General features: G+C 71.7%; 633 protein-coding genes, 4 tRNA genes and 14 pseudogenes (2 of these 651 only partly in view). 366 read left to right on the top strand and 285 right to left on the bottom strand.

Going from position 1 to position 922,746, the window contains the following annotated elements:
* The 4 genes from NQZ70_RS50265 to NQZ70_RS50250 form a co-directional block, all read right to left on the bottom strand.
* Window positions 1-1,087 carry the 5' portion of a hypothetical protein gene (locus NQZ70_RS50265; protein WP_237244788.1) on the bottom strand. 230 nt of this gene lie to the left of the window's left edge, so the window shows 1,087 of its 1,317 coding nt (coding positions 1-1,087); it begins with the start codon at window positions 1,085-1,087; its stop codon lies off the left edge, out of view.
* Window positions 1,084-2,241: an alpha/beta fold hydrolase gene (locus tag NQZ70_RS50260; protein ID WP_129580571.1), complete on the bottom strand. Its 1,158-nt coding sequence runs from the start codon at window positions 2,239-2,241 to the stop codon at window positions 1,084-1,086. The genes NQZ70_RS50265 and NQZ70_RS50260 overlap by 4 nt, the downstream gene beginning before the upstream one ends.
* A 42-nt stretch (window positions 2,242-2,283) precedes the next feature.
* The gene (locus tag NQZ70_RS50255; protein ID WP_012241296.1) at window positions 2,284-2,514 is read right to left on the bottom strand and encodes a TIGR04563 family protein; all 231 of its coding nucleotides are present in this window, start codon (window positions 2,512-2,514) and stop codon (window positions 2,284-2,286) included.
* Between the two features lie 134 nt (window positions 2,515-2,648).
* On the bottom strand, window positions 2,649-4,631 hold the full coding sequence (locus NQZ70_RS50250) for an aconitase family protein (protein WP_129580570.1): 1,983 nt from the start codon (window positions 4,629-4,631) through the stop codon (window positions 2,649-2,651).
* A 245-nt stretch (window positions 4,632-4,876) separates the two neighbouring features.
* On the opposite strand from NQZ70_RS50250, the gene NQZ70_RS50245 reads away from it, so the two are divergent.
* The 4 genes from NQZ70_RS50245 (at window position 4,877) to NQZ70_RS50230 (ending at window position 10,061) form a co-directional block, all read left to right on the top strand.
* Window positions 4,877-6,226: an NAD(P)/FAD-dependent oxidoreductase gene (locus tag NQZ70_RS50245; RefSeq protein WP_237244787.1), complete on the top strand. Its 1,350-nt coding sequence runs from the start codon at window positions 4,877-4,879 to the stop codon at window positions 6,224-6,226.
* A complete protein-coding gene (locus NQZ70_RS50240) occupies window positions 6,223-6,966 on the top strand; it encodes a glycosyltransferase (RefSeq protein WP_129580568.1) in 744 nt (247 codons plus the stop codon). Before NQZ70_RS50245 ends, NQZ70_RS50240 begins: the two co-directional genes overlap by 4 nt.
* 84 nt (window positions 6,967-7,050) lie before the next feature.
* Window positions 7,051-8,835, top strand: coding sequence for a glycerol-3-phosphate dehydrogenase/oxidase (locus tag NQZ70_RS50235; protein ID WP_129580567.1), 1,785 nt, complete (start codon window positions 7,051-7,053; stop codon window positions 8,833-8,835).
* Window positions 8,814-10,061 (top strand): FAD-binding protein, encoded by a 1,248-nt coding sequence (locus NQZ70_RS50230; RefSeq protein WP_272827286.1) that lies wholly within the window; start codon window positions 8,814-8,816, stop codon window positions 10,059-10,061. The genes NQZ70_RS50235 and NQZ70_RS50230 overlap by 22 nt, the downstream gene beginning before the upstream one ends.
* Window positions 10,062-10,149: 88 nt before the next feature.
* Here the strand turns inward: NQZ70_RS50230 and NQZ70_RS50225 are convergent, their stop codons facing one another.
* Window positions 10,150-11,478: a S41 family peptidase gene (locus tag NQZ70_RS50225; RefSeq protein WP_237244784.1), complete on the bottom strand. Its 1,329-nt coding sequence runs from the start codon at window positions 11,476-11,478 to the stop codon at window positions 10,150-10,152.
* A gap of 380 nt (window positions 11,479-11,858) precedes the next feature.
* On the opposite strand from NQZ70_RS50225, the gene NQZ70_RS50220 reads away from it, so the two are divergent.
* Window positions 11,859-12,446: an RNA polymerase sigma factor gene (locus NQZ70_RS50220; protein WP_020741791.1), complete on the top strand. Its 588-nt coding sequence runs from the start codon at window positions 11,859-11,861 to the stop codon at window positions 12,444-12,446.
* Window positions 12,447-12,774: 328 nt separating this feature from the next.
* Here the strand turns inward: NQZ70_RS50220 and NQZ70_RS50215 are convergent, their stop codons facing one another.
* Window positions 12,775-13,011, bottom strand: coding sequence for a hypothetical protein (locus tag NQZ70_RS50215; RefSeq protein ID WP_129580566.1), 237 nt, complete (start codon window positions 13,009-13,011; stop codon window positions 12,775-12,777).
* Between NQZ70_RS50215 and NQZ70_RS50210 the strand changes: the two genes are divergently transcribed.
* From NQZ70_RS50210 to rpsT, 3 genes are all read left to right on the top strand, one after another.
* Window positions 13,010-14,023, top strand: a complete 1,014-nt coding sequence (locus NQZ70_RS50210; protein ID WP_129580565.1) for a hypothetical protein — start codon at window positions 13,010-13,012, stop codon at window positions 14,021-14,023. The two genes, NQZ70_RS50215 and NQZ70_RS50210, sit on opposite strands and share 2 nt — an antisense overlap.
* 104 nt (window positions 14,024-14,127) lie before the next feature.
* Complete coding sequence (locus NQZ70_RS50205; RefSeq protein ID WP_061623942.1) at window positions 14,128-14,316, top strand: hypothetical protein; 189 nt, start codon at window positions 14,128-14,130, stop codon at window positions 14,314-14,316.
* Window positions 14,317-14,329: 13 nt separating this feature from the next.
* Window positions 14,330-14,614, top strand: a complete 285-nt coding sequence (rpsT, locus tag NQZ70_RS50200; RefSeq protein WP_129580564.1) for a 30S ribosomal protein S20 — start codon at window positions 14,330-14,332, stop codon at window positions 14,612-14,614.
* Window positions 14,615-14,761: 147 nt separating this feature from the next.
* Here the strand turns inward: rpsT and polA are convergent, their stop codons facing one another.
* From polA to NQZ70_RS50170, 6 genes are all read right to left on the bottom strand, one after another.
* Window positions 14,762-17,464 (bottom strand): DNA polymerase I, encoded by a 2,703-nt coding sequence (gene polA / locus NQZ70_RS50195; protein WP_129580563.1) that lies wholly within the window; start codon window positions 17,462-17,464, stop codon window positions 14,762-14,764.
* A gap of 33 nt (window positions 17,465-17,497) precedes the next feature.
* Window positions 17,498-18,823 (bottom strand): carboxypeptidase regulatory-like domain-containing protein, encoded by a 1,326-nt coding sequence (locus tag NQZ70_RS50190; protein ID WP_129580562.1) that lies wholly within the window; start codon window positions 18,821-18,823, stop codon window positions 17,498-17,500.
* A 19-nt stretch (window positions 18,824-18,842) separates the two neighbouring features.
* Window positions 18,843-19,046, bottom strand: coding sequence for a hypothetical protein (locus NQZ70_RS50185; protein WP_237244783.1), 204 nt, complete (start codon window positions 19,044-19,046; stop codon window positions 18,843-18,845).
* A gap of 100 nt (window positions 19,047-19,146) precedes the next feature.
* The gene (locus NQZ70_RS50180; protein ID WP_237244782.1) at window positions 19,147-21,075 is read right to left on the bottom strand and encodes a S8 family peptidase; all 1,929 of its coding nucleotides are present in this window, start codon (window positions 21,073-21,075) and stop codon (window positions 19,147-19,149) included.
* 498 nt (window positions 21,076-21,573) lie between these two features.
* The gene (locus tag NQZ70_RS50175; RefSeq protein WP_129580560.1) at window positions 21,574-23,112 is read right to left on the bottom strand and encodes an aminopeptidase P family protein; all 1,539 of its coding nucleotides are present in this window, start codon (window positions 23,110-23,112) and stop codon (window positions 21,574-21,576) included.
* A 94-nt stretch (window positions 23,113-23,206) separates the two neighbouring features.
* On the bottom strand, window positions 23,207-23,947 hold the full coding sequence (locus NQZ70_RS50170; protein WP_129580559.1) for an SDR family oxidoreductase: 741 nt from the start codon (window positions 23,945-23,947) through the stop codon (window positions 23,207-23,209).
* Between the two features lie 508 nt (window positions 23,948-24,455).
* Here NQZ70_RS50170 and NQZ70_RS50165 point away from each other — a divergent pair.
* Window positions 24,456-24,950 carry a hypothetical protein gene (locus NQZ70_RS50165; RefSeq protein WP_272827280.1) on the top strand — a complete coding sequence of 165 codons (495 nt, stop codon included), beginning with the start codon at window positions 24,456-24,458 and terminating at the stop codon, window positions 24,948-24,950.
* Between the two features lie 79 nt (window positions 24,951-25,029).
* Here NQZ70_RS50165 and NQZ70_RS50160 read toward each other — a convergent pair whose 3' ends face one another.
* The 3 genes from NQZ70_RS50160 to NQZ70_RS50150 all read right to left on the bottom strand — a co-directional run bounded on the left by NQZ70_RS50160 (window position 25,030) and on the right by NQZ70_RS50150 (window position 29,040).
* Window positions 25,030-25,575 (bottom strand): HdeD family acid-resistance protein, encoded by a 546-nt coding sequence (locus NQZ70_RS50160; protein ID WP_129580557.1) that lies wholly within the window; start codon window positions 25,573-25,575, stop codon window positions 25,030-25,032.
* A gap of 380 nt (window positions 25,576-25,955) precedes the next feature.
* Window positions 25,956-27,302, bottom strand: a complete 1,347-nt coding sequence (locus NQZ70_RS50155) for a DUF1552 domain-containing protein (RefSeq protein ID WP_129580556.1) — start codon at window positions 27,300-27,302, stop codon at window positions 25,956-25,958.
* A 46-nt stretch (window positions 27,303-27,348) separates the two neighbouring features.
* Window positions 27,349-29,040 (bottom strand): DUF1592 domain-containing protein, encoded by a 1,692-nt coding sequence (locus NQZ70_RS50150; RefSeq protein WP_237244781.1) that lies wholly within the window; start codon window positions 29,038-29,040, stop codon window positions 27,349-27,351.
* A gap of 491 nt (window positions 29,041-29,531) precedes the next feature.
* On the opposite strand from NQZ70_RS50150, the gene NQZ70_RS50145 reads away from it, so the two are divergent.
* A complete protein-coding gene (locus NQZ70_RS50145; RefSeq protein WP_165374571.1) occupies window positions 29,532-30,299 on the top strand; it encodes a class I SAM-dependent methyltransferase in 768 nt (255 codons plus the stop codon).
* Between the two features lie 46 nt (window positions 30,300-30,345).
* Here NQZ70_RS50145 and NQZ70_RS50140 read toward each other — a convergent pair whose 3' ends face one another.
* Both NQZ70_RS50140 and NQZ70_RS50135 read right to left on the bottom strand, forming a co-directional pair.
* Complete coding sequence (locus tag NQZ70_RS50140) at window positions 30,346-31,044, bottom strand: class I SAM-dependent methyltransferase (RefSeq protein WP_129580554.1); 699 nt, start codon at window positions 31,042-31,044, stop codon at window positions 30,346-30,348.
* A gap of 203 nt (window positions 31,045-31,247) precedes the next feature.
* Window positions 31,248-31,757 (bottom strand): hypothetical protein, encoded by a 510-nt coding sequence (locus NQZ70_RS50135; RefSeq protein ID WP_237244780.1) that lies wholly within the window; start codon window positions 31,755-31,757, stop codon window positions 31,248-31,250.
* Between the two features lie 248 nt (window positions 31,758-32,005).
* Here NQZ70_RS50135 and NQZ70_RS50130 point away from each other — a divergent pair, with 248 nt between their 5' ends.
* From NQZ70_RS50130 to NQZ70_RS50110, 5 genes are all read left to right on the top strand, one after another.
* Window positions 32,006-32,692, top strand: coding sequence for a hypothetical protein (locus tag NQZ70_RS50130; RefSeq protein ID WP_237244779.1), 687 nt, complete (start codon window positions 32,006-32,008; stop codon window positions 32,690-32,692).
* Window positions 32,689-34,011, top strand: coding sequence for an ABC transporter ATP-binding protein (locus tag NQZ70_RS50125; RefSeq protein ID WP_129580552.1), 1,323 nt, complete (start codon window positions 32,689-32,691; stop codon window positions 34,009-34,011). The genes NQZ70_RS50130 and NQZ70_RS50125 overlap by 4 nt, the downstream gene beginning before the upstream one ends.
* Complete coding sequence (locus NQZ70_RS50120; RefSeq protein WP_129580551.1) at window positions 34,008-35,138, top strand: ABC transporter ATP-binding protein; 1,131 nt, start codon at window positions 34,008-34,010, stop codon at window positions 35,136-35,138. Before NQZ70_RS50125 ends, NQZ70_RS50120 begins: the two co-directional genes overlap by 4 nt.
* 202 nt (window positions 35,139-35,340) lie before the next feature.
* Window positions 35,341-35,970, top strand: coding sequence for a hypothetical protein (locus NQZ70_RS50115; RefSeq protein ID WP_207217683.1), 630 nt, complete (start codon window positions 35,341-35,343; stop codon window positions 35,968-35,970).
* A gap of 86 nt (window positions 35,971-36,056) precedes the next feature.
* A complete protein-coding gene (locus tag NQZ70_RS50110) occupies window positions 36,057-37,031 on the top strand; it encodes an NADPH:quinone oxidoreductase family protein (RefSeq protein WP_129580549.1) in 975 nt (324 codons plus the stop codon).
* Between the two features lie 51 nt (window positions 37,032-37,082).
* Here NQZ70_RS50110 and NQZ70_RS50105 read toward each other — a convergent pair whose 3' ends face one another.
* Window positions 37,083-39,248 carry a glycoside hydrolase family 3 protein gene (locus tag NQZ70_RS50105; RefSeq protein WP_237244778.1) on the bottom strand — a complete coding sequence of 722 codons (2,166 nt, stop codon included), beginning with the start codon at window positions 39,246-39,248 and terminating at the stop codon, window positions 37,083-37,085.
* Between the two features lie 394 nt (window positions 39,249-39,642).
* Here NQZ70_RS50105 and NQZ70_RS50100 point away from each other — a divergent pair, with 394 nt between their 5' ends.
* Both NQZ70_RS50100 and NQZ70_RS50095 read left to right on the top strand, forming a co-directional pair.
* The gene (locus NQZ70_RS50100; protein WP_237244777.1) at window positions 39,643-40,419 is read left to right on the top strand and encodes an OBAP family protein; all 777 of its coding nucleotides are present in this window, start codon (window positions 39,643-39,645) and stop codon (window positions 40,417-40,419) included.
* Between the two features lie 360 nt (window positions 40,420-40,779).
* Window positions 40,780-42,282 (top strand): hypothetical protein, encoded by a 1,503-nt coding sequence (locus NQZ70_RS50095; RefSeq protein WP_207217682.1) that lies wholly within the window; start codon window positions 40,780-40,782, stop codon window positions 42,280-42,282.
* 36 nt (window positions 42,283-42,318) lie between these two features.
* Here NQZ70_RS50095 and NQZ70_RS50090 read toward each other — a convergent pair whose 3' ends face one another.
* Entirely contained in the window at window positions 42,319-44,244 is a 1,926-nt protein-coding gene (locus NQZ70_RS50090) for a fructose-1,6-bisphosphatase (RefSeq protein ID WP_129580547.1), read from the bottom strand.
* 226 nt (window positions 44,245-44,470) lie between these two features.
* On the opposite strand from NQZ70_RS50090, the gene NQZ70_RS50085 reads away from it, so the two are divergent.
* Both NQZ70_RS50085 and NQZ70_RS50080 read left to right on the top strand, forming a co-directional pair.
* Complete coding sequence (locus NQZ70_RS50085; RefSeq protein WP_165374570.1) at window positions 44,471-45,772, top strand: GAF domain-containing sensor histidine kinase; 1,302 nt, start codon at window positions 44,471-44,473, stop codon at window positions 45,770-45,772.
* Window positions 45,744-46,097, top strand: a complete 354-nt coding sequence (locus tag NQZ70_RS50080; protein WP_129580545.1) for a response regulator — start codon at window positions 45,744-45,746, stop codon at window positions 46,095-46,097. The genes NQZ70_RS50085 and NQZ70_RS50080 overlap by 29 nt, the downstream gene beginning before the upstream one ends.
* 174 nt (window positions 46,098-46,271) lie before the next feature.
* Here the strand turns inward: NQZ70_RS50080 and NQZ70_RS50075 are convergent, their stop codons facing one another.
* A complete protein-coding gene (locus tag NQZ70_RS50075; protein ID WP_129580544.1) occupies window positions 46,272-48,737 on the bottom strand; it encodes an acylase in 2,466 nt (821 codons plus the stop codon).
* Window positions 48,738-48,936: 199 nt separating this feature from the next.
* Here NQZ70_RS50075 and NQZ70_RS50070 point away from each other — a divergent pair, with 199 nt between their 5' ends.
* The gene (locus NQZ70_RS50070; RefSeq protein WP_129580543.1) at window positions 48,937-49,662 is read left to right on the top strand and encodes a hypothetical protein; all 726 of its coding nucleotides are present in this window, start codon (window positions 48,937-48,939) and stop codon (window positions 49,660-49,662) included.
* A 216-nt stretch (window positions 49,663-49,878) separates the two neighbouring features.
* Window positions 49,879-53,307, top strand: a complete 3,429-nt coding sequence (gene hsdR, locus NQZ70_RS50065; RefSeq protein WP_129580542.1) for a type I restriction-modification system endonuclease — start codon at window positions 49,879-49,881, stop codon at window positions 53,305-53,307.
* 20 nt (window positions 53,308-53,327) lie between these two features.
* Here the strand turns inward: hsdR and NQZ70_RS50060 are convergent, their stop codons facing one another.
* Together NQZ70_RS50060 and NQZ70_RS50055 are read right to left on the bottom strand one after the other, a co-directional pair.
* On the bottom strand, window positions 53,328-53,972 hold the full coding sequence (locus NQZ70_RS50060; protein WP_129580541.1) for a hypothetical protein: 645 nt from the start codon (window positions 53,970-53,972) through the stop codon (window positions 53,328-53,330).
* A 9-nt stretch (window positions 53,973-53,981) separates the two neighbouring features.
* Complete coding sequence (locus NQZ70_RS50055) at window positions 53,982-54,287, bottom strand: hypothetical protein (RefSeq protein WP_129580540.1); 306 nt, start codon at window positions 54,285-54,287, stop codon at window positions 53,982-53,984.
* A gap of 242 nt (window positions 54,288-54,529) precedes the next feature.
* Here NQZ70_RS50055 and NQZ70_RS50050 point away from each other — a divergent pair, with 242 nt between their 5' ends.
* The gene (locus NQZ70_RS50050; protein WP_129580539.1) at window positions 54,530-55,951 is read left to right on the top strand and encodes an N-6 DNA methylase; all 1,422 of its coding nucleotides are present in this window, start codon (window positions 54,530-54,532) and stop codon (window positions 55,949-55,951) included.
* A gap of 119 nt (window positions 55,952-56,070) precedes the next feature.
* Window positions 56,071-57,582, top strand: a complete 1,512-nt coding sequence (locus tag NQZ70_RS50045) for a restriction endonuclease subunit S (protein WP_165374569.1) — start codon at window positions 56,071-56,073, stop codon at window positions 57,580-57,582.
* A gap of 82 nt (window positions 57,583-57,664) precedes the next feature.
* On the opposite strand, the gene NQZ70_RS50040 is transcribed toward NQZ70_RS50045, so the two are convergent.
* Complete coding sequence (locus NQZ70_RS50040; RefSeq protein WP_129580537.1) at window positions 57,665-57,958, bottom strand: DUF6968 family protein; 294 nt, start codon at window positions 57,956-57,958, stop codon at window positions 57,665-57,667.
* A 580-nt stretch (window positions 57,959-58,538) separates the two neighbouring features.
* On the opposite strand from NQZ70_RS50040, the gene NQZ70_RS50035 reads away from it, so the two are divergent.
* Window positions 58,539-58,904, top strand: a complete 366-nt coding sequence (locus NQZ70_RS50035) for a VOC family protein (RefSeq protein ID WP_129580536.1) — start codon at window positions 58,539-58,541, stop codon at window positions 58,902-58,904.
* Between the two features lie 113 nt (window positions 58,905-59,017).
* On the opposite strand, the gene NQZ70_RS50030 is transcribed toward NQZ70_RS50035, so the two are convergent.
* Window positions 59,018-59,791 carry a hypothetical protein gene (locus NQZ70_RS50030; RefSeq protein WP_129580535.1) on the bottom strand — a complete coding sequence of 258 codons (774 nt, stop codon included), beginning with the start codon at window positions 59,789-59,791 and terminating at the stop codon, window positions 59,018-59,020.
* 381 nt (window positions 59,792-60,172) lie between these two features.
* Here NQZ70_RS50030 and NQZ70_RS50025 point away from each other — a divergent pair, with 381 nt between their 5' ends.
* Together NQZ70_RS50025 and NQZ70_RS50020 are read left to right on the top strand one after the other, a co-directional pair.
* Window positions 60,173-61,051, top strand: coding sequence for a hypothetical protein (locus NQZ70_RS50025; protein ID WP_129580534.1), 879 nt, complete (start codon window positions 60,173-60,175; stop codon window positions 61,049-61,051).
* Between the two features lie 118 nt (window positions 61,052-61,169).
* Entirely contained in the window at window positions 61,170-62,279 is a 1,110-nt protein-coding gene (locus NQZ70_RS50020) for a hypothetical protein (RefSeq protein ID WP_129580533.1), read from the top strand.
* A gap of 144 nt (window positions 62,280-62,423) precedes the next feature.
* Here the strand turns inward: NQZ70_RS50020 and NQZ70_RS50015 are convergent, their stop codons facing one another.
* Both NQZ70_RS50015 and NQZ70_RS50010 read right to left on the bottom strand, forming a co-directional pair.
* Window positions 62,424-63,710 carry a hypothetical protein gene (locus NQZ70_RS50015; protein WP_129580532.1) on the bottom strand — a complete coding sequence of 429 codons (1,287 nt, stop codon included), beginning with the start codon at window positions 63,708-63,710 and terminating at the stop codon, window positions 62,424-62,426.
* Between the two features lie 524 nt (window positions 63,711-64,234).
* Window positions 64,235-65,473, bottom strand: a complete 1,239-nt coding sequence (locus NQZ70_RS50010) for a hypothetical protein (protein WP_129580531.1) — start codon at window positions 65,471-65,473, stop codon at window positions 64,235-64,237.
* Between the two features lie 451 nt (window positions 65,474-65,924).
* On the opposite strand from NQZ70_RS50010, the gene NQZ70_RS50005 reads away from it, so the two are divergent.
* The 5 genes from NQZ70_RS50005 (at window position 65,925) to NQZ70_RS49985 (ending at window position 71,021) form a co-directional block, all read left to right on the top strand.
* Window positions 65,925-67,325: an RNA polymerase sigma factor gene (locus NQZ70_RS50005; RefSeq protein ID WP_237244776.1), complete on the top strand. Its 1,401-nt coding sequence runs from the start codon at window positions 65,925-65,927 to the stop codon at window positions 67,323-67,325.
* Window positions 67,326-67,523: 198 nt separating this feature from the next.
* Window positions 67,524-68,039 (top strand): RNA polymerase sigma factor, encoded by a 516-nt coding sequence (locus NQZ70_RS50000; protein ID WP_129580529.1) that lies wholly within the window; start codon window positions 67,524-67,526, stop codon window positions 68,037-68,039.
* Window positions 68,040-68,374: 335 nt separating this feature from the next.
* A complete protein-coding gene (locus NQZ70_RS49995; RefSeq protein WP_129580528.1) occupies window positions 68,375-68,887 on the top strand; it encodes a hypothetical protein in 513 nt (170 codons plus the stop codon).
* Between the two features lie 173 nt (window positions 68,888-69,060).
* Window positions 69,061-69,840, top strand: a complete 780-nt coding sequence (locus NQZ70_RS49990; RefSeq protein ID WP_129580527.1) for a helix-hairpin-helix domain-containing protein — start codon at window positions 69,061-69,063, stop codon at window positions 69,838-69,840.
* Between the two features lie 41 nt (window positions 69,841-69,881).
* Window positions 69,882-71,021 carry a hypothetical protein gene (locus tag NQZ70_RS49985; protein WP_129580526.1) on the top strand — a complete coding sequence of 380 codons (1,140 nt, stop codon included), beginning with the start codon at window positions 69,882-69,884 and terminating at the stop codon, window positions 71,019-71,021.
* A gap of 264 nt (window positions 71,022-71,285) precedes the next feature.
* Here NQZ70_RS49985 and NQZ70_RS49980 read toward each other — a convergent pair whose 3' ends face one another.
* Entirely contained in the window at window positions 71,286-73,904 is a 2,619-nt protein-coding gene (locus NQZ70_RS49980) for a serine/threonine-protein kinase (RefSeq protein WP_272827270.1), read from the bottom strand.
* A 415-nt stretch (window positions 73,905-74,319) separates the two neighbouring features.
* On the opposite strand from NQZ70_RS49980, the gene ggt (NQZ70_RS49975) reads away from it, so the two are divergent.
* The 3 genes from ggt (NQZ70_RS49975) to NQZ70_RS49965 all read left to right on the top strand — a co-directional run bounded on the left by ggt (NQZ70_RS49975) (window position 74,320) and on the right by NQZ70_RS49965 (window position 82,188).
* Window positions 74,320-76,146, top strand: coding sequence for a gamma-glutamyltransferase (gene ggt, locus NQZ70_RS49975; protein WP_129580524.1), 1,827 nt, complete (start codon window positions 74,320-74,322; stop codon window positions 76,144-76,146).
* 6 nt (window positions 76,147-76,152) lie between these two features.
* Entirely contained in the window at window positions 76,153-76,653 is a 501-nt protein-coding gene (locus NQZ70_RS49970; protein ID WP_129580523.1) for an SRPBCC family protein, read from the top strand.
* 564 nt (window positions 76,654-77,217) lie between these two features.
* Entirely contained in the window at window positions 77,218-82,188 is a 4,971-nt protein-coding gene (locus NQZ70_RS49965) for an AAA family ATPase (protein WP_129580522.1), read from the top strand.
* Window positions 82,189-82,342: 154 nt separating this feature from the next.
* Here NQZ70_RS49965 and NQZ70_RS49960 read toward each other — a convergent pair whose 3' ends face one another.
* From NQZ70_RS49960 to NQZ70_RS49950, 3 genes are all read right to left on the bottom strand, one after another.
* Window positions 82,343-83,314 (bottom strand): terpene synthase family protein, encoded by a 972-nt coding sequence (locus tag NQZ70_RS49960; protein ID WP_129580521.1) that lies wholly within the window; start codon window positions 83,312-83,314, stop codon window positions 82,343-82,345.
* 51 nt (window positions 83,315-83,365) lie between these two features.
* Window positions 83,366-84,577, bottom strand: coding sequence for a cytochrome P450 (locus NQZ70_RS49955; RefSeq protein WP_129580520.1), 1,212 nt, complete (start codon window positions 84,575-84,577; stop codon window positions 83,366-83,368).
* A gap of 1,422 nt (window positions 84,578-85,999) precedes the next feature.
* Entirely contained in the window at window positions 86,000-87,193 is a 1,194-nt protein-coding gene (locus tag NQZ70_RS49950; protein ID WP_129580519.1) for a serine hydrolase, read from the bottom strand.
* A 189-nt stretch (window positions 87,194-87,382) separates the two neighbouring features.
* On the opposite strand from NQZ70_RS49950, the gene NQZ70_RS49945 reads away from it, so the two are divergent.
* From NQZ70_RS49945 to NQZ70_RS49935, 3 genes are all read left to right on the top strand, one after another.
* Window positions 87,383-88,051, top strand: a complete 669-nt coding sequence (locus NQZ70_RS49945; RefSeq protein ID WP_129580518.1) for a TetR/AcrR family transcriptional regulator — start codon at window positions 87,383-87,385, stop codon at window positions 88,049-88,051.
* Window positions 88,052-88,105: 54 nt separating this feature from the next.
* On the top strand, window positions 88,106-88,870 hold the full coding sequence (locus NQZ70_RS49940; protein ID WP_129580517.1) for an SDR family NAD(P)-dependent oxidoreductase: 765 nt from the start codon (window positions 88,106-88,108) through the stop codon (window positions 88,868-88,870).
* A 204-nt stretch (window positions 88,871-89,074) separates the two neighbouring features.
* The gene (locus tag NQZ70_RS49935) at window positions 89,075-90,595 is read left to right on the top strand and encodes an ATP-binding cassette domain-containing protein (protein WP_129580516.1); all 1,521 of its coding nucleotides are present in this window, start codon (window positions 89,075-89,077) and stop codon (window positions 90,593-90,595) included.
* Between the two features lie 45 nt (window positions 90,596-90,640).
* On the opposite strand, the gene NQZ70_RS49930 is transcribed toward NQZ70_RS49935, so the two are convergent.
* The 4 genes from NQZ70_RS49930 to NQZ70_RS49915 all read right to left on the bottom strand — a co-directional run bounded on the left by NQZ70_RS49930 (window position 90,641) and on the right by NQZ70_RS49915 (window position 97,128).
* Complete coding sequence (locus NQZ70_RS49930; protein ID WP_129580515.1) at window positions 90,641-92,902, bottom strand: S46 family peptidase; 2,262 nt, start codon at window positions 92,900-92,902, stop codon at window positions 90,641-90,643.
* A 273-nt stretch (window positions 92,903-93,175) separates the two neighbouring features.
* Complete coding sequence (locus NQZ70_RS49925) at window positions 93,176-94,711, bottom strand: Eco57I restriction-modification methylase domain-containing protein (RefSeq protein ID WP_129580514.1); 1,536 nt, start codon at window positions 94,709-94,711, stop codon at window positions 93,176-93,178.
* A 52-nt stretch (window positions 94,712-94,763) separates the two neighbouring features.
* Window positions 94,764-95,024, bottom strand: a complete 261-nt coding sequence (locus NQZ70_RS49920) for a hypothetical protein (RefSeq protein ID WP_129580513.1) — start codon at window positions 95,022-95,024, stop codon at window positions 94,764-94,766.
* Between the two features lie 112 nt (window positions 95,025-95,136).
* On the bottom strand, window positions 95,137-97,128 hold the full coding sequence (locus tag NQZ70_RS49915) for an ABC-F family ATP-binding cassette domain-containing protein (protein WP_129580512.1): 1,992 nt from the start codon (window positions 97,126-97,128) through the stop codon (window positions 95,137-95,139).
* A gap of 493 nt (window positions 97,129-97,621) precedes the next feature.
* Between NQZ70_RS49915 and NQZ70_RS49910 the strand changes: the two genes are divergently transcribed.
* Window positions 97,622-98,755 (top strand): substrate-binding domain-containing protein, encoded by a 1,134-nt coding sequence (locus NQZ70_RS49910; RefSeq protein ID WP_129580511.1) that lies wholly within the window; start codon window positions 97,622-97,624, stop codon window positions 98,753-98,755.
* Window positions 98,756-99,076: 321 nt separating this feature from the next.
* Window positions 99,077-100,006 carry a BON domain-containing protein gene (locus NQZ70_RS49905; protein ID WP_165374567.1) on the top strand — a complete coding sequence of 310 codons (930 nt, stop codon included), beginning with the start codon at window positions 99,077-99,079 and terminating at the stop codon, window positions 100,004-100,006.
* A 16-nt stretch (window positions 100,007-100,022) separates the two neighbouring features.
* On the opposite strand, the gene NQZ70_RS49900 is transcribed toward NQZ70_RS49905, so the two are convergent.
* The 5 genes from NQZ70_RS49900 to NQZ70_RS49880 all read right to left on the bottom strand — a co-directional run bounded on the left by NQZ70_RS49900 (window position 100,023) and on the right by NQZ70_RS49880 (window position 104,686).
* On the bottom strand, window positions 100,023-100,577 hold the full coding sequence (locus NQZ70_RS49900) for a hypothetical protein (protein ID WP_272827265.1): 555 nt from the start codon (window positions 100,575-100,577) through the stop codon (window positions 100,023-100,025).
* Between the two features lie 79 nt (window positions 100,578-100,656).
* Entirely contained in the window at window positions 100,657-101,745 is a 1,089-nt protein-coding gene (locus tag NQZ70_RS49895; protein ID WP_129580509.1) for a carbohydrate-binding family 9-like protein, read from the bottom strand.
* Window positions 101,746-101,756: 11 nt separating this feature from the next.
* The gene (gene ffh / locus NQZ70_RS49890; protein WP_129580508.1) at window positions 101,757-103,400 is read right to left on the bottom strand and encodes a signal recognition particle protein; all 1,644 of its coding nucleotides are present in this window, start codon (window positions 103,398-103,400) and stop codon (window positions 101,757-101,759) included.
* 222 nt (window positions 103,401-103,622) lie between these two features.
* Window positions 103,623-104,129, bottom strand: coding sequence for a hypothetical protein (locus NQZ70_RS49885; RefSeq protein ID WP_272827263.1), 507 nt, complete (start codon window positions 104,127-104,129; stop codon window positions 103,623-103,625).
* 11 nt (window positions 104,130-104,140) lie between these two features.
* Entirely contained in the window at window positions 104,141-104,686 is a 546-nt protein-coding gene (locus tag NQZ70_RS49880) for a hypothetical protein (RefSeq protein ID WP_129580507.1), read from the bottom strand.
* A gap of 238 nt (window positions 104,687-104,924) precedes the next feature.
* Between NQZ70_RS49880 and NQZ70_RS49875 the strand changes: the two genes are divergently transcribed.
* From NQZ70_RS49875 to NQZ70_RS49830, 10 genes are all read left to right on the top strand, one after another.
* Window positions 104,925-105,632, top strand: coding sequence for a hypothetical protein (locus tag NQZ70_RS49875; protein WP_237244774.1), 708 nt, complete (start codon window positions 104,925-104,927; stop codon window positions 105,630-105,632).
* 152 nt (window positions 105,633-105,784) lie between these two features.
* Entirely contained in the window at window positions 105,785-106,777 is a 993-nt protein-coding gene (locus tag NQZ70_RS49870) for a hypothetical protein (RefSeq protein WP_129580506.1), read from the top strand.
* 393 nt (window positions 106,778-107,170) lie between these two features.
* Window positions 107,171-107,536: a hypothetical protein gene (locus tag NQZ70_RS49865; RefSeq protein WP_129580505.1), complete on the top strand. Its 366-nt coding sequence runs from the start codon at window positions 107,171-107,173 to the stop codon at window positions 107,534-107,536.
* A 13-nt stretch (window positions 107,537-107,549) separates the two neighbouring features.
* Window positions 107,550-107,903, top strand: a complete 354-nt coding sequence (locus tag NQZ70_RS49860) for a type II toxin-antitoxin system RelE/ParE family toxin (protein WP_129580504.1) — start codon at window positions 107,550-107,552, stop codon at window positions 107,901-107,903.
* A 94-nt stretch (window positions 107,904-107,997) separates the two neighbouring features.
* Window positions 107,998-109,107, top strand: a complete 1,110-nt coding sequence (thiO, locus tag NQZ70_RS49855) for a glycine oxidase ThiO (RefSeq protein WP_237244773.1) — start codon at window positions 107,998-108,000, stop codon at window positions 109,105-109,107.
* 140 nt (window positions 109,108-109,247) lie between these two features.
* Window positions 109,248-109,733: a hypothetical protein gene (locus NQZ70_RS49850; protein ID WP_129580502.1), complete on the top strand. Its 486-nt coding sequence runs from the start codon at window positions 109,248-109,250 to the stop codon at window positions 109,731-109,733.
* 337 nt (window positions 109,734-110,070) lie between these two features.
* The gene (locus NQZ70_RS49845) at window positions 110,071-110,652 is read left to right on the top strand and encodes a hypothetical protein (protein ID WP_129580501.1); all 582 of its coding nucleotides are present in this window, start codon (window positions 110,071-110,073) and stop codon (window positions 110,650-110,652) included.
* Between the two features lie 367 nt (window positions 110,653-111,019).
* On the top strand, window positions 111,020-111,604 hold the full coding sequence (locus NQZ70_RS49840; RefSeq protein WP_129580500.1) for an RNA polymerase sigma factor: 585 nt from the start codon (window positions 111,020-111,022) through the stop codon (window positions 111,602-111,604).
* The gene (locus NQZ70_RS49835; protein WP_129580499.1) at window positions 111,544-112,287 is read left to right on the top strand and encodes a zf-HC2 domain-containing protein; all 744 of its coding nucleotides are present in this window, start codon (window positions 111,544-111,546) and stop codon (window positions 112,285-112,287) included. Before NQZ70_RS49840 ends, NQZ70_RS49835 begins: the two co-directional genes overlap by 61 nt.
* 21 nt (window positions 112,288-112,308) lie before the next feature.
* Window positions 112,309-113,409, top strand: a complete 1,101-nt coding sequence (locus tag NQZ70_RS49830; protein ID WP_129580498.1) for a cytochrome c biogenesis protein/redoxin — start codon at window positions 112,309-112,311, stop codon at window positions 113,407-113,409.
* 382 nt (window positions 113,410-113,791) lie between these two features.
* Here the strand turns inward: NQZ70_RS49830 and mutT are convergent, their stop codons facing one another.
* Window positions 113,792-114,220 carry an 8-oxo-dGTP diphosphatase MutT gene (mutT, locus tag NQZ70_RS49825; RefSeq protein WP_129580497.1) on the bottom strand — a complete coding sequence of 143 codons (429 nt, stop codon included), beginning with the start codon at window positions 114,218-114,220 and terminating at the stop codon, window positions 113,792-113,794.
* A gap of 407 nt (window positions 114,221-114,627) precedes the next feature.
* Between mutT and purM the strand changes: the two genes are divergently transcribed.
* Entirely contained in the window at window positions 114,628-115,674 is a 1,047-nt protein-coding gene (gene purM, locus NQZ70_RS49820) for a phosphoribosylformylglycinamidine cyclo-ligase (RefSeq protein WP_129580496.1), read from the top strand.
* Between the two features lie 79 nt (window positions 115,675-115,753).
* Here the strand turns inward: purM and NQZ70_RS49815 are convergent, their stop codons facing one another.
* Together NQZ70_RS49815 and NQZ70_RS49810 are read right to left on the bottom strand one after the other, a co-directional pair.
* Window positions 115,754-119,269, bottom strand: a complete 3,516-nt coding sequence (locus tag NQZ70_RS49815; RefSeq protein ID WP_129580495.1) for a serine/threonine-protein kinase — start codon at window positions 119,267-119,269, stop codon at window positions 115,754-115,756.
* Between the two features lie 89 nt (window positions 119,270-119,358).
* A complete protein-coding gene (locus NQZ70_RS49810; protein ID WP_129582045.1) occupies window positions 119,359-119,904 on the bottom strand; it encodes a Uma2 family endonuclease in 546 nt (181 codons plus the stop codon).
* A 285-nt stretch (window positions 119,905-120,189) separates the two neighbouring features.
* On the opposite strand from NQZ70_RS49810, the gene purN reads away from it, so the two are divergent.
* Both purN and NQZ70_RS49800 read left to right on the top strand, forming a co-directional pair.
* A complete protein-coding gene (gene purN, locus NQZ70_RS49805; RefSeq protein ID WP_129580494.1) occupies window positions 120,190-120,885 on the top strand; it encodes a phosphoribosylglycinamide formyltransferase in 696 nt (231 codons plus the stop codon).
* On the top strand, window positions 120,882-122,510 hold the full coding sequence (locus NQZ70_RS49800; protein WP_129580493.1) for an NAD(P)-binding protein: 1,629 nt from the start codon (window positions 120,882-120,884) through the stop codon (window positions 122,508-122,510). The genes purN and NQZ70_RS49800 overlap by 4 nt, the downstream gene beginning before the upstream one ends.
* A gap of 249 nt (window positions 122,511-122,759) precedes the next feature.
* Here the strand turns inward: NQZ70_RS49800 and NQZ70_RS49795 are convergent, their stop codons facing one another.
* A complete protein-coding gene (locus NQZ70_RS49795; RefSeq protein WP_129580492.1) occupies window positions 122,760-123,554 on the bottom strand; it encodes an ABC transporter ATP-binding protein in 795 nt (264 codons plus the stop codon).
* A 738-nt stretch (window positions 123,555-124,292) separates the two neighbouring features.
* Here NQZ70_RS49795 and NQZ70_RS49790 point away from each other — a divergent pair.
* Window positions 124,293-125,738 (top strand): hypothetical protein, encoded by a 1,446-nt coding sequence (locus tag NQZ70_RS49790; RefSeq protein WP_207217680.1) that lies wholly within the window; start codon window positions 124,293-124,295, stop codon window positions 125,736-125,738.
* Between the two features lie 270 nt (window positions 125,739-126,008).
* Window positions 126,009-127,373: a hypothetical protein gene (locus tag NQZ70_RS49785; RefSeq protein ID WP_129580491.1), complete on the top strand. Its 1,365-nt coding sequence runs from the start codon at window positions 126,009-126,011 to the stop codon at window positions 127,371-127,373.
* A 224-nt stretch (window positions 127,374-127,597) separates the two neighbouring features.
* Here the strand turns inward: NQZ70_RS49785 and NQZ70_RS49780 are convergent, their stop codons facing one another.
* Together NQZ70_RS49780 and NQZ70_RS49775 are read right to left on the bottom strand one after the other, a co-directional pair.
* Complete coding sequence (locus NQZ70_RS49780; RefSeq protein ID WP_129580490.1) at window positions 127,598-128,623, bottom strand: aminoglycoside phosphotransferase family protein; 1,026 nt, start codon at window positions 128,621-128,623, stop codon at window positions 127,598-127,600.
* 108 nt (window positions 128,624-128,731) lie between these two features.
* Window positions 128,732-129,067 carry a hypothetical protein gene (locus NQZ70_RS49775; protein ID WP_129580489.1) on the bottom strand — a complete coding sequence of 112 codons (336 nt, stop codon included), beginning with the start codon at window positions 129,065-129,067 and terminating at the stop codon, window positions 128,732-128,734.
* Between the two features lie 328 nt (window positions 129,068-129,395).
* Between NQZ70_RS49775 and NQZ70_RS49770 the strand changes: the two genes are divergently transcribed.
* Together NQZ70_RS49770 and NQZ70_RS49765 are read left to right on the top strand one after the other, a co-directional pair.
* Window positions 129,396-131,144, top strand: coding sequence for a DUF2169 domain-containing protein (locus NQZ70_RS49770; RefSeq protein WP_207217679.1), 1,749 nt, complete (start codon window positions 129,396-129,398; stop codon window positions 131,142-131,144).
* 3 nt (window positions 131,145-131,147) lie between these two features.
* A complete protein-coding gene (locus NQZ70_RS49765) occupies window positions 131,148-132,698 on the top strand; it encodes a type VI secretion system tip protein TssI/VgrG (RefSeq protein ID WP_324293041.1) in 1,551 nt (516 codons plus the stop codon).
* A gap of 96 nt (window positions 132,699-132,794) precedes the next feature.
* On the opposite strand, the gene NQZ70_RS49760 is transcribed toward NQZ70_RS49765, so the two are convergent.
* The 8 genes and pseudogenes from NQZ70_RS49760 to NQZ70_RS49730 form a co-directional block, all read right to left on the bottom strand.
* Window positions 132,795-134,009 carry an STAS domain-containing protein gene (locus NQZ70_RS49760; protein ID WP_129580487.1) on the bottom strand — a complete coding sequence of 405 codons (1,215 nt, stop codon included), beginning with the start codon at window positions 134,007-134,009 and terminating at the stop codon, window positions 132,795-132,797.
* 125 nt (window positions 134,010-134,134) lie between these two features.
* Window positions 134,135-135,175 (bottom strand): annotated as a pseudogene (locus tag NQZ70_RS49755) (IS3 family transposase); the annotation flags it as partial.
* Window positions 135,176-135,209: 34 nt separating this feature from the next.
* Window positions 135,210-136,448, bottom strand: coding sequence for an IS110 family transposase (locus NQZ70_RS49750; protein WP_129572563.1), 1,239 nt, complete (start codon window positions 136,446-136,448; stop codon window positions 135,210-135,212).
* 130 nt (window positions 136,449-136,578) lie between these two features.
* Window positions 136,579-136,938: a transposase gene (locus NQZ70_RS53660; RefSeq protein ID WP_129572564.1), complete on the bottom strand. Its 360-nt coding sequence runs from the start codon at window positions 136,936-136,938 to the stop codon at window positions 136,579-136,581.
* 1,039 nt (window positions 136,939-137,977) lie between these two features.
* Window positions 137,978-138,151, bottom strand: a pseudogene (locus tag NQZ70_RS53655) (RHS repeat-associated core domain-containing protein); the annotation flags it as partial.
* Between the two features lie 454 nt (window positions 138,152-138,605).
* On the bottom strand, window positions 138,606-138,941 hold the full coding sequence (locus tag NQZ70_RS49740; RefSeq protein WP_129580485.1) for a hypothetical protein: 336 nt from the start codon (window positions 138,939-138,941) through the stop codon (window positions 138,606-138,608).
* Between the two features lie 15 nt (window positions 138,942-138,956).
* Entirely contained in the window at window positions 138,957-145,703 is a 6,747-nt protein-coding gene (locus NQZ70_RS49735) for an RHS repeat-associated core domain-containing protein (RefSeq protein WP_272827255.1), read from the bottom strand.
* A gap of 163 nt (window positions 145,704-145,866) precedes the next feature.
* Complete coding sequence (locus NQZ70_RS49730) at window positions 145,867-146,613, bottom strand: hypothetical protein (RefSeq protein ID WP_129580484.1); 747 nt, start codon at window positions 146,611-146,613, stop codon at window positions 145,867-145,869.
* A gap of 411 nt (window positions 146,614-147,024) precedes the next feature.
* On the opposite strand from NQZ70_RS49730, the gene NQZ70_RS49725 reads away from it, so the two are divergent.
* The 6 genes from NQZ70_RS49725 (at window position 147,025) to NQZ70_RS49700 (ending at window position 158,238) form a co-directional block, all read left to right on the top strand.
* A complete protein-coding gene (locus NQZ70_RS49725; RefSeq protein WP_237244771.1) occupies window positions 147,025-148,770 on the top strand; it encodes an ATP-binding protein in 1,746 nt (581 codons plus the stop codon).
* Window positions 148,767-154,253 carry a hypothetical protein gene (locus tag NQZ70_RS49720; RefSeq protein WP_272827253.1) on the top strand — a complete coding sequence of 1,829 codons (5,487 nt, stop codon included), beginning with the start codon at window positions 148,767-148,769 and terminating at the stop codon, window positions 154,251-154,253. Before NQZ70_RS49725 ends, NQZ70_RS49720 begins: the two co-directional genes overlap by 4 nt.
* A 198-nt stretch (window positions 154,254-154,451) precedes the next feature.
* Window positions 154,452-155,057: a DUF488 family protein gene (locus NQZ70_RS49715; protein ID WP_129580482.1), complete on the top strand. Its 606-nt coding sequence runs from the start codon at window positions 154,452-154,454 to the stop codon at window positions 155,055-155,057.
* Between the two features lie 85 nt (window positions 155,058-155,142).
* Entirely contained in the window at window positions 155,143-155,796 is a 654-nt protein-coding gene (locus NQZ70_RS49710; RefSeq protein WP_207217678.1) for a 16S rRNA (guanine(527)-N(7))-methyltransferase RsmG, read from the top strand.
* A 215-nt stretch (window positions 155,797-156,011) separates the two neighbouring features.
* Entirely contained in the window at window positions 156,012-157,373 is a 1,362-nt protein-coding gene (locus NQZ70_RS49705; protein ID WP_165374565.1) for a hypothetical protein, read from the top strand.
* A 397-nt stretch (window positions 157,374-157,770) separates the two neighbouring features.
* Window positions 157,771-158,238 (top strand): hypothetical protein, encoded by a 468-nt coding sequence (locus NQZ70_RS49700; RefSeq protein WP_129580480.1) that lies wholly within the window; start codon window positions 157,771-157,773, stop codon window positions 158,236-158,238.
* A gap of 51 nt (window positions 158,239-158,289) precedes the next feature.
* Here NQZ70_RS49700 and NQZ70_RS49695 read toward each other — a convergent pair whose 3' ends face one another.
* Entirely contained in the window at window positions 158,290-159,219 is a 930-nt protein-coding gene (locus NQZ70_RS49695) for a ketopantoate reductase family protein (protein ID WP_129580479.1), read from the bottom strand.
* An 85-nt stretch (window positions 159,220-159,304) separates the two neighbouring features.
* Between NQZ70_RS49695 and NQZ70_RS49690 the strand changes: the two genes are divergently transcribed.
* The 5 genes from NQZ70_RS49690 to NQZ70_RS49670 all read left to right on the top strand — a co-directional run bounded on the left by NQZ70_RS49690 (window position 159,305) and on the right by NQZ70_RS49670 (window position 169,449).
* On the top strand, window positions 159,305-162,031 hold the full coding sequence (locus NQZ70_RS49690) for an ATP-binding protein (RefSeq protein WP_129580478.1): 2,727 nt from the start codon (window positions 159,305-159,307) through the stop codon (window positions 162,029-162,031).
* A gap of 356 nt (window positions 162,032-162,387) precedes the next feature.
* Complete coding sequence (nirB, locus tag NQZ70_RS49685; protein WP_129580477.1) at window positions 162,388-164,928, top strand: nitrite reductase large subunit NirB; 2,541 nt, start codon at window positions 162,388-162,390, stop codon at window positions 164,926-164,928.
* Between the two features lie 51 nt (window positions 164,929-164,979).
* Entirely contained in the window at window positions 164,980-165,363 is a 384-nt protein-coding gene (gene nirD, locus NQZ70_RS49680) for a nitrite reductase small subunit NirD (protein ID WP_061625982.1), read from the top strand.
* 118 nt (window positions 165,364-165,481) lie between these two features.
* On the top strand, window positions 165,482-167,212 hold the full coding sequence (locus NQZ70_RS49675) for a DmsC/YnfH family molybdoenzyme membrane anchor subunit (protein ID WP_129580476.1): 1,731 nt from the start codon (window positions 165,482-165,484) through the stop codon (window positions 167,210-167,212).
* On the top strand, window positions 167,212-169,449 hold the full coding sequence (locus tag NQZ70_RS49670; protein ID WP_129580475.1) for a molybdopterin oxidoreductase family protein: 2,238 nt from the start codon (window positions 167,212-167,214) through the stop codon (window positions 169,447-169,449). The genes NQZ70_RS49675 and NQZ70_RS49670 overlap by 1 nt, the downstream gene beginning before the upstream one ends.
* A 96-nt stretch (window positions 169,450-169,545) precedes the next feature.
* On the opposite strand, the gene NQZ70_RS49665 is transcribed toward NQZ70_RS49670, so the two are convergent.
* On the bottom strand, window positions 169,546-170,409 hold the full coding sequence (locus NQZ70_RS49665; protein ID WP_129580474.1) for an endo-1,4-beta-xylanase: 864 nt from the start codon (window positions 170,407-170,409) through the stop codon (window positions 169,546-169,548).
* Here NQZ70_RS49665 and NQZ70_RS49660 point away from each other — a divergent pair.
* The 6 genes from NQZ70_RS49660 to NQZ70_RS49635 all read left to right on the top strand — a co-directional run bounded on the left by NQZ70_RS49660 (window position 170,408) and on the right by NQZ70_RS49635 (window position 177,118).
* Window positions 170,408-170,764: a hypothetical protein gene (locus NQZ70_RS49660; protein ID WP_129580473.1), complete on the top strand. Its 357-nt coding sequence runs from the start codon at window positions 170,408-170,410 to the stop codon at window positions 170,762-170,764. The two genes, NQZ70_RS49665 and NQZ70_RS49660, sit on opposite strands and share 2 nt — an antisense overlap.
* Before the next feature lie 608 nt (window positions 170,765-171,372).
* Entirely contained in the window at window positions 171,373-172,401 is a 1,029-nt protein-coding gene (locus tag NQZ70_RS49655; RefSeq protein ID WP_129580472.1) for an ABC transporter substrate-binding protein, read from the top strand.
* A 79-nt stretch (window positions 172,402-172,480) separates the two neighbouring features.
* Entirely contained in the window at window positions 172,481-174,031 is a 1,551-nt protein-coding gene (locus NQZ70_RS49650) for a sugar ABC transporter ATP-binding protein (RefSeq protein ID WP_237244770.1), read from the top strand.
* Window positions 174,024-175,094, top strand: coding sequence for an ABC transporter permease (locus NQZ70_RS49645; RefSeq protein ID WP_237244769.1), 1,071 nt, complete (start codon window positions 174,024-174,026; stop codon window positions 175,092-175,094). The genes NQZ70_RS49650 and NQZ70_RS49645 overlap by 8 nt, the downstream gene beginning before the upstream one ends.
* 11 nt (window positions 175,095-175,105) lie before the next feature.
* The gene (locus tag NQZ70_RS49640) at window positions 175,106-176,101 is read left to right on the top strand and encodes an ABC transporter permease subunit (RefSeq protein ID WP_408022407.1); all 996 of its coding nucleotides are present in this window, start codon (window positions 175,106-175,108) and stop codon (window positions 176,099-176,101) included.
* A 24-nt stretch (window positions 176,102-176,125) separates the two neighbouring features.
* The gene (locus NQZ70_RS49635; RefSeq protein ID WP_129580469.1) at window positions 176,126-177,118 is read left to right on the top strand and encodes an NAD(P)-dependent oxidoreductase; all 993 of its coding nucleotides are present in this window, start codon (window positions 176,126-176,128) and stop codon (window positions 177,116-177,118) included.
* A gap of 69 nt (window positions 177,119-177,187) precedes the next feature.
* On the opposite strand, the gene galK is transcribed toward NQZ70_RS49635, so the two are convergent.
* The gene (gene galK / locus NQZ70_RS49630) at window positions 177,188-178,351 is read right to left on the bottom strand and encodes a galactokinase (RefSeq protein ID WP_272827245.1); all 1,164 of its coding nucleotides are present in this window, start codon (window positions 178,349-178,351) and stop codon (window positions 177,188-177,190) included.
* 250 nt (window positions 178,352-178,601) lie between these two features.
* Here galK and NQZ70_RS49625 point away from each other — a divergent pair, with 250 nt between their 5' ends.
* From NQZ70_RS49625 to NQZ70_RS49610, 4 genes are all read left to right on the top strand, one after another.
* Complete coding sequence (locus NQZ70_RS49625; protein ID WP_129580468.1) at window positions 178,602-179,693, top strand: amidohydrolase; 1,092 nt, start codon at window positions 178,602-178,604, stop codon at window positions 179,691-179,693.
* Window positions 179,694-179,890: 197 nt separating this feature from the next.
* A complete protein-coding gene (locus NQZ70_RS49620; RefSeq protein ID WP_129580467.1) occupies window positions 179,891-180,904 on the top strand; it encodes a zinc-binding alcohol dehydrogenase family protein in 1,014 nt (337 codons plus the stop codon).
* A 120-nt stretch (window positions 180,905-181,024) separates the two neighbouring features.
* On the top strand, window positions 181,025-182,155 hold the full coding sequence (locus NQZ70_RS49615; RefSeq protein WP_129580466.1) for a mannitol dehydrogenase family protein: 1,131 nt from the start codon (window positions 181,025-181,027) through the stop codon (window positions 182,153-182,155).
* 205 nt (window positions 182,156-182,360) lie between these two features.
* The gene (locus tag NQZ70_RS49610) at window positions 182,361-183,626 is read left to right on the top strand and encodes an MFS transporter (RefSeq protein WP_129580465.1); all 1,266 of its coding nucleotides are present in this window, start codon (window positions 182,361-182,363) and stop codon (window positions 183,624-183,626) included.
* A 2-nt stretch (window positions 183,627-183,628) separates the two neighbouring features.
* On the opposite strand, the gene NQZ70_RS49605 is transcribed toward NQZ70_RS49610, so the two are convergent.
* The 5 genes from NQZ70_RS49605 to NQZ70_RS49585 all read right to left on the bottom strand — a co-directional run bounded on the left by NQZ70_RS49605 (window position 183,629) and on the right by NQZ70_RS49585 (window position 193,816).
* Entirely contained in the window at window positions 183,629-185,116 is a 1,488-nt protein-coding gene (locus NQZ70_RS49605; RefSeq protein ID WP_129580464.1) for a UxaA family hydrolase, read from the bottom strand.
* Window positions 185,117-185,260: 144 nt separating this feature from the next.
* A complete protein-coding gene (locus NQZ70_RS49600) occupies window positions 185,261-185,959 on the bottom strand; it encodes a sialate O-acetylesterase (RefSeq protein ID WP_237244766.1) in 699 nt (232 codons plus the stop codon).
* A gap of 538 nt (window positions 185,960-186,497) precedes the next feature.
* Window positions 186,498-190,502 carry a non-ribosomal peptide synthetase gene (locus NQZ70_RS49595; RefSeq protein WP_165374563.1) on the bottom strand — a complete coding sequence of 1,335 codons (4,005 nt, stop codon included), beginning with the start codon at window positions 190,500-190,502 and terminating at the stop codon, window positions 186,498-186,500.
* Window positions 190,503-190,546: 44 nt separating this feature from the next.
* Window positions 190,547-191,782, bottom strand: coding sequence for a PAS domain S-box protein (locus NQZ70_RS49590; RefSeq protein WP_165374562.1), 1,236 nt, complete (start codon window positions 191,780-191,782; stop codon window positions 190,547-190,549).
* A 369-nt stretch (window positions 191,783-192,151) separates the two neighbouring features.
* Entirely contained in the window at window positions 192,152-193,816 is a 1,665-nt protein-coding gene (locus NQZ70_RS49585) for an FAD-dependent oxidoreductase (protein WP_165374561.1), read from the bottom strand.
* Window positions 193,817-193,910: 94 nt separating this feature from the next.
* Here NQZ70_RS49585 and NQZ70_RS49580 point away from each other — a divergent pair, with 94 nt between their 5' ends.
* A complete protein-coding gene (locus NQZ70_RS49580) occupies window positions 193,911-194,225 on the top strand; it encodes a TetR/AcrR family transcriptional regulator C-terminal domain-containing protein (RefSeq protein WP_257792756.1) in 315 nt (104 codons plus the stop codon).
* Window positions 194,226-194,267: 42 nt separating this feature from the next.
* Here NQZ70_RS49580 and NQZ70_RS49575 read toward each other — a convergent pair whose 3' ends face one another.
* On the bottom strand, window positions 194,268-194,441 hold the full coding sequence (locus NQZ70_RS49575) for a hypothetical protein (RefSeq protein ID WP_165374560.1): 174 nt from the start codon (window positions 194,439-194,441) through the stop codon (window positions 194,268-194,270).
* Window positions 194,442-194,565: 124 nt separating this feature from the next.
* On the opposite strand from NQZ70_RS49575, the gene NQZ70_RS49570 reads away from it, so the two are divergent.
* Entirely contained in the window at window positions 194,566-194,895 is a 330-nt protein-coding gene (locus NQZ70_RS49570; RefSeq protein WP_129580459.1) for a hypothetical protein, read from the top strand.
* Window positions 194,896-194,967: 72 nt separating this feature from the next.
* On the opposite strand, the gene NQZ70_RS49565 is transcribed toward NQZ70_RS49570, so the two are convergent.
* Window positions 194,968-196,023 carry a 2-isopropylmalate synthase gene (locus NQZ70_RS49565; RefSeq protein ID WP_237244765.1) on the bottom strand — a complete coding sequence of 352 codons (1,056 nt, stop codon included), beginning with the start codon at window positions 196,021-196,023 and terminating at the stop codon, window positions 194,968-194,970.
* A 211-nt stretch (window positions 196,024-196,234) separates the two neighbouring features.
* Window positions 196,235-196,645 (bottom strand): VOC family protein, encoded by a 411-nt coding sequence (locus NQZ70_RS49560; protein ID WP_129580457.1) that lies wholly within the window; start codon window positions 196,643-196,645, stop codon window positions 196,235-196,237.
* Between the two features lie 230 nt (window positions 196,646-196,875).
* Here NQZ70_RS49560 and NQZ70_RS49555 point away from each other — a divergent pair, with 230 nt between their 5' ends.
* From NQZ70_RS49555 to cysW, 4 genes are all read left to right on the top strand, one after another.
* Window positions 196,876-198,351, top strand: coding sequence for a hypothetical protein (locus tag NQZ70_RS49555; RefSeq protein WP_237244764.1), 1,476 nt, complete (start codon window positions 196,876-196,878; stop codon window positions 198,349-198,351).
* Window positions 198,352-198,465: 114 nt separating this feature from the next.
* A complete protein-coding gene (locus NQZ70_RS49550; protein ID WP_129580456.1) occupies window positions 198,466-199,530 on the top strand; it encodes a sulfate ABC transporter substrate-binding protein in 1,065 nt (354 codons plus the stop codon).
* Window positions 199,530-200,438 carry an ABC transporter permease gene (locus tag NQZ70_RS49545; RefSeq protein ID WP_129580455.1) on the top strand — a complete coding sequence of 303 codons (909 nt, stop codon included), beginning with the start codon at window positions 199,530-199,532 and terminating at the stop codon, window positions 200,436-200,438. The genes NQZ70_RS49550 and NQZ70_RS49545 overlap by 1 nt, the downstream gene beginning before the upstream one ends.
* Before the next feature lie 30 nt (window positions 200,439-200,468).
* A complete protein-coding gene (cysW, locus tag NQZ70_RS49540; RefSeq protein WP_129580454.1) occupies window positions 200,469-201,371 on the top strand; it encodes a sulfate ABC transporter permease subunit CysW in 903 nt (300 codons plus the stop codon).
* Window positions 201,372-201,400: 29 nt separating this feature from the next.
* On the opposite strand, the gene NQZ70_RS49535 is transcribed toward cysW, so the two are convergent.
* Window positions 201,401-203,968 (bottom strand): M1 family metallopeptidase, encoded by a 2,568-nt coding sequence (locus NQZ70_RS49535; RefSeq protein ID WP_129580453.1) that lies wholly within the window; start codon window positions 203,966-203,968, stop codon window positions 201,401-201,403.
* Window positions 203,969-204,167: 199 nt separating this feature from the next.
* Here NQZ70_RS49535 and NQZ70_RS49530 point away from each other — a divergent pair, with 199 nt between their 5' ends.
* The 5 genes from NQZ70_RS49530 to NQZ70_RS49510 all read left to right on the top strand — a co-directional run bounded on the left by NQZ70_RS49530 (window position 204,168) and on the right by NQZ70_RS49510 (window position 210,996).
* Entirely contained in the window at window positions 204,168-206,129 is a 1,962-nt protein-coding gene (locus NQZ70_RS49530; protein ID WP_129580452.1) for a CotH kinase family protein, read from the top strand.
* Between the two features lie 78 nt (window positions 206,130-206,207).
* Window positions 206,208-207,917, top strand: a complete 1,710-nt coding sequence (locus NQZ70_RS49525; RefSeq protein WP_129580451.1) for an ATP-binding protein — start codon at window positions 206,208-206,210, stop codon at window positions 207,915-207,917.
* Between the two features lie 158 nt (window positions 207,918-208,075).
* Window positions 208,076-209,797 (top strand): amidohydrolase, encoded by a 1,722-nt coding sequence (locus tag NQZ70_RS49520; protein WP_129580450.1) that lies wholly within the window; start codon window positions 208,076-208,078, stop codon window positions 209,795-209,797.
* A 112-nt stretch (window positions 209,798-209,909) separates the two neighbouring features.
* Entirely contained in the window at window positions 209,910-210,566 is a 657-nt protein-coding gene (locus tag NQZ70_RS49515; protein ID WP_129580449.1) for an HAD family hydrolase, read from the top strand.
* A gap of 46 nt (window positions 210,567-210,612) precedes the next feature.
* Complete coding sequence (locus NQZ70_RS49510) at window positions 210,613-210,996, top strand: hypothetical protein (protein ID WP_129580448.1); 384 nt, start codon at window positions 210,613-210,615, stop codon at window positions 210,994-210,996.
* An 18-nt stretch (window positions 210,997-211,014) separates the two neighbouring features.
* Here the strand turns inward: NQZ70_RS49510 and NQZ70_RS49505 are convergent, their stop codons facing one another.
* Entirely contained in the window at window positions 211,015-211,881 is an 867-nt protein-coding gene (locus NQZ70_RS49505) for a DUF899 domain-containing protein (protein ID WP_129580447.1), read from the bottom strand.
* Window positions 211,882-212,230: 349 nt separating this feature from the next.
* Between NQZ70_RS49505 and NQZ70_RS49500 the strand changes: the two genes are divergently transcribed.
* The 7 genes from NQZ70_RS49500 (at window position 212,231) to NQZ70_RS49470 (ending at window position 220,819) form a co-directional block, all read left to right on the top strand.
* Entirely contained in the window at window positions 212,231-212,869 is a 639-nt protein-coding gene (locus tag NQZ70_RS49500) for an OmpA family protein (protein WP_129580446.1), read from the top strand.
* 51 nt (window positions 212,870-212,920) lie between these two features.
* Window positions 212,921-213,307, top strand: a complete 387-nt coding sequence (locus NQZ70_RS49495; RefSeq protein ID WP_237244763.1) for an AgmX/PglI C-terminal domain-containing protein — start codon at window positions 212,921-212,923, stop codon at window positions 213,305-213,307.
* A gap of 449 nt (window positions 213,308-213,756) precedes the next feature.
* Window positions 213,757-216,303, top strand: coding sequence for a protein kinase domain-containing protein (locus tag NQZ70_RS49490; RefSeq protein ID WP_129580445.1), 2,547 nt, complete (start codon window positions 213,757-213,759; stop codon window positions 216,301-216,303).
* A gap of 432 nt (window positions 216,304-216,735) precedes the next feature.
* Entirely contained in the window at window positions 216,736-217,884 is a 1,149-nt protein-coding gene (locus tag NQZ70_RS49485) for a hypothetical protein (RefSeq protein ID WP_129580444.1), read from the top strand.
* Between the two features lie 266 nt (window positions 217,885-218,150).
* Window positions 218,151-218,879: a metallophosphoesterase gene (locus NQZ70_RS49480; protein ID WP_129580443.1), complete on the top strand. Its 729-nt coding sequence runs from the start codon at window positions 218,151-218,153 to the stop codon at window positions 218,877-218,879.
* A 110-nt stretch (window positions 218,880-218,989) separates the two neighbouring features.
* Complete coding sequence (locus NQZ70_RS49475) at window positions 218,990-220,012, top strand: TIR domain-containing protein (RefSeq protein WP_129580442.1); 1,023 nt, start codon at window positions 218,990-218,992, stop codon at window positions 220,010-220,012.
* Between the two features lie 345 nt (window positions 220,013-220,357).
* A complete protein-coding gene (locus NQZ70_RS49470; protein ID WP_129580441.1) occupies window positions 220,358-220,819 on the top strand; it encodes a hypothetical protein in 462 nt (153 codons plus the stop codon).
* Window positions 220,820-221,433: 614 nt separating this feature from the next.
* On the opposite strand, the gene NQZ70_RS49465 is transcribed toward NQZ70_RS49470, so the two are convergent.
* The 4 genes from NQZ70_RS49465 to NQZ70_RS49450 form a co-directional block, all read right to left on the bottom strand.
* A complete protein-coding gene (locus tag NQZ70_RS49465; protein WP_129580440.1) occupies window positions 221,434-223,329 on the bottom strand; it encodes a hypothetical protein in 1,896 nt (631 codons plus the stop codon).
* Window positions 223,330-223,377: 48 nt separating this feature from the next.
* Complete coding sequence (locus tag NQZ70_RS49460) at window positions 223,378-224,397, bottom strand: hypothetical protein (protein ID WP_129580439.1); 1,020 nt, start codon at window positions 224,395-224,397, stop codon at window positions 223,378-223,380.
* Entirely contained in the window at window positions 224,394-225,812 is a 1,419-nt protein-coding gene (locus NQZ70_RS49455) for a pitrilysin family protein (RefSeq protein ID WP_237244762.1), read from the bottom strand. Before NQZ70_RS49455 ends, NQZ70_RS49460 begins: the two co-directional genes overlap by 4 nt.
* 237 nt (window positions 225,813-226,049) lie before the next feature.
* Window positions 226,050-227,798: a pitrilysin family protein gene (locus tag NQZ70_RS49450; RefSeq protein ID WP_129580438.1), complete on the bottom strand. Its 1,749-nt coding sequence runs from the start codon at window positions 227,796-227,798 to the stop codon at window positions 226,050-226,052.
* Window positions 227,799-227,966: 168 nt separating this feature from the next.
* On the opposite strand from NQZ70_RS49450, the gene NQZ70_RS49445 reads away from it, so the two are divergent.
* The 3 genes from NQZ70_RS49445 to NQZ70_RS49435 all read left to right on the top strand — a co-directional run bounded on the left by NQZ70_RS49445 (window position 227,967) and on the right by NQZ70_RS49435 (window position 230,205).
* Complete coding sequence (locus tag NQZ70_RS49445) at window positions 227,967-228,167, top strand: DUF350 domain-containing protein (protein WP_129580437.1); 201 nt, start codon at window positions 227,967-227,969, stop codon at window positions 228,165-228,167.
* 16 nt (window positions 228,168-228,183) lie between these two features.
* Window positions 228,184-229,563, top strand: a complete 1,380-nt coding sequence (locus NQZ70_RS49440; protein WP_129580436.1) for a hypothetical protein — start codon at window positions 228,184-228,186, stop codon at window positions 229,561-229,563.
* Window positions 229,564-229,794: 231 nt separating this feature from the next.
* On the top strand, window positions 229,795-230,205 hold the full coding sequence (locus tag NQZ70_RS49435) for a response regulator (RefSeq protein WP_020741642.1): 411 nt from the start codon (window positions 229,795-229,797) through the stop codon (window positions 230,203-230,205).
* A gap of 214 nt (window positions 230,206-230,419) precedes the next feature.
* Here NQZ70_RS49435 and NQZ70_RS49430 read toward each other — a convergent pair whose 3' ends face one another.
* Window positions 230,420-230,695 (bottom strand): hypothetical protein, encoded by a 276-nt coding sequence (locus NQZ70_RS49430; RefSeq protein ID WP_165374559.1) that lies wholly within the window; start codon window positions 230,693-230,695, stop codon window positions 230,420-230,422.
* A gap of 311 nt (window positions 230,696-231,006) precedes the next feature.
* Here NQZ70_RS49430 and NQZ70_RS49425 point away from each other — a divergent pair, with 311 nt between their 5' ends.
* Entirely contained in the window at window positions 231,007-231,456 is a 450-nt protein-coding gene (locus tag NQZ70_RS49425) for a hypothetical protein (RefSeq protein WP_237244761.1), read from the top strand.
* Between the two features lie 126 nt (window positions 231,457-231,582).
* Here the strand turns inward: NQZ70_RS49425 and NQZ70_RS49420 are convergent, their stop codons facing one another.
* Window positions 231,583-231,948 carry a hypothetical protein gene (locus NQZ70_RS49420; protein ID WP_129580435.1) on the bottom strand — a complete coding sequence of 122 codons (366 nt, stop codon included), beginning with the start codon at window positions 231,946-231,948 and terminating at the stop codon, window positions 231,583-231,585.
* Between the two features lie 393 nt (window positions 231,949-232,341).
* A complete protein-coding gene (locus tag NQZ70_RS49415) occupies window positions 232,342-237,360 on the bottom strand; it encodes an AAA family ATPase (RefSeq protein WP_129580434.1) in 5,019 nt (1,672 codons plus the stop codon).
* Window positions 237,361-237,924: 564 nt separating this feature from the next.
* Between NQZ70_RS49415 and NQZ70_RS49410 the strand changes: the two genes are divergently transcribed.
* The 3 genes from NQZ70_RS49410 (at window position 237,925) to NQZ70_RS49400 (ending at window position 241,937) form a co-directional block, all read left to right on the top strand.
* Entirely contained in the window at window positions 237,925-238,308 is a 384-nt protein-coding gene (locus NQZ70_RS49410) for a hypothetical protein (protein WP_257792811.1), read from the top strand.
* Window positions 238,309-239,293: 985 nt separating this feature from the next.
* The gene (locus NQZ70_RS49405) at window positions 239,294-240,490 is read left to right on the top strand and encodes an IS110 family transposase (RefSeq protein ID WP_129572584.1); all 1,197 of its coding nucleotides are present in this window, start codon (window positions 239,294-239,296) and stop codon (window positions 240,488-240,490) included.
* A gap of 1,024 nt (window positions 240,491-241,514) precedes the next feature.
* Window positions 241,515-241,937, top strand: coding sequence for a hypothetical protein (locus NQZ70_RS49400; protein ID WP_129580433.1), 423 nt, complete (start codon window positions 241,515-241,517; stop codon window positions 241,935-241,937).
* 200 nt (window positions 241,938-242,137) lie between these two features.
* On the opposite strand, the gene NQZ70_RS49395 is transcribed toward NQZ70_RS49400, so the two are convergent.
* On the bottom strand, window positions 242,138-242,443 hold the full coding sequence (locus tag NQZ70_RS49395) for a transposase domain-containing protein (RefSeq protein ID WP_165374558.1): 306 nt from the start codon (window positions 242,441-242,443) through the stop codon (window positions 242,138-242,140).
* Window positions 242,444-242,568: 125 nt separating this feature from the next.
* A complete protein-coding gene (locus NQZ70_RS49390; protein ID WP_165374557.1) occupies window positions 242,569-242,802 on the bottom strand; it encodes a hypothetical protein in 234 nt (77 codons plus the stop codon).
* A gap of 1,260 nt (window positions 242,803-244,062) precedes the next feature.
* Here NQZ70_RS49390 and NQZ70_RS49385 point away from each other — a divergent pair.
* The 3 genes from NQZ70_RS49385 (at window position 244,063) to NQZ70_RS49375 (ending at window position 250,992) form a co-directional block, all read left to right on the top strand.
* Entirely contained in the window at window positions 244,063-246,813 is a 2,751-nt protein-coding gene (locus tag NQZ70_RS49385; RefSeq protein WP_272827225.1) for an AAA family ATPase, read from the top strand.
* A 106-nt stretch (window positions 246,814-246,919) separates the two neighbouring features.
* Window positions 246,920-249,238, top strand: coding sequence for a serine/threonine-protein kinase (locus NQZ70_RS49380; protein WP_129580431.1), 2,319 nt, complete (start codon window positions 246,920-246,922; stop codon window positions 249,236-249,238).
* A 155-nt stretch (window positions 249,239-249,393) separates the two neighbouring features.
* Window positions 249,394-250,992, top strand: a complete 1,599-nt coding sequence (locus NQZ70_RS49375; RefSeq protein ID WP_129580430.1) for an ABC transporter substrate-binding protein — start codon at window positions 249,394-249,396, stop codon at window positions 250,990-250,992.
* Window positions 250,993-251,134: 142 nt separating this feature from the next.
* Here NQZ70_RS49375 and NQZ70_RS49370 read toward each other — a convergent pair whose 3' ends face one another.
* Both NQZ70_RS49370 and NQZ70_RS49365 read right to left on the bottom strand, forming a co-directional pair.
* Window positions 251,135-251,518: a nuclear transport factor 2 family protein gene (locus tag NQZ70_RS49370; RefSeq protein WP_129580429.1), complete on the bottom strand. Its 384-nt coding sequence runs from the start codon at window positions 251,516-251,518 to the stop codon at window positions 251,135-251,137.
* 107 nt (window positions 251,519-251,625) lie between these two features.
* Window positions 251,626-254,433, bottom strand: coding sequence for a hypothetical protein (locus NQZ70_RS49365; RefSeq protein ID WP_129580428.1), 2,808 nt, complete (start codon window positions 254,431-254,433; stop codon window positions 251,626-251,628).
* A gap of 274 nt (window positions 254,434-254,707) precedes the next feature.
* Between NQZ70_RS49365 and NQZ70_RS49360 the strand changes: the two genes are divergently transcribed.
* From NQZ70_RS49360 to NQZ70_RS49330, 7 genes are all read left to right on the top strand, one after another.
* Window positions 254,708-254,923, top strand: coding sequence for a hypothetical protein (locus NQZ70_RS49360; protein ID WP_129580427.1), 216 nt, complete (start codon window positions 254,708-254,710; stop codon window positions 254,921-254,923).
* Between the two features lie 66 nt (window positions 254,924-254,989).
* Window positions 254,990-255,670, top strand: coding sequence for a sterol desaturase family protein (locus tag NQZ70_RS49355; protein WP_129580426.1), 681 nt, complete (start codon window positions 254,990-254,992; stop codon window positions 255,668-255,670).
* A 61-nt stretch (window positions 255,671-255,731) separates the two neighbouring features.
* Window positions 255,732-256,931 (top strand): hypothetical protein, encoded by a 1,200-nt coding sequence (locus NQZ70_RS49350; RefSeq protein WP_129580425.1) that lies wholly within the window; start codon window positions 255,732-255,734, stop codon window positions 256,929-256,931.
* A gap of 243 nt (window positions 256,932-257,174) precedes the next feature.
* Window positions 257,175-258,839, top strand: coding sequence for an ATP-binding protein (locus NQZ70_RS49345; protein WP_129580424.1), 1,665 nt, complete (start codon window positions 257,175-257,177; stop codon window positions 258,837-258,839).
* Entirely contained in the window at window positions 258,836-260,023 is a 1,188-nt protein-coding gene (locus NQZ70_RS49340; protein WP_129580423.1) for a response regulator, read from the top strand. Before NQZ70_RS49345 ends, NQZ70_RS49340 begins: the two co-directional genes overlap by 4 nt.
* Before the next feature lie 163 nt (window positions 260,024-260,186).
* On the top strand, window positions 260,187-261,197 hold the full coding sequence (locus NQZ70_RS49335; RefSeq protein ID WP_237244758.1) for a hypothetical protein: 1,011 nt from the start codon (window positions 260,187-260,189) through the stop codon (window positions 261,195-261,197).
* A 231-nt stretch (window positions 261,198-261,428) separates the two neighbouring features.
* On the top strand, window positions 261,429-262,091 hold the full coding sequence (locus NQZ70_RS49330) for a superoxide dismutase family protein (protein WP_272827222.1): 663 nt from the start codon (window positions 261,429-261,431) through the stop codon (window positions 262,089-262,091).
* Window positions 262,092-262,613: 522 nt separating this feature from the next.
* Here the strand turns inward: NQZ70_RS49330 and NQZ70_RS49325 are convergent.
* From NQZ70_RS49325 to NQZ70_RS49305, 5 genes are all read right to left on the bottom strand, one after another.
* Window positions 262,614-264,392, bottom strand: coding sequence for a serine/threonine-protein kinase (locus tag NQZ70_RS49325; RefSeq protein ID WP_237244757.1), 1,779 nt, complete (start codon window positions 264,390-264,392; stop codon window positions 262,614-262,616).
* A gap of 264 nt (window positions 264,393-264,656) precedes the next feature.
* Complete coding sequence (locus NQZ70_RS49320; protein WP_129580421.1) at window positions 264,657-268,124, bottom strand: protein kinase domain-containing protein; 3,468 nt, start codon at window positions 268,122-268,124, stop codon at window positions 264,657-264,659.
* A gap of 67 nt (window positions 268,125-268,191) precedes the next feature.
* Window positions 268,192-273,132, bottom strand: coding sequence for an FIST N-terminal domain-containing protein (locus tag NQZ70_RS49315; RefSeq protein WP_237244756.1), 4,941 nt, complete (start codon window positions 273,130-273,132; stop codon window positions 268,192-268,194).
* 19 nt (window positions 273,133-273,151) lie between these two features.
* Window positions 273,152-274,405: a PP2C family protein-serine/threonine phosphatase gene (locus tag NQZ70_RS49310; RefSeq protein ID WP_129580420.1), complete on the bottom strand. Its 1,254-nt coding sequence runs from the start codon at window positions 274,403-274,405 to the stop codon at window positions 273,152-273,154.
* A 48-nt stretch (window positions 274,406-274,453) separates the two neighbouring features.
* Window positions 274,454-275,479: a hypothetical protein gene (locus NQZ70_RS49305; RefSeq protein ID WP_237244755.1), complete on the bottom strand. Its 1,026-nt coding sequence runs from the start codon at window positions 275,477-275,479 to the stop codon at window positions 274,454-274,456.
* Between the two features lie 506 nt (window positions 275,480-275,985).
* On the opposite strand from NQZ70_RS49305, the gene NQZ70_RS49300 reads away from it, so the two are divergent.
* Both NQZ70_RS49300 and NQZ70_RS49290 read left to right on the top strand, forming a co-directional pair.
* Complete coding sequence (locus NQZ70_RS49300; protein WP_129580419.1) at window positions 275,986-277,395, top strand: hypothetical protein; 1,410 nt, start codon at window positions 275,986-275,988, stop codon at window positions 277,393-277,395.
* A 527-nt stretch (window positions 277,396-277,922) separates the two neighbouring features.
* Window positions 277,923-279,512, top strand: coding sequence for an IS1182 family transposase (locus NQZ70_RS49290; protein ID WP_129572542.1), 1,590 nt, complete (start codon window positions 277,923-277,925; stop codon window positions 279,510-279,512).
* A gap of 216 nt (window positions 279,513-279,728) precedes the next feature.
* On the opposite strand, the gene NQZ70_RS49285 is transcribed toward NQZ70_RS49290, so the two are convergent.
* Complete coding sequence (locus NQZ70_RS49285; RefSeq protein WP_129580418.1) at window positions 279,729-280,913, bottom strand: lipase family protein; 1,185 nt, start codon at window positions 280,911-280,913, stop codon at window positions 279,729-279,731.
* Between the two features lie 130 nt (window positions 280,914-281,043).
* Here NQZ70_RS49285 and NQZ70_RS53210 point away from each other — a divergent pair, with 130 nt between their 5' ends.
* Window positions 281,044-282,027, top strand: coding sequence for a papain-like cysteine protease family protein (locus NQZ70_RS53210; protein WP_129580417.1), 984 nt, complete (start codon window positions 281,044-281,046; stop codon window positions 282,025-282,027).
* A 1-nt stretch (window position 282,028) separates the two neighbouring features.
* Entirely contained in the window at window positions 282,029-282,700 is a 672-nt protein-coding gene (locus NQZ70_RS49275; protein ID WP_129580416.1) for a hypothetical protein, read from the top strand.
* Between the two features lie 58 nt (window positions 282,701-282,758).
* On the opposite strand, the gene NQZ70_RS49270 is transcribed toward NQZ70_RS49275, so the two are convergent.
* A complete protein-coding gene (locus NQZ70_RS49270; RefSeq protein ID WP_129580415.1) occupies window positions 282,759-283,985 on the bottom strand; it encodes a VCBS repeat-containing protein in 1,227 nt (408 codons plus the stop codon).
* Window positions 283,986-284,352: 367 nt separating this feature from the next.
* Here NQZ70_RS49270 and NQZ70_RS49265 point away from each other — a divergent pair, with 367 nt between their 5' ends.
* Complete coding sequence (locus tag NQZ70_RS49265; RefSeq protein ID WP_257792755.1) at window positions 284,353-284,478, top strand: hypothetical protein; 126 nt, start codon at window positions 284,353-284,355, stop codon at window positions 284,476-284,478.
* Between the two features lie 297 nt (window positions 284,479-284,775).
* Here the strand turns inward: NQZ70_RS49265 and NQZ70_RS49260 are convergent, their stop codons facing one another.
* Window positions 284,776-285,969 (bottom strand): cellulase family glycosylhydrolase, encoded by a 1,194-nt coding sequence (locus NQZ70_RS49260; protein WP_237244754.1) that lies wholly within the window; start codon window positions 285,967-285,969, stop codon window positions 284,776-284,778.
* Between the two features lie 85 nt (window positions 285,970-286,054).
* Window positions 286,055-287,770, bottom strand: coding sequence for an ABC transporter substrate-binding protein (locus NQZ70_RS49255; protein ID WP_129582033.1), 1,716 nt, complete (start codon window positions 287,768-287,770; stop codon window positions 286,055-286,057).
* Between the two features lie 683 nt (window positions 287,771-288,453).
* On the opposite strand from NQZ70_RS49255, the gene NQZ70_RS49250 reads away from it, so the two are divergent.
* From NQZ70_RS49250 to NQZ70_RS49230, 5 genes are all read left to right on the top strand, one after another.
* Window positions 288,454-291,081 (top strand): transglutaminase-like domain-containing protein, encoded by a 2,628-nt coding sequence (locus NQZ70_RS49250; RefSeq protein WP_165374554.1) that lies wholly within the window; start codon window positions 288,454-288,456, stop codon window positions 291,079-291,081.
* 98 nt (window positions 291,082-291,179) lie between these two features.
* Window positions 291,180-291,902 (top strand): hypothetical protein, encoded by a 723-nt coding sequence (locus tag NQZ70_RS49245; RefSeq protein ID WP_129580412.1) that lies wholly within the window; start codon window positions 291,180-291,182, stop codon window positions 291,900-291,902.
* A 27-nt stretch (window positions 291,903-291,929) separates the two neighbouring features.
* Entirely contained in the window at window positions 291,930-292,445 is a 516-nt protein-coding gene (locus tag NQZ70_RS49240; RefSeq protein WP_129580411.1) for a hypothetical protein, read from the top strand.
* 13 nt (window positions 292,446-292,458) lie between these two features.
* Complete coding sequence (locus tag NQZ70_RS49235) at window positions 292,459-292,959, top strand: hypothetical protein (protein WP_237244753.1); 501 nt, start codon at window positions 292,459-292,461, stop codon at window positions 292,957-292,959.
* Window positions 292,960-293,385: 426 nt separating this feature from the next.
* Window positions 293,386-293,640, top strand: a complete 255-nt coding sequence (locus NQZ70_RS49230; RefSeq protein ID WP_207217672.1) for a hypothetical protein — start codon at window positions 293,386-293,388, stop codon at window positions 293,638-293,640.
* 78 nt (window positions 293,641-293,718) lie between these two features.
* Here NQZ70_RS49230 and NQZ70_RS49225 read toward each other — a convergent pair.
* Window positions 293,719-293,853, bottom strand: a pseudogene (locus tag NQZ70_RS49225) (JAB domain-containing protein); the annotation flags it as partial.
* Window positions 293,854-294,124: 271 nt separating this feature from the next.
* Window positions 294,125-295,324, bottom strand: a complete 1,200-nt coding sequence (locus NQZ70_RS49220) for a glycosyltransferase (RefSeq protein ID WP_129580408.1) — start codon at window positions 295,322-295,324, stop codon at window positions 294,125-294,127.
* Between the two features lie 265 nt (window positions 295,325-295,589).
* On the opposite strand from NQZ70_RS49220, the gene NQZ70_RS49215 reads away from it, so the two are divergent.
* On the top strand, window positions 295,590-296,153 hold the full coding sequence (locus NQZ70_RS49215; protein ID WP_129580407.1) for a hypothetical protein: 564 nt from the start codon (window positions 295,590-295,592) through the stop codon (window positions 296,151-296,153).
* Here the strand turns inward: NQZ70_RS49215 and NQZ70_RS49210 are convergent.
* Window positions 296,150-297,379: a winged helix-turn-helix domain-containing protein gene (locus NQZ70_RS49210; RefSeq protein ID WP_129580406.1), complete on the bottom strand. Its 1,230-nt coding sequence runs from the start codon at window positions 297,377-297,379 to the stop codon at window positions 296,150-296,152. The two genes, NQZ70_RS49215 and NQZ70_RS49210, sit on opposite strands and share 4 nt — an antisense overlap.
* A gap of 280 nt (window positions 297,380-297,659) precedes the next feature.
* On the opposite strand from NQZ70_RS49210, the gene NQZ70_RS49205 reads away from it, so the two are divergent.
* The 3 genes from NQZ70_RS49205 to NQZ70_RS49195 all read left to right on the top strand — a co-directional run bounded on the left by NQZ70_RS49205 (window position 297,660) and on the right by NQZ70_RS49195 (window position 304,305).
* Window positions 297,660-297,971: a hypothetical protein gene (locus NQZ70_RS49205; RefSeq protein ID WP_129580405.1), complete on the top strand. Its 312-nt coding sequence runs from the start codon at window positions 297,660-297,662 to the stop codon at window positions 297,969-297,971.
* 350 nt (window positions 297,972-298,321) lie between these two features.
* A complete protein-coding gene (locus tag NQZ70_RS49200; RefSeq protein WP_165374553.1) occupies window positions 298,322-302,218 on the top strand; it encodes an RHS repeat-associated core domain-containing protein in 3,897 nt (1,298 codons plus the stop codon).
* Complete coding sequence (locus tag NQZ70_RS49195; protein ID WP_237244751.1) at window positions 302,215-304,305, top strand: hypothetical protein; 2,091 nt, start codon at window positions 302,215-302,217, stop codon at window positions 304,303-304,305. The genes NQZ70_RS49200 and NQZ70_RS49195 overlap by 4 nt, the downstream gene beginning before the upstream one ends.
* 23 nt (window positions 304,306-304,328) lie before the next feature.
* On the opposite strand, the gene NQZ70_RS49190 is transcribed toward NQZ70_RS49195, so the two are convergent.
* On the bottom strand, window positions 304,329-305,375 hold the full coding sequence (locus NQZ70_RS49190) for an STAS domain-containing protein (RefSeq protein ID WP_129580404.1): 1,047 nt from the start codon (window positions 305,373-305,375) through the stop codon (window positions 304,329-304,331).
* Between the two features lie 235 nt (window positions 305,376-305,610).
* On the opposite strand from NQZ70_RS49190, the gene NQZ70_RS49185 reads away from it, so the two are divergent.
* The 5 genes from NQZ70_RS49185 (at window position 305,611) to NQZ70_RS49165 (ending at window position 313,221) form a co-directional block, all read left to right on the top strand.
* Window positions 305,611-306,807, top strand: a complete 1,197-nt coding sequence (locus tag NQZ70_RS49185) for an FAD-dependent monooxygenase (RefSeq protein WP_129580403.1) — start codon at window positions 305,611-305,613, stop codon at window positions 306,805-306,807.
* 258 nt (window positions 306,808-307,065) lie between these two features.
* Entirely contained in the window at window positions 307,066-308,187 is a 1,122-nt protein-coding gene (locus NQZ70_RS49180) for a hypothetical protein (RefSeq protein ID WP_129580402.1), read from the top strand.
* Window positions 308,188-308,438: 251 nt separating this feature from the next.
* The gene (locus tag NQZ70_RS49175) at window positions 308,439-309,827 is read left to right on the top strand and encodes a DUF1552 domain-containing protein (protein WP_237244750.1); all 1,389 of its coding nucleotides are present in this window, start codon (window positions 308,439-308,441) and stop codon (window positions 309,825-309,827) included.
* The gene (locus tag NQZ70_RS49170) at window positions 309,824-311,452 is read left to right on the top strand and encodes a DUF1592 domain-containing protein (protein WP_129580401.1); all 1,629 of its coding nucleotides are present in this window, start codon (window positions 309,824-309,826) and stop codon (window positions 311,450-311,452) included. The genes NQZ70_RS49175 and NQZ70_RS49170 overlap by 4 nt, the downstream gene beginning before the upstream one ends.
* 80 nt (window positions 311,453-311,532) lie before the next feature.
* Window positions 311,533-313,221, top strand: a complete 1,689-nt coding sequence (locus tag NQZ70_RS49165; RefSeq protein WP_129580400.1) for a DEAD/DEAH box helicase — start codon at window positions 311,533-311,535, stop codon at window positions 313,219-313,221.
* Between the two features lie 112 nt (window positions 313,222-313,333).
* Here NQZ70_RS49165 and NQZ70_RS49160 read toward each other — a convergent pair whose 3' ends face one another.
* A complete protein-coding gene (locus NQZ70_RS49160) occupies window positions 313,334-314,491 on the bottom strand; it encodes a family 16 glycosylhydrolase (protein ID WP_237244749.1) in 1,158 nt (385 codons plus the stop codon).
* Between the two features lie 21 nt (window positions 314,492-314,512).
* Window positions 314,513-314,836, bottom strand: a complete 324-nt coding sequence (locus NQZ70_RS53650; RefSeq protein ID WP_129580399.1) for a PQQ-binding-like beta-propeller repeat protein — start codon at window positions 314,834-314,836, stop codon at window positions 314,513-314,515.
* Between the two features lie 352 nt (window positions 314,837-315,188).
* Here NQZ70_RS53650 and NQZ70_RS49155 point away from each other — a divergent pair, with 352 nt between their 5' ends.
* Both NQZ70_RS49155 and NQZ70_RS49150 read left to right on the top strand, forming a co-directional pair.
* Window positions 315,189-316,970, top strand: a complete 1,782-nt coding sequence (locus tag NQZ70_RS49155) for a DUF1592 domain-containing protein (RefSeq protein ID WP_237244748.1) — start codon at window positions 315,189-315,191, stop codon at window positions 316,968-316,970.
* Window positions 316,967-318,331, top strand: a complete 1,365-nt coding sequence (locus NQZ70_RS49150) for a DUF1552 domain-containing protein (protein WP_129580398.1) — start codon at window positions 316,967-316,969, stop codon at window positions 318,329-318,331. Before NQZ70_RS49155 ends, NQZ70_RS49150 begins: the two co-directional genes overlap by 4 nt.
* Before the next feature lie 13 nt (window positions 318,332-318,344).
* On the opposite strand, the gene NQZ70_RS49145 is transcribed toward NQZ70_RS49150, so the two are convergent.
* The gene (locus NQZ70_RS49145; RefSeq protein WP_129580397.1) at window positions 318,345-318,866 is read right to left on the bottom strand and encodes a hypothetical protein; all 522 of its coding nucleotides are present in this window, start codon (window positions 318,864-318,866) and stop codon (window positions 318,345-318,347) included.
* A 264-nt stretch (window positions 318,867-319,130) separates the two neighbouring features.
* Between NQZ70_RS49145 and NQZ70_RS49140 the strand changes: the two genes are divergently transcribed.
* Window positions 319,131-320,222: an aldo/keto reductase gene (locus NQZ70_RS49140; RefSeq protein ID WP_129580396.1), complete on the top strand. Its 1,092-nt coding sequence runs from the start codon at window positions 319,131-319,133 to the stop codon at window positions 320,220-320,222.
* Window positions 320,223-320,270: 48 nt separating this feature from the next.
* Here the strand turns inward: NQZ70_RS49140 and NQZ70_RS49135 are convergent, their stop codons facing one another.
* Complete coding sequence (locus NQZ70_RS49135) at window positions 320,271-321,518, bottom strand: MFS transporter (protein WP_129580395.1); 1,248 nt, start codon at window positions 321,516-321,518, stop codon at window positions 320,271-320,273.
* Between the two features lie 74 nt (window positions 321,519-321,592).
* On the opposite strand from NQZ70_RS49135, the gene NQZ70_RS49130 reads away from it, so the two are divergent.
* The 5 genes from NQZ70_RS49130 to NQZ70_RS49110 all read left to right on the top strand — a co-directional run bounded on the left by NQZ70_RS49130 (window position 321,593) and on the right by NQZ70_RS49110 (window position 327,331).
* Entirely contained in the window at window positions 321,593-322,543 is a 951-nt protein-coding gene (locus NQZ70_RS49130; protein ID WP_275938190.1) for a LysR family transcriptional regulator, read from the top strand.
* A gap of 162 nt (window positions 322,544-322,705) precedes the next feature.
* Complete coding sequence (locus NQZ70_RS49125; protein WP_207217670.1) at window positions 322,706-323,965, top strand: hypothetical protein; 1,260 nt, start codon at window positions 322,706-322,708, stop codon at window positions 323,963-323,965.
* 269 nt (window positions 323,966-324,234) lie between these two features.
* A complete protein-coding gene (locus tag NQZ70_RS49120) occupies window positions 324,235-324,813 on the top strand; it encodes a hypothetical protein (protein WP_129580392.1) in 579 nt (192 codons plus the stop codon).
* 419 nt (window positions 324,814-325,232) lie between these two features.
* Window positions 325,233-326,774 (top strand): non-reducing end alpha-L-arabinofuranosidase family hydrolase, encoded by a 1,542-nt coding sequence (locus NQZ70_RS49115; protein ID WP_129580391.1) that lies wholly within the window; start codon window positions 325,233-325,235, stop codon window positions 326,772-326,774.
* Window positions 326,775-326,887: 113 nt separating this feature from the next.
* Window positions 326,888-327,331: an FHA domain-containing protein gene (locus NQZ70_RS49110; protein WP_129580390.1), complete on the top strand. Its 444-nt coding sequence runs from the start codon at window positions 326,888-326,890 to the stop codon at window positions 327,329-327,331.
* A 212-nt stretch (window positions 327,332-327,543) separates the two neighbouring features.
* On the opposite strand, the gene NQZ70_RS49105 is transcribed toward NQZ70_RS49110, so the two are convergent.
* Window positions 327,544-328,185: a TetR/AcrR family transcriptional regulator gene (locus tag NQZ70_RS49105; RefSeq protein WP_272827204.1), complete on the bottom strand. Its 642-nt coding sequence runs from the start codon at window positions 328,183-328,185 to the stop codon at window positions 327,544-327,546.
* A 135-nt stretch (window positions 328,186-328,320) separates the two neighbouring features.
* Between NQZ70_RS49105 and NQZ70_RS49100 the strand changes: the two genes are divergently transcribed.
* Together NQZ70_RS49100 and NQZ70_RS49095 are read left to right on the top strand one after the other, a co-directional pair.
* Window positions 328,321-329,091, top strand: a complete 771-nt coding sequence (locus tag NQZ70_RS49100; RefSeq protein ID WP_129580388.1) for an SDR family NAD(P)-dependent oxidoreductase — start codon at window positions 328,321-328,323, stop codon at window positions 329,089-329,091.
* 239 nt (window positions 329,092-329,330) lie between these two features.
* Window positions 329,331-329,756, top strand: a complete 426-nt coding sequence (locus NQZ70_RS49095; protein WP_129580387.1) for a hypothetical protein — start codon at window positions 329,331-329,333, stop codon at window positions 329,754-329,756.
* Window positions 329,757-329,865: 109 nt separating this feature from the next.
* Here NQZ70_RS49095 and NQZ70_RS49090 read toward each other — a convergent pair whose 3' ends face one another.
* From NQZ70_RS49090 to NQZ70_RS49060, 7 genes are all read right to left on the bottom strand, one after another.
* Entirely contained in the window at window positions 329,866-332,076 is a 2,211-nt protein-coding gene (locus tag NQZ70_RS49090) for a hypothetical protein (protein ID WP_129580386.1), read from the bottom strand.
* A gap of 9 nt (window positions 332,077-332,085) precedes the next feature.
* Window positions 332,086-334,131 carry a DCC1-like thiol-disulfide oxidoreductase family protein gene (locus NQZ70_RS49085; protein ID WP_237244746.1) on the bottom strand — a complete coding sequence of 682 codons (2,046 nt, stop codon included), beginning with the start codon at window positions 334,129-334,131 and terminating at the stop codon, window positions 332,086-332,088.
* Complete coding sequence (locus NQZ70_RS49080) at window positions 334,128-335,228, bottom strand: tryptophan 2,3-dioxygenase family protein (RefSeq protein WP_129580385.1); 1,101 nt, start codon at window positions 335,226-335,228, stop codon at window positions 334,128-334,130. Before NQZ70_RS49080 ends, NQZ70_RS49085 begins: the two co-directional genes overlap by 4 nt.
* A gap of 253 nt (window positions 335,229-335,481) precedes the next feature.
* A complete protein-coding gene (locus NQZ70_RS49075) occupies window positions 335,482-336,168 on the bottom strand; it encodes a hypothetical protein (RefSeq protein ID WP_129580384.1) in 687 nt (228 codons plus the stop codon).
* 49 nt (window positions 336,169-336,217) lie between these two features.
* A complete protein-coding gene (locus NQZ70_RS49070) occupies window positions 336,218-336,655 on the bottom strand; it encodes a hypothetical protein (protein ID WP_129580383.1) in 438 nt (145 codons plus the stop codon).
* Between the two features lie 136 nt (window positions 336,656-336,791).
* Window positions 336,792-337,124: a hypothetical protein gene (locus tag NQZ70_RS49065; protein ID WP_129580382.1), complete on the bottom strand. Its 333-nt coding sequence runs from the start codon at window positions 337,122-337,124 to the stop codon at window positions 336,792-336,794.
* 117 nt (window positions 337,125-337,241) lie between these two features.
* A complete protein-coding gene (locus NQZ70_RS49060; RefSeq protein WP_129580381.1) occupies window positions 337,242-338,705 on the bottom strand; it encodes an MBOAT family protein in 1,464 nt (487 codons plus the stop codon).
* Window positions 338,706-338,883: 178 nt separating this feature from the next.
* Here NQZ70_RS49060 and NQZ70_RS49055 point away from each other — a divergent pair, with 178 nt between their 5' ends.
* From NQZ70_RS49055 to NQZ70_RS49035, 5 genes are read left to right on the top strand one after another with little or no spacing between them, the layout of a single operon-like run.
* On the top strand, window positions 338,884-339,441 hold the full coding sequence (locus NQZ70_RS49055) for a hypothetical protein (RefSeq protein WP_129580380.1): 558 nt from the start codon (window positions 338,884-338,886) through the stop codon (window positions 339,439-339,441).
* 3 nt (window positions 339,442-339,444) lie between these two features.
* Window positions 339,445-340,254 carry a polysaccharide deacetylase family protein gene (locus NQZ70_RS49050; RefSeq protein ID WP_129580379.1) on the top strand — a complete coding sequence of 270 codons (810 nt, stop codon included), beginning with the start codon at window positions 339,445-339,447 and terminating at the stop codon, window positions 340,252-340,254.
* Window positions 340,255-340,300: 46 nt separating this feature from the next.
* The gene (locus NQZ70_RS49045) at window positions 340,301-341,044 is read left to right on the top strand and encodes a SirB1 family protein (RefSeq protein ID WP_237244745.1); all 744 of its coding nucleotides are present in this window, start codon (window positions 340,301-340,303) and stop codon (window positions 341,042-341,044) included.
* Window positions 341,045-341,096: 52 nt separating this feature from the next.
* Window positions 341,097-341,681, top strand: a complete 585-nt coding sequence (locus NQZ70_RS49040; RefSeq protein ID WP_129580377.1) for a Uma2 family endonuclease — start codon at window positions 341,097-341,099, stop codon at window positions 341,679-341,681.
* Window positions 341,682-341,700: 19 nt separating this feature from the next.
* Window positions 341,701-342,681: an alpha/beta hydrolase family protein gene (locus tag NQZ70_RS49035; RefSeq protein ID WP_129580376.1), complete on the top strand. Its 981-nt coding sequence runs from the start codon at window positions 341,701-341,703 to the stop codon at window positions 342,679-342,681.
* A 15-nt stretch (window positions 342,682-342,696) separates the two neighbouring features.
* On the opposite strand, the gene NQZ70_RS49030 is transcribed toward NQZ70_RS49035, so the two are convergent.
* Entirely contained in the window at window positions 342,697-344,256 is a 1,560-nt protein-coding gene (locus NQZ70_RS49030; protein ID WP_129580375.1) for an ATP-binding protein, read from the bottom strand.
* A 249-nt stretch (window positions 344,257-344,505) separates the two neighbouring features.
* On the opposite strand from NQZ70_RS49030, the gene NQZ70_RS49025 reads away from it, so the two are divergent.
* Window positions 344,506-347,061 (top strand): PAS domain S-box protein, encoded by a 2,556-nt coding sequence (locus tag NQZ70_RS49025; protein WP_129580374.1) that lies wholly within the window; start codon window positions 344,506-344,508, stop codon window positions 347,059-347,061.
* Between the two features lie 1,226 nt (window positions 347,062-348,287).
* On the opposite strand, the gene NQZ70_RS49020 is transcribed toward NQZ70_RS49025, so the two are convergent.
* From NQZ70_RS49020 to NQZ70_RS49010, 3 genes are all read right to left on the bottom strand, one after another.
* Window positions 348,288-348,719, bottom strand: a complete 432-nt coding sequence (locus NQZ70_RS49020; RefSeq protein WP_129580373.1) for a hypothetical protein — start codon at window positions 348,717-348,719, stop codon at window positions 348,288-348,290.
* A gap of 12 nt (window positions 348,720-348,731) precedes the next feature.
* Entirely contained in the window at window positions 348,732-355,187 is a 6,456-nt protein-coding gene (locus tag NQZ70_RS49015) for an RHS repeat-associated core domain-containing protein (RefSeq protein ID WP_129580372.1), read from the bottom strand.
* 347 nt (window positions 355,188-355,534) lie between these two features.
* Complete coding sequence (locus tag NQZ70_RS49010) at window positions 355,535-357,217, bottom strand: sigma 54-interacting transcriptional regulator (RefSeq protein ID WP_129580371.1); 1,683 nt, start codon at window positions 357,215-357,217, stop codon at window positions 355,535-355,537.
* A gap of 487 nt (window positions 357,218-357,704) precedes the next feature.
* Between NQZ70_RS49010 and NQZ70_RS49005 the strand changes: the two genes are divergently transcribed.
* Both NQZ70_RS49005 and NQZ70_RS49000 read left to right on the top strand, forming a co-directional pair.
* Window positions 357,705-360,236 carry a sensor domain-containing diguanylate cyclase gene (locus NQZ70_RS49005; protein WP_129580370.1) on the top strand — a complete coding sequence of 844 codons (2,532 nt, stop codon included), beginning with the start codon at window positions 357,705-357,707 and terminating at the stop codon, window positions 360,234-360,236.
* A gap of 119 nt (window positions 360,237-360,355) precedes the next feature.
* The gene (locus NQZ70_RS49000) at window positions 360,356-360,715 is read left to right on the top strand and encodes a hypothetical protein (RefSeq protein WP_129580369.1); all 360 of its coding nucleotides are present in this window, start codon (window positions 360,356-360,358) and stop codon (window positions 360,713-360,715) included.
* Between the two features lie 191 nt (window positions 360,716-360,906).
* Here the strand turns inward: NQZ70_RS49000 and NQZ70_RS48995 are convergent, their stop codons facing one another.
* The 4 genes from NQZ70_RS48995 to NQZ70_RS48980 form a co-directional block, all read right to left on the bottom strand.
* The gene (locus tag NQZ70_RS48995) at window positions 360,907-362,118 is read right to left on the bottom strand and encodes a PQQ-binding-like beta-propeller repeat protein (protein ID WP_129580368.1); all 1,212 of its coding nucleotides are present in this window, start codon (window positions 362,116-362,118) and stop codon (window positions 360,907-360,909) included.
* Window positions 362,119-362,363: 245 nt separating this feature from the next.
* Entirely contained in the window at window positions 362,364-362,555 is a 192-nt protein-coding gene (locus NQZ70_RS48990; protein ID WP_129580367.1) for a hypothetical protein, read from the bottom strand.
* A gap of 48 nt (window positions 362,556-362,603) precedes the next feature.
* Window positions 362,604-363,161: a hypothetical protein gene (locus NQZ70_RS48985; protein ID WP_129580366.1), complete on the bottom strand. Its 558-nt coding sequence runs from the start codon at window positions 363,159-363,161 to the stop codon at window positions 362,604-362,606.
* A gap of 835 nt (window positions 363,162-363,996) precedes the next feature.
* A complete protein-coding gene (locus NQZ70_RS48980) occupies window positions 363,997-373,059 on the bottom strand; it encodes a SpvB/TcaC N-terminal domain-containing protein (protein WP_237244744.1) in 9,063 nt (3,020 codons plus the stop codon).
* Between the two features lie 287 nt (window positions 373,060-373,346).
* On the opposite strand from NQZ70_RS48980, the gene NQZ70_RS48975 reads away from it, so the two are divergent.
* From NQZ70_RS48975 to NQZ70_RS48960, 4 genes are all read left to right on the top strand, one after another.
* Entirely contained in the window at window positions 373,347-373,547 is a 201-nt protein-coding gene (locus NQZ70_RS48975) for a hypothetical protein (protein ID WP_129580365.1), read from the top strand.
* 132 nt (window positions 373,548-373,679) lie between these two features.
* On the top strand, window positions 373,680-374,177 hold the full coding sequence (locus NQZ70_RS48970; RefSeq protein ID WP_129580364.1) for a DUF2505 domain-containing protein: 498 nt from the start codon (window positions 373,680-373,682) through the stop codon (window positions 374,175-374,177).
* Complete coding sequence (gene sppA / locus NQZ70_RS48965; protein WP_129580363.1) at window positions 374,174-376,780, top strand: signal peptide peptidase SppA; 2,607 nt, start codon at window positions 374,174-374,176, stop codon at window positions 376,778-376,780. Before NQZ70_RS48970 ends, sppA begins: the two co-directional genes overlap by 4 nt.
* A gap of 4 nt (window positions 376,781-376,784) precedes the next feature.
* Window positions 376,785-377,741 (top strand): ABC transporter ATP-binding protein, encoded by a 957-nt coding sequence (locus NQZ70_RS48960; protein WP_129580362.1) that lies wholly within the window; start codon window positions 376,785-376,787, stop codon window positions 377,739-377,741.
* 430 nt (window positions 377,742-378,171) lie between these two features.
* Here NQZ70_RS48960 and NQZ70_RS48955 read toward each other — a convergent pair whose 3' ends face one another.
* The gene (locus tag NQZ70_RS48955) at window positions 378,172-378,963 is read right to left on the bottom strand and encodes a hypothetical protein (protein ID WP_129580361.1); all 792 of its coding nucleotides are present in this window, start codon (window positions 378,961-378,963) and stop codon (window positions 378,172-378,174) included.
* Between the two features lie 213 nt (window positions 378,964-379,176).
* The gene (locus NQZ70_RS48950) at window positions 379,177-379,770 is read right to left on the bottom strand and encodes an RNA polymerase sigma factor (RefSeq protein WP_129580360.1); all 594 of its coding nucleotides are present in this window, start codon (window positions 379,768-379,770) and stop codon (window positions 379,177-379,179) included.
* 385 nt (window positions 379,771-380,155) lie between these two features.
* Here NQZ70_RS48950 and NQZ70_RS48945 point away from each other — a divergent pair, with 385 nt between their 5' ends.
* The 7 genes from NQZ70_RS48945 to NQZ70_RS48915 all read left to right on the top strand — a co-directional run bounded on the left by NQZ70_RS48945 (window position 380,156) and on the right by NQZ70_RS48915 (window position 393,231).
* Window positions 380,156-381,202: a hypothetical protein gene (locus tag NQZ70_RS48945; protein WP_129580359.1), complete on the top strand. Its 1,047-nt coding sequence runs from the start codon at window positions 380,156-380,158 to the stop codon at window positions 381,200-381,202.
* Complete coding sequence (locus tag NQZ70_RS48940; protein ID WP_324293040.1) at window positions 381,186-381,995, top strand: Crp/Fnr family transcriptional regulator; 810 nt, start codon at window positions 381,186-381,188, stop codon at window positions 381,993-381,995. Before NQZ70_RS48945 ends, NQZ70_RS48940 begins: the two co-directional genes overlap by 17 nt.
* A gap of 98 nt (window positions 381,996-382,093) precedes the next feature.
* Window positions 382,094-382,822: a Crp/Fnr family transcriptional regulator gene (locus NQZ70_RS48935; RefSeq protein WP_129580357.1), complete on the top strand. Its 729-nt coding sequence runs from the start codon at window positions 382,094-382,096 to the stop codon at window positions 382,820-382,822.
* A 267-nt stretch (window positions 382,823-383,089) separates the two neighbouring features.
* Window positions 383,090-383,989: a hypothetical protein gene (locus tag NQZ70_RS48930; protein WP_129580356.1), complete on the top strand. Its 900-nt coding sequence runs from the start codon at window positions 383,090-383,092 to the stop codon at window positions 383,987-383,989.
* 185 nt (window positions 383,990-384,174) lie between these two features.
* Window positions 384,175-385,200, top strand: a complete 1,026-nt coding sequence (locus NQZ70_RS48925; RefSeq protein ID WP_207217669.1) for a hypothetical protein — start codon at window positions 384,175-384,177, stop codon at window positions 385,198-385,200.
* A 409-nt stretch (window positions 385,201-385,609) separates the two neighbouring features.
* Window positions 385,610-386,236, top strand: a complete 627-nt coding sequence (locus tag NQZ70_RS48920; protein WP_129580354.1) for a hypothetical protein — start codon at window positions 385,610-385,612, stop codon at window positions 386,234-386,236.
* A 311-nt stretch (window positions 386,237-386,547) separates the two neighbouring features.
* Window positions 386,548-393,231 carry an RHS repeat-associated core domain-containing protein gene (locus NQZ70_RS48915; protein ID WP_129580353.1) on the top strand — a complete coding sequence of 2,228 codons (6,684 nt, stop codon included), beginning with the start codon at window positions 386,548-386,550 and terminating at the stop codon, window positions 393,229-393,231.
* Between the two features lie 850 nt (window positions 393,232-394,081).
* Here the strand turns inward: NQZ70_RS48915 and NQZ70_RS48910 are convergent.
* The gene (locus tag NQZ70_RS48910; RefSeq protein WP_237244742.1) at window positions 394,082-394,540 is read right to left on the bottom strand and encodes a hypothetical protein; all 459 of its coding nucleotides are present in this window, start codon (window positions 394,538-394,540) and stop codon (window positions 394,082-394,084) included.
* 106 nt (window positions 394,541-394,646) lie between these two features.
* On the opposite strand from NQZ70_RS48910, the gene NQZ70_RS48905 reads away from it, so the two are divergent.
* From NQZ70_RS48905 to NQZ70_RS48885, 5 genes and pseudogenes are all read left to right on the top strand, one after another.
* A complete protein-coding gene (locus NQZ70_RS48905) occupies window positions 394,647-394,970 on the top strand; it encodes a hypothetical protein (protein WP_165374549.1) in 324 nt (107 codons plus the stop codon).
* 125 nt (window positions 394,971-395,095) lie between these two features.
* A complete protein-coding gene (gene istA / locus NQZ70_RS48900) occupies window positions 395,096-396,334 on the top strand; it encodes an IS21 family transposase (protein ID WP_129582014.1) in 1,239 nt (412 codons plus the stop codon).
* A complete protein-coding gene (istB, locus tag NQZ70_RS48895; RefSeq protein WP_269467629.1) occupies window positions 396,331-397,005 on the top strand; it encodes an IS21-like element helper ATPase IstB in 675 nt (224 codons plus the stop codon). The genes istA (NQZ70_RS48900) and istB (NQZ70_RS48895) overlap by 4 nt, the downstream gene beginning before the upstream one ends.
* Before the next feature lie 213 nt (window positions 397,006-397,218).
* Window positions 397,219-399,336 carry a recombinase family protein gene (locus tag NQZ70_RS48890; protein ID WP_129574328.1) on the top strand — a complete coding sequence of 706 codons (2,118 nt, stop codon included), beginning with the start codon at window positions 397,219-397,221 and terminating at the stop codon, window positions 399,334-399,336.
* Between the two features lie 24 nt (window positions 399,337-399,360).
* A pseudogene (locus tag NQZ70_RS48885) lies at window positions 399,361-399,543 on the top strand (ATP-binding protein); the annotation flags it as partial.
* 398 nt (window positions 399,544-399,941) lie between these two features.
* Here NQZ70_RS48885 and NQZ70_RS48880 read toward each other — a convergent pair.
* Window positions 399,942-400,736, bottom strand: coding sequence for a hypothetical protein (locus tag NQZ70_RS48880; protein WP_129580351.1), 795 nt, complete (start codon window positions 400,734-400,736; stop codon window positions 399,942-399,944).
* A gap of 346 nt (window positions 400,737-401,082) precedes the next feature.
* Between NQZ70_RS48880 and NQZ70_RS48875 the strand changes: the two are divergent.
* A pseudogene (locus NQZ70_RS48875) lies at window positions 401,083-407,177 on the top strand (RHS repeat-associated core domain-containing protein); the annotation flags it as partial.
* A gap of 1,203 nt (window positions 407,178-408,380) precedes the next feature.
* Window positions 408,381-410,447: an RHS repeat domain-containing protein gene (locus NQZ70_RS48865; protein ID WP_237244740.1), complete on the top strand. Its 2,067-nt coding sequence runs from the start codon at window positions 408,381-408,383 to the stop codon at window positions 410,445-410,447.
* Here the strand turns inward: NQZ70_RS48865 and NQZ70_RS48860 are convergent.
* Window positions 410,439-412,424, bottom strand: coding sequence for an NACHT domain-containing NTPase (locus NQZ70_RS48860; RefSeq protein WP_165374548.1), 1,986 nt, complete (start codon window positions 412,422-412,424; stop codon window positions 410,439-410,441). The genes NQZ70_RS48865 and NQZ70_RS48860 overlap by 9 nt on opposite strands.
* Window positions 412,425-413,042: 618 nt before the next feature.
* On the opposite strand from NQZ70_RS48860, the gene NQZ70_RS48855 reads away from it, so the two are divergent.
* The 7 genes from NQZ70_RS48855 (at window position 413,043) to NQZ70_RS48825 (ending at window position 420,598) form a co-directional block, all read left to right on the top strand.
* Window positions 413,043-413,696: a hypothetical protein gene (locus NQZ70_RS48855; protein ID WP_237244739.1), complete on the top strand. Its 654-nt coding sequence runs from the start codon at window positions 413,043-413,045 to the stop codon at window positions 413,694-413,696.
* Window positions 413,689-414,846 (top strand): glutamate 5-kinase, encoded by a 1,158-nt coding sequence (gene proB / locus NQZ70_RS48850; protein WP_129580349.1) that lies wholly within the window; start codon window positions 413,689-413,691, stop codon window positions 414,844-414,846. Before NQZ70_RS48855 ends, proB begins: the two co-directional genes overlap by 8 nt.
* A 126-nt stretch (window positions 414,847-414,972) precedes the next feature.
* The gene (locus tag NQZ70_RS48845) at window positions 414,973-415,500 is read left to right on the top strand and encodes a hypothetical protein (protein WP_129580348.1); all 528 of its coding nucleotides are present in this window, start codon (window positions 414,973-414,975) and stop codon (window positions 415,498-415,500) included.
* A gap of 400 nt (window positions 415,501-415,900) precedes the next feature.
* The gene (locus tag NQZ70_RS48840) at window positions 415,901-416,710 is read left to right on the top strand and encodes a serine protease (protein ID WP_129580347.1); all 810 of its coding nucleotides are present in this window, start codon (window positions 415,901-415,903) and stop codon (window positions 416,708-416,710) included.
* Between the two features lie 73 nt (window positions 416,711-416,783).
* The gene (gene lepB / locus NQZ70_RS48835; protein WP_129580346.1) at window positions 416,784-417,422 is read left to right on the top strand and encodes a signal peptidase I; all 639 of its coding nucleotides are present in this window, start codon (window positions 416,784-416,786) and stop codon (window positions 417,420-417,422) included.
* Window positions 417,423-417,965: 543 nt separating this feature from the next.
* Window positions 417,966-418,748 carry an FHA domain-containing protein gene (locus NQZ70_RS48830; RefSeq protein WP_165374547.1) on the top strand — a complete coding sequence of 261 codons (783 nt, stop codon included), beginning with the start codon at window positions 417,966-417,968 and terminating at the stop codon, window positions 418,746-418,748.
* A gap of 59 nt (window positions 418,749-418,807) precedes the next feature.
* A complete protein-coding gene (locus NQZ70_RS48825; RefSeq protein WP_129580344.1) occupies window positions 418,808-420,598 on the top strand; it encodes a DUF2169 domain-containing protein in 1,791 nt (596 codons plus the stop codon).
* A gap of 436 nt (window positions 420,599-421,034) precedes the next feature.
* Here the strand turns inward: NQZ70_RS48825 and NQZ70_RS48820 are convergent, their stop codons facing one another.
* The 5 genes from NQZ70_RS48820 to NQZ70_RS48800 all read right to left on the bottom strand — a co-directional run bounded on the left by NQZ70_RS48820 (window position 421,035) and on the right by NQZ70_RS48800 (window position 426,947).
* Window positions 421,035-421,733: a GbsR/MarR family transcriptional regulator gene (locus NQZ70_RS48820; protein WP_129580343.1), complete on the bottom strand. Its 699-nt coding sequence runs from the start codon at window positions 421,731-421,733 to the stop codon at window positions 421,035-421,037.
* Between the two features lie 178 nt (window positions 421,734-421,911).
* Window positions 421,912-422,562 carry a TlpA disulfide reductase family protein gene (locus NQZ70_RS48815; protein ID WP_236644295.1) on the bottom strand — a complete coding sequence of 217 codons (651 nt, stop codon included), beginning with the start codon at window positions 422,560-422,562 and terminating at the stop codon, window positions 421,912-421,914.
* A gap of 67 nt (window positions 422,563-422,629) precedes the next feature.
* The gene (locus NQZ70_RS48810; protein WP_129580342.1) at window positions 422,630-422,887 is read right to left on the bottom strand and encodes a glutaredoxin family protein; all 258 of its coding nucleotides are present in this window, start codon (window positions 422,885-422,887) and stop codon (window positions 422,630-422,632) included.
* Window positions 422,888-422,916: 29 nt separating this feature from the next.
* Window positions 422,917-424,407 (bottom strand): radical SAM protein, encoded by a 1,491-nt coding sequence (locus NQZ70_RS48805; RefSeq protein ID WP_129580341.1) that lies wholly within the window; start codon window positions 424,405-424,407, stop codon window positions 422,917-422,919.
* A 14-nt stretch (window positions 424,408-424,421) separates the two neighbouring features.
* A complete protein-coding gene (locus NQZ70_RS48800) occupies window positions 424,422-426,947 on the bottom strand; it encodes a DNA internalization-related competence protein ComEC/Rec2 (RefSeq protein WP_237244738.1) in 2,526 nt (841 codons plus the stop codon).
* 322 nt (window positions 426,948-427,269) lie between these two features.
* On the opposite strand from NQZ70_RS48800, the gene NQZ70_RS48795 reads away from it, so the two are divergent.
* The 6 genes from NQZ70_RS48795 to NQZ70_RS48770 all read left to right on the top strand — a co-directional run bounded on the left by NQZ70_RS48795 (window position 427,270) and on the right by NQZ70_RS48770 (window position 433,344).
* Window positions 427,270-428,439, top strand: coding sequence for a serine protease (locus NQZ70_RS48795; protein ID WP_237244737.1), 1,170 nt, complete (start codon window positions 427,270-427,272; stop codon window positions 428,437-428,439).
* Window positions 428,440-428,455: 16 nt separating this feature from the next.
* Window positions 428,456-429,466 (top strand): ABC transporter substrate-binding protein, encoded by a 1,011-nt coding sequence (locus tag NQZ70_RS48790; protein ID WP_237244736.1) that lies wholly within the window; start codon window positions 428,456-428,458, stop codon window positions 429,464-429,466.
* The gene (locus tag NQZ70_RS48785) at window positions 429,463-430,212 is read left to right on the top strand and encodes a TlyA family RNA methyltransferase (RefSeq protein WP_129580338.1); all 750 of its coding nucleotides are present in this window, start codon (window positions 429,463-429,465) and stop codon (window positions 430,210-430,212) included. Before NQZ70_RS48790 ends, NQZ70_RS48785 begins: the two co-directional genes overlap by 4 nt.
* Before the next feature lie 336 nt (window positions 430,213-430,548).
* Window positions 430,549-431,748, top strand: coding sequence for an ABC transporter substrate-binding protein (locus NQZ70_RS48780; RefSeq protein WP_165374546.1), 1,200 nt, complete (start codon window positions 430,549-430,551; stop codon window positions 431,746-431,748).
* A gap of 53 nt (window positions 431,749-431,801) precedes the next feature.
* Window positions 431,802-432,686: a branched-chain amino acid ABC transporter permease gene (locus tag NQZ70_RS48775; RefSeq protein WP_129580337.1), complete on the top strand. Its 885-nt coding sequence runs from the start codon at window positions 431,802-431,804 to the stop codon at window positions 432,684-432,686.
* Between the two features lie 91 nt (window positions 432,687-432,777).
* Window positions 432,778-433,344: a hypothetical protein gene (locus NQZ70_RS48770; RefSeq protein ID WP_129580336.1), complete on the top strand. Its 567-nt coding sequence runs from the start codon at window positions 432,778-432,780 to the stop codon at window positions 433,342-433,344.
* Between the two features lie 101 nt (window positions 433,345-433,445).
* On the opposite strand, the gene sdhB is transcribed toward NQZ70_RS48770, so the two are convergent.
* From sdhB to NQZ70_RS48755, 3 genes are read right to left on the bottom strand one after another with little or no spacing between them, the layout of a single operon-like run.
* Complete coding sequence (gene sdhB, locus NQZ70_RS48765) at window positions 433,446-434,267, bottom strand: succinate dehydrogenase iron-sulfur subunit (protein WP_129580335.1); 822 nt, start codon at window positions 434,265-434,267, stop codon at window positions 433,446-433,448.
* A 1-nt stretch (window position 434,268) separates the two neighbouring features.
* Entirely contained in the window at window positions 434,269-436,284 is a 2,016-nt protein-coding gene (gene sdhA / locus NQZ70_RS48760; protein ID WP_129580334.1) for a succinate dehydrogenase flavoprotein subunit, read from the bottom strand.
* Window positions 436,285-436,338: 54 nt separating this feature from the next.
* Window positions 436,339-437,115, bottom strand: a complete 777-nt coding sequence (locus NQZ70_RS48755) for a succinate dehydrogenase (protein WP_129580333.1) — start codon at window positions 437,113-437,115, stop codon at window positions 436,339-436,341.
* Between the two features lie 167 nt (window positions 437,116-437,282).
* On the opposite strand from NQZ70_RS48755, the gene NQZ70_RS48750 reads away from it, so the two are divergent.
* From NQZ70_RS48750 to tsaE, 3 genes are all read left to right on the top strand, one after another.
* The gene (locus tag NQZ70_RS48750) at window positions 437,283-439,133 is read left to right on the top strand and encodes a hypothetical protein (protein WP_272827191.1); all 1,851 of its coding nucleotides are present in this window, start codon (window positions 437,283-437,285) and stop codon (window positions 439,131-439,133) included.
* A 193-nt stretch (window positions 439,134-439,326) separates the two neighbouring features.
* Window positions 439,327-440,457, top strand: a complete 1,131-nt coding sequence (locus tag NQZ70_RS48745; protein ID WP_129580331.1) for a hypothetical protein — start codon at window positions 439,327-439,329, stop codon at window positions 440,455-440,457.
* 3 nt (window positions 440,458-440,460) lie between these two features.
* The gene (gene tsaE, locus NQZ70_RS48740; RefSeq protein ID WP_129580330.1) at window positions 440,461-440,973 is read left to right on the top strand and encodes a tRNA (adenosine(37)-N6)-threonylcarbamoyltransferase complex ATPase subunit type 1 TsaE; all 513 of its coding nucleotides are present in this window, start codon (window positions 440,461-440,463) and stop codon (window positions 440,971-440,973) included.
* A 111-nt stretch (window positions 440,974-441,084) separates the two neighbouring features.
* Here tsaE and NQZ70_RS48735 read toward each other — a convergent pair whose 3' ends face one another.
* Both NQZ70_RS48735 and NQZ70_RS48730 read right to left on the bottom strand, forming a co-directional pair.
* Window positions 441,085-441,798: a retron system putative HNH endonuclease gene (locus tag NQZ70_RS48735; protein WP_165374545.1), complete on the bottom strand. Its 714-nt coding sequence runs from the start codon at window positions 441,796-441,798 to the stop codon at window positions 441,085-441,087.
* Window positions 441,785-443,125, bottom strand: a complete 1,341-nt coding sequence (locus tag NQZ70_RS48730) for an AAA family ATPase (protein WP_129580328.1) — start codon at window positions 443,123-443,125, stop codon at window positions 441,785-441,787. The genes NQZ70_RS48735 and NQZ70_RS48730 overlap by 14 nt, the downstream gene beginning before the upstream one ends.
* A gap of 378 nt (window positions 443,126-443,503) precedes the next feature.
* Between NQZ70_RS48730 and NQZ70_RS48725 the strand changes: the two genes are divergently transcribed.
* On the top strand, window positions 443,504-444,304 hold the full coding sequence (locus NQZ70_RS48725) for an ABC transporter permease (RefSeq protein WP_129580327.1): 801 nt from the start codon (window positions 443,504-443,506) through the stop codon (window positions 444,302-444,304).
* A 113-nt stretch (window positions 444,305-444,417) separates the two neighbouring features.
* Here NQZ70_RS48725 and NQZ70_RS53205 read toward each other — a convergent pair whose 3' ends face one another.
* The 3 genes and pseudogenes from NQZ70_RS53205 to NQZ70_RS48700 form a co-directional block, all read right to left on the bottom strand.
* The gene (locus NQZ70_RS53205; protein ID WP_324293039.1) at window positions 444,418-446,457 is read right to left on the bottom strand and encodes a hypothetical protein; all 2,040 of its coding nucleotides are present in this window, start codon (window positions 446,455-446,457) and stop codon (window positions 444,418-444,420) included.
* A gap of 98 nt (window positions 446,458-446,555) precedes the next feature.
* A pseudogene (locus tag NQZ70_RS48705) lies at window positions 446,556-448,746 on the bottom strand (hypothetical protein).
* On the bottom strand, window positions 448,743-450,197 hold the full coding sequence (locus NQZ70_RS48700; protein WP_237244733.1) for a hypothetical protein: 1,455 nt from the start codon (window positions 450,195-450,197) through the stop codon (window positions 448,743-448,745). The pseudogene NQZ70_RS48705 and the gene NQZ70_RS48700 overlap by 4 nt, the downstream one beginning before the upstream one ends.
* A gap of 281 nt (window positions 450,198-450,478) precedes the next feature.
* On the opposite strand from NQZ70_RS48700, the gene NQZ70_RS48695 reads away from it, so the two are divergent.
* Entirely contained in the window at window positions 450,479-450,895 is a 417-nt protein-coding gene (locus NQZ70_RS48695) for a hypothetical protein (protein ID WP_237244732.1), read from the top strand.
* 485 nt (window positions 450,896-451,380) lie between these two features.
* Here NQZ70_RS48695 and NQZ70_RS48690 read toward each other — a convergent pair whose 3' ends face one another.
* A complete protein-coding gene (locus NQZ70_RS48690) occupies window positions 451,381-452,577 on the bottom strand; it encodes a hypothetical protein (RefSeq protein ID WP_237244731.1) in 1,197 nt (398 codons plus the stop codon).
* A 21-nt stretch (window positions 452,578-452,598) separates the two neighbouring features.
* Window positions 452,599-453,585 (bottom strand): ArsA family ATPase, encoded by a 987-nt coding sequence (locus NQZ70_RS48685; protein ID WP_129580324.1) that lies wholly within the window; start codon window positions 453,583-453,585, stop codon window positions 452,599-452,601.
* A gap of 79 nt (window positions 453,586-453,664) precedes the next feature.
* Between NQZ70_RS48685 and NQZ70_RS48680 the strand changes: the two genes are divergently transcribed.
* The 4 genes from NQZ70_RS48680 (at window position 453,665) to NQZ70_RS48665 (ending at window position 457,758) form a co-directional block, all read left to right on the top strand.
* The gene (locus NQZ70_RS48680) at window positions 453,665-454,432 is read left to right on the top strand and encodes a phosphoadenylyl-sulfate reductase (protein ID WP_129580323.1); all 768 of its coding nucleotides are present in this window, start codon (window positions 453,665-453,667) and stop codon (window positions 454,430-454,432) included.
* Window positions 454,433-454,534: 102 nt separating this feature from the next.
* A complete protein-coding gene (locus tag NQZ70_RS48675; protein ID WP_129580322.1) occupies window positions 454,535-455,197 on the top strand; it encodes an HAD family phosphatase in 663 nt (220 codons plus the stop codon).
* Window positions 455,198-455,272: 75 nt separating this feature from the next.
* On the top strand, window positions 455,273-456,853 hold the full coding sequence (locus NQZ70_RS48670) for a lactate racemase domain-containing protein (protein ID WP_129580321.1): 1,581 nt from the start codon (window positions 455,273-455,275) through the stop codon (window positions 456,851-456,853).
* A gap of 29 nt (window positions 456,854-456,882) precedes the next feature.
* Complete coding sequence (locus tag NQZ70_RS48665; protein ID WP_129580320.1) at window positions 456,883-457,758, top strand: 5'-3' exonuclease H3TH domain-containing protein; 876 nt, start codon at window positions 456,883-456,885, stop codon at window positions 457,756-457,758.
* A gap of 48 nt (window positions 457,759-457,806) precedes the next feature.
* On the opposite strand, the gene NQZ70_RS48660 is transcribed toward NQZ70_RS48665, so the two are convergent.
* The 4 genes from NQZ70_RS48660 to purB all read right to left on the bottom strand — a co-directional run bounded on the left by NQZ70_RS48660 (window position 457,807) and on the right by purB (window position 462,935).
* The gene (locus NQZ70_RS48660) at window positions 457,807-458,451 is read right to left on the bottom strand and encodes a DUF4276 family protein (protein ID WP_129580319.1); all 645 of its coding nucleotides are present in this window, start codon (window positions 458,449-458,451) and stop codon (window positions 457,807-457,809) included.
* A 4-nt stretch (window positions 458,452-458,455) separates the two neighbouring features.
* Window positions 458,456-459,583: an AAA family ATPase gene (locus NQZ70_RS48655; protein ID WP_129580318.1), complete on the bottom strand. Its 1,128-nt coding sequence runs from the start codon at window positions 459,581-459,583 to the stop codon at window positions 458,456-458,458.
* Between the two features lie 201 nt (window positions 459,584-459,784).
* Entirely contained in the window at window positions 459,785-461,581 is a 1,797-nt protein-coding gene (locus NQZ70_RS48650; protein WP_129580317.1) for a DUF885 domain-containing protein, read from the bottom strand.
* 52 nt (window positions 461,582-461,633) lie between these two features.
* Window positions 461,634-462,935, bottom strand: coding sequence for an adenylosuccinate lyase (gene purB / locus NQZ70_RS48645; RefSeq protein ID WP_129580316.1), 1,302 nt, complete (start codon window positions 462,933-462,935; stop codon window positions 461,634-461,636).
* 125 nt (window positions 462,936-463,060) lie between these two features.
* Here purB and NQZ70_RS48640 point away from each other — a divergent pair, with 125 nt between their 5' ends.
* Window positions 463,061-463,777 (top strand): universal stress protein, encoded by a 717-nt coding sequence (locus NQZ70_RS48640; protein WP_129580315.1) that lies wholly within the window; start codon window positions 463,061-463,063, stop codon window positions 463,775-463,777.
* Window positions 463,778-463,852: 75 nt separating this feature from the next.
* On the opposite strand, the gene ggt (NQZ70_RS48635) is transcribed toward NQZ70_RS48640, so the two are convergent.
* The 4 genes from ggt (NQZ70_RS48635) to NQZ70_RS48620 all read right to left on the bottom strand — a co-directional run bounded on the left by ggt (NQZ70_RS48635) (window position 463,853) and on the right by NQZ70_RS48620 (window position 469,224).
* Window positions 463,853-465,745: a gamma-glutamyltransferase gene (ggt, locus tag NQZ70_RS48635; protein ID WP_129580314.1), complete on the bottom strand. Its 1,893-nt coding sequence runs from the start codon at window positions 465,743-465,745 to the stop codon at window positions 463,853-463,855.
* 186 nt (window positions 465,746-465,931) lie between these two features.
* Window positions 465,932-466,537: a hypothetical protein gene (locus tag NQZ70_RS48630; protein ID WP_237244730.1), complete on the bottom strand. Its 606-nt coding sequence runs from the start codon at window positions 466,535-466,537 to the stop codon at window positions 465,932-465,934.
* A 448-nt stretch (window positions 466,538-466,985) separates the two neighbouring features.
* On the bottom strand, window positions 466,986-468,026 hold the full coding sequence (locus NQZ70_RS48625) for a hypothetical protein (RefSeq protein WP_237244729.1): 1,041 nt from the start codon (window positions 468,024-468,026) through the stop codon (window positions 466,986-466,988).
* Between the two features lie 73 nt (window positions 468,027-468,099).
* Window positions 468,100-469,224, bottom strand: a complete 1,125-nt coding sequence (locus NQZ70_RS48620) for a hypothetical protein (RefSeq protein ID WP_129580312.1) — start codon at window positions 469,222-469,224, stop codon at window positions 468,100-468,102.
* 156 nt (window positions 469,225-469,380) lie between these two features.
* Between NQZ70_RS48620 and NQZ70_RS48615 the strand changes: the two genes are divergently transcribed.
* Window positions 469,381-469,602 carry a hypothetical protein gene (locus NQZ70_RS48615; protein ID WP_129580311.1) on the top strand — a complete coding sequence of 74 codons (222 nt, stop codon included), beginning with the start codon at window positions 469,381-469,383 and terminating at the stop codon, window positions 469,600-469,602.
* Between the two features lie 91 nt (window positions 469,603-469,693).
* Entirely contained in the window at window positions 469,694-470,917 is a 1,224-nt protein-coding gene (locus NQZ70_RS48610) for a serine/threonine-protein kinase (protein ID WP_129580310.1), read from the top strand.
* Between the two features lie 83 nt (window positions 470,918-471,000).
* Here NQZ70_RS48610 and NQZ70_RS48605 read toward each other — a convergent pair whose 3' ends face one another.
* Entirely contained in the window at window positions 471,001-472,278 is a 1,278-nt protein-coding gene (locus tag NQZ70_RS48605; RefSeq protein WP_165374710.1) for a citrate synthase, read from the bottom strand.
* A gap of 100 nt (window positions 472,279-472,378) precedes the next feature.
* Between NQZ70_RS48605 and NQZ70_RS48600 the strand changes: the two genes are divergently transcribed.
* Entirely contained in the window at window positions 472,379-473,050 is a 672-nt protein-coding gene (locus NQZ70_RS48600) for a hypothetical protein (RefSeq protein WP_237244727.1), read from the top strand.
* Here NQZ70_RS48600 and NQZ70_RS48595 read toward each other — a convergent pair.
* The 6 genes from NQZ70_RS48595 to NQZ70_RS48570 all read right to left on the bottom strand — a co-directional run bounded on the left by NQZ70_RS48595 (window position 473,047) and on the right by NQZ70_RS48570 (window position 479,306).
* Entirely contained in the window at window positions 473,047-474,474 is a 1,428-nt protein-coding gene (locus NQZ70_RS48595) for an AarF/ABC1/UbiB kinase family protein (protein ID WP_129580308.1), read from the bottom strand. The two genes, NQZ70_RS48600 and NQZ70_RS48595, sit on opposite strands and share 4 nt — an antisense overlap.
* A 144-nt stretch (window positions 474,475-474,618) precedes the next feature.
* On the bottom strand, window positions 474,619-474,954 hold the full coding sequence (locus NQZ70_RS48590) for an HU family DNA-binding protein (RefSeq protein WP_129580307.1): 336 nt from the start codon (window positions 474,952-474,954) through the stop codon (window positions 474,619-474,621).
* A gap of 603 nt (window positions 474,955-475,557) precedes the next feature.
* Window positions 475,558-476,505 carry an NAD(+)/NADH kinase gene (locus NQZ70_RS48585; RefSeq protein WP_129580306.1) on the bottom strand — a complete coding sequence of 316 codons (948 nt, stop codon included), beginning with the start codon at window positions 476,503-476,505 and terminating at the stop codon, window positions 475,558-475,560.
* Window positions 476,505-477,167, bottom strand: coding sequence for an NUDIX hydrolase (locus tag NQZ70_RS48580; protein ID WP_129580305.1), 663 nt, complete (start codon window positions 477,165-477,167; stop codon window positions 476,505-476,507). Before NQZ70_RS48580 ends, NQZ70_RS48585 begins: the two co-directional genes overlap by 1 nt.
* A gap of 202 nt (window positions 477,168-477,369) precedes the next feature.
* Window positions 477,370-478,110: a type II CAAX prenyl endopeptidase Rce1 family protein gene (locus tag NQZ70_RS48575; protein ID WP_129580304.1), complete on the bottom strand. Its 741-nt coding sequence runs from the start codon at window positions 478,108-478,110 to the stop codon at window positions 477,370-477,372.
* Entirely contained in the window at window positions 478,110-479,306 is a 1,197-nt protein-coding gene (locus tag NQZ70_RS48570) for a decaprenyl-phosphate phosphoribosyltransferase (protein WP_237244726.1), read from the bottom strand. The genes NQZ70_RS48575 and NQZ70_RS48570 overlap by 1 nt, the downstream gene beginning before the upstream one ends.
* 311 nt (window positions 479,307-479,617) lie before the next feature.
* Here NQZ70_RS48570 and NQZ70_RS48565 point away from each other — a divergent pair, with 311 nt between their 5' ends.
* Genes NQZ70_RS48565 through NQZ70_RS48555 form a run of 3 tightly spaced genes read left to right on the top strand, consistent with a single transcriptional unit; the run spans window position 479,618 to window position 483,932 of the window.
* Window positions 479,618-480,520: a MoxR family ATPase gene (locus tag NQZ70_RS48565; protein WP_237244725.1), complete on the top strand. Its 903-nt coding sequence runs from the start codon at window positions 479,618-479,620 to the stop codon at window positions 480,518-480,520.
* 8 nt (window positions 480,521-480,528) lie between these two features.
* On the top strand, window positions 480,529-481,761 hold the full coding sequence (locus NQZ70_RS48560) for a DUF58 domain-containing protein (protein ID WP_129580302.1): 1,233 nt from the start codon (window positions 480,529-480,531) through the stop codon (window positions 481,759-481,761).
* Complete coding sequence (locus NQZ70_RS48555) at window positions 481,758-483,932, top strand: DUF3488 and DUF4129 domain-containing transglutaminase family protein (protein ID WP_129580301.1); 2,175 nt, start codon at window positions 481,758-481,760, stop codon at window positions 483,930-483,932. The genes NQZ70_RS48560 and NQZ70_RS48555 overlap by 4 nt, the downstream gene beginning before the upstream one ends.
* A gap of 63 nt (window positions 483,933-483,995) precedes the next feature.
* Here NQZ70_RS48555 and NQZ70_RS48550 read toward each other — a convergent pair whose 3' ends face one another.
* The gene (locus tag NQZ70_RS48550) at window positions 483,996-485,948 is read right to left on the bottom strand and encodes a hypothetical protein (protein WP_237244724.1); all 1,953 of its coding nucleotides are present in this window, start codon (window positions 485,946-485,948) and stop codon (window positions 483,996-483,998) included.
* Window positions 485,949-486,137: 189 nt separating this feature from the next.
* Between NQZ70_RS48550 and aspS the strand changes: the two genes are divergently transcribed.
* Window positions 486,138-488,084 (top strand): aspartate--tRNA ligase, encoded by a 1,947-nt coding sequence (gene aspS / locus NQZ70_RS48545; RefSeq protein WP_129580300.1) that lies wholly within the window; start codon window positions 486,138-486,140, stop codon window positions 488,082-488,084.
* Between the two features lie 190 nt (window positions 488,085-488,274).
* A complete protein-coding gene (locus NQZ70_RS48540) occupies window positions 488,275-489,657 on the top strand; it encodes a DUF4388 domain-containing protein (RefSeq protein WP_129580299.1) in 1,383 nt (460 codons plus the stop codon).
* 169 nt (window positions 489,658-489,826) lie between these two features.
* Here the strand turns inward: NQZ70_RS48540 and NQZ70_RS48535 are convergent.
* The 6 genes from NQZ70_RS48535 to mxcH form a co-directional block, all read right to left on the bottom strand.
* A tRNA-Ser gene (locus tag NQZ70_RS48535) sits at window positions 489,827-489,913 on the bottom strand.
* Between the two features lie 399 nt (window positions 489,914-490,312).
* Entirely contained in the window at window positions 490,313-490,591 is a 279-nt protein-coding gene (locus tag NQZ70_RS48530; RefSeq protein WP_129580298.1) for a hypothetical protein, read from the bottom strand.
* The gene (locus tag NQZ70_RS48525; protein WP_129580297.1) at window positions 490,584-490,931 is read right to left on the bottom strand and encodes a hypothetical protein; all 348 of its coding nucleotides are present in this window, start codon (window positions 490,929-490,931) and stop codon (window positions 490,584-490,586) included. Before NQZ70_RS48525 ends, NQZ70_RS48530 begins: the two co-directional genes overlap by 8 nt.
* Before the next feature lie 17 nt (window positions 490,932-490,948).
* On the bottom strand, window positions 490,949-492,556 hold the full coding sequence (locus NQZ70_RS48520; RefSeq protein ID WP_129580296.1) for a PepSY domain-containing protein: 1,608 nt from the start codon (window positions 492,554-492,556) through the stop codon (window positions 490,949-490,951).
* A gap of 50 nt (window positions 492,557-492,606) precedes the next feature.
* Window positions 492,607-493,863 carry a hypothetical protein gene (locus tag NQZ70_RS48515; RefSeq protein ID WP_129580295.1) on the bottom strand — a complete coding sequence of 419 codons (1,257 nt, stop codon included), beginning with the start codon at window positions 493,861-493,863 and terminating at the stop codon, window positions 492,607-492,609.
* Between the two features lie 19 nt (window positions 493,864-493,882).
* Window positions 493,883-496,648 carry a TonB-dependent siderophore myxochelin receptor MxcH gene (mxcH, locus tag NQZ70_RS48510; RefSeq protein WP_129580294.1) on the bottom strand — a complete coding sequence of 922 codons (2,766 nt, stop codon included), beginning with the start codon at window positions 496,646-496,648 and terminating at the stop codon, window positions 493,883-493,885.
* Window positions 496,649-497,025: 377 nt separating this feature from the next.
* On the opposite strand from mxcH, the gene NQZ70_RS48505 reads away from it, so the two are divergent.
* Genes NQZ70_RS48505 through NQZ70_RS48450 form a run of 12 tightly spaced genes read left to right on the top strand, consistent with a single transcriptional unit; the run spans window position 497,026 to window position 542,150 of the window.
* Window positions 497,026-502,386, top strand: a complete 5,361-nt coding sequence (locus NQZ70_RS48505; RefSeq protein ID WP_129580293.1) for a non-ribosomal peptide synthetase — start codon at window positions 497,026-497,028, stop codon at window positions 502,384-502,386.
* Window positions 502,383-507,233, top strand: coding sequence for a type I polyketide synthase (locus NQZ70_RS48500; RefSeq protein WP_272827172.1), 4,851 nt, complete (start codon window positions 502,383-502,385; stop codon window positions 507,231-507,233). The genes NQZ70_RS48505 and NQZ70_RS48500 overlap by 4 nt, the downstream gene beginning before the upstream one ends.
* Entirely contained in the window at window positions 507,230-509,056 is a 1,827-nt protein-coding gene (locus NQZ70_RS48495; protein WP_129580292.1) for a cyclic peptide export ABC transporter, read from the top strand. Before NQZ70_RS48500 ends, NQZ70_RS48495 begins: the two co-directional genes overlap by 4 nt.
* On the top strand, window positions 509,056-511,428 hold the full coding sequence (locus tag NQZ70_RS48490; protein ID WP_129580291.1) for a penicillin acylase family protein: 2,373 nt from the start codon (window positions 509,056-509,058) through the stop codon (window positions 511,426-511,428). Before NQZ70_RS48495 ends, NQZ70_RS48490 begins: the two co-directional genes overlap by 1 nt.
* Before the next feature lie 32 nt (window positions 511,429-511,460).
* Complete coding sequence (locus NQZ70_RS48485) at window positions 511,461-511,688, top strand: MbtH family protein (RefSeq protein ID WP_129580290.1); 228 nt, start codon at window positions 511,461-511,463, stop codon at window positions 511,686-511,688.
* A complete protein-coding gene (locus tag NQZ70_RS48480) occupies window positions 511,685-512,704 on the top strand; it encodes a TauD/TfdA family dioxygenase (protein WP_129580289.1) in 1,020 nt (339 codons plus the stop codon). The genes NQZ70_RS48485 and NQZ70_RS48480 overlap by 4 nt, the downstream gene beginning before the upstream one ends.
* 9 nt (window positions 512,705-512,713) lie before the next feature.
* The gene (locus tag NQZ70_RS48475) at window positions 512,714-520,534 is read left to right on the top strand and encodes a non-ribosomal peptide synthetase (RefSeq protein WP_129580288.1); all 7,821 of its coding nucleotides are present in this window, start codon (window positions 512,714-512,716) and stop codon (window positions 520,532-520,534) included.
* Window positions 520,535-520,537: 3 nt separating this feature from the next.
* Entirely contained in the window at window positions 520,538-526,879 is a 6,342-nt protein-coding gene (locus tag NQZ70_RS48470) for a non-ribosomal peptide synthetase (protein WP_129580287.1), read from the top strand.
* A gap of 4 nt (window positions 526,880-526,883) precedes the next feature.
* Complete coding sequence (locus tag NQZ70_RS48465) at window positions 526,884-535,760, top strand: non-ribosomal peptide synthetase (protein WP_129580286.1); 8,877 nt, start codon at window positions 526,884-526,886, stop codon at window positions 535,758-535,760.
* Window positions 535,757-539,728 (top strand): non-ribosomal peptide synthetase, encoded by a 3,972-nt coding sequence (locus NQZ70_RS48460; RefSeq protein ID WP_129580285.1) that lies wholly within the window; start codon window positions 535,757-535,759, stop codon window positions 539,726-539,728. The genes NQZ70_RS48465 and NQZ70_RS48460 overlap by 4 nt, the downstream gene beginning before the upstream one ends.
* A 10-nt stretch (window positions 539,729-539,738) precedes the next feature.
* Window positions 539,739-541,193, top strand: coding sequence for a diaminobutyrate--2-oxoglutarate transaminase (locus NQZ70_RS48455; RefSeq protein WP_129580284.1), 1,455 nt, complete (start codon window positions 539,739-539,741; stop codon window positions 541,191-541,193).
* Between the two features lie 45 nt (window positions 541,194-541,238).
* Window positions 541,239-542,150 carry a cupin-like domain-containing protein gene (locus NQZ70_RS48450; protein ID WP_129580283.1) on the top strand — a complete coding sequence of 304 codons (912 nt, stop codon included), beginning with the start codon at window positions 541,239-541,241 and terminating at the stop codon, window positions 542,148-542,150.
* 156 nt (window positions 542,151-542,306) lie between these two features.
* Here the strand turns inward: NQZ70_RS48450 and NQZ70_RS48445 are convergent, their stop codons facing one another.
* Window positions 542,307-543,203, bottom strand: coding sequence for a hypothetical protein (locus NQZ70_RS48445; RefSeq protein WP_129580282.1), 897 nt, complete (start codon window positions 543,201-543,203; stop codon window positions 542,307-542,309).
* A 262-nt stretch (window positions 543,204-543,465) separates the two neighbouring features.
* On the opposite strand from NQZ70_RS48445, the gene NQZ70_RS48440 reads away from it, so the two are divergent.
* Window positions 543,466-543,768, top strand: a complete 303-nt coding sequence (locus NQZ70_RS48440; RefSeq protein WP_129580281.1) for an HNH endonuclease — start codon at window positions 543,466-543,468, stop codon at window positions 543,766-543,768.
* A gap of 108 nt (window positions 543,769-543,876) precedes the next feature.
* On the opposite strand, the gene NQZ70_RS48435 is transcribed toward NQZ70_RS48440, so the two are convergent.
* Window positions 543,877-544,578: an RNA polymerase sigma factor gene (locus NQZ70_RS48435; protein WP_129580280.1), complete on the bottom strand. Its 702-nt coding sequence runs from the start codon at window positions 544,576-544,578 to the stop codon at window positions 543,877-543,879.
* A 245-nt stretch (window positions 544,579-544,823) separates the two neighbouring features.
* Here NQZ70_RS48435 and NQZ70_RS48430 point away from each other — a divergent pair, with 245 nt between their 5' ends.
* Together NQZ70_RS48430 and NQZ70_RS53200 are read left to right on the top strand one after the other, a co-directional pair.
* A complete protein-coding gene (locus tag NQZ70_RS48430; protein ID WP_237244722.1) occupies window positions 544,824-545,990 on the top strand; it encodes a hypothetical protein in 1,167 nt (388 codons plus the stop codon).
* Window positions 545,878-546,297, top strand: a complete 420-nt coding sequence (locus NQZ70_RS53200; RefSeq protein ID WP_324293071.1) for a LysR substrate-binding domain-containing protein — start codon at window positions 545,878-545,880, stop codon at window positions 546,295-546,297. The genes NQZ70_RS48430 and NQZ70_RS53200 overlap by 113 nt, the downstream gene beginning before the upstream one ends.
* Window positions 546,298-546,396: 99 nt before the next feature.
* On the opposite strand, the gene NQZ70_RS48420 is transcribed toward NQZ70_RS53200, so the two are convergent.
* A complete protein-coding gene (locus NQZ70_RS48420; RefSeq protein WP_129580279.1) occupies window positions 546,397-547,185 on the bottom strand; it encodes a hypothetical protein in 789 nt (262 codons plus the stop codon).
* Window positions 547,182-547,409 (bottom strand): hypothetical protein, encoded by a 228-nt coding sequence (locus tag NQZ70_RS48415; protein ID WP_129580278.1) that lies wholly within the window; start codon window positions 547,407-547,409, stop codon window positions 547,182-547,184. The genes NQZ70_RS48420 and NQZ70_RS48415 overlap by 4 nt, the downstream gene beginning before the upstream one ends.
* A 250-nt stretch (window positions 547,410-547,659) precedes the next feature.
* Here NQZ70_RS48415 and NQZ70_RS48410 point away from each other — a divergent pair, with 250 nt between their 5' ends.
* Both NQZ70_RS48410 and NQZ70_RS48405 read left to right on the top strand, forming a co-directional pair.
* Window positions 547,660-547,878: a hypothetical protein gene (locus tag NQZ70_RS48410; RefSeq protein WP_237244720.1), complete on the top strand. Its 219-nt coding sequence runs from the start codon at window positions 547,660-547,662 to the stop codon at window positions 547,876-547,878.
* Window positions 547,879-548,042: 164 nt separating this feature from the next.
* On the top strand, window positions 548,043-548,261 hold the full coding sequence (locus NQZ70_RS48405; RefSeq protein ID WP_129580277.1) for a heavy-metal-associated domain-containing protein: 219 nt from the start codon (window positions 548,043-548,045) through the stop codon (window positions 548,259-548,261).
* 19 nt (window positions 548,262-548,280) lie between these two features.
* On the opposite strand, the gene NQZ70_RS48400 is transcribed toward NQZ70_RS48405, so the two are convergent.
* Together NQZ70_RS48400 and NQZ70_RS48395 are read right to left on the bottom strand one after the other, a co-directional pair.
* Window positions 548,281-551,448, bottom strand: a complete 3,168-nt coding sequence (locus NQZ70_RS48400) for an efflux RND transporter permease subunit (protein WP_129580276.1) — start codon at window positions 551,446-551,448, stop codon at window positions 548,281-548,283.
* Between the two features lie 7 nt (window positions 551,449-551,455).
* Window positions 551,456-552,544, bottom strand: coding sequence for an efflux RND transporter periplasmic adaptor subunit (locus NQZ70_RS48395; RefSeq protein ID WP_129580275.1), 1,089 nt, complete (start codon window positions 552,542-552,544; stop codon window positions 551,456-551,458).
* Between the two features lie 280 nt (window positions 552,545-552,824).
* On the opposite strand from NQZ70_RS48395, the gene NQZ70_RS48390 reads away from it, so the two are divergent.
* From NQZ70_RS48390 to NQZ70_RS48355, 8 genes are all read left to right on the top strand, one after another.
* Window positions 552,825-553,469 carry a TetR/AcrR family transcriptional regulator gene (locus NQZ70_RS48390; RefSeq protein WP_237244719.1) on the top strand — a complete coding sequence of 215 codons (645 nt, stop codon included), beginning with the start codon at window positions 552,825-552,827 and terminating at the stop codon, window positions 553,467-553,469.
* Window positions 553,470-553,810: 341 nt separating this feature from the next.
* Window positions 553,811-555,049: a zinc metallochaperone GTPase ZigA gene (gene zigA / locus NQZ70_RS48385; protein ID WP_129580274.1), complete on the top strand. Its 1,239-nt coding sequence runs from the start codon at window positions 553,811-553,813 to the stop codon at window positions 555,047-555,049.
* A 585-nt stretch (window positions 555,050-555,634) separates the two neighbouring features.
* Window positions 555,635-555,778, top strand: a complete 144-nt coding sequence (locus tag NQZ70_RS48380; protein ID WP_165374544.1) for a hypothetical protein — start codon at window positions 555,635-555,637, stop codon at window positions 555,776-555,778.
* Window positions 555,779-555,800: 22 nt separating this feature from the next.
* On the top strand, window positions 555,801-556,718 hold the full coding sequence (gene pqqB, locus NQZ70_RS48375; protein WP_129580273.1) for a pyrroloquinoline quinone biosynthesis protein PqqB: 918 nt from the start codon (window positions 555,801-555,803) through the stop codon (window positions 556,716-556,718).
* Window positions 556,715-557,416 (top strand): pyrroloquinoline-quinone synthase PqqC, encoded by a 702-nt coding sequence (pqqC, locus tag NQZ70_RS48370; RefSeq protein ID WP_129580272.1) that lies wholly within the window; start codon window positions 556,715-556,717, stop codon window positions 557,414-557,416. The genes pqqB and pqqC overlap by 4 nt, the downstream gene beginning before the upstream one ends.
* 7 nt (window positions 557,417-557,423) lie before the next feature.
* Window positions 557,424-558,884 carry a pyrroloquinoline quinone biosynthesis protein PqqE gene (gene pqqE / locus NQZ70_RS48365; protein ID WP_165374543.1) on the top strand — a complete coding sequence of 487 codons (1,461 nt, stop codon included), beginning with the start codon at window positions 557,424-557,426 and terminating at the stop codon, window positions 558,882-558,884.
* On the top strand, window positions 558,881-560,434 hold the full coding sequence (locus NQZ70_RS48360; protein ID WP_129580271.1) for an MFS transporter: 1,554 nt from the start codon (window positions 558,881-558,883) through the stop codon (window positions 560,432-560,434). Before pqqE ends, NQZ70_RS48360 begins: the two co-directional genes overlap by 4 nt.
* A 331-nt stretch (window positions 560,435-560,765) precedes the next feature.
* Window positions 560,766-561,332 (top strand): hypothetical protein, encoded by a 567-nt coding sequence (locus NQZ70_RS48355; protein WP_129580270.1) that lies wholly within the window; start codon window positions 560,766-560,768, stop codon window positions 561,330-561,332.
* A 74-nt stretch (window positions 561,333-561,406) separates the two neighbouring features.
* On the opposite strand, the gene NQZ70_RS48350 is transcribed toward NQZ70_RS48355, so the two are convergent.
* The 3 genes from NQZ70_RS48350 to NQZ70_RS48340 form a co-directional block, all read right to left on the bottom strand.
* A complete protein-coding gene (locus tag NQZ70_RS48350) occupies window positions 561,407-562,180 on the bottom strand; it encodes a hypothetical protein (protein ID WP_129580269.1) in 774 nt (257 codons plus the stop codon).
* 195 nt (window positions 562,181-562,375) lie between these two features.
* Window positions 562,376-564,001: a DUF1552 domain-containing protein gene (locus tag NQZ70_RS48345; protein WP_165374542.1), complete on the bottom strand. Its 1,626-nt coding sequence runs from the start codon at window positions 563,999-564,001 to the stop codon at window positions 562,376-562,378.
* 19 nt (window positions 564,002-564,020) lie between these two features.
* Entirely contained in the window at window positions 564,021-565,730 is a 1,710-nt protein-coding gene (locus NQZ70_RS48340) for a DUF1592 domain-containing protein (RefSeq protein WP_129580268.1), read from the bottom strand.
* Between the two features lie 57 nt (window positions 565,731-565,787).
* Here NQZ70_RS48340 and NQZ70_RS48335 point away from each other — a divergent pair, with 57 nt between their 5' ends.
* The 5 genes from NQZ70_RS48335 (at window position 565,788) to NQZ70_RS48315 (ending at window position 572,972) form a co-directional block, all read left to right on the top strand.
* Window positions 565,788-566,117 carry a hypothetical protein gene (locus NQZ70_RS48335; protein WP_129580267.1) on the top strand — a complete coding sequence of 110 codons (330 nt, stop codon included), beginning with the start codon at window positions 565,788-565,790 and terminating at the stop codon, window positions 566,115-566,117.
* A gap of 231 nt (window positions 566,118-566,348) precedes the next feature.
* Entirely contained in the window at window positions 566,349-566,996 is a 648-nt protein-coding gene (locus tag NQZ70_RS48330) for a hypothetical protein (protein WP_129580266.1), read from the top strand.
* A 114-nt stretch (window positions 566,997-567,110) separates the two neighbouring features.
* Window positions 567,111-568,508 (top strand): hypothetical protein, encoded by a 1,398-nt coding sequence (locus NQZ70_RS48325; RefSeq protein WP_129580265.1) that lies wholly within the window; start codon window positions 567,111-567,113, stop codon window positions 568,506-568,508.
* Window positions 568,498-570,549, top strand: a complete 2,052-nt coding sequence (locus NQZ70_RS48320; protein WP_129580264.1) for a hypothetical protein — start codon at window positions 568,498-568,500, stop codon at window positions 570,547-570,549. The genes NQZ70_RS48325 and NQZ70_RS48320 overlap by 11 nt, the downstream gene beginning before the upstream one ends.
* On the top strand, window positions 570,549-572,972 hold the full coding sequence (locus tag NQZ70_RS48315) for a DEAD/DEAH box helicase (RefSeq protein WP_129580263.1): 2,424 nt from the start codon (window positions 570,549-570,551) through the stop codon (window positions 572,970-572,972). Before NQZ70_RS48320 ends, NQZ70_RS48315 begins: the two co-directional genes overlap by 1 nt.
* 609 nt (window positions 572,973-573,581) lie before the next feature.
* On the opposite strand, the gene NQZ70_RS48310 is transcribed toward NQZ70_RS48315, so the two are convergent.
* The 6 genes and pseudogenes from NQZ70_RS48310 to NQZ70_RS48290 form a co-directional block, all read right to left on the bottom strand.
* Window positions 573,582-574,547 (bottom strand): cobalamin biosynthesis protein CbiG, encoded by a 966-nt coding sequence (locus tag NQZ70_RS48310; protein ID WP_129580262.1) that lies wholly within the window; start codon window positions 574,545-574,547, stop codon window positions 573,582-573,584.
* The gene (locus NQZ70_RS48305; protein WP_129580261.1) at window positions 574,544-575,908 is read right to left on the bottom strand and encodes a restriction endonuclease; all 1,365 of its coding nucleotides are present in this window, start codon (window positions 575,906-575,908) and stop codon (window positions 574,544-574,546) included. Before NQZ70_RS48305 ends, NQZ70_RS48310 begins: the two co-directional genes overlap by 4 nt.
* A 52-nt stretch (window positions 575,909-575,960) precedes the next feature.
* Window positions 575,961-576,902 (bottom strand): phospholipase D family protein, encoded by a 942-nt coding sequence (locus tag NQZ70_RS48300; protein ID WP_129580260.1) that lies wholly within the window; start codon window positions 576,900-576,902, stop codon window positions 575,961-575,963.
* 581 nt (window positions 576,903-577,483) lie between these two features.
* Window positions 577,484-578,560 (bottom strand): tyrosine-type recombinase/integrase, encoded by a 1,077-nt coding sequence (locus NQZ70_RS48295; protein WP_129580259.1) that lies wholly within the window; start codon window positions 578,558-578,560, stop codon window positions 577,484-577,486.
* 47 nt (window positions 578,561-578,607) lie between these two features.
* Window positions 578,608-578,871 (bottom strand): annotated as a pseudogene (locus NQZ70_RS53645) (helix-turn-helix domain-containing protein); the annotation flags it as partial.
* Between the two features lie 5 nt (window positions 578,872-578,876).
* Window positions 578,877-579,800 (bottom strand): hypothetical protein, encoded by a 924-nt coding sequence (locus NQZ70_RS48290; RefSeq protein WP_129580258.1) that lies wholly within the window; start codon window positions 579,798-579,800, stop codon window positions 578,877-578,879.
* Window positions 579,801-579,957: 157 nt separating this feature from the next.
* Here NQZ70_RS48290 and NQZ70_RS48285 point away from each other — a divergent pair, with 157 nt between their 5' ends.
* The gene (locus tag NQZ70_RS48285; RefSeq protein ID WP_129580257.1) at window positions 579,958-581,010 is read left to right on the top strand and encodes a hypothetical protein; all 1,053 of its coding nucleotides are present in this window, start codon (window positions 579,958-579,960) and stop codon (window positions 581,008-581,010) included.
* Window positions 581,011-581,243: 233 nt separating this feature from the next.
* Here NQZ70_RS48285 and NQZ70_RS48280 read toward each other — a convergent pair whose 3' ends face one another.
* Window positions 581,244-581,525, bottom strand: a complete 282-nt coding sequence (locus NQZ70_RS48280; protein WP_165374540.1) for a hypothetical protein — start codon at window positions 581,523-581,525, stop codon at window positions 581,244-581,246.
* Window positions 581,526-581,871: 346 nt separating this feature from the next.
* Here NQZ70_RS48280 and NQZ70_RS48275 point away from each other — a divergent pair, with 346 nt between their 5' ends.
* From NQZ70_RS48275 to NQZ70_RS48240, 8 genes and pseudogenes are all read left to right on the top strand, one after another.
* Complete coding sequence (locus NQZ70_RS48275) at window positions 581,872-583,323, top strand: ParB/RepB/Spo0J family partition protein (protein ID WP_165374539.1); 1,452 nt, start codon at window positions 581,872-581,874, stop codon at window positions 583,321-583,323.
* A gap of 652 nt (window positions 583,324-583,975) precedes the next feature.
* Entirely contained in the window at window positions 583,976-584,359 is a 384-nt protein-coding gene (locus tag NQZ70_RS48270; RefSeq protein ID WP_129580255.1) for a hypothetical protein, read from the top strand.
* Window positions 584,360-584,798: 439 nt separating this feature from the next.
* Window positions 584,799-585,107, top strand: a complete 309-nt coding sequence (locus NQZ70_RS48265; protein ID WP_165374538.1) for a hypothetical protein — start codon at window positions 584,799-584,801, stop codon at window positions 585,105-585,107.
* Between the two features lie 114 nt (window positions 585,108-585,221).
* On the top strand, window positions 585,222-586,460 hold the full coding sequence (gene istA, locus NQZ70_RS48260) for an IS21 family transposase (RefSeq protein WP_129582014.1): 1,239 nt from the start codon (window positions 585,222-585,224) through the stop codon (window positions 586,458-586,460).
* Window positions 586,457-587,131 (top strand): IS21-like element helper ATPase IstB, encoded by a 675-nt coding sequence (gene istB / locus NQZ70_RS48255; RefSeq protein WP_269467629.1) that lies wholly within the window; start codon window positions 586,457-586,459, stop codon window positions 587,129-587,131. The genes istA (NQZ70_RS48260) and istB (NQZ70_RS48255) overlap by 4 nt, the downstream gene beginning before the upstream one ends.
* 213 nt (window positions 587,132-587,344) lie before the next feature.
* Entirely contained in the window at window positions 587,345-589,462 is a 2,118-nt protein-coding gene (locus NQZ70_RS48250) for a recombinase family protein (protein ID WP_129574328.1), read from the top strand.
* Window positions 589,463-589,486: 24 nt separating this feature from the next.
* Window positions 589,487-589,669: pseudogene (locus NQZ70_RS48245) on the top strand (ATP-binding protein); the annotation flags it as partial.
* A 62-nt stretch (window positions 589,670-589,731) separates the two neighbouring features.
* A complete protein-coding gene (locus tag NQZ70_RS48240; protein WP_129580253.1) occupies window positions 589,732-590,076 on the top strand; it encodes a hypothetical protein in 345 nt (114 codons plus the stop codon).
* A gap of 979 nt (window positions 590,077-591,055) precedes the next feature.
* Here NQZ70_RS48240 and NQZ70_RS48235 read toward each other — a convergent pair.
* The 10 genes from NQZ70_RS48235 to NQZ70_RS48190 form a co-directional block, all read right to left on the bottom strand.
* Window positions 591,056-591,484 carry a hypothetical protein gene (locus NQZ70_RS48235; RefSeq protein WP_207217668.1) on the bottom strand — a complete coding sequence of 143 codons (429 nt, stop codon included), beginning with the start codon at window positions 591,482-591,484 and terminating at the stop codon, window positions 591,056-591,058.
* A gap of 188 nt (window positions 591,485-591,672) precedes the next feature.
* Window positions 591,673-593,085 (bottom strand): YecA family protein, encoded by a 1,413-nt coding sequence (locus tag NQZ70_RS48230; RefSeq protein ID WP_207217667.1) that lies wholly within the window; start codon window positions 593,083-593,085, stop codon window positions 591,673-591,675.
* Window positions 593,086-593,436: 351 nt separating this feature from the next.
* Window positions 593,437-594,057, bottom strand: coding sequence for an HNH endonuclease (locus NQZ70_RS48225; protein ID WP_129580251.1), 621 nt, complete (start codon window positions 594,055-594,057; stop codon window positions 593,437-593,439).
* Between the two features lie 1,008 nt (window positions 594,058-595,065).
* Window positions 595,066-595,323 (bottom strand): hypothetical protein, encoded by a 258-nt coding sequence (locus NQZ70_RS48220; protein WP_129580250.1) that lies wholly within the window; start codon window positions 595,321-595,323, stop codon window positions 595,066-595,068.
* On the bottom strand, window positions 595,320-595,547 hold the full coding sequence (locus NQZ70_RS48215; protein WP_129580249.1) for a hypothetical protein: 228 nt from the start codon (window positions 595,545-595,547) through the stop codon (window positions 595,320-595,322). Before NQZ70_RS48215 ends, NQZ70_RS48220 begins: the two co-directional genes overlap by 4 nt.
* Window positions 595,548-596,883: 1,336 nt before the next feature.
* Window positions 596,884-597,330: a DUF6884 domain-containing protein gene (locus tag NQZ70_RS48210; RefSeq protein WP_129580248.1), complete on the bottom strand. Its 447-nt coding sequence runs from the start codon at window positions 597,328-597,330 to the stop codon at window positions 596,884-596,886.
* 122 nt (window positions 597,331-597,452) lie between these two features.
* The gene (locus NQZ70_RS48205; protein WP_165374534.1) at window positions 597,453-597,620 is read right to left on the bottom strand and encodes a hypothetical protein; all 168 of its coding nucleotides are present in this window, start codon (window positions 597,618-597,620) and stop codon (window positions 597,453-597,455) included.
* Window positions 597,621-597,663: 43 nt separating this feature from the next.
* Window positions 597,664-597,951, bottom strand: coding sequence for a hypothetical protein (locus NQZ70_RS48200; protein WP_129580247.1), 288 nt, complete (start codon window positions 597,949-597,951; stop codon window positions 597,664-597,666).
* The gene (locus NQZ70_RS48195; RefSeq protein WP_129580246.1) at window positions 597,948-598,346 is read right to left on the bottom strand and encodes a hypothetical protein; all 399 of its coding nucleotides are present in this window, start codon (window positions 598,344-598,346) and stop codon (window positions 597,948-597,950) included. The genes NQZ70_RS48200 and NQZ70_RS48195 overlap by 4 nt, the downstream gene beginning before the upstream one ends.
* A 132-nt stretch (window positions 598,347-598,478) precedes the next feature.
* A complete protein-coding gene (locus NQZ70_RS48190) occupies window positions 598,479-600,044 on the bottom strand; it encodes a YifB family Mg chelatase-like AAA ATPase (protein WP_129580245.1) in 1,566 nt (521 codons plus the stop codon).
* Between the two features lie 878 nt (window positions 600,045-600,922).
* Here NQZ70_RS48190 and NQZ70_RS48185 point away from each other — a divergent pair.
* Window positions 600,923-601,054 carry a hypothetical protein gene (locus NQZ70_RS48185; RefSeq protein WP_257792754.1) on the top strand — a complete coding sequence of 44 codons (132 nt, stop codon included), beginning with the start codon at window positions 600,923-600,925 and terminating at the stop codon, window positions 601,052-601,054.
* Window positions 601,055-601,288: 234 nt separating this feature from the next.
* Here the strand turns inward: NQZ70_RS48185 and NQZ70_RS48180 are convergent, their stop codons facing one another.
* From NQZ70_RS48180 to NQZ70_RS48080, 21 genes and pseudogenes are all read right to left on the bottom strand, one after another.
* Entirely contained in the window at window positions 601,289-602,077 is a 789-nt protein-coding gene (locus tag NQZ70_RS48180; RefSeq protein ID WP_165374533.1) for an ATP-grasp domain-containing protein, read from the bottom strand.
* A gap of 346 nt (window positions 602,078-602,423) precedes the next feature.
* Window positions 602,424-611,318 carry a neuraminidase-like domain-containing protein gene (locus NQZ70_RS48175; RefSeq protein ID WP_129580242.1) on the bottom strand — a complete coding sequence of 2,965 codons (8,895 nt, stop codon included), beginning with the start codon at window positions 611,316-611,318 and terminating at the stop codon, window positions 602,424-602,426.
* A gap of 113 nt (window positions 611,319-611,431) precedes the next feature.
* Window positions 611,432-611,683: a hypothetical protein gene (locus tag NQZ70_RS48170; protein ID WP_129580241.1), complete on the bottom strand. Its 252-nt coding sequence runs from the start codon at window positions 611,681-611,683 to the stop codon at window positions 611,432-611,434.
* A 150-nt stretch (window positions 611,684-611,833) separates the two neighbouring features.
* On the bottom strand, window positions 611,834-612,157 hold the full coding sequence (locus tag NQZ70_RS48165; RefSeq protein WP_129580240.1) for a hypothetical protein: 324 nt from the start codon (window positions 612,155-612,157) through the stop codon (window positions 611,834-611,836).
* Between the two features lie 339 nt (window positions 612,158-612,496).
* Window positions 612,497-620,776 carry a SpvB/TcaC N-terminal domain-containing protein gene (locus tag NQZ70_RS48160; RefSeq protein WP_129580239.1) on the bottom strand — a complete coding sequence of 2,760 codons (8,280 nt, stop codon included), beginning with the start codon at window positions 620,774-620,776 and terminating at the stop codon, window positions 612,497-612,499.
* Window positions 620,777-621,098: 322 nt separating this feature from the next.
* Window positions 621,099-621,688: pseudogene (locus tag NQZ70_RS48155) on the bottom strand (serine/threonine-protein kinase PknK); the annotation flags it as partial.
* Window positions 621,689-622,294: 606 nt separating this feature from the next.
* Window positions 622,295-622,621: a hypothetical protein gene (locus NQZ70_RS48150; RefSeq protein ID WP_129580237.1), complete on the bottom strand. Its 327-nt coding sequence runs from the start codon at window positions 622,619-622,621 to the stop codon at window positions 622,295-622,297.
* A gap of 74 nt (window positions 622,622-622,695) precedes the next feature.
* Window positions 622,696-623,817 (bottom strand): AAA family ATPase, encoded by a 1,122-nt coding sequence (locus NQZ70_RS48145; protein WP_129580236.1) that lies wholly within the window; start codon window positions 623,815-623,817, stop codon window positions 622,696-622,698.
* Window positions 623,818-624,029: 212 nt separating this feature from the next.
* The gene (gene recA, locus NQZ70_RS48140; protein ID WP_129580235.1) at window positions 624,030-625,061 is read right to left on the bottom strand and encodes a recombinase RecA; all 1,032 of its coding nucleotides are present in this window, start codon (window positions 625,059-625,061) and stop codon (window positions 624,030-624,032) included.
* A 97-nt stretch (window positions 625,062-625,158) separates the two neighbouring features.
* Window positions 625,159-625,440, bottom strand: coding sequence for a hypothetical protein (locus tag NQZ70_RS48135; RefSeq protein WP_129580234.1), 282 nt, complete (start codon window positions 625,438-625,440; stop codon window positions 625,159-625,161).
* A gap of 186 nt (window positions 625,441-625,626) precedes the next feature.
* Entirely contained in the window at window positions 625,627-625,980 is a 354-nt protein-coding gene (locus NQZ70_RS48130) for a hypothetical protein (RefSeq protein WP_129580233.1), read from the bottom strand.
* On the bottom strand, window positions 625,977-626,477 hold the full coding sequence (locus tag NQZ70_RS48125) for an RNA polymerase sigma factor (protein ID WP_129580232.1): 501 nt from the start codon (window positions 626,475-626,477) through the stop codon (window positions 625,977-625,979). Before NQZ70_RS48125 ends, NQZ70_RS48130 begins: the two co-directional genes overlap by 4 nt.
* Before the next feature lie 589 nt (window positions 626,478-627,066).
* A complete protein-coding gene (locus NQZ70_RS48120; protein WP_129580231.1) occupies window positions 627,067-627,459 on the bottom strand; it encodes a DUF6573 family protein in 393 nt (130 codons plus the stop codon).
* 21 nt (window positions 627,460-627,480) lie between these two features.
* On the bottom strand, window positions 627,481-628,650 hold the full coding sequence (locus NQZ70_RS48115; RefSeq protein ID WP_129580230.1) for a VWA domain-containing protein: 1,170 nt from the start codon (window positions 628,648-628,650) through the stop codon (window positions 627,481-627,483).
* 9 nt (window positions 628,651-628,659) lie between these two features.
* A complete protein-coding gene (locus tag NQZ70_RS48110; protein WP_165374532.1) occupies window positions 628,660-629,748 on the bottom strand; it encodes an AAA family ATPase in 1,089 nt (362 codons plus the stop codon).
* Window positions 629,749-629,906: 158 nt separating this feature from the next.
* The gene (locus NQZ70_RS48105) at window positions 629,907-630,845 is read right to left on the bottom strand and encodes a hypothetical protein (RefSeq protein WP_129580228.1); all 939 of its coding nucleotides are present in this window, start codon (window positions 630,843-630,845) and stop codon (window positions 629,907-629,909) included.
* Window positions 630,846-630,969: 124 nt separating this feature from the next.
* Window positions 630,970-631,707: a hypothetical protein gene (locus tag NQZ70_RS48100; RefSeq protein WP_129580227.1), complete on the bottom strand. Its 738-nt coding sequence runs from the start codon at window positions 631,705-631,707 to the stop codon at window positions 630,970-630,972.
* Window positions 631,691-631,978, bottom strand: a complete 288-nt coding sequence (locus tag NQZ70_RS48095; RefSeq protein WP_129580226.1) for a hypothetical protein — start codon at window positions 631,976-631,978, stop codon at window positions 631,691-631,693. The genes NQZ70_RS48100 and NQZ70_RS48095 overlap by 17 nt, the downstream gene beginning before the upstream one ends.
* A gap of 156 nt (window positions 631,979-632,134) precedes the next feature.
* Entirely contained in the window at window positions 632,135-632,734 is a 600-nt protein-coding gene (locus NQZ70_RS48090; protein WP_165374531.1) for a JAB domain-containing protein, read from the bottom strand.
* A 28-nt stretch (window positions 632,735-632,762) separates the two neighbouring features.
* Entirely contained in the window at window positions 632,763-633,113 is a 351-nt protein-coding gene (locus tag NQZ70_RS48085) for a hypothetical protein (RefSeq protein ID WP_129580224.1), read from the bottom strand.
* Window positions 633,110-633,259 (bottom strand): hypothetical protein, encoded by a 150-nt coding sequence (locus tag NQZ70_RS48080; RefSeq protein WP_165374530.1) that lies wholly within the window; start codon window positions 633,257-633,259, stop codon window positions 633,110-633,112. The genes NQZ70_RS48085 and NQZ70_RS48080 overlap by 4 nt, the downstream gene beginning before the upstream one ends.
* Window positions 633,260-633,616: 357 nt before the next feature.
* On the opposite strand from NQZ70_RS48080, the gene NQZ70_RS48075 reads away from it, so the two are divergent.
* On the top strand, window positions 633,617-633,775 hold the full coding sequence (locus NQZ70_RS48075; protein ID WP_165374529.1) for a hypothetical protein: 159 nt from the start codon (window positions 633,617-633,619) through the stop codon (window positions 633,773-633,775).
* 806 nt (window positions 633,776-634,581) lie between these two features.
* Here the strand turns inward: NQZ70_RS48075 and NQZ70_RS48070 are convergent.
* From NQZ70_RS48070 to NQZ70_RS53640, 4 genes are read right to left on the bottom strand one after another with little or no spacing between them, the layout of a single operon-like run.
* Window positions 634,582-636,930: a hypothetical protein gene (locus NQZ70_RS48070; protein WP_129580223.1), complete on the bottom strand. Its 2,349-nt coding sequence runs from the start codon at window positions 636,928-636,930 to the stop codon at window positions 634,582-634,584.
* Window positions 636,927-637,475: a hypothetical protein gene (locus tag NQZ70_RS48065; RefSeq protein ID WP_129580222.1), complete on the bottom strand. Its 549-nt coding sequence runs from the start codon at window positions 637,473-637,475 to the stop codon at window positions 636,927-636,929. Before NQZ70_RS48065 ends, NQZ70_RS48070 begins: the two co-directional genes overlap by 4 nt.
* Window positions 637,472-638,656, bottom strand: a complete 1,185-nt coding sequence (locus tag NQZ70_RS48060; protein ID WP_129580221.1) for a dsDNA nuclease domain-containing protein — start codon at window positions 638,654-638,656, stop codon at window positions 637,472-637,474. Before NQZ70_RS48060 ends, NQZ70_RS48065 begins: the two co-directional genes overlap by 4 nt.
* A 25-nt stretch (window positions 638,657-638,681) precedes the next feature.
* Window positions 638,682-638,903 (bottom strand): helix-turn-helix domain-containing protein, encoded by a 222-nt coding sequence (locus tag NQZ70_RS53640; protein ID WP_129580220.1) that lies wholly within the window; start codon window positions 638,901-638,903, stop codon window positions 638,682-638,684.
* A 51-nt stretch (window positions 638,904-638,954) separates the two neighbouring features.
* On the opposite strand from NQZ70_RS53640, the gene brxE reads away from it, so the two are divergent.
* The 9 genes from brxE to NQZ70_RS48015 all read left to right on the top strand — a co-directional run bounded on the left by brxE (window position 638,955) and on the right by NQZ70_RS48015 (window position 656,586).
* The gene (gene brxE / locus NQZ70_RS48055; RefSeq protein ID WP_129580219.1) at window positions 638,955-639,521 is read left to right on the top strand and encodes a BREX-6 system BrxE protein; all 567 of its coding nucleotides are present in this window, start codon (window positions 638,955-638,957) and stop codon (window positions 639,519-639,521) included.
* 15 nt (window positions 639,522-639,536) lie between these two features.
* On the top strand, window positions 639,537-640,322 hold the full coding sequence (locus NQZ70_RS48050) for a DUF1819 domain-containing protein (RefSeq protein ID WP_237244718.1): 786 nt from the start codon (window positions 639,537-639,539) through the stop codon (window positions 640,320-640,322).
* Window positions 640,319-640,960: a BREX protein BrxB domain-containing protein gene (locus NQZ70_RS48045; protein ID WP_129580217.1), complete on the top strand. Its 642-nt coding sequence runs from the start codon at window positions 640,319-640,321 to the stop codon at window positions 640,958-640,960. The genes NQZ70_RS48050 and NQZ70_RS48045 overlap by 4 nt, the downstream gene beginning before the upstream one ends.
* An 8-nt stretch (window positions 640,961-640,968) precedes the next feature.
* The gene (gene brxC, locus NQZ70_RS48040; protein WP_129580216.1) at window positions 640,969-644,592 is read left to right on the top strand and encodes a BREX system P-loop protein BrxC; all 3,624 of its coding nucleotides are present in this window, start codon (window positions 640,969-640,971) and stop codon (window positions 644,590-644,592) included.
* A 3-nt stretch (window positions 644,593-644,595) separates the two neighbouring features.
* A complete protein-coding gene (locus NQZ70_RS48035) occupies window positions 644,596-646,542 on the top strand; it encodes a hypothetical protein (protein ID WP_129580215.1) in 1,947 nt (648 codons plus the stop codon).
* The gene (locus tag NQZ70_RS48030; RefSeq protein ID WP_129580214.1) at window positions 646,535-650,254 is read left to right on the top strand and encodes an Eco57I restriction-modification methylase domain-containing protein; all 3,720 of its coding nucleotides are present in this window, start codon (window positions 646,535-646,537) and stop codon (window positions 650,252-650,254) included. Before NQZ70_RS48035 ends, NQZ70_RS48030 begins: the two co-directional genes overlap by 8 nt.
* A gap of 66 nt (window positions 650,255-650,320) precedes the next feature.
* The gene (gene pglZ, locus NQZ70_RS48025; protein WP_129580213.1) at window positions 650,321-653,173 is read left to right on the top strand and encodes a BREX-6 system phosphatase PglZ; all 2,853 of its coding nucleotides are present in this window, start codon (window positions 650,321-650,323) and stop codon (window positions 653,171-653,173) included.
* A complete protein-coding gene (brxD, locus tag NQZ70_RS48020; RefSeq protein WP_129580212.1) occupies window positions 653,170-654,480 on the top strand; it encodes a BREX system ATP-binding protein BrxD in 1,311 nt (436 codons plus the stop codon). The genes pglZ and brxD overlap by 4 nt, the downstream gene beginning before the upstream one ends.
* Before the next feature lie 3 nt (window positions 654,481-654,483).
* Window positions 654,484-656,586 (top strand): DEAD/DEAH box helicase, encoded by a 2,103-nt coding sequence (locus NQZ70_RS48015; RefSeq protein ID WP_129580211.1) that lies wholly within the window; start codon window positions 654,484-654,486, stop codon window positions 656,584-656,586.
* Between the two features lie 749 nt (window positions 656,587-657,335).
* On the opposite strand, the gene NQZ70_RS48010 is transcribed toward NQZ70_RS48015, so the two are convergent.
* The 3 genes from NQZ70_RS48010 to rpe form a co-directional block, all read right to left on the bottom strand.
* A tRNA-Ser gene (locus NQZ70_RS48010) sits at window positions 657,336-657,422 on the bottom strand.
* 191 nt (window positions 657,423-657,613) lie between these two features.
* The gene (locus NQZ70_RS48005) at window positions 657,614-659,125 is read right to left on the bottom strand and encodes a hypothetical protein (protein WP_272827140.1); all 1,512 of its coding nucleotides are present in this window, start codon (window positions 659,123-659,125) and stop codon (window positions 657,614-657,616) included.
* Window positions 659,122-659,835 carry a ribulose-phosphate 3-epimerase gene (gene rpe / locus NQZ70_RS48000; RefSeq protein WP_129580210.1) on the bottom strand — a complete coding sequence of 238 codons (714 nt, stop codon included), beginning with the start codon at window positions 659,833-659,835 and terminating at the stop codon, window positions 659,122-659,124. Before rpe ends, NQZ70_RS48005 begins: the two co-directional genes overlap by 4 nt.
* Window positions 659,836-660,008: 173 nt before the next feature.
* Here rpe and NQZ70_RS47995 point away from each other — a divergent pair, with 173 nt between their 5' ends.
* Complete coding sequence (locus tag NQZ70_RS47995) at window positions 660,009-660,443, top strand: GNAT family N-acetyltransferase (protein ID WP_020741352.1); 435 nt, start codon at window positions 660,009-660,011, stop codon at window positions 660,441-660,443.
* A 279-nt stretch (window positions 660,444-660,722) separates the two neighbouring features.
* Window positions 660,723-661,226: a cyclic nucleotide-binding domain-containing protein gene (locus NQZ70_RS47990; protein WP_129580209.1), complete on the top strand. Its 504-nt coding sequence runs from the start codon at window positions 660,723-660,725 to the stop codon at window positions 661,224-661,226.
* Between the two features lie 283 nt (window positions 661,227-661,509).
* Here the strand turns inward: NQZ70_RS47990 and NQZ70_RS47985 are convergent, their stop codons facing one another.
* Together NQZ70_RS47985 and NQZ70_RS47980 are read right to left on the bottom strand one after the other, a co-directional pair.
* Window positions 661,510-661,998 carry a hypothetical protein gene (locus NQZ70_RS47985; protein WP_207218058.1) on the bottom strand — a complete coding sequence of 163 codons (489 nt, stop codon included), beginning with the start codon at window positions 661,996-661,998 and terminating at the stop codon, window positions 661,510-661,512.
* Between the two features lie 155 nt (window positions 661,999-662,153).
* Window positions 662,154-662,615 carry a hypothetical protein gene (locus tag NQZ70_RS47980; protein ID WP_165374528.1) on the bottom strand — a complete coding sequence of 154 codons (462 nt, stop codon included), beginning with the start codon at window positions 662,613-662,615 and terminating at the stop codon, window positions 662,154-662,156.
* A 219-nt stretch (window positions 662,616-662,834) separates the two neighbouring features.
* On the opposite strand from NQZ70_RS47980, the gene NQZ70_RS47975 reads away from it, so the two are divergent.
* The 3 genes from NQZ70_RS47975 (at window position 662,835) to NQZ70_RS47965 (ending at window position 665,730) form a co-directional block, all read left to right on the top strand.
* Window positions 662,835-663,533 carry a YggS family pyridoxal phosphate-dependent enzyme gene (locus NQZ70_RS47975; RefSeq protein ID WP_129580208.1) on the top strand — a complete coding sequence of 233 codons (699 nt, stop codon included), beginning with the start codon at window positions 662,835-662,837 and terminating at the stop codon, window positions 663,531-663,533.
* Window positions 663,534-663,697: 164 nt separating this feature from the next.
* Window positions 663,698-664,342, top strand: a complete 645-nt coding sequence (locus NQZ70_RS47970) for a TlpA disulfide reductase family protein (protein WP_129580207.1) — start codon at window positions 663,698-663,700, stop codon at window positions 664,340-664,342.
* Window positions 664,339-665,730, top strand: a complete 1,392-nt coding sequence (locus tag NQZ70_RS47965) for a replication-associated recombination protein A (RefSeq protein WP_129580206.1) — start codon at window positions 664,339-664,341, stop codon at window positions 665,728-665,730. Before NQZ70_RS47970 ends, NQZ70_RS47965 begins: the two co-directional genes overlap by 4 nt.
* Window positions 665,731-665,769: 39 nt before the next feature.
* Here NQZ70_RS47965 and NQZ70_RS47960 read toward each other — a convergent pair whose 3' ends face one another.
* Together NQZ70_RS47960 and hpt are read right to left on the bottom strand one after the other, a co-directional pair.
* Window positions 665,770-666,093, bottom strand: a complete 324-nt coding sequence (locus NQZ70_RS47960; protein WP_129580205.1) for a lipopolysaccharide assembly protein LapB — start codon at window positions 666,091-666,093, stop codon at window positions 665,770-665,772.
* Entirely contained in the window at window positions 666,090-666,611 is a 522-nt protein-coding gene (gene hpt, locus NQZ70_RS47955; protein ID WP_061622783.1) for a hypoxanthine phosphoribosyltransferase, read from the bottom strand. Before hpt ends, NQZ70_RS47960 begins: the two co-directional genes overlap by 4 nt.
* Window positions 666,612-666,769: 158 nt before the next feature.
* Here hpt and NQZ70_RS47950 point away from each other — a divergent pair, with 158 nt between their 5' ends.
* Complete coding sequence (locus tag NQZ70_RS47950; RefSeq protein ID WP_129580204.1) at window positions 666,770-667,216, top strand: thioesterase family protein; 447 nt, start codon at window positions 666,770-666,772, stop codon at window positions 667,214-667,216.
* Window positions 667,217-667,258: 42 nt separating this feature from the next.
* On the opposite strand, the gene NQZ70_RS47945 is transcribed toward NQZ70_RS47950, so the two are convergent.
* Together NQZ70_RS47945 and NQZ70_RS47940 are read right to left on the bottom strand one after the other, a co-directional pair.
* Entirely contained in the window at window positions 667,259-668,563 is a 1,305-nt protein-coding gene (locus tag NQZ70_RS47945; protein WP_129580203.1) for a hypothetical protein, read from the bottom strand.
* Window positions 668,560-669,315 carry an HAD family hydrolase gene (locus tag NQZ70_RS47940; protein ID WP_129580202.1) on the bottom strand — a complete coding sequence of 252 codons (756 nt, stop codon included), beginning with the start codon at window positions 669,313-669,315 and terminating at the stop codon, window positions 668,560-668,562. Before NQZ70_RS47940 ends, NQZ70_RS47945 begins: the two co-directional genes overlap by 4 nt.
* A gap of 214 nt (window positions 669,316-669,529) precedes the next feature.
* Between NQZ70_RS47940 and NQZ70_RS47935 the strand changes: the two genes are divergently transcribed.
* The gene (locus tag NQZ70_RS47935) at window positions 669,530-669,922 is read left to right on the top strand and encodes a hypothetical protein (RefSeq protein ID WP_129580201.1); all 393 of its coding nucleotides are present in this window, start codon (window positions 669,530-669,532) and stop codon (window positions 669,920-669,922) included.
* 78 nt (window positions 669,923-670,000) lie between these two features.
* Here NQZ70_RS47935 and NQZ70_RS47930 read toward each other — a convergent pair whose 3' ends face one another.
* A complete protein-coding gene (locus NQZ70_RS47930; protein ID WP_129580200.1) occupies window positions 670,001-672,976 on the bottom strand; it encodes a carboxypeptidase regulatory-like domain-containing protein in 2,976 nt (991 codons plus the stop codon).
* A gap of 111 nt (window positions 672,977-673,087) precedes the next feature.
* Window positions 673,088-674,350 (bottom strand): LeuA family protein, encoded by a 1,263-nt coding sequence (locus NQZ70_RS47925; protein WP_129580199.1) that lies wholly within the window; start codon window positions 674,348-674,350, stop codon window positions 673,088-673,090.
* A gap of 403 nt (window positions 674,351-674,753) precedes the next feature.
* On the opposite strand from NQZ70_RS47925, the gene NQZ70_RS47920 reads away from it, so the two are divergent.
* From NQZ70_RS47920 to NQZ70_RS47895, 6 genes are all read left to right on the top strand, one after another.
* The gene (locus NQZ70_RS47920; protein ID WP_129580198.1) at window positions 674,754-677,048 is read left to right on the top strand and encodes a heme lyase CcmF/NrfE family subunit; all 2,295 of its coding nucleotides are present in this window, start codon (window positions 674,754-674,756) and stop codon (window positions 677,046-677,048) included.
* On the top strand, window positions 677,045-677,614 hold the full coding sequence (locus tag NQZ70_RS47915; RefSeq protein ID WP_129580197.1) for a cytochrome c-type biogenesis protein CcmH: 570 nt from the start codon (window positions 677,045-677,047) through the stop codon (window positions 677,612-677,614). Before NQZ70_RS47920 ends, NQZ70_RS47915 begins: the two co-directional genes overlap by 4 nt.
* On the top strand, window positions 677,611-678,486 hold the full coding sequence (locus NQZ70_RS47910) for a YrdB family protein (protein ID WP_129580196.1): 876 nt from the start codon (window positions 677,611-677,613) through the stop codon (window positions 678,484-678,486). Before NQZ70_RS47915 ends, NQZ70_RS47910 begins: the two co-directional genes overlap by 4 nt.
* Complete coding sequence (locus NQZ70_RS47905) at window positions 678,486-680,102, top strand: carboxypeptidase-like regulatory domain-containing protein (protein WP_129580195.1); 1,617 nt, start codon at window positions 678,486-678,488, stop codon at window positions 680,100-680,102. Before NQZ70_RS47910 ends, NQZ70_RS47905 begins: the two co-directional genes overlap by 1 nt.
* Window position 680,103: 1 nt before the next feature.
* Complete coding sequence (locus NQZ70_RS47900; RefSeq protein ID WP_129580194.1) at window positions 680,104-681,000, top strand: SUMF1/EgtB/PvdO family nonheme iron enzyme; 897 nt, start codon at window positions 680,104-680,106, stop codon at window positions 680,998-681,000.
* 186 nt (window positions 681,001-681,186) lie between these two features.
* Complete coding sequence (locus tag NQZ70_RS47895) at window positions 681,187-682,428, top strand: CinA family nicotinamide mononucleotide deamidase-related protein (protein ID WP_129580193.1); 1,242 nt, start codon at window positions 681,187-681,189, stop codon at window positions 682,426-682,428.
* Between the two features lie 24 nt (window positions 682,429-682,452).
* On the opposite strand, the gene clpB is transcribed toward NQZ70_RS47895, so the two are convergent.
* From clpB to NQZ70_RS47870, 5 genes are all read right to left on the bottom strand, one after another.
* On the bottom strand, window positions 682,453-685,062 hold the full coding sequence (clpB, locus tag NQZ70_RS47890; protein ID WP_129580192.1) for an ATP-dependent chaperone ClpB: 2,610 nt from the start codon (window positions 685,060-685,062) through the stop codon (window positions 682,453-682,455).
* 167 nt (window positions 685,063-685,229) lie between these two features.
* Window positions 685,230-687,728, bottom strand: coding sequence for a DNA topoisomerase (ATP-hydrolyzing) subunit B (gene gyrB, locus NQZ70_RS47885; RefSeq protein WP_129580191.1), 2,499 nt, complete (start codon window positions 687,726-687,728; stop codon window positions 685,230-685,232).
* A 411-nt stretch (window positions 687,729-688,139) separates the two neighbouring features.
* Window positions 688,140-689,291 carry a DNA replication/repair protein RecF gene (recF, locus tag NQZ70_RS47880; protein WP_129580190.1) on the bottom strand — a complete coding sequence of 384 codons (1,152 nt, stop codon included), beginning with the start codon at window positions 689,289-689,291 and terminating at the stop codon, window positions 688,140-688,142.
* Window positions 689,288-690,418 carry a DNA polymerase III subunit beta gene (gene dnaN / locus NQZ70_RS47875; protein ID WP_129580189.1) on the bottom strand — a complete coding sequence of 377 codons (1,131 nt, stop codon included), beginning with the start codon at window positions 690,416-690,418 and terminating at the stop codon, window positions 689,288-689,290. Before dnaN ends, recF begins: the two co-directional genes overlap by 4 nt.
* A gap of 493 nt (window positions 690,419-690,911) precedes the next feature.
* A complete protein-coding gene (locus tag NQZ70_RS47870; RefSeq protein WP_129580188.1) occupies window positions 690,912-691,205 on the bottom strand; it encodes a hypothetical protein in 294 nt (97 codons plus the stop codon).
* An 11-nt stretch (window positions 691,206-691,216) separates the two neighbouring features.
* Here NQZ70_RS47870 and NQZ70_RS47865 point away from each other — a divergent pair, with 11 nt between their 5' ends.
* Genes NQZ70_RS47865 through NQZ70_RS47850 form a run of 4 tightly spaced genes read left to right on the top strand, consistent with a single transcriptional unit; the run spans window position 691,217 to window position 693,797 of the window.
* A complete protein-coding gene (locus NQZ70_RS47865) occupies window positions 691,217-692,623 on the top strand; it encodes a serine/threonine-protein kinase (RefSeq protein ID WP_129580187.1) in 1,407 nt (468 codons plus the stop codon).
* Between the two features lie 24 nt (window positions 692,624-692,647).
* On the top strand, window positions 692,648-693,304 hold the full coding sequence (locus NQZ70_RS47860; protein WP_237244715.1) for an ATP-binding cassette domain-containing protein: 657 nt from the start codon (window positions 692,648-692,650) through the stop codon (window positions 693,302-693,304).
* A 33-nt stretch (window positions 693,305-693,337) separates the two neighbouring features.
* On the top strand, window positions 693,338-693,607 hold the full coding sequence (locus NQZ70_RS47855) for a hypothetical protein (RefSeq protein ID WP_207217665.1): 270 nt from the start codon (window positions 693,338-693,340) through the stop codon (window positions 693,605-693,607).
* The gene (locus tag NQZ70_RS47850) at window positions 693,600-693,797 is read left to right on the top strand and encodes a transposase (protein WP_129580185.1); all 198 of its coding nucleotides are present in this window, start codon (window positions 693,600-693,602) and stop codon (window positions 693,795-693,797) included. Before NQZ70_RS47855 ends, NQZ70_RS47850 begins: the two co-directional genes overlap by 8 nt.
* Before the next feature lie 21 nt (window positions 693,798-693,818).
* On the opposite strand, the gene NQZ70_RS47845 is transcribed toward NQZ70_RS47850, so the two are convergent.
* The 5 genes from NQZ70_RS47845 to zapA all read right to left on the bottom strand — a co-directional run bounded on the left by NQZ70_RS47845 (window position 693,819) and on the right by zapA (window position 697,558).
* The gene (locus NQZ70_RS47845; RefSeq protein WP_237244714.1) at window positions 693,819-694,301 is read right to left on the bottom strand and encodes a transposase DNA-binding-containing protein; all 483 of its coding nucleotides are present in this window, start codon (window positions 694,299-694,301) and stop codon (window positions 693,819-693,821) included.
* Window positions 694,302-694,727: 426 nt separating this feature from the next.
* Window positions 694,728-695,159 (bottom strand): AAA family ATPase, encoded by a 432-nt coding sequence (locus NQZ70_RS47840; RefSeq protein WP_237244713.1) that lies wholly within the window; start codon window positions 695,157-695,159, stop codon window positions 694,728-694,730.
* A gap of 150 nt (window positions 695,160-695,309) precedes the next feature.
* A complete protein-coding gene (bioD, locus tag NQZ70_RS47835; protein ID WP_129580184.1) occupies window positions 695,310-696,005 on the bottom strand; it encodes a dethiobiotin synthase in 696 nt (231 codons plus the stop codon).
* Window positions 696,002-697,156 (bottom strand): 8-amino-7-oxononanoate synthase, encoded by a 1,155-nt coding sequence (locus tag NQZ70_RS47830; RefSeq protein ID WP_237244712.1) that lies wholly within the window; start codon window positions 697,154-697,156, stop codon window positions 696,002-696,004. Before NQZ70_RS47830 ends, bioD begins: the two co-directional genes overlap by 4 nt.
* Window positions 697,157-697,228: 72 nt before the next feature.
* Window positions 697,229-697,558, bottom strand: coding sequence for a cell division protein ZapA (gene zapA / locus NQZ70_RS47825; RefSeq protein WP_129580183.1), 330 nt, complete (start codon window positions 697,556-697,558; stop codon window positions 697,229-697,231).
* Window positions 697,559-697,763: 205 nt separating this feature from the next.
* Here zapA and NQZ70_RS47820 point away from each other — a divergent pair, with 205 nt between their 5' ends.
* The gene (locus tag NQZ70_RS47820; RefSeq protein ID WP_129580182.1) at window positions 697,764-698,378 is read left to right on the top strand and encodes a hypothetical protein; all 615 of its coding nucleotides are present in this window, start codon (window positions 697,764-697,766) and stop codon (window positions 698,376-698,378) included.
* Window positions 698,379-698,508: 130 nt separating this feature from the next.
* Here NQZ70_RS47820 and NQZ70_RS47815 read toward each other — a convergent pair whose 3' ends face one another.
* Window positions 698,509-699,288 carry a hypothetical protein gene (locus NQZ70_RS47815; protein WP_165374527.1) on the bottom strand — a complete coding sequence of 260 codons (780 nt, stop codon included), beginning with the start codon at window positions 699,286-699,288 and terminating at the stop codon, window positions 698,509-698,511.
* Between the two features lie 303 nt (window positions 699,289-699,591).
* Here NQZ70_RS47815 and NQZ70_RS47810 point away from each other — a divergent pair, with 303 nt between their 5' ends.
* From NQZ70_RS47810 to NQZ70_RS47780, 7 genes are all read left to right on the top strand, one after another.
* The gene (locus tag NQZ70_RS47810) at window positions 699,592-699,930 is read left to right on the top strand and encodes a DUF167 domain-containing protein (protein ID WP_129580181.1); all 339 of its coding nucleotides are present in this window, start codon (window positions 699,592-699,594) and stop codon (window positions 699,928-699,930) included.
* Window positions 699,927-700,733, top strand: coding sequence for a diaminopimelate epimerase (gene dapF, locus NQZ70_RS47805; protein ID WP_129580180.1), 807 nt, complete (start codon window positions 699,927-699,929; stop codon window positions 700,731-700,733). The genes NQZ70_RS47810 and dapF overlap by 4 nt, the downstream gene beginning before the upstream one ends.
* Window positions 700,730-702,616, top strand: coding sequence for a diguanylate cyclase domain-containing protein (locus NQZ70_RS47800; RefSeq protein WP_129580179.1), 1,887 nt, complete (start codon window positions 700,730-700,732; stop codon window positions 702,614-702,616). The genes dapF and NQZ70_RS47800 overlap by 4 nt, the downstream gene beginning before the upstream one ends.
* A 30-nt stretch (window positions 702,617-702,646) precedes the next feature.
* Entirely contained in the window at window positions 702,647-704,272 is a 1,626-nt protein-coding gene (locus NQZ70_RS47795; RefSeq protein WP_129580178.1) for a DUF4388 domain-containing protein, read from the top strand.
* 157 nt (window positions 704,273-704,429) lie between these two features.
* Window positions 704,430-705,542 (top strand): alanine dehydrogenase, encoded by a 1,113-nt coding sequence (gene ald, locus NQZ70_RS47790; protein ID WP_129580177.1) that lies wholly within the window; start codon window positions 704,430-704,432, stop codon window positions 705,540-705,542.
* A complete protein-coding gene (locus NQZ70_RS47785) occupies window positions 705,539-706,651 on the top strand; it encodes an isocitrate/isopropylmalate dehydrogenase family protein (protein ID WP_129580176.1) in 1,113 nt (370 codons plus the stop codon). Before ald ends, NQZ70_RS47785 begins: the two co-directional genes overlap by 4 nt.
* A 176-nt stretch (window positions 706,652-706,827) precedes the next feature.
* Window positions 706,828-710,661 carry a response regulator gene (locus NQZ70_RS47780; RefSeq protein WP_272827121.1) on the top strand — a complete coding sequence of 1,278 codons (3,834 nt, stop codon included), beginning with the start codon at window positions 706,828-706,830 and terminating at the stop codon, window positions 710,659-710,661.
* Window positions 710,662-710,840: 179 nt separating this feature from the next.
* Here the strand turns inward: NQZ70_RS47780 and NQZ70_RS47775 are convergent, their stop codons facing one another.
* Window positions 710,841-711,527 (bottom strand): hypothetical protein, encoded by a 687-nt coding sequence (locus tag NQZ70_RS47775; protein WP_129580175.1) that lies wholly within the window; start codon window positions 711,525-711,527, stop codon window positions 710,841-710,843.
* Window positions 711,528-712,253: 726 nt separating this feature from the next.
* Here NQZ70_RS47775 and NQZ70_RS47770 point away from each other — a divergent pair.
* The 6 genes and pseudogenes from NQZ70_RS47770 (at window position 712,254) to NQZ70_RS47745 (ending at window position 725,761) form a co-directional block, all read left to right on the top strand.
* Window positions 712,254-718,979, top strand: coding sequence for an RHS repeat-associated core domain-containing protein (locus tag NQZ70_RS47770; RefSeq protein WP_129582008.1), 6,726 nt, complete (start codon window positions 712,254-712,256; stop codon window positions 718,977-718,979).
* A gap of 14 nt (window positions 718,980-718,993) precedes the next feature.
* Window positions 718,994-719,554: an imm11 family protein gene (locus NQZ70_RS47765; protein ID WP_129580174.1), complete on the top strand. Its 561-nt coding sequence runs from the start codon at window positions 718,994-718,996 to the stop codon at window positions 719,552-719,554.
* A gap of 107 nt (window positions 719,555-719,661) precedes the next feature.
* Window positions 719,662-720,846, top strand: a pseudogene (locus tag NQZ70_RS47760) (IS4 family transposase).
* Between the two features lie 291 nt (window positions 720,847-721,137).
* Window positions 721,138-721,599, top strand: a complete 462-nt coding sequence (locus tag NQZ70_RS47755) for a hypothetical protein (protein WP_129580172.1) — start codon at window positions 721,138-721,140, stop codon at window positions 721,597-721,599.
* A 682-nt stretch (window positions 721,600-722,281) separates the two neighbouring features.
* Window positions 722,282-724,573, top strand: a complete 2,292-nt coding sequence (locus NQZ70_RS47750) for a sulfatase-like hydrolase/transferase (protein WP_237244709.1) — start codon at window positions 722,282-722,284, stop codon at window positions 724,571-724,573.
* Between the two features lie 399 nt (window positions 724,574-724,972).
* Window positions 724,973-725,761, top strand: coding sequence for a hemerythrin domain-containing protein (locus NQZ70_RS47745; protein ID WP_129580170.1), 789 nt, complete (start codon window positions 724,973-724,975; stop codon window positions 725,759-725,761).
* Window positions 725,762-725,854: 93 nt separating this feature from the next.
* Here NQZ70_RS47745 and NQZ70_RS47740 read toward each other — a convergent pair whose 3' ends face one another.
* Entirely contained in the window at window positions 725,855-726,748 is an 894-nt protein-coding gene (locus tag NQZ70_RS47740) for an SOS response-associated peptidase (RefSeq protein ID WP_129580169.1), read from the bottom strand.
* A 61-nt stretch (window positions 726,749-726,809) separates the two neighbouring features.
* On the opposite strand from NQZ70_RS47740, the gene acnA reads away from it, so the two are divergent.
* From acnA to NQZ70_RS47710, 6 genes are all read left to right on the top strand, one after another.
* Entirely contained in the window at window positions 726,810-729,563 is a 2,754-nt protein-coding gene (gene acnA / locus NQZ70_RS47735) for an aconitate hydratase AcnA (RefSeq protein ID WP_129580168.1), read from the top strand.
* Window positions 729,564-729,703: 140 nt separating this feature from the next.
* Window positions 729,704-731,005 carry a serine--tRNA ligase gene (serS, locus tag NQZ70_RS47730; protein WP_129580167.1) on the top strand — a complete coding sequence of 434 codons (1,302 nt, stop codon included), beginning with the start codon at window positions 729,704-729,706 and terminating at the stop codon, window positions 731,003-731,005.
* 5 nt (window positions 731,006-731,010) lie between these two features.
* A complete protein-coding gene (locus NQZ70_RS47725) occupies window positions 731,011-733,266 on the top strand; it encodes an ATP-binding protein (protein WP_129580166.1) in 2,256 nt (751 codons plus the stop codon).
* A 1-nt stretch (window position 733,267) separates the two neighbouring features.
* Entirely contained in the window at window positions 733,268-734,290 is a 1,023-nt protein-coding gene (locus NQZ70_RS47720; protein WP_129580165.1) for a hypothetical protein, read from the top strand.
* Window positions 734,291-734,436: 146 nt separating this feature from the next.
* Window positions 734,437-734,886 (top strand): universal stress protein, encoded by a 450-nt coding sequence (locus NQZ70_RS47715; RefSeq protein WP_129580164.1) that lies wholly within the window; start codon window positions 734,437-734,439, stop codon window positions 734,884-734,886.
* Window positions 734,887-735,049: 163 nt separating this feature from the next.
* Complete coding sequence (locus NQZ70_RS47710; RefSeq protein ID WP_237244708.1) at window positions 735,050-735,820, top strand: hypothetical protein; 771 nt, start codon at window positions 735,050-735,052, stop codon at window positions 735,818-735,820.
* 88 nt (window positions 735,821-735,908) lie between these two features.
* Here NQZ70_RS47710 and NQZ70_RS47705 read toward each other — a convergent pair whose 3' ends face one another.
* A complete protein-coding gene (locus NQZ70_RS47705; RefSeq protein ID WP_237244707.1) occupies window positions 735,909-736,454 on the bottom strand; it encodes a chalcone isomerase family protein in 546 nt (181 codons plus the stop codon).
* A gap of 745 nt (window positions 736,455-737,199) precedes the next feature.
* Here NQZ70_RS47705 and NQZ70_RS47700 point away from each other — a divergent pair.
* Window positions 737,200-738,396, top strand: coding sequence for an aminotransferase class V-fold PLP-dependent enzyme (locus NQZ70_RS47700; protein ID WP_129580162.1), 1,197 nt, complete (start codon window positions 737,200-737,202; stop codon window positions 738,394-738,396).
* Window positions 738,397-738,608: 212 nt separating this feature from the next.
* Window positions 738,609-739,967, top strand: coding sequence for a hypothetical protein (locus NQZ70_RS47695; protein ID WP_129580161.1), 1,359 nt, complete (start codon window positions 738,609-738,611; stop codon window positions 739,965-739,967).
* A 146-nt stretch (window positions 739,968-740,113) separates the two neighbouring features.
* On the opposite strand, the gene NQZ70_RS47690 is transcribed toward NQZ70_RS47695, so the two are convergent.
* Window positions 740,114-740,434: a hypothetical protein gene (locus NQZ70_RS47690; RefSeq protein WP_237244706.1), complete on the bottom strand. Its 321-nt coding sequence runs from the start codon at window positions 740,432-740,434 to the stop codon at window positions 740,114-740,116.
* 1,423 nt (window positions 740,435-741,857) lie between these two features.
* On the opposite strand from NQZ70_RS47690, the gene NQZ70_RS47685 reads away from it, so the two are divergent.
* Window positions 741,858-743,498 (top strand): thiamine pyrophosphate-binding protein, encoded by a 1,641-nt coding sequence (locus NQZ70_RS47685; RefSeq protein WP_129580159.1) that lies wholly within the window; start codon window positions 741,858-741,860, stop codon window positions 743,496-743,498.
* 5 nt (window positions 743,499-743,503) lie between these two features.
* Window positions 743,504-744,025 (top strand): M17 family peptidase N-terminal domain-containing protein, encoded by a 522-nt coding sequence (locus NQZ70_RS47680; protein WP_061623693.1) that lies wholly within the window; start codon window positions 743,504-743,506, stop codon window positions 744,023-744,025.
* A 21-nt stretch (window positions 744,026-744,046) separates the two neighbouring features.
* Here the strand turns inward: NQZ70_RS47680 and NQZ70_RS47675 are convergent, their stop codons facing one another.
* The 7 genes from NQZ70_RS47675 to NQZ70_RS47645 form a co-directional block, all read right to left on the bottom strand.
* Window positions 744,047-746,113 carry an ATP-binding protein gene (locus tag NQZ70_RS47675; protein WP_129580158.1) on the bottom strand — a complete coding sequence of 689 codons (2,067 nt, stop codon included), beginning with the start codon at window positions 746,111-746,113 and terminating at the stop codon, window positions 744,047-744,049.
* 463 nt (window positions 746,114-746,576) lie between these two features.
* Entirely contained in the window at window positions 746,577-747,308 is a 732-nt protein-coding gene (locus NQZ70_RS47670) for a hypothetical protein (protein WP_129580157.1), read from the bottom strand.
* Window positions 747,305-748,357 (bottom strand): chromosome partitioning protein ParB, encoded by a 1,053-nt coding sequence (locus NQZ70_RS47665; RefSeq protein ID WP_129580156.1) that lies wholly within the window; start codon window positions 748,355-748,357, stop codon window positions 747,305-747,307. The genes NQZ70_RS47670 and NQZ70_RS47665 overlap by 4 nt, the downstream gene beginning before the upstream one ends.
* Window positions 748,358-748,377: 20 nt before the next feature.
* Window positions 748,378-750,741: an AAA family ATPase gene (locus NQZ70_RS47660; protein ID WP_129580155.1), complete on the bottom strand. Its 2,364-nt coding sequence runs from the start codon at window positions 750,739-750,741 to the stop codon at window positions 748,378-748,380.
* A 92-nt stretch (window positions 750,742-750,833) separates the two neighbouring features.
* Window positions 750,834-751,823, bottom strand: a complete 990-nt coding sequence (locus tag NQZ70_RS47655; protein WP_129580154.1) for a universal stress protein — start codon at window positions 751,821-751,823, stop codon at window positions 750,834-750,836.
* Entirely contained in the window at window positions 751,817-754,876 is a 3,060-nt protein-coding gene (locus NQZ70_RS47650; RefSeq protein WP_129580153.1) for a glycoside hydrolase family 65 protein, read from the bottom strand. Before NQZ70_RS47650 ends, NQZ70_RS47655 begins: the two co-directional genes overlap by 7 nt.
* Window positions 754,877-754,968: 92 nt before the next feature.
* Window positions 754,969-755,376 (bottom strand): response regulator, encoded by a 408-nt coding sequence (locus tag NQZ70_RS47645; protein WP_129580152.1) that lies wholly within the window; start codon window positions 755,374-755,376, stop codon window positions 754,969-754,971.
* Between the two features lie 326 nt (window positions 755,377-755,702).
* Here NQZ70_RS47645 and NQZ70_RS47640 point away from each other — a divergent pair, with 326 nt between their 5' ends.
* Window positions 755,703-756,365 carry a response regulator transcription factor gene (locus NQZ70_RS47640; RefSeq protein ID WP_044970202.1) on the top strand — a complete coding sequence of 221 codons (663 nt, stop codon included), beginning with the start codon at window positions 755,703-755,705 and terminating at the stop codon, window positions 756,363-756,365.
* A gap of 33 nt (window positions 756,366-756,398) precedes the next feature.
* Here NQZ70_RS47640 and NQZ70_RS47635 read toward each other — a convergent pair whose 3' ends face one another.
* The gene (locus tag NQZ70_RS47635) at window positions 756,399-756,986 is read right to left on the bottom strand and encodes a pentapeptide repeat-containing protein (RefSeq protein ID WP_129580151.1); all 588 of its coding nucleotides are present in this window, start codon (window positions 756,984-756,986) and stop codon (window positions 756,399-756,401) included.
* Between the two features lie 53 nt (window positions 756,987-757,039).
* Here NQZ70_RS47635 and NQZ70_RS47630 point away from each other — a divergent pair, with 53 nt between their 5' ends.
* Together NQZ70_RS47630 and xth are read left to right on the top strand one after the other, a co-directional pair.
* Entirely contained in the window at window positions 757,040-757,933 is an 894-nt protein-coding gene (locus tag NQZ70_RS47630; RefSeq protein WP_129580150.1) for an alpha/beta fold hydrolase, read from the top strand.
* Window positions 757,934-758,027: 94 nt separating this feature from the next.
* Window positions 758,028-758,837 carry an exodeoxyribonuclease III gene (gene xth / locus NQZ70_RS47625; RefSeq protein WP_129580149.1) on the top strand — a complete coding sequence of 270 codons (810 nt, stop codon included), beginning with the start codon at window positions 758,028-758,030 and terminating at the stop codon, window positions 758,835-758,837.
* 12 nt (window positions 758,838-758,849) lie between these two features.
* Here the strand turns inward: xth and NQZ70_RS47620 are convergent, their stop codons facing one another.
* Window positions 758,850-759,914, bottom strand: a complete 1,065-nt coding sequence (locus NQZ70_RS47620; protein ID WP_129580148.1) for a penicillin-insensitive murein endopeptidase — start codon at window positions 759,912-759,914, stop codon at window positions 758,850-758,852.
* A 212-nt stretch (window positions 759,915-760,126) separates the two neighbouring features.
* Here NQZ70_RS47620 and NQZ70_RS47615 point away from each other — a divergent pair.
* The 3 genes from NQZ70_RS47615 (at window position 760,127) to NQZ70_RS47605 (ending at window position 761,422) form a co-directional block, all read left to right on the top strand.
* Window positions 760,127-760,200 (top strand) — tRNA-Arg (locus tag NQZ70_RS47615).
* Between the two features lie 79 nt (window positions 760,201-760,279).
* Window positions 760,280-760,352 (top strand) — tRNA-Lys (locus NQZ70_RS47610).
* A gap of 149 nt (window positions 760,353-760,501) precedes the next feature.
* Window positions 760,502-761,422 (top strand): SMP-30/gluconolactonase/LRE family protein, encoded by a 921-nt coding sequence (locus NQZ70_RS47605; RefSeq protein ID WP_129580147.1) that lies wholly within the window; start codon window positions 760,502-760,504, stop codon window positions 761,420-761,422.
* Here NQZ70_RS47605 and NQZ70_RS47600 read toward each other — a convergent pair.
* The 4 genes from NQZ70_RS47600 to NQZ70_RS47585 form a co-directional block, all read right to left on the bottom strand.
* On the bottom strand, window positions 761,419-763,353 hold the full coding sequence (locus NQZ70_RS47600) for a YjhG/YagF family D-xylonate dehydratase (RefSeq protein WP_129580146.1): 1,935 nt from the start codon (window positions 763,351-763,353) through the stop codon (window positions 761,419-761,421). The genes NQZ70_RS47605 and NQZ70_RS47600 overlap by 4 nt on opposite strands.
* A complete protein-coding gene (locus tag NQZ70_RS47595) occupies window positions 763,350-764,855 on the bottom strand; it encodes an aldehyde dehydrogenase (NADP(+)) (RefSeq protein WP_129580145.1) in 1,506 nt (501 codons plus the stop codon). The genes NQZ70_RS47600 and NQZ70_RS47595 overlap by 4 nt, the downstream gene beginning before the upstream one ends.
* 62 nt (window positions 764,856-764,917) lie before the next feature.
* Complete coding sequence (locus NQZ70_RS47590; protein WP_129580144.1) at window positions 764,918-765,784, bottom strand: fumarylacetoacetate hydrolase family protein; 867 nt, start codon at window positions 765,782-765,784, stop codon at window positions 764,918-764,920.
* 268 nt (window positions 765,785-766,052) lie between these two features.
* A complete protein-coding gene (locus NQZ70_RS47585; RefSeq protein WP_165373716.1) occupies window positions 766,053-766,223 on the bottom strand; it encodes a hypothetical protein in 171 nt (56 codons plus the stop codon).
* 479 nt (window positions 766,224-766,702) lie between these two features.
* Between NQZ70_RS47585 and NQZ70_RS47580 the strand changes: the two genes are divergently transcribed.
* The gene (locus NQZ70_RS47580) at window positions 766,703-769,099 is read left to right on the top strand and encodes a heavy metal translocating P-type ATPase (RefSeq protein ID WP_237244705.1); all 2,397 of its coding nucleotides are present in this window, start codon (window positions 766,703-766,705) and stop codon (window positions 769,097-769,099) included.
* A 20-nt stretch (window positions 769,100-769,119) separates the two neighbouring features.
* Here NQZ70_RS47580 and NQZ70_RS47575 read toward each other — a convergent pair whose 3' ends face one another.
* The 5 genes and pseudogenes from NQZ70_RS47575 to NQZ70_RS47555 form a co-directional block, all read right to left on the bottom strand.
* The gene (locus NQZ70_RS47575) at window positions 769,120-769,836 is read right to left on the bottom strand and encodes a phosphoribosyltransferase (protein WP_237244703.1); all 717 of its coding nucleotides are present in this window, start codon (window positions 769,834-769,836) and stop codon (window positions 769,120-769,122) included.
* A 281-nt stretch (window positions 769,837-770,117) separates the two neighbouring features.
* Window positions 770,118-770,624 carry a cation transporting ATPase C-terminal domain-containing protein gene (locus NQZ70_RS47570; protein WP_237244701.1) on the bottom strand — a complete coding sequence of 169 codons (507 nt, stop codon included), beginning with the start codon at window positions 770,622-770,624 and terminating at the stop codon, window positions 770,118-770,120.
* 40 nt (window positions 770,625-770,664) lie between these two features.
* Window positions 770,665-771,405: pseudogene (locus tag NQZ70_RS47565) on the bottom strand (ribose-phosphate diphosphokinase); the annotation flags it as partial.
* 284 nt (window positions 771,406-771,689) lie between these two features.
* Window positions 771,690-772,841: a CapA family protein gene (locus NQZ70_RS47560; RefSeq protein ID WP_129580142.1), complete on the bottom strand. Its 1,152-nt coding sequence runs from the start codon at window positions 772,839-772,841 to the stop codon at window positions 771,690-771,692.
* A gap of 95 nt (window positions 772,842-772,936) precedes the next feature.
* Window positions 772,937-773,134, bottom strand: a complete 198-nt coding sequence (locus NQZ70_RS47555) for a transporter associated domain-containing protein (RefSeq protein ID WP_129580141.1) — start codon at window positions 773,132-773,134, stop codon at window positions 772,937-772,939.
* Between the two features lie 147 nt (window positions 773,135-773,281).
* Here NQZ70_RS47555 and NQZ70_RS47550 point away from each other — a divergent pair, with 147 nt between their 5' ends.
* Entirely contained in the window at window positions 773,282-773,707 is a 426-nt protein-coding gene (locus tag NQZ70_RS47550) for an HPP family protein (protein ID WP_129580140.1), read from the top strand.
* Here the strand turns inward: NQZ70_RS47550 and NQZ70_RS47545 are convergent.
* A complete protein-coding gene (locus NQZ70_RS47545) occupies window positions 773,664-774,440 on the bottom strand; it encodes a BON domain-containing protein (RefSeq protein WP_165374523.1) in 777 nt (258 codons plus the stop codon). The two genes, NQZ70_RS47550 and NQZ70_RS47545, sit on opposite strands and share 44 nt — an antisense overlap.
* 219 nt (window positions 774,441-774,659) lie before the next feature.
* On the opposite strand from NQZ70_RS47545, the gene NQZ70_RS47540 reads away from it, so the two are divergent.
* Together NQZ70_RS47540 and NQZ70_RS47535 are read left to right on the top strand one after the other, a co-directional pair.
* Complete coding sequence (locus tag NQZ70_RS47540) at window positions 774,660-774,953, top strand: glycoside hydrolase family 15 protein (protein ID WP_207217664.1); 294 nt, start codon at window positions 774,660-774,662, stop codon at window positions 774,951-774,953.
* A gap of 455 nt (window positions 774,954-775,408) precedes the next feature.
* Window positions 775,409-775,717, top strand: coding sequence for a hypothetical protein (locus NQZ70_RS47535; RefSeq protein ID WP_129580137.1), 309 nt, complete (start codon window positions 775,409-775,411; stop codon window positions 775,715-775,717).
* Between the two features lie 75 nt (window positions 775,718-775,792).
* Here NQZ70_RS47535 and polX read toward each other — a convergent pair whose 3' ends face one another.
* Both polX and NQZ70_RS47525 read right to left on the bottom strand, forming a co-directional pair.
* Window positions 775,793-777,571, bottom strand: coding sequence for a DNA polymerase/3'-5' exonuclease PolX (gene polX / locus NQZ70_RS47530; protein WP_129580136.1), 1,779 nt, complete (start codon window positions 777,569-777,571; stop codon window positions 775,793-775,795).
* A 91-nt stretch (window positions 777,572-777,662) separates the two neighbouring features.
* The gene (locus NQZ70_RS47525; RefSeq protein WP_129580135.1) at window positions 777,663-778,265 is read right to left on the bottom strand and encodes a DNA ligase LigA-related protein; all 603 of its coding nucleotides are present in this window, start codon (window positions 778,263-778,265) and stop codon (window positions 777,663-777,665) included.
* A 239-nt stretch (window positions 778,266-778,504) separates the two neighbouring features.
* Here NQZ70_RS47525 and NQZ70_RS47520 point away from each other — a divergent pair, with 239 nt between their 5' ends.
* From NQZ70_RS47520 to NQZ70_RS47505, 4 genes are all read left to right on the top strand, one after another.
* Window positions 778,505-778,645: a CBS domain-containing protein gene (locus tag NQZ70_RS47520; protein ID WP_165374522.1), complete on the top strand. Its 141-nt coding sequence runs from the start codon at window positions 778,505-778,507 to the stop codon at window positions 778,643-778,645.
* 17 nt (window positions 778,646-778,662) lie between these two features.
* On the top strand, window positions 778,663-778,869 hold the full coding sequence (locus NQZ70_RS47515) for a hypothetical protein (protein ID WP_129580134.1): 207 nt from the start codon (window positions 778,663-778,665) through the stop codon (window positions 778,867-778,869).
* Window positions 778,870-779,332: 463 nt separating this feature from the next.
* A complete protein-coding gene (locus tag NQZ70_RS47510; protein ID WP_129580133.1) occupies window positions 779,333-779,824 on the top strand; it encodes an Hsp20/alpha crystallin family protein in 492 nt (163 codons plus the stop codon).
* A gap of 154 nt (window positions 779,825-779,978) precedes the next feature.
* Window positions 779,979-781,328: a phosphoribosyltransferase family protein gene (locus NQZ70_RS47505; protein WP_129580132.1), complete on the top strand. Its 1,350-nt coding sequence runs from the start codon at window positions 779,979-779,981 to the stop codon at window positions 781,326-781,328.
* Window positions 781,329-781,442: 114 nt separating this feature from the next.
* On the opposite strand, the gene NQZ70_RS47500 is transcribed toward NQZ70_RS47505, so the two are convergent.
* Together NQZ70_RS47500 and NQZ70_RS47495 are read right to left on the bottom strand one after the other, a co-directional pair.
* A complete protein-coding gene (locus NQZ70_RS47500; protein WP_129580131.1) occupies window positions 781,443-782,030 on the bottom strand; it encodes a DUF981 family protein in 588 nt (195 codons plus the stop codon).
* 131 nt (window positions 782,031-782,161) lie between these two features.
* Entirely contained in the window at window positions 782,162-783,235 is a 1,074-nt protein-coding gene (locus NQZ70_RS47495) for a 2-oxo acid dehydrogenase subunit E2 (RefSeq protein ID WP_275938189.1), read from the bottom strand.
* Between NQZ70_RS47495 and NQZ70_RS47490 the strand changes: the two genes are divergently transcribed.
* A complete protein-coding gene (locus NQZ70_RS47490; RefSeq protein WP_129580130.1) occupies window positions 783,234-783,431 on the top strand; it encodes a hypothetical protein in 198 nt (65 codons plus the stop codon). The genes NQZ70_RS47495 and NQZ70_RS47490 overlap by 2 nt on opposite strands.
* A 226-nt stretch (window positions 783,432-783,657) precedes the next feature.
* Complete coding sequence (locus tag NQZ70_RS47485) at window positions 783,658-786,396, top strand: cation-transporting P-type ATPase (RefSeq protein WP_257792753.1); 2,739 nt, start codon at window positions 783,658-783,660, stop codon at window positions 786,394-786,396.
* Window positions 786,397-786,996: 600 nt separating this feature from the next.
* Here NQZ70_RS47485 and NQZ70_RS47480 read toward each other — a convergent pair.
* Both NQZ70_RS47480 and NQZ70_RS47475 read right to left on the bottom strand, forming a co-directional pair.
* On the bottom strand, window positions 786,997-787,743 hold the full coding sequence (locus tag NQZ70_RS47480) for a formylglycine-generating enzyme family protein (RefSeq protein ID WP_237244694.1): 747 nt from the start codon (window positions 787,741-787,743) through the stop codon (window positions 786,997-786,999).
* 1,124 nt (window positions 787,744-788,867) lie between these two features.
* Window positions 788,868-789,047, bottom strand: coding sequence for a hypothetical protein (locus NQZ70_RS47475; RefSeq protein WP_129580129.1), 180 nt, complete (start codon window positions 789,045-789,047; stop codon window positions 788,868-788,870).
* 58 nt (window positions 789,048-789,105) lie between these two features.
* Here NQZ70_RS47475 and NQZ70_RS47470 point away from each other — a divergent pair, with 58 nt between their 5' ends.
* The 3 genes and pseudogenes from NQZ70_RS47470 to NQZ70_RS47460 form a co-directional block, all read left to right on the top strand.
* Window positions 789,106-789,465: a transposase gene (locus tag NQZ70_RS47470; RefSeq protein WP_129572564.1), complete on the top strand. Its 360-nt coding sequence runs from the start codon at window positions 789,106-789,108 to the stop codon at window positions 789,463-789,465.
* A gap of 130 nt (window positions 789,466-789,595) precedes the next feature.
* Window positions 789,596-790,834, top strand: a complete 1,239-nt coding sequence (locus tag NQZ70_RS47465) for an IS110 family transposase (RefSeq protein WP_129580128.1) — start codon at window positions 789,596-789,598, stop codon at window positions 790,832-790,834.
* A gap of 34 nt (window positions 790,835-790,868) precedes the next feature.
* A pseudogene (locus tag NQZ70_RS47460) lies at window positions 790,869-791,753 on the top strand (IS3 family transposase); the annotation flags it as partial.
* Between the two features lie 484 nt (window positions 791,754-792,237).
* On the opposite strand, the gene NQZ70_RS47455 reads toward NQZ70_RS47460, so the two are convergent.
* From NQZ70_RS47455 to NQZ70_RS47435, 6 genes are all read right to left on the bottom strand, one after another.
* A complete protein-coding gene (locus tag NQZ70_RS47455) occupies window positions 792,238-792,768 on the bottom strand; it encodes a hypothetical protein (RefSeq protein ID WP_129580125.1) in 531 nt (176 codons plus the stop codon).
* Window positions 792,769-792,900: 132 nt separating this feature from the next.
* Window positions 792,901-794,745 carry a GNAT family N-acetyltransferase gene (locus NQZ70_RS47450; RefSeq protein ID WP_408022451.1) on the bottom strand — a complete coding sequence of 615 codons (1,845 nt, stop codon included), beginning with the start codon at window positions 794,743-794,745 and terminating at the stop codon, window positions 792,901-792,903.
* Window positions 794,676-795,212, bottom strand: coding sequence for an arginase family protein (locus NQZ70_RS53635; protein ID WP_408022406.1), 537 nt, complete (start codon window positions 795,210-795,212; stop codon window positions 794,676-794,678). Before NQZ70_RS53635 ends, NQZ70_RS47450 begins: the two co-directional genes overlap by 70 nt.
* The gene (gene ppsA / locus NQZ70_RS47445) at window positions 795,209-797,539 is read right to left on the bottom strand and encodes a phosphoenolpyruvate synthase (protein ID WP_129580123.1); all 2,331 of its coding nucleotides are present in this window, start codon (window positions 797,537-797,539) and stop codon (window positions 795,209-795,211) included. The genes NQZ70_RS53635 and ppsA overlap by 4 nt, the downstream gene beginning before the upstream one ends.
* Before the next feature lie 140 nt (window positions 797,540-797,679).
* The gene (gene feoB, locus NQZ70_RS47440; RefSeq protein ID WP_129580122.1) at window positions 797,680-799,686 is read right to left on the bottom strand and encodes a ferrous iron transport protein B; all 2,007 of its coding nucleotides are present in this window, start codon (window positions 799,684-799,686) and stop codon (window positions 797,680-797,682) included.
* Window positions 799,683-800,045, bottom strand: coding sequence for a FeoA family protein (locus NQZ70_RS47435; RefSeq protein WP_237244693.1), 363 nt, complete (start codon window positions 800,043-800,045; stop codon window positions 799,683-799,685). Before NQZ70_RS47435 ends, feoB begins: the two co-directional genes overlap by 4 nt.
* 212 nt (window positions 800,046-800,257) lie before the next feature.
* Here NQZ70_RS47435 and NQZ70_RS47430 point away from each other — a divergent pair, with 212 nt between their 5' ends.
* Genes NQZ70_RS47430 through hypE form a run of 11 tightly spaced genes read left to right on the top strand, consistent with a single transcriptional unit; the run spans window position 800,258 to window position 810,467 of the window.
* Complete coding sequence (locus NQZ70_RS47430; RefSeq protein ID WP_129580121.1) at window positions 800,258-801,433, top strand: 4Fe-4S dicluster domain-containing protein; 1,176 nt, start codon at window positions 800,258-800,260, stop codon at window positions 801,431-801,433.
* Between the two features lie 6 nt (window positions 801,434-801,439).
* Window positions 801,440-801,907, top strand: a complete 468-nt coding sequence (locus NQZ70_RS47425; RefSeq protein WP_129580120.1) for a cyclic nucleotide-binding domain-containing protein — start codon at window positions 801,440-801,442, stop codon at window positions 801,905-801,907.
* On the top strand, window positions 801,904-802,893 hold the full coding sequence (locus tag NQZ70_RS47420) for an FAD/NAD(P)-binding protein (RefSeq protein ID WP_207217663.1): 990 nt from the start codon (window positions 801,904-801,906) through the stop codon (window positions 802,891-802,893). The genes NQZ70_RS47425 and NQZ70_RS47420 overlap by 4 nt, the downstream gene beginning before the upstream one ends.
* Before the next feature lie 5 nt (window positions 802,894-802,898).
* Window positions 802,899-803,675 carry an oxidoreductase gene (locus tag NQZ70_RS47415; RefSeq protein WP_129580119.1) on the top strand — a complete coding sequence of 259 codons (777 nt, stop codon included), beginning with the start codon at window positions 802,899-802,901 and terminating at the stop codon, window positions 803,673-803,675.
* A complete protein-coding gene (locus tag NQZ70_RS47410) occupies window positions 803,665-804,969 on the top strand; it encodes a Ni/Fe hydrogenase subunit alpha (RefSeq protein WP_129580118.1) in 1,305 nt (434 codons plus the stop codon). The genes NQZ70_RS47415 and NQZ70_RS47410 overlap by 11 nt, the downstream gene beginning before the upstream one ends.
* Window positions 804,966-805,418, top strand: a complete 453-nt coding sequence (locus tag NQZ70_RS47405) for a hydrogenase maturation protease (protein ID WP_129580117.1) — start codon at window positions 804,966-804,968, stop codon at window positions 805,416-805,418. Before NQZ70_RS47410 ends, NQZ70_RS47405 begins: the two co-directional genes overlap by 4 nt.
* Window positions 805,419-805,422: 4 nt before the next feature.
* Window positions 805,423-805,764, top strand: coding sequence for a hydrogenase maturation nickel metallochaperone HypA (locus tag NQZ70_RS47400; protein ID WP_129580116.1), 342 nt, complete (start codon window positions 805,423-805,425; stop codon window positions 805,762-805,764).
* 2 nt (window positions 805,765-805,766) lie between these two features.
* Entirely contained in the window at window positions 805,767-808,088 is a 2,322-nt protein-coding gene (gene hypF / locus NQZ70_RS47395) for a carbamoyltransferase HypF (RefSeq protein ID WP_129580115.1), read from the top strand.
* A gap of 2 nt (window positions 808,089-808,090) precedes the next feature.
* Window positions 808,091-808,336: a HypC/HybG/HupF family hydrogenase formation chaperone gene (locus tag NQZ70_RS47390; protein ID WP_129582001.1), complete on the top strand. Its 246-nt coding sequence runs from the start codon at window positions 808,091-808,093 to the stop codon at window positions 808,334-808,336.
* Window positions 808,333-809,442: a hydrogenase formation protein HypD gene (gene hypD, locus NQZ70_RS47385; protein ID WP_129580114.1), complete on the top strand. Its 1,110-nt coding sequence runs from the start codon at window positions 808,333-808,335 to the stop codon at window positions 809,440-809,442. The genes NQZ70_RS47390 and hypD overlap by 4 nt, the downstream gene beginning before the upstream one ends.
* Window positions 809,439-810,467, top strand: coding sequence for a hydrogenase expression/formation protein HypE (gene hypE, locus NQZ70_RS47380; RefSeq protein ID WP_129580113.1), 1,029 nt, complete (start codon window positions 809,439-809,441; stop codon window positions 810,465-810,467). Before hypD ends, hypE begins: the two co-directional genes overlap by 4 nt.
* A 181-nt stretch (window positions 810,468-810,648) precedes the next feature.
* Here the strand turns inward: hypE and NQZ70_RS47375 are convergent, their stop codons facing one another.
* The 9 genes from NQZ70_RS47375 to NQZ70_RS47335 form a co-directional block, all read right to left on the bottom strand.
* The gene (locus tag NQZ70_RS47375) at window positions 810,649-814,836 is read right to left on the bottom strand and encodes a hypothetical protein (RefSeq protein ID WP_129580112.1); all 4,188 of its coding nucleotides are present in this window, start codon (window positions 814,834-814,836) and stop codon (window positions 810,649-810,651) included.
* Window positions 814,833-817,106, bottom strand: coding sequence for a hypothetical protein (locus NQZ70_RS47370; protein WP_207217662.1), 2,274 nt, complete (start codon window positions 817,104-817,106; stop codon window positions 814,833-814,835). The genes NQZ70_RS47375 and NQZ70_RS47370 overlap by 4 nt, the downstream gene beginning before the upstream one ends.
* Window positions 817,103-821,650 carry a DUF6603 domain-containing protein gene (locus NQZ70_RS47365; RefSeq protein ID WP_129580110.1) on the bottom strand — a complete coding sequence of 1,516 codons (4,548 nt, stop codon included), beginning with the start codon at window positions 821,648-821,650 and terminating at the stop codon, window positions 817,103-817,105. The genes NQZ70_RS47370 and NQZ70_RS47365 overlap by 4 nt, the downstream gene beginning before the upstream one ends.
* A gap of 20 nt (window positions 821,651-821,670) precedes the next feature.
* Window positions 821,671-823,050, bottom strand: a complete 1,380-nt coding sequence (locus tag NQZ70_RS47360) for a M14 family zinc carboxypeptidase (RefSeq protein ID WP_129580109.1) — start codon at window positions 823,048-823,050, stop codon at window positions 821,671-821,673.
* A gap of 9 nt (window positions 823,051-823,059) precedes the next feature.
* Window positions 823,060-824,121, bottom strand: a complete 1,062-nt coding sequence (locus NQZ70_RS47355) for a hypothetical protein (protein WP_129580108.1) — start codon at window positions 824,119-824,121, stop codon at window positions 823,060-823,062.
* 15 nt (window positions 824,122-824,136) lie between these two features.
* Window positions 824,137-825,594 (bottom strand): hypothetical protein, encoded by a 1,458-nt coding sequence (locus NQZ70_RS47350; RefSeq protein WP_129580107.1) that lies wholly within the window; start codon window positions 825,592-825,594, stop codon window positions 824,137-824,139.
* A gap of 2 nt (window positions 825,595-825,596) precedes the next feature.
* Window positions 825,597-826,676 (bottom strand): hypothetical protein, encoded by a 1,080-nt coding sequence (locus NQZ70_RS47345; RefSeq protein WP_129580106.1) that lies wholly within the window; start codon window positions 826,674-826,676, stop codon window positions 825,597-825,599.
* Window positions 826,677-826,717: 41 nt separating this feature from the next.
* Window positions 826,718-830,263, bottom strand: a complete 3,546-nt coding sequence (locus NQZ70_RS47340; RefSeq protein WP_129580105.1) for a beta-propeller fold lactonase family protein — start codon at window positions 830,261-830,263, stop codon at window positions 826,718-826,720.
* 472 nt (window positions 830,264-830,735) lie between these two features.
* Complete coding sequence (locus NQZ70_RS47335) at window positions 830,736-832,343, bottom strand: PAS domain S-box protein (protein WP_165374520.1); 1,608 nt, start codon at window positions 832,341-832,343, stop codon at window positions 830,736-830,738.
* A gap of 588 nt (window positions 832,344-832,931) precedes the next feature.
* On the opposite strand from NQZ70_RS47335, the gene NQZ70_RS47330 reads away from it, so the two are divergent.
* A complete protein-coding gene (locus NQZ70_RS47330; protein ID WP_237244691.1) occupies window positions 832,932-834,725 on the top strand; it encodes a glycoside hydrolase 43 family protein in 1,794 nt (597 codons plus the stop codon).
* A 46-nt stretch (window positions 834,726-834,771) separates the two neighbouring features.
* Here NQZ70_RS47330 and NQZ70_RS47325 read toward each other — a convergent pair whose 3' ends face one another.
* Window positions 834,772-835,401, bottom strand: a complete 630-nt coding sequence (locus tag NQZ70_RS47325; protein ID WP_129580103.1) for a LysE family translocator — start codon at window positions 835,399-835,401, stop codon at window positions 834,772-834,774.
* A gap of 174 nt (window positions 835,402-835,575) precedes the next feature.
* On the opposite strand from NQZ70_RS47325, the gene NQZ70_RS47320 reads away from it, so the two are divergent.
* The 27 genes and pseudogenes from NQZ70_RS47320 to NQZ70_RS53630 form a co-directional block, all read left to right on the top strand.
* On the top strand, window positions 835,576-836,991 hold the full coding sequence (locus NQZ70_RS47320) for a sugar porter family MFS transporter (RefSeq protein WP_129580102.1): 1,416 nt from the start codon (window positions 835,576-835,578) through the stop codon (window positions 836,989-836,991).
* A 326-nt stretch (window positions 836,992-837,317) separates the two neighbouring features.
* Window positions 837,318-837,440: a hypothetical protein gene (locus tag NQZ70_RS47315; RefSeq protein ID WP_257792752.1), complete on the top strand. Its 123-nt coding sequence runs from the start codon at window positions 837,318-837,320 to the stop codon at window positions 837,438-837,440.
* Window positions 837,437-842,740 carry a DUF4157 domain-containing protein gene (locus NQZ70_RS47310; RefSeq protein WP_237244690.1) on the top strand — a complete coding sequence of 1,768 codons (5,304 nt, stop codon included), beginning with the start codon at window positions 837,437-837,439 and terminating at the stop codon, window positions 842,738-842,740. The genes NQZ70_RS47315 and NQZ70_RS47310 overlap by 4 nt, the downstream gene beginning before the upstream one ends.
* Window positions 842,737-843,240, top strand: a complete 504-nt coding sequence (locus NQZ70_RS47305; RefSeq protein WP_207217661.1) for a hypothetical protein — start codon at window positions 842,737-842,739, stop codon at window positions 843,238-843,240. The genes NQZ70_RS47310 and NQZ70_RS47305 overlap by 4 nt, the downstream gene beginning before the upstream one ends.
* 539 nt (window positions 843,241-843,779) lie before the next feature.
* On the top strand, window positions 843,780-844,325 hold the full coding sequence (locus tag NQZ70_RS47300; RefSeq protein ID WP_207217660.1) for a DUF4255 domain-containing protein: 546 nt from the start codon (window positions 843,780-843,782) through the stop codon (window positions 844,323-844,325).
* A gap of 25 nt (window positions 844,326-844,350) precedes the next feature.
* The gene (locus NQZ70_RS47295; RefSeq protein ID WP_129580099.1) at window positions 844,351-845,127 is read left to right on the top strand and encodes a hypothetical protein; all 777 of its coding nucleotides are present in this window, start codon (window positions 844,351-844,353) and stop codon (window positions 845,125-845,127) included.
* A 44-nt stretch (window positions 845,128-845,171) separates the two neighbouring features.
* Window positions 845,172-847,613 carry a phage tail sheath subtilisin-like domain-containing protein gene (locus tag NQZ70_RS47290; RefSeq protein ID WP_129580098.1) on the top strand — a complete coding sequence of 814 codons (2,442 nt, stop codon included), beginning with the start codon at window positions 845,172-845,174 and terminating at the stop codon, window positions 847,611-847,613.
* A gap of 17 nt (window positions 847,614-847,630) precedes the next feature.
* Window positions 847,631-848,095 carry a phage tail protein gene (locus NQZ70_RS47285; protein WP_129580097.1) on the top strand — a complete coding sequence of 155 codons (465 nt, stop codon included), beginning with the start codon at window positions 847,631-847,633 and terminating at the stop codon, window positions 848,093-848,095.
* A 21-nt stretch (window positions 848,096-848,116) separates the two neighbouring features.
* The gene (locus tag NQZ70_RS47280; RefSeq protein WP_129580096.1) at window positions 848,117-849,799 is read left to right on the top strand and encodes a phage tail sheath protein; all 1,683 of its coding nucleotides are present in this window, start codon (window positions 848,117-848,119) and stop codon (window positions 849,797-849,799) included.
* A complete protein-coding gene (locus NQZ70_RS47275; RefSeq protein ID WP_129580095.1) occupies window positions 849,796-850,278 on the top strand; it encodes a phage tail protein in 483 nt (160 codons plus the stop codon). The genes NQZ70_RS47280 and NQZ70_RS47275 overlap by 4 nt, the downstream gene beginning before the upstream one ends.
* The gene (locus NQZ70_RS47270) at window positions 850,275-851,702 is read left to right on the top strand and encodes a hypothetical protein (protein ID WP_129580094.1); all 1,428 of its coding nucleotides are present in this window, start codon (window positions 850,275-850,277) and stop codon (window positions 851,700-851,702) included. Before NQZ70_RS47275 ends, NQZ70_RS47270 begins: the two co-directional genes overlap by 4 nt.
* 3 nt (window positions 851,703-851,705) lie before the next feature.
* Window positions 851,706-851,882, top strand: coding sequence for a hypothetical protein (locus NQZ70_RS47265; protein WP_165374519.1), 177 nt, complete (start codon window positions 851,706-851,708; stop codon window positions 851,880-851,882).
* Between the two features lie 7 nt (window positions 851,883-851,889).
* Complete coding sequence (locus NQZ70_RS47260; RefSeq protein WP_129580093.1) at window positions 851,890-852,987, top strand: phage late control D family protein; 1,098 nt, start codon at window positions 851,890-851,892, stop codon at window positions 852,985-852,987.
* A 13-nt stretch (window positions 852,988-853,000) separates the two neighbouring features.
* Window positions 853,001-853,699, top strand: a complete 699-nt coding sequence (locus NQZ70_RS47255; protein ID WP_129580092.1) for a phage baseplate assembly protein V — start codon at window positions 853,001-853,003, stop codon at window positions 853,697-853,699.
* The gene (locus tag NQZ70_RS47250; protein WP_129580091.1) at window positions 853,693-855,327 is read left to right on the top strand and encodes a hypothetical protein; all 1,635 of its coding nucleotides are present in this window, start codon (window positions 853,693-853,695) and stop codon (window positions 855,325-855,327) included. The genes NQZ70_RS47255 and NQZ70_RS47250 overlap by 7 nt, the downstream gene beginning before the upstream one ends.
* On the top strand, window positions 855,324-855,722 hold the full coding sequence (locus NQZ70_RS47245; RefSeq protein ID WP_129580090.1) for a GPW/gp25 family protein: 399 nt from the start codon (window positions 855,324-855,326) through the stop codon (window positions 855,720-855,722). The genes NQZ70_RS47250 and NQZ70_RS47245 overlap by 4 nt, the downstream gene beginning before the upstream one ends.
* 1 nt (window position 855,723) lies before the next feature.
* Window positions 855,724-858,006 carry a putative baseplate assembly protein gene (locus tag NQZ70_RS47240; RefSeq protein ID WP_129580089.1) on the top strand — a complete coding sequence of 761 codons (2,283 nt, stop codon included), beginning with the start codon at window positions 855,724-855,726 and terminating at the stop codon, window positions 858,004-858,006.
* A gap of 2 nt (window positions 858,007-858,008) precedes the next feature.
* Window positions 858,009-860,561 carry a phage tail protein gene (locus NQZ70_RS47235; RefSeq protein ID WP_272827084.1) on the top strand — a complete coding sequence of 851 codons (2,553 nt, stop codon included), beginning with the start codon at window positions 858,009-858,011 and terminating at the stop codon, window positions 860,559-860,561.
* 30 nt (window positions 860,562-860,591) lie between these two features.
* Complete coding sequence (locus NQZ70_RS47230; protein WP_129580088.1) at window positions 860,592-861,203, top strand: hypothetical protein; 612 nt, start codon at window positions 860,592-860,594, stop codon at window positions 861,201-861,203.
* A gap of 3 nt (window positions 861,204-861,206) precedes the next feature.
* Window positions 861,207-861,392, top strand: a complete 186-nt coding sequence (locus NQZ70_RS47225) for a hypothetical protein (RefSeq protein WP_129580087.1) — start codon at window positions 861,207-861,209, stop codon at window positions 861,390-861,392.
* A 12-nt stretch (window positions 861,393-861,404) separates the two neighbouring features.
* Window positions 861,405-862,337 carry a hypothetical protein gene (locus tag NQZ70_RS47220; protein WP_129580086.1) on the top strand — a complete coding sequence of 311 codons (933 nt, stop codon included), beginning with the start codon at window positions 861,405-861,407 and terminating at the stop codon, window positions 862,335-862,337.
* A gap of 38 nt (window positions 862,338-862,375) precedes the next feature.
* The gene (locus NQZ70_RS47215) at window positions 862,376-863,974 is read left to right on the top strand and encodes a hypothetical protein (protein WP_129580085.1); all 1,599 of its coding nucleotides are present in this window, start codon (window positions 862,376-862,378) and stop codon (window positions 863,972-863,974) included.
* 6 nt (window positions 863,975-863,980) lie between these two features.
* Entirely contained in the window at window positions 863,981-865,375 is a 1,395-nt protein-coding gene (locus tag NQZ70_RS47210) for a hypothetical protein (protein ID WP_129580084.1), read from the top strand.
* Window positions 865,372-869,646, top strand: a complete 4,275-nt coding sequence (locus NQZ70_RS47205) for a hypothetical protein (protein WP_129580083.1) — start codon at window positions 865,372-865,374, stop codon at window positions 869,644-869,646. The genes NQZ70_RS47210 and NQZ70_RS47205 overlap by 4 nt, the downstream gene beginning before the upstream one ends.
* A gap of 125 nt (window positions 869,647-869,771) precedes the next feature.
* A complete protein-coding gene (locus NQZ70_RS47200) occupies window positions 869,772-871,739 on the top strand; it encodes an ATP-binding protein (protein ID WP_129580082.1) in 1,968 nt (655 codons plus the stop codon).
* Entirely contained in the window at window positions 871,739-872,248 is a 510-nt protein-coding gene (locus NQZ70_RS47195) for a hypothetical protein (protein ID WP_129580081.1), read from the top strand. Before NQZ70_RS47200 ends, NQZ70_RS47195 begins: the two co-directional genes overlap by 1 nt.
* 1 nt (window position 872,249) lies before the next feature.
* Window positions 872,250-872,690, top strand: a pseudogene (locus tag NQZ70_RS53630) (DUF4157 domain-containing protein); the annotation flags it as partial.
* Between the two features lie 180 nt (window positions 872,691-872,870).
* Here the strand turns inward: NQZ70_RS53630 and NQZ70_RS47185 are convergent.
* Window positions 872,871-873,737 (bottom strand): hypothetical protein, encoded by an 867-nt coding sequence (locus NQZ70_RS47185; RefSeq protein WP_207218057.1) that lies wholly within the window; start codon window positions 873,735-873,737, stop codon window positions 872,871-872,873.
* Window positions 873,738-873,872: 135 nt separating this feature from the next.
* Between NQZ70_RS47185 and NQZ70_RS47180 the strand changes: the two genes are divergently transcribed.
* The 7 genes from NQZ70_RS47180 to NQZ70_RS47150 all read left to right on the top strand — a co-directional run bounded on the left by NQZ70_RS47180 (window position 873,873) and on the right by NQZ70_RS47150 (window position 883,958).
* On the top strand, window positions 873,873-877,811 hold the full coding sequence (locus tag NQZ70_RS47180) for a hypothetical protein (RefSeq protein WP_165373715.1): 3,939 nt from the start codon (window positions 873,873-873,875) through the stop codon (window positions 877,809-877,811).
* Window positions 877,808-878,809: a hypothetical protein gene (locus NQZ70_RS47175; protein WP_129580080.1), complete on the top strand. Its 1,002-nt coding sequence runs from the start codon at window positions 877,808-877,810 to the stop codon at window positions 878,807-878,809. Before NQZ70_RS47180 ends, NQZ70_RS47175 begins: the two co-directional genes overlap by 4 nt.
* A gap of 162 nt (window positions 878,810-878,971) precedes the next feature.
* A complete protein-coding gene (locus NQZ70_RS47170) occupies window positions 878,972-879,205 on the top strand; it encodes a hypothetical protein (RefSeq protein ID WP_129580079.1) in 234 nt (77 codons plus the stop codon).
* A complete protein-coding gene (locus NQZ70_RS47165) occupies window positions 879,202-879,366 on the top strand; it encodes a hypothetical protein (protein ID WP_165374518.1) in 165 nt (54 codons plus the stop codon). The genes NQZ70_RS47170 and NQZ70_RS47165 overlap by 4 nt, the downstream gene beginning before the upstream one ends.
* 17 nt (window positions 879,367-879,383) lie before the next feature.
* Window positions 879,384-881,072, top strand: a complete 1,689-nt coding sequence (locus tag NQZ70_RS47160; RefSeq protein WP_129580078.1) for a hypothetical protein — start codon at window positions 879,384-879,386, stop codon at window positions 881,070-881,072.
* A 70-nt stretch (window positions 881,073-881,142) separates the two neighbouring features.
* A complete protein-coding gene (locus NQZ70_RS47155; RefSeq protein ID WP_129580077.1) occupies window positions 881,143-882,687 on the top strand; it encodes a class I SAM-dependent DNA methyltransferase in 1,545 nt (514 codons plus the stop codon).
* Window positions 882,687-883,958, top strand: coding sequence for a restriction endonuclease subunit S (locus NQZ70_RS47150; RefSeq protein WP_129580076.1), 1,272 nt, complete (start codon window positions 882,687-882,689; stop codon window positions 883,956-883,958). The genes NQZ70_RS47155 and NQZ70_RS47150 overlap by 1 nt, the downstream gene beginning before the upstream one ends.
* A 60-nt stretch (window positions 883,959-884,018) precedes the next feature.
* Here the strand turns inward: NQZ70_RS47150 and NQZ70_RS47145 are convergent, their stop codons facing one another.
* The 4 genes from NQZ70_RS47145 to rpmG all read right to left on the bottom strand — a co-directional run bounded on the left by NQZ70_RS47145 (window position 884,019) and on the right by rpmG (window position 889,442).
* The gene (locus NQZ70_RS47145) at window positions 884,019-884,279 is read right to left on the bottom strand and encodes a hypothetical protein (RefSeq protein WP_129580075.1); all 261 of its coding nucleotides are present in this window, start codon (window positions 884,277-884,279) and stop codon (window positions 884,019-884,021) included.
* Window positions 884,280-885,063: 784 nt separating this feature from the next.
* Window positions 885,064-886,461, bottom strand: coding sequence for a hemolysin family protein (locus tag NQZ70_RS47140; RefSeq protein WP_207217659.1), 1,398 nt, complete (start codon window positions 886,459-886,461; stop codon window positions 885,064-885,066).
* 193 nt (window positions 886,462-886,654) lie between these two features.
* On the bottom strand, window positions 886,655-888,973 hold the full coding sequence (locus NQZ70_RS47135) for a heavy metal translocating P-type ATPase (RefSeq protein WP_165374517.1): 2,319 nt from the start codon (window positions 888,971-888,973) through the stop codon (window positions 886,655-886,657).
* A 298-nt stretch (window positions 888,974-889,271) separates the two neighbouring features.
* Window positions 889,272-889,442 carry a 50S ribosomal protein L33 gene (gene rpmG / locus NQZ70_RS47130; RefSeq protein ID WP_129580073.1) on the bottom strand — a complete coding sequence of 57 codons (171 nt, stop codon included), beginning with the start codon at window positions 889,440-889,442 and terminating at the stop codon, window positions 889,272-889,274.
* A 217-nt stretch (window positions 889,443-889,659) separates the two neighbouring features.
* Here rpmG and NQZ70_RS47125 point away from each other — a divergent pair, with 217 nt between their 5' ends.
* Complete coding sequence (locus tag NQZ70_RS47125) at window positions 889,660-890,343, top strand: DUF1826 domain-containing protein (protein ID WP_165374516.1); 684 nt, start codon at window positions 889,660-889,662, stop codon at window positions 890,341-890,343.
* A 3-nt stretch (window positions 890,344-890,346) separates the two neighbouring features.
* On the opposite strand, the gene NQZ70_RS47120 is transcribed toward NQZ70_RS47125, so the two are convergent.
* Window positions 890,347-890,697, bottom strand: a complete 351-nt coding sequence (locus tag NQZ70_RS47120; protein WP_129580071.1) for a hypothetical protein — start codon at window positions 890,695-890,697, stop codon at window positions 890,347-890,349.
* Window positions 890,698-891,494: 797 nt separating this feature from the next.
* Here NQZ70_RS47120 and NQZ70_RS47115 point away from each other — a divergent pair.
* Entirely contained in the window at window positions 891,495-893,090 is a 1,596-nt protein-coding gene (locus NQZ70_RS47115; RefSeq protein WP_129580069.1) for a serine/threonine-protein kinase, read from the top strand.
* A gap of 143 nt (window positions 893,091-893,233) precedes the next feature.
* Window positions 893,234-894,523: an Hsp70 family protein gene (locus NQZ70_RS47110; protein ID WP_129580068.1), complete on the top strand. Its 1,290-nt coding sequence runs from the start codon at window positions 893,234-893,236 to the stop codon at window positions 894,521-894,523.
* A 1,118-nt stretch (window positions 894,524-895,641) separates the two neighbouring features.
* Here NQZ70_RS47110 and NQZ70_RS47105 read toward each other — a convergent pair.
* Window positions 895,642-896,958: a metallophosphoesterase gene (locus tag NQZ70_RS47105; protein WP_129580067.1), complete on the bottom strand. Its 1,317-nt coding sequence runs from the start codon at window positions 896,956-896,958 to the stop codon at window positions 895,642-895,644.
* Between the two features lie 630 nt (window positions 896,959-897,588).
* Here NQZ70_RS47105 and NQZ70_RS47100 point away from each other — a divergent pair.
* Window positions 897,589-898,986, top strand: coding sequence for a glycoside hydrolase family 6 protein (locus NQZ70_RS47100; RefSeq protein WP_272827073.1), 1,398 nt, complete (start codon window positions 897,589-897,591; stop codon window positions 898,984-898,986).
* A 292-nt stretch (window positions 898,987-899,278) separates the two neighbouring features.
* Window positions 899,279-900,208 carry a LysR family transcriptional regulator gene (locus NQZ70_RS47095; protein ID WP_129580065.1) on the top strand — a complete coding sequence of 310 codons (930 nt, stop codon included), beginning with the start codon at window positions 899,279-899,281 and terminating at the stop codon, window positions 900,206-900,208.
* Window positions 900,209-900,238: 30 nt separating this feature from the next.
* On the opposite strand, the gene NQZ70_RS47090 is transcribed toward NQZ70_RS47095, so the two are convergent.
* Both NQZ70_RS47090 and NQZ70_RS47085 read right to left on the bottom strand, forming a co-directional pair.
* Window positions 900,239-901,318 (bottom strand): hypothetical protein, encoded by a 1,080-nt coding sequence (locus NQZ70_RS47090; RefSeq protein WP_129580064.1) that lies wholly within the window; start codon window positions 901,316-901,318, stop codon window positions 900,239-900,241.
* Window positions 901,319-901,404: 86 nt separating this feature from the next.
* Window positions 901,405-902,070 (bottom strand): thioredoxin domain-containing protein, encoded by a 666-nt coding sequence (locus NQZ70_RS47085; RefSeq protein ID WP_129580063.1) that lies wholly within the window; start codon window positions 902,068-902,070, stop codon window positions 901,405-901,407.
* 299 nt (window positions 902,071-902,369) lie between these two features.
* Between NQZ70_RS47085 and NQZ70_RS47080 the strand changes: the two genes are divergently transcribed.
* Entirely contained in the window at window positions 902,370-905,246 is a 2,877-nt protein-coding gene (locus NQZ70_RS47080; protein WP_129580062.1) for an Eco57I restriction-modification methylase domain-containing protein, read from the top strand.
* A gap of 145 nt (window positions 905,247-905,391) precedes the next feature.
* Here NQZ70_RS47080 and NQZ70_RS47075 read toward each other — a convergent pair whose 3' ends face one another.
* Together NQZ70_RS47075 and NQZ70_RS47070 are read right to left on the bottom strand one after the other, a co-directional pair.
* Entirely contained in the window at window positions 905,392-905,862 is a 471-nt protein-coding gene (locus tag NQZ70_RS47075; RefSeq protein ID WP_129580061.1) for a response regulator, read from the bottom strand.
* 654 nt (window positions 905,863-906,516) lie between these two features.
* The gene (locus NQZ70_RS47070) at window positions 906,517-908,778 is read right to left on the bottom strand and encodes an SdrD B-like domain-containing protein (RefSeq protein ID WP_129580060.1); all 2,262 of its coding nucleotides are present in this window, start codon (window positions 908,776-908,778) and stop codon (window positions 906,517-906,519) included.
* 885 nt (window positions 908,779-909,663) lie between these two features.
* Between NQZ70_RS47070 and NQZ70_RS47065 the strand changes: the two genes are divergently transcribed.
* The 4 genes and pseudogenes from NQZ70_RS47065 (at window position 909,664) to NQZ70_RS53190 (ending at window position 914,604) form a co-directional block, all read left to right on the top strand.
* Entirely contained in the window at window positions 909,664-911,058 is a 1,395-nt protein-coding gene (locus tag NQZ70_RS47065) for a hypothetical protein (RefSeq protein WP_129580059.1), read from the top strand.
* Window positions 911,059-911,268: 210 nt separating this feature from the next.
* Window positions 911,269-913,164, top strand: a complete 1,896-nt coding sequence (locus NQZ70_RS47060; RefSeq protein WP_165374515.1) for a zinc-ribbon domain-containing protein — start codon at window positions 911,269-911,271, stop codon at window positions 913,162-913,164.
* A gap of 441 nt (window positions 913,165-913,605) precedes the next feature.
* Window positions 913,606-914,211, top strand: a pseudogene (locus NQZ70_RS53195) (Rpn family recombination-promoting nuclease/putative transposase); the annotation flags it as partial.
* A gap of 120 nt (window positions 914,212-914,331) precedes the next feature.
* Window positions 914,332-914,604 (top strand): DUF4351 domain-containing protein, encoded by a 273-nt coding sequence (locus NQZ70_RS53190; RefSeq protein WP_324293070.1) that lies wholly within the window; start codon window positions 914,332-914,334, stop codon window positions 914,602-914,604.
* A gap of 16 nt (window positions 914,605-914,620) precedes the next feature.
* Here the strand turns inward: NQZ70_RS53190 and NQZ70_RS47050 are convergent, their stop codons facing one another.
* Together NQZ70_RS47050 and NQZ70_RS47045 are read right to left on the bottom strand one after the other, a co-directional pair.
* Complete coding sequence (locus NQZ70_RS47050; RefSeq protein ID WP_129580057.1) at window positions 914,621-916,351, bottom strand: DUF3344 domain-containing protein; 1,731 nt, start codon at window positions 916,349-916,351, stop codon at window positions 914,621-914,623.
* Window positions 916,348-918,168 carry an OmpA family protein gene (locus NQZ70_RS47045; protein ID WP_129580056.1) on the bottom strand — a complete coding sequence of 607 codons (1,821 nt, stop codon included), beginning with the start codon at window positions 918,166-918,168 and terminating at the stop codon, window positions 916,348-916,350. The genes NQZ70_RS47050 and NQZ70_RS47045 overlap by 4 nt, the downstream gene beginning before the upstream one ends.
* 621 nt (window positions 918,169-918,789) lie before the next feature.
* On the opposite strand from NQZ70_RS47045, the gene NQZ70_RS47040 reads away from it, so the two are divergent.
* Window positions 918,790-919,338, top strand: a complete 549-nt coding sequence (locus NQZ70_RS47040) for an HD domain-containing protein (RefSeq protein WP_129580055.1) — start codon at window positions 918,790-918,792, stop codon at window positions 919,336-919,338.
* Window positions 919,339-919,423: 85 nt separating this feature from the next.
* Here the strand turns inward: NQZ70_RS47040 and NQZ70_RS47035 are convergent, their stop codons facing one another.
* The gene (locus tag NQZ70_RS47035; RefSeq protein WP_237244687.1) at window positions 919,424-920,863 is read right to left on the bottom strand and encodes an FAD-binding oxidoreductase; all 1,440 of its coding nucleotides are present in this window, start codon (window positions 920,861-920,863) and stop codon (window positions 919,424-919,426) included.
* A gap of 451 nt (window positions 920,864-921,314) precedes the next feature.
* Here NQZ70_RS47035 and NQZ70_RS47030 point away from each other — a divergent pair, with 451 nt between their 5' ends.
* Window positions 921,315-921,701: an SPW repeat protein gene (locus tag NQZ70_RS47030; protein WP_129580053.1), complete on the top strand. Its 387-nt coding sequence runs from the start codon at window positions 921,315-921,317 to the stop codon at window positions 921,699-921,701.
* Between the two features lie 16 nt (window positions 921,702-921,717).
* Here NQZ70_RS47030 and NQZ70_RS47025 read toward each other — a convergent pair whose 3' ends face one another.
* Window positions 921,718-922,746: the 3' portion of an exo-beta-N-acetylmuramidase NamZ domain-containing protein gene (locus NQZ70_RS47025; RefSeq protein WP_129580052.1), read on the bottom strand. Its footprint extends 177 nt past the window's final position; 1,029 of the gene's 1,206 nt are visible here — the last part of the coding sequence; the start codon falls outside the window, past its right edge; it ends in the stop codon at window positions 921,718-921,720.

Here is a 922,746-nt window from a genome sequence, read left to right as displayed (position 1 = left end):
GATCCAGCTCGTGCGACTTCACGTGCAGCGGGAACGCGCTGGCGTTGGCCTCGAGGCTGAGGGCCCCCGCGCTCACGTCGATGACGATCTCCTTCCGGAGCCCGTTGCCGGCCAGGTAGTCGAGCGCGAGCACCTCCAGGTAATCGCGGAGGATGGAGGCGCGCTCGCCGCGCGCCGGCGAGCGCGAGCGCGCCCAGCGCGCCCACACGTCGAGCTCGGGCGCGTCGTCGAACCGGACCGACCGCCGGCGGGACGACACCCAGCGCGGGCCGGGCGGACCGGGCGCGGGCGCGAGGACCAGCGCGTCGACCGTCCCGTCGTTCATGACCGCGAAGCGGCGCAGCAGCTTGCGCCCGTTCGGCTCGCGACCGATGAGCGCCGCGAGCTCGCCGATGCCGATCCGGCGAGCCGTCGCGGCGGGCACGACGCGCGCGCCGAGCGCCCTCGCCAGCCGGTAGAACGCGACCGGATGCCGGAACGCGAGCGGGGCCTTCTTCTGCGCCGGCGCGAGCTTCACCTTCACCTCGCGGGGCCCCGCTCCTTCTGCGCCCGCGCCGAAGGCCAGGATCGCCTCGAACCGACCGTCGGTCGGTTTGCCCGTGAGCCGAAGCGCGCGCAGCGGAGAGCGCTGGAGCGCGCGCGCGACCTGCGCGTCCCCTGCGGCGCTCGCGACCTGCGCGTCCCCTGCGGCGCTCGCGACCTGCGCGTCCCCTGCGGCGCTCGCGACCTGCGCGTCCCCTGCGGCGCTCGCGACCTGCGCGTCCCCTGCGGCGCTCGCGACCTGCGCGTCCCCTGCGGCGCTCGCGACCTGCGCGTCCCCTGCGGCTCCAGCGCGCGGCGCCGGGGACGCGGGCGGCTCGCCCGATGAGCGCACCGGGGCCCCGCCGGGCGCAAGCGCGACCTCGTTCTCCGCCAGCGCCGCGATCGCGCCGGCGGACCCGCCGCTCGGCTCGGACGACGACCGCGCGCACGAGGCCGCGATCAGCGCTGCGGCGACGAGCAGGCGCCGCGCCGCCGCGCCGCCGCGCGGTCGCAGCCGTTCGCGCGCCGGTCCGGGCGCGGGTGCGTCTGGCGCACGGCGGCTCATCGATCGTTCGAGAGCCCGCGTGGGTCCCCTGGCGAGGGCCCTTCCTCGGCCGGAGGCTGCGCCGACCCATCCATGGCCGGAGGCTGCGCCGACCCATCCATGGCCGGAGGCTGCGCCGACCCACCCTCCGCCGGCCGTTGCGACAGCTCCCCGCTGTCCGGCGCCTGCGAGGGCCCGACGCTCGCGCCGCTGCTGTCCGGCGCCTGCGAGGGCCCGACGCTCGCGCCTTTCCCGACCGGGGCTCCACCGAGGACGCGCTCGATCAGGAACTGCTCCACGCGCTCGATGACCATCTTCTTGCGCTCCAGCGGGACGACGTGCGTGCCGCCGCTGACCATCATCAGCTCGCCGCGCGGCAGCGCCGCCGCCATCTCCTCGGCGAGGCGCGGCGGCGTGAACGTGTCGCGGTCGCCGGCGATCACGAGCGCGGGCAGATCGATCTGCGGGAGCAGATCGAGCGTCGAGTGCTCGCCGGCGCTGCGCAGCATGTGGAGGAACATCGAGAAATCGATGTCGACCATGTGCCGCATGTACGGCAGCAGATCCGCCGGGGTGACCGCGCTCGCGTCGACCTCGCGGGCGAGCAGCGCGATCCGCAGCGCCATCGGCGCGGGTACGCGGCTCCAGATCGCCCGCGCGATGTGCGGGTACGCGTCGACCTGCTCGATCAGCCGCGGCAGGAGCTGCGCGAGCACGTCCGTGCCCTTGAAATGATGCGTGATCCTGCCGGACGAGCCGCAGATCAGCACGAGCCCGCGCACCCCCTCGCGGTGGGTCCGCAGGTGCTCCAGGATGACCTGACAGCCCATCGAGTGCCCGAAGAGCACCACGGGGCCGTCGCCGATCGCCGCGCGCACCGCGGCGAGATCGCTCGCGTGGTCGCGGAGCTCGACCGCCTTCGGATCGACCGGCAGGCTGCTCCGCCCGTGGCCGCGATAGTTCCAGTGGGCGACGTTGACCGTACGGGCCAGGTCGTCCCACAGGTACTTCCAGATGAAGCCGTCGCACGCGATGCCGTCACAGAGCACCGCGGTGAGGCGTTCCGAGCCCGCCCCGACCCCGCTGGCCAAGCTTCCGATGCCGCCGGGACCTTCCCGGTAGCGGACATAGATCCGCGTGCCGTCCTTCCCGGCGGCGAAGAGCTCTCGACCCATCGATCCCCGAGCGACGCGGCTTACGCGAGGCTCGCGGCGATGTTAGTCGCCGCTGTCCTCGTCGTCAGCCACGTCGTTGACACTCGGAAGCTTTTTGATGTCTATCCGCGCCAGCTTCCACGCGCGCTGCACGACCCAAGAAAGCGAGCGATCGAGCCGCGCCGCTTCCTCCTTGATTTCCTGCAGCATCGACTCCGGAAAGTAGAGGCTCTGCTTCCGCTTGTCCGTCTTCGAGGCTTCGTTGTTTTTCGCCAGCGTGTCCTTGTCGGTCATACGCTCTTGGGGCTCCTCCCGATCCGCCACAGAAGAGCACCTTAGCGTACGGCGCACTTCCGTGGAAAGCATTCGTTTTTCCATGATGCCGATTGCGGCCACTATGTGTGTATCTCCGCGATAGGCGCTCTGCGTCATGACTCCGGGAAAGCGATTTTCCCCGCGATCGCGCTGGCCGCGACGATCAGGGGACTGGCCAGGTAGACCTGGCCGGGTCCGCTTCGGCCCGGGAAATTCCGGTTGATGGCCGAGACCGTGACCTGATCCTTGCGGTCGGATACACCGGGTCCGGCCTTGATGCACGCCCCACAGGAGGGGTCGACGAGCTCAGCGCCCGCCTTCTCGAAGATTTCGAGGTAGCCCTTCGCCTCGGCGTAGCGGCGGATGTCCTGGGAGCCGAACTGGATGTAGAGGTGCACGCCGTCGGCGACGCGCTTGCCCTGCTCCACCGCACGGCGCAGCACCGACGCGTACATGTCCATGTCGGCCTTCTTGCCGCCCGTGCACGAGCCGCCGTACGCGATGTCGATCTTCACGTCGCCGCCCGCGACCTCCCGGAGCGACCGCAGCGGCACGCCGTTCCGCGGATCGCCGGGCGTCGCGATCATCGGCTCGATCGCCGCGAGATCGATGTCGAACGTCGCCACGTACTCCGCGCCGGCGTCCGCGCGCACGACGCGCGCGCGCACGGCCTCCGCGGCGAGCCCGCGCTGCTCGACGAGGTAGCGCACGATCTCCTCGTCGGCCTCGATGATGCCGGTGAAGCCGCCCGCCTCGACCGCCATGTTCGTGAGCGTCGCCCGCTCGTCGAGCCCCATCGCGCGGACGCCGTCGCCCGCGAACTCGAGCACCTTGCCGATGCCCTGGCCGGTCTTCCAGAACGGCTGCGAGAGCAGGAACAGCATCACGTCCTTGGCGGTGACCCCCGGACCGAGCCGCCCGGTCAGGTTGAAGCGCACCGACTGCGGCACCGCGACGCGGACGTCGCGCGTGAGCCACGCGTTCGCCATGTCGGTCGAGCCGACGCCGAACGCGAAGCACCCGAGCGCCCCCGCCATGCACGTGTGCGAGTCGGTGCCGGCCACGATCTGCCCCGGCAGCGCGAGCTCCTCGATCACCTTGTTGTGACAGATGGCCTCGGAGCCCACGGTCCTGCCGTCGCGCTCGACCTCGCCGTACAGCTTGATCCCGTGCCGCTCGGCGAAGGCCTGCTGCACCGTCGCGAGCGAGGCTGCCTGCTCCCGCAGGCCGAGCTTGAGGTGCGCCTCCGGCATCACGCGATCGAGGAACGTGAGGTGATCGCGGAAGGCGAAGACGCTCTCCGGCTCGGTCACGACCGCGTCCGGCCCGAAGCCCGCCCGGAAGAGCGACTCGGCCATCGGCGTGACGTACTCGTGCGAGAAGCGCACGTCGATGCGGACGAAGAGCGCGTCGCCCGGCTTCACCGCCGGGACCCCGATCTTGCCCGCCCTCGCGTCCACGATCGCGTGCGCCGCGATGATCTTCTCGCACAGGGTCATGGGCCGCGGCGGCGTGTCGAGCGTGGGCGACGAGACCTCGCCGGCCATCCGCGCCTTGTTGTAGGCGAAGAGGCCGCCGTACTCGACGACGTCGGCGCTGATCGGATCGAGCCCGCGGGTGAACTCGCCGATCGGGATCTCGTCGCCCCGCGCGAGCCGATCGAGGAGCGAGAAGTCGGTCGTCGTGAGCAGCCCGGTGTTCTGGCAGTTCTGGCCGTAGATCTTCTCGATGCTGCGCGCGACGACGATCTGGATCCCGGCCTCGCGCTCCGAGTACGGCGCCGTCTCGCGCGAGCTGCCGCACCCCTTCGAGCGCCCGCTGACGATGACGCCGAAGCCGCCGCTCTTGATGGCGTCGCGCTCGATGTGCCCACCGCGCAGCCCGACCAGGCAGTACCGGGCGAGCGTCTCGTCGTAGTAGTAACAGACCCAGCCCGGCGTGAGCTCGTCGGTCGAGATGTTGTCGATCAGCGTGTGCTGCGCGGGATCGAAGCGAAGCTCGCCGCCCGCCAGCTGCTGCTTCAGCAGCTCCGGGTCCTCGGTCAGGTAGAGGATCCTCCCGGTGACTTGGACCGATTTCCGGCGGGGGATGGGCATCTTTGACCTCGGATACCTCGGACGCCCCAGAGCGCTCGGCGCGCGCGACGGGACCTAGACACACCTAGTCGCTCTGGGCGGAGGCGCCAACGGCGGTCTTCGCCGGCGCGCGCGGAGCTCGGGCCGCCTCACGCCGAGGGCAGGAAATCCAGCATGGGCGAGCGTCGCCGGCCGGGCACCGCGCCTTGACCGCGCACCGGGGAGGTGGTGTCTTCGCGGCCGCGGCCGCGGCCGGGCCGCGAGCGATGACCCGACCCACGATCTCCAGCGTTCCCGTCGCGATCCTCGGCGCCGGCCTGACGGGCATGGCGGCCGCGTACCACCTCGGGCGAGCGGGCGTGCCGCACCGGTTGTTCGAGCGCCTGCCGCGCCCGGGCGGCCACGCGATTACGCTCGAGGACGGCGGCTTCCGCTTCGATCGGACAGGGCATCTCCTCCACCTGCGCGACCCGGCGACCCGGGAGCTCGCGCTCGGCTGGCTGGGCCCCGACCCCCTCGAGATCGAGCGGCGCTCGATGATCTGGTCGAACGGCACATACACCCGCTATCCGTTCCAGGCGAACACCTTCGGCCTACCGCCCGCCGTCGCCTACGAGTGCCTCCGCGGCTTCATCGACGCGCACTTCGCCGGGGACCGGCCCGAGCCCAGGAATTTCGAGGAGTTCTGCCTGGCGCATTTCGGCGAGGGGATCAGCCGCCACTTCATGATCCCCTACAACAGCCGCCTCTGGGGGGTGCACCCGAGCGAGATCACCGCCGACTGGTGCTCCCGCTTCGTCCCGCTGCCGAAGCTCGAGGACGTGCTCGCCGGGGCGGTCGGGCTGAACGACCGCGAGCTCGGATACAACGCGAAGTTCCTCTACCCGCGGCTCGGCATCGGCCAGCTGACGCACGGGCTCGCGCGGGCGCTCGCCGAGCAGCGGCCGCGGGACGCGGGCACCCCGGCGATCGAGCTCGGCCGCGCGCCCGCGGCGATCGACTGGCGCGCGCGCGAGCTCGTGTTCGACGACGAGATCGTCCGGTACGACGTGCTCGTCTCGTCCGCGCCGCTGCCCGCCCTCATGAGGCTCCTCGCGGACGCGCCTCGATCCGTCGCCGAGGCGGCCTCCCGGCTGCGCTGCACGCACCTCCACTACCTCGACGTGGCGCTCGACACCCCGTGCGGGCAGCCGCTGCACTGGGTCTACGTTCCGGAGGCGAAGTACCCGTTCTACCGCGTGGGCTGCTACTCGAACTTCTCCCCGGCCATGGCCCCGCCGGGCAAGGCCGGCCTCTACGTCGAGCTCGCCGATCGCGCCGAGCCCGATCTCGCGGCGCTGCTCCCCCGCGTCGCGGAGGGCCTCGTCGAGATGGGCCTCATCCCCGCCCCGAGCGCCATCCGCTTCGCCCGGCTGCGCCGCATCGACTACGCGTACGTCGTGTTCGATCACAGCTACTTCGGGTCGCTGGAGGCCGTGCGGCCGTTCCTCGAGGGCCAGCGCATCCTCTCGTGCGGGCGTTACGGCGGCTGGAACTACTCCTCGATGGAGGACGCGCTCCACTTCGGGCGCGACGCGGCGCTCCGCGCGCAGGCCCTCCTCGGAGGTGCGCCGTGAGCGCCGCCGACCCCGGCCGCGAGGACGCGGGCGAAGCGCCGGAGATCTCCATCGTCATCCCCGTGTACAACGAGGAGGCGATCCTCCACGCCGCCGTCGTGGACCTGCGCGAGCGCCTGCTGCCGTTCGGATGGCGCTGGGAGCTCGTGCTCGCCGAGAACGGCTCGCGCGACGGGACGCTCGCCATCGCCGGCGAGCTCGAGCGCAAGTACGCGGAAGTGCGGCACTTCTCGATCGGCGAGCCGAACTACGGCGCCGCGCTCCGCGCGGGCATCGAGCGGGCGCGCGGGCGCTTCGTCCTCTGCGACGAGATCGACCTGTGCGACGTGGACTTCCAGCGCCGCGCGATCGCGATGCTGCGGGCGGGCGGCGTCGACATGGTGATCGGCTCGAAGCTCATCCAGGGGGCGCGCGACGACCGCCCGTGGGCGCGGCACGCGGCGAGCCAGATGTACAACGGGCTCCTCCGCGCCACGCTCGGCTTCCGCGGGACGGACACGCACGGGCTCAAGGCGTTCCTGCGCGAGCCGCTCCTCGGGATCGTGCGCGAGTGCGTCGTGGACAAGGACGTCTTCGCCAGCGAGCTCGTCATCCGCGCCTACCGGGCGGGCCTGCGGATCGAGGAGATCCCCGTCCGCGTGCTGGAGAAACGGCGCCCCTCGATCAACCTCACGCGCCGCGTCCCGAACGTGCTCCGCAACCTCGCGAAGCTGACCTGGGCGATCCGGGTCCGCGGCTGACGGCCGGCCTCGGCCAGCATCTGCAGCGCCGCGCGCGAGGCTGGGCCCGCTCGTGGAAAAGTTCTGGCATGCTATACGCCGCAGGTGACGATCCTCCCCTCGAGCGCCGCAAGGCCGGCCCGCCGCGCCGACACCGACGTGGACGTCGTGGTCATCGGCGGCGGTGTGAACGGCGTGGGGGTCGCGCGTGATGCGTCGCAGCGGGGCCTGAAGGTCGCCCTCTTCGAGCGCAACGATCTCGCGTTCGGCGCGAGCGGGAACTCCAGCGGCATGATCCACGGCGGGCTCCGGTACCTGACCAGCGATCCGCACGTGACCGAGAACTCGTGCCGCGACTCGGGGCACATCCAGGCGATCGCGCCGCACCTCTTGTTCCGGATCCCCTTCCTCGTCCCGTTCGAGAACGCGAGGCACGGGCGCATCCTCTACACGCTCGCCGACGGCTTCTTCGAGGCGTACGACAAGTACCAGCCGCTCAAGCGCGGCAAGCCGCACGCGCGCCTCTCGCCCGACGAGCTCCGGCGGCTCGAGCCGGGGCTGCACGGCGATCTCGTGGGCGGCTTCAGCTTCGACGAGTGGGGGATCGACGGCGCGCGGCTCTGCATCGCCAACGCCGTCGACGCGATCGAGCGCGGGGCCAAGGTGTACGTCGGGCACACGGTCGAGCGGATCGAGCGCCGCGAGGACACCGGCGAGATCGTCGCCGTGCGCTACCGGGACCGCGTGACCGGCGAGGGCGGGCGGCTCCGCACGAGCGCGGTCGTGAACGCGACCGGCGCGTGGTCGCCGATCACCGCGTCGCTCGCGGGCCTCCCCGCCGCGAGCTCGCGGGTGCGGCCCGGCAAGGGCGTGCACGTCGTGTTCGACCGGCGCCTCACCAACTACGCGATCATGGCGAGGACGATCGACGGCCGTCAGATCTTCCTCGAGCCCTGGCAGAACATGAGCGTCATCGGCACGACCGACGACGACTTCTACGGCGACCTCGATCAGGTCCGCGCGACGAGCGAGGAGGTGAGGTACCTGGTCCAGGGCATCGCCCGCGTGTTCCCGCAGATCCACGAGGCGCGCGCGATCGGCACGTACGCGGGCGTGCGGCCCACGCTCTACGCGTTCGGGCCGACCGAGGACGCGCTCTCGCGCGAGCACCAGATCGTCGACCACGCGGCGCACGGCGCGCCGGGCCTCTACTCGATGATCGGGGGGAAGCTGGCCAGCTTCCGGCTCTTCGCCCAGGAGATGACCGACGTCCTCGCGCGGCGCTTCGATCTCGGCGCCCGCTGCGTGACGCACACGACCGCGTTGCCCGGCGGCGACCGCGCCGTCGACGCGCTCGCGCTCTCGCGGCGGCTGGAGATCGACGCGGTGGCCGCCCGGCGGCTCGTCTACCGCCACGGCTCACGCGCGCTCCGGATCGAGGAGCGCGTGCGCGAGCGGCCGCGCGAGGCGGCGACGGTGTGCCCCTGCGAGCCCGTCATCGAGGCCGAGGTGCGCTACGTGCTCCGGCACGAGCTCGCCCGGAGCGTGGCCGACGTCGCGCGCCGCACACGCCTCGGCCTCGGCGCGTGCGGGGGCATGCGCTGCGCGGCGCGGTGCGGGCAGATCGTGGCGCAGGAGCTCTCGCTCCCGCCGCGCGACGGGATGCGGCAGGCCGTGGAGTTCCTCTCGAGGCAGGCGATGACGCGCGCCGTCGCGCTCGGCCCGGAGCAGGCCCGGCAGGAGGCGCTCGCGATCGCCAGCGTGCGGTCGGAGCTCGGCGCGCCCGCGGGCGACGAGGCGACCGCGGTGGCGTGCGAGGACAGCGATCGCCGGCCGCCGCGCCCCGCGCGGGAGCCGGAGGAGAGGGCGTGGCGCGATCGATCCTCGTGATCGGCGCCGGCGTCGCCGGGCTCGCCGCCGCGTGGAGCGCGCGGCGGCGCGGGGCGCAGGTCACCGTGATCTCCGCGGGCGTCGGGGAGACGGCGCTCGCGGGCGGCGCGGTCGACGACGTCCCGTGGGAGCAGGTCGAGCGCGCCGCGCGGCTGCTCGGCAGCGATCTGCCCGCGGGCGATCTCGCGCCGGCGGCGAGGCAGTTCGCGGCGGAGCTCGGCCTATGGGACGTGCCGCAGGCGTCCGGCGTGCGCCTCGCGACCGTCGCCGGCCGGATCCGCCCGGCGCGCGGCAGGGATCGCGCGCTGCTCGATCTCGGGTCGCTCCGCCGCACGCGCGTCCTCATCCCGCGCGCCGCGCGCGCCGCCTGGGACGCCGACGCGCTCGCGGAGGCGCTCACGGACGAGCCGTTCGCCCGGGCGCGGGGGCTCCGCTTCCTGCCGGTCGACGCGCCGGTGCTGCGCTTCGACGACGAGCGGCAGATCGCCGACGGCGACCTCGCGGCCCGGCACGACGATCCGGCGCGGCTCTCCTGGCTGCTCGATCGGCTCCGGCAGGCGCTCGAGGGCGCGGGCGGCGCGGGGGCGATCCTGCTCGGCCCCTGGCTCGGCGCGCGCGCGCCGCGGGCCGAGGCGCTCGCGGCGCGCCTCGGCGTCCCCGTGGGCGAGGCGGTCATCGGCGCCGGCTCGCCGGCGGGGCTCCGCTTCGAGGCGGCGCGCGACGCGCTGCTCGCCGCGATCGGGGCGGCGCGGCGCCACGGCCGCGTGCGCGCGGTGGGCGGCGACCCCGGGGGGCCGGGCGGACCGGGCGAGGGCGTCGCGGTCCACGTGGAGGGCGAGGACGTGCCGCTCGCCGCGGACGCGGTGATCCTGGCGATCGGCGGCCTCGCCGGCGGGGGCATCGCGTATGCCCCGCCCGAGCGCGGCGCCGGTCCCGACCTCCCGGCGCGCGGCGGCGCGCCGTTCGCGCTCTCGATCGACGCGCCCGTCACGCTGGGCGACGCGCGCGGCGCGTTCGGCGTGGTGAGCTCGATGCAGGGCCCGGAGCTCGACGTCGTCGCCTGGCCGCGCGGCGAGCGGCCGGGCGCGCTGGAGTCGGTGGGCGTGCGGTGCGAGGGCGTCCGCGCCGCCCCCGGGATCCTGGCGGCCGGGGCGACCGTCGCCGGGAGGGCGCGCACCGTGCTCGACGCGGTGACGACCGGGCTCCGCGCCGGCGCCGAGGCCTGACGCCGGCCGAGGACCGACGCCGGCGCCGGGGGCCGACGCGGACGCGCGCGGCCGTCGGCGCCGGTCGCTCCGCGCGTGCCCTCGGGCGCTAGCGACGCGCCGGGATCGCGCGCAGCAGCTGCTGGTAGCCGACCGCGAGCGTGAAATCGCTCCCGCGGGTGGGATCGGCGGGCACGTCGCCCTCGGGGCCGCGCGCCGCGGCCTCCGCGCGCTTCTCGACGAGCACGGCCCTCGGCGAGCCGCCGCCGATCGATCCCTCGGCGGGGAGGTGCCCCTCGAGGTCCTGCTCGCGGAGGATGGCGGCCGGCAGCGGCTGCTGCGCGCTCTCGATGACGATGTCCGGCCGGATGCCCTGCGCCTGGATCGAGCGCCCCTTCGGCGTGTAGTAGCGCATCGTCGTGAGCCTCACCCCGGCGCCGCCTGGGAGCTCGTAGATGGTCTGCACCGACCCCTTGCCGAAGGTCGTCGCGCCGACGACCGTGGCGCGGCCGCTGTCCTGCAGGGCGCCCGCGACGAGCTCGGCGGCGCTCGCGGAGTACTCGTTCACGAGCGCGACCACGGGCAGCGAGGCGAACGCGCCGCCGTCGTGCGCCTTCGCCTCGTCGACGACCTGGTTGCGCTGGCGCGTCGAGTAGATCGTCCCCGACGAGAGGAACTCGTCGGCGAGGGCCTCCGCCTCGTGCACGAGGCCGCCGGGGTTGTTGCGCAGGTCGAGGATCACCCCGGCCAGCGGCGCCTTCGATCCGGCGCGCAGCCTCGCCGCGGCGCGGAGCATCTCCTCGTGGGTGCCGTCCTGGAACTGCTTCACGCGAACGTACGCGACGTCGCGATCGAGGCGCCTCGCGGCGATGCTCGTGACGTGGATCTGCTCCCGCGCGAGGTCGAACGTGAGCGGCTCGGCCGCGCCCTGCCGGCGGATCGTGAGCTTCACCCGCGAGCCGGGGGGCCCGCGCATGATCTTCACCAGCTTGTCGAGGCGCTCGCCGCGCACGGGGCGGCCGTCGATCGCGATGATCTGGTCGCCGGAGCGGATGCCCGCCCGCGCCGCCGGCGAGCCCTCGATCGGAGCGATCACGGTGATCTGGTCGTCCTTCGTGTCGACCTCGATGCCGACGCCGCCGAACGTCCCCCCGGTCTCTTCCTGGAACTGGGCGAACTCGGAGGCGTTCATGTACGCGGAGTGCGGGTCGAGCTCCGCGACCATGCCCTTGATGGCGCCGTCGATGATCTTGTTGCGCTGCGCCGGCTCGACGTAGTTGTTCTCGACGAGCACGAGCACGCGCGCGAGCTGCTCGAGCGGCGCGTAGGGGCTCTGCGCCTGTGTGCTCGCACCCGCGAGGTGGGAAGTCGCCGCCCCCCCTGCGAAGGCCGCAGCGATGAGCCCCAGGGTGCGCATCCAGCTCGAAAAGCGTCGCATCCGCCGACCATAGCAGCGGCGCGGGCGAGCGCGGCCAGCGCGCGGCCGCGCCCCGGCCGTCGGCCGCGCCGGGACCGTCGCCCGCCCGGCGCCGCCGCCGGCTCGGGCGCGCCAGCGCGGGCGTACCGCCCGGCCGGTCGAAGTCGCGCCGCGACGCCCAAGGTCCAGGGCGCATGGTTTGTCCTAGGAGGAGTGTTCGGCTATCTTCGCGCGCCTGAACGTGGAACTTGCCTCCTCATCGCCCTGCTCCGCCTCCGCGGTGCTGGGCTCGCCGCGAGGGGCTTCTCTCGCCGAGACGGTCAGCGGCCGTCGCGAAGAGCTGTCCGCGGCTGCGCTGTCGTCCGTGCGCGGGAGACAATTCGCACCGCGAGGCGGCTAGGATGGCCAAGACCACCGATCGTGAGCTCGTCGATCAAGCCCGGGGCGGAGATGCCCAGGCGTTCGGGGTGCTGGTCCGTCGATATCAGAAGCGCATCTTCCGGCTGGCGTTCCACCTCGTCCGCTCGGGCGCGGAGGCAGAGGACGTGACCCAGGAGACCTTCGTCCGAGCCTATCAGGCGCTCGATCGGTTCGACGGGCGGAGCGAGCCCTTCACCTGGCTCTACCGGATCGCCGTGAACCTCTCGCTCAACATGATCCGGGCCCGCAAGCCGACCAGGAACTCGACCCCCACGGACGATCCGCGGATCGAGGCGCTGCTGCTCGAGACGCGCCCGAGCCACGGCGTCGATCCGGCCGCGACGACCCAGCGGCGCGAGCTCGCGGCCGCGCTCTGCGACGGCATCGATACGCTCTCCGACACGCTGCGGACGACGCTCATCCTCGTGTGCATCGACGGCGTGCCCCACGAGGACGCGTCCAGGATCCTGGGGTGTCCGGAAGGAACAGTCGCCTGGCGCGTCCACGAGGCGCGCCGCAAGCTCCGCGTATACCTCGCGGAGCGTGGTTTCGGAGGGGACGCCGAATGAACGTCACCAGCAAGCTCGACCTCGACCAGATGCTCAACGATTGGCCCGCCCCCACCGTCGACGAGGCGGCGTGGGAGACGCGGGCAGCTCGCATCGTCGAGGTCGCTCTATCCCGGCGATCGGAGGATGCGGCGGCGGTGGCCGACCTCCTCGCAGCCCCGGATCTCGCCGCGGAGCCAGGCGAGGAGCAGGCCGGGGACATTTCGCGAGAAGCACGCACCGCAGGAGAACGCAGTACCATGGCGGACGGATCGGAAGCAGGCAGGGCCTCGAAGTCTGATGCGAGCCTGTCGGGCGGCAGCGCCTCGCGGCCCCCGGAGAAGAAACGTCAATCGCTGAAGGAGATCGCCGAGCGCGCCAGCCAGGCGCCGGGTCGCGCGAGCGGCGCGACAGGGAGCAGCCCGGCGCTCTCGACGCCGGTGCCGTCCGCGCGCGGTCCGCTGTCCACGCCGGTGCCGTCCGGACGCGGCTCGTTGTCGACGCCGCTGCCGACCTCGGGACGCGGCTCGATGCCGCCCGGGCGCGTGTCCTCGCCGCCGGGGCGGGGGTCGATCTCCGGCGTCATGCGCGCGTCGTCGCCTGCGTTGCGGTCGGCCGAGGGGGTGACCGAGGACTCCGGCGTCATCGATCTCAACCGGCTCAGCGCGTCGGTTCCCCCGGAGCACGTGGAGGCCGCCGAGAGAGCGCAGCTCGGCACGGCCGATACGCTCGAGAGCGAGAGGCAGGACGCGGTCGCGGCGGTGTCCGCGAGGAGGCCGCGCGCCCCGTCCGCGCCCGTCGCCCAGCCTGCTGCGAAGAAGCGGTCCGGCGGGATGGTCGCCGGCGCGGCGCTCGCGGCCCTGGGCTTGGCCGCGGCGGTGGCCGTCGTGGTGAAGACGAGGGCGCCTTCGCAGCAGGAGACGGCGACCGCCACCGCGGCAGCGCCGACCACCGACGTGGCGCCCGCCGCGCCGCGCGAGGAGAAGCCGGCAGCGCCCGCTGCCCCGGTCGCCGCCGCGCCGGCGGAGAGCGCGGAGCCCGAGCCGCAGCCCGTCGAAACGGCGACGGCGGAGAAGGTGGCCGCGGCGCCCAAGACGGCCGCCGCGCCGGTCGGCGGCGGCGCGGCGGCGCCAGCGGCGGCGCCCGAGGCGCCTGCGCCCGCCGCGGCGCCGAAGCCGGAGCAGGGAAAGGTGGCGGCGGCGCCGACGCCGGCGGGCAAGCCGGGGGATCTGCCTTCCGCCATGCAGGCCGCCGTGGGCGACGACGGGGAGAAGCAGCCGTCGGTCGTGTCGGAGGCGCCGGTGCCGGCCTCGGGCCCGCTGCGGCAGCAGAACATCCCCGAGCAGCCGTCGCAGGGCTCGGTCCAGGCCGCGCTCGGCTCGGTCATGGGCAACGCGAAGGCGTGCGTCGCGGGCGCGGACGACGTGTCGCGCGCGCAGATCACGTTCTCGTCGACCGGCCAGGTGAGCAAGGTCAACGTCAGCGGCTGGGCGGCTTCGAACGGCCAGTCGAGCTGCGTGCAGGCGGCGCTCAAGGCCGCGAACGTGGGCCCGTTCTCCAAGCCGTCGTTCTCGGTGAGCGCCACGATCCGGCCCTAGCGCGCCCGGAATCCAGGCGGGCCCAGCGTCCTGGCGGACCCTGGCCCAGGAGGGCCCACGTCCCGGTTGACACGAGGGCGCCCGCAGGTAGAATGCGCGCCCCCATGGTTTCCGCGACTCAGCAAACCCAGCGCATCCGTCAGCGCAAGGCGCGCACTTCGGGCACCCGCCGCAAGCGCTTCGAGCGTGCTCACGGCACCCCCAAGTTCCCGATCCATCCGGCGGGTTACGATCAGAACGCGCCGGACGCCCTGCGCGCTGCCACGCCCGCCGAGGCGCAGGCGAAGAAGTAGGAGAGCTTTTCTCATGGCCAATCACGCATCCGCCGACAAGCGCAACCGCCAGCGCATCACCAGGACCGCGCGCAACCGCGCCGCCAAGTCGGAGCTCCGCACGGTCGTCAAGAAGGCGCGCACCGGGCTGAAGGGCGTTCCGCAGGAGTCCACCGCGCTGGTCACCGCCGCGGTGAGCGCGCTCGATCGCGCCGCGTCGAAGGGGACGATCCCCGCCAAGCGCGCGTCGCGTGTGAAGAGCCGCCTGGCCCTCGCCCTGCACAAGGCGAGCGTCGCAGCCAAGACCGCCGCGGGCTGAGCACCAACCCCTTCGTACGTACGCCCCGCTCACCGCAAGGTGAAGCGGGCGTCGTCGTTTTGTCTGCCCCGATCGCCGGAACGCCGCCGCCGGTCTCGCCCCGCGCCATCGCGGGGCTCCGCGGCGGCGGCCCGGCGCTCCCGCGCGTCAGTGCGCCTCGGCCCACGTCGGGCCGTGGCCGATGTCGACGACGAGCGGCACGTCGAGCGGGAAGACCGACTCCATGGCCTCCCGCACCTTGGCCTTCGCCTCGTCCACCGCCTCGATCGGCACCTCGAACGCGAGCTCGTCGTGCACCGTGAGCACCATGCGCGCGCCGGGGACCACGGGGCGCGGGATGCGCACCATCGCGAGCTTCAAGAGGTCCGCCGCCGTCCCCTGGATGGGGGTGTTCTGGGCGATGCGCTCCGCCTGAGCGCGGCGCATCCGGTCGCTGCTGCGCAGGTCCGGGAGCAGCCTGCGCCGGCCGAGCAGCGTGCGCACCGACTCGGAGCGCTTCGCCTCGGCCATCGTCCGCTCCATGAACTCGTGCACGCCGCGGTAGCGCGCGAAGTAGGCGTCGATGAAGCGCGCCGCCTCCGCGCGCGAGATGTCGAGGCGCTTCGCGAGCGCCGCCTCGCCCATCCCGTAGATCACGCCGAAGTTGATCGTCTTGCTCCGGCGCCGCATCTCGTCGGTGACCCCCGCCTCGTCCACGCCGAAGATCTCCATGGCCGTGCGCACGTGCACGTCCTGCCCGGTGCGGAACGCGTCGACGAGCACCGGATCCTTCGACAGGTGGGCGAGGACGCGCAGCTCGATCTGGGAGTAGTCGGCGCTCACTATCACGCTCCCGGGCGGCGCGACGAACGCGCGCCGGATCATCCGGCCGAGCTCCGTGCGGATCGGGATGTTCTGCAGGTTCGGATCCTGCGACGAGAGCCGACCGGTCGCGGCCACGGCCTGGCTCCAGCGCGTGTGGATCCGGCCCGTGGTCGGGTGCACGAGGCGCGGCAGCGCGTCGACGTACGTGCCCTTGAGCTTGGCGATGGCGCGGTGCTCGAGCACCACGCCGGGGAACGGGTGGTCCTCCGCCAGCGTCTCCAGCACGTCGGCGTCGGTCGAGCGGCCGGTCTTCGTCTTGCGCTGGGAGCGCAGCTTGAGCTCGTCGAACAGGACCGCCTCGAGCTGCTTCGGCGACGCCAGGTTGATGTCGTGCCCCACCATCTCGCGCGCCTTCTGCTCCAGCGCCGCGAGCTCGGTCGTCATCTGCGCGCCGAGCTGCGCGAGCGCCTGCGGGTCGACGAGGACGCCCGTGAGCTCCATCTCCGCGAGCACCGCGGAGAGGGGCAGCTCGATCTGCACGAGCAGATCCTCGAGCCGCTCGGCGCGGAGCCGCGGGCGCAGCCGGTCGGTGAGCGAGAGCGCGACGTCGGCGAACGCCGCGCCGTAGGCCGTGGCCTCGCCGAGCTCGATCTCGTCGAGGCCGCGCTGCGCCTGCCCGCGGCGCTTCGGGGCCACCTCGTCGAGGGTCTGCATCTTGGCGCCGAGCTCGCGCTCGGCGAGCTCGTGGAGCTGGTTCTTCCCCTCGGGATCGAGCAGGTAGCTCGCCAGCATCGTGTCGAACGCGACGCCGACGAGCCCGATGCGGTGCCGCAGGAGGACCACCTCGCAGAACTTGACGTCGTGGCCGACCTTCGGGAGCTCGGGGTCGGCGAGCAGCGGGCCGAGCACCGCGTCGACGTCGCCCATCGAGAGCTGGGCCGGCGCGCCGAGGTAGCGGTGGCCCAGGGGGACGTAGACGGCTTGCCCCGGCTCGCAGGCGAGCGCGATGCCGCAGACATGGCCGCTCATCGGCTCGCGGCTCGTCGCGTGCACGTCGATGGCGAGGCGCCCGGCCGCGCGCGCCGATTTGGCGAAGGCCTCGAGCTCCTCTCGCGTCGCGACGACCCGGTAGGTCGACGCGCGCGCCGTGAGCTCGGGCGCGCGGACGGCCTTCAGGAAGCGCGAGAACCCGAGCTCGGTGAAGAGCTCCCGGAGCCTCCCGGTGTCCGCGCCTCCGTAGCGCAGCGTCTCCAGGTCGAGCGAGACGGGGGCGCTGCCGTCGAGCGTCACGAGCTTCTGCGACAGGAGCGCGTCTGCCTCGTGCTGCTTGAGCGACTCGCGGATGCGGGGCTTCTTCACCTCGTCGAGGCGGGCGTAGATCGCCGAGAGCGAGCCGAACTGCGCGAGCAGCTCGGCGGCCGTCTTCAGGCCCACGCCGGGGACGCCGGGGACGTTGTCCGAGCTGTCGCCGACGAGGGCGAGCAGGTCGCGCACCTGCTCCGGAGGCACGCCGAACTTCGCGACGACCTCGGGGTGCCCGTAGACCTTGTCGCGCATCGCGTCCCAGAGCATCACCCGGTCGCCGTCGACGAGCTGCATGAGATCCTTGTCGCTCGACGCGATGACCACGCGCAGCCCCCGCTCCTTGGCCCGCGCGACGGCGACGGCCACGAGGTCGTCCGCCTCGAGCCCCTCCTGGATGAAGATCGGGATGCAGTACGCCTCGACGATCTCCCGGCACCGGTTCATCTGCACCCCGAGGTCGGGCGGCGGCGGCGGCCGGTGGGCCTTGTAGCGCGGGTCGAGATCGTCGCGGAACGTCTTGCCCGGGGAGTCCATCGCCACGCCGAGGTACGCGGGCTTCCGCTCGTCCACGAGCTTCGAGAGCATCGCGACGGTGCCGTACGTCGCGTGCGTCGGCTCGCCGCTCGGGCTCGAGAGCGGGCTGATCGCGTGGTAGGCGCGGAAGACGTAGCCCGAGAGATCGATCAGGTAGAGGACGTCCGGAGCTCCGGCCGGGGGAAGCGCGGTAGGGCGCGTGGACATGGACCGACCCTTAGCACCTCGGGGCCCCGACGTTCACCGAACCACGATGTCGCGCCGCATTGTCACGTCGATGACCTGCCCGTCCCGCTCGACGCCGACGGAGACGCGCGTCCCCACCGGGCCGCGGAGGCGCTGGATGCAGTCGGCGAGCGGGAGCTCCTTCGCGTTCTCGCCGTCGATGCGGACGATGATGTCGCCTTGCTGGAGCCCGGCGGACGCGGCGGGCCCGCCCTCGATGATCCCCGCGATCATGACGCCGCTCGACGAGACCGACAGCATCGCGCCGATGCCCGTGAGCTCCTCGCGCGACCCGCCGTCGTCCAGCGTGCGGAGCTCGATGTCGGCGCGCGCCGAGCCCGTGCCGCGCGCGTCGAGGCCCGACACGATCTTGGCCATGTAGTCCTCGTGGCGCACGCGCACCGAGAACGGGCCGCGCGCCGGCACCCCCTCGAGCGCGTATTCGCCGTTCGCGTCGGTGAGCACGAGCGAGATCGCGTTCGCGCCGGACGAGGTCACGGAGTCGAGCTCGACCTGGGCCTCGACGACCGGCGCCCGCGAGGCGGCGTCGATGACCCTGCCCCTCAGCGTCGCCCCCTGCGGCAGCACGATCCGCACGCCCTCGATGGTGCGGCCCGCCTCGACGTCGACCGCCGAGCTCCGCGTCGGCGGGCGTCCCGCCGCGCTCACCGTCAGCACGTAGCGGCCCGGCGCGAGCTCGTTCAATCGAAACGCGCCGCCCGGATCGGTGACCTTGCGCGCGCGGCCGTCGGCGCTCCCGCGCGCCGCGGCCCCGGCCGGCACGAACGACTCGATCGCCAGGAGGTACGCCTCGACGGGCCTGCCCGATTGATCCACGACCTCGCCCGCGATCGCGCCTGCCGCGACCAGGTGGAGGACGTTGTCGCGGCCCGCGGCGAGGCGCGTGGGCTCGGCGTCCCCGAGCGGGGGCTGCGCCGCGGTCGCGGTGCACCCGTCGGCCTCGGGCGGCAGCTCGAAGCGGCCCTCGGTGTCGGCGCTCGCGGTCATGCCCGGCTCATCGCGGCAGCGGACCACGGCGCCGGCGCTCGGGCGGCCCTCCGGATCGAGGACGACGCCGCGGACCGGCTCAGCGCGCGCGACCGTCGTCTCGCGCGGCGGCGGAGCCGGCGGCGGCTCGACCTCGACCTCGCGCGGCGCCGCGTGCTCCGGCTGCGGCGGCGGGAGCAGCGCCGAGGCGGGCTCGCGCCGCGCCGGCATCACGGGCTCGGGGCGCGGCACGAGCAGCCAGAAGAGGAGCGGCGCCACCAGCAGCGCCACGGACAGCAGGGCCGCGGAGAGCCAGGCCCTCCGCTGCGCGCCCGCCGTCCGGCTGTCCGTCATGCCGTCCTCCGCCGTCGATTCAGCGGCCGGCGTCGGCCTGGCCGGCCGCGCCCTCGCCCGCGCCTTCGGGGATCGCGTTCGAGTCGATCGGCTCCGGCGCCGCCTCGTCGGCGGGGCCGAGCGCGGGGCGCGCTGGCTCGGCCGGCCACGGCGTCTCGCTGGAAGAGCCGCCGCACGCCCCGACGAGCAGCGCGAAAGGTAGGAGCAAGGTGCCGGACCGCATGGCCGGCATCCTAGCTCGTTTTGGAGGGGAGGTCATAACGACCGGGCCTGCGCCCGGCCCTGGGCGAGCGGGGCGCGCCGGCTCGGCGCGGCGCTCCGGCTCAGCGCGTGGAGAGGTTCGTCCGGGCGATCCAGAGGCAGGCGGCGGCGTTGACCGCGCACCAGACGATGAGGGCCATCCGGCCGAGGGGGCCGGCGACCTCGCCGAGCGCGACGACCGAGGTGAGGTAGGCCGCCGTGCCGACGGCGAGGCCCGCGATCGCCGGCCGGAGCTTCTTCACGCCGAAGAAGAGCGAGGTGAGGCCGAGCGGGAGGAGCGCGTTGGCAAGCGGCAACCAGCGGTGGACCGAGGCGCCGATCAGCAGGTCGAGGTCGGCGAGCGGCCGCGCCAGTACGTCGACGGCGAGGTCCACGCGCGGCAGGAGCCACGGGGCGAAGAAGAACAGCCCCGGCCCCGCCGCGAGCGCCGGGAGGAGGAAGCTCGCCTGCCACGGGCTCGTGGCGTTCGCCTCCTTCTTGCGGGCGCGGCGGCCGACCCACGTCGCGAGCACGAGCAGCGCGAGCAGCCGCACGACGATGTGGCTCTGCGTGACGCGCACGACCGAGCTCGCAGCGTCGAGGATGCCGGCCCCGTAGAGCAGCTTGCCGCCGTCGGAGTCGTCGACCACGCGTGCGCCTGCGCGGAGCGCGTCCTCGACCGCGCGCGGGTCCGACACGCCGAGGCTCACGAGCAGCGCCGCCGCGCCGGCCACGTGGGGCGCGGCCATCGAGGTGCCGCTGTACACGGGGTAGCCCTCGCACTTGTCGCGCCCGCGGTTGCAGATGGTCTGCTGGGTGACGTTCACGCCGGGCGCCGCGACGTCGACGCCCTGGCCGCGCGAGGAGAACCGCGCGACCTTGTCGTTCGCGTCGGTGGCGCTCACGCCGATGACGCCGTCCGAGGCGCCGGGGAATTGCACGCGCCCGCCGGTGTTGCCGGCCGCCGCGACGACCACCACGCCGCGCGAGATCGCGTAGTCGATCGCGCTCTGGAGGACCTTCGAGTTGCGGGGCCCGCCGAGGCTCAGGTTGATGACGTGGGCGCCGTGCTCGGCCGCCCAGCGGATGCCGTCGGCCACGTCGGCGGTCGTGCCCCATCCGCTCTCGTTCAGCACCTTGACCGGCATGAGCCGCGCGTGGAAGGCGAGCCCCACGGCGCCGATGCCGTTGTTGGTCGACTGCGCGATCGTGCCCGCCACGTGCGTGCCGTGGCCCTGGTCGTCGTTCGCGTGGCTCGTCTTGGTGACGAAGTTCCATCCCTCCACGCACTCGGTCGACGCGAGGTCGGTCCCCTTGGTGAAGGGCCCGTGGTCCTCGCAGGCGATGCCGGTGTCGACCACGGCGACGGTGACCCCGCGGCCGGTGGCGAAGTCCCATGCGCGCTCGGCGCCCACGCGCGCCATGTGCCACTGGTCCTTCAGCAGCGGATCGTTCGCGGCGAACGAGGCGCGCACCCACGCGAGCGGCTCGGCCGCCTCCACGCGCGGATCCTGCGCGAGCCGCTGGAGCGTCTCGTTGACCGAGCCCTCCACGGTGGCAATCTGGATCCGGGTCTCGGAGGCGAGCGCGGTCGGGACGGCGGTCAGCGAGAAGTCGCGCGCGAGCGCCGCGAGCGAGCTTTCGTCGAGATCGTCGCGCGCGTCGACGACGATCTGCCCGGGGATGTCGTAGCTGGTCTCGTCGAGCTCGGAGGCCAGCCCGTGCAGCGGCTCGCCCGCGGTCGCGACCGGCTCGCTCAGGCCACTGAAGCCGCTCGAGCGATCGACGTCGCCGGGCAGCGCGGGGCTGACGTATCCGGGAAGGCGAGGCTCGAGCATCCCGGGGGAGCGCGCCGCGAGCGCGACCCCGGCGCCTCGGTTGTCCGTTCCGTCGGCCCTGGCCGCGCCGGACACCGCGACCAGCGCCGCTGCCGCGAGCAACGACGTCGCGACCGCGCGCCCGGTTGGGTGAGTAGCGGTCCCTGACCCACGCTGAAGGCGAGACTTGTGCATAGGGGTCTCCTCATCGGCAGGGTAGCGCCGCCGTCCCCGAGCAGCCATCGCTCTGGCGTCGACGTACTGCGCCCGGCGCCGGCGCATCACCGTGCCGCGCCCGCGCGCCCGCTGCGCACATGACCGCCGCGTCAGCAGCGCAGCAGCATCATGACAGCGGACATCCTGGAATCGCCCCCATATCCCCCTCGCCCCCTGACGAGCTCGGCCAGCTTCCCCTCTCTCCCCGCTGCCCACCTGGAAAGAGCCGCCGGCGGAGGGGGAGCGGCGCGGGCGGGCGGCGGGGGTGGGCCCCACAAACCCGAGCGCCGGCCCGCATCGAAGCGAGTCGCCCCCAGTCCTCCCCCCACCCGTCCAACTGGCAATAGCCCCCCACAAGGCGCGAGTTTGTGGGGGGACCCCCGCCGCCCGCCCGCGCCGCTCCCCCCTCCGCCGGCGGCTCCCCCGCGCGTGGAACCCCGCCCGGCCCGCGCCTCTCAGGGCGGCCCGCCGCTCACGTCACTTCGCCGCCGCCCAGAGGTCGGCCATCCACGCTTCCACGTCGCTCACGGCCCGCGGGATATCGATCGACAGGTTTCGACACCCCGTCTCCGTGACGAGGACGTCGTCCTCGATGCGCACGCCGATGCCGCGATAGCGCGCCGGCACGGTCTCGTCGTCGAGCTGGAAGTACAGGCCAGGCTCCACCGTGAGCACCATCCCCGCCTTGAGCTTGCCGTACTTGTAGACCTGCTGCCGCGCCTGCGCGCAGTCGTGCACGTCGAGGCCCAGCATGTGGCTCACGTTGTGGAGCGAGTACCGGCGGTAGAACTGCTTGTCTTCCTTGAGCGCCTCCTCGGCCGGAATGCTCAGGATGCCGAGCCGCTCGAGCCCCCGCGCGAGCACCCGCATCGCCGCCCGGTTCGGCTCCATGAAGTCGTTGCCCGGCTTCACCTCGTGGATCGCCGCCTCCTGCGCCTCGAGCACGAGCTCGTAGATCTCGCGCTGCTCCTTGGAGAACTTCCCGTTGATCGGCAGCGTCCGGGTGATGTCGGCGGTGTAGAGCGCGTTGCCCTCGACGCCGGCGTCGAGCAACACGAGCTTGCCCGGCGCGAGCGCGCCGTCGTTCCTCGTCCAGTGCAGGATGCAGGCGTGGTGGCCCGCCGCGGCGATGGTCCCGTAACCGACGTCGTTGCCCTCCACCCGGGCGCGCAGGTTGAAGACGCCCTCGAGCTCTCGCTCGCTCCGCCCCTTGGGGAGCGCGCGGACGACGTCCTCGAAGCCCCGCTTCGTCGACGCGACCACCGCCTCGAGCTCCTCGATCTCGAGCGCGTCCTTGAGGAGGCGCATCTCCGAGAGCGCCTCGCCGAGCTGCTTGTCGCGATCGTGCTTGGCGAGGAGCTTGTCGACGCGCTCGGACACGCCGCGGAGCACGCGGTGCGGGCGCGTCACCGTGCCGACGAGGCCGCTCAGGTACGCGTCCAGCTCGGGGAGCCCGCGGCACTCGTCGACGCCGAAGCGCGCGCGGCTCTGCTCGACGCCGAGGCGGGGGCCGACCCAGAGCTCGCCCTTCGCGCGATCGGTGAAGAACGTCTTGTCGCTGCGCCCGGGGTTCGGCTCGACGAAGAGGATGTCCCGGTGCCCGCCCCCCTCCTGCGGCTGCAGGACGAGCACGCAGTCCGGCTCGAGGTTGCCCGTCAGATAGAAGAAGTCCGAGCCGGGGCGAAAGCGGTAGTGCGTGTCGTTGGAGCGCACCTTCTCGTGACCCGTGGGGATGACGAGCGTCTCCGCCGGGAAGAGCTTCGACAGGGCGCGGCGGCGGGCGGCGAACACGTCCGCGTGCGCGATCGGCTCGGGGAGCTCGCGGGGCGCCGGCGCCCAGCGATCCAGCATGAACGCGATCAGGGCCTCCGGCAGCGTCGAGTCGTGGCTCGCCGGCTTGGCCTCGGAGCCGGCGACCGCAGCGGCGGGCGCCTCGGCGGGGCCGCTGCCGGTGGGCGCGCTGTGGGCAGGATCCGCCTGGACGGGGGCGGCGCTGGTCTCGGGCGTGGTGCTCATGGGGCTCAAACTATGGGTCGATCGGGCAGGGTCGTTCAAGCCAAAGCGCTCGCCCGACCCCGCCCGCGGATCGCCCCGCAGGGGAGGCAGCGCGTCACGCGACCGAAGCGCCGCCGTCGATCGCGAGGATCTGGCCGGAGATGAAGTCGTTTTCCGCAAGGAACACCACCGCGCGCGCGATGTCTTCGGCCTCGCCGAGCCGCCGGAGCGGGATGCGCTCGCGGAGGCGAGCGAGCGTGGCCTCGTCATACGAAGAGGGCGGAAGGACCGTCCCAGGCGCGATGCCGTTGACGCGCACTTCCGGCGAGAGCCCCACCGCGAGGCCGCGGACGAGGTGGGCGAGCGCGGCCTTCGAGACCGAATAGGGGATGTAGTTCTTCCACGGGCGCTCGGCGCTCACGCAGACGATCGCGACGACGCTGCCGCGGCAGGCGCGGAGCGCGGAAGCGAGCTCTAGCGTGAGCAGGTACGGCGCGGTGGCGTTGAGCGCCAGGGCGCGATCCCACGCGTCGGCGGAGAGCTCGGCCGGCGGGACCCGATCGAAGTTCGCCGCGTTGTGGACCAGGAGGTCGAGCCGGCCCGACGACCAGTCGAGCGCCGCTCGGGCGAGGGCGGCGAGCGCCGCGCGATCGCAGAGGTCGGCCTGGAGCGCGACGGCGCGCCGGCCGAGCGAACGCGCCTCGTCGACGACGGCGTCCGCGCCGGCGCCGCTCGTGGCGTAGTGGACGGCCACGTCGGCCCCCGCGGCGGCGAGCGCGCGGGCGGTCGCGGCGCCGAGGCGGGTACCGCCGCCGGTCACGAGGGCGACACGGCCGGTCAAGGGAACATGGGGCATGAGGGTTCTGTAGCCGATGTGGGGCCGCGCGCGTCGAGATCGCCGGCGACGCGCCGCCTGGCCGGCGCTCGGCGGCGCTCGGCCGCGGGCCGCCGTTTTTTTCGCCGGCGCCGCGCGCCATGGCACGCTGGAGCGGCTTTGCCGATGCCTCCGACACGCCGAGTCGCCGCGAAGGGACGCTCCAAGGAGCCGCCGCGCCGCCTGTGCGCCCTCGCCGCCGCGCTGCTCTGCGCGGCCGGATGCACGGAGAAGCTCGAGTCCGTCGAGCTGCCGGGCCTCGACCTGCCGGGCCTCGATTGGCCAAAGACGAGCGCGCCCGCGGCGCCGGCGAGCGCGGCGCCGCGCGCCCAGGGCGCGCCGAGCGCGGCCGGCGCGGCGAGCGCCGCGGCGCGGCCCCGGGGCGCCGCGCGCCGCCGCGGCGGCAAGCCAACCCGAGTGCGACGAGCTGCCGTCGGAGGAGGAGGAGCGGCGCGCGCAGCTGCCGCCCCTGACGGCGCTCGGGAAGGCCGTGCCCACGGAGCCGTGGACCCCGCCGCCGTACGAGGTGCTGCCCGGCGTGACGCTCCCCGCGCCGATCGCCGCGAAGGTCGAGCGGATCGACCGGGGATACGCGCGCCGCACGCGCGAGCACCTCGTGATCACGAGCGGGACACGCGACGCGAACCGACAGGCCAGGGCCATGTTCACGAAGCTCAGGCTCGGCGACGATCTCCTCAAGCTCTACCGGAACAAGGCGGCCGTCCAGGAGATCACGAAGGCCTACCGGGCGAGCTCGGGCAAGCCGCCGGAGCAGGTGGTCGCCGCCATGGAGGCCGTCATCCAGGACCAGATCGACCGGGGGATCTACGTCTCCGCGCACCTGCGCCGAGGCGCCGTGGACGTGCGCAACAGGACCATGTCGCCGAAGGAGAAGCGCGCGTTCCTCGAGAGCGCCTCCGAGGTCGGGGGCGTCCTGGTCATCGAAGAGACGACGCCAGCGCACTACCACCTGCAGATCGACTGACGGGCAGGCCGCCGCTCCCGTACGCCGGCGCCGGCCTCGCCGCGGCGTCCACGGACGCCCTGCGGCCGGGGTGGGCGCGTCAGTGGGCGCGCACCGGCGCGGCCGGGCCCGCCGCGCGGCGCAGGTGAAGCGAGAGCCCGAGGAGCAGGGCCCCCACCGCGATCGCGAACGCCCCGATGAGCCAGCTGAGCGCCAGCACGCCCGCCGCCGGCAGCGCCACCATGAGGACGCCGAAGATCACCGAGGTGACGCCGCTCAGCCCGAGCCAGAACTCGTTGGCGATCACGTGCCGGAGCCGCACCGCGCCGATGATCCGGAAGATGCCCGTCACGATGGCCCACGCCGCGATCAGGCCGTAGAGCGAGAGCGCGGTGATGATGGGCCGCCAGAACGTCAGTAGGGCGATACCGATGTCGAAGAGGCCCTCGACCACGGTGATCCCCCCGCCGCGGCCGCCGATCGCCGACGCGAGCGCGGCGCAGCCGTCGAGCAGCGCCCACACGCCGAACAGCAGGACGAGCGTGGCGAGCGACGGGAGCGGCCACAGGAAGAACAGGATCCCGATGAGGATCCCGACAACGCCCCTCACGGCGATCACCCACCAATACCGCCCCAGCATCTCCATGCTCCACCCCCTCCTCTGGCGCTCACGTCGCTCGCTCTCAGCAGACGCGCGCCGCCTCGTCGCGCCGCGCGCCGCCCCTCCCGCGCGGGTGCTCTGTACCGCTCTTGCCCGCTCGGACCCACGCTGCCCGGACCGAATGCACGTCCCCTGCCCGCCCGTGGCGGACGAGCTGCTCAGCCGTCCGGTCGCGCGAGCCGCTCGCCGACCGCGGCCGGGGCTGGCCTACGTCCGGCCCGAGGGCGCGGCCTTCTGGACGGAGCAGGGCGTCTATCGGGTGTCGCGACGGAGCGCTTCGGCGCCTGGGCCGTCGAGGCCATCCGCAGGGCGGTCGGCCTCGACGTGCCGAGCCTGCTGCGCTGTGCCCCGCGACGCCGGGAGGCTCACAAGCCGGCGATCGGCCCGCTCGCAGGGTCGCCGTACTTCGACAGCTCGACGCCGAAGTAGTTGATGATCGAGCAATGGAGCGCGCCGGTGGGGGCGTTGTTCGCGTGCACGGCGCGGCCTGTCTGGAAGCCGCCCACGCGCCCGGCGAGCATGATGGGCATGTTCTTCCGACCGTGGGAGTCGCCGTCGCCGTTCTCGGACGTGTAGAGCACGAGCGACTCGTCGAGCAGGTTGCCCGTCGCGGTGGTCGCGGCCTTCATGGCGTTGAGCAGGTACGCGAAGCGGCGCACCTTGAACCGCGAGGTCTGGACGACGCGGGCGTTGGCGATGCGCATCGCCTCCGCCTGCGGCAGGCTGTCGAGGTCGGTCGCGCGATCGCGGTCGCCGAGCTTGTGCGAGATGAAGTGGTCGCTCCAGGTGCCCACGCCGTCGGGCAGGTCGTAGCCGGAGAAGTCGAGCCCCCAGCTGTTCGAGTACTGCAGCACGAGCACCCGCGTCAGGTCGCAGGTGAGCGCGAGCAGCCCGAGATCGATCATCTGCTTGAATTTGCCGTGCAGGTCGAGGCCCCGCGTGGGCTTGCCGGGGACGGTGCAGCTCGACTGGGTCGTGGACTGGATCTGCTTCTCCAGCTCGAACACCGACTCGAGGTGCTGCTCCACGCGCGCCCGGTCCGCCGCGCCGAGGCGCTGGTTCAGCCGCCTCGCGTCCTCCCTCACCCAGTCGAGGACGCTGGCGCGGCGCCGCCGGATGTTGTCCATCTCCTCGTTCGGGCTGCCCAGGTTGCTGAAGAGCGTGTCGAACAGGGCGGCCGGGTCGCGGAACGCGTCCTCGACCTGACCGCCGTCCCGGAACGAGATGAAGCCCTGCGTGACCGCCGTGTCGCCCGTCGGAGACAGGTTGAGGCTGCGGTACGGGGTCTCGGCCGCGATGTGCTCGGCCAGGTACTGGTCGAGCGTGGCCTTCTTCGGGACGGCCTGTCCGCCGCCGTCGGTGTGGGCGCAGAGCGCCATCGCCGGGCTGTGGATGTCGGAGCAGATCACCTGGTGATCGACGCCGGACACCATCGTGACATCGCGCCAGATCGGATCCCCCGCCGGCCACTCGCGCTCGGCGTCGAAGCCTTTCATGTCCACGAGGCACGGCGTCAGGCCCTCGGCCGAGAGCGGACCGGCCGTGCGCGGGTGCCACGCGCCGGGATCGGTGCCGTTGGGGACGAAGAAGGCCACGAAGCGCTTCGGGTCCGCCGGCGCGGCGCTGGCGCGCTGCGGCCGCATCGCGTCGAGGAACGGGAGGGCGACCGCGACGCCGGCGCCGCGGAGCAGAGCTCTTCTCGAGATCTTCACTGGCGACACTCCTCTTCCATCATCGGTCCGACGGGTTGCGAGCACATCACTCTGGCGCCCTCCGCAGCCGGAACGCCGGAGACCGCACGAGGGCGGTCAGGAAGGAACGGAACCGGTTGCCGTCTTGCGCGAAGCTTTCGGCGGCGGCGTCGATGGCGCAGCGATCCTCGACCGCGGGCTCGCGTCCCTGGGTGTACGTGAACAGCTTCTCCGCGACGCACGCGGCGAGATCGGGGCTGCGCCGGAGCTCCGCCGCCAGGGCGGCGAGCGAGTCGAACGACTCGTTGGCTGCGCCCTGGAAGCGCGGCTCCAGCCCGAACTCGTCGATACCGATGCTCCCGTCGTACCGCCCCTGCTTGTCGTACTGGGCGAAGCCGACGCCGATAGGATCGATGAGCGCGTGGCAGCCGGCGCACCCCGCCTGGGTGTTGCGCTTCTTGAGGACCTCGAGGTAGCTCAGGCCGGACAGCTCGCTCTCCAGCTCCTCGAGCAGCCCGGCGGGGATGGTGATCTTCTCGCAGAGGAAGGCCGCCCGGAGCCACTGGCCGCGCACGGCGATGAGGTCGCCGTCGTTCTTGGCGCTGATCAGGCTGGCGTGCGTGAGCAGCCCGGTGTTCGCACGGTGGTGGCCGGCCGGGAACTCCACGCGCGTCACGCCGTCGCCCGTCGCCTCGAGGCCGTAGAACTTCGCGAGCGCCGGGGTGACGTACGTGTGGTTCGCGGTGAGCGCGTCGAAGAAGTCGGCGCCGGGGGTGAAGGCGAGCTCGTCGAGGACGAGCTCGCTCTCGGTGATCATGTCCGCGAGCAGGGCGGGCGTCGACGCGTCCGGGTTGGCCGGCGGGCGGAGCTGCTCGAAGGTGAGCCACTGCTTGAAGAAGGCGTTGAAGAAGAGCGGCGTCCGCTCGTCCTCGACCATCTCCTCGGCCACCGCGAGGAGCCCGTCGGGCGTGTCGAGCTCGCCGGCCTCCGCCCGCGACAGCAGCGCTGCGCTCGGCGACCGGCCCCAGAGCGTGAACGACAGCCGCGAGGCGAGCTCCAGCGGTGACAGGGGCGACGTCTCGGCGCCGTTCGCGCCGACCTCGATCCGGAACAGGAAGCTGGGCGAGGTGAGCAGCGCCTCGATGACGAAGCGAAACGCATCCGCCCTGTCCTGCGCGACCTCGCTGGCTCGCCCGACCAGGTCGCTCACCTCCTCGGCCGACAGCGGCCTTCGATACGCCAGCTTGCCGAAGCGCTGCACGAACCGCTCGAGGCAATCGGCGGCTTCCGGCTCGCAGCCGAGCACCGAGGCCCGGCGCGCCTCGTCCGCCATGAGCTCCTGCCCGAGCGACTCCGCCATCCCCAGATAGGCGCGGAGATGCTGATCCGACACGTTCTGGAGGGCGGCGATCGTCCGGAATCCGCCCTGGCCGGTGTCTTCCGGGATGCTGTCCACGGCGGGCGGCTCGGCGAGCTGGAACAGATCCTGGAGCGTCAGCTGGTACTCGAGCCGGGACAGGCGGCGCAGGACGCTGGGGCTGGTTCGAGCGACGCTGCAGTCTTGCGCCGCCGGCTGCCCGGTGACGGGGTCGATGGGGTCGTCGATGTCGCCACCAGGGCTGCCGTCGTTGTTGCCGAGCTGCCCGGTACAGGCAACCCCCGTCAGGCAGAAGAGCGCCACGGCGGACATGCCCGCCGCGATGGAACGCCGGAGGAACGGTACCGATCGATCGGTGTCGGGCGGCATTGTCTTGCTCATGGAGTGACCAGCCATTCAGGTGGAGCGCACCCGGCGCGCCGAGACATTTCGGCGATGCGCCGCGTCGTGGTCTGAAGCGCACTTTTGAAGCAAGGCGGTACGTGCGCGCCCCGGCGTCAGCTCGGGGCAGGGGCTACATTCCCATAGCATGCTCGTCTGATCGCCGCTTGCCGCGGATCGCTGTCTGCGGCGCGCCTGACTCGGCTCTAGCTGAAGTTATGAAGGCAGGCCGCATCCTGCGGGAGCGAGCCGTCGCCCTCCATGGTGACGGCACCAGGAGCGCGCTCCGGCGGAGGCTCCCGCGGCGGGCGCGGCGTCTGCTCTCCTGCGCGCTCATCGCCTCCACAGGCAGCGTCTGGCCCTCGAGGAGGCCAGCTCTGGTATATTGCAGGCTCACTGCCGAGCCCCGGCGCGACGGCGGCTCCGGATGCGACAGGCGAGCTTGGCGACGGCGAGGCCGGGCGCGAGGACCGAGCCCGAGGAGACACGGCATGACACGCACCGACTACGAACAGATCGCGGGGGTCTTCGATCGGCGTTATCAGGGGGGCAGGTACGCCGGGGCCGAGCAGGTGGTGCTCGACCTGCTCGGGCCTTCGCCAGGGCGGCGCGCGCTCGAGGTGGGGTGCGGGACGGGGCACTGGCTGGAGCTCTTGCACAAGAACGGGTTCGAGGTGACCGGGCTCGACGCGTCGCCCGGCATGCTCGAGCAGGCGCGCGCTCGCCTGCCGTCGGCGACGCTCGTCCACGGCTCGGCGGAGCAGCTCCCCTTTCCCGACGCCGGGTTCGATTGCGTGCTCTGCATCAACGCGCTGCACCACTTCGGTGAGCCGCGCGGGTTCATGGCCGAGGCGCACCGGGTGCTCGGCGCCGGAGGGATCCTCATCAACATCGGCCTCGATCCGCACCAGGCGATCGACCGCTGGTTCGTTTACGACTACTTCGAGTCGACCCGGGAGCTCGACCTGAAGCGGTACGCATCGGTGGACACCGTGCGACGCTGGCTCGAGCAGAGCGGGTTCGTCGTCGACGGGACGAGGCTCGCCGTGCACATCGAGCGGCAGGTCCCCGCTTCGGAGGCCCTCGCGAAGGGCATCGATCCGCGCGACACGAGCCAGCTCGCCTTGCTGACGCCGGAGGCCGTCGCGGCGGGGGTCGACCGTATCCGGCGGGAAGAGGCGAGGGCGCGGCAGAGCGGCGGCGAGCTCTCGCTGGTCGTCGACCTGCGCATGTGGGCCACCGTCGCCCGCAAGCCCTGAGCCGAGCGGGCGCGCTGCCGTCGAGGCGGTCCCTCCCGGGCATCGATCATCGCGCGAGCATGAGCAGCGAATACCCGCCCAGCACGCGGGCGGTGAAGTCTTCGTTCAGCGCGAAGAAGAGCCGCCTCGGATACCTCAGCAGCTTCGCCTTGAAGGATTTGCTCGGGAGCTCAACCGAGCCGGCAGTGTAGAAATAATCGACGATCTCGTAGCCGGCCTCCTGCAAGCTCGCCAGCGCCGTCTGCTTCACGAAATAGTGGATGTGCCCCATGTTCCTGCGCACGTCGAGGATGGGCTTCATCCTCAGGATCGCCTGGACCGAGAGATCCAGGGGCACGTGCAGGATCTTGTACTCTGCCTTGCTCTTCAGCTTCCGCAGGAAGGTGTAGTAGTCCTCCACGTGCTCGATGACGTCGATGCTCATCAGGACGTCGCACGAGATGTCCTTCTCCAGGAGGTCTCCCTGATGGAACGTCAGCCGGTCTTTCTCTCTCGCCTTCGCCAGCTGGAACGCCTGGGGAGAGATGTCGTAGCCGTGGAACTCCACCGACGCGGGCAGCCGCTGATGCAGCTGATTCAGGACCTCTCCGGCGCCGCACCCCACCTCGTAGACGACCTTCGGCTGGATGTGGTTCTTCTCCAGCATCCGGAGGATCTGCTTGGCTTTCCACGGGGAGTCCTCCGCATGCCAAGTCTTGTTGTTCTCCAGATATCCGCCTTCGATGTAAAGCCCCGCGCTCGTCATGGGACGTCCCTCCTGGCACTCACGTCGTGCCGTAGGATGCGCCGGCAACGGGGGCATTCATCATGGATGAGCTCCCGCCCCCCGCGCGGATCCGCGAGCCGAATGGTCGCCGGCCGGCCGTTGCCGCGTCGCTTGCGGCGGAGGGCCGCCCTCTCACCGCGCCCGGAGACCCGCTGCGCGAAGACCCGCTGAACGAGCGCCGCTCAGCTGCCCTCCCGGCGCCATTCCCGGTCCTGCCGGCGAGCCGCGCGCGCCCCGACATCCTCGTTCCGCCGCTCGGCGAACGAGCTGCTCGCCGGCGGAGTCGCCCTCCGCGACCCCGGGCCCGGGCGCGCGCCGCCCTTGATGCGGACCTCGGTCACGACCTCGTCCCACTGCGCGTCGTAGCCCTCGAAGTGGACCCGGTAGGAGCCCGGGGCGACGACGCCGGTGATGATCGCCGGCTTGTACGACCCCTTCCACTCGACCTCGACGCGATCGCCGACCTTCCGCGCGCCGGCGCCGCCCGAGGCGCGCTGCTCCTCGTCGCGGAGGCGCCGGGCGCTCCCCTCGTGCAAGCACTGCTCCCGGTGGCACGCGAGCCCGGAGGCGCAGTCGTCGTCGGCGCGGCACGGCGACCCGAGCGGCGCCTTCTTCCCGCAGGCAGCGAGCGCCGCAGGCAAGGTGGCCAGGATCACGAGCGCTCTCAGGGCGGCGATGGCTCGAACGCGCACGACGCGTCATCCCAGCAGAGCGGCCGGTGCCCGACAACAGGAATCGCAAGGCCCGCAGCCTCGCATCGCCTGCGCTTCACCCCTCCCGTTCACCCCTCCCCTTCACCCCTCCCGTTCACCCCTCCCCTTCACCCCTCCCCTTCACCCCTCCCCTTCACCCCTCAGCGCCCCGGACACGCGACGTCCCCGCGCCCCCGGCGAACCGCGCCCTGCCAGCGGGGCCGCCCTCTGCTATGGTCGCCCCCGCCGTGCGTCTGCTCGCCGCCCTCGCGCCCGTGGCCTTGCTCGTCGCGGCGCCGCCGCTCCTGGGCTGCGGCGGCGCCCCCGCGACGGACGCGGGCGTGTGCGCGGGCGCGGGCGTCTGCGGGTCCCGCTACTGCGTCGCAGGGCGCTGCCGGCCGCCGAGCCACCTGCCCTCGCCCATCGACGCGCGCCGCGTGCTGCTCCCGCCGGCGGACCTCGCCGTCCTCGCGGAGGACGGCGCCGCGGCCGCGCCCGGCGTGCCCGACGCGGTCGCGCTCGGGCACGCCGGGGCGGGCGACGTGGTCCTGCTGCTCCGGTTCACGCCGACCTTCGGCGTCGACGCCGACATCGCGAGCGCGTTCGTCCTGCTGGAGCCCGCCCCGCTGGCGCCGCCCGCCGAGCGCGCGCTCACCCTGGAGGTCGCGCGCATCCTCGAGCCGTGGCGCTCGGAGACCGCCACGTGGGGCCGACAGCCGCGCCTGTCGATCCCGGAGGTTGCCGCCATCGTGCGACGCCGCCCAGCGACGCCGCTGCGGATCGACGTCACCTCGCTCGTGCGCGACTGGGCCAGGCGGCGCAAGGACGACCACGGCATCGCCATCCTCGCGCCGGGCAGCGACGCCGTCGGCGCCGCGACCTCGATGGGCATCTCCCAGGGCGCCGGCCCTCTCCTCGAGGTGTACGTACGGTGAGCACCGGGCACGACGACGAGGACGACGACGTCGGCGCGCGGCACTCGCTCCCCCTGCCGCTCATCCGGCACGACGGCGGCGGGGGCAGGCCCGCCGCGCCCAGCGCTCCGCCCGCGTCCGGCGCGCCGCTCACGCCCAGCGCTCCGCCGCTCACGCCCAGCGCTCCGCCCCTCGCCCGCGGCCCGCTCGACGACGACGAGCCCGCCGTCACCCAGCGCTCGATGGCGAGCGTGCGCCCCTTCCCGCTGCTCCGCCCCACGCCGCCGCCGGCGACCGAGGAGGCCCCGCCGCCCGCGCTGCTCCGGGTGAGCGACCTCCGCGTCTCGTTCACCGCCGACGGCCGCGTGACCCGCGCCCTCGACGGCGTGTCGTTCACCGTGCCGCGCGGACGCACCGTGGCGCTCGTCGGCGAGTCGGGGTGCGGCAAGACGGTGACCGCGCTCAGCATCCTGCGGCTCCTGCCCGCGCCCTATGCGGCCATCGACGGCGGCTCGATCGAGCTCGACGGGCAGGACCTCCTCGCGCTCGGCGAGCGCGAGATGCGCGCCGTGCGCGGCGGGAAGATCGGCATGATCTTCCAGGAGCCGATGACCTCGCTGAACCCCGTCTACACGGTCAGCGCGCAGATCGCCGAGGCCGTCCGGCTGCACCTGCCCATGTCCCGCGGCGACGCCCGGCTCTACGCGGTGAGCCTGCTGCGCAAGGTCGGCTTCCCCGAGCCCGAGGTGCGCGCGAACAGCTACCCGCACGAGCTGTCCGGCGGGATGCGCCAGCGCGTCATGATCGCGATGGCCCTCGCGCCAGGGCCCTCGCTGCTCATCGCCGACGAGCCGACCACCGCGCTCGACATGACCACGCAGGCGCAGATCCTGGACCTCCTCGAGCGCATCAAGGCCGAGACGTCGATGAGCCTCCTGCTCATCGCCCACGACCTCGCCGTGGTCGGCGAGCTCGCGGACGAGATCGTCGTCCTCTACGCGGGGGTCGTCGTGGAGCAGGGGCCCGCGCGCAACGTGCTCGCGGCGCCGTCGCACCCGTACACGCGCGCGCTCCTCCGGAGCATCCCGGCGCGCGGGTTCCGCCCGCCCCGCGTGCGCGGCCAGCGAGCGCTGCGCCTGCCGACCATCCCGGGCGGGCTGCCCGATCTGCGCGATCCGCCGCGCGGCTGCCGCTTCAGCGACCGCTGCGACGCCGTGTTCGATCGCTGCCGCGTCGAGCCGCCGGACATGTACGCCGTCCCGCCCGGCACGGGGCGCCACGCGGCGCGCTGCTTTCTGCTCGCGGGCCCGGGGCGCGTGGGCGACGAGGGCGCCGCGTGACGCGCGACAGCGGCCTCCCGCCGCCCGGTCCGAGCGACGGCGCCGGCGCGGCGCGCCCCGAGAGCATGCCGCCTGAGAGCGTGCGCCCCGAGAGCGCTCGCCCCGAGAGCGTGCCCCCCGGGAGCTTGCGCTTCGACAGCGCGCGGGGCGAGCGACCGCTCGTCCAGGCGGAGCGGCTCTCGAAGCTGTACCCGGTCCAGCGCGGCCCCTTCGCGAAGCCGGCGTTCGTGCAGGCCGTCGACGGGGTGAGCTTCCACGTCGACCGCGGCGAGACGCTCGGCCTCGTCGGCGAGTCGGGCTCCGGCAAGAGCACCCTCGGGCGCCTCGCCATCCGGCTCATCGAGCCCACGGTCGGCCGCGTCCTCTTCGACGGCGTGGACCTCACCACCCTCTCGGCCCGCGCGCTCAGGGCCATGCGCCGGCGGATGCAGATCGTCTTCCAGGACCCGTACGGCTCGCTCAACCCGCGCATGACGCTGCGCGAGATCGTCGGCGAGGGCATCGTGATCCACCGCCTCGCGCGGAGCCGCGACGAGGAGACCGCGATGGTCGAGGGCGTGCTCCAGAAGGTCGGGCTGCGGCCGGACATGATGGAGCGCTTCCCCCACGAGCTCTCCGGCGGGCAGCGGCAGCGGGTCGCGATCGCCAGGGCGCTCGCGGTGCGCCCGGACTTCATCGTCTGCGACGAGCCCGTGAGCGCGCTCGACCTCTCGGTCCAGGCCCAGATCGTCAACCTGCTCGAGGAGCTCCAGGACGAGCTCTCGCTCAGCCTCCTGTTCATCTCGCACGACCTCCGCGTGGTCGAGCACGTGAGCCACCGCGTCGCCGTGATGTACCTCGGCCGGCTCGTCGAGCTCGGCCCGGCGCAGGCCGTGACCGAGCGGCGGCACCACCCGTACACGCGCGCGCTCTTCGAGGCGACGCCCTCGATCGAGCGCGGGGGCAAGGCGCGGCGCCTGCTCCCGGGCGCGCCGGGGAGCGCGATCAACCCGCCCGAGGGCTGCGTGTTCCACCCGCGCTGCCGGAAGGCGGAAGAGGGCAAGTGCGACGTCGAGATCCCGCCGCTCGAGGAGCTCGTCCCCGGGAGCGGCCACCGCGTGGCGTGCTGGTACCCCGAGGTCGAGTGACGCCAGCGCTTCCGGCGGGCTTCCGGCGCGCGGCGGCCCAGGGTGGCACAACCGCTGGCCCGGGGTGGCCAGGGCCCTGCCCTGCTCCGGCCGACCTCACCCGCCCTCGCGCGGGTATCTTCTTTGCCGCGCGGATGCCCGTGCGCCACGGCCGACGAGCAAGGTGGCGCGAAGGATGAGAGGTGAGCGAATGGTGAATGACATGCTTCGAGCTCTGGCGGTGGCCGTGCTGTCCGGCGTGTGCCTGACGGGCTGCGGCGGCGGCAGCAACGGGGGCGGGGGCGGCGGCGGGGCCGGCAGCGGCGGGACCGACGCCGGCGGCGGCGGGGCGCCGCCGGGGGCCGAGCCGTGCGCGGTGCGCGACGTGGAGGGCACGATCCCGGGCGTGAAGATCTCGATCTCGTCGAGCCGGTGCATCTACCGGGTGGGAGAGCCGGCGGAGTTCACGTACGAGGTCACGACCGACTCCAGCGTTCCTCCGATCGCGATCGCGGCCTCCGACGGGTGCGGGCGCTGCGTCGCGCCGAGCGCGGATCCGCTCTCGTTCGTCAGGTACCGGATCAGCGGGGAGTCGGAGGCCGGCGATCCGCAGAGCTACTGCCTGTGCGACGTGGGGTGTTGCGCGCCGGACGAGGCGGCGACCGTGCAGGTCGACGCGACGACGGCGACCCATACGTTCCGCTGGTCGGGACGGCAGTGGAGCGGGCCCTCCGACACGAACAACCCGGAAGACGACTTCTTCCCGCCGGGGACCTACGATGTCGAGGTGACGTTCGACGGCGAAGAGCAGGGCTCCGTGACGGCGACGCTGCCGATCGAGATCGTCCGCTAGCGGCCAGGGCGCCCGGCGCGATCCTCCGCTGTCGGCCAAGGGGCGACGCCGGGGTCGCCCGGCGTTTCTGCTAAGGTCCGCGCACCATGCACGCCTGGCGCGGACACTCCTTCGGCTCCCCCGAGATCCTGGTCTGGGAAGGGGTGGACGACCCCCCGCTCGCCGAAGGCGAGGTCCGGATCGAGATCGCCGCCTCGGCGATCAACTTCCCCGACGTGCTCTTCACGGCAGGCGCCCATCAGGTCAAGCCGACTCCGCCGTTCATCCCCGGCTTCGAGGTCGCCGGCGTGGTGGTGGAGAGCCGCGCGCCGTCGCTGCCGCCGGGCACCCGCGTGGCCGCGACGCTGCCCGGCTCCGGGGGATACGCGACGCACGTGATCGCGGGCCCGCGCACGACGTACGCGCTCCCGGGCGGCATGCCGTTCGAGGACGCGGCGGCGCTGACCATCACGTACCAGACAGGCTACCTCGCGCTGCACCGGCGCGCCCGCGTCAGGCCCGGCGACACGGTCCTCGTGCACGCGGGCGCAGGCGGCGTCGGCAGCGCGGCGATCCAGCTCGCCAAGGCGGCCGGCGCGACCGTCATCGCGACCGCCGGCGGCGAGCAGAAGGCGGCGGCCTGCCGCGCGCTCGGCGCCGACGTCGCGATCGACTACCGGCGCGAGGACTTCGTCGCCGTCGTCAAGGAGCGGACCGCGGGCCGAGGCGCCGATATCGTCTTCGACCCCGTCGGCGGAGACGTCTTCGACCAGTCCACCAAATGCGTCGCCTTCGAGGGCCGGATCGTGGTGATCGGCTTCGCGTCAGGCCGCTTCCCCGCGGCGCGCGCGAACCACCTGCTCGTGAAGAACTACGACGTCCTCGGCTTCTACTGGGGCACCTACAGCCGCGCAGAGCCCGCCGTGACGCGAGCCGCGCAGGACGCGCTCTACGCGATGTACGCCCAGGGCGCGATCAGGCCGCTCATCTCGGCCGCGCTGCCCATGGCCGAGGCGAAGGCCGCGATGACGGCGGTCGCGTCCCGCGCGACCACCGGCAAGGTGGTGCTCGTCACGAGGTAATGAGGGGCGCCGCCGCCGCTCCGGCGAGGGGCGGCGGCGCGGAGGAAGGGGTCAGTTGCAGGCGGTCCCGGTGGACTTCTCTTCGAGCGTGCCGAGCGTGTCCTGATCCGTCGTCTTCAGGCCGAAGCCGTAGGGGAACAGCGCCGTCTGGCCGTCGTTGCGGTTCACGCGCTGGCACTCGCTCCCGGGCCACGAGAACGAGAGCTTGCCCTGGAACTCCTGCACGCCGAACAGCACGTCGGCCACGCCGCCGCCCTCCGAGCCGGGGAGCCACGCCGCCACGAAGGCGTCGGAGGCGTTCAGCTCCTTGTTCACGTAGAGCGGGCGGCCCGAGAGGAAGACCGTCACGATCGGCAGCGCCGGCGCGGCCTGGCGGATGGCCTTGAGCACCCGGAGGTCCTCGGGGTGGAAGAGCGCGTGCTCCAGCGTCTTCGCGTGATCGATGTTGTCGTCCGCGTCCTTCCCGGGCTGGATATCCCCCTTCATCTCCGCGTAGGGGGTCTCGCCGATCACCACGATCGCCGCGTCGAAGTTGCCCGAGGCGGCGGCGCCGTCGGCGCTCAGCGTCGCCTGACCGCCGCCGGCCGACACGAGGTCCTGGATTCCCTTGTAGATGGACGTGGCGCCCGGGAAATCGGCGTTCGTGTTCTCCGTGCCCTGCCAGGTCCGCGACCACCCGCCGGCCTGGTTCGAGATGCTGTCCGCGGACTTGCCCGCGACGAGCACGTTCGACGACGGCGCGAGGGGGAGCACCGAGCCCGCGTTCTTGAGGAGCACGAGCGACTTCCGGACCGCCTCGCGCGCGAGGTCCCGGTGCTCCCTGGCGCCGAGCACCGACTGCTCGCCCGCGAACATCCGCTGCGACGGGGCGCCCTTCGTCTTCTTCGGGCCGAGGAGCCCGGCCCGCATCTTGACGCGCAGGATCCTCGTCACGGCGTCGTTGACCCGATCCATCTTGATCGTGCCGGAGTTCACCTGGGAGACGGTGTTCATGTAGAACGCCTTCCAGTCGGTCGGGACCATGATCATGTCGACGCCGGCGTTGATCGCGGCCGCGCACGAGCTGTTCGAGCAGCCCTCCACCTGCCCGTGGCCGTTCCAGTCGCCGACGACGAAGCCGTCGAAGTGGAACTTGTCCTTGAGCACGCCGGTGAGCAGATCGCCCTTGCCGTGCATCTTCTCGCCGCGCACGCGGTTGTACGACGCCATGACCGTCTGCGCGCCCGCCGGGATGGCCGACAGGTAGCCCTGGGCGTGGATCTCGCAGAGCTCGGTGTCGCTCGACAGGTTGTTCCCCTGATCATCGCCCTTGTCGGTGCCGCCGTCGCCGAGGAAGTGCTTGGCCGTCGCGATGACGCGCGCAGCGCCGAAGAGGTCGGCGCTGTTCGCCGCGCCCTGGATGCCTTGCACGACCCGGCCCGCATAGGCGTTCACGATCTCGGGATCCTCGGAGTAGCCCTCGTACGTGCGGCCCCACCGGTCGTCACGGACGGTCGCCAGCGTCGGGGCGAAGGTCCAGTCGAGGCCCGTGGCCACGACCTCCTTGGCCGTCGCGGCGCCGATGCGCTCGAGCAGACCGGGCTCGTTCGCCGCGCCGAGGCCGATGTTGTGCGGGAAGAGCGTGGCGCCGCGGACATTGTTGTTCCCGTGCACGGCGTCGATGCCCCAGATGATCGGGATGCCCGCGTGGCCGCCCGACGTGTCCACCGAGGCCTTGTAGAAGGCGTCGGCGAGCTCGACCCAGTCCGCCGCCGTCGCGCCCTTGTTGCGGCCCGGCCAGGAGCCGCCGCCGTTCAGCACGGAGCCGATGTTGTACTGCTTGACCTCGTCCGGCGTGATCGAGCCGATCTCGGCCTGCACCATCTGGCCGACCTTCTGCTCGACGCTCAGCTTGCCGACGAGCTCGGCCACGGCCGCCTCGATCGCCGGATCCTTCGCGATCGCGCTCTCGACCTCGGGCCAGCCGCCGTCGCAGGGGAGGAGGTTCGCGCTGTCGCCGGCGCCGCTGCCGCCGCCGCCGGTGCTGTCGCCCGCGCCGGTGCCGTTGCCGCCGCCGCCGGTGCTGTCGCCCGCGCCGGTGCCGCTGCCGCCGGTGCCGCTGCCGGTGCCACTGCCGCTCGTGCCGCTGCCGGCGCCCGCTCCGGTCGAGGAGCTGCTCGGATTGTCGGACGTGTCGTCCCCGCAGGCGGCCGGCGCGATGACAACCGCCGCCGCCATGATCCATGTCGCATACCGTGTGAGGCGCATAGGTGCTCCCCTTTTTGTCGATGAGATGAAGGATGGGCTCCGAGGTGAACCGTGACAGTCAAGCAAAGCGTCGATTGGGATGAGCCCCGCGCGCCCTTGCGATACGCCCGAGCGAGGGTGGCGCGCTGGATGACACGGTGCGTCCTGGAACGCTCACCGGTTAACCATGGCCTGAGTCGCGCGGCAATACGTAAACACGATGGCGCGGCGCGGTAATTCACCCGTGGCAGAACGCCACGACCTGCGCAAGAGGGCCACGGCCCGCCCCGCGATCCGGTGGCGCGCGCTCTCTTGGAGGGTGGCCGCAGAATTGCAGGCTGCTTTTGCCGATCGCGCAGGCCGCATTTCCGGGGAGATCCTGACGATGGCGAGACGTCCTCACCTTGCGATTGCCGTGCTCGTGCTTGCTCCTGGGCTCTCCGCCGGCTGCGGCCAGGCGGACGCGCCGCCCTCGAATCGAGGCGCGCCGCCGGGACAGGAGAAGAAGATCGATACAAAGATCCTCGAGAAGGGCGCAGAAGCGCTCCAGGACCTGAGCCCCGTGCGGGCGATCGACCACTACCTGGACGGGTTCCACGTGATGAAGGAGGACCCGGACCATCACATGGAGGCCCATCATTATTGCAAAGGGATCAATGAAGAGTTCACGCAGTGTGTGATCTTCGACGGGAACACGGAGGACGCGAACATCATCGGGGTCGAGTACATCATCTCCGAGGCGATGTTCGAGGGCCTGTCCGAGGACGAGAAGCAGCGCTGGCACCCGCACAACTACGAGATCCTCTCAGGCCAGCTGACGCTGCCCGGCGTGCCGTCGGTGGCCGAGAAGGCGGCGCTCAAGAAGAAGATGAACAGCTACGGGAAGACGTGGCACATCTGGGACACCGGACACCTGGGGCACCCGGCCGCGCACAACCTCCCCGTCGGCCAGCCGCTCCTCGCGTGGTCGTACAACCGCGATGGGGAGATGCCGGCCGCCCTCGTGGAGGCGCGCGACAAGCGCGCCGGGATCGACACCGCCGAGAAGCGGAAGGAGCGCGCCGATCTCGCGGCGATCGCGAACCCGCAGCGGGGCGTGGACGATCTCAAGTCCAGGTTCCCGAACGCGACGGGGGCTCCGGAGGGCGTCCGCGAGAAGTGACCGCCGCCGGGCGCGGTGGCCGTGCGCGCGGGCGGGCGAAGGCGTGCAGAAAGATTAGTACGTCTAACTATCTATGTCATTCGACGTCGCGCGACCCCTCTCCGGGCCATGATGGCGCCGCCGCGCGCTCGGGACCGCGGCGGACCGGCGATCGCGAGCACGAACCGCCGCCACCCGCGCTCGAAGGCGAGCCGCCAGCCGAGCCCGGGTGCGAAGTTCCGCAGATTCAACGGAAGCGTAATCCGCCGAGATGGCAATGCCAAAATCTTGCGTTCGCTGTCAGCGGCATTTACCCGCGACGCAGCGCATGCCTATTCTCCGCGCATGGTTTTTATTCCACGTACTTCCATTCGTCTGTTCATGACCACGGGCGCGCTGCTCGTCGCGCTCGCTGGGTGCGGTGACGACGATTCAGGGACGACCACCGGCACAGGTAGCACCAGCAGCGGCACCACCGGAACCGGAACTGGCACGGGGACGGCCGGCACCGGCGGTGAGGGCGGCGGCACCGGCGGCGAGGGCGGTGAGGGCGGCGCGACAGGCACCGGCGGTGAGGGCGGCGCGACAGGCACCGGCGGTGAGGGCGGCGCGACAGGCACCGGCGGTGAGGGCGGCGCGACAGGCACCGGCGGTGAGGGCGGCGCGACAGGCACCGGCGGTGAGGGCGGCGCGACAGGCACCGGCGGTGAGGGCGGCGCGACAGGCACCGGCGGCGATCCCACGTCGGGTGTCGGTGGCGCGGGCGGCGATCCCACGACGACCACCACCACGAGCGCCGGCGTCGGCGGCTCGGGCGGCGAGTCCTCCACCGCCGCCGGCGCTGGCGGCGCGGGCGGCGATCCCACGACGACCACCACCACGAGCGTCGGCGTCGGCGTCGGCGGCTCGGGCGGCGATCCCACGACGACCACCACCACGAGCGTCGGCGTCGGCGGCTCGGGCGGCGAGTCCTCGACGGTCGCAGTCGGTGCGGGCGGCGCCGGTGGCGAGTCCACCACCGTCGCGGTCGGCGCTGGCGGCGCCGGTGGCGAGTCCACCACCGTCGCGGTCGGCGCGGGCGGCGCCGGCGGCGAGTCCACCGCCGTCGCGGTCGGCGCTGGCGGCGCCGGCGGCGAGTCCACCACCGTCGCGGTCGGCGCGGGCGGCGCGGGCGGCGAGTCCACCGCCGTCGCGGTCGGCGCTGGCGGCGCCGGTGGCGAGTCCACCACCGTCGCGGTCGGCGCGGGCGGCGCCGGCGGCGAGTCCACCGCCGTCGCGGTCGGCGCTGGCGGCGCCGGCGGCGAGTCCACCACCGTCGCGGTCGGCGCTGGCGGTGCCGGCGGCGAGTCCACCGCCGTCGCGGTCGGCGCTGGCGGCGCCGGCGGCGATAGCGGCGCCTCCGCCGTCGGCGCTGGCGGCGCCGGTGGCGACGGCGGTGCATCGGCGGTCGGCGCTGGCGGCGCTGGCGGCGACACCGGCGCGGGCGGCGCGGGCGGCGACACCGGCGTCGGCGGCGCGGGCGGCGCTGGCGGTGGCGAGGGCGGCGCTGGCGGCGAGGGCGGCGAGGGCTCCGGGCTCACGAGCTGGGCGGACGACGTCCAGCCGATCCTCGAAGCGCGCTGCGGGGCCTGCCACACCACCCGGGAGCCTCCGCGCGGCGATTTCCGGGTCACCGACTTCGACACCACGCAGCTCGACGCGGGCCATGAGCTCTGCGAGGGGATGACGAAGGGCGAGTGCGCCCTCACGCTCATCCGCGCGGGGATCATGCCGCCCAACCGCGGCTGCACGGGCGACGAGACGGACGACAGCAACCCGCAGTGCCTGACCGAGGACGAGGTGCTCATCCTCGAGGCCTGGGTCACGGACGGCCAGCTCGAGTGATCCGTCGAGGCGCGGCGATCGCCGCCGCGCCTCACCTCACCTCGGCTGCTCCAGGAGCGCTCCGTCTCGATAGGCGACGATGAGCCGCTCCAGGATCTCGATCTCCCGCACCAGCTCCTCCCCCTTCTCGGTGTCGCCCACGCGGCGCTCGGCCTCGTAGACCTCCACGTCCGAGATCGCGGGGATGATGTCCTCCCCCGCCTCGACCGCCTGCTCGACCGACGTGAAATGGTGGTGCTGCGCGAGCCGCGCCCCGCTCGCCTCGAGCACGAGCGTGTACCCCTTGTCGCCGTAGGCCTCCGAGAACGCCCCGTCGATCGTCACCGCGCGGTGCGACGCCTTGATCGGCGACTCCCCCTGCTCGACCCGCACCGGCACGTGCCCGTTCACGATCAGCCCGCGCTCCTCGTCCAGCCCGAACTCGCGGCACACCCGGCCGCAGAAGCCGGCGTCGTGGATCAGGTGGAAATACGGGTTCTTCGTCTCCTTGTGCGTCCTCGCGTCGGCGACGAAATAAGACTCGAACGTCGTCATCCGGTCCTTGCCGAACATCGGCGAGAGCGGGCCGGTCCAGAGGTACCAGAGCATGTCGAGGTCCTCCTGCGCGCCCGTCCGGAATGCCCGGCGCACCACGCGCTCCAGCGCGTCGAACAGCGCCCTGCCGCGGCGAGGCTCGCCGTCGACCTCGAACGGCAAGAACGCGCCCTCGCCGTCCACCGGGACGCAGCCGTGGAAGACGAGCGCCCGATCGCGCCGCAGCCACGTCGTCCCCTGCTGCACCGTCCAGCGCATCTGGCGCGACAGCGCAGCGCTCTTCGAGAACGACTCCTTGAGCAGCGCGACGCACGCCGCCTCCTCCGGCGTGAGCGCGTACGGATCGCCGAAATCGACCGTCGGGAAGCGCGCGTCGAGCAGCGGGTACACCTCGCCGTCGATCGCCACCGTGCCCGCGCGCGGGTCGATGCGGTGGAGCAAGCACCGGTGCCCGAGGGCATACTCCGGGCGCCGCCGGCAGAGCTGCCCCTCCAGCTTGAACTGCAGGACCGCCATCGCTTTCTGCATCCGCGCCATGAGCAGCGCGTCGCGCAGCCCCTCGCCCCGCACCGCGAAGCGCTCGGCCGGGTCGTCCGCGTAGGCGGTGCGCGCGAGGCGATCGACCGGCGCGACCGGGATGCCGAAGCCCTCCTCGAGCTGCGACAGGCGCCCGTACCGGAGCGAGAGGCGGACCACGGTGGCGATGAGCGCCTCCTGGCCGAGGCTGGCGCCCATCCAGCTCACGTCGTGGTTGCCCCACACGACCCGCGCCCGCGGCTGGCGCATCAGGTACTCGATCACCTTGTCGAGGCGGGGACCGCGATCGCCGAGATCGCCCGCGACCACGAGCTCGAAGACGGTCAGGTTCCGGATGACGCGCGCCGTGGCGCGCAGGATCTCGATCTCGCGGCAATGCTGCACGAACGGGTCGATGAGCGCGTCGACGTAGGAGCCCTCGCCGAGGGCGACGCGCGCCGAGACGAGCTCTCGGAGCAGGCCGCGCATGTCGTCCGGGAACGCCTGCTCGACCTGGCGCAGCGTGTACCGCAGCGACAGCTCGCGGATGACCTCGACCTCGCGCGCGAGCGTCCAGAGCAAGAAGGCCCGCCGCTCCGCCTCGCCGCGGGCCGCGACCTTCGCGTAGCTCTCGCGAGGATAGTAGATGATCGAGAGCAGCGCGCGCTTCTCGTCCGGCGTGAGCCGGTCGCCGAAGACCCGCTCGACCAGCGGCCGCAGGCTCCCCGAGGCGTTGTTGATGATGTGCTTCAGCTTCCTGTGCTCGCCGTGGACGTCGCTGACCACGTGCACCGTCCCCTTCGGGAGCGACAGGATCGCCCGCAGGTGGCCGATCTCGGAGAGCGCGGCCTCGGTCGTCGGATACCGGCCCGCGAGGGCGCGGAGGAGGGGCAGCTCCCGCGTGTCGAGCATGGCGCCGCAGCATAAAGCAAAGGCGCCGGCCGCCACACCAGGCGAGCGCGCTGCTGCGACGCCCGCGCGCCGCGCGGGAGCGGGCCGCCGCGCGGGAGCAGGACCGGGCCGCCGGGCTCGCTGTCGCGAGGGGAAACGCGGCGCCTGCGCAGCAGCGTTTCCCCTTGCGGCAGCGCGGCGCCCGACTACGCAATAACACCGGGGGCGCATGCAAGCGTCGAGAGCCATGGATCCCTGCCCGGCGGTGGGGCTCGACGAGGGTGATCCTGCCCGGGCCGATGATCCGGCGCGGGGCGCCGGGCCCCTGCTTCGCGGGCAGAACCGGATTCTCCGGATGGTCGCGGCCGGAGAGCCGCTCTCCCAGGTGCTCGACGCGCTGATCCGGTTCATGGAAGCCCAGTCGGGCAAAGCGCTCTGCTCGATCCTCCTCGTCGACGACTCGAAGACGCACCTCCGCTGGGCGTCGGCGCCCAGCCTGCCAGAGGCGTACAACCAGGACGTGGACGGACTGCGCATCGGCGCCGTCAGCGGCTCGTGCGGCACCGCCGTCCACCGCAAGCAGCCCGTGATCGTGTCGGACATCGAGCACGATCCGCTCTGGGCGCGGGCGCGCGAGCTCGCGCTCTCCCACGGCCTCAAGGCATGCACCTCCGCGCCCATCCTCGACAGCCAGGGCGAGCCGCTCGGCACGTTCGCCTTCTATTACCGCGAGCCGCGCGCGCCGAGCTCACGCGATCTCGCCCTGCTCGCGATCTCCCGCGATCTCGCGGGCATCGCGATCGAGCGCAGCCGCAGCACCGCGCGCGTCGAGGAGGCGCTCCGCGCTCGGGACAACTTCCTCACCGTGGCCTCGCACGAGCTGAAGACGCCCATCGCCACCCTCCTGCTGCAGATCACCTCGCTGGAGCGGCTCCAGCGGGCGGCGGGGTCGATGCCCCTCCGGGAGATCGCGCCCAAGCTGGGCAACCTGGAGCGGCAGGGGAAGAAGCTCCTCAAGCTTGTCGAGCAGCTGCTCGACGCCACGCAGCTCCTGTCCGGCCGGCTCGAGGTCGAGCGCGCGCCGGTCGACCTCACCCAGACCGTGCGCGACGTCGTGGGCCGGCTCCTGGACGGGGTCGCCGAGGTCGCGCCGGAGGTCGAGATCCACGCGGAAGGCCCGGTGGTCTGCGAGGGGGACGTCTTCCGGATCGAGCAGGTGATCGTGAACCTCCTGTCGAACGCGTGGAAGTTCGGCCGCGGGGCGCCCGTCGAGATCTCCGTCGAGCGGGGCGACAGCGCCGCGCGGCTGGTCGTCCGGGACCACGGCATCGGCATCGCCCCGGCGGACCACGCGCGCATCTTCCAGCAGTTCGAGCGCGCCGTCTCGGTGCGCAACTACGGCGGCCTCGGGCTCGGCCTGTGGGTGACACGCCAGCTCGTGGAGCGGATGCAGGGCCGCATCTCCGTGCAGAGCGAGCTCGACGCCGGCTCCACCTTCACCGTCGAGCTCCCCCTCCCCCATGAGCAAGTCAGTCCTGATCATCGATGACGACGTGGACCTGGCGACCACCCTGGCCGAGGCGCTGTGCGACCTCGGGTACGAGGCCACGCCCTTCTTCAGCGGGCGGGAGGCGCTCGAGCGCCTCCACGACGGCGCGCGGCCGGGGGTGATCCTGCTCGATCTGATGATGCCGAAGATGAACGGATGGAAGGTGTGCGACGAGCTCAGCGCGTTCCCCGGGCTGGAGGACATCCCCGTCGTCATCATGACCGCGGCGTCGAACATCAGGCAGGCGATGCCGCCGCACGCGCGCGAGGTCATCAGCAAGCCGTTCGAGCTCGACGCGCTGCTCCGGACGATCGACGCCGCGTGAGGCCGGCGCGCCGCGCCTCGGCGCCGCCCGCGCGAGCGGAGCCGCCCGCGCGAGCGGAGCCGCCCGCGCGAGCGGAGCCGCCCGCGCGAGCGGAGCCGCTCGCGCGAGCGGAGCCGCCCGCGCGAGCGGAGCCGCCCGCGCGAGCGGAGCCGCCCGCGCGCGCGGAACCGCGGGTCAGCGGCGCCCGGAGACCTCCTTCACGGCGAGCGCCGGATCGGCGGCGATCTCCTCCTGCGCGAACAGCGCGGGCCGCCACTCCTTGCGCGAGAACAGCTCGGTCTGATCCGCGAAATGGGGCGACGCGGGGTCGGTCGACTGCGAGTAGCTGAGCAGCGCCTCGGCGCGGGGGCCGCCGCTCGTGTGCTCGACGGTCATGACGAAGCTCGTGCCGAAGTTGATCGGATAGCCCGAGGTGGTGAGGCCGGTCGTCGCGGAGACGATCTCGCCCGTGTTGAGCCTGGGCAGGAGGGTGCTGTTGAGGCTCGCCGTGGAGAAGAGCACGACGTTGGCCACCCCTTCCCGGTTGGTGCCGCCGTGGATGGGGATGGCCTTGTCCTTCATGGTGAACTGGGCCTCGCCGAGCGGCGTCGTCGGGTCGAGCCCCGCCTTCGCGAGCGCGAGCGTGGCCTGGGCCAGCGCGACCATGATCGGATCCGCGCCCTCGGCCGGGGGCTCGACCAGATCGCGCGGGGTCTCGATCGGATCCTCGGGGTCGAACGGCTGAGCGTAGAGCTTGCCCGCGTCCGTCATGTCCGGGGCCGAGAACCGCCCGAGCAGCTCTCGCCAGACGAGGGCGCCGACGCTCTCGAGGTCCACCCGGCCGTCCCACGCCGCGAGCGCGTCGCACGCGCCGCCGACGTCGACCGGCTCGCCCTCGACGTCGACCGGCGCCGCGCCGTCGCAGCGCTCGACCACCTGGGCGCGGAGGCGCTCCGCCGTCATCCCGCGGTTGCTGAGGATGGCGTCCTTGAGCTCGTCGCGCGAGAAGAGGCCGTCCTCGCCCGAGGCGCCGTCCTCGCCCTGCTCGGTGAGCAGGACGAGGTTCATGCGCGTGCGCGCCGAGATCGGGCTGCCCGGCGTGCCAAACAGCCTCGAATACCCGGTGATCGGCGCGGCGGGGTTCGCGAGCCACGCCGTGTCGTTGGCGTTCATGACGAAGTCGGTCCGCGAGAGAGAGGGGATGTCGCCCCACGGCACGAGCGCGCCGGCGCCCTGCGTCTCCACCCACTCATCCCGCTCCTTGCTCCCGTCGAGCAGCACGATGCCGGAGCTCGCGAGCACGCCGGTCAGCCCGTCCCGCGCGAGCGCGCCCTCGTAGGCGCGCACCGCCTCGGCGCTCAGCTGGGGCACGCGCGAGGCGTCCATGATCAGGGTTTGCCCCTCCGCGTCCACGGCGGTCGTGAACACGAACGGGATCCCGCGCGTCTCCTCGTGCACCCGCCGGAGCTCGTCGAGGCTCCTCGCGCGGTCCATCCCGAGCCACTGGTCGAGGGCGAGCCCGTTGTCCTCGTTGGCGTCGCGCAGGGCGAAGGCCTGCTTCGTGGACCAGCCGAGGACCGAGGCCCCGAGCATCGGGCCGTGGTGGCTCCGGTACATCACCCGCGAGACCTTCGCGATCGAGCCGTCGTCCCCGAGGACATCGATGGTGTGCTCGCGGCGCTCCATCGCCCGGGTCTCGCCCTCGTAGACGTAGGCCGTCGGGTCGCCCGGATCGAGGGAGAGCCGGTAGACCGTGAAGTGGTTGGCCGGAGAGACCGTGTGAGTCCACGCGACATGCTCGTTGAATCCGATGTTGATGATCGGCATTCCGGTCAAGGCAGCTCCGTAGACGTCGAGCTGCCCGGGGATGGTGAGGTGGGCCTCGTGGAACCGGAGCTCTCCCTCCCAGGGGAAGTGCGGGTTGGCGACGAGCATCCCCCGGCCGCCCTCGGCGCGATCGCGGCCGATCGCCCAGGCGTTGCTGCCGAGGTGGAGGCGGGTGAAATCGGGGAGCTCGAGATCGCGCGAGCGGGCCCGGTCGCCGGGGGCCTTCGCCCCCTCGCCGGGCGCCCCCGCGTCCTCGCCCGAGGCCTTCGGCGGCGCGGCGCGGCTGAGATAATCGAGCAGCTGCAGGCTGCCGGAGAACATGTTGATGTGGAGGTAGTACGCGGCGAGATCGACGGCGCTGACCGCCTTGACCCACGCCGCGCCGGCGCAGGGCTCGGGCAGGCCCTGAGCGCCGGTGTCGGCGAGGTACTGGTTGTAGCCCGCGACATACCCGTCGAGGAGCGCCCTGCCGTCGGGGGACAGCCGCCCCAGCATGGCCTCGGCGCGGTCGACGACGCCGAGCGCGAGGTAGGTGAAATCGCTGTCGATGTTCGCGTCGCCCTCGCCGGGGCCGAACGTCTTCGCGCGCTCGCTCCGCACCTTCACGACCTGATCGGCGAGCGTACAGACGAAGTCGCGCGCCCCGGCGTAGGCGAGGCCGAATCCGATGCTGCCGATGTCCTCGGCGAGGATGTGCGGGACGCCGTGGCTCGTCCAGCGGATGGTGGCCTGATAGTCCCCCTGGCCGACCGGCCCCGGCCCCACGTCGGGATCGTCGCCGCACGCGGCCAGGAGACCGAGGCAGCTGAGCCCAGCGATGATTCTTTCGTACATGGATTCTCCCTAGTTTCGCGATCTGCGCCGGGGGAGAGATAGCCCACGGGCAGGCGGGGTGATGCGAAGAATTTCTCCTGTCCCTTCCTTTCGGCCTCCTGTTCGGCGCCGCGCGCTCGGCGAGGCAGAGGCGCAGGCGAGGGCAGGGAGCGAGGGGCCGGGGCAACGCGCGTTGCGCGGGGCGCGGCGGGCACGGTTGATGAAGGCCATCGCGGCTGTGCAAGGGTCGCTCTCCCGTGGACCGGATGCGCCCACGGCGCCGCGCGCGGGCGAGCCGGCGCGCTCCGGTCGCGCCGTCGCCGCGGCGCTCCTCGCCGCGCTCCTGCTCGCGCTCGCCCCGGGGTGCGTCCGCGAGGCGGCGAAGCAAGCGACCCGCGGCACGCTCGAGGCGCTCGATCGCGGCGCAGAGGGCCGGTCCGCGCCCGCCGGCGGATCGGCCGAGGGGACGCCGGCCGAGGGCGCGCGCGAGCCCGGGCGGCCGCTCGTGGGGGCACTCGTCCACGACGCCGTCCGGGCCGGCGCGGCGGAGATGGGGCTGCAGGCGGAGCGCCTGTCGCCGGTCATCGCGCAGACAAGCGAGGCGGTGAGCAGCGCCGTGGTCCAGGGCGCCCTCCAGCACGATCGGGCGCTCGTCACCCTCGTCGAGCAGGGCTCGGGCGCGGCGGCGAGGGCGGTGGCGCGCGAGGGGACGGCAGAGCTCGTGGAGCAGCTCGCGGGCTGCCCCGCCGGCGACCCGGGCTGCTCGAGCGCCGCGATCGAGCGCGCGAGCCGCGCCGCCGCCGCGGGCTTCGCGGACGGCCTGGGCAGGGCGATGCAGCCCTGGATCATCGTCCTCGCCTTCGGCGGCGGCTTCCTGCTCGCCGCGCTGATCGCCGTCGCCATCGCGGCCGTCGCGCGCCGGCACGAGCGCGCCGCCGCGCCCTGATTCGTGGCGACGCGAAGGGACCAGGGGAGGTGCTCCGGCTCATCGACGCCTGCGCCCTCGTGCGGGCGCACGATGCGCACGTTTCCCCGCCTGCGGCGCTGATGTAGCTCCACGGAGTCAGTAGGCCGCCGCGGCGCCCCCGCCCCGCCTGTTGCGCTTCCCATCGAGCTGTCGGCTGGTGTTCCATGAACGGATCCACCCGCGACGCGTAAGCCGATGACCGCACCGCTCACTCCCTCGCCGAACTTCGCCTTCCTCGGCCACCACGACCCGCGCCTCGTCGTCGTGGGCACGCAGGCGGAGCGGTACTTCGCCGAGGATCCGAACACCTGCCTGGTGAAGCTGCGGCAGTTCGGCGAGCTCCTCGCCCAGCGCGCCGCCGCGCGGCTCGGGATCTACCTCTCGCCCGAGGAGAGCCAGGCCTCGTTGATCAACCGGCTCCGCGACCGGGGCGCGCTCGACGCCACCGCGCGGCAGCTCTTCCACGACCTCCGCGTGACCGGCAACAGGGCGGCCCACGAGCTCCAGGGCGACCACCGCGAGGCGCTGCACCAGCTCAGGATGGCGCGCGAGCTCGCCGTCTGGTTCCAGCGCTCGTTCGGGAACAACCGCAAGTTCGACCCGGGCCCGTTCGTGCCGCCTCCCGGCCCGGCCACCAAGGACGACGCCGCGCTCGCCGCGGAGCTCACGCGGCTGCGGGAGGAGCTGGCCAGGAGCAAGGTCGACATCGAGGCCGTGCGCGCCGCCGCCGAGGAGGAGGCCAGGAAGCGGCTCACGGCGGAGCAGCGGGCCCGGAAAGAGGCCGAGGACCGGGCGCTCTGGGAGGCGCTCGCCACGGAGGTCGAGCAGAAGCGGGCGAAGGACGTCGAGGCGTTCGAGCGCCAGCGGGCGCAGCTCGCGGCCGAGCTCGCCGCCCTGCAGGCCCAGGCCGCGGCCGCGCCGCCCGAGGTCCTCCAGGCGACGGTCGACCGCGCCGCGGAGGCGGCGCAAGCGGTTCACCTCGACGAGGCCGCCACGCGGCGGCTCATCGACGCGCAGCTCCGGGACGCGGGGTGGGAGGTCGACTCGGAGCGGCTCAGCCACGAGCGCGGGGCCAGGCCGCAGAAGGGGAAGAACCTGGCGATCGCCGAGTGGCCGACCGCGAACGGCCCGGCGGACTACGTGCTCTTCCTCGGGCTCGAAGCGGCGGCCGTGGTCGAGGCGAAGCGCAAGCGCAAGGACGTGGCAGGCGCCATCGAGCAGGCCAAGCGCTACAGCCGCGGCTTCGGCGCGGCGGACGGCGCAGCGCCGCCCGGCGGCCCCTGGGGGAAGGACCGGTACAAAGTCCCGTTCCTCTTCGCCACGAACGGCCGCCCTTACCTCAAGCAGATCGCCGAGAAGAGCGGCATCTGGTTCCGCGACGCGCGGCGCGACGAGAACCACGCGCGCGCCCTGCCGGGCTGGTATTCGCCCGAGGGCCTCGCCGCGCTGCAGAAGCAGGACGTCGAGACGGCGCACGACAGGCTCCGGAGCGAGCCCACGGAGTACCTCGGGCTGCGCGATTACCAGATCCGCGCCATCCAGGCGGTCGAGCGCGCCATCGAGGCCGGGCAGACCACCTGCCTCGTCGCGATGGCGACGGGCACGGGCAAGACCAGGACGGCGATCGGGCTCGTCTACCGGCTGCTCAAGACCCGGCGGTTCCGGCGCGTGCTGTTCCTCGTCGACCGGAGCGCCCTCGGCGAGCAGACCGCGAACGCCTTCAAGGACACGAAGCTCGAGAACCTCCAGACGTTCGCGCAGATCTTCGATCTCAAGGAGCTCAAGGATCAGAAGCCCGATCCCGACACAAAGCTCCACATCGCGACCGTGCAGGGCATGGTCAAGCGCATCCTCTACCCGTCGGAGGCCGGCGAGACGCCGCCGGTCGATCAGTACGATTGCCTCGTGGTCGACGAGTGCCACCGCGGCTACGGCCTCGACCGGGAGATGAGCGACGCGGAGCTCGGCTTCCGCGATCTCGACGACTACATCTCGAAGTACCGGCGCATCCTCGACCACTTCGACGCGGTGAAGATCGGGCTCACCGCGACGCCGGCCCTGCACACGACGGAGATCTTCGGCGAGCCGACGTTCCGCTACTCGTACCGCGAGGCGGTGATCGACGGCTGCCTCGTCGACCACGAGCTGCCGGTCCGCATCGTCACCGAGCTCGCCGAGAGCGGGATCCGCTGGGCGAAGGGCGAGCAGGTGAGCGTCTTCGACCCGGCCACGCAGCAGCTCGACCTGATCCACCTCGAGGACGAGGTGAAGATCGACATCGAGGGCTTCAACAAGCGGGTGATCACCGAGGCGTTCAACCGCGTGGTGTGCGGCGCGCTCGCGCAGCACCTCGATCCGAGGGGCGACGGCAAGACGCTGATCTTCGCCGCCACCGACACGCACGCCGACATGGTCGTGCGTTTGCTGAAGGAGGCGTTCGCGGCGAGGTACGGCGGCATCGACGACGACGCGGTGCTCAAGATCACCGGCGCGTCCGACCAGCCGCTGCAGCTCATCCGCCGCTTCAAGAACGAGCGCTTGCCCAACGTCGCCGTCACCGTCGACCTGCTCACGACGGGCATCGACGTGCCGAGGATCGCGAACATCGTGTTTCTGCGGCGGGTGAAGAGCCGCATCCTGTACGAGCAGATGCTCGGCCGCGCGACGCGCCTCTGCCCGGAGATCGAGAAGGCGGTCTTTCGCATCTTCGACGCCGTGGACCTGTACGCCGCGCTGGAGCGGTACACCGAGATGAAGCCGGTCGTCCCGGCGCCGAACATCTCGTTTCAGCAGCTCGTCCGGGAGCTCACGACGCTGGCCGACGCCGAGGCGCGGCAGGTGGTGCTCGATCAGCTCATCGGCAAGCTCCAGCGGCGGCGTCAGACGCTGAAGGGCGAGGCGCTCGGCCGGTTCGAGGGCATCGCCGGGATGCCGCCGAAGGAGCTGTGCGGCCTGCTCAAGCGGCAGACGGTGGAGCAGGCCGCGCGGTGGTTCCAGGAGCACCAGTACGTCGTCTCGGTGCTCGACGGCCCCTCGGGCGACGGGCGGCCGCTCTACGTGCACGAGGGCACGGATCGGCTGGTCCGGACGGAGATCGGCTACGGCACGGGCGAGCGGCCCGAGGACTACCTCGACGGGTTCACCGCCTTCCTGCGCGAGAACATGAACAAGATCCCGGCGCTCGTGGTGGTCACGCAGCGGCCGCGGGAGCTGACGCGGGCGCAGCTCCGGGAGCTGCAGCTTTCGCTCGACGCGAAGGGCTACACCGAGGCGGCGCTGCAGCAGGCGTGGCGGCAGAAGACGAACGCCGACATCGCCGCGTCGATCGTCGGCTACATCCGGCAGGCGGCGCTCGGGGACGCGCTCGTGGCGTACGACGAGCGGGTCGACCGCGCCTTGCAGCGGATCCTGGCGAGCCGGAGCTGGACGACGCCGCAGCGCGACTGGCTGCGGCGCATCGGGGGGCAGCTCAAGAAGGAGAAGGTCGTCGACCGGAAGGTGCTCGACGAGGGCGAGGCGTTCCGGTCGCACGGGGGGTTCAAGCACCTCGACAAGGTGTTCGAGGGGAAGATCGAGGAGGTGCTGGGGGATCTGCGGGAGGAGATCTGGCGGAGCGCGGGGTGAGCGGTGCGCGGCCGGCGGGCTCAAGGGAACAGCTCGTCGAAGCGGTCGTGCAGCTCGCGCGCAAAGCGGAGGAGCCGCGGTCCCTTGGGATCCAGCGGATCATCGAACTGTCGGACGATCGGCAGCTCCTCCGGCAAGCCCATCCGGTCGCCGGCCTCCCACGGGTACTCGAGGTGAGGCCCTCCTCGTGCGAGCGCGGGGTGTGCCCGCTCAAGGGCCTGGACGAGGGGCAGCACGTCCCTCCACTTGTAGCGGAGGTCGACGAAGGCGCCGTGGTTCTTGATCGTGCTCACGAGCCGCGATGCGGCGGCATGTGACACCCGGAAGGCGATGAAGCACTGCGCATCGAACCGTGCCAGCGCCGCCTTCGCGAGCTTCTCGAAGACCATCTGCAGCAGCATGCAGAGCACCGAGGCCGATCCGCCTTCTCGGGCGAGCGCCTCGGCCGCACGAAGATCTGCGTCCGCCTGCCGGAGCAGCGCATCGGACCACAGCCTCGCGGAGAGCTTGATCGGCGGGAAGTAGCTCCCCAGGAGCTCTTCGACGTGCTGTTTGAGGTTGACGAAGGCGGCCTGACAGCGCGCGACATCCGCGGGTGTGGTGTTGAGCTCCGCCTCCGTCTGGCTGAGCCACCGGCGCAGAAGCTTCTCGATGTCTGCTGCCATGCGCTCAGCTCACGCGATCAGGACGAGCTTCGGGGAAGCACCCCAGATCGCGGGGAGCTCCAGCTCGTTGCGATCGAGCTGGGTCTTCTCCTCGGGGCTGAGCAGGATGACGACCGACGGGTAGGGCACGTCCGGGGGACGAGCGTTGAAGCGGAAGGGCATGATGGCGCCGACGTTGCCCACGGAGCCGGAGACCTCGAGCAGGCGAACCTCGCTGCCCGCCGGATCCTCGATCATCCAGATCTGCTGGATGTCCGGGTCCGCTCTCTTGTGGGCGAGGGCCAGGTCTTTCGCGACATCGACGACCGACTTCATGACCTGGAAGGTAGCACGCGCACGCCCGCGGGGGCGGCAGCGCACATCTGTCGCCCCTCGGTCGTGCGCGCGACGAGGCGCGGGTAACCCGCCAGCGCCTTCCCGCCGCCTCTCGTCGCGCTGCCGCCTCGCGTCGGCCGTCGCCCCCTGGGAGCGATGAGCCCGGCGCGCCGTCCCGCCTGCACGACCCTGTGGATCTCTTTGCCGGCTCGGCGTACCAATCGCTTCCGAGCGCCCGCGCCATGACCACCCAGGATATCGTCCAGAAGCTCTGGAGCCTTTGCCACGTCCTCCGCGACGACGGCATCACCTACCACCAGTACGTCACCGAGCTGACTTACCTGCTCTTTCTCAAGATGATGAAGGAGACCGAGCAGGAGAAGCTCTTGCCCAAGGGGTACCGCTGGGGCGACCTCGAGGCGAGGGACGGCGTCGAGCAGCTCACGTTCTACCGGGAGCTCCTGCTTCACCTCGGCACGCGGGGCTCTGGCCGGGTGCAGGCGATCTTCGCGAACGCGCAGACGATGCTCACGCAGCCGCGGAACCTGAAGAAGCTCGTCGACGCGATCGACGAGCTCGACTGGTACTCGGCGAAGACCGAGGGGCTCGGCGACCTGTACGAGGGGCTGCTCGAGAAGAACGCGGCCGAGAAGAAGTCGGGCGCCGGGCAGTACTTCACGCCGCGGCCGCTCATCGACGCGATGGTGCACGTGGTGAAGCCGGCGGCCGGCGAGCTGGTGCAGGATCCGGCCGCGGGGACGGCGGGGTTTCTGATCGCGGCGGACCGGTACATCAAGGAGCAGACGGACGGGCTGTTCCAGCTGAGCGAGGCCGAGCAGCGCTTCCAGAAGAAGCAGGCGTTCTACGGGGTCGAGCTGGTGCAGGACGCGCACCGGCTCGCGCTGATGAACCTGATGCTGCACGACATCGAGGCCGCGCTGGAGCTCGGGGACTCGCTCTCCAACCTGGGGGCGGGGCTCGCGAAGGCGGACGTGATCCTCACGAACCCGCCGTTCGGGACCAAGAAGGGCGGCGGGCTGCCGACGCGGGACGACTTCACGTATCCGACGTCGAACAAGCAGATCGCGTTCTTGCAGCATGTCTATCGCGGGCTGAAGCCGGGCGGGAGGGCGGCGGTGGTGCTGCCGGACAACGTGCTCTTCGAGGAGAACGTGGGGACGGAGGTGCGGCGCGACCTGATGAACAAGTGCGATCTGCACACGATCCTGCGGCTGCCGACCGGGATCTTCTACGCGCAGGGGGTGAAGACGAACGTGCTGTTCTTCACGCGCGGGCAGACGGACACCGGGAACACCCGGGCGGTGTGGGTGTACGACATGCGGGCGAACATGCCGTCGTTCGGGAAGCGCACGCCGCTGACGCGCCAGCACTTCGCGGAGTTCGAGAAGGCGTACGGGAGCGATCCGTACGGGAAGAGCAGGCGGAAGGATCAGGGGGAAGAGGGGCGGTTCCGGAGGTTCACGCGGGAGGAGGTCAAGGGGAGAGGGGATAACCTCGATATCGCGTGGCTGAGGGATGAAAGCGTGCACGGGGCGGATGAGCTGCCGGAGCCGGAGGAGATCGCGGCGGAGATCATGGAGAAGCTGCGGGTGGCGATGGAGGAGATGGAAGCGCTCCAAGTGACACTGGGGGCAAATACGTGACTGACGATTTGCCGCAAGGATGGGCTTGCACGCAACTTGGCAACCTGCTCGCCGAAGGCCCCACAAACGGCTACTCACCACCAAGCACGCCGACAGCCGCTGGAACGTTGACCCTTAGGTTGAGCGCGACGACGAGTGGGCAACTCATCCTAAACAACGACACAATAAAGAGAATTACAGAGTCAATCCCTGCGGATGCGAAGTTCTGGCTGAAGCCGGGGGATATACTTGTCCAGCGCGCCAACACGCTCGACTACGTCGGAACAGCTGCCATCTTCGATGGTCCCCAGAAAACTTACATATACCCAGATCTGATGATGCGAATCAGGCCGCGCGAGCGGTTCGTCGATACTGGGTACCTCTGGCGATTCATCAATTCCCATGAGGCAAAAACATACTTACGCGCGAAGGCAACCGGCACCGCGGGCAACATGCCGAAGATCAGCGGCGCAATCTTGCGCGACCTACCGGTGCTTCTTCCTCCCTATGACGAACAACTCCGCATCGTCGCCAAGATCGACTTCCTCACCACCAAGAGCCGCCGCGCCAAGGAGGCGCTCGACGCCATCCCCGCGCTCCTCGAGCGCTTCCGCAAGTCGGTGCTCGCGGCCGCCTTCCGCGGCGACCTCACCGCCGATTGGCGGGAGAAGAACCCCGACGTGGAGCCGGCCGAGGAGCTGCTGAAGCGCATCCGCGCCGAGCGGCGGCGGCGATGGGAGGAGGCGGAGCTCGCCAAGATGCGGGCGAAGGGGAAAGTGCCGGAGGACGATCGGTGGAAGGATCGGTACGAGGAGCCGGAGTCGGTGGATGCGAGCGAGCTGCCGGAGTTGCCCGAGGGATGGTGCTGGGCTGGGCTATCCGAGGTCGCAGAGATCCAGCTTGGACAGCGCCGTGCGCCGGAGTATGCAGGGGAAGCAGAGTATCCCTACGTTCGCGCAGCAAATATTACCTGGCGTGGCCTCGATCTCTCCGACGTTCAAAAGATGGGTTTCGCCGATCCCGAACGGCTCTTTCTGCGGCCTGGCGACGTCCTTCTGAACGAAGCGTCCGGTAGCCCTACAGAGGTCGGGAAGCCTGCCATATGGAGAGGCGAGATCCAAGACTGCTGTTTCCAAGCGACGGTACTACGCATTCGCCCGTGGTCAGAGGATCTTATCGGAGACTGGTTACATCTCGCATTCCTCCAAGACGCACTGTTGGGCAATTTCGCCGCAATGGCGCCAGGCGTTGGAATTCTTCACTTGACGGCGGAACGAATGCGCAATTGGCCGGTACCCCTCGCTCCCTCCGCAGAGCAGCGCCGGCTCACGAAGGTTGTCGAGTCCCTCCTGGTAGGAATATATAAAATTGGTGATATACTAGCGAACTTGGCGCGGCAGGTCGCTCGCTGCGACACATCGATACTCGCCAAAGCCTTCCGCGGCGAGCTCGTCCCCCAGGACCCGAACGACGAGCCCGCGTCCGTCCTCCTGGAACGCTTGCGCGTAGAGAGCGCGGAGAACGGGACGACCTCCAACGGCGCCAACCGACGCCCTAAGGCTGCAACGCCAGAGCTCAGGGAGGCCGTTGCCAAAGCGACAAAGCTTGCCCCAAGCCCACGGAACCGGGCTCCGAGATCTGCTCGGAGATAACAACGGGACGATATCACGACCTCGGCTAATCCCCGCTTCCTGGCGGATGCGAGCGGGCCGGCCACACGTCGCAGCTTGATCGCTAGTCCCCGAACCCCGTCCCGTCAGACCCCTCCCATGTCAGTCTCCCTCGATCCCGCCACCGGCTGAGCAGATCTGGAATCGCAGCCAACGCCGTCTGGAGCGCCTGCATCGAGTCGTCGCCGCTCGCGTGTGTCCGCAGTGGCTCGTCCGTCCCCTGCTGTATCTCCAGGTCCACCCGCCAGGCCCTCCCGGGCTCCGTATAGGGGCGGCCGAGCCAGACGAACAGGAAGAAACGCTCGTCCGAACCGTGCGGGATGAAGGTCAGCTTCCGTTCCGCCCAGACGTTTTCCATAGCTGCATGCTAACGTTGTTCAGCATCGCGTCAAGCGTGCGAGGCCAGCCATACGCACCAGCGCTCGGCTCACCAGCAGAACGGCCCCTACATTCGTGCTTGCACGCGGCATTGCACGAGATCGATGCGACCCAGCATCGTTCGCGGAGAGCTCTGTCTGGAATGATTCGACAGAACGCCTCGACCCTCTCGGTTCCGGCATCGCACGCATTCTCGCATCTTCCGCGGGTTGCCGGCTGCGCAAAGACTGGCACAGAAACGAGATTCAGCATCGCAGCGGCAGCGATCGCCCGAAGGATCATCACGCACCTCCCACCTCCTCTGATTGCCATCTCTGGGCCGAGCGCTCACGCGCAGCTTCTGCTCTTGAAGGGTCGACGAGCAACGGCTCCCAGGCACAATCGCGAGGCGGCTCGGCCGCGCCTCTCCGTTCTCACCGGACCGTGGTGGCGGGTGGGGTGGCCGAGAGACGTCGCAGCGCGCCTCGATCGCAACATTCTCCAAGAACGCCCCGCGCTCCGTCGTTAGGGTCCCCCACGAGGCGGCCACCCACCATGGGCCGTCCTCCGGAGGAGACACCATGTACGATCACATCGGCGTGAAGGTGAAGGACATCGACGCGAGCGTGCGCTTCTACACCGCCGCGCTCGCGCCGCTCGGCCACGTGCTGTGCTCCCGCGACGAAGCTTCCGCGAGCTTCGGCCCCGAGGGCGCACCGGCCCTCTATCTGCAAGCGGACGACGGCCCCCGCGGCCCCGGCGCGCACATCGCCCTGCGCGCCGCGGATCGTGCCGCGGTCGATCGGTTCCACCGAGAGGGCCTCTCGGCCGGCGGCCGCGACAACGGCAAGCCCGGCGTGCGCGCGGATTACAGCCCGACGTACTACGCCGCTTTCCTGCACGACCCCGACGGCAACAACCTGGAAGCGGTTTGCCTGAAGCCGTAGTCGTTCCGCGGAGGCGCGGGGCGGCGCAAGTGCCCGCGGCGTCGCTCAGCGGAACGGCTCGCGGCGCAGCCGCCGCGCCCCGGTCGCAGCGCTCATCGAGCGGTCCCCGGAGGTCACTCCTGCGCTTTCGCTCCGATCAAGACGCGCAGATCATCTCCGTAGCGCGGATCGTCGCCCCCGCAGGAGAGCAAGCCTCCCTGCATGTGGTCCACGCTTGCGCCCACGACCGCACGATACGTCCCGCTCGCGTCGATATCCCCCTCGTGACCGTCGAGGATCGACGCGCCCGGGATGTCGTCGACCCAGAAGCCCATCCGTGCTCTGCGGCGGTTCAAGCATTGGTCCTCGACCTCCACGGGGCATCCTTCCTCCGGGCCGAGCACCATCCCGATCGGCGAGAAATAGCCGTCGCCGGCCTCTGGCGTCTCGTGGCCAGCCCGGAGGCCCCCCGCGAGCAGCGCGCCCGTGACCTCGGAGCCGGCGCGCACCACGAACCATTGGTTCTCGCCGAACTCCGCGTCGGTCCGCGCCGCCCGCAGGAACACGGGACCGTTCGAGGGAATGGCGCCGGCAATGCGGGAATCGGCGATGGTGAGCGTCAGGCTGTGCTCGGCGCCGTCGCCCTCCGTACAGCGAAGGTCGCGCGACGTCGGGGTGGCCGCCTCCACCTGGCAGGGCGCGGCGACGTTGTACAGAAAGTAACCGTTCGTGTCGCCCCGCCAGCCCTCGATCGTGAGCTCGAAATCCGCCGAGAGCCCGGCCTGTCGGGGCTCGCAAGCGGACGTCGGCTCCGGGCTCGTCGGGTCGTCGCCGTCGTCCGGGATGACGGGTTGCGGCGTCTCGACGGAACCACACGCGAACGCCATGCAGAGGGGGACGACCGACATGAATGCGAGAGCAGAAATGGAAGTGCGCCTCATGCGGCGGCATGCACGCAACCCGTGTGCCATTGCGGACACGACAAGATCACGGCCTCTGGCGCCGGTCATCCCCCCGGCGTGGCCCACGCTGTGATGGGGTGAGACGGAATGTGCCATGTCCCTCGCGGGCGGACGACGGCATGGCTTGCCTCGGCCGAGCCGAGGATGGCCCGCGAGCTACGCCGGAGCGCGGCGGGCAGGGCACAAAGGCAAATCGGTCGCTCCTCGTGCCCGTAAAAATCATGTAGGAGCCAGCTGCTTCTCCCCGGCGCCGCCCCTGCGGGATGGCACGCGCTCGTGAAGCGCTCTCTCTGCTGGCCCGGCCGAGAGGACCCCATCATGCCATCGATGATCCATGAGGCGCTGCTGCACCTCTTCCGCAACCGGCCGACGCTGGCGGTCGAGGTGCTGCGTGACACCCTGGGCGCGCCGGTGCCGCGGTTCACCGAGGCGCGCGTCGAGCCGGCCGACCTGACCGAGATCGTCCCTGTGGAGCACCGCGCCGATCTCGTCGTGCTCCTGCTCGACGGCCGCCCCGTGCTCGCGATCGTCGTCGAAGCGCAGCTCGGTCGGGACCCTGACAAGGAATACGCCTGGCCCTCCTATCTCGTGGCGGTCCGCGCGCGTTACCGGTGCCGGGTCTGCCTGCTCGTCGCGACCACCGACGAGGCGATCGCCGCCTGGAGCGCCCAGCCGATCGACCTGGGTCCGCCCGACTGGAGGCTCAGGCCTTACGTGCTCGGCCCCAGCGCCGTCCCGGTCGTGACCGAGCCGGCCGACGCCCGAGCCAGGCCCGAGGTCGCGGTGCTGTCGGTCATGGCGCACGGGCAGAGCGCGGCCGGCCTGGCGATCGCGATGGCTGCCCTGGCGGCCGCTGCCGGGCTGGATCAGGAGCAGCAAGCCCTCTACCTCGATGTGGTGCTATCCTCTCTGAACGAAGCAGCGAGGCGGAGCCTGGAGGCGCAAATGAAGAGCGGTTACGAGTTCCAGAGCGATTTCGCGCGCAGTTACGTGGCCAAGGGTCGGTTGGAGGGTCAGCTGGAGGGGCGGCGAGAAGAGGCCGCGAGCGCCGTGCTGACGGTGCTCGAAGCGCGCGGCCTGGAGATCCCCCCGGAGGTCCGCGAGCGCGTCCTCGCGAGCACCGACATGACCGAGCTCGACCGCTGGCTCCGCCGCGCCGTTCTCATCACCGACGCGAAAGCGCTCTTCGATTCCACCGGCTCCTGACGTCAAGAACGCCCCTTGCCGCCCCTCACGGGCCGCGCTCCGCGCTTGCGCAAGCCCGGCGCCCCCGATCGCCGCCGGGGGTTCCACATCGAGAGCGTCTCCCGTAAATAGACCCCGCTTGCGGACGCTGCGGCCCAGTCACGTCATCGCCGGGTCCATCGCCGCCGGGCTCTCGCTCCTCGCGGCGCCGTCGGCCGCCGGCGAGGTGCTGCCCGGCGGGGCGCGGCTGTCCTACGCGCGCGATCCCGGCGCCGCGGCGTGCCCCGACGAGGAGGGCTTCCGCAACGCCCTGGCCACGCGGCTCGGCGGCGTCGACCCGTTCTCGCCGGACGGCGGGTGGCGGGTGGAGGTGGCCCTCGCGCGCCGAGCGCACGCGTTCGAGGCGGCGATCGCGCTGTACGACGGCGGCGGTCAGCTGCGCGGAGAGCAGGAGCGCTCGGCCGCGGACTGCCGCGCGCTCGTCGACGACGTCACCCTCACGCTGAGCGTCGCCATGCGCCCGCTCCTTTCGCCGAGCGCGCCCGACGCGACGGCTTCGGCCGAGGCGCCCCCGCCCGGGCCGCCGCCGGCCGCTCCCGGGCCGCCGCCGGCCGCTCCCGGGCCGCCGCCGGCCGCTCCCGAGCCGCCGCCGCCTGCGTCGTCGCGAGCGCAGGCCGCTCCGCCGCCGCCTCCGGCGCCTCCGGCTCCCCATCGCGCTCTGTCACCGGCACAGCCGGCGCCGCCCTCCGCTCCCGCGCCGGCTCCGCCGAAGCTCCAGCTCGGCGCCGGCCCCGTGCTGGCCGCCGGCTTCGCCCCGGGCCTGTCCGTGGGCTTCTCCGGCTTCGTCGGGCTCCGCTGGCCCGACGCGTCGCTCCTGCTCGAGGCGCGCGGCGATCTCCCGGTCACCACCGCGCCACGGCCGGACCTGACCGTCGACACCTCGTGGCTCGGAGGATCCCTCGTTTCCTGCCTGCACGGGACATGGTTCTTCGGTTGCGGCGTCATCACGGCCGGTCAGCGCCGAAGCTACCTGCGCGCCAAGGAGACCTTCCTGGAAACGCGGGTCCACCTCGGGCTGGGGCTCCGGGCAGGCGCAGAGGTGCCCTTGGCGCCTCGCCTTGCCGCGCAGCTCGCCGCAGATCTGCTGGTCAACGCCCGGCGGCCGCGGCTCTGGTTCGACGACGGCGAAGCGGCCTTCGCCGGTGCGGCTTCGGGCGCTGTCACGTTGCGCTTCGTCGCCTCGTTCTGAGCAGCGTCCCCGTTCACCGGGCGGACGCTGGTCGCAGGAGCGCCACCTCACGCGAAGCCCCGCGGTCGAGAGGCGCTCGACGGCAGCGGCGCTCCTCCCCTCCGCCGCTCGCGCCGCGCATCGCCGCGCCTCGTCAGGGCGGCGCTATCCGAGCTCGGGGTTCCACAGCCGCGGTGGTTCCGGCGGCTGCGGCTGCCGGTCCAGGCAGCAGAACGTGACCGCCCCGCGCGGCGCGACGTCTCCGATCGGTTCCCCGCCGCCCGGCGTGCAGCTCCCTGGTTCGAGGTCGACGACGGCCGCCGACTTGCTCCCGAGCGCCGTGCCGGGAGCGATCGCGCCGCAGAAGGAAGCCTCGGACGACATCAGGACGCTGACGACGCCGTCGGAGCACGCCGCGTCGCTGAACGCAGAGACCCACACGCTGCACGCCCCTCCGCTCGGCTCGCCGCACGTGCACGCCGTGCAGCCGCGCGAGTCCTCTGCGCCCTCGTAGACGACGCGCCGTGAAGGATACGTCGGCGGGCACTCGTGCTCCCCTTCGTGGTGCAGGATGCAGGTGAGGAAGCCCCCCGGCGGCGCCGCGTCGCCCTCCGGCGGCGCCGGGGAGCACCTCGTCCCTGGACCGCCGCACGGCGCGGGCGGGGTGACGCCGGCGCACGCCCTGGCCAGCGTCGCCCAGCGGAAGCCCCCCTGCGGCTCCCCGGGCTCCTCGCCAGGCTCCTCGACCACCGACGGCGCGCACGCGCCCGCGCGCACGCGCGGCGCCGGGATGTCGAGCGACTGCGCGCACGGCCCGCCGGCGCACGCCTGCCCGGCCGGGATCGCGTTCGCCGTCGTGCAGGTGCCGTCCCACGCCTCGGGGGCTGCGAACGGCGTCCGCTGCGCTCCGGGACCGGCCGGGCACGTCGAGGAGTCGACGGCGCTCCACGGCGCCGGCACCTCGCACGAGGCGTCCGGCGGATCGCAGGCGCAGGCCGCGCACCGGTACGGCTCCACCACGAGATCCGCGTGGAGCTCGAACCCCGGGACCGGCGCCGTCGCCGGGCAGTCCGGCGCCCTGTCCGGCGGGCCCATCCAGAGCAGCAGCGGCTCGAACCACCCCGGCGGCTCCCTGGGCACGCACTGCCCCACGCAGAGGGACGACATGCCGCCGCCGATGCCGTCCCCCCCGCCCTCCTCCTCGCCTCCACCGGTACCGGCGCCGCCTGCACCGGTCCCCGCATCGTCGCAGTCGTCCCCGCCGTCACAGAGGTCCGTGATGGGACCGGCATCACGGCAGGGCTTGTTGTCGATCGTCGGCGGGCTAGCGTCGTCGCAGCTGTACCAGTAGGCGTCGTCGGTACAGCCGCCGCCGCCGATCCCGGCCATGAGCAGCGCGGGGATCGCGCCGCCCACCACCACCGTCAGCCATCGCCAATTCCGCGCATTCATCGAAGGATCTCCGGGTCCTGGCACAGCGCACCGCCGACGGCGAGGGCACGAACCGCGCGCCGCTGGGCTGCTGGCCGCTGGGCTGCTGGGCCGCTGCGCCGCTGTGCCGCTGTGCCGAGCGCGAGAAGACCACACCCGCAGCGCCCCAGGAAGGCCCCCTGGCGGCCTCGACCACCTTTTTACGTATCGGCCCCATGAGCCCGGGACCGGCGCTCCCCACAACGATGCATTACGAACACGCGCACCAGATTTTCACAAATTCATCCCTGCGTCGCGACACGCAGCGGCTCCGCTCACAACGAGCCCGCGGGCGAGCTCCTGCCCCCCTCCTGCGTGCCCTCGGGTGCCCCTCCTCTGTCCTCTGCCCCGCTGCGGTGGCGCCTCCGGTCAGGCCTACACGCCCCACACCGCACGCGCCTCCGGTCAGGCCTACACGCCCCACACCGCACAACCACAACCGGGCCGCCCCCGGCATCCGTAAATCATCCGCCAACGAGCCCGCTCCTCCGCACCGCGGCTCGCGGCTACTGCGGGAGGCAGCAGAACGTCATCGCCTCGCGCGGGGCGACGCCTCCCGTCGGCTCCCCGCCGCCCGGCGCGCAGGTCCCCGGCTCGACGTCGACGACGCTGGCCGACTTGCTCCCGAGCGCCACCCCGCGCGGGACCGCGCCGCAGAAGGTCGCCTCGGACGACACCCGCGCGCTGACCACGAGCTGCGAGCACCGGCTGTCGCTGTAGGCCGAGGCGAGGATGCTGCACGCCCCGCCGGTCGGCTCGCCGCACGAGCACTCCGTGCAGGCGCGCGTGTCCTCCGCGCCCTGGTAGAAGACGTGGCGCTCGGAGTAGGGCGAGAACGACGGGCATTCGTCGACCACGTTGTGATGGATGATGCACGTCGAGAAGCCGACCGGCGGCGCAGCATTGCCCGCCTGCGGCGCCGGGGCGCACACCGCCCCGGGATCCGCGCACCGCCCGATCGCCACGCCGACGCACGCCCTGGCGTACGTCCCCCAGCGGACGGCGGGCGGCGCCGGCGGCGGCTCGGCGCGCCGCGGAGCGCAGGCCCCCGGCACCACGCGCGGCGCCTGGATCTCGAGCGACTGCGCGCACGGCCCACCGCCGCACGCCGCCCCGGCCGGGATCGCGCGCGCCGCGGTGCACGCGCCGTCCCAGCCTTCGGGCGCCGCGAAGGACGTCCGCTCCGCGCCGGCGGTGGCGCCGCACGCCCGCGTGTCGTAGGCGGCCCACGCCTCGGGCAGCTCGCACGCGGCGTCCGCCGGATCGCACGCGCACGCCGCGCACCGGTGCGGCTCGACCACGAGATCCCCGTGGCCCTCGTAGCCGAAGACCGGCGCCTGGGGCGGGCACTCCGGCGGCGCGTCGCCCGGCGACCCGAACCAGAGCAGCAGCGGCTCGAACCACCCGAGCGGCCTGCCGGGCACGCACTGTCCGGAGCAGGTGCTCGCGCCGGCGCCGCCCTCCTCACCCTCCGGATCCTCCGGCGTGCCAGGCTGCTCCTGCGGGTCGGGCTCGCCGGGCGCGCCCGCGTCCTCGCAGCCCTCCGCGCCGGGGCCGGCCTCCTCGCAGCGCTCCGCCCGGTACCTGTCGATGACGGCGCTGCACAGCTCTTGCTCGGGCGTGTTCGGGTCGTCGCAGATGACGATGAGGCGCTGGGTGCAGCCGCCGGCCCCCACGCCGGCGGCAATCAGCGCCGCCGCCAGGCTCCCCATCAGCACGTTCGCTCGCACAGCACGCCGTTCCATCGAAGCACCTCGCCACATCGAGCCCTCACCGGCCACGGAGCCCGCACACCGGCCCAGCGCGACCGCCGCTCGGGCGGCGAGAAGACCACGCCCCGAACGCGCCGGGAAGAGGCGGTGCGCCCGCGGCTCGCGCCCGGTCGACACCACGCATCCACGATGGGGTCGACACCACGCATCCACGATGGGGTCGACACCACGCATCCGCGACGGCGTGCGATCCCACCTGAACGAGGCAGCGAGGCGGGCGCCGAGCGCGCTTCCGACCGCCGCGCCACTTTTCTTCCCCCCGGCGTACGATTTCGCCACGAAGCGCGCCCCGCCGCCGGAATTTGTACCGATGAGCGACCCGCGCTCCCGCTCCACGCCCCCGCCCGCCCCGCCTCCCGCCGTCGCCCCAGCGCCCCCCGGGGCCGTTCCTGCGCCGCCCCCTGCTGCTCCGGAGGCCGAGCCCGTGCGGCCGTCGTTCGAGGAGGTCTATCGCTCCTCGCACGCTACCGTGCTCCGGCTGCTCTGGCGGCTGGGGGTCGAGTCGCGCGACCTCGAGGACGTCGCCCACGAGGTCTTCCTGGTCGTCCACCGGCGCCTTCCAGATTACCAGCCCGGCGGCTCCCTGAATGCGTGGCTCTCGGCGATCGCCTCGCGGATCGCGCTGCGACATCGGCAGCTCGCCAGGAACGTTCGAGAGCTGCTCTCCGAGCACGACCAGGCCGTGGACGTCGCGGATCCCGGGCTCGACGTGGAGCAGCTCCACGCGCAGGCGGAGACGGGGCAGCTGGTCCGGCAGCTCATTCAGCACATCGAGAAACGCCGGCGTCCCATCTTCATCCTGCACGATCTCGATGGCGTGTCGATGCGCGATATCGCGCAGGCGTTCCACATCTCCCAGAACACTGCGTGGGACCGGCTGCGGCGCGCCCGCGACGAGTTCGAGGCTGCCGCGAGGCGGCTCGACGCCCGCGACCGCCACGCGCTCGGGCTGCGCGGCTCGCGCATGACCATGGTGCCAGGCGTCCTCTCGCCCGCGCCGCTGTTGCTCGATGGGGGCGCCCGCGGGCTCGATGCGCCAGCCGAGGCGCTCGCGGCTCCGCTCTGGGCCCGGCTTCAGGCGTCCCTCGCCGCCGGCGGCGGCGCTCGCGGTGCGCCGTGCGATCCGCTGCGCGCGCCGCCCCCGCGCTCCCCGGGCGGCGCGGCGCTCATGGCCATGATCGCGCGGCCGCGGCTCGCCACGGCGGCCGTGACGACCTCGCGCGCGAAGCTCGCCGCCGCGGGAACCGCGCTGTTCCTGAGCGGCGCGGCCGCCAGCGCCGGAGCGATCCATGCGCTCGGTCCGGATCCGCCCCTGGCCGCGATCGAGATCCGGCGCGACGAGATCGCCGGCAGGCTGCCCGCGGCTGCCGGCGCGACCCCGCCCGGAGGCCCGCCTGCCGCGCCAGCCGCAGCCGCGCCAGCCGCAGCCGCGCCAGCCGCAGCCGTACCGGCGACCGCCGGTACGGCGCCGGCGACCGCCGTCCCGGCATCAGGACGTGCTGCGCGCAGCGCCGCGCGGAGGGCCGCGCCCGGCGCCGCGCAGGGAGCCGCCCCCCAGGGCGGCGGCGCGGACATCGGCCTGCTCGGCCGCGCCGATGCCGCGCTCGGGGCCGGGCGAGCGATGGAAGCGCTCGAGCTCCTGGATCGGCACGCGCGGAGATACCCGCGCGGCTCGAGCACCGAGCAGCGCGAGGCCCTGGCCGTCCGCGTCCTGGTCGTGGCTGGACGGCGCGACGAGGCCGCCGCGCGGGCCGAGCGCTTCCGTGCCGCATTCCCGGACAGCTTGTTCCTGCCCTCGATCGACGCCGCGCTACGGCCGCCGTGAACCTCCCGAGTCGACCCGGCCCCCTCGGCTCCGCGCGCCAGGAAGACCGTTCGGGGGTCGGTCGATTTCGCCACGGATCGCAGGCAGCGCCCGGATTTCTCATCCGTGAATGCATCGTCACGAACGAACGGGGCGGACACGGCGCCCCTCGCCTGCAGGCCTCTCCCGGCGGCGGCAAAGCCGGCCGCGGAGGTGCAGATGCCGGGGCGCCTGTTCCGGGAGGAGAGCGTTCGCGCCGTGCTCGGCTGGCTGAGGCGGCTCGGGGTCCCGCGCGACGATCAGCCGGATCTCGCGCAGGAGGTCCTCCTCTCGGCCTTCACGAGCCTCTCGCGGTACGACCCGGCGCGCGCCGCGCCGGCGCGCTGGATGAACCGCATCGCCGTCCACGTCGCCGCCCATTATCACGAGCGCCAGCGCCACCGGCGCGAGGTGCTCCTCGAAGAAGCGCCGGACCTCGCGGTCGCGGACGAGCGCCCCGGCGCCGAGGAGCTGATCGGGAGCGAACAGCAGCGCCGGCTGGTGCGCTCGTGGATCGACGCGCTCGCGCCCGAGCATCGAGCGCTGCTCCTCGATCGCCACGTGGAGGAGATCCCCATGGCGGAGATCGCGAGGCGGCGCGGGCTCCCTCGCTCGACGGCCTACAAGCATCACGCCCGCGCGCTCGCAGCGTTCGTCGAGCTCGCGCAGCTCGCGCGCGAGGGCGAGCCGGGATAGCCAATCCCCGATCGCCGGGCGATGCGGCGAGGTGCGCCTCGCTCTCCCGACCCCCACCTCGCGCCGCCGATGGCGCGCATCGGTCCTCCGATGGCGCACGTCGGTTTTTTGCTGTCCCCCATCGCCCTCTCGATCCCTCACGTCGGTTTTCTGCTGCCCCACCTCGGTTTTTCGATGATCCACATCGGTTTTTCGATGATCCACGTCGATTCGTCGATGTGCTCCCTTGACAGACGCTCCGGCGATGCGCTCCTCGGGACATCGATACGGCGGCGTTCCGCCACGTTGGTTGTTTTTCACCGCTCCACATCCATCGCATCAGGAGGTTTATCCCCGTGCCCACTCCGACCCGCATCGACACGGCAGAGCTCGAGCTCGCCACCGCCAAGGCTCGCAAGAAGATCGACGAAGCCTTCGCGCTCCTCGCACCGTATCTCGTCGTGCTGAACGAGGCTGAACGCGCCGCCATCCCGCGGGCGCGAGAGGGCTTCGAGCAGGCGACGCGGTCGCTCTGCCGCGCGATGGCCGAGCATACGGCGGTGGCCACCGCGGCCGGCTTCTCCTCCGAGGCGGTCCTCGAGGACCTGAACAACCTCGACGTGATCAGGCCGCTCTTCGAGCGCGTCGAGGAGCTCTGGCAACGGCTCGCCGACAGCCGCCTCGCCTGGTCGGCCGAGGCGTGGAGCCCCTCGCTCGTCGCCTACGGCGTCTCCAAGGCCGCATCGGAGGTGAACCCCGCGCTCCGCACCGTGACCGCCCCGCTCGCGAAGATCTTCGCGACGCGCCGCGCGCGCGGCGGGGAAGAGCCGCAGCCGGCGCAGTCGCCCGAGCCGCCGCCCGGCGCGTGACCGCCGCCGCCCTCGCGGGTGGCGCTCCGCTCCAGCGCTGACTCGACCCTGCAGCGCAAACGAATCCCCTCCCGCGGCGCGCCGTCCGCTCGAGCTCCGCGCCGGATTGGCCGCCATGCCAGCTTTCGGCGGGCTTCCGTCGGCCCTACAAATCGGCCCGGGGAGGCTCGACCATGACCAAGAAGGCATCGCGCGAACCGCGCATCGATCTGAACACGGCAACGGAAGAAGACCTCATGGCCATCGAGGGCGTCGACGGCGAGCGGGCTCGGCTCATCATCGAGCACCGGAGCGAGCGCGGCCCCTTCCGGAGCTGGGAGGATCTGCACCAGGTGCCCGGCATCGACGGCGTGATGCTCGGCAAGCTCCAGCGCAGCGGCTCGCTGGGCGGCGCGGGCGAGGCCTCGGAGGGGGGCGCCGGCGCCGGAGGAGCGGCCGAGGCGGCTCCGGGCTCGGCGACGAGGCGGCGCTCCTCGAGCGGCGGCGAGCTCGGCGACGCGACGGCCCTGGAGCAGATCCTGGGGCTCATCCTGCTCGACAGGGCGGCTGCCGAGGCGTACCGCGTGGCGATCGGCGTGTGCAAGGCGCCGGAGATCAAGAAGCAGCTCGAGGGGTTCCGGGCGGATCACGAGCGGCACGAGCGCGAGCTCCTGGACGCGCTCGGCGCCTCGCCGCCGGACGAGGCCGATGAGCGCGGCCAGTGCATTCGCCGCTACACCGAGCTGTCGGCGCGCGAGGATCGGACGGCGCTCGTCGCCATGCGCGGCAACGAGGAGCTCACGAACGACGCCTATGCCTCGGCGCTGGCGAGCGATCTGCCGGAGTCGGTCCGACGGATGGTGGAGGCGAACTGGCAGGACGAGCGGCGCCACATCCGCTGGATCAGCGAGGAGATCCGGACGCGCGGCTGGGAGCTCCCGGAGGTGCCGTCGACGCTGGCCGAGGCCGCCTGAGCGGAGTAAGCTCGCGGGAGCTCGGCTGAGCTTGCGCGGGAATGGCCTCTCGAACCAAGGGAACGCGCGGCGGTGCTCCTCCTCCGGGTGACGTCGATGACGAGGAGGAGGTCGACGCCCTTTACAAGAAGCCGCTCGCCGACTTCACGCGCGCCCGGGACGAGCTCGCGAAGCGGCTGCGGCAAGCCGGGGACAAGGGCGCGTCCGATCGCGTGAAGGCGCTGCGGCGGCCGACCGCGGCGGCCTGGACCTTGAACCAGCTCGCGCGCCGCTATCCGCAGCGGATGGAGGCCCTGCTCGACGCGGGCGAGCGGCTGCGCGAGGCCCAGCGGGGGGCGCTCGGGCCGGGCGGCGCGCAGGGGCTGAAGGACGCGAGCCAGGAGCACCGCGCGATCGTGAACGAGCTCCTGCGGGCGGCGCCGGCGCTCTTCGCGGAGGGGGGCTATCGGGAGAAGGGCAATCCGATGGACCGCTTGCGGGATTCGCTGCTGGCGACCCCCACCGCGAGCCCGTCGGATCTGGAGCTGCTCGCGCGGGGGCGGCTGTCGGGAGAGCTCGAGCCGGGGGATCTCTCGGACATGCTCGGGCTGCTGCGAGGGCGGCCCTCCGAGAGGCCCGCCGAAGCCGGGACGGGCCGCGGGAGCAAGGGGGCGAAGGCAGAGGCGCCGTCGCGACGCCGGGGGCGCGCGGCCAAGGAGCCGCCGGAGCGGCAGAAGAGGGCGGGAGAGGAGCGCGAGGGGCGGCGCGGCGCGAAAGAGCGTGAGAGCGCCGCAGAAGAGCGCGAGCGCGAGGGGCAGCGCGCCGCGAAGGAGCGCGAGCGCGAGAAGCAGCGCGCCACGAGAGAGCGCGAGCAGAAGACGAAGCTCGCCGCCGAGCGGCGGGAGCGGCGGGAGCGGCTCGCGGCAGAGCAGCGCCAGCAGAAGGCGCAGCTCACGGCGGCAGAGAGAGAGCGGGATCAGGCGAGCCGCGAGGCATCGCGGGCTGCCAAGGAGGCAGATCGCCTCACGAGAGAGGCAGCCAGGATGAGCCGCGCCGCAGAGGAGTCCGAGGAGGCCGCACGGACCGCGAGGAAGCGCGCCGACGAGGCGGAGCGAAGGGCGGCGGAGGCGCAGCAGAAGGCGGCCGATGGCGCGAGCCGCCTCGAAGCGGCCGAGGACAGGCTCGATCGGCTCGGGCGATGACGCCCTTATGGCTCTGATGAAGAGGATTTGAACCGCAGAGGCACAGAGGAGAGAGAAATAACCAATTCTCTCTTTCTCTTCCCTCTGTGCCCTCTGCGCCCTCTGTGGTTCAATTCTCTCACGAAACCAAGGGAGAGCCTGGGCAACGCGGCGCTCGACCGCCCTGCACGAGGACCCGCCCGGACGCCGAGAGAACCGAGCCCATCTCCTCGGCGCCTCAGCGGTTCAATCCCGCCTCGTCCGAGCGCCGCTCCCGGCGCCGCGTTACCGCTTCTTTCGCGGCTTCGGCGGGGCGGTCGGCTTGATATCGATGGTCGTGGCGCCCTGACACGGCACCTGCGCCGTCACCCCCGCGCTGAGCCACTCGGGGAACTTCGTCTTGCCGGGCTTCCCGACGCGCACGAAGAAACGACCGCAGCGGATGACCAGCGGCTCGTTGACATCCCCCGCGTACTTGCCGGTCACATAGACGCCCCCCGGCTCGGGGAACCCCACCGTGAGCACGCCCTGCCCCTTGGGCAGGGTGGCGGGGTTGACCCCTTCCCGCCCCTGGCCGGCGGCCTGCTTCGCCGCCGCCTCTTTCGCTGCGGCCTCTTTCGCTGCGGCCTCTTTCGCTGCGGCCTCTTTCGCTGCGGCCTCTTTCGCTGCGGCCTCTTTCGCTGCGGCTTCCTTCGCTGCGGCTTCCTTCTCCTTCGCCGCAGCCTCCTTCGCCGCAGCCTCCTTCGCCGCAGCCTCCTTCGCCGCAGCCTCCTTCGCCGCAGCCTCCTTCGCCGCAGCCTCCTTCGCCGCCGCGGCCTCCCTCGCCGCCTCCTTCGCCGCCGCGGCCTCTTGCGCCGCCAGCTCCTTCGCGGATGGCGCCTTCCCCTGCGCCTTCGCGCCCGGCGCCCGCTTCGCGGAGGTCGCAGCGCTCGGCGCCGGCGCCGCCGTCGCCGCGGCGACGGGCTCGGCGGCCGGCGCCGCCTGCTCCACCGGCGCGGCGGCCGCCGGCACGGGCCGCTCCCGCCGCGCGACGTAGATCCACAGCGCCGCCACCACCGTCGCCGTGATCGCCGAGACCGCGATCGTCCCGGCCGGCGACAGCGAGCGCGGCGCCTGCCAGCCCATCGTGGGCGAACGCTGGCGCCGCATCCCCGGCGGCGGCGACGACTCCGCCGGAGGGCCGCGCAGGCCCGCCGCGCTCGGATACGGCACACCCCCGGGCGGCGTCCCGCCCGCCGTACGGTCCACGGGCACCGCCACCCCGGGCGGCGTCAGGCCCGTCGTGCCCATGGGCACCGTCACCCCGGACGGCGTCACCGGCGAGGCGGACGGCGGCTTCGGCGGCGGCGGCGCGAAGAACGCCGGCGTGAGATCCGCCGGGAGCGCCGGCGGCGGACCGAAGCGGATCGCCTCCGGGATCGCCGAGATCGACGGCCCGAAGCGCACCGACGGAGCGCCGGTGCCCGGGATCGTCGCGTCGTCCTCCTCGAACACCGGTTCCACCTCGGGCAGCGTCGCCGGCCCGCCCCCCGCCAGCACCTCCTCGGCCGCCGCCGCGTCGCGCTCCGCCGCGCGCTTCGACGCCTCGTACAGCCGGCCGAACGTCTCGCGATCCGGCAGCGCGGGCTTCCGCCCCTCGGCGCCCTTCACCCCGACCGCGGTCGGCAGCGCCGCCGCGACCGGCGTCGGCGGCGCTTGAGTTGCCGGCGCCGCCGGCACCGGGATCGTGATCGGCTCGGGCCCCGGCGCGCGGGCCGACCTCTTGCCGTCCGGGCGCGTGGCCGCCGCCAGCGCCTCGGTCGGCGCCGGCGCGGGAGGCGTCGTCCCCGCCCGCGCGCCGCCGGGCCGGAGACGCGCGGCGCCGCCCTCCCTCCCGGCTTGATCCTTCGCGAACAGATCCTTCGCGAGGCGCTTCGCCGCCTCCGCCGCGGGCCGCGCGGTCTGCCCGCCCTTGCCCTTGACCGGGATCGTCGGCCGCCGGTCCTCCTCGGGATCCGCGTCCTCGATCTCGATCGTCGCGTGCGCCGACTGCACGCGCGTCACGAGCTCCGCCTTCCCCTTCTCCGGGCGGGCGACCTTCGCGAGCGTCTGCTCGATCTCCTGAGTGGTGGTCTTCCGATCGTCCGGCGACAGCGACAGCGCCGTGTCGAGCAGCGCCACGACCGGGCGCGGGATCTCGGGGCGGATCGACGCGATTCCAGGCGGCTTGGTGCCGTCCGCCGGCGGCCGCCGCCCCGAGAGCAGCGACCAGAGCAGCAGCCCCACGCCGTAGATATCGGCCTTGACCGTGACCCGCTCGGCGCGCACCTGCTCGGGCGCCATGTAGCCCGGCGCCCCCTTCACCACGCCCGCGATGGTGTCCGGCGTGCGCCCGAGGATCTTGCCGATGCCGAAGCCGGTCAGGCGCACCTGCCCGTCCCACCCGATCACGATGTTCTCCGGGTGGAGGTTCCGGTGAATCACCGGCGCGGGGCTGCCGTGCTCGTCGGTCAGCCCGTGCGCGTGCGCGAGCGCGCCGGCGATGCAGTGGACCAGGTAGTAGACCGCCGCGTCGGCGAGCTTCTGCTGCCGCGCCGCGAGGTGCTGGAGCAGCCGATTGAGGTTCACGCCCTCGACGTGCTCGAGCACGAGCACGAGCCGGCCGTCGTGCTCGAAGAAGTCGAACATCCGCACGATGGCCGGGTGGTTCATCGACGCGCAGATCGACGCCTCGCGGGCGAGCTCGTCGGCGAAGCGCGGATCGCCCTCGGCCGTATTCGGGACGAGCTTCAGCACGCAGACGCGGCGAAACCCGAGCGGGCCGTCCAGCCGCCCGAGATAGACGCTGGTGGGCCCAGAACCGGCCAGGCGCCGGAGGATCTTGTAGGCCCCAATCGTCTCGGGAGCGGGCTCCGTCGGAAACATCCGGGGCCGATCATACCCAAGCGCGGCGAAGCCCCCAAGCCAACGACCAACACGGCTCGCTTCGCGGCGCCGAGAGGCGTCTCCGGGCGCCTCGGTAAGACGCCCTGCTCCACGCGCCCTGTACGGCGTCGCTCTCCCGCTCGCGGGAGAGCGGTACAGCTGATCAGCAGAAACCCGAACAGCTGTGACGGATTACGGGGCACGCTCCGCCGCGCGCGCCGGCCGAGCGCCCGCGGAACGCGCGCACCCCGGGCGCGGCGCGCCTCCGCGCCGCGCCGGCGCGCGGGAGCGACGCCGCGCGATCCACGCCGCCCCCGCGCGCGGCGTGTGGAGAATCCGCGACCGCGCGGTCGCGCTCGCGCGGCTGCGCCTCCGGCCTTCGAGCGGCGCTGGGCCTGGGTTATAAGCCGCCGCGATGAAGCTCCGCGCCTTTCATCGGCTGCTCGCCGTCGTCCTCCTCGCCGGCTGCGAGGCCGCCGTCCCGCCGCCGCCCGCGCCGCCCCCGCCCCCGCCGCCGAGCGCCGCCGCCTCGGCGCCCGCGCCGACCGCGCCGGCCCCTCCAGCCGCGCCGGCGTCGCGGTTCCCCGCGGGGTGGCCTTACCCCGAGGGCGCGCCGCCGGTGCGGGGGCCCTCGATGGTCTCCAGCGACGCCGCGCTCGCCACGAAGGTGGGCGCCGACGTCCTCTCCGCCGGCGGCAACGCCGTCGACGCGGCCGTCGCGACGGCGTTCGCGCTCGCCGTGGTGCACCCGACGGCGGGCAACCTCGGCGGCGGCGGGTTCATGGTCGCGCGCCTCGGCGACAAGGAGCACGCGCTCGACTTCCGCGAGACCGCGCCGGCCAAGGCGACCCACGACATGTACCGGGGCAAGGACGGCAAGCCCACCGAGAGCTCCCGCGTCGGCCACCTCGCGCCCGGCGTGCCCGGCAGCGTCGCCGGGCTCTGGGAGGCGTACGACAAGCTCGGCTCCAAGAAGAAGACCTGGGCCGAGCTCATCGCGCCGGCGATCCGGCTCGCGAAGGAGGGCTTCCTCGTCGACGAGAACTTCGCGACCACCGTCAAGGCGGCCTCGGGCAAGCTCGCGCGCTTCCCGGCCTCGGCCGCGCTGTTCCTGCCGGGCGGCGCGCCCATCCAGGTCGGCGCGACCTGGAGGTCGCCCGAGCTCGCGGCGACGCTCGAGCGCATCGCCGAGAAGGGGCCCGCCGGCTTCTACGAGGGCAAGACCGCCGAGCTCGTCGTCGCCGAGATGCGGCGCGGCAAGGGCATCATCACGGCCGCGGATCTCAAGAGCTACAAGGCGAAGTGGCGCGAGCCGGTCGTGTTCGAGTACCGCGGGCGCCGCGTCGCCTCCATGCCGCTCCCCTCGTCGGGCGGCCTCGCCCTGGCGATGATCGCGCACCAGCTCGATGGGCTCGACGTCGCGAAGCTCGGCTGGCACTCGCCGTCGCACGTGCACGTGGTCGCCGAGGCGATGCGGCGCGTCTTCATCGCGCGCAACGAGATCCTCGGGGATCCCGACTTCGTGAAGAACCCGGTGGAGGAGCTGCTCTCGGTCGCGTGGGCCGAGAAGCAGCGCGCCACGATCGCGCCGGACCGCGCGACCCCGACCGACGAGCTGACCCGCGGCGCGGGCGTCAAGGACTCGGGCGGCCGCGGCCCGCACACGACGCACTTCTCGGTGGTCGACGCGCAGGGCAACGCCGTCGCGCTGACCACGACGCTGAACGGCTGGTACGGCTCGGGGGTGACGGTGACCGGCGCGGGCTTCGTGCTGAACAACGAGATGGACGACTTCGCCACCGTGCCCGGCACCGCGAACCAGTTCGGCCTCGTGCAGGGGGAGGCCAACGCCGTCGCGCCCGGCAAGCGCATGCTCTCGTCGATGTCGCCGACGATCGTGACGGGGAAGGACGGGCGCGTGGAGCTCGTGCTCGGCGCCGCGGGCGGCCCGACGATCCTCACGGCGGTCTTCCAGATCCTCTCGAACGTGGTCGACTTCGGCTTCGACGTGACCACGGCGGTCAACGCGCCGCGCTTCCACCAGCAGGACTACCCCGACAAGCTGATCGCCGAGACCGGCGGCTTCCCCGACGACCTGCGGCGCGCGCTCGGCGCGATGGGCCACGTCATCGACGAGCGCGGGCACATCGCCGACGCGCCCTCGATCGGCCGCGAGGGCGCCGCGTTCGCGGGCGCGCGGGAGCCGCGGCGGCCGGGCTCCGAGGCGGCGGCGGGGAAGTAGCCGGCGATGGCGACCGACGTCGTCCCGCCGCTGCGGCGCTCGCTGATCGTGCCGCTCTCGCAGGCGGACGCCTTCGACCTGTTCGTCCGGCGGATCGCCGACTGGTGGCCGCTCGCCACGCACTCGGTGGGCCGCGGCGCGGCGGTGTCGTGCCACGTCGAGCCGTCGGTCGGCGGCCGCGTCTTCGAGCGGGCGCGGGACGGCACCGAGGCGCTCTGGGGGACGGTCGTCGCCTGGGACGCGCCGTGGCGGCTCGCGTTCACGTGGCACCCGGGCCGCGCGCCCGCGTCGGCGCAGGAGGTCGAGGTGCAGTTCGTCGAGCTCGTGGCGGCGCAGACGCGGGTCGAGGTCGTGCACCGCGGCTGGGACCGGGCCGGCGAGCGCGCGGCGCCGATGCGCGCCCGCCACGACGAGGGCTGGCAGATCATCCTGGCGCGCTTCGAGGCGCTCTCCCGCGGCGAGACCGCGCTGCCGGCGCCACGCGGCCCCGGCGGGTGCAACGCCTGACCGGGCCCGCGGTAGGGCCATCCCGCTCTCCCCACATGAGCGCACGCGACACCCACGTATCCCACCACGAATTCAGCCCCATTCCCTGCCCCGGCCCGCGCCCGCATCGTCGCCGCCGTGAACGCGCGTGGATCACGCCGCGCCTCGCCCGAATTCAAAGGAGCCGATTGCGCTCCTTTCAATGAACCGTCGACATGCCGCCTCGTCGCAAAACATCAGGAGCCCCCCTAAGGAGTTCCGTCCACCCATTCGCTCCGGCGCTCCAACGGGCGCGCGCCGGAGCCGTGACGCGCGGCGTCTCGGCCGCGGAGCCCCACGTGAGAGCGCACGATCCGTGCGGTGGAGAAGCGGCGGTTCGACCTTGACACAAGCCGCTCGTTTCGATTGCTTACGGTGATGCGCCCCGCCGAGCACGTTCGTTCCTCCGGCGGTTCGCGCGCGCTTCCAGCCACGCAGCCGATCTCCGCGCCCCTGAAGACTGCCGTCTTTCCGGGGCCTTCCTCTCGATACAGACCGAACGCCGCGCCGGATCGATAGTCCTTATCATTCCAGGGGGTAGCAGTCATGGTGGAACTACTGAATCACGAGCTGCTCGACACGCTGCACGACGGAGCTCGCAGCAGCGTCTACCTCGGCCGGAAGAAGAGCACGGGCAAGATGTGCGTCATCAAGGTGGCGCGCAAGGGCGTCAATGGCACCCGCAACGTCGCGATCCTGAAGCGCCAGTACGAGATCACGCGGAACCTCGACCTGGATGGCGTCGTCAAGGTGTACGACCTCGAGGTCCGCCTCGATTACGCCGCGCTCATCATGGAGTACTTCGCGGGCCGCTCGCTGCGCTCGGTCATCGACGAGGGCATCGCCGGGGGCGGCAATGGCCGGGGCATCGGGCTCGCGCGGTCGGTCCGGATAGCGCTCCAGCTCGCGGACACGCTCGGCGCCATCCACGAGCGGAACATCATCCACAAGGACATCAAGCCCAGCAACATCATCGTCGACAGCGACGTGAGCACGTCGAAGCTCACGGACTTCTCCATCGCCTCGCTCCTGCCGGGGGAGCGCGCGGCGGTGTACGACCCCTGGTCGGCCGGCGAGGGCACGCTCCAGTACATCTCGCCCGAGCAGACGGGCCGGATGAACCGGTCGATCGACTTCCGCTCGGACTATTACTCGCTCGGCGTCACGCTCTACGAGCTCACGACGCGGCGCCTCCCCTTCGAGACGACGGATCCGCTGGAGCTCGTGCATCATCATATCGCGAAGACGCCCGTCGCGCCGCACCTCATCCGGCCGGAGATCCCGGAGGCGCTCTCCAGGGTCATCATGAAGCTCCTGTCGAAGACGGCGGAGGAGCGGTATCAGAGCATCTTCGGCCTCAAGGCGGATCTCAAGGCCTGCCTCCACATGCTGGAGCACGACGCGCCGGCGCTGGACTTCGTGCCGGGGAGGAAGGACAAGCCCACGAGGCTCCAGATATCGCAGCGGCTCTACGGCCGGCAGGAGGAGGTGGGCGCGCTCCTCTCGGCGTTCAGGAGCATCAGCGGCGCGGGAGGCCCGTCGGAGCTCGTCCTCGTGGCCGGCTACTCGGGCGTGGGCAAGTCGGCGGTGGTGAGCGAGATCCACAAGCCGATCGCGAAGCAGGGGGGTTATTTCGCCGCCGGCAAGTTCGACCAGTTCACGCGCAACGTCCCGTACGCCGCCGTCATCGCCGCGCTGCGGGAGATCGTCCGGCAGATCCTCACCGAGAGCAAGGAGGAGCTCGCCGACTGGAAGGCGCGGATCCTCGCGGCGGTGGCCCCGAACGGCCGCGTCATCGCCGAGGTGATCCCGGAGATCGAGCTCATCCTCGGCGAGCAGCCGCCCGTCCCGGCCCTGGGCTCGATGGAGACGCGGAACCGGTTCAACCTGACGTTCCGGAGCTTCATCGGCGCGATCGCGCAGAAGACGCGGGCGCTCGTGCTGTTCCTCGACGATCTCCAGTGGGCCGACACGGGCTCGCTCAACCTCATCAGCGTCCTCCTGGAGGACGCCGACATCCGCCACCTGCTCCTGCTCGGGTCGTACCGGGACAACGAGACGGACGACGCGCACCCGCTCCGGGTGATGCTGGGCGCGCTGCCGCGCAGCGGCGCGCGCGTGCGCACGATCGCGCTGAAGCCGCTCGCGCCCGAGCACGTGAACCAGCTCGTGTCCGACACGCTCGACGCGCCTCCCGGGGAGTGCCGTCCGCTCTCGGACATCATCTTCGCGAAGACGCACGGCAACCCGTTCTTCACCATCCAGTACCTCGAGAGCGTCTGCCGCGACGGTCACCTGCGCTTCAGCTCGGAGACGGGCGCCTGGACGTGGAACATCGCCGACATCGAGCGGATGGACGTCGCGGACAACGTCGTCGATCTCATGGTCCGGCGGATCCAGGGGCTCCGCGCGGCGACGCAGCAGGTCCTGAAGCTCGCCGCGTGCGTCGGCAACCAGTTCGATCTGAGGATCCTCGCCCTCCTCCACCACAAGGACCTGCGCGCCACCGACGAGGATCTCTGGGACGCGCTGGACGCGGGGCTCGTCGTGCCCGTCGACGGCGACTACAAGATCGCGCGCTTCCTCGACGACGACGACGACGAGGGCCCGGTCACGTTCAAGTTCCTGCACGACCGCGTGCAGCAGGCGGCCTACAAGCTGCTCACGGAGGTCGAGCAGGAGAGGACCCACCTCGAGCTCGGGCGGCTCCTGATCCGCGAGACCCCGATCGAGTCGATCGAGGAGCGGATCTACGACATCGTGATGCACCTCAACATGGGGGCGGAGCTGATCGTGGACCGGCGAGAGCGCTTCGAGACGGCGCTGCTCAACCTCAAGGCCGGTCAGAAGGCGAGGCGGTCCACGGCGTACGGCCCTGGGGTGCAGTGCCTCCGCGCGGCGGCGGCCTTCTTGCCGGAGGACGCGTGGGAGGCGAACCACGATCTGTCGCTCGCCATCTACACGGATCTGGTCGAGCTGGAGTACCTGACGATCAACTTCGATCGCGCGGAGGCGTCCGCGAAGATCGTCGAAGAGCGCGCCAGAGACGTGCTCGAGACGATCCGGGTCTACGAGACGCGCATTCAATTTTACATATCACAGAATCGCATGCACGAGGCCATCGAGCTCGGCTTGCGCGTGCTCACCATGCTGGAGGTCCCGCTGTCCGAGGCGCCGCCGGCCAACGTCGACATCGCTCGCCTTGCGCAGCTCCCACCGATGAAGGACAGGCGGATGCAGGCGGCGATGCGCATCCTCGCCTCCGTGAACCCCGCCGCCTATCTCGCCAGACCCGCCCTCGTCCCGACGCTCGCGTTCACGATGGTCGACATCTGCGTGCGGCACGGCAACTCGCCGCTCGGCGCGTTCGGTTACACGATCTACGGGCTCATTCAGTGCGGCTTCATGAACAACATCGATCTAGGGTTCGAGTTTGGTCGTCTCGGGATCGAGCTCGTCCGCCGCTTCGGCGCGGTCGAGATCGAGTCCAAGGTCTACGCGTTGAACTACATGGTGCTTCACCACTGGAAGCGGCACGCGAGGGAGACCATCGAGCCGCTTCGGCACGGCATCCAAGTGGGGCTGGACACGGGAGACATCGAGTACGCCGGATACAACTCGATACACCATGCAACCTACCCGCTGTTCATCGGTGAAGAGCTGGCGTCGGTCGAGCAGCGCATGAAGCACTCCGTCGACCTGTCGCTCAAGCTGGACCAGCAATACCAGCTCTATTACGTGAGGATCTGGCGACAGCTCGTGCGCAGCCTCCGTGACCCTTCCGCCAGCAAGCGGCTGCTCGCCGGGGAGAGCTTCGACGAGACGACGATGATGTCCTGCCTGGGCCACAACCGGCCGTCGATGTTCTCCCTGCACCTCGCGAAGGGCATGCAGCTCTACTTCTTCAATTACCCGAAGAACGCCCTCAGCTGCCTTCGCGCCGGAGGAGAGTACCAGGACGGCGCCGCCGGCTTCATCACGCTCGTCGAGCACAATTTCTATCAATCGCTCTCGGCCCTCGCCGCTTTCGACGAAGTCTCGAAAGAGGAACGGAGCGCCGTGCTCGCCGGGGTCGAGGCGAGCCAGCTGAGGCTCGGAGCGTGGGCGCGCTCTGCCCCGCAGAACAGCCAGCACAAGTACGATCTAGTGCAAGCAGAGCTGGCGCGCGTGAAGCATGCGGTGGTCGAGGCGATGGACCTCTACGACCGGGCGATACAGGGGGCCCGGAAGCACGGTTACATGCATGAAGAGGCGCTGGGGTGCGAGCTGGCGTCGTCCTTCTACCGCAGGCTGGGCCGGCACGAGATCGCACAGCACTACCTGACGATGGCCTACCGTGGCTACGCGCTGTGGGGCGCCGACGCGAAATGCCAGAGCCTCGTCGCCACGTTCCCTCAGCTGCTCCTCGAGGGGACGGCCGAGCAGCCCATGTCCGTGACAACGACGTCCAGCCACGACGGAGCGATCCTCGATCTGCTCAGCGTCATCAGGGCGTCGCAGGCCCTGGCGAGCGAGATCGTTCTGGAGAAGCTGCTCGGGAGCCTCATGACGCTCGTGCTGGAGAGCGTCGGCGCGCAGTCCGGCGTGCTGGCCCTCGCTCGCGGGGGATCGCTGTTCGTCGAGGCAGAGGGCACCGTGGAGCCGCAGCAGGTCAACGTGCTCCAAGGCGTCGCCATGGAATCGTTCAGGCGAGCTCCGCAGTCTATCGTGAGCTACGTGCAGCGCACGTTGAAGAGCGTGCTCCTGGACAACGCGGCCGATGAAGCCAAGTTTTCAGCGGATCCCTACATCCGAGACGGACAGATCAAGTCGCTGATGTGTCTGCCGATCCTGCGGCAGGGGCGGCTGGTCGGCGTGCTCTACGTCGAAAACAACCTGTCGACGGGAGCGTTCACGAAGGCTCGTTTCGAGCTCCTGAGCCTGCTCTCGACGCAGGTCGCGATCTCCATCGAGAACGCGAAGCTCTACGAGAGGCTCGAGCAGGAGGTCGCCACGCGCACCGAGGAGCTCCGGGTGTCCAACGAGCAGCTCCGTACCGTGAACGACAGGTTGCAGCTGGAGCTCGCGGAGCGCGTCCGCCTGCAGGAGGAACGCGTCCAGATGCAGGAGGAGATCATCCAGACCCAGCGGGAGCGCCTCTTCGAGCTGTCGACGCCGTGCATCCCTATCACGGACGAGATCATGGTGATGCCCATCATCGGGACCATCGACGACAAGCGGGCTGCACAGATGATCGAGACCGCGATGGAGAGCGTCGCGTCAAGCTCAGCGAAGGTCGTGATCGTCGACATCACTGGGGTCAAGAGCCTAGACACGAGCGTGGCGAGCCGGCTGATGAGCCTGGCCAGGGCGCTCGGGCTACTCGGGAGCAAGGCGATCCTGACCGGCCTTCGTCCGGCCGTGGCGCAGAGCCTGGTCGCGCTCGGCGTCGATCTCGGCACGATAGAGACGCGGGCCAACCTGAAGGCAGGCATCGCGTACGCGATGAGGCGGACGTCGTCGAGGCTCTATGCATGAGCAGCGCTGTCCGGCGCTTCGGCTGGCATCGACCTGGTGAACCCACGATGGATGCACGAAGCGTCCGGCGCGCGCTCGGCGCCGCCGGCGCCCCCCTGCGCGCCTCGGTCGGGTCGGCCCGCTCCGTAGCTCGCCCGGGCGGGCACGCGCGCCGTCATCCTGCGTGCGCGAAGGCTACGCCTGCGAAGGCCCTCGACTCGGCATACCGGTCGGCGCCGAGCGCCCAGCGCTGATTGCCTGCGATCATGGAATCGACACCGTCGAGGTACTGACGAACCTCGTTGCTTGCCGATGAAGAGAGCAGCTTCTGCTTGATCAGCTGGTATTCCGCGATCCGGTCGTCGTGCATGCGCCACAGCCGCGAGATGGCTTCCTCCAGGGTCGACCCCGTGGCATTTCGGAGAACGATGATCAGATTGTGGACATCGCCGGACCGCAGCTCTTTCTCGAGCGAGAAGTAGTCGTTCGTCCAGCAGAGGATGTCGTTACAGATCTCGCGGACGCTCTGTAGCAATGGATGCTGGACGATCTCCAGCGGCAGCGGCCGTTCGAGCAGCAGCTCCAGCAGGTCGCAATAGGCGTAGACCGCTCCGCTGAAGCGCCGCATCATCAGGTACTCATCCACCGTGGGGATCCTCTGGCGTATGCGATTCTTCACCTCCCACAGGTGAGCCTCGTAGTAATGCTGACAATGCATGAGCCAGCGATTGAGGACGAAGTGCGGGTAATCCCTCCTGATACGATCGCGAACGTCGAGCAGCCCTCGCATCAGCTTATCGCTCCTGTCGGCCTCGACGTGCCCGAAGAGCTCGCCCAGATACTTGTCATTGAGCCTCGCGGCGAGCTGCGGATCCTTGCTGAGCTGACCGTCATCGAAAGCGTCGTCCAGTAAAAACAGCGCCGCGGTAAAGTCGGACGCCAGCTGTAGAGTCCGCAGGTCCGCCGACGGGAACAACCACGCCGCGAGCGCAGCGACGCTGGCCCCTTTGATCCGCGAGATCGCACGGTCGTCATGTGCCAGCTGGAGCTGGTGGATCCATTGCAAGGTCCGACGCTCGACGACGTTCACGTCAGGATGACACGATGCAAAAAATGGATAATAGAAACAGGTCTTCTTCGCGTTCACGGATCTACGGCTCCATCGAAAAATAATCAAGCGGCAAGACAAATCCGTCGCTCACGCGCACTGTGCCCATGGGCGAGAGACCGCCTCGACCGGAAGCTCTAGCGGGCAGCGAGTGTTGAGGGACATATTCCAATCGAGGCGCTCGGTTCGGAGCTCGAAGCGACGAACCTTCCGCAGGAGCTCTTCCAGCACCACCCGGGCTTGTGTCCTGGCCAGGGGAGCCCCGACGCAGAAATGGGCACCATGCCCGAAGGCCAGGTTGGCTTGCACGCGGCGCTCCGGGTCGAAGCGGTCCGGATCTGGGAACCGCGCCTCGTCACGCAGGCCCGAGCCGACGAGCAGCAGCACGGCGGATTGAGCGGGCAGGCGCACGCCCCGCAGCTCCGTCTCGGCGAGCGTGAGCCGAATGGTGGCGTGTATCGGCGGCTCGGTACGCAAGACCTCCTCGATGAAGGGCGCGATGAGCGCAGGCTCGTCTCTCAATCGATCCATCCACTCGGGGCGCCGAGCTAGCGTCAACACCACCTGGGTCATGAGCGTCACGGTGGTCTCCAGCCCGGCGACCAGGAACAGAAAAATGAAGCCGATCAGGTCGTCGTCCGTGAGCTCGTTGTTATCCAGCCGGGCTCGCAGGAGATCGCTCAACCAGTCATCCTCGAGTTGAGATCGGCGCTTGGCGAGTAGAGCCTGTGCGTACCGCTCCATCTCGTCGAGCGAGCCGCGCACCTCGTCGAGCCGCGCCCGATCCTCAGGCGAGACGCCGCTGACGCCGACGATGTCCGTCGCCCAGCGCTTGAAGTGCTGCTTGAGCGATGGATCGAGCCCGAGCAGCTGTGCGAGCACACTGACCTGCGCGCGAAGGGCAAAGTCCGAGATGAACTCGACCGTGCGTCGCTCCACGAGCTCGTCGGCGAGCCTTTCGGCCGTGGAGCGCATCAGCGGCTCCAGCGAAGCGACGGTGGACGCGGTGAAGGCGCGGTTGATAAGGCTACGCAGTTGGCCGTGGCGCGGCGGGTCCGCCATGAGCAACGAGCGGGACAGGGGGTTATGTCGCCGCAGATAGGGAGGCTCGGAGGCGAGGCGCAGCCCCGCCGACGAGAACACCTGCGTATCCTTCAGCGCGGCGACGACGTCGTCGTACCGCGTGACGACCCACATCCCGTTCGGGTCCACCTGGCACACGGGCGACTCGCGCCGCAGCGCCGCATAGAAGGGGTATGGGTTCTCTCGCACATCGGGGGCAAACAGGTTCAGTCGAGTCATTGCGCTCTTCCTGTGACGTGGGGAGGACACGGCCGCGACGCCATGGCGGCGCACGTCCACCAGCATGAGTTTCGTACTGCCTCAGACGCCGTTCTGGGCCGCGCTATGGCGTTGGTCGACGCTGCTCCGAGAGCAGCTTGCCTAGCGCTGGAGAGAGCACGAATCGGACGACTCAGGACGCATATCCACAATACTCTGGTGCGTGGCCACCTGGGCGCATCGCTCGCCTGCAAGGCGCTTCGCGGTCCGCCGCGCGGCGCGAGCCAGTGGCTCGGCTCCCGCGCGGCGCGGCCGCGTTCCTCGGTCGTCGTCACGCTCGCGATGATGCGAGCGCGCGACTCACGAGCGCCTGGACTGCAGCGAGGGCATCTCCCGGTGCATCATGAGACCAGAGCCAACGAGAGAACCGTTAAGCTCTCTTCATTGCTGCGGACGTCCGATGATTCGTCGGTGCTCCTCCATCTAATGACAGCGTGGTATATACCATGCGGACAAATGCGCAACTGTAATCTTTGTAGGAGAATTCCTCACGACGACGTTCGCGCGTTCGTCCGCGTCGGTCACGCGTTCGGTCACGCGTTCGGTCACGTGTTCGGGCGCGCGTTCAGTCGCGTGTTCGAAGCGGCGCGCATACCGAGTCTGCAAACGCGGTGGCCGACGATGGCAGCCAGGCAGCGTAAATAAAAATACATTTCTGCGTGCCCGACGCGCGTTCATCCCCATGGAGGCGGCGTCGGCGAGACCTGCTGCACCTGGACGACACTGCAGTGGCCATCCGGTGGAGATGCATTGCGACTCCTGGCCCGTGACGACCGGATGATCCGCATGAGATCTCGGGAGCGACTGTGCAGCAATGAAAGCCGCGCTCACGTCGGGTTTCATCTCTGAATGCATGACGCGGGGCCCGGGCACGTCGCCTCGGCGCGCGCTCCATGGAGCGCGCGTCATCGACGACAGAGCCTGAGGCATGCGTTGGATCGAACGCCCGTGGCCCCTTCCAGAGATGCTGGCGGCGAAGTAGTTCACTTTCGATGTGACGCGTATTGCAGCGAGACAGCACTGCATGACGTCGCGCTCGCTCGCTATGCAAAATGAACGCCTCGCTCCGTCCGGAGCGCGATCGCCGTTCCCGGAGGCCGTCGCGACGGCCGTGACGCGGCTCGATCGATCCCGCGCGCGGCTGGCCGCATCCCGCGCGCGACGCCGCGTCGCCGGGTCCTCAGGCTGTGGACGTGGCGCGACGTGGCGCGACGTGGCGCGACGTGGCGCGGCGTCGCGCGCGGCCGCCGAGGACCAGCGCCCTCGGCGGCGGGGAGATTTCAACAGCATCGCGGGAGAGCGGGAGGAGGGCGGGAACAGGAGATCATGGATCTCCGGCACTCCATGGTAACGTGCACGGGGCCGTGCGACCACCGCCGGCGCTCAGGCGGCGGTCTTCAGGCACCCGTAGAGCGCCGACGCGAGCGTCTCGGCCCGCGCGTCGGTCGTGAGCGCGAGGACCATGCGGTTCGGGATAAAGGCGAAGCCGACCCGGGAGACGGGATCCGCGAAGCCGATCGCGCCGCCGAACCCGGGGTGGCCGAACGCCTCGTCGTGCGGGCCCATGCCCACGCTCGCCGAGGGCCGCATGTAGCCGAGGCCGACCCGGAGCGGGTTCCCCCAGATGAAGTCGTTGCCGTCGTACTGCACCTGGGTGTGGCGAGCCGTGGAGTCGGCCGAGACCACCCGGACGCCGTCGAGCTCTCCCCCCGAGGCGAGCATGGCGTACAGCCGGGCGACGCCGCGGGCGGTCCCCACCCCGCTGCGGGACGCGAGCTCCGCCCTCCAGAACGTCGGGTGGTTCATCCCATCCCGGATCAGGTCGCCGAAGCGCCGGCCGGGGCTCATGAACATCGCCTTGCCGGGCGGCGTGTCGGCGTTGATGAACTTGTAGAACTGATCGGTATCCGTGATCGGATCGGGGCTCATCCACGCGACCCGGTGGTGCTCGGCCTCGGGCAGCCCGATCCAGTACTCGGCCCCGAGCGGCCCCGTGATCTCGTCGCGCAGGTAGGTCCCCAGGCTCTTGCCCGTGATGCGGCGGACGATCTCGCCGACGAGCCAGCCGTAGGTCGTCGTGTGGTAACCACACTGCGTCCCCGGCTCCCAGACCGGCGGCGCCGCCTCGATGAGCCGGAGGATGGCCTGGTCGTCGAGCAGCGTCTCGGGGCGGTCCAGGCGCACGCGCAGCTCGGGGTCGGGGAACCAGGGCAGACCGGCGCTGTGGCCGAGGACCATGCGCACCGTGATCGCGCCCTTGCCCTCCGCCGCGAACTCCGGCCAGTACGCGGCGACCGGCGCGTCGACGTCGAGCTTCCCCTGGTCCGCGAGCCGCTGCGCCACGACGGCGGCGACGCCTATGCCCACGGCGGCCCCGCACGCGAGCGTGTCCGCGGTCCACGGGACGCCGGGGCGGGCCTCGCCTCCCCAGAGGTGGGCGACCTCGACGCCGTCCACGTAGGCGCAGAACGACGCGCCGGCGTCGCCCTGTCGCGTGAGGTTCTCGACGAACGCGTCGCGAACGCGCTCGAAGCCAGGGGCCACGCTTCCTTGGATCATCGGCTGGGTGCTGGTCACGGATCGGTCCTTGGTAGAAAGGGGGTGCGCGGGGCGGGTGCCGCCCTCACGCCTCCATCATCGCCCAACTCGCCCGCCACCGCCCATCTGGCGGCGCGGACGGCGACGCGGTCGCGTCCGCGATCCCGCCCATAGGCCGGCGGGCCTCCTTGACCATGCGACCGATCGGTCATATGACTGATCGGTCGCATGCCGAAGAGCACGTTCTTTGGGCTGCCCGAGGAGCGGCGGGACCGCCTCGTGCGCGAGGCGATCGCCGAGTTCGCGGATCGGACCTACGCCGAGGCGTCGCTGTCGCAGATCGCGCGCCGCGCCCGCATCCCGAAGGGCAGCTTCTATCAGTACTTCGAGGACAAGCTCGATCTGTATCGGTGGCTGCTCACCGAGGAGGCGCCGCGGCGCAAGCGCGAGTTCGTGGGCGCCGCGGCCCTGGAGGGCGACTTCTGGGCGCGCCTCGAGGCCCAGATCGAGCGCGGCATGGCGTTCCTCGTCGAGCACCCGCGCCTCGCCCGCCTGTCGGCCGCGGCCGCGGACCCGACGGCGGACGCCGAGGTCCGCGGCCTGCACCGGGCCATCTGCGAGGCCGGCGTCGCCGAGCTCCGGGCCCTGCTCGAGCAGGGCGTCGCGAGCGGCGCCCTCCGCGCGACCGACACGAGCCTCGAGGTGGCGACGCGCCTGGTCTCCGCCGTCGTCGGCCCCGGGCTGACCGAGGTCGTGCTCCAGGAGCTCGGGGCCGAGCTCCACGAGGTGCTGGCCTCGGACGCGCTGCGCAAGCAGCTCGGCCCGAAGCGCCGCCGCCGCCTCGCGCAGCAGGCGGTGCGGTTCATCCGGAGCGGCCTCGGCGCGGACGCCGCGTAGCGCCACGCGGCCTCGGCGCGGACGCCGCGTGGTTTCACAAGGAAGGGAGCTGTCATGATCACGTACGATTTCTCCGGGCGGGTCGCCCTCGTCACCGGGGGCACCTCCGGCATCGGCCTCGCGACGGCGCGGGCGTTCGCGCGCGCCGGGGCGCGGGTCGCGGTGGCCGCGCGCGGCGAGGACGCCGGGCGGCGGGCCTGCGCGGCGCTCGAGCGGGAGGGCGCGCCGGCGCTGTTCGTGGCGACCGACGTGCGGGACGAGGCCTCGGTGCGGCGCGCCGTGGAGCAGACGGTGCAGCGCTTCGGCCGGCTCGACGTCGCGGCGAACTGCGCGGGCGTGGGCGGCGACATGGCGCGCCTCGAGGACGCCGACCAGGCGGTGTGGGACGACGTCATGGCGGTGAACGCCCGCGGCGTCTGGCTGGCCATGCGGCACGAGATCCCGGCGATGCTCGGGTCGGGCGGGGGCGCCATCGTCAACATGAGCTCGATCTACGGCGTCGCCGGGAAGGCGGCGCACCACGCGTACGTCGCGTCCAAGCACGCGGTCGTCGGGATGACGCGCTCGGTGGCGCTCGAGGTCGCGCCCCGGGGGATCCGCGTGAACGCGCTCTGCGCCGGCGTCACCCGCACGCCCGCGATGGAGCAGGCCGAGGCGTTCGCGCCCGAGCTGGTGCGGGCGCTCGTGGCGCAGCACCCGCTGGGGCGCATGGCGACCGAGGACGAGGTCGCGGGCGCCGCGCTGTGGCTCTGCTCGGAGGGCGCCGGCTACGTGACCGGCGCCGCGCTCCCGGTCGACGGCGGCTTCCTGGCCGCCTGAGCGAGGGGGCGGGCGGTTGCGTGAGCCGGGGCCGTCTGTTACAGAGTGCGGCTGACGCAAGAGGAGAGTGCTCCGGTGAAGATCAGCTCCTGAATCGGTCTCCGTCGCGGGCCGCGAGCGCGCCAGGTCGCATGAGCCCTGGCGCGCGGCGCAGCCCGCCCGTCCCGTGACCGGGCCGCGTGGCCCTCGGATTCAGGAGCTCTTATGCCGTCGTTGCGCGCGCATCGCCTCTCGTTTGCTTATTCCGACGCGTCCCCGATCCTCACCGACGTCGATCTCTGCCTCACGCCCGGCTGGTACGGGATCGTCGGGCCGAACGGCGCCGGCAAGACCACGCTCCTCCGCCTCTTCGCCGGCGATCTCGAGCCCGACGCCGGGGGCCTGCGCGTCGAGCCGCGGGGCGCGACGATCGCGGTCTGCCCGCAGGCCGTGGAGCACGCGGACGCGGCGATCCGCGCGCTCTCCGAGGCCGAGGACGGCCTGGCGCGCCGGCTGCGCGGCGAGCTCCTCCTCGACCCGTCGGAGCTCGAGCGCTGGGCGACGCTGTCGCCGGGCGAGCGCAAGCGGTGGCAGATCGGCGCGGCGCTCGCGGCCGAGCCGGACGTGCTCCTGCTCGACGAGCCGACGAACCACATCGACGCGGACGCGCGGGCGCTGCTCGTCGGCGCGCTCGGCGGATTCCAGGGGATCGGCGCGTGCGTCTCGCACGATCGCGAGCTCCTCGACGCGCTGACGGTCGGCACGATCCGGGTCGACCGGGCCGCGGCGCGGCTCTACCCCGGCGGGTACAGCGCGGCCAAGGAGCTCTGGGAGGCGGAGGCGCGCGGCCGCGAGGAGGCGCACCAGCGGCTGCGCGCCGAGGAGCGGCATCTCCGCCGCCGGCTCGGCGAGGAGCGGCGGACGCAGGCCGCGGCCGACGCGGAGCGGAGCACGAAGAACCGGGTCAAGGGCCCGCGCGATCACGACGCCCGCGGCATGCTCGCGGGCATCCGGGTGGCCGCGGCCGAGGCGCGGCTGTCGCGCACGGTGGGCGTGACGCGGCGCAAGCTGGAGAAGGTGTCGGCCGAGGCGGGGGAGCTCGAGCTCGAGAAGGCCGTGGGCCGCAGCGTGTTCGTCGATTACGAGCGGTCGCCCGCGCCGTGGCTGTTCGTGCTCGACGCGCCCGAGATCCGCGCCGGCGGCGAGGGGCGGGCGCTGCTCCGGGACGTGCGGCTCAGCGTCGGCCGCGAGGACCGCATCCGGGTCGCGGGCCCGAACGGCAGCGGCAAGACCACGCTGGTGAAGGCGCTGCTCGAGGGCGCGCGGGTGCCGGCCGAGAAGGTGCTCTATGTGCCGCAGGAGCTCGGCGAGGCCGAGGAGCAGGCGCTGCTCGCGCGGGCGCGGCGCCTGCCCCCGGAGGAGCGCGGGCGGGTGATGTCGCTTGTGGCGGCGCTCGGGGTGGAGCCGGGGCGGCTGCTCGCGTCGGCGCGGCCGTCGCCGGGCGAGGCGCGGAAGCTGATGATCGCGCTCGGGCTCGGGCAGCACGCGTGGGCGCTGGTGCTGGACGAGCCGACAAACCACCTCGATCTGCCCTCGATCGAGCGGCTGGAGCGCGCGCTCGCCGACTACCCGGGCGCGCTGCTCCTCGTCACCCACGACCGGGCGTTCGGCAGGAGCTGCACGTCGATCCTGTGGACGGTGACCGAGGGCGAGGTGCGGATCTCGTCCGACGACGCCGGCGCGTGACGATGGGGTCGCATCGGATCGCGCGCCGGCGCCGTCCGGGCCGAGTTACGGGATGACGGGCGCGCCGCCCATCTCCTTGAGCACGGCGTCCGCGCCGGACACCGCGTCCATCACCCACTGCATGTAGCGGTGATCGACGTGGATGGTGCGGGTGATCGACGGCATGAAGAGCCAGTCGGAGGCCATCGCCTCGTAGTTGCCGTCGAACGCGAGGCCGACGAGCTCGCCGCGCGCGTTCAGCGTGGCGGAGCCGGAGTTGCCGTTCGTGATGTCGAGATCGCTGAGGAAGCAGACCGGGATCTCGCCGAGATCGTCGTCCACGTACGGGCCGAAGCGCCGCTCGCGGGCGGCCTCGAGCAGCGCCTCCGGGGTGTCGAACGGCGGCTTGCCGGTGGTCTTCTTCACGACCTCGCTGAGGACGGTGAACGGGCGATAGACCGGCTTGTCGAGCTCCGGGCGGTAGCCCCGCACCGTGCCGTAGGTGACGCGGAGGGTGCCGTTCGCGTCGGGCGCGAGCATGCCGCCCCGGTACGCGCGGAGCGCCTCGACGAAGCGCGGCTTCACGAGGGTCATCGCGCCGGCGTAGGCCTTGTCGCGGGCCTCGATGGCCTTGTCGATGGGCGCGAGCGCGAGGGCCAGGCGGATCATCGGATCCCCGCTCGCTTTGAGCTCCTCGGTCGTCGCCGTCTTGAGCAGCTTGACCCGGGTCGCCGCGTCCTCGAGCGCCGTCTTTTCATAGAGGGCGTCGACGGCCGCGCCGAGGGCGGCCTCGGTCGGCGGCACCCCGCCCGCGAGGCTCCCGACGAGCGCCGGCCTGTCCTTCGGATCGAGCCGCAGCGCGCGCTTCAGGGCCAGCTTGAAGGTGCTCCGATCGATCCCGCGGTCGTAGGACTTCTGCAGCGACACCTGCGCCTGCTCGAGCCGCTCCCAGTTGCGCTGCTGGTACTCGGCCTCGCGCTCGGCGTCCGGCTTGGACCGCTCCTCCGCCATGCGCACGAGGGTCACGGCGGCGTCGAGGAGCCGCGCGGACGAGAGGATCTCCCCCACGGCCGCGTCGTGGTCGCGCGTCTTCCGCTGCTCGGCGTGGAGCGCGGCGATCTCCTCGATCGCGCCGCCGTAGGCCGCCTTGCGCTCCGGGTCGGCGTCGATCCAGGCCTTGAGCTCGCCCTCCAGCTTGGCCTTCTCCTTGGCCAGGCCGCCCTGGACCAGCCCCTCGAGGAGGCCGCGCGTCTTGAGCAGGTAATTGCTGTAGCCCTGGATGGTGGAGTGCGCCTTGATGCGCACCGCCGGGTCGTTCTTGCCGAGATCCTCCAGGAGGGCGATCGACTCCTCGTAGAACGACACCCGCTTCGGGTACTGCCATGACACGGCGGACTCCACCTCCGCCGCGGTCCGGAGCCGGTTCGTCGTGCCGGGATAGCCGGCGACCATCACCAGGTCGCCCTGGTGGAGCGGCGCGGAGGCGAGCTTCAGGTGGTGCGCCGGGCGGTAAGGGACGTTGTCGTCCGCGTGGCTCGCCGGGCGGTTGTCCTTGCCGACATAGGCCCTGAAGAAGGAGAAATCTCCGGTGTGGCGCGGCCAGCGCCAGTTGTCGATATCGCCGCCGAAGTTGCCGATGGCCTCGTGCGGGGCGTAGACGAGGCGGACGTCCTTGATCTCCAGCTGCTCGATCAAGGAGACCTGGCCGCCGCCGAAGTACTCGGCGATGGAGCAGCGGAGCTCCGGGCGCCCCTCCTCGCACGCGGCCACGAGCCGCTTCTTGCGCCGCTCGATCTCCTCATAGCGCTCGAGATCGTCCGGGATCGCCTCGAGGCCGCGCCGCACCTCGCCGGTGACGTCGCGGAAGGCGCGGGTCACGAAGACGCGCGCGGTGGGGCCGGCCCACCGCTCCTCGGCGCGGGTCCTCGCGAGGTAGCCGTTCGTCAGGAGATCCTGGTCCGGGGTGGAGTTGTACTGGAGCGCCCGCGTCGCGCAGTGATGGTTCGTCGCGATGAGCCCGTCGGGCGAGACGAACGACGCCGAGCAGCCGCCGAGGCTCACCACCGCGCCGAGCGGGGACGACGTGGGGTCGGCGAGCGACGCCGGATCGATCTCGAGCCCGAGCGCCTCGAGTTGATCCTTGTGCTGCGCCATCTGCTCGGGCATCCACATCCCGCCGGGGTTCTCGAACGGCGTCCCCTGGCCGGGCCCCGAGGCCGGCGGCTTCGTATCGCCCGCTTGCGGCCGCTCCGATCCGCAGCCCGGCGCGAGCGCGGAGAGAGCGAAGAGCGCGAGGAGCGCGTGACCACGCAGAGAGGAATGAAACATGCGGTGTTGTTACCATCGCCGGTCGATAAAGCAACCAGACCGCATCTTTCGCACAGCGCGAGATGCGGTGAAGCGAGCCACGCGCGCGCATGAGACTCGCCATTTTCCTCGGAGAGAGCATTCCCCTCGTGGCGATGGACACCGGCTCTCGTCGATGTCCCCGAAGGCGAGGTTCGCCGGCTTCGGCGCGCCCGCCGAAACGCCATGTTCTCTGCGTCCGGCGCCGGACTGGCAATCACGGCATGCCGGCGGGTCGCCCCCGGGGAGGGCGCCTCACGGGCCCGCGCCGAGCGCCTCCTCGACGGCGCGATCGATCTCGCGCTGGCCGAGGGCGCGATCGCCGGCGCGGGCGCCGAGCCGCTCGATCGTCTCCAGCGCGGGATACGTGAGCCGCCGGAGGTCGGCGGCGTTGACCTGCGTGTGGCCGCTCCACTGCCGGAAATACGCGTCCACGAGCGTGGAGCTCAGGAACGCGCGCAGGCCGCGCGCGAGGAGCGGCGGCAGCCCAGCGCCGCCCCGGTGATAGACGTTGAGGTGGTTCTCGAAGCCCACGCGCGCGCAGGGCACCACCTCCGGATCGAACACGGCCGCCGTGATGCGCCGGCGCTCCTCCTTCGAGGAGCAGCGCTTGACCACGACATAGGTCCCGCTCGGCATCCAGAGGTGGGCTGTCGCGGCGCAGTCGACCAGGGCGTTCGGCTTCTTGCCGGGCCTCGGCCAGCGGACCACGCCGGCGTCGAGGTGCGCGGGGTAGATGAGCGGCGCGGCGTCCGCCGCGGGGTCCGGGCGGAGGAACGCCCGAGCGCGGAAGTCCACGACCTTGCCCGTGGAGATCGAGAGGCCGAGATCGGCGAGGCGCGCGGGCAGCCGCGCGAACGCGTCCGCCACGTCCTTCCCGGCCTGATCCGGGACGACGTGGATGAAGCGCTCCGGGTCGCCCGGCCGCACCACCTCGGCGAGGGGGACCTCCCGCGCCGCGATCGGCCCGTCGTCCGGGCCGTTGCTCGACGAGACGAGCACGGCGCCCGGCGGCGCGCCCTTCACGCCGCAGACGACGACGTTCTCCTGCAGGATGTCGTCCTCCGCGAACGCCGCCGTCCGCGACTCGAAGACGTGCACCCGGCGGAGCGACATCTCGCGCAGGAACAGCTCGCGGAAGGCGCGAAAATAAGGGCCGTTGCAGAAGCTCCTCGGCGTGATGGCGACGAGCTCGCCGCCGGGCTCGAGGACGCGCACCGCGAGCGCCAGGAACGCAGCGTAGAGGTTGCTCGCCTCGATCCCGGCGCGGCGCAGCGCGCGCCGGGCCGCCGAGCCGGCGCCGAGCTTCTTGTAGGGCGGATTGAGGATCGCGTGGGTGAAGCGCGCGCGCGGCCCGGGCAGGGAGAGCTCGTCGACGGCCGCGGCGATGAAGTCGGCGCGGACGGCGCGCCCGTGGAACGCGATGCCCGCCGCGCGGCAAGCGTCGCGGCACGCGCGCATGGCTTGGGAAAGATGCTTTACCAGCACGGGATCGAGCTCGTAGCCGAGGGCGACGATGTCCGTCGGCGGGTCGGGCCGGGAGCACGCCTCGGCGACGAGCGCCGCCGTGAGGGAGCCGACGCCCGCGCCGGCGTCGAGGACGCGGAGGGACCCGCCGAGGCGCTGGAAGAGCGACGCCATGAAGGAGGCGAGCCGGGGGGGCGTCAGGAACTGGCCGAGCTCGGATCGCCGGGCGGGGTCGAGGCGCGGGGACGCCTGCGCTCGGAGGCGATCGACCGTCTGGAGCAGGGGCGCCGGCGGCGAGCGCCGGAGCTCTCGGGCTGCGCTCATCGGCTGGCCGCCATGGGTGCCGGGGGGCCCGCGCGGGTCGCGCTGGGGCGGCTCAGTCGACCTGGTGGGCCCGGAACGAGACGACCGCCCCGCTGGTCTCCAGGCAGCGGTGGATCCAGGCCGCGTCGCGCGCGCGCACGGCGATGAGCCGGACGTCGCCGGCGCCGTCCAGCGCCTGCAGGCCGTGGAAGCCGACCTGCTCCGCTTCCTGGAGCGTCATGATCTGCGCGCCGGTCTCGCGCAGCACCTCGGCGCTGAGCAGGTTGGCGGTGGCTGTCCCCGGGGCGAGGTACACCTCGAACACGGTCATCATGGGGCCATGGTCGCCGGGCGGCCGAGCGCCGACAAGGGCCGTCGCGCGCGCCGGCGCGGCCGGTCGCCCACGCCTCGGCGAGGCCCGTCGCCCCCCGCGCCGGCGCGGCCGGTCACCCCTTGCCGGCGGCCTCGCGCTTCGTCTCGAGCTCCTCCCACCGGCTGACGAGGCGCGCGGCCTCCTGCTTTTCGCGATCGAGCTCGGAGAGCAGCCCCGCGACGTCCGCGCCGCGGCTCGCGTAGAGCGTCGGATCGGCGAGCTTGGCCTCGAGCTCCGCGACCTTCTGCTCGGCCGCGTCGATCCGCCCGACGATGCCCTCGAGCTCGGTCCGCTCGGCGAACGTGAGCTTCGGCTTGTCGCCGGCCCGCGCCGCGGGCTTCGCCGCCGCCTGCGCCGGCCGGGGCTCCGCGGCCTGCAGCTTCGCGGCCCGCGCCGCCGCCTCCGCTTCCGCCTCGGCCGCGGTGTGGGCCCGCTGCTCGCGGTAGGCGTCGTAGTTGCCCGCGTACCGCACCACCCGGCCGCCGCCCTCGAACGCGAGGATCGAGGTCGCCACCCGGTTCAGGAACCAGCGGTCGTGGGTCACGACAAGCGCCGAGCCGTCGAGCTCGATGAGCATCTCCTCGAGCGCGGCCAGGGTCATCACGTCGAGGTCGTTCGTGGGCTCGTCGAGGATGATCACGTTGACGCTCTGGGTGAGCATCTTCGCCAGGGCGACCCGCGCCCGCTCGCCGCCGGAGAGCGAGCCCACCGGCTGCCGCGCCTTGTTCGGATCGAAGAGGAACCGCTCCAGGTAGCTGCGCACGTCCATGGATCGGCCGCCGACCTCGACGCGCGTGTGCGAGCCCGCGATGTTCTCGAAGATCGATTTTTCGAGGTCGAGCCCGCTGCGGTGCTGGTCGAAGTAGGCGACGCTCGTGTTCTTTCCGAGCACGACCTCGCCTTCCATGGTGGGCCCGTCCGCGTCGGAGAGCGCCGCGCCGTCGGCGCCGGCCTCGAGCTGGCCGAGGATCGCCCGGAGCATCGTGGTCTTGCCCGTCCCGTTGCGGCCGACGATGCCGACGCGCTCGCCCTTGGTCAGGGAGAAGTCGAGGCCGCGCACGAGCCATTTGCCGTCGACCGCGAGGCCGAGCTTCTTCAGCTCGAGGATGGTCTTGCCGGTGCGCACCGACTCGACCGAGAGCTGCGCGGTGCGCTCGGCCTTCGGCGGCGGGGCGGCCTTGGTCGTCTCGGCGCGCTGGATGCGCGCCTTCTGCTTGCCGGTGCGCGCCTTCGGCTGGCGCCGCAGCCACTCGAGCTCGGTGCGCAGGAAGTTCTGCCGGTTCGACTCGGTGCGGGCCTCGAGCGCGAGCCGCTCGGCCTTCTGCTCGAGGTACTCCTCGTAGCCGCCGTCGTAGCTGTAGACCTTGCCCTTGTCGATCTCGAGCGTCCGCTCGACGACCCGGTCGAGCAGGTAGCGATCGTGGGTGATGAGGAGGAGGGCGCCGGGGTGCTCCTCGACGAGGTAGCGCTCGAGCCACTCGACGGTCTCGACGTCGAGGTGGTTGCTGGGCTCGTCGAGCACGGCGAGGGCGGGCCGCGAGACGAGCAGGCGGGCGAGGGCGACGCGCCGGCGGTCGCCGCCGCTGAGCACGCTCATGGGCGCGTCGGGCCGGGTGACGCCGACGTGGCCGATGATGGCGTCGACCCGGTGCATCATGTCCCACCCGCCGAGCCGCTCGACGTCGGCCGCGGCCTCGGCCTGCTCGGCGAGCAGCGCCTCGGCGTCGCCCGAGCCGGCGGCCAGCGCGCGGCTCACCTCGTCGTGGCGGGCCTTGGCGGCGTGCCACGCGGAGAGCCCGGCGAGCACCACGTCGCGCGCGGTGTCCGACGGCTCGAAGACCGGGTCCTGGGAGAGCACGCCGATCTCGGCGCCGCGGCGGCGGGAGATGGTGCCGCTGTCCGGCTGCTCGACGCCCGCGAGGATGCGGGCGAGCGTGCTCTTGCCGGAGCCGTTCAGTCCGACGAGGCCGACGCGCTCGCCCGTGCGGATGGTGACGGTGACGCCGTCGAGGATGGTCTGCGGGCCGAAGGCTTTGTGGAGATCGTGAGCGGTGAGGACGGGCACAGGGCGCGGAGCTTAGCGCAGCGGCTGCCACATGGGCCCGCTTTGCTGCGAAGGCGCTGTCGACGCGCCTCAACGCGCCTCGACGCCCCGAGCGCGGGCGGCGGCGCGGCACCTCGCCGGCGCGCCGCTGCGCAGGCTGCTCGCCTCGATCGGCCGCGCGCTCGCCGGCTGGAGGCCCGAGGCGCGCGGGTGCCACTCAGCCGCTCATGGCGACGTCCATGAGCGGCGCCGTGACGCTGGCAGAGGAGCCGCCAACCACGTACAAGTACCGCGATCTCCCAGGATGGATCCTGGCCACATGGGTTTCCACAGCAGCTTCGCGTGATCCCCAATCCAGATCTGAAGCTCCTTCCTTGGACGCCACTTGACAGGCCGCTCATCGCTGTGATGCCGTGTCTCTTAGCTCGTTACAGGTCTGATCTGCGCGCGAGGGCAGCGCGCGCGACCGTACGAACCACGTACGAACGAGCGACGACGTATCAGGAGGGGTCTCATGACGATGACTGGGCAAACTTGGGCAGCCGCCGTCGGGCTCGTGCTGACGACGGCTGCATGCGGCGCGAGCGATACGGACGCGGCGTCGGCAGCCGCACCCATCAAGCGAATACCGCTTTCTCCGAACGAGTTCATTCCGGTGGAGATCGAGGCGACGATCGACGAGCTCGTCGCCGAGATCAACAAGAGCTCGATTCAATCGATGCAGATCGCGGTGTTGCTGAAGTCCCTCCACGACTTCTTTGCGCCGATCGCCACGGGCGCGAACCGAGCCATGGGTGAGCTCGGGGTCTCCGGGAGGGCCACGGGGAACGTGCTCGGGTCCACCGATGCTTCGGCAGATCAAGAGCAATTGACGAAGCTCCAGACGGAGCAGATACGACATGCGTTGGCGGAAGGCGCCGAGGGGATAGCCATCACGCCCTTCGGCGAAGGCAACGCGACCGCGCTCGACGGGGCCATCACGAAGGGGATCCCCGTGGTGACGCTCGACACGGACCTGGCGAGCTCGAATCGCCCGATCCACGTCGGGATACGCAGCTATTCTGCCGGAGAAGCGGCGGGGAACACCCTGCTCCCGATGCTGCCCGAGGGGCCGGGCACGGTGCTCATCCACGGCTGGGCCGACCCGATCTGGCTCGACGGTGTCCATCGAACCGACGGCGCCCGGGACGTGTTCGAGAAGGCCGGTTACGACGTTCTGGTGCACCAGTCCATCTATGATGACGAAGCCAGGGACGTCGAGGTGATGAGGGGCGAGATCGGGGACGCGGACCCGCCCGTCGTGGGCCTGATCGGGATGTTCAGCGACTCGTATCGATGCGTGCTGGCCGCGGACGCCGCGCGCGCGACGGGCCTCCCCATCGTCACCTTCGACTTCGCGCCTCAGACCGCCGATTACATGCGCCAGGGCCGCATCAGGGCCACGCACGTCCAGCGGCAGTACTACGAGGGGTACCTCGGTCCCTACATCGTCTACGGCATCAAGAGCATCGGCCTCGACGCGGTCAAGGAGATCCTCGCGCCGCAGCTCGTCGAAGGCAGCCTGTTCGACCTCGGCGTCGGCGTGGTCCCGTCGGACAAGGTCGACGCCTACAACGACTTCCTCGGCGAGATCGGCGCAGAGCAGTAGCGATGTCGCCGGTCGAGGAGGACCCCGCGAGGCTAGAGCTCGTGCTCGAGCGCGGAACCCGGGGTCCTGCCGGCGGCGCCGGGGATGTCCATCCCTCAAAGCAGGCTCTTCTGTGCTGATCCTCTGTGCTGATCCGGTGACTCGCCATCTTCGGGATCATCCCGGCACGAGACGAAGGGTTCTCCCCGGTGGCAAGGGGCGTCGACGTGACCCATGTTCGTGATCCACGCTACCTGGGTGGCGAGTTCTGCCGCGCAGCGCTGTCGCGCGTCGGAGACGTGTTTGACGTGCATTGCTCGCGAGGAAGAAAGGAGGCACAGGATGCGAGATCGATTCGACAGGGACACGGACTACGGACGGAATGAGCGCCGTTGGGAGCAGCGCTACGGGGACGACCGGAGCCATATCACCGAGCGCGGCTGGGCTCGGGACGAGCGCCGCAGCGCGGGCCCGATCTACGACCACGGGGCCGCCCTGCACGACCACCGCGATGGGCGTGGTGAGCACGGTCGCACGTACAGGCCCACGACGCAGCGCGACGACATGGGCCGCTCTCTCGATGACGGTCGCTTCGCCGGCGGCGACCGTGGCCTCGGCGACCAGGAGCGCGGCTTTCCCCACGACGATCGCGGCGGCGATTACGTCGGCGGCCGCGATCACAGCCGCGGCCTCGGCGGCAATCCCCTCCCCCCGGTGGGGAGCGCGTACAACTTCAACCTCGGCGGCGCCTATTACCTCGGCATGACCCGCGTCGTGAGCCCGGACTACGGCCCCGATGCGGACTGGCGCGGCGGCCCGTACCGCGGCGAGAGCCACGATCTCCGCGAATCCGGCCGCTCGGCGCTGGAGGGCGTCGGCCACGCGCTCCACGAGGTCGGCGATCGCGTGCGCAGCGCGTTCGGCCGCGGACCGAAGGGTTACAAGCGCTCGGACGCGCGCATCCAGGAGGACCTCTGCGAGACGCTCTCGGACCGCGGCGACATCGACGTGAGCGACGTCACGGTCCGGGTCGAGAACAACGAGGTCACGCTCGAGGGCACGGTGCCCGAGCGCCACCACAAGCGCATCATCGAGCACGTCGCCGAGGGCGTGCGGGGCGTCGAGGACGTCCACAACCGGATCCGGGTCCAGCGCGCCATCGAGCCGACGACCCGCTCGACCGCCACGGCGGGCACGATGGGCGACGCCGCCCTGGCGGGCACGCAGCAGGGCGCTTCTCGCCCGACGGCGAGCCACGCGGCCCGGGTCTGAGCCCGCGGCGCGGCGCTCAGCGCATGGCGCCGTGGTCGGGGGGGCCGGCGCCGTCCTGGCCTCGATCGCCGGCGCCGGGCGGCATCTTCTCGGGGTTCTTGCGCCAGAACTCCCTCTGGCACCACGCCGGGAGGAGCTGCTCCACGATGACCCCTTCTGCCGAGAGCGCCTCTTCGTGCGTGTACGAGAGCCGCTCCACGTAGGGATTCTCATCCTCGGCGGCGCCGTACTCCACCTCGTAGTCCACGGCGTCGAGCGCGCGCGGCGCGGCCCCCTTTCCGATGCTCACGGGCCCGAACGTCAGGCGGAAGCCGAGCCCGGCGCGCACATCGCCCCCGGAGACGACGTCGGAGAGCCTGCCGAGGTCCAGCATCTCACCGGGATGTCCACCGAGGTTGAGCGAGAGGAGCCGGTCGGGCGACTCGATGGTTTGCTTCAGGAGCAAGAGCGGCTGAAGCAGGCTCGTCTTGCCGGCGGAGTTGACGCCGAGGACCAGCGTGAGCGGCCTGAGGTCGAACGCATGTGCGCCGCGCCAGGACTTGAAATCCCGGAGTCCGAGCTTCGTGAACATCCTCTGTTTCCCTTTCCACGGAGGGCTCGCGCCGCAACGGGGTTCCCTGTTCTGTCGCTCGAGACGCCGGACGCGCAGCTCAGCGGTCCGGCGGATCGGCCCGGTAGCCCGGCTTCGGACCGGCCGACGCGGAGGGCGCCGCGGCACCTGGCCGTTCGCCCCTGGCGCTCGACACGCCGGGCGGCGCGGCCGATGGCGCCGTCGCGGGCGCCGGGCCCGCGTCGCGCGCGGGCGCCCCCGCGCCGCCCGCCTCGCCCCCGGCCCCGACGAACCGCACCCGCCCGAACCGCCGCGCCCGGTGGAAGTTCCCCTCGCCCAGGATCGGCGACCACGCGGCGCCACCGTTGTTCTGCATGGCGTAGAAGTTCATCCGCCACGCGTCCCCCGGCGACGGCGGCGCCGACCTCGCCTTGGCGAACGCGCTCCACGGGATCTTCGCCTCGACCACGTACCCTCGGTCCTGGTCCGAGTCGTCGTCGATCGTCCCCCTCAGCGCCACCGCGCTCGTCAGCCCCGCGCTCCACTCCTGATGACCGAAAGGCCCGCTCGGGCCGCCCCGCGGAGCGTTGTAGTCGTCGAACTGCGAGTCGAAGACGAGGTTCTGGGGGCTTATCTGGATCTCGTAATAGTCCTTGTTGTCCCCGTCGCCGTCCGGGTCGATCATCACCTCGACCGTGTCCCGCTCCCACAGGTGCGGATCCCGCGCGTCCTGCGGGAATCCTCCGGTGATCGTCGCGTCGCCGACGTCGAAGCCGACGTAGAGGAATCCATCGTCCCAGAGCAGCCGCGCCTCGCCCTGGGTCGGCAGCGACGGATCTTCGCGGCCGGTGCCCACGTTGACGAACGGGCCTGTCCTCGCCGCCGCCTGCCACGCCGGCTCGTCCAGTCGGCCGTCGATGGTGACCGCCGCGCCGGGCGCGAGCTTGCGCACCTCGAGCTCCTTCACGGCCGCAGGCGCCCTCCGCTGGCCCTGGCCGGCGCCCGCGCCGCTGCTCGCCGGCGCCGGCGCCCGGCCCGCGGCCCCGGCGGGCGCCGCCCCCTGCTCGCCCCCGCCGCCCCGGGAGCACGAGGCGGCGAGCACCGCCGCCACCAGGCCGAGGGCTCGCCGGCGCACGCCCGTGCCGTGCGCCTCGCCGACAGCGCGCCGCTGGCTGCAGGGGCGGCGCATCGCGGCCGCCGCTACTTCCGCCCCTTCTTGCGGGCGTCGCGCTCGCGCTTGCGCTGCGCCTTCTTGGCGTTGCGCTCGCTGGCGCTGAGCGTCTTCATCTTCGTCATGGTCGGGCCCCCGGCGCCGGCGCCCGGGAAGCCGCCCATGCCCGGCATCCCCATCCCCGGGAAGCCCATGCCCGGGAAACCCATGCCCGGGAAGCCGCCCATGCCCGGCATCCCCATCCCGGGCATGCCGCCGCCGGCCATCATCTGCTTCTGCATCTCGCGCATGTTCTTGGCCATGGCCATCTGCTTCATGCCCGGGATCTTGCCCATGAGGCCCATGTTCTGGCCGAGGCCGCTCATCATCTGGCGCATGAAGAGGAACTTCTGGACGAGCTCGGTCACGGCCTCGGGCTTCGAGCCCGAGCCCTTGGCGATGCGCTCCACCCGCTTCGGCTCGCGGACGAGCGCGTAGGGGTCGCCCTTCTCGAAGCGCGTCATCGACTGGATGATCGCCTGGATGCGGACGAGCTCCCGGTCGTCCAGGTTGACGTCCTGCGGCAGGCCGCCCGGGAACATGCCGCCGAGGGGCAGCTTGTCGACGAGGTCCTTCAGCGACCCCATCTTCTGGATCATCCGCACCTGGTCGAGGAAGTCGTCGAGCGTGAAGTCGCCCTGGAGCATCCGCGCGGCGTCCTTCTCGGCCTTCTTCTGGTCGACGACCTCCTCGAAGTCCTGCATCAGGCCGACGACGTCGCCCATGCCGAGGACGCGGCTCGCCATGCCGTCCGCGCGGAACGGCTCGAACTTGTCCGGCGTCTCGCCGATGCCGCTGAAGAGGACCGGCGCGCCGGTGACCTCCTTGATGCTGAGCGCCGCGCCGCCGCGGGCGTCGCCGTCGAGCTTCGTCAGGACGACGCCGCTGATCGACAGCCGCTCGTTGAAGCCGCGCGCCGTCTTCACCGCGTCCTGGCCGATCATCGCGTCGACCACGAGGAAGATGTTCTCCGGCGACGTCGCCTCCTTGATCTTGGCGAGCTCCTGCATGAGCGGCTCGTCGATCGCGAGGCGGCCGGCGGTGTCGTAGATGATGACGTCGCGGCCGAGCCGCTTCGCCTCGGCGCGGGCCGCGGCACAGATCGCGACGGGCGACTCGCCGGGGAGGTTGAACACGGGGATCTTGAGCTGCTCGCCGAGCACCTTGAGCTGCTCGACGGCGGCGGGGCGCTGCATGTCGGCGGCGACGAGCAGCGGCTTGCGCCCCGCCTTCTCGAGGTAGCGCGAGAGCTTCGCGCAGCTCGTCGTCTTTCCGGAGCCCTGGAGGCCGACCATCATGATGCCCGTGGGCCCGCTGTCGGCCCAGGCGATCTCGTCGCCCTCGTGGGTCATCATCGCCTCGAGCTCGTCGTGGCAGATCTTGATGAAGTGGTCGCTCGCCGAGACCTGGTGGACCTCGCCGGCGTGCTTCACGCGCGTCTCCAGGGTGCGGCCGACCGCGGCCTGCTTGACCCGGGCGAGGAACGTCTTGACGACCCCGATCTCGACGTCCGCCTCGAGCAGGCTCAGCCTCACCTCGCGGAGCGCGGCGTCGATGTTGCTCTCGGTGAGCTCCGTGAGCCCGGCGAGGCGGTTTCTGGCCTGACGAAAGCCCCGTGTCAGCGTGTCGAACATGGCAGGGCGGTCTTAGCACAGGGGACCGCGAGCGCGGATCCCTTGCCCGGCCGGAAGCGATCTCTCTCGGCGGCGCGGGCCCCCCCCGCGCACGCCCCCACGCCCCCACGCCCCCACGCCCCCACGCCCCCACGCCCCCACGCCCCCACGACGCACCGCGCGCCGCGGCGCGGCCGTCACATCCCGCGCCGGGCGCGGGTCACATCCCGCGCCGGGCGCGGGTCACATCCCGCGCCGGGCGCGGCGGAGGCCCGCGAGCGCCTCGGCGCACCTCGGCATGACCTCGGCGCTCTCCTTGACCTTGGCGTCGGCCGCGGCGAGGTCGGTCAGATCGGACAGCGCCGCGGGCCCGGCGCTCCCCGCGGGCGCCTCGAGCAGGGCGCGCACGCGCGCCTCGGCGGCCGTCGCCTCGAGCAGCAGGCGGTAGGCCCGCGCGCACGTGTCCCTGGCGCTGGCGGCCGGAGGGGTCGACGCGGGCTGCCGCTCGAGCTCCGCGAGCAGCGCCTCGCGCCCGGCCCGCGGCTCGCTGGGGGCGTTGCGGAGGGTGTCGATGGCGTGCAGCAGCGCGTCGGCCTCCTGCTCCTCGGCCGACCGGCCGCACGCGGGGGCGGCCGCCAGGGCGGCGACCGCGGCGAATGCCGCCGCGGCCCACCGCGCTGCCGCCGCGGCCCGCCGCGCTGCCGTCCCTGCTGCACTTGCGCTCCTGGTCGCGCCGGGCCTCGCCGTCACGCCGGGCGCCCTCAGTCGGCCGGCTTCGCGGGGGGCGGGCCCATCTGGATGCGCTCGCCGAGGTAGGAGCCGATCAGCGTGAACAGCACGCCGATGAGCGCCATGATCACGTACATGAAGAGCGGCATCGTCCGGACGGTCTGGCTCTGCAGGAGGTAGAAGACGGTCGGGATCGCGACGAGGAACGAGGCGACGACCGGCTCGATGAAGGTCTTGCCGGGCGAGATCATGCCGAGGAGGACGCCGCCGATGAACCAGACGGGGATGGCGACGATCATCCCGTTGGACCCCTCGAAGTCGAGCTGCTGCACGATCATGGGGAGGCCGCCGACGAGGGCCGCGGTGAGGACGCTCTGGAGGACGAGGGCGATGAGGCACCAGAGGATCGAGAAGCCCTCCTGCTGGTAGCGGCGCTGGCGGTCGAGGTCGGCGTCGCGGAGAGGCTGCAGCGAGCCCATCCGGGCGCCGCACGCGACGCAGCGCCCGCTCGCCGTCACCGAGGCGTTGTTCGCGCCGCACGACGGGCAGACGATGGAGCTGTCGTTCTTCGAGGCCATCGCGGCTAGGCTAGGCAAGCCGCCGCGGGCGGGCAAGCGCGCGTCGACCGGAACCGCGCCGGGCGCGGGTTGTCTCGGACGGGGTGCTGCGAGGCCCGCGCCCTCGTCCCGTCCCACGTCGCGCGGGATGGACGAGGGCCGCGCGCGACGCGGGATGGATGCGGAATGGATGAGGAGGGAGCGCGCGGCGCGGCTCCCTGCACCGCGGCCGGCGCTCCGGCTGTATACTCGGCGAAGCGTGCCCACCGACCCGACCTCGACCCTGGAATCCATGACGCACGGCCCGCGCGGTCCGGGCGGCGCTGGTCTCGACGTGACGGGGCCGGATCCGGAGCTGCTCGCGCTGCCGTCGCCGCCGCGGCAGGAGCGCACGGTCACGGTGGTGCTGATGGCGGTGACCGCGGTGGCCGCGCTGTGGATGGCGGCCGCCCTCTTCGGGGAGGCGCGCTATGCGCTGTCGCCCGGCCGGCCCGTGGACGTGGGGGAGCTCGCGCCGCTGCGCCCCACGGCGGAGCTCGCGAACCGGTACGTGCGGGCCGTGGGCTTGCTCGGGACGCGCGGGGCGATCCGGTACGGTCGCGCCGCGGAGGGCGACTCGTTCCGGTTGGCGCCGGTGGCCGGCAACCCGGGGCTGTGGGTGGAGATCCGGGTGCCGGAGGGGTTCGAGGGTCCGCGGTTCGTGCCGCCGAGCTCGTTCGCTGGGCGGCTCGTGCCGTTCAAGGGCGCGGGCATCCGGCACGCGCGGCTGGCCGCCGAGGTCGAGGAGCAGACGGGGACGGCCGTCACGGACGACGCCTGGCTGCTGATCGACGGCAGCTCGCCGCGCGCGTCGCGCTGGGCGGTCGCGCTGTTCGCGCTGTTCCTCGGGTTCGCGGGCTGGAATCTGTTCGGGATCGCGCGGGTGCTCCACCGCGTGCGGGACGCGAGGGATGCGAAGGGCGCGTGAGGGACACGAAGGGCGCGTGAGGGACGCGAAGGACGCGTGAGGGACGCGAAGGACGCGTGAGGGACGCGAAGGACGCGTGAGGGACGCGAAGGACGCGAGCGGCGGTTCTTGACGCGCTCGCCGCGGGGGAGCAGGACGCTGCCCGTCCACCGATGCCCAGGATCACCTTCGTCAACGAGCACATGACGGTCGAGACCGAGCCGGGTCGGCTCCTCAGCGAGATCGCGGCCGAGCTCGGGATCGCGGTCTGCCGCGAGACGTTCCGGGGCACGGGCATCGGCGACTACACGTGCTGGGTGAAGGGGGAGCCCGGCGCGACGTCGCCGCCGACCTTCCTGGAGCGGCTGCTCGGCGCGAAGGGCCAGCGGCGGATGGCGAACCGGACGCGCGTCCTCGGCGACGTGCAGGTCTGGACGCAGGCCGGCCCGGGCAACCGGCTGCGCGCGCCGCGGCCGATCGCGCCGCCGCCGAGCCCGGCGACGGACCCGGAGGCGCCGCGCAAGCCGATCGACGCGAGCGGCAGCGCGGCGTTCCCGTACGGCGATCCGCGCGCGGTAGGCCACGGCAAGCGGGAGCCGATCGCGGCGGGCGCGCTCGAGGCGAAGGCGGCGAAGGAGAAGAAGGCGAAGGCGGCGGGGGCGCCGGCGAAAGCCGCGGAGGCGCCGGCGAAGGTCGCGGAGGCGCCGGCGAAGGTCGCGGAGGCGCCGGCGGGCGGCGAGGCGGCTGCGGCGGCTCCGGAGCCGGCAAGGACGCCGAAGGCTGCAGCGAAGGCGCCCAGGACTGCGGCGGGAACGGCGACGACCGTCGAGGGGGCGGCAACGGCCGCCGAGACCGCGCCAGCGGCGCAGGGAGTCGCAGTCGCTCCGAAAGCCGCCACCCCGGCCACAGAAGCCACCCCAGCGGCTGCGGCATCCCCCACCCCGGCCACGGAAACTGCCTCAACGGCTCCAGAAACCGCTGCCGCGGCACCGAAAACCGCCTCGACGTCTCCAGGAACTGCCTCGACGCCTCCAGGAACTGCCTCGACGCCTCCAGGAACCACCTCAGCGGTTACGGAAATCGCGGCTATGCCCCCCGAGGCCGAGGCCAGTGCGCCTGGATCCGCAGCGACTGCCAAGGAGCGCGAAGGAGGGGCGTCGGAGTAGCGTCACTGCACGCGCACTCCCTCCCTGCCGCACGGGTGAGCGCAGAGGCGTCAAGGCGGCATACCTCGAATTCTCGAGCGGACCGAGATGGTTGTCTCGGAGATCGAGCCCTGCGCTACCCCTGAGGCACAGGCTCGAAGGGGTTGAGCAGCCGCACACCGGTCCGAGCGACATCGCGCGCTGACCACCGTCCTTCCGCCCTTCCCGCACCCTGCCGGGCGTCCGCAGCGCTTCCCCTCACCCCTGCCGGGCGCCCGCAGCGCTTCCCCTCACCCCTGCCGGCGCCCGGCAGCGGCTCTCTTCCAGAGACCTCCCGAGCCCTCCTCGCACGGTCCAAGGCGCCCGGTTGTGCATCATAGTGAATTCCACTATCCTTTCCCGCGAGGAACGCAGATGAGAGGTGCGGGAGCGCCGAAGCGGAACGAGGGCGAGGAGCGCGATCCACCCGGGCGTGGCCCGGACGACGACAGCGGCCCGGTCAGCGTGCTCCTCCCGGCCGAGCTCCGGGCGCGGGTCCAGGCCGAGGCGAAGAAGCGCGGCCTCAAGCTCTCCCCCGCGATCCGCGCGCTCCTCAGCGAGCGCGTCCAGGAGCTCGACGACGCGGAGCAGCTCAGCCGGGCGGAGGAGTGGCAGCGAGCCCAGGTCTGGGCGGTCTGGGAGCGGATGAAGGCCGGAGACCACGACGAGGCCTCGCGCCAGGAGATCGACTCCATCTTCGACGAGGCGCTCCGTCACGCCCCTCGTCGCCGCGCCCGCTAGTCCGGGGCGCCGCGTGGGCCGCCGCGTCCGCTTTCGCCGGGAGTTCGCCCGCGACCTCCGCGATCAGGCGCGCTGGCTCGGAGAGAACCGCGGGAGCGAGTGGGTGGAGCGCCTGCGGACCGGCCTCGACGAGGCCATCGAACTCGTCGCCCGCCTGCCCGCGATCGGCCCCGCCGAGTCCAAGGACAGCCAAGACCGAGCCGTCGTCCGCAGGCTCCTCCTGCGCAAGCTCCCCTACGTCGTCTGGTATCTCGCGGACGACTCCGCCCCCGACGCTGACGTCTGGCTGCTGCGCCTCTTCCACGCGCGGCAGCAGCGGCCGCTGGCCGAGGCCGGTCTCCCCCCACGGAGGCCGCGGAAGCGGTGATCGGGCAACGCATCGGGTCGCTCCTTCCGGCGCCAGCCACCGGCAGCGCTCCCGCACGCCTCCCCGCGGCGCCCGTCGTGCTATGCACGCGCCGATGAGCGACGTGGTGGTGATCGGCGGCGGCGTGGCCGGGTGCGCGTCGGCGCTCGCCCTCGCGCGGCGCGGGCTGTCCGTCCGCGTCCTCGAGCGCAACCCGGGCGAGGGCGCCTCCTGGGCGGCGGCGGGCATCATCGGCCCCCAGCTCGAGGCCGCGGGCGACGGCCCCCTCGCGCGGCTCTGCCTCGCGAGCCGGGGCCTTTACCCGGAGCTCGCCGCCTCCCTCGCCGAGGCGACGGGCATCGACGTGGGCTTCCGGCAGTGCGGCGCGCTGCGCGTGGCGCTCACGCCGTCCGGGCGCGACGAGATCGCGCGCGAGGTCGCCTGGCAGCGGGGAGCCGGCCTCGCCGTGGAGATCTGCGACGGCGACGCGGCACGGGCGCGCGCGCCGGCGCTCTGCCAGGAGGTCGCCGGCGGCGTGTGGTTCGCCGACGAGGCGCGGATCGACCCACCGTCGCTCATGCGCGCGCTGCGCATCGCGGCCGAGCGCGCCGGCGTGCAGTTCCGCACCGGAGCGACCGTCCGGCGCGTCCTGGTCGACCGCGAGCAGGCGCGCGGTGCGCAGCTCGAGGACGGGACCAAGGTGGAGGCGCGCTGGACGGTGCTCGCCGCGGGGAGCTGGTCGTCGCTGCTCGAGGCCTCGGGGCTCGCGCCCGCCGCGGTGCGCCCGGCGCGCGGGCAGATCGTCGAGCTCACGCCGGCGTCACCGGTGCTGACGCAGGTGGTCTACGGGCCCGGGTGCTACCTGTCGCCGCGCGACGACGGGCGCGTGCTGGTCGGGGCGACCATGGAGTTCGCCGGCTACGTCACCGCCGTGACCTCGCGCGCGGTGCGCGATCTGCTGACCGCGGCGCTGCAGCTCGCGCCCGCGCTCGGCGACGCGCCGATCGGCCGGACGTGGGCCGGGCTCCGGCCGCACACGAAGGACGATCTGCCGATCCTCGGCGAGGGGGAGCTCCAACGCCTCGTCTTCGCGACAGGGCATTTCCGCAACGGCGTCCTCCTCGCCCCGGTGACCGCGAAGATCGTGGCGGCGCTTGTCGCGGGAGAGCAGCCGCCGCTGGATCTGTCGCCCTTCTCGCCCGGGCGGCCCGGCATCGCCGGCTGAGCGCGGCGGCTGCCAGCGCCGGCTGAGCGCGGCGGCTGCCGGCCCATCGCCGCCGCCTCGCGGCTGCGCGCCCCCGGCGGCCAGACGGGGGGCAGGTTCACGTGCGCTCGACGCGCGGAGCGCCTACGCTGAGCGCCGCGATGCCGCCCACCTGCGAGCTCATCCCGATCCGGTTCTACTTCCACTGCGGCTGGGCCATCCAGGTGGATCCCTCCTTCGAATCCGAGCTCCTGTACGGCGGGGAGACGCTGCGGATGTTCGATCCGGGCGAGCGTCGCGAGGTCTCGCTCTCGTCGATGATCTACCGGCGGCACGACGGCGCGCCCTTCACGGCCAAGGAGGTGCTGGACACCTTCCCGCCGCACGAGATGTCCGGGCTGCGCTACGAGCACGAGGACGGCCAGATCGCGGGCGCCGCGCTGTGGATGCACGGCGAGAGCGATGACGAGCCGGAGCCGTGCTGGGTGCTCATGGCCATCATGGTGTGCCCCGAGGCCGGCCGGCTCGCGCGCTGCACCATCGTCTGCAAGGAGGAGTCGGACCGGGACTGGGCCGTCGACACCTGGCGGAGCATCACGCGGACCCCGCCGCCCGTGCAGCTCGGCCGCGGCGCGGCCACGAGCTAGTTCCCAAGGGTTTGAGACTCCAGCCTATTGCGTTTGCCACGGGACCAGGGAATGAGGAGGAGCGGTAGACGCGGATTGGCACGGCGCTCGCTTGGCTTCCGAGCGTGAGTAAAGAAAGTAGCCGGGAGGAGCGCGCTGGCCATCATGTGTGAGCGCAATCTCGTCTGCCGTGGCGTCGTCCCCTCCTTCGGCAAGGGCCAGTGCGGAAACCTCCGCCCGGCGCCCTGCGGCAGCCATCGCCGCCGGCGTGTAGCGAGACGGCGCTCCGCCGACGATCTCCTGGTGAGAAAACATCCGTTTGAGGCTTTCGCGTAGAGCGCCAGCAGAGGAGCAACCCATGGCGATCGCACAGCAACATGCGGGTCAGCAGAGCCTGTTCACCGATGATTTTTTCTACTTCGTCCTGAGACTACGAAAATCCCGCATCCACTCGGTCGCGGATCGCGTGCGGCGCATGTATCCGGACGAGTCGCCCGAGCAGCAGGCACGCCATCTGATCAGATCGACCGCGGCGATCGCGTTCGCCGCCGGTGGCGTCGTCCATACGCCCGCCATCATCCCTGGGTTCGGCGTCATGTACGAAGGCGTGGGATTCGTCGCAGGCACATCCATCCTTACCAGGATGCACCTGTACCTTGTCCTCGAGATCGCGCTGCTCTTCGGGAAGGATATCGACGAATCCGATCGCGTGAAGGAGCTCGCGGCCGTGGTGGCGGCGTGCGCTGGCGGCGCCGCCGCTCCGGTGGCCGTCCTCGCGACGACGATGAACCCGGCCTTCGCCGTGGCGACGGGGGCGCTCGCTGCGGCGGCCGTCACCCGGGTGATCGGGGAATCGGCGCTCCGCCGCTACAAGCGCTCGACGGCGCCCGAGGCGGCGGCGGTCCCCGCGCCCGCAGCCAGCAGGCGTCAAGATGGTTGACCGTTGATTTCGGTCACGACACTCATGCGCGTTTTCGCCTCGTGAGTTTGGGGTCGAGGGTCACGGGACCGATGGACGTCCAGCCGCGAGCCTGGCCGGTTCAGCGCAAAGGCGTCCGCCGCGAGCGCGGGTCCCCGGACCGGTGCTCGAGCGCCCAGAAAAGGGCCTCGGCGTGGGGGTTGTCGTCGCGCGGGAGATCTCGCCGGGCTGCCCGGCCCATGGGCCTTCAGCGCGGGTCGGGTCGTCACGTGAGCTAAATCACCGTCGAGCTCCTGCGGGGGTCGGGAACTTTTCTCGGCCCCCGCCGTGTCCTGGGAGTGTCAGGGAAACGAGGCCGGCGAAAGCCCTCCCGCTCCCCCTCCACCCCATGCCCACGTTTCCCCACGCCTCGTTCGTCGATCGGCTCCTCGCCGAGCTCCCGTGCCTCCTGCGCGCGGCGCGCCGCCTGACGCGCTCGGAGCAGGACGCCGAGGATCTGGCGCAGGCGACGGTGGTGCGCGCGATCGAGCGGCACGCCGACCTGCGCGACGAGGGTCGCATGCGGGCGTGGCTGCTCCGCATCGAGCGATCGGTGCTGCTCAACGCGACGCGCGGCGCCCGGCAGCGCCTCGAGGTGATCGAGGGCGGCCGCGGCGCCGAGTCGGTGCCGGAGCCGCAGGGCGATCTGGAGGCGGAGCTCCTCGGACGCGGCTTCGCGGACGAGGTCGAGCGCGCGCTCGCGCGCGTGCCGCCGGAGTGGCGCGAGGCGCTGCTCCTGCGGGAGGTCGAGGACCTTTCCTACGAGGAGATCGCGGATCTCCAGGGGTGCCCCGTGGGCACGGTGCGATCACGGCTCTCGCGGGCGCGGCTCGCGCTCATCGAGGGCCTCTCCGAACGGCACGAGGAGACGTCATGGCAGGGTGCAACCGCGAGTGGTTCGAGAACATTTCGGCGTGGCACGACAGCGAGGTGACGCCCGAGGACGCCGCGCGGATCGAGGCGCACGTCGCCGGCTGCGGGCCCTGCCGGCGCGCCGCGGAGGTCCTCGGCGGCGTGCGGCGCGCGCTCGTCGCGAAGGCGGACGGGGATGTCCCGGAGCGCCTGCGCGATCGGGCGGAGGCCGCCGCGCGGAGCGCGCGGTCGCCGCGCCGCCGCCCCTTCGCGATCACGGCCGCCCTCGCCGCGACCGCGGCCGCCGCGGCGCTGCTCGTCGGCAGCCCGAGCCGCGGCGTGGGGGCGGCGATGGCCGACGAGCTCGTCAGCCACCACGTGCGCGGCTTCGCGCGCGAGCGCCCGTGCGACTTCGAGTCCTCCGATCCGGGCGCCGTCGCCGGGTGGCTCGAGGGGAAGCTCGGCTACGCGGTGACCGTCCCGGCGGTGTCCGGCGCCCGGCTGCTCGGGGCGCGCCTCTGCCAGATCGGACAGACGCGCACGGCGGCGCTCATGTACGCGAGCGGGGACAAGCCGCTCACGGTGTTCGTGCCGCCCCCCGGGTCCGACGCCGCGACCGCGGCGCGCGCGCTCGCGGGGCGCGGCGTGGGGTGCACCCGGGGGCCGCTCGGCAACGCCATCTGCGCGAGGAGCGTGGAGCAGCCGGTGCTCGCGGTCGCCGAGGTGGACGTGACGGCGCTCGCGCCGGCGCTTGGCAGGCCCTGATTCAGCCCATCACGAGGACCCATGACGCTCGGTTCATTGCTGACGCTCTTCGGCGCGGGCCTGCTGACGTTCGCGTCGCCCTGCGTGCTCCCGATGCTCCCCGTCTACCTGTCGGCCCTCGGCGGCGCCGGGGCGCTCGGCGGTCCCGACCGCGCGGCGGTGAGCCGCAGCGTGCGCCTCGCCGGCGTCGGCTTCGCGATCGGCCTCGCGCTCGTGCTCGTCGCGCTCGGCGCCGGCGCGTCGGCGATCGCCGCGGCCCTCGCGCCCCACCGGCGCGCGCTCGCCCTCGCGTCCGGCGCGATCCTGGCGGTCTTCGGCGCGAAGCTCCTCGGCGTGCTGCGCCTCCCGTGGCTGGAGCGCGAGGCGCGCCCGCTCCTCGCCCGCCTGCCGGGCGCGGGCGGCTTCTGGGGAGGCATGCTGTTCGGGATCGCCTTCGCGGCAGGGTGGACGCCGTGCGTCGGCCCGGTGCTCGGCGCCGCGCTGACCTACGCGGCGAGCGCGGGGGCCAGCCCGCTCGCCGGCGCGGTTCAGCTCGGCGCCTACGCCGCGGGCCTCGCCGCACCGCTCGTCGTCGCGGCCTTCGTCGGGCCCGCGGCCATCGCGCTCGCGCGCCGCCTGATGCCGGCCACGCCGATCCTCCAGCGCGTGACGGGGGCGCTGCTCGTGGTCCTCGGGATCGCGTTCGCGACCGGCCGTCTGGACGCCCTCTCGCCGGCGCCGGCGGCCGTGGCCGCAGGCGCGCCCTGCGATGGCGACCACGCTTCGGCGTGCGCGGCCCCGGAGGGCGCCGCCGAGCCCGGCGACGCCGCGCTGCCCGAGGGGATGCCTCGGCTGATCGAGTTCGAGAGCGCGCACTGCGCCGTGTGCGAGCGCATGGCGCCGCTCGTGAAGGAGCTCGAAGCGCGCTGCGCCAAGGTGGCCGGCACCGTCCTGCGCGTCCGGGTCGACGATCCTCGCGGGCAGGCCCTCGCGGCCCACTACGGCGTGCGCTTCGTGCCGACGTTCCTCACGGTCGACGCCGCCGGTCAGGAGGTGGAGCGCGCCGTCGGCGAGCTGCCCCGCCATCGCCTCGCGAGCCTGCTCGGCGACGTCCGCGGCGAGGCTTGCCCCCCTGCCTTGTGAGCCCCCACGGCGAGCCCCACGGCGGAGCTCGCTCCCTCACCCGCTCCCGCCCAGCCGCCCGAGCTCCGCGGGGTGCCTTGTACCCGCTCGGGCGGGAGACATCGTTAGTATGCCTAACAAACCATCGAGCCCCGCAGAGTGAGCCACCCCATGGGCGCCCCTGCTCCTGCGCCTGGTCATGGGCGATGGCTTCATCGTGCATGGCGGGTGAAGCTCAGCAGAGGGCCCGCCACGTTCGAGGCGTTGCTCACCCAGCGCGGCGTCCCTTTCTCGAAGCTCATGTCCTGGGTGGAGCCGTTCGTGGAGCTCCTCGGCGCACGAGCCTGACTGGAAGCGACGATCGCGGCGGCTCGCCGCCGATCCGCCCTCGGGCGACGCCGGGCTAGGCTCCCGCGAGGCGCGCGCGCACCTTGGCGAGCACCGCGACGTCGGCGGGCGGGAAGAGCTCGTCCCGGAGATCGGTCACCTCGGCCCAGCGCACGGCGGCGACGTCGAGCGCCGCCGGAGCGGGAGACCCATCGGCGAAGGAAGCCTCGTAGAAGAGCAGCAGCACCGGCTTCGTCGGATAGCGGTGATAGGTCACCTCCACGACGTCGCCGACGCGGGCCTCCACGCCGATCTCCTCGCGCAGCTCGCGGATGAGGGCGTCCCGCGGATCCTCGCCGGCCTCGACCTTGCCGCCCGGAAACTCCCACGCGCCCGCGAGGTGGGCGCCCACCTTGCGCTGCGTGAGCAGCACGCGGCCGCGCTCGATGACCACGGCGGCGGCGACGAGGACGAGGGCAGGCGGCGGATCGGGCGCGGCGGACATGGGCGCCTAGGATGTCGACCGCGGCGCAGAAGACAAGGCCGGAGAGCCGCTCACGACAGCGCCGCAGCGAAGAATCGACGTCGGCCGGAGATGGTCAGATCCAGCGAGAAAGTCGCACCGGCAAGCGGAAAGGCACGCAAGAAAATCCGCGCCAGTCGGCAACCGGACGACGGCGGCCCTCGGCGCGAGGAGCGGCCGCTCGGGGAACCGCGCGGCGCTGCGCCGCCCTGCGGCGGCGGCGCAGCGGAGTGTGCGTCTGCCCGAGGCCGCCGCGCTCGCCGGTCGTGGCGAGCGGCGCGGTCGCCTGCCCGGGAGGAGGCGCCGCGGCCTCGCGGGGAACGAGGCGGCGGCCTCGCCGGGAGCGAGCCCGCTTCCCTTTGCCGCCGAGGTATGGGATGGCGCCTCGCATGAGCGTCACATACCGGGAAGCGGGGGTCGATATCGATGCAGGGGACGCGCTCGTCGAGCGCATCAAGCGGCTCGCCAAGCCGACGCGCACCCCCGAGGTGCTCGCCGACGTCGGCGGCTTCGCCGGCCTGTGCGCGCTGCCGGGCGGGCTCTCCGAGCCGGTGCTCGTCAGCGGCACCGATGGCGTCGGCACCAAGCTCAAGGTCGCCTTCGCCACCGGCGTTCACGACACCGTCGGCATCGATCTCGTCGCCATGTGCGTCAACGACGTGCTGACCGTCGGCGCCCGACCGCTCTTTTTCCTCGACTACTTCGCCACCGGCAAGCTCGACGTCGACGTGGGCGAGGCCGTGGTGCGCGGCATCGCCGAGGGCTGCAAGCAGGCCGGCTGCGCGCTCATCGGCGGCGAGACCGCCGAGCTGCCGGGCATGTACGCCGACGGCGAGTACGACCTCGCCGGCTTCGCCGTCGGTGTCGTCGAGCGCTCGCGCATCCTCGACGGAAAGCGCATCGCCCCCGGCGACACGGTCATCGGCGTGGCGTCCAGCGGCCTGCACTCCAACGGCTACTCGCTCGCCCGGCGGGTGCTCGAAAAGGAGATGGGGCTGCGGATGAGCGACCGCGTGGACGAGCTCGGCGCCACCGTGGGCGAGGCGCTGCTCACGCCAACACGGATCTACGCCCGCGCCATCACCGCGCTCCTCGCCGCCTGCGGCGACGCGGTCCGCGGGCTTTCGCACATCACCGGCGGCGGCCTGCCGGGCAACCTCCCGCGCGTGCTGCCGGACGGGCTCGGCGCTCGGCTCGACCTCGGCTCCTACCAGCGGCCCGCGATCTTCCAGCTGCTCCAGCGCGGCGGGCCCGTCGACGAGGCCGAGATGCGGCGCACCTTCAACCTCGGCGTCGGCCTGGTCGCGGTCGTCGACAAGGCGGCGGCCGACAAGGCCATCGAGGCGTTCGCCGCCAGCGGCGAGCGGGCGTGGGTGCTCGGAGAGATCGTGCCCGTCGGCGACGTGCCCTTCGAGGAGCGCGTGCGGTTCGGCTGAGGGCGCCGGGAGCCGACGCGGTACCCGCAAGCGCCCCGCCCGGCGCGGCGGCCGAGGGGAGCCGGGCGCAGGCGCGAGCTCACCCGCCTTCGAGCCGCGCCCTCAGCTTCTTGATCGCCTCGTCGATGGTGCGGTTCTTCGTGTAACAGGGCCTCACCGCCGTCTCGAGCACGACCAGGGTGCGCTGGTCGCCCTCGGAGACGGCGCGGTCGAGGAACGGCATCTTCTCGCCGCAGGTGGCGTCGCGCAGCTCGAAGGAGATCCGGACGGCCGGCGTCCCGCGGGCCGCGACCTCCGGATCGCGAAGCAGCTTCGCCGCGCGGGTGGCCGGGGTGGAGCGGCCACGGGTCTCGACGATCTCGTAGAGCACGTCGAGGCCGGCGGTCCCGAACCGGCGCGCGAGCGCGTCGAAGACCTGGTCGGCGAGCGCCTCGCCCGTCTTCGAGATGGCGATGGCGAGGTTGCGCGCCGCGATCGCGATCGGGCGCTCGCGGAGCGCGGTCGGATCGCGCTCCGCGAGCAGGTTGAGCGCCTCGGCGGCCTTCACCCACCGGCGCGCCCGGGCGGCGTCGGTGAGCGCCTTCCGGGTCGCCTCGTCGGGCGGTGGCTCGACAGGCGCCTCGGGCGCTGCGGGCGTCGCCGGAGCAGCGTCCTCGGGCGCCGCGGCGGTGGGCCCGGAGACCTCCGGGGCGGCGGCCGCGTCGGGCTCGCTCGTGGCGAGCGCGCTGGCGGCCGGCGCCGCCTGGCCGAGCTGGGGCTCCGGCTCGGGCGGGGCGCGCCCGCTGCTGGCGAGCGCAGCGATGGCGCCGACAGCGATGAGGGCGCCGCCGAGGTACGGGGCGAGCCTGCCCAGGCGGCCGCCGGCGCCTTCGTCGCGCCGTCGCGACGCGCGGGCCTCCCGGGCTGCGCGCTTGCGCCTGGCTTTTTCCTCGCGCTCCTTGGCGGCGCGCTCGGCCTCCTCGGCGAGCTTGCGCTTGGCTTCTTCCTCGCGCTCCCGGGCGATGCGCTCCGCCTCGGCGGCCTCCAGCTCCCGCAGCAGCGTGGGGGTGAAGGCAGGCCGCGAGCCGCTCATTCGTTCGGAGGTCGGCTCCGATGCGGGCGCGTCCTCCTCCTTCGCAGGCGGCTCGTCGGGCGGCGGCGACGCCGATGTTGCGGCGGGAGGCGGCGCCTTCTCCGGCGGCTTCGACGGCGCAGCCTCCGCCGCCGGCGATGACGGCGGCTTCGACGGCGCAGCCTCCGCCGCCGGCGATGACGGCGGCTTCGACGGCGCAGCCTCCGCCGCCGGCGATGACGGCGGCTTCGACGGCGCAACCTCCGCCGCCGGCGATGACGGCGGCTTCGACGGCGCAGCCTCCGCTGCCGGCGATGACGGCGGCTTCGACGGCGCCCCCTCCGCCGCGGGCGACGACGGCGGCTTCGATGACGCCGGCTCTGCTGCGGGCGACGACGGCGGCTTCGACGATGCCCGCTCCCCTGCGGACGCCGACGGCGGCTTCGACGATGCTCGCTCCCCTGCGGACGCCGGCGGCGGCTTCGATGACGCCGGCCCTGCTGCGGGCGACGATGGCGGCTTCGACGACGTCCGCTCCCCCGCGGGCGCTGTCAGCTCCGCCGTGCCCGGCTGCGACGGCTTCTCCGGCGAGGGCGCCGACCGGCCACGCTCCGACGGCTCGGGCGACGTCGCCCCCATCGGTGGCCGCGTGGAGGCCGATCCCTCCCGCTCTTCGGGCACCGGCTCTTCCAGCGGCCGTACCGGCTCCGCTGCCGCGAGAGACGGTGCCTCTTCCGGCGGAGGCGTCGAGCCCAGCGGCGCCGGCTCCTGCGACGCGGTCTGCTCCCCCGATCGCGGCGAAGGCGCACCCGCCCCGGAAGCAGCATCGCGCGCGGCTTCCTCCCGCGAGAAGGCGACCTGCGCCATGAACGCAGCGCCGCCCACCGCGGTCGGGCGCGAGTCGCTCGACAGCGGCGCCGCCTCGACCTCGGCAGCAGCATCGCCGGCGCTCTCCTGCCGCGAGAAGGCGACCTGGGCCATGAACGCCGCGCCGCCCACCGCGGTCGGGCGCGAGTCGCGCGTCAGCTCGGCGACGAGGGTCGGCGTGTTGCGCACGGGCGTCGGCCGCGAGTAGCTGGCGGCGTCCTCCTCGTCCTCGCCCTCCGCCGGCTCCACCGGCGCCGCCGCCTCCGCCGTCCTCTCCTCGCCCGCGCGCGCCGGCTCCGGCGCGCTCGCGCCGCCGCCGGCCGGCTCGCCGGCTGCCCGCTGCGCGGCCGGCTCCAGCTCGTCCACGACATCCGTCAGCGAGACCAGGCACGAATCCCCGAGGACGATCGCCGAAGAGCCGCCTGAGTCCGTCTCCGGCTCGCGCGGCGGCGCGGCGCTGGGCAGCGGCGGCGGACGGTTGCTCGGCTCGCGCGGCGGCGCGGCGCTGGGCAGCGGCGGCGGACGGTTGCTCGGCTCGCGCGGCGGCGCGGCGCTGGGCAGCGGCGGCGGACGGTTGCTCGGCACCCGCGCCGCCTCGCCGATCGCCGCGCTTGGCGGCCGGTTGCTCGGCACCCGCGCCGCCTCGCCGATCGCGGGCACCGACGTCATCTCGGCCCTCGACCCCATCTCCGCCCTGGGCTCGTCCATCACGATCCCCGACGCCGCGCACGCCGCGTCGAGCGCCGCGATCAGCTCCGCCGCGCTCTCGAAGCGGGCGCGCGGCTGCTTCTCGAGGAGCCGCCGCACGACCGCCTCGATGGCCGGTGGGACCGCGACGCCGGGCGCGTGCTCGGCGATCGCCGGGACGGGCGCGCTGCGCTGCTGGTTGAAGAGCTCGACCGGATCCTTGGCCAGGAACGGGTGCTTGCCGGCCAGCATCTCGTAGAAGATCAGGCCGAGGGCGTAGAGGTCCGCGCGCTCGTCGACGAAATCCATCCCGAGCGCCGACTCGGGGGCGAGGTAGGCGATCGTCCCGAAGATCACCCCGGCCGTGGTGAGCCGGACCGGGAGCGGCTCCCCCTCCATCCGCGTCGACTCCGGCGACGCGACGGAGCGGCGCAGCTGATCGACGCTCACCTTCGCGAGGCCGAAGTCGATGAGCTTCACGAGGTCGCCCTGCGGCTCGACGACCATCACGTTGCGCGGCTTCACGTCGCGGTGGACGATGCTCATCGCGTGGGTCGCCCCGAGGGCGGCCGCGAGCTGCCGGGCGATCACGGCGGCGCGCGCCGCGGGCATCGGCCCCCGCCGGATGATCTCGTGGAGCGTCGTGCCGCGGACGTACTCCAGGACCAGGAAGAACGAGCCGTCCTCCGCCTCGCCGAAATCGGTCGCGGTCGCGACGTTCCGGTGCTGGATGTGGGCGCCGGCGATCGCCTCGCGCTCGAAGCGCTGCACGAGCTCGGGGAGCCGCTCGGTGTCCGGGTGCAGGATCTTTATCGCGACGCGCTTGTGCATGTGCACGTGCTCGCCGCGGTAGACCGCGCCCATGCCGCCCATCGCGATGACCTCGTCGATGCGGTAGCGCTTCGAGATGACCCGCCCGAGGTAGGACACCGCCCGCTGCTTCGCGGCCTCTTCGGGGGTCAGGGTCGTCTCGGGCGGGCGTTCCGACATCGTGGCGGCGCCACCCTAACCCGAGCGGCGCGGCATTGGTAGGTGGCCGACCCGCGGGGACCGACCCCCGGCGGGGCGGCGTTCGCGGCTCATCCCCCGCGATTCAGCCGCGCCCAGTAGGCGTCGACCGCATCGGCTTGATCGGGGATCCGCGCGCATTCCGCGAGCTCGTCCAGATCGAGCTCTGGGAGCATCCCGCTCCGCTCGATCGGCTCGTACCCGCCCTCCCCCAGCCGGTGGACGGAGATGCGTCCGTCCTTCCAGATCCACACCTCGGGCACCCCGAGCCCCCGGTAAACGTCGAGCTTGTCGATGCCGCCGCTCGTGATGAACACCTCGATCGCGATGTCGGGCCGCTTCTTGTTCACCTTGCCAACGCAGTAACACTCGTCGGGCTCCAGGCCGCGCTGCCTCGCCTTGCGGCGGTACGTGGTCGAGCCGTAGCCGTAGAGCCGAGCCCGGCGCGCGAGCGCCCACAGCTCGACGAGGCGCCCGATGCGCGTCTTGACATCCTCGTGGTCCGCCGACGGGCTCATGAGCTCGAGCACCCCTTCGCAGTAGGTCATCCGCAGCCCCGGGTGATCGTCGAGCAGCTTGCGCAGCGCGACGTACTCGTCCCAGGAGACGTTGGACATCACGAAGCGCTGCTCGCCCTGGCCGGACGGGGGTGCCAAGGGCTCGGACAGGGGTGCCAAGGGCTCGGACAGCGGAGCGACGGCGACCATGGGCTGAGGATAGGCGACCGCGGCGAGGCCGCAAGCGACGCTCCGGGCGAGCCGCGGCGCTCTTGCGCCGCCCGCGCGAAGGGCAGCGCGCCCTCGCCCCGGGGCGGGGCCTCCGCTCCGGAGCCGGCCGGCCGCGCGGCCCCGGCCGCCCCGGATCTCTCCCGCGCCCGCCCCCGCCGTAGTATCTGCCCCCCCATGCCCCCCCTCGATCTCGGCGTCCTCATCTCCGGCCGCGGCTCGAACCTCCAGGCGATCCTCGACGCCATCGCCGCCGGCCGCCTCGACGCCCGCGTGCGGCTCGTCCTCTCGAACCGGCCCGGCGCCGCGGGCCTCGCGCGCGCCGAGCGCGCCGGCATCCCGACGCGCGTCATCCCGCACCAGGGGTTCGCCGATCGCGACAGCTTCGACGCCGCGGTCGTCGCCGCCCTCCGCGAGGCGGGCGCGGCCTGGGTCGTCCTCGCCGGCTTCATGCGCCTGCTCACGCCGACCTTCCTCGACGCCTTCCCGCACCGGGTCGTCAACATCCACCCCTCGCTCCTGCCCTCTTTCCCCGGCGTGGACGCCCAGCAGCAGGCGCTCGATCACGGCGTGCGCATCACCGGCTGCACCGTCCACCTCGTGGACACCGGCACCGACACCGGGCCCATCCTCGCGCAGGCCGCCGTCCCCGTCCTCGACGGGGACGACCGCGACACCCTCGCCGCGCGCATCCTCGTCCAGGAGCACGCCCTGCTCGTCCGCGCCCTCGCGTGGATCGCCGAGGGGCGCCTCCGGGTCGCGCCGCCCGCCGCGCCGGGCGGGCGCGCGCGCGCGACGATCGCCGGCGTCGACACCGCGCTCGGGCTCGCCGAGGGCGGCCGCGCGCCCGAACAGGTCGGGGAAGGGGCGTGATCCACAAGCACTACGACGTCATCGTCCTCGGCCGCTCCATCGGCGCGCTCACCGCCGCGGCGCTCCTCGCGCGGCGCGACTTCACCGTCATGGTCGTCGGGCACGGCGAGCGCCCGCCCACCTACCGCCTCGACCAGCACGTCCTGCGCCGGCGCGCCTTCACCATGCTCGCCGAGCCCTCGCCCGCGTGGCGCCGCTTCCTCGTCGAGCTCGCCCAGTCGCAGACCTGGAAGCGCCGCATCGTCCCGGCCATGCCCATGCTGCAGGTCGTCGCGCCGCGCCGGCGCCTCGACGTGCCGCCCGACATGGTCCTCTTCGGCCGCGAGATCGACCGCGAGTTCCCCGAGCTCCGGCGCGTCGTCGACGAGCTCTACGCCGAGCTCGCCCACGTGAACGGCGCCGCCGACGACGCGTTCTCGCACGACGCCCTCTGGCCGCCGGGCACGTTCTGGGAGCGGCGCGAGACCGCGCGCTACGCCGCCATGCTCCCGTACGCGCGCGCCGAGCCCGACGCCGACCTGCTCGTCGAGTTCCCGCGCGGCCACCTGTTCCGCTCGATCGTCACGCAGTCCGTCCTCTTCGCCACGGATCTCTCGGCGCTCCCGCCCCCCTTCGCGGTGGCGCGCCTGCACGGGGCGTGGACGCGCGGGCTGATGATGCTCCCGCGCGGCGAGGAGGAGCTCGAGGAGTTCCTCGTCGAGCGCATCCTCGCCCACGGCGGCCGCTGCCTCCTCGACGAGCGCGCCGCGTCGGTCCACGTCCGCCGCGGCACCGCCGCGGGGGTCGTCCTCGACGGCGACGACCACCCGAACGGCAGCAGCTTCGTCATCACCGACATGGATGGCGAGACGCTCGCGAGCCTCTCGGGCGGCGAGGGCATCCACAAGCGCGCCCTGCGCGAGTGGCCGCGCATCACCTCCTCGGTCGGCCGCTTCGTCGTGTCGCTCATCGTGCGCCGCGAGGGCCTGCCCGAGCCGCTCGGCCCCGAGTCGCTCCTGCTCCCCTTCCCGTCCGTGCCCGCCGGCCGCTCGCTCGTCCCTCCGCCGCCGCGCGCGCCGGGCGACGCCTCCGGCGGGCGGCCGAGCTCGCCGCGCGCCACGCGGCCGTCCGGGCCGGGGCGCCCCGTGATCCACCTCCAGCGCTGCGATCTCCCGCCGCCGTCGACCGACACGCTGCTCGTGGCGGAGATCCTGCTCCCCGACCGGAGCCCGCTGTCGCTGCTCGAGGCGCGCCAGGCGGTGCTCGACGCGCTCACGGCCGAGCTCCCCTTCCTCGAGCGTCACCTCGTGCTGGTCGACTCGGTGCACGACGGCCTGCCCGTGTGGCTCTACGACGGCCAGCGCCGCCGCCTGATCGAGCGCGCCGCCCTGAAGGGCGCGGCTCCGGGCGCGGAGCCGATGGTGCGCCAGCTCGAGGTCGACCCGCCCGGCTACCTCGGGCTCGCGGGCGAGCCGATCCGCGGTCCGATCGAGCGGACGCTGCTCGTCGGCCGGAGCGTGCTGCCCGGCCTCGGCCAGGAGGGCCAGCTGCTCGCCGCGTGGGGCGCGGCGAGGCTCGTGACCCGGACCGACCGGCGGAAGGAGCGGATGCGGCGGGACATGTGGAGCAAGGTGGAGATCGGGTAGCCCGAAGGGGGGCTTCGATGAAATGCCCGGCCCCCAGAGAGGGTGTCCTCGGCGCGGGGTGGGGGCCCCGCCGAACTCGCCTGAAACATGAGCCATCCGGCAAGCCGGATGACTCATGTTTCAGGCTCAGACATCGGCCCATCCCCCACCCCGCGCCGAGGACACCCTCTCTGGGGGCCTACCGCTTTCTATGAAGATGATTTGGGATCGGTCCTCTCCGGCGAACGCGCGCCACGAGAGCGCCGTGGATCACGGGGAGCGGGGGAAGACCTGGTAGAAGCCGTCGCGCTCGACCACGGAGAGCGGCACGTCGAAGAGGCGCGACAGGTTCTCGTCGGTCAGCACCTCGCGCTTCGGGCCGTCGGCGAAGATGCGGCCTTTTCTCAGCAGGACGACCCGCTCGATCTCGGGCGGGATCTCCTGCACGTGGTGCGTCACAAGGATCAGCGTCTTCCCGTTCCGCACGAGGCGCCTGAACAGGTCGACGAGCTCGAACGCGGCCTTCAGGTCGAGGCTGGTGGTCGGCTCGTCGAGCACGAGCGCCTCCGGGTCGTGCACGAGCGCGCGCCCGAGCAGGCAGCGCCGCTGCTCGCCGGCGGACATCTCCGCGATCGGCTTGCCCCCGAGGTGCGCCACGCCGAGCTCGCGGAGCACCTCCTCGGCCCGCCCGCGCTGCGCGCCGGTCGGCGGCTGGTGCTCGTGCAGCCCCGCGCTCGCGAAGAAGCCGGAGAGCACCACGTCGAGCCCCCGCACCTCCCGCGGATAGGCCATCTGCAGCTCGTACGACACGAGCCCCAGCCTCCGCCGGAGCGCGAAGACCTCCCACCTTTCCCGCCCGAGGATCCGCACGCCCGAGCCCTCGCGGTGGACCGGATAGATCTCCCTCGAGAGCAGCTTGAGCAGCGTCGACTTCCCGGCCCCGTTGGGCCCGAGGATCGCGGTGCTCTCCCCCTGCTCGATGCGCAGCGACAGCCCCTCGAAGACGCACGTATCGCCGCGGTACACCTCGGCGTCCTCGATCTCGATGAGCGCGGGCGTGCTCATCGGTCCACTCCACGGTTCGCGTTCATGCGCCGCAGACTACCGGAGTACCGAGCTGGATAAAAGACGCACATTCTATCCAGCGGCACCTCGCGATTCAAGCGCTTTTGACGCTCGCCAGACGGATCTCACATGTCTCTTACATGTCGTTACATGTCAGACATGCGCGATGTGACCTGGCGAAACCGAGCGTCGCCAGCTCGAATATTACTGCCAGGCTGCGTCTCCAAGGCCTCTTTCGTGAAATCTTCTGTTACCGGCGCGCGAGATGGCGCTTCCTCCCGGTGAGGCAGCGAACGTTCGCGGGCGCGAGCCGCGCCGAGCACGCGAGTCGTGATCCCCTGATGTGGCCCTTTGCCACGGCCGCATTCTCCTGTGTTTGCGCGAATTTTCCCCTGTTTTCCCGCGCCTTTCCCGTGATTTTCCCAATCGAATCAGGGGTTTCGCGGTGGATCGTCCGTGCCCCGGATCGGCGATCCACTCGCTCGATCACTCACCATCTCTCGCGGACAGGCACCGTCGAAAATCTGCCTATGAATTGGCGTTTGCTGATCTCGAGAGATCGATGGCCCGGTCGTTGCAGTCACCCTGGCACACTTCAACAAGTGCTCCGCGCCAAGCCGATGCTGGCGCTCGGGAGTGAGAAAAATCCGACGCGGCGCCGAGCCGCTCGGCCACTTGGAGATTGACACAATGACGAAGATCAAGGGTTCGCTTTTCGGTGCTGGGGCGGTGTCGTGCATGCTCGCCGTTCTCGGCGGGTGCGTCGTCGTCGCGGACGACGGCTCCAGCGGCTCGGAAGAGAACGAGATTTTCGCAGATGAGGCGGCAGCGGCCGCAGCGGCATCGCAGATGCGCTTCGGCGTCGCTCCCCAGTGGAACCAGACGTATGCACCGCCCGCCTCGGGGACCGGGACCGCGGCAACGGGGCCGAGGAACGTGGACACGGTCGTCATCGGCGACTGGCTCCTCAACACCGGGTTCACGAGCACACACCGGACCAAGGCCGCGGACATCGTCAGCAGGGGTAAGACCCCCTACTTCTTTGGCTACATCGGCACGTCGATGACGAAGAAGGCGCTCGGTTCCGATCACGACTGCGACGGGAACCCCTCGGAGAAGCTGTGCACGGATGGCGCGCAGTGGGTCCGCACGAACGCCGCCGCCATCGCGTCCGCCTACAAGACCGCGGCGCAGGGGATCGCCGGGGCCGTCGGGGGGCGCGAGGCGCTGATCCACCTCGAGCCCGACTACTTCCAGTTCTCGGAGAAGGCGCAGGGCCCGGACGCCCTCACGAAGGATGAGTCCGACCAGATCATGAATGGTATCCTCCGCGCCATCAAGGATGGCTGCCCGTCGTGCAAGGCGGTCATCGACTTCAGCCCGTGGTTCAGCAAGGAGAAGACGGCCTGGGCGCAGTCCGCCGCCCACTTCTACCAGGGCTGGGACCGCAGCGTGGTCAAGTACGTCGGCCTCACGGGCAAGCCGTTCCCGTTCACGGAAGGCAAGATCGACAACTACACCTACCGGCAGATCACCAGCGAGCTCAGCCTGCCGCTCGTCATCGTCGACGCGTACACGTTCGGCGGCGGACCGATCAACGTCGACTCCACCTGGCTCAACGAGACCAACGTCGCCAAGGCCGTCGACATGGGGGTCGCGATCCTCATCTTGTCGCAGACGGGCGACGTCGGCGCCTACGACAGCTTCATCGCCCGGGTGAAGGGCGGCAGCAGCAGCTCCAGCAGCAGCAGCAGCTCCAGCAGCAGCAGCTCCAGCAGCAGCAGTTCCAGCAGCAGCAGTTCCAGCAGCGGCAGCGGCAGCGGCAGCGGCAGCGGCGGCTCCGGCGGCTCCGGCGGCTCCGGCGGCTCCGGCGGCTCCGGCGGCTCCGGCGGCTCCGGCGGCGGTACCACCGGGACCGGCGTTCGCGTGGAGGGCGGCAATATCGACGTCAGCATCACCACTTCCACGTCGTGGTCCAGCGGGTACTGCAAGGACGTCAAGCTGACGAACAAGGAGAACCGCGAGGTCACGTGGACGCTCTATGTGCCCAAGGAGGGCACCATCTACAACAGCTGGAACGTCAAGGCCGAGGCGACGAGCACCAACTTCGTGTTCTCTGGAACGTGGAACGCCAAGCTCGGGCCCGGCTCGAACACCAGCTTCGGATACTGCGCGAACCGCTGACGGACGGACCGAGGGCGCCGCGCGGCCGCGGAGGCGAGCATCGCCTCACGGCCGCGCGGCGCGCCAGCCCGCAGAACGGCTGAGCGACACGGGGAGTCAGAGGCCCCTCCGGACTCCCCTCTTCTCCCGCTCTCCCGCGCCCCCCGCCTTCTGGTATCCTGGGCGCACCGTGCCCCCCGCCCCGCAGCGCTGCCTCCCCGCCGGCGACGGCCCGAGCCGCACCACCGGCGCCGCCGCGCCGCGCGCGCGCCGTCCGGTCCGGAGCGCCGCGTGCCGCTGAAGCTCCGGGTCACCTGGCGCAACGCGGGCAGCCCGCTCTTGCCGGACGCGCTCGCCGAGGTGCAGGCGACGGCCGACGGCGCGCCGCTGCCGCTCGCCCGCGCCGGCCCGGGCCTGCGCGAATTCGACATCCCCGCGGGCGCGGCGCGCGTCGCGCTCACGGCGCGATTCTCCGCGGCCTTCGGCGCCTTCGAGGACGTCCCGGCCCTCCAGGAGGAGGTCCTGTCGGTCGAGCAGGCCTTCGACGTCGCCGGCGGCGGGACGGCGCTCGGCCCCGCCCCGGACCCGGCGCTCGGGCAGGCGCACCCGCTCATCGACGTGACGTCGACGCCGGGCCTCGCGCTCGCGCAGATCAGGACCGATTTCGTCGACATCACCCCGTTCTGGATGGCCTATGCGCAGTACTCGGACGAGTACCAGCGCGAGCACCGGCCCGGCACGGAGCTCGTGGCCCTCGGCGCCACCGCGGGGGAGCCGAAGATCTGGTTCGCGAGCATCCCCGAGGCCTGCAAGGCGCCGCCGGACGCCGGGGTCTCGGCCCTCGTGTTCTACCGGCCGGAAGGGTACGCGTATACCCGGGTCGACCAGCGCCACGAGATGTTCGGTCTGAATCGGTACCTGCTCAGCCCCGACCCGGATCCGAGCGCCTCGTACTGGGCGCGCGACGTGTTCGAGCGCGATCCGCGCGACGATTCCCGCTGGGTGTATCTCCGCTGCGGCTTCGAGGAGGCGCTCGCCGCGAGCGGCAGGGCGGTGGTCATGCTGCACCCGTGGCCGAGCGGCACGGGCTTCGGCGCCGCGACGACCGCGGGCCTGCCTGGCCTGGCCGAGGCGGCGCTCCGCTTCCTCGGGGGCGCGCGCAAGATCGCGCTCGGGCCGGGCGGGGCGCGGCTCGGGAAGCTCGGGCTCGCGGGCTTCAGCGCGGGCGGGCTGCCGCTGTGGCAGGCGCTGGCCGCCAACGTGCGACGGGTGAGCGAGGTCTTCGCCTTCGACGCCCGCGGCATCGCCAAGAGCGAGGCCACGATCCTCCGCTGGTACAGCGGCGACGCCTCGCGCCGGTTGCGGATGACCGGCGGGCACCAGCTCGACGCGAACGCGGCGATCCAGCGGAGGCTCGCGGGCAGCGCGGACGGGGCCCGCGTCTCGTGCCTGCCGCCCGACAAGAGCGGCTATCTCCCCGGGGTCAACCCGCGCTGGGATCACGTGTGCTCCTCGCTCGACGACGACGAGAAGGACGTCTATCTGAACGCGGACTGGGTATGGCACCAGTTCGCGATGTTCGGCGGCGTTCCGGAGGCCGGCGGGACGAGCGCCGTCACGTTCCTCCAGCGCTTCCTCGAGGCGTCGGACCTCTGAGCCGGACGGTTCCGGAGGGGCGCGGGCCAGCCGGCCGACGCGGGGAGGGAGAGAATTTAACGCAAAGGCGCAAAGGCGCAAAGGCGCAAAGGCGCAAAGGCGCAAAGGCGCAAAGGCGCAAGAGAAGAAGAGATTGAAGCGTTCGCCCCATCGAGACGCTCGACAGCAACATCCTTTTTTCTCTTGTCTTTTTGCGTCTTTGCGCCTTTGCGTTGAATTCTCCCTCACGCCAACGCGACGATCCGCGAGAGCGCACGCATGTCCCCGTCGTCGCCGAGCCTCGAGAGCGCGGCGCGCGCCCTCGCCAGCGCGGGCTCGACGTAGCGCAGGTAGCCCGGATCCGCGCCGATGCGGTCGAGGAAGACGAAGCGGCCGGCGTCCTTGAGCTTGCGCTGGACCGTGACCAGATCGAACTCCCGGCCGAGCGCCTCGCGCGCCGCCCGATCGAGCGAGGCGGCGGCCGCGTAGTCGTCGAGGCGGGCCTCGACGAACGGTCGATCGAGGTCCTGGAAGCTGTCGTTGAGGAGCGTCACCAGGTCGTAGACGCGCGGGCCGAGGAGGGCGTCCTGGAAGTCGAGCCACGCGAGCTCGAGGCCCCCGCCAGGCGCGTCCACGACCATGAGGTTGCGGCTCTGGAAGTCGCGGTGGACGAAGCCGCGCGGCCACGCGGCGATGCGCCGGGCGAGCCGTTCCGCCAGCGCGTCGAACTCGGCACGCGCGGCGTCGCCGAGCCGGAGGCCGCGCGCGTCGAGCGCCCACGCGCGGAAATGGTCGAGCTCCCAGCGCAGCAGGGTCGCGTCGAGCGCGCAGGCGTCGACGATCGAGCCGCGCGGCAGCGCCGCGAGCGCCCGCTGCGCCCGCGCCAGATCGCGCACGGCCAGCGCGTAGACCTCGGCGCGACGCGCGGGCTCGCGCTCGACGAAGGCCGCGAGCGTCCGGTCCCCGAGGTCCTCCAGGAGGAGCAGGCCGTGCTCGCAGTCCTCCGCGAGCAGCGCCGGGACCCGGACGCCGCGCTCGCGCAGCAGCGCGTGCACCTCCAGGAACGGCCACCGCGGGGGAGCCGCGCCGGCCGCGACGCCGTCGCCGTCCGCGCTCGGCGAGAACATCGCGACCGCCGTGCCGGCCGGCGTCACGACGCGCAGGTAGCGCCGGCACGACACGCCGCCGCGCAGGGGCGAGAGCGACGACGGAGCATGGCCCGTGACCCGCTGGACGAGCCGGTGCAGGGCGTCGGGGTCGAGCTCGCGCACGCCCCTTCGTACGCCGGCAGGCCGTGCGGGCGCCAGCCTTCCTGGCGCGATCGCCTCCCGGCGCGGCCGCTCATTTCCGGGCGCGGCGGCCTGGGCCGCCCGCGCGCCTCAGCAGGCGCCGGCGCAGCCGTCGGCGCTCTGGAACCAGAGGCCGCCCGAATCCTCGCACGCGCTGCGGTCGTACCTGCCCGTACAACAACGCTCCTTGCTCTCGCACACCTTCGCGACGCTCTCGCCGCTCCGGAAGCAGCATCTCCGGCTCTCGGGCGGCTCGGGCGCGGCCGGATCCTCGGGCGCGGCCGGGTCTCCGGGCGCGGTCGCCTTCTCGATGACCACCGGGACTGCGGGCGCGACGAGCGTGGCCACCGTGTCGCAGCCGAACGAGCCAATCATGACGAGGACGGCGAGCGCCGCCAGCGCGCGAGCGGTTCCAGCCAGCTTCATGATCGCAGTGGGTCGCATGGGCGCAGGGCGGCCGCAAGTTTCTGCGCTCCGCCGCCCCGCGCAGCGGCCGATACAGCGCTCGCCCCCAGCCATTCGTTATGGCGACATCGACCCTCGCGGCGCCGCCATCGACCCTCGCGGCGCCGCCACCGACCCTCGCGGCTCCCTACAGCAGGGCCGCCGCGCGCGCACCGCCGGCAGATCGGCCCGGCGCGGCGCGGGTTCGGCCGGGGGCGCGACGGCGGCTGTGCTATACACCCGTGGAATGGCGAACAGTGCGACGGCGCCGGAGAGGGTCACGCCGCTGAGCGGAGCAGCAGCGACCTCGGTGGCCTGGCGTAGCCGGGGCGAGCTCCGCATCACCGTGATCGTCAAGGCCACCTTCGCCTTCGCGGCGGACGCGGAGATGCCGAGGGTCGAGCCGCAGAAGATCCTCCACGGGGAGGTGCATCACGGCAACAACCCGGGCCGGAGCGTCAAGCTCACGAGCGATCTGGCGCCGCACCTCGACCAGGCCGACGTGCTCTTCACCGGCCACGCCCACGCGCCGCCGCCGGGCGCGCCCGTGCACTCCCTGCCTGTGCGACTCACGATCTCCGACGAGGGCGAGGTCCTCCTCGACAAGGAGCTCCTCGTCCAGGACAGGGCCGGGTTCCAGCGGATGCCGATCGTGTACGAGCGGGCGCTCCGCGGGGAGAGCGATCACGAGAACTTCCTCGGCGTGCAGGCGACGGGCGACCCGTCCGATCCCGAGGCGAACATCATCGATCCGCTCCACCCGGCGCGCGCGGCCGGCTTCGGCCCGATCGCGCGCGCCTGGCCGGCGCGCAGGCGGCTGCTCGGCGCCACCCCGCGCAAGGCGCTCGACGCCCCCATCGCCGACATCCCCGACGCCTTCGCGTGGGCCTATTACCAGGCCGCGCCCCCCGATCAGCGGACGCGCACCCTGCGCGGCGGCGAATGGATCGAGCTCCAGGGGCTGCACCCCACGCTGCCGCGCCTCCGGACGCGGCTGCCCGAGGCGCGCGGCCGCGCGCGCATCCACGGCCTCTCGGCCTTCGGCGTGAGCGAGGGCCAGCCGCTCGATCTGCACGCGGACACGCTGCGCATCGACGGCGACGAGCAGCGGTGCACCCTCGTCTTCCGGGGCAGCTTCGCCGTCCCCGACGAGGCCGCGCTCGCGGCGGCCGCCATCGTGGCGGGGGTCGAGCTCCCCGGCGAGCCGCTCGAGTGGCCCGAGCGGCCCGCCGACGCGGGCGCCGCGGGCCCCGGCCTCGCCCGGGCGGCCGACGCGGCCGTCCGCGCGCTCGGCCTTTCCGACGGCGGCCTCGGCGCGACGCAGGCCGATCCGGCCGCCGGGTCGCGCACGATGAGCCTCGCGGAAGACGGCGTGGCGGCCTTCGTCCAGGCGGCGACGCCGTTCCGTGACGGGCCTCCGCCCGGCGACATCGCCGGGCACGCCGCGGGGGCGCCGGCGCCCCGGCTCGACACCGGGACCCTCTCGCTCTCCTCGGCGGAAGACCTCCCGGCGGGGTCTCCCCTCACCACGCTGGCCTTGCTGTCCGAGCCCGACGACGGCGCGGCGGACGCGCCGGCGCTCCCGTTCCAGCCGGCGCCCCCGGGCGCCGGCCTGCCCCCGTCGATGCTCTCCCGGGAGCCGGTCGCGGCCGACGAGCGCATGGGCTCGGGCACGCTCGCGCTCTCGTTCGAGGACGACTGGGAGCCGCGCGCCGACGCGCCCGGGGCCGCCGTCCCCGCGGCGCCGGCGCTCGATCCGGAGCCCGCGGCCGCGGGCGCGGCGGAGCCCCCGCGCGCGCGGCTCCCGGAGCCGTCGTCCCCGGAGCTCGTGTTGGCCGCGGAGCCGCTGCCGCCTCCGGCGCCCGCGCTGCCGGAGCCGTCGCCTCCGCCGCAGCCCGTGATCAGCGCCTCGCCCGCGCGGTCGTTCGAGCCGGACGAGCCGCCGGCGGCCCCGCCGCCCCGGCGGCCGCCGCCCCCTCCGCCGGAGCGCCCGTCGCTGCCGACCCCGTCACCCGCATTGAGGAGGAGCCTTTACGAACGGTTCGAGCGCAAACGATAGCCCGTGAGGCCCGCCTCGCCGGGCGCGCCGGACGCCCCGGCGGACGGCGCGCCGAGGCGGGCGATCCTCTCCCACAGCACGATGGATGGAGCTGCGACGATGACCACCCAGCACGAAACCCTAGACATTCGCATCGAGCTCGCCGGCCTCTCGTCCGACGTCCTCCAGCTCAACAGCCTGTCGGGGCGCGAGGCGATCTCGCAGCTCTTCGCGTTCGACGTCGAGGTGGCCTGCCCGAGCGAGGCGGCGGTCGACGGCCAGGCCTTCACGGGGGAGAGCGTCGCGATCGTCTTCGAGCGGGACGGGGTCGAGCTGCGGCGCATCCACGGCATGGTCGCCGAGGTGCAGGATCGCCTCGCGACGCTGCTCGACCACCGCGCCTACCGGCTGCGCGTCGTCCCGCGCGCGCACCGGCTCACGCTGGTCGAGACCACCGAGATCTCGATGAACAAGGCGGTGCCGGAGCTCATCAAGCAGAAGCTGGAGCTCGTGGGCCTGAGCGGCAGCGACGTGGAGTTCCGGCTGATGGGCACCTATCCGTCGCGGGAGTTCACGGTGCAGTACCAGGAGACCGATTTCGCCTTCATCTCCCGCCTGGCCGAGCACGTCGGGATCAGCTTCTTCTTCGAGCACCAGGACGGGCAGGACACGATGGTCTTCACCGATGACGCCAGCGGGTTCAAGCCCGCGGCCGGGGAGGCCGCGTCCGTCCAGTTCCGCGAGCGCGGGGAGACCCGGGACGTCTTCGAGATCGGGGCGACGTCGCGGCTCGTGCCGAGCGTGTACGTGGCCCGCGACTACAACTACCGGCAACCGATGCTCGATCTGACGTCGGAGCACGTCCTGCCCAGCGGGTATGCGGGGGGCGTGATCGAGTTCGGCGGGCATTACAAGACGCCGGCGGAGGGGAAGGTGCTGGCGCAGATCCGGGCCGAGGAGCGGCAGGCGACGCAGCTCGTCTACACGGGCAGGAGCGCCGTGTGCGGTCTCGGCGCGGGCGCGCGGTCGACGCTGGAGGGGCACCCGAACCTCGAGGGGCTCGAGCTGCTCTTCGTCGAGGTGGAGCACCACGTGACGCAGCCCGCCGGCGGCTGGGGCGGGGGCGAGGCGCCCCAGCGCTACGTGAACGCCTTCCGGGGGATCCCGGCCAAGAACACGTATCGGCCGCCGCGCGTCACGCCGATCCCGCGGATCAGCGGCGTGGTCACGGGGATCGTCGACGCGGGGCCGGGCGGCGGGGGCAACGACGCGCAGATCGACGATCAGGGCAGGTACATGATCCGGTTCCTGTTCGACACGGGGGCGGCCGGCGGCCTGACGTCGCGGCCGGTGCGCATGCTCCAGAACCACGCCGGAGCGAACTACGGCACGCATTTCCCGCTGAAGCCGGGGACCGAGGTGCTCATCGCCTTCGTGAACGGCGATCCCGATCGTCCGGTGATCGTGGGCGCCGCGCCCAACCCGCTGACGCCCTCTCCGGTGAACAGCGCCAACCGGTCGACCCACCGGATCAAGACGCAGGGAGGCATCGTCTTCGATCTCGTGGACGAGTGAGCCGCGCGCGGCGCCCCAGGCGAGGCGCGCGCCTGCGCGGGCCGGGGCGCCCCGGCCGCGCGGCCCGGGGCGGCGCGGCTGCGCGCGGGGCGGTGTTCAGGGGGACGGCGTCTTGCCGTGCGCCGGGTGGCTCGGCGCGAGCGAGGCGCCCTGGGCGCGGGTCATGGTCCGGATGGCGTAGTTGAGCGCGGCGCGCAGGTTGCGTTGCGTGTTGAGCTGGGTGAGGTCGAGGCCGAGGGCGACCATGGTCTGGGCGACGGTCGGCTTGATGCCGGCGACGATGCCGTCGGCGCCGAGGAGCCGGATCGCGGTGACGAGCTCGACGAGGTGGGAGGCGACCTTTGTGTCGACGACCTCGACGCCGGTGAGGTCGAGGATGGCGAAGCTCGCCCGCTTCTCGACGATCTGCCGGAGCAGGCTGTCCATGACCTCGGCGGTGCGCACGCTGTCGACCGTGCCGACCATGGGCAGCGTGAGCACGCCGTCCCAGACCTCGATGATCGGCGTGGAGAGATCGCGAATCACCTTCTGCTGCGCCGCGATCCGGTCGAGCTGGATGCGCAGCTCGTTCTCGACGGCCTTGGACTCCGAGATATCGATGGCCAGGCCGATCGCGCCGACGCGCCCGCCGGACGGCTCGCCGAACGGGATGATCCAGTTGTTCCAGTCGACGCCCTCGCTCTCGCTGCGGAAGCGGCACACCTCACCTTCGAGCAGCCGCCGCTCCGTTTCGGCGTTTCCGGGGGCGTCGGCATAGACCTCGGCCATGTTGACCCCGACGAGCTGCCCCGGTTTCATTCCGAGCTTGGGGATCGCTTTGCCCTGGTGATAGACGCACACCCCGTCGGCGCGGGTCACGAAGATCGCGAGGGGGTCCATGTGCTCGACGATGGCGTCCAGGATGTGCGCCTTGAGCCGCAGCGTGCTCAGCTCCTCCTCGGTCGCCGCGGGCGCGGCGGTGGCGACCGAGGGCGCGGGGCGGAGCGAGCCGAGGACGGCGCCTGGGTCGGACGACGACCGGCTGGCGTTGCACGAGAGCGGCCGGTAGGCGCCGCCGCCGTCGCGCAGGCGCACGTCGAACGAGACGGGCTCGCCGCGCTGGCGGAGCGCCGACCACGCCGCCTCGAGCGCCGCGCGATCGTCCGGGTGCGCGAGCTCCGCGAGGAGCGCGCCGCCCTCGACCCCGGGGCCCAGCGCTTCACGGAGCCCACCGCTCCCGTGGAGCAGCGCCCCGTCGGCCGAGGCGATGAAGAGCAGATCGGAAGAACGGGCGAAGAGCTCGCCGAGCAACGCGCTGGGGGCAGATTCCATCAGGCTCACATCTCCTCGAGGGCAAGAAGCGAAAATATACCGTGGACGAAGCGCGCGGGGGAAGGGCTCCGGGGGCCGGCTCGGTGCGATCGGGATGAGAATGGGCGCGGCGTCAGCGTGCCGGCTTACGCGGCGAGAAAGCGGGCCGGCTCAGCGGCGCGTTGCGGAGAGGGCGGTCGAGGGCGGCGGAGCCTCGACTTGGGTGGACGGGAGCCGCGCAGGGGTGGTGAGAGGTGCGGGGGATTTGGCAATTGGTCCTCCCCCGGTTCCGCGGACAGTCTCACTATGCCGCGCGCGGTCACGTAGGTCTTCAATTCGAACTCGATCGGGCTCATGTAGGCGAGCCGTGAGTGCCGGCGTTTCAGGTTGTAGAAGTTCTCGATGTAGTCTCCGATCGATGCGATGGCGGCCGCTCGCGTCGGGTAGCGCTCGTGCTCGACCAGCTCCGCCTTCAGCGTCGCGAAGAAGCTCTCGGCCACGGCGTTGTCCCAGCAGTCGCCGGCGCGGCTCATGCTCGGGATGAGCCCGTGGGCCCCGAGCACGAGCCGGTAGTCGTCGCTGGCGTAGGGGCTGCCACGATCCGAGTGGTGCACCAGCCCAGGCGCCGGCCGCCGCGTTCCCAAAGCGAACGCGAGCGCGGTGAGCGCCAGGGCGCGATCGTTGAACGCGCTCGCGGCCCAGCCGACCACGCGGCGCGAGAACAGGTTCAGGATCACGGCCAGGTACAGCCAGCCCTCGCCGGTGGGAATGTACGTCACGTCCGTCACCCAGACCTGGTTGGGCGCTCGAGCATCGAATTGCCGCTCGATCACATTCGGGGCGATCGGGCCGTTGTGCCGCGAGTTGGTGGTGCGGCGGAAGCGCCGCTTCCTCCGAGCCGCGAGTCGTTGAGCTCGCATCAGCCGCTCGACCCGTTTCTTGCCGACACGCATGCCGCGAGCACGCAGTTCCGCGTGGATGCGCGGACTGCCGTAGCGGCCACGGCTCTTGTGGTGCACGGCCCTGATCTGTGCGCTCAGTTGAGCGTCGGACTTGGCCCGCGCGGACTCCGAGCGCTTGGCCCACCCGTAGTAGCCGCTGCGCGAGACCAGCAGCACCGCGCACAGCACCAGCACCGGGTAGTGCGCCTTCTCCGCGTCGATGAACTCGAACCTCACTCGTTTTCCTTCGCGAAGAAGGCCGCCGCTTTACCTAGAAAGCCTACGCTCCGGGCTGGGCACGAGGCTGGGGCAGCTCGTACCCCAGCTCGGCCAGGCGCCGGAGGTGGTACTTGGTGAGCTTGGCCGCATTGGCGCGGTCGAAATAGTCTGGCCCGAGATCCCGGTACTCCACGCCGTCGCGCAGAACGTAAAACGCGATGACCAGGATGCTGTGCGCCACCGCGGTCGCCGCTCGTTTGGGCCCACGGCGGCGCGCGATCCGGCGGTACTGCGCGCCGAGGTACGTCTTGCGTGATCGTGAGGCAGCCCACGCCGACTCCAGCAGCGTGGTGCGCAGCCAGTTGTTGCCGGTGCCGGTCGCGCCACTGCGTCGTTTCCCCGCGCTCTCGTTGTTGCCTGGGCACATCCGCGCCCAGGAGGCGAGGTGACCTGCGGTCGGGAAGCGCGTCATGTCGAGCCCGATCTCCGACAGCAGGACCTCGGCCGTCCGTTGCGCGACGCCGGGGATGGTCCGGAGCCGTTGCAGCGGCTCGCGGTGCGCTTGGCACAGGTCGACGACCCTGGCGTCGCATGCGGCGATCAGCTCGGCGAGATGGTCGATCTGCTTCAAGAGCTGCTCCAGCAAGAACGCGTGATGGCTCGAGAATCCACCGCGCAGCGCCTCGGCAAGCTGCTCGGCCTTGGGGATGAGCCGGCCCCGGGCGAGCGCCGCAAGCTTCTTCGGATCGCGCTCGCCGGCGATGAGCGCCGCGAGCATCGCGCGGCCGGACACGCCAAGCACGTCGGAGACGACGTTGCTCAGCTTGATGTTGGCGGTCTCCAGCAGCTTGCCCACGCGGTTGGCCAGGGTGGCCTTGTCACGGATCAGGCTCTTGCGATGCCGTGTGATGTCCCGCAGCTCCCGGATCGGGGCGGGCGGGATGAAGCTCGCCCGGATGAGTCCGTGCGCGAGCAGGTCGGCGATCCACTCGCAGTCCTTGACGTCGGTCTTCCGGCCCGGGACGGCCTTGATGTGCCGCGCGTTGGCGAGCAGCACCTCGAAGCTGCCCTCGAGCAGGTTGAAGACCGGCTTCCAGTAGACGCTCGTCGACTCCATCGCCACGTGCGTGCAGCCCTGCTCGGTGAGCCACTGGTGTAGCTCGAGGAGTTCGGCCGTGGTCGCGCCGAACGAACGCACCGTCGTCTTTGCGCGGCCTCGGGGCTCCTGGATCCGGACGCATGCAACGACGGTCTCCTTGTGCACGTCGAGCCCGCAGCAGCGGGCGTACAGGACCTCCATCTTGACCTCCAGCGCGAAAGGCGCCGGGGAGCGTCGCGAAGGGCGATTTTACCTGGCGTGCTCGCTCCTTGCGGAGACGGCAACAATTCGGGGTGCCTGATGCGACGCTCGGGTCCGTTTTTTTTCGGGCTCACGACACCAGTAAGCGTCGACCTTGGCCCGACGCGATCCGCGCCCGCAGTCTACCGGCTTTCATGCTTCGCGGGTGCGCCCCTGCGCATGCCCGTTTTTTTAAGATCTCGCGCTCCATCTCCAGCCGCTTCACGTCGCGGCGCAGCCGCTGCAGTTCCTCACGCTCCGGCGTCGTCAGCGCCCCCGGCGGGCCGTGGCCCGCGTCGGTGTCCGCGCGCTTGATCCAGTCGCGCAGCGCCGTCTCGGTCAGGTCGAGGTCCTTCGCCACCTGGCCGATGCTCCGGTCGCTCGCCTTCGCCAGCCGTACCGCCTCCGCCTTGAACTCGGGCGTGAACGCCCTCCTCTTTCTCCGTCCCATCCCTGCCTCCTGGTGCCGTCGGGGGTGTCGACGGAAGCGGGGGAGGACCATCTCGCAGACCTTGGTCATACTTGGGGCCAACAATCTGGCGCACGTCGCGGATGTCGCGAGCCAAGACCCGACGGAATGAAAGACCCGCCTCTGCGCGTGCTGTCGCCACGCCCTTCGCAAAATACGTCCGCGTAAGGGCGTGCTCTGCATTCGTCATCACCAAGGCTCCACCCTCGGCCCGGCTCGTGAAGCCAAGCGCTGCCTGGGGCATGTGATGTGGCGTCAGGGCGTCACCTACAACCGCGCGGGCATCGAGTGCGGCGAACTGACCTGCCTCTCCCGCAACAACGCCCGCTCTTACTGACCCTAGCGCCGCCGACTCCTCGGGCGCCGCTCCCAGCCCTCTTCCCATCCCGAAGACGGTGACTGCCGCGAGGATCATCGTCTTCGTCCCCGCCGCGCCTGCTTCCCGGTAGTCCCCTCGGTCGATCGCGAGCGCCGTGTCCGCGCCGCCCCGCCCGATCTGGTAGAGCGGGTTCACGGCGTTCAGCGCGCCGAGGATCCCGTCCTCCTCGTAGCCCTCCAAGACGGCGCCGCCGAATTCGTAGCCGCTGTAGATCCCGAGCGTCAGCGCATTGAGCACGAGCAGCCGTGCGATCCCCATCCCGACGTCGCCCGTCCCCTCCGCGGCGCCCAGCAAGCTCTGGCCAACGACGGCGCCGGCGCCCGTGTGCTCCTGCGCCGTGGTCACCGGCTGCGACACGTACCCGGACGCGCTTCCGGTCGTGCTGACGTCGATCGGCGGCATGGCGCCGCCCGTCTCGGCAGCCACGGTGTTGGTAGCGGCGTCGGAGCGCGCCTCGTGCTCCGAGGACGGGACGACGATCAGCTTGAGTCCGATCGGCGACAGGTCGAGCACTTCCCAACTGAACTCCGCGCCGGCCGGCAGCGGTGAGCGTGCCCCGGCCTCCGGGAGCGCTTCTTGAAAGCCGCCCGGGTCGACGTACGCGAGCGGGTTGTTCAATACGTAGCTGTACGGATTCCAGCTCTGCCCGAAGGACGGCATCGAAACGATCGGGTCCGTGGGCAGGAACCGCCCGATCCTGGGATCGTAGAGCCTGCCCTTCATGTTCACGAGCCCGAGTTCGTCGTCGCTCTCGTGCCCGGTGAACCGCTGCGTCGTCGTGCTGGAGAACGACGCCGGCGCGGTCTGTCCCCACACGGGGTTCCTGCGCTGCCCGAACGGGTCGTAGCTCCGCCGCTCGATCACGTCGCCGTCTTCGTCCGTGAGCGCATCGACCGAGCCGAGGTGATCGACATGCACGTAACGGGTGCCGCCGTCCGCGCCTCCCTGGGTCACGATCGCCGCTATGCGCTCCGGCGTGTGGACTTGGTACCGATGCTCTACGGTGCCCGACGCCGACTCGGTCACCCGCTCGTACAGGTCGCCGAAGTAGAGCGTCTCCTTTTTTCGGCGTGGCCTTGCGGATCTGCTGCTGGTCGCCGTCGTAAGCGAACGAGACGGGGCTCGCGCCCTGCGTGCTCGTCGCTTCGCGGAGTAGACCTGCGTCGTCCACGTCGGTCAGGCCAGTAGGGGAAGCGCGTGGCGCTGTCGAGCGGGTCGGTGTTCCTTCAGCGCGCACGTTGCCGAACGTACTGAAGTGCGTCGCCGAACGTCACAGGACGTGAAGATCATCGACATGCAGGATCCACCCATCCGCTTGCTTAGTGGCGGTGAGCGACAGCGTAAGATCGCTGCGGCCTTCTTCCTTCGTCCACAGCGGCACATCGACGGCCACTGTGTTCGGAGCGTCAACTTGAGGGCACTCATCCACCAAATCCCACGCTCCATCAGGTAGAAGGAGCAACGTTCTACCATATTGCTCTACAGCGGCGCGCAGCTCCTCGGCGGACAACCTCCCCGCACGCCCGTTCGCTGCTATTTCAACGTAGCGTCCGGCGCTGAGGTCGGCAATCAATCGACTGATCTCATTCCTCAATTCGTTATTCATGGCGTCACCGGGTTCCTAGCGGCTACCAGGGATCCTCGTCGGCGTCGTTGGTGTGACGCCGATCGACTGGAAGTAGTTGTCTGCTTGCTCGATGAGTGCGCGCGCGTCGCCCGGGGACTGCCCTGCGCGTCTGAGCGCCTTATATCCGATGCGGCGTTCCGCCCCGTAGGTCCCACCGCCTGGCTGGCGCTGAACCTGTGTTGCAGCGTAATGTGACGTTCCGACGCGCGTAGATGGTCCGGGAAGCTCAACAGCGGGCGCTGCGCTGCGGCTGTATCCAGGCAGTTCTCGGACGGCGGCGTCCTGAATCACGTGATGTGCGTCCTTGACGCCGGCAGCCCTCAAACCTCCATAGGTGCCCACCCTCGCAGCTCCCGCCGCTGTAGACTGCTCTGCTAGCGTTCCCAGCCCTCTTCCCGTGCCGAAGACGGCGGCGGCCGCGAGGAGCACCGTCTTCGTCCCCGCCGCGCCCGCTGCCCGGTAGTCGCCTCCGTCGATCGCGAGCGCCGTGTCCGCTGCGCCCCGCCCGATCTGGTAGAGCGGGTTCACGGCGTTCAGCGCGCCGAGGAGCCCGTCTTCCTCATACCCTCGCCACATCGCGCTTCCGAACTCATACGCCCCATATCCGCCGAGCGTCAGCGCGTTCAGCGCCAGCGACCGCGCGACCCCCGCCGCCAGCTCGACCGTCCCCTCCGCGGCGCCCAGCAAGCTCTGGCCAACGACGGCGCCGGCGCCCGTGTGCTCCGGCGCCGTGCTCACCGGCTGCGGCACATACCCGGACGCGCTACCGGTCGTGCTGATGTCGATCGGCGGCATGGCGCCGCCCGTCTCGGCAGCCACGGTGTTGCTGTCGGCGTCGGAGCGCGCCTCGACCTCCGGAACCGGGCGGACGATCAGCTTGAGTCCGATCGGCGACAGGTCGAGCACTTCCCATCTGAACTCCGCGCCGGCCGGCAGCGGTGAGCGAGCCCCGGCCTCCGGGAGCGCTTCCTGAAAGCCGCCGGGGTCGACGTACGCGAGCGGGTTGTTCAGCACGTAGCTGTACGGGTTCCAGCTCTGCCCGAAGGACGGCATCGAAACGATGGGGTCCGTGGTCAAGAACCGCCCGATCTTGGGATCGTAGAGCCTGCCCTTCATGTTCACGAGCCCGAGCTCGTCGTCGCTCTCGTGCCCGGTGAACCCCTGCGTCGTCTTGCTGGAGAACGACGCAGGCGCGGTCTCTCCCCACACGGGGTTCCTGCGCTGCCCGAACGGGTCGTAGCTCCGCCGCTCGATGACGTCTCCGTCCTCGTCGGTGAGCGCATCGACCGAGCCGAGGTGATCGACATGCACGTAGCGCGTGCCGTCGTCCGAGCCTCCCCGGGTCACGATCGCCACCACGCGCTCCGGCGAGTGGACGTGGTACCGATGCTCCACGGTGCCCGACGCCGCCTCGGTCACCCGCTCGTACAGATCGCCGAAGTAGAGCGTCTCCTTCTCCGGTGTGGTCTTGCGGATCCGCTGCTGGTCGCCGTCGTAACCGAACGTGATGGTGCTCGCGCCCTGCGTGATGCGCTCCGGCAGATCGAACGGCGTATAACGCACGGTCGTGCCGCCCGGCCGCGCGATCTGATTGCCTACGGCGTCGTAGGCGAAGCTGCCCGTGCCCGCGCCGGTGACCGCGTGCGGGTGCAGCGGGTCATCGTACGAGAGCATTCCAATGTCCGACTTGAAGGTGAGATTGCCGTTCGGGTCGTGGCCGTACCGGAGCGCGCAGGGCGCCGATGCGCTCTCGACGTCGCCGAAGTACGCGCAGGTTAGCCGCTGGAGCGGGTCGTAACGGAAGCGCTCCGTCCTGTTCTCGGGCTGGAGCGCATCGGTGCGGCGCGTGAGATTGAGGAGATCATCGAACCCATAGTCGAGGTCCTGCACTTCACCCGCGCCGCTCCGCGTCGCCACGTGCCTCAGGCGCTGCTTGTCGGCGAAATAGCTCCGCTCCGTGACGACGCCGTTGCCGAACACCTCCTCCCGGAAGCGCCCCGCGTCGTCCACGTCCGTCAAGCGCCAGTAGGCGGAGCCCGTTCCGCGGTCGCGCACGGCGATCCCATGGCCATGCGCGTCGCGGTCGTGGGCCACGACGAACGGCGCCGCGCCGGCCGGCGCCGGATACGTGACCGTCTCGACGCGACCGAGCTCGTCGTAGCCCAACCTGGCCTCCAGGGGAGCGCGCTCGCCGTCGATGCGGAGCGAGAGCGTGTCGAGCTGGCCGCGGTCGGTGTACCCGTACGTCTTCTCCGCGTCGGGGCTCGCGAGCGCGTGGAGCCTGCCGATACCATGCGCCGCGGTGTCCCAGGTCCACGTGGTCGTCACGCGCTGGGCGCCGTCCCGGTCCACGCGCGTGCGCGGTCGCCCGAGCGCGTCGTACGCCCACGTGCTTTCTCGCCCGAGCGCATCGGCCTGTGACATCAGCTCGCCGAAGCCGTCATGGACCGAGACCGTCGTGCCCCGATCGGGGTCGTCGAGCTGCCGGACGCGGCCGAACGCGTCGCGCGTCGTGCGCGTCGCCGCGCCGCCCGGATCGATAACCGTGTGCTGCATGCCGAACGGGCCGTAACGATAGCGAGTGATCCCGCCGGCTGCGTCGGTGATCGACTCGGTTCGCCCCAGCGGATCCTGCTCGGTCACCGTCACATGATCGAGCGGGTCGGTGACGCGCACGCGCCAGCCGTCGTACTCGGTCGTCGTGACCGCGTTCCACGGCGTCGTGTGCCGCACCTCGCGGCCTACCGCATCGACCTCGAAGCGATCGTACAGCCTCTCGCTCTCGGGGGTATCTTCGCGGACCGGCACCGAGCGCCGCGCGATGTGCTCTCCCAGCGCGTCGTAGCCAATCTCTTGCAGGATGCGCTTCGCACCGCCCGACTCCTGCGCCGGTTTGGGCTCGGGCCCGTACCACCACCACCGGATCGGGCGGCCGAGGCCATCGAGCTCGATCGTATCATCGGCCCCGCCGGTCGTCGTGCGCCGCTGCCTCACCCGCCACGCGTCCTGCGCCGGGCCGCCGTCCTTGGTGCGGGAGAGCGCGACCGTCGTCGTCGTGCCGTCCGGGCGCGTCTCGACGCCGAGGCGCCCGAAGCCGTCGTGCGCCCACGTCGTCACGAGCTGATTCGGATCGACCCGCTCGAGGAGCACGCCGAGCGCGTCGTCGAACTCCACGAGCGTGGTGTGCCCGGCCGCGTTCACGTACTTCTCGGGGAACATGCCCTCCTCGTCGAAGTGCGTGCTGGATGTCCGCTGGTGGTCGAAGGCATCCTTCGCCGTGACGCCGGTGATGTTCCCGAAGTCGTCGCGCACGTAGGCGAGCTTCAGCTTCGTGTCCGGCAGGCCGTCGTCGCTCTCGGTGGACTCGGTCTCCACCTCGCCGTAGATCGTGGTCGTTCGCGTGAGGGTCCGGCACTGCGACATCCCCGCCGCCGCGCTGCACTCCTTCTGCGTCTCGAGCTGGCCGAGGACCCAGCGCTCGGTGTCGTTCTTGAACGTCCGCGTGACCTTGAACGTGAGGTCGACGCCGCTCGTCGAGCCCTCCTCGGCGCGCACGTTGCCGAACGTGTCGAAGTCCGTCACCGTCGACACCGAGTCGCGCAGCAGCGTCGCGCCGTCACCGCCGCCGCGCTCGATCTCCCGCACGTACGCCTCGATGGAGGGCGTTGCGCCGCTCGGTGGTGGATAGATCCCTTGGGCTCGCCTCACCCGGCGCTCGGTGGGCAGCGTGAAGTACGTCGCGCCGTCGTTCGTCGGAACCAGCGTCCGCGTCACGTCGACGAACGAGAGCTCGATCTGCTCCGGCCTGGGCTGGCTCGGCAACCCCGGAGCCCAGCGCCATGTCCGCTGGACGCTCCCCGCGAAGGGAAAGACCTGGAGCTCGTCGTCAAAGGTGACGTGATCGTACGCGTCGAGCGTCGCGGCGCCCGTATCCAGGTCGGTGACGATCCGCTCCCCGAACCCGAGAAGTCCGCGGCCCAGCCGGTGATAGCGCCCGTCGCGGTAGCTGACCTCGAAGCGCCGCGGTCGGTCCGCCCCGTTGTTGACGGCGTACGCGCTGACCACCCGACGAGGCCCGACCACGCAACGGCGCGGGTAGCCGCAGTCGTCCGCTGCGCCGGAACGCGCGACGTACAGCGGGCGCTCCCGCGCCGGGTCCTCGGCGCTGTCGCCCTCCCCCGCCGCGACCGACGCGTCGGTCAGGTGCCCGTACGAGATGCTCACATTGGGCACGAAGCCCGGCTCGGCCGGGTCGTGCGCGTTCATCCCGTCGGAGACCGCGACCAGGAGATCCTGATCGGCCGAGAGGTTCCGGAACACGTTGAACACGCCGCCGAGCGACAGGATCACGTCCTGCGCGCCGTCCCCGTCGACATCGCCGGTGCGCGGCCCGCGCGGATCGGCGAGGGTGACCGCATCGCCAAGGCTGGCCTCGAACGGCAGCCCCGGGTCGACCAGCCTGAAGGGCGGCCCAGCGCGGTCGCCGGTCGCGAGCAGGACGGCCCACGACGGGAGCGCGTCGGAGCCGCCCAGCAGCATGCCTGGTGGAACCGGCATGAGGAGATCCTGCCGCCCGTCGCCGTTGACGTCGAGCGGCACGGCGAACCGGAAGAACACGTCCTGATCGGGAAGCCCGAACAGATCGCCGAAGCTGAACGCGTCCACGGTCCGGAACGGCGAGGCCACGAAGGTCGGCCCCGTGTTGAAGTAGGTATAAAGCTGGTGGTCACCCGGGCCGGATTCGACGGCATCGGGCAGGCCGTCTCCGTTCACGTCGAGAAAGACGACGCGGCCCCCGGGCCACACGACGGGGAGCTCGGTGTCGATCACCTCCCAGCGCCCCTCGCCCCGGCGCATGATCGCGTCGTAGCTCGATCCGAGGAGGACCGTCCCGTCACCGAACCGCCGCAGCGCCGGCACGATGAGATCGATCTTGCCGTCGGCGTCGACATCGAGCGTGTGGAGCTCCGTATCGCAGGGATAGCCGATGAGCAGCTCGATCGATTCGCCCGCGGGGTCGAAGCCCGCGGGCGTCGCGCCGCGCGCTGGTCGCCAGAGGTGGACGGCCCACACGGCAGCGAGCGGGAGCGGTGCCTGTCCCTCGCGGGCGTGGTCCTCGCACTGGATCAGATCCGGCACGCCATCGCCGTCCAAATCGGCGAGGTGCATCGACGCGCCGGGGCTGCTCAGGCTCGGCGGCGCGGGCGTGACCCCGAGCGGGAACGGCCGGCGGATGCCCGTGTCATGGAGCGCGAAGGTCCAGTCCGGCCGGGACAGGAGCACATGCCATGTGGTCTTGGCATCGTAAACGTCATGGAGCAGCACGTCCGCCCGCCCGTCGTCGTCATAATCCAGGACCGTCCCGAGCTCGGGTTGAAGAAGGGCCGGATCGGAGGGCCCCATCGGATCGGCGACCGTGGGCCACTCTTCGAGGAAGGCGAGCTCCGCCGGTGCGAGATAGGACGACGAGGCGCGCGGCCCGACGTTTCGCGCCACCCGCCACGCGATGATCGGATTCATCGGCGTGCTGAGCCCCGCGACCATGTCCGGGATCACGAGGTCGTCGCGCCCGTCGGCGTCGATGTCGAACACCATCGGGCTCGCCCTCTCGGAGAGCGGCTTGCCGATGTCCGTCGGCACCCGCTCGAATCCGGGCTTCGCCTGGCTGTACTGAAAGCGTGTAGGAGGCTTGCAGACCCTGTCGCTCGCGCACTCCTCGACCTCGGTCAGGAGGGTACGGCTCGTCGTCGGGCTGAGCTCATAGCGGAACCCGTAGCTCCGGACCAGCGCGTCGCCGGGACCGAGCATCTGGATCTCTTCGAGGCGAAGCGAACGCTGGAGCGCCATGCCGCCCGAGTACCCGGTGCGAATGGCAGCAGGATCCTTCGTCGCGTACACGAAGCGCACCGCACGCGAAGGCTCGCGCGACGGCGTTCCCTCGAATGCCGTGTAGCGGATCTCGTCCACCGCGTACTCGGCGGCATGGCCGTCCTCCGCCTCGGCGAGGCAATACGCGTACGTCATGGCGTTGCCGCGGCCGTCGCGGGCCTTGTTCGCGAGCCACGCGCGCGGGACGCCGCCCCGCGCGAGCGGCTTGCTGCCCTCGGTGCGCCCGTACTCGACGACGCGGCCGGTGGGCAGGGTTGCCTCGAAGAAGAGCGCTTCGGCGGGCGCACCGCCTTCCGGACCGTAGTGACCGACCACCTTGACGAAGGACTCCGGGAACGTCCGGTACTCGATGGTTCCAGGCCCCTCTCCCACGGGGACGAGGCGCTGGCCGTCGAGGCAGAGCGCGTCGTCGCCGTCGTACCGCACGCCGCGAATCTCCCCGTCTTGCGCGAGGCTCTTCGGACATCGCGCGATCGCGGACAGCCCGGCGATGGCGAAGCCGGCGCCGAGCACGCCGTCGCCGCCGTCGCTGCGATAGACGAGCTCGATCCGAGGCCCCATGCCCGCGCGCGGCGGAGGGGAGGCCAGCTCCATGGTGTACACGGCCTCCCCGGTGCTCGTGATGGAGAACGCCCCCGGGATGGTGCCGGCGGCGACGGTCTCGACTTCAGGCGCGGGACGGGAGGTGGCAGGGCTGTGTGCGCTCTGGGTCCGGCAGGCGACGACGCCCTGACGCGGGTCTATCGGCGGGTCGCCGGAGATGCACTCGCACCCCGCCTGCGCGAGCACGCAAGCGAGGAACATCACGAGCGGGATGATCGCCCGGAGAACGCGTCGAAGAGCGAGCGCCATCGCAGCCTCCGTCGCACCGAGGAGGCCACGGCGCGGCGGCCCGGGTCAAGCGCCGATCTCGAATCGATTCCCCTTCCCCATGCCGAGCTCAAAGCATTCATCGGGGTGTCCGTGCCCGGCTGGCGTCCCTGCGGCAACAGGGATCGCGCTGCGTCGCGGACGCTCAGGCGATCTCTGGCGGCGCGGGCGCCTCGGGCACGGCCTTCTTCGCCTTCTTCACCCTGGCCGCGGCGGCGCGCGGGACATGGAGCTCGTCCAGATAGCCGAACACCTGGGCATCGAGGTCGGGCGGCAGCTTCGGGTTGTGCTCTACCTCGTCGGCGATCCCCGCCCGCAGGCGGGAGAGGAGGCCTATCGTGGCGGCGCGGAGCGCGCCCGCGCCCTTGCGCGAGGTCTCCTTCATGTCGGCGCGATCGCTGAGCATGGAGTGGAGCCGCTCGCCGGCGTCGAGGAAGCCGCTGATCCAGTGATGGAGGGTCTCTCCGCCGGCGGCGGGGAAGCGCTCGAGATCCGCCTTGTGCTGCTTGAGGATCTTCTTGCGCTCGATGGCCGCCCTGGCCTCATCCGCGTAGCTCGCCTTGAGCTCGGACAGGGCAGGGATGAACGCGCGGCGGATCCGCATCGCAGCGGCGACCGTCTCCGCCGAGACCTGCGGGTGCCGCAGATAAGCCTCGGTCATGTACCAGACCGCCTTGCCGAAGCCATCATGCTCCACGTCGGTCTCCTCGAGCTCCGCCGCGAGGGCCTTCCCTCCGATCACGACGGGAGGAAGGGCGGAGATCTCCTCCAGCTTCCTCGCGAGCATCGGCTCGTAGGTCTTGCCGGAGCTGGAGCGCAGGAGCGCCGGTTTGCGCTTGTCGAACAGGTCGGTGAGCCCGAGCTTCAAATCGGACAGCGTGAGTAGTTGCATCCGATCGAGGGTAGAAAGGCGAGCAGGAAGGTCAAGCCGCCCCGGCCGTCGGAACAGTGCCGCTCGGGCGGCGAGGCGCGGGCGTCGCACCGACCATCCCTGATGCCCCGGCGGCGAGGCGCGGGCGCTGCGCCGACCATCCCTGATGCCCCGGCGGCGAGGCGCGGGCGTCGCGCCGACCATCCCTGATGCCCCGCCGGCGAGGCGCAGGCGTCGCGCCGACCACCGCTGATGCCCCGCCGGCGAGGCGCGGGCGTCGCGCCGACCATCCCTGCTGCCGCGGCGGCGAGGCGAACAGACCGGAGCCACGACGGCGATCCGCAGGGCGCCGAGAAGGGACATCATGAGTCTTCCAGGACACGCCCAGGACACGAGGCCCACCTCCGCCCTGTGATACCCTCGCAACGCGCCATGGCCCCCTACCGATCGTCCCGCGAGGACCGCGCCGCGCCGAAGGCGCCGCCCCCAGGCCCCGTGGCCGACATGGTGCAGCAGTTCGCCGACCCCTACGCCTTCCTCCGCGAGCTCGTGCAGAACGGCATGGACGCCGGCGCGCGGAAGATCGCCGTGCGCGTCGAGACGCTGCCCGGCGCCTGCGCCACCTCGGTCACCGACGACGGGAGCGGCATGCGCCGCGAGGACATCGAAGGTCCGCTCCTCACCCTCTTCAGCTCGTCCAAGGAAGGCGACCCCAGCAAGATCGGCAAATACGGCGTCGGCTTCGTCTCCGTGTTCGCCATCCAGCCAGAGCAGGTCGACGTGGAGACGTGGCGCGACGGACAGGCCTGGCGCCTCCGCCTGCGCAGCGACACGAGCTACGAGCTCGAGGACGCCGGCCCCCGCCAGGGCAGCGGCACCCGCGTGACCCTGATCCAGCGGCTCAGCCGCGAGGCGTTCGTGGAGCACGCGCGGCGCGCCCGCGCGGCGCTCCGCCGCTGGTGCCGCCACGCCGAGTGCGAGATCGCCCTCAGCATCGCCGACCACGAAGGGAACGCGCGCGCATGCGTCGAGCGCGTCGACGCCCCGCTCTCCGTCGCAGCGCCCGTGTCCGTCACCGCCGTCGAGGACGACACCACCGTCGTGGTCGGCCCCTCCGCCGGCGCCCAGCACCTCCCACCCCCCGCCGGCGGCGAGCCCGCCGCCGAGCAGGGCCAGAGCTTCGCCGGCTTCTACAACCGCGGCCTCACCCTGTTCGAGACGACCGACGAGCTCTTCGGCGGGCTGTCGGGCGTGCGGTTCAAGGTGATGAGCCCCCACCTCCAGCACACCCTGAGCCGCGACAACGTGCGCCGCGACGACGCCTTCTGGGAGGCGCTCGCCCGCGTGCGCGAGCTCGTCAAAGGGCCGCTCCGCCGCGAGCTCGCCGCCCGCCTCCCGAGGGCCGCGGCGAGCGCCGCCGCCAGCGAGGGCGCCGCCGCCACGTACGCGGCGCTGCTCGAGGCGGCGCTGTCGCCGCCGACCGCGCTCGATCCCGACGAGATCCCGTTCCCGCTCGCGAGCCCCGTCGCCGGCGACCGGGCGCGCGCCGGCCTGCGGGCGCTCGCGCCAGGGCGCGAGCCGCTGCTCGTCGCCGATCGGGCCGACGCGCTGACCGAGGCCATGGCGCAGGGCGGCCTGCCCGTCGTGCTGTGCAACCACCCCGCCACCATCGCGCTGCTCAAGCGGTGCTTCCCGGCGGCGCGCATCGAGCACGCGCGCGCGGCCTACCTGCTCGTGCGCGAGGCGCCCGAGAGCGCCCGCGCGGCCGACGCGCCGCTGCTCCAGGTGGTCGAAGGCGCGCTCGCCCGCGCCCGGCATAGGGTCGCCCGGGTGAGCCTCTGCCAGATCCAGGGCGCCCTCCGCGAGCGCGGCGCGATCCTCCTGCCCGCCCGCGAGCGCGGCGGGCCCGAGCGGAGCTGCCACGCCGCGCGCGACGTGGTGCGGCGCGCGGCGCGCTTCCGGCCAGGGCACGCCCTCTACCTCAACGTCGAGAGCGACACCGTGGCGCTCGCCCGCAGGCGCGCCGCCGTCGATCCCGTGACCGCCGGCAACCTGCTCGCCCGCGCGCTGCTCGTCGAGGCCAGGGGGCCGCTCGATCCCGACGACAGCGACCGGCTCCTCGACCTCGCCGCGAGCCCGCCGCCGCTCGCGCGCGCGCCGAGGGGGCTCCCGCGGTGAGCCGGGTCGTCGCCCGCGGCGCCATCCGCGTCGATGCCCGCCGCGCCGTCCAGAAGCTCCGGGAACACCTGCTCGTCGACCTGGACCTCTACCTGCTCGAGCTCGTCCGCGCCGCCGCGGCCGGCGGCGCGACGCGGATCGACCTCGAGTACGACGCCGACGACGTGGCCGTGACCTTCGACGGTGCGCCGCCCGACGCGCCCGTCCTCACGCGCCTGCTCGACCACGTGCTCAACGCCGCGCCCGACGCGCCGTCCCGGAGGCTCCGGCTGCTCGCGCTCGGCGTGAACGCGGCGCTCGGGCTGCGCCCCGCGCGCGTCGACCTGATCACGACCGGCCGCGGGCCGTCCGGCGAGGCCCCCGGGGCGACCTGCACGCGCGTGCGCTTCACGCCCGCCCTGCTCGAGGCGCCTGCCGACGCGCTCGCGCCGGCCGCCGCCCCCGCCTGCGACGAGGTGCCGAGGCCGCCCGGGATGCCCGCGGCCGGGCTGCGCGTCGAGGTGCGGCGGCGGCTCGGATGGTCGGTGCTGCGCCGGGCGATCACCGGCGACACCCCGCCGGAGCTCGCCCACCTGGCCGCGGCCACCGCCGACTTCCCGATCCCGATCACCCTCGCCGGCCAGCCGCTCCGCCGCGCCCTCCCGGGCGGCCAGCCGGCGGCGCTCGTGCGCGTGCCGTTCCACGTGCACGGCGCGCGCCGCGCCGCGCTCGAGATCGTCGCGCCCCGCGACCTCGCGGCCGCGCCGGCCACGGCCACGCCCCTGCCCACGCCGCCCTCGTCGCCCCTCCCCAGCGCGCTCTCCCCCCTCCCCGCCTTCTTCCCCCTTCCCCCCCTCTCCGGCCACCCCGCCGTCGACTACCTCGAGCACGGCGTGCGGCTCGTCCGCGAGCGCTTCCACTTCGAGCCGCGGTTCCCCTCGGCGCCCTACCAGGGCGTCGAGCTCCCGGTCCGCCTCGTCGTCGACGCAGACGAGCTGCCCACCAACGCGTCGCGCTCGGCGCTGCGCGAGGACGCGCCCCTCGGCGCGCGCCTGCGCGAGGCGGCGAGCGGCGCGCTGCTCGACGCGCTCGCGGCGCTCACCGCCGTCGCCCGCGGCGAGGGCGCCGTCCCCGAGGGCGCGCTCGTCCTCGACGCGGACCGCGGCCGGATCGAGGACGCGCTCGCGGCCTTCGCATGCGTCGCGACGGGGGCGGCGCGCGCGGGCGGGAGGCTGCCGCCGGAGGCGCAGGCCGCGCGCGAGCTCCCGCTGCTCCGCGACGGGCACGGGCGGCCGGTGTCGCTCGCGTCGCTCGACGCGCGCGACGCGTCGCCCCTGTTCCTCCATCGCGGCGACGCGCGGCTCCCGGAGGAGCTCTCCCCCTGGGCCCACGACGTGATCTGGAGCCGCGGGGGGCTCGCCGAGCGCGCGCTCGCCGGGCTCCCGCTCGCCGACACCGAGGCGATGCTCGAGCAGGCGAAGCTCGGCGCCGGGCGCCGCAGGGCGTTCCTGCTGCACGCGACCGGCGAGCCGGTGGTGCCGCCCTCGCCCGAGCACGCCTTCCGCGCCGCCTTCCACGTGGACGAGGGGCCGCTCGACGGCCTGCGCGGCGAGCTCGCCGTCTTCGCCGACGGCGGCGAGGCCCAGCGCGGCGCCGAGGTCCGGGTGTTCGTGGACGGGCGGCACCTCGAGACCGTGGCGCTCGACCCCGCCGCCGTCCCCCTGCCCGTCGAGATCGCGCTCGCGTGGGACGGGCGCGTGCGGCCGCGGTTCGGGTACGACGGCGTGGAGCGCGACGCGCGCTTCTTCCGCGCGGTCCGCCACGCGCTCGGCGTCGCGCTCGCCGCGGCCGACGCCGAGGCGCGGCGGCTCTTCGGGCCGAGGGCCGCGCACCAGGGCGCGCCCCCGCCCGAGCGCGAGCTCGCCCGCCTGAGGGGCCCGCTGCGCGCCGCGATCGGCGCGCTGTACTGCGCGCCGCCGCGCCTCGGCGCGCCCGGCGGCATGCAGGGGCGCCGGGGCAAGGCGGGGCGGCGCGGCGGCGACGAGCTCGCGCCGTCGCGCCTCGGCGGCCTCCTGGAGGCGCGGCTCTGGCCGCTGCACGGGTCGAGCCGGTTCGTGAGCCTGAAAGGCCTCGCCGCGCTCGCGCGGCCGACGCGCGGCCTCTGCGCCGCGCCGCCCGAGGCGCGGGGGCGCGCGGCCGACCGGCGGCCCGTGCTCGCCGCCTCGCAGCGCGAGCTCGACTGGCTCGCCGCCGCGCTCCCGGGGTGCGAGCTCGTCCCCTACACGCCGGGGCTCTTCGGCGAGGACGAGCTCGCGGCGCGCGGCCCGGCGCGGCGGCGCGCGCTCGCGGCGTCGCTGGAGAAGCTCGCGCCGAAGGGCGCCGCGGGCGCGCCGGTCCTCGAGGTCGCCGGCGCCGGCTTCCTCGCCCTCGCCGCGCCCAGCGACGCGATGGTCGAGGTGTGGCACCACGCGTCGCAGCCGCTCGCCACCCTGAAGGCCGCGCCGCTCCTCGGCCCCGCCCACGTCGCGATCGACGACGACACGGCGGTGCCGAACCGGGCGTGGAACGGGGTCCTGTCGCCCCGCAACGACGCCGCGGTCCACGAGGTCGAGCGCGCGCTCTGCGAGGCGATCGTCGCCGCGCTGGAGGGCGACGCGGCGGCGCGCGCGCGGCTCGGGCTGCGGGACGATCCGCTCCGCCACGGCGGCAGGCCGGGCGCGATCCTCGTCGCCTACCTCCTCGACAGCGCGCGGGCGCTCGCGGAGCTGGCCCGGAGCGCGCCGGTCGAGGCGGCTGGAGGCGGGCTCGCGGCGCGCATCCGGCGCCTGCCGCTGCTCGCGATGCTCGACGCGCGCGGCCAGGAGGTCGCGTGCTCGCTCGAGGCCCTCGACCGGGCGCACCCGTCGCCGGGGCCGATCCCGGTGCTCGACGAGGCGCCCGGCTTCGAGACGCTCGCCTGGCGCCCCCTCGTCGTCCGCGACCTGCGCGAGCGCGCGGCGCTCCTGCGGTGGGCCGGCGGCCGCGTCCTGCCGGCGGCCGGCGCGGCGCCGGCGCGGCGGCTCCGCGCCGCCATCGAGCAGAACCTCCGCAGGCGCGCCGAGGGGACGCGAGAGACGCAAGAGACGGAGCAGACGCAAGAGGAGCGCCCGGCGCGCGGCGCGGGCGCGCCGCTCGCGCTGCCGGGCGCGCCGGCGCACCCGCGCCTCCGGGTGAGCCCCGCGGCGCTCGGCGTGCGCGATCTCGAGGGCGAGGTCGAGATCGTCGAGGGGCCGGCGTCGGACGCCCGCCTCGTCGGCCCGGGCGGCGAGGAGCGGCGCGTCGAGGTGGATCTGCCGATCCCGCTGCGCATCGTGGCGCGCGCCTCCGCCGCGGACCCGCCGAGGGACGAGGTGCTCGCGCTGCTGACGCGCCTCGCGAAGGGCGCGGGCCGCTACCTGATCTCGCTCGCGCCCCACTTCGACGAGCTGCCGCCGTTCGTCCGGGGCCACGCGCGCCGCGCGGTCCTGCGCACGCTCGCCCAGGGCAAGCGCGTGGTCGCGGGCGCCGCGAGCGCGCCGCTCTTCCCCGACATCGAGGGGACCCTCTGGTCGCTCGACGAGCTCCGGCTCAACCCGCGCGCCATGTGGCTGTGCACCTCGACGCCGCCGCCCTACCCGACGCAGCGCTACGAGCGGCCGGTGCTCGCGCTGAGCACGCCCGAGCGGCTGCAGCTCGCGACGGCGGTGCTCGTCAAGGACATCACCGACGTCGTGGCGCGCGATCGCGCGACCGAGGAGCGCCTCGCGGCGCCGCCGCTCGCCGTCGTCGGCCTCGACGACGCGGCGCGCGCGGCGTGCTTCGCCGCCTTCCCCTTCGCCCAGCAGGAGGGCGCGCCGCCGGCGCACGGCGAGATCGGCCTGCTCGCCCCGGAGCACGCCGGCGCGGCCGGGATCGCGGTGCACGTCGGGCGGCGCCCGCTCTGCGCGATCGACGCCGGCGACGGGTGGCCGCTGTGCGCGGCCGTCAACGACGACGCGCTCGAGCCGAACCGCGCCTTCGACGGGCTCAAGGCGAGCGCGGACGCGGCGAGGCTCCGGCAGGCGGTGCGCGACGCCGCGGGCCGGTGGCTGCGCGGCCGGCTCGCGCCGCCCGGGGACGCGCTCGCGACGCGGTGGATCGACGCCGCGACGGGCGGGCCCCGGCCGCTGTTCGTGACCGGCGCGCTCTGGCTGCCGGCGCGGTGGCCCCGCGCGCCGCGGGTGCTCGTCGGCGCGCCCTCCGCGGCGATCTTCGACGAGGGCCGCGGCGCAGGCGAGGGCCGCGGCGCAGGCGAGGGCCGCGGCGCAGGCGAGGGCCGCGGCGCCGACGAGGGCCGCGGCGCAGGCGAGGGCCGCGGCGCAGGCGAGGGCTTCACGCCGCGCGCGCTGCTCTCCGGGGCGGGCGCCGGCGGCGTGATCGGGCTCGCGCCGGTCGAGGGGATGCTCCTCGTGTGGCCGATCCACGCGGCGCCGTGGGAGGCGGTCGCGGAGCTCGCGATGGCGGCGGCGGCCTCGATGGCGGCCGAGCTCTCGGACGAGGCGGCCGCCGCGCCGTACCTGTGGAACCTGCACCTGCTCGGCCGCCTCTCCGGCGGCAGGCTCGCCGCGCGGACCGCCGGCGGGGAGGCCGTCGGCCCGGCGGCGATCCGCGCGGAGCTCGCGGCGCGCGGCTGCCTGTGGATCACCGACGGCCGCGGGAGCGCGGACGGCGATTTCCCGGAGGGGACGCCGGCGTTCGTGCTGCTCGACGACGGCTCGCCGCTCGTCGAGGTGCTGCGCCACCGGGCCGCCCCGGGCGCGCTGCGCGAGCTCGGGGCGCCCGCGGCGCCGCCGCCGTCGGCCCGCGCCGGCGCCGGCGCGGCGGAGGTCGGGGTCGCCGCCGGGCCGTCGTCTCCGCGGCGGGCGCCGCGGCGCCCGCGAGCTCGCGCGGCGCGCGGGCCGCTGCGGGCGCGCCCGGCGGCGAGGCGGCCGCGATCGCCGAAGCGCCGCCGAGCTCCCGCGGCGCGCTCGGCGGCGAGGCGGCCGCGATCGCCGAAGCGCCGCCGAGCTCCCGCGGCGCGCCCGGCGGCGAGGCGGCCGCGATCGCCGAAGCGCCGCCGAGCTCCCGCGGCGTGCCGCCGAGCTCCCGCGGCGCGCCCGACTCGAGCCGCGCGCGCGCGTGGGTCGGCGCGCTGTGGCGCAGCGTGCGCGGCCTCATCGGCGGCGAGGCGGCGGCGCTGGCCGGCGCCTCGCCCGAGCGGCGCGGCGCGGCGGCCGAGAGCCCGCTCGCGGCCGCGCTCGGCGAGGCCATCGCCAGGATGGGCCTCGCGGGGTCCCCGGTCCGCGCCGTCGTCGAGAGCCGCTCGGGGAGGCCGGTCCGTTACGACGCGAGCCGGTGCCACGTCGTCGTCAACACCGAGCACGAGGCGCTCGCGTGGCTGCGCGGGCGCGGCGCGCCCGATCCCGCGGCCGTCGCGCTGCTGGCGGCGGCCGCCGTCGGCGAGGTGAACCGCGCGCTGAAGTCGGTCACCGACGCGGAGGAGCGCCGGGCGCTCGAGCACCTGCTGCGCTGGATGGGGTAGCGCGCCCCCGCCGGCGGGGCCGCCGCCAGCGGGACAGGGAGGAGGCCGGCGCCGGCGCGGCAGAGCCCGCCCCGCGCCTCCGCCGCGCGTTGCCCGCGCGCCGCCGGGACGCAAAGCTTCCCCCGTGGACACCGTCTTCACCGTCGGCCACGGCACCCGCAGCGTGGAGGAGCTCGTCGAGCTGCTCGGCGAGGGGCCGGCCGACACGCTGATCGACGTCCGGAGGTTCCCGGGATCCAGCCGGTCGCCGCACCTCGGCCGCGCCGCGCTGGCCGAGGCGCTGCCGCCGCTCGGGGTGACCTACGTGTTCCGCGGCGACGCGCTGGGCGGCCGGCGGACCGGGCGGGACGGCTCGCCCCACGTCGCCTGGGAGAACCCGAGCTTCCGGGCCTACGCCGACCACATGGAGACGGCCGAGTTCCAGCGCGCGCTCGCCGAGGTGGAGGCGGAAGCCCGGGCCGGACGGCGCATGGCCGTCATGTGCGCCGAGACGCTCTGGTGGCGCTGCCACCGCCGCCTCATCGCCGACGCCCTCGTGGCGCGCGGCATCGCGGTCGTCCACCTGCTCGGCCCCGGCGCGCGGGCCTCGCACGCGCTGAGCCCCGCGGCGCGGATCGACCGCGCCGGCCGCCTCGTCTACGACGTCGGCGCCCAGCGCGCGCTGCCGCTCGGCGGCGCCGAGCGCGCCCCCGCGCCGGACCGGCCCGCGCGCCCGCGCCGCGCGCGATGATCCGCGGGCCGCGCCGCGCCGCCGGGTGCATCCGCCCCGGGTCCTGTGCTCCACTGCGGCCATGACCCAGGGCGCCGCGGCGCGAATGACCGAGAAGATTGCCACGGTGCTCGCCGGCCGCGAGCCGAGCCTGCCTGCCCGCGCCGGCGAGGCGCTCGCGCGCTGGCTCGAGCTCGTCCAGGGGTGGAACGCGAAGGTCGATCTGACGGCCGCGCGGAGCGCCGACGAGCTCGCCGACCTGATGCTCGCGGACGCGCGCCTCCTCTCGGAGCACGTCCCCGAGGGGCGGCGCGTGGTCGACGTCGGCACCGGGGCCGGCGCGCCCGGGCTGCCGCTCGCGCTGCTGCGGCCGGATCTGGACGTGACCCTGGTCGAGCCCCTGCAAAAGCGCGTCGCGTTCCTGCGGACCGCGATAGGCACGCTGGTGCAAGAAGGCGAGCTCAAGAAGGCGCCCCGGGTCGAGCGCGCGCGCGGCGAGGACCTCGTGCGGGCGGGGAGGTCGTTCGAGGTGGCGATCTCCCGCGCGACGCTCGCGCCGGACGCGTGGCTGCCCCTCGGCGCGGCGCTCACCGCGCGCGAGCCGGCAGAGCGGCGCGAAGCCTGGGTCCTGCTCGCCCGCGACGAGCCGCCTGCGCACGCCGGCTGGGCGCCCGCGATCGATCTCCGGTATCGCTGGCCGCTCACCGGCGCCGAACGACGGGCAGTGCGGTATGTGCCAGAAGCCACCAAGAATGCCTGATCGCCCGGTCGGGCGCTCCCTGAGAACGTCGCCAGTCGCGCCGATTGCGTTGCTGCCGGCGGCCGCACCGCGGAGCGTCGTCCGCTTTTGCGGAGGCTCCATTTCGCGCGCTTCGCGGTTCCCAGGTATGGCGGAGCCTCACCGATTCCGTTACTGTCCGGAAACCACATGCAGGCGCCCGACCTGGGCAGCGCCTCTTGGCTCCGGAGACAGGCATGAAAATCCAACGCATTTCGGCGGTTTTGCTGACCGCGGTCGCCACCTCGGCAGGATTCATCGGTTGTGGCTCTGACGATCCGGACGACGGCGCTGGCGGGACCGGGGCCTCGGGCTCGGCCTCGTCCTCGTCGTCGACCACGGGCGCCGTCGCCGTGAGCACCAGCAGCGGCGGCTCGCAGCTCGCGAAGTTCCTCGGCACCGCGTGCGAAGCGGACGCCGACTGCGGGCCGGAGGGCATCTGCTTTCTGGAGTCGTCCACCGACTTCTTCGGCGGCGGCCCTTCGGGCGGGTACTGCACGAAGCCGTGCGGCGGAGACGACGATTGCGAGGGGGAAGGCAGCGCGTGCATCGGCGACCTCTGCCTGCTCGGCTGCATTCCGGGCGATCCCCCGTTCACGAACGGCGACTCGAGCGTCGATCCGGACAAGTGCCAGGGGCGCGAGGAGCTGCGCTGTGAGAGCTTCCAGGGGGCGACGGTCTGCTTGCCGGGCTGCGGCGCGGACGTCCAGTGCACCGACCGCGTGTGCGACCCCCGCAATAGCGTCTGCGTCGACGAGGCGCACACGGGGCTGCCCAACGGCGCCCAGTGCGAGCTGGACGAGGACGGCAACGATCCCTGCGCCGGGTGGTGCGTCGGCATCACCGACGAAGTCGCCATGTGCGCCGAGCTCTGCGGGCTCAATGGCGATCCCGCGCTCGACTGCGGAGGTCCGCAGAAGGGCGCCTGCGCTTACCCGCTCGAGCGGGACGGCGGTCCGGGCGACGTCGGGCTCTGCGTCAATGCGTGCAAGGCCCACAGCGACTGCTTCCTGCCGCTCTTCTCTTGCGAGAACATCGGCACGGCGACGAACGTCGTGGGCTTCTGCCTCTTCGGGCCGGCCGAGTGCGAGGACGTCGGGGAGGAGTGCGATGATGGGACCGTCTGCAGCGAGACGCCGGACGGCCTCTTCTGCCTCGATCCGGCCTTCCCGCTGGACGACGCCGGCACGGGCGGCGCCGGCGGCGGTGGTGGCGCCGGCGGCGGTGGTGGCGCCGGCGGCGGTGGTGGCGCCGGCGGCGACGGCGGCGGTGGTGGCGCCGGCGGTGAGGGCGGCGCGGGCGCTACGACGAGCGCTACGAGCGGCACCGGCGCGGCCGGCGGCGCCGGCGGTGAGGGCGGCGCGGGCGCTACGACGAGCGCTACGAGCGGCACCGGCGCGGCCGGCGGCACCGGCGGCGAGGGCGGCACGGGCGCTACCGGCGGAACCGGCGGCGCGGGCGGCGCGGGCGGCACGGGCGCTACCGGCGGAACCGGCGGCGCGGGCGGCACCGGCGCTGCCGGCGGCGCGGGCGGTGCTGGCGGCGCTGGCGGCGCCTGATCGCCAAGTCACCCGGACCCGGGCCTCTGCTCCCATCGAGCGCCGCGGGCACCGCGGATGAGGCCCTCCGGTCCACCCGCTTTCTCCAGCTCCTCGAACTCCCCTCCTCTCGTCGCGTCACCCTCTCTGCACCATCAAGGTCGAGCGCCGGGCTCGAACAGGAGGGGAAGACGGGAAGAAACGCCCGCGACGCTTCCCCCTCCTCTCCTTCCACGTCCATTTCTCCGCGCAGATTGCGCCTCTCGGCGCGAGCACCACGAGGCGCGCCGTCTCACGCGGGGCAGATCGCCACACGAGACGATCGGCGTGTCGCGCCGGCCGCCCTCCGGGGCCGCGCGCCGACGCGCGCCGCGCCGGCACCCTGTTTGCTCATGCGCCATGCGGCCAGGAGGACCGCATGAACAAGCTCGCTCTTCTCACCTCGGCCGCCGCCGTGGCGGTCGCGACATTGGGTTTCACCGGAGCCGCGCACGCTCAGGAAAGGACGCGCGACACGGTCACCATCACCGATTCCGTGCCGAACCGCGGGCTCATCTGGAGCGGCGTCGCCGTGCTCGGCACCACGTACGGGATCTCGACCGTCGTGGCGACGTTCAGCGACAAGCCCGCGGACCGCGCGCTCTGGGTGCCCATCGCGGGGCCCTGGATCGATCTCGGGTCGCGCGGCAAGTGCGGCGGCGATCGGGCGTGCAACACCGAGGCGACCAACAAGGTGCTTCTCGTGGCCGACGGGCTCGGTCAGGCCATCGGCGCGCTGCAGATCCTGAGCGGCTTCATCTTCCCGGCGAAGCGCACGGTGACCGAGGTCGGGAGCGTGCAGATCATCCCCATGGGCAAGGGGCTCGCCGCCAGGACGGTGTTCTGAGCCGAGATGGGACGTCGTGAGCCCGCCCTGGCCCCGCCGCGGGCCCGGGGCCTACCCGGCGACAGGCGGCGCGTCCGCCCGGAGCGACAGGCCGCGAACGAGCGTCGCGAGCGTGCGCAGCACCGGGGTGTCGATCCCCGCCCGGCGCCCGCGATCGACCACGGCGCCCTGGAGGATGTCGACCTCGGTCGCGCGGCCGGCGCGCACGTCCTGCAGCATCGACGGCTCGGTGAGCGGGAAGTCCGCGCGCGTGAGCGCGACCATCGCGTCCGCCGTCGCCTCGGAGATGTCCGCCCCCTCCGCCCGCGCGACCGCGATCACCTCGAGCATCGCCGCCCGGAGGAGGTCCTCCATGCGCTCCACGACCACCCCGGCGCGCTGGCCGGTCAGCGCGCAGATGGCGTTGAAGGGGGCGTTCCAGACCATCTTCTCCCAGAGCATGGCGCGGTAATCCGAGCCCCGGCGGACGGGGATGCCGGCGCGCTCGAGCAGCGCGGCGGTCGCCTCGACCCGCGCCTCCTGCCCCGGCCGGTACGGCGCGAGGCCGGCGCGCGTCTGCGCGAGCGTCTCGATCTCGCCAGGGCCGCTGAGGCCCGCGGACATGTACGCGATGGCGGCCAGCACCCGCGAGGCGCCGACCTCGCGCGCGACAGCGTCCTCCGAATCGAGCCCGTTCAGCAGGGGCAGCGCGAGGCCGTCCGCCGCGAGCAGCCCGGGGAGCCTCGCGCCGACGTCGCCGAGCGACGGCCACTTCACGGCGATGAGCGCGAGATCGAACGGCCCGCGCACCCCGTCGAGCGGGGCCACGCGGAGCGGCGGCGTGCGCACCTCGCCGGCCGGCGTGCGGAGGATGAGCCCGCGCGACCGCATCGCCTCGGCGTGCGCGCCCCGCGCGACGAAGGTGACGTCTTGCCCCGCGAGGGCGAGCCTAGCCCCGAAATAACCCCCCACCGCGCCCGCGCCGACAACGAGGATCCGCATCGGCGGCGACCATAGCACGCTCGGGCCGAGCGCAGAGAACCGACATGTGGCGATCAGCGCGGATTGCGGATATGCATGAGCCCAGATGCAAAGGCCGGACGTCCCCACCACGGCTCACGCCGGCGGCAGCATGACCGAAGGCGAAGAGCCGAGCGCGACGCTGGAAGCCGAGCAGATCCAGCTGTTGCTCGACGCCCTGCCGGCGCTCATCTCCTATATCGATGACGAGGAGCGCTATCGCATCGTCAACCGGGCCTACGAGCGCTGGTTCGGCGAGGATCGCGGCTCCCTCGCCGGCCGGCGCGTGGGCGAGGTGATCGGCGACTCCGCCTACGCCGCCGTGAAGCCGCGCATCGACGCGGTGCTCGGCGGGCAGCCGCAAGACTTCGAGTCGCGGCTCGCGTACCGCAGGGGCGGCAGGCGCCACGTCCGCATCCAGTACATCCCTCATGTCGGCGCGAGCGGCGAGGTGCGCGGCTTCTTCACGCTCGTCACGGACATCAGCGAGCAGAAGCGCGCCGAGGAGGCGCGCCGCTTCCTGGCCGACGCGACCGCCCTGCTCGATCCGGTGCTCGACCGCGACACGAGCTACCGGCGCGTCGCGGAGCTCGCGGTCACCTCCGTGGCGGACTGGTGCTCCGTCCACACGATCGAGCCGGACGGCGCCCTGCGCGCCCGGGTCATCGCGCACGCGGACCCGCAGAAGGCAGAGCTCGTGTCCAGGCTGGCCCAGCGCAGCCGGATCCCGCCGGAGGCCGAGACGCCGCTGCACGAGGTGCTCCAGGGCGGCCCCGGCCGGCTCCTGTCCGAGATCCCCGACAGCGTGTTCGCCGGCGTGGCGCGCGACGCCGAGCACTTCGCCGCCCTGCGCGCGCTCGGCTGCCGCTCGGCGGTGATCGTGCCGATCCGCGGCGAGGAGTGCGTCCTCGCGGCGCTCACGCTCGCCTCCGCCGAGTCGGGCCGCGCCTACACCGCGGCCGATCTCGCCTTCGCCGAGGAGCTCGCGCAGTGCATCCAGGTGGCCCTGCAGCGCATGCGCCTCTACGACATGGCCCGCGACGCCGAGGCCGAGGCGCGGCGGCGCTTCCTGGCCGAGCAGGAGGCGCGCCGGGCCGCCGAGCGCGCCGCGCAGCGCATGGCCGGCCTCCAGCGCATCACCGCGGCGCTCGCCGACGCGCTCACCTGCGAGGCGGTGGCGGAGGTCGCCGTCGACCAGGGCGCCGCCGCCGCGGGCGCGTACGCCGGGTCGATCGTGGTGACGGCGGGCGATGCGATCGAGTGCCTCAAGGCGGTCGGCTACGCGCCCGAGATGGTCGAGCGCTTCCGGAGGCTGGCCGTCTCCGACGGCGTCCCCCTCACCGACCCCCTGCGGACCGGCGCGCCCGTCTGGCTGCGCACGCGCAAGGAGTGCGCCGCCCGGTACCCGGATTTCGCGGCCACCGCGCTGACCTCCACGACCGCCTCGCTCTGCTGTCTCCCGCTCGTCGTCCAGGAGCGGCCGATCGGGGCGCTCGGGCTGAGCTTCGCGGAGCCGCGCCCGTTCGATCACGAGGAGCAGGAGTTCCTGCTCGCGCTGTCGCGCCAGTGCGCGCAGGCCCTCGAGCGCGCGCGCCTGCACGAGGAGCGCGCCGCCATCATCGAGCGCGAGCGGCGCGTCGCCCTCGAGAACGCCCGGCTGTACCGCGAGGCCCACGAGGCGGACCGGCGCAAGGACGAGTTCATCGCGATGCTCTCGCACGAGCTCCGCAACCCGCTCGCGCCCATCACCACCGGCCTCGAGCTCCTGCGCATGACCACGGGCGAGCGCGGCGACCGCGACGACAGCCAGATCCTCGCGACCCTCGAGCGGCAGGTGAAGACGATCGTGCGGCTCGTCGACGATCTGCTCGACGTCTCCCGGATCACGCGCGGCAAGATCGAGCTGAAGCGGGAGCGGCTCGACGTCGGCGCCGTGGTCGAGACCGCGGTCGAGTCCGTGCGCCCGCTCCTCGCGCAGCGCCGGCACGAGCTCGCCCTTTCGGTCGAGCCGGGCGTGCTCGTGCACGGCGACCGGGTGCGGATCGAGCAGATCGTCGTGAACCTGCTCACCAACGCCATCAAGTACACGAACCCGGGCGGCCGCGTGTCGCTCTCCTGCGCGGCGAGCGACGGCGACGCGTGGATCCGGGTGACGGACACCGGCGTCGGCATCTCCGCCGAGCTCTTGCCGCGCGTCTTCGAGCCGTTCATGCAGGCGCGGCGCACGCTGGATCGCTCGCAGGGGGGCCTCGGGGTCGGGCTCACGCTCGTGAAGCGGCTGGCCGAGCTGCACGGCGGGCGCGTCGAGGCCGTGAGCGCCGGCCCCGGCGAGGGCACCGCCATCAGCGTCTGGCTCCCGCTCGCGGGCGCCTCGGCGGAGAGCGCCGCGGCGCCCTCGACCGAGGCCCCGCGCTCCGGGGCGGGCGCCCTCCGCGTCCTCCTCGTCGACGACAACGTCGACGCCGCCGAGGGCCTGCGGCGCATCCTCCAGCTCTACGGCCACACCGTCGCCATGGCGCACGACGGCCCGGCGGCGCTCGAGGCCGCGCGCGCGTCGAAGCCCGAGCTCGTCCTGCTCGACATCGGCCTGCCCGGGATGGACGGCTACGAGGTCGTCCGGCGCCTGCGCGCCGAGCCCGAGCTCCGGGGCTCCTACATCGCCGCCGTCTCCGGCTATGGGCAGGACCAGGACCGCCGCCGCTCGCGCGAGGCCGGCTTCGACGCGCACCTGACCAAGCCGGTCGCCACGGCGCAGCTGCTCGCCCTCGTCGCCGAGGCCGCCCCGCGCGGGTGACCGGCCCGCCGCCGCCTTTCAGAGCTGCAAGGCGGTCGCCCCGGGGGCGCGACACACGCGCGAAACATTCACCCGACGTTTCGCGAGAATCGCCCATTTCCTTTCATTGACGCTGCGGAGATCGCCCCCGCGCGGAGCCTTGTTGCGCTCGCCGGTCGCCGCGAAACACGCAGGAAACAGAGGGAATGTCCGCGATCGAGCGCGCCATTGGACACACAATTTATTCCAGCGAAACAGTTGTGAAACAGAGCCCACAGTAGACAAGATCCGGTCCGAGATTACGGCCTGCGCCGCGCTCGGACGGCAGTACGGCAGTGACGGTGAGAGTGACTCACCGGGTCCAAAGGTGGGTTTGCATGAGCAAGAAGAAGGACCTCCTCGTCATCGGCAACGGCATGGTGGGGCACAAGCTCATCGAGAACATGGTCCTCGGTGGCTCCCTGCGCGAATGGAACATCACGACCTTCTGCGAGGAGCCTCGGCTTGCCTATGATCGGGTGAACCTGTCCGCCTTCTTCAGCGGCAAATCGGCCGACGACCTCTCGATGGTGAAGCCCGGCCTCTACGAGGAGGCGGGGATTCAGGTCCACCTGGGCGACAAGGCGGTATCGATCGACCGCCGCAAGAAGGCCGTGACCTCCGCGAAGGGGCGGACGGTCTATTACGACAAGCTCATCCTCGCCACGGGCTCGTACCCGTTCGTGCCGCCCATCAAGGGCAAGGACGCGAAGGGCTGCTTCGTCTACCGCACGATCGAGGACCTCGAGGCCATGGCGGCCCACGCCAAGGGGGCGAAGGTCGGCACGGTCATCGGCGGCGGCCTGCTCGGGCTGGAGGCGGCCAACGCGCTCAAGAACATGGGGCTCGAGGTCCACGTCGTGGAGTTCGCCCCGCGCCTGATGGCCCTCCAGGTCGACGACGCCGGCGGGACGATCCTCCGCCGGAAGATCGAGTCGCTCGGCGTCCACGTGCACACGAGCACCTCGACCACGGAGATCGTCGCGGAGCACGGCCGCGTGGCGCGGATGCTCTTCGCCGACCAGACCGATCTCGCGACCGACATGATCGTCTTCTCCGCCGGCATCCGGCCGCGGGACGAGCTCGCCAGGGCGTGCGACCTCGCGATCGGCAGCCGCGGCGGCGTCGTCATCAACGAGCGCTGTCAGACGTCCGATCCCGACATCTACGCGATCGGCGAGTGCGCGAGCTACCAAGGCCAGCTCTACGGCCTGGTGGCGCCCGGCTACCACATGGCCAAGGTCGCGGCCGACGCCCTCACCGGCGGGAAGGAGACCTTCGGCGGCTTCGACATGAGCACCAAGCTCAAGCTGATGGGCGTGGACGTCGCGAGCTTCGGCGACGCGTTCGCGGCGCAGCCGGGCGCGCGCGTGGTCAGCTTCATGAACGCGACGTCGAACGTCTACAAGAAGCTCGTCGTCAGCGCGGACGGCAAGCACCTCCTCGGCGGCATCCTCGTCGGCGACGCCTCGAACTACGGGCAGCTGCTCCAGCTCGTGCAGAACAAGATCGTCCTCCCGCCGAACCCCGAGGACCTCATCGTCACGGCGCGCGAGGGCGCGAAGCCGGCGGGCTTCGGGGTCGAGGCGCTGCCCGACACCGCGACGATCTGCTCGTGCCTCAACGTCACGAAGAAGGCCATCTGCTCGGCCATCTGCGACGACAAGCAGGTCACGCTCGCCGCCATCAAGGGTCACACGAAGGCGGGCACCGGCTGCGGCTCGTGCACCACGCTGATCACCGACATCCTGAAGAAGGAGCTCAAGAAGGCCGGCGTCGCGGTCACGAACTACATCTGCGAGCACTTCAACTACTCGCGGCAGGAGCTCTATCACCTCGTCCGGGTCCACGCGATCAAGACCTTCGACGACCTCATCGCGCGCCACGGCAAGGGCAACGGGTGCGAGATCTGCAAGCCGGCGGTGGCCTCGATCCTCGCCTCGACGTGGAACGAGCACATCCTGAGCAAGAAGCACCTCCCGCTCCAGGACACGAACGATCGCTTCCTGGCCAACGTCCAGCGGGACGGCACCTACTCGGTGGTGCCGCGCGTGGCGGCCGGCGAGATCACGCCCGATCAGCTCATCGCCCTCGGGCAGGTCGCGAAGAAGTACAACCTGTACTCGAAGATCACGGGCGGCCAGCGCGTCGACCTGTTCGGGGCGCGGCTGGAGCAGCTGCCCGACATCTGGGGCGAGCTCATCGACGCCGGCTTCGAGTCGGGGCACGCCTACGGCAAGGCGCTCCGCACCGTGAAGTCGTGCGTGGGCAGCACCTGGTGCCGCTACGGCGTGCAGGACTCGGTGGGCTTCGCGGTCGCGGTCGAGAACCGCTACAAGGGGCTGCGCAGCCCGCACAAGCTGAAGTCTGCGGTGTCCGGCTGCGCGCGCGAGTGCGCCGAGGCGCAGAGCAAGGACTTCGGGATCATCGCGACGGAGAAGGGCTACAACCTCTACCTCTGCGGCAACGGCGGGATGAAGCCGCAGCACGCCCAGCTCTTCGCCGCGGATCTCGACGAGGCGACGCTCATCAAGTACCTCGACCGGTTCTTGATGTTCTACATCCGCACGGCGGACCGGCTCCAGCGCACGGCCACCTGGTTCAACAACCTCGAGGGCGGCATGGATTACCTCCGCCAGGTCATCATCGAGGACTCGCTCGGGATCTGCGAGGAGCTCGAGAAGGAGATGGCCCACCTCATCGCGACCTACGAGTGCGAGTGGAAGGCCGCGGTCTCCGATCCCGAGAAGCTCAAGCAGTTCCGCCCGTTCGTGAACGCCGGCGAGCCCGACCGGAGCATCGTCTTCGTCAGCGAGCGGTCGCAGCACCGCCCCGCGGCCTGGAAGGAAAAGTCGACGCTCGTCGAGGAGATGATCTGACCGCGGGCCGAGGGGCCTCTTCCGAGGGAAATCGCCATGAACGAGCTGCACATGTCGGAATCGCCGAGAAGCGAGGGCGCGGGCCAGGGCTGGGTCGAGGTCTGCGGGGTCGAGGACATCATCCCGAACACGGGGGTCTGCGCGCTCGTGGGGAAGCGCCAGGTCGCTGTCGTCCGGGTCGGCGAGGGCGAGGAGATCTACGCCATCAGCAACTTCGACCCGTTCAGCAAGGCGTTCGTCCTCTCCCGCGGGATCGTCGGCGACAAGGGGGGCGTCCCCAAGATCGCCTCGCCGATCTACAAGCAGAGCTTCGACCTGCGCACGGGCCAGTGCCTCGACGACCCGACCGTGCGCGTCCCCGTGTATCCCACCCGGATCCGGGGCGGGCGCGTCGAGGTCCTGGACGCGGCGCAGCCGCGCGGCGTGGCGAGCTGACCCGATGGGCTTCTTGGGCAGCGCCGCGCTCCGCTTCGCGACGGGCACGCCGCCGCTGTCTCTGTGTCTCTTGGAATTCTCCGGGCTGGGCTTCCGCGCCGGGTAGACAGGAATCTCGATGAGCGTTGCAAAGGTGTCGGACACTCACTTTCGTTTGCCCATCGTCAACTCGCCGCCGAAGATCCAGGACAGCAACAAGAACCTGCTCCAGGCGCTCCTCGCCGACCAGCAGAAGCTCACGGCGGTCGAGCGGTTCTCCAGGCTGCACGAGGAGCACGCGCTCCCGGCCCAGTCCAAGTACTACCGCGACCTCATCCCCCTCGAGCGGCCGAAGCCCGGGCAGCAGTACGCCTTCGAGGTCGATCTGGACGCCTGCACCGCGTGCAAGGCGTGCGTCACCGCCTGCCACAGCCTGAACGGCCTCGACGAGGACGAGGTGTGGCGCTCGGTCGGGCTCCTCCACGGCGGCACGCCCCAGGCGCCGGCGCAGCAGAGCGTGACCACGGCGTGCCACCACTGCCTGGACCCGGCGTGCATGTCGGGCTGTCCGGTCAAGGCCTACGAGAAGGACCCGGTCACCGGCATCGTCAAGCACCTCGATGATCAGTGCATCGGCTGCCAGTACTGCATCCTGATGTGCCCCTACGACGCTCCGAAGTTCAACGCGGAGCGGGGGATCGTGCGCAAGTGCGACATGTGCAGCGACCGGCTGGCCAACGACGAGGCCCCGGCGTGCGTGCAGTCGTGCCCGAACGGCGCCATCCGCATCACGGTGGTCGACCAGGCGCAGGCCGTGCAGGAGAGCCAGACCAACGTCTTCCTGCCGGGGGCGGCGGCGCCGGAGATCACGATCCCGACGACCAGCTACAAGACGAAGAAGTCGCTCCCGCGCAACATGCTCCCTGCGGACTTCTACCAGGTGAGCCGGGAGCACTCCCACCCTCCGCTCGTCGCGATGCTCGTGCTCACGCAGCTCTCGGTCGGCGCGTTCTGCGTGAGCCTCGCCCTGAACGAGCTCCTCGGCGCGCAGGCGACCCGGGGCTTCGGCGGCCACAGCGCCACCTTCGCGCTCGTCTTCGGGCTCGCCGCGCTGGGCGCGAGCCTCCTCCACCTGGGCCGCCCGCAGTTCGCGTTCCGGGCGTTCCTCGGGCTCAAGACGTCGTGGCTCAGCCGGGAGATCCTCGGGTTCTCGCTCTTCGCCGGGGCCGGGACGCTCTACGCCGCCTCGTTCTGGGTGCCCTCGATGCCGGCGCTCGCGCCGCTCTCGCCGCTCGGCCAGCTGCAGACGCCGCTGTCCTACGCGGTGGCGCTGAGCGGGATGCTCGGCGTGTTCTGCTCGGTGATGGTGTACGCGGCGACCCAGCGAGACCACTGGAGCGGCGGACTCACGGGCTTCAAGTTCGCGAGCACGGCGGCCGTGCTCGGGAGCTCGACGGTCCTGATGGTGGCGCTGCTCCTCAGCCGCGAGCACGCGGCGCTGCTCCTGACCGGCGGCTTCCGCGCGCTGAGCGGGTTCCTGTGCGCGGCGATGGGGCTCAAGCTGCTCGTGGAGCTCTCGATGTTCCGGCACCTCCGGAAGCGGAGCCACTCGACGCTCAAGCGGAGCGCGATCCTGATGACGGGGGAGCTGAAGGGCGCGACGGGCTGGCGGTTCGCCTGCGGCGCGCTCGGCGGCATCGTCCTGCCGGCGCTCAGCCTCTTCTCGGCGCCGAACAGCGGCGTCAGCTCCGAGGTCCTGATGGCCATGGCGGTCGTGGCGTTCCTGTTCTGCCTCGCGGGCGAGCTCCTCGAGCGGTACCTCTTCTTCGCCGCGGCGCCCGCGTCCAAGATGCCTGGAGGGCTCTCCTGATGACCACCCCCGACGCCAAGAAGACGGAAGCGGAGCCCAAGAAGGCGGACAACCTGCTCCTCCAGCGGAACGGGCCGCTCACGCGCGAGCTCTTGCTCACGCCCGGCGAGTTCGGCCTCGGGCGGGTGCCCGCGCGGCTGAAGCCGGATCAGACGACCACGGTCGTGTGCGGCTTCTGCTCGACCGGGTGCGGGCTGAACGTCCACCTCAAGGACGGCGAGGCGATCAACCTCTCGCCGAACACCGACTATCCGGTGAACCTCGGGATGGCGTGCCCGAAGGGCTGGGAGGCGCTCACGCCGCTCCGGGCGAGCGACCGCGCCACCACGCCGCTCCTCAGGAACGCCCGCGGGAAGCTGGAGCGGGTCGAGTGGGACGTCGCGCTGCGCACGTTCGTCGACCGGTTCAAGGCGATCCAGGAGGCGCACGGCAAGGAGTCGGTCGCCTTCATCAGCACGGGGCAGATCGTCACCGAGGAGATGGCCTTCCTCGGGGCGCTCGCGAAGTTCGGGATGGGCATGCTGCACGGGGACGGCAACACCCGGCAGTGCATGGCGACGGCGGTGGTGGCCTACAAGGAGTCGTTCGGGTTCGACGCGCCGCCCTACACCTACCGCGATTTCGAGGAGTCCGACGTCGTGGTGCTCGTCGGCTCGAACCTCTGCATCGCCCACCCGATCATGTGGGAGCGGCTGTGCAAGAACAAGCACCGTCCGGCGATCCTCGTCGTGGATCCGCGCAAGACCGAGACGGCGATGGCGGCGACGGCGCATTATGCGCTGAAGCCGAAGTCGGATCTGACGCTGTTCTACGGCATCGCGCACATCCTCATCCAGCGCGGGTGGATCGACAGGGAGTTCATCGACGCGCACACGGTCGATTTCGAGCAGTTCAAGGCGCACGTCGAGGAGTTCACGCCGGCGCGGGTCGCCGCGGCGACGGGGATCGGCGAGGAGCAGCTCGCGACGTTCGCGGAGACGATCCACAGCGGGAAGCGGGTGTCGTTCTGGTGGACCATGGGCGTCAACCAGAGCCACGAGGGCGTGCGGGTCGCGCAGTCGCTCATCAACCTCGCGCTGATGACGGGGAACATCGGGCGGCCCGGGACCGGGGCGAACTCCATCACGGGCCAGTGCAACGCGATGGGCTCGCGGATGTTCAGCAACACGACGGGCCTGTTCGCCGGCCACGACTTCACGAAGGAAGAGCACCGGAAGAAGATCGCCGGGATCCTCGGCGTCCCGGAGGAGGTCATCCCGACCCGGAACAGCCTCGCGTACGATCAGATCATCGAAGGCATCCTGAAGGGGAAGATCAAGGGCCTCTGGATCATCGCGACGAACCCGGCGCACTCGTGGATCAACCAGGAGGATCTGCACGAGCTCCTCGGCCGCCTGGAGTTCCTCGTGGTGCAGGACATGTACGCCACGACCGAGACGGCGGAGCGCGCCCACCTCGTGCTGCCGGCGGCCTCGTGGGCCGAGAAGGAGGGCACGTTCATCAACTCGGAGCGGCGCATCGGCCTCGTGAAGAAGGTCGCGCGGGCGCCGGGGCAGGCGCTGGCCGACTTCCACATCTTCCAGCTCGTCGCGCAGTACTGGGGGTGCGGCGATCTGTTCAAGGAGTGGAAGAGCCCGGAGGCGGTCTTCCAGATCCTGAAGCGGCTCTCGAAGGGGCAGCCGTGCGACATCACGGGGATCGAGGACTACGCGATGATCGACGAGCGGGGCGGCGTCCAGTGGCCGTACCCCGAGGGGGCGTCGTTCGAGACGAACGAGCGGCGGCTGTTCGAGGACGGCCGGTTCTACCGGCCGGATGAGAAGGCGAAGTTCGCGTTCCAGGCGCCGCGGCAGCTGCCGGAGCCGACCGACGAGCAGTATCCGTTCACGCTGCTCACCGGGCGAGGGAGCTCCAGCCAGTGGCACACGCAGACGCGGACCAAGAAGTCGGCGGTGCTGCAGCGGCTCTATCCGAAGGAGATCTACGCCGAGGTGAGCCCGGTCGACGCGAAGAGGCTCGGCGTCGAGATGAACGAGTGGGTGGTCATCGCGTCGCGCCGCGCGGAGATCAAGGCGCGGGCGTTCGTCACGAACGCGGTGCAGCCGGGGGAGATCTTCATCCCGATGCACTACGAGATCACGAACAAGCTGACGTTCCCGGCGTTCGATCAGTACTCGAGGCAGCCCTCGTACAAGGCGTGCGCGGTGAAGGTGCGTCGCGAGGAGGATCGCGGGTAGATGGGTTGGTTGCCCTACCCGGCTCCCGTGGAGGGAGCTCGTCGCGCGGGGCGGCCTCCCGAGGCGCCCCCGACGCGAGATCGCATCAGCGCAGCGTCAACCGCGATCCAGGAAGTCCATCAGCCACTGCATGGCCGGCCGCAGCCTGCCGTCCGGGTGCTGGAGGCCGGTGTTGTCCCTCCAGGTGGCGCCGACGATGTAGCCCCACAGGGTGATGCCCGGGACCGACGGGTGATTCCAGAACATCGTGAACTGCTCCTCCATCACCCGCTTCTGCTGGTTGTCGTCCCCGATGCCGATGTCGTACTCGGTGATGTACACGGGCTTGCCCAGAGAGGCCATCTTGTCGATGTAGCTCTTCACCGTGTTCGTGTTGATCTTGTAGGCGTCATGGGCCTGCGCGCCGAGCGCGTCGACCGGGGCGCCCGCGCCGATGACGGCCCGCGCGATCCTCATGAAGTTGTTGTGGTCGTTCTCGTATTCGATGTTGTTGTAGTCGTTGAGGATCAGGACCGCGCCCGGACAGAACTCGCGAGCCCACTTGAAGGAGTTCACGATCCAGTCCCAGCCGCTGGCGCCGTCGCCGCCGATGCCGTTCTTGTACGAGGGCGTGGTGTGGGGCGGCGGCTCGTTGACGACGTCGATGTACTTCGTGTCGGGGTAGCGCTCGCAGAACGCCTTCATCCAGTCCCGCACGGCCGACTGCTGCTCCGCCCCGGAGAGGCGCCCGACCCAGTCCGGCTGCTGGGCGCCCCACACGAAGACGTGGTGCTTGAAGATGATGTGGTTGTCCTTGGCGTACTTGTAGATCCTATCGAGCGCGCTCCAGTCCCTGTTCCCGCGGGACTTCTCGACGGAGCCCCACTTGCCCTCGTTCTCGGGCGTGATCTGGTTCCAGTACTTGGCGAAGCCGTCGCGCACGTTGCCGTTGGTCGTGATGTTGCCGACGAACTTCCCCATGGGCTCGGGGACGCCCGTCCCGGTGGAGGTGGTGCTCGAGGCGTCCGAACCGCCGCCGCCCTCGTTCGACCCGCCGGCGCCGGCGCTGGTCGTGCTCGCGCTGGTCGTGCTCGCGCTGCTGGTCGTGCTCGCGCTGGTCGTGCTCGCGCTGGTGGTCGTGCTCGCGCTGGTGGTGGCGCTGGTGCTGCCCGCCGCCCCCGCGCCGCCGCCGCCGCCGTCACCTCCTTCGCCGCCATCACCGCAGGCAGAGAGCGCCGCGATTCCGAGCGCGATCCAGGCCGTGTTGCAAAGCCATCGAGAAGAGCGGTTCTTGTTCACGTTGGACTTCCCCTTCAGTGATTGGGTAAGTTTTTGATAGGCGCAGTATTTCAGGGCAGTCGGATGGGAAGGCTGCCGGAGCCGGTGCGCGTACCAATCGCACCAGCGCCCGCGCGCCCGGCGCGGGTAGGGCCTGACCGCTGCCTCGGCGAGCGAGGTGTCGCGCGCGCCCGCGGCGGCCGAACGAACGGAGTCGACGCCGCGACCGATCCCGAAAGTTTCCGGTTCGCATAACGGCCCTGCTGAGCAAGCCTTAAGGACGATTTGGCATGTTAACGATAACAAGGACTAAGTCAACACTATTTACTTACTCGGTGGGCTCGGCCACCGACGGCTGGCGGGTCTCCTCCGGAGCGGCGCGTCACGAGGGGGTCGCTTGGGGGGGCGCGTTCGAGCGGCGCGAGATCGGCGCGGGTCATCGGGTCATCCGAGCGCGGCGCCCTCGGCGCGACCGATCCATTTTGGTTGACATCGCCCATGTTAACGTTCACAACGGTTCCTGGTATCCTTTCGCTTCGTGCGGGTAGGCCTCCGTGTGCGCCCGCGCTTTTCGGCCCCGAGGGCCGCTCGACAGCGATGCAACGGCGCCCGCGCAGGGCCGGCCATCGAACCGCGTCCGAAGGGACAGCAGGAAGGGAGAAGAGCATGCACCCCCACAACCACGTGTCACGGCGGGCGCTCCTGGCCATCTTGGGCGCAGCATCCATCGCCGCCGGCTGCTCCCGCGGGGAGAGCGAGGCCGACCGCGCCACCCCGAAGCCGGCGTCGGGCACCGAGCCCGCGGGCAGGAAGCCGAAGAAGCTGTCCGAGATCGTGGTCGGCTTCTCTCAGACGGGCGCCGAGAGCTCCTGGAGGATCGCGCACAGCAAGTCGATCCAGGAGGAAGCGGAGAAGCGCGGCGTGAAGCTCCTCTTCGCCGACGGCCAGAACGTGCACAACAACCAGGTCAACGCCGTCAACGGGTTCATCACCAAGGGCGTCGACGTCATCGTCATCGCGCCGCAAGAGTCCGTGGGCTGGAAGCCGACGCTGAAGGAGGCCAAGCGCGCCGGGATCCCGGTGGTGCTCACGAGCCGGGGCGTGGACGCCGAAGAAGATCTGTACGCGACGGTGATGGTCGCGGACTTCGTCTGGGAGGGGCGCCGGGCTGGCGAGTGGCTCGCGAAGCAGACGAACGGCAGCGCGCGCATCATCGAGCTCGTCGGCACGCCGGCGGCGGACGTGGCGGTGATGCGCAAAGCCGGCTTCGCCGAGGCCATCGCGAAGTTTCCCGACATGAAGATCCTCGCGAGCCAGAGCGGTGACTTCACGCGCACCAAGGGCAAGGCCGTGATGGAGACGCTGCTCTCGGCCCACAAGGGGGAGATCAACGCCGTCTACGCCCACAACGACGACATGGCGCTCGGGGCGATCCAGGCGATCCAGGCGGCGGGGTTGAAGCCCGGGCAGGACATCCTGGTGGTCTCGGTCGACGCCGTGAAGCCGGCCTTCGAGGCGATGATGGAGGGGAAGCTGAACGCGACGGTCGAGTGCAACCCCCTGCACGGCCCCCTGCTCTTCGATACCATCGAGAAGATCGCGCGCGGCGAGGCGGTGCCGAAGCGCACGGTCGTCCCTGGCCAGGTCTTCGAGCGCGAGCAGGCGGCGGCGACCATCGGCTCGCGGGCCTACTGACGAGGAAGCGGCGGCGCGAGCACCACCACGCCCGTGAGCTCTCTGGTCGAGCGGCCCTCACCCACGGAGTAGCAGCCGCATGTCTGGTTCGAAAGCGTTGCTCTCCGTCGAGGGCCTCAGCAAGTCCTTCCCCGGCGTTCGCGCGCTGCACGACGTGCACATCGAGGCGCACGCGGGCGAGATCCAGGCGCTGATGGGGGAGAACGGGGCCGGCAAGTCGACGCTGATCAAGCTGCTCACCGGCGTGTATTCCCCGGACTCGGGTGCCTTGCGGCTCGACGGGACGTCGATCCGGCCGACCTCCCCCCGCCACGCGGAGTCGCTGGGGATCAGCGCGGTGCACCAGGAGATCAGCCTCATCCCGCACCTCTCCATCGCGGACAACATCATGCTGGGCCGGCAGCCCCGGCGCTTCGGCCTGATCGACCAGCGCGCCATGCGCGCGAAGGCGCGTCAGGCCCTCGCGCGCCTCTCGCTGGACCTCGACGTGTCGCGATCGGTGGCGTCGCTCTCCACCGCGCTGCAGCAGATGGTCGCGATCGCCCGCGCGCTCGCCGTGGACGCCCGGCTCCTGATCCTCGATGAGCCCACCTCCAGCCTGGATGAAGCGGAGACGCAGCGGCTCTTCGACGTGATGCGGAGGCTGAAGGCGCAGGGGCTGGCGGTGCTCTTCGTGACCCACTTCCTGGATCAGGTCTACGCCGTCAGCGACACCATCACGGTGCTCAGGAACGGCTGCCTGGTCGGGCAATACGCGAGCAGCGCGCTGCCTCGCCTGGCGCTCGTCCAGGCGATGCTCGGCGTGGAGCTCGGCGACGAGGACAAGCCCGCGAAGGGCAGCCCCGCCGGCGCTGGAGAGGACGCGAGCGCCGCCGAGCCGGTGCTCGCCGCGCGCGGCCTCGAGCGGAAGGGGGTCGTCGGGCCGATCGATCTCGCGCTGCGGCCCGGCGAGGTGGTGGGGCTGGCGGGGCTGCTCGGCTCGGGCCGGAGCGAGACCGCCAGGATGCTCTTCGGGATCGAGCCGGCCGATCGCGGCGAGCTCACGGTGGACGGCCGCGGGATCGAGATCAAGACGCCGCGGCGCGCGATCCGGGCGGGCCTCGCGTACTGCCCGGAAGACCGGAAGGTGGATGGCATCGTCCCGAACCTCTCCGTGCGAGAGAACCTCGTGCTGGCCTTGCAGGCCTCCCGCGGGGCGCTGCGGGTGCTCCCGCGGAGCGAGCAGGATCGTCTGGTCCAGCATTACATCAAGGCCCTGAGCATCAAGACGCCGTCCCCGGAGACGCCCGTCAAGCTGCTCTCGGGCGGCAATCAGCAGAAGGTGCTGCTCGCGCGCTGGATGGCCATGCAGCCGCGGGTCATGCTGCTCGACGAGCCCACGCGCGGCGTGGACATCGGCGCCAAGCTGGAGATCGAGGCGCTGGTGAGGTCGCTCGGCGAGAAGGGGGTCGCCACCGTCTTGATCTCGTCGGAGCTCGAGGAGATCGCGCGCAACTGCTCCAGGGTGGTGGTCCTGAGGGACCGCAAGCAGCAGGGCGAGCTCGCGGGAGGGTCGGTGACCCCTTCGTCGATCATCCAGGCCATTGCCCAGCAGAAGGAGGCGCCGCGCAATGCTCGAGAAGATGGCTGAAGCCGCGCGCACGAACGCGAGTCCGACGGGCATCGGGATCATCCTCTTCACCGGCGGCGCCGGCGCGCTGCTGCTCAGGCGCGGGCGCCGCGAAGCGTGGCCTTTGCTCGGCCTCCTGGCGCTCCTGCTGTTCAATTTCTTCCTGTCCAAGAACTTCTTCTCGATCGTCGAGCGCGACGGGGCGTATTACGGGACACCCATCAACCTGCTCAACCAGGGCGCGGAGGTGATGCTCCTCGCCATCGGCCTGACCCTGGTGATCGCCGTCCGGGGCATCGACCTGTCGGTCGGCTCGGTCATGGCGCTCTCCGGCGCCACCTGCGTCATCCTGATGAAGGACGCCGGCCACGGGCCGCTCCTCGCGGCGCTCCTGTCCCTCTTGGTCGCCGGCGGCGTCGGCCTGTTCAACGGCGCGCTGGTGACGTCGCTGAACATCCAGCCCATCGTCGTGACGTTGATCAGCATGGTCGGCGTCCGCGGCGTCGCCATGCTCATCACCCGCGCCGAGCCCGTGACGCACGTGGACGCGACGTTCGCGTTCATCGGCAACGGTCACGCCTTTGGCTTGCCGTTCTCCATGCTGCTCGTGGCCGCCGTGTTCGCCGTCGCCGCCCTGCTCTGCCGGAAGACGGCGCTCGGCCTGTTCATGGAAGCGATCGGCGACGGCGAGCGCGCGAGCCGGCTCGCGGGGGTCGGCGACCGCCGCATCAAGCTCTGGCTGTACGGGTTCTCCGGCCTGTGCGCCGGCATCGCCGGGCTCGTGGCCGCCTCGTACATCTCCACGGCCGATCCCGATCGCGTGGGGCGCCTGCGGGAGCTGGACGCCATCTTCGCCGCGGTGATCGGCGGCACGGCGCTCACCGGCGGGCGCTTCTACCTGGGCGGCACGCTGATAGGAGCGTTGCTCATCCAGACGCTCTCCACCACGATGTACATCCAGCACGTCCCCTCGGAGATCGAGCCGATGCCCAAGGCCGGCGTGATGCTGGTGAGCTGCCTGCTCGTCTCGGAGGAGTCGCGCCGGCGGCTCATCGCGCTGCTCGGGCTCAAGCGGGGGCAGTAGCGATGCGGAGCTTGGATCGGCGAGATGTGCCGCTCGTGGCGACCGCGGTCCTCCTTGTCGCGCTCTACGCGGGGGTGCTGGTCGGTTACGAGTCGGCGCGCAGCCTGCGCTTCCTGGTCGACCTGATCAAGGGGAACGCGGCCATGGGCATCTGCGCGGTGGGCATGACGTTCGTCATCCTGTCGGGGGGTATCGACCTCTCGGTCGGCTCCGTCGTCGCGCTGACGACGGTCCTCGTGGGCACGCTTGTCGCGGGTGGCTGCCATCCGCTGCTCGCGTTCTGTATCGGCCTCGCGGTGGCGGTCTCGTTCGGCGCGATGACGGGGTACCTGATCCATGAGTTCTCTTTGCCACCGTTCCTGGTGACGCTCGCGGGCATGTTCTTCGCGCGCGGCGCGGCGTTCCTCGTCAGCATGCAGCCCATCGCCGTCGATCATCCCGCGCTGGACTGGATCGTCGATGAGCTCGGCTTCGCGGTGATGATCCCGGGCCTGGACCGGACCTGGGTCCCCGCGACGGCGCTCTTGTTCTTGATCGTCCTCGCGCTCGGCGTGGTCCTTCACCGCAGCACGAGCTTCGGCCGGAACGTCCTGGCCGTCGGCGGGGACAGGCAGGCTGCGCTGCTCATGGGGGTGCCGCTGGGCGCCACGACGGTGGGCCTGTACGCGCTCAGCGGCCTTTGCGCGGGGCTCGGCGGGGTCACGACGGCGCTGATCGACAGCGCCGGAAAGCCGAACATCGGCGCCGGCCTGGAGCTCGAGGCCATCGCCTCGGTGGTGATCGGCGGAACGCTGCTGACCGGGGGTGCTGGCAGCGTCGTCGGCACCGTGATGGGCGTGATGATCACGGGCATGGTGCGGGCGGTGATCAACCTGGATGGACGGCTGCCGTCGCCGTGGCACCACATCAGCATCGGGCTGCTGCTGCTCGGCTTCATCGTCATGCAGCAGCTCCTGATCCGCTCGGCGCCCGCGGCCAGGGGTGATGAAGCACGGTCTCATCGATGATGCTGGAGAGCGAGGAGCGATAGAATGGGCGAGACGAAGCGAATTCTTGTCGCCGGGGCGGCCGGCAAGGTGGGCCAGGCGTTCATCCGCAGGTTCCTGTCCGACCCCAGGTTCGAGGCATGGAAGGTCCGCGCGCTGTGCCATAACCGCATGCTGGCGCCGACGGCGCGCATGGAGGTGGTGCGCGGGTCCATCGAGAACAGGGCCGTGGTCGACGAGGCCCTGGAGGGCGTGACCCACGTGCTGCACCTGGCGACCTGCAAGGAGACCCCCGAGAGCATCATGGACGTGGCCATCAAGGGCATGTTCTGGCTGCTCGAAGCGTGCCGCGTCAGCCCCACGTTCGAGCAATTCATCCTGATCGGGGGCGACGCCGGCATGGGCCACTTCTTTTACCCGCACCCCGTGCCCGTCACGGAGGCGCAGAAGCACAGCGCCTACCCGGGCTGTTACGCGCTGTCCAAGGTGCTCGAGGAGGTCATGCTCGAGCAGTATTATATCCAGTATGCGATGAACGGCTGCTGCCTGCGCGCGCCATGGATCATGGAGAAGGACGACTTCAAGGCGCAGCTCTCCTTCGGCGACGACGTGTTCGGGGGGCCGAGGTGGCGCGATCTGGTCGGCGCCGAGGCGGCAGAGGGCTATATCCGCTCGGGCGCTGTCCCCGTGATGCTCGACCCTGACGGCGAGCCCGTGAAGCGGAACTTCGTGCATGTGGAGGATCTGGTCGCCGCGATCCTCAAGGCCATCGACCACGAGAAGGCTCGTCAGCAGACCTTCAACATCTGCATGGATGAGCCCGTGGACTACGGTGAGCTGGCGCGTTACCTGGAGTCCACGCGGAGCCTGCCGAGCGTGAAGGTGAAGACGCCGTACCGGTCGACCTGGCTGGACAACACCAAGGCGAAGTTTCTGCTCGGCTGGCGGCCGCACTACGATTTGGCGCGGCTCACGGACGCCGCCTTCGACTACGTGCGCGCGCCCGATGACCCGCGGATCACGTGGTATCCCGGTTGATGAGCCCCGCCGCCGGGCCGAGGCTCCGCGCCGTGGGCTCGCCAGCAGCCGCGGCGCCGTAGCGCGCCGTCATGAGGCGGGCCCTCCCACAAGCACCGTCGCGCGTCGGCCCTGCGCGGCCGGCGCTCGCTCGTAGGCCTCGACGACGGCCTGCCCCACCCGCGCCGCGCACCCGCGCTTCACCAGGGCCACGATCGAGCCGCCGAAGCCGCCGCCGGTCAGCCGGGCGCCGAAGACGTCCGACTGCGCCCGCGCGCTCTCCACCAGCGCGTCGACCGCCGGCACCGACACCTCGAAGTCGTCGCGCATCGACCGGTGCGACGCGTCGAAGAGCTCGCCCAGGCGGCCGAGATCCCCGGCGCGGAGCGCGGCCACGGCGGCGAGCACCCGGGCGTTCTCGGTCACGACGTGGCGGGCGCGCCGGTCGAGCGGCGCCGGCAGCGACGCGATGCGCTGCTCGGCGGCCGCGTCGACGTCCCGGAGCTGCGGCACCCCGAGCAGCGCGGCGGCGCGCTCGCACTCCGCGCGACGCGTCTTGTAATCGCCGCTCGCGTGCTGGTGCGCCACCCCCGAGTTCACGACGAGCAGCTCGGCCTCGGCGGGCAGCGGGATGCGCTCGAACGCGAGCGTCCTCGTGTCGAGGAACAGCGCCGTGTGCTCGTCGGCGAGGCTCGCGGCCATCTGATCCATCGTCCCGACGGGCGCGCCCACGAAGTCGTGCTCCGCCGCGTGCGCGATCCGGGCGATCTCCACGTCGTCGATGGACAGGCCGAGCATCGCCCGCACGGCGCGGGCGAGCGCGACGAGCAGCGAGGCGCTCGACGAGAGGCCGCTGCCGAGCGGCACCGACGACTCTATCCTCGCGTCGAAGCCCGAGATCGGCGCGCCCCGGCCGCGCAGGACCGCGGTGATGCCCTGCACATAGTCGAGCCATATGCCGCCGCGCGACTCCTCGCCGACGCGAAACCAGCGCTGGGCGCCGCGATTCACGTTCATGGTGGCGACGTGGATGAGCCCGTCTCCCCGCGGCGCGATCTCGACGCGCGTCTTCTGCGGGATCGCCGTCGGCAGCACGTACCCGCCGCTATAATCGGTGTGCTCGCCGATGAGGTTCACGCGCCCAGGCGCCTCGGCCACGACCTTCGCCGGACGGCCGAAGACGGCCTCGAAGCTTTGCCCCTTCATCGTCACCGCGGCGTCCGTGCTCACGTGGAGAAGGAAACCCAAACGCATCCGAGACGTCAAGCCTGGACCGCGAGACCTGCCCGGGTCGTTAGAACATTCCTATTTTACGCGATCTACCGATCTCCAGGGTCACGCGGCCGCATTGGGGTGCTGACGCCACCCTCATGGGCTCACCTCATCGCCAGGGCCATGGGGCCGCCCAGCCTCTTCGGGCTGACGAACGAATCGATGTTGACATCGATGATGTTAACGTTAACATATGGCTCTAGTACTTCGGCTTTGCCCTGAGGGGATCGTCATGCGTACCGGCATCATCGCCGTCGGGACCGGGTCCGCCGCCGGTTCCGAAAGGCTCCACCTGAGCACGCTCGCGAGCATCAGGACCGCTGTCGCCAGGTGGTGCCTGGTGACGGCGCTCTCGCCGCTCGCGGCGTGCGCGTCGTCTTCCTCGACCACCACCCCGCCGCCCGAGACGGCGGACGACACGAGCAGAGCGGCGGCCCCGCTCACCGTGCCGGCGGAGCAGCGCGGTCCGATCCTCGACACGCACATCCATCTCTACCAGGTCACGCGGCCGGGCGGCGTCGTTTGGCCGGAAGCCAAGCAGAAGCCGATCTACCGCGACGTGCTGCCCGACGAGTACAAAGCCATCGCGATGCAGAACGGCATCGTCGGCACCGGCGTCGTCGAGGCCAGCCCCATCGTCGAGGACAACTTCAAGGTCCTCGAGATGACGAAGGGCAACGACTTCTTCAAGTTCCTCGTGGCGCAGCTCGAGATCGGCTCGCCGACCTTCGACGCCGATCTGGCGCGCCTCGCCGCGGACCCGCGCGTGGTCGGCATTCGCGGCTTCCTCTGGAGCCCGAAGCTGACGCTCGACAAGGCGCAGCTCGCCTCGCTGGAGGAGCTCGCGGCCAAGGGCATGACGCTCGACATCATCAGCCGCGGCGCCTTGAACCCGAAGGACAAGGTCGAGGCGCTCGCGACCGCGGTGCCCAAGCTCCGCATCATCATCGACCACATGGCGGGCGCGAGAGGGGCGGCGCCGGATCCGGCCTGGGTCGATGCGATGCAGCGGCTCGCCAAGCACCCGAACATCTACATCAAATTCTCATCGTTCTTCGACATGTACAACCCGGCCGCCACCGAGGACGATCCCTGGAGCGCGCCGACCGACCTCGCGGCGTACAAGGCGCACTTCGACGTGCTGATGAACGCCTTCGGCGAAGACCGGCTGATCTGGGGCAGCAACTGGCCCGTGGTCGACATGGGCGGCAGCCTGGCTTCGGAGATCGCGATCGCCGAGCTTTACCTCAAGGAGCTCGGTCCGGGAGTACGTGACAAGGTCATGTACACGAACGCACAGAAATTCTATGCGCGTCGGCCCTGAACGGCGGCGCCCGGAGCGCCGCGGCGAAGGCGGCGACCGCCGCCCCGATCACGGGTCGTAAAGCGACGCCGCGTCGCTCCGGCTCCGGCCGCTCGACGTGGCGCTGCGCCTTGTCTCGCCGAACGAAGCGGCCTCGGCCTCGGAGCGCGCCGTGAGAGCCGCGAGTGAACGAAGTCGCTCCGCGAGGTGATGACCGCATGAAAGCCCTGACGATCACCGGTCCGTCGGTCGCGCAGGTGACCCAGATCAGCGAGCCCAAGCCGGCGCACGACCAGGTGTTGGTCCGCGTGCGGCAGGTCGGTCTGTGCGGCTCCGATTTGAACACCTTCCTGGGCAAGAACCCGATGGTCACATACCCTCGGGTGCTGGGTCACGAGGTGGCCGGCACGATCGTGGAGCTCGGCTCCGGCGTCGAGGCGGACTGGCGCGTCGGCACCGACGTCACGTTCACGCCGTACACGGCGTGCGGCGTGTGTCCCTCGTGCTCCGCGGGGCGGCGCAACGCCTGTCGAAACAACAAGACCATGGGCGTTCAGCGCGACGGCGCGCTCACCGAGCTCGTGGCCGTGCCGTACCAGAAGCTGTTCACGTCACGGAAGCTGAGCCTCACGGAGCTCGCGCTCGTCGAGCCGTTCTCCGTCGGCTTCCACGCAGCGGCGCGAGGGCGCGTCGAGGCCGCGGAGACCGTCCTCGTGATGGGCTGCGGCGGCGTGGGGCTCGGCGCCATCGCCGGCGCGGTGAGCCGCGGCGCGCGCGTCATCGCGCTCGACACGCAGGACGAGAAGCTCGCGCTCGCCAGGGCGCTCGGCGCGCGCGAGGCGGTGCAGGCGAACGCCGACGCGCGCGAGCGCGTCATGGACCTGACGAACGGCGACGGCCCGGACGTCGTGATCGAGGCCGTGGGCGCGATAGCGACGTACCGCGACGCCGTGGAGTGGGTGAAGTTTTGCGGTCGCGTCGTGTACATCGGGTACGGCAAAGAGCCGGTGAGCTACGAGACCAAGCTGTTCGTGATGAAGGAGCTCGACATCCTCGGGTCGCGCAACTGCATGGGCGAGTTCTCGGACGTGATCGCCTTCTTCGAGCGGCGCACGTTCGACGCGAACATCCTCATCTCGAAATCGATCCCCATCGAAGGCGTGCCCGAGGCGCTCGCCGACTGGGCTGTGTACCCCGGTCGAACGGCCAAGATCATGGTCGGCGTGTCGTGAGCGCGCGCGGCTCGGCGCCTCCCCTGAGCGGATTTCGCATGACGACGATCCATCAGCCTCTGCTCGAGGACGAGCAGCGACTTCAAACATCCCCTCATCGAGAGCCGCCGGAGCGCTGACATGGGTAATCCGATCCTTCAATTCGGCACGAGCCGGTTCCTCCAGGCTCACGCGGACCTCTTCATCTCGGAGGCGCTCCGCGCCGGCGACGCGCTCGGGGCGGTCACCATGGTGCAGACCACGTCGAACCCCGAGAGCCGCGCGCGCGTCGACGCGCTGCGCGCGCAGGCGCGCTACCCCGTGCGGATCCGCGGGCTGCGCCGCGATGAGGTGGTCGATACGACGATCGAGTGCAGCTCGATCACGGAGGCGCTCGACGCGAAGACCGACTGGCCGCTCGTGCGCGAGCGCTTCGCGCATGATGCGCGCGTCGTGCTCTCGAACACGAGCGACAGCGGATACGCCTGTTTCCACGAGGACACGGCGGAGTTGCTCGCGCCCGGCGCGGGCGTGCCGCGCGGGTTCGCCGCGAAGCTCGTCGTCCTGCTGCGCGCGCGCTTCGAGGCGGGCGCCGCGCCGCTGACGCTGCTGCCCTGCGAGCTCGTGTCGAACAACGGCGACACGCTGCGCGCGCTGGTCGCCGGCGTCGCGCGCCGGTGGGGCGCCGACGCCGCCTTCCTGCGCTACATCAAGCACACGTGCGTCTGGGTGAACTCGCTCGTCGACCGGATCGTCTCCGAGCCGATCCGCCCCGTCGGCGCGATCGCCGAGCCCTACGCGCTCTGGGCGATCGAGCGGCGCGAGGGCATGGTGCTGCCGTGCCGGCATGAGGCGATGATCGTGACGGACGACCTGCCCCACTACGAACGCCTGAAGCTGCTGCTGCTGAACCTCGGGCACACCTACCTCGCCGAGCGCTGGCAGACGGACGGGCGCCCCGCCGACGAGAACACGCGGAGCGCGATGCGCGATCGGGCCTTGCGCGCCGATCTCGAGGCGCTCTGGCGCGACGAGGTGGTGCCCGTCTTCGACGCGCTCGGCAAGGGCGCCGCCGCGCGCGCCTACCTCGACGAGGTGCGCGATCGCTTCGAGAACCCGTTCCTCGATCACCGGCTGTCCGACATCTCGCGGAGCCACAGCGAGAAGAAGCGGCGCCGCTTCGTCCCCGTGATCGAGCTCGCGCGCGAGCTCGGCTTGAAGATCGAGCAGCCCCGGCTGCACCGGTCGCTTCGCGCGAGCGTGCCCGCATGAGCCCGTGAGGCTGCGGCAGGCGGGCGCGCGCGGTAGGCCGACGGCGCGAGCCCGCCGCACTCGCGACGCCGATAACCCCACGAGCCCGGCGCCGTCGCCGTCGGTCCGCGCGCGCGCGACGTACCGCGCGGCGGCGCCGCCCGGCGGACATCGCGCGAGAGCCGCCGATCGCGCGAACAGAACCGCTACCCAGGGAGACATGCAGATGAGAAAGATGCGTTGGGTCGTGCTTTTCCTGTGCTTTCTCGCCGTCGCCATCAACTACATCGATCGCGCCAACCTGGCGGTCGCGGCGCCGGAGATCGAGAAGGCGCTCGGCATCGGCCCCGCCCAGATGGGGCTCATCATGAGCGGCTTCTTCTGGACGTACGCGCTCATGCAGATGCCGTTCGGCTGGGCCATCGACCGCGTGGGGGCGCGCGTCGCGCTGCCGTTCGCCGTCGGCTGGTGGTCGCTCTTCACCGCGGCGACGGCCGGCGCGTCGAGCGTCGCGGGGATGTTCGGCTGTCGATTGCTGCTCGGCGTCGGCGAGGCCGGCGCCTACCCGGCCTGCGCGAAGCTCGTGAGCCAGTGGTTCAAGCCGCGCGAGCGCGCGCTCGCGACGGGCATCTTCGACAGCGGCGCGCGCGTCGGCTCGGCGCTGTCGATCCCCCTCGTCGCCCTCATCGTCGACGCGCTCGGATGGAAGGCGGCCTTCATCATCACGGGCTTGCTCGGCGCGGTGTGGATCCTCGGCTGGGTCGTCATCTACCGCGGCCCCGCGCATGGCGACATGACGGGCGAGACCGACGTCGTCCACGCGGCGCCCGCCGAGGACGCGCGAGGCGGCGTGACGTGGGCGTCGCTCTTCCGCCATCGCACGCTCTGGGGCATGATGCTCGGCTTCTTCTGCCTCAACTTCACCAACTACTTCTTCATCACGTGGTTCCCGAGCTACCTCGTGCAGACGCGCGGCTTCTCGATCAAGTCGCTCGGCACGCTCGGCATGATCCCAGCGTTGATGGCGATCCCTGGGGGCTGGCTCGGCGGCTTCGTCTCCGACGCGCTCTATCGCCGCGGCTTCAGCCTCACCGCCGCGCGCAAGACCTGCATGGTCGGCGGCATGCTGATGTCGTCGGCGATCACGCTGTCGGCGCTGACGTCCAGCATCACGCTGATGCTCTTCCTCTTCGGCGTCTCGTACGCGAGCCTCGCGTTCGCCGGCGCCAGCATCTGGTCCCTCCCCGGCGACGTCGCGCCCACGCCGCGCCACGTGGCTTCCATCGGCGGCATCCAGAACTTCGCGTCGAACCTGGCCGGCATCGTCATCACGACGTTCACCGGCGTGATGGTCTCGCTGACCAAAGGCTCGTTCACGATCCCGCTCGTCGCGGCCGGCGGCTTCTGCCTGCTCGGCGCGTTCAGCTACCTCGTCATCGTCGGCAAGATCGAGCCGCTCCAGCTCGACGTCGAGCGCCGCGAGGCGGCCTAGCCTCAGAGGGTGACGCCCCGCTTCCAGAGCGCGATCTCGCGCTCGTCGTTCTCCTCGGCGCGGGTCTTCCGGCCCGAGGCGGTGGCCAGCACCAGGTCCATCAGCCCGTCGGCGGCCGCGTCCATCGATTCTCCCGAGGCGACGCGGCCGGCGTCGAAGTCGATCCAGCGCTGCTTGCGCTGGGCGAGGCTGGAGTTGGTCGCGAGCTTGAGGGTCGGCACGGGAAAGCCGAGCGGCGTGCCCCGGCCGGTGGTGAAGAGGATGACCGTCGCGCCGGCGGCGGCGAGCGCCGTGGACGAGACCGCGTCGTTGCCGGGCGCCTCCAGCAGCGCCACGCCCGGCTTCCCGCGGATCTGGCCGCCGTAGCGGACCACCTCGGCCACCGGGGCGCGGCCGGCCTTCTGCACCGCGCCGAGAGACTTCTCCTCCAGCGTGGTGATGCCGCCGGCGATGTTGCCGGGCGAGGGGTTCTCCGACACCGGCTCTCCGTGAGCGATGAAGTAGCCCTTGAAGTCGTTCACCACGCCGACGATGTCGGCATAGACCACCTCGCTCTCGGCGCGGGCCATGAGCAGGCGCTCGGCGCCGAAGATCTCCGGGATCTCGGTGAGGATGGCCGAGCCGCCGGCGGCGCAGACCCTGTCGGCGATGCGGCCCACCAGCGGGTTGGCGGTCAGCCCCGAGAATCCGTCCGAACCGCCGCATTTGAGGCCGATCACCAGGTCGGAGGCAGGGCAGGGCTCGCGGCGGTCCTGCTCGGCGACCCTGACAAGCGCTTCGACGGCCGCGAGGCCCGCTTCGAGCTCATCCTCGGCCCCCTGGGCGTCGAAGGACCGCAGGCGCTCGCGATCGAGCTGCGGGGCGCTCTCGAGGAGCACGCCGAGCTGGTTGTTCTCGCAGCCCAGGCCGATGATCAGCGCGCCGCCCGCGTTCGGGTGGCCAGCCAAGGCCGCGGTCATCCGGCGGGTGGCCTCGAGGTCGCCCCCGAGCTGCGAGCAGCCGTAAGGATGGGTCAAGGCGTAGACCCCATCCACCCGGCCCTTGAAGCGTCTGTCCGCCTCGACGGCCACCTTCTGCGCGGTGCGCGCGACGCAGCCGACCGTCGACAGGATCCAGATCTCGTTGCGGGTGCCCACCCGCCCGTTCTTCCGCCGGTAACCCATGAAGGTGCGGTCTTCGGTCGCGGAGAGCGCCTCCGGGCGCGTGGGGTCGTAGGTGTAGGTGTCGAGGCCCGAGAGCGCGGTGGCCAGGTTGTGCGTGTGCACGTGGTCGCCCGGCTGGATATCCACGGTCGCCCGCCCGATCGGCCAGCCGTACTTCCGCACCGGCTCGCCGGCGGCCATCGCGCGCAGCGCCACCTTGTGCCCGGCCGGGATGTCGACGCGGGCGGTGATCGCATCGGCCACCGGATCGCCGGCGGCCAGGCCGCGCACGGCGACGGCCACATCGTCTCGGGGATCGATCCGCAACAGGGAGGCTGTCAAGCTCATATCACCCCTCGTAACCGGTGTGTCATCGGCGCGGCAATCCCGCGCGGCGCCGCACGCACGAGCGCCGAGAGGGGCGATGATGCCCACGCCGTCGGCGCTGCACCAGCCTCGATCCGGGCGCTCTTCTCGATGTGAAACCCGCGCTCAGAGACCCAGGACGCCGATCATCTTCTCGGCGTAGCGGGTGCCCAGGGTGACCAGCGCGTCGTGGCCGAAGTGGAGGTTCCAGGTGTCGGCAGGATCGATGGCGAGCCCTTCCGCCGAGACGACATGGGCGTTGGCGAGCAACCCTGGGAGCTGGCCCACGAGCGAGTTGTGCCTCGCGCACGACCCCGAGTAGAGGAGCTCCCCTGCGAGGAACGGCACGTCGCCGAGGCCGAGGTCCGCGCGCAGGTCCGAGACGAACGTCTTCACCTTGCCGGGCCACGCGGCGTCGCCGCAGTTCGACTCGCCTTGATGGAACAGAATGCCCTCGATCACGCCCCCGGCCTCCTGCGCCGCCTTCGCGCGCGACAGGATCCAAGTGTACTTGCTCCCCCCCGCCTTCATGAACGTCTCCACCTTCTCCCCGCTGAGGGCGGACGGGACGAGGCCAATGCTGTCCTGGGCGGGGTAGCGGTCGAGGATGGTCTTGGCGAAATAGTCGCCGGGCCCGATCGCTCCGTTCCAGCACTCGTGGAGCGGCGGGGCAGCGATGTCCCACTCGCCCTCGACGCGCCCGGTCGCGGCGCAGTCGTCGAAGCCGAGGACCTTGATGCGGGGATTCTCCACCTTGTCCGCGTTCGAGGCCTTCGGGTACCCGGCCATGTTCGATTGCCCGAGGAGGAGGAAGACATGAAACACGGGCGCGGCCGGCTCTCCGCTGCTGCTCGTGCCGCCCTCGCCGCCAGTCCCGGAGGCCGCTCCGCCTCCCCCGCCTCCACCACCGCCCGCGGACGCCGAGGACGCGGCATCGGAAGGCGCGCCGCCCGACCCTGTGCCCGCCGCCGAGGTGGACCCGGAGCTGGCGCTGACGGATGCGCTGCCCGTCGCGCCAGCCCCGCCGGTGCCCGCCGGTCCGGTCGCTCCGGCCGACACGTCTGCTTCACTACAGGCAAGGGCCCCGAGGAGCGAGAACGCGACGCACGAGGAGATGAGCCCGGGCGAACATCGAAGCATGCTTTTCATAAGAGAATTTTCCCGGCAGCCCCGTGCCCTGGGCAAAGCCGAAGCAGCGGCTCTGGACGCAATGTTAACGTTAACAGTGCCCGTGTCAATTCCAAACGGCACATCGGCATCGGGCGGGCGCCTGGCCGAGCTGGAGGCGCTCCTCGGCGAGCCGCTCTTTGATCGGGCGTCGCTGGCGCCGAGTTGATGGTTTATGGTCCGGGCGGCGCTGGCCTCAGCCGCCCACGCCCCGCCGCGACCGGCGCGAGGGCTTCTGCGCCATCCGCCCGTCACGCTCGTCGCGCCTGGCCCGACGCACGCCGCTCCGGGGCGGGGCGGGGGCGCGCAGGTAGCCGGTGCGCGCGTAATAGGCGAAGAGCCGATCGAGCAGCCGCCGGTCCATGGGCGGGCACACGATGGCCGTTCCGGCCAGCCCGTCGAGCGCGTTTCGGGAGTCGCAGGCCGGCATCTTCTCGTACAGCTCCCACCGGGTCAGCTCGCCGTGGACCCGCTCGGTCAGCATCGGCAGCAGGGGAAGCAGCGGGCTGTCGCCCGATCGACGTATCCGCTTCAGCAGCGCCTCGCACCACCGCGCGTACGGCAGACGCAACAGCGGACGGCCGTACGCGCCGAGCAGGTCGAAGAAGCCGTTCAGATCGAGCCGTTGCGGCGGCGCGGGCACCAGGTGGAACACCTTCCCCAGGGCTCCCGGCCGGCGAGCGAGATGCACGATCGCCCGGCTGACGTAATCGACCGTCACGAACTCCTTGCTCTGCTCCGGCAGATCGGGGGCGCAGCCCATCTCGAGGCACCCTTTGATCATCCGGCTGGCGAAGTCGCTCACGCTGCCGGCGCCGGTCTCGCTGTGACCCATGATGACCCCGGGGCGAAAGACGGTGGCCGGCACCCCCCGCGAACGGGCGATCGCCACGAGCTTCTCCGCGACCCACTTGCTCTGGGAATAGCCCATGTCCGTGTGGAGGTAGTCCGCCCAGCGATCGAGATCGTCGCGCTCCCTCACGATCCGGCCCCCGGTGAAGTACCCGACATGGCCGAAGACCCCGATCGTCGAGACGTGGTGCACCGGTTTCGTCCGGCCGCGGCACGCGAGCCGCAGGATCTCCTGGGTTCCGAGCACGTTGGCCGCCCTGTGGGACACGTAGGGCTTGACGTAGTTGACCTCCGCCCCGGCGTGATAGATCGCGTCGATGCGCGCCGCGAGCGCGTCGAAGCCGGCCGGGGTGAGCCCGAGCAGCGGCTTCGTCAGGTCGCCGGGCACGGCGACGATCCTCGCGCGGGCCGCGTGGTCCCAGAGGGAATACGCCTCCAGGGCTCGCCGGATCCTCGACAGGCCGTGAGCGGCATCGCGGGCGCGGACGAGGCAGTGGACCGTGGCGCGCGTCTGCACGAGGAGCTCGCGCACGAGAAAGGCCCCCAGGAACCCCGTGGCGCCGGTGACGAAGACGTGGCGCGGCGCAGCGCCCGCGAGGGCGGCCTCCCCGCATGGGCGGATGTCCGGGTCGAGGACGGCCTCGGCGCGGAGGTCGACCGCGTCCGCGACGGCGCCGCGCCCCGTCCGGCGCCGGGCCTCGTCGACGGCGCGGGCGAGGCCGGCCACGGTGGGCGACTCGAACAGCCGGCGCGCGGGCACGTCGACCTGAAAGGCCGCCTTCACGCGGAGGAGCACCTGCGCGGCCAGGAGCGAGTCGCCGCCGAGCTCGAAGAAGTCGTCGCCGGCCCCGACGCGGCCGGCCCCGAGCACCGAGGCCCAGATCCCGGCCACCCTGCGCTCCGTCGGGGAGCCGGTCGTCCTCGGCGCGACGGCGCCGGGCCGACCCGGGCGGGGCGGCGGCAGCGCCCGGCGATCGATCTTCCCGCCGGCGGAGCGCGGCAGCGACGGCAGCGCGACGAACGCGGCCGGGATCATGCAGTCGGGCAGCTTCTGCTGCAGAAACCGGCGCAGGGTCGACGACAGGCGGTCGCGCGAGCGGCTGCCGTCCCTGTCGGTCCCCGATCGCTGCCCTGGCCCCGCGGCGCTGCCCGGAGCGGGGCACGGGCCGGCTTGCGCGACGACATAGGCCACGAGGCGCCGGTCGCCGGGCGCGTGCTCCACGGCCACGACCGCGGCCTCGCGCACGGCGGGGCACGCGGCGAGCGCCGCCTCGATCTCCCCGAGCTCGACACGGAAGCCGCGGATCTTCACCTGGGTGTCGATGCGCCCGAGGAACTCGATCGAGCCGTCCGGCAGATAGCGAGCCCGATCGCCGGTTTTGTACAGGCGGTCCCCGGGCTCCTCGGGCAGGGGGTTCGGGAGGAACGCCTCGTCGGTCAGCTCGGGTCGGTTCAGGTAGCCCAGCGCCAGACCGTCGCCGCCGACGTAGAGCTCTCCCGGGACGCCGACGGGCACCGGCTGGAGCCGGCGATCCAGGACATAGACGCGCGTGTTGGAGACGGGCCGTCCGATCGGCACGCGGGCGGCGCCCTCCGGGACCGCGCGCACGACATGGGCCGTGGAGAACGTCGTGTTCTCGGTCGGGCCGTAGCCATTCACGAGGCGCTCCGGGGCGCTCTGCTCGAGCACCTCGCCGGACAGCGTCGGGCTGAGCACGTCGCCGCCGACGACGAGGGTAGAGAGCCCCTGGAAGGCGCCCGGGTTCGCGCGGGCGAGCTGGTGAAACAGCGCCGTGGTCAAGAACAGGAGGGTGACCCCCTCCCGGCGGAGGAACGCCGGGAAGGCCTCCGGCGATAGGAGCGTCTCGCGAGAGACGAGGACGAGGCACGCGCCGTTCAGCAATGCGCCCCAGATCTCGAACGTCGACGCGTCGAAAGCGAGGCTGGAGGCGTGCGCCACGCGATCCGAGGGGCCGAACGCGACGTAGTTCGTGTCCCGGACGAGGCGGACGACCCCGCGGTGCGGGACGGCCACACCCTTGGGCCGGCCGGTCGATCCCGACGTAAACATCACGTAGGCGAGATCCGTGGCCGCGACCCGGGCGGCCGGGCGCTCGTCGTCGCTGGGCGCGCCGCGCTCGTCGTCGAGGCACAGGACCTCTCCGCAGAAGGCGAGCCGCGCGACCTGTTCCGGCTCTCCCAGCAGGACGCTCGCCGCGGCGTCCTCCAGCATGAAGCGCAGGCGCTCGGCCGGCGTGCTCGGATCGAGGGGGACGTAGGCGCCGCCGGCCTTGAGGACGCCGAGCAGCGCGACGAGCACGCGGAGCGACCGCTCGACGAGGACGGCCACGCGCAGGTCGGGGCCGGCGCGGCGCGCCGCGAGCCGGCGCGCGAGCCGGTTGGCGCGGCGATCCAGCTCGCGGTAGGTGAGCGCCTCGCCGCCCAGGGCGGCGGCGATGGCGTCGGGCGTCCGCGCGGCCTGCGCCTCGAAGAGCTCGTGAATGCACGCGTCGCGCGGATAGGCGGTCTGCGTCGCATTCCACGCCACGGTGATCCGGCGCCGCTCCTCCGGCGTGAGCAGCGGAATCTCGGAGATGGGCCGCTCCGCGCCCTCGGCGACGCCCGCGAGCAGCAGGCTCAGGTGGCCGAGCATCCGCTCGATGGTCTCCGGATCGAACAGGTCGGTGCTGTACTCCAGGGTCGCGACGAGCCCACGCCCGCGCGCCGCCACGGACAGCGAGAGCTCGACGGCAGCGGCCGCGCGGGGGCGCGGGGCGCGCGTCGCCGCGGGGTCTGCCGCGGCCGCGGCGCCGGGCAGGCCGTCCCCCGGCGGCGCGAGCTCGAAGGTGGTCTGGATCAACGGGAGACGGCCCGCGTCCTCCGCGGCCCCGAGCCCCTCGGGCCGCGCGCCGCGGTGCGCCGGACGGTGGGCCTCGGCGGCGGCGATCTGCGCGGCGACCTGCGCGAGGAGCGCTCGGAAGCTCAGCTCGTCGTCGAGGCGGGCGCGGACGACGAGCGGGTGGCGGGGCCCTTCCCCCGCGCGAGCGCCCTGCCTGCGGCCGCGGCGGGGCCAGGGCACGCCGATCGCGAGGTGGCCTTGCCCGGTATAGCGGTAGAGCAGCGCCGCATAGGCCGAGAGCAGGGTGACGAAGCGCGTCGCGCTCGACGCCCGGCGCATCCGATCGAGCGCCCGGACGAGCCGGGGCGGCAGCACCCGAGACACCGACGCGCGGCGCGGCGACAGAGCGGGCGGGCGAGGGCGATCCGTCGCGAGCTCGAGCGCGGGCAGCGCGGGCGCGGGCTCCGCCGCGGCGCGGGACGTGCGGGTGTGTGGCGCTCGATCACGCACGTCGCGAATCCGTCGTCGAGCTGTCGAGAGGGGCGCGCGGGCGATCACGCGGTGCTCGGGCGCGCGTTGCGCTTCAGCGCGTAGGCGATGCCGCTTTGCAGGGTGCCGCAGGTGACGAGCCCCCGGAGCTCGGCGCCCAGGTCGACCAGCGCCTGCGCGACGACGGGGCGGATGCCGGTCAACACCACGTCTGCGCCGAGCAGCCTCGCCGCCTGCGCGACGCGGACCAGCGCGGAGGCGACCTCGCCGTCCACGGACTTCACGCCGGTGATGTCGAGGATCGCCACCGACGCGTGCTTCTCGCCGAGCGCGCAGAGCAGCGTCTCCAGGATCTGCTGGGCGCGCTCCCGGTCGATCGCCCCGACGAGCGGCATCGCGATCACCCCCTCGGCGATCGGGATGAGCGGCGTGCCGAGCTCGCGGAGCGCCGCCTGCTGCGCCTGGATCACCTGCATCTGCGCGAGCGTCTCCTGCTCGTACCGGAGCTGCTCGGTGATGTCCCTGAAGAACGCCGCCATGCCCGTCGGCTCCCCCGCCGGGTTCGAGATCACGAAGGCGCTGGTCTGTCCCATCCACTCGCTCCCGTCGGGGCGCCGGATCTTCAGGACGCCGCGCCACGCGCCGTGCATCGTCAGGGCCGGCAGGACCTCGGTGGAGAGCTGGGTAAAGCTCTCCGGCGAATAGAAATCGATCAGCCCGCGGCCGACCGCGCCTTCGCCGAAGCCGCTCATCGTCTTGAAGGCGAGGTTGGCGTAGACCACCTCGCCGTTCATCGCGGTCAGGGTGATGCCGTCCAGAGCATTGTCGACCAGCCTCTTGGAGACGCTGAGATCCTCGGCCTGCCGGCGCTGCTCCGCCTCTCTCTCCTTCTGGACGGTGATGTCGTGAATCACGCTCATGGTCTGGCGCGGCGCCCCGGCGCCGTCGCGCTCGAGGACGATGTCGCGCCTCGTGAGCCAGCACCACGATCCGTCCGCCCTGCGCAGCCGGACCTCGAGCTCCGTCATGTCGCTCTCGACACCACACCTCGCGCGATTGAGCTGCTCGCGGATGCGAGGCTGGTCGTCGGGGTGCGCGAGCGTCATGAACGCATCGAGGCCGCCGAGGTCCGCGCTGTCGTCTGTGTATCCGAGCTCGCGTGCCAGCGAACGATTCTCATAGAGCCGGCGTTGCTCGACCGGATCGTGGACCTGGATCAGGTAGGGCGCCGCCTCCAGCATCAGGCACACACGACGCAGCTCGGCGCGCAGATCCCGCTCGATCTGCTCCAGCTTGGACACACGAGCGCGCAGGGCAGCGAGCTCGCCATGATGCGAATGGATCGCCGTATCGTGAGCATCCATCGGACTCCCCCCAAGGCTGGCTGATTTCAGGCAACGGCGGTGGACACGTCGCCTCTGGCCACGACGTTACTACCGATGGGCCGTCTCTGGAAGACAGCATCCATGGCTCGCCACCGCCGCCACAGCGCGGACAGCCCAATCGCCAATGTGACATGGTCACAGTGAGGACAGCCGTGTTTGCCGGAGCGGCGCTGTCACAGTGAGGACAGCCGCGTTTGCCGGAGCGGCGCTGTCACAGCGGGGACAGCAGCGATGCCGGTCCGTGCACGAAGGGTGCGACCCGGACCGCCCGCCGCGCGAGCGGCTCTATCCTCCGAGCGCCCGCGCGAGCGCGCCTCTCAACACCGACGCTGCATCCCGCTCCTCGCCCCGCGCCCGCCACGCCACCACGCCGTCGGGTCGCACCAGCAGCGCCCCGCGCCGCCCGATGCCCACGAGCCGCTGCCAGCGGTCGCGCTCGTCCTCGAAGTCGATCCCTGCGCGCAGCACGCCGAGGGTCGCCCCGATCGCGCGCGCCGCCTCGCCCCACGCCTCCGCCTCGCGCCCGGCGATCAGCGTGAAGCGCCCGTCGATCAGGTCGAGCGTCGACACCCGCGCTCCGTCGCGCGCGATCCACGCGTGCGGCATTCGCGTGCCCGGGCGGCCGTCGAGCCGGAAGCGCGCCGCGCGCCCATCCGCCGTGATCGCCGCGGATTCGTACCGATAGCCGACGCCCAGGAGCTTGTGCAAGCGCCCCGGGCTCGGCGGCGTTCGGCCGGTCAGGCGCCCCCAGATCGAGCGGCGATCGAGGCCGAGCGTCTTCGAGAACGCGGCGCGCGCCATGAGGCCCTGCTCGTCGGCGTTGTTCGCCGAGTCCTCGGCCGCCACGACGGCGACGGGCCGGCGCTCCGCTTCGTACGTGTCGAGCAGGGCGGGGCGCGCCTCGCCGCGCAGCACGAACGCGAGCTTCCACGCGAGGTCGTGGGCGTCGGCGACTCCGGTGTTCGCGCCCATGCCGCCCCACGGAGGCATGAGGTGCGCGGCGTCCCCCGCGAGGAAGACGCGCCCGACCCGGTAACGATCCGCGACGCGGGCCGCCGATTCCCACGGTAAAACGCGCTCGATCCGGATCGGCACCTCGCCCGCGCCGAGCGCCTTTTGCACGAGCGAGGCGCAGCGCTCGGGCGGGTAGTCCTTCGGCGACTCGCGCGCCGGGTCGTACACGAGGTGGAACACCCAGCGCGCGCGGTTGTCGATCGCGGCGAAGAGGCCGCGCACCTCGGGGTGGTGGACGATCGCGAGGCTGAACTCCCGATCTCGGACGAAGTCGGCGAGATCGGCCTCGAAGAGGACGTTGAGCAAATGGCCCAGCGATCCGCGCCCGCTCGTGGAGATGCCGAGCGCCTGCCGCACCGGGCTCTTCGCGCCGTCCGCCGCGACGAGGTAGCTCGCGCGGACGCGCCGCGTGGCCCCGGTCGTCCGATCGCGCAGCACGGCGCGCACGCGCTCGTCGTCCTGCTCGAACGAGACGAGCTCGGTCGAGAACGAGAGGCGCGCGCCGCGCTCGCGGGCCGCGGCCGCGAGCACCGGCTCGAGCAAGTCCTGCGTGATCCGGCAGGCGCGCGTGGGGCTCGCCGACCCGAGCCCGATCTCGCGCCCGAGCAGCGCGCGGAAGAGCCGGCGCATGAGCTTGCCGAGCGGCGCGTCGATCGCCTGCGCAAGCGTCTCGCCGAAGAGGAAGCCCAGGTGGATCGGCGTCTTGGCGCCCGCCTCGCGGATGGCCGGCTCGAGGCCGAGCTCGCGATAGAGCTCCATCGTGCGGGCGTTCACGCCGCGGGCGCGCGGGTGGATCGACGTGCCCGCGTGGCGCTCGACCAGCGTCACGTCGACGCCGTGACGACGCAGGAACAGCGCGGCCGAGAGGCCGACGACGCCTCCACCGACGATCAGGACGGGGACCGGCGGCTCGCTCTCGGTAGGCTCGTGATCCATGCCTTCACCTCGCTCGCAGGGTGGCGGTGCGCAGCGCGAGCCCAGGCCGGCGCGCGCGCTTTTCGGGTGAGCGCGCGGGGGCGATGATCTACGGTTGGACTCGGCAGTCCAACAAATTGGACTGATGAGTCTCATGATCCGCCTCGTCGGCTACCTCGCGCGCGAGACCGAGCGCGGCCGGCTCGACGTGGCGAAGCCGGAGCGCGCCGCGCGCCAGCTCATCGCGCTCCTCTCGGCGGAGGCGCAGGACGTCTCGGTCTACGGCACGCTCCCGCTCGCGCCGTCGCAGATCGACGCCATCGTCGATGAGAACCTGGAGATGTTCCTCCGCGCGTACGGGGCGCGGCCGAAGCCTCCGGTGAGCCCGCGGGCGACCCGGAGGGGGAAGAAGAAGCAGGCCGGAGCGTGACGGCCCGGCGGGGGTCGCCGCGTTCAGCGGTCGCCGTGCGGCTCAGACCCCGCGCGGGAAGTCGCCCTGCGGCGGGATGCGCGGGTCCTGGGTGGGGTCGGGCGAGGGCGGCTCGGGCTGCTCAGGCCCCGGGTCACCCGGGTTGGGCGGCAGCGGGACCTCCTCGTCGCCGCCGGGTACGTCCGTCTTTGCGAGCTCATGCGTGCGGTTGTTCATGTGCTCCTCCAGCAATCGTTCAGTGCAACCGTTGAGCCACTGCAATTTTGCAATTTTCGAGCCGCAGCGTACGAACGGCGCCCGGCTTGACGCCCCGCCCCGGCATCCGTGATCTGCGGCCGGCGTGCTCTCGATCCGCCACGACCCCTTCCCGCTGGAGGCCGCCCGCGACCTGCTCGGCATCGTGCGCGCGCTCTACGCCGCGGCGCGCGCGCGGGGGGCGAGCGTGGCAGATCTCCACGCCATCGCCGCGGTGGGCGACGATCTGCGGCAGGCGATCGCCCTCGCCGCGGCCCACCCGCCCGGCACGCTCGGCTTCTCGTCGGCGTGGACCCGCGCCGAGCGCGCCGCGGCCCGCGTCGGCGAGCTCGCGGACGCGCTCGCGCCCGCGGCGCCGATCGTCCACGCCGCCCTGGCGCGCGTCGGCGGCGGCAAGGCCACGCCCGGCGGGTGAACGCCGTCGCGCCCGGTCGAGGAGCGCGTCATCCCCGGCCCAGGAGCGCCGTCACCCGCGCCGGGGAGCGCGTCACGTCCGGCGGGTGAGCGCCCCCGCGATGGGGTGGTCCGGCGGGATGGGCCAGGCGAGGGCGCGCGAGGCGACCGCGCAGTACGCGGCGAGGCGCTCGCGCGGCACCGGGGCGCGCGCGCCGAGGCGACCGAGGTTGTCGAGGAGCAGCTCGAGGCAGCTGTTGCCCACCCGCTCCCCGACGCCGAGCGCCGTGGCGTGGACCCGCTCGACCCCGCACGCCGCCGCCCACAGCGCGGCGGAGAGGCCGAGCCCGCGGTCGTTGTGGCCGTGCCAGTCGAGCTCGATCCCGGGCGCGCCCAGGGCGGCGAGCTCGCGCCGGGCGAACGCGACGAGCGCCGCGACCCCGGGCGGGGTGACGTGGCCCGTCGTGTCGCAGAGGCAGAGGCGCGCGGCGCCGGCGTCCACCGCGGCGCGGAAGAGCGCGTGGAGCATGCCGGGAGGCGCGCGGGTCGCGTCCTCCGCGACGAGGCAGAAGGGCAGGCCGGCCGCGGCGGCGGCCCGGCCGGCGGCCTCGACGCTGCGGGCCAGGAAATCGGGCCCCCACCCCTCGACGAAATGCCGGATCGGCGAGCTGCCGATGAACGCGTAGACCACCATCGGCGCCCCGGCGCGCTCGGCCACGCGGGCGACCTCCTCGATGTCCGCGGCGGTCGTGCGCGCGGCCGCGGTCAGGGCGAGCGGCAGCCGGGACGAGACGATCTCCCGGGCGAGCAGGCACGCGTCCTCGAACTGACGCGGCCCGGACGCCGGGATGCCGAGGTTCACCGCGTCGACGCCGACGCTCGCCATGGCGTGGAGCAGCTCGATCTTCTGCGCGCTCGGCGGGTTCACCGTGGAGACGCCCTGGATGCCGTCGCGCAGCGTCTCGTCGAGCACCTCGACCGGCCGGGCCGCGCGCTCGAAGGGCAGCCACGCCTCGTCCTCGGCGCGGGCCGCCGCCCAGGCCTCGGCGGGCACGCCGCCCGGCGGGAGCCGGCGCTCCGCCGGCGCGGGCTCCGCGCGATTCCAGTCGAACAGGGCCGCTGCGCCGGGATCCCGGCCGTCGGTGCTCATGCGCTGCATGTCATGTCGCGGGGGATCTCGGCGTGGCGCATGCACAGCGCGCCGCGTCGACCGGCGCGGGGGAGAGGTTACTTCATGTCGGGCGTCGGAGCAGGTCCCGATCTCCGGCGGACGCCGCCCGGGCCTCGACCTGCGCGCCGCGCGCCCCGGCTCACCGCGCGCCCCGGCTCATCGCGCGCCCCAGGTTGCCGCGCGCCCCGGCTCACTGCGCGCCCGGTTTGCCGGGATCGTCGCTCCAGACATTGGCGTTGCCGTGCGCCTCGAGCGGGCCGCGCTGCGGGCGGACGACGCAGAAGCGATGGCCCGTCGGCGCCTCCATCACCCACCAGCGCTTGATGAACTCCACGCGCCGCGCCCCGAGCGCCTCGAGCCGCCGCACCTCGGCGTCGAGGTCGTCCGTCTCGATGTCGAGGTGCGTCCGGCTCGGGTGCTCGACCTGCTGCAGCAGCATGATGAGCTCATCGTCCCGCGTCTCGATCTCGCGGTAGCCGCTGTCGACCGGCGCGTTCTTCCTGACGGGCTTGCCGAGCGCGCGGCTCCAGAAATCCGCCGCGGCGTCGATGTCCTCCACCTTGCAGTCAATCACGAGAGCACAAAGGCGACTCCGGTGCATGCGATCTCCCTCCTGCCGGATGGCGCAGCGACCTTACGCGGCGCCGCCAGAGGCGTCTCCCCCAAACCAGCGCGCCGGCGCGCCGGCGCAGGGCGCTCCAGCGCCGGCGGGCGTCGGGATCTTGCCGACCAGACTCGCTTTCCGTGCGGGCAGCGGCATCGTAAAAAGCTGTTCCAGGAGCAACCTGCTGCTCCGGGACACCTGCCGCTTCAGGAGCTTCGATGACGCACATGCCTCGCTTGCTGACGAACTCGCTGGCGCTCTTCACCCTCGCGCTCTGCGCCGGCTGCTCGCCCTCCGAGCGGAACTTCGCGACGGGCACAGGCGGTCAAGGCGGCGACGCCGGCCACGGCGGCGCGGGCGGCGCGGGCGCCGGAGGCGGCGCGGGCGGCGCGGGCGGCAAGGGCGACGCGTGCGCCTCGCCGGCGGACTGCCCCGCCGCGGACAACGAGACGCCGACGTGCGAGGCGGGCGTCTGCGGCGTCGCCTGCGGCGCCGGCTTCCTGGACTGCGACGCCGCGGCCCCGGGCTGCGAGACGCGAGCGAACGACCCCGAGCATTGCGGCGCCTGCGGCAACCGCTGCGCGACGTCGTGCGTGGAGGCCGACGAGGGCGCCTTCTGCAACGACCCGATCGAGATCTCGGCCGGGTTCGCCCACACGTGCGTGCTCCGGCGCGACGGCAGCGTCTGGTGCTGGGGCAGGAACGCGTTCGCCGAGGCGGGGAAGCCGGCCGCCGAGCCGGTCGTCCCCCTGCCGGCGCAGGTCGCCCTCCCCGGCAAGGCCCTCCACGTGGCGGCGGGCGGCGGGTTCGCGCGCGACGACGACCAGTTCCCTGCCCACTCGTGCGCCATCCTGGAGGACACGACGGTCACCTGCTGGGGGCGCGGCACGCTGGGACAGCTCGGCAACGGCTCCTTCTACGCGGCGAGCGAGCCGGCGCGGGTGCCGAGCCTGATCAACGTCGTGCAGCTCTCGCTCGGCGCGGCGCACTCGTGCGCGGTGAAGACGGGCGACGAGCTCTACTGCTGGGGCACCGACGACGAGGGCCAGCTCGGCAACGGGGAGTCGCCGCAGACCGGCACCCCGGACTTCATCCGGAGCGACATCCGGCAGGTCGCCGCCGGCCAGGATCACACCTGCGCCATCAAGGCGTCCGACCGAGGCCTCCTCTGCTGGGGCCGGAACTTCGACGGACAGCTCGGCATCGGGGCCCGCGAGAACGCCACCTCTGCGGTGGAGGTCGCGGCGCCGCTCACCGCGGGCGTCGACGAGGTGGCCGCGGGCGACCGGCACACCTGCGCGCGCAAGGGCGTGGAGGTCTACTGCTTCGGCAACGACTACAACGGCGCGGTGGGCGCCGACCGCTACGGGCCCGTGCCGGAGCCCACGCTCGTCGCCGTGCCTCAGGCCGCGAGCATCGACGTCGGCCGCGAGCGGAGCGGCGCGGTGTCCGGCGCCGCGCGGGGTCTCAAGATGTGGGGCGTCGGCGCCCTCGGCCACGGGAAGCCAGGGCTGTCGTCGCAGCCGGTCGACGTGCCCATCGACGGCGTGGCGCAGCTCGCGGCCGGCTATCACCACACGTGCGCGCTGCGCACGACCGGCGAGGTGCTCTGCTGGGGCGAGAACACCGACGGACAGCTCGGCGTGGGCCTCGACGTCCGCGAGGAGCAGCTCTCGCCGGTCGCGGTCAAGCTCGCGCCCTGAGCGCGCGCGCCCGGCGGCCGCCGCCCCGCTCCGCCGGGAGCGCGGGGGCTCTCCTCGCGACAAGGGCCCTGTCCGGCGGTAGAGTTGCCGCCCTTTCCACCCAGGGATGAGACGATGAAGACAACCTCGCTCCGTTTCGCGCTCGCGCTGGGCGCCCTGCTCCTCTCCGCCGTCGGGTGCGAGGAGAAGAAGACGACGACCGCGGCCGAGGGGAGCGCGGAGGGCCGGGTCGCGAAGCTCTCGGTCGCGTCCTACGACCCCACCCGCGAGCTCTACCAGGAGCTCAATCCCGCGTTCGAGCGGTGGTACAAGCAGAAGACCGGCAGGGACGTCGACGTGGAGACCGATCACGGCCCGTCGGGCAAGCAGGCGCGCGACATCGCCGCCGGCAAGGAGACGGACGTGGCCGCGCTGTCGGTCGACTTCGACGTCGACACCATCGCCAAGGCGGGCCTGCTGCCCGCGACCTGGCGCGATCGGCTGCCGAACGGCTCGGTGCCGTACACGTCGGCCGTCATCTTCCTGGTCCGCAAGGGCAACCCCAAGCAGGTGAAGGGCTGGGAGGACCTCGCGCGGCCCGAGGTCGTGTCGCTGTGCCCGGATCCGAAGACCGGCGGCGGGGCGCGGTGGATCTACCTGTCGACCTGGGCGCACGCCGCGCGCAAGGCGAAGGCCGAGGGCCGGAACGACGCCGAGGCCGAGGCCGCGGCGCGCGAGTTCACGGCCAAGGTCTACGACGACGCCATCCTCGACCCGGCCATGCGCGGCTCGTCGACGCGCTTCATCGTGCAGCGCACGGGCGACGTCCTCTTCGGCTGGGAGAACGAGATCCTCCAGATCGCGGCCGATCCGGCGACGGCCGACCAGTTCGAGGTCGTCGTCCCCTCGGACTCGATCACGATCGAGGTCCCCCTCGCGGTCGTCGACAAGGTCGCCGAGCGGCACGGCGTCAAGGACATCGCCGAGGCGTACGTGGAGTTCCACTTCTCCGACGAGGGCCAGGAGCTCATCGCGAAGCGCTACAACCGCCCGTACAGCGAGGCGATCGCGAAGAAGCACGCGGATCGGCTGAGGCCCCTCACGCTGTTCCGGTTCAAGGAGCATTTCACCGACTGGCCGACCGTGATGAGCGTCCATTTCGGCCAGGGGGCCGAGCTCGACAAGATGCGGAAGAAGTGATGTCGCGCCGCGCGCGCGTGCTCCCCGGGTTCTCGCTCTCCCTGGGCGTCGCGGTGCTCTACCTGAGCCTCGTCGTCCTCCTGCCGCTCTCCGCCCTGTTCCTGAAGACGGCGGAGCTCGGCTGGGACCGCTTCTTCGCGGTGATCACGAGCGGCTGGGTCGCCGCGGCCGTTCGGTTCACGCTGGGCGCCTCGGTCGCCGCGGCGCTCCTCAACGTCGTCGTCGGCCTGCTCATCGCGTGGGTGCTCGGCCGGTACACCTTCCCGTTCGCGCGCGTCATCGACGCGGTGATCGACCTGCCGTTCGCGCTCCCCACGGCCGTGGCCGGGATCGCGCTCTCCACGCTGTACGCCGAGGGCGGTTTGCTCGGCGGGGCGCTCGCCAGCGTCGGTTTCCGGTACCCCTGGCCCGTCTGGCGGGGGTTCGCGGCCGGCGGGTGGCGCGAATCGCCGATCGCGTGGACGGTGTACGACCGGATCTCCCTGGCGCCGCTCGGCGTGGTGATCGCGATGGCCTTCGTCGGCCTGCCGTTCGTCGTGCGCACGGTGCAGCCGGTGATCGAGGACCTGAGCCGGGACGTCGAGGAGGTGGCGGCGACGCTCGGCGCCAGCCGATTCCAGATCTTCCGCGCCGTGGTCCTGCCCGAGCTCGCGCCGGCGCTCCTCACCGGGTTCGCGCTGGCGCTCGCGCGCGGCCTCGGCGAGTACGGGTCGGTGATCTTCATCTCGGGCAACCGGCCGGACACCGAGATCGCGTCCCAGGTGATCATCAAGATGATCGAGGTGAACGAGACGGGCACCTACGCCGACGCGACGGCGGTCGCGGTCCTGCTGCTCGGGGCGTCGTTCGCGCTCCTCCTCGCGATCAACCTCCTCCAGCGCGCCGCCGCGCGCGGCCACGCGGGCTGACGGCCGCGGCCGGTGGACCCGAGTCGAGCGATGCTCTCCCCCCGCTCCCAGACAGGCCGCGAGGACACCGCCGGGGGCCGCGGGGCGCGCCGGCTGCTGATCGGCCTGTGCGTGCTGCTCGTCGGCGTGTTCCTCGTCTTGCCGCTCGGTGTGGTGTTCTGGCACGCCTTCAGCGAGGGCCTGAGCGCCTATGGACAGGCGGTCTTCGACCGCGCGACGTTCCGCGCGGCGGCGCTCACGCTCCTCACCACGGCCGTCGCGGTGCCGCTCAACACGCTGTTCGGCGTCGCGGCGGCGTGGGCCATCACCAAGTTCGAGTTCCGGGGCAGGAGCCTGCTCATCACCCTGATCGATCTGCCGTTCTCGATCTCGCCGGTGGTCGCCGGGCTGTGCTTCGTCCTGCTCTTCGGGGCGAACGGCTTCTTCGGGGCGTTCGTGAACCGGACCTACACGGTGAGCCTCGGGTTCACGAGCCTCGACGTCTCCACCCGGGTCATCTTCGCCTTGCCCGGCATCGTGCTCGCCACGGTGTTCATCACCTTCCCGTTCGTCGCGCGCGAGCTCATCCCGCTGATGCAGGCCCAGGGGAGCGAGGAGGAGCAGGTGGCCCGCGTCCTCGGCGCGAACGGGTGGCAGATCTTCTGGCGCGTCACGCTGCCCAACATCCGGTGGGGCCTCCTTTACGGCGTCATCCTCTGCACCGCCCGGGCGATGGGCGAGTTCGGCGCCGTGTACGTCGTCTCCGCGGGCTCGTCGGATCAGGTGACGCTGCCGCTCCACGTCGAGCGCGTCTATTACGCCAACATGGTCCGCGTCGTGCCCGCGTTCGCCGTCGCCAGCCTCCTCGCCGGCGTGTCGGTGATCACGCTGGCCGTGAAGGCGGCGGTGGAGTGGCGGTTCAAGGGCGAGCTGAAGAAGAAGGACGCCGGATAGATCGGAGTTGCCGAGGCGCGGAGTCGCCCTCAGCAGCGGGATGGGTTGGTGAGCATCTCGACGGCCTCCGCGGAGAGCTCCACGCCGTCGAGGCCCCCGACGAACTCGCTCCACGCGGCGGCGTCGCCCTGCGTCAGCGCGAAGGCGACGCACACCACCCAGCCGTCGAACGGCGTCGTCGACGGCGCGCGCAGCTGCTGGCTCAGGGCGGCCAGGGCCCCCGCGTTCTCCGCCGCGGTGGGCGCCATCGTGCGGCTCATCCCCATGAGCGCCTCGGTGAGGAGATCGGGCACCCCCGTGGACGCGACGATCTCGGAGAAGAAGGCGCGGAAGGCGGAGAAATCGTCCGGCGGAGCGCGATCGGCCTCGGTGCGGATCCTGGTCACGGCGAGAGAGCGCGCGCGCAGCGAGCTGGACTGTCTGGCGACGTTCCCCCAGGCCGACAGCACCGCTTCGAGCGGCAGGTCGAAGTTGTACAGGAACCTCAGGTGCGCGTCGGAGAGGTCGCCGGCCGGAGGCCCCGCCGCGAGCGCCGACCACTCGTCCGCGTAGAGCGCCAGCACATCGACGACCTCGCCGCACACCCCGTACTCCAGCCACGGCGTGAACTCGGTCCAGCGCGCGTAGGGAGGCCCCGCGAGCAGCGGCGCGAGCGCGCTCGACCACGCCGCCCGCAGCGCTGGATCCAGCGCCGGATCCGCGGCCCGAACGCACGCCATCCTGACCGCCATGGCCTTGGCGTCCTCAGCGTCGAGGCCGTCGAGGAAGGCCGCGAACGCGTCCGGGGTCACGGGCTCCGGCAAGCCGGCGCCGACGACGGCCATCTGGTGGACGCCGCCGGCCTCGAGGAGGCGCGCGACCTGCGAGGGGCTCGTGGGAAGGCGGAACGAGGCGAGGCGCGCCGGGAGTTCGTCCGGATGCAGGCTGAAATCGACCAGGTGGCCCCAGGAGACGTGGCGGTCGAGCGGGTCGAGGATCAGCAGCTCGCCCTCCCGCTGCGGGGCGACGTCCACGCCCTGGTCGAGCTCGAGCACCTGCGAGCGCGTCGTGCCGTCGTCCGCGATCCAGAGGAGATCGATCGGCGCAACCAGCGCCCCATCCGGATCGCGCAACGTCACGAGCACGCCGCCGGAGGGCGACCGCCCGAGATCGAGGTGCGGGAGCGCGCTGGCCCGGACCGCCCGCCGCGCGCGGGCGGCCGCGTCGGGGCCGAGGGGCCCCGCGAAGGCGTCGAGGAGCTCGTCCGTACCGATGGCGCCGAAGCGGTGGTCGTTGAGGACGTCGCGCAGCGTGCCCCAGAAAGCCTCCTCCCCGACGAGGCTCCGGATCTGGGTGAGCAGCCACGCAGCGCGACCGTAGGGCCCGGACGTGTACTTATCGGCGGGAGCGCGGTCCGGATCCACGATGGGGTTGTGCGACCCGGCCGAGAAGGAGTCGCCGTTCAGCGTCCCCTCGCCGCTCTCGTCCAGGTAGACGCGGGCGCCCTCGCTCGCGAGCAACGTCGCCATGCCCTCCTTGATCCACAGGTCGTCCCAGCTCTTGACGGTCACGAGGTCGCCGAACCACTGGTGGCCGATCTCGTGGATCGTGAGCTTCAGGTCTTCGGAGATCGTCGGAGCGGTGCTCCCGATCTCCCCCTGGAAGCTGATGCCGAGGTTCTCGATGCCCCCGCCGAACTCCGGCACGAGCACCACCGCGTACTTCTCGAAGGGATAGGGCACGAGCAGCTCCTCGAAGAGGCCGATCGAGCGGACCATCTCGTCGAGCAGGCGGCCGTAGTCGCCCGGGACGCCGCGCCGGTGCCAGACCGAGACGGGGAGGCTCCCCTTCATCGCGCGCTCTTCCTCGAAGTCGCCGATGGCGAAGGCCATGAGGTAGATCGGCACCGTGTAGTCCGTCGCGTACTTCATGCGACGGCCGGACGCGCCCTGCTCGTCGGAGACGAGCGTGCCGTTCGCGATCATCGTCTCGTGCGCGTCCATCGCGAGGTCGATGGAGAAGACGGCGCGGTCCTCGGGCGTGTTGTGGCACGGCATCCAGAGCGCGGCGTTGAGCGGCTCCGAGATCGTGTAGACCGCGCGCGACGCGGCGGGGTCCCCCCGGCGGGCGGGGATCGCGCGGAGCGCCTCGCCCTCGGCGGCCTCGTAGTCGATCTCGAGCGTGATCGCCTGGTCCGCCGCGACGCCGGGCACGCGCGAGAGGTCGACGCGGAGCGCCCCGAGCTCGGCGTCGACCGCGTAGGGCAGGTCGGCGCCCCCGGCCAGCCGGACCGCCTCGACCTCGGCCACCGCGCTGTCGAGGCGCAGGGAGCGCAGGCCGTCGTCGCCTGGTAGGAACGTCATCGCGACCGTCGCGACGAGCCGCCCCCGGCTCCAGTCGAACTCTCCCGTCACCTCGTAGCGCTGGACGTCGATCGCCGCGCCTGCCGGCGGCTCGGTGTCGGGCGGCGGAGGGTCGGGCGTGGGCTGCTGCGTGTCGTCGGGCGGCGATTGCCCTGGAGCGACGGGATCGACGCCGGAGCACGCGGCCGCGAGCGACGCCAGGAGGACGGCGGCGAGCCGCGCCCCCCGGCGGACAAGGGATCTGGCAAGGTCCATTCGAACACCTCGATGGAGGAAGAAGAAGCCGTGGACCTCCGTTCATTGGCTCCCCTCCCCGCCGATTTCGTGCTCCTGGCACGGAGAGCGCCGATCGAGCGCGCGGCGCGCCGCGCTTGGAGGCTCGTGGCCCCTGGATCGAGGCGCTGACCCGAGGAGACGTGCAAGGAGCGAGCAACCCATGTAGAAGAGAATGACCGTGAGAACGTCGTTTTCGCCCTCCTGGAGCTGGCCCGGTCCGCTCGCGATGTCCATTGCGCTGCTCGTCGCCTGCGGCGATGCCGCGGAGGATCCCCGGCCGGACGGCAGCAGCGTGGGCAGCGCAGGCGCCGGCGGCGACGCAGGCGCCGGCGGCGACGCAGGCGCCGGCGGCGACGCAGGCGCCGGCGGCGACGCAGGCGCCGGCGGCGACGCAGGCGCCGGCGGCGACGCAGGCGCCGGCGGCGACGCAGGCGCCGGCGGCGACGCAGGCGCCGGCGGCGCGGGCGGTGGGACCGGCGGCGCCGGCGGCGCCGGCGGGGAGGAGCCGCCGCCGCCCGATCCTGCAGCGCCGCTCTTCGCCGGAACGAGCATCCCGCGGTTCGAGATCGCGCTGTCGCAGGTGTCGATCGATCGGCTCAGCGCCGCGCCCGACGACTACGTCCCCGGGGAGCTCACGGTGACCCTGGACGGCGAGGTGATCGAGCTCGCCGACATCGGCGTGCGGCTCAAGGGCGTCCACGGCTCATTCCGGACCCTGGACGAAAAGGCCGCATTCCTGCTGAAATTCGACGAGTTCACCGACGACCAGACCCTGTTCGGGGTGGAGAAGCTCGCGCTCAACAACATGGTCCAGGACCAGAGCATGATCCACGAGCGCCTGGCCTACGCGCTGTTCCGCGCGATGGACGTGCCCGCGCCGCGCTCGGCCCATGCGACGGTGTGGGTGAACGGCTCGCTCTACGGCCTGTATGCGACTGTCGAAGCAGCGGATAACCGTCGCTTCCTCGATCGATGGTTCGGCGGCCACAAGGGCAGCCTGTACGAGGGGGCTTATGGGAGCGATCTCGAGCGCTCGAGCGTCGGGACCTTCGACCAGGACAACGGCGACGACGTCGGGTTCGCCGATCTGGTCGAGCTCGTGGAGGCGCTCGACGAGATGGAGAGCCCGGACACGTTCCTCGCCGAGGCGTCGCAGCGCATCGACATGGAGCGCTATCTCGCGTTCGCGGCCGCGGAGACCTACATCGGCCACTGGGACGGCTATGCCTGGTTTCGCAACAACTACTTCATCGCGCGGCGCCCGGACGACGGCCGCTGGACCTTCTTGCCGTGGGGCGTCGACCAGACCTTCGTGGACCCTCTCTATCCCTTCGGCGGCGATGCCCGACTCCAGCGGATGTGCACCGCCTCGCCGCCGTGCCTGCAGGCGCTCGCCGCGGCGTTCGAGCGCGTGCTCGAGCGCGCGTCGGCGCTCGACCTCGTGAGCGACGCCGAGGCGGCGCGCGACCTCATCTGGGCCGACGTGCTCGCGGATCCGCGCCGGGAGGTGAGCGCCGATGTCGTCGCCGCGCAGATCGACGCCACCATCGCCTTCCTGAACGACCGTCCCGCCGGCGTGCGGGCGTCGCTCGCCTGCGCGGACCCCTCGGGGCTCGACGCGGACGGCGACCTCTGGTCCGGCTGCGGGGAAGACTGCGACGACGGCGATGCCTCGGTGTACCCGGGCGCCCCCGAGCTGTGCGACCTGATCGACAACAACTGCGATGGGCGCGTGGACGACGACCCGTCGTGCCCGCATTGCGCCCTGCAGGCGCTCCCGGAGGGCGGCGCCCTGGCGCTCTGCTTCGCGCCCGCGACATGGGCGGACGCGGAGCTCGACTGCATCGCGCAGGGCGGGCACCTCGCGTCCATTCACGACGCGGAGACGCAGGATCTCGTGGTCTCGAGCGCCGCCGCGGTCCAGCCGGGCGACTACTGGATCGGGCTCACCGACGCGGCGTCCGAGGGAGACTTCGCGTGGACCGACGGAACGCCGTACGACGACGAGCGCTGGGCCCGCGGCGAGCCGAACAACGCCGGCGACGGAGAGCACTGCGTGGAGCTGGCGAGCTGGGCCAGCGGACAGTGGAACGACATGCCCTGCGACGCCGAGCTGTCCTACGTGTGCAAGCTGCCCTGACGAGGACCGCCGGCGCAGGGCGACGGCCTCGCCCGTTCAGTTGCGCCACCTCGCCGGTTCAGCCCAGATTCACGGCCTATGTGGCGACGCTCCCCGCCCGTATCAGGCGAGCCAGCGGACGGCACCGTCGTCGACATCGATCTGTCGATGGGCGACAGCTGCCCGCCTGACCGCCATGCGATCCCCCGGCGTTACGGCGGGGCCGTCCTGGCGGGCATCACGGCCGTCGGGATGACGGCCCTCGTCTGGCCGAACATCGATCTCCGGAACGGCTATTTTCTTCTGCCGCTCATCGCCATCGTCTTCGTGTCCGTCCGCGCCGGCTTCGGGCCCGCCGTCGCGACCGGGATCATCGGAGGGATCGGGGGCGCGTACCTCGTTTTGGAGCCTCGCGGCACCTTCGCCATCGACTCGAGGGCCGATGTGCTCGTGCTCTCGCTGTACGGCGTCGTCGGGCTCGCCACCGGCGCGATGGGCGCCGCCGTGCGGTCGACCCACGTGCGCACGGGGGCGCTGGCGGCCCAGCACGCGGCGCTGCACGAGCAGGCGAGGCGCCGGGCAGCTCAGCAGACGGCGGTCGCCGCCCTCGGGCAGCAGGCGCTCGCGGGCGCCGCGATCGACGACCTCCTGGAGGCCGCCGCCCGGCAGACGGCGGCGGCGCTCGGGACCGAGAAGGGGATCGTCCTCGAGACGCGGCCCGACGGCGTCACGGTCGTGCCACGCGCGGCCGTGGGCCTCTGCCCGAGCGCCGCCGGGGCCGAGGGGGTCGACGCCGGGCCCGGGACCCAGGCCGGCCACACGCTCTCGCGCGTGGAGCCGGTCGTGTTCGACGACCTGCCCGCCGACCGGCGGTTCCGGCCTGCCCCCTGCCTCCTCGCGCAGGGCATCAAGAGCGGGATGAGCGTGAGGATCCACGGCTTCGGCGCCCTCTGCGCGTGCACGGCGCGCAGGCGGAGGTTCACGGCGGACGACGCCCACTTCATCCGGGCGATCGCGAACGTGCTCGCCGGCGCGATCCTCCGCAACCGCGTCGAGGCGCAGCGCGCGCGGCTGTACCAGGACGCGGAGGACGCCATCAAGCGGCGCGACGAGTTCCTGGCGCTGGCGGCGCACGAGCTCAAGACGCCGCTCACGCCGCTGAGGCTCCTCGCGGGCAGCGTGCTGCGGGCCCTGCAGCGGAACGCGCCGGCGGAGGCGCTGCAGGAGAAGACGGCGGTCATCCTCCGGCAGGTCGATCGGCTCTCGGAGCTCGTGGACGAGCTGCTCGACGTCTCGCGCCTCACCGCGGGGCGCCTCGGTCTGCAGATCGAGGAGGTCGATCTGGCCGCGGTGGTGCGCGACGTGGCGTGGCGCTTCCGGGACTCGCTCTCGCGCGCGGGCTACGATCTGCGCGTCGCCGCGGACGAGCCGGTCAGCGGGCGGTGGGACCGGACGCGCGTCGACCAGATCGTCACGAACCTCCTGTCCAACGCCGCGAAGTACGGCGCGGGCAAGCCCATCGACGTCGAGGTCGCGGGGGACGACCGGACGGCGCGCCTCGTGGTGCGGGACCAGGGCATCGGCATCGCGCCGCAGGATCACGTCCGCATCTTCGAGCGGTTCGAGCGCGCCGCGGATCACGCGTCGTACAGCGGGCTCGGGCTCGGGCTCTGGATCGTGCGCCACGTCCTCGCGGCGCTCGGCGGCACCATCCGGGTCGAGAGCGAGCTCGGCGCGGGCACGACGTTCATCGTCGAGCTGCCGCGGCGCGCGGCCGGCGAGGACGGCGCGGGGGCCGCTCGCCCCTGAGCCGCGCGCCGCCCTCGCCCCCCACGGGCTACGCAAGCCGGCCCGAGCCGGACGCCCTCACCGCAGCTCGGGCTCGGGTGAGCCCGGCGGCCGATCCCGGCTGATGCCGGCGCCCCGGCCGCCATTGCGCGTTCCGCGCGGGTGCTAGGGTGGCGCCCATGTCGAACGTGCTCCGAGCGGCGCTCCTGAGCCTCTTCGGCAGCCTCGCCCTCGGCTGTGCCTCCCCGGGCGCGCCCGCCCCGGGCCCGCCCGCCAGGGCGGCGGCGCCCTCGCCGCCCGCCGATCTCGTGATCACGGCCGGCGTCGTCCGGACGATGGACCCGAGGAGCCCGCGCGCCGAGGCGGTCGCCGTGCGCGGCGAGCGGATCGCCTTCGTGGGCAGCGCGGCCGGCGCGAAGGCGTTCGTCGGGCCGGCGACGCGCGTCGTGGAGCTGCCGGGGCGCGCGGTCGTGCCCGGGCTCGTCGACGGGCACGCGCACCTCTACGGGCTCGGCGTCGCGCTGGAGACGCCGAGCGTGCGCGGCGCGAGGAGCGCGGAGGCGGCGGCGGCGGTCGTGGCCGAGGCGGCGAAGACCCGGCCGAGGGGCGAGTGGATCACCGGGCGCGGCTGGGACCAGAACCTCTGGCCGGGCGCGGCGTTCCCCACGCACGCCCCGCTGGACGCCGCGGCGCCGGAGCACCCGGTGGCGTTGCGCCGCGTCGACGGGCACGCGCTCTGGGCGAACGCGGCGGCGATGCGCGCGGCCGGGGTCGGCAGGGGCACGCACGATCCGCCGGGCGGGCGCATCCTGCGCGGCGCGGCGGGCGAGCCGACGGGCGTCTTCATCGACGGCGCGATGGACCTCGTCGAGGCCAAGATCCCGGCCGATCCGCCCGCCGTGCGCGAGCGGCGCATCCTGCGCGCCGCCGAGGAGGCGCTCTCGTCCGGGCTCACGGGCGTGCACGAGATGGGCGTCGACGACGAGACCGTGGCGGTCTACCGCGCGCTCGCCGCCGCCGGGCGGCTGCCGATCCGCGTGTATGCATACCTCGCGGGCGCGGGGCGGCTCGAGGGGCTGAGGGAGCGCGCGCCCGACGCGGACGCGACGGGCACGGCGATGTTCGTGCTGCGCGGGGTCAAGCTCTTCGCCGACGGCGCGCTCGGCTCGCGCGGCGCGGCGCTCCTCGAGCCGTACGCGGACGAGCCCTCGACGAGCGGCCTCCTTCTCATGGATCGCGAGGCGCTCGCGCGGGCGGCGCGGCTCGTCGCCGACGCGGGCTTCCAGCTCGCGGTGCACGCGATCGGCGACCGCGCCAACCGCGCCGTGCTCGACGCGTTCGAGGCGCTCGGCCCGGGGCGGGCCGCGGCGCTGCGGTTCCGGGTCGAGCACGCGCAGATCGTCTCGCCCGACGATCTGCCGCGCTTCGCGGCGCTCGGCGTGATCGCGTCGATGCAGCCGACCCACGCGACGAGCGACATGCCGTGGGCGCCCGCGCGGCTCGGCGCCCACCGCCTGAAGGGCGCGTACGCATGGAGATCGCTGCTGGCGTCGGGCGCGCGCGTCGTGTTCGGCTCGGATTTCCCGGTGGAGGAGCCCTCGCCGCTGCTCGGCCTCTACGCGGCCGTGACCCGGCAGGATCTCTCGGGACAGCCCCCGGGCGGGTGGATGCCCGAGGAGCGGCTCGATCTCGACGAGGCGCTCCTGGCCTTCACCGCGGCGCCCGCGTACGCGGCCTGGGCCGAGGGCCAGAGGGGGCGGATCGCCCCTGGCTACGTGGCCGATCTGACGGTCCTCGGCCGGGATCTCTCGCCCGATCGCTCGCTCGTCGACACGCCGATCGAGATGGTGGTCGTGGGCGGCCGCGTGGCGCGCGCGCCGCGCGATCGGCCCGCGCCATGAGGGCGGCGCACGGACACGGAGCGCGCCGCGGCCCCGCTGGCCGGGCGCCCAGGCGCGCCGTTGCGGCCGGCGACCGCGCTCGCCTACGCTCGCGCGAGAGGGAACCTGCGGGATGATCCAAGCCATCCTCTTCGATCTGGACAACTGCCTGAGCGCAGCGGACGAGGTGGGGAGAGAGCTCCTCGATCCGGTCTTCGCGGCGATCCGGCGGGCGAACCGGGGCAAGCTCTCCGAGGAGGCGCTCGAACAGGCATTCTCCGACTGCTGGCGCCACGCGCTGGATTTCGTCGCCCGGGAGCGCGGCTTCTCCGCGGAGATGCTCGCTGCCGGCTGGGAGGCGTGCGCCCGGCTGGAGGTGGGGGCGCCGATGCGCGGCTACCCCGACCTCGGCGCGCTCGCGGAGCTGCCCGCCCTGCGCTTCCTGGTGACGTCCGGCTTTCGACGGCTCCAGGAGAGCAAGATCAGGGCGCTCGGGATCGAGCGGCTCTTCGCGGGGATCCACGTCGACGCGATCGACGAGCCGGGCAGGAAGGGGAAGCAGGGGATCTTCGAGGAGATCTTGCGGGCTCACCGCCTCGACCCCAGGGAGGCGCTCGTGGTCGGCGACAACCTGGAGTCGGAGATCGAGGCCGGAAACCGGCTCGGGATCAGGACGGCGCAGATCCTGCGGCCGGGCGTGCCTCGCGGCGAGGGCGCGACGTACGCCGTTCACGGCCTGGACGAGCTGAAGGCGCTCGTGACGCGCGAGAACGGAGGGCGAGCCCCGTGAAGCGCGAGCGGGGCTCTCCAGCGCATACGAGCGTAGGAGCGGCCGCATGATTGCACGTTACCAGATCGTCCGCGGGCGCCGTCGCGACGGCGATCCGTTGCCAGAGGGCAAACGGTACGATACGCGCAAACACACGCAGCACGTCCTGCGGCCCACCCAGGAGATCGTCGAAGCGTTCCTGTCCGACCCCTCGCAAGCGGGCTTCGAGCGGTTTCGCGCCGCCTACATCGCGGTGCTCGACGAGCGGTTTGCGGAGGAAGCGTGGCGCTTCGACGCGCTGGCGCAGGAGGCCCGGCAGGGCGACGTCTTCCTCGGCTGCAACTGCCCCACGGCGCGCCAACCCGACGTCCGGCGCTGTCACACGTGGCTGTCTCTGGAGTACCTCGCCCGCAAGTACCCGGACCTGGACGTGAGGTTCGGCGCGCGGTGAGGGGTCATCCGGCGCGGTTCAGCGCCGCAGCCGAGAGCAGCAGTCGTCGGCCTCGGGCGCGGTGAGCGCGGGCCGCGCGCCGCTCGAATCGGACAGATCCTCCTGCTCGTCGGGGTAGCGGATGCGCTCGTCGCCGGCCTTGGCGCCCTGCCCGGTGTTGCGCCCCTTGGGCTCTTCCCAGTCCTCCTGGCGCCCGAGCGCGGTCAGGTCGAGGAAGTAATACGAGCCGCCCGTCGACTCCGTACCGCGCCCGTAGGTCGAGTAGGTGTGGTACACGCGCTCGCCGTCGCGCAGGAAGCAGCTCAGCCCGTGCAGGTCGAAGGGCTGCTTGCCGCCCAGATAGAAAGCGGAGCCCGCCTGCTCGTGCTCGGCGGGCGTACGGTAGTTGTATTCCACCGGCGCGACCGACTCGTCCAGCGTGACGTGATAGTCGTAGTTGAAGCGGCTGCCTTCCGACGAGTACCAGGGCACCGGCCAGCCCATGCGCGCCTTGAACGGCGCGATCTTCTCCCATGGAGCGCGCGAGATGAACGCGAACGTCGTGTCGACCGCGTGCCAGTGCCGCAGGTGGCCCTTCGAGATCTGATCGGCGAAGCCCGAGCAGCTCGGGCAGCCGCGGTCCTTGGGTTTGCCGTCCTCGAACAGCCACATGAAGTGATACACGATGAGCTGCCGCCGGCCCTCGAACAGATCGAGCAGGCGCAGCCTGCCGTGCTGTCCCGAGAACTCGTACGGCTCGGTCACCTCGACCATCGGCAGGCGCCGGCGATCGGCGTTGAGCTTGTCGCGCGCTCGCGTCAGCTCCTTCTCGCGGGTCAGCAGCGCCTTGCGCGCCTCCAGCCACTCGGCGCGCGAGACGACGCGCGGTAGTTCGATCCGGGTCATGGGTACGTCTCCAGGGTCATCGGGGATGGGCCTCGCCCGGTGCGGGCGCTGCCGGGGGACGGGTTCTGGGGATGGACTGCCGGAGCGCGCGGATCTCATCGGCGCATTCATCGAAAATGCGTCGATGGGTCGCCATCACGCATGTGGCATGCCGATTGCGTGTCGCGCCGGTGCGAGCCGTTCTGGTGAAAATCCGGGCTAGCTCGCCGCGCCTGATCTGGGCTAGGGTGCGAGGCATGGAGCTCGCCCGCGAGCCGACCCTACCCCTGTCCGGGGTGTTCGTCGTGCTCGCGCTGAGCGCGCCGCCCAGCGACCTGGGCCCGTGACAGCGGCCCTTGGAGTCTCGACCATGAACGAACTCTCCGACTACCAAAGCGCGAGGCGCCGTCCGGGCCCTCGCTCCTGGCCCGGCGCCGACCGCGTGTCCCGGCGCCCCGCGGGCCTCGGGCCTCGACTCGCCCTTGCCTTGCTCGTGGGCGTGAGCCTCGGCTCGGCGGCCTGCGGCGGCGTCACCGCGTTCGAAGGGGGGCGGGCGTTCACCATCGCGGGCACGCCGCCCCCGCCCCCGCCCCCGCCTCCGCCCGAGAAGAAGCGCGTGGAGGTGACGGCGAAGCAGATCGTCATCAACGAGAAGATCCTCTTCGAGCACGACAAGGCGGTGATCCGGACGGAGTCGCACAGCCTGCTCAACGAGGTCGTCGACACGATCAAGAAGCACTCGCACATCAAGAAGATCGCCATCGAGGGGCACGCGAGCTCCGATGGCGCGGACGAGCACAACCTGAAGCTCTCGGATCGCCGCGCGAAGGCCGTGATGGAGTACCTCGTCCAGCACGGGATCCCTCAGGGGATGCTCACCGCCAAGGGCTTCGGCGAGACAAAGCCCATCGCGGACAACGAGACGGAGGAGGGGCGTGAGAAGAACCGCCGGGTCGAGTTCAACATCGTCGAGCAGGACACCGCGAAGGTCGCGGCGGAGGGGCAGTAGATGATGACCCGGGGTCGATCCACGAACGCTGCTCCCGGCAAGGAGGCGCGCATGAAGCATTGGCTCTTCGGTGTTTTCGTTTTGGCCTCGTCGGGCGCCTCCACGGGCTGCTCCTTCGCGCTGCGGAGCCCGGAGATGTACCGGGATGACACGGCCGCGCTGCTCGCGACGAGAGAGGAGCAGATCCGGGCGTGCTACGACGCGGAGCTCGCCCGGAATCCCGGCGCGGAGGGCAAGGTCACCGTCAGCTTCCTCGTGCTCGAGGACAGCGGCCGGCTCGTGGACATCGCCGTCGACCCGGAGGGCACCACCGCCTCGAAGGAGGTGACGAGCTGCGTCGTCGACTCGATCGATGGGCTCGTCCTGACGCCGGCGGATGAGAACAAGGGCAAGGGGAAGTTCGTCTGGGAGTTCACGCCCCGGGCGCCGAAGGCATGACCGAGGAGGTCCTGGCGTCGGGCGGGAGAATTCCTTGCCCCACGGCATCGGCGCCTCCCGGAGTTGGGCGCATTGGGGCCGCTCGGGGCAGGGCCGGGCGGCGCCCCGCAATCGGGGCACGATGCTGACTCAAAGAGTCGACATCTCTCGTCTCCGTACATTCTGTCGCTGCTCAACCTGGACGATGAACAGCACGCCGCGGTTGCCGGGCGGCGCCCCTGTCCAGCAGTAGGCACAGTGAATCTCCTCGCCTTCCACCCATAGAGCCAGAGTGTAGTTTCTCGCGTCGCAGTTCCTGGCCGCTTGCGCATCCCTTCTCGCCCCACTGCCAGGATACCCGAGCTCGCGCGGCGTACCGCTCTCGATAACGGGTGAGGCCGCACAACGGACCTCTCGTCCGGAAGGTATCCCCTTGCGGGTCGACACACAATACGCTCTCATCGAGCTCCATGCCCGCACAGATGACGTTCCGTCCGGCGGAGACGCCCCTCCGCGATCTGCTCGAAGAGATACACCGCGGCGATCTACAGCTCCCTGACTTCCAGCGTAGCTGGGTCTGGGACGACGAGCGCATCCGCGATCTCATCGCCAGCGTCTCGCAAGCGTGGCCGGTAGGAGCCGTGCTGCTCCTCGAGTGTGGCGGGGAGGTGCAGTTCAAGGCGCGGCCCGTCGAGGGGGCCTCTGAGAACCGCGGCCGCGAGCGGCGCCTCATCCTCGACGGCCAGCAGCGGCTTACATCGCTCTACGTCGCCCTACGTACCGGGCTTCCTGTCGCCACGGTGGATACCAAGGGCAACCGCATCGATCGAGTCTACTTTTTCGACATCCGCAAGGCGATCGACGAGAGCGTCGAGCGCAAGGACGCGATCCTGGCGGTCGACCCGACCCGACAAATCCGAGAAAACTTCAATCGAAACGTGCTGCTGGATCTCAGCACGCCAGAGAAGGAGTTCGAGCAGCTGTGCATTCCGGTTGCCACGGCGTTCGACCCGGCGGCCTGTCAGAACTGGCGCCGTGGGATGAGCAAGCTACACCGGCACAATCCTGAAGTCGCCGACCTGTACGACCAGTTCGAGCTCGAGGTGGTGCAGTCCATCCAGCAGTACCGCCTCCCGTCGATCGAGCTCGGTCGCGGCACATCGCGCCAGGCAGTCTGCATGGTGTTCGAGAAGGTGAACACCGGCGGCAAGCCGCTGGACGTGTTCGAACTCGTAACCGCCACCTATGCGGCGCGCTCCGTCGATCTCCGCGCGGACTGGGAAGCACAGCTGCGGCGCATGCGGACCCACCGTGTCCTCGCGGAGCTCACCCCGACAGATTTCCTCCAGGCCGTCACGCTGCTCTCCACATGGCGACGGAACACCGACGGACGCGTCCACGTTGGTTGCCGACGGATCGACATCCTGAATCTTCCTCTGGAGGAATACCGCGCCCACGCAGCGGCAGTCGAGCAGGGCTTCGTCACCGCAGTGAAGATCCTTGAGCGGGAGAAGATCTTCGAGCCCGAGTACCTACCCTACCAGAGCCAGCTCATCCCTTTCGCGGCCATCGCCGCGGCGCTGGGCCCGCGTCTCCAGGAGCCCACGATCCGCGAGAAGATCCTGCGCTGGTACTGGTGCGGTGTCTTCGGCGAGCTCTACGGTGGTACGACGGAGACCCGCTTCGGACGAGACATCACCGAGGTGCCTGCATGGATCGAGGGCGGAGCGGAGCCGTCGACCGTCATGGACTGCAACTTCGTGCCGTCACGCCTTGCAACGCTCACGACCCGCAACAGCGCCGCTTACAAGGGCTTCATGGCGTTGCTACTTCAAGAGGGCGGACGGGACCTGTACACCGGAGATGAGATCGAGCGCTCGATGTACTTCGACGAGCATGTCGACCTTCATCATGTGTTTCCGTTGTCGTTTTTCAAGGGGAAGATGGGGCCGCCATTCACCACGATTGTCAACAAGACTCCGCAGACCTCCCGCACGAACAAGCGCCTCGGCGGCGTTAATCCAAGCCTGTATATAGCTCGCATCGAGCGCGGTGGTGTGAATGCACGAAAGCTCGATGAGTTCATCGAAACTCACTGCATCGACCCGGCATCTTTGCGTCGCGATGACTTTACTGCGTTCTATCGCGAGCGCGCTCGCCGACTGCTGGACGCCGTCGAGCGTCTGACCGGCAAACCGATCAATGGTCGTGAGTCGGAGGAGACGGTGCGCACATTTGCCGGCCCCGTCCCCAGGGTCGTCGAGGCCGGAGTGCCCCGCCATCCTCAAAAGCTCTTCGACCATTACGACGTCATCGAGGAGCTTCCGTCCGGCGGTATGTCCAGCGGCTACAAGGTTCGGGGCCCGGGCGGAGAGCTACTATTCATGAAGAAAGTTCCCATCGAGGGCGTTGCCTCCGACGCGTTGCGGCGCGAGATCGACATCTATGCACGCCTGGAGCGCGCGCAGATGGAGGGAGTGCTGCGTATTCATGGGATCGAGCGGAATGAAACCCACGTCGCGCTGCTAACAGAGGTCGCGGATGGCGGATCATTGGCATCGTTCGTACGCGCCGCGGGCGGGGCGCTGTCGCCCGCGGAGGCGAAGCCGATCTCGCTGACAGTGCTCGCCGCCATGCGAGAGCTCCACGCCCTGGACGTCGTCCACCGCGACCTTAAGCCTGAGAACGTCCTCCGTTGTAGCGGGGTCTGGAAGCTCTGCGACTTTGGCATCGCAAAGAACCTCCGCCGTCTCGTCACGCAGCACCGCACCTTTGCAGGCCATGGTACGCCGGGGTTCGCGCCCTCCGAGCAGGTGGACGGCGCCGAAGCCCATCCCAGCGCGGATATCTATGCATTCGGAAAGCTCCTCGCCTACCTCCTCACGGGACAGACCGATGTGGACAAGATCACGCAGCCTTCCTGGCGCAAGCTCGCCCAGTCATGCACCATCCGTGAGCCGTCGGAGCGACTGAGCCTTGATCAGGTAGAAACGGATCTGGTCGCGATTGTAACCTGAACTCGCGGTCAGGAGCGTCTTGTTCACGGTGCCCCCGGCGCTCGTGTTTCGAACAGGCGAGTGACAACACGAGACGTTCAACGCGTCGTCCGGGCGATGCCGCGCCCGCTGACAGGCCGAGCAGGCCGCCGCACGGCGGGTCACCGGTGGAACGGGTCCACGACGGTGTCACGCGGCCGCGACGCGAGCTGTCACGCGCGCGCGACAGCGCCGCTGGGTCGCCCCTCTTCGTGACACGCCGGGCCGCTCGACGCCGCGGGCCTGGCGCTCAAGGCCAGATCGCGCTCGATCAGCACATCTCACAACGCCGGACAGGAGGCTTGGCCAGAGCGGGTCCCGCTGTGCGGCGCCCGCGGCATGCGCGTTGCAGTCGCCCTTCCGCGATCACACCACGATCGCTGTCAACATCGAAATCGAGGAAGGGGAACGGTCATGAAAAGCAAGGCTCTGCTCGTGGGCTCGCTCGTCGCTGGCATCATGAGCGCAGGTTGCGGTGAGGCTCACGATGAGACCGAGGAGAGCGGAGTGGGCTCCGCCCAGCAGGCGCTCATCTCTCACACTTGGGCGTATGCCTGGGCGCAGCAGGCGACGGGCTCGTTCACCGCGAGCTCGAGCTACTCGCGGAGCTCCTCCGGAGACCTCGTCGGGCAGGGCGTGAACAACACCGTCACGCAGCTCGGCACCGGGCGGTATCGCGTGCGGTTTCCAGGCATGGGCGCGGACGCCGGCGCCAATGTCCAGGTCACGGCCTACGGTCCGGGCTCCGAGCGCTGCAAGGTCGAAGGCTGGAACGCGAGCGGCGGCGCCGTCGACGTCCGCGTCAATTGCTTCACCGCTGGCGGCGCGCCGATCGACACCCTCTTCAGCATCGCGTATGTCCGCAAGTCGGGCACAGGCCCCTCGCACGAAGCATACGTCTGGGCGGACAACCCGACGGCGCCGGCGTACACGCCGAACCTGACGTACCAGTTCAACTCGAGCGGCGCGAGCAACACGATCGAACGCCAGGGAGTGGGGCGTTACGCAGTCACCCTGCCGTCGCAGACCGCGGCCGGCGGGACGGTGGAGGTCACGGCCTATGGCCCGGGCAGCGAGCACTGCAAGGTCGGCAGCTGGGCGCAGTCCGGAGACGACACGGTGGTCCACGTGCGATGCTTCGACAGCTCGGGCGCCCCGTCGGATGGCCGTTTCACCCTCAACTTCGCGCGCTCGACGCAGGTCAACGGCGCGCTGTCGTACAGCTACGCCTGGGCGCACGACGCCACGGCCGCGGCGTACACGCCGAACCTCTCCTATCAGAAAGGCTATGTCGCAGGCGACGTGGGCGACGTCACGACCGACATCACCGCCGGGCGCACGTCCGCAGGCCGCTATGTCGTCAACCTCCCGGGCATGGCGGCGACCGGCTCGAACGTGCAGGTCACGGCCTACGGCACGGGATCGGAGCACTGCAAGGTCGTGAGCTGGACCGGTGACGGGGCGGAGACGCAGGCCAACGTCGCCTGCTTCGACGCCAGCGGCGCGGCGGCGGACACGCGCTTCGTCATCGTGTTCACCGACGCCAAGATCCTCTTCTTGTGAGGATGTCAAGGGCGGGCGAGCGCCGGCACCGGCCCTCTCTCCCGGCGCGCGAGCGCGCCGGGAGGGCGCGACGTCGGCTGTAGCCATCGACCCGAGCCGAGATCACGACGCCGGGACCACAGGCCTCGCTCGGGCAGCCGCGAGGGGCTGGAGGCGACGCCGGACATGGTCTAGCCTGTCGAGTCGTCGCTCGACCAACCGCCGCACCACCGCGGCGCCGAGGGCCGCACCAGCGCCCCGACGGCCGCCCGCGAAGAGGTCCTCCCATGCGCGTCGCCCTGATCTCCGACATTCACGGCAATGAAGTGGCGCTCAGGGCCGTGCTGGCCAGCATCCAGGCGGCCGGCGTCGATCAGGTGATCTGCCTCGGGGACGTCGCGACGCTGGGGCCGCGACCCCGGGCCATCCTGGACATGCTGCGGGAGCTCGGGTGTCCGTGCATCCTCGGCAACCACGATGAGTTCATGCTGGATCCGGGGCTGATCCGCACCTACACCGAGGCGCCCATCGTGGTCGACGCGGTGGACTGGTGCCGTGATCAGCTGTCCGCGGACGACCTCGATTTCCTGCGCACGTTCCAGGCGCGCCTCACGATCCCGCTCGACGACCGCGCGACGCTCCTCCTGTTTCACGGCTCGCCCCGGTCCCACATGGAGGATCTCCTCTCGAGCACGCCGGCCGAGGAGCTGGATCGCCGCCTCGACGGCCACGCGGCGACGGTGATGGCCGGGGGGCACACGCACCTCCAGATGCTCCGCCAGCACCGCGGCGCGCTCCTCGTGAACCCGGGGAGCGTCGGGCTCCCGTTCAAGGAGTACGCGAACGGCGGGCCGCCGACGCTGCTGCACCACGCCGAGTACGCGATCGTGGAGGCGCGCGGCGGCGAGGTGAGCGTCAGCCTGCACCGGGTGCCGGTCGACCGGGACGCCCTCCGCGCGGCCGTGAGCGCGTGGGACAACCCGATGCGCGGCGCGCTGCTCCAGCAATATGCCTGAGCGCGCGCGGCCGGAGGCGAGAGGGCGCCCTCGGGCGCCGAGGGGGCGGCAGGCGTCTTGCCAGGCGCGCGTGAGGCAAATACGCTGACGGCTCTCGACGGAGGGTTCTCGTGAGCTCCAGGCCGCGCATCTTCATCGGCTCATCGGTGGAAGGGCTCCGCGTCGCCGAGCACATCCAGCTCGGGCTGGACTACGACGCTGACTGCACGGTCTGGTCGCAAGGCGTGTTCGGCCTCTCCGGGGGCACGCTGGAGAGCCTCTGCAGCGCCGTCCGGGACTTCGACTTCGCCGTGCTGGTCCTCACGCCCGACGACCTGGTGCAGAAGCGCGGCCAGGCCATGAACAGCCCGCGCGACAACGTGCTGTTCGAGCTCGGGCTGTTCATGGGCGCGCTGGGCCGGGAGCGCACCTTCATCGTGCACTGCCGGGACGAGCCGATGGGCCTGCCGAGCGACCTCGCCGGGGTCACCGCCGCGACGTTCGCGCGACGGGCCGACGGGAACCTCCAGGCCGCGCTGGGCGCCGTGTGCACGCAGATCAGGAACGCCGTCGGCCGGCAGCGCGGGCGCGCCGAAGCACAGGCGGCGGGCCCGCCGGCGCTCGCGGCGGAGCTCGCGGCGCTCCGGGCCGCGCTCGACGCGCAGACCGAGAGCTTCCGGCAGATGCTGGCGGCCGCCACGAAGATCGCGCCGGCCACGGAGCGGGCGGAGGCGAAGGGCCCTGCGCACGTCCTGGATCCGCGAGCGCTGGAGGGCGTCTGGTACAATCCGGAGTCCAGGAACACCTACTACATGAGATTTCACGGGGGCGAGCTCCGTGGCGTCTACTGCTATCGAGGCGATCTCAGCGGGCTCGCGGAGTATTACAATCTCAGGCTGGTCGGTGATGTGATCCTCGGCCGGTTCCGCTGGCTGAAGCGCCCGCGTACGGCGGGGTACGTCTACCTGAAGCTCGAATCGAAAGACCGCCTCGTCGGCGGCTGGTGCCTTCAAAGCTACGCGCCGCCAGAAGGGCTCGAGGCGCTCCCGCACCACCCTGAATACCTGGAGCAGATGACCTGGATCCGCCAGCTCCCCGCGCCGCCGCTGCCGGAGTGGGCCGAGCGCTACTTCGACGCGCTCGCCCACGGGTGAGCCGCCGGGCCAGTCCGTGTGATCTCGAGCGCCGGCCGCTGGGTCGCTGGGTCGCTGGGCGCGCCCGCGCTCGCATGTCGCGCCCAGCGACCCAGCGGCCTCGAGCGCGCAGCCGGACGCGACATGGCGAGCGAAGCGTGAGCACATCGCGCGGCGAGCTCCGGGCGGTCCTGGAGCCGCCGCCAGCGTGGACGGTCGGCGAGATCCGACGCCGCGCCGACCGTCTGGCGCGCCGCGCCCTCGGATGACGCGGCGCCGGCGGCGCCGACAGCCCCGATCTGCGTGCGGCGGGGCGCGACGTTCTGGTAGCCTCGAGGGGGCGCGCCGGAGTGAGGTGGAGTCCCGATGACGAAATACGAGCAGATCAAGCTGTCCTATGAGGCGTCGAAGGCGGCGATCGGCCAGGTCGCGGAGGAGCTCCTGCAGTGGATATACGAGCTGCGGGACCACATGGCCTGGCCGCGGGACAAGTGGGCGCTCAACCGGATCGCCGGCGACGTCCATACCAACGGGCTGCTGCAGCGGTTCGTCGTGGAGAATCATCCCGGCGTCGGCGAGGTGTTGAAGTGCCAGCTGTCGCTCACCGTCGACGAGGAGCTGCCGTTCACCGTCGACTTCTTCGCGGTGGGCAGGACCGACCGGGGCCTCCTCGTCGTCCTCGTCGGCGGCGAGCAGATCACCGTCAGCAAGGCCGCCCCCGAGCCGTTCTTCGAGAAGGCCGTGGAGCACATCCGGCAGCAGGCGAGGCGCGTGGCAAAGACGCGCCGCGTGGGGGCCGTCGCCGGCACCCCCCACCGGCCGGCCTAGCCCCAGGCGCGGGGCGCCCAGGCGAGCGCCGCCGTGGCGGAGCAACTGGCAGCGCCCCTATCCAGAGGCCTCCGTGGCGGCGCCAGGAAGAGGTTCCACGGCGGCGTCACCCCGGGGAGCAGCTTCGAGCGAGCGGGCGCGTCCAGACTTCACCGGCGAAACCCGCCCCGGCCAAAACGAAAGCCGAAGCCCCTCGAAGCCTGCGCAAACTCACGATATCTCGTCAGGAAGCCCCTGGCCCAGCTCCTGCTTCTACAGGACAGCGAGCGCCTGAGGGACGGTTTTCCCCCCCCAACCGTCGGACAGGCGCTCTTTTTTTTGTGCGCGTTGCGGCCGCGGTACCGCCGCGCGCGGGTGCGGCGCCGGAGCGCCGCGTCCCGGGCAGAGGGCAGGCCTCCGCGCCGCCTCCGGGCTCCACGGAGGCACGCGCGCAGGCGGCGCACCACCTCGCGCGGCGCCGAGGGCCTGTCGTTGACCACGACGCCCGTCACCACCTGCCGCCCGCCCACGCGCTGGACGCGGCCCTCCTCCGGGTGGATGGCGAAGCCCTCCTCCGTGACGATGTGACGGACGCGGGCGAGCAACATCGCGCGGCGCTCATTCGCGCCCGGATGCTACCCAGGCGGCTCCGAGCCGGTCATGCGGCGGCGCCTGATGACGCGATGAAGGGCCGCCGCCCAGACGGCCATCAGCGCCGCCAGAGCACCCGTCGGGGCGGTTCGGCCGGCCACTCCGCAGGCGCAGCCGCCGCCTCCATCGCCTTCTTCGCCATCACCGTTCCATGGGTTGGAGCCGCCGCTGGACGCGGATGATCCCGCGCCGCTACCGGCGCCAGCGGCCACGCACGTACAACCGTTCGGCTGGTCGGGAGGGACGCATCCCGTGGGGCAGCTCCCGGAAACGTCGCCGTCGCATTCTTCGGGAGCTTCGATCTCGCCATTACCGCACTGGCTCGTGGCCTCGCACGACTGACCCGGGCAGGAGCAGGTCTCGGAGCAGCCGCGGAAGCTGTTCCACATGCACTCACCCATCTCTCGTTCACGATTGCCCCCGTCCTTGTTGCTCCCATCGAGCTCGGGCACCCTCCCCGAGCCGGAGACACAATCTCCGTCCTCGTCAGGACCGTAGTCGGAGCCGTACTGGCCCCCGACGGGCGCGCAGGGATCCGGCTGTGTCAAGGCGCCGTGGTCGACCCAGCGATCCGCATAGGAGAGTATAGCGTCCTTGTTGATCGGCCATGCCGCCGCGAGCGCGGGCATGAGCCGCATGAGCAGCGCCGAGTATTTCGTCGGTTTGGCCGTGTTGTCTTGATACCATCCGCCAGGCTCGAAGCCGCCGTCGATGTACCCATAGGGGTCTCGGATCGTCCGGGTCGATCGATCGGAGAAGTCGTTCCAGTACTCCTCCTCCGTACCGACGGGCTGCCCCCACAGGGCGGTGCCATTCTTGCCGGCGTAATAGCTGGCCGTTTCGAAGAACCGGTCCGCATCGACGGCCGAGAGATCCGCCAGCATCGCCGGGTCGGCGAGCATCGTGGCTGCGAAACCATAGGCGAAGAGCTTGCCGCCGCCATTGCCGCCGCCGCCTCGGAACAGGCTGGCACCCATCCTGTCCACGCCCCATATATCGATACCGTGTTGCACGTAGCCGACGAGCACGGGGAATTTGGCGGCGAGATCCTCCTCGGGCGTGCAGGGCGGCGCGCCGCAGACGTCGGCGAGATGCAGCCATGCGTAGACGTCGGTGTCGCGCGCCCAGATGTCGGTCGACCACGGCCTGCCGTCGGGGAGCGCGTCCTCCGGCGGCATCAGGTCGCACGTGACCGAATGGCTCGTGTAGTCGAGGCGAAGGTGACGCGTCCACGCAAGGGCCGTGTCGAGCGACGGTGTGTCGGCACACGCAGCCTGCAGACGGGACAAGAGCTGCGTCTGCAGCTTGGAGGTCGAGAGCACGGGCTTGTTCGTGCCCACGAAAGGAGGACGAAAGCTCGTGCTCGGGTCGGCGGGCGGCGCGTCGATCACCGTGACCACCGCCGCAAAACGCCCGCACGACTTCTCACCGGCGCCGTCGCAATCACCCGACGGGTTGTCGGACACGTACTTCACGACGGAGCTGCCGGGCGGCGCAGCGTACGGCAGGGTGATGGGCGGTGCATAGTCGTCGAGTCGGTCGTCCCACCGCTGCGGCCCGTCCGGGGAAGGGTTCACATCCACGCCGTGACGGCCGCCGGCCGCCTCGGGCGTGATGGTCGTGACTTTAGCAACGCCGTCCTCGCTCACGACGAAGTACTCGCCCGTCGCATACTGGCCGCAGGCGTAGGCCTCGTCGAAGCGGAACGTGATATCGTTGCTCGGCCCCGACGGCGCCTCGTAGCGCAGGCAGGGGCCGCTCGAATCGGACGTAATGGTGCTCGGGATCCCTGAACAACCGCAGTCCGCCCTGGCCTGTGCGTCAAGGAAGACGACCGCCGCCGAAGCAGCGAGCGCGACGGTCAGCAGGTTGAGCTTCATCGTGTACACGACCTAACACGGCGGACGCGGCGCCGCGCCCCGCGGCGGTCACGGCGAGACGCAGGGCACGCCCGGCGCGGCGTCCGGCGAGAGCAGCGGCGGCAACCACCGCCGCAGCACCAGCGGCACCATCGCGTCGTGCGGCATGGGCTCGGTCGGCTGGAGGTGCTCCAGCTCGCGGAGCACGCCGGGCGCGGCAGGGTGCGCCTCGACGCCGCGCTGGAAGGCGCGGCGGAAGTCGGCGATGGGGCGCTTCGCCCAGCTCATCGTCTGCCACGACACGACCACGTGCGTGGCCGGGGGCGACTGCGCCAGCGGGAGCGCGATGTCGACGTCCATGCACGTGTCGATCACGAGCGCCGCGTGCACGGGGATGGACGCGCGCAGGGCGGTCGCGACGCCGCCCTCCCGGTTGCAGCCGCCGCCGGAGTGGCCCGCGACGATGACGCGCGTGCGGTCGATCGTCGCGACGCCGCGCAGCCGGGCGGCGGTGGCGTCGAGGAACGCGTCCAGGTCGAAGGCGGGCCAGCTCGTCCGCGCCACGGCCACCGCCGCCGGGAGCACGGCGCTCGGCGCCGCGACGAGGATCGGCGGGATCTGGCCCGCCTCCATGAGCTGCGCCGCGATCCGGCGGACGTCGCCCTCCTGGCCGCCGCCCATCCAGCGATATTTGATCTGCGCGGCGTTGGTGCCGTGCAGGAACACGAGGAGCGGCAGCGGCCGCGCGGCCTCGGCGGCCGCCAGGCGGTGCACGAACGCGCGGCCCAGCCAGCGCTGCTCCGGCGGCACCGCGCCCGCAGGAGCCCCGGCCTGCGCTGCGCCCGCAGAATCCCCGGCCTGCGCTGCGCCCTGCTCGGCCGCGCCGCTCGCCGGCGGTCGCTCGTAGTCGTAGCTCGCGCCGTCGAGCGGCCCCGCGCGCAGCCCCGGCGCCGCCTTCGCGGCGGCCACCGGCGCGGGCCTCGGCTGCGCGCCCGCGCGCACCGGGGAGGACGCGACCGCGAGCCCGGCCGCGAGCGCGAGCGCCGCCCGCAGCGCGACTGCGCGCCCGCGGCGCCCGGCGACCGTCACGGCCGCTCCTGCGCCGGCGCGTCGCGGCCCGCGTCGAGCCCCGACCCCTGCCCCGCCGCGGGCGAGGCGCTCGCGTCCCGCGGGATCGTGCGCTTCCGCTCGAAGGCGCGCGTCGGGTCGACCACCTTCACGTCGCCGAAGCGGCTCAGCATCGGGCCGATCACCTGCGCGTCGCCCACCGCGACGACCACGGCGTGCGCCGGCCGCACGTGGTCGGCCGCGACCTTGCCGGCCAGGGCCGGCGTGATGTCCCGCAGCTCCTTGCGGTAGCCGTCGTGGTGGTCGTCCGGCAGATCGAGCACCGAGAGCCGCGCGATCTCGTCCGCGAGCCCCGCGGCCGCCTCGACGCCGAGCCCGAGCCCGCCCGCGAGCCGCCGCGCCGCCGCGTCGACCTCCTCCTGCGACGGCGCCGTGGTCGCGAGCCGCTCGATGTGCTCGAGCATCGCCTGCGCGGCGGCGCCCGCGCGCGCCGCCGGGACGCTCGCGTGGGCCAGCAGCGGGACCGGGCCGTGCGCGACGTCGAGCGTCGTCGCGGACGCCGCGCGCGCCGCGCCGCGCGGCTCGAGGAGGTCCTGCGAGAAGCGCCCCGAGGGGCCGCCGAGCACCTCGCTCGCGACCGCGAGCGCAGGCCACTCCGGGGCGCCGCGCTCGGGGCCGAGGACGCCGAGGAAGAGCTCGGCCTCCGCGCTCTTCGGGCGATCGACGACGGTGAGCTTGAGCGACCCCGGGGGCATGGGATCGGTGAACGAGAGCGCCGGCGGCTCGTCGGCCCTCCGGTCGGTGAACGCCTTCTCGACCGCGGCGCGCGCGGCCTCGGGCGTCGTGTCGCCCGCCACCACGACCACGGTGTTCTTCGGGACGTACCACGCCGTGTGGAACGCGCGGCAGTCGGCGGCGGTGATCTTCGCGAGCTCCGCCGCGGTCGCCCCGAACGAGGCGTACGGGTGCAGCTCGGTCGGGAGCGCGTAGAGGTCGCGGAAGAGGATCATCATCGCGCCCCAGCGGCCGTCCGCGTGCGCGCGGTCCCGCGCCGCCTCGGCCGCGCGGGCCTTCAGCTTGGCGAGCTCCGCGGCGTCGAGGCGCGGCCGCTGCACGAGCAGCCCGAGCAGCTCGATCGCCTCGGCGAGGCGATCGCTGGTCGTGCGCAGGCGGATCACCGTGGCGTCGAGGCCGGTGTCCACCGACACGGAGGCGCCGAGCGACTCGAGGCGCGCGAGCAGCTCGCGGCCGGGGAGGTGGCCGGCGCCGCCGCGCAGGAGGAGCTCGCCGGTGAGCGCGGCGAGCCCCGTGCGCTCGCCGTCGGCCGCGGACCCGCCGTGGACGACGACCCGGACCTCCACGAGCGGCAGCGCGCGGTTCACCGCCGTGGCGACGCTCAGGCCGCTCGGGAGCTCGGCCCACGCGATCGGGGGCATGCGCGCGGGCCGCGCGGGGCCGGACGGCGGGGGCTGCTCCCGGCGCGCGGCCTCGGGGGCGGCGCCTCCGCCGCGCCCTTGGCCGGCGCGGCCGCCTGCGCGGGCGGGCGCGGGGGGCGCGCGGCGGGGGCGCAGCCGCACGCCGCGGCCGCGACGAGCGCCGCGGCCCAGGAGAGATAGGGGCGCGCCGTCCGTCGCGCGCGCCGTCCGCGTCGGTGGATTCGCTCGCTCATGCCGTCACTTCTTCCTGGGTTTCGCCGTCTTCGCCGGCTTCTTCTTCGGCGCGGGCCGGGCCGCCGCGCCGCGCGCCTTCGCCGGGCCCTTGGCCGGCGTGGCCTTGTCCTGGCCCTTGCCCGGCGCGGCCGGGGCCGCGGCCCGCGGCGCGCCGGCCGACGCGCGCGGCGGCGGGGCGGCTCCCGGCATCGCGGGCGGGTAGGTCTCCACGATGGTCCGGCGCGTCGGGCCGAGGTGATCGCGCACGGCGCGCTGCACGTCCTCCCGGGTCACCGCGAAGTAGCGGGCGAGCTCCCCGTTCAGGCGGCTCGCGTCCCCGAAGAGGAGCTCGTGCTCGGCGAGCGCCCGCGCCCGCGCGCTCGCGCCCGCGAGGCCCGACACGAACGCCGACTGGAGCTGCCGGCGCGCCCGCGAGAGCTCGGCCGCCGGCGGCCCCGCCGTCGCGAGCGTCCGGATCTCGCCCTCGATGAGCTTCTCGACGTCGCCGACGCGGGCGCCCTCGGCGAGCCGCACGTCGATGGAGAAGAGGTCGGGCCCGCGGTGGCGGTCCATCGCGACCCGCACCGACTGCGCGGCCGCCTTGTCCCCGACGAGGAGCGCCTCGAGGCGCGAGCTCTCGCCGCCGCCGAGCAGGAAGGCCGCGAGCGAGAGCGCGGGGTGATCCGGGTGCTCGAGCGGCGGCACGGCCCACCCGTAGAGGATGGCCGGCGCGCGGGCGGCGGCGTCCCTCACGACGCCGGTGCGCTGGCTCGTCTGCTCGGGGAACGGGACGTCCTTGAAGGGCGCGGCGGAGACCGCGGGGATGCCGTCGAAGTACCGGTGCACGAGCTCCATCGCCTCGCCGGCGTCGAAGCCGCCGGCGATCGCGAGCACCGCGCGGTTCGGCCCGTAGTGGGCGGCGTGGAAGTCGCGGGCCCAGGAGAGCTCGGCGCCGGCGAGGTCGTCCGCGCCGCCGAGCGCGGGGTGCTCGTGGGGCCAGTACCCCTGGAAGACGAGCTCGCGCAGGCGGGTGGCGCCCTGGCCGTAGGCGGCGCCGAGGATCGCGCCGCGGCGCTCCTGCGCGTCCCTGCGCTGCGCCTCGAAGGACTGCGCGCTCAGGTCGAGCGACCTCATGCGATCGGCCTCGAGCCACAGGGCCAGCGCGAGCTCGTTCGCGGGCAGCGTCTCCGCGTAGGTGGTGCGGTCGACCTCCGTCTCGGCGTGGAGCTCGCCGCCGCGCTCGGCCACGAGGCGCAGGTGCTCGCCGTCGGCCACGTTGCGGCTGCCGCGGGCCATCAATCCCATCACGAGGCGCGCGACGCCGCTCCTGCCGTTCGGCTCGTCGCGCGAGCCGGCGTCGTAGGTGACGGCCACCGCGACCGTGGGCGAGCTCTTGTCGGGGCTCATCACGACGCGCAGCCCGTTCTGGAGCGTGGCGCGCTCGACGGGGATCGCGAGCTCGATCGGCGCTTCCGAAGGCGGCGCCGCGGCGCCCTTCGGCGAGGCCGCGGCGGCGCGCGGCGGGCGCGCGGCGGCGGGCGCCGGCTTGTGGGCGGGCCTCGCCGCGGCGGCGGGCGCCGGCTTGTGGGCGGGCTTCGCCGCGGCGGCGGGCGCCGGCTTGTGGGCGGGCTTCGCCGCGGCGGCCGGCGCGGGCTTTCCGGACGGCGGCGCAGCGGCGGCGGGACACGGCGCGCCTGCGCTCAGCAGGCCGAGCGCCGCGAGCCCGGCCGTGAGGGCGCCGCGGAGCAGGGTTCGGCTCGCGGTCGTGGACACGGAAGGGCGATAGCACGTCGCCGGCCGGGCGCGGTCGCCGCGCGACGCGGCGACCGCGCTTCACGCTGCCGGCGGTCTCGCGTAGGCTCACGCCGCAGCTTCCGAGGTCGCGACCGCGCGCCGCCCCGCGCTCAGAGAGAACCGCCGATGCCCGACGCTCAAAACCTGATGAAAGCCATAGTCGGAACGCTCGTCTTCGTGGCCCTGGGGCTGGTCGTGTTCCTGCTGGCGTTCGTGCTGATCACGAAGCTGACCCCGTTCTCCATCCGCAAGGAGATCGAGGAGGACCAGAACACGGCGCTCGCGATCGTGATCGGCTCGGTGATCCTGGGCCTCGCCTGGATCATCTCCGCGGCCATCCACGGCTGACGCGCGGGTCTCGGCGTTGGCCACGGCCGGGCCCGGCCTCCTCGGCGCGCTGCCGGCCGCGCCTCCCGCCGCGGCCCGCGGCGGCTTCCTGTGGGGCCGCGGCGTCGACCTCGCGGTCTTCGGCGGCTCCGCGGCGGTCGCGCTCGCCCTCGCGGCGCTCTCCTCGGGCGGCGCGCTCCCGGCCTGGGGCTTCCTGCTGTTCGTGGTCGGCGTCGACGTGGCCCACGTGCACACGACGCTCTTCCGCACCTACCTCGATCCCGAGGAGCTCCGCCGCCACCCCGCGCTCTACGCCGCCGTGCCGCTCGCCTGCTACGCCGCCGGCGTCGCGCTGCACTTCGCCTCCGAGCTCACGTTCTGGCGCGCGCTCGCCTACGCCGCCGTGATCCACTTCGTGCGCCAGCAGATCGGGTGGGTCGCGATCTACCGCGCGCTGGCGGGCGAGCGCTCGCGCGTCGATCGCCTCCTCGACGACGCCCTCGTCTACGCGGCGACCGGGTGGCCGCTCCTCTACTGGCACGCGCACCCGCCGCGCGCGTTCGCGTGGTTCGTGGACGGCGATTTCGTGAGCTCCCCGCGGCTCGCGGCCGCGGTGGGCCCGCTCGGCGCGGTGTACGCCGCGCTCGCCGTCGCGTACGTCGCCCGCGCGCTCCACCGGGCCTGCGTCGCCCGCGCGCCGGTGAACCTCGGCAAGCACGTGGTCGTGAGCACGACCGCGGCCACGTGGTACGTCGGCATCGTCGCCACGAACAGCGACTTCCAGTTCACGGTCGCGAACGTGATCGTCCACGGGGTGCCGTACATGGCGCTCGTGTTCGCGTACGCGCGGGAGCGCGCCCGCGAGGCGCCCCGCTCGCTGCTCGCGCGGGTCCTCGCCGGCGGGCTCCTCGCCTTCCTCGGGCTCGCGCTGGCGCTCGCGTTCGTCGAGGAGATGGTCTGGGATCGGCTGGTCTGGCACGACCGGCCGGAGCTCTTCGGCGGCGCCGTGGACGAGCCGCTGCTCGGCCCGCGCGCACGGGCGCTGCTCGTGCCGCTGCTCGCGCTGCCGCAGGCGGCCCATTACGCGCTCGACGCGGTGATATGGCGCCGTCGCCACACGCGCCCCGCCCAGGCGCGCGCGCTCGGGTTCCGGTCCGGCTCCGCGGAGGGCGCGGGCGGCGGGGGCGAGCGCGGCGGGGGCAGCGCGGGCAGCGGGGGCGGCGGCGCCGGCGAAAGCGGCGGCGCTGGCGGCGGCAGCGGGCACGGCGGCGCCGGCCAAAGCGGCGGCGCTGGCGGCGGCAGCGGGCACGGCGGCGCTCGCCAGAGCGGCGGCGCTGGCGGCGGCAGCGGGCGCGGCGGCGCCGGCCAAAGCGGCGCGGCGGGCGTCGTGTCGCTGCCGGCGAGCCGAGAAGCTTGACCCGCGGCGCAACTCCCGTAACCCTCGGCGCTTCGCATGGCTTCGCTCGCGGCGCCCGCGCTCCCGCCACGCCCCTTGCCCTCCGATGGGGCGTGGAGCCGGAGCCGCCTCGCGCAGCCCGGGACCATGGATCCGGAGAAGATCCGAAGATGCTGACACCATGCAATGCGTGCGCGGCATGCGCCTGCTATCGCTTCGGCATGCTCGCGCAGCCTGGGAGAGGTGACAGAAATGAGTGAACCACGGCCAACCGACGGGCCCGGCGCGCCGCGCCTGACGCCGATTCCCCCGAATCCGCGCGCCCCCGTCCTCCTGGTCGACGACGACGCCGAGCTCCGCGAGATGCTCCGCGAGATGCTCGAAGCCTCGGGCTACGATGTCTACTGCGCCAGCAACGGCAGGGAGGCGCTCGATCTGCTGCACGAGGCAGATCCGCCGCCCGGGCTCATCCTGCTCGATTTGATGATGCCGGTGATGACCGGCGAGGAGATGCTCGCCGCGTTGAAGCAGGTGCACGCGCTCGCGGCCATCCCGGTGACCATCGTCTCCGGCCACGACGGCCCGCCCGAGGGCACGGCCTACCTGAAGAAGCCCGTCGACTTCGGGGCGCTGCTCGCCATCGTCCAGAAGACCTGCGGCTAGCCCGCGCGGCAGCCGAGCGCACCCAGCAGCCGAACGCACCCAGCCGAGCGCACGCGGCGGCAACGCCCTCTCGCAGCAGCCGAGCGCACGCGGCGGCGCGCTTCCCTCGCAGCAGCCGAGCTCGCGCGGTGGCACGCCCCCCCGCAGCAGCCGAGCTCGCGCGGCGTCGTGCTCGCGCGCGGCAGTCGAGCTCGACGCCGCGCCCGCGCGCGCCTCAGACGGCCCGTGAAGCGTCGCCGTGCAGGAGGGGCGCGACGCAGACCCGATCGCCGAGCAGCGCGGCATCGGCGCCGTCCCGCTCGCCGCGCAGCGCGGGCGACGCCGGCGACCGCGGGCTCATCGCCGCGAAGGCCAGGAGGCCCACCACGGTCAGCAGCAGCGCGAGCGCGAACGCCGCTGCGAGGAACAAGATACCGAGCGACGCGCGGTCCGTTCCGCCTTCGCCCGCGCCCTGCTCCGGGTCCTCGTCGCGTCGCTCCGGCTCATCCACGCTTCAGCCTCCAGTCGGTGGTTGTGCTTACCGCCTTGCGCCGCACGGCGCAACGGACGCAGCGAGCCCTCGCGGCTCTCGCGCGCTCGCCCGGGGGCAGCAGCGTCCCCGGCGGACCTGCTGGTCAGGACATTGTCTGTCCGGTGGACCCATCGCCGTCCGCCTCCGGCGGCGATAGGTTCGCCTCCTCGGAGGGAGTGCGAATGGCAGAGAGCCGCACCAGCGACGCTGTGGAGAAGAGCGGACAGGCGAGCTCGGATCGACTGTGGATCCTCGTCAACACAAGTTATCGTGAGTCAGCTCCAGAACGCGTGAGCGGCCGACATCCGCGCGAGACCGTGGTGGTGCGCGACGGCGACACCCTCCTCGTCAGCGTCGATGTCGGCATCGGCTCGTCGCTCGCGGTGCCCTTCGACAAGGTAGAGCTCGCCAGTCCGGAGGCGACGCTCATCGTGCGGCTCGCGGCGAGCTCCACGCCGTGCGCCCGATGCGTCGACGAGCGCCTCGCCAGGGCGGCTCGGGAGCTCGGCGGGCTCGACGCGGAGAGCGTCTTCCGCGCGGTCCGCGCCGCGATCACCGGCTGCGCGGAGCGCGCGCACGGCGAGCGGCGCGGAGGCCAGGCCGACGCCGGCGGGGCTCCGCCCGAGGCGGGGCCGCGGTCGTGCGGCGCGCTCCGCCTGGCGCCGGCCAACGCGCCTCACGTGCCCGCGGGGGCGGCGCTCCCGGGCGACGGCGATATCGATGTCATCCTGATCATCTGAGGACGGTCTGCTGAGCTCGTGACGACGGTGCGCTCCTGCGCGACCGCATCTCGCGGCAGCAGGTCAGGATCGCGATCCTCGACATCACGGGCGTCCCGCTGGCTGGCCGCCCACTGGCGCGTTCGTCTACCGAAGCGGGCCGAACGCCGAGCAGCCCCCGGCATTGCCGCAAAAGGAGATCCAGTTGTTGCACGCCCAGGCGGCGTCACCCTGCGTATGGCCCCACCAGATGGAGACCGTGCCCACCGGGATGAGCCCCCAGACGCACTCCCATCGGGTCGTGGGTGTGATTGCAGCCGCTTGCTGCGCGGCCCCGACGGCCTCTACCTCGCCGGGCGCGACCGCCTCTTCCGCCTCGGGATCGATCGACGCCTCCGCCTCGAGCGGGGCCTCATCATCACCTTCGATGAGCTCTGCGCCAACACAACCGCCGAGAACGACTGCGGCCCCGATGAGCGTCAACGGAAGTACCATTCTGATGTTCAGATTCATTTTCTCTCTCCCTAGGAATTTTCTGAGACGGTTCGCGTCTCGCTCCCTCTCGATTGCTGGACACACCGCTTCGCCTCCTCTGGGCCTCGTCCGCGGCAGCCCGGCTGCCGGAGCGCTATCGCAAACGGTATGCCGCCCAGCCCCGCAAAGGCCCTTCCGGCGAAAGCGGGCGACGCGACGAACCGAGCGCAGCGAACGAGCGGCTGCCGCGCAATCGAGCTCGCCCGCGGGCGCAACGCGCGCATGGCAGTCCTTGCCCTCCTGGCAAGGATTGCCAGCCATGAGAGGCAGAGGCACGGCAAAGATTGCCGTCGCGCCACACGCCCGCGCCCCGGACAGCGGACCGCGTGGTTGGCGAGGAAGTAGAAATGCCCCGGCCGCGGCGCCGGCGCCTCAGCCGCGGGTATGGGCGAGCGCGTAGGCCATGCCGCTCTGCAGCGTGCCGAGCGTCAGCAGGCCGTCGAGCCCGGCGGCGTCGCGGACGAGCAGCTGGGCCGCCTCGGGCCGCACCCCGGTGAGGATCGCCTGGGCGCCGACCAGGCGCAGCGCGCTCGCGGCCCGGACGAGGATCGCCGCCGGGGCGGCATCGAGCTGGCGCACGCCGGTGATGTCGAGGATCACCACCTGCGCGCGCGTGCGGACCGAGCCCTCGAGGGCCGTCGCCAGCACCTGCGACGCGCGGGCGTCGTCGAGCACCCCGATCAGCGGCATCACCACGATCCTCTCCGTGATGGGCAGCAGCGGCGCCGCCATGTCCGCCAGGCGCTCCTCCTGGACGCGCAAGATCTCCGCCTGCGCCGCCGACCGCTCGCGCTCGGCCCGCTCGCGCTCGCCGATCTCGCGGCGCGTCTGCGCGTGAGCCTCACGCAGCGCCTCGCCCTGGCGCACCAGGTCGGCGTTGACCGCCTGGAGCTGCTCGAGCGCGGTCTGTAGCTCGTGTGTGCGCGCCTCGACCTGCTGCTCGAGCTGCTCGCGGGCCTGGTGCACGCTGGCGTACAGCCGGGCGTTCTCGATCGCCACCGCCGCCTGCGCCGACAGCAGCTGCAGCAGCTCGACGCGCTCGGGCGCGAAGGCGTCGCGGATCGCGTTGTTCTCGACGTAGAGGATCCCCGACAGCCGGCCCTGGTGGAGCAGCGGCAGGCACAGCACCGAACGCGGGCGCTGGCTGGCGACGTAGGGGTCGCGGGCGAAGCGGGGCTCGGCGCCGGCGTCGCCGAGCAGCACGCCCTCGCGGCTGCGGGCGACGAAGCGGACCACCGAGGTCGCCAGGGCGGCGTCGTCGCGCATCGGCTGGTCGAGGCCGACGCGGACCTCGTCGGGCGCGGTGCGCATCTCGGCGGCGATCGACAGGTCCTCGCCCTGCGGCACGAGCAGGAAGCCGCGCTGGGCGCCGGCGCGGAGCATGACGATCCGCATCAGGCGGTCGAGCAGCCGGTCGAGCTCGAGCTCGCCGGCGACCGCCTGGGCGGCGCGCATCAGGCCCTCGAGGTCGAGCGAGCCGCCGAGCATGCGGGTGGTGGTCGTCGAGCGGCTCGTGCTGTGCCCGGCGCGCGCGGGCGCGGGCGGGGCGAGCAGGTCGGCGCGGGTGAGCAGCAGCTGGCTCGCCTTGGCGGCCGCGCCCCAGCGGGCGAAGCCGACGTGGGCGTCCTGCAGGTAGGCGCCGGCCAGCGCGCGACGGTTGCGGCGCAGGTGCAGCCGCGCCGCGCACTCGCTCGCCAGCGCCGCGTGGAGCACGAACCCGCGCGCCTGCGCCTCGGCGATCGCCTGCTCGTAGCCCGCGATCGCCTCGGCGTCGCGGCCGGCCAGGCGCGCCGCCTCGGCGTCGAGCAGGTGCTGGAGCGCCACGAACTGCGACGGGTTGCTCGTCGACCACGGCCGCAGGGCCGCGCGCTCGCGCTCGAGCCGTTGCGCCAGCGCCTCGCGCTCCGCCTCGCCGGCCGCGTCCCAGCGGGCCGCGGCGACCAGGCCCGAATAGGAGTACTGCTCGGGCGAGTACATGTGCCCGGCCCCGGCCCCGCTCTCGTGCAGCTCGCGGGCGCGGGCGGCGAGCTCGAGCCCGCGCTCGTACTCGCCGTACAGGTAGGCGAGGCGCAGCTTGCTGACCGCGTAGAGCCACGGCACGAGCCCCCCGGGCGGCATGTGGGCGACGAACGCGTCCTCATCGAAGCCGTCACCGCCGAGGGCGCTCGTCGCCGACTCGCCCATCAAGTTGACGGCCACGCGGCGCATGAACTCGACCACCGCCGTCGACGCGACGTCGCGGGTCTTCCGCAGCAGCGCCGTGACGTCGTCGATGCGGGCCTCGGCGCCGCGGATGTCGGCGTCGGCGATCAGCGCCAGCGCGGCCGATTGCAGGCAGTAGAACGACACGTAGGCGAAGTTGCCGACCTCGAGCGCGACGCGCCGCGCCGAATCGCGGTGCTCCTCGCCGGCCGAGTACGGCTGGCGGTAGAACACGATCGACGTGCCGAACAAAAAGTGCACCATGCAGCGGGTGCGCAGGTTGCCGGTGCGCTCGTTGAGCTTGACCCCGAGCTCGCCGAACTCGTAGGCCTTGCCGAGCTCGCCGGCGACGCCGGCGAGCAGGATGCTGTACACCGCGTAGCTGTAGTCCGACCCGTCGACGTTGCCGTGGCGCAGAGACAGGTTGACCATGTGCAGCACGATCAGGGGGAACAGCGCCGGCCTGCCGACGAACACCGGCCCCGACATCGACGCCAGGAGCCGCATCACGACCTCGACGTCCGGGTCGCGCGCCGGCGGGGCGTCGAGCAGGGCGCCGATCCGCCGCTCGCCGAGGTTCTCGTGGGCCGCCGCGAACGCGGCCGCGACGGCCTCCTGCAGCGCCGGGCCCTCATCGGGCAGGCCGAAGCCGTACATCGCCAGCGCCGCGCGCCCGGCCGCGACCACCGCCGCGAAGTCGCCCATCGCCGCGTGTAGGAGGACGCGGAGGTCGTAGACCTGCGCCCGCTCCTCGCGCGAGCGCGCCCGCGCGAGCGCCTCCTCGAACAGCGCGTCGGCCTCGGCGAACGCCCCGCACAGGTACGCGCACTCGGCCAGCTCGACGCGCAGCGCGAACCCGAGCTCGAACCAGCGCGCCCACGGGTCGGCGCCGAGGCACTCGCAGCCGGCCTGGAAGTACTGCCGCGCCGCGTGGTAGGCCGTCGCCGCGCGCGCCCGCCGGCCCGCGCGGAGGTTGAGCCGCGAAAGCTCGAGCCGCTCGTCGCCGCCGATCCGCGGCAGCGCCAGGTCGAGGTGGCCGACGACCTCGAACAGCGCCTCGTCGGGCACGCCCGCCGGGTACGCGTCGCGCAGCAGCCGGCCGACGCGCAGGTGCGTCGCCTCCCGCACCTCGCTCGCCAGCAGCGAGTCGGCGGCCTGCTGCACGCGGTCGTGGAGGAAGCGGTGGAGATCGTCGCCCTCGCCGCCGGCGAGCGGCACCACCAGGCCCTCGCGGACCAGCTCGCCGAGCGCCGCGGTCGTGTCGTCACCGTCGTCGCTTCCGACGGCCGCGAGCACGCGCCACGAGAAGCGATAGCCGACGCACGCGGCCCGCTGCAGCAGCCGCTGGGCCGCGGGGGTCAGGCGGCGGATCTTGCTGGTGACGAGGGTGACGACGTTGTCGGTGACGTCGCGCGCCTGCACCTGCGCGTCGTCCCACGCCCACCGGCACGCGGCGGGGTCCCAGCGCAGGAGACCGTCCTCGGCGAGCAGCAGCAGGAACTGGCCGATGAAGAACGGGTTGCAGTGGGTCTTCTCGCCGACGATCCGCGCCAGCGCGGCGACCTGCGGCCGTTCCATCACCAGCGTGTCCGCCAGCAGCTCCTCGACGTCGGCGAGCGCCAGCGGACCGAGCGGCACGTCGCCGACCTCGACCCCCGCCGCGCGCAGATCGGCCAGCGCGGCCGGCAGCGGGTGCCCGGGGCCCACCTCGTCGTCGCGGTAAGCGCCGACCACCAGCAGGTACCTGCATTCGGCGTCGAGCAGCATCTCTTGCAAGAGGCGCAGCGACGCCGGGTCGGCCCACTGCAGATCGTCGAACGCGAGCACGAGCGGGTGGTCGGCGGCGGCGAAGACCCGCAGCAGGGCGGTGAAGATCAGGTTGAAGCGGTTCTGCGACTCGGCCGGGCCGAGCCGCGGGACCTCGGGCTGCGGGCCGACGATGAGCTCGAGCTCGGGGATCAGATCGGTGAGGAGCTTGCCGCTGCTGCCGAGGGCGGACGCGAGGGCGCGCCGCCACGCCTCGAGGACCTCGGGCGCGGCCGTCAGCAGGGTGCGGCACAGCTCGCGCAGCGCCGCGGCGATCGGGGCGTACGGCGCGCCGCGGTCGTATTGATCGCACTTGGCGGCGACGAAGAACCCGCCGCGGCGGGCGACCGGCGCCGCCAGCGTCTGGACCAGCGCCGACTTGCCGGCGCCGCCGGGCCCGCGCACGAGCAGCAGCGTGCGCGCGCCGTCGGCGACGCCGGTGGAGGTCGCGAGCAGGACGTCGATCTCCTGCTGCCGGCCGTACAGGCGCGGCGGGATCCGCGGGGTCGACGGCCGGTCGGCGCTGCCGAGCGCGAACGGCTCGATCGTCCCCGTCGCCGCCCACGCGGCCGCGCAGCGCTGCAGGTCGGCCCGCAGCCCGGCCGCGCTCTGGTAGCGATCCTCGGCCGCCTTGGCGAGCAGCTTCATGATGATGTCCGACAGCACCGGCGGCACCTTCGGCATCAGCACCGCCGGGGCGACCGGCACGCGCGCGAGCTGGCTGTGGACCAGCGCCATCGCGTCGCCGGCCTCGAACGGCAGCACCCCGGTCACCAGCTCGTAGAGCGTCACGCCGAGCGAGTACAGGTCCGAGCGCGCGTCGACCGGCCGGTTCATCCGCCCGGTCTGCTCGGGCGACATGTACGCCAGCGTGCCCGCCATCCCCGCGCCCGCGTCGACGCGCGGCGCGCCGTCCTCGCCGCCGGTGATCGCCAGGCTGAAGTCGATCAGCTTCACCTGCCCGGTCGCCGGGTCGTAGACGATGTTGTGCGGCTTGACGTCGCGGTGCAGGAGCGGATAGCGGTGCAGCAGGTCGAGCGTGCCCGCCACCTCGACGCCGATCGCCAGCACCGCCGCGAGGTCGAGGGCGCCGGCGTGGAACAGCACGTCGAGCGAGCGGCCGCCGCAGTCCTCGAGCACCAGCGCGAGCTCGTCGCCGATCGTCTCGAGCTCGTGCGCCTTGATCACCCCCGGCAGGTCGAGCGATCGCAGCACCGCGAACTCCCGCCGCAGCGCGCCGTGGATCGCCGGCGCGAGCGGCCCGCCCTTGCCGATCTTGACGACCACGCGGGCGCCGTCGCGGGCGCGGACGGCCCGATGGATCACCACGCCCGCGCTCTCGTGCAGCTTCGCGGTGAACGTGTACGCGCCCTGTTCTGCCATGATTGTGCCTCGTTACCCGTCGATCGTCGCGCCCGGCCGCCGCGCGCATCCTCGAGCGCGCACCGCTTCCGAGCGTACGAGACGCGACGCGACCGGGTAAAGCATCCACGTCAGCGCATCGCCGCCTCGCCGACCGCGGCGGCGATCCGAGGCTCGCGGAGTTCGCGGACTGTACGCAGCAACACGCGCCGGCATTCACCGCGAGGACCCCCGCGCCGGCCGACGATCACCGCACCGCGGGGTTGCGCTCGAATTCGCGTGCACTCCTGCGTTCGCGCACGTCACTCGGTGAGACCATGTCTTCCGGGAGACATGCCCTCCACGACATGTCCCACGGGACCGCAGGATCCGCCCGCCGCACGGGCGGCCGGGGCGCGGCGGAGCCGCCGCGGCGGGGTCGCCGGCGCCGCCGCTCCCGGCCGCCCGCTGCCTGAGCGCGGCGGGCGGGTGGTGCGGGTCCGGCCGGGCTTCGACCCGACCACGCTCGAGCGGGAACTGGCGCTCGCGGCCGAGGCGACGCCGTGCTGACGCTGCCGCCGTCGGTGCGGTACGCCGCAGGTCCAGCTGCGCGACAAGAACACCGCGCTCTCGGCGAGGCTCGCGCGCGTGCTGCGCGAGCTGTACGGCCGCAAGAGCCAGCAAGTCTCGACCGAGCAGCGGATGCTGATGTTTACCGAGCTCGGGGCGAAAGCGCCGCCAGGGGCGGCGGGCTCCGAGCCCGGGGCGGACGCTCCGCTGCAGCCGGAGCAGGGGCTGGTGCCGCAACCCCATGCACCGCCGAAGCCGCCGCGAGGACGGGGTGGGCGCGCGCCGCTTCCAGAGCACCTGCCGCGTGAGACGCGCGTCGTACCGGTCCCCGACGAGGAGCGGACGTGCCCGCAATGTGGTGGGGAAAAGCGAACCTACGGGCCCCATCCGAGGTCCGCTATCGCAAACTGCTCACTTTGACGAATCGACTGGCACCTTGACCATGACCAGGCCTCTCCACCGCGGAGACGCGGTGCCACCCATCTTTTCTTGGAGGAACGAATTTGCGGTGTCGAACCGTCGCGATCCTTCGGACCCCCCGCAGTTTTGGGAGACCGTGACGACGGATCGCAGCCGCCCGCAGGGCGTGGACCCGACCCGGGGCCCATCCGGCGGGCCTCAGGTCCCGGGAGCTCGCGCCGGTCGAGGCGTCGCCTCGGGCCGCCGTGGTTGCTTCGCTGGTCGGCACCCTGAGCCGTGCCGTCGCCCTCGGCGATGAGGATGCGGCCCGTGTCGGCCATGAGGCGATCGGTCGGCTTCTCGGCCTTCCTCCGGAACCGGAGGGCTTAACAGGCAGGCGCCGGTAGCAAAACTCACGGCCGCCGGGAGGTGGCCTTCGCGGCCCCTCACCGCGTGGCCGAGCAGCAGGCGCGGTCCCCCACGGGCCCGTCCAGACGCGCGACCTCGGGCAACGATTTTGTGGTGCCGAACCGTCGCAATCTGTCGCGTTTGCCGCGATTTTGGGGGCACCGGACCACCCATCGCTCCCCTTAGATGGAATGAGGCAGCCCACGGCGCGCCTGGACCCATGATGCCGACCGTACCGACCCAAGCCTCTGCTCGACGCGTTCGCGCGGCGGGGCCTGCGAAGACAGCCCGCCGCACCGTGGAGGTCGGCCCATCGGCAGCCGAGGGTGCTGGAGTGCTCGGAGGCGTCAAGGGTTCGCGAGCGGAGCTCGCCGGCTCCGCCGCCCTTGACTCCCCCTGCGCGCTCCAGCCGGACAAAGCTGCGGGCGATGGGCGGACGGAGGCCTCCGGCGGGGGCTCCAGGCTCCGGAGAGGAGCGAGCAAGAAAGAGCCGCTCGGAGCAGCGAGCAATGTGGCTGACCTCTCGCCTGCAGGGTTGCCTGCGGGCACCCCCACGCGTTCGAGGACGCAGAAGACGGGGGCCCAGGAGAGGTCAGCCATGCGAAGTGTAGCGCTGGATCTGGGGGTCCATGAGATCTCATTCTGCGAGGTGGCGGGCGGGGCCGTGGTGCTACGGCGCACGGTTCGCTCGCTGGATTCGCTGCAGGATCTCCTCGGCCCGTCGTCCTCGCCGGCCCGGGTGGCGATCGAGGCCTGCCGCGAGGCCTGGGCGGTGCACGACAAGCTGCGCGACTGGGGTCACGACGTGCTGGTCGTCGACACCACGCGAGCTCGTCAGCTCGGCATCGGCCAGCACGGCCGCAAGAATGACCGCCTTGATGCCGAGGCGTTAGCGCGCGCCGTCGAGCGCGGGGGCATTCCACTCGCACACGTGCTGTCGCCTCACCGGCGGGCCATTCGCCACCAGCTGGCCGTCCGGCGCGCGTTGGTTGAGACGCGGGCCCAGTACGTCACTACCGTGCGCGGCATCCTGCGCGCTTGCGGACACAAGCTCGCGAGGTGCACCACCGAGGGATTCCTCACGGTGCTGAGCGCGGCAGCCTTGCCGGCCGAGACTCGCCAGCTCGTTGGACCTCTGGTGACAGCGCTGGAGATGCTCACCCCTCAGATCGCGCTGGCCGATGCCGCGCTCGAGCAGCTGTGCACCCACGAGCCGGTGATCGTGCGGCTGACCACGGCTCCCGGCGTGGGGCTGGTCGTCGCTGCCGCGTTCGTCTCGGTGGTGGACGAAGCCAAGCGCTTTCACCACGCCCACCAGCTCGCCTCCTATCTCGGCCTGGTCCCCCTGGAGGACACCTCCGGGGGGCGCGGCAAGCAGCGGCTGGGCTCGATCACCAAGCAAGGCAACGGCTATCTGCGCGCGCTGCTGACGCAGGCCGCGCACACGATCCTGCGGCACAAGAGCGGCGACGACCCGCTGCGCCGATGGGCAAAGGCCATCGATGAGCGCCGGGGTCGCCACGTCGCGGTCGTGGCGCTGGCGCGGCGGTTGTCGGGGGTGCTGTGGGCCATGTGGCGCGACGGCATGGTCTACGATGCGCAGAGCGCAGCGGTCGCTTCGGCCAAGGGCCTGCGGCTGCAAGCACAGTCGATCGAGCAGCAGGCGCAAAGCATGAAGGAGGCCGCGGCCAAGGCGCGCCGCCGGCAGCGCTCGATCGACAAGGGACTCGGCGTCGCTCGGGCAACGGCTCGGTCGAGGCCGGTCTCGACCTCAAGGAGGGCCTCGATGCACTGACTTTCCCCCTACGGGAACGTGCGCCACGAGCGCGTCACGCTGGGAGCGTGAAAGAGGGCCACGTGGATGAGCGCGGAAGCCTTCCGGGTGACCGGCCTGTGGGTCGAACATGCCGTCCCCTAGAATGCGCCTCCACGGTCCCGTTTCGGACCCCAGTGTGCATCCAGGCCACCAGGGCGACCGCCGGCCTGTGAATGCGGATCGTCGATCGAGCCACAGCTCGCTCCTGCGGACGCGACGAGGCGCTCAAGCACAAGCGGAACGACGCCCGACCAGGGCGAAGGGAGATGTCCATGCCGAAACGACCTGCACTGACGACGCCGAGCGCCGCCGCTGCCGAGCCGAAGCCGGCCAGCCGCGCAAAGAGAGCGCTCAAGCCCTTGACCTCAGGGCTGCCTCATCGTCGGAAGGCATGGCCCCAACCCGGGCCAACCGCCGAGGCCCCGGCCCGGGGAGTTCGTGATGGTCGATCCGTCGCCTCGGGCCGCCCTGGTCGCCTCGCTCGCCGAGACGCTCACCCGCGCCGTCGCGCTCGGGGACGTGGCAGCCCGGGTCGCGCACGAGGCGCTCGGTCGGCTGCTCGGGCTGGCCCCAGCAGCGGAGGGGCGAGCAAGCTCGCGTCGATAGTCGAGCCATCCGCTTGCCTGGAGTCGCCGCGGGATCCGTATGGCTCGCCGACGCCCGCAAGGAGACCGTCTCAATCCTGATCACGTCCTTCCGAGCTGTCCTCATCCACCGGGCAATTAGGTGTCCTTCCAGCTCGGGGAGCGGGGCGAACTGCTCGGTCGCCGGGCGCTGATTCCGCCATCGGACTGCACGCCTTACAGCCTCCCGGCTTTGCTCTGCATCTCCTGGCTTCATCGAGCACGGATCATATCAACATGTCGAATCGTCGAGTTGGCAGCGCAACCTGCGACATCCAAGACTGCGCATAGACGCTTTGACCACGAACACATTACAAATGTCCGCACACACTAAACATCGGATTTTCGGTCAAAGCGCAAACTTGTAAAAAGGGGACAGCATGAAGCACCTAGTTCCGTTGACTACGTCTGCCTTTGTCGCAGCGTGCCAACTGACGCACATGGCGCAGGCGGCCGAGACATTTCCGCATGAGATGATTGTCGAGTGCACAACTGTAGGCACAACATGGGACGGCGCCCGCAGCTCCTGTTATTCAGATTGGGAAACCTATACAGTGCCTCCTGGTTACATTATTGTTGAGAGCAGCTACAAAGAGAACCGTGTGAGCGAAAACGGATCCGAAAACTGGATCGAGCACGAATGGGCGGACCCCATCGAGATTATTCCAGGCACCGGCATTACCGCGCCTCGCACGATCCGCGTTCGCGTTCATGCTCTGGGGCCATCTGGAAGGTTTGATCCCGGAAGGAGGGGATGGACGAATGTTCGTATTGAGCTAAATTACATCAAGTACCCAGAGTAAATATTGCGTCGCCGCCGCGGGGACCGGAGACGCGCATAAGCTCGCGCCGATAATGAAGCCCGACGCCCGTCCAGATTGCCCGCTGAGCCCGGCGGCAGCTCGACGCCCGCCGGCCCGGCTGAACGTAAGCGCTGCGCCAAGCGCCGTAGCCCCCAACGTCGGTCAGCTGGTGCAGGATGGGCGCGATGGAACCGGCCCGGTCAGCTCGTCGCGCGCTGCTCTTCCGCGGGAAGCGGGGGCGGGACGGTGATCGGCCCGAGGGGCAACTTCATCTCTTCGGCGACGAGGCGAGCGCGGGTGCGCGCCCAGTACCTCGGGGCGAGCTCGAGGTAGCGCCCGCGCGGCCAGTAGGGCATCACGCGGATGACGTCGGCGAGGTAGGCCTCGGGGTCGAGGTGGTGGAGCTTGCAGCTCGCGACGAGCGAGAAGAGGTTGGCCGCGGCGGAGGCGTGGTCGTCGCTGCCGAAGAACAGCCACGCCTCGCTCGCGTTGTTCTCCAAGCGCAAGCGACGGTCGTCGAGGAAGCGCCGCAGGGGCTGCTCCTGGTTGACGGCGTAGCCGAGCGCGGTGGAGACCAGGCCGCGCTCGCGCGGTGGGCGCGCGAGCCGGTAAGCCCGCCCTGAGCGGGCTTCTATTGCCCGCGGAGTCGATGGAGCTCGGTGAGAAATTCTGGCTTCGACCGCATCGCTGCGCCCATCTTGACGTCCTGGGCTGCCATCGAGACGGCGATCTGCCCTTCCTCGCTGTACGGGGTGAAGCCTTCGTGAAACGTCGTCGCACCGAAGTCGGCGTCGGTCAGCTTCGTGCCCGAGGAGACCTTGCCGAAGATGCGGGTGTAGATCAGATAGCATTCCTGCTCATTCATGGCGTCAGACTATAGCAGCCCCGTGGGTACACGCACGGGCTAGCGGCCTAGTGGTCCTGTCTCCGCGGGCGCTTCGCCGGCACCTTCCACCGAGCTGGCGCCCTTGCTCTCGCCTCGGCCGACGAAGCGACGTGACCCCCTCGCGGTACTTGCCCGGGAACTCCCCGTGGCGCGCCCGAGAAAGGACGCTCTCGTGAGCGCCAACGGCCCCGGCGAGCGCTGCCGCGGTGAGCCCGAGGCGCTTGCCGGCACGGGCAACGAGCCGCCTGTCGGACTTCGTCGGCCCATGCACCTCGGCATGCTGCCACCAGCCGCCGCATCGGCGACAGCACAACGCGGCCCTTCCGTTATGGCATACCCCGTCCTTCCGGAGTCTCTTCTGCGCGGGTTTCAACGATTTTTGCCAATGGAATCGCTATAATCAGAGGACCTCCACCGAAGGTGCCCGCCTTGGCTGGCACCAAGACGGGGCTGCGAAACGCCAGGCAGTGCCTACCTCGCGCCCATCGCACCGCGTAGGTACGGCCGTGCCTGTGGAGAGGCTAGGATTCCGTGGCGAACGAGCTCACGGACGCCGCCCCCTGCGCCGCCGTCCGCGGTCCTCGGGGCGCCGGAGGCAGCGCAGCCGGCCGCGCCGCCAGAGGCGGCCGAAGCCGTGCAGCTCGACCTACTCTCGTGGCGACCGAAGCCGAGGAAGCCGGTATAGCTCTCGCTGTTCGGGGATCCGCCGGAGGAGGAAACTTACCCAGACCGAGCGGCTAGCGAACTTTGGCCACTGCCCGCCGAGAGCCCTCCGGGAGAATTGAATTTCAGACAGGAGCCTGCCGAGAGCCCTCCGGGAGAATTGAATTTCAGACAGGAGCCTGCCGAGAGCCCTCCGGGAGAATTGAATTTCAGACAGGAGCCTGCCGAGAGCCCTCCGGGAGAATTGAATTTCAGACAGGAGCCTGCCGAGAGCCCTCCGGGAGAATTGAATTTCAGACAGGAGCCTGCCGAGAGCCCTCCGGGGGAATTGAATTTCAGACAGGAGCCTTCAGGCAGCCGTCACGTCGAACAATTCCGCTCATGCCGCACCGTCCGCGCGCCCGCACGCCCTGCAGCCGGCCGACCAGCAGCCACCCAACCCCGGCAGTGCGCTCGCCGAGCCGCCGGCGCACCCGCGCCCTCGGCCCCTCGCCCCGACGGGACGGAACCCCCGATCCGAAATTTGGCCCTCCCGCCCCCCGCATGCGAACCCGGGGCCTGGAGACCTCTGCAAGGATGACCAGCCCTCGCTCCCACGCCGAGCTCGTCACGCTGCGCAAGCTCGCGCAGGACCTCGCCGCCCAGCGCAAGGAGCGCCTGTCGAGCGTGCACCTCCTCGCCGCCATCGCCCTGAGCGGAGGCCCCGCCGCGGACCTGCTCCGCGATCGGCGGCTCGACGACGAGGCCCTGCTCAAGGCGACCCGTTCGGTCGACGACGAGGGCCCCGACCCGATCGGCCGGGCCATGGGCGGCGCGCGCGACGTCGCCAAGCGCGCGACGGCCAAGGAGCCCGCGGCGCTCCACCTGCTGCTCGCGCTCCTGTCCGACCGCAGCTCCGCCGCGCACCGGGCCCTCACGCAGTCGGGCGTCGACCTCGCGCGGCTCAGGACCGCCGCGCTCCAGATCGCCCTCGGCGTGGTCCAGGCGCGGCGGACGCCCATCCGGGTGGTCCACGACGGCGGCGCGCCGGAGAAGCCGGCCGCGCCGGCCAAGGCCGCGCCGGCGCGCCGCACCCGCGGCGAGGGCGAAGGGCCCGAGCGCACGCCGCGCCCCTCGGCCGAGCTGCGGCCGTCGAAGGCCACCGGCATCGCCGTGCCGGACCTCAGGCCCTCGAAGGGCACCGCCGTCGCCCTGCCGGACCTCAGGCCCTCGAAGGGCACCGCCGTCGCCGTGCCCGAGCCGCGGCCCTCGAAGGGCGCCGGCCCGGGCGTCACCGTGCCGCTGTTCCCGCCGCCGCGCCGGCCCGTCGCGGCCCCGGGCGCCGGCGAGGCCCCCCTCCCCGCCGAGCCGGCCGCCCTCGCGCTCGCGCCCCGGCGCGCCCTCGCGGCGGACGACGCGACCGCCTCGCCCGTCCCGCCCTCCGTGGTGCGGCCGCTCGCGGGGCTCTCGGCCGCCGCGAGCTCCGTCGCGGCGCGCTTCACCCTCGACCGCGCGCGCTTCCCGGCCCTCGCCTCGCTCGGCCACAACCTCTCGCTCGCCGCGGCCCAGGGCGAGCTCGAGCCGATCGTCGGGCGCGAGCACGAGATCGAGCAGGCGCTCGACGTCCTCGCCAAGCGCCACGCGAACAACCCCTGCCTCCTCGGCCCGGCGGGCGTGGGGAAGACCTCCGTCGCGCGCGGCATCGCGCACCGGCTCGCGTTCGAGGAGCGGGAGCCCCGCATCGTCGTCGAGCTCGTGCCGTCGGAGCTGCTCGCCGGCACGGGCGCCCGCGGCGCGCTGAGCGAGCGCCTGTCCGCCCTGCGGGCGGAGCTCCGCGAGGCGGGCGGGCGGGTGATCCTGTTCATCGACGGCATGTCGGAGCTCTTCGGCAGCGGCGCGCTCGACGAGGCGATGGCCGAGCTCAAGCTCGCGCTCGCCCGCGGCGAGCTCACGCTCATCGGCACCGCCACGCCCGAGGAGTACCGGAAGAGCATCGAGGTCGACCCGGCGCTCGCGCGGCGCTTCACCGTCGTCGAGATCGACGAGCCCGCGGAGGACGAGGCGTTCCTGCTGCTCCAGAGCGTCGCCGTCGGGCTCGGCGCGCACCACGGGCTCGCGTTCACCGACGAGGCGCTCGCCTCGGCCGTCGCCTGGTCGGTGCGCTACCTGCCCGGCCGCGCGCTGCCCGACAAGGCGCTCTCGATCCTCGACCTCGCGGGCGCCCGCACGCGCCGGCGCGCGCGCCCGCCCGAGGGCGCCCGCGCCGAGCTCCGCGAGCCCGCGCGGCAGGTCGGGCCCGCCGAGGTCGCCGAGGTGGTCGCCGAGCTCGCCGACCTGCCGGTCGAGCGGCTGCTCGAGACCGACCGCGAGCGGATGCTCGCGCTGGAGACGCTGCTCGCCGACCGCGTCGTCGGCCACGGCGAGGCGCTCGCGCGCATCGCCCGGGTGCTGCGCCGGAACGCGGCCGGCCTGCGCGCGCGCCGCCCGATCGGATCGTTCCTCCTGCTCGGCCCGACCGGCGTCGGCAAGACCGAGACGGCGAAGGCGATCGCCGAGGCGCTGTTCCACTCGCCGGACGCCATGACGCGGCTCGATTTCTCCGAGTACGCCGAGTCGCACGCGGTCGCGCGCCTCGTCGGCGCGCCGCCCGGCTACGTCGGCCACGAGGCGGGCGGCCAGCTCACCGAGGCGGTGCGGCGGCGGCCGTACCAGGTGGTGCTGCTCGACGAGATCGAGAAGGCGCACCGCGACGTGCTCGAGGCGTTCCTGCAGGTGTTCGACGAGGGCCGCCTGACCGACGGCCGAGGCCGGCGGGTCGACTTCACCAACACCGTCCTCGTGATGACCTCGAACCTCGGCGCGGCCGAGGCCGGCGCGCTCCGGGCCGAGCGCGCCGTCGGCTTCGCGCGCGCCTCCGGGGCCGTGTCGCCCGAGCGCCTCGGCGAGGCGATGCTCTCCGCCGCCCGCGCCGCGCTGCCGCCCGAGCTCTACAACCGCATCGACGAGGTCCTCTGCTTCTCGCCGCTCACGCGGGCGGACGTCGCCGAGATCACGCGCCGCCTGCTCGGCGGCCTCGAGCGCGAGCTCGAGGCGCGCGGCGTGGAGCTCGAGGTCGAGCCGGCGGCGATCGACGCGCTGCTCGACGCGGGCGGGTTCGACCCCGAGCTCGGCGCCCGGCCGATGAAGCGCACGATCGCGCGGCTCATCGAGGCGCCGCTCGCGGAGCTCATCCTGCGCGGCCAGCTGGAGGAGGGGTCCGCGGCGCTCGTGGGCGTCGAGCAGGGCGAGATCGTGGTGGACGCGATCGCGCGGGCCGGCGAGCGGCGCTACGCCGCGTGCTCGAGCTGAAGCAGAGATCCGGCGGAGATCCGCGCGTCGGAGCGCCGCGCGGAGCACGCTCCGCGCGCGCGAAAGGGTCTCCTCCGGCCGGATCGCTCGTGTAAGCTGCCCCTCGATGAGCAGCGCGGGAGGCGGCCCTCACCGACCGGGCTCGCTGCGGGGGATCCCGAGACCCGGTGAGATCGTCGGGGGCAAGTACCGCGTCGAGCACGTCATCGGCCAGGGCGGCATGGGGGTCGTCGTCGCGGCGCGCCACACCACCCTGAAGCGGCGCGTCGCGCTGAAGTTCCTGCTCCCCGAGGAGAACCGCGACGCGCAGGACGTGGCGCGCTTCCTCCGCGAGGCGCAGGCGGCGGCCGCCATCGCGAGCCAGCACGTCGCCCACGTCATCGACGTCGGCACGACCGAGGCGGGCGTGCCGTACTTCGTCATGGAGCTCCTCCGCGGGATCACCCTCGCCGATCTCATCGAGCGGCGCGGGCCGCTCTCGATCGAGGACGCCGTGGGCTACGTCCTCGAGGTGTGCGAGGCGATCGCCGAGGCGCACGCGCTCGGGATCGTCCACCGCGACCTGAAGCCGAGCAACATCTTCCTCGCCGAGCGGGACGACGGCTCGAGCCAGATCAAGGTGATCGACTTCGGGATCTCGAAGGCGCTGGACGCGGGCGCGCTCGGCGCGGACGGCAAGCTGACCGCGACGAGGATGGTCCTCGGCTCTCCGCCGTACATGTCGCCCGAGCACGTCCGCAGCGCGCGGAACGTCGACACCCGGACCGACATCTGGGCCATCGGCGTGATCCTCTACGAGATGCTCACGGCCAGGCGGCCGTTCGAGGCCGAGGCGGCCTCCGCGATCTTCGCGAGCATCGTGGCCGATCCGCCCGCGCCGCCGCGCAGCCACCGCGCGGACATCCCGGACGAGCTGGAGCGCGTCATCCTGAGCTGCCTGGAGAAGCGCCCGTACCTGCGCCCTCAGACCGTCGCCGATCTCGCGCGGTCGCTCGCGCCCCTCGCGCCGGAGCGCGCCCGCGCGCCCCTGGAGCGGATCCTCTGCAGCGGCCCCGGCGTGGCGACCGCCCGGACGGCCCCCGCCGGGGCCCATGAGCCCGCCAACGTCGAGGGCCCCACGCTCACGATGGAGCTCGCCGGGCGACGGGACGCGGCGGGCAGGGCCTCCCCGCCCTCGGCGCCGCGTCGGGAGCCGCGGGCCGAGCCGGCGCGCGACGCGGCGGAGCCGGACCCACCGCGGGGGGCCGCCGCGGCGGGCGCGCCGGCGCTGCGAACCGCGACGACGGTGAGCACGGCGAAGCTCTGGGAGAGCGCGACGCGAGCGCGGCTCGCGCCCGAGGACCGCGGCGACGACGAAGAGCGGGCGAGCGCGACGACGCGGGGCAGGCGCCCGCGCTGGGGCGCGCGTCATGTCCTCCTCGGAGCCGCCGCCGTCGCGCTCGCGGGGCTCGGCGTCCTCGCGCTCCGGAGGTCGGGGGAGCGCGCGCCGGACCCGAAGAGCGAGCAGCACCACCGGGAGCAGCAGCGCCAGCTGGTCAGCGAGGCGTGCAAGCAGAGCCGCGTACGCCTCCAGAGCGGCGCGGCGCTCGGCCCCCTGGAAGGCGTCGGCTGGGAGGTCGATCTCTGGCTCGCCCGCGGCGGCGAGCCGGGCGCCGGGGACCGTCCCTCGCCGGACGGCGCTGCGGAGGCGCCGGCGCGCGAGCTCGCCGGCGATGCCCAGGCGCCGGCGCGCGAGCGCACCGGCGATACCGCCCCGGCGACCGGCGCGAACGCCCCGGCGACCGGCGCGAACGCCCCGCCGCTCTCCGCCGCGTCGCTGGGCGACATCGCGGCCGGCCGGCGGCTCACGCCCGCGCTCGACGCGGCGCTGAGCCGCGTGACCGACGGGACCGTCACGGTCAAGGAGGGCGGCCCCCCGAGCTCCCGCGCCTTCAGCCACATCACGGTGACCTTCGGCGAGGGCTATGGCCGCGCCTTCTTCGACGCGCAGGTCCGGCCCAGGTTCGTCGCCGTCGCCGAGCGGCTCTATCAAACCGCCGGCGCGGAGCTCGGCGCGCTCTACGCCCGCTGCGCCGCGCTCGAGGTGCCGGACCTGGGCGTCTGGTTCCGCGGCCGCGACGCGAGCGGCGCCGCCGCCGCGCTGCTCTATCACATGGAGGTGCGCGCCGAGCCGGCGCCCTCGGCGTTCGCCGCCCTCGCCCCGCTGGACGCCGCGGGGCGGGTCCGCGCGCTCCGGGCCAGGGTGAGCGGCGCCGGTCTCGACGACGAGGCGCTCCAGGCGCTCCTCGATCGGCTGGGCGCCCATGTCGCGCCGTCGCAGACGGGGACCGCCGTGACGTTCCCGGCCGAGGCGCCGCTCCGCGCGAGGATCGTGAGCCGCGAGCTCTCGGATGCGCTCGCCTCCGCCGAGCGCCGCGCGCCCTGAGCTCCCGCGCCCGCGGCCTGCTCCGCCCGCTCCGAGGCCTCGCCCGGGGAGCCGGTATCGCTCGGCCGGGCTCGTGTATCATGCCGCGTATGGGGGAGCTCACGCGCGCGGGAGAGGAGCGGGGACGCGCGTCCTCCGGGCGGCGAGCGGGGCTTTTGTCCAGGGTCGCGCTGCGCCTCGGCGTCCTCTTCGTCGCCTTCCCGCTCGTCGTCGCCGGGGCGGCGTACCATCAGGCGCGGCAGGCGGAGGCGGCCGCGCTGGCGCGGCACGGGGACGCCATCGCCGACCTCCTCAACTACAGCGCGCGGGCGCTCCTGGAGCAGGGGGCGCCGCACGCGATGCAGCGCGTGCTGGCGAACTGCGCGCTCGTCACCAGCGTGCGCCGGGTGCGCCTCACCGACCTCTCCGGCAAGATCCTCGCGAGCAGCTATCGCCCCGAGGTCGGCACGTCGAGCGCCTCTCCGCTGCTGCGCAGCTTCCTCGACGAGGGCGCCAGCAGGCCGATGGTCCAGCTGCTGGACGAGCGGAGCGAGCTGACGATCGTCCGGCCCATGTACCATAGCCCGGCGGGGGGCATCACCGCCCAGCACGTGGTCGGGGCCATCGAGCTCGTCATGCAGCGGCGGGACGTCGACGCGATCGCGACCGCCGCCGCGCTCCGGATGCTCGCGATCGCCGGCGTCGCGTCGCTCGGCCTGTTCGCGGCCGTGCTCCTCGTGCTGCGCGCCACGCTCGCGCGCCCCTCGAGCCCGCTCCTCGCCCCGGCGCGCTCGCGCGGCGGAGACCGCCTCCGGCGCCTCGCCTGCCTCGCCCTGCTCGCGCTCCTCGCGGGGGCGTGCAGCGAGCCAGCGCCCGCGCCGCTCCGCGTGGGGCTGCTCGTCTGGGTGGGATACTCGCCGCTCTACATCGCGGCCGAGCACGAGATGAACGCGCCCGTCGAGGCGGAGATCATCACCTTCAGCACCGGCGTGGACATGGAGCGCGCGTTCATCGACGGGAAGCTCGACATCGTCGCGTCGACCTTGTTCGGCGCCCTGCGGCTGGCGGACCAGGGGATCGATCTGCAGACGGTCATGGCGCTCGACACCTCGGACGGCGCCGACGGCATCGTCGCCCGCGACGGGATCGCGAGCATGCGCGACCTGAAGGGCAAGCGCGTGGCGGCCGACCTGGCCACCATCAGCCATCTCGTGCTGATCCGGGCGCTGGACAGGGCGGGGATGTCGACGTCCGACGTCGAGATCGTCAACCTCACGCTCGAGCAGACCACCGACGCGCTCCGGACGGGAAACGTCGACGCCGCCGTCAGCTGGGAGCCGTTCCTTTCCCAGGCCGTCGCCGACGGGGCCAAGAAGATCTTCTCGAGCGCCGAGCTCCCGAACGAGATCACGGACGTGCTCCTCATGACCAGGGAGGCCGCGGCGCGGCGCGGACAGGACACCGTCGCATTTCTGCGCGGATGGGATCGAGCGCTCGAGCTCTGGCGGGCCCGGCCGTCGGAGGCGCTCGGCCTCATGGCGCGCGCTCAGGGGATGAAGGTCGATGAGTTCGAGAGCACCATGACGGGCCTGAGCATCCTCGACCTCGCGCGCAATCGGCAGCTCTTCGACCGATCCGCCGGGGGGCCGTCGCTCTGGGCGGCCTACGACGCGACGGCCCAGGCGATGAACAAGGCGAAGATGCTCGAGAACACCCCGGCTCCGGCGGAGGCGCGGCTGAACCCGGGGCTCGTCGCCGCCGCGCTCCAGAAGTGACGACCTGCCGCGAAGTGACGCCCTGCCGCCGCGCCCAGCGGCCCGCTCTCGCCGGCGAGCCGTGCGGCCCTGGCCGGCGATTTCCCCCGCGCGCTGCCGGGGGCCATGGCATTCCGCGGCGCGCTCCCGCGGAAGCGAGGCGTTATGCCGCGCGCCCCAGCTGGAGCCCGAGGGCCCTCGGATCGAAGTACGCCTTGAACCGTTTGATGAGACCGGCCGGGTGCTCGATGACGCTCACGCCCTCGTACGAGAACACCGCTCCATGGGCCAGCGTCCCGTGGCTCTTCCACTCGATCAGGCAGGCCCTGTCGGACTCGGCGATGCACCGGAACTCGGATCGCACCTCGCCGAAGGTGTGGCGGTAGCCGCGCCAGAACTCGCGGGCTCCGTCGGTGCCGTGGAGCGGCCTCGAGATCGTCGGGTTGCTGAGCTCGGCCTCGGGCGCGAACAGCCGCGCCATGGGCTCGACGTCGCCGCTCTCCTCGAGTCGGCGCAGGGCTTCGATGAATTCGGTCGCCTTGGACATGATGCCTCCTGCGGCGCGAGCGCTTGCAAGGGGCGGACCTCGGCCCGCTCGACGAGCAGCGGTACTGCCTCGATCGCCCGCCACGGCGGTACCGCCTCGATCGCCCGCTACGGCGGCCCCGCCTCGATCGCGCGCCGGTACCGCTCCCGCCGGTGCGGCTCGCGCAGGATCTCGTAGGCCTCGTCGAGCACCTCGATGACCAGCCGCACGTCGTCGAGCAGGTCCACGGTCGCGGCCGTCAGCAGGGTCGACGGCTCGAACGCCTTCCGGAGCGCGAGGTACGCACGGCGGATCTCGTAGTTCGTCGCGTCGCGCGGGATGCCGAGGATCGAGAAGTAGTCCCCGTCCTCCACCAGCGCGAGCCGCGCCCGGACGCGCTGCCGGATCGCCTCCTCGTCGAGCGGATCCTCGACCGGCGGGGGCGGCGCCTCGGTGATCGACGGCGGGATGAGGACGTCGAGCACCTCCAGGCAGACGAGCGCGTAGAGCACGCTGGCGTTCTCGGGCTCCGCCGCGTTCACGAGCTCGCCGACGCTCCGGCCGCGCGCGGTGCGCACGAGCTCCTCCTCCTCGCGCCGGAGCGCGCACTCGCCGAGCAGGTTGCGCCGCGCCCCGTCGTCGAGGCGCGCGCCGGGGCCGCCCAGGCGGCGCAGGGCGACCTCGGGGGCGATCACGCGGCGGATCGTCTCGACGAAGACCTCGGCGCCGGTCGCGCCGCCGAAGACGTTGGGCTCGGCCTTGAGGCGGCCCGGCGGCTCGGCCTCCAGATCGCACGTGCCGGCCTCGACGAGCACGACGTGGCCGATGACCCACTCGGCGTGCGCGCGCAGGACCGGCCAGAGGTCGTCCTGGCCGAGGTGGCCGTGCGCGATGAGCGCCGCGCCGGCGTGCCGGCCCGACGCGGGGAGCTTGCCCGCGAGCCGCGCGGCGACCTCGCGCTCGAGGTCGCCGCGCCCGACCAGGAAGGCGAGCAGCGTCTCCTCCGGGACGCTCGAGCCGGCCGTGACGAGATCGCCCTCGTGCAGGACGATCCGCCGCGCGCCCTCCTCGGTCGTGATCGCGAGGGAGCCGGAGGCGCGGCTGCCCACCGCGCGGGCGAGCGCGCGCGGCGCGTCGCCCGGGCCGAGCACGGTGGTCGACGAGGCGTCGCTCGAGATCGGCGCCTCGTCGACGATCTGCGGCGGCGGCGCGTGGCCGAGCGCGCCCGTGCTGACCGTGGCGGGCGCGGAGGGCACGGGCGGCATCGGCGGCGAGGGCGCGGGCGGCATCGGCGGCGCCGGCCCGCGGAAGCCCGCGCCGGAGATCGCCACGGAGGGCGGCGCCGGCAGCGGCATGCGGCCGAGCGCGCCCGGCGTGCTCGGCGGGATCGGCGGGAGGAGGCCGCGCCCGAGCGTCCCCGCGCCCGTCGTGGCGGGCCCGCCCGGGGGCGTCGGCGCGCGCGCCGCCGCGGCGGAGCGGACCGGCGCGGGCGCGGGCGGCAGCGGCTCGGGCTCGGTCCCGTCGCCCGGCGGCAGCAGCGCGGTCCTCACCTCGACCGAGGGCGGCGACACGAACGCGACGCCCGGCGGCGGAGGCGGCGGCGGCGGAAAGCCGGGCGCGCGCGGGTCGCGGGCGCCGCGCGACCGGGTCGGCGGCGGCTCGGTGTAACGCTGGCGCACGCTCGGCTCGAGGCGCGCCGACGGGGCGCGCCAGTCGAGGTCCTCGCCGCGCGCGGCGGACGGCAGCGCGCGGTCCCACGCGGGCTCCTCGCGCGGCGCGGGCGAGGGCGCGCGCTCCCACGGGGCCTCGGCGCGCGGCGGCGGCGACCCGAAGCCGTGGGGCCGGCCCGCCTCGCGCGGGGTCGGCGGCGCGGCGTCGCGCCCGCCGCTCCGGCGCGCCGGGGCGCCGTGATCGCGCTCCTCCCGCCCCGGCAGGTCGATCGAGAACGCCGCGAGCTCGAGCCCGGCGCGCTTCGTCGCGAACGGCGCGTCGAGCGACGGATCGGCGTGGAGCTCGCCGTCGCGCTCGTCCTCGCCCGGCTCGGCGAGCTCGGCGAGGAAGTCGCCGGGCCCGGTGTTCTCGGCGCGCGTGGCCGGCGGGTGCAGGGCGGCCGCGGCGCCGTGCGGATCGGAGCTGGTCCTCGGCTGCGACGCCGCGCCGGCGCCGAGCGGCGCCTGGCCCGCGCTCGCGCCGGTGTGCGGCTCGTCCTCCTCCGGATCGAGCGGCTCGTCGAGCGCCGAGAGCAGCTCCGGCGACAGCATCAGGTCGACGTCCTCCTCGGCCGCGGGGACGCTCGACGGGTGCGCCTTCGCCGTGACCCGCTGCTCGGCGGCGACGAGGATCTCCTCGAGCTCCGGGCTGATCCGCGCCGGGAGGAGCCGCGGGCCGACCGCCTCGCCGTCCTCGGGCGGCGGCAGCACCGAGCCGACGTCGAGGGGGTCGAGGTCGCTGGCGAAGTCCGGGTTCGACGGGACCTCGTCGTCGATCGGGCCCGAGTAGCCCGACGGCATGCGCGCCGCGGCGGCCTGATCCCCGCGGAAGCGCCCTGGCTCCGCGACCGCGCTCACGTGCGCGGCGAGCTCGGCGATGTCGACCGGCCGCTCGAACACCTGCCCGAACAGCTGCGGATCGAGCTCTGCCGAGCGGACCGGATCGCCGACGAGGAGCACGGACGCGGCGACGCCGCCCGCGCGGAGGTAGAGGCGCTCGAGCGCCTCGATCGCGCCGGGCTCGTCGATGTCGACGATCACGACGCGCGGCGCGTCGATCGCGAGGCGCGCCTCGAGCGCGTCGATCGGCGCCGCGATCACCTCGAAGCCCCGGGCGCGCAGCGCCGCGCCGATCGCCGCCCCTTCCGCCGAGGCGTCGGCCAGGAGGATGGCGCCCGCGCGCAGGCGCGCCTGCACGGCTTCGTGGTCGTCGCGGAGCTCGGACACGGCGGTCATCTCGTGGCGGCGGCCCAGCGGAGCAGCACCCAGGCCCCCGTATCGCCTGGACTCTCAACGGTCGCAGGCGGGCTGTCAAACGGGTTCGCGGCGCCTCGGGGGTTCCCGCCGCGCAGCGGCTCTTCCGCCGCGGATCGCCGCCGCGCCGTGGGCGCGGGCGCGCCCGCGCTCGGCCCGTCGCTCGCGGTGCGTGGGCGCGGCCTCGCCGAGCGCCGCGGGCGCCGCTCCGGCCCCGCGGCGCGCGCAGCGTGGTAGACCTCGCCACATGGTGCTCGGCGCTTCCCAGAACGAGATCGCCCTGACGGCCTTCCTGCTCATCGTGGTGCTGCTCGCCGCGAAGATCGGCCGCATCGGCGAGGCCATCGGCGCGCTGTTCGAGCGGGACGCGCCCGCGGCGGACGGAGACGCGCCCGAGGACGGCGCGGATCGCGCGGATCGTGCGGATCGTGCGGATCGTCAGGAAGAGCGCCAGGAAAGCTGAGCGCGCCGCCGCGCCTGCGCCCCCGCCCGCGCTTGCGTTCTGTTTTTTTGAAATTCATAGTTTTTGATGGCTGTGAACGAGCCGGCTCCGCCGCGGCGGCCGCGGCGCGCGGCGATCGCGGCGCGGATCCCGCGCGGGTATTCCCCGGCGCTCCACCTCGCGGCGCCCACGGCGCTCGGCGCGCTCGTGCTCGCGGCGGCGGTGTGGCTCCTCGACGCCGTCGAGGCCGTCGAGTTCCTCGCGGTGCCGGCGACGCTGCTGCTCGCCTTCGCCTTCGAGTGGTGGGCGCACCGGTCGGTGCTGCACCGCCGGGCGCCGCTCCTCGGCGTCCTGTGCGAGCGGCACGAGCGCGAGCACCACCTCGCCTTCACCGCCGACGACATGGCGCTGCGGAGCGCGCGCGAGCTCTGGCTGGTGCTGACGCCGCCCTACTCGGCGCTCCTCGTCCTCGCCCTGCTGCTGCCGCTCGCCGCGGGCGCGGCGGTCCTGTTCTCGCGGGACGCGGCGCTGCTCGGGCTCGCGACGGCGATGGCGTTCTTCGTCGGCTACGAGTGGCTGCACCTCGCGTATCACCTGCCGGCGGAGAGCCCGGTGTACCGCGTCCCGGGGCTCGCGCGGCTCCGCGAGCACCACCGGCGGCACCACGATCCGCGGCTCATGAAGCGCTGGAATTTCAACGTGACCGTGCCCGTGTTCGACATCGTCCACGGGACGCGCTGGTCGCCGCCGCCGCGCACCGGGGCGTAGGCGCCGCGCGTGGCCGCCGCGCACGGGGCGCCCGCCGCGCCCGTGTGCTAACGGGTCGCGCGTGCAGACGCGGACCAGAGACGGCCTCGTGCTCCTGCTCGTCGGGGTCCTCCTCGGCGGCGGGCTCGCCTGGCTGCTCGGCCGGCGGCGGGAGAGCCCCCCCGCCGCGCCCCGCGCGCTCGACGCCGTGCCGGCGGGCGCGCTGCTCGTCGCGACGCTCGATCTGCCGGCGCTGCGCGCCTCTCCCGCGTTCGCCCCGTTCCTGCGCGAGGAGCGCGAGATCCCGGGGCTCGGCAAGGTGCGCGACGTGTGCGGCTTCGACCCGGTGGCCGCGTTGACCGAGGTCGCCATCGCCATCCCGGCCGCGGGCGAGAGCGGCGACTTCGGGCTGGTCGCGGCCGGCGCCATTCAGGACCAGGCGCTGCTCGCGTGCGCCTCGAAGGTCATCGAGGCCCGCGGCGGCAAGCCCGTGGTCGCCGAGCTCGGCGGCTTCCGCGCGGTGCGGGACTCGAGCGCCGAGGGCCGCGGCGAGATCGCCGTGCGCCCCGGCGGGCCGATCCTGCTCGGCGGCGGCGCGTACCTGCGCGCCATGGTCGACGCCGTCGAGGGGCGCGCGGCGACGGTCGGCGCGAGCGCCGCGCACGACGACATCGCCCGCGCGGTCGGCGAGGGCGCGGCGCGGGTCACGGTGGTCCTCACGCCCGAGCAGCGCGCCGAGCTCGGGCGCGAGCTCGCGCTGGGCGGCGCCGGCCGGGCGCCCGCGGCGTCGATCGTCGCCGGCGGCGCCGCGGTCGCGCTCGGCCCCGAGATCGCCGTCCACGCCGCCGTCCTCTGCGACGCCGAGGCCCCCTGCGCCGAGCTCGGCGCGCAGCTGCGCGCCGCCCGCGACGCGCGCGCGGGCGACCTCGCGACGCGGCTCCTCGGCCTCGGGGGCGTGCTCGAGCGCGTCGCGATCGCCGCCGACGGCAAGGCGCTCCACGCCCGCGTCAAGCTGTCGGCCGAGGAGGCCGGCGCCCTCGTCGAGCGGCTCGCCTCGCTGCGCGGCCTCCGCCAGCCGTCGCTCGCGCCGAGGGAGCCGCCCGCGCCGGCGGAGCCGCCCGCGCTCGGGGGCACCGCCGCGCCGCGCGGGGACGCCGCGCCGCGCGGGGACGCCGCGCCGCGCGGGGACGCCGCGCCGCGCGGGGACGCCGGCGCGCCGCCGCCCGACGCGATCATCGCGCCCCGGCGGCGGCCCAGGCCGGACGACGCCGGCGCGCCGTGACGCCGGCAGCGCGCGCGCAGATGCACCCAGATTGCAGGACAGCGGCCGCCGCGCCGCGCTGCGGCGGTGCGGTTCCGTGGTCCGCCTGACGAGCGCGCCGTTTCCGTGGCGGAGCCGCGCGGCGCGGCCGAACGCGGGCCGCACGCGCTGTCCCGAACTCCTGTACGCTGATCTCTGCCTTCGGGCGGGATCGGCGCTCCGGCCCATCCCGCCGTCCAGCAGGTGGGTGGGGGGGCTTATCGCATGCAGCTGGTCGGGATCTCCGCCTTCGTGGTCGTCGGGACCCTCCTTGGGGTCGCCCTCTGGGCGCTCCGCCGGCGGCTCCTCGCCTGCGAGGGCGCCCTCGAGCGCAAGGAGCAGGAGCTCGAGGTCAGCCGGGCCGCGGAGCAGCGGCTCGGCGAGGAGCTCGTCGAGGCGCGGCGGGCCGAGGAGGAGGCGCGCAGGGCGCGGGCGGAGGCCGAGGCCGCGAGCCGGGCGAAGAGCGCGTTCCTCGCCAACATGAGCCACGAGCTCAGGACGCCGCTCAACTCGATCCTCGGCTTCGCGCAGCTCATGGAGCGCGACCTCTCGCTCGGCCACCGCCACCGCGAGAACCTCATGGTCATCTGCAAAAGCGGCGAGCACCTGCTCGGCCTCGTGAACGACATCCTCGAGATGGCGAAGATCGAGGCCGGCCGGATGACGCTCGTCGACGCCGACTTCGACCTGCACGCCCTGCTCTCGGGGCTGTCGGAGATGTTCTCGGTCGAGGCGCAGAAGCGGGGGCTCACGCTCGCGATCGAGCGGGAGCAGGACGTGCCGCGGCACGTCCACGGCGACGAGGGGAAGCTCCGGCAGGTGCTGATCAACCTGCTCGGCAACGCGCTCAAGTTCACGCCCCGGGGGTCGGTGACGCTGCGCGCCTGGGCGCGGCGCTCTACAGGAGTGCGTGAGGGCGGCGCGCACGACGGCGCGGCGGCGCGGGTGCGGGTGTCGTTCGAGGTGGTCGACACCGGCCGGGGCATGGCCAAGGAGGAGATCGAGGAGCTCTTCGAGGCGTTCGGGCAGACCGCGACCGGGCGGAGGTCCGGCGAGGGCACCGGCCTCGGCCTGCACATCAGCCGGCGCATCGTGCGGATGATGGGGGGCGACATGCAGGTCGAGAGCCAGCCCGGCCGCGGGACGACGCTCCGCTTCGACGTGCGCCTCACGCTGGCCGACGAGGGCGACGCGCGCGCGGGCGGCGAGGCGCCGCGCGCGCGGCGGGTCGTGGCGCTCTCGCCGGGGCAGCCGAGGTACCGCGTGCTCGTGGTCGACGACCGGTGGGACGTGCGCCACTGCCTGCTCAAGCTGCTCGACTCGGTGGGCGTCGAGGTGCGCAGCGCGACCAACGGCCTCGGCGCGGTGGCGCAGTGGGAGACGTGGTCGCCGCACCTCGTCCTGCTCGATCTCCGCATGCCGCTGCTCGACGGCTACGAGGCGGCGACCCGCATCAAGTCGAGCCCGCGCGGGCGGGAGACCGTCGTCGTCGCGATGACCGCGAGCGCGTTCGAGCAGAACCGGTCGCTCGCGGCCGAGGCCGGGTGCGACGATTTCCTGACCAAGCCGTTCCGCGACGCCGACATCTTCAACCTCCTGACGAAGCACCTCGGGGCCCGCTTCGAGGTCGAGGAGGGCCCCGCGGAGCGGCGGCCGGCGGGGCCGCCGGCGGTCGACCTCGCGCGCGCGGCGGCGGGGCTGCCCGCGGCGCTGCGCAAGGACCTCCGGCGGGCGGCGACGCGGCTCGACGCCAAGGCCGTGCAGGCCGCGATCGACCGGTTCCGGCCGGAGGACGCCGAGCTCGCGGGCGCGGTGGCCGAGCTCGCGCGGGGGTATCGCTTCGACAGCATCTTGGCGCTATCGAGCGCCGACGAGGAGGAGCCGTCATGACGGACACGGACGCAAAGCCGCTCGCTCGCGGGGCGGCCTCGGGCGCGCGGCCGGAGCGCCCCCGGGAGGAGCCCGCGAACATCCTGATCGTGGACGACATGCCGGCGAACCTGTCGCTCCTCACGTCGATGCTGACGGCGCAGGGGTACGAGGTGCGGGCGGCGATCAGCGGCGCGATGGCGCTGATGTCGGCGGCGGCGGTGCCGCCGGACCTCATCCTGCTCGACGTGAGCATGCCCCACATGGACGGCTACGAGGTGTGCCGGCGGCTCAAGGCGGACGCCCGGACGGCGGACATCCCGGTCATCTTCCTGAGCGCGATGACCGGCATCGGCGACAAGGTGATGGCGTTCGACGCGGGCGGCGTCGACTACGTGACGAAGCCGTTCGAGCTGCGCGAGGTGCTGGCGCGGGTGGGGACGCAGCTGCTCCTGCACCGGCAGCGCCGGGAGCTGGAGCGGCAGCGCAAGGAGCTCGAGGAGCGCTACGCGCAGGTCCGCCAGATGCACGCGGCGCTGCGCGGGTACCTCTCGGACCGGGCGTGGGAGAGCATCGAGGAGAGCGTGTCGTCGAACCGGCCGAGCGCGCCGGCGCGCGAGGTGCTGACGGTGCTGGTCAGCGACATCGAGGAGTTCGTGCGGCTCTCGGAGCAGGAGGAGCCGGGGCCGCTGCTCGCGGATCTCAGCCTGTACATGGCGACGGTGGCGCAGGTCGTCTACGACCACGACGGCGAGGTCGACAAGTACGTGGGCGACGGCATGCTCGCGTTCTTCCGGAGCGCGCCGGACGCGCTCGCGGCGGCGCAGCGGATCCAGCGGAGCATCGCGGCCTTCAATGGACACCAGCGCTCGCGGGGCCGGCCCGCCTTCCCGACGCGGCTCGGGCTCGCGACAGGGCCGGTCCTGCTCGCGAGCATCGGGTCGAGCGGCAGGCGGGAGTTCACGATCATCGGCGATCGTGTGAACACCGCGTTTCGGATTCAGGCACAGGCGAAGGCGGGTGGCCTGCTGATGGATGAGGCGACGTTCGCCGCGGCCGGGAGCCCGACAGGGGCGATGCCGGCGCTCGTCCGGATCCGGGGCAAGCAGGGAGAGGAGAAGCTCTATGCGATGGCGCCGGAGGCGATCTTGGTGAACGTTAACGTTAACACGGAGCGCACCGGCGGCCGGGCCGACGGCGCCTGAGGGCTCTCGCTCGCTGGGAGCCGCGCAAAGGCGGGTACTTCAAGGGGTAATCACGCGTCGCCACGCGGGATCGAGCCCGTGGATCGAGCGATCTGCAAATAGCGTTCGTTCTTGAACCACGCGAGGCGCTCGTGCAATAGTCGCCGCGGAGGACAGAACCGACATGAAGCTTCGACATGGCATTATCTTGCTGGGCCTGCTCGTGACGTCTGGAGTTGGCGCAGGCGCGTGCTCGGATGACGATGGCGACGGGACGACGGCGACGACCTCGACCGGCAGCGGCACGGGCGGCGGCGCAACCGGCACGGGCGGCGGCGGCACCGGCGGCGGCGGCACCGGCGGCGGCGTGACGGGCACCGGCGGCGCCGGCGCGGGCGGCGAGGGAGGCAGCGACTCGGCCTGTGCCGACGGGGCGCTGCTCTGCGACGACTTCGAGTCGTACGAGGCCCAGAGCGAGCCGAGCGGCAAGTGGACGGTTTACAAGGCCATGGCGGGGTCCGCGGTGACCGTCGACACGGCGATGGCGTACAGCGGCACCAAGTCCGTCAAGGTGACCACGCCCGAGAGCTCGGGACAGGACAACTACAAGTCCGCGATGATCCAGTTCAAGGACGCGGCGGCCCTGCCCGTCGACGGGAACGTCATCCATGGACGCATGATGTTCTTCCTCGAGTCCGCGCCTGACACGGACGTGCACTGGACCATCATCGATGGCGCGGGCACCGTTCCGGGGAAGGATTTCGAGGGGATGCCCTACACGGCCGTGTACCGCTACGGCGGCCAGCATCCGATCGCGAGCGGCAGCCAGCTCATGGCGAACTACGATACGCCCGGGCAGTGGAGCAATCCGCCGACCGCACCGGCGACGGACTGCTGGCACCACGCCGAGGGGAAGGTGGTCCCGGTGGGCAAGTGGACGTGCGTCGAGTTCACCTTCGACGGGCCGAACAACGAGATGCGCTTCTCGCTGAACGGCGCGGAGATCCCCGAGCTCACGATGTCCGGGACCGGCCAGGGCTGCGCCAACAACATCGAGAACTACGAGTGGACCGCGCCGGAGTTCACCAGCATCGGCTTCGGCTGGGAGTCCTACCAGACCGACGCGCCCCGCGCGATGTGGATCGATGACGTCGTGATCGGCACCGGGCCCATCGGCTGCCCGGCCGAGAAGTGAGCACGAGCTCGCGCTGCTGAGCTCGCCGGAGGCGCGGAGGTGGACTCCGCGCCTCGTTCAATGTCAGCGCCGGGGTCGGCGTCGGGCGCGCCCTGAATCCTCGGGTCTACGCGGGGCCAGGGCGCCGGCGGCGGCGGACGATTGTTGGGCTCGCCGATTGATCGCTCGCCGGCTCCGGCCTACGAGACGGCGGAGGTCCAACGCCTCACGAACCTGGAGGTCTCCGCTGTGATGAAACCGGCCCATCGTCTCTCGCTGCTCGCCTCGTTCGTCCTGGTCGCTGCCGCCTGCGGCGGCTCGCCCGAGCCGGCCCCTGCGGTCCCCGACGTCCCCGCCCAGCCGCAGCCCGCGCCGGAGACGACCGCGGCGCCCGCGCCCGAGCCGGCGGCCCCCGAGGCCGCGGCCACCCCGGAGGGCGGCAGCGCGGCGCCTGCGCCCGCGGCGCCTACGACCGTCGAGGTGCCCATCGAGGCGCGGAGCAAGTCGAAGCTGAAGGGCTCCGCGACCTTCACCGAGGTCGAGGACGGCGTGAAGGTCGCCGTCCAGGTCTCGGGCGCGCCCAAGGGCAAGATCGCCGTGCATGTGCACGAGACCGGCGATTGCAGCGCGCCGGACGCGAAGAGCGCGGGCGCGCACTACAACCCCGAGAACCACCAGCACGGCCTGCCCGACGGCGCGCCGCGCCACCTCGGCGACCTCGGCAACATCGAGGTCAAGGCCGATGGGACCGGGACCCACGAGATCGTCGTCAAGGGGGCGAACCTCAAGCAGGGCGCGCCGAACTCCTTCCTCGGCCGCGCCATCATCGTCCACGAGAAGCAGGACGACGGCAGCCAGCCCGCCGGGAACGCGGGTGGGCGCATCGGTTGCGGCGTCATCGGGCAGAGCAAGTGAGCCGCCGCCGCGGCGCGCTCGGGACGCGTTGAGTCCATCTCGCCCGCAGCCGAGGCGCCAAGGGCGCCGCGAGGGTTGCCGGCATCCTGCTTCTGTCTCTGGCGCCTTGGCGTTCTAGCTAGAGCACCGAAGAGGTAGAAAGCCAGCTCGAATCAACAGGTTGCGGCGCCCGCCGGATCCGCCGAGGAGCATGCTGGTGGAGCACGGCATGCAGCAGAGGAGAGACCGCAAGGGCGCAAGAGGCGCAATGGGACAGAGATGGGATTGTATCCTTCTCTTCCCCTTGCGTCCTTTGAGCCCTTGCGGTCCTCTTCCCATGAGTCGATTTTCGCCACATTTCAACGCGATCGGCGTTCCAGTACCGCGGGTCAGAAATCTCGCGAGGGATCTCGCCTCGCGGGCGAAGAGAGATTCAACGCAAAGGCGCAAAGACGCAAAGATGAATAATATTGTTCCTTTGCGCCTTTGCGTTAAAATCTCTTTCCGGACTCCTGGCAGGTAGAACTCGTCCTCTCCTCCGCGTCATCGAGGAGGAGCGCTGACCGGTATCCCCTGTTGCCGCGGGGACGACCCCGAAACCGGAAGGCTCCGACTCGCGGGAAGCCCCGGCACCGCCGCGGTGCGCCCCGAGGGGTCGCGAGCCATGCGCCCGAGCGGATCCCGGAGCGCCTCGCGCTGGAGGTCCGCCACCGGCCCGGACGGAGGTGGCAGGGGCGCCGCGGATGCCACGGCGGACGGGAGGGCCTGACCCGCAGCATCGGCGCCGCGCGCCTCGTGCGCAGGGGCGACCGCGGGCATCGCACCGGAAATTCGAGGGCCCGGCGGGGGCTCCCCGGGATGAGCGCCGCTCACGAGCAGCGCGGCGACGATCACCGCCGCCAGCGCCGCCACGACGAAGCCCGCCCGGGAGGGCGAGCGCAACCGCCGCTCCCACATCGCCGAGGAGTCCCTGCCGCGCGCGCTCGCGTCGACGAGCGCCAGCTCGACGTCCTCGTCGACGTCGCCCCGCGTCCCGGCCGGAGCGGTGACCGCCTCGCTCGGCGCCACGGCGCCGTCCGCCTGCGCGCACGACGCGGCCGGCCCCAGGGCCGTCTCGCCGCCCGCCGCCAGCGCCGTCTCGCCCGCCGCCGCCTCCGCCCGCGCGCGCGGCGTGTCCGGCAGGGTGGCGACCTCGCTCTGCTCCTCCGGCTCGACCTCTCCCCCAGGCGCCGACGGCGGCGGGACCGGCGAAGGCAGCCCCTCCGCGGGCAGCGCGAACGCCGCGCCGCCCGATGGCGGACCGGAGCCCGGGGCCGCGGAGATCGGGCCGCGCTCCCCAGCGCCCTCCCCATCCACGCCGGCGCGCACGCCGGACAGCGAGTCGCGCAGGCCCCCGCGGAGGATGCGCTGGATGCGCTCGACCAGCGGCTCCGCCGCGGGCGGCGCGAACGGGCGGAGCGCCAGCGTGAGCTCCGCCAGATCGGGCCAGCGCCTGTCGCGATCCCGCTCGAGGCACCGCATGATGATCGGATCGATCTCCGGCGTGAGCCCGCGGCGGACCTGCGACGGCAGCGGCGGCACGAACTTGCCGCCGAGCACCAGCGAGACCGTCTGCACCGAGCGGGCGTGCATCGGATACCGGCCCGTGAGCAGGACATACAGCAGCGACCCCACCGCCCAGATGTCCGCGCGCGCGTCGACGTCGCGCTGCCCGCGCATCTGCTCCGGAGGCATGTAGTGCGGTGTCCCGAGCATCTGACCCGTGCTCGTCCGCATCTCGGAGACGCCCAGCGACGCCGCCTCCGAGACCTTCGAGATCCCGAAGTCGAGCACCTTGATGCACGGCGTGCCCTCGCGGGTATGCGTCAAGAAGAGGTTGGCCGGCTTCACGTCGCGGTGCACGAGCCCCAGCGCGTGCGCCTCCGCGAGCGCGTCGCAGGCCTGGATCACGTAGAGCGTCGCCTCCTCGACCGGCAGCGGGCCCCGCTTCTTGCGGATGACCCGGAGATCGCGGCCGTCGAGGAACTCCATCACCATGAAGGGCAGCCCGCTCGGGAGCCGCCCGACGTCGTGCACCTTGACCGCGTGCTCGCTCTTCAGCCGCGCCGCGATCCGCGCCTCCCGGAGGAAACGCTCGCACATCTCCGGATCGGCCGCGGTGGCCGGGAGCAGCAGCTTGATCGCCCGGAGCTCGCCGAGATCCATGTGGGTCGCGGCGATCACCGCGCCCATCGCGCCCTTGTCCAGCAGGCGATCCACGCGGTACTTGCCGGCGATCAGCGTGCCGATCTCCAGCCCTTGGATCTCTTCCAGGCCGCGCATGTCCGAAGCCTCCGACCGAGAGCGCCGCGCCGCAATGCCCAGCATACCGCAGTCGATCCGCGGCGCGGCGACCGATGGGCCGACGGCCTCAAATTCAGCGACGCCATAGAGCGACACCGCCGCCGCGGAGCGCCGGGAGCGACACCGCCGCGGAGCGCCGGCAATTCACCTCCGCGCCGCCGCATTCGCCGCGCCGCCGCCGATTCGCCGCGCCGCCGCCGCATTCGCCGCGACGCCATTGCGGCGCTCGTCGCAATGGCCCGCTCAGCCGCCCTTCCGCGCCCCGCTCGCCTTCGTGATCGCGATCGTCCGCCGCGCGCCGGCCGACTCGACCGTGAGCTCGACCGCGGCGCCCTCCGGCAGGTTCGACAGCGAATAACGCAACGCGTCGAAGTTGGCGAGCGGCCGGCCGTTGACGGCGACCACCACGTCGCCGACGCGGACGCCCGCGGCCTGGGCGGGGCTGCGCTCGTCCACGGCCACGACGACGGCGTCGCCGCTCGTCTTCAGCTCGCCTTCGAGCAAGGGGAAGAGGGGCGCCGCGGTCAGGCCGAACGCGCTCGCCGTGCGCCGGTAGCTCTGCACGGCCGCGTCGAAGCTCTCCTTGCGCATGCGGTAGCGCGCCACGGCCATCACGGCGCCGTCGCGCTCCTGGAAGCGCGCGTCGACGCGCTCGGGGGTGGCGAACGCGCCGACCTGCTTCAGGTAGCGGTTCGCCTCGGCCTCCGCCATCCCGGGCCGCCGCGCGCCGCCGCCGCGCGCCTCGAGGAAGGCATACGCCTGCGACCCCGCCAGCGCGGGCACGACGTTGCTCGCGAGCCGGGAGATCGCGTCGGCGCGCGCGACCGACAGCGCCGCCTCGCGGGTCTCGCCGGCGCCCTCGCCGACCACGAAGATCGCGTCGCCCTCGGCGGCGAACGGCCGCTGCATCCAGGCAGGCATCTCGTCGGCCGGCGGCGCCGGGCGCCACCGCGCGCTCGCCGCGGGCGCCGCGCCCGGGCCGGCGACCGGGCGCGGGCGGCCCCAGCCCAGGTACGCGTAGCCCACGCTGAGGACCAGCAGCGCCGCCGCCGCCCCGACCGCCGCGAACGCCCAGCGCGACCCGGGCCCGCCGGCCGCGGCAGCGGCCCGCGCCCGCCGGCGCGCCGTCGCCGCCTCCGACGACGGCACCCCTGACGCGCCCGCCCCGGATGCCCCTGCTGCCCCGGAAGCCGGCGCCCTCGCCGTCGGCGCCCCCGCTGCCCCGGAAGCCGGCGCTCCCGGCGCCGCCGCCTCCGCGGCCGACACCCCCGGCGACAGCGCCTCTGCCCCCGCTGCCCCGGAAACCCGCACCCCCGTCACCGGCCCCCCCGCTCCCGGCGCCCCCGCTGCCGTCGGCGCCATCCCTGCGGAGCGCCTCGTCGCGGCCGGCGCGGGCGTGTCGGAGGGTGCTCGCGCCGGCTCCAGCGCGGCGCCGAGCCGCTTCAGCACCGGCAGGAGCGCCGCGAACGAGAGCGGCGCGTTGCACCGCTTGCACGGCATGTACGGCTCCCGGCCCTCGAGCGCCGCCTGGGCGGCCTCCCGCACGCCGAGCAGCGTCTGCCGGGGCGCGCTGCACCGCGCGCAAGCGCCGTCGACGAGCGCCGAGACCACCGCCGCCCCGAGCGAGGGGGCAGCCGCCGCGAGGTGCTCGAGCAGCGCGACCGGACAGCCCTCGATCTGGATCGACGTCACCTCGTCGCCCAGCGCGCGGAGCGAGAGCGTGAGCGCCTGCGCCCCCTCGGGCGTCACCCCCGCCGCCCCCGTGAGGTCGAGGACGAGATCCCCCTCGATCCCGTCGAGCGCGCGCTTCCACCGGACGTGCGCGTCGAGCCTCCCCCGCACGCGGATGCGCGTCCCGCGCTCGTCCACCGTCTTCTCGATCGCCTCGTGGGTCCCGGCGTCGAGCCGCGCGAGCTCGTCGAGCACGGCCCGCACGTCCTCGGGCAGCTGGATCCCCGCGTGCGCGGCCGCGAACGCGAAGTAGCTCTCGGCGTCGTCGTCGAACACCGCCGCCCCGCCGCAGCGCGGGCACGGGCTCGCGGGCGGATCGTGCGTCCTGACGAGGTGCGCGTCCCGGTCGCAGTCGAACAGCCGCTCGAACGTGGCGCCGCAGCGCTCGCACCGGTACGGGCCGTAGAACGACACGATGCGCCCGTCGCCGAAGAAGCGGCGGATCATGCTGACCTGGTTCACGATCGGCTCGGTGCAGCGGCCGACGTAGATCTCGGTCGCGTTCAGCGACACCTCGGCCAGCATCGCCATCCACTCGCGCACGCCGAACGACGTGACCCGCTGCACCCCGCCCAGATCGAAGAGCACGCGGCCAGCGATGCCCCGCGCGACCGCGAGGCCATGGAGCTCCTCGGTCATCCGCCCGGACATCGAGACGATGAGCAGGCCGCCCAGCCGGCGCTTGGTCACGGTGAGGGCCCGGGGCCCGTGCCCGTGCGCCCCCTCGGGCTCGGCCCCGGGGCCGGCGTCCACGAGCGACGGGAGCCTCCTCGAGCGCGGCGGCGGCGGGTCCGGGTCGTGCGCGGTCTCGAGCCGCGACGCCGAGAACAGCGGCGCCGACAGCTTCGTCGCGATCCCGCCGGGGCGCTCGACGCTGAGCGCGCCGTGCGGCGCCCCGCCCACGACGTCGAGATCGCCCGCGGACGAGTCGTCGCTCAGGGTCGACGCCTGCCTCTGGACGATGTGCGACAGGAGCTCCGCCTCCGAGGCGAGCGCGCCCCGCCACGCCTCGACCCGCTGGCCGAACAGCTCCGCCATGAACGACGACAGCGCGAGCGACGAGGTGGCGAGCCGCTCCTGCCGGGCGAACGCCTCGAGGTCGATCTGGAGGTCCCGCGCGGTCGCGTACCGCTTCTCCCGGTCCCGCTCCAGGCACTTGAGCACGATCCGCTCGAGCTCCGGCGGGTAGTCGTCGCACACCTGGCTCGGCGGCATCACCGGATCCTCGACGATCGCCCGCATCAACTCGAACTCGGTGGCGCCGCGCCGGAACAGCCGGCTGCCCGTCGACATCTCGTAGAGCAGGATGCCCACCGAGTAGATGTCGCTCCGGCGATCGAGCTGCTCGCTCGTGCACTGCTCGGGCGACATGTACGGGACCTTGCCCTTGAGCGCGCCGTCGCGCGTCTCGTTGACGCGGTTCGCCGCCTTCGCGATCCCGAAGTCGAGGATCTTCACGGCCCCGTCGTACGTGACGAACACGTTGTGCGGGGACACGTCGCGGTGGACGATGTCGAGCGGCTTGCCGTCGAAGCCGACCTTCTCGTGCGCGTAATGGAGCCCGGCCGCGACGGCGGCGGCGATGGTGATCGCGTGCTCGACCGGCATCCGCCGGTTCGCCGACCGGAGCGACTTCTTGATCGTCCTGAGGTCCTCGCCGTGGAGGTACTCCATGGCGATCACCGGCACGCCGTCGACCTCCTCGATGTCGTACATCTGGACCAGGTTGGGGTGGTCCAGCGTCGCGGCGATGCGCGCCTCGTCGAGGAACATCCGCACGAACTCGGGGCTGTCGACGAGGTGCGGGAGGATCCGCTTGACGACGCAGATCTTCCTCACGCCCGAGATGCCCGCGACGGAGGCCACCCAGATCTCGGCCATCCCGCCCATGCCGATCTTCTTGAGCAGGCGGTACTTGCCGAGCGAGGCAAGGCGGCGCGACGCGGCGCTCAGGGGGCCCGCGGCGGGGCGCTCGGTCATGCGCCCGCCTCCGCCGTGCGAGCCGGCACCGTCAGTTCGGAGGGAGCGCGGCGGGCGATCAGGGTGCTCATCGAGGGCCTTCGGCGTGGGGCTTCGCGAAGCTGACGCTGCGGCGCTCACCGCGCGACTCGATCTGGAGGGCCATCGTACCACCGGGCGGGGTGCGCGCCCACGCGTCCGCCGCGGCCTTGCCGAAGGCCTCGACCGAGTGGACCGGGCGCTCGTCGACCGAGAGGACGACGTCCCCCGCGACAATGCCCGGATCCGCGCCGCGCTGCGGGCGCTCCACCGCGACGACGACGAGCTCGCCGGAGGTGCGCGCGCTCGCCTCGAGCAGCGGGAAGAAGCGCGCGACGGTGAGCCCCTGGAACGTGGCCGTCTGGCGGTAGCTCGCCGCGGCCGCCTCGAAGCTCGGCCGCGTCAGCCGGTAGCGCGCGAAGGCGAGGACGCGGCCGCCCTCGCGCCGCACCACGGCGTCGACGCGCTCGGGCGTCGCGAGCGACCCGACCTGGGCGAGGTACCGCCGGGCGACGCGCTCGACGACCTCCGCGCGCTGCTCCGGGGGCTCGGCCGGCGGGTGCGCGGCGAGCAGGTGGGCCACGGGGGAGCTCGCGAGCTCGGCGGCGAGGCCGGACGCGAGGCGCTCGATCGCGCTGCTGCGCGCCTCCGCGAGCGCGTCCGCGTCGCTGGCCGCGGGGCCGCCGCGGCCGACCACGAAGACGCTGTCGGCCTCGAGGACGAACGGCCGCTCCACCCACGCGGGCGGGAGATCGTCGACGGCAGACCAGCCCGCCCGCGCCCGCGCGCTGGCGGAGGGCGCCGGCGCGCGCGCGTCCGTCGCCGGCGCCGGGACCGCGGGCGCCGCCGGGGCCGCGGGCGCCGCCGAGGCCGCGGGCGCCGGGGCCGGCGCCGGCGGCGCCTCGGTGGGGCGCGCGCCGCTGCGCCAGACCGCGAAGCCGGCGGCCACGATCGCCACCCCGGCGAGCAGCGCGACGAAGGCGGCGCTGGCGCCCGCGCCGGGCTGCGCCGCCGCGGGGGCGGCCGGCCGCGGCGGCGAGGCGCTCGCCGGCGGCAGGGCGCCCGGCTGCGGCGAGGCGCTCGCCGGCGGCGGGGCCGAGGGCGGGCGCGACGCGCGGGCGCCGAGCAGCGAGAGCAGCGCGCGGGCGCCGTCGTCGAAGGCGAGCGGCGTGTTGCAGCGCTTGCAGGCGACGCGCGGATCGGGGCCGCCGCGGAGCAGGACATCGTGCTTGCCGACCTCGACGAGCGCGGTCCGGACCGCGCCGCAGGAGGCGCAGCGGCCCTCGACGACCGCGGAGGCGAGCCGCGCGAGCTCGGGCCACGAGGGGCTCGCCATGCGCTCGGCGAGCAGCCGGGGACAGCCCTCGATGCGGACCGCCTCGACGGCGCCGTCGAGCTTGCGGAGCGCCGACTCGAAGCGGGCCGCGCCGTCGGCGGTGACCCCGGGGGCGCTGCTCAGGTCGAAGACGACCTGCCCCTCGAGGCCGTCGATGATGCGGCTCCAGCGGAGCGAGGCGGTCAGCTTGCTCCCCACCTTGACCCGCGTGACGCGCCCCTCGACGGACTTCTCCACCGCGTCGCCGGCGGCCGGCTCGTCGCCCTTCTCGAGCTCGAGGAGGATCTCCCGCACCTCCTGCGGGATGGCGCCGGCGCCGTGCTGGGCGACGAACCCGAAGTAGGTCGCCGCGTCGTCGTCGAAGGCGCCGGCGCCGCGGCAGCGCGGGCACACCGCCTCGGGGGCCTTGCCCTCGGCGAGCGAGGCCGCGTCGTGGGCGCAGTCGACGAGCCGCTCGAACTGGGCGCCGCACGATTCGCAGCAGTAGGGCGCGTAGAACGAGACGACCTGCCCGCTCCCGGCGAACCTGCGGATCATGCTGAGCTGGTTGACGACCGGCTCGGAGCAGCGCGCGAGGTAGAAAGCGCGGAGGCGGGGCTCGGCCGCCTGGATCATCTGGAGCCACTCGCGCACGCCGAACGACGTGATCCGCTCGACGCCGGCGAGGTCGAGCAGGACCTTGCCGTCGAGCTCCCGGGCGAGCGCCGCCCCCTTGAACGACTCGGTCATGCGGCCGGCGAGCCGGACGACGAGGACGTCGCCGATCCGCCGCCGGTCGAACGCGAGGCTGTCGAGGCGGCCGGCGGCGCCGGCGGGCGGTACGATCCGCGTCGGCGCGGCGCGCTGCGACCAGGAGGAGTGCGACGGCCGGTCCACCGTGGTGGGCAGGCGCCCCGACGAGACCGGCCCCGAGGGCCCCCCGGCGAGCAGCGGCCCGGTGAGCAGCGGCCCCGACGGCGGCCCGGGGATGCGCGGGCGCGCCGTCCGATGGCCGTTCGGCGGCACGCGGACGGTCGGCCGCACCTCGTCGCCGAGCGACCGCGCCTCCTCGCCGAGCGACCGCGCCTCCTCGCCGAGCGGCCGCGCCTCCTCGCCGCCGTCGCGCGCCGCGCGCAGCGTCCCCGGCGCGGCGCCGTGGCTCCGCGGCACCGGGGGGGTGAGGGCCTCGGAGAGGACGGTGAGGGTCATGGTCTGGTTGTGCAGGTCGCAGTGACCGGCGGCGTAGGGCGAGATCTCCCCGTACGAGTAGAACCCTGTCACCTGCGTGCCCCGCGGCAGCACGTCCAGCACCGCCTCGACCTCCTCCTCGGTCCGGTCGCCCAGCACGATCCGCCGACCCACGCAGCTGATCGCGATCGCCAGCGCCCCCTCGCCCGCCGCCGCCGCCGCCCTGCCCGCCTCGCTCGCCGCCCGCGCCGCCTGCTCCGCGCCCCCGATCAGCCGCTCGAAGTCCGCCTTCATCAGCTGCACGAGGTGGCCCTCCGGCACGTCCCCCGCGAACGTCATCGACTGCTGCTCGTGGTCCACCGCAAGCACCGTGCGGACCAAGAACTTCTCGTCCCGCGCCGTCGCCCGCAGCGCCAGCGGGAACAGCAGCGCCGACGCAGGCAGCTCCGCCGCCTTGTCCCCGAGGTACTCCTTGTACAGCGACAGCGCCGGCTTGCCGTCGACCTCGTACAGCACGTTCCCCGCCGAGCGCGTCACCACCCGCTCCGGCCCGAACTTGTCCCATCCCCCCTTGGACCCGTGCTGGATCACCACGTGCTCGCCGTACAGCCCCACCGCCGCCACCAGCCCGCTGCGCACCGTGTCCCCGACGCACACCCACGTCCGCTGAAACCGCGTCCCGTCCCCCGAAAGCCCTCCGGTCACCACCACCGACTCGGGCAGCACCGCGTTCAGCCCCGCCACGAGCTGGCTGCCGTTCACCCCGAGCCCCTCCGACAGCACCAGCACTCCGCGCAGCCCCGGCCGGTCCAGCTTGCGCGCCAGCGCCTGCCCCGCCGCGAACGACCCCGACGCGCTCGCCACCTCCACCTGCGCCGCCGACAGCGTCGTGCGCTCGAACCGCGCCACCGCCACCGACAGCGTCCCGTCGCGCACCGCCGGGCCCGCGATCTCCCCCGCGCTCGAGCACCCCACCATGTGCGACCGCGGGTACGCCCGCCGCAGCTCCCGGATCGCGCCCGGGTCGTCCAGGAACTCGGGCGCGCCGAACACAAGCACCAGCGTCCGGTCGCTGTCGAGCGCGGGCAACGCCCGCACCGACCACTTGCCCGTCGCGCGCGAGAACGAGAACGTCGCGAGCCGCATCCCGGGCGCCGCGCTCGACGCCGTCGACGGCGCGTCGAAATGGGTGTCGGACGCGATCTCGAGCTCCTCGAACTCCGCCATCCCGCCCGCCGGCTGCGCCACCACGCGGGCCGCCACGGCCGGCGTCCCCTTCGCGGCGCGCGGCCTCCGCTCCCGCGGGCGCTCGCTCCGGGCGAGCAGCGGGGTGAGGGCCTCGGAGAGGACGGTGAGGGTCATGGTCTGGTTGTGCAGGTCGCAGTGGCCGGCGGCGTAGGGCGAGATCTCCCCGTACGAGTAGAACCCCGTCACCTGCGTGCCCCGCGGCAGCACGTCCAGCACCGCCTCGACCTCCTCCTCGGTCCGGTCGCCCAGCACGATCCGCCGACCCACGCAGCTGATCGCGATCGCCAGCGCCCCCTCGCCCGCCGCCGCCGCGACCCTGCCCGCCTCGCTCGCCGCCCGCGCCGCCTGCTCCGCGCCCCCGATCAGCCGCTCGAAGTCCGCCTTCATCAGCTGCACGAGGTGGCCCTCCGGCACGTCCCCCGCGAACGTCATCGACTGCTGCTCGTGGTCCACCGCAAGCACCGTGCGGACCAAGAACTTCTCGTCCCGCGCCGTCGCCCGCAGCGCCAGCGGGAACAGCAGCGCCGACGCAGGCAGCTCCGCCGCCTTGTCCCCGAGGTACTCCTTGTACAGCGACAGCGCCGGCTTGCCGTCGACCTCGTACAGCACGTTCCCCGCCGAGCGCGTCACCACCCGCTCCGGCCCGAACTTGTCCCATCCCCCCTTGGACCCGTGCTGGATCACCACGTGCTCGCCGTACAGCCCCACCGCCGCCACCAGCCCGCTGCGCACCGTGTCCCCGACGCACACCCACGTCCGCTGAAACCGCGTCCCGTCCCCCGAAAGCCCTCCGGTCACCACCACCGACTCGGGCAGCACCGCGTTCAGCCCCGCCACGAGCTGGCTGCCGTTCACCCCGAGCCCCTCCGACAGCACCAGCACTCCGCGCAGCCCCGGCCGGTCCAGCTCGCGCGCCAGCGCCTGCCCCGCCGCGAACGACCCCGACGCGCTCGCCACCTCCACCTGCGCCGCCGACAGCGTCGTGCGCTCGAACCGCGCCACCGCCACCGACAGCGTCCCGTCGCGCACCGCCGGGCCCGCGATCTCCCCCGCGCTCGAGCACCCCACCATGTGCGACCGCGGGTACGCCCGCCGCAGCTCCCGGATCGCGCCCGGATCGTCCAGGAACTCGGGCGCGCCGAACACAAGCACCAGCGTCCGGTCGCTGTCGAGCACGGGCAGCACCCGGACCGACCACTTCTGGGTGTCCCGATCGTAGTGGAACGTCTCGAGGATCATGGGGCTCGTCGCCCCCAGGCTACAGCACGCGGGCCACGACGAGCGTCATGTCGTCGTCGAGGGATCGCTCGCCGCGGAACCTCGAGACCGCCGCGACGATCGCGTCCCGCGCCTCCTCGGGCGCGTACGTGGCGACGCTCTGGAACAGCGCGCGCAGCCGCTTCTCGGTGAACTGCTCGCTCGACGCGTTCTCGCACTCGGTCACGCCGTCGGTGAACCAGAGGAGGGCGTCGCCGCCCTCCAGGTGCACGGTGCTCGACGCGTACTCGGCCGAGCTCGCCGCCCCGAGCGGCGAGCCGTGCGCGGTGAGCTGGCGGACAGTGTTGTTCCTCACGAGGTACGGGAACGGGTGCCCGGCGTTCGCGAGGGTCAGCGTGCGCGCCCCCGGATCGAAGATGCACGCCGCGCAGGTCATCAAGAACTTCTGCTGCCCCGCCTCGAAGATCGAGCAGTTCATGAGCCGGAGCAGCTGCGCGGCGCCGAGCTCCTCCCGCACGAACGTGCGCGCGACGTCGCACGCGGCCTTCGCCGCCCCGGTGATGATCGCCGACGAGATGCCGTGCCCGGTCACGTCGCCGATGACCGTGAGCAGCTTGCCGTCCGGCAGGTCGTGGAAGGTCCACCAGTCGCCGCCGCACTCCGCCGCGGGCTGGAAGTGGCTGGCGAGCCGCAGCGAGGGCCGCTCGATCACGTCGTCGCTCGGCACGAGCATCTGCTGGACGGCGCGCGCCACCTCGAGCTGCTTCTTCAGCGACGCCCGCTCGGCGGTGTCGTGGAGCAGCTGCACCAGCCGGTCGCCGAGCGCGACGAGCTGGACGCGGACCTCGTGGATCGCCTCGTCCGCGTCGCTCGCCGGGGGCGCACCCGGGGCCTCGCCGCCCGGCGCCGCGCCGCTCAGGGAGAGGAGGTTGCCGAGCTTGGCCGCGAAGCGCCGCTTGGCCATCGAGATGGTCGAGTCGACGTCGAGCGGCCGCGCCGGCTCGACCTGCGAGCTCGCGGCGTCGTGGAAGATGGTCAGCGCGTCCCCGATCGCGACGACGACGCTGCGGAGGCGGTCCCGCTCGGCGAGCAGCTTGCGGTGGAGCGCGCCCATCTCGTTCGTGGAGAGGTCGAGCGAGCGGGTGAGCAGGCTCCGGTCGTCGGCGACGTGGCGGTAGTGCTCGCTGATGCGCGCGACGACCTTGTGCCAGGTCTCCCGGTCGGGCGGCTCGCTCAGGTCCTCGAGGCCGAGGCGACGGAGCTGCCGCGCGAGGAGCGGATCGATCTCAGCCATGGCGTCCGCCTCGGCCGGGCTCTGCTGCGCGCGCGGCGGGCCGGCGCGCTACCACCCGGTGCGCTCCAGCGTCTCCGCCGCCGGGGTGGTGGAGCGCTCGAAGAAGTGGATGGACGCCGGCAGGGAGCGGAACTCGCGCGGGTTCACGTCGAGGTCCCAGAACGACGTGACCAGGGTCGAGGAGGTGGGCGCGACGTCGATGACCAGCACCGCGCCGGCCGCGTAGATCTTGAGCATGCCGAGGCCGGCGCCGCCGCGCGAGGTGTCGAGCACGGCGGCGCGCGCCGCGTCCGCGCCGCGGGCGCTCAGGCCGCGCGTGATGCCCTCGAAGACGTGGTGGCGCCGGAGGCCGCCGAACGGATCGTGGGCCTGGAGCGCGATGTGGGCGCCGTCGGAGCCGAGCCGCAGCGTGGGGATCTCGTTCTCCTCGAGCACGATGTCGGACCGCCGGTCGTGCGTGTAGCGCGGGCGGCCGCGGCCATCGACGGGCGCGTCGTACATCGCGTTCATGAGCAGCTCGTGGGCGAGGGCGGCGAGCCGCTCGGCGACGCGCGCGGGGGCGCCGGCGCGCTCGGCCCAGTGCGCCACCTCGCCGACGGTGCGGTCCCGGTCCTCGCTCGTGCGGGGGCGCCATTTCACGATGGTGGCGCCCCAGGAGAGCAGGTCGGCGAGGCGGGGCGGGAGCGCGAGCGGCTTGAGGATGCGGCGGACGGCGAGCGCGATCTCCCACGGCCGGGGCATGGAGGCGAAGCTCGGCCAGCCGACGATGCTGGAGAGCCGCGGCTCCTTGAGGGCGGCCTGGAGGACCGCATCGGTGCTGCCGGAGGTCCACACGACGAGGTGCATGCTCGGGTAGCGCTCGGCCGCCCACTCGAGCGCGAGGTCGAGGTCGGCGGCGTCGCAGCCGAGAAGCAGGGGCCGCTCGGAGAGCCGCGCGCGCAGCTCGGCCGGATCGCCGGCGACGGGCACGTCCTGCATGCCGGCCGCGGCCGACATGACGCGCGCGATCCGCTGGCCGACGACCCGGTTCCGCTCGAGCACGGCGATGGTCGCTTTCGGGGCTGAGTCGCTCAAGGGGGGCACCGCGGGGTGACCCTGGCAGCGGGGGCTGCGAGGGGAGGAGCAGGGGGATTACACCACGGATCCCGGGCGCGGCGAGAGGCCGGTCAGGGGCGCCATCGGCCGAGCGGCGCCTCGCCGCAGCCCCCGCCCGCGATCGACGGGCGGCGGCGCATCGACGTAAGCCATCTTTCTTTCGGGCCACGAGGCCGTCGAGGTCGACTCGAGCACGGGCCCTTGTGTGCGAGGCGCAAGGCGCGCCATCGCCCGCGGCGTCGTCGCGAGCTCCGGATCTCGGCAAATCCGCGGTCGCCATGAACAGGAATCAGTCGCCATGAACAGGAATGAGCGCCCGATAGCGCGATGGGATCTCGGGCGCTCGACGCCTGTCGCCGCCAGCGATCCGCGCGTGAGCCGCTCACCCGATGAGACGATCATGAAATCTCTTACTTGCCCGGCAACGCGGGCACCCATCACGTTTGGATTCACCGCATGACGCGAGGAGTTTGAAAGGGCTTGCCATGATGACACATCTCACCACGGTGTTCGCGCTCGTCGGAGCGGCGATTCCGCTCGGCGTGGCCGCGCTCTCTTGCAGCTCGGCCGGCCGGAGCGAAGGGACAGAGCACATCGCCTCCGCCGAGGACGATCTGCCCCGCCGCGCGCGGTTCAGCGACTTCGACGCCCTCACGGAGCGAAACACAGACCAGCTGCTCCGGCGGGGCCGGGAGATCTTTCGATTCGACACCTTCGGCGACGAGCAGTTCTGGGGCGGCAAGCTCCGGTTGCACGAGAGCATCGCCAACGTGACGCCGGCTCAGGCGCTGGCGCTCGGGCTCAAGGTCGACGTGGACGCGCTCCCGCCGAGGCTGCGGGGCCAGATCGAGCGCGGCCAGGTGGACCTCGACGACCCCGCCGTCACGCTGCGCCTCCTGCGGCTCGACGCGATCCTCGGGGTGACGGGCTTCTTCGACGGCCGCGGCGAGCTCACCTCGATCGGCCTCCAGTGCGCCTTCTGCCACTCCACGGTCAACGACTCCGTGGCGCCGGGCATCGGCAAGCGCCTCGACGGCTGGGCCAACCGCGATCTGAACGTCGGCGCCATCGTCGCATCGGCCCCGACGTTGCAGCCGCTCGTCGACCTGCTGCCGAGGGTGCCCGCGGGCGTCACCGAGGAGGGCGTGAGGAACGTCCTCCTCAGCTGGGGGCCGGGCAAGTACGACGCCGAGCTGATCCTCGATGGCAAGGCGTTCCGGCCTGACGGGAAGTCCGCGGCGACCCTGCTCCCCAACGCCTTCGACATGGGTGGGATCAACGAGCACACCTGGACCGGCAACTGGGGCTCGGTCCCCTACTGGAACGCGTACGTCGCCGTGACCCAGATGCATGGGAAGGGGAATTTCTTCGATCCACGGCTCGACGACCCCGAGAAGTACCCGAACGCGGCGGCCACCGGGATCTGGAACGTGATCGTCGAACCCGAGGACGATCTCGTCACGTCGAAGCTCCCCGCGCTGCACTTCTACCAGCTCGCGCTCCCGGCGCCGAGGCCGGTGCCCGGCGTCGATTTCGACGAGGCGGCCGCCGAGCACGGCAAGAGGCTGTTCGTCGGCAAGGCGAAGTGCACGGACTGCCACAACAAGCCGCTCTGGACCGACGCCGGCTGGAACCTGCACACGCCCGAAGAGATGAGGATCGACGATTTTCAGGCGAACCGAGCGCCCGGCGACTCGTACAAGACGATGAACCTGGCGGCCCTCTTCGTCCGGGAGCGAGGGCTGTTCATGAAGCCGGAGAACAAGGGTCGCTTTTACCACGATGGCCGCTTCGCGACGCTGCTGGACGTCGTGCGGAGCTACGACGAGCGATTCGCGCTCGGGCTCGATCCCGACGAGGAGCGCGATCTCGTGGAATACCTGAAGTCGCTGTGATCGGTCCGGCGAGGGTGAAGGGCCATCGAGCTGTTCGAACGGTCGATGCGGGCAAGGGCCCTCGCGAGACGCGCTGAAGCCGCCTGCCGAGGCGCTGCCGCTGACCGCGCCTCGCGCGCAGCAGCACACCGCCCGGCCGTTCGCCGAACGGCCGCTCGATGCACCCACGCTCGTCCGCCGGCACACGCGTTGCCATCACCCCCGTGCTGCTCCGGGGTGCGGGCGCGACGAGGGGATCGTCGCCGGGCAGCGCTCCATGCGCGCTACGACCGGGCCGAAACCCGTACGAGACGTCTCGGAAGACCGGCTCGTAGACGACCTCCAACACTTCCCGCACCGCGGCCTGGACAATACCCGTTCGATTTGCTTTGCACGCCACCTTGACAGGCCGGCCATCGATGCAATGGCGTACTATCAAGGTCGCTAGAGCACCGATCAGGTTGATTTTGTGACAATCCCCGGCGCTTCGATGGAAGGCTCGACCGTCTCGCCGGGCCATGATCTCGTCCGCGGCCGGAGGTTCACGGATGGAACGATGGTCGCCGCCGGTGGAGCTGTCGCGGCAGGAGCAGTCGCTGATGAAGCGGCTGACACGCGTGAGAGCCCTGTTCGGCTTTCTCAGGCTGCACCGGCACGAGCTGTTTGATGAGACGTTCCAGGAGCAGCTGGAGGGCATGTACCGGATGACGGGGGCAGGCGAGCCGCCGCATCCGCCGGCGCTGATGTGCATGGTCACGCTGCTCCAGGGCTACGTCGGCGCATCCGATGCCGAGGCGGTGGAGCTGTCCGTCGTCGACCTGCGCTGGCAGATGGTGCTCGGCTGTCTGGGTGCGGCCACGCCTCCGTTCTCGCAGGGCGCGCTGCAGGCGTTCCGGGAGCGGATGGTAGCGCACGAGATGGACCGAGTGCTGCTGGAGCGGACCGTGGCGCTCGTTCGGTCCGGCGCGATGACGGAGGGCGAGAGGCGTGCGGTGTCCAAAGCGCTGCGCGTGGCCATCGACAGCCGCCCTTTAGCGGGGGCCGGGCGGGTTGAGGACACGATCAACCTGCTCGGCCATGCTGCGCGCAGCATCGTCGGCGTCGTGTCGAAGATCACCGGGCGTCCTGCCGAGGAGATCTGCCGCAAGGCGGGCATCCCGCTGCTTCTGGCGCCCAGCATCAAGGCCGGGCTCGACCTCGACTGGAGCGACCCGAAGCAGAAAGCGGCGGCGGTCCAGATCCTGGAGCGGCAGGTCTCGTCGCTGCAGCAGTGGGTGGACCGGCATCTGGACGACGTCGTCGAGCAGCCACTTCGCACCTATCTTGATGCGCTCACACAGGTTCGAAACCAGGACCTGGAAACAGCCGAGGATGGCACGATTCGCATCCGGCAAGGCGTTGCGCCCGACCGCCGTGTCTCCATTGAGGATGTCGAGATGCGCCACGGCCGCAAAAGCCGCTCGAAGCGGTTCGACGGCTACAAGGAACACATCGCACGCGACCTTGACCTTCCCGTCATCGTCGCCTGCGCCGTCACACCAGCGAATCGGCCTGAAGAAGAGGGCGCCGCGCCGCTCGCCGAGGACGTCCAGCATCAGGGGCTACGTCTGGTCGAGCTTCACATCGATCGCGCCTACGTGAACAGCCCGGTCGTTGACGACGTGCTCCGCGCGGGCGGCCAGGTGTTCTCGAAACCTTGGGGCCAGCGGGCTCGCAGCCCCGGTTTGTTCAGCAAGCGCGACTTCAAGATCGACCTGCGCGCCAAGACGATCACGTGTCCGGCAGGACAGGTCGAGGTATTCGAACCGGGCGACACGGTCGAGTTTGATCCTGAGGAGTGCGGCGCGTGCCCTCTGCGAGCTAAGTGCACCCAGGCCGCTTCCGGACGAGGTCGGACGGTATCGATCGCCAAGGACGAAGCCCTGCAGCGCAAGTTCCGGAAGCTGCAGCAGACCGGGCCGGGGCGCGAGGTGCTCCGGCAGCGGACAGCTGTGGAGCATGCGCTCGCCCACATCGCAGCGCGGAAAGGACACAGCGCGCGCTACATCGGCGCCAGGAGAAACCTGTTCGACCTCCGCCGCGCAGCGGCGATCCAAAACCTCGAAGCGGCCCAGCGGCTGATGCAGGAGGCGGCGTAAACCATTGGAATTAGATGGTTTTCAACATGTTCGGCGCTCTAGGCCATACTCGCAGCGGCCGCGATCATCGTGATCGAGTGGACCGCCTCGGGGCGCCCGGGCACCTGGCTCCCCGTTCCCGCGCTGCGCACCGACGCGGAGCCCCCTGCCGGCACCTCGCCGCGCGACCGTTGATACCTCGATCCAAGCCGCCGAGCCGGCCGGCCCCCCGCGCGATCAGCGAGGGCTGAACTCCCCGCCGACCCGGGCCATCTGCGACGTTCGAACATAATTCAGGGGCGAATGATCGGCCAGCGAAGGAGGGTTCCCTACGCACCGAGAGAGCAGAAGCGCCAGGTCTCTGACCACGGGCTGCTCTCGGATGCCTTGCAGTTGATCCATGACCCAGGCGATGCCGGCCAAGGCGATGCGCAGGGAACCAATGTTCGATTGCTTTGTTACGGAGTCGCGGTACTGCCATCCTGTGTCCGTCGCCTCGTACTCCCGGCCGAAGTGCTCGTATTCTCCCATGGTCCGCGGGGGGAGCGAAGGCACAGCGTCCCATCGATAGACATGTCGAAAAAGCATCTTTCCGAAGGCGGCCTCGCAATAACGCGCAAACACCTTGCCGCTCACCATTGGCTGACCGAACGTGTAAACGCCGCGGATCAGATTCCGATACGGACGCAAGCTCTCGTCCGTAAATATGTGCGCCGCAGCAATGACGGCCATGGCACCGCCCAGGCTATGACCTGTAAAATAAAGTGCTTTTAGGGGGCTATCCGGGACAGGCTCATCGTCAACTTCGCTGCAGCAGTCCAGATGCCTCTCGGCGCTCCTGTCATTGATGGGCTTGCCGCTGCGCGCGAGACGGAGCCAGCGTCGGATCGGCGACATGAGCGCTCTGACAGCCCGGCTGAATCCCCCGTGTACTTGTCCAACGGTATAGAACGGATCCGATTTGGCGCTCACGTCAGTCAGCAGGTCGATCAGGCTCGTTGGCGGCGTGCCTCGGAAGCACAGGATCGCTGTCTGAAAATCATCGCTCTGGATCATGTAAACGGACGGGTTGAGGATGAGCGCCTCGTTTCGCATCCACGTACCAGCAAATAGCGCTGGGCAGATCCACTGCTTCACCATTCTGGCAAACGTATCGATGTCAGAATACGCCCACGTCGACGCGGCCGCGAGAATGCTTGCAGCGGTCGAGTCGTAGGCTCCCGGCGTGAGCTGCGCGAGCCTGGTGGCGACTTCCTCACTATTGCAGCACAGGATCGCTTTCAAAGCCATGACGGTTACATTTGGATCCTCTCCGGCAGGTATGTTTTCTAAGCGTCTACGCAGTCTGTCCAGACTCTCGTTGGCGCGGGAGGGTCCGCCGGGCGCTTCCCTGCGGGGATCCGGATAATAGCCGAATTCCATCGTGTGCGTCTCCTTCTCCGTGTACGAAGTCCCAGGTAGCAGTCCGGGCCAAAAGGCGTCTGGCAATCCTGCTGCATTTTACGATTCGTCGGTCAGCCCCTTGGGCTCGTGCAGAATCCATCGGAGGCCTATGCGGTCTCCTGCGCTATCGACAGCGGATCGTGGGTCGAATTGGGGGGGGGGGAAATGCCGCACAGCAAAGCGTGGCGCCATGTGTTGTCAGTGTGAGGCAAGAGGTTATGCGGGTCAACGTGATCAGGGTTGGCGAGTGCTCCATATGGGCACCGTCCCAACGAAACCGCTTGACGGCGACGTGTGCCGTCCCACGTTCAACAGTGGACCATGCCGGGCGTCGGCGTGGAGATCTCTGGGCGCTGCATACATGCGGATTCGGAGGGGGAAAGGGGCGCCCACGCGCCGCTCGTTCATAAACGAGACAATGCCGATTCAGCCAAGAGGAGTCATTATGCGGACAAATGTGACCATGTGGCGCCTTGGTGCGGTAGCATGTCTATCGGTAGCAGGATTCTGTCCGGTCCCGACGCACGCCTCGCTGCCGGTACCCTTATCTCCTCAGGAGAAAGGGCTCTGTCTGGCCCCGCCGGAGCACTCGTTGCCGGTACACTTGTCTCCTCAGGAGCAAACGTACTGGTGCTGGGCAGCCAGCGGCCAGATGGTCATGAATTTCCTCGGCGCGACGGTCATCCAGTGCGACGAGGCCAACAAGCAGTTTGACCCTGAACGTACCGACTGCTGCGACTCGCCTGTGCCGTCGGACTGTGACGTGGTGGGCTGGCCGGAGCCTGAAAAGTACGGATTCACCTACAAGACGACCTCCGATGAGGTGCTACCCTGGAAGGACGTTCAGGACGAGATCTACTGTAAGCACCGCCCCTTCGCCTTCACCTGGCGCTATCCCGGAGGCAAAGGACATATGATGGTGGCGGTGACATACAGAAACGTCGCGGGGAAGAGACTGGTGGGCGTCAACGACCCCAACCCGCGAAAGATCGGGGATTATTGGGAGAATACCTACGAGTACATCGACGCCCTACCAGGCCACCACACCCATTGGAACGATTACTACGCCTTCGCCCGCGCGGGAGTAAAATGATATGCGCACGACATCCACGAAATCGACCGTCCTCCTCTGCCTCGCGCTCGTCGCTCCGTTGTGCGCCTGCTTCCCGGAGCCGCCGCCGACGACGACCAGGGACGTGAAGGAAGTGGCCAAGAACGCGCTTTCGACGCTGGAACAGCTCGTCAGCGAAGAGAACTACAAGCGCCTGGGGTTCAGGTCGCTCGACGAAGTGAGGCGGGCGACGATCGGCGAGCCGCTGCCGGTCAGCATGGTGCGCTTCGACGAATTGGCCGAGTACCAGCGCGACCAGGACCCGAGGCCCCTGATCCACCCGACTCCACAAACTTTCGCACCAGTGCTGGTCGACGGCGAGGTGCGGTCCTCGATGATCGTGCACCCCACGAGAGTCGACGGCACGCTCACCGTGGGCGGCTTTGGCGGGCCAGCCCTAATCCGAGCCCTGGAAACCGCGCGCCGCCAGAGCATCCGGCAGACCGGGCGGCCGGCGAGCGACTACTTCGACGTCGAGGTATCGGCCCTCCTCCGTCATTTCGTGGCCTATCGCGAAGAGAATCAGGTCCTGCTGATCCCGATCTTCGATGACGATCGGCTCGACTTCAGGGCCGGACAGACCATGCGCGCCCAAGACGTCTTCGCGCGCCTCGTTCCCGAGGCGCTGCGCGACATGGCCGACAAGCCGTCTTGAGGACCCTGCCGGACGCTGGATCACGCATCCGTGAAGGCCGCGCCATCGCGGGACGAGCTCAGCGGCAGCGGCCGAGGATCACGTTCACAGTCGCAACGCCATGGTCGGCGATGACGAGGTCCGGCACGCCGTCACCATTGACGTCACCGACGGCTACGTCCACGGCGCCGGCGGCGTTCTCATAGACGGTGGACACCGAGAAGTGTCCCTCGCCGTCGTTGAGGACCGTGGCTGCGGCTTGCAGGGCAGAGCCGCCCGCGACCGCGAGATCGAGCGTGCCGTCGCCATCGAGATCGGCGGCGGCGAGGCCGTAAGGCAGGCCATGGGTGCCGAGTGTGGTGTCCATCGGCTCGGAGAAGCAGCCTTTGCCATCGCCGTGCAACATCGCGATCACCCCAGGAACGAGATATCCGGGCGCTCGCGCGACGGCGAGATCGCTCAGACCATCCTCGTCGAAGTCTGCGGCGACGACCGCCTTCGGCGAGACGCCGACGGATTGGCTCTGGCGGGGCCCGAAGGTGCCATCGCCGACGCCTGGCAGCACGCTCACCGTGCCCGCGCGGCTCTCGACCGCCGCGACATCTGGGTAGCCATCTCCGTTGAATTCGCCGGCGGCGAGCGCGATCGGGGTGGCACCGGTCGCCGTGACGACGCGCTCGGCGAAGCTCCCATCGCCGTGGTTGACCAGCACACTGACGGTGCTGTCCTGACTGTCAGCGATCACCAGGTCTGGACCGTTCTTTCCGTCGAGATCGACGACCAGCGGAGAATAGGGGGCCCGGCCCACAGGGTAGACTGCGATCGGCTCGAAGGAGCGGTCGCCGGCGTTGTGGAGCACACTGACTTTATCGTCGAGGCTGGTGACGACGAGGTCGCTGCGTCCGTCCCCGTCGAGGTCGGCGACCGCAATGCCCGAAGGCCTGGTGCCGGCGGGGAAGGGCGTACCGGGCTCGAAGCTGCCGTCGCCGAGGTTGAAATTCACGTAGATCGAGTGCGACGGCTCTTCCGGGTGGCCGAGCGCGGCGACCGCGATATCGAGGTGGCGATCGCCGTCGAAGTCGGCGAGCGCGAGCGCCCAGGGCTCGAGGCCGGTGGCGAAGCTCGTACCCGCGTCGTACGAAATATGGCAGTCGCCGACGTCACCCGACTCACCGCCGCTCGTCGTGGAGGAAGACGCCGGGCCTGCGTAGGCGGGAGTGTTGGGGCTGCTCGGGAGCGCGTCGCTCGAGGAACATGCGAGGAGGCCCACGAAGCTCAATACGGTCGGCCAGGCGAATCGGAACATGAGCGGAGAGTGCCCCGATGTTCCCCAGTTGTCAATTCATCATATCTTCGCCGAGGTTTCCGAGATCGATCGTCGATTCCATATCAAGACAAAGTGAAGATCGACGCTCGGATGTGAGCATAAACACGCATATATGCAGGGCATTTGCGTCGCGTTGAATCCGCCGAGCTCCGTCGAAGATCCGCCCCGCAGGCCGTGGAGTGAACGCGGTCCCTCGGCGAAGGAGTTGATCTGCCTGAAATGCGCAGAGCTTCGAACCGCCGAGACGCCAAGGACGCCAAGGAGAAAATTCAATTTTGACGTCCTTAACGTCTTGGCGGATGATTCCTCGCTTGATCAACGTGAGCGGTATTCTAGGCGGGGTCAGATGACGGTGACTGTGCGCGCCAGGACGGCGGCCTTCGGGCTCGCCGAGGGGATCGCCCTCTCGCCCTTCGGCGAAGGCAACGTCGCCGCGCTCGACGAGGCGTCGCGCAGGGAATCGACGTGGTGACGCTCGAGACCGACCTGGCGAGCTCGAAGTGCTCGATCTACGGCGGGATCGACAACGAGCCTGCCGGGGCATGGCTGGGAATACGCTGCTCGAGATGCTGCCCGGGTCGCCAGGCACGGTGGTGATCCACGGCACCGCCGACCCGACCTGGGTCGGCGGCGTGGCGCGAACCCAGGGACGTGGTCCCGGCGGAGAAGGTGGACGACGTCAACGGCTCCCTCGACACCCTCGGGGCGGCTCAACAGCGGACCGGCGGCGCCTCGCCCCGCCGGCGCCGCTCTCCTCGCGCTGCTCGCGCTACTCGCACGCTCCGGTCTCGATGGAGTGCGGGCGCACCGACGTGTTCTGGATGCTGTTCGGGTCGGTCACCGCGACCTCGCGGCCCCAGCCGGTGAGCCCCGCGAACGTCCCGTCGGTCGTCATGTCGAACGGCCCGTCGTCCTTGCAGTCGTTGTTCTTGACGGCGCCCCACGACCAGGCGAGCCACCCCACCTCGAGCTCGACGCTCTTGGCGAGGAGCGTCTTGTAATCGAACGGGTGCTGGCCGCACTCGTACACGGCGTGCTGCGCGAACTCCCCGACCATCAGAGGCAGGTTCAGCGCCACGGACTCGTTCAGCTCCTTCGTGATCGTGGCCCCGCTCCCGTCGGTCCACCACATGTGCACGCTGAGCATGATGTTCGGATCGTGCGCGACGAGCGCGGGGCCGACGGCCTGGAGCTGGTCGATGTTCTGCCCCCACTTGGAGGCGTCGATGATGAGCGGCACCGTGATGCCGGCGTCGCGCATCCTCGTGATGGCCTGCTTGTAGCCCGCCTCCCACGCCGCGTTGTCCACCTGGTCCCCGACCTCGTTGCCGATGTTGACGAGCAGGTTCTGCTCGTGCTTCTTGATCACGGCGACGGTCTCCGGTTCCGTCCAGTAGTCGACCAGGCTCGGCAGGAGCTCCCATTTGCCCGTGGCGTCGTGCAGCTCGACGATGGGGATGAGCTTCTGCGCGAGCGCGTTCGTGATGGCCGTATCCAGGCCCGCCACGGACGTTTCGGTGTTCCACACGATCCGCACCGTGTTGGCGCCCGTCTTCGCGATCTCCGCGAACTCCGGCAGGCCGTCGGGGCCCGACGGCAGCCACACGACCATCTCGTTGATGCCCCGGAGCAGCACCTTCTCGCCGCAGCGGTCGTAGAGGAAGCGGCCGCGCACCGAGAACCCGGTCGACGGCTCGCCCCCTCCCCCGCCCCCGGCGCCCGTGCCCGAGGTGGCGCCGCTGCTCGTCGAGGCGCCGTCGCTCGTCGAGGCGCCGCTGCTCGTCGACGCGCCGCCGCCGCCGGACGTGGTCGCCCCCCCGCCCGCGCCCGTCGTGCCCCCGCCCGAGCCCGTCGCGTCCTGCCCGGAGCCCTGCGCGTCGCCCGAGTCGTCGCCGCACCCCACGGCGAGGCCGAGCGCCACGAGGGCGGCTCCGGCCCAACCAGCCACCGACCGATGATTCATGCACATCATGTTATGACTTCCTCTCTCCTGATTGCACCTGGCGACCCAGCGGGCTGACCGACGCCGAGCGGGCGATGCCATCGAGTCATCTCGGCCGGAGCTCGGTGAGGACGAGCAGGTATTCCGGCGGGTTGTTCGGCGTCAGCTTGGCGTACGGGTCCTCCTTGGTCGGGAACCCGGTGAAGCGCTTCGTGTTGTACTCGCCCCAGGACGGGTTCTTGAAGAGCGGGATCACCGGCGCCGCCTGCACGAAGATCATCTGCAGCTCGTCGATGATGCGCTTCTGCTCGGCCGGATCGATCGCGGCCTCGAACTCACGGAACAGCGGGTCCGCCTCCTTCGCGCCGAAGCGATGCCAGTTGCGGGCGGAGATCTCGCCCACCGGCTTCACCAGCTCCGCGCTCATGAGATCGCGGTAGAAGTTGTAGGGCGTGGGCTCGACGGTGGTCCAGCCCATCGACATGTCGAACGTGCCCTTCTGGAGCGCCTCGAAGAACGCGCTGAAGTCGTACGTCTTGAGGGTTGCGTCGATGCCCAGCTGCTTCAGGTTCTGCGCGATGATCTGGACCGCGCGGACCCAGTCCGACCAGCCCGTGACGACGTTGATCTCGAAGCGCATCGGCTTTCCGTCCTTCGCCCGGATCCCGTCCGCGCCCTTCGCGTAGCCGGCCTCGTCGAGGAGCTGGTTCGCCCTGGTCACGTCGAGCTTCACCCAGTCGCCCGCCGCCGCCTTCTCGTTGCGGAAGCGGTTGTAGGAGTCGTCGAGGCCGGTCGCGTCCGCCGGCTGCGTGTAGTTGTTCGCCGCGATCTTGACGATCTGCTCCCGGTCGATGCCCATGCTGATCGCCTTGCGCACGCGCACGTCGTCGAACGGCTTCTTCGTCGTGTTCGGGTACAGCGTGGCCGTGCCGCCGACGAGCGGGAACCAGTAATGATGGTTCGCCGGATCCTTGGCGACGAAGACCTTGTCGATGTCGGGGACGAAGGCGCCTGCCCAGTCGATCTCCCCGTTCGTGAGCGCGAGGCTGATCGGGTCGTTGCCGGGGTAGGCCGGGAAGCGCAGCCCGTCGACCGCCGGCTTGCCCGCCTGCCAGTAGTTCGGGTTCTTGCCGAGCTCGTACACCTGGTTCTGGAAGACCTTCACCTCGGTGAACGGCCCTGTCGCCACGGGGTTCTCGTTCGCGTACGTGACCGGGTCGGCGACGTCCTTCCACGTGTGCTCCGGCACGATCGGCTGGTGCCCGATGTAGCTGAGCCCCGGCACGTAGGGCCGCTTCAGCGTGAACTCGACCGTCGCGCCGTCCTTCGCCGCCACGGCGTCGATGAACTTCCACACCCCCGAGAGATCGAGCGCCGGGTGCTTCTTCAGGAGCTCGAACGTAAACGCCACGTCCTTCGCGGAGAACGGCTGTCCGTCCGACCACTGGACCTTGGGGCGGATCGTGAACGTGAGCTTCTTGTTCCCGTCGCTCCACGCGTAGCTCGTCGCGAGCCACGGCGTGTACTCGCTCTTCATCGTGTTGTAGATGAGCATCGGCTCGTAGATGCCGGCGACGGTCGGGAACCGCACGTTCCCCTCGGCGAGCAGCGGGTTGAAGTTCCGCACCCAGGAAGCCTGCTGTTCCCGCGAGATCGTGACCATCGCGGCGCCCTTGGCCGCGGGCTTCGGCGCGGGCGCCGCCGCCGACCCCTCCGGAGCGCCGCGAGCCGCCCCGGCGCCTTCCTTGTCCTTGGAAGAGCAGCCCGCGGCGGCGCTGGCGGACAGCATCAGCGCCGACAGGAAGAAGATGCGACGCGGCATCGGTCCAGCCTTCATGACAAGCCTCTCCGCGCGGGTGACCCCGGGTTCCCGCGACGATTCGTTCCCGTGACAGCACGCGGCGCCGTGACGCGGCATACAAGAAAGAAAGTGGATCGTACGAGATCCCGGATGCCGTGCTCGACGTCGCATGGATCGCTGTACCGGTTAAGTGGTTGGATGTCAACGGACAGGGCTGGCCGTCGTCGCGCGCTCCGTCGCCGCCGTCCGACGCGGGGCAGCGGGCGGGGCGCGCGCCCTCGCCGCGCGGGCCTGGATCAGGCTCAGCCGCGCGCTGGCCCGGCCGCGGCCTGCGGCGGGGCTCCGTGGCCTCCGGGAGCCCCCCCCGCCGCCGGGCCGACCGTGGCCGGGGTCGGCGGCGCTGCCGGGCCTCACCGTGAGGCGCCGCGAGCTCCGCGTGCGGGGGCGGCCGGGCTGCGGAAAGGCGAGGCGCTCCCCGCCGAGGTCGTGGCCCGCGCGCGCCTTCGCGCCCGCGAGAGGCCATGGCGACGGGATGCACAGGATGCATGACAGACATGCATCCTTCGATTTGGAAAATGTATTTACAATGATCCAGATATCCGTCGAGTCTACGCTGGGCGCCGCGTGCCCGCGGGCGAGCCGGCTCGCCGCGATGGGCCGCTCACGCCATGCGCGCGGGGCCCAGCACCTCCGAGAAAGGCAGTATGTTGGACAACAGCATCTCGTCGACGCACGTCACGTCTCGCCGCGCTCGGGGCGCCGCCCGTCACGGCCACGCTCTGGCCCTCTTGCTCCTCGGCGCCCTCGGCCCGGCCGTCGGATGCTCCGACGACGAGCTCGCGCTCGAGACCCCGGTCGAGGCCGCCGCTCAGGAGCTCACGAGCATCCCCACGATCCCGGACGAAGCTCTCCAGAAGACCCTGGCGCCCCTCCGCGCCCTCGAGGTGCCTGGCAGGGTCTACATGAAGTCCGTCGAGGAGACCTTCACCGGCTCCGGGACCTTCTCGCAGGTCGTTCACGTCTATCAACCGGACGCGACCGGAGAGACGATCCGGTTCGAGCTCGCCGCGAAGACGAGCGCGGGGCAGGTGGACACGAGCCACAGGTTCGAGTCCGTCAAGGTCACCTCGCGCCCAGGCGAGCCGGACCAGACCCAGCAAACGCAGCCGAACGCCAGCGGCCAGCGCGTGTACGACGTCCCCGGCTCACGCCAGGGCTGGTATCGCTTCGAGCTCACGTACGTCGCCCCGAACGCGGGCCGCACCCTGAGCTTCAGGGCCTACGACGCCTCCGGGAACTCCTTGAAGATCGTGTGGGTCGACCCCCCGAGCGCCGCCGCGCAGGTCCGCGCCAGGGTCGCGGTCGACGGCTCGGCGTCCCCGGTGTTCCTCAAGGGAGGCGCCTACCGGAACACCGATCCCAGCCAGTTCGCCTATGCCGACAACGTGAAGGTGAACGGGAACCTGCTCTATCGCCGCGGGTTCGATCAGGGCCAGTACAACTTCCCGCTCGGGCAGCTGAACGCGGCGGAGCTTACGCTCGAGTTCTCGCTGGCCGCCAGCGGCTACAACCCTGCCAAGTTCTGGTTCGGCGTCAGCGAGAAGGGCTTCGCACCGGCGGCCGCCAAGACGAGCTGGGATCGGGTCCAGTTCCTCTACCAGGGCGCGATGCGCACGGGCGACTACGACGCCTGGCGCGAGGGCGTGGCCTTCGCGCAGGGCGCCACGGTCACGAACGGCGTCCGCCCGCCGCCCGTCCGCCGCGGCACGACGTTCTCGGTGGCCGTCGAGGACTCGAGCCTGAACGGGACCCAGAACGCGACGGTGCGGATCATCTCGGACGCCACGGGCGCCGAGGTGCCCTGGGCCAAGTCGCTGCCGGCCGACGGCGACTACCGGGGCGGGATCTTCACGAACGGCGCGTTCTCCAGCCGGAACCGCGAGCACTGGCGGATCACCGTTCCGAGCGACGCGCCCGTCGGACGCTACGTTGCGCGCGCCTTCTCCCCCTCGGGCGCCCGCATCGGGCAGGACGTCGTGTTTTACGTGATCCACAACCCCTACCCGCTCGTCGCCAGCGGCGCCATTTCCAAGGCTGAGCTCGAGACGTATGGCTACGACGAGGACGAGGACGGCGTCGACTTGAACGGTGGGTACGGCAGCGATCAAGACAACATCCGCGACCACTTCACGGTGCTCTACGAGTGGTCGCCGCCGTATGACGTGCAGCGGAAGCTCACCGCGGCGTTCCGCCGGACGACGGACGAGTCGAAGTTCTCGTTCCTGGATCACGCGGTGGCCGCGGCGCAGGGGACCACGAGCGAGTTCGAGACCATGCGCCGGCTGTATCGCCTCGTCACGCAGCGTTACCGGTACAGTCAGGCAACCAACCTGGGCGACGTGTCGACCATCTTCCTGAGCGACGGGCTGGATCCCGCCGAATCGCTCCAGTACGCGAAGCCGGGCTCCCAGCTCGGCTGGGAGGACGGGATCGGGGGCGTCCAGTGCTACGACTACGCGCCGGTCCTGGCGGCCATCGCCCGCAGCGCGGGTGTCCTCTCCCGGGTCGTGTCCAGCGACGGCAACCTCGGCGGCTGGGGGAACCATTTCTTCACGGAGGCGTACATCCCGAGCGTGCCCCTGCACGGCGGCAAGACGCAGAACAGCAGCTCGGCCCCGAACAGCGACACAGATCCCTGGTACGCCTTCGACGCCACCAACCCGGACGCGTCGGGCAGCACCCCGTATCAATACCTCTGGGAGCGCTACTCGGAGGGGATCGCGCCGCGGGCGCAGTACGGCAGGGCGGCGTTCGTGCTCTCGGGATACAAGCCCCGCGGCACGACGACGAACACCGTCACCTGGGATCCGCTGGGCCCCACGGACGACATCGGCGCGGACGACGTCCTCTCCCTGCAGGCCGCGTACGAGTCCGGGCCGGACTTCTGGCTGACGCAGAGCGGCGTCACGGGCTATCTCGGGCGCGGCGAGAAGGACGTCTATCGCATCAGCAAGGCGACCACCGGGGCGAGGGCGGTCTCCGTCAGCACGGTGCCGGGCGGCGGGAGCACCCTGCAGCCGGTGCTCTGCGTGGGGCCTTACGTCGATCCCAACGGCCCGCCCGCCGAGAACGAGCCCGGGATGCCGCCCAGGTGGAACGTGTCCGTGCCGGCGCGCTGCGAGGATCGGGCGACGACGTATCCCCTTCCCGAGGGGGAGTCGTACGTGGTCGTCTTCCACGACCACGGTCAGCCGGATGACGCGTATCCCGACTCGGAAAACAGGCTCAAGCTGGGAGATTCGGTCCAGTACGTGCTGGAGCTCCAGTACTGACGTGGCGTGCTCCCTCCCGGCGCCGGGGGCTCCCGGCGCCGGGCTCATCAGCGTCTGCTTGACAGAATCCCCGCGCGGCCCCAGACAGATCTTCCCAGATGATGACGAAGACCAGCCTGCCCGTCGTGCTCTTGACAGCCCTCGCCTTCGCAACCGCGGGTTGCGATAGCGCCGGCAGCCGCGGGCCGTCCAAGGAGCGGTGGGCGACCACCGAGAACACGAACGTCGAGCTCGACTTCGACAAGGTCAACGAGGCCTACAAGACGGCCGAGGGGCCTGAGGACTTCGAGCGGCGCGTCAACGAGATCTACCAGGGGAGCGAGGTCATCAGCGTCGCCGTCCAGGATCTGGACGCCAAGACGCAGGTCGTCACCGGGTTCTTCGACAAGAACAGCGACGGCACCGTGCAGGACCCTGAGAAGGTGTTCACCATCCGCCGCGACGTCTCGGGCGAAGGGGCTGCGCAGATCCAGACGTCCGGGTTCGGCCACTACGCCTACTACAGCTCGCCGGTGATGAGCCTCGCGTCCGGCATGCTCCTCGGCGCCATGGTGTCGTCGGCGCTGCGCCCGAACTACGTGCCGGTGTACACGCAGCCGTACACCACGCCGCCGAACCGCGCGCCGGATCTGCGGTCCCACCGCGACACCTACCGCGCCTCGAACCCGTCCGGCGTCGACCACAGCAAGTCGTCGCAGACCGGGCGGCGCTACAACAACGTCGGCAGCAGCCGTTTCGGCAGCGGCAAGTCCGGCGCCGGCTCGCGCTTCGGCGTCCGCCGCGGCGAGCGCGGCCGCAGGCCCGAGCGCCTCGTCGCGTAGCCGCGCAGCAGCGCGCCGCCTGCCGCGATGCAGCCCCTGCGCAGCATCTCCGAGCTCCCGTTCCGCTGCCGTCCCGCGCTGGAGCTGCTGAACCTCGAGCAGCACCGCGACGAGCCGGACGTGGAGTCCACGCAGTTCGGCTGGTGCCGGGTGGACGCGCTCTGGCTGGACGGCCGCGCGGACCGGGCGCCGGTCCGCGTGACCGACGCGCTCGTCGTGGCGGTGCACGCCGCGGACGAGCCGGAGGAGCTGGCGGACGACGTGGAGCTCGAGTTCTTCGTCGAGGAGGTCGCCAAGGACTACTCGGTGACGGTGCTGCTGTCGGCGTTCCTCGAGCGCTGGCTGCCGGCCGCGTTCTCGGGCGAGCGCGCCATCGTGCTCGCCATGTGCAACCCCCACGCCGCGCGCATCCGGCGGCCGGAGGCGGCGGGGCGCACCCCCGTGTATTACGCCCACGGCGACGTCGACGCGTGGCTCGACACCGACGCAGACGGGCGCCGGCACATCCGCCTCGAGGCGGAGGCCTGGCGCATCGCGGAGTGAGAGACGGAGTCAGATGATGTTCGATGGACGCAGACAGCCGATCGTGTCGCGCGAGCAGAAGCTGGTCTATGCCGGCATCTACGTGCTGAAGAAGATGGACCTGAAGCCCGCCGACGGAGGCATGGAGTTTCCTCTCGTGCTGCCGTCGGCGCTGAGCCCGCTGGAGGACGTCCTGCAGGAGCTCGTGAACGCGGATCTCGTCGAGGTCAACCGCCGCAAGGCGCGGTTCGAGATCACGAAGAAGGGGCTGGCCTACCTCGGCGAGATCATCGACGAGGCGGAGGCGCTGGTCGACGAGTTCGACGACGAGTCGCTCGAGGACGCGGTGGCCGAGCTGCGCGGGCGAAACGTGGACGTGCTGCGGGCCCGGTTCCTGTGGGGCTGGTACGACGGCGAGCTGGACGACCTGGTGCTGTTCCAGCAGCGCCGGGGGGTGACGCCGGTGGAGCCGTGGTGGGCGGATTATCTGATGAGCGATGCGTTTTATGAGGCGCTGAGGAGCGACTACGAGTGAGCGGGAGGGCGGCCGAGCCGGCGTGGGGAGGGATCGCGGCGGCTGATAGCAATCCGCAAAGGGAATGCGAACGCCTTCGTTGGCTTCTACGAAGCGCTTCGTAGGCTGCCTACCGCCCACACATCGTCCGCCCCCTGCAGCGCGGGCATGCTGGACGACGTGGCGGCGCAGCTCACGGAGGACGCTAGCGCGCTCAACCCACCGGACGGCAGGTGGTAGCCGGCCGAGCCGTCACCGTCGAGGAGGGCGACCAGGGCGGACAGCAACCAGCATCACCGACCCGTGTCGGACGAGCTGACCCCAGGTCGGGGCCGCTGGCCGAGCTCGGTGGCGCACCTCGGGCCTCCTGCTTCTTCCGCCCGTTCGATGCCTCTGTAACGGACCACCGACTTTCTCGCGAGCTGCGGGGATGGCATCCTGCCGGGCATGACCGTCGAGCAGATCGTCGCCGCCATCCGTGCCCTCCCCGTCCCCGATCGGCTTCGCGTGATCGAGCTCGTCGCGCACGAGGCCGCGAGCGACGTGCCTGCTACGGCTCAGCCAGCTCGCCGCGGGGACGTCACCTTGACCGAGCGGCATGGTCTGCTGCTTGTCGACACCGACGCCACCCTGCCCGCCGATGTGTTCGACCATCGTCCCGACCGCGACGCACGGGCGGACCGGATCCAGGGAGGCTCGTGAAGATCGCCTTCGATACGAGCGTGCTCGTCGCCGGACTGCGCTGCGCCCCAGCAGCAGGGCGCAGCGCGCCGCGAGCGCCTACTCGTGCACGGCGGCGTAGCGGCCGCTGGGCGTGACGATGACGTGCGCCGTGAGCGGGACGTGCTGCTCCGAGGAGAGGCGGCGCAGCTCCTGGGTTATCGCTTCGTCCTCGCGGGTCGGCGTCGAGTCGCCGCCTGACGACAACTAGATTTGCCGGTGGTGGCGGCCGTGCGGACGGCCTGTGCGACGGTGCGGAGCGGAGGGCTCCGGCCGGGTGCCGGGGCTCGAGGAGCCCGGATGGTCAGCGACAGGCAGGTCCGCGTGCTGAGGACGAAGCGGATGGAAGGCAAGACGTTGGAGGCGGCCGCGGCGGCGGCATCAACGGGAGTGCGCGTTATGCGCGTTAATGGACGGTCAACCACTCTCGCGCGCCCGCTGAGCCGAACGTTGCGCCCCCCGAGGCTCACGCGACGGCCCGCTCGATGAGGTCGGCGGCGACGGCCGTGCCATCCACCACCACGATGCCGGCGATTGCGGCCGCGCGAGCAGCGACCCCCTCATCGAGCGCGCCCCCCAACGCCGCCCGGAGCGACTCCGCGCTCAGCGCCCCACGGTCCACCGACGTCCCGATCCCGAGCGCCCGCACGCGCGACGCCCAATACGGCTGATCCGAGAACATCGGCACGATCACCTGCGGCACCCCCGCGCGCGCGGCGGTCGTGGTCGTCCCCGCCCCGCCGTGGTGCACCACCGCGGCGACCCTCGGGAACAGCGCCTGCTGGTTGACGTCGCCGATCGCGATGCAGTCGGAAGCGTCGTCGACCAGACCGAGCTCGGCCCACCCCTGCGACAGGACGACGCGGCGCCCCGCAGCCCGCACGGCCTCGATGACGCTCCGGCCGGTCTGCGGGTCCACAGGCATGCTGCCGAAGCCGACGTAGACGGGCGGCTCGCCGGCGGCGAGGAACGCTTCCAGCTCGGGAGCGAGCGGCGTCGGGTCGGGCAGGAGCCAGGCTCCCGTCTGCGCGACCTCGAGGCCGGGCGTCGCCGGCAGCGGCCCGAGGACCGGGTCGGCCGCGAGCCACGGATCCTTGCCCAGGATGTGGCTGAACGCATCGCTCAGCGGACCCAGCCCCAGCCGCTCCCGATGCTCGTTGAGCCGCTCGAGAACGCGCTCGTTCCAGCTCCGCGATTCGTCCTGCCAGCGTCGCAGGTTGGATTCCGGGTCGCCACCAGTCACCCCGCCGGGCGCATGATCCGGCGACGGCAGGGCCACCGGCGCGTACAGGGCGACCACGGACGGGATGCCCAGCCGTTCCGCGATGGACCGCGCGGCGTACTGGTGCGCTCCGCCGGCCACGATCGCGTCGCATCCCTCGGCGGCCGCCGCGGTCGCGTCGAACTGGTCCCTAACGAGGTGCGCGACGAGCGCGCGGACCTGCTCCGGCGTCGGTATCGCGGCCTGCGCGGCGCCGGCCCCGCTCGGCGCACGCATCGCGATGCCGATCGGGCTCGCCGTGAAGCCCATGCCGGCCACCCAGTCGATGAAGTTCGGCGGAATGCACAGCCGCACGTCGTGCCCCCGACGACGCATCTCGGCGGCCAGGGCCACCACGGGTTGCACGTCACCGCGCGTCCCCACTCCCGTCAGCAATACCCGCATCGTCTCTCTCCCTTTCACCACGCGCGCCGCGTGGATGACGGAAGACGAAATGGCACCGCCGATGCGATTTTTCATCGTATTATCGCCCAAGCTCCGGTATACATGCTGAAGCGGGAGGCGGGGGAAGACGCCCGCGACGCGGATCATCCGTTCAGGCCGAAACGGCCGGTGGATCTCGCGCGAACCAGTACGCTTCCCCTCGTCGGCGCGCTCTCGTGGGCTTCATGCACGGCGAGAGCGTTGAGGACCGTGGTAGGTTCTTCGGGTGGGCGTTGATTTCACTGCATTGCTCGACCACTCGCTCTCCTGGGACGAGCTCTATCGCCTTCCGGAGCTGCTGGATGCGCGGCTCGGCTGTCCTGCAGCAGCGCTCGATGTCCACCTCGACCTGGATGACGCGCCTCGTCCGTGGCGCTGGGACCGAGACCCACTTTACAGCAATGTCGCCGAGGAGCTGTTCGAGGAAGGACACCTTTCGCTGTCTGGTCCCGGCGGCTTCTCCGCGACTGTCTTCCGGACCGGCCTCGAGCTCACGCATCCCGCCCGGTGGTGGTCATTCGTGTTCGAACCCCACGTTCGCGAGGGTCTTCGCGCGGCTGCCCGCGCCATGGCGACGATCCTTCGGAGCACGACGATCATCTACGCTCCAGACAGCTCCCATCCGACATCTGAGGGCTCCGACCTCTTGTTCGACGGCGCCTCCTTCGGAGATGTGCTGCGCTGGTTCGCCGAGCGGATCGGCCCTCCAGCGTCGGGTCCACAGGAGCTGGCTGGCGCGGAGGAGGAGACGAGCGAGATGGGCTACCTCGTCGAGCGCGTGTCCGGCTAGCGCTTCCTGCGGGACGCGCGGACGCCCGACAGGGCCCCCGTCAGCCGCGCCGCCAGGTCGCCCTTCGGCTCCACCCGCACGTGCTCCAGCCCCAGCCACGCGGCCATCGTCCGCAGCTCGCCCGCCAGCCGCTCCGGCGTCTGCGCGCCCGCCGAGGGCTCGGCGTGGCTCGCCTGCACCATCAGCACGCCCGCCTTGCGATCGGCCTTCAGGTCCACCCGCGCGGTGATCGCGTCGCCCTCGAGGAACGGCAGCACGTAGTAGCCGTGGGTCCGCTTCGCTGCCGGGGTGTAGATCTCGAGCCGCACCCGCACGCCGAACATCCGCTCGGTGCGCTCGCGGAACCAGATCAGGTTGTCGAAGGGCGAGAGCAGCGCGCAGGCCTCGATCCGCCTCGGCCGCCGGGCGGCGGGATCGAGGAAGGCCGGCTCCCGCCAGCCCGTCACGCCCACGGGGAGCAGCTCACCGGCTTCGACGAGCTCGGCGACCCGCGCCTTCGTCTCGGCGACCCCCATGCGGAAATAGTCCCGCAGGTCCCGCTCGGTCGCCACACCCATGGCCCGGGCGGCGATGCGGATCAGCGCGCGCTGGGCGTCCTCGCGCGCGGGCGTCGGCGCCTTGAGCACCGCCCTGGGCAGCACCTTCTCCGGCAGGCCGTACACCCTCTCGAAGGTCCCCCGCCGCGTGGCGGTCGTCAGCTCGCCGGTCCAGAACAGGCACTCGGCCGCCCGCTTGGCGTCGCTCCAGCCCCACCAGCCGCCCGCCCCCTTCGCGCCGACCTCGAGCTCGGAGGCGGCCAGCGGCCCGCGCTCGCGGATCTGCTCCAGCGCCCGGTCCACCACCGGCCGGTGCTCGCGCAGGAAGCGCGCCACGCCCTTCCAGACGCCCACCCCGTCGCGCGCGTCGGCCATCCGCCAGCGCAGCAGCGGCTGGGTCGCGAGCGGCAGCAGCGAGGCCTCGTGCGCCCAGTACTCGAGCAGCGGCCGCTTCCTCGCCCAGGCGAGCTCCTCCAGCATCGGCCGCGGATAGGCCCCGAGCCGCGAGAAGGCCGGCAGGTAATGGGTGCGCGAGACCACGTTGACGCTGTCGATCTGCACCACGCCCAGCCGCTCGATCAGCCGGGTCAGCTGTTGCTTCGTCGCCGCCGGCCCGGGCCGCTCCGCCCGGAAGCCCTGCGCCGCCAGCGCGATGCGCCGGGCCTCCGCCGCCGACAGGGTGTCCTTCATCCGCGCCTTCCGTCCGTTCGGGCCCGCACCATAAAGCCCGAGCAAAGAAAGTACAACGTTGCGGCGGCGCGATGGCCGGCTTCTGGTATCAGAAGAACGGTGGCAAGTTGGGCCAAAGGACGTCGGCGGCGCGCGAGGCGGAGCCGCGCGGCGTCTCGCGAACAGTTCAAGATGCCACGAAAGGTACAACCGACGGGAGGGCTGGTGCTGACCCCGCCTGCGGCGCGGCAGCGCACCGCCGCGCCGTTGGGCGGCTCAACCACATCGAGGGGTTTCCAGCATGGGGATGTTTGACTGGTATACGCCGGCACCGCAGCTCGCTTGCCCCAGGTGTGGGACTACGCTCGACGGCTGGCAGGGAAAGGACGGTCCCTGCGGCCTGTTCGAATGGGTGCAGGGGATGCGTTCACCACCACGGCAACACGTCGACGAGGAGTGTGCCATTCCGGCTTGCGACCGGGAGCGCTTCCGGCTGCCCGCGCGTTTCGAGATCTATACCGAGTGCGAGCGCTGCCGCGCTTGGATCGAAGCCGAGGGATCGTGTGAGGGCGACGTGTGGACCCGCGTCGAGCTCGTCGAGCGCCCCGACTGAGGCCGGGATAGGCAAGCCACGGTGGGTTGTTCCAATGTGCTCCACCACCTCCTCCCAGCTCGGCGTGCGTGTCGGCGGTGGCCGGCCCGGTGACCACGAGCTGGCTGTAGAAGCTGCAGCCCTGCGTGCCGAGGTCAGCGTGCCCCGCAGCGCGCGGTCCATCGCCTCGTCCTCGCCGGGCAGGAGCGGCCGAGCGCAGCGCGGCAGATCGAGGCCAGCGGGACCGCGCGAAGGAATTGCAACCCCCCCGGGATCGAGCCGGGGCGAGCCAGGTTGAGCCCCGGTCCTCCCGAGCCTATGGCCTGCCGCAGCCGCTCCGCACGCCTGGCCGGCTGGCGTATGCTCGGCGGATGGCACGTACCGCCCCGGTTCCGAACATCCCTGCCATCCCCGGCATGAACCCCGGCGTCTTCGTGATGGAGGGCGGCGGCAGTGGCGGGGGCTCCGGCGGTCGTGGCGGCAACGGCGCGGGCGACGGCCAGGGCGGCAACGGCAGCAGCGGAGGCAACGGCGCGGACGGCGGCGGCAAGGGCGCCGGCTCGTGCGGCACCGGCTCGACCGACGGCGGTGGATGCCCCAACCATCATGGCTCCGGCACGAGCGGCAGGATGTCGCGCGGTGATCCCGTCGACGTGGTGACCGGGCGCGTCTTCACCGTGCCGGCCGTCGACGTCGCCTTTCCCGGCCCTCTGCCGCTCGTCATCGAGCGCACGTACTCGAGCGGCGCGCGCGACCGCGATGTCGGCATCGGGTTCGGGTGGACCCACTCGCTCGCGTGGCAGCTCCTTCTCCGCCGCGGATCGGTCCGTATCCGCTCGTTCGACGGCATCGAGCACGACATCGGCAAGGTGCCCCCGGGGACGGGGATCATCGGCCCTCACGGCTGGATCGTCCACCGCGAAGGCACCGGGTTCCGGCTCGATCTCCCCGATGGGCAGCACCTGATCTTCGGCGAGCGCGTCGCCTCCGACGAGGGCGAGCGGTACCTGGTTACGGTTATCGGCGACCGAGCACAGAACCGGATCCTCCTCGCCTACGATCGCGGTCTTCTCGTCGAGGCGACGGACGCCTCGGGGCGCGTCGTCCGCGTGCTGCGCGGGCGGGACGGCCGGATCGCCGCCTTTGAAGCAAAGAACACCGTCGTCCAGGGGAGGTGGGTCGCGTTCGCCCGATACACCTACGACCCACAAGGCAGGCTCATCCAGGTAGAGGACGCCGACGGACACGTCACGCGGTACACGTACGACCAGAACAATCGGCTGACGTCAACCACGGACCCAACTGAACTCATGTTCTCTTTTCGATACGATGGCGAAAGCCGATGCATCGAGACGTGGGGCGAGTACCCGGGCAAGGCAGATCCGAGCCTGACTGACGACGTCCCTGCGATGCTCGCCGATCACGTCACCAGGGCCAAGGGGATCCTGCACATCAAGCTCGAGTACTCAGGGGACGGCTACTGCGAGGTCGTCGACTCGGTGGCTCTACACCGGTACTTTGGCAACGCGCACGGGCTGGTTGACAAGGCGGTGACGCCGCTCGGCGTCTTCGACCGCACCTATGACCGGCGAGGCTTTCTCGCCTCGTTCACCGATCCCCTCGGGGCGCGGACGACCTGGAAGCGCGACGTCCTGGGGCGCGAGCTGGAGGTCGTGGACCCGCTTGGCCGTCGCACCGTGATCGAGCGCGACGCGACAGGCGAAATCACCGCGGTCATCGGACCGGACGGGGAGACTACCCGCGTCGATCGCGCCGGTGACACCCTGTTCTGGACCGATCCGATCAGCGCCACCTGCTCGGTTCGCTTCGATCCGCGAGGTCTGCCCATCGAGGTCCGCTGGCCCGATGGCAGGGGGCTCGTCTTCCGCCGCGACGCGCAGGGCAACGTCGTCGAGCACATCGATCAGGCTGGCGCGCAAACGCGGGCGCGCTACGACGCATGGGGCCGGTGCGTCGAGATCTGGGATGCGCGCGGCGGGCGGACGGCCTTCACCTACTCTGACGGCGGACGCCTCCTGTCCGTGACCTCTCCGGACGGTTCGGTCGAGCGCTACGCCTACGACGGCGCCGGCAACCTCGTGAGCATCACCGAGCCCGACGGTCAGATGACGCGAATGTACTATGGAGGGCTTCACAAGCCCGTTCGCATCGAGCGGCCGAACGGCGAAGTGACCGAGCTGAAGTACAACCGCGAAGGATGGCTCATGCGTATCACGAACGGCCGGGGCGAGCGGCACAGCTACGAGAGGAACCTCGCCGGGCTCATCGTCGGCGAGCGCACGTTCGACGGCCGCGTGCTGCAGTACGGCTACGACGCGTTGGGCAGGATGGTGTGGTCCAGGAACGGGCAAGGCGAGCGCAGCGAGTACGAACGTGATCTCGCGGGGCAGCTCACGAGACGCACCTTCGACGATGGGACAGAGGAATCCTTCGAGTACAATGGGCGCGGTGAGATCGTCTGCGCCGTAAACGCCGCGGGTCGCTTCACCTTCAACAGAAACGAACGAGGATGGATCGTCGCCGAGACACAGGATGTCGCGGGCGCTCCTGTCTCGGTGCACGTCGATCATCGGATCACCGGGGAGATTGCCGCCCGCCGCACCTCGCTCGGCCATACGGCGCAGTGGTCGTACGACTTCGGGCGCCAGCAAGTCGCGCTCTTCCTCGACGGCCAGGCCGAGGCCGTGTCCGTCCGCGACTCTACGGGACGTGAGCTGACGCGCTCGCTCAAGGGTGGAGCGCGGATCGACATGCTGTACGACGCGTTCGGGCGCCTCGCTGAACGGCGGATCGTGGCGAGCGCGCCCGGCGCCGCAGGCAGGGACCTCTCCCTGGAGCCCGCCTGGATCGGGCGATTGCCGCCGGGGACGGTGTACGTCGAGGGGCGCCGGTACGTGCCGACCGGTCTCCTCCAGGAACATTGGACCGCACGCGGTGGAAGCATGCAGTACGCGTACGACCCGGTCGGCCAGCTCGCCCAGGTGCTCCGCGACGGGCGTGAGGTGGCCTCGTACCGGTATGACCTCGCGGGCAACCTACACGACGTCACGCCCGGGGCCCCCCCACGCTCGTACGCAACCGGCGGTCGGATTCAGCGCGCTGGGAGCGCCGAGTTCACGTGGGACGATGACGGTCGCCTCATCATGAGACGCAGGCGCTCGGCTTCAGGCGAGGAGGAGGTCACGAGGTATCGCTGGTCAGCGTCGGGCATGCTGGCGAGGGTCGAACGCCCCGACGGCCAGGTCGTCGCATTCGAGTACGATCCGTTTGGCCGGCGCGTCGCCAAGCGACTCCTGGCCCGCGCGGCGGACGGCTCCGAGCGGGAGCTAGAGGCGACGCGCTTCGTCTGGGATGGCGGGGCGCTCGTGCACGAGATTCGACGCAGAGCCGACGCCGCGGGCAACCCGATCGTCGACGAGCGAACGTACGTATTCGAGCACGGCAGGACCGTCCCTGTCGCGCACCGCGAAGCGCACGCCGAGGGCGGGACACGCACCGTGTCGGCGTGGTGGCATTACCTGAACGACGACTCGGGCGCGCCCAAGATACTCGTCGGATCGGATGGGCAGATCGGCTGCGAGCTCGCGCGCGCCCCGTGGGGTTCCGCGACGATGCTGGAAGGCGCTCAGACGAGCACGCCGCTGCGCTTCCGGGGTCAGTACGCGGACGAGGAGACCGGGCTCTCGTACAACAGGTACCGTTATTACGACCCGGATCTCGGCCGGTATATCAGCGCCGATCCTCTGGGCATCGAGGGCGGTCTCAACGTCTTCGCGTACGCGGCCAACTGCCCGACGTCGGCGGTCGACGTCGAGGGGCTGATGTACTCGATCATCAAGGACAGAGCCGGCAACATCGTCGCCGATGGTCATAATCAGAACACGGGTCGGCCCCTTCCGCCGTCGCACAGCGCCGTTCCTGACGGCAAACCTTGCGCCGAGCGCTCGGCGCTCACCAACCTGGCGCATCGGCTAGGCCCTGGCGCCACCAAAGCGGACATCGCCAGGCTTTTCCAGGAGGAAGGCTACACATTGGAGACGTACGAAGGCAACGCGGACAATTACAAGCGTGGAAAGCGAGTCGCAGCCAATCCCTGCCCTGCCTGCAAGGCGATGCTGAAAGAGATGGGGATCCCTCACACGTCTGTCCAGGGGCACCCTCCGACCAGACCTGGGAAAACCGCTCCCTGGAACGGGGAGTCTACCTACAATCCTGCAACGGCGAAGATTTTCAACGGATCACGATGAACACACGTACGTGCGCGGAGGGGGCGGAGAGGGCCGACGACTCGACTGGCGGTCCGGCGCTTGCTGCGAGGCGCGGTGCACTCGACACCTTGCGCGGTCCGGAGGGAGGCTACGCGCGTTCGCATCGCGGGCTTGCCGCGTTCTGGCGGGTTATCGCGGAAGAGGTTCTCGTTCGACCGACGCCGCCGGAGATGCTCTCGTTGCTCACACAACTTGACGACTGGCTTGCCGGCGGGCCTGCCTGCGCCCTGGTGGTGAGCGCCGATCCGCGGGCACGTACGGCCCTCCTGGCGCGATGGGCCATATCGATCGTGGAGCGCAAGGCAGCCGAGGTGATCTTTGTGCCGGTAAGCCCGTGCTTTGGAACCGCAGTCGAACGCGATATGCTGAAGCTGTTCTTCGGCTTATTTCGGAGCTCAACAACGGCGGTCTTCAGTCGGCCGCGGAGCCCCGAAGAGCTGAGGCTGTCGATCCGAATGGCACTGCGGGATGTCGACTCGGTCTCTTCGGTTCCCAGCGAGGAGTGTCCCCAGTTACTCGTGATCGTGGACGGGCTCGAGCGGGCGGCAGATGGTTGGCCGCACAGGCGAATGCCCTTCCTGGGTGAAGCGTACGATGGTGCACACATCATCGCGTCCACCAGTCCGGAGAGCACTTCCGCGCGCGGTCCGGGGCTGTATGAACGCCTCGCCTGGCCTCCGGAGCAGACGAGCCTCTTCTTGCTTGCCGGCGAGATCGACTCTTCAGAAGGATCGACGCAGGCGCGGCGAACCATCGAGAGAGTTGGCGAGATTGAACCTTCGTTGGTCCGCTTCTTCGATGCACTTGGGACGGTGCTCGCTCCCGTATCGAAGGACGATCTCGTCTCGGCTATTGGCTTGGACGAGACCGGGCTTGAAGCTTTCGAGAACGGGCGACATTCTGGCCCCAAGCCCATCGTGCTGCGCGAAAATGAAAGATATTCCTTCCGCGATGATGCGACCCGTGCAACTTGGATAATGGACGCGAACAAGGCAGCGTCCGTCGAAGACGCTATTATCGGGAGGGGACAGGCGGCGCTCACGCGCGGAGCGGTCGTACCTGATGCGTGGCCATCCTACCTCGTAGAGTATCTGGGCGCCCACATGCAGCGGCGCTCTGTCTCGGTGTCTGAATTGATGAGCCTTGTTTCGCCCGAGTGGCTCCAGATCTGGACGAACCGCCCCGGAGGCTTGGTCGGGTTCACCACCGACGCTCGTCGCGCACGCTACGCCGCCGAGGACGCGCTTGTCTCGGCGTGCAGTCCAGAATGCACTGGAGTGGCCGAGCACGAAAGAGCAACGCTGCTCTGCGCCATTGTTCGATGCGCGTTGGCCGAAGGAGCTCTTTTTGCAAAAGAGGGTAGTCACGAAGAAGTAGATTATCGGACAGGCCCTTATGTTGAGTCATCGATCGATCTAAACAGGCCAGCTGGAGCTGCGCGCGAGCGTGCCGAGGCGTTGGTGACGCTAGCTTCCGTGTTGACAGGCTCGGAACAGCAGCTCGTTCAGCGGTGGGCAGCAGATGCGTGCGCAGGTCTTGGCGAGGTCTTTCCCCGACCGATCCCTTACGTGGCGACTGACCAGAGCGCAGCCGATCCCGAGCGCGCCCGTCGTATCCGCGCGGGCGCGAAGCACGAGGAGGTCGACGGGTATCTCGCGAGAGATCTGGTGATTCGGCCCACGAACCTCTCGCCCGAGGAGGCCTGGAGCCTGGCGGAGAGCCGGGAAGGGGAATCGCGGATGGTCGCCTTCGCGGGCATCCTGCCCGATCTTCCCGATGAGATGCGCGCGAAGGCCGTACGAGAGGTCATGGCCGCGTACTGGGCGCACGGTGACCGCCTGGCGCTGCGGATCCTGGCGGCGTGCGCGCCCTGGATGCCCCTTGCCGATGCAGCCAGGGTGCTCTGCAACGAGCTGGGAAACGACTGGACCGACGAATATCCCGGGATGCTGGTGGGCTTCGGCAGCCTCACCGAGCTCTCACCGCTGGTGCGACGATTGGGTGGCACAGCGGCGCTCGTGGGTGTCGCCCGCGCCATCGCCGACGTGGGCCGGTGGCTGCCCTAGTTGGCCCGTCCGCAGCCCAGGGATCACCGCGGCACGTCGCGCAGGGCTCTCGGCCCCCGGGAAGCCAGCTCCACGAGGCGCGGGGCCTCGCCGGTCCGCTGGAGCGCATAGCCGATCCCGCGCTGGAGCGTCGCGTGGATCACGAGCCCGCCGAGATCGATGTCGAGGCTCACCAGGGCGCGAGACACCTGCGGGCGAACCCCGGTGATCACCACCTCCGCGCCGAGCAGCCGCAGCGCGGCCGCCGTCTGCAGGAGCGTCGCCGCGACGGCGCTGTCCACGACGCTCACGCCGGTGATGTCCAGGATGACCACCTGCGCCCCCGCGTCCGACACGCCGCGCAGCGCCGTCTCGAGCGCCTGATTCGCGCGCTCCGCGTCGATGGTCCCGATGAGCGGCATGGCCATGATGCGGTCGGTGATCGGGATGAGCGGACACGCCATCTCCGCGAGCCGGTCGCGCTGAATGCGGATGAGATCGTCCTGGAGCTCGGCCCGCGCCTGCTCGACGCGCGCCCGCTCGGCGAGCTCCTCCTCCAGCCGCGCCTTCGCCGCGGAGAGCTCGGCCGTGCGCTCGGCGACCGCCGCCTCGAGCGCGTCCTTGTCGCGGCGGATGACGTCGCTCGTCGCCTGGACGCGCCCGTAGAGCAGCGCGTTCTCCAGCGCGACGGCCGCCTGCGAGGCGATGAGCTCGAGCAGATCGAGGCGGGCGGGGGAGAAAATGTCCGGCGCGGCGTTGTTCTCCAGGTACAGGATCCCCGTCAGGCGCCCCTGACTCACCATGGGCAGGCCGAGCACGGACCTGGGCCTCCGCGCCGCGACATAGCCGTCCCCCGCGAGCCGCGCGTCCTGCGCGGCGTCCCCCACGAGGACGGAGCTCCTCGTCCTCCTGACGATGTCGATCACGCCGGGGGCGACTGCGCCGCTCTCGCCGACGAGCGCCGGCGGGCCCACGCGCACCTCGGCGCCGTCCTCGGCGACGGCCTCGACGCGCAACCCCTCGCCGCGCTCCAGGATCAGCGCGCCCCGCTGCGCGCCGGAGCTCTCGACGGCGAGGCGCAAGAGCCGCACAGCTTCCGCCTCGGAGGTCGAACCACTGCAGAGGTCGGCTCACCGCATTACCGCAGAGGTCGCCTGCATCGCGAGCCCGTACACCGCATCGCCGGCGGCAACCCTTCTTTGGCACCATGGGTTGGGAGATTCGGGCGCTCTCGACATTTCGCGAATTCATGCAATGTCTAGATCCTGGCTGACGGAGCGGCCCCACCGCCTCACGGCGATTGCAATACATAGGAGCGAATCATCCGTGGAACATCGAGCTGTTCTGATCGCGGGTGCGAGCATCGCCGGCCCGGCGCTCGCCTTCTGGCTCGCGCGCCATGGCTTCCGCCCCGTCGTCGTGGAGCGCGCCGGCGCGCTCCGGCTCGGCGGGCAGAACATCGACGTCCAGGGCGCGGCGCGGGACGTCGTGCGCCGCATGGGGATCGAAGGCGACATCCGAGCCGCCAACACGGGGGAGCAGGGGCTCCGCTTCGTCGACGAGCGCGACGTGACCAAGGCCGAGTTCCCCGCGGCGAGCTCGGACGGCGGCGGGTTCACCCAGGAGCTCGAGATCCTTCGCGGCGACCTCGCCCAAATCCTCTACGACCGCACCCGAGACACGACGGAGTATATATTTGGCGATCAGATCACGGGCCTCCGCGACCACGGCGACCGGGTGACGGTCTCCTTCGAGCGCGGCGCCGAGCGCGACTTCGACCTCGTGGTCGCCGCCGACGGCATCCGCTCACGAACCCGCACGCTCATCGTCGGCGATGAGCCCACGATCCGCCCGCTCGGCCTCTACGGCAGCTACTTCACGATCCCCCGTGGAGCGTCCGACAGCGCCTGGGCTCGCTGGTACCACGCCCCCGGCAGCCGATCGATCCTCCTGCGTCCAGACAATATGGGCACCACCCGGGCGTCGCTGTGGTTCCTGTCCCCCACGCGCGGCCATGAGCGGTTGAGCGCCGCCGAGCAAAAGGCGCTCATCGCGCGCGTCTTCGCCGACGCCGGCTGGGAATCGCCGCGGGTGCTCGCCGCGCTGGCCGACGCCGAGGACGTCTACTTCGACGCGGTCAGCCAGGTCATGGCCCCACGCTGGTCGCACGGTCGCGCCGCGCTCGTGGGCGACGCCGCGTACTGCCCGTCGCCGGTCAGCGGCATGGGCGCGACCCTCGCCCTCGTCGGCGCCTACGTGCTCGCGGGAGAGCTGTCGCGGCGCTCCGATCATCGCGACGCCTTCGCGGCCTATGAAAAACGCATGCGCCCCTATGTCGACCTGGCCCAGAAGCTCCCCCCAGGCGTCCCCTGGATCGCGCATCCGAGATCGAGGCTCGGCGTTTCGCTCCTCCACACGGCCCTTCGGCTCGCGTCCAGCCCCCTGTTGCGGCGACGCGAGGGCTGGCTCGTCTCCTCGCCGGCCAGCAAGATCGAGCTCCCCGATTACCCGAACGGAGGCTGAAAGCCGCGTTCGGAGCTGGCGGGGCTCGCTCAGGCGGCGCCGGCTGCCTGGCGCGCGCAGGGCTCCGCGGCGCGACAGCGCGCTCAGGTCTGCTGGCACAGGCTGACACCATGGTCATGCGCGGCGCGCGCGGAGCCCACGAGAACCTCGCGGCGATCGGGCGAGTCGCGGCCGGCACGGCGACTGCACACCGGCACATGCGTCCGCGCACGCCCTTGCGGAGCTGACCCGCGTCGGGCCGCTCGAGGAGGAACTTCGATGCCTTGTTCTCGTTTCGCCGCGTTGACCCTCGCCGTCATGGGAGGGCTGAGCGCTCTCTGTATCTCCCGTCCGAGCGCCGCCTGCTCGCCTCCGCCGGACGGGCGCTATGCGTCCTCGGTCCCGCGCGCCGTGCCGCTCGACGGGGTCATCGTGGCCCGGGTCAACTGCTACTACAACTGTCCGGAGAGCGCGCCCGTGCTCGTGGTCACGGACAAGGACACGGGCGAGGTCCTCACGGGCGCCCAGGAGGAGGTCGCCGACGTGCCCGTGAGCGAGGGCGAGAGCCTGCTCGCCTTTCGCCCCGCGTCCCCGCTCGTCGACGGCCACACCTACCAGGTCACGGTGGAGCAACAGAGCATCGGCGCCGAGATCTGGGAGACCCAGGCCAGCGCCGCAGTCGATATGGAGGTCGGCGCCGTCCCCGTCCAGGCCAACGTCGTCGTCGAGGAGCGCTGGCACGGCGAGACGAGCTGCTGTACCGACGATGGGTGGACCTGCGGTCCTGAAGAGGTCTGCGTGGCCAAGGAGGTGGAGCGTTACGTCAAGGTCTACCTCGATGTGAGCGGCGGGGTGGACCACGGCGTGGGCCAGTACGTGAAGACCTTCACCTTCTCGAGCCCCGACGGGGAGGAGCTCGGCAAGAAGACGGTCTGGGAAGGGTTCCTCGGCGCGTCGTACGACGTCGCGGCCACGGAGTACTGCTACCAGCTCACGTACAGGAGCCTCGTCGACGGCACGACGATCGAGAAGGAGCGCACGTGCGTCCCGCACGGCGACGCGGGCGCGACGGGCGTCTTCCCGGCCGACGCGGCGACCATCGACGAGACCGTCGAGGGGTGCGCTGCTCCGCCCGAGGGCTTCGAGGAGGCCTGGTGCAGCGCGAGGGCGGCGCGCTGCGAGAGGCACCCCAGCGAATGCGCCGAGGACGACGTGAGCTCCTGCGAGGCTCCCGGCCCGGGCGCCGGCGGCGACCCTCCGGAGGGCCCGGACGGCGATCGCGCCAGCGTCGGCTGCTCGGCGAGCGCGGGCCGCGGCGCCTCGTGCGGCTGGGCGCTGCCCGCGATCGGGCTCGCGCTGTCCCTCGCGAGCCGCGCGCGGCGGCGTCGCGACCGCCGCTGAACGATCCGAAGCGCACGTATCCGTCGCTCCGCCCGGCGCCCCACTCCCCGCCTGCCGCACAGCGCAAGCGAATGTATTTTATGTCACCGAGCGACACAGCACAAGATATCGACGTTCAATGGAGTTGCTTCGCGTGCCGACCGTGAGATAATTCTCACACCAAACTTCCTTTCTTACCGTCACCGCAACAAAACGACGGTACGACGATCATCCACGGGGCTTTCTTGCTTTGCCCGAATGGAGACGACGAGATGCGTTCTCTTGCCAAGAAACACCAAAAGAGCGACCTCGCGCTGGGGCGCCGCGTCTTCTTGAAGGCGCTCGGCGCCGGAATCGCGGCGCCGCTCGCCTTCCGGATGAGCAACCTGGCGCTGGCCGAGCCGAGCGCGGCGCCGGTCCGGCTGTTCATCTATTTCGTCCCCCATGGCATGCCCATGGAGTATGCCGAGCCGTACGGCTCACCTGGCGCGGACTTCCTGAAGGGCTCAACGGTCCTGTCGGCGCTCGCGCCCTTCGGGAAATACGTCAATGTCTGCCGCGGGCTCGGCATCAACGGCTTCCGCAACCACGAGGCGGTCGCCGGCGTGCTCACCGGCGTGAAGGACGGCGCGGGGGCCGACTCCGTCGACCATACCATCGCGCAGGCGCTCGGCGTCGAGGCCTACAACCTCGGCGCCAACCCGTATCCGAGGAACCAGGACGGGACGGGGTTCGACAAGAACTCCTACCTGATCAGGCACGGGGGCGTCTGGGTGCGCCCCATCGAGGACCCCGCGGCCGCGGCCGCGGAGATGCTCGGGGCCGTCGGCGGCGGGCAGCAGGGCGGAGGCCCGCAGGCGGCGGACGAGGCGGCCTTCCGCAACGAGGCGCTCGGGCTCACCGAGCGGCAGCTCGAGAAGATGCAGCGCGCGCTCTCGGGCCTCACGCGCGAGCAGAGCAAGCTCGCGGTGCACCTCGAGTCGGTGCGCTCGCTCAAGGCCGCGGCCGACAGGCCGGTCGTGAACGGCTGCAGCGAGCGGCCGGCGCTGCCCGCGCTCGACGCGCTCTCGGGCAAGAGCGTCTTCGAGCAGGAGAACCTGCGGAGGGTCATCGACGCGCACCTCGAGGTCGCCGCGAGCGCGATGGTGTGCGGCACCGCGCGCGTCGTCACGATGCAGAACCTGTGGGTCAACTGCGATCTCCCCATGAGCTTCACCGGCGGCCCCGGGAGCGCGAGCCCCTACCACGGGACGACGTCCCACTCCCGCGAGCCGCCCGGTCGCAAGGAGTTCGCGGCGGTCCAGGGCTGGTTCTTCGCGCGCCTCGCGGAGAAGCTGCTCACCGTCCTCGACCAGCCCGACCCGCTCGATCCCGGCAACACCGTCCTCCACAACTCGCTCGTCTACGTGTGCAGCGAGATCGGCGACGGCGCCGATCACAACTCCGAGGTCCACGACGTCTATCTCGGGAACCAGATCGTCCACTCCTATCTGCCGGCGATCCTGATCGGCAACGCCGGCGGCCGCATCGCGAGCCGCGGCGTCGTCGACGTCGACACCGACCACGTCAACATGCTGGCCACGCTCGGCGATGCCATGGGCGTTTCCATCAAGCAGATCGGCGCGCACGGCGTGCAGCCGATCCAGGAGCTGAAGTCATGAATCGCTGGCAAACGTGGGTGCTCGCCGGAGCGGCGTCATCGCTCCTCGCGTGCGTCGGTGACGCGGGCGGGGACGACCCCGAGAAGGGCCCTGTCGTCGACGGCAGCTCGTGCGAGCAGGCGCAGGTCGGCGCTCCGGTGCTGCGGCGGCTCTCCGTGCTGGAGCTGGAGAACAGCCTCCGCGACATCTTCCCCGAGCTCGGCGCGGCGGCGTGGTCGGGCGTCCGGCTGGGCACGGACCCGACGTCGGAGCTCGGCTTCACCAACGACGCCCAGGCCCTGCAGGTCGGCGTCCAGACCGCGAAGGAGCTGCTGGGCACGGCGGAGGACGTCGCCGACATCGTGACCGCCGAGGCCAGGCTGGCCACCTCGCTCCCGTGCGCGGCGACGCAGCCTGGCCCCGAGTGCGCCGCCGAGTTCGTCACCCGGTACGGGCTGCGGCTGTTCCGCCGGCCGGTGAGCGAGGAGGAGAAGGGCGAGCTCCTGGCGCTCCACGCCTCGGTGAGCGGGAAGTCCGATTTCCGCGTCGGGCTCAAGTGGACGCTGGTCTCCATGATCCAGTCGCCCCATGCGTTCTACCGCTCGGAGATCGGCACCCCGAACGGCGGCCGCTACGAGCTGTCCCAGCACGAGCTCGCGACGGCGCTCGCCTACGACTACACGGGCACGACGCCCACGCCCGAGCTGCTCGACAAGGCGGCGCGCGGGGAGCTCGGCTCGCCGGAGGCGCTCGTCGAGGAGGCGCGCGCGCTCCTCCGCTCGCCGCGCGGCCACGAGGCGATGAGCCGCTTCCTGCAGCAGTGGCTCAGCTACGGGAAGGTGAACGGTATCGCGAAGGAGAACCTCCCCGACTTCAGCACCTATGGGGGCTTCATGCAGGAAGAGACACGCCTCTTCCTCGAGGAGGTCCTCTACACCCGCGGCGCCGGCGTGGCCGAGCTCTTGACCGCGCCCTACACCTTCCTCAACGACCGGCTCTCGACGTTCTACGGGTACGGCAACGTCGCCGGCGCGGCCTTCCAGCGCGTGGATCGGCCGGCGGAGTGGGGCGTCGGGCTGCTCGCCCAGGGCTCCATCCTCGCGGGGAACTCGCGCATGGACGGCTCATCGCCGACCCACCGCGGACTGCTCGTCTTCGAGCGGCTCCTCTGCGGCGACGTCCCCCCGCCGCCGGAGAACATCCCGGCGATCACCAAGCCCGATCCGGGGAAGACGACGACGCGCGCGCGCTACGAGGAGATTCACATCTCCGCCGAAGCCTGCAATGGGTGCCACGCGTCGTTCGATCCGGCGGGCTTCGCGCTCGAGCATTTCGACGAGACGGGGCGCTACCGCGCCGACGAGGGCGGCCTCGCCATCGACGACTCGGGCTACGTCGCCGTCGCGGGCGAGAAGCGGCCTGTCGTCGGCGCAACGGGCCTGGCCGAGACGCTCGCCGCCTCGCCCGAGGTGACCGAGTGCGTGAGCAAGCTCGGAGCGGCCTATGCCTACGGCGGGGCGCTCGGGGCCGAGTGCGCCATCAGCGAGGTCCAGCAGGGCCTCATGAACGGGCAGATCGGCCTCGTCGAGTACTTCGCCCAGCTCGCGGGCACCGAGCACATGCGCGCCCGCGTCCGCCGGGAGTAGCCCGCGCGGAGCGGGCCCGCGCCGTGACGGCACGGACACGGGCCTCGGGCTATGCTGGCGCGACGCCAGCACGAGAGCTCATGACCAGCGCCACCCTCACGACCGCCTCAGCGCCGATGGGCCCCGGCGCGCCCGCCCTGCGCCCTTACCAGCGCGCCGCCATCGACGCGGTCCTCGCGGCCCGCAGGCGCGGCGTCCGACGCATGGTCGTGTGCCTCCCCACCGGCGCTGGCAAGACCGTCGTCTTCTCCCATCTCGCCCGCCTCGCCAGGCGACAGGTCCTCGTCCTCGCCCACCGCGAAGAGCTCCTCTTCCAGGCCAAGGACAAGATCGAGCGCGCCCTCGGCGGGCAGGCCACGGTCGCCGTCGAGCAGGGCGAGCTCCGCGCCTCGGCGGACGCGCGCGTCATCGTCTGTTCGATACGCTCCCTCCACGAGAAGCGGCTCGAGCAGGTCACCCGTGGCCGCGATATCGGCCTCGTGATCTACGACGAATGCCACCACGCCCCCGCCGAGGACAACCGCCGCGTCCTCCGCCAGCTCGGCGCCTTCGACCCCGCGTGGACCGGCACCCTCCTCGGGTTCACCGCGACGACGGCCCGCGGCGACGGCAAAGGCCTCGACGACGTCTTCGAGGCGATCGTCTACAGCCGCACGCTCCCCGAGATGATCGCGGACGGCTACCTTGCCCCCCTCACCGGCTATCGCGTCGCCACCGCCACGGACCTCTCCCGCCTCGACGCGGGCGGCCTCGACTTCGCCACGGACGAGCTCGAGGAGGCCGTCGACCTGGAGGAGCGCAACGCGCTCGTCGCCCGATCCATTCAAGAGCTCGCCCGCGACCGGCGCACCATCGCGTTCTGCGTCACCGTGGCGCACGCCAGGAATCTCTCCAAGGCGCTCAACCACCTCGGCGTCCGGGCCGCCTACGTCCACGGCGACATGCCGTCCGACCTCCGCGGCCGGATCCTCGCCGATTTCCGGGAAGAGCGCGTCCAGGTGCTCACCAACGTCGCTGTCCTCACCGAGGGCTTCGACGACCCTGGCGTCTCCTGCGTCGCGATGGCCCGCCCCACCCGCTCGGAGGGGCTCTATGCCCAGTGCGTCGGGCGCGGCACCCGCCTCCATCCGGGCAAGAAGGATTGCCTCATCCTCGATTTCGTCGACCTCTCCTCGCTGAAGCTGTGCACGCTCCCCTCGCTCTTCGGCATGCCTCGCGACCTCGATCTCGAGGGCAGGGACGCCGCCGAGGCGAGCCGCTTCTACCGGCAGGTGACCTTCGATTACCCGGGGTTCGAGGTCGAGGCGGGCCGCATCACGCTGCGCGAGATCCAGGAGCGCGCCGCGCGCTTCGATCCCCTGAGCCTGCGCGTCGACCCCGAGGTGCTGGCCATCTCGCGCAATGCGTGGGTGTCGCTCGGCCGCTTCGGCCTCGCGCTCCATTTCGAGAGGAAGCCCGGAGCGATCAGCGAGGTCGCCGTCCTCGCCCGCGGCGGTCGCGGGAAGCGGTGGCACGTCCTGCTGGATGGCAAGCTCGTCGAGCGCTTCTCGACCCTCGAGGAGGCGGTGGCCGCCGTCGATTACGAGGTCGCGCGCCGCGGCCCCGCGGCCGGGGCCTCGGCGCGCCACGACGCGCCATGGCGCAGGGGAAAGCCCCCGGTGCCATTGCCCGCCGAGCCCCCGAGGGGCCATCCCCCGCCGAGCACCATGGAACAGGCCATGATACTAGCGGTGTGGGCGAGGGTCACCGCGCCGCGCGAGGGGCGATGAGCCGCTCGCCCCGGCGCGACGGGGTCGGCGGCGACGCGGCGGGGCGAGCCCTCGACGGACCCGCGCGCCACGTCTGCGCTTTCCAGCGTCGGGCCGCCCGGCTGGCCGGAGGTCAGCCGCGGTTCCGGCGCCGTCGCATCGCCAGGGCGGAGAGCCCCACGACGAGCGCCGCGGCCCACGAGCTCGCCGTGGCGCCGGCCCCGGCGACGGCGACCCCGCAACCTCCGTCGGAGGACCCCTCGTCCGGCGTCGTTCCGCCGCCCGCACCTCCCTCGCCCGGTGCGCCGCTGCCCACGGAGGAGGTGGCGGCCGGCGCCTCCCCGCCCGCGCCGCCCGCGGAGGAGGAGGTCGTCGTCCCCGCCCCGCCCGCGCCGCCCGCGGAGGAGGAGGTCGCCGTCTCCGCCCCGCCCGCGCCGCTCGCGGAGGAGGAGGAGGTCGTCGTCCCCGCCCCGCCCGCGCCGCCCCCGCCCGCGCCGGTGCCTGGCCCGGTGTCCTCATCGCGGGGCACAGCTCCGGTGAACCCGGTCTGGCCCTCCCGTGTCAGCGACAGCACCAGCGTGCCGTCCTTCACCGTCACGTTCCGCGGGTCGAAGTCCACGCGGTTACCGTCGAACGTCCAGTCCGCTTTGCCCCATCGCCCGCTGTCCACGGAGTCGAAATCGTCCTGCCACGCGAGCTCGAAGCTTCCATTGTTGTAACGATAGTACTTGATCCAGTTGACGAACTGGTGCTGCGGGAGGACGGAATCGTCGAACGGTCCGACCCACTCGGTGGCATCGGAGGACCACAGGTTGAAGCGCAAGGACTGGGGGTTCGTCAGGGCGGCCACCTGCGCGCCCGTCGCCTTCCGGATCTGCACCCCGTCGATGCTCCAGGAGACGTAGTCCGGCGTCCACTCCAGCGTGTAGGTGTGATAGGCGTCCGCGAGGGAGGCGGCCGCCGTGTGGACCTGCTCCGACGTCACCCTCGTGCCCATGCCGGTGATGATGTTGGACTGCCAGCTCCGGGCGTTGTCCTTTCCGAAGACCTCGATATCGATCTCCTCCCAGAACGCGCCGGACATCTCGGAGCCGTCCTTGTAGGTGAAGAAGGTCGACAGGATGCCGCTCCCGCGCGCCATGCGCATGCGCACCTCGATACGACCGTGGAGCTGGCCCTGGGTCGTGTAGAGCTCTCCTCCCTTGTAAGGCTTCGCGACCGCGGTCGAGCTCACCGCGAGCGCCAGCGAGGCAGCAGCGAGCATCGCACCCACACGGAATTTCATAAGCATGGTGGAACCTCCATGAGAACGCTAACATAAGCCGGTTATGTGGGGGAAGCTGGCGCCTTGGCCGTGGTCCGTGCTAAGGTAGGCCCGCCACAGGAGCTCCCCAGTCACCGCGTCGAGCGCGACCAAGCGGCCGCGTAACGCACAGCACGGATATCCGTCGTCCACCGCGGAGAGCGCCTCTCGCGAGGAGACGCCCGCGTACACGCGGCCGCCGTCGGCAACATGCGCGAGGACACGCGCTTCGCCGCGGCGGGCTGCGACACGGTCCGGTGGTCGAGGCGGTGTTCCCGCGCTCGCCCAAGCTGCATGACGTGCTCGAGCAGTTCTACCCCGGCGCCTCGTCATGGCCACCGCCGCGGCGGCATCCAGGCGCTGACACCGCGCCGCCCAGGACCGTCGACCCAGGAGCCGCCGGCGAGGGGTGAATGACAGTTCGTTAAAACATCTTACTATCGCGGCGATGTCCTGCGCCGCGCGAGGCGACGCGCGCAGTTGCCGTGGAGATTCAAAAAGCACAGCGATAGTAAAGAAATTGGATGAACGAGTGAGTCATTGGAGGACAAAAGTGTTCGCGATCGATCCGTGGCGTGTGCCTGACCGGGCGGGCTCTGGTACGTTCTCCTCTCGTCGCTGTCGCGTCGCAGCGTCGTGAACCCGTGCCGGCGTCGACCCCTGTGGTCGGCGCTCGCATCAATTCGTGCCTTTCTTCGGACGCGGCGTGGAGGAGACGGTGAACCCCGAGCAACACACGCATCGCTTTCCTTTCGAGCTCACCGGCTCACGATTCAGGTACGCGGCTCCGCTCTTGCTCGCGCTCGTCGCGGCGTGCAACGGCCAGATCGGCGGGCCCGGTGAGGACACGGGGCCCGGCCCCGGGAGCGGCGGCGTGGGCGCGCCCGAGGGCGGCCAGCCCCCGGAGGACGTGCTGGCCTCGCCCTTCTGCCAGACGCCGCAGCCCGGCGCGGCGCCGCTCCGCCGCCTCAGCAACGACGAGTACACGAACACGCTGAAGGATCTCTTCGCCGGCGTCCCGGGCGTGGCCTCCACCATCGACGCGGCGGTCGCCACGTTCCCGAACGAGCCCGAGTCGCTCGGCTTCCGCAACAACGCGGGCTTCTTGACCGTCGGCTCGCTCGTCGCGCAGAAGTACCTCGACGCCGCGGAGCAGATCGCCGCCGTCGCGGCCAAGGCGCCGGGCCTGGTCTCCTGCGATCCGGCGGCGCTCGGTGAGCTCGAGTGCGCGCGCGACTTCATCCGCACCTTCGGCGCCAGGGCGTACCGGAGGCCGCTCACCGAGGCCGAGGTCCAGAGCTACGAGGAGCGCTTCACCGCGGGCGCGGACGGGTACACCTTCCAGGACGGCATCGAGTGGGTCGTCTTCAGCATGCTGCAGTCGCCCAACGTGCTCTACCGCGTCGAGCTCGGGAAGGAGAGCGCGGGGGACGTCACCGAGCCCACGCCGTACGAGATGGCCTCGCGGCTCTCGTACCTGCTCTGGCAATCGCAGCCCGACGAGGAGCTCGCGCGCGCCGCGGCCGCGGACGAGCTCGGCACGCCGGACCAGATCGAGGCCCAGGTGCGGCGCATGCTGGCCGATCCAAAGGCCGATCGCCTGTTCGAGTACTTCGACCAGTGGCTCGACATCGACCTGCTGAGCGGCATGACCCGCGATCCCGCGGTGTATCCGGACCTCGTGTCCGGCCTGCCCGCCCTGCTGCAAGAGGAGACGCGCACCTTCGTGATGAGCGTGTTCGCGGACCCGGGCGGCTCGTTCGGCGAGCTCCTCACCGCCGACCACAGCTTCGTGAACGGCGCGCTCGCGCGGCACTACGGCGTGGATGGGGTGAGCGGCGACGACTTCGTCAGGGTCGACATGCCCGGCCGCTCGGGCGTGCTGACCCAGGGCATGCTGCTCACGCGCGACAAGGCGACGCGCACCTCCATCGTCCGGCGCGGCCTCAAGGTGCGCACCGATCTCCTGTGCGGGCTCGTGCCGGCGCCGCCCAACGACGTGCAGCTCGATCTCGAGGGGCTCGGAGAGGGGCTCTCGCAGCGCGAGCGCCTCGAGCGCCACCGCACCGATCCGAGCTGCGCGGGGTGCCACCAGATGATGGATCCCATCGGCGTGGTGTTCGAGTCGTTCGACGCCGTGGGCCGCTTCCGCACCACGGACGAGGGCGGCAAGCCGGTCGACACCTCCAGCACCATCGCGTACACGCGCGACGTCAACGGCCCCGTGGCGAACGCCGCCGAGCTGGGCCAGCGCCTCGCAGAGAGCGAGGAGGCGCGCGCCTGCTACGTGCTGCAGAACTTCCGCTTCTTCTACGGCCGCGACCGGACCGACGCCGATCGCTGCTCGATGGCGGCGCTCTCGGTCGCCTTCCAGGAGAGCGGCTACAGCCTGTCCGAGCTCGTCGTCGCGCTCACGCGAACGGACGCCTTCCGCTACCGCCCCGTGATCCACCCGGAGAGACCATGAAACCGCTGAGCCGCCGTACCTTCCTGCGTGGCGCATCCGGAGTTGCGCTCGCGCTCCCGTTCCTCGATGCCATGCGGTCGAGCCGCGCGCGCGCCCAGCCGGCGCAGTCCCCGCGTCGCATCATGTTCGTCTTCCAGGCGAACGGCGACGAGACGGCGAAGCGCTTCAGCGCCGCCGGCGAGACGAGCTTCGAGCTCGGCGAGTTCCTCTCCCCGCTCGAGCCGTACCGCGAGGATCTCGTCTTCCTCAACAACCTGCACAAGCGCTTCTACGATCTGCCGGAGGACGCGCGGGCCGACAACCACCAGCAGGGCGGCAGCTCGCTCGCGCCGTGGAAGTCCGGCACCGGGTCGTTCCCGATCGGCGGCACCGAGAGCACCATCGGTTACGTGGAGGGGCCGAGCGCCGACCACGCGATCGGCGGCCGCGTGCTGGAAGCCGACGAGCGCGTCGCGCACCGGCACCTCGTGTTCCGCGTCGGGGACAAGTGGAACGACATCTGGAACACGCATTCTCACGCGGGGCCCGTGGGCAAGCAGACCCCGATCCCGCCGGAGACCGACCCGTACGCGGCCTACGCCCGCATCTTCGCCTTCACGTCCGACGACCAGGCCGCGCAGCAGGAGGTGCTGAGGCGCCTGGCGAAGCGGCAGTCGGCCCTCGATCTGGTGCGCGAGGAGGGCAACTCCCTGCTCACCCGGCTCGGCGCCGAGGACCGCGCCAAGATCCAGCAGCACCTCGAGTCGATCCGCGACGTCGAGCGCGCGCTCCAGACCGGCAACGGCGCGGCCGCGTGCGTGCAGACCCCGCTCGGCGAGAAGCTCAACCCCTACGCCGACGACAACCACGCGATCATCGGCGAGCTGTTCTTCAAGATCAGCGCCCTGGCGTTCGCCTGCGATCTGACGCGCGTGGTGAACTTCAACTGGAGCGGCAACACCAGCAATCGGGTCTACTCGAACCTGGGCCTCAGCGAGGGGCACCACGACATCTCGCACAACAGCGACGCCGCCGCGTTCGCCGACATCCGCAAGATCCACAAGCACCTCTGGCAGCAGAACACGAAGCTCTACGAGATCTTGAAGAGCACGAGCGACGGCGACGGCACGCTCTGGGATCACACGCTCGTCGTGCACTGGAACGAGCTCGGGCAGGGCGACACCCACAGCATCGAGGACAGCCTGGTCGTCCTCGCGGGCAAGGCGCACGACCACTTCCGGCGCGGGCGGCTGCTCGACTTCAAGGGCAAACGCTCCTTCGCCGACATGCTCGTGAGCTGCTTCCACTACATGGGCTTCGACGACATGACGAGCTTCGGCGAGGGCGTGCTGAACACCGGGGGCGCCCTGCCGCTCACCTGAGCAGGGGGAGGAGTCATCCGGGGCGGCGCGTCTTCACCGGCGCCTTCTTCGCCGGCGCCTTCTTCACCGCCGCCTTCTTCACCGCCGCCTTCTTCGCCGGCGCCTCGACCCGCTTTCGCCGCTCGCCCGGCACCTTCCCGATGCGCGGATCGCCCGCCCGGATGAGCGCGCACGCGCGCAGGGCGGCCTCCTCGAAATCGGGCGCGTCCGCCGGGAGCACCTGCCAGCCCGTCACCGCGCGCCCGAGCACCGCGATGCTCCGCATGTTCGGGAACTCCGCGCGCAAGGCGGCGTGGTGCTCCTCCGTCGTGGCGAGCCAGACGCCGTTGTCCTGCAACGGCGCGGGCTTGTCGCGCAGGGCGAAGACGATCTTGTCCTCGACATAGACCGCCACGCAGCCGAACATCGGCCGCGTCTCGGGCCCCAGCGGGGCCAGCGCCTCGAGCACGAACTCGTGCGGTACCGGCTTGCGCCTCCTCGCGGCGAACACCTCGTCCGCCGGCGCAGCTCGGCCGCTCCTGCTGGGCTTGATCATGGCGACCAGGATAGACGAAAGCGGCGGCCGCCCGCGCGCGGAAGCGCCTTCGTGATCGATGGCGAACGCGCGGCGAGCCCTGGGAGACGGCGTGCGCACCATCTCCTCTCACGAGCAATCATCCCCGGCTCCTTGACAAACGGAACATCGTTCCGTATTGATCTCGGCAGAAACGGAACGATGTTCCGTCTAGCTCAACCAAGACCCTCCTGCGCAACCGCGATCCTGCGGACTTGCGAGCGGGGAAGCCCACGGAGAGAGCCCATGCCCCTGAATCACTACGTCACCCTCGGCCGCTCAGGCCTCCGCGTCAGCCCCTTCTGCCTGGGCGCGATGACGTTCGGCGAAGACCTCGGCCCCGGCTTCGGCTCGAGCGTGAAGGAGTCGGAGCAGATCATCGACCGGTACCTCGAGCTCGGCGGCAACTTCATCGACACCGCCAACTTCTACATGCGCGGCCACTCCGAGAAGATCATCGGCGACCACCTGGCGCACGACCGGGAGAAGCGCGACCGGGTGGTCATCGCCACGAAGTTCAGCGGCAACCTCTACCCGGGCGACCCCAACGGCGGCGGCGCGAACCGAAAGGCGATCGTCGCGGCCTGCGAGCAGTCCCTGCGCCGCCTGCGCACCGATTACATCGACCTCTACTACCTGCACATCTGGGACAAGCACACGCCCATCGAGGAGACCGCCGCCGCGATGCACGACCTCGTGCAGGCGGGGAAGGTCCGCTATCTCGGCATCTCGGATGCTCCGGCGTGGAAGGTCGCGCAGGCGCAGCTGCTCGCGCAGTTCCGCGGGTGGACGCCGTTCATCGCGCTGCAGATCGAGTACTCGCTCGCCGAGCGCACCGTCGAGGGTGAGCTCATCCCCATGGCGCGGGAGCTGGGGCTGGGCGTCGTGCCGTGGTCGCCGCTGGCGAGCGGTCGGCTGAGCGGGAAGTACACCCGGGAGAACGCCGGCAAGGTGACCGGAGGCCGCGCCGCCATGGTCGCCGGACGGGTGCAGGAGAGGGACTACGAGATCGTCGATGTGCTCGCCCGCATCGCCAAGGAGCTGGACACCACGGTGCCCCGCGTGGCCCTGGCCTGGGTGCGCTCGCAGCCCGGCGTGGGGTCGACCATCATCGGAGGACGCACCATCGCGCACATCGAGGACAATTTGCAGGCGCTCGAGGTGACGCTGACGGCCGAGCAGGTCGCGGCGCTCGATGCGGCCTCCGCGCCGCAGCTGCCGTTCCCCATCCCTTTTCTGCGGCACGCGCCGGCGGTCTACGGCGGCGGGACCACGATCAACGGTGAGGCGTCGCAGCTCTCGCCGATCCTGCCGCAACGGCGCGGCGATCACTACTGAGCCGCTCCACGCGCAGGCCGGACCTCGGGAGTCGACCGTCGCGCGCGATCACGCGCGCGGCGCCCGGCGCGCCGCCGGCCAGAGCCGGACGAGGAGCGCGCCGGCCGCCGTCGACGAGGCGAGCGCCGTCACCGCGAGCCAGCCCCACTGGGCGAGGAGCGCGCTGCCCAGCGCGGCGCCGAGGGCCATGCCGACGAACATGCCGACGAAGAGCACGGCGTTGAGGCGGCTGCGCGCGCCGGGCTCGATGCCGTAAACGATGGTCTGATGCGCCACGAGCGCGGCCTGGATGCCGAAGTCGAAGGCGACGGCGCTGGCGCCGAGCAGCCACAGCCGCCCGTGCGCCGACAGCAAGGGCGACAGCGCCATGGCGGCGAAGGCCACGACCGAGAGCGCGGCGCCCATGCGCGTCACCCGCTCGGGCCCGCGGCGGTCGGCGATGCGGCCGGCCAGCGGGGCCGCCACCGCGCCGGCCGCGCCGGCCAGGCCGAAGGCCCCCGCCGCCGCGCTGCCGAGGTGGAACGGCGCGCCGTGCAGCATCACGGCGAGCGTGGACCAGAACGCGCTGAACCCCACCGCCAGCAGCCCCTGGGCCAGCGCCGCGCGCCGCAAGGCGCCGTGGCGCTTCCACAGCTCGGCCAAGGAGCCGAGCAGCGCGGCGTAGCTCAGCTGCGTGGTCGGCTGAAAGCGCGGCAGGCCGCGCCACATCGCCGCGCCCAGCAGGGCGATGCTGGCCGCGGCGGCGACGAACACCGTGCGCCAGCCGAAATGCTCCGCCACGAAGCCGCTGACCACGCGGGACAGCAGGATGCCCAGCAGCAGGCCGGTCATGACGGTGCCGACGACCTTGCCGCGGTCCGCCTCGGGGGCGAGCGCCGCGGCGGCGGGCACGATGTCCTGCGCCAGGGTCGCGGTCAGGCCGGTGATCAGGCTGGCGACCAGCAGCGCGCCGATGCCGTGAGCGGCGCCGCCGAGCAGCAGCGCGGCCGCCAGCACGGCCGCCTTGGCCAGGATGATGCGCCGCCGATCGTAGCGGTCGCCGAGCGGCGCAAGCAGCAGGATGCCCAGCGCATAGCCCAGCTGGGCCAGCGTGGGCACGAGGCCGAGCGCGCGGCCGCCCGCGCCGAGGTCGGCCCCGAGCACGCCGAGCATGGGCTGGCTGTAGTAGAGCGAGGCCGCGGCCAGGCCCGCCCCGGTGGCCAGCAGCAGCACCAGGGCGGCGGGCAGGGGCGCCGCGGACGCGGCGGGCGCCGGCTGGAGCGCAGGGGTTGTATGCGTCAGCGGAATGGCTTGCATGGTGCACGCAGTATGGGAAGCGTCGTTCCGGCGCTGTAGTGGCGTGGGACGCACGATGGTTATACGCTCGACGCATGACCAGGCCGGCGCCGCCCTCCCCCTCGTCGATGGACCGCGTCGCCTTGCTGCAGACGTTCGTCAGGATCGTCGAGGCAGGGAGCCTGTCGGCCGCGGCCACCCAGCTGGGGACGACGCAGCCCACCGTGAGCCGCCGCCTGCAGGCGCTGGAGCGCTCGCTGGGCCTGCCGCTGCTGCAGCGCTCCACGCACACGATGAAGCTGACCGAGGACGGCGAGCGCTGCTTCGAGCGGGCCAAGGCGCTGCTGGCGAGCCTGGAGGCGCTCGAGTCGGACCTGCGGGGCGACCGCGACCAGCCCGACGGGACGCTGCGCGTGGTCGTGCCGCACGCCTTTGGCCAGCACCAGCTGGTCAAGCCGCTCGCCGACTACCTGCGCCGCTACCCGCGCGTCTCGGTCGAGTGGCTGCTGCGCGACGGACAGCCGAGCTTCATCGCCGACGGCATCGACTGCGCGATCCTGGTCGGCGCGGTGGCCGATCCGGCGGTGGTGGCGATCCGCCTGGCCGAGGTGCCGCGCATCGTGGCCGCCGCGCCCTCGGTGCTGGGGCGGGCCGCGCCGCCGGACCATCCATCGGCGCTGGCCGACATGCCTTGGCTCTCGCTGCGCACGTATTACCGCGACACGATCGCGCTGACCCACGCGTCGGGCGGCGAACGGATCGAGCTCGCGATCCGCCCGCGCATGAGCACCGACAGCCTGTACGCCCTGCACAGCGCCGCGCTGATGGGCCTCGGCGTCTGCGTGTCCTCGTCCTGGCTGGTCGCCGACGACCTGGCAGCGCGGCGGCTCGTGCACCTCGCGCCGGCGTGGCAGGCGGATCCGCTGCCCGTCTACCTGGTCTACCCCCACGCGCGCTTCTATCCGGCCCGGCTGCGGCGCTTCATCGAGGCGATGCGGGCGTCCGTGCCGGCGGTGGTCGACGGCGCGGCGGCCCGGCGCGGCTGATCGGCCCGGCCCGCGCGGCGGTCGATGCGTCGTGGCGATGCACGACCCCGCGGGGTAGTCTCCGGTCCGGTCACGGCGATCGCGGAGCGTGGACCGCATGCCGAAACGTCACGAGATCTGAGCGGACTACGACGCGGAGACCTCCACTCCTTGATGCCCTCATTGACCTCACTCTGGTATCGCGTCCTCGCGGCTCTCGGCGTTCACAGGAGCACCGGAGACGTCGCGTTCGAGGAGGACCGCGTCATCTTGCGGGATCTCGAGCGCGCGAAGGTGTTCCCGCAGGAGCCGAGGGAGCCGGGCCGCAGGGAGATGGCGGCATGCGAGCGGTGCGACGGGCCGCTCCGTAAGGTCGTGTTCACGACCGCGGGCGGCGGTGATCAGGTCGAGATCTGGCGACGGTACCCGCTGGCCGTCGATGGATGGATGTGCCGGCGGTGCGGGTGGTCGGCGATGCCGCGGTTCATCAGCGCCGAGGAGTCGGTGGAGTACGGGCGGGTGGCGGCCGAGCACGCGTCGACTGGGCAGTTCGACGACGCGGAGTTCTGGCTCCGACGAATCATCGGCTCATGGCCTGGCTACGCGCCTGGCTATGCCGATCTGGGCCAGCTCTCGTCTGCGCGCGCCGAGGCGGCCACCGGCCCGGAAGCGAAGGCGCGCCACCGGTCCGAGGCCGAGGGCTGGCTCCGGCGCGCGGTAGACGCCGACCCCGACCGCCGCCTCGCAGGGGTGCGCGTCCCTCTGGCGCGAGCCCTCGCGCTCACCGGCAAGGAGCGCGAGGCGTTCGAGGTGCTGGACGGGCTGCTCGGCGACCCGGCGCTTCCAGCGTCGGTCCGCGCCGAAGCGGAGGCGCTCGCGGCCGATCTCCGCGACGGGAGGGCACTCTTCACCCGGGCTGCCGAGATGAGCGGACACCTCGCGCTCGAACCGCGGTCGAAGCCGCTGGCGGCGGCGGATCGAGACGCGCTGGAGCGAGCCCGGGCGCTGCTCCGGCAGGCCGCCGAGCGCAAGGGCGCGTTCGCGAACCTCTGGTTGCTCGGCAAGGTCGAGATGCGGCTCGGCGAGCTGGACGCGGCGCTCGCCGCCCTGCAGCACGCGCACGCGATCGATCCCGAGCAGGCGGACGGATGCCGCGAGCTCGGCGCCGTCTACCTGGAGCTCGATCGCGCGCGCGACGCCCTGCCGATCGCCCGGCGCGCGATCGAGCTTCGGCCCGAGGACGCCGGACTGCGCTGCAACCTGGCCGTGATCCTCCTGCTGACAGGAGACGTCGAGGGCGCGCTCGCCGAGGCGAACGCTGCGCTGTCCCTGGATCCCACCGACGCGATCACGCGCGGCGTGCTCGAGCTGATCGACGACGTCGTCACCGGTCGCCGCCAGCGACCGCGCTCGCTCGCGGAAGCAGAAGGCCGAAAGCGGTGAGGTGGCTGGTCCTGCCGCGTCGCAGAACACCGGCACATGAACACCTCCTCGCCGAGCGCGACCGGGCAGCGCGCGACGCATGCATTCGCGTCCGATAGGCTGCTGAGCGGCTGCGGACCGCGCACGAGGCGCGCAGCGCGCGCGTGCAACAAACGAGCAGAATCATTCCAACCCATTGGCAGGAGGTCCAGCCTGCCGGAGGCGACGCTGCACGTTGCTCTCCGGGCGCCCCCGCCGGCGTTCCGACAGCGCGCGAAGGAGGAGAGAGCATGGCATCGAGAGCGAAGAGGATCCTGGTCATCGGCAAGAGGGCCGATGTCCTCGAGCGGGGCGTGGCAGGGCTGAACCAGCAGGGGCACTCGGCCGTCGGCACGTTGAGCGAGTCGCCGGACGCGGAGTTCCACGCCGGCGACTTCGACCTCATCACCATCGGCGGCGGCGTGGACGCCGCCACCCGGGCGCGCCTCCACGCGCGCTTCAAGGAGCAGAACAAGGACGTGATGGTGCTGGACGTGTACGCCCCGATCGCGGGCCAGCAGATCGCCTGGGCGCTCAGGAGATCTTCCGTCGAGGGAGAGCTCGGGAGCGCCTTCTCGGTGACGGAGGGCGCGGGCGCGTTCGTCGCGCGCGCGACGATCGAGCGCGCCTGCGCGCTGCGCCTCGAGATTTACAGCTACCCCGGCGCCGCCCTGGCGCCGAAGATCGCGCGCATCGTCGACACCTCGGTTATCCCGGGGACGCACGAGTTCAGGCTCGAGGAGGAGCTCGCGCGCAACGGGTTCATGGCGGTGCTGACCTTGAACGGCGAGGAACACCACCTGCACCGCCTGCAGCAGCGCCTGGGCTGAGCCGCGCGGCGCGGTCGAGGGCGCGGCGGCACAGCGCTGTGCGACACGACCCCCGAATCGCTTCCAAGGCTTGACATGCTGACACAAGAGCCGAGGTCAGCGCCCTCGGCGGGCCGATGAAATCCATCAGCACTCGAGTCTTTCAACCGCATTCCGAAGGATGGCCACGCGTCGGTGGATTGGCGTTGACACCGACCATGTGAACGCTCACATTGGGCCGCGGTAGCATTCCTTTACTTTGTTCCCGCAGGCCGGCTGCGGTGTGACAGCGGTCGCGGCCACGAGCCCCGACACGCGCTCGCACATCTTCAGCATCGCCTCGGCTCCATGCCGCGTGTGGTCATCGACACAGGCATCGTGTGGCGGCTGCTCGACGGCGAAACCTTGCAGTTCGGCCGCTCCGGCCCTGGAGAACCTTCATGCGCATCACCTCTTTGCTTAGCTGCATCTCCGCCTCTGTCGCGTGCTGCTCGCTCGCGTGCGTCTCCGTGCCTTCTGAGCCTTCTGACCACGAAGACAGCGAGTCCCTGGACTCCGGGTTGAAGAGCCCGGACGGCACGATGGAGGCGGATCTCGCGCTGCAATCGCAGTGGGGAAGCGGGTACTGCGCGGACGTTACGGTGAAGAACACGAGCGCCAGCCCGGTCACCTCCTGGGGGGTCGTCGTCGGGCTCAACGGCTCGACGCTTGGCAACGCGTGGAACGCGCGCGTCACCGCGTCGGGCGGGCAGCTCCACGCCGCCAATGAGAACTACAACGGGACGCTGGGTCCAGGCGCCTCGGCGACGTGGGGGTTCTGCGCCAACGGCACCGGGAAGCCGGCGCTCGCGTCGGTGAGCGCCAGCGGGGGCTCGGGCGCCAGCGCGAGCGCCTCCTCGAGCAGCAGCTCGAGCGCGTCCGCGAGCTCCTCGGCGAGCAGCGGCACAGGGTCGGGCGGAGGCGGGGGCGCCGGCGGCGGCGGCGCTGGGTCGGGCGGATCCACGAGCACCGGCGCCGGCGCAGGGGGCGGCGGCGGCGCGGGGGGCAGCACGGGCTCTGGCTGCGGCGTGCCCACGAGCTTCGAATGGACGGCTTCGCCCCCGCTGATCACGCCGCCGAGCGGCTCCGTGTCTATCAAGGACCCGACCGTCCTCTACCACGACGGCAAGTGGCACGTGTACGCGACGCACTACGCCGGCGGCTACAACATGACGTATCTGAACTTCACCGACTGGGACCAGGCCGGGTCGGCGCCGAAGACGCTCTTGAGCACCAACCGCAACCTGACCGGCTACAAGTGCGCCCCGCAGCTCTTCTATTTCTCGCCGCAGAAGCTGTGGTACCTCGTCTACCAGACACAGCCGCCTGCCTACTCGACCAGCACGAACCCGAGCGACGTCAGGTCCTGGTCGGCGCCGAAGACGTTCATCGCGAGGGAGCCCGCGATCGTCACCGAGAACAAGGGCTCGGGCACATGGATCGATTTCTGGGTGATCTGCGACGATGCAAATTGCTACTTGTTCTTCTCGGATGACAACGGGCATCTCTATCGGAGCCAGACCAGCAAGTCGAGCTTCCCGAACGGCTTCGGCACGCCGGTCATCGCCCTGAGCGACTCCAGGTTCGCCTTGTTCGAGGCCGCCAACGTCTACAAGATCAAGGGCAGCAACAAGTACCTCCTGATCCACGAGGCCATCGGCGATGGCCGGTATTTCCGCTCCTGGACGGCGGACAGGCTCGACGGGGCGTGGACGCCGCTCGCGGCCACGCAGGCCAACCCCTTCGCGGGGAAGGCCAACGTCACCGGCGCCGGCTGGTCGAACGACGGGATCAGCCACGGCGAGATGCTCCGCGACAACCCCGACGAGACGATGACGATCGACACGTGCAACATGCGATATCTCTTCCAGGGCCGCACCCGGGCCGGGAGCAGCTACGACCTGAACGAGTACAGCCTCGGGTTGCTCACGGCCGTGCCGTGAGCGCGGATGCGCCCTCGAAGCCCTCATCGTGACGGGGCCGTAGAAGGCGTCGTCGGGGCCGGAGGGATGAGTCACCTCTTCCACGAACGCGCGCTTGCGCAAAGCTGCGCTCCATGTACCTTGCTCTGATGTCCGACACGCAGTCGACGTCGCCGGGTGCCCCGGGACTGGCATTGCGGCTGTCCACCGCCGTCGGAGCGAGGCTCGTGTGCGAGGGGCGGGTGCGCCCGCTGAGCATCAACGATGTGATCGACATCTCCGAGGAGCGCCTCACGATCCATCAGGGGTGTGGGCGGCGGCCGCCCGCCGGCGTGGCGGTCGGCGCGAGGCGCCTCGAGCTGGACCACGCGACGGTCACCTGGGGCGTGCGCAGCGGTCACTGTCGGGTGTGGCGCTGCGGGGACTCGAGCTTCGTCGAGGACATGAGCTCCGACAACGGGACCCACGTGCACCGCGATGACCATTGGCATCACATAACCCCTGGGATCCCGGCGGTCCTGAAGGTGGGGGACGAGCTGTCCGTGGGGCGCATCCGCTTCAGCGTCGTGGCCGCATGAACGAAGTATGATCCTCGAGCGAGCCCGCGCGCTCGGCCCCGGCGAGGTCGAGGACGCCTTGCTCGATCTCGACAGCGAGGCCCTTGTTCGCTGGCTCGCGGAGCCGATTCGCCCCTCGTGAGCTCCGAGCGCGGTCGGCGGGGCCATGAGCCCGCAGCGCGCGATCTGCCATCCTCACCCGAGCGACCGCCTCACCCGGCCGGCCACGCCGCTCACGGACGGCGACGAGGTCTGCCGATGGCCGGGGGACTTCCGCTCTCCGCCGGCGCGAGCCTCGCCAGCGCCGCGCACGCGAGGTCGGGCAGGGTCGCCTTCATCCACGCGGGGTCCACGGCGCCGGGCGCCGAGAAGTAGGCGCGGCAGGCCTGGTGCGCCGGGCCGAGCAGCACGACGTCGACCATCACCTCGGACGAGCGCGCCCCGGCGAGGACGCCGAGCTCCGCGAGGTGCGCCGTCATCTCCGCCTTGAGCCGCGCCTTCGTCTCCCGCAGCGCGGCGCGGTGATGCCCGTCGAGCTCCAGCGCGAGCGCCTGGTACATGAAGCGCGCCTCGGCCTCGTGGTCGAGCACCCAGGTCACGTGCGCCGAGACCAGCGCCCGCACCGCCGAGCGCGCCGTCCTGGCAGCGCGCACGCGCGCGGTGACGTCCCCCAGCAGCCGCTCGAAGGTCCGCTCGAGCAGCGCCGCCACCAGCGCCGGGAAGTCCTCGAAGAGGTGGTACACGCTCGAAGGGCTCGCCCCCGCCTCCTTGCGGACATCCTCGATGCCGGTGCGCAGGAGGCCCCGCTGCTCGAAGCAGCGGAGCGCCGCGTCGAGCAGCGCTTCCCGGCGGGCCACGCCGTTCTGTCGCGCCACGGCCACGGCCCTCCCTACCGCAGCCCCGCGCCGCTGACCAGCGGCCCACCGCGGACTCGACTGGAAGATTCTTCCAACTTCATCGTGGAAGTTTCTTCCAGTTCGGTTACCCTCTCGTCGAAAGCGAGGTGGCGCATGAAGCTGGGGCTGGAGAACAGAGCCGCGCTGGTGACCGGCGGCTCGCAGGGGATCGGCAAGGAGGTGGCGTTGCAGCTCGCGGCCGAAGGGGCTCGCGTGGCGCTCACCTACAGGAGCGAGCGTGAGAAGGCCGCGGAGGTCGTCCAGGAGATCGAGCGGCGAGGCGGCGAGGCGCTCGCGCTGGAGCTCGATCTCGGGTCGCTCGAGTCGGTCAAGGCGGCGGTCGCGGCCACCGTGGCGCGCTTCGGGCAGATCGATGTCCTCGTCAACAACGCGGTCCGCTGGAGCGAGCGCCTGCCCTGGGAGGCGCCGCGGTTCGAGGACATCCCGCTCGAGGAGTGGCAGGGCACCCTCCACGACAACGCCGACGGCGCCTTCGCCGCCATCCAGGCCGCGGTGCCTTCCATGCGCGCCCGCGGCTGGGGCCGGATCGTCAACGTCTCCTCGGGCGTGGCGCTCGACGGCGTGGTGGGCGCCGGTCCTTACGCCGCCGCCAAGTCGGCGCTCCACGGGCTCACCGCGGTGCTGGCGCGCGAGCTCGGGCCGCACGGGATCTTGACCAACGTGGTGGTGCCGGGCTTGACCGTGACCGACCGGGTGAGCGCGCGGGCGTCGCCGGAGATGCTGGCGCAGCGCGGGAAGGCGTATCCCGTGGGGCGGCTCTTGAGGCCCGAGGAGGTAGCGCCCATCATCGTCTTCCTGTGCTCGGCGGCGAACACCGCCGTCACGGGGGAGATCCTCCGCGCGAGCGGCGGCCGGCCGATGTGACGGGACTGGCGGGCTCCTCGCGCCTCTCTTCGTGCAGCGCCGCCTCGAACGCCGCGGCGAACACACGGAAACCCGGAAGGCCGGGACGCGCTCGCTTCCTCGGAGAGCCGCGCTGAACACCGCGGGAGGGGGCTCGACGTGCCCCCGGGTGACGTTAAACAACCCGTGCGGGCCGGGTGCTCGGAGCGGGATGACGCGCCGCGATCCGAGCCCGTGACCTGCGAGAGTCGGAGGGCGAGGTGACGGCATTCATCGGTATCAGCAGGGCGCTCCTCGGCGGATTCCTGGCGATCTCCTCGACGCGCGCCAGCGCCGCGCCGGAGACCGCGGACATCGGCGACGAGGGGGAGACCGCAAGCGTGTCGGACAATCCGGAGGGCGAGGTCGCCGAGGAGGCCAGGCGGGGCTCGATCAGGGTCATCGAGGCGACCTACGGGGCCAACTGCGGCATCTCGGCAGGGAACCAGAGCTACAACCTGGCCCGCGCCTGCAACGGCCTCACCTACTGCGAGTACGCGATCGACCACCGTGTCATCGGAGATCCCGCGTACGGCTGCGCCAAGGAGTACTACGCCCGCTGGCAGTGTGGGCCCGGCGACGTGCGCAGCACGGCGGTCCCCGCCGAAGCGTCGGGCCGGACCGTGACGCTCCAGTGCCAGCAGTGACCGCCCTGCGACCCTCCGGCGGATCCGTCGCCACGCCTCCCCGGAATCGCGCGCTTCCGGGGGCGCGCGGCGCCTCGCCGCAGCCCCCTCGCCTCATCGGGACGAGGGCTCAATTCCCCGCGCTCTGCTCCTTCGGCGCCGGCGGCAGCGGCGGCAGCCCCGGACGCGGCCGATACCCAGGCTTCCGGTACGACAGGATCGGGATCGCCTCGTTCTTGTACGGCGCGCTCTCCCCCGGCTTCGGGCACTGATCCCGCACCCAGTAGACGTCGAACGCGACGATTTCGTCGTCCGGCCGCCCGGTGCGCTCATGATACCTGAGCAGGTACTCCTGGAGGCCGGGCTTGCGGAACGGCTTGTTCCGGTCGAGCCGGATCCGGTTGAAATAGTCCTGCCGGATCTGCCCGAGCCCGAGCCCCCGCGCGTCGGAGAGGTCGAGATCGGGCGGGAGCCCCGTGAACGGATCGACGTGGCGCCCGTCGACGGTGATCGCGTCGACGCTGATCGACCCGTCCTCGGTGATCGGGTTCGGGGCGAACATGCCCCACCCCTGGAGCAGGCGCGGATACACGATCGTCGCCTGCACGATCTTCGGCTGAGCATGCTTGAGGACGGCAGGCACGCTCTTGTTCTCGTTGATGGCCTGGCTCACGGCGCAGAGCCCGAGGTACGCGACCAGCGCCTCCCGCGCGATCACCCGGCCGCGGGCGGCCTTCTCCGCGAGCGGCGACGCGCCCCCCACCGCCAGAGCCCTCGCGCGCGGCGGCCGCGTCAGCCCGAAGAAGCTGGCGATGGCGTCGCGCCGCCGCGACACGGCGGCGAGCAGCGCGCCGGGCGCGCCGAGGCAAAGCGCCCAGACCAGCGGGCGGGCAAAGCGACCTCCGGGGAGCGCCTGCAGGATCTCGCGCAGCGCCGCGGCGCCCCGGAACACCCGGCCATCCGACGGATCGCGCGCCTCGAAGAGCTCCGGCCGCGCCTCTACTCCCCCCACCGCCTCCCCTCCCCCCGCCGCCTCCGCCTCCGCCAAGGCCGCCGCGCGCGCCTCCTCGAACCGGAGCAGCTCGAGGTGATCGAGCCGGACCAGGAGCCGCATGATCGCGAAGGCGAGCGGCGAGCCCGCGTCGTAGACGACGACCCGGGGCGCCGCGCGGCGGCGATACCAGCGCGCGAGGGCGTCCCAGTGCTGCGATGTCGGCAGCAGGAACGACCAGCCGATCATGAACCACGAGAAGGGGCCGAGGCGCATCATCACCCCGAACGAGCCGTGCAAGGCCCACATCCCGAGCATCGCCAGCGCGCGCGTGAAGCGGCGGCCGTAGGGCGAGAGGATCCACATCACGAGCAGCGCCTCGACCATCAGGACGCCCCAGGTGAGCCCCCGCTTCGCCCAGTAAGGGATGTACTCCCGCGCGACGGCCGCGAGCCCCGTGACCATGCGGTCGAGGTGCAGCACGTAATGCACCGTCTCGCCGCGGCGCCAGATCAGGCCTGACTTGTTGACGACGTTGAAATAGTAGATGGTCGCCAGGTTGAGGATCGCGAGGAGCACGATCCCCGAGACGTACGGGCGCAGCGCCCACGCGGGGCGGCTCCGGTCCGCGAGATCCGCGGCCGTTCTCTCCTGCCGCTCGCGGTAGGAGCGGATCAGCGCGTCGACCGAGAAGCGCCTGCCGGTCGGCATGAACATCGCCCAGCAGGTGATGAGGTTCACGACGACATAGCCGCCGTTCTCGATCATGACGATCCGGTTGTCCCTGCTCGTCACGAGCAGGAAGGAGAGGATCGAGAACAGCCGCGTGTGCCAGCCGACGAAGAAGCAGAGGAAGCAGAAGAGCGAGAGCGCGAACGCGACGTGGACCTCTCCGATCGACGAGAACGCGTGATAGAGGCTGAAGTTGAATCCGCTGCTCGGGTGAAAGAGGTGGAAGTGGTTGGTGAGCACCCCGTCGTTGCTGTAGATCCAGCTCGCCTCGCCCCAGTGGCGCACGCAGTCGCTCGCCAGGAGGAAGCCGAGCACGAGCCTGAACAGGCCGAGCGTGCGGACATCGATGGTGCAGTAATGCTCCTGGATCCATCGCCCCACGCGCCGGAGGCGCTCCCTCGCAGGCGGCCTCGGGGCTTTGGCGGCGGCTCGGAGCGGCGCGCCGTCGACAGGTGACGCGCCGTCGACGGGTGACGCGCCGTCGACGGGTGACGCGCCGTGCTCCGGCGCCGCCTCGCCAGCCCGCGCGCTCTCCTCCGGCGCCGCCTCGCCAGCCCGCGCGCTCTCCTCCGGCGCGCCGCGATCGGCGGCGCTCGGGTCCTCGTCAGGCTCACGCATGCGAGCGCCTCAGTTCGGCTTGATCGGTCGGGCGAGGCCCGGCGCGAGGGGCGGCATGCGCTCGCCGAGCTTCCCCATGCCTCCCCGCGAGTGCGAGAACAGCTTCTCCCGCTCGAAGGCCGTGGGCGCGGGCTCGCCGGGCGCGGGGGTCGGCGCCGAGACCCAGTACGCGTCGTAGCCCGTCAGCGCCATCTCGCGCCCGCCCTCTTCCGAGAGGGGCCCGCCCTTCGCGAGGTAGTCACGGAAGGCGCGCTGGAAATCGGACCACTCCGGCCGCCGGACGCGATCGAGGTAATCGGACCAGAGCTGGCCGAGCCTCGCCCCGGGGTGCCCGGCCGGCTGCAGCCGCGGCTCCTCCCCGGTCAGCGGATCGATCGGCTGCTGCGCGCGCGACTGGCCGTCGATCACGAGGAGCGCGTTGACCCGCGGCGGCTCGGGCGCCATCACGTCCCACCGCGCCAGCATGCGCGGCCACGTCGCCACGCCGGCCAGCACCGGCCCCTGCGGGATGACGGCCGCGCCGGGCAACGGGTTCTCCTTCGCCGTCTGCGCCAGCATCGCGGCGAGCACCACGAGCACCGCCGCCTCGCGCAGCGACCCCAGCGCGAGGCGCGCCACCCGCACCGCCGGCGCGGGGCTCGACGGCGCGGCGCCCTCGTCGTCGCCGTCCGCGTGGCTCTCGTCGAACAGCGGGATCCCGCACGCCTGCTTGCCGAGGAGCGTGCTGATGTGGTGCCGGCGCGTCGCGACCACCTCGTAGAGCGCGTCGAGGAGGTGCGAGATCCCCGGCAGCTTGAGCGGCCAGGCGAGCCAGCCGAACGGCAGCGCCAGGAGCGCCTCGGTCACCGCCGCGCCCTGCGTGTACACGCGCCCGTTCCGGTCGATCGCGAGCACCGTCCGCTCGACGAGCTCCGGCGTGACCTCCTTCGGCATCGGCACGCGCTCCGTGGCGCCCGTCTGGTTGCGGACGTAGAGCTCGTCGAGCGCGCCGTTGCCCTGGAAGGCCACGTGCCCGCGCAGATCGAGCCGCTTGATCAGGCGGCACAGCGTGAGGCACAGGCCGCAGTCGGCGTCGTACACGAGCGTGCGCGCCCGCCGCTCGTTCCAGGAGCGCTCGTACGCGTCCCAGAGCTCGCCGGGGATCACGAGCGGCGCGGCGGCGGCGAGCCCCCAGCCGAACAGCCCGAGATCGAAGAAGACCCCGAGGATCAGCCCGTGCACCACCATCAGCGCCGCGGCGGCCCCGCGCGTCCAGCGGAAGAGCGCGGGGACGACGATGAGCGCCGGGATCGCGAGCTGCATGGCCCACGTGCCGAACGTGAGCCCGCGCAGCGTGCCGAGCGGCAGGGCGTCGCGGAGCCAGGTGCCCGCGTCGCTCGCCAGGCGCTCGGCGTGGAGCGCGTAGTAGAACGCCGTGCCGTCGCGCCACGCCTCGCCGCGCTGCTGGAGCGCCGTACACAGGTAGATGAGCGCGAGCTGCAGCAGCACCGCCAGCGCGGCGAGCGACGTCGGCGACCACCCGGGCAGCCGCTCGGCCTCGATCTCGGCGTCCGAGGTCCGCGACCGGTCGTTCAGCTCCGTGTCGCGCTTCTCGTCCCGGAGCGCCAGCGAGGCGCGGAGGCTGTCGAGCGAGAGGCGGCCCCCGCAGGGCAGGAAGGCGGTGAACGCGAGCAGCGCGATCGCCGCGTAGTTGCCGGCGTTCTCGAGCAGGATGTTCCGCGACGTCAGGCTCACCAGCACGACGAGCGCGAGGACGTGAAAGACGCGCGTCCGGTAGCCGAGGAGGAACAGGGCGTAGACGACGAGCGCGAGCGAGAAGGCGAAATGGGCCTCCCCCACCGTCGAGACGGCGTGGAACAGGCTGAAGACGTGCTGCTTGCCGCGGAGGTTGAAGAGGTGGTTGTGGTTCGGGAGGACGCCCTCGTTCGAGTAGAAGTCCCGCACCCACCGCCACCGCGCGAACAGGTCGGCGATGAGGACCAGCCCGAAGGTGATGCGAAACAACCCGAGCGAGCGGGCGTCGATGCGCAAGAAATGATCGCGAAGTGATTTCACGGAGAGTCCTCGACCCGGAATCCGTAATCCGATGCATGCTCGAGCTCGGGGACGCTCGGCTGTCGCAAGAGCAGGGACCGCACGGTCCAGAGATCGCCGAAGACGCGGTAGCGCAGCGCGGTCTGGTCGAGGTAGTCGACGCCCGCGGAGCCGCCCGTGCCGGTGCGCCGGCCGATCACCCGCTCGACCATCCGCGCGTGGCGCTGCCGCCAGATGAGCATGGCCTGCTCCATCTCCAGGATGCGGTCGAGCACCTCGCGCGGCCACGCGAGCCGGGGCAGATCGCAGTAGCTCTCGATGAAGACGATCGCCGCGCGGACGGCACGCCGCTTCTCGCGCGTGGCCGCGTCGGCGCCCGGGTCGTCCTCGGCGAGCAGGAACGCCTCGGCGTTCGCGTTCTCGGCCTCGTACCGCGCGCGGAGCCGCTCGACGTCCGCCGGGGTGAGCGCCTTGTCGATCGCGATCTGCACCCGGCGCTCGTTCTCGGCGCGCATCGAGCGCATGTAGTTGCGGAGGAAGCGCAGGACCGCCTCCGGCTCGCTCGAGCCGTCGAGCGGCGTCCGCGACAGCCACTCGTACAGGTAGTGCTTGAGGCTCGGCCCGCTCGCGAGCCGCGCCTCGAGCCGGCGCGTCGCGGACGACGCCGACCCGTCGGCGGTCTTGAGCGCCTCCCTGTAGCTGCCCTCGCGGCCGAGCGGGATCCGGAGCGCGTCGTCGAGCCCCAGCAGGACCTCGATCTCGCGCAGCTGCGCCGACTGGAAGCCGCTCGCGGGGATGAGGCGATCCCGAAAATCCAAGTAATCCCGCGTCGTTAGCGTCTCCATCACCCGGAAGTGCTGGATCGCCTGCTCGAAGATGGTGACGACCCGCCGGAACGAGCGCGCCGCGGAGGCGAGCTTCTGATCGGGCACGGGGTTCTGGCGGAAGAGCTCGCGCGCCGAGGTGAGCTCGCGGAGGATGAGCTTGAACCAGAGCTCGTAGATCTGGTGGACGACGATGAACAGGGCCTCGTCGTTGCTGACCTTCTGCTCGTCGTCGTCGAATCCACCCTGGAGGGCGAGCAGCTCCTCGACGTGGATGTAATCCCAGTAGTTCATGTCGGTGGCGATCGCGAGGCGGGCCGCCGGGGGAGCTCGCGCGGTGCGCCGGCTCCTCGAGCGGCGCCGGGAGTCTACTTCCCGCGACCCCGGAAACGGAAGTGCGCCGGCGCCGCGCGCACGGAAAGCGCGCCCGGTCCGGCGGGCGGTTTCACGGGCCCGCCGCGCCTTCCACCGGCGGGCCGCGCCGCGCGCTCACGGCGCGTCTTCCATCCGCGGCGCGCTCACGGCGCGTTTTCCACCCCCGGCGCGCTCACCGCACGCCTGGCGCGCCAGGCGGCGGCTCGGCCGGCGCGCGCCGCAGGCCGTCGGGGCCCACGTCGACGGGCGGCGCGTAGCTCTTGAGCTCGGCCCGCTCGGAGCTCGCGCCGCTCGCCGCCTCGATCGCCACCACGCCGACGTCCGGGCAGAACGTCGACACGAAGCGCGCCGGGCTGTCGCCGAGGCGCTCCTCGACCGTCTGCACGCACCCCGTGAACCGGCCCGCGGGCACCTCGATCGCGGCGTCGACCGCGGCGATCCGGGCGCGGCCGCCGTGCTCGCCGGTCCACGTCGTGCCGGGCGCGATCGGCTCCTTGAGCACGAAGACGCCCGTGTCGCTGCGGATCACGCCCTCGGGGGTGAACTCGAAGCGCTTCACCCCGGAGGGGAACCGGAGCTCGCCGCGGCGCTCGTCCGCGCGGTGCACGCGCGCGACGAGGAGCCCCTGCTCGCCGCCCTCGCTCAGGGTCGCGTAGTGGTAGATGTGCCCGTCGACGAGCGGGAAGTAGCGCTCGGCCCGCGTGCCCGAGGAGGCGCCCTGCTGCCCGTCGGGCGCCGCGTTCCACGCCGCCAGCGGGACGGGGCCGGGCGCGCCCCCGCAGCCGAGCAGCGCGAGCGAGAGCGCGGCGAGCCGCCGCGCGCGAGGGCGGCCGGGGGTGCGCTCGATCGCGGGGCTCACCGCCCTGCCTCCTCGGTCGTCACGGGCGGGGCCGTCGCGGGCGGGGTCGTCACGGAGACACGTGGCTGTGGGACCAGTACCAGAGCGACAGGATCGCGAGCAGCGCCGCGGCCGCGAGGAGCAGGGCGACGGCGAGCGGATCCGGATCGATCCGGCGCAGCAGCGCCCGCGCGGCGCGGCGGACGTCCTCGCGCTCGGCCTCCTTGGCGAGCCGCCCTGCGTCCGCCCGGACGAGCGCGTAGTCGCCCCGCTCGAACGCCTCGACGAGCCGCGTGAGCTCGGGATCGCGCGGCAGGCCCTCTGCGCCGCCCTCCGCGGCCGCGGCTGCGTCGGCGCCGCGCCGCTTGGCGCGCTTCTTCGGCCGGCGCCGCGGCTCGGCGTCGGCCGCCTCGCCCGGCGGGGAGGTCGCCTCCGGCCCGGCCGGCTCCGGCCGGTCGGCGGCCGCCGGCTCCGGGCCGTCGATGTCGGCCGGCGCCCTGTCCGTCACGTGCAGCTCTCGGTGGTGATGAAGGCCATGGCCGAACCCCTGGGCGGATGATCGAGACGCGGCAGGCTACCTCGAACCCGGGCCCACGTGCCCCCAAAAAGCCCGGAAAACCCGGGATCGGCCGCCGCGGCGCGGCCTACTGCAGGCCCCGGCCCCGGTCGACGTCCATGGGCTCGGGCCGGTCTCTCCAGGGGACGGCCGCCTCGCCCTCGCCGCTCACCACGCAGCGGAGCGCCTCGCACGCGGCCCGGTAGTACGCCTTGCGGCCGCAGCCGACGGCCTTGAACTGGCCGCCGAGCTGCTCCTCGACGCGGACGTCCTTGTCGGGGCAGTCGAGGTCGGAGGTGGCGCGCGCGCGGACCATCGGCATCGCGTTCGACGGCACGTTGGCCACGCTGCACGCGGGCGAGAGCGCGCCGGCCAGGAGGGCGGCGAAGGGGACGAGGGCAGCGGCACGGGACGGGCGCACGGCACGAGCGTAATGCACCGCTCCTCCTGAGATCCCCAGAAATGAACCTACGGCGCGGCGATCCCGGCGCCCGGGCTCCCCCCGTGGTCGAGCCCTCCCGCCTGCCCGGCGCCCGGCTCAGAACTGGAAGTACACGAACGGCACCGCGGCCGCGCTCGCCGCCTCGTGCAGCGAGACCGCGACCAGGAACAGCAGCGCGCCCTGGAGCGGCGCAGGCGCCGCGATGAAGGCGCCGCGGGCGCGCTCGTAGAGGCGCTCGGGCACGTAGTGGGACAGGAGCGCGACCCCGAGGAGCGCGACAAGCACCGGCGGCAGGTTCGGGTGGAACGTCGTCAGCGTGCCGATCTGCCGCAGGATGAGCACGGCCTGCGAGAAGGTCGGCACGCGGAAGAAGATCCACGCGAGGCAGACGTAGTGGAACGTCAGCAGCACGCACAGCGCGCGGATCGGGAAGCCGGCCAGGGATGAGCGCGCGGCCCTCCCCTCGCCCTCCGGACGCCGGCGCTTCATGGCGCGCTGGAAGGCGCGCGTCACGGCGAGGCCGAGGCCGTGGAGGAAGCCCCAGAAGACGAAGTTCCACGACGCGCCGTGCCAGAGGCCGCCGAGCAGCATCGTGATCATCAGGTTGCGGTACGTCGCGAGCTCCGAGCCGCGGTTGCCGCCGAGCGGGATGTACAGGTAGTCGCGCAGCCACGTGGAGAGCGAGATGTGCCAGCGGCGCCAGAAATCGGCGAGGTTCTGCGCCTTGTACGGCGCGTCGAAGTTCTTCGGGAACCGCACGCCGAGCAGCAGCGCCGAGCCGATCGCGATGTCGGTGTAGCCCGAGAAGTCGCAGTAGATCTGCGCGGCGTAGCCGTAGACGCCCGCGAGGACCTCCAGCGCCGAGTAGTTCTCCGGGCGCTCGAAGACGCGGTCGACGAGGTTGAGCGCGAGCTGATCCGAGAGGACGACCTTCTTGACGAGGCCGATCGCGACGAGGAACAGCGCCTCGCCGCCCTCCTCGCGGGTGAGGCTCGGGGCGCGCTCGAACTGCGGGAGCAGGTCGCGCGGGCGCACGATGGGGCCGGCGACGAGGTGCGGGAAGAAGGCGACGAAGAGCAGGTAGCGGAGGTAGCTCCTGTGGGGCGGGAGCTCGCCCCGGTAGACGTCGATGACGTAGCTCATCGACTCGAACGTGAAGAACGAGATGCCCACCGGCGGCAGGAGCACCCGGAACGCGTGCCCCACGCTCGCCGGCTCGCCCGTGAGCAGGGCGCGCAGCGCGGCCACGTTCTCGAGGGCGAAGTTCCAGTACTTGAAGAAGCCGAGGAACCCGAGGTTCAGCGCCACGGTGGCGATGAGCATCGCGCGCCGCGCCCGGGGCCTCGTCTCGCGGGCGATCGCGCGGGCGAGCAGGAAGTCGACGGTGGACGAGGCGAAGATGAGCGGCAGGTAGCGCCAGTCCCAGGCCGCGTAGAACCCGTAGCTCACGAGGAGCAGGAACACGACGCGCGCGCGGATGCCGGCGAACCGCACGAGCGCCCACGATCCGACGAAGACGGCGGCGAAGAACTCGGCGTAACGGAGGGTGTTGAAGAGCACGGCCGGTGGGAGCCCGGGGCAGGCTTGCGGCGAGGGGGGCGCGACGGCCGGGAGGGCCGAACGCGCGGGCTACCCGGGCGGTGGGCGCCGTCTACCACGGCGAGCGCCGCGCGGCGCAGCTGGTGGCAGCGCGGCGCCATGTTGAACGGCGCCCCGCGTCGTGCCAAGGATGGATCTGATGCTGGGTCGCCTGATCCTCGGGATTGTGAAGGGGCTCATCGTGGGGGGCTTGCTCGGGTTCGGGCTGGCGAAGCTCGGCTACGCGGCGCCCATCGCGATCGTCGCCTACGTGGCCGCGGCGCTCGCCGGGGTCCTCGTGGGGCTCGTCGCGGGCAAGCCCATCTGGGCCAAGGACGCGAAGATCGAGGCGGGGATGAAGGCCTTCGTGGGCGCGCTGCTCGGCGCGGGCCTGATGTACGCCGCGCGGCGCTGGCTGACCATGGAGGTGCCGGCGCCGCTCGGCGAGCTCGGCGGCGCGAACCTGTCGCTCGGCGAGGCCGCGGGGAGCGCGGGGACGTTCGGCGGCCTCGCGATCACGTCGCTCGCCGCGATCGCCGCCCTGCTCGGCGGCTTCTACGAGGCCGACAACGACCCCTCGGACGAGGAGAAGCCGGGCGCGAAGCCGGCGGTGAAGGCGGCGGCCGGGGGCAACAAGCGCATCGCGGCGTCCGCCGCGGCGGACGAGCTCGACGACGACCTCGAGGTCGAGCCCGAAAAGAAGCGCGCGAAGAAGTAGGCCGTGCCGGTCGCGCGAGCGCTCCTCTACGCGGCCTCGCTCGGCGCGCTCGCGCTGGTCGCGCGGTCCTTGCTCGTCGCGCCGGTGCCCTTCGCGGTCGCCGGCGCGGCGATCGTCGGGTACCTCGCGCTCGTCCTGTGCGGGGTCTTCTTCCTCGGGCTCGGCATGTTCGTCGACGTGGTGAAGCGCGGCCCGCCCGGCGCGCGGGGCGTCGCGCTGACGTTCGACGACGGGCCCAGCCCGGAGCACACGCCGCGGGTCCTCGATCTCCTCGACCAGGCGGGCGCGAAGGCGACGTTCTTCGTCATCGGCCGCAAGGCCGAGGCCCACCCGGAGCTCGTCCGCGAGATCGCGGCGCGGGGCCACGCCATCGGGCTGCACAGCCACGCGCACGACCGGCTCTTTTCGCTGCGCTCGGCCCGCGCCGTCGAGCGCGATCTCCGGCGGGGCCTCGACGCCCTCGAGCGGATCACCGGCGCCCGCCCGACGCTGTTCAGGCCGCCGGTCGGCCACACGAGCCCGCGCATCGCCCGCGCCGTCGACGCGCTCGACCTCGACGTAATCGGCTGGTCGGCGCGGGGGTTCGACGGGCTCGCCGGGGCGAGCCCCGAGCGGGTGGCGGCCCGGGTCGTCCCGGGGCTCCGCGACGGGGCCATCGTGCTGCTGCACGACGCGGCCGAGCGCGACGACCACGCGCCCGCGGGGGTCGCGGCGCTCCCGCGGATCCTCGCGGCGATGAGCCAGCGCAACCTGGTCGGGGTCCGCCTCGACGCGTGGCTCGACGAAGGCGGCCGGGACGACGCCCTGGCCTAGACCATTTCTCGCAGGTGGCGCTACGCTCCGTCCGATGGCTGCGCCGGTGAGTCTGACGCTCTTTGCGCATATCGCGGCGAGACCGGAGGACGAGCTCGACCTCGCCGAGGCGGCGCTCCTCATCGACGACGCCGCGTACCCGGGCCTCGACATCCCGCACTACCTCGGCGTGCTCGACCAGCTCGGCGGCGAGGCGCGCCGCGCGATCGAGCGCCCCCTGCGCGCCCCGGAGGCGACGCCGGGCAGCGGCCCGATCGAGCAGCTGCTCCGCTGGTTCTACGGCGATCTCGGGTTCCACGGGAACGCGGGCGACTACTACGACCCGAAGAACAGCTACCTGCACGAGGTCCTGGATCGCCGGACGGGCATCCCCATCACGCTGGCGGTCGTGCTCCTCGAGGTGTGCCGGCGCGCCGGCCTGGAGGCGCAGGGCGTGTCGTTCCCGGGGCATTTCCTGGTGAGGACGCCGGTCCGCGGCGGCGTGCTGCTCATCGATCCGTTCGAGGGCCGGCTGCTCGGCCGGGACGACCTGCGCGCGCTGCACACCCGCGCGACCGGCGCCACGCGCGACCCGGACCCGCGGCTCCTCGTGCCGGCGCAGAAGCGGCAGATCCTGGTGCGCATGCTGAACAACCTGCGCTCGATCTACTCGAGCCGCTCGGACGCGGCGCGGCTGCGCAGCGTGCTCGAGCGGATGCAGGTGCTCGCGCCGACCGACGAGCTGCGGAAGGAGCTCGACCAGCTCGGCGGGGAGCGGCCGTGGCCGCCGCTGGGGCGCGGGCTGAACTGACGTAGCCCGATCGCCGCTCGCGCGCTGCGCGCGATGGGATACCCTCGTCGGCATGGGTCAACCTGCCGCGGCCCCCCTGACCTTCGAGGAGCTCTACCAGCGCATCCGCGCCCTTCCCGAGCACCTGACGGGCGAGATCCTGGAGCCCGGCGTCCTCCGCACGATGTCGCGGCCCGGGAAGCGCCACCGCCGCGCGGCCAGGCTCTGTCTGCACGGCCTCGTCCCGTTCGACGCGAACGTCGGCGGCGCCGGCTGGTGGATCGAGCCCGAGACCGAGATCCGCTTCCCCGGCGGCCGGCTGGTCGTGCCGGATCTGTGCGGATTCCGCGTCGAGCGGATCCCCGAGCTGCCGGACGAGAACCCGCTGACGATCCTCCCCGACTGGTGCTGCGAGGTCCTGTCGCCCGGGACCGCGCGCGACGACCTGGCGGTGAAGCTGCCGCTCTACGCGCGCTCCGGCGTCGGCTGGAGCTGGATCGTGGACCCGATGCGCCGGCTGGTCGAGGTGTTCGAGACGGTCGGCGGAAGGCCGGCGCTCACGGCGACGGCGCAGGACGACGAGCGCGTCGTGCTGCCCCCGTTCAACGGAGAGCTCGCGGTCGCGTCGTGGTGGCTTCCCGGGACCGTCGAGGAGTGAGAGGAGCGTGAGGGCGGCGGTGCGCGCGCGATCCGTTCACTGGCTCGACCACGCCCACGCCGTCCTGTCCCGCCGCCGCCGGCTCTTCGCGGCCGGCTGGGGCGACGAGGGCGTCCTCGAGCGGGTCCCGACCATCGCGCGGTTCTCGGAGCCCCCGCGCGCCGCGGCCGTCACCTGGGGGCGGCCGCGGGCGGATGGGCCCGTCGACGTGACCGACGGCTCCTTCGCCGCCGCGCTCCCGGGCCTGCCGCCCTGCGCGGGCACGGCCTTCGTGCGCCGCATCGCGCCCAGGGCGCCCGAGCGGGGCCGCCGCCGGCCGGTCTACGTCGCGCTGGCCGCCTCCGGCGACGAGGGCTTCGCCGCGCGGACGCGGCTCTTCTGGCCGCTCGCCGCCCGCGAGGGCATCGAGGTCATCCTCCTCGAGAACGCGATGTACGGCCTCCGCCGGCCCCCCGGGCAGCGCGCCACCGCGATCCGCACCGTGGCCGAGCACCTCTTGATGAACCTCTGCACCGTCGAGGAGACGCGCGCGCTCGTCGAGCACCTCGCCCGCGAGGGACACGAGCGCATCGGCGTCGTCGGCTTCAGCATGGGCGGGACGTCGGCGGCGCTGGCCGCGGCGGTGACGGCGCGCCCGCTCGCGGTCGCGGTCTTCGGCGCGGGCCGCAGCGCCGTGCCGGTGTTCACCGAGGGGATGCTGTCCGTCAGCGTCGAGTTCGAGGCGCTCGGCGGGCCCGCGGCGGCGCGGGCGCGGCTCGGCGCCCTCTTCGGCGCCGCCGACCTCGACCGCCACCCGGCGCCGCGGCGGCTCGACGCGACCGTCCTCGTCGGCGGGCGCCGCGACGGGTACGTGTTCGCCGAGCAGGTCGAGGCGCTCCACGCGCACTGGAGGTCGAGCGAGCTCCGGTGGCTCGACACCGGGCACGCCGGCGCGATCGTCTACCAGGCCGAGGCGCTCCGGCGCGCCGCCGTCGACGCGATGGCGCGGCTCGGCGCGTAGCGAGCGCGAGGCCCCTCACCCCGCGGCGCCCGGCAGCTGCACCACGAACCGCGCCCCGCCCTCGGCCCCTGCCTCGACCCCGATCGCGCCGCCCGCCGCCTCGACGAGCCCGCGGCACACCGCGAGCCCGAGCCCCGTCCCCTCGCCGACCTCCTTCGTCGTGATGAACGGCTCGAACAGCGTCTCGCGGACCGCCTCGGCGATCCCCGGCCCGTTGTCCTCGACCTCGATCCGCGCGCCCCCGCCCGCGGCCCGCGACGCGCGCACCCAGACGCGCCCGCCGGCGCGCGGCACCGCGTCGGCCGCGTTCAGGAGGAGGTTCAGGAGCACCTGCACCAGGCGGCCGTGCGACAGCTGGACGGGCGGCACGTCGGGCGCGACGTCCCGCACGAGCTCGACCGCGCGGAACGCCTTCTGCGGCGAGACCAGCGAGACGACGTCCGCGAGCGCCTCCGCGACCGAGCCGGAGGGCTCCTCCCCGGCGTCGCCCGCGCCGCGCGCCGCCGGCCGCGCGAAGTCGAGCAGGTCGCGCAAGATCTTGTGGATGCGCTCGGTCTCGCGCTTCATCCGCTCGAGGAACTCGCGCTCCTCGTCGGGCGTGAGCCCCCCGGCGAGCAGGAGCTCCTGGAAGCCGAGGATCGCGGCGATGGGGTTGCCGATCTCGTGCGCGAGCCCCGCCGCGAGCCGCCCCACGGACGCGAGGCGCTCGGAGCCGACCAGCCGCTCCTGCGCGCTCTTCAGGTCCGCCGCGTAGCGCTCGACCTCGGCGATCTTCGCCCGCAGCGACTCCTCGTCGGACCGGAGGCGGCCCGTCATGTGCGCGAGGCTCGCCCCGAGCTCCGCGAGCTCCCGCGCGCCGGCGCGCGGCGCCTCGAGGTCGCGCGCCCCGCCGGCCACGCGGCGGGCGGCCTGCGACAGCGCGTCGACGGGCCGCACCACGAGGCGCGTCATCGCGATGTACGCGAACACGAGCAGCGCCAGCGCCACGACCCCCGTGTAGAGCGCCACGATCCGGACGAGCGGCGCGGAGGGCACCGTCGACGGGTCGGTCGGCACCAGCACGGCCACGGAGCCGACCTGCGGCGGCCGCGCGGGCGCCGCGTCGGGCGCGCGCGCCGCCTCCGCGCGCGCCGTGTCGCGCGCCGCCTCCGCGCGCGGCGCCGCGTCCCGCGCGTGCTCCGGGACGACGACCAGGAGCGCGCCGCCCCGCGCGGTGCGCACCGCCCTCAGCACCTCCGCGCCCGCCTCCACCGAGGCCGGCAGCGCCGCCGCCACCTCCGGCTCCCCGGCGCGGTCGACGAGCGCGCCCGCCGCGTCGTAGACGCCGATCGCCGACGCCCCGTCCGGCCCGAGCTGCGCCTCGAGCAACGGCGAGAGCTCCGGCGCCGACCGGCTCGCCCGCGCCGCGGCGACGTGCCCGGCGATCGCGCGGCCGATCGCGCGGGCGCTGGACGCGCGCGCGCCGACCATCGTGGCCCGCGTGAGGTTCGCGACGGCGAAGAAGAGCGGCACGAACGCCAGCACGAGCAGCGCGCCGAGCGCGAACAAGAGCTGAAGCCGGATCCCGAGCCGCACGGCGTGTCCCTGCCCCTCGACGCCATCCTCGCCCAGGTCGCCCCCGATCGCACGCGGCAGACGGCGGATCCGCCGCCCGCGCGCGCCGCCAGGCGAGCCGGCGCGGCGCCGCTCGAGGGGGCTGGGCCGTCGCTCGGCCCCGCCGCGACGGAGCCCCGGCGCAGGACCGGCCGTGCGCCGAGGGGAGCCGCGCAGGCTCGGGAGCCGTGGACCCAGCGGCGCGCTGCGGCAGCCATGCTAGCCTGACACGTGGGCTGTCCGGCGAGCGACGCGCAGGGCCAGACGAGGAGCGCACCGGGCTCAGGCCGACTGGACCCGGCGCGCGCCGAGGACGAGCGCGACACGCCGGCCGAGGACGCGTGGGCGCCGGCGCTCCTCGGCGCGCTGGACGCGCTGATGTGGGAGGTCTCCGGCGACGCGCTCGAGCTGTCGGCGGTGCGCGCGCCGGCGAGGGAGCTGTTCGGGCACGCCGCCGAGCGCTGGGCGGCCGACGACGGCCTCTTCTGGCGGCACCAGCACCCGGAGGACCGGTCGCGGCTGCTCGCCCTGGCGCGCAAGGTCCTCGCGGAGGGGTCGACCGAGCGCATCGAGCACCGCTTCTTCGCCGCCGACGGCCGCACGGTGTGGCTGAGCAGCGAGCTCGCCCGCCGCGCGGACCCCGCCGGCAGGGGGCCCGTCGCCCGCGGCCTCTCCATCGACGTCACGCGGGCCAAGGTCGCGGAGGAGGCGCTCCGCGAGAGCGAGGAGCGGGCGCAGGCGCTGCTCGAGTCGACGGAGCAAGGGATCTACGGGCTCGATGGCGCGTGCCGGTGCACGTTCGCCAACCGGGCCTGCGCGCGGCTGCTCGGCTACCGCGACGAGGCGGAGCTCGTCGGCCGCGCGATGCACCAGCTCATCCACCACACGCGCGAGGGCGGCGCGCCGCTGCCCGAATCGGAGTGCGGGATCTGCCGCACGGCCCGGAGCGGGGAGGCCGCGCACCTCGCCGGCGAGCTGCTCTTCCGCGCGGACGGGACGAGCTTCCCCGTCGAGTACTGGTGCCGCCCCGTCCGCAGGCAAGGCGAGGTCGTCGGCGCCATCGTCACGTTCGTGGACATCACCGAGCGGAGGCAGAGCGAGCAGCTGCTCGCCGCGCAGGCGCTCATGGGCGCGCTCCGGGCCGAGGTGAGCGCGGCGCTGTCCCACCCCGGAACGATGCGCGAGCTCCTGCAGCGCTGCGCCGAGGCGATCCGGGCGCACCTCGACGCGGCGTTCGCCCGCATCTGGCTGCTCGACGAGCACGCGCAGGTCCTGGAGCTCCGCGCGAGCGCGGGGATGTACACGCACCTCGACGGGCCCCACAGCCGCGTCCCCGTGGGCAGCTACAAGATCGGCCGCATCGCGAAGGAGCTCCGGCCGCACCTCACGAACGACGTCCTCCGCGATCCCCAGGTGAGCGAGAAGGGCTGGGCGCGGCGCGAGGGCATGGTGTCGTTCGCCGGCTACCCCCTGCTCGTCGAGGATCGGCTCATCGGCGTCATGGCGATGTTCGCGCGGCGGCCCCTGCACGAGGAGGTGCTCGACGCGCTCGGGACGATCGCGGTCACGGTGGCCCAGGGGATCGAGCGCAAGCGCGCCGAGGACGCGCTCCGGGAGAGCGAGGCGAGGCGCGCCGCCGAGCACGCGGTCCTGCGGCGCATCATCGGGCAGAGCGGCGACGGGATCGTCATGGTGGACGAGCACGGCGTCGTCCGCCTGATGAACCCGGAGGCCGAGCGGCAGCTCGGGCCGGCCACGGAGCTCACGATCGACGCGTGGGCGCGCGCGACGGGCGCCGCCCCGGCGGACGGCGCCTCGGCGCCCGCCGCGGAGACGCCGCTCCACCGCGCCCTGCGCGGGGAGAAGGTGGAGAGCGTCTGCTGGCAGGTCCAGCGGCCGGACGGCTCGGCGCGCGTCCTCTCCGCGAGCGCGTCCCCGCTGCGCCGCGCGGACGGCGCGCCCGCGGGCGCGGTGATGAACACCCGCGACGAGACCGAGCGGCTCCGGCTGGAGCGGGAGCGCGAGCGGCTCCTCCGGAGCCTCGAGGAGGCGGTCGAGGTGCGCGACGAGTTCCTCTCCATCGCGTCGCACGAGCTCAAGACGCCGCTCACGGCGCTCCTCCTCCAGGTGGAGAGCCTGCGCCGGGCGATCCGGCTCGGTCAGGCCACCCAGGACGCGGCGCGGCTCGACGCCAAGCTCTCGACCATCCACCGGAGCGTCTTCCGGCTGAGCGACCTCGTGAACGAGCTGCTCGACGTCTCCCGGATCTCGGCGCGGGGCCTGTCGCTCCGCGTCGAGGAGTTCGACCTCGTCTCGCTGCTCCGCGAGAGCGTCGAGCGGTTCGAGGAGGGGCCGCGCCGGGGCTCGTCGATCCGGCTGCTCGGGAGCGAGGAGGTCCTCGTGCGCTGGGATCGCTCCCGCATGGAGCAGGTGATCACGAACCTCCTGTCGAACGCCGTGAAGTACGGCGCCGGCGCGCCCATCGACGTGCGCGTCGAGGCCGACGCCGAGCGGGTCCGGTTCGCCGTAGAGGACCGCGGCATCGGCATCGCGCCCGGCGACCAGGCGCGCATCTTCGAGCGGTTCCAGCGCGCGGCGTCGGTGATGCACTACGGCGGGTTCGGCCTCGGCCTGTGGATCGTGCGGCTCATCGTGGAGCAGCACGGGGGCGCCGTGCGGGTGGAGAGCGCGCCGGGGCGCGGGGCGACCTTCTCGGTCGAGCTGCCGCGCGCCGTCGGCGGGGGCGGCGCCCCGGCGGAGGGCGGCCCGCCGCCGGCGGGCGGGTAGGCAGAGGAAAACTGACGCAGCCGGCGAGCCCCAGCAGAGCTGCCGTTGCGCCCGAGCGCAAAACCGGCAACCTCATGCGATTCTGGGCACCGACGGAATCGTCGAGGGGCCCGCCTCGACTCACGCGGGCGAGATGACACCGAGGCTGGCAATGCTCATCCGTGTCGATTACCCCACAAGAATGCGTCTAAGGAGCTTCGCCAGAAGTTCGTCGGACACGCCGAGAAACATGAGCTCCACAGCCGCAAATGACAGTTTAACAAAGAAGCTTGGGCTCGACCCGATAGCCCCGTGCGCTGCCTCCGCCAATCTCAGCACTCCAGGACTCAGCTTCGTGGCGACCGCTAATGAGAGCGCCCGAAGGATCGCCTGCGAATACTCCTCCGGCAACCCGAGCCTCGCATCATCAATGGTGGCCGCAAGAGATTTACCCGACCTCACCCCTTCGCTGGTAGAACTCCCAAGCGGCGTGACGATTTGTTGCCCTTCTGGCTGGCCTGCGCGAAGCTCCAGCGCGTCGCGCACCGTCACGTCGCGCCGACCGAGGGCTCAGGCGGCAACCTGGGCCCTCATCTTTTTGCCACGCCGACGCCGGCGAGCTTACGGGACGGCCATCTCCGGGAATCAGTTCGCGTCCAATTTCCGCGGACCTGCGTGGCCGCTTACAACGGGCCGCTCTCTGCCCCGCCTCCTTCGCCAGGACCCGCTCCACCGTCACCGCCGGAGCCCTCGGTGGAGCCATCTCGGACCTTCGGACGGACCTGGATCAGCGTTGCCGAAACCACGGTCTTTGCAACGGGGGGCTGCCGCTGGGAACCGCTCCATTAACCGCTCCGGGCCGACGCCATTCCCATCTTCGGCCCACTCACCTGGCGCATGGACGGCGGTCGATGGCAAGGCTCAACACCAAGAACACCGAGCAAGTTGATGGAACTTGAGTAGGCGCCACGTTCGGCGAGTTGGTTCTCGGCAATCTGCTCGATTGTCGAGACCCGGAGGTAGAGGGCTGCCTTGTCGAAGAGGACGACGATTGAGACAGGGCTGCGGGCATCTGTTCTTCAACAGCATCCGGTCCAGCTCGGACCGCTGCTGCCGGGAGCCGCCCCCCGCGGTCCACGTAGGTGTATAAGAGGCCAGCGCAGCGGACCACTGATGCGCGTCAACGGTGGCGCGGAACTCGTCGATGAATCTCCAGAGCAGTTCCCAGGCTTCTTCGGCCTACGACATCAGTTGGGCAGATACGTCCTGAGGGCGTCTACATCCCTCGATTCGATGCCGCTTCGATGGCAGGCTGACGCAACCTGCCGAGCAATTCGTCGCACCTGCGCCGCGAAGTCAGGCAATTCGATGTATTCCTCATGCACAACACCTGCATCGCGTCGATCCTCAGTGCAGCGCAACAGCGCGGTATTGCCATCCTGCCGCGTTAGTGTGATCCAGTAGGGGCCGTCCATGAATCGAAGCACCGCCTCGTGGCAAACGCCCCGCTCGAGCTTCTCAAGTGCGCCCAACCACCAGGTGGCGATGACCACCACGAAGTCGCTCCATCGTTCCCCAGGAAACGGATACCCACTGAAGTCGAAGTAGAGCACGCCGGTTATCGAGCGGCTCGCGTTGTTCCCTTGCTCGAGTGTTGATTCATCGAACACAATACGCATCGTCTGCTCCTACTAGAACTTCGGCCACGCGCTCTCGATTTCCTTCGTGGCTCGGTTGACCCACATCTCGATGGTCCCGTTCCCGAACGGACCTCTGACGAAGACTCGCTCGCCCTGGGACTGCAGCACCTCTCCATTGCGATAGGCATTCCGCACGGCGCGCTCGACCTGCGATTCGCTCATACCCTGGAAGATATCCTTCTTGTTGCCGGACGCGAGGTCTTTGCCGCCCGGCATATGGCGATTGCGGATGTGTTTCATGTCGATCGCGATCTTTCGCCACGCCGGCATGTTGACCCGCGACCCTGCCGCTCCCCCCCTTGCGGCCTGAGTTACCCCCGCGTCTCGAGCCATCCTGCCAGCCTTCCCAACCTGTCCCGCGCCCTTCAGGCTGGAATAAAGCTTGCTGGCGTCGCCGGCACCCGGAGTGGCGGCCATGAGGCTCAGTGCCGCATTCTCCGTGTCACCTTCCTCGGAGTAGAAGCAGGCATTCACCACGTCGCATATCGGGCCGATCGGAGGCGGCGCGAAGCCACAAGCATCGAGGCAGGTGTGCAGGAGAAGACGCGCGTCCGCCCCCGTCATCGGAGCGATGCTGAACCTGAGTTCCCCTCTGTCCCCCTCCGACGAGGGGCCGCCCTCTGCGCCGCCAAGTCCTCCGCCAGGACTCGCTCCACCGTCACCGCCGGAGCCCTCGATGGAGCCATCGTCTTCGGGAAGGAGCGCCTCACCGTCCTCGAAGACATTCACCTCCTTCGTGCCAGTGCCGTCGCTATCGATGGTGACGCCCGGCGGCGGAGCGATCGTCTCGGGCGTGTTCGGCGTGCAGTTCGTCCCGTCGCACGGCTGGAAGCCCGTCGGATCCCTCAGGTTGAGGGGATCGTTCAAGACGTAGGCATAGGGATTGTACCCTTGCGCCGTCAGCGGCGACGGGATGACGGGATCGGACGTGAGGAACCGACGAAGGCTCGGATCGTAGACACGACCCTGCATGTCGATCCAGCCGAGCTCGTCGTCGTGCTCGTGCCCCGTGAACCCTGTCCGCACGTCGCTGATCCCGAGGGGCAGACCGGCCATCGGCGTCCCGTTCTCGTCGATGCGCCCACCGAAGGGCTCATGGAAGTTCCGGGAGAGCACGCTGCCATCCGGGCGCAGCACCACGCCCACGCTTCCGAGCGCGTCCTTCTGCACGAAGCGGTCCTGTGAACTTCCGTCCGGGTGAACGAAGTGCTGCGCCACCTCCTCGCCGTCCGCGAATACATGGAAGACGTGGGTTGTATGCGCTCCTGCCGTCCGCCGCTCGTACAGCCGACCGAGCGTCAATACCGTTTCCGAAGGGCCCTCCTTCATCACACGCCTGCCGTCGGCGTCGTACTGGAACGAGGTCGTTCCGCCCCCGTGCACTACCAGCCTGGGCAGGTCAAACTCCGTGAACGTAACGCTCATCGGGGCGCGCGGACCACCTCGGCTGAACAGGCGACCGCGAACGTCGTACGAGAGCGTGTCCGCCACCGCGCCGCCGATCCGAACCTCGCTCGGCCTGTAGGGCGGCCCGAAGACGTATTCCTCCCGAAGCGTGCCGTCGACGAACACCTCCTTGACGTTGCCCAGGGCGTCATACGAGTAATCCGTCCTCGTCGACGTCGTGCTGGTCTGCAGCTCCCACCACCTGAGCTGCTCGCGCGCGTCATACCCGAACGTCTCGTCCCGATTCGACTGCCTGTCGTAGCGTCGCTTGATGCGGCCATCCAGGTAGTAATCGTAGTCGAGATCGTACGCCCCAGGAGTCCGAACCCGATCCAGCCGCCCTGTCAGCGGCTCGTAGCTGTACGTCGTCTCGACCGTTGCGCCCAGCTGAACAGAGAGCGGCTGATCGTCGCTGTTGCGGCTGTTCATGCGCCAGATCGGAAGAAAGACCGCGCTGCTGATCGTCCCATTTCCGGCCACAAGCCGGCGGACGACCTCATGAAGGTAGCCATGGGCGTTGTAGCGGTGCTTCACCTGAAACCCGGTCGCTCCCTCCACGGACGGGTACTCTAGCAGATCCACCCGCCCCAGCGCATCGTACGTCTGTTGAATGACATACGAGCTGCCGTCGATGATCCACGTCGTCGCCTCAGGCCGCCCGTGCGCGTCGTACGCGAAGGTCTTTTGAACCCCGTCCGGGCTGGTAGAGCTGGCCAGCCGGCCGACGCCGTACGCCGCCGTATCCCAGACGAACTCCGTCTCGCCATCCGCGTCCACCATCTCCTCGACACGCCCCAGCGCGTCGCGCTCGAACGTGCGCGTGGACATCGAATCAGCGAGCGCGACCACCTCTCCGAACGCGTTGTACGTCACGGTCGTCGCCGCCGACACAGGCTCCTTATGCCATCTGCGCCGGCCGCGCTGATCATAACGTTGCTCCAGAAGCACCAAATTCCCGCTGGACTCGTCGATCACCTTGCCGAGCAGGCTGAACGGCTCGTACACGTAGCGCAGCGTCTGGGTCCCCTCCGGCGCGACCCGGGTGCTGGACACCAGGCGCCCGTCCCAATCGATCGTGGTGCGGTGCTCGCGCCCCTCGGCGTCGAAGGAGGTGGTCTCAAGGAGCGAATGCTCGTAGTGATTGCGGCTCCCATCCGGGCGCCGCTCCTCGACCAGCCTGTCGAGCGAGTCGTAGCTATAATGGGTGACCTGCACCGTCTCTTCGGACGTGGCCCGCCGCGTCGTCCGAACGACGCGCCCCAGCACGTCATAGCTCTGGCGGCGGCTCGCAAGCGCTCCGTCGAAGCGCTCGTGAGACATTTCAATCGGGCGCGAAAGCTCATCCAGGAAGAGGATTTCCCGACCCGCCGCCACGGCTCCGCCGCGCGCGACCGTCGCCTTCGTCCCCGTCACCAGCGGACCCTCGCGAAGCGCTTCATAGGTCACGCCGGTGGGAGCGCCGCCCTCCGGAGTCTCCGCGCGCAAGCGGTGGAACTCGTCGTACTGCCGCGTCACGGTGACGCCGTTGCTGTCCATCTCGGCGATCAGATCTCCGGTCGCGGGATGGTAAACAGTCCACCGCGAATGATCGATGCCATTCAGGTTCGTCCATCTCTGCCTGGGGAAGACGCGCTCGTCGCCCAGCGACGCGTCGCCCCAGTCGATGTACTGCCGTCGATCTTCACCGCTGACCGGCGAGTGCACGATCATCCATGGGAGGCCGTCCGGGTTACGGCTGTACGTGATTGAGATTGGAATCGACTCATTCGTATGCCCTCTTTCGATGTCTATGACGCGCAACAGGCCGCGTTCGTCGTACGTCCACTCCACCTTGCGCGGCGCGGGGGGCGTGCTCCCGTTCTTGTACTCCGTCTCGAACCGCTGCCGCGGGAGTCCGATGAGCCAGTCCTCCGTCAGGTTGTCGTACGCCGTCGAAACGATATGACGCTGGCCACCCGTCGTGAGTGTGGCCACCTGGGTGACGTTCGCGAACTCATCGAGGGCTTGCGACCCCACCTGCTCGCGCCGCGTGCTCGGCATGCTCGAGTCTGCGTAGCTCACATGGATCCACGCGAAGTCTGCCCAGTCGATGGTCGCCGCCTGCTCCCACTCGTTCTCGGTCCATGCGTACGGGTAGACGAAATACGTGAGGCCGGAATGCAGCTGCCTTACCGCATGATGCTTCACAGTCTCGACGATGCGCGTGGTAGGCGCGCTCGTCGCTGGAGGTATCCCTACCACCGATGGCCCGAGGACAGGGGTGATCACCACCGTTTTGGACGGCAATCCGGCGAGAGGATAGCGGGAGTCGACCCGGGTCGTGTGGTCGTAGGTGATCCGCGTCTCTCGAGGGCGCTCTGGCTCCCACATGCGAATTTCACCGAACCCCAGCGACTTCCGAGAAGACCAGTCGAACCGCAGATCGCGGTAGCCGTAGATCGTCCGGCGGAACGCGGCGACTTGACTGCCCTGGTTTTCCCAGAGCTGCTGTACGACCGGTACGCCGCGCTTCTGGCATACTTGCGGATAGATGCATGTGTTGGGGGAGTCGGGTCGCACACGCGCGTAGAAGAAGCGGACCTGGGGCTGCTCCGCGGACTCGTCTCTCACGGCGACCACGCGATCGGTGTCGACACCCCGGTTCAGCAGCACCTCCCAGTCGGACGTCGTCGAGTTGACGTGGACCAGGTCCGTCCGCCCATCTCCGTTGAAGTCGCCGACGCGCGATGCGCCCCAGGGCATATCTCCGTTGGTGAAGAGGATGCCCGAGTCGAACGGCAACATCATGGTCGGTTGGTAGCCGCCCCTGGCCGTTGACAATGACACCTCGATCTCTCTGGTCGGGGAATCGAGGAAAACGACGAAATCAGCGCGGCCGTCACCGTTGAAGTCGGCCGTCCGCAAGCCCTCGTCGTTGTTCTGCGCCACATCGGGGAGCGGTCCATTCGGGACCGTTTCGACGGGCCCAAACCCTCGACCGGTATTCCAACTTACGCCAGTCGCTCCGTCGTCGAATATCGGAAAAACAAGATCATCTAACCCATCCCCGTTCATGTCGGCGAAGAGGCTGTCAGCGTCGTCGTAGAGGTCTTCGGCGTCCTCGACGACGAGCGCTCCAGTGTCGGAGGTCGTCAGGAGCTGCATCGATGCGCAGCCGAACAGGACGTCCCCGCGCCCGTCGCCGCTCTTGTCCAGGACCCGCGCCGAGGCGGCGCATGGCGCAAGGGCTCCTTCGATGATCTGAGACGATGAGAATGATCCCGCACGGTTCCAGTGGATATGCCACTCCAAGGAATCATCGCCAATGTAGGGTCGATGAACGATCTCGGCGCGACCATCGCCGTCGAGATCCGCCGCGACTGCGCGCAACGGCAGGTAAGTGTCCCCGGTCGCAAAGACCCCTGGGAACGCCAGCCCCGCGGAGTCCAGTCGATGGGTAGACGGATTGAATCGAAGAAGCGGATAGCTCGGATCGTCTCCCCACCCCTTCGCCGTGAATGCCATATTCCCGCTCGCATTCACATCTACTTTGATGGAAGCTTCCACGGAGAACGTGAGCGTATTGTCGACGCCAACGCCGGCTAGCAGTCGAATGGGCGCCCCCAGGCCATCGGCGGTCCCCAGGCGCAGCCAAAGCGAGTCTTCCGTGGGGTCGTCGGTGCTGGAGGGCTCGAAGTCTCTGGCGGTGCCGAAGATACGGTAGATGAGGTCATCGCGCCCGTCCCCATCCGCGTCGATCACGAGCGGCTTCGGCTCGCCGTCCAGCCAGTGCGGCTTCGGCGCGTCGTGCGCGGCGACGGGCTTCGCCTCGAACGCGAGGGGCGTATCGTCGTACTCCACCACCTTCGCGCGCAGGCACGACCCCTCGGCTCCGCACCGCTCAACCCGGTGGAGCCGCGAGCGTCCCGTCGTCGGGCTCTCCTCATACGATAGCCGGTACTCCCACGCCAGGGTCGTATCGGGCGATTGCCAGCCCAGCGCGTACATCTCCAGCCTCTGCAGCCGCCAAGGCTGGCTCAGGCGCACGCCGCTGACGTATCGAAACTCATCGTCCGGGTTCGACTGGTACACGAAGCGGACCTTCCTGCGCGGAGCCTCTCCCTGTCGTGACGTGTACTCGATATTTCCGGGCGCATAGGCAAAATCGAACGGCGCGGCGCTATTCTGCCGCGTGTCGTACGAGATCGTGATCGCGTTGCCGGCGCGGTCTTCCACCCGCGTCAGGACCCAGGCGACGCCGACCTCGTTCTCCTCCACGTAACCGGACCCCAACGTGGTCGGCTGGATACGCTTGGCTGCGAGGCGCTCGTAGGTGGAAATTCGCCCATCCTTGCCCCACACCTCGAAGCGCGTCGGGTCTCCCAGAGAGCCATACATGAGGACGCGCGCCATGGAGTCTCGCTCTGTCCGCATTTCAACCGCGTCCGGCAGGGCGGGGTTCAGCGGAAGAGAACGCAACCTCTCTCCGTCCAGACAGTATGCGTCTTTGTCATCGAAATTGACACCGCGCGGCCTTCCGTCGAGCGCTATTGTCCTCGCGCACCGCTTGATGGAGGACAACCCCGTCACGCTCCACCCCACGCCTGCCGGTCCGTTCCCATGGCCGCTTTCGTAGGAGAGCGCAAGGTCGGGCTGCATTCCTGCACGGCCTTTCGGAACTTCAATGGGGATTCGATATGTTGCGCGTCCTTGCTCTACGGCCCAGGTCGCCGGAATTGCACCGACACGGTCGCTCGTTGGCACGATCGGGTCGTCGGGCATCACGAGCTCCTCCGGCGGCGCCGGCGGATCCGGGGGCGGAGGGTTGAAAATGTCCTGCGGACCATCGGTAGGATCGATATCACGACCCGGCGGCGTGAGGTCGTCAAAATCTGCCTCAAGCGCCTCTTGCACGTTGGACAATGGCTCCGGGGCGCCCCCGCGCTCCGCCCCGTCTTGGTGGGTTCCGCACCCAGCGAGCAGCCAGGCGACCCCCCACACCAAATATCGATATTTGTACATGGATCGCTCCTTAAGATGTTCGCGACGAAGGCGCACGGTGGCGTTGGGATCGCAGCCTCTTGCTTTCGAGATCTGCGATCTTTGCCCTCGGCGAGCCTCGCGCGGCGCCCGTCGAGCGGCGGCCCGGCGCGCCCTCGTCGGCCGCCGTAAAGCAGCTCCGGTGCCGTGGGGGCGAGGCGGCGCCAATCCCGGCCATTTCAACCCGTCATTGCCCCCGGCGCGGTCCGCTCAACCGTCCGTGGAGCGTCCACGAACCGTCCGTGAACGCTGGCGGACGGTTTCTGGACGCTTGAGCCGCTCGACCGCCCATGAGCCGGGCCGTCCGCGGGCCGTCCGGCCCGCCGCGGTCAGTCTGGCGGCGATTCGCGCAGCCGCCCGGAGCGACGGAGCTCCCGCAGGCGCAGCGTCAGCCCCCGCTTCGACACCTCGAGACGCGCCGACATGGCGTCGAGATCTCCGCCGCACGCCTCGTGGCAGCGCACCAGCTCGTCCTCCGGGATGTCCGCCGCCTTGCGGACGTGAGGGCTTCGCTCGATGCGACGGTAGAGGGCGGTGCGCGAGACGCCGAGCGTCGCCGCCGCGGGTCCGATCGACCAGTGGCTCTGCCGAAGCGCCCTGAGCAAGGCGTCCTCGTCGACCTCCCGGTCCATGGGGGGGTCCGCTGGATCGGCCGTGGAGGCGTCCGCATCTCGCCTCTCGGCCAGGCGCGGTGCATCCGACGGGGGCCGCGCTGTTCGACCCGCCTGCTCCAGCATCCGCTCCAGGCTCTCATCGATGACGATGACGTCGGAGCCGCGGCTGGAGATCACCAGCTGTCGCGCGACGTTCCGGAGCTGGCGCACGTTGCCGGGCCAGCCGTGCTGGATCAGCCGCACCATGAGGGATCGAGGAAACCATGGCAGGGCGCCGTCCACGGGCGGCTCCAGCCGGGACAGCTCTCCGACGCGCGCGAGCTCCTCGCGCACAAAGTGGAGCAGCAGGCGGGGGATGTCCTCGCGGCTCTGGCGGAGTGAAGGAATCGTGATGGTGTAACCCTGTAGCCGATGGAGCAGCGGCGCGCGAAACCTGCCTTGCTCGACGGCTTGCTCCAGGTCGGCGTCCGTCGCCGCGATGATCCTGACATCCACCGCGCGCTCCTCGCCCTCGCCGAGCGGCCGGATCGTGCCGGTCTCGAGCGCCCGGAGCAGCATCGCCTGGACATCCATTGGCATATCGCCGATCTCGTCGAGGAAGAGCGTCCCGCCGTGCGCGCGCTCGAAGAGGCCGACGTGGCGGTGGTGAGCGCCCGTGAACGACCCCTTCGCGTGCCCGAACAGCTCCGAGGCGGCGGTGGTCGGGGCGAGCGCGGCCATGTTCACGGCGAGCCAGGGACGACCGGCCCGCGGGCTCGCCTGGTGGATCGCCTGCGCAACGCGCTCCTTGCCGACGCCGGTCTCTCCCCGAAGCAGGACTGGTACCTGTAGATCGGCGACGCGCGCGACCGACCTGAGGACCTCCTCGAGAGCGTCGCTCTCGCCGACAAGCCCGTGTCTCGGCGCAGGGGGCGCGGTGGTCACCACATGGACCAGGATCACGATCTTCTTGGAGAGCTGCAAAATCAGGCCGGCGCGCAGGGCCTCCGCTGAAAACCGATGCGCGTCGTCGATGGGCTCTCCTTCCACAGACAGCTGACCTCGCCCCGCAGGCGTGATGGTCAGCGACTCGTCTGCGCCCCACGTCACAAGGTGAGGTTTCCGGCTCACGTGAGGGTCGCAGAGCGGCGCGCGCTCGTGGCTGCGCGGCTGCGCGAAATCGGGCTCGAGGCGGGAAAGGGGCACCGCGTATCCGGGGACGGCCACCGCGGTTGCCCGCGCGCCGACCCGGCGCAGGTCCGGGTGGTAGAGCAGCGTGAAACGCAGGCCATGGGGCCCCCCGGAGGCGCACCGCGCCGGCGGCGTCTCGAGGCCATTCAGCGTCTCGACCTGATGCCATGACTCCCAGAAGGAGCGTTCCGCCGAGCTGCCCGGCTCGCCTCGTGCTCCCTCGGTCATCCTTGTCGTAAGAGCGGACGCCTGAGCGACAGCCTCGAAGCTGTCACCGCCCCTGATCTCGGTGCTGCACTGACGCTGAGACACGATCCGTTACTCTATCGCTGCTCTCCCGGTGCTCGTCCAGCGGTCAGTGAACCGCCACACAATCGACACATTCCTGCGCCATGCCTCCCAAAGGACAACCAGCCCCAATCGATTTCGCGCTCCTCTCGTACCAACCGTCCACGGTCCCGTGGGGTAGCTCAGGTGCCCCCGCGAGGTCGTTCACGGTGCCCGCTGGCGATCGTCGAGCCGCGCACGTGTCGACAAGGATCGTTGCCCCGCCTCCGCGTATCCGAGCCAGACCCCTCGACCTCTCCTCCCTCCACGGCTCCACGTCACACCCCACCCCCGTTCTCGCCCCTTTCCCCGCACCGACCGGCCTCGTCCTTGCGCCGGCAGAGAACTGGGCCCGGAGGATCGACCTCTGCTACCGGCATGCGAGCCCATGGCCAACCTGGTGCTCGCCGTGCTCACCGCCCGCCGTATCGCGCGCAACGCGGCGCCGCTCGCCTGCGCGCTGGCCCTCGGGGGGCTCGTCGTCCTCGACGCGGCCGAGCCCCTGCCGAAGCTCGCGGCCGCCGCGGCGCTGATCGTGCTGGTCGCGGCGCTCGTCCAGCGGGCGCGGCGGCGCGCCGCCGCCATCGAGGCGAGCGCGCTGCTCGACCTCGAGGTCGGCGCCCTCCTCGTCGTCGCGACGTTCGCCGCGGTCCTCCGCCTCGACGGCTCGCTCGACGGCGACGCCCACGCCGCCCTCTACGTCGTCATCGCCCTCGTGAGCGCGTTCGCCCGCCCCGGGGCCTCGCTCCTCGTCGCGCTCGCCGCCGCCGCCCTCGAGCTCGCCGTCCGCTCGGCCATGGCCAAGCGCGGCGCGCCGATCGCGTGGAGCGCCGCCGCGCCGCACATTGGCTTCATGGCCGTCTTCTCGGTGCTGAACGCGGCCATCCTCCGCGCCGAGATCAGCCGCGTCCGGAAGGCCTCCAACACCCGGCTGAAGGCCGAGATCGAGCGGCTCCGCGACGACGCGCGCAGCTACCGCCTGCTCTCCGCCCCGGCCCAGGCGCGCGGCGCCGCCCAGAAGGGCGACGACGAGCGGCTCGCCCGCTCCGGCGTCGAGGAGATCCACCAGTCGGTGCTCTTCGCGCTCCGCCTCCTGCGCGAGTCGCTCGATCTCTACACCGCGATGCTCCTCTGGCAGAACGACGCCGGCACGCACCTGCGCATCAGCGAGCTCGCGAGCGACGCCCCGAACCTCTCCGAGGGCCCGTTCCTCTCGGGCGACGGCGTCTTCGGCGCGGCGATCACGCAGCGCGCGCCGGTCGTCATCGGCGGCCTCAAGCCCGGCTACAAGCTCCCCTACTACGTCGGCCCCTCCCCGGTGCGCGCCGTGTGCGCGCTGCCGGTGTTCGAGCACGGCCAGCTCCGCGGCGTGCTCGTCGTCGATCGCGTCGAGGACCGGCCGTTCTCGCCGCGGGAGCTCGAGCTCATCGACGAGGCGTGCCGCTACGCCGTGCGCGCCATCCAGAACGAGCGCGTCTTCGTCCAGCTGGAGCGCGCCAAGATCGAGCAGGGCAAGCTCTACCGCGCCGCCGAGGCGCTCGGCGCCGCCACGACCGAGCCGGGCGTCATCGAGGCGGGGGTGACGAGCGCCCGCGAGATCACGTCGGTCGATTTCGCGGCGGTCACGCTCTACGACGAGGCCCAGAAGGTCCACGAGATCCGCGCCGTGAGCGGCGACGGCGTCGGCGAGCTGACCGGGCAGCGGTTCCGCCACAACGCCGGGCTCGTCTCGATGGTGCTCCAGAACCGGCACCCGCTGCCGTACCGCGGCGAGTACGACGAGAAGCGGCAGATCGTCTTCACCCGCCGCGTCACGCCGCCGTCGATGCCGTCGATCATCGTGCTCCCGCTCGTCGTCCACGACCGGCCGCTCGGGACGCTGGTCCTCGGCTCGCGGCGGCGCGCGGCCTTCACCGACTCGGTGCGCAGCACGCTCGAGGTCCTCGCGAGCCACATGGCCGTGTCGCTCTCGAACGCGCGGATGATGCGGCGCCTCGAGGAGCTCGCGACCATGGACGGGCTCACCGGGCTGCTCAACAAGCGGGCGATGCTCGAGGTGGCCGACCAGAAGATCACGGCGGCGCGCAGGTTCTCGCGGCGGCTCTCGGTGCTCGTGACCGACATCGACCACTTCAAGAAGGTGAACGACACGTACGGCCACGACGTGGGCGACGTGATCATCAAGGGGCTCGGCGACGTGCTCCGGCGCGCCAAGCGCACGACGGACGCGGTCGCGCGCTTCGGCGGCGAGGAGTTCGTGGTGATCTGCGAGGAGACGGACGCGCGCGGCGCGATGCTGCTGGCCGAGCGCGTGCGCGAGGAGCTCGGCCGGACGACGTTCCACGCGGCCGGGAGCAACGGCCCGGTGCAGTGCCAGGTCACCTGCTCGATCGGGATCGCCACGTACCCCGAGGCGGGCAGCACGTGGGAGGAGCTCTTCAAGGCCGCGGACGAGTCGCTCTACGTCTCGAAGCGGTCGGGCCGGAACCGCTCCACGGCGTGGTCGCCGTCGATGCGGTCCGGCAGCGGCCACCCGCCCGCGCTGGAGGCGGGCGCGCCGGCGAAGCCCGCGTCGGAGCCGCCCGCGCCGGCGAGGCCCGCGTCGGCGAGGCCCGCGTCGGAGCCGCCCGCGCCGGCGAGGCCCGCGTCGGCGAGGCCCGCGTCGGAGCCGCCCGCGCCGGCGAGGTCCGCGTCGGCCCGGCCCGCCGCGGCGGCGCCCGCGCCGCAGCGCAGGCCGCCCGCGGCGGGCGGCGGCCCGTCGCCCGCGGGGCACGACGGCGCGCCGCCCGGCGGCAAGCGCGCCGCGGCGCCCTCGCTGTCGCCGGCGCAGGGCAGGGCCGCCGGCGAGGCCGAGCCCCGGAGCAAGCCGAGGCGCCCGCCGGAGGTCGATCCGACGAGCAAGCCGAAGACCGCGGCCTGAGGGCGGCGCGCCGCGTGAGGCGCGCGGGACGTGAGGCGGGTGAGGCGGCGCGCGCCGCTTGCGGCGCCCGCGCGGCGGGAACATAAGCCACCTCGGCGAGGCGAAGCCAAGGAGGCGCGATGAGCTCGGATCCGGATCGCGACGACCCGAAGGAGGACCTCAAGCAGGGGCTGAGCCTGCTCTGGCGCGCGGCGCGCAAGACGGCGGTGGACCTGCGCAAGGACCTCGATCGCACGAGCGTCGGCAAGGCGATCGACGACGCCGGGCGCGAGCTCGTTCGGGCGGCGACCAACGTGGTCGGCCGGATCGGCGCCGAGCTGAGCAAGGGCCCGCCGCCGGCGGCGCCGCCGCGCGAGGAGCGCCCGGACGGCGGCGCGGGGGCCGACGCGCCCGAGGCGCGGCCCACGGGGCCCACGCCGGAGGATCCGGGGTTCCGCATCGCGGTCGATCCGGAGGACAAGGGCGAGAAGCCGCGCTGAGGGCGGGCTTCACGGCGGGCCGGGCCAGACCACGGGGGGCCCGCTGAGGGCTTCACGGCGGGCCGGCCGGACCACGGGGGGCCCGCTGCGGGCCGGCTTCACGGCGGGCCGGCCGGACCACGGGGGGCCGCTGAGGGCGGGTTTCACGGGGATCGGCCGGGGGGCCACGAGGGGCCCGCTGAGGGCCGGCTTCACGGCGGGCCGGCCGGGGTCGCGGAGCGCCCTGGGCGCCGCGCGGCGAGCGCCGCGGCGGTGAGCCCGTCGGCCTGCACGACGCACGCCTGCACCGGCCGGCCCAGCGAGGCGCGCCCCGCCACGGCCCCGCACTGCGCGTCGAGGAACGCGATCCCGCCGCGCGCGTCGCACAGCGCGAAGCCGCCGGCGTAGGCCGCCCCGCCGAGGAAGTCGGCCTCTCCTGCGTGGGCCCACGCGAGCTCGCCCGAGCGCGCGTCGCGGCCGACGGCGGCCTGGTAGTACGTCGCCGCGAAGCGCTCCGCCTCGACGCCGGGCGGCCCGGAGGCGCGGGGGCGGGCGTAGAGGCGCGCCCTGTCCTCGGCCGAGGCGACGGGCGCGAGCACCTCGGTCCCGTCGCTCATCCAGATCGGCGCCCCGGGCAGCTCGCGCGCCGGCAGCCGTGCGGTCGACGCGCGCCCGGCCGCGCCGAGGCCGATGGCCGCGTCGAAGCGCGTCGCCGCCGAGCCGCCGCCGAAGAAGACCGCGCCGCCGAGCAGGAAGGCGCGGCTCACCTCGGTGCGGAGCAGCGCCCGCGCCGCCTCGCGGCCCGTCTGCAGGTCGAAGACCGTGACGTACCGCCCCTGCCACGGCAGGAACGCGTAGCGCCCCACGACGGCGGGCACGCCGATGTCGGCGTCGTCCTCGATCTGTCGCTGCACCATCCCGTCGTGGCCGATGGCGAGCACCACGCTCATGGTGCCGGTGGTCGACACGAGCGACACCACGGTGGTCTCGCCGTCGTCGCCCGCGCCGCGGAGCCTGCCGCCGGCCCTCCGCGTCCAGAGCAGCCGGCCGGTGCGCGCGTCGAGCGCGAACAGCTCGCCCTGGCCGAGCCCCACGACGACGCTCCCCGCGACGGCCGGCCGCGCGTCGAGCGGGTGCTCGAAGGTCCACGCGGGGCCGCCGTCGAGCGGCACCCCGACGAGCTCGCGCGCCCCTGTGCCGGCCACGACGCCAACGGCCACGTCGGCGCCGTGGGGGATGGGTCTCCCGGCGAAGCGCCGCTGGAAGGCCGCGATGCCGGCGCCGCCGTCGTCCTTCCAGCGCGGATCGAAGGCCTCGCCCTGCGTCTGACCGCCGCCGCAGGCGGCGGAGAGCGCCGCGAGCGCGCCGGCCGCCGCGAGGACGAGCGCGCGGACGGCGGCGCGGGGCGGGCGCGGGGGTCGCATGCGAGGGGGGTCCTGCGGCGGTCGTAGCGCGGCGCCGGCTGGCCGAGCAAGGAAGCGTCGGGGCGGCGCGAGCGGCGCGAGCGAGGCGCGCGGCGGAGCGGAGGTGCGTGGCCTCGCACGACGGCGCGCGCCGCCGTCGGAGGGGATGGGCTGGGCGTGTTCGTGGCGAAGGTGGGATTCAACCCAGATCGGTGAGCCGGTCGTCCGTGGATCACCGCCGCGGCCCCCCCGCGGGACGCCAGCCGCTACTCATTCGATTTTTTGCGATTCTTCCTTCTATCAATGGCCAGAGCTACGATTCCAGCCGCAAACATCACGACACCTCCCAAAACCAGCGGCGCACACAGAATCACGCCGAGCACAATCATCTGCTTGCTCTTGACTCGGCCACCAGCAAGGACGATCGCAATACTGGCCACAGCCAGCACAGAGAACAACTTGACCCACCACTCTGGACTCGTGAGCCTATCTCGCAACATAAGCCTTCAATCACCCATACCAGAGAACGCCACGAAAGACGCAGCGGCAGCACCATAGATGAGCAGATCAGGCCCGTAAACCGCTGCATATGGGACGAGGATCAAACCTGTCTGCGTGAACGCACCGGTGGTCATGGTGATGACACCAGGAGCTGTGAACCGCACCCCACCAGCGGATTTCATAACCGAATAGATGCCGATCGAAAACAGCCTCTGGAAAGATCCAGGAACCCGAACAAATCTCGCCGGGTTTTCAGGCGACAGCCCTGTGATCAGCGCATGCGCGACACGACTTCTGGAAGCAGCCGACTCAGGCAGCGCAAAGGCTCCGTGCTTACCGATCAGCTCTCCTGATGATTTGATTCCCGCCTCGCCAGCGAACAGGTACGGCTGCCGGTTCTGGTGCCCGTTGACGTCGGTCTCCTGCGCGACCGTGCCGAACGCGTAGTTGGGCACGCTGTTCGACCGGTACCCGAAGCTGTCGGCCACGCACGTGCGGTAGCTCTGCGTCAGCGCATCGTAGCCGTAGGTCAGCTTGTAGCTGGCCGGATCGGTGAAGGTCACGAGGTTGCCGCGTTCATAGGTACGTGATGTCCAGCGTGTACCGCTGCTGCTCGTGCCCCCGGCTCCTGGTAGGTGTCCCCGGCGCACAGCCGCCGCGTCGATTCGTTGTAATGGCACTTCGTCTCGACCCCGTTGCCAGCCACAACCCGCACCCGCTGGCCGAGCTCGTCGTATCCGATGTGCCTCAGGTGCTCCGTCGTCATCGGCTCGTCCGGGTGCTGCGGATTGGCCTGACCACTGCTCCCATCCTCACGACCCCGAACGCGAAGCGGAGTCACCGGCCTGTAGGCCGTCTATGAGGGACAGCTCGATCGATATGTCACGGCGCTCAGCTCCGAGCGGTATACGAACCCGGGCATCAGCCACCTCAGGAGAATCGAGAATCCATCTTTCATACTCAGCAGTGGCACAACTCCACATCCACCTAATCGCTCCCCGATCATCTAGACGCCAAACGCGCCGTTCCGTCGCGATGACCAGGGCATGGTGTTCGTGAGCTTCGACAAACCATGGCGCATCGATCGTTTCCCCTTCCTCATACTCCATCGTCACAGAGGACGCGATTGCAAGCGTGGACACATTCAGCGCAACCACGGCTTGCGCCCCGCACAATACAAAGCAGTTGCCCGCGGGCCAGTCAAACAGTTCGTATGCATCGCCAGACCACGGATCTAGCCTAAGACGCCCATCGACGGCATCGAATGTCTCTTGGTCCTCTAGCCTAAGCGAGAGCACGCCCGGGCCTCCGTCACCGGACGAGTAGTCGGCTTGAAGCAGAACGCGACCCGACCGAACCAAAACTTCGCCATGTGTTTTGAGCTGCACCATAGTCTCCTCAGAAGCCGAGAACGGTCAGCGACGCGCCTCCGGTGCCCGGCATTGTACTCATCCCGCCGAAAGCGCGCAGGATCTGCTGGTCGGCTGTTATGAATACACGAGCTCCAAGGCCCGTAGCTTCCGCGAGATTCAGTGCGTCGGCAGACGCACTCGCAGCGCCGCGTCCGCCGAGCCCGCGAAGTACGCTCGCGATTCTCGTCGCAGCCACAGATGCACCGACCGGACTATCCGCGGCCACGGTTATCCCGGCTCGAGAGAGGTCGACAGCTGATACGCCGCGGCGAGCCAACTCGGTAGCGACGTTTGGAGAGACGATGAGACTGTCCCCAGCTCCAACGACGCCCGACTCTCGCAGCGTTCCAAGCTTCCTGAACGCGTTCGCGTCAAGCGCAACCAGCCGCCGCCCTGCGCCCCCTGCGGCCAAGGCTTCCGCCTTCACGGCGGCCCTCCGCGCAGCTAGCTTTACGAGCGCCTTGCCTCCAGCCTTCACCAGGGACGCGGCTGTGCCGCCGATGCCCACCGCATCGATCGGGTCGATCATCGATGTTTCTAGCGGCAGGTCTTCTCTCGCGACCTGTGCTTGGTGGAATGCAAGCCGCTCCGCGGGGCCTCCGTCCACGCAGACTCCAGAGGTGCACATCGCCTTATCCGGATCGATGCTCTGTTCCGGGCTGTCCAGAGGCCCCACGTACGACTGACACCCGCCATCGACGCACTCCTCGGCCAGCCCGGTGGGGTCGACGAACCTCAGCGGGTTGTTCCGCGTGTATGTGTACAGCCCCAGGTGAACCGGGTCATACACCCCGCCGTTCGGCGCCCCCCACATGTACTGGCCCAGGATCGGATCCGGGCTGAGCCACATCCCGAGCCGCGGCTCATAGCTGCGCGCCCCGTAGTAGTAGAGCCCCGTCGACAGATCGAGCTCCTTGCCGTTGAACAGGTACGGCTGCCGGTTCTGGAACCGCGAGTCGGTCTGGTCGGTCCACAGCTCCCCGCTCGGCAGGTACTCGACGTGCTGGCTCAGCTGCTGGTCCTGATCGGTGACGTACTGCGTGCTGCCGAGGTGGTCGGGGTGGTAGTACAACACCGGCGGCTCCTGGAACCAGTCGGCGTCGATCTTGCTCGCGATCCGCGTCTCGCCCGCGAAGATGTGCTTGGTCGCCGTCACCCCGTTGCGCACCACGAGGTGCTGGTCGACGTACGCCGTCTCCTCCTCGCCGGCCACCCGGTGCAGGTGCACCCGCCGCTCCCCGGCGCCGTCGTACAACGCCCGCGACAGCTCCTGCCCGTTCTCGCGCACCGACACCAGCCGGTTGTCCTCGTCCCAGCTCAAGGCCCGCTGCGGGCTGCCGCGGTACTTCCACTCCTTGTGGTTGCCGTTCGCGTCGAAGAACAGCTCCCGCAGCCGCGGCTGCGACTCCGCCGGCACGAACTCGTCCACCTGATTCGCCGCGTGCGGCCTCGACCCCGTGTAGCGGTACTCGTTGCGGTACGTCCTCTCCCGGATCGGCTGGTCGAACCGCCACTGCCCCGGGCCATTCGGCACGTACCGCGCGACCTCCTGCCCCTTCCTCTTCACGTTCCCGAGGACGTCGTACGCGATGTCCAGCGTGTATCGCTGCTGCTCGTGTCCCCGCTCCTGGTAGGTCCCCGACGCCGTGGTCAGCTGGTTCAGGTCGTCGTACGCGAACCGCTGCTGCGTCGTCGCGACCATCACGGCCCCGCCCAGCGACTCGTCGAGCGGCACCGCGTTGTCGAGCGCGAGCACGTTGCCTACCAGGTCATAATCGTAGCGCAGCCGCTGGAACGCCCTCGGCGGCCGCCCCATCTGCTGCATCTGCGGCGTCCGGTGATCCGCATCCACCTCCGACAGCCGCCGCGTCGATTCGTTGTAACGGTACTTCGTCTCGATCCCGTTGCCCGCCACCACGCGCACCCGCTGGCCGAACGCGTCGTACCCGATGTGCCTCAGGTACTCCGTCGTCATCGGCTCGTCCGGGTGCTGCGGATTGACCTTCTGGTTCTCCCCGATCGCCGACACCAAGAGGCCGCCGCGATCGTATCCGTAGCGCACGATCTCCTCACCGGAGCCGGGGAAGTGGATCTCCTGCATCCGTCCCAGCGAGTCGAACACGTAGCTCAGCGTCGCCTGATACGGCCCCCGGTGCGGCTCGCGCAGCCGCGGGAACTCCGCCACGAGCTCGGCCACGTTCCCGAATCGATCGTAGCGATAGCTCCGCGTCCCCGCCGCGCTCGTCTCCTGCGTCAGCCGCCCCGCGCGGTTGCCCTTCGCGTCGCCGGCCTCATCGGCGGCGCCGTACGTGTACACCACGTCCTGCGTCACCGGATAATCGATCTTCGACAGCCGGTTGTAGCTGTACTCGTACCGGATGAGCTGACCGCGCAGCCCGAGCTCCGCCGTCTGCTTCGCGCGGAGGTTCCCGGCCAGGTCATACCGCCACTCCGTGCGCCCCGCGTCGGGGCTCACCAGCTCCACCATGCGCCCGACCGAGTCGTACGTCGCCGTGGTCGCGTTGTTGCGCGCGTCCGTCACCCGCACCAGCTCGCCCAGCGGGTTGTGCTCGTACCGCGTCACGATCTGCCGCGGAGCTCCGTCGACCGTGTTCCACTCCTCCACCGCCGCGATCCGCCCGCCCACGTCCCGGTAGCTGCTGCGCGACTTGCCGTTCGCGTCGATCACCGTCTCCTGGAAGAGCAGCCGCCCGTCGAACTGCACCACGTCGTATTCGATCAGCGTCCGCGCATGGCCGTCCGTCGTCTCGGCCTTCGGGTCGGGCGCCTCGACCCGCCGCGTCCGCGACAGCACGTCGTAGTGAAAGTGCGTGGGCCTCAGGACCCCCACGGCCACGAACGTCGTGTCCGGCTCCACGCTGAACACCGGCTGCCCCTGCTCTTTCATCCGGCCCAGCGCGTCGAACGCCACCGCGCCGCTCACCGTCATCCCGATCTCGGTGCCCGTGCCCGTGTCGCGCTCCAGGTCCTTCTTGGTCTGGATCACCCGCCCGAGCCCATCGGCGAACGTCACCGTCACGATCGGATCGCCCGGGTGCTCCGCGTCCTTGTGGCTCGTCCTTGCCCAGGCCGGCGGCGCCGTCGACTGATCGGGCTGGAGCGCGTACTCGAACCCGACCGCTGGCTCGCCCTCTCCGTCGAGGTCCTCCTCGCTCCAGATCTTGCTCGGCGTGCACGCGACCGGGAGCGCCTGCGCCTCGCTGAGGTCGTTCGGCCCCCAGACCCCGATCAGCCGGCCGAAGTCGTCGTACCGATGGACCATCGTGTGCCCGTTGACGTCGGTCTCTTGCGCGACCGTGCCGAACGCGTAGTTGGGCACGCTGTTCGACTGGTACCCGAAGCTGTCGGCCACGCACGTGCGGTAGCTCTGCGTCAGCGCATCGTAGCCGTAGGTCAGCTTGTAGCTGGCCGGATCGGTGAAGGTTTCGAGATTGCCCAGCTCATCGTAGGCGAAGCTCCACGTCGCCTGGTCGCCCGCGTACGGCGAGCCGTCCGGCCGCTTGCCCCCGCGGATCACGTTCGTGAGCGTCGCGAGCGAACCCGTCCCCGGCTCATACGTCGCCATGCGCTCGCGCAGCACGTGGTTTTCGGCGTCGGTCGTCCGCACCAGCCTCGGCTTCACGAAATACGGCGCGTCGTCCTGCTCGTAGTCGATGTGGTGGTGCACGTCGTCGGCCGCGGTCCCCTCCTCGCCGTAGGAGAACACGTCGGTGAGGTTGCCGCCCTCGTCATAGAACCGCGTCTCCCACGTGTGCTTGTGAACCGCCGCCGGGTCGTCCGTGGTCCCCTCGTAGAACGCGCTCCTCCGCTCTGTCTCCCTCGGGAAGAACCACCCGTTTGCCGCGACCTGCTCCAGATCGGGCGCCAGGTGCTCGACCTCCTCGACCGTGTAGAGCATCCCCTCGCCGTCGCGCAGCGTCGAGCGCGCCGCGAGCCCGCGCCGGTAGACGTCCTCGTTCCGGTAATCGACCTCCTCGACCGACATCGCGGAGACCCCATCCTCATCCTGGCCCAGCGTCGTCGTCGTGACACGCCGGTACCCGAGGTCCAGCCGCTCATCGCGGTGGTACACCCCGTCCCCGTACGTGCCGATCTGCGTCCAGTACGTGTGCACCCCGTGCGCGCCGCTCACGCCCTCCACGCCGTCGCGCACGATCACGTCGCTCAGCACCCACTGGCTCGACGGCATGTCGACCACCGCCGTCCTATCGTCGATCGCCGTGCGCGCGTCATCCGCGGGCAGCCCGCTCTCGTCCACCGGCCCGTTCGGCAGGACCTCCCTCGGCACCACCAGGTTGCCCTCGCGCCGGTAGTCGAGCTCCACGCTCCCGCCCAGCGGCCGGTGCACGCGCCAGAGCAGGTTCGCCTTGCCGATGGCATTTTTGCGCGCCCGCACCGCGCTGTCGCCGTCCCGCTTCAGCACGTGGTCGGCCAGCCCGTCGCCGTCGATGTCCTCGAACCCGAGCTGCGCCCCCCCGCTGCCCTCGGAGTAGTACACCGACCCGCCGACGCAGACGAAGTAACAGACCTGGAGCGACACGCTGCCGTCGAGGCTCTCCGAGCGCCGGAAGCCCACCGCATCGCCGCTGCCCATGAACGTGTACTCCTGTGGGTCGAGGTTCACGCCCCAGGCGCCGGCCGGCCACTCTTCCTCCGCGGCGAACCGGTCGCCGAGGTTCAGCTGCACCCGGAACGACGTCTCCTCCGGATCCTTCATCACCTTGTCGGGCAGCCCGTCGCCGTTCATGTCGACGAAGTCCACGATCGTGCGCGCCGTCGTGCGCGTGTAGCCGATCCCGGCGCCCACGCTCGCGCTCACCCCGCCGCTGGAGCCGCCCGCGCTCGCCCCGAACCCGACGCTCTGCGCGCCCGTGTCCTCCAGCCGCACCGCCTCCACGCCCGCCGCGTCCGAGAAGAAGCCCAGCACCTCGCCGAGCGCGTTGTTCAGCTCGCCGGCGTCGAAGCTGGCCTTGGTGAACCCGTCCCGCTGCCACGGCACCGGCGCGGTGAACCGGTAGCCGAGGTTCAGGGCCGCCGTCATCTGCCCGCTCACGGGGTTCTGCATCACCTGGTCGACCAGCCCGTCGCCGTTGATATCGAGCAGCTCCACGTGCGCCGCCGACAGTCCGTAGCTCGTCCCGGCGCTGAAGCTCGTGCGCAGGTATCCTTGCGAGCGCCCCCGGCTGTCGGTCTTGTTGAGCGTCTGCTCCTCCTCGTCTCCCGCGCTGAACGTGAGCGACGCGAGGTCGCCCGTCAGCCGCACCGTCCGGTGCTCCACCCGCCGCAGCGCCTCCGGCAGCGAGAACGACGCGCTCGGCCCGAACCCCTTGCCCGTATTGAGCACCGCGCCCTCGCGCGTCACGCGGTCCGGGTAGCGGTCGCCGTTCAGATCGATCAGCTCCAGGTCCGTCGTCGTGCTGCCGAAGCTATAGCCTCCTCCCACGGGGCCCGCGCCCGCCGTGAGCTCCGCATTCCACGTCTCCGCGTACCGCACGCTGCCCCGGTGGCGCTGCCCCGACAGCCGCCCCACCACCGACGGCAAGACCCGATCGCCGCCCACGAACGCCTCCGACGCCGCCGCGCCCCAGATCCGCGTGCCGTCCTCCTGCGAGAGCGGCACCGCGAGCGTGAAGCCGCGCTCGGGGTCGCGCGTCGGAAACAGGATGTCCGCCTCGGAGAACGCGCGGTCTCCGTTCATGAAGCCGATCGACCAGCCGTGGAATCCACCCGCCGTCGGGTCCTGCGGCGCCCCGTCGACGAGCGCCTCGGACGCCGGATCCGGCACGAGGACGGTGAACCACACCGGCGCCCCATCGATGCTCGCGCCGATGATCGCTCCGTTGCTGTCGGCTGCGTTCGTCTGGAAGAGCGTGACGTAGATCGGCTCGCCGGCCTGGACCTCCAGGTCCACCGCCATGGTCACCGCGCTTCCGGCGCTGCTCGCAGGCACGTACAGCTGCTTGTGGAGCAGCCGGTGCACGCCTTGCACCAGCAGCGTCAGCGACGTGTTCCCCGGTACGACCACCGTCCCCTCGAGCCGCACCGTGCCCGTCTCGGTCGCGATCCAGGGCGAGCGGCGCGCCCCCGGCCTCCACCGCTGCACCGGCATCGCCACGTACGGCTGCTGCTGGATCAGCGCCATCGGAAGCGGCGCGTCCTCGGCCGTGTCGCTGTCCAGCTTGCAGCCGGCGCGGCCGTTCGGCTGGATCGCGCACTGCACCGGCCCGCACCGCCGCTCGCCCGTCTGCCGATCGGCCCGGCAGTAGGTCCGGTAGTCGACCGTCGGCGTCCACGAGACGCGCGCCGGGTCGTCCGGCACGTCCGACTTCACCCGGAACCACAGCCGATCGCCCTCCTTCACCCGCACCAGGCCGTTCTCATCGCCGTGAATGCGTCCCGCGAGCGCCAGCACCCCTGCGTCCGCGCTCACCACCTCCTCATCCATCACGCTGTGGAACGTGCCCTCGCTCTCCCGCGCGATCGAGACCCGCAGCTGATCGCTCGTCGACTCTTTCACCAGATCGCCGGTGATGCTCACGAGGCCATCGGACGACGCGACCCACGGCACCTCGGGCCGCCCCCCGAGGCGATGGTCCTGCGCGTACTCGAATCGGTGGATGGGCCGGCCGTCCGGCCCCACCTGCCCGAGCAGCTCCTCGCTGACCTCGTAGGTGATCGTCGGGCTCCACGACAGAAGGTCGGACGCCGTGTTCACCACCCGCTCCGGGTCGATCTCGGGCGCCGCGCTCACCCGGAAATAGAGACGATCGCCCGCGAGCACGTGGACCGAGAGCGGCGCGCCCCCGCAATCGCCCGCGCCGATCGCGCACGGTCCGAGCTCGTCCGGACCGAACACGTGGCCGAACAGCGGCGGCAGCTCCCCGTTGCGCACCAGCTCCACGCGCAGCCCGTCGCCGCCCGCCTCCTGTTTTTGCAGCACGCCCCCGATGCGCACGTCCCCCTCGAACGGCGCGATCCACCGCAGCATCGGGTCGGCCGGAAAGAAGTCGGCGCGCGACGCCAGCGCGAAGTCCGGGCGGCCCGACGGCGCGCTGCCGTCGACGGCCCCCCAGTCCTTCGCGCCCAGGAACCCGCCGCGCCGATCGTTGAGCGCGACCTGGAGCTGCCCGAGGTCCCCGACCGACACGAGATCGGGGAACCCGTCGCCGTTGAGATCCGAGACGACCCGCTCGTCTTCCGCCCGGCTGCGCGTGTACGCCGCCGACGCGCTGAGCGCATCGCCCACGTTGATGCCCGCGTGAACGCTCCATCCCGAGGTGTCCGTCAGCCCGAGATCCTCCGGGTAGAGCCCGCTGAGGTGGAACGGATCGAAGTGGTTGTTGTCGGGAAGGCGCAGCAGGTTGCGCAGCGCGTCCCCGCCGTCGCCGGCGAAGTCGGGCAATCCGTCGCCGTTCAGGTCGAGCAGGCTGGCGCGCGTCGTCTGGTCGCCGCTGTACCCGCCGCCGCCCACGCTGACGATGCCGAGGAGCCCCACGGACACGCTGCCGCCGAAGGCCGAGTCCTCCGTGCGCGACAGGCCTTGCTGAGACCACGCCTGTCCCCACGTCACGGCGTCGGCCGCGAACGCCCCGGGCTGCCCCGACGCGGTGCGCGGCGCGGTGAAGTACTCGAACGTGTGCCGATAGAGCTCCTCGCTCGTGAGCGCCCCCTCGTCGTCGCGACTCCCCTTGCCAGAGACCGCGATCGCCTGGAGCAAGCTCTTGCCGAAGTCCCCTTCGGTGTACTCCAGCGCGTAGCTGCGGATGATCGTCTCGCCGAGCCGCACATCCACGCGCCGGAGCCGCTCGCTGGTCTGCTCCAAGAAGCCCGGCCTGCCGTTCAGCGTCACGTCCTTCCGGCCGCCCTCCGAGAGGAAGTCGACGGCATACGCCGCCTCGACGCCCTGCGAGGTGTTGGCCGTGTACTCGATGCGCTCGGGGTGCACCTCGATGTGCGGCGCCGGTCCCGCGGGCTCGACCCGATGCGCATAATGGAAGAACATCTGGTTGCCGAACGGGTCGCGGACCTCCTCCAGGTACCAGCGGAACACGTTGCTCGGCCGGTCCGGATCCGGCTCGGCGAGCCGCGCGTTTTCGCTGCGGCGGTACACATACGTCGTCCCGTCCTTGTCCGTGACCTCCCAGTGATAGCTGTCCGGTCCGGTCCCGTGGCGCCGGATCCGCGCAAAGCGCCCCTCCACCCGCTGCCGGTAGACCTGCGGCTCGACCGACACGTCGCCAGTCCGCACGAGCTCGCTTCCGTCGAGCGCATACCGCTCCTCGCCCGTCGCGTACGTCGGCACGCCGAAGCGCGTGTCGATCTCCACCCGCGACAGCCGCAGATCCCAGCCCACGCCGAGCCAGCCGTTGCGGTGCTCGCTGTCGTAGCCGATGGCGAGCGACGGCTGGATTCCGTTGCGCCCCGGCGGGACCACGATCGGATGGCTCAGCTGCGCCGCGCCGCTCGAAGTCGCCTCCGGCGGCGCGATCAGCGCCACGCCGGCGAGCGGGCTGCCGAGCGCGAGCCCCTTGATGCTGCTCGGATCGAACGAGCGCGCCCCGGGCGCGTCGGGCATCGCCAGCGTCGCGTTGATGAAATCGGTGAAGTGATCGGTCAGGCTCGCCAGCTTGCCCTTCGCGGCCTCACCATCCCGCTCGACGCGCTGCCAGGTGCCGAGCGCCTCGTCGAAATAGAAGCCCATCACGTGCTGCGCCGTCATCCCCGGAGGAATCGCGTGCTCGTCAATCGGCAGCGTCAGCCGCACCGGCTTCTTGAACCTGAGGCCGTGCGGCCCGAAGCGGTAGGCCTTTCCGCCGGGCGTGACGTTGACCATCGCACGCCCCATCGGCCGCACCTCGCCCGCTGGCAGCGGCCGGATCGTGATCCGCACCGGCTCGTCCACCGCGCCCTGCGGGATCTCCAGGACAGCCCCCTCGAACGCCACCACCCGGGCCTGGTCGGGGAGCACCATTTCTCCATGGGGCGCCCCCACGTCCTCGACCAGCGGCGCGTCGAGACGAGGCCCCAAGAGCAGCCCCCCCTGTGCCGTCGCTCGGCAGCCGCAATGGAATCGCCGAGAGCGCCACCCCGCCGCCCGGAGGCGATAAGGGCAAAAGCCGCGGCTCCGGCGGCCCGGCCAGCGCGAGGCCCTCGTGCCCCCGCCCGAGCAAGAGCACCACGGCACAAAATACCACGAGACGATATGACCAGCCCGCGTGTCGCATTCGAGATCCCCCGACGCAAGATCCGTTGGTTGGCGCACAGGGGTCCACGACAGAATGCACCGTGTCAATCTGCTCTTCGCGAAAGCAACAAATGGGCGCCGACGTCGTCTCCGAGCCCCAGCCGCCTCTTCATGAAAGCTACACACATGCCTTCCGCGATCAGCCCAAGATCGCGGCCAGGTTCGTATCGCGCTACCGGACCAGCCTGCGGCGGCGCTCCCGCGAAAAGGCCAAGCCCATCGAGCCCGTCACCGCCCCGGCGTCGAGCCCGGAGCTGACCCCGGAAGCGTAACGTCGCCCGCGGAACGCGATCCTTTCGCTCCCGCGCCCGATCCTCTCCCTCCCCCACCCGATCCTCCCGCTCCCGCGCCCGATCCTCTCCCTCCCCCACCCGATCCTCGAATCGAGCGTGCTAGAAGGCCGCGTGCACTTCACCATCTGTCACGAGCTCGACGCCCCCCTCGACGCCGTCGAGCTCGCCGTGCTGTCGCCGGAGCTCGGGCCGCGGCTGGCCACCAAGGTCGCCTCCCTCGAGAGCGTCGTGTCCGTCGAGCACGCGCTCCGCGACGGCGAGCTCCTCCGCATCCTCCGCTTCCAGGCGAGCGCGCCGCTGCCGATCTTCAAGGACTACCCCGTCGCCAAGGACGCCATGTCCTGGGAGGAGCGCTCGACCTACCGGCTCTCCGATCACGCCTCCACGTGGCAGGTCAGCCCGAAGGAGCAGTGGCGCAGCTACTTCCGCTCCGCAGGCACCTACCGGCTCGAGCGCCTGCCCCAGGGACGCACCCGCCGCCGCGTCGACGGCGACATCGAGATCCGGCTGCGCTTGCTCGGCCCCCTCGTCGAACGCCTCGCCCTCGCCGAGGTCCAGCGGACGTACGACGCCGAAGCGGATACGCTCCGGGAGCTCGTCACCGCATGAACGACCTACCCCGCACCCAGACCCCCGCCCGCCGCGCCCGCTTCGCCCGCCCCGCCGCCGCGCTCCTCGGCCTGTGCGCGCTCGCCGGCCACGCCGTCGCGCACGCCGCGCCGACCGACAGCCCCGCGCAGCCGATCCCGGATCCGGGCAAGCCCGTCGCCAGCAGCGACGACACCTCGGCCATCGCGGTGAACCCCGCGAACCTCTCCTTCCTGCCTGGCACGGAGCTCCGGTGGACCTGGGTCTCCACCGGCTCGGCCTCGCCGCTGCCCGCGCGCGGCCACGCGTTCGCGCTCGGCGTGCCGCTCTGGTTCGTGTCGACCGGCCTGCGCTTCGACTTCATCGACCCGCCCGGGGCCGCGCCGGCGCCGTTCGACAGCCCCTCGCGGTGGGTCCGCTGGGGGCTCGCGCTCGACACCGGCCCGGGCTTCGCGTTCGGCACGACGCTCGGCTGGGGCAGCTCCGACGCGCCGGCGCTCGACGGCTACTTCTCCCTCACGAGCGGCATCACCCTCCGGCCCTTCACCTGGCTCTCCCTCTCGGCCGTCGCGCGCGACTGGAACCGCCCCGAGAACCGCCTCGGCGAGGCCCTCGAGCGCAGCTACGATTTCGGCGTCGCGGTGCGGCCCGTCTCCGGCAGGCGCGCGCTCGAGATCGGGCTCGAGACCGCCTACGCCGAGAACAGCGACCCCGACCGGAGCGGCACCTTCACGCCGCGCGCGACGCTCGGCCTGCGCGTGCCCTACGTGGGCACCCTCCGGGGCGACGTGACGCTGCGCGACCTCGCCAGAGAGGACGGCCCCGAGATCGCCGCCATGGCGGGCCTCGACGTCAACGTCGGCGGGCTCCAGATCTCCGGCGGCGGCGTCTTCGGGGACGCCGTCACCAAGAGCGGCACCGGCTTCTACACCAGCGTCGCGCTCCGCAGCTTCTCCGAGCCGGGCGTCCGGCGGCTGCCCCGCGTCGTCCGCGTCCGCCTCGACTCGACCCCGGGCGTCCGCAGGCACACGCGGCTCCTGCAGCAGCTCTGGCGCCTCGCCGAGGCCCCGGAGGTCTCCGGGGTCGCGCTCGTGCTCCGCGCCGAGCCGGCCAGCTCGCTCGCCCACGCCGAGGAGGTCGCCGACGCGATCCGCAACCTCCGGAGCCACGGCAAGAAGGTCCTCTGCCACCTCGAGGACGCCGGCGGCCGCTCGCTCCACGTGTGCTCGCACGCCGACGCCATCGCCATGAACCCCGCGGGCGGGCTGCGCTTCTCCGGCATCTCGTCGAGCTACTTCTACTTCGGCGGGCTCCTCAAGAAGCTCGGCGTGCAGGCCGATCTCGTCCGCATCGGCCCGCACAAGCTCGCCGCCGAGCAGTTCGCGCGCGAGGGCAGCACCCAGGTCGGCAAGGACGACCACCAGGCGCTGCTCGATCAGCTGAGCGGCGCCTTCCTCGACGCGGTGAGCGCCGGGCGCCGCATCCCCGTCGAGGAGCTCAAGCGGCGGCTCGCGCGCGGCCCGTTCCTCGCGCAGGAGGCGCGGCAGAGCGGCCTCGTCGACGTGCTCGCCTACGACGACGAGCTCGGCCGCGTCATCGACGAGGTGATGGGGCGCGCCTCCCGCGTCGTCGACGACGACGCGGGCGACGAGGCGCCGGAGCGCTGGGGCTACTCGCCCAAGATCGCCCTCGTCTACCTCGACGGCGACATGATCGACGGCGAGAGCCGGTCGATCCCGCTCCTCGGCGTCAAGCTCGCGGGCTCGTACACGGTCGCCGGCGCGCTGCGCCGCGCGCGCGAGGACGGCAACGTCCGCGCCGTCGTGCTCCGCGTGGAGACCGGCGGCGGCTCGACGCTCGCGTCGGACGTCATCCTCCGCGAGGCGATCCTCACCGCGCGCGTGAAGCCGCTCATCGTCTCGATGGGCTCGCAGGCCGCGAGCGGCGGCTACTACGCCTCCGTCGCCGGCGGCCAGATCTTCGCGAACCGCTCCACCGTCACCGGATCCATCGGCATCTTCTACGGGAAGGTCGACGTCACCGGGCTGCTCCAGAAGCTCGGCGTCGGCATCGAGACGTTCCGCTCGTCGCCGCGCGCCGACGCCGAGTCGATCTACCGGCCGTTCACCGACGACGAGCGCGAGCAGCTCGGCGTCAAGGTCAAGCAGCTCTACGACCGGTTCGTCGCCCGCGTCGCCGAGGGGCGGCGCATGCGGCCCGACGAGATCGACGCCATCGCGCGCGGGCGCGTGTGGACCGGCGCCCAGGCCCTGGAGCGCCGGCTCGTCGATCGCGTCGGCGGGCTGCGCGAGGCGCTCGCCGAGGCGCGCCGCCTCGGCCAGCTGCCCGACGACGCGCCCGTCCTGTCGCTCCCCGAGGAGGACACGTCGCTCCTCGGCTACGCGCTCAGCCTGGTCGGCCTCTCGGCGCAAGCCCAGGGCGAGCTCGCGACGGCGACCATCCCGCCCGTCATGCTCGACGCCGCGCGCGCCCTCACGCCCTTCCTCGTGTTCGGCGCCGACAGGCCGCTCGCGCGCAGCGAGTTCGCCGGCGAGATCTCGTTCGGCGCCCCCGCCACGGCGCGCGAGGACGAGCCCGCGCCGCCGTCGCTCGAGGAGCGCTGAGCCCATGGGGGACGCCGAGGTCGCGGACCCGCCGCTCTTCGACGCCCGCGCCGCGCGCATCGCCGTCGACGACGTCGTCGCGATCGAGGCGCTCACCGTGGCGTCGCGCGGCGACCGCGTGCTCTGCGCCGGCGACACCGGCGCGCTCTTCGCGGCGCTCACGGGCATCCCGCTGTCGGCCGTCCGCTCCGCCTCGCCGGGCGCCGCGGCGGACGACGCGCTCGACGCGGCGCCCGGCGAGGCGCGCGTCGTCGCCGGCCGGCTCGCGGTCGCGGGCCGCGACGTCGCGCGCTCGGCGCACCGGGCCGCGAGCGGGGCGGCGCCGCTCGATCCGCCGCTGCCGCTCGCGTGGACCGTGGACGCCTACGTCGCCTGGGGCGCGCGGCTCGCCGGGGCCTCGCCGCGCGCGGCCGCCGAGATGGTGCCCTCCGCCCTGGCCCGGGTCGGCCTCGCGGCCGCCCAGAAGCGCGCGCTCCGGACGCTCGCGCTGCCCGAGCGCCGCGCGCTCGTCCTCGCCCAGGCGATCGCGACGGCGCCGCCCGTGCTGATCGCCGAGGATCCGCTCGTCGGCCTCGACGACGGCGCGGCCGGCTTCGTCCTCGCCGCGCTCGCGGGCGCCACCGAGGGCCGCGGCGCGCTGCTCACGGCGGCGCGCCTCGACGTCGAGGGCCCGCGGGGCGTCCTGGTCCGCGGCGCCACCGACGTGCTCGTGCTCGCCGGCGGCGAGCTCGCCTTCTCGGGCACGTTCGCGGAGGTCGCCGCCGGCGGGCGCCTCTACACGCTCACCGTCCGCAGCAACGCGGAGCTCCTCCGCGAGGAGCTCGCCGCCCGGGGCATCGCGCTGCGGGGAGGGCCGGCGCGCTTCTCGGCCGCGCTGCCCGAGGGCGCGACCCCCCGCGACGTCGTCCTGGCCGCCGCGCGCTGCCGCGCCGCGATCGTCGAGCTCACGCCCCTCTTCTGAGGGCCTTGGGTCGAGCGTCCATCAGAGCGCAGGGCAAGCAGCGGCTGTCGCGCTCGGCGCAGCAGCCGCTCCGCGGGCGGGGATCCCGGGGCGAGACCGCGCGGCAGCCGCTCCGGGGGCGACGATCCCGGGGCGAGACCGCGCGGCAGCCGCTCCGCGGGCGACGATCCCGGGGCGAGACCGCGCGGCAGCCGCTCCGCGAGCGACGATCCCGGGGCGAGACGGCGCTGGAGCCGTCAGAAAGGCGAGATCCGGCGGCGCCGGCGCCGCCGATCGCTTCGGATGGGGTGCGCCCGCGGCGACGCCCGAGGGGAACGGCTCGGAACGCGCCTCGCCGCGGGATCATCGCGTTTCTCGGCCGTGCCAGTGCGACTTCGCCGTGGCAGCGCGATGTGGGCGGCGTGGGCGCCCCTCTCGGGCTCGGCCGGCGTCAGCCTTCGAGCGGGGGAGCAGGCTCGGGCGAGGCGGGCTCCTCGACGGGCGGCGCGTCGTCCTCCTCGGCCGCGGTCCGCCCGGGCCTGCGACCGGACGGGCGCACCTTGGCGGCGAGATCCTCGAGGCCGGCGAACGTGAAGCTCGCGGCGAGCAGCGCGGCGCCCTGGCCGAAGCTCTTGTCGCTCTTGCGCATGGCATTCTGCTTCGCGCGCAGCGTCGCCTCCTTCTCGCGCTCCTCGGTCGCGACCTTCGCGAGCGCCTTCTTCAGCGCCGGCAGCTCGGCCGCGATCTCGTCGGCGAGCGCGGCGCGATCGAGCTTCATCGACGCGCGCCTCGGCTTCGGGAGCTTGATCTCCGCGTCCCGCAGGGCGCTCACGACCCGCTCGCCGGTCGTGACGAGCACGGAGGGGTCCTCGGGAACGGCCCCGTCCAGCAGCAGCTTGCGCAGGCCCGCCGGCCCGAACGCCGCATCGACGGCGGCGCGCCCGTCGACGAGCACCGAGCGAAGCCGGGCGGCCGCCTCGTCGCGCGCCTCGCGGGGCGCGGCGTCGTCGGCGAGCTCGCGCTCGTGCGCGTCATCGGCCGCCACGAGCGCGGCCGTGTCCGCGGCGAGCCGGCGCGCGACGAGGCGCACGAGCAACGACACGTCGGGCATCTTCTCGCCGGACCTCAGGCAGGGCGCGAGCTCGGCCGCAATCCCCTTCGCGATCTCGTCGGCGTGCGTCTCGGCCGACGCGGCCACGGTGCGGCTGGACTTGTCCCTGTCGGTCACCAATTTCGACGCCATCTACCCCTCCTTCTCGGGGAACGCGGCCGGAACGGCCGCAACATGGCCCGGCAGGCTCGTCGATGTGCGAGCGCATCGCAACATGCCGGCACGTTCTCGCCGCGGGCCGGCAGCGCGCCACCCAGCCACGCGACCGCATCGCGGCGATCGTGGCCGCGATCTTGCAATACGGCACGTGTCAGTTTCCAGCCCCGTTCGACCACCCAACGGCATTCACTCCTTATCCCGGATCCGTCGCGCTCGAGGGTCCGGGGCTTCGGGAATGAGCGTTTGATTCGCTGCAGCCTCGGCCATCCGCCAGAGGCGCCCGAGCTCCTCGCAGGCGCGGGTCAGGCGCTTGTACGCCGTCGAGACCGGGAGCGAGAGCTGCGTTGCGATCTCGTCCATCGGCACCCCAGCCAGGTAACGCGTGAGCACGTCGCGCAGCTCGGGGGGGATCTGCTGAATGAGGGCGCGCGCGTGCTGGCGTTGCGACACGTCCTCGACGAGCTCGAGGGCCGTGGGGGCCTCGTCGGGTATCTCGGGATCTGGCTCGGTGCCTGGCTGTTCCCGTGAGCGGCGCTGGGCCTTCTCGTGATAGTGCGACGCCGTGAAGACCGCGATTCGGTTCTGCCATCGATCGACCGGCGAGCGAGCGGCGTCGTACTTTCCCCATGTCCTGAGCATCTGCTCCAAGACATCCTGCGCCACGTCGTGCACGTCTGATGACGGAACACCGAGGCGGACAAGCCATCGAATCAGGCGCCCGCGGGCGCGATCAGAAAGAAGGACGTCGATCCCCGGATAGCGATTGTCCCCCTTCGCCATGCTCAAACAGTGTCACAAATGAGACACCATGTAAAGGGCGATGAGAGCACCTCGAGCAGGAGCGCCGTCGCGACGCACGCCGAGAGCGCCGACCGGCCACCCCTGGCCAGGCGTTCACCAAAGTCGACCGCGAGCCGCCGCGCCCAGGCCCCGCGCGTCACCGCGTCCACCACCGCCCTGGCGGTGCAGCTCGGGGAGCAGGCGGACCCGACCTTGCAACGTCTCTCGAATTCCCGTTTGGGGCTCCTCATGATGTCGCAAATGTGACATCATGCCCCGACGCGGTCCAGCCCGCTGGCTACTTCCCCGACCATCCCACCGGGGGACGACGCCGACGCGTGGCGCGTTCAAGGCTGGCTGGGCCGCGCTTTGTCCGGAGGTGCCTATGACATGGGCTCAGGTACATGAGATGTTACGCATCAACGCCGGTGTGCTCGCGCTCGGTTTGCTCGTCTCGGTTCTCGTCATCGCCGGTCTCGTCGGTGAGCTCGCCCTCGCGAACCGAAAGCTCGGCAGAGCCAGAGGCGAGCGGGACGCCGCAGTCGAGCGAGAGCGCGCGGCGAAAGAAGCTGTCGGGGCGATTCAAAATTGGGACGTGGAGGAGATGCAACGCCTCCTTCGGCTGTTCGCGGCGACCGCCGATGCCATGATCGCCGAGATCGACGAGTTTCGCGGTCGATCCGTGCCGTCTCCGGCGGAAGCCTTCAGGCTGCTCTGCCGCGGGGACGACGATTGGCAGACCAGATTTGCCTATGCATCCGGCCTGTCCCCCGGTGCCGCCGCGGCCGTCATCTGCGGGCGTCGCGCCATCAACGAGAGGATGGCGCGGCACCTCGCGGACTTTACGGGGGTCTCTGTCGACGCGTGGCTCATGCTCTCCCGCATCCATGCCGCCTATCGCTTGCTCTCGGAGACGACCATGGTTCGCACGCGCGACGCCCTCGCGGCCGCGATCTCGCGTCGTCGTGACGCCTTCGCCGAGCTGGCCGAGCTCCCCGGCGCCCCCGCTCCCGCCGACAGCGCCGCGCCAGAGGCGCCCGCCCCGGTCGAGCCGCTGGTGCCGCCCCCCGTGCCGACGGTGCCCCCGGGCGAGCCGCCTCCGCTGCCGCCCACGGTCCCGGCGCCGCCGCCACAGCCGAAAGGACCGCCGCCGGGCCGCTACGTTCACGTCCCGGGGCCGAGCCCGAGCCAGCGCCCGTTGCGTCGTCCCGCCCCTGCTCCCGAGACGCAGGTGGTCGCTGCCCCCCTCGATCATCCAGCCCCGCCCGCGGGCGAGCGAAGCAGGCAGTGGAGGCCGGCCGATGATCGCCGGGTCGCCGCGCGCGCTGCCGCGCTGACCGAGCTCCCCGTGCTGAGCGAGCCCGGCGAGGAAGAGGAGCCCACCTCGCAATTCCGGCCGGATCGCACCCTGCCTGGTGTGGGCTTGTCATAAGTGTCGTAAATGCGACACTGCGCCTCCGCTCTTCCGCGCACGGGGCGCGCTCGCGTACCATGCGCCCGTGCCCCCGCTGCCCGACGAGCTCCTCCGTCACCGCGTCGAGCTGCTGGCGCGCTCGTCCGTGCTCCGGCGTGCGAGCCCCGACACGTTGACCCAGATCGCCGGCGCCGCCACGATCGCGCAGGCCGAGGGGCCTGATCCGCTCTATTCCGAGGGGAGCCCCGCGCTGCACGTGCTGCTGCTCGTCCGCGGGGCCGTTCGGCTCGATGCGACGATCCGCGGGCGCACCGTGCCGACCGGGTGGTACCGCGGCGGGGAGCTCATCGGAGAGGAAACCGCGTATGAGCCCACGTACCGCGCGACGGCGATCCCGCTCAGCCCGACGTCGATCGTCCAGCTACCGGCCGGCGCCCTGCGCGCGGCGCTCGCGTCCGATGCCGCGCTCGCGATCGCGTGGGGGCACCTGGAGCATGAGCGCTTGGTCGAGACGCAACTACGGCTGGGCGCGCTCGCCGCGAAAACGCATATTCGCCTCGCGGGCTTCCTGCTGGATTACGCGCGCCGGTTCGGCAGCAAGGAGCTCGAGACGAACAAGCTCTTGCTGGTGGATCGGCCGACCGCCTCGCAGATCGCCGCGTATCTCGGCGTCGTGAGGCAAACGGTGCAGAAGGACTATGACAAGCTGGAGGAGCTCGGCGGAATCCTGCGCGTGAGCGGCGGTCTGTACATCCATCCCGCGGTGCTCGAGCGCATCGCCGACCAGGAAGGCCCGCCATCGAGCAGGTGAATCGAGGCGTAGATCCGCTCCCGGTGGCGATTCGAGGTACGAGCGACGGTCGAGGTCGGGCCTTCCGCGCACCGGTCGCGCTCGTCTAGGATGCGCGCGTGCCTCGGCTCCCCGACATTACCCTGCATGACCGAGTCGAGCAGCTCGCGCGCTCGCTGGTCCTCGAGCGTGCGAGCCCCGACACGCTGATCCAGATCGCGAGCTCCAGCAGCACGGCGCAGGCCGAGGGGCCCGACCCGATCTATGCCGAGGGGAGCCCCGCGGCGCACGCGCTGCTCCTCGTCCGCGGCACCGTCCGGCTCGACGCCACGATCGCCGAGCGCACGGTGCCGGTCGGGTGGTACCGCCCCGGCGAGATCATCGGCGATGAAGCCGTCTATGAGGTCAGGTACCGCACGACGGCGATCCCGCTCGGTTCGGTCATGTTCGTGGAGCTGCCGGCCCGTGCCCTGCGCGCCGCCCTCGCCGCGGACGCCGAGCTCAACTTCGCGTGGGGGAATGAACAGTACCGGCGCGTGGTCGAGACCCAGCTACGGCTCGGCTCGCTCGGGGCGACGACGCACGTACGGCTCGCCGCGTTCTTGCTCAACCACGCTCGCCGGTTCGGCGCCGAGCGGGCCGGCACGAACCACATCGCCCTCGACGAAAAGCCGACCGCCTCTCAGATCGCCGCGTACCTCGGCGTCGTCCGGCAGACGGTCCAGCGGGACCTCGACAAGCTCGAGGCGCTCCGCGCGATCGAGCGCGTGAGCGGCGGCGGCCTGCACCTCTTCCCGGATGTCCTCGCGCGCATCGCCGGCGACGAGGGGCCGCCGTCGAGCAGGTAGCGCCGGAACCCTTCGTTCCACGCGGGCGCCTGGTTGGATCGTAGGGAGTTGATGAAGGATGGCTCTCCCGTAGGACCAGCGCGCCACGCCGCCTTCTTTGCAATCCGTGTCACCCTTACGTTTGACGCGGCCCAATTTCCTCAAAATCGACCGACTGGGCCGCAAAGTACGAATGAAGGCTCGGGGACGGCCGGCAAAGCCACGGGTGGATGGCTACTCCCATTGCCCCCGTAGTTTTTTGCGTTTTCTTGCGGTAGCCTCGCCAACATGCGTCTCCTCGGTGTGTGTCTGGCTGTCCTCCTCGCGTCGGCGGTCGCCCGCGCCGAGCCGCCGCGCCGCGGCATGCGCGAGCAGACGATCCAGGCGGCCAACCGAGCTGTCGCGGAGCACCGCTTGGCCGACGCTCGCGAGCTCTGGCGGGCGCTGTGGGAGGCCGCGCAGGCGCCGGAGGCCGCCTGTAACATTGGGCAGCTGTCGAGCCGCATGGGCGAGCTCGTCACGGCCCGGGAGTACCTGGCGATCTGCGTGCGCCTGGACGCCAACGAGGCGCACAGGATCGAGCTCGCGCGGGTCGAGGCGCGGCTCGGGCGCCTGATCGTCCGTGCAGACCCCGACGTGATCGTGCGGGTGGACGGGCGGGAGCTCGATCCCGCGGTCCACGAGACGTGGGTGCGAGCCGGCGATCATCTCGTGGAGGTCGAGCGCGCAGGGCGGCGCGCGTCTGCTCCCGTGCTGGTGCCTGCGGGCGAGCGCCGGCAGGTGACGCTCGAGCTCCCCCCGGAGCGGCCCGAGCTCCCGCCGGAGCGGCCCGCCCCCCGCCCCGCGCGCCGGCCCTCTCCGCCGCCCGCGCCGGGCCCGACGTGGCCGATGTACGTCGGCCTCGCTGGCGCCGCCACGGCCGCCGTGGTCGGCGGGACCGCGCTCGCGCTCGCGGAGGACCGGCGCGTCACCGCGGTCCGGCGCGCGAACCAGATCAGCCCGATGAATGGATGCGCCGCGCCACGGCCCGGCTGTGACGAGGTGACCGACATCGCGGAGGAGCATTTCACGCTTCGCACGGTCGCGATCGGCGCGTTCATCGGAGCCGCGCTGCTGGGCGCCGGCACGGGCGTCTACTGGTACCTGCAGCCGGACGGCGCATCCGTGACAGTGGCGCGCCGATGGTGATTCAGGGTTACGAGATCGGCGAGCGGATCGACGCGCCTCCGCCGCTCCAAGGATGGCGATGCACCAAGGAGGGCGAACCGTGGTGCATCTACGCGGCGCCCCGAGGTGACACAGGCTTTTCAGAGCGCCTGGAGCGCCTGCGGCGCGTAAAGCTCCCGTGGTCACCGGCCATCGTCGATGGAGGGATGACGGAAGAGGGCTGCCCGTACGTCGTCACCGAGCCAGCAGGGACGCCCATTTCCCTGTCGGGTGGATGGCCGGGGATCGCAGAGATGCTTCGTCACGCCCTGAACGCTGCGGGGGCGCTGTCGGCCGCTCACGAGATGGGCGTGTGTCATGGGGACCTGACGATCGAGTCTCTGAGCCTCGACGCGCGGGGTGAAGTGCGCATCGCGCGGCTTGGATTCCTGGCGCTGTTCCGGGTCGAGCTGTGCGAGACGCATCGGCCCCAAGCGCCCGAAGTGCTGAGGCGCGGCTATCCGACGGGCCCGCAGGCCGATGTCTACGGCCTGGCGGCGATCCTCGATCGGGTCGTGCGTGATCGCCTGCCGGCGGGCGCCGTCCTCCCTGCGCCGCTCGCCGAGCTCATCGCGAGGGGAACGGCGGAGCACCACGAGGAGCGTTACACCGACATGCTCGAGCTCTTCGATCGTCTGCGAGACGCATCGACAGAGGTGCTCGCGGCCCAGCTCGTCGTGCCAGACGATCGCGATACGGCCCCCGCCGAGAGGGACGGCGGTCCGAAGACGCCCCGCAGCCCATCGAACCGGGCGACGGTCCCGGCGACGATAGAAATACGAGCCGTACGGCGCGGGGCCGCGCCACCCCCGGCGCCGTCGGTCCCCGAGCGCCCCGCGCAGCCCCCCCGTGTGACGGGCCCCGTGGCCGTCGTGGCGCTCGGCCTCGCAGCGCTGGCGCTCGGGACCGCTGCGAGCCTGGCCGTGCTGCTCCGCCCGCCGCCCATCGTGGTGCACGTCCCTGCGCCGGCCTCTGCACCGCCGCCGTCCGCCACGGCGCCGCCTGCGCCAGCGGAGCCGCCCGCGCCAGCGGAGCCGCCCGCGCCAGCGGAGCCGGCGCCCGCCGCCGCGCCGACGCGCCCGGCCTCGTCCCCCTCTCCGGCCCCCCGGCGAACGACGCGCACGCCGACGGAGGAGCTTTGCGAGTCCGAAGAATGGTATTCGTGCACGATGCGCCGTCCAGCTAGGAGGTGATATGTCATTCCGCATGTTCGCGTCCGCCGTCGTGACGGCGATATGGTTCACGATTCCGTTGGCGTGCGATTCTCCATACACCTATCTCAATTGTGACGTGAGCCAAGATTGTCATACTGGCACTCAGAACGTCCCGGGCACGGTCTGTGTCGACGACGTCTGCAAATGCCAGGACCCGAGTTACGCGATCTGCTGCGACTTCCGGCGGGCCGACGATCCGGATTGCAAGCTCGCGTGCCGTCCTTGCTGGGATTGTCCCGAGGGCACCAGGGGCTGCGAGGGCGCGGACTTTGACTGCCGTTTGCCCTCCGAGTGCCCCCCCATACCGACCACGTGCCCGAACGTCAGCTCGTGCGAAGCCGGGCGATGCGGGCACACGTTCCAGGCCGGGACGACGGAAATCCAGAAGGTGGGGGACTGCACGCGGAGGAGGTGTGACGGCAATGGCGTCATCGAGCATGTCATCGATTTCACCGATATACACGATGACGGGAACGATTGCACGGTCGACCAGTGCGACGAGACCGGACCGATCCACACGGCCCACCCCGACGGGACGCGATGTCGCGGCGGCTACTGCGCGCGTGGGAACTGCGTGGGGTGCATCAGGCAGGCCGACTGCTCCGACACGAGTGACGTGTGCGATCAAAACGTCTGCGTGCCTGGTCACTGCGTCGACAACCGTCATGGTGACGGCGAGACGGACACCGATTGCGGCGGCCCCTGCGTGCCGTGCGCAGATGGTCAGAAGTGCCAGCTCGATGCGGATTGCTCCTCTGGCGCCTGCAAGTCTGAGCGCTGCGCCGCCCCCACCGCCAGCGACGGGCGGGCGAACGGCAGCGAGACGGACGTTGATTGCGGCGGCCGTGACGCGCCCGCGTGCTCCGACGGTGAGCGGTGCGCGTATCACCGGGACTGCACGAGCGGCGTGTGCATCGGCAACGTGTGCCGCGCGCCGACGTGCACCGACGGCACGCAGAACGGCCAAGAGACCGGCATCGACTGCGGCGGCGCTTGCCCCGTGGCGTGCGAGTAGTCCGGCGTCGATTGGGTCGTTGTAAGCGGCGTGCCGACCCCGGCGGGCTGACTCTAACCAGGGCCACCCCCAGGGCGATGGGCGGGCGATGATGTCGATGCACCGTCCGATCGAGCTCGGCTCGCTGCGCTCCAGTGCAGACGGCGGAATGCATTATCGACACAAGGCATTCCTGCTGTGCGTGCATGTCGGCCGGGCACAGATGTCCCGACGAATGGCTCGAACTCGGCATAGGCAGGCGGTATCGACTCCAGAACAGCGGTTGACTCGGGCCGCCGTGTCATGGCCTCCTCGGCGCGAGGGAGGCTGCGATGGCGATCGTTCCTCGATGTGTGCCCCGGGCGCTGATCCCGCTCTTGATGTTTCTCGCTTGCGTGGTCGCGCAGGGCGGGTGTCAGTGCAGCTTCGGCGACCCGATCCCGGAGCCGCATGGCTTCATCGCCTGCCGGACCGAGCGCGCGCACCGCCCTGCCACGCCCCGCTCCGCGCCGGAGGTCGAGACCGTCGCGGCCGGCACGATTCCGGGGACGTTCTCCATCTCGAGCACCGGGGAGGCCGTGTACACGATGGACTTGACCACCGTGCCCTCCCGCGCGGGCATGGGACCTCGGCTCCAGATCGTCTATCGCAGCGATGGCGGCGCCGGCGTGCTCGGCGCCGGCTTCTCGATCGCCGGGCTGTCCGCGATCACGCGATGTCCGAAGAGCCTCGCGCAGGACGGGGAGATCCGCGGCGTGAGGTACGACGGCGACGACGCGCTCTGCCTCGACGGCCAGCGCCTCGTGCCTGTGCGAGAGCGGCCGGGAACCATCGAATACCGGATGTTCCCGGACACCTTCGTCAAGGTGGTCGGGCACTACGGTCCGGAAGGCGGTGCGCCCGCCGAGGCGCTCTTCTTCGAGGCCCATCTGCCCACCGGCCGCGTCGTCGAGTACGGGCGCAACGAGGGCAGCAAGCCGCTCGCCCGGGGAGGCGTCCCGCGCGCGTGGCTCGCGAACAAGGCCCGCGACGGCCGCGGCAACGCCATGACGTACGCGTATTGCCTCGCCGAGGCGGAGGACGGCCATGCCGCCGAGTACGCCGTCGACGAGATCCGCTACACGGCTTTTGAGGGATCGCCGTCGCTCGAGCCTTCGCGGGCGGTGCGCTTCGTGTATGGGACGAAGGATCCGGCTGCGATTCGCACCGACTATTCGGGCGGCATGGCGCTCCAGCGTGCGCTTCGCCTGGACGAGATTCAGATGCTCGGCCCGGGCGATACCCTGGTCCGGCGCTACGGGTTCGGCTACGAGCTCGGCCCGGCGACGCGCCGCACGCTCCTGACGCAGGTCGAGGAGTGCGCGAGCGACGGGGTTTGCAAGCCCGCCACGCGGTTTCGCTACAACCGCGCCACGCCCGGATTCGAGCGGGTGACGACGGACATCGACAAGCCGGTCTCCGAGAGGGCGAGCCCGATGGTGTTCGACATCGACGCCGACGGGCGCGACGACCTCGTGATTCCGGACATGGTCGCGGGGCTCAGCACGCCGATGAATCCGATCACCGCGTGGCGGGTGGCGCGAAACGTCGGGCCGCGCGCCTCGCCGTCCTTTCTCGCACCGGCGGAGCTCGCCTTCCTCGAAGAGTGGCCCACGGTCGCCGATCCGGTGGGGCCCTCCGATCCGGCCCTTCTTCAGCCCGAGTTCGGGACGGTCCTGGACTACGACGACGATGGGCGGGCGGACGTGCTGCTCCACGACGTCTACGATGCCAAGACGACGTGGCATGTGCTCCTGTCCCGGCCGGACTGGACCTTCGCGCTCCATGACACGGGCATCCGCCGGCCCTTCCCGCTCGGGGTCACGTCCGCGCCGCCGAGCCTGAGCAGCCCCGGCGCTTCGATGCACCTGGCCGATCTGGACGGCGATGGCGTGCCGGATCTGATCCAGTGCGAGGACCACGCCCGCGAGGGACAGGCGCCGCTCCCGCTCGCAGCCGTGTGGGTCGTCCATCTCTGGCGGCCCGCACGCGGCGGGGCGCCCGCGGGATTCGCCCCAATGGGCGAATCGATCGAGCTGCTCACCGGCTATCCCTGCGATACGGAGCTCCACACGCTCGATCTCGACGCCGACAGCAAGATTGATCTCATCGTGCCGTCGATGCGGCGGTTCGGTGACGGGACGGTCGTCCTCGGATCGAGCTACGACGCGATCATGCGCCGGGGCGAGGGGCGCTGGGAGGTGATCGACACCGAGCTACCGGTCGTGTGGGGCGGAGGCCGCGTCGTCTTTCTCGACGTGAACGGAGACGGCCTGCCCGATGCCGTCGAATCCGGCCCGGGTGACCACCAGCTCTATACTTACTTCAACACGGGGCCGACCTTCGTGGCCTCGCCGTTCCGGACCGTGGACGCGTTCAGCTTCGGGGATCTGTTCGGTCTTCCCGATCAGGACGCGTTCTTCCGGTTCGCCGTACCGCTCGACGTCAACGGCGACGGGCGGCAGGATCTGCTCATGCCGGTTCCTCCAGGCATGCTGCTGGGCGGCTCCGACGCGCTCCCGTCATGGGCCGTCCTGCTGGCGACCGGCGATCGCGCGGGGCCGCCGTTCAGGCTCGTCGATGCAGGGGTCCCGTTCGAGGCCAGCCTTGGCGGCGCGGTCACCCTCGCCGATCCGCGCGGGCCGCGCATCGGCGACGTCGACGGGGATGGGGCGCAGGACGTGATCCTGTCGCTCGGCGGCGTGTTCAACGTCTTCCGGAACCTCTCGGCCGACCAGGATCTGCTGGTCGCGGTCTCGGACGGGATGAACGCGCACGACCCGACCGAGCCGGGCTTCGTGCCCAACGTGAGCATCTCGTACGGGCATCTGACCGACGCGTCGGTGGCAACGGGCGACGGAGCGGGGGATCCGGCGCGGGAGAGCCCGCTCTACCTCGCGCGTTCCGGCGCGGCGGACGACTGCGGCTACCCGCGGCGCTGCGTCGTGGGCCCTCGCCGGGTGGTCAGCGCGTATGCGCTCAACAACGGCGCGGATCGACCGCGGCGCTTCGAGGTCGGCTACCGCGACGGGCGCTACCACCGGCTGGGCCGCGGATTTCTCGGGTTCGGGGAGCGGATCGTCTCCGACCTGGATACGGGCGCCGTGGCGATCGACGTCTACGACCACGTCACCTTCGACGACGAGCTCCAGGTCTTTCCCTTCGCCGGGAGCGTCCAGCGGACGTTCCGCGGGGCTCCTGGGCTGGCGAGCCAGCCCAGGCCGGAGCAGATCGAGCTCTCGTGCGTCGACGTGACGCGGACGCTCGTATCGACGAACGACGGCGCGACGTACTTCACGCTGTCCACCGAGCGCCGGGTGAGGCGAACGCAAGGGGTCTATCCGCCCCCGGGCGGCGCGGCGCCGTCCATCGAGGCGTACGTGCGGGAGATCGAGCGCGGCGGCGGCGACGGCGCGACGCTGCTGCACGATTCGGTATCGAAGGTGACGGACTTCGACCCGTTCGGCAACGTGCGCGCCGAGGAGGTCTCGACCGATGGCGTCGACCTGACGCTCAAGGTCACGCGGACGTTCACGAACGACACCGAGCGCTGGGTCCTCGGCCAGCTCGAAACGCAGGAGGAGTGCAGCGCGGCGGCGGGGATGTCGCAGTGCCGGAGCCTCACGCGAACGACCACGATCTACGGCGAGGTGGAGACCGAGTCCACGGAGAGCGACGACGGCCTGCGGGACACGAAGCTGAAGCTCACCTATGCGCGCGACGACTTCGGGAACATCACCAACGTCACGGCGGAGGACGCCTTCGGGCACAAGCGCACATCCAGCACGGGCTTCGACGAAGAGGGCCTCTTCCCCGAGAAGTACGTGAACGCGGCCGGGCACACCACGCTCGTGGAGTTCGACGGCGCGCTCGGCGTGCTCCTCGAGCAGGTCGATCCGAATCAGCTCGTGACGACGTGGGCACACGACGGATTCGGGCGGCTCGGCATCGAGACGCGCCCGGATGGCACGACGACGACGGTCACGCTCTCCCGCACCGAGGACGGCGGCCCGGAGCACGATGCCTGGAGGGTGAGGCAGCGGAGCACCACGGCTGGCGGCGCCGACGACACGGTCGAATTCGACAGCCTTGGCCGCCCGATCCGGTGGTGGTGGTACGGGCCCGACCCGGAAGCTGCGCAGGGCTCGAGCAAGGCAAAGCGCATCCTGCAAGAGATCGGGTACGACGCGCTGGGCGAGCGCATCGCGCGGCGCTCGGTGCCGGTCAGCGAAGATACGCCCGAGCGTGAGCGGCTGTACGAGCGCTACGAGCACGACGCCGTGGGCCGCGAGGTGCGGCATACGACGCCGTGGAACGCGGTCACGACGACGGCGTACGATGGCCTGCTCGTGCGCGTCACCGACCCGCTCGATCACGTGACGGTGACCGAGCAGGACCCGCTGGGGCGCATCAAGACCATCACCGACGCGGCCGACGGGATCACACGCTACAGTTACGGCCCGTTCGGCATGCTCCACACGGTCACCGATCCAGGCGGCGCGGTGACGCGCACGACGCGCGACGCGTTCGGCCGCGTCCGGCGGCTCGACGACCCCGATCGGGGCACGACGGTCTCGATCCATGACGGCTTCGGCGAGCTGATCTCCTCGACCGATGCGCTCGAGCGAAAGGTCACGTGGACGTACGACGCGCTCGGTCGACCCCGCTCGCGCGTGGACCAGGACGGCGCGGAGAGCCTGACGACCACGTGGACCTGGGACACCGCGGCGCATGGGATCGGCAAGCTCCACGCGCTCGCGAGCCGCGACGGGGAGAAGACATTCGGGTACACCGACCGCAGCCAGCTCGACAGGATCTCGCTCCGCATCGACGGCGAGCGCTCTCCCCTGGAGGCCAGGCTGGGCTACGACGAATTCGGTCGCACCGAGACGGTCACGTATCCGGCGCCGGCCGGCGCGGCGCCGTTCATCGTGGTCCACGATCGCGACGCGCACGGCCATGTGCTCGCCGTGCGCGACAGCGGAACGAAGCTCGCCTACTGGCGCCTTTCGGACGTGGACGACGCGGGGCGCTTCCGGGAGGAGGTGTTCGGCAACGGCGCCGTCACGGAGCGGAGCTACTTCGCCGACAAGCAGCGCCTGAGGCACATGGCGACGCAGAGCGGCGCAGGGGAGGTGCAGGACCTGGACTACGGGTTCGACGATCTCCTGAATCTCACGCGCCGCACCGACGCGCTCCAGCCCGAGAACACGACGGAGCGTTTCCGGTATGACCCGCTCCAGCGGCTGACCTGCGCGTACTTCAGCGAAGTCGAGCGCGCGTCGGCGCCCTGCGCGCTCCGCTACGACTACCACCCGAACGGCAATCTCACCTTCAAGTCGGACGTCGGAACGCTCTCCTACGATGACCCGTTTCACCCGCACGCGGTCACCGGCGCGGACACGGGCAGCTTCGCCTACGACGCCGCTGGCAATCAGATCGCGCGGCCCCGCGGCACGACGGTGCGCTATACGCCGTTCGACCTGCCGGAGCGCATCACACAGGGCGCGGCCACCATCACCTTCGGGTACGACGGCGACCAGCGGCGGATCCGCAAGACCACGCCGGAGAAGGAGACGCTCTACTTCGGCCACCTGTACGAGCGGGTCACCGATCGGGCGTCGGGCACCGTGGAGCATCGGTACCACGTCCACTCGCCGGAGCGCGTGGTGGCGATCGTGACCCGGGGAGGCTCGGACGACGGCACCCGTTACGTGCACGTCGATCACCTCGGCTCGGTCGACGCACTCACCGACGAGGACGGCGACGTGATCGAGCGGCGGAGCTACGACCCGTTCGGGCAGCGCAGGAACCCCGTATGGGGAGAGCGCCCGCCTGCGTCTTTCCCGAGCGAGACGACGCAGGGGTTCACCGGGCACGAGAGCGACGATGAGCTCGGGCTCGTGAACATGAAGGGCAGGATCTACGATCCCAGGATCGGGCGATTCTTGACGACGGACCCGATCATCTCCCTTCCGTTCTTTGGTCAGAGCTGGAACCCGTACAGCTACGTGCTGAACAACCCGCTCGCCTACGTCGACCCGGGCGGTTTTCAGCAAGCACCCCCGGAGGACGGGGCTCGCCCACCGCCACCGCCTGGCGCAGAGCTCAGGTTGGAAGTACACGACCTGGCGCCGCTCGGACTCGATCTGCGCGTCGTCCCATTGCCGAAGCACGAGGCGCGCCCCGACACCGATACCAACACCGTGGCTGCCGAGACGGGCGGCGCCATGCCGCCGATCGACGTCAGCACGACGGGGAGCGCCGCCGGGCATGTGCCGCAGCCGGTGACCACGGCGCCGATCGACTGGTCGCAGAACCCCTATGTGCAGCTCGAGGGCGGTTTCGTCGCCGGGCTGCTGCTCGGGGCGGTGCCTTTCGCCGGCGTCGGGCATGGGCTGCTGGACGCCGCGGGCGTGCTGGCCCATGGGACGCCCGAAGCCCGGATGGGCCTGGCCATCGGGCAGATCGTGGGAGGGCTCGCCCTCACGATCGGGGGCTTGACGGGGGAGGTCTTCGGGGGCATCACGAGCGCCACCGGCGTCGGCGCAGCGATCGGCGTGCCTGCGATCGTCGTGTCGACCGGGCTCGTCGTCGGTGGCATTGGGAACATTGCGGCGGGGATCCAGGGCCTGTCGCAGGCGCTGATGTCGCAAGGCTCTGGGAGCAAGGGCCCGCAGGGCGCAGCACCCGCCGCGCGGGGCGGCGCGCCAGGAAGCCGACCTGCACAGCCATTTACGAAGGCCGGGAAGGACGAAATATGGAAACAGAACGCGGCTGTGCATGGGGGGGTTAACAAGTGCGACAACTGTGGCGCCAACGTTGTCAAGCCTCAGAAGCACACGAAATCCGTAACTCCACCTAATCATGAAGGACATGTCGATCACGTGACTTCCCGGCTAAAGGGAGGTTCCGGCACGGTTGAGAACGGGCAACTTCTATGTCGCAACTGCAACCTGGAGAAGGGACCCAAGTGAGCCACCTAGGTTTCGAAGAGGATCCGTGCCTCGGCGTTATCACAACGGCGCCAGTCCTCACGGGGGCCCCAATCCTGATGATCTCCCATGACGCGGACGACGGCGGATGGCAATTTTTATGTGGAACAACCAGCGACCCGGGCGATGGTCGGATCGTCCATCTGGAAGAGATCGTCGCTATGGATCCGAGCGTAACGGAGGTGGCTGACCTGCCCCTCGGATGGGTAGCCTTTCGCAGCAAAGTGGGAGGAGAATGGACTCGAGAGCCTCAATAGAGAGACCCGAGCCAAGCGGTGTTGCGCGGCATGCAAGTTGGTCAATCTTTCGCCGGCGCGGGGCAATGGGTTGCTGGACGCCGCGGGCGTGCTCGCCCAAGGGACGCCGGAAGCCAGGATGGGGCTGGCCATCGGGCAGATCGTGGGTGGGCTCGCCCTCACGATCGGGGGCTTGACGGGGGAGGTCTTCGGGGGCATCACGAGCGCCACCGGCGTCGGCGCGGCGATCGGCGTGCCTGCGATCGTCGTGTCGACCGGGCTCGTCGTCGGTGGGGTCGGCAACATCGCGGCGGGGATCCAGGGGTTCACGCAGGCGCTGATGTCGCAAGGGTCGGAAGTCACCGTCCCGCAGGCCGCCGCACTGTTGACGCGCAGGCTGGCTGATGGTCCGTCGAGCAGGCTCATTGATGGCCATCGAGGGGGTGCTCGGTTGCGGTCAAGGAGCGCGATGGCCATCCCTCGGATGTGCGCCGCAGGCCGCCGCAGGATGGCCATTATCGTCTTGGACGTCGGCGCCGGTGTCGGCGAGGAGCTCCTGCGCCGGCGCCGAGCTAGTCCCGTCGTCGCGGTCGGCGTCAGCTGCCGTCCGTCCCCAGGTCGCCGACGATGCGCGCCATCACGTCGCGCTCGACGAGCTTCTTCTTCCGCCGCTCCGCCTCCCGCAGCGCGGCGGTGGCCATGCGGTCGATGTCGCGCAGGCTCGAGCCAGCGGCCTCGTGGAGCAGGGTGAGCGCGTCGGCGGTGAAGACCTCGCGGTCGGCACCGGCGCGGCTCATCCGTAGCCGCACGTACTCGCCAGTATCGTCAGGGGCCATCGCGCCGATCGAGATACGGCGCTCGATGCGCGAATACAGCGCGCGGTTCTTGCGCAGCTCAAGCCTGTCTTGTAGATCGGAGAGCCCTACCAGGATGAGCGACAGCAGTGCGCGGCTATCCCACTCATAATTAAGTAGTATGCGGAGATGATGCGCCGCGCGTTGCTCTGCGGATCGACGGGATGCAGCACAAGGCGCTTGCCCTCGTGCTCGACCCACGGCGGCTCGCCGGACGCGACGAAGCATCGGGCGACCGAGACGACCTGGCCAGCGAGGTAGCCCTGATCGAGCTGCCAGGGTAGCGAGAGGCGTCGTCGAGCAGCCCGTGGATGCGGATCGGCATCGCTTTGCCGCCGACGGTGCAGCCGGTCACGTGACAGACGTCACCGTGCCAGAGCGCGCCGGGGCGCTCGGCTTGCCAGCGCAGCCGCCTCTTCGGCTCGCCCTCGGCGCGCTCCGCGCGGCGGCGAAGTCCGTGCGCCGCGTACAGGCGCCGTACGGTGGGCTCGGAGACCGTGCCCGCTTCGAGCCGCCCCTCGTCGACGAGCGTCTTGAGGATGAGCGGCACCGAGGCGTCGGGATGCTCGCGCCGGATGTCGAGCAGCAGCGTGCGCAGCTGCTCCGAGAGCTCCTGCGCGAAGCCCTGTAGAGCGTCAGTAAAAATGACCCCCGCGCGACAGTAAAACTGACCCCCCTCCCTCGCGCCAGAGCGGAGGAAACGGCATGGAAATCAGGGACTTGGACGTGGCACCTCTCGGTTCGGAGGTGCAAGAGATGATCGAGCCGGACGTTATCCGGCAGATTCGCGAGCTTACGGCCCGAGGGTGGGGCTCCAAACGGATCGCCGCGGAGCTCGGCGTGGCTCGCAACACGGTCCGCCGTTATTTGCGCGGTGGAGCCACCGCCGAGGTGCAGGTACGCCCTCGTGGTCGCTGCTTGGACGAGGATGGCCGCGCTGAGGCCAAGCAGCTCTTCACCGGCTTGGCGGAGGGCAACGCCGTGGTCGTCGCAGGCGAGCTTGTCAGCCGTGGCATCACGGTGAGCCCGAGGACCGTGCAGCGCGTCGTTGCCGATCTTCGCCGTGGGCAGAGGGCTGCCGACGTGGCCAGCGTGCGGTTCGAGACCGACCCTGGCTATCAGATGCAGATCGACTTCGGTCAGAAGCAGGTCCGCATCGCCGGCACGTTGGTCCGGGTGCACCTGCTGGTCGCCGTATTGAGTCACTCACGGCGGCTCTTCGTCAAGGCTTTTCTGAGCGAGCGACAGGACGATTGGCGCGAAGGGATTGCGGAAGCCTTCCGCCACTTCGGCGGCGTGCCTCGCACCGTGCTCGGGGACAATGCGCGCTCGCTGGTGCTCGGCCGCGAGCGCGAGACAGGCTCCGTGACGTTCCACCCGGCTTATCTCGCCTTCTGCCGGGACTGGGACGTCACCCCGCGCGCCTGCGGGCCCTACCGGGCGCGCACCAAGGGCAAGACGGAGTCGGGCGTCAAGTACGTCAAGCGCAACGGGCTGGCCGGGCGCGAGTTCGAGTCCTTCGCCGCGCTCGAAGCCCACCTGGTCCGGTGGATGGCCGAGGCCGACCACCGCATCCATGGCACGACGCACGAGGCGCCGCTTGTGCGCTTCGAGCGCGATGAGCGGCACGCGCTCCGGCCGTTGCCGTCACGGCCCCTGCCGGTCCGAGAGCAGCGGCTTCGCCGACGCGTGGCCAACGACGCCCTCGTCGACGTCGACACGGTCCGCTACAGCGTCCCGCACCAGCTTGTGCGCGACACCGTGGAGGTCGTCGTCGGCGAGCGCGAGGTCCGCATCTACCGAGGAACGGAGCTGGTGGCGCGGCATGAGCGCTCGTTCGAGCCCCATGCTCGCGTCACCGACCCCAGCCACTTCGACGGGCTGTGGCGCAGGCCCGCCGCGCCGACGCCGCCAGAGGCGCCCCTGAGCGCCCTGGAGGCCATGGGCCGAAGCCTGTCGGACTACGCAGCCGTCATCGAGGGGGTGGCCTCGTGAGCCGCGAGCTGGTGCATGCACGCGTCGTCGAGAGCCTGAGCCGGCTCAGGATGCGATCCATCGCCGAGCGGCTCGACGCCCTACTGTCCGAGGCGGCCAGGACCGAGCCGACCTACCTCGATTTCCTGGACAAGATGCTCTGCGAGGAGATCGGGTCCAAGCAGCGCAAGCGGGTGGCGATGGGGATCCAGATCGCGCACTTCCCCGCGATCAAGACCCTCGAGGACTTCGACTTCAAGTTCCAGCCCTCGATCGACCAGAAGCTCGTCCGCGAGCTCGCCACCGGGCGCTTCATCGCCGAGGCCGAGAACGTGCTGGTGTTCGGCCCTCCCGGGGTGGGCAAGACTCATCTGGCCATCGCGCTGGGGCGGGCCGCCGTCGAGGCGGGGCACTCGGTGCTCTTCACGAGCGCGACCGCGCTCCTGGCGACGCTCTCGAAGGCGGAAACCGAGGGGCAGCTCGCGGAGAAGCTCCTCTTCTACACGAAGCCGAAGCTTCTGGTGGTCGATGAGCTGGGCTACTTGCCCTTCGAGAGGCAGAGCGCCCATCTCTTCTTCCAGCTTGTTGCCAGGAGATACGAGAAGAGCAGCACCTTGATCACGATCAACCAAGCCCAGTACAGCGAGAGTCACAGAGGATTCGAACCCCACTCAGCCGATCGTCGCCGCTGAGGCATTGCTGGCGCTGGCACGCTGGCTGCACATGCGGTGCGACGGAGCCCCGCAAGAGCGGCGCGATCCAGGACGAACGGTGCCCCATGTCCGCGCAGAGGACCACGGCGGATCATCTGTGGACGGTACTGACGCCCGAGCGTCAAACACAACTCGTAAGCGTTCTGAGTCTGATGATAAGCCGCCACCTGGCGGCGCGCGAGGAGGCGGCCGATGAAGACGTCGGCGGCGCCGAACGTGCGAATCGAGGAGCGCCCGACGAAGATCGGAGGTCGCCACCTTGAACGCCTCGCGGTCGTGTACATCCGGCAGTCCTCACTGCATCAGGTCCAGCACCACCAGGAGTCGACCCGCCTACAATACAGCCTCGAAACCATGGCGCGCGAGCTCGGCTGGGAATCGGGGCGCATCCTGGTGCTCGACGAGGATCTCGGGACCTCTGGGGCGTCGGCGGCAGGGCGGCAGGACTTCCAGCGGCTCTTGGCCGAGGTCGCGCTCGACCACGTTGGAATCATCTTGGGTGTGGAGATGTCTCGGCTCGCGCGCTCGAACAAGGACTGGCACCAATTGCTCGAGCTGTGCGCTCGCTTCGGCACCCTGATTGCCGACCTGGACGGACTCTATGACCCGTCGCTCTACAACGATCGCCTGCTCCTGGGGCTGAAGGGGACGATGTCCGAAGCGGAGCTACACATCCTGCGGCAGCGGCTGCTCCAGGGCAAGCGGCAGAAGGCGCGCCGTGGAGAACTGAGCAAGCCGGTGCCATCGGGCTACCTCCTGCAGGCATCCGGCGAGGTCGTCCTCGATCCGGATGAGTCGGTCCAGGCGGTCGTGCGCTTCGTCTTCGAGCAATTTGACCGCCTCGGGACCGCGCACGGAGTGCTCCGTTCCCTGGTCGAGCAGGGACTTCAGATAGGCGTGCGCCGTCGCTCTGGAGGCGACCGCGGAGCTCTCGAGTGGCACCGTCCCCACCGCGGTATGGTCATCAACATGCTCCGCAATCCCATCTACGCAGGTGCGTATGTGTACGGACGGCGACAGACGGATCCACGGCGACAACAACCCGGGCGCCCGGCCACGGGGCGCACACCGCTGGTCGAGCCGGAGGACTGGCAAGCCTGCGTCCGCGATCGCTTTCCCGCCTACATCACATGGGAGCAATTTGAGCGTAACCAGGCTCGCTTGAAGGCCAACCGAAAGTCAAACAGCACGGGTGCGGTACGCAGCGGGAGTGCCTTGCTTCAAGGGCTCATCAGGTGCGGTCGCTGCAACCTGGGCATGTTCGTCCGGTACGCTAAATACAAGGGCCGAATCTATCCGCATTACGTCTGCGGTCAGGAGGCGGCCCACCATGGCAGCCGTCTCTGCATCAATATCTCGGGTAGCTGCATCGATCAGGCTGTTACGGCATTGGCGATCGCGGCGCTGGCTCCGGCCGCATTGGAGATTAGCCTTCGGGTCCGCGCCGATCTCGAGCAGCAGCGCGCCCAGCAGGAGGCTCTCTGGCAGCAGCGACTCGAACGGGCACGCTACGAGGCGGAGCGCGCCGCGCGCCAGTTCAAGAGCGTCGAGCCCGAGAATCGACTCGTCGCCCGCACTCTCGAGCGCGCCTGGGAGGACGCTCTCCGCGCGGAGCGCGACCTGCGCGAGTCGTACGAGCGGCACTCGAAGCAGATGCCGCAGGCCCTGACGCCCGACGACGTCGCTGCCATCCGCGCCTTGGCGACCGACCTGCCGGCGCTCTGGAACGCGCCCACCACGACGCCCGCGGATCGCAGGACGGTGTTGCGGCTCCTCATCGACCATGTCGATATCTCGGCCAACCGCGAGAGCTCGTGGACGGATCTCGTGGTGCATTGGGCCGGTGGCCGTCTGACGCACCAACGCCTCCGCCGCCCCGTCCACAAGCTTGTCCAGACGGGCGACAAGGACGCGCTCATGGCTACGATCCACGACTTGCGCCGCAAAGGCTTCACCGCAGGGCGCATCGCCGAGCAACTCAATGCTGACGGCTGGATCACCCCGACGCAGCACAACCACTTCAACGAGCGCCTCGTGCGGATGCTGCTGCATCGTTACGGTAACGTGCCTCGCGGCCCCAAGCCGCCCCCCAGGGACGCAGAGAACGCTTGGTGGCTTGCAGATCTGGCTCGCGAGCTGAAGATGCCCGTCGTGACGATGTACGGGTGGGTCAACCGCGGGCTGGTGCAAACGCGCTGGATCGACGGCCAGCGGGCGGTGATCGCCGATAAGGCCGAGCTGCGGCGGCTGCGCCAACTCCGCCGCAAGAACCTCATGCACCAGGCGAGGAAGCCCTCGAAGAAAACGTGACAGGAGATGCATCATGCGTGGTCGATCACGACAAACCAGGTGGTGACGCAGTGGGGCGCGGTCTTCGGGGATGAAGTCCTCGCTGCCGCGATCCTCGACCGTCTGCTCCACCACAGCCACACCCTGATGATCTCGGGAGACAGCTACAGGCTGAAGCAGAAAAAGAAGGCGGGGCTGCTCGGCGGGAACGCCGCGTCGGCCAGGTGACACTGGGGGCGCAGGGAGGGGGTCAGTTTTACTGTCGTAAGGGGGTCAAAAGTTACTGTCGCTTGACAGCAGCAGCCGTTCCGCGGGCGACGGTTCCGGGGCGAGACGGCGCAGCAGCCGTTCCGCGGGCGACGAGCCCGGGGCGAGACGGCGCAGCAGCCGCTCCGCGGGCGACGAGCCCGGGGCGAGACGGCGCTGGAGCCGTCAGAAAGGCGAGATCCGGCGGCGCCGGCGCCGCCGAACGCTTCGGAACGGCTGCGCCCGCGGCGACGCCCGAGGGGAACGGCTCGGAACGCGCCTCGCCGCGGGATCATCGCGTTTCTCGGCCGTGCCAGCGCAACTTCGCCGTGGCAGCGCGATGTGGGCAGCGTGGGCGCCCCTCTCAGGCTCGGCCGGCGTCAGCCGCCTTCGAGCGGGGGAGCAGGCTCGGGCGAGGCGGGCTCCTCGACGGGCGGCGCGTCGTCCTCCTCGGCCGCGGTCCGCCCGGGCCTGCGACCGGACGGGCGCACCTTGGCGGCGAGATCCTCGAGGCCGGCGAACGTGAAGCTCGCGGCGAGCAACGCCGCGCCCTGGCCGAAGCTCTTGTCGCTCTTGCGCATGGCGCTCTGCTTGGCGCGCAGCGTCGCCTCCTTCTCGCGCTCCTCGGTCGCGACCTTCGCGAGCGCCTTCTTCAGCGCCGGCAGCTCGGCCGCGATCTCGTCGGCGAGCGCGGCGCGATCGAGCTTCATCGACGCGCGCCTCGGCTTCGGGAGCTTGATCTCCGCGTCCCGCAGGGCGCTCACGACCCGCTCGCCGGTCGTCGCGAGCACGGAGGGGTCCTCGGGCACGGCCCCGTCCAGCAGCAGCTTGCGCAGGCCCGCCGGCCCGAACGCCGCGTCGACGGCGGCGCGCCCGTCGACGAGCACCGAGCGCAGCCGGGCGGCCGCCTCGTCGCGCGCCTCGCGAGGCGCGGCGTCGTCGGCGAGCTCGCGCTCGTGCGCGTCATCGGCCGCCACGAGCGCGGCCGTGTCCGCGGCGAGCCGGCGCGCGACGAGGCGCACGAGCAACGACACGTCGGGCATCTTCTCGCCGGACCTCAGGCAGGGCGCGAGCTCGGCCGCAATCCCCTTCGCGATCTCGTCGGCGTGCGTCTCGGCCGACGCGGCCACGGCGCGGCTGGACTTGTCCCTGTCGGTCACCAATTTCGACGCCATGCATCCCTCCTTCTCGGGGAGCGCGGCCGGAACGGCCGCGACATGGCCCGGCAGGCTCGTCGATGTGCGAGCGCATCGCAAGACGCCGGCACGTTCACCGCGGGCCGGCAGCGCCCCACCGAGCCCCCCTCGCCGCGCGGGCGGGGCGCACGCAGCCCTCCGCCCGGTGAAGCACCGAGGGGCCGCGGCGCGTCGCTCGGCTCGAGCACGACGGAGGAGCGTGTCGGCCGGGCACAAATGCCCTGACGAATGCCTTGAGCTCATCATCGGCAAGGGGCATCGACTCCAGAACGGCGGTTGACTCGGGCCGCAGCGCCATGGCCTCCTCGGCGTGAGGGAGGCTGCGATGGCGCTCGCTTCGCGATGTGTGCCCCGGGCGATCATCCCGCTCGTGATGTTCCTCGCTTGCGTGCTCGCGCAGGCGGGGTGCCAGTGCATCTCCGGAGACCCGCCCCTGGATCCGCGTCAGGGCGTCATCGCCTGCCGGACCCAGAGCGCACACGGCCCTGTCGCGGCTCGCCCCGCGCCGGAAGTCGAGACCGTCGCCGCCGGCACCATCCCGGGGGCGTTCTCCATCACGAGCACCGGGGAGGCCGTGTACACCATGGCGCTGGCCTCCCCGCCCTCGCGCGCGGGCATGGGACCTCGGATCGAGCTCGTCTATCGCAGCGACGGCGGCGACGGCGTGCTCGGCGCCGGCTTCTCGATCGCCGGGCTGTCCGCGATCGCGCGATGTCCGAAGAGCCTCGCGCAGGACGGGGAGATCCGCGGCGTGCGGTACGACGGCGACGACGCGCTCTGCCTCGACGGCCAGCGCCTCGTCCCCGTGGGAGAGGGGCCTGGAACCATCGAGTACCGGACGTTCCCGGAGTCCTTCGTCAAGGTGGTCGGTCACTACGGTCCGGAAGGCGGTGCGCCCGCCGAAGCGCTCTTCTTCGAGGCCCATCTGCCCACCGGCCGCGTCGTCGAGTACGGGCGCACCGAGGGCAGCAAGCCGCTCGCGCGGGGCGGCGTCCCGCGCGCGTGGCTCGCGAACAAGGCCCGCGACGGCCGCGGCAACGCCATGACGTACGCGTATTGCCTCGCCGAGGCGGAGGACGGCCATGCCGCCGAGTACGCGGTGGACGAGATCCGCTACACGGCTTTCGAGGGAACGCCGTCGCGCGAGCCTTCGCGTGCGGTGCGCTTCGTGTACGCGACGAAGGATCCGGCCGCCATTCGCACCGGGTACTCGGGCGGCATGGCGCTCCAGCGTTCGCTTCGCCTCGAAGAGATCCAGATGCTTGGTCCCGGCGACGCGCTGGTCCGGAGCTACGGGTTCCGCTATGAGCTCAGCCCGACGACGAGCCGTACCCTCCTGACCGAGGTCGAGGAGTGCGCGAGCGACAGGGTCTGCAAGCCTCCTACACGCTTTCAGTACAGCCAGGCGAAGCCCGGATTCGAGCGGGTGCCGACGGACATCGGCAAGCCGGTCTCCGAGAGGGCGAGCCCGATGGTGTTCGACCTCGACGCCGACGGGCGCGACGACCTCGTGATCGCGGACATGGTCGCGGGGCTCAGCACGCCGATGAACCCGATCATCGCGTGGCGGGTGGCGCGAAACGTCGGGCCGCGCGCCTCGTCGTCCTATCTCGCACCGGCGGAGCTCGCCTTCCTCGAAGAGTGGCCCACGGTCGCCGATCCGATGGGGCCCTCCGATCCGGCCCTTCTTCAACCCGAGCTCGGGACGGTCCTGGATTATGACGACGACGGGCGGGCGGACGTGCTGCTCCATGACGTTTACGATGCCAAGACCACATGGCATGTGCTCCTGTCCCGGCCGGACTGGACCTTCGCGCTCCATGACACGGGCATCCGCCGGCCGTTCCCGCTCGGGGTCACGCCCGCGCCGCCGAGCCTGAGCAGCCCCGGCGCGTCGATGCACCTCGCCGATTTGGACGGCGATGGCGTGCCGGATCTGATCCAGTGCGAGGACCACGACCGTCTGGGACAGGCACCGCTCCCGCTCGCTGCCGTGTGGGCCGTCCATCTCTGGCGCCCTGCGCGCGGCGCGACGCCCGCGGGCTTCGATCCCATGGGCGAATCGATCGCGCCGCTCACCGGTTATCCCTGCGATACGGAGCTCCAACCGCTCGACGTCGACGCCGACGGCAAGATCGATCTCATCGTGCCGGCGCTGCGGCGGTTCGGTGACGGGACGGCCCTCGTCGGATCGAGCTACGACGCGATCATGCGCCGGGACGAGGGGCGCTGGGAGGTGATCGACACCGAGCTGCCCGTCGTGTGGCCCGGGGGCCGCGTCGTCTTTCTCGACGTGAACGGCGACGGCCTGCCCGATGCCGTCGAATCCGGCCCGGGTGACCACCAGCTCTATACCTACTTCAACACGGGGCCGACCTTCGTGGCCTCGCCGTTCCGGACCGTGGACGCGTTCAGCTTCGGCGATCTGTTCGGTCTTCCCGATCAGGACGCGTTCTTCCGGTTCGCCGTGCCGCTCGACGTCAACGGCGACGGGCGGCAGGATGTCCTCATGCCGGTTCCACCAGGCATGCTGCTGGGCGGCTCCGATGCGCTCCCGTCGTGGGCCGTCCTGCTCGCGACGGGCGACCGCGCGGGGCCGCCCTTCAGGCTGGTCGACCCGGGGCTGCCGTTCGAGGCCAGCCTCGGCGACGCGGTCACCCTGGCCGATCCGCGCGGGCCGCGCACCGGCGACGTGGACAGCGACGGCGCGCAGGACGTGATCCTGTCGCTCGGCGGCGTGTTCAACGTGTTCCGGAACCTCTCGACCGATCAGGATCTCCTGGTCGCGGTCTCCGACGGGATGAACGCACACGACCCGACCGAGCCGGGCTTCGTGCCCAACGTGAGCATCTCGTACGGGCACCTGACCGACGCGTCGGCGGCGACGGGCGACGGAGCGGGGGATCCGGCGCGGGAGGGCCCGCTGTACGTCGCGCGTTCCGGCGCGGCGGACGACTGCGGCTACCCGCGGCGCTGCGTGGTCGGGCCTCGGCGGGTGGTCAGCGCGTACGCCCTCAACAACGGGGCGGACCGACCGCGGCGCTTCGAGGTCAGCTACCGCGACGGGCGCTATCACCGGCTGGGCCGTGGATTTCTCGGCTTCGGGGAGCGGATCGTCACCGACCTGGATACGGGCGCCGCGACGCTCGACGCGTACGATCACGTCACCTTCGACGACGAGCTCCAGGTCTTTCCCTTCGCGGGCAGCGTCCAGCGGAGTTGGCGCTGGGCGCCGGGGCTAGCGAGCCAGCCCAGACCGGAGCAGATCGAGCTCTCGTTCGTCGACGTGACGCGGACGCTCGTTCCGACGAACGACGGCGCGACGTACTTCACGCTGCCGATTGAGCGCCGCGTGAGGCGAGCGCAAGGGGTCTATCGGCCCCCGAACGGCGCGACGACAGCCATCGAGGCGTACGTGCGGGAGGTCGAGGCCGGAGGCGGCAGCGCGACGCTGCTGCGCGACTCGGTATCGACGGTGACGGACTTCGACACGTTCGGCAACGTGCGCGCCGAGGAGGTCTCGACGAGCGGCGTCGACCTGACGTTCAAGGTCACGCGGACATTCAAGAACGACACCGAGCGCTGGGTCCTCGGCCAGCTCCAGACGCAGAAGGAGTGCAGCGCGGCGGCGGGGATGTCGCAGTGCCGGAACGTCACGAGAACGAATACGATCTACGGCGAGGTGGAGACCGAGTCCACCGAGAGCGACGACGGCCTGCCGGACACGAAGCTGACGATCGCCTATGCGCGCGACGACTTCGGGAACATCACCGGCGTCACGGCGAAGGACGCCTTCGGGCACCATCGGACCTCCAGCACGGACTTCGACGGGGAGGGCATGTTCCCCGAGAAGTACGTGAACGCGGCCGAGCATACGACGCTTGTGGAGTTCGACGGCGCGCTCGGCGTGCTCCTCAAGCAGGTCGATCCGAATCAGCTCGTGACGACGTGGGCGCACGACGGCTTCGGGCGCCTCGGCGCCGAGAGGCGCCCGGACGGCACGACGACGACGGTCAGGCTCTCCCGCACCAAGGACGGCGGCCCTGCGCAGGACGCGTGGCGGGTGAGGCAGCGAAGCACCACGACCGGCGGGGCCGACGACACGGTCGAGCTCGATGCCCTCGGCCGCCCGATCCGCTGGTGGTGGTACGGGCCCGAGCCGGAGCCGGCGCAGGGCTCGGGCGACGCGAAACGCATCCTGCGAGAGATTGGCTACGATGCGCTGGGAGAGCACATCGCGCGGCGCTCGGTGCCGGTCCGCGAAGATACCCCCGAGCGCGAGAGGCTGTACGATCGCTTCGAGGTCGACGCGGTAGGCCGCGAGGTGCGGCATACGACGCCGTGGAATGCGGTCACGACGACCGAGTACGATGGCCGGCGCGTGCGCGTCGTCGACCCGCTCGATCACGTGACCGTGACCGAGCAGGATCCGCTGGGGCGAACCGAGTCCATCACCGACGCAGCCGGCGGGATCACCCGCTACAGGTACGGCCCGTTCGACATGCTGCACACGGTCACCGATCAAGGCGGGGCGGCGACGCGCACGGCGCGCGACGCGCTCGGCCGCGTCCGGCGGCTCGACGACCCCGATCGGGGCACGACGGTCTCGATCCATGACGGCTTCGGCGAGCTGGTTTCGTCGACCGATGCGCTCGGGCGAGAGACCACGTGGGCGTACGACGCGCTCGGGCGACCGCGCTCGCGCGTGGACCGGGACGGCGCCCAGCGCGTGACGACCACGTGGACCTGGGACACCGCGGCGCACGGGATCGGAAAGCTCCACGCGCTCGCGAGCCCTGACGGGGAGAAGACGTACGGGTACACCGACCGCGGCCAGCTCGACACGATCTCGCTCCGCATCGACGGCGAGCGCGCTCCCCTGGAGGCCAGGCTGGGCTACGACGAGCTCGGTCGCGTCGAGGCGGTCACGTATCCGGCGCCGGCCGGCGCGGCGCCGTTCGTCGTGGCCTACGACCACGACGCGTATGGCCATGTGATCGCCGTGCGCGACCGCGGAACGGGCTCCGCCTACTGGCGCTTGACGGACGTGGACGACGCGGGGCGCTTCCGGGAGGAGGTGTTCGGCAACGGCGTCGTCACGGAGCGGAGCTATTTCGCCGACAAGCAGCGCCTGAGGCACATGGTGACGCGGGGCGGCGGGTGAAGTGCAAGAGCTGGACTACGGGTTCGACGATCTCCTCAATCTCACGCGCCGCACCGACGCGCTCCAGCCCGAGAGCACGACGGAGCGCTTTCGCTATGACCCGCTCCAGCGGCTGACCTGCGCGTACTTCGGCGACGTCGAGAGCGCGTCGGCGCCGTGCGCGCTCCGGTACGGCCACGACCCGAACGGCAATCTCACCTTCAAGTCGGACGTCGGAACGCTCTCCTACGATGACCCGCTGCACCCGCACGCGGTCACCGGTGCGGGGACCGACAGCTTCGTGTACGACGCCGTTGGCAATCAGATCGCGCGGCCCGGCGGCACGACCGTGCGTTATACGCCGTTCGACCTGCCGGAGCGCATCACGCAGGGCGCGAGCACCATCACGTTCGGCTACGACGGCGACCAGCAGCGGATCCGCAAGACCACCCCGGAGAAGGAGACGCTCTACTTCGGCGATCTGTACGAGCGGGCCACCGATCGGGCGTCGAGCACCGTGGAGCATCGGTACCACGTCCACTCGCCGGAGCGCGTGGTGGCGATCGTGACCCGCGGAGGCTCGGACGGCGGCACCCGTTACGTGCATGTCGATCACCTCGGCTCGGTCGATGCGCTCACCGACGAGGACGGCGACGTGATCGAGCGGCGGAGCTACGACCCGTTCGGCCAGCGCAGGAACCCCGTGTGGGGAGAGACCGCGCCGGCGTCGTTCTCCAGCGAGACGACGCAGGGGTTCACCGGGCACGAGAGCGACGACGAGCTCGGCCTCGTGAACATGAAGGGCAGGATCTACGATCCCAGGATCGGGCGGTTCTTGACCACGGACCCGATCGTTTCGATCCCGTCCTTCGGGCAGAGCTGGAATCCGTACAGCTACGTGCTGAACAACCCCCTCGCGTTCGTCGACCCGGGCGGCTTTCAGGAAGCGCTCCCGGAGGCCGGGGCTCGCACGCCGCTGCCGGCCGGCGCGGAGTTCCGTTGGGAAGTACTCGACCTGGCGCCGATCGGACTCAAGCTGATTGTCGTCCCGTCCTCGGAGCACGAGACGCGCTCCGGCGCCGATACCAACACCGTGGCTGCCGCGACGGGCGGCGCCATGCCGCCGATCGACGTCAGCACGACCGGTAGCGCGTCCGGGTACGTGCCAGAGCCGGTGAGCACGGCGCCGGAGCACACAGGCGCCGGCACCGTGGTTGGCCAGAGCTTGCTGGGCGCCGCGGAGGGGACGGGCGAGCTGGCGCTCGGCCTCGCACAATCGGTGGTCCTGAATACGATAACGCTTGGCGGTTACGGCACCTACGCGCTCGGCCGCGCGATGTGGGACGGCTACCAGCAAGGCGGCTTCCTCGGTGCGATCAACGCCGTCAACCCGCTCTATGAGATTGGGCGCAACGGGGCCGACACGGCGCTCGCCATCAACCGGGAGGATTATCAGGCAGCGGGTGCGGCGGGGGTGAAGACGATCCTCCTCGGCGCGGCAACGGTGTACGGTGCGGGGAGAGGGCTCGGGGCGCTCGCGGATGAGTCGGCAGCTGCGGCAGGAGCAGTAGCGCGGGTAGCCAATTACAGAGAGGTCTTCTTCGGTACACACCCTGAGCTGCGTGGGCAGGTTGTCGTCCATCATGCTGTGGAGCAGCAAGTGCTCAAGAGGTATCCCGGCCTATTCACCGAAGCCGAAATTCACTCCATTGAAAACCTCCGGGGGATCCCGAAGAGCGCCAACCCAGACGTGCACCTGAGTCAGATTCGCAGATCTTGGAATGAATTCTACAGAACGAATCCCAGTCCGACACGGCAACAGGTGTTCGATTTTGCCACAGAGTTGGACGCCCGCTTCGGGGCTAAATTTAATCCACCAAGGTGACTATTATGAGCAACAACCGTTGGCAAGTGAGTCCTGAGGTCGCTGGTGCCCTAGGAGAAAACGCAATAATAGATAGCTCCACTCATCCACCGAAGGTTGGTCGGCTTCATTGCCACTTTGACGGATGGCTTGGAGACGATTTGCTGGAAGTGTTCCCGTGTTTTCTAGTTTCCGAGAGGCTCGCCCGAGCCGTACAACAATCTAACTTGACGGGTTGGCGCCTCGCTACGGTCGAGGTAACGAAAGGCATGGAGTTCGAGGAACTTTATCCGAACCGGGATCTGCCGAAGTTTTCCTGGCTCCAGGTGACAGGAGACTCAGCTGCCGATTTTTCGCTCTCTGCGGAGTTCCGTCTGATCGTATCCGAGAAAGCGCTCCGACTGCTACGATGCTTCATCATAGAGAACGCACTCATTGAGCCGGCGAATGAACCATAGTATCAACGATCAAACCCTGAAACCTCGAAAGCTCGCCCATTCAGCAATGCATATTCGAGGACACAACTAACGACGACTCCGCCCCCCCCGACTCTGTACCTCCATCAATGCTTGTCGAATCTGGCCTGCTGCACACGGTTATCGATCCAGGCGGCGCCGTGACGCGCACGATGCGCGACGCGTTCGGCCGCGTCCGGCAGCTCGACGACCCCGATCGGGGCACCACGGTCTCGGTCCATGACGGCTTCGGCGAGCTGGTTGCGTCGACCGATGCGCTCGGGCGAGAAACCACGTGGGCGTACGACGCGCTCGGTCGGCCGCGCACGCGCGTGGACCGGGACGGCGCCGAGCGCGTGACGACCGCGTGGACCTGGGACACCGCGGCGCACGGGATCGGAAAGCTCCACGCGCTCGCGAGCCCCGACGGGGAGAAGACGTACGGGTACACCGACCGCGGCCAGCTCGACGCCATCTCGCTCCGCATCGATGGCGAGCGCGCTCCCCTGGAGGCCAGGCTGGGCTACGACGAGCTCGGTCGCGTCGAGACGGTCACGTATCCCGCGCCGGCCGGCGCGGCGCCGCTCGTCGTGGCCCACGATCGCGACGCGCACGGCCATGTGCTCGCCGTGCGCGACCGCGGAACGGGCTCCGCCTACTGGCGCCTGACGAAGGTGGACGACGCGGGGCGATTCCGGGAGGAGGTGCTCGGCAACGGCGTCGTCACGGAGCGGAGCTATCTCGCCGACAAGCAGCGCCTGAGGCACGTGGCGACGCAGAGCGGCGCGGCCAACGTGCAGGACCTGGACTACGGATATGACGATCTCCTCAATCTCACGCGCAGCACCGACGCGCTCCAGCCCGAGAACAGGACGGAGCGCTTCCGTTACGATCCGCTCCAGCGGCTGACCTGCGCGTACTTCGGCGACGTCGAGAGCGCGTCGGCGCCCTGCGCGCTCCGGTACGGCCACGACCCGAACGGCAATCTCACCTTCAAGTCGGACATTGGAACGCTCTCGTACGATGACCCGCTGCACCCGCACGCGGTCACCGGCGCGGGAACGGGCAGCTTTGCCTACGACGCCGTTGGCAATCAGATCGCGCGGCCCGGCGGCACGACCGTGCTCTATACACCGTTCGACCTACCGGAGCGCATCACGCAGGGCGCGAGCACCATCACGTTCGGCTACGACGGCGACCAGCAGCGGATCCGCAAGACTACGCCGGAGAAGGAGACGCTCTACTTCGGCGATCTGTACGAGCGGGTCACCGATCGGGCGTCGGGCACCGTGGAGCATCGGCACCACGTCCACTCGCCGGAGCGCGTTGTCGCGATCGTGACCCGCGGAGGCTCGGACGGCGGCACCCGTTACGTGCATGTCGATCACCTCGGCTCGGTCGATGCGCTCACCGACGAGGACGGCGACGTGATCGAGCGGCGGAGCTACGACCCGTTCGGCCAGCGCAGGAACCCCGTGTGGGGAGAGACCGCGCCGGCGTCGTTCTCCAGCGAGGCGACGCAGGGGTTCACCGGGCACGAGAGCGACGACGAGATCGGGCTCGTGAACATGAAGGGCAGGCTCTACGATCCCAAGATCGGGCGGTTCTTGACCACGGACCCGATCGTTTCGATCCCGTCCTTCGGGCAGAGCTGGAATCCGTACAGCTACGTATTGAACAACCCCCTCGCGTACGTCGACCCGGGCGGCTTTCAAGAAGCGCTCCCGGAGGCCGGGGCTCGCTCACCGCTGCCGGCCGGCGCGGAGCTCAGGTGGGAAGTGCTCGACCTGGCGCCGATCGGACTCGAACTGCGCGTCGTCCCGTCCCCGGAGCATGAGGCGCGCGCCGACGCCGATACCAGCACCGTGGCTGCCGAGACGGGCGGCGCCGTGCCGCCGATCGACGTCAGCACGACCGGGAGCGCGTCCGGGCATGTGCCGCAGCCGGTGACCACGGCGCCGATCGACTGGTCGCGGAACCCGTATGTCCAGCTCGAGGAAGGGTTCATCGCCGGGCTGTTGCTCGGGGCGGTTCCCTTCGCCGGCGTGGGGCATGGGCTGCCGGACGCGGCGGGCGTGCTGGCCCATGGGACGCCGGAGGCCAGGATGGGCCTGGCCATCGGACAGCTCGTGGGAGGGAGGTCGGCGGACCGGGCCCTCATCTCCGGTCTGGCATCGGCATACAGAGATCGCCGTCGCGACGCCCTTCTCGCGGCGCGGCTACCATGACTCCCATTCCGTGGGCCCGCCCGTGCGGTCAAGCGCCTTGCGCATCTTTGCGAGGAGCACATCGACGGCCTCCGCATCGCGGATCGGCTCGTCCTCGGAGGCCCTCCCGATCCTCTCCGCATGCTGGTCATCGATGAGCTTGTAGACGCAGTCGAGCGCGCCGCGCGGAGCGCGCTCGACGGCCTGCAGGAAGAGCGCGCTCGCAGACGGCACGGCGAGCGCGACGTCGAAGAGCGCGAGGAGCGCGAAGCAGCCGATGACTTGATCCTTCACGAGCTGCTCCTCGTCCCAGAGCCAGCACACGATCGGCTCGTTCACAGGGGAATCGTCGGCGGCCATCCGCACCAGTACGCCGTAGGCGGGCCGATGGCGCAGGCCTCCGAGCGCCATCGCCGTGTAGGCCCGCTCGCTCGGACCGGCGGAGCCGAGCGCCTGGATCAGCGCTGGACCCGCGACCTCGCCCACGTCGTCGACGAGGTGCGCGACGTCGAAGGGAGTGCGCGGCGGCACCAGCTCGGAGAGCCGCCGCGCGATCGTGCGTCGGAGCTGGGGCGGGAGGCGCCCGCCGGCGACCTCGGCGCATCGGCTGGCGAGCAGCGTGGCGACCGGCGCCTCACCCCGATCCGCTTCGAGGAGCTCCCGGATGAACGCGGCCGCGTCCACCTCCGGTATGCCCGCCGCGTGAACGATGGTCTCATGGGACCACGGGTCGCCTCGCGCTTCGATGAGGGCGTCGAGCGCGCCGATCCTGACGTGATCGACCGCGTTCAGGTACGCCTGGTAGGAGAGGTCCGCGAACGAGAAGGCCCCGGGGCGCCGCTCGATCAGCAACCCCTGGTGCCCGCGGATCTCTTCGATGACGCGCTCGACCATCCCGTCGATGTCCTGCGCGAGCTCTCCGAGCTCACGGGCATCGCCGGCCGCTCCGCGCTCGAGCGGGCCGCCCTGGGGATCGCGGTCGCCGTCGCCGTCTTCATCCTCATCCATGTCTTCTTCGTCGTCTTCCTCGTCCGCCCTGCAGAGGACGAGGCGCGGCCCCTCGACCCAGCGGGCGCCGTCCAGCCGCCATCGCAGGAGCTCGGCCAGCGGCTCCACGGGGAGCTCGACGAGCCGGTCGCAGTGCATGAGCCAGGCGATCGAGCTGAAGAGGAGCCGCCGGTCGCGCAGATCGAGCGACTTCAGGATCGCGCCGGGCCTGAGCTCTTCGGCGGCGTAGCGCTCGAGCAGCGCGTCGACGGCGGAGGCGATCAAGGACGTGCGGCGCCCCGGATCCCGTCGCGCCAAGAAGTGATGCGCCGCGACCACGCGGGTGCCGGGCTGCGGCAAGAGGGTCGCGGTCACGAATCCGCGCAGATCCACGCGAGCATAGCCCGGGATCCCCGCGCGACGCGGGCGCGTCGTGACCACCATCGGATTGCCCGGATGGGCCGCGGCGAACGCCTCGACCGACTCGGAGAGCCTCCTCGCGCCGGATCCCGCCTCATCGAGCCCGTCGACGAGCACGAGCGCGCGGCGCTCCTCGAGCGCACGGCGAAGGAGCACGACCCCGCCGATCGGCGAGAGCTTCGCGATGGCGCGTTCGTCCAAGCGAGGGTCGTCGAGGAGCGACACGAGGACGACGAACGGCACGAGCGTCCGCGTGCCCTGACGGTGGTCCGCTGCGGCCCGCGCGGCGAGCCGCGCGATGAGCGCCGTCTTCCCCGAGCCTCGCCCGCCGACGACGAGCACGCGCTCGTGGCGGGCGAGGAGCTCGGGCACGGTGCACCGCGACGGCGCATCGACCCGGCGCGGCAAGACATCCATGTCCATCGGACGCTGCTCGTTCCGGATCAGGACGCGAACATCGGTCTGGCTGTGCTCCATCCAGACCGAGTCCACGTGATCCCGCTCCACGGACGAGAGGACCCCTGCCGGATCGTTCGGCGCGCTCGCGGTCGCGTCGGTCCACAACCATCTGCGCAGGTCGTCGCCATCCATGGCGTGACCATGCATGGATGCGGGTGCGGGCACCACGCCGTCGCGTCAACATTTCGCAGTCTCAGCCGTGGGCGGCGGCTTGGGCGTGATGCTGCTCCGCCACTCGAGGTGCGGTGCAAGGGGCGCTCGATGGACGCAGCAGCTGCTCCGCGGGCGACGATCCCAGGGCGAGGCGGCACAGCAGCCGCTCCGCGGGCGACGATCCCAGAGCGAGGCGGCGCAGCAGCCGCTCCGCGGGCGACGATCCCAGGGCGAGACGGCGCAGCAGCCGCTCCGCGGGCGACGATCCCGGGGCGGGACGGCGCTGGAGCCGTCAGAAAGGCGAGATCCGGCGGCGCCGGCGCCGCCGGACGCTTCGGAACGGCTGCGCCCGCGGCGACGGCCGAGGGGAACGGCTCGGAACGCGGCTCGCCGCGGGACCAACGCGTTTCCCGGCCGTGGCAGCGCGATTTGCGGGAGCGTGGAGGGGCGCCTTCGGCCTCGCCCTTTCGCCGCCTCCCCTCTCCGCCGTCTCACCCGCCCTCGCCTCCTCTCTCTCCGCCCCGCACCTCTCTCTCCGCCCCGCGCCGCCGTCGCCACTGTTCGCCACCCGGCGGGCGCCGTAGTACCGTGCGCCCGATGTCATCCGACGCCGCCGCGAACAAGCCGTCCGCCGCTCAGGTCACCCCGGGCGGCCCGCCTCCCGGAGGTCGACTCGCCGTGCTCACCGCCTTCGCGGTGGGCGCCTCGTGGCTCCCGGTCCCGGTCCTCCCCGATCGGATGCTCCTGCGCATCCGCGGGGCGATCGCCCAGGACACGGTGGCCCGCCACGGCCTCAGCCTCACCACGGACGCGCGCGCCCTGCTCGCCCAGCCCGGCGCGGAGCAGACCCCGCTCCGCAAGGCCGCGCAGCTCGTCACGAAGGAGGTCCTCCGGCGGCTCAACCCGGCCCTCGCGCTCGCGGCGGCCGCGCGCGGCCTCGAGGTCTACGCGCTCGGCCACCTCCTGAACCGCTACATCACGCGCTTCCGCCGGAGCACCGCCGTCCGCATCCACGCCGACGAGGCGCGCTGGATCCGCGACGCCGTCGATCGCGCGGTGCGGCGCTCGCTGTCCCCCTCGCTCCACGCGAGCGTCACCATCCTGCCGAGCGGCGCGGAGGACCTGCGCGACGAGTTCACGCGCTGGATCGATGCGTTCCTGCTCGCCGGCGCCGCCGTCCCCGAGTACATCGAGCGCCGCCTGGACGCGGCCTTCGACGAGATCGCCGCGGCCGGCCTGCCCCATGACTGACCACGAGGAACGCACCGCCGCGAAGGGCGCCGCGGGCCGCCACGCGGAAGGCCCCGCGCCCGAGATCGATCCCGACGGCGCGCGCGCCGCGCTCAAGCGCTGCCGCCGCATCATCGTCAAGATCGGCTCGAAGAGCCTGTCCGGCGACGCCTGGGACCGGCTGGCCGTCGAGGTGGCCGCGCTCCGCGCCCGCTCCGGCCGGAACCTCGTCATCGTGTCGAGCGGCGCCATCGCCCTCGGGGTGGCCAAGCTCGGCCTCAAGGCGCGGCCGAAGGACATGGCCTGGCTCCAGGCCGCGGCCGCGGCCGGCCAGAGCGTGCTGATGCAGCGCTACGAGGAGGCCTTCGGCAAGGTCGGCCTGCTCGTAGCGCAGGTGCTCCTCACGCACGCCGATCTCGCGGACCGCACCCGCACCAACAACGCGAGGAACGCCCTCGCCGCGCTGCTCGAGGCGGGCGCCATCCCGATCATCAACGAGAACGACGCCGTCGCGGTCGAGGAGATCAAGTTCGGCGACAACGACCAGCTCGCGGCGATGGTGACCCCGCTCTGCGAGGCCGATCTCCTGATCCTCCTCTCGGACGTCGAGGGCCTGCTCGACGGCGAGGGGCGCCGCGTGCCGTTCGTGCGCAGCGTCGCCCGCGAGGCGCGGCACCTCGCCGGCGGCTCGACCTCCGGCGTCGGCACCGGCGGCATGGCCAGCAAGGTGGAGGCCGCGCGGCGCGCCACGCTCGCGGGCTCGCACGTGGTCATCGCCGCCGCGCGCGAGCCGGGCATCATCACGAGCATCCTCTCCGGCGAGGACGTCGGCACCCTCTTCGCCGCCGTGCCGCAGCGGCTCAGCGCGCGCAAGCACTGGATCGCGTACACGCTGCGCCCGCGCGGCGCGATCCTCGTCGACCGCGGCGCCGCCGAGGCGATCGCCTCGAAGAACCGGAGCATCCTCGCGGTCGGCGTCCTCGGCGTGCGCGGCACCTTCCTCCCGGGCGACGCCGTGGCCGTCTTCGACCCGGAGGGCACCGAGATCGCGCGCGGGCTCGCGCGGATGTCCGCCGGCGACGCCGCGCGCATCGCGCGGAAGAAGCGCGACGACGCCGGCGAGGACGTCGTCGTCCACCGCGACGACCTCGTGGTGCTCCCGAGCGAGTGACCCCGCCGCCGCCCAGGCGCACCCTGTAGGCGCGAAGGCCACCCGACCGCGCGTTCTTCGGTGCTCGCGGGAACCTTCGCGCCGCCCGGCTGTCACTCCTCTCCATCAGCTCCTGGAGGTCGGGTGATGCGCTTCGGGTTGTTCGTCGCCAACGGCTTGGTTCTCGCGGGGGTCGCCTGGACGGTCGGGCTCGGGCCGAGCGTCCAGGCGTCGCAGCTGTTGCCGCCGCGCGCCGCGGCAGGGCTGGGTGAGCTCGCCGCGCTCGAGGCCCGCTACGCCGAGGGCCGGACGCGCGAGAGCGTCACCGCGCTCGCCGCGGCCTACCTCGATCGCGATCAGCCGGGCCTCGCCTCCTCCGCGCTCGACGCCGCGCCCCGCGAGGTGCGCGAGCTCCCGGAGGCGGCGCACCTCTCGGCGCGCGCGCTGCTCCGCCGCGGTCGCGCCCGCGACGCGCTCGCCGCGGCCGAGCAGGCCTCGGCCGCCTGCGCCGCGGGCGGCTGTCCCGCGTGGCTCGCGGCGAAGTCCGAGCGGCAGCGCGCCTTCCTCGAGCAGCTCGTCGCCGCGGGCGTCGACGATCCGCAGGTCGACGCGACCGCCGTGCGCGCCGCCTACGAGCGCAGCGCGAGCGAGGTGCGCCTCGTTGCGATGCGCTGAACGCGGCGCGCCCAGCGCGCGTCAGGGACGATCGAGGCGCGCCGAGATCGTGCGCGCGCGCCGGAAGAGATCTGGCCAGAGCCAATCTCTTCGATCTGGCTGGACAGGAGGGGAGCTCGCCAGGAGGATCATGCGACAGCGCGGCGACGCGACCTCGGGGCCGCGGCGGGGTCGCCGATCGTCGAGGTCGTATCCAAGCTTGGAAACCCTGTCGTTGTCGAATGACGGTTACCGACTTCTGTCGTAGCCTTGGGTCTTGCTCGGCGCGTCCACACCGGGGGCGCTGTCCGATTGAACAACCGGTTGCGCTTGGGAGGGTCTCCCTCAGGTGGAACAGCCGCAAGCTCGCACGCTGGGCGCCCTGGCGACTGCCTTGACAGGGTTGTACCGACGCGCCGTCGTGGTCGCTGCAGCGCTCGGCCTCACCGCCGCCGCGGGCTGCGCGCCGCCGATCACCAACGCAGGGCTGGCGATCCCCGCCGCGAAGCCGGGCCAGGAGCAGCGCCCGGTCCGGCTGCGGCCGCCGTTCGAGCTGGCGACGAACGAGGACGCGATCGTCCGGATCGTCACCGACGTGACCTGCACGGGGACGCTCATCACCGAGGATCTGGTGCTCACCGCGCACCACTGCGTCGCGGCGCGCGACGAGAACGGCAGGACGCTGCGCCGCGATCAGGATCCCGAGGCCATCTCGATCGAGCTCGGGGGCGACCACCTGCCCTGGGGCGACGTGACGGTCCGCGCGGTGGTGTCGCCGGACTGCGGGTACACGTCGGGCGAGGGCGACATCGCGATCCTCGTGCTTTCGCGCCGCCTGATCGGGATCCCGACCCTCGCGCCGCGGATCGAGGGCGAGCCCGCGCTCAAGGAGACGGTGACCCCGTACGGCTTCGGCCGCTGCGCGCTCTCGCGCGATCCGATCCACCTCGTGCCGCGGCTGGGCGGCACGATCGACCGGCTGGCCCCGGGGCACTTCGTCGCGGTCGCCTCGATCTGCCCGGGGGACTCGGGGGGGCCGGCGCGGAGCGACGCGTGGGGCGACGTCGTCGGCGTGATCTCGTCGAGCGTGATGGACGGCGACGAGCACACGACCGGCACCTCGTACTTCAGCCGCCTCGACGTGTGGCCCGAGCTCTTCTCCGCGGCCCGCGAGATCGCGGCCGGCGCGAGCCCGAGCGAGCTGCCGCCGTACCGGAGCTGCCTGCGTTGACGGGGGCGCGGCGTCCGCGGGCCTGCGTTACCCGCCGCCCGCGGCCGCCGCTGCGCTAGGCTGCGGGGCCGCGATGCGGAAGCTGTTCAACGGGCTGCTCTGGATCCTCGGGACCTTGCTGGTGATCGGCGTCGTGCTCCGCGCGCTCGTCCTCGACGTGTGGGCGGTGCCGGACGACCCGAGCCTCGGCGCCTCGATCGCGCCGAGCCTCGCCCCGGGCGATGTGGTCGTCGTGCTGACGCGGGGCACGCCCGGCTTCGGCGAGCTGGTGCGGTGCCCGGATCCCGAGGTCCCCGGCAGCCACATCGTCGGCCGGATCGCGGGCGTGCCGGGCGACACGGTCGAGGTCGACCACAGCGCCCTGGTCGTGAACGGGCAGCGCTACGAGGCCGAGGTCGCGTGCACCGAGCCGAAGCTGAGCATCGTCGACCCCGCCACGAACAACGAGGTCCAGGTCGCGTGCGACATGGTGAGGATGGGCCCCGGGCTCCACCTGCGGGCGACGGGGCGCAGGCCGCCGCTCGAGCGCCGCCACCGCGTGGAGGTGCAGCCCGACACGGTGTTCCTGCTGAGCGACAACCGGAGCTACCACGACGACTCGCGCGATTTCGGCCTCCAGCCGCGCGCCGCGTGCACCCAGCGGATCGTGTTCCGGCTCTGGGGCGCCGGGGGCTGGAGCGACGACCAGCGCCGCTTCACCTTCGTGCGCTGACACCGCCGGCAGGCTGGGCCAGCGCCCGCGGCCACGTCACCACCGGCGGCCACGTCAGCTCGTGCTTGACCCCTCCGCTCTTCGACGTCTAGAACCGTGGTTCTCTCCACCCGGGTCGGGGATCCAGCGCGAGCAGCGGGCAGGGTCCTCCGCCCCCGGGCTCGCTTCATCGGTCGGAGGTCCGCCCAGGCGGCCTTCCGCTGGCGCGGGTCGGAGAACCGCGGTCCGCGGTCCTCCAATGCACCGAGGAGACGTTTGCACACCGAGCAGCACGAGATTGGCATCGTCTGTGGCCAGTGCGACCTGTGGAGCCCGATGGGCACCGCGCGTTGTCCTGAGTGCGCGAACGACTTGGCCCTGTTCACGCCGCGCCGGGGGAACGCGCCGGCCGCGTCGGCCCGGCGCTCTCCGACGCCCGCCGCCGGCAGCCTGGGCGCGAGGGCGGAGCCCCGGCTCGACCCGACGAGCTCGCGCGGCGCGGGGCGGAGCCCCAAGACCACCTCGTCCAAGAGCGAATTTGCCGAACTCTCCCAGGAGGAGCTGATGGAGCAAGCCCGTAACTACGTCTGCCGTTCCTGCTCGAGCGGTGTTCCCTCGGGCCACAAGTTCTGCGGGAGGTGCGGAACGGCGGTCCCGCCCGAGATCCTCAACGCGCAGACGCTGTTCTTCGGGGACATGCAGAACCCGGCGAAGGCGAAGCTGATCCTCATCCGCGGCGAGGGCATGGACGGCCTCTCCTTCCACCTGAAGGCCGAGCAGCACATCGTCGGCCGCAACGGGCAGCTCGTCTTCCCGGACGATCCGTTCGTCTCGCCGAAGCACGCGAACTTCTTCTACCGCGACGGCAAGCTGGTCGTGCGCGACGAGGGCTCGCTGAACGGCGTGTACATCCGCGTGCGCGGCACGATCGACATCACGCCGGGCGACACGTTCCTCGCGGGCGAGCAGCTCTTCCGGCTCGATCCGACGCCGCGCGCCTCCGACGGCCAGGATCCGGACGGGACCTTCTTCTACTCCTCGCCCAAGCACCCGAGCCCGTTCCGCCTCACCCAGGTGCTCCAGGGCGGCGCGGTCGGCATGACCGTGTGCGCGCGCGGCAGCTCGCTGCAGATCGGGCGCGAGGGCGGCGACCTGAACTTCCCCGTCGACCTGTACATGTCGGGCTCGCACTGCCGGCTCGAGGAGCACAACGGCAAGTTCACGCTCACCGATCTCAACAGCCGCAACGGCACCTACGTGCGCATCAAGAGCGAGCGCGAGCTCGCCCACGGCGACTACCTCTTCATCGGCCGCAAGCTGCTGCGCGTCGAGCTCAACACAAACTGAGCGCCGGCCGGCCGCGCGCGGCCGAGCCGGCGCGCTCTCCTCCGGAGGAGCGATCGCCCATGACCGCCGCTCGCTGGCCGCTCGACGTCCTCCGCGCCGGACCGGTCGCCGCGGGCGCGAGGCTGTGGCGCAGCCGCGGCCAGCTCCACGTGACGCTCGTCGCGAAGGCCACCTTCGCGATGGTCGCCGGCGGCGAGGCGCGGCGGATCGAGCCCATGGAGGTGATCCGGAGCGAGGTCTACGTGCGCGGCCACCCGATGAGGCCGCTGCTCGCGGCGAGCGATCTCGCGCCCTGGCTGGAGCGCGCCGAGGTGGTGCTCACGGGGCACGCGTGGGCACCGGGCGGGGTGCCGGTCCGGCGGATGCCGGCGCGGCTCGCGATCGTGCGCGGGGCGGCGGCGCTGGTCGACAAGCGCCTCGAGGTCGTCGGCGATCGAGCGGCCTCCGCGGCATTACCGGATCCCGAGCCGGAGCCGTTCGTGAAGATGCCGATCGAGTACCAGCGCGCCTGGGGCGGCGCCGACGAGCCGGAGAACCCCTTCGGCGTCGGCGCGCTCGCGGACACGGGCGGCAAGATCTCGCTGCCCAACGTGCTGCCGCCGGGCGGGAGGCGCGCGCCGATCGGCCTCGGGCCGATCCCGGCGATCGCGCCGGCCCGGGCGCGCCTGCTCCGCGGGCTCGCGCGCAGCGAGCTGGAGGGGGTCGCGTCGATCCCGGACGATTTCGACTGGTCGTACTTCCAGTCCGCGCCGCTCGATCAGCGCTTCGACCGGGTGCTCGGCGGCGAGCAGATCGTGCTGGAGGGACTGAGCCCGCATCATCCCGCGCTGGCCACACGCCTGCCGGCGCTGCGGGCGCTCGCGACGATCTACCTGCCGAACGGCGCGCAGCGGTGGCTGTCGCTCTCGGGCGACACGCTGATCGTGCACGCCGACGCCGAGCGCTGCGCGGTGGTCTTCCGCGGGAGCTTCCAGGTGGCCTCGGAGGAGGCGCTCTCGGCGCTGCGCGTGGCGGTGGGCGTGGAGGTCGGGGGCGAGCCGGTGCCGTGGCCGGATGTCGCCGAGGTGCTCGCCAGGGCGCCGCTCGCGGAGGCGGCGCCGGAGACCGTGAAGCTGACGGACTGGAGCACGACGGTGACCCTCGACGACGAGGACGTCGTCGAGGCGCCGGAGAGCGCCGCGGCCGGGCGGGCGCATCCGCTGGCGGGCACGCACCCGCTGGCGGGCACGAACCCGCTCGCGGGCACGTTCGCGCTCGACGACACGCTGCCGCCGGCCGGGAGCGAGGCGCGGTCCCGCGAGGCGCGGGCCGCGCTGCCGCCCCCCGCGCGGATCCGAGGCGAGGGTCACGACGCGGTGCGCGCGCCGTTTCCGATCGCGCCTGCGGGGATGCGCGGCGAGCGGGAGAGCGGCGAGCCCCCGGGCGCGCCGTGGTTGGCGGGCCGCGCGGCGGCGATCCCCGTGCCCGCGTCGCCGCTGGAGGGCACGGTCGAGCTGCGCGAGCCGGACGCCGCGCCTGCGCTGGATGCCGCGCCCGCGCAGGATCTCGCGTCACCGCCCGCGCCCGCGCAGGACGCCGCGCCTGCGCCTGCGCCTGCGCCTGCGCCTGCGCCTGCGCCGAATGCCGCGCCCGCGCAGGATGTCGCGTCGCCGCCGGCGCCGGAGGCCGCGCCTGCGCAGGTCGCCGCGCCTGCGCCTGCGCTTACCGCCGCGCCGTCGCCCACACCCGAGCGCGGTGCCGAGGTCGAGCGTTCGCCCGAGCCGCGCGCGCCCGTCCCGGAACCGCCCGCGCCGAAGCAAGGGCGGCCCAGCCTCCTCGGCAGCCTGTACAAGCGCTTCCGCAAGGACTGAGCCGGAGAGAGGGGTGATGGCCGGAGCTCAACATCGAGACGGGAAGATAAAGCCATGATCTTCCCGCCTGCGTGCGCCCCGGCGGGGCAGCTCCGGCCAGCAACGCAACGAGGTTGGAGGGACCATCATGTCGGCGGGAGCCGTGGTTCGGGTGCTCCTGGTGATCGGCCGGGGCGCGCGCTCTACAATGCGGAAACACATCTTCGACTCGAGCTCGGATGCGGAGTTGGGCGATCGAGACGTCGACCGGCATCCTCATCGAGATGAGGGACTGCCCGCCGCGGAGCTGACGGCGCCTCCGCCCCCTGCGCGGCTGAGCGGCGCTCCCCGCACAGGAGACGGGCCCAGATCGGCGTTTTCGGCGCGCAGGCGCACGAAAGGGCGCTGAGCACCGAAAACGTCGAGGTGGGCCCGTCTCCTGTGCGGGGAGCGCCGCTCAGCGCTTGCGGCTGGCGCGGCTGCTCAGCCGGCTGATCGCGTCGCCGGCGGCCCAGGCGACGCGGGCGGCCGCGTTGAGGGAACGGACCACCGCCTCGGGCACCTGCGCGATCAGCCGCTCGAGATCGACGGGGCCGTCGATCGACGGCAAGAGCTGCTCCATCAGCTCGGCGAACAGGTCGTACTTGCGCGACAGGTCGTCGAGCCGCGCGCGCATCGCGTCGGCCTCCGGGCCCTCGGCGTCGCCGAGCAGCGCGAGCGCGCGCCGCGCGAGCGCGCGCTTGTCCTGCACCACGCGGCGCAGGCGGCCGAGGTAGGCGCCGACGATCACGTCGGGGTACTTGCCGCGCAGCGCGAACGAGTCGTGCCGCGCCCCCGACTCCCGCCGGCGCTCGATGATCCCGGCCGCCTCGAGGCCGCGCAGGTTCGCGAAGATGTTGCTCTTGGAGCGGCCGAGCTCCTGGCTGAGCTCATCCATCGAGCGCGGCACGTCCGCCAGGTAGAGGGCCGCGACGACCTGCCCCCCGAGCCGCGTGATGCCGGGGAACGAGGCGGCGATCTCGGCGCCGACCCCCTCGAGCAGCGCCTGCCGCGCGGCCGCGACCCGCTCGTCCGAGGCCCGCCCGTCGCCCCCCTCGCTCGCTGCGGGCGGCTGCGGCGGGTGCGCTGTCGACAACGTGGGCCTGCGGGCGGTCATGATGGGTGACTCACATAACGATCTTTCGGGAAAGCGCCAAGCGGCCAGCGCGCCCCGCGCCCCCGCCGCGCTCCTCCCTTCGCGCCCGGAACGCGCCCCCTGTACGCCCGGAGCGCGCTCGCAGCGCGCTCGCAGCGCGTCTCCGTACGCCGCTTTCCGGTGCCGCGCCGGAGCCCGCTCAGGAGTCGTCGGTGCAGAGGCCGGCGAAGCCGCCGCGCGGCTGCCCCTTGTAGATCTCGACCGGGCACCCGCCCCAGCGCGAGACCATCTCGCCCACGTCGATGGCCAGGCTGCTCGACCAGTCCCGCGCCCCGTCGAAGCGGGCCCGGATGATCCCGTTCGGATCGATGATCCACGTCTCCGGGTAGAGCTGCGTGCCGTACTGGTCCAGCACGACCTTGGACTCGGGGTCGAAGAGCACCGGGAACGGCGGATCCCCGTTCAGGGCCACCTTGAGCGCGTCCCGCACGTCGTCCGGCCCCTCGTCGGTCGAGATCGTGAGGACGACGAAGTCCTTCCGCGACTGGGCGATCCGGCCGAGCTCCGCGAGCGCCGGCATCTCCTGCAGGCACGGCGCGCAGGTCTTGGTCCAGAAGTTCAAGAAGACCGTCTTGCCCCGGAACGACGACAGCCGGACCGGCTTGCCGTTCATGTCCGGCAGCTCGAAGTCCGGCGCGAGCCGGTTGCGGCCGGCGTACGCGGGGCGCAGCGCGCACATGGCCTTGCAGCCGGTGCTGCGCTGGTCGTTCTGCGCCGCGTGCACGAAGCCGTACACGGCGACGGCCGCGACGAGGATGAAGAGGATCTGCGCGATGGTCGTCCACTTCACGGGAGTGGGCATAGCCTAGCGCGGCGCGGGGCGAAAGCGGGGCGAAGCGTCCCGGCGCCGCCGAAGATCACTCCTGTCGCTCCGGCCCGGCGAGCAGCCGCTCGAGCCGCCGCTCGTCGACGCGGTATTTCATGATCTTCCGCCCATCCAGCTCGACGACGGGGACCTCCCAGTCGTACAGCGCCCGCTTCTCCGGCCCGGCCTCGCGGTCCAGGTCGACCACGGCGAGCTCGAACGGGAGGCGGGCGCGCACGCGCTCGAGCGCCGCGTGGGCGTCCTCGCACAGGTGGCAGCGCTCGCGCGTGAACAGGGTCACCGTCTTCATCCGCTCCTCCGGGACGCGCGGCCCCTCCCTCACCCCGCCGCGAGCAGCGGCAGGCTCTTTTGACGCGGCGGCTCCGGGCGCTTGATCCTCTCGAACGCGCGCTCGTAATCGCGGAACGAGCCGCCCGCGTGCACCGCCTGCAGCACCGCGCGCCCCTCGGCCTCGCCGCCGGCGGCGAGCACCGCCTCGACCCACGCCCAGCGCGCGCTCGTGGCGCGCACGTCGGCGCGGCCGCGCAGCCCGCGGCGGAGCCGGTCGAGCCGCTTGTTCACGACGTCGATCCCCGCGAAGCGCGCGCCGTGGAGCGGCGTGTTGCGCTTCGGGCAGAAGGGCGCGATCCCGAGCGCGACCGGCACGATCCGGGAGAGCTCCGTGACGAACGCGACGCACTCGTCGACGTCGGCGTCGGTCTCGCCGGGGACGCCGACCATGAGGTACAGCTTGAGCCGGTTCATCCCGTGCTGCCGCGCGAGCTCGGCCGCCCGCTGGAGGTGCCTCGGCCGCGCGCGCCGCTCGAGCGTCTCCCGGACGCGCTCGCTCGTGCCGTCCATCGCCGTCGTGAGCGTCTTGTAGCCCGCGAGCCGCAGCGCGCCGACGAACTCGTCGGTGAGCCGGTCCGGCCGGAGGCTGCTCAGCCCGACCTCGCAGCCCCGCTCGGCGAGCGTCCGGACCACCTCGACGATCTTCGGGTGATCGCTGACCGCGGCGCCGACGAGGCCGACGCGCCTCGCGTCCTCGGGGACGAGCCCGAGGAGGCGGTCCTTCGGGACGATGCGCATGCCGCCGTTGGTCGAGCGGCGCATCACGCAGTAGGTGCACCCGCGCGAGCAGCCCCGCTCCGCCTCGATGAGGAACATGTTCGAGAGCTCGGTCTCCTCGGCGCGGATCGGTGACCAGGCGGGCAGCAGCGCGTCGTCGCACTGGGCGACCGGGGGCATCTCCGCGCCGTGGCGCGCGGGGACGAAGACGTGGGGGACGCCCGCCAGCGCGTCGAGCGCCGCCTCGCGCGAGGGGGCGTCCCGCAGCAGGCGGAGCACCTCCACGGCCAGCGTGTCGGCCTCGCCCATGAGGATCGCGTCGGCGAAGGGCGCGAGCGGCAGCGGGTTGGAGAACGTGAGCGGACCGCCCGCGAGGACGAACGGGTGGCGGCCGTCGCGCTCCTCCCGGAGCGCCGGCAGCCCGGCGAGCTCGAGCAGGCGGACGACCCCGGCGATCTCGAGCTCGTACGCCACCGAGAGCGCGATGACCGGAAAGTCGGAGAGGGGGCGGAGCCCCTCGTACGTGACCGGAGCGCCCTCGGCGCCCACGCCCTCGTCGTCCGGCAGGAAGGCGCGCTCGCACGCCATGCCGGGCTCGGCCTGGATCAGCTTGTAGATCTGGAGAAAGCCGAGCGAGCTCATGCCAGCCCGGTACGGGGACGGGTAAGACAGCGCGACGCGGAAGGGCGCCTGCTTGTCGATACGACCGATCTCGCTCGCGAGCCGGCGGCGGATCGTGGTCGTCATCGCGCTACGAGACATCGCCGGAGCGTCCCTCAGGGGGCGTCCAGGCGCAAGGACACGGGCGGCGAACGGCGCCGTCCGGAGCCCGGGGCCGGGCTCGGCGGCCGGCCCGGGCGGGACCAGAGGACGCGCTCGCCGTCGGTCTCCCAGACCAGGGCGCCGCCGCGGTCCATGCGCGAGATCGCCACGCCCCGGGCCGACAGGCGGGAGAGCACCTCGGGGCTCGGGTGCCCGAAGCGGTTGCGGACGCCACAGGACACGGCGGCGATCGAGGGGTCGACGGCCGCGAGGAGCGCCGCGCCGGTCGAGGTCCGGCTGCCGTGGTGCCCCACCTTGAGCAGATCGGCGCGGAGCGCGGCGCCGTGGCGCGAGACGAGCGCGTCCTCGGCCTCGTGCTCCGCGTCGCCCACGAGCAGCGCGGAGCGAGCCCCGTAGGTGATGCGCAGGACGAAGGAGTTGTCGTTGGCGCCCCGGTCGGGGTGGAGCTCGGGGCACGGCGCGAGCACCTCGATCGTCGCCCCCGAGAGCACCCGCGGCGTGCCGCACAGCGACGCGGGCCGCACGATGGGCACGCCGCGCCGGCGCAGGTCCGAGAGCAGCCTCGCGTAGACCGGGCCCGCGCCCTCGGCCTCGCCCTGGCCGGTGTCCCAGAGCTCGCCGACCTCCACGCCCTCGACCACGGCGGGCAGGCCGCCGAAGTGATCCGGGTGCGGGTGCGACAGGACGATCGCGTCGAGGCGCGCGCGGCGGCGCGATCGCAGGAGCGGCCGGATGACGCGCGCCCCCGGATCGACCGGGCTGCCCACGAAGCCGCCCGCGTCGACGAGCATCGCGCCGCCCTCGGGCAGGTCGATGAGGATGGCGTCGCCCTGCCCCACGTCGAGGACGTTGACGCGCAGCACGCCGCGCGGCGCGCCGGCGCGCACGGCGACGACCTCGAGCGCGAGCCACGCGGCGGCGCCGGCCGCGAGCGCGGCGAGCCGGCGGCCGCGGCGCTCCGCGGCCCACGCGAGCGCGATCGCGGCGGCGAGCGCGGCCAGCTGGGCGGGCGACGGCTCGGGCAGGCGCAGCACCACGCCGGTCTCCGCCGAGGCGCGGGCGACGGCGCGCACCGCGAGCAGCGCGCCCGACCCGACGAGCGCGCACCCGCGCTCGACCGGCGGCGCCCACGCGAGCACGGCGTGCGCGAGGCAGAACGGGAGCGCCGCCAGCTCGCCGATCGGCGCGGCGACCACGTTCGCCGCCACGCCGAGCAGCGGGAACGTCTCGCCGTTCATGAGCAGCAGCGGCGTACACCCGAACATGGCGGCGAGCGTCGTCGCCAGCGGCTCGAGGACCTTGCGCGCGAGCGCGCGCGGCGACGCGTCGAGCGGCGCGCGCTCCACGCAGCCGCCGCCGTCGCCGCCGCCCTCCCCTCGCCCGCCGGGGACGAGCAGCGCGGCGAGCGGCCGCTGCAGCCAGAGCAGCCCGGCGGTCGCGGCCGCGGAGAGGCCGAACGAGAGATCGCACGCGATCAGCGGATCGACGGCGGCGGCGCCCGCGAGCGACAGGGCGAAGTTGCGGACGCCCACCGGGCGGAGGCCCAGGAGCCGGGCGCCCATGGCGCAGCTGAGCATCGCCGCCGCGCGCATCGCCGATCCGCCGCCGCCGGCGAAGTCGGCGTACAGCCACGCGGCCGGCACGCACAGCGCCGCGGTGATGCGGCCCGCGTCCCACCGGGCAGCGATCGGGCCGACGCGGACGAGGAGCGCGCGCAGGACCGCGGCGAAGCCCGCCACCGCGAGGATCAGGTGCGTCCCCGAGACCGCGAGCAGGTGGGCGAGGCCGCTCTCGCGGAAGGCGTCCTGGTCCTCGGGCGTGAGGTCGGTCTCGCCGAGCACGAGCGCGCGCCCGAGCGGGGCCGCGTCGGGGTGGAACGTGGCCTCGATGCGCGCCCGCACCGCGGCCCGCGCGCGGTCGACCGCCGCCCCGATCGAGCGCCCCTCCAGCGTCCGCCGCGCGTCGACGATCGTCCCGCTCGCGACGATCCCGCTCCGCGCGATCGCGGCGGTCGCGTCCCGGAGCCCCTCGTTGCGGAACAGGTGGATCGGCGCGAGGTCGACGACGACCTCGATCCGGTCGCCCCGCGCGAGATCCAGCGGCGCTCCGTAGAGGCGCGCCCGGAGCGGTCCCGGCAGCGCTCGCCCGCCGCACGCCCCGCCGGTGAGCTCCACGTCGACGCGCGCGCTCGGCGCCTCGCCGGCCTCGTCGGAGCGCCGCTGCGCCGTCCCGACCACGACCGGCGAGCCGACGACCGCGGCCGTCACCTCGCAGCGCGCCGGCGGATGCAGCAGATCGGCGGCGCCGTCGTAGAGGCCGCTCGCTCCGTCGAGCAGCGCGCGGGCGCGGAGGCCGCTGACGGCGAGCGCGACCGCGGCGGCGGCGAGCGCCGCGCGGCCGGCCCGGCGGCGGAGCGCCGCCGCGGCGAGCGCCGCGCCGAGCGCGGTGGGGATCGGGGAGAGGGCGAGCGGGGCGCCCCCGGCGAGCGCGAGCCCGAAGAGCAGGACCGGATCGATCACGGCCGCACCGCCCCGCAACACCCGGGCCGCGCGCGTTTCCGCGGCTTTTCACGATGGATACGGCCACCAGGTCCCTGGCGCCGCCATGGCGGATCCGAGGGACGTCGGTACCCTGAGGACCCTGCAAGAGCTCCGGGACGGTCTCTCGATGTAGTGCATGCAACGAGTCGAGTCGTTCAACGCGCGTGGCGCGCGTGCATGACCGCACATTCCCCTCTAGAATCATCGGCTCGGCGCGTCGCCTCACGGCTCGCACCTACATTGCAGTACTTGGAGGCTAGCGATGTCGTTTTGGTCGCCCAGAGTCACCTTGATTCTTGCCTTGGGACTCGCTGCTACGGCGTGCAGCTCGGCCCTGGAGGAGCTCCCCGATGAGACCGGAGAGGCGCGAGATGCCATCCAGGACGGTTATCTGGACGACGGCGACAGGGCCGTCGTGGGCATCTACAACGATGAGATCGGCGCGATCTGCACCGGCAGCCTGATCGCCCCGAACGTGGTGCTGACGGCCCGGCACTGCGTATCGGACATGGCCAATGAGCTGGACGGCCAGATCACCTGCCGGAGCACGAGGTTCACGGACACGCACCTGGCGCGGCGGATCTTCGTGACGACCGACGCGGAGATCGGCAGGTCCTCGCGCTACTACAGCGGCAGCGAGATCGTGCTGCTCCCCGGCACCGGGGCGGACAGATTCTGCGGCAACGACCAGGCGATCCTGATCCTGGACGAGCTGATCCCGGAGAGCGAAGCCGTGCCGCTCGTCCCGCGCGTCGACGTGCCCCTGGAGAGGGGCGAGGAGTACTACGCCATCGGCTTCGGCGCGACGAACGACCTGAGCACCGGCGCGGGCCTGCGGCGGCGCCGCGACAACCTCTTCATCGACTGCGTGGCCGACGGCTGCCCGGCGTCCGTGGTGAAGCCGACCGAGTGGGTCGGGGACACGGGCATCTGCGAGGGGGACTCGGGCGGCCCCAGCCTCGACCTGATGCACCGCGTGATCGGCGTGACCTCGCGCGGGGCCGAGGGCTGCGAGTATCCGATTTACGGCTATGTGTACGGCTGGGCGGAATGGATTAAGGAGGCGACCCTGCATGCCGCCGACGTCGGAGGTTACACGGCGCCCCGCTGGGCGACCGGCTTCCCCACCGATCCGATCTACTCGGCGGAGATCGGGGGCGCCTGCGAGCAGCCGGAGCAGTGCTCGACGAACGCGTGCCTCGACGGCTACTGCACCCGCCCCTGCACCGAGATCGCGACGTGCCCGAGCGGCTACAGCTGCAACGACGATCTCGGCTTCTGCGCGAAGCTCCCGGAGCCGCCGCCCGAGGACGACGTCGAAGCGGACGGGGAGGACGAGGCGCCTGCCGGGTCGTGCAGCATCCAGCCACGGCCTGACCCGACGAAGCCGGTCCCCTGGCTGCTCGGCGCGGCCGGCCTGGGCGCCGTGGCGAGCCTGCGGCGGCGCCGCAGCCGGGATCGGCTTGGCTGAAGGGCGACGCTCATCGATGCCGCGCGCCGCGCTCCCGCACGGAGCCGCGCTCCCGCACGGAGCCGCGCTCCCGCGGCGGGCCGCGCTCGCGGCGCTCGCGGCGGTCGCGCTCGCGGCGTGCGGGCGCCGGGCCCCGGTGGCGCAGGGCGGAGCGCGCGTCGTCTCCCTCTCGCCCAGCACCACCGAGGCGGTCTGCGCGATCGGCGCCGGCGCGGCGCTCGTCGGCCGCTCCCGCCACTGCGACTACCCGCCCGAGGTGCTCCGCCTGCCCAGCGTCGGCGGCTACGCCGATCCGAGCATCGAGGCGATCATCGCGCTCTCGCCGACCCTCGTCGTCGGCGCCCGCGGCCCCGCGGGGCCGGCGCTGGAAGAGGCGCTCCGCGGGCACGGGATCGCGACGTGCTTCCCCGAGACCGAGTCGCTCGCCCAGATCGAGGAGATGCTCGCGGAGCTCGGCCGGCGGCTCGACGCGGCCCCCGGCGCCGAGCAGGCGATCGCCCGGATCCGCGCCCGCCGCCAGGAGGTCGAGCAGGCCGTGAAGGGGCGACCGCGCGTCCGGGTCGCCCTGCTGTTCGACACCTCGCCCATCTTCGCCGCGGGTCCCGGCAGCTTCGCCGATGAGCTCATCCGGCTCGCCGGCGGCGAGAACGCGATCGCCCGCGGCGGCGCCTATCCGTCGATCAGCGTCGAGCACCTGCTCGCGCTGGATCCCGACGTGCTCCTCGACGGCACGGCCGGCGCCGACGGCGCCGACGGCGCCGACCCGCCGCGCGCGCAAGGCGCCCCCAGGCTGGCGATGCTCCGGGACGCGCCCGGCTGGAGATCCCTGCGCGCCGTGCGCGAGGGGCGCGTGCGCCCGCTCCGCACCGACACCGTGCTGCGCCCGGGGCCGCGCATCGGCGACGGCCTCGCTGCGATCGCCCGGGCGCTCCACGGCGACGCGCTCTCGCTCTCCGACGCGGCGGCCGCCCCCGCCCCGGGCGGCGGCGGGGGCCTCGCTCCCCCTTCGCCGGCGGGGGCGCCGTGACCCGCGTCCGCGCCGACGCGCTGCTCGTCGCCCGCAAGCTCGCCGCCTCGCGCACCGAGGCGCAGGCGCTGATCATGGCCGGCAAGGTCACCTCCGGGCCGCGCCGCATCGACAAGCCGGGCACGCTGCTCCCGGAGGACGCCGAGGTCCACGTCGCGTCGGGCCCCCGGTTCGTCTCGCGCGGCGGCGACAAGCTCGAGCACGCGCTCGCCGCGTTCGCGGCGCAGCACGGCCTCGACGTCGCCGGGAAGACCTGCGTCGACGTGGGCGCCTCGACCGGCGGCTTCACCGACTGCCTGCTCCAGCGCGGCGCGGCGCGGGTGTTCGCGGTCGACGTCGGCTACGGCCAGCTCGCGAGCAAGCTCCGCGCCGATCCCCGCGTCGAGGTGCGCGATCGGGTCAACGCGCGCGAGCTCCGGCGCGAGGACTTCGACTGCCCCATCGATCTCGTGGTGGTCGACGCGTCCTTCATCAGCATCTCTCGGCTCATCGAGGCGATCGCCCGCCTGCTCCGCCCCTCCGGCGATCTCGTCGCGCTGATCAAGCCGCAGTTCGAGGCGGGCCGCGAGGCCGCCGCCCGCGGGCGCGGCGTCATCCGCGACGAGGCGACCCGCCTCGCGGCGATCGCCGAGGCGCGCCAGGCCATCGAGGCCGCGGGCTTTTCCGTGGTCGGGGAGGTCGACAGCGCGGTGCGCGGGCCGAAGGGGAACGTCGAGCACTTCGTCCACGCGCGCCGCGCCGGCTAGCCGCGCCGGCTGCGCTGCGCCGGCTGCCTGCAGCGGCCCCGCGGGGCGCGGCGCCCCGGCTGGTGTGCTGCGCGCTACGCGGCGCGCCGCGGCAGCCGGCCGCGTTAGCCCCGACGCCGCGCGGGCCGGCGGCGGGCTCGACCGGCGAAATCCATGGAGAATCGAACACTTAAGAGGGCCGGTGCCGAGCGCGTCGCGGCCAGAGATAGCTGACGTGCCGCGTAGACAATGGTAGACGCGATGAGTACACGCGCTCAGGGCCGCTGCGTGGGCGGCCATGGCCACCGGCGGGCGGACCCCCACGCGAGGCGGCCCGGCGACAGGGAGGACGACAGCATGCTCGGACGACGGGGTTTGGTGAGGATGATCGCCGGGGCGCTCGCGCTGAGCGCGATGGCGCTCGGGTGCGGCAAGAAGAGCGAGGGCTCGGGCGGCGACCCGGCCAAGCACGCCAAGGACGACCCCGAGTGGAAGGTCGGCGCCTACTTCAGCCTCTCGGGCGAAGAGACGGCGTTCGGCGTCGACTCGAAGGAGGGCGTCGACCTCGCCATCGACGAGATCAACAAAGCGGGCGGGGTCAAGGGCAAGCCGATCAACGTCCTCTACGAGGACAACAAGTCGAAGCCCGAGGAGGCGACCAACAAGGTCCTGCAGCTGATCGACCGGGATCACGTGCTCGCCCTCCTCGGCGAGGTCGCCTCGTCCCGGTCGCGCGCCGGCGGCATCGTCGCGAACAAGAAGAAGGTGCCGATGATCTCGCCGTCGTCCACGAACCCGGACGTGACGAAGGTCGGCCCCTTCGTGTTCCGCGCCTGCTTCACGGACGACGTGCAGGGCCAGATGGGCGCGAAGTTCATCGTGAACACGCTCGGCAAGAAGAAGGTCGGCCTCCTCTTCGCCTCCGACGATCTCTACTCCTCGGGCCTCGCCAACGAGTTCCGCGCCGAGATGAAGCGCCTCGGCGGGGAGATCGTCATGGAGAAGAGCTTCCTCAAGAAGGAGACCAACTTCACGACGTACATCAACGAGCTCAAGTCGGCGAGCCCGGAGATGATCTACGCGCCGATCTATTACACCTCGATGGCCCCGATCGCGCGGCAGGCGAAGGCCGCGGGCGTGCCGGGCAGCATGTTCGTCGGCACCGACGGGTGGGACGCGAACGAGCTCTTGCGCGACGCCGCGGAGGAGCTCGACGGCGCGTACTTCACGAACCACTACGCGCCGGACGTCCCCTGGCCCAACTCGCAGGCGTTCGTGAAGAAGTACCAGGAGCGGTACAAGCGCACGCCGTCGAGCATGGCCGCCCAGGCCTACGACGCGGCCAGGCTGCTCGCCGACGCGATGGGCCGCGCCAAGGAGATGACGCCGGACGACATCCGCCAGGCCATCCAGGACACCAAGGGGTTCCAGGGCGCGACGGGGGTCATCACCATCGATGAGAACCGCAACGCCGACAAGCCGGTCGTGATTGTCCGGATCAAGGACAAGCAGTTTACCTACTACGCGACGGTCAACGAGAAGGCCGCGAAGCAGTAGTGGTCGTGCCGCGCGCGCGGGCTCCGCCCCGCGCGCGTGGTGAAGGGGTCTCCATGGAGAAGATCGTGAATGCCCTGATCACGGGGCTCGCCCAGGGGTCGATGATCGCCCTCGTCGCCCTCGGCTACACGATGGTTTACGGCATCCTCAAGCTCATCAACTTCGCTCATAGCGAGGTGTTCATGATGGGCGCCTTCGCCGGGCTGTTCGGGATCGCGGCGTTCGGAGGCCAGGACGCGCCGCTGTTCGCGGGCGTGGCCGGCACCCTCTGCGCGATGGCGTTCGCGGGCGTGCTCGGGGTCCTGGTCGAGCGGGTGGCGTACGCGCCGCTGCGATCCCGGGGGCGCGGCCTGGCCAACACCCGGATCACGCCGCTGGTCACGGCGCTCGGGATGAGCGTCCTCCTCCAGAACCTGGCGCAGCTCCTCTTCACCGCGCGCTACCGCGGCTATCCGCAGCTCTTGCCGATCGAGCACACGCGCAAGGTGATCTTCGTCACCTCGATCGTCGTGATGATCGGCCTGGAGCTGCTCGTGCGGCGCACCTGGACGGGCAAGGCGATGCGCGCGCTCAGCGTGAACGTCGAGGCCGCCCGGCTGATGGGCATCCGCACGAACCGCATCATCGCGCTGACCTTCGTCACGGGCTCGATGCTCGCGGCGGTGGGCGCGGTGCTCTACTGCCTGGATCAGTCGCAGGTGTATCCCACGATGGGCGTGGTGATCGGCAACCGGGCCTTCGTGGCGGCGGTCATCGGCGGCATCGGCAACATCACGGGCGCGATGCTCGGGGGCATGCTGATCGGGGTCATCGGCGAGATGACGAAGCTCACGCCCTACTCGGGCTTGCAGGACGTCCTCGTGTTCGCGGTGCTGATCGGGGTGCTCCTCGTGAAGCCGACGGGGCTGCTCGGCACGACGGGTACCGAGAAGGTGTAGCGCTGCGCTAGCGCGCCGGCGAGACGCCGCCGCCGCGCCGCCGTGGCGCGCCGGCCGACAACGCCGCGCGCCGCTGCGGTATGCTCGGCGCATGCGACGCCTCGCTCTCGTCGTGCCGCTCGCGCTGCTCGCGGCGTGCACCGCGGCGCCCCCGGCCAACTGGGCCCGCGGCGGCGCGCTGCTCGACATCCCGCGCGCGCGCTGGGTGCACGGAAACCTCGCGGTCGACGTCCTGCCCGACGGCAAGATCCTCGTGAACGGCGAGCACCAGCTCAACGTGGATCGCGGCGGGCGGGTGTTCGGCCTGGAGGCCGAGCCGCTGGCGTTGCTCGAGCCGGACGGCCGGGTCATCGGCCCGAACGACGACCCGCTGGGCCAGCTCGGCGTGCTGCACGCGTCGCTGCCGGGCGAGGCGAGCGCGTGGCTCACGGTCGCCCAGAGCGGCGCGGTGATCCGCTACGTCGAGGAGGGCGAGCGGGAGCCGTTCGGCGTCTGGCTGGGGTGCGGCGTGACGCCGCGCGCGCACCAGACCTGCACGCTGATCACGCACCTGCTCGGGCTGCGCATCCGCAAGCTGGAGCGGCAGACCACGACCGAGCCGGTGGGGCTGGGGTTCGGGAGCGGGCTCGGGTTCGGGGCGGGGACGCCGTTTCCCTGATCCCGCTCGGACATCGGCTCGCCGTGCGTCGCGCGGGGGCTCCGAGGGCCTATCGCGGGTCAGGGGATCAGGGGCGACGTCGGATCAACGAGCTCGCGATCTCACTTCAACAACCACCCAAACAGCATTCGTTTGGTGGTGTCGCGGGCGACCGTCGCGAGCGAGTCGACCAGCGGGATCTCCTTCGGGCACACCTCGACGCAGTTCTGCGATTTGCCGCAATCGGTGATCCCGCCCTCGCCCATCACCGACTCCAGGCGCTCGCCCGCGTGCATCGCCCCGGAAGGGTGCATGTTGTAGAGCCGCACCAGGTTGATCGCGAAGGCGCCGACGAACTTCGTCCCATCATTGTACTGCGGGCACGCCTCGACGCAGCAGCCGCACGTCATGCAGCGGGAGAGCGGATACCGCTCCTCCTGCCGCTCCGGCGACTCGCGCGGACCCGGGCCGAGCTCGTGCGTGCCGTCGATGTCGATCCACGCGCGGACCCGCTTCATGTCCTCGAACATCCGGCTCCGGTCCACGAGCAGGTCGCGCACCAGCGGGAACTTGGACATCGGCTCCAGCGTGATCACCTCGCCCTTCGGCGCGATCTGATCGACGAGCGCCGAGCAGGCCTGTCGGACCCGGCCGTTGATCACCATCGTGCACGAGCCGCACACCTCCTCCAGGCACACCGCCTCCCAGACGACCGGCGCCACCTCCTTGCCGTCCACGGTCCGCGGATCCCGCTGGATCTGCTGCAGCGCGCTGATGACGTTCATCTGCGGCAGGTACGGGACCTTGAACTCCTCCCAGCGCCGCGTCTCCGGACGATCCGCGGTGTCCTGCCGCCGCACGCGCAGGTGCACCAGCCGGCCCTCGCCCCGCGCCTCGGCCGGCGCCGCCGCCCCGTTCGCCTTGTCTCCGCTCGCCTTGGCCATCCTACACGCTCTTCTGCGACAGCTTCCCCGTCGCCTGCGCGCTCGCCGCGCCCGCCTGCTCGTACTTGCGCTCCCGCGGCGCCACCAGCGACGTGTCCACCGTGTCGGTCACGTGGATCGACTGGCCGGCGCACGCGTAGTCGAACGCGCGGATGAACCTCACGGCGCCCTTCTCCTCGTGGCGCGCCAGCGTCGTGCGCTGCCACTCGGCGTCGTTCCGCGCCGGGAACTCCGGCTTGTAGTGCGCCCCGCGCGACTCGTCGCGGTTCCTCGCCCCCTGCGCAATGACCCGCGCGAGCACCAGCATGTTCTCGAGGTGCCGCACGAACTGCGCCCCCTGGTTCACCCGCGGGGCCGTGTCCGTGCTCTTGATCCGCCCCGCCCGCTCCTCGAGCTCGCCGAGCTTCTCGAGCACCCGATCGAGCGTGGCGTTGTCGCGCTCGATCGTGCAGTCGCGCAGCATCGTCTCGCCGAGCTCCTGGTGCAGCCGGTACGCGTTCTCCGGCTGCTTCGCGTCCTGGTTCTGCGTCAGGATGCGCTGGTAGTCGGCCTCGGCGCGCTTCTCGGCCTTGTCGAAGATCGAGCGCGGCAGGTCCAGGGCGCTCCGCTTGATGCTCTTCTGATACGTCGCGACCGCAGGACCGCACACCATGCCGCCGTAGATGCACGAGAGCAGCGAGTTGGCGCCGAGCCGGTTGGCCCCGTGGTACTGGTAGTCCACCTCGCCCACCGCGTAGAGGCCCGGGATGCTCGTCGCGTGGTTGCGCGGCGACCCCGCCTTGAGCGAGCCCCGCGCGTCCGCCTCGTAGTCGACCCACAGGCCGCCCATCGAGTAATGGACCGCCGGGAAGACCTTCATCGGGTTCTTGTACGGGTCGGTGCCCGCGAACTTCTCGTAGATCTCGAGGATGCCCGCGAGCTTCGCCCGGAGGAACTTCTCGTCCTTGTGGGTCAGGTCGAGGTAGACCTCGTTCTCGTTCCGGCCCGTCGCGGCGCTCCAGATGCCGCGCCCCTCGTGGAAGCACGTCCGGAAGATCGCGCGCGACGCGATGTCCCGCGGGACGAGGTTGCCGTAGCCGGGGTACATCCGCTCGAGGAAGTAGTCGCGCTCCTTCTCGGGGATGTCCCGCGGGCTCCGCGTCTCGCCCTTGTCCTTCGGCACCCAGACGCGGCCGCCCTCGCCGCGCGCGCTCTCCGAGATGAGCCGCAGCTTGTCCGCGCCCGGGATCGCCGTCGGGTGCACCTGGATGAACTCGCCGTTCGCGTACACCGCGCCCTGCTGGTAGACCGCCGACGCGGCCGTCCCCGTGCAGATGACGCTCAGCGTGGAGCGGCCGAAGACGATGCCGCAGCCGCCGGTCGCGAGCACGACCGCGTCGCCGGTGAACGCGCGGATCTGCATCGTCTTCAGGTCCTGCGCGACGCAGCCGACGCACGTGCCGGAGTCGTCGAGGATCGCCTCGATGAAGTCCCAGAACTCGTGCTTCCGGACCATCTTCTCGCCCGGGATCGCCACGCCGTGCTCGTCGGTCACGTCGGCGAGCTCGAACCGCCGCACCTGCTCGTCGAGCGCGTAGAGCAGCTGCTGCCCCGTCGTCGCGCCCGCGAACGCCGTGCGGTGGTACAGCGTGCCGCCGAACCGGCGGAAGTCGAGCAGGCCCTCGGGCGTCCGGTTGAACGGCACGCCCATGCGATCGAGCATGTACACGATGCCGGGCGCGGCCTCGGCCATCCCCTTGATCGGCGGCTGGTTCGCGAGGAAATCGCCGCCGTAGGCGGTCTCCTCGAGGTGCACCTGGGGGCTGTCCCCCTCGCCCTTCGTGTTCACCGAGGCGTTGATGCCGCCCTGCGCGCACACCGAGTGCGAGCGCTTCACCGGCACGAGGGAGATCAGGTCGACCGGGACCTTCGCCTCGCACAGCTTGATCACCGTCATCAGGCCGGCGAGGCCGCCCCCGACGACGATCACGCGCCGAACCTTCCCCCCCTCGCTCCTCGTCGTGCTCTTCGCGGCCATGTTCGATCCCGATGCTCCCGCGCCGCTCCCACCCGGGCGCGGCCGATACGATGGTCAGTGCGAGGCCGGCGCGGCCAGCGCGGCGCGCCCGGGCCCGGCGGCGATCTCCGCGCACGTGCGCGCGCCCTCCGCGGCCGGGCTCGGCGTGCCGGGGAACGGCGCGCCGGTCGCGAAGTAGATCACGGTGTTGGCGCCGAGCACGAAGACCGCGAGGCCGACCGCGCCGAAGACCACCGCGGCCATCCGCTGCGCCCGGCGCGACACGGTGACCCCCCACGAGAAGCAGAAGCCCCAGAGGCCGTTGGCGAAGTGGAACACGCTCGCCGCGATGCCGAAGATGTAGACGAGCGCGATCACCGGGACGCCGCCCACGGTCGACGCCATGTCGGCGCACAGCCGCGGGTAGAACTCCTCGGGCGCCATCCGGCCCAGCCACTTCTGCGCCCAGTACTGCCAGAGGTGGAACGCGATGAACGCGAACGCGAGCACCCCCGTGACCCGCTGCATCGTGTACATCCAGTTGCGCGAGAACGTGTAGCTGCCGACGTTCGGCTTGCCCTCGAGCACCAGCTTGACCCCGTAGAGGGCGTGGAACGCGAGCGGCAGCACGACGAGCCCGATCTCGAGCACCGGCAGGTACGGCATGTGCGAGATCTCGGAGACCGCCGCGTCGAACCGCTCCTGCCCCTGGAGCGCCTTCGCGTTCGTCCAGAAGTGGAAGAGCAGGAAACCGCCCACGGGGAGGGCGCCGGTGAGAGAATGCAGCTTGCGCAGGAGAAAGGACCGGCGGCTCTTGTGGAAGAGCGATCTCGCGGGGGTTGCCTCGGACACGCTGACCTCGATGGAAGGCGGGCGCGGCGGGTGTATGGGATGCCCCGGGTGACGTCAAGGTGAACGCAGTCGACAATTCTGGCCGGTTTTCCGCTGCCTTCGGCGCGTCGACCGGCGGCGCGCCCGGGCGGCGCGCCGCGCGGCGACGGCGGCCGCTCCTCGCCGGTGTGCCGGCGATCGCTGGCGCGGCGCTGATCGCGCTCGGCGCGGCGATCGCCGGCGCCGGCTGCGGCGCGCAGGACGGCGCCGAGGCGGTGAGCCCGGCGCTCGGCGGGTCGCCCGAGGCCCAGGCCGAGCTGCGCCGCATCCTCTCGCGCTTCGCGAGCGGCGCGCGCGCCGAGCGCATCGCGCTCGAGCCGGAGCTGCTCGCCTTCCGCGGCCGCCACGCGGGCGACGGCCTCGCGCGCGTCGCGACCGCCCACCTCGCGTGGATCGCGCTGGAGCGAGGCGACCTCCGCCGCGCCGAGGCGCTCGCGGCCGAGGTCGAAGCCGAGGGGCCGGGCGCGACCGAGGACCTAGCGCGCGTGCTCCGCGGCGCGGCGCTCCGGCGCGACGGCAAGCCGAAGCCGGCCTTCGGGGTGCTGCGCCCGCTGGTGAGCAAGGTCATCGACGCGTACGTCCGCTCGCTCCTCAACGAGGAGGTCACGACCGCCGCGATGGAGGCGGGCGCGTGGACGCAGGCGATCGAGCTGATGGGCGTGTGGCTGCGCGAGGCGGACGACGACGACCGCGCCGCGATCCGGGCGCAGATCGGGGCGCTCCTGCGCAAGGTGCCGCTCGCCCACCTCGTCGCCGCGATGCGCGCCGGCGAGGCGGCCGGCGAGGTCGTGGACCCGCAGGTCGACCTGCGCTCGCTGGTCGCCGAGCGCCTCGCGATCGTCGCCCGCGAGCGGCGCGACGTGGCGCTCGCGAAGGAGCTGCTCGACCGGGCCGGCGCGCTGCTCGGCAACCAGGGCGACGCGATCTCGGAGCTCGCGGCCGGCGCGGGGACGGCGCGCGTCGAGCCGCCCACGGTGGGCCTCCTCTTGTCGACGCGCACGTCCGAGTCGCGCCGGCGGGGCGTCGAGATGGCGGCCGGCGTGGCGCACGGGCTCGGGCTGCTGAGGCCCGGGTCGGACGCGCGGCTCGTGAGCCGCGACGACGGCGGCCAGGGCAGCGTCGACGAGGCGCTGAGCAGCCTCACCGCCGAGGGCGCCGCGGTGCTGATCGCCGGCTCCGATCGCGAGCAGGCGACCGCGGTGGCGAAGTTCGCGCGGGCGAACGCGATCCCGGTGCTGCTCGTCCACCCGCCGGAGCCGGCGGCGCTCGACGGCGCGTTCGTGTTCGTCGTGGGCGAGGAGCCCGCGCGGGGCATCGAGGTGCTGGCCGCCGCGCTCGCGGAGCGGGGCGCGAGGCCGGTGGCGCTCGTGGGCGGCGCCGCCGGCGCGCCGGCCCCGGCGCTGGCCGAGCGCGGCGTCGCGCTCGCGCTCCCGTGCGACGCGGCCTTCGATCCGCGCGCCCTCCGGCCGCCGGCGGTCCGGGGGATCATCCTGGCCGGGGACGCGCCGTGCGCGGAGCAGGCGATCCGCGCCGCGCCGCGCGCGGTGACGCTCGCGCTCGGCTTCGAGACGGCCGTGCCGCCGCCGCCCGGATCGCTCGTCGCGACGGCGGGGCTCTTCCCGCTCGTCGCGGCGCCCGCGGGCGCGCAGCGTCCGCCGGGCGCTGGCGACGCGAGCGCGCCCGCGGGCGCGCCGGGCGCGAGCGCCGCGCTCGCGGTGTGGCTCGCCACCCACCCGTCGCCGCCGAGCTTCTGGGCGGCGCTCGGGCGCGACGCCGGCGTCCTCGACTGGGCCGGCGTGCAGCGGCTGCCGAAGACGGGCACCGAGGACCCGGCCGAGGTGAAGGCGCGGCGCCTCGCGGCGGCGAGCGCCCTGAGCAGCGCGACGGTGGAGCTCTGGACGACGTCGGCGACCGGCTTCGGCGGAAAGCGCGTGCTGCCGAGGGTGGTCGGCTACCGCGAGATCGAGAAGGCGCGATGAGCGGGGCGAGCCGCCGGACGAGCGCGCGGCCGCCGCGCGGGGCCGCGCGCCTGGCCGGCGCCTGGTCGCCGCGCGTGGCGGCCCGCCTCGCCGGCGCCTTGCCGCCGTGCGGGCCGCGTGCGTGGCGTGGAGAGCGTGCCGCCGCGTCGTCCCGGGGCTGCTCCGGCGCCGCGGGGGGCGTAGCATGCGCCGCATGATCCGCCGAGCCCTCTCCTGTGCCGCCGCCGCCGCGCTGACGGCGATCGCCCCGGCCGCGCTCGCCGATCGCGTGGCGGTGCTCCCCGCGCGCGGCGGCACCGACGAGGCCGCCCGGAGCGCCGCGCAGGCCGAGGTCGCGGCCGGGCTCGCCGCCCTCGGCCACACCGCGGTGCCGGACGGCGCGGTCGCGGCCGCGCTCAAGGGCGTGGCCGACGGCGTCGCCGACACCACGGACGAGTACCGCGCCGTGAGCGCGCAAACGGGCGCGGACTGGGTCCTGAGCGGCACCGTCGAGCCGGCGGTCACGACCGCCAGGGTCGAGCTCACCGCGTACCTCGCCTCGACCGGCCGGGTCGAGTCGGTCGCGCGGGAGGTCGACCGGGACCGGTCGGCCCAGCAGACGCAGGAGATGCTTGCGGTGCTCCTCCGCCCCGAGGGCGTCGGCGTCGGCGAGCTCCCCTGGGAGCGCCCCGCGGGCGCCGCGCCGCCGCCCGCGCCCTCGTCCGCCGGCGCCACGGTGCTGCCGCCGGTGCCTGCGCCGCCGCCGGCGCCGCCCGCGAACGAGGTGCAGATGGCGTACCCGCTCGGGCCCGAGCGGGTCTGGCCTGCGTACTCGGGCGGGCGCCGCTTCGCCGTGTCCGCGTCGCTCGGGGCCGCCGTCGCGGCGGCGCGCCTCCCGGGCGCGAGCGGCAGCGCGGCCTCGCTGGTCGGGGCGGCGCGCGCGGCCTACGCGGTCGGCGATCGCGGGCTCGAGCTGTTCGCCGGCGGCGGCGGCAACCTGGTCGGGCCGTTCGCCGGCTGGATCGAGGGCGGCGCGCGCCTGATGCTGACGCCCAGCCGGACGCCCGAGGGCGGCGCGTGGCGCGCGTTCCCGCTCCACGTCGGCCCCGCGCTCCACGCCGGCGCGTTCTTCCGGTCGGGCGCGGGCGCCGTGGGCCCGGGCGGCGCGACGTACCGCGGCGACCTCGAGGTGCACCCGCTGATCGGGGCGTCGCTCGACGTCGCGCTCGCGTTGAGCCCCTCGGTGCAGCTCGAGGCGCAGCTCGGCAACCTCCGGTGGGTTCCCACGGGGGACGGCTCCCTGCTCCTGCTCGGCGCGACGCTCGGCGCGGGGGCGCGGTTCTGACGCATGCGCGTCGAGCTGCCAAGCCGCCGCAGCACCATCCGCCTCGCGCGCGCGCTCGCCGACCGCCTCGCGGGCGGCGATCTGGTGGTCCTCGCCGGCGACCTCGGCGCCGGGAAGACGTTCTTCGCCCGCGCCCTGTGCCGGGCGCTCGGCGTGCCGCCGGAGCTGCCGATCACGAGCCCGACGTTCACGCTGGTCCACGAGCACGAGGGCCGCGTCCCGATCGCGCACGCCGACGCCTACCGCCTCGGCGGCGCCTCCCCTGCGGAGGGCGCGCCCGGCGGCGCGGCCGCGGAGCTCGCTCAGCTCGGGCTGCGCGAGCGCCGCGCGGAGGGGGCGCTCGTCATCGTGGAGTGGGGCGAGCCGTTCGTGGAGGCGCTCGGCGGCGACGCGCTCCTGATCCACCTCGCCGCCCCCGAGGACGCCGCGGCGCCCGGCCGCGCCGCCGAGATCCGGGCGACGGGCGCGCGGAGCGGCGAGGTGCTCGCGGCGCTGGAGAGAGAGCGGCCCCTGTAGGCTCGGTGCATCGTGCGCGACGTAGCCGCAGGCAAACGGCTCGGTGGAGGGAGTGCTGCGTGAGTCGAAGGCGCGACGCGCCTTCAACGAGGGCGATCCGCATGCGCCGCTTCACCCGAGTTGCCGGAGCTTCTTCTCCAGGTAGTAGACTGCAGCCTGGCAGTGGGGAGGCAACAGTCCGGTACCATCCGGCGTCGACCAATGCTTCAGTAGCTCCTTCACGCGCGCGACTTTCGGCGGTTTCCTTCGAAATTCCGAGCGGAGAGCACCGATCACAGCCTCCCGGTTCCGCTGAAGGCGGCGGATGTTGAGGTTCAGACGATCGATCTGCGCTTCGGCGCTGGCGCGCATCGTGGGCTCCAGGCCGTGCGCGGGCCGCATCTCGCCCTGGTTCGTGTACGAGAACATCGAGCTGACATCGGGCGGGAACGCCGCCGGATTCAGCCCGAGCCGCTGCTCCTCTTTTCTTGGGATATATCCCCGATAGGTGTCGCAGTGATAGCGGGCGCGGTGGTCTCCTCCGCCCTCTCCGGGATCTCCGTGGATGCCCAGTCCGCCCATGCAAACTCCGAGGAGGTTGCCCCAGTCGAAGACCCGTTCGGGGGAGAGGGCGCGGGCGTCGAAGTGCTCGATCTTCATGCCCTTATCGCTGGGCGGCTCCGACAGCCGGGACATGCAGTATGCGCAGAGCCCGCGCTGCTCCTTGAACGCGTACTCCCGCATCTGCTGCTTCTGCGTTCCATGCACCGAGCTCCAGTCGGCGCCGGGCGTACTCCGGAGGTCGGCCAGGCAGCTGGGTTCGCGGTCCTTCTCAATCCGGCGCATTCCCCGTCTCCGCCATGGAGAGCTCCCATCGCGCGGCGACGATCTGAGTGTCATCCTCGCCGAGGATGCTCGACAGCTCCGCCAGCAGCGCCTTCGCCTCCACGAGCTGGCCGTCGTCGATTTGCCGCGCGAGCTCATCGAGCTTCTCTTGGATTACTTTCAGGCGCGACGGGGCACCGAGGATATCCTCCAGGATGGTGTTGGTGTCCTTTCCCGCGATCCTCTCGACCCGGTGCGCCTGGTGATCCGGGTCGAGGAGGCGCACCGAGCCGCGCGGGGCTGCGGACATCACCTGAGGCGAGTGCGTCGTCACGACGAACTGGAGGCCCGGGAAGGCGTGAAGGAGATCGTCGAGCACGCGCCATTGCCACGCGGGGTGGAGGTGGAGATCCACCTCGTCGATGAGCACGACGCCCGTCGCCCGCGCCGGGGCCTCCGCGCCGAGAGACGGGTTGAGCTGCGTCGCGCGCCACGCGATGTCCGCCGCCACGGCGATGAGGTTCCGCTGGCCGTCGGAGAGGGCGCCGAAGGGGAGGGAGGATCCGTCCTTGAAATCGACGCGCAGCTCCTGGTAGTTGGCGCTGTAGTAGATCCGGCGGGCGCCCTCGAGGCAGGCGCAGGCCGCCGCGCTCACCCCCTCCAGCTCGGGGCTGCGCACCTCGGAGAGCGGACGCCCCTCCTCCGCGGCGCGCGCGAGCCGCTGGACGCGATCTTCCTCGCGCCAGGCCATCCAGGCCTCGAACCCCTTCTGGTCGGACGCGGCCTCGAGCGCCGCCCGGTAGCCTTGAAGCCTGGACTTCAGGCCCGCCTTCTCGGGCATCTTGTCCCGCTTGTGGCGCCAGAGCCGACCTGTGCCGTAGTAAGCGAGCACCGGGAGCGCGATGGGCTCGGTATCCGCCATGCCACCCTCGATGTCGCGCCGAATCTTTTGGACTTGGTTCGCTTCCAGCAGGACCGTTCGACCGTCCGATGTGATGCCGCTCGTCGTCGTGCGGCCGTCGGCGCTGCGGAGCTCCCTCGCCCACCCTGCCGACCCCATCAGCGTCTGTCCGTTCGCTTCGACGCGCACCGGGTAACATGTCGCCACGCTCGGGACGCCGTCGTGCATCGTGGTCACGAAGCGTGCCGCCGACCTCGGGATCGGGCGATCATCCCGGCTCGCGTTGAAGAAGCTCAGCCACGCGCCCAGCGCCACCGCCAGCCCTTCGAGCACGGTCGTCTTGCCCGTCCCGTTGCGGCCGACGAGCACCGTGAGCCGCGGCTCCAGCTGCAGCGCGAACCGCTCGAAGGCGCGGAAGTTGATCAGCCTGATCTCGTCGATTCGCATCGAGGCTCGACGGGTGATACGCGCTGGAAACGTGGGGAGCTAGCGGTTTCGCCAGCCTCGCCGTGTTCGCCCGCCGCCTCCTCGGGCAGGTTGAGCGCCGAGGTGACCGCGTCCTCGCTCGCCCTCGCCGCCGTGCCACGCCTCCATCGGGGCGTAGCCGGCACCGCAGGGTGCGTAGGCGCCGCCGCGGCGGCGCGGCTCGACCCCGTACGGCTCCCGGATCGACGCTGCCGGTCGCCGCTCCGCAGCCGGCTCTCCGGTGCCCGCACCTCCTGGGCGGACGCAGCCGCACGAGGAGGCGACCGGGCTGCCGGGCTGCGCCGCAGCTCGCACGCCCGACCCCGTGCGCGGCCGCGTTGCGTGATACAAGAGCGCACGGTGAAGGAAGGCGCTGAGACCAGCCGGAGCGAGCTGCTCACCAAGGCGCTGGAGCCGGTCCTCGCGTTCTTCGACAACATCGGCAACATCGTCACGCTGACGTTCCAGACGCTGGTCTGGCTCGTGCGCCCGCCGTTTCGCCCCGCGCAGTTCCTGGCGGCGATGGACTTCATGGGCGCGCAGTCGGTCTTCATCGTCGGCCTGACCGGCGTCTTCAGCGGCATGGTCGTGACGCTGCAGACGTCCTACGCGCTGCGTGCGTTCAGCGCCGAGGGCCGCGTCGGCGGCCTCGTCGCGGTCTCGCTGGCCCGCGAGCTCGCGCCGGTCTTCTCGGCGATCATGGTCACCGCCCGCGCCGGCAGCGCCATGGCCGCGGAGCTCGGCAACATGCGCGTCACCGAGCAGATCGACGCGATCGCGACGATGGGCGTGAGCCCCGTGCAGTACCTGCTCTCGCCCCGCCTCTTCGCCGCGACGGTGATGCTGCCGCTCCTCTGCATCCTCTACACGAGCGTCGGCATGTGCGGCTCGTACCTCGTCGCCGTGCTCTGGCTCGGCGGCGACGAGGGCGCGTTCTTCCAGAGCATCCGCGACTTCGCCTTGCCCAAGGACATCTCGATGGGGCTCATCAAGGCGTGCGTCTTCGGCTTCATCGTCTCGTCGATCTCGTGCCGCCACGGCTTCTTCGCCTCGGGCGGCGCGCGCGGCGTCGGCGTCGCGACCACGCGCGCCGTCGTCGAGAGCTGCGTCACCGTGCTGGTCACGAACTACATCCTGACGCAGCTGCTGCTCGACATGTGAGCCGCGCGGTCCGCCCCTCCCTCATCGCGCGCTCCGCGCGCTCGGGGAGGGGTATCCCGTCTGGCACGTGCTCGCTCGGATGCGAGGCTCCGAGAAGAAGCGTGCGCGCTGCGTCAGGACATCAGGCCGAGCGCGAAGAGCGCGTCGGCCCAGAGCGGCCAGAGCGTGCGGTACGGGTGGGTGGCCAGGAGCACGCCACCGCCCGGGAGGCGGCGCACGTGGAACGGGGCGTGGTCGACAAGAAAATAGACATGCTCGCCCGTCAATTCCACCCAGGTGAGGGGCCCGCCGCCGCGGGTGAACGACTCGCCGCGCGCCCTGGCCTGCACCGTCAGGTTGTGGATCTCCTCGGCGCGCGGCGCCGCGGCGCGCCACGCCTCGTCAGGCACATCGGCGGCCGCCACGAGCGCCTCGATCAGGGCGGAGCCCGGCATGGCCAGCGCCTTGAGGACGGTCTCGCGGAAGAGCGGGATCGAGCGCCCGCTCTTGTCCGTCGGAACCACGCGCGCCCCGGTCGGCGCGGCGTCGATACGCGCGTGCAGCGCCTCCAGCGACATGCCCGCGATCAGCGAGACCTTTTCCTTGTCGTCGAGGCTGACCCACGACAGGGCCAGATCGCGCGCGATGTCGCGGGCGTCCGCGTGGTACGTCGCGCACATCGAGACCGGCGCGAGCCAGGTCCACGCGCTCGTGCAGCCGCCGGTCGAGACGCGCCTGCTCGCGTCGGGCGCGCAGAGGCGGAGCAGCAGGTCCTCGAGGTCGTCCAGAACGATGTGCCACGTGAGCTCGGCTTCCGCCTCCACGGAGCGCGGGCCGTTGCCCAGGGCGAGGTACAAATCCAGCGGGAGAATGTCCGCCGCGCTGGCAGGAACCATGTGGATGGGGCCCCGTGGCTTGAGACGTTCGCTCTTGCCCGTGAAGCAGCGATAGTGGCCATAGAACGTGCGTCGGTCGTCGAGCTCCATGGCGAAGTAGGTCTCGGCGTCGGTGCGTCCGAAGTGGGCGCGGATCATCGCGACCGCCTCGTCCACGAAGTTCACCGAGCGATCCACGTCGGAGCCCATCCTCACGCTGATATAACTCCCTCGTGCAACGAGAGCCGGCAACGCCGCCGCGAACGCGTCGACCCGCTCTGCCTCGTCACACCAGGCGAAGAAGTACGGCCCTGGTTTCATCCTTGGTTCACCCTCATGAGGTTGCTGGGTCAGGGCATCAGGCCGAGCGAGAAGAGCGCGTCGACCCAGAGCGGCCAGAGCGAGCGGAATGGGTGGGTCGCCAGGATCACGCCGCCGCCCGCGAGGCGGCGCACGTGAAAAGGCGCGTGCTTTCGGAGGAAGCGGACGTGGGCGCGTGTCCGTGTGCACCGCCCACCTGGGCGGGCCTTCGCCCGTCTCCGCGATCTGGCTCGTCAGCGCCAGGATCTCTCGCGCGCGCGGCTCTGCGGCGCGCCACGCCTCGTCGGGCGCCGCCGCGGCCTCGAGCGCCTCCAGCAGGGCGGAGGGCGGCGTTGCCAGCGCCTTGAGGACGGTCTCGCGGGAGAGCGCGTGCGCGCGGTCGCTGCCGCCCTTGAGCGGGACGCGCGCTCCGGCCGGCGCGGTTTCCACCCGCGCGCGGAGCGCTTCCAGCGACAGGCCCGCGTTGCGCGATACCATCTCCTTGTCGTGGCGCTGTAGCCACGAGAGGGCGAGATCGCGCGCGATGTCCCGGGCATCCGCGTTGTACGTCGCGCACATGCGGACGGGCGCGATCCAGTCCCCTGCGTTCGCGCATGCGCCGGTCCGGATGCGCCCGCTCGCGTCCGGCGCGCAGAGGCGTAGGAGGAGGTCCTCGAGGTCATCCCGGAGCAGGTGCCATGCGACCGCGGCCTCGGCCTCGATCGAGCGCGGGCCCCTGCCCCAGGCGAGCTCGAGGTAGGAGCAGAGAAACCTACGCTGGTCGCACGTGGCCATGTCGATGGGGCCGGCCGAAATGTCACGGGCGGCCTCTTCGGTGTAGCAGTCACTGCTGCAACCGAAGAGGCGCTTGGTGCCGCTCAGCATGACGTCGAAGAGTGCTCCACCGGAAGGACCTTCGGCGAACTCGGCGCGGATCATCGCGACCGCCTCGTCCATGGACGTCGTGTCGGTGAGGTTACCGTCATTCATTACGGTCATCTGAGTTCCTGGGTGCACGAGCGCCGACAACGTTGCGAGATACACGTCAAGTATCTGTGCGCCATCACACCAGGCGAAGAACCACGGTCCTGAGTCGCTCATAGCTGGATCACCCGGATGGGTCTGTTGAACCCGTTCAGGGGCTCCCTCTTGCCCTTCTTCACATTGAAGAGGTATCCGTCCTTGATGCTGTAGGTATTTTCCGGGCTGAACTTGCCACCCCGCGCCATGATGAGCTCGACCTGCTCGACATCTCCGACGACCCCTTTCTGTCGCAGCCCCTCCATCCCGCTTGACAACTGCTTGATCACTTCCTTGACCTTGATTTCATTTCCCCCCCTTCACCTCGCTCACGATCAGCTTCTGCCCCCGGGACACCGTCACGAAGTCTGGAGCCTTCACGCTCGCTGGCATCTTGAGCATCTCGCGCACGCCCTCGTCCCCGACGCCGAGGAGCGCCCGCCCTTCGCGGGTCATGTGGCTGATCGCCGCCTTCTCGAAGGTGTTGAACCCGGCTTCCGTGACGTGCCCTTTCAGCGTCTTGAACCCGCGGAGCCTCCATACCTCGAACCCCTTGACAACGACCTTATCGACCTCCGCGATCTCCCCGGCGATCCGGATCCCACGCGGCGGTAGCGCGCCGGCGGCGGCGACGCCGTGCCAGATGTGCCCGACCGCCCCGAGCCCGAAGCCCAGCCCCGAGAAGATCCGCTCCTCGTCGCTGAGCTCTCGCCCGGCCGGCAGGCACCACTCCTTGCCCGTCACCGCCTCGCACAGGTCGAGCGTCGGCCCGACCACGGGCACGAACCCCACCCCGATGCGCGTCGTCGCGTGCACCAGCGTCTGCATCACCTCCGCGTACGCCTCGACGCCTTCGCCGACCGTCGACATCGCGCCCGCGAACGCGCTGATCGTCTGGTAGAGCTGCGTTTGCTCCAGGTCGAGCCCGTCCCCCGTCCACAGGTTGAGGTTGTCCTTCATCTGATCCGCGAGCGCATCGAACCGCGGCTTGAGCACCGTGTCCACCTGCGCCCGCAAATCCGCCGGCACGGGTGAGTCCTCGAACCAGTCCGACGCATCCATGAACTGCCGCACGAACCCCGTGATCCGGTTCTGCGCGTTCAGGAACGCGTTCGTCTCCGCCAGCGACACCCCCATCCGGTCGCGCAGCGCGATCTCCAGCGCCGCGCTGTTCGCCCGCCACGCCCGCACGTTCGCCACGAAGTCCGCCCGGAGGACCACCACCCGGCCGCTCACGTCGGCCTCCAGCGCCGCGATCACCGCGTCGGCGTACGCCGCGTACGGGTCCCTCCCCTCCTCGAACGCTCCCTCCACCTCCGCGATGTCCGGCACCTCGACCCACGGCACCTCGCTCCCCCCGAGCGCGTACGCTCCCGGGTCGTCCGGGCTCCACCCCTCGGCGCGCGCGTCCTGCGTCGCCAGGTCCGCCACCTCGTCGGCCTGCGCGCCGAACTCGTCCATCAGCCGCGCGAGCTCGTCCTCAAGGTCGCTGACGCTCTTCTTCAGGTCGTCGACGAGCTGCTCCATCGCCGCCCGCGTCTCCGCGTCGATCACGTCCTTGTACCGGTCGAGGATCGCGTCGAGGTCGGTCCGCGCGATCTCGTCCAGCGGCCGGCTCACCAGGTCCTTCAGCTCGGTGTCGAGCTGCTGGATCAGGTCCATCCTCTCCGCCAGCGAATCCACCCGCCATGCGTTCCTCACGAGCTCCTTGCGCGCCTTGGCGAGCTCGGCCAGCAGGACCTCGATGTCGCGCGCGAGCGCCGGGTTGATCTCCGACAGGCTCAGGTCGACGCTCCTGTCGCCCTCGAAGCCGGTCCCATCGCGGCGGATGTCGAAGAGCGGCTTGTTCAGCCCGAGCGGCTCCGAGACGAGGTGCACCACGTCGTGCACGTGGGTACACCAGTTGCCGCCGTTCGTGGTGTGGACCCCGAAGTGGAAGTCGTTCCTGCCCATGCGGAGCAGCACCGAGTCGAACTCCGCCTCGAGCGTGTTGCTCGCGGACCCGTCGCCGTGAATCTCCACCGCGCCCGGGATCCCGTAGGTGGGCAGCGGCGTCTGGTTCACCTCGAAGATGGCGCTGCCCTCCCTCTCCAGTTCGGGGCTCGCGCACGAGTCGACGTCCTGTTGGCTGCTCCAGAAGATGGTGTACGGCGTGCCGGCCCGCGCGAACGACGGCGCCAGCATCGCCAGCACCGTCACCATCGCGACGAGCTTCTGGAGCGCCGCACCATGCCGCCCGCGCAGCGTGAAATCCTTCGACTGGCTCATGTCCCCTCCGCGCCGCGCACGGCGGTGTCATACGCGATCGCGGCGCCCTTCACGTCGCCCGCGTCGAGCCTCGCCTGCGCCGCGTCGAGCGCCGCCGCGGCCATCCCCTTCTCCCGCAGCGCCGCGAGGCCCGCCGCGATCTTCCGCGGCAGCCCCGTCCTGAGCTCGGCCTCCGCGGCGTCGAACCGCTCCCGAAGCACGGCGCACCCCGCGTCGCGCCACGACGACCCCGCCGCCTCGCAGAGCGGCCGCAGCTGCACGAGCGCCAAGAGCTCCCCGCACCGCTCGGCCAAGAGCGGCAGCCCCAGCTTCTCGCTCACCGGCGGCGCAGCCGACAGCGCCTCCACCCGCGCGCGCGCCCCCTCGCCGAACACCTCCGAGGCTCGGCGGGCCCGCGAGCGCGCGATCGCCTCGCGCGCCCCTTCGTCCATCTGCATCACGCGCAGCGCCTGCCGGCGCAGCGCGATCCCGCCGAGCAGCGCCGTCGCTGTCGCGTCGCTGCGGGCCACGCGCCGCTCGACATAGCCCAGCATCGCGTTCAGCGACCGCAGCGCCCCCGACGTCATGTCCGGCAGCACCGCGCCGTGCGTCGCCAGGAACTCCCGGTGCGGCGCCATCGCCTCGTCGAAGGAGGCCGCGAAGACCTGGAGCTCCGCCGACAGCGTCATGATCTCCGCGCCGAGCTCACCGGGCGCCCGGCTCGCCTCGCGCGCCGCCGCGAGCACCGCCTCCTCCGCGCCGTCGAGGCCGTCGATGTCCAATCGCGACGCCTGCGCCGAGAGCGCCGCGTACGCCGCCGTCTCCGCCGCCTCGGTCGCGTGGTATTCCGCGAACCGCGCCGCCGCGCCCGCGTACCGAGATTGCAGCGGCGCGGCGTCGCTCCGGGCCTGCTCGAAGACCGCCTGCACGACCGCCATCGCCTGCTTGTCGGCCGCGAGTACGGCGGCGAGTGGCTCCTTCTCGGCGCTCGCCTTATCGATCATCGCCTTCTTGAAGTTGCCGGCGGCGTCGACCGGTGCCTGCGCCAATAGCGCTCTCTGGCGCGCCGTCGCCTCGTCGAGCAGCGACGCGAGCTTGCCCGCGAGCGTCGCCCGCAGCGACTCGGCGTTCCTCGCATCGTCCCGCACGTACTCGATCGCCTCATCGATGTGGCCGAACCAGACGTCGAGCGAGTAGCTGCTCGCGACGATCTCCTCCAGCGTCTTGTTGTTCGGCCACGTGGCCCACATCTCGATGGGCAGCGCGCCGTCCTTCTCGGCCTGGCTCCACGCAGTGCCCGGGCCCAGGTTCTCGCCGACGCAATGCTCCTCGCCGCCCTCCGAGACCGCGCAGAAGCTCCCGAAGGTGTGGTCCTCCCGCTCCCACAAGCACCCGACCCCCACCGCGCCGAGCGCCAGGGCGGCCACGGCCGCCACGAGGATCGCCTCCTGTCGCGTCGTTCTCCTTCTCATGCCTCATGCTCATTGCCTCCACCCCGCGATTTTTCTCGCCCGCGCACGCTCGCCCGCGGTTTTCCGGCTTCAAGCGCCCTGACCGGAGCGATAGGACATTGCTCAGCCGAGGAGCGCGCCGGAGCGCGCTCCGAGCTCCGTCCCGTCCGTCTTCAGCGCACAGCCGTCGCCCTTGAAGGGCCCCGCCGGGAGAGCAAGAATCCGGCGGCCGGAGCTCAAGAATCCTTGCGCCCCGCGGCCTCGACGAGGCCGAGCCCACGCGCCTCAAGGGCCCTGTCGACGTGGCGCTCGGCCCGACATCGCCTCTGCCCGAGCAAACCGAGCTCCCCGATGCCGCGCGCCGGCGCGAGGCGCTCGTCAAGCTCCGCGCCTGGTTCGACGAGGGGTCGACCACGGCCCGCGCCATGATCAAGAAGCGCAGCTACCTCATCCGCCTCGGCCTCGCGAGCCGCAAAGCGCCCCAGCGCAGGCCCGCGACCACGCCGGCCAAGCCCGCCGCCACCCCGCCCAAGCCGGCAGCTTCGGGCGAAGAGACCGGCGACACCGATTTCGAGCAATTTTCCACACAACTGGGACCGCCGGCGCCGGCACGAAGGCTTCGCACGCGCGCCCGAGACCTTCCCGCGCGCTCCGGAAGCTTCGCGCGCGCTCCCGAGACCTTCCCGCGCGCTCCGGAGCACGAAGTTTCGCGTACTTAGCGGCGTCCGCCGCGTCCCCGGCGCCGTCCGCCGCGCGCCGGGAGACGAATTTCCCGGGAAATTCGACCCTCCGCCCCGCGCGCGAAGCTTCCGGACCGCGCGCGAAGCTTCCGGTCCGCGCGCGAAGCTTTCGTGCCTGTGCCGCGCACCTTCGCGAACGTGACGGAACCGCTCCGGCGCGTGTCCGACGCCTCTGCGCGCACGCCTGGGCTCTCCTCGCAGGGCGATCGGCCCTCGGAGCCCCTGGTCCGTTGCGCGGCGCGGGGAGGGCTGATGTTTGCGGTCGAGCGGGCGCCCCCGTTGGCGTCCACCGTAGGCCCCCGGCGAGGGTGTTCTCGGCGCGGGGCAGGGGGGTGGGGATGGGCCGATGTTTGAGCCCGAGATGTGGGCCATCCGGCTCGCCGGATGGCTCACATCTCGGGCGAGTCCGGCGGGGCCCCACCCCCCCTGCCCCGCGCCGAGAACACCCTCGCCGGGGGCCGGGCCTACCGCAGCGTGCTCGGCGGATCAGGCTCCCGCAGCGCGATCAGCGCCGGCGACAGCTGCACCGGGTACCGCGCCGGCGCCCGCAGGTGCGCCACCGCGTGCGGCAGCAGCTGCCGCGCCGCGACCGAGCGCTCGCGCCCCGCGCTCGGCGGCTCGGGCGCCTCCAGCGCGTGCCCGCCGCGCATCACCGCGCGCGCGAGCGGCGCGAGCCGCGCGGCCCCGAGCGAGCGCGGCGCCAGCATCCGCTCGTGCGCCAGGTGGATCACGTCGCAGGCCGCGCGCCCCGCCTCGTCGTAGTAGCGCGCCACCATCTTGCGCCCCGCGATCACGTCGCCGCGATCGCTCGTCCCCTGCCGCAGCGCCCACGCGCCCGCCTCCTCGAGCGCCACGAGCTCGTACCGCACCGCGGGCGGCGCGCCCTCGGGCTCCGCGAGCCCCGTCGCGATCCACCCGCCGGCCGTCGTCCCCACGCGCCGCGCCTCGAGGAGCAGCGCCTCCTCCTCGCGGCCCCCGAGGTCGACCATCCGATCGGCGTACCAGGGCCAGCTGCCTTCGAGCGGCGACGGCGGCGGCGCGAGCTCGCCGAGCTCGATCCCCGCCTCGCCGCGGAACGGGATCCCGAGCGCCGTGGCCGCGAGCGCGCTCGTCGTCGCCGCCGCCCCGCCCACGTGCGCCGCGCGGGCGAGCGCCAGCGCCTCCTCGGCGAACGGCACCCGCGCCGACGACCCGTCGACGATCGCGCCGCCGTCCGCCGCGATGTGGAGCCGCGCCGCCCGCGTCGCCGCGGCCGTGCCCCGGCGGAGCGCCGGCACGAGCAGCGCGCCCGCGAGGAGCGCCTCGATGAACGGCCCCTCCACCGTGACGACCGGCGCGCCCGGGAAGGCGATCGTCCCGTCGGGCATCGCGTCGATGTCGACCGAGATCGGCGCGCCGGCGAGCCGCTCCACGAGCGCGTCGCTCAGGCCGCAGGCCGCGCGCGCCGCGAAGACCGCCCCCGCGTCGAGGCGCGCGTCGTCCACCGCGAGCGCGTCGAGCGCCGCCTCGACGCCCGCGACCACGAGGAAGCCCGTGTGGGGCGGCATCGCCGTGAAGGCGAGCTCGAAGCTCGCGCGCCGGTCGGCGACCCCCGCGTGGAGCAGGCGATCGGCGTCGAGCAGCGCGCGTCCGTCGGTGAGCAGCGGGCTCGCTCGCAGCATGGCCGCCGGCATCGGCGTCGCTCAGAGCCGCGCGGCCAGCGTCCGGGTGCCGGCGACCGTCGAGGCCTCGTCGAAGAGGAACGGCAGCATCACGGTCGGCAGGTCGAGCTCGCGGCGCAGGCGGGCCAGGCTCTCGTGCTGCACCGACTCGCGCATCGCCCGCCGCGCGCCGGCCACGACGGCGCTCTCGGCGGTGTGCGCCGCGCGCGCCGGCGCCTCGATGTCGAGCCGCCCCGGATCGCCGAGGAGCGCCCGCCCCTCCTCGGGCGAGAACAGCGGCGGCAGCACGCCGTTGATGATCAGCCGGTGGACCGGCAGGCCGAGCTCGCCCCGCACCTCCGCCACGAGCTCGACGGTCTCGGTGGCCGGCATCTCCTCCGGGAGCGTCACCACGACGACCCCGCTCCGCGCGGGGTCCCTGAACATCGCCCACGCCGCCTCGGCGTCCCGGCGCAGGATGCCCGGCGGCGCCACGTCGAGGATCACCTTGGGCACGCGCAGCATGTCCACGCCGTGCCCGGTCGCGGGCGCGTCGAGCAGGACCACGTCGAAGCGGTGGGAGCCGTCCGGGAGCAGCTCGGTCGTGTGGAACCAGGCCTTGCCGAGCATCGCCCACTCGAACAGCCCCGGCACCGCGCGGAAGAAGGTGCGCGTGTACTTGTTGTCGAACACGAGATCGGCGGCGGCGCGCACCTTGAGGACCATCTCGCCGTACTCCCTGAGGGCCTTGTCCGGCGAGATGTTCACGGCCCACACGCGCTCGGCCACGTGGGTGACCTCCTGGCCGATCGGCTTCGTGCCGAGGATGGCCGAGAGCCGCTCCTTCGTGTTGCACATCGCAACGAGGACGCGCTTGCCGCGGGCGGCGAAGGCGAGGGCGAGCGCGCCGGAGATCGTCGTCTTCCCGACGCCTCCCTTGCCGGTCACGAACAGGAAGCGCCGGCCCTCGAGCTCCGGCAGATCCTGGCCGAGCCCGCCCGCTTCTGAGGCTAGATGGGCGCTGGTCATTTCCGCGGCAGCGGAGTTAGGCGCAAGCTCAGGCGAAGGCAACCCGGATCAAGGAAGCGGCCTCTGCTATGCATCGCGTATGCGCATCACCGAGCGACACCTCGAACCGCTGAACCGACGCTTCCAGGGCGCGTCGCCCGTCGAGCTCCTGAGCTTCGTCCGCGAGACCTTCGGCCCCCGCGCGGCCATCATGAGCAGCATGCAGCGGGCCGGGACCGCGCTGTGCCACGTGGCCGATCGGGCCGGGCTCTCCTTCGACGTCCTCTTCGTCGACACCGGCGTGCTCCACGCCGAGACGCTCGCCACGCGCGACGAGCTCGCGCGCACCCACCCGAATCTGCGCGTCGTCACGCTCTCGCCCGAGCGCACCTTCGCGCAGCAGACGCGCGACGAGGGGCTGCTCTACCTCTCGAAGGAGGGCCAGGAGCGGTGCTGCGACCTCCGCAAGTCGGCCCCGCTCCACGCCATCCGGGGCCGCTACGACGCGCTCGTCGCCGCGCTCCGCCGGGGCGAGGGCGGCGCCCGCGCCAAGGTCGCGCCGTTCGGCCTCGACCCCGCGAACAACGTCCTCCGCGTCCACCCGTTCGCGTCGCTGAGCGGCGAGGAGCTCGACGCGTACTTCGCGGCGCACCCGGACGCGATCGAGAACCCGCTGCACGCGATGGGCTTCCGCACCATCGGCTGCTTCCCGTGCACGACGCCCGTCTTGCCCGACGAGCCCGAGCGCGCCGGCCGCTGGCGCCACCTGGCGAGCGTCGAGTACTGCGGCATCAACCCGGTCGACCGGGGCGAGGCCGACGGCGGCGTCGACCTCGACGACCGGTACGAGCGCCTCTTCGCCGCGTGACGATCCGCCTGCACCTCTTCGCCGCGTGACGATCCGCCTGCGAAACCCGGTTCGCGGCAGCTCGATCTTGACTCAAACGGCATGCAGGGAGATTTGCCCCGCATGCCGGCGAGCTACTTCGACGTAGACGGCACCCTGGTCACGACCAACCTCGTGCACCCGACGGTGTTCTACATGCTGAACCAGCCGACGCCGATGCACAGCCTGGCGAAGCTCGGCCGCGCCCTGGTGAAGGCGCCGTGGATGGCGATGGCGGAGCTCCAGGATCGGCGCCGCTTCAACGAGCTGCTCTTCACGTCGTTCGAGGGCGTCTCGGAGGATCGCCTGGTGGCGCTCGCCGAGGAGGCGTTCGCGAAGGTGCTCAAGCCGGCCATCTACGCCAAGGCGCGCGACCTCGTGAAGTGCAGCCTCGACAAGGGGCACGACGTCGTCCTGATCTCCGGCGCGCTGGATTTCCTGATGCAGCTGCTCGCCGACCACCTCGGCGCGACCGGCATCATCGCGAACCGCCTCGAGGTGAAGGATGGCTTCGCGACGGGCAAGCTCCTGCGCCCCGTGGTGGCCGGCCCCGAGAAGGCGCGGCTCATCCGCGAGCACGCCCACGCGCACGGGCACAACCTCGACGAGTGCTTCGCCTACTCGGACAGCTACTCGGACGTCCCGATGCTCTCGGTCGTCGGCTACCCCGCGGCGGTGAACCCGGACCGCAAGCTCAAGCTGCTCGCGCAGGCCTACCACTGGCCGATCCTCGAACTCGCCGCATGATCTCGGCCCCTCCCGGACGGCGGCGGGAGACCCCCTTGCAGCCCAACACGCCGCACCACCTGCTCTGAAAGCCCCATGAGCCATCCTTGCGTCGTCACGCTAGACAGCCGCAGCGCCCCCCGGGTGCTCTTCTCAGGCGACCAGCTGGTCGAGGTCGACCTGCCCACCGGAACCCGGGTGCTCTACGCGAAGCCGCCCCTCGAGCCGCTGAAGGACGTCGACGCCGCGATCCGCTACGCGATCAACCACCCGTACAACTCGGAGCCGCTCTACGCGAAGCTCCGCCCGGGGATGAAGGTCACGATCGCGGTGGACGACATCTCGCTGCCGCTGCCCCCGATGAAGCGGCCCGACATCCGCGAGCGGGTGCTCACCATCGTGCTCGACCTGCTCTCGGACTACGGCGTCGACGACGTCGAGATCATCATCGCCACGAGCGTGCACCGGCGGATGAAGGACTGGGAGGTCCGCCACATCGTCGGCGACCGGATCTTCAACGCCTACTGGCCGAAGAAGCTCTACAACCACGACGCCGAGAACCTCGCCAACATGAAGTACATCGGCACGACCGACGTCGGCGAGGAGGTCGAGCTCAACAAGCGCGCGGTCGACAGCGACCTCGTGATCTACGTGAACCTGAACCTCGTGCCGATGGACGGCGGGCACAAGTCGGTCACGGTCGGCCTGTGCGGGTACCGGAGCCTGCGCGCGCACCACACCCCGCGGGTGATGCGCGACTGCTACTCGTACATGGACCCGAAGAGCTCCGCGCTGCACACGAGCGTCGAGCGCATGGGCCGGCTGGTCAACAAGAAGCTCAACGTCTTCACGATCGAGACGACGATCAACAACCGCATGTTCGATCGCCCGCTCGAGTTCCTCGCCCGGAACGAGGATGACCTGAGCGCGGGCGAGAAGAGCGCGCTGCGCGCCCTCCGCTTCACGCTGTCGAAGGTGCCGCAGCCCGCGCGCCAGGCGATCTTCCAGCGCGTCCCCTCGCCGTTCGGCGTGACCGGCGTGTTCGCCGGCGAGACCGAGGCGGTCCACGAGCACACGCTGAAGCGCAGCTTCGACCAGTACCTCGTCCCGGTCACGGGCCAGGCCGACATCCTGATCACGGGCATCCCGTACATCAGCCCGTACAACGTGAACTCGTTCCTGAACCCGCTGCTCGTGCAGGTGATGGCGAACGGCTACCTGTTCAACCTCTACCGGGGCGCGCCGATGCTCAAGAAGGGGGGGACGATGATCATCCTCCACCCCTGCACCGACCTGTTCGACAACGAGCACCACGCCCCGTACATCGAGTTCGTGCACCGGCTGCTGCCGGAGACGCGCGACGCGATGGAGCTGCACAAGCGGTACGAGAAGAAGTTCTCGGAGAACCCGGCCTACATCGAGATGTACCGCTTCGGGCACGCGTACCACCCGACCCACCCCTTCTTCATGTGGTACTGGGGCGAGGCGGGCCGGCAGCACATCGGCCGGATGATCGTGGTCGGCGCCGACAACGAGTACATCCCGCAGCTGCTCGGCTGGGAGACGGCGCGCACGATGGACGAGGCGCTCCGGATGGCGAAGCAGTCGGCCCCGCCCACGCCGGAGATCATGGCCCTGCACACGCCGCCGATCTTCATGGCCGACATGACGGCGTAGCGGGCGCGCGGCCCGCGGGAGGAGCCACCATGCGGTTGCACCTCATCGACGGCACCTACGAGCTCTTTCGCGCCCACTTCTCCAAGCGGCCCGAGCACCGCGCGCCCGGCGGCTGGGACGCGAAGGCCACGGTGGGCGTCGTCGCCTCGCTGCTCGCGCTGCTGCACCACGTGGACGAGGAGGTCACGCACCTCGCCGTCGCCTTCGACAACCCGATCCGCTCGTTCAGGAACGACCTGTTCGCCGGGTACAAGAGCGACGAGGGCATGGATCCCGTGCTGCGCGCGCAGTTCGATCCGGTCGAGGAGGCGGTGCGCGCGCTCGGGGTCGTCGTCTGGTCGATGGACGCCTTCGAGGCGGACGACGCGCTCGCGACGGCGGCGGCGCGGTTCCAGGGCGACGTGGAGCAGGTGCGCATCCTCAGCCCGGACAAGGACTTCGGGCAGTGCCTCTCGGGCGATCGGGTCGTGCAGGTCGATCGCCGGAAGGAGCGCGTCATCGACGAGGCGGCGATGCGCGCCGCGCGGGGCGTGGCCCCGGCGAGCATCCCGGACTTCCTCGCGCTGACCGGGGACGACGCCGACGGCATCCCGGGGCTCGCGGGCATCGGCGCGCGCACGGCGGCCGCGCTGCTCGGCGCCTACGGGCACATCGAGCGGATCCCGGGCGATCCGGCGGCGTGGTCGGTGCCGGTGCGCGGCGCGGATCGGGTCGCGCGCGCGCTGGTCGAGCAGCGGGAGGACGCGCTGCTCTACCGCACGCTGGCGACGCTCCGGACCGACGTGCCGCTCGCGGAGCGCCTCGACGACCTGCGCTTCCGCGGCGCGCCGCGCGGCCGCTTCGAGGCGTGGTGCGACGCGATGGACGTGCGCACGCTGAAGTCGCGGCCGACGCGCTGGGAGTGAGCCGCAGGTGAGCGGAGCGCGCGGCGCCCGCGGCGTACGCCCACGCGGTCAACCGCCGGGCGGCGGGTAGACGCCTGCTCCTCCGAACGACGAGGCGAGGAAAGCGAGCGCCCGCTCCAGCGTTCCGAAGCAGGGCACGCCTGCGGCCCGCAGCGTCGGCACGTCGATCATCCGCGTCATGGGCCATTGATCGACCGTGGGCTTGTAGACGCGCCCGGGCGGGAAATGATCGCTGAGCCACCCCTTGATATCGCGCGTCCGCTCCCAATCATCGCTGTGCTCCCAGCGCGTTCCCGGCAGGAGACCAGGTCGCTCCTGACCGTCCGGACCGATGAGGGGACGGCCAGCCATGAGCTCGACGCAGGGCAAGAAGAGCACCTCGTACTCGCGGCACATCAGCACGACCGCCACGGGGAAGGGCGGATCGAGCTCGCGCACCCAGGAGGCCATCTGCGGCCCTCGTTCTCTGGGACAGGCGTCGTCTTCGTCTCGAAGGATGAGCAGCGCACCAGCGTCGCGCTTGGCGCGGACGAGGCCGATCCCCTTCTCGATCCCCTTGCGCTGATGCGTGCTCTTGCAGGTGATGGCGCGTGCCCAGTGCTGCCAGTGACCGGCTTCGTGCCAGAGCCGCGTGATCAGGTTCTCCGCGGCTCCCAGCTCGCCTTCCCCCTCGACGAGGATGTAGCCCTTCATCGCTTCATTCCGCGGCGGTGAAGGGCAGCTCCTGCTGCAGCCCCTCCATGCGCATGACCTCGCCGAGGGTCATGAGCCCGCTCTTGACCACTTCCCGTTGGCTCGCGCGCATCGGCGCGACCACCGTCTCCCCCTCGGCGCGCATCACCACGCGCACCTCGTCGGGCTCGACGAGGTCGAGGAGCTCCGGGCTGTGCGTCGTCACGATGACCTGGCTCCGCTTCGTCGCCTGCTTCAGGTGGTCGTAGAGGAGCGGGATGGCGCCCGGATGCACGGTGAGCTCGGGTTCCTCCACGCCGATCACCGGTACCGACGGCTCCTGGAGGAGCGCCGTGATGATGCCAGCGACGCGCAACGTCCCGTCCGACTCCTGCGTGGCGTCGAACCACTTCGGCTTCTTGTTCGGCGAGACGTGCTGGAACTGGACGACGAGGTAGCTCGCGGCCTGCGCCACCTTGATGTCGAGCGTGTCGCCGGTGAGCTTGTTGAGCGCAGCGATGAGGTCCGGTTTCCATGTGGCGGCGGGTTGGTCCTTCAGGACGGAGACCCAGTTGTCGCCGTGCCGGCTCATCGGCTTGGTAGGGCTGTACTTCTGCGGAGCTCGCAGCGTGTCCGGGAAGATCGCGTACACGGCGATGTTCTGGAGCGCGTGGACGAGCTCCTCGAAGCGCTCGTCGCCTCCGATCAGCTGCAAGGCCAGGTTCTTCTTATCCAGCGGCGGCCGGAGCCCCTCCGGCCCGTCCTGCCACTTGCCGCCGCTGACCCGGAAACGGAAGCGTCCGTTGCCGCGGATGACGTCCGCGTCCTCCGATTTGACCTCGTACTCCTCGGCGCTCGATCCGGTCAGCTCGAAGCCGTACTCAGCCCTCCCGGACGGCAGCGTGAGGCCCACCCGGAGGACGACGTTGAACGGGTGCCCGCCGCTCCAGCGACGGACCGCCCCGATTCCGTGGCGCATGGTGATCGCTCCCGAGAGGCCCATGTGCATCGCGTCCGCGACGAACCGCAACGCGTCCATGACGTTGCTCTTTCCGGATCCGTTCGGTCCGACGAGCACGGTGAGCTTCCCGAACTCGATCCGGACGTTCTCGCCGAGGCTCCGGTAGTTCGAGACGGTCAGGTGGGTGATCATGCGTGCTCCAGCGGGCTCTTCCGATCGGGTGATGCGCTCGTGCGCGAGGAGTATACCGCCTCATGCCTCCGGCTTCGGGCGAGCCTGCTCCCGCGGGCGCGCGGCATCGCCGTCGGGTGCACGATCCGCTCCAAACGAGCGCTCGCCGGCTCCATCGAAACGGGAAAAACCGGCGCTTGCCGCGGCGCACGGCCTACCGCACTACTTCGCGGGGGGCGGCGCCGGCGCCTTGAGCTCGGCGAGCACGCGCTCGCGGATGAGCGGCAGCGGCGGCGACCCGTGCGCGAGGAGCGCGTCGTGGAATCGGCGCAGCGAGAACGCCGGGCCCAGCGCCGCCTTCGCCTCCTCGCGGAGCTTCAGGATCTGGAGCTTGCCGAGCGTGTAGGCGAAGTAGCCGGGGTCGAACGTCGCGCGCAGCGCCTGCTCCCGCGCCGTCGCGCGGTCCTGGGCGCAGTCGTCGACGAAGCGGCGCTCGGCCTCGTCGAGCCCCATGCCCTCGGCGTGCACGCCGAGCGACACGACCACCCTGCAGTTGCGCAGCAGCGCGTCCGCGAGCTGACCGAGCCGGCTCTGCGGGTCCTCCTTGCCGAACCCCTGCTCGATCATCATCTGCTCGGCGTAGTGGGCCCAGCCCTCGACGAACGAGTAGCTCTCGAACATCCGCTGCGCCTCGGTCGGCGCCCGGTTCACCCACAGGCCCTGGACGAAGTGCCCCGGGTAGACCTCGTGCACGGTCGTCGAGAGCAGCGTCCCGCGCGGCATCACGTACTCCTCCTGCTCCCTCTTGGGCCAGGAGGGGTCGGGCTTCGTGATGTAGTAGAACGCCTCGAGCCCCTTCCGCTCGAACGGCCCCGGCGCGTCGAGGAACGCGGAGTTCCAGCGCATGTACGGCGGCGTCTCCTTCACGATCGCCCGCTCGTCGGACGGCAGGCTCACGATCTCCCGGTCCACGACGAACCTGCGCGACGCCTCCATCATCCGCGTCGCCTCGGCGAGGAGCTGCTCCGCCTTCGGCCGGGTGGGCTTCACCTTCCTGGCGAGCTCCTGGTAGGCCGCCTTGTTCGCCGCGAGGTCCTCCTCGCCCATCCTCTTGAACTCGGCGAGCGGCATCGAGAGCCCCTCCTGCGCGAGGAGGAGCCTCCTGTACCGCGCCTCCCCGAGCACGTGGCTCGCGTCGCCCTTCGGCAGCTCGACCTTGGCGAGGTGCTCGGCGAGCCGCTCCGCCGCGTCGGCGAGCGCGGCGTTCGTCGCCTCGAAATCGGCCTGGAACGCGGCGTCGCCCACGCCCTTCAGCAGCTTCACGACGTCGCCGCGCAGGTACTCGGCGTAGCCGCGGAAGATCTTCACGGCGACCTCGAGCACCGGCTTCGGCAGCGGGCTCGCGAGGTTCTCGAGGACGCGCGGCACCTGCGCCAGCGCCGCCTTCTCGTGCTCGAGGAGGCGCCTCGCGCGCTCGGGCAGCGGCGCATACGCGCGATCGAGGTAGTGGTTCACGCCGAACAGCTCGCCGTAGAACTGCGGCCGCCGGCGCCACTCCTCGAGATCCCTGCCGTGGAAGAGCTTGAGGTCGATCTGCTGGAGCAGCAGCGCGCGGTCGAGCGCCTCGTCCGGCGAGAGCGCCGCGGCGTCGATGGCGGCGAGGGCCGCGCGATCGCGCTCGAGGCGCGCGAGCCTCCGCTCGATGGCCGCGGCGGAGTAGTCGCCGACCTTGCCGTCCTGCTCGTGCAGCCCGCGCGAGCGCGCGAACGCCGGCTCGTCCGCCGCCCACTCGCGCAGGATCCGATCGCGCAGCGCCGCGAACGGCTCCCGCGGCGCCTCCTCGGGCCGCGCGGGCGCCGCGGCCGCGGGAGGCGCCGCCGCGGGTGGGGCCGCGCCGGCGGACGGAGGCGGCGCCGAGGCGCCCCCGCTGCAGGCGGCGAGCGGCGCGAGCGCCGCGGCGAGCGCCGCGAGGCGGCGCGACCGCGGGCGGCGGGCGGGCGTGGGGGCAGGTGCGGCCATGGCGGGCCGGAGCCTCTCAAACCGGCCTGGGCGGGTCAACGGCGCAGGCGGGTCACTGCTCGCGGATCGCTCGATCGATGATCGTGTCCACGTGCGAGAGCGCGTGGTCGAGGTCGAAGCAGCGCGCGAGCTCGTCCGGGGCGAGCAGCGCCGCGACGTCGGCGTCCTTGGCCAGGTTGTCGCGGAAGCGGCCCTCGCCCGCGATGGCGCGCATCGCGCAGCGCTGCACCATCTCGTAGGCCGCCTGCCGCGGCCGGCCCTTCTGCACGAGCGACAGCAGCACCGCCTCGCTGAAGAAGAGCTCGCCCGTGCGGTCGAGGTTCTCGCGCATCTTCTCGGGGTAGACGACCAGCCCGTCCACGAGCCCCGCGGCGCGATCGAGCATGAACCCGAGCGTCGAGGTCGCGTCGGGGGCGATCATCCGCTCGACCGACGAGTGCGAGATGTCGCGCTCGTGCCACAGCGGCACGTTCTCGAGCGCCGGGATCACGGCCGCGCGCACGACGCGCGCGAGGCCGCACAGGTTCTCGCTGAGGATGGGGTTGCGCTTGTGGGGCATCGCGCTCGAGCCCTTCTGGCCCACGGAGAAGCGCTCCTCCGCCTCGCGGACCTCGGTGCGCTGCCAGTGCCGCACGTTGGTCGCGAGCCGCTCGATGCCCGCCGCGATGAGCGAGAGCGCGGCGAAGAACTCGGCGTGGCGGTCGCGCGCGACGATCTGCGTCGAGACCGTCTCGGGGCGCAGGCCCAGGGCGGCGAGCGCGCGCTCCTCGATGCGCGGCGACAGGTGCGCGTACGTCCCGACGGCGCCGGCGATCTTCCCGACCGCGATCGCCTGGCGCGCGGCGCGCAGGCGCGCCCGTCCGCGCTTCATCTCGGCGAGGTGGCCCGCGAGCGCCAGGCCGAACGTGATCGGCTCGGCGGCGATGCCGTGGCTCCTGCCGATCATCGGGGTGCGCCGGTGCTCGTCCGCGCGCCGCGCGAGCGCGTCGCAGAGCTTGTCGAGGCGCGCCGAGAGCAGGTCCGCCGCGCGGACGAGCAGGATCGCGAGGCTCGTGTCGAGCACGTCGCTCGAGGTCATCCCCCGGTGCAGCCACCGCGCACCCTCGCCCGCCAGCTCCTCGACGTGGGTCAGGAAGGCGATGACGTCGTGCTTGACCGTGCGCTCGATCGACTCGATCCGCTCCGGATCCAGCGAGAGCTGCTTCGCCCGGATCCCTTTCGCGACGCCTGCGGGCACGAGGCCTTCGGCTTCCATCGCCTCGCAGGCGGCGAGCTCCACCTCGAGCCAGGTCGAGAATCGGGTGGCGGGCGACCAGAGCTCTTCGAATTCGGACGGGGTATAGCGGGGGATCATGGGCGGGACGCTGCGAAGGTCTGGAGGGTGCGTCAAGGATGGAGTGGCCCCGGACGCGCGCCGACGCTTGGAGCGCGCCGCGCGACGCTTGCGGTCGCGCGGCGCGCTCCAAACGTTGGCGCCCGATGCCTACCGAAGCACCGGCGCCCGCGCGCCCCGACCAGGGCAGGCCGATCGTCCGCCCGCCGTCCACCGAGAGCGATGCCGCGCCCGAGACCCTGCCCGCGGGGGCGAGCGAGCCGACCGGAGCCGCCAGGGCGCCGGCGGACCTCCCGCGCGAGCCCGGGCGGGGCGAGCCCGCGGGGCGCGCCGCCGCCGCCGCCCCCGCGAGCGAGCCGGCCCGCGCGAGCGCGCGCGCCGGCCGCCGCGTGAAGCCGTACATCGTCGTGGTCGCGATGGACCTGTCCGAGCCGGGCGGGCGGGCGTGGCGCTTCGCCTTCGATCTCGCGGCGCTCCGGGGCGAGACCGAGATCCACGCCGTCGTCGTCGGCCCACGGCAGGTCGCCCCCGCCGTGCGCGACGTGACGGTCCCGGGCGCCCCGGGCGCGTCGTCGCCGCCCTCGCTCCGGGTGCTCCAGCACCGCTTCGCGGACGGCCAGGCCCGGCTCATGGCGATGCACTTCCGCACCGGCCGCCCCGACAAGGCCATCGTCTCGCTCGCCCGGGAGCTCGGCGCCGATCTCATCGTCGTGGCCACGCACCCGCAGTCGCCGCTCCAGCGGCTGTTCGGCGGCTCGACCGCCGATCGGATCGCGCGGAACGCGCCGTGCCCCGTCGTAATCGTTCGCCCCAAGGAGGGCGACGACGCCGACGCGGCCGAGTACGACCCCAGGCTGCGCTGACGGTCGGCGCGCGGCCCGCCCTGCGCCGCCCTTCCCCAGGCGCGACCTGCCGCGCGCTGGACGCCCGCGCCCGACCTACCGCGCGCCGGAGGCCGGCGGCGCGCTGGCCTCCGCCGCCGGGCCGAGCTTGTCGGGCGCGCCGACGCCCTCGGCCGTGCCCCCCTCGCGCGTGTCGGCGTACCCCCACGCCACGCCCGCGGCGTCGACGAGGATGTTGTTCGCGTCGCCGATCGGCATCGGGTCCAGCGCGACGGCGTGCCCCCGCCGCGCGAGGTCGTCGAGCGCGGCCTGCGGCGGCGGCGTCAGCCGCTCGACGCGCACCCGGTCCGGCATCCACTGGTGGTGGATGCGCGCGTGCCGGACCGCCTCGTCGATGGTCATCCCGTGATCGACCAGGTTGCGGAGCACCTGGGCCACGGTGTTCGGGATCGTGTCGCCGCCGGGCGAGCCGAGGAGGAGCGCGATCTTGCCGTCCCGGCTCACGAGCGTGGGCGTCATCGAGCTCGCCATGCGCTTGCCCGGCGCGACCGCGTTGATGCCCGTCTCCGAGAACGCGCCCATCGCGTTGCCGAGCAGGATGCCCGTCCCGGGGATCACGATCTTCGCGCCGAAGCTCGCCGACTGCGTGGTCGTGCACGAGACCGCGTTGCCCGCCGCGTCGATCACCGAGAAATGCGTCGTCTGCGGGGACTCCGGCGCGAGGGCGTCCGGCGCGCCCGCGATGTCGCCCGCCGGCGTGGCGCGCTCCGGCTCGATGGGCGGGCTGCGGCGCATCAGGGTGCTCCCGTCGAGGAGCTTGGCGAGCAGCTGCCCCGTCTCGGGCGGGACGAAATCCGGATCGGCGCCCACCTTGCGCCGATCCGCGTACGCTCGCTTCGCCGCCTCGACGAACAGGTGCAGCGACAGCCCGGAGTCGACGGGGGCCTCGTGCGCCTTCACCCGCTCCAGCGTGAGCATGATCTCCGCGAGCGCGACGCCGCCCATCGACGGGGGCGGCATCGTGTCGACGGTGAAGCCGCGGTACGAGAACCGGAGCGGCGCGCGCCATTTCGCCTGGTAGGCCCGCAGGTCGTCCTCGGTGATGTGGCCGCCGCGCTCGCGCATCGCCCCGGCGATCTTCCGGGCGATCGCGCCCTCGTAGAACGCGCGCGGCCCCTCGGCGGCGAGCGTCTCCAGGGTGCGGGCGAGATCGAGCTGGCGCACCAGCTCGCCCTGGGCGAGCGGCCCCTTGCCCCGCCCCCAGATGGCGCTCGCGGCGCGGTCGGCCTTCAGCCGCGGCCACGCCCAGCGCAGCGTCAGCGCCTGCCGCGCGCCGAGGCGGTGCCCCTTGCGCGCCAGGGAGATCGCCGGCGCCAGGAGCTCGGCGAGCGGCCGCGTGCCGAACCGCTCGTGCGCCAGGGCGAGGCCGGCGACCGAGCCCGGGACGCCGGCCGACGCGTAGCCGTGCGCGCCGGCGCGCACCATGGCCATGTTCGACGCGGTGGTCACCGACGCGGGCGCGGCCTCGCGGAAGTCGATCGCCTGCGTCTCGCCGTTCGCGAGGCGGACCATCATGAAGCCGCCGCCGCCGATGTTGCCCGCGCTCGGGTGGGTGACCGCCAGCGCGAACGCGACGGCCACCGCTGCGTCGATCGCGTTGCCCCCGCGCCGCAGCACGTCCGCGCCGGCGCGCGTCGCGTGCTCCTCGACCGAGGTCACGAGCCCCGCGTCGCCGCGCACCGCCCGCGCGCCGCCCGCGGCGAGCGCGATCGGCGGATCCGGGGATGGCGGCTCCGGCGCCGCCGCGGCGGCCGCAGGTTGCGCCGCGGCGCTCGCGGCCTTGGCCGCCGCGGCGGCGCTTCCGGGGGCCGGCGCGCTGGAGGTCGCGGGCGCCGCCGCGGGCGGGGCGGGCGGCGTGCGGGCCTCGCAGCCGGCGAGCAGCGCGAGGGCGAGCACCCAGCGCGGCCTCGAACGACGATGCAGGGTCATCAGGGTGGGCGCGAATCTACTACGGTGCCGGAGAAAGCCAGGCCGGGCCGCGCAGGGCGACCCGGCCCGGGGATCGGTTCATGGCTCGAGGCGCGCTCCCCGGCGGCGCGCGACGGGCCGCGGAGGAGCCTCGCCTGGAGGCGCCTCCGCGGCGGCGCCTGCGCCGTCGGGGGCGCCGGGCCCCGCTCAGGACCGCTTGCGACGGCGCGCGGCGGCCACGCCCGCGCCCGCGACGAGCGCCGCGAGCCCGGTGCCCGCGAACGGCGCGGACGAGGACGACCCCGGCGCGGCGGCGCAGGAGACGCTGGCCTCGGCCTCGGCGTGCGCGTCGACCTGGATCTCCAGCGTGCTCAGGTAGTCGAGGCAGTCCTGCAGGCTCCCGACGACATCGACGTACTGGCCGTTGCAGAACAGCGCGCCTTCCGGCTGGGAGCACTTCGTCTTGCACCCGCCCTCGAGATCGACCGTGCAACTCGCGTTGCAGTCGATGTTGCAATCGAAGTTCGCCTCGGCCTTGCACTGCCCCGAGCAGCTCGCGTCGCACTTCGCTTCGCAATCGGCGCTCGGCGGCGTCACCTCGCAGCTCGCGCTGCACTCGCCGTCGCAGCTCGCCTCGCACGCCCCCTTGCACTCCGCCTGCGCGCTGCCCCCGCCGGCGTCCGCCGCGCACTTGCCGCTGCAGTCCGCCTTGCAGCTCGCCGAGCAGCTCGCCCTGCAGTCGAAGCGCCCGGGGTCGACTTCACACTTGGCGGAGCAATCCGCGGAGCAGTCGACGTTGCACTCGGCGGTCACGTTGGCGTTGCACCGGCCCTCGCACTTCCCGGCGCACGCCGCCGTGAGGTTGATCGGCTTGCAGCTCGTCTCGCACCCGCCCGAGGTGCGGAACTCACATGCCGCGCTCGCAGCTAGCTGGATATTTCCACAAGCCTCCGGGCCGGGCGCGGCCGACGCGGAGGAAGCAATGGCGAAAGGAAGAGCAAAAGTGAATGCGCTCACAAAAAGCTGAGCAATGGTCCGTCGCATGTCAATTCTCCTGGGTTGAGAGCGCGGGTTCCGCGTGTGGCCTCTGCGGGTGTTGCAATCGGACGACCAGCACTACCCCTTGAAGCATTTCCCTAGAAAAAAATCTCGACGGTCGTGCTCGCTCCGCCGTGGCGTGTCGAGGAGTTCACGGCGCGATGGCGCGACATGCCACACTGATCGCATGTCCGGACAGGTGAGAGATCCTGCGGTCCGGTGATCAGCGGCTCACAGTGTCGGCGATCAGCCCTTTCCCGTAGCGCGCCACCACGCCCTTGCGCGCCCTGCCCGGGGTCGGTTGGCTGAGGAAGTCGCCGCCGACCGCCCAGAAGGCCCCTTCCCCGTCGGCCCAGACGGCGTGCAGGTCGGCATACGGCTCTTCCGTGAACTCGTCGATCCAGGCCCCATCGACGAGGCGCTGCTTGAGGCCTCCATAGCCGACGATCGCGACCTCGCCCGGGCGGCCGCAGGCGACGCCGTTCACGTCGTTGGTGAGCTCGATGTCGAGGCGGCGCCACGCCTCGCCGTCCGAGCGGAGCACATCTCTCCCGCCGACCGCGTACACCTCTTCACGGCCGCAGCCGGCGGCCGTGAACAGGGTGCCCTGCGCGATCGGCGGTTCGGACTGCAATTCCCAGGTCGGGCCCGCGCGGTGCCAGATCACGCCGAATTCACCGACGGCATAGAGGTCGTCGGACGACTCCCCCCAAACCTTGTAGAGCGCGCGGCCGGGCGCCTCGGGCAGCGGCTCTCTCGACCATGCGCTGCCGTTCCAGTGAAGGACGATATCCTTCTCCACCCCCGCGCCGCTGCCGGGCGTGCCGCCGACGGCCCAGGCGTCGTCGGGAGCGAACGCGATTACGCCCCACAGCGTAGCGTCCGTCCCGGTCTCGTGCTCGGTAAACGCTGCTCCGTCCCAGCGCGCGGCGCGACCGCGCTCGCCGACCATCCAGACGTCCTTCGGCCCGGAGCCGGACACCCACCAGAACGTCTCCTCCCCGCCGGCAGGGAGCTCGCGCCACGTCGACCCATCGTAATGCAGCGCGAGCGACGCGCGCCCGGTGTTGCCGAGCGGCCCCCCGACGGCGAACACGTCGTCCGGCGCCGACCCCCAGATCGACAGGACCGCGCGATCGAGGTCGCCCTCGTCGAGCAGCACGCGCCACGCCGGCGGTCCGTCCTCGGACGGCGGCGTCGCAGGATCGCCGGGGCAGCCGGCGAGGGCGGCCGCCCCGAGCGCCATCGCGGCAACGGGATGCAAGCAGGTGCGCATCGGGGTGAAGACCAGCCTGGAGGGATCCTGTCGACGCGCGCGGCGCGCGCCTGTCCGGGGCTCAGTTGCAGAACACGTCGTCCTGCTTCGGATAGTAGTAGACGAAGATGTTGCAGTGCTCGTTCTTCTCGACGATCGGGCCGAACGTGTAGCAGCAATCGAGCTGCTCCTCGGAGGTCCCGTTCTTTGTCGCGTCGTACTCGTCGAGGCCGCTGCAGCCGACGGAGGGGTCCGGCGGCTGCCACTCGAAGGTGCAGCCGTACCAGACGCCGCCGTTCTTCGGGAGCTCCAGGTCGAGCTGCGGTGCGATGAGCATCGGCGGGTCGTCCCACGCATTCGAGGTGTAGAAGCGATCCGAGGCCGGGGGCGTGCCGATGGATGTGCCGTCCCACGCGTACATGTCGAACTGCGTGCCCCGGCTGTGGAAATGGCCGTTGGCGCCGATGACCCGCACGGGAGAGGGGCTGTTGATCTGGCACGAGCCCTCGAACGTGGGCCGCGGATTCGACTGGCAGACGCGGATCGATTGCTTTGTCGCGAAGACGGTGCCCATCTCGGCCGTCACCTGCTCGTCGGGCAGCGACCAGAAGTTCACCCGGACGCGGCCGACCGCCTGGGGGGTCTTCTGCGACGTCGCGTTCACGTAATGCGTCTGCAGCATGAGCCACTCGTCGGGCTGGAGGACGTTCGCGACGCCCTCGGGGAACTCCCAGTCGAGCCGGCCGTTCTGCTGCGAGTTCGCGATGAGCGGCCAGTCCGCCCAGTTGGGGCTCTTGAAGCACTCGCCCACGCCGTTCTGGTTCTTCTGGATGAGCCCGCCCTCCGGCCCCAGCCCCTTGATGGTCCGCACCCGGAAGATGTTCATGTGGTGCGAGCCGTCGCGCTGCGCGATCTGCACGCGGTGGAGGTTCACGGGCGCCCGCGGGTCGAGCCCGTTCGACGCGGCGAGCTCGCTGACCTTGAAGAAGTAGCAGTCCTGCTGCTCGACCCCCGGAGGCACCTCGATGTCCTCCGTCTGCATCTGGAAGCCGTCGCCCACCGGAGGCGGATCGAGCAGCGACTCGTCGACCGTCGGCCCCGGACCGGAGCCCGTCGAGCCCGGTCCAGGGCCCGGGCGGTCGTCAATGCAGGCAGCGGCACCCAGCACAAGGGCAAGCAAACCGAACGTCAGCCGTCGAGCAGCCATGAGGTCCTCCAGGCAATGCAGCAGCAATGATGGAGATATACACCCTCGGGCAATTTCAGGACCATCATGTCACGCGGCCGGCAGGGATCCGGCGCGAGCCGGGCCGTCGTGGCCGAACGGGGGTAGGAGCTGCTAGGATGTGGGAGAGGTTCAACCATGGCGGCGTCCAAGAAATGCGGTCCACACACGGAGCTCGCCTCGAATGAGGCGACGCGCGTCACCCGGTGCGGGTGCGGTACCGTCCACGTGACACTCCTCGGCCCCGGCGTGACGTTTCGCATGCCGGCGGACGCGTTCCGCGGCGTCGCCTCCGGGCTCAAGGCGGCGGCCGACCGGCTTGACGACGACGCCCGCTTCGGCACGACCTCCATCAATTAGCTTGCGCGCCCGCCGCGGTGCGGCCTACCAGTTGCTTCGCCGCTGAGCATCCCGCTCCTCGGATGGCGCGGGTCGAACGAGGGCGCCTTTCGTGTACGACGACGACGCGGAGCACTGGGTCGGCAAGACGTTCGCAGGAACGTGGTGGATCGAGCGCGTGCTCGGCACCGGCGGCATGGGGAGCGTGCTGCTCGGGCGGGCGGCGGACGGCTCGCAGGTCGCGCTGAAGGTGCTGCACCCGGAGCTCAACGCGATCGCGGAGGTGCGGAAGCGCTTCCTGCGCGAGGGGTTCATCGGCAACTCGCTCGGGGGAGCGGACGCGGTGCCCGGCGTGGTGCGCGTGCTCGGCTCGGGCGAGACGGCGGAGGGGCTTGCGTACCTGACGATGGAGGTGCTCCAGGGCGAGACGCTCTTCGATCGGATGGCGCGCACCGGGACGATGCCTCCCGGCGAGGTGCTCGCGCTCGCGGATCAGGTCCTCGAGACGCTGGCGATCGCGCACGCGCGCGGCGTCGTGCACCGCGATCTGAAGCCCGAGAATATCCACCTCGGGGTCGACGGCCGCGTGCGCATGCTCGATTTCGGCATCGCGCGCGTCGTCGACGGGCTCACGGGCCTGCCCGAGAAGACCGCGACGAAGACCGGCATGATCATGGGCACGGCGACGTACATGGCGCCGGAGCAGGCGACAGGCCTCATCCACGACATCGACGGCCGCACGGATCTCTTCGGGCTCGGGGCGACGATGTTCCGTCTGCTCTCGGGCCGGCAGGTGCACGGCGACGTGACGGAGGCGATGGAGGTCATCGCCGCGGCGACCGAGCAGGCCCCGCCGCTCGCCTCGGTCGCGCCCGGGATCTCGCCCGCGGTCGCGGCCGTGGTCGATCGCTCGCTCGCGTTCATCAAGTTCCATCGCTACCCCAACGCGGACACCATGCGCGCGGACGTCCGCGCGGTGCGCGCGGGCGGGCTCCCCCCGTACGCGCAGGCCGTCCTCGACGGGCGGATCCGCGCCGGCCAGCCGCTGTCGCAGCCGGCGCCGCCGCTCGCGCCGCCGCCGATGACACCGTCCCCCGGCGGCGTGTCGCCGAGCGCTCGCCCACAGCCGACCGTGCTGGAGCACGCCGCCGCGCCGAGCCACTCGATGAGCCGGCCGGAGCGCACGCTCGACGACAGCGCGACGGTGCCGCCCGGCTCCGGCGCGCCGCTCACGCAATGGTCGACGGGCAAGCTGCTCCTGCTCGTCGGCGGTGCCTCGCTCGCCACGGGCGTCATCGTGGCGGTGATCGTCGTTCTGCTGCTGCTGAGCTGCTGACGGGCAGCGCGGGCTCCGGCGCCGCCGGCAGACGCGGTGTGGAGGACAGGGGCTGCCGGCGGGGCCGAGGGGCCCCGCCGCGGTCAGGAGCGATCCTCGAGCGGCGTGTAGGCGATGGCGTTCTCGCCCGTGTAGATCTGCCGCGGGCGGCCGATCTTGCCGCTCGGATCGTCGTTCATCTCCTTCCAGTGGGCGATCCAGCCGGGGAGGCGACCGAGCGCGAACATGACGGTGAACATGTTCGTGGGGAAGCCGAGCGCGCGATAGATGATGCCGCTGTAGAAGTCGACGTTCGGGTAGAGCTTCCGCTCGACGAAGTACGGATCCTTCAGCGCGGTCTCCTCGAGGCGCTGCGCGATGTCGAGCAGCGGATCCTTGATGCCGAGCTTCGCCAGGATCTTGTCGGCGGCCGCCTTGATGAGCACCGCGCGCGGGTCGTAGTTCTTGTAGACGCGGTGGCCGAAGCCCATCAGGCGGAAGCCCGAGGTCTTGTCCTTCGCGAGCTTGACGAACTTCGAGACGTCGCCGCCGTCGGCGCGGATCGCCTCGAGCATCGTCACGACCTCCTGGTTGGCGCCGCCGTGCAGCGGGCCCCACAGCGCGCAGATGCCCGCGGCGATCGAGGCGAAGAGGTTCGTCTTCGCGCTGCCGACGAGGCGCACCGTCGACGTCGAGCAGTTCTGCTCGTGGTCGGCGTGCAGGATGAGCAGCAGGTTGAGGACCTTCACGATGTCCTCGTCGATCTCGTACGGCTCCGCCGGGACCGAGAACATCATGTTCAGGAAGTTCGCGCAGTACGAGAGCGAGTTGTGCGGGTAGACGAACGGCTGGCCGATCGACTTCTTGTACGAGAACGCGGCGATCGTGCGCACCTTCGAGAGCAGCCGCGCGATGGTGATGTCGAGGAGATCGGTGTTCTTCACGTCGATCGCCTCGGGGTAGTAGCTCGACAGCGAGAGCACCATCGCGGACAGGATCGCCATCGGGTGCGCCGTCGACGGGTAGCCGTCGAAGAAGCGCTTCATGTCCTCGTGGATCAGCGAGTGCCGGGTGAGCAGCGTGGAGAACCGCGACAGCTCGCTCTTGTTCGGCAGCTTGCCGTAGATCAAGAGGTACGAGGTCTCCACGAAGGTCGACTTCTCGCCGAGCTGCTCGATCGGGATGCCGCGATAGCGGAGGACGCCCTTCTCCCCATCGAGGAACGTGATGGAGCTCGTGGTCGAGGCCGTGTTGACGAACGCCGGGTCGATGCAGACGTACCCGGTCTTCGCGCGTAGGGACGCGACGTCGATCGCCTTCTCCCCCTCGGTGCCCGTGATCACCGGAAGCTCGATCGTCTGCTCCACACCGTTCTTGTTCAGCGTTAACTTCGCGGTCTCCTGCACGCCTCCTCCTTCCGCCGCAGCGCGGCGTAAGCTATCACGAGCTGAGGGAAGATTGCTTCCCCAAGAAATTGAGGTGATGCGTTTGAGCGAGCCGGTCGTGCGGGGGGAGCTGGCCCACCACCCGGAGGCGCTTCGGCTGGCGGCCGAGGTGCGCCGGGTCCACGGGCGTTACGCAGACGAGGTCGTCGCTCGGTATCGCCTGTGCCCGTTCATGCGCGACGCCGCAACCGGTTTCGGACGCTTTTACGTCCTGCTCGACCGCGAGCCCGTCCTGGAGACGGCGCTGGCGGCCGTGGCGGAGGCGGAGTCCGCCGTGGTGCACCTGATTTTCCCGTGCATCCACACTCCGTCGCCCCAGTTCGAGCGGTTCTCGTCGCGCCTGGGTGAACAGCTGCGGCGGCTGCGCAACCCCGCGCCGGTCCTCGCCGCGTTCCACCCCGAGATGGCCGGGGACGAGACGAACTCGCACCGGCTCGTCGGCCTCCTCCGGCACGCGCCGGATCCGTTCATTCAAACAATTCCAGAAGGGTTGAACCATTCGGGGACTGTCCTGGCCGGGGCGGGCATCGAGCCCGCCGCGGACCCGGCCGAGGACAATTACCGGCGCCTTCAAGGGGCTGGGATCGCCGAGGTCAAGGCCAGGCTCGCCGAGATCATGGCGGATCGCGACGCGAGCTATGCCCCCGCCCTGGCGCGGCTCGGGCTCACCCGCCCCGGCCCGCGCTTCGGCCCCGCTCCGGCGCGCTAGCGCTCGGGCGGCCGGCCCGGCGCGCTCGCCCCGCCGGACCCGACCCTGGCCTCGCGCTCGGCCATCAGCGGCATCAGGTACGGGAAGCCCGCCGCCATGGTGTCGAGGTTGGGATCGATCTGGGCGGCCAGCCAGAAGAGCAGCACGCAGGCGCGCTCGACGTAGAACCAGTCCTCGGGGTACTCGAACGAGCGCATCAGCTCCTGGAGCTCGCCGCGCTCCAGCTCGGGATCGGCCAGCTTCTCCAGCTGCTCGGGGCGGGCGCGCATCAGCGCCGCGGGCGTGCGATCCCGGATCTTGAGCAGCTTCGCGAAATAGGCCTTCACGGTCCGCTCGAGGAGCGCGTCGTTGCCCCCTGGCGCGACGAACCCCATCCGCCGGAAGCCGCGCACCACCGCCGCGTCGTCCTGCGCGAAGATGCCCTTCAGGATATCGAGCAGCCCGTCGATGAGCTCGTCGCGGGCTTCGCAGCTCGCGCCGAAGTCGAGGACGACCAGGCGAAAACCGCCGCCCTCCTCCGCGCTCCGCGGGGCGACGAGGAAGTTCCCCGGGTGCGGATCGGCGTGAAAGAAGCGATCCAGAAAGAGCATCTTGTAGAAGGCCTGCACGAGCTTGAGCGCGACGTCCGAGGGCAGGACCCCCGCGCTCTGCAGCGCGTCGAGGCGGGTGATCTTGATGCCCTCCATGAACGTCATCGTGAGGACGTCGCGCGTCGTGAGCTCGTGGATGACCTCCGGGAACGCGATGCCCGCGTCCCCCTCGAAGTTGTGCGCCATCCGCTCCATGCACGCGGCCTCGTGCAGGTAGTCGGTCTCGCGGCGGAGCAGGTCGACCAGCGACTCGTGCACCCGCTCGATGCGCCCGACCGGCACGAACCGCTTGTAGACGAGGATCGCGAGGCGCAGGACGCGCAGATCGACGGCGATGATCCCGCGGATGCCCGGGTAGAGGAACTTCACCGCGACCTTGCGGCCGTCGCGCAGGCGCGCGACGTGCACCTGCCCCAGCGACGCGGCCGCGAGCGGCGCGCGCTCGATCGACGCGAACAGCTCGGTCGCCGAGCGGCCGAAGCTCGCGCGCAGCGCGGCCTCGAGATCGCTGAAGGGGTGGGGCGGCACCTGGTCCTGGAGCTGCTCGAGCTCCTTGCCGTAGGCCCGCGGCAGGAAGCCGCCCATGATGGACAGCACCTGGCCGAGCTTGATGAAGACGCCCCGCAGCTTGAGCATGGCCCGCAGCAGGCGTCGGGCGTTGTTCTGATCGACGCGGGCGCGGCGCGCGACGAGCCAGCCGGGCAGCTCACGCGCGGCGCCGCCGCTCCCGAGGCGCCTCGCGAACACCCGCCCGAGCCCCAGCTGGATCAGGTAGCTCGTCAGGATGACCGAGAACGCAAACAGCGCGCGGAGGAGTCGGACGGCGAGCGTCATGTGCGGCAGAGCAGCCGCACCATGCTACCGCAGGGGCTGCGCGGGGCCAGCCATGCTCGCTCCCCGGGGACGATCAAGGTCCCGGAGAGGGGGCCGCCGCGGGCCTTCGCCGCGCCCAGGAGCCCTCCGGCGAGCCGGGTAGGGTCAGGAGAGCGCGTCCTTGATCGCCTTGATCGGGCGAGCGCGGACCGACTTGCTGGCCGGCTTGGCCGCGAACGTCATCGGCTGCTTCGTGAACGGGTTGATCCCCTCGCGCGCCTTGGTGGCGGGCTTCTTGACGACGCGGAACTTCGCGAACCCGGGCATCGTGAAGATGCCGTTCTTCTTCAGCTCCTTGTACGCGATGTCGGTCAGCGCCTCGAGGATCGCCTTGACCTGCTTGCGCGAGATCTCGTTCTCGTTCGCCTCGACCACCGCGTTGATCAGCGCGCTCTTGCTGAGCGACGTGCTCTTCTTCCCGTCCGTTTTCTTCGCCGCCATGTTCATTCCTCCTGAGGTTTGTGCCCTCTTGCGCGCCAAAGGAAACACAACGGCCGCCGCAGATCCAGTGTCGAATCGTCGATCGGAGCTACAAAAAAAGGGGTTTCATGCCCCGGGGGGCGCGTCGCGCCGCCGGAAGGACCGCCGGGGGGGCCTGACGCGGGTCGCCAAAACCCCGGGAAAACGGCCGAAATCGGCCCTTCTTGAGGCCTCACGCGCCCGCCTCGAGGGCGGGCCGACGCCGGGCGCTCGGGGTAGGAGATCGCCCGATCCCCTTCCGTTGAAGGCGATCTGGGCCGCGCGCGCCCTCCTCGGGTCGAGCCTCCTCGGCCGACGGCCCTCCCCCCACCCCGCCCCGCGCGCGCGATCGCGCCGCGCCGACCCGCTCGATCCAGCGCCGCGCGCGCGGCGCGCCTCGCCCCCGCGCCCCGCGAGGCGGTCGAGCGGCGCAGCTCCCGCGCCCAGCAGCGGCGGATCGCGGCCTCGCGGCGGCGGATCGCGGCCTCGCGGCGGCGGATCGCGGCCTCGCGGCGGCGGATCGCGGCCTCGCGGCGGCGGGCTCGTCGCGAGCCTCTCGGGACCTTTCGGCGGCTCGTCGCGAACCTAGCGGCGGCTGACCGCCGAGCCCGCGCCCCACTTCCGCTTGGCCGAGAGGCCCAGGATGGTCAGCGACTGCGGCGCTTGCGTGAACTCCATCACGTCACCGAAGCCGACGTTCACCGAGTGGATCGGCCCGTCGAAGAAGAGCTTCGCGTCGTGCGTCTTGCTCCGCACGACGAGCGCGGAGCCCGGCTGGATCAGCGCGTGGCGGAAGCGGTACTCCTCGCCGTGGGGGGTGTAGGGCTCGCGCACGACGAGCTGGAGGCGCGTCGAGGTGAGCGGCAGGACGCGCCCGCCGGCGGAGCGCTGCGCGGCCGTGGAGCCGGCCGCCGGGCCGATCCAGAAGCCGCTCGACTTCTGCTCCTCCTCGACCTTGCCCAGCCGGATCACGTAACGCGACGTGGCCGCCGGGGAGACATGACAGAAGAGCGCGTCGTTCAGGACGCGCGCGGTGGCGAGCTTGTCGTTCACCGTGACCTGCATGCGGGTGAGCACCGTGCGGCGGAGCGAGCCGCGCAGCGCCTTCGCGATCGCGTCGGCCGCGTCGCCGCTCGTCGCGCCGCAGAAGAAGCCGACCGAGTGGCCGGGGGCGCTGTTGATGCCGAGGATCGGCACGTCGCCGACGTTGTGCGAGGCGCTGAGGAGCGTCCCGTCGCCGCCGACCGTGATCACGAGGTCGAGCTCGCCCGCGTCGAACGACTGCGCCGCGCCGGCGAGGATCTCGACGCGGGCGCCGAGGTCGTCGAGCGCCGCCTTGACCTCGCGCACGGTCTGCTCGTGTGCCTCGTGCGACGCCTTGAGGCGCGCGATGGCGGCGTCGCCGGCCTCGATGAGCCGCGTGATGCGCGGGTCCTTCCGCTCGTCGCGGTAGATCCTCCAGGCAGTGCGCTTGACGACGAGCGCGACGCGGGGCGGACGCCGCTGCGCGGGCGCGAGGGGTTGTTCCGCCATCAGAGCTCCGCGAGGCGCCGGAGCGCCACCTCCGTCTTCGCGTCCTCGATCACGCCGCGGCGGGTGAGCTCGATCGCCTCGTCGAGCGGGACCGCCACGATGACGGCGTGCCGCTCGAGCGGGGAGCCGTCCTCGAGGGGCGCCCCCTGGCGCGCGGGATCGACCTCGACGTGGAAATAGAAGTGCCGCTCGCCCACCATGCCGGGCGCCGGGAACATCGACGGGCCGAGCGGCTCCAGCTCGGACGGGGGCACGTCGAACCCCACCTCCTCGAGCAGCTCGCGCGCGGCCGAGCGCTTCAGGCCCTCGGGGCTCCGCTCGTCGAGCTCCACGAGCCCGGCCGGCAGCTCCCAGAGCGCGCCGAGCGTCGGCGCCTCCGGGAACGGGCACACCTCGGGCGCGCGGGTCGCGGCCGGAGGCCGCAGCGCCGAGCGGAGGTAGACATGACGGCGCCCGTCCGCGCCGCGGTAATGCGGGGCGATCACCACCGCGTCGAGGCGATCGCGATCGACGCTGTCGTACGTGAACGGGTCGCTCAGCGAGCCGTCCGGGAACTCGACGCGGAACACTTGGCGCCGCACGTTGAGGAAACCAGGGCCGTCCAGCGAGGGGATCGTCTGGACCAGCCTGAGCGCGAGCTTCGGGAAGGGAGGTAGCCGCATGCGTCGAGGCGCGAAGCATAGCGCCAAATGGCCGCCGATCGCGATTGCGCCCTCGCCGATGGCGAGGCGCGCCGGCCGCGCGCCCCCATGGCGGCGCGGCGCGCGGGCCGCGGCGGCCCGGTGAAGGACCACCGGCGCGCCCATGACGGGGGCGTGGCACGCGGGGCGCCCTGCCCCGCCCTCGCGGGCGCGGCCTCCGGGCTCAGCGGAGCACGAGGACCCAGACGTCGTAGAGCGCGTGGGTCCAGACCGCCGGCGCGAAGCCGCGGAAGACGTAAATCCCCGTGAGCACGAGCCCGCACACCATGCGGAACACGAACGAGGGGAGGTTCCAGGGGTCGCCCATCGAGCCGACGTAGTGCCAGCCGGAGAAGACGGCCGCGGCCACGACCGCCCACCCGACCAGCAGCACCACCCCCTGGGCCCCTCGGCCGAAGAAGAGCTTGATCCCGAGCGCGCCGAGCCCGTAGAGGCCGACGCGGAACGCGATCTCCTCGTAAAAGCCGGCGCCGAGCGACATCACGACCCCGGTGAAGATGTCGTTCGACGAGACGGGCGGGCCGAGCCGGAGCGAGCCGACCACGTACGCGCCGGCGAAGCGCATGAGGATGGCGTAGAGCGCGCCCTCGGTGGCGAGCAGCGCGAAGCGCCGCGTCTTCAGGGCGTGGCCGCGGCCGAGGACGGAGAGGATGATGACGAACGCGGCGCCGACGGCGAACGTGAGGCCCGCGTAGAGCGGGAGGCTGTGCTTGGCGAGCGCGCGGAGCTCGGCGGTGACCGGATCCGCCGCGTTGCGGATGGGGAGGAAGGCGACGCCGAGGTGGTAGAGGACGAAGATCGGCATCGTCAGCGCCAGATCGGTCAGCGCGTCGCTCTTCGCGGTCGGCTTGTCGCCGGGAGGAGCCGCCCCCGGCCGGGCGAGCTCCGGCCCGGCGCCGAGCATCAGGACGGCCTCAGGCGATACACGATGACCAGCACCTCCGCGGACCACAGGACGAGGTTCAGCACGAAGGGGGTGTCCCGGAGGATCTCCTGGGTGGGGCTCTCGGCCTTCGCGCTGCCGGCCACGAGCTGGAGGAACCGGATCACCCCGAAGAGCGGGTGGATCGTCGTCATCCAGAGGTACGGGTTCTCGAAGAAGCGCTGCGTGTCGTGATCGAGCGTGTACGCGAGGTAGGTGCCGATGGTGGCGACGCCGGTCACGGCGAGCGCCGCCGTCAGGGCGCCGGGCGTGTAGGCGTCCAGCGCCGCGCGCTGCTTCGAGGCGTTGGCGCACGCGAGCTCGTGGCGGCGCTTGCCGAAGCCGAGGAAGAGCGCGAGCAGGGCGGTGCAGGCGATCATGAAGCCGGAGAGCGGCGTCTTCGTCGCGAAGCCGCCGGCGAGCACGCGCAACACGAAGAAGACCGCGATGCAGCCGACGTCGAGGTACGCGATCTTCTTGAGCCGGAACGAGTAGGCGACGTTGAGGACGTAGTAGCTGGCGGCGACCACCGCGAAGAGCGGCGGGCCGAGCAGGCTGGCGCCGAGCGCGATGACCGCGAGGCCGACCGCCATCGCCTTGGCGACCGGGATCGGCACGCGCCCCGAGGCGATCGGCCGGAAACGCTTGACCGGGTGGACCCGATCGGCCTCGACGTCGACGATGTCGTTCAGGATGTAGACGGCGCCGGCGAGCAGGCAGAAGATCGCGAAGGCCCCGACCGCGCTCATGATGATCGAGGGGTGGGTCAGGTGCTTGGCGAACACCACCGGGGCGAGGACGAAGAGGTTCTTCACCCACTGGTGGGGGCGCATCGCCCGGACCATCCCGCGCACGCGCCAGAGCAGCGTCCCCTTGGGCGAGTCGGGCAGGATGGGCGGCTGCGCGATCAGGCCGCCCGAGGGGGGGCCGCTCTCCGGCGGACGCGAGCTCGGCACGCCGCTCCGCGGCGGCGACGAGGGAGGCTTGCCGGCGGGGACGGAGCTCATCGCGGCGGGTGAGCCGACCTGCTCGGCCGGCGCAGGGTTGTCCAGCGCGCCGGCGTCCGGGCGAGCATCGGCGCCCGGCGCCTCCTGGGCAGGCAAGGCGGGGGCGCTGTGGCGAAAGAGAGGACCCGAGGCGGTCACGGCGGCCGGAGCATACCCGGGAGCCCTGGTCACGGCCATTCCGCGGCAGGCAAAAGAGCAGGAGCGTGGACGCTCGGGACTGTCGGAACCGAGCGGCGGCGGCAGGCCGAGCGCCCCGGGGCCCAGCCGACGAGCCTGGGAGAACGTGGCGCAGCGCACCCGGGCCCGCGGTCCGGCGGCGCGCGTCGCGAATCCGCGTTCGCACCGGCCGCCCCGGCTTGTGGAACGCAAAATGCGCATCCCCGCAGGCTGGCCGTAACCTCGTGCTACCATCGCCCGTGATGACATCAGCGCTCTCGGTCGCGCGTGAAGCTTCGCCACTTCTTCTGAAGCTTCGCTCTGCCGTGGAGCAGGCCCTCGAAGGGAAGCCAGAGGCGGTCGAGCTGGCGCTCATCGCGCTGCTCGCCCGGGGCCATGTCCTCATCGAGGACGTGCCCGGCGTCGGCAAGACGACGCTGGCGCGAGCGCTGGCGAAGGCCGTAGGGGGCGAGCTCCGTCGCGTTCAGTTCACCAGCGATCTCCTGCCGAGCGACGTCCTCGGGGTGAGCGTCTTCGACCAGCGGATCGGGCAGTTCGTGTTCCGCCAGGGGCCGATCTTCGCGAACGTCCTGCTCGCCGACGAGATCAACCGGGCGAGCCCGCGGACCCAGTCGGCGCTGCTCGAGGCGATGAACGAGGGGCAGGTGTCCATCGAGGGGACGGCGACGCCGCTGCCGGAGCCGTTCTTCGTGCTCGCGACCCAGAACCCGCAGGATTTCGCGGGCACCTTTCCGCTGCCGGAGTCGCAGCTCGACCGGTTCATGGTGCGGATCCGGATCGGGTACCCGCCGCCCCAGGTGGAGATGCGGCTGCTCCTCCAGGGCGGCGAGCCCGATCGCGCGCGGAACGTGCCGCAGATCATCGATCCGGCGCAGCTCGTGGCGCTGCAGCGCGAGGTCGATCGCGTCGAGCTCGACTCGTCGCTCGCGACCTACCTGCAGGCGGTGCTCGCGGCCACGCGCTCGAGCCCGACCCTCTCGCTGGGCGCCTCGCCGCGCGCCGGCATGAACCTGGCGCGCGCGGCCCGGGGGCGCGCCGTCCTCTACGGCCGCTCGTACTGTATCGCGGACGACATCCATGACCTCGCGGTCGCCGTGCTGGCGCACCGGGTCCGGCTCTCGGCCCACGCGGAGGGCTACATGCCGACCCGCGACGAGTGCGAGGCCGCGGTGCGCGACCTCGTGGCGCGGGTGCCGGTCCCGCTCTAGAGGGGGCGATGGGCGCAGAGGACCGGGAGCGGGGATCTCTCAGCGGCAGCTCCCGCGGCGCCGAGCGCGAAGGCGGCGCGGCGCGCAGCGCCATCCGGCCGAGCCGTCCGAGGCGCGAGCGGCCCCCGATCGAGCAGCGGCCGCTCTTGCCGTCGCGCGGGGAGCAGGCGTCGTCATGGACGAAGGTCCTGCTGGCGCTGAGGCCGCCCCGGAAGCTCAAGTTCACCCGGGAGGGGAAGTACTACCTCGGGATCACGCTGGGCGTCGGCTTCGCGGCGATCAACACGGGCAACAACCTCCTCTACCTGCTGCTCGGGATGCTGCTGTCGCTGATCGTCGTCTCCGGCGTGATGAGCGACCTGTCGCTCCGACACCTCACCGTGACCCGGCGGCTCCCGGCCCGCGCCCAGGTGGGCCGGGCGCACCTCGTCGAGATCGAGGTCTACAACCACAAGAAGCGCGTGCCGTCGTACGCGATCGAGGTCGAGGACCTGCGCGCAGGCCAGCCGGCCGACAAGCGCTGCTTCTTCCTGAAGATCAGCCCCTCCAGCGCGCAGGTGGCCGCCTACCGGCGGACGCCGGCGAAGCGCGGCCGCGACCGGCACACCGGGTTCCGCATCGCGACCCGCTTCCCCTTCGGGCTGTTCGAGAAATCGCGCGAGGTCGAGGCCGAGGGGGATCTCATCATCTACCCCGCCGTCGATCCGGTGCGGCTCCCGGTCGAGGACGCGGGGCGGCGCGAGGGCGGCGCGAGCCTCAGCGGGCGCGGGGGCGGCGACGAGACGTTCGGGCTGCGGCCGATGCGCGACGGCGACGATCCGCGCGACATCTACTGGAAGAAGAGCACGATGCGCGACCAGCTGGTGCTGCGCGAGCGCACCCGGGAGACGCGGCCCGACGTGCGGATCGTCGTCGACACGGTGCGCCCCGCCGGCGAAGGCGACGGGTTCGCGCAGACCTTCGAGCGCAGGATCCGCGAGGCGGCCTCGCGCGCGGTCGCCCACATCAAGCGCGGCGACGCGGTGGTCGTCGCGACGACGCTGGGCGACCGGGTGCGCGGCGACCGCAACATCGGCTCCGACGCGATCCTCCGGTTCCTGGCGCTGATCGAGGCGGTGGACGAGGGGCGATTGCCGGAGCTCGGCGAAGGGCGCGCCGCCCGGGCGCCCGCGCGGCAGGTCTCCAGCCCTGGCCCCACGAGCGGCGAGCGCCGCACCAGCACGCCGAGGACCGCTTCATGAGATTCGGGATGGTGCATCGGGTCATGACCGACGCGCTCGCGGCGCTCGGCGTCATCGCCCTCGTCGCCAGCGGGCAGTTCAACCGCTACGTGAGCTGGGCCATCCTCATCGGCCTCGCGCTCGCGCTCGTCGTGCGCGAGTCCTGGCAGCGGCACCCGGCGCTCCGCCACCTCGACACCGGCGTCCTCCTGGTCGTCATCGCCGTCCAGGTGATCCGCATCGTCGCGACCGACGCGAGCGTGCTCGACGTGCTCGTGGAGTTCGCCGCGGCGCTGCAGATCATCCGGCTCGCGACGCGCAAGGGCGCGGCGCACGACCAGCAGGTCATCGTGCTCGCGCTCCTGCACCTCATCGCCGGGACCGTCCTCGGCGGCGGCCTCGGCTACGGGCTGTGCTTCCTCGGCGTGCTCGTCGTCGCGCCCGGCGCCCTCGTGCTCAGCCATCTCAGGCGCGAGGTCGAGGGCAACTACCGGCAGGGGGCGCGCGACCGGACCGGGCTGCCCGTGGACGTGCCGCGCATCCTGCGCTCCAGGCGGGTCGTCGGGCGCTCGTTCCTCGCCGTCACCTGCCTGCTCTCGATCCCGATCTTCGTCTTCACCGCGCTCCTGTTCGTCATCTTCCCGCGCGTCGGCCTCTCGCTGCTCCTCCTGAACCGCGGCCACACGGGGCGGATGATCGGCTTCTCGGGCAAGGTCGACCTGGGCGCGGTCGGCGTGTTGCGCAGCGATCCAAAGCTGGCGATGCGGGTCGAGATCCCCGATCTCCCGGAGCCGCCGCCGCCGCGCCTCACCATGCACCTGCGCGGCACCGCGCTCGACGCGTACGACGGCCGCACCTGGACGCAGAGCGAGACGTTCAAGCGCCCGACGGAGAGCGACGGGGGGCTCGTGCCGATCGAGCGGTACCCGGATCCGTCGGTCGATCCGGTGATGCGCATCGATCTCGAGCCCATCGATCCGCCCGTGATCTTCATCCCGCCGAACGCGACGGGGCTCCGGTTCAAGAGCCGCGGGCAGCTCGGGGTCGACGCGAACACGATGGCCCACCGCGGGCCGGAGGGGGAGTTCCGGTACCAGCCCCTCGACGACCGCGGGCTCGTCTACGACGTCTTCCTGTCGCGAAAGCGGTCGCCGACGTTCCAGCGCCTCCCGGCGGGCGAGCGGCGGCGCTACCTGGAGCTGCCGAAGGATCTGCCGCCGCGCGTCGTCGAGCTCGCGCAGCAATGGACGCAGGGCCTGGAGCGCCCGGCCGACCGAGCGCGGGCGGTCCAGGATCGCCTGCGCTCGGAGTACCGGTACGACCTCGCGTCGCCGTCGGGGGCGGACCCGCAGCCGCTCGATCACTTCCTGTTCGAGTCGAAGCGCGGGCACTGCGAGTTTTACTCGACGGCGATGGCGATCCTGCTGCGCGTGGTGGACGTGCCGACGCGCAACGTGACCGGCTTCGTCGGCGGCACCTACAACCGCTTCGGCCGGTTCTACGCCGTGCGCCAGGGCGACGCCCACTCGTGGGTCGAGGTGTTCCTCGACGGCGAGGGGTGGCAGACGTTCGATCCGACGCCGCCGGCCGACGCGGCGCCGAAGAGCGAGCTGGTCGGGGTCTGGGCGTACCTCCGCGACTTCATCGAGGCGACGAGCCAGCGCTGGGACAGGCACATCGTCGGCTACGACCTGAACCAGCAGGTGAGCCTGCTCCAGACGCTCACGTCGCGCTACCGGAGGTCCGGCTCGAGCGGCGACGTCGCGCTGTCGCGCCCGCGGATCCTCGCCGTCGCCGCCGTCGCGCTCGCGCTGGGCGGCGGCCTGCTCTACTGGCGCTTCCGCCGCGCGCGCCGCGGGCGCGAGGAGTCGCGCGCCGACGGGGGGCGCACCCCGAGCGCGATCCTGGCGACCGCGCTCTACGAGAGCCTGGAGGCCGCCATGCTCGCGCAGGGCGTGCCGCGCCCGCCCAGCATGCCGCCGCTGCGCCACGCCGAGGCGCTGGAGCACGCGGACCACCCGCTGGCGCGCGAGATCCTGCAGCTCACGCAGGTCTACCTGCGCGCCCGCTTCGGCGGGGCGCAGCTCACCGAGGGCGACAGCCGCGACTTCGAGCGACGCGTCAAGGCGCTGCGCTCGGCCGATCGCCGCGCGCTCGCGGCGAGCGACGTCGGGCTCCACGCGTCGCCCTGATCGCGGCCGGGGCGGCGCGCGGCGCGCTCCGCGCAGCGCCGCTCGGCCGCGCGCGCCGCCTGCTCAGCGGCGCCGCACGGGGCGCTTCGCGATGAACGCCTGGCGGATGCCGGTGACGGCGCGGCGGGTCGGGCCGCCGGAGACGAACGGGTCCTGGGCCGCGAGCTCGCCCAGCCGGTCCACGAACGACTGCGCCACGACGCGCTCGCCCAGAAGGCTGACGACGTTCGACTGGCCTCGCATCGTGGACGCGAGGACCGTCGCCGTCGATGTGTCCGGCACCGCGGCGGCCGAGAGCGCCTCCAGCACGCGCTTGATCGGCACGATCGACTGCGCGGTCGCCAGCTTGCGATCCGAGGGGCCGAGCGGCTGCGGGGCGTACTCGAGCCAGATCCCGGCGACGTTCAGGTGGCCGAGGAGCCTCTTCGACCAGCGCGGATCGAGCTCCACGTAGAGGGGCCGGACGTCGGCCAGCGTGGAGAGCGCGAACTCGGTGGGCTCGCCCGCGAGCGCGAAGTCGCGCAGGAGCGGCGCGAGCTTGCGCTCCTCGGCGAGCAGGCTCGCCGCGACGTGGCCGCGATCGAGCAGCGGGATCGGGACCACGAGGACGTCCGGCCGCTCGCCGCGCGTGATCCGCGCCGCCCAGACCCGCCACGCGATCGCCGGCGAGCGCACGAGGATGGCGGAGCTCGGATCGAGGCTGCCGTACGCCTCGTCGGTCCAGACCTCGGCGGCCGCCTGCTCGCTCCGGTCGGCGGCGAAGCCGGCCTCCTCGCTCGTCAGCGCGACCAGCGTCAGCTGGAAGACGACGAGCAGCACCGCGCCGCTCCGCGAGAACGGCACGCGCGTGTCGAGCAGCGCCCGGACCGCCGCGTGCGCCCCGAGCGCCGAGCCGACGGCGATCGCCGCGACCGCGAGCGACCGCAGCGGGGTGAGCGGATCCGCGGAGAGCACGCCGGCCGCGCGCGCGGGCAGGAGGGTGTCGAGCGCGAGCAGCACGAGGAACGGCGCGACGAGCCACCGCGCGCGCGGGCGCAGGAGCGAGAGCGCGAGGCCGGCCGCGGCGATGAGCAGGGAGACGACGCCGATCTCGCGGCTCCACGCGGCGAGCGCCGTGGTGCGCGCGCTCGCGACGTCGAGGGCGGCGAGGCTCCCCGCCGTGAGCGCGCGGCCGATGTCGGCCCACGCGCGCGGCGCGAGCGGCCGGAGCGCGAGCGGCGCGAGGAGGAGCGCGGCCGTGAGCGCGCCCGCGCCGGCGGCGGCGCCGAGCAGGCGCCGGGGCGGGCCCGCGGCCGCCGCCTCCCCGCCGAGGCCCCGGCGGGCGAGGATCATCGCGAGCGACGCCGCCATCGCCGCGAGGCCGGCGGGAGGGCTCTCGGCGAACGTGGCCCCGAGGACCGCGCCGAGCGCGATCCACGCGCGCCCCGCGTGCCGCGCCTGCTCGGCGCAGATCGACGCGAGCGCGAGGGCCACGAGCGCGCAGCAGGTGGCGAGCATGGCGCCGCCGCCGACCGTCGCCTCCCGCTGCCAGGTCGGCGACAGCGCCGCCGTGAGGACGGCGATCGCCGACAGCGCGGCGGCGAGCCGCGGGCTCGCGTCGCCGCCGGGCGCGGCCTGCGCGGGCCGCGCCGCGGCCGGGATCGCGTCGGCGGCGCCGCCGAGGAGCTTGCGGAGGAGCGAGAGCCCGGGGAGGGGCGCCGGCCGCGCGGACTCCAGGAGGAGCCGGCGGACCATCTCGTAGAGCAGGCGCGACGCGAGCGCGAGCGCGAGCGCCGAGCCGAGGGCGGTGCGGAAGGTGCGCGAGCCCAGCGGGAGCAGGCTCAGCGCCTGCGAGACCGCGGTCGAGAGGCCGCCGCCGACCCCGACCGCGACGAGGCCGAGGTCCCGGACGGCCGTGAGATCCTCTCGCCATTGCCCTGACGAGGCGGCGCGGGCCAGCGAGAGCCCGAAGGGCAGCGCGGCCGACAGGAAGGCGAGCAACCGATCGAGCCAGCAGCGTTTCTCTCCGGAGCTCACCGGGCGGCCATGCCAGATCGGCCGCGGGCGGGCCAAGTTCCGGCGCGTGGCCCGGGCGCGCCCCGGCGGCGGCGCGCGGGCCCGATCCGCCGCCTCGGCGGCGGTGCGCGGGGCGCGATCATCCGGAGAGGCGGTGAGCGGCGACCTGGGCTAGAGTCGCCCCTCCCACGGAAATTCGGAGGTCGGCTCGTGTCCCGTTTCATCGATGAGCTCAAGAGGACGCACCGCTGCGGCGATCTGCGCGAGGCGGACATCGGCAAGGAGGTCGTGCTGTTCGGCTGGGTCGCGCGGCGCCGCGATCACGGCGGCTGCATCTTCATCGACCTCCGCGACCGCACCGGCGTGACGCAGATCGTCTTCGATCGCAGCTACCTCGGGGCGATCACGAAATACGGCGTGAAGGCGGAGGAGAAGGACCTCCTCGACGCCCACGCCGCCGCCGAGCGGGCCCGGTCCGAGTGGGTCGTCGGCGTCCGAGGCGTCGTGGTGAGCCGTGAAGGCAACGTCAACGACAAGATCGACACGGGCGCCATCGAGGTCTGGGTCGCCGAGGCGACGATCTTCAACAGGGCCGAGACGCCGCCGTTCGAGATCTCGGACGAGATCGAGACGCGGGAGGAGATCCGCCTCCAGCACCGGTACCTCGACCTGCGCCGGACCCCGCTCCAGCGGACGCTGCGGATGCGCCACGAGATCAACCGGACGACGCGGAACTACCTGTCGGACCAGGGCTGCATCGAGCTCGAGACGCCGTTCCTCGTGAAGTACACGCCGGGCGGCGCGCGCAACTTCCTCGTCCCGTCGCGGATCTCGGCCGGCAAGTTCTACGCGCTCGCCGAGAGCCCGCAGCTCTACAAGCAGCTCTTCATGGTCGCGGGCTTCGACCGGTACTTCCAGATCGTGAAGTGCTTCCGGGACGAGGACCTGCGCATCGACCGGCAGCCGGAGTTCACCCAGATCGACGTCGAGCTGTCGTTCGTGAACCAGGACGACGTCTTCGGGCTGATGGAGGGGCTCGTCTTCGCGGTGTTCAAGGCCGCCCTCGGCAAGGACCTCACCGAGCTCTACCCGACCGGCCGCTTCCCGCGCATGCCGTACGCCGAGTCGATGCGCCGCTTCGGCAACGACAAGCCCGACCTCCGCTTCGGGATCGAGCACACCGACCTCACGGACATCATCATCGAGCACGGCGGCGGCGGGGTGCCGTTCTGGGTCGAGCTCGCCGAGAAGTACCGCTCCGGCAAGCTGCGGCGCGACCTGCCGGCCGAGATCGTGAAGGGGCTCGTGATCCCGGCGAGCGCCAACCTGTCGCGCCAGCAGACCGAGGACCTCGAGCGCGGGCTCCGCGACGTGAAGGGCTTCCGGGGGCTCGCGCGCGCCAAGCTCGCCGAGGACGGCTCCTGGACGCAGTCGCCCCTCACGAAGTCGATCACGCCGGAGCTCCGGCAGAAGCTGAACGAGGTGCTCGGCGCCAAGCCGGGCGACATCCTCTGCTTCCAGTTCGGCAAGGAGGCCGTGGTGCACACCGTCATGGCGAAGCTCCGCGTCGACGTCGCCAAGAAGATGGGGCTCATCCCGGAGTACGGGCATGGCGACCAGTGGCGGTTCCTCTGGGTGACGAACCCACCCCTGTTCGAGTTCGACGAGGACACGGGGCGCTGGGCCGCCGCGCACCACGCGTTCACGCGGCCGATCGACGAGCACGTGCAGCTCCTCGAGAGCGATCCGGCGCGCGTCGAGTGCTACCGTTACGATCTCGTGCTGAACGGGTTCGAGATCGGCGGCGGCTCGATCCGGCTGCACGATCCGGAGGTGCAGGCGCGCGTCTTCAAGACGCTGGGCATCGACGAGAGCGACGCGCGCGACAAGTTCGGGTTCCTCCTGGACGCGCTCCGCAGCGGCGCGCCGCCGCACGGCGGCATCGCGCTCGGCATGGATCGGCTCTCGATGCTGCTCAGCGGCGCGCCGACGCTGCGCGACGTCATCCCGTTCCCGAAGACAAACCAGGGCACGGACCAGATGACCGGCGCGCCCGTGGCCGTCGACGCCGCGCAGCTCGCCGAGCTGCACGTGAAGCCGGTCGCGCCCGCAGACGCCCGACCGGGCGCGGCGGGCACCGGCAGCGCCGGCGCCTGATGCCGGACCGGGGGGCGCGCGCGCGATCGCGATCGGACGGCTCGACCGCGGCGCCCCAGCGCTCCAGCGCCGTGGGGCGCCGCCGCCACCGCGCGCGCTGTGCCCTGCCTCGCCGCGCGCGGCCGCGCCCCTCGGCCTTTATGTTTGCAGGCCGCGCACTTCTGGTAGGGTAGGGCCTGTATCCTTCGCCATGGCCTCCCCGGCGCGAGTCCTCGTTGTGGATGACAGCCCGACCATCCTGAAGGTCGTCAGCGCCATCCTCGCTCGCAATGGGTTCGATCCGACGGTGGCGCGCGACGGGCTCGCCGGGATCGAGCTCATCAAGAAGGGGCCGAAGTACGACCTCGTCCTCCTCGACTTCGTGATGCCGAGGATGAACGGCTACGCCTTCTGCCGGGAGCTGCGGTCGAACCCGTCGCACCGCACGGTCCCCGTCGTCCTGATGAGCGCCAAGGGCGACAAGATCCGGGGGCAGTTCGTCCAGCAGACGGGCGCCGTCGACGCGATCACGAAGCCGTTCGACGCGCGGGCGCTGGTCGCGGTGATCGAGGGCGCGCTCGCGAAGACGGCCGAGGGGCGCGCGCGGCCCGTGCCGGAGGGCGCGAAGATGCCCGACGAGGACACGATCGCCGAGAGCGTGCGGCCGAGCCTCGTCGCGCGGCACATGCGCCAGCGCGCCGGGGTCGACTTCGCGCAGCAGCTGGCGACGGTGATGACGCCCGCGATCATGAGCCTGTCGCCCGAGGCGCGGACGAACGAGGCGGCCGTGATGCAGGCGGTCGCCCGCGTGATGACGAGCGAGGTGGTCTCGAAGCTGACCCTGACGCTCCGCGATCTCGACGCGCCCCCGGACGCGAAGGAGGTGATGAGCGGCGACGTCTCGGCGATCCCGCTCGCCGAGATCCTCCAGCTGCTCCAGATGCAGCGGCAGACGGGCGTGCTCCGGGTGACCACGAACCGCGCGTCGGTCACGATCTCCCTCCGCCAGGGGCTCATCGATCTCGTGCAGGCGCGCAACTCGTCGGACGAGTTCAAGCTCGGGCGCTACTTCATCGAGCGCGGGCTCGTGACGCGGGAGCGGCTCGAGGCGCTGCTCCGCGCGAAGGCGCCGCAGACGCTGCTCGGCCAGGTGCTCGTCGAGGCGGGCGTCGCGACGAACGACGATCTCATCGCCGTGCTGGAGCGCCAGTCGAGCGAGCTGATCTACGAGGTGCTGCGCTGGCCGTACGGGCGCTTCTCGTTCACGCGCGAGCCGTTCCGCCCCGAGGTCGAGCAGGCGCGCCTCGGCCTCGCCGTGTCCGCGCTGGTGCTCGAGGGGTTCCGGCGCGTCGACGAGTGGCGGCTCATGGAGGGGACGATCAACTTCGACCAGGTGGTGGTCGTGGACCAGGTCGCCCTCGACGGCGTGGGCTCGGGCAAGCTGACGCGCATCGAGGAGCTCGTGCTCGGCGCGGTCAACGGCTCGCGCACGGTGAACGAGGTGATCAAGGAGAGCGCGGTCGGCTCGTTCGACGCGATCAAGACGATCTACCAGTTCCTGCAGTCGCGCGTGCTGAGGACCAGGGCCGCCTGAGGCGCGCGCCGGCGTGCTGCGCGCGCGCGGAAAGGCACACGCACGCGCAGCACGCCGGACGCCGCACATGCGGCATCGGCGCATGCGGGCGACGTCCGACGTCGCTACGTTGTCCACACGCGGCGCTCAGGCCGCCTCACGAAGGGCGTAGCGCTGAGCGCGATCGCAGCGGAGAGGGCGGGATTCGAACCCGCGGATCAGTTTCCCGATCGCACGCTTAGCAAGCGTGTGCCTTCAGCCACTCGGCCACCTCTCCTGGTCTCCAGGAGGATCCGCCCGGCCCATGCTCGGCGCAGGGCTCAGTGCGGATCTCAAAGCTTCGACAGTAAAAAGAGCGTTGACTCGACAGACGCTCGGCGCGGTCCGTCGAGGGAGCGGCAACATACCAAAGAGGCTGCCGCCGTGCACAAAAAGATCGCGCGGGGAAGCGCAAGGGACGGGCGACGGCCTCCAGGGGACGTCAGCGAGGGGCAGCGTGCGGGCCGGCTCTACCCTGAACCTCGGCTCGGGCGGCGAGGGCGATCGCGCCCGCGCGAGGGAGCCCCCATGAGGATGCAACTATTCGATATTCATCAACTTTTTACCGCGCCCCACCCGGACCCGTCCCCCCCGGCCGGCGGCGCAGGCGGCCGGGCGGCGGCGCCTTCGTGGAGGGTCACTGCGGCACGCCGTAGGCCAGGGCGAACAGCACCGCGCTGAGCGCCGCGCAGACCGCCCACGCCCGGGCCGCGCTGCGGGCCAGGAAGGTGACGCACATCGCCGCCACCCAGAGCGGCGCCGCGAGCGCGAAGGCGAGGACGCTCCGCGTGTCCCCGGAGAGCGGCGCAAACCGCGCGACGCACGCGCTGGCCAGGACGGCGACCGGGAGCGTGCCGATCAGCGCCGCCAGCGGGCGCAGGGTCGCGCCGAGCCGGGCGAGCCGGCCGCTATCCATGGCACGCTCCTGCGAGCGACAGCGCGACGACCGCGGGAGGACACACGAGCGCGAGGCCCCACGCGGCGCGCGGCCAGAGGGGCGCGAGCAGGACGAACAGGCTCGCGGCGCAGAGGAGCGCGGCGAAGGGGACGAGGTACGCCGCGGGGCCGGCCTCGATCCGGCGCCACAGCCACACCGACAGCGCGAAGGACACGGCGGCCAGCGACCGGGCGGCAATGCGCCACGCGCGCTTCCCGCGCAGCCAGGGCGCGACGCCGAACGGAACGCGCTCCGGCCGCGCCGCGTGGAGCAAGGCGAAGGCGAGGTACGCCGAGAGGAGCGACGCGATCTCAACCATGGGAAGCCGACGCGACCTCAACCATGGGAGGCCGTCTGGCCCCTGGCCATGAGCCCCGCCCCGCCGTGGGCCAGCGACGCCGGCGGCTCGTCCTGCGCCGCCTGCGGCGGCGCCGCGCGCCTCGAGGCCGCGCGGCGGAGCGCCCAGGCCGAGGCGCAGAGCGCCGCCGCCGCCGCGAGGAGGGCGGCGTCGATCGCGACGACCGCGCCGAGCCTCGGCCCCGCGCCGAAGAGCCCGGCGCCGGACCAGCGCGCCGCGAGCGCGGGGACGGGCAGCAGCAGGAGCCCCGCGAGCCCGATCTGCCGCCACCACAGGCTCGCGCCGTCGCGCGCGGCGAGCGCCCACGCGACGCAGAGCCCGAGCGCCGCGAGGAACGTGAGCTCCTCGGCGGCCATGCGGCCCGCCCAGTCGAGCGGGAGCGCGCGGCTCGCCAGGAAGAGCGCCGCGATCGCGACGAGCGTCCCCGCGCCGAAGCCGACGGTGAGCCGCGCGAGGAGGCGGTTGCCCAGGCTCTCGCGCCGCGCCTCGCGCCGCGCGAGCCAGATCCAGTTGCCGGTGAGGACCGTGGCGCACGTCGCCACGGCAAGCACGAAGAACAGGACGCGGAGGGCGACGCCGCCGAAATCGGCGAAGTGGAGGCCGTAGATCCAGCGAAGCGCGCCGCTGCGAGCGCCCTCCGCGCCCGGCACGTCGGCCGAGACGACCGCGCCGTCCGTCGCCCGCAGGCGCACGAGGCCGCGCCCGAACGGAACCCCCTCGACCGAGCCGCGGATATCGACGGTGCCGCTGTCGAGGCCGAGATGCCGGACACGGTACTTCTCGGGCACGAACCGGGGCTCGATCGCGCGCGCGCGCGCCGTGAGCTCGTCCAGGGTGAGGCCGCGCGCGGGCGCCCCTCTCGCGGGCTCGTCGACGTACGAGGCGCCCCAGGCCGCCCGGTCCGCCCGGCCGGCGTCCCCGCCGAACGCGGGGCCCGTGAACGCCGGCACCAGCACGCCCAGGAACACGATGAACGCGCCGGTGTACGCGTACAGGACCTGGAACGGCAGGCCCATCACGCCGAGCACCTTGTGCATGTCCGACCAGAGGACGCGGGGCTTCGCGTCCGGCCGGAACCGATGGAACTGCCGGACGAGGTCCTTCAGATGGATGAGCACGCCGGTCGCGAGCGCGAGCAGCAGCGCGACGCACAGGAGACCGGCGACGTAGTACAGCCACACGCCGGTCGCCCGGTGCCAGAGGTAGTGCAGGTCGTAGAGAAAGCTGGAGAGCCCCTCGCGCTCGGGCACGAGCCCCTCGTGGACCCACGATGAGAACCGCTCGCCCTGCGCGTAATAGCCGAGCCGCGCGGCGCCCAGCCCGTCGGCCGGCAGCTCCAGCCAGAGCTCCTCGGGCGTCGTGCCCGCGGCGGCGAGCCCCTGATCGAGCGTGGCCTGGAGCCCCCCCTGCTCGATGACCGAGCGCTGCTGGGTCAGGGGCTCCTCCCACACCGCGAGCTGCCGCCGGAAGAGCGTGATCCCCCCCGACAGGAACATCACGTAAAGCAGGAGCCCACCGACCACGCCGGCCCAGGCGTGCACGTCCCAGAAGGTCGTGAAGGCATGGCGGGAGAGCTTCTTGGCCATGTCGGGATCTCCTGTCTCGCGTGAGCGCGCGTCCTTTACCGTGCCTTCGATTACCGTACCTTCGATACGCCGTGCAGGAACCCCGGCACCGTCATGGCGCGCTTCGGGCCCCCCTCGGCCGTGAGCTCGATGAGCGTGCTCTCGGCGTAGTCGTCCGCCGTCTCGGTCCCGAAGACCCGGCCATCGACCTGGAACCAGAGGACGTCCGAGGTCATCGGGCTCAGCTCGTCGATGCGCGCCGCTTCGCCCGTCGCGGTGTCCCAGCGCCACCACTGCCACACTTTCTGGCTCGTGAGATCCCAGGTCACGCTGTCGGCTTCGATCGTGGCGGCGCCCTCGTCGAACACCCGGAGGAAGACGCTGTCGCCGCCGCCCGGGATGGGCTCGCCCGCGATCGCGCCGTCGGTCAGCTCGCCCAGGGCCATGAGGTAGTCCTTGTCGAAGGCGTCCGCGCCCTTTTGCACGCGCAGCGCGCACGGCTCGGTCGGCAGCCGATCGAGCCGGTGGGCCGCCCCCGCGAGCGCCGAGCTCACGAAGTAGGCGTCGCCCGAGGCCGTCTCGACGGGCTGCGTGATCCCGCCGCAGCGCTCGTCGACGTCGACCCGCACGAGGGTGTCCGTCGTGGTGTCGATCACGACGAGCCCCGTCTCCTCGAGGATCGTGTCGTTCTGCTCCCAGTCGAACCACCCGACCGAGAAGAGGAGGCTGTCGCCGCGCAGGATCGACCCGTAGCTGTACAGCGCCAGGTAGCCTTGACGGGCGGTCTCCGGCAGCTCGATGGTCCCCTCGACCTTCATCGCCGCGGGGTTCAAGACGATGAGCTGCTCGTTGTGGCGATCCGGGTAGTACGCCTTCGTCGGAGAGACGAAGTACAGGGTGGGCCAGAGATCCTGCACGCCGAGGGGCTGCAGGTTGACGCTCGTCCCCTCCTCGAGCGCGCCTCGCTCGTCGAGCGTGTAGCGCGAGATCGTCGGCGCGTCGCCGCCGCCGATGGCGAGCCAGCCGAGGTCCTCGAACCCGTAGAGCTTGGCCGAGCCCGGGACCTCGAGCGCCTCGGACAGGTCGACCTCCGTGCCTCGATCGAGCGACGGGACCGCGTGGAAATAAGCCGTCGTCGCGGTGTCGTCCCAGACGCGTGTCCCCACCACGAACGCCGGCCGGCCCGCGCCGCCGCCGCCGCTCCCGCCCGGGTTCGGCGCGTCGTCCGCGCAGCCGCCGCTCCCGAGCGCCATGACCAGGAGCCCGAGCGCGCCGAGCGCGGTGCTCGCGCGCCTCGATGCCAGCGTGCTGTTCCAGATCGTTCTCATGGGTTCTTCTGACTCTCCATCACATCTCCAGCATTGCCTTGGAAAAGAAGGCCCGTCCGGGCCGCTGGACACCGTAGAAATCGAAGGCGGGCTCGTCGGTGAGGTTGTGGGCTTCGACGGTGAAGCTCAGGGTGCGCGGCGCGAGGCGCGCAATGTAGGTGAGCGCGAGCGAGTGCAGGAGCTGCGAGGGGACGCGCGCCTTGTCGTCGCGCCGCCCGTTGCGCTCCCAGCCGAGGAAGTACCCGTGCACGTAACGCGTGTCCCACGTGAGCGCGAGCTCGTCGCGCGGCGCGGCGACCTCGCGGAGCTGCACGCGCGCCGACCCGTTGGCGAAGAGCCAGGGCCGGTTCGGCATCCGCTGCCCCGCATAGCGGCCGAAGGTCCCTTCCTCGGACGTGTTGCGGAAGTCCTCGTAGGTGACGTTGCCGTCGAGGACGACGTGCTCGCCAGGCGACGTCCAGCGAGCCGAGGCCTCGACCCCCAGCGCCCGCGCCGAAAAGACGTTGTCGTACTGGGAGATCTTCCCGTCGCCGAGCAGCACGATGAGGTCCTCGGCCGCGCGGAGGTAGCCGTTCGCCTCGAGCCGCCACGCGCCCGCGGCGGCGCCGGGGGCGTCGATCGTGACACCGAGGTTGCCGTTGTGGCTCGTCTCGGGCGAGAGATCGAGCTTGGCGCGGATCAGCGCCCCGTCGCCGAACACCTCGTCGGGGCGCGGGAGCCGCCTCGCCCACTCGTAAGACGCCTTGGCATAGAGCCACTCGCTGAATCGATAGCGCAGGCCGTCGCCGACGCCGAGGCGATGGCTGTCGCGATCCCGCCGGCGGAAGCGATCGGCGAGCCCCTGGAGGCTCTCCTCCGAGCGCAGGAGCTGCACATACTGCTTCACGAAGAGGACGTTCTCCACGCGGTCGTCGAGCAGGTTGAGCTGGTGCTCGGCGCCGTGGACCCAGTTGACGAGCTCGCGGTCGGCCGTGAGCGGGTCGCGGCCCTCGGGGTTCGCCTGCCTGCGCTCGTCTCCCGTGCGCGTGACGAACATCGGAGAGACGGAGAGCTGCAGCGCGTGCTCGGGGTGGGGCCTAAAGCGGAGGTTCAGCCGTCCATAGCCGCTGTGCTCCCAGAACACCTGATCCCGCGGCTTTGTGTCGTCCTCACCCGGCTTGCCGCCGGGATTGCAGTGGCCATACCAGTCGTAGGTGCACTCGCTGACGTCGAGGAAGGTGGCGCGGCCGTACGCGTAGCCGCCGATCGCCTCGAGGGCGACGCCGCGGCCGAGCGGCTGCTCGTACCGGAGCGTCACGCCCGCCGTGGTCTCGCCGCTCGTGACCTCGCCGTAAGGCACCTTCATGACGCCGAGCTTGTGCTGATGCTCCTTGTCGTACGCCGTTAGAAAGACGCGCAGGAGCAGCCGCCGCGCCCAGGGCCGGTTCACGAAGCCGAGCTCGACGCCGCCGCCCGCCGCGCGATAGGCGTCGTGAAAGCGGTAGACACGTTCGGGGTGCTCGACGAGGTCGTCGTCCGGCACGTCGACGGTCACGCGATAATCGTTCCGCGCGTAGTCGAGGAAGCCGTTGACGCGGGCGAGGAAGCCGCTCGGCTCGTGCAGGTGCCGCGCCGTGGCGGCGAGTCGATGGGTGTCGAAGGACCCGATCTCGTAGGACGCGGCGCCGTGGGTGCCGCGCACGTCCTGGTCGGTGACCAGGTTGACGGCGCCGCCCAGCGCGTCGGCGCCGAGGCGCACCGGGACCACGCCGCGGTAGATCTCGACGCGGTCGACCAGGTTGACGGGCACGTTCGCGATGCCGAACGGGAACCCGGCGAAATCGAGCGGCACGCCGTCGAGAAAGAAGCGGATCTGGTCGTTCGAGAGGCCGTTGAGCGAGAAGCGCGCCGAGGACCCGAGCCCGCCGCCGCGCCGCACGCCCACGCCCTCGGTGCGGGCGAGGACCTCGCCCATGTCGGCGGTCCTCCGCTTCGCCTGCTCGGTCTCGATGACCTTGATCGCCTGCGCGGACTGCCGGAGGCGCTCGGCCATGGCGGCGCCGCGCACGGTCACCTCGACGGGCGCGGCGGCGGGCGCGGCGTCGGCCGCCGGGGCAGCGCCGGTCGCAGGGCCGGGCCCCCGGGTCGGCCCAGGCGTGATCTCGGCGGAGCGCGCGGCCGCAACCCCGGTCGGGGGCCCGGCCGCAACCCCGGTCGGGCGCGCGGCCGCAACCCCGGTCGGGGGCCCGGCCGCAACCTCGGTCGGGCGCGCGGCCGCAACCCCGGTCGGGGGCCCGGCCGCAACCCCGGTCGGGGGCGGCTCGGCCGGAGGCTCCGCCGGCGGGCGGAACTCGTACGCGTAGAGGATCCGTGACGCGACCGGCGTGCCGTCCCGGCGCGCCGGCGTGAAGAGGAACCGGAACGCCGCAGCGCGGGCCGCCTCGTCGAAGCCGGGGCCCATCGGCTCCACGACCTCGGCCTCGGTCACACGCCCCGCCGCGTCGATCCGGAGCTTCAGCACGACCTTGCCCTCGCGTCGCGCCGCCAGCGCCTCCGGCGGAACCTCGGCCTCGGCGCCCTCGACGAGTTGCGGCGGCTCGATCCGCGCCTCCCCGGCGCCCTGCGGCGAGCGCTCTCCCCTCACCGCGCCGGCCGCAGGCGCGCCCGCTCCGCCATCGCCGTCCGCGCGCCCTCGGCCCTCGGGCTCGCCGTCGCCCTGAGCGCGCGCCGGCGCAGGCACGACCGGCAACAGCAAGGTCAACGCGCCCGCAAGCAGGACCCGGAGCGAGCGAGAACGCCGCGTCACCGCACCCCCCCTCGGCCTGGAGCGCGCGTCGGCGCAGGAACGGAAGGGGAAACCGAGCAGACGGCCATGTCCAGACGACGTCGCTACTCGAGCTGAAAACCAAAATCAATTTCATCTTCACAGAACGGAACCGGCGTTCAGGACACCATTTTTCTCTTGACGCGCCTTGGATCGGTGTTCCATACAACCGCTTCGCTGATCTTGATCATCATTTTCATTTTCAATTGAGTGCCAACAAGCGCACGCTGCGGGCGCTGACGGCGCCCTGGGGCGCCTCGCGCCCATAGCGCGTTGCGTCGTCAGGCTCAGAGCCCGGGCCTGGTGAGCGGGAGCGCTTTGTCGTCGGGCTGTCTTTTTCGACCGGAGCTGAGGTGGCGATGGAGTCGAACCGATCACAGACGCGTGCGATCAGCGATCGCGACGCGGCCGAGCCCGCGACGCTCGTCGCGCTGCTCCGGCGTCGCGCGGAGCAGCGCCCGTCCGCGCACGCCTATACCTTCCTGCTCGACGGGGAGACGGACGCTCGCTCGACGACGTACGGCGAGCTGGACCGGCGGGCGCGCGCGCTCGCCGCGGAGCTCCAGCCCGGCGCGCGGGCGGGCGAGCGCGCGCTGCTCCTGGTGCCGCCGGGGCTCGACTTCATCGCGGCGTTCTTCGCCTGCCTCTACGCGGGGCTCGTCGCGGTGCCGGTGCCGCTGCCGCAGCGGAAGCGAGGGCTGCTCCGCGTGCTGGCCATCGTGCGCGACTGCCGCCCGAGCGTCGCGCTCACCACCGAGGCGTTCCTGGGCGCCGCGGCGCTCCTCCGCGAGGATCCGAGCCTCGCCGAGCTGAGCCAGCTGCGCTGCGTGGCCGTCGACGCGGCCAGGGACGGCCAGGGAGACGCGTGGCGGCCGCCGCGCGTGACCGCCGAGACCGTGGCGTTCCTCCAGTACACCTCGGGGTCGACCGGGACGCCGAAGGGCGTCGTGCTCACGCACGGGAACCTGCTGCGCAACGAGCGCATGATCCAGCGCGCGTTCGCGCACACCGAGGAGAGCGTGATCGTCGGGTGGCTGCCGCCGCACCACGACATGGGGCTCATCGGCAACATCCTGCAGCCGCTCCACGTGGGCGTGCCGTGCATCCAGCTCTCGCCCGACCACTTCCTGATGCGGCCGCGGCGCTGGCTGGACGCGATCTCGCGCTACCGGGCCACGACCAGCGGCGGACCGAACTTCGCCTACGAGCTGTGCGTCGGCAAGATCCCCCCGGAGCAGCGCGAGGGGCTCGATCTCGCCTCGTGGAAGGTGGCGTTCAACGGGGCCGAGCCGGTGCGCGCGGCGACGCTCGATCGCTTCGCCGAGGCGTTCGCGCCGGCGGGGTTCCGGCGCGCGGCGTTCTACCCCTGCTACGGGCTCGCCGAGGCGACGCTGCTCGTCAGCGGCGGCGCGGCGGACGCGCCGCCGGTCGTGCGCGCGGTCGACCGCGCAGCGCTGGAGCAAGGGCGCGCGGCGTTCGATCCGCGCGATCCAGAGGCCGCCGTCGCCATCGTAGGCTGCGGGCGATCGCCGGACGGCGATGAGGTGCGGATCGTCGATCCCGAGACGCGGAGGCCCTGCGAGGACGAGCGCGTCGGCGAGATCTGGGTGGCCGGCGCGAGCGTGGCCCAGGGCTACTGGGAGCGGCCGGAGGACACGGCGGCGACGTTCGAGGCCCGGCTGGCCACGGGCGGAGGGCCGTTCCTCCGGACCGGCGATCTCGGGTTCCTGTCGCGCGGCGAGCTCTACGTGACCGGCCGGCTCAAGGACCTGATCATCGTCCGCGGGCGCAACGTCTACCCGCAAGATCTCGAGCTCACCGCGGAGGAGAGCCACCCGTGCCTCCGCGCCGGCGGGGGCGCGGCGTTCTCGGTGGACGTGGACGGCGAGGAGCGCGTCGTCCTGGTTCAGGAGCTCGGAAGGGGCGCCGCCGCGTCGGCGGATCCGGCGGAGCTCGGCGCGGCGATCCAGCGCGCCGTGGCCGATCGGCACGAGGTCGCGATCCACGCGGTGGCGCTGATCAAGCCGGGGAGCCTGCCGCGGACCACGAGCGGCAAGGTGCAGCGGAGGGCGTGCCGCGCGCGGTTCCTGGACGGCTCGCTGGACGCGGTCTGGCGATCGGCGCTCGAGCCGCCGGCCGGCGCGGGCGCGGGCGCTGATCGCGAGGAGCCGCCGCGGACGGCGCTGGAGGGCGCGCTGGCCCGGATCTGGGCGGAGGTGCTGGGGCGCGCGCGGATCGGCCGGGACGAGGAGTTCCTGAGCCTGGGCGGCGACTCGCTGCGGGCCATGCAGGTGAGCGGCCGGGTGAGCGAGGCGCTCGGCGTCGAGGTGGGGCCGGCGCAGCTCTTCGCGACGACGACGGTCGCGGCGCTGGCGGCCTGGATCGAGGGCCGGCAGGGCAGCGCGCCCGCGGGCGGACCGGCCGGCGGCGCCGCGCCGCTCGCGCCGGAGGAGCGGCCGGAGCGACCGCCGCTGTCCCTCGTGCAAGAGCGCCTGTGGTTCCTGGAGCAGCTGGCCGCCGGGGCGCCCGTCTATCACATCGCGGCGGCCCTGCGGCTCTCCGGAGCGCTCGATACGGGCGCCCTGGAGCAGGCGGTGACCGCGCTCGCGGCCCGCCACGAGGCGCTGCGCACGAGCTTTCCGTCGGCGTCCGGGCAGCCCGTCCAGAGGATCGCGCCGCCCGCGAAGGTCGCGCTGCCGATCGAGGACCTCGGCGCGCTCGCCGAGGAGGACCGGGAGCCGGCGCTGCAAGCGCGCCTCCGGGAGGAGGCGCGGCGCGCGTTCGATCTCGCCGAGGCGCCGCCCGTGCGCTGGACGCTCCTCCGCAAGGGCGAGCGAGAGCACGTGCTGGCGGTCACCTGCCACCACCTCATCGCGGACGGCTGGTCGATGAACGTGCTCTTGCGGGAGCTCGCGCTGATCTACGGCGCGCTCTCGGCGGGGCGCGCTCCGGAGCTGGCGCCGCTGCCGATCCAGCCGGCGGATCACGCGCTGTGGCAGCGCCGGACCGAGCAGGCGACGGCGCGCGAACGGGAGCTCGCGTACTTTCGCGAGCGGCTGAGGGGGCCTGTGCCGCCCCTCTCGCTCCCCACGGATCGACCGCGGCCCTCGGTGCAGAGCTACGCGGGCGCGCGCGAGGAGCTCGCGCTGCCGCCGGAGCTCGTGGCGCGGCTCACCGCGCTCGGGCGGGGGGCGGGCGCGACGCTGTTCACGACGGTGGCAGCGGGGCTGTTCGCGCTGCTGCACCGGTACACGGGCCAGAGCGACGTCTGCATCGGCACGCCGGTCGCCGCGCGGCCGCGGGCGGCCCTGGAGGGCGCCATCGGCTGCTTCCTCAACACGCTGGCGCTGCGCGTCGACCTCGCGGGCGATCCGCGCGTCGCGGAGCTGATCGCCCGCGTCCGGGCGGCGGTCACGGAGGGGCAGGCGCACCAGGAGGCGCCGTTCGAGCGGGTGCTGGAGGCGCTGTCCCTCGAGCGGAGCCTCAGCCACTCCCCCCTGTTCAACGTGATGCTCGCCATGGATCCGGCGCCCGAGCGGGCGCCGGAGATCCCCGGCCTGTCGATCGAGGTGCAGCGGGTGGACACCGGGACAGCGCAGTTCGATCTGGCGTTCAACCTGACCCTGGACGGCCAGGGAGCGCGCGGCGCCTGGGAATACAACACCGATCTGTTCGACCGGGCCACCGTGGCGCGCATGGCGCGGCACCTCGTCGCGATCCTCGAGGGGTTCGTCGCCGCGCCGGAGGCCCGGCTGTCCGATCTGCCGATGATGGACGCGGGCGAACGGAGGCAGGTCCTCGCCGGCTGGAACGCGACGGAGCGCGGCTATCCGGGAGACCTGCGCGTGGACGAGCTGTTCGAGGCGCAGGCCGAGCGGACGCCGGACGCGACGGCCGTGATCTTCGAGGACCGCCGCCTCAGCTATCGAGAGCTCGACGCGCGCGCCAACCAGGTCGCCCACGCCCTGCGCCGGCGCGGCGTCGGGCCCGATGGGCTCGTCGCCATCGCGGCAGAGCGCTCGGTCGAGCTGGTCGTCGCCCTGCTCGGCGTCCTCAAGGCCGGCGCCGCCTACGTCCCCATCGACCCCGATTACCCCGCCGAGCGCATCGCCTTCATGCTCGACGACGCCGCCGCTCCCGTGCTCCTCACCCAGTGGCCGGTCGCCTCGCGCCTGCCGCCCCACCGCGCACGGCTGCTGTGCCTCGACGCCGATCGCGCAGAGCTCGACGGCGAATCGACGGCCACTCCCGCGGTCGCCGTCTCGCCGGACAACCTCGCTTACACCATCTACACCTCGGGCTCGACCGGCCGGCCCAAGGGCGCGGGCAACACCCACCGCGGCCTCTTGAACCGGCTGCTGTGGATGCAGGAGCGCTACGCGCTGACCGCCGAAGACCGGGTGTTGCAAAAGACCCCCTTCAGCTTCGATGTCTCGGTCTGGGAGTTCTTCTGGCCGCTCATCACCGGCGCGGGCCTCGTCGTCGCCCGTCCAGGCGACCACCGCGACGGCGAGCGGCTCATCGAGCTCATCGCCCGCCACGGCGTCACCACCGTCCACTTCGTCCCTCCGATGCTCCAGGCCTTCCTGGAGACCCCCGGCGCCTCGTCGTGCGCGTCGCTGCGCCGCGTGCTCTGCAGCGGCGAGGCGCTGCCGGCCGAGCTCGCGCGGCGATGCTTCGAGCGGCTGCCGGACGCCGAGCTGCACAATCTGTATGGGCCCACCGAGGCGTCCATCGATGTCACCGCATGGGCCTGCCAGCCACACGACACGTCCGCCTCGGTGCCCATCGGTACCCCCATCGCCAACACCCAGATCTACCTCCTGGATCGCCACGGCCATCCGGTCCCAGTGGGCGTGGCCGGGGAGCTCCACATCGGCGGCGTCGGGCTCGCGCGCGGATATCACAAGAGACCCGCGCTCACCGCAGAGCGGTTCGTGCCCGATCCGTTCGGCGCCACGCCCGGAGGGCGGCTGTACCGGACAGGCGATCTGGCCCGGTATCGCCCCGACGGAGCCATCGAGTTCCTGGGACGGCTCGATCATCAAGTGAAGCTCCGCGGCCTGCGCGTCGAGCTCGGCGAGATCGAGGCGCGGCTGCTCCTGCACCCCAGCGTGGGCGAGGCCGTCGTCGTCGCCCGCGACGAGGCGCACGGCGGAAAGCGGCTCGTCGCCTACGTCACCGGGCGAGACGGCGCCACGCCGCAGCCGGAAGCGCTGCGCGCCTGGCTCGCCGACGCGCTCCCGGCCTACATGGTGCCCGCGCCGATCCTCGCGCTCCCGCGGCTGCCGCTGTCGCCCAACGGCAAGGTCGACCGCCGCGCGCTGCCCGCGCCCGAGCAAGTGGATGCGCCGACCAGGGCCACGACGCCGCCACGGACCGACCTCGAGCGCGCCATCGCGGCGATCTGGAGAGACGTCCTCTCGATTCCGCAGGTGGGCATTCACGACAACTTCTTCGATCTGGGCGGACACTCGCTCTTGCTGGCCAAGGTCCACAGCCGCCTGCGCGAGGAGGTGGATCGCGCGCTGCCGATGCTGGTCCTGTTTCAACACCCCACCATCGCGTCGCTCGCAGCGGCCTTGAGCCGGGAAACGAGCGAGCCAGCGCCCCAGGAGGGAGAGCGGAGCGGGGAGCGGACGAGCGCCGCGCAAGAGCGGCGCGGGGAGCTCTTCGCGCGGCGGCGCGGCGGGCGCGGCGCGCTGGAGACAAAGAAATGACGACACCGAGCAGCAGCGAGCCCCGCGCGGGCCTGGAGCTCGCGATCGTCGGCATGGCCGGGCGGTTCCCCGGCGCGCGCGACGTGGCGACGTTCTGGCAAAACCTCTGCGCAGGCGTCGAGTCGGTCGCGATCCTCACCGACGAGGAGCTCCTCGCCGCGGGCGTGGATCCGGCGCTGATCGCGCGGCCCGACTACGTGCGGGCGCGCGCGGTGCTCGACGACATCGACCTGTTCGACGCCGAGCTCTTCGGGTTCACGCCGCGCGAGGCGGCCGCGCTCGACCCGCAGCACCGGCTGTTCCTGGAGTGCGCGTGGGAGGCGTTCGAGAACGCCGGGATCGACCCGGAGCGCGCGGGCGGGCCGGTCGGCGTCTATGCCGGATCGAGCCTGAGCGGGTACCTGACGCACCTCTTCCCGGGCGGGCCGCGGCTGCAGTCGGCGGCCGACGTCGCGGCGCTCCTCGCGCTCGACAAGGACTTCCTCACGACCCGCGTGTCGTACAAGCTCAACCTGGAGGGGCCGAGCATCGCGGTGCAGACGGCCTGCTCCACGTCGCTCGTCGCCGTGCACCTGGCCTGCCAGGGGCTGCTCACCGGCGAGTGCGACCTCGCGCTGGCCGGGGGCGCCTCGATCGGCGTCCCGCAAAAGGTCGGGTACCTCTACCAGGAAGGCGCGATCGCGTCGCCCGACGGCCACTGCCGCGCCTTCGACGCGGGGGCCCGCGGCACCGTCGGCGGCAGCGGCGTGGGCGTGGTCCTCCTCAAGCGGCTCGACGACGCGATCGCCGATCGGGACGCGATCATCGCGGTGATCAAGGGCTCCGCCGTCAACAACGACGGCCGGGCCAAGGTGGGCTACACCGCGCCGCGCATCGAGGGCCAGGCCCGCGTGATCCGCGCCGCCCACGCGGCCGCGGGCGTCGACGCGGGCTCCATCGACTACGTGGAGGCGCACGGCACCGGGACGCCGCTCGGCGATCCGATCGAGATCGCCGCGCTGACCCGGGCCTTCCGGGCGACGACCGACCGGAAGGGCTTCTGCGCGATCGGATCGGCGAAGACAAACGTCGGGCACCTGGACGCGGCCGCGGGCGTCGCCGGGCTGATCAAGGCGGCGCTCGCCGTGGCGCACGGGCGCATCCCGCCGAGCCTGCACTTCCGCGCTGCCAACCCCGCGCTCGATCTCGAGAACAGCCCGTTCTACGTGGCCGCCGAGCTCGCGGCGTGGACGCCCGAGGGGGCGCCGCGCCGCGCCGGCGTGAGCGCCTTCGGGCTCGGCGGGACCAACGCGCACGTGGTCCTCGAGCAGGCGCCGCCCCCGCCGGAGACGGACCCGCCGCGGCCGTGCGAGCTCCTCGTGCTCTCGGCCCGGTCGAGCGCGTCGCTCGAGCGGCTGACCGACGCGCTGGCGGAGCACCTCGAGGCGCACGCGGAGCTCGCGCTCGGCGACGTGGCGCACACGCAGCAGCTCGGCCGCCGGGCGTTCGCGCACCGGCGCGCGGTGGTGTGCCGCTCGCGGGAGGAGGCGGCGCTCTCGCTGCGCGATCGCGGCGGGGCGCTGCGCACGGGCGGGCCCGTGGCCGGGCCGCGGCCGGTCGCGTTCCTGTTCCCGGGGCAGGGCGCCCACCGGCCCAACATGGGGCGCGATCTCTACGAGACCGAGCCCGTGTTCCGGGCCGAGGTCGACGCCTGCGCGTCGCGGCTCGAGCGCCACCTGGGCCTGGACATCCGGGCGCTGCTGTTCCCGGCGCACGCGGAGCTCGAGGACGCCGCGCGGCGCCTCGACCGCACGTCGATGACGCAGCCGGCCCTGTTCGTCGTCGAGTACGCGCTCGCCCGGCTGTGGATGGCCTGGGGCCTGACCCCCGACGCGATGCTCGGGCACAGCGTGGGCGAGGTCGTGGCCGCGTGCGTGGCCGGATGCCTGTCGCTCGACGACGCCCTCGCGCTGGTCGCGGCGCGGGGGCGGCTGATGGAGGCGACGCCGGAGGGCGCGATGCTCGCGGTGTCGGCGTCCGAGGCGGAGGTGGCGGGGTGGCTCGGCGAGGAGGTCGCGCTGGCCGCGGTGAATGGGCCGCGGCAGTGCGTGCTGTCGGGGCGGACGGCGGCGATCCAGCAGGTCGAGCGCGAGGCAGCGGGCCGCGGGGTGGAGGCGCGCCGCCTGCGGGTGTCGCGCGCCTTCCACTCCCACCTGATGGAGGGCGCGCTCGATGGGTTCCGAGAGGCGGTGGGCAGGGTCACGCTGCGCGCGCCGCGGATCCCGTGGGTCTCGAACGTCACCGGGACCTGGATCACCGAGGCCGAGGCGCAGGATCCGGGTTACTGGGTCCGGCACCTGCGGAGCACGGTGCGCTTCGCCGGCGGCGTGACGGCGCTGCGGGAGCAGCCGGAGCGGATCTTTCTAGAGGTTGGGCCGGGGCAGACGCTCACGGCGCTGTGCCGGCAGGTCGCGGCGGAGTCGCTCGCGCTGGCGTCGCTGCCCGCGGTCCGCGAGGCGGGCGCGGGGGGCGCGGGGGGCGCGGGGGGCGCGGCGCTGCTCGACGCGGTCGGGCAGCTCTGGGTGGCCGGCGCTCCGGTGGACTGGGCAGGCCTGCAAGCGGGACGGCGCCGGCGGCGCGTCGCGCTGCCGGCAACCCCGTTCGAGCGGAAGCGGTACTGGCTGGAGCGCCCGGAGGCGACCGGGGCGACCTCAACCTCGGTCGGGTCCACCTCAACCTCGGTCGGGTCCACCTCAACCCCGGTCGGGTCCACCTCAACCCCGGTCGGGTCCACCTCAACCCCGGTCGGGTCCACCTCAACCCCGGTCGGGTCCACCTCGGTCGGCTCAACCTCGGTCGGCTCGACGTCTACCCCAGCATCTAGCCTGGGTGGATTTTTCTACGTCCCCTCGTGGAAGCGCGCCCCGCTGGAGCCGCTCCCGCCCGGGGACGACGGGGCACACTGGGTCGTCTTCGCGGACGAGGCGGAGATCGCCCCCCGGATCGTGGAACGCCTCGAGCGCGCCGGCCGGCGGGTCACCCACGTCAGGAGCGGCGAGCGCTTCGCGCGCCCGGCGGAGCGCGTCTTCACGCTTCGCCCGGATCAGCCCGAAGACTACGCCGCGCTGGCCCGGGAGCTCGGCGCGGACGCCGGGCCGCCCGCGCGGATCATCCACGCCTTCAGCCTCGACGGCGCGCGCCAGGCGCACCTCGGCCCCGGCGCGTTCCAGGATGCGCAGCGCCGAGGCTCGATGAGCCTGCTCTGGCTGGCGCGCACGCTGAGCACGCTGCCGGCAGGCGCCCACCTGATCGCGCTCGCCTGCGGCCTGCACGACCTGACCGGTCGAGAAGCCCTGCGCCCGGAGCACGCCACGCTGCTCGGCATCTGCCGGAGCATCCCGCTCGAGTACCCGCTCCTCCGCTGCCGCGTGATCGACCTCGAGGCCGCCAGCCCGGACGCCGCAGAGGTCGATCCGCTCGCCGAGCGGATCCTCGCAGAAGCGCGCTCCGACGCCGGCGCCCCCGTCGTCGCCTACCGCGGCCCCCATCGCTGGGTGCCCGCCGTCGAGCCGATCCCGCTGAAGCCGGCGCAGGGCGCTCCCGCCCTGCTGCGCGAGCGCGGCGTCTACCTCATCACCGGCGGGCTGGGCGGCGTCGGGCTGTGGCTCTCCGACTACCTCGCGCGCACCGTGCGCGCGCGGCTGATCCTCACCGGTCGCTCGGCGCCCACCGACGAGCAGCGCCTGCGGCTCACGGCGCTCGAGCAGGCCGGCGCCGAGGTCGTGACGGTGCGCGCCGACGTCACCGACGCGGCGCAGATGCGCGCCGCCGCGCGCGAGGCGCTGGCTCGGTTCGGCGCCCTGCACGGCGTGATCCACGCGGCCGGGGTCGCAGGCGGCGGGCTCATCGAGCGGCTCTCGGCGGATGCGCTCCACGCGGAGCTCGCCCCCAAGGCGCTCGGCGCGATGGCGATCGACGAGATCGCCCGCTCCTTCCGGCCCGACTTCGTCCTGCTCTGCTCCTCGGTCACCGCGCTGAGCGGCGGCCTCGCGCGGGCGGGGTACGCGGCCGCAAACGCGTTCCTCGACGCGTTCGCGCAAGCCTGCGCGCGCCGCCCAGGACCGTACACGGTCTCCGTCAACCTCGATCGCTGGCGCAACGTCGGCATGGCGGCCCGCGCCGAGGCGCGCCTCCTCGCCCTGGGGCTCGACGACGTGATCCTCGACGGGATGAGCCCGGAGGAAGGCCAGCAGGCGTTCCACCGCGTCCTCGGCCAGACGGCGCTGCCGCAGGTGATCGTCTCGGCGCGCCCGCTCCAGGGCCTGCCCAGCGACGACGAGGGCGCCGCCTTGGCCCGGCGGCTCGGCGCCGGCAACGCCGCAGCCGCCGGCAACGCCGCCGCCGCCGGCGACGCCGCCGCGGCTGCCGGCCGCGACGAGCCGCCCCGGCGCGCCGGGGCGACCGCCGTCGGCGCCGCCGAGCGCCTCTCGCCCGAGGCGGTGACGGCGCAGGTGACGGCGATCTGGGCGCGCGCGTTCGGCCTGGATCCCATCGATCCCAAGAAGGACTTCTTCGAGCTCGGCGGCGAGTCGCTCCTCGCCTTGCAGATCCTCAACCGCGTCCGCGAGACGTTCCAGGTGGAGCTGTCGCTCCGCGACTTCTTCGAGCGGCCGACCGTGGCCGCCGTCGCGCAGCGCATCCAGGCCGCGCGAGGCCAGGCGCCCGCGAGCCCCGAGCCGGCGCTGGTCGCCCTGCCCCGGACCGCGCGGCGGCTCCCCGCCGCAGGAGGCCCGCAGGCGCCGGCGCGCCCGAGCGGCGAGCCGGACGCCTCGAAGGAGCCGGCAGACCCGAAGGAGAAGCGGCGATGAGCGCGCTCGGCTTCCTCGTGCGCCGCGCCCGCCGGCCCCTCCTGATCGCCGTCGCCGCCGGCGCGATCAGCGGGCTCGCCGGCGCCGGCGTCATCTCCCTCGTCCAGGAGGCGCTCTCGGGCGACGGCCGCCCCGCGGCGCAGCTCGCGTGGGGCTTCGCGGGGCTCGCCGCCGTCGGCGTGCTGAGCAGGACCGTGTCCCAGGTGCTCCTGACCCGCCTCGGACAGGCCATGATCGCGGAGCTGCGCATGCAGCTCAGCCGGCGCATCCTCGACGCGCCGCTGCGCCATGTCGAGCAGCTCGGCGCCCACCGGCTGCTGGCGGCGCTCAACGACGATCCGGCCGTCATCACGCAGGCCTACGTCGTCCTGCCCCTCCTCTGCGTCAACGTGGCCACCGTCCTCGGCTGCCTGGCGTACATCGGACAGATCTCGTGGTCGGCGCTGGCCATCGTGCTGGGCGCGATGGGGGTCGGCGCCGCGCTCTTCCGGTGGCACGCGCGGCGCGCGATCGGCGCCTTCACGCGCGCCCGCGAGACGAGCGACGCCCTGTTCCAGCACTTCCGCGGGCTGACCGGCGGGATCAAGGAGCTCAAGATGCACGGCCGGCGCGGGCGGTCGTTCCTGTCCGACGTCCTCGGCGGCAGCGTCGCGACGTACCAGCGCGAGTTCGTGGCGGGCACGACCGAGTACGCGGTCGCGATGGGCTGGGGCGCGCTGCTCTTCTACGCCGTCCTCGGGCTCGCGCTGTTCGCGCTCCCGGCCTGGGCAGGCCTCGCGCCGCCGGCGGTGTCCGGCGTGGTGCTGGCGATGCTCTTCCTGATGACGCCCTTCGCGCAGACGGTCGAGTTCCTGCCGGCCGTCGGGCGCGCCAGCGTCGCGCTCTCGAAGGCGAGCGCGCTCGGGCTCGCGCTGACGCCGGAGCAGGGACCGACGCCGGCGCTCGACGCGCCCACGAGCGAAGGCCGCGCGGAGGGCCCGCGCGCGTTCGAGCGCATCGAGCTCTCCGGCGTCACGCACCGGTATCACCGGGAGAAGGAAGACGGCAGCTTCCAGCTCGGGCCCATCGATCTGGCCTTCCGGCCCGGCGAGCTCGTGTTCCTCGTGGGCGGGAACGGCAGCGGCAAGACGACGCTGTCCCTCCTGCTCCTCGGCCTCTACGCGCCGGAGTCCGGCGAGATCCGGCTCGACGACGCGCCGGTCGACGACGCGAACCGCGAGCGGTATCGGCAGCTCTTCTCGGTCGTCTTCGCGGATTACCATCTCTTCGAGCACCTGCTCGGCCTGGACGATCCCGGCCTCGACGAGCGCGCCCGGCGCTACCTCGAGCGGCTGCAGCTCGATCACCGGGTGCGCGTCGAGGAGGGCGCGCTGCGCGTGAGCGGCCTCTCGCAGGGTCAACGCAAGCGCCTCGCCCTGCTGACCGCCTACCTGGAGGACCGGCCGTTTTACGTCTTCGACGAGTGGGCGTCCGACCAGGACCCGCAGTTTCGAAGGGTCTTTTACACGGAGCTTCTGCCGGAGCTCCGCGCGAGGGGCAAGACCGCCCTCGTCATCACGCATGACGACCAGTACTTCGCGCTCGCGGATCGCTGCCTCCGGCTCGACTTCGGCCGCCTGACCGAGCTGCCCGCGGCCCCCGCCGCGCCCGGCGCAGCGCCGCGAGCGACGCGGGAGGAGCGCGCCGTGAGCGCCCGCGTCGACGAGCCAGGCCGGGTCAGGTCCGCGGAGGCCCTCCGCCTGCACGTCGATCCGCAACAGGCCGCGCTGGAGCCCGGCGCCCGCGGCCACGAGGCCCTCACGGCCGCAAAGCAGGAGCTCTGATGCGCAACGTCTGCTCACTCCACCTCTCGGCGCTCCTCTCGCTGGCGATCGCCGGCTGCGCGGAGGGAAACCAGGCCGATGTCCGCGCCCCGGCGCCGAGCGCCGGCAGCGCGACGACCGTGTCCGGCCTCGAGGGCGCGGCGACGATCGCGGTCGACGGCCTCGGGATCCCCGCGATCCGCGCCGCCTCGCGGCTGGACGCCCTGCGGGCCCTCGGCGTCGCCACGGCGCGCGACCGGCTGTTCCAGCTGGATCTGCTCCGCCGGAGCAGCGGAGGACGCCTCGCCGAGGTCCTCGGGCGCGATCTGCTGGAGGCCGACACCCGGCAGCGGCTCTACGGCTTCCCGCAGGCCGCGCGGGCGATCCTGGCGCGCCTGCCCGAGCCCCAGCGCGCCGCGCTCGACGCGTACGCCGAGGGCGTCAACGCCTATCTCCGGAGCGCGGAGACGCTGCCTGTCGAGTTCCGGCAGCTGGGCTATCGGCCCGAGCCGTGGCGCCCCGAGGACAGCGTCCTCGTCGTGCTGGGGATGTTCAACGCCCTCAGCGTCACCGAGGACGCGGAGCGGACGCGCACGGTCCTGACGCGCACCCTCCCGGAGCGCGTGACGTCCTTCCTGTTCGAGGACACGGACCCTTACACGAAGGCGCTGCTCGGCGCCCACGCGCCCGCGACGCCGCCGCTGCCGGGCGAGGAGCTGCGGGCGCTCGTGGCAGAGAGCCGGGAGCGCGCGTGGGCCGCGGCGGTGCTCAGCGACGACGCCGGCGAGGCGCCGGTCGGCTCGAACGGCTGGGCGGTGGCCGGGCAAAGGACGCGGGACGGTCGCGCCATCCTCGCGAACGACATGCACCTCGAGCTCGGCGTACCCAACATCTTTTATCGAGCGGAGCTCCGCTACGGCGACCGCGAGATCGCGGGCGTCGTGCTGCCCGGCGTGCCCATGGTCATCGCGGGGACCAACGGCCATGTCGCCTGGGGGATGACCAACCTCGACGGCGACGCGATGGATCTCGTCCAGATCGAGACCCACCCCGAGCGCCCCGACGAGTACCGGACGCCCGCCGGGTGGAGGCGGTTCGACGTCGCGCAGGAGACGATCAAGGTGCGCGGCGAGCCCGACGTCGCCGTCACGGTCCGCGGCACGATCTGGGGGCGAATCGCGCCGCGGCCGCTCCTCGGAGCAGCGGTCGCGGTCCGCTGGACGGCGCTCGATCCCGAGGGGGTCGACCTCGGGCTCCTCGAGATGGATCACGCCCGCAGCATCGAGGAGGCGGCCGCGGTGATGAACGCCGCCGGCGGGCCCGGGTGCAACGTCCTCCTGGCCGACCGGCGCGGCCGCGTCGCGTGGACCGTCACCGGGCGCGTGCCGCGGCGCCGCGGCTTCGACGGCTCGGTCAGCGTCTCGTGGGCGGACGGGCGCGCGGGCTGGGACGGCTACGTGCCCCCCGCCGCGCTGCCGCGCGTGGTCGATCCGCCGTCGGGGTTCGTCGTCAACGCCAACCACCGCATGCCGCTCGGCGAGGGCGCGCCGGCGCTCGGCCGCGACTACGCGAACGGCTACCGCGCCTACCGCATCACCGAGCGCCTGCGCGAGGCGCGCCCGGTCACCGAGGCGGACCTGTTCGCGCTGCAGCTCGACACCGAGGCGAGGTTCTTCGACGTCTACCGCGACCTCGCGCTGCGCGCGCTCGACGACGCGGCGCTGTCCCGCCGGCCGGCGCTCGCCGAGGCGCGGCGCGCGGTCGCGGCGTGGGACGGCCGGGCGGACGTGCCCGGCGTCGGACTGCCGCTCTTGATGCGGTTCCGGCGCGCCCTCGCCGACGCGGTGTTCGCCGCGTGGCTCGGCGCGGGCCGCGCCGCGGAGCCGACCCTCTCGCTCGCGCTGCCGGACATCGACACGCCGCTCCAGCGCGCGCTCGGCGAGCGGTCGCCCGACCTCGTGCCGGCGCCGGAGGGCGGCTGGGACGCCTTCGTCCTCGCGGCGCTGGAGAAGGCCGTGACCGCGGTCCACGAGGAGCACGGCGGGCGACCCCTCGACCAGATCCCCTGGGGCGCGGTGAGCCGGGTGCGGATCGCGCACCCGCTCGGCCGGACACCGGAGCTCGCCGCGCGCCTCAACATGCCCGACGAGCCGCTCCCGGGCTGCGGCTTCTGCGTGCGCCTCGCGACCCGCACGCTCGGCGCCAGCGAGCGGCTCGTCGTCGCGCCGGGCCACGAGCCCGACGGCATCCTGCACATGCCGGCCGGTCAGTCGGGAGATCCGCTGTCGCCCCACTACCGCGATCAGCAGCGCGCCTGGGTCGACGGGCGCCCGCTGCCGCTCCTGTCAGGCCCGGCCGCGCACACGCTCACGCTCGTTCCCGAGCGCCGATGACATCGAACACCACATCTCGAACGGAGGAGCCCATGGCCAGCGAAGAGCATGAAGACAACACAATTTACAAAGTCGTCGTGAACCACGAGGAGCAGTACTCGATATGGCCCGAGTACCGGGAAAACCCGCTCGGATGGCGCGACGCGGGCAAGACCGGCACCAAGGCGGAGTGCCTCGATCACATCAAGGAGGTCTGGACCGACATGCGGCCGCTCAGCCTGCGCAAGCAGATGGACGCGCAGGAGGGCCGGTCGTCGTGACGGAGCTCCGCGCCGTGTCGCCGGCGGCGCCGCGGGGCGAGGCGGACGGCCTCGCGCGGTCCTGCTTCCCCGGCGCCGCGCTCCCCCTGATCGCGAGCCCGCTCCGGCGCGGCGACGCCTCCGCCGTCCCCGCGCTCGCCGCGGCCATCCGGGCGTGCGCGGAAGAGGCGCTGACCTCGCACGGAGCGGTGCTGTTCCGCGGGTTCCCGGCGCGCGCGCTCGCGGACTTCGAGGCCTTCGTCAAGCTCGTGACGCCGGAGCTGCTCGACTACACGTTCGGATCGACGCCGCGCTCCCACCTGCAGAGTCGCATCTACACGTCGACGGAGTACCCGGCCCACCAGCACATCCCGCTCCACAACGAGCAGTCGTACACGCTCGAGTGGCCACTCAAGATCTGGTTCCACTGCGCCCAGGCCGCGGCCGAGGGGGGCAGCACCCCGCTCGCGGACAGCCGAGAGGTCTTCCGCCGCGTCCCCGCCCGGATCCGCGAGCGCTTCACCGCGAGGAAGGTGATGTACGTGCGCAACTACGGCAGCGGCCTGGACGTCCCCTGGCAGCAGGTCTTCGGCACGACCGACCGGGCCGCGGTCGAGCGCTTCTGCCATGAGCACGGCATCGCGTGCGAGTGGAAGCCGGGCGGCGAGCTGCGCACGCGGCAGGTCTGCCAGGCCGTGGCCACCCACCCGCGCACCGGAGAGCGCGTGTGGTTCAACCAGGCTCACCTGTTCCACGTCTCCAACCTGGAGCCGGCGGTGCTCGAGGCGCTCCTCGCGGTCTTCCCCGAGGACGACCTGCCCCGCAACGCTCGTTACGGCGACGGGTCTCCCATCGAGAGCTCGGTCCTCGACGAGATACGCGACGTCTACAGGCAGGTCGCCGTGGAGTTCCCCTGGCAGGAAGGGGACGTGCTGCTCGTGGACAACATGCTCGTCGCCCACGGACGCACGCCATTCCGGGGCCCGCGCAAGATCCATGTCGCCATGGCCGAGCCCTTCCGGGCCAAGGCCCTCTGAGGTTCTTCCATGCAAGAGGACGTCTTCGTTTTCCCGATGAGCTTCGCCCAGGAGCGGCTCTGGTTCCTGGCCCAGCTCGAGCCCGAGAGCGCCTCCTACAACCTGGCCGCCGCCGTGCGGCTCACCGGATCGCTCGACGCCGGCGTGGTGGAGCGGTGCGTGGCCGAGATCGTGCGGCGCCACGAGATCCTGCGCACGACGTTCGGCGTCGTCGACGGCCAGCCGGTCCAGGTGATCCGGCCGGAGGGCGCGCCGCGCGTGCCGCGGATCGATCTGAGCGGCCTGCCCGAGCCCCAGCGCGACGCGGAGGCCCGGCGCCTGATCGAGCGGGAGGCGCGGCGCCCCTTCGACCTCGAGCGCGGCCCGCTGCTGCGGCTCGCGCTCCTCGGGCTGCGGGAGGACGAGCACGTCCTCGTCTGGGTCGTTCACCACATCGCCTTCGACGGGTGGTCCACGGGCCTCGTCCTGCAGGAGTTCGCCGCGCTCTACGCGGCGTTCGCGGCGGGCCGGCCCTCCCCGCTGCCGGACCTGCCGCTGCAGTACGCGGACTTCGCCCACTGGCAGCGCGAGCGGCTCGCGTCGGGCGCGCTCCGGTCCCAGCTCGACTTCTGGACCCGGCGCCTCGCCGGCCAGGACGCGCTGCTGGAGCTGCCGACGGACCGGCCCCGACCGGCGATCCAGCGGTACCGCGGGGCGCGGTACTTCTTCCGGCTGCCGGCCGCGCTCGCCGGCGCGCTGCGCGCCCTGGCGCGGCGGGAGGAGACGACCCTCTACGCCGTGCTGGTCGCGGGGTTCAAGGCGCTCCTCGCGCGCGTCACGGGCTCGCTCGACGTCCGCGTGGGCACGCCGGTGACGAACCGGAGCCGGGCCGATCTGGAAGGGCTCGTGGGCTGCTTCGCCAACACGGTCGTGCTCCGCACCGATCTCGCCGGCGATCCGACGTTCGCCGCGCTGATCGCGCGGGTGAACGAGACGGTGCGGGAGGTCCAGGCGCACCAGGAGGTGCCGTTCGACCAGGTCGTGGAGGCGCTGCGCCCGGCCCGGGACCTGAGCCACGCGCCGCTCTGCCAGGTGCTCTTCGCGCTGCAGCCCGCGCTGCGGCGGGCCCCCGAGATCCCGGGGCTCGAGGCGCGCCTCGTGGATCTCGACGCCGGCGGCGCCCAGCTCGATCTGTCGCTGGAGATGGCCGCCGACGAGGGCGGCCTCGCCGGGGCGATCGAGTACGACACGGACCTGTTCGACGAGGCCTCGATCGAGCGCCTGGCCGGGCACCTCGAGCGGCTGCTCGCGGGCGCCGCGGCGAGCCCGGAGGCACGCCTGTCCGAGCTGCCCCTGCTCGCGCCGGAGGAGCGCGCGCGCGTGCTCGCGTGGGGCACGGCCGCGGCGCCGGAGCGCGCGCCGCGCGCCTTGCACCGGAGCTTCGAGGCGCGGGCCGCGCTCGCGCCGTCGGCCGTGGCCGTCGTCCACGAGGGGCGCTCGATCGCGTACGGCGAGCTCGATCGGCGCGCGAACCAGCTCGCGCAGCGGCTGCGGCGGCGCGGCGTCGGGCCCGAGGCGCGCGTGGGCGTGTGCCTGCCGCGCTCGATCGAGATGGTCGTCGCCGTGCTCGGGGTGCTCAAGGCCGGCGGCGCCTACGTGCCGATCGATCCGACCACGCCGCGGGATCGGATCGCCGCGATGGTCGCCGACGCCGGCGTCCGCGTGGCGGTGACCGGCGCCGAGGCGGCGGACGGGCTGTCCGGCGTCCCGGCGCTCATCCGCCTCGATCCCGGCTGGACCGAGATCCGCGGCGAGCCGGCGGCGCCGCCTCCGGGCGACCCGTCGCCCGAGCAGGCCGCGTACCTCCTGTACACGTCCGGATCGACGGGCGTGCCCAAGGGCGTCGTCGTCCCGCACCGGGCGATCGCGGGCTTCGTCGAGGCCGCGGCGGCGCTCTACGAGATCGCGCCCTCGGACCGCGTGCTGCAGTTCGCGTCGCTGAGCTTCGACGCCAGCGCCGAGGAGATCTTCCCCTGCCTCCTGCGAGGCGCCGCGCTGGTGCTGCGCACCGAGGCGATGCTGGAGTCGCCGGCCGCCTTCCTCGAGGCGTGCGCGGCGCAGGGCGTGACGGTGCTGGATCTGCCGACCATGTACTGGCACCGCGTGGCCGCGGAGCTCGCGCACGGAGGGCGCCTGCCCCTGCCGCCCGGCCTGCGGCTCTGCATCATCGGCGGCGAGGCGGCCCTGCCCGAGCGCGTGAGCGCCTGGCGCGCGTCGGCGGCCGCGCGGGTGCGCCTCGTCAACACGTACGGGCCGACCGAGGCCACGGTCGTGGCGACCGCCTGCGATCTCACGGCCCGAGGCGCGGGCCCCGCGTCCGCCGTGCCCATCGGCAGGCCCATCGCGGGCGCGCGGGCCTACGTGCTCGACGCGGCGGGGCGGCTCGCGCCCGTGGGCGTCATGGGCGAGCTGTACCTCGGCGGCCAGGGGCTCGCGCGCGGCTACTGGGCGCGCCCCGGGCAGACCGCGGAGCGCTTCGTGCCCGATCCGTTCGCGGGGCGGCCGGGCGAGCGGATGTACCGGACCGGCGACCGCGCGCGGTGGCGGGCGGACGGGCAGCTCGAGTTCGCCGGGCGCGTGGACCATCAGGTGAAGCTGCGCGGCTTCCGGATCGAGCTCGGCGAGATCGAGGCGCGGCTCGCCGAGCGCCCCGGCGTGCGCGGCGCGGTCGCGATCGTGCGCGAGGATCGGCCGGAGGATCGCCGGCTGGTCGCCTACGTCGCCGCCGCCGAGGGCGTCTCGCCGGAGCAGCTCCGGCGGGCGCTGCGGGAGCAGGTGCCCGACTACATGGTGCCGTCGGCCTTCGTCGTGCTGGACGAGCTGCCGCGCACGCCCCACGGCAAGATCGACCGGCGCGCGCTGCCGGCGCCCGCCGCGGAGGGCGCAGGCGAGGCCGCGGCCCCGCGGACGCAGGCCGAGGCGGCCCTCGCGGGGATCTGGGCGGAGCTCCTCGGCCGGACCGCGGTCGGCGTCGGCGAGAACTTCTTCGAGCTGGGCGGCGACTCGATCCTGGCGCTCCAGGTGGTGGCGCGCGCGCGCGCGGCGGGCCTCTCGATCGCGCCCCGGCAGATCTTCCAGCACCAGACCGTCGCCGAGCTGGCGGCGGTGGCCGAGGCCGCCCCCGCGGCGAGCGCGGCCGCCGAGCCGCTCGACGGCGACGTGCCGCTCACGCCCATCCAGCGCTGGTTCTTCGATCACCTCGGGGAGCATCCGCACCACTGGAACCAGTCCGTGCTGCTGGAGCTGCGGGCGCCCGTGGCGGCGGAGGCGCTCGAGGCCGCGGTCCTGGCCGTGGCGGAGCACCACGAGGCGCTGCGGCTGCGGTTCACCTGCGAGGGCGGCGTGTGGCGGCAGCGCCACGGGGGCGCGGCCGGCGCGGCGGTCGCGCGCGTGGACCTCTCGGGGGTGCCGGACGCCGAGCGAGCGGCGGCGCTCTCGCGCGCGGCGGGGCCATGGCAGGCGCGGCTCCACCTGAGCGAGGGGCCGCTGCTCCGCGCGGTCCTGTTCGACCTGGGCCCGGCGCGCCGCGGCCGGCTGCTGCTCGTCGCGCATCACCTCGTCGTGGACGCGGTCTCGTGGCGGATCCTGCTCGAGGATCTGGCGACCGCGATCCAGCAGCGGGCGGCCGGCGAGGAGATCCGGCTCCCCGCGAGGTCCACCGCCTTCGGGTCCTGGGCGCGGCGCCTCGTGGCGCGCGCCCAGTCCGAGGAGGTCGCGCGGCAGGCCGACGCGTGGATCGCCGATGCGCGGGGGACGGCGCCGCTGCCGGCGGACGATCCGGCCGGCGCCGGGCTCGAGGGCGACACGGTCCGCCGCACCGACCGGCTGGACGAGGGCGAGACCCGCGCGCTGCTCGCGGCGACGTCGGCGTACCGGGCGCGGGTCGACGATCTGCTGCTCACCGCGCTCGGCGGAGCGCTCGCGCGGTGGACGGGGGATCCCGCGGTGCTCGTCGAGGTGGAAGGGCACGGGCGCGACGCGCTGGACGACGCGGATGTCTCGCGCACGGTCGGGTGGTTCACGACGCTCTACCCCGTGCGGCTCGAGGTCCCGCCCGACGCGGCGTGCGATCAGGCGCTCAAGGCGGTGAAGGAGCAGCTCCGCGGCGCGTCGCGCCGCGGGGGCACGTACGGCCTGCTCCGCTACCTGAGCGAGCGCGGCGCGGCGCTCGCGGGGCGGCCCGCGCCCGCGGTGAGCTTCAACTACCTGGGGCAGTGGGACGATCTGTTCGCGGCGAGCCCGCTCTTCGCGCTCGCCGAGGAGGACGCCGGGGCCGAGCGCGATCCGCGGGCGCCGCGGGGCTACGAGCTGGAGGTCGACGCCGCCGTCGTCGGCGGGCGCCTCCGGGTCACGTGGAGCGCGAGCGGCGCGCGCTACCGGCCGGAGACGATCCAGCGGCTCCGCGAGGACTTCACGGCGCGGCTGCGCGCCCTCGTCACCCGCTGCCTCGAGCCGGGCGCGGGCGGGTGCACGCCGTCGGACTTCCCGCTGGCGCGGCTCGATCAGCCCACGCTCGACCGCCTGCTCGGGCCTGGCCGCGACGTGGAGGACGTGATGCCGCTCAGCGCGCTCCAGCAGGGGCTGCTGTTCCACAGCCTGTGGGAGCCCGGCGACGGGGCCTACGTCGAGCAGGTGACGTGCCGGCTGCTGGGGGCGCTCGACGCAGGCGCCTTCCGCCGGGCCTGGGAGGCCGTGGTGCAGCACCACGGCGTCCTGCGCACGACCTTCGCCTGGGAGGGCGCCGACGAGCCGCTCCAGATCGTGCGGCGGCCGGGCGCGGCGACCGCGCTGGAGATCGAGGTCGAGGACTGGCGCGGCGCGGGCGCGGAGGAGCAGCGGGCGCGGGTGGGGGCGCGCCTCGAGTCCGACCGCGCGCGGGGCTTCGATCTGGCGCGGGGTCCGCTGATGCGCCTCGCGCTCCTGCGCGTGGACGACGAGGCCCACGTCGTGCTGTGGAGCCATCACCACCTGCTCCTCGACGGGTGGTCGGCGGCCCTGGTGCTGCAGGACGCGTTCTCCGCGTACGACGCCCTGCGCGCCGGCCGCGCGGTCGCGCTGCCGGCGCGCCGGCGCTACCGCGAGTACATCGGCTGGCTGCGCGGGCGCGACGCGCGCGGCGAGGAGCCGTTCTTCCGGCGGGCGCTCGCGGGGTTCGGCGCGGCGACGCCGCTGCCCCTGGAGCGGGCGGCGCCGGCCGAGGGGGCGAGCGGGTACGGGACCGCGGCCGTCTCGCTGCCGGAGCCGGTCACGGCGCGCCTCCAGCGCTTCGCGCAGCAGCACCACGTGACGTCGAGCACGCTCGTCCAGGCCGCCTGGGCGCTGCTGCTCGGCCGGACCGCGCGGACCGACGACGTGCTGTTCGGCGTCACCGTCGCCGGGCGGTCGGCGCCGCTTCCGGGGATCGAGTCCATGGTAGGGCTCTTCATCAACACGCTCCCGCTGCGCGTGGCCGTGCCGCCGGCCGTCACCGTCGCGGAGTGGCTGCGCGATCTCCTGCGGGCGACGACCGAGCTCGGGCCGCACGAGCACACGCCGCTCGCGGAGGCGCGGGCCTTCAGCGAGATCCCGGCGGGACAGCCGCTGTTCGAGAGCCTCCTCGTCTTCGAGAACTATCCGAGAGACCCCCGGGTGCAGCAGGGGTTGCCCGGGCTCGGGGTCCGCGACGTCGCGTTCGAGGATCAGACCAACTACCCGCTCACCTTGACCGTCTTGCCGGGACAGCGGCTGACGCTGCGCCTCTCGTACGATCGGCGGCGCTTCGACGCCGAGGGCGCCTCCCGCCTGCTCGGCCTCGTGGAGGCGGCGCTCCGGCAGATCATCGGCCGTCCCGAGGCGCGGGTCGGCGATCTTCCGCTGCTCGGAGATCTGGAGTCCCGGCGCGCGGTGGCCGGCTGGAACGCGACGGAGCGCGGCTATCCGGGAGACCTGCGCGTGGACGAGCTGTTCGAGGCGCAGGCCGAGCGGACGCCGGACGCGACGGCCGTGATCTTCGAGGACCGCCGCCTCAGCTATCGAGAGCTCGACGCGCGCGCCAACCAGGTCGCCCACGCCCTGCGCCGGCGCGGCGTCGGGCCCGATGGGCTCGTCGCCATCGCGGCAGAGCGCTCGGTCGAGCTGGTCGTCGCCCTGCTCGGCGTCCTCAAGGCCGGCGCCGCCTACGTCCCCATCGACCCCGATTACCCCGCCGAGCGCATCGCCTTCATGCTCGACGACGCCGCCGCTCCCGTGCTCCTCACCCAGTGGCCGGTCGCCTCGCGCCTGCCGCCCCACCGCGCACGGCTGCTGTGCCTCGACGCCGATCGCGCAGAGCTCGACGGCGAATCGACGGCCACTCCCGCGGTCGCCGTCTCGCCGGACAACCTCGCTTACACCATCTACACCTCGGGCTCGACCGGCCGGCCCAAGGGCGCGGGCAACACCCACCGTGGCCTGCTCAACCGACTGCAGTGGATGCAGGAGCGCTACGCGCTGACCGCCGAAGACCGGGTGTTGCAAAAGACCCCCTTCAGCTTCGATGTCTCGGTCTGGGAGTTCTTCTGGCCGCTCATCACCGGCGCGGGCCTCGTCGTCGCCCGTCCAGGCGACCACCGCGACGGCGAGCGGCTCATCGAGCTCATCGCCCGCCACGGCGTCACCACCGTCCACTTCGTCCCTCCGATGCTCCAGGCCTTCCTGGAGACCCCCGGCGCCTCGTCGTGCGCGTCGCTGCGCCGCGTGCTCTGCAGCGGCGAGGCGCTGCCGGCCGAGCTCGCGCGGCGATGCTTCGAGCGGCTGCCGGACGCCGAGCTCCACAACCTCTACGGGCCCACCGAGGCGTCCATCGATGTCACCGCCTGGGCCTGCCAGCCACACGACACGTCCGCCTCGGTGCCCATCGGTACCCCCATCGCCAACACCCAGATCTACCTCCTGGATCGCCACGGCCATCCGGTCCCAGTGGGCGTGGCCGGGGAGCTCCACATCGGCGGCGTCGGGCTCGCGCGCGGATATCACAAGAGACCCGCGCTCACCGCAGAGCGCTTCGTGCCCGATCCGTTCGGCGCCACGCCCGGAGGGCGGCTGTACCGGACAGGCGATCTGGCCCGGTATCGCCCCGACGGAGCCATCGAGTTCCTGGGACGGCTCGATCATCAAGTGAAGCTCCGCGGCCTGCGCGTCGAGCTCGGAGAGATCGAGGCGCGGCTGCTCCTGCACCCCAGCGTGGGCGAGGCCGTCGTCGTCGCCCGCGACGAGGCGCACGGCGGAAAGCGGCTCGTCGCCTACGTCACCGGGCGAGACGGCGCCACGCCGCAACCGGAAGCGCTGCGCGCCTGGCTCGCCGACGCGCTCCCGGCCTACATGGTGCCCGCGCCGATCCTCGCGCTCCCGCGGCTGCCGCTGTCGCCCAACGGCAAGGTCGACCGCCGCGCGCTGCCCGCGCCCGAGGCGGCGGCGCCGGTCCAGCGCCCCTATGTCCCGCCGCGGACCGAGGCGGAGCGGATCCTCGTCGAGGTCTTGGCGGAGGTGCTCCACCGCGAGCAGGTGGGCATTCACGACAACTTCTTCGAGCTGGGCGGCGACTCGATCGTCACCTTGCAGGTCATCGCGCGCGCCGCCCAGCGAGGGCTGCGGCTCTCGCCCAAGCAGCTCTTCGAGAGCCCGACCGTGGCCGAGGCCGCGGCGCTCCTCGCCGTGTCGGCCCCGCCGCCGGCCGCACCGCCGGCGGCCGCGCCGCCGCGCTCCCCCGAAACCCCCGCCGACGGCCTCTCCCCGGAGGAGTGGCGCGATCTCTTGGAAGAGCTCGACAGGTGAACCGTGTCCAAGACTGACCCCTCCGCCAACATCGACAGCGTTTATCCCCTCTCGCCCATGCAGGAGGGGATGCTGTTCCACACGCTGCTCCGCCCGTCCTCGGGCATCTACCTCATGCAGAACCGCTATCGCCTCGAGGGCGACGTGCGGATCGACGCGTTCGTCCGAGGCTGGCAGCTGGTCGTGGCGCGGCACTCCATCCTGCGCACCTCCTTCGTCTGGAAGACCCAGAAGCGCCCGCTCCAGGTCGTCCACAAGGCGGTGGAGGTGCCGTTCGACGTGCTCGACCTCCGCGGCCTCCCCGGCGAGGCCCAGGAGGCCCGCCTCCGCGAGCTGCTGCGCGCCGAGCTCGATGCGGGGTTCGACTTCGGCAAGGCGCCGCTCATGCACCTCCGCCTCGTCCGGCTGGGCGACCAGACCTACGAGCTCGTGCACAGCTTCCACCACATCCTCCTCGACGAGTGGTGCACGTCGGTCCTGATGATGGAGTTCCTCGCCTGCTACGAGGCGCTCGTCCGGGGCGAGACACCCGATCTGCCGCCCGCGCGCCCGTACCGCGATTACATCGACTGGATCGGCCGGCAGGATCTCCCGGCCGCGGAGGCGTTCTGGCGGTCCGCGCTCGATGGCTTCTCGGCGCCGACGCCGCTCGGGTTCGAGGAGCGCTCCGCGCCGGCGCCGGAGGACGAGGGGCGCGTCGACGATCTCGTGTTCCGGATCGGCGCGGCGCCCACGGCCGCCCTGCGCGCGCTCGCCCAGCGCCACCGCCTCACCCTCAACACGATCGTGCAGGGCGCGTGGGCCCTGCTCCTCAGCCATTACAGCGGCGAGCCCGAGGTGCTCTTCGGCGTCACCGTCGCCGGGCGCCCGCCGGAGCTGCCAGAGGTCGAGTCCATCGTGGGGCTCTTCATCAACACGCTCCCGCTGCGCGTCTCGGTCCCCGCCGATCAGCCGCTCCTGCCGTGGCTCTCGGCGCTCCTCGACCAGAACCTCCGGCTCCGGCAGCACGAGCACACGCCGCTCGTGGACATCCAGCGCTGGAGCGAGATCGAGCGCGGACAACCGCTGTTCCACAGCCTCTTCGTGTTCGAGAACGCGCCGATCGATCCCGCGCTCCGCGAGGGGCGCATCGTCTTCAAGGTCCAGGACGTGCGGGACCGCGTGCACACGAATTACCCGATCACGATCATGTCGTGGCCGGACGCGGAGCTGCCCCTCAAGATCTCGTACGACCGGTCGCGCGTCCGGCCGGAGCTCGCCGCGCGGCTGCTCAGGCACCTCGGCGCGCTGCTCGAGGGCATGGCGCAGAGGCCCGACGCGCGCCTCGGCGATCTGCCGCTCCTCACGCCGGCCGAGCGGCGATGGGCGCTCGCGGCGGCCAGCGCGCCGCCCGCGGAGAAGGCCGATTTCTCCTCGTTCGCGGCGCGCTTCCACGCCCAGGTGAAGCGGACGCCCGACGCCGTGGCGGTGTCGTGCGAGGGCCGGCGGCTCACCTACGCGGAGCTGAACCGCGAGGCGAACCGCGCGGCCCACGCGCTCATCGCGCGCGGCGTCGGCCCGGAAGAGCGGGTGGCGCTGCTCGACGAGCGCGGGATCGACCTGCTCGTCATGATCCTCGCCGTGTTCAAGGCCGGCGGGGCCTACGTGCCGCTGGAGCCCGCCTATCCGGCCGAGCGCATCGGGCGGATCCTTGGGTCGAGCGAGCCCCGCGTGGTGCTGACGCGGGACCGGTACCGCGAGGCTTTGGAAGGGGTCTTTTCGTTGGTAGGCGCGCCGCGCCGGCCGGCCGTCGCGACCCTCGAGGACACACGGCGCATGTCCTGGCCCGACAGCGACCCGCCCGAGCGCGGCGGCCCCGGGAACCTGGCCTACGTGATCTACACGAGCGGATCGACCGGAGCGCCCAAGGGCGCGATGGTCGAGCGCCGCGGGATGCTCAACAACATGCTGAGCAAGCTCCCGCGGCTCGAGCTCGCGGCCGGGGACGTCATCGCGCAGACGGCCTCGCCGTGCTTCGACATCTCGGTCTGGCAGCTCCTCACCGCCCTGCTCTTCGGCGGGATGGTCGACATCGTGCCCGACGACGTCGCGCGCGACCCGGTCCGGCTGCTCGAGCACCTGGAGCGCCGGGGGATCGCCGTCGTCGAGGTCGTCCCCGCCGTGCTGCAAGGCATGCTGGACGCGGCGCGCGAGGACCCCGCGCCGCCCGCCCTGGAGCGGCTGCGCTGGATCCTGCCGACCGGCGAGGCGCTCCCCGCCGCGCTCGCGCGCGACTGGCTGACCCGCTACCCGGCGGTGCCCCTCATGAACGCGTACGGGCCGGCGGAGTGCTCGGACGACGTGGCGCTGCACCCGCTGACGGCGCCGCCCGCGTCGCACGAGGCGCAGGTGCCGATCGGCAAGGCGGTGGACCACCTGCGGCTCTACGTCCTCGATCACCTCCTCTCGCCGCTGCCCGTCGGCGTGCGCGGCGAGCTGTACGTGGGCGGGATCGGCGTGGGGCGCGGGTACCTGGGCGACCCGCGCCGCACCGCGGCCGCGTTCGTCCCCGACCCGTTCAGCCCGGAGCCGGGACAGCGGCTCTACCGGACGGGCGATCTCGGGCGGTACCGCGACGACGGCGCGATCGAGTTCGTCGGGCGGCGCGACCATCAGGTCAAGATCCGCGGCCACCGCATCGAGCTCGGCGAGATCGAGGCGCGGCTCGCCGAGCACGCCGGCGTGCAGGAGGCGGTGGTGCTGGCGCGCGAGGACCGGCCGGGCGCGCGGCGGCTCGTCGCCTACGTGGCCGCCACGGCGCCGGCGCCGGACGCCGAGGCGCTGCGCGCCTGGCTCGCGGCGCGCGTGCCCGAGTACATGGTCCCGCCGATCTACGTGCTCCTGCCGGCGCTCCCCCGCACGGCGAACGGCAAGGTGGACCGCGCCGCGCTGCCCGCCCCCGAGTCCGGCGACGCGCTGGGCTTCGTCGCGCCGCGCACGGTGACCGAGGAGCTCCTCGCCGGCATCTGGGCCGAGGTGCTGGGCGTGGAGCGGGTCTCCGCGGAGGCCTCGTTCTTCGACCTCGGCGGCCACTCGCTGCAGCTGACGCAGATCCTCGCGCGCGTGCGCCGCGCGCTCGGCGTCGAGGTGCCGCTCCGGTCGCTCTTCGAGACGCCGACGGTCGCGGCCCAGGCGCGCGCGGTGGAGGCGGCCCGGCGCCAGCCGGAGGCCACGCCGGCGCCGCCGCTCGTCGCGGGGCCGCACCAGGGACCGCTGCCGCTCTCCTTCGCGCAGGAGCGCCTGTGGTTCCTCGCGCAGCTCGAGCCGACCGCGGCCTCGTACAACGTCCCGGCGGCCGTGCGCCTGCGCGGCCCGCTCGACGCGGACCGGCTGGAGCGCTGCCTCGAGGCGGTGGTCCGCCGCCACGCGTCCCTGCGCACGACGTTCGCGGAGCGCGAGGGCCGGCCGGAGGCGGTCGTGCGCGCGTCGCAGCCCGTGAGGATCGCGATCGCGGATCTCCGCGCCCTGCCCGAGGAGGCGCGCGAGGCGGAGGCGCGGCGCTCGCTCGACCGGGAGGCCGGGAGGCCGTTCGAGCTGACCGGAGGGCCGCTGTTCCGGGCGACGCTGCTGCGCCTCGGCGAGCGCGAGCACGTCCTGCTCGTCGTCCTGCACCACATCGTGTCCGACGGGTGGTCGCTGAACCTCCTCGTGGGCGAGGTGACGGAGCTCTACGCCGCCGAGGCCGAGGGGCGCGCCGCGGCGCTCCCGCCGCTGCCGGTCCAGTACGCCGATTACGCCCGATGGCAGCGCGCGTGGCTCGACGGGCCCGCGCTCGATCGGCAGCTCGCGTACTGGCGGCGGCGGCTCGGCGCTGAGCCGCCGGTGCTGCGGCTGCCCACCGACCGGCCGCGGCCCGCGGCGCGCTCCTACCGGGGCGCTCGCCACGCGTTCGCGCTCCCGCGCGAGCTCTCCGTGAAGCTCGTCGCGCTCGCGCGCGGCCAGGGGGTCACCTCGTTCATGCTGCTGCTCGCGGCCTTCCAGGCGCTGCTCGCGCGCTACAGCGGTCAGACGGACCTCTGCGTCGGGACGCCGATCGCGGGCCGCACCCGCGTCGAGGTCGAGGGGCTCATCGGGTTCTTCGTGAACACGCTCGTGCTGCGGGCGGATCTCGGCGGGGACCCGCGCTTCACCGATCTCCTGGCGCAGGCGCGGGAGGAGGTGCTGGCCGCGCAGGCGCACCAGGATCTGCCGTTCGAGCGGCTCGTCCAGGCGCTCCGGCCCGCGCGCGACCTCGGCCACACGCCGCTCTTCCAGGTGATGTTCTCGCTCCAGGAGGCGGCGCCGCGCGCGCGGCCGATCGCCGGCCTCGAGCTCCTGCCGCTCGAGGTGGATCCGGGGAGCGCGCAGTTCGACCTCTCGCTCCACATGGCGTCGGCGCCGGAGGAGCTGAGCGGCGCGTTCGAGTACAGCACCGATCTCTTCGAGGAGCGCTCGATCCGCCGGATGGCGGACGATCTCCGCGCGCTCCTGGAAGGGATCGCGGCCCAGCCGGCCGCGCGCCTCGGCGAGCTGCCGCTGCCGGAGCCGCCCGCGCCGGCGCGCGAGGCGGCGCGCGAGGCGGCGCGCGAGGACGGCGTGATCGGCGCGGGAGGCGGCGCGGGAGGAGCGCAGCCGGCCGGCGCGCAGGACGCCGCGCCCGCCACGGACGCCGAGGCGCAGCTCGCGCAGATCTGGGCCGCGGCGCTGGGCCGCGAGCGCGTCGGCCGCCACGACAACTTCTTCGAGCTGGGGGGCGACTCGATCCTCAGCCTGCAGGTCGTGGCCCAGGCGAAGCAGGCCGGCCTGCGCATCACCGCGCGCCAGATGTTCCAGCACCAGACCCTCGCGGCGCTGGCCGCCGCCGCGGTCGCCTCCGGGGACGCCGGCCTGGCGACGGACGACGAGGGCGCGGCGGAGGGCGACGTCCCGCTGACGCCCATCCAGCGGCGGTTCTTCGGCCGCGATCTGCCGAACCCGCACCACTGGAACCAGGCGCTCCTGCTCACGGCGAAGGAGCCGCTCGTCTGGCCGGCCCTGGAGGCCGCGGTGCAGGCGCTCCTGCGCCACCACGACGCGCTCCGGCTGCGCTACGCGAAGGAGGGCTCGGGCTTCCGTCAGGCGTACGCGGCCGACGAGCCCGCCGCGGTCGCGCACCGGACGGACCTCTCCGGGGTGCCCGAGGCCGAGCAGCCGCGGGTGATCGAGGCGCACGCGTCCCGATGGCAGGCCAGCCTGGATCTGACGACGGGGCCGCTCTTGCGGGTGATCGGGTTCGACCTCGGGGCCGGCCGGCCAGGGCGGCTGCTGCTGATCGCGCATCACCTGGTCGTCGACGGCGTGTCCTGGCGGATCCTGCTCGACGATCTCCAGACGGCCTACGACCAGGCGCGGCGCGGAGCGCCGGCGCAGCTGCCCGACAAGACCGCCTCGTTCAAGCGGTGGGCAGAGCGCCTGGAGGACGCCGCGCGCGACGCCGCCCTCCAGCGGGAAGCGGCCTTCTGGCTCGAGCTGCCCTGGGAGCGCGCGGCGCCGCCGCCGGCCGACGATCCGGCGGGCGATCGGTCGGCGCGGACCATGGCCACGCTCACGGCGGGCCTGACCGAGCCGGAGACGCGATCGCTGCTGGAGTCCGTGTCGGACGCCTACCGGACGCGGATCGACGAGGTCTTGCTGGCCGCGCTGGCCCTGGCCCTCGGCCGATGGACAGGGCAGCGCGCCTCCGCGGTCGACGTCGAGGGCCACGGGCGCGGGGGGCTCGACGGGGATGATCCGGATCTATCGCGCACGGTCGGCTGGTTCACGAGCGTCTACCCGGTGGTGCTCGAGGTGGCGCCGGACGCGGGGCCGGGCGCCGCGCTCAAGGCGGTGAAGGAGCAGCTCCGCCGCGTCCCGCGGCGCGGCTTGCCCTACGGCGTGGTGCGGGAGCTCGGGACGGGCGAGCTCGCGGACCGGCTGCGCCGCCTGCCGGCGCCGCGCGTCGCCTTCAACTACCTGGGGCAGTGGGATCAGGTGATCGGCGCGGGCGCGCGGTTCTCCGCGGCCGCGGAGTCGCCAGGCGCCGAGCACGACCCGCGCAGCCCGCTCCCGTACGACCTCGAGATCGACGCGGCGGTGTACGACGGCCGGCTCGAGGCGACCTTCCGTTACAGCGCCGCGCGGCACCGGGAGGCGACGGTCGCGGCGGTCGGCGCGCTGTGGCGCGACGCGCTGAGAGAGCTGATCGCGCATTGCCTGTCACCCGATGCCGGCGGCTACACGCCCTCCGACTTCACCGACGTCGCGCTCGCGGCGGACGAGCTCGACTCCATCCTCGCACGACTGGACTGAGGCCATGGCAACCAAGAAGAAAGACGTTGAGTCGATTCACTATCTCTCCCCGCTCCAGCAGGGATTGCTCTTTCACGCGGTCTCGGACCGGTCCGCCGACCCGTACTTCGTCCAGGCGGCCTTCCTCCTGGAGGGGCGGCTCGATCCGGACGCCTTCGAGCGCGCCTGGCAGGCGCTCGCGGAGCGGCACCCGATCCTGCGCACGGGCTTCGTCTGGGAGGGCGTCGCCAGGCCGGTGCAGGTCGTCCGCCCGCGGGTGACGATCCCGCTCGCGCGCCACGACCTCTCCGGGCTCGCCGAGGGCGAGCGCGAGGAGGCGCTGGCCGCGCTGATGGCCGAGGACCGGCGCGCCGGCTTCGACCTGCTGAAGGCCCCCCTCATGCGGCTCGCGCTGATCCGGATCGCGGAGGACGCCTATTGCTTCGTCAACAGCCATCATCACCTGCTGCTGGACGGGTGGAGCTTCGCCCTCCTGCTGAGGGAGGCGCTGCTCGTCTACCGGGCGCTCGCGCGGGGCACGATCCCCGAGCTGCCGCGGGCGCGCCCGTACCGGGACTACCTCGCGTGGGTGCAGGCCCAGGACGAAGGGGTGGCCGAGCGGTTCTTCCGCGAGGCGCTGGCCGGGTTCCGGGCGCCGACGCCGGTCCCCCTGGAGGCCGGCCCGGGGCCGGCCGCGGCGCGCGGCGACGCGCCCCCGTTCGCCGAGCAGGCGCGGAGCTTCTCGCGGGCGGAGACCGAGGCGCTCGCGGCCTGCGCCCGCCGCCTGCGCGTCACGCTCAACACGCTCGTGCAGGGCGCGTGGGCCCTCCTGCTCGCCCGGCACAGCGGGGAGGCCGACGTGGTCTTCGGCGCCACGGTCTCGGGCCGGCCCCCGGAGCTCCCCGGCGCCGAGGCCATCGTGGGCGTGCTGATCAACACCCTGCCGGTGCGGGTCCGCGCGGACGAGCACGAGCCGCTCGCCGCCTGGCTCTCGCGGCTGCAGGACCGGAACAGCGAGCTGCGCCAGCACGAGTGGGCCCCCCTGTCCCAGGTCCAGCGCTGGAGCGAGGTGCCGGGCGGGCGCTCGCTCTTCGACACGCTCGTGGTGTTCGACAGCTACCCCGAGGAAGACGTGGCCGGCGGGCCATCCGACGTGCGCGACGTGCGCGTCCGCCCCCTGCCCCGCCCCGGCGCGCGCGAGGGCGACGCCACGCTCACCGCCGGGCGCAACAACTACCCGCTGTCGCTCATCGTCGAGCCGTCGAGCGAGCTCCGGCTCATCGTGTGCTACGAGCGCCGCCGCCTCGCGCACGACGCCGCGGCGAGCCTGCTCGGGCAGCTCCGCGCGCTGCTCGAGGCGATGGCGGCGCGGCCGCACGCCCGCCTGGCCGAGCTGCCCCTCGTGAGCGGCGCGGAGCGGCGGCGCCTGCTCGAGGGCGGGAACGCGACGGCCGCGGCCTTCCCGGCGGCCTGCGTCCACGAGCTGTTCGAGGCGCACGCCGCCGCCCGGCCCGACGCGCTGGCGGTCGTCTGCGAGGAGACGGCGCTGACCTACCGGGAGCTCGACCGCAGGACGAACCAGCTGGCGCGCCGGCTGCGGGCGCTCGGCGTGCGGCCCGAGGACCGGGTCGCCCTGTCCATCGAGCGCTCGGCGGAGATGGTCGTCGCGCTGCTCGGAGCGCTCAAGGCCGGCGCCGCGTACGTGCCCCTCGATCCGAAGTTCCCGCGCGAGCGGCTCCGCGCCGTGGTGGAGGACAGCGGCGCGCGGGTCGTGATCACCCAGGAGCGGTGGGCCGGCGCGTTCGACGAGCCGGGGTCGGCGCTGCTCTTCCTGGACCGCGACGGGGCCGCCCTGAACGACCTGCCCGATGGGCCGCTCGGCCCCGCGGCCCGACCCGAGGACCTCGCCTACCTCATCTACACCTCGGGCTCGACCGGCCGGCCGAAGGGCGTGGCCGTGGAGCACCGCCACCTCGCGAACTACGTGCGCGGCGTGCTCGCGCGGCTGCCCCTCCCCGAGGGCGGCGGCATGGCGCTGGTCTCGACCGTCGCGGCCGATCTCGGGCACACGTCGCTCTTCGGCGCGCTCTGCTCGGGCCGCGCGCTGCACGTCCTGTCGGACGACCGGACGTTCAACCCCGACGGCATGGCCGAGTACATGAGCCGCCATCGGGTGGATGCCCTGAAGATCGTCCCGAGCCACCTCGGCGCGCTCCTCTCGGCGGCGCAGCCCGAGCGCGTGCTCCCCCGGCGCTGCCTCGTGCTGGGCGGGGAGGCCTCGAGCGGGGAGCTCGTCGACAGGATCCGCGCGCTCGCCCCGGAGTGCGCCGTCATCAATCACTACGGCCCCACCGAGACCACGGTCGGCGCGTTGACCTGGGAGGTCGGCGGCGCCGGGCCGGCGGGGACCCTGCCGATCGGTCGGCCCCTCGCCAACGTCCAGGCCTACGTCCTGGACCGGCACAGCGAGCCTGTGCCGCCCGGCGTGCCCGGGGAGCTCTACATCGGCGGCGCGGGCGTGGCGCGCGGGTACCACGGCCGCCCCGAGCTGACGGCAGAGCGCTTCGTCCCCGACCCCTTCGGCGTGTCGCCCGGCGGCCGCCTGTACCGGACCGGCGATCGGGCTCGCTACCGGCCGGACGGGGCGATCGAGTTCCTGGGGCGCACGGACCACCAGATCAAGCTGCGCGGCCACCGCGTCGAGCTCGGCGAGATCGAGGCCCACCTGCGCGAGCAACCCGGGGTGCAGCAGGCGGTCGTCGTGGCGCGGGAAGACGGTGGAACGAAGCGCCTCGTGGCCTACGCGGTGGGCCGGGACGCGGCGCCCCTCGACGCGGCCGCGCTCCTCGCGCGGCTCGCAGAGCGCCTGCCGGACTACATGGTGCCCAGCGCGATCGTGCCTTTGCCGGCGCTGCCGCTGACCGGGAACGGCAAGATCGACCGCGCGGCGCTGCCGGCGCCCGAGGCGGACCGCGCGCAGCGCCGCGAGGGCCACGTCGCGCCGCGAAACGGCGTGGAGGCGACGCTCGCCCGGATCTGGGCCGAGGTGCTGCGCCGCGGGCCGGTCGGCGTCCACGACGACTTCTTCGCGATCGGCGGCGACTCCATCATGAGCCTGCAGATCATCGCGCGCGCCAACCGGGAAGGGCTGCACCTCTCGCCCAAGCAGATCTTCGCGCGCCGGACGATCGCCGCGCTCGCGGGCGATCTGGCCGAGGCGCCGGCCCCGCCGGAGCCGCCGGCCCCGCCGCGGCCGCCCGAGATCGAGCCCTTCCGCCTCGCCCGGCTGGAGCAGGCGCAGCTCGACGCCCTGCTGCGCGCCGATGGCGACATCGAGGACGTGCTCCCCGCCTCCCCGGTGCAGCAAGGCATGCTCTTCCATGCGCTCCTGACGCCGGAGACGAGCCCGTATTTCAACCAGATCGTCTGCCGGTTCGCGCGAGGCCTGGACGTCGACGCCTTCGCGCAGGCCTTCCGGGTCCTCGGCGCGCGCCACGCGATCCTGCGGACGGGCTTCCTCGCCGGCGCCGCGGAGCCTCATCAGGTCGTGCGGCGGGCCGTGCGCCTGCCCATCGAGGTCCTCGACTGGCGGGAGCTCTCGGGCGCCGAGCAGGCGGCGGCGCTCGAGCGCTACCTCCGGGAAGATCGCCTGCGGGGCTTCCGGTTCGAGGAGCCCCCGCTCCTGCGCGTCGCGGTGATGCGCCTCTCGGAGCACGTCGACGAGGTCGTCTGGAGCGTTCACCACGCGCTGCTCGACGGTTGGTGCCAGGGGCTCGTCCTCAGGGAGTGGCTGACGTTCTACGAGGAGGCGCGGCGCGGCGCGCTCAGGGAGCGCGAAGCGGCGCCCCCCTACCGGAGCTACATCGCGTGGCTCGGGCGGCAGGACATCGCCGCCGCGGAGGCCTTCTTCCGGGCTCACCTGAAGGGGCTGACGGCGCCGACCCGGCTGCCGGAGCCCACCGCGGCCCCGCCGGCGCCCGGCGCCCGCCGCTTCCGCGAGCACCGCGCGCGGCTCGCGCCGGGCGCGACGACGGCGCTCGCGACGTTCGCGCAGGCGCAGGGCGTCACGCTCAACACCGCCGTGCAAGCCGCGTGGGCGCTGCTCCTCGCCCGCTACAGCGGCGAGCCGGACGTGCTCTTCGGCGTCACGGTCGCCGGCCGCCCCGCGGACCTGCCCGACGCCGGTTCGATCATGGGCGCGTTCATCAACTCGCTCCCCCTGCGCCTGCGCGTCCCCCCGGCCTCGCGGCTCGCGGACTGGCTGCAGCAGATCCAGGCGCTCAACCTCGAGCTGCGGCAGTACGAGTACAGCCCGCTGGTGCAGGTGCAGCAGTGGAGCGAGGTGGAGCGGGGCGCGTCGCTCTTCGACTCGCTCCTCGTGTTCCAGAACTACCCCGTGGACCAGGCCGTCGACGAGCACCGGCGGGCGCTCGGGATCGAGGTGAGCACGGCGGAGGCCTGGACCAATTACCCGCTCACGATCTACGCGGTCCCCGGCAGCGAGCTCGCGCTGACGCTCTCGTTCGACGCGCAGCGCCTCGACGAGGACACGGTCGCCCGCATGGCGGCGGCCCTGTGCGCGCTGCTCGAGCGCATGCCAAACCAGCCCGAGGCGCGGCTCGCGGGGCTCGCGCCCCTCAGCGACCCGGAGCGCGACCCGGAGCAGCAGCGGCTCGCCGCGGAGCAGCGCTCGTCCCGGCGGGACTACCGATCGCACCCCTGCCTGCCGGCGATGCTCGCGGCGCAGGCGGAGCGGACGCCCGGCGCCGTCGCGGTGACGTGCGGGCGAGAGCGCCTGACCTACGGAGAGCTGGACGCCCGCGCCAATCGGCTCGCGCACGCCCTGCGGCGCCGGGGGGTCGGCCCGGAGACGCTGGTGGGGCTCTGCGTCGAGCGCTCGCTGGAGATGATGGTGGGCCTCCTGGGCATCCTGAAATCGGGCGGCGCCTACGTCCCGCTCGACCCCGCCTATCCGCGCGAGCGGCTCCGCGCCATGCTGGAGGCCTCGCGTCTGCCGCTGCTCCTCACGCAGGAGCGCCTGCTGCACGCCTTGCCCGACACCGGCGCGCGCGCGATCTGCCTCGATCGGGACTGGCCCTCCATCGCCGGCGAGCCGGATCGGGATCCGACGCCGCTCCTCGATGACGAGAGCCTGGCCTATGTCATCTACACGTCGGGATCCACGGGCCGGCCCAAGGGCGTCATGGTCCGCCACGGCGGCGTGACCAACTTCCTTCTATCCATGAAGGAGCACCTCGCGCCCCCGGGCGACGTCGTGGTGCTCGCCACCACGTCCATCTCCTTCGACATCGCCGTGCTGGAGCTGTTCCTGCCGCTGCTCGTGGGCGGGCGGGTGGAGCTCGCCCGCCGCGAGGACGCGGCGGACGGCGAGCGCCTCTCGGCGCTGCTCCGCGCGTCCGGCGCGACGCTGATGCAGGCCACGCCGACGGGCTGGAAGGCGCTGCTGGAGAGCGGCCGTCCTCGGCTCGACGGCCTGGCCGTGCTGTGCGGGGGCGAGGCCTTCCCGCGGGAGCTCGCGCGCAAGCTCCTCGAGGCGGGCGTGGCCCCCTGGAACCTCTACGGACCGACGGAGACCACCGTCTGGTCGAGCATCCATCGCGTGACCTCGGACGAGCCGATCCCGCTGGGGCGCCCGATCGCCAACACCGAGCTCCACGTGCTCGATCGGCATCTCTACCCGGCGCCCCTCGGCGTGGCGGGTGAGCTCTGCATCGGAGGGGCCGGCCTCGCGCGGGGATACCTCGATCACCCCGACCTGACGGCCGATCGCTTCATCCCGGACCCGTTCAGCCAGGAGCCGGGCCGCCGCCTGTACAGGACCGGCGACATGGCGCGGCTCCGGCGCGACGGCACCCTCGAGTTCCTCGGGCGGATCGACCATCAGCTCAAGATCCGCGGCTTCCGGATCGAGCCGGGCGAGATCGAAGCGCAGCTGCGGGCCTGCCCGGGCGTGCGCGACGCGGTGGTCGTGGCCCGCGAGGACGCGGGGACGCCGCGCCTCGCCGCGTACGTCATCCCGGAGCCGAGCGCGGCGCTCACCGCGGACGGGCTGCGCGCGTGGCTGAAGGACCGGCTGCCCGACTACATGGTGCCGTCGGCCTACGTCTGGCTCGACGAGCTGCCGCTGACCCCGAACGGCAAGGTGAACCGGAAGGCCCTACCCGCGCCGGGGCTCGTCGCGCGCGAGCAGCGCGCGCGGCCCCGCACCGCGACGGAGGAGATCGTGGCGTCGATCTGGGCCGAGGTGCTCGGCCTGGAGACCGTCGGCGCGAACGAGGGCTTCTTCGAGCTCGGAGGACACTCGCTCCTGGCCACCCGCGCGATCTCCCGCGTCCGCGCCTCGTTCCAGGTGGAGCTGCCGCTCCGGTCGATCTTCGATCATCCGACCGTGGCGCAGCTCGCCCGCGCCGTGGACGAGGCCGTCCGGCAACAGCGCGGCGCGACGGCGCTGTCGCCGATCGTCCGGCAGCCGAGGGATGGCGGGCTGCCGCTCTCGTTCGCCCAGCAGCGCCTGTGGTTCCTGGCCCAGCTCGAGCCCGACAGCGCCGGGTACAACATGACCTCGGCGGTGCGCGTCGCCGGCGCGCTGGAGCTCGCGCTGCTCCGGGAGAGCCTCGCCGCGCTCGCCCTGCGCCACGAGGCGCTGCGCACCACGTTCGCCGTGGTCGACGGCGAGCCGGTGCAGGTGATCGCCCCGGAGGGGGCGCCGGCCTTCGAGGTGGTGGACCTGTCGGCGACGCCCGCCGCGGAGCGCGAGGCGGCCGTCCAGGGCCTGGCCTCCGCCCGCGCCGAGCGGCCGTTCGATCTCGCCCGCGGTCCGCTCGTCCGGGTGACCGCGATCGAGCTGCGCGAGGACGAGCACGTGCTCGTCCTCGTCGCGCACCACATCGTGGCCGACGGCTGGACGATGAACGTGCTGGTGGCGGAGCTCGCCGAGCTCTACGTGGCGGCGAGGGCCGGGCGGCCGCCGGCGCTCCCGCCGCTGCCGGTGCAGTACGCGGACTTCGCCGTCTGGCAGCGGCAGCGGATGGGCGGCGCGGTCCGCGACGCGGAGCTCTCGTACTGGCGAGAGCGGCTCTCGGGGCACCCGCCGGCGCTCGATCTGCGCCCGGACCACCCGCGGCCGGCCGGCGGGAGCTACCGCGGCGCGCGGCGCACGATCGCGGTCGACCGCGCGCTGGCCGAGGCCCTGCGCGCCCTCGGCCGGCGCGAAAGCGCCACCCTCTTCATGACGTTGCTCGCCGCGTTCAAGGTCGTGCTCTTCGGGCGCACCGGCCAGGCCGATCTCCTGGTCGGGACCGACGTCGCGGGGCGCAACCGCGAGGAGATCGAGGGGCTGATCGGGTTCTTCGTCAACCTGCTGGTCCTGCGCACGGATCTCGGCGGCCAGCCCACGTTCCGGGAGCTCCTCCAGCGGGTCCGCGAGGTCACGCTGGGCGCGTACGCGCACCAGGATCTGCCGTTCGAGCAGGTCGTGGACGCGCTGCGACCGGCCCGCGAGCCCGGCCGCCACCCCGTGGTGCAGACGCTGTTCGTCCTGCAAAACACGCCGGCGATCGACCTCGCGCTGCCCGGGATCCGCTTCAGCGCCGTGGAGCTCGACCGCGAGGTGTCGCGGTTCGACCTCGGGGTGTTCGTCGAGGAGACGGACGAGGGGCTCACGTGCGCGTGGAAGTACCGCGCCGATCTGTTCGAGCCGTCGACGATCGAGGCGATGGCCGCCCACTTCATGGCCGTGCTGCGGGCCATCGTCGACGACCCCGACCGCCGCGTGACGGCGCTCGCGGCAGCAGAGAGGAAGGAGCGCATCATGGAAGGACGCGGGCGCGACGAGGGCCGGAGGAGCCTCAAGCGCATCACGCCGCGCAGGGTGGACGTCGGCCCGAGCGCGCTGGTCTCCACCGGCACGCTCGGCGAAGGGCCGCTGCCGCTGGTCGTGAGCCCGGCGGTGGAGGACGTGGAGCTCGCGGCCTGGGCGCGCGAAGAGCGGGCGTTCGTCGAGGCGCAGCTCCTCCGGCACGGGGCCATCCTCTTCCGCGGCTTTCCGATCCGGTCGGTCCCGGAGTTCGAGCAGGTCGCGAATGCCATCTGCGGCGAGCTGTTCGGCGAGTACGGCGATCTTCCGCGGGAGAAGGCCGGGCAGAACATCTACGGTTCGACGCCGTACCCCGCCGACAAGGCCATCCTGTTCCACAACGAGAGCTCGCACCTGCCGCGCTGGCCGCTCAAGCAGTGGTTCTTCTGCGTGCAGGCCGCCCCGTCCGGCGGCGCGACGCCGCTCGTGGACTGCCGCCGGCTCTACGAGGCGCTGTCGCCCGAGCTCCGCGAGCGCTTCCGGCGCCTGGGCCTGCTCTACGTGCGGAACTTCACGCCGGGCTTCGACGTGGGCTGGCAGGACTTCTTCCACACGACGGATCCCGCGGTCGTGGAGGAGCGCTGCCGCGCGGGCGGCATGCGGTGCGAGTGGCTCGCGGGCGGCCGGCTGCGGATCAGCCAGCGCGGCCCGGCGGTGCTCGCGCACCCGAGGACGGGAGAGCTGGTGTTCTTCAACCAGATCCAGCTGCACCACCCGGCGTACCTGGAGGCGCCGGTGCGCGAGTCGCTCCTCGCCATGGTCGGCGAGCAGTGGCTGCCCCGCAACGTGTGTTACGGCGACGGCGCGCCCATCGAGGTCGAGACGACCCGCGCGCTCGGCGAGGCCTACGAGCGCTGCGCCGTGCGGTTCCCGTGGCGGGAGGGCGACATCATCCTGCTCGACAACATGCTCGTGGCCCACGGCCGCGATCCGTTCTCCGGCCCACGGAAGATCGTCGTGGCCATGGGCGAGATGGTGACGGGCGAGACGGCGGCGCCGGGCGCCCGCGGCGAGGTGGCGTCATGACGATGCAGGTCGCGGCGTCGACGCCGAGGGTCCAGGGCGTGCGCCTGTCGCCGCAGCAGCGGCACCTGTGGGCGCTCCATCAGCGCGGGGCCGCGGCGTGCGCGCGCGGGCTCCTCCGGCTGGAGGGAGATCTCGATCCCGCGCGGCTCTCGGGCGCCCTCGCCCGCGTCGTCGCGCGCCACGAGATCCTGAGGACGACGTTCCGCCGGGACGCGCGCCTCAGGTTTCCGCTGCAAGCCGTCGGCGAGGCGGCGCCCGCGTGGCGCCGCGTGGATCTGACCGACCGCGCGGCCGGCGAGCAGGAGGCGCACGTCGAGGCGCTCTGGCGCGACGCCGCGCGGCTCGAGTTCGACCTCGAGCGCGGGCCGCTCCTCCACGTGTGGCTGGTGCGCCGCGCCGCGCGGCGGCACGATCTGCTCGTCGCCGCGCCCGCGCTGTGCGCCGACGCGTGGACGCTGCGCCTCCTGTTCGGCGAGCTGGCCGAGGCCTACGCCGCCGACGATCGAGGGGCGCTCGGGGCGGAGCCGGTGCAGTATGCCCAGTTCGCCGAGTGGCAGAACGATCTCGTCGGCGCGGCGCAGGGCGCCCGGGCTCCGGCGGCGGCGCCCCTCGTCCTCCCGTTCGAGGGCGCCGCCGAGGAGGGCGGCGCCGCCGAGGAGTCCGTCGCGATCGAGGTCGACGCGGCGCTGCTCGATCGGCTGAGCGCGCTGGCCCGCGGCGAGGGGATCCGGCTCCCCTCGGTCCTGCTCGCGGCCTGGCAGGTCCACCTCGCGCGCCTCGGCGGGTCGCGGGAGCTCGTCGTCGCCGTGGCCTCGGATGGGCGGCGGATGGAGGACGTCCAGGAGGTCATGGGCCCGGTGGCCAAGTGGCTCCCGGTGCCGTGCCGCGTGGACGACGCGCTCGGGTTCGCCGAGCTCTCGCGCCGGGCGCAGGCCGGCGTCGACGAGGCGTCGGAGGAGCAGGAGTCCTTCGATCCCGGCTCGCCGGCCGACGGCGGGTGGCACGCCAGCGCCGTCGGCTTCGAGCTCCAGTCGCTCCCGGAGCCCCGGGCCGTGGGGGGCCTCTCGTGGCAGATCGAGCGAACGTGCACGGGCGCTGGCGGGCTCAAGCTCGCGCTCTCGGCCCAGGAAGGGCAGGGCCGCGTGCGGCTCTCGCTCGGGTACGACGCGCGCCGGTGCGGGGCGGAGGGCGCCCTGGCGATGGCGGAGCAGTACCGGGCGCTGCTCGGGAGCGTGGCCGAGGCCTGGTCGGCGCCGGCCTCGAGCCTCGGCCTGCTCGGCCCGGCGGAGCGGGCGCGGCGGCTCGCGGCGGGCCGGGGCGCGGCGCACGACGCGGCGCCGCCGCGGTGCCTGCACGCCGCGTTCGAGGAGCACGCCGCGCGGCAGCCCGACGCGCTGGCCGTGGTCGGGGGCGAGCGGCGGCTGACGTACGCTGAGCTGAACCGGCAGGCCAACCGGCTCGCGCACCACCTCCGCCGGCGGGGGGTCGGCGGCGGCAGCCCGGTCGGCCTCTGCTGCGAGCGCTCCGCGGACATGATCGCGGGCCTCCTCGGCATCCTCAAGGCCGGCGGGGCCTACGTGCCGCTCGACCCGCACGCGCCCGCGCAGCGGCTCGGCCAGCAGATCCGCCGCGCGGGCCTCTCGGTCCTGGTCACGAACGCGGCGGCCCGCGCCCGGCTGCCGGCCGCGGACTGCGCCGTGCTCTCCGTAGACGACGCGGCGCTGCTCGACGCCGAGCCCGCCGGCGACCCGGGCGTGCCGGTGCTGCTCGACGATCTCGCGTCCGTCGTCTTCACGTCGGGGTCCACGGGCGAGCCCAAGGGCGTCGCCGTCACGCACCGCGGCGTCGCCAGCTACACCCGGTCGGTGTGCGAGGCGCTCGGGATCGAGGCCGGGCTGCACTTCGCGACCGTCTCGACGCTGACCGCCGATCTCGGCAACACGAGCATCTTCGGCGCCCTCGCCACGGGCGGGTGCCTGCACGTGATCGGCTACGAGACGGCCACCGACGGGCGGCTCTTCTCGGAGTACACCCGGCGCTGGCCGATCGACGTGCTGAAGATCGTGCCGTCCCACCTGAGCGCGCTGCTCGACGCGGGCGCCGGGGCGGCGGTGCTGCCGCGGCGGCTCCTCGTGCTGGGCGGCGAGGCGCTGCCGCTCGCGCTCGTCGACCGGATCGCGGCGCTCTCGAGCGGCTGCGCGGTGGCCAACCATTACGGGCCGACCGAGACGACGGTGGGCGCGCTGGTGCTGCCGCTCTGCGATCTGCGCGATCGGCGCGGGTGCGCCTCGGTGCCGATCGGCCGCCCGCTGGCCAACGCGGAGGCGTACGTCCTCGACGAGCGCCTGGAGCCAGCGCCGGCGGGCACGGTGGGCGAGCTGTACCTCGGCGGGGCCGGGCTTGCGCGCGGGTACCTCGGCCAGCCCGATCTGACCGCGGAGCGGTTCGTGCCGCACCCCTTCGGCGCGGGCGCGCGCCTCTACCGGACGGGCGATCGGGCGCGCTACCGGCCCGACGGCGCCATCGAGTTCATGGGCCGGCGCGATCACCAGCTGAAGATCCGCGGTCATCGGGTCGAGCTCGGGGAGATCGAGGCGCGCGTCCGGGAGCATCCGGCGGTCGGGCAGGCGGTCGTCATCGCCGCGCGCCAGGACGGCGCGGTCGGGTCGACCATCGTCGCGTACGTCGTCCCCCGGGACGGCGCGATCGACGAGGCTGCGCTGCGCGGGTTCCTGAGGGAGCGGCTTCCCGAATACATGCACCCGAGCGACGTCGTGCTGCTGCACGCGCTCCCGCTGACCGCGAACGGAAAGGTGGATCGGCGCGCGCTGCCCAGCCCTGCGGCGCGGCGGCGGCGCGCGTACGTCGCGCCGCGGACGCCGGTCGAGGAGGCGCTCGCGAAGATCTGGGCCGACGTCCTCGGGCGTCCGCAGGTGGGCGTCGAGGACGACTTCTTCGACCTCGGCGGGCACTCGCTGCTGGCGATCCCGCTGATGCACCGGATCCAGCAGGCGCTCGGCGGCTCGCTGTCGCTGATGGCGATCTTCGAGGCGCCGACCGTGGCGAGCCTCGCGCGGCTGCTCGGCGGCGAGCGCCCGGCGTCGAGCGTCGTGGCGCTCCGCGCGGCCGGGTCGCGCCCGCCGCTCTTCTGCGTGGATCCCACGGGCCGGCATGTCACGGCGTACGAGGGCCTCGCCGGCGCCCTCGGCGACGACCAGCCCGTGCTCGGGATCGAGCTGGGCCCGGCGCTCGCGCGCGAGGCCGAGGCGGCGTCGATCCGGCGGATCGCCGAGCGGCTGTCGCGCGAGATCCGGGAGCGGCAGGCCCGCGGCCCCTATCTCCTGCTGGGGTGGTCGCTGGGCGGCGTGCTGGCGCTCGCCATCGCTCGTGCGCTGGAGGAGCAGCGCGAGACGGTCGCGTTCGTCGGCCTCCTGGACACGCAGCCGCGCACGCGCGTCTACGCGTCGGGCGAGCCGGACGCCGTGGAGGAGCTCGCCGCGTACGTCGCGCTGGACCGCAGGGCGGCGTTGCTCGCGCTCCCGCCGGCGGAGCTCGACGCCTTGCGCGCGCGGCTCTCGGGGCTGGGCGAGGTCGACCGCGTGAACGAGGCCGTGCGGTGGGCCCAGGCGCACGGCTTCGTGCCGAGCGACGTGCCGGCCGCCGCCTTCCACCCCCGGTACGCGCTGCTCCGGGACGCGGCCGTGTACTTGAACGAGCTGCCGCCGCGCAGCCTCCGGGCGCCCATCCACGTGTGGTGGAGCGCCCAGACGATCGAGCGCCGCGGCGGCCCGCCCGTGGACTGGCAGCAGTACACGGCCGGCGCGGTGCGCGCGGAGATCGTGTCCGGCGATCACTTCGACGCCGTGCAGGGGGCCGACGTGCATGCGCGCGTACGCGCGGCCCTGGAGACCTTGGACCTGGGGGAGCGCGCCCCGGAACGCCCGGAATCGACCAACCCGTCTCGCTAGGGAGTACCCGATGAGCCTATCTGCAGCTTCGAACGTGCCCGCCCTGGACCAGGTCCCTGTGGCGCTGAAACCGACCCTCCACGCGGGCCTCGTCGCCGAGCTGGCCGAGCGCCACCGGCGGCGCGCGCCGTACGATCTCGGGGATCATCCGCTGCTCGAGCGGCAGCGGCAGCGGGAGTCGAGCGCCCGCACGTACCCGCGGCGCCTGCCGCTGGCGCTGGCCCGCGCGCAGGGCGTCTATGTGGAGGACGTCGAGGGGCGTGTGTTCATCGATTGCCTCGCCGGGGCCGGCACCCTGGCGCTCGGCCACAACCACCCTGCCGTGATCGAGGTCATGGAGCGCACCTTGCGCTCGGGTCTGCCCCTCCACGGGCTCGATTTCACGACGCCGGTGAAAGACCGCTTCATGCAGGACGTGCTCGGCGCGCTGCCGGCCGATTTCGCCCGCCACGCGCGCATCCAGTTCTGCGGCCCCACCGGGGCGGACGCCGTCGAGGCCGCGCTGAAGCTGGCCAAGATCGCCACCGGGCGCGGCACGGTGCTCGCGTTCCACGGCGCGTATCACGGCATGACGCAGGGCGCGCTCACCTTGATGGGCAATCTCGGCCCCAAGGTGGCGCTCGGCCACAGCCTGCACGGCGTCCAGTTCCTGCCGTATCCGTACGAGTACCGGTGCCCGTTCGGGCTCGGCGGCGACGCCGGTATCGCGGCCTCGCTCGCCTACATCGAGAACCTGCTGTCCGACCCGGAGAGCGGCGTGCCCAAGCCGGCTGCCATCATCATCGAGGCCGTGCAGGGCGAGGGGGGCGTCATCCCGGCGCCCGTGGCCTGGCTGAAGGGGCTGCGGGGGCTGGCGACGCGCTACGGTATCCCGCTGATCCTCGATGAGGTGCAGTCGGGCTTCGGGCGGACCGGGCGCATGTTCGCGTTCGAGCACGCCGGCATCGAGCCGGACGTCGTGGTCCTGTCGAAGGCGCTGGGCGGCGGGCTGCCGCTCTCGGTGGTGGTGTACCACGAGCGCCTCGACACCTGGCGGCCGGGCGCCCACGCGGGCACGTTCCGCGGCAATCAGCTCGCGATGGCGGCGGGGTCGGCCACGCTCGCGGTCCTGCGCGCCGAGCGCCTCGATGCCGCGGCCGCGGAGCTCGGCGCGCGGCTCATGCAGCAGCTCGCCGCGCTCGGCGAGCGGTTCGCGTGCATCGGCGACGTGCGCGGCCGCGGCCTGATGGTCGGCGTGGAGCTCGTGGACGCCGCGGCCGTGCCGAACGCGCTCGGGGCCCGCCCCGCCCACCCGGAGCTCGCCGCGCGCGTACAGCACGAGTGCTTGCGGCGCGGGCTGATCGTGGAGCGCGGCGGGCGCCACGGCGGCGTGGTGCGGTTCCTCCCGCCGCTCGTCATCACGGCCGCCCAGATCGACGAGGTGGCGAGGATCTTCGGTCAGGCGCTCGCCGCGGCCAGCGTGTAGCCGAGGGCTCGCCTCGCCAGGTGCGCTTCAGAAGGAGAACTCGACATGCTCAATCTAACGGCCATGGGCCTCCAGGTCAGCGAGATCGAACGGGTGGGCTCGCTGTCGGTCGAGGCGTTTCGACGGACGTACTACAAGACCAAGACCCCGGTCGTCATCGAGGGCGGCGCGTCCTCGTGGACGCGTCGGTGGAGCTTCGACTGGCTCGACGAGACGTACGGCTCGCAAGAGATCGCGTTCAGCACCGATCCCGTGGGCGCGGAGAAGGTCGGCCGCATCCGGCTGAGAGACTATCTCCGCAGCCTCGACGCGACGGAGGCGTACGGAGATCAGCTCGAGGCGAGCGATTTCCGCAGGATCTCGGACTACTACGAGGTACCGGCGTACGTCCCGATGCCGCGCCAGCTCACGGTGGCCTTGTGGGTGGGGCCGTCAGGGACGATCGCGCACTTCCACAAGGATTACTATTATCAGATCCCATTTCTCCGCAACGAGAACTGCTTCGTGCAGATCTGCGGGAAGAAGCAGTTCGTACTGGTGCCGCCTGCATATGACGACTGCATGTGCACCGCCAGCTCCGACAGCACGAACGTCAAGAGCGAGATTCTCCTCGACGCCTGGGATCGCGCCAAGCATCCCAGGCTCGCGGAGGCCAGGATGATGCAGACGGTCGTGGGGCCTGGCGACATCCTGTATTTACCGAGGGATCATTGGCATTACGTCACATCGCTCGAGAAGAGCATCTCGCTGAGCTTCTGGTGGTACCCGGAGAACCTCGTCGACAAGCTCATGACCTACCGGGCGCAGCTCGAGGCGGGGCGGGATCCGGGCCTTCCCGAGATCACGGCCCAGGACGTCGAAGAGTTCGGCGGGATGGATCGGGTGATGCACGCATGCTCCATGCTTCCGCCCGGTTTTCGGCAGATGCTCACCGCCGCCGTCGGCATGGCGCGGTAGACTTCGCTCCTCGGGCGAGCGAACCGCCGGCAGAGGTCGCCTGCTCTGGCGCGGTGCCCCGCGGGGGCCAGGCCGGGTGTCTCAGCGTCGCTGGCGTGCGAGGGATTGGGGCTGTCGGCAGGGCGCGGTCGCGCTCGGCAAGGCGCGGTCGCGCGCTCAGGAGCCGTTCGTGGCGAGGAGCTCCCGGGCGTCGCTGACGACCGCGGCGCGGCGGATCCACCGGTCCAGCTCGGCGATGTCGGTGCTCGCCAGCACGCGCTCTTGGACGTCGGCGGGGACCTCCAGCCCTCGGGCCTCGAGCACGGCGAGCACGTCGTGCGCCTTGGTCTTCAGGGTGCCCTCGCGCACCCCCTCCTCCCGGCCCTTGGCCACGTAGCTACGCGCGAACTCGCTCTGATACTGGTATCCGCTCTTCATCATCGCCTCCAACGTCCGCCTCGCCGCTGCGTTCAGCGAGGATAGCACCACGTCCGCGTACAGGGCCCGGCGCTCCTGATCGAGCCCGGCTGCCGCCGCCAGGAACGCCACCCCGATCGCCTCCCCTGCCTCCCCCTCCCCGTGCGCCATCGCCGACAGCACCACCACCTCCGGCGCCGCCTTCGCCTGCTCGGCGTCCGTGACGACCGGGACGCCCTCGGGCCCGAGCACCAGCGGCATCAGCGTCCAGCCAGGGTGGCCCGTGTCGATCGGCCGCGCGCTCCACCGCGCCATCGCCGCATCGATCGTCGCCACCAGCAGCCGCGTCGGGCAGCGGTGCCGCGCCCTCGTCTGGGTCACGTACACCGGCCAGACGTACGGCTTGTCCGGGTCCACGCCGAGCTGGACCTCGACCACGATCGCCATCGCCGGCCGCTGCTGCTCGCTCACCAGCAGCACGACGATGACGTCCGCCCGCCGGTCCGAGGGCACGACCTCGGCCATGTCGGAGGATTCGACGCGCGCCTCCGTGAAGGCGGGGACCGGCTGACCGAGCGCGTCTTGCAGCATCTCGGCGGCCAGCCTCGGGCGGTTCTTGAACAGCTCGACCAGGGCTTCATGGGTGACTGAGGGCATCGGGTCATCTCTCGGGTGGTTGCAGCCATGCTGGATTTCCGCGCGGCGTGCCCGGCTCCTGCGGCAGCTCCCGCAGGCGCCAGAGCAGCCGCCTCCCACCTCGTAAATTCCGGCCAGCTTCCCGGACTCGTCACACGATCCGACCTACCCTGCTGGGCGCCTCCTGCCGGAGGCACGTCGTCTCGACACCCGGCGGCGTCTCGGATCGCCTTACAGCTCAGAGGAACTATCGCTCACCGGGAAAGCACAGGAGTCACGCGACATGTCACGACCCGAAGGCTTCTCCGAATCCACCAAGCAATCCGCCCTGTGCCGGCAGTATTTCCGCTGCGGGAGCTGCGGCGAGCACATCGCCAGCATCGACGGCGCAGGAAATTCAGCGCATTTTTACGGCGAGGCGGCGCAGGCGCATCACATACGCCCCATCCGATTCGGCGGGACGAGCAGCCTGGACAACTGCGTCATCCTCTGTCAATCGTGCCATTACTCCGTGCACGAGGGTGGGAGGTACCGCTCTGGGACCGTCATCGGCGACACAGAGGATTATCCCTACTACAACGGATAGACATCCAGCGATCCGCCGCTGCTCCGCTGGAGGGCGCCGCGCACCTTCCGGGAGCGGCCGAGCAGGCCGAGCGCCAGCGAGCTGATCGGCGCCTTCGAGCCCGCCGCCTCACCCGACCGGACCGCGGTGCCCCGCCCCGTGCCCGCAGCCTCGCCGCGGCTCCGGCTCGTCCTTCGCCGCTTTTTGCGGCACCGGGTCGCACGAGCAGTCGACGCACCCGTGCTCGGCGCAGGTCCCGCACGACGCGGTCACCTGCTTGCGGAGCGCCTCGCGCGCGCGGAAGAGGCGCACCGCCGCGTTGTTCGCGGTGATCGACGCCTCCTCGGCGAACGCCTGGACCGAGAGCCCGTCGACCTCGACGCGCTGGAGCGCGGCGGCGTACTCGGGCTTCAGCGTGCCGGCCAGCGCCCGGACGCACTGGCACACGGCGCGCTGCTCCACCTGCGGCTCGGCCACCTCGTCGAGCTCGGCGGCCAGCGCGGCCATCGCCCGCTCCGACGCCCCCTTGCGCCGGAAATGGTCCACCACGGCATTCCGGAGGGTCCGATAGAACCACGCCGTGGCGGACTCATCGTTGCGCAGGCTGTCGATGCGGCCGATGCCCCGCACGAACGCGTCCTGCAGGATGTCCTCGGCGACCGCCCGATTGCCGACCTTGCGCTCCAGGAATCGCAAGAACTCCCGGTGGCTCTCGACCAGCGTCGCGACCACATCGGCCGAGCTCCCAGGCGCGGCGCCGTCCGCGCTCGCAGGCTCGGCGTCCTCCCTCACACGCTCGTCGCCTTCCGGGGCTCGCTCGGTCTCGCTCATGACGCATGAGGCTAACCTCGGGGCCCGCCAGCCGCCACCCCGCCCCCGCTTCCGCCGCCCGGCTCCCGCTTCCGCCGCCCCGCTCCCGTTTCCGCCACCCCGCCTGCCGCCGCCCCGACGCAAGGGCCCCGGCAGCCACGACACAAGGAGCCACGCCACAAAGGGATGGCCAGCGTGAAAGGGATGGCCAGCGTGACCGGCCGGGTCACAATGTCCGCGTCACCGACAACTGGGAGGCAGACGCGATGCTTCAAAGGGTGCTCGTCCTGGCCAGCGTGGGACTCGTGTCGGCCTGCTCCGGGGCAGACCCGGACGCCGCGCCGGGGCCGCCGCTGCTCTGCAAGGCCTCGCCGGACTGCGCCCCCGCCCCCGAAACGCCCCTGTGCGATCAGGTGCGCGGCGAGTGCGTCGCGCTCCCGCCCGGATCCCCGATCGGCGTGAAGGATGGCAGTCCGTCGTCGGTCGCGCTCGTGCCCGTCCACGAGCAGGACAGACAGCGTGAGCCGACCGATCTCGCCTTCAACCCCGAGCGGCCCGAGGAGCTCTGGGTCGTCAACCGCCTGGACGACAGCGTGATCATCATCACGCGGCCCGGCGCGCCGGACAGCGCCTCGATCCGCCTCCGCGACCCGGCCGCAGCGCACTTCATGAACCGGCCGCCGGCGATCGACTTCGGCGACGCAGGCACGTTCGGGGTCTGCGGCGACAACGACAACGGCGGCAACGATTTCATGGGTCCGACGCTCTTCTCGTCGGACCTCGCGATCTTCGCCAAATCGACGCCCGAGGGCCTCGGATCGCACCTCGACATGCTCCACTCCAGCCCCTTCTGCAAGGGCATCGCGCACGAGGCGGGCAACGTCTACTGGGTCTTCAACGGCCACGACCTCGCGCTCGACCGGTACGACTTCGCCCACGATCACGGCCCCGGGAACGACGACCACGCCGACGGCGCGATCCTCCGCTATGCCGCCGGCGAGGTGCTCGGCAGCGACGACGCGCCGAGCCACGTCTTCTATCGCGCCGAGGACCGCCATCTCTACGTCGCCGACACCGGTCACGGCAGGCTGCTCAAGCTGGATACCGCGAGCGGCACGCCTGGAGAGAGCTTCGACGGGCAAGAGCCGGTCAGGGCGCGCAAGCACGTCGAAGGGGCCACGCTGACCGAGCTCGTCCCCCCCGGAACGCTCGAGATGCCGAGCGGGATCGAGGTCCACGACGGCATCGTCTACGCCACCAATCACGCCACCAGCCGATTCTACGCCTTCGACCTGACAGGACGGCTGGTCCGCACGTTGGATACCGGCCTACCGGCGGGCTCGCTCGCCGGATTCACCTTCGGGCCGGACGGCAAGCTCTACTTCGTCGACCTGCGATCGAGCCGCGTCTACCGCATCGATCCCATCCTGTAAGCGCCAGGCGGCCCGATCTCGCCCGGCCGCGCGTCGTTGCCTGGCCGCGCGGTCCGCCGGCCGGCGCCCCCGCGTCAACGACGGCGACGCCCTGAAGGCGCTGGCCGTGGCCGGCGCCGGGCTGGCCTGGGTCTTCGACTTCACGATCGCGCCCGAGCTCGCGTCGGGCGCGCTGGTCACCGTGCTCGACGAGCTCGCCGCCGACGAGCGCCCGATCCACGCGCTCTACCGGAGCCCGCGGCACGTCATCCCGAGGGTGCGGGTGTTCCTGGACTTCGCCGCCGCGCTGCTCGCGCCTCCAGCGTGACGCGCCCAAGATTGCGGTGCCAGCCGCTGCCCCTCAGTGGCCATCGCCAACCGCTCTCTTTCTCTCGATGCCTTGTAGGAACCGCGGCGCGGGAACCGGTCAAGCGCGATCCCCGGGCGCTCGCACATGGTACCCTCCCGGCGGCAGCTCGAGCGGGAGCTTGGCCAGGAGCGCGGCGAGCCGCGCCGGGTTGCCGAGGATCTTCGCCTTCACGTCGGGGTCCACGGCGAGCAGGGTTGCAACGGCCGAATGCAGCGAAGCGTTCGTCCGAAGGGGCTCTTGAGCCTGCTCGGGTGCATGGGCGAGGAGACGAGCCTGGAGCAGCGGCTGCGACGTGGACCGGCTAAGCGCGGGCACCCGCGCCAAGACCGCGGGCAACTGCAGGATCTCGGCATCGAGGCACAGAGCAAGGATCACCTCGTCCATCTCGATCTCGCCCCGGAGAGCGAGGTACCGTAACCGGTCCTCAATGGCCCGTCGGTGAATGGCATCCTTGGGTCGATCGGTGCGCTTGGATGCGTACAAACCGGGCAGCTCCAGGCACTCGGTCCGAAGACCAAGGAAGTCGACCGAGCTGCTGTTCCTGACACCGGACTCGAAGTTGGGTATAGCGATGAGCTTGAGGTGGACATCGAGCTCCGCGCCATCTTCCGGCCGGATGTACTGCTGGAAGTCGCGCCCGCGCAGCGTCTCGATGTCGGTCTCCACGCCAGTGATCGCGCGGACCGCTTCGCGAAGCCGCTCGGCATTTTCCTGAGTCGGGCGGAACAGGATGTCGAGATCGTGTGAGAACTCCACGGCTTGCCGCAGCACGCCCGCCTGGCCGCCCACGACGACGAACTCAACGCCGAGGCGGTACAGGATCTCGAGCTGCTCGCGGATCGTCACCGGCCGCGCCCTTCCCGCTCCGCGCGTTTCGCAGCGCGGAGGAAGCGATGAACCTCCTCCGACCGGCGGAGCCACTCGTCGAGCGGAGGGTAGGTAGAAGGCGCGTGCGACGCGCTCGGTCCCGCCGGCGACAGGTCGACACCGAGCAGCGACGACAGCTCGGCCTCGTCGTCGATCTCTGCGAGGAGCGAGAGGATCGTGGGATCCAGGGGTCCGGGGGACATGGGGATGGATCCAGCGTACCGCGACGTGCGGGCCGCGACCACCGTTGCCACGTCGCGCGCTCGTCCGTCCGCTGCCCGCTCGGGCTCCGTTCGGCCAGACCGCCCGCTCGACGGTCCATGCCGTCGAGGAGCCGCGTGGGCTTCCGCGCCAAGAGCAGCGGCACGCACGTCATCTCCTTACACCTACGACATACCTACTCACGGCCCCGGGAACGACGACCACGCCGACGGCCCCCCGGGGATGCTCGAGATGCCGAGCGGGATCGAGGTCCACGAAGGCATCGTCTACGCCACCGATCACGCCACCAGCCGATTCTACGCCTTCGACCTGACAGGACGGCTGGTCCGCACGTTGGATACCGGCCTGCCGGCGGGCTCGCTCGCCGGATTCACCTTCGGGCCGGACGGCAAGCTCTACTTCGTCGACCTGCGGTCGAGCCGCGTCTACCGCATCGATCCCATCCTGTAAGCACCAGGCGGCCCGATCTCGCCCGGTCGCGCGTCGTTGCCTGGCCGCGCAGGGGGCGCCCGGGCCGAACCGGCGGAGCGCAGCGGCGCGGGCGCGGTGTAATGAAGCCGGGCGGCTGCGTCTTCGGAGGTGAGCGGCCGCTGGGTCGCCGAAAGGAAGACACCATGAAAGAGACTACCCTCCAGGTCGGCGGGATGAGCTGCCCGTCCTGCATTCGCCACATCGACGGCGCGCTGCGCGGGCTCGACGGCGTCGCCGGGGTCGACGTGCGCCTGCGCGAGGGCACGGTCGTCGTGCAGCACGACCCGGCCCGCGCGCCCGTGGACGCGCTGGTCGAGGCCGTGCACGGGGCCGGCTACGACGTGCGCTCCCGCGCCGCCTGAGCGGCCGCGCTGGCCGGGCTCACTCGCCGCCCGCCGCCGCGCTCGCTTCGGGCGCGGCGAGCAGCGCGTCGAGCTCGGCCTCGCCCCTGTCCTCCGCCCGCCTGCCCCGGCGGCGGCGGAGCCACTCGGCCGCGTCGTCGAAGAGCGAGTAGGCCACCGGCACCGCGAGCAGCGTGAGGACCAGGGAGAGCGACTGGCCGCCGAGCACGATGGCCCCGGTCGTCCGGTTCTGGCCCGAGCCGACGCCGTGCGACAGCACGAGCGGGATCATGCCGGCGACGAAGGCGATCGTCGTCATCAAGATCGGCCGGAGCCGGTCCTTGTTCGCCTGGAGGATCGCCTGGAGCCGCGGCATCCCCTCGGCCCGCAGGTGGTTCGTGTGGTCGATCTGGAGGATCGCGTTCTTCTTCACCACGCCGAAGAGGACGAGGAGGCCGAGCCCCGAGAAGAGGTTCAGCGACTGGCCGAAGAGCTTCAGCGACAGCAGCGCGAACGGGACCGTGAGCGGCAGCGAGAGCAGGATCGTGATCGGGTGGAGCCACGACTCGAACTGCGCCGCGAGGATCAGGTACATGAACACGAACGCGAGGCCGATGACCACGGCGAAGCTCGTCGCCGTGCTCGCCGTGTTCTTCGAGCTCCCCACCGCCTGCGTGGAGTAGCCCGCCGGCATCTTCTGCTCGGCGATGATCCGGTCGAGCGCCGCCTGCACCGCCGTGTCGCCGACGCCGGGCGCGGCGTTCGCGCTGATCGTGATCTGCCGGCGCCGGCCGAGGCGGCCGATCGACGAGGGCCCGCTGTCGGGCTCCAGCGCGACCACGCTGTCGAGCGGGACGGCGCCGTGCTTGGACGAGGGGACCGAGAGGAACGAGAGGCCCTGCGCGTCCGCCCGGTGCTTCGCGTCGGCGCGCATGCGGACGTCGTACTGCTCGCCGGCCTCCGAGTACGTCGAGACCTTGAGCCCGCCGACGAAGAGCTGGAGCGCGCCGGCCACGTCGGCCACCTGGACGCCGAGATCCGCGGCGCGATCGCGATCGATGATCGCGCGGAGCTCGGGCTTGCCCACGACGAGGCTGTTGTCGACGTCCACCGCGCCGGGGACCTTCCGCAGCTCCTCGGTGATGCGCGTCGCGTACTCGGCCAGCCGGTCGAGATCCGGCCCCTGGAGCGCCACCTGGATCCGCCCCGACGACTGACCGCCGGACGAGATCGCCTGCACCTCGCCGGCCGTGACGCGCAGCTCGGGCGGCAGCTTCGCGAGGATCTCGCCGCGCGCCCTCTGCATGATCTCGAGCTGCCCGAGCGCGCGCTGCTCCGGATCGACGAGCATCACGTAGATCTTGGCGACGTTCGAGGCCTGCTGCTCCCCCTCGCCGACCGTCATGAGCGTGCTGACGACGCCCGGGAGCCGGCGCACGTCGTCGGCGATGCGCTCGGCGATGAGGCGGGTCGAGGTGAGGCTCGTCCCCTCCGGCGCGCGCAGGCTGATCTCGAACTGCGCCTGATCGTCCTCCGGGAGGAACCCGGCGGGCAGCGTCTTGGCGATGGGGCCGCACGAGCCGAGCACGGCCACGGACGCGACGACGATCACCCAGCGGCGCTTCATCACCCACGCGAGCGCGGCCATGTAGGCGCGCTCGATCGGCCGGTAGAACACGTCGACGGCGCGCTCGAGGATCGAGGGCTTCGCGTGCGCGCCCTCCCGCCTGTGCCCCGAGAGCCACCGCGCGGCGAGCGAGGGCGTGAGCGAGAAGCTCACGATGAGCGAGACCCCGATGGCGAAGGCCATCGTGAGGCCGAAGCTCTTGAGGAAGCGCCCCACCATGCCGGGCATGAAGGCGACCGGGATGAAGACCGCCATGAGCGAGAGCGTGGTCGCGAGCACCGCCAGGCCGATCTCCTTCGTCGCCAGGACGGCGGCCGGGAACGGCTTCATGCCCTTCTCGTCGATGTAGCGGACGATGTTCTCGAGCACGACGATCGCGTCGTCGATCACGATGCCGACGGCGAGCGCGAGCGCGAGGAGCGTGAGGAAGTTGAGCGTGAAGCCGGCGATCCACATGACCGCGAACGTCCCGATGACCGAGATCGGGATTGCGAGCGCCGCGATCAGGGTGCTGCGGGCGTTGCCGAGGAAGAGGAGCACCACCGCCGCGGCGAGGAGGGCGCCGAGCACGAGGTGCTCCTTCACGGCGGCGATGCCCGTGCGGATCACCCGCGAGCCGTCGCGCACGACCTCTATCTTCGTCCCCTCGGGCAGCGAGCGCTGCACCTCGGCGAGGCGCGCCTTCACGGCGTCGACGACGGTGACGGTGTTCTGGCCCGACTGCTTGACGATCGACAGGAGGACGGTGCGCCTCCGGTCGAGCTGGGCCCACGTCTTCTCCTCGGCGCGGCCGTCCTCGACGCGGGCGACGTCCGCGAGGCGCACGGCGCGGCCGTCCTGCTGCCGGAGGACGATGCGGCCGAGGGCCTCGGGCGAGTCGACGCGCCCCATCACGCGGAGCGTGAGGTCCTCGGGCCCGGTCTCGACGCTGCCGCCCGGGGTCATCAGGTTCTGCGCCGCGATCGCGCGCTGCACCTCGGCCGCGGTGATCCCCTGCGCCCTGAGGGCGATCGGGTCGAGCCAGACGTTGATCTGCCGGCTCTGCGCGCCGATCACGTTGACCTGACCGACCCCGGAGATGCCCTCGATCTGCCGGCGCACCTGCTTGTCGGCGATCTCGCTGAGCTCGCGGATCGGCCGATCGGACTCCACGGAGACGAGCAGCACCGGGGCCGCGCCGAGGTCGATCCTGCTCACGATCGGCGGATCGATGCCCTTGGGCAGGCTGGGCAGGACGGCGTTGATCTTGTCGCGCACCTCCTGGGCCGCGACGTCGGCGTCCTTCTCCAGCGCGAAGCCGACGACCACCTGGCTCACGCCCTGGGTCGACGTCGACCGGAGGTCCTCGATGCCGCTGATGGTGTTCACCGCGCCCTCGATCCGGTCGGAGATCTCGGTCTCGACCTCCTCGGGCGCCGCGCCGTCGAGGCGCGTCGTGACGACGACGTACGGGACGTCGATGTCGGGGAACTGGTCGAGGCCGAGCCGGGTATAGCCGGCGGCGCCGAGGACCACGATGACAAGCATGAGGACCGACGCGAAGACGGGCCTCTTGACGCAAACGCGGGCGAGCCACTGCATGACGACCTCACTCCACGGCTTGGCCGTTCTCGAGCCCCTGGGGCGGCTTCATCACGATCGCGTCGCCCGCGCGGACGCCGCGGAGGACGGCGACGAGGTCGCCCTTCTCCGCGCCGGTCTGCACGACGCGCTCCTCGATCCGGCGGTCGACCACGGCGAAGAGGTGCGCGCGCCCCTCCTTCTCGACGATGGCGGACCGCGGCACCACCGGGCTCGGCGCCTCCCCGGTGGCGAGCGCGATCGACGCGAACATCCCCGGCCGCAGCGCGCCGTCCCGGTCCTCGACCTCGGCCTCGGCCACGAGGTCGCGCGTGGCCTCGCGGACCGCCGCGCCGATCCAGCGCACGGCGCCCGTGAACGAGCGCCCCGGGTACGCCGGCACGGTGAAGGTGAGCGGGCCGCCGGTCTTCACGGCGGCGAGGCTCGCCTCGGGCACGGTGAACTCGAGGCGCAGCGCGCCCTTCGAGACGAGCGCGACGACCCTGGAGTCCTGGCGGACATACTCGCCGACGTCGACGAAGCGCTCGGTGACCATCGCGTCGAACGGCGCCCGGATCTGGCCGTCGCCGACGCTCTGCGCGGCGGCGCGCGCGCGGGCGGTGGCGGCCGCGACCGAGAGCGGCGCGCTCCGGCACTGGTCGGCGATCCGGTCGTGCTCGGCCCGGGAGATGGCGCCGCCCTCGAAGAGCGCCCGGTAGCGCTCGCACTCGCGCTTCGCCGTCTCCTCCTGCGCGCGGGTCAGCGCGGCGTTGGCCTGCGCCTCGGCGGCGGTGAGCGCGGCGGCGCGGACGTCGAGGCGCGCGAGCAGGTCGCCCTTCTTCACCTCGTCGCCGCGCTCGACGAAGGTCTCGAGCACGCGGCCCACGGCGTTGGCGGCGAGGTCGGTCTGCCGGTCCCCGCGCAGCGTGCCGGTGAGCGCGAGGCTGCGCGGCATCGGCGCCTCGCGCACCTCGGTGGTCTCGACCCGGACCGGCGGCGCGGTCGCCTGGGGCGCGCTCTCGGCGCTGGCCTTGGAGGCGCAGCCCGCCGCCGAGGCGGCGAGCGCGGCGAGGAGGAGGAGGCTTTCGGCGCGGCGTTTCGTCGTGGCGTGGTTCAAGGATTCCTCTCGGCGGGGTCGGTCACGGAGCGGCCTCGCGTCCGGGCGGAGCGCGACCTCGCGGCCGGCGGCGCGCCGCGCCCCCGCCCGTTCCGCCGTCGCCCAGCCCTCCGCCTCGCCCCTCGGGCGCGGCACCCCGATGATCGCAACCGATGGTTGCGATGGGTATAACACGGTCGCGACTGACCGCAACAACCAGTTGCGGTCATCGCAACAAACTGACGCGATGGCGCGCCGCGCCGCGAGATTGCGCTGGCGTGTGGCGCGCGGCGGAACTTGAATGACCGGGGCGATGCAGGGGACGACGGCGAATCGGACGGCGAGGCGGGGTCCCGCGAAGAAGCGCGCGCTCGTGCGCGGCGAGCCGGTCGTGCGCGGCATCCTCGCGGCGACGCTGGAGGAGCTCGCGAGCGCGGGCTACCGCGCGCTCCGGATCGAGGACGTGGCGACGCGCGCGGGGGTGAACAAGACCACCGTCTACCGGCGCTGGCCGACGAAGGAGGACCTCGTGCGCGCCGCGCTCCTGTCGGTCACGGACGAGAAGATCGTCCCGCCGAACACGGGCTCGCTCCGCGGGGATCTCATCGCGCTCGGGCGGGCGATCGTCGAGATCCAGATGTCGCCGGTGGGGCAGAGCCTCGTTCACGTGTTCCTCGCCGAGGGGCTCGACTCGGAGCTCATGGCCATCGCCCGCTCGCTGCGCGCGGTCCAGGAGAGCGGGCTGCGGGCGATCGTCGAGGGCGCCGTCGCGCGGGGCGAGCTCGCGCCGAGCGACGATCCGATGCTCCCGTTCGAGCTGCTCGGGGCCTACCTCAAGAACAAGATGATCGAGCATCGCGCGAGCGTCGACGAGGCGCAGCTCGCGCGCGTCGTCGACGTGATCCTCTTCGGGGTGCTGCGCCCGGGCCTGCGGGAGCAGGCCTGAGCCGCGGGGCGCCGGGCCGGATCAGACGGCGAGGGCCTTCCAGCGGCCGCGCGCGAAGGCGACGGCGAGCAGGACGCTGCGGCAGATCCAGTCGGCGGTGCTGCCCATCCAGACGCCGACGAGCCCGCGCCGCGCCGGCGGCCTGAGCTGCGCGCGGCGGCCCGAGCGCCGTGCGCCGCGACCCGAGCGGCGCGGCGACCGGTGCGGTCCCGGGCGGCCGCTCCGCGACGCCCCGCATGGCACGCGAGGCCCCCGGCGCGCGCGCGCCAGAGACCATTTGGTTGCAAATGCAATTTGATTTCATTATGTGAGATCGCGCCAGACCGAGAGAGGACCTCGACGTGACCCGAAAGCTCCCTGTGACCGTGCTGTCCGGCTTCCTTGGCGCCGGCAAGACCACGCTGCTCAACCATGTCCTCGCGAACCGCGACGCGCTGCGCGTCGCCGTGATCGTCAACGACATGAGCGAGGTCAACGTCGACGCCGCGCTCGTGCGGGGCGGGGGCGCGGCGCTCTCCCGCGTCGAGGAGAAGCTCGTCGAGATGTCGAACGGCTGCATCTGCTGCACGCTCCGGGAGGATCTCCTCGTCGAGGTGGCCCGCCTGGCGGCGGAGGGGCGCTTCGACTACCTGCTGATCGAGTCGACGGGCATCTCCGAGCCGCTGCCGGTCGCCGAGACGTTCACCTTCGCCGATCCTGCGACGGGCGAGAGCCTCTCCGAGGTCGCCCGGCTCGACACGCTCGTCACCGTCGTCGACGCGCAGCGGTTCCTCGCGGATTGGACGAGCGCCGACGACCTGCGCGCGCGCGAGGCCGCGCTGGACGGCGACGACGAGCGCACGGTCGCGGATCTGCTCGTCGAGCAGGTCGAGTTCGCGAACGTGCTCGTGCTCAACAAGACGGATCTCGTGAGCGATGACGAGGTCGAGCGGCTCACGGCGATGCTCCTGCACCTGAACCCCGGCGCCCGGATCATCAAGGCCCGCCGCGGCCGGGTCGATCCTCGCGAGATCCTCGGCACGGGACGCTTCGATTTCGAGGAGGCGGCGCGCTCGCCCGGCTGGATGCGGGAGCTGCGCGGAGAGCACGTGCCCGAGACCGAGGAGTACGGGATCGAGAGCTTCGTCTACCGCGCAGCGCGCCCGATGCATCCGGAGCGGCTCTGGACCTTCATCCACGGCGCGACCGCCTGGGATGGAGTGCTCCGGTCGAAGGGGTTCTTCTGGCTCGCGACGCGCATCGACGTCACGGGGGCCTGGTCGCAGGCCGGGGGCGCCGCCTCGTTCGAGGCGGCGGGCCGCTGGGTTGCGTCGTTGCCCCAGGAGCAGCGGCCGGAGGACGACGAGATGAGCGCCGCGTGGCACCCGGTCTGGGGCGACCGGCGGCAGGAGCTCGTCTTCATCGGCGTCGATATGGCCCGAGAGGAGCTCACGCGCGGCCTCGACGCCTGCTTGCTGACACCGGAAGAGATGGCCGCGGGGCCCTCCGGCTGGAGCCGGCTTGAGGATCCGTTCCCGGCGTGGCAGGGAGAGAGAGCGCCGGAAAGCGAGTCAGAACCGGCGCCGCTTCTGCTGTCCTGAGGCGATCCACGTGGGCGTCCCGCGTGCTCCACGCTGCTTCATCGCGACATGGCGGCGCGCGTCGCGGCGCTCCACGGAACGCGGGGCATACATCATGAAAGCACCACCGATGAGGCTCGCGAGGATCTCGTGTGTCCTGGTGCGGCGCCTCGGCGCGACGCTCGTCGTGACGGAGCTCGTCGAACTGTAGAGCTCGCGGCGCCCGGGGTGAGCATGGGCGCGCCGCGGATAGACCTCGATCCCGAACTGAGCACAATCGGGCCGTTCACGGAATCGAGTCAGGGATTGTCCTGATCACGTGCAGAAATCACGGACTCTTCCATATCCAATCGAATCGCTCGGCCTGCGCGCGCGGCGCGCCGGCGATCACGTTCAAGCTCAGCGGGCATTCTTCGGTCGAGGGGTAAAGGAATCGCACCCCGGAGGAGCCCGCGCACCAAACGTTATTGGCTCTGCGCTTCAGGCCTTGACTTGAGGCTGTCCGGCGCGAAATCTCACCCGGCGAGCTTGTGGAGCGGCGCGCGAGACGCATGCGTCTGCGCCAGCGGACAACGTCGTTCACGACACCGTAACAGGAGGTCCCCGATGCGCTACGAAAGGCCTGAGTTCGTCGAGATCAAGATGGACGCGGAGATCGGCTCGTACCAGAGTGACTTCGACCCTGTTCCGATCGATTTCGCGCGCCCGGCCCCGGCGGAGCGAGAGGGCGCCGCGGTCGAGGCGGAATAAGAGCCTCCGAGCGAGCACCGGAATGCGCCTCTGCGTCCTGGGTTCGTCCGCCGGCGGCGGCCTCCCGCAATGGAACTGCGCCTGCCCGAACTGCGTCGAGGCGCGCCGCGGCTCGGCGCGGATCCGCCCTCGCACCCAGGACGCGCTCGCGCTCGGGGTGAACGAGGGCAGCTGGTTTCTCGTCAATGCCTCCCCCGACGTCCACCGGCAGATCGAGGCCTTTTCACCGCTGCAGCCGCGGGCCGGCAGGGCCTCGCCCATCGCGGGCGTCATCCTCACGAACGGCGATCTCGATCATACGCTGGGGCTCTTCTCGCTGCGCGAGAACACGCCGCTCGTGATCTACGCCACCGAGGCCGTCTACCGCGGCCTCACCGAGGGCAACACCATCTTCCGCACGCTCCAGCGCTTCCCCGGGCAGACCACGTGGCGGCGCCTCGAGCTGGAGAAGCCCGCGGAGCTCACCGGGCCGGACGGCGCGAAGACCGGGGTGACGGTGGTCCCGGTCGCGCTGCCGGGCAAGGTGCCGAAGCACCTCGAGGGCCTCGCCCCGCCGTCTCCGGAGGACAACATCGGCCTCTGGGTCCGCGACGCGGCGAGCGGCCGCGTCGCCGCCGTCGCGACGGCCGTCGGGGCGGCCGGCGGCTACGTGCCGCGGCTCGACGGCGCGGACGTCTGCTTCTTCGACGGCACCTTCTGGTCGAGCGACGAGCTCGTGCGCCTCGGGCTAGGCAAGGCCCGCGCCGAGGACATGGCGCACCTGCCCATCGGCGGCGACGGCGGGAGCCTGAGATTGCTCGCGGGCGTCGCCGCGCGGCGGAAGATCTACACGCACATCAACAACACCAACCCGATCCTCGTCGAGGGCTCGCCCGAGCGGCGCGCCGTGGAGGAGGCGGGCTGGGAGGTGGCCGCGGACGGCCTTGTGATCGACCTATGAACGACGAGCCGCTCTCCCGGGAGGCGTTCGTCGCGCGGCTGCGCGACGAGGGCGCCCGGCGCTATCACGACAACCACAGGTTCCACCAGCGAATGCACCGCGGCGAGCTCTCGCGCCGCGAGATCCAGGGCTGGGTGCTCAACCGTTACTATTACCAGACGCGGATCCCCATCAAGGACGCGCTCATCCTCTCGAAGAGCGAGGATCCGGCGTTCCGGCGGCTCTGGATCCACCGCATCGTCGATCACGACGGCGCGCGCGAGGGCGAGGGCGGCCTCGCGCTGTGGCTGCGGCTCGCGGACGGCGTGGGGCTCGACCGCGACGAGGTCGCGGGCCTGACCAGGGTGCTGCCCGCGGTGCGCTTCGCCTGCGACGCGTACGTGACGCTGGTGCGCGAGCGCAGCCTGCTCGAGGCGGTCGCCTCGTCGCTCACCGAGTTCTTCGCGCCGGATCTCATGTCCCGGCGCATCGTCGCCTGGGAGCAGCACTATCCCTGGGTCGACCAGGCCACGCTCGATTACTTCCGCGGGCGGGTGACGCGCGCCAGGGCCGACTCCACCGAGGCGATCGATTACGTGACGGCGCGCGCGACGACGCGCGCCGCCCAGGAGGCGTGCATCGCCGCGCTCATCACGAAGTGCGACATCCTCTGGGCGATGCTCGACGCCATCGCGGCGGCCTACGGGCCCGAGGCGTGACGCAGACATGCCCCTCGCGCCCGGCGATCGGCTCCTCCTCGCGAGCAAGGCGCGGCTCGCGCGAGATCGCGCCTCCGGGCGCGAGATCCTGCTCTATCCGGAGCGCGGCCTCGCGCTGAACCCGGTGGCCGCGGCGGTCGCCGCGCGCCTCGACGGCGCGCGCACGGTGGCCGAGATCGCCGCCGAGATCGCGGCTTCCTTTGCCTCCACGCCGCCGGACGCGGTGGAGCGCGACGTGCTCGCCTTCCTGGAGGAGCTCGCCGCGCGCGGCCTGCTCGAGGAGCGACGCGCCGCCCAGGCCGTCGGGGCCGCCGCCGCGCGCGGCGCGCCGACCACGCAAGGCCCCGCGCTCGCCCTCGAGGGCGGGGCCGCGGCAGACGCCGCGTCGCACCGCCCCTATACGCTCATCGCGGAGCTCACCTACCGCTGCCCGCTGCGCTGCCCGTATTGCTCGAACCCGATGGAGCTCGAGGGCGCCGCCGGGGAGCTCTCGACGGAGACGTGGTGCCGCGTCTTCGCCGAGGCCGCCGAGCTCGGGGTGATGCAGCTCCACCTCACGGGCGGCGAGCCCCTCGCCCGGCGCGACCTCGAGGCGCTCGTCCGCGCGGCGCGCGGCGCCGGGCTGTACACGAACCTCATCACGTCCGGGGTCCCGCTCGCGCGCGAGCGCCTCGCGGCGCTGCGGGCGGCGGGGCTCGACAACGTGCAGCTCAGCGTCCAGGACGCCGACCCCGAGCGCGCCGACCGGATCGCCGGCTACGCGGCGTTCGACCACAAGCTCGCGGTGGCCGCGTGGGTCAAGGCCGAGGGCCTGCCGCTCACGGTGAACGTGGTCCTGCACCGGGAGAACATCGACCATGTGCCGGCGATCGTCGCGCTCGCCGAGCGGCTCGGGGCCGACCGGCTCGAGCTCGCCAACACGCAGTACCTCGGCTGGGCGCTCGCGAACCGCGACGCGCTCCTGCCCACGAGGGATCAGCTCGAGCGCGCCTTCGCCGTCGCCTCGGCGGCGCGCGAGCGGCTGCTCGGCCGGATGGAGATGGTCTTCGTCACGCCGGACTACTACGCCGCCTGGCCGCGGGCGTGCATGGACGGCTGGGCGCGCCGCTACCTGCATATCGCGCCGGACGGCCTGGTGCTGCCGTGCCATGCGGCGCACACGATCCCGGGGCTGCGCTTCGAGAGCGTGCGCGAGCGGCCGCTCGCCTGGATCTGGCGCGAGGCGCCGAGCATGAACCGCTTCCGCGGCGACGCGTGGATGGCGGAGCCCTGCCGGGGCTGCGACCGCCGCGAGGCCGATTTCGGGGGCTGCCGCTGCCAGGCCTACCACCTCACCGGCGACGCCGCCGCGACGGACCCGGCTTGCTCTCTTTCGCCGGCGCACGGGATCGTCGAGGAGGCCCGGCTCCGCGCCGCCGCGGCGCGACCGGCGCAGCCTCGCTACCTCCACCGCGGCGCGCCCCGTTGAGCGCCCCCGCGACCAGGCCCTACGCCGTGCTCGGCGTGGTCGCCGTCGGCACCTGGATGTCCGCGCTCGGCAGCAGCCTCATCAACGTCGCGGTGCCGCTCGTCCGCCGGGATCTCGGGGTCGACATCGGCGCCGCGAGCTGGGTGCTCGCCGCCTACTCGCTCTCGGTGAGCGCGCTGCTCCTGCCGTTCGGCCGCCTCGGCGATCGTCACGGCAAGGGGCGCGTGTACGCCGCGGGGTTCGGCGTCTTCGGCGTGGGCTCGGCGCTCTCCGCGCTCGCGCCCACGCTCGCGTCGCTCGTCGCGGCGCGCGCCCTCCAGGGCGCGGGCGCGGCCATGCTGATGGCGAACGGCCCGGCGCTCACCACCGCCGCGTTCCCGCCCGCGCAGCGCGGCCGCGCGCTCGGCTTGCAAGCGACGGCGACGTACCTCGGGCTGTCGCTGGGGCCGTCGATCGGCGGCTGGCTCGCGCAGCGCGCCGGCTGGCACGCGGCCTTCTGGATCAACGTGCCCATCGCCGTTCTGGGAGGGCTCCTCGCCCGGTCGCTCGTCTGGGGTGGATCGGCCGGCGCGACGCCGGCGATCGCCCGCGGCGCAGACCCGGGCGCGACGGCGGCAGCCTCGGACGCGGCGTCGGCTCCGCCTGCGCGGGGCGCGCCGCTCGGCGCGCGCGGGCGGCCCTTTCCGTGGGCGAGCGCGCTCCTCTTCGGCCCGGCGATCACCGCGCTCCTCGTCGCCGTCACGCGCGGCCAGCGCTGGGGCTTTCAGAGCCCCAGGGTCGTCGGGCTCCTCGCCGCCTTCGCTGCGCTCGCGGCGGCGTTCGTGCGGGCGGAGCGGCGGAGCCCAGCGCCGCTGATCTCGGGCGCGCTCCTCCTGCAACCGGCGCTCGGGCGCGGGCTCGTCGCCGCGCTTCTCCAGTACGCGGCGGTGTACATGATGCTGTTCTTGCTGCCGTTCTACTTGCAGGGTCAGCTCGCGATGAGCGCGGCGGACGCGGGCCTGGTGATGACGGTGCAGCCGGCGGTGATGGCGGTGATCACCGCGACGAGCGGCTGGCTCTCGGACCGCATCGGCGCGCGAGGCCCGGCCGTCGCGGGGATGACGGCGCTGGCGCTCGGGCTCGCGAGCATGGCCATGCTCGGCCCCCGGCCCGAGCGCGCGAGCCTGCTCGCCGCGCTCGCGCTGGTGGGGGTCGGCTCCGGACTGTTCACCTCGCCGAACAACAGCCGCATCATGGGCGCGGCGCCGCGCGATCAGCAGGGCACCGCCGCGGGCCTGCTCGCCGAGGCGCGCAACGTGGGGATGCTCTGCGGCGTGGCGGCCTCCGGGGCGATGTTCGCGGCGCTCGGCGGCGGGCAGCCGGCCGCGGCGGCGGAGAGCGGCGCGCTCGGCCGGGCGTTCCAGGGGACGATGCTCGTCGCGTCGGCCCTCGCTGCCGTGAGCGCGGGCGTGAGCGCGGCGCGGAGGACCCCGGGTGCGCAGCCCGGCTCGGGCGGCGGGCGCGGCTCGGCCGCGGTTCGAGGCGAGGCGGGCGGCCCCGTCCCCGGGTAGAAGCACATGCCGACGCCCTTCCCGGCCGACTTCAAGGAGCGCCTCTGGGCCGCTGCCGACCAGCGCCGGATCACCGCTGCGCTCCATCCGTCCGAGCACGCGACGCCGGTCTCGCGCTGATTACCCGCCCCAGAGGACACCCCTCGCCTCGCGCAGCTCTCTCCCGAGCGAGCGGCCAAAGCCTACGGGTGAGGCGGCCACAAAGTTTCGGGCTCACCGAATCCCTTCACCGATCGCACCTCGCCCTCAAGGCCTGAAGATCGAAGGCTTTCTCTTTGATCCAGCGATGAAGAAAGCTATACTTCCTCTCACACAACCTTCATCGTGACCCATGAAAATTCAACTCTCAAGCTTCGTCGCGGCAGCAATCGTCGCCATCCTGTCACCTCTTTCAGGCTGCTCCGATGCGCCGGAGGATCCTGACGACGCCAGCACGGCATCCGGAGCCACGAGCGCTACCTCGAGCGGGTCTGGGACCGGCGGCTCCGACTCGAGCGGTCAGGGCTCTGGAAGCGTTACCAGCAGCGCGAGCACTGGAGGAACCGGCGGTGGCGACCCAGGGATCGCACCGACGTTCGATACGGTGAAGTTCGTTATCGAAAACGCCTCGTGCTTCGGGGCGGGTTGCCATAACGACGAGATGAACCCCCTCGATTTGCAGGTCAACGCGGAGCTGCGCACGAGGCTGACGTCGCACGTGTCCGAGAATTGCGGCAATCTCCTGATCGTCAATCCAGGAAAGCCGGAAGAGAGCGCTCTCATCAAGATCCTCAAGGGCCCGTGCGGCGATACTCCGCGGATGCCCCTCGAGTGCGTCAACGATGGGGATGCCAAGTGCGTGCCCCCCAACTACATCGAAGCGATCTCGCAGTGGATCGCCGACGGCGCGCTGGAGTAACAGGGCCTGGCGAGTAGCCGCCGACGGATCGCGGCGTCCCAGGGGCGCAGGTTTGCCCTGCGCCTTGGGATGGTCTACTCCTTTACAAGCGCGGCCGCCGGGTATGCGGCGTGCTCAGGTCCGGGCGTGTCCACGGTGCTCGTCTCGAAGGCCCAGCTGCCACCCGGCGGAATCTGGACTGTGCCGCTGCCGATCGCCACGCCGAGCGGACGTCCGACGCGATTGACGGAGAAGACCGTGGCGGAGGGCTCGCTCACCGCTACGTCGAGCCCGTTGAAGAACGTGCCCGTGTACGCCGTCCCGTCGCCACGAGTTACGGCCTTCACTTGGCTGATGGTGAGGCCATCGATGGGAACGACGTCGAGGGCAAAGTAAGGGCACCGGTAGACGACGTACCCTACGTCCTCGATCACGATGTCCGAGGGCAAGTCCGTCACCGCGGCCATGGTCACGTCGCCTGGACCTACGCACGCGGCGATGGCGCCCGAGCCATCCGTGAGCCGATAGAAATGCTGAGTGAGCAACCCGTTGATCCCGACTGCCAGGGACCGCTGGGTCCTGTCATAGAGCTCGACTGAAACGGCGGCGCTGCAGGCCGGAATATCCCCGTCGTTCCTCAAGGCGGCGTAGAGCTCGGTATTGGTCGGTCCTTTGCGAAGGGTCAGCGCGATCACGTTGAGCACGCCGTTTCCGCCGGGGAGCGCCATGACGGTGAGGTCTTCCGGGACGATGAGCGCGTCGTCGCCGATGTCCCCACCCACCCCGGCGCCGTCGCTCGCTTCGCTCGAGCAGGCCAGGGGGAGGAGCACAGCGGCAGGGATGAGGAGACGCCTCGCCAACATGAACATGAGAAGAGATCCTCAGCCTATCGCTGTCCGCCATCGCCGGCCAGCGCGGAGCCGCGAGGTGAGGCACACCATGAAGAGCGCCAATTTCGCGGCGTCCGCGGTCACCGGCACGCACAAACGCAAAGACCTCTTCGGCGAGAAGAGGTCTTTGCACGCGAGCTCGTCCGAGTGTTCAGGGCGTCGCCCCGAGGGCGCTCAGGCCTTGAGCTCCGCGAACCCGCCCGGATTGTGGATCGACGCCTCGCGTGCGCCCTTGCCGCCGATGAACTCTTCCGTCTTGTCGGAATAGCCGAAGTGGGTCACTTCCGCGGAGCCACCCTTCGCAGGGAAGCCATCCGCGCCCGCCTTCACGCCCAGGGCGTTCATGATGTTGCAGAAGTACTTGTTGATCGGCGCGTTGCCGATCTTCGGATCGGTCCCGGTGCCCTGATTGACACCGTTGACCTGGCCGGTACCGTTGGCGCACTGCGACATGCTGTTGCCGGCCGTCGGGGTCGACGCGGGGTCGACGTTGATGATCTGACCGGTCTTGAAGTAGCCGCCGGCGCTACCGGCCTGAATGATCGGAGCGTTGTTGAGGTTGTGCGCGTTGCCGTCCGACATCTCGTTGAACCAGATGGCGGCGACACTGTCGAGGACCGTCCCGCTCCCCGAGGGGATGCTGTCGAGCATCTTGACGAGGTTCGCGAACTTCTGCGCGTAGTAGGCGTCGACCTTCAGGAGCATCTCGATCGCGTTGGGCAGGCAGCTGCCCTGCATGCCCGCGTTGTCGAGGCGATGCGAGAGGGAGTGCGACTCCATCGTGATGCCGAGCCCCTTGAAATTGTAATTTCCGGGGTACTTCATGAAAATCACGGGGTTCGCGTTGCAGGCGGCCGCGAGCGCCGCGATGGCCGAATAGATATCCGCGCCATCCAGGTCGCCGGCGACCTTGGTCGTGAGGACGTCGGTGCCGAAGCCGCCCGACGCCGCCTTGGAGGCGTTCGCCGACGTCGCGCCGAGCATCTCGCCGAGCTCCGCGTTGCACTGCGCGGAGACCATCACGTTTCCGGTCGAGTTGACGAGCTCCTTCCAGGCAGCGAGCTTCTGCTTGTCGGCGCTGCTCATGTCGAACCGCTCGAGCGTCTGCAGATCGTCCCTCACGAGATCGAGGACGCTCTTGCCGCGAATCGCCGCGTAGCTGTCCGGAGACATCGGCTGCCCCGACTGGAAGAGGCCCGTGAGGCTGCTGAAGGCCTGCGACGCGTTGAGGCCGCTGAAGAGGGTCTCGGCGGCTTTGTAGGAGATCGCCGACTGAGCGCCGTCATTCTGACCCGCCGTGTTCAAGAGCAACGGAGTGCCTTGCGGGCTGAGCTGCTGGGCGATGACGTGATCCAGCGAAGGACCGACCGCCTTCGCGTTGAACTTCGTCGCCTGGTTGAAGCTGAACGGGTCGTTGCTGTTGGGCGTGACCGGCTGGCAGGTGAAGAAGGACCCCACGATCTGCGTGTGGGAGTCGTTCCCCTGTCCACGCGTCATGTTGGCGGTCCACTCGTTCATCGAGCGGATGCCGCGCGGCATGAGGAGCTTCTTCGCATAGGGGGCGAGGGCCGCGAGGCTCGTCGGCTCGAGGTCGGCAGCCGTGAGCTCGCCCTGGGTCTTCGTGGGGAACCACTTGTTCGTGATGACCCCGTAGTGCGTGAACATCACGATGAGCGCCTTCCCAGGCGCAGGGGTGTCGCCCCTCGCGGTGCGTTCCCACACAGAGCTGAGGAACGGCGCAGCCAAGGCTGCTCCACCCATGCCACGGAGGAAGATTCTGCGGTTCAGTTTCGTGCTCATGGTCAACATTCCTCAGCTTTCACTGCGTTTCACGGATTCGCACGCGGAACGAATCCGCTTGAGTGAGATCGGCCATCAGATCGAGAACGCTGTACCCGCTCTCAGACAACTTGGCCTGGAGCATATCGACGACGCACTTGTCTTTCCCGTTCGGGAGCCGCCCAAAGGCATAGGAGACCCACGCCTGAGCGTAGAGCTCCTTGGCCTTCTGAACCTGAGCGATCTCCTGCATGAGCTCGAACGGCGAGGTGATCTCCTTCACGTTGCCGTCGCCGAAGTCGATGGTGTTCGTCGTCACGCTCGCGTCGATCACGCCACCGCGAGGATCGGTCGTCTGCATCTTTCCGATGCCGTCGAAGCCCTCCATCACGAACCCCGGCGGATTGACGACCGCGTGGCAGCCCTTGCAGCTCTCAGGCTTCGTCAGAGCTTCGACGTACGCGCGCTGCGTGTCGAATTGGCCGTCGACGGTCAGCATGGTGGCGCCGGGGAGGGGCGGACCCGGATTGACACCGAGCAGGTACGTCGCGATGAACGCGCCTCGCAGGATCGGGCTCGTGGCGTTGTAGCTCGAGTAGGAGCTCAAGAACCCGACGCGCGTCAGGAAGCCCGGCCGCTCGTTGGCGTCCAGCTCCACCTTGGTCAGCTCGGCGCCGTACGCCGCAGGATCGAGCCCGTAGATCGCCGCGTTTTCCTTGTTGACGAAGGCGACGTTGCTGAGGAGGAGGTCCTTGAACGAACCGCCCCCGAACGCCACCTCTTCGAAGAAGGCGTCGAGCTCGGCCTGCCAGCTGGGCTTGGCGGATGCATTGTACAACGGATACGTCTCGGTGTCGTGGTCCCCCTTCCACCAGTGGGCGAGATCGTTGTCCATCTGCGCCCAGTTCCGGTGGAACGCTGCCACGAGCGGCCCGGTCTTCTCGCGCACGTCGATCATGCGCTGCGCCTGGGCGAGAATTTGCTCTTTGGTCTGGAGCTCGTCGTTGTCGGCCGCCGCGTTCAGCGTGTCGTCCGGCGCGGAGCCCCAGAGCAAGTACGAGAGCCTCGTCGCCACTTCGTAGCTGGAGAGCTGGATGCCGTTACCGGACGAAGCCGGAGTGGTCGTCAGCTCGGGGAGCATGAGGAACGAGGGCGACACGAGGAAGGCGTACAACGTTGTCTCGGCAACCTCGGCGGGCGTTCCTGCCGGCGTCGTCTGGCCCAGCTTTTCGAACCGGGCCACCTCCTCGGCGGTCAGCGGGCGACGGAACGCCTTGCGGCCGAAGGTCTGGATGGTCTGCGTCAAGCAACCGCTCGCCGCAGGATCGCAGCTGATGAACTTGGACTTGTTCGGCCCAGCCATCACGTCTTTGGCGATCGCCGCGGCAACCTCTTGATAGATGCGCCACGCGTCCGGGGTCATCGGGCCGTCGAAGTCGCTGACGAGCAGCTCGGACGGCGGCTTCCCCTCGGCGCCCACGCGGGTGACCCCGAGGAGGTCCCGCACCGTGTTGTCGTACTGCCGGTTCAGCAGACGGGGGATCTGGGTCGTCGCCGGGAGGCCGGGGATGCAGACATCCGGGGGCCCATTGTCGATGCCCCCCCCCGTGCCGGTTGAACCGCTACCGCCGGTGGGGTTGTCGTCGTCGCCACCATTATCGGCAATATTCCCCGTGCAGGAAGCGAGGAAGGCTGTTGAGGTCAGAAAAATTGTCGTACCGATGTACGATAGTTGACGCAACGTTCGCATAGCCCAATATTCCCCTGTCGCACCGAAGTGATCACCGGAGCGGATCAGAAGGCGTGGATGAGCCCGAAGGTCGCCGTCGACGAGATCGCCGGCATCTCGCCGGCCATTTCCTTTGCAGGCGTGATAGTGAAGCGCCGGCGTACGAACGGCGCGCTGGTCCGCTTCGATCTAGCTGATGCCCACTTCGATCTGGAGGGCCGTGCCTCCGCTGAACGAGGCGGCGGCGCGCACGAGGCCCCGGCGCTCCACCGCGATCGCACGGCAGACTCGGGGGTTCATGGTGCCTCGCCCCGTCCGCTCGCCAGCACGGACGGCCGCGCTCCCAGAGAGCCTGCGATCTGTCAGCGCAGCGGGCATGCGGCCAGAGCAGCGGCCGTCGACTGCTGAGCTTCGAGTCGTTCGTGGACGACGCGTTGCACGACCGTGGACGACGCGTCGCACGAACGTAGATGACGCGCTGCGACCGTGGACGACGCGCTGCGGCCGCGGGCGACGCGTCGCACGGCGGTGGATGACGCGCCGCGCGACATGAGATGGGAGCTGTGCTGAGCCATGCTTAACGCCCGATAGCTCATCGGTGCCTGCCGACGGCGACCCGCGCCATCGTCGGGAGGCACCATGCCTTCGCTGCCGGTCGTCAAGCCCAGGAGCGGTGCCGGACAGGGCGGCCCCATGACCCTGGCGACGGGGGGCCGCATGACCCTGGCGACGACGGGTCACGCCACCTGGCGGGTGGCCTCGCGCAGGCGCTCGCTGAAGCCGCGGAAGGAGCTGAGGCGCCCGTCCCATGCCGTCCCCGCCTACCTGGCGCATGGGAAAGAGGCGTGCGTCGTATCCCAGACCGGGCGAGACCTCGGAGTTCGCGCTCTGCTGCTCGTCACCGAGGCCGAGGTGCTGGCGAGCATGTCCCTGGATCACGTCGAGCACCTCGACCCGGTCCTGCGGCGCCTGGCCGAGCACCTGGTCCCGCACGGCCGCCTGATCGTCACGACCGAGCATCCCCTGCGGGCCGCGGTCATCGAGAGCAAGCTGACCGAGGACTCGAGGTACATCCTTCAGGGCTTTCACGAGGCCATCGTGTATCGATGGGAATACGCTGGGTATCTGCGGGGGTGGCCGATGGCGATCCTCGTGACGTCGGCGGATGTGGCGGGGGCGGTGCGGCTGGCGGATGATGTCATCGCGGTGGGGTGGACGAAGTGGGCACCGGAGGCGGTGGTAAAGGGGCTCCTGGAGGGCCCCCTCAGCACGAAGTGTTCATGTTAGCTTCATCCATCCCGGATGCTGGACGAATCCATCGCCACGCTTCTCCCATCCTGGCTCGTGCGCCTCGATGCGCCCCCTTCGAGCCGTGACCCTCTGGGCCTGCAAGGGCACGCGATGGCGCAAGCCGATCGGCTCTTGCCGGGTCTCAACGTCTTCACGTCGCGCGCCCGCTACTACACTTTCCTCTGCTGGGCGCTAGCGCGCGCGCAGGCCGAGACGCCACCGCGCGCGCACCTCGAGCGCGTGTTCCGCCTGGAGCGCCTCCTCGTCCTCTGCGAGGCCCTGCAGCACGAGGACGAGCCTCTCGCGTGCGGTTACATCGGACGTCGGCGCGGTCGCAGCTTCGTATCCGAGCGCAGGGGCGCGGGGCTGTGGGAGCTGCCGACGCGCATCCTCAAGAACCAGGTATCCAACGGCGCGCTGCGCCTCTACCGCACCTCGCTCGCGAGCCTGTACCTCGTCGAGGAGGACGACCTCGAAGAGGGCCTCGGTCTGCGCCTCACCGACCGCGGACGGCAGCTCGCGAACCAGCTCGACAGGGTGATCGACGAAGGCGTCGTCAGCTGGGCGCTCGAGGGCGGCACGCAGCAACAGAAGCGGCGCGGCACCCTCCTCGACGCCGGCGCGCGCATGTGCCTGAGCAGCCGCATGGGCGCCTACGAGCGACGTTACCTCGTCGCGTCGCTCTTCGGCGCTGACGGCGACGGCATCGAGCGTCGCGAGACGGTGCAGGTCCTGTTCGAGAACAAACTGCTCGGCTTCGCGTCCGTGGGCAGCGACTCGACCGATAACGACGCGGACCTCATCACGGATGACGGCGGCAAGCCCGCGGAGGAGGCCGCCCTCTTCGAGACGCGAACGAACTGGGGCGTCCTCCGGCCCGCGCTCGCGCTTCCTGCCACAAACCGCCTTCAGCCCATTCAGGTGGCTGGCGCTTACCAGCTCGCCGCCCTCGGCCTCAATGCGCTGTTCGCCTCGGCGCTCGAGCCGGCCGCGCGGCAGGGCCGTCTTTCCCTTGCGGCTTGGCGCGAGCGAATCGCCGAGCGCGCGGGCGTCGATTTCGAGGCCTCGTCCGCGGCTGCCTGGGCAGGGCACCGCTCGCCCGCGGAGGTGGCCGCGGATCTGCTCGACGACACCCCTCGGCCCTGGCCCGAGATCGGCATGCTCGCCATCGAGCTCCTCCTCCGCCTCGGCCTCGACGAGCGTTACGCGCGCTGGCTCGGCGATGACCCGACCCCGATCGTCGAGCGCCTGCTCGTGTGGACCCGCGACGCGAGCATCGGGCGTGCGGGGGAGCTGGCGGCGCGGCTCCTGCCGGATCTGGTCGAGCACCATCGCGATGTCTCGGTCAAGAAAGGCAAGGGCGAGTGGCTCGTCCTCGACGGCGAGGAGCTCGTGAAGCACGACCCTCGCCCGCTGCGCCTGCTCCTGCACTCGCTCCGCTTCGCGCAGCTCGCGCAGCTCGCAGCCGACCTCAACCTGCACCCGAAGGACGTGGCCGATGAAGCGTGAGACCCGCCTCTTCGACGAGCTCGACAGGTTTGCCGGCGGAGGCGAGATCACGCACGCGCTCGGCCTGTCGTTTGGCTACGACGGCGACATCGCGAACGAGCGCCTCTGGAAGCCGCTCGTCGAGAAATACGGGCTGCGCCACCCGCTCGTCATCGCCGACGGGGTGGTGGACGAGGGCACCGCGCTCGGCGTCCACGTGCTGCGGGCACGGCGCCAGCGTGGCGTTTTTCATGCGAAGCTCTTCCTGGCGGTCCGGGACGGCGCGGTCTTCGCCGCGGTCGGCAGCGCCAACCTCACGCGCGGTGGGCTCGGCGCGAACCTCGAGCTCCTCACGCCGCTCGTCTTTTCGCCCGACGCGGAGCGGCCGCCGCCGCGCGCGGTCCTCGAAGACATGCTGGCGTTCGTCCGACGTGTGGCCGCCGATCTGCGCGTCGCCGGGGACTCCGTCGAGCGGGTCCTCGCCGTCGTAGACCAGGCCACGCTGGTGCTCGATGATCTTCCGGAGCCGCGGCGCGGCCCGGATCTACGGTTCGTTCATTCCTACGAGGTGCCGATCTGGGAGCAGCTCCGCGACCTCCATGGCGACGATCCGGTGCAGCACCTCCTCGTCGTGAGCCCATTCCTGGAGGCCGACAAACCGGAGGCGGACGGGGCCGACTCGCTCCTGCGCCATGCGCTCGGGGAGGGCCTCCCGTGGGCACCGCGGGCGAAGGCGCCGCGCCTCTCGCTGTGCACCGACGCCATCGATCCGAACAAGCCCATGCCGCTGCCTCGCCTGGCCCTCGAGGAGCTCGCGGCCGCCGTGGAGATCCGGGCGCAGGCGCTCAGCGCGGAGCCGCGTCGACTGCACGGAAAGCTCGTCGCCATCTTCGGCAAGAAGCGCACGACGATGCTCTGGGGCTCGCCCAATTTCACCCCCTCTGCGCTGCTGCGGGCGACGCAGGATCGCGGAAACACCGAGTGTGCGCTGGTGCTCTCCGCGACGGCCAGCTCGGTGGATGCCGCGGGCGTGCTCGAAGAGTTCGACGTTGGCGAGCTCTTTCACGTCTACCGCGGCCCGTTGCCCCTAACGCTCGTCCCCCCTCCGCTCCCCCCCTTGATCTTCGAGGTCGGCGAGGCGCTCTACGATCCGAAGACGCGCGTCCTCGTGGTCTGTGGCGAGTGCTGGAGCCCGAACGTGGACCGAATCCGCGTGCTGGCCGTGGAGCGGGAGGGGACGCAAGCTCTCTTCGAGGGCGCGGTGCTCGGGGCGGGGAACTACAGCTTCGAGATCCAGGAGCCGCCGCTCGAGGAGGAGGACCCGGAGACCGGCAGGCGCAGGCTGCGGACGCTCGCGCTGCGGATCGAGGCGCTCGACAGCGGCGGCGCCGTGCTGGATGCACGCGAGGTGCGCCCGAACGTGCGGTTCGAGGACGCGCTCGCGTTGCGGGATAACCTGCTCATCGAGACCGAGGCGATCACCGCGGACGCCCTGCTCATGCCGACGGCCACGCCGGAGCAGCGCGTCGCGGCCGTCGACGCGCGGATCGAAGCGTGGAAGGCCGCCCGACGCGGGGAGCAGAAGGGGCCGACACTGCACCAGGCGTCGCTCGATACGTTCTTCCGGAACGTCCGGCTGGGGCTGGACAAGCAGGTGAACGGGCTCATGGGGCAGCGTGGCTCGCGCTTCGCGCTGCGCAGATGGTCGGGTGATCTGAGGCGCTCGCTGACCTCGGCCTGCGCAGGTTCCATCGATGGACTGCGCTGCGCATACCTCGTGTCGCGCGTCGCCCAGCACGTGGAGCGCGTGCTCGACATGGTGCCGCAATGGCATGGGGATCCGACGCCGGCGTATGCCGCGATGGAAGCTGAAAAGCTCGCAGCAGCGCTGGAATCGGTATCTCTGGAGGGGTGCGTGCAGCAGGAGCTCCTGGACGAGGTGCGTGCGGCGCGAGAAAGCGCCGTCGCCTCGTTAAGGCGGATCGCCGCCGGAGGGCAGGCGGCTTCACCGAGGGGGAACGACGCGGAGAGACCGAAGCGGCGCGCGCGGAGGAGTACGTGATGAGCGTGGACATCCATCAGCTCGCTGCCCGGATCGGGCTCGACCGGGAGCATCAGATGCGCGCCGTGCGGGCCGCGCTGGAGGCGCTGCTCGTGCGGGGTCAGCGCGGGATCGTGCTGGCTGACGAGGTCGGGTGCGGCAAGACGTACGAGGCGCTCGGAATCACGGCCTTGCTCTGGCGGCATTTCCAGGGAACGAGCACGCCCATCCAGCGCGTGCTCGTAGTGGCCGAGCCGGCCCTGATGAACAAGTGGTTCGACGAGATCGAGAAGCCGGAGACCCAGGGGCGAGGGTTCCAGCAATACGTCGCCGGCGACGACTGGAAGCCCTTCCGGCAGATGCTGCGCGACGTCACCCAGATCGGCAAACGGTGGGAAGGTGATGAGACGCGGGGCGTGCGCGAGGCAGGGAAGTTCCAGGTTCCGCCGGGTCGGTTCTACCTGGTCAAGCCGCTCCTGCTCACGGGCGGCCGCGCCGGCGACTCCTCGCCCATCGTGCGCTGGTTGCGCCGAACGAATTGGGACGTGGTCATCGCCGACGAGGCACACCACTTCACCAGCCTGCATACCGAGCGCAGCCGTGTGTTTTTCCCTGAGCAGACCGCGGAGAGCCGCGAGCGAGGGCTCCTGGGCCGATTCACGCTGGCTCTGACCGCGACCCCGTTTCAGCTCGCGACGAAGGAGATGCTCAACCTGCTCCGGATCGTGCGCGCGCCCGAGGAGGACATCGAGCGAACGCGGGACGGGCTGGAACGCTACGAGAACGCCCTGGGTCAATTTTACGCGCGGCGGCGCCTCTCGCCCTCGGACGAGGCGCGCAGGCGGTGGGTGGAGCGCCTGTACGAGCTACGCACGCAGGACGCTTCGGGCGGCCAGCACCCGGGCTCATCGGGCTTGCAGGAGCGCTTGCGTCGTTATTTCCTCCGCAACATCAAGGATCTCAGCGAGCGCGACTATACGCTGACCGAGAAGCGAGGAGGCGGCTACGAGCCGCGCCCCTTCGGCAAGCTCGACGATCTGCGTCCGCTCGTCGGGTCGAGCCCCCTCATCCCGCTCGAAGGGAATGACGCCTGGGTGTACCTGCACCTGCGCGACCTGCTCGTCGACGCCCAGCAGGCGGCGCAGGGGAGCCAGGGGGAAGATGCGCATGAGACGCCCTCGTTCGTCGCGGGGGATCTCCGACAATGCCTGTCGAGCTACGAGCAGCTCGCGGCGAGCGCCATCCTTCAAAAAAACCTGCCCCGCGCGGAGAAGACCCGTGCGATGGTCAAGCAGCTGCAGGATACCGGGCACGCGCACCCGAAGATCGCAGCCCTGTGCGCGGTGGTTGGAAGGATCCTCGATCGGGAGCTGGATGCGCTCCTTGCGCGACCCCAGGCAGGGCTCGGCAAGATTCTCGTCTTCAACACGCTGATCCACACCGCGGGCGCGCTCAAGCAGGCACTCGACAAGGCGGTCGAGGCGCGGATCGATCCGTTCATCGAGGAGCAAGTGAAGGCCGCCGGCTGGGCCAGCCTGGACGACGCGCGGGTGATGATCCGTGCGGCGCTGGAAGACGAGCGTGAGGCCGTCAAGGCGCAGCTCGGTGGGAGGTTCGATCGCCGGTTCCTGGTGGTCACGCGGGAGCTGCTCGAGGGCACGGGGCTCGAAATGAAGGCCGACGAGGGGGAGATCGTCGACATCATGTTCAACCGGGCGGAGAACCACTGCACGCAGCCGCTCTTCTTGCTGCGGCTGGCCCTGTGGTTCAGGGCGCGGGGGGAGCAGCCGGATCCCTTCGAGGTGCAGACCTTCCTCATGCAGCGTGTCGGCCACAGGTTGCGTAAATCGCTCGAGACGATCGTCGATGATTACCTCGACGACACGCCCAAGCAGGGCGACGCGTTCAGCGAGGAGAACCAGGACCGCGCTCGCCGCGAGATCCGCCGCCTCGCGCACGTGCTTTCACATCCCGGGTACGTGGCCCGCTTCGACGGCGCGCAGCGCGACGAGGACCGCGAGATGCGCCGGGAAAACTTCAACCGTCCCTATGCTCCGCTCGTCCTGCTCACGAGCCGCGTGGGCGAGGAGGGCATCGACCTGCAGCAGCACACCCGCTACATCCTCCATTACGATGTCGAGTGGAACCCGGCCAAAATGGAGCAGCGCGAGGGTCGTGTCGACCGCGAGGGCCGCAAGACCCGTGGGCCGGTCAAGGTGCAGTTCTTCCTGCTGAAGGATACGTACGAGGAGCGGATCTTCCACACGGTGATGCAGCGGGACGCGTGGTTCCAGGTCCTCATCGGCTCGAAGCGCAAGGAGCTCGCCCGCGGGGTCGAGGATGACGAACCGGAGGCCACGGCCGGCATCGATGCCGGGACCGAGGAGCAGGGGCGGCTCACGGCCGAGGAGCGGGCGAAGGTGATGATCGATCTGCGGCCGTGAAGGGTGCGTATCGAGCTGGTGGTCCGGTGATTCGCCATGCACTCATGAGTGCTTTGGCGTCATGGGTGGGGGGGCGGCCCGGGCGGCCGGGAGTGTTGCGCTGTTGCTCACCAGGTTGGCGTCCAACGACGCGGGGTGGAGCGAGGACGTTCGCCGGTACCAGGGCGCGGATGGTCCGTTCGAAAATGATCGTCGCCTACGTTCAGCCGTCGCGCTCGCAGGGCTCTAGCTCGACCGTCTCAGGCACGTGAACGGTCCGGGGCTCGCTGCCGGACGGGAGGCTCGCCGTGCCCACGAGTTTGCCGAATCTCGGGGCCCCTCGTGTCCTCAGCTGTCCGCTCCCGACCTTCGCAAAAACTCGCCAAGTTCCGGTAATTCTTCAAGAATTCAGCGGAGGAGAAGGGATTCGAACCCCTGGTTGAGTTGCCCCAACGGCGGTTTTCAAAAACGATGGCTTTGGGGCCCTCCGGCGGAATATTCGCGAGGAATATCCAACGGTTGCGCGTGACACAAAACCGCCGGAGGCTCGCCGTGCCAAAAGTTTGCCAGATCTCGGACGAGTACCTGCGAAGTGGCGCGCGCCGAGGTGACGCGCCGCTGGAGGTCAAGTCAAGGCAGGCCAAGGATCCACCCTTCCTCATCGACGCAGTCCTGCACCACGGGGTCGGGCAGGTCCGCTGGCCTGTCGAAGAACCGGCCGAGCTCGCCCGCGGCGTCCGTGCGCTCGGCCCATGCGCACAGGGCTCGGACCTGTGCCTGATCGAGGATGTCGAGCTCGCGATCGGCCGCGATCTGGGCCTCCACCTCGGTGCCGAACAGCACCGGCCAGACCTCGGCGTGCAGCACGAACGGGCCGGCGGCGGGACCTGGCGCCGGCCCGAAGCCCGTCTCGAAAGGCCACACCTTGCTGAACGGGGCGAGGACCGCGTCGTGACGGATCCGCGCCACGCGGGGGATCCCGACGAGCGCCTGGCTCCCGACGCTCCCGGAGGTGAACAGCTTCCAGGTCGACTGGACGCTCGGGTTCTTGCTGCGGGCTCGCGCCTCCGCGTGCCGCCACTCGGGCAACGAACGACCGGACCGCGAGAGGAACGGAAACGCGAGCTCCCCCTCCCGCTTGCTCGCCTTCAGCGTGGCCGTCGCGGCGCCCAGAGGGCAGCCCCAGAACGGCCCCACCAGCCTCGCGGCGGGCATCAGCGCCCGGTTCAGCTCCGACGCCACACGCCAGCGGTTGCTCTCGTTGTTCGCGCCGTCGGCGATTCTCGACGCGAGGAGCTCCCACGTGCGCGCCCATGGAGCGACGCTCGAGGGTAGCCCGAGCGCTTCGGCGAGCCCTCGCGGGTACCCGTAGGCGAAGTCGAACCCGACGAGCACGCGCAGACCGTCAGCGGTGAGCGCGCGCAGTCGTCCCAGGAGATCGTCGACGCACGCCGAGCGTGTCCGGTGATAGCGCTCCGCCAGGGCCGAGCCGCGCACCAACTCCCCGAGCCAGATGGTGTCCTTCTTCGGCTTGAGCCGCGTCGGCTTGTTGCTCGCGCTCCAGTCCACGAAGAAGTAGGCGTCGAACAAGGTCATCGCGCCAGCTCCAGGGTCAAGTCCAAGTGCGTCGTGCTCGTTCCCGAGCCCGCGTTGTAGCTCGCTTCGGTCTGCCGCCCTCGAGCTTGTGGAGCAAGTCGCTCGAGGTACGCCGCGATGTCCCGTGCCGCCTGGTCCGCGGTGCCCTCCGCGGCCTCGCGCGGCAGCTCCACGCGGATCAGATGAACGCCGCCTCCGCGGTTCTGGTGCAACACGCGCAGCCCCGCGCGCTGCACCTTCGACATGGGGATCTGTTGTAGCTCCTCGTAGACCCGATCCGTGATCGGCGTGCTCTCCAGCAGCTCGGAAGTGACCGTGCTCCTCTGCAACAAGTCGACGACGTCGTCGCGCACGTTCGCCTTGGCCTTGCCGAGGTGCGCCATCACGAGCTCGACGAACTCGTCACGGTCCACGAGGCGGATGTCGATCCCGAGCTCTTCCTCGAGCGCCTCGCGCCTCGCCTGGAACGCCTCGCTCATCTGTTCCGCTGTCGTCACCACGACGCCCGCATCGACCTTGTGGTACTCGCGGGCTTGCTTGATCTGCGAGAGCGCTGTCGTGTCGTCCTCTGTTCCCTGATGCAACTTCACCTGTACGGCGATCTTGTACTCGATGCCGAGCGGATCCCGGGTGAAGACGATGAGGTCCGCGCCCTTCTCGCCCGCACCGCCCCAGTGCTCGACGCGGCCGTCCTTGTAGATGCACTCGAGCAAGCGGCGGACGAGGTGCTCGAACTCCGCGCCCTCGTACTTCTGTTTGATGTGCTGCCACGCGGCTTGGCGCATCGCCTCGAAGAAGCCTTCGGCTTTCTGGACTTCGGGCTCGGGCGTGTGCGTGTCCTTCCCCGCCTCGATGGCGTCGATGAGCGCCTCGACGGCCGACCCGAGCGCGTCGATCGCCCACATCCGTGACGGGTTGCGCATCGTGGCTCGCAGCCTCGCGTCGACGCGCTCGTTGTCGGCTTCGACGACGCCGATCTTCCCACTGGGCTCCCGGATGGGGCTCACGGCAACGATGTGACCGTAGTCGGGCCCGGCGCCCTCTTGGACTCGGACGGGCGAGAAGTCGTACCCGCCGGTCACCCGCGCGAGGACCCAGCGGCCCTGCTCGGGGAGGTTGGGGATGACGATCACGTCGCCCTTCTTGAGGCCGTCCGGTTCTGTATCGAGTAGCCGTCGGTTGCGCCAGACGCGCGCCTCCTCGTCGCTCAGCTTCCTCGACCGGACCTGCGGCGCGAGGAGCCGCAGGTCGTGGTCACGCTTCCACCCCCACCCCTGCCGTAGCCGGCCCTGCTCGAGCTCGCGGAGGATGAAGTCTCGCCGGGTTCGATCTGTCCGGATCACGAGGTAGCGACGGGCCATGCTCGAAGGCTACAGCGAGAGCGCTGGCAGCAGAAGGACGCTCGGTGCCGGTCTACTTCGGCCACGCCGTACGCAGCTGCTCGAGAAGCTCGACCGGCATTTCACGGGTCGACTTGATGCCGGGCGGCCGGCTCGATGTCGTCCTCCGCCACAGGCGCGAGAACTCGGTCCACGAGATCCTGGTGTCCTCGCGGTCCGCATACTCCTCGACGAAGAGGTGCGTCACCCCGTTCTTGTCCTTCCGTGTCACCAGGGGCTCCGGCGCGAATACGTGCGCCCGTGACGACTTCGCGTTGGGGCGCCACACTGCGATGACCAAGTCGCCCTGCTTGGCGGACCGACGGAAGCTCGACGTCCCCGTGAACCGGATGTAGCCAGGCTCGCTGTCGGAGAACTCCGTCTCCTCCCCTGCCTTCGCGCGCTCGCTCTCGACGACCGGCTCTTCGTCCGCGTGCTTGTCCCCATCGAGCGGCACGACACTGATCAACCAGGCCCTCGGTTCCGGGAGTCGGACTGACCGCCGCCGTCGACTTCCGCGCTGGGCCTGCACGACGGGCAACTTCTCGATCCGGCGGAGGAACCTCTCGTCGATCTCGTCGGCCGCCTGCACGAGGTTCTCGATCAGGAGGCGCACGCCCGACACGGCGCGGGCGTCGTCGGAGATCAGCGCCGCCTCCTCAAGCTCGTTCACTGAACTCGCCGAGAGGTTCGCCGAACCGACGACGGCCACGCGCCCGAGGAGGAAGACCTTCGCGTGCAACCCGGGGGATGAGAAGAGCCGAGCCCCGCGGTCATGCGCACGCCGAAGAACGGCCGCCGAGGTCTGGCCCGACCTGATCGCGGCGTCGGTCGCGTCGCAGACGAGCGTGTCGCCCTTCCCGAACTTCACCCTCTCGTCGGACGTGACGTAGGCGACCGCGCCGAGGTGCGGACGGCTCTTCTTCGCAAGCCGGTGCAGCTCTGTCCACAGTTCTCCGCTCATGACACGCAGCACCGCCCACCTCCTCGTCGCGCCCAACCTCGACGCTCCAGGATGGCCAGCGTACCCGCATGCCTCTCCGGTGTGCGCGTTTCGCGGGATCGTGAGCGCCCGTCTCGCGGCCGTGAGCAGACCGCCACTACCTCAGCATCTGTTCAAGTAGGGCAACGGGCGGTCGAGGGGCGAGCGGCGCCCGCTGGTTCGGCGCAACGCCATCGGCCTCGCGAGGAGGGCCGGATGGCGAGGGAGAGGCTGGCGACGCAATACGTACGGGAGATCCTGCGGCAAAAACTGATGCTGAAGCGGAGCCACCGCGACGTGACGGCGGCGCTGGGCGTGAGCATCGTGGTCAGCGGCATCGTAACGCGTGCGCCAGCGCTCGGCCTGGAGGCCACGTGCACGTCACGATGCGAGGGACAAATTTCTGCTGGCCTTCGCTTGGTGGCCTGGGCCGTAACAGCTCCGATCATGATACCCGGAACGCCGCTCACGATGGCGCCGATTGGGTGCTCATGCTGCGCGAAGTGTGCATTCGGTGGGCAGCGGCGAGATTGGGGCCAGAAAGAGCGGCCGGAAGCGGCGCGCTCGCGAGCTCCTCAGCGCGGGAGGAACTCGTGCCCCGTGGAGTCGGTCTCGAAGATCCGGATGTACCGCTCCGTCACCTGGACGGCGCAGTGCCCCAGCCAGACGCTGACCTGCTTGATGCTCGCGCCGTTCTTGTGCATGGCGCTGGCCCATGCCCGCCGCAGGTCGTGGATGGAGAACTTCGGCAGCCTCGCCGCCTTGCGGACGCGCTGGATCTCGTTCCACACGGCCTTGTCGTCGAGCGCGAGGTTGCCGCGAACGCCGACGAAGGCGAGCAAGGCGTCGACCGTGTTCTTCGAGACCGGGATGTCGCGGTACCGGTACCCCTTCGTGGTCCAGTTCTTCTTCGGCGTGATCGTCAAGATGCCGCGCTGCACGTCGATGTCGCGGGGCTCGTAGTGGCGCGCCTCGTCGATGCGGATCGCGCTACCCGCCGTGAGCCGGAAGAGTGCCGCGTACCCCGGCTTCGCCATCTCGTCAGCCTTCGCGAGGAAGATGTCGACCTGCTTCGGCGACAGCGCCAGGGCGTTCGGCTTCGGTCGCGGCTCGCGGAGCTTGAGCTCCGCGAAGTCCTCGTGCTTGAACGGGTTCTTCTCGATGTGGCCCTCGCGCTTGGCGAACGCGAACATCCGCCGGATCGGCGTCAGGTCGCGGTTGACCGTCGCGGCCGACACCTCGGCCGAGCGCTCGCGGACGTAGGCCGACATCACCTTGAACGTCACCTGGTCCGTGCGCGTGATCTGCTTCTTCTCCATGGCCTCGACGAAGGTCGAGACCCGGTGGGCGTAGGAGTCGGCGGTCTTCTTCGTGTGCCGCGGCGGCTGGCAGTGCTCCGCGAACAGAAGGGCCAGCGCGCTCAGGAGCGGCGGGTGAGGTGCCGGAGCGCGATCCTCAGCTCCGCCGCGTTCTGCGGCAACGTCGTCGGATCGAGGCCGAGCGGCGAGTTCGTCGAGCCTGCGCTGGGCCTCAGCGCGGTCGGCGGTGCCGAGCGAGACCTCCCTCCCCTCGATCCACCCGGTCCAGAGCTTGTTCCTCCCTCGGCGCCGCAGGAGGTGCGGCTGACCGAGGACGTATCGTCGCTTCGACATGGATCCGTCCGATCCGAGGCCCCGACGCGCGAGACCTCGAGCATGTGCGTCACGCTCTCGGCGTCGACGCGGAGCTGTCGCTTGATCCGGTAGGCGACGAGCTCGCCGCGCTTGACGAGGCGGCGAACCGTCCGGGTGGACACGCCGAGAACGGCGGCTACCTCAGCGACCGGAAGAAGATGCGGGAGACCGACGCTGGGATCGCGGGCCCCTCTACTCTTGTTATCCCGCGTCGCGACCGGAGTTTGCTCACCGGGCGCCGCCGCGGAGAGCTGCAGCTCGCTCACCTCGATGAGGTCGTGCCCGTTCATCTCGCTCACCGTCCTCGCGATTGATCGGCGCCCGACCGCTCGACGACGAGCACGCGCCGCTGGACGAGAGCCTCGCGCACTGGGCGAGCTGTCGGCCCGTGCGCCTCGAACGCGATGGCGACGTTCCGCCTGGCCAGCTTGTCAGCGTCGAGGCACAGCCTGCGCTCCACGCACGCCTTGCCCCTCGTCTCAGCGGGGCACGGGACGATCTTCGCGTTCGACCCCCGCAGCGAGAACCCCTCGTCGGAGGGGAACTCGTCGACGACGGTCGCCGCGTCTCTCGCGGCACGCGCTGCCTCGATGTCGTGCGGCTTCTCCACCGACGCGAGCACCGAGATCGACCCCCACGCATCGCCCGGCACCTCGCGCCAGGCGTGCGTGAAGGACCCGACGGCGCCGCCGCCGCGGTCATGCCATCGGTCCGCAGCACCGGCCAGCAGCCGGATCCTCGCGGCGGAGCCGACGTCTCCTCCGCCGTGAAGCCAAAGGTCGCGACCGCCCCGCGCGCCGTCTTGGGGGACGCGCCCTTCGTCGAACGCGCCGTCGATGAGACGAGCCTCTTCGGCGATGACCTGTTCGACCGTCAGGCCCCACGCCGCGGCGTCGAGCTTCTGGGCTGTGAAGCGAGTGAAGCCGGCCTCGGCGAAGCGGCCCCCGCCCCTGAAGGCGCGCGCGGCGCTGCACGTGGCCGAGATGGACACGTCGGTCGCCGACACGAACGGGCCGCGCGCCCAGGGACGCGGACGGCTCCCGGTCGGGAGGCGCTCGACGGAAACCAGCTTCCGGTTGTAGCTCGCGGGCACGAACCGCGCGGCCCTCGCGGCGCTCGCAGGAGGAGCAGGGGCCTCGGTCGAGCCGTGACGCACCAGCAGGTGCACCCGGATGGCTGCGCGCAGCGCGGTTGGTCCTACAGGGTGGCGAGGGCTCATCGCCTCGAACCTCCAGGATCACGCTTCGGCAGTCAGCGGTGCGCGGATCGTGGGCCCACAGGTCCACCGGGCGTGCGGACCCCACACCCACCCTTCCGCACGTGCTTGACACGCCCACGCTCTTGATCACGCGCCCGTGCTGGAGGATGACGCCGCCATGTCCAAGAGGCTCCCGAAGCAGAAGACGTCCCGACGCTCTGGAAAGCCCTCCGGTAGCGCGGGTCGGGGGCATGCCGAACCCAAAGGGAAGGCTTCGCCCGCCGGCGATGGTCGCGGCCGGAAGACGAAGCGCGATGCCGCCCGAAGCACGCGCCCACCGAAGAAGGTCCCCAGCCCTGGGCCGGCCCCCGAACCCGCCGCGAACCTCAACGACCAGGTGGTGCCGCCGGCACCTGCACCGCCGGACCTGACGCCCGAAGCCGTTCAGCAGCACCGAGCAGGCGAGCTGCTCGAGGACCTCGCGAGGCTCGCGCACGAGTACCGACAGCTCGCGTTCGACGACATGGAGCTCCATCGCAAGGCAAGCCAACCAAGCCTCGGCTACACGGCCGCGATCCTTCGAGGTGTCGTTCGCGCAATCGATCTCGGTGACCACGCATGGCTGGAAGAACAAGCCAAGCCCGCCAAGCGCTACGTGCATGAGCATCGGCACGAACCCCACCCTCCTCACGCCAAGTTCCGTGCGGCTTCGACCGTGTGGAGCCGACCCGAAGCGGCGGGCCACATGAAGCGGTTCGTGATGCGCCAGCTCGAGGATGTCGCAAAGAGTGGGCAATGGTCCTACGACGTCATCCAGCCGGTGTCCGCGAACATCGCCGAGATCATGGTTGGGAGCCTGCTCGGCCAGGGAGCCACCGAACTCGCGTGGGAGTTCCTCCCCGAACTGCGAGAGGATCTCCGTGACGACGCTTCTACACGCGCTCGCGTGGAAAGTGTGGTCGTTGGCATCCTCGAGAGGCAGGAAAGCACGGGGGCAAGGGCGTCGAAGCTTGAGGATGTGGCCGAAGGCATCGTGCGCGCGGTGCTTTCTGCGCTGGGCTACAAGTACACGAAGTCTCTCTTCGACTACGAGCGCAAGGCGCAAACTACGCAACGGGCTGAGCGGGGGCGAAGCCCGCCGGAAGGCCAAGTCGCAAACCATGACCCGGTAGACACGCAAGCGGCGGCGGAATCGCTCGACGGCTTTCCGCTGCCCAGGCGGAACAAGTAGCCGCTCTCCGCGGACAAGGCGGGTAGCGCGGGGGCTCTCCGCCGACGACGCGGAGCGTAGGACAATAGAACCGCCGATCGTTCTTGTCCCCCATCGCGCTCGGTAGGTTGCGGGGCAGATGAACGCAGCGGCCCTCGGGACTCGCTCAGCGCCTTCTGCTCCCGCAGCCAAGCGCTACGAGAACGGCAGCTCGTTCTGCCGCCGAGCGCGGGATGGAGGCTCGCGATGAGCAACTATATCAGCGCGATGGACGCCAACTTCGTCCAAGCCGGGACGCTGTACGTGCCCGAGCCTCTCCTGGATCTCTTCCTCCAGCTTTTCCCGTTGCAGACGCCCGGCCCGACCGCCGTCGTGCCGGGCACCGCGACCGTGGACAAGAACCCGAGCGGGATCCCGGAGCCGGCCATGGCAGCGCGCTCCTCCAGCACGCCGGTGTCCCAAGACCGGACGTTCTTCTCCTCGCCGTCGGTGGATCCCGCGACGAGTGCTGCCCCATCGGCAACGCCTTGGAACACTGGCAGGGAGCGGCACGACGCCGAAGGAGGCGCCATCTCCGCCGCGGCAGGCAGGGAGGCGCCGCGCGCCGCGCCGCAAGCCGAGGACGGGGGCGCACGGCCTCCCGCTCGGCCTTCACGGGCTTGCGGGCTTCGATGGGGGTCGCATCGAAGGGGTCGAACGCCAGCGCCTTGCCTGCCTGAGCCGACCAGCGTCCGCGCCCTGGACTCGGCGAACGGGTCGGCCGGGATGGACGCCCCCGCGATCTCATCGGAGCGCTGCGCGACATGCGGCCCCCCCGGCGTTCGCACCGAGGCGTGGGTCTGCGGGGTCTGCGACGCTCGTTTCACCTTCCGCGGCGAGCCCGTGCTGTCGCTGGACGGCCTGGACGCAGAGCTGGCCGCCGGGGGTCTGTACTGCGAGAGCTGCGACGAGCTGCGGCTACCTTTCGAGCGCCTCGCCTGTGCCGGCTGCTCCGCGCCCCTGCGCCACATCGCGGACGTCCTCGATCATCACGGCCGCGAGCGGGACGACCGGCTATGGGACGAGGTGCCGAGCGGCGATCTGCGAAGGGCACCATGTCGTCATGCGGAGGAACAGGAGGCGGTAGACGCGATGATGAGCATCGAGGGTACGTCAACCACAGCGAATCACCCCGCCGGCATGCTGGAGCCCGAGGAGCCTCGGGACGGTGCTGGCACCGCCGCGCATCACGGGTCACCGCGAAGCCTGCACGTGCCGAGCGAAGCTCTACCGCGCGGCGTCAACGTGTGCACGGTGGCCATCCGGGACATCGTGATCCCGCAGAACCGGGTGCCTGATCCAAGCGTCGTCCGCCAGCTCAAGACGTCGATCGCCGATCTCGGACTGTTGAACCCGATCATCCTCACCTCTGATGGCGAGCTCGTGGCCGGAAGAAACAGGGTCGCCGCCTACGCCGAGCTGGGGTACTCGCAGATCGAGGCCCGCATCCAGACGTGGGACGCCATCGATCGGGAGCTGGTCGAGATCGATGAGAACCTGGTTCGTCGCCGGATCCCTGTGCTCGAGCGCGGCCGGCTGCTTGCACGGCGGAAGGAGCTCTACGAGGCGCTCCACCCGGAAGCGCGGCAGCACGCCCGGGGCGGGCACGCCAAGGCGGCGGCGGGTGCAGCCGAAACCATTTCGCCCGCACCTGCCTTCTCGACCGACGCGGCCGCCAAGCTCGGGACATCCGAGCGGACCGTGCAGGAGGAGATCCGCATCGCGAACGACCTTGCCCCGGAGGCGGCCGAGTTGATCCTGGGCACTCCGCTCGCGGACGAGAAGGTGAAGCTCATGCAGCTCACCCGCCTTCCGGGGCATCAGCAGGCTGCTGTGGCACGGCTGTTCGTCGACGGGCGAGCCAAGAGCGTGAAGGCGGCCGTGGCCGTGCTCCAGCGTAGCGCCAGCCAAACCGACACGCCGCATCCCAAGCCGAAGAGCAGGGTGGAACGCGCTCGACCGGGTCCCTGTGGCACCGGAGGGCTCCCGTCCCAGGGCGAGGAGCTTGTTACCACGCCCGCGGTACCGCAGGGCTCGATGGTGCCGAACGACCCCGCGGATGCGCGCCGCCTGCCTGCCCCCCGCGCCGAGGATCTCGCCAGCACCGATGACGTCGAGACCGACGGACAAGAGTTGGTGAGCATTCCTCAGGCGCTCGCCGACGTACGAGACAAGCTGAGACGCGCGAGGCCGGGCAGGATGAACGCCGATGTCGTGTCGACCCTGCGCGAGCTCCTCACCGAGATCGTTCGCGAGCTGAGCCTCCACGAAGAAGCCAGCACTGGATCAGGCTGAACAGCCTCTGACCTACATAACGGGCCTCGGCCCGGCCCTCGTGAAAGGGCGCGCTGGCGCGGCGAGAAAGGGCGGTTCTGCGTCCCCCGCCCGGTCAGGCGCCCAGGAGCATGGCTTGAGCGGCGCAGGGCGACACTTTTTCTGCGATGGCACACGCTGCCGCAGCCCGGAGCGTGGCTGACATCCTGTGCCAGCCATCGCTGCCCCCAGACCACAACTACGAGCATCCGCAATACGATACACCGCTGGGAACCATCGCGCATGGAGCCGTGTGGCATCTTGGGCCGTGCGGGAACCGCGCCCGACGAGGTGCCCGTTTTCCTGAAGTCTTTCGAGTGGATGGACTGCGAGAACGAAAAGCAGGGCGCGTGGTTCTTCTCGCCGGGCGGTCCGGCCGTCGAGGGCGTTTCCCGGAGCGCCACTTCGGGAGTGCCCCTGACCTCGACACTGGGACGCCAGCGCTTCGATGGCCTTCACGCGCGCTCTTTGGACGAATGCAGGGGTCGCGCGCGAGGCCCCGACGAGCCGCCGAGCGGCTGGCGCATCGAGGTGCGCGTACAAGCCGGCCCGGCGAACGAGCGCTCCGGAGCATCCGAGTTCCTGCGCCGCCCCAACGGCGCTCGTGGTGCCGGTGGTGGTGCCGCCCTCGGACATGGCGGTCGTGCACTGCGCCGGGATTCCACTCTCGGTGCAATTCGACGACGGTCAACCGCGCATCCGTGACGTCGACCTCGCCGCGCTCCTCCTGCTGCAAAGGCCCACGAACATCCGGGTCGTCATCAGGGGCAACCTCGAGTTCCTTGAGGGTCATCGCGTGCGCACGCTCTCCGTGCAGACGCCGGTGCCCACGGGCGGTGTGAGGGAGGACACCATGGATGAATTCTGGCTGAGCGCTCAGGACGCCCTGCTCGTGGCCAGTCAGAGCCGCATAAAGAGGGGCAAGGAGATCACGCACTCCGCCGATCCGCTGGAGCAGACGACAGCATCGACCGCCTCCCGCCCGAGGCAGAGCAGGAGGTCTTCGAGACCAAGATAGCTAGCCGCCAGAACCTTCTCGTGGACCCCTACGACAAGCGCAAAGGCAAGCCGATGGAGAAACAGGTGGCGATTGCGCACGCTGGTCGCGGAGCCAGCCGCGACCGCTGGGCCCGCTGTTCGCCAAGTCCGAGCAGAGCAGATCGAGCGCCGGCTCGCTGTCTTGGAGAGCACCAGCGTGCTCGTCGCCCGCGCGCTCCTGCTTCCCCCCAAGTCGATCCCGGGGACGCCGGCTACTCTGTGAATCGCCTCGTCGAATAGCCCTGCCCCACGCACGAGCCGGATCATCGACTCCTGCAGTTCGGCTCAGTTGCTTCGCCGTACCCACGGCTCGACGATCTACGAGTACGATCTTATCAGTGCCCCATCCCTTCACATACGTGGCGCCAATACGCTACCCTATCTTGGCTGCGATGTTCCCCCGAAAAACGATTCCTCGCGTGAAGAACGGCCGCGTCCAAAGGAAGAACCGCGACACCATCACGGCGCCTGACGATTACACCCTTGGCGCCTCGTTCCAGATCGTTCGCCGCGCTCCTGGCCCCAACAACGTCCACGTCGTGGACGAGGACGACGTCCGTCGCTTTCTGAGCCTGCTTCCCGACTGGTCCACGCTGGGCGTCGGCATCCCCGCTATCGTGATCGATGCCAACCGCCAAGAGTTCGAGGGATGCTATCGAAAAGACGGCGTCATCGTGCTCACCTCGTGGCCCGCGGAGATGGTGCGAGATGTTGTAGAGCGTCAGTAAAAATGACCCCCGCGCGACAGTAAAACTGACCCCCCTCCCTCGCGCCAGAGCGGAGGAAACGGCATGGAAATCAGGGACTTGGACGTGGCACCTCTCGGTTCGGAGGTGCAAGAGATGATCGAGCCGGACGTTATCCGGCAGATTCGCGAGCTTACGGCCCGAGGGTGGGGCTCCAAACGGATCGCCGCGGAGCTCGGCGTGGCTCGCAACACGGTCCGCCGTTATTTGCGCGGTGGAGCCACCGCCGAGGTGCAGGTACGCCCTCGTGGTCGCTGCTTGGACGAGGATGGCCGCGCTGAGGCCAAGCAGCTCTTCACCGGCTTGGCGGAGGGCAACGCCGTGGTCGTCGCAGGCGAGCTTGTCAGCCGTGGCATCACGGTGAGCCCGAGGACCGTGCAGCGCGTCGTTGCCGATCTTCGCCGTGGGCAGAGGGCTGCCGACGTGGCCAGCGTGCGGTTCGAGACCGACCCTGGCTATCAGATGCAGATCGACTTCGGTCAGAAGCAGGTCCGCATCGCCGGCACGTTGGTCCGGGTGCACCTGCTGGTCGCCGTATTGAGTCACTCACGGCGGCTCTTCGTCAAGGCTTTTCTGAGCGAGCGACAGGACGATTGGCGCGAAGGGATTGCGGAAGCTTTCCGCCACTTCGGCGGCGTGCCTCGCACCGTGCTCGGGGACAATGCGCGCTCGCTGGTGCTCGGCCGCGAGCGCGAGACAGGCTCCGTGACGTTCCACCCGGCTTATCTCGCCTTCTGCCGGGACTGGGACGTCACCCCGCGCGCCTGCGGGCCCTACCGGGCGCGCACCAAGGGCAAGACGGAGTCGGGCGTCAAGTACGTCAAGCGCAACGGGCTGGCCGGGCGCGAGTTCGAGTCCTTCGCCGCGCTCGAAGCCCACCTGGTCCGGTGGATGGCCGAGGCCGACCACCGCATCCATGGCACGACGCACGAGGCGCCGCTTGTGCGCTTCGAGCGCGATGAGCGGCACGCGCTCCGGCCGTTGCCGTCACGGCCCCTGCCGGTCCGAGAGCAGCGGCTTCGCCGACGCGTGGCCAACGACGCCCTCGTCGACGTCGACACGGTCCGCTACAGCGTCCCGCACCAGCTTGTGCGCGACACCGTGGAGGTCGTCGTCGGCGAGCGCGAGGTCCGCATCTACCGAGGAACGGAGCTGGTGGCGCGGCATGAGCGCTCGTTCGAGCCCCATGCTCGCGTCACCGACCCCAGCCACTTCGACGGGCTGTGGCGCAGGCCCGCCGCGCCGACGCCGCCAGAGGCGCCCCTGAGCGCCCTGGAGGCCATGGGCCGAAGCCTGTCGGACTACGCAGCCGTCATCGAGGGGGTGGCCTCGTGAGCCGCGAGCTGGTGCATGCACGCGTCGTCGAGAGCCTGAGCCGGCTCAGGATGCGATCCATCGCCGAGCGGCTCGACGCCCTACTGTCCGAGGCGGCCAGGACCGAGCCGACCTACCTCGATTTCCTGGACAAGATGCTCTGCGAGGAGATCGGGTCCAAGCAGCGCAAGCGGGTGGCGATGGGGATCCAGATCGCGCACTTCCCCGCGATCAAGACCCTCGAGGACTTCGACTTCAAGTTCCAGCCCTCGATCGACCAGAAGCTCGTCCGCGAGCTCGCCACCGGGCGCTTCATCGCCGAGGCCGAGAACGTGCTGGTGTTCGGCCCTCCCGGGGTGGGCAAGACTCATCTGGCCATCGCGCTGGGGCGGGCCGCCGTCGAGGCGGGGCACTCGGTGCTCTTCACGAGCGCGACCGCGCTCCTGGCGACGCTCTCGAAGGCGGAAACCGAGGGGCAGCTCGCGGAGAAGCTCCTCTTCTACACGAAGCCGAAGCTTCTGGTGGTCGATGAGCTGGGCTACTTGCCCTTCGAGAGGCAGAGCGCCCATCTCTTCTTCCAGCTTGTTGCCAGGAGATACGAGAAGAGCAGCACCTTGATCACGATCAACCAAGCCCAGTACAGCGAGAGTCACAGAGGATTCGAACCCCACTCAGCCGATCGTCGCCGCTGAGGCATTGCTGGCGCTGGCACGCTGGCTGCACATGCGGTGCGACGGAGCCCCGCAAGAGCGGCGCGATCCAGGACGAACGGTGCCCCATGTCCGCGCAGAGGACCACGGCGGATCATCTGTGGACGGTACTGACGCCCGAGCGTCAGACACAACTCGTAAGCGTTCTGAGTCTGATGATAAGCCGCCACCTGGCGGCGCGCGAGGAGGCGGCCGATGAAGACGTCGGCGGCGCCGAACGTGCGAATCGAGGAGCGCCCGACGAAGATCGGAGGTCGCCACCTTGAACGCCTCGCGGTCGTGTACATCCGGCAGTCCTCACTGCATCAGGTCCAGCACCACCAGGAGTCGACCCGCCTACAATACAGCCTCGAAACCATGGCGCGCGAGCTCGGCTGGGAATCGGGGCGCATCCTGGTGCTCGACGAGGATCTCGGGACCTCTGGGGCGTCGGCGGCAGGGCGGCAGGACTTCCAGCGGCTCTTGGCCGAGGTCGCGCTCGACCACGTTGGAATCATCTTGGGTGTGGAGATGTCTCGGCTCGCGCGCTCGAACAAGGACTGGCACCAATTGCTCGAGCTGTGCGCTCGCTTCGGCACCCTGATTGCCGACCTGGACGGACTCTATGACCCGTCGCTCTACAACGATCGCCTGCTCCTGGGGCTGAAGGGGACGATGTCCGAAGCGGAGCTACACATCCTGCGGCAGCGGCTGCTCCAGGGCAAGCGGCAGAAGGCGCGCCGTGGAGAACTGAGCAAGCCGGTGCCATCGGGCTACCTCCTGCAGGCATCCGGCGAGGTCGTCCTCGATCCGGATGAGTCGGTCCAGGCGGTCGTGCGCTTCGTCTTCGAGCAATTTGACCGCCTCGGGACCGCGCACGGAGTGCTCCGTTCCCTGGTCGAGCAGGGACTTCAGATAGGCGTGCGCCGTCGCTCTGGAGGCGACCGCGGAGCTCTCGAGTGGCACCGTCCCCACCGCGGTATGGTCATCAACATGCTCCGCAATCCCATCTACGCAGGTGCGTATGTGTACGGACGGCGACAGACGGATCCACGGCGACAACAACCCGGGCGCCCGGCCACGGGGCGCACACCGCTGGTCGAGCCGGAGGACTGGCAAGCCTGCGTCCGCGATCGCTTTCCCGCCTACATCACATGGGAGCAATTTGAGCGTAACCAGGCTCGCTTGAAGGCCAACCGAAAGTCAAACAGCACGGGTGCGGTACGCAGCGGGAGTGCCTTGCTTCAAGGGCTCATCAGGTGCGGTCGCTGCAACCTGGGCATGTTCGTCCGGTACGCTAAATACAAGGGCCGAATCTATCCGCATTACGTCTGCGGTCAGGAGGCGGCCCACCATGGCAGCCGTCTCTGCATCAATATCTCGGGTAGCTGCATCGATCAGGCTGTTACGGCATTGGCGATCGCGGCGCTGGCTCCGGCCGCATTGGAGATTAGCCTTCGGGTCCGCGCCGATCTCGAGCAGCAGCGCGCCCAGCAGGAGGCTCTCTGGCAGCAGCGACTCGAACGGGCACGCTACGAGGCGGAGCGCGCCGCGCGCCAGTTCAAGAGCGTCGAGCCCGAGAATCGACTCGTCGCCCGCACTCTCGAGCGCGCCTGGGAGGACGCTCTCCGCGCGGAGCGCGACCTGCGCGAGTCGTACGAGCGGCACTCGAAGCAGATGCCGCAGGCCCTGACGCCCGACGACGTCGCTGCCATCCGCGCCTTGGCGACCGACCTGCCGGCGCTCTGGAACGCGCCCACCACGACGCCCGCGGATCGCAGGACGGTGTTGCGGCTCCTCATCGACCATGTCGATATCTCGGCCAACCGCGAGAGCTCGTGGACGGATCTCGTGGTGCATTGGGCCGGTGGCCGTCTGACGCACCAACGCCTCCGCCGCCCCGTCCACAAGCTTGTCCAGACGGGCGACAAGGACGCGCTCATGGCTACGATCCACGACTTGCGCCGCAAAGGCTTCACCGCAGGGCGCATCGCCGAGCAACTCAATGCTGACGGCTGGATCACCCCGACGCAGCACAACCACTTCAACGAGCGCCTCGTGCGGATGCTGCTGCATCGTTACGGTAACGTGCCTCGCGGCCCCAAGCCGCCCCCCAGGGACGCAGAGAACGCTTGGTGGCTTGCAGATCTGGCTCGCGAGCTGAAGATGCCCGTCGTGACGATGTACGGGTGGGTCAACCGCGGGCTGGTGCAAACGCGCTGGATCGACGGCCAGCGGGCGGTGATCGCCGATAAGGCCGAGCTGCGGCGGCTGCGCCAACTCCGCCGCAAGAACCTCATGCACCAGGCGAGGAAGCCCTCGAAGAAAACGTGACAGGAGATGCATCATGCGTGGTCGATCACGACAAACCAGGTGGTGACGCAGTGGGGCGCGGTCTTCGGGGATGAAGTCCTCGCTGCCGCGATCCTCGACCGTCTGCTCCACCACAGCCACACCCTGATGATCTCGGGAGACAGCTACAGGCTGAAGCAGAAAAAGAAGGCGGGGCTGCTCGGCGGGAACGCCGCGTCGGCCAGGTGACACTGGGGGCGCAGGGAGGGGGTCAGTTTTACTGTCGTAAGGGGGTCAAAAGTTACTGTCGCTTGACAGATGTCCCCCTATGGCACTATGACGCACACTGGGAAGTCTTCGAACGCATCGGCGTGCCCTGCGAGATTGTCGAAGCTTCCACTAACGAGGACGTCGAAGGCGACCTCGAGCCGGAGCCCTTCGCGCGCTGCTGGTTCGAGCCACACACGGCGCGCGATTACACGCTAATGCACATCTTCCTTCACGAACTCGGCCACCACCAGGACGCTCGGACGCTGCGCCGCGGCGCGCGGGGCGATCGCGGCGAGGACTATGCCGAGGCATTCGCGTTCCAGCGGGAGCAGGAACTCTGGCCTCGTTACCGCGCCGCCTTCGGGCGCCCCGCCCGATCGCATTGAGGACGCGACGAGGCTAGTCGGGCTCAGCGAGAATACCACACACTCCTTCGCGTCGCTCGATTGCTTAACCAAGAGGCCGGCCGTAGAGGTGGAGCCCAGAATCCGGTCGGACCCGACGGCGCGTCGGCTCGGGCCGTGCACCTCACTTCCACAAGAGGCAAAGGTGGAAAGGTCTGGAGGAGGGACGGAGATCCGCCTGGCTTGCGTGCCGTGCCGGCTGTGGAACCCTCGGCCGGTCGCCTCCCCTCCCCGAACCGCCCGCTACTCATCGCCCGACGCGTGCGGTGGGTGCGTTTCTGCAGTGAGTGCGCTCTAATGTGTGTGGGCCGCGACGCAGCGGCCGGACTGGAGGAGCACATGGCAAGCGGCGGCAAGGGTAGTGGTGGCGGCGGCAAGGGTGGCGGCGGCGGCGGCGCCAAGGGCGGCGGTGGAGGTGGCGGTGCCAAGAGCGGCGGCGGCGGGAAAGGGGGTGGCGGGCAGGGTCCCGGCTGGCCGAGCGGGACAGGCAAGCCCTCAGGCGGAGGTCGGCAGAACAATCCGCCGTCGAAGTAGGCGGCGATCCGGCCAGCTGCTGGGACTGGCGGACCGCGGGCGAGGCGCACTCCGATCGCCGTCTGGCAGAGTTGCGCCGGCGCACGCTTCGGCTGGCAACCCACACCGACCACCGAGAAGCAGTTGCGCGCCTGCTACAGTTCACGCCAAGTAGCTGATCCGGGGCACGCGCCAACTGCGCCCACCCCGGAGCGCCGGCCAAGGTAACGCGCGTCGTGTCGGGGCTAGAAGCAGACCTTGCGGCGGGAAATGGCCTCGTCGAGCTCGCCGTGCTTGTTGGTCAGGGGCGATGGATGTCGAACGCCATGGATGCAGTCTACCGTGCCCGCCCTCTGTCGCCAAACAGGCGGCAGCTGTGTGACGCCGCCCGCCGCGATGAGGCGCAGCACGGTTGCTCTCCCGTGGGGGCTCCAGCACCGCGCTGTGATTATCCGCCGCCGCGCTGGTAGAAGCGATACGCCTCGATCCACTCGAAGCCCTCCGGGGGAGACTTCGGTAGCGGCAGGTCCACCACCGGGATGCGCTGCACCAGCGCGCCGCGCTTGCAGATGGCGACGATCTCGTCCGCGTCGTTGAAGTCGACGCCAGTGACCTGAACCGGCGCGCCGAGCACGTCCGTCTCGAAGGGGACCCCGAGGTGCTCCTGGATCATCGTCAGGAAGCCGATGCGTCGCTCGACCTCGTTGTACGCGTCGACGGTGGCCTCCTCGACGAGCTCCTTGAGGCGTGCCGTGCTAGTGTTCGGCCTGGTCGCCCGCGCTGACCCGCGCCGGGTGGCGATCGTGAGCTCGCTCCCCGCGGACTTCTTTGCGGTGCTCCTTGTCTCGGAGATCCTCGTCTTGGCTCGGGCCGCCATGGTACACCTCCGCGCGAGATCCTGCACGCCATGCTGTCGGGCTGCCACCGTGGACGCCGGGGACACGGCGCTCTCCCATGGAAGAGACGCCCGACACCCTCGGTGCGGCGGCCATCTCTTGGTCGTGCCGGCCTCACCCGTGCAACCCGCTCCGTCGCCGCCACGAGGCCGCATGCCGCACGCGGCGCCTACTTCCCGCAGCACCTCTTGAACTTCCGCCCGCTGCCGCAAGTGCAGGGATCTTGTCGCCCGATCGACGCCGCGCGAGCGTCGGGCTTGCGGCCTGCCTGCTCCGCCTTCAGCAGCGGATCGAGCACCATCCACGTGTTGGCTGGTGTCCAGGGCCGGTGCAGCGCCTCGGCGAGCTCGCCCGGCAGGTAGAATTGCTCCGGCGCGCCACGAGCCGTGGCTGCGATGAGGGACAGCGATACCAGTAGCTTCTTCCCGTCCGTGATCCCATCGGTCCAGGACATCAGCGGCAGCGTGCGGACGAGCTCTTCCTCCATTGGATCGTCCAGCCGCTCGGCCCCCGGATCGAAGTAGCTCTCGCCGATGCGGCGGACCACCGCCTCGAGCTCCTCGGCGGGCGCTTCAAGGAGCTGGGCGGTGATCTCGCAGCAGAGCTGCACCTCGCGGCCCATCGCCTCGCGGATCCGCTTAGCCTGCGGCGTACGGGCGGTGCTGGGGGCCGCGTGAAGCGCCTTCGCGATCTCGGCGCGGGTGTTCTTCGCCCGGGTCCCGATCGCGAGGAGCGCGAACAGCGTGTCGAGCAGCTCGAAGAAGCTCACGTCCTCCGCGAGCGCCCGCTTGTAGTCGGGCAGCATGAGCTTGCCGAGGCGCGCCGCCGCCCACGCGCCCTTGAGGATGAACGCGACGACGCCCGTCCCGGTGAGAGGATAGCTGAACGCGGCCCGCGCTCCCTTGTGCTGGTCGGTGAGCGACACGTACTGCTCTCGGTCGGCGGTGATCGCGCCGAGGAGGGCCATGTGTCCCGCGCCGTGCAGGAGGTTCCAGTACGCGTGAAGGACCTCTTCGTCCTGGGCCCGGCGGCTGCGGCGCGACCGGAGCATGGGCCCCTGCAGCGAGAGCTCCCGTCCCATGGCCAGGTAGAGGTCGAGGAACACCGGGCCGAGGAGCGGCTCCCAGGCCGCGACGGCGAGGAAGTCCTCCCGGCTCACCGAGTCGGACGCGACGAGGAGCCGCCGTAGCAGGCGCGCGTGCCCTCGCTCTCCGCCGAGCTGCTTCGCGAGGTCCATCCTCTCCCGGAGCCGGGTGATCTTCCGGGAGATCGCGTCGAGCTCGCCGCGCGTCACGAGGGGGAGATCCCCGGCCCGCATGCCCCGACCGAGGCACGTGACGAAGTGGCCGCTCCGCGTGACGACCAGGAACGGGCCCTGCACGGGATCGTCGAGCGAGATCGCCACCCGCTCCACGCGCTCCGGCAGCGTGGCGGTATCGAGGACTGCACGGAGCAGCTCCGGATCGCGGTAGAGCTCGAGCGCGAGATCCACCTCGCTGCGCGGCAGGCGATCGAGGCGTGACAGGAAGTGCTCCGCATGTTGCACGCCGGCCTGGGTACCCGCGCGGACAGGGAGGGACAAGTCCGCCACGTCCTCCGACCCGGCGCGCCCGAGGACCAGCCGCTGGCTACCGACGTGGAGCCCGATGCGCACTCGCTGAGCCGCTCACGCCAGACGTCTCGAGGCGGGCACTCGAGCAGAGGACGACGAGCACGCCGCCTGACGGGAGCTGGTCGAGGTAGTCCACGGGCCAGTGCCCCGTGGAACCCGCCCAGGACGTCGCCTCGACGAGTACGCGGGCGCCGCGCACTTCGTCGACGTCCGCGCAGCTCGGATCCGCCGAGGAGATGGGTGCGGCCCGTTTCTTCCAGCCCGAGCACGCTGGAGGATGGCGTTGTTCTTCGCTCCCGCGGTGGGGTACATGCCCGAGCGTCAGCGACCGTACCGCCGCCAGCCGCGGCGTCGCCTTGTCCTCGTCATATCCGCGCGTTGCGCCACTTCTGGCAGATGTCTCCAGGTCTTGCCCTGATCGATGTTCCGGATGCTCTTCGCGTCCACGCCGAACTCGAAGGCGATGATCCTCGGGCTCACGCCCTGGTCGAGCAGCGTGCAGATCCTCCGAACCTGCTCCTCGTTGAGCTGAGCCCGCGGATTGTTGACCCCGGAGGTGCCGCGCAGCGGCGAGGCCGGCGGAAGAGCGGCGCGATCGATCTGCTCGATCCGCGATGCGTCCGCGTCGTGCGGCTTGGGCTTCGTCCCCTCGTACAAGTGCCGCGGGTTGACGCACGACTTCTTGCCGCACGAGTGCAGGACCATCCCGGCGGGAGGGCGGCCGTGCTCGATCTCGAACATGTGCCGGTGGGCCACGACGAGGCGACTTCCGAGCCGGAAGACGCCGTAGCCGCGGTTGTTCACCGTGCCCAGCCAGTACCAGCACTCGTTGTCGCCGCCGGCTGGGACCAGCTTGCGGAACCTCGCGAACGATGAGGCAAGCTCCCCCTGCGTGGTGGAAGGAGATCGCCGAGCGTCGGAGCTGGGCTTCTTGTTGGTCACGGCCGTCCCGCGGAGGTTCAACTGCCGCCGGCAGCGACATCGGCCGCTCGGCGGCACAACCACTACAACAAGAGCCGGCCTCCATCATCTCCAGCGGCGGGACGAGGGAGGGGGAACCTCGGACGTCCCCGATCGTGCCGAACCAGCCAGGGCTTGGTGGGGTGGTCCGCCTTCGGATCTTCCTATTAGGAGTCTATGTTGAGTAGATATTTGTATATGATTACAAGCAGTTATATGATGATCATAGATCCCATCCTCGGCTACTCAACACCGTGTCCCAATTGCAGAATACCGAGGCGAGGCCCTCCGACCCTGGCATCAACGAGCACCATCTACCCCTCGATGCCGGCATCCGCTTCCGGCCCGTAGGTCCAGGATCGCCTTCGCGGACTTCCTCCAGAAGAACAAGCTTCAGCGACGGTCCGATCATCGCGCCATCCTCGTTGACCTCCCGCATCCGCCGGCAGCTATCCTCTGTCCCAGCAGACGAGAGAACGGCGCGGGGAACACGCCCTGGCCTCCCGGTTGTTGTGAGGACTATGACTGCGCGTAGATGGAGACCCCTCCCACCCGGCGCTGGATGTACTCGCGCGGGGCGGGAGAGGGAGCCGGTGACCGGCATCGAGATGGCCGACTGCCGACGCGCCCGGCACCGCGCTCTACTTCTTCTCGCTGCACTCCATCGCGCACGCGAGATCGCCGGCCTTGCAGCCACAAGGTGGTCCCCCCGCCGGCGGCGATGGCGGGGCGCCCGCAGGTATCGGCGGCAAAGCCGCGGGCGGGGGCGGCGGCTCGGCAGCAGGTTCACGCGCCGCCGAAGGCAGCCTTGGCGCGCGAGCAGGCGCACCGTTCCCGGCCGCCCGCTCGGATTGCGCGGACGGGGACGGCGAAGCCGCGTCCTTCGCTACCACCGTGCCTACGGGCGGCGCCTCGGTGCTCGAAGGCGCTGCGGCAGGCACATCCGCTCGTGCTCCGGCATCGGGAAGGGCGGGCGCCTCCGTCTTCGGTTCAGGACGATCGATCAGCGTGAGCGCCACCGCGGCGCCGATGTCGAGCTTCGCCGTGATGCCGCTCGGGAGGGTCCACATCGTCACCGTGCCCTGCGTGCTCCCCGGCGCCGTAGATCCCGGCGAGCACGCCCGGCAGGTCGCCGAGCTTGTCGTCGGCCGAGAGGTTGACCACCACGCGGATGACGCGATCCTCGCGGAGCCAGACGACCGCGTTTCCCCAGTTCGACGACGCGCCCTCAGCGGGGATCAACGTCACCGCCCCCTGCCAGTAGCTCTCGGCGTCGGGATCGCGTTCGCGATCTGCACCCCGAGCTTCGCCGCCGTCCCGTCCAACTTCGAGCGCGAGGAGTAGACGGAGTAGCTCGCCGGCACGTCGGGCTTGAGCTGGTGGTCGCTCTGCGTAGCGCGGGCAAGACCGATTCCACCGAGCTGCCCGGCGCACTTCACGAGCTTGTTCTGGAGCTTCTTCTCGCCGTGCAAGAACGGGCTCCGGCACTTCGCACGAACCTTCTTCTCGGCGCCGGCACCAGGGCCGGCGACGGGACGTCACCCCCGATCAACTTCGGCGCGCGGTTGCTGATGTCCTCGGCCGGCGGGAAGAGCTTCTTCAAGTTGGCCTCCGACATGCCCATCCGCACCCCAGCGTTCGGCGCCGGTAGATTCGGAACCGCCGGAGGGGCCACCGCGAAGCACGTGCCGACCAGGTCGTGGGGGCCAGCCGAGGCCCACCCGCTTCTGCTTCTTGCGGCTGACGACGGGGCCGCCCTGGAGATCGAGCCCCATGATCGGCACACGAGCTTGATGACGTCGACCGTGAGCCGGTCCCCCTCGAGCGCGGCGTGTAGCGGCTTGCCACGGAGCTCGCTGCCGAACTCGCTGCACCTGGCCTGCGGCAGCGTCGAGACGAACCCCGGCCGGGAGGCCGAGCTTGAGCAACACCTCGACCTGCAAGGTGTTGCTGTCGCTCGACGACGTGCCCGTGAGCGCGAAGTCGCCGGGCTTGTACGGCGAGCTCGGCCCGATGGGCATCACCGTAAACTTCACGTCGGCGCCGGCCGACGTGGTCGCCTCGAAGACGACGCCGTCCTCGGCACGCCTCGGCCGAGGAAGGAAGCGACCGGTGACGCCGTCCCGCTCGTCGTCGCGGTTGATGTACTTGTGGCTCCGGAAGACGTCGCGAGCGCGTCACGCACGACGTAGCGCCGGCGCCCGAAGCCGAGCGCGATAACGGCGAGCAGCACGGCCACCCTGTCGAGCGCTGTCCGGCGCCGGGACGCACGCCATGCCCGCTCGATCCCGACGTTGGCATCGAGCAGGGCGGCGCAGTGGTGGACGTACTGCTCGCATCGTGCGTGGCGAGCACGGCCATGCAGCCGGACGATCACCGACGTGCGCCCGCACTACGGGCGGACGCAGATGACCACGGTTACCATGACCGCGGTTGCCTGCACCACGCAGGTGCCTGGAAGGGGGTCTTCACGACCTCCCCTTGGCGGGGCTGGGTGCGCTGGGCGTTGGTAGGGGGTGCATGGGGTCGCTCCGAAGGTAGCTCCGCCAGCCTTGCTAACCATCGACGGCCCCGGCGCACCGAGGTCATGGCCTCATAAGTGTCCGGATCGGCTCAGAAGGGCAGCCCGACCGGAGGCGCGGGCCCACGCCTCCGCCTTGGTGCACGAGCGCCAAGATCACCCCCGAACGCGCCACGCACTTCGCCCGCGAGATGAGCGCGATCGACTGCGAGGCCCTCTCCGCGTGCAGAGCAGCTGCCGCACCCGCTCCGCCAACGTGGCGAGTTCCTTCGCGCGTGCTTTCGGCGTCATCGCGCACCTCCCGAGGCTCGCTCGTCGGTTCGGTTGGCCGGGGTGTTCGCCCTGAGCCACTTCACCCGCAGACCGCAGCCGGCGATGCCGCGCAGGGGCTCCTCCGGCCGTGGCAGGTTGTGCCAGTGCGCTCCCTGCGCGAGCGCGCCGGCGTACAACGTGCCGGCGAGGACCACGAGCTGGGGCGGCAGCTCGAACGACGGCAGGAGCTGACCGACCGTGCGCACGCCCCAGTCCTCGCGCTCGCGCTTGTTGTACAGGCGCAGGCTCCGGTCGTACGGGCGGAGCACCGCCTTCGGTGCGACCGCGCCGTAGAACGCCGACACGATGAGCACCGCGTCGCAGGTCCTCTCGGCGTAGTCGTACGCGGCCCGGAAGAACGCCGACGTGTAGAGCTCGCGCGCCGGCGCCGGGCGCTTCTGCTTCGAGGCCGAGCAGCCCACGAGCGCGACCCGCGAGGCGCCCGGCTTCTTCTCCGTGAACGTGGACCTCTCCCATCACGCGCGGAGCGGCGCGTGTGGAAGCGCGCCCGAGGGGAGCTTCCCAGGCGCGCCACGTCGATGCTTCAGAAGAGCGCCGGCTCCGCTCCGCGCCGAGGGAGAGCCTCGACGGTGAGCAGATGCCGCTCGGCGACTTCTTCTTCGCCCACGCCGACGACCCGGGCGGTGCTGTAGCCCTCCGTCTCCTTGCGGCGGACGATGACGCGTTCGCCCGCTTCTGTGATGAGGTGCACCGCGCCGCCCGGCGCCGTCTCGATGCGGATGACGCGCAGCCCTTCATCGCGATCCCCTCGACGAAGGGCGCCGGCCTTGTTGCTTCTGCTCGCGCAGGCGCAGGCCGACCATCTTCGCGACCGCCTCGGCGCCCGCGTTGTCGAGGGCCCGGATGAGCACGTCCTTCTCCGCTCCGGTGACGGAGATGCCGAGGAACAGCACCCCGTCCATCCGTCGAGCCTCTCGGATGAGCTTCACCGCGGCGACGTCACCGCGCACGTGCGCCAGGTTGACGAAGACCGTCCCATCCGACCCCACGGCGAACGGCGCCGTCGCGATCTTCGGGCTCACGATGACAGCCGCGCGCGCGTGATCCGGGACTTCTGCGAAACGGCGTGCGCGATCGACAGGAAGAAGTCCACGACCTCGTGGAGCAGGGGGAAGGGCGGCGGGCCGAGCTCCTCGAACGGGTCCGGGATGTCGAGCACGCGCCCGCCTGGGCAGCCGAGCATCAGGGTGTCGATCCAGTGATCCGTCTCGGCGAGCGGCACCACCCAGTAGCCGAGGAGGCCGAGATCAGCGAGCAGGTCCTGGTAGGACTTCATCATCGCGATCGCGAACTGGTGGTAGTAGCCCCACTGCGGTTCCGCGGCCGTGTATGCCCGAAGGAGCCTCCGGGTGAGACGACGGCGGATGCGATCCAGGACCGGCGGCGGCACGGCCTTCTTCTTCGCGAGTCTCAGCATTCAATCCTCCAACGAAGAAGACGGCGCGCAGGAGTGCCTGCCCGCCGCCCTCCTGTTCTTGTGGTTCCCAAGGAAGGCGAGCTGCGCTGCCGTCGCGGTCCGGTTCCCTCCGGACGCCGACGTGCTCGGCGATCAGCCCGGGGACGTGGCCACGGTTCCCCGAGGCGGGAGCAGCACTGCATGCACGGCCTCGGCGACGTGCCGGGCGTGAACGCCGTCGCTGCCGTCGAGGTCCGCGATGGTGCGCGCCACCCGGAGCACGCGGAGGTAGGCCACCGCGGAGAAGCCAAGCCGCTGGGTGGCCTCGGCGAGATCACGAGCCCCGGCCGCGTCCGGCCTCGCGACCTGGTCGAGCTCCTGGGGGGAGAGCTGGGCGTTGGTCCGGGCTGTCGCGTCCGCTCGTGCTCGCTCCTCCTGCGCAGCGCGAGCCGCGATGACGCGCTTCTGCACCTCGCACGACGGCTCGTCCTTCGATCTGCTCTGGAGCGCGGCGACGTCGGCCGGCGGGAGCGCCACCTGGACATCGAAGCGGTCGAAGAGCGGATCGCTCAGCCTCGCCCGGTAGGCGCGCAGGCGCTCCGGGGAGCAGACGCAGCGCCGCGCGTAGTCCCCCGCGAGCCCGCAGGGGCACGGGTTGATAGCGGCGACGACGAGCGTCTGCGCCGGGAAGGTCGCACGCGTGCGCCCCCGGGCGAGGGTGACACAGCCCTCGGCCAGGGGCTGCCGTAGGGTTTCCAAGACGCTGCTCCGGAACTCGAGCAGTTCATCGAGGAAGAGCACCCCATGGTGCGCCAGCGAGACCTCGCCGGGGCGCACCGGCTCACCGCCACCGACGAGGCCAGCCCCGCTCACCGTGTGGTGCGGCGCGCGGAAGGGACGTGTGCCTACGAAGCCAACCTCCGGCATGAGCAGCCCGGCAATAGAGTAGACCGAGGTGACCTCGGTCGCCTGCTCGAGCGAGAGCGGTGGCAAGATCCCCGGCATCCGCCGCGCAAGCGTTGTCTTCCCGGCACCGGGCGGCCCCATGAGCAGAAGGTGATGTCCGCCCGCCGCGGCGATCTCCATCGCCCGCCGCGCGGCATGCATTCCACGGAGGTCGGCCAGGTCCGGCGCCGCCGCCGGGGGCACGACGGGGAAGGGCGGCGGCTCCCCCGCGCGCTCCAGCGGCACTCCCTCGCGGATGTAGCGCACGAGCTCGTCCAGGTTGTTGGCCACGAGCACGCGGATCCCGGGTACGCTCGCGGCCTCCCGCGCATTCGCCTTGGGAACGATGGCGTGGGTGACGCCGTGAGCGATGGCCCCGCGCAGGCTCGGGAGCACGCCGCGCACGGGCCGGATTGCGCCGCCGAACGAGAGCTCGCCGAGGATCACCGTGTCCTTCAACGACGCGGTAGAGATCTGCCCCAGCGCGGCGAGGATGGTGAGGGCCATCGGCACGTCGAACGTTCCGCTCCTGGCGACATTCTCCGGCGCAACACGGACTGAGACCCCGTGCTGGTGGAGATCCACGTTGAACTGCTGCGGGGCGGCGCGCCCCCGGACGCGGCTCTCCCTCTGGCGCGGCTCGCTGAGGCCCGTGATCTCGAAGGCGGCCGGTGGCTGTGTGATCGTGGCCTCGACGCGAACGAGATGCGCGTCGAGACCGCTCAGCGACACCGAAAGCGCGTCGGCACACGGCGCGTTCTTGAACTGCTTCATGTCACGACTCCGAAAAAGCCAAAGCGGCGCACGGAAGGTCCCGCACACCGCCTGGGGCTGCTGCTCTGGTTGTGGTTTATGGGTCAGGAATCGACGTACGTCTGCTCGGCACCGTGGAGCCGTCTTCGAAGGCTACGGCGCCGACGAGATCCGCTACGACGACGGCCAGATTGCCTCCGAGATAGCCGCCCCACGCAGGCCGGCGACGGCCGTGGCGGCGCCCTTCTTCATCGCGTCCGCAGTGAGCACGCGGATGACGTAGGGACAGCAGCGTCAGGGTTCTGAGGGCCGGAAGTGGGCACGTTGGACATGAGGACTCTCATGCGCCCGAGCGGGCGCGGCGAAACAAGGGTCGGGATGAATGCAAGACAGAGCGCGGGCTTATGGATCTGCCCGCGAAGCGACCGAGGTCAGCCCATGCAGGCGAGGATCACCTGCGCAATCATCGTCAGAACGGCTGCCGCAATGCGTAGCGCCTTGATGAAGAACTTGGTATTGTTCATGCGTGCAGTACCTCCGTGAAGGAGCTCTCCTTCACAACTCTTATTCCTGCGCTTCGCGGCTCATTGCCTCACGGTCACGAGAAGCGCGACGGTCGCGCCCATCGCATGACAACACCGCGAACTGGTCCAGTGCGAGTTACCAGGGCAGGGATCGGCCACTCTTCCTGCTGGGTGCGAGGCGAGCCGCGCGGTTGGCTGGGCCCGGAGGGCGGAGAGCGTGCACGGTGTGCAGCTGATGCAGGACGGGCGGCGAGCAAAGTGCCGGCGCGGCGAGCGCCGCGGATTTATCCTGTCACCATCGTGATCCGTCTGAGCCGTGAAAGTCTCTTCCGTGCGGACGTCGCCGCGTTGGAGCGGCTCGCCAGGTGGCTCGGTGTGCCGGAGCTACGGCGCTGGCGCACGGAGCGCGAGCGCAAGGCGAAGATCGTCGAGTCGATCGAGCGGCACGAGAAGCGGCTCGCGAAGGTGGACGGGGCCGGGCCACGGGGCACGGGATGCAGCCGGTAGCTCCTCCAGCCTGGCGACGTGCGCCCAGCCGGCCCGGTCGTGGTATCGCGCTCGTGTGCTGCGAGCCGCCGCTCGTCGTACATGACGCTGAGGTGCCGAGGAGAACGTGTCATCTCGAGCGCCTTTCTGTCACTCATGGCGGCTTGTGCGCACTGCGCGCGGCCGATCCCGAAGAGGATCAGCCTGCCTCATAGCTTTGAGCTCATGGTGCGACATGAGGACGAGCCCGAGCCCTCATCCGACGCGCCGCACCCAGCGCTGGTCTGCCTCCGACACCATGCCCCGTGGCACGGCTGCCCGCTGCAGCACGCGTAGCACGCTCGCCGGGTTGCCCCCGCAGAGCCCCGAGGCCCACGCGGGATTCGCCTCGACGACGCCCCAACCTCGCCCCGCCATCCGCCCGATGTCCACGACTGCCGCGGGCGGTAGCTCCACGTCGGCGTCGGCGAGCAGCGCGTCGACCGACGCAGATGCTGCCTCGACCTCCGCTGGATCCGCTTCCCAGTCGCCCGCCGCGCTGCGAGCGATCTCCCCGCCGCGGATATAGGGCGAGAGCGCCGCCACCTCGCGCTCCACCACGAAGAATCGGAACTCCACCTCGAACACCACCGGCTCGCTCACGAGAACAGGCAGATCCAGCGGCAGCCGCGGGTCCGGGTCCAGGGCGGCGCTGTCCGCGTACACGCGCGCGGGGAAGATCTTCTCGTCGGTCGGCTTGATGAACACACGATCGTGGAGGGCCAGGGCATCCTCGAGGGTCGTGAGCCTCACGTCGCGAAGGCGATGGCGCTTCGGCAGCCGCGGCAGCCAGTCAGCGGTCGGTTCGAGCAGCGCGAGCCCGAGATCGTCCAGGATCGCGTCGGCGAGGATCGTCTCGCCGTAGAACACCGGGTCGCGCGCCGCGAGGCCATCGGGGCAGCGGAACGAGTGGAGGCGCTCGACGTCCCAGCCGGCGGCGAGCGCCGCGGCGAACAGGGCGTTCGAGTCTGGGCTGTAGCGGCGGGAGAGGACGAGCGTGGGCACGTGCTCGGATGTACCACGGTGCCCGTCCCCGCCGGAGCCAGATGTCTGGACTGTGGCCCTAGCTGAGGGGCTGGGCATTCGACCGGCGGAGGTACCTGGGGGGCATCCACCACCCCGAGCCGGCCGGCATCGACGCGGCGCAGATCGTCGAGGGTTCGTCCGACGGTTCAGCGTCCCTCTCGAACTTCTGGGCAAAGTGTCCAGACGTTCGCGGCACGGTCTGCTGAGCTCACTCAGGAGCGCACCTCGCTCCGGCCTACATGCAAGGCAGCACGGTCCGTGGACGACGTCTGGGTGAACAATTCAACTGCCAAAACGGAACTCATCGATTGGTGGGCAACGCTCGCTAAGCCGGCTTAAACTCGATGTACAGCAAGATATCGTGTACCTTCGTGGAGTCGAGCGCAGAGAGATCGCCCGGCGCAGGTGCATCGGGCGCAAGATCGCCCGATGCCCTGACCGATAGACGGTGCGTTGCGACCGGACTGCCAGCGAGCGCTGCGCCCAGCGCCCTCGCGAACATGCCCCCAAACCTCTCCTCACGCGTGAAGTCCGTCTGCTCCGCGCCGTTGACGGCGATGCGCAGCCCCGTCGCGGTTTGATCCCGCGGCGTGCGCAGGATCAGCGAAGCGCCCGTGATCTGCAGGCTGCGCCCCTGCAGGAAGAGCGGGAAATGCCGTGGGGTGATCTCGATCCGCACCTCGGTGTCCACCGGGCTATGAAGCAGCCGCGCGAACACGCTCGAGAAGTCCTGCCTCAGGCTGAAGGTTCGGGCGAGCGGCGTGTTCGAGAGAACGCTCGCGATCGTCCCCTCGGCGGCGCCGTTGACCGCCTCCACCTCGTCCCGGAACGCGCCGTCGAACTCCGCCGTGTAGGCGATGTGCACGATCGCGTCCGTGATCGTCTGGTAGTCGAACGGGCGGAAGTTGGCCGGCAAGGTGAGCCGCCAGGAGCTGATCGCCCCTGAGCCCTCGAACGGCATGTATCGCTCGTCGCGGAAGCCGAACTCGAGCACCCCGGCGTCGTTCTGCGCCGTCGACGTGGCGACCGTGGTGCTGCGCCGGAGCGGCACATCGAACAGCTCCGCCTCGCCCAGCGCGGGCTGCCGGCGGACCTTCGAGCCGGTCAGCGTCAGCGTCGCGCCCACGTTGGTGAACGGTCCGGTGATGCAGGGGATGGTGAGCCGCACCGACCTGATGCGGCGGCGGTACTGGCCCGGATAGAAGAGGTCGAAGGCGAGCTCGGGGATCGAGAAGTCGGTGGTCCCGGTCTCCTTGAGCCGCATCAGCGCCGCCGGATCGAGCTGGGCGAGCGAGAACGGCTGATCGATCTCGAGCGCCCTCAGGTTGGTTTCGATGAAGCGCCGCTCCATCGCCAGGAGATCGATCATCAGCCGCTCGCCCGCGAGCAGCCCGGCGCGCGAGACCTCCCAGTAGCTCGGAGAGAGGAGCGGAGTCGCCTCGTCGTTGCGCTCGAACCGATATGCCTGCTCCGCGAGCCGCGCCATCGCGAGCGCGCCGCCGTAGGCGTCGCGGTAGAGCCGCTGCAGCGTGGTGGCGAGGTGGTTGAACAGGCCGAGGTTCGTGAAGCGCTCGTTGTGGAATTCGAAGATCTCCTCGGCCTGCTTGATGCTCTCCGCGTGCAGGTCGATCGAGCGGCGCGCGATCTCCTTGCGCAGCTCGGCGCCGGTGATCTGCTTCTCGACCTGCCGGAGCTCGTGCTCGGCCAGCTCCACCTGGTGCTCCCACCCCTCGCGGCGGCGTTCAAAGCCCGCCTCGAGCCCCGCCGAGGCCGACACCTGCTCGCTGAGCGTCGCCGCAGCGCGCGTCAGCGACGCGAACGCATTCGCCGAGTTGCCGAGCTCGACGCCGCCATACTTCATGGCGAAGGGCGACCCGAGCTGCGGAACGAGGTACAGGATCCCGGCCAGCATCTGCTGCAAGGCGCCGATGCCCGACGCGATGGTGGCGGCGTGGCGCGCCCCCTGCTGCGTTCGTTCCCACGCGCTGAGATCGCCGTCGAGTAGCCCCTGGTAGTAGTCGCGCCGGTACTCGATCGCCGCCTTCTGCCGGCGCAGCTGCTCGATGGCCTCGTCCGCGACCTTCAGGTCGAGCTCGCGCAGCTTGGTCGTCATCTCCAGGAGGTTCTGCTGGTGCACGACGCGCAGCCGGCTCAGCTCCTCGTTGTCGCGCCGCTCCAGCGCCGCGTAGAGCGCCGCGCCGAACGCCTGCACCGTGGCCGTGGCCTGCTTCGCCTTCTCGATGAGGTAGGCGAAGCGGTAGGGCGGCAGGCTGCCCGTCGTGGCGTTGAGCACGTCCTCCAGGGACAGCCCGGCCGCCCGGGCGCGGACCAGGAGCCGCGGATCGATCTCCGGCGCGAACAGGGCCGGCAGGCGCTTCACGCCGGCGATGTCCATGCAATTACGGATCTTGAAGAGACGATCTTCGACGCGCGCCCAGTACGCGCTCAGGTCCTTGTTCTCCGGGACGCAGAACACGGGGCTGACCTGCCGGATCACGGCGATGCCGAACCGCCAGAAACGATCGAACCAGCTCCTGTCCACGCTGCCGAAGTCGGCGGCGGGGACGTCCTTCCCCCCGGAGGCGGTCCACAGGCCGATGCCCGTCCTGGCCCGATCGAGCGGGCGGGCGATGAGCCCTCTCGTGATCCTGTCGTCCTGAGGCGCCATGCCGGGGGTCCTGACGGTCGCCGAGACCTCCGCGGCGTCGAGCTCGATGAGCCCCGCCTGGGCCAGGTCCCTCTCGGTGGCCAGGAGCGCGCTGCCGGGCCGCGAGTCGACCTGCTCGTCCACGTCGATGAGGCTCCACTCCACCGCGCGCCGCTCGGGCACCATCACCTTGGCCGGCGGCGCGTTCGCCCCGAGCCGGCCGCCCCGCGCGGCGAGCCGCGCCGTCTCGAGCACGAACGTCGCCCGCTGCATCTTCGGCAGGCCCTGAGGGCTCAGCGCGACCTCCGGCCGCCCGACGTGCCACTGCTCGAGCTCGATCAGCACGTCCTCGCCCGCGCCGAGGTGAGGCGCGATGGCCTCGTAGGTCTTCGGCGCGATGTTGCCCTCGCCGCAGGACCCGAGCTTGTCCGGGCGCGGCCCGAGGATGTCCGACGCCATGACGTAAAGCATCACGGCCTCGTGGATCGACTCCGTGGTGAACTGGGTGAACAGGCTGTCGCCCCAGTCGAGCAGGTTGTCGATGTACTTCATCACGATCGCCTTCTGGTAGGCGCTAAGGCGCAGCCGCGCGATGGCGTGCGGGTTGAAAGGGTCCCTCTTGTACGCCTCGAGCGCGGCCCCATCGGTCAGCGTCTTCCGCAGCTTCGGGGCGTCGAGGCCGCGGAACTCGATGTAGCGCCACACCCGGTCGCGCTGCCGGAACGCCCTCTCCGCGGCGCTCAGCTCGGGCGGGACGGCGATCGTCTCCGTGGCGGTCGGGTCGAAGATGAAATGGTGCCAGCGCTGCGCCGCCGCGTAGCGGCCCTGGACGTTCAGGTGATTCGCGATCAGGGCCGGGATATGGAAGAACATCTCGCGAAAATAGACGCCGAGCGACCCCGTGAAGTCGATCTCGCCCTTCGTCGTGCGGTCGATGAGGTAGTCGACGACGGTGAAAGGCAGGCCCGGCTCGCCCAGCGCTTTCTGCGTCTCGACGTCGAGCAGGCCGTCGACGCCGCGCGTGAAGAGCGCCCGCGAGAGGTCGTCCGCGAGGCGGGTGCCCAGCCGCTTGGCGAGGTAAAAGATCGGCGAGCGGACCTGCGACGAGGGCGATTTCGGGCGACACTGCAGGTAGATGAGGTCCTGTCCGCTCGTGAGGATCGCGTCCGAGACCGAGCCGTTCACGATGGTCAGATCGTCGCCGAACTTCAGCTCGCCGAGGTCGACGTCGTGCACGCTGTCGAAGAAATGATCGAGCATCCACTCCGCGATGATCCGGCCTTGCAAATAGCTCCCGTTCGCCGCGTTGCGGGACACCGTGGTCTGGGCGTAGGGATCGATCAAGAACGACGCGGGCAAGCCGAAGAAGAGGTGCGGCCGACTGCGATCGGGGTTGTCCAACGACCGGGTGTTCTTGATCGACAGGACGCTGCCCACGTGCGGCGGCCGCATGTTCCAGGGGTTCATCGGCACGATGACGTTCTCGGCGAAATCGATCTTCGCTCGGGTGCCGAAGCCGATGCACGTGACCACGAGCTCGCCGTCCTCTTTGATTTCCGGGTAGCAGCGGTCCCAGACGTAGCCGCGCAGCGTGTAGCCGTCCAGCGGCTCGTCGTCGTGCGCGTAGAGATCGTAACGCGGCACCTTCCGGAAATGGGCGGACTCGCCGTAATCGGCCAGCGGATCGGCGGCGACGCCGTTCGGCGCGCTGACCCAGCTGCTCCGGTACGGCGCGCTCGCGCCGGCCAGGCGGACGGCCTGCGGCGGAGACCAGGTACCGTCGAGCTTCAGCGACGTGTAGCGCAGGCTGAACGTGTGCCGGTACCCGGTGAACCGCGAGCCGCCCCCGGACACGTTGTGCCTGGCCTGGGTCGAGATCTCGATCCAGAACACGATCAGGCGGCCCTGGTACACGACTGGGGAGACGGTGCGCACCGGGATCTGCACGTCGATCTTGCGCCAGGGGGACCACGAGGTGGCGCGATCGCTCTCGGTCTCACCGTAGTGGACGTTCTCCGCAGTGCGATAGTAGTAGACCGGCGGATCGCTCTGGGTCACGCCGAACATGTGCAGGATATCGGTGCGGTCTTCCGGGTTCTTGTCGTGGTAGACACCGGCGATCTTGAGCCTGGCGATCTCCTCGAACCCGGCGAGGTAACGGGTGTACGCGTCGAGCACCGTCTGCTCGTTGATGTCCTGCTGCAGCAGGGTCTGCTCGAGCTCCTGGAACAGCGGGCTCTTGTCGTCGCGCAGGTCCGGCTCGATGTAGTTCTCCGGGTACAGGAACACCTTCCGGTTCGCCTCCCACACCCGGTAGTTCTTCCGCCACGCCCACTCGTCCGCCGGGATGGCGGCGGGCGGGACGTGAACATGGGCCGGGTCCTCCGGCGCGCGGCGATCCTGCTCGAGGTTGATCAAGATCCGGTGGACGTAGAGCTGGAGGCTCGAGATCCCGGCGACGACGCGCGAGGTGCGAGCGCAGCCCTCGAGCTGCACGTCGACCAGGAAGTGCTGATAGAGCTCGTCCTTCGCCTCGAACTCAGGGTGGATCGAGCGAATGAGGTAATCGACGAGCGCGTCGCGCTGCAGGGAGCGGATCTTGTCCTCGGAGGGCGCGATCTTCTCCTCGAACTCGGCCTCGTCCGGGTAGTTGGTGCGGAACGTGGCGACGAGGCCGTCCGCCGCGCGGGAGAGGTCGTCATACCCGTCGGCCAGGATCAGCCCCAGCGTCTCGCCGTCGAGGCCGAGCGTCTGGGCGAGTGCGGCGGCCTTCGCCAGCGCGGTGAGCGCCTCCAGCGCGGTGCTGGGCAGCGTCACGTGCTGCAGCAGCGTGATGAGCAACGGGCGCTGGAGCCGGAGCGCGTCGGCGGCGATCCATGGATCGGCGGCGAACTTGGTCACCGGATCGAAGATGGTGATGGCCCCGCGCATGGCGTCGGCGTTGGACGCCACGGGCTCGGCGCTGAAGGGGGAGAGGGCCGAGACATCGACGAGCGTGCGGTAGGCAAGGAGCGCCCTGACGGAGGCCGGCGTCAGCGCCTTGAAGTCGGCGATGGCGAACTTGTCGGGAAACGCCTGCATGTAAGAGAGCACGCCGGCGTCGAACGCGGCGTGCTTGAACAGCATGGCGAGCGGGGCGAGGGCCGCGACGATCGCCTCCAGCGCGTCGGTCGGCCCGCCGTGGAGGGCCTGCACGACCCCGGGCGCCGACAAATCGGCCCCGATCATGGCGCACATGACAGGCAGCCTGTCCACCGGCAGACCGAGGTGGGCGGCGAGCTTGACGAACAGGATCCCGCGGGCATGAAACGGATCGAGCGCGCTCCTCGCGGCCGCCGCGGTGAGGCCGATGCCCGGCGGGATGGTGAGGGGCCCATGCGAGCTGAAGTCGTCCGAGAGGCGCAGCAACCCGGTCTCGGGCACGAGCGTGAACGCCGCCGCGTTCGCCGCGACGATGGCGCGGGACTGATCCTCCGTCACGGAGGGCAGGAACGCGAACACCGTATCGGCGAACTGGGTGAGCCGCTCGCGCATCGCCTCGCCGGCGATTGTGGCGGCGACCCCCTCCGCGCTAGGATAGCGGCTCTCGTCCTCGACCCGGCCGCGCGTGACGAAGCCGAGATCGTCCAGGGAGAGGCCGCTCGACTTCCAGAGATCGTGCGCCTCGATCAGCGCCCTCACGTGCGCGAGCGTCTGAACCGGCCCGCCGATCCCGGCGAACGCGATCAGCTGGAAGAGCTGCGCGACGCTCACCTTCAGCGCTTGCAGGAGCCGGGCGTGCCGGTAGAGCAACGCGAGGTTCTCCTGGGTGAGGAGGAAGCCGCGCGCCGCCTCCGGCGCGTCGTGGCCGAGGTCCGCGCCGAGCGGCGCGGCGAGCTCGCGGATCAGCGCGGCGAGCTGCTCGGCGTCGACCTGCAGTCCCGCCATCAGGCGCGGCAGCGTGGCGTCGTTGCCGGGGGGCGGCGCGGCGTCGCGGAAAGCGGAGTGGATGAACGCCACGGCCGGCTTCGGCAGCGGCCCGTCGGCGAGCGTGAACGGCTTGGCGTTGAACAGCCGATCGAACAGCCCGGGCTTGCCCTCGCCGGGCGCGATGTTCGGAATGAGGCTGAAGAGCGTGACGGCCTGCTCCACCTTCAGGTGCAACCGCACGGCGATCTCCTTGATCGCCGCGAGCGCCTCGAGCGCCGCCTCGTCGAGCGTCGCGGCCAGCCCGGCGGTCATGACGCTGTCGAGCGCGAGGTCCACCTCGGCGAGCGTCCACGGGAGATGGCGGGCGAGGCGCACGAACCGGTGCATCCGGTCCAGGGCCCCGGGGGTGAGGTCGTGCACGCGCTCGACATCGTTCTGCACGCTGTCGGCGCTGCGCTTCGCCTGGACGAAGCGCGGCCGCTCCGCCCCGCGCGCCGTGACGAAGCGGCACGCGCTCAGGATCTCGAGCTCGTCGCGGCGGATGCCACTGTGCTTCAAGAGCACCTTCGTCTCGATCGGATCGATCTTGCCGGACTGCAACAGCGTGAAATCTGCGCCGTAGATGTGCTCGAGGAAAGAGATCTGCGGCTTCGCGATGAGGATGGTGTCCCGCTGCGGCATCGACAGGCCGAGCGCGGCGGCGGCGCGGACCCCCGCGGGCGAGCCCATCGCGGCGGCGACGTCGGCCCGTGACACGGAGAAATGGCCGAGGTACTGCTCGATGCGGGCGAAGGGCAGGAGGAACGGCTGCCGGAACGAGTCGACCGCGCTGGGCAGGGTGTCGCGGTACACGGCGGTCCTCACCGCGACGCGATCGCTCAGCGCGCCGGCGAAGCCCTGCCGCTGGGCGATGTAGTTCTCGAGGATCTCGTTGATGATGTCGAGCGTGGGGACCTGCGTGTGCGTGTTCTCGCAGGTCAGCGGCAGCGTCCAGAGATCCGGCCGGCGGCTCTTCAGGGCGAGGACATGGGAGGCGCGCGCCCCTGTGAAGTGATGCTTCGTGACGTGCTCCTCGATGAACTCCATCAAATCGACGAAGTACGCCGCCGGGCTCAGGATCGACTGGCAGTGCGCGCAGTCGCAGTAGTCCTGCGAGCCGAACAGCTCGGTGAAGCCGTCGAGCTTGCGCAGGTAGTCGAGGGACGACGGGCCGAGGTTGCCGACCGCGAGGGAGTCGAACCCACCCTTCAGGATGTCGATGACGGCGCCCATCTGGGCGACGGCCGTCCCCGCCACCTCCCGCGCCCTCCTGTGGATGCTGGAGGCGCTGTCCCTGTCGAGGCCGGTCTTCTGGGCGAAGGTGTCGAGATCGACGCGGGCGACGGCGGTCGCCGAGCTGTAGCCGGCGCGGAGCAGCGCATCGATCTTCCCGATGTCGCCGGCGAGCGTGTAGACGCGCTGATAGGCCTTGAGCTCCGCGACGACGAACGGCCGGTCCTGCTCGTTGATGTCCGTGAAATTCAGCGCCTTGAGATCATCGCTGTCCGCCGTCAGGTCGAGCGCGAGGAGCTCGACATCCCAGTTATGCTGCTGGAGCCGGTCGAGCGTCTCGAGGCGGAGGCAGATCGCCTCGAACTTCTGTGGGACGGACATCCCCTCGCGGTCGACGATCTCGGCGAGCCCGAGGCCCGGATGCAGCCGCACGAGAGCGCGCATGTTGGCGTGGGCGGCGCGGAGCGTCTCCCGCTGCTGCTGGGTGAACCCCGTGGTGTCGAGCGCGTCGAAGTCGACCGTCGTGATCTTCGTGTTGCGCTGGAACAGCGGCTGCACCCCGCTGAGCGCCTGGCTGTACAGCATGACGTCGCGCGGCATGATGCGGCTCATCACCGTCTCGGTGGGATAGAGCTCCGCCACGCGGCGGTGCAGCTCCTCGGCGTAGGCGCGGGCGTCGAGCCCGTCCGGCGGCTCGGCCCCGCTGCTCGTGATCGCGCCCTCCCACGCCGCGACGTCGAGTCGCAAGAGGTGCTCCGGCCGCGTCACGTTGCCGACGCTGATGGCGGCCTGCGCGAGCCCGAGATGGCCGCCTGCCAGGTTCGCGACGCTGGCGATGGCCCCGAGGCGCCGCGCCTCGGTCTCGGTGAGCGCCTGCTCCTGGACGAGGCGCTCGAGCCGCCTGTCGTCGAGCTGGGTGACGTTGTGGACCTGATTCAGCAGCGCGTCCGTCTTGCCCGCGGAGAGCTGCGCCGCGTCGGCGAGCACCACCATGGCGGCCTTTTCCACGGAGCGGCGGAAGAGCGGGTGCTCCTTCAGCGCCACGTCGCTGGACACGCCGCCCGCGAACGCGTCCACGTGGGCGAGGGTCGAGAGCTTCGTAGCGAGCTCGGCCCGCAGCGGCGCGTCGACCTGCCCGTCGTCCAGCAGATCCGCGAGCACCGCCTTGACAGGGCGATCCCGGTTGGCGCCGGCGGCGAGGTCGACGGCGCCCACGATGGCGCGCAGCCCGCTGGAGGCGTCCGCGAACGCCACCTCCGTCGCCACGCGCCGCTCCTCGGTGACCTCCCCCAGGAGCTCCCCGTGGAGCGACGGATTGAGCGCCGCGACGTCGCTGAGCGTCTTGCCCGACAGTTTGCCGAGCGCGATGAGATTCTCACGGCTGATGGACATAAGATATTCCTCGTCGTTGCGACGCAGCGGGGTGGTTCAGTACCCGGCCTGACGTTGATGCCACCTGCTGAGCGGGGAGCGACCGTGCCTGCCGCTGCCCGCTCGCGAAATCGTTACAGATTCAGCTCGCCGGCTCGCACCTCACCGGTAGCCGGATCAACGATGACAATCAGAGACGAATCCACGACGGATCCCGGCGAATCAATCAGATTGAACCGATAAAGGATACGCCATCGGCGGTTGATGTCCGCGTGAGCCGACACTGGTATCAGCTCGCAACGTTCGCCCGCCATCTTCGGCTCGGGCCCCATCTCCCTAGCGAGAAAGTTATTCGCCATCTCGATCGCGTCATCTTTCGTCATCATCACTCAGCGCTCCTGCCGGGCTTCAACGCGCGCGACCATAACCACCATCTTGAATCCATGCGCGTCCAGAGCCCTCGTGCCATGTCCTTTCCCGACCACCATTCAGGCGATCCAGGCGTCTCTGGCGGGGCAACCACGCAAGCGACGCGACTAGAATCTTATCTTCCATCCACCAAGCTTGAGCCCCTTCTCTCGCAAGCGACGTACGCTGGTAAGTTTGCGATCCATTTCAAGGATCAATCGACCGTTCTCAATGAATGTCAACTCACGATCGGGCACTGGGGGCGGCTCCGGCACCAGCCAGAACTCCGTCCCGTAGCCGAGATCGAGTTCGATAATCTCTCCTCCACCTTGTGGCGGGATTGCGTCGAGGTCGACGGTGCGGCCCGCGTTCCGCAAGGCCTGGATCCGGTCCTCCGTCCCATATACGATTGCGCGAAGGCGCCGGGCGAGGAGCTTGAAACCGCTGCTCATTACCACAGTCCAATCGACCGCGACTGCGCAGGTCGTCCGTCGTTGCACAGACCACCGTCACAATAAATCGAACAATGCTATTGACGAGAAACTACATAATCACGTCACCCATGAAGCGCGCCTCTCCTGATGCCGAGTCGACGAGAACTATAACAGACATATCTACAACAGCACGGGGTGAGTCCGGCAGACTGGTTCGGTACAGAACGTGCCACTGGCCCTGTGCGTCCAGGCGAGCCGATATCGGCGTAAACTCGCATCGTCTTCCTGCATACTCTGGCTCAGCTCCCATCTCGACAACGAGGTATTCGTTCGCTATTCTGATTGCTTCTTCCTTCGTCAACGGAACCCCCATTCCTCAATATACCAAATCGCATGAGCCCGCTCTTCCGCATTTAGCCTGCGCCACCTTGACGGATGCTCAAGCATGTCAAACACGAACTGCTCCGCAGCGTTCCATCCCTGCGAACGAGGTAGGTTCAGATATGCTTCGCGCCCAATCCTTCGATAATGCAAGTAATGACTGAGCTCGTGCCACACCAGGTATTCAGTCGGATTGGGACGAAGCCTGAGCTGGGGTCTTCCCGTAACGTCGACAAAGAACGATCCAGCTTTGTTCTTTCCTTGATCGACTATAATCAAATCCACACCTCGCTTATCGAGATACCTCCGCAGGGCTTCCAAACGCCGCTCACCATACAGCTTACCACCAAATAGACCCGTTTCACTGATGGCGTCGGCTGCCGCCCTCGCCGATCCAGAGCCGCGCCGCGCCGCGATGCGGCCGACGAGCCCGCTGGCCAGGTCCACGAGCCCTGCGCGGACAGCTTGCAGCCCACGTGCCGCAGCGCTGGCGAGGCGGCGCATCGCCTGCCCGGTCGCCCGCATCGCGCCCTTGAGCGACGCCTTCAGCGCCGCCAGCTCCCCCAGGGTGAGCACCGTGAGGACGACATCGGCCGCGGTGAGCGCCAGGAACAATCCCTGCGCCCACGCGCCGCCGTTGATGCTGCCGAACGCCCCCGGGATCCCGCCGGACGCCGCGCCCTCGCGCCCGTCGTCGCCGAACTCGAGGTGCCAGTACCCCGCGTAGCGGGCCAGCCGATCCATCGCGCTCTCGGGCTGACCTCGCCCCTGCCCGCCCTGACCGCTCCCGCCCTGCGCGCCGGCCGCTTGTCCCCCCTGCTGGCCGCCGGCCTGCTGCGTCTGCCCGCCCTCGCCGCCGCTCTGCGCCCCACCCGTGCCGTCCGCCGAGACGCCGCCGCTGCTCTGGCCCGGCGCACCCCGGGTCGCTCCCTTGGGGTCGACGCCCCCCGGCGCGCCAAGGGGCGCGCCGACGCCGGTCTCGCCGCCGGGCACGCCGCCGACCGTGCCGCCCTGCACCCCTCCGTCGATCCCGCCGGGCACGCCCCCCAGCGCGCCTCCAGGCTGCTGGCCCGTGCCGCCCGGCGCCCCTCCGGAAGAGCCACGTTGGCCGGTTCCTCCCGCGCCGCCAGCACGCGAGCGACCTGTCCCGGCGCCTTGTCCCGCGCCGCCCGCCCCGGCGCCTTGACCTCGTCCCGCGCCGCTCGATCCATCGCCCAGGCCCACCCCCGCGCCCGCCCCTGCACCCGCCCCGCGGCCCTGCGTGCCCGCCCCCGCTTGTCCGGTCCCCCCGCCGCCCGCGCCGCGGCCCGAGACGCCCGCGCCGTGGCCGATTCCACCGCGCCCGGTCGATCCCTGCGCCGCCGTGCTCCCCTGACCGCTGCCGTCACCCGCGTGCACGCCGGCGCCGCCGGTGTCCGTGGCATCGCCCCGGCCGCTGGAATCGCCAGGCGCGTTGCCCGCGCCCGTGCCCGCTCCGCCGGCGCCGTCCTCGCCGTGCTCGCCGCCCCCGGGCTGGCCTGAGCCGTCCGCCCCGGTCGCCGTGCCGGTCTGCCCGCCGTTGTTGCCCTGGCCAGGCTGCCCCGGCCCCCCCGCGCCGCCCGCCCCGTCCGGCGTCGGCGGTGCCTGAAGCGGGCGTAGGGCCTCGTCGATGCTGTTGAAGATCTCCGCCCTTTCCCGGGCGGATCGCTCATTGAGCCCTCGATCCAGCCCTTCCTGATAGCGCGGATCGTAGATCCAGATCTCCGCCCGCCCCCCCGTCGCCCTGCGCGCGGCCGCGCGGAACGTGGACTCCGACTGGTGCACGGTGACGCCACCCTGCTGGTCAGGCGAGAACAGCCCCGTCCAGCGCCTGCCAGGATCGATCTGCGCGCGGTAGCCCTCTGGCACCGCCGCGGCGAACTGCTCGTAGGTGACGTAACGCGTGCGCAGCCGCTGCCCGGGCCGCTGCGGATCGAGCCCCTCCGGATCGATGAGGTTGACCGGGTTGTTGAGCACGTATTGATAGAGATTGAGCCCACCCCCGGCCCCGATCGGATCCGGCGTCAACCACCGGCAAAGCCATGGAGCGTAATAGCGGAATCCGAAGTAATAGAAGCCGGTCAGGTCGTCGCGCTCCTTGCCGCTGAACCGGTAGTCCCGCCACGAGGCCGCGCGCAGATCGTCGCCCGCCACGAACGCGGTGCCGCCGAAGGGGAAATACTCCTCGTAGGCGATGACGCCGCCCTGCGCGTCGAGATCGAGCCGGGCGGAGCCGAGGTGGTTCGCGACCTGATAGACCCAGCGCGGCACGTCGATGTCGTCCGTCTCCCGCCCGGCGCTGTCCGCCGTCCAGCGGTGCAGCGAGGCGACCGCCCCCGATCCGTCGCTCAGCAGCGAGGTGACGCGCTCGAGCGACCGCGCTCCGCCGCGGGAGATGCGCTTGATCTCGCAGCCGTCGAGGTAGAGCTTCTCCGTGACCTCGACGCCGCCGGCCACGAGGCGCTCCGTCACCTTGCGCACGCGCTGCCCCTCGGCGTCGTAGACGTAATGGTCCGCGTCGTCCGGCCCGCCATCCGCCGAGCGGTCGATGAGCACCGCGCGGGTGAGCATGCCGCGGAAGTCCCAGGTCATCGAGGCGAGGTGCGGCAACGACGTGCAATGGCCCGCGGCGTCGAACCGGGCTTCGGGGTCGGACACGGTGCCGCCGCCCAGGGTGTGCAGCGGCACCGAGCGGTTCGAGCCCGCCGCGATCCACATCTCCGTCGTCCAGCTCTGCAGGGAGACGTGACGCATCCGCAGCAGGTTGCCGGAGAGATCGTGCTCGTAGTGCCGGGTATAACGGTCGACCGCGCCGCCGTCGTTGAGCGAGACGGCGCGGCTGCCGCGGAACGTGTCCGCCGCCCCGGCGCGGTGATCGTGCTCGAGCAGCGCGCGGTGAACACGGCCGGTGGCGCGCTGGAGCTGGTAGAACGCGTCGTAGGTGAACTCCTGCTCGCTCGTCACCGTGAGGTTGCGCACCGGCGCGCCGAGCGCGCCCGACTCCTGCGCCGCGTCGCGCGTCAGGACGATGTTACCGGTGGGGTCGTAGGTATAGGCGAGATCCTGCAGCGTCGCCGCGTCGGCGAGGCGCGTCGCGCGCACCCGCGCCGTGCGGAAGGTGAGCGGATCGTGGGTGTGGACGATCTCGACCCCGTTGCCGAGGCGCACGCGCTCGCGCTGGCCCCGGGCGTTGTAGCGGGCCTCGTCGAACACGATCCGATCCGTCACCCGCCCGTCGGCGGTGGAGACGCGCAGCTCCGCGGCGCCGCCGCCCTTCAGGTGGCGGTAGCGCCGCGTGACGCCGTCCGGCGTTTGCTGCGAGATCACCCGTCCGAGCGCGTCGTAGCGGGTGCGCGTCACCCAGCGCTCCGGCATCAGCGTCACGGCGGTCGGCGCGGACCAGTCGACCTCGGCCTTGTACTCCTCCCGCATCCGCTGCTCGACGGCGAGCGGCTGACCGAGCGGGCTCGCTGCCAGCAGGGTGCGCACGCCGGCGGTGTCCCGCTGGACCACGAGGCGGCCGCGCAGGTTGCGCGCCGCCGCGTCCGGCACGCTCGCGTCCTCGCCATAGACGCACTGCTGGACGAGGTCGTCCAGGCCAGGCAGGCCGCCGGCGCGCACGGCGAGCACCCGATCGAGGCGATCGTAACTGCGATGCTCGTGCGCGCCGCGCGCGTCCCACGTGTGGATCGGCCGGTCGTAGATATCGAGGAGCACGCGGCGCTCGCCCGCGTCCGCGCTGCGGGTGAGCAGCGCGCGGCCCTGCATGTCGAGGCGGTACTCGAACGCCGCGATGCCGCGCGGATCGACGATGCCGACCGAATTCCCGGTGGCGTCGAGCAGCGTCTCGGTTTCGCGCGCCTGCGCGCCGCCCGCCGCCCGCACGCTCTGGCGGACGGTGAGGCCGCGCGGGTCGAGGTGGTCGACGGACGGCGTGTCGTGGTGCTCGAGCGCCTTCAGCAGCGCGCGCTTCTCCGGCGCGCTGGGCGCCAGCGGATTGCGCATGAGATGGTACGCGGAGCCGCTCACGCAATCGTTGGCGTCGAAGGTGCGCACCTCCCACGCGGCATATTCGGTGCGCGTCAACGTGCCGTTCGGCAAGTCCGTGCGCACGGCGCGGCCGAGCGCGTCGGTCTGCGTGACGGAGGAGACACCGAACGCCATGAGCTCCGCGTCCCCCTCGTAACGCCAGGACGCGGTGAAGAACGGCTCGAACTGCCGTACCGGCAGCTGCCGCTCGTCGTAGACCACGTGGCCCGAGGCGAGCCACGGCTCTGTCGCGTTGGCGACGACCGGCCGGCCGTCCGGCCCCACGACCACCTCCCCTTCGGCTCCCCGGTGGATCGTGGGACCGGACTCCACCCTCACCTTGGACTGGAGCGGCCGGCCGAAGCCGTCCATGTGCGTCACCGTGACGTGCACGTCGCTCGTCCCGCTCGGCGCGCCCGTGCCGTCGTGGGCGAGGGCCTCGCGCGCCAGCGTCACCACCTGGACCGGCGCGCCGTCACGCCGGAACGCGTCGAGGTCGTAGTAGACGGCCTGCGCGACGTCCCCCACGTGCGCCGCCGGATCCGCGATGACGGGGGCGAGCGTCGGCGGCGCGGGCTGGACGAAGCCGGAGAGCGGCTCCTGCCCATAGGCCTGCTCGACGCCGGCCTCGTCGAGGACCGTGCCTCTCATGCTGGAGGCGGAGACGACGCCGAGCGGATCATAGGCGACCTCTGCGATGTTGCCGTTGGGATCGACGATGCGATAGGGCGCGAGCGCGCAAGGGTCGATCTCCGCCCGGGTGACGTTGGCGAGCGGATCGTGCGCCTCGACCAGGAACATCCGGGTCGCGTCGCGGACCAGCGTGCTCGCCGCGCCGTCGGGCCGCACGAGGCCGGTGAGATGATGGAAGTCTGCGGCGCTCGCGTAGCGGCTGACCGCGCTGGGCCGGAAGAGATAGCCGTCGCGCAGCACATAGCCGCCCTCGCCCGCCAGCAGGTCGCCGTCCACCCGCGCGCCGTACACGGCCGCGGCGAGCTCGGGCGTGAAGCACGCCTCGGCGCTCGAGTGCGGGAGGGTGACCGCGCCGACCTGACCCAGCGGCAGCGCGCCCGTCAGGTCGTCGTTCCAATAGAACGACTGCTCCCACGAGATGAGCCGCGAGGCCGGCGCGGCGAGCCCCGCGAGCGACTCGTGAAACGCGCGCGGCGCGGCGAGCGCTTGCGCGATCTGGGCCTTGGCCTCCGCGAAGGGGAGGACCGCCGCGCCGAGGTCAGGCAGGCTCACCTCGAGCACCTGCTCCTCGACCGGCAGGCCGAGTTCATAACGGCTGTCCGTCTCCAGGTTGGCGAGGCGCGTGCGGCGGGCGGTGACGATCGGCTTCGCCTGCTGCGGCGACGCAGGCGCGCCGGCCGGCGATGGCCGGCGGGCGTAGTGAACCGCGGCGGTCAGCGTGTCATTGCCGAAGCCGTCCGTCTCAAGCACCAGGGTATGGCTGACGCGCGGGTCGCTCGCGTCTTGCTCGTAGACCGCCCGCAGCGTCTCGGACTCCTCGATCGCGACGGCGGCCGGCTGGCCCTCGCCGCGCGCCGGCTGCAGGCGGAGCGCCCGGTAAGCGAGCAGGGTCACCTCGAGCGGGGTCTCTGCGAGCGCGCCGTCGGCGTCGACCGAGAACACCTCGCGCCGGATGAGCCGCCCCGCGGCGGCGCGCAGCGTGTCCGCGTGCTCCTCGGGCGCGAGCAGGCTCGCCCGCTCGACCGTCACGGCGGGCGGCGCGCGCAGCGCGGGATCGCCCCCCCAGGCGTCGGTCAGGCTGTGCTCGACGAGGCCGCCCGTGAAATAGAAGCTCCGCACGCAGGACGCCTGCCCGCGCGGCGCGGTGGCCCCGTCGCCGTCCTCGTGCAGCGGCGCGTCGAACCGATCGACCCGGCCGAAGCCGCGGAACTCCCGCTCCGCGCCGTCGTAGACACCGTCGTAGTACCGAAATCGCTGCACGAGGCGCGAGCCGGTCATCCGGTCGATCTCCTCGCGCGCGGCGGCGACGGTGACGTGACTCGGCAGGCGGGTGCGCCATGGCGCCCCTTCGCGCCGCGCCTGCAGGTAGTGCTGAGCCGAGCTCTCGTAGGAGAACCGGATTTCCCGGCCCAGGCCGTCCTCCACGGCGACCAGCAGGTGGGGCCGCGGCGGCCCCGCGAGCGGCAGGAACTGGAGCGGCGCCGCGCCGCCTGCTGGCAGCGCGGTCGACCAGACGAGGCACGGCGTCCCGTCGCCCAGGAAGTCGAGCACGCGCAAGGAGGCGTTCTTGTCGATGACGGGAAGATCGGCGAAGCGCGCGCCCTGCACCCAGGCGTTGCCTTCGGCGTTGATGAAGGCACGGATCTCCTGCGCGCCCACATAGAGGAGGTCTGCCGAGCCGTCACCGTCGAGATCGGCGATGAGGATGCGGCCCGGATCGAACGCGGCGTCCGCCCCGAAATCCGGCGGACTGTCCATGACCACGGGCGCGCCGAAGCGGCCGTGGCCGAGATTGGGCCAGTACTCGACGCGCCCGCCCTGGATGCGTACCTGGTCGGCGAGGCCATCGCCGGTCATATCGGCGAAGAAGAAGCCGAGCTGCGTGTCGTCGGCTACCGGCAGGCCGCCCTCTCCGGCTGGACCGCCGGTGACCTCGACAGGAGCGTCGAACCCCTGCTTGCCCCTCGCGGGGTACCAGACGACACGGCCGTGGCCGGCGACCACGAGGTCGGCCCTCCCGTCGCCATCGAGGTCGAGCCACTGCGCCCTGCCGCCGGCCGCCTCTTGGTGCGGCAGGCTGGCGAGCGCCCGATAACCGTTCCAGCTCCCGCTCTCGCGGTCGTATTCGAAGTACCCCGCGCCGCGCCCATGCAGCACGGCGACATCCATGTTGCCGTCGCCGTCGAAGTCGTTCAGCGCCACGTCGGCGAGGCGGTATCTGGGCTGCGCCATGACGAGGCGCTGCGGCCCGAACCGGCCGCCGCCCTCGTTGGGCTTGTAGTACCAGCCGTCACGCAGCTCGGCCAGGATGCCGGGCAACCCCTCTCCGCAGAGATCGAGCCAGCGGTAGGCAGCCCCGGCGAGACCGGTGGGCACGTTCTCGACCGTCTCTTGCGGCGCCGCTCGGAAGCCTCGTTCCGGCTCGGGGCGCGCATACGCAAAGCGCAGCGCAGGCGTCGCGCGGCGCGACAGCGCCCCGGTCGAGAGGTGCCTGCGCAGCCCCTCGTAGCGCGCGGCCGAGAGCGTCGCGCCCTCGGGCCGGAGGTCGTGCTCCAGCGTGTGAATGCCGACGAGCACCGGCTCGGCGCCGAGCCCCGGGAGCCGGTGAAACATGAGGATGCGGCGGCACAGCCGGAAGGTGCGCACCTCGAAGCCGGCACGGTAAGTGGAATAAGGGTCCGGTCGCGCCGGCCAGGCCCGGTCGGGAGCCGGCGCGGGCAGGTCGGCGCTCGAGTGATCGCCGTAGTCGAGCACGACCTCGAAGTGCCACTCCGTATCCGGCGCGACCGCCCCGTCCGCGCTCACGGGCTTCGCGTTGCCGTAGCGGATCGACTTCAGGTAGCGCTGGGCGGGGGCCTCGCCGGGCTTGAAGCGCGAGCGTTCGGCCGCCGAGGCGAGGTCGACGCCCTCCCGGGTCTCCTTGAGGTAAGTAAAGAGTATCGCGTTGCCGCGCGCGTCCACCTGGATCTCCGGCAACCAGGAGAAAACACGGCCCTCGTCGGCCGGATCGGCCACCCGGCTCGTGCCGTCGGGGTTGGCTCCGTAAATGGTCAACGTGTTCGCGGCGTCTCGCGTGCGCCAGTGGACGCGCCCCGTCGCCTTCTCGACCCACTGCTCCACGCGGATGCGCGAGGCATCGACGCGGGCGCGGAACCGGCGCACCAGAAAGCCGCCTTGATCGATCGCCACCGGTCGCCACCCCCCTGCGTCCTCGATCTCCTGCGGCAAGAGCTCCATGCCGGCGAAGCTGTAGCGGTCGGAGCCGTCATAGCGGGGCAGGCCCCTGCGGGTGTCGACGGCGACGGAGAGCACGCCCTCGAGCGCCCAGCCGGCGCCGAAGGGCGAATTGGCGCCGCTCGAGGTATAGGCGAGCGCGAGCGCGGGACCGAACCCGTCGCGGCCAGGGGAGAGCTTGAGCGGGACGCCGACCGAGACCGTGCCGGTGAGCGGGTTGACCTCTGCCGCGCAGTCAAGCCCGGCCTTGAGCGGATCGCGGCTGGAAAAGCTGATCGACATGAGATCTCCACCCTCCCTCCTCGGTTACTTCACATCCTGCGTGACCTGGTTTCGCTCAAACCGCGGGATGCCGCCGAGGTGCTTATCGCAGCCGGTCGAGATCTCCTCTGTATGATGAGCAGCGGCTTAGCGAACATCGTGATCCATCGAGACCGCCGTCCAACCGATCGCGTCGGAGCGCCCCGATCAGAAAATCAGACACGTTCGGGCGCGTCAACTTGGATCCGTCCTAGGCAATCCCGTGCTCCATCCGTCGAAACCTGGGTCGACTGATTTCGCGACCTTACGATGCCGCCGTCGAGGCGATGGAGACGGTGGATCCGAGGACGCGGCGCTCCTCGATGCCGAGCGCCTCGAGCCGCGCCTGCACCATCGCGAGCGCCGTCTCGGGCAGGCCCTCGCTCCTGCCCTCGGCCATCGCGCGGATCTGCTCCTCCAGCACGAACGCGTTGCCCTCGGCACGCGCGAGAAGCTTTTCGACCGGCTCGGCGCCGAGGTTGTCGCCGAGCACCTGCCGCACGAGCCGCTCGCTCGCGCGCCGGGGCAGCGGCGCGAGGCGGATCCGGAGGCCCTTGCGCTCGTTCTCCAGAGCGCCGGGAAGAGCTCGCGGACCTCCGGGCGGGCGAGCACCGGCACGAAGAAAGGCATGTCCCTCGCGTCTTGGAGCGCGGCGTCGATCAGGGTCACCGTAAGCAGGTCACCCCAGTGCAGATCCTCCAGCACCAGGAGCACCGGCTGCCGTTGGCACTCGGCTCGCATGAAGTCCTCGAACGCCTCGCGGAGTCGGTCGCCCATCAGCACCGGACTCTGCCGCGCCGCCTGGAGCTGCACATCGCCCCTGTCGGGGAACGTCGCCCCTACGAGCTCGCCGAGGAACGCCGCGACGTGTGGACCCTTGTTCCCTAACGATCCGCTGAGCCGTAACCGCCCGACCGTCGCCCTGGGTCGGAGCCCTCACGCCTCGCGCTGGCGTCGATGAAGCTGGGCGCGGGGCGGCGTCGGCCTTGGCCGCGGATCGGGAGAGCAGGCAAGAGGCGATGCCAAAGCGGGAGCGGGGACCCTGTTTTCGGCGCAGCGGCCGCTGCGTGCAGGGCGTCCGCGTCGTTCAGGTCGGGTCGGCGCCGGCGGTGGAGGAGGCCCCGCGCGGCCGTCTCGCCCATGCATCGGGCCGCGGCTTGTCGCGCCGTTCGCGGCGCCAGCCCGTCTGCAGCTTGCCAATCACATCCGTCGCCCGGCGAACGCGCCAACATCTCTCTATACTTGCAGAGGAATCGGCTAATATGCCGTTCCGGAGGCAAACAAAATGGTAAACGAGAGAATCTGCTGGTTCTCTCCTGATGTGATACCTGAATAAAACATCGAGAGCGGTGGAGCAGCACCGCGAGGTGGGCTTCACCTCGTGCAGTATCGTGAGCGCAATTGAGCGCTGGAGTGAGTGGGCATAGTTAAGGAGCAATGTGGAGCTAAAAGGAGAACGGCGGAAGTCTCCGTCCATCCTCCTGCGCCTTGCGCCCCGATTCAGGCAGCAGCCTGCAACTCGGTCATTGCGGCGGCTTGGCAATTTTCCATGTAGCCCGAGAACCACTGCGCCAGCTCCTCGATGAGCTGCACACCACCGATGTCACCCCGCGTGAACCGGCACAGGATCTCGTGCTGCTCCGCCACGCCCTCGTGGCCGAGCGCGAGTAGCCGCTCCCCGAGCCCCTTTGCGGTGCCCTCGGGGAAGCCACAGACGATGTACAGCCGTCGGTAGAGACCGAATCGACCGTACACCTTGAAGACGGCTTCGGCCTGGATCTTGTTGATGTCGAGCACGAGCTGGGCGACGCGATGCAGAATGTTCATGGTCGTCCTCCTTCACGCTTCTTATCCCCGCGCGTGCTCCGAACTTGCGTTGGTGCCTAATGTGAGGCTTGCGCTCACAGGTTGGGCATCCCGCCGAGCGCGCCCGATAGCCACAGCCGCGAGAGCGCCATCCCCCTCTCCGTGCACCTGGCGAGCGCGTCGGTGTACCCGACCCGATCCACCGCCGTCGCGCCACCCTTGTTCCGATGCACGATGAAGAGGCGCACTCGGTCATCCCCGAGTTCGAGCGCGTCGAGCACCTCCGGCCTCTGCGTGATCGTGAGCAACTGCGGCCGTCCGGGTTCGTTCAGCAAGATGTGCTGCACCCGTTCTGCAACCCGGAGCGCCAGACGCGGGCTCAGCGCGTGGTCAGCGTTCTCGAGGGCCAAGACGGACGGGCCTTCGGGGAGCAGTAGCAGCATGAGCGTGTACAGGATGAGGCGCGTGCCGTCGTCCGCGGCGCCGGTAGAGATCCATCGCGCATCGCGGCGCAGATGACGGTCAGCGAAGCTGACACCCTCGTCCGACACATCCTCGGCCCACTCCGCGAGCCTGCGCACCTCGTCGACGATCCGTCGCCAGACGATACGCTCCCGTTGCAGCTCGGGGGCGCACTCGAGTAGCACACCTTTCATCGACTCAGGGGAGGATCCGTGCGGGCTGTAGATGGCGAACAGATCCAAGGCACGGAGCAGTGTGCTGAGCGGTCCCCCGCCATGCGCCGCGCACACCAACGGAGCGATCCCGCGATCATGCTCCGGCTTGAGCGCGACCACATCCCCGGTCTTTCGATGCAAAGCCAAGCGCCCCACGCTGCGCTCTCGGGCGGCAAGTTCCTCACCCTTCTCCATCAGTCGCTCTCGGGCGAAGTTCCACGACCACGACCAAGTCTTGGGCTCCTGGAGCCTGGCTTCGTAGAACGCGCCCTCAGCCCACGCCTCGATGATCAATTTCGTCCGCCGGCGCTCTGACGTCCTGAGGAGCGTGCGTTGCTGCGTCCGCGTCACTCGCACCCCGCGTGCGTTCAAGGCGTCCGGCTCCACCTGGCCTTGCGCAGCCGCACCGAGCAGCGCGATTCCTTCGAGCAGGTTTGTCTTCCCGGCGCCGTTCGGCCCGATGAACACGTTGAACTGCCCGAGTTCCAACGTGACGTCCACGATCGTCTTGAAGCCTCGGATTCGGACTTTCTGGAGCATGATCTCTCCTCGGTTGCTGATGGGAAAGCGCGGCCTGCGCCGCGCGACGGGATCCGCGGCCGTCGCGGGGAACTCCAGCGAGGTGCAGTCCACCCGGCAGGAGCCCCCTCGCGCCGGGCGATGACCGCGGGTGGGACCTCGGGGGCGGGGAGACAGCCCGCGGCCTAGCGCAGCGGGCTGTCCACCTGCTCTTGGTCGTTGCTGCCGAGGGCTCAGCCTCCCGCGGCTTCGACCCGCTGGCGCGCCTGGGGCTCGTGCCCGGCCGCCTCGACGCCGGCGCGCACAGCGGCGGCCAGCGTCCCGTTCGCGAGCAGCGCCTCACGAGCTCGATCGCGCCCGTGGCCGATGTGCTCGCCGCGGAAGGCGAGGTGCGCGCCGTTCTTCTGGATCACCCCGGTCGAGAGGCCATGGTCGACGAGGTCGCCGGCGGCGTCGATCCCCTTGCCCCAGCGGATGTCGAACTCCGCCTCCTTGAAGGGCGGCGCCAGCTTGTTCTTGACGATCTTCGCCCGTGTCCGGGCTCCGACCGTGTCCTCGCCCGCCTTCACGGTCCCGATCCGGCGCACGTCGAGGCGCACGCTCGCGTAGAACTTCAGCGCATTGCCGCCCGTGGTCGTCTCGGGGCTGCCGAAGACGACGCCGATCTTGTGGCGGAGCTGGTTGATGAAGATCAGCGTGGTCTCGGTCCGGTGCGCGATGCCGGTGAGCTTGCGTAGGGCCTGGCTCATCAGCCGCGCCTGCAGCCCGAGGTGCTGGTCGCCCATGTCCCCCTCGATCTCGGCCCTCGGCGTGAGCGCGGCGACCGAGTCGATGACGATGATGTCGACGGCCGAGGAGCGGGTCAGCATCTCCGCGATCTCGAGCGCCTGCTCGCCGCTATCCGGCTGGGACACGAGGAGGCGGTCGATGTCTACGCCGATCGCCCGCGCGTACGTGACGTCGAAGGCGTGCTCGGCGTCGATGAACGCCGCGACGCCACCCGTCCGCTGCGCCTCCCGTATGGCGTGCAGCGTGAGGGTGGTCTTGCCGGATGACTCCGGGCCGTAGATCTCGACGACGCGGCCGCGCGGGTACCCGCCGACGCCGAGGGCGGCGTCGAGCGCGAGCGAGCCGGTGCGGATGACCCGGACTTCGGGGATGCTGTCACCACTTCCGAGGGCCATGAGGGCTCCCTTTCCGAATTGCTTCTCGATGGCGCCGACCACGGATTGGACGGCGCGGGCCTTGCTGACGTGAGCGTTCATGGGGAAGGTCCTTTGCTGAAGAGGGGGTTGCCGAGACAGGAGAGCGCCGCGTAGCAGGCAAGGCCTGCGCAGGCGGGCGCCTTCGCGTGAGCGGTCGTCAGGGGAGGCCGCGCTCAGCAGCGTCGAGCAGGTTGTAGATGGTCTCGGTGGCTTTCTCGATGCGGCGGCGCGCCTCGTGTCTGGAGAGAACACGCTCCTGGACGGGGCGCGTGGCGTCTTCGGCCGCGTTGAGACCCTGGTCCACCTGCTCCCGAAGCGCGGTGATCCACTTGCGCATGTAGCTGGCGTCGTCGAATCGGATGGCGTCGTTTGGTGGCGGTCGTTGGGTACGGCCGTCCCACGTGTCGTCGTCCGCCGGGTACTGGCGAGTCTCTGTCATGATGTATCGCCTCCAGGTTGGCCTGAGCAAGATGAGAACGGCGCACAGGGCTGCTGTGCACCGAGGCTGAATCTGACGTGGCAGATGGTTGAGAATTGGGGGTTCTCCGATCCTTCTGGATCTCGGCATGGGAGCCGAGACTCAGAAGGAGGGCGCCCTGTGTATCGAGATGGCGGGCGGAGAAAGCTACTCGCCCTTCTCCAGCTGGGCGTGCACGGCGATCTCGCGCAGCACCTCGCCGGGCGTGCGTCCCTCGTTGTGCGCGATGGCCTCGATGACCTTGTCCAGCGGCTGCGAGCAGAGGCGCACGCCCACGACCACACGGGGCTGAATGTGGATCGGCGGGGTCTGTGGGTGCAGCCACCTGGGCGGCAACCAGGCGTAGGGGATGTCCCTGGGCCAGTTGCGCTCTACCGAGAGCGCCGACTGGTAGCCCTTCGACTCCAGGTAGGTCTCGATGTCGTGTGGAGATACGCACCGTGTGACTGGCTTGCCGGGGAACGTGACGCTCATGCGGTGCTTGGGATCTCGGAGGTTCATCGGCTCCCCTTTCGCCTGCGCATGCGAGCGAGCAGCTTGCGAGCCCGGCGGAGCCGGCTGGCGGCGGTTCCGAGGTGCAAGTGCAGCACGCTCGCGATCTCGGCGCCTCCGTGGCCCAGAGCCGCCAGGGCGATCACTTCGCGCGCCCAGAACGGCATCTGCCAGAGCGCGAGGAGCGCCTCCATCTCGGCGCGCGCCTGGAGTTGCGCCTCGAGATTCAGGCCCACGACATGGTGCAGAAGGCCGAGCGGCTCCTGGTGCAGGACCTCGTGACGCACGTACGCGCTGCCGAGGTAGTGGGTCGCCTGCCGCCACGCGACCCCGCGGAGCCACCGGCGGAGCACCTGCCGAGCGTTCGCGGCAGGGTCGGGACGATACCGGCCCGCCTCGATGGCCTTCCACGCGCCCAGGACGACAGCCTGCGCGACGTCGGCGCTGTCACGTGCGGGGACGCCGCAGGAGATGAGCGTGGCCACGATGAAGGCCCGCTCCGCCATGACGGCGGCGATGCTCGGTCGGGCCGGGGGATGTGGCGCAGCGGAGGGGCGGCGCGGCCCCTTGCGCTCGCGGCTCACCCGCCCCTCTCGGAGTTCCGGTAGCCGTCAGCCGCTCCGGGCGCGCTCAACCGGCTGTATCCCGTGGTGCCGGTCGCCTGGGCCGCGCCCTTGGCTATGGCTGGCGACGCGCGGTGCGGGTCGGCAGCGGTGTGCCGGCAGTTTCGCGCGCGGATGCCCATGCGTCCGGCGGGTGAGGAGCGGTGGCCGTACAGCCGCAGCGGGTTATGGAGCGCGGCGGTGAGCCGGATCGCGTCGGTGTCGTTCAGGGAAGGCGGACGGGAGCGAGGGCGCCGTCGCGAAGGCGCACGGCCCCCTTGGCCCGCGGACAGCGGGCGGACTACAATCAGCATGTCGCAACCTCGGTCCTTGAGGTTTCGGCCACGCAGCCCGGGCGATTGGCGTCGCCGCGGGCTGCACTACTTCAAGCTGAGATGATGAATCGCTGCATCACAGGGAGACTGTGCAGCACGAGAGAGCTGCAGGAGAGGCAGAGATGCAGCTCCGAGACCGGCCCGAAGCTGCGGTCGCCTCAATCCTCTTCCGGCAGCATAATGGTGATCACGGGCTCGGCGTTGTCGCCGGGGCCGCAGACCGCCTTGAGCTCCACCAGCGAAGGTTTGGCAGAGTCGGTGACCACGTACAGCGAGAAGATGATCTCGTTTGCTTCGGGTGCGCGCTGGGCCGCCGCGCGGAACATCCAGAGGACATCCCACAATCGGCCGCGCTCGTCGTTGCCGGCCCGCTGCGCAGCCGGCGTCAGCATCACATAGCGGGCCCAGACGGAGTGCGTCACGGCGACGGGAAGCCTGATAGCCATCTCCCGCGCCGTTGACGTCACGTCCACCAGGGTGCCATCTGCGATGGCCTGGGCGCGCGTGTACGCCTCGATGACCTCGAACTCGAGCTCGTCGTTGTCCGGCATCTTGTTTTCCTCCGGTTGGGATTACGTGGCGCCGGCCAGGAGAGAGACGCTCTCGCCTTTCGTGAGCTCTGCGCCGCCGAGGCGCATGTAGTGCGCGGCCTTGGCTCGGAGCGGTGAGGTCTCGGGCACCTCGCACTCGATGGCCACCGTCCAGAGCCGCCCCCCGAGCGCCTGGCCGTCGCGGATGGCCGCTTCCTGAGCCGCCTGGTCCCCGTCCACGCCGTCGGTGACGAGGATGATGTCGGCGCCCTGATGGCCCCGCCGGGCGAGCTGCCGGACCTGCTGCACGGCCATGCCGAGCGCGAGGCCGATGGCCGTCCCCCCGCCGAGGAAGTGCCGCACCATCCGTAGGACCGCCTCCGTGTCGCCGGGCTTGATGGCCTGCACGACGGTAGAGCTCGAGTAGTGGACCACGGCGACCGGCCGCTTCTCGTCGAACGCGACCCGGCAGAGCGCGACCGTCGCGGCTTTCGCCCACTCGTTCCGGGCAGCATGCATGCTCCCGGACTCGTCGAGCGCGATCACGAGCGGTCCCTTCGACTTCTTCGCCTCGCCACGGACGGCGTACTGCGCGGCCCGGCGGGAGGCGATCCGCTCCAGGACCACCGTCTCCAGGACGGGCTCCATGAGCAGCACCTGCTCGGCCGGCAGCAGACGGGACACGTCGTTGCCCTGCTCGACCGAGTAGACCTCCGCAGGCACGCCGTGGACCCGGTTGGCCCGGGCACCCCGCAGGGCCACGTACATGCGGCCAGCGAGGCGAGCGATGCGCTCGACCTGGTGGAGGTCCCCGTGGGCGAGCTCGACATCGCGCGCGTGGGTCCACGCCGCGCTGACGTCCCAGCCAAACCCGCCGGCAAGATGCTCAGTTCGCCGGGCCTGCGCATCGAAGGCTGCCCACCTCTCCCGGGCGACGCCGCGTAGCTCGAACGGCGAGGCCCTCGGGGGCAGGGCAGGGAGGCAGGCCCACAGCCGCTCGAAGGCGTACGCCGCCGCCACGTCGTCGGACGCGAGCAGCGCGGCGTGCTCCACCGGTGCGGTGTCCTGCACCGCCTCGGCGAAGGAACCCGCGAGCGGCTCGCTCCGGGCCCCGACGATCGCGTTCCAGAGGTCCCCGGCCGCAGCGGCATCCTGGTCCGCTGCGACCGCCACGGCGCGGTGTGCGCGCCGAGCCTGGAGGAAGGTCCCCATCGCGACCTCCTACAGGGCGTAGCGCTTCGCCAGGTCGGCCTTGAGCGCGTCGTGGACCTTCTTCAGCTCGTCGAGCTTCGGCTGGATGCGCGCCTGCGCCCGGCGGGACACGCCCTCCTTGAGCTGCTCCTGCACTCGCTTGGCCGCATCGGTGACGTCGGCAGCGAGCTTGGGGAGCGCCTCCAGGTAGGCCGCCGCCTCCGTGGGCCGGTGGGCGTAGGCGCGCAGGGCTTCGTCCACGACGGTGATCGCCTTGGCGATGGCGCTCCGGTCCACCGTGTCGAGCACGGCGACGACCCGCGCGCGATCGTCCGGCTTCTGCCAGAGGCCGTACCGGAGCACGGCGAGGTGATCCAGCTCGACCTCGGCGCAGTCGTCGAGCCAGGCGGCGGCACGGAGCACCCGGGTGAGCGCGATCCAGCGCCGGTCGGAGACGACGATCCCGTTGGCCTTGAGCTCGTTCCGGATCCGGAGGAGCTCCTGCACGATGCGCTCGGGCAGCACTATCCGGCCGACGTCCGTCCGAGCCGCGTCCCACTCGGCGAGCTTGATCTGGGCCGGTGCCGTGTAGGCGGGCGGCGTCGCGACGAGCTGCATCCAGGTCGCGTCCGCCTGCACGTACTCCACCAAGTCGCGCAGCAGAAAGCGGTCGTACACCGCCGCCAAGTTCTCCTCCTCGGGCAGCTCATTCGACGCGCCGACCAGCATCCGCAGCGGGATCGGCCGACCCTTGTAGAGCCGCTCGTTCATCGCCGACAGGAAGGCGTTGAGCACCGAGTCGGACCCCTTGAACACCTCGTCGAGGAAGGCGCACTCGACCCCGGCGAGCCGGCCGTCGAGATTGCGCTCCCAGAGATCGTTCTTCAGGGCGCTGAGCTTCACCGGGCCGAAGTACTCGTCCTCGGTCCCGAACTTGGTCACCAGCGTCTGGAACTTCCGCGCGTCCGGAAAGCACGACAGGAACCCGAAGAACAGGGCGCTCTTCGCCGTGCCCGGAGGGCCCACGAGCAGCGCGTGATTGCCCGAGAGGGCAGCGAGCAGGATGCACTCGACCGCGTTCTCGCGCTCCCGGAAGGCGGAAAGCAAGCTGTCACGCACGGTCCGGAACCTGTGCCGCACAGACGTCATATCCACCGAATTGTTGGTCGTGGACTTCATCATCACCTCATGTGTCTGCGCAGCGGGTATGCTGCGCCGGTGCCTCGCCGCGGTGTCACCCACGGCGAGGCGTCTCCCCATCGACAGGCCCGGCCTTCTCAGTCGTTGACCACGGGGATGGTGAACGACACGCCATCTCCGCCGTCGAGCTGGAGCTGGAAGCTGTGCTGGAGCTCTTTGACACGCGCGGTGATCCGGTCCGCCACCCCGGCCAGGACGCCGCGGTAAAGCTCGGCCTTGGCCGTGAGCTCCTTGCAGAGCTCGACCCGCCGCGCCAGCGCGTTCTGGCGCATGCCCTCGGACGCCGCCTTGTCGAGGTCGGCGATGAGCTCCGCGACGTCCGCCTCCAGCGCGCCCTGCGCCGCCGCCCTGGCCACGGCGACGTTGTCGGGCGCGTCGTGCATCTCGATCCGGATCGGTTTCACGCCGAGCTGCTCGATGCCCGGCCGGAGCCGGAGCCAGGCACCGCACGTGGACGGCGGAAGCAGGTAGAACCCGCCGCGGTCCCGCAGCGGAACGCCGGAGAGCGCCTTGGCCGTCGCGACCATGGCGAAGGAGATGTCCCGCGTCTCGGCGTGCGTGACGAGGTGGTTCCCGTGGGCGGCCATGGCCTCGGCGTGCGCGAGCGCCTCCGCAATCGGGGGCGCGCCGTCGGGCGGCAGGCCCACGATGGTGCCCGTGTGCCGGTCGACCCGGCAGCGCGCACCGCAGACGTACTCGTCGCCGGCCTCGCCCTCGCGGGTCTTCTGCACGTAGATGCCCACGGCGGCGCTCGTGTCGCCCTTGGGCCGAGCGAAGGGCCGGACGAGGATGCCGGACGGGCGCTTCACCTCGGCCGCGGCGCGCGAGAGCGCGGTGGCCGGATCCATGTCCGGGATGAGGTGGCCGAGCCCCTCGGTCGCGAAGACGCGGCGAGCGGCCTCGCGCGTCACGTCGATGCGGTCGGTGTTCCAGGAGATGAGATCGCCGATGTGGCGACCTCCCGCGGCAGCGAGGCGCCGCTGGGCGCGCTCGAGCGTCGCCGGTGCGCTGTTCATGGTGTGGACTCCTTGTCGTGGAGAGTGAGTGTGTGGTGGTGGAGAAGAAGCGGGCGCTGCGCGGAACGACCCGCACGCTGCCCAAAGCAGCGGTCCACCGGAAGTCGATGGACCGCGGCGACTGCTAGGCCGGGAACGCAGCTTCGGTGAGAGCGTCGGCGAGCCATCCCGTGCTGCGAGGGCCAGCGGGCGCTGCACTCTCGGGGTTTGGGCGAGGGGCGTTGTGGCTTCGGCGTTCCGGGGAAGCTGGAGCTGGCCGGTGCTTCCTGAAGGCAGGAGCCTGGATGTTGACGTGGAGGACGTGGGCGGACTCGCTGGCTGGCACCACCTGCGAGTAGAGGCTCAGCCCGCCCCGCCCCTGACGCCAGCGGAAGTGGAGTCCGGTCCGGTCCACCCAGCTCACCAGATCAGCGAACTGCCTCGGAAGTACATCTGCGACCTCGACCAGCTTCTTGCGGGGCAGATGTACCGCGAAGACACGGCTCACCAGGCTGATGTGCTGGATCGTCACATCCGCGAGCAGGTCGCCGAGGAGGGCGCTCATGTCCAGCAGCGCCGCGCTTTCCCGCCAGACTGCCGTCATGGCAAGCCGCTGGGCTGCCGCCAAGACGGCATCGCGACGGGCAGCCTGATGACGCAGCGTGCGGGCTTCGGCTCGCTGCTGGAGGAGCGCGCGGACCCGTGGAGCCGCCTCTTCATCGAGCTTGCCGGCCAGCCCCCGGAGCTCGCCGGTGTCAACGCCGAGCAGCACCGAGAGTTCCTCGTCGTGCTCGGCGATGTAATCCCCGATGTTGTGCGACCCGGGCTCGAGCGCGCGAAGAACGCGCTCGAGACCTGCCAGGCCGCTACGCCGCCCGGCCATGGACGATCACGCCCTCGTCGGGGTTCGTGGGCTCCGGAAGGTCCAGGTCCGGCGAGGGCACCGGAAGCTGGTCGGTCCGCCTCTTCGCCTTGACCAGGTCGCGGGCGAAGTCGTGATCGGGGCTGTTGCCCAGCGCGGCGCGGCGCAGCCGACGGGCGACGGCGAACGGATTCATGCTGCGCGGCACGCGCAGGGAGGCAGTGCCGAGCGACAGGAGCAGACGGCGCTCGGCGAGGGTCGAGGGGCGGAGCGTACGACCGTTGATGCGCATGAGATGTTCCTTTCTGCGAAAACGGAAAGGAGCCCGGAGCACGAGAGCTCGTGCCAGCGGGCGCCTTACGGGTCAGGATTTGCAAGAGGGGCGTCTGCGCTGCTGTGGGCCAATGCAGCACGACGATGCCGTCGATATGTTCTGTCGGCAGCCTGCTTACTGGATGATGCAGAGGTCGAGCATGGAGCTGAATCCTCCGCCGCGACCTCCAATGATGATGTGGTCGACCAGAGGAATGCTCACGAGGTCAGCCGCCCTTTTCATCGCCGTCGTGAGCGCGATGTCCTCCGGGCTGGGCATCGGATCTCCGCCCGGGTGGTTGTGCACGAGGACGAACGCGCTGGCGCCGGCACGGACGATCGGCCGCAGCGCATCGGCGACGGTGAGCGCGGCGCCGTGCCTCCCGCCCCGCGCCAGCTCGAGCTCGGCCATGAACTCGTTCCGGCCGTTGAGCGCGAGACCGAGCATCACCTCGTATACGAGCCCGCTCAGCCGGTCGGCGTAGATGCGGGAGATGTCCGCCGAGCACGAGAACCTGTGCTTCGGCAGCGAGGGGTAGCCGCTGCGAACGAGCTGCTGCAACGCCAGGACGGCGCGACGCTGGACCTTCGTGAGCCGGAGCTGCTCCAGCTCGTGCTCGCTCAGGTCTCTCCACCCGCCAGGAGCGCGGGCGAGGCGGTCCGCGATTCGCTGGCTCCGCAGGACGATGCGGAGCAGCTCGGCTTCCGGTGCCGCGAGTTCGCCCCCGAGCGGCACGGCTGGGGGCTCAGCTCCGAGGCCAAGCTTACCGCGGCCAGCCGGCATGGCCGTCGCGCCAGTAGGCCTCGTCGTCCTCGTCGAACAAGGACCGCTGGCCGTAGGGCGAACCGTAGCGCGGAGCGCTGGGCGGCGCGGACGGGCCCATGTGGATGCGCGGCACCGGGCCCTGCCGTGCGGCGAGCATGAAGATCGGCCGGTTCCGGTCGACGATGAGGATGCCGGTGAACGCTGCGCCGTCGGCGCTGAAGAGCTCGACACCCGGGGGCGGGGCTGCCGCCTCCCGGAGCCAGTCGAACACCTCCGCGGCCGTCGGCACGCGCTGCGGAACGCCCTGCCGGATCAGCTCCAGCAGGGCCTCGCCGATCAGCTCGCTCACCGTGACGGCCAGATCGCCTCCGACACGGCCGCGACCAGGAGGCCGGCGACCGCGGCGGCGGCGCCCTTCTTCACGGACTCATTCGCGAACACGCGGAGGACGTAGGAGGAGACAGCGGACGTGGCGTTCTCGTTGGCCTGGGACATGGGGATCTCTCCTGAGCGCCGATGAGGGCGCTGTTCGAGCTGGACGGAATGAAAAAGGGCGACCCGAACGAAGGGTCGCGGTGGACAGGGACAGCGTGGGCGACTAGCCCAAGCAGGCGAGGAGCACCTGCGCGGCCATCGCGAGGACCGCTGCGGTGATGCGCAGCACTTTCACGAGGAGCCTGTGGTTCTTCATGGACGTGAATCTCTCGAGCGAGACCTCCTTCATCAGTATTATCCCCTGTAATTCCAAATACTTGCGCCCGACGGTCCCGCGGCTGACGGCGCACGACGGCCACGGATACTCGACCCGGATGTGCCGCGGCTGAGGGTATGCTCCCGGCCAGGAGCCAAGCGATGCGAAAGGAAGACCTCGAACCGAAGCCGAGCCGTGCGGAGCGCACGCTCCAGAAGATGACCACGGCGCTCCGCAAGGAGTGCAACAAGATCCGCGGGGCCTCGCGTCCGCCGGAACCCAGGACGCGGAGGTTCGGCATCGGCTGGGCGCCCTGGTGAACGCCATCCAGGACGACGCCGACAAGTACGGGAAGCGGGGCGTAAAGCAGCTCGCCGTCGTGCTGGGCTACGACAAGACGCTGCTCTACCAGCACGCGAAAGTGGCTGCCTGCTGGTCGTCGAAGGAGCTCAGTGAGCTCCTTCGGCGGGAGAGCGCGACCGGGCTCCCGATCAGCTTCTCGCACTTGCAGCTCCTCGCGACGGTCACGAGCCCCAAGAAGCGCAACGACTACATCGAGGCCGTCCTTGCCGAGGGACTATCGGTGCGCGACCTGAAGCGGCGGCTCGCTCCCGCAGCGGCGAAGGCGTCGAGGAAACAGTCTTCGCAGCCCGACGCTGAGCACGCCCTTCGCGGCCTTCAGACGACGCTAGAGACCTGGACCGATCGGGTAGATTTCGCCATGAACCGCCCGCCTAGACTCTCCTCCCGCAGCTCGGGGGCACCCCGCCACCACCCGACCTCGGGAAGGCAGCCAAGAGGGGTCAGCATGTTCCGTGCGCTGGCCAACTTCCCCCCGGCGAGGAGATCGTCGAGGTGGTGTTCTCGGAGAGGGCGCGGCTACCACCGTCCGCCGCCCGGGCCCCGTCGTACGCGGGACCTTGGCTACCGTTCTTCGACGACTCGCAACAGAAGGCTTGATCTGTTGCGAGTCCGGGGGTGGGCGGAAATGAAACCGCGGTGCATCGACCAGGCACGCCCCGTACATGAGAAGGTGCCGGGCAGACGCAGCATCGCCAGCCGCTCGCGGGGTTCCCGTCGATCCCGAACCGTTCGGGAACCATGTGAACGGGCAGGCCGGGCACCGCTAGATCGTCGGGGGAGTCATCCGGAAATCGACGAAGAACTCATCAAGCACCCCCTGAGTTCCCAGGGAGTAGCGAGCCGCGAAGTCTCTCTCCGGGTTGGTCCCCCGGAGCAGTTCGTTGAGGTAGTCCCAGAGCCGTTTGGCCTCTCGCTTTCGCACAGTGAACTTCACGTTGCCGTTGTCGATGTGGTGGACGAGCTTCGTTACGTACGTCCCCCCGCTCCATCGGACAGTAACGTCCTTGCCGGGCCAGCTCCGACCTGCCGCAATGGCAGCACCGAGATCCGGCAGGAGCTTCGCCAAGCGCGCTACCTCGGCTTGATCGAGGACCATCATGACCTGCTCCTGTCGGCTGTGGAAATGGGCAGCCACCGTGAGATCAAGCTCCCGCGGTCCAGCGGGAGGAAGCGCCTCAAACGTCAACGCGGGGACTACTCCCTGGGTCCAGACTTCGCTGAGCTGGATTCGGTGCGCCCCCTTCAGGCCCTTGAACGAACGGCCGCAGATAATCGACTGCGTGGCTGCGTTCGCCTTCGCAAGAGCGACAAACGGCTCGACGAGGTAGTTCTCCTTATTGGCGATCGATGTGCCGTCGGCCAGAGTCATGGGGAAGTCGATAAGTGCGAGGCCAGGGTAGTTGCGGTCCTCGCGACCGGAGAGTTTCAGCAGAGCGTAGTGATACGCGAGAAGGACCATCCCCACGGACGTTGCCCCGACGGAAGACCACGACGCCTCGCCGACCAGAAGCTTGAAGGACCTGTCGTTGATCCGAAAGCGCAACGGCTCGTGCATCCACCGGCCGGCGTCCCCTTCGTTCAGTAGGTTCAGATACTCGTTGATGCCGTCGGTAAGTTCCTGCGACATCTTCTCGAATTCAACCCCAGCGCTCTTCTCCTCGACGTGTGCGCCCGTCGTCTGCGCCTTCGCTTCTAGCGTGTCGATCTGCTCCGTGAGCTTGTCGCGCTGGTCGAGGGTCTCCTGGAGACGAAGGAGTTGGGCAATGCGCTCTTCAACCTGTCCAACACGTGTGGCCGTTGCCTCCAATCCCACGGGCGGAGCCGCCGCGAGCGCCGCTCTCACAGGGCGCAGGCGCACGTCGATTTCCGAGAGTGAGGCATCAAGACGCCGCAAGACGTGCGCCAGCTCACTTTGCTCGGACTGGAGGCGCTTCACGAGGTCGTCCAATTCCTCGGTTTCCCCTTCGAGCTGCTCATGCTCGAAAGCAAGGCGCCGCGTTGCTCCGCGGCCCCCGCTTGTCGGCTCCCAGGCCAGATGCTGATGGCAAACGAAGCACGTGCCGGGAGCCACCCCCGCGGGTGACACCTTCTGATCGCAATGAGGACAACGCGTAACGCTGAGCGGCCGGAAGACTTCTTCGGCGACCGCAACACGCTTGATGCGGGTCAGCTCCGCGGAAACATTCGTGCGGTACGTCGTCAGCTCGCCAAGACGCCGCGCGATCGCAGCCAATGCTCCCGCCACACGCTCGTGCTCGGCGATCAGGGACACCCGCTGCTCGGCAAGCTGAAGATCGAGGTCCAAGCCCTGAGGGGAAGATCCGGCCTTCGGAGTTATTGCGTCGGCGAGGATCTCTTCCCGCTGGCGCCCAAGCCGCTCGACCTCTGCGCGCAGCCGCTCAATCCCGGCTGCAATCGAGTCTCGCGTCACTGCGTTCGAGAGCGAGGGATCGGCCAGTAAGCCCTTTGCCGCCTGCTGGAGAACGTCTTCGAACTGATCTCGTCGTGCCCGCAGACGCAGGAGGTCTTGGCGCAGCCGGATCTCCTCGCCGAGTTCCTCTGGGTAGAGCCGTTTCGCGGCACCAAGGAATTGCAGCAGGCACGCGTGTTGTTCTCGCTCCGGCTGCTTGTCCGCCAGGTCGGCCCAGAAGCGCTCTTCGCGGTAGACGTGTCGGAAGAGCATTCTCCAGCTCAACTCCGGCCACGTCGCACCGGAGTACGGGTTGCCTCTCGGGAACCGAACGAGTGGGACGCCGAGCTTCTTCTGCATCCATTCGGAGAACCCGCCCGATGCGATCCCGTCGCCGTTGATGAAGACCTTGTGCTTGGCCCCGGCCTCCTTCCACCGTCGCTCCAACACGACTTCTTCGTCGGGCCCGATGTGCAAGCGGAGCCTTGCCGAATCGAACTTTCCGGCGATGCCTGCGCCAAGAGCGCCTTCCGGACCATCCGTATCTCCGAGGAGGAACGAGATGGTACGTAACCACCCAGTCTTACCGGTGTCCTTGCTCCCGACGACGACGTTCACCCCAGGCCTAAGGTCAAGCTGATCGACCAACTCGTGGTGGGAAAACCGCTCGACGAGCCCAACTCGGACCGTGCGTGCGCTCATCGGATGACCTGCCCGCGAGAGAGTTTCGCCACCTCATCGTCAAAGACGCTGTAGACGAGCTTCTTGAGCCAGTCCCCACTCTTGCTGCCGAAGGCCGCTTTGACGTTCTTCATGTGCAGAACGATGTCGGAGTACGCGGCGGCCGCGGCGAGTTGTTTGGCAGCAGCGACGCCCGCGTTCGTCAAGGCGAAGACGAATGCACTCTTCTCCTTCTCGACGGTGATCAGTTCGCGTCCTTCCAGGTAGGCGAGGACCTGATAGTAGCGCGGGTCCCACGGCCCATAGTGGTGCCGTACCATGGCCGAGTCGTTGACAGGCGTGCCGGCGACGAGCGACATGTCGAGTTCCTTTGCCGCACGCTCGAAGAACGCGGGATAGCGTACGAAGAAGTCGAGCTTGGCCAGCTTCGTGAGACCGTGAATCTGCCCCTTGGACCCGCACACGTGGAGCAGGAGCAAGAGGCGAGCAGCGTGATACTCGACTACCTGGTCCGCATTCAGCGGACGTGCCGCTGGGTAGTGTGCAAGTTCGGCTGCGAGCTTCACGGCCTTGCCCTCGCGAGACGGTGGAGGCAGCGGTTCATGATCTCGTACATGCAGCCGTAGAGAAGGCTGTTGGACGGTCGATGGCCGGCTAGGGTGTCGCGCATCTTGCGCAGTTCGTCCTGGCACCGTTCGAGGAACTCCCGACTGTCGTCGGTGTACTTGCCCGAGTCGAGCGCGACCTTGAGGGCGTGCAGTGTTGCGACAACCTCCAGCTCGATCGTCTCTCGGTCGTCGGCCGGCAGGTATTTGGGAACGCGGGCTTCCGCAACGTAGTGGCGCCGCATTTCTTTCGCCCCCTCGATGAGCGAAGCATCGATAGCCGCTTCGGTCAGCTTGGTCACGAGTGGCCCAGTCCCGCCCGAGTGTGTCGGATGCTGGATCCGCTTCGCACGTCCAAGGAGCCATTGCCGAAGAGCGTCGCGCAGGAGTCGCTTGTCGAGCTTGTGCGTTACAGCGTGGGCTAGCGCCGCGTCCTGCACCTTCGCGAACAGAAGGGCATACAGCTCGTCGCATTGGTCCGGTGCGAGGGACTCGCCAGCGATGTCGAGGATGCGATTGAGCTTGACGATGTTCTCGTTCTTGATGTCGTCCACCGTCGCTCGATGTTCCCATGTGGTCCGCTCGACCCAAAACCCCATCGAGTGACCGTTTGGCGAGTTGTGAGTGCCACCAAGCTGGTCCTCGATCGCCTTCGTTGCTGCGCCCAGGTCAGGGACGACCTGAGGAGAGGAGCGGGCCATGAGAGGTGTGCTGAGCACGTTGAGAACGGCCTCGGGAGCCCAGGTAGTGACGAGGCGAAAGCGACACGCCTCCTTGCCCCGGTCGTGGGCGAGAGACTTCTCGACAATGGAGGCCTTCTTCGCCTTCCCGTCCTTCGCCGGCTCGCGGGCGCACAGCTTGGCAACCGTCCACGCTTGCCCGAGGTTGTGCGCCTTCACCTGAACGAACTCGAATTCCTCCGCGCCGCCGACGCTCCACACGAGCACGATGTCGTCCTCAGCTTCGCACCAGACCTCGCTCGGCCCATGAGGCAAGAGCATGTCGAGGCACTTCGTCGCCGTGACATGATCTTGGTAGGCAAAGCCCTCGCGTGCCGTGCGCCCACCTTCTTCCAAGGGCGCCAGGTCGCGGTAGGAAGTCGTCGCAACGACGGGCGCGGGGGTCCCCGGCGGGTTCGTCATTCTGAATGTCCCCCCCGAGGTCACACTACGCCGCCCTCTCCTCCTCGACGATCTTCTTCCGAAACTCCATCACCTCGTCCCGCGTGGTACATGCGGGACGAGGTGATCGGTGACGGCGTGCGGGGAATTTCCCGCTCTCGTCCCATCGGCGCATCGTCGGCAGGCTCACGCCGAGCAGCTTAGCAGCCTCGGCGATCGTTATCGGACCAGCGGGTTCGAGTTGTCGGCGGCCTCGCACGCGAGACATACTACCCAACCTTGAACATGTCCGTCTAGCGGGCGTACTCTCGGCGGCCGCATGTCTACCCTGATCCCGGATGAAACGCTCGACGCAATCCTTGTAATGCAGCTCACGATCGCGTGGGCCGGCGAGGGTCGCTGCTCGCCAAGACGGCTCGGCTGGTGGGACACGGACTTGATCGACGACGCGGGCGGAGGCGACTTTTTCGCTCGCCTGCTCCCGCAGACGCACGCCTGGGCGTCGCTCGAAGCCGTCCGCGAGGTGGCCCGGCGTACGGACGCGAAGGCGCGCGGGAAGATGGCCGACCCCGACAAGATGCGGTCGCTCTACTTCCTGGGCTTCGAGGTAGACGAGCAGCTCGGCGATCGTCTCGCGTCGCACAAGCGCTCGGGGAAGAAGCCCGCGGAGGCCCTGGCGCTTCCGCTACCGCTCACCGCCGACTTCTCGAAGGAGAAGCTCGTCGCGACCCTCCAGGGCGACGTGCCGTTCACGACGGTGCCGAACGGCCGCCAGTTGAAGGGGCAGCGCCCCGAGGCTCCCGACGTGCTCGTGAAGCGGCTCGCTGCGGCTCTTGTCCCGCTCGCCGAGCAGTACCCGCTACCGTTCTTCAAGCTGGAGGGGTGACAGGGGGTGGAGGTCGTGCCCGTGATAAAGGACCGCGCGAGCGGCCGACCCGAACGTCCCGCCGAGGCGACGGAGGTCCACACGCGGATCCTCCGTCTCGCGCTCGGGATCGAGGAGTCGCGCTCGTACTGGGAGCACGTCGTTCCCTCTGTCCCCGCCGCGGACCGCGGGCTCGTCGCGTTCGAGCACCGATGGTTCGGGAGCAAGAGCCTCGAACGGGTCCGCTTCCTCCTCTCGAACTTCGTGGACCGCTACGACGCCTTCCCCGAGGCGCTCGATGTCCTCCGGCGATGGCGCTCGATGGACGCGGCGACGCGGCAGGTCGTCTGCCACTGGCACCTCCAACTGTCCGACCCGCTCTACCGGCGGTTCACCGGGCAGTTCCTCGTCGAGCGGCGCGGGCTCCGCGACCCAAAGGTGGACCGCGAGGTGGTGCTCCGCTGGGTGAAGAACGAGTTTCCCGATCGATGGTCGGAGGCGACGCTCGTCCAGTTCGCGAGCAAGCTGCTCTCCGCGGCGTCTGAAGCCGGCGTCGTCTCCGCCAAGCGGGATCCACGCGCGCTCTTGATGCCCAAGGTGCCCGACCTCGCGCTCGCCTACCTGATGCATCTGCTCCGAGGGCTCCGGTTCGCGGGCACGCTGACGGAGAACCCCTACCTCACGTCCGTCGGCCTGGCGGAGGGCGTCCTCGACCAGCGGCTCCGATCGCTGCGGGGGATGACCTTCCGCCGGATGGCGCATCTCACCGAGTTCGAGTGGGAGGCCCCCACGCTGACTGCGTGGGCGGAGGCCGCGCTTTGACAACCGAGCCCTTCTTCCAAGAGTCCTCGCTCAACGAGGCCGTGGCTGCGCTCCGGCGCGATCTGCTCGCCGAGGACGGCCCGCAGATCAGCACGATGCGGAACTACCGCTTCGCGATCCTGCCGTACCGCCCGAAGGACGAGTTCAAGCTCCGCCAGCTCATGCGCCGGCTCACCGACGAGCTGAGCGCCGAGGGGTGGGGCGTGTTGCCGATCTCCCTCCAGAAGATCCTCCTCGACCGCATCCGCGCGACCGGCCAGACGAACGTCGAGGCGCTCGTCAACCGAGAGCGACGCCTCTACGAGAAGGACCCCGAGCGAGCCCTCGCGTATCTGCGCGACAAGATCGCGCCCCACATCGAGGGGCCGGAGGGGATCGCGGCGGACGTGGCGAAGCTCATCACCGACTTCGCCGAGCAGAACCCCGATCGTGCGGACCGGACCCTCGTCCTCATCGGACGGGCCGGCGCCCTCTACCCGTTCTTCCGATCGTCCGCGCTCCTGAAGCACATCGACGGCAAGACGCGGAACATCCCCGTCGTGCTGCTCTATCCAGGCGAGCGCAAGGACACCACGGCGCTCTCCTTCATGGGCGAGCTGGACGCCGACCGCGACTACCGCCCCCGCATCTACCCGTGAGCCAGCACATGAAGATCCGAGACCTGTTCGTAGCCGATGTGACCCGGGACATCCCGCCGGTCGTGTACTTCCACGAGCAGTCGCCCGCGAAGCTCCAGTCGGAGGTAAGCGAGTACATCATCACGGGCGGCTATCCCGAGGGCGATCCGCGAGCGCATCGGGTGAAGTCGGGCATCCACGAGCAGTTCGTCCGCCTGCTCCAAGGCATCCAGCACGAGCTGACGAAGAAGGGCGGCCCCGAGCTGCCAGCGTCGTGGATCTCGGGCTTCTACGGCTCCGGTAAGTCGAGCTTCGCGAAGCTCCTCGGCCTCTCGCTCGACGGCGTGGTCCTCCCCGACAAGACGCCCCTTTGGACGGCGCTCTTGAACCGCGACGACTCTCCGCGTCGACAAGAGCTGGTCGAGGCCTGGGAGGCCATGGCCAAGCTCGTGAACCCGATGGCCGTCGTCTTCGACATCGGCGGCGTGGCGCGGGACAACGAGCACATCCACTCGGCCGTACTTCGGCTCGTACAGTCGCGGCTCGGCTACTGCTCGAAGAGCAATCTCGTCGCCGACTTCGAGCTGCGCTTGGAGCGCGATGGCGAGTGGGACGCCTTCGTGCAGGCCGCCAAGAAGACTCTCGGCAAGGACTGGAAGGTCGCGAAGGAGGAGGAGCAGGCGGACGACCACTTCTCCCACGTGCTCCACGTGATGAAGCCCGATCGCTACCCTGAGCCGACGAGCTGGATCGACAGCCGGGCGGGCTCTCGCACCGGCTCCGGCACGAGCGTCCGCGAGGTCGTCGAGGCCATCGACGCGATGATCCACGTCCGCGAGGAGAACAAGTCGCTCTTCATCGTCGTGGACGAGGTGAGTCAGTACGTCCACCAGGACGAGAGCCGGATGCTTAAGCTCCAGTCGTTCGTCTCGGAGCTGGGGCAGCGCCTCAAGGGCCGCGTCTGGCTCTTCGCGACCGGCCAGCAGAAGCTCGAAGATACGGCGGAGACGAACAACCTCGGCAAGCTCAAGGACCGCTTCCCGACGCACCTTCGCGTTCATCTCGGGACGACGAACATCCGCGATGTCGTCCACAAGCGGCTCCTCAAGAAGAAGCCCCACCTGGAGAGCACGCTGCGCGATCTTTTCCAGAAGCACCGGGGTGACCTGAAGCTCTACGGGTACGCCTGCGAAGAGATCACCGAGGAGGATTTCGTCGAGGTCTACCCGATGCTGCCCGGGCACATCGACCTCCTCATGCAGGTCACGTCGAACCTTCGCACGCGCTCGACCCGCGTGCAGGGCGACGACCACGCCATCCGCGGTCTCCTCCAGCTCCTCGGCGAGTTGTTCCGCGAGCAGACGCTCGCCGACGGCGAGGTGGGCTCACTCGTCACGCTCGATGCGATCTTCGAGGTGCAGCACTCGGCGCTCGACGCTGACGTGCAAACGACCCTCTCGCGCATCTTCAACGATCCCCAGGTGCGTGACGACGTTCTCGCCCAGCGGGTCGCGAAGGCCGTCGCGCTTCTGGAGCTGATCCAGGAGCAGACGCCGACGATGCCGCCCCTCCTGGCGGCTTGCCTCTACTCCAAGCTCGGCGAGGGCAACCGCGTGCAGGCCGTGACCGATGCGCTGGAGAAGCTCCGGTCGTTGAGCCTGCTCTCGTACTCCGAGAAGCACGGTTTCAAGATCCAAAGCTCCGCCGGCCAGGAATGGCAGCGGGAGCGCGACGACATCGGCGTCGCGCAGGAGCAGATCAGCAAGATCGCTCAAGACGCGCTGAGGCACCTCGTGGGTTCGATGCAGGAGCGACCCCGGTGGAAGGGGCGCACGTTCCCGTGGACGCTGTGGTTCTCGGACGGACGCCAGGCGCACGACGTGAAGCTCCAAGACGCTCGGGAGGACTCGACCGTCGCCGTGGACTTCCGCTTCCTCAGCAAGAAGGAGGAGCGAGCCTCCACCCTCTGGGTGCCGAAGAGCGACCTGGACCAGCTCCGCAACCGCCTGCTCTGGGTCGTCGGCGAGTCCGGTGCGATCGAAGATCACGCTCGCCAGCTCGCGCGCTCGGATCGGATGCTCGAACGCTACCGACCCCGACGCGAGTCGCTCACGCGCGAGAAGCAGCGACTCCTCATTGAAGAGGAGGCGCGGTTCGACGAGCTGGAGGGCCGCGTTCGTGCCGCCGTCGCCGAGGCTTTCGTCGAGGGCACGCTCTACTTCCGCGGTCAGCAGCTGCGGCCCCGCGACACCGCGAGCGCGTTCGGTCCGGCCCTCAGCAGCGTGGCCATGCGTGTGCTCGCCGACCTCTACCCGCACTTCTCGGAGATCGCGATCTCGCCCTCGGAGCTGAACCAGCTCTTGGAGAAGGAGCTGACCGGACCGTCCACGAAGTTCATGGAGGGCGGGCTCGGCATCCTCGCGCTCGACGCCGGCAAGTATGTCGCCTCTTGCACGGGCCTGTACCCCACGCGGATCGCGCAGGAGATCGAGTCGAACGGCGGTCTCTCCGGCCAGACACTCGTCGCCACGTTCGTGAGCCCGCCCTACGGCTACGCGCCCGATCTCGTGAAGGCGTGCTGCGCCGGCCTCCTTCGCGGCAAGAAGATCCGCATCCGCCCCGCGCATGGTGACGACATCACCTCGTACCAAGACCCCGGCGTGCGCGACCTCTTCACGCGCGATCGGGACTTCCGCCGGGCCGAGTTCTTCCCGGCCACGGATGGCGAAGTTACCGGGCGCGACCGCATCGCGATCCGGAAGCTCTTCCAGACCTACCTTCAAGTCGATCTGGAGCCCGACGACGAGCCGATCGCCGACACGACCTTCCTGCACTTCCCGCCGTACCGCGAGCGGCTCCGCGACATCGAGCGCCGCTTCGACGGTCTACCAGGTCGCCCGTCGCTTCCTCCTGCGCTTCAGAAGCTAGGGCGAGCCCTGGAGGACTGCTGCCGCTCACGGCTCGTGCAGAAGACCGTGATCGAGGTGAAGCGCAACCTCGATGTTCTTCGCGACGGCTTGGAGCAGCTCGGCGTGTGCAGCGCAGAGCTGGCGCCCGATGCGATCGAGACGCTCAACAAGGCCGCTCGTGTTCGCGATCACGAACTTTCACAGCTCCGGGCGATAGAGGAGCTGGGTGGTCTCGAAGATGACGCAGCCGTCGTGACGAACCATCTGTCTGCCGATCGCCCGTGGCGCGAGGCGAGCCAGCTCAACCCCGCGATCGATCGCATCAAGGCCCGGTACGTCGAGGTCCGGCGGTCGCTCTTGAACCGGCAGAACACCGAAGCCGAGGCCGTCCGGAGCCGCGTGAAGACGCGCTCGGGCTTTGCGCAGCTCGACGCCGACCAAGCCCACCGTGTCCTTCGTCCCGTCGCCGAGGTGATGGTGGACACGACGCCCGAGGCCATCTCGCCGACCCTTGTCGAGGTCCGTGACCGCTTCGCGAGCCGCATCCATCACGCCGAGGAGCAGGCCAACGATCGGCTCGACGAGGAGTTGAGCAAGAAGACCGACAGCCAGGTCGTGAAGGTCGAGACGCACTTGCGAGGCCGAGAGGTCGCAAGCCGCGAGCAGCTCCAGGCCGTCTTCAAGGAGCTGGAAGACCGCATCGGACCTCTTCTCGACCAGGGCGCCCGCGTCCGCATCGTCTAAGCCATGCCGCTCACGCCCGATGCAAAGAAGCTCCTCGCCGAGACGCTCCGAGGGAGCGTACAGGACCCCGAGAAGGGCATCCGCTCGCGCCTCCTGAGGGCCACCCACGACGAAGCCGATCGCCTCTACCGCCTGTCGGTGCCTACTGGCGAGGCGGGGCTCGAGGAAGCCCACCGCCGCCGTCGAGAGCGGATCGAGTCGTGGATCGATGAGCGGGCCTGCGCGACGAAGCCAAAGAGCAAGGCCAGGCATAGGCACGACATCGATCTCGCGCGAACGAACCGCCCGGCGTTTTGGGAATACGTTCCTGATGAAACGCGCCCGTGGGTACACTTCATCAAGGGCGCTGACGCTCGTGCATGGTTCGAGCCCTTGTCGCATCTCGTACACTGGAACCGCAACGGTCTCCAACTGGGAACCTACGAGAAGAGTAAGTTTGGCCGAGAAGCCGACCGCTATTTCTCGCGCGGCGTGGCGTACTCCACGATTGGGGCGTCCTTTACCGCTCGTGCCCACCGGGACGCCAGCATCTTCACTGACGCCGGTTCATCGGCGTTTCTTGCTGACGTTGCTACAGCGGTCTGCATGCTGAACAGTTCGATGGCGCGGCATGTACCGCAATCACTCAATCTGACTGTCAGCTTTACGAACGGAGACGTTGAACGGGTGCCCATGGTTGGCTTCGCAGAGGCGCGGGAGATCTTTGCGCGAGTTGGTGAGGTGTTCGATGAGCACGAGGCAGCGAGGGAAGCGTCGCCGGAGTTCGTACGTCCTGGCCCTTCCGCACGGCGCTATGCGCAGGCGTGGGTCCAAACGGCGATCGATACACCTGACGGCCATCCGCTGCCTGCCTTCGACCCAGAACGAGATGACCCTCCGGCGGAAGCGTTCATCTCTTTTGCGCTCGGCGTGGTGCTCGCTCGCTTCGACCCGAGTCACGGGGGCGTCCGAGCAAGCGCGAGCGGCTCCGCACTGCCGCGAGGCTTGCTCGTCCTCTCGTCCGAGGGTTTCGACAGCCTCGACCACCCGGCTTGTGAGCCCTTGCATGTCGCATGGCGCGAGCACAACGTCGTCGGGCAAGACAAAGACCTGTGGACGTACTTGCGGAGGTCGTTCTTCACCTTCCACAAGAAGCTCTACGATGGTCGGCCCATCTACTTTCCACTCTCCTCGTCAAGGAGGAGCTTCGTCGCACTCGCCTCCACTCACCGTTGGAGCGACACTCTCAGCGTCCTCCTTGCCGGCTACCTAGTGCCGACGAAGCGACGGCTCGACAGAGAGGTCGAGAACCTCCGTTTCGCCAAGGCGCCGGCGACCAACAAGGCGAACGCTGAGAAGCGCTTCGCTGAGGTGCAGCGGCTGATCGAGGAACTGGACGACTTCATCGTGAGGATCGCGGAGGTCGCGGAGAGGGGTCCACCCAAGCCCGATGGTAAGACCATCGAGCGAGCAATGAATTCACGTTTCGTGATGATCATGGAGGACGGCGTGATGGTGAACGCTGCAGCCTTGTGGTCGCTGTTAGAGCCACAATGGAAGGACCCCAAGAAGTGGCGGTCGCAGGTTGCAAACGAGAGCGGCCCGAAGGGAACGCATCTTGACTGGTCCCACCTCGCGGCCCGCTACTTCCCGACCCGCGTGCGCAAGAAGTGCCAAGAGAATCCGTCGTTCGCAGTCGCGCACAAGTGCTTCTGGGCGCTGCACTCCGGGAAGGCGTACGCCTGGGAGCTGCGGCTCCAGGACGAGATCGGCCCCAACTTCACGATCGACGAGCCGGGGTCCGCTGACGCCCGCGCCAGCTTCTTGAAGGAGCACGAGCGGGAGGCACGCGAGATCCTCACCAAGGAGATGAAGCGGAGGGAGAAGAAGAACGCGAAGGAGGACGAGGGCGAAGCCGGTCCGCTGTTCGATGACGCGGATAGCCAGGACGCGGAGGAAGCAGATGCCTGAGATGGCGCCCGAAGCCATGGAGGCGCTCTCCTCCAGCGTCAGGCGTCTGCGGACGCTGCTGGAGGGTGACCTCACTCGTCAGCTTGATCGACGGTTTCGGCTTTCGGTTCCCTCCGCCAAGGCTGGACTCGATGCGAAGGAACTCGCCCTGCGCAACCGGTTGGAAGGGTGGTTCGCCGAGCGCGCTCGGGCGCGTCGTGAGGGCGGGGAGGCCGGGTTGGATGCGCGCGCGTCGGTCGAGTCCGAGATGGCGTCGAACGCCCTCCTCCGGCTCTTCCTTCTTCGACAGCTTGAGGCCTGTGGCGTCTCTCGGCCCGCGGTCCTCACCGGCGGATGGAGCAGCAAGGGCTATCTGGAGTTCCGAAGCCACGGCCCTGGGCTAACTGATGGCCAAGGCAAGGACGACTACGAAGGGCTCGACTTCCTGCTGAAGCTCCTCTTCGAGGAGCTGGCGATCGACCTTCCGGGACTCTACGGCGAGCGGCCCCTCGACCGATACTTCACGCTCTCGCCCGCCGCGTTGCGCGAGATCGTCGCAGTCCTTAACGCGCCGGAGCTGGCTACGGCATGGCAAGACGACACGACCCTCGGGTGGGTGTACCAGTTCTGGAACGACCCGCAGCGAGAGGCAATCGACGCGCGCATCGGGCCTCGGGGCAAGGTTGACGCCCACGAGATCGCGTCCAAGACGCAGCTCTTCACCGAGCAGTACATGGTGGAGTGGCTGCTGGAGAATAGTCTGGGTCGGATTGCCCTCGACATGCGCAAGGCACGAGAAGCGCGGCATTCCGACCAGCCGAAGGCACCGCCGCCCTGGCCGATGTTCATCCACAACGCGGCGTCGCTCGATGGCGAGCTACCGTCACGCCTCGCGGAGCTTCGAGTCCTCGACCCGGCGTGTGGGAGCGGTCACTTCCTGGCCGGCGCCTTCGACCTGCTAGTGCCGCTGTATCGCGAGGAAGCGCGCGACGCCGGCAACGAGATGTCAGACGAGCAGATCGCGGAGAGCATCCTCCGCAACAACCTTCACGGGATCGACATCGACAGTCGTGCCGTTCAGGTCGCGGCTGCCGTGCTCTATCTTAAGGCGCGAAGACTCGCTCCACGGGGCCGCATCCCACCGATGAACTTGGTTTCGACCGCGTTCGATCTCGATGGGCTCGCTCCCGACGACCCTGCTCTTGCCGCACTTGCACGCGCGTTTCCGAGTGGTCGTGGCGACGTGACGGAGGCCGTGCGCGCTCTGCGTCACGTAGGGGTCCGAGGCAGCCTGATGCGGTTCCGCCACGAGCAGGCACCTCCGCTTCTCTTTGAGGAGTCAGACCCCAGCGTCAGCGTCGAGCGGTTCGTGACCAACCACACGGGCGCCGACGACCTTGGGGTCCGCTTCGACGGGACCCAACTCGCTGCGGGCCTGCGGTTGCAGCGTCTCTTAGTCGAGGGCCGCTACGACGTGGTGGTTTTCAACCCCCCGTACCTCGCTACGTCGAAGATCGACTTGCCCACCTCCGTGCTGGTGGAGGCGTTTGGTGACAGCCCCGATCTGTTCGCCGCGTTCGTTCAGCGAGCTTTCGAGCTGTGCAAGCCAAACGGCCTCATTGCCTTCGTGGCGCTGTCGAATTGGATGTTCCTCAGCACCTTTCGCGACACCCGCGAGCGGATGCTCGCGGGCCACATCCTGCTTTTGGCGGACGTTGGAAAAGGCGCGTTCCGCCGAGCGTCCAAGTTGATCCAGTCGGCGATGGTCGTCGCCTCGCCGAAGCATCAGCCAGAGAGCAAGTCCTTCGCCGCGAGGGTCGGCACTCGCGATACCATCTCGGCTTTGCAGACCGTCGAGATCGCAGACGCGCTCAAGAACGAGGCGAACTACACGCCGTTCGATCCTGGCGTGTTCGCGCGAGTAGAGGGAGCCCCGTTGCTCTTCTGGCTCGATCCGGCGTTCATGCGCCGGTACGGCGAGCTTCCAAAGATTGATGATGTCGCCGACTGCCAGGGTGGCATCGCAACGACGAACAACGAACGGTTCCTCCGCGCAATCTGGGAGGTGCCCCACCATCTCGCGAGGGCTGCCGCGACGGACCAACCCGGTCCGTTCCTGCCCTACCTGAAGGGCGCGGAGGGGCGGGAGTGGATCGAGCCGTATCGATGGGTGCTCCGAGCCGAACACCGCGCTCTTGAGCTGCGCGTCCTCCTCCCCAACGTCCGAGTCGAGCGCCCCTCGTTGCTCGGGGTTGCCTACACGACGATTGGCCACCGGTTCGGGACGCGGCTTCATACCGTTACGAGCGTTCGTGACGTGTCTGGTGCGTCCGTCTTTCCCGCGTCCGAGGTCACCGCTGAGGCGCTCGTCTGCGCGTTGAATCGGAGCGTCGTTCGGGATCTCGCGTCGGCGCTGAATCCGACGGTCAACTTCCAGCTTGGTGATGTGCGCCGACTGCCGTTCGATCCCGTGGAGGGGGCAGCCGAGGTCGTTGCCAGGCTGCGCGTCGCGTTCACGGGTCACGAACGTGGGAACGAGCTGTCGATCGACTATCGAGCCCCGGAACCGACGACTTGGGAGTCCACGCAGTCCTGGGCTCAGCGCGCGGTGGACCGCCCAACGGGCCAGGCGCTGCCCGTCCCGAGCTTCGTCGAGGAAGCCCCCCAGCCGTGGCTTGCCGTCTCCCATGCCCTGGGGGTCGCTCTCGGGCGATTCGACGTGGGAGGTGGGATCGCGGAGTCAGGTGCCAGTGGGCTTCCCGACGGGATCCTTCTTCTCGGTCCGGAGTCTCCGGCTCTGAACCACGAAGCGTGTGCGGCTCTGCGCCACGCCTGGCGGGTGGCTGGCGACAACATCGGCCGTGAAGGCGAACTCGGAGCCTACCTCCGGAAGAGCTTCTTCCCGGAGCACCGGAGCTTGTACGAGGGTCGGCCCATCCACTTGCCATTGTCGTCCGCGAAGCGGGCGTACGTCGCGTACGTCTGTGTCCACAGCCTCCGCTCCAACACGCTCTCCGTCCTCCTCGCCGAGTATCTGATGCCCGAGAAGCGGAGAATTGAAGGCGAGCTGACCGACCTGCGGGAAGCCCGTCAGGCGGGCCGCACAAAGGGAGCTACCGAGAAGCGGTTTACCGAGGTGCAGAAGCTCCTCGAAGAGCTGGATGAGTTCATCGCGAGCGTGACCGAGATCGCAGAGAAAGGTCCGCCACCTCCCGACGACAAGACGACGAGGCGCGAGGTCGATGCACGCTATGAGATGGACCTCGACGACGGCGTATTGGTCAACAGCGCCGCCCTCTGGCCGCTTCTGGAGCCACAATGGAAGGAGCCAAAGAAGTGGTGGAAGGAGCTAGCGAACGCGCAGGGCAAGAAGGACTACGACTGGTCCCACCTCGCGGCCCGCTACTTCCCGACCCGCGTGCGCAAGAAGTGCCAAGAGAATCCGTCGTTCGCAGTCGCGCACAAGTGCTTCTGGGCGCTGCACTCCGGGAAGGCGTACGCCTGGGAGCTGCGGCTCCAGGACGAGATCGGCCCCAACTTCACGATCGACGAGCCGGGGTCCGCTGACGCCCGCGCCAGCTTCTTGAAGGAGCACGAGCGGGAGGCACGCGAGATCCTCACCAAGGAGATGAAGCGGAGGGAGAGGCGGGACGCCAAGGGAGATGACGCGGACGCAGGGCCGCTGTTCCAGGAAAGCGATCCGGGGCAGGACCTGGAGGGAGCTGATGCGTAGCCCTGGCCTCCCGAGAGCAAGGATCCGGGAACTCCGGATAGTTCAAACCGACCAGCGAGGGTCCGTATGAGTGGCCCCGTCTCGCAGGTCATCGAGCAGGAGATCCTTGGCGAGCTTCGTCGCCAGGGCATCGTGATCTGGCTCGACAAGGACGCGCACTACTCGCGCCTCGTGGACGACCTCGCCGTCGCGCATGGCGCCGGTGCGTTCCCGTTCCCGGTCGTCGGCTTCCGCGGAAGCTTCCTCGACCTGCTCTTCAAGCTAGAGCCTTACGGCAGCGGTCTCGACAAGCAGCCGCTCCTCATCCACATGCCTGGCTTCACCGAGCAGTCGATCCGCGCGACGCCGGTGCTGGAGCTGTATGAGCCTGGCGTCAGGTTTCGGAAGGGCCTCGACACGTTGATCCGGGAGGCCGCTACAGCGCGTGTGGCTCCCGCGGAGGTCGAGAAGTTCGTGGCGAAGCAGCCGAGCCTCGAAGAGGCCGACGCCTGGCTTTCATCTGCGGTCTCACAGAGCACATTCGGGCTTGCCGCAGCGCTCGACGAGTTCGGGCCCCGGATGCTGGCCGAGGCTCTCGCCCAGCCCAGCTCGCTCGCACCCCGTGTGATGGCCACCGAGGAGATCAAGACGCTTCGGAACTACATCCACCGGCTGACCGGCATGGACGAAGCGTGGGAGGCCTTCTACCCCGACACGGAGTCGAAGCCGCTCGACCGAGCACTCCACCAGCTTGGTGCGTGGGCGCTTTCCGTGGAGTACGTCCACGACCTCCGCCGGCCAGCACACGACGAGCGCCTACGCCGGCTCAAGTCTCTGTCCGCTCCCCTGGTGAAGGCGTGCTGCGATCTCGCGGCGCAGGTCCGTCGCGACAGCGGCGACGCCTATGCGCGGATCGCTGATGAGGTCGAGGGCTTCCTGACCGACGAGCTGGCTACGATGTCGCCCTACGACCTTGGGCAGATCGACACGTTCCGCGAGGAGGAGAATCGGGTCCTGATCGGAGCGGTCGATGCTCTTCGCAAGGGGGAGTGGGCGAAGGCCAAGGCCTGGTGCGAGGTTCGCCAAGGAGACAAGTCGTTCTGGCTTCAGCGGGATCAGCTCCGACGCTGGGCGTGGAACCTCGTCGCCGAAGCCGCCGACTTCGGTTCGACCCTCGCACGGCACCCCAGGCCGCTGGCGGGCGCACGCAGTCTCGACGAGGCGGCCGAGCGGTACGCGAAGGACGGCTTCGAGGTGGATCGCGCACATCGTCGCTTCGAGCAGCGGCGCCTCGCGCTTCTGGAGTCGCGCCTGCCCCACTACGGGGCCCTCCGCGAGGTCGCCACCGAGCTGAGGAAGGCTCATCGTGCGTGGGCTGACCAGCTCACGCGCGACTTCTCCAGCCTCTGCAAGGAGCACGGCTTCCTGCCGTCTCCAGAGCTGCGGCAGCGGAACCTCTTCGAGCAGGTGGTGTACCCGTTGACGCTCACGAGCGAGAAGGTCGCGGTCTTCGTGATCGACGCTTTCCGCTTCGAGATGGCGACCGAGCTTGTCGAGGAGCTGAAGGGGGCGGGCACCGTCGTGGATCTGAAGCCACGACTCGCCGAGCTTCCGACAATTACGTCGGTCGGCATGAACGTGCTTGCGCCGGTTTCCCAGGGCGACAAGCTCACGGTCGCCGGCATCTTCCAGGGCTTCAAGACCGGCGAGTTCACCGTCCGCAAGCCCGAAGACCGGTCGAGGGCAATGGGGCTCCGAAGCGCAGGCAAGCCGGCCCTGCTCTTGGAACTCGCGGACGTGTGCGAGGCGAGAACGGCTGCCCTGACCAAGGACGTGAGGCCGCACCAAGTGATCGTCGTCCACTCGAAGGAGATCGACGACGCGGGCGAGGCGAACGTCGGGCTCCCGACCTTCGAGTCCACGCTGCGCCAGATCAAGGCGGCGTGGCACCACCTCCAGCTCGCTGGCGTGAAGAACTTCGTGTTCACCGCAGACCACGGCTTTCTGCTTCAAGACGAGACGACAGAGATCCGGCCTTTCGGGACGAAGCGCGATCCGCAGCGTCGTCACGTGCTCGACGAGCATCCGCGGGCCGAGGCGGGCATGGTGAACGTGTCCGTTTCCTCACTCGGGTACGACGGGCTCACCGGCTGCCTCCTCTTCCGAGACGACACCGCGGTCTTCGCCACCGGCAACGCGGGCGCCACGTTCGTCCACGGAGGCAACAGCCCCCAGGAGCGAGTCATCCCGGTCCTCACCGTCACGCGGAAGCGGGTCGAGCAGGGTGGCTACTCGGCGTACGAGGTCGAGGTCGAACCCCTACCCGATGTGGTGGGCCTGCATCGGCTCAAGCTGCGCATCGTCTTCGCGAAACAGACGACGACGAGTCTCGGATTCGCGGCGGCACGCGCTGTGGACCTGTCGCTCCGAGCACTGGAGCGCGACGCCGTTCGCGTGGTCTTCAAAGACGTGTCCGGCCCCGGTACGCTCAAGACGGGGCGTCTCCAGGTCCCCGTAAGCGAGACCTGGACCGAGGTCTTCTTCGGGCTCGAAGGACCGACCGACGATCGCGTTCGCGTCCAGGTGCATCACCCGGACAACATCGAGAAGGTGAAGGGAGCCTCACCCGAAGCTTGGTACTCGGTGAGCGGCACGTCGGTCGGCGTCGTTACGAAGGCGTCGAAGCCGCCCTCGATCCCCCCGCCTGCCACTGAGGGATGGGCGGGCACCATCGCCGACGAGGGCATCCGCAAGGTCTTCCTCCACATCGAGAAGCACGGCGTGGTGACCGAGCTCGAGGTGACCAGCCTGCTCGGATCGCCGCGAGCCTTTCGAAGATTCTCGTTGGAGTTCGAGGAACACCTTCCGAAGCTCCCGTTCAAAGTTCGGATCGAGACGGCAGAGGGCGGCAAGCGTTACGTGCGAGAAGGTGACCGATGACGAGTCAGCGAGACCGCGAGCACATCTTTGAACGTCTTCGGTCCGGGGTCGTGCCCGAGCGCGGGTTGGAAGCGTTCGCCGTCGGCATCGAGAAGCAGCGCGCCGAGATCAACCGGCTCCTCGGACTCGCCGCGTCGGGGGAGGGCGTCTTCAAGTTTCTCCGGGGCGGCTACGGCTGCGGGAAGACGTTCATGGCCCGGCTCGCTGTGGTCGACGCTCAAGCCAAGGGCTTCGCCACGAGCTTCGTTGTCGTCTCGGACAACGATCTCCACTTCCACAAGTTCGACGACGTGTACCGCAAGGTCGTCCAGGAGCTGGGGACCAGCTCGTGCCCGAGGGGCGCGCTCGGCGACATCATCGACCGCTGGATCGCCAAGGTGGAGAACGCGCTCATCGATGGAGGAGCCGACGAGAACGCGACCGACTTCGATCAGAAGGTCCAAAAGCGCATCGAAGAGGACATCACCTCGCTCACCGGCGGCAAGGCCCCCGAGGACCTCGGGCGGGTCCTGCGCGAGGTCTTCAAGTTGAAGCAGGCGGGGAAGGTGCGCGAGGCCGGCGCGCTCATGTCGTGGCTCGCGGGCAGCGAGAACGTCAGCGCCTCCGAGAAGAAGGCCGCCGGCATTAAAGGCGACATCACGAGCACGGACGCCATGGCCTACCTCCAGGGCGTGCTCGAAGTCGTGAAGGCCGCGGGCTACAAGGGCCTCGTCATCGTCATCGACGAGGCGGAGACGATCCTCCGGATGCGCGGTGACGTACGGGGGAAGTCGCTGAACGGCATCCGTCAGATCATCGACGCGGCCGACAGATTCAAGGGCGCCTTCTGGGTCTTCACGGGCACGCCGGAGTTCTTCGACACGCGGCGAGGCGTCGCTGGGCTCCAGCCGCTCCACGACCGCATCCGCTTCCAGGTCGAGGGCGGGCTCGTCTCGATGCGCCAGCCGCAACTGGAGTTGAAACCCTTCGACCGTGATCGTCTGAAGGACGTGGGCCTTCGACTCCGCGAGCTGTACCCGATGGGGGACCCGAACATCGTCGCGCAGAGGGTCACTCCCGAGGTCATCACCGCGAAGGTCGACGACGTGACCAGGGGCTTCGGCGGCGACGTGGGCATCGTCCCGCGACAGTTCCTCCGGAGCCTCGTGAACCTGTTCGATGTCGTCGCCGAGAACCCAGACGCGCAGCTCCCCGAGCCGCCGAAGACCGTCGTCGAGGAGCGCGCAGCCGAAGGGAAGAAGCCGCTGGAGTACGAGCCCGAGCCCAACGACGAGAGGGGCTACCCGGTCACGTCGGTGGAGTTCTAGCGCGTGTCCGCGTTCGCTCGCTTCCCTCCGAGGCTGCAGGAGGCGATCGTCTCGCGCCTCGGTTGGACTTCGCTCCGCCCCGTGCAGGAGCTTGCCAGCGAGGCGATCCTCGACGGCAAGAACGCGGTTGTTCTGGCGCCGACGGCCGGTGGGAAGACTGAGGCCTCGATGTTCCCGGCCTTGGCGAACCTGGTCGAGCGGGAGCCCGAGGGCGTGGGCGTGATCTACATCGCGCCCATCAAGGCACTGCTCAACAACCAGGAGGACCGTCTCGGGACGTACGCTGAGATGGTTGGCCTGCGTCGGTTCGTCTGGCACGGAGATGTGAACGACGCCGCGAAGCGAAAGTTCGTCCGCGAGCCCGCGGAGATCCTCATGACGACCCCCGAGTCGCTGGAGGTCATGCTCGTCTCGCCGAGGTCCCCGGTGCAGCGGCTCTTCAAGGACCTGCGGCTCCTCGTGATCGACGAGGTTCACGCGCTCGCCGGGACGGACCGCGGGGCGCACTTGATGTCGGTCATCGAGCGGCTCGCGCCATCGAGCCAAAACGACATCCAGCGGGTCGGGCTCTCGGCGACGGTGGGCAACCCCGACCAGATCCTCACGTGGCTGAAGGGCTCGTCCGAGCGCGAGGGGGTCGTCGTAGACCCGCCGAAGGCCCTGGCGAAGCGTGACCTCTTCGTGGGCCTCTACGACAGCGTTGTGGGGCTCGCAGGGGAGGCCGCCGCTCGCGCATCCGGCAAGAAGAGCCTGTTCTTCTGTCAGTCCCGGGCTCTCACCGAGACGGTGGCCGAGCGGATGCGCGGTCGATCGATCGACGTGTTCGTGCATCACAGCTCGGTCTCGCTGGAAGAACGACGAGCTGCCGAGGAGCGGTTCGCGCACGGCACGAACGCGTGCATCGTCTGCACCTCGACGCTGGAGCTGGGCATCGACGTGGGCGACCTCGATCGCGTCTTCCAGGCGAACGCCCCGAGTACGGTCTCCTCGTTCATGCAACGTATGGGGCGGACGGGGCGGCGAGCCGGGACGAGCGCGAACACGACTTTCCTCTGCGAGGACTCCGAAACCGTGCTGCAAGCCATCGCGCTGATCGAGCTAGCGCGCGAGGGCTGGGTCGAGCGCGTCGCCGATCAGCAACGGTGCTGGCCGGTCCTCGTCCACCAGCTCCTCGCCCTCACGCTCCAGCACGGCGCCATCAGCGCCGAACGCTGCTGGGAGCAGCTCACACGAGTGCCGGACTTCCGCGCGATCTCTCGGCCCGAGTTCGACGAGACGATCGAGCACATGAAGAAGGAAGACTTCCTCTTCGAGGCCGGGGGACTTCTCTCGATGGGGCAGAATGCCGAGAAGGCCTTCGGCAAGAAGAACTTCTTGGAGCTGTACGCCGTGTTCTCGTCGCCGGTGCTCTACCGCGTCGTCACGACCGGTGGGCGCGACCTCGGGTCCCTCGAACAGAACTTCGTGGACCGGCTCGTCGAGGACATGTCCTCGTTCCTCCTTGGTGGGCGTGCGTGGACCGTCGAGCGCGTGAGCCACGACGATCAGGTCGTCATCGTTCGAGAGGCTCCTGGAGGCCGCAAGCCGAGCTGGGGTGGGTTCGTCCCGCAGCACCTCGGGTTCGAGCTGTGCCAGAAGATGAAGCGGATCCTCACCGATGCCGACCGCTTCCCTTACGTTGACGAGCCTGGCTCGAAGCATCTCGACGAGAAGCGCGAGGACCTCGGCGACCTTCTCCGTCGCTCGGGGCACGCCGTGCAGCTCGACGGCAGCATCGCGCGCTGGTGGACCTTCGCGGGCGGCAGGATCAACCATACCCTCAAGTACGGCTTCGAGGTCGCAGCGGGATGGAAGGTCGTCGCCGACAATTTCCAGCTCCGCATCGAGGGTGATGGCGTCGGCCACGAGAGCGTTCGTGCGGCGATCGGCAAGATGGCGTCGGCAGCGTTCTGGGACACGCCAGAGGTTCGTCGAGCGGTGCTCGCCCGGTTGCCCGGCTACCGTCTCTCGAAGTTCCAGGACTGCCTGCCGGAGAAGTTCGCCCTGGAGGTCATCGAGAGCTACCTGATCGACGTGAGTGGCACGGTGCGGTGGCTGGCGAGCTAGTCAGCGCTTTCGAGGTGCTTGCCGCTCAAGCCGCCAGATGAAGGTTCGCCTCACTTCATCTCGCTCGACGCAGATGAATGCTCCGGGCGAGACGTGGAGCTTGTAGGACCACGGCTTCGCGCTCTTCGGTCGTGCGACGATCCTCGCCGGTAGGTGGGCGTTCAGCTTCTCGAGCGGTCGCCCGGAGGAGGCGGGTTCCGTGCTGTAGCTTCGACAGTCGTCGAACCGGAAGGTCAGCGCCCGTCGCCGCACGAGCGCTGCGAGGACGCCGGCGAGGGGCGTGAACATCTCGTCGGACGCATCGACCATCAGGCACACCGTGCGGCACGACCAGATCGCCGCCGTGATGTCTGCCAGAGCACGCCCGAACGCTCGCCCATCGGCGCGTCGTCGACGTGGAAGCCGAAGGTGAGCGGATCCCTGCCTCCTGGTGCCTTCGGGGGTGTCTGCGGAGGCGGGGGGAGGACCAGAGGCTGGAGCGCCGAACACGTCCTCTTACGATCGGGCACGGGTTACTGGTACGGCAAGCGAGGGGACCGATGGGCAGGAGCGCCGCGTACGTTCGCCGTCGAACTCGCCGTGGTCCGGCTCAAGCGGCTCAGGCACGGGAACGGTCCCGGAGCGGGTGCCGGACAGGGGGTCGCCGTGCCAAAAGTTTGCCAAATCTCGGGTCCCGTCCTGTCCGCCGCTGTCCTCTCCCGTCCCTCTTCTCAACCGCAGCAAATGCCGGAACTCACAGCAGATTTCAGCGGAGGAGAAGGGATTCGAACCCCTGGTTGAGTTGCCCCAACGGCGGTTTTCAAAACCGCTGCCTTCGACCGCTCGGCCACTCCTCCAAATACTCAGAACGACTTGCTTTTGTGCCCCTTCTGGCGCCGCCTGTCAACGCCGCCCTCGCGCCGCACCGCCGCACCGGCCGTCCGTGGGGCGCCCCTGGCCTCGACCAGCCCGCATCCCGGCAGAGCGCCACCTCCACATCTGTGTCTCCCCTCCGTCGCCCCTCCCCCTCCCTTCTCGAGCGCTCCCCCTACTTCCGTCCCCCGTTCCCCGCCGTCGCTCCCCCCGTCCCCGCCGCTCCCCCCGCCTTCTCCCCTACCCCGCCCTTCAGCACCTCCGCCAGCCACGTCTTCGCGCCCGCGCAGGTCCCCGCCGCGCTGACCTCCCCTCCCCCGCGCCGCTCGTACGGCCCTGCGACGATCGCCACGTCGCTCCCGCGCGCCGTCCACGCGAGCGGCCCGAGCGACGCACGCTGCTGGCACGCCTTCCCGAAGCGGCGCTCGAGCACCTTCCCCGCCTCCGCCGCGTCGGCCGCGCGGTCGAACCGCAGCCGCCACGCCAGCGCGAACGCTCGCCGCGTCGGGTCCTGCGGATCGTCCCGCTGGACCACCGCGTACCGATCCCCGCCCCACCCGGCCGCCGCGCCGATGGCCGCCTCGCGGTGCCCGTAGGCCGCGAACGTGATGCGCAGCGCCTGCTCGCCCATCACGTCGTCGAAGACGACGCGGAACCCTGGACCGAGCGCCGCGGCGGTCGGGACAGCCACCTCGACGGCGGGCTCGCGCGCGGCGAGCTTCTCGGGGTGCAGCAGCTGCTCGGTGGTCTCCGGCAGCGCGCGCCAGACCGCGTCCACGGAGGCCCAGCCGCCGTCCCGGCGCAGCGCCTGCACGAACGCGAAGCCGTCCGTGTAAGGCGCGCCCAGCGACTCCTGCAGCACGAGCGGCGTGTCGCCCACGGACGACAGCGCCGTCGACATCGCCACGAGCTTCCGGAGCGTCGACTCGTCCATCTGGAACGCCGAGCCGACGAGCACATCGAACATCGCGCTCATCGCCTCGCCCTCGACGAGCGCGTGCGTGGCCGCGAGGCGATCGCTGTCGCCCGCCTTGAAGCGCAGCAGCTTCCCGAGCGAGAAGCTCTGGTCCTGGAGCGCGTGGACGAGCTCGTGCGCCAGCGTCTCCTCGGCCTCGGTCTCGCTGAGATCGTCGACGAGGTACATCGTCGCGTCCTCCGGCTCGTAGAAGCCCGCGATGCGGCCCTCGAGCAGGCGGTACATCCCGGCGGTGAAGTCGTAATCGGCCGGGATGAGATCGAGCGCCGCGAGCACCTCGCGCTGGTGATCCAGCACGCCGTCGGGGATCTCGCGCTCCACGTGCGCGCGCACCCGCGCCAGGATCTCGCCGCGGGTGAGCACGCGGCTCCGCACCTCGCGGAGCACCGGCAGGCCGCGCGCCTTCGCCACGCGGGCGAGCACGCGCGCGACCTCGTCCTGGGTCAGCCGGGCCGCGTCGTCGTCGAGCTCGCCCTGGCCGACCGGATCTGCGCCCCCGGCGGGCGGAGGCGCGACAGGCGGCGCAGGGCGCGCCGCGTCCGAGGCCTGCGCGCGCGGCGGCGCCGCAGGTGCAGCCGGCTGCGCGCAGCCAGCCAGCGCGGCCGTCCCGACGAGCGCCGCCCCGATGAGCGCCGCCGCCGCGCTCGCCGCCGCCGCTCGCGCCGCCGCGGGCCCCCGCGCCGCCGCCGCTCGGGCATTGGGCTGGATCACAGCTGCTCCGCGGCGGGCGCGCGGAGCGCCCGGATCGCCTCGGCGTACCGCGCCACGCGCGCGTCGAACGACAGCTCCTCGCCCGGCGCCGCGGCGCCGAACACGGCCGAGCCGGCGACGAGCGCCCTCGCCCCGGCCGCGACGACCTGCCCCGACGTCGACGGAGCGATGCCGCCGTCGACCTCGAGCGTGATGTCGAGGCCCGCCTGATCGATCGCCTGGCGCAGGCTCCGCAGCTTGGAGAGCGCCCCCGGGATGAACCGCTGGCCGCCGAACCCGGGGTTGACGCTCATCACCAGCACCAGATCCAGATCGGGCAGCACGTGCCGGATCGACTCTTCCGGGGTGTGAGGGTTCAGCACGACGCCGGGGCGCGCGCCAGCTTCCCGGATCTGATGGACCGTCCGGTGCAGGTGCGGCGACGCCTCGACGTGGACCGAGATCCGATCGGCGCCGGCGGCCGCAAACTCGTCCACGTAGCGCTCGGGCTCCACGATCATCAGGTGCACGTCGAGCGGAAGACGCGTCGCGGCGCGAACCGCGCGAACGACCAGCGGTCCGATCGTAATGTTTGGCACAAACCGGCCATCCATCACGTCGACGTGGATCCAGTCGGCGCCGGCGGCCTCGGCGGCCCGCACTTCCTCCGCGAGACGACCGAAGTCAGCCGACAGGATCGACGGAGCGACGATGATTTTGTCGTGACGCACGGGGTAGCGCTAGCAGGCGTGACGCGCGGCGGCTAGCGGGGCATCCACGAGCGTGCTTACGAGGAGGCCGGCGCGGCTGCTAGGCTGCGCAGGTCTGCGCGAGTCGCTCGTGCCCTGCGCGGCGGCGCTGCAGACCGAAGGCAGGATCCCGAACCGTTCGAGTGAGGTGATGCATGGAGACACGGCCGCTGACGAAGCCCGACTACGACCGGATCGTGGGCGAGATCGATCGGTGGTGGGCAGGCCCGACCAGCGCGCTCGCGCACCCGATCTTCTTCTACGAGCTCGGGCGGCTTGCCCGCGTCGTCGAGGATCGCGGGTTGCTTGTCGGCTTCCTGCTCGGGTTCAGGTGCCCGGACGCGGCGATCGGGTACGTGCACCTCGTCGGCATTCACCCCGACTACCGTCGGCGCGGCGTCGGCAGGATGCTCTATGCAGCGTTCGAGGAGGACTGCCGCCGCGAGGGCTGCCGGCAGCTCAAGGCGATCACGACCCTGGGCAATGAGGGCTCCGTGCGCTTCCACGCGGCGGTCGGCTGGTCGGCGGCCGAGGTCGAGGACTACGCCGGGCCTGGGCGCCCACGGATCGTGTTCACCAAGGATCTCTGATGCGGCTCGCGCCAGGCGCGCTCGGCGGCAGCGCAGCTTCGGGGCCGAGCGCGCCGCGTGGCAGCGTCGGGGCCGAGCGCGCCGCGTGGCGGCTGACGAGCGCGCCGCGAGGGCGAGCGTTGACGTCCACAGGTTGCGGCGTACGCTCTAGGCGCGATACATCGGCTCGGAGCCGCGAGGTGGAGCGATGCGAGAAGGCGGATACGGTCGCGAGGTGGTGGCAGGCGTTGTCGGGTCGGCCGACGTGGTGGTCGCCGCAGGCGCCCTCGGTGCATCCCCGTGAGCCGCGACGCTGAGCTGGTCGCGCAGCTGCGCGAGATCGGCCTGTTCGGCGGCCTGGGCGATCACGTCCTCCACGGGCTCGCCGACACGCTGGAGCTGCTCGAGCTGCAGCCGGGGGCCGTCGCCTTCCGCGAAGGCGACAGCGGCCGCGAGATGTTCGTGCTGCTCGCGGGGGAGATGGAAGTGCTCAAGCGCTCGAAGCGCGACGTCGAGGCGAGGGTCGCGGTCCTTGGGCCGAGCGACTGGTTCGGCGAGATGTCGATCCTCGACGTGATGCCCCGCTCGGCGACCGTGCGAGCCATCGCCCCGTCGCGCTTGATGCGCGTCACCGCCCACGATCTCGACGCGCTCTACCGGCGCGACCTCAAGTCGTACACCCTCCTCGTGCTGAACATCGCCCGCGAGATGTCGCGCCGCCTTCGCGTGGCGGACAGCCTGCTCGCCGAGCTCGTCGCGAACATGCTCGACGAGTACACGCGCCCGCGCCGACCCGGGATCTGAGCCGCGCGCTCGCGGCGTCGCAGGGCGGAGCCGCGGGCGCGGGCAGCCGCTGCCGTCGGCGCGTGACGCCGGCTGCCGGCGCGAATGCGGCGGCTGCGGTCGCCGGCAGCCGCCGCGGTCGGCGCGCGACTGCGGAAGCTGCCCGCGCGCCGCAGCTACGCTGTCGCGTGCGGGAAGGCGCTCAGGAACCGTCTCCCGGGCGTACCCGGGAGACCAGCGCCGCCGTCGGGCGACGAGGCAGCGTCGAGCGCTCGGCGTGAGGGCGCCTGGCCCATCGGTCGCCTCACGCGCCGCCCTGGCCGAGCGCGCCGCCGGTGCCGCCCGTGCCAGCTTCGCCGCCGGTGCCTCCCGCGCCGCCCGCGCCAGCTTCGCCGCCAGCGCCGCCCGCGCCGCCTTCGCCACCGGTGCCGCCTGTACCAGCTTCGCCACCGGTGCCCGCGCCGCCTTCGCCACCGGTGCCGCCCGCGCCGCCTGCGCCACCGGCGCCGACGGGGTTATCCGTGCTGGTCGAGCCACCGGTCCCGGTCCCACCCGTGCTGCCAGCGCCGGCCGAGGCAGCGTTGCCCGAGCCGGCCTCGCCGGGGGTGAGGCCGCCGCCGCCCCTGCCGTCATCCCCATCGGTTTCGGTCGTGTCGTTGCCCCCTCCGGCCCCGGTCGCGCCGACGCCCTCGCAGTCAGCGCACCCGATACCCGAGAGGGGCGGCTCGGGTTGTGGGTTGAAGCCACAGCCCGCGAGCACCAGCCCCATCAGAAGGACGACAAGCTTGCGCATAAGCTCTCCCCTCAATAGCACCCTGCGCAATCCCCTGCCGCTTGCGCAGCGCCCTCTCGTCCGCGGGAGCGCGGCGTCGAGCGCGATGAGCCGCCTGCTTTCGCTCGCGTCTGCACGGCGCGGGCGCCGCCGTCAAGGTCGTGCTGCGCGCTTGCTCAGCCGCAGTCCACACCTCCAGCGCCACCGTCGCCGCAGGGCTCGCCGCCCTGGCCGCCGGCGCCGCCCTCACCACCGGCGCCGCCGGCACCGCCCTGGCCGCCCGCACCACCAGCGCCGCCCTCGCCGCCAGCGCCGCCGGTCCCGCCAGCGCCGCCCTCGCCGCCCTCACCACCCTCACCGCCGGCGCCGCCCCCGCCGCCCATGCCGCCGCCATCACCGCTGCCCGTACTCGTGGCGCTGCCCGTCTCGCCGGCGCCGCCCCCGCCCCCGCTGCCCGATGCTGGATCCGGAGCGCCAGCCCCAGCGCCGGCTCCGGCGCCACCTGCACCCGTGCTGCCGGCCCCGGTGGCGGCCGCCCCCGGCGGCGAGGGGTCCTCATTCTGGAACGGCGGTTCGGGCTGCGGGTTGAACGTGCATCCAACCGCGAGGAGCAGGGCAAGCAACAGCAGGCTTCGCATGGCGGGTACGCGGAGTATGGCAATCCACATGCCACGCGTAAGGCATCGAAATCAAAGGGATTGACCGGCGATCGTCGCGGTCCTCAGGCACACTCTGGCACGCCGCCCGGGCGGTGGGATCCGGCATGGCGCGCCGGCCTCCGCCGCGGCCCGCGCTGCCGCTTCCGGCGCGGTGGCGCGCCCTCGTGTCCGCGGCGGCGGCTCGCGGTATCGTGCGGCGTGATTTCTGAAGACCTGGAGAACATCGCGCCGCGGCTCGAAGAGGTGCGGCGACGGATCGCGCGCGCCGCGGCGCGCGCCGGGCGCGCGCCCGGTGAGGTCCGGCTCATCGCCGTGTCCAAGGGGAAGCCCGCGGAGGCCGTCCGCGCCGCCTACGCGGCCGGGCAGCGCGATTTCGGCGAGAGCTACGCGCAGGAGCTGGTCGAGAAGGCCGAGGCGCTCGCCGACCTCGACGGGCTCGTGTGGCACGCCATCGGCCGGCTCCAGCGGAACAAGGCGAAGCTCGTCGCGCGCGTCGCGCAGGTCGTGCACTCCGTGGATCGCGACGAGCTCGCCGTGGAGCTCGATCGGCGCGCCGCCGCGCTCGGCCGCACCCTCGACGTCCTCGTCGAGGTGAACGTCGGCGGCGAGGCGTCGAAGGGCGGCTGCGCGCCCGGCGATCTGGCGCCGCTCGCCGCCGCGGTCGCCCGGTGCGCGCACCTCCGGCCGATCGGCCTCATGACGATCGCGCCGTTCCTCGAGGACCCGGCCGACGTCCTCCCGTTCTTCGCGCAGCTGCGCGCCCTGCGGGACGCGCACGGGGGCCAGGAGGTGCTGCCCGAGCTCTCGATGGGCATGTCGCACGATTTCGAGGCAGCCATCGCCGAAGGCGCCACGCTCGTCCGCGTCGGCACCGCCATCTTCGGGGCCCGCGGGTAACGCCGGCGCCTCGCGCGCGGCGCGCTCCCGGCACTCCGGCGCGGCTGCCGATCCATCGAGCCGGTCTCCGCGCCGGCCGCGGCGGCCGCTCCTTCCGTCGGCCGCGCGCTCTTTTTCGCCCTGCGCCCCTCGGACATGGCGCGCCGGGACGTTAAACTCCCCGCGTGCTCCAGGCGAAGGCGGAGAACAAGCCCTCCTCGGTCAGCGTCGTCAGCGGGGGCCGCGCGACGCCCGCGGCGACGGCGCGCTCCGCCCTGCCGCGCCTCGGCGCGGCCGTCCGCGCCGGCGCCCTCGCGAGCGCCGCGGCCTGCGCGACGCTCTCGCTCGGGTGCGGGCCGGGCGCGATGCCTGCCTCGGTGCGCCACCCGCTCGTGGGCAGCGCCGCGCCGGAGTTCCACGCGGAGTCGACGGCGGCGGTCACCGTGGGCGTGCCCGGCACCCGGAGGACGCGGGTCACCGTGATCGACTTCTGGGCGTCCTGGTGCGCGTCGTGCAGCCGGACCCTGCCGGCGCTCGACGAGCTCTGGCGCGACCGCAAGGCCGACGGGGTGGCCGTGATCGGCGTGAACGTCGACGACTCGGAGGCCGCCGCCGAGGCCGCCGCGTACGAGCTCGGCGCGACGTTCCCCATCGTCGCGGATCTCGGCCAGCGGCTCACCGGGACCTACGGCGTCGCGCAGGTCCCCCTCACGTTCGTCGTCGACGGCGCGGGCACCGTGCGGTGGGTCGGGCGCGATCCGGCGATCGCGCGCCGCGCCGTGGACGTCCTGCTCTCGGAGCGCGCCGGCGCGAGGTCGGTCTTCGAATGAGCGCGGCGCGCGGCGGCGGCGGCGGCGCGCGGCGGCGGCCCGCGGGCGACGAGCCGACCCTCTTCGACGCCGCCCGGCAGCGCGAGCCGGAGCTCCGGGCCGCGGTGCCCCTCGCCGAGCGCATGCGCCCGCGCTCGCTCGCCGACATGATCGGCCAGGGCCACCTCCTCGGCGAGGGCAAGCTGCTCGCGCGCGCGATCGCGGCCGACCGGATCCCCTCGATGATCCTCTGGGGCCCGCCGGGCGCCGGCAAGACGACGCTGGCGCGCGTCGTCGCGCACACGACGAACGCCCGCTTCGTCCCCTTCAACGCCGTGCTGGGCGGCGTGCCGGAGCTCCGCGAGATCCTCGCCCAGGCGCGCGCCGCGCGCTCGTACGAGGGCAAGCGCACCATCCTGTTCGTCGACGAGATCCACCGCTTCAACAAGGCCCAGCAGGACGCGTTCCTCCCGCACGTCGAGGACGGGACGATCACCCTCATCGGCGCGACCACCGAGAACCCGTCGTTCGCGGTGAACGCGCCGCTCCTCTCCCGGTGCAAGGTCTTCCGCCTCCAGGGCCTCGACGCCGCGGAGCTCGTCGAGCTCCTGCGCCGCGCCCTCGAGTCACAGGCCGGGCTCGCCGGCGCGGTCTCGGCCGACGACGACGCGCTCGCGGCGATCGCGGCGCTCGCGCAGGGCGACGCCCGCAGGGCGCTCACCACGCTGGAGATCGCCGCGGACGAGGCCGCGCGCGCGGGCGCGACCACCATCACGCGCGAGCTCATCGCCGGCGCGAGCGAGCACAAGACGCTGCTCTACGACAAGGCGGGCGAGGAGCACTACAACGTCATCAGCGCCTTCATCAAGTCGATGCGCGGCTCCGATCCCGACGCCGCCGTCTACTGGCTGATGCGCATGGTCGAGGCCGGCGACGACCCGCTCTTCCTGCTGCGCCGGATGATGATCTTCGCCTCCGAGGACATCGGAAACGCCGACCCGCGCGCCCTGGAGGTCGCCGTCGCGGCGGACGCCGCGTTCCGGCGCATGGGCATGCCGGAGGGGCTCTACCCGCTCACGCAGGCGGCGCTGTACCTCGCCACGGCCCCGAAATCGAACGCGTGCAAAGCGGCCTGGCACTCGGCGCAGGCGGCCGTGCGCGAGCACGGCGCGCTGCCGGTCCCGCTCACGCTGCGCAACGCCGTCACGCGGCTGATGCGCGACGAGGGCTACGGCGAGGGCTACCGCTACGCGCACGACGAGCCCGGCGGCGTCGCGATGGGCGAGGCCTACCTGCCCGAGCCGCTCGTCGGCAGCCGGTTCTACGAGCCGACGGACCGCGGCTACGAGCGGACGATCGGCGAGCGCCTCCGCCGGATCCGCGGCGAGGGCGGGGGAGAGGGCGGCTGAGGCGCGGCGCCGGGCGCGCCGCGCGTCGCCCTCACCGCGTCACGCGTCGTCGTCGCCCGCGCCGGCGAGCGCCTGCTGGAGCTCGCTCAGCGCGTGCTGATCTCCCTTGCCGCGCGCGACCCCGATGCCGTCGCTGAGCCAGGCGCGCCCCTCGTCGAGGCGGCCGGCCTTCACCAGCATCGTCCCGCACATCAGGTACATCGGCACGTAGCCCGGGTCCATCGCCCGGAGCGCGGTGAACGTGGCGAGCGCGTCGTCCTGGCGGCCCTGCCCGGAGTACTCCAGCGCGAGCGCGTACCAGTGGAACGGGTCCTTCGACCCGTCCCGGGTCATCTTCTCGAGCATCAGCAGCCGCTTGCTCACGTCGCCTCCACAACGCCGATGAACGGCAGGTTCCGATAGCGCTCGGCCCAGTCGAGCCCGTAGCCGACGACGAACTTGTCCTCGATCGTGAAGCCCAGGTAGTCGATTGGCACCTCGACCCGCGCGCGGGCGGGCTTGTGCAGGAGCGCGCAGACCTTCACGCTGCTCGGCATCCTCGTGCGGAAGAGCTGGAGCAGGTGCGAGATCGTGAGGCCGGTGTCGACGATGTCCTCGACGAGGAGGATGTCCTCGCCCTCGATCGGGCGCGTCAGGTCCTGCGTGATCTGGACGACGCCGGTCGAGTCCGTGCCCTCGCCGTAGCTGCGCACGCCGAGGAACTCGATGCGCACCGGCAGGTCGATGTGGCGCGCGAGGTCGGCGGTGAAGACGAAGCTCCCCTTGAGCACGGAGACGAGCACGAGCCGCCGCTCCGCGTAATCCTTGGTGATCTGCGCGCCGAGGTCGCGCACGCGGGCGCCGATCTGCTCGGCGGACAGCAGCGTCCGGACATTCGCCATGGCGCCGCGCTAGCATCGCGGCGCCCCCGCCACCAGCGCCGAGGCACGTCCTCGCCCCCGCGCGCCGCCAGCCGCCTCGGAGGGAGCGCGCGGATCCCAGGCCGCGCGGCCGCTCCGCCCGCCGGGTCGAAAGTGGGTTAGTCTCCGCGCCGCTCGCGATGCAGCCACTTCCTTCGCCCGACGCGCCCCCGCACCTCACCTCGCGCACCCCGCTGACCGTCCGCTTCTGCGAGACGGATCTGATGGGCATCGTCCACCACGCGAACTACGTCGTCTACCTGGAGGCCGGCCGCATCGACTGGCTGAAGCGCCGCGGGGTCTCCTACGAGGAGATGGTGCGGCGCGATCTCCATCTCGCGGTCGCGGAGCTGCGGATCAAGTACCGCAAGGCGGCGCGCTTCGGCGACGACCTCGTGGTCGAGACGACCTGCCGCGAGGTCCAGCGGGTGACCGCGCGGTTCAGCTACCGCATCCTCCGGGGCGAGGACGTGATCTGCGACGGCGACATCCTCCTCGCGTGCCTCGGCTCGAACCTCACGCTGACGCGGATCCCGGACGACATCGCCAGGCTCCTGTCGAGCCCCGAGACGGCGCCCGGCGGCTAGCGCCGCCCGCCGCGCCCGCTCAGCCGCCGCCCGCCGCGCCGCTCAGTCGCCGTCCGCCGCGCCCGCGTCGGCGCCGCTGCGCACGAGGCGCGCCGGCATCTCGACCGTCTGCGGCGGGTCGATGCTCTCGCCGAGGAACGTGCGCCACTGGACGACGTAGCGCCCGCGCTGGGGGCCGGCGACGTAGCGCTCGCTCATCGGAGGCACCGCGACCGCGGGGATGCCGTCGACGAGCAGGTAGTACAGCGCGTCCGTCTGGTTGACCGCGACGAAGCCCTCGCCGGGCGCGCCCGGGTCGACGCTCGCGGGCAGCGGGAGCGGCTCGGTCCGGATGGCCGCGAGCTCATCGCGCGTCAGGAAGACGCCGCCCTGCGCCGACGGGAGCCCCGCGGCGGCGTACGCCGAGCTCGGGGGCGGCATGAGCAGGTCGGTCGACAGCAGATCGGTGCGCCGGACGGCCGACGTGACCTCGAACGCGACGCCGCCGCCGCTCTGCCAGGCATAGCTCGCGTAGAGCGGCACCTCGCCGGCCACGCACTCGGGCGACTTCGGATCGACGCCGAGGATCTCGAAGAGCGCCCGGCAGAGCAGGGGCCCCCCGTCGCCGGCCTCCGGCATCCTGCCGAGCTCCAGGTACAGCGCGCCGAGGCTCGCGTGCACCTCGACCTTGCGGACGTCGACCTCGAGCCGCTTGCCTTCGCCGACCGGGCGCGCCGAGCCGGCCGACAGCGGCGTCACGTCGACGCGCCGCTCGCCGAGCAGCGTGCGGAGCGCGCCCGGCGGCAAGACCCGGTACTGGGCCGAGGCCGGCCAGAGCAGGATCTCCCCGTAGACGTCGTGGCGGGCGCGGAGCTCGGAGCCGGGCGGCAGCGGCAGCGCGCGCGACGTGAACTGGACCCGCATGCGGCCCGTCTCCGTGAGATCGACCTTCCACGACAGGTCGGTGAGCCGCTGCGCCGCGTGGACCCCGGCGGCCGCCACCTCGGGCGCCTTGGGGGGCTGCGGCACGTCGCGCCAGCGGAAGGCCGCCTCGAGCGTGACGCCGGCGAGCTCGCGGGGCGAGAGCGCATCGTCGGGCAGGGGGGTCGCCGGCGAGAGCGGCTGCGGCGACTGCTGGCTCGCCTCGGACATGATCAGCCGGCCGTAGTCGTCGGACACGAGCTTCGCGCTGGCCTCGACCGTGGAGGCGTCGAGCAGGTCCGGCGCCTCGTTCGCGAGCGGCGCGGGGAGGATCCTCGCGTTCGGGCTCGCCCCGGCCTCCACCAGGCCGGCGGGCTGCTGGCGCGACGGCTCGCAGCCGGCGGCGGCGAGCAGCAGGGCGATGGCGGCGATGCGGGCGCGGATCACGGCTCCCGCTCGAAGGTGTGGATCACCTGCACCCGCGGGTCGAGCGGCGGCGGGTCGGGCGCGCACTGCGTGTCCAGGAAGACCGCGGTGCAGCGGGGGTGGCAGTCCACGAGCAGGTTGCAGTTCGCCGCCTCGTTGTCGAACGCCGCGATCACGCGCCCGAGCCGCGAGAGCTGCGGGGCGACGCTCCGCTTGAACTCGGTGTCGGGCATCTCGAACCGCGGCTTCACGACGAGCTCCGTGCCGATGACCCCGATGGGAAAGCCGAGGTCGCGCAGGCTCGCGAACGAGCCGAGCGCCATGTTCGGGAGGTCGCGCCCGGTGAGGTACACGAGCGTCGCCCCCGCCGCATGGCACTCGCGCGCGTACCGGCTCGCGCCGGGCACCTCGACGTCGTGCCGGATGTGCGGATCGTTGAAGAAGCGGGCCTTCCAGAACTCGAACGCGTGCAGGTGGAGCGACTCGTCGTCGACGCCGAGCCGGCGCAGGTTGTCCTGGAACCCGTACACGATGCCCTCGGGCGACGCGCGCTCGAGGAGGGCGGCGACGTGCGGGTGCTTGCGGCGCCACTCCTCCGCGAGCTCGTGGAGGATCGCGACCACCCGCGGCCGGTTGTCCATGAGGGTGCCGTCGAGATCGAAGACGATCACGGGCGGCCCCTCGGATCGGTCGGCCGCCCGCTCGACGATGGAGTCCAGGAGCCGCGTCCGCTCGAGGGGGACGAGGCGCTTCTCGTAGAACAGCGTGCTCAAGGTCGTCGCGCCGTGAGGGAGCGCGCCCCGCGCCGCTCCTCGGGCGGAACCCTATAGCGCGAACTCACCCGCCCCAGAAGCCGCGGTGTCCGCCCCCGAAGCCTGGCCCACGAGTCGGTAAGTGTGCAGAAACATCCCACATTGTTGACCATTGTGTTCCATTCTTCGTAGGATTTTCCACACCGGGGGCGCTCGAGCTCCTGAAGGAAGGCCCATGCAGAACCGCATCATGACCGCTCTGGCCCTGGCGATGGCGCTGACCGCCGTGTCGGGCTGCTCGAAGACCCCTCGCGATCGCCTTCAGGGGCGCTGGTACGGCGAGTCCATCGAGAACGCGCCCGTGGAGCAGCTCACGAAGGCGACCGGGTGGGTCAAGGGGACGGCGCTCGAGTTCAACGGCGCCAAGGTGACGGTGACCCTGCCAGCGGAGACGCCGCGCAGCGGCACCTTCAAGGTGACCAAGGCCGAGGGCGATCAGGTGACCGTCGCGTTCCTCCGCCCCGAGGGCGGGCTCGACGAGGCGCAGTTCCGCTTCGCCACGGATCAGACGATGCGCTGGGAGATCGGCGACGGCCGCGCGATCGTGCTGGCCAAGGCGAAGAACTGAGCTCGGGCGGCGCCCGCCGCCTCGCCCCGCGCCCGCCGGGGCCGCCGCCGGGCGCACCGGCCGCCTACCGCCGGCCGCCTACCGCCGCACCCGCTCCCGCCGCACCCGCGTGAGCCACCGCGCCTCGCCGCGCTCGCCGTCGCGCGCGAGCAGCACCACCACGTCCTCCGAGAGCGGCCCGGTGAGCCGCCGCCGCGCCTCCTCGATGGAGCGCACCTCGACGCCGTTCACGGACAGGAGCCGATCGCCGGGCTCGATGCCGGCCTCCTCCGCCTCGCTCGCCGGGGGCACCGACACCACGGTCACGGTCCGGCGCTCCTCGCCGAGCGTCACCGCCAGGCTCCCGGCGCCCTTCGGGTCCTGCCGCGCGCCGTCGCCCGGCAGCGCGATCCGGACGCGCTCGGTCGTCCTGCCGGCCCGCACCTGCACCGGCTGCGACTCGGCGCGCCCGAGCTCCGCGCTGTACGCCTCGAGCACCGCCGTGCCCTCGGGCAGGCCGCCGAGCTGGAACCGCCCGTCCCGGTCGGTGAGCACCACGCCCGGCGGCAGCGGGCCGAGCGGCAGGTACGTCGGCACGCGGTCGCGCGCCACGCGGGCTCCGGCGACCGGATCCCCGCGCGGATCGACGACCTGGCCGGCGACCTCTCCGGCCTCGAACAGGTCGATGCGCCCGAGGTCCGTCGGGCGATCGCGGTCGCCGGCGAGGGTGACCCGCAGCGTGGCCGGCGCGAACCCGTCGCGGGTCACCGTCATGCGGAGCTGCCCCGGCGCGAGGTCCCCGAGCGTGAAGGCGCCCTCCGCGTCGCTCGTGGCGCGGCGCGGCCCGGTCGGAGAAAACAAGGTGATCCGCGCGCCCTCGAGCCGCTCGCGCCCGCCGCGCCCGGTCACGGTGCCGGTGGCCTTGAGCGCGGCGCGCATCTCGAGCCGCAGCTCCTTCGGCGCGGCGTCGACCTGCTCGACGCGCGGGGCCCTGCCGGAGCGCACGAGGCTGATCCGGAGCGGGAGGCCGGCGGCGTCGGGCAGCAGCGCGTCGCCGCCGTCGTCCGTGAAGAGCGTCTTCCGGAGCGGGACGGCGACGTCGAGCGAGAGGACGCGCACCTCGGCGCGGTCGAGCGGGTAGCCGCGATCGTCGGTGACGCGGATGGCCACGGCCTCGCGCACCTTCGGGAGGACGACCTCGATCTCCTTGCGATCGCGCTCCGGGACCTCGACGACGAGCCGCGCCACGACGTCCCCGGGCGACTCGGGCCGGGACACCGAGACGAGCACCTCGTCGGGGACCGCGGCGAACGCGAACGTGCCGTCGTCGGCGGAGTACGTCACCCGCTCGAGCGAGCCCGCGGTCGCGGCCAGCTCGACGCGCGCGCCGGCGACCGGCCTGCGGTCCTCCTCGAGGACGCGGCCCTCGAGCAGGCCGCCCTGGCGCATCACCACGCGCACGCGGGCCTCGCCGCCCGGCGGGAGCGTCACGACCTCGCTGGGCGTCTCCACGTACTCCGGGTGCCGGACGATCGCGTGGACGCGCCCCGGGGTGACGGGCTCGGCCCGGAAGGTGCCGTCGGCGCGCGTGACCCACGGGTCGCCCGACCGCGCCGCCGCGACCGGGAGGATCGCGTCGCCGCGCGGCAGGTCCGGGATGGGGCCGGGCATCACCCCGAGCTCTCCCGCCGGGATCAGCGGCGCCGGGCCGGGCAGGGCGCGCTCGAAGTGCTCGTCCCTGAACTCGGACATCGCGGTGGTCTCGTCGATGGGCATCCCCTCGGCGTCGGCCCCGACGATCTCGATGGTCGCGCCCGGGACCGGGTAGCCGCGATCGTCGACGACCTCGCCCACGAGCGCGCCGCCGCGGAGCAGCGGGATGCGGACCTCGGAGGCGCCGGCCTCGACCTGCACCGCGTTCCTCGGCACGAAGCCGGCCGCGAGGGCCGACGCGCTCGCGTAGCCCGGCGCGATGGGCCCGAGCGACACGGACCCGTCGTCGCCCGTGCGCCCGTGCAGCGGGAACGCCGACAGCCCCTGCTCGACGAGCACGACGTTCGCGCCCTTCACGGGCGGCGCGCCCTCGCCGTCGCCGTCGGTCACGAGGATCCGCACGTGGCGGCCGGGCCCGAGGACGAGCTTCACCTCCTTGCCCTCGCCGCGCTTCACGGGCACGGCGAGCGCTGTCGCGCTCACGGCGGCGCCGCGCCGCGCCTTGAGGTCGTACACCCCATCGCGGAGCCCGGCGATCCTCGCGGCGCCGGTCGCGTCGGTGGTCGTGCTTCGCGCCGGCCACAGGCCGGTGCCGGCGGCGAGCACGGTCGCGCCGTCGACGGGCTGCCCCTCCGCGTCCACCACGCGGACCGTCAGCGCGCCGAGCCGCTCCATCCGGAGCCGGAGCGGCACCGGCCCCGGCACGATGCCCGTCCTTACGGTGTCCTCGAAGCCGAGCGCCGACGCGCGGACGACGTAGGGCGCCGCTCCGAGCCGCTCGAACCGCGCGCGCCCCCCCTCGGCGGTCGTCGCCACGAAGGGGAGGGGATCGGCGGTCGCGACCGTGACCTCGGCGCCGTCGATCGGGCGCTCGGCCTCGTCGACGACGAGCACGTCCAGCACCTTCGCGGGCCGCAGCGCGAGGTCGACGGCGCGGGGGCCCGGCTCGAGGGCGAGGCGCGCCGAGGCGCGGGCCCGCTCCGCGCCGTACGCGAGGATCCACGTCTCCCCGGACGGCAGGCCGGCGAAGCGCGCCTCGCCGGCCGGATCGGTCTTCTGCTCGCCGGCGAAGTAGGCGCGGTCCTCGCGCAGCGCGAAGACGCGCACCGTGGCGTCCTTCAGCGGGCGCCCCTGCTCGTCGCGCACGGTGGCGGTGAGATCGGCGGCGCGCCCTTCGACCCAGGCGGGCACCGGGGGCGCGGGGATCGGCGCCTGCGGCAGGAATCGCGGGCCCAGATCGCGCAGCGTGGTCGCGGCGAGGAAGCAGACCAGCGCGGCGATCGCGGCCAGGACGGTATCGAGGCGCGACCGGCGCTCGGGCCGGTCGGCTTCCGCTGCGGGTTGCTTGTCCTGCTCGGCCACGGCGTGGATCTCTACTCCGGATCCGCCGAAACGCCGAACGCCCGGGGGCCGTTCCCGGCCGGAGGGGTGTGCTCCGGCCGGCCTGGAACGGCCCCGGCCGGCGCCGCGGGGTCAGGCCTGGCGGCCGCGGTGCTGCTCGATCACGGCCAGGATCTCCTCCTCGCAGAGGATGTGGTCGGTGGCCTTGGCCCTGGCCAGGATGGCGTCGACGAGCTCCTTCGAGGGCTCGATCTTCCGCTGCCTGAGCCAGTAGTTCACGTTGGAGGCGCCGGACATGTAGCCCACGCAGATCTCCTGCTTGCGGCCGAACATGCCGGCGGGCACGCCGGAGTAGATCCGGTCGGCCATCCAGGCGTCGCCCTTCGCCTCGGCCTTGATGATGGCGGCCGCGTGCACGCCGGTGGCCGTGCGGAAGGCGTCCCGTCCGACCAGGGGATAATTGATGGGGACCTCCCAGCCGACCGCCTGCGCGGCCGTCGTGCAGTACTCGAGGAGGTGGGTGAGGTCCTGGTGCTCGAGGAGGCCGAGGAGCTTCATGTTGAGCAGGATGAGCTCCATGGCGGCGTTGCCGACGCGCTCGCCGATGCCGAGGGCGGTGCCGTGCACCCGGTCCGCGCCGAACTGGAGCGCCCAGATCGCGTTCTCGAGCGCGAGCCCGCGGTCGTTGTGGCCGTGCCAGTCGATGCCGACCGACGCCCCGGCCCCCGCGACGATGGCGCGCGTGAAGTTGATGAGGTTGCGCACCCCGTCGGGCGTCGCGTGCCCGACGGTGTCGCACAGGCACAGCCGGGACGCGCCGTGGTCGATGGCGACCTTGAAGAGCGTCGCCAGCACCTCGGGGCGCGAGCGCGTCGTGTCTTCCGTGACGTAGGCGACCGGCAGCCCGGCCTTCACGCCCGCGTCGATCGCGGCGGCGCTGCGCTGGGCGATGAGGTCGACGTCCCACGCCTCCGCGAGCTGGCGGATCGGGCTCGAGCCGATGAAGGCGTAGATCTCGACCGGGATCCCCGCGCGCTGGGAGATCTCGATCATCGGCGTGATGTCCGAGACGACCGTGCGGCCTGCGCAGGCGACGCGGAGCGGCAGGCGGTTGTCCGCCACCTCCTTGCACATCCGGAGCACGTCCTCGAAGGCCCGCGGCGAGCTGCCGGGCAGGCCGATATCGGCGACGTGGATGCCGATCTTGGCCATGAGGTGGAGCAGCTTGAGCTTGCTCTCGATGTTCGGGTCGGCGACGGAGGGGTTCTGCAGGCCGTCGCGCAGGGTCTCGTCGAAGAAGCCGATCTCCTTCGGGATGACCCGCCCGACGCGGCCCACCTCGTTCCAGTCGTAGATGAGATCGGTCGGGCGGCCAGCGTCGGCAGCGATCGCCATGCTCTGAGTATAGTGCGCCGTTCTCAACGCCGAGGCTGAAACGAAGCGCTTCTTGGGCGCTCGACATGACGCACGGCGCAGGCGAAGGCGCGCGCGACGACGGCGGTGACACCGTAATGCATGCTCCGTCACATCGGGGTCACGCCGACAGGATCCGGGCGCGGGCTGGCGGCGAGCGCATGGGTGTCGACGGCGAGCGCGCGCTGGCCCCGACGGCGAGCGCGGACCGGGGCCGGCGGGGCAGGGTGCAGCCCCGTCAGAAAAAGCGCCGGGTCGAGGACGGGGCAGACGGCCGCGAGCGCCGCGCGCGCAGCGGCGCGGTTCAGCGGCAGCGCGGGCCGAGTCGGCGGGCGCGGTGCGCTGGCCCCGCGCGCCGGGCAAGCCTAAGCTTGCGGCCACGACGATGTGGCAATCCCTTCCTGAGTTCGGGACCGGCGTCCTCTACGCCATTCTGGTCACCGCGGCCTATACCTTCGCGGTGGCGCTCGCGTCGGCGCGCGGGCGGCCGCGGCTGCTCCAAGCGGCGCGGCTCGGCGCGTACGGCACCATCGCGCTGGTCGGGCTCGGCGTGCTGGTGCTGGCGTACGCCTTCGTCAGCCACGATTTCCGCATCGCCTACGTCGCCCAGTACAGCGACCGGTCGATGACCACGCCGTACCTCATCGCGGCGCTCTGGGGCGGGCAGGACGGCTCGCTGCTCTGGTGGATGTTCCTGACCGCGGTGTTCTCCGGCGGCTGCGTCTACTGGCTGCGGCGCCGGTACCTGGAGCTCCAGCCGTACGTCATCGCGACGCTGATGAGCGTCCTCCTCTTCTTCGCGGCGCTGATGATCTTCGCGGTGAACCCGTTCCGCACGAGCATCGCGGGCGCCCCGATCGACGGCAACGGGCTGAATTACCAGCTGCGCAACTTCTACATGATCATCCACCCGCCGAGCCTCTACATCGGCTTCACGAGCGCGGCGGTCCCGTTCGCCTTCGCGATCGCCGCGCTCGCCACGGGCCGGCTCGACAGCGAGTGGATCGTGGCGACGCGGAAGTGGATGCTCTTCTCCTGGCTGTTCCTCTCGATCGGCAACGTGCTCGGGATGCTCTGGGCGTACGAGGAGCTCGGCTGGGGCGGCCCGTGGGCGTGGGATCCGGTCGAGAACGCCGCGTTCCTCCCGTGGCTCACGGCGAGCGCCTACGTGCACTCGACGATGATCCAGGAGCGCCGCGGCATGCTGAAGGTGTGGAACGTGTCGCTCATCTGCGGGACGTTCTTCCTCACCATCTTCGGCACCTGGCTCACGCGGTCGGGCCTCATCGCGAGCGTGCACTCCTTCGCCCAGTCCGGCATCGGCATCTGGTTCGTCGGCTTCATGGCCGTGATCCTGGCGACGTGCACCGCGCTCATCGTCTACCGCCTGCCGCGGCTGCGCAGCGACGGTCAGTTCGAGTCGCTCCTGTCGCGCGAGGCCGCGTTCCTCTTCAACAACTGGGGCCTCTTCAGCATCATGATCTTCATCGCGGTCGCGACCGTGTGGCCGCGCATCAGCGAGTGGCTGCTCGACCAGAAGTCGACGCTCGGGCCCACGTTCTACAACATGTGGCTCCCGCCGGTCGCGCTCGTGGTCTTCCTCCTGATGGGCGTCGCGCCGCTCCTCGGGTGGCGGAAGACGTCGCCGGAGCTCTTCCGGAAGAGCTTCCGCTGGCCGGTGCTGGCCACGGTCGTCACCGCGGCGCTCCACCTCGCGCTCGGGAAGAAGGTCGGCTTCGCCCCGTTCGTCGCCGTCGACCCGATCTATCCCGGCCAGCTCGGCGACGCGCTCGCGAAGCTCGCGTCGACCTACCCGTTCTTCACGGTCGCGATCGCCGCGTTCAACGTCGCCGTCGTCATCCAGGAGTTCGCCCGCGGCATCGCGGCGCGGCAGAAGCGCGGGGGCGAGTCGCTCTTCGCCTCGTTCTACAACCTGGTCGCCAGGTCGCGGCGCCGCTACGGCGGCTACATCGTGCACGTCGGCATCGCCGTGATGTTCATCGGGTTCGCCGGCCGCGCGTGGGGCGTCGACAAGGAGATCAGCCTCCGCCCGGGCGAGGCCGTGCAGATCGAGGAGTACCGCCTCGTCTACGCCGGCCCGCGCATGGAGGTCGACAGCGAGAAGCGGATGGTCTTCGCCGACCTCGACGTCGAGCGCCACGGCGCGCCGGTCGGCCGGATCAGCCCGGCGAAGTTCATCTACAAGGCCACCCCGGAGGCGCCGTCGACCGAGGTCGCCCGGCACATCACACTCAAGAACGACCTCTACGTGATCATCGGGATGGCGAACCCCCAGACGAAGGTCGCCTCCTTCCAGTTGCACGTGAACAACCTGATCTCGTTCATGTGGTTCGGCGCGGGGATCCTCGTCCTCGGCGCGCTCATCGCGATGTGGCCCGACATCGCCCTCGAGGAGGCCGGCGCGTTCGGCTATGTCCGGGCGGCGGGGTCGGTCGCGGCGTCGGTCGTGTTCGCCTTCCTGCTCGCCGGCGGCCCGTCGCAGGCCTACGGACACCCCATCCAGGAGCGGCTCGGGCCGCCGATCCTGAGCGCGCCGGGGGGCGCGGACGGCGAGGCCGGCGCCCCCGCGTCCGGCGCGTCCGTTGATCCCGGGCGGGCGCCCGCGATCGGTGCAATGCTCCCGACCCCTGCCGTGCCGAGGCAGCCAGCCTTCGAATGAGCCGCACACGACACCTCATCCACGGGATCACCCTCCTCGCCGCGGGCCTCATCGCCCTCGTCGTCCTGCTGCGTTCGCCGGAGTTCGCCCACGGCCAGCAGCTCGGGGAGGGGATGCAGCGCTCGGGCACCGTCGGCATCCAGAACGAGACCGAGCGCAAGCTCTTCTGGAGCCTGATCTGCACGTGCGGCTGCCCGCGCGAGACCCTCGGGACGTGCACCTGCGGCACCGCGCACGAGCGCCGCGACCAGCTCCGCGCGGCGCTCGCGTCGGGGCTGTCGATCGAGGCCATCCAGTCCGCCTACGCCGAGCGCTTCGGGGCGGAGGCGCTGGCCGTGCCGCCGAACAAGGGCAGCCAGCGGCTGCTCTACCTCTTCCCGCTCGCCGCCATCATGGCCGGCGCCGGCATCGTCATCGTCACGCTGCGCCGATGGAAGCGGCGCAGCGACGAGGCGCGCGCCGCCGGCGAGCGCTCCGCGAAGGGCGTTGTCCCCGGCGGGCGCGACGATTACGACGACAAGCTCGACGAGGAGCTCAAGCACCTCGACCGCGAAGACCGCGAATGAGCGCCGAAACGCCCGCCAAAAGCGCCGCCTCGGCCACGGCCCACGAGGCCGTGAACCGGGGCTCTGGCTCGCCGCTCGAGCGGCAGATCGTTCACTACGCCCGCTTCGGGGTGCCGCTCGCGGCGCTCGTGGGCGCCGGCATCGCGGGGCTCGTCGCGGGTCCGCCCGCGGCGATCCTCGTGCTCGCGGGCGGCGCGCTCGTCGCGGTGATCGCCATCTTCTGGGCGAGCCTCCGCGTGCTGCTCGGGGAGACCCCGCTGAGCGGCGCCGACGCGTACGCGATCGGCGCGCCGCGCGCCGAGGAGGAGCAGAAGCAGGCCGTCCTGCGCGCGCTCAAGGACCTGGAGTTCGAGCGGAGCGTCGGCAAGATCAGCGACGAGGACTACGCCGATCTCGTCGCGAAGTACCGCGCCGAGGCGAAGCGGCTGCTCCGCCTGCTGGACGCCGACGCGCAGCCGCGGCGCGAGCAGGTCGCCGCGCTCGTGACGAGGCACCTCCGGCGGGCCGGGCTCCAGGACGACGGCGGCGTGGAGGCGGCGGAGCAGGGCGAGGACGCCGCCGCGGGCGAGGCGGAGGGCGCCGCCTCGGAGGCGGGGCCGGCGAAGCGGAGGCGCGCCAGGGCCAAGCAGCCGGAGCAGGAGCGCGCCCCGGAGCCGGCGGAGGGCGAGCGCGCCGAGGCCGAGGCGACGGCGGAGCGCGACGCGGCGCAGGCGCTCGCGTGCGCGGCCTGCGGCACGCTGAACGACGAGGACGCGGTGTTTTGCAAGAAGTGCGGGACGAAGTGCGCGCCCGGCGCGCCTCTGGCCGAGCAGGCTGCGGCGGAGGAGGCCGCGGCCGGCGTCGACGAGGACGACAGCAGGAGGGCGTCGTGATGCGCTGGACCAGGTACACCGCGCTGGCCGCGATCGCCTCGCTGAGCATGACCGCGGCGCCGGCGGCGCAGGCGCAGCCCGCGGCCCCGGCGCAACCCGCGGCGGCCCCCGCGGCCCCGGCGCAGCCCGCGGCCCCCAAGGCGGCTCCCGCGCAGCCCGCGGCGCCGAAGCAGGACGCGAAGACGGCGGCGCCGAGCGCGACGAAGCCGCCGGCCGGGGCCGCCGCTGCCGGCAGCGCGGGCCCCGCCGCGGCCTCGACGGCAGCGGCGGACGCGGGCGCGCCCGGCGCCCCTGGCGCGCTCCCGCCGGGTCACCCCGAGGTCGAGCAGCAGCTGCCTTCCGGCCACCCTCCCGTGGGCAAGTCGCCCGCGGGAGGAGCGGCATCCCGGCGCGCTGCCGAGGAGCTGACCGGCCTGTTCGAGGCGCCCGACGACACCGCCCAGGAAGATGCCGGCCTTCCGCCCGGCGTCATCGCGCTCACCGTGCAGGACGCGGACGGGCAGCCCATCCCTCGCATCGCCGTCGACGTCGACATCATGCAGAGCTCGGTGACGAAGGGCGAATCGCGCGAGCGCGTGACGCGAGAGACCGACGACGCGGGCGCCGTCCGGCTCGAGAACCTCACGATCGGCGGCGGCACGAGCTACGGCATCTCGGTCACGCGCAACGGCGGGACGTTCTCGCTCCCGCATTTCGGGCTCAGCGCCGAGGCCGGAAAGCGCGCCGTGCTCCACGTCTACGAGGCCACGCCGGACGTGAACAGCCTGCTGGTCGGGTCGCAGGGCATCGTCTACCTCCAGCTGCGGCAGGACTCGATCCAGGTCGAGCAGCTGTTCCAGGTCTTCAACCTGGGACGCGTCGCGTGGCTCCCCGACGAGACGTTCGCCCTCCCGCCGGACTACAAGGCGTTCAACAAGAGCGAGGGCATGGACGAGGTGCGCTTCGAGGAGGTGAAGGGCACCGGCGTGGCGCTGCGCGGCACGGTGAGCCCCGGCCGGCACGAAGGGCAGTTCCGCTGGCAGGTCCCGCTCAACGGGGAAGAGCGCCAGACGATCCGCATCGAGCTGCCGCCGCGCATGGCCCAGCTGCGGGTGATGGCCGAGGCGTCGAAGTCCATGACGCTCAACGTCGCCGGCTTTCCGGCGGCGCAGCGCACCCAGAACCGGGACGGCAAGAAGATCCTGATCACCGAGAAGGCGGGCAACCGCGCGGAGGGCGGGATGAGGACCATCGAGATCACGCTGGGCGGGCTGCCGACGCCCGGCGTGGGCCGCTGGATCGCGCTCGTCCTCGCCGGCGCGGCCGTGATCGGCGGGGCCGCGCTGAACTTCGTCCGCCGGCGCGAGGGCGACCGCGGGCCCGACGACGAGGAGCGGCGAGAGCTGCTCGAGGCGCGCGACGCGCTGCTCGACGAGTTCGTCGAGCTCGAGCGCGCGCGGAAGCGGGGCGACGTCGGCCCGAAGACGTACGACCGGGTCCGGACGGCGCTCCTCGACGCGCTCGCGCGCATCGTGAACATGATCGAGTCCACGCCGGCGCGCGGGAAGACCGCCGGCGCGCGCGAGCCGTCCGGCGCGCGGCGGAAGGCGGACGCTGCCGCATCGCCGCCGCCCTGAGGTGGGGGCAGCGCCGAGCGCCGGACGGAGGCTCGGCTGGAAGGCCGGCCTCTGCGCGGGCGCGGCCCTCCTGATCGTCGGCATCACGGCGCTCGCTCGCCACCGCGCCGGCCCGCCGGCGCGCTGCGCGCCGGGGATGGTCGCGCTCGGCCCGCGATGTTGCGGCGAAGGCCAGCGCCTCGACGCCGGCCTCTGCACGGGCGCGCCGCGCCGATGCGGCCCGGGCCTCTCGGCGACCCCCGCCGGCTGCGTCGCGCCGGCCGCGACCGTGCGCGTCGCCGCCGGGACGCTGCGGCTCGGGCCGAGCGACTGGGAGGCGCAGGGCATCGTCGAGGCGCGCGAGGTGTTCGTCCCGGCGTTCTCGCTCGACGCGTTCGAGGTCACCGAGCAGCGTTACGCGGCCTGCGTCGCGGCCGGCGCGTGCGCGACGGTGCCGCTGCGCGGCGAGCCCGGGGTCCCGGTGACGGGCGTCACCCTGGAAGAGTCCGCCCGGTACTGCGCCTTCGCGGGCGGATCGCTCCCCTCGCGCAACCAGCTGGCGTTCGCTGCGGCGGGCCCGTCGAGCCGGCGGTACCCGTGGGGGGACACCGGCGCGGTCTGCCGTCGCGTCGCCTTCGGCCTGCGCGCCGGCCCGTGCGGATGGGGCGCGACGGGCCCTGAGCTCGCAGGCTCGCGCCCTGACGGCGCCGCCGTGCACGCGGACGGGCGCGTGTTCGACCTGGCCGGCAATGTCGCCGAGTGGGCGGCGCCCGATCGACCCGACGACGGGATATCGGGAACTCACGGCGGGTCGTGGTCCGACGAGGCGGCCTCGGCGCTTCGCACCTGGAATCGGCGGCTCGTCCCGGTATCCACCCGTTCGCCCGATCTCGGATTCCGGTGCGCCTATCCGCCGTGAGCGTGCGCCGCGCCGCTCACGGCCGCGCGCCGGAAGGGAGGGGGAGAGGGAGAGGGAGGGGGAGAGGGTGGCGGAGAGGGAGCCGGAGGGAAGCAAGCGGAAGGGAACAATCGCGCCAAAACGACCGCAAAACAGTCCGGAAACGCGCTCCGTCGGCGCCGGATTGGGTTACAGTCCCCCTTCCCAATGACTGTCGCGCTTCTCTCGATCGGGACCGAGCTCACCCGGGGCGAGATCCTCAACACCAACGCGGCCTGGCTCGCTGCCGAGCTCACCGCGGCGGGCTTCACGGTCAGCGAATCCATCACCGTCGACGACGACGTCAATCACATCGTCGCCGCCGTCCAGAAGCTCGCGAGCGCGCACCGGCTGGTGATCGCCACCGGCGGCCTGGGCCCGACGACCGACGACCTCACCCCGCTCGCCGCCGCGCGCGCGACGGGCACCGACCTCGTGCGCGACGAGAGCACGCTGCTCGCCATCCGCCGCCGCGTCGAGAGCCGTGGCAAGACGATGAACGCGGGCCACGAGAAGCAGGCCGAGGTCCCTGCCGGGTCGGAGATCCTGCCGAACTCCTCCGGCACCGCGCCCGGCTTCGCGATCCAGCTCGGCGAGTCCACGGTCTTCTTCCTCCCGGGCGTGCCGCGGGAGATGAAGGGCATGTTCACCGAGCAGGTCTTGCCGCGCGTGCGGCCGGCGGCTCCGAACAACACCTTCCAGGTCCGCCTCCGCACCTACGGCCTGCCCGAGTCCACGGCGGGCGAGCTCCTGAAGGGCGTTGAGGAGGCCTATCCCGGCATCACGCTCGGCTATCGCGTCCACTACCCGGAGGTGGACGTGAAGGTCCACGCCCGCGCCGCCACGCAGTCGATGGCGCACGAGCTGGCCTTGAAGGCGACGGCCGACGTCCGCGAGCGGCTCGGCACGGCCGTGTACGGGGAGGGGGCCGACGCCTTCCCGGAGATGGTCGGGCGCTCCGTGCGCGCCCGGGGCTGGCGGCTCGCCGTGTCGGAGTCGTGCACCGGCGGGCTGATCTCCCACCTGCTCACCAGCTACCCGGCGAGCGACTACCTGGTCGGCGCCGCGGTCACCTACGCGAACAGCGCCAAGACGCGGCTGCTCGGCGTCGCGGAGGACACCCTGCGCGGCCACGGCGCGGTGTCGGCCGAGGTCGCCGCCGAGATGGCCCAGGGCGTCCGCCGCCTCTGCGAGGTCGACGTCGCCATCTCGGTCACGGGCATCGCCGGCCCGACGGGCGGCACGGCGACGAAGCCGGTCGGCCTGTGCTACTGGGCCGTGTCGCACCCTGGCGGCCTCGTCGTGCGCGACCGCGTGTTCTCGGGGGATCGCGAGGAGGTCCAGCTCGGCGCCGCCTACGCCGTCCTGGACCTCCTCCGCCGCATCGCCGGCAACCTCCCCGAGCGCTGACGCGGGCGCGCGGGCTGGCGATCGTCAGTTCGGCGCGGCGCGCGTGAACGTGAGCGCGCCGCCCGCGCGGTCGATCTGCACCGTGTCGCCCTGCTTGAACTCCCCGCCGAGGATCCGCTTCGCGAGCTCGTCCTCGATGCTCCGCTGGATGGCGCGCTTCAGCGGCCTCGCGCCGTACTGCGGATCCCACCCCTGCTCGATGAGGTAGCCCTTCGCGTCGGGCGTGATCGTGAACAGGAGCCCGCGTCGATCCAGGCGCTTTCGCAGCAGATCGAGCTGGATGTCCACGATCTTCTCCATCTGCTCGCGCGCCAGCCGCCGGAACACGATGAGGTCGTCCAGGCGATTCAGGAACTCCGGGCGGAAGTGCTTCCGCACCTCCTCGATGACGGCCCTCCTCACGAGCTCGGCCTTCTCGTCCGCCGGCAGGTTCGCCCGCTCCTCGATCGCCGCGGCCGCGGGCGTCCCGAGGTTGGATGTCAGGATGATGATCGTGTTCTTGAAATCGACCGTGTGCCCCTGTCCATCCGTCAGGCGCCCATCGTCGAGCACCTGGAGGAGCGTGTTCCAGATGTCCGGGTGCGCCTTCTCGATCTCGTCGAACAGCACCACGCTGTACGGCCGCCGGCGCACCGGCTCCGTGAGCTGGCCGCCCTCCTCGTAGCCGACGTACCCAGGCGGCGCGCCGATCAGGCGAGCCACCGCGTGCCGCTCCCCGTACTCGCTCATGTCGAGCCGCACCATGGCCCGCTCGTCGTCGAAGAGGATCTCGGCGAGCGCGCGCGCGAGCTCGGTCTTGCCGACGCCGGTCGGCCCGAGGAACAGGAACGACCCGATCGGCCGCCGCTCGTCGCCGAGGCCGGCCCTCGAGCGCCGGATGGCGTTCGACACCGCGCGGAGCGCGTCCTCTTGCCCGACGACGCGCCGCCGCAGCTCCTCCTCGAGGCGCAGGAGCTTCTGCATCTCGCTCTCGAGCATCTTGGACACCGGGATACCGGTCCACTTCGAGACGACCGCGGCGATGTCCTCGTCGGTGACCTCCTCCTTCAGGTAGCTTTGCTTCGACTGCACCTGGGCGAGGGTCGCGCGGATCGACTCGAGCTTCTTCTCGATCTCCGGGATCTTGCCGTAATGGATCTCCGCGGCGCGCCCGAGATCGCCGGCGCGCTTCAGGCGCTCCTCCTCGAGCTTGAGCTCCTCGATCTGCGGCTTGAGCTGGCGCAGCTCGGAGATGAGCTCCTTCTCCCGCATCCACTGCGCCCGCATCGCGTCGCGCTGCCCCTGGAGCTCGGCGATCTCGCGCCGCACCTCGTCGAGGCGCGCCTTGCTCGCCTTGTCGCTCTCGCGCTTGAGCGCCTGCTCTTCCATCTGCAGCTTGAGCAGATCGCGCTCCACCTGGTCGATCGGCGTGGGCAGGCTGTCGATCTCCATGCGGATCTTCGACGCCGCCTCGTCGATGAGGTCGATCGCCTTGTCGGGCAGGAACCGCTCGGTGATGTACCGGTTCGACAGGACCGCGGCGCCCACGAGCGCGGCGTCCTGGATGCGGATCCCGTGGTGGACCTCGTACTTCTCCTTCAGGCCGCGCAGGATCGCGATCGTGTCCTCGACGCTCGGCTGCGAGACGAGCACCTGCTGGAAGCGCCGCTCCAGCGCCGCGTCCTTCTCGATCCGCTTCCGGTACTCGTCGAGGGTGGTCGCGCCGATGCACCGCAGCTCGCCGCGCGCGAGCGCGGGCTTCAGCATGTTGGCCGCGTCCATCGCGCCCTCGGCCGCGCCGGCGCCGACCAGCGTGTGGAGCTCGTCGATGAACAGGATGATGCGCCCGTTCGAGCCCTCGATCTCCTTGAGCACCGCCTTGAGCCGGTCCTCGAACTCGCCGCGGAACTTCGAGCCTGCGACCATGGCGGCGAGGTCGAGCGCGGCGATGGTCTTGTCCTTGAGCGACTCGGGCACGTCGCCCGCCACGATGCGGTGCGCGATGCCCTCGACGATGGCCGTCTTGCCGACACCGGGCTCACCGATGAGCACCGGGTTGTTCTTTGTGCGGCGCGAGAGCACCTGGATCACGCGCCGGATCTCCTCGTCTCGGCCGATCACCGGATCGATCTTGCCCTGTCGCGCGAGCTTCGTGAGATCGCGGGTGTACTTCTCGAGCGCCTGGAACTTCCCCTCGGGGTCCCGGTCCGTCACGCGCTGATTGCCGCGCACGGCCGCGAGCGACGCGAGGAGCTTGTCGTACGACAGCCCCGCTCGTTCGAAGATCGACTGGATCTCCTTGTCGGTCTTGGTCCCCGCGAGCAGGACGTGCTCTGTCGAGATGTACTCGTCCTTGAGCGCCTTCGCCTCGTCTTCGGCCTTCTGCAGGACCGCGAGCGCGCGCCTCGACAGGTTCGGCTCCGCGCCGCCGCTCACGCGAGGGTAGGTGTCGATCTTGGCGTCGAGCAGGCGCAAGAGCGCCGCGGGATCGGCGCCTGCCTTCTGCACCAGCGGAGCGCCGACGCCGCCGTCCTGGCCGACGATCGCCCGCACGATGTGCTCGGGATAGAGTTCGGGATTTCCCCGGCGGCTGCCGAAATCGACAGCCTCTCGTATGGCCTCCTGGGCCTTCGTCGTCATTCGCTCGATTCTCATGGCACCTCGAAGCTAAGGCGCTCGCCTGGGCTAGCAAGGGCCGGCCAAGCAAGCGGTTTGCCAGAGATACCGAGCGAACACGGCCGTCGGTGATGCGCCGTCAGCGCCGCGTCAACCCCCACCGCGCGCGTGGGGGACGCGGGCTCCGTCGTCCGCCGGACGCAGGCTCAGATGTCGAGGTTCTTCACGTTGAGGGCGTTCTGCTCGATGAAGTTGCGCCGCGGCTCGACCTGATCCCCCATGAGGATCGTGAAGAGCTCGTCCGTCTTCACCGCGTCGTCGATGCGGACCTGGAGGAGGGTCCGCGCGTCCGGGTTCATCGTCGTTTCCCAGAGCTCGTCGGCGTTCATCTCGCCGAGACCCTTGTAACGGCTGATCGCGATACCCTTCTTGCCCCGCTCTTCGATGTAGTCGACGAGCGCCTCGCCGTTCTCGATGGTCTCCTCGCCGCTCGAGCTGCGGGCCCGGTACGGCGGCGCGCCGATGGATCGCAGGTCCTGCTCGATCGACCAGGCCTCCTGGTACTCCGGCGAGCCCACCAGATCCCAGTCGATGACGCTCCTCCGCGCGCTCGCGCCCGGGCGCGGCACCACCTCGATCCGGCTCGTCCCGTGCTCGGTGTCCCGGGGCGTCGCCAGCGTGAGCGGGAACAGGTCCGGGTAGCGCTGCTTCAGGTAGGCCCGGAGCTCGTCGGCGGCCGCGGCGACCTTCTTGGTCTCCCGCAGGTCGTCGCGCCCGAGCCCGCTCGACCGGAGCACCGCCGCCACGATCCGCGCGTCACAGCGCTTGTCGATGTTGGACAGCACGGCGCGGAACCGCTTCAGCCGCTGCGCGAGGCGGTAGAGCGGCTGCCCCGCGATGCCCGTCTGCGCGCCGCTCGCGACGATCTCGAGCCCGTCCACGGCGTTGCCCACGAGGAACTCGTCGAGCGCGGCCTGGTCCTTCAGGTACAGGTCCCGCTTGCCCTTGCGCACGCGGTAGAGCGGCGGCTGCGCGATGAACAGATACCCCTTCTCCATGATCTCGGGCATCTGCCGGAAGAAGAAGGTCAAGAGCAGCGTGCGGATGTGGGAGCCGTCGACGTCGGCGTCCGTCATCAGGATGATCTTGTGGTAGCGGAGCTTGTCGATCTCGAAGCCACCGGCGTCGTTGATCCCGCAGCCGAGGGCGGTGATGAGCGTGCCGACCTCGGCGGAGCTCAGCATCCGGTCGAGCCGCGCCCGCTCCACGTTCAGGATCTTGCCCTTCAGCGGCAGGATCGCCTGGAAGTGCCGGTCGCGCCCCATCTTGGCGCTGCCGCCGGCGCTCTCGCCCTCGACGATGTAGATCTCGCTCTTCTCCGGGTCCTTGGACTGGCAGTCGGCGAGCTTGCCGGAGAGCGACGTCACGTCGAGCGAGCCCTTGCGGATCACCTCGCGGGCCTTGCGGGCCGCCTCGCGCGCCTTCGCCGCGACGACCGCCTTCTCGATGATCTTCTTCGCGCTCTGCGGGTTCTCCTCGAAGTACTGCGCGAGCTTGTCGCTGACGACCGCCTCGACGATGCCCTTGACCTCGCTGGAGACGAGCTTGGATTTTGTCTGCGAGTCGAACGACGGGTCCGGGTGCTTGATGCTGAGCACGCACGTCAGGCCCTCGCGCGCGTCCTCGCCCTGCAGGCCCTGCTTCAGCTCCTTGAAGAGGTTGTGCGCGCTCCCGTAGGTGTTGATCGTCTTCGTGAGCGCGGCGCGGAGCCCGGTGAGGTGCGTGCCGCCGTCCTTGTTGTGGACGTTGTTCGTGTAACAGAAGATCGCCTCCGTGTAGGAGCCGTTCCACTGCAGCGCGACCTCCACGCCGACCGGCGGCGGCGCCGAGCTGCCGCGGCCGTTCCCGGCCTCGCCCGCCGCGCCGATCTCGTGGTGCGACACGAAGCTGATCACGTCGTCGTGAATCGGCTCCTTGGTCTTGTTGAGGAGCGACACGAACTCCGAGATGCCCCCCTTGTACTCGTAGATTTCGGCCCTCCCGCCGGGCCGCTGGTCGTCGAGGTGGATGATGAGCCCGGCGTTCAGGAACGCGAGCTCGCGCAGGCGGCTCGCGAGGATGTCGAAGCTGAACTCGACCGCGCTGAAGATGATCGGATCGGGCTTGAAGGTGAGCCTCGTCCCCGTCTTGTCTGTCACGCCGATCGCCTTGAGCGGCGCCCTCGGCACGCCCCGGGCGTACTCCTGGAACCAGAGCTTTCCTTCGCGCTTGATCTCGAGCTTCAGCCACTCGGAGACGGCGTTCACGGCGCTCACGCCGACGCCGTGCAGGCCCGCAGAGACCTTGTAGCTGGAGTTGTCGAACTTTCCGCCGGCGTGGAGGACGGTCATGACGACCTCGGCGGCGCTCACGCCCTTCGCGTGCATCCCGACCGGGATCCCGCGGCCGTTGTCCTCGATCGACACCGAGCCGTCGAAGTGGACGGTGACCCTGATCTCCGTGCAGGCGCCGGCGAGGTGCTCGTCGACGGCGTTGTCCACGGCCTCCCAGACCAGGTGGTGCAGCCCCGATCCGTCGTGCACATCGCCGATGTACATGCCGGGGCGCTTTCGCACCGCTTCGAGGCCTTCGAGCGCCGTGATGCTGTGGGCGTCGTACGACGCCTTGGTGAGGTCGGTCGGCTGGCTCAGGGTGGGTTCCGTCATCTCGGTCCTGGTGGGCGCGCCCGCCGCCTCTCACCGGGGGGCGCAGAGCGGCGGAGACCGCTCGGATTGCCGGAGTTCTTGCAGTGGAGGGGCCGGCGCGATGGCAGCTCGTCTGGTGGGATCCGGGCGCCGCAGCCGCGGCGCCGGATCGATTCCGAGGGCACGAGCGATCATGCGCGGACCGCTCGTCGATGCCCCGTAAAGACTGCGGAAATGTAGCCGAAATCAGCCGCTCGGGCAAGCGTTTCGCCGAGTCCGGAAGCCTCGTAACACCGTATTTTCAGCGCCTGGCGCGGGCGCGTCCGGAGCATCCCAACTCGTGGCCTGCGGGGGGCGATCAACGCGTCTCGGGGCGGTCCCGGCGGGCCTCGCCCCGCGCCTGCCGCACCGCGTCCGCCCCCGCGGCGCACGTCAGCTGAGCGCGCCGCCTTCGACGTGAAAATCGCGCCGCTCCGAGGCGGGTACGCCCGGCGTGACGATGAGATCGCGCCGCGTGGTCGTCAGGAACACCTGTCCGCGCGCCATTCCGAGGAACGTGAACAGCGCGGCCGTCCGATCGGGGTCGAGCTCGCTCGACACATCGTCGAGCAAGAGAATGGGCTCTACACCTCGGACGGACGCAATGGCGGCGGTCTCGGCGGCCTTGAGCGAGAGGGTGAGGGCCCTGTGCTGCCCCTGGGAGGCGACCACGCGGGCGGGGTGGCCGTCGAGCTCGAGCACCAGGTCGTCCCGGTGGGGGCCGAAGCCTGCGCTCGGCCGGTGGGCGTCGCGCCGGCGGTGCTCGCGCAGCGCCTCGCGCGCCTGCGCGGCGTCGCTGGCGCCGCCCGGCGCGTAGCGCGCGGCGAGGGTCAGGTCGGGCGCGGCGATGCGGGCGAAGGCGCGCGCGAGCTCCGGCGCCAGCGCCTCGACGGCGGCGGCGCGGGCGCGGGTCAGCGCCGCGCCGTGGAGGGCGCAGAGCTCCTCGAACGCGTCGAGCTCGGCGCCCGCCTGCGCCGACGCGCCCCCGCCGCGGTGGAGCAGCTCGTGCCGCGCGCGGAGCGCCTGCGCGTAGCGGGCGCGGTGGTCGGCGCTCTGCGGATCCATGAAGAGCGCCAGCCGATCCAGCAGCGTGCGCCGCGCGCTCGCGGGCCCGGTCGACAGCGCGAGCTCCTCGGTGTGGAAGGCGACGACCGGCGAGCGCGTCGCGAAGCTCGACAGGCTCGGCGGCCGGTTGCCGTCGATCCGGACCACGCACCGCTTCTGCTCCACGGCGGCGGTCTGCTCGCGCGCGAGGGGCGGCAGCGCGTCCCGGCGCTCGACGAAGCGCGCGCGTGCGCTCGTGACGGCCGCGCCGTGGCGCACGAGCTCCGCCACGCGGTGGGTGCGGAAGCTCCTCGACGTGGCCGCGAAGTAGATCGCCTCGAGGAGGCTCGTCTTGCCTTGACCGTTGTTGCCGGCGATCACGTTGAGGCGCGGCGCGGGCTCGACGTCGACGCGCCCGAGGTTGCGGAACTCGCGCACGTGGAGCCGCTCGAGCAGGAGGCTCGGGAGGTGTTCCTGTCGCTCGTCGTGGGGCGCGCTCAAATCCGCATCGGCATGATGACGGCGACGTAGCTCTGCTGGTTCGACTCGCTGCCGGGCCGGATCACGGCGGGGTCGAGCTCCCCGGAGATGCCGAGGACGACCTCCTCGTCGTCGATGGAGCCGAGCACGTCGAGGAAGTACTTGGCGTTGAAGCCGATCGTGACCTCGGGCCCGTTGTAGTCGGCGGCCACCTCGTCGAAGCCGGCGCCGGTGTCCGGGCTCTCGCTGGTGATCCGGAGGGTCCCCGGCGCGATCGACAGCTTGACGCCGCCGGTGCGGTCGTTGGCGGCGAGCGCGATGGCGCGGAGGGCCTCGGCGAACTGGACGCGGGGCGCGCGGACCGAGCGCTCGGTGACGGACGGGATGACCTGCTGGTAGGGGGGGAACTGCGCGTCGACGAGCTTCACCGAGAACTGCATCCCGGCGATGTTGAAGAAGGCGTTCGGCCCGCTCTGGGTGATGGCGACCATCGGGGTCTCCTTCTCGGCGCGCGCCTCCTCGGCGAGGCGGCGGAGCTCGGTGATCGCCTTGAGGGGGATGAGCATGGTGGCGGTGGCGGAGCTGCCGGAGACGGTCGCCTCCATCTTGGACAGGCGGTGGCCGTCGGTGGTGACCATCCGGACGCGATCGCCGGCCCACTCGAACAGGGCGCTGTTGACATGGGCGCGCGTCTCGTCGGTCGAGATCGAGAAGTGCGTCCTGGCGATGAGGAGCGCGAGCTGCTCGACGGGGAGCTCCAGCGAGGGCGCGTCGTGCGACGGCGCGGGCAGCTGCGGGAACTCCGAGCCGGGGAGGCCGGGGAGGGTGTAGCGCCGGGGCGATCCCACGGCCTTGAGCGACGTGTGCGCGCCCTCGGTGGTGGTGATCTGGATCGGGCCATCGGGCATGGCCTTCACGCGCTCGAGCAGGTCCCTGGCGGGGACCGCGACGGTGCCGCCGGTCTTGATGTCCGCGTGGGTCTGGCCGGTGACCCCGAGGTACAGGTCGGTCGCGGCGACGCGGACGGCGTTGCCCTCGGCGGCGAGCAGGACGTTGGCGAGCGCCGGCATGGCGCTCTTCTTGTCCGCCACGCCTTGGCAGCGCGCGACGAGGCGAAGCAGATCTTTCTTGGGGATCACAAGGTCCATAGCCGACTCCGGAGCCGCTCCCTTTAGCAGGGTTATTGCCCGGGCGTGGGCGGGAAATGAGCGCTCGCGTGACCTTGCGGGACGCCTCTTCTTTCCATGAAATAGATAGATAAAGACATCGTCTTCGTCGTAGGCGCTGTGGAGGGCGGGGATAACTCAGATTGCTCAATGAATCCGAGCAGTTGGAAGCGAGCGCCCTGGGGTAAATGGACCGTGCTCAGGGGTAGGAGGACGGGGGAGAGCTGGCGGGCGGCGTGTCTCCCCCGTTTTGCCCCCAGGGTTGTCGAGGGGGTTATCCCCAAGATCCACCAGGGGGTGCGCGGGAATGTAGAACCGAGCGCGGCCGGGCACGCTCTGACCTGATGGGCTGTGCAGTTCCGAGCGGCGCCTGGATGGAGTATTTCAAAATGTACGGACTTGAGTTCGGTGCGGTGCATCCACTGCGGTAGCCACCACGAGGTTGCGGCGATCGTGTGCCCGTCGACCGGTCTCGTCATCGCTTCGAGCGAGCCTCCCTCGTCGTCACGTGGGGGCCGGCGCGCCGGGGCGGTTCCGCTGCAGCCGGTCCCCCGGCCCGCTGCGCCGCAGCTGCCGCCGCGAGGAGCGCCGCCGTCATCGAGGGCAGCGCCGCCGTCGCCGCCGTCGCCGAGATCAGCGCCGCCACCGCCGAGATCGGCGCCGCCACCGCCGAGATCAGCGCCGCCATCGCCGCGAGGCTCGCCTGGCGTGGGACCGAGCTCGGCGACGCGCAGCGCGCCGCCGCCGCGTCCGGAGCCGCGATCCGCATCGCGCGCGCCGTTGTCCGGTCGCGGCGACGCGCGGATCGACGCGTGGCCGAGGGGGGACGCGGCGAGCGCCTGGTCGGGGCGTTCGCTGCTCGGGCATGTGATCGGCGACAAGTACGGGGTCACCGCGATCATCGGGGAGGGGGGCATGGGCGCGGTGTACGAGGCCGAGCACCTCCAGATCGGGCGGCTTGTCGCTGTCAAGGTGATGCACCCGCGGGAGACGCAGCAGCGCGAGGCGATCTCGAGGCTGGAGCACGAGGCGCGGGTCGCAGGGCGGATCGGTCATCCGAACATCTGCGAGGTCTACGACATGGGGTGGCTCCCTGACGGCAGCCCCTACCTTGTCATGGAGCGCCTCCACGGTGAGACGCTGGCGCAGCGGATCGAGCGCTACGGGGTCGTGCCGCCGAGCGAACTCGTGGACATCATGCTGCAGGTCCTCTCCGCGCTGGTGACCGCGCACGAGCGGGGGATCGTGCACCGCGACCTGAAGCCGGAGAACATCTTCCTCTCGGAGCGCGCCGGCATGTTGCCGGTTGCCAAGCTGCTCGATTTCGGCATCTCCCAGGCGTCCGACATGGATGGGACGCTGGATCTGACCCGCACCGGCATGGTGATGGGCACGCCGTACTACATGGCGCCCGAGCAGGCTCGGGGCGACATCGAGCTTGACCACCGGCTCGATCTGTGGGCGGTAGGCGTGATCCTCTACGAGGCGCTGACCGGCCAGCGTCCGTTCGTCGCGCGCAACTACAACGCGCTGCTCGTCCAGATCCTGACGCTCTGGCATCGCCCGGTGACGGAGCTCGATCCCACGATTCCGCCCGGGCTCTCGCGCCTGGTGGATCGCGCCCTGGCGAAGGAGCGCGACGAGCGCTTCCAGAGCGCTCGGGAGTTCCAGGAGGCGCTGCGGCGGTTCAAGAACCAGGTACCGATGTCGCAGAAGCGCCGGGTGGATCGCGTCGCCGTGCAGAGCCTCATCGAGGATCGAAACGACGACGGAACGATGATGTTCGCGCGGGTGGGAGGCGAGCAGGACGCCGGCGAGCCCGGTCGCGTCGTCGTCGCGAGCGGCCGCTCGGCGCCGGAGGTGGCGAGGAAGGGTTCTTGGATCGCCGACGGCGGCACGGGGCTTCCGCTGCGTCACAGCGCGTGGTCGACGCGGGCTCCGGTGGCCGCGAGCGACGCGGGGGCGGTGCGCAGGCGGAGCGAGCCGGTCGCCGAGGTGGTGGACGGGCCGTCTCGGGATGACGAGGCGGAGGATCGGCCGACGATCCCTTCGTTGGTCCCGCTAGGGAGGGGGGCGGAGCTCTCGGACGACAATGAGGCGACGGTGGTTGATCCGCCTGCGTTCCCGGAGGACATGACGACGGTCGTCCGCGGTGAGGGTCGCGCGCGAGGCGGCGACCAGAGCTGACACGGGTGTGAGCGCAGGAGCGAGGTGAGCGCAGTGGATGCGATCGAGCGCGTGGTGGCGCGTGGCGTCGTGAAGACGTACGGAACGACGGCGGCGCTGCGGGGCGTGAGCGCGACCATCGAATCGGGCCGGTTGACGCTCATCGAAGGGGCGAACGGCTCGGGCAAGTCGACGCTGCTCGGGATCCTGGGCACCGTGATCCGCCCGACGTCGGGCGACGTCAGCTACGAGCCGCTCGGGGACGACCCCGGGCTGATTCGAGGCACCATCGGCTGGCTGTCTCACGAGTCGCTGGCGTACCCGGACCTCTCTGGCCGGCAGAACGTCGAGCTGGCGGCCAGCTTCCACGGGCTCGATGCCCAGGAAGCGTGGCGCCGAGCGGAGGAGCGCTTCGAGCTCGGGAGCTTCGCGGTGCGCCCGCTGCGCACGTGCTCGCGTGGCCAGCGGCAGCGCATCGCGCTCGCGCGAGCGCTCGTGCACGAGCCCTCCCTGGTGTTGCTGGACGAGCCCACGACCGGCCTGGACCGGTCTGGTGTCGCGCGGCTGCTCACGGTGGTGGAAGCCGAGGTGGCGCGGGGCGCCGCCGTGGTTGTGGTCTCGCATGAGCCGGAGGTCTTCCGGCATCGAGCCGCCGCGCGTGTCGTGCTGGATCGCGGTCGCGTCGTCGCCGGCGCGAGCTGAGCCACCTCGGGAGCGAGACGCGAGCACAAATAGGTGACCACCGTGCGTGGCCTGCTGCACGCCTGCGGACACAAGCTCGCGACCTGCACCACCGAGGGGTTCATCGCGCTGCTGAACGCGGCCGCCCTGCCGGCCGAGACCCGTCAGCTGGTCGGACCCTTGGTGACCGCGCCGGAGGTGCTCAACCCGCAGATTGCGCTGCTCGATGCCGCGATCGACCAGCTGTGCGCCCACGAGCCGGTGATCACGGGGCTGACCACGGCGCCGGCGTGGGACTGGGTCTTCGCCGCCGGTCGTGGATGAAGCGAAGCGCTTCCGCCACGCTCACCAGCTCGCCTCGTACCTCGGCCTGGTTCCAGTGGAGGACACCTCCGGGGAACGCGACAAGCGACGGCTGCTGGGCGCGATCACCAAGGAAAGCAACGCGTACATGCGCCTCAGGATTGGATGCCACGCGATGGGGGCGAAGAGCGCCAGCACGTGTACGACCTGAAGCGAGAGCGTCGCAGGCATCTCACGCGGCTGTGATCTCGGTCGTCGCAGCGTCACGCGCGTGCTTCCAACGGCGAGCTTCGCCAGGCGCATTGCCGGTGGGGTGGTCGTCACGCACGTGCGTGCTCCGGGGTGAGCACGCCGAGCGGGCGGCGCGCTCCATCGGCACTGAGCGCCAGGGTGAAGTGGGCGAAGAAGTCTGCCCGGAGGAGTGCAGCCGACCGAGCCCCTGTCGCTGGCCGTCGGTGCGGAAAGAGAGGGTCGTGGTGTCATGGACGGCGAGCACGACCGGCTCGGCCGCCATGCGCGCGAGGGTGGCGCGCACGTGGGGAGCCAGGATTGCCGGCGGCGTGACGGCCTCGTTGCCGAAGAAGCGGTACGCCGCCTCCAGCTCGCTGTCGGACAGCAGCGAGGGGAAGCTCTTGTCCGGCGCCTGCGCCAGCTTCTGCACCAGCTTGGTCTGGCGCTTCGAAAGCCGCGCGTCGGCGAAGTGGGCGTCGCTCATCTCTTCGGCGAGTGAGGCCGCGTGCTCTGCTGCAGGTGAACCCATCCGCTTGCGAAGGAGCTGCCGCGCTGCGCATCCTCGCTGTCGACGGCACGGCCTGCACCAACACGTTCGTTCGCCCAGCTGGCCGAGCGTACACGCCTGCGCCTGCATGCCCCGGCGGCAGGTGGGTGACCACCGGCGCAAGATACCAGGCCGCCATCGCGGTCGGCCGTGCGTCCTGTCGTGGTGCGCGCTCGGGGGCCGCAGGGGCGAGGTGCTGGTCAGCACCGGCCGGAGTTTGGCGCCAAGGACCGTCGAGCACGAGGGCGAGTGCTGGTCGCTCGAGAGCACCTCCCGTGATGTCAGGGATAGAGGCGAGCTCGGCACCGAGCAGCAGTGTCGTAAAAGATGTCCGGGTGATCGAGCCCCACCAGCACGACGTCATCAGGAGCGTGCGCGCTCAACCAGATCCGCGTTCGTCAGTCCCGTCCCGAGGGGGGAGGGGAGGGGAGCGCGCCGGCGCTCTCGACAATCACCCCGGGCGCCTTTTGCGTCCCGACACAAGACGCCACGACGTCCGGCGAGGTGGCGCTGGCGCGGCGGCGTGCCGCCCGGTGCGGCGAGACCGACTCCGGGAAAGCGGTACGGCGCCGGCTCGGGCTGAACCGAGCTGACAGCGGCCATCTGATCGGCGTCGCTCACCGAAAGGCCGTCCACGCCCGACTCGATCGGCTTCAGTCCGCAGACTTTGTCGCCGCGAGCTGCCAGCGCAGCGACGAGCGCGACCGCCGTGTGCGTCTTGCCGACGCCGGTGCCGGTTCCGACCACTGCAACCCGGAGCTGACCTGTTTCACGTGAAACAGGACCGCCTCTCATCGCAGCGCCTCGCACAATACTGCGTGCGACGGCACGCTTGGGATCGACCTCGACGCTGGAACCAGACGGAGCATGCGCCGCGTCGGTCGACGCTGGCGGCACATCCGGTCGCGTTCGGCTGTGACCTGGCCGGGCTTCTGGCGGGCGGGATTAGGTGCGGAGTCGCGCCAGAACGAGCTCGGCTGCGGCGAGCGACGCCGGCGCTGTGGGCTCCGCACGCGGCATCTCCACGGCGCCCGTGGTGATGCCGAGCGCTTCGAGCTCCCCGGCGTTGGTTCCGGTCGAAGCATCGGGAGCTGCCGGCGCGTTCAGCACCACCTGCGCCGGCGGCAAACCAGGGGCGAAAGCGCGCAGGGCCAGCACGGCGCTGGCAACCTCGTGAAGGATGCCCAGCCGGTCGAGGCCCACCAGCACGACGGCATCAGGAGCGAGCGCGCGCACGAGATCTGCGTTCGTCAGCCCCGGCCCGAGAGGGGAGAGGAGCGCGCCGGCGCTCTCGATCATCACCCAGGGCGCCTTTTGCTTCCCGACCCACGCTGTCACGACCTCCAGGGAGATGGCGCTGGCGCAGCGGCGTGCCGCCAGGTGCGGCGAGACCGGCTCCGCGAAGCGGTACGGCGCCGGCTCGGGCTGAACCGAGCTGACAGCGGCCAGCTGATCGGCGTCGCTCACCGAGAGGCCGTCCACGCCCGACTCGATCGGCTTCAGGCCGCAGACTTTGTCGCCGCGAGCTGCCAGCGCAGCGACGAGCGCGACCGTCGCGTGCGTCTTGCCCACGCCGGTCCCGGTTCCAACCACCGCGACCCGGAGCTGACCTGTTTCACGTGAAACAGGACGGCCTCTCATCGCAGCGCCTCGCGGAATCCTGAAAGGGCACGCTCCACGTCGGCCTCCGAGAGCGACGCGCTGGTCGTGATGCGGAGCCGAGACGTGCCCGCCGGGACCGTCGGCGGGCGGATCGCCTGGACGAGGATCCCCTCCCGTGCGAGGCGCTGGGACATCTCCACGGCGGCACCCGGCGACTTCAAGATCCAGGGGAGGATGGGGCCCGACGAACCCGGGAGCAGGGGGGCCCCCAGCGCGTGCAGGCCAGCCCGGAGCTGGCGCGTGACCATGGTCAGTCGTGACCGACCTGCATCGTCGGCAGCGGCACGACGGACGCGGTCCACCGACGCGAGCGCCACCATGGGGCTGATGCCGGTCGAGAACACGAAGCTCCTCGCGCGGTTCCACAGATAGGTCCGCAAGGTCGAGGAGCCCGCGACGAAGGCGCCGTGGAGCCCGATCGACTTGCCGAGCGTGCCGATAAGCACGTCGGGGCGAACGCCGACCTCGGAGCACAGGCCAGCGCCGCGCGGACCCTGGATGCCAAGGGCATGCGCCTCATCCACCACCAGCGCGGCGTCATGACAGTCGCACAGCTCGCGGAGGTAGCGCAGGTCGGGGCTGTCGCCATCCATGCTGAAGAGCGATTCGGTCACGACCCACCGGCGGCGAGCGCCCCGGCCGCGTACGAGAGCGCTCTCGACCGCCTCCACGTCAACGTGGCGGACCACCTCGATGGCTGCTCCCGAGAGACGGCAGCCGTCGATGAGCGAGGCGTGGTTCAGGGCATCCGAGACGATGACATCGCCCGGCCTGGCCAGCGCGGCGACGGTGCCGACGTTGGCCGCATACCCCGAGGAGAACAGGAGCGCCGCCTCCATGCCCAGCCACGCGGCGATCTCGCGCTCGGCCAGGAGATGGGCTTCGTGCGTCCCGCTCACGAGACGGGACGCGCCCGCACCGCTCGCAGCTCCGCCCTCCGATATCCAGGGGAGAGCGGCGTACCCGAGATAATCGTTCGAACACAGCACCAGCATCCCCGGACCAGCCGCGGCCGCCGGAGGGGTGCGCAGCAGGCCCGCACGCTCAAGCTCGGAGAGCTCGTCCTGCAGGTGACGAAGGGCGTTCACCCCTTCGGGCGTCGACGTGGGCGGGCGGGGAGCTTCATCCATGGGTGCAGGCATGCCATCTCCGTCGGCAGCCGGGCCAGTCCTTAGGACCGCGCGGCGCATGGGGATTCACGCTCAGGGCGCGCTGCCGTTCGCTTCGCCCGAAGACGGCGAATCCGGCCCGACGCCGAGCACCGCGTCGACCCGCTGCAGGATCCGGCCGAACGCATCCCGAGCGCGGCCGGCGATCGTGGCCGTCCGGGTCCGCTCCTGCTCCAGGTCGTGGGCGAGCGCGATCGCCGCCAGCAACATGGCCTGCGGCGTCACAGCACGGCCGGCGGGCACAACCGTGGCGAGCTTCTGGTCGACGACAGCCGCGAGCCGCTGGAGCTCTTCATCGCTCGCGGAAGTCACCACGCGGTAGGTCTGACCCCCCACCCGTAGCTGCACGGTGCGGCGCGCCATAGCCCCCGGACGCTACCATGAACCCCGCCGGGCGCGCAGAGCGGCCTGCACCGTGCGAACGGAGTGACTTGCCGGTGACAAACGGGGCCAGCGCGCGCGCCGAGACCCGGAGACGCGCTCCGCGATCCGGCCGGAGCGGCACGCTCGCGACGGCTCGCAGAATTCCAGCGCGCTCGCCGGCAGCGCCCTGTAGCATCGCCCCATCATGCCTACGGCGGGCCGCCCAGCTGCCTCGGTTGCCGCCCTCCTGGGGGTCGTTCTCGCGCACGGCACGGCTCGCGCCGAACCCCAGACGAGCGTCGGCGTCACCCTGGGCGTCGCCGGCGCCGGCCTCGAGCGGCGGTGGTGGGATGCCACCGCCTTTCACGCGGGGCTGCGAGGCGACGTCCTGTTCGGCCGCGGCGCCAATGACGACTTCGGCATCGGCCCGTACGCCGAGGTGCTCACCCACGGGTTCGACGAGCTCCAGGCCGGCGCGGGCATCTCGGCGCTCGCGCCCGTCCTCGACCTGTTTCCGCTGATCGTCTCCACCGGGCTCTACGGCCGGTGGAGCGACGACGCCGACGCGCTGGAGCCGGGGATCGCCGCCGCCGTCTTCTGGGGGGCTCGCAGCTACAACTTCCACTCGCCCTACGTCATGAGCACAGGGCTGCTCGCCCAGATGCGGCTCGGGCTCGGCGCCTCCAAGGAGACGGCGATCGTCCTCGCTGCCCAGCTCGACGTCGCGCTGCTGGGCCTCCCGTTCGTTTATCTCTTCAATGTGCTGACAGGACCGTCACCGGAAGCGGCCCCGGTGCGGCGCGCTGAATCGGCGCGGTGACGGCGCCCCGGGCCAGCGCCCAGGGCGGGCGCCCCCGAGCCAGCGCCGAGGGCGCGCCCCGAGCCAGCGCCCAGGGCGGCGCCCCGGGCCGCAAGAGGGCCCTGGAGGGGGCTCTGGCGCGGGGCGCGGGCTACAGGCCGAAGCTGTTGATGTAGTCGGCGCAGGTCCGACCGAGGTTGCGGCAGTCCTGCGGTCCCCGCTGGCCGGGGCAGGTCGCCTCGACCTCATCGTTGTCCTCGCACGCCTCGTCCGCGGAGCTGGAGCAGCAGGTGTCCGGGGACACGTCGACGCAACGGCTGCACGCGAAGCACACCCGGATCGGGTAGGACCACTCGGAGGTCTCGACCTCCTGGCCACCCAGCGTCCTGCCCCGCACCACCACCGTCGCCACCACCTGGACGTCGCGGCCGAGAGTCGCGGCCCGGCGGCGCAGGCTGTCCATCGTGGCGCCGTCGAGCAGGAGCACCTCGGCGCAGTTGTAGCCGGCGTCGCTGCCCGTCCCGGGATCGACCATGCCCGTGATCGGAACCACGTAGCCCTCCGTCACGGCATTGCCCTCGATGTCGTCGACGCGGACCTCCGCCTCGTAGAGGTGGACGCGCGACGTCTCGGTGCGGAGCACGTCCGGGTCGCCGCGCTGCACGATCTGGTTGCCCACGAGGAGCGTCGCGCTGTGGCTACCCGAGTACGCAGCGTCGACCGCGTCCTCGGTCCAGAACGGCTCGTCAGGGCTGCAGGTCACGGTGCAGTCCCCCGTCCGCGCCATGCGCATCCGGACGAACAGGCTGCTCTCGTTATCGGCGCATGCAGACGCGAGCAGGCCGCCAGACACCGCGAGCAGCGCGAGCGCACAGAGCCTCCTCGCGAGGCCGGACGTCGCGGCCACCGACCCTTCTCCTTCATCAGCCATGGCAAACGCCTCCACCGCGGAAATGAGCATCAGCGGCGACTATCGAGAACCGCTGGCGCAGGTCGCCCCTGCCGGATCGTGTCGCGCGAGCCGACCCACGACCTGGCCGAAAAGAGTAGCGGGTCGGCGCGCCGAGCGGCAAATTCGCGGTGGCCGTACGTCGCGTAAGCTGACGTAAGCCGAGTAACCGGCGTGACCGGCGTGACCGGCGTGACCGGCGTGACTGGCGTGACCGAGCGACGTTGACCGCGCCTCGCGGGAACCACGCGTGAGCTCGAGATACGCTACGATGCCAGCGGCCCGATGAGCAAACCCGAGGAGAGCGATCCCGTCGCCGCGTGGAGCCGCCTCGCGATCACCGAGCGCGCCGAAGGCGTGCGCATCTCGGTCCAGGTGCGCCCCAAGTCGTCGCGCTCCGCCATCGTCGGCGTGCGCGAAGGGGCGCTCGACGTGTCGCTGACCGCGCCGCCCGTCGAAGGCGCCGCCAACGCGGAGCTCGTCAAGCTGCTCTCGCGCGCGCTCGACGTGCGCCAGAGCGATGTCCAGATCGCCCTCGGCGCGAGCGGCAGGAGCAAGGTCGTCGCCGTCCGCGGGCTCAACGAGACCGAGGCGCGAGCGCGGCTCGCCGGGGCGAAGCGATGAAGGAAACCGTCGTCCGGTTCGAGAAGTGGGAAGGTCTTGGCAACGACTTCATCCTCGTCGAGGCGGTCCCGATGACCGCCGAGGCGGCGCGGCGCCTCTGCGACCGCCGGTTCGGGATCGGCGCCGACGGCGTGCTGGTCATCGATCGCGAGCGGCGCGAGCGGCCCACGATGCACGTCTGGAACGCCGACGGGAGCCGCCCGGAGATGTGCGGCAACGGCATCCGCTGCGTCGCGGCCTACCTCGTCTCCCGAGGGACCCCGCAGAAGGCGCTCACCATCGCGACCGACGCCGGCGACAAACGGTGCGAGGTCACCCGGGCAGGAGACCGCTTCGACGTGCTCGTCGGCATGGGCCGCGCCCGCCTGGGCGAGCCGCTCGTGGTCACCGCGCTCGGCGCGGAGCACCGGTTCGCGACCGTGGACGTCGGCAACCCGCACGCGGTCACGTTCGACCCCTACGCCGAGGACACGATCGACGAGCTCGGACCGATCGTCGCGACAACGCCGGCCGAGGGCATCAACGTCGAGTTCTGCCGCGCTCGGCCGACCGAGCAGGCCGAGGGCGCGTGCATCGACGTGACCGTCTGGGAGCGCGGTGTGGGCCGGACGCTGGCGTGCGGCACGGGCGCCTGCGCCGTGGCGGCCGCGGCGTGCGCGCAGGGCCGCGCGCCGTACGGAGCGCCCGTCCGCGTGGTGCTGCCGGGCGGCTCGCTGCGCATCACCGTCGCCCCCGGGTCCCTGGAGCTGCTCATGCAAGGCCCGGCGCGCCGGGCGTTCTCGGGCGAGGTGGTGATCGCGTGACCGCCTCGGTCGAGGGGGTCTGGAGCCCGAGCCGGGCGCCGGTCCACGACATCTCGCTCAAGGTGCTCGCCGTCATCGCCGACGAGGCGACCCACACGCTGTTCTCGCGGGTCATCACGTCGGACGAGCTGATGCTCGCCAGCGATCTCGCGGAGGGCATCGCCCTGGCCGAGACCGCGGCGCCCGACGTCGCCTTCATCGACGTCGGGCTCGGCGACGGGGCCGGCCTCGCGATGGTTCACCACCTGAAGGCGCTCGCGCCCGAGGCGACCGTCTTCGCGCTGGCGACGCGGGCGCAGCTCGAGGCGGGCGCCCACGCGGTCGCGCTCGGCGGCGCCGGGCTCTTCCTCCTGCCGCTCGGGGGGGACGAGGTGCTGAACGCGGTCGGCTCGGTGCGGGTGCGCTTCGTGGAGCGCGCCCTCCGGGTGCAGCTGGAGCAGGAGTCCGCGCGGAGCGCGCGGGCGGCCGGCTGGATCGCCCGCGTGGCCGAGCTCGCCGACGCGCGCGACCGCAACGCGGCGGCCCAGCAGCTCGCCGAGGTGTTCGTCGAGGCGACCGGCGCCGCCGCGGCCGCCGTGTACCTGACCGTCGGAGAGCGCTCCACCGAGCTGACCCGCTCGGCGCTGACCGGGCCGCTCGATCGCGCGCCGGCCTACGGGAGCGAGGCCGACATCCTCGACTTCGCCCGGCGCGAGCAGCTCATCGTCGTGCCGCTCGCCCTCCGCCGGCTGTCCGCGGGGCACCTCCTGCTCCAGAAGGAGCCCGGCCGCAGCTCCGCGTTCCCGTCGGTCAGGCGCCCCGACAGCAGCGTCTCCACGTCCCGGCGCGCCCCGCTCCTCGACGGCCTCGTCAAGCTGCTCGCCACGCAGGCGACCACGGCGCTCGCCCTGCTCGGCGAGCGCGAGCGCTCGACCGGCGGCGCCGCGATGAAGGACCCGGCGTCGAGCGCCTACTCCTTCGCCTATTACGTCGACGTCGCCGGCCGGGAGATCGACAAGGCCAAGCGGCACGGCCGCCGGTTCACGATCGCGACCATCGTCATCGAGCCCGACGCGATCGCCGCGCCGGAGCGCCCGGACGACCTCGCCTACTGGCGCGCCACGCCGCCGCCCCCCGCGAACGGGCTCAACCCCGGTCAGGTCGCCGAGCACCTGCTCCGCGCCGTGCGCGACACGGACATCCTGGCCCGGGTCGACGAGAACGAGTTCCACCTCCTCATGCCCGAGACCGCCGGGCTGGAGGCCCACGCGTGCCATCGGCGGATGCTCTCGCGCGTCGCCGGGAGCGAGAAGCGGGCCGGGTACCTGCCGAAGGGGCTGCTCGTCGGGATCGCCACCTTCCCCCACGACGGCCAGGGGCTCGCGCAGCTGCTCCGCATCGCCCGGCGGCGCGCCGAGGCCACCAAGTCCTCGATCCTGCACCGCATCCCGCAGGATCGGCGGAGCATCGGCGAGATCTTCAGCCTGCTCGTGCGCGAGGCCCCGAGCGCCGAGGGCCCGTCCGCGATCTCGGCGCCGCGGGCGCTCGACCTGTCGGTGTCCGATACGGTTCTGCTCGCGACCTCGGTGATCCGGAACGCGCTCCGCGGGGGCGCCGTGCTCATCCTCGTCGCCCACCACGACGGGCTCAGCCTGGGCGCGCAGGTCAAGGCGCTGCTCGCGTCGCCGCGCGACGACGTCGTGGTGCACGCCCTCGACCTCCGCTCGGCGCCGGGGTGCGACGACATCGAGGCGCTCTGCGTCCTCGCGGAGCACGGCGCGTATGCCCTCGTCGGGCGGAATCAGGGGGGCTTCGTGAAGGGTATCCACGCCGCCGATCCGCTGCTCGCGGACTTCCTCGCCGAGCGGCTCGGCCGCGCGGCCGGGCTGCGGGTCTTCGGCTGACTCGGAGGGCGCCGTCCAGTGTCTCGCAGGGTGCTGTTGGTCGATTCGGACGTGGACGCGCTGGGCGCGCTCGCGTCGGCGCTGAGGGCGCGTGGTCTCACCGTGACCAACGCGAACGGCGCGTTCGAGGCGGTGGAGCAGGCGTTCAAGCGCCGCCCCGACGTCGTGCTGGCCGCGAGGGCGCTCGACGAGGACAGCGCGCTCGCGGACGCGTTCGCCGCCGTCCCCGACCTCGCCGAGACGCCCATCCTGTTCGTCGTCGACGACGCCGAGGCCGAGCTCGGCCCCGACGACGTCCTGCGCAGCGACGTCGATCACATCGTCTCGCGCATCACCGAGGCGTCCCCGCGCGGCTCCAAGCCGACGGTGCTGCAGGAGATCCGCGGCGATCTCCAGCAGGTGCCGCTCGTCGACCTGCTCCAGCTGCTCGCGATGAACCGCCGGAGCGGCGTCCTCGGGATCACCACGCCCGCCGGCGCCGGCGAGCTCCGGCTCTCGGCGGGGGAGGTGATCGACGCCGTGTACCGCCGCCTCGAGGGGGAGAAGGCGCTCTACCGGCTGCTCGGCGAGCGCGACGGGCAGTTCGCGTTCTCCCCCGGCGAGCCGACCAGCGCGCGCCGGCTCATCGCGCCGACGTCGCGGCTCCTGATGGAGGCGCTCCGCCAGGTCGACGAGGTCCAGCGCCGCCGCGCCGAGCTCGCCCCGGCCGGCGAGGCCTTCCTGGTGACCGAGCCGTCGAGCGACGATCTCGACCTGTCCCCGCTCCCGAGCCACGAGCTCTTCAGCGCCGTCGCGATCTCCGGCGGCGCCGTCGCGGCGGACGACGCGAGCGCCGCGACCTCCGTGCCCGACATCACGGCGCCGGCGCCCGTGGCGATGCCGGCCAGCGCGGCGCGGGGCGGCCGCGGCTCGATGCCGCCGCCGCCGACGCTCCGCGCGGCCGAGTCGACCGCGCCCAAGGCGGAGGCGACGCGCTCCCCGACGGCGCCGCCGCCGTCGCTCGGGGAGCCGACGGAGCGCGCGATCGTGGCCGAGAAGCTCACGGCGCTGCTCCAGATGCCGCACAACCTCGACGAGCTGCTCGACGAGATCGGCGCGCCGGATCTCCTGATCCTGGAGGTCTTGATGGAGCTCACGGAGGCCGGGAAGATCCGCCGCATCTCGCTCGCCGACCTCACCACGCCGTTCGCGCCGGCGGAGCACTTCCCGGTGCTCCGGTCGCTGGTGACGCGCCTCGCCCGGCCGGGCTTCGCGCCGCCGCCGCACCTCGTCATCGCCGCGAGCGCGCGCCGCATGACGATGCTCTCCCACGCGGTCCGCCGCATCGCGGACGCGATCGTCCCGGCCGAGCCGCCGCCGCACGCGCCGCTCCCGAGGCCGCTCGGCGTGATCCGGCTCGGCGACGGCGTCGAGCTCGCCCTGGTCGGCCTCCCCACCGAGGAGACCTTCGCGCCCACCTGGGCGCTCGCCCTGCACGGGGCGGCCGCGGTCGTCCGGCTCGGCGACGCCAGGGAGGACGCGCTGTCCGCGCACTGCGAGGCGCTCGAGCTCCTGTTGCTCGACGCAGAGGCGATGATGGGTCCGCTCGATTTGGCCTCTCCCGGACAGATCACGCTGCTCGTTCGCGCCGCGCTCGAGGCCGCCGCAGGGGTGTGAACCGCCGACACGAAGGTTGATTCGAACGGATCTTCCGAGGTTTCTCGCCTCGAAAACCAGCCGCCGTATCGGCGCTTGCAGCGTTGCAAGGGCGGGTTTCTGCTATCGTCGTCGATGCCCTCGCTTTCAGCAGCTCGGCGAGGAGAGGAGCGCGATCGTGCTGATCGGAGTCCCCAAGGAGATCAAGACACGTGAGTACCGCGTGGGCATGACGCCCGCGGGAGTCCGGGCCATGGTCGGCCACGGGCACAGGGTCCTCGTGGAGTCCGGCGCGGGCGAGGGCAGCGGGCTGTCCGACGAGGCCTACGCGCGCGCGGGCGCCCTCATCGCGCGATCGGCGGCGGAGGCGTGGAGCGCCGACATGGTGGTGAAGGTGAAGGAGCCGCTCCCCTCGGAGTACGGTCACTTCCGCCCGGGCCTCGTCCTCTATACCTACCTGCACCTGGCGGCCGAGCCCGATCTCACGAAGGAGCTCGCCCGGCGCGGCGTGACCGGCGTCGCGTACGAGACGATCCAGCTCGAGGACGGCTCGCTGCCGCTGCTCCGGCCGATGAGCGAGGTGGCCGGCAGGATGGCGGTCCAGGTCGGCGCCTCGTGCCTCGAGAAGGAGCGGGGCGGCAAGGGCGTGCTCCTCGGCGGCGTGCCGGGCACGCGGCGCGGCCGCGTGGCGATCCTGGGCGGCGGCGTGGTCGGGCGGAACGCGGCGACCATCGCGGTCGGGATGGGGGCGCAGGTCACCGTGCTCGACGTGCGCGCCGAGACGATGAGCTACCTCGAGGACGTCTTCGGGGGCGCGATCGAGACGCTCTACTCGAACGCGGAGAACATCGAGACGATGTGCGAGCGCGCCGATCTCGTCATCGGCGCGGTGCTCGTGCCCGGCGCCAAGGCGCCGCTGCTCGTGACAGAGGACCACATCCGCCGCATGGAGAAGGGGACCGTCGTGGTCGACGTCGCCGTGGATCAGGGCGGCTGCATCGCGACCTGCCGCCCGACGACCCACGACCACCCGACCTACGAGGTGCACGGGGTCGTCCACTACTGCGTCGCCAACATGCCGGGCGCGGTGTCGCACACGAGCACCTGGGCGCTCACGAACACGACGATCGGCTACGCCGTGGCGATCGCCAACCAGGGCATCGCTGCCGCCGCCAAGGCCGATCGGGCCGTGGCGCTCGGCATCAACACCCACGGCGGACACGTGACCTACGGCCCCGTCGCCGCAGCCCACCGGTTGGAGTACGTGCCGGTCGAACGCGCGCTCGGTTGATCCCGGAGCGCGACCCCGTGGCAGGCGGCAAGAAGAAGAAGATCGCGATCATCGGCGGCGACGGCATCGGTCCGTCCGTCACCGCCGAGGCCAGGCTCCTGCTCGAGCTCTACCAGGCGCGCGCAGGGCTGCCGATCGACCTGTGGGACCTCGACCTCGGCGCCGACCGGTACCTGCGCGACGGGACGACCTTCCCGAACCAGATCCAGGTGGCGATCCAGCGCGAGTGCTCGGCGGTGCTCCTCGGCGCGCTCGGCGACCCGCGCGTGCCGAACCTCGAGCACGCGCGCGACATCCTCTTCGGGATGCGCTTCGGTTACGACCTCTACGCCAACGTGAGGCCCGTCCGGGCCCTGTCCGATCGGCTCGTCCCGCTCAAGGGCCGCGCGGCGAAGGACATCGACTTCGTCGTGTTCCGCGAGAACACCGAGGGCATCTACGTCGGGATGGGCGGCCAGTTCAAGCGCGGCACCCCGGACGAGGTCGCCATCAACGAGGACGTGAACACGAGGAAAGGGGTCGAGCGGATCATCCGCGCGGCCTTCGACTACGCGCGCGCGACCGGCCGGACGCGGGTCACGATGGCGGACAAGTCGAACGCGATGCGACACGCGCACGAGCTGTGGTTGCGGGTCTTCCACGAGGTGCGCGCCCAGTACCCGGAGATCCAGTCGAACCACGTCTACGTGGACGCCCTGTGCCTGTACCTCATCCAGGATCCGTCGCAGTTCCAGGTCATCGTGACGAACAACCTGTTCGGCGACATCGTGACCGATCTCGGCGCGGCGCTGCAGGGCGGGCTCGGCATGGCCGCGAGCGCGAACGTGCACGCGTCCGATCCGGCGCGGGTCGCGCTGTTCGAGCCGGTCCACGGGTCGGCGCCGCCGCTCGCCGGCAAGGACGTGGCGAACCCGTTCGCGGCGATGCTCACCGCCGGGCTGATGCTCGCCCACCTCGGGTGGCCCGAGGAGGAGCGCCGCATCGAGCGCTGGGTCTCGCAGGCGCTCGACCGGGGGATGTGCACGGCCGACGTCGGCGGCGCGCTCGGGACCCGGGCCGCAGGGGCGTGGGTCCGGGAGCAGATCGCCGCGGAGCTGGGCTCGCCGTGAGGTGACCCGGGGGGCCTGGCGCGGCCGACGCGCGGGCGTGGCGCGGCCGACGCGCGGGCCTGGCGCGGCCGACGCGCGGGCGTGGCGCGGCCGACGCGCGGGCGCGATCGCCGAGAAGTTCGGGTGTCCGATCCTCCTGTGATACGGGACCGCCAATGGGCGTAGGATCGAGGGCGGTGGAGCACGCGGGGCCGCGGAGCAATGCAGCGGGCGAGGCTCGGCACGAGCGGCTGGGCGGGGCGCGGGCCGAGTTCGTGGCGAACCTGGGTCGCCGTGTGGCGGAGCTCCGCGCGGTGCTCCGGCGGATCGAGGCGGACGACGATGCGCCGCGGCTCATCGAGGACCTGAAGCGGCGCCTGCACTCGCTCGGCGCCGGGGCGCGGCTCCTGCGCTTCGCGCGCGTCGCCGAGCGGCTCGCCGAGGGGGAGTCGGCGCTCGCCGCCGCGGCCGGCGGCCGGCTCACCGGCGAGGCCGCCGTGACCCTGGGGAAGGTGCTCGAAGAGCTGCCCGCCCTCGCGTGGGGTCAGGCGGCGATGGGCGAGACGGCGGCGACGCCGCGCGAGCAAGCGAGGGAGTCGCGCGAGCGGGCGATGGCGTCGCGCGAGCAGGTGATCGCGCCTCGCGAGCCGGCGGCGGCGCAGGGCGCGCGCGCGGGCGCGGCGAGCGCGCGCAGCGCCGGCGCCGGGCAGGAGGAGGCCGCGGGCGCGGGCGGCGCGAAGGGCCAGGCCCCGACCTGGATCGCGGGCGTGAACAACGGGCGCGCGCTCGCCCCCGAGCCGCTCACGCTCGACGACGAGGAGGAGGCGAGCGCGCGCCCGTCCTCGCCGCGCAGCGCGGAGCAGGCGCGCGCCGTCGAGGCCCAGGAGACCGCGCCGCTCGAGGCGCCGATCACCGTCCTCGTCGTGGGCGGGGCGCCGCTCGCCGAGGCGCTCGATCCGGGGAGCGCCGGCGCAGGGCCGTCGTTCGAGGTGGAGCGCACCGACGAGATCGACACGGCGATCGATCTCGCGCGCGCGTTCGCGCCGGACGTGGTCCTGCTCGACGCGGATCTGCCGGGGGCGCGCGCGCTGGCGGAGGCGCTCGCCGCCGATCCGCTGACCGACCTGGTCCCGGTCGTCGCCGTCGGGCGCTTCGCGCGGCCCGAGGACGCGGCCCCGTACGTGGCGCTCGGCGCCGCGCGCGCGCTCGCGAAGCCGGCGTCGCCCGACGCGCTCCGGCGCGCCGCCGCGGAGGCCGCGGCGAGCTGCGTGCTCCTCCGCCAGCCCGCGCGCGCGCCGCTCGGGGCCGTCAGCCTCGACGATCTCGGGGCGCGCCTCGCCGAGGAGCTGCGCCGCGGGCTCTGCGACGCCGCCGAGCCGAGGAGCCGCGGGGCGCACGTGGACCTCGGCGACGGCGCCGAGGTGCTCGCGGCGCTCTGGGGCGCGGTGGCGCGCATCCGCGATCTGGTGACGATCCGCTCGCACGGCGGCGTGCGGTTCACGCCGAACGGGCCGGAGGGCGCGCTGCCGCTCGCGCCGTGGATGACCGCGCCGGGCGCGCCCGAGGGCGAGCGCTCGCGGCTGCACAGCGAGATCCGCGCGAAGGGGCCGGCGCGCGGGGCCGCGAGCGCCGCGGCGCCGATCGACGCGGCGCTCGACGCGATGGACATCGTGGTCGCGGACGACGATCCGGCGGTGACGTGGTTCCTGGCCGGCGTGCTCCGGGCCGCGGGCGCGAAGGTGCACGAGGCGCACGACGGCGCGCGGGCGCTCGACCTCGCGTACCAGACGACGCCGGACCTGGTCGTGAGCGACGTGCTCATGCCGCGCCTCGACGGCTTCGCCCTCTGCCGCGCGCTCAAGCGCGACGTGGCGCTGCGCGACGTGCCGGTGATCCTGCTGTCCTGGAAGGAGGACCTGCTCCAGCGGCTCCGCGAGCTCGGCGCCCAGGCCGACGGTTATCTCCGCAAGGAGGCGAGCGCCGCGGCCTTCGTGCAGCGGGTGAACGAGGTCCTGCGCGGCAGGCGGCGCGTGGCCGAGCGCGTCGCGACCGGCGGCGAGGTCCGCGGGCGGCTCGACGGCATGACGACGCGGACGCTGCTGTCGCTCGCGTGCGCGCGCCGGCCCGACGCGCTCGTGTCGGTGCGCGACGCGGCGTTCCTCTACGAGGTGCTGATCAAGGACGGCCGCCCCGCGGCCGCGACCCGGACGGCGCAGGACGGGACGTTCCACCGCGGCCCCTCGGTGCTCGCGGCGCTGCTCGGCGTCGGCTCGGGCCGCTTCGCGGTGGCGCCCGCGCCGGAGGACGAGCTCCGGGCGCCGCCGCGCCCCGGGTTCGAGGGGACGCTCGCGGAGCAGCTCGTGCCCGCGATCGCCGCGGCCCGGGCGGCGCAGCGGCTGCTCCACGGGCCGCCCCTCATGCAGGTCGAGCGCGTCATCCTCGATCTGGAGGGGATGGGCGCCACCGCCGACGCGACGCCCGAGCCGGCGCGGGCGCTCCTCAGGGCGCTCGCCCGGGGGAGCTCGCCGCGGTCGATCATCACCTCGGGGGAGTTCGCCGCGAGCCTCGTCGAGGACGTGCTGAACGACGTCGCGGCCCGCGGCGGCGTGCGGCGCGTGATCGGCCGCGAGGGCGAGGATCTGCTGGCCCCCGCCGTGGTCCGCGAGGAGGAGACGCTCCGCGGCGTGCGGCGCGCCTCGGAGCGGCCCGCGCCGGCCGTGGCGCTGCCGCCGGAGCTCGGCGAGGGCGGCGCCGCGTCGTCGCGCGCGCCGGTCGAGCTCGGCGACGACCAGCTCACGGTGGTGCCCGGCTCCGTGGCGCCGGTCCCGGCGGCGCCGGCGTCCGGCGCGGCGGCGTCGATCCCGGTGGTGTCGGCGGCGCCGGCGTCCTGGTCGGCGGCGTCGATCCCGGTGGTGTCGGCGGCGCCGGCGTCCTGGTCGGCGGCGTCGATCCCGGTGGTGTCGGCGGCGCCGGTGTCCGGCTCGGCGGCGTCGATCCCGGTGGTGTCGGCGGTGCCGGCGTCCGGCTCGGCGGCGTCGATCCCGGCGGTGTCGGTCGACGGCGAGGACGAGATCGCGGCCGCGAGCGCGCGCACGGCGCTCGCGAGCGCCAGGATCCCGAGCGATCTCGCCGAGCTCCAGGGCGATGCGGCCAGCGCGCGTGCGACGTGGACCACGCCGGCCGAGGCCGCGGCGCTGGCGGCCGGCGTGACGCCGGCCGTGCCGGGCGTGGCGCCGGCGCCGGCGCCGCGCAGGCCGGAGGCGACGCTGCCCGCGCTCGAGGTCCCGAAGCCCGAGCGGCTCCTGACGCTCGGCTCGCTCCCGCCGCCCCCGGTCGTCGAGGCGCCGGCTCCGCCGCCCGCGGCGCTCCGAGCGCCCGCGCCCCCCGCGGCGCGGGGCGCGGCGTCCGGCCCGGCGCCCACCGTCGACGAGTCGCCCACGCCGCGCCGGGTGCGCCGGCCGTCGGCGTACGTGCCCACGCCGCCGCCGCCGGCCCGCGACAACCGCATGACCATGTGGGTCCTCTTCGCGGTGGCGGCCTTCGTCTTCGCGGTGGCCGCGCGGCTGTCGCGCGATCACGAGCTGCAGGGCGCCCCGCCGCCCGCCGAGCCGGCGAGCCCGCCCGCGGCGGAGTCGCCGGCCGCCGCGGCGCCGGCCGCCGCCGACACGTCGGGCGCCGTCACGCCGGGCTCCGCCGGCACGGCCGTCGCCGCGGCGGCGCCGGCCGCGGCTGCCGCCGGGCCGGTCGGCGAGACGACCACGAACCCCGTGCTCCCCGAGGATCTGCCGCTCGCCGCCGGGCACAAGGTCCCCGAGGGGCACGGCATGCTGGAGGTGATCGCCGGGTCGGGCGACACGCTCTTCGTGGACGGGCGCAAGGTGGGCACCGGCAGCGTCAAGCTGCCGCTCGCGCCGAAGGACGGCGCTTACGAGATCCGGGCGAGGCTCCGGGACGAGGAGCGGGTGCGCTTCGCGCTCGTCAAGGCCGGCCGCCTCACCCGGCTCCGCATCGCGCCGCCGTGGCGCCGCTGAGCGGCGTTCACCCGCTTCGGATACGGGCCCATCTCGACGTTTTCGGTGCTCAGCGCACTGGAGTGCGCTTCCGCGCCGAAAACGCCGAGCTGGACCCGTCTCCTGTGCGGGTGAACGCCGCTCTGTAACGCATGTGCCAGAGACGGGCGAAAACCGCTCCAGCACCGATCACGCTACTCCTATGCCGGCGGGTTCTCGACGGCGGAATCGGCCTTGGCCTTCTTCGACCCCTGCGAGCTCTTCTTGAAGAACCGACCCGGCCAGTCCTTCGGGAGCCGCCGCTCTTCGGCGCGCTGGATCAGCAGGCCGTAGCGTGTCCGCCGCGCGGCGTTGATGTCGTCCACGAACCGGACGATCTCGCGCACGCGCTGATCGGCGGTGGCCGCGGCGGCGCGCCGCCGCTCCTCGACCGCGACGTCGCCTCGGGCAATGTCCTCCTCGAGCCGCGCGCCGAGCGCCTGGAGAGCGGCCTCGCGCTCGGACTTCAGCGAGGCCGGCCACGCGCGCACCACGTCGAGCTGGCTCTCCAGCCCGAGCCGCACGATCTCGTGGCGCGCCTTCTTGAAGTAGCGCTTGCGCTGCGGCGCGTCCCGGTCGCGAAAGGCCCGGAGCAGCTCGTTATCGAGCTGGTCGACGGTGTCGTCGAGCAGGTCGTCCTCGGTGTCGACGCCCGCCTGCGCGACGATCTCGGCGCGCCACGCGCTCCGTTGCCCGGCGTTCACCTGGGCCCAGCGCTCCACGAGCGCGCCGGCCTCGGGCGCGAGATCGCTCGCGTTCTTGTCCGTGAGCAGCCGCGCCTCCTCGTAGACCAGCACACTCCAGATATGGTCGAGGGAGTCGTCGTGATGGATGGTGTTGATGGCCATGGATTCCCCTCTCGTTCTGCCTTCGAGCGCGGCTGGCGGAGCGCCGGGCGAGCGTCGAGGATCGCAGAGGCTAAGAAGAGCGATCGAGCTCGTCAACCGAGCGAGGCGGCGCCAGGGGCGATGTCGGCGGCCGAGCAAGCTTCCGACGCGGCGCCAGGGGCGATGTCGGCGGCCGAGCAAGCTTCCGACGCGGCGTCAGGGGCGATGTCGGCGACCGAGCAAGCTTCTGACGCGGCGTCGGGGGCGACGTCGGTAGCTGCGCCGGCGTCCGGCGCGGCGGCGGGAGCGATGTCGGCAGCTGCGAGGGCTTCCGACGACGCAGGAAGCAATGCTGCTCGCCGAGCGGGCGCCTGACGGGCACTGCGGGTCATGTCGGTGGCTGCGCGAGCCTCCGCAGGCATTCCCAACGGCATCCTCGTCGGTTCCACGAGCTCACCGCCAACGAGGATCGACCCCGGTGAGCTCAGCATGGGCGACACCCAGGGCGATGGGCGGGCGATGTTGTTGATGCACCGTGTCCCATCGATATCGCCTTGCTGCGCCTCCGGCGCGGACGGCCGAAAGCATTTTCGACGCAGCGCAACCCCTGTCGCTGCATGGACGCCAGCCGGGCAGAGACGCCCTGATGAATGCGTTGAGCTCGGCATAGAGAAGCGGTATCGACTCCAGATCGGCGCTTGACGCGCGGTGCAGCGCCATGGCCTCCTCGGCGCGAGGGAGGCTACTATGGCGCTCGCTCCGAGATGTGTGCCTCGGGCATTGATCCCGCTCGTGATGTTTCTTGCATGCGTGCTCGCGCCGGGGGGGTGCGAGTGCATCTCCGGCGACCCGCCCCTGGAGCCGCGTCCGGGCATCGTCGCCTGCCGGACCCAGAGCGCACACGGCCCTGCCACGTCGCGCGCGGCGCCAGAGGTCGAGACCGTCGCCGCCGGCACCATCCCGGGGGCGTTCTCCATCACGAGCACCGGGGAGGCGGTGTACACGATGGATCTGGCCTCCCCTCCGCCGCGCGCGGGCATAGGGCCTCGGATCGAGCTCGTCTATCGCAGCGACGGCGGCGACGGCGTGCTCGGTGCCGGCTTCTCGATCGCCGGGCTGTCCGCGATCGCGCGATGTCCGAAGAGCCTCGCGCAGGGCGGGGAGATCCGCGGCGTGCGGTACGATGGAGACGACGCGCTCTGCCTCGACGGCCAGCGCCTCGTCCCGGTGCGAGAGGGGCCTGGGACCATCGAGTACCGGACGTTCCCGGAGTCCTTCGTCAAGGTGGTCGGGCACTACCCTCCAGAAGGCGGTGCGCCCGCCGAAGCGCTCTTCTTCGAGGCCCATCTGCCCACCGGCCGCGTCGTCGAGTACGGGCGCACCGAGGGCAGCAAGCCGCTCGCGCGGGGCGGCGTCCCGCGCGCGTGGCTCGCGAACAAGGCCCGCGATGGCCGCGGCAACGCCATGACGTACGCGTATTGCCTCGCCGAGGCGGAGGACGGCCATGCCGCCGAGTACGCTGTGGACGAGATCCGCTACACGGCTTTTGAGGGAACTCCGTCGCTCGAGCCTTCGCGTGCGGTGCGCTTCGTGTACGCGACGAAGGATCCGGCTGCCATTCGGACTGGCTACTCGGGCGGCATGGCGCTTCAGCGCTCGCTTCGCCTCGAAGAGATCCAGATGCTCGGTCCGGGCGACGCGCTGGTCCGGAGTTACGGATTCCGCTATGAGCTCAGCCCGACGACGAGCCGCACGCTCCTGACCCAGGTCGAGGAGTGCGCGAGCGACCGGGTCTGCAAGCCTCCCACACGTTTTCAGTACAGCCACGCGAAGCCCGGCTTCAAGCGGGTGACGACGGAGATCGACAAGCCGGTCTCCGAGAGGGCGAGCCCGATGGTGTTCGACATCGACGCCGACGGGCGCGACGACCTCGTGATCCCGGACATGGTCGCGGGGCTCAGCACGCCGAGGAACCCGATCACCGCGTGGCGGGTGGCGCGAAACGTCGGGCCGCGCGCCTCGCCGTCCTTTCTCGCGCCGGCGGAGCTCGCCTTCCTCGAAGAGTGGCCCACGGTCGCCGATCCGATGGGGCCCTCCGATCCCGCCCTTCTTCAGCCCGAGCTCGGGACGGTCCTGGACTACGACGATGATGGGCGGGCGGACGTGCTGCTCCATGACGTTTACGATGCCAAGACCACATGGCATGTGCTCCTGTCCCGACCGGATTGGACCTTCGCGCTCCATGACACGGGCATCCGCCGGCCCTTCCCGCTCGGGGTCACGCCCGCGCCGCCGAGCCTGAGCAGCCCCGGCGGGTCGATGCACCTCGCCGATCTGGACGGCGATGGCATGCCGGATCTGATCCAGTGCGAGGATCACGCCCGCGAGGGACAGGCACCGCTCCCGCTCGCTGCCGTGTGGGCCGTCCACCTCTGGCGACCTGCGCGCGGCGCGGCGCCCGCGGGCTTCGATTCCACGGGCGAATCGATCGAGCTGCTCATGGGCTATCCCTGCGATACGGAGCTCCACACGCTCGACATCGACGCCGATAGCAAGATCGATCTCGCCGTGCCGTCCCTGCGGCGGTTCGGCGACGGGACGGTCCTCCTCGGATCGAGCTACGACGCGATCATGCGCCGGAGCGAGGGACGCTGGGAGGTGATCGACACCGAGCTCCCCGTCGTGTGGCCCGGGGGCCGCGTCGTCTTTCTCGACGTGAACGGAGACGGCCTGCCTGATGCCGTCGAATCCGGCCCGGGTGACCACCAGCTTTATACCTACTTCAACACGGGGCCGACCTTCGTGGCCTCGCCGTTCCGGACCGTGGACGCGTTCAGCTTCGGCGATCTGTTCGGTCTTCCCGATCAGGACGCGTTCTTCCGGTTCGCCGTGCCGCTCGACGTCAACGGCGACGGGCGGCAGGATCTCCTCATGCCGGTTCCACCAGGCATGCTGCTGGGCGGCTCCGACGCGCTCCCGTCGTGGGCCGTCCTGCTCGCGACGGGCGACCGCGCTGGGCCGCCCTTCAGGCTGGTCGACCCGGGGCTGCCGTTCGAGGCCAGCCTCGGCGATGCGGTCACCCTCGCCGATCCGCGCGGGGCGCGCACCGGCGATGTCGACGGCGACGGCGCGCAGGACGTGATCCTGTCGCTCGGCGGCGTGTTCAACGTCTTCCGGAACCTCTCGGCCGATCAAGATCTCCTGGTCGCGGTCTCCGACGGGATGAACGCGCACGACCCGACCGAGCCGGGTTTCGTGCCCAACGTGAGCATCTCGTACGGGCATCTGACCGACGCGTCGGCGGCGACGGGCGACGGAGCTGAGGATCTGACGCGGGAGAGCCCGCTGTACGTCGCGCGTTCCGGCGCGGCGGATGACTGCGGCTACCCGCGGCGCTGTGTGGTCGGGCCTCGTCGGGTGGTCAGCGCGTACGCCCTCAACAACGGGGCGGACCGACCGCGGCGCTTCGAGGTCGGCTACCGCGACGGGCGCTACCACCGGCTGGGCCGGGGATTTCTCGGCTTCGGCGAGCGGATCGTCACCGACCTGGATACGGGCGCCGCGACGCTCGACGCGTACGATCACGTCACCTTCGACGACGATCTCCAGGTCTTTCCTTTCGCGGGGAGCGTCCAGCGGACATGGCGCTGGGCGCCGGGGCTGGCGAGCCAGCCCAGACCGGAGCAGATCGAGCTCTCGTTCGTCGGCGTGACGCGGACGCTCGTTCCGACGAACGACGGCGCGACGTACTTTACGCTGCCGACCGAGCGACGCGTGAGGCGAGCGCAAGGGATCTATCCACCACCGAGCGGCGCGACGCCCTCCATCGAGGCGTACGTGCGGGAATTCGAGGCTGGAGGCGACGGCGCGGCGCTGCTGCGCGACTCCGTGTCGACGGTGACGGACTTCGACGCCTTCGGCAACGTGCGCGCCGAGGAGGTCTCGACGAGCGGCGTCGACCTGACGTTCAAGGTCACGCGGACGTTCAAGAACGACACCGAGCGCTGGGTCCTCGGCCAGCTCCAGACGCAGAAGGAGTGCAGCGCGGCGGCGGGGATGTCGCAGTGCCGGAACCTCACGAGAACGCATACGATCTACGGCGAGGTGGAGACCGAGGCCACCGAGAGCGACGACGGCCTGCCGGACACGAAGCTGAAGATCGCCTATGCGCGCGACGACTTCGGGAACATCACCGGCGTCACGGCGGAGGACGCCTTCGGGCACCAGCGGGCATCCAGCACGGACTTCGACGAGGAGGGCATGTTCCCCGAGAAGTACGTGAACGCAGCCGGGCACACCACGCTCGTGGAGTTCGACGGCGCGCTCGGCGTGCTCCTCAAGCAGGTCGATCCGAATCAGCTCGTGACGACGTGGGCGCACGACGGCTTCGGGCGCCTCGGCGTCGAGGCGCGCCCGGACGGCACGACGACGACGGTCGCGCTCTCCCGCACCAAGGACGGCGGCCCAGAGCAGGACGCGTGGCGGGTGAGGCAGCGGCGCACCACGACCGGCGGAGCCGACGACACGGTCGAGCTCGATGCCCTCGGCCGCCCGATCCGGTGGTGGTGGTACGGGCCCGAGCCGGAACCGGCGCAGGGGTCGGGCGGTGCGAAGCGCATCCTGCAGGAGATTGGCTATGACGCGCTGGGAGAGCACATCGCGCGGCGCTCGGTGCCGGTCCGCGAAGATGCGCCCGAGAGCGAGAGGCTGTACGATCGCTATGAGTACGACGCGGTAGGCCGCGAGGTGCGGCATACGGCGCCGTGGAATGCGGTCACGACAACGGAGTACGATGGCCGGCGCGTGCGCGTCACCGACCCGCTCGACCACGTGACCGTGACCGAGCTGGATCCGCTGGGGCGAACCGGGTCGATCACCGACGCAGCCGACGGGATCACCCGCTACAGTTACGGCCCGTTCGGCATGCTCCACACGGTCACCGATCCAGGCGATGCGGTGACGCGCACGACGCGCGACGCGTTCGGCCGCGTCCGGCGGCTCGACGACCCCGATCGGGGCACGACGGTCTCGATCCATGACGGCTTCGGCGAGCTGGTTTCGTCGACCGATGCGCTCGGACGAGAAGCCACGTGGGCGTACGACGCGCTCGGCCGACCGCGCACGCGCGTGGACCGGGACGGCGCCCAGCGCGTGACGACCACGTGGACCTGGGACACCGGGGAGCACGGGATCGGAAAGCTCCACGCGCTCGCGAGCCGCGACGGGGAGAAGACGTACGGGTACACCGACCGCGGCCAGCTCGACACGATCTCGCTCCGCATCGACGGCGAGCGCGCTCCTCTGGAGGCGAGGCTCGGCTACGACGAGCTCGGTCGCGTCGAGGCGGTCACGTATCCGGCGCCGGCCGGCGCGGCGCCGTTCGTCGTGGACCACGATCGCGACGCGCACGGCCATGTGCTCGCCGTGCGCGACCGCGGAACGGGCTCCGCCTACTGGCGCCTGACGGAGGTGGACGACGCGGGGCGATTCCGGGAGGAGGTGTTCGGCAACGGCGTCGTCACGGAGCGGAGCTATTTCGTCGACAAGCAGCGCCTGAGGCACGTGGCGACGCAGAGCGGCGCGGGTGAAGTGCAGGACCTGGACTACGGGTTCGACGATCTCCTCAATCTCACGCGCCGCACCGATGCGCTCCAGCCCGAGAACACGACGGAGCGCTTCCGTTACGACCCGCTCCTGCGGCTAACCTGCGCGTACTTCGGCGACGTCGAGAGCGCATCGGCGCCCTGCGCCCTCCGCTACGACTACCACCCGAACGGCAATCTCACCTTCAAGTCGGACATTGGAACGCTCTCGTACGATGATCCGCTGCACCCGCACGCGGTCACCGGCGCGGACGCGGGCAGCTTCGCCTACGACGCCGTTGGCAATCAGATCGCGCGGCCTGGCGGCACAACCGTGCGTTATTCGCCGTTCGATCTGCCGGAGCGCATCACCCAGGGCGCGAGCACCACCACGTTCGGCTACGACGGGAACCAGCAGCGGATCCGCAAGACCACGCCGGAGCAGGAGACGCTCTACTTCGGCGATCTGTACGAGCGGGTGACCGAGGCGGCATCGGGCACCGTGGAGCATCGGTACCACGTGCACTCGCCGGAGCGCGTTGTGGCGATCGTGACCCGCGGAGGCTCGGACGCCGGCACGCGGTACGTGCATGTCGATCACCTCGGCTCGGTCGACGCGCTCACCGACGAGGACGGCGACGTGATCGAGCGGCGGAGCTACGACCCGTTCGGCCAGCGCAGAAACCCCGTGTGGGGAGAGACCGCGCCGGCCTCGTTCTCCAGCGAGACGACGCAGGGGTTCACCGGGCACGAGAGCGACGACGAGCTCGGGCTCGTGAACATGAAGGGCAGGATCTACGATCCGAGGATCGGGCGGTTCTTGACCACGGACCCGATCGTTTCGATCCCGACCTTCGGGCAGAGCTGGAATCCGTACAGCTACGTGCTGAACAACCCCCTCGCGTTCGTCGACCCGGGCGGCCTTCAGGAAGCGCTCCCGGAGGATGGGGCTCGCTCACCGCTGTCGGCCGGCGCGGAGTTCAGTTGGGAAGTGCTCGACCTGCCGCCGATCGGACTCAAGCTGATCGGCCGCCCGGTTCCGAAGGTCGAGGCGCGCTCCGACGCCGACACCAACACCGTGGCTGCCGAGACGGGCGGCGCCATGCCGCCGATCGACGTCAGCACGACCGGTAGCGCGTCCGGGTATGTGCCGCAGCCAGTGACCACGGCGCCGATCGACTGGTCGCAGAACCCCTACGTGCAGGTGGAGGGAGGGTTCGTCGCCGGGTTGTTGCTCGGGGCGGTTCCTTTCGCCGGCGTGGGTCACGAGCTGCTGGACGCCGCCGGCGTGCTGGCCCATGGAACGCCGGAAGCCAGGACGGGCCTGGCCATCGGGCAGATCGTCGGTGGGATTGCCGTCACGCTGGGAGGCTTGACGGGGGAGGTCTTCGGGGGCGTCACGAGCGCCACCGGAATCGGCGCGGCGATCGGTGTGCCTGCGATCGCGGTGTCGACCGGGCTCGTCGTCGGTGGGGTCGGTAACATCGCGGCGGGGCTCCAGGGGCTGTCGCAGGCACTGATGTCGCAAGGGTCGGGGAGCTCGGCGCCAAACGGAACTGCGCCCGCCGCAAGCGGAGCACCCGAGCACCATATCATGACGAACAAGAATCGCGTGTCGACAGACCGCGGAGGACCCTGGACGCCGCGGTTCGAGGACATGGCCAAGCGCGCTGGCATGACGCTCGAAGATGCCGCCAATCGGGTTCGGATTCCGGGCCACCGCGGACCGCATCCCGAGGCGTACCACAGAGAGGTGTTCGATCGATTGTCGCGCACAACAGAAGGACTGTCCGGCAACGCCTATTCGGCAGCATTCCGTGCCGAGTTGGACGCCATCCGAAGGGAAGCTGCAACGGCGGGATCCGCCCTCAACCGGTTGCTCATGCCATGAGACGATATTTTCGATTGCTCGACGACGTGACGGTGCCAAATCGATGGCATCTTGGGTCTGCAACGCTCGCCGACGGAACGGAGCCTCGCCTTCGCGCCGGCATTCGATTCGAGGCTTCGGAGACGCCTAGCATCCCGGTGACACATGGGGACTGCGTCCTCGATTTCACTATCACGAGCTTCGCTGTGCCCGTAGCGAATAGGAGGCTTGTCGACGCTGTGACTGCCGTGGCAGGGGCTGACGTGCAACGCATCCCAGTCAACATCGCCGGTCAGCCCGGCATGGTCGTCCTAAATGCCTTGCGAACACTTCGATGCGTCGACGAGCTAAATTCGGAGTTCGTCAAATGGACGAAGCAAGACCACCGAGCTGACCTCGCAGGTCAGTATCGACAGATTACGAAACTCGTCCTAGATGAAGCAAAAATCCCGTGCGATGCCCATATCTTCCGCATCGAAGGCTCGCTTGTAGAGCTGATTGTGTCGGAGGCGGTGAAGGACGCCATGGAGCGCGTAGGGTGCCTCGGTGCGAAGTTCATCGAGCTGCAGACGTCAGGCGCGCGTTCACATGCGTGAGCGTGTGGACGGTCGCCTTGCAGGTAGCGAGCTGAGGGATCCCCTCGTTCGTCACGGAGCCGGGAATCCATCGCCCGGCGGATGGTTGATGCGGCATGATGCCACCCATGACCGTTGCCGATTCGCTTTCGACCCAGAGGCCCGACCGAGACAAGCTCGGTCTGGAGCACACCCGGGAGTTCGTGGACCGCGTTTTCGGCGCCGACTTGCACGCCTTGCGCGTGCTGTCGCTGGCAAACGGCGTCGCCGGGGTCCTGAACGCCGCCGTCCTGTCGATCCACGCCATCGGGCAGGCCTACGCGAACGTGGCGAAGATCACCGCCAAGAGCGGCGTCAAGCAGGTCGACCGCATGTTGGGCAACGACGCCCTGTCGCTCGACATCGTGCTGGCGCGCTGGGTCCGGTTCGTCGTGGGAGAGAACGCGTCGATTCTCATCGCCCTGGACTGGACCGACTTCGACAAGGATGACCACACGACGCTCTGCGCCTACATGGTGACGACCCACGGTCGGGCGATGCCGCTGGCTTGGAAGACGGTGAAGAAGTCGGCGCTGAAGGATCAGCGCACCGGACATGAACTGGAGATGGTCGAGCGGCTGCACACCTGGCTGCCCGAGAACGTGAACATCACGCTCCTGGCCGACCGGGCGTTCGGCTACCAGGAGCTCTACGCGCTCTTGGAAGCATTCGGCTGGGACTTCGTCATCCGGTTCCGAGGCTGCATCCTCGTCGAATCGGCCGAGGGCGCGGTGCGTCCCGCCGAGGACTGGGTGCCGTCGAACGGCCGGCCGAAGTTGTTGGTGGGCGCGCGAGTGACGGACAAGCGTGCCGCCGTGGGCACCGTGGTGCTCGTGAAGGCGGCGCACATGAAGGAGGCATGATGCCTGGCGACGTCGCTCGCGACCACGAAGGCGGCGGAGGGAGTCAAGCTCTATGGCCGGCGGTTCACGATCGAGGAGACCTTCCGCGACACCAAAGACCTCCACTTCGGCATGGGGCTGTCGGCGACGCACATCCGCGATGCAGCCCGGCGCGATCGGCTCCTGCTGCTGGTCGCCATGGCGCACACGCTTTTGACGCTGCTCGGCGCCGCCAGCGAGGCCTCCGGGCTCGATCGAACTCTGAAGGTCAACACGGTCAAGAAGCGAACGCACTCGCTCTATCGCCAGGGGCTGTACTGGTACCACTGCATCCCCACGATGCGGGAGGAGTGGCTTCGCCGCCTGGTGGATGCCTTTGACCGCATCGTCCGCGAGCATGCGTTCTTCAGCCATTTCTTCGAGGTCAAATGAGGGGATGCCTCAGCACAGGAGGAGCATCACGAACTATTGATCCTCGCGTGGCACAAGCACTTGACCGCGTGCCAGCGGCTGAACGGTCGCCGTTTCACGGAGCATGTGCCGAGATCGGCTGTATCACCCAGACGCTGGCGGCGGGAATCGACCCGCGCGGCGGCGTAAGCACAGCCGTGAGAATACGACGACCGGGGCATCCAGCGCACGCAAGCAGGATAGATGCCTGTCGGAGCTGTGCGGCCGTCCTCGGACAGTTTGGTGTAGATTTCTGACATCGAGGGAAGCCGATTGAACCGCACGATAGACCTACTGAACAAAATCGACGAAGAGGTCGGGCTGAACAAGCACGCGGACCGTTGCGTTCGCTTCATGGTAGAGAGTTGTATACTGATCAAAGATCGCCTGTCAGACTCGGGCACGTCGGCGCTGGTGGTGGCGCAACGATACTGGGCCGGACTGGCCACGGAAAACGAGCTCGAAGCGGCCCGAGTCGAATGTTGGCAGGAACTCGACGCAAAATCATGGTCTACAAACACTGAAGAGCCGGAAGCATGCGCAATGAGGGCAGTTATCTGCGTCTTGTATCCACGGTGGGTAGAGCGCGACGCGCTTGAGCACATGGAGTGGTTCATGCAGATGTCGAACCGAGCGGAGGACCATTGGATAGAACAGTACAACCTGTTGCACAGTCTATTTCTGACACGCTGCACGTCCACAATTGATGAACGTGCCAGGACGTCTGGTGCGTGATGCAGCGGAGCACCCCGACCGGTGGCGCCAACGGTACGGGATCGGCTCGGCCGCCCGATCCCGTGGTGATGGCACGGGCTCTAAAGAGAGACGATGAGACACATCGTCGAAGGGCAAAGGGTCCGCAGTTCCGCCACGTTCGCGAGGGTTCGTGGTCCGGTGCGCGTCGCCCCACCTGAGCAAGATGTCCCTCGTCACGTCCTGGATCGCACGCTCGTCCGGTCGGGCCATGGCCACGAGCGCATGCCAGAGGTTGTTGCGGAGGTCCGGCGAGAACGCGCCGCCGCGCGTGCGCTCATGGTCCTGGGCCAGACGCGCGCTGAACGTCGATTCGCCCGAGCCCTATGGCCCATGTATGGAAGGGCAGCTCCAGCGTGGCGTCGCGCCCGCCCGGCGGCGCACGCGCTGCACCGCGCGCCCGGTGTTCTACCGCGCCCCCGCGGTACCATCGTCGAGCAGCGCACCGAGCCCCGGGCGGACGGGCGCAGGTGCCCGGAGGCGCGTCAGGCTGTGCGCGGCTGAACGTGTCCCGCGGATGAGCTCGCGTCCGTGACCGCACCCAGGGTCACGCAGGTGGACCCTCGGCGTGATCCCACGGCGCGCCGGCCGTGGGCCCGCCCGACGCCCGTGAAGGCGTCGCGCGATCCCCGCTCGTGGTAGAGCACGCCCCGTGCGCGCCCGCGTGATCCGACCCCGCCACCCCTCCGCCGCGCTCCTCGCCGCCGCGGCCGCGCTCCTCTCCGGCTGCACCGGGTGCGAGACGTCGACCCGCGAGCTCCCGGCCGGCGCCGCCGCGGCCGCGTCCGCGAGCCCCGCAGCGACCCCGCTGCCCCCGGCCCGCGACCTCGTGCACCTCGTGGACGAGCTGCGCAACTGCGACATCGAGCACCGGGGGCTCCTGTTCGACACCGGCGCCAACGCCCTCCTCGGCCGCTTCGCCTGGCAGGGGACCGTGCCCACCGGCATCAAGGCGGTCGAGCACGCCGGATCCACCTGGGCGCGCATCTCGGATCGGCAGATCAAGCTCACGTTCCTCCTGCCGTCCGCGAGCCCCATCTTCGTGTCCGCCCGCGCGGTCGGCCTGGCTTCCCGGTACGCCACGATCTCGCTGGATGACCAGCTCCTCGGGACCCTCCGCTTCCAGCGCGACCAGATCCGCATCGCCTCGACCCCGACCACCACGCTCCCGGCCGACCCCGGCCTGCACACCCTCACGATCCGGTTCTCCGGCCGCCTCCGCGAAGGGGAGTCGTTCGCGGACATCGACTGGGTCCGCGTCGGCATCCCCGACGAGGACCCGGCCACCTACGGCCCTCCGACCCTGCGCGACGTCGTCGCGCCCGCCGCGGCGCTGTCGGGCGTCCCTCACCGGTCCATCGCGCTGCGCGCCCCGGGCGCCGTCCGGTGCACCTTCCGCCCGTCCAAGGTGACCCGCCTCCGCACGGCCGTCGGCGTGCTGGGCGCCGGCGAAGGCGACGCCGAGATCCGCGTCCTGCGCGATGGCCAGGAGCCCCTCGCGCTCCATCGCGTCCACGTCGAGGGCGGCGACAAGGCGACCTGGACCGACGTCGAGCTGCCGCTCGCGCCCTTCGAGGGCTCCCTCATCACCCTCGAGCTCCGCGCCACCGCCGCGGCCCGCGGCGGCCGCATCCTCTTCGGCGACCCCGTCCTCGCCGGATCGCAGGAGCCCCCGCCGCCCGTGCGCGCGGCGCGCGCCGTCGTGATCGTCGCCCTGAACGGGGTCGAGCGGCCCGATCTGCCCCCGTGGAGCGGCCGCCCCGAGCCGCACCTCGCGACGCTGTCCGAGCTCGCCACGTCCGCGACGACGTTCGATCACCACCGGGGCCCGAGCACGGTCGTGTCCGCCGTGATCGCGTCGCTGCTCACCGGGCTGCCGCCGGCGGCCCATACCGTCACCGACACCGGGGCCCGCCTCCCCGCCCGCATGACCACCATCGGTTCCATCGCGAGCGACAGCAGCATCCGGACCGGGTTCTTCACCGGCGTCCCCACCACCTTCCGGGCCTTCGGCTTCGGACCCGGCTGGTCCCGCGTCCTCGAGCACCCCCCGACCAGCGGCGAGCCGGCCACCACCCCGATCGACGCCGCCACCGCCTGGATCAGCGAGACCGTTCGCCAGGACGCCGGCAACCGCCTGCTCGCGTTCGTCCACGCGCGCGGCGGCCACCCGCCCTGGGAGGTCGGCCCGAAGGAGCTGAACGCCCTCAAGCCTGCCGATTACGCCGGCCCGATCGAGCCGCGCCGCGCCGCCCAGATCCTGGCCAGGCTGCGCAACCGGCGCCGCGACGTCCTCAGCCCCGAAGATCGGGACCGGATCCGCGACCTCTTCTCCATCGCGCTCGCCGGCCAGGACCGCGCGCTCGGCAACCTCATCGGGACCCTCAAGTCCGCCGGCCTCTGGGACGAGACCCTCTTCATCGTCACCGGCGACCTGGCCAGCGGTCGCTCCGACGCCACGCTCTACGCCGAGAGCCTCGACCTCCAGGAGCCGGTCCTGACGCTCCCGCTTTATGTCCACTTTCCCGGCGACCTTTACGCCGGCCAGCGCATCTCTGCCCCGACCGAGATCATCGACATCACGCGCACCGCCGTCGCCGCCCTCGGCCTCTCGTTCGCCCGCGAGCCGCTCGGGAAGGATCTGGCGGCCGTCGCCTCGGGCCTCCAGGGCGTCGAGCGCGACCCCCAGATCGCCGCCCTCGCCGATCGCTACGCCACGCGCTGGGGCAACCTCGTGCTTTCGGGGCGGCTCGGCGTCCCCCCCTTCCTCTGCGACCTCGACGTGGACCCGACCTGCGCGTTCAACCGACGCGAGGTGATGCCGCTCGCCACCCTGTCGCTCTTCCGGCGCACCGTGACGTTCGACCTGTCCCTGCGCGCGCCCGCGGCGCAACGGGAGCCGGCCACGATCGACGCGGAGACGGCGGCCGTGCTCAACGTATGGGGCGCGCAGTGACGCTCGCGCGACGCCCCGCCGGCGCGGCGTCGCGCTGACGACGGCCCGCTGACGGCGCCCGGCGGCGCGCGCCGCCGCGGGGCGCGGGCGAGGGCGTCCGCGACATCGCGCAGGCCGCGCACGCTCGCGCTCCGCGACGCCATCTGCCCCGCTGCGAGGCAGCATGCCCCGCTCCGCGCTCCCGCGCGCGGCGTCGATCGAGCGATCGATCGATCCATCGGCCGACGTACGCCCGCGCCCGCGCGTGCGCGTCATGCGCCCGCCGCGCGCGCGTTGGCGTGCGCGTGATGCGCTCGCTCCGCGCGCGCCGGGCGCCTGGCATGCTTCGCGCAAACGCCGCAGACCGCACAGGCAAAGCGCCTCGATGGCGCTTCATCTTTCCGTGAGAGGAGTCCCCGCATGAAGGCGACCGACCTATTGAAGGAGCAGCACCGGGAAGTCGACGAGCTCTTCGAGCGCATCGCGCAGGCCGATACCAGCGAGATCGGCGCGCTCCGGGACGAGCTCGTGGCGTGCCTCGTGGGCCACTCGGCCATCGAGGAGGAGCTCTTCTACCCCGCGACCCGGGAGGCGCTCGGCGCCTCCCCCCTGATCCCGACCTCGTACGAGGAGCACTCCCTGGTCGAGATCATGTTGCAGAAATTGCTCAGCACCGAGCCGGGTGACGAAACCTTTCACGCCAGGCTGGGTGTGCTCAAGGAGCTCGTGCGACACCACGTCGAGGAGGAGGAGCGGGAGCTCCTGCCCCAGGCCGAGCGCGCCATGGGCGCCGACCGGCTCGAGGAGCTCGGGGCCCGCCTCGAGGCGCGCTTCGACCAGGTGCGCGAGGGCAACGTCGAGGCGCTCCTGAGCCAGAACGTCGCGAAGAGCATGCCCGCCGCCGGCGGCCGCCGCACGCGGGCCGCGAAGCCTCCGGCGCGCAAGGCGGCGGCCAAGCGTCCGCCCGCGAAGCGCGCGTCGACGCAGCGCGCCGAGACGTCGCGGGGCGCCCCGAAGGGCCGCCGCGGCGCCGCGGCCACGACCGGACGGAAGAAGGCGGCAGACACGGCGCCGGCGAAGACCGGGCGGGCCGCGCCCGCGCGCAAGACGGGCCGGGCGACGACGAGCCGGGCCACGGCGAGCCGGCCGGCGAAGACGAGCCGCACGGGCCGCAAGGGCGGTCGCACGAGCAACGCCTCCGCGCGCTGAGATCGCGGCACACCTCGGGAGCGCCGGGGAATGCCGGTGGACGCCGGGGAATGCCGGTGGACGCCGGGGAATGCCGGTGGACGCCGGGGAACGTCAGCGGCGCGGGGTCCGTCCGGAGGGGATGGTGGGCCCCGCGCCTGCATCGAGGTCGAAGAGCGGGAGCGTGCCGCCGGCCTTCGAGGCGGCCTTCGCCGGGCCGGCCTTCGGAGCAGCGGCCTTCGCCGGGTCGGCCTTCGGGGCAGCGGCCTCCACCGCGACCTCCTCCAGCAGGGCAGGGTCGTCGTGGCCGACCGCGTTGACCCGCGTCGAGACGGCGCGCGCCGCGAGGGAGCCGCGCGGCGCCGGCCGGAGCAGCGCCTCGACGCGATCCGCGTCCGATGCCTCGCCGTCGCCGACGCCCAGCCAGAGATCCACGTCCTCGGGCGCGAGGAGGACCGGCATGCGGTCGTGGACCTGCGCCACGTCGGCGCTCGCCTCGGTGGTCAGGATCGTGAAGCGGACGTCGATGTCCCCCGCGTCGGGCTCCTTCGCCGGCTGGTACAGCCCCGCCATGCGGAGCAGCCCGCCCCCGGCAGGGTGGAACCACGTCGGCCGCCGCGCGCCCTTCGGCCCGGTCCACTCGTAGAAGCCGTCCGCGGGCACCACGCAGCGGCGCGCCGCGAACGCGCCGCGGAACGTCGGCTTCGTCCGCGCGCTCTCGGCCCGCGCGTTGGCGAGGAGCGAAGGCGCCGCGCCGCCCCCGCCGAAGCGGCCGGTGAACCCCCAGGTCGCCGCCACGAGCTCCCGCCGGCCGCCCTGCGCGCGCAGCACGGGGTGGACGGTCGACGGGGCGATGTTGTACCGGGGCCGGTAGAGCGCGGCCGCCTTCGGATCGGCGGCGATCGCCCGAGCGGGGCCGCCGTTCGCGGCGCCCGCGCCGAGGTACGCCTCCAGCATGGCGACGAGGGATGCGAAGTCCGGAACGGCGAGGGTAAAGCGCGCGCACATACCACTAGATTAGCGCCATCGGCGCGCCTACAAGGGCGCTCCGGACGTTGGAGGAGGCCGCATGGTCGACAGCTTTGGCACGAAGAGCACGCTGACGGTTCAAGCCGATACGTACACCTACTACAAGCTCACCTCGCTGGCGCAAGGCGGCGCTTCGATCGACAAGCTCCCGTTCTCGCTCCGCATTCTCCTGGAGAACCTCCTCCGGCACGAGGACGGGCGCGTGGTGCGCAAGGACCACGTGGAGGCCGTCCTCAACTGGGACCCCAAGGCCCGCCCCACGCAGGAGATCGCCTTCCACCCGGCGCGCGTGCTGCTCCAGGACTTCACCGGCGTCCCGGCCGTGGTCGACCTCGCCGCCATGCGCGAGGCGCTCGCGAAGCTCGGCGGCGACTCGCTCAAGATCAACCCGCTCCAGCCCGTCGACCTCGTGATCGACCACTCGGTCCAGGTCGACAAGTTTGCGTCCTCGACGGCCCTCAAGGTGAACGCGGCGCTCGAGTTCGAGCGCAACCAGGAGCGCTACGCCTTCCTCCGCTGGGGGGCGCAGGCGTTCACCAACTTCCGCGTGGTGCCGCCCGACCAGGGCATCTGCCACCAGATCAACCTGGAGTACCTCGCCGGCGCGGTCATGCGGCAGGGCGCGCTGGTCTACCCGGACACGCTCGTCGGCACCGATTCGCACACCACGATGATCAACGGGCTCGGGGTCGTCGGCTGGGGCGTCGGCGGCATCGAGGCCGAGGCGGCGATGCTCGGCCAGCCGCTCTCGATGCTCATCCCCGAGGTCGTTGGCTTCAAGCTCCACGGCAGCCTGCCCGAGGGCGCCACGGCGACCGATCTCGTCCTCACGGTGACGCAGATGCTGCGGCAGAAGAAGGTCGTCGGGAAATTCGTGGAGTTCTACGGCCCCGGCCTGAGCGCGCTCTCGCTCCCGGACCGCGCCACGATCGCCAACATGGCGCCCGAGTACGGCGCCACCATCGGCTTCTTCCCCGTCGACGACGAGACGATCGCCTACCTGCGCTTCACCGGCCGGCCCGCCTCGCTCGTCGCGCTCGTCGAGGCCTATTACAAGGAGCAGGGGCTGTTCCGCACGGACAACACCCCGGACCCGGTCTTCAGCGACACGCTCGCGCTCGACCTCGGCGACGTCGAGCCGTCGATCGCCGGCCCGAAGCGGCCGCAGGACCGCGTCCGGCTGCGCGACGCGAAGCGCGCGTTCCGCGCCTCGCTCCAGGGCATGCTCGAGAAGGAGTTCGCCGCCGCCGAGCCGGCCGCGGTGAAGGCGTTCCTCGAGGAGGAGACCGGCGCGGCCGCCGCGCGCGCGCCCGCGCTCGAGAAGGTGATGCGCCCGGCGGAGATCACCGAGGGCGACGCGCGCTACACGCTGCGCCACGGCTCGGTCGTGATCGCCGCGATCACGTCGTGCACGAACACCTCGAACCCGGCGGTCATGCTCGGCGCCGGCCTGCTCGCGAAGAAGGCCGTCGAGCGCGGGCTCACGGTGAAGCCGTGGGTGAAGACCTCGCTCGCCCCCGGGTCCAAGGTCGTCTCCGACTACCTGCAGCAGGCGGGGCTCCTGCCGTACCTCGAGGCGCTCGGCTTCCACCTGGTCGGCTACGGCTGCACGACGTGCATCGGCAACTCCGGGCCGCTGCCGGACGTGATCGGGGACACGGTCCGCCACAACGACCTCGTCGTGGCGAGCGTCCTGTCCGGCAACCGCAACTTCGAGGGCCGCATCAACCAGCACGTGCGGATGAACTTCCTCGCCTCGCCGCCGCTCGTCGTCGCCTACGCGCTCCGCGGCGACGTCGACGCCGACCTCTTCAAGGAGCCGGTCGGCACCGATCGCAACGGCGAGCCGGTGTACCTCAAGGACATCTGGCCGAGCTCGGCCGAGGTCAACGAGGCCATCCGCACGGCCGTGCGGCCCGAGCAGTTCCAGGCGCAGTACGAGAACGTGTTCGCCGGCGACGAGGAGTGGCAGAAGCTCTCGGTCCCGGGCGGCCAGACGTTCGTGTGGGACGAGTCCTCGACGTACGTGCGCAGACCGCCGTTCTTCGAGGGGCTGTCGAAGGACCCGGAGGCGCTGGGCGACATCCGGGGCGGGCGCGTGCTCGCGCTGCTCGGGGACTCGGTGACCACCGATCACATCTCCCCGGCCGGCAACATCGCCAAGAACAGCCCGGCCGCGAAGTACCTGGTCGAGCACGGCGTCGCGCCCGCCGACTTCAACTCGTACGGCGCCCGCCGCGGCAACCACGAGGTGATGATGCGCGGCACGTTCGCGAACATCCGCCTGAAGAACCTGCTCCGCCCCGGCGAGGAGGGCGGCATCACGGTGCACCTGCCCGACGGCGAGAAGACGACGATCTACGACGCGGCCATGCGGTACAAGGCGGAGGGCGTGCCGCTGGTCGTGATCGCCGGCGCCGAGTACGGCACCGGGTCGTCGCGCGACTGGGCGGCGAAGGGGACGAAGCTGCTCGGCGTGCGCGCGGTCATCGCGAAGAGCTTCGAGCGCATCCACCGGTCGAACCTGGTCGGCATGGGCGTGCTCCCGCTCGAGTTCGCGCCGGGCGAGGACGCCGGGACGCTCGGGCTCACCGGGCGCGAGGTGTTCGAGATCGCCGGCATCGCGGACAACCTCACGCCGGGCAAGAAGCTCAACGTCGTCGCGACCGGCGAGGGCGGCAAGACGACGACGTTCACGGTCACCGCGCGCATCGATACGCCGAACGAGGTCGACTACTACCAGCACGGCGGCATCCTCCAGTTCGTGCTGCGCAGCCTGGGCGCCACGGCCTAGCGCCTCCTCGCCGCGCCGCTCCCGCCGCGCCGGGCGGCGGGGAAGCGGCGCCGTGGGGACGGCGAGCGGACCCCGTCCGAATGCGGAGCGGCGCGTCGCGGCTGCTGACGCGCGTGCAGGCTTCGGCTAAACCCTGGGGCATGCTCGATCCCCGCTACGTCGCAGATCACCTCGATGAGGTGCGCGCGTCGCTCGCTCGTCGCTCGCCCGCCGCCGCCGCCACCCTCGGAGACGACTTCGCCTCCACGGTCAGCACGCGCCGGTCGAAGATCCAGGAGCTCGAGCGGTGGCAGGCGGAGCGCAACGCGGCGAACGACGCGATGGCGCGCCTCGACAAGAAGTCGCCGGAGTTCGCGCAGAAGCGCGACGAGCTGAAGGCGCTGTCCGGGCGGATCAAGGAGGCCGAGCAGGTCGTCTCGGAGCTGGAGAAGCGGCTGACCGAGCTGCTCGCCGGCGTCCCCAACCTGCCGGATCCGTCGGTGCCCGACGGCGCCGGGGACGAGGACAACGTGGTCGTGAGGACGTGGGGCGAGAAGCCGAGCTTCTCGTTCACGCCGAAGAACCACTGGGACATCGGCACCGCCCTCGGCATCCTCGACTTCGAGCGCGCGGCGAAGCTCTCGGGCGCGCGGTTCACGGTGCTCGTCGGCGCGGCGGCCCGCCTCGAGCGGGCGCTCATCTCGTTCATGCTCGACCTGCACACGCGCGAGCAGGGGTACCTCGAGGTGCTGCCGCCGTTCCTCGTCAAGGACTCGGCCCTGTTCGGCACGGGCCAGCTGCCCAAGTTCGCCGAGGACCTGTTCAAGACGCAGAAGAGCGACCCGGAGCGGGCGTACGACCTCTACCTCATCCCGACGGCCGAGGTCCCGGTCACGAACCTCCACGCGGACGAGATCCTCGACGGCGCGTCGCTGCCGATCGCGTACGCGGCGTACACGCCGTGCTTCCGCAGCGAGGCGGGCAGCCACGGGCGCGACGTGCGGGGGCTCATCCGGCAGCACCAGTTCGACAAGGTCGAGCTCGTGCGGTTCTCGGCGCCGGAGGACTCGCCCCGCCAGCACGAGCTCCTCACCGCGCACGCGGAGGAGGTGCTGAAGCGCCTCGGCCTCCACTACCGCGTCTCCGCGCTCTGCGCCGGCGATCTCGGCTTCGGCGCGCAGAAGACGTACGATCTCGAGGTGTGGCTGCCCGGGCAGGGGGGCTACCGCGAGATCTCGAGCTGCTCGAATTTCGGCGACTTCCAGGCGCGCCGCGCCCAGATCCGCTACCGGCCGGAGCCGAAGGCGAAGCCGCGGCTGGTCCACACGATGAACGGGTCGGCGCTCGCGGTGGGGCGGACGGTGATCGCGATCCTCGAGCAATACCAGCAGGCGGACGGGACGGTGGTCGTGCCGGAGCCGCTCCGGGCGTTCATGGGCTGCGAGGTCCTCCGCGGCAGGTAGCGGCTATGGGAGCGGACGAGGAGGCCAAACGCGAGCTCCCGGAGCCGCGGGGCGGGCGCGAGCTGGGCGAGGGGGAGCGGCGCTCGCAGCTGCCCGAGTCGCGTCGCGGGCGCGAGGTGGGCGACGGGGAGCGGCGCTCGCAGCTGCCGCCCTCGCGGCGCGGGCGTGAGGTGGGCGACGGGGAGCGGCGCTCGCAGCTGCCGGAGTCGCGGGTCGGGCGCGAGCTGGGCGAGGGCGAGCGCCGCCCGCAGGTCCACGCGCCGTCGACCCCCGCCGAGACCTCCATGGCGCTCGCGCGCCGGCGGCTGCTCGAGCTCTGCAAGCGGCACAAGGACGAGCTGATCGACGACTGGATCGAGAACGTGCTGGCGCTGCCGCCGGAGCGCGGCCGGTACACCGACCGGCCCGTCGGCGAGGTGACGGAGAACGTCCGCTCCTGGCTCGCCGCCTTCACCAGGATCCTCGAGGACGGCAGCGAGGCGCTGCTCGACGCGTTCATCACGCACCTGGTCGAGCAGCGTTACGCGACCGGGTATTCCATCAGCGGCCCGCTGATCGCCGCCTCCGAGTTCCGCACCGCGGTCGCGGGCGTCCTCGACACGACCCACGACGACGGCGACGCGGACGGCACGTCCTCCATCGACGTGCTCCGCGCCGTCGACGCGCTCTTGCTCCAGTTCGAGCACCGCTTCGCCGAGGCGTACGCCCAGCGCTCGCTGTTCGCCTCCGAGGAGCGCTACCGCGAGATCGTCGAGCTCTCGTCCGACGTCCTCGCGACGATCGACCAGGAGGGCATGCTGACGCGGCTGAACGTGCGCTTCGAGGTGCTCTTCGGGCACTCGCGGCAGGCGTGGATCGGCCGGCCGATCACCGCGCTCGCGGTCGCGGCGGACGTGCCGGCGCTGCGCGCCCTCGTGATGTCCGCGCCCCGGTCCGAGGCGCCCCGGGAGGCCACCATCCGCTGCGCGACGCGCGCCGGGCTGACCAAGGTGATGACGGTGCGGATCACGCGGCTCTACGGCGAGGACGCGTCGCTCGCGCTCATGCGGGACGTCACCGAGGAGGTCGCGCGCCGCGCGCAGATCCTCCACAGCGAGAAGCTCGCCTCGATCGGCCAGGTGGCGGCGAGCGTCGCGCACGAGCTCAACAACCCCATGGCGTGGGTGATGGCGAACCTCGAGCAGATCCGGAGCGGCGCGCACAAGCTCGTCTCGGCGGCGCGCCCGGTCGCGTCGGGCTCCTACGAGGACCTGCTCCGCGCCATCGACCTCATCGATCGGTCGTGCCACGAGGCGCTCGCCGGCGTCGAGCGGATGCGCGACATCGTGACCGACCTCAACCTCTTCTCGAGCAGCAGCGAGCGCAAGCCCGAGCGGGTCGACCTCGTCGACGTGATCGAGCTCGCGCTGCGCATGACGGGGCCGCAGCTCAGCCAGCTCTGCCGCATCGAGCGCCACTACGGCGAGATGCCCCCGCTGGTCGGCTACCCGGGCAAGCTCTCGCAGGTGTTCGTGAACCTGTTCATCAACGCCGCCCAGGCGATGCCGAACCGCCCGCGCGACGAGAACCTGGTGCGCGTGACGGCGCGCTTCGACGACGGGGTGCACCACGTCGAGGTCGAGGACAACGCGCGCGGCATGACCCCCGAGGTCGTCGAGCGCATCTTCGACCCGTTCTTCACGACCAAGGAAGAGAGCGCGCGGCCGGGGATCGGGCTCTGGGTGTCGCGCAACATCGTCGAGGAGCAGCACGGCACCATGACGGTGTCGAGCAAGCCCGGCATCGGCACCGTCTTCACGATCCGCCTGACCGGCCTGAGCCCCGCGGATCTGCCCGCGCTCCGCAAGCCGCCGGAGCCGCCGCGCCTGTCGTCGCGCGGGACGATCCTGTTCGTCGACGACGAGCCGATGCTCCTCAACGCGTTCGCGCGCGCGTTCGAGGAGCGGCACGAGGTGCTCGTGGCGAAGAGCGGCCACGAGGCGCTCGACCTCCTGCGGGACCGCGGCGGCCGGATCGACGCGATCGTCTGCGATCTCCTGATGCCGCAGATGAGCGGGATGGCCCTCTACGACGAGATCGGCGAGCGGTTCCCGCAGCTCCAGCCGAAGATGGCCTTCATGTCGGGCGGCGCGTTCACGCCGACCGCGCGCGAGTTCGTCGAGCGGGTGGACAACCCGAAGATCGCGAAGCCGATCTCGCTCGACGACCTGGAGCGGGTGATCGCCGATCTCCTCAGCGGCGGGCAGAAGCGGGGGCACTAAGATGGCGGACGCGAGGGCGACGCGGGAGCGGGCGAACCACGCGCGCTACCGGCCGGGGCAGCGGGAGGGGTTCTACGAGAGCTACTTCCAGCGCGCGAACCACCCGACGCGCCCGCTCGCCTTCTGGATCCGCTACACGCTCTTCAGTCCGGTGGGGCGGCCCGACGCCGCGGAGGGCGAGCTCTGGGCCATCTACTTCGACGGCGAGTCGGGGCGCCACGCGGTCGCCAAGCGCGAGGTCCCGTTCGCCGGGCGCTGCTCCTTCGCGCGCGACGCCCTGTCGGTCGACATCGACGGGGCTCAGCTGCGCCCCGGCCGGCTCGTTGGCGCGGCGGGCGAGGGGGAGGGCGCCATCTCCTGGGATCTCGCGGTCGAGGGCGGCGGGGAGCCGCTCCTGCTGCTCCCGGCGGCCCTCTACGACGCCCCGCTGCCCAAGGCGAAGGCGCTGGTCGGCGCGCCGATGGCCGTCTACCGCGGCGTCCTCCGCGCGGCCGGGCGCGACGTGGACGTCTCGGGCTGGGTGGGCAGCCAGAACCACAACTGGGGGACGAAGCACACGGACCTCTACGCCTGGGGGCAGGTCGCGGGGTTCGACAGCCACCCGGACAGCTTCCTCGAGGTCGCCACGGCCCGCCTCAAGGTCGGGCCGTTCTGGACGCCGAGCATGACGCCGCTGGTGCTGCGGCACCGGGGCGAGGAGATCGCGCTGAGCTCGCTGGTCCAGGCGGTCCGCGCCGAGGCCTCGTTCGACTACTTCACCTGGCGCTTCCGGACCGAGACCGATCGGCTGAGCGTCGAGGGGGAGATCTCGGCGCGCGCCGCCGACGTCGTGGGGCTCGCCTACAGGAACCCGCCCGGCGGGGTGAAGCACTGCCTGAACACGAAGATCGGGGCCTGCAGCCTCACGCTGCGGCGGAAGAGCCTGGGCCGCGAGGTCGGGATCGAGACGCTGACCACGGCGCGGCGCGCGGCGTTCGAGATCCTCACGGACGACCGCGGCCACGGCGTGACGATCCGCGCCTGATCCACGCCGGACGCACGGGGCGGCGCGCTGCGCGGGCGGCCGGGGCGGTGCGCCGCGCGGGCGGCGCCGCGGCGGGACGTGCTGCGCGCAAGGCGCGGAGTCGGCTAAAGAGATCCGGGAACGCCACCGCACGAAAGGCGGACGCCATGAGCCTCAAGCACCCCCGGACCATCCTCGTCGCACTGGACAGCTCTCCCAGGGCGCCGCTCATCCTCGCGGAGGGCGTCGATCTCGCGCAGAAGCTCGGCGGCAAGCTCGTGCTCGTCCGCGGCATCGGGCTGCACCACAGCCTGCCTGCCGAGGCGATGACCGAGTCGCCGACGCGCGTCCCCGAGATCCTGGAGCGGGGCGACCGGGACGAGCTCGAGCAGCTCGCGCGGGGCGTGCCGCCCGAGCTCGTCGCGAAGGTCGTGGTCCACGTCGGCGTCGCCTGGGAGGTCATCTGCCGGACGGCCGACGAGGAGGACGCGGACCTCATCGTGATCGGGTCGCACGGCTACTCGGGCATCGACAAGGTGCTCGGGACGACGGCGGCGAAGGTCGTGAACCACACGAGCCGGTCGGTGCTCGTGGTGCGCGACAAGCCTTCCGATTGACGGCGGCCTGGCGTCAGCGGCTCCTCAGCGGTCGGGACGACGGCTCGCCGAGCCTCACCGCGCTCGTCTCGGCCGGCGACACCCTCAGGCGGAACGACATGGACGAACGAGCTGCGGTGCTCGGGGCGCGTTTCCAGGGAAGAAGGGTCGAATGAACCATCGGATGATCGCGGTCGCGGACGGCTTCTGGAACATTCGCGGATCGTTCAAGATCGGCGGGCTCATCGACGTCGGTACGCACGCGTCCCTCGTCCGGCGCGAGAGCGGCAAATATGTCTTTCTCGATTCCTACACGCTCGGGGACGAGGAAAAGCGGCACATCGACGAGATCACCCAGGGTGGAAGGGACGTGGAGGCCATCATCAACGTTCACCCTTTCCACACGCTGCACGTGAGGGCCATGCATGCCCGCTATCCGCATGCGCGCCTCTACGGCACGTCTCGCCATCTATCCCGCTTCCCCGACCTCCCGTGGGAAGAGACGTTGATCGAAGATCCGGCGGCGCATGCGCTGTTCGCTGGCGACCTCGACTTCTCGGTGCCGCGCGGCGTCGATTTCGTCTCCGCGAACGAGAATGTGCATTTTTCGTCCGTCCTCGTGCTGCACCGCGCGTCGAGGACGATTCACGTCGACGATACGCTGATGTACGTCCGCCTGCCGTCCTCGATGCGCCTCCTGGGGCTCAAGGACGTCCTGAGCTTCTCTCCCATGCTGTCGCAGGCGCTCGAGAAGCGCCCCGGCGCAGCGCTGGAATTCCGGCGATGGGCCGAGGAGCTGGCGCTTCGCTTTCATGACGCCGAAAACCTCTGCGCCGCCCACACCGCGACGCTCACGGCTCGAGAGAACGGCGGAGCTCCGATCAAGGAGCGCATCCTCAAAGCCCTGGCAAAGGTCGACAGGGCGTTGAAGAGGCATGAGCGCAAGCACGGCTGAGGAGACGGGGAGCCATGGCGTCGCGACGGACCGCGGAGCGACGGTCTCGGCGGCGCGCTGAGCCGGGGGGCTGGCGAGGCGCCCGGCGTCAGGGGAGCTTGGCGATGAGCTCGTCGCTCAGCGTCGGCTGGTCGATCTTGCCGAACCAGATCCGCCAGGTGGCCTTCATGAAATCGAGGCCGCCCACCGTCGCGGTCCCGCCGCCGGCGACCTTGGCGGTGGTCGTCTTCGCGCGCGCGTCGTACTCGATGGTGACCTCCGCGCCCGCCTTGAGGTCGCCCTCGAACGCCGAGACGAACCTCGCGATCTTCGTCTGATCGGCGTATCCGTTCATCGCGTAGGCGTCCTTCAGCGCCTTGACGATGCTCTCGCGGTCGACGTCGCGCAGCATCGTCCAGACGAACTTCTTCCCCGTATCCATCTCGATGACGGCCTGCTTGGACTTCGTGGCAGGCAGCTGATCCATGTAATGGCTGATCCGATAGACCTCGATCTTGGCCGTGCCGATCGTCCTCACGCGGACGCCGGTGCCCGTGAGCGTGTAATCCGGCAAAGCGAAGAGGCTCGCGACAGCCAGGAAGATCGCCGCGAAGGCGGCGAGAAGAGCTGGAGACTTGCTTCGTGCGAGTTTCATCGGATCGACCTCCTCCGGCATCGCCGCTCGGCGGCGCATCGTGTGCGGGCGCCGCGCCGGCGATCGCCCGTCCATGGTCGTGAATCAGCAAGACCCGGACCATCGGCGGAGGAACGCGGGGAGCCGTAACGGTCGCGAGATCTCGATAGGAGCGCTGGCTTCGTACGCCGACGACGCATGAGGTGTGCTCGGCGGGGACTCCGGGGCGGGCAGCGGGCCCTCGGCCGGGCGAGGGCCGGCGGCGCGGGGGCGAGATCTCCCGGAGATCTTTTTTTCGGCCGGGTCCGTAGGAGCCGCGCGCTGCGGGCGTCGAGGAGATCGCGGCGGAGGACGCGGGCGGGTCCCCCGTGGGCCGCGCGTCGGCCTGCGGCGGAAGGAGCTTCTCGATGCGGACGGTGCTCGCGGGCGTGCTGATGGGATTTGCGGCTCTGGGCTGCGCGGGCTGCGCGGCGGCGCCTCCGGAGACGAGCGCCGCGGCCGCGGAGGTCGCGCCGGCGCCCCGGCGCCATCGAGGCGCCGCCCGCGCCCGTCATCCATGATGGACCGTGGATGCGTCCATCATGGATGGGTTGACCGAGCGCTGCATCCTTGCCGGAAGACGGTCACGGTTGATCCATCAATCAACGTTGATCGATGGATCCATCATGGATGCGCCTCGCGTGGCCCTCGACACCGGGGGTGGCCGCGCGCGACATTGCCACCGGCCCTCCGACACATCAGCCTCACAGGGCACTCGACCTCCGCCATGATCCCGAACGCCTTCCCGGAGTCGCGCGCCGGCGCCGCGCGCGAGCTCTGGCCGCTCGACCCGGCCGTCACCTTCCTGAACCACGGCTCGTTCGGCGCCTGCCCGCGCGCGGTGCTCGAGGCGCAGCAGCGCTACCGCGACCAGCTCGAGCGCGAGCCGGTCCGCTTCTTCCTCCGCGAGCTCGAGCCGCTGCTCGACGCGGCCCGCGGCGAGCTCGCCGCCTTCGTCGGGGCCGACCCGGACGACCTCGCGTTCGTGCCCAACGCGACCTTCGGGGTCAACACGGTGCTGCGGTCGCTCTCGCTCGGGCAGGGCGACGAGCTCTGCGTCACCGACCACGGGTACAACGCCTGCCGCAACGCGGCCGAGGCCGTCGCGGCCAGCGCCGGGGCGCGCGTCGTCGTCGCGCCGGTGCCGTTCCCGATCGAGGCGCCCGAGCAGGTGGTCGAGGCGGTGCTCGCGCGGGTGGGGCCGCGGACGCGGCTCGTGCTGATCGATCACGTGACGAGCCCGACGGGGCTCGTGTTCCCGGTCGCCGCGCTGTCCGCCGAGCTCGCCGGCCGCGGCGTGGATCTCCTCGTCGACGGGGCGCACGCGCCCGGCATGCTGCCGCTCGACCTCCGCGCCCTCGGGGCGGCGTATTACACCGGCAACTGCCACAAATGGATGTGCGCGCCGAAGGGCGCGGCGTTCCTCCACGTGCGGCGCGACCGGCAGGGCTCGGTGCGCCCGCTCTGCATCAGCCACGGCGCCAACTCGCCGCGCACCGACCGGTCGCGCTTCCTGCTCGAGTTCGACTGGACGGGCACCTCCGACCCGAGCGCCGCCCTCTGCGTCGCGGACGCGATCCGCGCGATGGGCGCGCTCCTGCCCGGCGGCTGGCCCGAGCTCCGGGCCCACAACCGGGCGACGGCGCTCGCCGCGCGCGACCTGCTCTGCGAGGCGCTAGGCTGCCTGCCGCCGAGCCCCGACGCGATGATCGGCGCGCTCGCGACGGTGCCGCTCCCGGACGCGCCGTCGTCGCCGCTGCGCCTCGACCCGCTCCAGGACGCGCTCCTCGCGCAATGGGGGATCGAGGTGCCGGTGTTCGCCTGGCCCGCGTCGCCGCGGCGGGCCCTCCGGATCTCGGCGCAGATCTACAACGACCGGCCGCAGTACGAGCGCCTGGCGGCGGCGCTCTCGGCGCTCTTGTAGCGCGCGCGGGGGAGCCCGGCCGGGCCTCCGGGCCGCCGCTCGCCGCTGCTCCACGGCGGGGTGCGCGCGGCTCGCCTCGCGCGCGAGCCATCGCTCCGGGCCCGCGCCGCGGCGGGCTGCTCGGGCGCGGGACCGCGAAGCACGACTGGCGCTCGCTGGAGCAGACGCGCGCGCCTTCCGAGGCGATAGGATGCGCGCCCCAAGGAGACACGATGCCACGTCGAATCCTGGTCTTGTCCTCGCTTTCCTGGCTGGCGACGGCGATCCTCGCGGCCGCGCCGATCGCCGCGCAGCCGGTGACGCCTCCGCCGGCGACGCGCCCCGCGCCCACCGCCTCGGCGCCGGCGGGAACGCCGCCGGCCCCTCCGGCGCGGGCGGGGACGCCTCCAGCGTCCGCGCCGCGGCCAGCGCCCGGCGCGCCGCAGCCAGCGCCCGGCGCGCCGCAGCCAGCGCCCGGCGCGCCGCAGTCGCCGGCGCCAGCGCCCGGCGCGCCGCAGCCAGCGCCCGGCGCGCCGCAGCCAGCGCCCGGCGCGCCGCAGCCAGCGCCCGGCGCGCCGCAGTCGCCTGCGAGCCCCGCGCCTGCAGCGCCCGGCGAGCCGGCAGCGGACGCGCCAGCGCCGGAGGCGTCGCCGCCCGAGCCGGCCGAGGCGACGCCCGAGCCGGGAGCTGCCGAACCGCCCGCAGGCTCCGCGCCGCCCGCCGAGACGCCGGCCGCGCGCCGGGCAGGCCGGTGGGACAGCATGGAGGACTGGACCACGTCGCTCTCCGAAGCCGAGCAGGGGCCCCTGCCCGCGCCTGCCGACGACGGCGCGCTCGGCGGGGGGACGGTCCCGCGCGGCCAGCGCGGGGCGATCGGCCTGGAGACCTCGGCGTTCACCGGCGGCGACAGCGACGCTTCCGGGCTCGCCGTCGCCCTGTTCGCTCGCATGCCGTTCGCCGATCACACGTTCCTCGACGTCCGCGTCCCCTTCGGGCTCGCGATGGACGAGCGCACCGACGCCGTGCTCGGCAACGTGATGCTCGGCGCCCACCACGTCGCCCGCGCCGGCAGCAAGCTCTGGATCACGGTGGGCGGCGCCGTCGGGCTGGCGACGCTCTCGGCCCAGACCCACGACCACCGCAGCTACGAGCCGGTCGGCGCGAGCCGCGCCTACTGGGACCTCCACGAGTACTTCCCGAGCATCCTCCCGATCCACGCGCGCCTCGGCGCCGAGGCCCACCTCGGCCTGCTGATCGCGCGCCTGCAGATCGAGCCGCTCCTCTACATCCCGCTCGGCCGCAACGAGGAGTACGAGGTCGCGATCCAGCACGCCGCCGAGCTCCAGATCGGCCACGGGATCGGCGGCGGCGTGCGCGTGCAAGGCGTGGCGCTGCCCACGTTCGACAACGTGGGCATCCGGCACGCCGTCGCGCGCAATCTGTACGTGCTCGCCCTCGAGCCGTTCGTCGCGATCGAGCGCAAGGCCGCGTTCCTCCGAGCGGGGCTGCTGCTTCCCTTCGACGAGGAGCTCGGCCCGCCGCTCGATCACACCTGGGGCTTCCACCTCACCGCGGGCGTCCGCACCGACTGAGGCCTTCGGCGGCCGAGACGTGCGGCCGCCGAGGCCCGGCAGCGGCCGAGCCACGCGACGGCCCGGCCCGCGTCGCCGTGCCCCTTCGAGGCGCCTCCGGCGCGTTCGGAGGCGCGTCGGGCGTGGCGCGGGGCCCTCGGACGCGGCTAGGCGCCTCGGGCGCGGGCCGCCTCGCCGATCGCGTGGGTGATGTGCCCCTCCAGCTCGCCCGCGGGCAGCTGCTCGGACTCCACGACGACGAGGCGCGCGCCCGCGTCCTCCGCGAGCAGCTCGAACGTCTGCGGCGCGCGTTCGTGCAAGTGGCTCGGCAGGATGATCGCCAGCGGGCGGAGGCGGACCGCCGTCCCCCACGCCGACGCCGCCTCGCAGGAGCGGACGAGGAAACGAGCCCGCGCCGCAACCCTGCGGCAACGGGCAAGAAAACCGGGGCTGCAGTCGAGCGCCAGCACGATGGGTATCCGGATCAACTGACTGCTGCTACTAGGGGGCTCCGACATAGGAAGATGCTACTCCAGCGAAGCGCTATTGCGCGTCCTCTTATCCCGCATAACCGATACAGAGCTTTCCCGAAATAGAAAACAACAAGCTCGCAAGCTCATGTAAGCAGTCACGCGTCATTTTGGTGCATTGGGCAACGTTCTGTGAGAGCAGGATATTTGAAATGAACGCTGCGAGAAGCGAGGCGCCAGCGCACTACCGCCCACGCGGCGCGCAAATTGGCCGAAATGTTGGCCCAGCAGCAACGGCAGAGGATGCCCTGGCCGATCGCACGTCGATGAAATGATATACCGAGGACGGAGTCCATTCTCCGGCGCACCGGCATCAGGGACACCCGGACAGATGATGCGCACGTGGTAGACGTCGCTCGGGACGTAGGCAGTGAAACCAGCGTCCACGAGAGCACCACACACGATTGGCTCGCGTTCCCCCATCCATCCAGCGAGACGGCCGTCGCGGCGCTGGGCGCCGCCCGCCGTCGAGGTTGGCGCACCTCAAGGAAGTTGGCGCGCATACGCAACGGAGATCGTGTGTCATCGCGGACGAACGCGGGCGCCCCCCTCGGGGCGGCCACCGGCACATGCTCCCTCTCACCAATCACCCTGTGCTCGCCCAATCCATCGCCGAATGAACCGGTTAACTTCCTCACAGATGCTCGCGCGCGCGTGGCCCGGGCCGGATTGTTTCCGCCATGTTGCGGGCAGGTTGCGGCGAGCGCCGGCGGCGGCGCCGGGCGCGGGCGCGCTCGGCGGCCGGAAAAGGCCGGGGCCTTCTCCCAGGCCGGCGGCTGCAGGGCAGGGGCACCGGAAGGAGGCCGAGAGAGATGGCGGTGTGGAGCTGGCAGCTGCAATAAGGAGCCAACTATACCATTTCATCGCCCGGAGAGAACAACATCGGGCAGCGGCCACCACGGCGCCGTTCGCGCCGGGATGGCGACGATATCGCAGCAGGGGCGGAGTCGATCCTGTAGTAATGCTGTACTTTTACAGCATCACTCGCTGCGCGTGAGCTTCCCCCTGGGTGCGGCCTGACAACAGGGACCGGCGATAGCGTGGTTTCCGGGCCAGGGGCCGGCGCGCACCCGCAGGCAGGGTGCGTTGACGCCGCGGCGCGATCATAAGGACGTTCGTAGGTTAGGAAAAACACTAAACTATCTCTCCGAACTTCGATCCTGGTGTTCCGCGGTGAGCACCGGGGCCGGTCCTGAGGTCAGCGCGGCCGTGAAGCGCACCCCCGAACACGGCGCCACACGCGCGGCCGCCGGGGTCGTCCCCCCCGAGGTCCGCGGAGCCGAGCGCCCGGTCCGGTGAGGCGGCTTGCCCGGCGCGCGGCGCCGGCAGCCGCGCGGCGCCGCACGAATGGCCCGCTCGCCGGGAGGACGCTGGGGCGCACATGGTATATGCCGACCCCATGGCGCAGGTGCACGGAGGCAAGCTCGTCTCGAAGGCGCTCGCAAGGCACGGGGTGACCCACCTCTTCACCCTGTGCGGCGGGCACATCCAGGCGATCTACGACGGGTGCCTGGACGACGGCATCCGGGTCGTCGACGTGCGGCACGAGCAGACGGCGGGCCACGCCGCCGACGGGTACGCGCGGGTCACCGGGAGGCCAGGGGTGTGCGCGGTCACCGCCGGGCCGGGCGTCACGGACGTGGTGACCGCCGTCGCCAACGCGCAGCGCGCGGGGATCCCGATGGTGGTCCTCGGCGGCGCCGGCCCGCGAGCCCTCGCCGACATGGGCTCGCTCCAGGACATGAACCACGTCGAGCTGATGCGCCCCATCTCCAAGTGGAGCGCCTCCGTCCCGTCGACCGACCGCATCCAGGAGTACGTGGACTCGGCCTTCCGCGTCGCCCAGGCGAACGTGCCAGGCCCGGTCTTCCTCGAGATCCCGCTCGATCTGCTGATGGGCTTCGCGGGCGACGACGCGCCCGCCACCGCGCCCATGGCCCCGGCCAGGCCCGGCGGCGACCCGGCCGCCGTCGCGCGCGCCGCGGCCATGCTGCGGGAAGCCGAGCGGCCCATGTTCATCGTCGGGAGCCAGCTCCGCTGGTCGCCGCGGCGGGACGCGCTGCGCCGCTTCGCCGACGCCGTGAAGGCGCCCTTCTACCTGAACGGCATGGCCCGCGGCGCGCTCCCCCACGCGCACCCCGGGCTGATGAGCCGCTCGCGCCGCTTCGCGCTCGCGCAGACCGACCTCTGCGTGGTGCTCGGCACGCCGTTCGACTTCCGGCTCGAGTACGGCCGCGCCGTCGGCCCGGCCGCGAAGGTCGTCCAGATCGATCTCGACGGCAGCGAGCTCGGCAGGAACCGCCGCGTCGACCTCGGGATCGACGGGGACAGCGGCGTCGTGCTGGAGCAGCTGCTCGCCGAGGTGCCCGAGAAGTCCGTCGAGGCGTGGCTCTCGGCCGTGCGCGAGGCCGAGGAGCGCGCGCGCGCGAAGATCCTCGCCGAGATCGCGAGCGACAGCGACCCGCCGAACCCGCTGCGCGTCTGCGCCGAGATCGGCAAGCGGCTCGGCAAGGACGACATCGTGATCGGCGACGGCGGGGATTTCGTGGCGACGGCCGCGAACGTGCTGAAGCTCGAGTGGCCGCAGCTCTGGATGGACCCGGGCCCCCTCGGGACCCTCGGCGTCGGGCCGGGCTACGCGATGGCCGCCAAGCTCGCGCGGCCCGAGGCCAACGTCGTCCTCGTGTACGGCGACGGCTCGTTCGGGTTCCACGCGCTCGAGTTCGAGGCGATGGCGCGCCAGGGCATCCCCGTGGTGAGCGTGATCGGGAACGACGCGGCCTGGACGCAGATCCGGCGCGGGCAGGTCGAGCTCTACGGCGAGGGCCGCGCGCCCGCGACGTCGCTCGACCTCACCCGGTACGACCGCGTGGTGGAGGCGCTCGGGGGCTTCGGGGCCTTCGTCGAGCGCGTGGAGGAGCTCGGGCCCGCGCTGGACGAGGCGTTCCGGTGCGGCAGGCCCGCCTGCGTCAACGTGAAGATCGCGAAGAGCGACTTCCGCAAGGGCGCCATCAGCGTCTGATCCACGTGGAGCTCCGGTTCGTCCCCCCCGACCTGCAGAGCCTCGACGAGCTCGACTCGGAGGTGCTCGCGTGCGCCCCGTTCAGCGACGCGCTGCCCGCCCACGGCGTGGCCGGCCTCTGCGACTGGCGGCTCGGCGGCCGGATCTCGGAGCTCCGGCGGCAGGGCCAGATCACCTGCGAGCTCGGCGAGGTCGTGATGATCCCGTGCAAGCCGCGCATGGCCTTCGACAAGCTGGTCCTGTTCGGCGCCGGCAGGCGCGACGCGTTCGACGAGGCGATCTTCCGCGAGGTCGTGCGCCGGATGCTCGCGACGATGGGCGGGCTCTGCACGCGCGTCGCCGTGGTGGAGCTCCCGGGGCGGCACGACGGGCTCATCCCCGCAGAGCAGGCGGCCGACGCGCTCCTCGACTGCGCGGGCAGGGAGCGCGGCGACAACGTGTGGACGCTGGTGGAGCGCGCCGAGGGCCGGCAGCAGATCACCCAGCACATGATCGAGCAGCGCCGCCGGGTGCGCCGGGCGCTGTGACGCGCGCGGCGCGGGCGCGCGTCAGGCGGGCACCTTCGGCAGATCGACGGTGAACGTCGCCCCCTCGCCCGGGCGGCTGTCGACGTCGATCGTCGCGCCGAGGGCGTCGGCGATCTGCCGCACGATCCACAGCCCCATGCCGAAGCCGCTGTAGTTCTCGCTGGAGACGGCGCGCTCGAAGCGCTCGAAGATGCGGGCCTGCTGGTCCGGCGCGATGCCGATGCCGCGATCCCGCACCACGAGGCGGGCGCGGTCCCCGAGGTCCGAGACCGCGACGTCGATGGGCCTGCCGGCGCCGTACTTGATCGCGTTCGAGAGGAGGTTCGTGACGATCTGATCGAGGCGCAGGCGATCCCACCGGCCGACGACCGACGCGGGGGCCGACAGCTCGACCGGACAGCCCGCGGCGGCGAGCTCCTCGCGGAACCGATCCAGCACGTCGTTCACGGTGCCCGCGAGATCGACGTCCTCGAGCTCGAGCTGCAGGCGGCCCGCGGAGATGCGCGAGATGTCGAGCAGGTTCGTGATGAGCCGGGCGAGCCGCTCGACCTGGCGCTTGATCATCTCCAGCCGCGGCGTCGCGCGCTCGGCGGTGAGGTCGCCGCGCTTGCCGGCGCGCAGGAGGCCGTCGACCTGCAGCTGCATGGGCGTGAGCGGGGTGCGGAGCTCGTGGGAGGCGATCGTGAGGAAATCGTCGCGCGCGCGCACGGCGATCTGCGCCTCGCGGTAGAGCCGGGCGTTGTCGACGGCCAGGGCCGCGCGCCGCGCGAGATCCTGCGCGAGGTCGAGGTCGACGGCGTCGTAGCGCCGGTGCGTCGAGGCGAACGAGAGCGTGCCCAGCGTGCGGCCGCGCGCGGTCAGCGGGACGGTGAGGTGCGAGGCGAGCGAGAGCGAGCGCAGCGCCTCGTAGTGCGCCTGATCGAAGGAGATCGCCCGGACGAACGAGTCGGTCACCCGGGGGATGAGCTCCGGCTGCGCCGTGCGCAGGACCTTGCCGATGCCGCGCGCGCAGGAGTCGGCCGTGAGCCTGCCGAGCAGCTCGGTCGCGGCCGCCATCGAGGGGTCGGCGTGGGCGGTGACCTGCCGCTCGGTCGCGCCGGACTCGTCCTGCAGGAGGAGCACGCAGATCTGCGCGAAGTCGGGGAGGGCGACGCGGACCACGCGCCGCAGCGTCTCCTCGAAGTCGAGCGACTCGCCGAGGATCTGCCCGGCCGAGACGAGGATGCGCTGCGCCTCGTGGACCCGGCGGCGCTCCGTCACGTCGCGGGTGACCTTCGCGAAGCCGCGCAGGCGCCCGGCCTCGTCGAAGAGCACGCTGATCACCTCGTTCGCCCAGTAGCGTGTGCCGTCCTTGCGGACGCGGTAGCCCTCCTGGACCGAGCGCCCGGTCTCCACCGTGCACTCGAGCTCCGCGGCGGGCCTGCCGAGCTCGACGTCCTCCGGCGGGAAGAGGACCGAGCAGTGGCGGCCGATGATCTCGTCGGCGCGGTAGCCGTTGATCCGCTCGGCGCCCGGGTTCCAGCTGGCGATGCGGCCCGCGGGGTCGAGCATGAAGATGGCGTAGTCCTGGACGCCCTCGACGATGAGGCGGAACCGCTCCTCGCTCTGCTTGAGGCGCCGGTCGGCGCGCGCCTCGGCCGCCTCCATCTCGCGGCGCAGGAGGAGCTCGCGCATCCTGCGGTTCTCGTCCTCGTAGTGCCTGCGGCGCAGCTGGGCGCGCAGGCGGGCCTTGAGCACGGTGAGCTCGCCCGACTTCGTGACGAAGTCGTCGGCGCCGGCCGAGAGGGCGTCGAGGATCGCCTTGTGGTCGTCCCTGCCGGTGAGCATGAGCAGCGGGATCGGCCGCCACGCGGCGTTCGCCTTGATGCGGAGGCAGGTGGCAGGGCCCGAGAGCCCCGGCATCACCATGTCGAGCAGGATGCCGTCGACGCGCGCCGCCGCGAGCCGCGCGAGCGCCTCCTCCCCCGAGTGGGCGAGCACCGCGACGTAGCCCTCGTCGCGCATCGCCGCCGCGACCTGGTGCAGGTACGTGGGGCTGTCGTCCACGATGAGGATGCGATGAGGCGGCGTGTCCATCGGGCGGTTCATGGGAGCCTCCCACGCAGGCTCCGGTCAGCGAGGGCCGCCGCCCTGTCCGGGCGCGTGGTCGTGGCTGAACCGGCGCTGCACCCGCCGATGCCCCCCCGCGGCGCCCCCACCCTCATTGGCCACCCGTGCAGGTTGGCATGCCCTCTCCCCCGCCGACGCGAGAAGCCTACCTGGCCCGATTCACTTTGCGTACAGCATCCTTTTTCTACCAGACGCCAAACGCTCGCAACGTTGCGCCCCCCACCGTCCTGCGGAATCCCAGCCACGGGCCCACCCGGTCGCGCGATCGGGTGGGACCTCGAGAAAGAGCGTACGGGAGCTCCTGTGCGGCAAATCAGGCAAATGAGGATTGACAATCGACCGATCTACCGAATTGATGGCGAGTCCGCCGACTCGATATCTGCTGGAGAATCGCGCGGTCACGCGCCGCGCGCTCCGACGAGGGTGGGAGATCGCGAGTCCGTCACCCCGCGTCGATGAGCTCGATCATCGCGGCCCGGGCGGGCCCGCCCGCGGGGATCCAGCGGCAGAGCTCGTCGACGCCGACGTCGTCGACCACCCGGCGGAGCTCGGCGCGCGCGGCGGCGAGGTCGCCCCGGGCGGCGAGCGCGTGCGCGCGGGTGATGCGGTAGCGCTGGCGCACCTCGGACGGCTCGTCCCGCTCCCGGTCCGAGCGGCCGACCAGGGAGAGCGCTCCCTCGGCGTCGCCCGTGCGCACGAGCACCGCGGCGCGCGCGCCCCGCACGAGCGGGCGAACCGACGCGGGCGCGCGCTCCTCGTCCAGGTCCGGAAGGAGCCGCCTGGCCGCCTCGACGTCGCCCGCGCAGAGCTGCCACTGGGCGAGGTTGCTCATCACGAGCAGGCGCACCCCGGGCGGCGTCCAGTCGAGCGGGACGTGGCGCAGCGATGCGGCCGCCGCCCGGTAGCTGCCATGAAAGGCGAGCGACTGGCCGACGACCTGCGCGGCGTACGCGTAGATGGCCCGGGGATCGCCGCGGTGGGACGGCGGCGACGCGGCGCGATCCTCCCCGGCGCGCGCGGCCGGACGAGCGGCCCAGCGGGCGCGACGCGCGGGCGCGGGGGCCTCGGCGCGGCGGGCGGGGCGCGCCGCGCGCCTCGCCTGGACGAGGCCGCCGAGGAGGAGCAGCAGCGCGGCGACGGCGGCGATGGCGCACGCGGCGCCGGCCGGGATCATCCGGCGGGCTCCTCGGGCGGACCGGCGGCGCGCGCGACCTGGTCGGGGCGGACGGCGGCCGGATCGAAGCGCTGCGCCGACGCCAGCATCTTGGTGAGCGTGGGCTCGAACGGCGCCTCCGGGGACCTCTGGAAACGGAGCGGGTTGATGCGGGCCACGACGAACGCCTTGAGGTAAGGGCTCTCGAAGCCGCGCGCCTTGAGCGCGTCGACGGCCTGCGCCACCGCGTCGTCGACCGCGAGGAGGAGCTCGGCGCGCGCCTTGCGGGTCTCGAGCGCCTCCGGGAGCGGCTCGTCGAGGAAGCGGTCGATGTGCCGGAGGACCGACTGGTAGGCGCCGCCCGAGAAGCGGGGGCGCTGCTCGTAGCAGAGGCCGAGGGTGAGCAGGCTCGGCTCCTCGAACTCGAGGCGGAACTCCTGCTCCGGCCGCGGATCGAGATCCGCGAGGGAGCGCGCCATCCGCGTCACCTCGAGCGCCTTCTCGCGGATGTTGTGCGCCTTCTCGGTGTTGAGCGCGAGGATGCGGTACGCGATCCGCTCGTCGGGCAGCACGAGCGCGACGGCGCTCTTCGCGCCAAGGCGCGTGAGCGCGGCGCGGCGGTGGTTGCCGTTCGGGGTCCAGTACCTCCCCTCGCCGGGGGCGGACGGCCCGGCCCGGCCCGGCCCCGACGAGAGCGGGGTCCGCACGGCGATGATTGGATCGAGGAAGCAGTCGAGCTTATCGATGACCTCGCCGAGGCGCGCGACGTGCGCCTCCGAGAGGTCGCGCTGGAACGGCGTCGGCTCCACCCGGTCGAGCGGCAGGCCGGCGAGGATCGCCCACCCGCCGCCGACGGGCTCGCGGTAGACGGCGAGCACGCTGCCGCCGTCGCTCCGGATCGCCTCGGCGAGCGCGGCGACGTCCGGCGGGGGCGCGCCCGCGGCGAGCGCGGCGGCGTCGAGGCCGCGCGTGCCCGCGGCCGGCGCCGCCTTCTTCCGCCGCGCCCGGGGGGCGGGCGCGGCCTTCGGCTCCTTCGGCGCCCGCGGCTTGGCTGTGCGCTTCGCGGCCATCGATCCTCCTCAGCGCCTCCTCAGCGACCCCGGAGCATGCCCCGGGGATCCGGGCTCGGCCCCCCTCTCATCGTGTCGGCGATCGCCTGGTGGAAGCGCTCGAGCCGCTGGTCCGCCGCGTGGAACACGGTCCCCTCCGGGTACCTCCCGTCCGCGTCGGCGACGCCGGCCGGGACGCCGGTGATGATCTCGATGCCCTCCTCGACCGAGCTCACCTCGTACACGTGGAAACGGCCGGCCTCGATCGCGGTGATGACGTCGCCCCGCAGCATGAGCGCGTCGCGGTTGGCGCTCGGGATGAGCACGCCCTGCTCGCCCGTCAGGCCCTTGGCGGCGCACAGATCGAAGAAGGCCTCGATCTTCTCGTTGATGCCGCCGACGGGCTGGATGCTCCCCTGCTGATCGATGCTGCCGGTCGCGGCGAGCTCCTGCCGGATGGGGACGCCCGAGAGCGCCGACAGGAGCGCGTAGAGCTCGCTCGACGAGGCGCTGTCGCCCTCGATGGGCTCGTAGGTCTGCTCGAAGACGAGCGAGGCGCCGAACGAGAGCGGGCGGTGCTGCGCGAACCGCGCGGCGAGGAAGCCCGTGAGGACGAGCACGCCCTTGCTGTGGAGCGGGCCGGACATCTCGACCTCGCGCGCGATGTTCACCGGGCCCTCGAGGCCCGGGTAGACGACCGCCGTCACCCGGCAGGGGCGGCCGAACGTCTGCGGGCCGTCGGACAGGACCGAGATCGCGTTGACCTGCCCGACGCGCCGGCCGGTGACGTCGATGCGGATCGTCCCGTCGGAGAGCATCTCGTGCACGTGGTCGCGGAAGTGGCTGCCGCGGCGGCGGGCCGCCTCGAGCGCCTCGTTGACCTCGGGGCCGTCGACGACCTTGCGGCCGCGGCGCTGGGCCCGGTAGCCGGCCTCGGTCGCGACCTCGGCGATGAGCCCGAGCTGCGCGCTCACCTTTATCTGGCTCTCCGCGAGGCGGCCGCCGTGGAAGAGGAGCGCGGTCACGCCGTCGGCCGTGATCGGCGGCAGGCCGCGATCGTGCGCGAAGCCGGCGAGGAACGCGGGGTAGGTGAGCAGCGCCTGGTCGAGCGAGATCGTCGTCTCGAAGCGCGCCTGCACCTTGAAGAGCTGCGAGAACTCCGGATCGGCGTCGTGCAGGTCCTGGTAGAGCTGCGGGTTCGTGACGAGGACGACCTTCACGTCGATCGAGATGGGCGGGAAGAGCAGCTCCTCCGCGGTGCCGCGGAAGTACGACGGGTTGTGCTCGGGCACGATGAACTTGCCGGCGAGGAGGCAGGCCTTGAGCTGCTCGTAGAGCGCCTCGTTCTTGAGGAGCGCGCCCGCGGGCAGGATGAGGAAGCCGCCGGCCGCCTCGTGGAGGGCGCCCGCGACGGCGAAGCCGGGCTCGGGCGGGAAGCCGGAGTCGGGCGGCGCGTGGGTGCGGCCGAACAGGGCGCTCAGCGTGGGGTAGGGGACCTCCACGACGGGGGCGCCGGAGTCGGGCGTGTGCTCGGTGAGCAGCGTCGGGACGACCACGCCGCGCGGCAGGGTGGCGCCGCCCTCCTCGCCGCGCGCCTCGTCGACCAGCAGGCGGAACTCCTTCGAGACGACCGTCTCGACGTCCGCGAGGAAGGCGCTGATGTCGTCGCGCCCCTCGAAGCGCGCGCGCACCGGCTGGAAGCAGCCCTTCACGCCGTCGCTGAGCAGCTGCTTCACGACGCTGCGCAGCTCGACGTCGGCCTCGTCCTGCACCGTGGCGAGCCGCATCTCGAACTCCTCGATCGATCCGGCGATGGCGTGCAGGGCCTCGCTGTTCGGCGCGTTCGAGGCGTCCTCGAGCGAGGTGATCTGCACCTCGTCGTCGCCGCGGACGAGGTCGAGGCCGAGCTCGCGCGCCGCGGACTTGAGCTGCTCCTCGAGCCGCCGCTCCTCCGCGTTGACCCGGCGCTGGATCTTCCCGCGCGCCTGCTTGAAGCGCTCGCCCTCGGTCGCGCCGCGCAGGGCGTCGACGAGCTTCTCGTGGAGCTCTTCCATCGCCGCGACGAAGGGGCGGCCCTCGCCCGGGGGGAGCGACAGGACCGTGGGCTCGCTCGGGCGGTGGGGGTTCGGCAAGAGGAGGATGTCGTCGGGCGTGGGGCGGCTCGCGGCGATGCGCTTCGCGACGGCGCGGGCGCAGAACGTGCGGCCCGTGCCGGGCGCGCCGACGACCACGACGTGGAAGCGGGGCTGGCGGATCTCGAGGCCGAAGGAGAGCGCGGCGAGGGCGCGCTCCTGCGAGCCGATGCCCGCGGACAGCGGCGCGACCTCATCCGTCGTGGAGAAGCGGAAGCTCTGGGGGTCGACGATCTTGCGGCACTCGCTGGCGGGCAGCTTCCGGGCGACCATGGCGGCGCACCATAGCGCCTTTCGACGCCCGCTGGCGCGGAGCCCGCCCGGCGGGGCGCGGCCGCGCCGGAGAACACGCTGGAGAGCGCGCGCTAGCGCCGCAGGACCATCACCGGGCAGGGGGCGCCGCAGAGCACGTCGCGGAAGACGCCGCCGTGGTGATGCTCGAGCTGCCCGTGCCAGACCAGGACCACGAGGTCGCTCGTCAGCTGCCCGGCCATCCGCAGGATCTCCGCCGCCGGCTCGCCCTTGCCGAGGAAGAACCGCGTGGCGACGTCGTGGGGGCAGTGGCCGATCGCGCTCAGGAACCGGGCCAGGAACTCCTCGGTGAACGCGGGCCACTCGTGCTGGGGCTGATCGACGTACAGGGGCGCCACCATCGCGCCCGGCTCGGAGCGCGCCGGCGTCGAGACGGGCGGCGCGTCGTCGGCCTCCCGCGGCGAGGCGCCGCCGACCATCACGATGTCGAGCTCGGCGCCGAGCCTGCGGGCGAGCTCTCCGGCGGGGGTGATGGCGGCGGCCGTGCTGGGGGCCCCGTCGAGCGGCAAGAGGATGCGCTCGATCCGCGACGACGTCCGCGTCGCCGGGCCGATGACGACGACCCCGCAGGCGGCGGACTCCAGCGCGCGCGCGGCGAGCCGGCCGACGCCGAGGCGCTCGTCCACGAGCTCCTCCGGCTCGGAGTCCACCACCACGAGGGAGGCCCCGCGGCCCCGCACCGCCGCCGCGAGCGCGCCCGGCGCATCCTCGCTCGCCGCGACGTGCAGCACCACGCCCTGCAGCGCCTCCGGGGCGACCCCGAGGTGGGCGGGCACCTCGCTCGCCTCGATCGGCTCGGCGCAGACGAGGAGCCCGTGCAGCGGCGCGTGGAGCGCGTCGGCGATGAGCCGCCCGAGGCCGAGGGCGCCCTGGTGGGCGCGGCGGCCGTGGAGCGCGACGAGCACGCTCCTGCTCCGCGCGCCGCTCTCCGGCGCGGGCTCGTCGCCCCCCTCGCGCGCGCCGAGGGGCGGATCGGCCGCGGAAGCCGGCCCGGACAGCGCCCCACGTTCGCCGAGAGATCCATCGCGCACAGCGCTCAGCATGTCGTGACCTCCTCCCATGTCTGGAACCGGCCGCCGACCCGCCGCGCCGCGTAGCGGCGGCCCGGCTCGGCCACCACGGCGCAGGCGACCGCGCCCGCGTCGAGCGCGGCGATCGGCAGCGGCGCGCTCCCCTCGAGCGCGATCTCCACCGCGCCGTCCTCCACGTGGATCTCGAGCGCGCGGCCCCGCCACGAGATCGGGATCTTGAGGTGACGCCAGCCCGGCAGGAGGTGCGGCTCGACGCCGATCGCCTCGTCCTCGTCCGGCCACGGCGGCGCGGGCGGGAGCCGCGCCGCGAGCGCGCTCCGCGGGACGCGCGTGATACCGGCGGCGCCGAACGCGACCGCCTGCCAGAGGCTGCCCATCGCGGCGACGTGCATGCCGCCCGCGGCGTTGCCCATCGTGTTGCCGAGGTCGATGTCGGCGGTCTGGTCGAAGTAGCGCTCGGCGTGGGCGTGGAGGTCGAGCCGGGCGGCGACGAGCGCGTGGACGCCCGGGCTCAGCGAGCTCCCGTGCGCGGTGCGCGGCTCGTAGTAGAGGAAGTTGGCGCGCCGCGCGCTCGCGGGCACCGCGCCCCAGAGCAGCGCGATGAGCTGCACGACGTCCGCCTGCTTCACCACCTGGCAGGCCTGCGTCCGCGCGCGGCCGAGCAGCACGTCGATCGGCGCGCTGCGCACGGCGTAGTCGGCGATCGCGAACGGCTCGAGGCGGAAGTAGCCCGCGAACTGCTCGATCAGGCCCGTGCGCGGGTCGAGCCGGAGCGCCATGCGATCCGCCACGTCGCGCCAGCGATCGACCTCCTCGGGCCGGAGGTCGAGGCGCGCGAGCACGTCGCCGCGCGCCACGCCGCGCCGGACGACCGCGGCGGCGGCGCGGAGGTTGTACCGCGCCATCCAGTTCGTGAACGCGTTGTCGTCGACGGCCTCGTGGTACTCGTCCGGCCCGATGACCCGGCGGATGTGGGCGAGGCCGTCCGGCCCGATCTCGGCGCGGCTCGCCCAGAAGCGCGCCGTCTCGACGAGGATCTCGGCCCCCTCGCCGCGCTCGAACTCGAGATCGCCGGTCGCGCGGCCGTAGGCGTGCGCCGCGTACGCGACGTCGGCGCTGATGTGGTGCTCCTGCTCGCCGGAGAGCACCCGGACCACCTCGCCGAACGGCGTGACGAGGAGCGGCGGCGTCGTCTCGTCGCCCGTGTCCGCCGACTCCCACGCGTAGAGGGCGCCCTCGTAGCCGAGCGACCTCGCCTTGCGGCGCGCGCCCGCGAGGGTGCGGTGCCGGTACAGGAGCAGCGCGCGCGCGGCCTCGGGGTAGCAGTGCGTGTAGAAGGGTACGAGGAAGGTCTCGGTGTCCCAGAAGACGTGGCCGCGGTACGCCTCGCCGCTGAGCCCGCGCGCGCCGACGGAGCAGCGCGGGTCGTCCGGGTTCGCGGCGCCGATGAGGTGGTAGAGGGCGAACCGGAGCGCCCGCTCGATCTTGGGGGCGCCGTCGATCTCGACGTCGGCGCGGCGCCATCGCTCCGCCCACGCGCGCGCGTGCTCGCCGAGCACGTCGCCCATGGTGCGGCGCGAGAGCTCCGCCTGGAGCGCCTCGCCCGCCTCGCGCGGCGCGGGCGTGTCGCGCGACGTGTGCAGCGTCGCCGTCCGGAAGAGGCGGAGCCGCTCGGCGACGCGGACGCCGATGTCGCAGCGCTCGGCGATGGAGCGCGCGCCCTCGGCGCGCTCGCAGCGCGCGCCGTCGGGGGCCTCGGGCGGGGGAACGCCCTCGGCGGCCTCGCCCGGGACCACGCGCAGGTGCGAGGTCATCGCGGTCTCGAGCCCGCCGTGCGTGCGGCCGACGAGGAGCAGGCTCTCGGCGCTCGCGTCCGCCGCGAAGCGCGCCCAGTGCGCCGCGCCGCTCGCGCTCTTCACGTCGCCGCTCAGGATCGCGTCAACGCGGATCGTCCCGGTGAAGTTGAGGGGGGCGACGCTGAGCGCCTCGACGAGGACGTGGCGGTCCGCGAGCGACGCCGCGTGGAGCGTGTGGACCTGCGTGAGGTGCCCGGCCTCGCCGCGCCGCAGGCACTCGCGCAGCAGCACGCCGCGCCGCATGTCGAGGGCGCGGAGGTGGTGCAGCACGCCGCTCGTCTCCGCCGAGAACGACTCGCCCTCGATGGCGACGCTCAGCCGGCCCCAGTCGGGGGCGATCACGAGCTCCGGGACGCGGCTCACGTCGGCCGAGGGCTCGAACGCCCCCGCGATGAACGTCGCCGGCCGCGACACGCTCGACCCCTCCGGGAGCGACGCGCGCGAGCCGAGGTAGCCGTTGGCGATCGCGAGCAGCGACTCGATCTCGTGCTCGCGCGCCACGTCGAACCCCGGCTCCTCGACGATCCACGCGGCGTCGCGCGGCGCCGCGAGCGCGCCGAGCTCCCGGTCGAGGTCCCGCTGGAGCGCGAGGATCTCGCCGAGCCGCCGCGCCCCGGCCGCCGCGTGGGTGGCGCCCGCGAGCTCGGGCGCGTCGCCGAGCCGGCGCGCGCCCGCGGCCGGCGCGCCCCCGCCCGGCTCCGGCGAGATCGCCAGCCAGTCGCGCGGCGCGATGTGGAGCGGCGCGATCACCCGCGCGAGCAGCGCGGCCAGCGCGGAGCGCCCGTCCGGCGGCGCCGCGGCGGCGAGCGCGACGGCGGCGCCGCGGCGATCGAAGCCGTAGAGCTCCGCGCCCTCGAGCGCGCCGACGAAGAGCCGCCTCCGGTCCTCCGCGCTCTCCGCGCGCTCTCCGCCTCCGCCTCCGCGCGCGAGCCGCCGCGCGAGGTGGGGCACGCCCTCGCGGGCGAGGAGCGCCACGCGCACCCCCATCGCGAGCAGCGGGTCGAGCAGCGCCGCGGCGCCGCCCTCCGCCTCCGGGCCGCCGGCCGCCTCCGGGAGGAGGCTCGCGTCGATGGCGACGAAGCGGAAGCGGTGGTGCAGCTCGGCCGGCAGCCGGATCGCGGCCGCCGGCGCGCCCGCGAGGCCGGGGTAGCTCGGCCCGCCCCGGGCGAGGCCGGGCGGCCCTGCGGCGCTGTCGTGGAGAGACGACATCCTCGGCTCCTCCCCGGGGCCGCGCACGCGAGGATCGTGCCGCCGCGCCTGTGCAGGCCGGGATCAGGGCGGGGCGCGGCGGCGGCGGTGGGCTAGCGCTGCACGCCGCCGATCAGCCGATCGAGCACGCCGAGGAGCCGGTCGACGTCGAACGGCTTCGCGAGCACGCCGGCCACGGTGCCGCGGATGCAGGGCTCGTTCATGCCGGAGAGCAGGAGGACGGGCACCTCGACGCCCGCCGCGGCGAGCGCGGCGAGGAACTCCTCGCCCGTCATCTCGGGCATCACGTAGTCGAGCAGCACCGCCCGCGGCCGCGCGCCGCCGGCGAGGCGATCGAGCGCCTCCAGCGGCCGCGTGAACCCCTGGACGCCGTAGCCCTCGTCGGAGAGCAGGTCCATCAGCGAGTCGACCAGCGCCGGGTCGTCGTCGACGACGAAGATCTCCGCGCGCGGGGGCGGCGAGGCGCCGGCCAGGCACGGAGAAGGGCCCGGCGAGCTCATCCAATTTCTCTCGATCGCTGGCCTTTTCGGCGCATGAGGCGCGCAAAGGATACCAGACGGCCGCCGCGACCGCATGGGGCACGCCGCGCGGGCGTGGCGCGCAGCGTAACGCCTCCCACGTCGCAGATCTCCGCTGAGCTCCGAAACTCGCTCAGGACGGAGATTTCCTCATCAATTGGGCTTGCCGCCGCGCCGCTGCTTGCAGATCGTTGAGCACCTGATACCCCTGTAAGGTTCCTCCCAGGACGACCCGAGCAGCTTGACTTGAACTGCTCGCGGGTATCGAATTGTGGTCCGAAGGACACTCCAATCCCCCTGTGGTCATCATGGCGGAAACCCCTGCTAGCAAGCTGCACATTTATCTGATCGACGATCACCCCGTCGTCCGCGAAGGCTTCGCTCGAGCGCTCTCGGACGAGCCCGACATGGTCGTCGTGGGCCAGGCCGGGACAGCAGCCGACGCCTTGCGCGAGACGGCGAGCTGCAAGCCGGACGTGGTGCTCGTCGATCTCAACATCCCCGACCGGGACGGCATCGAGCTCCTCGGGGCGCTGAGGGCGCAGCTGCCGCAGGCGAAGCTGCTCGTGCTGAGCGGCTACGACGACGAGTTCCGCGTCGCCGAGGCGCTCCGCGCGGGGGCGCAGGGATACCTCGTGAAGACCTCGAAGCTCGAGGAGGTCATCGAGGGCATCCGCCGGATCGCGACCGGCGGCGCGCCGCTGTCCTCGAGCATCGCGGGCGCCGTCGTGCGCGCGATGCGCAAGCCGGCGAGCGAGGGCTCCGGCGGTCTCGACGCGCTGACCCCGCGCGAGCGCCAGGTGCTGCGGCTGCTCGCGGCCGGCGTGTCGACGCGCGAGACGGCCGCGCGGCTCACGATCAGCCCGAAGACGGTGGAGACCCACCGCGTGCGCATCTACGCGAAGCTCGGATGTAAGAGCGCGGTCGAGCTGACCCGCATCGCGGTCCGCACCGGGCTCATCGAGGCGTAAGCCGGCCGCGAGCGCGCGAGGCCCCCCGCCCGCTCACCTCGCGGGAGCGGGGCGCTTCGACTTCCTCTTCTTCCCCAGCTTCCCTGGCGCTGTGTCCTTCGTGGCCGCCTCCGGCGCGGGGCTCGCGCTCGATCGGCGCTTCGCGTCCTCGAGCAGGCGATCGATCCGCACGCCGTCGATGGTGAGCCCGTCGATCTTGCAGCCGGTGATCTCGACCTCGCGGAGGTCCGACGCCTCGAGGCGAGCGCCGCGCAGGCTCACGTCGGACCAGCGGGTCCCCGCCGCGTCGGCGTTGTCGATCCGCGCGCCTGCCAGCGACACGTCGTCGAGCGAGGCGGCGGCGAGGGTCGCGTTGTGGAGGCACGCGCCGCGCAGGTCGATGTCGTCGAGGTCGGCCTCCGTGAGCGCGACGTTGTGGAGGCGGGCGCCGCGCAGGTCGACGTCGTCGAGCTCGGCCTCGGCGAGCGCGACGTTGTGGAAGCGCGCGCCGCGCAGGTCGGCGTCGTCGAAGTCGGCCCCGGCGAGCGTCGCGCCGTGAAAGCGCTCGGGCCTCGGCGGCGCCGCGGCCTCGCGCTCCGCGGCGTCCGCGCTCGACGGCGCGATGGGGGGCTTCTTGGCCATGGGTCCATGCTAGCGCTAGGCGCAGGCGGCGCGCTCGCGTCGCCCGGAGAGCCATGAACGCACCCGACGCCTTCGTGCCCCACCACGCCCTGGTCTCCGCGCCCTCCGCGGCGCCTGCCCGCTGGATGCTCGTGCTGCACGGCATCTTCGGCTCCGGCGCCAACTGGCGCACCTTCGCCCGGCGCCTCGCCGAGGCGCAGGCCACCGGCGGCGCGCCCGGCGCGCCAGGCCCCGCCGCGCGGCCGTGGGGCTTCATCCTGGTCGACCTGCGGGCGCACGGCCTGTCGCAGAGCCCGCCGGCGCCGCACACCATCGCGGCGGCCGCCGACGACCTGCTCCGGCTCGGCGATCGCCTCGGCCTCGACGTCCGCGGGGTCATGGGCCACTCGTTCGGCGGCAAGGTGGCCCTCGCCTATCTCGAGCGCCGGCCCGCGGGGATCGAGCGCGGCTTCATCCTCGACGTCGATCCGAGCGCCAGGCCCGCCGGCGAGAGCGGCTCGGAGAGCCCCGGCGTGCTCGAGCTGCTCCGCGCGATCCCGCAGCCGATCGCGTCGCGCGAGGCGTTCCTCGAGGCGGTGCAGGCCGCCGGCTTCAGCCGCGGCATCGGGGAGTGGCTGGCGATGAACGTCCGCCGCGAGGGCGACGGCTTTCGCATCCGGCTCGACCTCGACGTCCTGAACGATCTGCTCACCGACTATTTCGCGCGTGATCTGTGGCACGTCCTGGAGGAGCCGCCGGCGCCGGCCGGCGCCGGGGTCGAAGCGCGGCGCCTCCACGTCGTCCTCGGCGGCAGGTCGGCGTCGGTCTCGCCGGAGTCGCGCGCCCGCTTCGAGGCGCTCGCGGCGCGCGCGCCCTGGCTCTCGGTCCACGTCCTCCCGCGCGCCGGCCACTGGCTCCACGTCGACGATCCGGACGGCCTCTTCGACGTGATCCGGGCGGCCCTGTGATCGTCCGCGATCGCGTGCCCCCTGCGCGCGGCGCGGCCGCGCCCGGATCCAGGCTTTCCGCCCTGCTCTCCATCCACTATCGGTGAGGCGACCTATGCGCATCGCGTCCTGGAACGTGAACTCCATCCGAACGCGGCTCGAGCAGCTCACGAGCTGGCTGGTCCGCGCCGCGCCCGACGTCGTCTGCATGCAGGAGACGAAGGTCGAGGACGGCAGCTTCCCCGAGGCGGCGCTCTCCGAGGTGGGCTACCGCTCGATCATCTTCGGCCAGAAGTCCTACAACGGCGTCGCGATCGCCGCGCGCTTCGGGCTGTCGGTGGACGACGTGAAGAAGGGCCTCGACGGCGACGAGGAAGACGTCGCCCGGCGGATGCTGTCGGCCACGGTCGAGGGGATCCGGATCATCAACGTCTACGTGCCCAACGGGCAGGCGGTGGGGACGCCGGCCTTCGCGTACAAGCTCGCGTGGCTGGAGCGGCTCCGGCGCGAGCTCGAGGCGAGCTACCGGCCCGATCAGCAGATCTTGATCTGCGGCGACTTCAACGTGGCGCCCGAGCCCATCGACGTCGCCGAGCCGAAGAAGTGGGAGGGGCAGGTGCTCTTCCACCCCGACGAGCGGGCGGCGCTGGGCCGCCTGATGGAGTGGGGGCTCGTCGATGCGTTCCGCGCCTGTCACCCCGCCAAGGCGGCGTACAGCTGGTGGGATTACCGGATGGGCGCGTTCCGGCGCAACAAGGGCCTCCGCATCGACCTCGCGCTGGTGACGCGCCCGCTGGCCGCGCGCTGCACGGATGTGTCGATCGACACGCGCCCGCGGGAGCTCCAGCGCCCCTCGGATCACGCGCCGGTGGTGGTAGAGCTCGCGGACGGCGCGGCGCCGGCCGGGGCCGCGCCGGCGGCCTGAGGGCGGCCGGGGTCAGCGGGGGGCGGGCGCGGCGGCGGCGTGCGCCGTGACGTCCGCCGGGGCTGCGGGCGCGGCGGCGGCGTCGAGCGGCTTCTTCGCCGCGTCGGCGTCGCACGCGGGGCGGGCCAGCGACTCCTCGACGCAGGCGGCGCGCATCGACGGGGGGCACGCCACGCGGATGTGGAAGTGGTCGTTGTGCAGATCGGCGTCCCTGGGGCTCATCATCGCGGCGGCGGCGCGGCTCCGGAGCTCCGCCGGGACGCGCTTCTTCGCGGCGTACGCGAGCAGCCGCGCCCGCAGCGCGTCGGTCACGAACAGGTACTTGACGCCCGCCTGGCGGTCCTGGAGCAGCGCCTCGACGAGCGCCCAGTTGCGCTTGTCGTCGAACCGCGCCCCGGGGAGGCCGATGGCGTCGCCCTTGTCGTCGAACGCCACGAACCGGTCCATGCGCAGCGTCTTGCCCTTCGAGTTCACGACGTAGAACCCGACGTCGGCGTCGCGCCCCGTCTGGTGGGAGTTGTGCCCGTCGAGGCGGCCGCCCGTCCTGGCCGAGAGATCTCCGACGAGCAGCGCGGAGTCGCCGTGCTTCTTGGCGACCTGGAAGGAGGCGCGCCGCAGGGCCTTCACGAGCACGGGCAGCCCCCAGGTCCTGGCGCCCTCGCGCGTCTTGAGGTGCCTCGACGACCGGAGCCGCACGGCGCCGGTCAGCCGCCCGCGGTTGGGCGCCCCCTTCGACAGCGGCTTGCGCTCGTCGGCCTCGGCGGCGGTGCCGCCGCGCGCCGTCCGGGAGGTCTCGTCCCGCCGCGCCGCGCGCTTCTTGCTCGCGCGGTCCGCGGCCTTCCCCTTCGCCCCGGCGCCGCGCGCGGCGCGCGAGCCGCCCTCGTCGCCGGCCGAGCTGCGGCGCGCGGCGGGGCGCTTGCCCTGCGCGCGCTGGCCCGGCGGCTGCTCCGCGGAGGCCGGCTGCGCGCCCGCCGGGGCGCCGAGGGCCGGCGCCGCGACGGAGAGCGCGAGCAGGAGGGCGGCGACAGGGCCCCGGGACGCGAAGCAGCGGCGAGTGAGCGGGCGAAGCAACGGCATGACGGGGCGGACCCTACCCTGCGGCGCGCTGGGCAGAGAACTTCTTTCGCGGCCGCCGCCGGCGGGGCGCGGGCGGGCTGAGGGTGCCGTCCGTCCGGGCTCAGCGGGGAGGGCGGCCTGAGAATTGCGCATCGCGATGCTTCATCGCCTTGACATAACGGCTCCGGTGCGGTTAGAAGCGTTCCGCGAGCCCCGCCGAGGGGCGCGCAGGAGCGCCCGTAGCTCAGCTGGATAGAGCGTCGGACTTCGAATCCGAAAGTCGCCTGTTCGAATCAGGCCGGGCGTGCCGGGCTCAACGGACGACGCAAGCGATCCGGCGAGATCCCGGGGACTGTTTCAGAATCCGTCGGTTTGACAAACTACTCGGGCCATTAGCTCAATTGGTAGAGCAGTGGACTCTTAATCCATTGGCTGAAGGTTCAAGTCCTTCATGGCCCACCCGAGATGATTGAGGAATCCAGCCAGCCCGAGGGGCTGGCTGGGACAGCCGGGACGACGGCTGGGACGATCGAAGAAGCAGCACGGGACAGATGCTCGAAGGCTCGACGACCCAGGGGGTGTCGGGCTTTCGGTGTTTTGAGGACCCGATGGTCATCGAGCTGACCCCGAGCTTCAAGGTGATCGACCCGCGCTTCCGCAAGGTCGCGCTCCCGCACGTGCACGTCGAGAAGCTGTACACGGGCTGCCGCTGGGCCGAGGGGCCGGCGTGGTTCCCGGCGGGGCGCTACCTCGTCTGGTCGGACATCCCGAACGACCGCATGCTGCGCTGGGACGAGACGGACGGCTCGGTCTCGGTGTTCCGCCAGCCCGCGATGAACACCAACGGCCACACGGTCGACCTGCAGGGCCGCCTCGTCTCCTGCGAGCACGGCGGCCGCTGCGTCTCGCGCACCGAGCACGACGGCTCGCGCACGGTGCTCGCGTCGCACTTCGAGGGCAAGCGGCTGAACTCGCCGAACGATGTGGTCGTGAAGTCCGACGGCAGCATCTGGTTCACCGACCCGAGCTACGGCATCGACAGCGACTACGAGGGCGACGCGTCGCCGAGCGAGCAGGGCGCGCAGCGCGTCTACCGCATCGATCCGGTCTCCCTTGCGCTGACGGTCGTCGCGAGCGACTTCGTGCAGCCCAACGGCCTCGCCTTCTCGCCGGACGAGTCGCTGCTGTACATCGCCGACACCGGCGCGACGCACGTGAAGGACGGCCCGCACCACGTGCGCAGGTTCCGCGTCGACGCGAATGGCGCGCTGACCGGCGGCGAGGTGTTCGCGACCTGCCCGGTGGGGGTGTACGACGGCTTCCGCGTCGACGTGCACGGCAACCTGTGGCTGTCGGCCGGCGACGGCGTGCACTGCCACGCGAGCGACGGCGCGCTGCTCGGCAAGGTGCTCATCCCCGAGACGGTGTCCAACGTCTGCTTCGGCGGCGCCAAGCGCAACCGCCTGTTCATCTGCGGCACGACCTCGCTGTACGCGGTCTACCTGAACACCCGCGGCGCCGCGCGCTAGCGCTCTGCCGCGATGGCGCGACCGAGGAGCCCGATGATGCGTTCGGCATCATAAACGCACCCACCCCAGCTGCCCCCGCTGGCATCCTGAAGCGCAGCCCATAGTCGCGTGTCCGCGCTCACTCGGCCGTCGGGTTGAAGGGCTGGATTGGGGACACGGGCGGCAAAACCGCCGGCATCCACGCCCACGACGTCCACCGTCCCCTCCAGCTTGCGCGTGTCGATCCGGAGCCGGACGCGGTCGCCGTCGCGCACGCGGCCGATGGGCCCACCCGCCCAAGCCTCCGGGCTGACGTGGCCGATGCACGCCCCGGTGGAGACGCCGGAAAAACGACCGTCCGTGACCAGGGCGATGCGGTGCCCGTCCCTCACGTGCTTGAGGGCGGAGGTGATCTGGTAGGTCTCCGGCATTCCGATACCGGGGCCGATGCCGATCAGCACCATCACGTCACCCGGTTGCACGGCGCCCGTCTTGATCGCCTCGATCGCCGCGTCCTCGCTGCCGAACACGCGCGCAGGCCCTTCGTGCAGATAAACGCCGTCCGGTCCGATCACCTGGGGAGCGATGGCGGTGCTCTTCACGAGCGCTCCCTCGGGCGCGAGGTTGCCGCGCAAAAAGGTCACCGTGCTGGTGAGGCCGCGCTCGCGCGCCTTCCCGGCGGACATGATCACGTCGTCCGGGTCGATGCCGTCCAGCTGCTGCAGCTTGTCGCGCAGGCGCCGGCGCCGTTCGCTGCGCTCCCACCATTCGAGATTTTCGCCCAGGGTCCGACCGCTGACGGTGCGCGCACCGAGCCGCAGCAGGCCAAGCTCGCGCAGATGGAGCATGACCTCCGGGACGCCTCCCGCGAGGAAGACCTGAACCGTGGCATGGTGTCGCGGCCCGTTGGGCAGCACGTCCACGAGGCGCGGAACGAGGGCGTTGACGCGCGCCCAGTCGTCCACCGTGGGGCGCCGGAGCCCGGCCGCATGGGCGATCGCCGGCACATGGAGCACCAGGTTGGTCGACCCGCCGACGGCGGCGTGCAGCACCATCGCGTTGTGGATGGAATCGTCGGTGACGATGTCCCGCGTGGTCACGCCGCGTCCCTCGAGGGCCATGAGCGCGTGCGCGGAACGGCGGGCGAGGTCGCGCCAGATCTCGGCGCCCGACGGGCTGAGCGCGCCGTGCGGGAGGGCGAGGCCGAGCGCCTCCGCCACCACCTGGCTCGTCGCGGCCGTCCCCATGAACTGGCAGCCGCCGCCGGGGGAGCCGCAGGCGCGGCAGCCCATCTCGGCGGCGTAGTCGAGGCTCACCTCCCCGCGCGCATAGCGGGCCGCGAGGGTCTGGACCTTGGCGGTATCCTCCGCCTCCTCCGCGAGGAGCGTGACGCCTCCCGGCACGAGCACCGTGGGGAGGTCGAGGGTGCCGGCGAGCGCCATCAACATGGCCGGCAAGCCCTTGTCGCAGGTGGCGACGCCGAGCACGCCTCTTCGGGTGGGCAGCGAGCGTATCAGCCTTCGAAATACGATCGCGGCGTCATTGCGGTAAGGGAGGCTGTCGAGCATGCCGACGGTGCCATTGGTCCGCCCGTCGCACGGATCGCTGACATAGCCGGCGAACGGAATGGCCCCGCTGGCCGTGAACGTGCGGGCCGCCTCCTCCATGAGCAGCCCCACCTCCCAGTGTCCCGTGTGATATCCGAGCGCGATCGGCGTGCCGTCGGGCGCGCGGATGCCCCCCTGCGTGCTGAGCACGAGGAACTGCTTCCCGCGCAGGCGCGCAGGATCCCACCCCATCCCGGCGTTCTGAGTCCAGCCGAACAGCTCGCCGCTGGACATGGCGCGCAGCTGCTCGGCCCCGAGCGGGAGGCGCCCCGACGGTCCGGGCGCGGTGGTGCGCAGGGCGTAGATCGCCTCGCTGCCGGACTCGAACACCGGATCGCGGCTCATGCGCGGGGAGCGATGGGATCGCGGGTGGCCTGGCCGTCGACGAGACGCGATATCCCGAGCGGATTCTCGTCGCGCAGCTCCCGCGGGAGCAGCGCGGGCGGACACGACTGGTAGCAAACGGGACGCGCGAAGCGGAAGATGGCCGCGGTTCCAACCGAGGTGAAGCGCACGTCGCTGCTCGCCGGATACGGCCCGCCGTGGTGTATCGCGTGCGACACCTCCACGCCCGTCGGGTAGCCGTTGAAGACGAGGCGGCCCGCGACCCGGCTGAGGACATCGACGAGGTCCTGGGCGGCGGCGAGATCCTCGGCGGTCCCGTGAAGCGTGGCGGTGAGCTGGCCTTCGAGCGCGCCGAGGAGCTGGAGTAGCTCTCCGCGGCTCGATGCCGTGACGAGCAGCGCGTACGGTCCGAAGATCTCGTGGGCGAGGTGCGGCTGCCGTGCGAAGTCGGCGGCGGAGACGCGAGCGACGCGCGCGCCGGCGTCGGTCAGCCACTCCACGCCTTTCAGCTCCCGCACGGAGCGGTCGAACGACTCCTGGATACCGGCGTGCAGCATCACACCGGGAGCGATGGCGCGGGCTCGGTCGGCGACCGACTGAGCAAACGCATCCCATTCGGGGGAGGCCAAGCCCAGGACCAGGCCCGGCTTCGTGCAGAACTGGCCGACGCCGAGCGTGCACGAGTTCGTCAGCCCCTCGGCGATCGCGTCGCGGCGCTCGCGCAGCGCGCCGGGCAGCACGACCAGCGGGTTGATGCTGCTCATCTCGGCGAAGACGGGGATCGGCCGCGGGCGGGCGGCCGCGGCGTCGCAGAGGGCGCGGCCGGCGCGGGTGGACCCGGTGAAGCCCACCGCCTGGATGGCCTCGTGGCGCACCAGCATGAGCGAGACCTCGGGCGATGCGCCGTGCACCATGCCGAACACGCCCGCGGGCAGGCTCGCCTTCTGAACGGCGGAGCGCAGGGCCGAGGCCACGAGGTCCGAGGTGCCGGGATGCGCCGGGTGGGCCTTGACCACGACCGGGTTGCCCGCGGCGAGGGCGGAGGCGGTGTCGCCGCCGGCCACGGAGAACGCGAGGGGGAAATTGCTCGCGCCGAAGACGGCGACCGGGCCGATCGGCCGCAGCATGCGGCGCAGGTCGGGGCGCGGGAGCGGCTTACGGTCCGGCAGCGCGGGATCGATCCGCGCATCGACCCAGGAGCCCTCGCGCACGACCGCGGCGAAGAGGCGCAGCTGGCCGGTGGTGCGGCCGCGTTCGCCTTCGAGGCGGGCGACGGGCAGCCCGGTTTCCCGGTGCGCGGTCTGGATCAGGGCATCGCCGAGCGCCATGATCTCGTCGGCGGCGGTCTCCAGGAAGCGGGCGCGCAGCTCCGGCGCGAGGTCGGCGAAGGCCTGCGCCGCCGCCGCGGCGGCGCCTGCGGCGGCGTCGATCTCGGCGGCGGTGGCGTCGCGGTAGGCGCCTAGCTTTTCCCCGGTGGCGGCGTTGTGGGCGAAGAATTCCATAGCTTCAGCGCGGAACCGGAGGTGAACGTCTCGACGTCTCGATCTTCATAGGATGCGCCTCGTCAACCTTGGGATATCGGGTTCGCCAGCGTGCCGGCGCCGGGAATCGTGATCTCCACGAGATCGTCAGGCTCCAGGGTGAACGAGTCTGGCGGCACGATGCCGGTCCCGGTCATGAGGACGACGCCCGCGGGGAAGCTCAGCTCGCGCGTGAGGTAGCCGACGAGCTCCTCGGGCGCGCGCCGCATCCTCGCGGTCGAGGTCTCCCCCGCGAACACCACCTCGCCCCTGCGCCGGATCGCGAGCTGGATGGAGAGCGCGCGCAGATCCAGCCCGGGCTCGTCGGCGAGCGCGATGGCGGGGCCGAGCGCGCAGCAGCCGTCGTAGATCTTCGCCTGCGGCAGGTAGAGGGGATTGTCGCCCTCGATGGACCGCGACGAGACGTCGTTGCCGGCCGTGTAGCCGACGATGCGGCCCGCCGCGGACACGACGAGCGAGAGCTCCGGCTCGGGCACGTTCCAGCTCGAGTCGCGCCGGACGCGCACCGGCGCGCCCGGGCCGGCGACCAGGCGGGGCACCGCCTTGAAGAACAGCTCCGGGCGCTCGGCGTCGTACACGCGGTCGTAGAAGTCGCCGCCGCCCGCGCTCTCTTCCTTGCGCGCGTTGCGCGAGCGCTCGTAGGTGACGCCCGCCGCCCAGACCTCCTGCGAATCGATCGGGGCGAGCAGCGGGACCTCGGGCGGGAGGGGGTAGGCCGCGGCGCGCGCGCGCGCGTCGCGCACCGCGCCGAGGGGATCGGGCAAGGTGAGCCACGAGGCGACGGACGCGAACGCCTCCGGGGACGCCGCCGTGAGGTCGTGGCGCGCTCCCCGCTCGTCCTCGAGCCCGAGCCGCGGCCCTCCATCGCCCGCAAACCGAAACAGCTTCATGTCCGCGCCTCCCTACAGGCCCGCCCTGTCGATCGCGATCGTCGTGAGCTGGGTGGTGAATTCCTTGGCCGTCTGACCTTGCTCGCGAGAAGAGCAGGGCGAGCCCTTCGTGCTTCCGCCTACAATCGCGCCGTGTCGACCGCATGATCCACCATTTGCGCGTTCTGTAAAGCGACTTTTCGCCCGATGTCGACGGCGACCGCGGGCGGTGGCTCCACGTCGGCGTCGGCGAGCAGCGCGCCGATCGACGCGGGTGCCGCCTCGGTGATCAGGTCGCCAGCCAGTCGAGCACCCCGCGCACATAGAACGCCGGGACGCTCGCGGCAGCGGTCGATTGCTCCTCGGCGATCGCCCTCAGCCGGTCGAGCGTCGCGGACGACGACGGCAGGTCGCATGCGGCGTGGCCGTCGCACGATGCATGCTCAGCGGAGCACGTCATCAGTCCACGAGCGCAGCGAGCGGCGAGAGTCCACGAGCGCAGCGAGCGGCCTCGTACGTAACTCGTGATGGCACGGGCGACGACGACGGGGCATGACGATTGCTGGGCTGGTGGGCACGGTAGCTACGCGTCAGGTCGGTCCATCACAACCATGGGATTTGGACCAGACCGGGGGAGGGGCAGCATGCAGCCTGTTCAGCGAATCCTGGTCGCCACGGACCTCTCGGAGCTGTCAGCCACGGCGGTGAGGGTCGCCTTGGAACAGCCCCCGCTGACGACAGCTTCGGCCATCGGGCCTACGAAGGCGGCCGCGGCGCGGTCGTCGGGTGCATCAAGCCGGTGGAGAAGACAGGGCGCTATCAGATGCGGTGAGCTTCCGGCGTGATGGGGAACCGCATTGACCACGTGAGCAACCCATGGTGTCACGGCTCGACGCACCTCGACCCGAGCGGCCGTCCCTGAGGAGCGGTGCGCTCGTCGTGTCGACGTTCTCCGGCCTGCTGGGCGGCGCCGCGGCGCACCTCGAAGGACACGCGCGTCTGGGAGACACGCTCTGGGCGGCCGGCGCGGTGATCGCGCTCGCCCTCGTGGGCGCGCGCATCCTGGTGGACGTGCTGAAGAGGCGGGCCGGCGTCGACGTCATCGCGCTCCTCGCCATCGGCGGCGCGCTCCTGCTCGGGGAGTACCTGGCGAGCGCGCTGATCGGCGCGATGATGGCGACCGGCGGCGCCCTGGAGGGGTACGCGACCGCGCGCGCCCGGCGTGAGCTCTCCGCGCTCCTCGCGCGCGCTCCCCGTACGGCGCATCGCCGCGAGGGGGCCGACGTCACGACCGTCCCGATCGGCGCCGTCGCCCCCGGCGACCGCCTGCTGGTCGCGCCGGGCGAGATCGTGCCGGTCGACGGGGTCGTCGTGGGCACGCGGGCGCTCCTCGACGAATCGGCGCTGACCGGGGAGCCGCGGCCGGTCGAAAAGGCGCCCGGCGACCGCGTGGGGAGCGGGACCACGAACGCCGGCGCCGCCTTCGAGCTCCGCGCCGTGGCGAGCGCGGACGAGAGCACCTACGCCGGCATCGTCGGCCTCGTGCAGCAGGCGTCCGCCTCGAAGGCCCCGCTCGCCCGTATCGCCGATCGTCATGCCCTGGCGTTCGCCGCGCTCTCGCTGGCCATGGCGGCCGTGGCGTGGGGCCTCTCCCGCGACGCCGGGCGCGGGCTCGCCGTGCTCGTCGTCGCGACGCCCTGCCCGCTGCTCCTCGCCGTGCCCATCGCGATCGTGGGCGGCATCTCGCGCTCGGCCCGGCGCGGCATCGTGGTGAAGGGCGGCGCCGCGCTCGAGGCCCTCGCCCGGGCCGAGATCCTGCTCCTCGACAAGACAGGCACGCTCACGTTCGGCGGCCCGCGCGTGACCGGCGTGACGTGCTTCCGCTCGATAGAGGACGACGCGGAGGTGCTCCGCCTGGCGGCGTCCCTCGAGCAGGCCTCGTCGCACCCGCTCTCCGCGGCCCTGGTGCGCGCCGCGCGCGAGCGCCGCCTCGGGCTCTCCTTCCCCGAGGGCGTCCACGAGGCGCCCGGCGCCGGAATGACCGGTTGGGTGGACGGGCGCGCCGTTCGCGTGGGGAGCGCCGAATGGGCAGCGCAGGGGACGCCGCTCCCGGAGGAGGCCCGCGCCTTCCGGCGCCGCGCGTCCCGCGCCGGGGCGATGACCGTGTTCGTGGCCGTGGACGGAGGCGTCATCGGCGCGCTGACGCTCGACGACCCGATCCGCCCCGATGCGCCGCGGACCTTGCGGGCGTTGCGGCGGGTCGGCATTCGCCGTGTCGTGATGGTGACAGGCGACCACCCCCTGGTCGCCGAGGCGGTCGGCGCCACGCTCGGCGTCGATCGCGTGCTCGCCCAGCGGTCGCCGGAGGAGAAGGTCGCGGCCGTACGCGAAGCCCGCGCCGAGGGGCTCACCGTGATGATCGGCGACGGGATCAACGACGCTCCAGCGCTCGCCGCCGCCGACGTCGGCGTCGCGATGGGCGCGCGCGGCGCCACCTCGTCCGCCGAGGCGGCCGACGTGGTGCTCGTGGTGGACAGGCTCGATCGATTCGCCGAGGCCGTGAGCATCGCGCGCCGCGCTCGCACCATCGCGGTGCAGAGCGCGCTCCTCGGCATGGGGCTGTCGCTCTTCGCGATGGGCGCGGCGGCGTTCGGCTTCCTGCCGCCCGCCGCCGGCGCGCTCCTGCAGGAGGCGATCGACGTCGCCGCGATCCTGAGCGCGCTGCGGGCGCAGAGCGGCGGGCGCGGCGCGAGGAGGCCAGCGCTCGGGGAGGCCATGAGCCGCAGGCTGGAGATCGAGCACGATCAGCTCATCCCTAGGCTCGATCGGGTGCGGGTCGTGGCCGAGCGCATCGATCGCCTGGCGAGAGAGGAGGCGCGCGAAGAGCTCGAGGCGCTCGACCGCTTCCTCCGCGAGCGGCTCCTCCCGCACGAGCGCGCCGACGACGCCGAGGTTTACCCGGTCATCTCGCGACTGCTCGGCGGCGAGGATCCTCTTGCATCCATGAGCGCGACACACCGCGAGATCTTCCACCTGGTCCGGCTCTACGAGCAGCTCCTCGGAGAGCTCGACCCGCGCGGGCCCACGGCCGCGGACGTGCAGGATTTCCGGCGGATCCTCTACGGGCTCCACGCCGTGCTGCGGCTCCATTTCGCGCAGGAGGAGGAGCTCTACGCGTCGCTGAGCGAGCGCTACCACGCGGATGCTCCCGACCAGCCGGCCGTGAGCTCCCGGGAGCCGCCCCTCCAGCCGGCACCGGCGCCCGCGCGCCGCGTGCTGCGCGCGCTGGAGCCGCTCAGGCAAGGGCGCTCGCCCAGCCCCGGCCGGCAGGGGTGAATCCGCGCCGCCCGGAGCGGCTACCCGGATGATCCGGTCGCGCCCGGAGGGGGCTCGCGGGACCTCTCCTGACCGGCGGCGCCGTGGCGCGCTGCGGCCTGGTCGAGCGCCTCTCCGAGCAGCCGACAGACCTCCTGCTCGGACACCGGCGAGTAATCCTCGTACCAGAGGCCGACCGAATAGACGGGATCTCGAATATAGCAGTACACGAACTCACGCGCCCGCCGGGAGAGCTCCGCGTACGCGGCATACGACGCGACCGGGACCGCGATGACGATGCTCGCCGGGCGGCCCTGCTCGACGGCCGTCACGGCAGCCCGCATGCTCGCTCCGGTCGCCATGCCGTCGTCGACGAGGAGGAGCGTTCGATCCCGGATGTCAGGCGCCCTGTGGCAGCCGTGATAGACGCGCTCCAGGCGCTCCACCTCCCGGGCCGCCGCGTCGGCAAGCCACTGTACCGCGCGGTCCGAGATGCCCAGCGCTCGGCAGAGCTCTTCATCGACGACCTGGACACCGCCGCTCGCGACGGCGCCGATCGTCATGTGATCATTGCCCGGCGCCACGATCCGGCGCGCGATCAGCACGTCGAGCGGCACCCGCAGGAGCTTCGCTATCTCGAAGCCCACCAGCACCCCGCCTCGCGGCAGCGCCAGGAGGGTCACGTCCTCCCGCCCCGCGTAGGCGGTCAGCCGCGACGCGAGCTGGCGGCCCGCGTCGGCACGATCTCGAAACGGCATGTCTCCCTCTCCATCCGGCGTCGCTCGGGTCACCGACGGCGCTCGATGGAGCGTGCAATTGTCTAGCCAGGCGCCGCGCCTGACGCCGCCGGGCCTTCTTCCTCGCGCGCTCGCCGAGCCCGGGTGCTCCTCCGCAGCGCCAGAGGCAGAGCGCAGCGCCAGCGGACCGGACGCCTCCAGAGATCCCGCAGCGCGATCTCCCCCGCGCTCGGCCCCGCGCGCTCAGCGGACCAGCGCGGCCGGCCGTCAGCCGATGAGCGGTAGAGGCGCCGCCGGCCTGCTCACGCGAACCTCCGCCCCATCAGCGCGCGTTTGACCGCCTCGACGATGGCGAGGTAGGTCAGCGTCGCGCTCGCGAGGAACAGGAAGAAGCCGGGCGGCAGCGGCGCGAAGCCGAGCAGCGCGGCGAACGGGCTGTACGGGAGCACGAGGGCCATCGCCACGACGCCGAGCGTCGTCGCCGTGAGCGCGCGGCTCGGAGAGCGCTTGAAGGCGCTGCCCATCGTCCGGATCACGAAGATCACCAGCGTCTGCGTGGCCAGCGACTCGACGAACCAGCCGGTGCGGAAGAGCGGGGCCGGCGCGTGGAACACGCGGATCAGCGCGTAGAAGGTGACGAAATCGTACGCGGAGCTGATCGGCCCGATCACCATCATGAAGCGGCGGATCGTGGCGATGTTCCACCGCCGCGGCTTCCGGACGAAGCTCGCGTCGACGTTGTCCGTTGGAATCGTGATCTGCGCGAGATCGTAAAGGAGGTTGTTCAAGAGGATCTGCGCGGGCAGCATCGGGGAGCTGGATCACCGCCGGGCCGACGAAGAGGGCGTGGGTCGCGACGACGGCGATGTCCGGCGCGCAGCCCGCCGAGAGCAAGGCGTTCACGGCGGCCTCGATCGTCCCGCCGGTGCTGATCATGTCGTCGACGAGGAGGGGCGACCGCCCCCGGACCTCGCCCGTGATCGCGTGCACGCTGACGTCCTCGCCGCTCAGGCGGGTCTTGTGCACGACGGCGACCGGCAAGCGGAGGAGCCGCGCATGGCGATCCGCGAGCTTCGCAGCGCCCATGTCCGGCGCCACGATGACGCTGCGTTCGGAGACCCAGGGCCTCGCTGCCTCCAGGAGCAGCGGCGCGGCGCTCAGGTGCTCGAGCGGGACGGAGAAGAACCCTTCGAGCGCGGCGCTGTGGAGGTCGACGGCCACCACGTGCGAGAGGCCCGCTGTCCCGAAGAGATCGGCGACGAGCCGGACCCCTACCGGCTCCCTCCCCGAGGCGCGGCGGTCGTGGCGGGCATAGCCGAAATACGGCACGACGGCCGTCACGCGCGAAGCCCCTGCGCGGCGACATGCATCCGCGAGGAACAGGAGCTCGAGGATGTGCTCGTCGACCGGCGGGCTCGTCGGCTGGAGGAGATACACGTCCCGCCCTCGCACGGTCTCCCGGATCTGCACGTGAAGCTCGCCGTCCGCGAAGCGGCGCACCAGGGCGTCGCCCAGGCCGACGCCGAGGCGCTCCGCCACGGCCTGCGCGAGAGGGAGGTTGGCGTTGCCCGCGAAGAGGCAGATCTCCATGGCTGCTCCGCTACGCCGCGCCGCGCCGGACCGTCTCCCGGGCCGCGGCGCGGAAAAGAGGTTGCTTGTGGGGCATCGCGGTGGACCTCCTGGACGAGCGCGGCCGCCCTTCTGCGGCCCGCCCTCCGGGATGCAACCCTGGGGCCTGATCTCTCCGGTGTCCCTCCGCGGCGTCCCGCTCGCGCGGCTCGGCCGCCCTCTGCCCGTCGAGGCTGTCCCCGACGGGCAGCGCGAAGCACGGGAGAGCTGCGAGGATCTCCGGTGTGCGCCTCTCCTGAGGTACGTCAGCTCCAGCGCAGCAGCAGGCCGCCGTCCTCCCCGAGCTCGAGGCTCGTCCCGAACCGCGCGCCCTCTCGGCTCAGCACGTCTCCGAGCCAGAGCGCGTCCTCCGCCGCGGCAGGGTGGAGGCGAAATTTCCTCATCCGCAGCGGCACCAGCTCCAGGCGGACGAGCTCCCCGGTCCCCGCGCGCAGCGTCGCAAAGTACATCATGACCCGATCGCTCCGGTAGGCCTCGAACCCGCTGATGCCTTCATAATCATTCACGAAGTCGCCACAGCCGTAGAGGATCAGCCGCCCCGCGTGGACCTCGATCGCCTTTGGATGATGCGAGGAGTGCCCGTGAACCACGTCGACGCCCGCGACATCGACGAGGGCGTGGGCGAGCGCGACCTGCTCCTCCGGGACCTCGTATCCCCAGTTCGGGCCCCAGTGGATCGAGGCCACGACGATGTCGCCCTCCCGCTTGGCCGCCCGCACCACGTCCAGCACGCGACGGACGTCCGCGGGAGACGACTCCTCCACCCAGTGGATCCCCGGACGGTCCGCCGAGGCGCCCCAGCTCCGCGGCGCGCCGCTGGTCTGCGAGCCCCACGAGAAGATCAGGACCCGCCCCTTGCCCTCGATCTCGATGAGCGCAGGCGCCGCTGCCTCGTCGGCGTCCCGGCCCGCGCCGGCCGTCGCCACATCCGCCGACCGCAGCGCGGCGATTGTGTCGATCAGCCCGGCAGCTCCCCAGTCGAGGATATGGTTGTTGGCCAGCGCGCAGCAGTCGATCTGCGCCGCAGTGAGGCACGGGACGTTCCCTGGGTGCATCCGGTAGTTGATCCCCTTGAGACACGGCTCATCGCTGGTCGTGATCGCCGTCTCGAGGTTGACCAGCCGGACGGCAGGCGCCCGCCGGCTCCACGCTTCGAGCGCGGCCCCCCAGACATACGAGAAGTCGGCGGGACGATGGATGGGGCCGCTCGCGCGCTCGGCGAGCTCGATGTAGCCCCTCGCGTCCTCCACGGCCAGCTCGTACAGCACCGGATCGCTGGGGCACGGCAGGATCTGATCGATCCCGCGGCCGGTCATCACGTCACCGCAGAGGAAGACGGTGACAGCATCTGCAGTCGATGTGCCCTGCGTCCGCTCCCTCGCCGCATCTTGCAACATGGTGATTGCCCCGCTCGATCTGCAAGGGTGCAAGCGAGAGACCAGGTGCGGCGCGTGGCCTTCGCCTCCGGATCGCATGAGCGGGCCCGGCGATATCAAAGATAACCAGACTCCTCATCCTCCCCGGCGGGGTCGCTCTCCGGTGCTTCTCCTCTCCCTCCTCCCTCCTGCTCGATCTCCTCGACGAGGATCTCGGAGATCCGACGGCCGTGGACGCGCTCGGCCGTGAACCTCAGGCGCTCGAGATCCATCTGCTCCCCCTGGGCCGGCAGGTGACCGAGGACGCCGAGCATGAAGAGCAGGGTGAGCAGGACGGAGCCGGCGGACGCGCGCTCTGGGAGCGACCAGCGTGGCTCGGCGCAAAGGGAGCGTCCGGGCGCGGGCGGCGCGGCTCATCGCGGGATCCGCTGGTCCGCGAGTTGCACAGAGCGCGGAGCGAGATGCCGTTACCCAGGATCAGCGCCGCCGAGCTCATGACCGAGAACCCCCGGACCGTGCGGGTCGACGACCCCATCGGCGAGGCGGTGGACGTGCTGCAGACGACGGACTTCCGCCACCTGCCGGTCGTCGACGAGCAGGGTGAGCTGGTCGGGATGCTCAGCGATCGCGATCTGCGCGCGCTCCGGCTGCCCTACGCGGAGGACGCCGCGGTGGTCGACGCAGCGCTGCAGAAGGCCCGCGTGCCGGTGTCCACGATGATGAGCAGCAATGTCCTGAGCGTCGGTCCCGACGCGGACGTGACCGAGCTCATGGAGCTCATGCTCGAGAACAAGATCGGCGCGCTCCCGGTCGTCGACGGAGAGGGTGCGCTGCTCGGGATCGTCAGCTATGTGGACATCTTTCGCGGGATCCTCGAGGAGGCGTGACCCGCCGTCGCACGTCCTGGGAGACCTCGATCTCATTGCTCACGTCGTTCACGCCGAAGACGTACCAGGCGTCGTGCTCGGCGATCCTGCGTTGCTCCTCGCTCGCCACGAGGCCTCGCAGCGTGACGCGCGAGCGCTCTGTGCTGACCCCGATCTCCGACGCGTCGAGGAGCGGATCCTTCTCGAGGACGATGCGCACCGCGTCGGAGATCTCGTCGTCGTTGTCCTCCTCCGGGGCGTCGACCTCGAGCGCGTTCACGACGTCGCGGGTCCCCGGCGCCCACCAGCAGAGCACGCCGGCCAGGCGCTTGTGCGAGAGGCTGGGCACGGCCCCTTCGAGCCTCACGACTCCCTCATCGACGGCGACCTCGAGCGCGCCGCGCGGCCGCGGCGGCTCGCGAAACACGTCGAGCGCGCCCCCGCGGCGCACCCGGACGGTGCACTCGTCGAACGTCGGCTCCGAGAGCAGGACATCCCGGAGATGATCGAGGACCTCGGCGTCGCTCATGCCGACGCTCGGCTCGACGCGGAGCCGGTCGGCGACCCAGCGCACCTCGGGGAGCGCCGCGCCGCGCTCGAGCGCCCGCTTCTTCGCCGCAACATCCGGGAGCTCGCCCTCCATCGCGAGCACGCCGTCCAGATACTCCAGTCGGACCGGATATCGATGGAGGTCGAACCCGAGCCGGCCCAGCGCGGCGTGGGCCCTGCTCGTGACCAATTCTGCGCCATCCATGCTTCGCGCCATGGTGCCGAGCCGCGGCGATGTACAGGCCACGCGGCGGCCAAAGCCGCCCGCTGCGCGGCGGTCGCCGCCGCACACCTCGCTCGCGCCCACCGCGCCGGGGCCTTCGGCGAGGCGCTCGCGTGGTTATCGTGCATCGCGGCGTAGAGCGTCGGGCGAGAGGGCGCCCGCGCATGCAAGGTCTATGATGCGAAGCTGCCGACCGACTCGGTGATCAAGACGGACCTGGAATACATTTCGCACCACTGGCGCGAGCCCTGCTTCGATCTCTGGGAAGAGGTGTGGGGACACCATTTCTTCACGCGGCTCCTGGAGCGGACGGCGCTCGTCGAGGGAGCCGCGCTCGCGACGAGGATCGAGGACGCCGGGGCGGCCCGCTGGTATCTCGAGCAGTCGCGGGCGCTGGGCGATGAGTTGCTCTTGTATTGGGATCCCGGGCGCAATCACCTCGTCGCGACCCTTGATCAGGATGGGACCCCGGAGGCTCGCTGTCCGAGCAAATGAGCCGGTTCACCGGTCATCAACAAGGGGCTCCCGATCTGAGCATGAATTATGCCGCTTATGTGCTCGCGGCTGGGATGAGCGGGCATCTGCCGGTCAGCTCGCGCGAGCGGTAATGTCGAGCCTCGCCGCGCGCTCGCGCAGCGCCGCCTCGGTAGCGTCCGCGCGCGCCGCGCTGCGGAACGCCGCGGCTCCCCCGCCCCGCGGGCGCCCACCACTGCGATCGCCCGACACCCTCTTCGACCACGTCCTCGACCCGGATCGACAGTACTCGTGCGCATACTTCGCCGACATCTGTTCGAGGCCACGCGCTCGCCGGGCGCCCGGCGAGCGCGCGCGGCGTAGGGAAGCACTCGTCCAGCCGATGACAGCGAGGCGTCGCGTCACCAGGTTCCCTCTCGATTCCGGGCACTGTTCCGGGCACTGGGAACCTGGTGCACGGGTCGAAGAGAGCAGCGATGAGCGCCAAGCGAGCGAGCGGACGAGAGGCGCCGGGCGGCGGGCCGACCAAGCCGCGCGGGCCGGGCAAGGGCGCGCAGCCGCGCGAGCCGACCGAGCCGACCGAGCGGAAGGGCGGCACCCCCGACGACGTCGCGGGCAGCGGGCAGGAGGAGGCGCGGGCGGGCGAGGCAGGGGACGAGGGCCTCTCCCCGGAAGCGCTCGAAGAGCCGCGGGAAGCAGAGGAAGCAGAGGAAGCAGAGGAAGAGGAGCACGGCGAGCCTCTGGACCGGGGCCACGTGTGCGAGGACAAGGGGCTGGATCGATAAGGGCGCACGCCCAGCAGCGCCGGCACCTCGCGCTCGTGGTGGGCCTGTCCTCGGGCCTGCCCGCTCCCGAGCCACCTAAGCGCTGGCCGCGCCGCCGGCCGGGCACGACCCCCGGGCGGCGGTCGCCGCGCGCCTGCGCCGGCCGATGAGCTCCAGGAACTCCGCGCGATGCGCCGTGTTCGCGATGTCCGCCGCGGCGCACCAGCCCCGCCGCGCCTGATCGATCCCGTGGCGCATGAAGCCGAGCTCCGCCACTGCGTGCGCGTCGGTGGCGACGACGAGCTTCGCGCCGGCCTCTCGCGCGAGGCGGATGTGGACATCGCAGAGGTCCAGGCGCTCGGGCTGAGCGTTGATCTCGAGCAGCACGCCGAGATCGCGCGCGGCGCGCGCGATCCGCGGCATGTCGAGCGCGTACGGCTCGCGCTTGCCGAGGAGGCGCCCGGTCGGGTGGCCGAGCGCCGTGACGAACGGGCTCTCGAGCGCGCGGAGGATACGGCGCGTCATGTCGGGCTCCGCCATCGTGAGCTTCGAGTGCACGCTGGCGACGACGTAATCGAGCGCCGCCAGCGTCGCGTCGTCGAGGTCGAGCGCGCCGTCCTCGAGGATGTCGACCTCGGTCCCGTGCAGGATCGCGATCCCGTCGATCGTCCGGCGGAGCCTGTCGATGGCCCGCGCCTGCCTGCGGAACCCCGAGGCGTCGAGCCCGCCCGCCACGCGGACCGCCTGCGTGTGGTCGGTGATGGCCACGTAGTCGTACCCGCGGGCCGCGCACGCCCTGACCATCGCTTCGAGCTCGTCGCGCCCGTCGGTGTACGTCGTGTGCACGTGGAGGTCGCCTCGGACGGCGCCGACCTCGACGAGCTCGGGGAGCCGCCGCGCGCGCGCGGCCTCGATCTCGCCGGCGTCCTCGCGCAGCTCGGGCGGGATCCAGGGCAGCCCGACCGCGCGGAAGACGTCCTCCTCCGCCTGGCCCGCGATCCGCCGATCGCCCCGGAACACCCCGTATTCGTTGATCTTCAGCCCGCGGCTCACGCCCAGCGTGCGAACGGCGATGTTGTGGGCCTTCGAGCCGGTGAAGTAGTGGAGGGCCGCGCCGTAGGACGTCGGCGGCACGACGCGGAGGTCGATCTGGAGCCCGGACCGCAGCACGACCGAGCACTTGGTCGCGCCGTGGGCGAGCACCTGCTTGATCTCCGGGTACGCCAGGAGGCGCGACGCGACCGGCTCGCCGTGCCTCGCGGACACGAGGATGTCGACGTCGCCCACCGTCTCCTTGCGGCGCCGCAGGCTGCCGGCCACCTCGACCGCCAGGGCCTCGCGCGCCGCCCGGAGGTGCCGGAGCAGCGGCTCGACCTGCGCCTCGGCGTCCGCGAGCCGCACGCGCCCGGCGGTCGCCCGCCGCTTCAGGCAGCCGTCGAGGATCGTCGCGGCGAGCTTCTCGCCGAAGCCGCGCACGCCGACGAGGCGGCCCGACCGCGCGGCCTCCACGAGCTCGTCGACCGTCGCGATGCCGAGGCTGTCGTGGAGCAGGCGCGCGCGCCTCGGCCCGAGCGACGGGATCCGCATCATCTCGACGAGGCTCTCGGGGGTCTTCGCCGTCAGCTCCTTCAGCAGCGGCAGCTCGCCGGTCTCGAGGAGCTCGACGATCTTGCCCGCGAGGTCCTTGCCGATCCCGGGCAGCGCGGTGAGCGCGCCCGCGCCGTCGCGCTCGACGAGCCCCGCGACGGGCTCGCCGAGCGCCCCGAGGGTGCGCGCCGCGGTGCGGTAGGCCCGCACGCGGAACGGGCTCTCGTCCTGGATCTCGAGCAGGTCCGCCACCTCCTCGAAGATGCGAGCGATGTCGACGTTTTCCATGCACCCCTCGGTTCCCGTCGGGTTCGCGTCGGGTTCCCGTCTGGCTCACGCCTGGTTCACGCATCGACCAGCTCTCGGAGCTGGTGCTCCGTCAGCACGGCGATGCCGAGCGCCCTTGCCTTCGGGAGCTTCTCGCCGGGGCTCTCGCCGACCACGACGGAGGGGGCAGGCCGCCGTCCACGAGCCGCAGGGGCACGGAGCGGATCGTCTTCACGTTGGCGGTGACGTCCTCGCCGCGCTCGCCGTCCCCGCGCGTCCCGGCGCGGGCGAGCGCGCCGCGCTGGTACACCACCTCGATCGACGCGCCGTCGAGCTTGGGCTCTGCCACGAGCGCGAGCCGGCCCTGGCCGAGCGCCTGACGAAGTCGGCCGACGAACCGCCGCACGTCCTCCTCGTGGACCACCGAGTCGAGGCTGAGCATCGGCGCGAGGTGGCGGACCTCGGGGAACGCCGGCAGCGGGGCCCCGGCCACGCGCTGCGTCGGCGAATCCGGGGTCACGAGGTCCGGATACAGCCCTTCCAGCCGCTTCAGCTCGTCGAGCCGGCGATCGTACTCGGCGTCCGAGATGACCGGGCGATCGAGCACATAATAGAGGTGGTCGTGAGCCCGGATCTCGCGGCGTAGCGCCTCGATCCGGCGGCGCGCGTCGTCGCGCGCGAAGGGCGCCACCCCTGCCGGCGCTGCCGCGCTCATGCGTGAGATCCCTGCCAGTCGGCGGCGCGCACGATCACCAACCCTCCCCGCCGCGCCGTTGAAGCAGGTGATGTGCCACGAGGCTGGGCTGCCGCGCGGGAACGCGGCCGAGGCGAAGGAGGCGAGGTCAAGGAGGCCGCCTGTGCGCCCGGCGCGCGGTACGGAGCGTGCTCCGCACCGTCCCAGCGAGGGTCGATGCTCGTTGGAGACGTCATGACGAGAGGGTGGAGACGGCATCCATGGGGGCGACGCTCCAGGCGACGGCGCTCAAGATGCGAGAGGCGGGCGTGGGCATGCTGCCAGCCCTCGAGAACGAGCGCCCGATCGGGGTCATCATCGACCGCGACATTCCGCTGCCCGAGGGGGCGTGCTGCTCGTGAGTCAGGGGAGGAAAGGTATGGCCGAGTTCCAGATCGAGCTCAGTGAGCGCGAAGCGAGAGACATGCGGACCGCCCTGTCGATCCGGCTCGTTGGGATGCGAGAAGAGCTGGTCCACACCGACGATCGAGAATACCGGGCGGACCTGAAGGCGGCGATCGAGCGGCTCGAAGCGGTGCTTCGGCGCCTCGAAGCGATGTTGGCCGGGCCGAAGCCGACGACGTAGGCCTCATGGGCCCGCCGCGCCGGGGCCTTACGCGACGCGATCACGTGCGTATCATGGAAGACGCGGACGCCGCCGGTCGCCTGCGAGAGCACGGCGGCGATCGCGTCGGTCGCCGCCGTGACGAGCGCTCGGGGCTCATGGCGCCGTTCATTCGAGCGGGGGCGCGGCCGTGATGCCGGTTCGGACCCGCGACGAGCGCACGAGCCCACCCTCGGACACCGCGCGCCGCGACCCGGCCGAGCGGGTACACCCCCCGCGAGCACGGATCCTGCAACTCCCACCCTCGGCAACCACCGCGCGAGCCGATCGTCCCGCATGATCCGGGCTCAAGCGCTCGAGCGAGGGTCCTCCGGGCGCGCGAGGCTCTGCGCGTTGCAGGAGTTCAGGAAAGGTCGTCTGGAGTTCGAAGGAGGTCACCATGACGTTGCTGTCACGTTGGCGAGAGCCTCGTAGGATCGCATCGATGATGCGCGCGCTCGACCCGGAGCGCATGATGCGCGAGATGTTCCAGTGGGATCCGTTCGCGGAAATGGAGCCAGTCACCCGGCTCCGCCAGCCGGAGGCCTGGTTCTCACCGGACATCGAGCTCCGAGAGACGAAGGATCGCTTCGTGTTCCGGGCCGACCTGCCGGGCGTGAAGGAGAGTGACGTCGATGTCTCCATCAGCGGGCGCCAGCTGTCGATCAGCGGCAAGCGCGACGAGGAGCGCGAGGAGCGAGAAGGCGAGCGCGTCTATGCGTACGAGCGTGAATACGGCAGCTTCTGCCGCTCGTTCACGCTGCCCGAGAGCGCCGATCTCGACAACATCCAGGCCGAGCTGAAGAACGGTGTGCTCGAGATCATCGTCCCCAAGGCAGCCGGGGTCAAGCCGAAGCAGATCCCGCTCCGCGGCAAGGAGCCGAGCGCCGAGGGGTCGACCGAGGCGAAGAAGAGCGAGGCGAAGAAGGCCGCCTGAAGCGCCGCCCAGCGACCGCGCGACGGCCGCCGGGCGCCCGAGCTCTCCGGGCCGACCGCGCCGGGACGAGGCCGCAGCGTCGGGAGCCCGGCGGAGGACCCGAGGGCCGGTGTCAGGGGCGAGGGACGTCACCCGGCGATCGGAGGAGGGGCTCATGCTGTTTCGAGATCGCGTTGATGCAGGGCGCCGCCTGGCCTTCGCGCTGCGGCGATACCGCGAGGAGGCGCCCGTCGTCCTCGGGCTCCCGCGCGGCGGGGTCCCGGTCGCCCACGAGGTCGCGCGGGCGCTCAAGGCGCCGCTCGACGTCTGGGTGGTGCGCAAGATCGGCTTCCCGGGGCGCGAAGAGCTGGGCCTGGGCGCCGTCTCGGAGGGCGGAGAGGTGTACCTCAACGACGAGGTGCTGGCGGAGCTCGGCGCCCCCCCGGAGGAGGTCGCGGAGCTCGTGGACCGCAAGGCCGCCGAGGTCGAGGCGCGCGTCCAGCGCTTCCGGCGCGGCCGGCCGCCGCCCGACCTGGCGGGGCGCACCGTCATCGTCGTCGACGACGGCATCGCGACCGGCGGGACCGTGCGCGCCGCGCTCCGCGCCGTCCGGCGGCGCGGGCCGAGGCGCCTCGTCCTCGCGGTCCCGGTCGCGTCCGCGAGGACGCTCGACTCCCTGCGCCCCGAGGTCGACGAGGTGGTCTGTCTCGACGCGGATCCGCGCCTGTTCGCGATCGGCGCCTATTACCAGGACTTCAGCCAGACCACGGACGACGACGTCATCGCGCTGCTCGAGCGGGCGCGCGGCGGCGGCTCGGGCAAGGACGAGGAGGAAGCGCCGGCGGAGCTCGCCGGGGAGGAGCTCCCCGTCGAGATCGCGCTCGACGACGGCGCGCGCCTGGAAGGCGACCTGGTGATCCCCGCCGGGGCGACGGGCCTGGTCCTGTTCGCCCACGGGAGCGGCAGCAGCCGGCACAGCCCGCGCAACCGGTTCGTCGCCGAGGTGCTCCAGGGCGCGGGGCTCGCCACGCTGCTCCTCGATCTCCTCACCAAGGAGGAAGAGGCGGTGGACGAACGGACAGGCCACCTCCGGTTCGACGTCGAGCTGCTCGCGCGGCGGGTCGTGGGCGCGGCCCTGGCCATGCGCGAGCTGCCCCCGACGAGCGCGCTGCGGCTCGGCTACTTCGGCGCGAGCACCGGCGCCGCCGCGGCGCTGATCGCCGCGGCGAGGCGCCCGGACCTCGCGGGCGCCGTGGTGTCGCGGGGCGGGCGCCCCGACCTCGCCGGCTCGTACCTCAAGGAGGTGCACGCGCCCACGTTGCTCCTCGTCGGGAGCGAGGACACCGAGGTGCTCGCGCTCAACTGGGAGGCGCTGGAGCTCCTGCGCGGACCGCGGCAGCTCGCGATCGTGGAAGGGGCCACGCACCTGTTCGAGGAGCCGGGGACGCTGGAAGAGGTCGCCCGCGCGGCGAGCGCGTGGTTCGTACGATACCTTTCGCCCCGGGCGCTCGAGGCGACCGCGTAGCGGAGACAACCGCGTGGATCGAGGCTCATGGTCGCCCGTGGCGCTCGAGCCGACGAGGCCCGGACGGGCGAGGAGCTCGAGGAGATGTGATGTGCGCCGGCGACGTGCGGGCTATCACCACAAGCGCATCTCGCGGGGCACCCACTTCCCGAACGCGTCGAGGCCCGTGTGCTTCACGTAGGCCACATAGCCGAACAGCGCGAACAGCGCCGCCGAAGCCGCGAGCAGCGCGCCTGCTGCGCGCCTCGCCAGCGCGGACCTGTCCATCGCCGGAGCGATCAGCAGTCCGAGGCCGCTCGCGCCGTACATCGCCGCGGCGAGCGCCGGGTTCTGCGTCATCCCGTGGCGCGCGATGGCCAGCGCGAGCACCAGGTTGGTGATGCCCCCGAGGGCCCCGAGAAGGAGCAGGGGGCCCAGGCGCTCGCCGAGCGACAGCGCCGGCGCGCCGATCACGAGCAATGCCCCGAAATAAACGAGCGGCTCTCCGAAGAGGATGTTGTACCCGCCCGGGATGGGCCATGTCAGCACGAGGTGGAGGCCCGTGATGAGCAGGATGAGCCCGCACGCCCCGAACGCCCAGGCGAAGCTGCGGCGGCGAGCCTGCGAGTCATCGGCGGCGGGCGTGCTGAAGAGATACCAGGCCCCGAGCGCCAGCGCCGCCGCCGCCGTGACGAGCGGAAGCGTGAGATAGTTGATGTACATGGATTCCTCATCGTCGTGCGAGCTGGTCGTCGCCGAGCCAGCGCCCGACGCCGCCGAGCCGCGCTCGAGAACGTAGAGCCGGCGTATGCGCGCCGGCAGCGCGGCGACGCCCGCGGGAGACGCGACCTACGTCAGCGAGGCGTGGGCACGTCCGCGTCGAGCCGGTCGAAGCAGCGGAACGGGTCCTCCAGCATCTCGCGCACGGTGCGCGCCAGCACGCTCGCGTGGAAGCCGTCGATGAATCGGTGATCGAACGTGGCGCTCACGCGCATCACCTTGCCGGGCACCACCTTGCCGTCCTCGACCACCGGCTCGTCCCTCACCACGCCCGGGACGACGAGCACCGGCGTCCGCGTGTAGGGCACGAGCGGCACGTAGGCGTTCTCCAGGCCCAGCGAGCCGACGTTGGTCACCGTGAGCGCGCCGAACGGATCGCGCGGGAGCCCGAGCTTCGACAGGTCCAGGTTGAGCGTATACATCATGAACGAGAGCAGGCGCAGGGAGGCGTTCATGAAGAGGAACGGGATGTGCCGGGTCGCGCGCTTCGTCCCTTCCACCGCCCTGTCGCGCCTCCTGCGTGCGCGTTCGATCGTCCGGTCCAGCTCGTCGACGATTTGCACCAGGCTCTTTTCATGGGCCCGCTCGATCGTGGTCACGGTGAGGTCCGCCTCGCCGTCGCCGCCGGCCGCCTGCACGACCAGCACCGAGACGGTGACGCCGCGCCGGAGGTAGATCTTGTTCCAGCGCAGGATGGCGTTGGCGTCGGGGCAGCGGCGCAGCGCCTCGGCGCAGGCCTTGGCGATGAGGTGCGTCACCGTCAGCCGCCGGCCGGTGCTGCGGCGGAACGCCTGGATATAGTCGAGCGCGCGGTCCATGCGCAGCGTGAGCGTGCCGTACACCGACGGATCGTACGCGGTGCGCCAGGAGCCGATGGCCAGCTTGCGGAAGCTGGAGATCTCCTGCTTGGGCACGAGATCGAGATGGGGCATGATCCACCCGGCCATGGCCCACGGGCTGCACGGCTCGGGCCAGGGCGTGCTGCGCGCTCCGGCCCCTCTTGCGGCGCCGGGCGTGCTCGTCGTCGTCGCGCCGAACGCGCTCCGGTCCGGCGCTGCGCCCGCCTCGCCGTTGATGTCCGACCGGCCGTGCCGCTTGACGCGTGCTGTCGTGGCCGCAGGATACCGCGCGGGGAGGGATGACGTCATGGCACACCCCGTCGGAGAGAAGCTACGTTGCGACGATTGCGGCGCGGAGATCGTGTACCTCGCAGCCTGCAACTGTCCTTCGCAGGAGCAGAGCCAACACGCCAACGTCTGCTGCGGCAAGGAGATGCGCAGTCTGGGCATCGTGGCCGAGACGCAGGCGGCGGCCGCGAGCGCGCCGAAGAAGTCGGCCGCCTGAGAGCGCGGTCCATCATGGCATGCCGTTCTTGTGAACGGCGCTGTCGTCCCTGGCATGACACCGGTGGTGGGCGCCGCCGACACGGCCAGGGCGTAAGGAACGAGATGGCGAGTGGTGGCGAGCGCAGCGCGCCGCCGCGGACGCTCAAGCCATGACGGTGGTTGCCACGATTCGATGTTCGACGGCGGAATGATGACGGGGATGACCCTGGCCGAGGCCTGCGGAAGTGAGTCGCTTGTCTCCTCCTGCCTCCGCGGCCGGTCCTGTCGGCGCGGCCGGACCGGCAAAACCGCTCCACGAAACCGGCGCGCGATCATGCGTTCATCCCGCGGAGCTCGCCGCGCTCTCCGTCGAGGGGCGAATCCAGGCCTTGCGATCCGCGCCCAGCGGCCTGACCGAGGCCGAAGCGGCGAGGAGGCGGCTCGTTCACGGCGACAACGAGCCCACGCCGCCCAGGCGGTCACGGCCGGTCCGGACGCTCCTCGCGCAGCTCACGCACACGCTCGCGCTGCTGTTGTGGCTCGGCGCCGGGCTGGCCTTCGCCGCGGGCGCCCCGGAGCTCGGGTTCGCCATCGTCGCGGTCGTCGTGCTCAACGGCGTGTTCGCGTTCCTCCAGGAGCACCGCGCCGAGCAGGTCGTGAGCAGCCTCATGCGCCGTGTCGCCGTGCGCGCCCGCGTCGCGCGGGCGGGCGCCGAGCGGCGCGTGCCCGCGCGCGAGCTCGTCCCGGGCGACGTGGTCCGGCTCGCGGCAGGGGAGATCGTCCCGGCCGACTGCATCTTGCTCGGCGCAGACAGCCTCTCGATCGACCTCTCGATGCTCACGGGCGAGACGGCCCCCGTCGATCGCGACGCCGCGCCGGTCGCCCCGCCGGGCCGAGGCGCGGACGAGCTCGCGCTCCCGAGCCTGCTCCCGAGCGGCGCGTCCGTGGTGACCGGCGCGGGCGAGGCGCTCGTCTTCGCGACGGGCGCCGAGAGCGCCGCGGGCAAGATCGCCCTGCTCCTCGAGCAGGGCGGGCGCGAGGGCTCGCTGCTCGAGCGCCAGGTCGCGCAGCTCTCGCGCATCACCGCGGTGATCGCGGTGATCGCCGGCGCGGCCACGCTCGTGCTCGCGCAGGCGTTCCACCGCGTCGGCCCTCTGGGCGCGCTCACGTTCGCGATCGGCGTGATCGTGGCGCTCGTCCCCGAGGGGCTGCTCCCGACGCTCAGCGTGTCGCTCGCGATCGGCGCGCAGCGCATGGCGGCCCGCGGCGCCCCGGTACGGCGCCTGTCCGCGGTCGAGGTGGTCGGGTCGGTGACGACCATCTGCACGGACAAGACGGGGACCCTCACGCAGAACACGCTCTCGGTGCGCGGCTTCGTCCCCGCGCGGGGCGCGCCCCCGGACGCGGAGCAGGCGGCGCGGCTCGCGGCCGCGCTGTGCAACGACGCGCGCCCGGCGCCGGCGGGGCGCGATTGCGAGGGCGATCCGGTGGACGTGGCGCTCGCGCGCTGGGCCGCGGCCGGCGGGGTGGACCTCCGCGAGGCGCGCGCCCGGTGGCCGCGGGTCGCCGACACCGCGTTCGACGCGCGTCGGCGCTACATGACGGTGACGTGCGCGGCGGGCGGCGCCACGCGGGAGTTCGTGAAGGGGGCGCCCGAGGCGGTGGTGGCGCTGACCGGCGCGCCGGCGCCCGCGGGCCTCGACGAGGCGGTGGTGAGCGCGGCCGCGCGCGGCGAGCGCGTCCTCATGCTCGCCGTGAGGGACGCCGGCGGCCCGCTCACGTGCCTGGGCCTGGTCTGCCTCCACGACCCGACGCGGCCCGAGGTCCCCGCGGCGATCGCCGCCTGCAGGCGCGCCGGCGTGCGGGTCGTGATCCTGACGGGCGATCACCCCGCGACCGCGCGCTCGGTGGCCGCCGCCATCGGGCTGGATACGGCGGATCGCCTGGCCGAGGGGCCGGCGATCGACGCGATGGATGACCGGGCGCTCCTGGAGCTGCTCCAGGCCGGCGCGACCCTCGCGCGCACGACGCCGGAGCAGAAGCTGCGGGTGGTGCAGGTGCTGCGGCGGGCCGGCGAGGTGGTCGTGGTGACCGGCGACGGCGTGAACGACGCCCCCGCGCTCCGCGCCGCCGACGTCGGCGTGGCCATGGGGCTGCGCGGCACGGAGGTGGCCAAGCAGGCGGCGGACATCATCCTCTCCGACGACAACTTCGCCACGATCGTGGCGGCCATCGAGGAAGGGCGGGCCATCAAGCAGAATATCCGCCGCTTCGTGAGCTATGTGTTCACGAGCAACGTCGCGGAGCTCGTCCCGTTCCTTCTCTACATCTTCTTGCCGATCCCTCTCCCGCTCGCGATCGTGCAGGTGCTCGCGATCGACCTGGGGACGGACGTGCTCCCCGCGCTGGCGCTCGGCGTGGAGCCGCCGTCGCCCGCGACGCTGCACGTCCCACCGGAGCCGCCCCGAAGACCGATCCTCACACGGGAGCTCGGGCTCAGGACCTTTTTCCTCTATGGGACCGTCGAGGCGCTGCTCGGCGTCATCGCGTATTTCAGCTTTCACTGGGCGCACGGCTGGAGGCCGTTCGGTTCGCTCGAGCCGTTTCGCGCGCTGGAGCGAGAGGCGGCGACGATGACCTTCGTCGGGATCGTCTCGGGCCAGATAGGGTGTCTGATCGCGCAGCGCGACGGGCCTCTCCGGAAGCGGCTCGCGTTCTGGTCGAACCCCTGGGTGGCCGCGGGGCTCTCGACCGAGGTCGCGCTGGCGATCGCGCTGCTCTACGTGCCTGGGCTGAACGGGTTGTTCGCGATGGCGCCGGTGGGGCCGGCGTGGCTCCTCTGGCTGCCCGGGGGCGCCGCGGCGATGGTGCTCGCCGATGCGCTGCGGCGCGCCGTGCTGGACCGCGGCGCGGGGCGCGGGGCGCGGGGCGCGGGGCACGGGGCGCGGCGGCGTGAGATGGACCGCGGCCGCGGCGTGCGATGACTCGGTGCCGAGGCGAGCAGGCGGGAGAGCAGGATGCGTGCCCGGGCGACGGACGCGGGATGGGAGAGGAGCCGCGGCATTCTGCGGGGAGCGGCGGCGAGGCCGCCTCGCCGAGCCGGCCGGTGGCCGGCCGGTGGACCGACCGCGTGGAGCGCGGCCGCTCAACGTGGGCCGGAGCAGGCCGCGCCGGTGCGGAGCGTACAGCGTCACCTGAATCGTTCGACCCGAGGGCGGCGTGAGGCCTCCCGTTTGAAATTCAATTCTCCCGAGGCTTCGGGCAGCCTCCGGTTTGAAATTCAATTCTCCCTGGAGGCTCCTGGCAGCCTCCGGTTTGAAATTCAATTCTCCCTGGAGGCTCCTGGCAGCCTCCGGTTTGAAATTCAATTCTCCCTGGAGGCTCCTGGCAGCCTCCGGTTTGAAATCCAATTCTCCCCGGAGGCTCTTGGCAGGCGGTGTCCTAATTAGGACAGGCGGCACCTCGGCTGGATGATGTCCGGAACCACATCGGCGCCGCCCGCGTTCCGGGCACTCGCCCGGCGCATCCCGGACCCCCGTTTTACTGAATGAACGGCGTGCGGCGAACACGGCACAGGTGAAACCCTACAGAGCCCTCGCGCACCGGGTCCCGACGATGTTCCAGCGGACCGGCGGGTCGTAGAAATAGCGGCGGGAAGAGAGCAGGCCCGACGCAAGGTCGCTCCAGCCCCCGCCCCGGACCACCCGGACCGAGGCTGGGATTATATTGGTGCAATTATTGCATTCGCCTGCTGGGTACGGATTCGCGTACCAGTCCAGGACCCATTCCCACATGTTCCCGGCCAGGTCCGCCTGACCCCACTTCCCATCTCCCATCGGCGACCGTGAGCCGACCGACTCGATGTGGTTGGACGCATATAGCGCGTACGTGTCATCGATCGTGGTCGAGCTTGCCGGATTCGACCACGGATACTCCCGCTGCTCCTCTCCACCCGCCGCCGCGTAGTTCCACTCCGCCTCGGTCGGCAGCCGGCCCTCATCCCACGCGCAGAACGCGAATGCCACGTACCAGCTCAGGCAGTTCATCGGAAGGCGCTCGTTCGCGCCGAAGCCATCCGTCCATGTCTGGTAGGTCGAGTGGCACTTCACCGCGGCCTTCAGCGCTGCTGCGTCGGCGGGCAGGTTGCTGTTCCACGCCTCATTCCACCCGCTGCCCTCAATCGACGGATGCGTCCCCGCTCCCGCCGCCGGCTTGCTCCCGGGATACGCATCCACGAACCTCCGGAACCTCCCCACCGTCACCTCGAACCGATCCAGCAAGAACCCGCTCACCGTCGCCGGGTACCCTGGATCGTTGCTCCGGTCGAACATGCCCCCAGGCACCGCCTCCCCCGTCGCGCAGCAGCTTTCGTTGCCACCGGGCCCGCACGTCTCGGCCAGTCCAACACAGCTCGGCGGCGTCACGCACGTCCCTCGATTGCACACGGGCGCTACCGCACCACACGGCTCCGCGTCCTCCCACGCGCCGCGCTCATCGCACCGCTGCGGCCGGTTCAACGAACAGCGCACGTTTTCCGGCCCGCACTCGCCGGCGCACGTTCCGTCCACGCAGGTCTGACCGACGCATGCCTCTCCGCTTTCCCACCGCCCATCGACGCAGCGCTGCGGCGTGTTCTCCGAGCACTTCTCCTCGTCGATGGAGCACTCCGCGCCGCCTCCGCCACCTCCGGTTTCCGCGGTGCCACCGGTCCCTCCGCCCGCGCCCCCAACGCCTCCACTCCCGCCCCCGCCGACAGCCCCTCCATCTCCGCCGGCGCCGCCGCTGCCCTGCGCTGGACTGCCGTACCCACCCGTCCCAGTCCCCGGACCGAAGCTGCTACCGCCGCCGCCGACGGCACCGCCCGCTCCTCCCCCTCCACCTGGTTCATAGCTGGACCAGTCCGCGCCGATGAACCACGCGCAACCGCCCGATGCGGCCGCAATCCCGGCCAGAGCCATCGCCACCGACACGTCGAACCACTTCAAGCCCGCCATCGATGCGGAGCCTCGTCCTCCAGCGCCTCCGCAGTCAAGGGCTCACGACACGACCGGCTAGTCCTCGCCCTGCCGGCTGATGCGGTGCGTGAGCCACGCCCAGAGCGCGGCGTCCTCCTACGCCTTCCGGCCGCCCCGCCCGCGCATGCGGCGACCCTACCACGGGCGCGGCGCGCTCCGACGACGCCCGCGCGCCATCACGCGAAAGATCCTTCAAACAGGCTGCAAACGCGCACGCTGGCTAGGACATGCGCTGTCCCATCGATGTGGAAACCACGGGAAACATAGGCTTACGGTGCTACGTTGGTGGGACAGGCAAAGCGCCCCGCCTCGGCTGGTACCCGAGACGGGGCTGCGGAACGCCGGATGGTGGCCCACCCGTCGCACGTCGCGCTGCGATCATGGGCACGCGTCCGGAGAGGTGCAAGCCCATGGCGAACGTGCTCCCGGCGGAGCGGCGGCTAGAGGTGCTCGCCGCGCTCGTGAACGGCACCACCATCAGATCGACGGAGCGCATGACCGGCGTCCATCGCGACACCATCGGCCGCTTTGCGCAGGCCGTCGGCGAGGGCTGCGCGCGGCTCCATGACCGCATGGTGCGCGACCTGACGTGCGCGCTCGTGGACCTCGACGAGCAGCACAGCTGGTGTGGTCCTCCCCCGCTTCCGTCGACACCCCCGACGGCACCAGGAGGCAGGGATGGGACGGAGAAAGAGGAGGGCGTTCACGCCCGAGTTCAAGGCGGAGGCGGTACGGCTGGCGAAGGCGAGCGACCGGAGCATCGGCCAGGTGGCGAAGGACCTCGACCTGACCGAGACGGCGCTGCGCGACTGGATCAAGCGCGCGGACACCGACGCGGGCCACGGCCCGCCGGGGGCGCTGACGACGCCGGAGCGTGAGGAACTGCAGCGGCTGCGCCGCGACGTGAAGCGGCTGGAGATGGAGCGCGAGATCTTAAAAAAACGGGCATGCGCAGGGGCGCACCCGCGAAGCATGAAAGCCGGTAGACTGCGGGCGCGGATCGCGTCGGGCCAAGGTCGACGCTTACTGGTGTCGTGAGCCCGAAAAAAAACGGACCCGAGCGTCGCATCAGGCACCCCGAATTGTTGCCGTCTCCGCAAGGAGCGAGCACGCCAGGTAAAATCGCCCTTCGCGACGCTCCCCGGCGCCTTTCGCGCTGGAGGTCAAGATGGAGGTCCTGTACGCCTGCTGCTGCGGGCTCGACGTGCACAAGGAGACCGTCGTTGCATGCGTCCGGATCCAGGAGCCCCGAGGCCGCGCAAAGACGACGGTGCGTTCGTTCGGCGCGACCACGGCCGAACTCCTCGAACTACACCAGTGGCTCACCGAGCAGGGCTGCACGCACGTGGCGATGGAGTCGACGAGCGTCTACTGGAAGCCGGTCTTCAACCTGCTCGAGGGCAGCTTCGAGGTGCTGCTCGCCAACGCGCGGCACATCAAGGCCGTCCCGGGCCGGAAGACCGACGTCAAGGACTGCGAGTGGATCGCCGACCTGCTCGCGCACGGACTCATCCGGGCGAGCTTCATCCCGCCCGCCCCGATCCGGGAGCTGCGGGACATCACACGGCATCGCAAGAGCCTGATCCGTGACAAGGCCACCCTGGCCAACCGCGTGGGCAAGCTGCTGGAGACCGCCAACATCAAGCTGAGCAACGTCGTCTCCGACGTGCTTGGCGTGTCCGGCCGCGCGATGCTCGCGGCGCTCATCGCCGGCGAGCGCGATCCGAAGAAGCTTGCGGCGCTCGCCCGGGGCCGGCTCATCCCCAAGGCCGAGCAGCTTGCCGAGGCGCTGCGCGGTGGATTCTCGAGCCATCACGCGTTCTTGCTGGAGCAGCTCTTGAAGCAGATCGACCATCTCGCCGAGCTGATCGCCGCATGCGACGCCAGGGTCGTCGACCTGTGCCAAGCGCACCGCGAGCCGCTGCAACGGCTCCGGACCATCCCCGGCGTCGCGCAACGGACGGCCGAGGTCCTGCTGTCGGAGATCGGGCTCGACATGACGCGCTTCCCGACCGCAGGTCACCTCGCCTCCTGGGCGCGGATGTGCCCAGGCAACAACGAGAGCGCGGGGAAACGACGCAGTGGCGCGACCGGCACCGGCAACAACTGGCTGCGCACCACGCTGCTGGAGTCGGCGTGGGCTGCCTCACGATCACGCAAGACGTACCTCGGCGCGCAGTACCGCCGGATCGCGCGCCGCCGTGGGCCCAAACGAGCGGCGACCGCGGTGGCGCACAGCATCCTGGTCATCGCGTTTTACGTTCTGCGCGACGGCGTGGAGTACCGGGATCTCGGGCCAGACTATTTCGACCGCGCCAATGCGGCCAAGCTCACCAAGTACCACCTCCGGCGCCTGGCCGAGCTGGGGTACGAGCTGCCCCAGCCTCGTGCCCAGCCCGGAGCGTAGGCTTTCTAGGTAAAGCGGCGGCCTTCTTCGCGAAGGAAAACGAGTGAGGTTCGAGTTCATCGACGCGGAGAAGGCGCACTACCCGGTGCTGGTGCTGTGCGCGGTGCTGCTGGTCTCGCGCAGCGGCTACTACGGATGGGCCAAGCGATCGGAGTCGGCGCGGGCCAAGTCCGACGCTCAACTGAGCGTGCAGATCAGGGCCGTGCACCACAAGAGCCGTGGCCGCTACGGCAGTCCGCGCATCCACGCGGAACTGCGTGCTCGCGGCATGCGTGTCGGCAAGAAACGGGTCGAGCGGCTGATGCGCGCTCAGAGGCTCGCGGCTCGGAGGAAGCGGCGCTTCCGCCGCACCACCAACTCGCGGCACAACGGCCCGATCGCCCCGAATGTGATCGAGCGGCAATTCGATGCTCGAGCGCCCAACCAGGTCTGGGTGACGAACGTGACGTACATTCCCACCGGCGAGGGCTGGCTGTACTTGGCCGTGATCCTGGACCTGTTCTCGCGCCGCGTGGTCGGCTGGGCCGCGAGCGCGTTCAACGATCGCGCCCTGGCGCTCACCGCGCTCGCGTTCGCCTTGGGAACGCGGCGGCCGGCGCCTGGGCTGGTGCACCACTCGGATCGTGGCAGCCTCTACGCCAGCGACGACTACCGGCTCGTGCTCGGGACCCACGGGCTCATCCCGAGCATGAGCCGCGCCGGCGACTGCTGGGACAACGCCGTGGCCGAGAGCTTCTTCGCGACGCTGAAGGCGGAGCTGGTCGAGCACGAGCGCTACCCGACGCGAGCGGCCGCCATCGCATCGATCGGAGACTACATCGAGAACTTCTACAACCTGAAACGACGGCACTCACGGCTCGCCTACATGAGCCCGATCGAGTTCGAATTGAAGACCTACGTGACCGCGCGCGCGGCATAGTGAGACTGTCCGCGGAACCGGGGGAGGACCACTCCGCCGGTGGCCCCGGCTGCGGCTCGTCGGCGCGCGCCAGCCGGTGTGTGAGGAGGTCTCGCTCGAGGTGCGGGTGACGGGCCGGCTGCTCGACATGGTGGAGCTCCGGCTTGCCCAGTCGCACAGGTGCCGCCTGCGCGTCTGGGGCGTGCGGGCGCTACCGAGGGCGCACGTCGTCCGTCGGCTCGTGGGCCGGCGAGCTCGCCGGGGGGTGCCCCGGAGGGCTGCCCGGCTGATCGTCGCCCCTGAACCCGCGTGCGCGCCGCTCGCGTGCACGACCCTCGCTCAGCCAGCACTGGGCGAAGACGTACAGGTAGACTGGTAGTCCGGCGCGGAGCCAGCCCATCGGCGAGAGCGGCCCCAGGGGAGCCGGCGCATCGAGCCACGCCGCGGCGACGACGGCCGCACCGGAAGCCAGGATGCCGATTGTCCTCAGGGTCCTACCCATGGCTCAGATGAGGCCGCAAAAGACGCCCAGCGTGCCGAGGGCGGCGCCCGAGTAGTTGGAGCAGCGCTGCGCGTCCCGGGGGTCTCTTGCCCTGGGGCACAGCACGGAGGTTGCGAACATCGTGGCGCCCAGCATGAAGACGCCGCACCCGAGGCCTATGGGGCTCCATCGCTGCTGAGCCGCAACGATCGGCTCTCCGCCCTCCTCGGCGGCAGGCGCGGTGCTCGCCTCTACCTCGCCGCTGAGCACCGAGGCGCAGGGCACGTCCGCGACCAGGCCCGGCTCGAGCGGGTCGAAGATGCGGACTGCCGCGTCTGGGCGGTCGGCGCACGCCGCGACGAGCTCGTGCCGCCCGGCCGCCACGATCTGCGGGATCGCCGGCTCCTCCGGGTCGAGACTCAGCTCGAAGCGACGCGGCGGAAGGCCGGCCTCCTCCGCACCGCCCTCCTCTCCCGCCGCGTTCGGTTCGTCTGCTGTTCCACAGGCCGGTGCTCCGATGAGCGCGGCCATGGCCAGGCCGATCCTGGTGTGCATGGTCCACCTCCACGCGACGCATTCCGTCGCGCGCGGGACTTTGTTGCCAGCGGCATGCCGCCGCAGGCCCCGCCGCGATTCGCTGCGCACCAGGCGGCGGCGCGCGGCTGCCCGCCGCTCGGACCGCGCGAGTCACGCGTGGCGCGGTCCGGGGCTGCTCGGGCCGGCCGCCGGCGCGCCGGCGGCGATCGCCTCGAAGTGGGCGGTGACGTGGTAAACGCCGGCCTGGAGATCGAGGCAGAGGCGCAGGCCGCTCTTCTCGAGCACCCGCATCATCGCCTTGTTGGTGAGCAGGACGTCCGCCTCGAAACCCGAGATCCCCCGGGCTCTCGCGATCTCCGCCATCCGCCGCATGAGCAGGGTGCCGACCCCCTTGCCCTGCCACTCGTCGCGGACGACGAAGGCGACGTCGGCCAGGTTGTTCTTCGGATCGACGTCGTATCGGGCCATCCCGATGATGGTCTCGTGCTCCGGGCCGACGCAGGCCACGATGGCCATGTTCTGCTCGTAATCGAGGTTCACGAGCTGCTGCATCTCCTCGTGAGGGTGCTCCCGCTTGTGGCTCATGAAGCGGCGGTAGGTGCTCTCGTCCGAGAGGCGATAGAAGAGGTCCTGGAGCGCGGCCTCGTCGGAGAGCCGGACCGGCCGGCAGAGCAGCTCGTCGCCCGACGGCAGGCGCGCGGCGCGCGTCTCCTGCCAGGGGTAATCCGCGCGCGAGATGACCTGATCGACGAACACGTAGCGGCGCTGCTTGGCCGCGGCGAGGAGCTCGGCGCGGTGGTCGGGGTGGGCGATCTCGATGAGCGCGAGCGCGCGCTGCCGGATGTTCCGGCCCCAGAGATCGGCGACGCCGTGCTCCGTCACCACGTAGTGCACGTCCCCGCGGCTCGTCACGATGCCGGCGCCCTGCTCGAACGCCGGCTGGATGCGGCTGATCTTGCCGTCCTTCGCGGTGGACCGGAGCGCGATGATCGGCTTGCCGCCGCGGCTCCGCGCGGCGCCCCGGATGAAGTCGACCTGGCCCCCGATGCCGGAGAAGAAGCGGCCCAGCAGCGTGTCGGCGGCGACCTGGCCGGTCAGGTCGACCGCGAGCGCCGCGTTGATGGCGATCATCCTGTCGTTCCTGGCGATCGTCAGCGGATCGTTGGTGAAGGCGGACCCGCGCATCTCGATCATGGGGTTGTCGTGGGCCCACGCGTAGACGGCGCGGCTCCCGAGGAGGAACGAGGTCACGAGCTTGCCTGGCAGGAGGGTCTTTCTGCGGTTCGTGATCACGCCGCGCCGGACGAGATCCATCACGCCGTCGGAGAGCATCTCGGTGTGGACGCCGAGGTCGCTCCGGCCCTCGAGCGCGGCGAGGGCGGCGTTCGGGATCTTGCCGATGCCCGTCTGGAGCGTGGCGCCGTCGGGCACGAGCGACGCCACGTGGCGGCCGATCGCGCGGTCGATCTCGTCGAGCGGCTCGGCCTGGCGCTCGGGGAGCTCGCGGTCGACCGGGACGAGGTGGGTGATCCGGTCCACGTGCAAGAACGAGTCTCCGTGGGTGCGGGGCATCCGCGGATTGACCTCGGCGAGGATGAGATCGGCCGCGTCGACGGCGGCGCGGACGATATCGACGGAGACGCCGAGGCTGACGAAGCCGTGGGCGTCCGGGGGGCTCACCTGGATGAGGGCCACGTCGATGCGCACCCGGCGCGACAGGATCAGATCCGGGATCTCGGAGAGGAAGACCGGCATGAAGTCGGCGCGCCCCTCGTGGATCGCCTCGCGGACGTTCTGGCCGATGAAGAACGCCGTGTGACGGAAGCGCCGCTCGAGGCCGGGGCGGACGTACGGCGCGGGGCCCTCGGTCATCAGGTGGACGATCTCGTTGTCGGCGAGGTGGCCGCCGGACTCGACCATCGCGTTCACGAGATCGCTCGGCTCCGCGGCGCCCGAGCCGACGAGGATGCGGCGCCCCCGCGGGATCGCGCGGATGGCCTGCTCGGCGGTCGTGATCTTGTCGGCGAAGCGCGTTTGCCAGTCCGTGACCGTCTGCTGCATGATGTGCCTTCTCCCGTGCTCCGCGGGACTCGGCAAGAAGCGGACCACCGGCCGGAGCTCGGCGCGCGCGGCACCCTCTTCAACGCGGCTGGGCGATATCCCCTGAGCCCGTGCGCAGCCTGTGCGCCACGCCGGCGGCACCGGGCCCCGCCGCCGCCGAGCGCGCGCCTGCAGCGGCTGCGGGCGAGCGCAAGCCGTTCGCCAGGCGGAGCCTCGATGCTGGCCATCGTCTCGGCGATGGATGGCGGGATGACGTTCACGTCGCCGTCGTCCACGACATTGAGCACGTCGAGCGGTTCGACGGAGAGCGCGTTGTTGTACCCCGACACCAGCACCGACGCCTCGCGGAGCCGCCGCGGCCCGAAGCGGGCGCCGCTGCGGTAAAGTCGGTGATCCCTCACGGCCGCCGCGCCGCCTCGAGCAAGAGCCGCCGCTCGGCCGCCGCGATGACCTGGCGCGCCGCGGGCTCGGCGTCCGGGTTCACCGAGATGGACGTGATGCCGAGCCGCACCAGGTGCTCGGCGAACTCGGGGCGGTTCGACGGCGCTTGCCCGCAGAACGAGGAGGTGATCCCGGCCGCCCTGCACGCCTGGATGATCCGCCCGATGGCGTCGAGCACCGCCGCGTCGGACTCGTCGAACAGCTCGGCGCACAGCGCGGAGTCGCGGTCCACCCCCAGCATGAGCTGGGTCAGATCGTTCGAGCCGATCGAGACGCCGTCGATGCCCATGCGCGCGTACTCCGGGATCCAGAACGCGGCGGAGGGCACCTCGGCCATGACCCACCGGTGCAGCCCGCGCTGGCGGCCGAGCGGGCTCCGGTCGATGCGCTCCAGGCAGGCCGCGAGCTCCCAGCGCGTGCGGACGAACGGGATCATGACATGCAGGTTCGGCGTCTCCTCGCGGACGCGGGCGAGCACCTCGAGCTCGAGCGCGAACAGCTCCGGATCGCGGACATACCGGTAGCAGCCGCGATACCCGATCATCGGGTTGTCCTCGGTGGGCTCGTATTGCTCACCCCCCTTGAGCCCGCGGAACTCGTTGGTGCGGAAATCGTACGTCCGGTAGATGACCGGACGGGGCTGGAAGGCGCGGGTGATGCGGAGCAGCGCGGCCGACATCCGCGCCACGAACTCGTCGCGGCCCCCGGACGCGATCAACGCCTTCGGGTGCACGCCGCCGAGCGCGTCGAGCAGCATGAACTCGGCCCGGAGCAGCCCCACGCCGTCCACGGGCAGCGCGGCCACCTCCTCGGCGCGCTCAGCGATCGCCATGTTCACGTAGAGGCGCGTGCCGAGGACGGCCGCCGAAGCCGCGCGCGCGAAGGCGCCGGCCGGAGCGCGCTCGGCCGGCGCCGCGGCCTTCGCGGCGGGCTCGACCCCCGCGGCCGCGGGCGCCCCGTCCGGAGCGGCCCCGGGCGCCTCCGCGGCGGCCCGTCGCCCTTCGAGGACCTTGCCGTGCGCGCCGTCGACCGTGACGAGCTCGCCGTCCCGCAGGGTCCGCGTGGCGGAGCGCGTGCCCACGACACAGGGGATGCGGAGCTCGCGGCTGACGATCGCGGCGTGGCAGGTCATCCCGCCGCTGTCCGTCACGAGGGCCGCCGCGCGGCGGATGGTGGGCACCCAGTCGGGTGACGTCATGGGCGCCACGAGGACCTCGCCGGGCTCGAGCCGCTGCCCCTCCTGCGGCGCGCGGAGCACGCGCACCACGCCGGACGCCGTGCCCGGGGACGCGCCGAGGCCCGCGACGAGGACCTGCCCGGGGCCGGCGTGGGGCGCACCCAGCGTGGTGATCGGACGGGTTTGCACCAGGTACGTCGCCCCGTCCTCGACCGCCCACTCGATGTCCTGGGGAGCGCCGTAATGCTCCTCGACCCGCAGCGCGAGGCGCGCGAGCTCGAGCACCTCGTCGTCCTCGAGCACGCGCCGCGCGCCCTCGTCCTCCGGCAGGTCCACGCGCTGCTCTCCGCCGCCGTCCGGCGCGCGCACCAGCTTGAACGCCTTGTGTCCGACGCGGGCCTCCAGGAGCCGCGGCCCGCGCTTCGCGACCGTGTACGTGTCCGGCTCGACCTGCCCGCCCACCACGACCTCGCCGAGGCCGAACGCCGCCTCGACGACGAGGCGCGAGGTGTCCTTCGTCGCGGGATCCGCGGTGAAGATGACGCCGGAGCGCTCGGAGCTCACCATGCGCTGCACGACGACCGCCAGGGCGGGCTCCTCGGCGAGGCGCTGGGACTTCCGGTAGCTGACCACGCGCTCGCAGAAGGCGGAGGCCCAGCAGTCGCGCACGCGGTCGAGCAACGCCTGCTCGCCGGTCACGTCGGTGTACGTCTCGTGCATGCCGGCGAACGAGGTCGAGGCCGAGTCCTCCGAGGTGGCGGACGACCGGACGGCCACGACGGCGCCGGGCCCCAGCTTCCGGTACGCGCCGACGATCTCCGCCTGGAGCTCGGCCGGGAGCGGCGCCGCCCGGACGAGCCGCTGGAGCGCGGAGCAGGTCGCGCGCAGCCCGGCCGGGTCGTTCGGATCGGTCTCGGCGAAGAGCTCGCACAGCTGCTTTCGCACCCCCACGGCCTCCATCGCCGCGAGGTACGCGTCGGCGGTGATGACGAACCCCGGCGGCACGGGCAGGCCGGCGCGCGTGAGCTCTCCGAGGTTGCCGCCTTTTCCTCCGGCGGACGCGACATCGTTGCGGGACAGCGAATCGAACCAGAGGACGTGCGCGGTCACCGTGTCTCCTCGTCGAGATCGGATGAATCCGCTCGGCGCTGCCGCGCCGGCGGCTCGCTCGAGCCTCCGCGCGTGCGTCGGAGCTCGGGCCTCCGGCGCTGGAGCAACATCCAGACCCGGCGCCGCCACCTCGCGATGGCTCACGGGATCCCGAGCAGCCCGCTCCCTTGATAGACGACGAGCGCCGCGACGTACGCCGCCGCGTAGCTGTAGGCGAGGACGAACGCCGGCCAGCGCCAGGTCTTCGTCTCGCGGCGGATCGCCGCCACGGTGCTCATGCACTGGCAGGCCAGGACGAAGAACGCGAGCAGCGCGAGCCCGGTGCGCGTCGAGTACGCGAGCGTCCCGTCCGGGCGCGTCGCCTCGCGGATCCGCTCGGCGAGCGGCGCGGGCTCGTCCGCGGCGTCCTCGATGCCGAAGATGACGCCCATCGTCCCGACCATGACCTCGCGCGCGCCGAACGAGCCGATGAGGCCGACGTTGATGCGCCAGTCGAAGCCGAGCGGCGCGGTCACGGGCTCGAGCGCGCGCCCCACGCCGCCGGCGATGCTCGACTCGAGCGGCGTCGCGGCGGTCTCGGCCGCGGCGGCCGGCGGCTCCGGCGGCGCGGCGCCCGGCATGGGGACCTTCAGCAGCACCCACAGCACGGCCGAGACGGCCAGGATCACGGTCCCGACCTCGCGCGTGAACCGCCACGCCGCCTGGGACGCCTTGCGGGCCACGACGCGCACCTCGGGGCTGCGGTACGCCGGCATCTCGAGCACCATCGGGAGCGAGCGCCCGCGGGTCGCCGTGCGCCGGAGCACGAGCGAGGCGACGAGCCCCGAGAAGATGCCGGCGACGTAGAGCGCGACGAAGAGCAGCGCCTGCACCCACGGGCCGTGGGCGGCGAAGAACGTCGTCAGGAGGAGCGCATAGGTGGGGATCCGCGCCGAGCACGCCATGAGCGGGAGGACCAGGATGGCCGTGAGCCGCTCGCGCGGATCGCGGAGGATGCGCGTCGCGTGCACGGCGGGCACCGCGCACGCGTGCCCCATCAGGAGCGGGAGGAACGCGCGGCCGCTCAGCCCCATCAGCTGGAGCAGGCGGTCGACCAGGAAGGCGCCGCGCGCGAGGTAGCCGCTCGCCTCGAGCAGCTCCATCGCGACCGTGAGGATCACGATCTGCGGCATGAAGGCGAGCACCGTGCCCGCGCCGCCGAGCAGGCCGTCGACGACGAACGAGGCGGCGAGCCCCCCGCCGAGGGCGCGGGACACGAGCCCGCCGAGCTGGCCGATGGCGGCGTCGAGCGCCTCGGTGGCCGGCGTGGCGACGAGGAACACCGCGGCGAAGAGCAGCGCCATCAGCCCGAGGAACAGGACCGGACCGGCCGCCGGGTGGAGCAGCACGGCGTCCGCGCGCGCCGTGAACGTCCTCCTCCGCTCCGCGGCGGCGTCGCGGCGCGCCGCCTCGACGTACGCGGCGCGCGCGACAACGTCCGGGTCCCACGCCGCGGCGCCGGGGGCCTCTGCGGCGCCCGCGTCGCGCTGCGCGGCGCCCGCGCCGCGCTGCGCGGCGATCGCGTCGCGCTGCGCGGCGATCGCGTCGAGCCGCGCGGCGATCGCGTCGAGCACCGCGCCGCGCGCGGCCGGATCCCTCGCGCTCACGAGCAGCACGGGCAGGCCGATGGCGCGCTCGAGGGCGCCGAGGTCGATCCCGCGCCCCTCGGCCTCGAGCACGTCGCGCTGGGTGGCGACGAGGAGCGGCGCGAGCCCGCGGCGCACGAGCTCGCGCGTGAGCCGCAGGCCGAGCGCGAGCTGCGTGGCGTCCAGCACCTGGACGACGAGGCGCGGGCGCCCGCCCTCGCCGGTGCGGTCGAGGAAGCGGCGCGCGACGCCCTCGTCCGTCGCGGGGTCGACGACGGACTCGATCGAGTAGAGCCCGGGGAGATCCGCGATCGTCGCGACCTTTCCGCCGGCGAGGCGGACGTCGGCGGTGAGGATGTCGACCGTGATGCCGGGGAAGTTGCCGACGTGGGCGCTGCCGCCGGTCAGCCGGTTGAACAGCGACGATTTGCCCGAGTTCGGTCGCCCGAGCAGCGCGACGAGCGGCCGCTCGGCCGCCGCCGGAAGGCGCGCCGCGCGCACCTCGGAGGCCGCGGCCGTCATGGGATCCGATTCGGCAGGGGCGCGACCAGGATGGAGCGCGCGAGCCCCGCGTTGATCGCGAGCTCGCCGCCGGAGCCGGTGCGCACATGGAGGGGGCCGCCGAACGCCGCGCGCCGGATCAACGTGAGCGTCTGGCCGGGGCCGAGCCCCATGGCTCCAAGCCATCCGGCGAGATCGGCGTCGAGGCCGACCTCGACCACGACCGCCCGCTCACCGGCGCGCACCTCCGCGAGCGGGCCCGTGGCTGGAGCGTCGTGCGCGTCGAGGTGCGGGGCACCCACGCCCGTCGGGCGCAGCGTCGCGGAGCTCGGGTCGAGGGGAATCGGGTCGAGGAGAACAGGAGAGGAAATGCCGGGCATCTTGTTCCGATCTCAGATGCTGAAAGTGTAAGTCAATTTCATCAATCGTGCCAGCTCCTGGCCGGCAGCTCTGTGCGGCGCTGGCGCACGCAGCGGTGCGCGGGGCGCCTCGCGACGCCGGACGAGCGTCGGAGGGGGAGCGGCCTGGAGCGCGCGCCGCTGGTCGTCTGCGGCTCGAATCCGGCGGCACGGACCGTGCTCGCCGCCCCCGCATGAGCGGCGCAGAGACCGGCTTTCATCCTGGCGATCGCGCGGTGCTCGGTCGGCCGGGGATCGCGGCGCTCCTGCAGTGCCTGCGCGAGGAGGGCTACCGGCTCATCGGCCCCACGCTCCGCGGCGGGGCCATCGTGTACGACGAGATCCAGGGCGCGGAGGAGCTCCCGGCCGGCTGGACCGAGCAGCAGGAGGCCGGTCGCTACCGGCTCTCCAGGCGCGCGGACGAGGCCCTGTTCGGCTACGCGGTCGGGCCGCGGTCGCTCAAGCACCTCCTGTTCGTGCCCCGGCTCCGCCTGGTGCAGCTCCGGCGGCGCGGCGGCTCCATCTCCCGGACCGACGAGCCCGAGGCCCCTCCGCGCCTCGCCGTCCTCGGCGCGCGGGCGTGTGATCTCGCCGCGGTCGACGTTCAGGACCGCGTCTTCGTCGACGGCCCGCATCCGGATCCCGACTACGTGGCGCGCCGCAGGAGCCTCTTCGTCGTCGCGGTGCAGTGCGGGCAGGCGGGCGGGACGTGCTTCTGCGTGTCGATGCGGACGGGGCCGCGCGCCGAGCGTGGCTTCGACCTCGCGCTGACCGAGCTCCTCGACGATGGCCACCGCTTCTTCGTCGAGGTGGGCAGCGACGCCGGCGCCTCCTTGCTCGCTCGCGTGGGCGCGCCTCGCGCGGGCGAGGACGACGCCCGGGCGGCCTTCGAGGTCTCGCGCCGCACGGCGACCCAGATGGGCAGAAAGCTGGAGACGGACGGCATCAAGGAGCTCTTCTATCGAAACCTCGAGCACCCTCGCTGGGACGACGTGGCCGAGCGCTGCCTCGGATGCACCAACTGCACGCTCGCGTGCCCGACGTGCTTCTGCAGCACGGTCGAGGACGTGACCGACGTCGCGGTCGACGACGGCCGAGACGCCGCCGTGGCCGAGCGCTTCCGGCGCTGGGACTCGTGCTTCTCCCTCGACCACTCGTACCTGCACGGCGGCAGCGTCCGCGCCTCGCTCCGGGCTCGCTACCGGCAGTGGCTCACGCACAAGCTGGCCACGTGGATCGATCAGTTCGGCACGTCCGGCTGCGTCGGCTGCGGCCGGTGCATCACGTGGTGCCCCGTCGGGATCGACATCACCGAGGAGGCGGCGGCCATCCGCGCCGGAGACGGCGCTGTCGCCGCAGGGAAGGGGTAGGCGAGGGTGCAGGCGCAGGAGCTCCTCCCCGTCCTCGGGGCCCACCCGTTCCTCGAGGGGCTCCCGGCCGCGCACGTCGTGCGCCTGGCCGGGGGCGCGTCGGCGCAGAGCTTCCCGGAGGGGGCGTTCCTCCTCCGGGAGGGGGGCGAGGCGGACATGCTGTACCTGCTCACGCAGGGGCGCGTGACGCTCGAGATCCACCGCCCCGGCCGCGGCCCGGTGCAGGTCGAGAGCCTGTTGGGTGGGGACATCCTGGGCCTGCACTGGCTCTTCCCGCCGCGGCGATGGGTGCTCGACGCGCGGGCGGTCACACAGGTGCGCGCGATAGGGCTCGACGCGGCGCACGTGCGCGCGTGCTCGGACGCCGATCCCGCGCTCGGGTACGCCGTGTCCCTCCGGCTCCTGCGGCAGCTCTACGCGCGGCTGGAGCGCGTGCGGCTGCAGCGGCTCGACGTCTACCGGGCCGAGCCATGACGTTCGTGCCGCGGGAGGCCCCGCTGCCCTTCGCGCCGGACGCCGCGCTCCGGAGGAGCTCCGGCTCGCCGCTTGGGGCTGCGGGTCGCCTGGCGGTGCCCTCCGCCCCAAACCTCGGCTCGCCGCTTGGGGCTGCGGGTCGCCTGGCGGCGCCCTCCGCCCCAAACCCCTTCGCCCCGGAGCCGGCGCGCGTGCGGCGCGTCCACCGCGAGACGGCGACGACCTTCACGGCGACCATCGAGGTGCCGGGCCGCCCGGGCGGCCTCGCGTTCGCGCCCGGCCAGTTCAACATGCTCTACGCCTTCGGGGTCGGCGAGGTCGCGATCTCGATCAGCGGGGATCCCGCGCGACCCGATCGGCTCCTGCACACGATCCGCGAGGTCGGCCCGGTCACGCGCGCGCTCGGCCGCCTCCGCTCGGGCATGGCGCTCGGGCTGCGCGGCCCGTTCGGCAGCCCGTGGCCGGTCGACGAGGCGCGCGGCGCGGACGTGCTGCTCCTCGCCGGCGGGCTCGGGGTGGCGCCGCTGCGCCCGGCGCTCTGCCACCTCCTCCGGCACCGCGACGCCTACGGCCGCGTCGCGCTGCTCTACGGCGCCCGCGGGCCCGAGGACCTGCTCTACCGCAGGGAGCTCGAGCGCTGGAGCCGCCGTGCCGACCTGCAGGTGCTCGTGACCGTGGACCGCGCGGCGGCCGGGTGGAGCGGGCACGTCGGGGTCGTGCCGGCCCTCCTGCGGCTCGCCGACTTCGATCCGGGCCGCGCGGTCGCGTTCGTCTGCGGACCGGAGGTGATGATGCGCTTCACGGCGCGCGAGCTCGAGCGCCGCGGCGTCCCCGGCGAGCGCGTCTACGCCTCGCTGGAGCGGAACATGAAGTGCGCGGTGGGGATCTGCGGCCGCTGCCAGCTCGGGCCGAGCTTCGTCTGCAAGGACGGCCCCGTGCTCCGCTACGACCGCGTGGGACCGCTGCTCGCGGTCCGGGAGCTGTGAGCGCCATGGCGCGCCCCGCGAAGCCGAAGCTCGCCGTGTGGAAGTTCGCCTCGTGCGACGGCTGTCAGCTCAGCGTCCTCGATCTGGAGGACGAGCTCCTGTCGCTCGCCGCCGCGATCGACATCGCCTACTTCAAGGAGGCCACGAGCCTCGAGCGCGCGGGGCCGTTCGACCTGTCGCTGGTCGAGGGGTCGATCACCACGCCCGCCGACGCCGCGCGCATTCGCGAGGTCCGGCGGCTGTCGAAGGCGCTCGTCACGATCGGCGCCTGCGCCACGGCCGGGGGCATCCAGGCGCTGCGCAACTTCGCGAATGTACGGGAGTTTCTGTCGGTCGTGTACGCCTCGCCCGCGTACATCGAGACGCTCGCCACCTCCACGGCGATCGCCGACCACGTCCCCGTCGACTTCGAGCTGCGCGGCTGCCCGGTGAACAAGCGCCAGCTCTTGGAGGTGATCAGCGCCTTCGTCCACGGGCGCCGGCCCAGCGTCGCGAGCCACAGCGTCTGCGTCGAGTGCAAGATGCGCGGCAACGTGTGCGTGATGGTGACCGGGACACCTTGCCTCGGCCCGGTGACGCACGCGGGCTGCGGCGCGCTCTGCCCGACCTACCAGCGCGGCTGTTACGGCTGCTTCGGGCCGATGGAGGCGCCCAACATGGAGTCGCTCTCGCGCGCGTTCCAGGCGGCGGGCGTGCCGGAGCGCGACCTCGTGCGGCTCCACCGCACCTTCAACGCGAACGCCCCGGCGTTCCGCGCGGAGAGCGAGCGGCATGAGCGCTGAGACGCGCACGATCGCCGTCGACTACCTCGCCCGCGTCGAGGGCGAGGGCTCGCTGACGCTCGTGATCGAGGACGGGCGGGCGAAGGAGGCGCGCCTGTCGATCTTCGAGCCCCCGCGGTTCTTCGAGGCGTTCCTCCGCGGCCGGGGCTACGCGGAGGCGCCCGACATCACGTCCCGCATCTGCGGCATCTGCCCTGTCGCGTACATCACGAGCGCCTGCCGCGCGATGGAGGACGCGCTCGGCATCGAGCTCGGCCCGGAGCTCCGCGCGCTCAGGCGCCTCCTCTACTGCGGCGAGTGGATCGAGAGCCACGCCCTGCACGTCTTCCTGCTGCACGCGCCCGATTTCCTCGGCTACCCGGACGCGGTCGCGATGGCGCGCGACCACCGCGACTGGGTCGCGCAGGGCCTCGCCATCAAGAAGGCGGGCAACGCCATCGTCGCGCTCCTCGGGGGCCGGGAGATCCACCCCGTGAGCGCCCGCGTCGGCGGCTTCTACAGCGCGCCGTCCCGCGCGGCGCTCGAGCGCCTGCTCCCGGAGCTGCGCGCCGGGCGGGAGCACACGCGCGCGTGCCTCGCCTGGATGGCGACGCTGCCGTGTCCGGAGCTCGAGCGGCCCTACGAGTTCGTCGCGCTCCGCAGCGACGACACGTACGCGATCGCCGAGGGGCGCCTCGTCTCCTCGGGCGGGCTCGACATCGAGGTGCGCGCGTACGACGCGCATTTCGTCGAGGAGCAGGTCTCCTGGTCGACGGCGCTGAGGTCCCGGATTCGCGGCAGCGGCAGCTACCTGTGCGGCCCGCTCGCGCGCTTCAACCTGAGCTTCGATCGCCTCCTCCCCGAGGTCCAGGACGCGGCGCGGGCGGCCGGCCTCGCCGTCCCGTGCCGCAACCCGTTCCGGAGCCTGCTCGTGCGCCTCGTGGAGATCCTGCAGGCGTTCGAGGAGTCGATCCGGATCATCGAGGCGTACGCGCCCCCGCCGGCGCCGTTCGTCGCGCCCGCGGCGGTCCGGGCGGGCACGGGCTACGGCGGCTCCGAGGCGCCGCGCGGCTTCCTGTACCACCGCTACACGCTCGACGCCGAGGGGACGATCCTGGACGCGAAGATCGTCCCGCCCACATCGCAGAACCAGCGCTCGATCGAGGAGGACCTCTGCGCGCTGTCACCGTCGCTCGCGTCGCTGCCGCACCGCGAGGCGACCGCGCGCGCCGAGCAGGCCGTGCGCAACCACGACCCCTGCATCTCCTGCGCGACGCACTTTCTCACGCTGCGCGTCGAGGAGGCGCCGCGATGACCGCGCGGATCATCGGTCTCGGGCAACGGGCCGCCGGGGACGACGCGGCCGGGCTCGCCGTGCTCGAGGCGCTGCGCCGCCGGGGTCCCCCGGGCGGCGCGGAGCTCGTCGAGGCGAGGGACGCGAGCGCGCTCGTCTCGCTCCTCCAGACGCCCGCGACGGTGGTGATCGTCGACGCCGTGCTCGCGTCGCCGTCCGGGGAGGTGCTCGATCTCTCGCCCTCGGACCTCGCCGCCGGCGCGCCTGTCCCGGTCTCGACGCACGGCCTCGGCGTGGGGCAGGCCATCGAGCTCGCGCGCCTCGCTGCGCCGGACCGTCTGTCGCCCGACATCCGCATCGTCGGCGTGAGCATCGGAAGGCCTTCTCAGCAGAGGAATGGCCTGTCGCCCGAGGTGGCCGCGGCGGTCCCCCGGGCCGTCGCCCGCGTCCTCTCGGTCCTCGGAGGGTGAGCCCGTGCACGAGTCCTCCATCGCAAGGCAGCTGCTCTCCGCCGCGCTGGACCGCGCCGCGGCCGAGGGGGCGACGCGGGTCCTCTCGGTGCGCGGCTGGGTGGCCGAGGCCGAGGCGCTCTCGCCGGAGAGCCTCTCGCTCCACTTCGCGGCGCACGCGCGCGGCACGCCGGCCGAGGGAGCGCGCCTCGATCTGCGGCTCCTGCGCGTCGAGGCGCGCTGCCTCTCCTGCGGCGGCACGTACGCGCCCGACCATCACGTGCTGCTCTGCCCGCGCTGCGGCGGCGACCAGGCGACGCTCCTCGGGCGCCTGGGGCTCGGGCTGGACGCGCTGGAGGTCGAGTAGCCATGCCGCGCCTCGCGCTCCGCGTGCAGGGCATCGTCCAGGGCGTGGGCTTCCGCCCCCTCGTGTACCGCCGTGCGTCCGCGCTCGGCCTGGGCGGCTGGGTGCGGAACCGCCCCGACGGGGTCGAGATCGAGGTGCAGGGGCCGGAGCGCAGCCTCCACGCCTTCGTCGCAGGGCTGACCCGCGAGCCCAGCGCGCCCGCGCGCGTCGAGCGCATCGAGATCGAGCCGCGGGCCGAGGAGGAGACCGGTCCGTTCCAGATCCTCGGCAGCGAGGCGGCGAGCGGGGCGCGCCCGTCGGTGCCCGCGGATCTCGCCGTCTGCGAGGCGTGCGCCCGCGAGGTGGACAGCGAGACCGGCCGCCGCCGCCGCTACCCCTTCACGAGCTGCGCGCGGTGCGGACCCCGCTACACCATCCTCTCGGGGCTCCCGTACGACCGGGCCAGCACCACGATGGAGCGCTTCGCGATGTGCGCCGCGTGCGCCGCGGAGTACGAGGACCCCGCGGACCGGCGCTTCCACGCGGAGCCCATCGCCTGCCCGGCGTGCGGCCCGCGCGTCCAGCTCGTGACCTCCGCCGGAGACCCGATGGAGCCGCGCCTCGGGGGCTCCGGGTCGCCCGACGGCGCGCTCCGCGAGGCCGCGGCCGCGGTGCTGGCGGGGAGGGTGGTCGCCGTGAAGGGGCTCGGCGGGTTCCACCTGCTCGTCGACGCGACGTCGCCGGACGCGGTCGCGCTCCTGCGCCGGCGGAAGCGCCGCGACGCAAAGCCGTTCGCCGTGATGTTCGGCTCGCTCGGCGCCGTGCGGGACGCCTGCCACGTATCCCCTGCGGAGGCGGACGCGCTGCTCGGCCCCGAGGCGCCGATCGTGCTGCTGCGGCGGCTCGCGCCCGCCGCTGCGCGGGTCGCCATCGCCGACGCGGTCGCGCCGGGCGTGGCGCGCCTCGGGGCGCTGCTTCCCTACACGCCGCTCCACCGGCTGATGCTCCAGCTCGTCGGGCGCCCGGTGGTCTGCACGAGCGGCAACCTCTCGGACGAGCCGATCTGCATCGACACCTCGGACGCGCTGGAGCGCTTGGGCGGCGTCGCCGACCTGTTCCTCGTGCACGACCGGCCCATCGCGCGCCCCCTCGACGACTCCGTGGCCCGCGTCGGGCCGGCCGGGTTCGAGCTCCTCCGCCGCGCGCGCGGGTTCACCCCGCTGCCCCTCCCGCTGCGGGTCGCCGCCCCGCCGATCCTCGCCCTCGGCGGCCACCTGAAGAGCACGACGGCGCTCTTCTTCGACGGCCAGGTGGTCGTCAGCCAGCACCTCGGCGACGCGTACACCGCGGAGGGCGCCGCGCTCATCGAGCGCACGGCGCTCGACCTCGCGCGCCTGTTCCGGGTGCGGCCGGAGCGCGTCGCCTGCGATCTCCACCCCGACTACGCGGGGAGCCGCATCGCCGAGCAGCTCGCGGCGGCCTTCCGCGCGCCGCTCGTCCGCGTGCAGCACCACCTCGCGCACGTCGCCGCCTGCATGGCCGAGCACGGCCTCGATGGCCCGGTCCTCGGCCTCGCGTGGGACGGCGCCGGCTACGGGCTCGACGGCGCGCTCTGGGGCGGCGAGGCGCTGATCGTGGACGGGGCGTCCTCCCGCCGCGCGGCGCACCTCCGCTCCTTCCCGCTGCCGGGCGGCGAGCGCGCCATGAGGGAGCCGCGCCGCTCCGCGCTCGGGCTGCTCTGGGAGGTCCGCGGCGAGGGCGCCCGGGACCTCGCGCGCGCCTGGTTCCGCGAGGCCGAGCTCGGCCCGCTGCTCACCCTGCTCGCGCGCGGGACGGGCTCGCCGCGCACGACCAGCGTGGGTCGCCTGTTCGACGGGGTGGCGGCGCTCGCGGGCCTGCGCGGGACGGCGAGCTTCGAGGGGCAGGCCGCCATGGAGCTGGAGTGCCTGGCCGAGGCGGCCGGCGGGCAGGTGGGCTATCCGCTGCCGGTGCGCGCCGGCGCGCCGGGGGCGCCGGCGGTGATCGACTTCGGCCCGCTGATCGACGCGGCGCTGGCCGATCGGCGCGACGGTGTGCCGCCCGGCGTCATCGCGGCCCGCTTTCACGCGGCGCTCGTGGACGTCGCCGAGGCGCTCGCCGCCGCGACCGGCCTCGGGCGCGTCGTGCTCGCGGGCGGGTGCTTCCAGAATGCGCTCCTCGCCGCGTCGATCCGCGAGCGCCTCGCCGCGCGCGGCGTCGAGGTCTACACGCCGAGGCTCTACCCGCCGGGCGACGGCGGCCTGTCCCTCGGCCAGGTCTTCGTGGCCGCGCGGCGCGGCGCGGGCGCCGACGCGGTGGAGGCGTGACGATGTGCCTCGGCGTCCCCGGCAAGGTCCTCGGCGTCACGGGTGGCGACCTCCGGCTCGGCCGCGTCGCCTTCGGCGGGATCGTCAAGGAGATCTGCCTCGCCTACGTACCGGAGGCCGAGGCCGGCGATTACGTGATCGTGCACGCGGGCTTCGCCATCAGCCGCGTCGACGAGGCGTCGGCGCGGAGGACGCTCTCCTACCTCGATGAGCTCGGCGCCGCGCGCGAGGGGGACGAGCCGCGATGAGGTTCATCGACGAGTACCGCGACGCGCAGCGCATCGCGCCGTACGTGGAGGCGATCCGGCGCGAGGTCTCCCGCCCCTGGTCGATCATGGAGGTCTGCGGCGGCCAGACGCACGCCATCGTGCGCTTCGGCCTGGATGAGCTCCTGCCCCCGGAGATCTCGCTCCTGCACGGCCCCGGCTGCCCGGTGTGCGTCACGCCGGTCGAGCTCATCGATCGCGCGCTCGGGATCGCCTCGCGCCGCGAGGTCACGTTCTGCTCGTTCGGCGACATGCTGCGCGTCCCCGGATCGAGCGAGGACCTGTTCGCGGTGAAGTCGCGCGGCGGCGACGTGCGCGTCGTCTACTCGCCGCTCGACGCGCTGGCGCTCGCTGAGCGCCTGCCGGGCCGTGAGGTCGTCTTCTTCGCGGTCGGCTTCGAGACCACGGCGCCCGCGAACGCGATGGCGGTGTTCGAGGCGCGGCGCCGCGGCGTCCGGAACTTCTCGCTCCTCGTCTCGCACGTGCTCGTGCCGCCCGCGATGGAGGTGATCCTCCGGGCGCCGGACCGTCGCGTCGACGGGTTCCTCGCCGCGGGCCACGTCTGCACGGTGATGGGCATCGACGCGTACCGCCCGCTGGCCGCCGAGCACCGCGTCCCGATCGTGGTCACCGGCTTCGAGCCGATGGACATCCTCCAGGGCATTTTCATGTGCGTCCGGCAGCTCGAGGGGGGCCGCGCCGAGGTGGAGAACCAGTACGCCCGCTCGGTGCGCGAGGCCGGCAACGAGGCTGCGCAGCGCATGCTCCGGGAGGTCTTCGAGGTCGTGCCCCGGACCTGGCGAGGCATCGGTCCCATCGCCCGGAGCGGGCTCGGGCTCCGGCCGCCGTACGCGGACCACGACGCGGAGCGGCGTTGGGCGCCGTCGGGCGACCCGGAGCCCCGAGCGTCGACCACCTGCAAGAGCGGCCTCGTGCTCCAGGGGGTGATCAAGCCGCCAGACTGCCCCGCGTTCGGCACACGCTGCACGCCGGAGACCCCGCTGGGCGCCACGATGGTCTCCTCGGAGGGCGCGTGCGCGGCCTACTACCGTTACCGGAGGGCGGACCCGCCGCGCGGTTCGAGATGAGCTGCCCCGTGCCGCTGCGCGAAAGGACGGTCCAGCTCGCTCACGGGGGCGGCGGGCGGCTCATGCGCGAGCTCATCGAGCGCGTTTTCCTGCCCGCCTTCGACAGCGCCCCTCTCGCGGCCCGTCACGACGGCGCCGTCGTGCGGCTCGGCGGCGCGTCGCTCGCGTTCACCACGGACACCTACGTCGTGCATCCGCGCTTCTTTCCCGGAGGCGACATCGGCACGCTGTCCGTCTACGGCACGGTGAACGACCTGGCCGTGACGGGCGCCCGGCCCGCTTACCTGAGCGCCGGCTTCATCGTGGAGGAGGGGCTGCCCATCGGAGAGCTCCATCGGATCGCGCTGTCGATGCGCGCCGCCGCGGACGCGTGCGGGGTCGAGCTCGTGACGGGCGACACGAAGGTGGTCGACCGGGGCAAGGGCGATGGTCTGTTCATCAACACGGCCGGCATCGGCGTGGTGCCCGAGGGCGTGGCCGTCGCGCCGCGCCGGGTCCGGCCGGGGGACGCCGTCCTCGTGTCCGGCGACGTGGGGCGGCACGGGATCGCGGTGCTGTCCGTGCGGGAGGCGCTGGCCTTCGAGGAGCCCGTGGAGAGCGACTGCGCGCCGGTGGCGGACCTCGCGGCGGCGCTGCTCGCGTCGGGGATCGACGTCCACTGCCTGCGGGATCCGACCCGCGGCGGGCTCGCGGCCGTGCTCAACGAGATCGCGCTCGACGCGGGCGTCCACGTCGAGGTGGAGGAGGCGAAGATCCCCGTGGAGCCCGCGGTGCTCGGCGCGTGCGAGCTGCTCGGGCTCGACCCGCTCTACGTGGCGTGCGAGGGCCGGCTCGTCGCGTTCCTGCCGGAAGCCCACGCCGAGCGCGCCCTGGCGAGCCTGCGCGACCACCCGCTCGGCCGGGGGGCCGCGCGCATCGGTCGGATCGTCGGGGAGGGGAGGGGCGGCGTCGTCCTGAGGACCCGGCTCGGGACCCGGCGCACGCTCGATCTGCTCTCGGGCGAGCAGCTGCCGCGCATCTGCTGAGATCGCGCAGCAGCATCCTGCGCCGGATGTGCTCGTGCGCCCGCGCACGGTCGCGCGAGCTTCTAGCGCAATGCGTCATGTTGCCAGCGTCAGGGCGGCGCCTGCGTCTCCCGTGGACGATCCGTCGAGCGGGCGGACCAGCGTCACGAGATCCCGCAACCTCCTGGCACGGGTCTCCTCGCTACCCCCGCCCCGAGGCCACGGCCCGCGCAACGCTGCTCCCCGGCGACTGCACCGCCAGCTGCGACACGTCCACGCCGTCGGCGTCGGGGGTGACCCCGTAGTAGTCGAAGTACACCTTCGCTCGCGAGATGCCCGAGGCGATGGTCATGTTGGTCAACGCCACCGTGAAGCTCGCCCCGGGCGCGAGCGTGACGGCTTCCGAGGCGGGGGTGGCCGCCCAGTAGTGGCCTCGCACGTCGTCCGAGAGGGCAGAGAACGTCCACCCCGCCGCGGCCAGGGACATCGAAGACACCGCGTCGTCGGGCACGAGCTGGCCGAAGTGGATGTAGATCGAGGAGCCTTGTTTGGCCGCGTCCTCGTTCACGATCTTGCCGGGTGAGAACGTGGTCGGCACCTTCCGCAGGTTGGTCACCGTCAACACCAAGCTGGCGCCGGCTCCGGACTGGACGACCGGCGCGCCGCTCGCGTTCGTCAGCGCGAAGCGGAGCACCGTCGGGTTGACGCGGAGCCACCCTTCGGTGAGCGCCTGGGGGCTGTACTGCCAGACGGCGCCCGCAATGGGAGCGGCGATGTCGGCGATCACCCGCCAGGTCTTGCCGCTCGACAGCGTCTCCTCCTCGATGAACGCGAACTCCACGCCGCCGATGGTGGGCAGCGGCAGAGAGACGCCCGGCGCCGGCTGGAGCACCGGACTGACCTGGAACGTCACGTTCAGATCCGCCAGCGTGTCCGCATACTGATCCGGCGGTATGGACAGGGTCGCTGTCGGCAAGATGCCCGTGACCGCGTGGACCGCCGCGCGCGGATCGAGCAGCATCAGCACCTTCTGCGCCCCGAGCGAGGGCGAAGGGGCCGCGCCTTCCGGCGGCGCGGAGGGGCTGAGCAGCAGGCTCGTCGTCGATGGCACCACCACGCCGGACGTGGCTCCGGAGGTCGCTGCCTCGGTATAGAAGGTGGACAGGTCGTATGCGCCCTCGGCACCCTGCTTGAAATAGCCCACCAGGCCGTCGTCGAGCCGCTTCAGGTCGCCGAGGACCACCGGCAGCCGAAGGCCGCTGATCCCGCTGTCGGTGTCCTCGAACGTCTGGCCGTCGACGAGCGTCGAGAAGGACTGGTTATACGCGACCGTCTCCGACAGCGCGAGGCGCAGAGACGCCTGACACAGGGCCACCGGGCGACCCACCAGGAGGGCGAGGCCGGACTGGCTCGGGAGCGTGGACGGCGCGGTCGAGGTCGCGGCGGCGTCGAGCGCTGTCCAGAACGCTTCGAAGAAGGCCGGCGTGGACGCGCCGAGGGCGACGGCGAGGTCGCGGAGGTGCGGGTTCTGAGAGGCCATGACCGTGGCCACGTCCTGGTCCACCGTCGCGTCGTCCCCGGGCGTGGCCTGCCACACGACCCTCGTCTTGTCACCGGTCAGAGACAGCGCGCCCAGCGGGGCGCCGAGGGCGTTGTAGAAGAACACGCCGACGACGAGGTGGCTCGGCAGGAGGAAGCCGCAGATGGGCGTGGTCGCGGGGTGATCGTTCATCTCGACGTACTCGGCCGCGTCCGCCGCGAGCCACCGGAAGAGGAGGCGCGACGGCTGGACGAGGCGCGGCGGCAGCGTCACGACGCCCGGCACGGCCTCGCCGCGGTACGTGGTGGCGAGCGTGCGAGAGATGTAGACGTTCTGGATCTCGACAGGGCGCTTCTGCCCGAACGCGTCGAGCACCGTGAGGCTCGGCTTCATGAAGCCGGCGCGCAGCGGGGAGAAGGCGCCGTTGAAGAGGGGCGAGAGAGGCGGGATGTCGTCGCGCTGGGTGATGATCGACGTGGTCTGTCGCGTGGCCACCTGGAACGGCATCGGCGCGGCGGACGACACGCCGATGTCGAGCTGGAGCGCCTGCGCGCGCATCAGGAAAGCGCTGTTGAGGCCGGTCATCGCCTGCATCACGATCGGCGTCGCCTGCAGCTCGGACAGGACGGCGGACAGCGTCGGGTCGGCGTGGCTCGCGAGGTACTTCGTGATCTGATCGGCGAGGTTCTCCGCCGTCTTCGAGGACAGGACGCCGGCGCCCGTGTACGCCACCGTGCCCGAGCCGGGGAGGGTGGGATCGAACGACACCTTGGAAGGATCCACGTCGATGCTGCCGGGCCCGTTCGGCGCGTACGCCATGAACCGCGGGTCGTCCGTGTCCAGCGCGAAGTTGCCGGTCACGACCGCAGGGGCGTAGGGCGAGAGCGCGCCGGAGGAGGTGACCGTCGGGGACAGCGGATGGTAGTTCGCGGTCCACAGCACCTGGAAAGGAAGCCAAGGATTTTCGCCTTCCCACCACGTCACGGCGACCGGAGACGGCAGGGTGCCGGTGAAAGCCTGGTACGCGCCGCTGGGGGCGCCGCCCTTGAGGGCAGCGTCCAGCGCGGTCGTGAGGGCCGCGTCGGCGTTCCCGCTCGCCGCCGCCGCGATCCGCGTGTTCAGGAGCACGGCCTCGAGCACCAGCGCGGCTATGTCCGACGCGTACGGGAGGTGGTTCGGCGACGGCGGACTGAGGGCTTCAACCTGGCTCGCGCTCAGGGTCACGGTGCCACCGCCTACCTTGCTCAGCGTCACGGCGGTGACCACGGCGTCGTTCGTGCGGCACGCGAGCTTGCCTTCGGGGTGGAACCGGCCGTCGCCTCCGTACCGCGTCGCCAGGCGGACCGCGTCGCCGGCGAGCAGCACGACAGGCTCCGTGGGAGCGAGCGACGCCTGCGCCGGGACCTGCTGCAAGGCGTACCCCGCCGGCAGCATCTGGCCCACCGCCTGGAGCTGGGCAGCCAGCTTGTCCTGCGCGCCCGTCAAGAGGCCCTGCGTCGTGGACCAGCCGGCGGCTCGCGTCGAGAAGGCGTTGAATGCCTCGTTCTCGTTGTCACGCGCCACCTGGAAGAGACGGTACCAGTCGGCGAAGAGCTGCCATTTGAACGCGGTCACGATCCGCGCCATCTCGTCCGCCTCGGCCTGGTATTCATTGAGGAGGTTCAGCGCGTCGGCCAGGGCGACGGGCAGGGGCGGCGGCGTGGCCGCCCCCGCCTCGTCCGGGGCGCTGTCGTCCGCGGCCACGAGGGTGTGCAGCGTGCCGGCGGGCGTGGCGCCGAACTGACGGGCGAGCAGCTCCTCGTCGAGGGCGGCGAGCTGCCCGGGCACGGGCGCGGCGAGGCCGCTCAGGAGGCCGAGCTGGAACAGGGTCAAGAGGTCCTCGAACCCGGCCGGCTGCGGCTGGCTCTTGCCGGCCATGTACGCAGAGAGCGCCTCCGCCGGGTGGTTGCCGACGGCCACGTCGAGCGCGAGCGGCGCGCCCTGTTGCGAGATGTACCGAGTCGAAGGGCTCCAGACGATGTCCTGCGCAAATCCGCTGTAGAGCGAGTATGACGCCGGGCTCGCGGCGGCCAGGAGCTCCCAGCCGCGCTCGTCGGACAGAGAGGCAGGGTCCTTACCTCCGGCCACGGGGTCGTCCGCCGGGTCGCTGTAATAACCGGTGACGACGTACATCAGGTTGACCGCACCGTGGCTGGTGTCCACGTCCGAGAGGTCGTCCCAGAAGCCGAACACGTCGCGCGCGTTCGGGTAGAACGCCGCGAAGGCGATGTCGCCGCTGGCCGCCGCGTGGATCGGAGCGCCGCACAGATCGACGATGGTCGTGCCCGGCGGTGGGGTCGGATCGGTCCAGCTCCCGTCGAACAGCTGCCATGCGCCGAGGTACCGGAACCCGCGACCCGGCGGGCCGCTCGCCGCGGCGGGAGGCTCCTTCACCGGCAACGTGGGCGCGTTCTTGCCATCCGGGCGCACGGTGGAGAGGGCGTCGCTCATCACGATCCAGCTCTTCGAGGCCAGCGGCCCGCCGGACACGACGACGCGCGTCACGAGCCAGCGGTTGGGCAGCGCAGGGAAGGTCAGGTCCGTCGAGTCCGCCCGGGTCAGCGCGTCCGGCATGGCCCAGTGCAGGTGGACGCCCTGTTCCATGGGCCAGAGCGGCGGCTGGTCGTAGTCGCGCCTCACGTTGACGCCGAGGAACGCGGGGAGCGGATCGGTCGTCTGTTCGGCGTACGTCGTCGTCGCCCCAGCGAAGCCGACCGTCTGCTCGTGCGCGTCCACCGCGCCCACGCAATAGGCCTCCACGTCGAGCGGGACGATGAGGCCCGTCGTGCCCGCGACACCCATGCTCCTCATGACGATGCCTCCGCGAAGGCCACTTCCACGACACCCTTGCTCATCTCCAGGGCCCACTCCGCCGACGTCACCCCGTTCGGCAGCGTCTGGCCGAAGTCGCCGGTGAGCCGCGACGCGATCGTCGCCGCGGCGCTGGCCACCTGGAGCGTCTGCCCGTCCGCCCGGGTCGTCACGCAGGCGACGGCGCGCGTGCCAGAGGGATCGCACGGCGTCGCCTTGGTGGTCGGGTTCGTGGTGTACTGCCGGCCCGGCGTGGGAGGGTTCACCTCGCGCAAGGTCGTGAAGTACGTGCCGGAGGGGCCGAGCTCCACGCCGGAGTGGAGCTGCTCGGGCGGCTCCTGGATGAGCAGCGAGCCGAGCACGCCACGGAACAGCGCCATCGTCACGCTGTCCGAGAGGCGCCGCACCGCCACCCGCGGGATCTCGGTGGTGCGCGCGCCGTCCGAGAAGCCGCGGAAACGCAGGTTCGGCCAGCCGCTGACCGCGGCGGACCGGAGCAGGAAGCCCGTGATCGGTCCGTTCGCGTCCGGCGCGGGATCGGCCAGCCATGCGGCGCGCGACCGTGGGTCGTTCTTGCGGAGCGTCCGCATGTGGCGGCGCGCGTCGAGCCGGACTCGCGGCGCATGCACCGTCTCCAGCTCGCCCGCCGACGCCGTCCGGCGCCCCACGCTGAACGCGCCGTCGAGCAGCGCGTCCACGTACCCTTCGTCCACGTAGAAGAAGCGGATCGACTCCGGCGGCAGCATTCGCTCGTCGGGAACGAGGTAGTTGAAGGGCACGCTCGTCAGCGTCGCGAGCTGAGCCAGCCAGTCGAGCACCTCGGGGGGGAGCGGCGGCGCAGCGCCCGCGGCCCGGACGGCGCGCTTCTCCAGGAAGCTCGGGAAGACCTTCGCTCCGCCGAGCCTCGCCTGGAGCAGCGCCTCCTCCGCGGCGACGGCGTCCGACTGGATGACGGACAGCTTCCACCGGTAGAGCGCGTTCGCCACGCCCGTGGCTTGCAGCATCAGGAGCTGGCCGAGCTGCCACGCCGCGCCGTACGAGACGTCGAACATGCCCGTGTCCGGGTTGTAGGCGTTCGCCGCGTCTGGGCCCGAGTAGAGGGCGGCGGACCTGGGCGGCGCGGGGTTCGGGGCCGGCAGGAGCGGTCCGCGGTAGAAGGAGACGGTCTGACCGCCGTGGCGCAGGTGGTGAGTCATGGGTACGTAGCCGAGCATCAGCGCTTGCTGGACGAGCACCGCGGCGTCCGCCGTCGAGAGGGTGCCGAGGGCCTGATTGGCCAGCGCACGCTGGATCTCGGCCGCGCTGGGAGGCGGCCCGTTCAGGGGCAACGCCAGGGTGGACAGCGCATTCGAATCGGGCGCGCGGTTCAGGTTCGTGAGCAGCGCCTCGAGCGTCTGGTCCATCGTGTTCGCCGTGAACGACCAGGCGCGATAGCAAAGGAGGCGCACGGCCGTCGTCCCCGCTGGGATCGACGGGCTCTGGCCGCCGTCGTCCGCCGGAAGGTAGTCCGCCATGTTCTCCAGGGACACGAGGAACGCGTGCGTGACCGCCGTGGTTGACGGGATCCGGTTCGCCATCACCACGGCGCAGAGCTCCGTCGTGGTGGCGCTGTCGACGCCCTCGGTCGTGTCCACCTCGCGGATGTGCGCGAGGTACTGCACATCGGCGGCCGACGGCGCGACCTTGTTCCACGTGGCGAGCGGCAGGTCGATCACCGTGCACCGGTCGTCCGGCGTCTCGCCGTATCCCATCGGGTTCAGGGTCGCCGCGCCGTAGGAGAGGATCGACGCGGGCAGGGTGCCAGTCCCCGTCACGTTGGATTCCTTCACCGTGATGACCGTGCCCGCGGGGACGAGGTCCTTCGCGAGCATGGCCGCGGGAATGGGGTTCTCGCCGTCCGCGAGCACGAGCACCGCGAGCCAGGGATCCTGGTTGTAGGTCGAATCGCCGTTCTTGAGCATCCGCTCCCACGGCAGGGTCCGGCGGCGCAAGACCACGTGGGGCAGCACGCCGTCGAGCTCGCCGTTCGCGAGGTTCGGCGGGAACACGCTGGCGATGTCCTCCGGGGCGAGGGAGAATCGCTCGCCGCTCACCACCAGCGTCGCCTGCGCGGAGAAGGTGCCTGGGCTCTGGTTCGGAATGTTCTCCTCGGCCGTCACCACGTAGGTGCCAGTCCGGAGCGGCGGCGTGTCGTCCTGAATGAACGTAACGTACCTCTGGGCTGTGCTCGTGCTGCTCACCGCGTCTCCTCCTTCGTCACGCTTCGTCATGCCGAGCGCATCTCACCGAGCAAGCGGAGCCGCGGAGCGGCGTCCAGGTCGTCGTTCGCGGGGTCCGACAGGGAGGTGACGTGCACGTTCGGATCCACCGTCACGCCCTGCCCTGCCATGGCGGCGATGAGCGCGCTCCGCACCGTGCTCACGGTCCGCGTCGCGATCGTCTGTGCCACGGTCTCGGTGGTGAACGGGTCCGTCGTCGGGATGACGGCGTTCGTCCACGAGAATGGCTGGATGTCATCTTCCAGCGTGAAGAGCAGCGCCTCGAGCGGGACCGGAAGGGTGGTGTCCGGCGGCGCGACGACGGGCACGAGGTCGTAGCCGCCGAGCGCGTTCACGATGGTGCTCGACGTGAGCGCCGTGGCCGGATCCACGACGGGGACCCCGTGCGCGTCGAAGGTCTTCAGCTCCCAGAACGCCTTGGGCGCGTTCACGAGCGCGCGCACCGCGTGGAACGTGGACAGCTCCGAGGACTGCACCGCGAGCGCGAGCCCGGGCTGGAAGTCCGCATTGCCGATGCCAGCGGGCCCCGCGCCGAAGGCGACGTTCGGGGCGATCACGTTGCCCTGCGCGTCCTGCGGCTGCTCGCTGTCGGGCGCGAGCGACACCTGCCCCGAGAAGGTGCTCGTCTTGATCGGAATGACGGTCTTCACGTGGCCGCGGAACGTCTCCCCATTGACGAGGTACACGGGCGCCGAGGGGGTATCGTCGAGGACCCGGACCAGGCCCTGGGACACGGTGAACCGGACGAGCGGCGACGTCGTGGGGTCCCCGAGAGACGCCCCGGCGACGCCCGAGCCGCGGCGCCGCGAGGCGCCCGGCCGCGCGAATCGGCTCCGCGGGCGCGCGGCCTGCAACGAAACACTCGTCTGGCCGGGGAGCACATCCGACACGAACTGGCGCCACGGCACCGTCGTGGATGTGTCCTGCGACGACGCGCCGAACGAGATCGTGAACGAGATGATCGAGAGGTCCACGGTCGCCTTCCCGGCGAACGAGGGTCCCCAGATCTGGATGCCCACGCCGACGTGGACGGTGATCGACACGCGGACGAACCAGATCTTGACGCTGAAGGATGCGCCGAGATCGATGCCCGCGTCGATGAAGTAGTGGAAGGGCTTGAACTGCAGCAAGAAGTCCGCCCACACCGTGAACCAGGCGCGGACCGGCCCGCTGCTCCAGGTGGCGCTCATCTGCCCGCCGGCCATGATCACGTTGTTCGTGAGCGCAAAATAGTGCCCGCCCACGATGGCCAGCTCGGGGGTCACCTGCCAGCTCAGCCCGAGCCTGGGGACGGTGGGATAGTAGCTCGGGACCGTGAAATTCGGGTTGTAGCCGCCGAAGGTGAGCACCGTCTCCCCGGCGCGATCGCCCGAGAACCAGAGATAGAAGGCGAACCCGCCCGTCAGGCGCGCGTCCTTCGACAGGATGTACGAGCTCGGGGTGAGGTGTCCGGCGATGGCGAGCAGGCCCGTGGACGGAGAGAAGGACACCTCGAGCGCGATCTGGACCTCCGCGACCGGCGCGTCCGGCGGGATCTGGAGGGTCGAGATCCCGAGGAGAGCGATCTCGAAGGTGTTCCCGAAGGTGACCGTGGCGAGCGCGAAGGAGTCGACGACGGTGAAGCTCGTGAAGCTGAGACCCGCGGCGAGCCAGTAATCTCCGACGCTCGGCGCCACCACGCCGGACGACACGAGCCGCGCGAGGACCCCCTGCACCTGATCGCTGATGGGCCGCGTCGGGTCCATCGTCGGCGGGTCGTCCCCGCCCGTCGCCCACGCGACCAGCGGGAAGCTCGCGACACGGCTCACGTCCGGGATGACGAGCTGCCGGTTGAAGCCGAACCCGACCGCCGCCCCGGTGACGAAGAACGCAGGTATCCCGCCGAGCGGCGCGTTCAGGATGCCGTACAGGAAGAACGACGGGTGATCCTGGTACTCCGCGTATCCGGCGAACGCCGCGAGGGCCAGCTCGGGCACGCGCACCGACAGCACGCCCACGAAGTTCACCGGCGACAGCGTGCCGAGCAGCCCACCCTGGATGCTGATGGGTCCTTCCTGGAAGCTGACCGCGATCCCCTGGATCGTGAGCTCCACGCTCGGCGACTCGATCGGCGAGCCGATGCCCAGCCCGAGGAGGTCGATCTCCAGGCCTCCCGCTGCGAGCGCCATGTTCGTGAGCACGAACAGGGACCCGTGCTGGTACGAAAAGCCGATCTTCTGGAAGGTGACCGGACCGAACCTCTTCTGCACGTCGATCCACATCACGTCGCTGCCTGGCGCGGCCGCGCCCGCGAGCGCCGTCGCGGTCGCGGCGAGCGCGGAAGGAGGCGCGGGCGGCGGGCTCGTCACGAGGAGGCTCAGGCTGCCGAGCACGAGCTCGGCCGCCATCGAGAAGCCCTTCGGGATGGCCTGCGCGTCGGCCGCCGCGCTCGTCGGCGGGAGCGGCTTCACCGGCACCTGGAGGTCGGCCATGAGCTGATTGACCGCCGCCACGTCCGCCGCCGTGAACGCGTCGGACGTCACCACGAGCTTCACGTTCTTGATGCCCACCATCGCGTCCGCGGGGAGGGCCTTGCCGACGAGCGGGAGGCTCGACAGCGGGAACTCGACCGCGATGTCCATCGCGAACAGGTACTTCTTCGTGCCGTTCGCGTTGATGTACGCTAGCAGCGCGTCGGCGATGTCGACGACGAGCCCGTCGGGCAGGATCGAGGCCACGCTGGGCGAGATCGTCGCGATGAGCTGCTTGACGTCGATCGTGCCCGTGCCTGCGCCGTGGGTGTACGCCGCCACGAACGCGTCCGAGCTGCCGCCCTTTCCAAAGCCGACCTCGAACGTCAACCCGTTCGCGGTGAAGGCGCCCTGCACGACGGCGGTCAACGACGGGCTCCACGTGAGCTGGAAGCCGACCGAGAACTCGGTCAGCGTGAGCACGCCGGGGATCACCTCCCAGTCCAGGGTCGGCGTGAGCGGATCCGCCGCGCTGGCGAGCGCGATCGTCATCCCGAGGTTCGTCAGCGCCGTGGGCGAGACGGTGAGCCCGAGGTTCAGCTTCTGGATGAGGAAGTGGAGCCGATCGAGGCCGGACGCCCGGATGTAGCTCCCGAGGTCCGCCCCGTTCGCCAGCGTGGCCATCTCGCCGATCGACGGGAGCGCGATCACCGGCGAGATCACGTCGAGGCGCCACGGCGCGGTGGACGCGCTCCGGCCGAACTCCACCAGCACCTGCCCTTGCTCGCCGATCGCGAACATGCCCCCCACGGTCCCGAGCACGCCGTTCTGCGCGTCGATCGTGAGCTGGATCCGGAGGGAGGAGAGCGTGAGGCCGTTCGAGGGGAGGAGCGGCCAGGGGCTCGTGGACGAGAGCGCGAAGGTGAACTCCTGGAGCGCGAACCCTTGCGCGGCCACGGCCACGCGGAGATACCGGAACGTGAATCCGCCAACCTTCGACAGGCCCGCTGGGAGGAGGCTGTCCATCGAGCCGCCGGAGAGCAGGTGCGCGATGTCCCCGAGGTCCGGCAAGGCGATGTTCGGTTGCGCGGTGATCGACCAGACTCCCTGGTCCAGCGGAAACGGGATCTCCGCCTCCAGGGTGAGGCTGCCCAGCACGAAGTTGCCCCGGACGTAGCCGGACCCCGAGAGGCCCAGCGCGACCCCCTGACCCGCTTGGGTGTAGTCGAGCCCCAGGGAGACCACGACGTCGGTGAGCGCGATCTTCCCGCCGGCCGCGGTCCAGAGGGCCTTCGCGGGATCCGAGGTGTCGGCGACGTCGAGCGTCACGTTCGAGAGCAAAGGCGCGTTCGGCCAGAGGGAGAGGCCGAACGACCGGAGGCCGAGCCCCGCCGTGCCGATGATCGCCGGGAAGGCGGCGAGCAGGTTCAGCCCGGAGGGAAGGAGCCACGCGAGGTCGTCGAAGGACCAGCTCTGCCCGTCCACCGGCCTCAGCTCGTACCCGCTCGTGGCGGTCGAGAGCGCGACGCCCAGGCCCTTCGCTCCGCCCGGCGGCGACACGTCGCCCTGGATCTGGGGCACGAGCGCGTACGTCCATAGACCGCTCTGCGGCGCCGCGACGCCGACCAGCCCGTAAACCGCATTGGCGAACGTCAGCGTGGCGGCGAGCCCGGGCACTTGCACCGTGGGCGACGGCCCGCTCGTGGCGATACCGCTGTAGAACCCGGACGGCAGCGCTGCGCCGAACGTGCCAGTGATCGTGGCCAGCGCGGGCGCCTGAAAGAGCGCCTCGATGGCGACGCCGCCGTTCCCGAGGTCCTCGAAGGTGACGGTGAGCGCCAGGCCCTGCCCCTGGCCGCTCACGACCAGCACGTTCGACGTCACTGCCGCAGGCAAGCTCACGTTCGACGTGAGGGTGAAGCCTGCGAGCTGGAGGAGCCAGAAGACGTCGAGCAGGTGCGCGCCCGCCGTGCCGCGGAGCGTCGGCGGGGTGAGCGGGAGAGCGTGGTTCGGGTCGCCCGCCTGGGCCTGCGACAGCGAGGTCAGGAGCGTCTGGAGGAGCTGGGATGCGGTGCCGTCGGACATGGCTATCTCCTCGGAGCTTTCTAGAGGGGTAGCTGGTTGCCTCGGCCGAAGACGTTCCAGTCCATGAACTCCTGCTCTGCGGCGGAGTTGATGGAGTGGTACCGGACCCGCCGCGCGGTGGCCTGGGAGGTCTGCCCCGCCGCGGCGATGAGGGCGAGCGCCGCGCGGATGTTCTTCTCGAACACCCCCATGATCTTGTTCTCCGGCAGCGCGAACCCGGCCAGGCCGAGATCCCCCGACGGATCCAGCTCGATGACGAACGCCCGCGCGTTCGCCTGGGTCGCGCAGCGATCGGCGAGCGTGCCCACGGCGTCGTATCCGATCTGGCTGACCGGCGTGCCGAGCCCGTACTGGTACGACCAGGACCACGACAGCGACGTCGCGATGAGGGCCTGGAGGATGCGCCCCAGGCTCTTGTAGCTCGCGTTGACGAAGTCGCGGTCGTATGCCTCGGTGGGATAGAGGATCTGCTGCGCGTAGGAGTGGTAGTCGATTATCGTATCGACGTTCACGTTCACGATATTGCGAATGTGGTCGATGGTCCCCTGGATGTTCCGGGTCTCGAGGGCGGACGCCCGGCTTGGTCCGAAGTAGCTCTCGCTCGTGGGGTCGGTGTTGTCGGCCGGGCGCTTGCGGATGAAGATGTTGTACCCGCTGTACCTCGTGGTCGCGTTGCGGTTCAGGTCCACGCCGAAGACCGCCGCCGGCTCGATGGTGAAGGAGCTGTTTCCCGCGTTCGGCGGCAGGGGCCGCTTGTAGAGCGGGGTCTCATACCTCACGTTCGTCCCGTTCGGCGCCACGTTCGCGAACGGCGGATTCGGAGTGGGCGGCACGCCGTTCTGGAGCGCGGCGAGCCACCCCGCCTGGGTGGTCGGCAGCGTGTCGCGGTTCTTGCGCCAGTAGCGGCTGTTCGCGGCCCCGTCGTTCACCGTGTAACTGTTGCCGTTGGGGTTCAGCATCGGCACGAAGTAGAGCCGGCGGTTGTCCACCAGGTCCCGGATCGCGGTCTGGTAGCGGCCGACCGGAGCAGCGGTGTAGTTGACGACGAGGTACTCCGCGATGAGGTAGGCGATGGCCGGGGCGACCCACTCGCGCGCGTGGATCCCCCCGGTGATGATGGCCGCCGGCATCCCTAACCCACCGCCGAAGGCCAGGACGGTCATGTCCCGGTTCACGCCGACGTCGTCGGGCACGGTCGCGCCGGCTCGGTAGGTATGGATGCCGGGGACGCCCCGGGTGGCCCCGTAGGCCGCGAGCCCCTGGAGATCCTGCTGCATGCTGTAGAACCGCATGTTGTTCCTCGTGACCACCGCCGGCGACAGCGTCCACGGCGCCGAGGCGAGGTAGTCGTACTCGTAGAAATGGTAATGATCGGAGGCGGTGCGTTGGGGCGGCGGCATCGTTCGTCCTCAGCGGGCGGTGTTTCGGACCAAGGGGGTGAGAGCGTCGGAGGGGCGTTGCGCCGCCTCGAAGTGGGCGCGGAGCCCGGCGGCGTCCTCCGCGCTGGCGCGAACTGCCCAGGTGGCCGCGTGGGCGGTCATCCGGCGCTCCTGGTCCACGACGGCGGACAGCAGCGCCTCCGGCCCGCCGCGCGCGGCCGGCGCGACCGGGAACGCGGCGAGCGCATCGAGGAGCATCGCCGTGTGCTCCCGCAACACCGGAGACATCGCCTCGTGCGCGGCAGGGTGCTCCGAGGCCGCGCGGCGTCCGAGGTGGCGGAGCACGTGATTCTGGTGCAGCAGCGCGCGCCGCGTCTGGGCGGCGAAGGGCTCACCGACCCCTTGGCCCTCCCGCTCGGAGTACTCGAGGCGAGCGGCGAGGTCTCGCTCCAGCGCGGGCTGCCCCGCCGCGGTCTGCGTCGCCCCGACGGCGGCGTCGTGGAGCGCGTCGCCATCGAGGTAAAGCACGATGACCGCGGCGCCCAGGGCCTCGAGATCGGCGATCCGGCTGTCGCGCACGGTCGCGACCACGCCGCCTCGAAAGCGGATGAACGGCTCTCGATCGTACATGAGCAGGCGGCGCACCTCGGGGGTGTCCGGCGCGATGTACACGCCGCGGTAGGGATCCACGTGCGGGATGCCCCGAGGCACCCGCAGCCGCGGGCCCCGCCGGCAGGCGTCGATCAGCGCGTGGGCGCGCCGCCGGTGCAAGGAGGCCCTGGCGAGGAGCTCCTGCCGCTCCTCCTCGGACGTGACGCGCGGCCGCGAGGCCTCGGCCTCGTGCTCCAGCGCCATCCATGCCTCGTTGTGGACGGCGGACGAGAAGATGGCGCTGGTCACGTTGTTCTCGTACGTGCCAATGCCGTACAGGTCCGCGTGCCGATCGAGGAGGACCTCGAAGTGCGCCTCCAGCGCCGCCTGCTCCGGGGCCCCCGGCAGCGCGCGGATCGCGGCCGCGCACGTGTCGAGGGACGTGTGGAGGAGATCCAGGAGCTGCCGGAAAGCAGCCTTGTGCTCGTCGCGGGTCGACATGATCCCTCGAGGCCCTTACCCGGCGATGATGAGCTTCACCGAGATCCCGAAGGACCCCGAGGGCGCGGTGTCACCTTGCCAGTACGACCACACCGCGCTCGTCTGGAAGGACGCGGGGTACTGGACCGGCCACGCGATGAGCGCGCCGGGCGCCGGGATGCTCATGGACGTCGCGACGACCGTGTTCGCGCCGTCGGGGCCTGGGATCGACACGGACAGCTTGCCGTCCGTGGGGATGTTCGTGAGCTGCACGCCCACGTAATACCTGTGCGCCGCGGCCGGCGTGCTGATGGCCGCCACCTGGCTCGCCGTCGGCCGGGCCGGCGACGACGCCGTGGTGGAGAGCCAGCTCATCTGCGGGTGCGTGGCGAGGAGCTGCGTCGCCCCCGCGGGGTTGATGTACCCGAACGGGGAGAAGTCCGGCGGCTGCGGGCACGCGCTCGCGTCCGCGTACGTGATGAGCACGTACGACTGGCCCGCGGGCGGCGGCGGCGGATTCCACACGATGGGCACGGTCGAGACCATCACCTGTCCGCTGGCCGTCGCGGTGAGGTCCACCCAGTTCTGGGGGACGCCCGCCACGGTGAACCCCGCTCCGGAGAAGCTCGTCGGCGAGAGCTGGCCCGTCGTGGCCCAGAACAGGTAGACGCGCGCTGTGCCGGCGCCGCTCGCCGTGTTGAGCGCCCGGAGGTAAAGGAAGTTGGGCTGGCCGATGACGAGGGTCTGCCGGAGCGTGCCGTCGTCATAGTCGCTCTGGCTGGCCAGGGCGGACACGTCCTGCGCCGCGGCGGCGCCGAAGACGATGATGTCCGGGCTCGTCTGGGCGCCGGTGCCCTCCGCGGCGATGGTCTGTCCGGGGAACTGACGGACGAACCCGCCGCGATAGAGCGTGTCGAGCATGACCATGTTGCCGTTCTGCTGGATGTAAGCGCCGAGCGCGTCCATGCTCGCGAAGGGCGTCGCGGGCCAGGCGGGCGGGCTCGGGCTCGCGGAGTTGTCGACCCACGCGATCAGGTAGTACGACGCGCCCGAGGTGCTCGGCGTGGGCGGAGTCCACAGGAAGGGGGTCGTCGTCGCGACGTACTGCCACTGCGACACGGCGCTGACGTCCTGGTAGCTCTGGGCGCTCCCGTTCACGGTGAAGCCCGTGGACTGCCACTTCGTCGGATCCAGGATCTGGTCGCTCTGCGCGAAGTAGAGGTAGATGCGCGCCTTCTGGATGCCGGCGGGGTTCTTGTTGATGCCGCGGACGTAGAGGTAGTTCGGCTCGCCGATGACGGGCGCCTGGAAGAAGTACCAGTCGTAGCCCGTGGGGTCGGTGAACACCGTCGTATCGAACGCGTCCGCCGCGCCGATGAGCAGCAGATCCGGAGAGGCGCTGTACTGCGCCGGGCCCGCGGGGGGCTGGCCGAGCTTCTGGCGGAGGACGATGCCGGTGGCGGCGGCCTCTCTCTTCGCGGTGGTGGTGATCATGATCAGGCTGCCTTCTTCCCGGGCGCGCCGGCGCCGCCGAACTTGAGGTTGTACGACTGCGATCCGACCGCCATCACGGTCACCTGCACGAGGTTGAGGTCGTCGTCCCTCGCGCTGGTCGTGAAGAAGGGGCTCGGGATGCCGTTCGGCGCGTTCACCGTCCGGTGGAATGCCATCAGCGAGGGTCCCACTTGCAGGAGCGGGGCCACCGTGATCTTGGCGTTCGCCGGCAGCGGGGTCGCGCCTGATTTGTGGGTGACGAGGACAGAGGTCTGGAACTCGGGCGGGTAGGAGAGCGCGCCGCGCGGCATGTACCCACCCCGGTAGTCCGAGACGCTCGCGCTCTGCAGCGACACGGTGTTGGACGAGTCCGTGCCTTGCACGCTGACCGAGAAGATCCCGTCGCCGGGGACGTTGAAGAACGACACCGAGAGGTAGATCGTGCCGCCGCTCGAGGGCATGGTCAGGTTGGTGCCGTACACGAAGTCGGGAGGCGGCGAGTCGTAGTCGGTGGTGTTGCGCCAGGCCATGTTCGGGTGGGCCATGATGAACTGCCCGAGGTCGTCGACGCTGCTGAAGCTCGGGAGAACGGGCGGCTGCGGGCTCGCGCTGTTGTCGGCCCATCCCACGATGCAGTAGTGATTCCACTGGCTGCCCGTCAGCGTCGGCGGGACCCACACGAGCGGGAGCTGCCCGACCACGAGCTGGTTGGCGCTCGTCGCGACGATGTCGATCCAGTTCTGGGGGACGTTCGCCAAGCTGATGTTGTCGCTCCGCCAGTTCGCCGGCCAGCGCATCAGGTCGCTCTCGGTGTAGTAGAAGTACACGCGCGACTGCTGCGCTCCGTTCGCTGTGTTGAGGCCGCGGATGTAGATGTAATTGGGGTTGTTCTCGATGACGTTCGCGCTGAACGGGTTACCGTACCCCCCGGGGGACGTGAACTGGGTGAGGTCCGGCTGGATCGCCGGCTCCCCGTCGACCTGGTAGGCGATCAGATCCGGAGATTCGGACCACCCGGAGGATGCCTGTCCCGGCTTCTGCCCGAGATCGTGCCGCAAAAAAAGGCCCGAATAGCTTCCCATAGAGATCGTTTCCTCCCTTGTGCCGCCGCCCCGAGGCCGCTCTACATCCCCATCTGCACGGCGTCGATCACGGCGAGGCTGCCCTGCGCGCCCGCCCCGCCGCTCCCCTGCCCGCGCGTGTTCGCCGTGAAGATGCGCGACGCGTCCGGCAGGATCGCGAGGCCGTCCGCCCCCGCCGCCGCGGACGGCTCCGTGTTGAGGGGCAGCGTCTGCAGGATCCGGAGCGAGGCGGGGTCCAGGATGCGGAGCGCGGCCGCGTTCGCGTCCGTGGCGTAGAGGCGCCTGCCGTCCGGCGACGCGATGAGGCCGCGCAGGTTCACGAACGCCTGCGGGATGGCCCCCGTGCGCACGGCGAGCGTCGCCACGTCGACCACCGTGACGGTGTTGTACTGGGCGCCGGCGTTGAGCACGTACGCGGTAGATCCGTCGGGCAGGATCGTGGCGTCGAGGGCGCTCGCGTCCGCGGGCACCACGGTGGGATCGAGGCTGTACGTGCCGTCCGAGGCCCTCCGCACGACGCGTACCGCGGGCGCGGCCGGATCGACGACGAACACCGCCGAGCCATCCGGCGTGGACCGGAGCATCACGACGCCCGCGCCGCTGCCCTGGTAGAGCGATACCGTCTGGCCCGGCGTCCACGCGCCGCTGCTCTTGGTGAGCACGAGCAGGCCGTAGCGCCTCGACGAGGTGCCGAGCAGGACGAACAGCGTCTGTCCGTCGCCGGAGATCGCGATCGACAGGGGCAAAGAGCCCTTCGTCGCGGAGGAGAGATCGACGCTCGTGACCGTGAGGTCGGTCGTGCGGATCAACGAGAGGGCGGCCGCTCCCTGCGTGATCGCGATCGCTTGCCGGTCCGAGGCGACGGGCGAGAACACGCACCCGAGGATCGGCTGGCTCGCGAGGACGGCGGAGATCTGCCGGTAAGTGATGTTGTAGACCAGGATCCCGGGCGGAAGGTGACCGGCCGCAGGCACCGCCGCGTCGTGCCATGCGAAGACGGCGGACCCATCGGGCGCGGCTGCCACGTCGGTGGGCTGATTGGGAATCGAGAGGGTCTCCGGCGCCGCGACGTACGTAGCGAGCGTGATGAGGCCGAAGCCGGTCGCGTACTCGGTCGCGACGGCCACCATCAGGCCGTCCTGGGAAGCGGCGATGCCGTAGGCGAAGCCGTACGGGCTCTGTCCGACCGGGATGGGGTCCCCCGCGGCCGCGGCGGACGCCGGCGGGCCCCACGTGCTCAGGAGCGACACCGTGGAGTCGAACTGGTTGGCCACGAACGCGTACCCGCCGCCCGGAGCGAGGGCGATGGCCCGCGGTCCATTGCCCACGGTCACGGTGTTGCGAGACGCGGTGCCCGGGTAGTTCGGGTCGACCACGACGATGGCGTTCTGCTGCGGACAGGCGATGAGGAGCTGCTTGCCGCTGGACGTCGCGGCCACGTCGACGGGCGAGCCGGGCAGCCCCGCGATGATCTCCACCACGGAGCCGAGCGCCCCGCGCGGATCGAGGGCGACGACCGACACGGTTTCGTCGGACGAGTTCGCCACGAAGAGCCGCGACCCGGAGGCGTCGAAGCTGATCCCGGCGGGCGCCGCGCCGACGTCCACCGTCCCTTCGATCACGTACGCATCGCCGGACCGGACGAGCGACTCCACCTGTCCGGGGGCGCCGGCCTGCGTACCCACGGTCACGAAGATGCGCTGGCGATCCGGCGTGATGACCGCGCGGCTCGGCGTGGCGGGCAGCTTGACCGAGGTCGCGGCCGAGAAGGCCGGCAGCCCCGTCCCCTGAGCGGTCACCGCGATGAGCGAGACATCGTTGCTGTCGCTGTTGGTGGTCACGAGGAGCGCCCCGTCCTGCGAGATGGCGAGCGACGTCGGTCGGGCGCCGACCTGCAGCGTCCGCTGGATCTCGTAGCTCACCGTATCCATGACGAGGATGCTGTTCTGGCTCTGGGACAGGAACGCCACGAAAGGCGCGGTGGGCGAGAACACCACGTCGGTCGTCGCGTCCGGCAGCGGCTGGGTGGACACCTGGGGTTTGAACGCGGACACGACGAGCTTCCGCGTGAGCGCCGGGTTCGGGGTGGCGAGGTTCGGCGCGAGCGTGATGACCTGCGGCCCCGTGAGCGTCGCGTTCGTCGTGCCGGTGGCCTTGAACGTCTGTCCGCCGAACGCGTCGCCGGTGCTCGTGAGCGACACGAGGACGTCGTCCGGAATGTCGACGGCCCACGCGAAGGTCGCGTCGTGGGAGGCCGACCCGCAGTAGATATCGAGGGGCGCTCCCGTGAACGAGTTGATGACCGGGAGCGCCGTGGCCGTCCGATACTTAGAGTCTCTGTTGACCGCGCCCCCGCCCCGGCCGGTGGCGGCGAGGTTGAAGACGGTGGACTCCGCGGTGAGGTTGACCTGCGTGTGCGTCTTTCCGGTCACGTCGCACTGCTTGCCGTTCTGAGTCAACGTGAGGCTCGTCGCGTACCGCGCTTTCCACGACACCGTCACCGTGGCCGTGCCGTTCCGGAAGTACGTGGGGTTCGGCGTCACCTTTAGCGAGTCGATGGCCACGTGGGGTACCTTGTTGAGCACGAGCGTGTAGACGCCGTCGGCGTAACCGGGCACGTTCGCGAACGCGATCACCATCGCCGTTGGCCCCGGCTGGTACGTCGTCACGATGTTGGTGAAGTCGAAGGCCACGATCGCCAGCACGCCGCTGCCGACGATGGGCGCGCCCTCGGGCGGCTGGAGCGTCCAGGATGGGGCCTGTTCATTCGGGTTCTTGGTGATCTTCCAGCATTCCGCGTTCAGGCCGGCCTTCGGCGCGATCTTGCAGGCGTGCGTGACGTCGGTGAGGGCGCCGAACCCGAAGCTGTCCCCGGTCGCGCCGTACACGAAGCTCACCGAGAAGACGGTGCTCGGCCCCGCGTTGACGACCGTGCCCGTCGCGCCCGGCGAGAGCTGGAGGGAGATCGCGTTTTCGGCGCGGCGCAGCGGGAGATCGCTGCTCACGATCGTGCTCTGATCGAGGCCCACGGCCAGGACGTCGGGCAGGAATCCAGAAGGCTCGTCCGGGCGGGCCACGAGCGCGACCTGGAAGCTCGAGAACATGCCCTGGACGGCGGGCACGCCGTAGTACGTCGCGTAGAGCTGCACCGTGGGAGTGCCGAGCGCCTTGGGCACCTCCATGCGGCTGATCGCGATGGAGAGGCCGCCCGAGGTGCCGGACGACAACATCTTCGCGACGGTGGGTGTCATGCCGACGACGCTGGAGGCCGGGAAGGTCTTGAAGGTGAAGCCGTCCGCCGAGAGCTTCAATCCGGCGAGCACGTCGGCGGAGAGCCGGAGCTGGGAGAGGTCCAGGTAGAAGACGGTCCCGGACATGGGCGGTGTGGACGGGTCGGTGATGGTCCCCGGCGTCAACGTGACCGAGCCCGACGTCAGGCCGACCTGCAGGGTGAGCTGGTTGTAGGTCGCGTCGGTCGTGATGTAGATGACGTTGGCGGTCAGCCCCGGGCCCGCGGCATTGACGAGCTGGAAGACGATCTGTGGGCTCGTGTCGACGCTCGTGGCTTCCTCGTTCTTCGCGTGCATGTGCACAGTACCTTTCGCGCCTGTGGGTCCCAGAAACTCTGCCCATCCAGATCCGGAAGCTCTGACCGCCGAGGGGAGCTCCTCCGCCCCCTCCAGGCCAGCCGGGTTGGTGCGCTGTCACCGTTCACGACCCGGATCCCATGCAAACACTCCATGAAGCGAGCTCCCCGATGGCCGTCTCGACCTCCGGCGAGCATTGCAACGGCTGCGCCAGCGCTCGGCGATCGCGTGAATCCGTACAATCCCGCTTGGCGGGCGGTCGCGACGGGCACCCCCCGTGGCGAGGAGCAGGCAGCGAGGGCGCGTCTCCGCAGGCGATCTCTTGCCGGGTCAGTCCGCGTCGGCAAGGTGTCGCCGGCGAGGTGTCGCCAGGCGGTGACGCCGCGCCGTGGGCAGATGCCGCCGCGCCGTCTCTTGCTCTTGTCCGCGGCGCCGAGGTGTCATCAGCGCTCCCGGTCGGAAGGCCGGCGCGCTACGGCAGCGGCAGCGCGAGCCGGAACGTCGTCGTCCCGTGCGCGCTCTCGGCCCAGACCCGCCCGCCATGGGCCTCGACGATCCCTCGCACGATGTAGAGCCCGAGGCCCAGCCCGGCGGCGGCTCCCGTCTTCGCGTCTCGGGTCCGGTAGTAGCGAGAGAAGAGCCTCGGCAGCTCCTCCGGCGCGATGCCCTTCCCCTCGTTCTCGACCGCCACGAGCACCTCGCCGCCCCGCCGCTCCACCGCGATCCTGATCGGCGTCTCGGGCGCGCCGTACTTGGCCGCGTTGGACAGCAGGTTGGTGAGCACCTGCTCCAGGCGCCCGGGATCGGCCAGGAGCGGCGGGACGCTGCTGCGCACGTCGACGTCGACCGGGTGTCCGCTCGTCGCGTCCGCCGTCCGCTCCACGGTCGCCCGGACGAGCGCCGGGAGATCGACCTCCACGCGGCTGAGCTCCAGCCGGCGCGACTCGAGGCGGGAGATGTCGAGCAGATCGCTGATCATCCGGCTCAGCTGCATCGCGCTCGCCACGATGTGCCGCGCGCTCTCGCTGCACTGCGGCTGCGTCGCGAGCATGGAAGCCTTGAAGACGATCGCGTTGATCGGCTGGCGCAGCTCATGGGCGATGACGCTGGTCCACTCCTCGCGCATCCGCTCGAGCTCCTTCAAGGGGCTGATGTCCTCGCCGGCGACCACCGCGCCGGTGATCGTCCCCCCGCCGTCGCGGAGCGGCGCCGCGGCGATGAGGAAGGTCCGACACGAGCCGTCGTCCCGGTGGACGACGATCTCCTCACCGGGGACCGTCTCGCCTCGCATCGCCCGGCTCGAAGGCATCTCGTCGAGCCCGATGGGGGTGCCGTCCGGGCGGCGCAGGCGATCGACGTACTCGTCCCGCGCCGCCGCCCCCCCGGTGAGCTCGACCGCGCGCGGGTTGCCGATGATGCGCTCTGATCCGTTCCGCTCGATGAGCAGGAGCGGGATGGGCGCGCTGTCGAAGATCGTTTGCAGCGTCCTCCGCTCGGCGTCCAGCTGCGCGAGCAGGCGCTCCCGCTCCTCCTCCGCCTGCTTGCGCGCCGTCACGTCCTCCACCTGCGCGATGTAGTGAATCGGCTCGCCGTCCTCGTCGCGCACCACGGACGTGTGGAGGATGACGGGGATGATCGTGCCGTTCTTGTGGACGTACCGCTTGGTGAGCCGATAACGCGGGATCTCGCCGCGGCGCAGCTGCTCGACCAGGCTCACGTCGGCGCCCACGTCGTCGGGGTGGGTGACATCCTGGAAGCGGAGCGTCGAGAGCTCTTCGGCCGCGTAGCCCACGATCTCGCAGAAGACATGGTTGACGCGGATGAAGCGCCCGTCCAGCGCCACGATGGCCATGCCGACGGGCGCGTTCTCGAACGTGAGCCGGAAGCGCTCCTCGCTTTCGCGGAGCGCGTGCTCTGCCTGGTTGCGCTGGGTGACGTTGCTCCCCTCCGGCGCCGCGCGCCCCATGAGCTCGCCCGGCGCTGCGCGGGCGTCGTGGCGACCGCATCGGCAGGGAGGGGCCACACGGGCGACCTCGTCTTCGCCGCCGCCGGCCGCCTCGAATTCTTCTGCCCACACCATGGTCCCGCCTCGATCCGCCGATTGTGGCACGAGCGGCGCGCGCATGAAGCGTAAACGCGGTCAGGTCCATGGATCGCCCTCCCAGGATGCCGGCCTGTTCAGGCTCGCCGGTGACAGGAGGCCGGTTCAGCGCTGCGGGCGGCCAGAGCTGGGCCGTGGCGCCGTCCCGGGCGGACGAGACCCACGACTGCCAGTTCCGGCACGCACAGGCCACCGTCCACGAGCTCGAGCGCCAAGGCCGCCGCGGGCGCGCGCTCGCTGGACGCTGCGGCGGCGTTCGCAGTCGCGGCGCGTGCTCGACGGCCACGTGTACATCCACGGCGGCCACGTCGGGGAAGCGCACGACGCGGCGGAGTCATCCTGCTCGAGGGACCGGACAGCCCGTCACGCGCTCGGCGCGGGCGCCGCGGCCGCGGCTCGCCGCCCGCCTCTCCCGCCTCTTCCGCCACCGCTTCGCAAATCCATCCCTATTCGACGCGGCTTCGTGTGAGCGTTAACATTTCTGCTCGATGATGGGCTAATTCCTGTTGACATTATCGTGTTAACGTTAACAATAGACGCCAAAACCTTATGAAGTAGGTGCTCAACATGGATTACGCTCGTTCGAGCCTGGTGACCGGTCTTGTAGTTTCGGCATTGCTTGGGGCTTGCGGCGGTGAGGATAACCCCGAGCCGGAGCCGGCGGCATCGTCCGGCACGGGAGCTTCGTCGTCGACGTCCAGCAGTAGCTCGGCCAGCACCAGCGCAGCGAGCAGCGGCGGTGAGGGCGCCGGCGCCGGCGACGGCGGTAGCGGCAGCGGCAGCGGCGGTGAGGGCCCCGGTGGCGGCGGCGGCGATGGCGGCAGCGGCGGCGGTGTCGCCCCTGCCGTCTGCCCTGACACCTACTCCAACCCTATCATCTGGGAAGACCTCCCCGACGCGGAGGTCATTCGCGTCGACGACACCTACTACTATACGGCGTCCACGTTCCATTATTCGCCGGGGGCGCCCCTGCTCCGCTCCTACGATCTGGTCCACTGGGAGTACGTCTCACACTCCGTTCCCGTGCTCGACTTCGACCCGTCGTACGACATGAGCCGGGGTAGATCGTACGTGAACGGCATCTGGGCGTCCACGCTCCAGTATCGGAAGAGCAACAAGACCTTCTACTGGATGGGGTGCATGCACAACGCGGGCGGCGGCTGGGTCTTCACCGCCAAGTCCCCCGAGGGCCCGTGGGAGAAGCACAAGGGCGGCTGTTACTACGACATGGGGCTGTTGATCGACGACGACGACACCATGTACGTGGCTTACGGCAACAACACAATCAGCGTGGCCCAGCTGAGCGCGGACGGCTTCAGCCAGGTCAAGAACCAGGCCGTGTTCCAGACGCCGGGGAACATCTCGGGGCCGCTGGAGGGATCCCGCTTCATCAAGAAGGATGGAGTCTACTACATTTTCGTCACGCAATATGCGAACGGCGAGTATGTGCTGCGATCGACGAACGGGCCGTTCGGTCCGTATGAGCTGCGGCCCTTCGCGGTGAAGCTGCCCTACGCTGGCGCTCCGGGCTCCGGCGGATCCCCGCATCAAGGCGGCGTCGTCGAGACGCAAAACGGGGACTGGTACTACATGGGATTCAACGACTCGTACCCCGCGGGCCGCATCCCGGTCATGGCCCCGATGACCTGGACCGACGGCTGGCCCTCGCTCACCCTGGTGGACGGCAAATGGGGAGGTACGTACCCCTTCCCGGACCTGCCTTGCGGATCGAATCGCGTGAAGCCGCGCCCGAGCAAGGACACCTTCGCGAAGGAGACCCTGAACCCCGAGTGGGAGTGGAACCACAACCCCGACAACACCAAGTGGTCCTCCGGGTCTGGGCTGACCCTGCAAACGGCGACGGTGACCGACGACCTCTATGCCGCTCGAAACACGCTGACCCGCCGCGTCGAAGGGCCGGTCTCGATCGCGACGATCGAGCTCGACTACAGCAAGATGCAGAACGGCGACGTCGCCGGCCTCGCTGCCCTGCGCGACCAGTCGGCGTGGATCGGGATCAAGAAAGCCAACGGGGCGACGCGCGTCGTGATGACCAACGGGGTCAACATGAACACCTCCTGGACCACGACGGGCAAGGGGAACGAGGTGGCTCGCGCCGACGTGTCCGGCGGCAAGATCTGGCTGCGCGTGGAAGCCAACGTCCGCTCGGATGGCGGGGGCGGGCAAGCGCGCTTCTCCTACAGCACGGACGGCGCCCGGTTCACCAGCCTGGGCGACACGCTCAGCATGAACAAGAACTGGCAGTTCTTCCTCGGTTATCGCTTCGGCATCTTCAACTACGCCACGCAGTCGCTCGGTGGCTCGGTGAACGTCGCTTCCTTCGAGGTGACAAAGCCGTAACAGGCGGGCCGCTCGTCGCGCGGCGCGCGGAGCGGCCGCGCTCCGCTCAGGGGCGCTCCAGGACCATCCGCACGCCGAGCGCCACGAGGACCACGCCGGAGACCGCCTCGAGCGTCCGGCGCACGCGACCGCCGGCCATGGCCGCCTGGAGCCGACCGAGGAGCAGGACGAGCGCCAGGTACCAGGCCGTGTCCACGGCCACCCACACCAGCGAGAAGAGCAGCAGCGCCGGCAGCGTCGGCGCGCCGGCCGGCACGAACTGCGGCAGAAAGGAGGCGGCGAACACGGCCGCCTTGGGGTTCGCCAGGATGGTGAGGAGGCCGATGCGGAAGGCGCTCCACCCGCCGGCAGCGGGCTCGCGGGCTCCCGGGCCCGCGTCGCCGTCGCCGGCACGGCGCCGGCCCAGGAGGGACTGGACGCCGAGCACGACGAGGACGGCCGCGCCGGCGATGCGGAGCGCGTCGTAGGCGACCGCGGAGGCCTCGACGAGCGCAGAGGCCCCGAGCGCCGCGACGAGCGCCCAGAAGAGGAGGCCCAGCTCGTTCGCGGCGATGGTCGCGAGCGCGGCGCGGCGCCCGCCGCGCAGGGCCTGCCGCACGATGACGGCGGTGCTCGGCCCCGGGATCACGGCCAGCACCAGCGCGGCGCCGCAGAAGGCAAGGATCGTCGAGGTCATGAGCGCCTGTGTACCCGCGGAAGGCTCCGCCCGCCAGGCGCCTGCGCGGACGCGCGCTCAGGCCGTGTCCGGCGCCCTTTCAGCGCGCCGGGCGCGCGGACGGTGCCAGTTCGTCGCCGCGGCGCTCGAGGACGGTCGAGGCGCCGGCGGCACGCTTCGTGGTTCACCGCGAGCATGGGCGTGCCCGCAGCGCAGCAGGGGGACGGACGCGGAGAGAAGCAGCCGTCCACGGTGCGGGTCGTCCTGTTCGCGTCCATCGCGGCGCTGGGCGGCTTCCTGTTCGGGTTCGACACCGCCGTGATCAACGGCGCCGTCGGCGCGCTGGAGAGGGTGTTCACGGCGCACACGGTCGCGGTCGGCCTGTCCGTGTCGTCGGCGCTGCTCGGCGCGGCCGCCGGCGCGGTGCTCGCGGGCAGGCTGGCCGACCGCTACGGCCGCACGCGGACCATGCGGGTCACCTCCCTGGCCTTCGTCGTCAGCGCGGCGGGCTCGGGGGCGGCGGTCTCGCCCTGGGATTTCAGCGCGTGGCGGGTGCTCGGCGGCGTGGCCATCGGCGCGGCCAGCGTCGTCGCCCCGGCGTACATCGCCGAGGTCGCGCCGGCGCACCTGCGCGGCCGCCTCGGATCGCTCCAGCAGCTCGCGATCGTGCTCGGCATCTTCGTCGCCCTGCTCGGCGATTACGCCATCGCGGCGTCCGCCGGCTCGGCGTCGAGCCCGTTCTGGCTCGGCGTCAGCGCCTGGCGATGGATGTTCTGGAGCGCCATCCCGCCGGCGCTCCTCTACGGGCTCGGCGCGCTGCTGATCCCCGAGTCGCCGCGCTACCTCGCGGCGAGGGGGCGCGCGACAGAGGCGCTCGCCGTGCTTCGCGGCCTGGTCGGCCGCGCCGCCCCCGAAAAGCTCCTCGACATCCAGAAGACGCTCTCGTCCGAGCGCCGGCCGAGGCTCGCGGACCTCCGGGGGCGCTCCGGGCTGCTCCGCATCGTCTGGATCGGCATCGGTCTCTCGGTGTTTCAGCAGCTCGTGGGCATCAACGTCATCTTTTATTACTCGAGCGTCCTCTGGCAGGCGGTCGGGTTCTCCGAGCGGAGCTCCCTCGCCATCACGGTCATCACCGGCGTCACCAATATCGCGACGACCCTCGTCGCCATCGCGACGGTCGACCGCGTCGGGCGCAGGCCGCTGCTCATCGCGGGATCCATCGGCATGGCGCTGACGCTCGGCGCGATGGCGGCCGTGTTCGGCGCCGCGGGCGAGGACGCCGCGGGCAACCCGGTGCTGACGGGCGCCGCCGGCCCCGTCGCGCTGCTCGCGGCCAATCTCTATGTCTTCTGCTTCGGGGCGTCCTGGGGTCCGGTGACGTGGGTGCTGCTCGGGGAGATGTTCGAGAACCGCATTCGCGCCCTCGCCCTCTCGATCGCGGCGGCCGCGCAATGGCTGGCGAACTTCCTCGTGACCGCCACGTTCCCCGCGCTCAAGGTGGCCGGGCTCGGCATCGCCTACGGGCTCTACACCGCCGCCGCGGCGGCCTCTCTGGTGTTCGTCGTCGCGTTCATCCCCGAGACGAAGGGCAAGGAGCTCGAGGAGATGTGATGGGCGCGGGGGGCAGCGACCGCCGGCGTCAATCGGCGAGGAGGCGTGTGACAGGACGGCGACGCGCAAGGTCAGGATCGCGTCGCCGTGCGCGATCGCGTCCGCCGCATTCGGTGTGTGGGTAAGCTGCTGAATTCGCGTCGCCTTTCCAGAGGGCGTCGAATCGCGGCGAAGAATGCCCTGCCAATGCGGTGCAGGCTGCGCAGCTGGGGCTTGACGTCTCTGACGTCTTCGGATGCTCTTCCCCTGTCGGGTCGTTATTCGTGCGCATACGCCGCACGAGCGGCGACACCGGAGAAGGAGTGCCGACGGTCGAAGGAGCGTGAATGCCCGCTGAGCCATCCACTCCAGCGCGCCGGCTGGCCGGCGCGCACGGGTCGACGCCGGCCGCCGACAGGGTCGAGGACGGCGCCGACGACGATCTCGACGAAGGCCACCGCGCGAAATGAGCGTCGCGCCGGCCGCCGAGAAGCGCCCGTCGCCCGCCGCTCCGGCGGAGCAGGCGGAGCCCGAGGCGAGCGAGGAGCGCGAGGCGCCCGCGCTCGGCGCGCCGGCGTACGTGCAAGCCGCGGCAGGTCCTGGCGGCATCGGAGCCGGCGGCGGCGGCCGCGGCGGCGGGGCCGCGGGCGGCGGAGGCGCGCGAGGGCGTACGGCCACGATTCATGGCGTCGCGCGGCAAGGGGTCGCGTCGGTGGCGGCGCCGTTGCCCTTCGCCGCGACGATCCAGCGCGCGTTCGGGCACCACGATCTCAGCCGCGTGCGGACCGGGAGCGACGGCCCCGCGAGCGCAGCGGCCGCGCGGCTCGGAGCGCGGGCGTACGCCGTCGGCGATCGCATCGCGTTCCGCAGCGCCCCCGACCTGCGCCTCGCGGCGCACGAGGCCGCGCATGTGGTGCAGCAGAAGGCGGGTGTCCAGCTCGACGGCGGCGTCGGCAAGGTCGGCGATCGCTACGAGCGGCAGGCGGACGAGGCCGCCGACGCCGTGGTCGACGGCCGCTCGGCGGAGGCGATCCTCGATCGAGAGCGAGACGGCGGCGAGGCCGGCGTGCAGATGGCGTGCAGCTGCGGCGGCACGTGCTCGAGCTGCAGCGGCGCGACCGATCTGCAGACCGCGCCCGTGCAGATGGAGCTCGACGCGCTCGCGGAGCGCGACCTCGAGCCCGAGCTCATCGAGGCTCGCGAGGACGGGGGAGGCGGCCGCGGCGGCGCGACGCAGGGCCTCGACGCAGGTGGTGGTGGCGAGGGCGGCGGCGGCGAGGGCGGCGGCGGCCCGTCCGCCGAGGGCGGTGGCGGCGAAGGCGGTGGCGGCCCGCCCGGAGGCGGCGGCGGCGGGGGCTGCGGCGCCGCGAGCGGGGGCACAGGGGGCGAAGGCGCCGTCGCCGCGGGTACGGAGCCTGCGCCGAATCCGGCGGTCGCACGTGGTGCGCGAACCGCGTGCCCGGCTCCCGAGGAGCCGCCGCCGCACACGCCCGAGCAATCGAGCGGCGAGGAGGAGCCCTGCCGGGACGAGAGAGAGCTCTCGCCAACGATCGCGCCGAGCGCCGGCGACGTCACCGGGACCTCGACCACCAGTCAGCCGCGCGAGCCGCCGAACACGAGGGTCCACGGCGACGTCCAGAGCGCGAGCACCACCACATCCCAGGCCCAGCAGACCCAGCGCACCGACGCTCCGCCGCCGCCGCCACCTCCTCCCGGCTGCGAGCCGCAAGGCGGGTGCGGCCAAGGGGGAGGGGGCGCCGGCGGCGGCGGGGCGCAGCAGGCCGAGGGCGGCGGCGGCGCAGCCGGCACCGCGCGAGCCGCAGAGGGCGCTGGCGCGGACCGGCCCGCGGGCGGCGGTGCGGGTGGGGACCGCGAAGAGGCCGCGCCGGCCGCCGAGGATCCGATGGCGGCGGCGCTCGGCGACGCGCTCGCGCGCCGCCAAGACGCCATCGGCTCGTACCGCGACGGCCACGCCGCGATGGGCGAGTCGCGGGCGCACGTCCTCGCGGCGAGCGCCGAGCGCGCGCGGTTCGCCGCGGGAGGCGATCGCGAGGCGCGCGAGTCCGCCTCGAGCGTCGCCGCCGATTCGCTGCGCGAGATGGGCCAGGACGCGGGCGCGACGCTGACCGACATCGAGCGCCGGGTGCCGGCGCGGATCGGCGAGTCGCTCGTCGGCGTCAAGCGCGACATCGAGTCCGCGCGCGATCGCACGCTCGAGGCGATCGACGCCGCGTACGGCGACGCGCGCCGAACGGCGGCGCGCGACGCGAACGCGGCCAAGGCCACGATCGACGCCCAGTACGTGATGAGCCTCGTGCACACGGTGACGACCACCGTCGGCGCGATGGTGCGCGTGCAGACCGGCGCCGACCGCACCACGCGCGCGATCGCCGCGGCCGAGGCGCTCGAGCTGGGCGTGGTGCGCAACCTGATCGCGGGCGGTCAGTCGGAGATCAACGACGTCGGAGAGAGCAAGGGCGGCGAGGCCATGGGGCTCGGCCGCTCCCACTGGCGCATGTATCAGCGCGGGCGCCGCAACGGGAGGGACAGCCTCCTCGACGGCTATCTCACGGATCGGCGCGCGGACGCCCGCTCGAACGCGGCGATGGAGACCGCGAAGGGCTACCGCGACGGGTTCGTCAACGAGGCGGCGGCGCAGGCGCGGCAGCTCGCGCGCGCGCGCGCCGGCCACTGCGCCACCGTGATCAGCGCGTCGCTCGGGGCGCAGGACGGCATCCGGCAGGGCGCCGAGCAGGCGTCGGCGTCGCTCGGCCAGGTGATGCGCGGCGCGCTCGCCGCGGCCGCGGCCCAGCGTGAGGCTCGGCGGTCCGCCGTCGACGCGCAGCTCGCGGCCCAGCTGCGCACCCTCGCTCGCCAGCGCCGCGCGCAGCGCCAGACCGCGCGCGACACCGCGTACCTGCAGCGCCTGATGGTGGAGAGCGCGGCGCACGGCGTCGCCGGCGAGATGCTCCGCGGAGCGGGCCAGGCCGGACGCGCGATCGCCGACGCGCTCGGGCAGCTCCGCGTCCTCCTCGAGGGGACGACCGCGCCGCCCGCGGCGATGGTGCGCGCCGCGATGCGCGGCGTGCGCGGCCGGGTCGCGATGCTGCTCGGCCAGCTGGGCGAGCGGCTCGGGCTCGGCCTCGAGCGCGCGGTCGCGAGCGTCGAGAACAGCCGCGGGACGGCGCAGGCGGCGCTCGATCGCCTCCTCGAGACCGCGCGCGACGGCGCCGGCCAGCTGGCTGGCGCGTTCGGCGGCGCGATGAGCCAGGCGTCCGCGGGCGCCGTCGAGGGCTTCACGCAGGCGCGCACCGAGCACGGCGCGGCGATCGAGCGGCTGACCACGGCCGTCTCACGCACGTTCGCGTGCGCGCTGCTGACCGTCATCTCCGGCTATCTGCGCCTCAACCAGTCGATCCGGGAAGGGATCGAGAGCCAGAAGACGAGCCTCCGGACCGGGTTCGACCTCCAGATCCAGGGCGGCACCGATCGCGACGGTCAGCGCAAGCCCGGCCTCGCCGAGGACATCCGCAAATACGCATGCATCGCGGCCCAGAACGAGCGACCCGCCTGGGAGAAGGTCGCCACGATCCTGCTGGTCATCCTGATCGCGATCGTCGTGAGCGTGCTCCTCGGTCCCGTCATCGGCGCCGCTGTCGGCGGGCTGATCGGGGCGGGGCTCCTCGCGACGGTGATCACCGGCATCATCGTCGGCGCGATCGCCGGCGCGCTGTCGAGCATGGCCGGCTACGCCCTCGGCAACGCGCTCGCCGGCCGTAGCATCACCGGCCGCGGCCTCTGGCGCGCCGCGTGGACCGGCGCGCTGACGGGGGCGATCGGCGGCGGGCTCGGCGGCCTGGGCGGCGCGCTGGTGCAGGCGGCGGGCCAGGCGGGCGCCACCCTGCTCACGCGCTTCACCCTCCAGCTCGCGACCGACATGCTCACCGAGTACGCGTCCCAGGTGACCATGAACCTGATCGCCGGATATGGGCTGGCGAGCCTCAGCCATATCGACGCGAGCGGTTTCCTGATGGCCGGCGTCATGTCGAGCGCGATGTTCACGATGCACCACGTCCGGCTGCCGGGGAACCGGCGCCCGGCGATGCCGGAGATGCCGCACGGCCGCGCGATCGAGGCGGGCCGCATGCCGCGGGCGATAGCCGCCGCGGGGCGCGGCATCGTCGCCGCCGAGCGCGGCCTCGGTCGCGCGCTGAGCTGGGCGGGTGCGCGCGCGCCGCGCGTCGCAGCGGTGGGCCGCGCCGTCGGCCGCACCGGTGGTGCGGCGCTGCGCGGTCTGGGTCGCACGCGCCTCGTGCAGGCGCTCGGCCGCGGCCAGGAGCGCTTCCTCAACCTCACCGAACATCTCGCGGCGAGGAGCTCGTACCGGACCTGGCGCGCCGTCAGCCGTCGCACGGGCCGCCCCATCCCGCCCGAGGTGACGGCCGCCTATGAGGCCATCTTTCCGGAGGGGCGGGCGCCCGGTACGCCGCATGAGGCTGCGGCGCCGCACGAGGCGGCCGCGCCGCACGAGCCCACGCCGCACGAGGCTGCGGCGCCGCATGAGGCTGCGGCGCCGCACGAGGCGACCGCGCCGCACGAGCCCACGCCGCACGAGGCTGCGGCGCCGCACGAGGCGGCCGCGCCGCACGAGCCCACGCCGCATGAGGCCGCTGCGCCGCGCGAGCCTGCCGCGCCGCGCGAGCCTGCTGCGCCGCACGAGCCGGCTGCGCCGCACGAGCCTGCGGCCCCACGCGAACCCGCCGCTCCACACGAGCCGGCTGCTGTGAGCGAGCCGGCAGCCGCGCGCGAGCCCACCGCGCCGCACGAGCCCGCAGCGCCGCACGAGCCCGCAGCGCCGCACGAGCCCGCGGCGCCGCACGAGCCCACTGGCCCTGGCATCAGTCTCCGAGAACAGTTGTTCTCGCGTCGGTTGCCGGGAGGCCACCGCTTGCGCGTCATGCGCGATGGGCGCGTGTTTCGTTGCTCGCTTTGCGAGCTCCTTGGCCATCTCGATCGGCCGGAGGGGTTGCCCGCGAACTATGTCGATGAGATCAGGGCAGGCCTGTACGAGGGCATCGATCCGAACACACTGCCTCCGGGGTTGGAGCTCGAAGGGACCGGCGCGACGAAGGATCCGAGCGGGGTCGTCAGAGCGCGCGACGTCTTCAACGCAGCGACCAATCCCAACGAGGGTTTCTTCGGCAGGCTCATCAACACGTTCGATCCTCGGTCGCGGCATCTCACCCTGATGGACCATGTATTCCATGACAGTTTCCCGAGCTGGATCCGCCAGCGAGGCGAGCTGGTCCCGGGCAGGGGAACGCCTTCGGTGGTATACTTGAACCTGAGGCAGATGCGGGCCCTGGGGATCGACCGCGGCTCACTTTCCAGGCTCTCGCTCGACAACATCCAGAACATCGAGAGTATCATGAGGATCCACCAGGCCAGGAGCCGCGGGTTGACCGGAGAAGCCCTTGCGCGAGTCGTCGAGACGACGCCGGTGATGCGCTACGCGCGCTCGATCGCCCGTCAGTCTGGGCACGAGCTTGCCAACCTTCGCGTGAGCGACCCGCAAGGAACTGCATCGCTGCAAGCGCTCTTGAACCACTGGGCCAGTCCGCGCGGTGCGGGGTTTGGCTTCGTCGATCCGAGTTTGGCGGCAGCCCGCCACAACGCCCTGCTCAGGAATCTGGGCATCGACCCCGGCACGCCCATCGACTATGGGTTCAACGTGGACATCGATCTATCTCCAGCGAGGACCGGCCGGTGAGACTTGCTCTCGTTGTGCCGGTAAGCGGTGACGCTTTTCTCGATCGCTCCGAGCAAAGCCGCCTTGCGTCCCAGTTGGTCGCACATGGATGCGACGTCGACTTGGTGCGCGAGGACGACGTCTCCGAGCCGGCTTGGGACTACTTCCTGCATCTAGGATTCGTAGAATGGCTCGATCAGACGCCGCTCGCCGCCGAAGGTCTCCTGCCTCGAGTGGTTGCATTCGGCATGCAGTCGTATCTCTGCGAGCATTGCGAGCGGATGTCCTTGTGTGGCGGAATCGACCATATAAGCCTGAGCGCGTGGCAGCGCGGTGCGTTTGACGATACGTGCCTCGCCGTCCGGCGCGCGTTCGTGCCCGCGCTCTCGATACCGGTCATGGCCGAGTTCCTCGCCACCGAGCACTATGTACTGCTCGATCGTCAGCCTGTCGGCATCGCGCCGATGCTCGTACGCTATTTAAAAGTCGTTGCGGGCGCGAATTCCGCTCAGCGGAGCTGACCTTCCCCCGCGCCGGCCCTCGATGCGCTGCTCTTCCGCTCGCAGCATGTCGACCGCTGCCGGTAGATCCGAATTTTCTAGGCAGCCGAAAAGAGCCTCCCGCATTCCCGGCTGCATGTTCGTTTTGCCACTTACAAAAATATTTTCTTGACCGAATCAATCAGGCGTAATACGAACCATTCCGGGCAGAGCCTTAGGCTCGCCGGGGGCTTTCGGAGCGGGGGTCCCACGAAGGGGGGGTTCATTCGGGCCTGGAGACGATTTCCCTCACGAAGGCGGATTGTTCCGATCCTGCGAGCCGACCAGCCGGCATATGCTGCATAGCGGCGCATTGCGTCTGCGCGGCTCATGCTCAGCGGAGGGATCACAGGGGTTGTACGGCCTCGATTGTGACCGAGGTCACGCGGAAACAGCGCCCGCGCATGTGAAACCTCGGGGAGCCGTCCCGGAAGCGACGGGGATCTCCCATTGCATCGGGAGCGGCAACCCGGAACGGCATGGCCAATCTACGGGCGATTCACTCGGTAGGCTTCTCGCTGGTGAAATACCTGCGCAACGCCTATCCCGCCGATCTGCGGCAAGAGCACCCGTGCGATTTCCGCCTCATCTCGTCCGGTGAGCTCAACGCCACGAACGCCGACTTCGGGACCGCCGTCACGCTCTACCTCTATCGCGTGACGGTGAACCCGTATTTGCGCAATTCGCATCACGTCAACGCGGCCCATCAGACGGTGCTGCCGCTGTCGGTCGATCTCCATTATCTCGTGACCATTTGGGCCGACAGCGCCCTGGTCGAGCACACCATCCTCGGGTGGGTCGTGCGCGAGCTCTATATGCACCAGACCCTCACCCAGTCGGATCTCACGTCCGAGGGGGGCTGGGAGGGCGGCGATCTGGTGCAGCTGATCCCGGCGGAGCTCTCCAACGAGGATCTCATGCGATTGTGGGACGCCCTGGATCCGGGGTACCGGCTGAGCATCTCCTATATCGCCCGCGTCGTCCGGATCGAGCCGGAGGTGCTGCCGGAATCGCCGGCCGTGGTGGCGCGCCGGCTCCGAGCGACCGAGAAGGACCGGAATCCATGAGCGGACGGCGGCCCGGGAGGCGGACATGCTCGACGTGATCGACGACCGCGTCCTCGGGGCCCTCCGGTTCGTCGACGCGACCACCGGGGTCGCCATCCGGGCGCCGCTGCGCGTCACCGCGCCCCTCGCGCGGTTCATCCGCAATCGCACGGGCGCCTACGCGATCACCTGGGCGGCCGGCCTCGACGCGCACGTCGCGCAGTTTCAGGCGCCCCCCTCGTCGCCGCCGCTCGACTCCATCCCCCTGTCCGTCGCCGTGAGCGACCCAGCCCGCCGGTACCTGGCCCGATCGAGCTCGTTCCGGCTCCCGCGCGACGCCGACCCGGCGCAGGCCGCCGGCGAAGGCTCGCTCTTCCGGGCCATGGCGATCCCGCTCTATCCTTCCCCCATCGCCCCGATCGACCCGGGGTGGGCCGTCGTCCGCGCGAGCGTGCGGGACCAGAGCGGCGCCGCCCTGCCCGGCGCCTACGTGCGGCTGCGCCGGGCCTCGGAGCCGACCTCCGCGGATCCGCCGCTCGCCCGCGGCATGGCCGACGACCGAGGGGAGGCGCTGATCCCGGTCGCCGGCGTGCCCGTCACCAACTGGGAGGCGGACGACACGCGGCCGGTCCTGTCGACCGAGATCGAGGCGGTGCTCGAGGTCTACCACGACGCGAGCGCCGGCTCGCCGCCGGACCCCGATCTCATCGATTCGCGGCGGCTGCTCGAGCCGCCGGACCCCCATGCGCTGTCCAAGACAAGTGTGAACGTGCGGTTGGCTTCGGGGAGGGAACTCGCCGTGTCCGTGGTGATCACCCGATGAGTGGAAACCCCGCCCCACAGGCTCTCTGGTAAGGAGGCTCGCTCGTGCCCGAATATCTAGCACCAGGCGTATACGTCGAGGAAACCAGCTTCCGGGCCAAGTCGCTCGAAGGCGTGAGCACGAGCACGACGGGCTTCGTCGGTCCGACGCGACGCGGGCCCGTCGCCCCGAGCGACCCCAATGCGATGCCCGAAATCCCCGAGCTCCTCACGAGCTTCGGGGACTTCCAGCGGATCTACGGCGGGTTCGACGATCTTCAGTATGGCACGAACTACCTCGCGCACGCGGTCCGCGCCTACTTCGACAACGGCGGATCGCGCCTGTACGTGGCGCGCGTGATCGATGCCACCGCCGGCACCGCGGTCTCCGGGAAGCTGGCCGCGAGCATCTCGTTCGCGGCGCGCTCGCCCGGGCAGGCGGGGAACGGGACGATCACGATCATCCCGCACTTCACCGACGCGACGAAGCGGAGCATGGACCGGGCCCCGCAGGGCACCGTCGTCCGCGTCGGCGCGAAGAGCGCGGCCGTGGCGCGGGGCGCGCAGCTGGTTGGCAACCGCGTCGGCCCGTGGTCCCTCCCGCGCAACGGCCGCCTCATCGTCCGCCTGACCGGCGCCGGCGGCAACAACACGCCGGAGGCCGGCGTCGAGCTGACGCTCGCCGGGAGCCCGGCCGAGGCGCAGGCGCAGGCCACCCTGCCCGCGCCGCTCGACCTGGCCGCCGAGACCGAGGCCAATCGCACGCTCACCGTGCGGATCGACGGCGTGGAGCAGACGGTCGTCCTGCCCGCCGCCGATGGCCAGACGCGCGACGCGGTGGTCGCCCTCATCAATGGATCGATCGTCGGCGGGTATGCCCGGCTCGACGCCGACCGGCTGGTGATCGGCAGCGACGTCCAGGGGACCGCCTCGCGGGCGTCGGTGCTGTTCACCGGCGCGGCCACGGGCCTCGGCTTCACCGCCGCGGTGGACGCCGCCGGCTCGGGCGACCTGCCGAACGTCCGGCGCGTGACCGCGCAGGACCTGCAGGCCCGTCTGGCCGGCTTCCAGGGGGGCGAGGTGACGCCCAGCACCGACGCCAATGGCAATCTGGTGCTCACCGCGGCCACCCCCGGCGCGGGCCTCTCGCTCCTGTCGCCCGACGGCGGCGCGCCGCTCGTCAATGGGCTCCTCGGCTTCGCCGCCGAAGCCGCGGCCGCCGGCAACCCCGGCAGCGCGGTGACGTTCTATTACAAGGACGACACCGGCTGGATCCCCGAGTCCGGCGCCGGCACGCCGCTCGATCTCGGGCTCAACGACAACGCCGCGCCGAGCGCCGATGGGACCGAGTTCGTCACGCTCGGCGTCGTCGCCACCGACGCCGACGGCATCTCGAAGACCTACGATGATCTCGGCCTCGCGCCCGAGCACCCGCGGTACATCGGCAAGGTCCTGGCGGAGAACCCCGCCCGGCGCGCCGACCAGCTGGAGAACGTGTTCGCCTTCCGCGACGGGGGCGCCACCGTCGCCGAGCTCCGGCAGGCGCTCCTCAGCAACGCCGGGCTGCCGCCCGTCGGCCAGCGCGCGACCCCGGTCCGGACGGTGATCCTGAGCGGGGGCACCGACGGCGGGCCGCCCGCCCAGGTGAGCTACGAGGCGGGGCTCCGCCAGCTCGCCGTGGAGGAGGGGATATCGATCGTCGCGGCCCCGGGCGAGTCGCGTTACCCCGATCACCAGGGCATCCAGGGGGCGCTCATCACCCATTGCGAGCGCCGGCGCGCCTACCGGATCGCGGTGCTCGACACCGCGCCGGGGCTCGTGATCAGCGGCGCGCAGGCGGAGAAGGCGCGCATCGACTCGACCCACGCCGCGCTCTATTACCCGTGGGTCGTGGTGAGCAACCCGCTCGCGCGCGTGGGCGACGAGAGCGTCCCGCGGGAGATCGCCCTCCCGCCGTCGGGCTTCGTGTGCGGCATCTACGCGCGCACGGACGTGACCCGCGGCGTGTTCAAGGCGCCCGCCAACGAGGTCGTGCGCGGGGCGCTCCGCTACGAGGTGGACGTGAACTTCGCCCAGCAAGAGGTCCTGAACCCGGCGGGCGTGAACTGCCTGCGCTTCTTCCCCGGGCGGGGGAACCGCGTGTGGGGCGCCCGGACGGCGAGCTCCGACCCCGAGTGGAAGTACGTCAACGTGCGCCGCTACTTCAACTACGTCGAGCGCTCGATCGACGTGGGGACCCAGTGGGCGGTGTTCGAGCCGAACGGCGAGCGCCTGTGGGCGAACATCCGCGAGACCGTGTCGAGCTTCCTCGTGAACGAGTGGCGCTCGGGCGCGCTGCTCGGCGGGAGCCCCAGGGAGGCCTTCTTCGTGCGCTGCGATCGCAGCACCATGGACCAGAACGATCTGGATAACGGCCGCCTGATTTGCCTCATCGGCCTGGCGGTGGTCAAGCCCGCGGAGTTCGTGGTCTTCCGCATCGGCCAGAAGACGGCGGACGCCCGCAGCTAATCACAAGGAGACGCCCAATGCCGCGTGAAGTGCCCTATCCCAATTTCAACTTCACGGTCAGCTTCGACCCGGCGCTCGAGGACGATCCGTTCGGCGGGTTCTCCGACGTCTCGGGGCTGATGACGGAGCTGACCGTGGCCGAGTACCGCAACGGCAACGATCGCGAGAACCACGTGCGCAAGATCCAGGGCGTGCACAAGGTCGGCGACGTGACGCTCAAGCGGGGGCTCATCGACTCGGCGAGCATCTGGAAATGGATGGAGTCGGCGCGCGTCGACGGCCCGGCCGCCAAGCGGACGGTCACCATCAAGATGCGCGACGAGAGCGGGAAGAACGACGTGCAGACCTGGACCCTGCTGCGCGTCCTCCCGCTCAAGTGGACCGGGCCGACCCTGGCCGGCAAGGGCGGGGGCGACGTGGCCACCGAGGAGCTGGTCCTCTCCTGCGAGGGCCTCGTCTACGGCGTGCCGGGAACGGCGTAGCGACGTCCGAGGGCGCCCGGGATGCGAGGACTGGTCATCGAGCTGCAAGCGCCGCTGGCTCCGCCGGCGCCGAACCGCGCGGACGTGGCGTGCTTCGTCGGCTTCGTCGCGCGGCGGGCCGGCGCGTCCGGCCCGCTGCCGTCCATCGTGCCTCCCGCCGGCGCCCAGGCCGCCGACTACCCTCTTTACCGCTGGTTCCACGAGCAAGGATGGGTCCGGTCGAACGAGCGCATTTACGACCGGGCCTCGTCGTCTGCTCACCTCGCCTCTCCCGATCTCGCGCCGCCGTCGCCGCCCGCCTGGACGCTCTCCGACGCCGATCTGGACCTGCTCCTCGATGTCCCGGTCCCGATCGACAGCTGGGAGGCGTTCGAGCGGCTGTTCGCCTGGGATCGGCGGCCGTTCACCGTCTCTGGCGGCGCGCCGCTCGCGGGCCCGTCGTACCTGGGCGCGGCGGTGCGCTCCTTCTTCGCGCAGGGCGGGCGTCGCTGCTACGTGATCCGCGTCGGCGATCCGTGGCGCTACGACGCCGAGCCCGCGGTGCGGCGCGCCGGGATCGACAAGCTCCTCGGGCTCTCGACCGCGGGCGGCGCGAAGCTCCCGCCCGATCGGCGGGATCGGGCCACGTGGAAGGGGATTGGCCACCTGTACGGGCTGCCGGAGGTGTCGTTCGTCTGCCTCCCCGACCTCGCCGACGCCGTGGCGGCGGAGCGGCCCTGGCCGAGCGCGGCGGCCTCGGCCCCCCCGGGCGAGGAGGTGTTCGCCGCCTGCGCGGAGCGGCCCTCGATCCCGGCGGATCGGTTCGTCCGCGGGTTCGAGCCGCCGCGCGCCGACGAGGCGGGTTATGCGGCCTGGGCCGGCGCGATCCGGCGGATCGGGACGATGCTGCAGCGGGAGCTCCGCGAGATCCAGCTCGTGGCCTCGATCCCGCTGCCCCACCCGTCGGTGCCGGCGGCGCGGGCGGACCTCCTCCGCTTCCTCGCGTCGAGCGGCTGGCTGGGGGCGCAGCTCAACGGCGAGGAGGGCTCCGCGCCCGATGGGCTCTCGAGCGCCTTCGTGCAGCTCGCGTGGCCGTGGGTGAAGACGCTCGGCTCGCGCGGCCTGCCGGCCGAGCTGGAGAGCCCCGACGCCTTGCTGACCGGCGTCCTGTCGCGCAACGCGCTCACGCGGGGCGCGTATCGCAGCGCCGCGCGGCTGCCCGTCGCAGAGGTGTTCGACGTCGAGCCCGGGCTGCGCAACGAGGACCTGGCGCTGCCGGAGGTGGGCGCGAGGCTGGTGCAGCGGGTGTCGCTGATCGGGCAGACCCCGCGGGGAATAGAGGTGCTCTCGGACGTGACGACCTCGCTCGACGAGGCCTATCGTCAGGCGAACGTCAATCGGCTCGTGACCGCCATCGTGCGCGCCGCCTGCGCGCTCGGCGAGGACGTGCTCTTCGAGGCCCAGAATCCCCGCCTCTGGGCCTCGATCCGCGCGTCGATCGAGTCGCTCTTGGTCGCGCTGTGGCAGGAGGGGGCGCTCGCCGGCGCGACCCCGGCCAAGGCGTTCCAGGTCCGGTGCGACCGGAGCACGATGAGCGAGCGCGATCTCGACGAGGGCCGGCTCGTCGTGGAGATCACGCTCCAGGCGACGGCGGTGATCGAGCGGATCCGCGTCGTCCTGGCGATGTCCACCGGTGTCACGACCGCGCAGGTGACGGCCGCATGAGCGCCCCCGACCCCTTCCTGCTGTTCAACTTCGAGGTGACGTTCAAGGAGTTCGACCTCCAGCAGGGGCGCGAGACCGGCGGCGATCGGATGCTCTGCTCCGCTGCCTTCTCGGAGGTGACGGGGCTCGAGGCGACGATGGAGCCGAAGGTCATCAAGGAAGGGGGAAGGAACTATGGCGCGGTGCAGCGGGCTGGGCCCGTGACGTTCGGGACCGTGGTGCTCAAGCGCGGCCTCACCACGCAGCAAGACATGTACGCGTGGTTCGCGCTCGTGGCGGGCGGCAGCTACGCGCGGCGGCTCACGGCGTCCATCGCGGTGCGCAACCCGAAGGCGGACCAGGTCCTCTACACGCTCAAGCTGCACCGGGCGCTGCCCATCAAGTTCAAGTCGCCGGATCTGAACGCCTCGACGACGAACGTCGCGATCGAGGAGCTCCACCTGGCTCACGAGGGCCTGGAGCTCGTCGGGGGATCATGAGCTCTCCTGGCGCCCCGCCCAGCAAGAAGGTCGAGCTCTATCGGCTCGACGCCAATGGCAATCCGCCGGCCACCCCCACGGTGACCGCGCAGTACAACCCGACGCAGCTCCAGTACACGATCACGAACACCGCCGCCCGCGGCAGCGGGTCGCAGCGGACGCAGCGGGTGGATGAGAGCAGCGCCAAGCTGACCATCGAGCTTGTCTTCGACACCACCGATACAGGTCAGGACGTGCGCCTCAAGACCCAGGAGGTCGCCGTCCTCATGGAGCCAGACCAGAGCACGAAGGTCCCGCCCAAGGTGGATGTGGTCTGGGGGGCGTTCAAGTTCCGGGGCATCTTCGACTCGTACCGGGAGACGATCGATTTCTTCTCCGAGGACGGGATCCCGCTGCGGGCGACGGTCAGCCTGTCGATGAGCAGCCCGGCGGAGGAGAACCGCGTTCCGCCGGCCGTGTTCCACTTCGCTCAGGGCGGGACGGCGGCCGGCTTCGGCGGGCAGGCGCAGCTCGGCGCGGCGGTGGAGACGCCGGCGCGCCCCGGGCCGGTGTCACGGACGGCCCAGGAGGCGGGGGACCCGAGCAGGGCGCGGGACATCGCGGCGATGAACGGCGTCGAGGACATCCGGAACCCGTCCGGTGAGACCGACACGCTGGTCGTGCCCGAGAGCGAGCCGGAGCTGCTCGAGGCGGTCGCGTTCGCGAGCGGCGGGGCGGGCGCGGGGTTCTCGGCGGGCGCGGGCGCGGGGTTCTCGGCGGGCGCGGGCGCGGGGTTCTCGGCGGGTGTCGGCGCGGGGTTCTCGGCGGGTGCGGGCGTAGGCTTTTCGGCAGGTGCAGGAGCGGGGTTCTCGGCGGGTGCGGGCGCGGGGTTCTCTGCGGGCGCGGGTGCGGGGTTCTCGGCCGGCGCCGGTGCAGGCTTCTCGGCAGGTGCAGGCGCGGGGTTCTCTGCTGGCGCAGGCGCAGGGCTCTCTGCGGGCGCAGGCGCAGGGCTCTCTGCGGGCGCAGGCGCAGGCTTCTCCGCGGGTGCCGGTGCAGGCTTCTCCGCGGGTGCCGGCTTCTCCGCTGGTGCCGGTGCAAGCTTCTCTGCGGGTGCAGGCGCACGCGCAGGCTTCTCCGCCGGCGCCCCCTTCGCCGATGCCGGAGGCAGCTTCTCCAGCGGCCCGATGGCCGGCTCCCTCGCGTCCGCCGGCGTCTCGGCGAGCCAGGGGGCGTTCGCCTTGCTCCGCGCGCCCGCGCCGCCGCCGCGCAGGCCGCTCGATGCTAGCCGCCTCCTGGTCCGGACCGAGAGCACGACCTACGCGATCACCCGGCAAACCCAGTACGCCGTGGGAGGCCGGGTGATCGGCGAAGGCTCGGCCAGCTACCGCGCAGAGGTCGGCCAGAGCGGAAGCTTCAGCAGCAAGATCACGTTCGAGGAGGATTGACCGATGCCCATCGTGTTCGACCAGGTGGAGGGCGTCGTGCAGCGCAGCCCCGACGACATGACCGCTGGCGCGGACGGCGCGGCCGACGCCGCGGCGCCCCCGGCAGGCGCAGACCCGGAGATCCTCGCCGAGCAGATGGACCGCATCAAGCGGCGCAAGGACCGGTTGATCGCGGATTGAGAAGCCCATGGCCGAGACCTCGCTCAGCACGCTGTCGCAGTACCGAGCCCGCCCCACGGTTCGCCTGGACGACAACACCCGCGATAACGCTCGCGTGAGCGCGCTCATCAACGCATTCCGCGTGACCGAGCAGGAGGCAGGCCTTACATCGATGGAGCTGCGCCTGGTCAACCAGGCGACGCCCCAGGCGGGCGGCGACGAGGAGCTGGCGCTCGAGGACGAGCGCGACATCAAGCTCGGGACCAAGATCAAGCTCTACTCCGGCGACGAGAACCGGCCACGGGAGATCTTCCGGGGGGTGATCAGCTGCATCGAGGCGGAGTTCCCGCAGAGCGGCCCTCCCGAGCTCCTCGTGCTGGCCGAGGACCCGCTCCAGAAGGGGCGCCTCTCGCGGCGGACCCAGGTGCACGACCACCTCCGGCTCTCCGACCTGGCGAACCAGCTCGCCTCGCAGATGTCCCTCACGCCCCGCGTCACCGGGTTCACGGAGGATATCGGCACCCACGTCCAGCTCAACGAGAGCGACCTCGCGTTCCTGCGCCGGCTCCTCGCCCGCTACGACGGAGACCTGCAGGTCGTCGGCAGCGAGCTCCACGTCTCGCCCCGCAAGGACGTCCAGCGCGGCACCGTGGAGCTCGCGTGGAACAGCCAGCTCTTCCACGCGCGCTTCTGCGCGGACCTCGCCGACCAGGTCACGGAGGTCACCACCTCGGGCTGGGACCCGAAGCAGGGCGTGCGCGTCGCCGGCTCCTCGCAGGGCGTGAACCTGGGGCCCGGCGGCGGGCGGCTGGGCTCGCAGATCCTGTCCGACGTGTTCGGGGCCCGCAGCGAGCACGTGAGCAGCCCGGCGGTGCTCACCGACCTCGAGGCGCGCGCGCTCGCCGACGCCGCCTTCGACCAGCGCGCGCGCCGCTTCGTCCGCGTGAGCGGGACCGCCGAGGGCAACCCGCTCATCCGCGTCGGCACGCTCGTCCGGCTCACGGGGATGAGCCGCCGCTTCAACAACACCTATTACGTGGTTCACGCGTGTCACCGCTTCCAGAAAACGACCGGTCAGTACGAGACCGACTTCCAGGCCGAGAGCGCCTATCTGGGGAATCCATGAGCGAGGTGCGAGCATGATGGGCGAACCGCGGCCCGGCGCACCCGGCCCCGGCGTCCTGTACGGGGTCTACCTGGCGGAGGTCGTGGCCGTGACCGGCGACCCCGACAACCTCGGCCGCGTCCAGATCCGGCTGCTCGGCTTCGACGGGGTCGGGGAGCAGGACGCGCCCCTGTGGGCCCGCGTGGCCGTCCCCTTCGCCGGGGCGAACCGCGGCGCCTTCTTCATCCCGAACAAGGGCGACGAGGTGGCCGTGCAGTTCGTGAACGGCGACCCGCGCCAGCCGCTGGTCATCGGCGGGCTGTGGAACGGCAACCAGACCGCGCCCGAGACGCTCGGCGGCGACGAGGTCGATCGCTGGAGCTTCGTCGGCAAGAACGGCACGCGGGTGGCCATCGTCGAGGCGTCGCAAGGACAGGAGCAGATCCACCTCTCCACGCCGAACCAGCTGAACTCGGCGGTCATCACCGCGGACAGCGGCGGGAAGATCGAGCTCAAGACAAGCATGGGGACCGTCAAGATCGAGAGCTCGGGGATCACCATCCAGTCGAGCGCGAAGGTCACGATCCAGGCGTCCCAGGTGGAGGTGAAGGCGGGATACGTGGATGTCAGCTCGGCCTTCACCAACTTCTCCGGCGTCGTGAAATGCTCGACCCTCATGGCGACGACCGTCGTGGGGAGCGTCTACACGCCGGGCGCGGGCAACGTATGGTAGGGCACGACGTCATCTTCCGCGGGCTCGGGGAGGCGTCGAGGGAGGGCCCGCCGCTCCTCCTGCAGCTCACCGATCAGAACGTGATCGGCGTGCTGCTCGAGACGCTCGAGACCGAGGACCCCTACGCCGCCGTCCGGGCCAGCGCGGTCAAGGCCCCGATGCGCCTCTACCAGCCGGTGCACCGCACGTTCCACGTCGTGCTGCTCGAGGCGGCGTGCGATCGGCCCGGGCTCCCCCGGCTGGATCCCGCGACGATCGACAGCGCCGGGCTCGTGGTCCGCCGCGTCGCGAGGGACGGGCTCTCCGCGGACAGGTTCCCGCAGGGCTGGCTGTCCGTGAGCAAGAAGCTGCGCGGCTGGTCCAAGCTCGATGACCCGAAGCGCGACCCCGACCCGGACCGGCGGCGGGTGATCACGGGCGGCGCGCCGGAGATCGGCCGCAAGGCCCTCCTGAGGGCGCGGCTCGAGGAGGGCGCAGAGCAGGTGACCGAGCTGTTCGTGGCGCCGCCCGCGGTCTGCGAGAAGGCCGGCAAGACGCTGCTCTACGGCCTGGTCCCGACGGTCAGCACGGAGATGTCCGAGGCCCCCGCGCCGCCGATCGCCGCGAACGCGTTCGACGTGCCCGTCGGGGCGAAGGACGACTTCAGGGACGCCGTGCTGCCGGGGTACCTCAAGGCCGGCCTGGGGCTCTCGTTCGGCGGCCTCGCGGAGCGGTTCTTCACGGGCCGGTCGGCGGCGCAATACGGGTATTTCGACGACGCCCAGCGGGCGCAAGCCTCCCTGCAGTCCGCCGACGTCGCGCCGTTCTCCCTCGCGCAGGAGGCCGACCGGACCCGCCTCGACCAGTTCCTCGACTTCCTCCGCTTCCTGCGCATCAGCCTGGACCTGTGGGGCAATTCGCCCGATTCGATGGCGTTGCGGAGGCTCCTCGCCGAGATCGTGGTGCCGGCGAGCGCGCAGGAGGAGAAGGACAAGGCGGGGCGCCCCGCCGATCAGGTGCTGCTCGACGCGTGCACCGCGCTCATCGCGCCGATCCCCGGCGGCGCGACCGTCTTCCGGTTCCCGTACCGCTGGCCGCCGGTCGCCGCCGGCCTGGCCGAGCGGATCTACGCGCAGGTCAAGGCGACCGTCGCCAGCCGGCTGAGCGCGCTGCAGCCGGGCGTCGCGCGCTTCGACGACAAGACCGCGCGCTACGAGCTGCGGGCGTTCGTGCGCGTGAAGCGGGACGGCGGCTGCCCGCCCGACCTCGTGTGGAGCGCGAGCAGCGCGGCCTTCGAGATCGTCCCCTGGTACGAGAACGGCACCCTCCCGCCGATCCAGATCGAGCTGCCGGACGTCTCGAGCGAGAGCGTCAAATCGCTCCTCCCCAACGTCGCGTTCAAGATGCCGCGGCGGCTGTTCAACTTCCTGAACAGCAACAGCCCCAAGGACCTCATGGAGGGAAAAGGGAAAGAGGGGCTGGACATCGGGCTGCAGTGGATATGCAGCTTCAACATATCCATCATCTTCGTCCTCGCGTTCATCGTGATGTTCATGTTCCTCATCATCTTGAACATCGTCTTCTGGTGGCTGCCCTTCATCCGGATCTGCTTCCCCCTCCCCACTGTCTCGAGGCGTGAGGACTCATGACCAGACCCCTCCCGGCTCCGCGGCCGATCGGCTGGCCGTTGCTTCCGCTGCCCGACGCGGAGGGGCGGCTGCGCTACCCCACGCTCGAGGAGAGCGTGCGCGAGATGATCGAGGTCATCCTCCGCACGCGCCCGGGCGAGCAGCTCATGCGCCCCGATTTCGGCGCCGGCCTCGACCGCTTCCTGCACGAGCCGAACACGACGGACACGCGCCGGCGGATCCGCGAGCTCGTCGCCGCGGCCATCGCGCGCTGGGAGTCGCGCGTCCTGCTCGACCGCGTCGAGGTCGACGAGGTGCCGGGGCGCCCGTCGCACGTGCGCGTCGACATCGCCTATCGCCTGCGCCGCACCGGCGTACCGCAAAAAGTGGGTTTCACGATGGAGCTCGGAGGCTGACATGCCGATTCGGCCCCCCGCGCTCGACGATCGCTCGTTCCACGACCTCGTGGAGGAGCTGGTCGCGCGCATCCCCGCCCACGCGCCCGAGTACACGGACCCCCGGGTCGGGGATCCGGGGCGGACGCTCATCGAGCTGTTCGCCTGGCTCGCGGACACGATGCTCTACCGGGCCAACCTCGTCCCCGAGCGGCAGCGCCTCGCGTTCCTGCGCCTGCTCGGCGTCCCCATGCGCCCCGCCGTGGCCGCGCGCGGGCTCGTGAGCGTGCAGCTCGACGAGGACGTCGCGGAGGCGCCGCGGATCCGGGCGCTCGCGCCGATCAAGGGCCCGGTGCCGTTCGAGACGCGGGACGAGCTGACCGTCCTGCCGATCACCGCCGACGCCTTCGTGAAGCGCCCGATCCGCGCCGAGGAGGAGAGGGCCCTCGGGCCCGAGCTGCTCGCCCAGCTGCCGCTCGCCTACGGCCTCTCGTCGCGCGAGGGCAGGCCCGTCGCGCCGAAGTTCTACGTGACCACGCCCGTCTTCGCGGGCGGCTCACCCGCGGCGGCCGGCCTCGACGTGATCCAGGAGACGGTCGACAGGTCGCTCTGGCTGGCGCTCCTCGCCCGCAAGCCGGAGCTCGTGGGGCCGGCGCGCGAGGCGCTCGGGAACGATCCGGAGGGGCAGCAGCGGATCCTCAACGTGGGGATCATGCCGGCCATCGAGGTCCCGCGGCCGCTCGAGGACGCGGAGCTGTTCGAGCAGCTCGCCCGCCGCGGCCGCATCCCCCACGTCTGGGAGATCACGACGGGCCGCGCGACCGGCGGCTCGCCCGGCGGCGCGGAGATGGTCGCCCTCGAGGTGATCAAGGACGACACGAGCGGCCTCACCCGCCGCGGGGTGATCCGCCTGGGGCTGCCGCGCGCCTCGCTGATCGGCGCGCCCGAGAACGACGTGCGCAACGACCCGGCCGCCGGCCTCGGGGACCGGCCACCGCGGATCGACGACGCGAAGATCGCCGGCCGCGTGGTGGCGTGGCTGCGCCTCCGGCCGCTCGAGAAGGGGCAGCAGTCGCTGCGGCTCGGCTGGGTGGGCGTCAACGCGATCGAGATCGACCAGCGCGCCACCGTCACCGGCCGGATCATCGGGTCGAGCGACGACAGCGCCGATCAGGAGATGCAGCTGCCGGCCGCCAACGTCGACCCGGAGAGCCTGGTCCTGGAGGTCGAGGAGGACAACCTCGGGTTCGTGCGCTGGACGCGGATCGCCGATCTGGCCCTGGCCGGGCGGGACTCCGCCGTTTACACGCTCGATCCCGAGGCGAGCACCGTGCGCTTCGGCGACGGCGTGCGCGGGCGCATCCCGGGCGCGGGCAGGCGCGTGCGCGTTTCGGCGATGCGCGCCGGCGGCGGGCGGGCGGGCAACCTGCCGCCCGGGACCCTCAAGGACATGACCGCGTTCGACGCGAGGCCGCCGCATCCGCGCGTCCAGCGCAAGCTCAAGGTGGTGCAGAGCCTGCCCACGGACGGCGGGCAGGACGCGGAGCTCCTGGCGGAGGCCGAGCAGCGGATCCCCGGGATCCTCCGGCACCGGGACCGCGCGGTCACGGCCGACGATTTCCGGACGCTGGCCGTCGAGACGCCGGGCGTGGTCGTGGCCCGCGTCGAGGTGCTCCCGCGGTTCAAGCCGCATCAGCGCCGGAGCGAGGTGCCCGGCGTGGTGTCGGTGATGGTGCTGCCGTTCAAAGCGGAGCGGACGCCGCCCAACCCGCGGGCCGATCGGCCGTTCCTCGAGGCGGTGCACACGTGGCTCGACGCGCGGCGGCCGCTCGCGACCGAGCTCTACACCATCGGCTGCGAGTACGTGCCGCTCGCCGTCACCGTGGGGGTCACGCTGCGGGACGGCTTCCCGCGCGATGAGCAGCTGCTCGCGGTCAAGGAGGCCGTGCGCCGGTTCCTGTGGCCGCTCGCGCCGGGCGGCGCCGGCTTCACCGGCTGGCCGCTCGGCCGCGCCGTGCGCGACCGCGAGGTGGAGACGGTGGTCGCGCAGGTGCCCGGCGTGTCCGAGGTCATCGGCGTCAACCTGTTCCGCAGGAAGGGGAGCGGCTGGGAGCGGGTCACCGAGCGGAACGCCACGGGCGGCTTCGTGCTCGCGCTGGAGCCGTGGCAGCTGCCCGAGCTGCTCGCGGTCGTGGCCGTCGCCGACGCGCCGCCCCCGGCCGACGATCCGTCGCAGATCCCGAACCCGTTCGCCGACGACGCGGACGCCGGCGTGGCCGTGCCCGTGGTCCCGGAGGTCTGCTAGCGATGGACGCGAACCTCCAGCGGCCGTTCCTCCTGGCCGACGACGAGCACTGGGCCAGGGTCGGCGATCCGCCGGGCGTGCACTACGATCGCGCCCGCAGGGTCCTGCGCCTCTCGTCGGCCCGCCGGGGGCTCTCGTGGCAGGAGGACGCGGACCGCGCCCGCTCCCTGGTCGAGCGCACCCCCGGCTCGATCGACCGCTTCGGCACCCGCGCCCGCTGGGATTCCGTGGGCCGGCGCGTGGTGGCCACGGGCGCCTTCCCCGACGAGGTGACGATCTACACGCCGGAGCCCTCGGTCCTCGTCCACGACGTGGCCGTCGGCCACGACGACGTGCTCTACCTGGCGGCGGGCGGGGTCATCCTCAAGGACCTGCGCAACCGCTGGGAGCCCGTGACCCTGCCGCTCGCGCCGCTGAGCGCCTGGCGCCTCGCGCCCATCCCGACCGGGGGCGTGTACTGCCTGGACCGGGTGCTCTACCGGATCGCCCGCGTCACCGGGCTCCCGCAGCGGTCGCGCGCGGCCTTCGCGTACACGCCCGACACCTTCCGCCCCAAGACGGACGATCCCGATCCGCCGCGCGCCCAGGAGCTCCCCGGGGCCACGTGGCCGAGCGCGGAGTGGCCGGTGGCGATCGCCTGCAGCCCCGAGGGGAGGCTGGCGCTGCTCACCTGGGTGCCGGACGCCGACGCGCACCTGCGGATCCTGGGCGAGGACGACCGGCTCGGCGCGCCCGCGCGCCTGCGCGGCGTCCGCTACCCGTACGGCATGGTCTGGGTGGGGAGCGACAAGGTCGCGGTGCTCGTCGCCCGCAGCGACGCGCAGGGCGCCGAGGAGGCGCCCGTCTATCCCGTGGCCGCGGGCGCCCCCGTGGCCGCGGGCGCCCCCGTGGCGGCGGGCGCGGGCGCGGTGGACCCGGTGGGCGACCTCTACCCGCTCCGCGGCCTGTCGCCGTCGCGCGCGGACCGGCCGCTCGCGGCGTGGCCGATGTTCCTGCACACGACGCTGCCGACGCCGCAATACGCGACCCCCGAGGGGCCGCGGCCGCTCGTGCCGATCTCGTGGCCGAGCTTCGCGGTCGTGGGGGAGGCGCGCAACGACCTCGGCCACCGCGTGATCGACGGCGGCGACGCGCAGGCGGTCTGGCATCGCATCTACCTCGAGGCGGCCATCCCGCCGGGGTGCGGGGTGAAGGTCCTGCTCGCCGCGAGCAACGAGCGCGCGGTCCCCGGCCCGGAGGCGGCGTGGCACGAGCACCGCTTCGGCGCGGTCGCGGGCGACGCCGCGCCCGGCGTGCCGCAGGGCGTGTGGCTCTCGCAGCCCTCGGAGATCCCGTTCCACCCGGGGCTCCTGCCGTGCGAGCGGCGCCCCCACCGCGCGGGGACGTGGACCGCGCTCGTCCAGCGCCCGCAGTTCCGGGTGCGCTCGCTGGTCGGGCGCTACCTGTGGGTGCGGATGGAGCTCCACGGCGACGGCCGGAGCACCCCGGAGGTCGCCGCGCTCCGCGTTTACGGCGGCCGCCGCTCCTACGTGAAGAGCTACCTGCCCGAGCTGTACCACGAGCAGGTCTTCGGGCCCGACGCCGACGCCCACGGCCCCGACGTCACGGCCACGCCGGCGGACTTCCTGGAGCGGTTCCTCGGGAATTTCGAGGGGATCCTCACGCCGATCGAGGATCGGATCAAGCACGCGTGGCTCCTCACCGACGCCTCCGGGGCGCCCGAGGAGGCGCTGGAGTGGCTGGCGAGCTGGATCGGCTTCACGTTCGCCGCCGCGGTCCCGGTGGAGCGGCGCCGCGCCTTGCTGCAGAACGCCATGGAGCTCTACCGGCGGCGCGGCACCCTCGACGGCCTCCGGCTGGCGCTCGACCTGGTCACCGACGGCGGGGTCGAGCGGGGCGACATCGTGGTGTTCGAGGACTTCCGGCTGCGGCGCACGTTCGCGACCATCCTCGGCGCCAACCTCGTCGACGTGGACGACCCGCTCCTGCCGGGGCTCTCCGTGAGCGGCAATTCGTTCGTGGGAGATACGTTGTTCCTCGGCGACGAGAACAACAAGGAGTTCTTGGCGCTGTTCTCGGCCGATCTCCCGGTCACGCCGGCCGAGGCGTCGGCCGTGGCGGAGCTCTTCGATCGGCTGGCGCACCGCGCGACGGTGCTCGTGCACAACGAGGTGAATCCGCAGGACCTCGGGCTCATCCGTCAGATCGTGGATCGCGAGGCGCCGGCGCACGTGGCCGTGCAGGTGCTGACGGCGAGCCAGCGGTTCCTTGTGGGGATGTCCTCGCTCGTGGGCGTCGACACCTACCTTGGCCGCAAGCCCGGCTTGCGGCCGGTGCGCGTGGACGCGAGCCGGATCGGGGTGCGCGACCGGATCGAGCACCTCCCCAGCCTGGATCCGCGGCTGGGCCACTCGCCGTCGTCCATGCAGCCCATCGCGCGCGTCGCGCCGGTCCCGCCGCGGGAGTTCGGCGCGCCGCTCACCCTCGACGGCTCGGCGTCGCGGGCCGCGCCGGGGCGGCGGCTGGTCCGATACCATTGGATGCTCCGGCGGTGAGCGGAGCGCACGGCGAGGAAGGCGGGCTTCATGGCCAATTTCGAGCAGAACAAACCGATAGAGACCGTCGAGAATCACGTGGAGATCACGCCGACGAACGGCCGGTTGCTCCAGCCGGGGCTGCACGTCTTCCAGCTCGTGGTGGAGGACCAGGCCGGCAATCGCTCCGCGCCCGCGAGCATCGAGGTCATCATCCGCGACACCACCGCGCCGACCGCCGTCCTCCGGCTCGTGGTGCCCCAGAAGGAGAACCCCGACGCGTGGCCGGAGGCGGGGAAGCCGTTCGAGCTGTCGGCCGAGGGGTCGAGCGACTTCGGCGGCGGCCCGATCGTCAAGTATATCTGGACCCTGGTCTCGGCGCCGGTCAAGACCAGGACGCCGCCCCTCGTCGTCGATCCGCCCCTCGTCATCGATCCGCCGGTGGTCAGGCCGCCCGTCGAGCCGCTGACGCCCGTGGTGGTCAATCCTCCGGTGGTCAGACCGCCCGTCGAGCCGCTGACTCCTGTGGTGGTCAATCCGGCCGTCGTCAGGCCGCCTGTCGGTCCGATCAACCCACCCGGCCGCGATGCGCTCATCGGCGTGCCGCGTGACGAACCGATCGTCCAGCCCGGCGTCCCGCCCCGGCGGCGCGAGGATCGCTAGGCCATGGTCGTCCTCGAGATCAAGCCCGACGAGACCAAGGAGACGGACGACCCGCGCGTCCAGCTCACGCTGCGAGACGGCGTTTACCGCTTCCAGCTCGTCGTGGAGGACCAGGCGGGGAATCAGAGCAAGCCGGTGGAGCTGGACGTCGTGGTCCGAAACCCCGTTCGGTCGCCCTTTCCGCAGTGACGAGGAGACACGATGAGCACGCGTCCCGACAGCCTGGACCAGCCGACCGATCCAGACCGCGTCTTCTATGAGCAGGGGGTCATGCTCGACAAGGAGGACTTCCGCGCCGAGCAGGACTACCACCGCGGCCGCCTGGCCCGCGCCCTGGCGTTCCTCGACGGCAGCGGCACCGTGGCGGGGCTCGAGGTCACCATCGTCCCGCCGGCGGAGGAAGGCCTCGACCCCGACGCGGAGGAGGTGCACGTGGCGCCCGGGCTGGCGCTCGATCGGATCGGCCGGCTCGTCGAGGTGCCGAGCATGCCGAACGCCCTGCCGGGGCGCTGCATCCGCCTGAGCAAGTGGCTGGAGTTCCAGGAGGCGGGCCGCGCCAAGGATCAGGCAGGCTTCGAGCGATCGGAGCGGCTGCGGAAGGCCTTCCACCCCGACGGCGACCCCGGCGCCGCGCCGCCCGCGCCGGGGCACCTGATCGTGGACGTGCTCCTCCGCTTCGCCGCCTGCGGCCGCGGCAAGACGCCGGCGTTCGCGGCGGGGCCGTTCGACGCGCTGGACGCGGTGCAGCCGTCCCGCATCCGCGATGGATTCGAGCTCGCGCTCGTGCCGCGCGAGGAGGCGGAGCCGCCGCTGCCGCAGAGCTACTGGGCGGAGGTCGCGTCGCTGCCCCAGGCCGAGCGGGCCGCGCGGCTGCGCCAGCTGATCTTCGGCGCCTGGGACCGCTTCCGCCCGCGCAAGCGCAGCGACCCGTTCGCGAACGACCCTGTCGTGCCGGACTGGCTCGATCCCCAGAACGACAAACACTGGCTCTTCCTGGCGCGGCTCCGCATCCCGTGCGCCGACGGGGGGATCGACCGTCCGGCGGTGCGAGACGCGACCCGCCCCGTGGAGGTCCGGAACGACGATCGCGCCTTCGTCTACACCGCGGCGGCGCTGGCCCAGCTGCTCATCTGAGGCGGGAGAGGGCCCGGGAGGCCCCACAGGAGGCGTGGATGATCGACGTAAAAGCTCTCTTCACCCCGTTCCGCAGCCTCGCCCGGTTGAACCTCGATCACCTCGACGCCCGGGAGATCGAGCGATACCGCCGGGCGGGGACCCTGGTGGTGAACCCGGCGCGGCGGCGCCCGCGCTACTTCGACGGCCGGTTCCTGGCCGCCCACGACCTCACGCGAGAGCAGGACTATTTCCTCGACCGCCAGGCCGATCTGGCCCGCGCCACGGGGCCGGGCGTGCTCCACGGGCTGATGGTCGCGCGGGTGGACGACACGACCGTCTCCATCTCGCCCGGGACCGGGGTCACCCCCGCCGGCCAGCTGGTGGTGCTCCGCCGCGACGACGACACCGCGGGCGGGCTCGTCGTCAACCTCGCCGACGTCACGCGGATGATGCAGCTCGACCGGGCCTTCCACCTCGACGGGGTGCCGAACGAGCCGCCGCGGCGGCGGTCCGGCCTGTTCGTGCTGGCGCTGCGCCCCGTGGAGTTCACCGCCAACCCGATCTCCGCCTACCCGACCTCGGTGAACGAGCGGCGGGCCGTCGACGACGGCGAGATCATCGAGGCGGTGGCCGTGACGCTGGTGCCCTACCGCGACGATCACGCCGAGCTGGACCCGCTGCAGCAGCGCGCCCACGCGGCCCGCCGCATCTTCGTCGAGCGCGCGGCGGGGGGCGTGCCCGCGGAGGCGCTGCCCCTCGCGATGGTCCACCTCGATCGGGGCTTCGTGATGTGGATCGACGTCGACATGGTGCGGCGCGAGGTCGGCGGAGAGCACGCCGGCGCGGCGGGGTTCGGCCTCGCCCCGCGCGGCCTGCGCGAGGCCTACGTGCTGCAGCAGGAGGCTCACCTCGTCGAGGCGATGAACGAGCGCAGGAGTCGCCCCGGCGGCCTCCACTTCTCGGCCGCCGAGGTGTTCCGCGCCCTGCCGCCGGCCGGGCAGCTGCCCTTGAAAGCCGTGGAGCGGGCGGGAGACCTGCGCTACACGCAGAGCTTCTTTCCGCCGCAGATGCCCTGCGCGATGGCGCTCGTGCCGGACGACGAGGTCTCGGCGCTGGTCGACGAGGCGCTGTGGCTGCCGCCCATCGATCTCATGGCGCCGCCCGGGGATCTGGATTTCACCAGCATCCTGGTGCTCGTCCCGGCGCCGCGCGAGCTGCTCGGGAACGACCGCCGCCGCCTCACGGTCGAGCTCTCTCCGGCGGCGCCCGGCGTGCTGATCCGGCGGCAGCCGGTGGACGTGTTTCGCAAGCTCCTGCCGCGCCTGCCGATGACGGCGGCGCGCGGGCTCGGCACGCCGGCGGTGCGCCCGCCGATCGCTTCTGGCCCCGACCGCGCGCTCGAGGGGGAGGACGCGGAGCGCGATCGCGAGCTCGACCTCCGCTGGCAACAGGCGCTCGACCGCGCGGCCGCCCTGGGCGAGCGCCTCTGGTACGTGCGCCGCCGGACGCTCCAGGGTCGGCACCTCGGCCTCGTGCCGGGGTCCGACCCGCCTCGGTTCGCGGATCCCGCCCGCGAGGACACGGTGCCGGCCGACTTCCGCGCCGACGAGTCGCACCCCGTCTCCGCCACGACACCCCCTCCGCCGGAGGAGTAGGCCGCCATGACCTCGCTTGTTGACTCCACCCTCGGTCCCGATCGCGCGTCGCTGGAGGATCTCTCCCCCGGCGAGATCCACGACATGGAGCAGGAAGGGACGCTCGTCGTCGACGCGCGGCGCGCCCGCTCTCACTACTTCGACGGCCGCTTCCTGGCCGCGCGGGATCTGCTCCGCGAGCAGACCTACTCCCTGTCGCGCCAGGCCGATCTCTCGAGCGCGGGCGCCTCCGGGGTGATCCGCGGGCTCGAGGTGCGCGCCGCCTCCGGCCGCCGGCTCGCGATCTCCGGGGGCCACGGCGTCACGCCCGCCGGCGAGCTCGTGGCGCTCGACGCGGCCATCGTCGTGGAGGTGGACGACGTGAGCGAGCTCGCGCAGCTCGACGCCTCGTTCGGCCTCTCGACCGCGCCCGCGACGCCGCCCTCGGCGCGCACGGGCCTCTACGTGCTCGCGCTCCGGCCCGTCGAGTACGTGACGCGATCGATCGTCAAGTACCCGACGACGGTGGACGGCAGGCGCTCGAGCGAGCTCGCGGACATCGTGGAGGGCGTGGCGCTCACGCTCATCGCCTACCGCGACGACGCGGCGGAGCGCGACCCCTGGAAGCAGCGCTCCCATGTCGCGCGGACGATGTTCCTGGAGCAGGCCGCCCGCGGGATCCCCCCGGAGACGCTGCCGCTGGCGATGATCTCTCTCGAGCGCGGTTACGTCCGCTGGGTCGATCCCTACCTCGTCCGCCGCGAGATCGGCGCCGAGCACGGCGGCGTGGTCGGCTTCGGCGTCGCGTCCCGGGCGCTGCGCGAAGCCCACCTCGCCCAGTACGACGGCCAGCTCCGGGAGCTCGTGGCCGAGCGGCAGGCGCGCGGCGGGCTGCGCTTCGCCGCCGCGGACCACTTCGAGGTGCTGCCCCCCGCCGGCCGGATGCCGGCGGCCGCGATCGATCCAAAGGACTTCACGCAGCACTTCTTCCCGGCGCAGATGGCCGTGGACCTGAGCATCGTCACCGAGGACGAGGTCACCGTGCTCGTCGAGGAGAGCCTCTTGCTGCCGCCCATCGACGTCCGCGGCGACGCCGAGGATCTCGACTTCACGACCCTCCAGGTGCTGATCCCGATGTCGCGCGCCTCGCTCCGGCGCCTGCGCCTCGAGACGACGCCTCGACCGCTGCGCCTCGTGCCGCCGCTCCTGGTCCGTCGCAAGCCCATCGACGTGCTCAACGCCCTCACCCGCAGGGCGCCCGCGCCGATCGCCATCGTCACGGCGGATCCCAGGGCGCCGATCGAGGCTGCCTGGCGCGAGGCCCTGGCCGCCGTGAGCGACCAGCTGCTCTGGTTCGTCCGGCGCCGCACCCTCGAGCTGCGGGCCACCGAGCTGTTCGCTGAAGGGAGGAGAGAGAGATGAAGGTCACCCCCATCGAGAATCCCCTGGCCGGCGAGCGGGTGGTGGCCGTGCATCCCGCCCTCGCGCCGCAGGTGGACGGCGGGTGGCGCCGGCGGCTCCACCTGTACACGGGCCGCACGCTCAGCGACACCGCGCTCCAGGCCGAGCAGCAGGGGCGCGCGGGCCGCCTCGCCACGCTCGGGCAGGTGCTCTCGCCCGGCGTGGTGACCGGGCTCGAGATCGATCTCGAGCTCCGCGCGCCGTCGGAGTCGGCGCCAGAGGGGCGCGCGTTCCTGCATGTGGCGCCCGGGATGGGCCTCGCGCCCTCGGGCGAGGACGTGGTGCTGCCACGCGCCCTGCGCGTCGACGTCGCCCACCTGCGCGCGCCGCCGGGATCGTTCGGGACCTCGCCCGACGACGCGTCGCCGCGGATCCCGCCGGGCACGAGGCTCGGTGTGCTCGTGATGCAGCCCTCCGTGGTGCGCGGCGCGGGCAACCTGGATCCGACGAACCCCTGCGATTACGACGAGACCGAGGGCGCGTTCGCCGACGAGCAGACGATCGACGCCGCGCGGCTGCTGCTGCTCCCCTGGAACCCGGGCTGGGCCGAGCTGCCGGAGAGCGGCTCTGCCTGGCGCAACCAGATCGCCTTTGCGATCTTCGAGCTCGAGCGGCTCCAGGGATCCGAGGATCAACACCCCTGGGAGGTCTTCGGCGTCCCCATCGGCCTCCTGGCGTTCGAGGACGCTGTGCCCGTGTGGGTGGACCGTTACTCGGTCGTGCGGCAGGGCGGCAAGGCCAAGCGCCGGCGGCCCTTCGTGACCCACGACGCGCTCCGCACGGGGACGCCTTTCCTGTGGCAGGCGCGCATCCAGCAGTTCGCCGAGCAGCTCGCCGGCATGCCGCCCCTCGATCCCGTCTTCACGGGCCAGCACATCGCCCAGTTCGCCGCCCTGCCGCCGGCCGGGATGCTCCCCCGGGAGGCCATTTCCTTCGACCCGCTCGGGAGCGCGGCCAACCGGTTCTTCCCCGCTGGCTTTCGGATCAAGGCGGCGCCGCTGCCGCTCGAGCAGCTCGACCAGGTGATCCAGCGCTGCGCATCGCTCGCGCCGCTCGACACCGGGAGCGCCGAGGACGTCCTGGTGATCGCGCCGGTGCCCCAGGCCGTGTACGAGCCCAGGTTGCTGATCGAGGAGCAGGTTGATCCCATCTTCCAGCGCAGCATCGACTGGTTCCAGTTCGAGCGGCACGGCTGGCGCTTCCGTCGCGCGCTGCTCCGGCGCGATCACGCCGCGCTGGTCCGCGCCGCGGACGGCGACGAGACGGTGCCCGTCTATCCCGACCCGGATCCCGAGGCCCTCGAGCAGCCGGAGCTGCCGGCGCTCCCTGGCCGGCTGCCCGAGACGCTGCCGGCCCCCGCGACGCTCCAGGACTACCTGCGCGGCCTGCCGCCGCCGCCGGAGCCGAACGACCCGCCGACCCAAGCCTGGGAGGGCGAGGAGCGCTACGGCGTGGAGGGCGCCGATCAGGGCGTCGTCAGGGCGATGGAGGACCTGCGCGTCGCGCTCGGCATCACCGAGTACGAGGACGAAGACCCCGAGTCCGACCCCGGCGATTCAAAGCCGGTACCGACGAAGAAGGTCCGGCGCGGCCGGGTGTTCTCCAAGGAGGAGATCGACGATCTCGAGAGCGGCATGGGGCTCGACGCCTTCATCAAGAAGATCGAGGCCAAGCTCGCGAAGGCGGACGACACCATCGATTTCTCGTTCCTCAAGGGGCACGCGAACATCTACCGGCTGCGGCAGTTCATGCTCGGCAACATCGCCGCCACGCGTCTCGCGTCGTCGCCGATCCTCACGTCGATCGCCAAGGGCGCGAGCGCCGCCGCCGTGACCGACGAGGTGAACAAGTTCTATCTCTCGGTGAAGGGGAAGCCGCCGCCCGGCACCGTCGTGCCGCCTGGAACGGCCGCGCCGCCCAAGACCGGCGGCACGCCCAAGCCTCAGCCCAGGGACCTGGAGCGGCGCGAGGCAGCGCCCGTCGGTGAGGCGCCGAGCTCCCGGGTCTCCGGCGCGGTGACGAGCGCCTCGCTGGTGGGGTCGACGCTGGGCGCGAGCTCGGCGCGGCTCCAGCCGTCCGGCGCGGCGACGGCCGCTTCGCTGCTGGCGTCGGGCCGGGCCTCGAGCGCGACGACGAGCTGGACGTCGATCGCGGGCGCCCTGTCGGTCTCGCCGGGCGTGGTGTCGAGCTCGACGGGGATCCGTCCCCCAAGCGGCGTGGCGGGCGCCTCGCTGGTCTCGCCGGAGCTGTTCTTGACCCCGTCGGCGTTCCAGCCCGCGCCGTCCGCGACGCTCGACCCCGGCGTGATCGCCGACCTGATCACCGCTGGGGCCCTCCTCGGCGGTGGAGGGCTTCAGTTCCAGCCGTCCTCCGTGCTGCCATCCACGATCTACATGCCGCCGCCGCCGGCGCGGGACATCGTGCAGAAGGATCAGCCCATCGTCGGGGAAGGTGCCTATGACTTCCGGACGGTCAGCATCGCGGAGCGCATCGAAGCCTCGCCGGGGCGCGACTCCAAGAACTACGCGGTCGCGGCGCGCACCGAGGCGCTCGAGGCGATTCGACTGCTCAGCGACGAGAAGATGAACATCGAGGATATCCCGGTCTTCGGCGTGCCAGAGTGGGACAAGAATCGCCAGCCGCTGTTCCATCTGCCGTTCCTCAGCGTGAAGGGCGAGGAGATCGAGAAGGAGGAGGAGGGCGCGGTGGCGAACCCCCGCGCCGGGCTGGTCAAGCGGCTGCCCGCGCCGGTCAGCCTGGGTCGCGTCTTCAAGAGCAAGACGTTCGGCGGCATCGAGCGGATCCTGCGCGACCCGGCGGGCAAGGACGCCGACGAGGGCAACCTCTACTCGGACGCCGCGCTGATCGTCGAGCACGCGATCGCCACCTTGCGCGCGGTGGAGGCGCGCATCGTCGCGTATCGGGCCGATCTGGAGCGGTGCAGGCAGGCGCTCCGCGCGATCGACCAGAACAAGGACGCCGCCGCGAGGCGCCTCGCCGTGATCGGCGGGGAGCTCGGCGAGGTCCGGCACAAGCTGGCCACCACCCGCGCGCTGCTGCGCGACGAGCAGGATCGGGTCGGCCAGATCAACCAGCGCCGCGCCAAGGTCCTCGGCGAGCACCTGGGCTTCCTCGCCTACGTTCGCCCCCGCTTCGCCGAGGCGATGGTGGACGCGCCGATGTTGAGCCTGAACCCGGGGGTGTTCGCGGCCCCGGTCCCGGCCTGCCTGAACGCCCACTCGGACGCGCCCGAGGAGATCGATGAGATGGTGCAGCTCCTGCGCGAGGCGCCGGTGTCGTGGTTCACCGATGTCCCCCGGATCCTCGACAAGCTCGATCGGGTGGAGCTGCTCCACGGGACGCTGGCCATCGCCAAGATGCGCGCCCAGGTCGTGCGCGTGACCGAGGTGCAGCCAGCGACGTTCCGGCAGCGCGCGCTGCCTGGGCGCTTCGGGCAGGCGATCGTCAACGTGACCCAGGCGCAGCAGCGGGCCGTGGGGAACGTCCGCCTCCAGGTGGCGCAGCTCGACCTCGCCCGGTTCGTCGGCCTCGGCTGGAAGGAGACGCGCGAGCACGCCAAGCACGTGCTGTCGCTCGGCGACCTGATCGAGGCCAACCATGGGCGCTCGCTCGTCGCCGACGCGGCGGCGCGCGAGCTGTCGCAGATCGGCCGGATAGCCGGCTGCCTGCACGCCCAGGCGTCGGACGTGCTGCCCGCGATCCGCCTCGAGTGGGCCGAGCGGCTCAGCCAGTACGAGGGCGAGAACGTGAGCCTGCGCAACCTCGCGGCGCTCCCCCGGTGGGGCGAGATCCCCTATGTGGATCGCAAGGAGATCGAGGGGCTGGTCGACTGGCTGTACAGCCGGATCGACACCGCCCACGCGGAGGCGCTCGCCTGGATGAACGATCTCGTGCGGGTGTGCCTGCTGCTCGCCAGCCACGCGCCGGTCGACGAGATCATCGCCGGCGCGGTCGTCGACGACACGCCCGTGCATCCGGGCAAGACGGTTCCGGTCGCGATCGATCCGATCCGGGTGCGGCTCGGGATGAAGGTGATGTTCTTCAAAGGGCAGGAGATGGTCGCCCACGGGGTGGTCGAAGACCTTGTCGGCAACCAGGCCCGCGCGCGCGTCGCCGAGGCGAGCGCGCAGCTCGTGCTCCCCAAGGGGGCGACGGCGCGGTTCGTGGACCCGATGGCGCGGACGGCGCCGTCGTTTTTCCGAAAGGCGTAAGTGGGAGCCGCCCGCGCCAAGGAGCCGGACGCCGACATCCGTCTCGCCGGCCTCGACGTCGATCCGGGCTGGGTTCCCTGGCTCGGCCGCGCCGTCCGCTCCCACCCCCTCGAGGGAGCCCGCGCATGAGCGCCGAGCCGACGCCCTCGTCGCGCGCGCCCCGCCCGCCGCTGGTCGCGCTCGCCACCGCCGCGCTCCTCGACGTCGCGGACCGCGCCGGCATCCGCGGCCCCGAGGTCGACGCGATCGCCGCGCGCGAGCCGAGGGTGAATGGCGCGTGGTGGCAGCGGCTCGGGGACGGCGGCGCCGCTCCCGAATCGGATCTGCCCGTGGTCGCGCTCGCCGCGATGCTGGGTCTGAGCGCGAGCGAGCAGCTCGCGATCGCGCTGCTGATCGCGCTCGAGGAGGATCCCGTCCTCACGCGGCTCGTCGCCGCGCTGCAGGCGCCGGCCCTGGGATCTCGCCCCATGGTCGGGCTGCTGGCGACGGCGTTCGCCGCGGCCGGCGAGGGCGCGGAGAAGGCCTATGGCGACCTGGTCGACGGCCCGGCGCGCCTGGCCAGCGTGTTCCTGCTGCGCGGCGACGAGCTGCCGCTCGTCGAGCGGCGCATGGCGCTGTCGGCGCCCGTCCACGCCGCGCTGCGCGGGCTGCAGATCCCGATCGCGGGCGTCACGGTGGGCGCACGTCCCGCGGTGCCGCTCGCGCGCCCGACGGTGGCGGAGGCCGCGCGATACGCGGCGGCGTTCGGGGACGACCAGCAGGCCCTGACGGTGCGGACGCCCTCGATCGCCGAGGGGCGCGCCGTGTGCGCCGCGGTCGCGGCGGCGTTCGGCGCCGAAGCTGCGTTCGTCGAGGGGGAGCCCGTCGCGGGGCTCGGGCTCTGGATGGCGCTGCGCAACCTGGTGCCCGTGTTCGTCTGCGAGCTCGGCCCGAGCGAGCGGCGCCGGCTGCCGGCGCTGCCCGGCTACCACGGCCCGGTGCTGGCGCTGGCGGGCCTCGAAGGGACGATCGACCGTGACAGCGTCGCGATCCCGAGCTGGCGATTGACCGTGCCGACACGCGACGAGAGGTCGCGCCTGTGGCAGGAGAGCCTCGGCGACGAGGCGCTCGCCGCGGCGCTGGCCCGCGATCACCGCCACGGCGCCGGCCGCATCGCGCAGCTGGGGCGCGCCGCGCGTCGCGCCGCTCGCCTCGCCGGCGCCGCCGCGATCGACCGATCGCACGTGCGCACGGCGGCGTGGACCAGCGAGGGCCCGGGCCTGCGCGGGCTCGCCGAGCCGATCGACGACGACGTCGCCGATGAAGCGCTCGTGAGGACGCCGTCGCTGCGGCGCGATCTCGAGCTGCTGCTGATGCGGTGCCGGGCGCGCGACGAGCTCGTCGACGGGCTGGGCGCGGCCATGCGCGCGCGCCACCGTCCCGGCGTGCGCGCGCTCTTCGTCGGTCCGTCGGGCACCGGCAAGACCTTCGCGGCGAGCTGGCTGGCCAGCCGCCTGTCGGCGCCGCTCTACCGGATCGATCTCGCCGCCGTGACCAGCAAGTACATCGGTGAGACCGAGAAGAACCTGGCCCAGCTCCTCGGCCAGGCCGAGCACGAAGAGATCATCCTGCTCTTCGACGAGGCCGACTCGATGTTCGGCAAGCGCACCGACGTCAAGGACGCCAACGACCGCTTCGCCAACGCGCAGACCAACTTCCTGCTCCAGCGCATCGAGTCGTTCGATGGCATCGTCATCCTGACCAGCAACAGCCGCACGCGCATCGACGCGGCGTTCACGCGTCGACTCGACGCCGTGATCGACTTCCCTCCGCCGGGTCCGGAGGAGCGGCGCGCGCTCTGGCGCACGCACCTCGGCGCTCATCACGAGCTCGATTCGGCGTCCTTCAACCAGCTGGCGGCGACGTGCGATCTCGCGGGCGGTCACGTTCGCAACGCCGTCCTGTGCGCCAGCCTGCTCGCGCGCCGCGATGGGCGGCCGATCCGCCTGCCGGATCTCGTGGCGGGCCTCGCCGTCGAGTACCGCAAGCTGGGGCGCACGCTGCCGTCGGAGCTCGGCGCCGCCACGTCGATCACCCCTGAGGAGAAGCCCTGATGCACACCGCACCCACCGCCGCCGCCCGCCGCCTGGCCGACGCCATCGCGGCAGCCGCCGCCGACCTCGCGGCGGGCCGCCCGATCGCTCCGCACGCCGACTCCTTGCGCCGCTTGGTCGCCGAGATGGCCAGCGCGCCCGGCGACGTCGGCGTCCTCGCGCTGATGCAGGCGCTCGGACCGGCGCTGGACGCGCGCGGTGTGGCGATGCCGCCGCTCGACAGGTTTCCCCCCTCGGTCGCCGCGTTCCTGGAGGCGGCTGACGAGGTGTTCGCCGAGGATTCCCCGCTCGATTTCGAGGCGGCCGCGGATCGCCTCGAACGCGCGGCGGCGGCGGCGTTCGGCACCATCGCGCCGCGCGAGGCGCGCGCCCAGGCGCTGCGCGAGCAGATCCGGCGCGAAGTGTCGGCGTCGATCGCGGACACGCTGCGCGCGCAGGGGCTGACGCCGGCGGCGGACATGCAAGGAGACGAGGCCACGGATACGGAGCTCGAGGAAGCGCGCAAGTGACATGAGCGTCGCGCCCGCCGCCGAGAGACGTCCGTCTTCCGCCGCATCCGCGGAGCGAGCGGCGTCCGAGGCGCGCGAGGAGCTCGAGGAAACACCGTCGTCGCCGCCGGCGTACGTGCAGGCAGCGGCAGGTCCCGGGGGCATGGCCGCGGGTGGCGGCGGCGCGGGTGCGGAGGGCGGCGGGCGGAGCCGCGCGGCGGCGATCCACGGCATCGCCCGTCATGGGGTGGCCACCGCGTCCGCGCCCTTGCCGTTCGCGGCGACGATCCAGCAGGCGTTCGGTCGCCACGACATCCGTCATGTTCGCACGGGCAGCGACGGCCTTGCGAGCAGCGCCGCGTCGCGGCTTGGGGCGCGCGCGTTCACGGTGGGCGACCGCATCGCGTTCCGTGCGCCGCCCGACTTGCGGCTTGCGGCGCACGAGGCGGCGCACGTCGTGCAGCAGAAGGCGGGAGTTCAGCTCGACGGCGGGGTCGGCAAGACCGGCGATCGGTACGAGCGGCAGGCCGACGAGGTGGCCGATGCTGTCGTCCGCGGGCAATCGGCCGAGGCCCTGCTGGATCAAGAGCGGGGCGGTGGAGAGGCCGGCGTGCAGATGGCGTGCAGCTGCGGCGGCACGTGCTCAAGCTGCAGCGGCTCGACGGATCTTACGAGCGCGGCGGTCCAGATGCAGCTCGACGTCCTCGCCGAGCGCGACTTCGAGCCTCCGATGCTGGACATCGGTGGGGGCGAAGGCGCTGGTCGAGAAGGGGGAGGTGGCCGTCCAGGAGGTGGTGGCGGACCGGCGGCCGATGCGGGCGGTGGCGGCGGCGGCGGCGGTGGCGAGCCAGCAGCAGAGGGCGGCGGTGGTGGTGGCGCGGCCGATAGGGCCGATGCAGGCGCGGTCGCGGCGGGCGCGGCGCCCGCGCCCAATCCGGCGGTGGCGCGCCGGGCCGGAGCGGCGTGCCCAGCGCCCACCGAGCCACCGAGGCACACGCCAGAACAGTCGAGCGACGAGCAAGAGTCCTGCCGTGACACCGACGAGCTCTCGGCGGATCGCGCGCCGACCGGGGCCGATCGCACCGGCACATCCACCCAGGACCGACCGCGCGAGCCGCCCAATACCGAGATCCACGGCGATACGGAGAGCAGCAGCACGAGCACCGAGGAGGCGCAGCAGAGCCAGCAGGCCGAAGCACCACCGCCACCCCCTGCACCTCCGGGCTGCGAATCGCAGGGCGGCGGTGGCGCTGGCGGCGGCGGACCGCAGGCCGCGGAAGGCGGCGGGGGTGGACCGCAAGCGGCCGAAGGCGGCGGCGACGGTGGCGGCCCGCAAGCGGCCGAGGGTGGCGGCGGCGGTGCCACTCAGCCGGCCGAAGGCGGTGGCGGTGCCGGCGGTCCATCTCCAGGCGCTTACGGGGAGGGTGGCGCTGCCGCTGAGGAGGACGCGATGGGCGCTGCGCTCAGCGAGGCGTCGGCTCGCCGCGCGGAAGCGATCGACGCGTTCCACGTCGGGCGCGGCGCGATGGAAGCGAGTCGCGGGGAGGTGGTCGCCGCCACCGCCGAGAGCGCCCGATTCGGCCCCGAAGGAGACCGCGAGACGCGCGAGGCAGCCGCGCAGGTGGCGTCGAGCTCGCTGCGCGAGATGAGCGCCGAGGCGCGCCAGGCGCTGTTCGAGCTCGACCAGGAGGTGCCCCGCAGGCTCGGGAGAGCGCTCATCGGCGTCAAAACGGACATCGAGTCAGCGCGCGATCGCGCGCTCGACGCCATCGACGCCGCCTACGCCGCCGCGACGATCGCGGCCCACCGCGACGCGCGCGCGGCGAAGGGGGTCATCAACGCGCAGTACGTGGCGAGCGTCGTGCACGCCGTCACGACCACCGTGGCAGCCATGGGGCGCGTGCAGAGCGGTGCAGCGCGCACGACGCGCGCGATCGGCTCGGCCGAGACCGTCGAGCTCGGCGTGGTGCGCAGCCTGATCGCGCGCGGTCAACAGGAGCTCAACGGCGTCGGGACGAGCAAGGGCGGCGAGGCGATGAACCTCGGTCGCTCGTACTGGCGCATGTACCACCGCGGGCGCATCAATCGGATGGATAGCGCGCTGGACGGCTATCTCACCGATCGGCGCGCCGACGCGCGCGCCAACGCGGCGATGGAGACGGCCAAGGGCTACCGCGACGGGTTCGTGAACGAGGCAGCCGCGCAGGCGCGCCAGCTGGCGCGCGCGCGCGCCGGTCACTGCGCCACGGTCATCAGCTCGTCGCTGGGCGCGCAGGATGGCGTGCAGCAGGGCGCGGCGCAGGCGGTGGCGACCCTCGGGCAGATGATGACGGGCGCGCTCGCCGCGGCGGCGGCGCAGCGGCAAGCGCGCACCGCGTCGGTCGACGCGCAGCTCGCGAACCAGCTTCGCCAGCTCGCTCGCCAGCGCCGCGCGCAGCGGCAGGCGGCGCGCGATACGGCCTATCTGCAGCGGCTGATGGTGGAGTCGGCGGCGCACGGGGTGGCCGGTGAGCTCCTGAGGGGGGCCGCGCAGGCCGGTCGTGGCATCGCCGACGCGCTGGCGCAGCTGCGCGCGGTGCTCGAGGCCACGACAGCACGTCGCCGAGAGCTGGTGCGCGCGGCGATGCGCGGGGTCCACGGCCGCGTCACGCTCCTGCTGGGCCAGCTTCGCGAGCGACTGGGCTCCGGGCTCGGCACGGCCGTGGGCGCGGTGGAGGCGAGCCGCGGGACGGCGCAAGGTGCGCTCGACCGGCTGGTGGAGACCGCGCGCGACGGCGCCGGGCAGCTCACCCAGGCCTTCGCCGAGGCGATGGGCCAGGCGTCGAGCAGCGCGGTGGAGGGCTTCACCCAGGCCCGGACCGAGCACTCGACCGCCATCGAGCGGCTCACCACGACGGTGCAGCGGACCTTCGCGTGCGCGCTGCTCACGGTCGTCTCCGGCTACCTGCGCCTCAACCAGGGGATCCGAGAGGGCATCGACCAGCAGAAGACGAGCCTGCAGCGCGGCTTCGACCTGCAGATCCAGGGCGGGGTCGATCCCGAGGGAGGCGGGCACAGGCGCGGCCTGGCCGACGAAATTCGAAAGTACGCCTGCATCGCGGCGCAGAACGAGCGCCCGGCGTGGGAGACGGTCGCCACGATCCTGCTGGTCATCCTGATCGCGATCGTGGTCAGCGTGCTGCTCGGTCCGGTCATCGGGGCCGCGGTCGGCGGGCTGATCGGCGCCGGCCTGCTCGCGACCGTGATCACCGGGATCATCGTCGGGGCGATCGCCGGCGCGCTCTCGAGCATGGCCGGCTACCTGGTCGGCAATGCGCTGGCCGGCCGCCGCATCACCGGCCGCGGGCTGTGGCACGCGGCCTGGACCGGCGCGCTGACCGGCGCCATCGGCGGCGGCATCGGCGCCTTCGGTGGTGCGCTCGTGAACGCCGCCGGGCAAGCCGGCGCGACGGCGCTCTCGCGCTTCGCGATCACCCTCGCGTTCGACATGGTCGGCGAGTATGCGTCGCAGGTGGTGATGAACGTCGCCGCCGGCAAGGGGCTCGCGAGCTTCACCGAGCTCGATCTGCAGGGCTTCCTGCTCTCGGGTGCGATCTCCGGCGCGTCGTTCCTCCAGGCCGCGCGCGGCGCCCGCCGCGCCGGCGGCGCCGACGCGGCGCGAGCGCCGCACGAGACCGGGCCGGCGGCGCCGCACGAGACCGGGCCGGCGGCGCCGCGCGAGACCGGGCCGGCGGCGCCGCGCGAGACCGGGCCGGCGGCGCCGCGCGAGACCGGGCCGGCGGCGCCGCGCGAGACCGGGCCGGCGGCGCCGCGCGAGACCGGGCCGGCGGCGCCGCGCGAGGCAAATCGCATGACGCGGGCGATCGCCGCTGCCGAGCGCGGCCTCGGGCGGGCGATCGCTACTGCCGGCCGCGGCATCGCCGCCGCCGAGCGTGGCCTCGGTCACGCCGTAAGCCGGGCCGGTGCCAACGCGCCGCGCGCCGCCGCCGCGGTCCGTGCCGTCGGTCGCACCGGAAGCGCCGCGCTGCGAGGCCTGGGTCGCACGCGCCTCGTCCAGGCGATCGGCCGCGGACAGGAGCGCATCGCCAACCTGGCCGAGCGGTACGCCGCGCGCAGCTCGTATCGGACCTGGCGCGCGATCAGCCGTCGCACCGGCCGCCCCATCCCGCCCGAGGTGACGGCCGCCTATCACGCCAGCTTCCCGGAGGGGCGCGCGCCCGGTGCGCCGCACGACGCCGTCATGGCACACGAGGCCCCGACCGCGCCGCGCGAGGCTGCCGCGCCGCACGAGGCTGCCGCGCCGCACGAGGCTGCCGCGCCGCACGAGGCTGCCGCGCCGCACGAGCCCACGGCCGGACGCGAGGCTCCCGCGCCGACCCGCGAGGCTCCGACCGCCCCGCGCGATGCTGCGCCTTCCGCGCGCGAGGCTGTGCCCTCCGACGCCAATCAACCTCCGGGCACGGTGCTCGCCGAGCATCCCATCACGATCGACGGGCAGCCTCACCGGCTCAAGGCAATCGCGACGGACGATGGAGTGGTCCTCGCGGTGTGCTCCTGGTGCAGGCGTGTCGGGCAGGTGCTGGACGACGCAATGGCTCGTACGCCCCCTGGATCACCAGAACATGCCCGATTGCAGGCACTGCGGGAGCAGGTGGCTGCTCGGGAGCGAGGCGTATCGGTCGCGGAGTTCCATGCAGCCCGAGCTTCGGGTAAACCGCTCGAGCCCGCGCGTCACGTTGACCAATCGCCTCGCGCGATGCAGGATCTGCTGAGCATTCTCTCAGAGGCGGATGCCCTGACCGGAAGCTCACTGCATCCGCCTGCGGGCGCGCCCTCGGTCGCCGCGCGTCGTTCACGCGCAACGGCTATGCCAGATTTCGAGAGTCTTGCCGCTGATCCAGCAGTCGCCAGGAGGGCGCAAGGATACTATGCCAACGAGCTGGCTCGCCTGAGAGCTACTCGGGAGCCGATCTTCGAGGGGCGTGGTGAAACGGGGAAGGCCGACCGTGCACGCCTCGAGCTGCATCTCCAGGAAGAAGCCACGGCGAACTCGCTGCTTCGTGCGCGCGGCGAAACCCCAGGACATTCACTCCGTCCCAACGAGCCCGCACGGACGAAGATCGACCCGGCTCATGACGTGCCGTTCGGATTCCCCAACCGGCCGGTGTTTGAGGAGTTCTCGTCGCGGCTGTATGACACGATGAGTGTCGTCGATCCAGACGCGAGGCTAGTGTTCGAGGGAAGCAGCGTCACGGGGCGCCGGTATGAGCGGGCCGTGGTCAACGCTCCAGAGGGTACGCCGTTCGACGTCGGACGCCTGAGCGATTACGATCTGACCGTGGTCTCGTCCGTGCTGGCGCGCAGGGCGCCCGGCGTCGGGGCGAGGGTGACCGACGGGCACACCGGAGAGCTGCTGAGTCACCAAATCAATGCGCTCAAACTGAGCGAGCTCGTGGAAAGGGCGGTGGCCGATATTCAACGAATCACAGGGATCCGGCACACCGTCAACGTGAAGATCTATGATGCTGCAGCGCCCGCTCCAAGAAGTAGCCTGCGATTGCCCCTGCCAAGGCAGAACCCATGAGCACTTCTCCGCATTTGTTTATGGCTCTCGAAGTTGCGTTCCGTGCAACGGAGGCTGAGAGCGAGGAACCCCTTGAGGACCAGATTGTTCCGGTGCTCGAAGAGATCTTCGGGACGACGCTCCAGTTCGTCGGTAACCAGGACATTGGAGGCGCCTGGTACGAACGGCCCCCGGTCCCATTGCCTGAAACGGGACTGGTCGATTTGCGTGTGTCGCTCGGCCTGGATCGCCTGGACGCTGAAAAGTATGTTCACTCGGCGACCCATCCCTTGCACGCCAGCGTGTCCTTGGTCGGGTGGAACGTGCTCGACTTGGGCGGCGTTGCGAGCGCCCTCGAATCAGCGTTCGGCACAAGTATGGAGTACATCGATGCCTGCGTCACGTGCGACCGCATGGACGTTGGCCCACTAGGCCTCGCCGATTCTCATAAGTACGTGTTTCGCGATCCGTACGCGCCGCTGCCGCTCGTGGGAAGCGCGCGCCATTTGCCGATCTCGCCGTCTCCGAGGCTTGTTGATATGCTGGAGTCAACGAGCGCACCGCCGCTCGTCTGCCAGCTGGTGTTCGGTTCACCGAGCACTGATGAGGTCCGATGTCGGGAGCTCGTGCGCATGGCGTTCGGGCTCGAGCTCGAGCCGATGACCGATGAGCGGAGCCGGAGGCCGGTCTTCATCTTCGCGGATTGCGACGCCGGCGTCGGGCAGATCCACGCGCTAAGGCTATACACCGGCCAAGTATCGGAGGGGGTGAGTCATCGCCCCACTCGACGTACCGACCTGACGTGGTTCTTGGATGTGAACATGGTGATAGACAACCTGCTCGAGCCCGGTCGTCTCGCGGCCCGCGTGGCAGAGGCCTCTAGAGGCGAAATGCAGGTCGTCGCATACACAATCGTCGGTGACGTGTGGGGTAATCGTCGGCTCTCGTTGCTCGATCAACAGTTCGGATCAGCGGCCGAGGCGCGGCCGACTTGGCGTGGATCGCATCGCATCGACTGACCGTCTTGGCTTGCGGCATCGCAGCTCGATGCGGCGCCAGGCGGCGATGGGCCTGGAACGCCGGCGAGGGCCTGGCGAGCTTCGGCGATCTCGGCGTCAGCGGCTCTCTCGCTCGGCAACCCCATCGATTGCACGCCGAGGCCGCGATCCGCGCCGGGGGACATGCGCCGGGCCGGCGTCGAGCACCTCATGCGCGAGGGCGGCGAGGCGCTGTGGGACGGCCAGATCCTCGAGGCGGTCGCCGACGAGAAGGCGTGGGCGCGGCGCCTCGTCCGCGCCGCCCACGCCGTGGACGGCCACGCCCGTGCCGCGTATGGTGCTCTCGAGCTGGTGATCGACGATGCGCCGCCGCCGCTCGAGACGCCGGCTGCGGCGGCCACGGAGGGATGCCCATGACGACGTCCGAGGATGCGGTCCGCGAGCTCTCGACGCTCCTGGCCGACGCGGTCGGGGCCCGGCGCGACCGCCAGGCGACGCCGACGACGCCGACGAGGACGGCGCGTGACATGAGCGCCGGCGAGCGGACCGGCGAACTCCCCCTCTCCCGGGGGGCGTAGTGGCAACGGAGCGGCGCGTGCGCATGCTTCGCCTCCGCGCCCACGACGACGCCGCCGTGCGGCGCGGAGCGCTCCTCGTCGAGGACGCGCTCCGCACCGCCTCGCTCCCCAGCGCGGATCGAGGCCGCGTCTACGTCGTGCGCCGGCTCTCTCTGGGCGCGATCGATCCCACGCGCCCTCCAGCCTCGATCGCGCTCGCGATCGAGCGCCGCTTCGAGGCCTTGCGCGCGACCGCCGTCCACGCCGACACGAGCGGCGCGGCGTCGGCCGAGGTCGTCTACTTTCACGACGACGTGGAGCCCTCGGTATTGCTGGCCCGGCGGGTGGCGGCGCAACAGGCCGTCTCGGCGTGGTTCTGGCCCCTGGCCGTGCGCGGCTTCGCGCCGGCGCTCCCCGCGTCGAAGGCCCTCGAGATCGCGCTCGCCCGCGCGCTCGAGACGCCCGCCGGGGCGGCCGCGGTCGTGCGGATGACGGCCGAGCTGGACGAGGCCGCCCTCGACGCCCTCTGCGGCGCGCTCCGCCCCGGCGTCGGCGAGGCCCTGCTCCTCCGCTGCGGCTGGGGCGTACCGCCGGCCGTGGCGCGCGGGCTCGACCGAAGCGCGCCGGTCGCGCCGGGCGAGAGCCCGCGCCTTGCGCCACCGTGGCGGGGGGTGCTGCGGAGGTGGGTCGCTCGCTGGGGCCCGGTCGACGCTCGCGCCGTCTGGCTCGCTGCGGTCGCCGCGTGCGCGGGGAGCCCGGCGCTGGCCGTGGATCGGCGGCTCGCTGCTCGCGGGGCGCAGCTCGCGCTGGCGGCGAGCCTCCCCGAGGTCGATGCGGCAGCCGAAGCGGCGGACGACGCGGCCACGTTGCGGTCGCCGGTCGAGGCGCCGCAGGCCGCGGCGCCGGAGGGCGTGGCGGAGGTCGCGGCCCCGCGCGCGGCGGCGGTCCGGCCGGACGCTGCGCCCCCGGCGGCCTCGGTCCTCGGCGCGGCTTCCGAGCGCGCCGCGCCGCGCGCGGAGCCCGGTCCCGCCGCGCTGCCCGAGCCGCCCGCGCCTCCGGTCGCGCCCGCGTCGCCCGCGCGGCCTCCCGGGCCGCAGTCGGGGGCTGCGGCCCCCGGAGCCGCCGCGCCCTCGGCCGCAGCCGGGGATCCGGCGGCGCCGCGCCGCGAGCGCCGCGGCCGCTCCTCGGTCTGGAACGGCGTGCCCATGCCCACCGCTGCCGGCGGGTTGCTCCTCGTGATCCGGCCGCTCATGCGGCTCGGCATGGCCGACTGGCTCCACGACCACCCTGCCGCGGTCCGGGGCGGGTTGCCCGTGCGCCTGATGGAGCACCTCGGGGCGTGGTGCGGGGTCTCGCCCGAGGATCCGGCGCTCGCCGTCTTCGATCCTCCGGCCGAGCCGCTCCCCGACGTCGCCGCTGCGCCGCCGGAGGCGTGGCGAGGCGTGCTCGGCGAGGCGGCCTGGCGGGCGCTGAGCCGCCGCCCAGCGGGCGCGCCCGCGACCTGGCGCCTGGCCGTCTCGCTCTGGCTCCGCCGCTTCGCCGGGCTCCCCCTCGGCCGTGTCGTCCGGCGCCCTGGCCGGGTCGTGGCCACGCGCACCCACGTGGACGTCCTGTTTCCGCTGGCCGCCGCGGACGTGCGCGTGCGTGCCGCTGCGCTGGACGCGAACCCCGGCTGGGTCCCCTGGCTCGGGCGGATCGTGCAGTTCCACTACCTCGAGGAGCCGTGACGTGCGGGCGGCGAGGTGCCCCGGCGAGGGCGAGCACCCCGTCCCCGTCCTCGGGTAGAACCATGCCCTGATGCCCCTCCCCGCGGGTTTCGAGAAGCGCCTCTGGGCCGCCGCCGACCAGCTCTGGGCCAACTCCGCCCTCGAGCCGTCCGAGTATGCGACGCCGGTCCTCGCGCTGATCTTCCTGAAGTACGCCGAGCACCGCTTCGCCGAGGCCGAGGGGCAGCGAGCGTCGTCCCGCCGCCGGGGCGGCGCCGGCGAGGGCGACGGCCGCGCCGGAGGGGTCCTTTTCGTCCCGGAGAGCGCCCGCTTCGGCCGCCTCCTCCGGCTGCCCGAGGGGGCCGACATCGGCGAGGCGCTCGACGACGCGATGAGGGCGATCGAGGCGGAGAACGAGGATCTCAAGGACGTCCTGCCGAAGGCGTACGGCCGCTTCGACGCGAGGACGCTCCAGGAGCTGCTCAAGCTCTTCGGCGCCATCCCGGAGGACGTCGAGGGCGACGTCTTCGGTCGGATCTACGAGTACTTCCTCGGCAATTTCGCGCCGCGCGCGCTGCAGAAGGGCGGCGAATACTTCACGCCCTACTCGGTCGTGCGCCTCATCGTCGAGGTCATCGAGCCGTACCACGGCAGGATTTACGACCCTTGCTGCGGCTCCGGGGGCATGTTCGTGCAGAGCGCGAGCTTCATCGCCGAGCACCGGAAGCGGCCGTCGGACGAGATCGCGGTCTACGGGGTCGAGAAGGTCGCGCAGACCCTCCGCCTCGCGAGGATGAACCTCGCCGTGCACGGCCTCTCGGGCGACATCCGCGAGGCGAACGCCTACTACGAGGACATCCACGATCAGGTCGGCAAGTTCGACTACGTGATGGCCAATCCGCCGTTCAACCAGAACGCGGTCGACCGGGAGCGGCTCAAGGGCGATAACCGTCGGTTCCCGTTCGGGATCCCCTCGGCCGACCGCGCGAACTACCTCTGGATCCAGCTCTGTTACAGCGCCCTGAGCGCCTCGGGGCGCGCCGGGTTCGTGATGGCGAACGGCGCGAGCGACGCCCGGGGCAGCGAGCTCGAGCTCCGGCGGAAGCTGATCCAGACCGGCGCCGTCGACGTGATGGTCGCGCTCGGCTCGAACTTCTTCTACACCGTCACCCTGCCCGTCACGCTCTGGTTCCTGGACAAGGGGAAGGCGAGGGGGGCGCGCAAGGACAAGGTGCTCTTCATCGACGCGCGGCGCGTCTACCGGCAGGTGGACCGCACCCATCACGACCTGTCGCCGGAGCAGATCGAGCTCCTCGCGAACATCGTGCGGCTCTACCGCGGCGAGGCGCCGGAGGACCTGCACGGGAGCGGCGCGCTCCTGAAGGAGCGCTTCCCCAGCGGGAGGTACGCCGACGTGCCGGGGCTGTGCAAGGCGGCGACGCTCGGCGAGATCGAGGCGCAGGGCTTCAGCCTCCATCCAGGCCGCTACGTGGGCGTCGCCGCCCGGGTCCCCGAGGACGTCGACCTCAAGGAGCGGCTCGAGCGGCTGAACGACGAGCTGACGCGGCTGAACGGCGAGGCGCGGGAGATCGAGGCGAAGATCGCCGAGAACGTCGCGGCGCTCCTCGGGGCGTGATGACGCGCGTGGAGTGGCCGCGCGCCGCCCTCTCGGACGTCTGCGAGGCGATCGTCGACTGCGTCAACAAGACGGCCCCGACGGTCGACGAGATCACGCCATACAAGATGATCCGCACGACCAACGTGCGCGGCGGGTGGATCGAGCTCGACGACATCAAATACGTCACGGAGGACATCTATAAGATCTGGACACGCCGTCAGGTGCCGCGGCGCGGGGATGTCATCCTGACCCGCGAAGCTCCCCTCGGCGAGGTCGGCCTGCTGCGCACGGGCGAGCCCGTGTTTCTGGGACAGCGCCTCCTCTCCTACAGGGCCGACCCGGAGAAGCTCGACAACCGCTTTCTCCTCTACGCGCTCCGAGGAGATGACCTGCAGCGCCAGATCAAGGCGCTCGGCTCAGGCGCGACGGTCGAGCACATGCGCGTGCCGGACGCCGGGAAGCTCACGCTGCGGCTGCCGCCGCTCGCGGTCCAGCGCCGCATCGCCGACATCCTCTCCGCGTATGACGACCTCATCGAGAACAACGCGAAGCGCGTCGGGATCCTCGAGGAGATGGCCCGCTCGCTGTACCGCGCGTGGTTCGTCGACCTCCGGTTCACCGGGCGCGAGGAGGTGACGCTGGTCCCGTCCTCCGCCGGCAAGGTGCCGGCGGGCTGGGAGGTGGCTCGGCTCGGCGAGCTCGCGGCCGACGTGCGAGAGCCCGTCGATCCGAGCGCCGTGGATCCCGAGACACCCTACTTCGGGCTCGAGCATCTGCCGCGACGCTCGGTCGCGCTCGGCGAATGGGGGCGTGCCGGGGAGGCGCAGAGCACAAAGCTCCGCGCGCGCGCTGGCGACATTCTCTTCGGGAAGATCCGGCCCTATTTCCACAAGGTCGGGGTGACCCCGGTCGACGCGGTGTGCTCGTCGGATATCCTCGTTTTGCGCGCGCAGGCGCCAGAGCACTTCGGCATCGTTCTCTGCTGCGTCTCCAGCGACGAGCTCGTCGCCCATGCGGCGCAGACGTCGCAGGGCACCAAGATGCCGCGCGCGAGCTGGGACGTCCTCCGCAAGGTCGCGCTGCCGCTGCCCCCCGCGCGGCTCCTCCGTCGGTTCGATCACATCGTCACGGATTCCTTGGACATGATGCATCGGCTCGTCCTGAAGAACCGCAACCTGAAGTTGACGCGCGATCTGCTGCTCCCCGGCCTCGTCTCCGGAGAGATCGACGTGAGCGGCCTCGATGCGGTATCCTCCGAGGGGCTGTCGAGCGCCTCCCTGGAGGATTGAAATCCAATCCGGGGGCCGTCGAGCGGTAGTGATGGGAGTGCTCGGCGCACCACCTTCCGCTCACCTGCAGCGCAGGGGTTCCGGGGCCTCCGCCGCATGAGGGGCGCACCGCTCCCCGCGCGACTGCTCGCAGCGATAGTACTCGTTCGTGGAGCCGCACTCGGCGTCGGCGCCGTAACCTTCAGGCGGCTCGAGGCGGATGCAATCGAGGACGGTACACTCGAGGGTGCCCGTTCCACCGAAGAGCTGCGCGGGGTCGGGTGTGGCGGTTCCATCGCAATCGAAGTCGAACTCCGACCCGCCGCGGGCTGGAGGCGCCATCGGCTCCGCATGGTAGGCCTTCGCTCCAGGGTGAGCGGTCTCGTCGTTGGGACCGCAATCGTCGCTCGACGCGACGTAGGGACCCCTGCACGCGGCGTCGCCGCCTGGCGGCGCATCGCACGCCTCGACGACGACATTCCGGTCCCCATGCGCGTCGGAGTCTGCGTCGCAATACCAGGCGATCTCGTCGCATCCGCCGCCCGCTCCACCGCTGCCCGCCGTCGTTCCGGCCGCGTCCCCGCCAGTCCCGCCAGCCCCGCCAGCCTCGCCGCCGCCGCCCCCTGCGGCACCCGAGCCGCCGCCCCCTGCGGCACCCGAGCCGCCGCCGCCTGCGGCACCCGAGCCGCCGCCGCCTGCGGCACCCGAGCCGCCGCCGCCTGCGGCACCCGAGCCGCCGCCGCCTGCGGCACCCGAGCCGCCGCCCCCTGCGGTTCCCGAGCCCCCGCCGGCGCCGTGTGTGCCGACGCTCGTCGAGGTCGCCCCGGCGGTGTCTCCGAAGAGGTCCGAGGGCACTTCCCTGCAGCCGGCGCTCACGGCGGCAGCGGCGAGCAAGATAGCGACCGGAGCGCGAGTCCCGGCCGCAACCATCCGAAAGCTACGAGTCCTCATGCCTCAGTCTAACTCGAGTGCCCCGTGCACACGCGACGAGTTCAGCGACGCGGCTGGGCCGCCGAGATGCACGGCACGACCTTCACGCTCGGGGACGTGGGCGGCGATGGCCGCGCCGACGTGTGCGGCCGCCATGGCGCAGGGGCTCGCGTCGGCCCCTTGGCGCCCGTGCCGCTCACGATTCCCCGTCGCTCCCCGCCGCCGCCGGCTCGCCTCCCGGCTCGGACGCCTCCTCCGCCGCGCGCCTGCGCAGCCGCACCCTCCTCACCTGCCGCGGAATGGCGTCCGCGATCTCCAGCGTCGTGCCGTCCGGCGTGCGGAGGACCTCCCCGGTCGCCGGGATCCGGCCGGTCAGCTCCAGACACAGCCCCGCGACCGTGGACCAGCCTTCGCCTTCCGGCAGGGCCAGGTCGAGCTCTCGATTCACCTCGCGCACCGGCGCTTGCCCATCGATGAGGAACGACCCGTCCGCCTCGGCGCGGATGAGCTCCGGCGGGGCGGCGTCGTGCTCGCTGTAGATCTCGCCGACGAGCTCCTCGACGAGATCCTCCAGGGTGACGATGCCGCTCATCGTGCCGTTCTCGTCCACCACGATGGCGAGCTGCGTGCGCCGGCGCCGGAGCTCGTTCAAGAGGTCCACCGCGCGCATGGTCCCCGTGACGAAGTACGCTGGCCGGACGATGTCCTGGAGGACGACGCGGCCGCGCTTCCACGAGGCGGCGACGATGTCCTTCACGTTCACGTAGCCGATCACGTTGTCGATCGTGCCGTCGTGGACGGGCATCCGGGTGTGGCCCTTCTCCAGGACGACCCGCTGGACCTCCTCGTCCGGTGCGCTGCGCGAGAGGGCGACGATCCGGCTGCGGGGGACCATGATCTGCGCCGCGGTCAGGCCGGCGAAATCGAGCGCCCGCGACGCGATCTCGCCCGCGTTCGGGTCGACGGCGCCGGACTCGGCGGCCTCGTCGACGAGCTGCTGGATCTCCTCGGGCGAGAGCCGCGACTCGGTAAAGTTGGTGCGATCGCCGAAGAGTCGAAGGACGGCGTTGGAGCTCGCGGTGAGGAACCAGACCAGCGGGCGCGCGAGCCGCGAGAGGCCGAGCAGCGGCCCCGCCACCCAGAGCGCGTAGGGCTCTCCGAAGCGGAGGGCGAGCGACTTGGGGATGAGCTCGCCGAGGACGAGCGACAGGTACGAGACGAGCGCGACGACGAGGCCGAGCGCGACCGTGTCGGCGTGCGGGCCCAGCCAGGGGAGGGGCTCGATCAGGGGGATCAGATCCTCGGCGACGCTCGCGCCGCCGAAGGCGCTGGCCACGGCGCCGACGACCGTGATGCCGATCTGGACGGTCGCGAGGAAGCGCTCCGGGTCCTTGCGGAGCCGCTGGACCGCCCTGGCCCGCGAGCTGCCGGAGCCGATCATGGCCTCGAGGCGGGAGCCGCGCAGGGACACGACGGAGATCTCGGCGGCGGCGAAGACGCCGTTCAGGAGCACGAGCGCCAGGATGATCGAGAGCTCGACGAGCACGGTGGCTTCCTTCGCGGCGCGAGGCGGCGCCGCTTCGTTGGAGGTCATCGCGCTTCTACCCGCGCTCGCGCAGGCGGTGAAGGCCGCGCGGGCCGCCAGGATCGCCGTCGCGTCGCCTTCCCGCGGACCTGGCTCCGGTCCTCGCGGGGGCGCCTCCGTCGTGCGAGCGCCGGTGGTGGAGGTCGGGCGCGTCAGCGCCTCGCGCGCGAGAGCGACGATGCCGCCCGGTCGAGCGCGGATGTCAACCCGCGCGCCCGAACCGCCGGAGCCGCAGGGAGCTGAGGAGCACCGAGACGCTCGACAGGCTCATGGCCGCGCTCGCGAGGACCGGCGACAGGAGCCAGCCTGTCAGCGGGTACAGCGCGCCGGCCGCGATCGGGATGCCGACCACGTTGTAGACGAACGCCCAGAAGAGGTTCTGGCGGATGGTCCGCAGCGTCGCGCGCGCCAGCCCGAGCGCGGTGGGCAGGGCGGCGACGCCGCCGCGCAGCAGCGCGACGTCGGCCGCGGCGACCGCGATGTCCGTGCCGCTCGCGACCGCGATCCCCACGTGGGCGCCGGCGAGGGCGGGCGCGTCGTTGATGCCGTCGCCGACCATCGCGACGACGCGCCCGCGCTCCCGCTCCTCGCGCACGATGCGGGCCTTGTCCTCGGGGCGGACCTCGGCGAACACCTCGTCGATCCCGAGCTCTCGCGCCGCCGCGCGCGCGGTCGCCCCGCGGTCGCCGGTCACCATCGCGACCCGCACGCCGAGCCGGTGCAGCGCGGCGACCGCCTCCTTGGCCTCGGGGGTCGGCAGGTCGGCGACCGCGACAAGGCCGGCGAGGCGGCCGTCGACGGCGACGAACGACGGGGTGTTCCCGTTCCGGGCGAGGCCCTCGGCGAGCTCCTCGAGCGGCGCGGCGTCGAGGCCGAGCTCGGCGAGGTACCGGGCCGTGCCGACGCGCACCTCCCGCCCCTCGACGCGGGCGACCACGCCGCGTCCCGCGTCGGCGTGGAAGGCCTCGGGCGCCTCGAGCGGGAGGCCCCGGGCGCGCGCGCCCTCGACGAGCGCCTTCGCGACCGGGTGCTCGCTGCCGAGCTCCGCCGAGCCGACGAGGCGCAGGAGCTCGTCCTCCGAGGCGTCCGCCAGCGCCTTCACCGCCGCGAGCTGCGGCCGCCCCGCGGTGAGCGTGCCCGTCTTGTCCACGAGGACGGTGTCGACGCGGCTCGCGGCCTCGAGCGCCGCGCCGCCCTTCACGAGCACGCCGAGCTCGGCGCCGCGCCCGGTGCCCACGGCCACGGCGGCGGGCGTCGCGAGGCCCAGGGCGCAGGGGCAGGCGATCACGAGGACGGCGACGAACCGCTCGACCGCGGTGGCGAGCCCCGCCGCGCTCGGATCCACCGCGACCCAGGCGACGAACGCGAGCGCGGCGATGCCGAGGACCACCGGGACGAAGATGCCGCTCACGGTGTCGGCGAGGCGCGCGATCGGCGCCTTCGAGCCTTGCGCCTGCTCGACCGCCTCGACGATGCGGGCGAGCGCGGTGTCGGCGCCGGTCTTCGTGATCCGCACCGTGAGCTGCCCGCTCTGGTTCAGCGTGCCGCCGAATACGGCCGCGCCGGCGCTCTTATCGACGGGGAGGCTCTCGCCCGTGAGCATCGACTCGTCGACCGCCGAGGCGCCCGAGACGACCTCGCCGTCGCTCGGCATCCGCTCCCCCGGACGGACGCGGACGAGATCGCCGGGCGAGAGCGCCGCGGCCGGGATCTCCTCTTCCCGATCGCCGCGCAGGCGCCGCGCCGTCTTCGGCTGGAGCGCGACGAGCCCGCGCACCGCGTCGGTGAGCCGCTTGCGGGCGCGCGTCTCGAGGAGCTTGCCGAGCAGGACGAAGGTGACGATGGCCCCGGCCGCCTCGAAGTAGACGTGCGGCCGCGCCCCGTGCTCGGCGTGGGGGAAGAGCTGCGGCGCGACGACCGCGAACGCCGAGTAGACCCACGCGGCGCCGGTCCCGAGGGCCACGAGGGTGTTCATGTCGGCCGCCCGGTGCCGGAGCGCGGCCCAGGCGAGCCGGAAGAACCTGCGGCCGGGGCCGACCATCACGGCGGTCGCGAGGGCGAGCTGGACGAGCCGGCCGCCCGCGCCGTCGGCGCCCGGGATGCGGCCGTGCGACATGCCGAGGACGAGCAGCGGGACCGAGAGCGCGAGCGAGATCGCGAAGTCCCGGAAGAGGACGCGCCGCTCGCCGTCGAGGCTCTCCTCGGCGACGGCTGCCCGGCCGACCGGGGCGGCGGCGGCGCTGTCCGGCGGGGCGGCGCTCTCCGGGACGCCGTAGCCCGCGCCCTCGATGGCGGCGACGAGCGCCCCGGCGGACGCGGCGGCCGGGTCGAAGGTGACCGTGGCCGTGCGGGTCACGAGGTTGACCTTCGCGCCGCTGACGCCGCCCGTGGCGAGCAGGGCGCGCTCGATGCGCCGGACGCAGGCGGCGCAGGTCATGCCCTCGACGGGCAGGTCGATGCGGCGGACGGCGGCCTCATCGGTGTCGTGCGGGGCGGGAACGGAGACGGATGCGGTCGACATGATCACCTCTCTGTCGACCGGTGCAGACGCGGGAGCCCTCCGCGGATTACGGCGAGGGCGCTGGAGCTCACCGCGGAGCTGGCCGCCCGGCCCGCAGCGCGGGGCCGAGGGGGCTTCGCTCGGCTCCCCCGACGCACGCGGCGGCTCCTGCGCGGTGGAGAGAACCCGGCCGGCTGCGTCTTCGGGGGTGTGAGCGGCAGCGGGGGGTCGCCTCGCGTCCGCGCGCGCCGCCGAGGCGCTGCGCGGCCGAGGGCCAACAGGGCCCCTCACGCGCCCGTGACGAGCTCCGGCGTCTCGTTTACTTGCCGCCCCCCTTCGAGATCTTCCCCTCCGTGAAGACCACGTGCTTGCGGGCGACAGGATCGTACTTCTTCAACTGCATCTTCTCCGCCATCGTCCGTTTGTTCTTGGTCGTGTAGTAGCAGTAACCAGTCCCCGCAGACGAGACGAGCTTGATGATATCGCGCACGAGGTGATCTCCTTATCGTCGCTCGGCGGCAAGCCGCGGCCCGGGGCCCGCGGCAGCGGACCACAGGACATGCCGGAGGTGGGGCTACTACCTCATCCGTGGTACTGATGCAACTTGATTGCATCAGTGGCGCATCCCGTGACATCATGAACCCGAAATGCTTCGTCGCGGCATGGCGGCTCGTGCCGCGGCGCCCACGGAAGAAGGCGAACACAAGATGATGACGACAACGACCGCTGAGGCCCCCGAGGATCTCGCATCGCCGCGCGCAGCGCCGGGCAGCTCGACGCGCCTCGTGACGGAGGTCGCCGACCTGGCCGAGCTCGCGGCGCCCGAGGTGAGCGTGTGCGTGCTGCGGAGGGGGATCGATCCCGACGTGGACGCCTTCGTGCGCGGGTGGCTGCTGCCGCGGCCGCTCTCCGAGACGCTGCTCGTGGATCCCGGCGCGCCGGACGTCGCGGCGCTGGCTGCGGGAGCGCCTCATTCTTCCGGGCGTGAAGCCTTCCTCGACGACGTGCGCGGCCTGATCTCGCTCTTCGCGGATCTCACCGGCTGCCCGCGGATCGGCGTGCGGCTCGCGCGCCTCGACAAGCCCATGTGCCCTCGTCTCCACGCCGACGTGGTGACCGTCCGCTTGGTGACCACCTATGTCGGGCCGGGGACCGAGTGGGCAGAGCACGCGGACGTCCGGCGGGACCGGCTCGGACACCGCTCGAACGGCGTCCCCGACGAGGTGTCTGGGGTGCTGCGCGCCGGCGCGCGCCTTCGCCGGATGGGTCCGTTCGACGTCGGGCTGCTCAAGGGCGAGGCCTGGCCAGGCAACCGGGACCGCGGCGCGGTGCACCGGTCGCCGCCCGGAACGTCGCCACGGGTCGCCCTGACGCTCGACGCCCTCGCTTGAGCGCTACGCCATCAGCTGCACGCTGCCGTGATGATCGCAGTGCCCGCCGTGCGGGTGGTGCAAGTGGCCGTCGACCAGGAAGTCCACGTGATCGCCGTGAGGGACAGCGGGGTGCCCGCACCCATCGCCGTGCTTGTGCTTCACGTCATGCCCTGAGCACGCGTGGCTCGGGGTGCACTGCGCAGGATTCTCGTCGTCCACCGAGAGGACGTGCTCGTCGACATGATCGCCATGCCGGTGATGCAAGTGGCCATCGTGCAGGTAGTCGACGTGGTCACCGTGACGTATCGCCTGATGTCCGCACGCCTGGCCGTGATCGTGTGCATGGTCGTCGTGGGTCGCGTGGTCCTTCATGCTGGGTCTCCTTGATCGAGCGACCGGAAAACGCACCTCGGGAACAGGAAGAGGCTGCTCGTATCAGCCTCGGAAGGCCCGACCTCCCGGCCGCTATCCCGCACGAGCACGAGAATGAGGGCCCCCGCTGCACCAACCTACCCCCACGGCATGCACCGGCCATCAAAATGTCTCCTGGAGTGTCAGTCGTCTGGACGGGCTCGCCTCTCAGCCAGCCTCGGCGCGATTCCACCTCCACCTGACAGCACACGATCGCGCTCTACGCGTCCGCGCCGAGGAGCCCCGCGCGCGTGGGGTGCCAGACCAGCGCGTAGGAAGCGACCAGGACGACAAGGTAAAGGCCCTTGAAGCCGTGCGGTCCCACTCCGAGGGCATGCACCTCGCCACCGAACAAGGGATCCCCATCTCCCATACCGACGACTCGCTGAGGCCCGGCCCGCGCGGCCCGACGCTCCTCGAGTCATCGACGCCATCCGACAGCACCGCAACTGGGGCCGGGAAGACCTCCAGGCCATCCCCGCCTGACGCCGACGGGCGCCGCGCGAGGCCGGAAGGCTGCGTGTAGGCCGGAAGGCGCCGCGCGAGGTCGGAAGGCTGCGTGTAGGCCGGAAGGCGCCGCGCGAGGTCGAAAGGCGCCGCGCGAGGCTGGAAATCGCCTGGTGAGGCTGGAAAAGCGCGCGTGCGCCGGAAGGCGCGGCGCGGCGCGGCGCCGGCGGACCGCGCCGGCGCCGACGCGGCACGTCCGTCGCGGCCGATCCGTCGCGCCGGGGCCTGCTTCTCGTCTAGACTGCCGGTCGATGGTCGAGCTAGCCAGGCACGCCGACCCGGACCAGGCGCGGCAGGCACCCCCGGAGAGACCCACCCGACGCTGCCCCGCGTGCGGCGTCCGGTACCCGCTCGACTTCCTCGTCTGCCCCATCGACGCGACCACGCTGGAGCTCCAGGGCGTGACCGCGACCGACCCGATGGTCGGCGAGCTGCTCGCGGGGAGCTTCTGCATCACCGGCGTGATCGGCGCGGGCGGCATGGGCCGCGTCTACGTCGCCGAGCACATCCGCCTGCCGAAGCGCTTCGCCGTCAAGGTGCCGCACGAGCACTTCGCCAGCCACCGGGAGGCGATGGCGCGCTTCGAGCGCGAGGCGCAGACGATCGCGCGCGTCGGCAACGAGCACGTGATCGACGTCGTTGACGTGGTGCGCCTCAAGGACGGGCGCCCGTGCATGGTGACCGAGCTGCTCAAGGGCGAGGACCTCGGCAGCCTCCTCGATCAGGTCGGCAAGCTGCCGCTCCCGACCGCCATCACCATCTCGCGCCAGGTCTGCCGGGGCCTGGCCGCGGCCCACGCGGCCGGCGTCGTCCACCGCGACCTCAAGCCGTCGAACCTGTTCCTCGTCCGGCGCGAGGGGGGCAGCATCCACCTGAAGATCCTCGATTTCGGGGTCGCCAAGGTGCTCGACGGCGCCGATCTCACCCGCACGGGCTCGGTGGTCGGCACGCCGCAGTACATGGCGCCGGAGCAGGCGCGAGGCTCGGCCGACGTCGACTCCCGCGCGGACATCTACGCGGTCGGCGCCGTGCTGTACCGCATGCTCACCGGCGAGCGCCCCTTCCCCGAGGAGGAGCCGGCCCGGACCATGATCCGCCTGCTCACCGAGGATCCGCGGCGCCCGCGCGACATCGACAAGAACATCCCGGAGGGGCTCGAGGCGCTGGTCCAGCGCGCCATGGCCCGGACGCGCGAGGACCGGCCGCCGTCCGCGCAGGAGCTCGATCGCCTGCTCGCGGACTTCGACATGCAGGACCCGTTCGGGCCGGCGCGCGCGCTCGCCACGGCCGCGACCGAGGGCGCCCCGAACGACGAGATCGCGACCGTCGTCATCCCGAACGCCCAGGGGCAGACCGCGGACGACGTGACGCGCAGGGCGCGGCGCGCCCGGCCGGTCGCGCTGCTCCTGTCCTTCGCGGTGAGCCTCGCCGCGGGCGCGACGGTCTTCACGAGCGCGGCGATGGTCCTGCGCAGGGTCTACGGCATCACCGAGCGGCGGGCGCTCAGCGAGACCGAGACCCTCATCGCCGCGGGCGTCGCGGGGGCGCTCTCGCTCGTGGTGCTCGCCGGCACGATCCGGGTCGTCATCGGGCGCTGGCGGAGCGGGCCGGCCATGGAGCGCCTCGGCAAGGGCCTCCTCTCGGCGCTCCGGTGGCTGTTCCTCTCGTGCGGCGCGCTCGCGCTCGGCGCCGCGGCCTACAACGCGTTCGCGCTGCCGATCCCCGCGCTCGGGCTCGAGCCGAGCGACTGGCTCGGGTGGATCGACGTCGGCGTCGTCGCGCTGCCGACGCTGCTGGCGCTCGTGGCGCTCGTCGTGGCGCTGCGGCGGGTCACGCGCGTGTCCTGACGACGTCGCTCGCCGGGCAGCGGTGAAATCCGGTCATCCCGCGAGCCCGCCAATATTCTCTCATGCATTCGGCAGCTTGTAAATAGGTGGTCGAATCGGCGAGATCCGCGTGCCTACGAAGCACCCCACGAGGAGGCGAGATCATGTCCGCACGTTTCAAGCCCGAGGTGTATGCCGTCGATTTCGGTACCTCCAACTCGCTGCTCTCGGCGGCCAGCGCGGAGGCGACCTGCCCGCCCATCCCGCTCGACGGCGCGGCGGCCGACCCGACCGTCCTCCGGAGCCTGCTCTTCTTCGGGCAGCAGCGGTTCTCCTGCGGGGCGGCGGCGATCGACGATTTCGTCGCGAACGGCATGCAGGGCCGCTTCATCCGATCGATCAAGAAATACCTGCCCGACCGGAGCTTCTCCGGCACGCAGATCGGACACCGGCTCGTCACCATCGAGGACCTGATCGGCCGCTTCCTGCGGGAGATGCGCGACCGCGCGAACCGCCACTTCGACGCCGACGTCGCGCGCGTCGTGCTGGGCAGGCCGGCGAAGTTCTCGACCGACCCGGCCGACGACCGCCTCGCCGAGGAGCGGCTCGAGCGGGCGGCGCGGATCGCCGGCTTTCGCGAGGTCGTCTTCTGCCCCGAGCCGGTCGCCGCCGCGCACGACTTTCACCTGGAGCTCGACCGCGGGGCCGTCGTCCTCGTCGCCGACTTCGGCGGCGGGACGTCCGACTACACGATCGTCAGGATGCGGCCGGAAGGGTTCGCGCCGTCCGACGTGCTCTCGCTCGGCGGCGTCTCCATCGCCGGCGACGCGCTCGACGGCAGCCTCATGCGCCACAAGATCGCCCGCCACTTCGGCGCCGAGGTCACCTACCGCGTCCCGCTCGGCTCGAACCAGCTGACCATGCCCCGGCCCCTCGTCGAGAAGCTCTGTTCCCCGGCCGACATGACGGTGCTCCAGCACCGCGACGTGCTCGCCTTCCTCCGCGACGTGAAGGCGTGGTCGCTCGGGCCCGAGGACCGGCAGCGCATGGACAACCTGCTCTGCCTGGTCGAAGACTCGCTGGCTTTCCGCGTGTTCGAGGAGATCGAGCGCAGCAAGTGCGCGCTGTCCAGCGAGGCGGTCGCGGAGTTCCGCTTCGATTACCCGTCCATGCACCTCCGCGAGCGCATCGCCCGCGAAGAGTTCGAGGCCGGGAGCGAGCGGCAGATCGACGCGATCCTACGGGCGCTCGACCAGACGGTGCAGGACGCCGGCCTGTCGTTCGACGGGGTCGACGTGGTGTGCTGCACGGGCGGGACCGCCAGGGTGCCGGCGCTCCGGCACGGCATCGAGCGTCGGTTCGGCCAGGGCAAGGTGCGGCAGCTGCGGAGCTTCCACTCGGTCGTGCAGGGGCTGGCCGAGCGGGCGCGCGGCCTCGCCGCCGCGTCCGCCTGAAGGCGCGAAGGCCGCGCCCGGCGAGGGCGAGGCCTCGCCGCGCGCCGAGGCCGCAGGGCCGCCGAGCCAGCGGGGATCGCCCTCGACGACCCACGGGTACGCCTCCTGGAGCGCGCGCTCCATCCGGCCGCCATAGCTGTGGCCGGCGCCCTCGGCGTGCAGGACGCGCGCGGCGACGCCGCCGCGCTCGAGCATCGCCTGCGTCTTGCGCGCCTGCGCCGCGCAGTCGGCCCGCCCGCACGCGAGCAGCACCCGCGCCCCGCCGCCGCTGCGAAAGCGCCTGGCGGTGCCCAGCGTCCACTCGCCGAAGCCGCCGTAGCCGCCCTCGATCAGCGCCGCCCGCGCGAAGCGAGCGGGGTGACCGGGCAAGAGCAGCGCGCCCATGATCGCCCCCTGCGAGAACCCCGCGTAGATCGGGTCGCGGAGATCCACCCGATCCCCGAAGCGCGTCGACAGCGCCGAGACCGCCGCGGCGACCTCGCGGCTCAGCGCGTGGTGGTCCGGGTAATAGAAGATCCGACCGCCGCCCGGTACGCGGGCGTCGATGGGCTTGCCGCGCGGGCAGAGCACGAACCCGGCCCCCCTCACCATCGCGCGCCAGATCTCGCAGTGCCACTCGGGCCGATCGCCGGCGCCGTGCGCGACGACGAGCACCGGCCGCGGCCCCTCGCCGCGCGGCGGCACGACCACCGCGGGCCCGAAGCCGGGGACCTCGAGCTCGATGAGCGAAGGCTCCTCGGCAGGCGGCGGGGGAGGCTCGGGCGCGGGGGCGGGCGCGCCCTCCGGCGGGTCGACGGGCGCCTCGCTGCGGCCCACCGGCGCGAGCGGCGCGGCCGCGCACCCGCCGGCGAAGGCGAGGAGCGCGAGCCCGCGCAGGTAGACCGCCCATCGCGGGCCCCAGCTCGGCGGCGCTCGTCGGCTCGTCGCGCTCATCGCGCCTCGGAACCTGAACACCCGCAGCACGAGGATCAAGAACCGGAGAAGGTGCCTTATCCCGAAAACCATCGAGGACCTTCGGGGGCGCGCGATCACCCCGGAAATCACCGCCGCTCCCGGCGCCGCGCTCGCGCCCGGACGCTCGATAGGCGGGCTCAGCGACGGGAGCGCCTTGCGCCGCGTCAGGCGGAGACGAGCACGATGCGGCTCACCTCGGGGGGCGCGCCGATGCGCGCCGGCGGCCCGGCGGTGCCGAAGCCTCGGTTGACGTAGAGGTGCGAGCCGCCGCGCTGGTAGAGCCCGGCCACGTAGCCGTGGGGGAGCACCAGGTCGGCGGGCCGGACGAGCAGGTTGACCTGGCCGCCGTGGGTGTGGCCGCTGAGCTGCAAGGCCACCTCGCCGGCGGCGTCCGGGAAGAAGACCGGGTTGTGGCAGAGCAAGACGCGCGGCAGGTCGCGGGGCACGTCGGCGAGCGCCCGGTCGAGGTGGGGGCCGCCGCCGGGCACGCGCCCTCGCGCCCACACGTCGTCGACGCCGAGCAGCGCGAACGCGCCGCCGGCCCCTCCGACGACGTGCCCCCGGTTGCTCAGCACGCGGGCGCCGCCGCGCTCCAGCGCGTCGAGCGCGGCGTCGATGCCGGCAAAGTGGTCATGGTTGCCCGGGATCGCCGCGACCCCCTCCCGGGCGAGCGGGCCGAGCCGCCGCGTGAGCCGCCCGAGGTGCTCGGCATACCTCGGGTCGAAATCGATGAGATCGCCCGTCATCACGATGAGATCGCCGCGCGCCTTGCGCACGAGATCCTCGGCGGCGCGCATCTCCGGCTCGCCCACGAACAGCCCGAGGTGGATGTCCGACAGCTGCACGATGGAGAAGCCGTCGAGGCTGCGCGGCAAGCCCGGTATCGGAATCGCGACCTCTTCAATGACGTAGTCGTGCCGCCCGACGAGCGCGCCATACACCGCGCTGCCGCCCCCGATGAGGAAGGCGGAGCCGGCGGCCCCGTTCGCGAGGAAGGCGCGGCGCGGGAGCGCCGGCGGAGCGACCGGCAGCAGCGGGAGCGGCTCGGCGCTGGGCGGGAGCGGCTCGCCCGCGCCGCCGGCCTGGGTGCGCGCCGCTTCCTCGCCAGGGCGGCGCGCCGCGTCCGCGGGGCCTGCCGCGTCGGGGGCGCGCGCGGCCGCTCTGGTGCGCTCGAGCGCCGCGCGCGCGAGCCGCGCGATCAGCCGGCCGAGGTCCACGACGCCGAGCAGCACCGCGGAGAGCAGGACGGTGAGCGAGAGGATGTTGCTCAGGAGCACCGTCCCGCGGACCACGCCGTCGGGCAGCGCGCCCCGCCAGAGCCGCGCGGAGAGCATCGCCAGCACGGCGGCCGCGAGCAGGCAGGCCAGCGCGCGCCGGCCGCGCTGGCCCAGGCCGAGCAGGCCGGAGGCGCGCCGGTGCACGTAGACGCCCAGGGGGCCGAGGACGGCGAGGAGGATCAGCGAGACGACGAGGAAGCGCATGGCGGGCTCTGCACGGCAGGGGGGACCGAAGCCTAACCGATCGGCGACGACCGGCCAGAAGCCGCCCCGTGACGGCGCGGCGACGGGCGCACGCGTGCTCCGGCGCCTCCCTGCGTCACCGCACGTCCGACTCTCCGCCTGATCTGGGCACGCTGCCTCCACGCTGCCTCGGAGAGCGGTGAGACCACAGTCGATGATGCACCTGGAAATCAACCCGAAACAGCTCTGCCCGTCTGCCATGTCACGTTCGGACGATCCGACCGCTCGGCCCTGTCGCCGCGATTACGCGCTGCGTTGCGCCGGAGTCGATCCTCTCGCTGCGTGTTCTCCTCGTGAAAAGCAGCGTTGCGGGCCGTTGTCGAACGCGCCTGTGACGCGCTCGTGACGCGCGCCGGAACGCGTCGAGCGTCGCGAGGCGACGGACATTTCTCCTCGACGTGAAAAAAAGAACCGCACGGCAGACGTGCGATGAGAAGGCGCGGGCATGGCAAAGCCGTCGTTTGTTCTTGCCCCAGCGAAACTGTTGGTCTAGATTCGCCCCGCTATTTTTCGATATGTTGGATTTGCCTGGTTTCTTCAGAAGTAGGTGAAAGGCTTAATATGCTGAGAAGGAATTCGCATCAGCTCGGGATGGCAAAGTGGGTTGCGGTCCTCCTCGCGACCGCCGCCTTCGCGGCGTGCTCGGGCGACAATGGCGATGGGGGGAACACCAGCGGCGGAGATGGCGGCGCCGGCCAGGGCAGCGGCGCGGGCAGCCCGGTGGGCAGCGGCGCGGGCAGCCCGGTGGGCAGCGGCGCGGGCAGCCCGGTGGGCAGCGGCGCGGGCAGCCCGGTGGGCAGCGGCGCGGGCAGCCCGGTGGGCAGCGGCGCGGGCAGCCCCACGAGCACGAGCACGACGGCTGCGGGCGGCAACTGCACCGGAACGGTCGATATCGCGGCGCCGAACGGCAACCCGTTCGAGGGTGGGACGCTGTTCGTCGACCCGGAGTACGTCGCGAAGGTCCAGTCGTCGATCGACAAGACGACGGACGCGGCCCTCATCGAGAAGATGAAGAAGGTCCAGCAGATCCCGACCGCGTTCTGGCTCGACCGGATCGCGGCGGTCGACCGCCTCGAGGGGCACCTCGACGCCGCGCTCGCGCTCCAGAACCAGATCTGCGAGCCGGTCGTTCCGGTCATCGTCGTGTACGACCTCCCGAACCGCGATTGCTTCGCCGAGGCCTCGAACGGCGAGCTCCGGGTCGAGAACGGCGGTGTCAAGCGGTACAGGGAAGAGTTCATCGATCGGATCTCCGCGATCCTCGCCGCGCGCACGAACCAGCGCATCGTCGCGATCATCGAGCCCGATTCGCTCCCCAACATCGCGACGAACCTGGGCTCGAAGGACTGCACCCCGGAGACGGAGAAGGCGTACCGGGAGGAGGTCGCGTACGCGCTCCAGAAGCTCAACATGCCGCACGTGTACCAGTACATCGACGCGGCGCACTCGGGCTGGCTCGGGTGGCCTGACAACCAGAAGAAGGGCGCCAAGATCTTCGCCGACGTCATCAAGGCCGCCGGCAACCCGGCCGGCGTCCGCGGCTTCGCGACCAACGTCGCGAACTACACGCAGCTCCGGTACACCTCGGAGAGCTACGATCAGCAGAGCAACCCCTGCTTCGGCGAGTATGACTATGTCAACGCCCTGGGCACGGCGCTGGCGGCCGAAGGCCTCGGGGACAAGCACTTCATCATCGACACGAGCCGCAACGGCGTCGGCAACATCCGGGCGGACTGGGGCTACTGGTGCAACAACATGGGCGCCGGCATGGGCGAGCGGCCCCGGGCCAACCCGGGCGGCGCGACGCGCCTCGACGCCTTCTACTGGGTCAAGCCGCCGGGTGACTCCGACGGCACCGCGGACAAGAACGCCGAGCGCTACGACCTGTTCTGCGGCTACGAGGACGCAGACCAGCGCGCGCCGGAGGCGGGCTACTGGTTCCACGAGTACTTCGTGGAGTGCGTGAAGAACGCCAACCCGCCGCTCTGATCGGCGTCGTCGGCGGGCGAAAGGCCGTGACGAGCGCGCTCGATCAACGTTGATCAACGTCGATCGAGCGCGCGCCGGCGGCCGGGGCAGGCGAGGAGCGTAAAAAGAGGGGTCTACCCGCCCGCGGGCCGCGCGGCCGGCTGGAGGGTAGACCCCTTGAGAAGACGCTCCTCGCCTGTCCCGGCCGCCGCGCTGTTTTTGTCGAGCGCACGGCGGCGGGGACCCCGCCGGCGCGGGGCCGACGGAGGGCCGCCGCGCCGGGGCGCGGCGGGTCGTGGCATGGTGACGCGCCGTGCACGACTCCATCACGCTCGACCAACTGCGCACGTTCATCGCGGTCGCCGACGAGGGCAGCTTCTCGGCCGCGGCCAGGAAGCTCCGCCGCGTCCAGTCGGCCGTGAGCCACGCGATGGCCAACCTGGAGGGCCAGCTCGGGGTCGTCCTCTGGGACCGATCGACCCGGATCCCGGCGCTCACGGAGCACGGCCGCGTCCTGCTCGGCGCCGCGCGGCGGGTGTGCGCCGACGCGGACGCGCTCAGCAGCGCGGCGCAGCGGCTCGCCGGCGGCCTCGACCCGCTCGTCTCGCTGTGCGTCGACGCGGTCTTTCCGCTCTCCGCGCTCGTCGATCTCTGCGTCGAGTTCGCCCGCGTCTACCCCACCGTGGAGCTGGTCGTGCACACCGAGACGATGTCCGCCGTCGCCGATCGGGTCCTCGACGGGACATGCCAGCTCGGGGTCGTGGGCCCGGCGGCGGCGGCGCAGGGCCTCGAGCGCCGGCACCTCACCTCCGTGCGCATGGTGCCCGTCGCCGGCGAGGCGCACCCGCTCGCGGCCGCCCAGCAGCGCGAAGGGCGCGTCGCGACCGAGCAGCTGCGCGAGCACGTGCAGATCGTGCTGAGCGAGCGCGGCGGCGCGCGCTCGCCGGAGCAGGCCGTGCTGTCCCCGCGCACCTGGCGCGTCGTGGATCTCCAGACCAAGCGAGAGCTCCTGGGCGCGGGGCTCGGGTGGGGCAACCTGCCAGAGCACATGATCCGCGAGGATCTCAGGACCGGACGCCTGGTCCGGCTGCGGCCGGAGGCGTGGGGGGACGACGAGCACCTCCTGTCGCTCGCCGTCGTCCACCGGCCGGCGCTCGTGCTGGGGCCGGCGGGGCAGTGGGTGCTGAAGCGCCTCGTCGAGCTCTGCTGCGAGCACGTGGGGTGCCCGGAAGGGCCGCGCTGACCGCGGCCGGCGCCCGCGGGAGGGCGGCGATCAGAGCGAGAGGCGCGAGAGCAGCTCGTTCACGCGGATCGCGGCCGCGACGCTCCCGGTGTCGTGCGCGTAGTCCATGGCCGCGAACAGGTGGGTCTGCTCGAGGTCGAGCCGCTCCGGCGAGCGCTCGAGGAGCCCCACGTAGTGCTCGAAGAACCGGCGCTGGTCGAACTGCGTGCGCTTCAGCGCGGCGTGGCGCACGGTCGCGTGCAGCGCGAAGCGGCCCGCGAGCGGCTCCTGCACGAGCCGGAAGCGGCGGAGCGACGCGAGCGCGTCGGCGGCGCTCCGCCCCGCCCGCGCCAGCGTCGCGAGCGAGGCCTCGTCGATGTGGTCGCCGTTCGAGTGCGAAAGCACCGCGAGCATCCGCCGCGCCGTCGGCGAGAGCTCGCGGAAGATCCAGGCGACGAGCAGGGCGACCTCGGGGAGGTCGTCCTCGTGATCGATGACCTGCACGCGGTCGACGCCGCCCGCCACGAGCCAGCGGTGGAGCTCGTCGACGTCGGCCGCGCCGCTCGCGACGATGGCGTCGGCGAGCTCGAGGGAGACCGGGTTCCAGCGGAGCAGGCGGGTCAGCGACGCGACCGCGGGGAAGGGGCTCTGCCCCGAGGTCACGAGCGGCGCGATGACCGGGAAGATCGAGACGCCGGCCACGAGGCAGCGCCGCGCCGTGATGACCCACGTCACCGCCTCGTCGCGGAGGTCGTCGAGCAGCTCGGCGACGGCGCGGTCGTGCTCGTGGTTGTCGAGCACGATGAGCATCTCCCCGAGCGCGCGCAGGCGGCGGCGCAGCGCTGGCAGCGAGGGCGACGGCCCGGCCCCGAAGCGGAGCGACAGCATCCCGAGCAGCGTGCGCGCGTCCCAGGCGCCGACCCGGAACCAGTGGATCCCGCCGGGGAGCTCGGCCGCGAGCTTGTGGCCGAGCGCGCAGGCGAGCGTCGACTTGCCGCTGCCGCCCGTGCCGACGAGCGCGATGCGCGTCGGGCGCGAGGCGCGCACGGTCGAGAGGAGCGTCGCGAGCTCGCGCCGACGGCCGCGCAGCGAGGGGGGGCGGGGAGGGAACACGAGCGGCGAGGCGGTCATCCCCGCGCGAGCGTACCAAGAAACGCGCGCCGGGCCGGTCCATGTTGCGGCCGCCGCGCGTCTATGACCGCCGCGCCGCCGCGCGCTCACCCGCGCGGGCGCGGCGCGCGCAGGAGCTGCTCGATCGCGCGGGAGATCGGCTCCGGCGACATCGAGGTGAGGCGGAGCCGGCGGAGCCCCTCGCCCTGGCGGCTCAGGAACAGCGCCGGCACGCCGTGGACCTGGAGGCGCGCGGCCTCGGCCCGCGCGGCCTCGAGCTGCTGCGCGACCGCGCCGCTGTCGCGCTGCGCCATCGCCCGCGCGGCGTCGATGCCCGGCAGCTCGGAGGCGACGCGCAAGAGGAGCTCGTCCGTGACCGGCGGGCGCTCGCGCGCCTGGATCCGGAAGAAGCGGTCGACGAACTCCCAGAGGCGATCCTGCATCCCGACCGCCGCGGCCATGCGCGCGGCCTGCACGGAGCCCGGCCCGAGGAACGTGAGGTTCCGGAACACGAGCTTCACCTGGCTCGTGCGCACGTGGCGATCGAGGATCACGGGCAGGACCTCGAGCGCGTAATCCCGGCAATGCGAGCATCGAAGATCGGAGAACTCGACCAGCGTGATCGGCGCGCCCGGATCCCCGAGGACGACGCCGTCCTGGGGAATGCCGGAATAGAGGTCGAGGCCCGCGCTGGCGGGGCCGGTGGCCTCCTGTTCCGGCGCCTCGCCGGCGCCGTAACAGGCCGGGATCCCGAGCAGGATCGCGGCGAGCAAGGCGCCGCGCCGCGCCGCGGCGCCAAGGTGTGCTTTGCGTGAACGGGCGAGTGCGTGTCGTTCGATCGTCTCGGGCTTCATTCGACGACACACGGCACGAACCGTACCCCCGCGCGGCGCCGCGCCGGAAATGCTTTCACGCGCATCCCGGTAAAGCGTGCTGGGCGAGGACCTCCGGGCGAGGAGGGACTCCTCGCCGGCGCGGGCGCTCGACCGGGCCGCCGCCGCGGCCGGGCGCGCCCCCCGCCGGGGCTCTTGCCTGCACCCCGTCCCATCCGCAATGCTCGTGCGGATCCCGCGTGTCCTCGGAATGCCCTCAGCTCGGCGCCTCCCTGCGCTGCGACCGTGACCGGGTCGACCTTCCAGCGTCGCGCGCATCGGGCGCGTCGCAGGAATCCCCGCGCGACGGCGCGATCGAGGCGGCCGCGCCCGGCGAGCCCCTCCGGCCGCCCGATCCGCCGGCCGACGGCGTGGCCAGGCAGCTCCGCGAGCAGGCGCAGGGCGCGCTCGGCGAGCTCCTCCGCGGCTTCCAGTCGGCCGATCCGCAGGGCATGGAGGCGGCCTCGGGCGGCTCCGCCGCAGGGCGACGGCGGCTCCACGCCGGCCTCGTGACCGCGTTGATGCGGCTCATCCTCCTCCTCTACGCCGAGGCGCGCGGCCTGCTCGCCGGCGCGCCCGACGGCGGCGCCCCGCTCGCGCGGCTCTTCGAGGAGCTGGAGGCGGAGCGGCGGGGGGGCAGCGACCTCGAGCATCGCCACGGCGCGTGGGCCCGCGTCGCGGCGCTCTCCCGCGCGCTCGAGGGCCGCGGCCCCGGGGGCGCGCGCGGCGGCCTCTGCGACCCGGGCGCGCACCCCTTGCTGGACGGTCGACCCTGGCTCAGCGACGGCGCGCTCCACCGCGTGCTCGCCGCGCTCCTCGTGCACCACGGCGCGCCGGTGCGCTACGCCGAGCTCGAGGTCGAGCACATCGGCACGCTCTACGAGGGCCTGATCGCCTTCGATCTCGAGCTGGCCGAGGGCGAGTCGATGGCGCTCCTGCCGTCCCACGTGGTCGTCGATCTCGAGGCGCTCCTCGCCCTCCCGGGCGGCGAGCGGCTCGCGCGGCTCGAGGCGGCGGCGGACCTCAAGCTCGGCGCGCGCCTCGCCGCCGGCGTGGCCGCGGCGGGCAGCGTGGCCGAGCTGTCGCAGGCGCTCGCGCGCCGCGCTTCCCCGCGGCAGCCGGGCCGGCTCGCGCGGGGCACGCTCTACCTCCAGCCGGGGCAGCTCCGGCGGCGCGCGGGCTCCTACTACACACCGCGGGAGATCACGCGCCACGTCGTCGAGCGCACGCTGTCGCCGCTGCTCGCGAGGGCCGGCCGGCCGTCGGCGCCGGACGAGATCCTCTCGCTCGCGGTGTGCGATCCCGCGATGGGCTCCGGCGCGTTCCTGGTGGAGGCGTGCCGTCAGCTCGCCGCGCACCTCGTCGCCGCCTGGCAGCGCGCCGGCGCGGCGCCGCGGCTCGCCCCGGAGGAGCCGCCGCTCCGCCGCGCGATGGCGCTCGTGGCCGAGCGCTGCCTCTACGGCGTCGACCTCGACCCGCTCGCGGTCGATCTCGCCCGGCTCTCGCTCTGGCTCGTCGTGCAGGACGCGACCCTTCCGCCGAGCTCCCTCGACGCGAAGCTCCGCTGCGGCGACAGCCTCATCGGCGCCGAGCGCGCGGACATCGGCGCCTTCCCGGCCGCGGCGTGGTCGCGCGGCGGGCCCGCGGACGTCGCCCTGGAGCGCAGCGGCCGGCGGGCCCTGTCGCGGCGGGCTCCAGCGCGCCGGGCGCCGGCGCTCGCCGAGGGGGCGACGCGCGACGCGCCGGAGCGCGACGGGGACGCCGATGAGGCGGCGCTCGACGCCTGGATGGCCCTGTGGTTCTGGCCGTCCGAGGGCGAGCTCGCGGCCCTGGCGCCGGGGCCGGACACGTTCGCGCGCTACATGGACGCGGCGCGCGATCCGACCGACCCGCGGGCGGCGCTGTCGCGCCGCATCGCCGAGGAGCGCCGGTTCCTGCACTGGGAGCTCGCGTTCCCTGGCGCCTTCGATCGCCCGGAGCCCGGCTTCGACGCCGTGATCGGCAACCCGCCCTGGGTCGCGTACGTCGGCCGGGCGGCGCAGCCGATCGCGCCCGAGGTCTTCAACCTCTATCTGCGGCGGAACCCGGCCTTCCACGGCTACCGCTCGCTGCACGGCCTGTTCGTGCACCGGGCCGCGTCGCTGCTCCGGCCGGGCGGGCGGCTCGGCCTCGTGATCCCCACCTCGGTGTCGGACCTCGATGGCTACGGCCCCACGCGGCGGGCGCACGACGCGCTCTGCGCCGTCGACCCCGATCTCCCGAGCTTCGGCAGCGACGCGTTCGAGGGCGTGTTCCAGCCGTGCATGGGCCTCCTCTCGACCCGCCTCCCGCCCGCGTCGCCCCGGCCGGCGGCCACGGCCTCCTGGCCGCTCGCGCGCTCGGATCTCGACGGCGTATCCCGGCGGCTCCTCGATCGGCTCGGCGCGCTCCGCCCGCTGCCGGCCGCGCTGTTCGGCGAGCGCGGCTTCCAGACGACCGCCGAGGACGCCGAGCGCATCCGGCGCGCGGACGTCCCCGTGCCGCCGTACACCTGCCCGATCCGCGAGGGCACCGACGTCGGCGAGCTCATCGCGCGCGCGCCGCGCCACCACGTCGATCGCGCGGGCGTGAAGGGCCGCTTCCGGAAGGACGAGGACTGGAAGGCGGTGCGGCTGCTCATCCGCCAGACCGCCCGGTACCCGATCGTCGCGCTGAGCGACGGCCTGCCGTTCCGCAACTCGATCCTGGCCGGCTTCTGCGACGCGACGTGGAGCGAGTTCGCGCTGCTCTGCTACCTCAACTCCTCTCCTGTGCGCTGGTGGCATTACACCCGACATCGGGACGCGCGCGAGGGCATGCCCCAGGTGAAGATCGCGCACCTGCGGGCGATCCCGGCGCCCCCGCCGGGGCGCGCCGACCTGATCGGCGCGCTCGACGCGCTCGGGCGGGAGCTCGGCCCGGCGAACGCGGGCCTGCCCGCGGAGGCCCGGCGCCACCTGGACGGCGTGGTGGCGAGCATGCTGGAGATGACCGAGGAGGAGCGGAGCTGCGTCGCGCGCTGGGCGGCGGCGACGCCGCTCCCGCGACCGGACGGCTGAGCGCGGCCGGCGACGCGCGGGCGTCGGGCGGCGCGCGCAGGGCGACCGCGGGGGATCTGGCGGCGCGCGCAGGGCGACCGCGGGGGATCTGGCGGCGCGCGCAGGGCGACCGCGGGGGATCTGGCGGCGCACCTCGTCGGCGGCGTCAGTAGCCGCCGTCGAAGCCCGGAGCGTCCTTCAGGTTGAACAGGACGCAGCGGAGATCATCCAGGTCGAACGGCTTCTCGATGACGGCGGAGGCGCCCAGGCTGCGCGCGGCCGCGTGGAGGTGCGGATCGCCGAAGGCCGTGATCAGGATGACCGGCGGCCGGCGCCTCAGCTCGGCGAGGCCCTCCAGGATCTCCATCCCCGAGAAGCAGGGCATCTGGATGTCGCTGACGATCGCGTCGATCGGCTCTGGGGGCTCCTTTCCACCGAGCCAGGGCGCCACCTTGTCGAGCAGCTCGAGGCCGTTGCGCGCCTCGGAGACCTCGAACCCGTCGCGGCGGAGCGCCATCGCGAGCGTGGAGCGCATGTCGTCGTCGTCTTCGGCCAGGACGATATGCTGGCCTTTGCCGAACAGGCCGCAAGGCGGGACCAAGGGCTTGTCGCCAATCCAGCTTTCGGTCAGGTTCATGGCAGCTTTCTCCTTCTTCTGGCCCGCCTCCGATGCATCCTCGGGCCGTCCACCGCGGTCCTCGGCGCCCAGCCCCGCAGGATTTGCAGCGCCCGTGCCACGCTGTCCTGGTTTGCGGTGGAGCGGGCTCGACGATGCCATTGCGCCCGCGGGCGCGGCGCTGTCCGCGGCGTGGGCGGCGCCGGTAGAAAGCCAGCTTCCGTGCGGTAGGGGCAATTTGCCGCGCCAGGGGCAAATCACGCTCACCCTTGGGGCACTTCCGCACTCCCGGTCTCGCCGCGTCCGGTGCGCCGTGGCGTGGTCGCGACTCGCCACCGCGCGCAGGGGCGTTCCACTCGGCGCGGGAGCGGTCGAGCATCGCGCGCCCGGCGCTGCGATCGACCCGCGCCCGGAGGCCGCTCCCCGGAGAGGTCGGCGACCTTGGAACAGCCGGAACGGCCGCTGAGCTCGAGGAGCCTGTACAGCGATGAGGCTGCCGCTCGTCGACGAGCTCGTCCGGTGGAGCAGCGGGGATGGGAGATGCGTGGTGAGGATGCGTGGAGAGGCGGAGGAGGAGGCCAGCGCCGGTCGCGCTTGAGGCGGCTCGCTCGTGGCGGGCGCTGGCCTGGGGGTCTCGTGTTGCCGGTCGGATTTACCGGTCGCTCATCTCATCGGTCAGTCACGGTGCGGCGCGCAGAGGCGGCCGTTGTTGTAGTCGTCGAGCGTCTGGGCGAGCGGCTCGCCGCTCGCCCAGGGCGAGTTCTTGCCGCCCTCCTTCACGTTGCTGCCGAGCGGGTACTTCTTGAGCCAGGCGTCGGCCGCGGCGATGGTGCTCTCGATGCAGCTCGACTGGTTGCCGATACCGACGTTGAGCTTGGCGACGACGAGGTGCTTCGCGATGATGTACGTGACGTCGCCCTTGGTCGGGCGGCTGATGATGTCGAGGAGCTGGGCCTTCGTGTACGTCTTGCCGCCGATGGTCAGCTGCGAGACCTTCCACGCGTTCGGGTGGTTCTTCCAGTAGCCGGGGGTGCCGGTGCCGGGCGACGCGCACTGGCAGGCGCCGCAGTCGGCCGCGCAGCTCGAGCAGTCCTCGACGCCCGCCTTGCAGACGCCATCGCCGCAGACCGGCGGGCACTCGCCGCAGTCGGCCGCGCAGCTCCCGCAGGTCTCGCCGGCCTCGCAGACGCCGCTGCCGCAGACCGGCGGACAGATGCCGCAGTCGCTCGGGCACTCGAGGCAGTTCTCGCCCGCCTCGCAGCGGTCGTTGCCGCAGACCGCGGGGCAAGCGCCGCAGTCGCCGGCGCAGTTCGCGCAGTCCTCGCCGTTCTCGCAGACGTTATTGCCGCAGACCGCGGGGCAGGCGCCGCAGTCGTCGGAGCAGGTGCCGCAGTCCTCGCCGGCCTCGCAGGTGCCGTTGCCGCAGACGGGCGGGCAGGCGCCGCAGTCGTCCGCGCAGGTGCCGCAGCTCTCGCTCGCGTCGCAGGTGCCGTCGCCGCAGACGGGCGGGCAGACGTCGCAGTCGGCGCTGCAGCTGCCGCAGTCCTCGCCGGCCTCGCAGGTGCCGTTGCCGCAGGTGGGCGGGCAGATGCCGCAGTCGACGGCGCAGGTGGAGCAGCTCTCGTCGCCGCCGCAGACGCCGTTGCCGCAGGAGAGCTGGTAGCCGAAGTCCGCGTCGAGCAGGTCCTGCGCCCAGCCGAGCGAGACCGTGCCCACGTTGTCGAGCCCGCCGTCGGGGTCGGCCGTCGGCTCCTGCCCGGCGAGCGGGCCGCTGGTCATGAAGTTGTCGGCGGTGATGACCACCGAGTAGGTGCCCGCCGGGAGCGTGTCGAAGAGGTAGAAGCCGGGCTGGCCGGTGTAGGGGCTGTTGCCCGTGACGGTGAAGTCGACCATCTGGCCCCCCTGGAACAGCTCGACGCGGACGCCGTTGACGCCGAGCTCGCCCGTCTCCGGCTCGTAGAGCCCGTCGGCGTCGCTGTCGAGCCAGACCGTGTCGCCGATCGACGAGTACGTCACGTAGCCGAAGTCGGCGTCGGTCACGTTCTCTCCCGCGTCGAGGGCCACGGCGATCGGCTCGTCGTCGGTGGTCAGCTGGTGCCCGAGCGGCAGCGTCGCGTCGTCGACGGCGACGACGTAACAGCCCGCCTCGAGCTCGCTGAAGCGGTAGACGCCGTTCGCGCCGGTCGCTGTCGTCTGGACGGCGGCGCCGTCGGCGGATCCGTCGCAGTTCGTGTCGGCGAAGAGGTCGACGACGACGCCGGAGATGCCGAGCTCGGAGGCGTCCTCGACGCCGTCGGCGTTCGCGTCGAACCACACCTTGTCGCCGATCGTGCCCTTCGGCGCCGTGTAACAGACCTCGAGGAGCGGGCGGTAGGAAAGGTCGGTGTGGGCGCTGCCTTTATAAGACGTCTTTCCGGAGGAGCCCTCCTCGAGGAGGATGCCGTAGCTCGGCGAGACGCCGCTCACCCAGTCCTGCACGAGCCCGGTGAGGTCGACCGAGCTCCATCCCGTGACGTTGGGCACGAACGAGGTGAACGAGGCGGGGTCGATGGCGCCGAGGTTGTTCCAGGTGACCAGCGACTCGTCCCAGGGGGCGAGCACCTGGTGGACGTACACGGTCTGGGCCGTGCTCGTGTAGGTCAGGGCGTAGAACTTGGCGGACGTGACGAGGGAGCCGGCGGGGATGGGGCTCAGATCGAAGCGGAAGAGGGCGCGCTTCTCGCCGACGGTGCTGGAGTATCCGGTGTTCACCTCATGGGGTGACGGGACGTGGTAGCTCGGGGCGAGGCTCCAGATCTCGGCGTTGTAGATGTCGCCCAGGACACCCCGCTGGATCACGGTGCACGTGGGCGACGGCGCAGAGGTGTTGGCGAGGCTTGTCGCGGTGATGAACAGGGTAGCGAGCGCGGCGGAGGAGGCGATTGCGATCTGCTTCATTGGTAGCTCCTTGAGGTCCTCACGGGTGAACCATTGCGGGAGCGTCATCCGGATAGCAGGCGCCATGACGCACGGGCCAGGCGAGGTCGGTTTCGCGGGCTCCTATCGGACTGAGCCCCGCGGGCCGATCTGGATCAGATCAGGTACGCGGGTGCTTTGGCTTCGATCGGAGAGCGGATGCGCAGAGGGACAGTGTTCAAACTAGCAACTCGGTCCTTGAAGTGTCCAGATCTTTTTTCGGGGAGGCGCCAAAAAAACACCGAGGTGCGAAGTGACGATTTTGGGTCGTGCTCGGGTCGTGCGGTGACGCTTTTGGGCCGTTTGCGTCCTGCGGAGAGGAGCGCAGCGACGAGCGGGCTCCGCGGCAGCGCTCCTTCGATCTCCGAGCGTCGGTCGTGCTCGGCCCTGGGCCGAGCACGACCGGATCAGGCACGCGAGAGTGCCCGACGAGATTTGATGCAGAGTGCGCACGAGACCATTTTTCAAGATAACGAATCTCCGCTTCGAGTGTCTAGACCCTTTTTCGGGGCGCGATGCGTTTCTCGCGTGCTTGCGTGCTTTGGCCTACGCCTTGAGCCAGGGAGGCGGGCGCCGGTCGTCCACCGCCTGCCGCAGGGGCCCACACCCGCCGCGCGGGGCTCGCGCCGGCCTGGCCGGCCTGGCCGGCCTGGCCGAGAGGGGCGCGAGCGGCGCCGCCGCCCAGGGCGGGCGCTGCCGCGCTTCGCCCGCGACGCCCTGGACGAGGGGGCGCGATGGCGCCGAGGAGCGCCGGGCTCTCGCGCGAACGGCCGGCTCACGCCGGGCTCTCGCGCGGCGCGCGGTCCGGCCGGGGGCCCGCGAGCCTGCCGGCTGCCGTCCGTGCGCGGGCGCTGCTAGGGTTCGGCCGTGGGACGCCCGCTGCTCGCCTCGCCGGCCCTGCTCCTCGCGTCGCTCGCATCGCTCGCATCGCTCGCCGTTCCGCGCACGAGCGCCGCGCAGGGACAGCCGACGCTGAGCGGGGCCTGGACCGCGAGCGCGCTCTCCGAGCAGTGGTCCATCGACGCGTGGGGGGAGGCGTGCGGGCCCAGGCCGCGCCCGCAGGGCGCCCCGGGCGGCGCCGTGCAGGTCCAGCAGCACGGCTCGGAGCTCTCGATCTCGGGCGCCGGCCGGTCGTGGAGCACCGTCGAGTGCTGGGAGCAGATGCCCGGGCTCGCGCGCAGCAAGCACTCGGCCTCCGGCGACGCGCGCTCCTGGCAGACGCGCTGCACGACCCCGCCGAACGACCCCCGCCGGGCCGTGGTCACCACGACGACGCAGGCGACCGACGCCAGCATCCGCATGGTCGAGACGGGGCAGTACCAGTTCATCATCCAGGACACGACCTGCAGCGCCTCCGTGACGAGGACGCGGACCTACACGCTCGTCCGGCGCGAGGGCGAGGCGCCGCCCGTGGCGAGCGCGCCGCCGCCCGCGGCGAGCGCGCCGCCCGCAGCGAGCGCGCCGCCCGCAGCGCCCGTCGCCTCCGAGAAGAAGCCCGCCGCCCCGCGCACCTGCGACGCCCCCGGCGAGCCCGCGCGCCTCGAGGTCACGCCGTCGCGCAAGCTCATGCGGCCGGGCGAGCGCTTCCAGTTCCGCGCGCTGGTCATGGACGCCGCGGGGTGCGCGCTCCCGACCAGGCCCGCGTGGTCGATCGCGCCGGGGCCGCTCGCGTCCGCCGCGACGGTCGACGCGACGGGCGCCCTCTCGCTCGGCGCCGACGCGGGCGAGGGGACGCTCGGCCTCGTGGCGTCCGTCGCCGGCAAGGGCGTGACCGTCGCGATCGAGGTGACGAGCCCCGACCGCTACGACGCGCTCCTCGCCACGAGCGGCCTCAACGAGGCCGGCGAGAGCGATCAGGCCGCCGTCGCGGTGATCGCGGCCGGCACCATCGGCGGGCGCACCACCTCGGGCGAGGACGTGGGGCGCGAGCGCAAGAACCTGTTCGTGGCCATCGTGGGCGGGGTCGCCGCCTGCCTCGGCTTCGCAGGGTTGATCCTGCTCCGCCGCGGCCGCCGGCGCGCCGGCGAGCTCGAAGGCCCCGCCTCGACCGGCGGCGGCCTCGGGGCGCGCGGCGGCGCCGGGGCCGACGATGCGCCGCCGTCCTCCGGGGCCGCGCTCGCGGCGCCGGCCGTGGGCGGCGCGGTGCCGGTCGGGCCGGCGCCGCGTGCTCGTGGAAAGATCTGCCCTACCTGCGGCGACCGCTATCCGGGCGAGGCGATGTTCTGCGGCAAAGACGGCACGCAGCTGGTCCTGCTCAACTGAGCGCGGCGCCCGTCGCGCGTCGCGCGGGGCATGGACACGCGCTGCGTCATCTCGCTGCGCCGCGCCGCGGTGGACACAAAAAAGGCCGGCGCCTTGATCGGTCTCGCGCGGTCCCGCTATCCTCCGTCAACCGACCGGGCCGCGTGATTGTGCGCGTGTGTGGTCGTTGAACCCATGCCCGCAGACCGGAACGGGAAGGGCGACAGTCGCATGAAGATTACGTGTGAGTCGTGCCAGGCGAAGTACACGATTGCGGACGAGAAGGTCGTCGGCAAGACGGTCAAGATCAAATGCAAGAAATGCAACCACGCGATGGTCGTCCACGGCGCGAATGAGGCTGCCTCGGCCCCGTCGCAGGAGGCCACCGTGGGGCAGCAGGGCGACCTCGCGGAGGACGCCGACGCGAAGCTCGTGGCCGATGCCGGCGGCGCGCCCTCGACGGCGGCGCCCGACGAGTGGACCGTCAACGTCGCCGAGGGCGACGAGCGGACCATGACGACCGCCCAGCTCGTGACCGAGTACGCCCGCGGAGCGCTGAGCAACGACACGTACGTCTGGAAAGAGGGGATGGGCGACTGGCTCCCGATCGCCAGCGTCCCCGAGCTCAAGGAGCGATTTTCCTCCCGGGAGGACGCTGCGCCGGCGGCGGATGCGGCGGCCGCTGCGGTGGCGACGCCTGCGCCTGCGGCCACGGCGACGCCTGCGCCAGCCGCCGCGGCGGTGCCTGCGCCTGCGGCCGCGGCGGTGCCGACGCCTGCCGCCGTGCCCGCGGTGGCTGCTGCGCCGGTCCCTGTGGCGCCGGCGCCGGCCGGGCTCAGGTTCGGCCCCGAGGGGACCGTGGTCATGAAGGAAGCGAAGCGCGCGCCGGTCCCGGCCGCGTCTGCGGGGGCTGCCGCGGCCGCGTCGGCTGCCGCGGCCGCGCCGGCTGCGGACGGCGGCGCGGCCGCGGGCGCGCCTGCCGCCGCTGCGACGGCCCCGGCGGCGGCGCGCCGCCCGGGCCGCGCGGCCGCGGTCGACGTCTTCAGCGCCGCCGAGCGGGCCACCGAGCCGGCCGCGCCGGCCCCGCAGCCCGGCGGCGATCGCCAGGTGGGCGAGCGCAACGAGAACTCCGTCCTCTTCTCGCTCTCGGCGCTCACCGCGACCGAGAACGCGGCCAAGCAGACGCAAGAGGAAACCCCCTCGGGCCGGCGTCCCTCGAGCCGCCCCGCGAAGAACAACGGGCGCGCCGGCTACGATGACCTGCTGAACCTCGGCGGCGGCGCGATCGCCTCGGCGCCGATGCTCGCGCCGCCGCCCTTGCTCGCTCCGGTGGCGGACTCGCGGCCGCCGCCGTCGCTGTTGGCCTCGGCCAAGTCGTCGGTGCCGCCCCCGCCGCTCCTGCCGCTCTCCCCGACGGCGGCGCCGGAGGCCTCGGCCAAGAAGGGCCGCATGGGCCTGATCGCCGCCGCGGTCGCCGCGGTCGTGCTGATCGGCGGCGTCGCCTTCTTCTTCATGCAGTCGCCGAAGGAGGACACGTCCACGACCACGCCGGAGCAGACGAACGCTGCCCCTGCAGAGGTGCCGAGCCCGGCGGCGACGCCGGCGCCCGCGCCGACCGAGACGGCGGCGGCCGCCGAGACGGCGGCGGCCGCTACGCCGCCGCCCGCGGAGACGGCGGCGCCGGCCGCCGAGGAGCCTGCCGCGCCGGCGGCGGCCCCGGATCAACCGGCGCCCAGCGCGGCGGCCGGGAAGCCGGCGGAGAAGGAGAGGCCGTCGTCCGCGCCTGCGCCTGCCGCAGCGGCGGACAAGCCGGCGGCGCCGAAGCCCGCGGCGGAGCCGGCGCCTTCCGGCGGCGGCGGCGAGTTCAACCGCGGCGCCGCGAGCTCGGCGCTGGGCTCGGCGGCTGCTTCCGCGAAGAGCTGCAAGAAGGCCGGGGGCCCGACGGGCACCGGGAAGGTCAAGGTCACCTTCGCGCCGAGCGGCAATGTCACGTCGGCCGAGGTGCAGGGCGCGCCCTTCGCCGGAACGAGCGTCGGCGGCTGCGTGGCCCGGTTGTTCCGCGGCGCGCGCGTGCCTGCCTTCGGCGGCGGGCCGGTCTCGGTCAGCAAGTCGTTCACCATCAACTGAGCTCGTCTCGAGCCAGCCTTGCGTTCCTGATTCTTCCTCTCGGTCACGCAGGTCTCGCCGAGCCGCCCGGCCCCCGGAGAGGGGGATCGTCGCGCGGGGTGGGCGCGGGCTGAACTCGCGTGAGACGTCCTGTGCCCGTCGTGCTGCGCACGCCGGACACAGGACGTCAATTGGGCTCAAACACCAGCCCGTGCCCACCCCGCGCGACAATCCCCCTCTCCGGGGCCTACCGTGTGAATGACGATTGAGAGATGACATGAATTCCCTTGTCGTAATTGCGCGACGCCGCTCGATGTCATTTCATCAATCGTGTCTAAGATTGAATTTCTTTTTCATGGCCAACATGTCTGTGGCTTGCTAGCCAATCGTCATCGAAGGCCGCGCGACGCCGATTCGGTGCTCGGTGGTGCCAGACCGACGTTCGCCATGGAGTGAGGATGGATGGCTCCCACCCCTCATGACGCGCTGTTCAAGTCCACGTTCAGCCAGCCGGAGCACGCGGCCGGGGCGCTGCGCGAGGCGCTGTCGGCGGCGCTCGCCGCCCGCATCGACTTCGGGTCGCTGACGCTGTAACCTGGCAGCTTCATCGACGAAGCGCTCGCCTCGAGCCACAGCGACCTGCTCTTCACCGCCAGGCTGGAGCGAGCGCCGCTGTTCATTTACGTGATCTTCGAGCACCAGAGCACGACGGATCCGCTGATGGCGTTCCGGCTGCTCGCGTACATGGTGCGGATCTGGCAGGGCTACCTGGAGCGCCACCCGAAGGCGATGCTCCTCCCGGCGATCCTGCCGGTGGTGCTGCACCACAGCAAGACCGGCTGGAACGCGGTGGTTTCGTTCCAGGATTTGCTGGACGTGCCGCCGGAAACGCTGGGGCTGATGGCCGAGCATGTGCCGCAGTTCCGGTTCGTGCTGGACGACATCAGCGAGGAGACGGACGAGGCGCTGCGAGCGCGGGCGATGACGGCGCTGGGGCGGCTGGTGCTGTGGTGCTTCCGGCATGCGCGCGATCCCGAGGAGCTGGTGCGGCGCCTGTCGGCGTGGAGGGAGGTGGTCCAGGAGGTGCGTCGGGCGCCCGGCGGAGCAGCTGCGCTCGCGCGCGTATGGCAGTATATCTTGACCGTCATCGACCCGCGCCAGCCCGGGAAGGTGCTGCAGAGGCTGCTCATGGCGGCGGGACCGGAGGCCAAGGAGGAGATCGTGACCATCGCAGATTACCGTCGCGAGGAGGGGCGCCGGGAGGGCCGGCTGGCGGGCGAACGGGAGGGCCGCCTCGAAGGGCAGCGAAGCACGCTGCTGAAGCTGCTCCGGCTGCGCTTCGGCGAGTTGCCGGAGCCGATCGAGGCGCGCGTCCGCGCCGCCGATGCAGGGCAGATCGAGGGCTGGACCGAACGCGTGCTCACCGCGCCCACGCTGGACGACGCTCTGGCCGAGCGCTGACGCCGCGCCCCTCGCGCTACGCCCGGCGCCGCCTGCGGAGGAGCCCCGCCAGCGCGAGCCCCGCGAGCCAGCCGGCGCTGCCATCCCGGCCTCGCGGACCGGTCGCGCACGGGCCGATCATGCCGCTCCCCGCGGCGTAGAAATCCTCCGGCTCCACCGCGACCTCGGTCGGCGGCGCGCCGGCGGCGGCGCCGTTGCCGTCCGTCGGATCCTCGCTCACCGGCGCGCCGAGCGCGCCCGCCGCGGCGATCCGCGCCTGGTTCTTGATGACGTTCGGCGCGTCCGTGTCGATCGTGACCTCGAAGCGCACCGTGACGCTCCCGTCGACAGGGATGCCGCCGCCCTTCGCGCCGTCCGCCCCCTCGCCCAGCCGGAACGTGACGGTCCGCGTCTGCGGATCGTACTCGCCGAGGTCGTCTCCCGGCGTGTCCGTCTGAGGACCGGCGTTCGGCCCCTCGACGATCGAGAGCGAGCCCGGGACGAACGTCACGCCGGGAGGCAACGCGTCGGTCAGCACCGCGCCCACGGCGTCGTCGTTGCCGGTGTTCGTCGCCGTGATGCGGTATTCGATGGCGTCGCCGCGGTACGTCGGCAGCCCGCCGATGTCGGTCGCCACCTTGGTCGACTTGCTGAAGTCGGGGCCGAAGTTGGAGATCGACGTCACCCAGCCCGCGAGGAAGTACAGCTCGTCCGTGCTCGTGGCGACGAGCGTCGCCCGATCGTCCCCAGGCTTGAGCTTCGAGCTGACATCCACGATGTCGATGTCGACCCCCGACATGCTCTGAGGCGTGCCCGCGATCCTCGGGAGATCGCCCTCCACCGACACCGGCTCTCCGAGGGCCGATCGGGTGCTGTTGAAGAAGTTGTCCGCGGGGTTGAGCGCGTCGCTCAGCGCCTCGGCCAGGTCGGGCTTCCCAGGGTTCTTGGGATTGAAGAACACGCTGTCGCCAGAGCTCGAGTTGTCGCCTTCGAACGCGACGATGCCCAGCTTCGCCACGAAGCCGGCGTCGGGCACCTTGAAGCCCGAGAGCTCGACCTGCTGCCAGCCCACGTCGGAGACCCGGTCGAGCCCGTCGAACAGCGCGAGGTTGCGCATCGGCGATTTCGGCGCCTCGTAGAACACCACCATCCACCACGCCGCGAAGACCACGTCGTCGTCGCGGTCCCTGACGTCGACGACGTCCACGCCGCCCACCCGGTAAGCACCCGCGCCGCTCTCCTTCACGATCGAGGTGATGTCGGCGACGGACTGGTAGTTGTGCGATTCGTTGGGCTTGCCCTGGTTGACCACCGTCTCGACCGAGTCGATGGAGGTGACCTTGCCGTCGAAGCCGCCCTCGTGGTGGAGCTCCACCTCGGTATCGGCGCCGCCTCCGTTGCGCGCGGCCCAGTACAGGAACGCGTGCGTCACCGTCGCCCCCTCGGGCAGCGTCAGCACCGCGGTCGTGCGCGCCATCTCCGGGGTGATGTCGAGGTTCGCCTCCGCTCTGCCGTCCGCGGGCGAGTCGGACCGCCAGAAGAGATCGGGCCCCGACTCGGCGGTCGACGCTCCGCAGGCGCCGACCGTGCCCTCCTTGGGCCTCGGCGTCGAAGAGCGGCACTCCTGCCCGAGCGAGCTCCCGATGAGGGCGAAATCGCCCTTCTGATCGACCTGTACGCGCAGCTTGGGCTCGGCCGTCGCGCTGGCGGTCGTGAGGCCCATCAGCGTGAGCGACGCGAGCCCGGTGATGCCCAACTGCTTTCTCATCGATCCTCTCCGGTTTCGACCTGCGGCTTGTACGCGGCCTTCTTGATGATGATGAACTGGACACGGCGATTCCGCTGCCGCCCCGCCTCCGTCGCGTTGTTGTCGAGGGGCTGTTCCCGGCCGTAGCCCTGCGCCGTCAGCCGCGTCGAGTCGATGCCGCGGCGGACCAGCGCCGCCATGACGGAGTTGGCGCGGTTCTGCGACAAGATCCGGTTGTGCTCGTCGGTGCCCCGGTCGTCGGTGTGACCCTGGATCTCGATGAGCACGATCTCCGGGTGCTCCTCCAGCACCTGGGCGACCTCGTCGAGCAGCGGATCGCTCACCGGCTTGATGGTGGCCTTGTCCGTGTCGAACTGCACCTGCTGGAGGATCACGACGTTCTTGTCGGTCACCCGCACCGCCTTCGGGCAGCCGTGCTTCTCGGGATCCGGATCCGCGAAGCCCTTCTCCCTCGGGCAGGCGTCCTTGTCGTCGCGGATCGCGTCGCCGTCCGTGTCGCGCGGACAGCCGTTCTTCGCCGGGTCCTTGGAGCGAAGCCCCTTGATCTCGGGGCAGGCGTCCTCGCTGTCGGGCACGCCGTCCTCGTCCTGGTCCGGCGGGCAGCCGTTCTTGCGCGGATCGTCGCTCGCGACGCCGGCGACGAGCGGGCACGCGTCGTCGCCGTCGGCGATGCCGTCGTTGTCGCGGTCCGGCGGCGGCGGGCAGCCGTGCTTGCGCGGATCGGCGCTCGCGACGCCGGCGACGAGCGGGCACGCGTCGTCGCCGTCGGCGATGCCGTCGTTGTCGCGGTCCGGCGGCGGCGGGCAGCCGTGCTTGCGCGGATCGGCGCTGCGCTCGCCCGCCACCCTCGGGCAGGCGTCCTCCGGATCGGGGATACCGTCCCTGTCCCCATCCGGCGGCTGCTCCGGCGTGAAGGCTGCCATGGCGACGACGCGCAGGTCGGGCGTCCCGATCCCCGAGGTGAGCCCCGGCCCGACGCCGACGCCCGCCTCCAGGAAGGGGAGGAATCGATACCGGGCGTCGAGGAGGAGCTCCGCGTTGATCGAGCGGCTGCTGATGTCCTCGAGCACCATCGCGGTGGTGAGCTCCGGCCCCACCTGGAGCCGGTCGTCTACGGCGAGGAACCCGACGCCGCCGCCCAGGGTGAGCATCGTCCCCTGCGCCACGCCGCCGAAGGACTGGGAGCGCCGGAGCTCGGTGCCCAGCGAGCTCGACCAGACGAGGCGATCCATGCGGCCGCCGGCGGCGAGGTACGGCATCGCGCGGACGTGCCCGTCGCTCACGAACGAGTCGGCCGCGCCGGTGGGCAGCCAGAGGTACACGCCGACCGCGAGCTGGAGCGGGTCGTGGTAGGTGCCATAGAGCTGCACGCGCGCGCCGAGCCGCAGGTCGCCGAGCTCCGCGCCGCTCGGGGACGCGAACTCGCGGCCGCCGCCGTTCGGGTTCTCGCCCGACTGGAGCGCGGTGAGCGGCGCGTCGAGGTCGAAGCTCACCTTGTTCCAGAGCGGGAGCGACGCGCTGAGCCGGAACGTGAGCTGATCGCTGACGACCGCGCCGATCTCCGCGCCGTCGCGCTCGCGCCGCAGGACGAGCGGATTGCTCGCGTAATCGGCCATCAGCATCACGTGGGGCGTCAGGTGGCCCGGCGCGAACGGCGACGGCACGCTGAACATGCGGTCCCCGGCCGGCGCCGGGACGAAGCGGCTCAAGGCCATGCCTTCGGGCTTGACGGGCGCGTCCTGCGCGCGGGCGAGCGCGGGCACGGCGGCGAGGGCGGCCAGCGCGGCGGCCAGCGAGCAGAAAGACCGAGATCTCATCAGGTGGCACCCTGCGTCGGCGGGTTTCGCATGACGGGTTAAGCCGCTATCGCGGACCAGTATACCGGCCGACAACTGCGGAGTCTTGGGCAACGAGCGGCGTGGTCTACATCTTCGTAGGACTTGCGCACACCTCCCCGGACCCTCTGAACGAACGAGAGGCTGCCGCGCCCCGGCGGCCCATGCTTCGTCAGCGCGGCGACCGCGGCGCACGCCGGTCGAAGAGCCTTTGTCCCGCGCCGGAGCCCCGAGGCGCCGAGCACGGACCGGATGCAGGGGTGAACATTTGCTCGGCGTCGGGGTCGCGGGGGACGTCGCGCTCCGCCGGGGCGCGGCGAGGCCGCCGCGCCGATTGGACCTCCGCGCGACAGCCACCCTCGCGCGACGCGCGCCTGCGGCGGACGGCTCGCCGCGGCCGGGCGCCCTCGGCGACGACCGGTCCGCTGATCGATCGCAGGCGCAGGCGCTCGCGGCGCCCGGATCGGCGCGGCGTCCGGGCGGGCCCCGGGCGGCGCGCGGCGCGCGGTCTCTTCGGGACGGAGGTCCCGGCGGCGGGGGCGGGCTCACGTTCGGGCGCCTGCGCTCCGGGCGACGAGCGGCTATGGTTGGCGGGACACCGCGATGGGCACCCTCCTCAAGCGCGCGCTCGACCAGGCGGCGGTCTGGCACCGAGCACAGAAGCGCAAGTATCCGAACGCCGACGTCCCCTACATCAGCCACCTCGCCGGCGTCGCGGTCCTGCTCGCGCGCCACGGCTTCGACGACGAGGTGGTCGCGGCCGGCGCGCTGCACGACGCCATGGAGGACCAGGGCGTCACGTTCGACGAGCTGCTCCAGCACTTCGGCGAGCGCGTCGCCACGCTCGTCCGCCACGTGACCGAGCAGGACCGGTCGCTGCCCTGGGAGGACAGGAAGCGCCTCTATCTCGAGGCGTTCCCCAGGAAGCCCTGGGAAGCGCAGGCGATCACGCTGGCCGACAAGATAGACAACTTCCAGTCCATCATCGTCTGCTCGCGCGAGCACGGCGATCCGTGGTCGATGTTCAAGCGCGGCAGGGAGGTGCAGGTCGCCAGGTTCGAAGAGCTGCGCGCGATGTGCCGAGCGCTGCCGCCGCACCCGCTCCTCGACGAATACGGCGCCGTGCTCGACGAGCTCCTGTCGACGGGCTGAGCCCGCGGACCGCCAGGCGCGCGCGGGCCGCCGCGCCCGGCCCGCCGCGGCGATCCAGGCGAACCCTGCTCTTCGAGCGGCGCGATCACGGCGCGGCGCGCTCGTCCGGCGCGCCGCCCTGGGCCGCGCCGCCTGCGGGCACCTCCGCCGCCTCCGGCGGAGCGGGCGGGATCGACCGGGCGAAGCGGAGCACCTCGCGCGGGTCCCACCGCGCCTTGACGGCCGCGAGCCGCGCGGCGTTCGGGCCGTAGTAGGCCGTGAGCCAGCCCTCGACCTCCGCGTCGACGTAGTTGATGTAGGCGCCACGCACGTAGGGGAGCATCGCGCGGCGGAGGCGCTCGACCCACGCGACGCACTCCGCTTCTTCCGCGGCCGCGGTCCAGTGGGCCTGGTATTGCAGGCTCCACAGCGCGCGCCGGTGCGGGAACGCCGTGGCGTCGGGCGCGACCCGGCCGACGGCGCCGCCATAACCGTCGAGCTGGACAAGGCACTTCGGGTTCGGCGCGCGCGACAGCCCGGCGGCGAGGGTCGCGATGGCGTCGGCCCCGAAGCGCTCGTACGCATAGGCCGACGTGTTCTTGTAGCTCGCCTGCTGCTGGTGCGGGTGCACCGTCCATCGCTCGGGATCGCCGCCGAGCCCCCCGAGCCGGCCCACCGCATTGAGGTAAGGCATGGTCTCGATCGACGCGCCGGAGGGCTCGGCCCCGCGCGTGGAGGAGAAGAGCGGCTGGATCAGCCGGCGCAGCTCCTCGCCCCGCCCGAGGAGCTGGCCCACGCACGAGATCTCGCCCGAAGCCGCCGCCGCGAGCTTGAGGATGCACGTCAGTCGCTCGTCGGCGTGCGGGGCGAACGTCTGCCACGCTTCGAGCACCCGCGCGAGGTCGGCCCACGGCCAGGAGATCCTGAAGATCGAGACGTCGGAGATCGGGTGTGTCTTGAACGTGAAGGAGGTGACGATACCGAAGTTGCCGCCCCCGCCGCCCTGGCAGGCCCAGAGGAGCTCCGGGTTCTCCTCCGCGTCGGCCCGGACCACCTCGCCGCCCGCGGTGACCATCTCGACGGCGAGGAGGCTGTCGCAGGTGAGGCCGAGGGCGCGGGAGAGGAGGCCGAACCCGCCGCCCAGCGTGAGCCCCGCGATGCCGACCGTGGGGCACGAGCCCGCAGGGAGGGTGACGCCGACCTGCCAGAGCGCGTCGTAGACGGTGATGAGATCCGCGCCTGCGCCGACGACGGCGATCCCGCGCTCGCGGTCGACGCGGACGCTCCGGAGGTCGCTCACGTCGATGACGAGCCCGTCGTCGACCACGGAGAACCCCTCATAGCTATGCCGCCCGCTCCTCGCCCGGATCTCCGCGCCTCGCGCGGTCGCCCACCGAATGGCATTCACGACGTCCTGCGCGTCCTGGCAAAACACGATGGCGCGAGGAGATCGCGAGAAGCGCGCGTTGTGCACCTCGCGCGCGTCGTCGTAGCCGGGATCTCCGGGGAGGACGACGCGACCGGTGAGTCGCGGCGCCGAGCTCATGACCGGCGCTTCGCCCGCGCGCGGCCAGAGGTCGGGTTGCGCGGCGCGGGAGCCGCGCGCGCTGCCCCGCGCGCGGCCCGCCGAACGACGCGAGATCCGGCCTGCATGCACGGAACCTGCGCCCCTCCGGGGTCGCGTCAAGCGCCGCCGGCCCCACCCCCGCCCTGTGCCGGCCCCCGCCCTGTGCCGGCCCCCGCCCTGTGCCGGCCCCCGACCTGTGCCGGCCCCCGACCTGTGCCGGCCCCCGACCTGTGCCGGATCGAGCGCGCGCGCACCCCGCGCCCCCTTCCCGTGAGCACGACAAGCACCCTCGCGCCCGTCCCGGACGAGGAATAACCGCCCTGCTCTCCGGGGCGCGCGGCGCCGCGCCGCCGGCTGCGCGCGCGCTGACAGCCGCTCTCCGGCACATGCGATGCACCGCCGTGCGGGGAGCTCCTCCAAGGAGGGACCGATGAAGCTGCTGTCTCCCCGACTCCATGGGTACGTCGACTACGCGATCGTCGTCCTGCTCGCGCTCGCGCCGCTCGCGCTCCGCTTCGGGCCGGTGCCGACGGCGGTCTCTTATGTCACCGCCCTGACGCACCTCGTCGTGACGCTGCTGTCCGATCAGCCGCTCGGCGCAGCCAGGAAGATCCCGTTTCCGGTGCACGGAGCGCTGGAGTCCTCCCTCGGCGTCGGTCTCATCGCCTCGCCCTGGCTGTTCGGGTTCTCCGCCGAGGGCCCGGCGCGGATCTTCTCCGTGGTCGCCGGGCTCGCGATCGTTCTCGTCGTCCTCGCGACGAGGTACACGGCCGGCGTCCTCTCCCGGCCGGAGCCCTACGACCGGTACGATCGCTGAGCCGCGCGGGCGCCGCTCAGCCGGCGGCGGCGAGCGCCGCCTGCGCCTCCCGCATCACCTCGGGCCAGGCCGGATCCGGGCGCGACGCCTCCAGCGCGATCGCCAGCGGATCCTCGCCGGCCTCGATGGCGAGGCGCGCCGCAGCCGACCCGGTGAGCAGATCGAAGGCCGGGATCGTGTCGACGTACTCGTAACGCTCGGTGCGGAACCGGAACTTCTCGGGCCGCTGCCGGTGGGCAAACGCGGTGAGCGCGAGGTAGGTCGCGACGGGACGGAAGGTGCGCGGGTCGGTGACGTGGATCTGAACGCCGCCGCAGATCTTGCCGGCGTGCTTCTGGAAGGTCGGCCGGAAGGTGAGCGGCCGCGCGATGAACCCGAGCAGCCCCGTGGACGCGAGGCGCTCGGCGAGATCGCGGCCGTCGAGCCAGGGCGCGCCGACGATCTCGAACGGGCGCGTCGTGCCGCGGCCCTCCGACAGGTTCGTCCCCTCGATCAGGCAGCCGCCCGGGTAGACGAGCGCGGTGTCCGCCGTCGGCATGTTGGGCGAGGGCAGGACGAACGGGCGATCCCACTCGGCGGCGAGCGCCTCGCGGCGGTGCTCCTCGACCGCGACGACCTGCAGCCCGCAGGCGACGTCGCCGAGCGGGATGCCCTCGCGCCGCGCGAAGAGCGCGACCAGCTCGCCCACCGTGAGCGCGTGGCGGATCGGCACGGGCTCGAGGCCCACGAACGAGAGGAACCCCGGCGCCTGCGTCGCGCCCTCGACGCTCTCCGGCGCGCAGCCGATGGGGTTCGGCCGGTCGAGCAGCACGACGTGCACGCCCGCCGCGTGGGCCGCCCGCAGCGCGAGCAGCGCCGTCCAGACGAACGTGTAGTAGCGCGCGCCGACGTCGGCGAGATCGATGACGAGCAGGTCGATGTCCGCGAGATCCTCGGCGGAAGGCGAGAGATCCTCGAACCTGTCGCCGTACAGGCTGACGATGCGGGCGCCGGAGCGCGCGTCGACGGCGCTCGTCACGGCCGCCATGTCCTGCGCCTCGCCGCC

Origin of the sequence: Sorangium sp. So ce836, assembly GCF_028553905.1 — a bacterium.
Lineage (GTDB): Bacteria > Myxococcota_A > Polyangia > Polyangiales > Polyangiaceae > Sorangium > Sorangium cellulosum_D.
Note: the sequence above shows the minus strand (reverse complement) of the source record. Positions and strands in the feature narration are given on the sequence as shown.

Bases quoted from the DNA above. Each gene is read 5' to 3' on its own strand.
- NQZ70_RS50260 (WP_129580571.1), bottom strand. From the start codon at position 2,241: ATGGGTCGAGAGCTCTTCGCCGCCGGGAAGGACGGCACGCGGATCTAT.
- NQZ70_RS50255 (WP_012241296.1), bottom strand. From the start codon at position 2,514: ATGACCGACAAGGACACGCTGGCGAAAAACAACGAAGCCTCGAAGACG.
- NQZ70_RS50250 (WP_129580570.1), bottom strand. From the start codon at position 4,631: ATGCCCATCCCCCGCCGGAAATCGGTCCAAGTCACCGGGAGGATCCTC.
- NQZ70_RS50245 (WP_237244787.1), top strand. From the start codon at position 4,877: ATGACCCGACCCACGATCTCCAGCGTTCCCGTCGCGATCCTCGGCGCC.
- NQZ70_RS50225 (WP_237244784.1), bottom strand. From the start codon at position 11,478: ATGCGACGCTTTTCGAGCTGGATGCGCACCCTGGGGCTCATCGCTGCG.
- NQZ70_RS50220 (WP_020741791.1), top strand. From the start codon at position 11,859: ATGGCCAAGACCACCGATCGTGAGCTCGTCGATCAAGCCCGGGGCGGA.
- NQZ70_RS50210 (WP_129580565.1), top strand. From the start codon at position 13,010: ATGCGCGCGTCGTCGCCTGCGTTGCGGTCGGCCGAGGGGGTGACCGAG.
- NQZ70_RS50215 (WP_129580566.1), bottom strand. From the start codon at position 13,011: ATGACGCCGGAGATCGACCCCCGCCCCGGCGGCGAGGACACGCGCCCG.
- NQZ70_RS50205 (WP_061623942.1), top strand. From the start codon at position 14,128: ATGGTTTCCGCGACTCAGCAAACCCAGCGCATCCGTCAGCGCAAGGCG.
- rpsT (WP_129580564.1), top strand. From the start codon at position 14,330: ATGGCCAATCACGCATCCGCCGACAAGCGCAACCGCCAGCGCATCACC.
- polA (WP_129580563.1), bottom strand. From the start codon at position 17,464: ATGTCCACGCGCCCTACCGCGCTTCCCCCGGCCGGAGCTCCGGACGTC.
- NQZ70_RS50190 (WP_129580562.1), bottom strand. From the start codon at position 18,823: ATGACGGACAGCCGGACGGCGGGCGCGCAGCGGAGGGCCTGGCTCTCC.
- NQZ70_RS50185 (WP_237244783.1), bottom strand. From the start codon at position 19,046: ATGCGGTCCGGCACCTTGCTCCTACCTTTCGCGCTGCTCGTCGGGGCG.
- NQZ70_RS50180 (WP_237244782.1), bottom strand. From the start codon at position 21,075: ATGCACAAGTCTCGCCTTCAGCGTGGGTCAGGGACCGCTACTCACCCA.
- NQZ70_RS50175 (WP_129580560.1), bottom strand. From the start codon at position 23,112: ATGAGCACCACGCCCGAGACCAGCGCCGCCCCCGTCCAGGCGGATCCT.
- NQZ70_RS50170 (WP_129580559.1), bottom strand. From the start codon at position 23,947: ATGCCCCATGTTCCCTTGACCGGCCGTGTCGCCCTCGTGACCGGCGGC.
- NQZ70_RS50160 (WP_129580557.1), bottom strand. From the start codon at position 25,575: ATGGAGATGCTGGGGCGGTATTGGTGGGTGATCGCCGTGAGGGGCGTT.
- NQZ70_RS50150 (WP_237244781.1), bottom strand. From the start codon at position 29,040: ATGAGCAAGACAATGCCGCCCGACACCGATCGATCGGTACCGTTCCTC.
- NQZ70_RS50145 (WP_165374571.1), top strand. From the start codon at position 29,532: ATGACACGCACCGACTACGAACAGATCGCGGGGGTCTTCGATCGGCGT.
- NQZ70_RS50140 (WP_129580554.1), bottom strand. From the start codon at position 31,044: ATGACGAGCGCGGGGCTTTACATCGAAGGCGGATATCTGGAGAACAAC.
- NQZ70_RS50115 (WP_207217683.1), top strand. From the start codon at position 35,341: ATGCTTCGAGCTCTGGCGGTGGCCGTGCTGTCCGGCGTGTGCCTGACG.
- NQZ70_RS50110 (WP_129580549.1), top strand. From the start codon at position 36,057: ATGCACGCCTGGCGCGGACACTCCTTCGGCTCCCCCGAGATCCTGGTC.
- NQZ70_RS50105 (WP_237244778.1), bottom strand. From the start codon at position 39,248: ATGGCGGCGGCGGTTGTCATCGCGCCGGCCGCCTGCGGGGACGACACG.
- NQZ70_RS50100 (WP_237244777.1), top strand. From the start codon at position 39,643: ATGGCGAGACGTCCTCACCTTGCGATTGCCGTGCTCGTGCTTGCTCCT.
- NQZ70_RS50095 (WP_207217682.1), top strand. From the start codon at position 40,780: ATGACCACGGGCGCGCTGCTCGTCGCGCTCGCTGGGTGCGGTGACGAC.
- NQZ70_RS50090 (WP_129580547.1), bottom strand. From the start codon at position 44,244: ATGCTCGACACGCGGGAGCTGCCCCTCCTCCGCGCCCTCGCGGGCCGG.
- NQZ70_RS50085 (WP_165374570.1), top strand. From the start codon at position 44,471: ATGGATCCCTGCCCGGCGGTGGGGCTCGACGAGGGTGATCCTGCCCGG.
- NQZ70_RS50080 (WP_129580545.1), top strand. From the start codon at position 45,744: ATGAGCAAGTCAGTCCTGATCATCGATGACGACGTGGACCTGGCGACC.
- NQZ70_RS50075 (WP_129580544.1), bottom strand. From the start codon at position 48,737: ATGTACGAAAGAATCATCGCTGGGCTCAGCTGCCTCGGTCTCCTGGCC.
- NQZ70_RS50070 (WP_129580543.1), top strand. From the start codon at position 48,937: ATGAAGGCCATCGCGGCTGTGCAAGGGTCGCTCTCCCGTGGACCGGAT.
- hsdR (WP_129580542.1), top strand. From the start codon at position 49,879: ATGACCGCACCGCTCACTCCCTCGCCGAACTTCGCCTTCCTCGGCCAC.
- NQZ70_RS50060 (WP_129580541.1), bottom strand. From the start codon at position 53,972: ATGGCAGCAGACATCGAGAAGCTTCTGCGCCGGTGGCTCAGCCAGACG.
- NQZ70_RS50055 (WP_129580540.1), bottom strand. From the start codon at position 54,287: ATGAAGTCGGTCGTCGATGTCGCGAAAGACCTGGCCCTCGCCCACAAG.
- NQZ70_RS50050 (WP_129580539.1), top strand. From the start codon at position 54,530: ATGACCACCCAGGATATCGTCCAGAAGCTCTGGAGCCTTTGCCACGTC.
- NQZ70_RS50040 (WP_129580537.1), bottom strand. From the start codon at position 57,958: ATGGAAAACGTCTGGGCGGAACGGAAGCTGACCTTCATCCCGCACGGT.
- NQZ70_RS50035 (WP_129580536.1), top strand. From the start codon at position 58,539: ATGTACGATCACATCGGCGTGAAGGTGAAGGACATCGACGCGAGCGTG.
- NQZ70_RS50030 (WP_129580535.1), bottom strand. From the start codon at position 59,791: ATGTCGGTCGTCCCCCTCTGCATGGCGTTCGCGTGTGGTTCCGTCGAG.
- NQZ70_RS50025 (WP_129580534.1), top strand. From the start codon at position 60,173: ATGATCCATGAGGCGCTGCTGCACCTCTTCCGCAACCGGCCGACGCTG.
- NQZ70_RS50015 (WP_129580532.1), bottom strand. From the start codon at position 63,710: ATGAATGCGCGGAATTGGCGATGGCTGACGGTGGTGGTGGGCGGCGCG.
- NQZ70_RS50010 (WP_129580531.1), bottom strand. From the start codon at position 65,473: ATGGAACGGCGTGCTGTGCGAGCGAACGTGCTGATGGGGAGCCTGGCG.
- NQZ70_RS50000 (WP_129580529.1), top strand. From the start codon at position 67,524: ATGCCGGGGCGCCTGTTCCGGGAGGAGAGCGTTCGCGCCGTGCTCGGC.
- NQZ70_RS49990 (WP_129580527.1), top strand. From the start codon at position 69,061: ATGACCAAGAAGGCATCGCGCGAACCGCGCATCGATCTGAACACGGCA.
- NQZ70_RS49985 (WP_129580526.1), top strand. From the start codon at position 69,882: ATGGCCTCTCGAACCAAGGGAACGCGCGGCGGTGCTCCTCCTCCGGGT.
- NQZ70_RS49980 (WP_272827270.1), bottom strand. From the start codon at position 73,904: ATGTTTCCGACGGAGCCCGCTCCCGAGACGATTGGGGCCTACAAGATC.
- ggt (WP_129580524.1), top strand. From the start codon at position 74,320: ATGAAGCTCCGCGCCTTTCATCGGCTGCTCGCCGTCGTCCTCCTCGCC.
- NQZ70_RS49970 (WP_129580523.1), top strand. From the start codon at position 76,153: ATGGCGACCGACGTCGTCCCGCCGCTGCGGCGCTCGCTGATCGTGCCG.
- NQZ70_RS49965 (WP_129580522.1), top strand. From the start codon at position 77,218: ATGGTGGAACTACTGAATCACGAGCTGCTCGACACGCTGCACGACGGA.
- NQZ70_RS49955 (WP_129580520.1), bottom strand. From the start codon at position 84,577: ATGACTCGACTGAACCTGTTTGCCCCCGATGTGCGAGAGAACCCATAC.
- NQZ70_RS49945 (WP_129580518.1), top strand. From the start codon at position 87,383: ATGCCGAAGAGCACGTTCTTTGGGCTGCCCGAGGAGCGGCGGGACCGC.
- NQZ70_RS49940 (WP_129580517.1), top strand. From the start codon at position 88,106: ATGATCACGTACGATTTCTCCGGGCGGGTCGCCCTCGTCACCGGGGGC.
- NQZ70_RS49935 (WP_129580516.1), top strand. From the start codon at position 89,075: ATGCCGTCGTTGCGCGCGCATCGCCTCTCGTTTGCTTATTCCGACGCG.
- NQZ70_RS49930 (WP_129580515.1), bottom strand. From the start codon at position 92,902: ATGTTTCATTCCTCTCTGCGTGGTCACGCGCTCCTCGCGCTCTTCGCT.
- NQZ70_RS49925 (WP_129580514.1), bottom strand. From the start codon at position 94,711: ATGAGCGCAGCCCGAGAGCTCCGGCGCTCGCCGCCGGCGCCCCTGCTC.
- NQZ70_RS49920 (WP_129580513.1), bottom strand. From the start codon at position 95,024: ATGATGACCGTGTTCGAGGTGTACCTCGCCCCGGGGACAGCCACCGCC.
- NQZ70_RS49910 (WP_129580511.1), top strand. From the start codon at position 97,622: ATGACGATGACTGGGCAAACTTGGGCAGCCGCCGTCGGGCTCGTGCTG.
- NQZ70_RS49905 (WP_165374567.1), top strand. From the start codon at position 99,077: ATGCGAGATCGATTCGACAGGGACACGGACTACGGACGGAATGAGCGC.
- NQZ70_RS49900 (WP_272827265.1), bottom strand. From the start codon at position 100,577: ATGTTCACGAAGCTCGGACTCCGGGATTTCAAGTCCTGGCGCGGCGCA.
- NQZ70_RS49895 (WP_129580509.1), bottom strand. From the start codon at position 101,745: ATGCGCCGCCCCTGCAGCCAGCGGCGCGCTGTCGGCGAGGCGCACGGC.
- ffh (WP_129580508.1), bottom strand. From the start codon at position 103,400: ATGTTCGACACGCTGACACGGGGCTTTCGTCAGGCCAGAAACCGCCTC.
- NQZ70_RS49880 (WP_129580507.1), bottom strand. From the start codon at position 104,686: ATGGCCTCGAAGAACGACAGCTCCATCGTCTGCCCGTCGTGCGGCGCG.
- NQZ70_RS49870 (WP_129580506.1), top strand. From the start codon at position 105,785: ATGCCCAGGATCACCTTCGTCAACGAGCACATGACGGTCGAGACCGAG.
- NQZ70_RS49865 (WP_129580505.1), top strand. From the start codon at position 107,171: ATGAGAGGTGCGGGAGCGCCGAAGCGGAACGAGGGCGAGGAGCGCGAT.
- thiO (WP_237244773.1), top strand. From the start codon at position 107,998: ATGAGCGACGTGGTGGTGATCGGCGGCGGCGTGGCCGGGTGCGCGTCG.
- NQZ70_RS49850 (WP_129580502.1), top strand. From the start codon at position 109,248: ATGCCGCCCACCTGCGAGCTCATCCCGATCCGGTTCTACTTCCACTGC.
- NQZ70_RS49845 (WP_129580501.1), top strand. From the start codon at position 110,071: ATGGCGATCGCACAGCAACATGCGGGTCAGCAGAGCCTGTTCACCGAT.
- NQZ70_RS49840 (WP_129580500.1), top strand. From the start codon at position 111,020: ATGCCCACGTTTCCCCACGCCTCGTTCGTCGATCGGCTCCTCGCCGAG.
- NQZ70_RS49835 (WP_129580499.1), top strand. From the start codon at position 111,544: ATGGCAGGGTGCAACCGCGAGTGGTTCGAGAACATTTCGGCGTGGCAC.
- NQZ70_RS49830 (WP_129580498.1), top strand. From the start codon at position 112,309: ATGACGCTCGGTTCATTGCTGACGCTCTTCGGCGCGGGCCTGCTGACG.
- mutT (WP_129580497.1), bottom strand. From the start codon at position 114,220: ATGTCCGCCGCGCCCGATCCGCCGCCTGCCCTCGTCCTCGTCGCCGCC.
- purM (WP_129580496.1), top strand. From the start codon at position 114,628: ATGAGCGTCACATACCGGGAAGCGGGGGTCGATATCGATGCAGGGGAC.
- NQZ70_RS49815 (WP_129580495.1), bottom strand. From the start codon at position 119,269: ATGTCGGAACGCCCGCCCGAGACGACCCTGACCCCCGAAGAGGCCGCG.
- NQZ70_RS49810 (WP_129582045.1), bottom strand. From the start codon at position 119,904: ATGTCCAACGTCTCCTGGGACGAGTACGTCGCGCTGCGCAAGCTGCTC.
- purN (WP_129580494.1), top strand. From the start codon at position 120,190: ATGCCCCCCCTCGATCTCGGCGTCCTCATCTCCGGCCGCGGCTCGAAC.
- NQZ70_RS49795 (WP_129580492.1), bottom strand. From the start codon at position 123,554: ATGAGCACGCCCGCGCTCATCGAGATCGAGGACGCCGAGGTGTACCGC.
- NQZ70_RS49790 (WP_207217680.1), top strand. From the start codon at position 124,293: ATGCTCGCCGTTCTCGGCGGGTGCGTCGTCGTCGCGGACGACGGCTCC.
- NQZ70_RS49775 (WP_129580489.1), bottom strand. From the start codon at position 129,067: ATGAAGCTGGCTGGAACCGCTCGCGCGCTGGCGGCGCTCGCCGTCCTC.
- NQZ70_RS49760 (WP_129580487.1), bottom strand. From the start codon at position 134,009: ATGGAATCTGCCCCCAGCGCGTTGCTCGGCGAGCTCTTCGCCCGTTCT.
- NQZ70_RS49750 (WP_129572563.1), bottom strand. From the start codon at position 136,448: ATGGAGGTCCTGTACGCCCGCTGCTGCGGGCTCGACGTGCACAAGGAG.
- NQZ70_RS53660 (WP_129572564.1), bottom strand. From the start codon at position 136,938: ATGGGACGGAGAAAGAGGAGGGCGTTCACGCCCGAGTTCAAGGCGGAG.
- NQZ70_RS49740 (WP_129580485.1), bottom strand. From the start codon at position 138,941: ATGAATAACGAATTGAGGAATGAGATCAGTCGATTGATTGCCGACCTC.
- NQZ70_RS49735 (WP_272827255.1), bottom strand. From the start codon at position 145,703: ATGGCGCTCGCTCTTCGACGCGTTCTCCGGGCGATCATCCCGCTCGTG.
- NQZ70_RS49730 (WP_129580484.1), bottom strand. From the start codon at position 146,613: ATGCAACTACTCACGCTGTCCGATTTGAAGCTCGGGCTCACCGACCTG.
- NQZ70_RS49725 (WP_237244771.1), top strand. From the start codon at position 147,025: ATGGCCCCCTACCGATCGTCCCGCGAGGACCGCGCCGCGCCGAAGGCG.
- NQZ70_RS49710 (WP_207217678.1), top strand. From the start codon at position 155,143: ATGACCGAGAAGATTGCCACGGTGCTCGCCGGCCGCGAGCCGAGCCTG.
- NQZ70_RS49705 (WP_165374565.1), top strand. From the start codon at position 156,012: ATGAAAATCCAACGCATTTCGGCGGTTTTGCTGACCGCGGTCGCCACC.
- NQZ70_RS49700 (WP_129580480.1), top strand. From the start codon at position 157,771: ATGAACAAGCTCGCTCTTCTCACCTCGGCCGCCGCCGTGGCGGTCGCG.
- NQZ70_RS49695 (WP_129580479.1), bottom strand. From the start codon at position 159,219: ATGCGGATCCTCGTTGTCGGCGCGGGCGCGGTGGGGGGTTATTTCGGG.
- NQZ70_RS49690 (WP_129580478.1), top strand. From the start codon at position 159,305: ATGCAAAGGCCGGACGTCCCCACCACGGCTCACGCCGGCGGCAGCATG.
- nirB (WP_129580477.1), top strand. From the start codon at position 162,388: ATGAGCAAGAAGAAGGACCTCCTCGTCATCGGCAACGGCATGGTGGGG.
- nirD (WP_061625982.1), top strand. From the start codon at position 164,980: ATGTCGGAATCGCCGAGAAGCGAGGGCGCGGGCCAGGGCTGGGTCGAG.
- NQZ70_RS49675 (WP_129580476.1), top strand. From the start codon at position 165,482: ATGAGCGTTGCAAAGGTGTCGGACACTCACTTTCGTTTGCCCATCGTC.
- NQZ70_RS49670 (WP_129580475.1), top strand. From the start codon at position 167,212: ATGACCACCCCCGACGCCAAGAAGACGGAAGCGGAGCCCAAGAAGGCG.
- NQZ70_RS49660 (WP_129580473.1), top strand. From the start codon at position 170,408: ATGGGCTCGGGGACGCCCGTCCCGGTGGAGGTGGTGCTCGAGGCGTCC.
- NQZ70_RS49665 (WP_129580474.1), bottom strand. From the start codon at position 170,409: ATGGGGAAGTTCGTCGGCAACATCACGACCAACGGCAACGTGCGCGAC.
- NQZ70_RS49655 (WP_129580472.1), top strand. From the start codon at position 171,373: ATGCACCCCCACAACCACGTGTCACGGCGGGCGCTCCTGGCCATCTTG.
- NQZ70_RS49650 (WP_237244770.1), top strand. From the start codon at position 172,481: ATGTCTGGTTCGAAAGCGTTGCTCTCCGTCGAGGGCCTCAGCAAGTCC.
- NQZ70_RS49645 (WP_237244769.1), top strand. From the start codon at position 174,024: ATGGCTGAAGCCGCGCGCACGAACGCGAGTCCGACGGGCATCGGGATC.
- NQZ70_RS49635 (WP_129580469.1), top strand. From the start codon at position 176,126: ATGGGCGAGACGAAGCGAATTCTTGTCGCCGGGGCGGCCGGCAAGGTG.
- galK (WP_272827245.1), bottom strand. From the start codon at position 178,351: ATGCGTTTGGGTTTCCTTCTCCACGTGAGCACGGACGCCGCGGTGACG.
- NQZ70_RS49625 (WP_129580468.1), top strand. From the start codon at position 178,602: ATGCGTACCGGCATCATCGCCGTCGGGACCGGGTCCGCCGCCGGTTCC.
- NQZ70_RS49620 (WP_129580467.1), top strand. From the start codon at position 179,891: ATGAAAGCCCTGACGATCACCGGTCCGTCGGTCGCGCAGGTGACCCAG.
- NQZ70_RS49615 (WP_129580466.1), top strand. From the start codon at position 181,025: ATGGGTAATCCGATCCTTCAATTCGGCACGAGCCGGTTCCTCCAGGCT.
- NQZ70_RS49610 (WP_129580465.1), top strand. From the start codon at position 182,361: ATGAGAAAGATGCGTTGGGTCGTGCTTTTCCTGTGCTTTCTCGCCGTC.
- NQZ70_RS49605 (WP_129580464.1), bottom strand. From the start codon at position 185,116: ATGAGCTTGACAGCCTCCCTGTTGCGGATCGATCCCCGAGACGATGTG.
- NQZ70_RS49585 (WP_165374561.1), bottom strand. From the start codon at position 193,816: ATGGATCACGAGCCTACCGAGAGCGAGCCGCCGGTCCCCGTCCTGATC.
- NQZ70_RS49575 (WP_165374560.1), bottom strand. From the start codon at position 194,441: ATGAACAACCGCACGCATGAGCTCGCAAAGACGGACGTACCCGGCGGC.
- NQZ70_RS49565 (WP_237244765.1), bottom strand. From the start codon at position 196,023: ATGAGCACCGACGGCCGGGATCCCGGCGCAGCGGCCCTGTTCGACTGG.
- NQZ70_RS49560 (WP_129580457.1), bottom strand. From the start codon at position 196,645: ATGCACCGGAGTCGCCTTTGTGCTCTCGTGATTGACTGCAAGGTGGAG.
- NQZ70_RS49555 (WP_237244764.1), top strand. From the start codon at position 196,876: ATGCCTCGCTTGCTGACGAACTCGCTGGCGCTCTTCACCCTCGCGCTC.
- NQZ70_RS49550 (WP_129580456.1), top strand. From the start codon at position 198,466: ATGAAGACAACCTCGCTCCGTTTCGCGCTCGCGCTGGGCGCCCTGCTC.
- NQZ70_RS49545 (WP_129580455.1), top strand. From the start codon at position 199,530: ATGTCGCGCCGCGCGCGCGTGCTCCCCGGGTTCTCGCTCTCCCTGGGC.
- cysW (WP_129580454.1), top strand. From the start codon at position 200,469: ATGCTCTCCCCCCGCTCCCAGACAGGCCGCGAGGACACCGCCGGGGGC.
- NQZ70_RS49535 (WP_129580453.1), bottom strand. From the start codon at position 203,968: ATGGACCTTGCCAGATCCCTTGTCCGCCGGGGGGCGCGGCTCGCCGCC.
- NQZ70_RS49525 (WP_129580451.1), top strand. From the start codon at position 206,208: ATGTGGCGACGCTCCCCGCCCGTATCAGGCGAGCCAGCGGACGGCACC.
- NQZ70_RS49520 (WP_129580450.1), top strand. From the start codon at position 208,076: ATGTCGAACGTGCTCCGAGCGGCGCTCCTGAGCCTCTTCGGCAGCCTC.
- NQZ70_RS49515 (WP_129580449.1), top strand. From the start codon at position 209,910: ATGATCCAAGCCATCCTCTTCGATCTGGACAACTGCCTGAGCGCAGCG.
- NQZ70_RS49510 (WP_129580448.1), top strand. From the start codon at position 210,613: ATGATTGCACGTTACCAGATCGTCCGCGGGCGCCGTCGCGACGGCGAT.
- NQZ70_RS49505 (WP_129580447.1), bottom strand. From the start codon at position 211,881: ATGACCCGGATCGAACTACCGCGCGTCGTCTCGCGCGCCGAGTGGCTG.
- NQZ70_RS49500 (WP_129580446.1), top strand. From the start codon at position 212,231: ATGAACGAACTCTCCGACTACCAAAGCGCGAGGCGCCGTCCGGGCCCT.
- NQZ70_RS49495 (WP_237244763.1), top strand. From the start codon at position 212,921: ATGAAGCATTGGCTCTTCGGTGTTTTCGTTTTGGCCTCGTCGGGCGCC.
- NQZ70_RS49490 (WP_129580445.1), top strand. From the start codon at position 213,757: ATGCCCGCACAGATGACGTTCCGTCCGGCGGAGACGCCCCTCCGCGAT.
- NQZ70_RS49485 (WP_129580444.1), top strand. From the start codon at position 216,736: ATGAAAAGCAAGGCTCTGCTCGTGGGCTCGCTCGTCGCTGGCATCATG.
- NQZ70_RS49480 (WP_129580443.1), top strand. From the start codon at position 218,151: ATGCGCGTCGCCCTGATCTCCGACATTCACGGCAATGAAGTGGCGCTC.
- NQZ70_RS49470 (WP_129580441.1), top strand. From the start codon at position 220,358: ATGACGAAATACGAGCAGATCAAGCTGTCCTATGAGGCGTCGAAGGCG.
- NQZ70_RS49465 (WP_129580440.1), bottom strand. From the start codon at position 223,329: ATGAAGCTCAACCTGCTGACCGTCGCGCTCGCTGCTTCGGCGGCGGTC.
- NQZ70_RS49455 (WP_237244762.1), bottom strand. From the start codon at position 225,812: ATGCCCCCGATCGCGTGGGCCGAGCTCCCGAGCGGCCTGAGCGTCGCC.
- NQZ70_RS49445 (WP_129580437.1), top strand. From the start codon at position 227,967: ATGAAAGCCATAGTCGGAACGCTCGTCTTCGTGGCCCTGGGGCTGGTC.
- NQZ70_RS49435 (WP_020741642.1), top strand. From the start codon at position 229,795: ATGAGTGAACCACGGCCAACCGACGGGCCCGGCGCGCCGCGCCTGACG.
- NQZ70_RS49420 (WP_129580435.1), bottom strand. From the start codon at position 231,948: ATGAATCTGAACATCAGAATGGTACTTCCGTTGACGCTCATCGGGGCC.
- NQZ70_RS49415 (WP_129580434.1), bottom strand. From the start codon at position 237,360: ATGGCAGAACAGGGCGCGTACACGTTCACCGCGAAGCTGCACGAGAGC.
- NQZ70_RS49405 (WP_129572584.1), top strand. From the start codon at position 239,294: ATGCGAAGTGTAGCGCTGGATCTGGGGGTCCATGAGATCTCATTCTGC.
- NQZ70_RS49400 (WP_129580433.1), top strand. From the start codon at position 241,515: ATGAAGCACCTAGTTCCGTTGACTACGTCTGCCTTTGTCGCAGCGTGC.
- NQZ70_RS49390 (WP_165374557.1), bottom strand. From the start codon at position 242,802: ATGAATGAGCAGGAATGCTATCTGATCTACACCCGCATCTTCGGCAAG.
- NQZ70_RS49385 (WP_272827225.1), top strand. From the start codon at position 244,063: ATGACCAGCCCTCGCTCCCACGCCGAGCTCGTCACGCTGCGCAAGCTC.
- NQZ70_RS49380 (WP_129580431.1), top strand. From the start codon at position 246,920: ATGAGCAGCGCGGGAGGCGGCCCTCACCGACCGGGCTCGCTGCGGGGG.
- NQZ70_RS49370 (WP_129580429.1), bottom strand. From the start codon at position 251,518: ATGTCCAAGGCGACCGAATTCATCGAAGCCCTGCGCCGACTCGAGGAG.
- NQZ70_RS49360 (WP_129580427.1), top strand. From the start codon at position 254,708: ATGGTGCTCGGCGCTTCCCAGAACGAGATCGCCCTGACGGCCTTCCTG.
- NQZ70_RS49355 (WP_129580426.1), top strand. From the start codon at position 254,990: ATGGCTGTGAACGAGCCGGCTCCGCCGCGGCGGCCGCGGCGCGCGGCG.
- NQZ70_RS49345 (WP_129580424.1), top strand. From the start codon at position 257,175: ATGCAGCTGGTCGGGATCTCCGCCTTCGTGGTCGTCGGGACCCTCCTT.
- NQZ70_RS49340 (WP_129580423.1), top strand. From the start codon at position 258,836: ATGACGGACACGGACGCAAAGCCGCTCGCTCGCGGGGCGGCCTCGGGC.
- NQZ70_RS49335 (WP_237244758.1), top strand. From the start codon at position 260,187: ATGAAGCTTCGACATGGCATTATCTTGCTGGGCCTGCTCGTGACGTCT.
- NQZ70_RS49330 (WP_272827222.1), top strand. From the start codon at position 261,429: ATGAAACCGGCCCATCGTCTCTCGCTGCTCGCCTCGTTCGTCCTGGTC.
- NQZ70_RS49325 (WP_237244757.1), bottom strand. From the start codon at position 264,392: ATGCGCGGCCTGGAAGAGATCCAAGGGCTGGAGATCGGCACGCTGATC.
- NQZ70_RS49320 (WP_129580421.1), bottom strand. From the start codon at position 268,124: ATGACCGAGCGCCCCGCCGCGGGCCCCCTGAGCGCCGCGTCGCGCCGC.
- NQZ70_RS49315 (WP_237244756.1), bottom strand. From the start codon at position 273,132: ATGATCCTCGAGACGTTCCACTACGATCGGGACACCCAGAAGTGGTCG.
- NQZ70_RS49310 (WP_129580420.1), bottom strand. From the start codon at position 274,405: ATGGCTGAGATCGATCCGCTCCTCGCGCGGCAGCTCCGTCGCCTCGGC.
- NQZ70_RS49300 (WP_129580419.1), top strand. From the start codon at position 275,986: ATGATGACACATCTCACCACGGTGTTCGCGCTCGTCGGAGCGGCGATT.
- NQZ70_RS49290 (WP_129572542.1), top strand. From the start codon at position 277,923: ATGGAACGATGGTCGCCGCCGGTGGAGCTGTCGCGGCAGGAGCAGTCG.
- NQZ70_RS49285 (WP_129580418.1), bottom strand. From the start codon at position 280,913: ATGGAATTCGGCTATTATCCGGATCCCCGCAGGGAAGCGCCCGGCGGA.
- NQZ70_RS53210 (WP_129580417.1), top strand. From the start codon at position 281,044: ATGCGGTCTCCTGCGCTATCGACAGCGGATCGTGGGTCGAATTGGGGG.
- NQZ70_RS49275 (WP_129580416.1), top strand. From the start codon at position 282,029: ATGCGCACGACATCCACGAAATCGACCGTCCTCCTCTGCCTCGCGCTC.
- NQZ70_RS49270 (WP_129580415.1), bottom strand. From the start codon at position 283,985: ATGTTCCGATTCGCCTGGCCGACCGTATTGAGCTTCGTGGGCCTCCTC.
- NQZ70_RS49265 (WP_257792755.1), top strand. From the start codon at position 284,353: ATGACGGTGACTGTGCGCGCCAGGACGGCGGCCTTCGGGCTCGCCGAG.
- NQZ70_RS49260 (WP_237244754.1), bottom strand. From the start codon at position 285,969: ATGAATCATCGGTCGGTGGCTGGTTGGGCCGGAGCCGCCCTCGTGGCG.
- NQZ70_RS49255 (WP_129582033.1), bottom strand. From the start codon at position 287,770: ATGCCGCGTCGCATCTTCTTCCTGTCGGCGCTGATGCTGTCCGCCAGC.
- NQZ70_RS49250 (WP_165374554.1), top strand. From the start codon at position 288,454: ATGTTGGACAACAGCATCTCGTCGACGCACGTCACGTCTCGCCGCGCT.
- NQZ70_RS49245 (WP_129580412.1), top strand. From the start codon at position 291,180: ATGATGACGAAGACCAGCCTGCCCGTCGTGCTCTTGACAGCCCTCGCC.
- NQZ70_RS49240 (WP_129580411.1), top strand. From the start codon at position 291,930: ATGCAGCCCCTGCGCAGCATCTCCGAGCTCCCGTTCCGCTGCCGTCCC.
- NQZ70_RS49235 (WP_237244753.1), top strand. From the start codon at position 292,459: ATGATGTTCGATGGACGCAGACAGCCGATCGTGTCGCGCGAGCAGAAG.
- NQZ70_RS49230 (WP_207217672.1), top strand. From the start codon at position 293,386: ATGACCGTCGAGCAGATCGTCGCCGCCATCCGTGCCCTCCCCGTCCCC.
- NQZ70_RS49220 (WP_129580408.1), bottom strand. From the start codon at position 295,324: ATGCGGGTATTGCTGACGGGAGTGGGGACGCGCGGTGACGTGCAACCC.
- NQZ70_RS49210 (WP_129580406.1), bottom strand. From the start codon at position 297,379: ATGAAGGACACCCTGTCGGCGGCGGAGGCCCGGCGCATCGCGCTGGCG.
- NQZ70_RS49205 (WP_129580405.1), top strand. From the start codon at position 297,660: ATGGGGATGTTTGACTGGTATACGCCGGCACCGCAGCTCGCTTGCCCC.
- NQZ70_RS49200 (WP_165374553.1), top strand. From the start codon at position 298,322: ATGGCACGTACCGCCCCGGTTCCGAACATCCCTGCCATCCCCGGCATG.
- NQZ70_RS49195 (WP_237244751.1), top strand. From the start codon at position 302,215: ATGAACACACGTACGTGCGCGGAGGGGGCGGAGAGGGCCGACGACTCG.
- NQZ70_RS49180 (WP_129580402.1), top strand. From the start codon at position 307,066: ATGCCTTGTTCTCGTTTCGCCGCGTTGACCCTCGCCGTCATGGGAGGG.
- NQZ70_RS49175 (WP_237244750.1), top strand. From the start codon at position 308,439: ATGCGTTCTCTTGCCAAGAAACACCAAAAGAGCGACCTCGCGCTGGGG.
- NQZ70_RS49170 (WP_129580401.1), top strand. From the start codon at position 309,824: ATGAATCGCTGGCAAACGTGGGTGCTCGCCGGAGCGGCGTCATCGCTC.
- NQZ70_RS49165 (WP_129580400.1), top strand. From the start codon at position 311,533: ATGACCAGCGCCACCCTCACGACCGCCTCAGCGCCGATGGGCCCCGGC.
- NQZ70_RS49160 (WP_237244749.1), bottom strand. From the start codon at position 314,491: ATGCTTATGAAATTCCGTGTGGGTGCGATGCTCGCTGCTGCCTCGCTG.
- NQZ70_RS53650 (WP_129580399.1), bottom strand. From the start codon at position 314,836: ATGACGAGGCGCCGGGGTAGAACTGCTCGAGCACGTCATGCAGCTTGG.
- NQZ70_RS49150 (WP_129580398.1), top strand. From the start codon at position 316,967: ATGAAACCGCTGAGCCGCCGTACCTTCCTGCGTGGCGCATCCGGAGTT.
- NQZ70_RS49145 (WP_129580397.1), bottom strand. From the start codon at position 318,866: ATGATCAAGCCCAGCAGGAGCGGCCGAGCTGCGCCGGCGGACGAGGTG.
- NQZ70_RS49140 (WP_129580396.1), top strand. From the start codon at position 319,131: ATGCCCCTGAATCACTACGTCACCCTCGGCCGCTCAGGCCTCCGCGTC.
- NQZ70_RS49135 (WP_129580395.1), bottom strand. From the start codon at position 321,518: ATGCAAGCCATTCCGCTGACGCATACAACCCCTGCGCTCCAGCCGGCG.
- NQZ70_RS49130 (WP_275938190.1), top strand. From the start codon at position 321,593: ATGACCAGGCCGGCGCCGCCCTCCCCCTCGTCGATGGACCGCGTCGCC.
- NQZ70_RS49120 (WP_129580392.1), top strand. From the start codon at position 324,235: ATGGCATCGAGAGCGAAGAGGATCCTGGTCATCGGCAAGAGGGCCGAT.
- NQZ70_RS49115 (WP_129580391.1), top strand. From the start codon at position 325,233: ATGCGCATCACCTCTTTGCTTAGCTGCATCTCCGCCTCTGTCGCGTGC.
- NQZ70_RS49110 (WP_129580390.1), top strand. From the start codon at position 326,888: ATGTACCTTGCTCTGATGTCCGACACGCAGTCGACGTCGCCGGGTGCC.
- NQZ70_RS49100 (WP_129580388.1), top strand. From the start codon at position 328,321: ATGAAGCTGGGGCTGGAGAACAGAGCCGCGCTGGTGACCGGCGGCTCG.
- NQZ70_RS49090 (WP_129580386.1), bottom strand. From the start codon at position 332,076: ATGCGTGAGCCTGACGAGGACCCGAGCGCCGCCGATCGCGGCGCGCCG.
- NQZ70_RS49080 (WP_129580385.1), bottom strand. From the start codon at position 335,228: ATGAACTACTGGGATTACATCCACGTCGAGGAGCTGCTCGCCCTCCAG.
- NQZ70_RS49055 (WP_129580380.1), top strand. From the start codon at position 338,884: ATGCTGGGTCGCCTGATCCTCGGGATTGTGAAGGGGCTCATCGTGGGG.
- NQZ70_RS49040 (WP_129580377.1), top strand. From the start codon at position 341,097: ATGGGTCAACCTGCCGCGGCCCCCCTGACCTTCGAGGAGCTCTACCAG.
- NQZ70_RS49020 (WP_129580373.1), bottom strand. From the start codon at position 348,719: ATGCGTATTGTGTTCGATGAATCAACACTCGAGCAAGGGAACAACGCG.
- NQZ70_RS49015 (WP_129580372.1), bottom strand. From the start codon at position 355,187: ATGTACAAATATCGATATTTGGTGTGGGGGGTCGCCTGGCTGCTCGCT.
- NQZ70_RS49010 (WP_129580371.1), bottom strand. From the start codon at position 357,217: ATGACCGAGGGAGCACGAGGCGAGCCGGGCAGCTCGGCGGAACGCTCC.
- NQZ70_RS49005 (WP_129580370.1), top strand. From the start codon at position 357,705: ATGGCCAACCTGGTGCTCGCCGTGCTCACCGCCCGCCGTATCGCGCGC.
- NQZ70_RS49000 (WP_129580369.1), top strand. From the start codon at position 360,356: ATGAGCTCGGATCCGGATCGCGACGACCCGAAGGAGGACCTCAAGCAG.
- NQZ70_RS48995 (WP_129580368.1), bottom strand. From the start codon at position 362,118: ATGCGACCCCCGCGCCCGCCCCGCGCCGCCGTCCGCGCGCTCGTCCTC.
- NQZ70_RS48975 (WP_129580365.1), top strand. From the start codon at position 373,347: ATGGGCGCCGACGTCGTCTCCGAGCCCCAGCCGCCTCTTCATGAAAGC.
- sppA (WP_129580363.1), top strand. From the start codon at position 374,174: ATGAACGACCTACCCCGCACCCAGACCCCCGCCCGCCGCGCCCGCTTC.
- NQZ70_RS48960 (WP_129580362.1), top strand. From the start codon at position 376,785: ATGGGGGACGCCGAGGTCGCGGACCCGCCGCTCTTCGACGCCCGCGCC.
- NQZ70_RS48955 (WP_129580361.1), bottom strand. From the start codon at position 378,963: ATGGCGTCGAAATTGGTGACCGACAGGGACAAGTCCAGCCGCACCGTG.
- NQZ70_RS48950 (WP_129580360.1), bottom strand. From the start codon at position 379,770: ATGGCGAAGGGGGACAATCGCTATCCGGGGATCGACGTCCTTCTTTCT.
- NQZ70_RS48945 (WP_129580359.1), top strand. From the start codon at position 380,156: ATGACATGGGCTCAGGTACATGAGATGTTACGCATCAACGCCGGTGTG.
- NQZ70_RS48930 (WP_129580356.1), top strand. From the start codon at position 383,090: ATGCGTCTCCTCGGTGTGTGTCTGGCTGTCCTCCTCGCGTCGGCGGTC.
- NQZ70_RS48925 (WP_207217669.1), top strand. From the start codon at position 384,175: ATGACGGAAGAGGGCTGCCCGTACGTCGTCACCGAGCCAGCAGGGACG.
- NQZ70_RS48915 (WP_129580353.1), top strand. From the start codon at position 386,548: ATGGCGATCGTTCCTCGATGTGTGCCCCGGGCGCTGATCCCGCTCTTG.
- istA (WP_129582014.1), top strand. From the start codon at position 395,096: ATGATCGAGCCGGACGTTATCCGGCAGATTCGCGAGCTTACGGCCCGA.
- NQZ70_RS48890 (WP_129574328.1), top strand. From the start codon at position 397,219: ATGAAGACGTCGGCGGCGCCGAACGTGCGAATCGAGGAGCGCCCGACG.
- NQZ70_RS48880 (WP_129580351.1), bottom strand. From the start codon at position 400,736: ATGGCGTCGAAATTGGTGACCGACAGGGACAAGTCCAGCCGCGCCGTG.
- NQZ70_RS48860 (WP_165374548.1), bottom strand. From the start codon at position 412,424: ATGGATGGCGACGACCTGCGCAGATGGTTGTGGACCGACGCGACCGCG.
- NQZ70_RS48855 (WP_237244739.1), top strand. From the start codon at position 413,043: ATGTCATCCGACGCCGCCGCGAACAAGCCGTCCGCCGCTCAGGTCACC.
- proB (WP_129580349.1), top strand. From the start codon at position 413,689: ATGACTGACCACGAGGAACGCACCGCCGCGAAGGGCGCCGCGGGCCGC.
- NQZ70_RS48845 (WP_129580348.1), top strand. From the start codon at position 414,973: ATGCGCTTCGGGTTGTTCGTCGCCAACGGCTTGGTTCTCGCGGGGGTC.
- lepB (WP_129580346.1), top strand. From the start codon at position 416,784: ATGCGGAAGCTGTTCAACGGGCTGCTCTGGATCCTCGGGACCTTGCTG.
- NQZ70_RS48830 (WP_165374547.1), top strand. From the start codon at position 417,966: ATGGAGCAAGCCCGTAACTACGTCTGCCGTTCCTGCTCGAGCGGTGTT.
- NQZ70_RS48825 (WP_129580344.1), top strand. From the start codon at position 418,808: ATGACCGCCGCTCGCTGGCCGCTCGACGTCCTCCGCGCCGGACCGGTC.
- NQZ70_RS48820 (WP_129580343.1), bottom strand. From the start codon at position 421,733: ATGACCGCCCGCAGGCCCACGTTGTCGACAGCGCACCCGCCGCAGCCG.
- NQZ70_RS48810 (WP_129580342.1), bottom strand. From the start codon at position 422,887: ATGAAGACGGTGACCCTGTTCACGCGCGAGCGCTGCCACCTGTGCGAG.
- NQZ70_RS48805 (WP_129580341.1), bottom strand. From the start codon at position 424,407: ATGTCTCGTAGCGCGATGACGACCACGATCCGCCGCCGGCTCGCGAGC.
- NQZ70_RS48790 (WP_237244736.1), top strand. From the start codon at position 428,456: ATGCCGCGCGCCGCGCTCCCGCACGGAGCCGCGCTCCCGCACGGAGCC.
- NQZ70_RS48780 (WP_165374546.1), top strand. From the start codon at position 430,549: ATGCTCGGACGACGGGGTTTGGTGAGGATGATCGCCGGGGCGCTCGCG.
- NQZ70_RS48775 (WP_129580337.1), top strand. From the start codon at position 431,802: ATGGAGAAGATCGTGAATGCCCTGATCACGGGGCTCGCCCAGGGGTCG.
- NQZ70_RS48770 (WP_129580336.1), top strand. From the start codon at position 432,778: ATGCGACGCCTCGCTCTCGTCGTGCCGCTCGCGCTGCTCGCGGCGTGC.
- sdhB (WP_129580335.1), bottom strand. From the start codon at position 434,267: ATGGCCAAGGCGAGCGGAGACAAGGCGAACGGGGCGGCGGCGCCGGCC.
- sdhA (WP_129580334.1), bottom strand. From the start codon at position 436,284: ATGGCCGCGAAGAGCACGACGAGGAGCGAGGGGGGGAAGGTTCGGCGC.
- NQZ70_RS48745 (WP_129580331.1), top strand. From the start codon at position 439,327: ATGATCCGCCGAGCCCTCTCCTGTGCCGCCGCCGCCGCGCTGACGGCG.
- tsaE (WP_129580330.1), top strand. From the start codon at position 440,461: ATGCGCGTCGAGCTGCCAAGCCGCCGCAGCACCATCCGCCTCGCGCGC.
- NQZ70_RS48735 (WP_165374545.1), bottom strand. From the start codon at position 441,798: ATGCGCCGGATTGAGAAGGACCGCGAACCCAGCTGCCTGGCCGACCTC.
- NQZ70_RS48730 (WP_129580328.1), bottom strand. From the start codon at position 443,125: ATGCGAATCGACGAGATCAGGCTGATCAACTTCCGCGCCTTCGAGCGG.
- NQZ70_RS53205 (WP_324293039.1), bottom strand. From the start codon at position 446,457: ATGACCGTAATGAATGACGGTAACCTCACCGACACGACGTCCATGGAC.
- NQZ70_RS48700 (WP_237244733.1), bottom strand. From the start codon at position 450,197: ATGAGAAGGAGAACGACGCGACAGGAGGCGATCCTCGTGGCGGCCGTG.
- NQZ70_RS48690 (WP_237244731.1), bottom strand. From the start codon at position 452,577: ATGCTGCGAGCGAGCCCGCTGCTCACCGACGGACGCGCGCTGCTCGAC.
- NQZ70_RS48685 (WP_129580324.1), bottom strand. From the start codon at position 453,585: ATGACCAGCGCCCATCTAGCCTCAGAAGCGGGCGGGCTCGGCCAGGAT.
- NQZ70_RS48680 (WP_129580323.1), top strand. From the start codon at position 453,665: ATGCGCATCACCGAGCGACACCTCGAACCGCTGAACCGACGCTTCCAG.
- NQZ70_RS48675 (WP_129580322.1), top strand. From the start codon at position 454,535: ATGCCGGCGAGCTACTTCGACGTAGACGGCACCCTGGTCACGACCAAC.
- NQZ70_RS48670 (WP_129580321.1), top strand. From the start codon at position 455,273: ATGAGCCATCCTTGCGTCGTCACGCTAGACAGCCGCAGCGCCCCCCGG.
- NQZ70_RS48665 (WP_129580320.1), top strand. From the start codon at position 456,883: ATGCGGTTGCACCTCATCGACGGCACCTACGAGCTCTTTCGCGCCCAC.
- NQZ70_RS48660 (WP_129580319.1), bottom strand. From the start codon at position 458,451: ATGAAGGGCTACATCCTCGTCGAGGGGGAAGGCGAGCTGGGAGCCGCG.
- NQZ70_RS48655 (WP_129580318.1), bottom strand. From the start codon at position 459,583: ATGATCACCCACCTGACCGTCTCGAACTACCGGAGCCTCGGCGAGAAC.
- NQZ70_RS48650 (WP_129580317.1), bottom strand. From the start codon at position 461,581: ATGGCCGCACCTGCCCCCACGCCCGCCCGCCGCCCGCGGTCGCGCCGC.
- purB (WP_129580316.1), bottom strand. From the start codon at position 462,935: ATGATCCCCCGCTATACCCCGTCCGAATTCGAAGAGCTCTGGTCGCCC.
- NQZ70_RS48640 (WP_129580315.1), top strand. From the start codon at position 463,061: ATGCCTACCGAAGCACCGGCGCCCGCGCGCCCCGACCAGGGCAGGCCG.
- ggt (WP_129580314.1), bottom strand. From the start codon at position 465,745: ATGACCCTGCATCGTCGTTCGAGGCCGCGCTGGGTGCTCGCCCTCGCG.
- NQZ70_RS48620 (WP_129580312.1), bottom strand. From the start codon at position 469,224: ATGGCTGCTCGACGGCTGACGTTCGGTTTGCTTGCCCTTGTGCTGGGT.
- NQZ70_RS48615 (WP_129580311.1), top strand. From the start codon at position 469,381: ATGGCGGCGTCCAAGAAATGCGGTCCACACACGGAGCTCGCCTCGAAT.
- NQZ70_RS48600 (WP_237244727.1), top strand. From the start codon at position 472,379: ATGCGTTTGAGCGAGCCGGTCGTGCGGGGGGAGCTGGCCCACCACCCG.
- NQZ70_RS48595 (WP_129580308.1), bottom strand. From the start codon at position 474,474: ATGACGCTCGCCGTCCGACTCCTCCGCGCGCTGTTTGCGTTCTCGGTC.
- NQZ70_RS48590 (WP_129580307.1), bottom strand. From the start codon at position 474,954: ATGGCGGCGAAGAAAACGGACGGGAAGAAGAGCACGTCGCTCAGCAAG.
- NQZ70_RS48585 (WP_129580306.1), bottom strand. From the start codon at position 476,505: ATGGCGGAACAACCCCTCGCGCCCGCGCAGCGGCGTCCGCCCCGCGTC.
- NQZ70_RS48580 (WP_129580305.1), bottom strand. From the start codon at position 477,167: ATGCGGCTACCTCCCTTCCCGAAGCTCGCGCTCAGGCTGGTCCAGACG.
- NQZ70_RS48575 (WP_129580304.1), bottom strand. From the start codon at position 478,110: ATGCTCGGCGCCGGGCCGGAGCTCGCCCGGCCGGGGGCGGCTCCTCCC.
- NQZ70_RS48560 (WP_129580302.1), top strand. From the start codon at position 480,529: ATGGGCGCAGAGGACCGGGAGCGGGGATCTCTCAGCGGCAGCTCCCGC.
- NQZ70_RS48555 (WP_129580301.1), top strand. From the start codon at position 481,758: ATGAGATTCGGGATGGTGCATCGGGTCATGACCGACGCGCTCGCGGCG.
- NQZ70_RS48540 (WP_129580299.1), top strand. From the start codon at position 488,275: ATGGCCTCCCCGGCGCGAGTCCTCGTTGTGGATGACAGCCCGACCATC.
- NQZ70_RS48530 (WP_129580298.1), bottom strand. From the start codon at position 490,591: ATGGATAGCGGCCGGCTCGCCCGGCTCGGCGCGACCCTGCGCCCGCTG.
- NQZ70_RS48525 (WP_129580297.1), bottom strand. From the start codon at position 490,931: ATGGTTGAGATCGCGTCGCTCCTCTCGGCGTACCTCGCCTTCGCCTTG.
- NQZ70_RS48520 (WP_129580296.1), bottom strand. From the start codon at position 492,556: ATGGCCAAGAAGCTCTCCCGCCATGCCTTCACGACCTTCTGGGACGTG.
- NQZ70_RS48515 (WP_129580295.1), bottom strand. From the start codon at position 493,863: ATGAGAACGATCTGGAACAGCACGCTGGCATCGAGGCGCGCGAGCACC.
- NQZ70_RS48505 (WP_129580293.1), top strand. From the start codon at position 497,026: ATGGAGTCGAACCGATCACAGACGCGTGCGATCAGCGATCGCGACGCG.
- NQZ70_RS48500 (WP_272827172.1), top strand. From the start codon at position 502,383: ATGACGACACCGAGCAGCAGCGAGCCCCGCGCGGGCCTGGAGCTCGCG.
- NQZ70_RS48495 (WP_129580292.1), top strand. From the start codon at position 507,230: ATGAGCGCGCTCGGCTTCCTCGTGCGCCGCGCCCGCCGGCCCCTCCTG.
- NQZ70_RS48490 (WP_129580291.1), top strand. From the start codon at position 509,056: ATGCGCAACGTCTGCTCACTCCACCTCTCGGCGCTCCTCTCGCTGGCG.
- NQZ70_RS48485 (WP_129580290.1), top strand. From the start codon at position 511,461: ATGGCCAGCGAAGAGCATGAAGACAACACAATTTACAAAGTCGTCGTG.
- NQZ70_RS48475 (WP_129580288.1), top strand. From the start codon at position 512,714: ATGCAAGAGGACGTCTTCGTTTTCCCGATGAGCTTCGCCCAGGAGCGG.
- NQZ70_RS48465 (WP_129580286.1), top strand. From the start codon at position 526,884: ATGGCAACCAAGAAGAAAGACGTTGAGTCGATTCACTATCTCTCCCCG.
- NQZ70_RS48460 (WP_129580285.1), top strand. From the start codon at position 535,757: ATGACGATGCAGGTCGCGGCGTCGACGCCGAGGGTCCAGGGCGTGCGC.
- NQZ70_RS48455 (WP_129580284.1), top strand. From the start codon at position 539,739: ATGAGCCTATCTGCAGCTTCGAACGTGCCCGCCCTGGACCAGGTCCCT.
- NQZ70_RS48450 (WP_129580283.1), top strand. From the start codon at position 541,239: ATGCTCAATCTAACGGCCATGGGCCTCCAGGTCAGCGAGATCGAACGG.
- NQZ70_RS48445 (WP_129580282.1), bottom strand. From the start codon at position 543,203: ATGCCCTCAGTCACCCATGAAGCCCTGGTCGAGCTGTTCAAGAACCGC.
- NQZ70_RS48440 (WP_129580281.1), top strand. From the start codon at position 543,466: ATGTCACGACCCGAAGGCTTCTCCGAATCCACCAAGCAATCCGCCCTG.
- NQZ70_RS48435 (WP_129580280.1), bottom strand. From the start codon at position 544,578: ATGAGCGAGACCGAGCGAGCCCCGGAAGGCGACGAGCGTGTGAGGGAG.
- NQZ70_RS48430 (WP_237244722.1), top strand. From the start codon at position 544,824: ATGCTTCAAAGGGTGCTCGTCCTGGCCAGCGTGGGACTCGTGTCGGCC.
- NQZ70_RS48415 (WP_129580278.1), bottom strand. From the start codon at position 547,409: ATGTCCCCCGGACCCCTGGATCCCACGATCCTCTCGCTCCTCGCAGAG.
- NQZ70_RS48410 (WP_237244720.1), top strand. From the start codon at position 547,660: ATGCCGAGCGGGATCGAGGTCCACGAAGGCATCGTCTACGCCACCGAT.
- NQZ70_RS48405 (WP_129580277.1), top strand. From the start codon at position 548,043: ATGAAAGAGACTACCCTCCAGGTCGGCGGGATGAGCTGCCCGTCCTGC.
- NQZ70_RS48400 (WP_129580276.1), bottom strand. From the start codon at position 551,448: ATGCAGTGGCTCGCCCGCGTTTGCGTCAAGAGGCCCGTCTTCGCGTCG.
- NQZ70_RS48390 (WP_237244719.1), top strand. From the start codon at position 552,825: ATGACCGGGGCGATGCAGGGGACGACGGCGAATCGGACGGCGAGGCGG.
- NQZ70_RS48380 (WP_165374544.1), top strand. From the start codon at position 555,635: ATGCGCTACGAAAGGCCTGAGTTCGTCGAGATCAAGATGGACGCGGAG.
- pqqB (WP_129580273.1), top strand. From the start codon at position 555,801: ATGCGCCTCTGCGTCCTGGGTTCGTCCGCCGGCGGCGGCCTCCCGCAA.
- pqqC (WP_129580272.1), top strand. From the start codon at position 556,715: ATGAACGACGAGCCGCTCTCCCGGGAGGCGTTCGTCGCGCGGCTGCGC.
- pqqE (WP_165374543.1), top strand. From the start codon at position 557,424: ATGCCCCTCGCGCCCGGCGATCGGCTCCTCCTCGCGAGCAAGGCGCGG.
- NQZ70_RS48355 (WP_129580270.1), top strand. From the start codon at position 560,766: ATGAAAATTCAACTCTCAAGCTTCGTCGCGGCAGCAATCGTCGCCATC.
- NQZ70_RS48350 (WP_129580269.1), bottom strand. From the start codon at position 562,180: ATGTTCATGTTGGCGAGGCGTCTCCTCATCCCTGCCGCTGTGCTCCTC.
- NQZ70_RS48345 (WP_165374542.1), bottom strand. From the start codon at position 564,001: ATGAGCACGAAACTGAACCGCAGAATCTTCCTCCGTGGCATGGGTGGA.
- NQZ70_RS48340 (WP_129580268.1), bottom strand. From the start codon at position 565,730: ATGCGAACGTTGCGTCAACTATCGTACATCGGTACGACAATTTTTCTG.
- NQZ70_RS48335 (WP_129580267.1), top strand. From the start codon at position 565,788: ATGAGCCCGAAGGTCGCCGTCGACGAGATCGCCGGCATCTCGCCGGCC.
- NQZ70_RS48330 (WP_129580266.1), top strand. From the start codon at position 566,349: ATGCCTTCGCTGCCGGTCGTCAAGCCCAGGAGCGGTGCCGGACAGGGC.
- NQZ70_RS48325 (WP_129580265.1), top strand. From the start codon at position 567,111: ATGGCGCAAGCCGATCGGCTCTTGCCGGGTCTCAACGTCTTCACGTCG.
- NQZ70_RS48320 (WP_129580264.1), top strand. From the start codon at position 568,498: ATGAAGCGTGAGACCCGCCTCTTCGACGAGCTCGACAGGTTTGCCGGC.
- NQZ70_RS48315 (WP_129580263.1), top strand. From the start codon at position 570,549: ATGAGCGTGGACATCCATCAGCTCGCTGCCCGGATCGGGCTCGACCGG.
- NQZ70_RS48310 (WP_129580262.1), bottom strand. From the start codon at position 574,547: ATGACCTTGTTCGACGCCTACTTCTTCGTGGACTGGAGCGCGAGCAAC.
- NQZ70_RS48305 (WP_129580261.1), bottom strand. From the start codon at position 575,908: ATGGCCCGTCGCTACCTCGTGATCCGGACAGATCGAACCCGGCGAGAC.
- NQZ70_RS48295 (WP_129580259.1), bottom strand. From the start codon at position 578,560: ATGTCGAAGCGACGATACGTCCTCGGTCAGCCGCACCTCCTGCGGCGC.
- NQZ70_RS48290 (WP_129580258.1), bottom strand. From the start codon at position 579,800: ATGAGCCCTCGCCACCCTGTAGGACCAACCGCGCTGCGCGCAGCCATC.
- NQZ70_RS48285 (WP_129580257.1), top strand. From the start codon at position 579,958: ATGTCCAAGAGGCTCCCGAAGCAGAAGACGTCCCGACGCTCTGGAAAG.
- NQZ70_RS48270 (WP_129580255.1), top strand. From the start codon at position 583,976: ATGGCGGTCGTGCACTGCGCCGGGATTCCACTCTCGGTGCAATTCGAC.
- istA (WP_129582014.1), top strand. From the start codon at position 585,222: ATGATCGAGCCGGACGTTATCCGGCAGATTCGCGAGCTTACGGCCCGA.
- NQZ70_RS48250 (WP_129574328.1), top strand. From the start codon at position 587,345: ATGAAGACGTCGGCGGCGCCGAACGTGCGAATCGAGGAGCGCCCGACG.
- NQZ70_RS48235 (WP_207217668.1), bottom strand. From the start codon at position 591,484: ATGGCGGCCCGAGCCAAGACGAGGATCTCCGAGACAAGGAGCACCGCA.
- NQZ70_RS48195 (WP_129580246.1), bottom strand. From the start codon at position 598,346: ATGCTGAGACTCGCGAAGAAGAAGGCCGTGCCGCCGCCGGTCCTGGAT.
- NQZ70_RS48190 (WP_129580245.1), bottom strand. From the start codon at position 600,044: ATGAAGCAGTTCAAGAACGCGCCGTGTGCCGACGCGCTTTCGGTGTCG.
- NQZ70_RS48175 (WP_129580242.1), bottom strand. From the start codon at position 611,318: ATGTCCATCAGCCGTGAGAATCTCATCGCGCTCGGCAAACTGTCGGGC.
- NQZ70_RS48170 (WP_129580241.1), bottom strand. From the start codon at position 611,683: ATGATGACGAAAGATGACGCGATCGAGATGGCGAATAACTTTCTCGCT.
- NQZ70_RS48165 (WP_129580240.1), bottom strand. From the start codon at position 612,157: ATGAGCAGCGGTTTCAAGCTCCTCGCCCGGCGCCTTCGCGCAATCGTA.
- NQZ70_RS48160 (WP_129580239.1), bottom strand. From the start codon at position 620,776: ATGTCGATCAGCTTTTCCAGCCGCGATCCGCTCAAGGCCGGGCTTGAC.
- NQZ70_RS48150 (WP_129580237.1), bottom strand. From the start codon at position 622,621: ATGAACATTCTGCATCGCGTCGCCCAGCTCGTGCTCGACATCAACAAG.
- NQZ70_RS48145 (WP_129580236.1), bottom strand. From the start codon at position 623,817: ATGCTCCAGAAAGTCCGAATCCGAGGCTTCAAGACGATCGTGGACGTC.
- recA (WP_129580235.1), bottom strand. From the start codon at position 625,061: ATGAACGCTCACGTCAGCAAGGCCCGCGCCGTCCAATCCGTGGTCGGC.
- NQZ70_RS48135 (WP_129580234.1), bottom strand. From the start codon at position 625,440: ATGACAGAGACTCGCCAGTACCCGGCGGACGACGACACGTGGGACGGC.
- NQZ70_RS48130 (WP_129580233.1), bottom strand. From the start codon at position 625,980: ATGAACCTCCGAGATCCCAAGCACCGCATGAGCGTCACGTTCCCCGGC.
- NQZ70_RS48125 (WP_129580232.1), bottom strand. From the start codon at position 626,477: ATGGCGGAGCGGGCCTTCATCGTGGCCACGCTCATCTCCTGCGGCGTC.
- NQZ70_RS48120 (WP_129580231.1), bottom strand. From the start codon at position 627,459: ATGCCGGACAACGACGAGCTCGAGTTCGAGGTCATCGAGGCGTACACG.
- NQZ70_RS48115 (WP_129580230.1), bottom strand. From the start codon at position 628,650: ATGGGGACCTTCCTCCAGGCTCGGCGCGCACACCGCGCCGTGGCGGTC.
- NQZ70_RS48105 (WP_129580228.1), bottom strand. From the start codon at position 630,845: ATGAACAGCGCACCGGCGACGCTCGAGCGCGCCCAGCGGCGCCTCGCT.
- NQZ70_RS48100 (WP_129580227.1), bottom strand. From the start codon at position 631,707: ATGGCCGGGCGGCGTAGCGGCCTGGCAGGTCTCGAGCGCGTTCTTCGC.
- NQZ70_RS48095 (WP_129580226.1), bottom strand. From the start codon at position 631,978: ATGCGCATCAACGGTCGTACGCTCCGCCCCTCGACCCTCGCCGAGCGC.
- NQZ70_RS48080 (WP_165374530.1), bottom strand. From the start codon at position 633,259: ATGTCCCAGGCCAACGAGAACGCCACGTCCGCTGTCTCCTCCTACGTC.
- NQZ70_RS48075 (WP_165374529.1), top strand. From the start codon at position 633,617: ATGCGAAAGGAAGACCTCGAACCGAAGCCGAGCCGTGCGGAGCGCACG.
- NQZ70_RS48070 (WP_129580223.1), bottom strand. From the start codon at position 636,930: ATGAGCGCACGCACGGTCCGAGTTGGGCTCGTCGAGCGGTTTTCCCAC.
- NQZ70_RS48060 (WP_129580221.1), bottom strand. From the start codon at position 638,656: ATGACGAACCCGCCGGGGACCCCCGCGCCCGTCGTTGCGACGACTTCC.
- NQZ70_RS53640 (WP_129580220.1), bottom strand. From the start codon at position 638,903: ATGTCTCGCGTGCGAGGCCGCCGACAACTCGAACCCGCTGGTCCGATA.
- brxE (WP_129580219.1), top strand. From the start codon at position 638,955: ATGTCTACCCTGATCCCGGATGAAACGCTCGACGCAATCCTTGTAATG.
- brxC (WP_129580216.1), top strand. From the start codon at position 640,969: ATGAAGATCCGAGACCTGTTCGTAGCCGATGTGACCCGGGACATCCCG.
- NQZ70_RS48035 (WP_129580215.1), top strand. From the start codon at position 644,596: ATGCCGCTCACGCCCGATGCAAAGAAGCTCCTCGCCGAGACGCTCCGA.
- NQZ70_RS48030 (WP_129580214.1), top strand. From the start codon at position 646,535: ATGCCTGAGATGGCGCCCGAAGCCATGGAGGCGCTCTCCTCCAGCGTC.
- pglZ (WP_129580213.1), top strand. From the start codon at position 650,321: ATGAGTGGCCCCGTCTCGCAGGTCATCGAGCAGGAGATCCTTGGCGAG.
- brxD (WP_129580212.1), top strand. From the start codon at position 653,170: ATGACGAGTCAGCGAGACCGCGAGCACATCTTTGAACGTCTTCGGTCC.
- NQZ70_RS47995 (WP_020741352.1), top strand. From the start codon at position 660,009: ATGGAGACACGGCCGCTGACGAAGCCCGACTACGACCGGATCGTGGGC.
- NQZ70_RS47985 (WP_207218058.1), bottom strand. From the start codon at position 661,998: ATGCGCAAGCTTGTCGTCCTTCTGATGGGGCTGGTGCTCGCGGGCTGT.
- NQZ70_RS47980 (WP_165374528.1), bottom strand. From the start codon at position 662,615: ATGCGAAGCCTGCTGTTGCTTGCCCTGCTCCTCGCGGTTGGATGCACG.
- NQZ70_RS47965 (WP_129580206.1), top strand. From the start codon at position 664,339: ATGAGCGCGGCGCGCGGCGGCGGCGGCGGCGCGCGGCGGCGGCCCGCG.
- hpt (WP_061622783.1), bottom strand. From the start codon at position 666,611: ATGGCGAATGTCCGGACGCTGCTGTCCGCCGAGCAGATCGGCGCCCGC.
- NQZ70_RS47950 (WP_129580204.1), top strand. From the start codon at position 666,770: ATGCAGCCACTTCCTTCGCCCGACGCGCCCCCGCACCTCACCTCGCGC.
- NQZ70_RS47935 (WP_129580201.1), top strand. From the start codon at position 669,530: ATGCAGAACCGCATCATGACCGCTCTGGCCCTGGCGATGGCGCTGACC.
- NQZ70_RS47925 (WP_129580199.1), bottom strand. From the start codon at position 674,350: ATGGCGATCGCTGCCGACGCTGGCCGCCCGACCGATCTCATCTACGAC.
- NQZ70_RS47920 (WP_129580198.1), top strand. From the start codon at position 674,754: ATGTGGCAATCCCTTCCTGAGTTCGGGACCGGCGTCCTCTACGCCATT.
- NQZ70_RS47915 (WP_129580197.1), top strand. From the start codon at position 677,045: ATGAGCCGCACACGACACCTCATCCACGGGATCACCCTCCTCGCCGCG.
- NQZ70_RS47910 (WP_129580196.1), top strand. From the start codon at position 677,611: ATGAGCGCCGAAACGCCCGCCAAAAGCGCCGCCTCGGCCACGGCCCAC.
- NQZ70_RS47905 (WP_129580195.1), top strand. From the start codon at position 678,486: ATGCGCTGGACCAGGTACACCGCGCTGGCCGCGATCGCCTCGCTGAGC.
- NQZ70_RS47895 (WP_129580193.1), top strand. From the start codon at position 681,187: ATGACTGTCGCGCTTCTCTCGATCGGGACCGAGCTCACCCGGGGCGAG.
- clpB (WP_129580192.1), bottom strand. From the start codon at position 685,062: ATGAGAATCGAGCGAATGACGACGAAGGCCCAGGAGGCCATACGAGAG.
- gyrB (WP_129580191.1), bottom strand. From the start codon at position 687,728: ATGACGGAACCCACCCTGAGCCAGCCGACCGACCTCACCAAGGCGTCG.
- dnaN (WP_129580189.1), bottom strand. From the start codon at position 690,418: ATGGACCTTGTGATCCCCAAGAAAGATCTGCTTCGCCTCGTCGCGCGC.
- NQZ70_RS47870 (WP_129580188.1), bottom strand. From the start codon at position 691,205: ATGCGGATCGCGGCTCCGGACGCGGCGGCGGCGCGCTGCGCGTCGCCG.
- NQZ70_RS47845 (WP_237244714.1), bottom strand. From the start codon at position 694,301: ATGAGCGACGCCCACTTCGCCGACGCGCGGCTTTCGAAGCGCCAGACC.
- NQZ70_RS47840 (WP_237244713.1), bottom strand. From the start codon at position 695,159: ATGAGAGGCGGTCCTGTTTCACGTGAAACAGGTCAGCTCCGGGTTGCA.
- bioD (WP_129580184.1), bottom strand. From the start codon at position 696,005: ATGAGAGGCCGTCCTGTTTCACGTGAAACAGGTCAGCTCCGGGTCGCG.
- NQZ70_RS47830 (WP_237244712.1), bottom strand. From the start codon at position 697,156: ATGGATGAAGCTCCCCGCCCGCCCACGTCGACGCCCGAAGGGGTGAAC.
- zapA (WP_129580183.1), bottom strand. From the start codon at position 697,558: ATGGCGCGCCGCACCGTGCAGCTACGGGTGGGGGGTCAGACCTACCGC.
- NQZ70_RS47820 (WP_129580182.1), top strand. From the start codon at position 697,764: ATGCCTACGGCGGGCCGCCCAGCTGCCTCGGTTGCCGCCCTCCTGGGG.
- NQZ70_RS47815 (WP_165374527.1), bottom strand. From the start codon at position 699,288: ATGGCTGATGAAGGAGAAGGGTCGGTGGCCGCGACGTCCGGCCTCGCG.
- NQZ70_RS47810 (WP_129580181.1), top strand. From the start codon at position 699,592: ATGAGCAAACCCGAGGAGAGCGATCCCGTCGCCGCGTGGAGCCGCCTC.
- dapF (WP_129580180.1), top strand. From the start codon at position 699,927: ATGAAGGAAACCGTCGTCCGGTTCGAGAAGTGGGAAGGTCTTGGCAAC.
- NQZ70_RS47775 (WP_129580175.1), bottom strand. From the start codon at position 711,527: ATGGCCATCAACACCATCCATCACGACGACTCCCTCGACCATATCTGG.
- NQZ70_RS47770 (WP_129582008.1), top strand. From the start codon at position 712,254: ATGGCGCTCGCTCCGAGATGTGTGCCTCGGGCATTGATCCCGCTCGTG.
- NQZ70_RS47745 (WP_129580170.1), top strand. From the start codon at position 724,973: ATGAAGGCGACCGACCTATTGAAGGAGCAGCACCGGGAAGTCGACGAG.
- NQZ70_RS47740 (WP_129580169.1), bottom strand. From the start codon at position 726,748: ATGTGCGCGCGCTTTACCCTCGCCGTTCCGGACTTCGCATCCCTCGTC.
- acnA (WP_129580168.1), top strand. From the start codon at position 726,810: ATGGTCGACAGCTTTGGCACGAAGAGCACGCTGACGGTTCAAGCCGAT.
- serS (WP_129580167.1), top strand. From the start codon at position 729,704: ATGCTCGATCCCCGCTACGTCGCAGATCACCTCGATGAGGTGCGCGCG.
- NQZ70_RS47725 (WP_129580166.1), top strand. From the start codon at position 731,011: ATGGGAGCGGACGAGGAGGCCAAACGCGAGCTCCCGGAGCCGCGGGGC.
- NQZ70_RS47720 (WP_129580165.1), top strand. From the start codon at position 733,268: ATGGCGGACGCGAGGGCGACGCGGGAGCGGGCGAACCACGCGCGCTAC.
- NQZ70_RS47715 (WP_129580164.1), top strand. From the start codon at position 734,437: ATGAGCCTCAAGCACCCCCGGACCATCCTCGTCGCACTGGACAGCTCT.
- NQZ70_RS47710 (WP_237244708.1), top strand. From the start codon at position 735,050: ATGATCGCGGTCGCGGACGGCTTCTGGAACATTCGCGGATCGTTCAAG.
- NQZ70_RS47705 (WP_237244707.1), bottom strand. From the start codon at position 736,454: ATGAAACTCGCACGAAGCAAGTCTCCAGCTCTTCTCGCCGCCTTCGCG.
- NQZ70_RS47700 (WP_129580162.1), top strand. From the start codon at position 737,200: ATGATCCCGAACGCCTTCCCGGAGTCGCGCGCCGGCGCCGCGCGCGAG.
- NQZ70_RS47695 (WP_129580161.1), top strand. From the start codon at position 738,609: ATGCCACGTCGAATCCTGGTCTTGTCCTCGCTTTCCTGGCTGGCGACG.
- NQZ70_RS47685 (WP_129580159.1), top strand. From the start codon at position 741,858: ATGGTATATGCCGACCCCATGGCGCAGGTGCACGGAGGCAAGCTCGTC.
- NQZ70_RS47675 (WP_129580158.1), bottom strand. From the start codon at position 746,113: ATGAACCGCCCGATGGACACGCCGCCTCATCGCATCCTCATCGTGGAC.
- NQZ70_RS47670 (WP_129580157.1), bottom strand. From the start codon at position 747,308: ATGATCCCGGCCGGCGCCGCGTGCGCCATCGCCGCCGTCGCCGCGCTG.
- NQZ70_RS47665 (WP_129580156.1), bottom strand. From the start codon at position 748,357: ATGGCCGCGAAGCGCACAGCCAAGCCGCGGGCGCCGAAGGAGCCGAAG.
- NQZ70_RS47660 (WP_129580155.1), bottom strand. From the start codon at position 750,741: ATGGTCGCCCGGAAGCTGCCCGCCAGCGAGTGCCGCAAGATCGTCGAC.
- NQZ70_RS47655 (WP_129580154.1), bottom strand. From the start codon at position 751,823: ATGCTGAGCGCTGTGCGCGATGGATCTCTCGGCGAACGTGGGGCGCTG.
- NQZ70_RS47650 (WP_129580153.1), bottom strand. From the start codon at position 754,876: ATGTCGTCTCTCCACGACAGCGCCGCAGGGCCGCCCGGCCTCGCCCGG.
- NQZ70_RS47645 (WP_129580152.1), bottom strand. From the start codon at position 755,376: ATGAGCTCGCCGGGCCCTTCTCCGTGCCTGGCCGGCGCCTCGCCGCCC.
- NQZ70_RS47640 (WP_044970202.1), top strand. From the start codon at position 755,703: ATGGCGGAAACCCCTGCTAGCAAGCTGCACATTTATCTGATCGACGAT.
- NQZ70_RS47635 (WP_129580151.1), bottom strand. From the start codon at position 756,986: ATGGCCAAGAAGCCCCCCATCGCGCCGTCGAGCGCGGACGCCGCGGAG.
- NQZ70_RS47630 (WP_129580150.1), top strand. From the start codon at position 757,040: ATGAACGCACCCGACGCCTTCGTGCCCCACCACGCCCTGGTCTCCGCG.
- xth (WP_129580149.1), top strand. From the start codon at position 758,028: ATGCGCATCGCGTCCTGGAACGTGAACTCCATCCGAACGCGGCTCGAG.
- NQZ70_RS47620 (WP_129580148.1), bottom strand. From the start codon at position 759,914: ATGCCGTTGCTTCGCCCGCTCACTCGCCGCTGCTTCGCGTCCCGGGGC.
- NQZ70_RS47605 (WP_129580147.1), top strand. From the start codon at position 760,502: ATGGTCATCGAGCTGACCCCGAGCTTCAAGGTGATCGACCCGCGCTTC.
- NQZ70_RS47600 (WP_129580146.1), bottom strand. From the start codon at position 763,353: ATGAGCCGCGATCCGGTGTTCGAGTCCGGCAGCGAGGCGATCTACGCC.
- NQZ70_RS47595 (WP_129580145.1), bottom strand. From the start codon at position 764,855: ATGGAATTCTTCGCCCACAACGCCGCCACCGGGGAAAAGCTAGGCGCC.
- NQZ70_RS47590 (WP_129580144.1), bottom strand. From the start codon at position 765,784: ATGAAGCTGTTTCGGTTTGCGGGCGATGGAGGGCCGCGGCTCGGGCTC.
- NQZ70_RS47585 (WP_165373716.1), bottom strand. From the start codon at position 766,223: ATGACGTGCTCCGCTGAGCATGCATCGTGCGACGGCCACGCCGCATGC.
- NQZ70_RS47575 (WP_237244703.1), bottom strand. From the start codon at position 769,836: ATGCCGTTTCGAGATCGTGCCGACGCGGGCCGCCAGCTCGCGTCGCGG.
- NQZ70_RS47570 (WP_237244701.1), bottom strand. From the start codon at position 770,624: ATGCTGCCCGCGCAGATCCTCTTGAACAACCTCCTTTACGATCTCGCG.
- NQZ70_RS47560 (WP_129580142.1), bottom strand. From the start codon at position 772,841: ATGTTGCAAGATGCGGCGAGGGAGCGGACGCAGGGCACATCGACTGCA.
- NQZ70_RS47555 (WP_129580141.1), bottom strand. From the start codon at position 773,134: ATGCTCGGCGTCCTCGGTCACCTGCCGGCCCAGGGGGAGCAGATGGAT.
- NQZ70_RS47550 (WP_129580140.1), top strand. From the start codon at position 773,282: ATGCCGTTACCCAGGATCAGCGCCGCCGAGCTCATGACCGAGAACCCC.
- NQZ70_RS47545 (WP_165374523.1), bottom strand. From the start codon at position 774,440: ATGGATGGCGCAGAATTGGTCACGAGCAGGGCCCACGCCGCGCTGGGC.
- NQZ70_RS47535 (WP_129580137.1), top strand. From the start codon at position 775,409: ATGAGCGCCAAGCGAGCGAGCGGACGAGAGGCGCCGGGCGGCGGGCCG.
- polX (WP_129580136.1), bottom strand. From the start codon at position 777,571: ATGGAAAACGTCGACATCGCTCGCATCTTCGAGGAGGTGGCGGACCTG.
- NQZ70_RS47525 (WP_129580135.1), bottom strand. From the start codon at position 778,265: ATGAGCGCGGCAGCGCCGGCAGGGGTGGCGCCCTTCGCGCGCGACGAC.
- NQZ70_RS47520 (WP_165374522.1), top strand. From the start codon at position 778,505: ATGGGGGCGACGCTCCAGGCGACGGCGCTCAAGATGCGAGAGGCGGGC.
- NQZ70_RS47515 (WP_129580134.1), top strand. From the start codon at position 778,663: ATGGCCGAGTTCCAGATCGAGCTCAGTGAGCGCGAAGCGAGAGACATG.
- NQZ70_RS47510 (WP_129580133.1), top strand. From the start codon at position 779,333: ATGATGCGCGCGCTCGACCCGGAGCGCATGATGCGCGAGATGTTCCAG.
- NQZ70_RS47505 (WP_129580132.1), top strand. From the start codon at position 779,979: ATGCTGTTTCGAGATCGCGTTGATGCAGGGCGCCGCCTGGCCTTCGCG.
- NQZ70_RS47500 (WP_129580131.1), bottom strand. From the start codon at position 782,030: ATGTACATCAACTATCTCACGCTTCCGCTCGTCACGGCGGCGGCGGCG.
- NQZ70_RS47490 (WP_129580130.1), top strand. From the start codon at position 783,234: ATGGCACACCCCGTCGGAGAGAAGCTACGTTGCGACGATTGCGGCGCG.
- NQZ70_RS47495 (WP_275938189.1), bottom strand. From the start codon at position 783,235: ATGACGTCATCCCTCCCCGCGCGGTATCCTGCGGCCACGACAGCACGC.
- NQZ70_RS47480 (WP_237244694.1), bottom strand. From the start codon at position 787,743: ATGTTCGACCGGAGCAACGATCCAGGGTACCCGGCGACGGTGAGCGGG.
- NQZ70_RS47470 (WP_129572564.1), top strand. From the start codon at position 789,106: ATGGGACGGAGAAAGAGGAGGGCGTTCACGCCCGAGTTCAAGGCGGAG.
- NQZ70_RS47465 (WP_129580128.1), top strand. From the start codon at position 789,596: ATGGAGGTCCTGTACGCCTGCTGCTGCGGGCTCGACGTGCACAAGGAG.
- NQZ70_RS47455 (WP_129580125.1), bottom strand. From the start codon at position 792,768: ATGCACACCAGGATCGGCCTGGCCATGGCCGCGCTCATCGGAGCACCG.
- feoB (WP_129580122.1), bottom strand. From the start codon at position 799,686: ATGACGGCCGCGGCCTCCGAGGTGCGCGCGGCGCGCCTTCCGGCGGCG.
- NQZ70_RS47435 (WP_237244693.1), bottom strand. From the start codon at position 800,045: ATGCCCGGCATTTCCTCTCCTGTTCTCCTCGACCCGATTCCCCTCGAC.
- NQZ70_RS47430 (WP_129580121.1), top strand. From the start codon at position 800,258: ATGAGCGGCGCAGAGACCGGCTTTCATCCTGGCGATCGCGCGGTGCTC.
- NQZ70_RS47420 (WP_207217663.1), top strand. From the start codon at position 801,904: ATGACGTTCGTGCCGCGGGAGGCCCCGCTGCCCTTCGCGCCGGACGCC.
- NQZ70_RS47415 (WP_129580119.1), top strand. From the start codon at position 802,899: ATGGCGCGCCCCGCGAAGCCGAAGCTCGCCGTGTGGAAGTTCGCCTCG.
- NQZ70_RS47410 (WP_129580118.1), top strand. From the start codon at position 803,665: ATGAGCGCTGAGACGCGCACGATCGCCGTCGACTACCTCGCCCGCGTC.
- NQZ70_RS47405 (WP_129580117.1), top strand. From the start codon at position 804,966: ATGACCGCGCGGATCATCGGTCTCGGGCAACGGGCCGCCGGGGACGAC.
- hypF (WP_129580115.1), top strand. From the start codon at position 805,767: ATGCCGCGCCTCGCGCTCCGCGTGCAGGGCATCGTCCAGGGCGTGGGC.
- NQZ70_RS47390 (WP_129582001.1), top strand. From the start codon at position 808,091: ATGTGCCTCGGCGTCCCCGGCAAGGTCCTCGGCGTCACGGGTGGCGAC.
- hypD (WP_129580114.1), top strand. From the start codon at position 808,333: ATGAGGTTCATCGACGAGTACCGCGACGCGCAGCGCATCGCGCCGTAC.
- hypE (WP_129580113.1), top strand. From the start codon at position 809,439: ATGAGCTGCCCCGTGCCGCTGCGCGAAAGGACGGTCCAGCTCGCTCAC.
- NQZ70_RS47375 (WP_129580112.1), bottom strand. From the start codon at position 814,836: ATGAGGAGCATGGGTGTCGCGGGCACGACGGGCCTCATCGTCCCGCTC.
- NQZ70_RS47370 (WP_207217662.1), bottom strand. From the start codon at position 817,106: ATGACGAAGCGTGACGAAGGAGGAGACGCGGTGAGCAGCACGAGCACA.
- NQZ70_RS47365 (WP_129580110.1), bottom strand. From the start codon at position 821,650: ATGTCCGACGGCACCGCATCCCAGCTCCTCCAGACGCTCCTGACCTCG.
- NQZ70_RS47360 (WP_129580109.1), bottom strand. From the start codon at position 823,050: ATGCCGCCGCCCCAACGCACCGCCTCCGATCATTACCATTTCTACGAG.
- NQZ70_RS47355 (WP_129580108.1), bottom strand. From the start codon at position 824,121: ATGTCGACCCGCGACGAGCACAAGGCTGCTTTCCGGCAGCTCCTGGAT.
- NQZ70_RS47350 (WP_129580107.1), bottom strand. From the start codon at position 825,594: ATGATCACCACCACCGCGAAGAGAGAGGCCGCCGCCACCGGCATCGTC.
- NQZ70_RS47345 (WP_129580106.1), bottom strand. From the start codon at position 826,676: ATGGGAAGCTATTCGGGCCTTTTTTTGCGGCACGATCTCGGGCAGAAG.
- NQZ70_RS47340 (WP_129580105.1), bottom strand. From the start codon at position 830,263: ATGCACGCGAAGAACGAGGAAGCCACGAGCGTCGACACGAGCCCACAG.
- NQZ70_RS47335 (WP_165374520.1), bottom strand. From the start codon at position 832,343: ATGGTGTGGGCAGAAGAATTCGAGGCGGCCGGCGGCGGCGAAGACGAG.
- NQZ70_RS47330 (WP_237244691.1), top strand. From the start codon at position 832,932: ATGGATTACGCTCGTTCGAGCCTGGTGACCGGTCTTGTAGTTTCGGCA.
- NQZ70_RS47325 (WP_129580103.1), bottom strand. From the start codon at position 835,401: ATGACCTCGACGATCCTTGCCTTCTGCGGCGCCGCGCTGGTGCTGGCC.
- NQZ70_RS47320 (WP_129580102.1), top strand. From the start codon at position 835,576: ATGGGCGTGCCCGCAGCGCAGCAGGGGGACGGACGCGGAGAGAAGCAG.
- NQZ70_RS47315 (WP_257792752.1), top strand. From the start codon at position 837,318: ATGCCCGCTGAGCCATCCACTCCAGCGCGCCGGCTGGCCGGCGCGCAC.
- NQZ70_RS47310 (WP_237244690.1), top strand. From the start codon at position 837,437: ATGAGCGTCGCGCCGGCCGCCGAGAAGCGCCCGTCGCCCGCCGCTCCG.
- NQZ70_RS47295 (WP_129580099.1), top strand. From the start codon at position 844,351: ATGCTCGACGTGATCGACGACCGCGTCCTCGGGGCCCTCCGGTTCGTC.
- NQZ70_RS47285 (WP_129580097.1), top strand. From the start codon at position 847,631: ATGCCGCGTGAAGTGCCCTATCCCAATTTCAACTTCACGGTCAGCTTC.
- NQZ70_RS47280 (WP_129580096.1), top strand. From the start codon at position 848,117: ATGCGAGGACTGGTCATCGAGCTGCAAGCGCCGCTGGCTCCGCCGGCG.
- NQZ70_RS47275 (WP_129580095.1), top strand. From the start codon at position 849,796: ATGAGCGCCCCCGACCCCTTCCTGCTGTTCAACTTCGAGGTGACGTTC.
- NQZ70_RS47270 (WP_129580094.1), top strand. From the start codon at position 850,275: ATGAGCTCTCCTGGCGCCCCGCCCAGCAAGAAGGTCGAGCTCTATCGG.
- NQZ70_RS47265 (WP_165374519.1), top strand. From the start codon at position 851,706: ATGCCCATCGTGTTCGACCAGGTGGAGGGCGTCGTGCAGCGCAGCCCC.
- NQZ70_RS47260 (WP_129580093.1), top strand. From the start codon at position 851,890: ATGGCCGAGACCTCGCTCAGCACGCTGTCGCAGTACCGAGCCCGCCCC.
- NQZ70_RS47255 (WP_129580092.1), top strand. From the start codon at position 853,001: ATGATGGGCGAACCGCGGCCCGGCGCACCCGGCCCCGGCGTCCTGTAC.
- NQZ70_RS47250 (WP_129580091.1), top strand. From the start codon at position 853,693: ATGGTAGGGCACGACGTCATCTTCCGCGGGCTCGGGGAGGCGTCGAGG.
- NQZ70_RS47245 (WP_129580090.1), top strand. From the start codon at position 855,324: ATGACCAGACCCCTCCCGGCTCCGCGGCCGATCGGCTGGCCGTTGCTT.
- NQZ70_RS47240 (WP_129580089.1), top strand. From the start codon at position 855,724: ATGCCGATTCGGCCCCCCGCGCTCGACGATCGCTCGTTCCACGACCTC.
- NQZ70_RS47235 (WP_272827084.1), top strand. From the start codon at position 858,009: ATGGACGCGAACCTCCAGCGGCCGTTCCTCCTGGCCGACGACGAGCAC.
- NQZ70_RS47230 (WP_129580088.1), top strand. From the start codon at position 860,592: ATGGCCAATTTCGAGCAGAACAAACCGATAGAGACCGTCGAGAATCAC.
- NQZ70_RS47225 (WP_129580087.1), top strand. From the start codon at position 861,207: ATGGTCGTCCTCGAGATCAAGCCCGACGAGACCAAGGAGACGGACGAC.
- NQZ70_RS47220 (WP_129580086.1), top strand. From the start codon at position 861,405: ATGAGCACGCGTCCCGACAGCCTGGACCAGCCGACCGATCCAGACCGC.
- NQZ70_RS47215 (WP_129580085.1), top strand. From the start codon at position 862,376: ATGATCGACGTAAAAGCTCTCTTCACCCCGTTCCGCAGCCTCGCCCGG.
- NQZ70_RS47210 (WP_129580084.1), top strand. From the start codon at position 863,981: ATGACCTCGCTTGTTGACTCCACCCTCGGTCCCGATCGCGCGTCGCTG.
- NQZ70_RS47205 (WP_129580083.1), top strand. From the start codon at position 865,372: ATGAAGGTCACCCCCATCGAGAATCCCCTGGCCGGCGAGCGGGTGGTG.
- NQZ70_RS47200 (WP_129580082.1), top strand. From the start codon at position 869,772: ATGAGCGCCGAGCCGACGCCCTCGTCGCGCGCGCCCCGCCCGCCGCTG.
- NQZ70_RS47195 (WP_129580081.1), top strand. From the start codon at position 871,739: ATGCACACCGCACCCACCGCCGCCGCCCGCCGCCTGGCCGACGCCATC.
- NQZ70_RS47180 (WP_165373715.1), top strand. From the start codon at position 873,873: ATGAGCGCCGAGGCGCGCCAGGCGCTGTTCGAGCTCGACCAGGAGGTG.
- NQZ70_RS47175 (WP_129580080.1), top strand. From the start codon at position 877,808: ATGAGCACTTCTCCGCATTTGTTTATGGCTCTCGAAGTTGCGTTCCGT.
- NQZ70_RS47170 (WP_129580079.1), top strand. From the start codon at position 878,972: ATGCGCCGGGCCGGCGTCGAGCACCTCATGCGCGAGGGCGGCGAGGCG.
- NQZ70_RS47165 (WP_165374518.1), top strand. From the start codon at position 879,202: ATGACGACGTCCGAGGATGCGGTCCGCGAGCTCTCGACGCTCCTGGCC.
- NQZ70_RS47155 (WP_129580077.1), top strand. From the start codon at position 881,143: ATGCCCCTCCCCGCGGGTTTCGAGAAGCGCCTCTGGGCCGCCGCCGAC.
- NQZ70_RS47150 (WP_129580076.1), top strand. From the start codon at position 882,687: ATGACGCGCGTGGAGTGGCCGCGCGCCGCCCTCTCGGACGTCTGCGAG.
- NQZ70_RS47145 (WP_129580075.1), bottom strand. From the start codon at position 884,279: ATGGCGCCTCCAGCCCGCGGCGGGTCGGAGTTCGACTTCGATTGCGAT.
- NQZ70_RS47140 (WP_207217659.1), bottom strand. From the start codon at position 886,461: ATGACCTCCAACGAAGCGGCGCCGCCTCGCGCCGCGAAGGAAGCCACC.
- NQZ70_RS47135 (WP_165374517.1), bottom strand. From the start codon at position 888,973: ATGTCGACCGCATCCGTCTCCGTTCCCGCCCCGCACGACACCGATGAG.
- NQZ70_RS47125 (WP_165374516.1), top strand. From the start codon at position 889,660: ATGATGACGACAACGACCGCTGAGGCCCCCGAGGATCTCGCATCGCCG.
- NQZ70_RS47120 (WP_129580071.1), bottom strand. From the start codon at position 890,697: ATGAAGGACCACGCGACCCACGACGACCATGCACACGATCACGGCCAG.
- NQZ70_RS47115 (WP_129580069.1), top strand. From the start codon at position 891,495: ATGGTCGAGCTAGCCAGGCACGCCGACCCGGACCAGGCGCGGCAGGCA.
- NQZ70_RS47110 (WP_129580068.1), top strand. From the start codon at position 893,234: ATGTCCGCACGTTTCAAGCCCGAGGTGTATGCCGTCGATTTCGGTACC.
- NQZ70_RS47105 (WP_129580067.1), bottom strand. From the start codon at position 896,958: ATGCGCTTCCTCGTCGTCTCGCTGATCCTCCTCGCCGTCCTCGGCCCC.
- NQZ70_RS47100 (WP_272827073.1), top strand. From the start codon at position 897,589: ATGGCAAAGTGGGTTGCGGTCCTCCTCGCGACCGCCGCCTTCGCGGCG.
- NQZ70_RS47090 (WP_129580064.1), bottom strand. From the start codon at position 901,318: ATGACCGCCTCGCCGCTCGTGTTCCCTCCCCGCCCCCCCTCGCTGCGC.
- NQZ70_RS47075 (WP_129580061.1), bottom strand. From the start codon at position 905,862: ATGAACCTGACCGAAAGCTGGATTGGCGACAAGCCCTTGGTCCCGCCT.
- NQZ70_RS47070 (WP_129580060.1), bottom strand. From the start codon at position 908,778: ATGAAGCAGATCGCAATCGCCTCCTCCGCCGCGCTCGCTACCCTGTTC.
- NQZ70_RS47060 (WP_165374515.1), top strand. From the start codon at position 911,269: ATGAAGATTACGTGTGAGTCGTGCCAGGCGAAGTACACGATTGCGGAC.
- NQZ70_RS53190 (WP_324293070.1), top strand. From the start codon at position 914,332: ATGGCGGCGGGACCGGAGGCCAAGGAGGAGATCGTGACCATCGCAGAT.
- NQZ70_RS47050 (WP_129580057.1), bottom strand. From the start codon at position 916,351: ATGAGAAAGCAGTTGGGCATCACCGGGCTCGCGTCGCTCACGCTGATG.
- NQZ70_RS47045 (WP_129580056.1), bottom strand. From the start codon at position 918,168: ATGAGATCTCGGTCTTTCTGCTCGCTGGCCGCCGCGCTGGCCGCCCTC.
- NQZ70_RS47040 (WP_129580055.1), top strand. From the start codon at position 918,790: ATGGGCACCCTCCTCAAGCGCGCGCTCGACCAGGCGGCGGTCTGGCAC.
- NQZ70_RS47035 (WP_237244687.1), bottom strand. From the start codon at position 920,863: ATGAGCTCGGCGCCGCGACTCACCGGTCGCGTCGTCCTCCCCGGAGAT.
- NQZ70_RS47030 (WP_129580053.1), top strand. From the start codon at position 921,315: ATGAAGCTGCTGTCTCCCCGACTCCATGGGTACGTCGACTACGCGATC.